We start from the raw sequence: 900,765 nt of genomic DNA, 5'->3' as shown, positions 1-900,765 counted from the left end.
GGCCAACCTCATCATGATGGAGTACCTATTCGGAGGCGCCGACGCGGCGCCGGCGATCTGTGAGATCGACGGCCCGACCTTGTCCTATGGTGACCTTAATGGCCTCTCCGCGGCGGTTCGTGCCCGGTTGGCGGCGCTAGGCCTCGGCCACGGCGATCGGCTCGCCCTGGTGATGCCAAACGGCGTTGAAATGGCGGTAGCGTTCGTGGCCTTCAGCAGCGCGACGGCTATCGCTCCTCTCAACCCGGCCTACACCAGCGAGGAGTTTCGCTTCTACATGGAGGACGCGGGCGTCCGCGCCCTGGTTGTCGGCGCAATGGGAAACGCAGCAGCTGAGGCAGCGGCGGAACGCCTAGGGCTGCCCATCCTTCGTTTCGCCATGGCGTCTGAGGATGGGAAGCTCGATGCTCGCATCAACGCGACGCCCGTCGGCCCGGCCCGCCAGCCCCGCTTAGCCGGATCGCTGGATCTAGCCCTCCTGCTACACACCTCCGGCACAACCTCACGCCCGAAGCTCGTGCCGTTAAGCCACGCGAAGCTACAGGCTTCGGCGCAAAACATCGTTCAGACGCTCCGACTTGCGGCGGGCGACAGATGTCTCAACATCATGCCGCTGTTTCACATCCACGGACTTGTCGGGGTGCTGGCGAGTTCCCTTCATGCCGGCGCGACCGTGGTATGTACGCCCGGATTTAATGCACTGAGCATGTTCAGGTGGCTCGAGCAGGGCTCGGCGACCTGGTATTCTGCGGTCCCGACTATGCACCAGGCGATCGCCGCGCGCGGCCAGCGTGCGCCGTCGGCCACTCGGGCTCTCGGCCTTCGGTTCGTGCGCTCGTCCTCATCGCCCCTGGCGCCGAGCGTGCTCCGGCAGCTGGAGGATGTCTTCGGATGTCCCGTCATCGAAGCCTACGGCATGACCGAGGCGGCCCATCAGATCGCGTCCAATCCGTTGCCTCCGGGTGAACGGCGCGCCGGAAGTGTCGGTCGGCCAGTAGGGATGGAGGTGGCGATCATGGATGAAACCGGAGAGCTATTGAGTCCCGGCCAAATTGGCGAAGTGGTGCTGCGAGGCGCCAACCTTCTCGACGCCTATGAACACAATCCGGAGGCCACCGAACAGGCGTTCGCGCATGGCTGGTTCCACACCGGCGATCAGGGCGCTGTCGACGCTGAAGGCTACCTGACCCTCACGGGCCGGTTGAAGGAGATCATCAATCGCGGGGGTGAGAAGATCTCGCCCCGCGAGGTGGACGAAGCATTGCTTGACCATCCAGCTGTAGCGGAGGCGCTGACCTTTGCTCTGCCGCATGACTTGCTTGGCGAGACGGTCGCTGCCCTTGTGGTTCTCCAGACCGGGGCCATGGTCACCGAGCGCGAAATCGTTGCATTTGTGGCGCGGCGCTTGGCGGCGTTCAAGGTTCCCGGCCGCATCATGTTCTTAGATGAGCTTCCCAAGGGTCCTACGGGCAAGCTGCAGCGCATCGGCTTGGCCGATCGTCTGGGGCTTCGCTAGCAGCGCCATTCCCGAGCGCGGCGGCCCGAGCGCTCGATAGGCGACGCTCCGGGCCCATGTCCATTGATGGCGCACAGCGGCTATCTCGGCCGGCGTCGGAACTGTTTGGATGGCATCTGACGTTGGAGGGCAGGGAATGTGGTCATGTTCCCGTGTTTGACGGCAATCGCCAAGCCTGAAATGTCTTCCCGCGGGCGAGAGCACAGGCTTCGCCTCTGGGGGAGACACGTGGACGCCAGTCCGACAAGGGCCAGGATACCGGCGCTGCGGCGATGTCCGGAAATGGCGCTTAGCTGACTCGCGCAATCTCTACACAAGTGGATCCGACGGCTTGCTCAGTGCGCCCGTCCTCCTCCCCTGCACACAGGGCCAGCGCGTCGGAGACGCGCGCAAAAAAAAGGCCGGCCCCCTTGGGGACCGGCCAGTCGTGGTTCTCGAGGGGGAAGACCTCCTAGAACCGCTTGGTGACGCCCAGCTTGTAGTAGCGGCCGAGCGGATTGGCCGTGAACGGGTCGTAGCTGAGATCGAGGCGGGCGAACGGCGGGTCCGCGTCGAAGGCGTTGATCACCGCGGCGGTCAACGTCGTGTCCCAGGGCAGGTTCACGCGATAGGTGATGTCGTTGGTGACGAAGGCCTTGATCTTGCGGCCGTTCTGGTTGGTGGCGAAGGTCGCCGAGCCACCGCGGGTGTCGAGCATGTCGTCGACGTAGCGGATGGTCCAACGCAGGTTGTGCGCGTCGCGGGCGTATTCGGCGAAGGCGGTGGCCTTCCACTGCGGCTGGGAGCCGTAGCCGAGGTAGTCCATGGTTCCCGTGTAGTCGGTCTCCCTGGCGACCACGATGCCTTCCAGCGTGGTCTCGGAGACCACGTATTCCAGCACATAGGTCAGGTCGACGCCGAAGTTCATGTCGCCGCCCAGCACGTCGCGCGCCCGGTAGCTGGCCGCGAAGTCCAGCCCGCTGGTGTCGATGTCGGGGCTGTTGACGTAGTTGATCCGCACCCGGTTGATGTTCGGGGCCGAGCAGGCGCCGGTGAAGCTGATCCGGGCCAGCAACGGGGCGAAGGCGGGGTTGGCGCAGTTGTTGGCGCCGGCCGCCCCGTTGGGGAAGATGGCGTTGACGATGTCGGAGCCGCTCTCGTTGTCGATCGGGCCCTTGAAGGCGAAGCGCCAGTAGTCGAGCGAGGCCTGGAAGTCGCCCATCTCGAACAGGACGCCGAGGTTCAGCGTGTCCGCCTTTTCCGGCTTCAGGCTGGCGTTGCCGTAGAGGTCATAGGCGCGATAGCCGCCGGCCGCGGTGGTGTAGGCCAGGTTGGTGGTCGCGGTGTTGGCGATCTGGGTCTGGGGCGGAGCGCGGAAGGTCGAGCCCGCCGAGGCGCGGAAGGCCAGCCAGTCGGCCGCCTGCCACTTCAGCGCCACCTTGGGATTGGTGGTCGCGCCGATATTGCCGCCGTAGTCCTCGTAGCGGATGGCGAAGGTGCCGGTCAGGCTGTCGGTGAACGGCATCTGCAGTTCGGCGAAGGTGGCGATCACCGAATAGTCGAGGTCGTAGTCGGCCAGGGCGCCGAAGAAGCTGAACGGCCCGTTCCTGGCCGTGCAGGTCGCCCCCGGATTGACCGAGGAGTCGGCGCAGGGGCTGACGGCGATGTTGGTGTAGTCGCTGTTCTGCCGCTCGATCCCGCTCCAGCGGTACTGGGCGCCGGCGGCCCAGGCCAGCTGGCCCGCGCCGAAGTCGATGGGCAGGTCGCCGTTGAACACCAGGTCGGCGGTGAACATCTGCGAGCGGATCTTGTAGGCGTACTCGTCGAAGATGTAGTCGAGGACTTCCAGGCTGTTGGCCGTGGCGGCGTTGTAGTTCGGGTTCGTCCGGCCATCGATGGCGTTGCCGGCCGTGCCCGAGGAGAACGGGTTGAACCACAGGCAGCCGTTGGCGCCGGGGGTGGCGCCGGTGCAGCCATTGCCGCCGAGGCCGCGCAGGGCGAGCTGCATGCGGCCCACCAGGACGTCCGGCGTGGCGATCTCGCTGTTGTTGTCCATGTAGGTCAGGGCGGCGTCCCAGCCGATGCCGCCGCCGAAGTCGAACTTGCCCTTCAGGCCCGCGGAGATGCGGTAGGCCTCGAAGGCGCGCTTGTCCTCCTTACCCTTGCCGCCGAACAGCGGGTTGCCGCCGACGCCGAGCGGACGCCAGGCGACCGAGGTGAAGAGGCCGTTGGCGCCGGCCGTGGCGGCCTGGGCCGGGGTGAGCCCGCCCGACGCGATCAGGGCCTGCAGGCCGGGGTTGATGCTCGGAATGTAGAAGCCGTTGCCCTGGATCTTGGTGGTCAGGGCCGAGGTCGGGAAGTTGTTGGGCGGGTAGGATGGCGAGGAGTTCTCGGCGGCGACCTCGTGGCCCGAATAGAGGATTTCGGCGTGGAACCGCGTGGTGTCGGTGAGGTCGAAATTGATCTCGCTGTAGAACTGCCAGTGATCCTCGTCCTCGGTCAGGTTGTCGAAGCCGAGGAACTGGAACTGGCAGCTGGCCGCCGTGCCGGGGCCGGAGATGGCGCCGCAGCCGGGATCGACCACCGGCGAGGTGTAGGTGAAGCCGGCGTTGCTGCTGGAGAGATAGAGGCCGGGATTGCCGAAGGTGGACCAGCCGCCTTGCGGGTTGTCCGTGAAGGACCGCAGGGCGAAGTCGCGGTCGGTGGTGGAGAGCTCCGAACGCTTGCGGTAGCCGGCGGTGACCAGCAGGTCGCCGCGGTCGCCGACCCAGCCATAGGCGGCGTTGACGTTGTAGTCGCCCTTGGAGCCGTCGATCAGCGAGTAGCCGCCGGAGACTTCCAGGCCGCTCAGGTTGCGCCGGGTGATGAAGTTGACCACCCCGCCGATGGCGTCGGAGCCGTAGGTGGCGGCCGCGCCGTCCTTCAGCACCTCGATGCGGCCGATGGCGGCGGTTGGGATCAGGTTGGTGTCGACATAGATGGTGCCGGGCGAGATCGCCATGCGGCGGCCGTTGAACAGCACCAGGGTCCGCTCGGCGCCCAGGCCGCGCAGGTTGACGTTGCCCGAGCCGGTGGTCTGGCCGGCGCCGAACTGGTTGGACTCGCCCACGGCGCCCGAGACGGCGGGGATCGACTTGATCAGGTCGACGGTCGAGGGCGAGCCCTGCTTGGCCATCTCCTCGGCGCCGATGACATTGACCGGCAGGGCCGCGTCTTCGGGGGTGCCGGCGATGAACGAGCCGGTGACCACCACCTCTTCGACCTCGGCGGCGTCCTGTGCGAAGGCCGGCCCGGCGGCGAGGCTCAGCAGGAGCGCGAGGGAGGAGGCTCCGGCGAGGTATCTGGACTGTAGCAAGCGTTTCCCCTTCAATATAACTACGTTATCTGCCGATATTGCGACAGAGTGCGGGGGAGGAATGCGCGGGGACTTCAGCAAAAGGCAAGTCGAAATTGTGTGCGTGAAAGAATAGATGGTCGACACATACGGCGGGTCTGTCAAAAATCATCCGAACATTGTTCAGTAATTGAATCTGCTGATAAAATCGTACCACATATTCGAAAATGGCCCAAATTAGTGCTGAAAAATCAAAGTTCACGACATGCGTGAGATTCGGCGGAGGCGTCAGAACCGCGCCTGTCGCTTTCGCGCCACGCTGGGGGAAGAATTCATGCGTGGGGTATGGCGACGGGGCCTTGCTGGGTGACGCCAGCGTCACCGAATCTATGGAACGCCGCCTTCCTGCTCAGGGCAGCATGACCCTTGCGACACATCAAGAGCGATCACGACATCCGTGCGTAGCGCCTCGGCGCCCGCGGGGTTAGCGTCGGCCTCGTCCGCCGGCGCCGTCCGGTGACGGGGACGTATTGCAAAGGCGTCGATCATGGACACGGACTCGCGCGAAGCGGAGGCCTTCATCGAGGCGGCGGTGGGCCGCGCGGGCTCCTGGCGGAGTGAGGACCCGGAGACCGCCCGGGCCCGAACCGAGGCGGCCCGCGAGGATCGGGAACTCGCCCGCCGCGAGCTGCTGGCGGGCGGACTTGACCCCGAACGCCTCGACGCACTAGCCGCCGAGCGCGCGAAGGCGCGGCGGGCGCGGGCCGAGCAGGCGCACGGAAGGGCGGTCGCCGCCTCAAGTGCGGCCGCACGCCGCCTCGCGGGGCTGACGCCGGTGCTCCTTCCCGCCGAGCCGATGAACGTGATCATCGACCGGGTGACGTTCATCCGAAGCTTCGCGGACGCCGGAGTCGTGGTCGCCTCGGATATCGGCTCGCTCGATAGCTGGGCGCGGTATCGGCTGGGAAGCTCCGCCACCGCGGTCACCGGAAGCGGCACGGGCCGGCTCAGCTTTTTCACCCTCTGGCGCAATCCGCGGAACGTGCCGGTGGTGGTGGCGGCCGGCGCCCGACTCGTCGTCAACGCGCATCTCGCGGTCGACGCGGATTGGAACGGCGTCGCGGCATGGTTCATCGGCGGCTCGGAGGCGCGGGCGACGGTGCGGGCGCGCACGACGGTTTGGGCCATGTGGGACTCGACGGTCAGGTCGATCGTCCACGACCGCATACTGGGCGACGCCGGGGCGACCGGCGGATTCTTCGGCGGCGACGACAGCGCTTCGATCGCGTTCAACGAGTTTCTGTCGGCGTCAGGGTTCGCCGTGCCGGCGCAGGCGTCCATCCTGATCGAGGTGGAGCTGCTGACGGAGTGGGTCGCGACGAGCGGCTCCGTCCACCTGGACGCCGAGAGCGGCTCCTTCCGGGTCGCCGTGCCGCATCTGATCCTGACGGTGACCTAGTCCGCCCGCTTAGGCCGCCTGGGTCTTGGCGCTTTCCAGCAGTTCCAGCACGGCGGCGACGTAGCTCTGGGCGTTGGCGCGGGCGGCGGGGACGCCGCTGACGCCGCTGCGCTCCAGCTCGGCGAAGCCGCCGCCGACCGAGAACAGCATCCGGAACGCCTCCTTCTCGATGAGGGCGGTGGGCAGGATGCCGATGTCGCTTTCGCGCAGCTGCTCGACCACCTGCTTCAGCGAGCGGGGGCGCAGGGCGGCGGGGACGCGGGTGAGCAGGCAGCGGTGCAGCAGGGGATGGCCGCCGCGCTTGCCGAACTGCGCGACCATCTCGGCGGCCTTGATCGCCTGAATGGCCTCGATGGCCGAGGAGGCCAGCGGGGTGAGGATCAGGTCCAACCGCATGGTGGTGAAGTTCATCGCCCCGCGGATCGAGCCCTCCGTGTCGAGGATCAGCCAGTCGGGCTGTTTCCGCTGGGCCTCGCGCAGGGCGTCGCGGATGTCCTGGGTCATGGGGGCGGGGTGGACGGAGATCTTGTCCGGGCGGCCGGGCAGGCTGGCCCAGTGGACCAGGGGCTTGTTGGGGTCGGAATCGATCATGGCCACGCGCTGGCCCTGTTCGCTGAGGCCGAGCGCGAGCAGAAGCGCGGCGGTGGTCTTACCCGCGCCCCCCTTCGGATTCACAAACGCTACGGTCGGCAAGCCTATCCCTCTCCGGACGCCGTCGAGGGCGTCACGCGATCAAAGTAAACGCACGAGGGGCCGTTTGTGACCAGTGCGTCAGAGCGACTAACGCCACCGATGTGGCGCCAGGGAGTCAAAGCCCCCTCGGTCGGCCTTGCCGACAGCTCCCCCGGATAGCGAGCAATCCACGCCAGTTCCTCGCCCTGCGCGCAGCGCGGCGAGGGGCCTGCCGCGCAAACCTACGACGGATTGACCGGAACCTCTGTCGGCGTCTCGGGCGCGGGTTCGGCGGGCATGTCGGCGCCGGCGTCGAAGGTGGCGCCGAGCAGCTTGGCGCGAGCTTCGAGCGCCGTGGCGGTGGTGGAGCAGCGGGCCGGCAAGGTCCAGCTCATCCATTCCTGGGCAAGGCGCGCCTTGGGCAGGTTGGGGGCGGCGGCCCAGGTGGCGCGGCCGCGCTTCACGGCCTCGGCGCCGCGGACATTGATCGGCTTGAGGCTGGCGCGCTCGGCGGCCTCCATGGCGCGGGCGAACAACTTTAGGTCCTTGCGCCCCTGCTTCTCGAGGTCGGCATAGACCTTCAGGTCCTCGGCGATGGTCCGGCCCGGCGCGCGGAAGGTGGTCTCGATGCGGGTGACCTCGGGCATCACCTGGTCGTGCAGGTCGAGATAGCCGGTCAGCGCGCCGTGGCACCAGGCCACGAGGCCATAGTCGTCCTTCGGCGCGCCGGCGGGATAGGGCGCCTCGACGACTTCCGGCGCGGGCGCGGCGGCGGGGGCGGCGTCTTGCCCCCCCAGGTCTTGGGCGAACAGGGCGAGAGCGAACAGAAGCGCGGACATTGGACCTCGAAAAATTTGATCAGGCGGCGGACCGACCAAAACCCCCGCCGCCGGGGGTCTCGATCTCGATGACGTCGCCGGGCTGGACCGTAATGGAAAAGCAGCCAGGCAGTTCCTTTACCGCGCCGGAGCGTTCGATCAAACGCTGGCGACCGGGCAGGGCGGCCCCGCCGCCGGCGATTCCCTGGGGGGCGTGCTCGCGGCGGGTGGAGAGCAGGGCCGCTTCCATGGGGGCCAGGAACCGTACCCGGCGAAAGGCGCCCTCGCCGCCGGCCATGGCGCCCGGACCCGCCGAGCCATGACGGATGGCGAAGGCCTCCACCCGGACCGGGAAGCGGCGCTCCAGGATCTCGGGATCGGTGAGGCGGGAATTGGTCATGTGGGTGTGGACGGCGCTGGTCCCGGCCCTGTGCGCGGTGGCGCCGGCCCCGCCGCAGATGGTCTCGTAGTATTGGCGGTCCTCGTCGCCGAAGGTGAAGTTGTTCATCGAGCCCTGGGCGTTGGCCATGACGCCCAGCGCCGCATAGAGGGCGTCGACCACGTGCTGGCTGGTCTCGACGTTCCCGGCGACCACGGCGGCGGGGTATTTCGGGGCCAGCATCGAGCCCTCGCGGGTGAGGATGCGCAGGGGCTCCAGGCAGCCGGCGTTCAGCGGGATGTCGTCGTCCACCAGGGTGCGGAACACGTAGAGCGCCGCGGCGTCGACGATGGCCGAGGGGGCGTTGAAGTTGGAGCCGAGCTGGTCGGCGGATTCGCGGAAGTCGAGGGTCGCCTCGCCCCTGGCCGCGTCGACGGTGGTGCGCACCACGATCTCGCCGCCGCCGTCCATGGGGACGCGGGCCTCGCCGTCGGAGAGCTTGCCGATGGCCCGGCGGACCGAGGCCGCGGCGTTCTGCTGGACGAAGGTCATGTAGGCGGCGACGGCAGGGCCGCCATAGGTCTCGATCATGGTCCGGACCGAGGCTGCGCCGGCCTGGCAGGCGGCGATCTGGGCCTTGAGGTCGGCGATGTTGCGATCGGGCGCGCGGGAGGGCCATCGGCCCGAGCCGAGGGCCGCGCGGGTCTGCGCCTCCAGGAACTTGCCGCCCCGCATGATCGGCAGGGCGTCCAGGAGAACGCCCTCCTCGTCCAGGGTGTGGGAGAAGGGCGGCATGGAGCCGGGCTGGACCCCGCCCACATCGGCATGGTGGCCGCGGGCGGCGACGTAGAAGGCGGGCTGCTCAAGATCCTCCCCTTCTGGGGGAGGTGGCTCGGAGCGAAGCGAAGAGACGGAGGGGGTTGAAGCCCCGGAAAGAGAGTCAAAGTCCCCCTCAGTCGTCTTCGGCGACAGCTCCCCCAGAGGGGGAGCATCTAAGCGCCCTGCGCCCATGAAGATCGGCATGACCACGGTGATGTCCGGCAGATGGGTGCCGCCGGCATAGGGGTTGTTGAGCGCGTAGGCCTCGCCGGGCTTGAGGTCCGGGTGGCGATCGCGCACGGCGCGGACGCTGGCGCCCATGGAGCCCAGGTGGACCGGCATGTGCGGGGCGTTGGCCACCAGGCCGCCGCCCGAGTCGAACAGGGCGCAGGAGAAGTCGAGCCGCTCCTTGATGTTGACCGAATGGGCCGTGCGCTCCAGCGCCGCGCCCATGGCCTCGGCCACGCCCATGAAGCGCTTGTTGAACAGCTCCAGGGTGACCGGGTCGGGGCGGTCGAGGGTGAGCTCGGCGGTGACGATGTGCTGGGCGCGGTCCAGGCGGATGAGGCCGTCCGCGCCGGCGGTGGCGATCCAGCCGGGAGAGAGGGCGATCTGGGTGTCGGGGCGGACGATGAGGGCCGGGCCGGCGGTTTCGATGAGCGCGTCGGCCGGGATGACCGGGGCGTCGTGCCAGGCGCCGTGGAAGAACATCCTCACCCGCTCGTCCCGGCGAAGGCCGGGACCCAGGTCGTAGGTCTCTGCAGGGGAAGATTGGACTGCCGGCACGGTGGGTGAATCTGGGTCCCGGCCTTCGCCGGGATGAGCGGATCTTGAAACCGCCTCCACCTCCACCGTGGCGATGACGATGGGGAGCCCAGCCTCGATGAAGCCGAACAGGCGCTGGTGGCCGGCTTCGAAGGCGGTCTTCACCTCGGCGAGCGGGCCGAGCGGGATGGAGATCTGGGCGTCGGCGCCGTCGTAGCGCAGGCGCAGGGTGCGGCGGACCTCGGAGGCTTCGGCGCCCTGGTCGGCGAGGGCCGCGCGGGCCTGGGCCTCGACCTCGACCGCCAGAGTCCGGGCGCGGGCCAGGCCGGCCTCGTCGAGCACGGCGTCGAGGCCCATCTGGCGCAGGCTGGTCACCTCCGCCTGGCCGATGCCCCAGGCCGAGAGGACACTGCCGTAGCGGGGACAGAGCACCTGCCAGGGGCCCAGCGCGTCGGCGACCTCGCAGGCCACCTGGCCCGCGGCGCCGCCGAAGGCGGTCAGCGCATGGTCGCGTGGATCGAAGCCGCGCTCGGTGGAGATGCGGTCGGTGGCGCGGGCCATCTGCTCGACGGCGATGGCCACGAAGCCCTCGGCGGCGGCCTCGGCGCTGGACGAGCCCATGGCCTGGGCCAGCCTGGCGATGGCCGCGCGGGCCGCGGCGACGTCCAGCGGCGCGTCGCCCCTGGGTCCGAAGATCGAGGGGAAGAAGCGCGGGTCCAGGCGGCCCAGGATCAGGTTGGCGTCGGTGACTGTGGCCGGGCCGCCGCGGCCGTAGGCGGCGGGGCCGGGATCGGCGCCGGCGCTCTGCGGCCCCACCCGGGCGCGCAGGCCGTCGAAGGCCAGGATCGAGCCGCCGCCGGCCGCCACGGTCTCCACGTCCAGCATGGGGCTGCGCAGCCGCACCCCGGCCACCCTGGCGGTGTCGCGCCGCTCCAGGCTGCCGGCGTAGCGGCAGACGTCGGTGGAGGTGCCGCCCATGTCGAAGCCGAGCGTTTGGGGCGCGCCGGCCATCTGGGCCGCGCGCCCCACGCCCACCACTCCGCCGGCCGGGCCGGAGACCACGGCGTCGCGGCCGCGGAAGGCCTCGGCCCGGACCAGGCCGCCGGCCGAAGTCATGAAATAGAGCGGGGCGCCGGCCACGGCCTGGGCCACCCGCTGCACATAGGCCTGCAGGATCGGTGTCAGATAGGCGTCGGCGACGGTGGTCTCCGCGCGGGGGATGAAGCGGGGCAGGGGCGAGACCTCGTGGCTCAGCGCCACGAAGTCGAAGCCGGCGGCGCGGGCGAGTTCCCCGGCGACGATCTCATGGGCCGGGTTGAGGTCGGCGTGCAGGAAGGCGATGGCGGCCGAGGTGAAGCCCTGGGCGCGGGCGGCGGCCAGCTTCCCGGCCAAGGCCTCGGCGTCGAGGGGGGTGACCACCGCGCCGTCGGCGGCGAGGCGCTCAAGGGCCTCCGCCACGCCGGAATAGAGCGGCTCGGGGCGGACGATATTGAGCGCGAACAGGTCCGGCCGGGCCTGGTCGCCGATCACCAGCGAGTCGGCGAAGCCCTGGGTGGTGACGAACAGGGTCCTGGCGCCGGAGCGTTCCAGCAGAGCGTTGGTGGCGACGGTGGTGCCCATCTTGATGGCCTCCACCCGCGCCGCGGGGAAGGGCTCGCCGGGCCTGGCGCCAAGGGTCCGGCGCATGGCCTCGACGGCGGCGTCCTCATAGGAAGGCGAGGCCGACAGCAGCTTCAGCGACAGTTCCGAACCGTCCGGCCCGCGCCCGATCACGTCGGTGAACGTGCCGCCACGATCGATCCAGAAGCTCCAGAGCCTGTCCAAACCTTAACCTTCCAATGTCCGGATACGCGTTGTCAGGTCCCGCCCGAGGCCTTACAGGTGGCTAACTCTCATGAGCTTCTGGCGCAACATTGCTGAGCTCGCAGTCCGCCGGCCCGATGCGGGCGACTGCGATGGTTGCCCGGCCACCCGGCCCGGCGAGGATCCCGCCTTTTCCACCGCCGTGACGGCGTTGGGCGCCAAGCTGGCCAAGGCCGACGGCCGGGCCAGCCTCGGCGAGTTCGACGTCTTTTCCCGAGTGTTCACGCCCGATGCGGCCTCGGAGCGCAATATCCACCGCCTCTACGACCTGGCCCGACAGACGACGCGGGGCTACGAGAGCTACGCCCGGCGGCTGGCCAAGCGCTATGCCGGCTGTCCGACCCTGCTGGAGGACGTGCTGGACGGCCTGTTCCACATCGCCGCGGCCGACGGGGCGGTGTCGCAGGACGAGCTGGACTATATCGAGAACGTCTCCGACCTGTTCGGCTTCTCGCCCCTGGTGTTCCGGCGGCTGCGGGCCACGCACCTGGGCCTGGCGTCCGACGATCCCTATGGCGTTCTGGACGTCGAGCACGACGCCAGCGACGAGGCGGTGCGCGCGGTCTGGCGCCGGGCGGTGGCCGACGCCCACCCCGACCGCGCCCGCGCCCGCGGCCTGCCCAGCGAGTTCATCGAGGTGGCCGAGGCCAAGGCCGCGGCGATCAATGCGGCTTTCGACACCATTATGCGCGAACGCAAAGCGATGGCGCTCGAAGGCGTGGCATGATGCCGCCACTTTTTCAGGATTTCGTCGCCTAGAGTTGACGTTCGGGATCGCCCGTCCGACATAATCGTTCTAGCCGCTGAGAAAAGCGGCGCCATCGAGGAAGCCATGGTCCGGGAATTCGCCAGGAAGCACGGTTCGGCCCTTCGCAGCCTTGCGATGCTGGGCGGGGCCCTCGCCACGGCCGCGGCCGTCGCCATCGGCGCGGTGCTGGCGGTGTTCTTCGCCGCCACCGTGGTGGTGATCGCGGTGATGGCCTCGGCTCTCCTGGCCCTAGCCGGCCTCGCGCTCCGCGCCAGGCGCGCCCACGTCCGCCGCGACGACGGCGTCATCGAGGCCCGCAACCTGGGCGGCCACCACTGGGTGGCCTACGGCTGGAACGAACCCGCGGGGCGGTAGGGCCTTCCAGAATCGCCGCAATTCCCAAGTTGCTTCCCTATTGGGGGAGCTGTCGGCCACTTGGCCGACTGAGGGGGACTTTGACTCTTGCTTGTGGGCTTCAACCCCCTCCGTCACGTCGCCAAAGAGGGCGACGCGCCACCTCCCCCAAATCGCGCTGCGCGCTGGGGGAGGAACTGGGCGTGCTTTGACTTGCCGATGATCACTCGGCCCTCTAGCGTGGCCTCAAACAAACGTTTGGGAGAACGGCATGATCGGCGTGGTGGCGACCTTGAAGGTCCAGGACGGCAAGCAGGGTGAGTTCGAGGCGATCTTCACCGATCTGGCCGCGCAGGTCCGGGCCAACGAGCCGGGCAATGTCTTCTACCAACTGACGAAGAGCCGGACCGACGCGACGGTCTACAAGGTGCTGGAGCTCTACAAGGACCAGGACGCGCTGAGCGCCCATGGCCAGACCGACTACTTCAAGGCCGCCGGCGCCAAGATGGGCCCCTGCATGGGCGGCCGCCCCGAGATCGAATATCTCGACGCCGTCTAGGAGCGCGCCATGGACCTCGACTTCTCCAAGGAAGACCTCGCCTTCCGCGACGAGGTCCGGGCGTTCATCGCCGACGCCTATGACGACGACATGCGGGCCCACATGGCCCAGTCGAAGAACGGCCACATCGGCAAGGCGGGCCAGATCCGCTGGCTGAAGCGGCTGGGCGAAAAGGGCTGGATCGCGCCCGATTGGCCGACGGAATATGGCGGGACCGGCTGGAACCACGCGCAGAAGTACATCTTCGACATGGAGATGGCGCTGGCCGGGGCGCCGGCGACCAGCAACATGGGCCTGAAGATGTGCGCGCCCGTGGTCATGGCCTTCGGCACGCCGGAGCAGAAGGCCCAGCACCTGCCGAAGATCCTCTCGTCCGACGTGTGGTGGTGCCAGGGTTACTCCGAGCCGGGTTCCGGATCGGACCTCGCCTCGCTTTCCATGAAGGCCGAGCGCGACGGCGATCATTATGTACTGAACGGTTCAAAAATCTGGACGACCTACGCCCAGCACGCCGATTGGATGTTCTGCCTGGTCCGGACCTCCGTCGAGCCGATCCGGCAGATGGGGATCAGCTTCCTGCTGCTCGACATGAAGACGCCGGGCATCACCATCGTGCCGCTGCCAACCCTGGACGGCCCGCCGGTGGGCGACGAAGAGATCAACCAGGTGTTCTTCGAGGACGTCCGGGTCCCGGTTTCCAACCGCATCGGCGAGGAGGGGCAGGGCTGGACCTACGCCAAGTACCTGCTGCAGTTCGAGCGCGGCAATCCCTATGCGGCGGGCCTCACCAACCAGTTGGCCAAGGTCAAGAAGATCGCCGGGGTCGAGCCGTCCGACGGCGGACGCCGGATGATGGACGATCCCGATTTCCGCCGGAAGCTGTCCGAGCTGCAGATCAAGGTCGACGTGCTGAACGCCACCGAGCTGCGGATGTTCGCGGCGCGGACCGCGGGCGAGGCCATGGGGGCGGCGTCCTCCATGCTGAAGCTGGAAGGCTCGCAGGCGCAGCAGGCGGTGACGGAACTGGCCCTGGAGGCGGCGGGTATCTACGCCCAGCCCTTCGTGCGCGACACCTGGGCCGAACTGCACGGGGAGACCAATGTCCCGCGGGCCGGCGCCGACTACGCCGCCACGGTGGCGCCCATGTACTTCAACTACCGCAAGACCTCGATCTATGCCGGGTCCAACGAGATCCAGCACAACATCATGGCCAAGATGGTTTTGGGGCTGTAGCGGGGGATCGGTAGCAGCCACGACCGACGGTCCTCGCCGGCGCTGAACGGAAGAAGCCGCCATGGCCGTAGATGTGAAGATGCGCCCGCCGGGTCCCGCCGACTCCGACCGCATGCTCGCCTGGCGCAACCTGCCTGAGATCCGGCACTGGATGTACACCGACCATGTCATCTCCCAGGCGGAGCACGACCGCTGGTTCGCCGCCGCCCTGGCCGACCCCGCCCGGCGCTACTGGATCATCGAGCTGGACGGCCTGCCGGTCGGCTTGGCCAATCTGGCCGACTATGCGCCGGCCCACCGCCGCACGGCCTGGGCCTACTACCTCGCCGACCCGTCGGTCCGGGGGCGAGGGGTCGGCGCCTATGTCGAGTATTTCGTCATCGAGCATGTCTTCGGCGAGCTGGGCCTGAACAAGCTCTGCTGCGAGGTGCTGATCGACAACGAGGCGGTCTGGAAGATGCACGAGGCCTTCGGCTTCACGCGCGAGGCCCTGTTGCGCGAACACGTCTGGAAGGACGGCAAGGCCACGGACGTCGTGGCCCTGGGCCTGTTGGCCAGCGACTGGGCGAAGGTCCGCGAGGCGAGCCGCGAACGACTGGCGGCGCGCGGCTACCCCGTCTAGCCAGGCCGCGGCTTAGGCGGCGGTTAACCGTATATGGGCGAAGCATCTTCCGATCCTCGCCCGCTCCGGAGTCAGGCCATGCCGCGCCCGTCCGCGCCCAGCGCAACATCGCCCGCGGCGCTCGGGGTCGGCGCCGCGCCGACCCCGGCGCGGCTGGCCGCGGGCGCGGTGGGCGACTCCGGCTCCCGCGACGCCCTGGCCAAGCTGTCGCTCGCCGTCGAGGAACTGAAGGCCCTCAAGATCCAGCCAATGCTGCACCAGGCGGTGGCCGCCCTGAACGCCGGCGACGCCAAGGCCGGCGCCGAGTGGGCGATCAAGGCGCTGGAACAGGACGAGCGGAACGGGTTCGGCTGGTACCTGCTGGCCATCGCCCGCGAGAAGGCCGGCGACTTCGCGGGTTCGATCACCTGCTACGAGTCGGCGCTGGCCCTGCTGCCCGACCATGCCGAGATCGCCAACAACCTGGGACGCCTGGCCTACCGCATGGGTCAGAAGGCGGTGGCCGAGAAGCTGTTCCGCCATCACCTGGCGCGGTTCCCGGAGGATCACGAGGGGGCCAACAATCTGGCCTGCGTGCTGCGTGACGAGCATCGCTACGACGACGCCATCGAACTCCTGAAGTCGGCCGTCGGCCGGGCGCCGGACCAGCCGCTGCTTTGGAATACGCTGGGCAGCACGCTGGCCGAGCAGGGCGACCCGGCCACCGCGCAGATCTTCTTCGACGAGGCTCTGCGGCTGGATCCGGACTTCGCCAAGGCCCGCTACAATCGCGGCAATGTCCGGCTGTTCCAGGGCGACTCGGCAGGGGCGCTGGAGGACTGCGAACGGGCGATGACCGCGACCATGCCGCTCGACGAGCGGCTCATGATGCGGCTGGCCCGCTCGACGATCCTCCTGGACCTCGGCCGGGTGGGCGAGGGCTGGGACGACTACGAGGCCCGCCTGGATCCGAGCTTCGCCGACGTCACCCTCGTGCTGGTCGATCGCCCACGCTGGAGTCCGGGCGCCGACCTGGCCGGCAAGTCGATGCTGATCGTCGGCGAGCAGGGCCTGGGCGACGAGGTCATGTTCGCCAATGTCGTTCCCGACGTCATCGAAGCCCTGGGCCCCGAGGGCCGGCTGACCCTGGCGGTCGAGCCGCGCCTCGTGCCGCTGTTTCAGCGCAGCTTCCCCACGGCCCATGTGGGCGCCCACGCGACCTACCAGGCCGAAGGCCGCACCTATCGCCTGGCGCCGTTCCTGGACGAGGCGGCGACGGCGCGGATCGACCTCTGGACCCCCATAGGTTCGCTGCTGCGCCAGTTCCGCCGCGAGGTGGCAGCCTATCCGAACCGTCCGCGCTTCCTGGAAGCCGATCCGGCGCGCCTGGCCCACTGGCGCGCGGTGCTGGACACCGCCCCGGCCGGCCGCAAGGTGGGCCTGCTGTGGAAGAGCGGCAGCACGATGGGCGCCCGGCACCGCTACTATTCAAGCTTCGAGCAATGGGCGCCTGTGCTGGCGGCGCAGGGGATCACCTTCGTCAACCTGCAGTACGGCGACGTCGAGGCCGAGCTGGAGCAGGCCCGCCGCGAGCTGGGCGTCGAGATCTGGAATCCGCCGGGCATCGACCTGAAGCAGGACCTGGACGACGTGGCCGCGCTCTCCTGCGCGCTCGATCTGGTGGTCGGTTTCGCCAACGCCACCTCCAACATCGCCGCGGCCTGCGGGGCGCCTTCCTGGCTGATCTCGATGGCCGGCGCCTGGGCGCGGCTGGGGACCGACCGCTATCCCTGGTACCCGCAGATGCGGACTTTCGTCCCCGAAGCCTTCCGCGAGTGGGACCCTGTGATGGCCGAGGTCGGCCAGGCCATGACGGCGTTCGGCAAGGCCTGATCCTCGAAAGCGCGGAGCCTCCCATGATCGCGGCGATACTCCAGGCGCGGATGAGCTCGACGCGGCTGCCCGGCAAGGTGCTGGCCGACCTGGCCGGCGCCCCGATGATCGCGCGGCAGATCGAGCGCCTGAGCCGCGCGCGGGCCATCGACCGCCTCATCGTCGCCACCTCCGACGACCGGTCGGACGACGTGCTGGCCGATCACCTGACCAAGGCCGGGGTCGAGGTCTTCCGGGGATCGATGCAGGATGTGCTCGCCCGTTACGCCGGCGCGGCCGCGGCGCTGGATGAGGCCGATCTTGTCGTGCGGCTGACGGCCGACTGTCCGCTGACCGACCCGGGCCTGATCGACACGATGATCGGCCGGCAACTCGCCTCGCAGGCCCACTACACCGCCACGACCCTCCCGACGCGCACCTACCCCAAGGGCTTGGACGCCGAGGTGATGAGCGTCGGGACGTTGCGCCTGGCCGCCGCAGAGGCGGTGGACCCCTATGAGCGCGAACACGTCACGCCCTTCATCTATCGCCGGCCCGAGCGCTTCACCCTGGGCGGGGTGTCGCAGGATCGCGACGAGGGCGAGGTCCGCTGGACCGTCGATCGTCCCGACGACCTGGACTTCGTCCGAGCCGTCTATGAGGCCCTATATCGCGAGGGCGAGCACTTCACCTCAGACGACATCCGCCGCCTCGTGCGCGGACGCCCGGACCTCGCCAGGCTTGGCGGAGACCCCCGCGTCTAGACGCGATGCGAAGTCAGAGGCTGAGTTCGACGGTCTTTCCGCCGCGGATCTCGACGCGGCGCATGATGGCCATGTCGGCGCCGACGCCGGGCGGCGCCGGCTTGGCGACCGTGATCGCATACCACGCGCCATCAGGAAGCCCGTTGAAGGCGAAGCGCCCGGAGGCGTCGCAGGCGGCGCGCTTGACGAAGGCCGAATAGTCCGCGCTGCGACCCGGGGGCGTGCGGCCGCGGACCTCGGCGGCCGGCAGCGCCGCGCGCTTGGGCGACGCATAGAGAATGGTCATCCGGCGACGGGTCCAGGGCGTTTCGGGCGTCAACACCACGCCGGTTCCAGCGCAGCCGTAGGGCTTTCCGCCGGACTGGAAGGTCAGTCTGCCTTCGATGCGGCCCTTTCCCGGCGCCTGGGACCAGGTGAAGTCGGAGGTCCGGAACTCCTCGGTCGTCACGGCCCCGGTTTTCGACACGGTGGGCTTGGGCGGCTGGTCGGTGGCGCAGGCCTGCAGGAGCAGCAGGCCGGCCAGGGCGCAGGCGGCCCGCGCCACACCCACGGGTTGGAAATTCGACCCCTGGGTTGTGCCAACAAAATCAGTCATTTGCATTGCCCTCAGAAGTTCCGGGAACTGGACAAGCATTCCCCCCAGCGTATCCGCCAGGATGGCGATGTTTGAACATATTTAGAAACAATATTCGCGATAACGCGCGGAGCGGCCGCCAAGGGAGTAGTATTCAGCCATCAAGGATTGAGGCAAGCCCATATATTATGCAGTCTCGCCGCCGCGGCGAGGCTAAACCGTTCTTCCCTGTGCTGGATGAGTGGGGTTGGCCATGAGGCGAGACCGAGGCGCCGACGGCGCGTGGCGTACGGGGGGCGAGCGCAGGTGTCGGACATGACCATGATCCAGCTCGCGTTCGCGGGCCATAATCGCGCCAATGATCTCGGCCACCACGAGCCCGTCACCGAAGGCCTGGACGCCGCGTTCCGGCTCATCCGCGAAGCCGGCGTGGAGCAGGCCAGGCTGCTGACCGGGCTGGCCCCCGGCGCCGACGAACTGGCCGCCGAGGCCTGGCGCCTGGCCCAGCTCGGGCCGATCCACGCGGTGTTCCCGTTCCTCGACGATCCGGAAGGCCAGGCCGCCGAGCTGCGCGGGGTCCAGTCGGCCACCTGGCTGGATGGGGCGGCGGCCGAGGCCCTGGGCCGCAACCCTCACCTGAAGCAGACGCGGCTGGTCGTGGAGGCCGCCGACCTGCTGGTGGTGGTGTGGACAGGTGAGCGGGCGCGAGGGGCGGGCGGGACCGCCGACGCCGTGCGTTGCGCGCTGGAGACCGGGCTGTCGGTCCTGTGGGTGAAGCCGTCGGACTCGCCTCGCCTGCGCTTGATCAGGCCTGAGAAGCTGCCGTCCGATTTCGACTTCCTCGAATTCCAGGAAGGGCTGGGGGCCGGCAACCTGTCGCATGTGGAGGAGGCCACCGAGGCGAATGTCCGCGAGGCCCTCAACCTCGAAGCCCTCGCCGCCGCCGAGGCCGCCGACGCCGTGGACCGGCAGGCGCGGGCCGCCGGCGACAAGAGCACCAGGCTCGACGCCTGGCTGCATGGATGGCTCTGGAAGACCTATGGCGCGTTTCGGACACTCATGGGCGGCCGCGTCACGGGCATGGCCGCGGCGCATCCGGTTCCTGAAGACCTCGCCGAGCAGGGCGGCTTCCAGCTGTTGACCGCAGCCTATATGAGCGCCGACCAGCACGCGAACCGGCTGTCGGCGGTGCATCGTTCCGAACAAATCCTGCTGCTGCTGGCGATGGTCACGGCCGCGATCGTCGGTTCCGCGTGGACAATCTGGCCTGGCTTCAAGATCACGGCCGTCTTCATCGAGCTCATGCTGGGCCTGGCCGCGCTCTGGGTCTGGTCCAGCGCAGCGCGGGCGCGGCAACACGAGCGCTGGGGCGAGGAACGCCACCTGGCCGAGCAGTTGCGGCTCATCCGCGCCTGCTGGCCGCTCGGGGTCAGCCTGGTCAGCACCCGCACCCCGCCCATCGTGCGCCAGGCCCTGGAGCCTGAGCAGGCGATCCTGCGCAAGGCGGGCCTGCCGCATGGGAAATTCGATGAGTTTCGGGTGACGAGTTGGGGCCGCTGGGCCTTGAGCGAACTGGTCGAGGGGCAGGCCGCCTATCATCTTGCGGTCAGCAAGCGGGAGGGACGGATCGCCCATAGGATCCATGTGGCGGAGAACGCTGCCTTCGTGTTCCTCCTGGCGCTGTTCGCCAGCTACCTGGTGGCCCACGCCTTGTCCCACCCGCTGGGCCTGCATGTCCCCCATTGGATCAGCGGGGTGGTGGCCATGGCGGGAACGGTCGTCCCGGCGTTCGCCGCCGCGACCATGGCGCTCGAGGCCAAGCTGGAATTCAAGGAGCAGAGCGCGCGGAGCGAGCGCATCGGCCAAAGGCTGCAAGGCCTGGCCGCGCAGCTCGGGCCGAGCCCGTCGCTGGACGACCTGCAGGGCGCGGCGCGCGCGGCCATGCGGTGGCACCTGGCGGAGACCAGCCACTGGCGCGACGGCGCGGGGCGGAGACAGCTCTTCCGGCCGTAGTCCTTATAAAGAACAGATTAGGAAGAGTTTAGATTTGTTGGACGGCCTTGTCACAACTGCGGATAGGTAGTTGTATATAAAGTGTGAATTTGGGTGGGCGGACTCGGGCGTGTTGATATGAATGCCGATATTTTCATCAGTTTTGCTTCGCAAGACCGAAAAGTCGCGGATATTCTGTGCACTGCGCTGGAGAGCCGCGGATTCGGGTGCTGGATCTCCTCGCGAAACATTCAGCCAGGCGAGAATTTCCAGGTCTCGATCGTGCAGGCGATCCGCCGCGCGCGGATCATGCTGCTGGTCTTCACCGAGAACTCGAACAAGTCCGAGGAGATGACCAAGGAGCTGGCGCTCGCCAGCCAGCAGAAGCTGATCGTCATTCCGCTGCGCGTGGAGGACGTCACGCCGAACGAGGCCTTCTCCTACGAGTTCGCCACCCGCCAATGGATCGACTTCTTCGCGGACTGGGAGTTCGCGATGGACCAGCTCAGCCTGCGCATCGCCAGCGCGATCGGCGATCCCGCGGCGGACGCCGCCGCCGCCCCCGCACCTGCGCCTGCGCCTCCGCCGGAGGCTCGCATACCGCCGACCGAGGCCCCCAAGACGAGCGTCCGGCCGAGCAAGGTCAGCGCACCGGTTGAAGGTCACAAGAAGCCCGCCGCCATGCCGCCGGCCGCGACCGTGCACGCGCCGGTCGAACGGACGAAGCGCCCGATGGCGGCGCTGGCGCTGGCCGGAGCGGCCGTCGCGGTCGCCGTGGCCGTCGGCCTGATGCTGAGCGCGCCCAAGCCCAAGGCGCCCGCCGTCGAGCCGAAGGTCGCGATCCTGGCCTCGGCGACCCTGGCGCCTACGCTGCCCACCCAGCCCACGCCGCCCGCGGCGGAGGATCCGGTGGCGGCGGCGGACGAGGCTCCCAAGGCGAAGGCCGCGCCGAAGCGCAAGGCCCCCAAGGTCCAGCGCCAGGTCGAGGAGGAAATCCCCTACTGATCGCCGGGACTCGGCGTGCTCCGAGCCCGGCCCGGACGGATGAACCACATGCACGACACCATATCGTTGGCGACACTGCTGGCGGAGCACCCCGGCGCGCAGATCCGCTTCAGTTGCACGGGTTGCCGGACCAGCCACGACGTGGCCGCGGCCACCGTCCTGACCCGACTGGAAGGCCGCGGGCTGGGGGACGACCAAGTCGACGTCCGGGAGCTGGGTCGGTTTTCCGAGCGTTCCTGCTATCGCTGCGGCGAGGCCCGATGGGAGACGCGATCGCGCATCCCGGCCTGAATGGCCTAGCGCCGCTCCGCCAGACCGTGCTGGCCCATGCGCCAAAGCAGGGTCTCCAGGCGGTCCTGGCCGAAGAAGGGTTCATCCTGGAAGACCATGGTGGGGACGCCCCAGTGGCCGACCGCCTCCAATCTGGCGTGGCTGGACTGGATCACGGCCTCGAGGCGCTCGGCTTCGGTTGAGGCCACCTGCTCCAGGGCGGCGAGGTCGAGGCCGGCGCGCGCCGTGGCCTGGGCCAGGTGTTCGCCCTGGTCCCAGCCCTGGACCTGGCCGCCCCAGATCAGCTTGCTGACCTCGACGATGAAGGGCAGGCCGGCGCCGGCCTCGACCGCGGCCTGGCCCAGATGGGTGAGCCGGCGGATATGGGGCTGGTACTTGGCCACGTCGCCGGTGGCGAGGTCCATGACGATGGGGTCGGGCCTGGGCGGTCCGAAGGTCATGCCCAGCATCTGGGCGGTGCGGAAACAGTCGCGCCCCACATAGAACGGCCAGCGCTTGTCCTGGCGCTTGAAGAAGCCGTCGACGCGCACCGCCAGGGGATAGACCGCGCGGATGTCGACCTGGACGTCGTAGCGCGCCGCGATCTCGGCCAGCCGGGGTGTTGCGAGGTACGAATAGGGGCTTCTGAACGACCAGAAGACATCGACCTGCAGGGTCATCGGGAACCTCGCGCTTGCAATAATGACTGTTTAGTCCAATAGTGACCAAACAGTCAAATTGGAGTCGGGGGCGATGATCGCGACCGGGGAGCGGGTCGATCGGCGGCGGGAGCGAACGCGGGCCGCCCTGATGCGCGCCGGCCAGGTGCTGTTCGCCACGCGCTCGGTGGACGCGGTCAGCATCGACGACATCGTGGCCGCCGCCGAGGTCGCCAAGGGCAGCTTCTACAACCACTTTCCTGACAAGGACGGCCTGGCGCGAGAGATCGCCAAGCAGGCGCGGGCCGCCATCGAACTGACCGTGGCCGACATCAACGCCGGGGTCGCCGACCCGGCCGAACGGGTGGCCCGCGCGCTGGCGATGTTCGCGCGCGGCGCCGAGGCCTTCCCGATCCGGGCCCAGGCCATGATGCGGCTGTTCCCCTTCGCCTCGGTCCCCGACGCCCCGATGAACCGCGGCGTGCGCGCCGACATCCAGGCGGGCCTCGCGGCCGGAAGGTTCGAGGGCCTGGCGCCGGAGGCCGCCGTGCTGATGGCGGTCGGGACAGCGCAGATCGCCGTGTCGCGCGTGCTGGAACGCCACGCCGCCGACACGGCCGCCACCCTGGCGGAAGACCTGATCTTCGGCCTGCTGCGGGGACTTGGACTGGACACGGTCGCCGCGCGCACCGTGGCCGGCAAGGCCTGCGCCGACATCTTCGCCGCAACCCTGCCCAGCGGGCTCTGAGGACCTGATATGCGCGTCACCGGATTCTTCGTGCTCGTCTTCGCGCTGTTGTTCGCGGCCCTGGGCTTCGGGCTGTGGGCCGCGCCGGAGGAGCTGGCGGGCGGACTGCGGGTGGGTCCCCTGTCCCCGGAAGGCGTCTCCACCCTGAGGGCCGACCTGGGCGGACTGTTCGTCGCCCTGGCGGCGCTGTGTCTCGCCGGGGTCTGGACCCGCCGCGCGATGCTGCTGCAGGCCGCGGCCCTGATCCTGGTCACGATCGTCGTGGGACGGCTGATGGGCGCGGTCGACGATGGTCTGCCGGGCGGGGCGCCGCGCGCCCTGGCCGTTGAAATCGCCGCCATCGCGGCCCTGGTGCTGCACGCCCGCAGGCTGGGGCGGTCCGAGGCGCCCGAACGCGCGGGCCTGACCCGAGTGATCCTGCTGGTGCTGGGCCTGGGGGTCGCCGCCAAGCTCGGGCTCTCCGCCGCCCTGGCCAACCCGATGGTCCAGCAGAAGATCTTCGAGCGCGCGGTCGCCCAGCGGATGGGCGTGGACAACTCGGCCCTGATGGCCGACGACGCCCTGCGGGTTGCGGTCTGCGGCACCTCCGCCCCCCTGCCCAGCAAGACGCGGGCGAAGGCCTGCGTGGCGGTGATCGCCGGCGGCAAGTTCTACATCGTCGATGTGGGACCGGAGTCGGTGGAGAACCTGATGCAGTGGGGAATTCCGCTGTCGCGGATCGGCGGGGTGCTGATCACCCACTTCCACTCGGATCATATCGGCGACCTGGGGGAACTGAACCTGCAGACCTGGGCCCAGGGACGGCCCGCGCCGCTCGACGTCTACGGCGGGCCGGGGATCGATCAGGTGGTCGGCGGCTTCAACCAGGCCTACCGGATCGACCAAGGCTACCGGACGGTCCACCACACCGCGAAGATCATGCCGCCGGAGACCTGGCCCCTGGTGGCGCGCACCGTCGAGATGGCCGGACCGGCGACGCCCGCCAAGGCGCGCACCGGCCTGGTGTTCGACGACGGCAAGCTGAAGATCACCGCCATCGAGGTCGACCACGGGCCCATTGAGCCGGCCTATGCCTACCGCTTCGACTACAAGGGGCGCTCGGTGGTGATCACCGGCGACATGAAGAACCATCCGCCTTTCGCGCGCGCCGCCACGGGCGCCGATCTGATGGTCTCCGAAGCGATCGCCCGGCCGATGATCCAGACCATGGAGGCCGGCGCCAGGGGCCTGAGCCGCCCGCGGGTCGAGCGCATCATGCACGACATCCAGGACTATCACGTGTCGCCCCAGGAGGCGGCGGTCCTGGCCAACCAGGCCAAGGTCAAGCTGCTGGTCTTCTACCATCTGCTGCCGGCGCCGGACGGGATGATCGCGCGGCGCACCTTCGAGAGCGGGATCGACGCCGCGCGGGACGGCGACTGGACCCTGGCCGACGACGGCAGCCTCTACACCCTCCCGCTGGGATCGAAGGACGTCCGGATCGGGCGGGTCGGCCAATAGGCGCCCGCTGCTGCGACCTCTGCGTTTCAGCGGCGATCCGAAGGGTAGGGCGATAGCCGGTCCGCGGCCTCGGCGCAGAGCGCCTTGAGCCAGGTTCGGACGGCGCGCATTCGGGCGGTGTCGTGGACGTCGCGGTGGGTGGCGAGCCAGAAGCGGCGCTCCAGCAGGACCTCATCGGCCAGGACCCGCGTCAGGCCCTGGGCCATGAAGCAGGGCAGGACGCCGACGCCGCCGCCGCCGGCGACGATCTCGCGCTGGGCGCGGATCGAGGAACTGGCGAGGCGGGGGGTGAGACCCGGCAGGACCTCGTCCAGATAGCGCAGCTCCGGGGCGTAGATCAGGTCGTCGACATAGCCCACGATATCCAGGTCGCGCAGCTCGGCGACATCCGTCGGGGGCGGCCGGCGCGCGAGATAGGCCGGGGCGGCGTAGAGGGCGAGCTGGTAGGGCGTCAGCGGTTCGACGATCAGCCGGGCCTGGTCGGGGGCGCTCAAGGTGATGGCCATGTCCACCTCGCGGCGGCCGGGCGAGAGGAATCCGGCGCTGGCGGCCAGCTCGACGCGCAGGCCGGGACGGGCGGCGGCGAGGCCGGGCAGGGCCGGGGCCAGGATCGCCGACCCGAACCCCTCCGCGGCGCTGATCCGCACCGTCCCGGCGATGACGTCGGGGCGGGTGACCTGGGCGGCGGCCTCCATGGCGGCCTCGGCGTCCAGGGCTATGGCCAAAAGCTGGGCGCCGGCGGCGGTGAGCTGCAGGCCCGACGGCGAGCGGGCCAGCAGGGTCGACTTCAGCGCCGATTCCAGCCGCGACACCCGACGGCCCACCGTGGCCGCGTCGACGCCCAGCCGTTGGGCGGCGGCGGTGAGCGAGCCCGTGCGGGCCGCGGCAATGAAGATCCTCAGGTCGTCCCAGTCGAACATGCCTGCACATTTGCATGACCTAAGGCGCAAGTCTGCAATACCAGCGGCCGGCCGGCTCTGATAGGCCAGAGCGCAAGAAAAGGGAGGCCCCCAATGCGCGACATCCAGCACTTCATCACCGGTTCGGCTGTCGCCGGGACCTCGGGCCGCTTTGGCGACATCTACAATCCCAACACCGGCGAGATTCAGGCCCGTGTGGCGCTGGCCACGCCCGCCGAGGTCGATGCGGCGGTGGCCGCCGCCGTGGCCGCCCAACCGGCCTGGGCCGCGACCAATCCCCAGCGCCGGGCGCGGGTGATGTTCGAGTTCAAGCGCCTGGTCGAGGCCAATATGCAGGAGCTGGCCGAGCTCCTGTCCTCCGAGCACGGAAAGGTCGTGGCTGACTCAAAGGGCGACATCCAGCGCGGCCTGGAGGTGATCGAGTTCGCCTGCGGCATCCCCCATGTGCTGAAGGGCGAATACACCGAGGGCGCGGGCCCCGGGATCGACGTCTATTCCATGCGCCAGCCGCTGGGCGTGGCGGCGGGGATCACCCCGTTCAACTTCCCGGCCATGATCCCGATGTGGATGTTCGGCATCGCCATCGCCGTCGGCAACACCTTCATCCTCAAGCCCTCGGAGAAGGACCCCAGCGTCCCGGTCCGGCTGGCCGAGCTGTTCATGGAGGCCGGCGCCGCCGTGGGCATGGACGTCAAGGGCGTGCTGAACGTGATCCACGGCGACAAGGCCGCGGTGGACGCCATCCTGACCCATCCCGATATCGCCGCGGTCAGTTTCGTCGGCTCGTCCGACATCGCCCACTACGTCTATTCGACCGGCACCGCGCACGGGAAGCGGGTCCAGGCGATGGGCGGGGCCAAGAACCACGGCATCGTCATGCCCGACGCGGACCTGGACCAGGTGGTGAAGGACCTTTCGGGCGCGGCCTTCGGCTCGGCGGGCGAGCGCTGCATGGCCCTCCCGGTGGTGGTGCCGGTGGGCGCCAAGGTCGCCGACGAGCTGCGCCGGCGCATGATCGCCGAGATCGACACCCTGAAGGTGGGGCTGTCGTCCGACGCCGACGCCCAGTACGGCCCGGTGGTCTCGGCCGCCCATCGCGACAAGATCGCCAACTATATCCAGATGGGGGTCGACGAGGGCGCCGAGCTGGTCGCCGATGGGCGCGGCTTCTCCCTGCAGGGCTACGAGAAAGGCTTCTTCATCGGCCCCAGCCTGTTCGACCAGGTGAAGCCCGGCATGCGCACCTACCAGGAGGAGATCTTCGGCCCCGTGCTGCAGATCGTTCGCGCCGAGACCTATGAGGAGGCGCTGGCCCTGCCGTCCAAGCACCAGTACGGCAATGGGGTGGCGATCTTCACCCGCAACGGCCGCGCGGCGCGCGACTTCGCCAACCGGGTGCAGGTGGGCATGGTGGGGATCAATGTGCCCATCCCCGTGCCGGTGGCCTATCACACCTTCGGCGGCTGGAAGCGGAGCGCCTTCGGCGACACCAACCAGCACGGCCTCGAGGGCGTGAAGTTCTACACCAAGGTCAAGACGATCACCGCGCGCTGGCCGGAAGGCGACAGTCATGCAGACTCGTCGTTCGTCATCCCGACCATGCGCTAGAGGCCGCCTCCATGAACTTCGACCTGACCGACGACCAGAGGGCGATCCAGGACGCGGCGCGGGCCTTCGCCGCGGCCGAACTGGCTCCGCATTCGGCGAGGTGGGACGAGGAGAAGCACTTCCCGGTCGACGTGCTGAGGAAGGCCGCCGAACTGGGCTTCGCCGGCATCTATATCGGCGAGGACGTGGGCGGCTCGGCCCTGACCCGGCTGGACGCCTCGATCGTGTTCGAGGCGTTGAGCTATGGGGACGTTTCGACGGCGGCCTATCTGACCATCCACAACATGGCCTCGTGGATGATCGACCGGTTCGCGGGCGAGGAGCTGCGCCAGCGCTACCTGCCGCGGCTGACCAGCATGGAGCTGATCGCCAGCTACTGCCTGACCGAGCCGGGCTCGGGCTCCGACGCCGCGGCCCTGCGGACCAGCGCCAAGCTGGACGGCGACCACTACGTCCTGAATGGGAGCAAGGCCTTCATCTCCGGCGGCGGGGTCTCCGACGTCTATGTGGTGATGGCGCGGACAGGTGAGCCCGGCGCCAAGGGCGTCTCGGCCATCGTGGTGGAGAAGGGGACGCCCGGCCTGTCGTTCGGCGCCCAGGAAAGGAAGATGGGCTGGAACGCCCAGCCCACCGCCCAGGTCAATTTCGACAACTGCCGGGTCCCGGTCGCCAACCGCATCGGCGCCGAGGGAGAGGGCTTCCGCTTCGCCATGATGGGGCTGGACGGCGGGCGGCTGAACATCGCCTCGTGTTCGCTGGGCGGGGCGGGCTTCGCGCTCGACACGGCCCAGGCCTACATGACCCAGCGCCAGCAGTTCGGGAAAAACCTGGCCGACTTCCAGGCCCTGCAGTTCAAGATCGCCGACATGGCCACCGAGCTGGAGGCCGCCCGGCTGATGGTGCGGCGCGCCGCCTACGCCCTCGACAACCGCGATCCCCAGGCCACCAAGCTGTGCGCCATGGCCAAGCGGTTCGCCACCGACGCGGGCTTCGAGGTTGCCAACCAGGCCCTGCAGCTGCACGGCGGCTACGGCTACCTGGCCGACTATCCGCTGGAGCGGATCGTGCGCGACCTGCGGGTCCACCAGATCCTGGAAGGCACCAACGAGATCATGCGGGTGATCATCGCCCGCGAGATGTTCCGGCAATAGGAAAGCCCATCAGATGACGAAGATCGCCTTCATCGGGGTCGGCAACATGGGCGCCGGCATGGCGGCCAACCAGGCCAAGGCCCAGCATCAGGTTGCGGCCTTCGACCTGTCGCCGGCGGCGCTGGCCAAGGCGGTGGAGGCCGGGTGCCACGCGGCGGACTCCGTGGCCGCGGCTGTCGGGGACGCCGAGGTGGTGATCACCATGCTGCCGGCCGGCAAGCATGTGCGCGAGGTCTATGCCGACCAGGTGCTGCCCAACGCGGCCAAGGGCGCCCTGCTGATCGACTGCTCGACCATCGACGTGGAGTCGGCGCGCGACGTGGCCGCCCAGGCGACCGAGGCCGGGTTCCGGTTCGCCGACGCGCCGGTCTCCGGCGGGATCATGGCGGCCGATGCCGGGACCCTGGCCTTCATGGTGGGCTGCGCCGAGGCCGATTTCGCCGCCGTCGAGGCCGCGCTCGCCCCCATGGCGCGGGTGGTGCTGCGGGCGGGCGAGGCCGGGGCCGGCCAGGCGGCCAAGATCTGCAACAACATGCTGCTGGGGGTCTCGATGCTAGGGACCTGCGAGGCCTTCGCGCTCGCCGAGAAGCTTGGCCTGGAGGCCGAGCGGTTCTTCGAGATCGCATCGAAGTCTTCGGGCCAGTGCTGGTCACTGACCAGCTATTGCCCCTGGCCGGGGCCGGTGCCGGCGGCGCCGTCCAATCGCGGCTATGAGGGCGGGTTCCTCACCGCCCTGATGCTGAAGGACCTGAAGCTTTCGCAGGACGCCGCGGCCAAGGTCGGCGCCTCGACCCCCATGGGCGCCCAGGCCGGGGCGCTCTACGCGATGTTCGACGGGCTGGGACATGGCGGCAAGGACTTCTCCGCGGTGCTGCAACTGCTGCGCGGCAAGCTGGACGATCTGGCTTAGGGCGCAAAGGTGCTCCCCCTCTGGGGGAGCTCCCGGCCGAATGGCCGGGTGAGGGGGACTTTGACTCGCTTCGGTGGGCTTCAACCCCCTCCGTCTCTCCGCTTCGCTCCGAGCCACCTCCCCCAAATCGCGCTGCGCGCTGGGGGAGGGTCTGTCGGGGGCCAAACACTGTTAGCCAAGCTCGCGCAGTCGTCCTAGCGTCGCCTCACGACAACAGTTGTGAGGGAGGCGCGCCATGCGTCTGATGGTTCCCCTGTTCGCGGCGCTCAGCGTCGGGATCGCGGGCGCGGCGGTCGCCGCCGAGGTCCCCGCCCACATCAAGGCCGCCCTGGCCGACAAGAGCCGGCCCGCCGAGGACGTTTCGCGGGACGCCGCGCGCAAGCCCGGCGAGCTGCTGGCGATGGGCGAGATCAAGACCGGCGGCAAGGTGGCCGACTTCGTGATCGGCGGCGGCTATTTCACCCGCATCCTGTCGGCGGCCGTGGGGCCTGGCGGGACCGTCTACGCCTACCAGCCGGCGGAATTCATCCAGTACGAGAAGAGCTATGGCGAGAACCTGAAGAAGGTCGCCGCAGCCCTTCCCAATGTGAAACCTATCGATACGAGCTTCCAGACCATGGATCTGCCCGACGGGCTGGACCTGGTGCTGACCGTGCAGAACTATCACGACCTCTATCTGAAGCCGTTTCCGGCCGACACGGCGTCCAAGGTCAATGCCGAGATCTTCAAGTCCCTGAAGCCGGGCGGGGTCTATCTGATCGTCGACCACGAAGCCCTGCCCGGGGCCGGGCTCGGCGTGGGCGACAGCCTGCACCGCATCGACATCGCCGACGTGAAGAAGGGCGTCGAGGCGGCCGGGTTCAAGTTCGTCGAGGAGAGCCAGCTGCTGCATGCGGCCGGCGACCCGCACACCGCCAACGTGTTCGACCCGGCGATCCGCGGCAAGACCGACCAGTTCATCTTGAAATTCAAGAAGCCCGGATAAGATCAAGGTTTATCTATGTATTCTAGATTCGAGTCGGCGCTCGACGCCGCGGTCGAGGGAGGGCGAGTGGCGGGCGCCGTGGCCCTGGTCGCCGACCGGGACGGGGTGATCTACGAGACGGCCGCCGGGCTCCGGAAGGTGGGCGACGCCGCGGCGATGGACCCGGCGACGGTGTTCTGGCTGGCCTCGATGACCAAGGCCGTGGCCTCGGTGGCGGCCCTGCGCGAGGTGGAGCAGGGACGGCTCAGCCTGGACGGCGATCTCTCGGGCCTGCTGCCGGAGTTCGCCGGCCTGCAGGTGCTGGAGGGCTTCGAGGCCGACGGCGCGCCGCGGCTGCGGCCGGTCCGGCGCGCGCCGACCCTGCGCCAGCTGCTGACCCACACCTCGGGCTTCGGCTACGGCTTCCTGCATGGGGAGCTGGCGCGCTGGCGCGAGGCGAGCGGGACGCCCGACCCGATGGCCGGCCTTCGCGCCGGTCACGTCCAGCCGCTGTTGTTCGAGCCGGGCGAGCAGTGGGCCTATGGCATCGGCATCGACTGGGCGGGCCTGGCGGTGGAGGCGGCCAGCGGCCAGCGCCTGGACGCCTATCTGACCGAGCACGTCTTCGGGCCGCTGGGGATGGCCGACACTGGCTTCCTGCCGACCGCCGAGCAGGCGGCGCGCCAGGCGAGCCCCCACGCGCGGGGCGAGGACGGCAAGCTCATGCCCATCCCCTTCGCCCTGCCGAGCGCGCCGGAGGTCTGGTCGGGGGGCGGCGGGCTGTTCGGCACCGCGCGGGACTATGCGCGCTTCACCCGCATGCTGCTGAACGGCGGGACCCTGGACGGCGCCCGGGTGCTGAACCCGGAGACGATCGACCAGCTCAGCCAGGTGCAGACTGGTCCCCTGAGGGCGGGAGCGTTCCAGGGCGCCTTGGCCATGAGCCTGGACTTCGACCTCTTCCCCGAGCAGCACACGGGCTGGGGCCTGACCGGCCTGATCAATCCCGAGCCCTCGGCCGATGGGCGCGGGGCGGGCAGCCTGGCCTGGGCCGGCATCTTCAACACCTATTACTGGGTCGATCGCGCGGCGGGGCTGAGCGGCATGCTGATGGCCCAGCAGACCCCGTTCGGCGATCCGGACGTGCTTGGCTTGCTCAAGGCGCTGGAGCGCGACGCCTATCGGCTGGCCTGAGCGGCAAGGGCTTGTCCCAGGGCGGCGGAAGGCGCCCTAATGCGATCGGGGTGGGCGCCTGGCAGGAGGAGCCCATGAGTGTTTATCGCGTCACCGAAATCGTCGGCTCGAGCGAGAGCGGCTGGGCCGACGCCGCAAGGCAGGCCCTGGACGCCGCAGCCGGATCGTTGCGCGACTTGAGGGTCGCCGATGTCGTGGCCCAGGACGTCACGCTAGGCCCCGACGGCAAGATCGAGGCCTACCGCGTCCGGATGCAGGTCAGCTTCAAGGTCGAACAGGACGCCGAGGCCCAGTCCCTGGTGGTGGATGCGCTGGGGTTCTAGGACCCGGTCCTGCGGATCAGGCCGGCCAGCCGCGCCACACCGTCCTCGATCTGGGCGTTCGTGGGCAGGGAGTAGCTGAGCCGGATGGCGTTGGCCGAGGGAACCTCGGCGAAGAACGGCTCGCCGGGCACGAAGGCGACGCGCTCCTCGGCGATGGCGCGTTCAAGCAGGACCTTGCCGTCCATGCCCTCCGGCAGCCACAGCCAGACGAACATCCCGCCCTCCGGCTTCGACCAGGTGACGCCCGGCGGCATGTGTCGCGCCAGGGCGTCCAGGGTGGCCCGGGCCTTGGAGCCATAGGTGTTGCGCAGCCGCGACAGGTGCTGCTCGTAGCCCTCGGACACCGTGCGGTGGGCGACCATCTGGTTGATGGTGGAGACATGCAGGTCGCTGCCCTGCTTGAGCAGGACCAGCTTCTCGATCACCGCCCGCGGGCCGCAGACCCAGCCCATGCGCAGGGCCGGCGAGATGGTCTTCGACAGGGTGCCGCAGAAGAGGGTCCGCGCGGTCTCGATGGAGCCGGTGCGGGCGATGTCCAGCGCCAGCAGGCTGGCGGCCTGGTCGCCGCCGAACCGCAGCTCGCGATAGGCGCCGTCCTCGATAAGGGTCATGTCCAGGTTTTCGGCGAGGTCCAGCAGGGCCTCCCGCTCGGCCAGGGTGAGGCTTTCGCCGGTCGGATTGGCGAAGTCGGGGACGAAGTAACCGAGCGGCCGCGGCGCGCGTCCGTCCATGAGGCCTGCGCCGTCGATCTCCCCGCGAAGCGCGCCGCAAGGCAGGTCGAGATAGTCGGGTTCGTAGGCGTTGAAGGCCTGCAGGGCGCCCAGATAGGTCGGCCGGGCGACCACGACCGTGTCGCCTGGGCTCAGGAACAGCTTGCCCAGCAGGTCCAGGGCCTGCTGGGAGCCCGCCGTCATGAGAATATTGTGCTCGTCGCAGGCCACGTCCGACAGGGCCATGCGCTCGGCGATCCAGCGGCGCAGGGGCAGGTAGCCCTCGCTCACCGAGTACTGCAGGGCCTGACGGGCCTGGACGGGATCGGCGAGGATCTCGTCATAGGCGGCCTGGATGGCCGCCGCGGGGAACAGTTCCGGATCGGGTATGCCGCCCGCGAAGGATAGGATGTCGGGCTGATCCAGGAGCTTGAGCAGCTCGCGGATCTCATTGGCGCGAACGCGCGCCATGCGGTCGCTGAAACGCGCGGCCCAGTCGGGGGTCGGGGTGGTCATGAGCAAGGTCTCTTGTCGTATCGCCGACGCCGATGGGCGCCTGTATGGCCGCGCGGACGCGGCCTCTCACCTGATGGGGGTCAGGGGCGTACGCAGCAGGTCGGGCCCTGGGTCCGGCGACGCCAGAAGCGGCGGCGCGGAGCGCGTTTGATCTTGCTCATGGGCCAAGCCTAGCCGGTCGAAGGCGGCGGGGAAACCCCCGCCGCCGACGGCCTCAGTTCTTCGAGGGGATCACCACTTCCATGTACTCGTAGCCCTTCACGAAGGCTGAGGGGACGCGGCGGGGCTCGTCCAGCACCTTGATCTCGGGGAAGCGCGGCAGGATCTCTTCCCAGAGGATGCGCAGCTGCAACTCGGCCAGGCGGTTGCCCACGCAGCGGTGGATGCCGAAGCCGAAGGAGAGGTGGTTGCGGGGCCGTTCGCGGTCGATGATGTATTCGTTCGGGCGCTCGATCACCTCTTCGTCCCGGTTGCCCGAGGCGTACCACATGATGACCTTGTCGCCCTTCTTGATGGTCTTGCCGCCCAGCTCGAAGTCCCGCGTGGCGGTGCGGCGCATGTGGGCCAGCGGCGTCTGCCAGCGGATGGTCTCGGAGACCATCGAGGGGATCAGGCCGGGGTTCTCGCGCAGTTTGCGGTACTGGTCGGGGTTCTGGTTCAGCGCCAGGACCGAGCCGGTCATCGAGTTGCGGGTGGTGTCGTTGCCGCCGACGATCAGCAGGATGAGGTTACCCAGGTACTCCATCCGGTCCATGTTCCGGGTGGCCTCGCCGTGGGCCAGCATGGAGATCAGGTCGCCCTTGGGCGGGGCGTTGATCCGCTCGTTCCAGAGCCGGGTGAAATAATCGACGCAGCCGAACAGCTCGGCCTTGCGCTCGGCCTCGACGACCTCGGGATCGTCGGAGCTGAACAGGCCGGATTCCGGGCCGGCCGTGGCCACGTCCGACCAGCGGGTCAGCTTGCGGCGGTCTTCCCATGGGAAGTCGAACAGGGTGGCCAGCATCTGGGTGGTCAGCTCGATGGACACCCGGTCCACCCAGTCGAAGGGCTCGCCGATGGGGAGCTCATCCAGGGTCTTCTGGATCCGGCCGCGGATCAGGGGCTCCAGCACGTGCAGGTTGGCCGGCGAGACGATGGGGCTGACGGTCTTGCGCTGGACGTCGTGCTTGGGCGGGTCCATCGCGATGAACATCGGAAGCGTGAAGTCTTCCTTGGGGTCGAAGATGGTGATCGACGGTTCGGAGGAGAACACCTCGTGATTGGTGTCGACCGCCATGATGTCGTTGTACTTGGTCACCGACCAGAAGGCGCCGTCCTCGTGGTGCTCGGCCGGGTGCAGGTGGACAGGGTCCTCCTTCCGCAGGCGTTCGAAGTACGGCCACATGGTGTCGGTGCGCCACAGCTCGAGGTCGGTGACGTTGATGTCGTCCAGCGGCATGGCGTAGGCCTTCGCGCGGGCCTCGGCCTTCAGATCGATCGCGCCGTCGCTCATGGAATCCTCCGTTCAGCGCCGTCTTCGGACGCCTCTGTCGCTATCTGATCACTGTTCAGAAGAATGCGGGAACGGGCCCCCGCTGGCAACCCCGTGATCGATGACACTAGCGTCATTTTTCAGGGCGCCGCCAGATTTTCTGGACTGACCGAAGCGCACGACCATGCTCTACCTGCGGCGAACACCTGTTTGAAACCGGAGCGCCCATGGCCGCCGACGCCCTTTTCACACCCTTCGACTTCAAGGGCCTCCATCTCGCCAACCGCGTGGTCATGGCGCCAATGACCCGCTCGTTCTCACCCGATGGCGTGGTGACGAAGGAGGTGGCCGACTATTACCGCCGCCGCGCCGAGGGCCAGGTGGGGCTGATCGTCTCGGAGGGCACGGGCGTCAATCGACCGGCCTCGGTGAACGATCGCAACGTGCCGCGCTTCCATGGCGAGAAGGAGCTGGCCGCCTGGAAGACCGTGATCGATGAGGTCCACGCCGCCGGCGGGGTGATGGCCCCGCAGCTCTGGCACGTGGGGGCGGTGCGCACCCGCGACCCTGAATGGACCCCGCCCGGCCCCTATGACAGCCCCTCGGGCCTGTCGCGGCCGGACAAGGCGTTCGGCGCCCCGATGAGCGACGCCGACGTGGCCGACGCCATCCGCGCCTTCGCCGAGGCGGCCGGGAACGCCAAGAAGCTGGGCTTCGACGCCATCGAGCTGCATGGAGCCCACGGCTACCTGATCGACCAGTTCTTCTGGGACGGCACCAACCGCCGCGAGGACGCCTACGGATCCCACGGCCTGTCCGGCCGGGCGCGATTCGCCGCCGACATCCTGAAGGCCGTGCGCGCCGAGGTGGGTCCCGACTATCCGGTGATCATCCGCATCAGCCAATGGAAGCAGCAGGACTACGAGGTGAAGCTGGCCCAGGACCCCAAGGCCCTGGAGGCGTGGCTGGGCGCCCTGGTCGACGCCGGCGCCGACATCCTGCACTGCTCGCAGCGGCGGTTCTGGGAGCCGGAGTTCGAGGGCTCGGACCTCAACTTCGCCGGCTGGGCCAAGAAGGTGACGGGGGTTCCCACCATCACCGTGGGCTCGGTCGGGCTGTCGGGCGAGTTCATCGCCGCCTATGGCGGGGAAGCCTCGCAACCGGCCTCGCTGGACGAGCTGGAGAAGCGCCTCGAGCGGGGGGATTTCGACCTGGTCGGCGTCGGCCGCGCCCTGCTGCAGGACCCCGAATGGGTGGTGAAGATCCGCGACGGCCGCACCGAGGAGCTGAAGAGCTTCGACCGCTCGGCGATGGCGACGCTCTACTAGGCGGCGCCTGGGCGGACTGGGCGACCTTTACGCCGCCCTTATGCTCACGGGCGGGATTCCACATCGAAACCTGACGCCGACCGGCCGTAACGGTGCGCATCGGTCGCGTGAGATTGCTGGATGTCCAACGAACAGGTTTTGGCGGAGGCCGGCGCCGCGGACTTGCGGACCGGGCGCGGTCACGGCTTTTTGGCCCTGACCCTCGGCGCGATTGGGGTGGTGTTCGGCGACATCGGCACCAGTCCGCTCTACGCGATGAAGGAGGCCCTGGCCCACGCGAAGGGTGGCGCGACCGACCTGGCGGTGTTCGGGGTGGTCTCGCTGATCTTCTGGGCGTTGCTGCTGATCGTGACCCTGAAATATGTCGTCGTGGTCATGCGCGCCGACAACAAGGGAGAAGGCGGCACCCTGGCGTTGATGGCCCTGGCCCAGCACGCCGCGGGCCGTCGGTCGGGATGGATCCTGATCCTCGGCATCTGCGGCGCGGCGCTGTTCTATGGCGATGGCCTGATCACCCCGGCGATCTCCGTGCTTTCGGCGACGGAGGGTCTGGCCCTCGCGCCCGGGGTGGGGAAGCTCTTCGAGCCCTATGTCCTGCCCGCGGCGGCCGTCATCCTCACAGGCCTGTTCCTGGTCCAGGCGCGCGGCACCGCCGCCGTCGGACGGTTCTTCGGACCGATCACCCTGGTCTGGTTCCTGGTCCTGGCGGGCATGGGCCTGATCTACATCGTCCAGGAGCCGTCGATCCTGATGGCCCTGAGCCCGGTCCATGCGGTGCGGTTGCTGGTCAGCAATGGATGGCTCGGGTTCGCGATCCTGGGCAGCGTGTTCCTCGTGGTCACCGGAGCGGAGGCGCTCTACGCGGACATGGGCCACTTCGGGAAGGCCCCGATCCGTGCCGGCTGGCTGATGGTCGCCTTCCCGTGCCTGATGCTGAACTATCTGGGCCAGGGGGCTCTGGTCCTGACCGACCCGAGCACGGCGGAGAGCCCGTTCTTCCGCATGATTCCCACGTTCGCCTACTGGCCGGTCATGATCCTGACCACCATGGCCACGGTCATCGCCAGCCAGGCGGTCATCACCGGGGCGTTCTCCGTCACCCAGCAGGCGGTGCAGCTTGGCCTGCTGCCGCGGATCGCGATCAGACGGACCAGCGAGACGGTCGCCGGCCAGATCTATGTGCCGGCGGTCAACGCCTTCCTGCTGGTCGGCGTGGTGCTGCTGCTGTTCGTGTTCCGAAATTCCTCGAACCTGGCGTCCGCCTACGGCATCGCCGTGACGGCGACCATGGTGGTCACTGTACTGCTGCTGTTCATCGTCGAGCGGAAGCTTTGGAAATGGTCGCTCGCCGCGTCCCTGGCGGTGGTCGTTCCGTTCCTCTGCATCGACCTGGTCTTCCTGGGATCCAACGTGATGCGGATCGCCGACGGCGGCTGGTTCCCGATCGCGGCCGGGGGCGCCATCGTCCTGGTCATGTGGACCTGGATGAAGGGCGCGCGCCTGCTCAGCGAGAAGACCCAGCGGGACTCGATCCCGCTCGCCGACCTGATCGAGACCTTTCGCCACCGCCCGCCGCATCGCGTGCCGGGCGCCGCGATCTACCTGACCTCGCAGCCGGACATCGCGCCGGTCGCCCTCATGCACAATCTCAAGCACAACAGAGTGCTGCACGAACGAAACGTCATGCTGACCGTGCTAACCTCGGATCGTCCGCGGGTCCCAGAGGAGGGCCGGGTGCGGCTCGAGACCATCGCTCCCGATTTCGACCGCATCACGGTGAGCTACGGCTTCATGGAGAGCCCCAACCTGCCCCGGGCCCTGAGCGCGGCGCGCAGGCTTGGCTTCCGGTTCGACATCATGGCGACGTCGTTCTTCCTGGGCCGCCGCTCGGTGGTGGCCGGCGCGGGGCCCGGCATGCCGCTTTGGCAGGACAAGCTCTTCATCTACCTCATGAAGAACGCCGCCAATCCGACGGACTATTTCCGCATCCCACCCGGCCGGGTGGTGGAGATGGGCGCCCAGGTCGCCATCTAGGCCGGTACGACGAAGCGGTACCCGACCCCCGGCTCGGTCACGATGTGCTCGGGCCGGGCGGGATCGGCCTCAAGCTTCTGGCGCAGCTGGCCGACGAAGACGCGCAGATACTGGGTGTCGTGCTCGTGGGCCGGGCCCCAGACCGCGGTCAGGAGTTGGCGGTGGGTGATGACCTTCCCGCCGCCCTCGACCAGCCGGCCCAGGAGTTCGAACTCCTTGGGCGACAGCCGTACGGGCGCGCCCTTCCGGCGGACCGAGCGCATGGCGAGGTCGATGTCGAGGTCCCCGCAGCGGACGGCCGTGGGGGCGGCCTCGCCTCGGGGGCCTCTCCGGATGGCGGCCCGCAGGCGGGCGAGCAACTCGCCCACGCCGAAGGGCTTCTCCACGAAGTCGTCGGCGCCGAGGTCGAGGGCGTCGATTTTCTCGGTCTCCCGGTCGCGGGCCGACAGGATGAGGATCGGTCCGTCATAGAAGGCGCGGGCCTTTCGCAGGGCGTCCTTGCCATCCATGTCCGGCAGGCCGAGGTCGAGGATCACGGCGTCCGGGGCGCGCAGGGCGATCTCGCGCAAGGCGGCCGCGGCGGTTTCGGCGCGAACCGGCTCGAAGCCAGCCGCCTCGAGCGCGGGGGTCAGGAACCGATGGATCTGCGGTTCGTCGTCGACGACCAGAATGCGGAGACGGAGGCTCACAGCAGCTCCCGGGGCGTGGATCGCGCCTTTGGCAGTGAGATCAGGAATCGCGTGCCGCGCCCGTCCCGGACAGGGCTGGCGGCCGCGATCCGCCCTCCCATGGCCTCGATGAAGCCCTTGGCGATCGAAAGGCCGAGGCCGAGGCCCTGGGCGCGGTCGGTGGGTGTCTCCAGCCTGCGAAACCGATCGAAGACGCTGTCGAGATCGGCGGGCGCGATGCCAGGGCCTTCGTCCTCGATGGAGATAACCACGTGGTGCTGGTCTTCTTGCACGGCGAGCTCCACGGAGGATCCCTCGGGGCTGTAGGCGAGCGCGTTTTCCAGGATGTTGAGCACGGCCTGACCCAGCAGGGTAGGGTCGGCGCTCACCAGCGACACCTGGCGGGCGAAGTCGTGGACGATGCGGCGTTCGCCCACCTGGTCGCCGAGCCTCGCGCGGGTCGAGGTCAGCACCGCCCGGACGTCGGTCGGCTCGCGCCGGGGCTTGAGCGCGCCGCCCTCGAGCCGGCTCATGTCGAGCAGGTCTCCGACATAGCGGTTCAGCCGCCGGGCCTCCTCGGCGATGCTCTGGAGCAGATCCCGCCGCACCGCCGGCTTCAGGCTGGTCTCGAAGTCCAGCAGGGTGGTGGCCGAGCCGAGCACGGTGGCGAGCGGCGTGCGGAAGTCGTGGCTGATCGAGTTGAGCAGCGCCGAGCGGAGATGGTCGGCCCGACGCAGGGCCTCGTTCTCGGCCGCCGCCGAGGCGAGGTTCGCCCGCTCCAGGGCCACGGCGCCTTGATGCAGCAGCGCGGCGAGCAAACTCTCCCGCTCGGGGTCCAGTGACCCTGCCGCGGCCCGGAGGCCGATGACGCCGACCCGCCCGTGCAGGCCCGTCAGCGGCCGGAAGGTCCAGCCGGCGTCGCCAGCGGCGCCGGGGGTCTCGCCTGTCTCCCAGGTATGGCCCGCCGCCTGGCGCGTGGACCCGGCGAGATCGGTCAGGCCCGGCGGCCCGGCCGCCATCCGCAGGCCCTCGCCGTCCGGCAGCAACACGATCGCGGCGGACCCGGCGGCGAGGGCGGCTTGCTCGGCGAGGGCCTGCGCCGCCTCGTCAGGGCTCGCCGCGGCCGAGAGACGCCGGCTCGCCTCCAGCAACAGGCTCACGGTCCGCGCCCGCCGCGCGGTGTTCCTGGCCTCGTCGCGGACCCTCCCGGCCAGCCACCCCGTCGCCAGAGCCACGGCGAAGAAGACGAGGAAGGTCAGGACATCCGCCGGTCTGGCGATGACCAGGGTGAGCCGTGGCTCCAGGAAGAAGAAGTTGTAGCTGATCGCCGCGATGAGGGCCGCGAACAGGGCCGGACCCAGCCCAAAGCCGAGGGCGCAGATCAGGACGGCGAGCAGGAAGAGCATGGCCAGATTGGCGCCCGCCAACTGGCCGCCGCCATGCCCGAGGAGGTTGGCCGCCGACACCAGCCCGGCGGCGGCGAGGTAGCCCCAGGCCCGGGCGGGAGTCAGGCGACGCGGGCCTGCGCCGCGATCCTGGTCGCCCAACGGTTCTTGCGCGGCCATGCCGTCCCCGAGCTCCGAGATCCGCCCCTGTCGATGAGACTACTGGGCCTCGGCGCGCGCAGAAACAATCCGGCAATCCCGGGGGTCGTCTTAGCCGTTGTAGTTCAGCTTCAGGCCTGGGCGGGGCCAGGTCGCCTTGTAGAGCTTGCCGGTGGCCGAAGCGGTTATCCAGGCGCTCGTCATGGCCTCGCCGCCGAAGCAGATATTGGTGACGATGAGGTCCGGGACCGCGAAATGCTCGGTCGAGCCGTCGGGGTCGAACGCGGTGATCCCACCGTTGATGATGGTGGCGACGCAGACCTTGCCTGAGGCCTCCACCGCAAGGCTGTCCAGTAGCTGGTAGCCCGGCAGGTTGCAGATCACCCGGCCCGGGGCGAAGCCTGCCGGGGGCGCCAGCACGCCCGGCTCGGCCACGTCGAAGGCCCAGAGGCGACCGAGCTGGGTGTCGGCCACATAGACCACGCTCTCGTCCGGCGAGAGGCCGATCCCATTGGGCGAGATGATGTGGTCGCGCTGGCGGCTGATGTGGGAGCCGTCGGTCTTCGCGTAGTAGACCGCGCCGAACTTGCGGCCTTCGGGCGTGGAGCAGCCGTGGTCGGTGAACCAGAAGCCGCCCTGCTTATCGAAGACGATGTCGTTGGGCCCGATCAGCCGGCGGCCGTCGCAGGCGTCGTAGAGGGTGGTGAGCGCGCCGGTCGCCAGGTCGAAGCGCTGGATCATGCCGCCGGTGTGGCTGGGCGGCGTGGGGCCGGGGATGGTCATCCCCTGGTTCTCCAGCCACTCGAACGCGCCGCCGTTGTTGGTGATGTAGATGGCGCCGTCCGGCCCGATGGCCGCGCCGTTAGGCCCGCCACCGGTCTCGACCACGGTCTCCTTGCGACCGTCGGGATGGACGCGGGTGAGGCGCTGGGCCTTGATCTCGGTGAGGATGACCGTGCCGTCGGCCATGGCGATGGGGCCTTCGGGAAACTCGAAGCCCTCGGCGATCAACTGCAGGTCCATGGTCATCCCTCCGGTCGCCGCTCGGGTTGACGGCGTTCGGCGACGACTATGGGCGGGCGACGCCAGGGCAGGTCAAGGACCTCAGCGCCGCTCCAGCACCCGAAAGGTGAAGGGATAGTCGTCGCCGTCGCCGGCCGGATAGGCCTCGCGGCGGACCTCGGTCCACTGGCTTTCGTCGATGGGGGAGAGCACCACGTCGCCCTCGACCTCGGCGTCGACCTCGGTGAGGTAGAGGCGCTTGGCGCGGGGTAGGGCCATCTCGAACAGGGAGGCGCCGCCGATGACGCAGACCTCCTCGACGCCGTCCTCCTCGGCCTGTTCCTTGGCGATGGCGAAGGCCTCGGCGAACTCCTCGCAGACCACGGCCTGCTTGGGCTCGAACGAGCCGTCGCGGGAGAGCACGATGTTGGTGCGGCCGATCAGCGGCTTGCGGGGCAGGCTGTCCCAGGTCTTGCGGCCCATGATCACCGGCTTGCCCATGGTCACGGCGCGGAAAATCGCCATGTCGGACTTGAGCCGCCAGGGGAGGGTCCCGCCCTTGCCGATGACGCCGTTGCGCGACCGGGCGATGGGGCCGGCGGTGAGGATGGGTGTGGGCATTCGGGCGTCTTAGCAGGTCAGACGGCGATGGGCGCGCTGATCCTGTCGTGGGCCTTGTAGCCGCGGAGCTTGAAGTCCTCGTACTCGAAGGCGAAGAGGTCGCGCTTGTCGGCGATCTCCATGACCGGCAGGGGCAGGGGCTCGCGTTCCAGCTGCTCGCGGGCCTGGTCGAGGTGGTTCAGATAGAGATGGGCGTCGCCCAGGGTGTGGACGAACTCGCCGGGCTGCAGGCCGACCACCTTGGCCACCATCATGGTCAGCAGGGCGTAGGAGGCGATGTTGAACGGCACCCCCAGGAAGACATCGGCCGAGCGCTGGTAGAGCTGGCAGGAGAGCTTGCCGTCGGCCACGAAGAACTGGAACAGGCAGTGGCAGGGCGGCAGGGCCATGTCGTCCACATCGGCCGGGTTCCAGGCCGAGACGATGTGCCGGCGCGAATGGGGGGTGGTCTTCAGGGTCTCGACCACATTGGCGATCTGGTCGATCACCCGGCCGTCCGGGGCGGTCCAGGAGCGCCACTGCTTGCCGTAGACCGGGCCGAGCTCGCCGTCGGGGGCGGCCCATTCGTCCCAGATGCTGACGCCGCGCTCCTGCAGCCACTTCACGTTGGTGTCGCCGCGCAGGAACCACAGCAGTTCGAGGATGATCGACTTGCGATGCAGCTTCTTGGTGGTCAGCAGCGGGAAGCCCTTGGCCAGGTCGAAGCGCATCTGGCGGCCGAAGACGCCGCGGGTGCCGGTGCCGGTGCGGTCGCCGCGTTCCACGCCGTTGGCCAGGATGTCGGCCAGCAGGTCGAGATACTGTCGCTCCGGGTGGGCGGCGTCCTGCGATCCGACGATGGCGACATGGGCGTTCATCGGAAGCGAGGTTGCTGCGTCAAGTGATTCGCGTCGATGGGGCGGTTGCGTGCGACCCGGCTTCTCCACAGGGGACCGACAACCATCCCCGCCAATTTCGTGCGGGCGACACCTACCGGCGCGGGCGCCGGGGCGGAAATTCAACTGTTGGAGGCGGTCCGGGAATGCTTCACCATGACGGCCATCGCTCGGGGGAGTTCGAACATGTTCCTGGCCATCGCCTTAGCCGCCCTTCTCGCCGCGGCCGAAACGCCGCCGACGCCGGCCACGGGCGCCGCGCCCGGCCAGCCCGAACTCAAGCCGGGCGAACGGGTGGTCAAGATGGTCTGCCGCAACGAGCAGATGGGCGGCTCGCGGATGGTCAAGCGCCGCTGCATGTCCGTCGAGGACTGGAAGCAGCAGGAGAAGGACAGCCAGCAGGCGCTGAAGGACATGCAGGATCGTCGCGAGATGAACCCGCCCTGCCAGTCGAGCGGTCGGACCTGCTGAGCTAAATCTCGGCGCTCCGCCGCCGCGGGGCCTTCACATCGCCGTCGCCGGGTCGTCCTATCGTCCGCGGGAACGCAAAAGGGGGACGCGTCATGAAGATCCTGAGCCTGCTGGCCGTGGCCTTGAGCCTGGTCGCCTCGAACGCGGCGGCCAAGGACGGCCGGGTGGTGCTGGTGACCCTGGACGGCCTGCGCTGGCAGGAGGTGTTCCGCGGCGCCGAGACCGCGCTCGCCGAGGACCCGACCTATGTCGAGGACCGCAAGGCGGTGAAGGCGGCCTACCTCGATCCGGCCGACCGGAAGCGGGCGCTGATGCCGTTCCTGCACGAGGTTGTGGCCAGCCAGGGCGTGCTGATCGGCGATCGCGACAACGGCTCCTGCGCGCGGGTCACCAACGACCAGTGGTTCTCCTATCCCGGGTACAATGAGATCCTGACCGGGCGGGCCGATCCGGCGATCAAGTCCAACGATCCCAACCCCAACGCCAATGTCACGGTCCTGGAATGGCTGGGCCGCCAGCCGGGGTTCAAGGGCAAGGTGGCGGCCTTCACCTCGTGGAACGTATTCACGGCGATCATCAACGAGGACCGCAGCGGTGTTCCCGTCGATACCGGCATGACCCCGCCGAAGGCGCGCGGGGCGGTCGAGGCGCACCTGGCGCGGATGCAGGCCCAGACCCCGCGCATCTGGCCCACCGTGCGGTTCGACGTCTTCACCCACAACTACGCGCTGCAGGCGCTGAAGCGCGACAGGCCGAGGATGGTTTACATCGCCTACGGCGAGACCGATGACTTCGCCCATGAGGGGCACTACGGCCTGATGCTGGACGCCGCGCGGCGCACCGACGGCTTCCTGCGCGAGCTGTGGGCCACGCTTCAGGCCGACAAGGCCTATGCCGGCAAGACCACCCTGATCATCACCACCGACCACGGCCGCGGCTCCGGGCTCAAGAAGGGCGACTGGAAGGGCCACGGAAAGGTGCTGTGGCCGCGGTCGGACGAGACCTGGATCGCGGTGATCGGTCCGGGGGTGAAGGCGGGGCTGTCGCGGACGCCCGACTGCGCGGGCGCCGACCAGGTGGCGGCCACGGCGCTTAGCGCGCTCGGCGTCGATTGGCGGGCTTTCGATCCGAAGGCGGGATCGCCATTGCCGATCTTCGACAGGGCGCCTTAGGTCGAAGGGCCCGGCCTCGTCATGCGTCGCCGTGGACGGGGGCCCGCCGACTGCACAACCCCGCAGTTGCGCGCGGCTGGGAAACTGACGCAAATTGACCCCCTGCACAGCCGAGACCGGGCAGAAGTCGCCGCGGACTTGTATGAATTGGGGGCTATGAATGTTGCTTGTACTTGCCGCCGCCGCCCTGCTGGCGGCCACCGAGCCGACCTCGTCGACCTCGGCGCCGGCCGCCGAGGTCGTCAACAAGGACCTCGCCACGCCTCCCGCCCTGAAGCCCGGTGAGAAGAAGATGAAGGTCGTCTGCCGCACCGAGACCGCGACCGGCACCCGGTTCGGCAAGCGGGTCTGCCTCTCCCTCGATGACTTCAAGCGGCGCCAGGAGGAGTCCCGCGAGGGATTCGCCGAGATGCAGCGCAACCACAATGTCACCCCGACCAAGGGCAACTAGGCGCCTCGCCCTCACCCCGCGAAGCCGCCCTCGTCCAGGAAGGCCTGTTCCGCCGGCGTGGTGGTCCGGCCCAGGCTGGCGTTGCGGTGCGGGAAGCGCCCGAAGCGCGTGATGATGTCGCGGTGGATCACCGCCCATTTCAGCGACTCAGCGTCGCCCGTCTCGTCGCGGACGGCGGTGAACAGCCGCACGGCCTCGTCCTGGTCGGCGAGGCCCTCGGAGTGTTCGAAGGGCATGTAGAAGAACTGCCGCAGCTGCGGCTCGACGGCGCGGTCGTGGCCGGCGTTCACCGCGGTGCGCGCCACCTGCCGGGCCTTGCCGTCGGTGGCGAAGGCGTGGGGCGAGCCGCGGAACAGGTTGCGCGGGAATTGGTCGAACAGGATCAGCAGGGCCAGCGCCCCCTCCGCGGCGGCCGCCCAGCCGTCATACTCCCCGCGGGCGGCGGCGTAGTGGACGGGCTCGAACTTCAGCGCGATCGCGGCGTCGAACTTCGCGTCCTTGGCGTACCATTTCTGCGGCCCGGCGGTGCGCCAGAAGCCGGTGACGTCCTGTGGTGCGGCGGCCATCTGAACCCTCCCGAACAAGCGCCCTATGTCGGCTGGGTCGTGGCTTCGTTCAAGCGCGGTTCAGCTTGTCGGAGTCATCGCTGTTAACCAAGGGACCAATTCGGGCGTCGGCGGCCTTCCGCCACATCGGGAATAGACATGTCGAAACTTGGTACGAGCGTTCTGGTCTTGGCCTTGCTGGCCTCCACAGGCGTGGCCGCCGCCCAGGAGGGCGGTTACCGGCCGGAAATGCGCCGCAGCTGGAAGAACACCGAGCTGCCCGAGACCGCGCCGCAAACCCGTCCGGCTCGGGAGGCCCGCGAGGCCCCGGCCGCGCCACAGGCCGCCGCCGCACCCGAAGCCCCGCGCGTGCGCGATGGCGGCGAGCGTCGTGGCGACGGAGACCGCGGCCCGCGTCCGGACGGCGAACGCCGGGACGGGAGCCGGGGCGAACGCTGGAGCCGAGGCGGCGACCAGGCGCGCCCGCCCACGCCCGCCGTGGTTCAGCCCGCGCCCGAACAGCGCCGCGATTGGAGCCGCGATGGGCGGCGTCCCGACACCGATCGGGGCGAGCGGCGCGACCGCGATTGGAACAACGACCGCCGGAACGATCGGCGCGACGGCCGCGACTGGAACCGGGACCGCAACGACGGTCGCGACTGGAACGACGGACGCCGCTGGGATGACGCGCGCCGCCATCAGCAAAGGCCGCGCTATGATCGTCGCTATTACCAGCCTGATTGGCGCACCACGCAGCGCTACCGTGGCTGGGCCTACCAGGCGCCGCGCGGCTTCTATATGCGCAGCTGGGTGTTCGGCGACCTGTTGCCCCGCAGCTGGTGGGAGCCGCAGTACCGGATCGACGACTGGTGGGCCTATGGCCTGCCCATTCCGCCCATCGGCTACGAATGGGTTCGGGTCGGGGACGACGCCCTGCTGGTGGACATGTTCAGCGGGCGAGTGATCCAGGTGGCTCGCAACCTCTTCTGGTAGACGGTCGTTTGGTCGCGGGACTTCCCTTGCCGGACAGGCGAGGGAAGTCTTGACCTTCGCGCAAAATTCCCCTCCATAGCCCCGCCTTTGCTGCGGCGCCGTTGCGCGTTCCGCGGCTTGTCTTGTCTTCAGGAGAATGATCATGCGCGTCTACTACGACCGCGACGCCGACCTCGCCCGCATCCTGGACAAGAAGATCGCCATCGTAGGCTATGGCAGCCAGGGCCGCGCGCACGCGCTGAACCTGAAGGATTCCGGCGTGAAGAACGTGGTCGTGGCCCTGCGCCCCGGCTCGGCGACCGCCAAGAAGGTCGAGGCCGACGGCCTGAAGGTCATGTCCGTGGCCGAGGCCGCGAAGTGGGCCGACGCCATCATGGTGCTGGCCCCCGACGAACTGCAGCGCGGCATCTACAACGAGGAAATCGCGCCCAACATCCGTGACGGCGCGGCCCTGCTGTTCGCCCACGGCCTGAACGTGCACTTCAACCTGATCGAGCCGGCCCCCGGCATCGACGTGCTGATGATCGCGCCGAAGGGCCCCGGCCACACCGTGCGTGGCGAATACCAGAAGGGCGGCGGCGTGCCGTGCCTGATCGCCATCCACCAGAACCCGACGGGCAACGCCCACGACTTCGGCCTGGCCTACGCCTCGGCCATCGGCGGCGGCCGCTCGGGCGTCATCGAGACCACCTTCCGCGAGGAATGCGAAACCGACCTGTTCGGCGAGCAGGCCGTGCTGTGCGGTGGACTGGTGGAGTTGATCCGCGCAGGCTTCGAAACCCTGGTCGAGGCGGGATACGCGCCTGAAATGGCCTATTTCGAGTGCCTGCACGAGGTGAAGCTGATCGTGGACCTGATCTACGAAGGCGGCATCGCCAACATGAACTACTCGATCTCCAACACCGCGGAGTACGGAGAGTACGTGACCGGGCCGCGCATCGTCACCGCCGAGACCAAGGCCGAGATGAAGCGCGTGCTGGAGGACATCCAGTCGGGCCGCTTCGTGCGCGACTTCATGGCCGAGAACCAGGCGGGCCAGCCCAGCTTCAAGGCCACCCGCCGCCGCGGTTCTGAACACCAGATCGAGGAAGTGGGCGGCCGCCTGCGCGCCATGATGCCCTGGATCACCAAGAACAAGCTGGTCGACACCGCGCGCAACTAGGCGCGGGTTCCAGCCCTGATTAGGAAGGCCCGGAGGCGACTCCGGGCCTTTTTCGTGGGCCCCGGGCCGGGCGCGCGTCATGGGCGCCGAGCGCGGGACGGCACTCTTGGTCTAATCTGGCCTCGTCGATTGAGTCGGGGACCCCATGAAGACCTACCGGGGACGTTTCATGCGCGAGGCGGAGCTCCGCGAGCTCGGCGTCGCCCAGGTGGGCGAGAACGTCGCGGTCCACGAAACGTGCGTGATGGTGGACCTGGAGGCCATGACCTTCGGCGACAACGTGCGGATCGATCCCTTCACCCTGCTGAGCGCGGCGGGCGGCTGGCTGCGCTTCGGCGACTTCATCCATGTGAGTTCGAACTGCTCGATCCTGGGAGGATCGGGCGTGGAGCTCGGCGACTTCGCCAACCTGTCGGCCGGGGTGAGGATCTTCTCGCGGACGGACGACTACACGGGCGAGTTCCTGACCAATCCCACTGTGCCGCCCGCCTTCACCCTGCCGCCTGCGGCGCGGCCCGTGCGCCTGGGCCGCCATGTGATCCTGGGCGCGAACACCATCGTGCTGCCGGAGGTGGAGATCGGCGAGGGGACCGCCGTCGGCGCAGGCGCCCTGATCCGTCACAGCCTGGATCCCTGGGGAATCTATGCCGGGGTTCCGGCTAAATTTCTCCGTAACCGACGGCAAGATATCATTGACCATGAGAGTCGCTTGAAGGCCGCGCTCGCGGCGGGAAAGACGGACTTGCCGGTGGCGCGTCTCTGACCGCAGACCATCTGAAGGAGGGTGGTGTTGAGCGTTCTCGATGAGATACAGGCCGACGCCCAGCCGGGCTATGCGCCATCCGTCGCGGTCATCCTGCAGAGGCTGCGGCAAGCCCTGGGAGCGGCGGCCTTCGCGGGCGTGTCCAAGTCCGACTTCGGCCTGCACACCGTCCGGCTCATCGAGGCCTCGACCCACCCTTCGGGGGTCAAGCTGCAGCTGGTCAGCGACATATCCAGCCTCAACTGGTGGTGCGGGCTGGAGCCGGGCGAGGCCTTCAGCGCCGCCCTCGCGGCCCTGGCCCGGCGGACCTATTACCAGGAGGCCCAGGCGATCCCCTACCAGCTGGAGGCCGCCGACCCCGCGGCCCTGCGGTCCCACGCGGTGTTCGTGGGACGGCTGCTCGACCTGCGGCATTCCCCGACGCGGGGCGCATTCGACTATCTGCGCGCCCTGGCGTGCGACCCAGAGAACCAGGTCGTGGACGTCTTCCATGCCGGAATCCTGTCCCCGGACCTGCAGGCCTACGCCCAGGCGCGGCTGGGGTCGGCGTTCTCCAAGCTGAGCTTCGTCTCGATCGAGAGCGATCTGAACTTCCTCGCCAAGGCGGTGGGCCGGGGGCCGCGCACCTTCCACTTCTGGTGCGAGGAGCCGTTCTTCATCCACATCAGCCTGGCGGCGCTGGTGGGGCCCACCCTGATGTTCACCTGCGGCGACGCCGCGCCGGTACAGTTCTCCGACGTCTACTGGTACTGCCAGGAGCCCGCCTACATCGAAGGGCTCTGGCGGCGGATCGGCGCGCCCCCGGCCTTCGCCGAGGCCTATCGCAAGCTCCAGAGCGCGCCGTTCCCGAACCCGGCCCCATTGCGGACCCGTAGCCGCCGCGACTTCGGGTTCCGACCCGAGGAGACGGTGATCGTCACGGTCGGCAATCGGCTGGGCGTCGACATGGACCAGGCGTTCGTCGATGGCATGGGGGCGCTGGTCCTGAGCGATCCCGACATCCGCTGGGTGGTGGTCGGCTGGATGCAGGCGTTCTGGATCGAGGCGTTCGAGTCGGTGCTGGGCTCCCAGTTCACCCACATTCCCTATGACGACGATCTGATCGGCCTGCTGGGGGTTTGCGACATCTTCGCCAATCCGTTTCGCGCGGGCGGCGGCACCACAGCCATCATGGCGATCGACGCCGGCGCCGTGGTGATGAGCCGCGGCGACCTGGGCGATGTCGGCGCCTTCGTGCCGTCTCACCACCTGACCCAGGACGTCGAGGCCTATTTCGAGGCGCTGGGCGCCCTGGCGCGCGACAAGGCGCTGCGCGCCGCGCGGCTGGCCGAACAGAAGGTCCTGCTGGCCCGGCGCCTGGACCAGGACAATTTCGCGCGCGAGCTGAGGGAACTCGTCGGCCTGGCCTTCACGCGGTTCGCCGCGCGTATCCCGACGCCCCTGGAGACGATCTTCGCCCAGCCGCAGCCGAGACGGACGGCACTCAGCGCCGGAGGACTGCCCGGACGACCGCGCTGATCTCGTCGATCGCCGTGGCGTCGAGCCCCGGCCAGCAGGGCAGGCCAAGGGTGGTGGCCGCCAGCCTCTCGGTGACGGGCAGGGCCGCCCGAGGCAGGTCGGCGAAGGCCCGGTGTCCTTGCAGGCCATGACTCCACCAGCGGCGGGTGGCGATCTCGGCCTGCGACAGGCGCGCCTCGATCTCCAGGATGGCCTCTTCCGGCGCTTCGATATTGAAGGTCGAAGCGATCCAGTCATCGCCCAGGCCCGGCGAGATCCTCAGGTCCGGCGTGTCCGCCAGGGCCGCGCGGTAGTAGCCGAGCACCGTCTGGTACTGGGCGCGTTGCAGCTTCCAGTGGTCGAGCGCGGCCAGGCCGTAGGCGGCGGCGAACTCACTGATCTTGCCATTGCCGCCGATCAGGCTGGAGTCGCGGCTGCCGTCGAAACCGAAATTGGAGCGGCGGCGGATGTCGACGATCAGGTCGGTATCGCGGCTGATCACGAAGCCGCCCTCGCCTATGCCGAGAATCTTGGTGGCGTGCAGGCTGACCACGGCGGCCGAATGGCCCACGCTCAGGGCGTCGAAGCCGGCGGCGGCGTCGAGCACGACCTCCACCCCGGTCCTGGCCTGGAAGGCGTCCCAGGCGGCGGCGTCGAGCGGCAGGCCGAAAGGCGCGACCGGCACGATGGCGGCGACCCGGTGCGATATGCGCGGCAGGGCCTCCAGCGCGATCTCCGGGGTCAGGGCCCAGGTCGCCGGATCGACGTCGACCAGAAAGGGTGTCAGGCCCGCGGCGAGCGCGGCATGGGCGGTGGCCGCGAAAGTCCAGGCGGGCATCAGGCAGTAGCGGCCACCCCTGGCCGCCGCCCGCTGCAAGGCCATGGTCAGGCCGCTGGTGGCGTTGTTGCAGGTGGCGACATGGCCGGGCCCCAGACCGAACCGGGCGGCCAGGCGGGTCTCGAACTGGGTGTTGAGCGGACCGAAGTTGGAGTAGGTGCGACTGGCGTCGATGGATCTCAGATAGGGCAGGGCCGCGGGGAGCTCGACCAGGCGCGGCCGGGCGACGGGGATGCGCGGGGCCCGCGCCAGGTCCCAAGGCTTGGCGGCCGTGCCGCTGGGCGGCGGCTGTGCGACTGCCGAATGGGTCCTGGCCATGGTTCTCGTGCCCGCGGGCGCGGCTCGCCCACCTGCGGCGCAGTGGAGCTTGTTTGGGTTGACGAGGGCTTAAGCCGACGCCGCCGCCGCGCGGCGTTGTCGCGGCTTGACCAGGAACGACCAGAGCCCGACCCCGCCCAGGCCCGCCAGGGCCAGGCCGGACAGGAAGATCGCCAGGTCGTAGGCCCGGCCGCCCACCGAGGCGGCGTGCAGGGGGAAGAAGGCGTTGTAGGCCCTCATGCCGGGCGCGAGGGCGCGGCTGTCCAGCGTCCCGATCGCCCGGCTGGTCGCGGGATCGACATAGACCAGTGTGCGGCCGTTCGGGTGCCACTCACCGGCCTGGCGCAGGCGGATGGTGGCGGGCGCGCCGGGCTTGGCGGGCCAGACGGCCATGCGCAGGGTGGCGTCGGGGAAGCGGGTCTGGGCGGCGGCGAGCGCGCGGGGCCAGTCGATGTCTCCCTGACCCGCCTTGGGCGGCTTGGCCGGTTCGATCCCGCCCGGGAAGGCGGCGGTCATCAGGGCCTGGCTCTGCTCGTGGAAGATGATCGCCCCGCCGGTCAGGCAGAGGGCGAAGACCGGCACCAGGAAGATCATGCCGGTGTCGCGGTGGGCGGCGACCATGTCCCGTCGGCGCGATGATCGCGGCCAGAGCTTCCAGCCGAAGGCGCGCCAGGACGGAAACCAGATCACCAGGCCGGTGAGGGTCAGGACGGCTCCGGCCAGGCCGACGATTCCGACCATCATCTCGCCCGGCTCGCCGGCCAGCAGCTTGTGATGCAGGTCGAAGATCCAGGCCTCGAGCCGGGCGTTCCCCCGCCAGGCGGCGACCACCCCGCCGGAGCCGTCGGCATAGGCAGAGGCCTCGTGGGCCAGGCGGACCCGGTGGACGCCGAGATCGGGGCGGGCGAAGACCAAGGTCTTGATCTCGCCCGGATAAGCCTGCTCCAGCGCCTCGGCCGCCTGTCCCAGGGCCTGGGGCGTCGCGGTCACCACCTGGCGAGCCGCGGGAAGGGTGGCCCGCAGCCAGTCGTCCTTCAGCACCAGCAGGGAGCCGGAGAGCCCCAGGACGATGAGTTGCAGCGCCAGCAGCGCGCCGGCCCAGGCATGAACGGTGCGCAGGAAGCCCATCAGAAGTCCCTGGTGACGCCGACGGCCAGCGTCCGGCCCCGGCCGGCGAAGTATCGGGCGTTGTCGGTCGGGCCCTGGGTGTCGCTGAAGTAGGTGACGTACTGCTCGTCCAACAGGTTCTGGACGCCGAGCGTCAGGGTGGCGGCCGGCGCCTTCCAGGCGACGACGGCGTCGACCAGGCCGTAGCCCTCGAAGCTGTTGAGGGCGACCTCGCCTTCGAAGTCGCGGCCATAGAACTGCTGGGCCTGCAGGCGGCCCGACCAGTCGCCGCGGGTGACTTCGGCATAGAGCAGCAGGCGGTCGGGAGCGATGTTGGCGCCGTTGAGGTCACGGTCGACCGAGCCGTCGCCGTTGCTGTCGGTGCGGCCTTCCAGGTGGGCGTAGGCGCCGCCGATGGTCAGCCAGTCGGTGGCCGCGAACCGGGCGGAGAGCTCGATCCCCTCGACCTCGGTGCGCTGGCGCTGGACCTCGAAATTGCCGCCGGCGTTCAGCACCAGCAGCGAGCCGCGGTCCGAGGTCGAGCGGAACCAGGCCGCCTGGGCCTGGAGCGGGCCGGATCCGTAGTCGAGGCCCAGTTCGACATTGTCGGAGACCACCGGGGTCACGTCGAGATAGGTGTCGACGTCGCGGCCCGGGGTGTTGATGGCCCGCAGGACCCGGCCGACGTCGGGCATGGTGAAGCCCTGGGCGTAGGAAGCGTAGGCGGTCAGGCCGTCCATGACCTCGAAGGTCGCGCCCACATTGTAGAGCGTCTCCTTGAAGCTGGGCTCGCCGCCGGCGACCTGGCGCGGACCGTAGGCGTAGAGGGTCGTGTAGTCGTCGACCTCCAGGGTGGCGTTCTCCCGGCGCACCCCGGCGGACAGGTTCAGGCGGCCCTCGAGCGCCGACTGGCGCAGCTGCAGGAAGGGCGACAGGCTCTTGTAGGTGGTCTCGGGCACCCAGAAGCGGCCGGTCAGCGCCAGGGCCTGGAAGGTCTTGTCGCGCAGGCCGTCGAGGCCTACCAGCATCCTGAAGCCGGGCAGGGCGGCGATGCCGCGCTCATAGTCGATCTTGAAGCCCTGTTTCTCGGAATTGTTGGCCGACTGGTCGAACAGGGTCCCGACCGGGGCGATGCGCGGGTCCTGGAAATCGGCGAAGGTCCCGCCGCCGAACACGCCCTCATAGTCGTGGGCATAGGCCTGCAGGGTGAGCACGCCGCCGAACAGGCCGCGGTCGCGATAGGTGACCGCCGCTGAGGTGACATCGTTGACGGTGGGCAGGCCCGGGGTTCGGCCGCGCACCGCCGTGGTGGTCAGGCCCGTGGCGCGACTGCCGTTGACCGTGACGTAGTCGTTGTCGGCCTCCAGCTCGAAGTGGTTGACCATCACTTCCACCCGCCGCAGGTCGGTCAGGTCGACCCCGGCCTTGCCGAACAGGGACCAGGACTTGGAATCCTGCAGCTCGCCCTGGGCGCCGTCGAAACCAATGCGGCGCTCGTCGGCGTCATAATAGGCCCCGCGAGCCTCGTAGGCGGCGCCGGCCACGAAGTCCCACTGGCCGAAGTCGCGGCCGACGTGGGCGGCGGTCTTCCAGCCGGTGCTGTCGCCGAAGCGGTCGGGATCGGCGCTGGCCTGGGCCAGGACCCGGCCGGTGAAGCCCTCGGTCTCCTTGGGTGTCGGGGCTGTGACGTAGTTGATCACCCCGCCGGTGGCGCCGATGCCCTGGATGGCGTTGGCGCCGAACACCACCTCGACCTTGTCGATGAAGAACGGATCGATGGTGAAGCCGTCGCGGCTGTCGTCGCGGAGCGGCGTCGACTGGGGCACTCCGTCCACCAGGTAGAGCGGCGAGCGGCCGCGCAGGGTCTCACCGAAGCCCGACAGCTTCTGGCGGGTGGGGGAGAAGGACGGCACCAGGTTGGACACCGTCTCCACGGCCGAGAAGCCGAGCGCGGTCTGGGACTGGATGGCTTCCTCGTCGATGACCTGGATGGTGGCCGGAACCGTGGAGCGCGGCGCCTCGAAGCGGGTGGCGGTGATGATCAGCTCGCCGATATCGACCGGCTGGTCGCCCCGCGCGGCGTCTCCCGCGACCTGGGCCTGGGCGGCGGTGGCGATCAGCAGGGCCCCGCAGGCGCTTCCGGCGGCGAGAATGGAACGGCGTATCACGGCGACCCTCAACGATTGTCAGGGGCCGGTGAAATCAGAGGTCTAGTTGCAAGTCAATCGCAATTGCAAAATCACCATTAGCCGGCGCGCGTCGTCCTGTAGCGGGCCACGATCACCCGACCGGCGTCGAAGCGGCGTTGGTCGGGGCCCATGATCTCGAGATGGACGTGGTCGGTCATCCCACCGGGATAGGCCGCTTGCAGGCTGTGGGCCTGGCCGACCGGGTCGCCGAGCCGCACGGTCTGGCCCACCTCGACCGTGGGATCGACATAGAAGACCCGCGCGACGTGGCCGAGCGCCGGATTGGTGATCTCCACGAAGCGAAGGTCGGGATGGTCGGCATAGGCCTGGCCGATCTTGGTGACGAAACCGGAGATCGGGGCGACGACCTCCTGACCCGAGGTCGCCGCGTAGTCGACGCCCTCGTGGTCGCGGACGCCGCCGTCACGCGAAGCTCCGAAGCGGCCTTCGCCATAGGCGTCGTGAACGCGGGGCGCCGCCCCGGTGGGGTTGGCGAAGTCGGCTTCACCGTCGCCGTCGATGTCGGCGCCGTGCCAGACCAGAACGGTCTTCACCGCGGCCGGCCTCGGCGCGAGCCTGGCGTTGACCGCCTTGACCATGGGGGCCGCCGCCTTGCCCAGGGAAGCGCTCGTCCAGCCGGTGGCGTGGGCGCCGGCGTGCAACAAGGTCGCCACCAGGACCGCCGCCCCCAAGGTGAGCCAGGTCTGAAAGAGCCGGACGCGAGCGGGATGGACGGCGTGCAGGGCCAAGGCGCGAGTCATCGTCGGCGGGGTTCCTTTTCTCTCGTGGCGGTAGCTGGCCGACTTTGCGGTCTTGCGCCCTCGCCAATGCCTAACGCGTGGATATGGGGAAGGGCGCGCGTTCTGCCGATGCGGCACGGTGACACCCCGGAATGACGGCGTTACCCGAGAGGTCATGGACATGTGCGGCGGAATTGGCGCACGATCGGTCACTTCCCACGCGAGGCCCGCATGACGGACACGAAGACCGCCGAACATCCCCTGGACCGGACCCTGAGGCTGGAGCCGCTGGGCGCGGGCCGCTACCGGGGCGCGACGACACCCGACTATTGGAACATGGCCGGGCCATTCGGCGGGACAACGGCGGCCGTCCTGCTGAAGGCGGTATTGGACCATCCCGAGCGACGGGGCCGTCCGGTGGCGCTGACGGTGAACTTCTGCGCGGCCCTGGCGCAGGGCGAGTTCGAGATCGCCGTGCGGCTGGTGCGCGACGGGCGCTCCACACAGCACTGGAACGTGGAGATGACCCAGGGCGCGAGCGTCGCCAGCACCGCCAGCGTGGTGACCGGGGCCGAGCGGGAGACCTGGAGCCACGCCTTGGCGAGCCCGCCCGAGATGCCGCCCGCCCGCGCCTTGGCGGTCATGCCCACAGAGGGGCGCAACGCCTGGCTGCAGCGCTACGAATTCCGCTACGCACGCGGCGAACCCATGCGCGCGAACGGGGCGAACCCCGAGCAGCCGGGCCCCGCCCTGTCCCAGGCCTGGGTGCGAGACACCCCGGCCCGGCCGCTGGACTACCTCGCCCTGGCGGCGCTCAGCGACACCTTCGTGGTCAAGATCCTAAACGTGCGCGGCGACGTCCCGCCGGTCGCCACGGTCTCGCTCTCCACCTATTTCATGGCCGACGAGGCAGCCCTCGCGCGGCAGGGATCCCGGCCGCTGGCGACCACCAGCGACGCGCGGGTATTCAAGCATGGCTTCAACGACCAGAGCGCCGAGCTATGGAGCGACGACGGCCAGCTACTGGCGGTGTCGCACCAGGTGGTGTGGTTCAAGGGCTGACTGAACTCAATTCCTCCCCCAGCGCGCAGCGCCATTTGGGGGAGGTGGATCGTCGCCTCTTCGCGACGAGACGGAGGGGGCTTCATCCACGGCAGGATGAGTCAAAGTCCCCCTCAGTCAGCTTCGCTGACAGCTCCCCCAGAGGGGGAGCATCTGGGTCGGCGCCGACCTCAGATCCTCCCGGTGAGCAGGATCAAGGGCTGAGACGTTCGCCGACGCTGGCCTCGAGCTCGTCCATGGTCGAGGTGAACGCGGCCTCGAGGTCCACCTCGTAAAGCCGCGCCAGCGTCATGACCGACCACAGGCAGTCGGCCAACTCGTGGGCGAGCTTGGCGTCGGCGTCGGGGATCGCGCGGACGCCCTCCTTGGCCTGGATCAGCTTCATCAGGTCGCCGACATCGCCCATGAAGCCAAGGGCGACCTCCTCGCGGGTCCATGGGCGGCCGTATCTTTGGGTTTCGAGACGCTCGTAGAGCCTGCGGATTTCCCAGGCGCGTTCCGAAAGGGCTTTGAATTCCAAGATCGCCGCGCCTCCTTCAGCGCCAGGGGATATCCGCCTCGCCGCGCAGGATCGCCTCGGCTTCGGGCGTGTGCTTGGCGCCCTCGCGAGGGTGCAGGACCAGGGCGGGCAGGAGCTGCAACGGCGCCTTGCCGGTCTTGATCGCCCTGACCAGGACCCGCTTGGCCGGGGCGTCGGCGTGGGGGTGGATGGGGCGCACCTGGAAGGAGCCGGCCTTGGGCGCCAGCAGGGCCAGGATGTCGGCCAGCCGGTCGGCGCGATGGATCAGGGTGATGGTCCCGCCCTCGCGCGTGGCCTTCAGCAGGAAACCCGTCCAGGTGGAGAGCCCGCCGTCGGCCATCCAGGCGTCGCGCTTGGCCGGGGCCGGCGCGCGCAGGGCGGCCGGATCGTCAAAGAAGGGCGGGTTGGCCATCACCGCGTCGAAGGGCGCCAGGCCCAGGGCCTTGAAGGGCCGGGCGACATCGCCATCCAGGATGGCCACGCGATCGGCGACTTGGTTCGCCGCGACGTTCTCGCGGGCCAGGGCCGCGGCGGCGGCGTCGCGCTCCAGGCCCGTGAAGCGGGCGCCCGGACGACGGACCGCTGCGGCGAGCAAGGCGCCCCCCGGCCCGCAGCCGGCTTCCAGCACCCGGGCGCCCTCGGCGGCGTCGCAGGCGGCGGCCAGGAGGGCGGCGTCCAGCCCCGCCCGATAGCCGCCGAGCGCCTGGCGGAGCAGCACCCGGCCGCCCAGCAGGCGATCCTGGGAGAGGGTCTCGGGAGAGGAAGGGTGTGGCGTGGTTTCCATGGCTCGGCGCAGAGGGCCAAGGCCCGCCTTGACCGTGCCCTATCGCGTGACCATTGTCCCCGGCAAATGACGACGCCTCCCCGCATCGTCAGGCTGCACAGGAGTTGCAAGCAGTTGGACGCAGCCAGCGCCGCCATTTCCCGCGAAAAGCCGGCCTCTATCGACGGTCTGCTGGAGCTCGCACGCCCGGACATGGCCAAGGTCGACGCCCTGATCCGCGACCGGATGCAGAGCCCGGTCTCGGTGATCCCGGCGCTCGCCGAACACCTGATCGGCGGCTCGGCCAAGCGCCTGCGTCCGCTGCTGACCATCGCCGCGGCCCGGGTGGCCGGGGCGCAGGACGATTCCTGCCTGAAACTGGCGGCGGCGGTGGAGTTCATCCACACCGCCACTCTGCTGCACGACGACGTGGTCGATTCCTCGCAGCTGCGGCGGGGCAAGGTCGCGGCCCACCTGATCTGGGGCGCGCCGGCCAGCGTCCTGGTGGGGGACTTCCTGTTCGCCCGCGCCTTCGAACTGATGGTCGAGGCCGGCTCCATGCAGGCGCTGGAGATCCTGGCCCGCGCCAGCCGCGTGATCGCCGAGGGCGAGGTGCTGCAGCTCACCCGCGCCCACGACCTGAACCTCAGCCAGGACCTCTATCTGGAGATCATCACCGCCAAGACCGCCGAACTGTTCGCCGCGGCCGCCGAGGCCGGGGCGGTCTCGGCCGGGGCGAGCCCGGCGCGCTGCAAGGCCCTGCGCCGGTTCGGTCAGGACCTGGGCCTGGCCTTCCAACTGGTCGACGACGCCCTGGACTACAGCGGCACGAGCAAAAGCCTGGGCAAGAACCCCGGCGATGACTTCCGCGAGGGCAAGGCCACCCTGCCGCTGTTGCTGGCCATCGCCCGCACGGGCGAGGCAGAGGCGGCGTTCTGGCAGCGCACCGTAGACCGTCTGGACCAGCAGGACGGCGACTTCGAGCGTGCGTCCGGCCTGATCTCCTCGTCCGGCGCCGACGACGCGACCCTCGACCTGGCCAGCGACTACGCCGTGGCCGCCAAGAGCCAACTGGCCGAGTTTGCCGCCAATAATTCCTGGCGCCCGGCCCTGGAAGACCTGGCGGACTTCGCCGTCAGCCGCCGGATGTAGGGCGAAACGTCGGAAGTCCGACGGAGGAACAAAGTGCCAGCCTGATGCGCTTCGCCACCCTGTCCAGGGAGAGATATGCGTGTTCGCCGGCCTTAGACTTTCGCAACTGGGTGCTTTCAGCCCGGAGTTTCCCGACGCCGAGGCCCTGCACAAGGGCCTGGCGCACTGGAACCACCGTCGCCTCGCCGTCGCCACGCCCGGCGCGGACTGGCGCGCGGAGATCAACGAGAACGCCCGCATGCAGCGGCTGGAGGGCGCCTATGTGGAGGCCTTCCGCGCGTGGGTCGCGCCGCTGGTCGCCGATGTCCCGACCGACCCCGCAGGCTTCATCGCCTGGTTCGAGGAACTGAAGACCTCGGGACCGGGGCAGTGGGATCCGCTGTTCGACTGGCTGGCCTGCGAGGCCGGCCTGGGGGACCTGCAGTGGTTCCTGACCCAGGAGGCCGCCGGCGAGGCAGGCTTCGACGACCTGGTCGCCATGACCCAGGTCAAGCTGCCGACCCGGCCGAAACTGGAACTGGCGCGCAACTACTGGGACGAGATGGGCCGCGGCCACGAGGGGGGCATGCACGGCCCGATGCTGGAGCGCACGACCCGCGCGCTGGGCCTGACGCCGGCCATCGACAGGACCCTGTGGCAGTCCCTGGCCCTGGCCAACACCATGACCGCCTTCGCCACCAACCGACGCTATGTCTACCAGTCGATCGGCGCCTTGGGCGCGGTGGAGCTGACCGCCCCCACCCGGGTCGGCTGCGTCGCCGAGGGTCTGAAGCGCGTGGGTGTGGCTCCGGAGGCGCGGAAGTATTTCGTGCTGCACGCCCAGCTGGACATCGAGCACTCCAAGGCCTGGAACGCCGAGGCCCTGGAGCCGCTGGTGGCCGAGACACCCGACTGCGCCCGGTTCATCGCCGAGGGCGCGCTGATGCGCCTGATCTGCGGCGAGCAGTGCTTCGAGACCTATCGCGCGCACCTATGGGCGCACGCCCACCCGGTGGTCTACGCCGCGGAATAGCTCCGCCTGGGACGAGCTTCAGGAGAGGCGCCTCAACCCGGCGAGATCATCTTCTCCGGGCGCACCAGGGCGTCGAACTCCTCGTTCGTGACATAGCCCCCGCCAACCGCTTCCTCGCGCAGGGTGGTGCCGTTCTTGTGCGCGGTCTTGGCGATCTTGGCGGCGTTGTCATAGCCGATCTTGCCGTTCAGCGCGGTCACCAGCATCAGCGAGCGCTCGAGGGCGGCCTTGATGTTGTCCTCGCGGGCCTCGATGCCCACCACGCAATTGTCGGTGAAGCTGATGGCCGCGTCGGTCATCAGGCGGCAGGACTGCAGGAAGTTGTAGGCCATCACCGGGTTGAAGACGTTCAGCTCGAAATGACCCGAGGCCCCGGCGAAGGTCAGGGTGGCGTTGTTCCCGAACACCTGGGTGCAGACCATGGTCAGGGCCTCGCACTGGGTCGGATTGACCTTGCCCGGCATGATCGAGGACCCGGGTTCGTTTTCCGGCAGGGCCAGCTCGCCGAGGCCCGAGCGGGGGCCCGAGCCCAGGAAGCGGATGTCGTTGGCGATCTTGAACAGCGAGCCGGCCATGGTGTTGATCGCCCCGTGGCTGAAGACCATGGCGTCGTGGGCGGCGAGCGCCTCGAATTTGTTGGGCGCGGTGATGAAGGGCAGGTGGGTGATGGCCGCGATCTTGGCGGCCACCAGCTCGGCGAAGCCCACCGGGGCGTTGAGGCCGGTGCCGACCGCCGTGCCGCCCTGGGCCAGCTCATAGAGGCCGTGCAGGGTGTCCTTGATCCGCCGCACGCCGTTGGCGAGCTGCTGGCGATAGCCGGAAAACTCCTGGCCCAGGGTGAGCGGCGTGGCGTCCTGGGTGTGGGTGCGACCGATCTTGATGATGTGGGCGAAGGCCTTTTCCTTGACCTTCAGCGCCGCGTGCAGGTGCTCGAGCGCCGGCATCAGCTCCTTGGCCACCTGCTCGGCGCAGGCGATGTGCATGGCCGTCGGGTAGGTGTCGTTGGACGACTGGCTCATATTGACGTGGTCGTTGGGGTGGACCGGGCTCTTGGAGCCCATAACCCCGCCCAGCATCTCGATGGCGCGGTTCGAGATCACCTCGTTGGCGTTCATGTTCGACTGGGTGCCGGAGCCGGTCTGCCAGACCACCAGCGGGAAGTGGTCGTCGAGCTTGCCGTCGATGACCTCCTGGGCGGCGGCGACGATGGCCGCGCCGATCTTCGGGTCCAGCTTGCCGAGCTCCATATTGGCCTCGGCCGCGGCGCGCTTGACGATGCCTAGCGCCCGGATCACCGGCTTGGGCTGCTTCTCCCAGCCGATCTTGAAGTTGCCGATCGAACGCTGCGACTGGGCGCCCCAGTAGACGTTCGTGGCGACCTCGATGGGGCCGAAGGTGTCGGTCTCGGTGCGGGTCGCGGTCATGGTCTCGTCTCCGGCAGAAATCTTGGGCCGGTTTAGCGAACGGGCGGGAGACTGCAAGGCGGCGTCGGACTATGGACGGTTATGGACGAGACCTGGACCCAGCACGGCAAGGTGCGCGCCCGCGAGGGCGACGGCGTCATGGAGGTGGTGGTCGATGGCCTGACCACCCAGTCCAAGTACTACAAGCCGCTGATCTACGAGTTCTTCCGCAAGGCCTGGCGCGGCTCGCGGCCAGCCTGGGGAGAGTTCTCGGTCGACATCGTGATGGAATATGTCGGCGATCCGCCATGGATCGACCTCGACAACCTGGCCAAGGCGATCCTGGACGCCATCAAGGGCTACGCCTTCCATGACGACGCCCAGGTGGCGCGGCTGCTGGTGGAGCGGCGGGCCGGCGGCCGCGAGCGGATCGCGGTCACCGTCCGGCGACTGTCGGACGTGAACCCGCTGGGGAAGCCCTACCAGCGCTGACAACGAAAACGGCCGCGCTGGGGGACAGCGCGGCCGCGATCTCGCGAACCTTCGTCTGGGGATTCAGGGTTCAGCGATACTGCTGCAACCGCGTCGTGCGCAGGCCGGCCAGGCCATGGCGGTCGATCGACTTCTGCCAGGCGAGGAATTCCTCGTTGGTCAGGGAGTAGCGCTCGCACGCCTCGTCCAGGGTGAGCAGTCCGCCGCGCACGGCGGCCACCACCTCGGCCTTGCGCCGAATGACCCAACGCCCCGTGTCGACCGGCGGCAGGTCGCCCAGCGTCAGCGGCGCACCCGTGGGGCCGATGACATAGGCCTCGCCGCGGCTGTTCGTGCGCGTTTGTTGTTGCTGCAACATGGCTTTACGCCTTTCCGACCATCACTGTTCGGATTGAACGTAACCACCGGGGCATAACATCCGGTGAATCACGATAGTAAAGGAAGCGTTTCGCATTCGGTCCCCGTGTACGAATTTGATACAGTCTAAGTTGTCAACCAGTGTTAAGGGTGGTTAACGTGAAGAATTACCGCTTAATGTTGATGAGTTCTTCCAACATCTGGTCGGCAGTAGTGATAATCTTCGAAGACGCGGAGTAAGCTTTCTGAGTGGTGATCAATCCCGTAAACTCGGCTGACAAGTCGACGGCCGAGGCCTCAAGGGCTCCGGGGGCGATTTCACCGGCTCCGGCCTCGCCCGGGTACTTCACGGAGAATTCGCCCGACGCGATCGTCGCGCGGTAGGCGTTGCCGCTCACGGCCAGCAGGCCGTCGGAGTTCGGGAAGGTCGCCAGGCCGATCTGGGCGATGCGGCGAACCTCGTTGTTGTCGAAGGTGGCGGAGACCACTCCGTCCTCGCCGACCTCGACGCCCACCACGTTGCCGACGGTGGCGCCGTCCGGATTGATCGAATTCACGGCCGAGGTGTCCGCGTACTGGGTGAGCTTGGAGAGGTCGAGGCTGATGGCCGACGCCTTAATGCCGAGACCGGCCGCCCAGCGCACGCCTGCGACGTCGGTGGAGGCGCCGATCGACAGCTGGACCGGCGAGCCGGCCGGGCCGAACAGGGTGGTGCCGCCGGAGGCCGTCAGGTTGAGGCTGCCATCGGCATTGAAGTTCACCATGCCCGAGGTGATGAGGCCGTCGGTGGCGCCGGCGATCTCGCTTGCGGGCACGGCGTAGATTTCCGCGTGCCAGGTGTTGGCCGGGGTGTCGCTCTTCAACAGCGCGACCTGGATCCGGTGGGTCCCGCCGGAGGAGTCCACGATGTTCATCTCGAGCTTGTCGAAATCAGGTTGGGTGGCCGTGGCGCTGGCCACCCCCGTCGCCGCATAGGCGGCCATCTCGCCGGCCACGTAGGTCGCCTCGGCGCCCGACACGACCTGGGTCTTATCGAGGTTGGCGTTGACCACCACGTTTTCGGTGGCCTTCACCGCGCCGCCCAGGTTCTTGATGTTGATCGAGGTCATCCGGGTCAGGTCCGAAGGACTGTCGTTGATCGTGCCGTCGGCGGCGATCGGCCAACCCTGCAGGTACAGCTTGGCGTCGTTGACCAGGAAGCCGTCGGCGTCGACGCTGAACGAGCCGGAACGGGTGAACAGCCGCGGGTCGCCCGGCAGCATGCCCGTGCCCTTGCTCGACACGACGAAGAAGCCGTCGCCGGCGATGCCGAGGTCGGTGGCGGAGGTCGCGCTCTGGATCAGCCCCTGTTGGCTGACAAACTGGCGAGTCACGGCCTGCACGCCGCCGGCCGAGTAGCGGCCCTTGACGGCCTGGGAGGTCACGACGTTGGCGAAATTGACCTGCTTGCGCTTGTAGGCGGTGGTGTTGACGTTGGCGATGTTGTCGGAGATCGCCGCCAGGGCCGACGAGTTGCTGATCAGCCCGGAGACGCCGGCGAGCATGGCGCTGTTGATGCTCATGGGATCTTGCCTTCTTTCATTGTGTCAGTGAGGCCGGTGCGCCTTTAGGCGGCCAGCGCGGTGTCTTCTTCGGGTGTGGCGTCGGCGGAAGCGGGCGGCGGAGCAGCCTCGGCCTGCCGAATGGAGGTGACCCTTTCCCAGGGGATCTTGACGCCGTTGATGGTGATCAGCGTCTTGCCGTCCACCTGCTCGACGCCTGTGACGAGCCCATCGACAAACGGCGTGGCCACAACGGCGGCGCCGGCCGAGTCCTTGGCGGTGACCCGTAGGGTATAGGTTCCGCCATTCGGCAACTGGGCGCCCGTGCGGTCCTTGCCGTTCCAGGAGAAGGTGTGATCGCCCGCGCCCTTGTCGGTGGGCTTGACCACCTGGACGACGTTCCCCTTTGCGTCGAGGACCTCGACGGTGAGCTCGGTCGCCTCGGCCGCGAGCTTGTAGTTCCACTCCGCCTTGCCGGCGGCGAGCTTGGCGTCGGCGCTGGTGGCGTTGACCTGGCGACCGATCAGGCTGACCGCGGTCTGGATGCCCGAGCCGGTGTTGCCGACGAGCTTCTCCAGGAGGTCATTGGTCAATAGCTGCTGCTCGACCCCGGTCATCTGCACGAGCTGCTGGGTGAACTGGGTGGAGTCCATCGGCGACAACGGATCCTGGTTCTTGATCTGCGCGGTCAGCAGATTGAGGAAGGTGTCGAAGCTCTCGGTCAGTCGGCTTCGGCCGGTGGCCGAGGTCGATCCCGCGCCGGTGGCTGCTGTTGCGTCGACGGCCATGGCTATCTCCTAGATCCTTACATCGACGCCGGAACGCGTCCGGCGTTGATAGTTAAGGGCGTCGCTCACGGCCGATTCCGCCGCGTCGCCGGCCGTGCCAAGCACCGCCTGGAAGGCGCGCCCGCGCCAGGCGCCGTTGGTTTGCTGCTGTTGCTGTTGCTGCTGGTCGGTCCAGGCCGAGCGCCCGTCGCCGGCCACGTCGAAGGAGAGACCGCCCGACACGTCGAACCCGGCCTGTTCCAGCGCGCGCTGCAGATCGGCCGAGCGGCCGCGCAATTCGTTGGCCGCGTGCTGGGTCTCGAACGACAGGGCCGCGGTCATCTTGCCGTTGGCGGCGATCTCGACGGCGACATTCACCTGACCGAGACCGAGGGGATTGAGTTCGACGTCGAAGCGGGTGGAGCGGCCATCCAGCTTCTGGATGATCTGGGCCGCCAGGTTGGCGACGGTCTCGGGCGAGCCGCGGACGGCCGAGTGGATCGAGGCGTGGGCCTGGGCCTGGGCCGAGGCATGGGCCGGGGCGGCCGGTCCCGGAGCCTGGGCGTCGGTGGCGCTGGCCTTTGCCGGTTCCGGCTTGGCCTCCCGGGTCACGGGGACCGCGATGTCGTCCTGGAAGGTGGTCGATCCGTTGTCGCCGAGGCTCGCCGCATCTGCCGCGGCGACAACGGCGGTTGGAGTTTCGGGGTCGGCGACGGCGGCGGTCGCCGCGGTCGCCACATGTTGGCTGTTTTTGCGCGCCGGGTCGGCGGACTTGCCGCCCGTGGCCGGCTTATCCTTGATCGACTCCTCGGCGAGGGGGATCTCGGTGGGGGTGACTTCGGCCTGGGCTATCGGCTCGACGACAGCCTGCTGGACCGGGGCGGGGGTCGGCTGGACTTGCGGAAGCGGCACGGCCGGCGCGCGAGGCGCGCTGTTCACATTGAGGGACGGCGGCGGCTTTTCGCCGACGGGCTTGCTCGCGCCCTGGTCTGGGACCTGGGCGGTCGCGAGGACGGCGGCGTCCTCTGCGGTCGTGGTGAGCTCGCCCTCAGCCGCCGCGGCTAAGGTCGCGGCCGGGTCGGCGCCGCCGATCGCCGGGGCCGGCATGACCGGAGCGAACGGTGTCGCGGGCGGGGTGGGGGGCGAGTTGGACGGCGTCGTGGCCTCGGCGGACGGGCTGGGCTGGGTTTGCGCCGGCGGCTGGGGCGTGGCCAGCATCGCCGCCAGGGTCATGGCGTCGGGATTGAGAAGTTGCGTCGCGTCGGCCACGGCCGGGTCGGCCACCGATCCTTCTTCCTTGGCGACCTTGTTTTCGCCGAACGGGCCGCCGGCCGCCAGCGCATCGCCAGGCGCGCCGAAGAAGGCGGCCAGCAGGGCGTCAAAGCCCGCGGCCTTGCCCGGGGCCGGCGCCCCTACACCGGCGCCGCCGGCGGCAGGGCTGGTGATCGGCAGGTTGATAGTCGACCCAGTCATGGTGTCCGAGGTCGGCCTTGAACAGCTAGGCCGTGATCGAAGGGAGCGCTTCCTGCGCCGCGTTCATTCGGCAGGGTCGGAGCAACCTTTGCGCCACATTGGGGATCGTGGATCAACACTCTGAAATAAAAGAGGAAATATTCTCCGACTTTCCGCCGCGCCGGCCGGGCGTTGGCGGTTTTTGCCGAGCCGGACCCGGTCGATAGGTCGTCCCTGCCGCCCTCCGGCTGTAGCTCGGACCCCTAGCGGCGAGGTTGGCGCCGGTCTTGCGCCGTTGATGGTGACCTCAAGCGGCCCCCGAAAGGGACGACATTGAAAAACTTGTACTTTTTGCGGCCCCTCGCGCAGGCGTTCACCATGCTCCCGGCAGATTCAGCCGGGTTGGGCGTCAGGCTTTGCCGGGGTGAGGGGTAGACAATGTCCCTGACCACAATCCTCAAGACCGCTTCGTCGGGCATGCTGGCCTCGCAGGTCAGCCTGCGGACGGTGTCCGACAACATCGCCAATGTGAACACCCCCGGCTACGTCCGGAAAATGGCCGACCAGACCTCGCTTGTGGTCGGCGGCATGGGGATGGGCGTCGAGATTTCGGGCGTCAAGCGGATCACCGATCAGTACCTGCAGATGGCCACGCTCTCGGCGGCGTCGGATGCAAACCGTTGGGACGTCGTCTCGCAGTATCTGGACAACGCCCAGAGCCTGTTTGGCGACCCGTCCGGTGAGAACTTCTTCTTCAGCCGTCTCGACGACGTGTTCAGCGCCTTTTCCCAGGTCTCGGACGACCCGTCCTCCTCCCTGCTGCGCAGCCAGGCGTTGTCGAAGGTCCAGGACATGATGAACGAGGGCGCCCGGATCGGCGCCCAGTTCAGCGATCTCGGCAAGACCGTCGACGCCCAGGTCAAGGCCCACGTGGACCGCGCCAACGATTTGCTGGAGACCATCAATCGCCTGAACTCCGACATCAGCCGAGCCAAGCTGGCCAACGCCGACTCCTCGGGGTCGGAGAACATCCAGAGCCAGCTGGTCGACGAGCTCGCCACCCTGATGAACGTTCAGGTTGGCCAGAAATCGGTCGGCGGCGTCACCATCCGCTCTGCGGAGGGCCTGATGCTTGCTGGCGATGGCGAGGCGGCCAAGCTCAGCTACAACCGGACCGACGCCACCAAGGGCTATATCGCCGTCGAGCCGAGGAACGGTCTCGGCTTCGCGCAACCGATCACCATGACCGCCGGCCGGATCCGGGGAATGCTGGATCTGCGCGACGACGTCCTGCCCGGCATGCAGGATCAGCTGGGCGAGTTCATGAGCCGAGCGGCCGAGCAGATCAACGCGGCGCACAACAAGTCGGCGGCCATCCCGCCGCCGAAGGTGATGAGCGGGCGCAATACCGGCCTGGACCTGCCCACAGCGATCGGCGGATTCACGGGCCAGACGCGGATCGCCGTCCTGAACCAGTCCGGGGTCGCCCAGAGCTCGATCACAATCGACTTCGACGCCATGACCATGTCGCCGGGCGGCGCCTTCACCCCCGCAACTTTCCTGACCAGTCTGAACACGTCGCTTGGCGGCGCGGCGACCGCCACCTTCACCGACGGGGCGCTGAGCCTGACGGCGGCCGGAACCAACGGCCTGGCCATCGATGAGGGCACTTCGAACAAGTCGGGCCGCGCCTTCTCGCATTTCTTCGGCCTGAACGACTTGATCCGCTCGAGCGGACCCGGGACCTACGACACCAGCCTGACCGCCGCGGATCCTCACGGCTTCACCGCGGGCGACACAATCAGCTTCCGGCTGGCTCACGAGGACGGCAAGCCGATCCGCGACGTGACCGTGGCTATCCCCGCCGGGACCAGCATGGCCAACATGCTGACCGCGCTGAACGACCCGGCGACCGGGGTCGGACTCTACGGCTCATTCAGCCTGGACAGCCGGGGTGCGTTGACCTTCGCAGGGATCGCGCCGACCAACGCCAACCTGTCGGTCACCCAGGACCTGACGGAACGCGGCGCTGGCGGGCCGTCGCTTAGCCAACTCTTCGGCCTGGGCAAGGTCGAGCGCGCCAGTCGCGCCGGTCGCTTCAAGGTCGATCCGGCGCTCACCGCCAACCCGATGAAGCTGGCCCTGGCCACCCTTGACCTATCGGTGGCGGCCGGGCGTCCGGCGGTCACCGCCGGCGACGGCCGCGGCGCGCGCCTGATCGCCGCCGCCGGCGACGTGGCCACCGACTTCAGCGCCGCGGGCCAGCTCGGCAGGGTGACCATGACCGTGTCGCGCTACGCCTCGGAGTTCGGCGGCTCGATCGGCCGCCAGGCCCAGGGCGCGGAGACCCGCAAGCAGAGCGCCGAGTCGGTCTCCAACGAGGCCCAGGCGCGCCGCCAGTCGGTGGAGGGCGTCAATATCGACGAAGAGCTCGTCCGGCTGACCACCTATCAACAAGCCTTCAACGCCTCGGCCCGGATGATCCAGGCCGCCAAGGACATGTTCGATGTCCTGACCAACATGATCTAGGGCCGCCGCCATGAACCGCGTTTCCACGACCGGCAACTACAACCAGGTGCTCTCCAACATCATGGCCGCCCAGCAGCGGCAGATGGAGGCGGGCAATCAGGTCGCGACCCAGAAGAAGGGCAACGATCTCAAGGATTTCTCGCGCAACGCCGACATGCTGACCGCCATGCGGTCCATCGACGTGCGCCTCGGCGGCTATCTGGAACAGAACAAGCTGATCGCCGACAAGCTGACCACCCAGGACTTCGGCCTCAACCAGGTGGCCGAGTCCGCCGATGGGGTCCGCCAGGCCATCGCCGAGTCCCTGGCCTCCGGACGCGCCGACACCCTGATGCAGGACATCCGAGGCTATTTCCGCAACAGCGTCGAAGGGATGAACGCCCGCTACGGCGGCAAGTATCTGTTCGCCGGCGGCAAGATCGACACCCAGCCGGTCACGGCCACCGCGATGGCGGACCTGACCAATCCCGGCACGCCGCTGATCTCCGACTTCTTCCAGAACGACGACTTCGTCACCCAGGCGAAGATCGACGACTCCACCACGGTCAACACCGGCCTGCTGGCCGACGACATCGGGACCGACCTGCTGCAGGCCTTCAAGGACATCCAGGTGTTCGAGGAAGGCGGCTCGGGGCCATTCACCGGCGAACTGACCACGGCCCAGCAGACCTTCCTGGAGGGAATCCTTGCGACCTGGGACACGGTGCACAAGGACATCATCAACGAGACCGCGCGCAACGGCATGGTCCAGAAGCGGGTGGAGTCGGTGAAGAAGGACCTGGTCTCGCGGCAGGACAGCCTGCAGGGCATGATGGGCGAGATCACCGATGCGGATATGACGCTGGCGATCAGCGCCCTCGAGCAGGCCCAGCTCTCGGTCCAGGCCGCCTCACAGGTCTTCCTGACCTTGCAGAACAGTTCGCTGCTGAACGTGCTGCAGCCTTAAGGCGCTACAGACTGAACTCGGCGCCGAGGCGGGCGACCAGGCGTTCGCCGCTCCATACCTCGACGGCGCAGTGGTCCTGACGCAGGGCGTCGGCCCGGGCCACGGCGGCCTCGTCGTCGGACAGCTGCAATTCCTGCGCATCCCAAAGGCGTTCTTGGGGACCTAGGACATAGAGGCGGTACGAATTCATTGGCGCTACCCTTCCGGTAAACAGGTGGGAGCACAGCTCTCAGCCGCCGGTAGTCCTGGACGCTACTCGCCGACGACTTGCCGACCATACACCCGGCCACCAGCGACCCCTATCACGCTTTCGCCATAACTCTTGGTCGGCTTTCCGACACTCTGGAATCCAGGCGCATCTCGCAAAGCCGGCCGCCAACGTCTACATAGCCGCTATGAACGCTCCCTTCGCCGACAGCGCCGTCGAAGCCGCTCGTGCCGCCGTGGGCCTGCCCGCCGGCGCGCGTGTGGTCGCGGCCATGTCCGGCGGGGTGGATTCGACGGTGACGGCGGCGTTGCTGGCGCGGGCGGGCTACGATGTGGTCGGGGTCACCCTGCAGCTCTACGATCACGGAGCGGCGGTGCAGAAGAAAGGCGCGTGCTGCGCGGGCCAGGACATCCACGACGCGCGCACGGCCGCCGACGCGCTCAACATCCCCCACTACGTCCTCGACTATGAGAGCCGCTTCAAGCAGCAGGTGATCGAGGACTTCGCCGACGCCTATCTGCGGGGCGAGACCCCGGTCCCCTGCATCCGCTGCAATCAGACGGTGAAGTTCCGCGACCTGCTGGATGTCGCCCGCGAACTGGGCGCCCAGGCCATGGCTACCGGGCACTATGTGCGCCGCGCCGAAGGCGTGGACGGGCCGGAACTGCGCCGCGCCGCCGATCCGGCGCGCGACCAGAGCTATTTCCTGTTCGCCACCACCCGGGACCAGCTCGACTTCCTGCGATTCCCGTTGGGCGGGCTGCCGAAGCCGGAGGTGCGGCGGGTGGCCGCCGAGCTGGGCCTCGCCGCCGCCGACAAGCCCGACAGCCAGGACATCTGCTTCGTGCCGGAAGGCCGCTACACCACGGTGATCGACCGCCTGCGCCCGCACGGCGCCGAGCCCGGCGACGTGGTGCACATGGACGGCCGGGTGCTGGGCCGCCACGAGGGCGTCACCCGCTACACCATCGGCCAGCGCCGCGGCCTGAACATCGCCGTGGGCGATCCGCTGTTCGTGGTCAGGATCGACGCCGAGCAGCGCCAGGTGGTCGTGGGCCCGCGAGAGGCCCTGCTGACCCGGGCGCTCACGCTCAAGGAAACCAACTGGCTGGGCGAAACCGGGACGATCGGCGAGGCCGCCGGCCGCCCGGTCCTGGCCCGCGTGCGCTCAACCCGCGAGCCGGTCCCGGGACATCTGACCTTCGAGGACGGCGTGGTCGGCGTGGCGCTCAGCGAGCCAGAAGAGGGCGTCGCCCCCGGCCAGGCCTGCGTGCTCTACGCACCCGAGGCCCCCGACCGGGTGCTGGGCGGCGGCTTCATCGAGGCCACCGTCCGGGCGCTCTGAGCGCGGCGTTTGCTTCCGGGACGGGCTTGAACTCGTCCATTGTGCGGCGCACATGAGCCAGGAACAGTCCTGGAGCCCGACCATGTCCGCCGCCGATCCCGTCGTCATCGCCTCCTACGCCCGCACGCCCATGGGCGGCTTCCAGGGCGTTCTCTCCCCGGTGAAGGCCACGGACCTGGGCGCGGCGGCGGTGAAGGCGGCGGTGGAGCGGGCGGGACTGAGCCCCGACGCGGTGCAGCAGATCATCATGGGCTGCGTCCTGCCGGGGGGCCTGGGCCAGGCCCCGGCCCGCCAGGCGGCGCTGGGCGCGGGCCTGCCCAAGTCGGTCGAGGCGACCACCATCAACAAGATGTGCGGCTCGGGCATGCAGGCCGCGATCATGGCGCATGACGCGCTCGTCGCCGGCTCGGTGGACATCGTCATCGCGGGCGGCATGGAGAGCATGACCAACGCCCCCTACCTGCTGGCCAAGCACCGCGGCGGGGCGCGCATCGGCCACGATACGATCTCGGACTCCATGTACCTGGACGGCCTGGAGGACGCCTATGATCCCGGCCGGCTGATGGGCTCCTTCGCCGACGAGACCGCCAAGGCCTACCAGTTCACCCGCGAGGCCATGGACGAATTCGCCATTTCCTCGCTCGCCCGCGCCAAGGCGGCCACGGAAAGCGGCGCCTTCGCCCGCGAGATCACCCCGGTCCAGGTGACGAGCCGCAAGGGGACCGAGACCGTCTCGACCGACGAACAGCCGATGAAGGCCGACCCGGCCAAGATCCCGACCCTGAGGCCCGCCTTCGGCAAGGACGGGGCGATCACCGCGGCCAACGCCAGCTCGATCAGCGACGGCGCCGCGGCCCTGGTCCTCACCCGGGCCTCGACGGCCGAGAAGCTGGGCCTGAAGGTGGTCGCCCGGGTGGTCAGCCATGCCGGCCACGCGCATGAGCCCGGCCTCTTCACCACCGCCCCGGCGCCGGCCATGCAGAAGGCGCTCGCCAAGGCCGGCTGGAGCGCCAAGGACGTCGACCTCTGGGAGGTCAACGAGGCCTTTGCCGTGGTGGCGATGATCGCCGAGCGCGAACTCGGCATCGACCGCGCCCAGCTCAACGTCAATGGCGGCGCCTGCGCTCTGGGCCATCCCATCGGGGCCTCGGGCGCGCGGATCCTGGCGACCCTGCTTTCGGCGCTTCAGGCCCGCGGCGGCAAGAAGGGCGTCGCCAGCCTCTGCATCGGCGGCGGCGAGGCCACGGCGATGGCGGTGGAGCTGGTCTGACTGGGCCTCAGATCCTCCCCCAGCGCGCAGCGCGATTTGGGAGAGGTGGATCGTCGCCCCTTCGCGACGAGACGGAGGGGGCTTCATCCGCGGTGGATAGAGTCAAAGTCCCCCTCAGTCGGCCATTCGGCCGACAGCTCCCCCAGAGGGGGAGCATCTACTGACGAGGGGTGTCCCTACTCCACCTTCGTCGGCTTCTTCAGCTTCACCACCTGGGACATCGGCACGGCGTTGTCGTTGAAGCTCACCGGCCCGACCTGTTTCAGGGTGCTCTCGTCGGGCTTGGGCTTCAGGCCCTCGATCCACATGTCGCCCGGCTGGTAGGGGGCCGGGCAGGCTTCCTGGTACTTGGAGTCGATAGCGATCTTGCGGGTCCCGTTGGCGGTCTTCAGCAGGGCGTCCGTGGTGGTCTGGGTCCCGCGCACCATGAACCGGTGGATGAAGTCGCCATAGACCACGCCCTTGGTGACCACGAGGCCGTTGGTCCCCATGTCGCAGGTCGAGGCGAAGTCCCAGCCGCCGTCCTCGCGGCCCTTGAACGAACGGTGCTTGCAGGTCCCGCGGTTCATCTGGACGCCCCACCAGTCGGCGGTCTTGTCGACCTTGTCGTCCAGGCAGACATTGGTGACCTTGGCCAGCGGCCCGACCTGGACGCTCTGCTCCCACAGGCCCGGCTGGCGGTTCGGCGGAATGTCGGCCGCGCCGCAGGCGGCCAGCCCTATCCCGACAGAGCCGGCGAGCAACAGATGGCGCAGGCCGAACATGAGTCCCCTCCCTGGCCCCTCCGGAACCGCGGGGGACGGTTCCTATGGCGGAGCTTTGGCGAGTTGAGCATGAACGCCCTGAGAAACCGTGAAGCTCTCCGGTTCGGGTTATTTATTCGCCGCCGCGGCCGCAGCCCCCATGGCCAGCATGTTCATCTTCATGCCGTTGGGCATCTCCATGTCGCCGGGCTTGAAGTCGGCGGGGCAGGGGCCCTGCCAGGCGGCTTCCATGACCATCTTGCGCGCGCCGTTCATCTGCGGCGCCCCGGCGCCCTCGGTGGTGGTGTCGGCCTCCATCCGGTACTTGGAGCTGAAGTCGCCGGTGATCACCCCGGTGGTGGTGGTCTTGCCGCCCGACCCCATGTCGCAGGTGGAGCTGAAGCTCCAGCCGCCGCCCAGCTTCGGGGTCATGGCGGTCTGGCTGCAGGCCTCCTGGCTCATCTGGCCGCCGACCACCGACAGCTTGGCCTCCGTCGCTTCGTCCAGGCAGATGCGGGTGATCTGGCTGAAGCCTTCCATGGACACGGTCTGGGTCCAGAGGCCGGGCTTGCGCCGGGGCGTGGCGGCCGGCCCCGCGGCCGGGGCGGTGGCGGCGGCCGGCGCCGCGTCGCCCACGGCGGCGGTCTTGTCTTCCTTCTTGCCGCAGGCGGCCAGGGCCAGAACCGCGACCGTCATCGTCAAAGCTCGCCGAACCATCGCCGCTCTCCCTGCAAGTTTGCGGACCCACGCTAACCGGGATCGAATGGCCGAAGGAAGGGGTTAAGGTGCCGTGATGAGCCAGCTTCGAAACAACACCGACGCGCAGCGCTACGAGATGGACGAGAACGGGATGACCTCCTGGGCCGACTACCGTCTCGTGGACGACCGGATATATATCGACCATGTGGAGGCGCCGGTCCCGTTACGGGGCACGGGCGCCTCGGGCCGGCTGATGGCGGCGCTGGCCGCCGACGTCCGCGCCCAGGGCCTGAAGATCACCCCGATCTGCGGATATGCGGCCGCCTGGCTGCGCCGGAGCCACGAGTTCCGGGACCTGGTGAGCTAAGTCCCGCGAAACAAGCCTCTCCCCTTGCGGGAGAAGGCGGCCCTTCCGGGGGGGATGGGACCGGGCGGACCACGCTGCTTGTCTGTCCCGCCGGCGCGCCAAAGGCGTGGGCGGGACGGGGCTGCGCGCCCGTCCGTCGGGAGGACCCGACACCTTCTCCCGCAAGGGGAGAGGGGTAAGCTACGCAACCAACACAACAGTTCTGTGGCGCCTCAGCGCCCGGCGATGGCCCGAATGGTCATCAGCTTGGCGTCGCAATCGTCGGCCAGGCGCCGCGCCAGGTCGCGCACGCCGGCGGGATAGGCCTCGCCGCCGTCGGCGATCTCGAAGGCCAGCTGCTCGACCTTGAGGATGGCCTCGTCCAGGGCGCTGATATGCTCGCGGGCCAGGCCCTTGGCCTCGGCCTGCAGGCGACGGACCCGCTCGGAAATCGATTCACGCGGCGCCAGGGCGACCTCGCGGGGGCCGCCGGACACGCGCGAGGGGGCGACGTCCGACACCACGGTCAGGGCCGCCAGGGCTTGAACTCGATCGACCATCTACCTGCTCCATTGCTGCACACTCGGTCACTCACGCAGCACGAAGGGCGCCAGTCGACAGAACGCGTTATGTGAATGGGGCGAGCACAACCGAGTTGCTCCCCTCCTGGAGGGACTTTGGCCCTCGTGGGCGTGAGCCCCCTCCGTCACGTCGCCGAAGAGGGCGACGCGCCACCTCCCCCAAACCGCGCTCCGCGCTGGGGGAGGATCTGGTTCAGCACCAACCGGGATGCTCCCCTCCTGGGGGAGCTGTCGGCGAAGCCGACTGAGGGGGACTTTGACTCTAGTTTCTCGAGGCGAGCCCCCTCCGTCACGGCGTCGAAGTCGGCGACGCGATCAGTTCCGGGACGCGATGGCCTCGATGGCCTGGACCTTGTGCTCGCAGTCCTCGGCCAGCCGGCGGGCGATGTCGCGCACGCCGGGGGGATAGGCCTCGCCGCCGTCGGCGATCTCGGCCGACAGGCGCTCGACCTCGATGAGGGCGGCTTCCAGGCTGCGGATGTGCTCGCGGGCCAGGCCCTTGGCCTCGGCCTGCAGGCGGCGGATGCGCTCGGCGAGCTCGTTGAGCTTCGGCGGGGCGGTCTTGGGGGCCGAGTTGTCGGCCACGACGGAAAGCGGAGGCGACATTTGTCCATCCCCGGGGCGCGCCTGTGGTCCCCCATGGACCGCTTCGACTTGGGACGCCCTTCGCAATGCTTACGTTTGAGGTGGGGCCGAAGTTCCACCCGCGCCACCAGATGGTCTGGCGTTAAGCACGACTATTCGCCCGGTGTGGAATTTGGGTGACACGCAGCGGCGGAGCTTCGCGCGCCCAGGTGGAGATCGGTGTAGCATCGCCGTTCAGCCGCTCGCCGCGGGGAGACCCATGGAATCGCTCGAAGTCGTCGCCAGACCGCAGTTCCACAAGGCCGAACTGGCCTGGCTGACCGATATCCGCCGCAGGCGCACCGGCAATCCCGGCCCGCCCAAGTTCACCCTGGTCTTCCCCGGCGCCCAGATGCCGCCCAAGGACTTCGCCGAACTGGTCGCCGCCCAGGTCAAGGGCGTGGCGCCGATCCGCTTCCACCTACGCTGCGCCCTGGTGGCGCCGGAGCCGGCCGTCGGCGGCTTCCACGTCTTCCTGATCCCGGACGAGGGGTTCGCCGCCATCACCCGCCTGCACGACCGCCTGCACGTCGGCCCGATCGAGGCGGCCCTGCGCCCGGAGATGCCCTACCTGCCGCACATCACCGTGACCACCGACCACGACTACGCCGCGGCCCGGAAGACCGCCGAGTCGATCAACGCCCGCGACCTCTCCATCACCGGCGTCATCGACACCTTGCAGGTGGAGCGCCGCCAGGGCGGGGTGGTGCGGGTGGTGGCGGAGATACCGCTGGAGAAGGCGGGGTGGTTCGGGTGAAGCGGCGGCTTCGCCAGGCCGGGTGGCGGTGACCCCTTAGGGTCATCGGGAGGCAAGATTGCCACCGGCGCTGCCCTGGCAAAGCTTCCAGATCATTCCAACAACCTGAGCCATGTTGAAAGCTTAGCTTTGGATATGTTAAATAGTATTTATCTTTGACAAATCAGATGACAGTCAATTTCATAAGAGTATATTTCCCAGGTTGGATAGTAAAGCTACCCGCAAGGGACGAAAACCAAACTATCTGCGATCCTAGACTGTAAGAGGGGGGCGTCATGGCTCTCGACTTACGTGTGCGCCTCTGGATCAGCAATCCAGGCGCGTTGCTCCGTAGAGTATGAAGCGGCGCGCCGGCGCCGCCCGACCATCACCCAGCGGCGATCCTCCCGGCCACGCTCGGCAAGCGTCCGCCGCCGCACAAGCATACCCGATCCGGGATTTTCGCTCGGCCTGATCGCCGAGGGATTCGCCTGGCGTCCGCTTCCGGTTGAGAGGGCGGGCGACAGCTTCCGCTCGCACGGACCGCGTCGTCCCTTGACCTGAAGCCATCTGCCAAAACGAGGGCTCAGACCATGAAATCGAAGCTAATCGCCATAGTGACCGCATCCGCGTTCCTGGGTGCGGCGTTCGTCGGAACCCCTGCGTTCGCCGACGGGGAACGAGCCGACATGAAGGTTGTCGTCGGCGACCTGAACCTGCGTGCCGGGACCGGCGCCGAGCGGGCCCTGCGCCGCATCAAGACCGCGTCCAAGGTCTTCTGTCAGGACGCTGCGCGGGTGACGACACTGCAGGAACGGTCGAGCGCCCGGGCCTGCCGGGACAGGATGATGTATCTCGCCGTCAACAAGCTCGACGCGCCGCTGGTGACCGCCCGCTACGATCAGTCCGGAGCCAAGCCGCCGATCATTCTGGCGCAACGCTGAACCACGAGCGGGGAAGGTGCGCCCGCGCGCCTTCCCTCTCGTTTTCGAGACCCGCGCGGGCGCCCGCCTGACAGGGGATCGCGATGAAGCACTTGGCCTACCTCGTCCTAATGTCGCTGCTGATGACCGGTGCCGCCCACGCGGAATCGGCCATGGTCGTCAAGGTGCGGGACCTGAACCTCCACACCAAGGCCGGCGCCTATCTGGCCGTCCAGCGCATGAACGACGCCGCGTCGCTATTCTGCGAGACCCGCGCCCGGGACGGCGCGCGTGAGTGGGACGTGACCACCCTGAAGTGCCGCCGCGACATGGCTCAGCGGGCTGCGAGCAAGCTCAGGGCCCCCAACGTGGTCCGCCTACAGACCGAGTTGCCATCGACGAGCATGCTGGCGTCGCGCTAGGCGGGCGTGGTGGCGATCCCCAACCGCGCCAGGCGCCGCGCGCGCTCGCGCTTGATCAACGCCTTCCGCGCCTCCGTACGCGCGCGAACCTGTCCTTGAGGCCGGCGACCTCCCTAGCTGCGGCTAAACGGGAGCAAGCCTCAAGCCGAACATGCCTTGCAGGTTCGGGCCAGCCGCGCCCGGACCCCCTACAACTTCCCCTTCCGGAACCGCTCGGCCGCCTCGGCCCGCGCCTCGGCCTTCACCCGCTTCACCGCGCCGCGATCCACCTCTTCGCCCGGCGCGGTCAGCACGTCGTTGGCGAATTCCAGGTCCAGCATCTTCAAACGCTTGATCTCGTCGCGCAGGCGGGCGGCGGTCTCGAATTCCAGGTCGGCGGCGGCCTGGCGCATCTTGGCTTCGAGGTCGCGCAGGGTGGTCTTGAAGTTGTCGCCGAGGAACGGCTTGGAGTCCTCCGCCACCCCGGCGCTGACCAGCGGGCGGTCGCGCTCGTAGCCGCTGGCCAGGATCTCCTTGATCGAGCTCTTGATGCTCTCGGGCGTGATGCCGTGCTCGAGGTTGTAGGCCTCCTGCTTCTCCCGGCGGCGGCTGGTCTCGGCCATGGCGCGCTCCATGGAGCCGGTGATCCGGTCGGCATAGAGGATCACCTGGCCGTCGACGTTGCGGGCCGCGCGGCCGATGGTCTGGATCAGGCTGGTCTCGGAGCGCAGGAAGCCCTCCTTGTCGGCGTCGAGGATGGCCACCAGGCCGCACTCGGGGATGTCGAGGCCCTCGCGCAGCAGGTTGATCCCCACCAGGGCGTCGAAGGCGCCCAGGCGCAGGTCGCGGATGATCTCGATCCGCTCCATGGTGTCGATGTCTGAGTGCATGTAGCGCACGCGCAGGCCCTGCTCGTGCATGTACTCGGTGAGGTCCTCGGCCATCTTCTTGGTGAGCACGGTGATCAGGCTGCGATAGCCCCTGGCCGTGGTCTGGCGGACCATGTCGATGACGTCGTCCACCTGGCTGAAGCCGGCGGTGGTCACCGGGCGCACCTCCACCGGCGGGTCGATCAGGCCGGTGGGGCGGATCACCTGCTCGGCGAACACCCCGCCGGCCCGTTCCATCTCCCAGTTTCCGGGGGTGGCCGAGACGTGGACCGTCGCGGGCCGCATGGCGTCCCACTCCTCGAACTTAAGCGGGCGGTTGTCGAGGCAGGAGGGCAGGCGGAAGCCGTACTCCGCCAGGGTGAACTTGCGGCGGTAGTCGCCGCGGTACATGCCGCCGATCTGGGGCACCGACTGGTGGCTCTCATCGACGAACAGCAGGCCGTTCTCCGGGATGTATTCGAAGAAGGTCGGCGGCGGCTCGCCCGGCCGGCGGCCCGACAGGTAGCGGCTGTAGTTCTCGATGCCGGCGCAGGAGCCGGTGGCCTGGATCATCTCGATGTCGAAATTGGTGCGCTGCTCCAGGCGCTGGGCCTCCAGCAGCTTGCCGTTGGCGACCAGCCAGTCGAGGCGCTCCTTCAGCTCGGCCTTGATGGCGATGACCGCCTGGTTCAGCGTCGGGCGCGGGGTGACGTGGTGGCTGTTGGCGTAGATCTTGATCCCCTCCAGGTCGGCGGTCTTCTTGCCGGTCAGGGGGTCGAACTCGGTGACGGTCTCGATCTCGTCGCCGAACAGGCTGATGCGCCAGGCGCGGTCCTCGTAGTGGGCCGGGAAGATCTCGAGGGTGTCGCCCCGGCGGCGGAACGAGCCGCGCTCGAAGGCCGCGTCGTTGCGCTTGTACTGCAGGGCCACCAGGTCGCCCATCAGCCGCTTCTCGTCGATCCGCTGGCCGGGCTCCAGGGTCATGGTCATGGCCGTATAGGTCTCGACCGAGCCGATGCCGTAGATGCAGGAGACCGAGGCGACCACGATCACGTCGTCGCGCTCGAGGATCGCCCGGGTGGCCGAGTGACGCATCCGGTCGATCTGCTCGTTGATGGAGCTATCTTTTTCTATGTAGGTGTCGGTCCGCGGCACATAGGCCTCGGGCTGGTAGTAGTCGTAGTAGGAGACGAAGAACTCCACCGCGTTCTCCGGGAAGAAGCTCTTCATCTCGGAATAGAGCTGGGCGGCCAGGGTCTTGTTGGGCGCCAGGATCAGGGCCGGGCGCTGGGTCTGCTCGATGACCTTGGCCATGGTGAAGGTCTTGCCGGAGCCGGTGACCCCCAGCAGGACCTGGTCGTGCTCCTTGCCTTCCAGCCCCGCCACCAGCTCGGCGATCGCCGTCGGCTGGTCGCCGGCCGGCTCGTAATCGCTGACCAGCTTGAACCGCTTGCCGCCCTCCGACTTGACCGGCCGCGCCGGGCGGTGGGGCTTCCACAGCATCGGCATGGTGTTCTCGTCATAGTCGAACGCGCCCGACATGTCGGAGACGCCGGCGGGGGCGGTGGGTTCGGCGGAACGGGGCATGAACGCCAAGGTAGGATCGATCATGCCGCGATGCTAGCGCGCCGTGATCCCAAACCTGTCAGCAGGGTGGCGGGACGCCTGCCAGATGCTCCCCCCTTGGAAGCTGACTGGGGAGGACCTAGCGCTTGGTTTCGGCCCGGCGCTCCAGGGCTTCGCACTTGACCGGAGTCACCGCCGGCCAGGGGCCGGGGTCGGCGCCGATGCGGCGGGTGGCGTCCTCCTGGCTGATCCCCTCGCGGGCGGCCAGTTGGGCGGCGGCGCGGTCGGCGAAGGCGCGGCCGGAGCGCATGGCGGTGTCGAAGCGGGCGCGCGCCTCGGGATCGTCGCGGCGGCGCAGGGCGGGGCTGCCGGAGCCCAGGGAGACCTGAGCCGCGTCGCGGCCCCAGGCGCTGGCGAAGGCGGGGGTGGCGCGCAGGTAGCGCTGCATCGCGCAGGCCTGCTGCACGCGCCAACCGGCCGCGGGCGCGGCCTGGGCGGGCAGGCCCGCGACGGCGAGAATCAGAACTGCGACCGCCTGTTTCAACATCGGGAGAATCTAGCGGTCAGAAATACGGCGCCCCCGTGGCGGCGATCGCGACGACCGCGATCAGCACCGCCACGGCGATGGTGACGTGAAGCACGGCGAACTCCCCCAAAACCCGCTTCCTGAATGGAGGCGAGTCTGGAGGAGCGCCTGGACGCCCGCATGACCCAACCGGACTATCCCGGGGAGGCGAGGGCGCCCCGCGGTCCTCGCCTGGCGGGCGAGGGCCCTGTCGCTATTTGTCGGTCGCCTTGCTGACCGCTGTGCCCACGGCCGCGCCGGCGACGGCGCCGACCGGACCGCCGACCACAGCCCCCGCGGCCGCGCCCGTAGCGGCGCGTTGTTCCACATTATGGCCGCAAGCGGCGAGGGTGAGGGCCAGGCCCGAGGCGGCGATCAGGGTCAGGGTCTTGCGCATAGGTTGGCTCCAGAAGCTTCAAGCGTAGCAAGGGAAACGATGGGCTAAGGCGGAGGTTCCCGAGGGCCTCGAAAGCTGCGCGTTAAGCTTAACCCACGGAAATATATCATGCTGCACTGCAATATAAGCTTGCGGTTCGTGGCCAAGCCTGTCAGAAGCACATCAACTTCGCCGTAGCCTGCCACTCCACGTGTAATCGGACAGGCTCTGGTCACAACGCCGCCAGCATGAGCAGGGGCCTTGTGACGACGATGTCTGGGGGCGCGACCGCCCTCGTCACACGGGACTAGATTTCCTTTGCATTTCAGTATCAAGGCGCGCGCCGATCGGCGTGCGTCAATCAGCGCTGCGTTAATCGGCTCCGGCATCGGCCTCGCACTCGGTGCGGCCTACATGGCCGGCGGCATGGCCAGCGCCGCTTCCGACCACGCCCGGGCTGAACGCCTGGCCGAGGCCGCCGCCGGCGGCTTCTCCGAATCCGTGTTGCAGCGCGAAGCCGCCGCCATGGATCCGGGGGTGCTGCGCGTGGCGCGGCGCCACGACCCGTTAACCACGACCGAGGCCGTCGAGCGCGACCGTCAGAGCGCCGACCTGGCCGCTCGGCTGGACGCCGCGCCGGTCGCGCCGCAACCCCTCAAGCAGCGCGCGGCCTTCGTCCGTCCCGCCGCGCCGTTCCAGCCGTCCGGCGCGCTAAGCGCCTCCCGCGAGCTGGAGTGCCTGACCCAGGCGGTCTATTTCGAGGCCCGAGGCGAGACCCCGGCCGGCCAGGCGGCCGTGGCCCAGGTGGTGTTGAACCGCGTGCGCCACCCGGCCTTCCCCAAGAGCGTCTGCAGCGTGGTCTACCAAGGCGCGGCGCGAGCGCGCGGCTGCCAGTTCAGCTTCGCCTGCGACGGCTCCATGCGCCGGGGCCGCGAGGCCGGGGCCTGGCTCCGCGCCCAGCGGGTGGCGGCCAAGGCTCTGTCGGGCGTGGTGATGGCGAGCGTGGGCGACTCGACCCACTTCCACACCACCAACGTGGCGCCGAACTGGGGCCCGCGCATGCTGCGCACCGCCCAGGTGGGCCTGCACGTCTTCTATCGCTTTGGCCGTGACGCGGGGCGTTCCTATGCCCAGGGCCGCAAGGCTCCGGCGCCGGAACTTGCGGCCGACCCGACCTATGCGAGCTTCACCTCCGCGCCGGGGATCCCGGCGCCCACCGAAATCGCCGGCGAACTGCGGCTGTCCTCGGCGGTGATCGTCGAGCCCAAGACCGAGACGCCAGCCGCCACGCCGGACACGGTCAAGGCCGAGCCGACCGCAGGCAAGGTGACGCCCGCCAGCGCGCCGACCCCGTCCAAGCCGCAGGCTTCGACGCCCTCTTAGGTCTGCGAACATCGACCAGATGCTCCCCCTCTGGTGGAGCTGTCGGCCGAATGGCCGACTGAGGGGGACTTTGACGCGCTCTTAAGCGCTTCAACCCCCTCCGTCGCTCTTCGCTTCGCTTCGAGCGCCACCTCCCCCAAATCGCGCTGCGCGCTGGGGGAGGATCTGAGGGGCGCTAAGCTCTTGCCGCCCGCCTGAGCGCCTGAGGCGGTTGGCCGAAGGCGCGCAGGAAGGCGCGGCGCATCCGCTCGGGATCGCCGAAGCCCGAGCTTTCCGCCACCCGGTCGATCGGCTCCGACGAACTCTCCACCCGCTCGCGGGCGGTCTCCAGCCGCAGCCGCTCCACCGCCTTGGCCGGGGTGAGGCCGGTCTCGGCGGCGAAGGCACGGGCGAAGTGGCGCGGGCTCATGGCCGCGCGGTCGGCGAGGCGCTCCACCGGCAGGTGCTCGGCGATGCGCTCGCGCATCCAGTCCAGCAGCGTGGCGAAGCGGCCGCCCTGGCCGCCCATTTCGATCAGGGCCGAGAACTGCGACTGGCCGCCCGGCCGACGGTGATAGACCACCAGTTGCTGGGCGACCGCGCGGGCGATGGGCTCGCCCAGGTCCTCGGCGATGAGGGCGAGGGCGAGATCGATCCCTGCCGTGATCCCGGCCGATGTCCAGATATCGCCGTCGCGCACGAAGATGCGGTCGGGCTCCAGCCTGACGGCGGAATAGCGCCGCGCGAAGTCCGGGCAGCGCTGCCAGTGGGTGGTGGCGCGCCGGCCGTCCAGCAGGCCGGCCTCCGCCAGCAGGAAGGCGCCCGAGCAGACGCTGGCCGTGCGCCGCGCCTGGCCCGACGCCGTCCGGACCCAGTCGAGCAGCGTGGTCTGGACGATCGCCGCGCGGGTCCCATCTCCACCAGATACGATCAGGGTGTCCAACGGCTGGTCGCTCAGGGCCTCTGCCGCCATGGCGGCGCGCGACGAGGAGGTCACCAGCCCCGCTTCCATGGCCATGACTTCGATCTCGTAGCTGCCCGGCGAATAGCGATCGGCGATCTCGAAGGCGGCGATGGGCCCCGCCGCGTCGAGAATCTGAAAGTTCGGGAAGATCAGGACGCCTATCTTGCGCGGCATGGCAGTTTCCGAGGGAAGATTGTCATTTCAGCCGCACGCTAGGCCGCGCACCATGCCTCGTCAAATCGGAGGAGGCCTCCATGGCCGAACTGCAGATCGTCATCCCGCTCTATCCGGACGTCACCCACCTGGACTTCACCGGGCCGCACCAGGTGCTGTGCCGGTTGCCGAACGCGAGGGTGACGGTGGCCTCCATGGGCGCCCGAGACATCACCGCCGACGGCCTGACCTTCGGGAACCTCGCCGACCTCTCCAAGGTCGAGCACTGCGACGTGCTGTGCGTGCCGGGCGGCTTCGGCACCACCGACGCCATGCTGGACGAGGCCTTCATGGCCGAAATCCGCCGGCTCGGAACGGGCGCCAAGTATCTGACCAGCGTGTGCACGGGCTCGCTGATCCTAGCTGCGGCGGGTTTCCTGCGCGGCAAGCGCAGCGCCTGCCACTGGGCCTGGCGCGAACTGCTGCTGCCCTTCGGCGCAATCGTCGATGAGGGCCGGGTGGTCCGCGACGGCAACATCATCACCGGGGGCGGGGTGACCGCGGGGCTCGACTTCGCCTTCGTCATGGTCGCCGAACTGGCCGGTGAGGACTTCGCCAAGACCCTGCAGCTCAGCCTGGAATACGCTCCCGCGCCGCCCTTCCAGTCGGGCCGGCCGGAGCTGGCCAGCCCCGAAGTCCTGGCCACGGCCAGGGCCTTCCTTGACCAGGGCAAGCAGGCCCGGGCCGACGCGGCCCAGAAGGCCGCCGACCGCCTGCAACCAGCCTAGGCCGGTTAAGTCCTGCGCCGCCGGCCGCCGCGTTTCATTGGCCGGCCGCCATCATCACCAGGCGCCACATGAGCCGGTCCGGTAAACTCGACCGGTTGCAGTTCACATTCAGATGGAGTCCCCATGGGCAAGGTGCGCGTAGCGGGCTTCGGAGTGTCCACCGACGGCTTCGGGGCCGGCCTGGACCAGAGCCTGGAGCATCCGCTCGGCAAACGGGGCGAGGAATTGCACAGTTGGTTTTTCCCGACCCGGACCTTTCGTTCGATGATCGGGGAAGAAGGCGGGACTGACGATCGCTTCGCCCGCGCCACGGCGGAAGGCTTCGGCGCCTTCATCCTCGGCCGCAACATGTTCGGCCCGACCCGCGGCGAATGGCCGGACGACGTGTGGAAGGGGTGGTGGGGCGACAATCCCCCGTATCACGCGCCGAGCTTCATCCTCACCCACCACGCCCGGGCGCCCATCGTGATGGAGGGCGGGACGACCTTCCATTTCGTCACCGACGGGATCGAGGCGGCGCTCGCCCAGGCCAAGGCCGCGGCGGGCGACCTGGACGTGAAGATCGGCGGCGGCGTCTCGACGGTCCGCCAGTACCTGCTCGCAGGGGCGATCGACGAGATGCACCTGGCGTTGTCGCCCGTCGTTCTGGGCCGCGGTGAATCCCTGTTCGCAGGCATCGACCTGCCCGGCCTTGGCTATCGGGTGACGGAGACGGTCCCAACGGCGCTGGCGACCCACCTCGTACTGACGCGCTGACCGTCGGGCCGGCAGGCTTGGCTCAGCGGTCCTGGGTCTTGGCGTGCACGGTGTCGACGTTCTGGTGGATGTTGCCCTGGCGGCCCTGCTGCTCGAGGTTGACGTCGCCGTCGCCGGGCTCGGTCGATTGCAGGCCGGTCTTCTCGTCGCGTCGGCCGTGGGTGGACCCGGCGATGTCGGGCTTCTCGCCGCGGAAGGACTGCTGTTCCTTCGGGATCGGGGGCGCCTTGGATGTCATGTGGGGGCTCCTTCCATGTGGGGAAGGAACCCGCCTCGATCGGCCCGGTTCCTACGGCTACGCCGCGTCCAGGCCGATATCCAGCACTGGGGCAGAGTGGGTCAGGGCGCCGACACTGATAACATCGACCCCGCTCTCGGCGATCCTGCGGACGGTCTGCAGGTTGACGCCGCCCGAAGCCTCCAGGACGACGCGACCGGCGGCCAACGCTACGGCGCGGACGAGGTCGTCCCGGCTGAAATTGTCCAGCATGATGACGTCGGGGGCGAAGGGCAGGGCCTCTTCGAGCTGGTCCAGGCCGTCGACCTCGACCTCGATCTTCATCAGGTGGCCCGCGGCGGCCCGCGCACGCCTGAGGGCCTCGCCGACCCCGCCGCAGGCGGCCACGTGGTTGTCCTTGATCAGGATGGCGTCATCCAGGCCGAAGCGGTGGTTGAGGCCGCCGCCGCAACGCACGGCGTACTTCTCGAGGTGTCGCAGGCCCGGCGTGGTCTTGCGGGTGTCGGCGATGCGAGCCTTGGTCCCGGCCACGGCGTCCACATAAGCCCGTGTGAGCGTGGCCACGCCCGAAAGCCGGCCCAGGAGGTTGAGCGCCGTGCGCTCGGCCGAGAGGATGGCGCGGGCGTTTCCCTCGACCCTGGCCAGGACGGCGCCGGGGTCCACCCGGTCGCCGTCGGCGGCCAGGATCTCGAAGCGGGCGGTCGGATCGAGCGCCGCCACCGCCAGACGCGCGCAGGCCAGGCCTGCCACGACGCCCGACTGGCGAACCGCGAACACCGCCGTAAGCCGTGCCTCGGCCGCGATGCAGGCCTGGGCCGTGACGTCGCCGGCGCGGCCAAGGTCTTCGGCGAGCGCCGCGCGGACCACGGGTTCGATCAGCAGGTCCGGAATGGGCGGGGTCATTCGGCGGCGACGGCGGCGACGGCGGCGATGCGGTTGGCGGTCGGCAGGGTGATGAAGGTGCGGCGGCGCTCACCCTCCGCGACCCCGTCGGCGCGGAAGTGGGCGCCGAGGCTGGCCTTCCGGTCCAGCGCCGCGCTGGCCACCAGCCGGGCGGCGACCAGGGCCGGGGCGCGGCCGTGGGCGGTCTCCAGGGCGTCGATCTCGGCCAGCAGCCGGGTCAGGCCCGCGGCGTCCCGCACCACGCCGGCGTCGCGGCTCATGGCGGTGCGCAGCTGGGCGATGGCGGCCTCGGGCAGGTCGGGAGCGGCCATGGCGCGCAGGGGGCGGGTGCCCGGATCGCGCGCGTCGCGGGCGGCCTCGCCGGCTCTGGTTCCGAACACCGCGGCCTCCAGCAGCGAGTTCGAGGCCAGGCGGTTGGCGCCGTGCACACCGGTCGAGGCGCATTCGCCGGCCGCATATAGGCCGGGCAGGCTGGTGGCGCCGTGGGCGTCGGTGACGATGCCGCCCATGTGGTAGTGGCAGGCCGGCGAAACCGGGATCGGCTGGACGCGGGGGTCGATGCCGCCGGACAGGCAAGCGGCGAACACCGCTGGGAACTCCTCGGGGAAGTGATCGCCCACCGCCGCGCGGGCGTCGAGGAAGGCGCCGCGGCCGGCCTCGCGCTCGGCATGGATGGCGCGGGCCACCACGTCGCGCGGAGCCAGCTCGGCGTCGGGATGATAGCCGGCCATGAAGGCCTCGCCCGCCGCATTGATCAGCTTGGCGCCCTCGCCGCGCAGGGCCTCGGTGGCGAGCGGCGCGGGATCGCGGCCGATGTCGATGGCGGTGGGGTGGAACTGGACGAACTCGGGATCGGCGATCTGGGCGCCGGCCAGGGCGGCCAGGCCCAGGCCCTCGCCGCGCAGTTCCGGCGGGGTGGTGGTGACGGCGTAGAGCCCGCCGACCCCCCCGGTGGCCAGGATGGTGGCGGCGGCGGTGATCTCCATCAGGCGGCCGTCCTGCTCGACCACCACGCCGCGCACGGTTCCCTCGGCGTCCTGCAGCAGGCCGCGCAGCCGGGCGCCGGCCCGGACCTGGATGTGACGGGCCGAGAGCGCGGCCTTGACCACCGCGTCCATGATGGCGCGACCGGCCTGGTCGCCCTTGACCCGAGCGACGCGCGCGCGGCTGTGGGCGGCCTCCAGGCTGGTGGCGAACTCCCCCTGGGCGTCGCGGTCGAAGGGCGCGCCCATGGCCGCCAGCTTGCGCACGGCGGCCGGGCCCTCCTCGGCCAGCAGGCGGGCCATGTCGGCGTCGACTAGGCCGGCCCCGGCGGCCACGGTGTCGGCGGCGTGCAGGGCGGGCGTGTCGTCGGCCGACAGGGCCGCGGCCATGCCGCCCTGGGCCCAGGCCGAGGAGCAGCCGTGGTTCAACGGCGCCCCGGTGAGCACCAGGACCTTGCGGGGCGCGGCGGCGAGCGCGGCCGAAAGGCCGGCTAGCCCGGCGCCCACGATGAGGACGCCGTCATGCTGGATACGGTCCATGGGGACCTCCTGTCGCCTCAGCTCAGATCAGCTCGACGTCGACATGGTGGCGCGCCTTGATCAGGTCGTAGCGCGCCGGGACGAGGGGCGGGGGTAGGTCGATCATCCGCTGGACGGACAGGCGGGCCCGCTCTGCGATCGCCGGATCGACCAGCACCTCGTACTGGTTCTTCACCAGGGCCTCGTAGATGTTCTCCAGGCTGATCCGCTTCATGTGCGGGCACAGGTTGCAGGGACGCACGAACTCGGTCTCGATCGCGTCGATGGCCACGTTGTCGGCCATGGAGCATTCGGTGATCAGCACCACTTGCTTTGGCTTCTTGGTCATCACGTAGTTGGTCATGGCCGCCGTGGAGCCGGCGAAGTCGGCGACTTCCAGCACCTCGGGCGGGCACTCCGGGTGGGCCAGGATCTGGGCGTCGGGATAGGCCTCCTTCAGCTCCAGGATGTCGGCGGCGTTGAAGCGCTCATGCACCTCGCAGCGGCCCTTCCAGGCGATGATGCCGACCGTGGTCTGACGCGCGACGTTGCGGGCCAGGAACTCGTCGGGGATCAGGATCACCCGGTCTACGCCCCACTCGCGGGCCACGTGCTCGACCACCTGGACAGCGTTGGCGCTGGTGCAGCAGACGTCGGTTTCGGCCTTCACGTCGGCGGTGGTGTTGACGTAGGTCACCACCGGCAGGCCCGGATAGCGCTGCTTGATCAGGCGCACGTCGGCGCCCGTGATCGAAGAGGCCAGGCTGCAACCGGCGCGCAGGTCGGGGATCAGCACCGTCTTATCGGGCGACAGGATCTTCGAGGTCTCGGCCATGAAGTGCACGCCGGCCTGGACGATGATCTTGGCCTCCGACTTGGCGGCTTCCTTGGCCAGGCCCAGGCTGTCGCCGACATAGTCGCCGACCCCGTGGAAGATTTCCGGCGTCATGTAGTTGTGGGCCAGGATGACCGCGTTCTTCTCCCGCTTCAGGCGGTTGATCTCGGCGATCAGCGGGGCCTGGAGGCGCCACTCCATGGGCGTGACGTGGCGCTTCACCTTTTCCCAGAGGGGAAGGGTGGCGGCTTCGACAGCAGGCGTAAACGCGAATTGCGATCCGTCAGCCATGGCGTCCTCCTTATGCTCACAATGAGCATTTCATCGGCCTCAAAAAACGCCGCGGGATGTCTGCAGCGCCCCGTCGGCGTCATGATTATGCTCAACATGAGCAAAACCGATGATGAACATATAGACCCGCGTTCGGCCTTCGGCAAGTCACGCGTTGTCACGAAATTGTTTCGGAGGCGCGTTTCATGGCCCGCCGGATGGCCAGCGCCAGGATTTCGGCCGAGTAAGGCTTGCGCAGCAAGGGCCAGGGCGCGCCATCGGCCGACTTCATCGCCTCGGCGGTGTAGCCCGAGGACAGGATCACCGGCAGGCCAGGTCGTAGCGCGACCGCCTCATGCGCCAGGTCCACCCCCGACTTCGGCCCCGGCATCACCAGGTCGGTGATCATCAGGTCCACCGCCTGACCGCCCTGCAGCAGGTCGAGCGCCGCGGCGGCGCCGTCAGCCCTGACCACGTCGTGGCCGACCTCGACCAACATGGCCGCGACCATGTCGCCGACTTCCGGATCGTCCTCGACCAGCAGGATGGTCAAGGCGGGGAAATCGGTCGGCGCTGCCTGCGGCTCCGCCTCGGCCGTGGTCTCCGCGCCCGTCTCGGCCGACCCGCTCACACGGGGCAGGTAGAAGCGCACCGCCGCGCCTTCGCCGGGCGCGGTGTCGATGGTCACCCCCCCGCCGCTCTGGCGGGCGAAGCCGTAGACCTGGGAGAGGCCCAGGCCCGTGCCCTTGCCGACCTCTTTTGTGGTGAAGAAGGGCTCGAACGCCCGGCCGACGACGTCGGGCGTCATGCCGGCCCCAGTATCGCGAACGGTCACGCAGACATAGGCGCCGGCCGCCATCTCGGGCGCTTCGCCCTCGGCCAGTTCGCAGGTGGCGGTTTCGACATGGATCGCGCCGCCCTGGTCGACGGCGTCGCGGGCGTTGACCACCAGGTTCATCAGCGCGGCCTCGAACTGGCTGGGGTCGATCATCGCCACCGCCTCTCCGGCGGCCGGCGACACGGTCAGGATCGCGGTATCTCCCGCCGCACGGCGCAGCTGGGGCTCGCTCTCGGCCACCAGCTGGTCGATGCTCACCGCCTCGGGCTTGAGCGCCTGCCGCCGCGAGAAGGCCAGCAGCTGCTGGGTCAGGCGCTCGCCGCGCCGGGCCGCGTTCTGGGCCGCCTCCACCATGCGCTCGCGCCGGACGGCGTCCTCGGGATGGCGCTGCATCAGGTCCAGGGCGCCGATGATCACCGTCAGCAGGTTGTTGAAGTCGTGGGCCACCCCGCCGGTGAGCTGACCCACCGCCTCCAGCCTCTGGGCGTGCCGCAGCTGGGCCTCGGCGGCGTCGCGCTCGGCCAGCGCGGCCTCGACGCGCTCGGCCAGCAGGTCGTTGATCCGCACGAGGTCGGCCTCGGCCTGCTTGGCGTCGGTGACGTCGAAGCCGATGCCGATGAAGCCGATGAACTCCTGGGTCGGGCCGTATCGCGGCTGGGAAATCGACCGGATCCACCGCCATTCGCCGTCGGCGCGCCGATAGCGGGCCTCCAGGGCGAAGGCCGCTCGCGAGGCTTCGCCCGCGACCTGTTCCTTGAGGATGCGCGGCAGGTCGTCTTCGTGCAGCCGCTGACGCCAGTCGAAATTGATCGCGTCGTCGTAGGCGACACCCAGGTAGTCGACATAGGCCTGGTTGACGAACTCACGCTTGCCGTCGGTCTTGGAGACCCAAAGCAGAACAGGGGCGCTGTCGGCCAGGGCGCGGAAGCGTTCTTCGCTTTCTCGGAGACGCTCGAAACCCAGCCGGCGCTCGGTGATGTCGATGTTCACCCCGACGGAGCGCACCAAGCGACCCTGGTCGTCGCGGAACATCTCCCCGCGGGTCAGCAGCCACCGGACCTGGCCATCGGGCCAGATCACCCGGTATTCGGTGGGATTCATCCGCCCGACACGGACAGCCTCCAGGTTGCTTAGGCGCACGGTCTCGCGGTCGTCGGGGTGGATGGCCTTCAGGACCGCGTCCATGTGCGCCGGACTGTCCGGTGGCAGGCCGAGGTTCTTGTAGAATGTCGGCGACCAGCGGCCCTCGCCGGTCACCAGGTCCCAGCTCCACAGGCCGACGTCGCCGGCGTCCTGCGCCAGTTGCAGGCGCGCCTCGCTGGCGTCGAGCTCCACCTGGGCCTCGCCCAGCCGCAACAGGGCGCTGCGCAGGGCGCTGGCCACGGCGACGGTCACCGCGCCGGAGAGAGCGAACATCACGGCGACCGCTGTGCCCGACACGCCGACAGGAAAGATGTTGGGCGCAAGCAACCCTGCGAGCAGGGCGAAGCCCAGGGCGCTCCATCCCCAGGCTTGTCCGGCATAGAGGGTCGCGACGATGAAGGCCGGGAAATAGGTGACCGACAGCCCAAGCGCATTGTCCCAGCCGAGGATGGCGCCGCGGATGGTGATCGCCGCCGCCAGGGCCGCGATGCTGATCGCCGCGGCCCTGGTGAGGGGCGGCGAGCGCCTTGGAACGAGCCGAAGCGGCCACTCGACGGGGGTCAGCGGCAAGGGAAGCTCCCAGGACCGACCTCGAATGCGAGCCGGCGGCGTGAGCATGCGAGGCTGCGTGACTGCAGGCAACACTCGATATCTTCGGCCAAGAACCCTATTTTGGCCCGGTTCGTGCTGCAGATGCTCACGCCCATACCTTTCTGGAACACTATCCACGCCGTGAAATCTCTTGCGTCACACAAGTCCTGGACCGCCGCGGCGATGGCGATCATCGCCACCGCGGCCGTGCTATGGGGCTGCGTGGACGCCTATACAGCGTCGCGGGCCGAGGCGCGGACGCCTACCCTCGGGGCCCAGGCGCAGCCTCTTTCCTATCGATCCATCACCCGACTGAAGGGCGAAATGGACCCGGCCATGCTAACGGTGGCCAACCGGCACGATATCGGCCGCCACGCCGACCTTTGGGGTCGGCCGATCGGCTGGACCACGCTGAACCTGGACGAGGTGCCGAACCTCGGGCTGAATACGGAAATTCCGGAAACGGCCGAAGAAATCAACGAGCTGCGGTCGTTTTCGAAGCTGCCGATCCGGCCGATGAAGCCGTTCCACCTCAAGGCCGACAGCGCCGACCGCACCCGCGCGCTACGCTGCCTGTCCCAGGCGGTCTATTACGAGAGCGCCCGCGAACCCCTGCTCGGCCGCGAGGCCGTGGCCCAGGTGGTGCTGAACCGCATGCGCCATCCGGCCTATCCGAAATCGATCTGCGCCGTGGTCTACCAGGGTTCGGCGCGGGCTACCGGCTGCCAGTTCAGCTTCACCTGCGACGGCTCGCTGGCCTATGCGCCGGAGGCCAGTCTCTGGCGCCAGGCCCAGCAGATCGCCAAGCGCGCCCTGGACGGCCACGTGGTCAAGGCCGTGGGCTCCGCGACCCACTATCACGCCAGCTATGTCGCCCCGTACTGGGCCCCGACCCTGGTCAAGATGAAGCAGGTGGGCCTGCACATCTTCTATCGCTGGACCGGCCCCTGGGGCGAACCGGCGGCCTTCACCGGACGCTATGCCGGGGGCGAGGCCTATATTTCGCCGACCATCCTGGGCGGCATCGACCAGCGCACCCAGGGCCTGGATCCCGAGGCCCTGGGCATCGGCGGCGGCCGCCAGGTGACCCTGGCCGTGGCCGGCGAGGTGCGCACCTATAACGTGGCCGACGCCTCGGCGGCCGGCGGCGAGAAGACGCGGGTCCTCGGCACGCTCTACGCCCCGCGCCGCAAGCCCAGCGCCTCGGAGATCAAGGAAATCAACGCCTCCCTCGCGGCGATGGAGCGCGCGTCGCCGCCGCCCGCGCCTACGGCCGCCGCGCCCGCCAGCGACGGACAGGACGGCGCGGCCCTGCAATAGGCCGATTGACGGCGCCGGCCGCCACGGCGAGGCTCGTCAGCATGGCCAGCGTCCTTGCGATCCACGCCCATCCCGACGACATCGAAACCCTGGGCGCTGGGACGCTCGCGTTGCTGGCGCGGCTCGGCCATGCGGTGAAGATCGCCACCGTCACCGCGGGCGACCTCGGCTCCTCGGAGATGGACCAGGCGCAGACCGCCCGCACACGCCATGCCGAAGCCACGGCCGCCGCCGCCCTGATCGAGGCCCAATACCGGTGCGGCGAGGTCGGCGACCTTTGCGTGTTCAACGACGATCCGACCCGGCGGCGGGTCACCGAACTGGTGCGCTGGGCCGCGCCGGACGTGGTGCTGACCGCCTCGCCGGCCGACTATCATCCCGACCACGAGGCGGTGAGCCAGCTGGTGCGCGACGCCTGTTTCGCGGCCTCGGTGCCGAACTACCGCACGGGCCCATCGGCGGCCCTGACCGGCATACCGCACCTCTATTTCATGGACCCGATCGGCGGTCGGAACCGGGAGGGTGTGCGGATCGTGCCGGACTTCGGGGTCGATATCGCCCCGGTATTCGAGATCAAGCGGGCCATGCTGGCCGCCCATGTCAGCCAGGTCGATTGGGTCGCGCGCCAGCACGGGGTGCCCGACCAACTCGAGTCGATGGAGGCCTGGTGCCGCCGGCGTGGCGGGGACTTCGGGACCGAGATGGCGGAGGGCTTTCGTCAGTACCGGCACCATCCCTATCCGGCGACGCCACTGCTGCAGGAACTGGTGGGCGCGGCGCTGCTTCAGGCGCCTCGCGCGGCGTCGTAGCGGGCCCACATCGTAGCACAGTCCAGCATCTCGCCGCGCGCCATGGCCTCGTCTATGGCCATGACCGTCAGCCCGGCTTCCATGGAGTCGAAGGGCGTGACCGGGAAGGCGTCGCGGCCCTCCAGGGCGGCCAGCAGGTCGCGGGCCATGGACTGGTCGGCGCCGTTGTGGCTGTCCTCCGTGCGGTTTCCGTATTCGATCCGCTCGGGCTTGCCGCGGTCCATGGCCTTGCGGAACATCAGCTTGTTGCGGACCAGGTCGGCGATCAGGGTGCCGTCGGTCCCCGCCAGGTACCAGCGCCGCTCCGGCAGGGCCACGTGGCTGTTGGCGTGGAAGGAGAGCCGCACGCCGTTCTCGTACTGGACGAGCGCCGTCTGGTGGTCGGTGACGTCCATGTCGGACTGGAAGGCGTCATTGGCGCCCGCCCAGCCGGCCTCGCGCAGGGCATAGGCGGCCTGGCCGTCGCTATAGACCCGAGGCGCGTCGGCCCGCGCCGGGGTGAAGATGTCCCGGCCGCCGAAGCTCGCCACCTTGGCGGGGCGGCCCCCGGCCAGCCGGCCGAAGATATCGAAGTCGTGGCAGACCTTGTCCAGCAGGTAGGAGCCGCCATAGGCCTGCTTGCGCCGCCAGTTGCGGGCCAGGTAGCCGCCGTGCTCGGGCGGCAGGTGCTCGGTGGCGTCGATGGAGACCAGGGTCCCCAGGTCGCCGGCGTCCACCCGGGCGATGGTCTCGCGCACGATCGACATGGAGCGCATGACCAGGCCGATGAACAACGGCGGGGCGCCGCCCTTGGCCAGCCGGGCGGCGAGCTCCAGGGTCTCGTCCTCGGTGCGGACGATGGGCTTCTCGGCGAAGATCGGGAAACCGGCGTCGAGCGCCAGGTTGAGATGCTCGAAATGCAGGTGGTTTGGCGTGCCAATCATCACCAGGTCGAAGGGTCCGCTCGCCAGCAGTTCGGGCACGTCGGCGCAGACCCGGCCCGCGTCGATGCCAGCCGCCGCCAGGATCGGCGCGCCCACCGGGGCAGGATCGGCGTGGGCGGCGACCTCCAGGTTCCAGCCGACCTCCTTCATGGCGGCCAGCACATGGGCGATCCGTTGGCCCAGGCCGATGACGCCGATGCGATAGGTCTTCATGGGCCGGGCTCCGATCTCGAGGCCCAAGCTTAGCGGGAAGGGCGCAGACCGCCAGGGGCTGGCGTCCCTTCTCCCCTTGCGGGAGAAGGGACGTTGACGCTAGCCGTTGAAAGCTTCCGGATAGGCGACGGTCACCGGAACATCCAATGCGCCGTCCTCCAGGGCGATGGCCATGAAGGCCGGGCTGCCGGAATAGGGCGAGGTGACGGTCCTGGCCGCCTCGGCGGTGAAGCCGAACTTTGGATAGTAGGCGGGATGGCCAAGGACGATGACCGCATGGGCGCCGAACTCGCGCGCGGTCTCCAGCGACGCCTTCATCAGCCGCTTGCCGACCCCGTCCTTCTGGCGGTCGGGGCGAACCGCCAGGGGAGCCAGGGCGGCGTAGAGATAGGCGCTGTCGGCCCACAGCCGGCTGTAGAGGATATGGCCGACGACCTCACCGGCGTCTTCCTCCACCAACTCGAAGACCACGTCGCCGGAGTCGCGCAGGCGCTCGACCAGGTCGGCCTCGTCGGTCTTGGCGAAAGCTGCTGCGACCACCTCTCGGATGGCGGGGTGGTCGGAAGCGCGGGCATGGCGGATCATGCCGCCAGCATAGCGCGGCGGCCTAGTCGCCCGCCACCCAGCTCACGTCGGCCCCGAGCGCGTTGAGGTTCTCGACGAAGCGCGGATGGGCGCGCTGGATGGGGGAGGCGTTGAGGATCGTGCTCTCGCCCTCGATGCTGGCGGCCAGCATGAAGAGGGCGATGGCCACGCGGATGATGTAGGGGCTCTCGACCTCGGCCGCGACCAGGGGCTTGCCGCCGAAGGTGATCAGCCGGTGTGGGTCGCAGAGCAGGGAGTGGGCCCCGAACTTGCCCAGTTCGGACGACCAGCCGAGCGCGCCCTCATAGACCTTGTTCCAGAACATCACCTGGCCCTCGGCGCGCACCCCCAGCGCCACGAAGATCGGCAGCAGGTCGGCCGGGACATAGGGCCAGGGGGCGGCTTCGACCTTGGTCAGGATGTTGGACGTGAAGGGTTCGCGCACCTTCAGCGGGCCGTCGACCCGGGCGCGGGACCAGCCGTCGGCGTGGGTGATCTCCACCCCGAACTTGGCGAAGGTGCGATCTAGCAGCGGGAACTGCTCCACCGAGCCGTTGCGCACGGCGATGTCGCCGCCGGTGATGGCGCCCATGGCCAGGAAGGTCGCCACCTCGTGGAAGTCGTCGGCGAAGGTGAATTCCACCCCGCCCAGGTCGTCGACCCCCTCGACGTCGACGCGCGATCCGCCGACCCCTTCGATCTTCGCCCCCATGCGGGCCAGGAAGTCGCAGAATTCCTGGACGTGCGGTTCGCAGGCGGCGTTGGTCAGGCGCGAGCGGCCCTTGGCGGTGGCCGCGCACAGCACGAAGTTCTCGGTGGTGGTGACCGAGGCGTAGTCGAGCCAGTGCTGGACCGCCGAGAAGCCCTTGGGCGAGGTGATGACGATGGAGGTCGCGTCGCTGACGACCTGGGCTCCGAAGGCGCGGAACACGTCGATGTGCGGATCGATCTCTCGGGCGCCCAGGGTGCAGCCGGTGACGTCCTCCTCCAGACTGGCGCGGCCGAAGCGGTGCAGCAGGGCCGGGATCAGCATGATCGAGGAGCGCATACCCAGCGGCAGGTGCGCGGCCTTGGGATCCAGGTCGCCGCCGTGGTGCAGGACCAAGGTCCCGGTGTCGAAATCCATCTCCACCTTGCTGCCGAGATTCCTGAAGAATTCCAGCAGCTTACGGACATCTGTTATGTCCGGAACGCGGTGGAGGGTCACCGGCTCGTCGGAGAGCAGGGTGGCGCACAGCACCGGCAGCACGGCGTTCTTGTTGGCGGAGGGCGTGATCTCGCCCCGCAAGGCGCGGCCGCCTCGCACGATCAGGTTCGTCATGGGCGCGCGCGGCCTCGTCTAAGGGGGAATGTCAGCGAACTTAGCGCCTGACGGGCGCTCACCAAGTGCCGATTTTCTCGGTCGTTGCGCGGCTGAGCGGGCGGTGGGCCTTCTCGTGGTCTTCCTCGGCCAGCAGGCGGACGGCCTCCAGGGCGGCCATGCAGCCCATGCCGGCGGCGGTGACGGCCTGGCGGTAGATGTCGTCCGTGACGTCGCCCGCCGCGAACACGCCGGGAATGGCGGTCGAGGCCGTACCCGCCTTCACGTCGAGATAGCCCGAGGAGTCCATCTCCAACTGGCCCTTGAACAGTTCCGAGGCCGGGGCGTGGCCGATGGCGATGAACACGCCGTCGGCCGGGATCTCGCGGATCTCGCCGGTCTCCGTGCTCTTCAGCTTGACGCCGGTGACGCCCATGGGGTCTGTCGCGCCGGTGACCTCGTGGATGGCGTTGTTCCAGATCACCTCGATCTTGGGATGGGCGAACAGCCGCTCCTGCAGGATCTTCTCGGCGCGGAATTCGTCGCGGCGATGGACCACGGTGACCTTGCTGGCGAAGTTGGTGAGGAACAGGGCCTCCTCGACCGCGGTGTTGCCGCCGCCGACCACCACGACCTCCTTGCCGCGATAGAAGAAGCCGTCGCAGGTGGCGCAGGCCGAGACGCCGAAGCCCTGGAATTTCTGTTCGCTCTCCAGGCCCAGCCACTTGGCCTGGGCGCCGGTGGCGATGATCAGGGTCTCGGCCAGCCAGACGTCGCCCGAGTCGCATTCCAGCCGGAACGGGCGCTGCGACAGGTCGGCCTTCAGCACGATGTCGTTGATGATCTCGGTCCCGACATGGGCGGCCTGGGCTTGCATCTGCTCCATCAGCCAGGGGCCCTGGATCACGTCGGCGAAGCCCGGATAGTTCTCCACGTCGGTGGTGATGGTGAGCTGGCCCCCGGGCTGAATGCCGGCGATCAGCACCGGATTGAGCAAGGCGCGCGCGGCGTAGATGGCGGCGGTGTAGCCGGCCGGGCCGGAACCCAGGATCAGGCAGCGGGTGGTGCGGGGAGCGTTCTGGGACATCGCGTCTATGTAGGTGAGATTCTGGCGCGTTGCGACCGGCTCGGGGCGCGGTTGGTTAACGCAGCCTTCAAGTGGCCAGTCTATTGTACGGCAAACACACGCCGAGTCCGTACATGTCATACGCTCCCGAGATCGAGATCGCCGGCCGCAAGATCGGGCCGGACCACGAGCCCTATGTCATCTGCGAGCTGTCGGGGAATCACAACGGCAGCCTGGACCGCGCCCTGCTCATGGTCGATGCGGCGGCCGACACCGGCTGCGACGCCATCAAGATTCAGACCTACACGGCCGACACCATCACCATGAATGTCGATCGGCCGGAATTTCGGATCCACGGCGGGCTGTGGGACGGGCGCAGCCTCTATGAGCTCTACCAGGAGGCCCAGACGCCCTACGAATGGCACGCGGCGATCTTCGAGCGGGCCCACAAGCGCGGCGTGACCATCTTCTCCAGCCCGTTCGACGAGACGGCGGTGGACCTGCTGGCTGGCCTCGGCGCGCCGGCCTATAAGATCGCCTCCTTCGAGGCCGTGGACCTGCCGCTGATCCGCTACGCCGCGGCCAAGGGCAAGCCGCTGATCATCTCCACCGGCATGGCCAACCAGGCCGAGATGGCCGCCGCCCGCGACGCGGCCCTGGCCGCCGGGGCGCCCGGCGTGGTGCTGCTGCACTGCGTGTCCAGCTATCCGGCCACCTTCGAGGACGCCAATGTCCGCACGGTGGCCGACATGGCGGCGCGGTTCGCCAGCCCCATCGGCCTGTCGGACCATACGCCGGGCACGGCGACCTCGGTGGCGGCGATCGCAATGGGCGCCTGCGTGATCGAGAAGCACTTCACCCTGGCTCGGGCCGACGGCGGGCCGGATGCCGCTTTCAGCCTGGAGCCCGCCGAGTTCGCCGCCCTGGTGCGCGACTGCAAGGACGCCTGGAAGTCCCTGGGCCGGGCCCATTACGACATCCTGGGTTCGGAGCGCGGCTCGCTGCAGTTCCGCCGCTCGCTCTACGTGACCGCCGACGTCAAGGCCGGCGAGACCCTGAGCCGGACCAACATCCGCTCGATCCGGCCCGGCAACGGCCTTGCTCCGGCCCATCTGGACGAGGTGCTGGGCAAGCCCGCCAAGCGCGACCTGGTCCGCGGCGAGCCCCTGGCCTGGGACATGGTCGGCTAACGCCTAGGCGGCGACCGTCTCGGGCGTCTCGCGGGCCTGGCTGAGGCCCGTGGCGATGCTGTCGAGGCGTTCGCCCGCGTGCGCGCAGGCCCAGCCGGCGTCGACGAAGCCCGCGCCGAACCGGCGCTGCAAGCCGATCCACATGGCCTTGAGCTTCCGCGCCCCGTCGATCGTAGGGCAGGACTCCTGAGGTCCCACCATGCTCAACATCTGCTCGCCGAGGCTGAGCGAGGCGCCGCCGAAGCTCGACATCAGCCGGTGGATCTCCCGGCGCAGGTCGGCGTCGGAGGCCTCCGTCACGCAGCGGGCGGTCAGCAGGACCTGGCCGCGGCTCTCGTAGAGGTGGATCTCGCAGACCGCGCCCTGGGCGGTGAAGTTGCGCAGCAGGAAGGGGACGGGACCGGCGTAGCGGGCCTTGAAGACATGGGTAGCCAGGCTCTTGCCCACTTGGCGCGGAGCTTCGAGCCCGGCGAGGGCGAAGAGGGGCGTCGGATCGGCGGTCCAGACCAGGGCGTCGCCGGCGGCGAGCGCCTGACCCGGCGAGACCAGGCTGTTCAGCTTGATCGAGACGCCCAGCCGCTCCAGGGCGCGGTACGCCCCCACGAAGAGACCTGAGACCCCGCCGGTCGGGACCCCGACCACGGTGTCGTCGAGGCGTCCGCACAGGGTGCGCGGGATGGCGTAGAGCTCGGCGTGCAGCGGGCAGGCGCGGCGGGCCAGCGCCAGGTCGGCGACATCGACCCCGGTGGGGAACACCTGGTCGACGCCAAGCCCGACCGCCGCAGCGGCGTGGACTTCGTCCAGCCAGGCGCCAAGCCGCCATTGCAGATACCGGGTCAGGGGCTGGGCGATGTCCGAGGGATAGGCGCGCAGGCGGTCGGCCAGGCTGTCGCCGGTCGGGGCCGACAGCGCGATCTGGCGGGTGCGCAGGGCGGGGCCGGAGAAGTCATGGGTCACCGCCATGTCGCCGCAGGGCGTCGGGCTGACGGAGCCCGCGCGGTTCTCGGCGTCCTCGAAGGCGAGGCCATGGGCTTCAAGCAGGGCTCGGACCGGGTCGCCGGGAGCGCCGAACCGGTGCGGCCGGCAGCACAGCTCCAAACCGTGATCGCGCCGGGGCAGGTCCGTTCCGCCGAGTTCGCCGAAGCGTTCGTGCAGTTCAATTTCGCGCCAGCCGAGGCTGTGGGCCTGCAGCGCGGCGAGCACGCCGGTCAGTCCGCCGCCGACGATCCGAACCTTCGTGGAGCTCTGGGCCATGCCTCAGGGTGAGGCGGCCATTGCCAAGACTTGGTTAAGACCGGTCGCCTGGGACAGGCTGTCGCGGGGTGGCGATGATTTCCATGAAGGCCTCGGCCGCGCGCGCCGCGCCCAGGCCGTCGCAAACCTCGGCGCTGGCGGCCGAGAGGCGCGCGCGGGTCGCGGCGTCCGACATCAGGCGCACGATGGCCCGGTCCAGCACGGCCTCGAAGTCGGCGTCCTGGGCGTCGACCACCAGGGCCGCGTCGCGGGCCGCCAGGGCCAGGGCCGCCGGGCGCTGGTTGTCGGCGAGGATCAGCAGGGCCGACGGCAGTCCGAGCACGCAGCGCTCCCAGGTGGTGGAGCCTGCCGCCCCGATGGCGACGTCGGCTGCGGCGGTCAGGGCCGCCATGTCCTGGGTGTCCACATGCAGGGTGATGCGCGGATCGTGGGCGGCCACGCGGCGCAGGCCGGGCAGGCTGCCGGCGCCGCTCCCCAGCACGATGTCGAGGGCCACCTGGCCGTTGCGCTGGCGCAGGTGGTCGACGACCCGGGCGGTGATCTTGCCGATGTCGGTCAGGCCCAGCGCCACCAGCACGCGGGCCACCGGGCCACCGCGCCGGGCCAGAGCCTCCTCGCGCAGGGCGGCGAACTCGGGACGCACCGGCGCGTAGTCGGGCCCCAGCAGCAGGCGCGCCTGGTCGGCGAAGAAGGCATAGTCGGCCGCCACCCGGGCGGGGCCGGAGTCCAGCACCAGGTCAGCCGCCAGGGGGCGGTTGGCCAGGTCGTCGATCACCAGGGTCGGGCGGCCGTGGGCCACGGCCTCGTGCTCGGCGCGCGCCAGGCCGTAGTGGTCGAACACCACAGCGTCGAACTGCACGCCGGTGGCGGCGTCGGCCAGGTGCTCGGCGTCGACGCCGGTGGCCTCCTCGCGGTCGATGTCGGGGCCGAAGGCGTCCAGCACGGCGGCCACCGGCGGCGTCGCCAGGAAGGCGCACGCCGCGCCCTTGGCGATCAGCGCGCGGGCCAGGGTCAGGGAGCGCATCACGTGACCGCCCCCGACGTCAGGGCCGGCGTTCGCGATGAACAGGATGCGCGGGCGGAGAATCATCTCGCAGCCATGGGAGGCCTAAACCTTCGCTGTGGAAAGGCGGCGTTACAGCGCGGGCCGCGCGGCCCTCCAGGCGTCGTGGCGGGCCAGGACCTCGGCGGCGGCGCGGTCGGTCTCCGCCAGGGGTTCGTAGGTCCAGCTGTGGAAGGCGTCGCCCATCGGGCGGGCCGCTCCGATCCGCTCGAGATCCTCGTGGAAGCGACGCAGCTTCAGGCTCTCGCCGTCCATCTTGAGGATGAAGACAGGCTTGCCGGTGGAGGCCGCGTCGGTGGCCAGATTGGTGGAGTCCTCGGTGACCAGGATGTAGTCGGCCGCGGCCAGGTAGGCGAAATAGGGGTTCTCGCCTGTTCCGTCCCAGATCACGCCTGGCAGATGCCGCAGCCGCGAGGCCAGGATCGCCTGGGCCTGGGGCGGGGTGCGCCGGGTGAAGGTGACCATCACCGAGCCGCCCTCCTGGATGACCGGCAACTCGATCTCGCGGGCCATGGCTGCGGCGCGGATCGGCGACAGGTCGTGGGCCTTGGACTTGCCGCCGATCACGACGGCGACGCGGGGGCGGGGCAGGGGCCCCAGCACGCCCTTGAAGCGTTCGAGGTCGGCGTCGAGCCGGTCGGCGTTCACCCGGCCGGGCGAGCCGATGATCGGGAAAACGTTGTCGCCGGCGAGCCGGTCATGCTTGGGCGGGATCACCAGGTCGAACTTGGAGGGCGGCAGGCGCGGGTCCTGTATCTGCACCACAAAGGTCCGGCCGCCCGACCAACTCTTGATGCGCAGCGACAGCGGCAGGGTGGCGCGGCCCGCGGCGATCCAGATGTCGGGCCACGGGGGCGCGATCTCGCTTTCCGGCGTGAGGAAGCGTTGCGGCAGCAGGTTGAGCCACCAGGGCAGACGGCCGATCCTGCCCTTCCAGCCGACCCGTTTGACCACGACCTTGGCCTTGCGGCGCGCGGCCACGGCGCCGGCCAGCCCGGTGACCTGGGCCTCAATGCCGGCACGGCCGTCGGAGACGGCCCAGACGATCAACGGACGTTCGGTTGCGGGTGTCGCCACGTCGCAAGCCCCCGGGCCGGAGCCGGGCGCTAGGCCCAATCGACCTTGGTGATCTCGTAGGCCTTGCCGCCGCCGGGGGTGTGCACCTCGACGACGTCGCCGGTTTCCTTGCCGATCATGGCGCGGGCCAGCGGGGACAGGATCGAGATCTTGCCCTTCTTCACGTCGGCCTCGTGCTCGCCAACGATCTGGTAGCGGGCCTTTTCCTCGGTGTCCTCGTCCACCACGGAGACGGTGGCGCCGAACTTCACCTGGCTGCCGGACAGCTTGGAGACATCGATCACCTGAGCGCGCGCCATCTTGTCTTCGATGTCGGCGATCTGGCCTTCGATCCAGCCTTGGCGTTCCTTGGCGGCATGATACTCGGCGTTCTCGGAAAGGTCGCCATGCGAGCGCGCTTCCGAGATCGCCGCGATCACAGCGGGGCGCTCAGCGGTCTTCAAACGCCTTAGTTCGTCGTCGAGAGCCTTCCAGCCCTCGGCGGTCATCGGGACTTTTTCCATGGTAGATGGGGACTCGGGTTCGCCCTTGAGGTGTTCGTTGCCGGCCGCGGGCGCAGGCGTCCGGGGGGGTAGAGGATAGAAGCTTGCCCAGAATAACTCAAGGGGTGCGATGCAACATGGCGCGAGATGACGAATACCGCCGTCTGGCGCCCAGTCTGCTGCCAACCTAGATAGACGGCAAGTCTGAAAGGCCTAGCATGACGTTCAAGCGCGGGATCACCCTCTATCACTCGCCGGCCAGCCGGGCCTTCACCGCCTATTGGCTGCTGGAAGAGCTGGGGGTTCGGTTCCGGGTCGAGACCGTGGACATCCGCAAGGGCGACCAGAAAAAGCCCGAATACCTGAAGCTCAATCCCTCGGGAAAGGTGCCCACCGTCACCGACGGCAAGGTCGTGGTCAGCGAGAACCCGGCCATCTGCATCTATCTCGCCGACCGCTACGGCTATGGCGGGCTAGCGCCGCGGATTGAGGACGCCGACCGCGGGGCGTACCTGAAATGGATGGTCTATTCGACGGCGGTGCTGGACCCGCTGATCAGCCTGCACCCCAAGCATATCGACCTGCCGGGGACCGAGACCGGCTTCGGCGCCTTCGACGACATGCTGGGCGTGATGGAGGGGGCGTTGAAGGGGCGGAACTACCTGTTGGGAACCCGGTTCACCGCCGCCGACGTCATGCTGGGATCGACCCTCTCGGCGGCCCTATACCGCAAGGACCTGCCTGAGCTTCCTGCCCTGATGGACTACAACGCCCGCCTGGCGCGCCGCCCGGCGTATCAGCGCGCCGCCGACGCCACCTGGCCGGCGAAACTGTTCGCCGGGACCTAGGCGCTCTCCGACACCACGCAGCCCGCCAGCTCGGCCGAGTCGGGCGCCTCATAGACCCCCTCGATGAACTCGAACATCTCCGGGTTCACCTCGATGGCGAAGGTCTTGCCGCGGACCTCGTTGCGCGCCATCACCCGCGCGCGCCGCACCGCCGCCGGCGCCGTGACGAAGTGGAACTGCAGGGGCAACTCGACGGCCTGGGCGATCTCGGCCACCCGCGCGCGGTCGGCCTTGCGCATGAGTCCCAGGTCGAGGACCACCGACGTGCCCGTCGCGATGGTGGCCGCCGCCGTGGACCAGATCTGCGCCTCGCAGCGCTCGACCCGCTCCATCATCCACTCGAACTCCAGCGGTTCGGGCATGTCGGCGCCGAACAGGCGCGCCATCCAGTCGTCGAGGGCGAAATGGACGGCCGGCTCGCGGCGGGCGAGTTCCTGGGCGTAGGTGGACTTCCCGGCGCCGGAGGGGCCGAAGACGACGTGGAGGGTGGCGGTCATGCCGCCCGACTACTTCACGCTCAGCCCGCCGTCGATGACGATCTCGGCGCCGGTCACATAGCGGCTCTCGTCGGAGGCCAGCCACAGGACGCCGTTGGCGATGTCCAGCGGATAGCCCTTCACGCCCAGCGGCACGCCCTCGGCGGACATGGCGTCGAGCACCACCGGCCGCGGGGGCCGCGCATTGTCGCCCGGCTCGCCGGTGCCCATGATCGAGTCCCAGATCGGCGTCTCGATGATGCCCGGATGCACCGAATTGACCCGGACGCCGTCCTTGGCGTTGGCGCACTCCATGGCGACGGCCTTGGTGAACAGCCGCACGCCGCCCTTGGTGGCGCAATAGCCGGCCAGGATCGCCGAGCCCTTAAGTCCGGCCACCGACGACATGTTGATGATCGAGCCGCCGCCGCCCTGGCGCATCAGCGGGATGGCGTGCTTCACGCCCAGGAAGACGCCGTCGAGATTGACCGCGGTCTGCTTCTGGAAGTCGGAGAGGGACATCTCCAGGACCGAGCCCGAAATGCCGATGCCGGCGTTGTTGACCAGGATGTCCAGCCGGCCGTGCTGGGCCTTGATGGCGGCGATCACATCGATCCAGGGCTGCTCGGCGGTGACGTCGTGGTGCAGGTAGCCGGCCTTCCCGCCGGCGGCGCGGATCGCCTCGACGACCTGCGCGCCCAGCTCGTCCTGCAGGTCGGTCACGACCACTGTCGCGCCTTCCTCCGCCAAGCGTTCGGCGCAGCCGCGCCCGATGCCGCTCGCCCCGCCGGTGATCAGCGCCACCTTGCCCTCGACCCGTCCCGCCATGGTTCCCCCTCCCAAGGGTGATCGTTGTTTAGTTGGCTCTACGCCTAGCCTAGCTCCTCGATCGGGGCCAGCCTCACGCCGCGTCGCTTAGATTCGGGCCGCGGAGCCCGCCAGTAGGGAGAGCGTTCATGGGCATCACCATCCGGGCCTGTCGCCCGGGCGATGAGGCGGCCCTGGCCCTGGTCGGCCAGGCGACGTTCCTGGAGACCTATGCCGGCGTGCTGCCGTCGGCGGACATCGTCAGCCACTGCAAGAGCGAGCACGGCGAGGCGCTGTACGCGGCCTGGCTGGCCAAGTCCGGCTACAGCCTGTGGGCGGCGGAGATGGACGAGGGCGGGGCCGTGGTCGGCTACGCGGCCCTGACGCCTCCGGACCTGCCGGTGCCGACCGGAGAGAAGGACGTGGAGCTGAAGCGCATCTATCTGCTGAACCGGTTCCACGGGACCGGGCTCGGGGCCAAGCTGATGACCACGGCGATGGACGCCGCGGCGCAGGGCGGCTTCACCCGGATGCTGCTGGGCGTGTTCGGTGGGAATTCACGCGCAATCGCCTTCTATGCCCGCCAAGGCTATGTCGAGGCGGGCGTCAGGAAATTCCGCGTGGGCGCCAACGAGTACGACGATCTGGTGCTGGCTAGGGCGCTCTGACCAGACCGGCGTCTCGCGGGATCCTGACGCTTACCAGGTCACCTTGCCGTTGGCGGTCAGGAGACCGACCAGCATGGCCGCCCCGAGCGCGATGATCATGCCCACAATGATCAAGTCCGTGTAGCCTTCGAAGCGCTCGAGCAGGTGCTTGTTCTTGTGGTGGTGGACCTCACCCTCGTGGTGTCCGGATTGCATGGCGTTTCCTTCGCATACTGTTCAAGAGGACACGTCCTCCGCCAGACTGCGACAGGCGCCCAAGTGGGCCTTCCGGCTGGTCATCAGGGGCCGCCGGAGCTCGCCCACTACGCGCCTGCCGAAGCAAGGCGACACGCAAAGGGTGCGCTCGCAAAACCTGCTGGTCAATCAGAGTCTTAAGCTCGGCCATTCACGAGGGCGTGCGCCGTGAGTTGCCGGATTGCCGCGATGCCCAACCTCAGGCTCCCGAACTCACTTTCGCGCTCGACTGGATTCCGTCGCGAAGGCGCCGAACATCGGATCCCACTCCAGGATCGTCAGTTCGTCGATCAGGCCTTCCGTCGCGAACGGATCCTCGGCGACCAGGCGCCTGGCCTCTTCGATATCATCGACCGTCATGACGATGAATCCGGCACGCTTGCCCAGCCCGGAGACCGGACCGGAGGCCCGGATCTTTCCGGCCTCGATAAGGCCCCTCAGATAATCGACGTGGGCGATCACGTGTCGCCCCCAACCGTCGCCGTCCGGGTGGGTCATGGTCACGAGAAAGAACGCCACGGGGGCTCCAATTCGAGGTCTGGCGAGGCGCCCTAGGCGTAGCTCTGCAGCGGCCGGACCTCGAGGGTGTCCTCGACCGTGGCCGCGATGGCCTGGGCGGCTGCGAGCGCCCCGGCGGTGGTGGTGAAGTAGGGGGTTTTCATCATCAAGGCCGTGCGGCGGATCTCGAAGCTGTCGGCCAGGGACTGCTTGCCCTCGGTGGTGTTGAACACCAGCTGGACGCCGCCGTTCTTCATGGTGTCGACGATGTGCGGCCGGCCTTCCAGCACCTTCTTGACCGTCTCCACCGCCAGGCCTTCGGCCGTGAGATAGGAGGCGGTGCCAGACGTGGCGAGGATCTTGAAGCCCAGCTCGATCAGCAGGCGCACCGGCTCCTTGATCCAGGTCTTGTCGGCTTCCTTCACCGAGACGAAGACGCAGCCCGACTTGGGCAGGTTCACCCCCCCGCCCAGCTGGCTCTTGGCGAAGGCCCGGGCGAAGGCCGGGGCGCTGGAGCTCTCGCCCTCGCGGATCCAGTCCAGGCCCATGACCTCGCCCGTGGAGCGCATCTCGGGGCCGAGGATGGTGTCGACGCCTGCGAAGCGGGCGAAGGGGAAGACGGCTTCCTTCACCGCCACGTGGTCGTAGGGCTTTTCGACGAGGTTGAAGCTCGCGAGCTTCACGCCAGCCATGATCTTGGCGGCGATGGCGGCGATCGGCTGGCCGATGGTCTTGGCCACGAAGGGCACGGTGCGGCTGGCGCGGGGATTGACCTCCAGCACATAGATGCGGGGGGCGGCCGAGTGCGGCTCCTCGATGGCGAACTGCACGTTCATCAGGCCGCGGACGTTGAGCGCGAAGGCCATGGCTTCGGTCTGGCGCTTCAGCTCGGCGATGGTCTCGGGCTTGAGCGAGAAGGGGGGCAGGGAGCAGGCGCTGTCGCCCGAGTGCACCCCGGCCTCCTCGATGTGCTCCATGACACCGCAGACAAAGACGGTCTCGCCGTCGCACAGGGCGTCCACGTCCACCTCGGTCGCGCGGCTGAGGTACTGGTCGATGAGGACGGGGCTGTCGCCCGACACCTGGACGGCGGTGTTGACGTAACGCTCAAGCTGCTCGTCGTCGCGAATGATCTCCATGGCCCGGCCGCCCAGGACGTAGGAGGGCCGGATCACGATGGGATAGCCGACCGCGTGGGCGCCGGCGAAGGCCTCGTCGCGCGAACGGGCGATGGCGTTGATCGGCTGGGCGATCTTTAGGCGGTGCAGCAGCTGCTGGAAGCGCTCGCGGTCCTCGGCCAGGTCGATGGCGTCGGGCGAGGTGCCGAGGATCGGGATGCCGGCGTCTTCCAGGGCCTGGGCGAGCTTCAGCGGAGTCTGGCCGCCGAACTGGACGATGACACCCAGCAGGGTCCCGCGGGTCTGCTCGACGGCGATCAGCTCCAACACGTCCTCGGCGGTCAGGGGCTCGAAATACAGCCGGTCGGAGGTGTCGTAGTCGGTCGACACGGTCTCCGGGTTGCAGTTGACCATGATGGACTCGACGCCGATGGCGTCCAGGGCGAAGGCCGCGTGGCAGCAGCAGTAGTCGAATTCGATGCCCTGGCCGATCCGGTTGGGCCCGCCGCCCAGGATGATCGCCTTGCGCGCCTCGGTGGGCTCGCTCTCGCACTCGGGGGTCTGGCCCAGCGCTCCGGTCTCGTAGGTCGAGTACATGTAGGGCGTGGCCGCCCGGAACTCGCCGGCGCAGCTGTCGATGCGCTTGAACACCGGGCGAACCCCGTGGGCGCGGCGCTGTTCGCGCACCTCGCGCTCGGTGGTGTGGGTCAGCTTGGCCAGGCGGGCGTCGGAGAAGCCCTGAGCCTTCAGGCCGCGGAATTCGGCGGCGGTGGCGGGCAGGCCCGCGACCTTGATCGCCGCCTCGGCGCGCATCAGGTCCTCGATCTGGCGCAGGAACCAGGGTTCGTAGGAACAGGCCTCGTTGATCTCGTCGACCGACAGGCCATGGCGGAAGGCCTGAGCGATAACCCGCAGGCGGTCGGGGGTGGGCTGGCCGAGCGCGCGGATCACGGCCGCGCGGCCGGTCTCGGGGTCGCCCGCGCCCTCGATCTCGATATCGTCGAGGCCGGTTAGGCCGGTCTCCAGCCCACGCAGGGCCTTCTGCAGGCTCTCGGCGAAGGTGCGGCCGATGGCCATGACCTCACCCACCGACTTCATGGCCGTGGTCAGGTGCGGCTCGGAGCCCGGATACTTCTCGAAGGCGAAGCGCGGGATCTTGGTGACCACATAGTCGATGCTGGGCTCGAACGAGGCGGGCGTGGCGCCCGTGATGTCGTTCATCAGCTCGTCGAGGGTGTAGCCGACGGCCAGGCGGGCGGCGACCTTGGCGATCGGGAAGCCGGTGGCCTTCGACGCCAGGGCCGAGGAGCGCGACACCCGCGGGTTCATCTCGATAACCACCATGCGGCCGTCGGCGGGGTTTACCGCGAACTGCACGTTGGAGCCGCCGGTCTCCACCCCGATCTCGCGCAGGACGGCGATCGAGGCCGCCCGCATGCGCTGGTATTCCTTGTCGGTGAGGGTGAGCGCCGGGGCGACGGTGATGCTGTCGCCAGTGTGGACGCCCATCGGGTCGATGTTCTCGATGGAGCAGACGATGATGCAGTTGTCCGCCTTGTCGCGGACCACCTCCATCTCGAACTCCTTCCAGCCCAGCACGCTCTCCTCGATCAGCACCTCGGTGGTGGGGGAGAGGTCCAGGCCGCGTTCCACGATCTCGCGGAACTCCTCGACATTGTAGGCGATGCCGCCGCCGGTTCCGGCGAGGGTGAAGGACGGCCGGATGATGGCGGGCAGGCCCACGAACTCCAGGCCCTCGAGGGCCTCGTCCATGGTGTGGGCGGCCTTGGACTTGGGGCTCTCGAGGCCCAGCTTGTCCATGGCGTCGCGGAATTTCTGGCGGTCCTCGGCCTTGTCGATGACGTCGGCCTTGGCCCCGATCATCTCCACGCCGTACTTGGCCAACACCCCGGAGGCCTCGAGCGCCAGGGCGGTGTTCAGCGCGGTCTGGCCGCCCATGGTCGGCAGCAGGGCGTCGGGCCGCTCCTTGGCGATGATCTTCTCGACGATCTCGGGCGTGATCGGCTCGACATAGGTGGCGTCGGCCACGTCCGGGTCGGTCATGATCGTGGCCGGGTTCGAATTAACCAGCACGATGCGGTAGCCCTCGGCGCGCAGCGCCTTACAGGCCTGGACCCCCGAATAGTCGAACTCGCAGGCCTGGCCGATGACGATCGGGCCGGCGCCGATGATGAGGATCGACGAGATGTCGGTGCGTTTGGGCATGTCTACTCGCGCGCAAGGGCGGCCGCGGCTCTGAAAGCGCGCCCGGTCCCGGTCAAACTGCAGGTTAAGAGGGCCGTTTAGAGACGGAGTCGCCTGGGCGCAAGCCGCGTTTCGCCCAAAGAAAATGGGCCGGCGTCGCCGCCGGCCCATCGTCGTTCTGACAGAGGCGCCCGGAGGGCCCTCTTGCGGTCGCCTAGACCTGCAGGTTGCCGGCGGACATCTTGCCGCTGCGACGATCCTGTTCGAGCTCGTAGTTGACCTTCTGGCCTTCGTTCAGGCTACGCAGGCCTGCGCGCTCGACGGCCGAAATGTGCACGAAGACGTCAGCGCCGCCGTCGTCGGGTTGGATGAAGCCGTAGCCCTTGGTTCCGTTGAACCATTTCACAGTGCCGGTAGCCATAGAGATATTCGTCCTTGATAGATATGCCCGCAGCCCAAGCGGTTTGAGCAACGGATCAAAGGTCTCGGGGATCGGGGAGCAGGTCCGGAATCCCAAGCGGGATAAGGAAATTCAGCCGAACCGTACGAGTTTGACCCTCGAACCGTAGCGCGGTTCCAGCCACCCCGCAAGATGATCCGCCGAACACTGGTCTTGAGTTCGCGACGACTTGGTTTCCGAGGTCGAGGAGCCTCTATTTTGAAGACTAGATGGCCCACTCCCTGAAATTCCTGGCCCTTATGGCGCAGGCTTGCGAAGGTTTGGATGCGCATCTGTACGGCAAGCTTGCTTGCGGCGCGCCTGGAGACCTGAATGACGATGCTTTCGCTTTTCCTTGGCCTGGCCGCGGCGACCGCCCGCGCCGAGCCTCCAGTCTCGCCGATCTCCCGCCCGATCGCCGCCTTCGAGACCACCCAGGGCGGTCAGCCGATCCTGCTGCCCCAGGGTCCGGTGCGGGTCAGCGTCTCGGAGACGACCCTCCCGCCGGGCGGGACCATCCCGGCCCACAAGCATCCCAACCAGCGCTTCGCCTATGTCCTGGCCGGTCGGGTAAGGGTGACCAACCTGGACACCGGGGCGGTGGTCGAGCTCTCGCCCGGTGACTTCGGTGTCGAGGCCCGCGACCAGTGGCACCAGGGCGAGGCCCTGGGCGGGGAGGGCGCGCGGCTGCTGATTGTCGACCAGGCTCCGCCCGGCCAGACCAACATGATCCGACGCGACCCCTGATCGGAAAACGACCGTTTCTGGCTTGCCTTGCCGCCCAGGCGTAGGGCAGCTTCGAGGCCCGTAAAGACAGTCTGCGAACCCACGGTTTGAACGCGACTTCCTCGATCGACCCGCTCGCCGACCTGTTGCCGCGCATCGCGTCCGGCGATCGCGCAGCCCTGCGACAACTTTACCAGGCCACGTCTTCGAAGCTTTTCGGCGTCTGTCTCCGTATCCTCTCCGACCGGGATGAGAGCGAAGACGTGCTGCAGGAGGTCTATCTGACGATCTGGCGAAGGGCCGACCGCTTCGAGGCGGGCCGGGCCAGCGTCATGACGTGGATCTCGACCATTGCGCGCAATCGCGCCATCGACCGCCTGCGCGCCCGGGGCCCGCTGGCCTATGCGGAGCAGGTCGACGAGCTGGAGATCGACGACGGCAAGCCCAGCGCCGAGACCTTGCTCGCCGCGACCCAGGACGGCGAGGCGCTGGGACGCTGCCTGTCCGAGCTGGACGAGCGGACCCAGAGGGTCATCCGCACGGCCTTCTTCGAAGGCGTCACCTATGAGGCCCTGGCCCAGCGCATGGACGCTCCGCTCGGCACCGTGAAGAGCTGGATCCGCCGCGGTCTGCTCAAGCTCAAGGGGTGCCTGGAGCGATGAGCGACATCGGCCCCGAACTGCACGACGACGAGGCCCTGGCGGCCGAACACGCCCTGGGCGTGCTCTCGGCGCGTGAACGCGGCCTGGCCGAGGCCCGCCTCGCTCGCGATCCGACCTTCGCAGCTGAGGTGGATGCCTGGCGCGAGCGCCTGGCGCCCCTGCTGACGGGCGTCGAGCCGGTCGAGGCGCCCGCCGGGCTCTGGGCGCGCATCGAAAGCGCCCTGCCGGCCAATGACAACGGTTTGATGAAGCGCATGCGCCTGTGGCGCGGGACGGCGATCGGCTCGATGGGCCTGGCCGCCGCCAGCATCGCCGCGGCCGCCCTGATCGCCAGCCAGCCGCCCGTGGTGATCCGCACCGCGCCGCCGCCGATGGCCCCGATGCTGGACGCCCGCCTGGCGTCCACGGCGGGCCAGCCGCTGTTCCTTGCCGCCTACGATCCCGCGCGGAAGGCGATGCTGGTGGCCTCGCTCGTTCCGCCAGGCGCCGACCCCAATCACAGCCACGAACTGTGGCTGATCCCCTCAGACGGCAAGGCGCGCTCGCTGGGCCTGATCGAGCCGGGCGCTTCGAAGTCCATGCCGATGAAGCCGGAGATGGTGGCCATGGTGACCGAGGGCGCGGAGCTGGCGGTTTCGGTCGAGCCCGTGGGCGGCTCCAAGGCCGACGGCCCCTCGGGTCCCGTCGCGGCGGTCGGTAAACTCGCCAGGATCTGAGACGGCCCGACGCATCGCATCGCCGGCGAAAAAGATGCGCCAACCCGCATCCCTGCCGTACGCCGCTCCGTATTCCTGATGTCGCCGAGATTGCGGCATGTAATTCAGGGACACGATCTATGAAAAATAAGTTCATGCCGGCTCTAGTCGGCGGTTTTGCTATGGCATTTCTCGTCGGCGGCGCGGCTTCTGCTCAAATGATCTCGCCCATGGGCAAGGAAAAGTCGGTCATGGTCGGCGGGGCCGCCATGTATCCGTCCAAGAACATCGTCGAAAACGCGGTCAATTCGAAGGACCACACCACCCTGGTCACCGCCATGCAGGCCGCGGGCCTAGTGGACACCTTGGCGAGCGCGGGCCCGTTCACGGTCTTCGCCCCGACCAACGGCGCCTTCGCCAAGCTGCCGGCCGGCACGGTCGAGACCCTGGTGAAGCCGGAGAGCAAGGCCACCCTGACCAAGGTGCTGACCTATCACGTGGCGCCGGGCCGACTGTCGGGCGCCGACCTTTCGGCCATGGTGAAGGCTGGCGGCGGGAAGGCCACTCTGAAGACGGTCCAGGGCGAGAACCTGACGGTTATGGCCATGGCCGGCGGCCTGGTGGTCCACGACGCCAAGGGCGGGACCTCAAGGGTGACCATCGCCGACGTCAACCAGTCGAACGGGGTGATCCACGTCGTCGACACGGTGCTGATGCCCTAGGCGCCGTGGTCTGTCGGGATCGACGTCTCCCCGGTCCCGGCTCGCCGGAGCCCCTCTCGTCGCGTCGCGGCGGGAGGGGTTTTGATGTCTGGGGCTACTTCGCCGCGGAATCCATGAAGCCCGCGAAGCGCTCGAACAGGTAGAGCGAGTCCGTCGGGCCGGGGGAGGCCTCGGGGTGGTGCTGGACCGAGAAGACCGGGCGGTCCTTCAGCGCGATACCGGCGTTGGTGCCATCGAACAGCGAGACATGGGTCTCGACCACCGGCTCCGGCAGGCTGTCGCGATCGACGGTGAAGCCGTGGTTCATGGAGACGATCTCCACCTTGCCGGTGGTGATGTCCTTGACCGGGTGGTTCGCGCCGTGATGGCCCTGCTCCATCTTGACGGTGGTGGCGCCCAGGGCGAGCGCCATCATCTGGTGGCCCAGGCAGATGCCGAACACCGGGACGCCGCTGTCGACCAGCTTCTTGATCTCCGGCACGGCGTATTCGCCGGTGGCGGCCGGGTCCCCGGGGCCGTTCGAGAGCAGTATCCCGTCCGGTTTGCGCGCCAGGATATCCTCGGCCGAGGTGCTGGCCGGGACCACGGTCGCCCGGGCGCCGATTGAGGTGAGCGCGCGCAGGATGTTGCGCTTCACGCCATAGTCCAGGACCACGACCTCGTATTTCGGCTGGCCGGCCTTGGCGTAGCCCTCGGGCCAGGTCCACAGGCCCTCGTCATAGACGAAGGGCTGGAGGCAGGACGCGTCCTTGGCGAGGTCCAGACCCACCAGGCCCGACCAGGCGTTGGCTTTGGCCACCAGGGCCGGGATGTCGAACTTGCCGTCCGGGCTATGGGCGATGACGCCGTGCGGCATGCCCTTCTCCCGGATGGCGCGGGTCAGCGCCCGGGTGTCGACCCCGGCCAGGCCCACGACCTCGCGGCGCTTCATCCAGGTGTCGAGGTCGCCTTCCGAGCGCCAGTTTGCGGGAGCGGTGGGCACGTCGCGGAAGATCGCGCCGCAGGCGGAGGTCTTGGCCGACCCGGACATCTGCTCGATATCCTCGGTGTTCACGCCGGTATTGCCCATGTGCGGGAAGGTGAAGGCCACGATCTGGGACATGTAGGAGGGGTCCGTGAGGATCTCCTGATAGCCGGTCATGGCGGTGTTGAAGCAGACCTCGCCCACCACCTCGCCCGCAGCGCCGACGCCGATCCCCTGCAGGACCGTGCCGTCCGCCAGGACCAGGAGGCCGGTGACACCAGCAAGCAGGTCGGTGGTCATGGGGTGGCTCCTAAAGTGGGTCGCATGCTCGCAGAAGGCCGGCCGAGGGAAAACCCCGCCCGCTGGAACTGCCTGCTTGTTGCGCAAACGGCCGCGTAGTTAGTGAGTCCCGGAGGGCCGGTCAATGCGCCCTCGTGGGAGGAGGCCCGTCATGACCGCGCACATCGATCCCGACCGAGACGCCTGGGCGATCTTCAAGGCCCTGCCGCGGGACGAACCGATCCAGATGCTGAACCTCGTGCGGGTGAAGCCGCTGGCCGAATATCCGCCCGATCATCCCGACCACGGGAAGGGGATCACCGGGCTCGAGGCCTATCGCGCCTATGGCGCGACCACCGCGCCGATCTTCGCGCGGCTGGGCGGACGCCAGGTCTGGGCGGGCAAGCCGCAGGTGATGGTGACCGGCCCGCAGGACGAAGCCTGGGACCTGGCCTTCATCGCCGAATATCCGAACGCCGCGGCCTTCCTGGCCATGGTGGCCGACCCCGAGTACCGCGAGTTCGTCAAGCACCGTACCGCCGGGGTCGCCGATTCGCGGCTCCTGCGGCTGTCGCCGATCGAGCCGGGGGAGGGGTTCGGCGAGTAGCGCGGCCGAAAACGAGGGAAGTACGTCATTTCGGACCAGGCGGGCGGCGTCCATAGTCGAGCCTCGACCCATGGGAGTTTGCCGATGCTGGCCCTGAAACCCAATTGCGAATGCTGCGACAAGGACCTGCCGGCCGCCGCGCCGGACGCCATGATCTGCACCTTCGAATGCACCTTCTGCGCCGACTGCGTCGAGACCCGGCTGGGGGGAGCGTGCCCCAACTGCGGCGGCAATTTCGTTTCTCGTCCGATCCGGCCGGCGGCTGCCCTGTCCCGGTTCCCGGCCTCCACCGAGCGGTTCACCAAGTCCCACAAGGCCTGCGCGGCCTAGGCTCGTGCCGATCATCGTAGACGACGCGCGGGCCTTCACCGCGCCGCGCGCCTGGGGCGCCCGGGACCTCGCCGAGATCGACGGCGCCAGCGTCCGGCTGCATTGGACCGACCAGCCCTATCGGTGGCACGTCAATGACGGGCCCGAGGTATTCGTGGTCCTCGATGGGGTGGTCGACATGCGTTACCGCGCGGGCGGGGTCGAGAAGTCGGTGCGGCTGAAACCCACCGACATGTTCATCGCCGAGGTCGGGGACGAACATGTCGCCCATCCGGTCGGCGAGGCGCGGATCCTGGTCGTCGAGCGCAAGGGCTCCGCCTAGGCTTCGCGTCAAGGAAGGTCGTTCGCTCTGGAGGCGATGCGGTGGGCGACAGGGTTCGATTTCGCCGCACAAGCGGCTATGTGGATCGCCATGAGCATCACCACGGTCGGCTTGGACGCTGACGACACCCTCTGGCACAACGAGAACATCTTCCGCCTGAACCATGATCGGTTTTGCGACCTGCTGGCCGAGGTGGCCGAGCGGGGCGAACTCGAGGCCAAGCTGGCCGAGGTCGAGCGGCGCAACCTGCGGCTCTACGGCTACGGGGTGAAGGGCTTCACCCTTTCCATGATCGAGACCGCCATGGAGCTGACCGGGGGCGAGGCGCCGTCCAAGGTGATCCGCGAGATCCTCGCCGTGGGGCGCGAGATGCTGACCGAGCCGGTCGAGCCCCTGCCCGGGGTCGAGGACGCCCTGGACGAACTCTCCAAGGCCTACCGCCTGGTGCTGATCACCAAGGGCGACCTGCTGCACCAGGAACAGAAGCTGGCGGCCTCGGGCCTGGGCGACCTGTTCGCCGCCGTGGAGATCGTCAGCGAGAAGGACGCCTCGACCTATGCTCGGGTGTTCGAGCGGCACGGCACCGGGGCAGGGCAGGCCGTGATGTGCGGCAACTCCATGCGATCGGACATCCTGCCGGCCATCGAGGCCGGATCCTGGGCCGCCCACGTGCCCTATCCTCTGACCTGGGCGCACGAGGTCGCCGAGGCGCCCGTGGGCCACAGTCGGTTCGTGGAACTGGCTTCCATCCGCGACCTGCCGGGTTGGGTGGCGCGGGTCGGCTGAATTTCTTCTCAGGCGATGTCACAGGGCCAGGCTCTACACCGTCCTAGGGGCGAAGTCGGAGACAACCCATGACCCGCATCCTGGCCGCCGCCCTGGCCGCAATGCTCGCCGCCAACGCCCTGGCGATGCTGTTCGCCTCGTTCTGGTGGTACGGCGCTGTGCCGGGGGTGACCGCCACCGGGGCCTACAACCCGCATTTCGTCAGGGACATCGGCGCGGCCTATCTGGTGACCGCCGGGGGCCTGGCCTGGTTCGCCTGGCGGCCGGTCCAGGGCTGGCCCGCCCTGGTGGCGGGGGCGGCCTTCCTGGTGCTGCACGCGGGGATCCATGTCTTCGACGCCAGCTGTTCGGCCAACCCCCTGGCCGACGTCATCCGCGACCTCCCCGGCGTCTACCTGCCAGCCCTGCTGGCGGCCTGGCTGGCGGTCGCGCCCAAACCGGGACGCTGACCATGCTGAAGACATTCCTCGCCAGCCAGATCGACAAGATGGAGCGAACCTGGGGCTATGACGCGAGCTACATGCGCCATGTGCTGCGGGCCAGCTCGGCGGTCTTCCTGAAGTTCGGCTTCGTCACCCAGCTGGTCGACCGCAAGGCCCGCCTCGCGGCTCTGCATCGACCGCCTGCGCTCAGCCAAGGCACGGCGGGAGGCCTATCGCGGCCCCTGGCTGCCGGAGCCGCTGATCGAGGAGCTCAGCGTCGATCCCGTGGAGCGGGCCGAGGACGTCTCGGTGGCCTTCCTGCTGGCCCTGGAGCGGCTGTCGCCCCTGGAGCGGGCGGTGTTCCTGCTGCACGATGTGTTCGACGAGGACTACGAGTCCGTGGCCGAGACGCTTGGGCGCAACGAGGCGGCCGTGCGCCAGCTCGCCGCTCGGGCCCGGGCCCATGTGAAGGACAACCGACCCCGCTTCACGGTCAGCCAGGAAGACGCCGCCAAGCTGGCCGCCGCCTTCATGGCCGCCGCCACCAGGGGCGACATGACGGCGCTCTCGGCGGTGCTGGCGGAGGACGCGGTGATGGTCACCGACGGCGGGGGCAAGCGGAAGGCGTCGCTGCGGCCGCTGATCGGCCGCGAGGACATCATGCGGCTGCTGGAGGGCCTGGCCTGGCGCCATGACGGCGAGCCCTGGTCGATGACCTTCCGCGCGGTGCGCATCAACGGCTATCCGGGCGTGATCCTGGAGGCCGAGGACGGCCCGATGACCGTGGCCTTCCAGCCCGGCGAAGACGGTAAGCTCGCCGGCATCTACATGGTGCGCAATCCGGAGAAGCTGAGTCGCCTATAGCCACCCGACGGCCTACAAATGGCGCGTGCGCTTCGACGAACATTTCCTCGACGAGATCAAATCCCGGCTCCGCCCCTCCGACGTGATCGGGCGGACGGTGAAACTGCGCAAGCAGGGGCGGGAGTATGTCGGGCTGTCGCCGTTCAACAAGGAGAAGACCCCGTCGTTCTACGTCAACGACGACAAGGGCCAGTTCTTCGACTTCTCGTCCGGCAAGAACGGCGATCTGATCACCTTCCTGCAGGAGACAGAGCGGCTGACCTTCATGGAGGCCGTGGAGCGACTGGCGGCCGAGGCGGGGCTGACCCTGCCCGCCGCTGACCCGCGCGCCGCCGAACAGGAGAAGCAGCGCCAGGGCCTGTCGGACTGGCTGGAGCTGGCCGCCCAGTGGTTCGAGGCGGCACTGCGCCGGCCGGAGGGCCGCGAGGCGCGGGCCTATCTGGAGAAGCGCGGCCTGCCGGAGTCCGAGTGGGGCCGCTTCCGCCTGGGCTTCTCGCCGGCCAGCCGTACGGCCTTGAAGGACTATCTGATCGCCAAGGGCGCCAGGCCGCCGGAGCTGGTCGAGAGCGGCGTGCTGATCGCGCCCGAGGACGGCGGTGCGCCCTATGACCGGTTCCGCGACCGGATCATATTCCCCATCGCCGACGCCCGGGGTCGGGTCCTGTCGTTCGGCGGCCGAGCCATGGATCCGGAGGCCCGCGCCAAGTACCTGAACGGTCCGGAGTCGCCGCTCTTCCACAAGGGGCGCTCGCTCTACGGCCTGGCCGAGGCGCGCAAAATCCTGGCCGCCGCCACGGGCGCGGAAACCCCTCCGGTGGTCGTGGTCGAGGGCTATATGGACGCCATCGCCTGTCAGCGGGCGGGGATCGCCGGGGTCGCGCCGCTGGGCACCGCGCTCACCGAGGACCAGATGGAGATGCTGTGGCGGCTGCATCCCGAGCCGACCCTGTGTTTCGACGGTGATCGCGCCGGGCGCCAGGCTGCGTCACGGGCCATCGACCGGGCCCTGCCGATGCTGAAGCCCGGCAAGAGTTTCCGCTTCGCACTGGTGGAGGGCGGCAAGGACCCGGACGAGGTGCTGCGCGAACAGGGGGTTGGGGCGCTCCGAGCCCAATTGTCGCAGACCACGCCGTTCGTCGACGCGCTTTTCGTGCGGGAACGCGATCAGGAGCCCCTCGACACCCCCGAGCGGCGGGCGGGGCTGAAGGCCCGGTTGCGCCAGTTGGCGGGGACCATCGCCGACAAGGATTTGGCGCAGGCCTATCGTGAGGACCTGCTGCAGCGCATGGATGCGCTGTCGCCGCGGGCCCAGCAGGGCGGCGACGCGGGTGGCCGTCAGGGCCGGGGAAACTTTGGTCAATCAAGGGGTTGGCGGGGCGCGGGTCCTGCCTGGATCGATCCGGCGCCGACCGCCATGGGCCGGGCCGCGGCCCAGCGTCTGGCCCATTCGCTGGACCCGCTGGCGGCCGCCATGGTCGCCCATGCCCTGGCCGATCCGAGCGTGCTGGACGACCACCTGGAGGACGCCTTCGCCGCGCGCGGCTTCGGCGATCCGGGTCTGGTGGAATTGACCAGGGAAATCATTCGGTTCCGTTTGGAGACCGATCACCTTGACTCTGGAGCCCTCGCACGCCATCTCGCGTCTTGCGGGTTTGCCGCGCTCTTGACAGACATCGACCGGGCCGCTGCGAAATCGGGCGCGCCCATCATGAAACCGGATGTCTCCCTCGATAGTGCGAAATCCCAGTGGTCGCATGCCTTCGCGGGCCTTTCGAGGCTTGCGGCGCTCGACGAGGCGATAAGGTCCGCAAAGGGAAACCTGAGCGGCCGTTCCGACATGGAAGCCCTCGAGCGTCTTAAAGGCGAGCGCGACGCACTGAAACGCGCGATCAGAACGGGAACGATTTGGGCGGGTGACGGGTCGTAGAGAAAACGACCGTCGCCAGGCCGCAATTAACCATCTTCGGCCCGAACCTTGCAGGGGGTTCGGATACGCCGACATCCGGAGACTTAGATGAGCACCAATACGGCCGAAGCGGAATCCACTGAGACGACGGGCGGCGACGGTCCGCTGCTCGACCTCACCGACGCCGGCGTCAAGAAGTTCATCAAGCAGGCGAAAGCCCGCGGCTACGTCACGATGGACGAGCTGAACAAGGTGCTGCCGTCCGAGGAAGTGACCTCCGAGGCCATCGAAGACACGCTCGCCATGCTGTCGGAGATGGGCGTCAACGTCGTCGAGGCGGAAGAAGACGCCGAGGGCGGCGAGGTCGCCGTGCGCGAGGAGACCCAGGTCGTCGAGACGGCCAAGGAACCCGCCTACGATCGCACCGACGACCCCGTGCGGATGTACCTGCGCGAGATGGGCTCGGTGGAGCTGCTGTCGCGCGAGGGCGAAATCGCCATCGCCAAGCGCATCGAAGCCGGCCGCGACACCATGATCCGGGGGCTGTGCGAAAGCGCGCTCACCTTTGAAGCCATCATGGTCTGGCGCGAGGAGCTGGGCACCGGCCGCATCCTGCTGCGCGAGGTCATCGATCTCGAACAGACCTATGGCGGCATCAACGCCGCGGCCGCCGCCGAGGCCCTGGCCAATGCGCCGCCCGAACCGGAAGAGCCGGAAGAGGCCGAGGTCACCGCCGACGGCGAGGCGGTCGCCAAGGGCGAGAGCGACGACGACGACGACTTCGACGACGGCGCCGGTCCCACGATCAGCGCCATGGAAGGCGAGCTGCGCGAAGGGGTCATGGCGACCCTGGACGCCATCGCCTCCGAGTTCGACGCTTTCCGCGCCTTGCAGGAGAAGCTGGTCGGCAAGCGCCTCAAGGGCGAAGACCTGTCGGACGCCGACCGCAAGGCCTACAACACGGCTTCGCTGGCCATCGTCCAGCACTTGAAGACGCTCAAGCTGAACAACAACCGCATCGAGGCCCTGGTCGAGCAGCTCTATGCGATCAACAAGCGGCTGATGGGCCTGGAAGGCCGGCTGCTGCGCCTGGCCGACAGCTACGGCATCTCGCGCACCGAATTCCTCAAGGCCTATTTCGGCCAGGAACTGTCGCCCAACTGGTCCGATCAGGTGAAGCCGCTGGGCGTGCGCTGGACCAAGTTCGTCGAGAACGACGCCTCTCAGGTCGGCGACATCCGCCATGAGATCGCAGCGCTCGCCACCGAGACCGGCGTGCCGATCGACGATTACCGCCGCATCGTCCAGACCGTGCAGAAGGGCGAGCGCGAGGCGCGTCAGGCCAAGAAGGAAATGGTCGAGGCCAACCTGCGCCTGGTGATCTCCATCGCCAAGAAGTACACGAACCGCGGCCTGCAATTCCTTGATCTTATTCAGGAAGGCAACATCGGCCTGATGAAGGCGGTCGATAAGTTCGAGTACCGCCGCGGCTACAAGTTCTCCACCTACGCCACCTGGTGGATCCGGCAGGCGATCACCCGCTCGATCGCCGACCAGGCCCGCACGATCCGCATCCCGGTGCATATGATCGAGACGATCAACAAGATCGTCCGCACCTCGCGCCAGATGCTGCACGAGATCGGTCGCGAGCCGACCCCGGAGGAACTGGCCGAGAAGCTGGCCATGCCGCTGGAGAAGGTCCGCAAGGTCCTGAAGATCGCCAAGGAGCCGATCAGCCTCGAGACCCCGATCGGGGACGAGGAAGACAGCCACCTGGGCGACTTCATCGAGGACAAGAACGCCATCCTGCCCATCGACGCGGCCATCCAGTCGAACCTGCGCGAGACCACCACCCGCGTCCTGGCGAGCCTGACCCCTCGGGAGGAACGCGTCCTGCGCATGCGCTTCGGCATCGGCATGAACACCGACCACACCCTCGAAGAGGTCGGCCAGCAGTTCAGCGTCACCCGCGAACGCATCCGCCAGATCGAAGCGAAGGCCCTGCGCAAGCTGAAGCACCCGAGCCGGTCGCGGAAGCTGCGGAGCTTCCTGGACAGCTAAGAGCCCTGCGGTCCGTCGCTTTCGAGCACGGGCCGCAATTCTTACAGCGACTTAATGTGCGCCGACCCCACCGGGTCGCCTAAGTTCCCCGCCTTGAGTGGGGAGGCTGCATGAAGTTCTTTGGCGTGCTGGCGGGCGTGTCCGCCGCTGTCTTGGCGGCGACGCCGGTGTCCGGCGCGGAGCCGGATCGCTCGGCCGAGCGGATCAGGGCTCACGTGGCCTTTCTCGCCGACGACCTGATGCAGGGGCGGGAGGCGGGCTCCGCCGGCCACGCCATCGCCGCCAACTATGTGGCCTCACAGCTCGCCCAGATCGGGGTGAAGCCCGGCTTCGCCGATGGTTCTTACTTCCAACCCGTACCGATGAGCGGTTTCCGACCCGCCGACGAGGGCCGGCTGGCCGTGGTCGCCAAGGGCGGCCCCGCGACGCCCCTGGTGTTCGGCGAGGATTATCTGCCGGGGCGCGATCCGCGGGCGGCGACCACGGCGCGCAATGCCCCGATGGTCTTCGTCGGCTTTGGCGTGGTGGGCGGCAAGCGCGACGATTATGCGGGCCTCAATGTGAAGGGGAAGATCGTCGTGGCGCTCGCGGGCGCCCCAAAGAGCTTCCACACCGAGGAGCGCGCCTATTACGCCAGCGGCCGCACCAAGCGGCTGCAGGCCGAAAAGCGCGGCGCCGTGGGCTTCATCACCGTGAACACGCCCAGCGAAGAGGAGCGCCACCCCTTCGCCAACTCCACCCGGCAATGGAAGTCCTGGGGAATGAGCTGGCGCGAGCCCTCGGGCCAGACCTTCACGCCAGCCGCCTCCACGCCGGAACTCGCCCGGATCAGCCTCAAGGGCGCGGCCAAGCTGTTTGCCGGGGCGCCCAAGTCCCTGGAGCAGGTCTATGCCGCCGCCGACGCCGGCGCGCCGCCGCGCTTCGCCCTGCCGTCCAGGCTGGACGCCACGATCAACACCGAAATGAAGACGCTCGACAGCGTCAATGTGGTGGGCCTGATCGAGGGCTCCGACCCGGTCCTCAAGAACGAGGTGGTGGTGCTCTCGGCGCACCTGGACCACATCGGCGTCTCCACCAATCCGGTGAACGGCGACGCCATCAACAACGGCGCCCTGGACAATGCCGGCGGGGTGGCCACCACCCTGGAGGTCGCCCGCGCCTTCCTGGCGGGCAAGGCCCCGCGGCGGACGCTGCTGTTCCTGCTGAACACCGCGGAGGAAAAGGGCCTGGTCGGCTCGGAATACTTCGCCCTGAACCCGACCACGGCTTCGCCCATCGTGGCCAACGTCAATCTGGACATGTCGCTCCTCACCTACGACTTCATCGACGTGGTGGCGTTCGGGGCCGAGCGGTCGACCCTGGGCCCGGCGGTGACGCGGGCCGGGGCGCGGATGGGGGTGAAGTTGTCGCCCGATCCGCTGCCGGACGAGGGCCTGTTCACCCGCAGCGACCACTTCCGCTTCGTGGAGCGCGGCGTGCCCTCGGTGTTCCTGATGACCGGGTTCGAGAACGGCGGCCAGGCGGCCTTCACCGGCTTCCTGCGCGACAACTATCATAAGCCCAGCGACGACATCGCCCAGCCGATCGACTATGCGGTAGGCGCCAAGTTCGCCAGGTTGAACTATGAAATCGCGCGGGAAATCGCGGACGCCGACCAGAAACCGGCTTGGAACAAGGGCGACTTCTTCGGCGAACTCTTCACACCGCGACGGTGACAACAGTCGAATTACCGCGTTAACCTTTCCCCAGGCAGGACTTGGGGGCTCAGATGAAGCGTCGTCTAGGGATCGGAATCGTCGTCGCCGTGCTGGTCGCGGCGGGAGCCGCGCAGGCCCAGGTCACCCCGGCCGACCGGGCCGGGGCCTTCAAGGCCGCGGGCGTCAAGCCCGGCAAGTGGGTGGACCGCGAGAGCGGGGCGGAGTGCCAGTACGCCATCGAGGCCGACGGGGTGAAGGACCTCAACGGCGACGGCCGGCCCGACATCGTCATTACCGGCTCCGGGACCTACTGTTACGGAAATACGGGCCAGGGCTATTTCATCACCGAGAAGACCGCCGCCGGGACCTGGCGGCTCATCGATCAGAACCAGGGCATACCGACCTTCCTGCCCACCCGGGGCGTTGGCGGCTGGCCGGATATCGAGGTGGGTGGCCCCGGCTTCTGCTTCCCGATCGTCCGCTACAACGGCAAGGAATACGCCTTCCTGCGCAGCAAGGAACACCAGCGCGGCGCCTGCGCCCGGCGCTGACCTCCTAGTGGAGGCCGGTCATCATCTGGGTCAGGGTGATGATGATCTCGAAGACGATCAGGCCGACGATGATGGCCTCCAGGCGCAGCGAACGCTGGGTGTCGATGAGGTCGGTCATCACCGTGACAGTCTCGCCGATCAGCTCCAGCTTCCGGCCCAGCGTCTCGGCGCGCTCGACCAGTTCGTATTCGTCCTCCAGCCGGGCGTAGAGGCGCTCCAGGTCCGGCCGATCCCAGAGAATGTCGGGCTTCTCGCGCACCGCCACCCGCTCGGCGACCCGGTGCTGGACGAGCAGGGCCGAGCCGATCAGCCGGATCATGTCGCGCCGCCCGCCAGGGCTGCGACCGGTCTCCGACAGCCGCCTGGCCCACGGTTCGATGGTGTCGAACACCTCGGCCACCTGGCGCTCGTCGCTGGCCAGGGCGGCGCTCTTGGCCACAGCGTCGGCGACCACCAGCAGCTTGTCGGGCGACAGGGCTCCAATGCGGATGACCCCGTCGGGCTGGACGCCCTCGTCCTGGTCGTCGCGGGCGGCCAGTTGGATGGTCTCTTCCTCGCGCTTGTTGACCGGACCCTGGACGCGGGGGGCGACGCTGCGCAGCACCTCGTCCTCGGCGAAGGGGTCTAGCCCGATCATCACGACCACGCCGTAGCGGAACACGACCACCAGGCCGTCGGCGACCCGGAAGGACAGCGGGGCGGTGGAGATGGCGTCGCGCCGCTCCAGGCCCGCGGTGTCGATCCGCTCACCCAGGACGACGGCGCGCGCCGTCAGTGGCTTCAGATCGGCAGGCGTCGGGAGCGGGGGCTCGGGCATGACTGCATCCTAGCGCCAGCCGTAGTTGAAGCTGATGGAGATTCGCTCGCGCTTGGCGGCGTTGGCCGGGACCTCATGGCGCAGCCAGCTCTCCCACATCAGGATCGTGCCGGGCTGGGGCTGCAGGTAGACGAAGCTCTTGGCCGCCTCGGGGGCGTCCAGCCGGCGGGGCGGGGCGGCCATCATCAGCGGAAGGCGAGGATCCTCCAGCTTCAGCGCGCTGGCCCCGGGCGGCGTCGCCACATAGACCGTGCCGGAGATGACGCTGTGCGGATGGATATGGCCCGAATGGGCCGCGCCGGGCTTCAGGACATTGACCCACAGGCTGTCCATCTTCAGCCGCCGGGATCCCAGGTCGAGCGCCAGGTCCCGGGCGAAGGCGGCCGCGTGGCGATCGAGCCTGCGCTTCAGGTCGCCGAACACGCTGGCCCGGGTCGGCAGGTCGTCCAGCGAGGCGTAGGAGGTGTAGCCGCCATAGGCGTTCTGCTTGCACCAGGCGCGGCCGGCCATGTCCTCGTCCGCCAGCATGCGGCAGGCGTCCTCGAGTTCGGCGTTGAAGCCCTCGAAGTCGCGCTCGCCGGTGAGCGAGGCCTCATAGACCTGGGTGACGAAGAGCGAGCGCAGAGCCATGACCGGCGGCTACCGGGCCTGGAGCGCGATGTCAAAGATCCAGCTGGCTAGGCCAGGATGTCCAGCAGGTCGCCCAGCATGTCGTCGGCGGTGCGGATCACCGCGGCGTTGGCCGAGAACTCATGCTTGGCGGTTATCTGTTCGACCACCTCGAAGCCAAGGTCCACATTGGCGTTGGGGTCGCCCATCTGCGCGGTGCGAAAGGCCGAGGCCTCGAAGCGGCGGCTGGCCGCGAGCATGCCGTACTGAGCGGTCGCAATCGGATCCATGGCGGGCCCTCCCGGTCACCACCATGGGGCGTTGCGGTTAAGCTTTCGCTGGGAGACATGGTGAATCGCGATAGCTGTCGCCGCCCGAAAGGCGCCACGCTTCGGGCGCCTTATGTTCGCATGACGTCTGGAGGCCTCGACATGATCCGCACCTTCCTCATCGCCGCCGCCGCGCTGGCCGCCAGCTCGGGCCTGGCCCTGGCCCAGGGCGGGATGTCGGCCAACCCACCCACCGAAACCACCCTCTGCCTGGACGTAGGCGGTCAGAGCCTGCCCGCGGTCTGCAAGGTGCCGGGCAGCCGCTTGGACAAGCGCGAGGACATCTGCATCTGCCGACAGGGCATGCGCGTAGACGCGCCCGTCTGCGCCCCCGGTCAGAGGGCTCCGAAGGAAAACCTCGCCTTCGAGAAGGCGCGCAAGCTCGCCGCCCGCGACGGCAGCCTCATCGGCGACCTCTATGAAGGCCAGCCGATGTGCGTGGAGCCGCGCAAGCCCTAGAGCGCACGGCCCAGGGCCGCGTAGGTCAGTTTCTGGAACACCGGCAGGGCGGCGCGGCCGCCCATGCGCTGGCCGGTGGCCAGTTGCGCGGCGGCTTCGGGACCCAGCGGCATGGAGTTCTGGATCAGGTAGATCATCACCATGTCCTCGGCCGGGTCGGCCTGCCACCAGGTGCCGAAGGCGCCCGGCCAGCCGAACGAGCCTTCCGACCCCGCGCCCATCCAGGCCTGCTTCTCGGGATCGGTGATCACGGAGAGACCCAGTCCGAAGCCCTGGCCCAGCCAGAACGGAATGCCCATGAACGGGATCTGGCGCTGGTCGTCGGTCAGGCGGCTGGTCCGCATCTGCTCGACGGTCTCGCGCTTCAGATAGCGCCGGCCGTCCAGTTCGCCGCCGTTCAGCATCATGCGGGCGAACTTCAGATAGTCGTCGGCCGTCGATATCAGGCCTCCGCCGCCCGCGCAGAAGGCCGGCGGGCCGTCGATGTGCGGGAACGACGCATCCTGCATCTTGTCCGTCTCGGGGTTGATCCGGTAGAGCTTGGCCATGCGGTCGCGCTTGTCCGGCGGGCACCAGAAGTCGGTGTCGGCCATGCCGAGCGGCTGCAGGATCCGCTCCATGATGAACTCGCGATAGCCGGTTCCGGCGACGCGGCCGACCAGGAAGCCCAGGACATCGGTGGCGTGGCTGTAATGGAAGCGCTCGCCGGGCTGGTACGATAGCGGCAGCTCGCCCAGCCGCTTCAGCCATTCGTCGGGACCGTGCGGTCCGCCCAGCGGCGGGCCCAGGGCCTCTTCGTGGGCGTGGGCGATCGGGCCGATCGAAGTGAAGCCGTAGGCCAGGCCCGCGCGATGGGTCATCAGGTCGTCGATAGTGATGTCGCGGACGGCCCGCACGGTCTCCGATAGGGGGCCGGAGGCCGACTTAAGGACCTGCATGTCGGCGAATTCAGGCAGCCACTTGGTGATCGGGTCATCCAGGCTGAGCTTGCCTTCCTCGAGCAGCATCATGGCCGCCACCGAGGTGATCGGCTTGGTCATGGAGGCGATCCGGAAAAGGGTGTCGCGGGTCATGGGCAGGCCTGCCTCGACGTCGCGCAGACCCAGCGTATTGACCTGGGCCAGCTCGCCCTTGCGCCAAAGCAGGGTTACGAAGCCCGAGAGGTCGCCCGCCTCCACCACCGGCGCCAGACTGGCCGGTATGGCCGCCAAGCCCTCCGAAGAGAAGCCGCCCAAAGCCTGATCGCCGTCCATGTCGCCCACTCCCGTTCGTCGCGCCGGCGTCCTGGAGCCCGCTTCGGGAGGATTTGGGCCCGGTGACCCAGGGGGCGTCAAGTCCGACGTTTCGGTACGGCGCGCGGCCATGGTTGCGAGGTGGCGGGAACGCCGATAGCCCTTGGGCATGCCGCCATGCCTCTCGTTCCGGCCCTACCATCCGACCGCCAGGACGGCCCTGATCGCGGCGGTGGCCGTACTGGCCAGCGCCTGTACGCCGCTCGGCGTGTTCAACACCTTCGTGCCGCACGACTCGGCCCTGCGCAGCGCAACGGACCAGGCCTATGGCGGCGCCCCGCGCCAGACCCTGGACGTCTATGCTCCCCGCCGCATCGAAGCGCCGCGGCCCATCGCCGTCTTCTTCTACGGCGGCTCGTGGGAGACGGGGCGGCGGCAGGACTACGAGTGGACCGCCCGGGCCCTGGCGGCCAAGGGCTTCGTGGTGGTGCTGCCCGACTACCGGCTCTATCCGGCGGTCCGCTTCCCGGCCTTCCTGGAGGACGGCGCCCTGGCGGTGCGCTGGGCGGTGGACCACGGCCCGGCCTATGGCGGCGATCCCAGCCGGATCGTGCTGCTGGGCCATTCGGCGGGCGCCTACAACGCCGTGATGCTGGCCCTGGACGATCGCTATCTGAAGGCCGCCGGCGTCGATCCGCTCACGATCAGGGCCGTGGCGGGCCTGGCCGGGCCCTATGACTTCCTGCCGCTGAAGGGGGCCGGCGTGACGAACGTGTTCGGCCGGGAGGCCGACCTCGCGGCGACCCAGCCGGCCACCTTCGCCCGCGCCGACGCCCCGCCGATGTTCCTGGCCACGGGGGAGGCCGACGCCGAGGTGCCGCCGCGCGACACCGCCTATCTGGCCGCGGCGCTGCGCCGGGCCGGGGCGAGCGTGGAGGAGCATCACTATCCGGGCCTGGACCACAACGGCGTCATGAAGGCCATCGCCCGGCCGTTCCGGAGTCTGGCTCCGTTGCTGGACGAGATGTCGGACTTCCTGCGCGAAAAGGCCGGCTAGGACGCTCGCTCACAAAAATATCAGCTCCCCCTAGGTGATCTTGCGATCGACGACGCCCGGTCGCCTATCTCGCCGATTCTGCTAGGGAATCCCGCGTCGAACCAGGCCAAACGCGGATACGCGACCGATTGACCTAGGGTCATGTTTGTTGCGTCGCGGCAATTGAACCGCCCCATTTTCGCGTCTATATCCGCTGGCCTTTCATTTTGAGGGCATTGTGCACTGCACGTTGAAGGACCGCCCATGCTGGTGACCCTGATGAAGGCCAAGCTGCACCGCGCCACGGTGACCCAGGCCGACCTGGAGTACGAAGGCTCGATCGCCATCGACCGCGATCTGCTGGACGCCTCGGGTATCCTGCCGCATGAGCAGGTCGACGTGCTGAACATCACCACCGGCGCGCGCTTCACCACCTACGCCATCGAGGCGCCCCGCGGCTCGAAGGTGATCGGGGTCAACGGCGCCGCCGCGCGCCTGGTGCAAAAGGGCGACAAGGTGATCGTGGTCACCTACGGCATGCTGCCGTCGGAGGAGGCCCGCAACTATTCCCCCACCGTCGTGCTGCTGGACGACGGCAATCACGTGAAGATGGCCGCGTGATCCCGCGCGCCGCAGGTCTCCTGCTCGCGGCGCTCCTCGCCTCCGCCTGCGCGCCGAACGCCCCCGAGGGGGTCGACAAGGCGGTGCTGGACCAGACGGTCGGCAAAGCTGTGGGTGATCCGGGAACCTGCGTGCTGATCGCCCAGGGCGGCAAGACGGTCTACCGGTTCGGCTCCAATGTCGTCTGCGGCCGCAAACTGCCGGCCTGCGGCGGCGGCCTGGCACAGACGCCCGACGATCTTCTGGAAGCCGCCCTCGCCAGCAAGACCCCGACGACCGCCAGTTGCCCCAGCAATCCTGAGGGCTCGCGGCTGGTGGCCTGGGCGTCCGGGCCCATCGAGGGACACGACATGGTCTACGCCGCGGTGATGGAGGGCGACAATGTCCCCCCTGGCGTGGTGATCGCCGACAAGCTGGGCGCCGCCTTCAAGGCCGCCGGGCTCTAGCCTAGTCGCCGGTGAACCTGGGCGGCCGCTTCTCGAAGAAGGCCGCCACCCCCTCGCGGAAATCCGAACTGCGGCTGGTCAGCAGGAACTGGTCGCGATCCATGAAGGTCGCCGCGTGATGGCCGCCCTTGGTCACCGCGTCGATCGCCTCCTTGGTCATCCGCACCGGCAGCGGCGGCAGGGCGGCGAGCTTGGCCGCCCAGGCCTGGGCAGCCCCCAGGGCCTCGCCGTCGGCGACGACCTCGTCGCAGAACCCCCAGTCCAGGCAGGTGGCGGCCGAGGCCGCTTCCCCGAACATCACGAACCGCTTGGCGCGCGCCGGACCGACCAGGGCGGTGATCCGCGGCAGGCTGCGCCAGCTCATGTTGATACCGAGCGGCACCTCCGGCAGCCGCATGGTCGCGCCCTGGCCCATGATCCGGAAGTCGCAGGCCACCGCGAGCGCGCATCCGCCGCCGATGCAGTAGCCCTCGAGGGCCGCCAGGGTGACGGCCTCGATCTCCTCCCAGGCCTCGCACATGTCGGGACCGGCCATCACCGCTTGGCGGGTCTCCAGCAGGGTGGGCCTGCGCCGCTCGCCCTGGGCGCCGAGATCGGCCCCGGCCGAGAAGAAACGCTCGGAGCCGGTGAGGATCACCGCGGTGATGTCGCCGCGCCGCCGGATCGCGCGGGCGAAGGCGGTGAGCTCTTCCATCAGGGCGGTGTTCAGCGCGTTCCGCGCCTCCGGCCTGTTGAGGCGGACCGTGGCGACCGCGCCCTCCAGGCTGACGCTCAGATGGCTCCAAGCCTGTTCGAACGGATCCATGGCGCGCCTCCCGATCGGTCGAGGGTCGCCGGTCCGGGCGGCCGGCGCAAGCACCGGCCGCCCGTGCGTTGCTAGCGGGTCATCTCATAGAGGGCGGTGACATCGATCCGCACCGACAGCTCGCCGCCGGAGATCGCCGTGCCGGACGAGTCGGCCTTCTCCATTCGGGCGTACTGCACCATCGGCATGGGCGGCGGGACCGAATAGCCGCCGCCTTCGCTCAGCGACACCAGGCGGCTGATGCGGTGGCCGGTGGCCTGGCCATAGAGCGCGGCCTTGGCGCTGAGCGCCTTCACCGCCTCGTGGCGCGCGGCGTTCTCGGCGGCCGTGGGATCCTTCAGGCCGAAGGAGATGCCGTTTACCTGGTTGGCGCCGGCCTTCACCGTGGCGTCCACGGCGGCGCCCAGCTTGGCCAGGTCGTTCACGGTCACCGTAACCTGGTTGGAGGCCTGGTAGCCGCGCAGCCTTGGCGGTTCGTTCTGCACATAGTCGTACTGGGGCGAGAGGTTCAGGCCCGAGGTCTGGATGTCCTTCTCGGCGATGCCGGCCTTGCGCAGGGCGGCGATGACGCTGTTCATCCGCTCGCCGTTGGCCGAGAGCGCGCCGGCCGCCGTAGGCGCTTCCGTCACCACGCCCAGGTTGATCGTCGCCTTGTCGGGCGCGATGCGGGTCTCGCCATAGGCCGAGAGGTTGAGGGTGGTGGCGTTGAACATGGAAGCGGCTCCAGCCGGCGAGGTTTGGGCCAGGGCGGCGGGTGCGGCCGCGGCGGTCGCGAGCAGCAGGGCCAGGGCGCCGGCGCGGACGAGGGTTTTCATGGTTGTCTCCAGTCGGGGATGAGCAGGCTTGCCCGGAGCCGGCTGCCCGACCTAACGGCGAGCCGACCCTTGTGGTTCCGCTTGTTGCAGACCCAATCTGAACGGCGGCTTTAAGGCGCGTGCAGGTCGTGGTAACCCCGCGAACCGTCGCTGCAGGGGCCTGTAGCTCAATGGTTAGAGCCGACCGCTCATAACGGTCTGGTTGTAGGTTCGAGTCCTACCGGGCCCACCAGCACGCTTCCGCGGACGTAGGGCAGTCGCCTGGCCGGCGCTTGTCGGCCACAAGTCGTCGACGCAGAGCAAAACCGTCATGCGCGCGTCATCGCCGCGACACGGCGCGGCGGCATCGATAGCCCGTCGGCGACCGTTCTGCGCCGACGCGAAGCCTGGTGCGTGATGCGACGATCCTTCCTGTGCCTTACCGCGGCCTGCGCCGGGCTGCTCACTGCCTGCGGTGAGAAGCCTGAGGCGGTCGCCTCGGGGGACTGGCGCAGCGGCGTCAAGGAGATCCGCATGGCGGTCAGCGGCAGCAACGACGACCCGATGATCGTGCGCCGCCGCGGCGTCTACCAGGCGCACCTCAGCAAGGCGCTGGGCTTGCCGGTCAAGCTCTACGAAAGCTCGGACTACAACGGCGTCATCCAGGCCCTTTCGTCTGGCCAGGTGGACCTGGCGCAGATGGCCGGCGGTTCCTACGCCAATGTGGACGCCCAGGTCGGCGACCTGGTGTCGCCGATCCTCTCCCTGCGCCAGGCCGAGGGGGGGACGGGCTACTATTCCTCCATTGTCGTACGCGCCGACAGTCCGTTCCGATCCGTCGCCGACCTCAAGGGCCGATCGCTGGGCTTCGTGGATTTCAACTCCACCTCTGGCTACCTGGTCCCGCGCGCCAGGCTGCGCGAACAGGGGATCGATCCCGACACCTATTTCAGCAAGACCGGCTTCGCCGGCGGCCACACACAGGCGGTGATGGCCCTGGCCAATGGTCAGTTCGATGCGGCCATCCTGCAGGCCAGCGGCGGAGATCCGGAGCACGGCTTCAGCCGAGGGGCCCTGCACACCATGGCCCGGCGCGGCCTGGTCGACGTCGAGGATTTCCGGATCATCTGGACGGCCGGGCCGATCCCCAGCGAGGCCTTCGTCGTCCGCACCGACCGGCCCCAGCCGATGATCGATCTGGTGCGCGGCGCCATGGCGGCCCTGCCATATGACGAACCCGACCTGTGGCCAGATCTCGGCCAGCTCGACGGCTCGGCCTACACCTCGGTGACCCGAGACCACTACAAGGACATCATCGCCCTGCGCGCCGCCGACCTGGCCCAGCGACGCGGGCAGGGAGGCCGGCCATGAGCCGCTCCCTGGCCGCAGTCCTGGCCGCCGCCCTGCTGACGGCCACCGGCGCCACGGCCGCCCAGCCCCTGCGCCTCGCGGCGATCTCGCCCGACGCCCGGCCGTGCGCCCTGCCTGGCGCGGCCAGTCCCGCTGGGGAGAAGGCCTACTACGACCACCTCGCCAAGCGCCTCGGCGTGCCCGTGCAGCGGTGTCCGGTCGCCAGCGCCGCCGACGCCGCTGCGGCGCTCGCCGCGGGCAAGCTGGATCTCGCCGTCCTCGATCCCGCCGCCTTCGTCCCCGTCAAGGCCACGACGCGGGCCATCCTAACCCTGCGCCCCGAGGGCGGCCTCAACCGCATCATGATCGTCCTGGCGGTTCCGGCCGCCAGCCCGGCCCGAAGCCTCGCCGACCTGCGCGGCAAGACCCTGGTGTTCGGCGGCCGCACGCCCGCGGCGCTCGTCCTGCCACGACAAGCCCTGGCCGACCGGGGCGCGGCGAGCGGCTTCTTCGGCCAGGAACTGGTGGAGGCTGATGGCGACGCCGCCGCCGCGCGCCTGCGCGGAGGCCAGGCCCAGGCCATGGTCCTGCACGCCGCGGCCTGGCAGCGCCTCTGCCCCAAGGTGGCGGTCAAGAAGGCCAAACCCTGCACCGACCTGAAGGTCCTGGCCCGCATCCGGCCGCAGGCGTCCCAGGCGATCGTCGTGCGCCAGGACATGCCGCTGGACACCCGCTACCGATTGATCGGCATTCACCTGCCGCTGCACTTCGAGAACCGGGCCGCCTTCGCCTGGGCCTCGGCCTGGTCGCCCAAGGCCGCCGAGTTCGAACCGACCGAGGCTCAAGCCCTGACGGCCGCGCCTTGAACCTGGCCGTCGCCGAGTTCGAGAGCCTGCGCCGGCGCACACTGCGTCGACAGCGGCTGCGGGCCCTGGCGGGCCTGCTGATCTTCTCGGCCGTCCTGCTGGTCTCGTTCCAGCGCAGCCAGTTCTTCTCCTCCGACATCGGCGGCGATCCCCTGGGCCGCGTGGCCGACTTCCTGACCCGCATGATCCCCGACCTGAAGGCCGAGGCCCTGGTCGCCGACAGCCGCACGAAGGGCTCGCTGGCCTGGTGGTTCTACGACCTGCCGGTCTGGCTGAAGCTGGGGTGGCAGACCGTCGAGATGGCCATTGTCGCCACCGTGCTCGGCGCCGCCGGAGGGCTGGTCGCCTCGTTTCTGTGCGCACGCAACCTGATGCCGTTTCCGGCGGTGCGATTCGCGGTCCGGCGGACGCTGGAGGCCATACGCACCCTGCCGGACCTGATCCTCGCCTTGATCCTGGTGGCCGCCTTCGGGGTCGGGCCGCTGGCTGGCGTGATCACACTGGCCATCTCCACCGTGGGAGGCCTCGGCAAGCTGTTCGCGGAGATCAATGAAGAGGTCGATCCGCGCCAGCTCGAGGCCATGGAGGCCGCCGGGGTGGGCCCCTTGAGCCGCATCCGCTACGGCGTCGTCCCGCAGGTCCTGCCCAACTACGCCTCCTATGTGCTCATCCGGCTGGAGGGCAACCTGGCAGGCGCCGCGGCCCTGGGCATCGTCGGCGCCGGCGGCATCGGTCTCGAACTGCAGCGAGCCATCACCTACACCGAATTCGACACCTATCTGGCGATCCTGCTGCTGATCGTCTGCATGATCTTCGTGATCGACCTGACCTCCGAGGCGATCCGCCATCGCCTGATCGGCCTGGCGGCGGCGCGGTGAGAGATGGGGCCTACCACCAGGCGATGGCGGTCGCGCCTCGCGCCATGCGCCCGCAGGGGCGTTTGGTTCAGGCCGGCCTGGTCGTCGCCGGCCTCGCGGCCTTCATCGCCATGTGCGCGGACCTCAATCTGGCGCCGGACGCCCTGTTCGCCGGCCTGGACAAGCTGGGGCGGTTCGCCGAAGGGGCCTTGCCGCCCTCCGACGGCGGGGACCCGCTGCGCATCGTAAAGGCCCTGGCCGAGACCTTCGCCATGGCCTTCGCCGGAACGGTGCTGGCGGCCCTCGCAGCGCTGCCGCTGGGCGCGCTGGGCGCTAAGACGGTGGTGGGCCAGCCGGTTCTGCACTTCGCCTTCCGCCGGGCGCTGGACTGGTTCCGCGGCGTGCCGGCCCTGGTCTGGGCCTTGATCCTGGTCTCGGCCTTCGGCCTGGGTCCGTTCGGCGGAGTGATCGCCCTGGCGCTGGCCGACATCCCCAGCCTTGCCAAGCTGTTCTCCGAAGCCATCGAGAACTGCGACGAGAAGCCGATCGAGGGGGTCCGGGCCGCGGGCGTCCCGCCGTTGATGGCGCTGCGCTACGGCCTTGCGCCCCAGGTCACGCCGGTCATGGCCAGCCAATGCCTGTTCTTCCTGGAGAGCAATTTCCGCAACGCCGCGGTGCTGGGCATCGTCGGCGCCGGCGGCATCGGGTTCGAACTGGAGGAGCGGATTCGCATCTTCGCCTTCGACGAGGTTCTGTTCATCGTCGGCCTCTACATGCTGTGCGTCGCGGCCCTGGATACCGTGTCCCAGCGTCTCAGGGCGAGCCTGGCCTGAAGGCGGGGAAGGCGCCGGTCAGCGGTGCGGAGCTGTCGAGCTCCACGGCGATCGCGCCTGGCCGAGCGCGACGTCGGCGTCGGCGTCCTCGGCGATTGCCGCGGCAAGCCTGACGCTGTGGCCCGCCCGGACCAGCGCCACGCCGGCGTTCGCGCCGCCCCCGCCCAATCGTCCGGCCAGCATGCCGCCCAGGCTGTGGCCCATGAGCCGGGCGCCCGGGGCCGGCGGCTGGTTGACCCGCACGGGCCGGTCCAACGCCAGGGCGCCGATCACCACGAGTTCCGCCAAGGACGCCTCCCGTCCGTGCTTGTAGTCCCACCCGATGACGGCGGTGCAACGCCGACAAATCGGCGGCTGATGCGGAACTGGGTCGCGCGTCCGTCACGGGGGGGTCACGCCCCCGGACTAGGCTCCTGTCCAGGGTCAGCCCCCGGAGGTCCGATGCTCGAACTGCATGGCGTCACCAAGCGTTTCGGCGAGACTTGCGCCGTGGACAAGGTCAGCTTCTCGTGCGAGCGCGGCGAGCTGGTGGGCGTCATTGGCCGATCGGGGGCAGGCAAATCGACCCTGCTGCGGATGATCAACCGCCTGACCGACCCCAGCGAGGGCCGGATCACCTGGGACGGCGAGGACGTCAGCCGTCTGAAGGGGCCGGCGCTGCGGCGATGGCGCCGCCGCTGCGCGATGATCTTCCAGCAGTTCAACCTCTGCCCGCGCCTGGACGTGATCACCAATGTGCTCGTGGGTGTGGTGGCCGAGCGGCCGCTGGCCGCGTCGCTGATCAAGTTTTTCCCAGCATCCGACCGCGCCCGGGCCATCCTGGAGCTCGACGCCCTGGACATGGCCCACGCCGCCCTTCAGCGGGCCGGAACCCTGTCCGGCGGCCAGCAGCAGCGGGTGGCCATCGCCCGCGCCATGCTGCAGGAGCCCGACCTGGTGCTTGCCGACGAACCGGTGGCCTCGCTCGATCCCGTCAACGCCGAGGTGGTGATGGACGCCCTGCAGAAGATCTGCCGCGAGCGGAACGTGCCGGTGATCGTCAACCTGCACAGCCTGGAAATCGCGCGGCGCTACTGCACGCGGATCGTCGCCATGGCCAAGGGCGCGATCGTCTTCGACGGACCGCCAAGCGCGCTGACGCCCGCTGTGCTTGAGCGTGTCTATGCCGGCCGCGGCGTCCGCGCCCCCGAACCGCTGGCCGTGGTGGAAGCCGCCTGATGAGCCTGCGCCTCTCCGACGTCACCCTTGAGCCGGGCTATCGCTATTACGACGGGCACATCGCCTTGCCGGATGATGACGGCCTCGATCCGGCCCAGCCGGTGATCCACAAGGACGCCTCGGTGCATGACTGCATCCTGGGGCCCTGGACCCGCATCGGCGCCCGGACCAGCTTCTCGGAAGTGTCGATGGGCGCCTACAGCTACATCGTCAACGACGCCTCGGCGACCTATGCCGAGATCGGCAGGTTCTGCTCCATCGCCCGCGACGCGCGGATCAATCCCGGCAACCACCCGACCTGGAAGGCCGCCCAGCATCACTTCAGCTATCGGGCGCGGTCCTATGAGCTGGGCGTCGAGGATGACCACGAGTTCTTCGAATGGCGCCGCTCGCACCGGGTGACCCTCGGCCACGACGTCTGGATCGGGCATGGCGCGACCGTCTTGCCGGGTGTGACCATCGGGACTGGATCGGTGGTGGGCGCGGGCGCCGTGGTCTCCAAGGACGTCCCGCCCTTCACCATCGTCGGCGGCGTTGCGGCCAAGCCGATCCGAGAGCGCTTCCCGAAGGCCGTTCAGGATGGTCTTCTGGCGATAGCCTGGTGGGATTGGAGTCATGAGCGCCTCGCCGAAGCCCTTGAAGACTTCCGCCGGCTCGACGCCGACGCCTTCGTCGAAAAGCATGGCTGAGGCCGGCCTGCTGGTCCTGGTGGTCGGGCCCTCGGGGGCCGGCAAGGACACCCTGCTCGACTGCGCCAGGTCGCTGCTGGACGACGAGGCCGCCGTGGTGTTCCCGCGCCGGGAGATCACGCGGGCCCAGGACGCCGGCGGCGAGGACCATGTCGAGGTCAGCCGCGAAACCTTCGACCTACGCGACGCCTCCGGGGCCTACGCCCTGTCCTGGAGCGCCCACGGCCTCGGCTACGGGGTGCCGGCCGCGATCGCCGGCGACATCGCCGCCGGCCGGCGCGTGGTGGTCAATGTCTCGCGCGGCGTGGTCGAGGCCGCTCGCGCTAGGTTCGCCAAGGTCCGGGTGGTGACGATCACCGCCAACGCCTCGATCCTGGCCCAACGGCTGGCCCGGCGCGGCCGCGAGACGCAGGCCGAAATCGAGGCGCGGCTCTCCCGCGCCGACGCCGTCGAGGTGGCGGGCGACGACGTGGTTGAAGTCCGCAACGAGGGGGAAGTGGTCGCCGGCGTCGCCCAACTTCTCGACGCCATCAGGCGCTAGCGAGCGCGGCCTCGAAGCCGAAACGCTGGAGAATGTCGAACGGCGCCGCCCGATCGGCTTGCTTGAACACCGCGACTCCGTCGAACCGGTGCGGCCCGCTCTCCTCGGCGAAGTGGTCGCGCAGGACGCCCAGCACCCGTTCGCGCAGGTCCTCGTCGCGGACCTGGCCGGTCAGGGTCATGTGGAAGCGGAAGTCCTCGAACACATAGGGATAGCCCCAGGCGACCAGACGGGCGTCCTGTTCGGGAGTCAGCGGAGCCTTCCGCCGGCGCGCCAGGTCGAGCTCCCCGAGCGGGGCGCGGAAGGGGTCGAAGGCGCGCACGCAATCGCCATGCAGGGCGGCGATCCCGGTCGAGGGCTCCTGTTCCCGGAAGGCCAGGAAGCGGCCGAGGGCGGCGGGCGCGATGGCCGCCTCGAACGGCGCGCGCGCGGCCGCGAACCGTGCGGCGAAGTCCAGTAGCTCGGTCTCGGAGACGCCATCGGCCAGCTCGAAGGGCGCCTTGAGCGTTGCGTGGAAGCCGTAGTCGCGCGGATCGGCGGTCAGGGCGTCGAGATCGAGGCCGTCCAGATCCGCCAGGGCAGGGCGGGCCAGGACCTGGCCCGTATAGGCGTCCCGGCCCAGCCAGGCCGAGGCCTTGCGCCACAGGTCGTCGCCTGCGGCGGGGGCGTAGTAGATGGCGTAGCGGGGGCTCATGCGACCCGCAGGCCCTGACGCCAGACCTCTACCGGCACAGGCCAGCCCCCGGAGCGGCGCGAGACCCGCACCAGGTCGGCGCGTTGTCCCGGCGCGATCTCGCCGCGATCGGTGAGGCCGAGGCTGCGGGCCGGTCCGGCGGCGACCGTGGCCAGTGCGCGCTCGGGCGGCCAGCCGAACTCGTCGATCAGCATGAAGGCGGAACGCAGCATGGAGAGCGGCACATAGTCCGAGGCGAGAATGTCGAGCACGTCGTGTTGGGCGCACTCCCGAGCCGACAGATTGCCCGAATGCGACGCCCCGCGCACGAAGTTCGGCCCGCCCATGCAGATGGCCATGCCGTAGCCGCGGGCCGCCCGGGCGGCGGCCAGGGTCACCGGGAACTCGGCGATGACGCAGCCGTCGGCGTGGGCCTCATCGACTTGCTCGATGGTGGCGTCGTCGTGGGCGCACAGTGGCACGCCGTATTCGCGGGCGAAGGCCACCACGCTGCGGCGATTGTCGTGGGCGGCGGAGGGATCGCGGCCGGCATGGCGGCGGGCGACCATCTCCTCGACCTCGGCCTCGCTGCGCCCGGCGGCGACCATCCGCGCCTCCAGGGCGGCGACATTGGTGGTCTGCCGCTGGCCCGGTGTGTGGTCCATCACCGAGAGCAGCTTCAGGCGCGGATTGTCCGCGTGCGGCTCCAGCAGCGACAGGAGTTCGGGATTGGTCACCTCGCAGCGCAGGTGCAGCAGGTGCTCGGCGCGCAGGGCGCCGTCGGCCTGGGCCTGATCCATTCCGGCGATCATCGGCCCCAGCGCGGTCTTGCGGTCGAGGCCCTCCTTGCGGCCGTGCAGGCTGAGCGAGTCCAGCACCGTCGTGATGCCGGCCGCGGCGCATTGGCCGTCGTGGGCCAGGGCCGCGCCATAGGCGTCCCACAAGGCGCCCGGCCGCGGCTGGTAGTGCTTTTCCAGGTTGTCGGTGTGGATGTCGATCAGGCCAGGGACCAGGACGTCGCCGCTCCAATCCAAGGCTGACCTTGAGGGGCCAGCCCCGCCGTCGACGGCGACGACGAAGCCGTCGCGGATCACCAGTTCGGCGGCAAACTGGCCTTCGGGCGTAACGACGGCGTCAGAAAAGATGCGCAGTTCCATAATCTTACGCCGCCGCCTTGAAGTGCGAGACGATGAACAGTCGGGTGGCCACCGCGTCGCGGACGTCGTGATCGTGGAAAATGCCGATCATCGCCGCACCGGCGTCCAGCGCCTGCTGGATCAGCCCGACCACGATGGCGCGGTTCTCGGCGTCCAGGGACGCGGTCGGCTCGTCCAGCAGCAGCACCGGATAGTTGCGGATGAAGCTGCGCGCGATGTTGACCCGCTGCTGCTCGCCGCCGGAGAAGGTCGCGGGGGGCAGGTCCCAGTGGGCCCTGGGCAGGCGCAGGGCCGAGAGCAGGCCCTCCGCGCGGTCCTGGGCTTCCTTCGGATCGACGCCGTTCTCCAGCAGCGGCTCCATGACCAGGTGCAGGGTGGAGATCCGCGGGATCACCCGAAGGAACTGGCTGACATAGCCGAGCGTGCGGCGCCGCACGTCCAGAACCTGATGGGGCAGGGCGCGGGTGATGTCGACATAGGCGCCGTCGTGGCGCACCCGCACGGCGCCCTGGGTCGGCAGGTAGTTGCCGTAGATCGATCGCATCAGGGTCGACTTGCCGACACCGGACTCGCCGGCCAGGACGACGCATTCGCCCGGCGCGACTTCCAGCTTCAGACCCTCGAAAACCGGGATGCTGGCGTCGTCGGCGTTGTGGAGGACAAAGGTCTTGGCGAGATCCTCGACCACGATCAGGGGTTCTTGGCTCATGACGGGACCTAGATCTGCAGGACGGAGGAGACGAGGAGCTGGCTGTAGGGATGCTGGGGATCGTCCAGCACCTGGTCGGTGAGGCCGGTCTCGACCACGAACCCGCCCTTCATGACGATCAGTCGGTCGGCCATCAGCCGGGCCACCGCCATGTCGTGGGTGACGATGATCACCGCCAGGCCGAGGTCGCGGACCAGCTCGCGCAGCAGGTCCAGCAGCCGGGCCTGGACCGAGACGTCGAGCCCCCCGGTCGGCTCGTCCATGAACACCAGGCGGGGCCCGTGGATCAGGTTGCGGGCCACCTGGATGCGCTGCTGCATGCCGCCGGAGAAGTTGCGCGGCTTGTCGTCGATGCGCTTGGTGTCGAGCTCGACGCGTTCAAGCCATTCGATGGTGGCCTTGCGCATCCGCCCATAGTTGCGGTCGCCGAGGTTCATCAGCGGTTCGGCGACATTGGCCCCGCCGGAGACCCGCATGCGCAGGCCGTCGCGGGGGTTCTGGTGCACGAAGCCCCATTCCTCGCGCTGCATCCGCCGACGGTCGGGTTCGTTCAGGCCGTAGATGTCGGTCAGACCGAACCTGGACGTGTCGAACTCGACCTGGCCCGAGGAGGGCGGCAGGCGGCCGGAGATGCAGTTGAGCAGGGTGGTCTTGCCCGACCCGCTCTCACCGACCACGCCCAGCACCTCGCCAGGGCGCAGTTCGAAGGACACGTCGCGGCAGCCGACCACGTGGCCGTACCACTTGGTGAGGTTGTCGACCCGCAGCAGCGGCGCGGCCTGGACGGCGGCGCCTTCGAGGGTCTTGGTCATCGCGTTCATCACGCCGGCTCCTTCTCTAAGGCGGCGAGCTGGTGGCCGGCCATGGGGCCCTCGTGGCCCGCCGCGCGGCGTTCGGCGCAGAAATTGCTGTCCGAGCAGACGAACATCCGCGCGCCGCTGTCGTCGAGGATCACCTCGTCGAGATAGCTGTCGGTGGCGGCGCAGAGCGCGCAATCCTCCTCCCAGGTCTGGGTCTCGAACGGATAGTCCTCGAAGTCGAGGCTGCGCACCCGGGTGTGTGGCGGCACGGCGTAGATGCGCTTCTCGCGTCCGGCTCCGAACAGCAGGATCGCCTCGTTGTCGCCCATCTTCGGATTGTCGAACTTGGGGATCGGCGAGGGGCTCATCAGGTAGCGTTCCTCGATCATGGTCGGGTAGCCGACCGTCGAGGCGATGCGGCCATAGGTGGCCACGCTCTCGTAGAGCGAGACGTACTGCAGGCCGTATTCCTCATAGGCGTGCATGGCCCGCGTCTCGGTCTCGCGCGGCTCCAGGCCTCGCAGCGGCTCGGGCTGCGGCACCTGGAAGATCAGCACCTGGCCGGCGGTCAGCGGCTGTTCCGGGATCCGGTGGCGGGTCTGGATGATGGTCGCCTCCGCCGTGTCCTCGGTGACCGCCACGTCGGCGACCTGGGCGAAGAAGCGGCGGATGGAGACCGCGTTGGTGGTGTCGTCGGCGCCCTGGTCGATGCACTTGTAGACATCATCCGGCCCGATGATCGCGGCGGTCAGCTGGATGCCGCCGGTGCCCCAGCCATACGGCACGGGCATTTCCCGCGAGCCGAACGGCGCCTGGTAGCCCGGGATGGCCAGGGCCTTCAGGATCGCCCGGCGGATCATCCGCTTCGTCTGCTCGTCGAGATAGGCGTAGTTGTAGTAGCGCTCGGGTTCGTTGGCGCGGGTCATTCGGCGGCTTCCTTCATCGCGGCCTCGCGCGCGGCGTGTTCGCGGCGCAGGCGGCGGATCAGTTGCAGGTCGGCTTGGAAGTCGACGTAGTGAGGCAGCTTAAGGTGCTGCACGAAGCCCGAGGCCTCCACATTGTCGGAGTGGTAGAGGACGAACTCCTCGTCCTGGCACGGCGCGCCGGCCTCTCCGGCCGAGGCGTCGCGAAGGGCGCGGTCGACTATGGCCATGGACATGGCCTTGCGTTCGCAATGGCCGAAGGTCAGGCCGTAGCCGGCGGTGAACTGCGGCGCCTTCTCGACCCCGCCGGCGCCGGTGGAGATCATCTGGCACTCGGTCAGGCTCAGCTCGCCGATCTCGATGGGAAAGCCCAGCTCGTCGGGGATGAACTCGACGGCCACCTCGCCCAGGCGGATCTCGGCGCAGAGCGGGTGGGTCGAGCCCCAGCCGCGTTGCGAGGAATAGGCGAGGCTCAGCAGGAAGCCCTCGTCGCCGCGGGCTAGCGCCTGCAGCCGCTGGTCACGGCCGGCCGGGAAGGCCATGGGCTCGCGTGTGAGGTCGAAGGGCTCGGCCGCGTCGGGATTGACGGTGTCAACTTCCAGCAGGTCCTCGTGGGCGAAGACCGAGGCGATGGTGGCCATCGGATAGGCCTGGGGCTCCTCGGCCTCCAGCGCCGGCGGAACCGGTGTCTCGCCATTGGCGGCGAGGGCGAAGTCCAGCAGCCGGTGTGTGTAGTCGAAGGTCGGGCCCAGGACCTGGCCGCCGGGGATGTCCTTGAAGGCCGCCGAGACACGGCGGCGGACGGCCATCTGCCCGGTTTCGACAGGCAGCGACGCGCCGAAGCGGGGCAGGGTGGTGCGGTAGGCCCGCATGAGGAAGATGGCCTCGGGCAGGTCTCCGCGCGCCTGCTTGACCGCTAGGGCCGCCAGATCGCGGTCGTAGCAGGAGCCTTCGCTCATCACCCGGTCGATGGCGAGCGAGAGCTGCTCGCGCACCTGGTCGATCTCGATCTCGGGCACGGACACGTCGCCGCGCCGCTCCTCGGCCAGCCAACGATGGGCGTTGGTGATCGCCTTTTCGCCGCCCTTCACCGCAACATAGGCCATGGTCAGTCTCCCTTGATGGTGACGCGCGTGGAGCGCGGCAGGGCCGTCAGCCGGTCCCCGGCGGCGAAGATCAGATCGACGCCGAACTGGAATGTCTCGTGGTTGGCCTGGACCTGGGCCCAGAAACCGTCGGGCAGGCCGGCCAGCGCCAGGCTCGCCTCGTCCTTGATGCCAGGGCCTCGCAGCGTGACGGCCGGACCGCCGGTGAGCGCCGGCAATTGGATCACCAGGGTGGTCGAGCGGTCGGGGTACTTCGCGTCGCCCTGATTGAAGGCCGCCAGGACCGGCGCCGTGGCCAGGTCGGTGACCAGGGCGAAGGCCGCCCGCAGGGGATCGGGGGTGAGCGGGCAGCCGGCATGGAATCGCAGCCAGCGCTCGGCCGGCCCGCCGGCCAGGGCGAGGTCGAGCCAGACGGGGGTCTCGAAGTCGAACAGGGTGAGCGCCACGGCGCCGGCGGCGCGGTCCAGGCCCTGCGGCGCGTCGGGAGCGAAGGGGACGTCGTAGATCGTTCCCGGTCGCGCCATGGCGTCCATCACCCGGCGGAAGATGGCTTGGGACTCCCGGGTCGGGTCGCCGAAGGCTGGGGCGACCTCGGCCAGGTCCAGGGCTGTGGAAGGCGACATCAGTTCGGGCTCCGGGTGCGGACCATGGTGAAGAAGTCGACCTTGGTGGCGGCCGCCTTGCGCGCGGCGGTGTCGCGGCGCTGGTCCTGAGCGCGGGCCAGGCGGGCGACTATGGCGCCCTCGACGGCGGGCCGTAGGGCCGGGGACTGCATCATGGCGTCGACCGCCGCGGCGATCTCCGCATGGCGGCGGTCGCGGCCGGCTACATAGCCGATCCCCGTCTCGCCGCTGTCGAGCCGCACCGCGGCCCGGGTCACGGTCATCTCACCCAGGTTGAAGGCGTCGCCCGCCCCGCCCATGCGGCCGCGGACCAGGACCATGCCGATCTCCGGAGCCCGCAAGGCGCGGTAGGTCGGCCGTTCGGTCAGGGCGTCCCAGGCCTCGGATACTTCGTTCGCGGGCGCCTTGGCCAGGATCGACAGCCAGCGCCGCCGTTCCGGTGCGGCCTCGACAACCGTTTGAGCTGGCATCGCCTACCTCCAACAACCAAGCAATATGTTGTATTCGCTTAAGTCTAGTGTTAGTTGAGGTAGAATTTAGTCGCAACAAACGGATAGTGAACTTTCTTTGACAACAGTAAAACTTGTCTAGGAAGGTGTCGCAAGACTGACAAGGAGCCGTGGTATGGCGATGGACATGCCCCTTTGGCGAGAAATCTCACAGTCCCTGGAGCGCCGCATCTTGGCGCGCGAACTGACACCGGGCGACAAGCTGCCGACCGAGTTCGAGCTCTCGCGGGAGTTCATGGTCAATCGGCACACCGTGCGCCGCGCGCTGTCTGACCTGCAGGACAAGGGCATCGTGGAGTCGACCCAGGGCCGTGGCAGCTTCGTGCGCCGCCCGGCCGCCCCCATGCGGCTGCAGCGTCGGCCGCGGTTCACCGAGCGCGTGCTCGAGCGCGGCCGAATCCCGCGCACCGAGACCATCAAGCTGCTGGTGCGGCCGGCAGACTCCAAGGTGGCGGGTCAGCTGGGCATAAGGGCCGGCCAGCCGGTGATCTATCTGGAGCGCCGGCGCTTGATCGACGACGAGCCGACCGGGCTCTCGCAGCACCATTTCAGCCACGACCGGTTCCCGACCTTCATCGAGATGTACCGGAGCCGCGGCACCATCACCCAGACCCTGATCGACTCCGGCATCCCCGACTACACCCGGCGGCGCACGGCGATCTCGGCGCGGCTGCCCACCGCCCAGGAGGCCGAGCAACTGCGCTTGCCCCGGCACGTACCGCTGCTGGTCCACCGCTATCTCAACATCGACGGGCTGGGTCGGCCGCTGGAGTACGGGATCTCCCGCTCCACGACCGAGGTCGAGATCGATTTCCCAGAGCCCGAACGCGACTGAACCATCCGCAGGAGTCGACCGTGGAACACGCCTTCAAGAACGCCCAGGTGGTCACCGAGGGCGAGTCGTTCCTGGGCTCGGTCCTGGTCCGCGACGGCAGGATCGTGGCCGTGGACCGCGGCGCCGGCGGGGTGGGCGAGGACCTGGAGGGCGACGTCCTGATGCCCGGCGTCATCGACCTGCACACCGACAACCTCGAGAAGCACTTCTTCCCGCGTCCCAATATCGACTGGAACCCGGTCTCGGCGGCGGTGACCCACGACGGCTGCTGCCTGTCGGTGGGTGTGACCACGGTGTTCGACAGCCTCAGCATCGGCTCGTTCAATCCGGCGGTGGCCCGCAACCACGACAACATGATCCGGCTGGTCGACGGCGTGTTGGCCGCTCGTGACGGGGGGATGCTGAAGGGCGATCATCGACTGCACTGGCGCTGCGAGACTCCGGCGGACGACCTTCCGGACCGGCTGGAGCAACTGGCGGGCCACTCGCTGACCGCGCTCTTCTCGCTGATGGACCACACGCCGGGCCAGCGGCAGTACCGCAATCTGGAGAAGCATCTGGCCAACTGGAGCGCCAACGGCATGAGCGATCAGGCCATCGACACCCGCATGGCCGAGATCCGAGATCGCCAAGGCCGCAACGCCGTCAAGCACCGCAGGCTGGTGGCCGAGATCGCCCGCGACCGCCTCGCGCCCTTGGCCAGCCACGACGACGAAGACGTCGCCCACATCGACGATGCCGCCGACCTGGGCGCCACGGTGGCGGAGTTCCCGGTGACGGTGGAGGCCGCCCGCCGCGCCCGCGAGCGCGGGATGATCGTGGTCATGGGCGGGCCCAACCTGATCCGCGGCGGCTCCTATTCCGGCAACGTGCCGGCCGCCGAGCTGGCTGACGCCGACCTGCTGGACGCCTTTGCGTCCGACTATGTCCCGCGCAGCCTGATCGAGTGCGCCTTCGCCCTCACCGACGAACGGTTCGGCTGGAGCCTGGCCAAGGCGGTCGCCCTGGTCACCGCCGGACCGGCCCGCGCCGCCCAGATGGAAGATCGCGGGGTGATCGAGCCCGGCCGCCGCGCCGACCTGGTGCGGGTTCGCATCGCCGGCGGCCTGCCGGTGATCCGCGGCGTGTGGGTGGAAGGCGCCCGGGCGGCCTGAACGCTCCATGATCGACGCCGAACTCGCGCGCCGTTTCCCCCTCCCAATGAAAAGCGTCCCTGCGCCGGAGCACAGGGACGCGGAGTATTCGATCGGGCCCACCGTGGCGGGCCCGATCGAGGGGATCAGAAGCTGGCGCGGACGCCGAACAGGTACTTGCGGCCGAAGCCTTCGACCTCGTAGGGCCGGTTTTCCTGGCCCTGGTAACGGACGCCCCGCTCGTCGGTGAGGTTGTTGGCGTCCATGAACAGCGAGAAGCGCTCGTTGATCTCATAGCGGACCGAGAGGTCCAGCCGCGTGGTCTCGTCCCAGTAGAGGTTGGAGTTGGCCGCGCTGCCGCTCGGGAACACCTCGTCCAGCCAGTCGGTGCGGTACTGGTAGGTGAGGCGCGTCGACAGGCCGTACTTCTCGTAGAACAGCGTGGCGCCGAGGATCCGGTCGGAGGTGCCCGGGAACTTCACGGTCGAACCGTCCGGGGTCTCGAAGTCACCCGTGGTGAAGGACAGGCTGCCCTGGAAGCCGAAGCCGGAGAGCCAGCCTGGGAGGAAGGTCCAGGGCTGGTAGTAGACGAACTCCACACCGCTCAGGCTGCCCTTGCCGCCGTTCAACGTGGTGGTGAAGGTGTAGGCGCTGCGGTCGACGCCGCCGAAGTCATAGCCATCGTCGCCCACAATGGTGGAGGCGTCGAACAGCACGTCCTTGACCTCGCGATGATAGGCGCTGACGGCGAGCAGCGAGGCCGGGGCGAAGTACCATTCCAGCGAGGCGTCCATCCCGTAGGCCGTTTCCGGTTTCGCGAACGGATTGCCGCCGGTGATGGTCTGCGCCGAGTCACTCACGCTGACCGTGGCCCGCAGGTCCGTCAGGCTGGGCCGCGCCTGGCCGGAGATGAAGGCGGCGCGGACCTTCAGGTCGTCGGAATAGTCGAAGGTGTAGTGCAGGCTGGGGAAATACTGGGTCTCTTCCGCCGAGAAGGTCAGCGGGATCAACACCCCGCCCAGGGCGGCCCGCCCCTCGGTCTCCAGTTCCGTGCGCTCGATGCGCAGGCCGGCGATCAGGGTGTGGCGGTCCCACTTCCAGCGGTTCATGGCGTAGGCGGAGGCGACAGTCTCGTCGACGGTGTTGAACGACCGGGGATCGAAGTCATAGACCGCGAAATTGCCCGTTCCCGCCTTGTTGGCGGCGCGGGCGGCCTCCATCAACGCGTCGAGCTGATGGCGCATGGCCTTGTTGTGCATGTAGCCGACGGTGTAGCCGAAGTCGAAGTTCGTATCCCACGGGTTGGTGGTCACGTACGAATTGGCGTTCCACGGCAGGCCGAGCTGGTTGGCCACATTGCGCAGGTTGAAGCCGTTGCGGTTGCCGGTCACCACCGAGCCGTCGCGCCGCACCAGGGCCACGTCGGCGCCCTCCTGGCTGCGATCGTCGTACTGGAAGCCGGCCGAGAAGGTGGCCTCGGCGCCGAAGCTCTCCCAGTCGCGCGTGATGTCGGCCTTGGCCGTGACGGCGTCGGTTTCGAGACGGTAGCTCGACTCCGTGGCGAACTCCTCCGGGAAGAAGAGCTGGTTCAGCGCCGTCCGCTGCGGGCCGCGGGTCAGGACGCCGCCGACGCTGACCGTGTCATAGAAGTCGGTGTGCGGGATGCCGCCGGGAGAAGCGTCGACGGTGAGGTGCAGCGACGGCAGCAGGGCGGCGTTGGCGGCGCCGGGCGCGCCCAGCGCGGTCGACGTCTGCCGGGTGACGAGCGGGATGTCGCCGTTGAACTCGGTCTCGGTGTAGGCGAGATCCCAGTTGGCGTTCCAGCCGCTCAGCTCATGCTCGCCGTGCAGGACGGTCAGCTTCACGCCGTTGGAGAAGGTACCGTACTCGAACTGGGAGTCCATCGGCACCCCGACCATGTCGACGGTCTGGAAGTTGCGGGTTCCGGAGAAGCCTTGGCTGTACTGGAAGCGATACTGGTTGCGCTCCTCGAAATCGTTGAACTCGGTCTTCAGGTGGGTCAGCGAGAAGCGGTTGTTGTCGTCCGGCCGGTACTCGACCCGGCCGGAATAGGACTCGGTCTGGCGGGTGATGATGTACTTGGTGATCCGCAGCTGGGTGATGCCGACGCTGTCGAACCGCGGCTCGGAATTGTCCGTATGCTGCTCGAAGGAATAGTGCGAGCCGATCAGGCTGAAGCCCCAGGTGTCGTTGGCCCAGGACAGGCGGCCGGAATATTGCTCCACAGGGCCGTCGCCCATGTCCACGAAGCCGCCGCCGGCGTCGAACGTGCCGTGGAAGCCGGGATTGTCCATCGGCGAAAACGTGCGGATGTTCACGCGGCCTGCCAGCGACTCCGCTGGCATGCTGGGCAGGAGGGTTTTGTTCAGCACCACTTCGCTGATCTGGGCGGCGGGCACGGAATCGAAGCGGAAGATCCGATCCTCGGCGCCGAGGATATTGATCCCGTCGAGGGCCACGGTGGTCCAACGGGTGGGCGCGCCGCGGATCTGGATGTAGCGTTCCTGGCCCTGGTCGCGCTGAACCCCGATGCCGGGCAGGCGAGCCAGCGCGCCGGCGGCGGTGGCGTCGGGGAAGCGCCCGATGGTGTCGGCTGCGATCACGTTGACTACGTTGTCGGCCTCTTTCTGAATTTGAAGCGACTTCTCCAGGCTCTCGCGGATCGGCGCGGTGACCACCAGCTCGGAGACGGCGTCGTCGTCATCGGCGAAGGCGGGCGCCCCGAAAGCCAGGGGAACCCCGGCGCAGAAAGCGAAGAGCAGCGCCTTGCGCGAGGCTCGGCGTGGCATCGGATGGTGAGAATTGGTTGAAAGCATCGACCGTCCCCCTTGGCTGCATCGACAGCGGACGGGTTGGTCAGTTATCGGGGGCTGGTGTCAGTCAGGCTCCGGTTTGGTGACCGTCGGATGTTTGTTCGGTGACTTGTCGGGCGCCGAGGCGTGAGCTGCGACGGGCATCGATCCGGCGGCTGTCGGCGAGTTGAATGCGCCTTGCATGGCCGCACCCGTTCCGCGACTCTTGGAAACCTGGAGTCTTCCGGGAGCAAGCCTGACCCATGCCGCCGCCGAAATTGATCCGCACCTGCTCGATCTGGCGGGCGCTGGAGGTGGTGGGGGACACTTCCATCCTGTTGATCTTGGAGGCCTCATGGATCGGGGCGCGGCGTTTCGACGAGTATCGCGCCCGCACCGGCCTGCTGCCCACCCTGCTCAGCGACCGGTTGAAACGGCTGGTGGCCGCCGATGTCCTGGAGAAGGCGCCCTACAGCCGATCGCCGCCGCGGTTCGAATACCGCCTGACCCGCAAGGGTCGCGACCTCTACTGGCCGGCCCTGATGATGCTGCGCTGGGAGCGTCGCTGGAGCGCGCCGGAGGGCAGGCTGCAATTGCGGCTGCGGCACCGGACCTGCGGTCAGGTCTTCGAGCCCGTGCCCAGCTGTCTGAACTGCGGCGACGAGATCAGCGCTCGCGACGTCGACTGGACCGAGGGGCCCGGCGTCGGCTGGATGGCCGCGAGCTACAGCCGCCGCCGCCAGCGGCGCCATGCCGTCGAGACCTCGTCCTCGCTGATGGTCGACGTGGCGCAGCTCACCGGTGACAGGTGGGCGAGCCTGGTGCTGCGTTCGATCTTCACTGGCCTGCGCCGGTTCGACCAGATCCAGCGCGACACCGCCATGGCCACCAATATCCTGTCGGAGCGCCTCTCGTGGCTCACTGGCTTCGGCGTGATCGGGTCCCACGACCTGGGCGGCCGGCGGTCCGAGTACCGGCTGACCGAGAAAGGCATCGACTACTATCCGGTCCTGCTCATGCTGCTGCGGTGGGGCGACAGGTACTACGTCTCGCCCGAGGGCCCGCCGCTGCTGCTGCGCCACAAGGCCCACGGTCATGACCTGGAGCCCGCCGTCACCTGCTCCTGTTGCAGCCAGCCGGTGGAGGCCCACGACGTGACCTTCGAGGTGATCGAGGCCGAGACATCCCGGAGGCTCGAGACGGCCGGCTCACCATGGCGCCGCTGTCCTTGAACCGCAGGTCTGCCGGCTCCCTGCTCAGGCTGCGGGGGTTCCGGCGACGAACCCGTTGAGGATCAGTTCGCGGTCGGCCCACACCGCATGGGTGCCGCTGGAGAGCTTGTGAGGCAGGGCGATGCGGACCACCGGCCCGTCGGCGAAGCGCTTGGCGTCGATCAGCACGCATTCCGAGGTCTGGGTGTTCTCGTCGATGATGAAGCTCACCAGATAGCCGTCGTCCTCGTCCTTGGCGCCGATGCGGGGGACGAAGGGCGCCTCGCTGGCGTAGCGGCCCTCGGGCAGGGTCACTTCCCAGGACTCCCCGGTCTCCAGGTCGTGCTTGACGAAGCCGGTGAACAGGAACCAGCCGGGCTTGCTGGTGGTCGAGTAGGCGTACCGGTAGGGCTTGCCGGCGTAGCGTTGATTGAACATCCCGAACTCCAGGACGCGGGGGTCCATGTGGTGTTCGCGGGTCTCGCCGGTGTTCAGGTTGAAGCGCCAGCGATGCAGCCGGGGCAGGAAGGAGTGCTCGTCCAGGAAGCCCATCATGTGGGCGTAGCCGTCCGGCGCGTCGGCCAGTGGCCGCGGTGTGGGCTTCTCCTGGAAGTAGCCGTCCATGACGATCTCGTCGCCGTCCTCATAGGCGTTGAGGAAGTGCAGGATGTAGGTCGGGTCGGCCTCGAACCAGCGGATGTCCTGCGCATCGCCATACCGCGGGATGATCCCGAAGCGGGACGGGATGCCCGGATGGGCGCGCACGGCGTGGATGCCGCGCTTCAGCAGCTCCGCGTCCCAGAACACCGGCAGGTCGTTGAGGATCGAATAGTTGGCGGTGAAGGCCATGTCGTGCGGCAGACGCGGGCCGGGCAGGGGGACCGGCGTGTAGTGGGTGAGCTTCCCGTGCCGGTCGACCACCCCGTAATGCATGTAGGGCGCGTGCTTGGAGTAGTTGAAGAACAGCAGCTCGCCGGTGGCCTCGTCGACCTTGGTGTGGGCCGAGACGCCGTCCAGCGGTCCCCAGCTCGCCACGCCGCCCTGCTCGAGGGTCTCGGGATCCAGCCAATAGGCTTCGCCGCACTGGTAGAAGGTCGAGACGATCTTGCCGCCATGCACCACCACGTCGGTGGAGGATGAATCCTTCAGCCCGCCATGGGCGCCGAAGCCTGGCCGCAGCGAGACCTCAGGCCCGTCCATCAACCCGCCCCAGAGCGCCCGGCCGGCCTCCTGTTCCGTCTCGAAACCTCGGGTGCGCACGAAGCGGTTCCGGTAGTCGGCGCGGCCGCCCTCGAAGCTGATCATGTGCAGCATCCCGTCGCCGTCGAACGGATGATAGCGGCCCAAGGGTTGCTGCACCGGGTTCTCTGTGTTGCGCACATAGACCCCGTCGATGTCGGTCGGAATGGCGCCCTCGATCACCTCCAGGTCCGTGGCGTCGACCTCTTCGTGCAGCGGCGTCCAGGCGCCGGTCAGATAGGGATGGTTGCTGGGTCGGAGCGATGTCTTCACCGGGGACAGGCGCTCAATCTTCACTGGGGGTCTCCGAAGCTCGATCATTGGCGCCAGCGCCCCTGAACTCAGGCTAGCACCTTAGTCTTGTTGTGCAAGTGAGGCTCGGATGCGCGCGCGCGGGAGCCACGGAAGGGGTGGTGGTCATCGAGCGCGTCGATCGCTTCGTCCACAAGGGCCATGGCGCCGGCCCGCGTCGCCGCTATCATGCGGCGATGCGGCTGTTGAATCTCCATGCGGACACCGCTTGCCCAGCCGTGGCGCGCCTTGAGGCTGACGTCACCCGTCCGCGGTCAGGCTTGCTGGCTCTGCGCTATGTCGTCACCGGGACGATGCGGGACGTCAGCCTGCCGCCCCTGGCCGAGCCGAATCGCGCCGACGGGCTGTGGCGGCGAACCTGCTTCGAGGCGTTCGTCCGGCCCGGGCCTGGCGAGGCCTATTACGAGTTCAACTTCTCGCCTTCGACGGAGTGGGCGGCCTATCGGTTCGACGGCTACCGGCAGGGAATGCGGCCCGCCGAAGGCCTCGATGCGCCGCGCATCGAGCCGATCGCGACCGACCAGGGTTTCGAGCTGAGGGTCTCGCTCGACCTGGACCAGGTTCCGGGCCTGGCCAAGGCCGGCGCCTGGCGGCTTGGCCTCTCCGCGGTGATCGAAGACGCGGCCGGGGGCATCTCGTACTGGGCGCTGGCCCATCCGCCGGGTAAGGCGGACTTCCATCACGCCGATGGCTTCGCGTTAGACCTTCCAGCCCCCGGGGCCCCATGAGATTTGGCATAGATCGACTGCTCGACGAACCGTCCCTGCGCGCGCCGCTGGCGGGTCGCCGCATCGCATTGCTCGCCCATCCGGCGTCGGTCACCCGGGACCTGGAGCATTCGCTCGACGCCCTGGCGGCCTGCGCCGATCTGAAGGTCACCGCCGCCATCGGGCCGCAGCACGGCCTGCGCGGCGACAAGCAGGACAATATGGTCGAGTCGCCGGACTTCAAGGATCCGGTGCATGGGATCCCGGTCTTCAGCCTCTATGGCGAGGTCCGCCGGCCGACCGAGGCGATGATGGAGAGCTTCGACGTCCTGCTTGTCGACCTGCAGGACCTGGGCTGTCGCATCTACACCTTCATCACCACCCTCCGCTATGTGCTGGAAGCGGCGGCCGAATACGGCAAGGCTGTCTGGGTGCTGGACCGGCCCAATCCGGTCGGCCGGCCCGTCGAGGGCCTGACCCTGCGCCCGGGCTGGGAGAGCTTCGTCGGCGCCGGTCCGATGCCCATGCGCCACGGGCTCACCCTGGGGGAGCTGGGTCACTGGTTCATCAAGACCCTGAAGCTCGACGTCGAGTACCGAGTGATCGAGATGGACGGCTGGGCGCCTGACTCAGCGCCCGGCTTCGGCTGGCCCCTGGGCGGGCGGACCTGGGTCAATCCCAGTCCCAACGCGCCAAACCTCTGGATGGCGCGGGCCTATGCCGGAACGGTCATGCTGGAAGGTGCGACCCTGTCGGAGGGCCGCGGCACGACCCGGCCGCTGGAACTGTTCGGCGCTCCGGACATCGACGCGCGGCGGGTCATCCAGGAGATGCGCGCGCTTGCGCCCCAGTGGCTGGCCGGCTGTCATCTCCGCGACTGCTGGTTCGAGCCCACCTTCCACAAGCATGTGGGCCAGCTCTGCAACGGCGTGCAGATCCACACCGAGGGGCCCGTCTACGACCACGGAGCCTTCCGGCCCTGGCGTCTCCAGGCCCTGGCCTTCAAGGCGATCCGCCGTCTCTATCCCGACTATCCGCTGTGGCGCGATTTCCCGTACGAGTACGAGATCGGCAAACTGGCCATCGACGTGATCAACGGCGGCCCTGCGCTTCGGGAGTGGGTGGACGACGCGAACGCCACCCCGGGCGACCTGGAGGCGCTCACCTCGCCGGACGAACGGGCCTGGCTGGTCGAGCGGCGGGGATTCGAACTCTACTGAGATCGCGCCGAGGCGTTCCGCGGCTCCTACACCCACAACGGCATCCAGAGCGGCGCGGTCTGGCGGAAGTAGGGGTGTCACCTGAGCCGAACCCTAAGGGGGAAGGGGCGCCGCGATTGCTGGGGGAGGAGGCTTCGCGGCCGGCTCAGGTGACAGGGCGACTAGGGAACATGACTTACTAGTTGCGTAATAACTGTAGTTCGAGCCGCCCAGGCGCGCAAGCCCCAATTCCGGGTCGCGCCGCCGGCGGTCAGCCGAAGGGCTCTTCCAGGCTGGGTTGGGGTTGCGTGAACCACGCGGCCCCTTCCGTCGTGACGTGGAAATGGTCTTCCAGCCGCACGCCGAAGGCGTCGGGGATGACGATCATCGGCTCGTTGGAGAAACACATGCCCGGCGCGAGCGGAGTCTTGTCGCCACGGACCAGATAGGGCGCCTCGTGGATCGACAGGCCGATGCCGTGGCCGGTGCGGTGGGGCAGGCCCGGCAGGTCGTAGTCGGGGCTGAAGCCGGCGGCTGCCAGCACCGAGCGCGCCACCGCGTCGATCTGCTCGCAGGGCACGCCGGGCTTCACGGCGGCGAACGCGGCGGCCTGGGCGCGTTTCTCCACTTCCCAGACTCGCCGATGCTCCGGCGAGGGCTCGCCGAACGCATAGGTTCGAGTGATGTCGGAATTGTAGCCCTGCACGCGACAGCCCGTGTCGATCAGCACAAGGTCACCCTCGGCCAGGGCCTGTTCGCCCGGCAGGCCGTGAGGATAGGCGCTGGCCAACCCGAACTGCACCGCACAGAAGGACGAGCCGTCATCGGCGCCTAGCGCCCGGTGCGCCTGGTCGATGAAGCGGCGCACCGCGGTCGTGGTGATCCCCGGCGAAAGGATGGCCGCGGCGCGGCGGTGGACCTCCAGGGTCATGGCCTTGGCCTGGGACATCAGGGCCAGTTCGGCGGGCGACTTGATCATCCGGCATCCGTCGATGACCGGCGCGCCGTCGATCAGCGCGACACTCGGGGCGGCGAGGCGCAGGCCGTTGAACGCGAAGAAGGGCAGGGCGGGATCGATGGCCAGGCTTTTGGCGTCGAAATCGCGCAGGGCGCGGGCGGCGAGCGCGTAGGGGTTCTCGTGCTCCTCCCACAGCAGCATCTGAGCCTCGATCCCGAGCGATGCCTCCAGCGAGCCCAGCTCGAAACGGGGGCTGACCATTCTCGGCGGACCTCTCAGCGGCAGGATCATCGCCACCAGCCGCTCGGTGGCGTTCCAGCCGACCCCGGCGAAATAGCGCAGCGAGGCGCCGGCCCCAACGATCAGTGCGTCAGCGCCGATCTCCGCCATCAGCTCCCGGGCGCGGGCGATGCGCACCACCCTCTCGTCGCGGCTGATGGCCGGCGCGGGATTGGGCCAGGCGGCGAGTTGAGATAGCTCGATCTCCGCGGTCGAGCCGCCAATGCCGTGGGTCATGCTGAAACTCCGCTGCTGGGCGCTAGCCTGGCTTCCTAACGCCACCTACAACTTGCCGCCATGGCCGGAAGTCAGGATTTCGCCGCCGATCCGCGCAACGCGACGGCGCTCATCTATCTCAACGGCGACCTGGTGCCCCGCGAGGCGGCGAAGGTCTCGATCTTCGACGCCGGCTTCGTGCTGGGGGACGGGGTCTGGGAAGGCTTGCGCCTGCACAAGGGCGCCTTGCTGTTCCTCGACGCCCATATGGACCGGCTCTACGAGGGGGCGCGGACCATCGACCTGGACATCGGCCTGACGCGCCAGGGCCTGGTCGCCGAGATCCGCCGGCTGCTGGCGGCCAACGGGATGGAGGACGGCGCCCACCTGCGGCTGATGGTGACCCGGGGCGAGAAGGCCGCCGCCAACCAGGACCCCCGCAACTGGCTGGGCAAGCCGACCATCGTCGTCACCGCGGAGTACAAGTCGCCCAGCCCGGAGATCGTCACGCGCGGCCTGTCGTTGTTCACCTCGACAATCCGCTGCACCCCGGCTGACATGTTCGACATGCGCCTCAATTCCCACAGCCGGCTCAACCTGATCCAGGCGCTGCTGCAGGCGATCAAGGCCGGGGCGGATGAGGCGCTGATGCTGGACCCTCAGGGCTTCGTCTCCAGTTGCAACGCCACCAACTTTTTCTTCGTCCGGGACGGGCGGGTGCTGACCTCCTCGGGCGCCTACTGCTTCAACGGGGTGACGCGGGCCAACGTGATCGCGCTCTGCGAGGCGCATGGCGTGCCGGTCACCCTGGGCGACTTCACTCTGGCGGAGGTCTATTCGGCCGACGAGGCCTTCGTGACGGGCACCTTCGGCGGATTGACCCCGGTGCGCTCGGTCGACGGCCGCGAGCTGCCGGCCGCTCGGCCGGGGCCGGTGACCCAAAAGCTGCGGGCGGCCTATGAGGCGCTCAAGGACGCCCAGGCCTGCTGATGGAAACGGTGCGGGTCGCCATGTGGTCGGGGCCGCGCAACATCTCCACGGCGATGATGCGGGCCTTCGAGAACCGGCCGGACACCGCCGTGGTCGATGAGCCGTTCTACGCCGCCTATCTGGCGGAGACCGGCCTGGACCACCCGATGCGCGAGGAGGTTCTCGCCTCGCAGCCGCTGGACTGGGGGGAAGTGGCCGCGGCCATGGCCGGGGGTGCGCCGGACGGGGCGGCGGTCTTCTACCAGAAGCACATGACCCACCACATGCTGCCGGGCTTCGGCCTGGACTGGACGCGGGCCTGCCGCAACGCCTTCCTGATCCGCGAGCCCGAGGCCGTGCTCGCCTCGTATACGGTCAAGCGCGCCGAGGTGACCCTGGAGGACATCGGCGTCGTGCGGCAGCACGAACTGTTCGTCCGTGAGTGCGATAGCCTGGGCGTCGCCCCGCCGGTGGTGCTGGGCGCCGATGTCCGCGCCGACCCGCGCGGCATGCTCACTGCGCTTTGCGCGGCGCTGGCCATCCCCTTCCGCGACGAGATGCTGAGCTGGCCCGCCGGGCGGCGCGACACCGACGGGGTCTGGGCACCGGCCTGGTACGACGCGGTGGAGCGCTCGACCGGATTCGAGGCGCCCGAGTCCCGGGCCGCGTCGTCACTCTCCGATGACCTGCGGCGCATCGCCGACCAGGCGCGCCCCTACTACGAGGCCCTCGCGGCCCACAAGCTTCACCGGTAAACCCGATTTCAACGTTCGTCCGGCAAGTTCAGGCCATCATTCCTGGACGCGCGAACAGATGAGCGATCGCCGAAGACTGCCGAGTTCGAGCCTCACGCCCGGCGATCTTTCGGGCATGACGATCCTGGTCGTGGATGATCACTCCAATACGGTGCGCCTGATCGGCGACGTCCTGCGCGCGGCCGGGGTTGGCGAGGTGTACACCGCCTCCGATGGTCTGAAGGCCCGCGAAGTGCTGTATCATCGCCAGCCCGACATGATCTTCACCGACTCCCGGATGCCGTTCATGGACGGCATGGAGCTGACCCGCTCGATCCGACGCGCCGCCGTCATCCCCGACCCGCGGGTGCCCAATCCCGAGGTGCCGATCGTAATGGTCACCAGCGAGCGCAGCGCGGGCCATGTGCACCGGGCGCGGCTGGCCGGGGTCAACGAGTTCGTCATCAAGCCGTTCACGCCCGCGGCCCTGCTGTCGCGGATCCAGCTCGTCCTGACCAAGCCCAGGCCGTTCATCGTCAGTGAGGTCTATGTCGGCCCCTGCCGCCGCCGACGGGTGGAGCTCAACTATTCCGGCCCGATGCGCCGCGGCGAGGACCCGGTCGAGGTCTCCGATACCGGCGGCCGCGCCGAGGCGCGCGATACCATCCGGGTCGAGCTCGACGCCATGCGCCGGATGATCTCGGCGCGTGGGACCGTGGATCGGCCGACCCTGCAGATGATCCATCGGGTGATGCAGCACACGGTGTTTCGCGCCCGCCAGGTGCGCGACAAGGCCGTCGAGTGGGCGGCCGTGGCCCTGGTGGAATATGTCGACGAGGTGGGCCTGCCCGAGCTGTGCGACATCAAGATCATCGAGGGTCATTTCACGACCATCGCCAACCTGCTCGGATCCGAGGATCTGGATGCTATGGCGGCTGCCTGAGGGCGTTCGTATATAGGCGGCCATGGCTGAAGCCTTCAACGACCTCATCCTGCCTGCCGACAAGGCCGCGCGTTACGGCGCCGTCGCCGAGGAAATCGCCGCCGTCCTCGATGGCGAACCGAACCTGACCGCGCGGATGGCCACCGTCGCATCCATGCTGGCGGCGACATTCGACAGCTATTTCTGGACCGGCTTCTATGTGGTCGATCCCGACAGGCCGCGCGAGCTGGTGGTTGGGCCCTACCAGGGCACCCTGGGGTGCCTGCGCATCGCCTATGGGCGCGGGGTCTGCGGCGCGGCGGCGGAGAGCGGCCAGACCCAGGTGGTGGCCGACGTCCACGCCTTTCCCGGACACATCGCCTGCGACAGCCGCTCGGCCAGCGAGATCGTCGTGCCGGTGTTCGGAAAGGGCGGCGAGCTGATCGCTGTGTTCGACGTGGACTCCGCGGAGCCGGCAGCCTTCGACGAGACCGACGCGGCCTGGCTGCAAACCATTCTCCGGGATACATTTTCGGTCTGAGCCTTGCATCGGCCGGTCCATCTTTCCCTAACCGGGACAAGCTAGACTGGTGATCTGATGCTGACCGCCGAAACCTTTCATCCGGTCTACCTATCGGAGTCCGACATCGCCACCTGGCGCGGACTCTGCGCCTCGCGGCCGGACTTCGCCAATCCCCTGCTGGGCCCCGATTTCGCCCTGGCCGTGGGCGAGGTGCGCGCCGACGCGCGCGTGACGGTCTGGCGCTGGCCGGAGCGGGTGGCCGGGTTCCTGGCCTATCATCGCCGGCCTGGCGGTTTCGCCCGTCCGATCGGCGCGCCGCTTTCGGACTATCACGGCCTCGTGGGGGCGTCGGGCCTGGACGCCGAACACGCCCTGACCGTCGCGGGCCTGGCCGCCTACCGCTTCACGGGCCTGGTCGATCCCAACAACGCCTTCGGCTCCGGGTTGGTCAATTCGCGCGAGGCCTATCAGATCAACCTGGGCGGCTCGGCCGACGCCTATCTGGAAGCCCTGCGCGTCGAGAGCCCAAAGCGGTTCAAAAACTATCGCCGTCTCGACCACAAGCTGGACCGCGAGGTGGGCGAACTTTCCATCCGCGCCCCCGACCGTGATCCCGAGGCCTTCGACAGGCTGATCGCCTGGAAGCGGGCCCAGCTGGTCCGCACCGGCTCTCACGACTTTCTGCGTCCGAGCTGGACCCGGGCCCTGATGGCCTCGCTGTTCAATCGCGATCGCGGCGACTTCCAGGGGCTGATGATCAACCTTTATGCGGGCGAGCGGCTGGTGGCCGGCCATTTCGGCATCCGCGTCGGCGGCGTCTACCATCCGTGGATCGCCTCGACCGATCCGGAGTTGGCCGCCTGGTCGCCCGGACAGGTGTTCCTGCAACGGGCCATCGCCGCCATGCCTGCGCTTGGACTGACCACCTACGATCTGGGTCCCGGCCATGACCACTACAAGCGGCCTTACGCCCTGGACACCCGCGTCGTCGCCGAGGGCACGGCCACCAGCACCGGATCGCGCGGGCTGATGGCGCAAGCCTCCGAACAGGCCTGGGCGCTCGCCGGCGCCAATCGCGCCGGCCTGGTCGGCAGCTTCCGCCGTCGGCTGGACGTGATCTCAGCGACCGAACTCTCGCTCGCCGACCGCGCCGCGGGCCTGGCCGACGCTCTGGCCGCCAAGGCGCGCGGCGGATCCAGCGTGGCGGAGGCCGCCTGATCCGATGAGCGCACCGCTGGTCAGCCTGATCATCCCGACCCAGCGCCGCCGGGACGGCCTGATCACGGCCGCGCTCTCGACCTTTCGGCAGATCGGCGTCGACCTGAACGAGCTCGAGTTGATCATCGTCGACAACGACCAGGTCGATTCCGCGCGCGCCACGGTTCGCGCGCTCGCCGACGAGGCGCCGTTCCCGGTGACCTATGTCCACGAGCCCGCACCCGGCGTCGCCAATGCGCGCAATGCCGCCATGGCCCGGGCCAAGGGGGACCTGATCGCCTTCCTTGACGATGACGAGGAGGCGCCTGAGGGCTGGCTCGCCGCCCTGCTGGCCGCCATGGCGCGACACCAGGCCGACGTGGTTTTCGGACCGGTGCGGGGCCGGGCGCCGGAAACCACCGTCGCCCACCGAGACTATCTGGAGAAGTTCTTCTCCCGCGAGGGACCGGCCGAGGCGGGCCTGCTCGACCACTATTACGGCTGCGGCTGTTCGCTGCTGCGCCGCGCCGCCCTGCCGCACCCCAAGGCTCCGTTCTCCGCCATCCGCAACCACATCGGCGGCGAGGACGATCTGTTGTTCGGCCAGATGCGGCGCGATGGCGCGAAGTTCGCCTGGGAGCCGGCGGCCTGGGTCTGGGAGGACCCCGTGCCGGCCCGCCTGACCTTGCGCTATACGATCCGCCGCGCCTTCGCCTATGGCCAGGGCCCGGCCTCGGCCTGCGCCGCGGCCAGCCCGCCCGACCATCTGGGCGTGGCCGGCTGGATGGCCCAGGGCCTGGTCCAGGCGGCCGTGTTCGGGGCGCTCGCCGGGTTCAAGTGGCTGATCCGCGCCCCCGATTTCGCGCCCACCCTGGACCGTGCGGCCCGGGGCCTGGGCAAGACCCTGTGGTGGGGTCCGTTCAAGATCCACTTCTATGGCCTGAGGGCTGGCGCATGAGCCTGATCACCGACTGGACGCCGCAGAAGGGCGCGGCCTTCGGCAAGGCCAACCTGGCCTTCCGGCACGGGCTGCACGAGCGCCCGATGTTCTCCGACGCGGGGCTCGAGGAGCTGCTCGACCGCTATCCGCGCGAGAAGCTGGGTGTCTTCACCATGGGCGGGGACCCGGTGGCCTGGACGACCTGGCGCAAGGGCGCGGCGAACGGGCTGTCGGGCTCGAAGCTGCTGGAGGCCGCCCAGGCCGGCCGCATCTGGCTGAACCTGCGCCAGACCAACGACCACCTTCCCGAATACGCGCGGCTGGGCGATGAGATTTTCGCCGAGAAGGAGGCGATGAGTCCGGGCCTGAGGACCTTCAAGCGCGACCTGGGCATGCTGATCTCCTCGGCCAACGCCCAGGTGTTCTACCATCTCGACGTGCCGCTGGTGTCGCTGTGGCAGCTCCGCGGCCAGAAGCGGGTCTGGGTCTATCCGGTGGCCGACCCCTATGTGGGCCAGGAGACGCTGGAGCGGATCGTGCTCAAGGAAACCGCCGAGCAGTTCACCTTCGACCCGGCCTGGGACGCCGGCGCAGAAGTCCATGACCTGACCCCCGGCCAAATGGTCACCTGGAAGCAGAACGCCCCACACCGGATCGAGAACGGGCCGATGCTCAATGTCTCGCTCTCCATCGAGTTCATGACGCCGCGGGCCCTGATGCGGGCCAATGTGATCTACGCCAACGGCGTCTTGCGGCGCCGGCTGGGCGCGCGGCCGAGCATCCAGGACGGCTTCACGCCGGTCGCGCTGGGTAAGCTGGCCATCGCCCGCGCGGCCAAGGCGCTCAAGCTCCAGGCGCCCCAGGAACGGGTGCTGCCGACCAGCTTCCGGCTGGACTCCAAGCGCCCCGGAATGCTGCTTCCAGCCTAACTTCAAGCGAGGTTGGCTTACGCCGCGTCGACCTCCTAAATAGCCTCCGACGCGCGAACGACGCGCAAATCTCGGGAGCGGAATCATGGGCGAAGCCTATATCGTTGCAGCCACCCGCACGGCCGGCGGCCGCAAGGGCGGCAAGCTGAAGGACTGGCATCCGGTCGACCTGGGCGCCGTGGTGCTCAACGACCTCATCGACCGCACGGGCGCCGATCCCGCCCTGGTCGAGGACGTGGTCATGGGCTGCGTCGGCCAGGTAGGCGAGCAGGGGATCAACGTGGCGCGCAACGCCGTGCTGGCCTCGCGCCTGCCCGAGAGCGTGCCCGGCACCAGCGTGGACCGCCAGTGCGGCTCCTCGCAGCAGGCCCTGCACTTCGCAGCCCAGGCCGTGATGAGCGGCACCATGGACGTCGTGATCGCCGCGGGCGTCGAGAGCATGACCCGCGTGCCCATGGGCCTGTCGGCCGCGCTGCCGGCCCAGAACGGCTTCGGCACCTATATGAGCCCGGGCATCCAGAAGCAGTACCCCAACATCCAGTTCAGCCAGTTCATGGGCGCCGAGATGGTGGCCGAAAAGTACGGCCTGACCCGCGATGAGATCGACGAGTACAGCTATCAGTCCCACCAGCGGGCCATCGCGGCGACCCAGGCCGGGGCCTTCAAGAACGAGATCGTGGGCATCGAGATCACCGACGCCGAAGGCAATGTCACCGTCCACAATATCGACGAGGGCATCCGCTTCGACGCCAGCCTGGACGGCATCAAGGGCGTCAAGCTGCTGCGCGACGGCGGCCGTCTGACCGCGGCCTCGTCCAGCCAGATCTGCGACGGCGCCTCGGGCGTGATGGTGGTCTCGGAAAAGGGCCTCAAGGAACTGGGCGTCAAGCCGCTGGCCCGTATCCACCACCTGTCCCTGCTGGGCCATGACCCGGTGATCATGCTGGAGGCCCCGATCCCGGCCACCGAGCGGGCCCTGAAGAAGGCCGGCATGAAGATCGACGACATCGACCTGTTCGAGGTCAACGAAGCGTTCGGCTCCGTGCCCGTCGCCTTCATCAAGCACCTGGGCGCCGACCGCGACAAGGTGAACGCCAACGGCGGCGCTATCGCCCTGGGTCACCCGCTGGGCGCCTCGGGCGCCAAGCTGATGGCCACCCTGCTGAACGGACTGGAGCAGCGCGGCGGCAAGTACGGCCTGCAGACCATGTGCGAAGGCGGTGGTATGGCCAACGTCACGATCGTCGAGCGCCTCTAAGAAGGAAGACCCATGGCCGGACGCGTCTTCGCTATCACGGGCGCGTCCGGTGTCCTGGGTTCGGCGGTGGCCAAGGCGGCCGCCGCGCAAGGGGCCCGCGTGGCCCTGATCGACCACGCCAAGCACTCCGACGCCCTGGCGGCCTGCGGGCCGGAGGCGATCATGCTGGGCGGGGTGGACCTCACCGACGCCGTGGCCGCCGGCGCCGCCATCGACGCGGTGGCCGATCGATTCGGCGGGCTCGACGCCGTGATCAACGTGGCCGGCGGCTTCAAGTGGGTGACCCTTGAGGACAGCCTCATGGAGAGTTGGCACCGGCTGTTCCTGATGAACGTCCAGACCGCGGCCAACACCAGCCGGGCGGCCATCCCGCACCTCAAGCGCAGCCCGGCGGGGCGCATCGTCAATATCGGCGCCAACGGCGCGCTCAAGGCCTCGCTGGGGATGGGACCCTACGCCGCCTCCAAGGCCGGGGTGCACGCGCTCACCGAGAGCCTGGCCGAGGAACTGAAGGCCGACGACGTCACCGTCAACGCGGTCCTGCCCTCGATCATCGACACGCCGACCAACCGCGCCGACATGCCGAAGGCCGACTTCGCCGCCTGGGTCGCGCCTGAGGATCTGGCGGCCGTCATCCTGTTCCTGGCCTCGCCCGACGCGCGCGCCGTGACCGGGGCCCTGATCCCGGTGACCGGCAGGACCTGACCTTCGCTGTAGCGCCAGCGCCGCAGGGGCCTTCAAAAGCTCGCGCCCTGGGCGGAGTTTTCTGGCGCTCGGTATGAAACGCCGCCTAACCTGGGACCTGGGGAAGGGGAGCCCCAAATCCATGAATCTTGCCGGCGTCATCGCCGCCGCGGCGCTTGCGGCGACCCTCTGTTCGACTCCGGCCGCCGCCCAGGAGCCGCCGGGAGGGGTGATCGCCTATCCGCCGGCCTTCTTCGCCGAGATGGGGACATCCACCGCGCTCGATATGGTCCAGCGGCTGCCGGGCTTCAACTTCGACAAGGGCGCCGCCGTGCGGGGCCTGGCCGGCGCCGGCGGCAATGTGCTGATCGACGGCGAGCCGCCGGTCTCCAAGAACGACACCCTGGAGGAAGTGCTCAAGCGCATCCCCATCGGCTCCATCCTCCGCATTGAGGTGATCCGCGGCGGCGCGCCGGGCATCGACATGCAGGGCCGGACGGTGATGGCCAATGTCGTGCGCAAGCAGGTCTCCGGTACGCGGGGCGCCGTGAGCGTCTCCGTCCATCCCCTGGCCGACGGCCGGGTGCTGAACGCCTTGCGCGCCGAGGGCCAGTGGCGGTGGGACGGCAAGCTCGCCGAGCTCTCCATGGTCCACGGCAAAGGCCCCGACGACAGCTATGGCGACGGACCGCGCACCCGCTACGGTCCTGCGGGCCAGGTGCTGATCCGCTCGCTTGTCGACGCCGACGCCCAGGGCGAGCGCCGATGGCTGATCGGCGCCTACGAGAGCCCATTCGCCAGCGGCCGGCTGCGGGTGAACGGCGCCTATCTCGACAACATCTCCGACATCGAGCTCTACGACCATCTGAGCGTGCCTTCGGCCACCCGCGAGGACGAGCGGATCAGCGTCGACCGGCTGCAGGCCGAGCTGGGAGGGCGCTACACCCGCCGGTTCGGCGCGACCTCGCTGGAGGTGGTCGCCTTCCAGCAGTGGAACAACAACGACACTCAGGCCCGCTTCACCAGCGCCGCGGTCAACCGGCTGTTCGCCAGCGACAAGAAGGTCACCGAGAGCGTGGGGCGGGTGAACCTGCGCCGGCGCCAGACCGACAAGCTGTCGCTGGAGTTAGGGGTCGAGGGGGCGTTCAACGGTCTGGACTCCGAGACCAGCCTGAACGTCAACGGCGCCCGCATCGCCGTTCCCGCCGCCAATGTCCGCGTCGAGGAGACGCGCGGCGAGGTGTTCGGCGTCGCCACCTGGCGGCCGACGCCGGAACTGACGGTGGAGGGCGGCCTGCGCCAGGAAGCCTCCAAGATCACCTCGACCGGCGATGTGCGGCTGGAGAAGTCCCTGTCCTTCCTTAAGCCCCGGCTGGCGCTCACCTGGGCGCCGAACGCCGCCGACCAACTGCGCCTGCGCCTGGAGCGCGAGGTGAGCCAGCTCAACTTCGACGACTTCGTGGCCTCGTCCTCGGTGGCCAGCACCGGCGTGGTCCTGGCCGGCAATCCCGACCTCTCGCCGCAGCAGGCCTGGGTGGTCGAAGCAGCCTTCGAGCGGCGGTTCTGGGGAAGCGGGGCGGGGGTGCTGACCCTGCGCCATTTCGAGCTCACCGACGTGATCGACCGCGCGCCCATCGGCTCGGGCGTCGTGGTCGCCGATGGTCCGGCCAATATAGGCGAGGGGACCAAGGACGAGGCGGTCGCGAGCCTGGCCGTGCCGCTGGTCCGCCTGGGCTTGAAGAACGCCACCTTCCGCGGCCAGGTCACCTGGCGGGAGTCGGCGGTCACCGATCCGGCGACTGGGCAGCAGCGCGAGATTTCGGGTTTAAATCCCGTGAGTTGGGACGCTCACTTCACCCAGGACCTGCCGCAATGGAAGGCGATCTGGGGCGTCGATGTCTCCGGCGGCTTCCGCGAGACCTTCTACCGGCTGACCGAGATCGAGACCCGCAAGTTCGAGACCTTCGTCACCGTCTTCGCCGAGTTGAAGCCGCGCCCTGACCTGATCCTCCGGATCGAGGCGCAGAACATCGGCGAGCGCGACGTCCGGCGCATCCGTGAGGTCTATGCCGGCCCGCGCGGCACGGCGGCCATCGCCTATACCGACGTGCGTGACCTGGAGTGGGGCCGGGCCCTGTTCCTGCGCCTGCGCAAGATCATCGGCTAGGATTGGTCCACAAGGGTTAGCCGTTTGACGATCTCGCCCTTGGCCAGAACGGCGCCGGGCGCGATCACCGCATTGGCGCCAACGCGCACGCCATCGCCCGCCAGGACGCCGAATTTGTCGACTCCCGTATCGATCTGGTGACCGCCCAAGCGAAAGCGGATCTGCTTGTCGGCCTTCTCGTTGCGGTAGTTGGTAACGATGGAGCCGGCTTCGAGATTAACCCCTCGACCCAGGACGCTATCGCCGACGAAGTTGAAATGGGCGAGCTTCGAACCACGAAAGACGAATGACGACTTTAGCTCCGCGCCAGGCCCGAGAATGCAGTCTTCGTCCAGCCAGCACCCGCCGCGCACATAGGCGCCGGCCGCAATGAAGCAGCGGGGCCCGATCACGGCCGGACCTTTCAGGATTGCGCCGTCCTCTACCGTGGCGGAGTGATGCGCCGCGACCTCGCCGTCGATCCGGTAATTCGCCAGGTCGAGGCGCGCGAGAAGCGTTCGCACGACAGAGTCCGAACGGGAGGTGAGAGTCCAGGGCGGCTCGCTCGACCAAGGGGAAAGCGGCGAAGCTGCAAAGTCCTCGATATAGTTGCCGATGCTAATGCTCATTTCGCGGTGGGATCGCTCGCATTGGACGAGGCGACGCGCCAGACGATGTCGCCCACGTCGTCGGCCACCAGGAGGGCGCCGGTCTTGTCGACGGCCACGCCGACGGGACGGCCCAGGGCCTGGTTCTTGGCGTCGAGGAAGCCGGTCAGGAAGGCCTGCGGCGGACCGGTCGGCTTGCCGTTCGCGAAGGGCACGAAGACCACGCGATAGCCGTTGGGCGGGTTGCGGTTCCAGGAGCCGTGCTGGCCAATGAACACCCCGCCCCGATAGGCTGCGGGGAATGCGTCGGCCTTATAGAAGGCCAGGCCCAGCGAGGCGGTGTGCGGGCCCAGCGCATAGTCGGGGGCGATGGCCTTGGCGACCAGGTCCGGGCGCGGAGGCTTCACCCGCGCATCGACGTTCTGGCCGTAATAACTGTAGGGCCAGCCGTAGAAGCCGCCGTCCTTGAGGCTGGTCATGTAGTCGGGGACCAGATCGTCGCCGATCATGTCGCGCTCGTTGACCGCCGTCCAAAGAGCGCCGGTGACCGGCTCCCAGTCGAGGCCATTGGGATTGCGCAGGCCCGAGGCGTAGATGCGGACCGGACCGGCGGGCAGGCTGTATTCCAGCACCGCGGCGCGGCTGGTCTCGTTCTCCATGCCGTTCTCGCCGATGTTCGAATTGGACCCGACCGTGACGTAGAGCTTCGAGCCGTCCGGGCTGGCGATGATGTTCTTGGTCCAATGGTGGTTGATCGGCCCGCCGGGCAGGTCGAACACCTTCTCACCGGCCCCCGTCACCGAGATCTGGCCATGAGCGTAGGGGAACTTCACCACCGCGTCGTCATTGGCCACATAGAGGGTGTCGCCGACCAGGGTCATGCCGAACGGGCGCTTCAGTCCGGTGGCGAAGTCGGTCTTCATCTCGGCCACCCCGTCGCCGTCGGCGTCGCGCAGCAGGACGATCTTGTTGGGACTGGGCCCCGTGGCGCCGGCCTTCCGCTGCAGGGCGTTGGCGATCCATCCCTCAATGCTCTTGGCGGGCTTGGTCTCGGTGGTCGCTTCGGAGACCAGGACGTCGCCATTGGGCAGGACCAGAAGCCAACGCGGGTGGTCGAGCCCCGACCCGAACCGGGTCACCGTAAAGCCGGCCGGCGCCGTGGGCTGGCCCGCCGCCGGCCAACCCACGGCCTTGCGGGCGTTGAGCGTCGGCAGGCCGCCGGTCGTGGGCTCCGGCAAGGTCGGCTTGGCGCCGAACCCCACGAAGGGATCGGAGGAGCCCTGCGAGCAGCCGCCGAGGGCGAAGGCGGCCAGGCCGGCGGCGAGCATGAGGCGCATGGCGTTCTCCCGAATCTGTGCGACGGACCGGCTTGGACTCACCGATCATCGGCGACATCATAACCGAACAGCGAGGCGTCCTGTGCGGTTGCGTCGAGGCGATGGGGAGAGCCTGTCGGCGGCGCTCGCGCCCGATTGATGCCCGGCGGCTTGGTGAGCGTGCTAATGTGATTCAAAGGAAACCGGCCGTTTGGCCGGGAAGGGTGCAAACCGCCGCGCGTCGCGCGTCTTGGCGCCCGCTCCTGAAAGCCACCGCATGCCCCTCAATGAGCAACCCGCCCTTCGGATGCAGAGCGAAGGCAATCGGGCTGGGGAAGGGGCCAGCATGGACCTGGGCCGCCAGATCCATGCGCTGGAGGCGCGCCTCCTCGAATCCGCCACCAGCCTGACGGGCGACGCCGCCCAGGCCCAGGCCTTGGTCCGCGAAACGCTGGCCATCGCGGGCGATCCGGCCTATGGCGCGGGCGAGGTGGTCGATCCCCAGGTCTGGATCTTCCGCCTGCTACGCCAGCGCTTCCACGTGCTGGGCCGCGACCAGGAGCGCCGGCGCACGAGGACAGCAGCCGCCGTTCCCGCCATCCCTGGCGTCTAGGACGCCCCAACCCAAAGAAGGAAATCGCCATGGCCAAGGGTCAGAAGAAGAGCAACAAGGAAACCCGAAAACCCAAGACCGCGAAGGCCAAGCCGACGGATGCGCCGCGCTCGTTCCTGACCCCGCCCGCGACCAAGAAATAGCCCGTGGCGCGAGAAACCGTGCACCTCGTCCAGGCCTATACCGCCGGACGAGGCCAGGCGCTGAAGTCCGAGCCTGCGGTGGCCTGCGCCACGGCCGAGGACGCCCGGCGCAAGGCCGAGCGGCTCTCGACCCTGCGGCTGGGCGTGGTGGCCTATTCCGCCTCGGCCGACACCGAGATGGGCGACTATGACGAGAACCCGGTGATCCTGTTCCGGTCCGGCCGCCTGCCGCCGCCCTTCGACGAACTGTAGCCTAGCCGCGCGCCAGCCTGCGGAGCTGGCCGATGGCGCGTTCCGCCGGCGTCCCGTAACCGATCGGCTCCACGAACCCCCCGTTCTTATCGAACAGGTAGACCGCCGAGGAATGATCGATGGTGTAGCCGCCGTCGTCGGTCGGGACCTTCGCGTAGTAGACCCGGTAGGCCTTGGCCGCCGCCGCCACCGTCTCCGGCGTGCCCGTAAAGCCCTGGATGCGCGGGTCGAAGTTCGAGAGGTAGGTCTTCAGCTGGGCCGGGGTGTCGCGCTCGGGGTCCAGCGAGACGAAGACCACGTTCAGCCGGTCGGCGTCGGGGCCGAGCGCCTTCAGCCAGTTGGTCAGCTCGGCCATGGTGGTCGGACAGACCTCGGGGCAATAGGTGAAGCCGAAGAAGATCACCGTGGGCTTGCCCAGCAGCGCCTTCTCCGTGACCGGCCGGCCGGCGGTGTCGACCAGTTGGAATGGCCCACCGATCCTGACGGTGGGTTGGGTGGTCTCAGCCTTCTGCGGCGATGGTCCGCAGGCGCTCACCCCCAATGCCGCCGCCATGGCGGCCCAGGCCAGGACCCGCATCAGTGGCCTCCGTGGTGCTGCATCGCCGGGGCGGCGGCGTCGCGGATCGGGGCGCTGATGGTCTGCGGCGGAGCCTTCTTGAAGGTCAGGGTCAGGGGCACGGCCCCGCCCGCGGCCAGGACCTGCTTGGGGCCGATGATCATCAGGTGCTCGGCGCCCGGCTTCAGGGTGACCGCCTTGCCGGCCGGCAGGGCCAAGCCGTCCTTCAGCTGGCGCATGCGCATGACCCCGCCGGTCATGTCCATGCTGTGGATCTCGGCGCGCTTGGCGGCCGGCGTGGCCACGGAGACCAGGCGGTCGTCGGCGCTGGCTGTCAGCGTGAGGTAGCAGCCGCCGGCCAAGGCGCCGACCGGCGCGGCGCGGCACCAGGCGCCGGTCACGGCCACGGCGGCGGGCGCCTGGGTGGCGGGGGCGCAGCCGGCGGCGAGGGTCAGGGCGAAAACGGCGAAGAGGGGCTTCATGGTCAGGCTCCTGCCTGTTGCGCCGCGTGGCCACGCGGCTGGAGAAAGCGATAGGGGGCTCACGCTCAGAACGCCACGGTCAGGCCGCCGAAGCGCGAGCGTCCGTCACCAGGCCAGTAGGCCGCGACGGCGCCGGCGCTCGGCTTAAGGGCCGGCGCTCTAGATCAGCAGGCTGGGAGGACCGCGTGCGGGAAGGGGTGGGGCCGCGAGCCCACGGCCGGGCGCCAGGTCGACGAGCGGCCGCGTCGTGACGGCGCGATAGGCGACGAACTCGACCGCGCCGGTGGCGATTGGGCTCGGCGCCGGCGCGGCCGTGGCGTGGCCGGCGAAGGCGCAAGGGCTGTCGTGATCGGCCAGGTCGCCCCGGTCGTCGTGAGCCGGCGCGGCTTGGCCGGGCTCGACCTTCACCGCGCCCTGCGCCGTGCAGAGCACAAGGGCAAAGGGCAGGTCGTTGGCGGCCTGCCGGGTCATGAAGCCCGCCGGGATCATCACCTTCAACGCCACGGCGAGCGCGGCCAGCATCAGGAAGATGCCGCGCGTGGTCGCTGCGCCTGGGCGGGTCCGGGAGGTCACGGGCGCCGCCTTAGGCCAAATCGCGGGCCTTGGGTAGCCGTGCGGGCCCGCTATCGTCGCGAAAGCGGTGGGTGGGAAACGCGCGCGGGGATGGGCCGGAGGTCGACGCGCGGTGTTCGGCGACGCTCACCGGTCCTTCAGCGCACCCGAGTTGCGGGCTCAAGGGGCGGAAAACGGCCGATCTGCGCCGTCCGCGCCAAGAATATCCCAGAGTTGATCCTGGTCTGGCTCGTAGCGTCTCGACCCGTCACGCGCCTCGCGATACGTCCCAGGTTCAACGCGTGAGCATCCCATATGGCCTTCATCGATCTTTCCGGCGTGTCCGGCGCCAAATACCGCTTTCGCCTCTGGCGGGACGGAACCGACCATCTCCCCATCGCGGGCAACTTCGTCGTGGTGCTGGAAGGCTCCGCTGAGGTCGCGGTGATCGGTATGACCAACGACCTGTCGCAGGCGCGTTCGGCGACCAAGGCCAAGGGCGAGGCCCACGTCTATACCCGGTTGAACGTGGCGCGGGCGACGCGCGAGGCCGAGCACGCCGATCTGCTGTCGCACTATCCCAAGGCCCGGGTCGTCGGGGAAGAGGGCTGAGGGCGGGAAGGGCGGGCCTCCCAACTTGATCAATGACAAGGCGCAGCGCGCGCGGCCGCCCTAGTCTCTGCCCGAGACTTGAGGCTTCCGTTGCATGACCGCCGTCCACTTCGCCGGGTTGTCGCCTGCATCAGGCCTCGTGCGCGTGCTGTTCTTCGGTCGCATCGCTGATGTCTGCGGCCGATCGGTCGAACTGGCCATTCCGAAGCGCGGCTGTTCGCTGACAGAGCTCAAGAACCGTATCGCCCGCCAGGTTGAGGGCGGTGAAGCGGCGCTGCGCGAGCCCTGCGTTCGGGTGGCGATCGATCAGGTCATGGCCTCCGACGACCCTTGGGTGTCGCCCGGCCAGGAAGTGGCCTTCCTGTCTGCATTCTCGGGAGGATAATCCATTGAGCCTCGCTCTCGCCGCCAAGGCCCGCAAGGCGCCCGGGATCAATCCCGACCTGCCGTTCTATCCGCTGTCGATCGCCGTGCTGACGATTTCGGACACCCGAACCGAACAGACGGACACCTCCGGCGGACTCCTGGCTGAGCGGCTGCGGGACGCGGGCCACCAGCTTGCCGCCAAGGCCATCGTCACGGACGAGGTCGAGGCCATCCAGGCCCAGGTGCGCGCCTGGGTCGCCGACCCGGCGATCGACGTGATCCTGACCACGGGGGGCACGGGATTCGCGCCGCGCGACGTGACGCCGGAAGCCGTGCGTCCCTTGCTGGCGCGCGTGATGGATGGGTTTTCCGTGGTGTTCCATCAGGCCAGCCAGGGCACGGTGGGGATATCGACCCTGCAGTCGCGGGCGCTGGCCGGGCAGATCGACGAGACCTTCATCTTCTGCGTCCCGGGCTCGACCGGGGCCTGCCGGGACGCCTGGGACCTGGTCCTGGCGCTGGAATTCGATAGCCGGTTCAAGCCGTGCTCGCTGGTCGGCCAGATTCCCCGATACCGGGGGGTTTGCGCATGATCGGCTTCGACGAGGCCTGTCGGCGGATCGCCGCCATCGCCTCGCCCCTGGGCGCCGAGCAGATCGCCCTCGACCTGGCCTGGAACCGCGTTCTCGCGGCCCCCGTCGTCGCCTGTCGCTCGGCGCCCGAGACTGCGGTGTCGGCCATGGACGGATATGCGGTGCGGGACGCGGACCTGGCATCCGGCCCGGCCCGTCTTCGGCTCGTCGGGACATCGTTCGCCGGTTCGCCGAATGGCGGGCCGCGGCTGGAGGCCGGCGCCTGCGTGCGCATCTTCACCGGCGCCCCGATGCCTGCCGGCGCTGACCGGGTGGTCATGCAAGAGGTCGTCCAGCGCGAGGGCGAGGCGGTCATGTTCGCAGAGCGGCCGTCGCCCGCGCGACATGTGCGGGCGGCGGGTTCGGACTTCGCCGCGGGCGAGGCGCTGTTGGAGTTGGGGACCAGGCTGACGCCGCAGGCCCTGGTGGCGGCGGCCGCCGCGGACCTGGCGACAGTCGAGGTCTTCATCCGTCCTCGCGTCGCCGTGCTGAGCACGGGCGATGAACTGGTCGAGCCTGGCCTTGCCCCCCACGCCCCCGGGACGATCCCCGAAAGCGTCTCCTTCGGCGTCGCCGCGCTCGCGCGCGCCTGGGGCGGCGAGGTGACCTGCCGGCGGCGTCTGGGCGACGAACTGCCGAGTCTCGTGCGGGCCGCGGCCGCCGCCTTGGACGACGCCCATGTGGTTGTCGTGACCGGCGGTGCTTCGGTCGGTGAGCGCGATTTCTCGAAGGCGATGTTTCAGGAGCTCGGCCTGCGCCTGGACTTCGACAAGGTGGCGATCAAACCTGGCAAGCCCGTGTGGGTGGGCCGGGTCGGCGAGCGGATCGTCGTCGGCCTGCCCGGCAACCCATCGGCGGCCATGGTCACGGCCCGGCTGTTCCTGGCGCCGATCCTGGCGGGTCTGAGCGGGACTCGTCCTGAGGACGCCCTGGCCTGGCGCGCCGCTCCCCTGGCCTCGCCGCTAGGCGCCTGCGGCGACCGTGACTGCTTCCATCGCGGGCGCAGCACGTTCGACGGCGTGCGACCGGTCGGCAACCAGGACTCCAGCGCTCAGAAAGACCTGGCGATGGCCGACCTGCTGATCCGACGCCGGCCAGCGGCGCGCGCCCTGGCGGCCGGCGAGCTGGTGGAGGTGCTGGCGTTCTGAGCGGCCGGATCGCCTTCGCCTCTCAATCCAGGAGCGGCGCGAAGAGCTCCTCGTTTTCAAGCCGCATGTGTTCGCGCAGATCGGCGTCCAGCTTCCGGCAGATCCGCGTCAGGGCCCGCCAGCTGTCACAAGCGCCGAGCGGATTGGCGAAGTCGTGGGTCAGGGTCCGCAGGCGGATCAGCTGCTCGTGCACATCCAGGTGCTCGGCCATCATCCGGGCGATCGGAAATCGCACCATCGGACTGCCGCCGGCGAGGATCAGGGGAAACAGCACCTGCTCCTCCCTTTGCTGGTGGCTCTCGAGATCATCGAACATCACCGCCAACAGGTCGTGCAGGCCCCGGGGGCACTCAGGCTCGGCCGCGTGCGCCGCCTCGACCTTCCGCGCCAGCGCCATGGCCTCGGGGAAGTCCCGGCGGTGGGTCTCGTGATAGCGCTCGAGGATGTGCGCAATCAACGGCGCGGCGTCGGGACGAGGTTCGGCCCCAGGTGTCGGCGTCATCAGGCCGCATAGGATGACCGGGCGGTCGACGCCTCGTTCGCGTCCGGAAAGGCCTGCATCGTCGGGCATGGGACATCCTCCTGCGCGCACCCTAGGCGCGGCGAGCGGCGCGCGCATTGAACGGCCCCCGAGCGCCGCTTGATGTTCGACAAGCGACCGATTGCCGGTCCGAGGGGGGCCCATTGCGCCGGCTCAAGCGAGCGGGCGGCCGAATCGTCCAGTCTCGCCCCCTTTCCAGGAGACGATGACCATGGCGTTCGACAACCCGCTGGCGAGCGAAATCTGGTCGACCAAGTACCGGTTCAATCCGGCCGGCGCGGCTGGCGATGAGACTGTGGAGGGCACCTGGTCGCGGGTCGCCGCCGCGCTCGCCGAGGCGGAGGACCCGGCGCTCCGCCCCGCAGTGCGCGAGCGCTTCGAGGACGCCTTGCGCGACCACCGCTTCCTGCCCGCCGGCCGGATCCTCGCCGGGGCTGGAACGGCGCGGGCCGTGACCCTTTTCAACTGCTTCGTCATGGGGCGCATTCCCGACGACCTGAGCGAGATCTTCGCCCATGTGCGCGAGGCGGCCATCACCCTGCAACAGGGCGGCGGCGTCGGCATGGACTTCTCCTCGATCCGTCCGGCCGGTGCGCCGGTGAGGGGGGTCGACGCCGACGCCTCGGGTCCCTTGAGCTTCATGGACGTCTGGGACGCCATGTGCCGCACGATCCTCTCCGCGGGCCAGCGCCGGGGCGCCATGATGGGGTGCCTGCGGATCGACCATCCGGACATCGAAGTCTTTATCGACGCCAAGCGGGACGGGGGCCGGTTGCGCAACTTCAACCTGTCGGTCCTCGTGCCCGACAGCTTCATGACCGCCCTCGCCGCGGACGCCGACTGGCCGCTGGTGTTCGAGGGCCAGGTGATGGGATCGGTCCGGGCCTCAGCCCTCTGGAACCGCCTCATGCGCGCGACCTATGACGCCGCCGAACCCGGCGTGATCTTCATCGACCGCGTGAACGCCCAGAACAATCTCGGCTATTGCGAGACGATCCTCGCCAGCAATCCCTGCGGCGAGCAGATGCTCCCGGCCTATGGGGCCTGCCTGCTGGGCTCCATCAACCTGGCGCGGCTGGTGGCGACGCCCTTCCAGGACGGCGCCCACATGGACGTCGCGGCGCTCTCGGCGCTCACGCGCACAGCGGTGCGGATGCTGGACAATGTCATCGATGTCTCGCGCTTCCCCCTCGAAGCCCAGGCGCTTGAGGCCAAGGCCAAGCGGCGGATCGGCCTCGGCGTCACCGGGCTGGCGGACGCCCTGGTCTTCTGCGGCGTCGCCTATGGCGGCGATCGGGCGGTGGAGCTGACCGGCGAATGGCTCGCGACGATCAAGCGCGAGGCCTATCGGGCCTCGGCCGAACTCGCCGCCGAGAAGGGCGTCTTCCCGCTCTACGACCCCGCCATCCTGGAGCGGCCCAACCTGGCGAGCCTCGACCCGGAGACCCGGGAGCTGATCGCCAAGAACGGCCTGCGCAACGGCTGCCTGACCTCCATCGCGCCCACCGGCACCACGTCGCTGCTGGCCGGCAATGTGTCGTCGGGTGTCGAACCGGTGTTCGCCTACGCCTATGTTCGCAAGGTGCGCCAGCCTGACGGCTCACATCGCGAGGAGCCGGTGGAGGACTACGCCCTGGCGGTGTGGAAACGGCTGCACGGCGACGCCGCGCCGCCGGAAGCCACCTTTGTCAGCGCCCAGACGCTCACGCCCCAGGACCATGTCCGCATGCAGGCCGCGGCCCAGGCCCATGTGGACAGCTCGATCTCCAAGACCGTCAACTGCCCGGCGGACATCGGCTTCGGGGAGTTCAGCGACATCTACCTGCTGGGCTGGCGCAGCGGCTGCAAGGGGATGACCACCTACCGGCCAAACGCCATCACAGGCTCGATCCTGTCGGTCGAAGCCCAGCCCGGGCCCTCCGAGGGGCCGGTGCTGACGCCCCGTCCCGAGGCGCTCGACGGCGCGACCTACAAGCTGGTCTGGCCGGAGAGCGCGCACGCCGTCTATGTCACCCTCAACGACGTCGAGGAGGGCGGTGTCCGCCGACCCTTCGAGATCTTCATCAACTCCAAGAACATGGACCACTACGCCTGGACCCTGGGTCTCACCCGGATGATCTCGGCGGTGTTCCGGCGCGGCGGCGACGTCGGGTTCGTGGCCGAGGAGCTGAAGGCGGTGTTCGATCCCCGCGGCGGCGCCTGGCTCGGCGGACGATATGTCCCCTCGTTACTGGCGGCCATCGGCGGGGTGATCGAGCGGCACCTCGGCGGCCGGGACGCAAGTCCCGTGCGCGCCGCCGAGCCGGAGGTTGCGGCCGGCCGGCCCGGACTGGCCTGCTGTCCGCGGTGCGGCGGTTTCGAGCTGATCCGAAAGGAGGGCTGCGACAGCTGCCTGTCCTGCGGCTACTCCAAGTGCGGATAGGGCGATTGACCGGGGTCAAGGCATCCGCGGCGGTTTCCCGGTAGAGCCGCTGGCATGATCAGCACCGCCGCCGCCCGCCGCGCCTACGCAGGGCCGGCGCTCTTCAGCTTCGGCTTCCGCCCGTTCTTCTTCCTCGGCGCCATCTGGAGCGCGCTGGTCGTCCCGCTCTGGCTGTTCAGCTATTTCCACGGCGGATCGGCCGCCCTGACCCGCGAGTGGCACATCCACGAGATGATCTTCGGCTTCCTCGGCGCCGTGATCGCGGGCTTCCTGACCACGGCGGTTCCCAACTGGACCGGCCGGATGCCAGTCATCGGCGCACCGCTCGCCGGTCTGGTGTCGCTCTGGGTCCTGGGGCGCTTGGCGATGCTGTTCCAAGACAACCTGGGGCCTGCGGCGGCGGTGATCGACAGCCTCTTCCTCCTGACCTTCGCCGCCGTGATCTGGCGCGAGGTGCTCGCCGGCCGCAACTGGCGCAATCTGCCCGTCTGCGCCCTGATCACGCTGTTGGCCCTGGCCAATGTCGCGTTTCACTTGCCGATCGGAGCCGCCGTCGATGTGGGGGTTCGCCTCGCCCTGGGGGCCGCGACCTTGCTGATCGGGCTCATCGGCGGACGGATCGTCCCGAGCTTCACGCGCAACTGGATGAAGGTGCGGTCCCTTAAGCCCGAGCCGTCGACCTTTGGCGCGGTCGATCGGGTTGCGCTCGGCTTGACCGTCGTCAGCGTGGGCCTATGGGTGGCCGCGCCAGAGACCCCCGTGACCGGCGCCGCCCTCATGCTCGCCGGTGTCGCCCATCTCGTCCGCCTCGCGCGGTGGCGGGGCTGGCGCGCGGCCGCCGAGCCGCTCGTCTGGATCCTGCACCTGGGCTACGGCTGGCTTGGGGTGTCGCTGCTCTTTCTCGGCGGCGCCTCGCTCGATCCGGGCCTCGTGCCACGCTCCGTCGGCATCCACGCCCTGACGGCGGGCGCCGTTGGAGTAATGACCCTGGCGGTGATGACGCGTGCGACGCGCGGGCATACGGGACGCCCGCTCGCGGCGGACACCAGCACGATGGCGATCTACTTGGCGATCAACGCCGCGGCGCTCCTGCGCGTGGCGGCCCCGTTCTCCGGGGTGGGCCAGTCCCTCCTGCTGACCGCCTCGAGCCTCGCCTGGTCCCTGGCGTTCGGCGGCTTCGCTGTCGCTTACGGGCGGATGCTTGTCCTGCAGCGTCCAAGGGCGGCTTGATCTGCGTCAAGGCGTTTGCCGGTAAGGGGTTTAAGACCATCAGCGGTCGGATCTCCATCCGGCTGCTCCGAGCGTCTCGGCCTGTCGCGCACCCGCGCCAAGGGCGAGCCGCCGAGCCGGCGGCAGCCGGCAAGGGCGACGTCGGAAACGCCGTCGCCTCCCGCGCTTGGAAAGGAGCCAAGTTTGGACGATCTGGTCGACGGCTTCGGTCGCCGCTTCCACTACCTGCGCCTTTCGGTCACCGAGGTGTGCAACTTCCGCTGCACCTATTGTCTGCCGGACGGTTTCAAGAAGTCCGCGCCGCTGACCTTTCTGACGCCGCAGGAATGCGAGCGCGTCGTGCGGGCCTTCGCCGAGCTGGGCGTCTCGAAGATACGGCTGACCGGCGGCGAGCCCAGCGTGCGACGAGACCTGCCCGAGATCATCGCGCGGACGGCCGCCGTGCCGGGCGTCACCAAGGTCTGCATCACCACCAATGGCTGGAATCTGGACCGCCAGGTCGCGGGCTGGCGCGACGCGGGCCTCACCAACCTGAATGTCAGCATCGACAGCCTTGATCGCGAGACGTTCCGTCGAATCACCGGCCATGACCGGTTGCCGTCGGTGGTCGCCGGCCTTGATCGGGCGCTGTCGCTCGGGGTGCCGAACGTGAAGGTCAACGGCGTCCTCATCCGCGACACGGTCGAGGCCGGGTTCGAGGCCTTCACCGCGTTCGTCCGGTCGCGGCCGGTGGCGGTGCGGTTCATCGAGCTGATGCGCACGGGCGACAACGCCGAGTATTTCGCCGATCAGCACGTGCCGGGAACCGTCCTGACCGACTGGCTCACGGCGCGTGGCTGGTCTCCCCGTCCACGCGCCTTCGATGACGGCCCGGCGGTGGAGATGGTTCACCCCGACCATGCCGGCCGTATCGGCCTGATCGCGCCCTATGCCCCGGGCTTTTGCGACAGCTGCAATCGGCTGCGGATCACCGCGCGGGGCCAGCTGAGGCTTTGCCTGTTCGGCGAGCTTGGCGTCGGTCTCAAGGACCTGCTGGAAGTGGACGAGCCGGAGGCGCTGCGCGCCAGGATTCTCAAGGCGCTGGCGGGCAAGCCGGCCGGGCACCGGCTTCATGAAGGCGACAGCGGCGACACCCGCCAGCTCGCGCAGTTCGGCGGCTAGACCGCCGACAGGGAGCGCGACGCGCGCCGGCGTCGCGTCAGGCGGCTCGGGACCGGCCGTCGCCGAGGGGCCAACGCTCGCGCTGCGCCTTGCCGGTGACCGCGTCCGAGACCGGTTGATGGTTGTCGATCAAGGGATCGGGCTTGGCGAGCCGCTCCAGCGCCACGGGTCGGGTGATGGTCACGGACGGCCCGTGGACCTCGACGCCGTAGTCGGCCAAGGCTGCCAGTGAGCGCGAAAGGTTCTCCGGCGTCATGCCGAGCAGGGACGCGAGCGTGCGCTTCTCGTGGGGCAGGGTGAAGGTGAGGTCCCCGCCCTGGCGATGCCGCTGCGTGACCAGGTAGTTGGCGAGCCGTTCCAGCCCGCCGCGCAGCTTATGGTTCTTCAGGGTCCGCACCAGTCCGCGGTAGCAGCCCGCCATCTCCTCGGCCACGGCGACCGCGAAGCGGGCATCCTGCGACATGGTCCGGCGGATCGCGGCGCCGGACAGCATCAGGATGTCCGACCGCTCGAGCGTTCGCGCGCTCATCAGGCCGTCGGCGTCCAGCACGACGGCGGCCAGGATGAAGGTCGAGACCGGGCGCAGGATCGCCAGTGTCGACTCCTTGTCGTTCCAACTGCCCTCAAGCTCGACGATGCCTTCCAGCAGCACATAGAGGAAATCGACCTGGTCGCCCTCGAGGAGCAGGGTGGTGCCGGATGGGAACCGCTGCAGGAAGGCGCCGGCGGTCAAGGCCCGGAACGCATCGTTTGAGCACCCGGAGAACAGGGGCAGGGCCCTGACCCGATCCAGATCGCCGTCCCTCATCGCCGTACGCCCCAATTATGCCAGATGGAGCCAGATGCCGCTTCGCCCCGCGGCGCGCCTTGATTTGCGTCAATCGAGACGCCCGCTTGATGTTCATCAAGTGAGGAAATGATCCAAGTCTACCAATACCCGGATTTACTTGAGGATCGCCCGTAGTGGGCAGTTGTTTCTGCGACAATTGGGCCGTTTTCACGAGACGATTGATCCTCATCAAACGCTCACGGCGCTGACTGCTGCACTGACAGGGAGACGCGGCGCCGTCGGGTTGCGCCCTCAGGTCCGAGATTCCCGTGACAGACACATCACCCTCGTCCCAGCCTGGCGCCAACGCCGCACTCGGCATGAGCACCTTCGCGTTCACCGCGTGCTTCGCCGTCTGGACGGTGTTCTCGATCATCGGAATCCAGATCAAGCAGCAGCTTGGCCTCACGGAAGCCGAGTTCGGCCTCCTGGCCGGCACGCCGATCCTGACCGGATCATTGATCCGCGTTCCGCTGGGCATCTGGGCCGACCAGATGGGCGGCCGTATCGTCAACCTCGCCCTGATGCTCTCCGCCGCGATCGCCACGTGGCTGCTCTCCTATGCCGAGACCTATCCGCAGTTCCTGCTCGCGGCGCTCGGGGTGGGCCTGGCCGGCGGCAGCTTCTCGGTGGGCGTGGCCTACGTCTCGAAGTTCTTCTCCAAGGCCAAGCAGGGCACGGCCCTGGGCATCTTCGGCGCCGGCAACGTCGGCGCGGCCGTCACCAAGTTCGCCGCCCCCTTCGTCATGCTGGCCTTTGGCTGGCAGTCCGTGGCGCAGGTCTGGGCGAGCGTTCTTGCCGTCATAGCGGTCATCTATTTCGTCACCACGCGCGACGATCCGGACCTGGTCGCGCGCCGTATCAGCGGCGCCAAGCCCACGCCCGCCCTGATGCAGCTCGAGCCGCTGCGGAAACTGCAGGTCTGGCGCTTCGCGCTCTACTACTTCTTCTGCTTCGGCGCCTTCGTGGCCCTGTCGCTGTGGCTGCCGCACTACCTCGTGGCGGTCTACCATCTGCCGCTGATCGCGGCCGGCATGCTGGCGGCGGCCTATTCGATCCCGGGCTCGCTGTTCCGGGTGTTCGGCGGCTGGCTGTCCGACCGGATCGGCGCGCGCAGGGTGATGTACATCACCTTCGGCGTCAGCGTCGTCTGCACCTTCCTGCTGTCCTATCCGGCGACGACCTACATCGTCGACGGCATCGGCGGCCCGATCACCTTCCGGCTCTCGCTCGGCCTGGTCCCCTTCGTCATCCTGCTGTTCTGCCTCGGGTTCGCCATGAGCCTGGGCAAGGCGGCGGTCTACAAGCACATCCCCGTCTACTATCCCGAGACCATCGGCTCGGTCGGGGGTCTCGTCGGGATGATCGGCGGCCTGGGCGGCTTCGTCCTGCCGATCGCCTTTGGCGCGCTGAATGACCTGACCCATGTCTGGACCAGCTGCTTCATGCTGCTCTTCCTGCTTGTCGCGGGGGCGCTCGCCTGGATGCACCTGGCCATCCGCCGCATGGAGCGCGCCCGCACGCCCGGGCTGCGCGAGCTGCCCGAGCTGCCCGAAATGGCCGGACTTCAACCCAACCCAGCGCCCGCGCGCGCCGCGGCGCCGCGTCAGGCCGCCCAATGACCCCTCAAGGGAGACATGTCCCCATGGCAAAATCAGGTCGAGTGTTGACCGACTGGCGCCCGGAAGACCCGGCGTTCTGGTCGCAGACCGGCAAGGCGATCGCCAACCGCAACCTCTGGATCTCGGTCCCGAACCTGCTGCTGGCCTTCTCGGTGTGGATGGTCTGGTCGATGGTCGTGGCGAAGCTGAAGCTCGTCGGCTTCACCTTCACCACCGACCAGCTTTTCTGGCTCACCGCCCTGCCGGCGCTCTCGGGCGCGACGCTGCGGATCTTCTACAGCTTCCTGGTCCCGATCCTGGGCGGGCGGTTGTGGACCACGATCTCGACGTTGTCGCTGCTGATCCCCGCGATCGGCATCGGCCTGGCCGTGCAGAACCCGCAGACGCCCTACTGGGTGTTCGTGGCCCTGGCCCTGGGCTGCGGCCTCGGCGGCGGCAACTTCGCGTCGTCGATGGCCAACATCTCGTTCTTCTTCCCCAAGAGCGGGAAGGGCAACGCGCTGGCCATCAACGCCGGGTTCGGCAACCTCGGCGTCAGCGTCATGCAGTTCCTGGTGCCGATCGTGATCGCGCTGGGGGCCTTCGCCCCGGTGGTGGGCGCGCCGCAGGTGGCCGTGGAGAAGGGCGTCGAGACGAACGTCTGGCTGCAGAACGCCGGCTTCGTCTGGGTCCCGTTCATCATCGCCGCGGCGGTCGCCGCCTGGGTCGGCATGAGCGACATCGCCTCGGCCCGCGCCTCCTTCGCCGAGCAGGCGGTGGTGTTCAAGCGCAAGCACAACTGGGTCATCTGCTGGCTCTACCTGGGCACCTTCGGGTCATTCATCGGCTTCTCCGCGGCCTTCCCGCTGTTGATGAAGACCCTCTTCCCCAGCGCGCCCGTCATGCAGCTGGTGTTCCTCGGCCCGCTGGTCGGCGCGGCCTCCCGGGCGCTGACAGGGTGGGTGTCCGACAAGTTCGGCGGCGAGAACGTCACCCACTGGGTGTTCCTGTCCCTGGCCGTGGGCGTGGTTAGCGTGCTGCACAGCGTCGGCGGCCTTGGCGGCCCGTCGTCCTTCCCGCTCTTCTTCGCCAGCTTCATGTGGCTGTTCTTCTGGACCGGGGTCGGCAACGCTTCGACCTTCCAGATGATCCCGGCGATCGTGCGGGCCGACATGCCGCGCCTGCTGCCGGGCGCCGATGAAACAATTCGTCTGAAGGCGTCTGAAATGGAGTCGGCGGCCATCGTCGGCTTCAGCTCCGCCATCGGCGCCTTCGGGGGCTTCTTCATTCCCCTGGCGTTCGGCAACTCCATGAAGGCCACCGGCGGTCCCGCCACGGCCCTCATCGTGTTCCTCGCCTTCTATCTCAGCTGCGTCGCGGTGAACTGGGCCTTCTACGGCCGCAAGACCTCCCTGCTGCACGCCCCGTCGAAATCGTCGAAAATGGAAATCGCGGCATGAGCCACACCCTCGACCGCCTGGCGTTCTTCACGCGCAAGACCGAGCTGTTCTCCAACGGCCACGGCGTACTCAACGACGACGACCGCACCTGGGAGCAGGCCTATCGGGACCGCTGGCAGCACGACAAGGTCGTGCGCTCCACCCACGGCGTGAACTGCACGGGCTCGTGCTCGTGGAAGATCTACGTCAAGGGCGGGATCGTCACCTGGGAGACCCAGCAGACCGACTATCCCCGGACCCGGCCGGACCTGCCCAATCACGAGCCGCGCGGCTGTGCGCGGGGCGCCAGCTACAGCTGGTACCTCTATTCCGCGAACCGGGTGAAGTATCCGCTGATCCGCTCGCGCCTGCTGAAGCTGTGGCGCGCGGCGCGCGCGACGCGCAGCCCGGTGGCCGCCTGGGCCTCCATCCAGGCCGACTCGGCCCAGCGCAGTTCCTACGTGACCATGCGCGGGGCCGGCGGCTTCATCCGGGCCACCTGGGACGAGGTCACCGAGATCATCGCGGCGGCCAACGCGCACACCATCAAGGCCTGGGGGCCCGACCGGGTCTTCGGCTTCTCGCCGATCCCGGCCATGTCGATGGTCTCCTACGCGGCCGGCGCGCGCTACCTGCAGCTGATCGGCGGCGTGTGCGGCTCGTTCTACGACTGGTACTGCGACCTGCCGCCGGCCTCGCCCCAGACCTGGGGCGAGCAGACCGACGTGGCCGAGAGCGCGGACTGGTTCAACTCCGGCTTCATCATGCTCTGGGGCTCCAATGTCCCGCAGACGCGGACGCCCGACGCCCACTTCTATACCGAGGCCCGCTACCGCGGCGCGAAGTCGGTGGTCATCTGCCCCGACTATTCCGAAGCCTCGAAGTTCTCGGACCTGTGGCTGGCCGTGAAGCAGGGCACCGACGCGGCGCTCGGCATGGCGTTCGGCCATGTGATCCTCAAGGAGTTTCACGTCGATCGGCAGGTGCCGTACTTCCGGGAATACCTCCGGAAGTACTCCGACCTGCCGATGCTGGTCCGGCTGGTCCCCCAGGAGGGCGCCTATGTGCCCGAGCGCCTGCTGCGGGCCGCCGAGTTCGATCAGGCCCTGGGCGAAACCAACAATCCCGACTGGAAGACCGTCGCCATCGACGAGGCCACCGGCGAGGTCATCGCGCCGAACGGCTCCATCGGCTTCCGCTGGGGCGAGGACGGCAAGTGGAACCTCGAGGAGAAGGATGGTTCCGGCCGTGAGACCTCCCTGCGCCTGGGCCTGAAAGGCGTCCACGACGAGGTCGCCGCCGTGCGCTTCCCCTATTTCGGCGGCGCCGCCACCAACGGCTTCGCCATGACCGACCACCCGGACGTGCTGATCCGCAACGTGCCGGTCAAGCGTATGATGCTGCCCGAGGGCGAGACCCTGGTGGCCTGCGTCTACGACCTGTTCCTCGCCAACTACGGCGTCGACCAGGGCTTCGGCGGCGCCCACATGCCGGCCAGCTACGACGAGGTCGAGCCGTATTCGCCCGCGTGGGCGGAAGCCATCACCTCGGTGCCGAAGGATCAGATCATCGCCGTCGCCCGCGGCTTCGCCGGCAACGCCGAGAAGACCGACGGCAAGTCGATGGTGATCATCGGCGCGGCGATGAACCACTGGTTCCACATGGACATGAACTACCGCGCCGTCATCAACATGCTGGTGATGTGCGGGTGCGTCGGCCAGACCGGCGGCGGCTGGGCGCACTATGTCGGCCAGGAGAAGCTTCGGCCGCAGACGGGCTGGGCGCCGCTCGCCTTCGCCACCGACTGGATCAGGCCCCCGCGGCAGCAGAACTCCACCTCGTTCTTCTACGCCCACTCCGACCAGTGGCGCTACGAGACCGTCGAGATGAGCGAGATCCTCTCGCCCACCGCCCCGCAAGGCGTCTGGGACGGGGCGATGATCGACTTCAACGCCAAGGCCGAGCGCCTGGGCTGGCTGCCCTCCGCCCCGGCCCTGAAGACCAATCCGCTGGAAGTGGCCAAGGCCGCCGCCGCCGCGGGTCAGGACCCCAAGGCCTACACGGTCGCCCAGCTCAAGAGCGGCGAGCTCCAGATGTCCTGCATGGACCCGGACGATCCGGCCAACTGGCCCCGCAACATGTTCATCTGGCGCTCCAACCTGCTGGGGTCCTCGGGCAAGGGCCACGAGTACTTCCTCAAGCACCTGCTGGGCGCCAGCCACGGCGTCCAGGGCAAGGACCTGGGCGAGGACGGCCGGCGCAAGCCCAACGACGTCGCCTGGCATGACGAGGCGCCGGAGGGAAAGCTCGACCTGCTGGTCACGCTCGACTTCCGGATGTCCACCACGGCGGTCTACTCCGACATCGTGCTGCCGACCGCCACCTGGTACGAGAAGAACGACCTCAACACCTCCGACATGCACCCCTTCATCCACCCGCTGTCAGCGGCCGTGGACCCGGCCTGGGAGTCGAAGTCGGACTGGGAGATCTTCAAGGCCATCGCCAAGAGCTTTTCGGACGTCGCGCCGGAGGTGCTGGGGGTCGAGAAGGATGTCGTCCTCACTCCGATCCAGCACGACAGCGCCGCCGAACTGGCCCAGCCGTTCGACGTCCGCGACTGGTCAAAGGGCGAGTGCGAGGCGATCCCCGGCAAGACCATGCCGCAGATCACCGTGGTCGAACGCGACTATCCCAACACCTTCAAGCGGTTCACCGCGCTCGGTCCGCTGCTCAAGGCCGCCGGCAACGGCGGCAAGGGCATCGGCTGGAAGACCGACCACGAGGTCGATCTGCTCACCGCCCTGAACGGCGCCGTGCTGGAGGAAGGCCAGACGAAGGGCCTGGCCCGCATCGACACCGATATCGACGCCTGCGAGACCATCCTCATGCTGGCGCCGGAGACCAACGGCGAGGTGGCGGTCAAGGCCTGGGAAGCCCTCGAGAAGCAGACCGGTCGGGAACACGTCCACCTGGCCCTGCCCAAGGAAGACGAGAAGATCCGCTTCCGCGACCTGCTGGCCCAGCCGCGCAAGATCATCACCTCGCCGACCTGGTCGGGCATCGAGAGCGAGAAGGTCTGCTACACGGCCGGCTGGACCAACGTCCACGAGCTGATCCCCTGGCGCACCCTGACCGGGCGCCAGCAACTCTACCAGGACCATGAGTGGATGCGGGCGTTCGGCGAGGCGCTCTGCGTCTACCGCCCGCCGATCGACCTGAAGACCACCTACGTCCAGGGACAGAAGCCCAACGGCGAGAAGGAGATCGTCCTCAACTTCATCACCCCGCACCAGAAGTGGGGCATCCACTCCACCTACTCGGACAACCTGATGATGTTGACCCTGAACCGCGGGGGTCCGGTCATCTGGGTCTCCGAGGTGGACGCGAAGAAGGCGGGCCTCGTCGACAATGACTGGGTCGAGGCCTTCAACGCCAACGGGGCGCTGACGGCGCGCGTCGTGGTCTCCCAGCGCATCCGGGAAGGCACGACCTTCATGTACCACGCGCAGGAAAAGATCGTGAACACGCCGGGATCGCAGATCACCGGCAAGCGCGGCGGCATCCACAACTCGGTGACCCGCACGGTGCTGAAGCCGACCCACATGATCGGCGGCTACGCCCAGCTCGCCTACGGCTTCAACTACTACGGAACGGTCGGCGCCAACCGCGACGAGTTCGTCGTGCTTCGCAAGATGACCAAGATCGACTGGCTCGAAGAACCCCTCAACGCCAAGGATTTCGCCCAATGAAGGTCCGCGCCCAGATCGGCATGGTGCTGAACCTCGACAAGTGCATCGGCTGTCACACCTGCTCGGTGACCTGCAAGAACGTGTGGACCAACCGCGAAGGCGTTGAATACGCCTGGTTCAACAACGTCGAAACCAAGCCCGGCGTCGGCTTCCCGCGCGACTGGGAGAACCAGAGGCGCTGGAACGGTGGCTGGACCCGCAAGGCCAACGGCAAGATCGAGCCCAAGATGGGCGCCAAGTGGCGGATCCTGGCCAAGATCTTCGCCAACCCCGACCTGCCGGAGATCGACGACTACTACGAGCCCTTCGACTTCGATTACGGCCACCTGCAGACCGCGCCGGAGATGAAGGCGTTCCCGACCGCGCGGCCTCGCTCGAAGATCACCGGCCAGCGGATGGAGAAGATCGAGCGCGGCCCGAACTGGGAAGAGATCCTGGGCGGCGAGTTCGCCAAGCGCTCGGAGGACTACAATTTCGAGGGCGTCGAGAAGGAGATCTACGGCCAGTTCGAGAACACCTTCATGATGTACCTGCCGAGGCTGTGCGAGCACTGCCTCAACCCCACCTGCGTGGCGGCGTGCCCTTCGGGCGCGATCTACAAGCGGGAGGAGGACGGCATCGTCCTGATCGACCAGGACAAGTGCCGCGGCTGGCGCATGTGCGTCTCGGCGTGCCCCTACAAGAAGATCTACTACAACTGGGAATCCGGAAAGTCCGAGAAGTGCACCTTCTGCTTCCCGCGGATCGAGGTCGGCCAGCCGACCGTGTGCTCGGAAACCTGCGTCGGGCGGATCCGCTATCTCGGCGTGCTGCTCTACGACGCCGACCGCATCGAGGCCGCCGCCAGCACGCCTGACGACCAGGACCTCTACCAGGCCCAACTCGACGTCTTCCTCGACCCCTCGGACCCGGCGGTGATCGCCCAGGCGCGGGCTGACGGCGTTCCGGAAGCCTGGCTCGAGGCGGCCCGCAAGAGCCCCGTCTACAAGATGGCCATCGACTGGAAGATCGCCTTCCCGCTGCACCCCGAATACCGGACCCTGCCCATGGTCTGGTACGTGCCGCCGCTCTCGCCGATCCAGAACGCGGCGGCGGCCGGCGCCATCGAGATGGACGGCGAAATGCCCGACGTCCATTCGCTGCGCATCCCGGTCAAGTATCTCGCGAACCTGCTGACCGCCGGCCGCGAGGCGCCCATCGAGTTGGCGCTGAGACGCATGCTGGCCATGCGCGGGTACATGCGCGCCAAGACCGTCGAGGGGCTCGTCGACCACAAGCTGGCGGGTAGCGTCGAGCTCACCGCCGCCCAGATCGACGAGATGTACCGCTACCTGGCGATCGCCAACTACGAGGACCGGTTCGTCATTCCGTCCGCCCACCGCGAGGTGGCCGAGGACGCCTACGACATGCGCGGCTCCTGCGGCTTCTCGTTCGGCAACGGCTGCTCCGGCGGGCGCACGGAACTCGGGCTGTTCGGCCCCAACAAGCGCAGCCGCGCCAAAACCCCGATGGAGGCTTGACCCATGGCCCGCACCTACCAGGCCCTCGCGCGTCTTCTGACCTATCCCACCCCCGAGCTGCAGCGGCTCGCCCCGGAAGCCCTGGCGCTGATCGAGGCCGAGGCGCTGGTCCCGCGGACCATTCGCCAGGCCCTGCGCCGGCTGGTCGCCGAGATCACCAGCGGCGACATCTACGACCTGCAGGAGGCCTATACCGAGCTCTTCGACCGCACCCGGTCCCTCTCGCTCAACCTCTATGAACACGTGCACGGCGAAAGCCGCGACCGCGGCGAGGCCATGGTCGCCCTGGCCGAGCTCTATCGCGCTCACGACCTGCACCTGTCGGCCAACGAACTGCCGGACTTCCTGCCGGTGTTCCTGGAATTCCTCTCGACCCTGCCCGAGGCGCACGCCGCGTCCCTGCTGGGCGAGGCAACGCATGTGCTCGACGCCATGGGCGAGCGGCTGAAGACCCGGGGGAGCGCCTACCGCGCGATCTTCGGGGCGCTGGCGAAGCTGGCCTCGCAGGCCGCCGATCCCGGAGCCCTGGCCGCCCTGTTGAGCGAGCCCGACGAGGACCCCAACGACCTGGACGCCATCGACAAGGCCTGGGCGGAGACCGCGGTCACCTTCGGTCCGTCCGATGTCGGCTGCCCCAAGGCCAGCGCCCTGGTCGACGCCATGATGGCCGAGCCGGGCCGTCAGCCGCGCCGCGCCGCCGCCAGAGCCTGAGGTCCGCCATGCAACTCCTCAACCAAATCCTGTTCGGGATCTATCCCTACATCGCCCTGGTCGTGCTGGTCCTGGGATCGGTCATCCGGTTCGACCGCGAGCAGTACACCTGGCGCTCGGGTTCCTCCCAGCTCCTTCGCCGCAAGCAGCTGGTGATGGGCTCGGTGCTCTTCCATGTGGGCGTCCTGGCCATCTTCGCCGGCCACTTCGTGGGGCTGCTGACTCCGATCTGGGTGTTCGACGCGCTCGGCGTTCCCCACGGCGCCAAGCAGGTGCTGGCCATCGTCGCCGGCGGCGTCGCCGGTGTCCTGTGCCTGGTCGGCGGCTTGATGCTTCTTCACCGCCGGCTGTTCGATCCGCGGATCCGGGCCACCTCAAGCTTCGGCGACACCGCCATCCTCGTCCTGCTGATGACCCAGCTCATCCTGGGCCTGGCGACCATTCCCGTCTCCATGGGCCACCTCGACGGCGGTGAGATGCTGAAATTCATGACCTGGGCGCAGGGGGTCTTCACCTTCCAACCCGGGATCGCGGACCTGGTGGCCGACGTGCACCCGATCTTCAAGGCGCACCTGGTCGTGGGCATGACCATCCTGCTGGTCTTCCCGTTCACCCGCCTCGTCCACATGCTCTCGGCGCCGGTCTGGTACCTGAACCGGCGCGGCTGGCAGCTGGTGCGCACGCGGCGGGCCCTGCCGCTGCGGCGCGAGGCCGCCGCTCCGACCTATCCCGCCCCCGTCGTCGCGCCCCTGCCGCGCGAAACCGTCCAGGCCGTCAGGCCCAGCTCCATCAAGGCCGCCGAGTAGCCGCATGACCATCGCCACCGTCGTCGTCGAAGGGGTCGAGATCCCCGAGTTCCTCATCGCCGAGGAAGCTCAGCACCATCCGAGTTCGAACCCGCTCGAAGCGCGCACGGCCGCCGGCAAGGCGCTGGCTGTCAGGGCGCTCCTGCTGCACCGCGCTGATGAGCTCGGCCTCGTCGCCCAGCCGTTGACCGACGAAGACGGTCGCGAGGAGACCGTCGAGGAGGCGCTGATCCGCGCGACCCTCGACGCCGAGGTCGATGTCGATCCGCCGGGGGACGCCGAGTGCCGCCGCGTCTATGACGCGCAACGCGCGCGGTTCTCGACGCCGGTCCTGACCGAAGCGGCCCACATCCTGATCGAACCCCAGACCGACGACGCCGAAGGCTGGGACCACGCGCGCCAGATCGCCCAGGCCACCCTCGACCAGCTGATCGCGCGGCCCGCCCAGTTCGCCGAGCTCGCGAAGTCCGTGTCGGCCTGCCCCTCCGGGGAGGTCGGCGGCTCGCTGGGCCAGCTGAGCCCGGGAGACGTGGTGGGCGAGGTCGAGCGGGCGCTCGCTGGTCTCAAGCCGGGTGAGATCCTGGCGAACCCGGTGCGCTCCCGCTTCGGCTGGCATGTGCTCAAGCTGGAGCGGCGCATCGAGGGGAGGGTGCTGCCCTTCGAGTATGTCGAGGAGAAGATCCGCCTGCACCTTGAAAGCCGGGCCTGGGCCGCGGCGGCCACCCGCTATGTGTCCGAGCTCGCCGATCGCGCGCGTGCGCAGGGCGTCGCCTTCAGCCTGACCCGGGACGGCCGCTTCGCCGAGGGATCGCTGTCCCTTGGCGAGATGTTGGCCGACGGCGCCTCGGCCTCGCGCCTGGAAACCTGGCTCGAGGCTTGCGACCCCGCGCTGGCCGGCCGCGTGCGCGACGCCGCCAAGGCGGACAACCTCGACGTCGCCACCTTTGTGCGCCGAGCCGCGCGCCACTTCGTGGACCACGCCGACGACGAAAGCTGGACCCGGCTGATCTCGGCTTCGCAAGGCGCCACCGACCCGGCGGTCGCGGCAATGGCGTCGATCCTGAAGACCAGGCTGACGCCCAAGACCCAGGCCCACACCTACACGATCATCAAGAGGAGATAGAGGTGCGCATTACTTCACTGCTCCTCGCGGCCCTGGCCTTTCCGTCCCTGGCGGCGGCGGCCGACGCCCCGCCCGGCGACATCATCCTCGACGCGCGCCTGCGCTATGAGGCGGTCTCGCAGGACGGGTTCGCCAAGGACGCGCAAGCGCTCACCCTGCGGACCCGCCTCGGCTACGAGACGCCGGCCTGGCGGGGGTTCAAGGCTCTGGCCGAGCTCGAAAACATCACCGCCCTGGATGAGGGCTACAACAGCACCACCAACGGCAAGACCGGCTATCCCGTGGTCGCCGACCCCGAGGTCACCGAACTCAACCGCGCCCAGATATCCTGGACCGGCAAGCAGGCGGACGTGGTGGTGGGCCGGCAGCGGATCATCCTGGGCAACGCCCGCTTCATCGGCAATGTCGGCTTCCGGCAGAACGAGCAGACCTACGACGCCCTGAAGGCCGCGATCCGGCCGACCAAGGACCTCACGGTCACCTACGCCTATGTCGACAGGGTCCATCGGCTGTTCGGCCACCACAGCGTCCAGGGCGAGTGGGACAGCGACAGCCATCTCGTCCAGGCGGAGCTCAAGACGGCGGTCGGTCAGTTGACCGGCTACGGCTACCTGCTCGACTTCGACAACGCGCCCACCCAGTCCAACGCCACCTGGGGCGCGCGCCTGGCAGGATCGCGGCCGCTTCGCCCGGGCCTCGCGGTCACCTACGAGGCGGAGTTCGCGCGGCAGACGGACTATCGCAACAGCCCGACGGAGTTCACGCTCGACTACCTGGACCTCGGTGTCGGCCTGAAGGGTCCCGCCCATTGGGCCACGGTCGGCCTTGAACGCCTGGACGGCGATGGCCGCCGCGGCTTCCAGACGCCCCTGGCGACGCTGTTCGCCTATCAGGGCTGGGCCGACGTCTTCCTCACGACACCGCCAAGCGGCGTGCGCGACCTCAACCTGCGGGCCGGCACGACCATCAAGATGGGTCCGAAGTCGCTGCCGGTGAAGCTGCAGGCCGCCGCCCACGACTTCGCCGACGACGACGGTTCGCGGCGCTACGGGCGCGAGGTCGATGTCATGGCCAGCGTCCCGCTCACCAAGATCCTGAACGCGGAGGTCAGGGCGGCCTTCTTCGACGGCGCGCGACCGGGGTTCGCGGATCGCCACAAGGTGTGGCTGACCCTCGAAGCGAAGTACTAGGCAGAGGAAGGGACGCCATGGCGCCGAACCGAGCCGGGGTCGCGGAAACACCCGCCGACCTGCTGTCCGATCCCATCGCTTGGTTCTTCGCCGAACACCATCGGCACCGTCAGTTCTGCGATCTCATGCAGCGGATGTCGATGGCGACGACCTATGACGAGGAGATGCTTCGCTGGCTCCTCGACTTCGTGGTCCACGAGCTGGCCCTGCATGTGCTGGACGAGGAAGAGGACCTGTTTCCCCTGATGCGGACCCGGGCTCAGCCCGCGGACGACCTCGACAAGGTGCTGAAGCGCCTGTCCGGCGAGCATGCCAAGGATCTCACCCGGGCCGCGGCGGTCCGCCAACACCTGGAAACCTGCCTGCGCCAGCAGGTTCCCATCAGCCGCAACAATGTGCGCCGTCGCGCCTTGGAGAATTTCGCCATCCAGGAGCGCAGCCACCTTGCGCTTGAGAACGCGGTCGTCCTGCCCATCGCGCGGCTCCGCCTCACCGAGCGCGACCTCGTGGAGCTCTCCAGCCGGTTGGCGACGCGCCGGGGCCTCGCCCGACGTCCGGCCAGGCGCGCCAGGGCGCCCAAGGCGACGAGACGGTGAGCGGGTCCCTGGCGGTTGTCGTTCTCGCCGGCGGCGAGGGCCGCAGGATGGGGGGCGCCAAGCCGCTGCGCCGGCTGGGACCGACGACGCTGGTGGGTCGGGCGCTGGTGCTGGCGCGAATCTACAGCCGTAACGTCGCCGTGGCCGTCCGCGACGGCGCGCAGGTGGCCGGCGGGGTCGATGCGCCGCTGCTGCTCGACGACCCGGCGATCGAAGGGCCGCTGGCCGGGTTGGCCTCGGCGCTCCGCTTCGCGGCCGGGCAAGGCGCGGACTGCGTCCTGACCCTGCCGTGCGATTCCCCTTGTCTCCCGCCCGACCTGGCCGTTCGCCTGCAGGGCGGGCTCAGCGACGGCCAGCGGGTCGCCATGGGTCGGAGCGCGGGGCGGCTGCACCCGGTCTGCGCACTCTGGCGCGTCGAGGCCCTCGACGCCCTGCCGGCCTATCTGGCGACCGGTCGGCGGTCGCTCGGCGGGTTCGCCGCGGCGGTCGGGATGGCCGCCGTCGACTGGCCTTTCATCGAGATCGATCCGTTCTCCAACGCCAACACCCCGGGTGAGCTGGAGGCGCTGCAACCCGACCGCGGCGCGTTCGCCCACGCAAGTCCCTGAAGGAACACGGCCATGGATTTCAACTACACCGAACGTGAGACGGAGTGGCGCGACCGCGTGCGCGCCTTCATGGTCGCCCACGTCTATCCGGCCGTTCCGATCTATAAGCAGCAGATGGCTGTGGAGGGCGCGGCGCGCTGGCAGGTCATCCCGATTGTCGAGGAACTGAAGGCCCGGGCCTATTCCGAAGGCCTCTGGAACCTGTTCCTCGCCCCGTCGGAGCATGACGAGGGCGAAGATCAGGGACCCGGTCTCAGCAACCTCGAATACGCGCTCTGCGCCGAGGAGATGGGCCGCGTCGGCTTCGCCTCCGAGGTGTTCAACTGCTCGGCGCCGGACACCGGCAACATGGAGGTGCTGCGCAATTACGGTTCGGCCGCCCAGAAGGCCCAGTGGCTGCGCCCGTTGATGGCGGGCGAGATCCGCTCCGCCTTCCTGATGACCGAGCCGGACGTCGCCTCTTCGGACGCCACCAACATCCAGACCTCGATCCGCCGCGACGGCGACAGCTATGTCATCAACGGTCGCAAGTGGTGGTCCTCCGGCGTGGGCGATCCACGCTGCAAGATCGCGATCCTGATGGGCAAGACCGACCCGGAGGGCGCCAGGCACGCCCAGCAGTCCCAGATCCTGGTGCCCACCGACGCGCCTGGTTTCGAGGTCGTGCGCATGCTGCCGGTCTTCGGCTACGATGATGCGCCCCACGGCCACGCAGAGGTGGTTTTGCGCGACGTCCGGGTGCCCGTCGAGAACCTGATCCTGGGGGAGGGGCGTGGCTTCGAGATCGCCCAGGGCCGTCTGGGCCCCGGCCGCATCCACCACTGCATGCGCGCGCTGGGCGCCACCGAGGTCGCCCTGGAGAAGATGGTCGACCGGCTGTTGTCGCGCGTCGCCTTCGGCAAGCGGCTGGCCGACCAGTCCGTCTGGGAGCAGCGCATCGGCGAGGCGCGCCTCGACATCGAGATGACCCGGCTGCTGTGCCTGAAAGCCGCCGACATGATGGACAAGGTCGGCAACAAGGCCGCTCAGCTCGAGATCGCGATGATCAAGGTCGCGGCGCCCCGGACCGCTCTCAAGGTGCTGGACGATGCGATGCAGGCCCACGGGGGTGGGGGGATGTCCGAGGACTTCGGCCTTGCCCGCGCCTATGCCGGCATGCGGTCGCTGCGCATCGCCGACGGGCCAGACGAGGTGCATCTGCGCGCCATCTCCAGGCTCGAGATCGGACGCCACGGCGCCCGGATGCGCGCCTGGCGGGAGGGCGCCGCGGATGCCCCGGTCGCCTGACCAATGGGAAGCTGGGACTTGATTTCAGTCAAAGGTGACGGGGGCGTCATCTTTTAGAGTCGCCTCAACCCGGTCATCCAGACGGGACAGGAGACGCCCCATGCTGCAGGTCCATGAAGTGAAAGGGCCGCCGACGGCCGTGCAATATTTCGACGACGAAGACCTCGCCAAGCGGCTGACCGACCGCGATGTCGAGGTCATTCGCGAGATCTTCAGCACGCCGCTGACCGGCTCTTACAACTGGGACTACGAGACCGCCAATTCGAAGATCCGGCGTCTCTATGAGCTGGGCAAGCGTTTCAACTGGAACACCGAGCTCGACATCGACTGGACCCAGCCGGCGCCGGTGCGGCCGGAGGGCCAGGTGAGCGAGGGGCCGGAGGGCTATGCCGGGCATCCGAAGTGGGAAGCTCTGACTCCGGTTCAGAAGCGTGAGTTCCAGCACCGTTCGAACGCCCAGACCCTGTCGCAATTCCTGCATGGCGAGCAGGGCGCCCTGATGGTCGCCTCGCAGCTTGTGAGCTGCGCGCCGACCCATGACGCCAAGCTCTATGCGGCCTCCCAGACCTTCGACGAGGCGCGCCATGTCGAGGTCTTCCATAAGTACCTGATGGAGCGCTGCCGGATGATCTATCCGATCAATCCGAGCCTGAAGTTCCTGCTCGACAAGGTGCTCACCGATCCGCGCTGGGACCTGAAGTTCATCGGCATGCAGATCCTCATCGAGGGCCTGGCCCTGGCCGCGTTCCAGACCATCCACCAGACCACCGAGGACCCGCTGCTGCGCGACGTGGTCGGCCTGGTGATGCGCGACGAGGGCCGCCACGTGGCGTTCGGCGTGAACTATCTCGAGGACTGGATCCGCGCCCTGCCGCAGGACCAGATCGAGGAGCGGGCCCAGTTCGCCTACGAGGCCTGCCTGGTCATGCGCGACCGGCTCGTCTCGACCAATGTCGCCCAGGAGTTCGGCTTCACCGAGGAGGAGGCCATAGAGATCAACAACGCCACCCAGGGCGGCCGGGCGTTCCGGACCTTCCTGTTCGAGCGGATGATCCCGAACCTCAAGCGCATCGGCCTGCTCACCGACGCGATCCGCCCGAAATTCGAGGCGCTTGGCGTGCTGCAGTTCGAAAACCTGAAGCACGACGGCCAGATCGAGTGGTCGACCCTTGAGGCGCCCCTGATGCGCGGCGACGCCGTGATCGCCGCCTGATCCGACGCTCGGCCGGGAGGCGCTCCGATCTCGGAGCGCCCTTGGCTCGGGCTCGCCACCGCTACGGCTTGGCGAAATGGGGCGAAAAGCGCTGCGGGATAGCGTAGAAAGCGCACCCGAAATGCCGTGGGCGCCCGGTCGCATATGCTAGAAGTGCAGCAATTCCGCGCACATAGACTGTCCGTCGCCCCGATGATGGACTGGACGGACCGCCATTGCCGGGTCCTGCACCGGACTCTGTCGAGCCGCGCGCTGCTCTATACGGAGATGCTGACGACCGGGGCGATCCTGCATGGGGATCGGGCGCGGCTGCTGGCCTACGACGCCGTGGAGCATCCGGTGGCCCTGCAGCTCGGCGGATCCGATCCGGCCGACCTGGTCGCCGCCGCGCGGATCGGCGAGGCCGAGGGCTATGACGAGATCAACCTCAATGTCGGCTGTCCCTCCGACCGGGTGCAGAGCGGCCGGTTCGGCGCCTGCCTGATGCGCGAGCCCGAGCTGGTGGCCGAATGCATGGCCGCCATGGGCGCGGCGGTGAAGGTCCCGGTCACCGTCAAATGCCGCATCGGTGTCGACGACCAGGCGCCGGAGGAAAGCCTGTTCCGGCTGGTCGACCTCTGCGCCCAGGCCGGGGTGACCACCTTCATCGTCCATGCCCGCAAGGCCCTCCTGAAGGGCCTGTCGCCCAAGGAGAACCGGGACGTGCCGCCCCTGGACTATCCGTTGGTCCATCGGCTGAAGCGCGAGCGGCCGGACCTGACCATCGCCATCAACGGCGGGATCGGCTCGCTGGACGCGGCGCTGGAACATCTCGAGGTCATGGACGGGGTGATGCTGGGCCGAGCCGCCTATCACGCTCCCGGCCTGCTGGGTCAGGTGGATCGGCGGGTGTTCGGGGTCGGCGAGGACGTCGGCGCCGCCCAGGCCGTCGAGCTCTATCGCGGCTATGTGGCCGGCGAGCTGGCCAAGGGAACCCATCTGGCGGCCATGACCCGGCATATGCTGGGCCTGTTCCACGGCCTGCCCGGCGCGCGGACCTGGCGGCGTATCCTCACCGTCGAGGGCGTGAAGTCCGGGGCGGGACTTGAGGTGATCGACGCCGCGCTGGCGGCGGTGTCCCAGGCCCGCTCAGGGGCGCAGGATGAGCGCCGTCTTCGTGGCCTCGAAGCGGGACAGGCGGCCTAGGTAGCTCATGCCAAGCAGGGAGGTCTCGAGGCCCTTCTCGATGACCAGGGCGTCGACGTTGGAGACCTGGGCCCCGGCGATCGAGATGCTGCCCAGCTTCACGGCCGCGGCGCGAGTCTGACCCGACGCGGTGATCACCTTGTAGGCGTAGTCCAACTGGGACGTGTCGATGCCCAGGCGCTTGGCGTCCTGAGTGGTCAGCGCCACGGCGCTGGCGCCGGTGTCGACCAGGAACCGGACCCGCGAGCCGTTGACGTCGGCCTCGGCCCAATAGTGGCCATCGGCGCCCTTGGCGATAGAGGCGGCCTGGCTCTCGACGGCTGTCGAGGGCGCAATTGCGAGCGCGGCGCGCAGCTCGGGCACGGCGTGCTTCTGCTCGAATCTGGCCACGCCCTGGGCCGCGCCCACGGCTGAGACCGCGCCTATCAGCGCCAGCACCGCCAGTCTGATCATCTCGACACCCGTTCTCCGGCCAATCCAGGGCCGTTCTCGGCCAGGGGCGAAGATTAGGCAGGCGGGGTTTGCAAGCCGTGAATCGAATCTTGCCGAGTTCCTAACGGCGAGCCGGCTCAGCTGAACATGGCCAGTTTCTCGGGGCGGATGCGGTCGCGGCGGGACGGCAGCTCGTCGGTGACGACCGCCCGCTCGTCGTCGGTGAGCTTGGCCCAGCCGGCCACCTCCGAGAGCTTGCGGTAGCAGCCCATGCACAGGCCGCTCTCGCCGTCGACGACGCACACCTTGATGCAAGGCGTCTTGATGGGGGCGGGGGGGCGGAGCGGCAGGTCGGTCATGTCACGGGATAGAGTAGGTGACCGTGGCCTGGGCCGCCAGTCGCTCGGCGCTCTCGGTCCAGAGCCGGATGTCGCAGACTGCGCTGCGCCGCCCCAGGCGCAGCAGCAGGGCCTCGGCGTGGATCTCGCCGGGCTTGGCGGCGCGCAGGAAGTTCATCACCAGCGAACTGGTCACCGCCATCAGCTCCTCGCCCACGTGGCAGAGCACCAGGGCGTAGGCCGCGGTGTCGGCCAGGCTCATCAGGCTGGGACCCGAAATGACCCCGCCGGGGCGCAGCATCCCCTCGTGATAGGGCGCGACCGTGTGCACGCGGCCGGGCTCGACCTCGGTGATGGTCGGGAAAAGCAGGGCCGAACCCTGCGGGAAGGCGCGCCGCAACAGGGCGTTGACCGCGGCGGCGTCGAGCTTGATGTCGGGAGCCATGCCTAAATGATTGCGTCTATGTTCTATAGTTGCAACCGGATTATGTTACTTGAGTAACTATGATGTATCATGACCAATATTTAACCGTCCAATACTGAATCTGTCCAGAAATTCATTTGAGGCGACCGGCTGTGAAGGCCAGCTTTCCAGGGTAAATTTCACGGAGTACCGCCATGCGACCGATCACCACCGCCTTTGCCGCTGCCTGCCTCCTGACCGCCGCCGGGACCGCCAGCGCCGCCGTCAGCGATGTGGAATATCTGCGGGCCAACCGCTGCCGGGGTCTGGCCGCCGCCGAACTGGCCGCCGTCGACACCGCGGCCCTGGACGCCTTCCTCAAGGCCGAGAAGCGCTCGCGCTCGACGTATGTGGCCGATCGCGGCCTGGCGGAGATGGACAAGGCCCGGCGCGAAGCCAAGACCACCAACGCCGAGCGCAAGGCGCGCCTGACGGCCGAACTCACCGGACCCTGCCAGGTCTACAAGGGCTGACGCCCCCCGGCCCAGCCCTGTCGACACAGCCTGAGCGCCCGGTTCGCCGGGCGCTCTTTTTTGCTCGCCGACGACTCTTCGCTGGCCTTCCGGGCGCCTGGAACCCACCTTGGCCGTACGCTTTGTCACGGGCGTAAGCATTTGCGAGGGCGCTGCGCCGGCCATGACGATCTTGAGACCCGGCGAGACCTGTTGGCGAACGGCTCGGGCCGGCCGTGCGGCCTTCCTGATCGACACGGAGGCTTATTTCACCGCCGTCTACGAGACCCTGCGCAAGGCCAAGCGATCGATCATGCTGCTGGGGTGGGGATTCGATCCCCGGACGCGGTTGTTTCCCGATGGCGCCGACGGGCCTGACGACCCTGACGAGGTCGGCCGGTTCCTGGTGGAGTTGGCCCGGTCCCGGCCGGAGCTCGACATCCACCTGCTGATCTGGAAGTCGGCCCTGCCCGTCGCCATCAGCCAGGAGTTCTTCCCCCACAAGGCCCGCAAGTGGTTCCATGGCACGGGGGTGAGGTTCGTGCTGGACGACCAGGTGCCCTTCGGCGCCTGCCACCATCAGAAGGTGCTGGTTGTGGACGACGAGCTGGCCTTCTGCGGCGGCGGCGACATCAGCGTCGACCGATGGGACACACCGGGCCACCTGGACATCGAACCGCGGCGGATCATGCCCGACCAGGAACACCATGCGCCGCGTCATGAGGTGATGGCCATGGTCGACGGCGAGGCCGCCATGGCCTTCGGCGACCTGGCGCGCGAACGCTGGCGGCGCGCCACCGGCGATGTCCTGCCGAAGCCGGAGAGGCCGGCGGGGACCGATCCCTGGCCCAGCCACATCCCGGCCCACCTGCGCGAGGTCGACATCGCCATCGCCCGCACCGAACCCGCCTGGAAGGGCCAGCCGGTGGTGGAGGAAATCCGCCGCCTCTCCCTTGAATCGATCCTCGCGGCCAAGACCACCGTCTATCTGGAGAACCAGTACTTCACCGCCCCGGCCATCGCCGAGGCCATCGCCACCCGGCTGGGCGAGGCCAACGGGCCGGAGGTGGTGCTGATCTCCACCGGCCAGAGCCCGAGCTGGTTCGACCAGCTCACCATGGACAGGGCGCGCTCCAACATCCTGTGGCGCCTGCAGGCGGCCGACATCTTCGGGCGGTTCCGGGCCTGGTACCCGACCACCCGGGCCGGGAGCACGATCATCGTCCACTCCAAGGTCACGGTGGTGGACGATACCCTCGCGCGAGTGGGCTCGGCCAATCTCAACAACCGCTCGGGCGGCTTCGACACCGAGGTGGAGCTGGGCATTGAGGTCTCGACCGAAAGCGACCGCATGGCGGTCACCGCCTTCCGCGACCGGCTGGTTGGCCACTTCCTCGGCCATACGGGCGATGCGGTGGCCAAGGCCCGCGCCGAGCGCGGCGGATTGATCGGCGCCATCGAGGCCCTGAACCGCGAAGGCCGGCTCGCGCCCATCCTGCCGACGAAACAGTCGGCCTTGGGGGAGATGATCGCCGCCTATCACCTGGGCGATCCGGCCAATGTCAGCGACAGTTGGCGCCCCAACCGCCGCCGCGACCGGCTCTATACGACCATTCGAGCCGAGCGCCGTCTCAGACGAGGCTGAAGTCCATCACCAGGGGCAGGTGGTCCGAGGCGACCCGGGTCAGGGCGTCGAAGGGGGCGGTGACGCTCTCGACGCGGATCTCCGGGCTTACGAAGATGTGGTCGATCCGCAGCACGGGCAGGGCCGAGGGGAATGTCGAGGTCGACACCTTGTTGGGCGCCAGCCGCCGCGCCGCTTCCAGCTTGGCGTGCAGGGTGCGGTAGACCACGGAGGTTGCGGTGGCGTTGAAATCGCCCAGCAGGATGGTGGGCCCCTGGCGGGCCGGATGACCCAGCCATCCCTGCCCGGCCAGCCAGGCGGCCTGGATCTGCTGTTCCTTGGGCACCAGGCCCAGATGTGTGTTGAGGATGTGGACCTCGCGCCCCTCGATCTCCACCGCCAGCCACAGGGCGCCGCGCGGCTCCAGCTGCGGGATGGCCGGGTGGCCCGGCAGGGGGCCGGTCTGGATCAACCGCTCGGGGTAGGCCGTCAGGATCGCGTCGCCGTAGAGCTCCTCTTCCACCCGCAGGGCGGGGTGGAAGTGGAAGGACATTTTCAGGCGCTGGGCGATCTCATGGGCCTGGTCGACGCTGCCGGTCCGCACCCGGCCGACATCCAGCTCCTGCAGGGCGACGATGTCGGGCTGCAGCTGGGCGATGACCTCGGCCACCCGTCCCACATCGAGTCGACGATCGGTCCCAACGCAGCGATGGACGTTATAGGTAAGGATGCGGGGCATGTACCGGTCAGGGATGCACGCCTCGGGACATCGGCGCAATCGCTCCAACGGTTGGCGCACGCTGAAGGTTCGCCGGTAAGGTGACTGTGAGGGTGAAATGATGCTGCTGATGATGATGGCCGTCCTGGGAGCCGTGGCGGCCGAACCGCCCGCGGGTCGCCAGGGACGGGCGAGCGTCGAATGCCGCGTGGAGAAGGACGGACGGCTCACCGGCTGCGTCCTGCTGTCCGAGACGCCGACGAACGCGGGCGTCGGCGCCTTCGCCCTGAGACTGGTCAAGACCTACCGCGTTCCGCCGCAGGACCGGCGCATCCGCAACGGCAAGATCGTCGTCCCGATGAGGTTCAAGATGCCGGGCTGAGCGCCTTCGGATGACGTTGACGTAAGCGTCATCTTCACATCGTCGGGCGGCGCGCGTATGGTCGCGCCAACGACATACACTGTAAATGCTCGCGCCAGGGAGCCGCACCATGGACCTCGACTTTTCCCCCGAAGACTCCGCCTTCCGCGAGGAGGCCCGCGCCTTCATCGCCGAGAACTACCCCAAGGCCCTGCGTGAGAAGCAGGCGCGCGGCGAGGATCTGGGCAAGGAGGATTTCCTCTCCTGGCACCGCATCCTGGCCGCCAAGGGCTGGTCGGCGCCCTCCTGGCCCAAGGAGTTCGGCGGCACCGAGTGGACCCCCACCCAGAAATACATCTGGTCCGAGGAACAGGCCCGGGCCGACACCATCGGCATCCTGCCGTTCGGCGTCGCCATGCTGGCGCCGGTGATCTACACCTTCGGCACGCAGGAGCAGAAAGAGAAGTTCCTGCCCGGCATCCGTGACGGCAAGGTGTGGTGGTGCCAGGGCTATTCCGAGCCGGGCGCCGGCTCCGACCTGGCCAGCCTGAAGACCAAGGCCGAGCGCATCACCGGCGACGACGGCAAGGAATACTATCTCGTCAACGGCCAAAAGACGTGGACGACGCTCGGCCAGCACGCCGACTGGGGCTTCTTCCTGGTCCGCACCGACCCCAATTCCAAGCCGCAGGCCGGCATCTCCTTCCTGCTGATCGACATGAAGTCGCCGGGCATCGAGGTCCGTCGGATCACGACGTTGGAAGGCGGCCACGAGGTCAACGACGTCTTCCTCGACAATGTGAAGGTGCCGGTCGAGAACCGCATTTTCCACGAGAACCAGGGCTGGACCTGCGCCAAGGCGCTGCTGGCCCATGAGCGCTCGGGAATCGCCGGGGTGGCGCGGTCCAAGCGCGGCCTGGAACGGGTGCGCGAAATCGCCTCCACCGAGCTGTCGGACACCGGCGGCCCGCTGCTGCAGGACCCCTTCTTCAAGCGCAAGGTGGCCGAGCTCGAGATCGACCTGACCGCGCTGGAGTTCACCGAGCTGCGCACCCTGGCCGGCGAGCAGAGCGGCAAGGGCCCGGGCCTGGAAAGCTCGATCCTGAAGATCAAGGGCACCGAGATCCAGCAGCGCCTGCATGAGCTGGCCCTGGAGGCCGTGGGCCACTACGGCGCGCCCTATCTGCGCGACCTGGGTCACAACGCCAATATCGGCCCCGGCTACGCCGACGGCCTGGCCGGTGATTACTTCAACGGCCGCAAGACCTCGATCTACGGCGGCTCCAACGAGATCCAGCGCAACATCATCGCCAAGATGGTGCTGGGCCTCTAGGCCACATTCTGAATAATAGTCTTCAAGCCCGCTCCGGCCTGCGGCCGGGGCGGGAAACGTCACGGGGAAACCAGATGGATTTCAGCTTCACCGAAGAACAGTCGATGCTGCGCGACACCGTCGCGAGCTATCTGGCCGACCACTACAGCTTCGAGCAGCGCCGCGACGCGCTGAAGACCGAGGCGGGCTGGCGTCCGGCCGTCTGGAAGGCCTTCGCCGAGGAGCTCGGCATCCTGGGCGCGCCGTTCTCGGAAGAGCTGGGCGGCCTGGGCGGCGGTCCGACCGACAACATGGTCGTGATGGAAGAGTTCGGCAAAACCCTGGTGGTCGAGCCCTATCTCGGCACCGTGGTGATCGGCGGCGGGTTCCTGAAGCACTCCGGCCATTCCGGTGCGGCCGACATCATCGCCCAGATCATCGCGGGCACGACCACCATCGCCTTCGCCGCGGCCGAGCCCCAGGCCCGCTATAGCTGGCAGGACCTGAAGACCACCGCCAAGAAGGACGGCTCCGGCTGGGTCCTCAACGGCGCCAAGGCCGTGGTGATCGGCGCCCCCTGGGCCAGCCACCTGATCGTCACCGCCCGCACCGGCGGCGGCCAGCGCGACGCCCAGGGCGTCTCGGTGTTCATCGTCGACAAGACCGCCAAGGGCGTGACCACCCGCGACTACCCGACCGTCGACGGCTTGCGCGCCTCGGAAGTCACCTTCGAGAACGTCTCTCTGCCGGCCGAGGCCCTGATCGGCTCGGAAGGCGCAGGCCTGCCCCTGGTGGAAAAGGTGATCGACGAGGCCATCGTCGCCACCTGCGCCGAGGCCTGCGGCGTCCTGCGCCGCCTGCACGAGGGCACCTTGGAATACACCAAGCAGCGCAAGCAGTTCGGCCAGCCGATCAGCCAGTTCCAGGTGCTGCAGCACCGGATGGTCGACATGTTCATCCAGCTTGAGCAGTCGATCTCGATGACCTACATGGCCAATATCAAGCTCACCGACACCGACGTCGAGCGCGCCAAGGGCGTTTCGGCGGCCAAGGTGCAGATCGGCAAGGCCTGCAAGTTCGTCGGCCAGAACGCCATCCAGCTGCATGGCGGCATGGGCATGACCGACGAGATGGCCATCGGCCACTACTTCAAGCGCGCCACCATGATCGAGGGCGCCTTCGGCTCCACCGACCACCACCTGGCCCGCTACGAGACCCTTAGCCTCGGCAAGGCGGCGTAAGGCTGAAGCGACCCCTTCTCCCCTTGCGGGAGAAGGACGCGTCCGCACGAATAAATCCGCGCGCGATGTCGCAGCGGAGCGATCCCGTTCGTCCTTAAAATGTGAAGGCCCCGCCGCCTCGCGCTCGTCGACCGACCGGCCTCCCCGCCGATCCCGTGGCCCGCTCCCCCGGCCCCCTGGCGCCCCCACGCCGCCGACGACTAGGATGCGAGGCGGCGGGAGGCGGGACCATGGGCAAGGACGCGCAGGTTGAGGCGAGGTTCGCGGACGGGCCCGACAGCGGCCGCCTCCAGTACGAGCCGCCCAGGCTCCTGTTCCGGGGCGCCCAGCGCCGCGTCTACCAGGGCGATGACCTCAAGGGCGTCCGCGCCGAGGCCGGCGATCTGGTCCTGGCCGACGGGTCGCGCTTTTCGCTGGGCGAGAAGGCCGCGGCGAACTGGGCTCAGGCGATGCTCAATCCCAAGGGGCGGCTGGACAAACTGGGCGTGAAGCCCGGGATGCGCGTCGCCGTCCTGAACCTCGCCGACGACGCCCTGGCCGCCGAACTGGCCGAGCTCGGCGTGGAGTCGGCCGAAGACCTCGCGGGCCTCGACATCCTGTTCTACGCCGCCGACAGCGCCGGCGAACTGGCGCGTCTGGGCGATCTGGTCCCGACCCTGGCCGACAAGGGCGCGATCTGGGTGGTCTCGCGCAAGGGCAAGGCCGCGGCGGTCAAGGACGTCGAGGTCATGGCCGCGGCCAAGGCGGTGGGCCTGGTCGACAACAAGGTGGTCGGGTTCTCCGAGACCCTGACGGCGCTTCGGTTCACCCTGAGGCGGACATGAGCCGGTCGCGCTCGGCGGCCATCTCGGCGCGGAAGCTCTCCTTCGACCACAGCCGGTAGTCGCCCTGGGCATAGGCCTGGGCGTTGCGCCAGTAGAGGAAGGCGTTCATCGCGTTGGCGAGAGCGTTGTCGCGGGTCTTGGTCACCGCGCCCGGCGAGCCCATGACGATGGAGTGGGGCGGGATCACGGTCCCTTCCTTCAGGAAGGCGCCGCCGGCGACAATGGAGCCCGCGCCCACCACGCAGCCGTCCATGATCGTCGCCCCGATCCCGATCAGGCAGTCGGCGCCAATGTCGCAGCCGTGCAGGGTGACGTGGTGGGTGATCGAGCAATTGGCGCCGATCAGGGTCGGCGTGCCCGCGCCCACATGGATCATCACGAAGTCCTGCACATTGACCCGCGGCCCGATGACCACCCGCTGGCTCTCGGCGCGCACCACCACATTGCACCAGATCGACGCCTCGGCGGCGATCTCCACCTGGCCGAAGATGCGCGCGGAGGGGTCGATATAGGCGGCCCCCAGATCGTCGACGTCAGGGCCTAGGAAGGGTGCGGCGGTCATGGGCGTCTCCGAATGGACAGCGCCACCATCGGGGAGTTCCCAAACGTCAGACAAGCGCCCTCTGGATTCGCCTTAGACCGCCGCCGGGCTTGCCAAAGCCGGTCGAACCGAGCCTAAGGCAGGGCCATGGCGCTTCGCGACTTCGCTCTGCTGGTCATGGTCTGCCTCGTCTGGGCGGCCAACAACATCGTCTCGAAGTTCGTGGTCTCGTACATGGACGTCCCGCCGCTGTTTTACGCGGCGGTCCGCTTCGCCGTGGTCGCGGTGGCGGTGTTCCCCTGGCTGCGGCCCGCGCCGCGTCCCATCTGGCGGCTCCTCGTGGTGGCGCTGCTGATGGGCGGCGGCAATTTCGCCCTGATGTTCGTGGGCCTGAAGAGCTCCACCCCGTCGTCGGTGGCCGTGGTCAGCCAGGTGATGGTGCCGATGACCACATTCCTGTCCTTCATGCTGCTGGGCGAGCGGCTGACGCGGCGACGCCTGTTCGGCATCGGCCTCACCCTGCTGGGCGCGCTGACCGTCATGTGGGACCCGCACGGTTTCCGGATCGCGCCCGGCCTGCTGTTCGTCGTGGCCGCGGCGTTCCTGGGCTCGCTGGGCGCTGTGATGCTGAAGCAGATGGAGGGGTTGAAACCGCTGCAGATGCAGGCCTGGGTCGGGTTGTCCTCCTTCATCCCCCTGGCTGCGCTCTCGGCCTGGCTGGAGCCGGGGGCGGCCGCGGTGGCCGTGGCCAGCGGCTGGCCGTTCGTCGCCGCGGTGCTGTTCTCAGGCCTGATCGTCTCGGTGGTGGGCCACACGCTCTATTACGGCCTTATCCAGCGCTATGAGGCCAACCTGATCTCGCCGTTGACCCTGATGACGCCGCTGGCCACCATCGGGCTCGGAGTCCTGTTCACCCATGACCCCTTCGATGCGCGCATGGCCTTCGGGGCCGCGGTGGCCATCGCGGGCGTCCTCATCATCGCCCTGAGGCCCAACCAGATCATGCTGCTGCTGCTCGCCCTGCGGAACCGCGACAAGTGAAATTCATCGAGGCGGCCTCGCCCAATTTCAACGAGCGCCTGGTCCCGCCGGACCTCGTGGTCCTGCACTATACCGGCATGCCCACGGGGCCGGAGGCGCTGGAGCGTCTGTGCGCCGCCGACTCCAAGGTTAGCTCCCACTACATGGTCGAGGAGGACGGCCGCGTTTTCCGCCTGGTCCCCGAGGCCCGACGCGCCTGGCATGCGGGTCTGTCGTCCTGGAAGGGCGAGACCGACATCAACGGCCGCTCCATCGGCATCGAGATCGTCAATCCCGGTCACGAGTTCGGCTACCGGCCGTTCCCCGACGCGCAGATCGCCTCGGTGATCGAGCTGCTGGCCGACATCCGCACGCGCTGGGACATCGAGGACGGCCGTATCGTCGGCCATTCCGATGTCGCGCCCGAGCGCAAGGAAGACCCGGGCGAACTGTTCCCCTGGAAGCGCCTGGCGCAGGCCGGCCACGGCCTGTGGGTCGAGCCGGACGCCGCACCCGGACAGGCCCTGGGCGAGGGCGAGGAGGGCGCGGGCGTCTTCGCCCTGCAGGCCGGGTTCACCCGGCTTGGCTATGACTGCGCGCCGTCGGGGCGGTTCGACGCCCACACCGCCACGGTGGTGCGCGCCTTCCAGCGCCACTGGCGCCAGGAGAAGGTCGACGGGATCGCCGACGGCATGACCCGCGCCCGGCTGATCGCGCTGCTGCGCGCCGCGGCCTGAGCGTGGCCGGGTTCGACATCCGGCCGGTGGCGGTGTCGCAGACCGACGCCGTGCTGGCGCTCTACAGGGCCACCGCCGCGGCGCCCGGCGGTCTGGCGCGCCGGCCCGACGAGATCGACCTGGCCTATGTGCGGGGCTTCCTGGCCAAGGCGTCGAAGGACGGCGTCACCCTGGGCGCCTGGGATGGCGATCACCTCTGCGGCGAGATCCACGCCTGGCGCATCGGGCCCGACCAGTTCGCCCACGTGCTGAGCGACCTCACTGTCGCTGTCGATCCCGCCTGGCAGGGAAGGGGCGTCGGCTCGGCCCTGTTCCGGGCCCTGTTCGAGGCGGCGGCCACGCTCACCCCTCGCGTCCTGCGCGTCGAACTGGCCGCTCGCGAGGGCAACGCCTCAGCCATCGCCCTCTATCAGCGCCTTGGCTTCGTGATCGACGGGCGGTTCGAGAAGCGGGTGCGCATGCCCGACGGCGCCTTCGAGGCCGACATCGCCATGGGCATCATACTGCCCGACTGAATTGCCCCATACCAAATATTCGAAAATACTCCGAAAACAGGACATTTCTATGCAAAATCTATTCAGTGTTGAGGGCAAGGTGGTCCTCGTGACCGGCGGCAGCCGCGGCATCGGCGAGATGATCGCCCGCGGCTATGTGGAGAACGGGGCCAAGGTCTACATCTCCTCGCGCAAGGCCAATGTCTGCGACGCGCTGGCCGAAGAGCTGTCGAAGTACGGGACCTGCGTGTCGCTGCCCTCCGACCTGTCGGGCATGGCGGGCATTGTCGGCCTGGCGGCGGCCCTGGCCGAGCGGGAGCCCAAGCTCGACGTCCTGGTCAACAACGCCGGCGCCACCTGGGGCGCCCCGATCGACGAGTATCCGGAGGACGGCTGGGACAAGACCGTCGACCTCAATGTGAAGTCGATCTTCTTCCTGACCCAGAAGCTGCTGCCCCAACTGCGCGCCGCGGCCAGCCATGAGAACCCCAGCCGGGTGATCAACATCGCCTCGGTGAACGGCATCGAGCCGCCGGCGCTGGAAACCTACGCCTACTCCACCTCCAAGGCCGGCTGCATTATGCTGACCCGCCACCTGGCCAAGCGGCTGGCGCCCGAGCACATCCTGGTCAACGCCATCGCGCCGGGCCCCTTCCAGAGCCACATGATGGCCGCGACCCTGGCCCGGGCCGGCGACGCCATCGCCAAGGCCAATCCCCGCGGCCGGATCGGCACGCCGGAGGACATCGCCGGGGTGGCCATTTTCCTGGGCAGCCGGGCCAGCGCCTATACGACCGGCGCGGTGATCCCCTGCGACGGCGGCTCGGCGGAGTTCTAGGTCAGATCTGGCGCGCCCTGCCTTCCCAGTAGGGCGCGCGGACCTTGTTGCGCAGGATCTTGCCCGCCGCGCTGCGCGGCAGTTCCGGCACAAAGTCGATGGACCTCGGCACCTTGTACTTGGCGAGATTGGCGTTGGCGTAGTCGAGGATCGCCCGGGCGACCTCGGGGCTCGCCTGGCGGCCGGCCTTGAGTTGTATCACCGCCCGGACTTCCTCGCCGCGCTCCTCGTGCGGGACGCCGACCGTGCAGCTATCCTCGACGTCGGGATGCTTGATCAGCTCGTTGTCGATCTCCTGCGGGTAGATATTGACCCCGCCGGCGATGATGGTCTCGGCGCTGCGGCCGGTGAGGAACAGGTAGTCGTCTTCGTCGAAATAGCCGATGTCGCCCAGGGTGAAGTAGCCCTCGCGGCGGTTCGAGGCGGTCTTGGCCGGGTCGTTGTAGTACTGGAAGCCGCCGTCCGGCAGCTTCATGTAGATCGTACCGGCGGTCCCCTGCGGGCAGTCATTGCCGTCTTCGTCTAGAATGCGGGCGGCCTCGGGATAGGGCCTGCGGCCCACGGTTCCCGGCTTGGTCAGCCACTCCTTCGAGCCGACCAGGAAGCCCGCCCCGCCTTCGGAACCGGCATAGTACTCGTTCAGCACCGGGCCCACCCAGGCGATCATGGCGTGCTTGACCTCGGGCGGGCAGGGGGCGGCGCCGTGGGTGATCGCGCGCAGGGACGATAGATCGTATTTCGCTCGCACCTCGTCGGGCAGGGCCAGCATCCGCTGGAACATGATCGGCACCAGGTGGGTGCGGGTCACCCGGCGCTCGGCCATGACCTTCAGCACGCCCTCGGTGTCCCACTTGTCGATGAAGACCAGGGGCACGCCGTTCATCAGCGGACGTCGGACGTCCCCCAGCAGGGGAGCGGCGTGGTAGGCGGGTCCCGCGCACATGTGCAGGTCCACGTCGCGGTCGTAGATGGCGTTGAACTCGGGAATGGGCGCGTCAGGCTTGAACACCCCCTTGGGCCGGCCGGTGGTGCCCGAGGTGTAGAGCATGGTGTGGCCCCGGACGGGGTCGGGGATGTCGGAGCCGCCCAGGGGCGCCAGGGTGGCTTCATATGCCTCGAAGCCTTCGATCGCGCCGCCGATGGCGACCTTCAGCTTCAGGGCCGGGCACTGGTCGGCGGCGGCCTTGGCGGTCGCCACCCGCGCGTCGGCGAACAGGGCCTTGGCCTGGCAGTCAGCGATCACATAGGCGATCTCGTCGGCGGTCAGGTGCCAGTTGACCGGGGTGATCCGCATGCCGGCCCGCATGGCGGCCGACAGCACCTCGACGAACTCCGCGCGGTTGGTGCAGAGCAGGGCGACAGAGTCGCCCTCGACGAGGCCGGCGGCGCGCATTCGCCGTACGATGCGGTTGGCGTTGGCGTTCAAGGCGCCGAAGGTGCGGGTTGCGCCGTCGGGGTCGTAGACCGCGACCTTGTCCGGGGAGATCTGCGCCCAGACCGCGTGCATCATGCCGACCTGGGCGGCTTCGGTAACCCGTCGTCCAAGGTCGAGTTCGGCGCTTGCGGCGTCCATCGGCTTCCTCCCATCGCGCGACCCTCTGGCGGGGCCTGGATCCAGGCTGGCTCAGCCCAGTCGCCGATGCAAGACCATCGTTGGCAGGACAGGGTGTTTGGCCATACGCTGCGCCAGAAACGCGGCGAAGCCCGCGGCAGGGAGGACGCCATGACGCTGACCGAGCAACAGGAGCGCGCGGGGCCGTTCCGCATCCCGCGCAACACCGCCCAGGAGATCAAGGGCTCGATCCACGACGACGCCACCGCCTCGAAGCTGGGCTTCCGGGGCGGCACGGTGGCGGGTTCTATCCACATGGACCAGTTCGTGCCGGCCCTGCTGGACCTCTATGGCCGCGACTGGTTCGCCGCCGGCGGCATGTCGCTGATGTTCAAGCAGGCGACGGTGGACGGGGAGGCGGTGCGCGCCACGGTGACGCCCGGCGCCGAGCGCGCGGCGCTCAGTATGTTCAACGAGGCCGGAGCCCTGATCTGCGAGGGCACGGCCAGCGATCGCGACGACGCCGGGTCGGATCTGGCGCGTCGGCTGAAGGCCCAGGAGCCGCCCGAGGCCGGCGCCCTGCGCATCCTGGCCGGCCTGAAGCCCGGCGACGAGGCGCGCGACATCCCGCTCACGGTGACGCCGGACGCCCTCGCCAAGCGCCTGGAGACCATTACCGAGCCTCTGCCCGACTATGGACCGGGCAGCCTGATCCTGCCGCCGTCGATGGCCGTGGTGCTGGCGCACGGCGCCCGCGCCGCCGTGGTGGCCAGCGCGGGCAAGGCGGTGGGCCTGTTCGGCGCCCTGGAGGTCCAGCACCTGGCGGGACCGCTCAGGGCCGGTGTGGACTATCTGGGCCGAACCCAGGTCCACGCCCTGGCCGAAAGCCCGAAGACCGAGGCCGTCTGGTACGATGTGTTCATCGCCGACAAGGAGTCGGGTGAGGACGTCGCCCGGGTGAGGTTCTTCCTGCGCTTCATGAAAGGCTCCTCGCCGCTCTGGACGGCCTGAGGCGAGGCTCGGCTTGACCCGCCGCGTCGCAGCCCTCACTTATCCACGCGATCAGACGGCCGGGCGGTCGCGGCGGCGCAAGCCGTCGAGGAAAGTCCGGGCTCCACAACGACATGGTGGCGGGTAACGCCCGCCGAGGGCGACCTCAGGGATAGCGCCACAGAAAGCAAACCGCCCGGACCTCGGTCCGGGTAAGGGTGAAAGGGTGGGGTAAGAGCCCACCGCGGGCCTGGTGACAGGACCGGCATGGCAAGCCCCGCCAGGAGCAAGACCGAATAGGGACGCTGCGCCCATCTCGCATGGGCAGGACTGTCGTAGGTCCGAGGCGTCCGGGTAGGTCGCGAGAACCGTCCCGCGAGGGGCGGTCCAGAGGAATGATCGCCGCGCCGGTTCGCCGGCGGCACAGAACCCGGCTTATAGGCCGTCTGATCCCTTCATCCGTCCACGGTGCTGCGCAAACACCGGTTATACTTAACGCGTTCGATGTATGTTCTGTGAATTGTTTATGCGAATTAACCATAAGTCGACGTGACATCTTTGATTTTGCGCGAAATCACGATCTGGAGTCATTGTCTCCCAATTGATCCCATGTTAACCCAATCATCGTCCGCTGAGGTATGGGGCGCGTCGCGGCGGGGCGGGGCGCTTGTGTCATCCGAAGGCGGGAAGGGGCGGCTCATCCGGAGCCGCCGAGGGGGGTTGCGGCGGGATGTTTCTCTCGACATTCGAGAAACAATTGGACGCCAAGCGGCGCATCGTTGTGCCGCAGGAGTTCCGCGCCCTGGTCTCTGGCCCCTTTGACGGAATCATCTGCTTTCCTTCCATCGAAGCCGATTGCATCGAGGGCGGCGGGAAAGCCTTGTTCGACCGTTACCTGTCGCTGATCGAAGAGATGCCGTTCGGCGACCCCACGCGCTCGGCGCTGGAGTTCTCGGTCCTGGGCGGCCAGGCGAAGATGAGCTTCGACACCGCCGGCCGCATTACCCTGCCCGAACAGCTCTGCGACATGTTCGGCCTCACCGACGATGTCGTCCTGGTCGGTCTCGGGGACCGGTTCCAGATCTGGGAGCGGGGAGCCTTCCAGGCCCATCGCGCCGCCCAGCGCGAGCTGGCTCGCGAGGGCCTGGCCCAGCTTCGCACCCAGCAGCGCGCCGCCAAGCTCGGGGTGGCCTGACTTGGAAGACGCGCCCCACGTCCCGGTCCTGTTGGACGAGGTCATCGCGGCCCTGGAGCCCGGCCCCGGCAAGCTGATCGTCGACGGCACCTTCGGGGCCGGCGGCTATTCCCGCGCCCTGCTGGCCGCCGGCGCCCAGGTGACGGCCTTCGACCGCGATCCTAGCGCCGCGCGCTTCGCCGAGGGACTGGGCGACCGGTTCCGGCTGATCGAGGCCTGCTTCTCGGAGATGGACGAGGAACTGGGCGAGGCCGCCGCCGACGGCGTGGCGCTCGACCTCGGTGTCTCTTCGATGCAGATCGACGAGGCCGAGCGCGGCTTCTCATTCATGCGCGACGGCCCGCTTGACATGCGCATGGGCGCGGACGGTCCGACGGCCGCCGACCTGGTCAACACCGCCGAGCCGGCCGAGCTGGCGCGCATCTTCTGGGTCTATGGCGAGGAGCGAGAGTCCCGCCGGATCGCGCGAGCCATCGTCCGTCGCCGCGAGATCGAGCCCTTCACCCGCACCCTTGACCTGGCCGAGCACATCGAGCGCGCCCTCGGCGGGCGCCGCGGGGCCAAGGTGCATCCGGCGACCCGCGCCTTCCAGGGCCTGCGGATCGCGGTCAATGACGAACTGGCCGAGCTGGAGGCGGGCCTGGTGGCCGCCGAACACGTGCTGAAGTCCGGCGGCCGGCTGGCCGTGGTCACCTTCCACTCGCTGGAGGACCGGATCGTGAAGGCCTTTTTCACCCTCCGCGCGGGCAAGACCCCGGGCGGCTCGCGCCACGCGCCGCCGGTGGAGGCCAAGGGCCAGCCCAGCTTCAACCTGCTGTTCAACGGCGCCCGCGCCCCGTCGGACGACGAGGTCCGGGCCAATCCGCGCGCCCGCTCGGCCAAGCTCCGCGCGGCCGTACGCACCGACGCCCCGGTCTGGAGGGAAGCCGCATGAGCGTTTTCAGCCGTAAAATCAGGGGATTCCGACTGGTCGACGTCGCCGCCGCGGGCCTGCTGGTGGCGATCATCCTGTCTGTTTACCTGGCCAAGACCATCGCCGGGGGCGAGCGGACCGAGATCGCCGCGGTGGAGAAGCAGATCGAGGCCGAGCGCGACCGCATCCGCTTGCTGCAGGCCGAGGTCGCCCACCTGGAGCAGCCTTCGCGCATCGAGCAGCTTTCCGCCAACCACCTGGGCATGGTCCCGATCGCGGCCAAGAACGAGATCACGCCGGAGACACTCGGCGACATCATGCTAGCGGCCCAGCTCAAGGCCGCGGCCGCCAAGCGCGCGGCCGGGCCTCCCAAGGTCGAGGTCGCCGCCCCGGTCGAGCCGGCGGCCAAGCCGCTGACCCAGGTCGCGCGCGTCAGCATCCCGGGCGTGCAGCAATGACCATGGCCCATCCGTCCTTCCAGCCGCCGGGCTGGCGCTGGCTGAAGGCCCAGGTCTGGGGGCTGGAGCACGCCTTCGAGCGCGCCAAGGCGGCAGGCAAGGCCGAGGACGACACCCGCATCCGCATCTTTTTCGTCCTGGCCCTGTTCTCGGCCAGCTTCCTGACCCTGGCCGTCGGCGCCACCAACTCGGCGGTGTTCTCCAACCTCGGGCGGGGCGATGGCGGCGCGGCGGCGATCGGTTCGGCGCGGGCCGACCTGGTGGACCGCAACGGCGCCATGCTGGCCGCCGACCTGCTGCACTACGGGCTCTACATCGATCCGCAGGAAATCTGGGACAAGGGCGAGGTGCGCCGCGCCCTGCTCGGCTCCATCCCCTCGCTCACCCAAGCGCGGCTGAACAAGGCGCTCAACGGCCAGCGCCGCACCTTCGTGCTGGGCGGGCTGACGCCTGAGTCCCGCGCCCGGGTCCATGCGCTGGGCCTTCCCGGCGTGACCTTCGAACGTGAGGAGCGTCGGGTCTATCCCCTGGGCCGGACCGCCGCCCACCTGATCGGCTTCGCCGACACCGGCGGGGTCGGGCTCGCCGGCGCCGAGCGTGCGCTCAACGACCTCGCCCACCAGAACGCCGCCGCCGGAACGCCGGTGGCCCTGTCCATCGATCTGAGGGTCCAGGCCGCCCTCGAGGACGAGCTCTACAAGGCCGCCGCTGAGTTCAATCCGCGCGGCGCGGTCGGCGTGGTGACCAATATCCACACCGGGGAAATCCTCGGCATGGCCAGCTATCCCACCTTCGACCCGAACCGCGCGGGCGAGGCCGACAATGACGCCAAGCTCAACCGCGCCGCCGCGGCGATCTATGAGATGGGCTCGACCTTCAAGGCCTTCACCGTGGCCATCGGGCTGGACACCGGCGTGGCCGACGCTTCCACCACCTTCGACGCACGCACCCCGTACCAACTCGGCTACCGGACGATCAAAGACTACCACGCCGCCCAGAAGATCCTGACCCTGGTGGAGGTGTTCCAGCACTCCTCGAACATCGGCACCGCCAAGCTCGCCGAGTCCATCGGTGGGCCGCGGCTGAGCAAGTATTTCGACCGCCTGGGCCTGACCCGGCCGGCGGCGGTGGAGCTGAAGGAGTCGGCTCGGCCCCTGACCCCCAAGAAGTGGGACATGGACGCCGTGGCCTCGACCTCATTCGGTCACGGCATGAACGTCAGTCCGCTGGCGCTCTCCAGCGCCATGGGCGCGCTGCTGAACGGCGGCAAGATGGTGCCCCTGACCATCCGCAAGCTCGATCCGAAGGACCGGCCCGCCGGGACCCGCGTGGTCAGCGAAGAGACCTCCAAGACCATGCTGCAGATGATGCGCGCCAACGTCACGGGCGGCTCAGGCGGCAAGGCCGACGCGCCCGGCCTGACGGTCGGCGGCAAGACCGGCACCGGAGAGAAGTACGATCCCGCCATCCGCGGCTACAGCAGCCAGAAGCAGGTCTCGTCCTTCGCCGCGGTGTTCCCCACCGCCGGGCCGCTGGAGACCGACCGCTATTTCGTGCTGATCCTGATGGACGAGCCCAAGGGCAACGCCTCGACCTACGGCTACTCCACCGGCGGCTGGGTCGCCGCCCCGGCCACTGGCCGGGTGATCGACCGGATCGCCCCCTTCCTGGGCGTGCGGCGCGAACCGGCCCTGATGGCCCAGCGTCCGCCCGCCACCCCGCAGCAGTTGACCGCCGGCGAAGCGCCGAGCGCGGACGGCCACTGATGGCCAGCCGTCTTTCAGACCTGGTGAAGCGCGAGGTCGCCCCCGATCCCATGATCGAGGGTGTCACCGCCGACAGCCGCAAGGTGCGTCCGAGCTTCCTGTTCGCGGCCCTGCCGGGCTCCAAGGCCGACGGGCGCGAGTTCGCGGCCAAGGCCGTGGCGGCCGGCGCCGTGGCGGTGATCTCCGGCGAGGACATCGCCGGCCTCGGCGTACCCGTGATCGTCACCGCCGATCCGCGCCGCGCCTATGCGCTCGCCGCCCGCGCCTTCTGGGGCGCGCAGCCGCCCGTGGTCGTGGCGGTGACCGGCACCAACGGCAAGACCTCGGTCGCCGCCTTCTGCCGCCAGATCTTCAACCATGCGGGCATTAAGGCCGCCAGCATGGGCACGCTCGGCGTCCGCGCCACGGGACCGGGCCTGGACGTTCAACTGACCCCGCCCGGCCTGACCACGCCCGACGCCGCCGATGTGGCGGAGCTGATGGCCAAGCTCGCCGACCTGGGGGTGACTCACCTGGCGCTGGAGGCCTCGTCGCACGGGGTCGACCAGCGCCGCCTCGACGGGGCGGAACTGACGGCGGCGGGCTTCCTGAACCTGACCCAGGACCACCTCGACTATCACGGCACCATGGGCGTCTATCGCGAAGCCAAGCTGCGGCTGTTCAACGCCTTGCTGCCGCGCGGACGCACGGCGGTGCTGAACGCCGATTCCGACGCCTACGAGGCCTTCGCCAGCGCCGCGGTCACGTCCGGGCAGACCGTGATGTCGGTCGGCGCGGCGGGGCAGGGCCTGGTCCTGCTGGCGCGCACCCCGACCCCCGAGGGCCAGGCGCTGAAGATCGGATATGCGGGTGAGATCTACGACGTGCGCCTGCCGCTGGTCGGCGGCTATCAGGCGTCCAATGTCCTGGTGGCCGCGGGCCTGTGCATCGCCGCGGGCGAGGACCCCGCGACCGTGATGGCCGCGCTGGAGACCCTGGAGGGCGCACCGGGCCGGCTGCAGCACATCGGGTCGGGCCTGCGCGGCGGCGAGGCCTATGTGGACTACGCCCATACCCCGGACGGGCTGGAGACGGTGCTGCAGGCCCTGCGGCCACACGTCGAGGGCCGGCTGATCGTGGTGTTCGGCGCCGGCGGCGACCGCGACAAGGCCAAGCGCCCGCTGATGGGCGCGGCGGCGGCCACCCATGCCGACATCGCCATCGTCACCGACGACAACCCGCGCAGCGAGGACCCGGCCGAGATCCGCGCCCAGGTCCTGGCCGGCGCCCCCGGCGCCAGGGAGATCGGCGACCGCCGCAAGGCCATCCAGGCCGCCGTCGCCCTGATGACCAAGGGCGACGTCCTGGTGGTGGCCGGCAAGGGCCACGAACAGGGTCAGACCGTCGCCGGCGAGGTCCATCCCTTCGACGACGTGACCGAGGTCGCCACGGCCCTGGAGCCTGTCCATGGCTGAGCCGCTCTGGACCGCCGAAGAGATCGCCAAGGCCGTCGGCGGTAAGGTTACCGGCGGCGGGTTCGCCGTGAACGGGGTCTCCATCGACACCCGGTCCATCGAGACCGGCGACCTGTTCGTCGCCCTGGCCGGGGTGCGCGACGGCCACGAGTTCGTCGGCCAGGCGCGGGCGGCCGGCGCCGCCGGATCGCTGGCGTCGCAGCCGGTCGAAGGTCCGGCCGTCATGGTGGAAGACACCTTCAAGGCCTTGGAAAGACTGGGAGAAGCGGCACGCGATCGCGCGACGAAGGCCCGCCGTGGCGCGGTGACCGGTTCGGTCGGCAAGACCAGCGTCACCCAGGCGGTGCGGGCCGGACTGATGCTGGCCGGCAAGGGCCATTCCTCGGTCAAGAGCTACAACAACCATATCGGCGTGCCGCTGACCCTGGCGCGGATGCCGCGCGACACCCAGCGCGCGGTGTTCGAGATCGGCATGAACCACGAGGGCGAGATCGCGCCGCTGTCGCGCTTCGTCCGCCCCCATGCCGTGGCCATCACCACGGTGGGCCCGGTCCATGTGGAGAACTTCCCGGATGGTGAGGCCGGCGTGGCCCGCGCCAAGGCCGAGATCTTCGCCGGCATCGAGCCCGGCGGCGTGGCGGTGCTGAACGCCGACAACAGATGGTTCGAGGTCCTGAGCGCCGAGGCCCGCAAGGCCGGGGCGGAGGTCCGCAGCTTCGGCTCGGGCGAGACCTGCGACGCGCGGCTGATCGACTTCCAGCCCCAGGCCGGCCACGCGGTGGTCCAGACCCGGCTGCACGGCAAGGCGCTCGACTTCCCGATCCTGCAGACCGGCTTCCACTGGGGCCCGAACAGCATGGCCGTGCTGTTGATGCTGGAGGCGCTCGACGTCGACCTCGGCGACAGCCTGGCGGCCCTGGGCAGCTTCGAGCCGCTGGCCGGCCGCGGAGCCGAAAGGCAGATCCGGCTGCCTGCCGGCGCCTTCACCCTGATCGACGAGAGCTACAACGCCAATCCGGTCTCCATGGCCGCGGCGTTCGCCTCGTTGGGCGCGCGCAAGCCCGTGGGGCGGCGGATCGTCGCGCTGACCGACATGCTGGAATTGGGCGCCGAAGGACCCGCATTCCACGCCGGCTTGGCCGAGCCGCTGGCGAGCGCCAAGGTCGATCTGGTCTTTTGCGCGGGGCCCCTGATGAAATCGCTATGGGACGCCCTTCCGTCGACTCGGCGCGGGGGCTACGCCGAGACAGCGGCCGAGCTTGGGCCGCTGGTCGCCCAGGCCGCAGAGCCTGGCGACCTTGTGATGGTCAAGGGTTCGAACGGCTCGAAAGCCGGTGCGGTGACCGCCGCGCTGACGCTGCTCGACGCGCGTTCCGGGGAGGCGGGCTGATGCTCTATTGGCTGTATGAGCAGCTCTCGGCCGGTGGGCATATTCCTGTCCTCAATTTGCTGAAATATCTGACGTTCCGCACGGGCATGGCGCTGTTCACGGCGCAGCTCGTGGTTGTTCTGCTGGGCTCGCGCTTCATCCGCTTCATGCAGGCCAAGCAGGGCAAGGGCCAGCCGATCCGCAAGGAGGGCATCGAGCGCCACGTGATCGAGAAGGCCGGCACGCCGACCATGGGCGGGGTGATGATCCTGGCCGGACTGCTGGTCGGCACCCTGCTGTGGGCCGACCTCAGCAATGTCTACATCTGGGCCGTCCTGCTGGTGACGGCCGGTTACGGCACGCTGGGCTTCCTCGACGACTACGCAAAGGTGGCCAAGCAGACCACCGAGGGGGTGTCCGGCCGCCTGCGGCTGATCCTCGAAATCCTGATCGCCGTGGCGGCGATCACCCTGATCATCCTGTTCGGCTCCAATCCGCCGGAGTCCCCGAACCTCTCGACTTCGATCGCCTTCCCAATTTTCAAGCAACTGGTGATCGACCTCGGCTGGTTCTACCTGGCCTTCGGGGCGTTCATCATCGTCGGCGGCGGCAATGGCGTGAACTTCACCGACGGGCTCGACGGCCTGGCCATCGTGCCGGTGATGATCGCCGCGGCCGCCTTCGGCCTCATCGCCTACCTGGTCGGCAACTATGTCTTCGCCCAGTATCTGCAGCTCCACTTCGTTCCGGGCGTGGGCGAGGCGGCGGTCTATTGCGGGGCGATGATCGGCGCCGGCCTGGGTTTCCTCTGGTACAACGCCCCGCCGGCCAAGATCTTCATGGGCGACACCGGGTCCCTGGCGCTCGGCGGCGGCATCGGCGCGGTGGCCGTGGCCACCAAGCACGAGATCGTGCTGGGCCTGATCGGCGGTCTCTTCGTGCTTGAGACGCTGTCGGTGATGATCCAGGTCGCCTACTTCCGGATGACCGGCAAGCGGGTGTTCCTGATGGCCCCGATCCACCACCATTTCGAGAAGCTCGGCTGGTCGGAATCCACCGTGGTGATCCGCTTCTGGATCATCTCGATGATGCTGGCCCTGCTGGGCCTCGCCACCTTGAAGCTGCGGTAGGGGAGGGCTCGCACAGTCATGATCCCGGTCCGCGGCTTCGAAGGCAGGACGGTCGCCGTTTTCGGTTTGGCCCGCACGGGTCTGACCGCGGCGCAAGCCCTGCTGGCCGGCGGGGCCAAGGTCGCGCTGTGGGACGAGCGGCCGGAAGGCCGCGCCGCCGCCGAGGCCCTCGGTCTGCCCCTGGTCGACCTCACCACCGCCGACTGGTCGCAGTTCGCCGCCCTGATGCTGTCGCCGGGCGTGCCCTTGACCCATCCCGCTCCCCACTGGACCGTCGAGCGCGCCAAGGCCGCCGGTGTCGAGATCGTCGGCGACATGGAGCTGTTCGCCCGCGCCGTGAACGCCGCGCCCGAGCACAAGCGCCCCAAGATCGTCGCCATCACCGGCACCAACGGCAAGTCGACCACCACGGCGCTCATCGGCCACATCTGCGCCAGCGCCGGCCGCGACACCCGCATCGGCGGGAATATCGGCGTCGGCGTCCTTGGCCTGGAAGACATGCATGGCGGCGCCGTCTACGTGCTGGAGATGAGCTCCTACCAGCTCGACCTGACCCATAGCCTGAAGCCCGACGTGTCGGTGCTGTTGAACATCTCGCCGGACCACCTGGAGCGGCATGGCGGCATGGAGGGCTATGTGGCGGCCAAGCGCCGGGTGTTGCTGAACCAGGGCAAGGGCGACACCGCGGTCATCGGGGTGGACGATCCCTGGGGGCAGCGGATCTGCACCGAGATCACCGCCGCCAACCGCCGCACCATCGTGCCGATCTCCGCCTCCAAGGCCATGGGCCGCGGCGCCTATGTGCTGCAAGGCCTGCTCTATGACGCCACCGGCGAGCGGGCGACCGAGATCGCCGACCTGTTGCGCGCGCGCTCCCTGCCCGGGCGGCACAACTGGCAGAACGCGGCGGCGGCCTACGCCGCGGTGCGCGGCCTGGGGGTCTCGCCGCAGGAGGCCGCCGAGGGCCTCATGACTTTCCCGGGCCTGGCGCACCGGATGGAGACCGTGGGCCAGGTGGGCCGCGTGCGCTTCGTCAACGACAGCAAGGCCACCAACACCGACGCGGCCCGGCAGGCCATGTCCAGCTATCCCAAGTTCTACTGGATCGCCGGCGGCGAGGCCAAGACGGGCGGCATCGATTCGCTGGCCGACCTGTTCCCGCGCATCGAGAAGGCCTATCTGATCGGCGACGCCCAGGCCGCCTTCGCCAAGACCCTCGAAGGCAAGGCCAAGGTCGCCGAGTGCGGCACGATCGACGCCGCTGTCGCCGCGGCCTATGCGGACGCCGCGGCCACCGGCCATGAGGCCATCGTCCTACTGTCGCCGGCCTGCGCCTCGTTCGACCAGTTCGCCGATTTCGAGGCCCGCGGCGAGGCGTTCCGCAGCGCCGTCATGGGCCTGGCCCAGCCCGCAGCCAAGGGCGCGCGCGCCTAGACCGCAGGCGCGAAATCCGGGCTGGTTAAGAAGATTTAACCATAGGCGGGTCTTCTGCAGGATACGGAAGCCCGCATGCGAACCGCCTCGATGGACCCGCGATGAAACCCACCCAAGCCCATGCCTTCGCCCGTAGCGACAGGTCGCAGATGGGCGTGTGGTGGTGGACCACCGATCACTGGATGCTAGGCGCCGTTGCGGCCCTGATCGCCACCGGGGTGCTGATGTCCTTCGCCGCCAGCCCCGCGGCCGCGGCGCGGCTGAACATCGGCGACCCGTTCCATTTCGCCGTGCGCCAGTGCGTCTTCGCCGTGGCCGGCGCGGTGATCCTGGTCTCGGTCTCGATGCTGGACGGGCGCGGGGTCAGACGCGCGGCCTTCTTCATCTACCTGATCGCCATCGCCATCATGATCGCCCTGCCGTTCATGGGGCATAGCGCCAAGGGCGCGACCCGGTGGATCAGCTTCGCGGGCTTCACCCTGCAGCCGTCGGAGTTCATGAAGCCGGCCCTGATCGTCCTGGTCTCCTGGATGTTCTCAGAGGGCCAGAAGGGGCAGGGGGTGCCCGGCGTCTCCATCGCCTTCGGGCTCTATTTCCTGTCGGTGGGCCTGCTGCTGATCCAGCCGGACGTCGGCCAGACCGTGCTGATCACCGTGGCCTTCGGCGCCGCCTTCTGGATGGCCGGGGTGCCGCTCTCCTGGGTGATGCTGCTGGGCGGGGTGGCGGTCGTGGGCCTCTCCTCGACCTATTTCCTGTTCCCGCACGTGGCCAGCCGGGTCGACCGGTTCCTCAGTCCCGAGCGCGCCGACACCTTCCAGGTGGACCGGGCGGCGGAGGCCATCGCCGGCGGCGGCCTGTTCGGACGCGGCCCGGGCGAGGGCGTGCTGAAGCGCAACATCCCCGACGCCCACACCGATTTCATCTATTCGGTGGCGGCCGAGGAATACGGCCTGATCTTCTCGCTGCTGCTGATCTCGATCTTCGCCTTCATCGTGGTGCGCGGGCTCTACAAGTCGATGAAGCTGTCGGACCCCTTCGAGCAGGTGGCGGCCGCGGGGCTGTTCGTGCTGGTGGGCCAGCAGGCCTTCATCAACATCGCGGTGAACCTCAACATGATCCCGACCAAGGGCATGACCTTGCCGTTCATCTCCAGCGGCGGGTCGTCGATCATGGCGATCAGCCTGACCCTGGGCATGGCCCTGGCGCTCACCCGCCGCCGCCCGGGCGCCTATTCCCAGACCGAGGGCCTCGCCAAGGCCGGCGCCTTCGCCTAAACGCTGGCCATGGGCAAGATCGCCGTCGTCGCCGCCGGGGGCACCGGGGGCCATCTGTTTCCCGCACAGGCCCTGGCCGAGGCGCTGATCGCGCGCGGCTGGCGCATCGTGCTGGCCAGCGACGAACGCGTGGCGGCGTTCGCCGAGAGCTTCCCGGCCGAGGAGCGCATCGGGCTGTCGGCCCGCACCTACAAGCCGCGCGATCCGGTGAGCATGGCGCTGGCCGGCGTCTCGATCGTCCGCGGGGTGATGCAGGCGCGCAAGGCGTTCGCCCGGATCGATCCCGACGTGGTGGTGGGGTTCGGCGGCTATCCGTCGGTGCCGGGCCTACTGGCCGGGATCACCCAGGGTCGGCCGACCGTGATCCACGAGCAGAACGCTGTCATGGGGCGGGCCAATCGCAAGCTGGCGGGCCATGTCCGGGCGGTGGCTTGCGCCTTCCCGGTGCTGCAGAAGGCCCCGGAGAAGGTGGCCAGCAACGCCGTGGTGGTGGGCAATCCGGTTCGGCCCGAGATCCGGGCCCTGGCCGACCTGCCCTACGTCGCGCCCGAGACGGACGGTCCGATCCGCATCCTGATCACCGGCGGCAGCCAGGGCGCACGCTTGCTGTCCGAACTGCTACCCGAGGCGATCCGCAAGCTGCCCGAGAGCCTGCGCCAGCGCCTGACGGTGCAGCAGCAGACCCGGCCGGAGTCCATGGAGATCGCCCGCCAGATCTATGCCGACGCGATGGTGGTGTCGGAGATCGCGCCGTTCTTCCGCGACATGGCCAGCCGTCTGCGCGACGCGCACCTGGTGATCGGCCGCTCGGGCGCGGGTTCCGTCTGCGAGTTCGCGGTGGCCGGCAAGCCCGCCATCCTCATCCCGCTGGCTATCGCGCTGGACGACGACCAGGGCCAGAATGCCCGGGTGCTGGTCGAGGCGGGGGGCGCAGAGGTCTGCCGCGAGGGCCAGCTCACCGTCGATGTCATGGCGAGCGCGCTCGAGAAGCTGCTCACCAATCCCGAGCGCCTGGCCCGCATGGCCGCGGGCTCGCGATCCATCGCCAAGCCCGACGCCGCCGAACGGCTCGCCGACCTCGTCGAAAAGACCGCCGCCAAACGATGAACAAGCGTCCCGTCCCCTTCGCCCTCGGCCCCGTCCACTTCATCGGCATCGGCGGCATCGGCATGAGCGGCATCGCCGAAATCATGCTGCGCATCGGCTATACGGTGCAGGGCTCCGACGCCAAGGCCGGCCCCAACACCGAGCGGTTGGAGAAGCTGGGCGCCAAGGTGTTCATCGGCCAGGACCCAGCCAATGTCGAAGGCGCATCGGCCATCGTCTATTCGACCGCCATCAAGGCCGATAACCCGGAGATGGTCGCCGCTCGCGAAAAGCGCCTGCCCCTGGTCCATCGCGGCGAGATGTTGGCCGAGCTGACCCGCCACCAGTTCTCCGTCGCCATCGCCGGCACCCACGGCAAGACGACCACCACCTCGATGGTCGCCGCGCTGCTGGACGCCGGCGGGCTGGATCCGACGGTGATCAACGGCGGGATCATCAACGCCTACGGCGCCAACGCCAAGGTCGGCGACGGGGACTGGATGGTCGTGGAGGCCGACGAGAGCGACGGCACCTTCCTGCGGCTGCGCGCCACCTGCGCGATCGTCACCAATATCGATCCCGAGCACCTGGACTATTACGGCGACTTCGACACAGCCAAGAAGGCCTTCCAGACTTTCGTCGAGGGCGTGCCCTTCTATGGCTTCGCCGCGGTCTGCACCGACCATCCCGAGGTCCAGGCGATGGCCGCCCGGGTGGTGAACCGCCGACTGGTCGCCTATGGGACCAACCCCCAGGCCGAGGTTCGCGCCGAGAAGATCAGCATGGGCCCCGACGGCTCGCGGTTCGACGCGATCTTCGCGCCCCAGCACGGCGAGGTCACCCGGTTGGATGACCTGCACCTGCCGATGGCCGGCCAGCACAATGTCCTGAACGCGCTCGGCGCCATCGCCGTGGCCCGCGAACTGGGCGTGTCCGGCGAGGATATCCGCAAGGGCCTGGCCGGCTTCGGCGGCGTGAAGCGGCGCTTCACCACCACCGGAGTGGCGGGCGGCGTCCGCGTAATCGACGACTACGGTCACCACCCGGTGGAGATCTCCTCCGTGCTGAAGGCGGCCCGCGCCGTGACCAACGGCCGGGTGATCGCCGTCGTCCAGCCGCACCGTTATTCCCGCCTGCACGACCTGTTCGCCGAATTTTGCGGCTGCTTCAACGACGCCGACACGGTGATCGTGGCCGACGTCTATACCGCCGGAGAGAGCCCCATCGAGGGGATCAATCGGGACGCCCTGGTCGAGGGGCTGCGACGCTTCGGCCATCGCCGGGCGCTGGCCCTGGAAAGCCCGGCCGACCTTCCGGCGCTGGTGGCCGAGGAGACGCGAGACGGCGACCTGGTGGTCTGCCTGGGCGCCGGTGACATCACCGCCTGGGCCTACGCCTTGCCGGGACAGCTCGAGGCCTTGGCCAGGTGAGCTGGCGCGACACCCTGCCGGCGGTGCGCGGGAAGCTGCTGCGCGACGAGCCGCTCGGCCCCTTCACCTGGTTCCGCGTCGGCGGGCCGGCCGAGGTTCTGTTCCTGCCCGCCGACCACACCGATCTGGCGGCCTTACTTAGGGCGCTGCCGTCGAGCGTGCCTGTGACCGTCCTGGGCGTGGGCTCGAACGTCATCGTGCGGGACGGCGGGGTCGAGGGTGTGGTCATCCGCCTGGCCGGCCGAGCCTTCGCGGGCGTGGAGGTTTCGGCGGCCGAGCATCGCATCACGGCCGGCGCGGCCGCGCTGGACTCGGCCGTGGCGCGGGCCGCGGGCAAGGCCGGTCTGGCCGGGCTGGAGTTCTACGCCGGCATTCCCGGCTCGATCGGCGGCGCCTTGACCATGAATGCCGGCTGCTACGGCGCCGAGACCAAGGACGTGCTGGTCTCGGCCTGGGGCTACGACCGCTCGGGCCAGCGACGCGACTTCCAGTTGGAAGACTTCGGCTACACCTATCGCCACAGCCAGGCGCCGCCCGGCATGATCTGGATCGAGGCCGTATTCCAGGCTTGGCCCGACGATCCCGCCGCCATCGAGGCGCGGATGGCCGAGATCACCTCCCGGCGCGAGACCACCCAGCCGATCCGCGAGAAGACCGGCGGCTCGACCTTCAAGAATCCGCCCGGCCATTCGTCCTGGAAGCTGGTGGACGCCACTGGCTGGCGCGGCAAGGCCTATGGCGGGGCCATGTTCTCCCCCCTTCACGCCAACTTCCTGATCAATACCGGCGAGGCGACCGCCGCTGACCTGGAGGGCCTGGGAGAGGCCGTGCGGGCCGACGTGAAGGCCAGGCTGGGGATCGAGCTGGAATGGGAAATCAAACGCATCGGCCGCCCGGCCTGATCCTGGTCCGGCACTCGGTTCCGGATATCCGCGAAGACCGCCCCAATCCCGAATGGCGGCTCTCCGAGGCGGGGCGGGCCGACGCGCGGCGGCTTGGCGCCCGGCTTGCCGCGTATGCCCCGCAGGCCGCCGTGGCGAGCCCCGAGCCCAAGGCCCTCGAGACCGGCCGGATCATCGCCGAGCCCTTGGGCCTGAGGGTCGAGGTCGATGCGGATCTCAGCGAGCACCGCCGGCCGGGCCTCCGCTACGGGGAGCGCCAAGTCTTCCACGACATCATGGCCGATTGGTTCGCTCATCCAGCCGAGCGCAGGTTCGACGGCGAGAGCCTGGACGAGGCGCACGACCGCTTCGCGGCCGCCCTGGAACGGCTGGACGAGTCCACCACGCTCGTCGCGAGCCACGGCACGGTCATGACGCTCTTTTTGAGCCGCCGCCTGGGCCTGGAGCCCTTCGCCCTGTGGAAGAGCCTCGGCCTGCCCGAAGCCTTCGTCATGGACGGGGAGGGCGGCTTGATCGACCGGGTCGGCGTTCGGGACGCCTGAAACGAGCAACGCCGCCGATCTCGCGACCGGCGGCGTTGAGGCATCTCCAAGGTCTGCGGCGCCCCTAGGCGAGGGCGGGAACCAGCCGGCGACGGTTGGCGCGGAGCATGGAGCCGACCCCGCCGAAGCCGACGATCAGCATCGCCCAGGTCGAGGGCTCGGGGATGGCCGAGGTGACCATGTGGACCGTGCCCATGACGTAGGCCTTGTTGGGGAAGGAGGTGTAGACCAGCTCCTTCTTTTTCTTCTTTTGCCCGTAGTGCCAGTAATAGGTGGTCACTTCCTCGACCTTGCCTTCCTTGGTGAGGAAGGTCTCGGTCAGGGCGCCGCCCGAGAAGAAGCCGGCGATCTCGAGGGTGTAGGTGTCCTTGCCGAACGTGAAAATGTTCTGCAGCGTGTTGGACTCGACGCTTACCTGGTCGGCGCAGCCGTAGGTGTTGATGCCAGACCCGGGCGTGCCGCCGTACTTGCAGGCGCCGTTCGTGCCATTGTTCGGCGTTTCGTCGTGGTGGAACAGGAACTCGAAGGTCTGCGGCCCGACATCGTTGCCATCGACCGAGACGTCGGCCGTGAACAGCAACTTAATCGAGGTGAGCGACGTACCGGTGATCGGCCAGTTGTTGTGCTGGAACTCGCCCAGCTGGAACGAGCCGTCGCTGCCGCCGCTGACCAGGTCGTCGGTGACCACGCCGTTGCCGGTGAAGCTGTAGCTGCTCTGCTTGTTGCCGAGCGCCGGGGTCCCCCAGCTGGCCGTCGAGGTCGGCGCCCCGTTGGCGATGGTGATGCCCGAACCCGGGGTCGGATCGCTCCAGTCGGCGCTGACATTGCTGAACACCACGACGCCGGCGGCGGCGGGCGAGACCGCGGCGGCCGAGGCGACGAGGGTCGCGGCGACGGCAAGCGCGCGGGAAGTTGACTTCAAGCCCATGATTTTAGTCCCCCTGGCGCCGCTAGGCAGCGCAGTCTTCGTGGGAACCTTAACTATTTCTTAACAAACATTCAAGTCAGGCGAGTCGTCTAGATGCTGCTGGACCTGCGCCAATGTTGGAGAACTCGAAGTCATCGACAGGTCTTCTCTTGAAAAACACCGGACAGGCGAAGAATTCGCCGGTTGGTTGTCAGCAAGGGCGCGTTCGTCGCTTGGGGGGCGATCAGAGCGCTTTCGCGCTGGGCACGAGCCGAACGCTGGCTGTGGCGCGAGCGACGAGCGCGCCCGCGCCGTCCATCAGGGTGGCCTCCACGAAGCCTACCGTCTTGCCCAGTTGCACCACCTGGCCCTCGCCGAACAGCGGGCCGGCGACGGCCGGTTTCAGATAGGTCACGCTCATGCCGATCGTCGCGGTGTAGAGGGCTCCGTCCGTGTGGGAGAAGACCGCCGGGCCCATGGTGTCGTCGAGCATGGCGGCCAGGAATCCGCCCTGGATGAAGCCGGCCGGATTGAGGAACTCGGGGCGGCCCTCGAACCCGATGCGAATCCAGCCGTCGGCGGGGCGGGCGTCCAGCACATGCCAGCCCAGCAGCTTGGCGCAGGGCGGCATGGGCAGGCGGTCGAGGGCGGTGGACGCGCGGGCAGGGGCAGGGGCGGTGGCGACGGTCATGGCGATCTCCGGTTCGGCCGAGACTCTGGGCCCTGCCTCCCGCCAGCGTGATGTCAGCAACATTGATCCCGCGATCGGCGATGCCTTGACAGGACTCTGCGCGTGGCGCACCCGCCGGAGCATGCGAACCGCTCCCCTCATCGCCATCGTCGCGACGCTCCCCGCCCAGACCGCCGCCGAGGCCAAATGACCCTGCCGCTTTCCGGACGCCCCCTTTCTGGCCGACACGTGGCCCTGCTGATGGGCGGACTGTCTTCCGAACGAGAGGTCAGCCTGATCTCCGGCCGCGAGTGCGGCGACGCCCTGGAACGGCTGGGCGCCAAGGTCACCCGGGTCGACGCCGGCCGCGACCTTGCCCAGGTGCTGGCCAGGCTGAAACCCGATGTCTGCTTCAACGCCTTGCATGGCGAATGGGGCGAGGACGGCTGCGTACAGGGCGTGCTGGAGACGCTGGGCCTGCGCTACACCCATTCGGGCGTCCTGGCCTCGGCGCTGGCCATGGACAAGGCCAAGTCCAAGGCGGTGCTGGCCGCGGCGGGCGTGACCGTGCCCGGCGGCGGGCTGTTCAACCGCTTCGAGGCCGCGGCCGACCACGTCATGGCGCCGCCTTACGTGATCAAGCCCAATGCGGAGGGCTCCTCGGTCGGGGTGTTCATCGTCCCGGAAGGCGCCAACCGCCCGCCGCAGGAGATTGTCGCCCCCGGCTGGACCTTCGGCGAGGAGGTGATGATCGAGCCCTATGTCCGCGGCAAGGAGCTGGCGGTGGCGGTCATGGACGGCAAGGCGATCACCGTGACGGACATTGTGCCGCGCTCGGGCTTTTATGACTACGAGGCCAAGTACGGGGAGGGGGGCTCGGAGCACGTCGTTCCGGCGCAGATTCCCTTACACGCCTTCGAAAAGGCGCTGGAGCTGTCGGAGCGGGCCCATGCGGCGCTTGGTTGCCGAGGCGTTACCCGATCTGACCTTCGTTATGACGACATTAACGACATTCTGGTCCTTCTGGAGGTCAACACACAGCCCGGCATGACGCCCACTTCGCTCGTCCCCGAGCAGGCGGCGTCGAAGGGCGTGGACTTTGACCGTCTAGTGCTTTGGATCACGGAGGATGCTTATGCCCGCGGCGATGCGGGGGGGATCGCGAGTTCAAGCGAAACCCCGGGCTAAAGCGCCCGCTAGCACCAAGGCTCGACCCCAGCCCAAGAAGCAGGGGGCGTACGCCCCTGGCAAACTGAAGGCCGCCCGCGGCGTCGGGCTGTCGCCCGCCTATGCGCTCGCCGCAGCGGCGGCCGTGCTGGCGCTGACCATGGGCGTGACCCTGGCCACCGGCGGCCGGGGCCAGGCCCTGCACACGACGATCAATGAGGCGGTTGGCAGCGAGTTCGCCAGCCTGGGCTTCAAGCTGAAGGCCGTACACGTCCAGGGCGCCTCGGCGATGGCGACAGCCGACATCCTCAAAGCGGCCGGGGTCTACAAGGATCAGCCGGTCCTGGGGCTCAACCTGGAAGAGGTCCGCAAGCGGGTCGAGGCCGTGGGCTGGGTGAAGGAGGCGCGGGTCGTGCGCCTGCTGCCCGACACCCTGGTCCTGGCGGTGGTCGAACGCCGCCAGCTGGCCGTCTGGCAGAGCGGCGGCAAGAGCCGGGTGATCGACGAGACCGGCCGGGTGATCCCCGAGGCCGATCCGCGCCAGTTCGCCAACCTGCCCCTGATCGTGGGCGCGGGCGCAAATGATTTCGCCGCCGCGATCCTGCCGGAGATCGCCTCACGGCCCCGGCTGGCCGAGCGGCTGGAGGCCCTGGTGCGGGTCGACGGCCGCCGCTGGGACCTGCGGCTGAAGGACGGCTCGCTGGTGCAGCTTCCGGCGGTCGACGAGGGCGCGGCCCTGATCCAGCTGGAGCAGCTGGATCAGCGCTCGCGGATCCTTGAACTGGGTTTTGAACGGATCGACCTGCGCGATCCGACGACTGTGGCGGTGCGGCCGCGCGATGGCGCCCTTCCCGGGCAGCTCGTCGCGAACGGCGCTTGATTGGATAGAGGGATTACGAGCTTGGCCACCCGTCTCGAGGAACGCAAGGACAGCCGCGAGGGCCTGAAGGCGGCGCTGAGCCGCCAACCCGTGGTGGCGGCCGTGGACCTGGGCGCCTCGAAGGTCACCTGTTTCATCATGAAGCCAGAGGGCGTCCGCCGGGGCGACCGCACCCTGACAGCGGCCGGGGTCGGCTATGTGCAGTCCCGCGGCGTGCGCGGCGGGGCGATCGTAAATCTGGACGAGGCCTCCGACGCCATCGCCCAGGCCGTGGAGCGGGCCGAGAACGTCGCGGGCGTGCAGGTGCAGGGCGTCACCGTCGCCACCGCCGGCGGCCAGCTCACCAGCCACCGCATCGCCGGCCGCGTCTCCATCGGCGCCCGCCCGATCTCCGACGCCGACCTGGTGCGCGCCATCCAGCAGGCCCTGTCGCAGATCAAGATCCCCGGCCGCCGCGCCGCCCACATCCTGCCGGTCGCCTGGTCGGTGGACGGCCAGGCCGCGATCCGCGATCCCCGCGCCATGTTCGGCCGGGCGCTGGGCGTCGAGCTGCTGGTGGTCTCGGTCAGCGAGGCTGTGTTCCAGACCCTGGGCGCCTGCGTCGAGCGGGCCCATCTGCAGTTCGAGGGCGTGGTCGCCGCGCCCTTCGCCTCGGCCCTGGCCGCCCTGGAAGAAGACGAGATGGACCTTGGCGCGGTCTGCATCGACATGGGCGGCGGCTCGACCTCGGCGGCCGTGTTCGCGGGCGGCAGCCTGATCCACGTAGAGACCCTGCCGGTGGGCGGCAGCCACGTCACCGCCGACATCGCCCGAGGCCTTTCCACCTCCATGGCCGGCGCCGAGCGGATCAAGACCCTGCACGGCTCGGCCATCGCCTCGGCCAACGAGGACCGCGAGATGATCGAGGCGCCGCCGCGCGGCGACGATCCGGGCGCCGGTCCGGTGATCGCGCCCCGCTCGCTGCTGAAGGGCATCATCGCTCCGCGCGTCGAGGAAACCCTGGAGCTGCTGCGCGACCGGCTGAAGGCCTCGGGCGCTCCCGTCGAAGCGGGCGCGGGCCTGGTCCTGACCGGCGGCGCAAGCCAGCTGGCCGGGGTGCGCGAAGTGGCCGTCCGGGTGTTCGACCGCCCGGTGCGCCTGGGCCGGCCGCGTCGCGTGCCGCACCTGGCCGACGCGGCCTCGGGACCGGCGTTCTGCGCCGCGGCGGGCGTCTTGCAGCGCGCCGCCTTTGGGCCCCGCGAGGCGGTTTCGGCCAAGGCGCTGGCCTCGGCCAAGCTGCGCCGCGAACCCCTGGAGGCCGGCGCCAACCCGGTGGCCAAAGCCGCCGCCTGGCTGCGCGACAACCTCTAGATCGTCCCCCAACGCCCCCACACCCAGCTCGTCATGGCCGGGAAGCGCTTGTTTCGGCGGTGAGTTTCGGTAACTGATCGGCGTTCAGGAAGCGGGGACTCGTATGGCCGACCAGCATTTCGACGTGGTGATCGTGGGCGCAGGCCTTTCGGGCATCGGCGCGGGTTATCACCTGCAGGCCAACTGTCCGAACCGCACCTACGCCATCCTGGAAGGCCGCGAGGCCATCGGCGGCACCTGGGACCTGTTCCGCTATCCGGGCATCCGGTCGGACAGCGACATGTACACCCTGGGCTATGCCTTCAAGCCGTGGACGCAGGCCAAGGCCATCGCCGACGGCCCGTCGATCCTGCGCTATGTGCGCGACACGGCCCGCGACAACGGCATCGACCGGCACATCCGCTTCGGCCACCAGGTGAAGCGGGCGTCCTGGTCCAGCGAGACGTCTGCCTGGACGGTCGAGGCCGTGCGGGGCGGGGAGAACGTCCGCTACACCTGCAACTTCCTGTTCCTGTGCGGCGGCTACTACAACTACGAGAACGGCTACACGCCGGATTTCCCGGGCGCGGAACGATTCAAGGGCGCCATCGTCCATCCGCAGAAGTGGCCGGAGGATCTCGACTACGCCGGCAAGCGCGTGGTGGTCATCGGATCGGGCGCCACGGCGGTGACCCTGGTGCCGGAAATGGCCAAGACCGCGGCCCACGTGGTCATGCTGCAGCGCTCGCCGACCTACGTCGTTTCGCGGCCGGCCGAGGACAAGATGGCCAACGACCTGCGCAAGTGGCTCCCGGCCAAGCTGGCCTACGCCCTGGTCCGCTGGCGCAACGTGCTGTTCGGCATGTACTTCTACCAGATGGCCCGCAAGAAGCCGGCCCAGGTGAAGGCCGGCATCATCGACATGGTGCGCCAGGAACTCGGCCCTGACTATGATGTCGATAAGCACTTCACGCCTAGCTACAACCCCTGGGACCAGCGCCTGTGCCTGGTGCCGGACGCCGACCTGTTCGAAGCCATCAAGGCCGGGACCGCCTCGGTCACCACCGACCACATCGAGACCTTCACCGAAACCGGCATACGGCTGAAGTCCGGCGAGGAGCTAGCGGCTGACGTGATCGTCACCGCCACCGGCCTGGAGCTGAAGGCGCTGAACGGCCTGGAGCTCTCCGTCGACGGCCATCGCGTCGATCCTGCCAAGGCCATGAGCTACAAGGGCATGATGTACCGCGACGTGCCGAACCTGGCATCGTCCTTCGGCTACACAAACGCCTCCTGGACCCTGAAGTGCGACCTGACCTGCGAATATGTCTGCCGGCTGCTCAACCACATGACCAAGACCGGCACGTCGCAGTGCACGCCGCGCAACACCGACCCGACCATCGGCGAGGAGCCCTGGCTGGATTTCTCGTCCGGCTACGTCCAGCGGGCCATGGAGAAGTTCCCCAAGCAGGGCTCCAAGGCGCCGTGGAAGCTGCACCAGAACTACGCGCTCGACCTGATGAACCTGAAGTACGCGACCGTGGACGACGGGGTCATGGAGTTCGCCAAACCGACGCCCGTTCCGGTGCGCCAAGCCGCCTAGGCTCGGCTGTATGTGCTGTGGGCGGCCCTGTGCGTTCCTGGGGATGATCTTGGGCAAATCAGGTGAACGAGGGCCAGGTCGCAAGTCGACCGCGCCGGGATGCAAGCTCGCGACCCAAGACCCAAAGCTTGGCCGTTGGCTTTAATGTCCTGTTCGTTGAGCGTCTTAGCTCAGGACCTGAGCGACTGAGTCATCGGGTCGCAGGTTCGGCGACGTGGTTAACGCGTAAGCCTTACGCAGCAAGAAATTTGTTATCCACACGGGTCGACGCGCGTCCGACTCGCCTTATGCAGTTAACCGCCAATTAACGATGGTGGGCGTTTCCTTAACGCCATCCGTCGCGGGAACCAGGCGGGCGGGTCGCCAGGTGTTCCCTAGACCACGGTACGGAGACACAGGGTCCCAATGGCTATTGCACTTTCAGCGCCGCGCGCGACCGAACTGAAGCCGCGTATCGTCGTGTTCGGCGTCGGGGGCGCCGGTGGCAACGCGGTCAACAACATGATCGAGGCGGGACTGGAGGGCGTCGAATTCGTCGTCGCCAATACTGACGCCCAGCAGCTTTCCTTCTCCAAGACCGACCGGCGCATCCAGCTCGGCGTGCAGGTGACCCAGGGCCTCGGCGCCGGGGCCCACCCGGAGGTCGGGATGAGCGCGGCCGAGGAGTCGATCCCCGAGATCGGCGAGCACCTCGACGGCGCCCACATGATCTTCATCACCGCGGGCATGGGTGGCGGCACCGGCACCGGCGCGGCTCCGATCATCGCCAAGTGCGCCCGTGAGCGCGGCATCCTGACGGTGGGCGTGGTCACCAAGCCGTTCCACTTCGAAGGCCGCCACCGCATGCGCCTGGCCGACGCCGGCATCGGCGAGCTACAGCGCTATGTCGACACCCTGATCGTCATCCCCAACCAGAACCTGTTCCGGGTCGCCAACGAGCGGACCACCTTCGCCGAGGCCTTCGGCATGGCCGACCAGGTCCTGCACTCGGGCGTGCGCTCCATCACCGACCTGATGGTGCTTCCGGGCCTGATCAATCTCGACTTCGCCGACGTCCGCACGGTCATGACCGAGATGGGTAAGGCGATGATGGGCACCGGGGAGGCGACCGGCGACGATCGCGCCCTGATGGCCGCCCAGAACGCCATCGCCAATCCGCTGCTGGACGAGGTTTCGCTCAAGGGCGCCAAGGCCGTGCTGGTCAATGTGACCGGTGGGCTGGACATGACTCTGCTGGAAGTCGACGAGGCGGCCAACGCCATCTCCGAACAGGTCGATCCGGAAGCCAACATCATCTTCGGCGCGGCCTTCGATCCGTCGCTGGACGGCATGATCCGCGTCTCGGTGGTCGCCACGGGCATGGACGGCGCCTCGATCGCCGCCATCGAGCCCAAGGTCGAGCGCCGGCCGCTGACCGCCCCGCCGTTGCGCGCCGAGACCCAACGCGCTCCGGCTCCGACGCCCGAGCCGGTGATGCGCGCCCCGACCCCCACGCCCAGCTACGCGGCCTATGTCCCGCCGGCCCCGGTCTCGCGGCCCGAGGTGATCACGGCCTATGCCCCGACGCCGGCGCCCGCGCCGGAGCCGGTCAAGGCCGCCTTCGATGACGAAGAAGAGCAGGGCGACCTCTACGCCGCCGCGCCGGCCCCGGCCGCGCCCGAGCCGCAGATCGTGCGTCCCATGACCAAGATCGTCGATCCGTCGGTCGAGGATCACGAGGAAGAGCCGCTGTTTGGTGAAGCGGCCTTCGAGGATCGCCGGCCCCAGCGCTCGGGCTTCCTCAGCCTGTTCGGCAGCCGCCCCCGCTACGACGCCCCGGCGCCCGCGCCCCAGGCCGCCCGCCCGGCGGCCAGCCGCGGCGGCGCCTTGCCGGCTGAACAGCCGGTCCAGGAAGCCCAGACCGAGAGCCAGGAAGATTTGGAGATCCCGTCCTTCCTGCGTCGCCTGGCCAACTGATCCCAGCACGACAATTCGAACCTGCACATGGCCGGGCTAGTCCCGGCCATGTCGCGTTTCGGATAGGGTCCTGCGCGACGGGGCGCGTGGCGCTTTCGCCTTGAATCCTAAGGGATTCTTAACGTCCCAAATCGAAACATAGCGAAACAGGAAGTGTTTTGCCGCGCTGCAGCATCCGGCCTACTCCGCTGCTGTGGCGTCATGCGGCCACCCCCCGGGGTCGCGCGTCCGTTGAGAAGGCGAAGAGCTTGCCCGCATCGGTGTTCCAACAGACCCTGCAAGGCCCCGCGATCTTCGCCGGAGTCGGTGTCCACACCGGCGCCTACACCCGCGTCTCGGTTCGGCCGGCGCCGGTCAATTCGGGGATCGTCTTCGTGCGCACCGACGTGCTGGACCGCGATAACCGCGTGCCGGTCTCGGGCGACGCCGTGACCAAGACCCAGTTGGGCACCGTGATCGAGAACGCCGCCGGGGTGAGCGTTTCGACCATCGAGCACCTGATGGCCGCCCTGGTCATGCTGAACATCGACAACGCCACCGTCGAACTCGACGGTCCCGAGATGCCGATCATGGACGGCTCGTCCCTGCCGTTCGTACAGGTCCTCGACCGCGCCGGGCGCCGGGGGCAGGACGCTCCGCGCCGCTATATCGAGATCCTGGACGTGATCGAATATGTGGATGGCGACAAGCGCGCCACCCTGAGCCCATCCGACCGTTTCGAAGTCGCCTTCGAGATCGCTTTCGCCTCGACCGCCATCGGCCGCCAGCGCGTCGACCTGGCGATGGACGAGCAAGCCTTCCGCCGCGAACTGGCCGACTGCCGCACCTTCGGCTTCCTGCACGAGGTCGAGTATCTGCGCAGCATCGGCCTTGCGCGGGGCGGCTCGATGGAGAACGCCGTCGTCATCGAGGGCGACCGCATCCTCAATCCGGAAGGCCTGCGCCGGCCGGACGAATTCGTGCGCCACAAAGCGCTGGACGCCATCGGCGACCTCTATGTCCTGGGCGCTCCGATCCTGGGCCGCTTCGAGGGCGTCCTGGCCGGCCACGGCGTCAACAACATGCTGGTCCGGGCCCTGATGGCCAATCCCCAGGCCTGGCGCTATCGCACCCTGGTGCAGGACCTGGCCGAAGCGGTCTGACCGCCTCCCGGCGTCGCCAAATCTGACGCCACCGCCGCATTTGCGCCCTGCATCGCATGCTGTAGAAGCGGGGACTCGCGGCCCGGGGGCGCGCGTTGGTCTCTTTGAGGTGCAGGTGTCCTTGCTTCGTCATTCCCGAGCTCGTGTGGCGCTTGTCGCCGGCATCGCCGTCCTCGCCCTGGCCGGATGCGCCGGCAAGGAGAAGAAGCCTCGCCTCGCCTATGAGGAGCGGCCGGTCGAGCTGCTCTACGCCACCGGCGCCGATCGGCTGGATCGCGGCCTGTGGAACCAGGCCGTGCAGTATTTCGGGGAAGTGGAACGCCAGCATCCCTATTCGGAATGGTCGCGCCGGGCGATCCTGATGACCGCCTACGCCCACTACCAGGGCAACAACTACGCCGAGGCGATCGGCGACGCCGACCGGTTCATCTCGCTCTATCCGGGCAACCCGGCCGCCGCCTACGCGCACTACCTGAAGGCCATCTGCTATTTCGAACAGATCGTCGACGTGGGTCGGGACCAGGCCGCCACCGGCCAGGCGCTGAACAACCTGCAGGAAATCGTCCAGCGGTTCCCGCGCACCGAATATGCCGCCGACGCCCGCCTGAAGATCGACATGGTCAACGACCAGCTGGCCGGCAAGGAAATGACCGTCGGCCGCTACTATCTGCGCCAGGGTGACACCCTGGCCGCGATCGGCCGCTTCAAGACCGTCATCGACCGCTACCAGACCACCAGCCACGCGCCCGAAGCGCTGTACCGGCTTGTGGAAGCCTATCTGACACTCGGCCTCGGCGAAGAAGCCAAGCGCAACGGCGCCGTGCTGGGCTACAACTATCCCGGCGATCCCTGGTATCGCGACGCCTACAAGCTGCTCACCGACAAGGGCCTGCGCCCGGCGACCGAGCCCACCGGCGAACGCCGGGGGATCATGTCGCGCCTGCCGTTCGTCAAGGACAAGAAGGCGACCGTGAAGCCGCCGGCCGCCGAGGGACCCGCGATGCCGACCGCCGCGGCGGCCATGGCGCCCGCCCCCGAGGCCGCACCCGAAGCGGCTCCGGCCGAGGCGCCCGAGACGCCCAAGGCCCCCCCGCCCGAGCGCAAGGGCCTGCTCTCGCGCCTCCCGTTCCTGGGCGAGCGGGACAAATAAGAACCTAAAGCGAACGCGCGGGCTTCCGGCCGGTGCGATTCCAGGCGATCTTGCGAACATGCTGATCGGACTGTGGATCCGCGACGTGGTGCTGATCGAGGCCCTGGACCTGTCCATCGGCCCGGGTCTCACGGCGCTCACCGGCGAGACCGGGGCGGGGAAGTCGATCATCCTCGACGCCTTGGGCCTGGCCGTGGGTGTCCGCGCCGAAGCGGGGCTGGTGCGCCAGGGCGCGGCCCAGGCGGCGGTCTCGGCCGTGTTCGCGCCCTCGCCCGATCATCCCATCTGGGACGTGCTGGAGGAGAAGGGGCTCTCCTACGCCCGCGACGAGGACCTGATCCTGCGCCGCACCCTCTCGGCCGACGGCCGCAGCCGCGCCTTCGTCAACGACCAGGCCACCAGCGCCACCGTCCTGCGCGAGCTGGGCGACCTGCTGCTGGAGGTCCACGGCCAGCATGAGACCGTGGGCCTGCTGGACGCCCGCACCCATCGCCCGCTGCTGGACGCCTATGGGTCCCTCGCCGGCTTGGGCTCCACCGTATCCGCCCGCTGGAGCGACTGGCGCGCCGCTCGGGCCCGCGCCGACGAACTGCGTGAGATCGTCGGCCGCGCCGCCGCCGAGAGCGAGGAGCTGACCCTGCGGCTCTCCGAACTGGACCGTCTCGACCCGCAGCCGGGCGAGGAGACGGTGCTGGCCGAGGAGCGCGCCATCCTCGGCGCCTCCGAGAAGGCGCTCTCCGACATTTCCGACGCCCGCGAGGCCTTCACCGGCCTTTCCGGCAAGCTCGCCCAGGCCATCCGCGCCGTGGAGCACGCCCGCACCCGCGCCATCGCCGCCGGAGCCGCGGAGGAGGGGGCGGCCGTCACCCGCCTGGCCGCCGCCAGCGCCGCCATCGATCGGGTGTTCGGCGAGGCCCAGGAGGCCGAGGCCGCGGTCGACGCCGCCGCCGGCGCTTTCGACTTCCGTCCCGACCAGCTTGAGAAGACCGAGGAGCGGCTGTTCGAGCTGCGCGGCATGGCCCGCAAGCTCGGCGTCAGCGTCGAGGAACTGTCGATCCTGAGGGTGCGGTTCGCCGAGCGCCTGCGGGCCATGGAATCCTCCGAGGACGACCTGAAGGCCGCCGAGGTTGCGGTCGCCAGCGCCCGGGCCGGCTATCTGGATGCCGCCCGGAAGCTCACCGAAGCGCGCCGCGCGGCCGGCGAACGCCTGGCCGCCGCGGTCATGGGCGAACTGGCGCCGTTGAAGCTGGACAAGGCCCGGTTCCGGGTCGCGGTGGAGCCCCTGACGGAGGACCGCGCCGGCCCGGGCGGCCAGGACCGCGTCGCCTTCGAGATCGCCACCAATCCCGGCGCGCCGTTCGGCGACCTGGGCGCCATCGCCTCGGGCGGGGAGTTGGCCCGGTTCGCCCTGGCGCTCAAGGCCTCCCTGGCCGGTCGTGCCGAAGGCCCCCAGCCGCTGATGATCTTCGACGAGGTGGACCAAGGCGTGGGCGGGGCCGTGGCCGACGCCGTGGGTCTGCGGCTGAAACGCCTGGCCACGGCCGCCCAGGTCCTGGTCGTCACCCATTCGCCCCAGGTCGCCGCCCGGGCCGAGGCCCATTGGCGGATCTCCAAGGCCGGGGACGGCGAGCGACTGCGTACGGCGGTGGAGACCCTGTCGGCCGCCGAGCGCGAGGAAGAGATCGCCCGCATGCTGGCGGGCGCCCAGATCACCGACGCGGCGCGCGCCGCTGCCAGGGCCTTGATGCATGCCTGAGATCGCGTGGTTTCAAGATGCTCCCCCCCTGGGGGAGCTGTCAGCGAAGCTGACTGAGGGGGACCGTGACTCGCGGTCGTGGGCTGCAGCCCCCTCCGTCTCGTCGCGAAGAAGCGACGATCCACCTCCCCCAAATCGCGCTGCGCGCTGGGAGAGGATCTGATGGCGGACAAGCCTCTGGCTGAACTCTCCGAGGCCGAGGCGGCCGAGGAGATGACCCGGCTCGCCGACCAACTGGCCGAGCACGACCTGCGCTACCACCGTGACGACGCGCCGACGATCACCGACGCCGACTATGACGCGATGAAGCGCCGAAACCTCGAACTCGAGGCGGCGTTTCCGCAGCTGATCCGCGAGAACTCGCCGTCGATGCGGGTGGGGGCGGCGCGAAACGAACAGTTCTCGCCTGTCGAGCACGGCGTGCCGATGCTCAGCCTCGACAACGCCTTCTCCAACGAGGACGCGCTCGAGTTCGACGCCCGGATCCGCCGGTTCCTGCGGCTCTCCGCCGGGGAGCCGGTGACCTATACCGCCGAGCCGAAGATCGACGGGCTGTCGGCCTCGATCCGCTACGAGAAGGGCGTCCTGGTCCGGGGGGCCACGCGGGGCGACGGCCGGGTGGGGGAGGACGTCACCGAGAACCTGCGGACCATCGCCGAGATCCCCAAGCAGCTGGCCGGCTCAGGCTGGCCCGAGGTCATTGAGGTCCGGGGCGAGGTCTATCTCGGCCACGAGGAGTTCGCCCGGCTCAACGCCGCCAACGAGGCGGCCGGCCAGAAGACCTACGCCAACCCCCGCAACGCCGCGGCGGGCTCGCTGCGCCAGATCGACCCGAAGGTCACCGCCACCCGCCCGCTGCGGTTCTTCGCCTATGCCTGGGGTTTCCACAGCGAGCCCTTCGCCAAGACCCAGTGGGAGGCGCTCGCCCTGCTGAAGGCATGGGGCTTCCAGACCACGCCCGAGAGCCAGTGCGTCACCGACGCCAAGGGCCTGCTGGCCGCCTATGCCGACATGGAGGCCGCCCGCCCGAAGCTCGGCTATGACATCGACGGCGTGGTCTACAAGGTCGACCGCCTGGACTGGCAGCAGCGGCTGGGCTTCATCACCCGCACCCCGCGCTGGGCGATCGCGCGCAAGTTCCCGGCCGAGCAGGCTCGCACGATCCTGGAGGCCATCGACATCCAGGTAGGCCGCACGGGGGCGATCACGCCGGTGGCGCGGTTGCATCCGGTGACCGTGGGCGGCGTGGTGGTCGTCAACGCCACCCTGCACAACGCCGACGAGATCGCACGCAAGGACCTGCGGGTCGGCGACACGGTGATCCTGCAGCGGGCCGGCGACGTGATCCCGCAGATCGTCAGCGTCGTGCTGGACGAGCCGCGTGGGCCTGAGGCCTACGAATTCCCGACCCATTGCCCCTGTCCGCTGCACACGCCGCTGGCGCGGGAGACCACGGCCTCGGGCGCCGAGACGGTGGTCCGCCGCTGCACCGGGGAGTTCGCCTGCCCGTTCCAGCGCATCGAACACCTGCGCCATTTCGTGTCCCGCCGGGCCTTCGACATCGAGGGCCTGGGAGAAAAGCAGCTCACCGCCTTCTATGAGCGGAGCTGGATCCGCTCACCCGCCGACATCTTCAAGCTGGCCCGCGACGAGGCCAAGCTGGAGGAGTTGCGCGCCACCGACGGCTACGGCGAGACTTCGGTGCGCAATCTGGTGGCGGGGATCGAGGCCAAACGGGCCATCCCGCTGGACCGGTTCATCTTCGGTCTGGGGATCCGCCACATCGGCGAGAGCACCTCCATCGCGCTCGCCCGGCATTTCGAGACCGTGGAGGCCTTCGTCGCGACCTCGATCAGGGCGTCGGAACAGCGGCCCGGCGAGGGCGCACGGGCCCTGGCGAACCTTGACGGGGTGGGGCCGACGGCGGTGGACGCCATCCTGGCCTTCGCCCGCGACCGCCAGCCCATGCTGATCCCGGCCGGCGCCTCGCTGGAGGAACACCTTCGCCTTGCCGTCCCGCGCCTCAACGCCAAGGCTCGCGCCTCCCTGGCCGAGCGCTTCGGCGACTGGGCCAGCTTCGAGGCCGCCGCCCAGGCGGCCTTGGCCGAGACGCCGGGCGAGGACTTCCGCGAGATCGCCTCGGTCGACGCCGTGGGCCCGGTGGCCGCGCGGATGATCGCCGACTTCTTCGCCGAGGCGCACAATCGCGGCCTGGTCCAGAGCCTGTGGGATGAGCTGGAGGTCATTCCGGCCGAGCGGCCGAAGACCGACACCGCAGTGGCCGGCAAGACCGTCGTCTTCACCGGCGCGCTCGAAAAAATGACGCGCGACGAGGCCAAGGCCCAGGCCGAGGCGCTCGGGGCCAAGGTCTCCGGCTCGGTGTCCAAGAAGACCGACCTGGTGGTGGCGGGCCCTGGCGCGGGCTCGAAGCTGAAGACCGCCACGGACCTAGGCATCGAGGTGATGACCGAGGACGAGTGGCTGGCCCTGGTGGCCGGCTAGGGGGCGCGGGCCGTCACGATCCAGCTGGCGGACGACAGCTTGACACCCTCTGGGCCCGCGTGAGGCCGAAGCGCCTCGCGAACGGCGTCGATCACCTTGTCGCGCTGTTCGGGATACCCCCGCAGCATGCTCCCGAGCGGGCCGATTCTCTGGGTCACGGCCAGAGTCTGCTCCAGGTCGCCGCTGCCGATCTTGCGGTCGTGGGGCGTGGTCTCGATCGCCTCGAACCCGGCTTGGGAGAGGATGTTCCGCACCCGGTCCGGGTCGGCGAAGGCGAACGGTCCCGGCGCCAGGGGATCGGTCGGTGCCGGCTGCGGGAGAAAGGTCAGGGCCGCCGTCATCGGCAGGGTCATGAAGGGGTTCTCGTCGGGCCGCCGCCAGCAGACGAAGGTGAGCCGCCCGCCGGGCTTCAGCGCCCGGCGGATATTGGCGAAGGCCGCGACCGGGTCGGCGAAGAACATCACCCCGAAGCGGGAGAAGGCCGCGTCGAAAATCTGGGACCCGAAGGGGTGGGTCTGGGCGTCGGCCTCCAGGAAGGTGGGGTGGTCGCCCTTGGAACGCCGGCGGGCGACATCCAGCATCGGCCGCGAGATGTCGACGCCCAGCACGCTGCCGCCGGGCGCCACGGCCTTGGCGAGGCTGAGCGTCGTCTGACCCGACCCGCAGCCGACATCCAGGATTCGTTCGCCGGGCTTGGCCGTCAGGGCTCGCATGGCCTCCTCGCCCAGGGGTTCCAACTGGGTGTCCAGTCGCTCCTGCAGGTCGGCCCAGGTCTCGCCGGTGGCGGCGTTCCAGTATTCGATCTGGGCTGCGTTGGCCTCGGTCTCGGTCATTGGACTTCCTTAGATCGGCTGGCAGGCGGCCTCGAGCCAGGCGCGCACCTCGCCCTCGACCCGCGGTCCGATCTCCGCCCAGACCCGGGCGTGGTAGGCGTTGAACTGTTCGCGCTCGGCGGGGCTGAGCATTTCGACCACCACCAGGCGGCGGTCCATGGGGGCCAGGGTCAGCGTCGCGAAACCGTGCATCGGCCGCTCGCCGCCGGGGATGGGTTCCGCCTCGGTCACGTACTGCAGGTTCTCGATGCGGATGCCGTAGGCGCCTTCCTTGTAGTAGCCGGGCTCGTTCGAGACGATCATCCCGGGCTTCAGCGCCACGAAGTTGGGCAGTTTGGAAATCCGCTGCGGACCTTCATGGACGCCGAGATAGGAGCCGACGCCATGGCCGGTGCCGTGGTCGTAGTCGAAGCCCATCATCCAGAGCGGCGCGCGGGCGAACGCGTCCAGGGCCGAGCCCGTGGTCCCGGCCGGGAAGCGGATGGCGGCCAGCGCCAGATGGCCCTTCAGCACCAGGGTGAAGCGCTCGCGCATTTCCTGGCTGGGCTCGCCGATGGCCACCGTGCGGGTGATGTCGGTGGTGCCGTCCAGGTATTGGGCGCCGGAGTCGACCAGCAGCAATGACCCGACCTCGGTCGGTTTGTTGAGGCGATTGGTCGGCCGGTAGTGGACGACGGCGCCGTTGGAGGCTGCTCCGGCGATGGTGTCGAAGGAAAGGTCCTTGAGCGCGCCGGTGGCCTGGCGGAAGCCTTCCAGTTTGGTCACCACCTCGATCTCGTCGACCGTGCGGGCCTGGGCCTCGGTTGCCAGCCAGTGCAGGAACTGGGTCACCGCCGCGCCGTCGCGGCGGTGGGCCTCGCGGGTCCCTTCGATCTCGACGCCGTTCTTGCAGGCGCGGGGAAGGGCGCAAGGGTCGTCGCCGCGCACCACCTCGGCCCCGGCCTTGGCCAGGGCGTCGAAATACCAGGCGGACGACTGGCCGGGATCCACCAGGACCCGCTTGCCCTTCAGCTCGGCCAGGGCGGCGGGGAGGTCGTCGGTGGTCTCCAGCCGCACCTCGTTGCCCAGCCAGGCGCGCAGCTCAGGGCTGACCTTCACCGGATCGAGGAACAGGCGGGCCGAGCCGTCACGGTTCAGGATCGCCTGGCCGAGCGGCAGCGGCGAGCGGATCACGTCGCCGCCACGGATGTTGAACAGCCAGGCGATGGACGACGGCGCTGTCAGGACCGTGGCCTCGGCGTTCTTGCCGGCGATCGCTTCGCCCACCCGGGCGCGCTTGGCGCTCGACTCCTCACCGGCATAGGCCAGCGGGTGAGGCACGACGGGGGCGACAGGTTGCGCCGGACGCGCGGCGCCCCAGGCGGTGTCCAGCGGGTTGGGCGCGACGGGCTTGAGCGTCGCGCCGGCCTTGGCGGCGGCGGCCTTCAGCCGCTCCAGGGCGTCAGGGGAGTGCAGACGCGGGTCGTAGCCGATGGTCTGCCCCTGGCCGGTGGCGGTCTCCAGATAGGCGGGCACGCCGCCCTCCACGAGGTCGCGGATCTCGAACACTCCCTGGTCCACCTGGTCGCGGACCTGCAGGGTGTAGCGGCCGTCCACGAAGATGGCGGCCTTGTCCTTGAGGATCACCGCGGCTCCGGCCGAGCCCGTGAAGCCCGTGGCCCAGCCCAGCCGGTCATTGGCCTCGGGCAGGTACTCGTTCTGGTGTTCGTCCTCGTGGGGGACCAGGAAGCCGTCCAGGCCCTGGGCGCTCATCGCCTGACGGATCAGGGGAACGTGCTTGGGGCCGAAGGACGGGTCGGTGCTTTCGTCGAAGGTCTGGCGCATGCGGCGAACTTAGGGAAGGTCGCCGGACTTCGCCACCTCGTCCTCAGTCCGGCCGGCGCAGCAGCAGCAGGCAGCCGAAGGCCAGCACGCTGGCGGCGATCAGCACGCCCAGGGCCAGCTCGACCGACCGCGCTAGGGCTAGGGCGAAGAGCAGGGGCGCAACGGCTCCGACCAGCCGCGCCGGCACGTTCAGCGAGCCCAGTCGGCCGCCATAGTTCAGCGCGCCGAACAGGGCCAGAGGCAGGGTGCCGCGCACGATGGTGAAGAGGCCGTTGCCCGCCCCGTAGAGGATGGCGAAGGGCGCGGCGGCGACCGGGCCCAGCGCTAGCAGCAGGCCGGCCCCGATCGGGAAGGCGACCACGGCGGCCCGCCCGGAATTCAGCGGGTGGATCCGCCGCACCAGCACGAACTCGGCGAAGCGGGCCGCCACCTGGGCCGGCCCCACCAGCATGCCCGCCGCCACGGCCGCCGCGGCGCTGGCGCCCATGGCCATCAACAGGGGCGGCAGGTGGGCTCCCATGATCGAGCCGATCCCGGACATGACCGAAAGCGCCGTGGCCAGCAGCACCATCTGGAGGGCGACGGGCGCCGGATTCTCCGGCGCGCTGGACCCGGGAACCTCGGGCGGCGCCACGGCCGCCGGGGCGTCGCGGGGCAGGGTCAGGTGCAGCGGCAGGCAGATCAGCAGATTGGCCGCGGCCCAGACCAGGCAGGCGCCCCGCCAGCCGATCTCGTGGTCCATCCAGGCGGTCAGCGGCCAGGCGATGGTCGAGGCGAAGCCCGCGATCAGGGTGACCCCTGTGATCGAGCGCCGCGCATCCAGGCCGAACCAGCCCACCAGGCCGGCGAAGGCGATGTCGTAAAGGCCGAGCGCCATACCCAGGCCCACCACCAGCCAGGCCAGGGCCAGATGCCAGGGAGCCTGTGAGACCGCCATCCCGGCCAAGCCCAGGGCGAGGATGATGCTGGCGGCGGACAGCGGCAGGCGCGCGCCGCTACGGTCCACCGAACGTCCGGCGGCAGGTCCGACGAAGGCGTGGATCAGCAGGGCGCCGGAGAAGGCGCCGAACACGAAGGCGGTGGAGGTCCCGATCGCCTGGGACATGGAGCCGGCCAGCGATGCGGGCAGATAGCTCGAGCAGGCATAGCCGATGGTCTGGGTGGCCCCGAGGGTGAGGACGGCGCGGCGGGGGCTGATGCTCTGCGCCGCCATCTCGTCCCGCCTCCCGAATCCACGAGGCTCGACCATGCCCCCATCCGTCCACGGACCAAAGAGGCGGTGTCTATTTTATCCGGGTATAATTGACAGGCGACGCGGTAAGCTGCATCCTGTGCGCATGGAAAAGTCCCGCCGCCGCGATCTCGTCCGCGACTACAAGGAAATCAGGAGCCGCCCGGGCGTCTACAGCCTGACCTGCGCGGCGACCGGCGAGACCTGGGTCGGCAATTCGCGAGCCATCGACGCCCAGGTCAACAGCATCATGTTCTCCCTGCGCCACGGGTCTCACCGCAACCGCACCCTGCAGGCGGCCTGGAACGCGCATGGCGAGGCAGGGGTGGTCTACGCCATCGTCGAGGCGCTGGACGACGAGGAGATGACCGGCATCGGGCGCGACACCTGGCTCAAGGAACGCCTGCGCCACTGGATGCAGGCCTTGGACGCCAAACCAGCCATCGCCTGATCTGGCCTTTTGGCCGGAGCTGGGCTATGGAAACGCCATGCGCAGCGCCGCCATCCTCTCGAATTCCTGCGGTCCCTACGGGGCCGTGCGTCTTCGCGTGGGCTGACCGCCTGCTCCGATAAGACCCACGACCCCTGCCAAGCCGGCCGGGGTCGAGGAAACGAGCCCGTCCGTAGGCGTGACCCACGGAGAGCTCAGATGACCACCGATTTCCCCATACGCACTAAACGGCTGCTGCTGCGCGACGTCCGCGCGGACGACTTCGACGCCATCCACGAATACGCCATCGACGAGGCGGTGGCGCGGTTCATGGACTGGGGCCCGAATACGATCGACCAGACGCGAGAGGCCCTGGACCGCTGGCTGACCGCTCAGGCCGAGGCTGTACGCCTGGCCCTGAACCTCGCGGTCGTCGTGGCCGACGAGGACCGGCTCATCGGTTCGATCCGGCTGTCGTGCCAGGGAAGCCAGAACGCCGACCTGGGCTACAGCCTGCACAGCGGGTACTGGCGGCGGGGATATGGCGCGGAGGCGGCGGGGGCGATGCTGCAACTGGGGTTCGAGCGGTTCGGCCTGCACCGGATCTGGGCGACCTGCGACGTGCGCAACGCCGGCTCGTTCGGCGTGATGGAGAAGATCGGCATGCGGCGGGAGGGGACGTTCCTGCAGGACGTCCAGGTCAAGGGCCGCTGGCGGGACACCCACCTCTACGCCGTGCTGGCGCAGGAGTGGGCGGCCCGCCGCGTCAGGACGGACTAGTTCGGCGGAGCGACCGGCTCGACGGCGCTGGCGGCGGCGTCACCGGCGCTGGCAGCGGCGCTCTCGGCGGCCTGAGCCGAACGCTCGGCCGCGGCGCTGGCGTTTTCGGCGGCGGAACGGGTGGCGCTGGCCACGCCGGCGGCGGCGTCACGCGAGGCGGCGCTGGCGTCGGCCGCGGCGGTCTGGGCCTGGGCGGTGGCGGCTTCGAGCGTGGCCTCGGTGCGGCCGCTCTCGCGCGCCGTCATCAAGTCGCTCTCGTCCGTGGTCGAGCTGTTGAACACGAAGAACAGGCCGACGACGGCGATGATCGCCACCAGGGCGGCGATCCACCAGCCGGCGTTGTTGCCGCCGGTCGCGCCGACTGTGCGGACTTCCTCGCGGCGGACCGTCGCCGGTCCTTCGATTATGGTCTTCTCGACATACGGCTCGTTGGGATCTGCCATTGGTATTCCTCCTAGGATGCGGGCCGCGCGGCCACGCTTCGGTCGGAGGAACGTGACCGCGGGCGAGCGGTTCCGGCGACCCCTAGGCCCGGCGCAAGACCAGGGTGGCCCAGGCGTCACGGTGGATGCGACGATGCAGCCGGAACCCGCGCGAGCGGTAGGCGGCGAACACCCGCCGCTCCTGGGTGCGTAGCAGGCCCGAGAGGATCGCGGTTCCACCGGGCTTTAGCGCGCCCTTGATGTCCTGCGACAGGGCCACGAGCGGCGCGGCCAGGATGTTGGCGAACACCAGGTCGTAGGGCGCGGCCTCGCGCACCAGCCGGTGGCCCAGGCCGGAGGCGTGGACGAAACGGGCGTCCGCCTGGTTAAGCTTGGCGTTCTCGCGGGAGATCCTCACCGAGGGGGCGTCGATGTCGGTGCCGACCGCCTTGCGGCTGCCGGTGCGCGCCGCGGCGATGGCCAGGACCCCCGTGCCGGCGCCGACGTCCAGAACCCGGTCGAAGCGCCGCGCCTTGATGAGCTGATCGTAGGCGAACAGGCAGCCGACGGTGGTGCCATGGTGGCCGGTGCCGAAGGCCGCCCCAGCCTCGATCCGCAGATTGACCGCATTGACCGGCGCGCGGCCCGTGTCGTGGGCGCCGAATACGAAGAACCGCCCGGCGCGGACCGGCGGCAGGCCCGACAGCGCCATGGCAAGCCAGTCGGCGTCGGCCAGCTTCTCAACGATGGTCTTGAGCTTGGAGAACCCGGCCAGGGCGGCGATCAGGCCGTCGGCTTCCTCGGTCGAGGTGGGGAAGGCGTCGATGCGCCAGACGTCGTGGTCCTCGTCCTCTTCCAGGATGGAGTAGGTGACGCCTTCCAGCATCGGGTCGGCGTCGATCGCCTCGGCGGCGGACTCGGCGACGGCGCGGGGGCCGCGGGCGATGATCTGGAGGGCGTCTTCGGTCATCCGCAGCCTTTAGAGCGCCGGCGCCCGAAAGGCGAGGGGGCTTCAGGCGGGCGGCGGCTCGGGGGCTTCCGGAGGCTCAAGGGCTTGGGGCGGCTCGGGAGGCTGCGGCGGCTCCAGGGCCTGGGCCGGGTCGGGCGCCACGGCATAGATGTCGCCATCCATGGACGGATAGCGCCGCGGCGGCGGCACATAGTCCGGCTCCGGCTCGCGCTCGGCGATGGGCACGAACTCCGGAGGCTCATACGGCTCAGGCTGATAGTCGGCGCTCTCGGTCTCGACCGGGATCTCCTGGATGTCGCGTTGCAGCCAGTCGGTGCCGATCACCCAGTCGGGGATGCCGTATTTATAGGCCGCAAACGCCGATTGGCCGCCGGCGTCCTGCACTCGTTCGCCCGTGACCGGCATCAGGGTCTGCGGACCTTCGGGGCCAATGAGCTCGCGCGCCGACGGCTTCATGGCCAAGCCGGCGCCGATGCCGACCACGGTCATCAGCGCCACGCCAATGGCGGCCGATCGATCTATGACGGGCGTCCAGCGTTTCATCACGGCCTACAAGCGCTCGAATGCGGTCCGGGTTCAAGGCTTGCTCGCCTCACAGGCTCGCGAGGAGGGACATGTTGGGTGTAGAGGGGGCGTCATGAACAAGTACCTTCCCTTGTCCGAACGGCTGGCGCGCGAGGCCGGCGACCAATGGCGCCCGACTCTGGCCGAGATCGAGGACGTGCTGGGCTTTCCCCTGCCCAAGGCCGCCCAGCAGGCCGCCTGGTGGGGCGGGGCGAGCGACAAGCCGCACCATCGCGCATGGCTGGACCACGGCTGGCGGGCCGGCGACCTGGATCGTGCCGAGGGCACGGTGACATTTCACCGCGACGCCACCGCAGGCCTCCCCAAGGTGGTGGAGGCGCCACCCGTGATCGAGGCCCATCGCGGAGTCGGAGGCCTGGCCCTGGTCGGGGCCGGGGTCGCCGTCATCGCCGGGGTCGGCCTGCTCGCCGCCCGGCTGACGAAAGGCCGGAAGGCCTAGGCCGCCGCCCGGGCCCGCGCGGTGGCCCGCTCGATCAGGTCGCACAGCGCTCCGATCAGTGGCTTGGGCAGGTTGTGGCCCATGTTCGGCAGGATGTGCAGCTCGGCGCCGGGAATGGTCGCGTGGGTATCCTCGCCGCCGGTGGGCGGCACCAGGGGATCGTCGGCGCCGTGGACCACCACGGTGGGGGCGGTGATGGCGGCGAGCGCCGCGCGCCGGTCGCCGCTGGCCACCACGGCGGCCATCTGCCGCGCGAAGCCCACGGGATAGTACGAGCGCTCGAAATCGGACTTCAGGCTGGCCCGAAGTTCGGTCTCGTCGGCCTGGTAGTTGGGCCCGTTCATGATCCGGGCGCCGGTGACGCCATGGTCCAGGAAGCCTTCCAGGTCCTCCAACGGGCTCGGTCCCCGCTGGGTCAGCCGCTCCATGGCCTCGGGCTTGGCGGGGGGCAGGGACGGGTTGCCGGTGGTCGACATGATCGAGGTCAGGGACAGCACCCGGCTCGGATGCTCGGCGGCGATCATCTGAGCGATCATTCCACCCATGGAGGCGCCGACGACGTGGGCGCGCTCGAAGCCGAGCGCGTCCATCAGGCCGACCCCGTCGGCGGCCATGTCGGAGAGGATGTAGGCCACCGGCGGCTTCTGGCCCGACATCAGGGCCTTGTAGACCTCCTGCATGTCCGGGGCGCCGGCCTCGTCGAGCTTGTGGGACAGGCCGACATCGCGGTTGTCGTACTGCACCACCCGGTAGCCACGCCCCGCCAGCTCGGCCACCAAGGCCGGCGGCCAGCGGGTCATCTGGGCGCCCAGGCCCATGATCAGCAACAGCGGCTCGCCGCTCTCGGGGCCGTGGAGCTCATAGTGCAGCGGAATGCCGTTGGCGGTGATCTGGGGCATGAATTTCCCTGGGGTGGCGGGTGCAATGAGGCGTCACCTTGGAGGCCTTCCGCCCCCGGCGCACGAAGAAAATCGTCAGCCCTTCTCGACGAAGCTATCGATCACCTTCTTCTCGCCGGCCTTCTCGAAGACCACGGTGAGCTTGTTGCCGTCGACGCTCTTCACCGCGCCGTAGCCGAACTTCAGGTGGAAGACCCGGTCGCCGCGCTTGTAGACGCTGGCGGCCGAGGCGTCTGAGACGGCGACCAGCCGGCCCTCGCCCTCGATCACCGCGCCGCGGCCGGGGTGGCTGCCGTGGTAGTTGCGTTCCTGGGCGCGCTTCCAGCCTGGGGACGAGTAGCCCGCGCCGAAGCTGGGGGTCTCGTCCCAGCGGCTGCCGTGCTGCTGCATGCCCGGGCCGCCGCCGTAGTAGCCGGTCTCGGAGGTGGCCTCGACATTGGCCAGGGGCAGTTCGTCGACGAAGCGCGAGGGCAGCTGGCTGGTCCAGCGGCCATAGACCTGGCGGTTGGCGGCGAAGGAGATGCGGGCCTCCTCCCGCGCCCGGGTGATGCCCACATAGGCCAGGCGGCGTTCCTCCTCGAGACCCTTGTCGCCCTTCTCGTCCATGCTGCGCTGGGAGGGGAAGACGCCTTCCTCCCAACCGGGCAGGAAGACCAGGGGGAATTCCAGGCCCTTGGCTGAGTGCAGGGTCATGATTTGCACCGAGTCCGCCTGCGGCCCCCGGTCCAGCTCCATCACCAGGGAGACGTGTTCCAGATAGGCCTCGAGGGTCTCGTGGGCCCCCATGGCCTGAACCAGTTCCTTCAGGTTCTCCAGCCGGCCCTGGGCGGTGGGCGTCTTGTCCAGGCGGAGCGCGTCGGTATAGCCGCTCTCCTCCAGCACCTGCTCGGTAAGGCGCGGGTGCGGCGTCTCGCGCGACAGGGCCCGCCAGCGATCCATGTCGCGCAGGAAGTTCGACAGCGCCGTGCGCGTGCGGGCGGCCAGTTCGTCGGTGAGGACCACCTGGCGGGCGGCCTCCATCACGGGAATCCCGGCCACACGGGCCATCTGCAGCAGCTTCTGGACCGTGGTGTCGCCGATGCCGCGCTTGGGGACATTCACGATCCGCTCGAAGGCCAGGTCGTCGTCGGGCGACTGGATCAGCCGGAGATAGGCGTGGACGTCGCGGATCTCGGCGCGCTCGAAGAACCGCGGACCGCCGATCACCACATAGGGGATCTGCAGCAGGATGAACCGGTCCTCGAAGGCGCGCATCTGGAAGGAGGCGCGGACCAGGATGGCCATGTCGCGGAACTTGCGGGGCTCCTTCTCGGTCCCGCCCTTCCTGGCGCGCTCGATCTCCTCGGCGATCAGCCGGCTCTCGGCCTCGCCGTCCCAGACCCCGCGCACCACGACCTTCTCGCCGTCGTTGGCCTGGGTCCACAGGGTCTTGCCCAGGCGGCCCTTGTTGGCGCTGATCAGCCCCGAGGCGGCGGCCAGGATGTGGCTGGTGGAGCGGTAGTTGCGCTCCAGGCGGATCACGGTCGCGCCTGGAAAGTCGCGCTCGAAGCGCAGGATGTTGTCCACCTCGGCGCCGCGCCAGCCATAGATCGACTGGTCGTCGTCGCCCACGCAGCAGACGTTCTGGCGCTTCTGGGCCAGCAGCCGCAGCCACAGGTACTGGGCGACGTTGGTGTCCTGGTACTCGTCGACCAGGATGTATTTGAACCGGTCGTGGAACTCCGCCAGCACGTCGGCGTGGTTCATGAAGATGGTCAGGTTGTGCAGCAGCAGGTCGCCGAAGTCGCAGGCGTTCAGCACCCTCAGCCGGTCCTGGTAGAGCTGGTAGAGCCTCTGGCCCTTGTTGGGGCCGAACTCCGCGCCCTCGCCGGGCGGCAGGCGCTCGGGGGTCAGGCCGCGGTTCTTCCAGTTGTCGATCATCCCGGCCAGGGTCTTGGGCGTCCACCGCTTGGCGTCGATGTTCTCGGCCTCTAGCACCTGCTTGATCAGCCGCTCCTGATCGTCGGTGTCGAGGATGGTGTAGTTCGACTTCAGCCCCACCAGCTCGGCGTGACGCCGCAGGATCTGGGCGGCGATGGAGTGGAAGGTGCCCAGCCAGCGCAGGCCCTCGGCCTGGGGGCCGATGATGTGGGTGATCCGCTCGCGCATCTCGCGGGCGGCCTTGTTGGTGAAGGTGACCGCCAGCAGCTCCCAGGGCCTGGCCTTGCCGACCGCCAGGATGTGGGCCAGCCGGGTGGTGAGCACCCGGGTCTTGCCGGTGCCGGCGCCGGCCAGCACCAGGACCGGCCCGTCGGTGGCCTCGACCGCCGCGCGCTGTTCGGGATTCAGGCCCTGGAGATAGTCGGGGCCGCTGACACGGGCCAGGTCGCTGACGCGTTGCGCGGGCAGGGGAGCTGATTCAAAGGACGACATCGGAACATATGTAGCACAGACGCCGCGTGGCTTAAGTCCCGGAACCCGTCCGAATGCGGTTCGTTTCTCCGCCGAGCTTAGCTGTGACACCAAGGGAGAAAGACATGGCCGACAATTCCGGAAACGGCGCCACCCCCGTCCTGGCCTTTATCGTCGGCGGCCTGGTGGTCGTGGTCGCGGTGATCGACTTCTTCATGTACTCTGGCGGCGGTTTCGGCGGCGGAGACACCAAGTCCGTGGATGTGAACATCAAGGCGCCCGATATTTCAGCGCCGGCCAAGCCGGGCTAGGGCCATGGCCGACGACTCAAAGTCCTCTACACCTTGGCTGGCCTTCCTGGTCGGCGGGCTGATCGTGGCGGTCGCCGTGATCGCCTTCGTCATCTATTCGGGCGGCGGCCTGTCCAGGCCGCACTTGCCCAGCAACGTCGAGGTAGATGTGAACCTGCCCAAGGTCCCGCCGATCCCAGACGCGCCCAGGTTGCCCAACGCGCCCATTCCAACCCCCAAATAGCCGATGGATGACGAGGGGCCCCGCGAATCCAAGCCGATCCCCTTGTTCATCTGGGTGGCGCTCGGCGCGCTCATCGTGCTCGCCTTCATGTTCCTCCTGCGCGCCGCCACGCCTGCGGGTGAGGGCATGGGACCGCCGACCGCGGCCATGATCACGCCGACGGCGTCCAAGCCCGCGCCGCTGCTCGACGCCAAACCCGAGACCTAGGAACGCCTGGCGGCGAAGGCCAGGGCCGCGACCCGGCAGGCCGAGGCGAGCGGGCGCTCCGCTCGTCCCTCGTCGATGCGGGCGATCACGGCCGCCAGGCTCAGGCCGTCGGTTCGCGCCAGTTCGCCCAGCACCTCCCAGAACTCGGGCTCCAGGGCCAGCGAGGTGGCGTGGCCGGACAACAGGATGGAACGTTTACGAAGACGCGGCATGGTCGCCTTTGTGGGGCCAGGTGAGGCGCCGACGCAACCGCCCAGCCCGGATGCCGGATTGTCGCTTGCAAAAAGATGACGCTGGCGTCATTTTCGATCCGAACGCTGTTTCCTGGAGGCTGCTCCCCATGGCCATGACCGCCGACTCTTTCGACGTCCGCTACCAGCGCCAGGCCGATCCGGCCACGACGCCCATGGCTAAGCCCAGGCTCCAGTGGGGCGTGGCGCTGAAGGCGTTGCAGCGCCTGCTGAACGACAAGGAAGACACCGGCCAGGTGTTCGAGATCATGCGCGCGCTCAGCGGGAACTCGACGGCCAAGGGCTATGAGCGCCTGCTGACCACGCCGCAGGGCGGGCGCATGGCCTATGAACGGGTCGAGTTGATCGACAAGCTGATGGACGACGCCTGGCTGGACGCCTTCGCACCCGGCACGGTGGGGGCGGCCTATCGCCAGTTCATCCGCAGCGAGCAGCTCTCCGCCGAGGGCCTGGCCGAGGTCAGCCGAGCCAAGAGCAACGATATCGAGGTGCGCCATCCCCATGCCTGGTTCGGTCGCCGCACCCGCGACGTCCACGACATCTGGCACATCCTGTCCGGCTATCATCGCGACGGCCTGGGCGAGGCCTGCCTGGTGGCCTTCTCCTACGCCCAGACCAAGAGCCTGGGCTGGGCCCTGATGGCGGTTGGCGCCACCATCCGCTCGCGCGGGGGCGACCATCCCTACGCCAAGGCGATCTGGCAGGGCTACCAGCGCGGCAAGGCCAGCGCCTGGCTGTTGGGCGAGGACTATGAGCGCCTGCTGAACGAGCCGCTTGATGACGCGCGCCGCCGGCTGGGGATCACCCCGCCGACCGTCTACAACGCCATTCCGCCCGAGGCCCGCGACGCCGCCGTCCCCGGCCAGATGTAGGTTTCAGTCCTCGCGCTTGGCGCCGTCCAGCGCGCGGTCGGCCTTCTCACCTTGCGCCTTGGCGAGCGCCTTCTCGGCCTTGGGCCGGCCGAAGGCCGCGCGGTTGCGCGCGGCCTGGACGCGATCCTGATCGCGGACCTTGGCCTTCCTGGCCTTGTTTAAGCTCACCACCTTGGTCACGGCAGATACTCCGAGGGTCAGCCGACGTCCTTGGCCATGGCCCTGGCCAGGGCCGGGCGCGCGTTCAGGCGCCCGAGCCACTCATCATACACGGCGTGGCCCGGAAGCATCTGCCGGGCGAACTGCAGCAGGCTGGCGAACATGATGTCGGCGGCGCTGAAGCGCTCGCCCAGCAGGCAGGGGCCGGCCTCCAGCGCGCTTTTCAGACGCGCGTCCATGGCCTCGTACTGGGCTTTCAGCGCCGGATCGGTGGCGGTGCGGCCCTCGAAATGGGCGCCGATCACCGGCTCCAACACACCGGCATAATAGGCGAGCCAGGTGAGATAGGGCCCGCGCAGGGGATCGCCGACCACCGGCCCGATCCCCGCGGCTGGGAACTTGTCCGTCAGATAGAGCGCGATGGCGACGGATTCGCTGATCAGCACCCCGTCGTCCAGCAGGGCGGGCACCTGCTTGTGCGGGTGCGGATTGGCCGGGTCCTTGGCACCCACCCCGTCGCGCCGGGCGATGTCGACGACCTTGATTTCATAGGGCGCGCCCAGCTCCTCCAGCAGCCAGATCATCCGGGTCGAGCGCGATTTCGGGGCGTGGAATAGGGTCAGCACGGTGCGGCGTCCTTCGCAGACTGAAGTCGGTCAGGCGTGAACATAAACAGAACACCGTTCGTCACGCAACGTCTCGCGCAGCCGCAAGCGAGGTTCACCCGCTTACCTGCTCTCCCGCCGGCTATTTCAGCGAGGCGCAGAAACGCTGGATGCGGGTGCAGGCGTCTTCCAGCACCGCGTTGGACGTGGCGTAGCTGATGCGGAAGAAGGGCGAGAGGCCGAAGGCCGCGCCGAACACCACCGAGACGCCCTCCTGCTCCAGCAGCTGGACCGCGAAGTCCTGGTCGTCGCCGATGACCTTGCCGGTGGGCGTGACCTTGCCGATCAGCTTCTCGACCGAGGGATAGACGTAGAAGGCGCCCTCGGGCGTCGGGCAGTCGATGCCGGTCGCCTGGTTCAGCATCGAGACCACCAGGTCGCGGCGGCCCTCGAACAGCTTGGCGTTCGGCTTGATGAACTCCTGGGTGCCGTTCAGCGCCTCGACCGCCGCCCATTGCGAGATGGAGGAGGGGTTGGAGGTCGTCTGGCTCATCACCTTGGCCATGGACTTGATCAGCGGCTCGGGGCCGGCGGCGTAGCCGATCCGCCAGCCGGTCATGGCGTAGGCCTTGGAAACCCCGTTCATGGTCAGGGTGCGGTCGTAGAGCGCCGGCTCCACCTGAGCGATGGTCCAGAACTCGAAGTCGCCGAACACCAGGTGTTCGTACATGTCGTCGGTCAGGATCCAGACATGGGGATGGCGCAGCAGGACATCGGCCAGGGCCCGCAGCTCGGCCTTGGTGTAGGCCGCGCCCGACGGGTTCGAAGGCGAGTTCAGGAACAGCCACTTGGTCTTCGGCGTGATGGCGGCGTCGAGGTCGGCCGGCTGCAGCTTGAAGCCGCTCGCCGCGCTGGTCGGAGCCGCCACGGGCGTTCCGCCGGCCAACAGCACGATGTCCCAGTAGCTGACCCAGTAGGGCGTGGGGATCACCACCTCGTCGCCGGGGTTCAGCGTCGAGATCATGGCGTTCCAGATCACCGGCTTGCCGCCCGGCGAGACGTTCACCTGGCTGGTCTTGTAGGTCAGGCCGTTCTCGCGCTGGAACTTGGCGACGATGGCTTCCTTGAGCTCAACGATGCCGTCGACATTGGTGTACTTGGTCTTGCCGTCGCGGATCGCCTTGATGGCGGCTTCCTTGATGTTCTCCGGCGTGTCGAAGTCGGGTTCGCCCGCGGCCAGGGAGATCACGTTCCGCCCCTGCGCCTTCAGCTCACGAGCTTTCGCGTCGGCCGCCAGGGTGGCGGACGGCTTCACGCGGGCGAGCGCAGCGGATTCGAGCGGCATGGCGGGCGGGCTCCCGGAACAGGTTGAAAGGAACGGGCGCGGGTTTAGCGGAAGGCGGCGCAAAGGCAAAGCCGGCTTGGCCCGCGGAACGGCCTTTCCGGGCGATCGTTTGCGAAAAGCCACGCAGGAGCCCCCGATGTTCCGCCTCGCCTTGTTCGCCGTCCTGGCGCTCGCCGCCTGCGGCCCGCCCGCGCCGAACGCCAGGCCGGACGCCGGGACGGTTTCTCCGGCCGTGGAGCCGGCCCGCTATGTGGGCCGCTGGGCGGCGAGACCGGAACTTTGCCGGGACGGCGCATGGCGGTTCGAGGCGCGGCGCGTGGCGACCGCAGGCGAGGTGGCCTGCGATTTCGACAAGGTTTCCCCGACAGCCTCCGGCTATGAGATCGCGGCCCGCTGCACGGCGGAAGGGGCGTCCGCCCCGCAAAGGTTCACCCTGACCATGACCGACCCGGCCGCCCCCGAGGCGATGACGGCGGCCGGCGGTCCCTGGAGCGGGGCCACGACCCTGGCGCGCTGCCCGTCCTAGGCGAGGCCGAAGTTCGCCTCGCTGATGTCGAGGCGCTCCAGCTTGACCCTTGCCGCCTGATCGGCGACGGGAGGGCATGCGCCGCATCCTCCGCTTCATCAACGAAATGGACGCAAAGGCCTGGCGGACGCTGGCGGTGTCCTTCGTCCTGTTTGGCGGGGTGGGCGTGGTGTTCCTGTTCGGCGCCCAGGTGCTGGGCTTCGACGGGGAGGCGACGGTCGAGCGCTGGCTGGGCATGGCCTCCGACGGCCCCTGGGCCTTGCCCGCGGCTGTGGCGGCCTTCGCCATCCTGGCCTTCCTGGGCGTGCCGCAGTTCGTGCTGATCGCCGCGGCGGTGGTGGCCTTCGGGGCCTGGACCGGGTTCGCCTATAGCTGGATCGGCACCATGGTCTCGGCCCTGGTCGGTTTCTATGTCGGCAGGCTGGCGGGTGCGCGGGCGCTCAAAGCGCTGTCTGGCGAGAGCATGCAGCGGTTCATGGACCTGGTGGGTCGCAACGGCTTCCTGGCCAGCCTCATCGTGCGGCTGGTGCCTTCGGCTCCCTTCATCGTGGTCAATATGGCCGCGGGGGTGACGCCGATGCGGATGCGCCACTTCACCGCCGGAACGGCCCTCGGTATCGTGCCGAAGATCGCGCTCACGGCCTTCGCCGGCAACTCCATCGTCCAGGTGCTGAAGGGGCAGGGGGGCGGCCATGCGATCTGGCTGGCGCTGATCGTGGTCGCCTGGATCGCCATCGGCTGGTTCGCGCGTAACTGGCTGAAATCACGCGAGGACGCGATCAGCGGACCGCGCAAGGACTGAGACGATGTTGAAGCTGTTCTATTTTCCAGGCTCGTGCTCGCTGGCGTCCCACATCGCCCTGGAAGACGCCGGGGCCGACTACGAGGCGGTTCGCGTCGACCTCATGGGCGGCGAGCAAACCCGACCGGACTATCTGGCGATCAATCCGAAGGGCCGAATCCCGGCCCTGGTCACCGAGCGCGGCGTCGTGACGGAAAGCCCGGCGATCCTGGCGTTCGTGGCGCAAAGCCATCCGGGGGCGAATCTCGCGCCCCTCGACGATCCCTTCGCCTTCGCCCAGGTCCAGGCGTTCAACGGTTATCTCTCCTCCACCGTCCACGTCGCGTACGCCCATGGACGGCGGGCGGGGCGCTGGGCCGACGCCCCCTCGGCGATCGCGGAGATGAAGCGCAAGGTCCCAGAGACCATGGCGGCGTGCTTCGCCAGGATCGAGGCCGATCTGCCCGAGGCGCCCTGGGTGATGGGAGAGGCCTATACGATCTGCGATCCCTACCTGTTCACCTTCAGCGGGTGGCTCGCGGGCATCGGGGTCGAAATCGCGCAATTTCCAAAGGTTTTCGGCCACTTCCAGCGGATGAACACCCGATCGGCGGTCAGGAAGGTTCTTGCGCGAGAGGCGGCCTGAAGGCCCTTTCGACGCAAGACTGTTGCGGCGTGACCGGCATTTCGTTATGCCAGTCGCCATGCGTACGTCATCGCACAGCCTGCTTCTTCTCGACCTGGGGCTTAGCCGCCCCTGGGCCTGCCTTTAGGCTGCGCGACTTCGCGGCCGGCCTCCCAGGGGATTTCACCCGCCGCCCGCCCCCTTTAGAACGCCCCGCGAAGAGAGTTCGCAAATGACCCAAGCTTCCAACGACACCGCCCGCGATTCCCGGGATCGCGTCATCGTATTCGACACCACCATGCGCGACGGCGAGCAGTCGCCTGGCGCCTCCATGTCCATCGACGAGAAGCTCGAGCTGGCCAAGATCCTGGAGGACATGCGCGTCGACGTGATCGAGGCGGGCTTCCCCATCGCCTCCAACGGCGACTTCGAGGCCGTCCGGCAGGTCTCCGAGATCGTCACCGAGAGCACGGTCTGCGGCCTGGCCCGCGCCGGCATGGCCGACATCGAGCGCTGCGCCGAGGCGATCCGCCCGGCCAAGCGCGGCCGCATCCACACCTTCCTGTCCACCAGCCCCAGCCATCGCGACCACATCCTGAAGGCCAGCCAGGAAGACATCCTGGAGATGATCACCAAGTCGGTCGGCCACGCGCGCAACCTGTGCGGCGACGTGGAATGGTCGGCCCAGGACGCCACCCGAACCGAGCAGGACTTCCTGCGCCGCTGCGTGGAAGCCGCCATCCAGGCCGGCGCCCAGACGATCAACATCCCCGACACCGTGGGCTATACCTATCCCAGCGAATACGCTGAGATTTTCCGCGACCTGATCGAGAACGTGCCGAACGCCGACACGGTGATCTTCTCGACCCATTGCCATAACGACCTGGGCCTGGCCGTCGCCAACAGCCTGGCCGGGGTTCAGGGCGGAGCGCGCCAGGTCGAGGTGGCCGTGAACGGCATCGGCGAGCGGGCCGGCAACGCGGCCCTGGAAGAGGTGGTGATGGCCCTGAAGGTGCGCGGCGACCGGCTGCCCTACTTCACCGGCGTCGAGACCCAGCACATCACCCGCGCCAGCCGCTACGTCTCTGCGATCACCGGCTTTCCGGTGCAGTTCAACAAGGCGATCGTGGGCAAGAACGCCTTCGCCCACGAGAGCGGCATCCACCAGGACGGGATGCTGAAGGACCGCGGGACCTACGAGATCATGAGCCCGGAGACCGTGGGGCAGGGCGCCTCCAATCTGGTCATGGGCAAGCACGCCGGCCGCGCGGGTTTCCGCGAGAAGCTGAAGACCCTGGGCTACGAACTGGGCCAGAACGCGCTGAACGAAGCCTTCCAGCGCTTCAAGGACCTTGCCGACAAGAAGAAGCACGTCTTCGACGACGACATCGTCGCCCTGGTGGACGACGCCCTGGCCTCCGGCTCCGACCGCATCCAGGTCAAGAGCCTGAGGGTCATCGCCGGCACCGAGGGGCCGCAGCAGGCCGAGTTGATCGTGACGGTCGACGGCGTCGAGAAGGCGGCCTCGGCCACCGGCGACGGCCCGGTCGACGCGGTGTTCAACGCCATTCACGAGGCGGTGCCGCACACGGCCATCCTGCGCCTGTTCCAGGTGCATGCGGTGACCGAGGGGACCGACGCTCAGGCCCAGGTCTCTGTGCGCCTGGAGGAGGATGGCCGGATCGCCACCGGGCAGGCCGCCGATACCGATACGCTCACGGCCTCGGCCAAGGCCTATGTGAACGCGCTCAACAACCTCTTCGCCCGCAAGGAAAAGAGCGCGCCGGACGCCATCGCCAGCGGATTCTGATTTCGCTCGTCCCCGCGCCTGTGGGGACACCCTCGAGATTCGCCCAGGCTGCGTCCCAGCCTGGGACCGCGCATGCGCGGGGTGAGCGGAGTTCCACCCGATGCTCTGGATCCTACTGACGGCGGCGGCCGCGCCGCTGCAGGTGGCGCGCAACGCCCTGCAGCGCGGGCTGGTCGGCGACGCCGGCCCCTGGGGCGCGACCCTGGTGCGCTTCCTGTTCGGTCTGCCGTTCTCGCTGCTGATCTTCGCCGTGGTGGCCTTCGCCACGCCCCAGGCGGAGCCGCACCTGTCCTGGCGGTTCGCCATCGCCGTGACGGCCGGCGCCATCGCCCAGGTCTCGGCCACCGCGGCCCTGCTGATGGCCATGCGCCATTCCGGGTTCGCTGTGGCGACCTTCATGCAGCAGTCATCCCTGCCGCTGGCCGCCATCATGGGGTTCGTGGTGTTCGGCGACCACATGAACCCGGTCCAGTGGCTGGGCCTGGTCGCCGCGACTGCGGGCCTGCTCATCCTCTCCTGGCCAAAGCGCGACGCGGCCACCGGCGTGCTGAACGGTTCGCTGTTCGGACTCGCCTCGGGCCTGGCCTTCGCCGTGGCGCTGAACGGCTATCGCCAGGCGGGCATGGCGCTGGAGCCTGGCCATCCGATCTATTCGGCCACCGCCTCGCTCTGCGTGGCCCAGGCTCTGCAGTCGCTGGTCCTGGGGGGCATACTGGCGGCGACCCGGCCCCAGGCGCTGCGCTCTGTGATGGGGAGCTGGCGTCAGTCCCTGGGCGCCGGGCTCTGCGGAACGGCCGCCTCGGCTTGCTGGTTCTCGGCCCTGGCCCTGGCGCCGGCCGGCCAGGTTCGCGCCGTCGGGGTCATCGAAGGGCCCATCGCCGCGGCGGCTGGGCGGCGGCTGTTCAAGGAGCGCCTCAGCCTTGTCCAGATCGTCGGCGGAACCGCCACGGGCGTGGGCGTGGTGATGACGGCTCTGGGCTGATGCGCCTGCCGCCAAGCCGCGCTAGGCTTGGCGCATGCAGCTTTCTCGGATGTTGGGCGCGGTCGCGCTGGCCTGGTCCCTCGTTTTTGCGCCGGCCCAGGCCGCCTCGGTCACCGTGTTCGCGGCGGCCTCGCTGAAGAACGCCCTGGACGAGGTCGGGCGCGAATACGCCAGGACCGGCGGCGAGGCGCGGTTCTCGTACGCGGCGTCTTCCGCCATGGCCCGGCAGATCGAGCAGGGGGCGCCGGCCGACATCTATGTCTCGGCCGATGCCGATTGGATGACCTACCTGGCCGAGCGCAGGCTGGTCGTCGCCGCCACCCGCCGGGACCTGCTGACCAACCGCCTGGCCCTGATCGCGCCCGCGGACTCCAAGGCCGCGCTGAAGGTCGCCAAGGGCATGCCGCTGGCGCGCGCCCTGGGCGGCGGGAGACTGGCGGTGGCCGGCCCCGACGTACCGGCCGGCAAGTACGCCAGGGCCGCGCTCATCTCGCTGGGCGCCTGGGACGGGGTGTCGGGCAAGCTCGCCCAGGCCGAGAACGTCCGCACCGCCCTGCAGTACGTCGCCCGCGGCGAGAGCCCCTTCGGCGTGGTCTACGATACCGACGCAAGGCTCGAGCCGAAGGTGCGCATCGTAGGCCTGTTCCCGGCGGGCAGCCATCCGGCGATCGTCTATCCGGCCGCCCTGGTGACCGGCTCGAAGAACCCTGACGCCGCCCGGTTCCTCAGCTTCATGAGCGGGCCCCAGGCGGCGGTAGTGTTCCGCAGGCACGGCTTCAGGGTCCTGCCGCGTCGCTGACCTACTGCGCCTCGAAGAAGTCGTCGGGTCCTTCCACCTCCACCAGCCGGCCCTTGCGGATCTCCAGGAAGCGGGTGGCGGCCGCGCGGGTGAAGTAGCGGTCGTGAGAGACGAACAGACAGGCGACGTCGGCGCCGTCGAGCTGGGCCTCAAGGTCCTCCTGGCCCTCGATGTCCAGGTGGTTCGTGGGCTCGTCCAGGAGGTAGAGGTTGGGCCTGGCCAAGGTCATGCGCAGGAAGACCAGCCGCGCCCGCTCTCCGTGGCTGAGGTCGCCGATCGGTCCCTTGATCCGCACATAGGGGAAGCCCGCCTTGGCCAGCATGGCGTTGGCGTCGCGGCTTGTCGCGCCCTCCACCGAGGTCAGGTAGTCGACGAGGCTCAGCTCCAGCGGCAGGTCGGCCATGCGCTGGTCGAAATAGACCAGCCGGCTCTGCGGGTTGAAGCGGAGGCTGGCCTGGCCGTCATAGTGCCGCAGGGCCGGGTCCCAGGCCCGCGCCAGGGCCGAGAGCAGCATGGACTTGCCGGCCCCGTTGATCCCCAGCAGGGCGATGCGGTCGCCGACCGCCACCGACAGCTTGTCGATGTGGAACAGCTTGCGCGACCCGTCGGGGACGGTGACGGCGTAGTTCTCGATCCGCAGGGCGACCTTAGCCTCGATCTCGCCCTCGGCCAGCTCCAGCTTCCGCTCGCGGGCGGAATAGGCGCCGGTGCGCTCGGCCTCGATCCGGTCGATGCGTTTCTCGGTGGCCTTGGCGCGCTTGTGGAACTTGTCATTCTTGACGCCCCAGACCCGGTAGCGGGCGGCGACCTTCTGCAGCCGGTCGATCTCCTTGCCCTCGACCTGGCGTCGCACGGCGTCGGCGGCGTCGCGATGTAAGAGGGCCTGGCGCGCCTCGACGAAGGGCGCGGCGAAGCTGTGGGCGCCGTCGGCCCGCAGGAACAGGGTCCGGGTGGTGGTCCGCTGCAGGAACTCGCGGTCGTGGCTGACGATCAGCATGGGCAGGCGGTGGTTCTCGTCCAGCCACCCCTCCAGGACATTGATGTTGGACAGGTCCAGGTGGTTGGTCGGTTCGTCGAGGATCAGCAGGTCGGGTTCGGAGAGACGGGCCCCGGCGGCGATCAGCATCAGCCGCTGCCAGCCGCCGCTCAAGGCCCCAAAGGGTTGCTCGGCGGTCTCGAAGGCGACGCCGATCTCGTCCAGCAGGACATCGACCTTCCAATCCTCGGAACCGTCGGTCACGGGGAGGGCGGCCTCCAGCACCTGGCGCAGTGGCCGATCGGCGAGGCCCGCGGGCACGTCCTGCGGCACGTAGCCGATCTTCAGGCCCCGCGAGCGGACGATCTGCCCGTCCATCAGCACCAGCTCGCCGAGCAGGCACTTCAGCAGGGTGGACTTGCCGGCGCCGTTCTCCCCCACCAGGGCCGTGCGCGCGTCGTCCAGCTGGAAGGAGACGCCCTCGAAGACCCTATTGGATCCGTAGAAGAAGCTGGCGTTCTCGACGCCCAGGACGGCCTGACGGATAGACATCTCGTTTCACGCGCGGCCAGGCTGTCGATGGGGAAGGGACGGTTGAGCTTTCTAGGCCTATCCGCGCCGCAGCGCTGTAACCGCAGAGCGACACAGGGGCGCCGTTTCGCCTTTGGAGGCCGTGTCGGGCTCCCGAAGCTCCCGCCGGACGCGGCGTTGTGGTGAAGCCTGTTTACTCTCCTGCGACGCGAAACCACACGTCCGTCATTAGGCCTTGAATTGAACCCAATGGCAGGGCACACCGCCAAACAGTCCTGCATACGGAGGCTGGAGCGGCCGGGCGTCTATTCACGGCGTGGTAAGGCGGCAGGCACTAGACTCCTCGGACACATCATCGGCTTTCATCCCCCCCAGGGCTCTGCATGTTTTCATCCCTCTTCGGCGCCATCTCGAACGATATCGCCATCGACCTCGGCACCGCCAACACCCTCATCTACATGAAGGGCAAGGGCATCGTTCTGAATGAGCCGTCGGTGGTGGCGCTTCGCAACGTCGGCGGCCGCAAGGTCGTCCACGCCGTCGGCATAGAAGCCAAGCAGATGCTGGGCCGTACGCCTGGCCACATGGAAGCCATCCGTCCCATGCGGGATGGGGTCATCGCCGACTTCGAAGTCGCCGAGGAGATGATCAAGTACTTCATCCGCAAGGTCCACAACCGCAAGGGTTTCGTGAACCCCAAGGTCATCGTCTGCGTGCCGTCCGGCGCCACCGCCGTGGAACGCCGGGCGATCAACGACAGCTGCCTCAACGCCGGTGGCCGCCGGGTCGGCCTGATCGACGAGCCCATGGCCGCGGCCATCGGGGCTGGCCTGCCCATCCATGAGCCCACGGGTTCGATGGTGGTCGACATCGGCGGCGGCACCACCGAGGTGGCCGTGCTGTCGCTGTCGGGCATCGTCTATTCGCGCTCCGTCCGGGTGGGCGGCGACAAGATGGACGAGGCGATCATCAGCTACATGCGCCGCAACCATAACCTGCTGATCGGCGAGACCACCGCCGAGCGCATCAAGAAGGAGATCGGCACCGCCCGGGCTCCGGCCGACGGCGAGGGCCTCTCCATCGAGGTCAAGGGCCGCGACCTGATGCAGGGCGTGCCGCGCGAAGTGCGCATCAGCGAGAAGCAGGCGTCCGATTCGCTGTCGGAGCCGGTCAGCCAGATCGTCGACGCGGTGAAGATGGCGCTGGAGGCGACGCCGCCGGAACTTGCGTCCGACATCGCCGACAAGGGCATCATGCTGACGGGGGGCGGGGCTCTGCTCCGCGGCCTCGACGCCGAGATCCGCGACCATACCGGCCTGCCGGTGACGGTGGCCGACGACCCGCTCTCCTGCGTCGCCCTGGGGTGCGGCAAGGTGCTCGAACATCCGAAGTGGATGAAGGGCGTTCTTGAGTCCACCCTGGCGTAGACTTCGCGAGTCGGGGCGGCTGACGCTCCCTCGCATGCGAGCAGGTTCCGGTGGCCTTTCGTGAGAATCCGTTCGGCGAGCTGAAGGTCCCGCTGGCATGGACAGCGGGGGTCGCTCTGGTCGTGGCCGTCGTGGTGGCCGTCACCCTGCTGCTCTCCGACCGGCGCGAAACCTTCCAGACCGAGGCCTATGGCGCGACCCGCCAGCTGGGCGACGCCGTGGCCGCTCCCGTGACCCAGACCCTGGCCGCCCCCACGGCCTGGCTCGGCAATGGAGTGGACTACGTTCAGGGCTATTTCTTCGCCGTCTCCGAAAACCGCCGGCTGAAGGCCGAGCTTGTCGCGGCCCGGGAGTGGCGCGACGCGGCGCTCGCCCTGCGCGACACCAACGATCGCTACAAGTCCCTGCTGGGTCTGAAGACCGATCCGCCCATCCCCATGGCGGCGGCGCGCACGGTGAGCGGATCGCGCGGCCCCTTCGCCAACACCCGCCTGGCCAACGCGGGCGTCGAGAAGGGAATCAAGGTCGGCAATCCGGTGATGAGCGAGATCGGCCTGGTGGGCCGCGTCATCGGGGTGACGCAGGGCGCGAGCCGCATCCTCCTGCTGACCGACATCGCCTCGCGCACGCCGGTGATGGTCGACCGCACCAATGCGCGCTCGATCCTGACCGGGGACGGCGGGCCTAATCCGAAGCTGGAATATCTGCGGGGCAAGGACCCGGTGAAGGAGGGCGACCGCATCGTCACCTCCGGCGACGGCGGGGTGCTGCCGCGCGGCCTGCCGGTGGGCGTGGCGGTCAAGGGGCTGGACGGGCGCTGGCGCGTGGCCCTGGCCTCCGACGCCTCGCCCGTCGACTATGTGCGCATCCTGCTGTTCCAGGACTTCTCGCAGCTCGCCAACGCCGCGGAACTGAACCGCATCCCGCCGCCGCCGCCGCCCGAAGCTCGTCCCGCCGCCCTGGTCGGCGTCACGCCCGCCCCGCCGCCCGTCGCCGCGCGGCCGGCGACGACGCCCACGACGGGGCAGGCGCCGGCTCCGAAGGCCCCAGCTCCGAAGGCCGCTACGCCAAGGCCCGCGCCGCCGCGTCCCGCTCCACCCGCGACCCCGCCGCCGGCGGCAACCCCGACGCCCGAGCCGCCGCCGCCGGAGGCGCCGCTTTGAGCCTGGCCGGCGCGCGTCCCCTCAATCCGGTGATGTGGCTGGGCCTGCCCATGCTGCAGGCCCTGGCGCTCACGGTGCTGTTCGGCATCCCCTTCCGGGTGTTCGGGCTGCAGCTGCCGGAACCGATCTTCGCGCTCGCCCCGGCCTTCGCCTGGGCGGTGATCCGGCCCTCTATCCTGGCCCCCTTCGGCATTCTGGCCATGGGGCTGTTCCTGGACCTGTTCTGGGGAGGGCCGATCGGGCTGTGGGCCCTTTCGCTGCTGACCGGATATGGCGCGGTGCTGGCCGGCCGCACACTGATCGTGGGCCAGAGCCGGCTGATGATGTGGGTCTGGTTCGGCGCTTGCTGCGCCGTCACCCAACTCGCCGCCTTCCTTTTCACCATGGCCGACGCCGGTGGCATGGCCAGCATGGTCTCGATCGGGTGGCAGTTCCTGGCCACCGTCATCCTCTTTCCGTTTGCCGATCGCCTGATCGACCGGTTCGAGGACGCCGACGTGCGATTCCGCTAAGATCGGACCCATGAGCGAACCGTCGATCTTCTTCTCCGAGGTGAACGAACGGCAGGGGGTCTTCCATCGCCGGACGTTCCTGCTGGGCGGCTTCGCGGGGCTGGGTCTGGCGGCGCTCGGCGGGCGGCTCGCGCACCTGCAACTCGTCGAGACCCAACGCTACGAGAAGCTCTCGGCCTCCAACCAGTTCAACTTCCGCCTGGTGGCCGCGCCGCGCGGCCTGATCGTCGATCGCAACGGTGCTATCCTGGCCTCCAACCGCCCCAACTTCCGGCTGCTGGTCAGCCGCGAGGAGGATCTCGACCCCAAGGCGACGCTCAAGACCCTGGCCGCCTTCGTGCCCCTGGACGACGCGCGCCAGGCGCGCCTGGCCAAGGACATCGCCCGGGCGCCGAAGCGCTCGCCGGTCTCGGTCATGGAAGACATGAGCTGGGAGGAGTTCTCGGCGATCAATGTCCGGGCGCCGGAACTTCCCGGCGTCACCGCCGACATGGGCGAGGTGCGGGTCTATCCGCATGGCGGCGCCTTCGCCCACGTGATCGGCTATGTGGCCAAGGTCAACAAGGAGGACCTGTCGCCCACCGGACCGAACTCGGACCCCATCCTCTTGCATCCGGGCTTCAGAATTGGGCGGCAAGGCGTTGAAAAGGCGTTTGATCTCGACTTGCGAGGCAAACCTGGCGCCCGCAAGGTGGAGGTGGACGCCAACGGCCGCGAGGTCCGCCAGGACGAGGGCGGCGACATCGCCGCCATCCCCGGCAAGGAGATCCAGCTCACCCTGGACGTCGACGTCCAGAACCGCGCGCTCGAGGTGATGGGCGACGAGAGCGGCGCGATCGTCGTCATGGATTGCCGCACCGGGGACCTGCTGTGCATGGCCTCCTCGCCCAGCTTCGACGCCAACCGGTTCGTGCGGGGCCTGTCAGGCCCGGAGTACCGCGCGCTGGCCCTGTACGAGCGCAAGCCGCTGCTCGACAAGGTCATGAACGGCACCTATCCGCCCGGCTCGACCTTCAAGCCGACGGTGGCCCTGGCGGCCCTGGAGGCCGGCATCGATCCCGAGGTCCGGGTGAACTGCTCGGGCGGCTGGTACTATGGCGGCCGCACCTGGCGATGCTGGAAGCATGGCGGGCACGGCTCGCAGAACATGCACGACGCCATCAAGAACTCCTGCGACATCTATTTCTACCAGACGGCGCTGAAGATCGGCCCAGACCCCATCGCCAAGGCCGCCCACGCCATGGGCTTTGGCCAGACCTTCGACATCGGCGTTCCGGGCAACCAGAAGAAGGGCGTGGTCGGCTCCACCGAATGGAAGCGCAAGGCTGTTAAGCGCGAGCCGGTCTGGCAGCCGGGGGACTCCGTCAGCTACGGGATCGGCCAGGGCTATGTGGCGGTGAACGCCCTGCAACTGGCGGTGATGACCGCGCGCCTGGCCAACAGCAAGAAGGCGCTCAATCCGCGGCTCATCAAGTCGGTGGGCGGGGTGGAGATGCCCCGCGGCGACGCCGCCGTGGATCTGCCGTTCCCGGCCGAGCACCTGAAATATGTCCGCGGCGGCATGGAGGCAGTGGCCAACGACACGAGCGGCACCGCCTACCGCCAGAGCCAGCTCGGCCTGGGCGACATCAAGATGGCGGGCAAGACCGGGACCGCGCAGGTCCGCAGCTTCGACAAGCTGGCCTCGCGCAGCAGCGTCGGCGTGACCTGGAAGCTCAAGGACCACAACCTGTTCATCGCCTTCGCGCCCTATGACGACCCGCGCTACGCCCTGTCGGTGATCATCGAGCACGGCGGGATGGGGGGCGCCACGGCCGCGGCGCCCCGCGCGCGCGAGGTGATGCGCGTGGCCTTGCTTAAGGATCCCGAGCTGCGGGCCCGGATCGAAACGCCGCTGCCCATGCCCGAGGTCCCCGAGAGCGTGGTCATGGAAGGCGCGGCGCCCGAGGCCCCCATCGTCACCCCGCCGCCGCCGGTCCCGCCAGGAGCGCCCACATGACCGTCAGCGCTCTGACCCGGCCCGGCGAACGCGACCGGGCGATCGTCAAGTTCAGCGAGATCGACTGGCTGTTCGCCCTCGCGCTCTGCCTGATCGCCGGCGTGGGCTCGCTGATGATGTTCTCCATCGCCGGCTCGTCCTGGGATCCCTGGGCGGGCAACCACCTGATGCGCTTCGGGCTCTGCTTTGTGGCCATGGTGGTGCTGGCGATGGTCGACCTGCGGGTCTGGTCGTTCCTGGCCTATCCAATCTACGGGGTCGGGCTGTTGCTGCTCGTGGCCGTGGAAGTGGCCGGCGACACCCGGATGGGCGCGACGCGCTGGCTCTCCATCGGCCCGTTCAGCTTCCAGCCGTCGGAGGTGATGAAGCTGGGGATCGTGCTGGCCCTGGCGCGCTTCTATCACGGCATGTCGGCCGAGAGCGCGAGGCTGTCGTGGTGGCTGCTGATCCCGGCGGCGATGATACTGGCCCCGGTGGTGCTGGTGGCTCACCAGCCCGACCTCGGCACCGCCATGCTGATCGCGCTCACCGGCGGCGCCATCGTCATGTTGGCCGGCCTGTCCTGGAAGGTGATCGGAGCCATGGTGGGCCTGGCCGCGGCGGCCATTCCGCCGTTCGTGCTGTTCGTCATGCACGACTACCAGCGCAAGCGGGTGCTGACCTTCCTCGACCCCGAGAGCGACCCCTCGGGCTCCGGCTACCACATCATGCAGTCGAAGATCGCGCTGGGCTCCGGCGGCTTCTTCGGCAAGGGCTACGGGCTGGGATCACAGAGCCAGCTCAACTTCCTGCCCGAGAAGCAGACCGACTTCATCTTCGCCACCCTGGCAGAGGAGTTCGGCTTCCTGGGCTGCATCTCGGTGCTGTTCCTGTACGGCGCGGTGATCTTCATGGCCCTGCGCATCGCCTCGATCTCGCACTCCCACTTCGGTCGGCTGGCGGCGGCCGGGACGACGGCGACCTTCGGCCTCTATGTGCTGATCAACGGGGCGATGGTGATGGGACTGGCGCCGGTGGTGGGCGTGCCCATGCCGATGCTGTCTTACGGCGGCACCGTCATGGTGACGGTGATGATCGGCTTCGGCCTGGTCCAGGCCGTGCGCGTGCACCGCTATTCCGAAGTCACCAGCGGCACCGGGGCGCTGCTCTAGCCGCGCAGCGCCTGGTCCGTCGCCCGCACCAGGCCGTCGACGATGCCAGGCTCGGTGGAGGCGTGGCCGGCGTCCCAGACGATGTCGAAACGCGCCTCCGGCCAGGCGGTCTTCAGGGCCCAGGCGCTCTCCATCGGCGTGACAACATCGAACCGGCCCTGAACGATCCAGCCAGGGATTTTCCGTATCTTTTCGATATTCTTCAGGATCCAGCCGTCCTCGTCGAAGAAGCCGCCGTTGGCGAAGAAGTGGCACTCGATCCGGGCGAAGGCGACGGCGAAGTCGATCTCGTTGAACTTCGAAGGCCGGGCTTCGGGACCGCGGATGGAGATGGTGTCGCCCTCCCACTGGCTCCAGGCGGCCGCGGCCTCGGCCTGGACGGCGCGGTCGCTCGAGGTCAGGCGGCGGTGGTAGGCGCTCATCAGGTCGCCGCGCTCGGCGACCGGGATCGGGGCGGTGAAGCGGGCCCAGGCGTCGGGGAACAGGATCGAGGCCCCGTCCTGGTAGAACCATCTCAGCTCGCGCTCGGTGAGCAGGAAGATGCCGCGCAGGACCAGGCCGTCGACCCGATCGGGATGGGTGATGGCGTAGGCGAGCGCCAGGGTCGAACCCCAGGAGCCGCCGAACACGGTCCATTTCTCGACGCCCAGATGGACGCGCAGGCGCTCGATGTCCTCGATCAGCGACCAGGTGGTGTTGTCGTCCAGGCTGGCGTTGGGCCGCGACTTGCCGCAACCGCGCTGGTCGAACAGGGCCATGCGCCACCTGGACGGATCGAAGAAACGCCGCATGGTCGGGTTGATCGCCCCGCCCGGACCGCCGTGCAGGATGACGCAGGGTTTGCCATCGGGGGTACCGCACTCCTCGTAGAAGATTTCATGCGGGCCGCCGGTGGCCAGCCAGCCCTGGGCATAGGGCTCGTTCTCCCGGAAGAGACCCCGCCTGTGCGCGGACGATGAGACGACGGGCGAGGGGGTGTTGCGTTCCATGCCCCCTGTTTACTGCGGGAAGCGGCGATCCATCCAGTCCAGGATGAGGCGATTGACCTCGTCGGGCTTCTCCTGCTGCGTCCAGTGGCCGGATTCCTTGACCAGGACCTTCTCCAGGTCGCCGATCACCTCCTCCATCCCGTCGGCCATGGCGGGGGAGAGGACCACGTCCTTCTCGGCCATGATCATCAGGCAGGGGACGCCGTCGACCCGGGTCGGGAGGCTCGCCGACTTCTCCCAGTTGCGGGTGAAGTTGCGATACCAGTTGATCCCGCCGGTGAAGCCCGTCCGTTCGAAGGACTCCACGAAGGCCGCCAGCTCGTCGGAGCTGAGCAGCTGGTAGGCGGTGTCGGACTTGTCCCAGGCCCTGAGCGCGTCGCCGAAGGCGAAGGTCGGGGTTTCGGCGGTCGGCTGGCCGGACAGGGTCAGGCCCGATCCCGCGCCCTCGCCGACCGCGGCCTCGATGGCCGCCGGGGTGCGCATGAAGAAGCGGATGGTCTTGTCGACGTCGTCGGCCAGGGCCGCGTCGGCCACCCCCGGCTTCTGGAACCAGACGATGTACATGTCCTCGCCGAACATCATCCGCATGCCCGCGATGGGGTCCATGGGGGGGCGGCGCATGAAGGGGGTGTTGAGCCCGACGATCCCGGCGACCCGCGTCGGGTGCATCAGGGGCATGGCCCAGACAACAATACCGCCCCAGTCGTGGCCGACGAACACCGCCTTCTCCACGCCAAGGTGGTCGAGCAGACCCACCAGGTCGCCGGTCAGGTGCTCCATGTCGTAATCCGTGATCGCGTCGGGCGCCGAGGTCAGGCCGTAGCCGCGCTGGTCGGGGGCGATGGCCCAGCGGCCGGCGGCCTCGCAGGCCTTGAGCTGGTGGCGCCAAGAGAAGGCCAGCTCCGGAAAGCCGTGGCAGAAGACGATGGGGACGCCTTTGCCCCGCGGCCCCACCTCGTAATAGGCCATGTCGACGCCGTTGACGGCGGCGTGCTGGACGGGCGGCATCTGGCGGGCGAGGGCGGACATTGGGCGGCTCCCTGACGGTTGTGGCGGCAGAGTTGCAGGCTTCCTTGGGCGGAAGGCAAGCGCGGCTTGGCTGTCATGTGAACCGCGCTAGAAGGACGCCATGACCGACCAGCGCCCCGCCGAAGACCACACGCCCTGGGGGCTGGTGATTCTGTTGGGATCGCTGACCGCCTTCGCGCCGATGTCCATCGACATGTAACTGCCCAGCCTGCCGGCCATCGGCGCGTCGCTGGGCGCCAGCGCCTCGCAGACCCAGGCGACGGTGGCCGCCTTCTTCGCCGGCATGGCCATCGGCCAGTTCATTTATGGCCCGGCGTCCGATCGTTTCGGCCGGCGCGCTCCGATCATGGTGGGCATCGCGATCTTCATCGCCGCCTCGATCGTCTGCGCGCTCGCGACCTCGCCGGAGATGCTGATCGGTGCGCGGTTCGTCCAGGCCCTCGGCGGCTGCGCCGGGGGGGTGGTGTCGCGCGCCATCGTCCGCGACCGGTTCAACCACACTGAGACGGCGCGGATGCTGTCGCTGATGATGCTGATCATGGGCCTGGCGCCGATCCTCGCCCCCCTGCTGGGCGGGGTGCTGCTGGCGCTCGGCGGCTGGCGGTGGAACTTCTGGGTGCTGGCCCTGTTCGGCCTCGCCTGCGGGGCGGCGGCCTTCTTCCGGCTCAAGGAATCCCGCTCGGACGAGACCGCGGCCCAGGCCGCCTCAGAGAACCCGTTCCAAGCCTACCTGGCATTGCTGCGCCAGCCGCGGCTCGTGGGATACGCCCTGGCCGGCAGCCTGAACGGCGCGACCCTGTTCACCTACATCTCGGCCTCGCCGGAGCTGCTGATGGGGACCTATGGCATTTCATCCTCGGCCTTTGGCTGGGTGTTCGGCCTCAACGCCGCAGCGGTGATCGGGGCCAGCCAACTCAATCGCTACGCCTTGAAGCGCCGCACGCCGGACGAGGTGCTGGCTCGGGCGAGCGTGGTCGCGGTCGCCGCGGCCCTGACCCTGGCCGCCGCGGCGCTCACGGGCATTGGCGAGCGCTGGAGCGTGCTGCCGCTGCTGTTCCTGCTGCTGGGCAGCTACGGATTCATGCAGGGCAACACCGTGGCCGGGGCGCTGAATGTCGATCCCAAGCGGGCCGGGTCGATCTCGGCGCTGACGGGTGGGGCGTCATTCGGGGTCGGCGCCCTGGCGGCCAGCCTGGCCGGCGCCTTTCATGACGGGACGCCCCGGCCCATGGCGCTGGTGATGCTGGCGGCCCTGGTGGGATCGGCCTTGGCGCTACGGTTCCTGGCCTTGCCTAGAGGCGCTCAGGCCTGAGGCTTCCAGGCCCCGCGCCCCAGCATCAGCCAACCGGCCAGGAACAGCAGGCCGCCGATCGGCGTGATCGCACCAAGGATCCGCGGCGCGCCCAGCGCCATAGCGTAGAGCGATCCCGAAAACACCAGGACGCCGCTCAGGAACAGAGGCGGAGCCAAGGGGGCCTTCACCCTGGCGCTGGCGAACACTGCCAGGCAGTGGACGAAGGCGTAGAGCGTCCCGGTCTGCAGCCATTCCCGAGCCTTGGGATCGGTGACGCCGTGCGCCCCGAACGCGCCGAAGCCCACCGCGAGGAGACCGCCGAGCGCGGCGAGGATCAGCCAGATGCGCAAGTCGTCAGCCCCAGACCGCCGGGCGGCGGTCCTTCCAGGGCGCTTCCTTCTCCAGTTGGGCGGCGAGGCGGAACAGGGTCGCCTCGTCGGCGAAACGGGCGGTGAACATCATGCCGATGGGCAGGCCGTCAGCCGACATCTCCAGTGGCAGCGACATGGACGGCTGGCCCGAGAAGTTGAACGGCGGGGTGTAGGGGAAGGCCGCGCCCTGTCGGCGGTTCACCTCGCGCGGCTCGAGGTTCACCGGATCGATGTGGCCGACCTCGGGGACGTTCGTGCCCAGGACGGGGCAGAGATAGACGTCCCAGTCCTCGAAGAAGGCCAGGGTCCTGCGGTTCAACACCCGCAGATCCTGCCAGCCGCGCCAAGCCTGTTCCCCGGTCACCTTGCGCCCACCTTTCAGGGGGGCCCAGGTTAGGGGCTCCAATTCGTCCGGCTCGGGCTCGCGGCCGATCTGCTCGATGAGCCGAGCCATGTCGGCGGCGAAATTGGCGCCGGAGACCGGCCCGCGGGCGGCGTAGAGGGCGCGGTAGTCGATGCCGAGACCCTTCTCCACGACCTCGTGGCCCAGGCTCTTCAGCAGGTCGGCGGTGCGCTCGAGGGCGGCTTGGATCTCCGGATCGATGGGCCGGCCCGAGGCGGTCTCGGACGACCAGGCGATGCGCAGCTTGCCGGGGCTCGCCTCGATCTCCTCGACATAGGGGCGATCCTTGGGCGGGGCCGCGAAGGGGGCGTCAGCCCGGGGCGTGCCGGTGGCGTCCAGCATGGCGGCGCTGTCGCGCACGGTGCGGGTCACCACATGGTCGACGGTGAAGCCCATGGCGTAGGCCGTGTCGTCCGGACCGTTGGGATTGCGGTCGCGGGTGACCTTCAGCCCCACCAGGCCGCAACAGGCCGCGGGGATGCGGATCGAGCCCAGGCCGTCGCTGGCGTGGGCCAGGGGCACGATGCCGGCCGCCACCGACGAGGCCGCGCCGCCCGAGGAGCCGCCGGAGATGTGGTTGGGGTTCCAGGGATTGCGGCAGGCGCCGAGATGAGCGCCTTCCGTCGTGCCGGTGATGCCGTATTCCGGGGTGTTGGTCTTGCCCAGCGGCACGACCCCGGCGGCGCGATAGCGCGCCGTGAGATCGCCGTCGTCGGCGTCCACCACGCTGGCGGCGAACTTGCTGCCATAGCTGCGCGGCCAGCCGGCCACCGGCATGCCCAGGTCCTTGATCAGGAACGGCACGCCCCGGAATGGCCCGTCGGGCAGCGGCCCCTTTGCGGCCTCGCGGGCCTCTTCATAGGCCTTGTAGACGACCGCGTTGAGCGTCGGGTTGTGGCGCTCGATCCGCTCGATGGCGGCGTCGACGAGCTCCAGCGGCGTCACGTCGCCCTTGGCCACCAGGGCGGCGAGCGAGAGCCCGTCGTGTTCGGAATAGTCGCTGATCGGCATGTCGTCCTACCTCTGGCCGGCGGAAAGGAATGCGAGTTTCTCGACCGGCGCCAGGCCCGCCGCCTCGCGTTTCAGCACCGCGAAGGCGCCCTCGGCGGCCTCCAGGGCCTGGTCGATGTCGGTCGCCGTCATCGCCGCACACAGGAACATGTTGTGCCAGGGATGCATATAGACACCCCGCGCCAGCATCTGGCTGACGAAGCAGAAGCCCTTCCGCAGGTCGGGGTCGTCGTCGAACAGGTAGAGCGGCATCTGGGTCGGACCCGAGCAGCGGAGGCCAAAGCCGGCCGCCGCGGCGCGTTCCACCAGGCCGCCGGCCAGCCGGTCGCCCAGGGCCATGATGCGCTCCAGATAATCGGTGTCGCGGACCAGGCGCAGGGTCTCCAGGGCGGCGGCCATCGGGGCGGCCTGGAACCAGAACGAGCCGGTGACATAGATCGAGGCGGCCGCCGTGCGGGCCTTTTCCGAGCCGAGCAGGGCCGAGATCGGGTGGCCATTGGCGATGCACTTGCCCCAGGTTGAGAGGTCCGGCTCGATGCCCAGCAGCGACCAGGAACAGTCCCGCGCCATGCGTAGGCCCGCCCGCACGTCGTCGACGATCAACAGGGCGCCGGTCTGGTCGCACAGCTCCCGCGCGCGGCGGGCATAGGCGGGATCGGGCGCGGCCTGGTCGATGAAGGCGTCATGCTTGAAGGGGGCGGCGAAGATGGCCGCCAGGTCGCCGCCGGCCCGGGCCACCGCGTCCTCCAGGCTGGCCACGTCGTTGTAGTCGCAGAACAGCTGGTGAGCGCGGTCGGTGTCGATCGTTCCGGCCGGGCGCGGCGTGCACCAGGGCGCGGCCCCATGGTAGGCGCCGCGGGCCCGGATGATGGTCTTGCGCCGGGTGTGCGCGCGGGCGGTGACCAGGGCCATGGAGGTGGCGTCGGTGCCGTTCTTGCAGAACATGGCCCAGGCCGCGTGGGTGACCATGGCGGTCAGCTCCTCGGCCAGCCGCACCATCAGCTCGGTGGGGCCGGTGAGGGTGTCGCTGAGGCTAAGCTGGCGGACATAGGCCGCGTCGATCTCGGGATTGGCGTAGCCGAACAGGTTCGGCCCATAGGCGCACATCAGGTCCAGATAACGATTGCCGTCGACATCCCAGATATGGGCGCCCTCGGCCTTGGCGAAGAACTGCGGATAGTCGTCGGGCAACAGGCCGACTGACTGGTGGCCATACATGCCGCCGGGGATCACCGCGCGGGCGCGTTCCCGCAAGGCTCGGTCGAGGCTGTTGGCGCGGTCCATCGCGGTCTCCTCCACCCGATCATTGTCGGGCGGATCAGACCTTACCCCGACCCCGCGCCTCGGCAACCATGCGAGGCGCGGGAGGCGCGGCTTCAGACCGGCTGGGCGCCCGCCAGGAAGTCCATCTTGCCCAGCGGCACGCCCTGGCTACGCAGGACTCCGTAGGCGGTGACCACATGGAACAGGAAGTTGGGCAGTGAGAAGCGCAGCAGGAAGTCGGTCGCCGTGAAGGTCATGGTCCGGCCGGGGAACTTCAGCTCGATCGTGCGATCCTCGCCGCCGTCGATCTGTTCGCGCTTGATGGTCTCCAGGAAGGCAATGGTCTTGGCGACCCGTTCCTTGAGCTGCGGATAGTTCGTTTCCTCATCGGGGAAGCTCGGCGGGGTGATGGCCGCCAGACGCGCGCCGCCGCCCTTGGCCGCGTCGCTGGCGAGCTGGACCTGGCCGATCAGCGAATGCATATCGGGCGCCAGCCGCGCCTCGGCGAGGGTCGAGAGCGCCACGCCGTTGGCCGTGGCATGGGCCTCAGCCTTGTCGAGCATGGCCGACAGGTTGCGCAGCATGTGCAGGTAACCCGGGATCGAGGCGTCGTAGAGGGACAGGGACAAGGCGTTCTCCGATAGGATTGTGGTCCAGGCCACATAGGACGGCGCCAACGCCTTCGCCATGGCGGCGCTAGAACATCCCGACCAAGGTGGTGAAGAAGGCGATCACGGCGGCCAGGATCGCCTTGGAGAAGATCCACAACACAGCGATCGAGATGATGGCGAAGATCCAGCCGATGATCGCCGCCAAGCCGTCGCGCTCGGCCCCGCCGATGGCGAAGGCGGCGATGGCGAAGGAGGGCAGCATGTTGCCGAACGGGATGGGCAGGAAGACGATCAGCGACAGCCCGAAGCAGAGCAGGCCCACCAGCCGGTCGCCGACCGGGTTGTACATGAAGGTCAGCCGGGGGCGCAGGGCGCGTTCGATGCGCTCGAGATAGGGGGTCAGCTTGGCCACGAGCGCGCGGAAGTCGGTCATGCTCATTTCCCGCTCCAGCAGCGCCTTGGGCAGCCACAGGGTGCGGCGGCCCAGCATCCACTGGGCGGTGATGAAGATCAGCGGCGCGCCGAGTACGGCCGAGACCCCGGGCGGCATGGGAAGGACCAGGGGCGCGGCGAAGATGAACATCAGGGCGCCGAAGGCCCGGTCCCCGAAGGTCTCCACCACATGGGCGACCTTGATCTTGCGCGCCGAACGCTTGCCGACCTCCTCGAGGAGTTCGGAAACGCGCGCGGCTCTGGAGGGTTCGGACATCGCAGCTTGGCGCTAGCACGCGTCGAGGGCGTAGCGGAAGATGATGCACGCGAGTCTTTGGAGATGTCGCAAGAATGGCGCAGACGACTCGCGGTAGCTGACGTCCCAACATGAACCAGCCCGTGCGCCTTGGTCTGTTCTACGCGGCCCTGTTCGTCGGCACGGGGGCCAGTTCGCCCTATATCCCGGTATGGTTCGCCAGCCGTGGACTGTCTGGCGCGGAGATCGGGCTGATCCTCTCGGCGCCGCTGCTGGCCCGGGCGGTCACCGCCCCGGCGATCGCCATGTGGGCCGATAGCTTTAAGCTCAGACGCACGCCGCTGATCCTCATGGCGCTCGCGGCCGCGGGCGCCTACGGCCTGCTGGCCGCGCCGTTCGGCTTCGCCTGGTGGTTCGGAGTCTGGTTCTTCGCCTCGAGCGTTTTCGCCACCATCGTGCCGTTGACGGACGTCATCGCCTTCACCCGCGCCCGGCTGGACGGGTTCAATTTCGGCTGGCCGCGGGGCATCGGCTCGGCGGCCTTCATCGTCGCCAATGTGGGCGTGGGGGCGCTGCTGGTGCGCCACTCGCCGGAACTGGTTCTGGTCTGGATCACCGGGGCGGCGCTGGTGGCGGCCCTGGCCGCCCGCACGCTACTGCCGCCCGATCCCGTCCGCGAGGGCGGGGCGCAGAGCCGCCTTTCGGAGCGGTTCGCGGGGCTGACCGAGCTCTTGCGCGACCGCGACTTCATGCTTGCCGTGATCTCGGTCGGCCTGATCCAGTCGGCGCACGCCTTCTATTATTCGTTCTCCACCCTGGCCTGGAAGCAGCAGGGCATCCCGGAGAGCATGACCGGGGTCCTGTGGGGGGTGGCCGTGGGGATCGAGGTGGCCTTCATGTGGTTCTTCGAGCCCTGGCGGCGGCGCGTGGGGCCACGCCATCTGCTCATCATGGGCGGGACCGCCGCGCTGCTGCGATGGAGCATCCTGTCGCTTTCGCCGCCTCTCTGGGTGGTGTTCCCGTTGCAGAGCCTGCACACCTTCACCTACGCCGCCACCTTCCTGGCCTCGCTGCAGATCGTCGAGCGGCTCTCTACGCCCGCCAACGCCTCGGCCGCCCAGACGATCAACTCCGCCCTGTCCGGCGGCATGCTCATGGGCGCGGCGACGATCGGATCAGGCTGGCTGTTCGACGCCGTGGGAGCCAAGGGCTACCTGGCCATGGCCGGCATGTCGGCCCTGGGCCTGATCGGCGCCCTGCGGCTCTACGGCGTCCGGCGCCTGGACGCCTGAGCTTACGCTGGGACAGTCTTGCAGGCGCCGGCGAAGGCGCGACTATGACCCCAACGAAGACGTTGGGAGACGAACCATGCGGGCCCTGCAAGCCGCCGCGCCCTGGGGTGCGGACAATCTGAAGATCGCCGATCTGCCGGAGCCGGCGCCTGGTCCGGGCCAAGTCCTGGTCCGCATGAAGGCGGTGTCGCTGAACTTCCGCGACCTGCTGATGATCAACGGCATGTACGGCCGCGGTTCCACCGACACCAAGGACGTGATCACGCCCTTCTCCGATGGCTGCGGGATCGTCGAGGCCGTGGGACCTGGGGTCAACCGGGTCGCGGTGGGCGACCGGGTGGCCACCCTGTTCTTCCAGAACTGGACCTCGGGCCGTCCGACCCTGGAAAAGCTGTCCTCGGCGCTGGGCTTTCCGATCCCCGGGGCGGGCCGCGAACTGGCGGTGTTCAGCCAGGAAGGGGTCTCCAAGGTTCCGGACTTCCTGACGGATCAGCAGGTGGCGACCCTGCCATGCGCGGCCCTGACGGCCTGGCGCGGACTCTTCGAGGACGCCGACCTGGAGCCCGGCGACACGGTGGTTCTGCAGGGCACCGGCGGCGTGTCGATCTTCGGCCTGCAGTTCGCCAAGGCCGCCGGCTACCGAACGATCATCACCTCGTCGTCCGACGAGAAGCTGGAGCGGGCGCGGGCGCTCGGGGCCGACCACCTGGTCAACTACAAGTCCACGCCCGAATGGGGCAAGGCGGTGCGCGACATCGCGCCTGACGGCGCCGACTTCATCATGGAGGTGGGCGGCGGCGGCACCATCCAGCAGAGCCTGCGCGCTATCCGCATCGGCGGCCACATCGCGATCATCGGCGTGGTCGCGGGGGCTGGGGACATCAATCCCGCCGTGCTGATCGGCAACTCGGCGAAGTTGCAGGGTCTCTCGGTCGGCTCGCGCGAGATGTTCGAGGCCATGTGCGGGGCGATCGAGCTGCATCGCATCTCGCCCGTGGTGGACAAGGTCTTCCCCTGGACGGAGGCGAAGGCGGCTTTCGGGGCCATGGCCGCCGGGGAGCACTTCGGCAAAATCGTGCTGGAGTTCTGAACGGTCGCGTCCGTTAGTTTAGCGGTTGCTGAAGTGATCTTGCCTTGCGGTGTGGGCGGCGTTAGTGAAGTCATGTCTTAAGCAAAGGAGCGTGACATGACCCTTCGCCTGCACCAGCATCCGTTCGCCTCGTACTGCCAGAAGGCGCTCATGGCCTTCTACGAGAACGGCGTCGCCTTCGAGGCGGTGATGGTCGACCTGGGGGACGAAGCGTCCCGCGCGGCCTTCTACGCCCTGTGGCAGATGGGCAAGATGCCGGTCCTGGAGGACACGGCGCGGGGCGTCGTGCTGCCCGAGGCCAGCATCGTCATCGAGCATGTGGACACCTTCTATCCGGGGAAGGTCAGACTGTTTCCGGAGGATCCGGCCCTGCGGTTGCGCGCCCGGCTGCTGGACCGGCTGTTCGACAACTACGTCCAGGACCCCTTGCAGCGGATCGTCGGCGACCGGTTGAGGCCAGAGGGTGCGAAGGACCCGGCCGGCGTCGTTCAGTGGCGCGGCATCCTGCGCACCGCGTACGGCGTCCTGGACGGCCAGATCGGTGAAGGCCCCTGGGCGCTGGGCGAGGTGTTCAGCTTCGCCGACTGCGCGGCCGCACCGGCGCTGTTCTACGCGGATGCGCTTGAGCCCATCGGGCTGACCCATCCGCGACTGGCGGCCTATCACCAGCGTCTGCGCGCGCGCCCGTCCTTCGCGCGCGTCGTCGAGGAGGCCCGGCCGTTCCGGGCGCTCTTCCCCGGCCCGGAGCTCACTCAGATCGAGTAGTCGAGCTCGCCTTCAAGCCATGCGACGATCCGCTCGGCGGCCTCGATGGGGGACATGGCGGTGGTGTCGACCACGATCTCCGGATGCTCAGGTGCCTCGTAGGGGCTGTCGATGCCGGTGAAGTTCTTCAGCTCCCCGGCGCGGGCCTTCTTGTAGAGACCCTTGACGTCGCGCTGCTCGGCGACCGCGAGCGGAGTGTTCACATAGACCTCGACGAAGTCGCCCTCCGCCTGCAGCTCGCGCGCCATGCGCCGCTCGGCGCGGAAGGGCGAGATGAACGAGACCAGCACGATCAGGCCGGCGTCGACCATCAGCTTGGACACCTCGGCGACTCGGCGGATGTTCTCGACCCGGTCCTCGTCGGTGAAGCCCAGGTCCTTGTTCAGGCCATGGCGGACATTGTCGCCGTCCAAGAGGTAGGTGTGGCGGCCGTTGGCGTGCAGGCGCTTCTCGACCAGGTTGGCGATGGTGGACTTGCCCGAGCCCGACAGGCCGGTCAGCCAGACGACCCGGCCGCGCTGGCCCTTCAGCGCCGCGCGTGAGGTCTTGTCCACGTCGAGCGCCTGCCAGTGGATGTTCTGGCTGCGGCGCAGGGCGAAGTGCAGCATGCCTGCCCCGACTGTGCGGTTGGAGATCCGGTCGATCAGGATGAAACCGCCCAGGTCGTGATTGTCCGCATAGGCGTCGAAGGCGATGGGGGCGTCGAGCGAGAGGTTGCAGACCCCGATCTCGTTGAGCTCCAGCCGCTTGGCGGCCAGGTGCTCCAGGGTGTTCACATTGACCTTGTACTTGGGTTCGGTGATCTGGGCGGCGACCGTGCGGGCGCCTAACTTCATGAGGTAGGGGCGGCCCGGAAGCATGGGCTCGTCGTCCATCCAGACCACCGTGGCCTCGAACTGGTCGGCCACGGGCGGCGGGGAAGAGGCGGTGGCGATGACGTCGCCGCGGGAAATATCGATCTCGTCGGTGAGGGTGAGCGTCACCGACTGGCCGGCCACGGCCTCGGGCAGGTCGCCGTCCTTGGTGACGATGCGGTCGATCCGGCTCTCGCGGCCGGAGGGCAGGGCCTTGATTTTGTCGCCGGGCCGGATGACGCCGGAAGAGACGAAGCCCGAGAAGCCCCGGAAGTCGAGATTGGGGCGGTTGACCCACTGGACCGGCATGCGGAAGGGCTTCTCCCGCTGGTCGTCCTCGACCGGCAGGCTCTCCAGCAGCGGCAGCAGGGCGGGGCCGTCGTACCAGGGCGCGGCGTCGCTGTGGGCGGTGATGTTGTCGCCCTTGAGCGCCGACATCGGGATGGCGGTGAAGTCCTTGATGCCGATCTGGGTCGCGAACGCCCGGTACTCGGCCAGGATCGTCTCGTAGGTGTCCCGGCTCCAGCCGACGAGGTCCATCTTGTTGATCGCCAGGACCACGTGGCGGATGCCCAGCAGGCTGACGAGGTAGGAGTGTCGGCGGGTCTGGGTGAGTACGCCGCGGCGGGCGTCGATGAGGATCACGGCGGCGTCGGCGGTCGAGGCGCCGGTGACCATGTTGCGGGTGTACTGCTCGTGACCGGGGGTGTCGGCGACGATGAACTTGCGCTTGTCCGTGGAGAAGAAGCGGTAGGCGACGTCGATGGTGATGCCCTGTTCGCGCTCAGCGGCTAGGCCGTCGACCAGCAGGGCGAAGTCGATCTCGCCGCCTTGGGTGCCAACCTTCTTGGAGTCGGCCTCCAGCGCCGCGAGCTGGTCCTCGAAAATCATCTTGGAGTCGTAGAGCAGGCGGCCGATCAGGGTCGACTTGCCGTCGTCCACCGAGCCGCAGGTGAGGAAGCGCAGCAGGCTCTTGTGCTGGTGGGCCAGCAGATAGGCCTCGATATCGTCGGCGATCAGATCGGACTGGTGGGCCATCAGAAATAGCCCTCCTGCTTCTTCTTCTCCATCGAGGCGGCCTGGTCATGGTCGATCATCCGGCCCTGGCGCTCGCTGGTGGTGGTGAGCAGCATTTCCTGGATGATCTCGGGCAGGGTGGCCGCGGTGCTCTCCACGGCGCCGGTGAGCGGGTAGCAGCCGAGTGTGCGGAAGCGCACGGACTTCATCGCCGGGATCTCACCGGTCCGCAGGGGCATGCGCTCGTCGTCGACCATGATCAGGGCGCCGTCGCGCTCCACCACCGGCCGGACATCGGAGAAGTAGAGCGGGACGATGGGGATGTTCTCCAGGTGGATGTATTGCCAGATGTCCAGCTCGGTCCAGTTGGAGATCGGGAACACCCGCACGCTCTCGCCGGGGTTCTTGCGGGCGTTGTAGAGTTTCCAGAGCTCCGGGCGCTGGTTCTTGGGGTCCCAGCGGTGCTGGGCCGAGCGGAACGAGAAGATGCGCTCCTTCGCCCTCGACTTCTCCTCGTCGCGTCGCGCGCCGCCGAAGGCCGCGTCGAAGCCGTACTTGTCGAGCGCCTGCTTCAGGCCCTCGGTCTTCCAGATATCCGTATGCAGGGCGCTGCCGTGGTCGAACGGGTTGATGTTCCGCTCGACGGCCTCGGGGTTCTTGTGCACCAGCAGCTCGAAGCCCAGCTCCTTGGCCATGCGCTCGCGCATCTCGTACATGGCCCGGAACTTCCAGGTCGTGTCCACGTGCAGCAGGGGGAAGGGCGGCTTGGAGGGATAGAAGGCCTTGGCCGCCAGATGCAGCATCACGGCCGAGTCCTTGCCGATGGAATAGAGCATCACCGGGCGCTCGGCCTCGGCCGCCACCTCGCGCATTATGTGGATGCTCTCGGCCTCCAGGCGCTGGAGATGGGTCAGGGTCTCGGTGGAGATCGCCGGCGCCTGCGCCTGCATCAGGGCTGAACCTTGCACATGAACCTCGGGCGGGTATCCGCCGCTAATCGGAAATCGTCCGTTCGCCACCTGGCGCACGGATTGGCCCTGGCGGTGGATTAGGGGACCCGACCCCCCGTGACGATAGAGATTTACTGACAGCGTCCCAAGGAAATTGCAGCGGAGCCGACACAACTCCCGCCGCGGCGGTGGTGTCCGAAAACCGCCAGACCCGAGCCGACAATGTCCGAAAACCGCGAGACAATCCCCAGCGCCGACCCCATCCTCCCGGCATGGATATGGATGACGACGCCTGCTACCGCGCCTTTCAGACCCGCGACGTCCGTTTCGACGGACGCATCTTCAGCGGGGTGAAGACCACGGGGATCTATTGCCGCCCGGTCTGCCCGGCGCGGATCCCCAAGCGCGAGAACATGACCTTCCACCGGTCGGCCGCCGCGGCCCAGGAGGCGGGGTTCCGCCCCTGCCTGCGTTGCCGCCCCGAAACCTCGCCCGACCTGGGGTCGTGGCGTGGCACCTCGAACACCGTCTCGCGGGCGCTGGCCCTGATCGAGGCCGGTGCGATGGACGCCGGCGATGTCGACGCCCTGGCCGGCCGGCTGGGCGTGGGCGAGCGCCAGCTGCGCCGGCTGTTCCAGCAGCATGTGGGCGCCTCGCCGGTGGCGGTCGCCCAGACCCGGCGGGTGCTGCTGGCCAAGCAGCTCCTGCATGAGACCCGCCTACCCATGGCCGAGGTGGCGCTGGCCGCCGGCTTCGGCAGCGTGCGGCGGTTCAACGAGACCTTCCAGCAGCTCTTCCGTCGACCTCCCGGGACCCTGCGCCGGCTGGGCGGAGCCGAGATCGCCGCTGGCGAGGGTGAGGCCGCGACGATCCGGCTTCCCTATCGCGCGCCCTATGACTGGCCGGCCATGCTGGCCTTCCTGTCCGCCCGCGCCATCCCGGGCGTCGAGACAGTCGCCAACGGCCGCTATGCCCGAAGCCTGGCGGTGGGCGACGCGCGCGGCGTGGTCATGGTCGAGCCGGGCGAGGGGCCTTACCTGAAGGTCACCCTGCGGTTCCCCAAGGTCCAGGCCTGGCCGGCCATCATCGCCAAGGTGCGCCGGGTGTTCGACCTGGCCGCCGACCCGGCGATCATCGAGGCGCACCTCTCCGAGGATCCCGACCTGGCGCCGCTGGTGGCGGCGCGACCGGGCCTGCGCGCGCCGGGCGCCTGGGACGGGTTCGAGCTGTCGGTCCGCGCGGTGCTTGGCCAGCAGATCACTGTCCACGCGGCACGCCAGCTGGCAGGCAAGATCTCCGCGGCCCATGGCGAGCCCTTGCTGGACGAGGCGGCCAACAAGATGGGGCTCACCCAGTTCTTCCCGACGCCCGAGCGGCTGGCCCTGGTGGATGTGGAAACCCTGGGCATGCCCCGCGCCCGCGGCCGGGCCCTGGTCGGATTGGCGGCTGCCGCGGCGGCCGACCCGGACCTGTTTGGAACCCGCCGCAGCCTGGACGAGGCGGTGGCCGCCCTGCGCGCATTGCCGGGCATCGGCGAGTGGACGGCCCAGTACATCGCCATGCGCGCCCTGCGCGAACCCGACGCCTTCCCCAGCGCCGACATCGGCCTGATGCGGGCGCTGGAATCCCCCGACGGCGTGCGCCCCACCCCCGCCGAGCTGCTGGTCCGGGCGGAGCGGTGGCGGCCGTGGCGGGCCTATGCGGCCTCGCACCTCTGGGCGGCCGATCCCAAGAATCCCTCGGAGACCAAGCATGCCCAGGCCGCCTGAACCCCTGTTCCTCGATCGCATCGACACCCCGGTCGGGGACGGCCTGGTGGTGTTCGACGCCGACGGGGCGCTACGCGCTTTCGACTGGGTCAGCCACGAGGCGCGGATGCACCTGCTGCTGCGCCGCCAGAATGGCCCCGTGACCCTGACGGACCGCGCCGCGCCCAAAGCGATCGCCGAGGCCTTCGCTGCGTATTTCGGAGGAAATCTGCAAGCCATCGACACCCTCGTTTGCCGAACTGGCGGTACGGCGTTCCAGCGGAGCGTCTGGGCCGCCTTGCGCGCGATCCCGGCTGGAGAGACCTGGAGCTACAAGCGTCTGGCCGAGGCGATCGGCAAGCCGGCGGCCGTGCGCGCCGTGGGCCTGGCCAACGGCGCCAATCCCATCGGGATCGTGGCGCCCTGCCATCGGGTGATCGGCAGCGACGGCAGCCTGACCGGCTATGGCGGCGGTATCGAGCGCAAGCGCTGGCTGCTGGGACACGAGGGGGCGACCTTCCGTGATCTCGCCGCCTGAGGAACAGCGAGGCGCCGAGGTCACATGACCGAAATTTCATGTTACCGCGGATCGTCCAACTGCGGCGCTTGTCGTATAACGCCGCTCGCCGGAATCGTATCGGACGACCGGGGAGAGCTCCGATGCAGACCTTGACCGAGATCGTCGCAGCCGTGGTGGTGCATTCCTCCGCCGCCGCCTATGCGCATTTCGGGGTGCCGCTGGAGGCTCACCAGGTCGAAAAACCCGTCCCCGCCGAGCGCACGATCGCGCGCACCACCGCACCGAAGCCGGCCGCCAAGGCTTCCGTGAAGCTCACCGCCAAACCGGCCAAGACCGCGACGGACGCCATCAAGGACTGCCCCGATCAGCGCGCCGTGGTGATCAAGACCTAGGCCCACGACGCTCCGCGACAATCCGACCCTTCGGCCAAGATTCGCGCCGATGCCGCTTTGCGCCGACAAGGTTCGCCGGTAATCCTTTCGTTGAGGCGCGAACTCGGGTTGGCGCGCAGTGTGGGAAGGCCGCCGAAGTCGGACCATGAAGATTAAAAAGCGGCACCAACCTGTTGATTTTCAAACGCTAGGCGATGAGGGTCTGACCCCCGCGACGCCACTCGCCGAAATGCCCGAACTGGATCTCTCCGCCGAGGAGGAACTGTTCGCCATGCCGCCCCTGCCGCCGACTCGGGAGGCCGAGCCCCAGGCCGCCGCGCCGCTGTCGCCGATTCCGCCGCAGGCCGAGGTCGCCGTCGCGTCGCCGCAAACTCCGGCGCGCCGGCTGCAGAGCCACGAAGCAGCGACTAGCGAGGCGCCGTCGGGCTGGCCGATCTACCTGGCGGCGTTCGTGGTGTCGGTGCTGTGGGCCGCCGCGCCCATCGCCTTCGCCTGGGGCTATCGGCGCGCAGTCGCGCCTTTCGACTACGAGCCCTTCGCGCTGATGGTGTTCGCCCTGATGGCGTTGGGACCCGCCCTGTTCGTCTGGCTGGCCGCCTACATGGTCCGCCAGGGCCAGAAGCTGAGCGCCGAAACTCACCGTGCCAAGGTGCTGGCCGACGAGATGGTGAGCCCCGCACTGGCCGCCGGCGCCCAGACCTATGACGTCGTGAACAGCATCCGTGAAGAGATCGCTCAGGCCGGCGTCGCGGCGCACGAGGCGCGCGAGACCCTGGTGGCCTTGCGCGACGCCCTGGCGGTGGAGACCGAACACCTGGTGGTCGCCGCGGCCAACTCCGCCCGCACCGCCGCCGAGCTCGCCCAGACCCTTGGCCGAGAGCGCGAGGAGATGGGCGGCCTGTCCAAGACCCTCGACGCCCAGGCCACGGCGGTCTCCGACACCATCACCCAGCAGGCGCGCATGGTGGCCGAGGCCTCCGACCTGGCCGAGACTCAGCTCCGCGAGGCCGAGGCGGCCCTCGCCGCCCGCGCCGCCGATCTGGCCGCCGCCGCCGGTGAGACCAGCGACGCCGCGCGCACCGCCGCCGAGGACCTTACTCGCCACATCGCCCGTCTGGAGACCGCGGGCCTGGGCGTGTCCGAGCAGATCAGGGCGGTGGAGACCGGGCTCGCTGAACAGCGGGCCGGTCTGGTCTCGGCGGCGCATGCCCTGCGCGGAGACCAGGAAACCTTCGCGGTCGAGGCCGAGGGCCACGGTGCGCAATTGGCGGAATTCATCAGCCAGGCACGACTGTCGACCGTTGAGATGGGCGATCGGGCGGTAAAGGGTGGCGAGAGCCTGCGCCAGATGATCACCGAGGCTGCCGAGCAGTTCCGCGAGCTGGCCGAGCAGGCCAGGGCCGAGCGCGACGAGTTCGGCCAGTCGACCCTGCACGCCATGGAGGCCGTCTCCCAGGCCGCGGCCGCCGAGCGCGCGCGGCTGGAGGAGCAGACCCGCGTGACGATCGAGGCCTTGGGGCGCGCAGCCGAGGAGACCCGCCAGGCCGCCGAGCGCCACGCCGAGACCGCCCGCAACCAGGTGGACCAGCTCTCGGAGGCCGCCTTCACCGCCGGTCAGCAGGCCAACAAGGTGTTCGAGACCCGGTTGGCCGAGGCCCGCGCTCTGATCGAGCAGTCGACCCAGATGGTGGAGCAGGCCGGCGCGGCGACCGCCGGCAAGCTTGAAGAGGGCGCCAGGACCGCTCGCGCCACCCTGGACGAACTGGCCGCCTTGCTGGTCGAGGTCGAGGCTCGCGCGGCCCAGATGCCGGTCACGGCGCGTGGCCAGGCCGAGCAGGTCCGCAAGGCGGTGGCCGACAGCATCGACGAGATGATGGACCACGCACGGCGCACGGCCGACGAGACCCAGGCCATCGACGAGGTGTTCCAGGAACGCGTGCGGCGCAATTACGAGATGCTGAGCGAGGCTGTGCGGATGATGGGGGCGGTGGCCGGCACCAGCGCCATGCCGCCGCCCGTCTCCGCCCTACGCGAGCGGCTCGCGCGTCCCGAACCCAAGGCCGCGCCGGCTCCGGTCCCCGAGCCGCAGCCGGAGCCCGTGGCGGTCGCCCCGCCCGCGCCCGAACCCCTGGCCGAACCCGTGCGTGTGGTGGAAGTGGTCGCCGAGGCGGAACCCGACCTGGAATTGACCGAGCCGGTGAAGGCGGCGGACGCCCAGGCCAGCCTGCGCCAACGCCTGCGCCTCACGCCGACCGCCACCGACTCGGAGTTCAGCCAGGTCTTCGGACAGGCCGGCGGGCGCGACAGCCAGGGGGGCGACGGCTGGACCTGGAAGGACCTGCTGTCGGCCATCGACGAGCAAGAGGTCGAGGCGCCCCAGCAGCATGCGCCCCTGGAGGACACCCTGGCGGGCGAGATCGGGGCCATGGGCATCGATCCGGCGGCCCTTCTGCCGCGCAGCCGCGTCGATGAACTGGCTGCGGCCATCCAGGCCCGCGACCTAAACGGCGCTCGCGAGGTCGTGCGCCGCCTGGCGCCGGCCGCCACCCGCCGCCTGGCGCGGCGGCTGGCCACCGACGAGGCGCTCAAGGGCCAGGTGGTGACCTATCTGGCGCGCTACCACGGCTTGCTCGACGACGCGGCGAGCCGAGACCATGAAGGCTTCCAGGTGGCGAGCCTGCTCAGTTCCGAGGCCGGCCGGACCTATCTGTTGTTCGACGCCGCGGTCGGCGACCTGGCTTGAGGCGACGGCTCAGCCTTCGCGACGAGCGTTGGCCGACCCGCGACGCCTTCGTTATCGCCCGCGGCGCCAAGAGCGAGGCTCATGTGCTGCTGGCGCAGATCGAGCAGGATGGCGTCGTCGGCCGCGGCGAGGCGGTGCCCTACGCCCGATACGGCGAGACCATGGCCGGCGAACTGGCTGGGGCGGAGGCCCTGCGCGACGCGGTCGAGCGGGGCGCGAGCCGGCTGGAACTGCAGGACCTCGCGCCGGCCGGCGCCGCGCGCAACGCCCTGGACTGCGCCCTCTGGGACCTGGAGGCCAAGCTGACGGGGACGCCCGCCTGGGCGCTGGCGGGTCTGCGGGGGTTGGAGCCGGTCACGACCTGCTTCACCCTTAGCCTGGACGCGCCCGCCGCGATGGCCGCGGCGGCGCGGGCGGCGGCCCACCGGCCGCTGCTGAAGCTGAAAATCGGCGGCGCCGGGGATATCGACCGGGTCGCGGCGGTTCGAGAAGCCGCGCCGGCGAGCCGGCTGGTGGTCGACGCCAACGAGGCCCTGGGATTCGAGGACCTGCGGCGGCTGGCGCCGGATCTGGCCCTATTGGGGGTCCAACTGATCGAACAGCCCCTGCGGGCTGGCGAGGACGCGGCGCTTGAAGGCTACGACTGTCCGGTCCTGCTGTGCGCCGATGAAAGCCTGCACACCCGCGCCGATCTCGCCGACTGCGCGCGGCGCTATGGGGCGGTGAACATCAAGCTCGACAAGTGCGGCGGCTTGACCGAGGCGCTGGCCGTGGCGGCGCAGGCCCGCGCCATGGGGCTGCAGGTGATGGCCGGCTGCATGGTCGCCACCTCGCTCGCCATGGCGCCCGCGATGATCTTGGCGCAGGGCGCCGAGGTGGTGGACCTGGACGGGCCGCTGCTGCTCGCCCGGGACCGGGCGCCGGGGCTGGTGTTCACCGGCTCGGAAATCGCCCCGCCCTCGCGGGACCTCTGGGGCTAGCCTCCGAGGTCCTCCTTGGCGCAAGGTGGAGCCTCACGCGGAGCTTGGCGTTCTCGATCCATGGAAGTCTCCAAAGACAGGGCCCACCGAGCCTGGCGGCACGCCGAACGGATAAAACGCCTTTCCGACCGGCTGGTGGGTGTCGGGCCGATTGGCGTCGGCCTGGACGGCCTGCTGGCCTGGGTTCCCGTGGCGGGGACGGTCTACAGCCTGGGCGCCGGGGCGCTATTGATCTCCGAGGGGATCGCGTCCGGCGCCAAACCCGTCACCCTGGCCCGGATGGCGGCCTATATCGCGCTCGACTCGGCCAGCTCCGTGCCGCCGGTGGTGGGCTGGATCGTAGACACCTTGTTCCCTGGCCACCTGATGGCGGCCAACGCGCTTCAGAAGGACATCGAGGCTCGCCACGGCCCGTCCGAACTGGCGGACGACTGGCTGCGGCCGAAGCGCCGCAAGGGCGTGCTGTCGCCTAAGCGCTGACCTGAGCCCCTAGGCCTTTTCCAGCTGGGCGTAGCCCATCTGCTCGTTGAGCCGCTCCATGACCTCGATGGCCGCCTCGGGCACCACCGTGCCGGGAGTGAAGATCGCTGCCACCCCGGCGTCCTTGAGCGCCTGGAAGTCCTCAGGCGGGATAACCCCGCCGACAACCACCAGGATGTCGGCGCGTCCCAGCTTGGCCAACTCGTCCTTGAGCTCGGGGACCAGCGTCAGGTGGCCGGCGGCGAGCGAGCTCGCGCCCACCACATGGGCGCCTTCGGAGACGGCCTGGGCGGCGGCCTCGGCCGGGGTCTGGAACAGGTTGCCGATATCGACCTCGAAGCCCAGATCGGCGAATCCAGAGGCGATGACCTTCTGGCCGCGGTCGTGGCCGTCCTGGCCCATCTTGGCGATCAGCACCCGGGGCTTGCGCCCATCCGCCTGGGCGAATGCGCCGGTCATCGCCTTGGCGCGCTCGGCCTGGGGGGTGGAGCCGGCCTCGCGCAGATAGACGCCGGTCACCGCCGAGGCCTCGGCGGAATGGCGGTCGAACACCTTCTCCAGGGCCAGGCTGATCTCGCCCACCGTGGCCTTGGCGCGGGCTGCGTTGACGGAGAGCTCCAGCAGGTTGCCGGTCCGGCGCGCGCCGTCGGTCAGCGCCGCGAGCGCCGCCTCCACCTCGACGGGATCACGCTCGGCGCGAAGGCGGGCGAGTTTTTCGAGCTGGCGTTCGCGCACCGCGCTGTTGTCGACCTTCAGCATCGGGATGACTTCGGCGCCGTCGGGGCGGTAGCGGTTCACCCCCACCACGCTCTGACGGCCGCTATCGATGCGGGCCTGGGTGCGGGCGCTGGCCTCCTCGATGCGGCGCTTGGGCAGGCCGTCCTCGATGGCCTTGGCCATGCCGCCCAGGGCCTCGACCTCGGCGATGTGTTCCAGGGCGCGAGCGGCAAGGTCGGCGGTCAGGCGTTCGACATAGTAGGAGCCGCCCCAGGGGTCGATCACCCGGGTCTGGCCGCTCTCCAGCTGGAGGAAGAGCTGGGTGTTGCGCGCGATCCGGGCGGAGAAGTCGGTGGGCAGGGCCAGGGCCTCGTCCAGCGAATTGGTGTGCAGGCTCTGGGTCTGCCCGCCGACCGCGGCCATGGCTTCCACCAGGGTGCGCGGGACGTTGTTGTAGACGTCGTGGGCCGCAAGGCTCCAGCCGCTGGTCTGGGTGTGGGCGCGCAGGGCCAGCGAGCGGGGGTCCTTGGGGTCGAACTCGTCCCTCATCAGCCTTGCCCAGAGCAGACGGGCGGCGCGCTGCTTGGCGATCTCCATGAAGGCGTTCATGCCGGCGTTCCAGAAGAACGACAGGCGGGGGGCGAACTGGTCGACGCTCATGCCGGCGGCGACGCCCGCGCGGACATATTCGATCCCGTCGGCCAGGGTGTAGGCCAGTTCCAGGTCCAGCGTCGCCCCGGCTTCCTGGATGTGATAGCCGCTGATCGAGATGGAGTTGAACTTCGGCATTTCGCGCGAAGTATATGAAAAGATGTCCGAAATGATCCGCATCGAAGGGCCGGGCGGATAGATGTAGGTGTTGCGGACCAGGAACTCCTTGAGGATGTCGTTCTGGATGGTGCCCGACAGCTTCTCGTGGGGGACGCCCTGTTCCTCGGCGGCGACGATGTAGAGCGCCAGGATCGGCAGGACCGCGCCGTTCATGGTCATCGACACGCTCATCTTGTCGAGCGGGATGCCATCGAACAGGGTCCGCATATCGAGGATCGAGTCGATGGCGACGCCGGCCATACCGACATCGCCCTTCACCCGGGGGTGATCGCTGTCGTAGCCGCGGTGGGTGGCCAGATCGAAGGCCACCGACAGGCCCATCTGTCCCGCCGCCAGGTTGCGCCGATAGAAGGCGTTGGAGTCCTCGGCCGTGGAGAAGCCCGCATACTGGCGGATGGTCCACGGGTTGGTCAGGTACATGGTCGGATAGGGGCCGCGCACATAGGGCGCCAGACCTGGGAATCCCGGATCGACCCCCTCGATATCAGCGGGACCGTAGGCGGGCTTGACCGCGATACCTTCGGGGGTCTCCCAAAGCGGGCCGCCGGGAAGGGACGCCGCGGCGGCGGGACCGTCGAAGGGCAGGGTGGCGAAGTCGGGGAAATGGCTCATCGGGCGGCCTCATGGGGCGCGGCGAGACGGATGGGGGCGAGCGGCGGGCAGGCGCCGTCGGGCCCGGGCAGGCGGACGGAGGGCGCCTCGACGGCGCGCGGCGCGGCGGAGGCGACCTCGACCGGCGCGGCCTGGGTCGGGGGAAAGGCGGTGACACCGACGATCTTGGGCGGGCCGGCGGCCTCGCGGACCGCTCGCACCTTGGCGACCTCGGCGACGATGCGGCCGGCGGTGAGCGCGGCGACCAGACCGCCCTGGCCCTCGATGATCTGGAACTCGACCCACGCGGCGCGGGCCATCTCGTCGGTGAGGGCCTCCACATAGCCCGAGCCCGCGGCGGGATCGGCGACCCGTCCGAGGTGGGCCTCCTCCATCAGCACGAACTGGGTGTTGCGGCTCTGGCGGCGTGCGAAGGCGATGGGCAGGCCGATCGCGTCGGTGAACGTCCCGAGCGCCACCGCATCAGCGCCGCCGACACTGGCCCCGAACGCCGCGGCGGCCAGGCGCAGCATGTTGGTCCAGGGATCCTGGACGGTGAGCATGCGGCCCGAGGACCGGCTTTCGATGCGGGCCGGAGCGGTCACGCCGCAGGCCTGGGTGACTCGGGTCCAGAGCACCCGGGCCGCGCGATGCTTCGCCAGGGTGGCGAAGTAGTCGGTATCGGCCGAAAGGCCCAGGACAATGCCCCCGAAGGCCTCGGCCATCGGAACGCCGGCGCGGACCAGGGCCTTGGCGTAGGCAACCGCCGCGGAGATCGCGAAGGCCAGCTCACCGGCCTCGCCGCCGCCGGCTTCATGGACGACCCGGCCCGAGGCCAGGAAGAGACTCGCCTTGGGATGGGCCTGGGCCAACCGCGCGGCGACCGTGGCGGCCGAGATCAGGTGGCTCTCGATGGGGCCGGGGCTGGCGCCCGTCCGGGCGAAGGCGCTCAGGGGATCGAGGTGGAGGGCGAGCGGAGCGGTGGGCGAGCCCTTGGCGGCGGCGGCCAGCCAGTCGGCTGCCTTTGGGCCCAGGAACCCGGCGTCGAGCGCGATCGGCGCCATCTCCAGCAGGACCCCGTCAAGGACCCGGGCGAGGTCGCTCGCCGATCCCACGGTGACACCGGCCTGGCCGGCGGGGTCGAGCGAAACCACCGCCGAGGTCGCGCCCCCCGTGAGGTCGGCCAGCAGGTCGGCGTTGGCGCGGGCGGGCTCGGGATGAGCGATGGCGACGCGAACATCCCAGGGCTGTTCCGGATCGCGGGCGCGGGGTGTGAACGCCGCCGGGGCCGGGGCCGACGGATAGAGCGGCTCGATGGCCAGTCCCTCGGCCGTGGTGCGACGCAGGCTCTCGAAGGGCGCGTCCTTGAGGGTCTTGGCGACCAGGGCGCGCCAGTCGGCGTCACTGGCGGACGGAGGGGCGGCGGCAAGTTGCGTCATGGTGCGCCATTGGGCCGCGTGGGTCCCGCGCGTCAAGTTCACGCGGCGTGAGCGGTGACGGCGGCTTGCGCGTCGGCTATTCTTGTATATACGTTGTAAAAATTAGATCGACGCCATTTAACCAAGGATACGATTCCCATGGCCCTGCCTCCCGTCCTCGCCGAGCGCCTGCGTATTCCGGTCATCGGTTCGCCCCTGTTCATCATCTCGGGTCCCGAACTGGTCATCGCCCAGTGCAAGGCCGGCGTGGTCGGCTCCTTCCCGGCGTTGAACGCCCGGCCGGTGAGTCAGCTGGACGAATGGCTGGCCCAGATCACCGAGGAGCTGGCCGACTGGGATCGCAAGAACCCCGATCGCCTCTCGGCCCCCTTCGCCGTCAACCAGATCGTCCACAAGACCAATGACCGGCTGGAGCAGGACGTCGAGCTGGCCGTGAAATACAAGGCGCCGATCACCATCACCTCGCTAGGCGCCCGGGAAGACGTGAATAACGCGATCCACTCCTATGGCGGCATCGTGTTGCATGACGTGATCAACGACCGCTTCGCCCGCAAGGCGGTGGAGAAGGGCGCCGATGGCCTCATCCCCGTGGCGGCCGGCGCCGGCGGCCACGCCGGGCACCTGTCGCCATTCGCCCTGATCCAGGAACTGCGCGAGTGGTTCGACGGACCGATCGCGCTCTCGGGCTCCATCGCCAACGGGGCGGCGGTGCTGGGCGCACAGGCCATGGGCGCGGACTTGGCCTATATCGGCTCGGCCTTCATCGCCACCCAGGAAGCCCGCGCCATGCAGGGCTACAAGGACATGATCGTGGCCTCGCGCGGCGACGACATCGTCTATTCCAACCTGTTCACCGGGGTGCACGGCAACTATCTGCGCCCGTCCATCGAGGCCGCGGGCCTGGATCCGGACAACCTGCCGGAAGCCGATCCCTCCAAGATGAACTTCGGCTCGGGCGGCAACCAGAAGGCCAAGGCCTGGAAGGACATCTGGGGCTGCGGCCAGGGCATCGGGGCGGTCAAGGATATCCCCACCGCCGGCCAGCTCATCGACCGTCTGGCGGCCGAGTACGAGGCGGCCAAGGCTTCGCTGGCCCGCAAGACGTCGCTCACCCGCGGCAGCGCGCTGGCGATGGCAGCTGAGTAGGGGCGCTAAAGTTGTAGAAGCGCGGCGATCTTGGCCTTGACCTCCGCCAGGATCGCAGGCGCGACCGAGCCTTTCCGAATGGCGCGCCTCGCTCGCCAATCCAGGCTTTTTACCTGATCGGAAAGGATCACGCTGGGCGGGTCGTCCGACGCCACCACCTCGAAGACGTACCCCTTGATCCGCGACGTCATGGGACAGCAGAGCATCATCCCGCGAAGTCGGTTATAGCGCGCCGCCGACAGGACCAAGGCAGGGCGATGACCGGCTTGCTCGTGGCCCGCCTGGGGATCGAACTCAAGCCAGACTATGTGCCCCGCGTCCGGAACGTAGTCCGGCACTACCAGGCCTCCTGTCCAACGGGTGGTCCAAAGTCGACATCTTGCGGGAAGGTGTCGGGGGTCATCCGATCCAGCATCTGATCGAGATCGTACTTCGGCGCGCGCACAGGCTCGATAACAACGCGCCCGCCTTCCTCCCGAACGTCGACGGCTTGGTCAACCGTGAGGTCCGCCGCGGCCATAACCGACGACGGGATTCTCACCGAGGCGCTGTTGCCCCATTTCTTGATCTGGACGCGCACGGCCGCACCTCATGTATCGACTAAGTCGATACTGTCCCTGGCGGCTCCATGTGTCAACATTTGTATGACTGGCCGCGATACGCCTTCAGCTCCCCGTAGAGGTGTATTTCGATACCCCGAACCTCCAGGCCAGTAACGAGACGGCCAGGAACAGCAATCCTGCCGCTGGGGTCAGCGGCAGGATCCAGGCCGGCGCGCCCAGCGGATCGGGCTTGTCCAGGATGGCGAGGACCGGGAAGTAGGCGACGCAGCCCAGGGGCACGACGAAGATCAGCAGGTTCCTGAACCAACCGGCGTAGAGGCTGAGCGGGAACTGGGCGGCCTGGACGCCGCCATAGGTGAGCACGTTCATCACCTCCAGGCTCTCGACGGTCCAGAAGGCCAGGGTGGCCTGGAAGATCATCAGGCCCACGAACAGGGCCACCCCGCCGACGATGGTCCAGAGCGCGAGGCCGACCTTGGCCGCGTCCCAGTCCAGCGACAGGGTGGCGGTGGCCAACCCGATGACGATCAGGCCCTGGAGAAGACGGCCGACCCGGGCCAGGCGGAAGTCGTAGCCGATGAGCTGGATCGCCGCCGAGCGCGGCCTTAGCAGGATGCGGTCGAAGTCGCCGGTCTTGATGAAGTGGGCTCCGAACATGTCGAAGCCGCGGCTGAGAAAGTCGGCGATGGCGAACGAGACGCTGATCATCCCGAAGAACATGGCGATGTCGCCGAAGGTCCAGCCCTGGACCGGGCCGAAGCGGGCGAACAGGGCCCAGGCGGCGACCACGTCGATGATGGTCGAGAAGAACTGGCCCACCGCCAGCATGATGGTCGAGCCGGGGTACTGCAGCTGGCCGCGGACCGAGGCCGAGAAGTAGCGGGCGAGCAGGAAGAGCGCGCTCATGGGGTCAACCTCCCTGCATCTGGAGGCGCGTCATCACCCGGGTCATCCAGGCGCGGCCGATGGCGATCATGACGAGAGTCCAGAAGGCCTGCAGGGCGAGGCCCGTAGCGGCGCCCCAGCCGGTCAGGCCGCCGAAATAGATACGGAACGGGATATCCAGGAAGCTGGCGAAGGGCTGGACCAGCAGGAAGGTCTGCATCCAGTCAGGATAAAGGGCCAGCGGCAGCAGGTTGCCCGACAGCGCGATGATCAGGGAGGCGACCAAGGTGTTGACGCCCCGCTCGTCCATCGTCACCACGGCGCTGATGTTCAGCAGCATGACGAAGGCCGAGGAGACCAGGACCACCAGCAGCATGGAGAGGGCGAAGAGCCCGAAGGCCACGGCGTCGGCGGGCGGTCGCCAGGACCATGCCTCCAAACCCAGCAAGGGAAAGGCTACTCCGGCCACGGCCAGCATCAGCAGGGCGCGGGGCAGGGCGCGGGCGGTCATCCAGGCCGCGGCACGGACGAACCACCAGTTGTAGGTGTCGATAGGGCGCAGTCGCTCATAGCCGATGGCGCCTGTGCGAACCGCCTGGCTGATCTCCGGATCCCCGCTCCAGGGCGAGAGCACCAGGAAGGCCTGGGCCAGCCAGGTGTAGGTGATCACCTGCGACAGGGTGATCGGCGTGTCGCTCGCCGCCGCATTGGCGAAGAAGGCCGCATAGACCATCACCTTGATCCCGCCCCACCAGCACTGGGTGGCGAATCCGGCCAGCGCCGCGGCGCGGTACTGCAGCATGAGCTGGAACCGGGCGGCGAAGGCGGCGGCGTAGGGGCGGATGGCCTCGTTCACGGCTCAGGCCTCCGCCGCGCCGTGCAGGTCGTAGAACTTGGCGATCACCTCTTCGATGGCCGGTTGCTCCACATGGACGTCCTCGACCGCGTGGTCGGCGGTGATGGCGGCGATCAGCCGGGGCGCGCCGACGACGGCCGGATCGAAGGCCAGTTCCAGGGATCGGCCGTCGCGGGCGCGGACCTCGACGCCGGGCAGGTCGATTTCCGGCGCCTCGTCCACGAAGTCGATGAACAGCCGGCGTTCGCGCAGGACGTCGCGCCGCAGGGCTTCGAAGGGACTGTCGGCCAGCACCTGGCCATGGCCGATGACGATGACCCGCTCGGCGAGCGCCTCGATGTCGTGCATGTCGTGGGTGGTCAGCAGGACGGTGACGCCGCGCTCGCGGTTCAGGCGCTTGACGAAGTCGCGCACCGCCAGTTTCGAGGGGGCGTCCAGGCCGATGGTCGGTTCGTCCAGGAACAGGACTTCGGGCTCGTGCAGCAGGGCCGCGGCGATCTCGGCGCGCATCCGCTGGCCCAGCGAAAGCTGACGGACCGGCTGGTCGAGCAGGCGCTCCAGGCGCAACAGGGCCACCAGTTCGTCGCGGGTCCGCGCATAGCGCCCCGGGTCGATGCGATAGATGTCGCGCAGCAGGTCGAAGCCGTCGATCACCGGCAGGTCCCACCAGAGCTGGGAGCGCTGGCCGAACACCACGCCGATGCGGGCCACGTGCCTGATCCGCTCCTGGTAGGGGACGATGCCGCCGACCTCCACGCGACCGCTGTCGGGGCGAAGTATACCCGAGAGGATCTTGATGGTGGTCGACTTGCCGGCCCCGTTCGGACCGATGAAGCCCAGCAGCTCACCGGCCTCCAGGGAGAAGGAGACATCCTTCAGCGCCTCGACCGTGCGCCACCGGCGATGGACAAGCCCCTTGAGCGCGCCCAGGACGCCGGGATCGCGTTCGGCGACGCGATAGGTCTTCGCCAGGTCCTGAACCAGGATCTGGGGCATGGGACACCGCCGCGATTTCAAAGAGAGAAGGAGGCGGACGCTAGGCGGCGGACCGCAAGCGGTCAATTGCCGCGCTTGGCCGGGCGCATCCAATCGCGCCGTCGCGACTTTAGGGAGACACGGACAACCTGGAGCCGCGATATGTGGAAGACATTTTGCGGCCTTGCCCTGGCGGGGCTGCTCGTCAGCGCCTGCGATGATCCCGCCACGCGTCCGCCGGAAGTCTACGTCCCGGCGGTCCCCGCGCCGCCGACCGATGTCGCGCTCGTGGCCCTGCGCGGCGCGCTCGGGCCCTGCGAAGCGGCCATGGATGAGGCGGCCGATCCGATCGCTCAGTTGGCGGCCGGCGGCCGCGCCTCCACGGAGGGCCGCGCGGTCATCGAGCGGGCGCGGCTGATCTGCGGCGGGGCGACGGCCGAGATCCGGTCGCTGGGTGTCTGGGGTCGGCTCAAGGATCCGTGCGCCCGGGCGACCCAGGCGCGGGAGGTGGTCGCCACCGGCGCTCTCGAGATTCTCGAACTGCGCGGCTCCAAGCTGGGCGTGCCGGCCCTGCGGGACAAGATCGCCGATCAGGCCACCGTCTCGCGCGCCTGCGCGGGCGAGATCATGGTGGCCGAGCGCCAGTCCCCGACGGGCTGATCGTGGCCTGGGCGCCCAGGTTTTCTCATCGCGCCAGAGAGGCAAAACCGCTGGCGCGCCGTTGAGCGCCCGGCCATGCTCGCGAGCGGTGGCGATCGGGAGCTGACATGGCGCAGGCGGACGGCAAGCGGCGGGGATTTCTTGGATCCTTCGGATTCCAGGTCCTGGCCGCCATGGTGGTTGGCCTCGCACTCGGCATGCTGGCCCGCAACCTGGGAACCGAGCCTGGGCAGCAGGGCCATGGCCTGTCGGAAGCCCTGAAGCTGATGGGCTCGACCTTCGTCCAGCTCCTGAAGGTGCTGGTGCCGCCCCTGGTGTTCACCGCCATCGTGGCCAGCATCGCCAATCTGCGGGAATTGCAGAACGCCGCGGCCTTGGTCTGGCGCACGCTCATGTGGTTCGCGATCACCGCCTTGATCGCAGTCAGCATTGGCATCGCGCTCGGCCTGGTCCTGCAGCCGGGGGTCAACACCAGCGTCGCCGTGGCGGCGGCGGAGGCGTCGAGCACCCAGGGCTCCTGGATGGACTTCCTCAAGGGGCTCGTGCCGTCGAACATGCTGGGGTTGAGCGCCGCCACCAAGATAACCGACGGGTCGCCGACCACCGCGCTGTCGTTCAACGTGCTGCAGATCGTGGTGATCTCGCTGGTCACCGGCATTGCGGCGCTGCGGAGCGGGGCGGCGGCCGAGCCCTTCCTCGCCTTCAACGCCTCGGCTCTGGCGATCGTGCGCAAGATCCTGTGGTGGGTGATCCGCCTGACCCCGATCGGCACCATCGGCCTGCTGGGCAACGCGGTGGCGCACTATGGCTGGGACGCCTTGGCCCAGCTCGGGGCGTTCGCGGCAGCGGTCTATATCGGCCTCGGGCTGGTGCTGTTCGTGGTCTATCCGGCGCTGCTGGCGCTCAACGGGCTCAATCCGGTGAAATTCTACCTGGCCGCCTGGCCGGCGATCCAACTGGGCTTCGTGTCGCGCTCGTCCATCGGCACCCTGCCGGTGACCCAGACGGTGACCGAAACCGGCCTGGGCGTGCCGCGTGCATATGCGGCCTTCGCCGTGCCCCTGGGGGCGACCACCAAGATGGACGGCTGCGCGGCCATCTATCCGGCCATCGCCGCGATCTTCGTGGCGCAGTTCTACGGCGTGCCGCTGGCCTTCACCGACTACCTGCTGATCGTCTTCGTATCGGTGATCGGATCGGCGGCGACCGCCGGCCTGACCGGGGCGATCGTCATGCTGACCTTGACCTTGTCGACGCTCGGCTTGCCGCTGGAAGGCGTGGGCCTGCTGCTGGCCATCGACCCGATCCTGGACATGGGCCGCACGGCCACCAATGTCGCCGGTCAGGCGCTGATCCCGACGCTGGTGGCCAAGCGCCAGGGCATACTGGACCAGGCGGTCTACGACTCCGCGGGCGTCGAGCCGGCGATCGAGGACCAGCCTGTGGCCTAGGCCCCAGGGGTTCCACCCGCTAGCATGCCGCGACGTCTGTATCGTGGGAGTCCGGCGCCGATGATCGATGACGAGAGCGCCAGCCGCTGGTCCGGCTCCGACATCGGCAGCGCGGCGCTGCTGAAGGCCATGTTCGACGCCGCCGATGTGATCGCGGGCGTGTTCGAACTGCTCGATGACGACTACCGATATGTGACCGCCAATTCCAACGCCGCGGCGTTCTATGGCAAGAGCGAGGGAGGCCTGGATGGTCTGACCGGCCGGGATCTCGGCGTGACGCGGGCGCAGATCGACGCGCGGCTAACGACCCTGCGGGCCTGCTGGGCCGCCCAGGAGACCCAAACGTCCGAGTATCCGTTCTCGCTGGAGGGCGGCCGGCGCGGCTGGTTCCTGGGGACCTTTTCGCCCATGCCTGGGGAGCGGCCACGGGTCGCCTTCGTGGTGCTCGACGTCACCGCGCGCCACCAGGCCCAACGAGACGCCGACCGCCAGAAGGCGCGGTTGACCCTGGCGCTCGACGCGACCGGGCTTGGGCTCTGGGAGTACGACCTGGCGACCGACCAGGTGGACTGGGACGCTCGGATGCGGACCCTGTTCGGAGTGGGGCCAGAGGCCGCCATTGACTTCGCCACCTATGCGGCGGCGGTGCATCCCGACGACTTCCCATTGGTAGAATCCGCCTATGGCGACGCCCTGGCCGGCAAGGACAGCGGCGCCTATGTCGTCGAGCACCGCACGACGGCGGCCGGCGCACGCGGGTCGGCCGCCTGGGTGCGTGGCGCCGCCCAGGTGGTGTTCGCAGGCGACGGTCGGCCGCGCCGGGTCATCGGAACTGCGCAGGACATCACCGCCCAGGTCGTCGCGCGCGAACGCCAGGACCTGCTGCTGGCGGAGTTGAACCACCGGGTGAAGAACAACCTGGCCACCGTTCAGGCGATCGCCGCCCACGCCTTCCGCAGCGCCGGGCACGATCCGGGCGCGTTCCGAAGGGCTTTCGAGGAGCGCCTGCAATCGCTGGCGCGCGGCCACGACCTGCTGACGCGCAACGTCTGGGAGACCGCCGAACTGACCGAGATCTTCGCCGCGGCGCTGGCGCCGTTCGACCAAGCCTGCGTGCGCCTGCATGGCGAGGCGGGCTTCGTGCGGTTGAAGCCGGACCTGGCCGTCAGCCTGGTCATGGTGCTGCACGAGCTGGCCACCAATGCCGCCAAGTACGGCGCGCTGTCGGCGCCGGGCGGAGACGTGGCGATCGACTGGAGCATGGAGCCGCAAGGCCTGCGGATCGTCTGGCGCGAAAGCGGCGGGCCGCCGGTCTCGCCGCCCCAGCGCGAGGGCTTCGGATCCCGTCTGATCAGGGCAGCGCTCGGGTCGTTCGGCGGGTCAGCCATGCTGGCGTTTCCCCCGGAAGGGCTGATCTGCGAAATGACCGCGCCGCTCGACGGCCAGGTCGCGGGTTCGGCTAGACCTTGAGCCGGCCGTTCATCTCGTCGCCGGCGTCCTTCGGAAGCGGCACGAAGAAGAACAGCGAGACGAAGGTGAGCGCACCGAGAACGACGAAGGCAGGCGAGATCGCCCCGGTGGTCAGATGGGTCTCACCGCGGGCGACCATGAAGGCGTGCATCAGGGTGGCGGCCAGGCCGATGCCGATGGACTGGACGAGCTGCTGCATCATCGAGGAGGTCGTGGACGCGCGGCTCATTCGGTCCTGGTCGATATCGGCATAGGCCATGCCGTTCAGGCTGGTGAAGTGCAACGAGCGGAAGAACCCGCCAATGGCCAGGACGGTCATGATCAGCCAGTGGGGCGTGGTGGGCGTGAACAGGCCATAGGCCATGAAGCTGATCCCCACGATGACGGCGTTGACCACCAGCACCGTCCGAAACCCGAAGCGGCGCAGGATGGGCGGGGCGGTGGTCTTCATCACCAGGGCTCCGGCCGCGGATATGAAGGTCATCAGGCCGGCCTGGAACGGCGACATGCCGAAGCCGATCTGCAGCAGCATGGCCAGCATGAACGGCGTCGCCCCCATGGCGATGCGCATGAAGGCCCCGCCGACCACGGAAGCCGTGAAGGTCTGGATGCGGAACACCGAGAGGTCGATGATGGCGTGCGGATTGCCCCGTGCGTGCCGCCAGTAGAGGGCGAGCGCCGCGAACCCGCCCAGGAACAGTCCCGGCACCAGACCGTCGGGCAGCATGTCGCGGCCAAGGTTCTCGAAACCGAAGATCAGTCCCGCGAGCCCCAGGCCAGTCAGCAGGATGCCGGTCCAATCGATGGGTGAGACCTGCTGCTCGCTGACATTGGGCACGTAGCGGAGGACCAGGAAGACCCCCACAACCGCCACCGGCAGGTTCATGAAGAAGATCCAGCGCCAGTCGGCGAAGGTGACGATGGCGCCGCCGACCACCGGTCCGATCACCGGCCCCAGCAGGGCCGGCATGGTCATGACCGACATGGCCCCGATCAGCTCGGCCTTGGGCGTGGTGCGCAGCAGGACCAGGCGGCCGACGGGGGCCATCATGGCGCCGGCCATGCCCTGGAAGATGCGGGCGATGACCAACTGCGTCAGGTCCTGGGCCAGGCCGCAGGCCGCCGAGGACAGGGCGAACAGCACCATGGCGATCATGAAGATGCGCTTGGCGCCGAACTTGTCGGCCACCCAGCCGCTGATCGGCAGGAAGACCGCCGAGGCCAGCAGGAACATGGTGATGGCGAGGTTTAGCCGCAGCGGGTCCTCGTGCAGCGCCACGGCCATGGTCGGCAGGGCGTTGGAGAGCACCGTGGCGTTCATGGTCTGCATCAGCATCGCCGAGCCGATGATGGCCGGAATCACCCAACCCCGGGTCACAGCCGAGCCGTCCTGGCGTTCGAGAGGCCCGTCGACCGGGCTCACGGCTCGAGCGCCAGGAGTTGGAGGAGGGGGGCGATAGCGGCGCCCAGGTCGTCGCGTGCGGCCGGGTCGAGCTTGGCGATGCGGGCGGCCAGCCAATCGTTGCGGTGCTGGCGGATCGCCTCCATCTGGCGGGCGCCGGCCGGAGTGACCGCCAGACCGGAACGTCGGCCATCGTCGGCATGTTCGGCGCGGACGACCCAGCCGGCCGCCTCCAGCCGTTTGACATGGCTGCTCATAGTCGGCCGGGACATCTGCTCGGCGTCGGCTAGGTCGCAGACCCCGATGCCGGGAATGCGCATGATCTGGCCGAGGATCAGGGCGTCCAGGGCCGAGACGCCCGCGCGCTGAGCTTCCTGCCGCAGGCGGCGGGAGACGCGCAGCAGGGCCGGACGCAACGCCTCCGCCAGTTTCGTCGGTTCGGGACTGTCGAGCTGCAGGGTCATCCGGCTCAGAAACTAGTTAGGTTGTCGAACTACCTAACTGCGCCGTCGCGATCCGGTGGTCAAGGGTGGGACGTGAGCCTGCCCGGTTTGCGGGAACTTCAGACCGAATTCCCCGTTGAGGCGAGTAGGCCGAAGTGAGGGCCCAGCAGATGCCAGAGCATCAAGACAGCCTGCCGTCGGAAGCGATGGCGCAGGTGGCCGCCGAGATCCGGGCCATGACGCGGCGCATGTCGCGCGACCAGGTATTGGACCTGGCCGACCTGCTGCACGAAGTGGTCCGCGAGCGCCAGTTCGAGCAGATGACCTGGCGCCGCCGCTTCAGTCCACAGCCCGAGTCGGCGCGGCGAGCCTGACGGCGGCGGTGCGAGCCGCCTGAGCGCTGGCCAGAAGCAAGAGGGCCTGGGCCTCAAGTTCCTGCGCGGCGGCCGCGCAGGCCGCGGCCTCGCCCGTTTCGTCGCGCTCGCCGGCGGCGCGGGCGCGCTCGCCGGCCTCATGGGCTGCGCGGGCGGCGAGTTGGGCCTTCACCACCGCTGACAGGAAGGCTCCCGGCGGGCTCTCGCGCCAGGCGTGTCGTCTTGCGAGCTTGGCGGTGGCCTCGGCCAGCAGCGTGCCGCGATCACGGGGTTGGTGGGGTGCGGCACCGAGCCCGGACCAGCAGACGCCGGCATTGCGGGCGGCCTCCCGGCGCGCCCGAGCCTCGCGCCGTTGTTCGGCCTGCATCTCGGCGGCGAACATGGCGGCGATTTCCGGGGTCTCGAAGACGTGCATCAGGGAGATGTATTTTAGATACACGGGAACACCAACTTGAATCGCAGAAAAATTACATCGATCCTCAACGATCGCGAATGATGATGCGGCGGGCCTGGTAGGGCGGGATGATCGCGGTGATATGGGCCGCCCAGCGGAGACGCGCGTCGCGCCGGGTGGGGCCGGCGATGCTCTCCAGATCGTAGAGGCCGGGCCCGCTGCCGCGCAGCAGGCGCTTGACGAGAACCTCGTCGGTGTCGGTCTCCAGGACCACCACCTCGCCCAGCATGTCGGCGCTGGGGGCGCTGCGCTGGTCCTCGAAATAGATCAGGGCGCCGTCGTCGGCCAAGCCGCGCATGGAATGGGTGCATCTCAGCTTCGATCACCGGTTCCGCCGCCAGATCCTCACCAAGGCGCCGGATGGCGGATATCACGCGGGGCTGACACGATGATCGGCGCCCGCCTGGCCCTGTCCCTCGGCGCCCTTGCGGCCGTCGCCCTGGTCTGCCTCGGCTTCTACTGGAGCGGTCGTCGTGACGGCGCCATCGAGGAGAGGCCGCGCACCGAAGCCGCCCTGGCGCGAGCCGAGGTCGCCGCCCGTGAGACCCAAGGCGCGCGCGTCAGCGCCGCGCGCGTCGATGTGGTGTTGCGAAGACGCGAAGCCGCCGCCGAAGTCGCGGCGACTCTCATTCCCCAAGCCCTGCAAGCGGAGGACGCCGATGCGCCCCTTGATGCCGATCGCGCCGCTCGTCTTGGCCGCGCTGACCGCAAGCTGTGCGAGCTCGCCCCGGATCTCAAGGGTTGCGCCACAGATCGAGATGCCGGCCGAGGCTAAGCGACCCTGCGGCCTACACGTCTTGCCGCCGAATCCCTCGACGGCGGACCTGGAAATCGCTTACGTGCAGCGGGGCGTTCAGATCGTGAATTGCGACGCCGCTAGGCGGCTCGCCGTCGAGACGCATGATGCCGAGCATGAGCTCGAAGCCAGCCGGCGGGGGCGATAGGCGGCTCAGGCGGCGGCCTCGAGGCGATCGAACTGGGCGATCAGGCGCGCGGCGGCTTCGGGACCCAGCTTCTCGATCGCCTGGCGTTCGATCTCGGCGCGGGTTCGTCCACGGGACGCCTCGCGTTCGCGAAGTCCGTGCCAGTCCACCATGTCGGCCCAGACGGGGTCGATGATCTCAAGCCCCGGAACCTCGCGGCCATCGGTGGTCCGGAACGTGAAGCTACGAAGTTCGGAAATCGCAGCCTGCAGGTAGCCGACGTGAATCTGCTCGTCCTGGCGGATGCGCTCGACGAGAACGGCGGCCTGGTCGGCGGCGGCGCGCCGGTCGACGAAGAGACCGGGATCGCGCAGCACGTCGCAGCAGAAGGCGAAGAAGGATTCCGCCCGGACCTCGATCATCAGGACGTTCATCAGCATCTTGATGAGGCCCTCATATTCCGGGCCGATCAAGGGCATCTCCCGGTCTACGTCTACCGGCCGCGAAATGCTCTCGGGCGGAGCCGGCATGGGATAGGCGTCCTTGCCGAAGACCAGGTCACGGCAGGCGAACCACATGGCGTCGTGCGCGCCGAGCGCCGGCGTTCGGGGATCGCCGCCGCCCTCGTCCATGCCGTGGGCTTCGAGCAGGCCGAGGTGAAGGTGGCCGGTGGCCGTGTCGCTGATGTCCTCGACGATCAGCTTGCGCATGTCCGGCGCGACGTAGCTGACCAGGGCCTTGCCGCGCGCCTCGACGATCCCGGTGATGGTAAGGGAATTCCAGAAGCTCTGGCCGAGGCCGTTCTGCAACAGCAGGCGTTCCTGCGCCACCGTCGGATAGTTCGGCAGTTTCAGGAGCGAGGTGGTGGCGTCAATGAGCGGCCAGCCGCGTGTCTTGAGCGCCGAGCCCCAGGCGTGCACCGCCGGCCAGCGGTTCAGCACGCGGGGCGACACATAGGCGCCCGCAGCATCGAACCCGCCGTGCAGATGATAGCCTGCCTCGTCGTGCGGCCTGACGTAGGGATGGCTCGCCATCAACTGGTCGCGGCTGTGGCGCAGGGAAGCTGGAATGGCGGCGTCCATGGTGATCCTCCGACGCCGCGCCTCTGGCGGGCCGCGTGCGTGGACGCGATCCTAGCTTATCGCTGGTCACCTGCAACGGCGACGCGGCCGACCAGCGTCCGAACATAGTCGCCGACGTCCTGGGGCCAGTCGGCCGTGAGGCTGTCGAAGCGGGCATAGTCCTTGGCATAAAAGGCTCGGTTTGCTTCCTCGAAGTCCGGCAGGTCGCCGGCGATCGCGAACATGACCCGGTGCACGGCGTCCTGAGCCTGGCGCACGGTGGTCGGCGAAGTGCGCCGGGCCTCCTCCACCAGCCGCCGAAGCGCCGCCGAGGCGCCGCCGGGCTGGGCCGCCAGCCAGTCCCAGTGGCGTGGAAGCAGGGTCACCTCGCGCGCCGTGACGCCGAGCTTGGGCCGGCCGCGGCCCGCCGGCCTGGCCGGTTCGGCCTGTGGTGCGTCACTCAGTCGATCCAGCACCTCCGTCAGGGAGCCTCGCAGATCGAGTTCGATGGATTGTCCGGTGGCGTCGTTGAAGACCAGGAGATGCGTCGCGTTGGCGTCGGCCGCCGCCTTCACGGCCGGAACGACCTCTCGCAGGGTTCCGGCCGCGATACGGCGGCGCCCAACGAAGGCCGTGAAGGTGTCGATCGTGGGCATCTGAACTCCTGGTGGCGACGTGCGGCCGAGCAGTCGCCGTCAACCTGGATAATACCCGGATATTAATTGAGCAAGCACGCGGCAAGGTTTGCAGGCTAACGGCCCTCGACAGCGATGCGCGATCAGGTCGTCCAGGGCCGGCGCCGTGTGGTCCCGCAACAAATCCATGGAGAACGAAATGGCGCGAATGCCTCGCGGTGAGCCTCGAACTGTGCCGGATGCGGCCGGTGAACGCTACGATCAGGAGATGGCAAGGATCCGGGCGCAACGACAGGCCGAGGATCGCGGACTTCGCTCGCCGCTCGGTCTGGCCAAGGAGGCGTTCTACGATTTCCAGAATGGGCCGGACATCCAGCGTCCGACGACAGCACAGTCATTCATTCCAATTGTGGGTCCGGCTTGGGAGGCCGCTGCCGACTTGCAGGATGGAAACTACGCCGGCGCGGCGTTCAACGGCGCGATGGCTGTAGCCGATGCGCTGCCCGTCGGTGTGGTGGCCAAGGGCGTGAGGGCGGCGTCAAAGGGCGTAGGAGTTTTGAAAACGAACTCTGTCACCGCCGACGCGTCTCGCAAGGTACTGCGCAGGGTCGGGATGGCGAAGCCCGGGCAGGAAATTCATCACACCATTCCGCTCAAGGGACTTGGTCGCAACACGCAAGATCCAAGGAACCACTATGCACTGCTGAAGGTGCTACCGAGGGAGCAGCATCGTCGTCTGACGGGAAGCTGGGGAGGTAAGCCCCGGTACGATCCTATTCGTCGTGTCTGGTATGGCACGACCGACTGGACGAAGGCCGTGCCCGCTGGTCTCGCGGCTTACGCCGCAGACAGTGTCGAAAACCTCTCGCGTCCCGGCCCGCCCCCGAAACGCACGCGCTGATTGCAGCTTCACAAGCCTGCCGGTATTGCCTAGGTTCCTGTTTCGTTCGGTGCGGAGTCGGGGGCGGGCATGAAGACGGCGCAGGCGGAGTTCCGCTTTCCTGTTCTGGGATTCACGACGGACTCCGACGTCTGGGGACTGCCTGACTTGGATGCACTCACAACCTGTGGCCCGCGCACCTTGGCGGAGGATCTGCAGGTCGGGATGGAGCTCGTGGATGCCGAAGGGCGTCGCTGGATTGTTCGGTCGGTCCAGCGGATCGGGCGGGCATTCATGCTCGGCCTTTCCGATCAATCAGGACACCTCCCTGCAAGCGCTGACGGCTCCTGCAGCCTTCGAGACGCCTGCGTCGGTCTCACTGGCGCGCGAAATTTGAGTGCTCGCGGCTGAAGACAACCCGTCCCCCCCGGGGCCGCGCAATAATCAAGCGCTGGTTTGACCACCGGCAATGTGAGCTGGCCCGTCCCGGCCTAGGATTGATTCGACCTCGACAATGGAAGCGACCCGATCGCTGATCGCCAAAGGCTGGCCTGTTCACCCCGGCCCCAGACGCCACGCCCCCAAGCCCGGCGTCCCAGGCGATCAGTAGGCCCGCGCGGCGGCGACCGTCAGCGCGGGCCCAGCCGCTTTCAATCTTCGTCGCGCTTGCCGCCCCCACTCGGAGGGCCGGGTGTGTGGCGCCGGCGGACCACACAGCCGCCGAAGCCAAGACTGCAATGCGACCCTGCTGGAGTCTGTCACGATTACCGGTTCGAGGGCCCGTGCGCGCGACATCGCCGAGCAAAGGCAGGAGGTCAGATGACCGGTGAACACTGCGGATAGACTGCCGCCACCAACGGGCTGAGGCCGTGGACCGGTTCGCCCATGAGAGAGGCGCGCCCGATCTCCTCGGGCTGCTACCTCGCCGTGCCCGGGCACCCCCTGAGCAGCGCGGCCTTCGCCTTCTCCATCCTGCTCAGATTGGCGACGCCGACCTGGACAAACGGCAGATCGGCTGCGGTCAGGCTCCTGACGCCCTTGGGGTCGGGGAGGCCAAAGGTGACGCCGTTGGAGAGTGTTCCGGTGACGTCCTTCGTAACCTTGATCCAGGTGAGGAAAGCCATGGCGTCCGCGAAGTCGGCGAACTTGATGTCGCTGATGCGGCCGGCGCTGTTCATGTAGGCGAGGGGACGCTTGCCGACCCACAGGCCGTAGACGGGCGTCAGGGGAGGAGGGGCCAGCATGAAACCGACTTCGTCGTGACCCATCTGGGGTTGGACCTCGTCGTCGGATTCCGAGAAGGTCCTTGAGCCGGCCTCGTTGGAGATGTGCCGGACGCCATAGTCCAGCTCGGCGGTCCCGCAGATGGGGAGCCAGGCATCCTTCGGCATGAAGGACAGAGTCTCGGTCAATTCGACCTTAGCAGCGGGGGCCGGCAGCATCTGGCCCTCGTTCTTCTCGTCCTTGATGCGTAGCGGGGAGAAGGAGACCAAGTATTCACCGTTCATCGCCGCATCGCTGAAGTCGTCCAGGGTGCTGACGACGACGTCGATCTCGTAGCCCTTCATTAGGTTCTGCCGCCAGCCGGCCACCGAGCGCAGGCGCGTTACGCCCCCCGAAACGCTGGCGACGAAGGGCGTCTCGTCGTCGATGTCGAAAGCCGAGGTCACGGAGTGGCTGGCCTCGCCACCGACCTTGAGGCCCGTGAGAGCGGCGCCGGTCGTGATGCCGCTCTCCCCCGTCAGCTTCTGGGCGCGTTCGTCCGTCAGCTTGCCCACGACCTTGACAGTGGTTCCGTCGCTGGCCTGGGTCCAGCTCGAGATGCGCCATGTTTCGGCCTGCTCGGGCCGCACCTTGAGTTTGACGTCGATGCTGTCGATGCGGTCGCCCAGCGGGAGGCGCTTTTCCGGCCATAAGGTCATGACCATCTTGCGGGTGATCGAGCCCGTGGTCGTGACGCTGAAGTCGCTCGGAGGTTTGGACGACTTGAGCTTCAGAGGAGGGCTTCCCTTGGTTTGCTCGATCAGCGCGGCCTGGCCGCGGTCGCTGAGGGCCGTGATGGCGATTCCGCCGTCCTTCGGGTCGGCCTCATCAGTCGCCACCTCGATTCTGACCGGTGGGGCCGGCGTCGCGACGCTGCTGATCTTCGCGTAGCGATCCGAGATGACCTTCGGGCCACCGAAGGCCGCGCAGCCGCTTAGGCCGAGGACCAAGACTATGATGGTGGGCTTCATGCTCAATCCCCCCCTGCCACGGCCGTCAGCTTCACGATCCGGCCCTTCTTGACGCCGCCCTTGGGGCCCACGAGTGCGATCGGCTCCGATGCCCCCTCCACGTAGTCCGACTTCAGCCACGAGACGTGGCGGTAGTCGTGCATCGTCGTGGCCTTGCACTCGGCAAGGGTTCCCGACGCGGTGACATGGTATTGGCTGTCACCCGGATCATCGTTGTAGTCATCAAGCAAGATTGCGTAGGTCATCTGCTCCCCCGAGCTCATGACGACACCAGGTCTTCGCAGCTTCCTATGGTTGAATGTCTGCTCAAGACGACCCTAGGTCAATAGGGCGCGTGGAAGCTCTCGTCGCCGCGACGTCACTCATCGGTCGGTCGATCCGAGAGATGGAGCATCACCGTCGCGAGCGCGGTTCCCTAGGCTCCTGCGCCTAGCAAAGGGTGGGCCAAGGACTGCTCGCTCCCCCGGTGCGGATGCGCATGAAATCCACCGGCCTAACAGCGAATTCCATCATAGTGGACAAATGTGACCTAGGCGCAACGATGTGGCGCGAGAATAAGTCTCACAGGCGCCGATTTTCTTGGCGAAACGACGACGTGACATTGTCGCGAGCGAATAACTACTGTTTTGATTTAAGCTATTGGCTGCCTAGTGTCGTAAGAAGATAGGTATATAGTGGGGCAAAGCAATAATAGATTTGAATTAATACAATCTCCTTTTTCATTGTTGAGCAATCTTATAAAGATAACAATTGCAGAACCGGTCGAATTGCGGACCGATAGTGAAAATTCGGGCAAGGCGTGGGTGGCTGTCACCTTATTAGAGCGCCTGATTTTTGAGACGATCGGACAAGTCTGAATCACCTTTCGTCAGACTCCGGCCCTGGTGGCGCACGCCTTGATGTGAGACGAATTTAGCCAATAGGAAACTTTTGGCAAAGGTCCTGCGTAGGTGTCTCCCGGTTCGACGCCACGCGGCTGCGGGCTCGGGCGCCGAGCGCGCGGCGTCCGCGTATCGGTGACCCGGAAGGGCACGGCTCGCGCCATCAGCAACAGCAACCGGAGCGTCGCCCGATGGCGGGGCCCAATGAGGGGGGTGACATGTATATCCGAAGCTTAAGCATCCTGTTTTCTTCGGCGGCTGCGCTCGCGCTGTCGCCGGCTGCGGCCGTGGCTCAAAGCCAAGGCGCGACCCAGCTTGAAGAACTTGTGGTCACCGCCGAGAAGCGTGAGGCCAATGTTCAGACAACTCCTATCAGCATCTCCGCGATCAGCGCCGCGGCGCTTGAGCAGTCGGGGATCAAGACGCCCTCCGACCTGCAGTTCCTGGTGCCGAACCTGGCTATTTCGAGCGGCAGCGGCGGCGGGACAATCACCATCCGCGGCTTCGGTCGCGGGATCGCCTCCGGCGGCGCCGATCCCAGCTCCACCCTTCACATCGATGGCGTTTACATCGCCCGCCCGATGGCGGTGGTGAACGAGATGCTCGACATCTCGCGCGTGGAGGTGCTGCGCGGGCCTCAGGGCACGCTCTATGGCCGGAACGCCGTGGGCGGCACGATCAATCTGATCACCAACGCGCCGAGCGCTGAGCTGCAATATGGCGGCGCCTTCGAGTACAGCAGTTTCAATACGCACCGCGGCAGCGCCGTGCTCAGCGGACGGCTCAGCGCGGACGGCGCGGTGCGCGGTCGCCTGGCGCTGCTCAGCAAGCACACCGGCGGGCGCTTCGAGAACGTGTTCACCCGCCGCGCCATGGGAGAGGCGGACATCTTCGGAGCGCGCGCCGGGCTCGACCTGCGGCTCGGGGAGGACCTGAAGGTTCTGGTCCAGGCCGATTACAGCGAGGAGGAATCCGACGGCTTCCCGTACAAGCCATACCTGGAGAACGCGACGGCCCTCAACCTCCTGCGGGTGACCCCGGCGCGCGGCGATTGGGACGTCTCCGCCGACGCTCCCACCTTCCGTGACGTTGTGGACTATGGCGTCTCCGCCACGGCCGAAACCTCTCTGGGTCCGGTGGGGGTCAAGTCCATCACCGCATTCCGCGACAGCGAAGGCGCCTTCCTGGTCGACCTGGATGTCACCAACAGCCCCCTGGGCACCAGCGAGTTCGCGCAGCAGTCCGACCAGTTTTCGCAGGAGCTGCAGTTCACGTCTCAGGGCGATGGTCAGCTGCAGTGGATCGCCGGGCTCTTCTACCTCCATGACGAAGGCACCTGGGACTTCCTGCTGCGCCTCAATCCGAACAACGACCAGACCGTGCGGGCCCTTTTCGCGCCGACGGCTCAGCGCGGCTATCAGGAGAACGAGCTAACCGCGAAGGCCATCTTCGGCGAGGTCCGCTACGCTTTTTCTGACGACCTGCGGCTCACCCTGGGCCTTCGCCACAGCAATGAGGAGAAGCGGAACGTCTCGCGCACCGGCGTGGCCGGCTCGCCTGCGGCCATCAATCTTGACCGGATGGACCTCACCCGATCCTGGGATGCCTGGACCCCACGCGTCGTGCTCGACTACTCTCCCGCCGAGGGCGTGTTCACCTACGCGACCGTCAGCCGCGGCTTCAAGAGCGGCGGCTTCAACCTCCGGCTCGGCCCCACTGCGGCGGTTTTCGATCCGGAATATGTCTGGAACTACGAGGTCGGCGCCAAGACCGAGTGGTTCGACAGGCGCCTGCAGGTCAATCTATCGCTGTTCAAGGCCATCTATACCGACCAGCAGGTCCAGGTAGCCGAGGCCCAACCCAATGGCACCACGGTCGTCTTCACGCGGAACGCCGGCGAGTCGAAGGCCGAAGGGGCCGAGCTCGAGGTCCGAGGCCGGCCAACGCCCGCGCTGCAGGTCGATGCGGCGATAGGTTACCTCCACGCCCGGTTCACGGACTACCCGGACGGCGCCCTGAACCATCGCGGCAAGCAGGTGCCTGGCGCGCCTGAGTGGACGGCGAGCTTCGGGGCTCAGTACACGGTGCCCGTGGCCGCGCTGGGTGATCTGGTCCTGCGGGGCGAGTACCAGTGGCGCGACACAAACCCCCAGGGCTTCCTGGGCACGACCGCCTACCGAGAGATCCCCAGCTACGGCCTCGTCAACGCCCGCGCGACCCTGCGCCTGAATGACGGGCGTTGGGCGATTTCGGCCTTTGCGAAGAACCTGACCGACGAAGCCTATTCCTACGCAGTGGAGACGGCGCTGCTCGCCCGCGAGCGCCGCTTTCTGGGTGAGCGCCGGACCTTTGGCGTGCAGCTCAGCTTCGAGAACTGAGACGGCGGGGAGCGGGACGGGCCCCTCTCCCGCTCCAGCCTTGCCATGAATGCAGACCCGCGTACCGACGGGTCCCGATTGGAGCAGGGCCGGGCGGTTGTCGCGGCCACTTTGCGGTCCCGGACGACCTGACCCTGACGGCCCGCCTGTCAGGGTCAGGTCTCGCGGCCGGAGACTGGCGGCAGGCGGAGGCGTGGAGAGCGTCGAGCCGCCCGGGGGCGACCCAACAATGGTGTGGCGCGACGCGTGCGCCCCAGCTGCCGCCGCGGGCCGCGGCGGCAGCTGGGGCGCGCAGACGTTTCCGGAGAGATCCACCACGAGCGGCGCCTCGCCGGCGAACTGACACGGCCTGCCGAACTGGTGCTTGGGCTGAAAGGCAGCGCCAAATGATTCATGCTCCCAGGTGGGTCGCTCCAGGTCCCCTTCAGATCACCTTGGCGGCGACGCACCCGATCTTGAGCGTCGCGTTCGCTCCATGGCGCGTGAAAGGGTCAGGAACAACGTCATGGCCCGGCGGCTCGCGCGATCAGGCTTCGCCGCCGCGGGTCAGCAACGGCCTTCGGAGCTGATGGGTCGCGCGGATCATCGGGCTCGTCGACCCCGGCGCCCCAACGGCCGCCTTGGAGCGAGCACGGGCGGCCAAGTCGGCCAGCGTCATGTCGCGCGCATCGCCTGAGCGCGTCCATCTCCAGCGACTGTCCGCGATCGCGCCCGTAGCCGCCGTGCTGCAGCTGCGCAGCACGATCCAGCTTCCTGCCAAGCGGGCGTCGATCGCCGTCACGCGGAAGGGGGCCTGGTGGATCTCGGCGGCGGCGATCGGAACGGCTCCCGCGCGCCTGCGTGACGTAAAAGGGAGCATGAGAGTTACGCCAGGCTTCGGTCTTCATGGCGCTCAGCACGCATTGGAGCCTGCTGACGCCATACGAAGACACGTCGCCAGTCAGGCCGGGGATATTGGGGCGCCGCAGGGCGCTCAAGCCCAGTGCGACTTTGGGACGCCAGATTGTTGGACCTGAATGTCCAGCCAAGACGCCCTTTGAATGGGATCTTACCGGTCATGGTCGAAAGGTCGAATGCCTTCAGTATAACAAAAGATATATATCCTTATGTATAGAGCAAGCGGCATGTATAGGTTGGAGTGGTTGTTTCAAATATCATTGTAATTTAGGTCATCGAAGTCAAAATTAACGCTATTTTATATCCCGATCCTCAATCTGTCTTCAGGGTCAAGAGGGGAATGGGCGTATGGCTTTGAACTTGCGCACGGGTGGGCGGCTGGCGGCAGGCTTTTCGACCATTGCGGCAGTGATGCTTCTGGTGGTGGTGGTTGCGGCCCCGCTCATTCAAAACGCGCTTCGCGCCGTCGCCACGGGAGATGAACTTCGCGTGCCGGTGGCCACGACGAGCCTGAAGCTGTCGATCGAGACGGTCGCCAGCGCGAACGCGCTGCGGGGCTACATCATCACCCGTGAGCCTCAAATGCGCCAGCAATGGGAGCAACAATGGGAGCTCATCGACAGGAACGCCGGCGTCATGTCGCGGCTGTCGCCGCGCTTCACCAGCGCCGAGAATCAGCAGGCATGGCGCGCGGTCTCGGAAGCCCTGCCGAAGTTGCGCGCGGCGCAGGCTTCGGTCTTTGAAATCGCCGAAGCCGGCGACCAGGCCGCGTCTGCGGAGGCGCTGAGGACCCAGGTCCTACCGCTGTTCCTAGGTGTCCAGACCCAGCTGGTTGGCGAGGACGGCGACTCAGGTCTGGCGGGCAGACAGAGCGCGCTGCTCTCTTCTGAGCTCAAAGGTGCGCGGGTTGGGATGGAGCGGACTCGACTGGCGGTTTTCGTCGGACTGGCCGGATTGGTGCTGGTCGCGGGCGTCGCCGGCTGGATCACCACGCGCAGCATCGTCAGCCCTCTGACTCGTCTCAACCAGCTCCTGCGTCAAATGGCCGAGGGGAATTTCGACCTCCGGGTCACCGGCGTCGACCGTGGCGACGAGATAGGTGATATCGCGAGAGCCGCGGAGGTGTTCCGCGAAAACGGTCTCGCCCGCGCCGCGTTGGAGTTGGAAGCAAAGGAATTCCAGAACAATCTCGACACCAAGCTGAGGGAAACCGAAGCCGCCTTCGAGGCCGCCGGAGAGCAGCAACGGCAGGTCGTCCAGGCCATGGCGCGACAGCTGTCGGCCCTGGCGCAGGGCGACCTCACCGCGAGACTCACGGATGACGTGGCGGCGGAGTACGCCGACCTGAAACGAGACTTCAACGTGGCGATCTCCAGCCTGGAAGAGACCGTCGCCGCCGTCGCCGCCACCACGTCCAGCATCGGCGCCAGTTCCGACGAGATGGCCCAGGCCTCCGATGACCTGTCGCGGCGTACCGAACAGCAAGCCGCGGGACTTGAAGAGGCTGCGGCCGCCCTCGACCAAATCACCGCAACCGTGAAAACGACCGCGGAGGGGGCGCACCACGCGAGCACGACCGTGGCGGCGGCCAAGACCGAAGCTCTGCGCTCAGGCGAGGTGGTCGAGCAAGCGGTCCACGCCATGGGGGAGATCGAGGACTCCTCGCGTCAGATCAGCCAGATCATCGGGGTGATCGACGAGATCGCCTTTCAGACCAACTTGCTGGCCCTTAACGCCGGGGTCGAAGCCGCTCGGGCCGGGGACGCCGGCCGCGGCTTCGCCGTCGTCGCCTCGGAGGTCCGGGCGCTGGCCCAGCGCTCGGCCGAAGCCGCCAAGGAGATCAAGACCTTGATCTCGGCCTCCTCGCAACAGGTCGGTCAGGGCGTCAGCCTGGTGGGTGAGACCGGCAAGGCGCTGCAGTCCATCGTCTCCAAGGTCGCGGAAATCGACTCGGTGATCGCAACCATCACGGCCTCCGCGCAGGAGCAAGCCACCGGACTCACCCAGGTGAATGTGGCGGTCAACCAGATGGATCAAGTGGTGCAGCAGAACGCCGCCATGGTCGAGGAGGCGACGGCCGCCACACACTCCATGAAGGCCGAGACGGCTGAGCTGGTCCAACTCATCGCCAGATTCCGGGTCGGCGGTGGAGCCACCCAGGGCGCCCTGGGTCGAGGCGGCGGGCCCAGGTTGGTGTCCGACGCCACGGCGGCCCGTCCGTCGCCAGCTCGGGTCCTGCGCCAGAAGGTGGCCGCCGGCCTTGGCGCAGCGCCCTCCAGTGAGCGCTGGGAGGATTTCTGACCATGGTGGCCACAGACCTTCCCGCCGCCGGGGCGGAGCTGATCACGGTCCGGATCGGCGATCAGCAATTCGCCATCGACATCATGTCGGTGCGAGAGATTCGGGGCTGGGCGCCTTCGACGCCGCTGCCGAACGCGCCACCCTACGTCCGCGGCATGATCAACCTGCGCGGCGCCATCCTGCCGGTCGTGGACCTAGGCGCCCGCCTCGGCCTGGCGCCGACGATGTCGGACAGATCCTCGGTGGTGGTGGTCGCAGAGGTCGCCGGCCGCCAAATGGGCCTCCTCGTCGACGCCGTTTGCGACATTCTGCTGCTCACGGCCGACATGCTGCAGGAGGCGCCCGACGTCGGCGCCGAGATCGTACGTGATTTCGTGCGGGCGGTCATGACGACGGAGGCGGGGATCGTCACTCTGATCAGTCTCGACAAGATACTGCCTTCCGGCGGGGTCGCGTCGACCCGACCCCAGGGCGCGTCGGGGGCGACAGTCCCTGACGACCTTGTTCTGACGATCGGGTGACAGGGCAGCGCAAAACCCGGCGAGCGGCGAGGCTCCGTTGCGGGGCAAACCGGAGAAAGTTTCGACACCCTGAGGGGGTGATTGAGAAACATCAACCGGCGCGCGAGCAAGGCTCAATGCATCGTGCCTCGGGCAGGCCTAGCCTGGCCTGGGCGCGACAAAGACTGGGGGTCACGGCCTTGCCTGTGATGATGGCGGCAGACCCGCCTACATCCCAAGGCGCACTTCAGGCGAGCCGGAGAGCCAAGTCATGCCGCTGAATCTACGGACAGGCGGTCGACTGGCCCTGGGATTCTGCGCGATAGTCCTCCTGATGGTGGTGGCGGTGGGCGGAGTGTTGCCGCTCGTCCATGACTCGGTTCGTCGTGTGAGTCTCGGCGACGAGCTCCGAGCGCCTACGGCGTTGGCGGCCCTGAGACTGTCCAGCGCAACCGTGTCTTCCGCCAATGCGCTGCGCGGCTACATCATAACCCGCGATCCATCGATGCGCCGGGAGTGGGCCCAGCAGTGGCATCGTATCGACCAGCTCAGCGCAACGATGGAAGGGCTGGCGCCTGGGCTTGCCAGCGCTGAGAGCAGGACGGACTGGCGCGAACTGACGGCTATCCTGCCCAAGCTCAAGGCGGCGCAAGCCGCCACGTTTGAGGCCGCCGACAGCGGGAATACCGCCGCGGTGGAGAAGGTCTTCAAGGCCGAGGTTCTTCCCCTTTTCCGGCGGTCGCAGATCCTGCTGGTGGGGAACTCCGGCGACGCCGGCCTTGCCGGAGGGCAAGGCGCACTCTTGTCCTCGGACCTGCAGACCACACGCCGCCAGATGCAAAGGGTCGAGGTCCAGGTCGGCGTGAGCCTCGCGGCGCTCGTGGTGCTTGCCGGAGTGGCCGGATGGTTGACGACCCAAAGTATCACCCGCCCCTTGAGACGATTAAACGACGTCCTGCGCCAACTGGCGAAGGGCCGGTTCGATGTCGAGGTCACGGGTGCTGACAGAGCCGATGAAATCGGCGACATCGCCAGGGCCGCGGAGGTGTTTCGCAAGGACGGGATCGAGAGGCTCAGGCTAGAGGCCCAGTCTGCCCAGTTTCACCAGCACCTCGAAGCCAGACTCAAGGAGATGGAGTGCGCGTTCGAGGCGACCGGGCGGGAACAGAGGCTGGTCGTGGAGGCTGCGGCGTTCGCGGATATCCGAGCCGCTCTGGAACGATCAGAACGCGCAGAGCAGAGCCTGCACGTCGCCGTGGAGATCGCCGATCTCCACGTCTATGAGGTGGACTATGCTCAACGCACCTTGACCAAGCTAGGCGCCGCCGACTCCTTCCTCGGCCAGGGCCAGACCTATGAGGCCTTTGCGCGCGATCCCTTCGCCCTGATCCATCCGCTTGATCGTGAAGCGGCGATCGCGGCCTGGGAAGTCCACGAAATGGGCGGCAGTCCCTACAATATCGAGTGCCGAATCCACCGCGAGGACGGGAAAGAAGTCTGGGTGCGTTCCGCCGCTTCGCTAAAGCGGGATGCGGCAGGTAAGCCGGTTCGCTTGATCGGCGCCCTCCAGGAAATTACCCATCGCAAGCTTGCGGAGCTTGATCTGATCAGCGCCCGTGACGCCGCGCGGGCGGCCAATGAGGCCAAGTCCAGCTTCCTGGCCGCGATGAGCCACGAAATCAGAACACCCCTGAATGGGATCCTGGGAATGGGCATGGTGCTGTCCAAGGAAGCGCTGAGCGAACGGCAGCAAGGGCAGGTTCAGATCATCCTGCAATCGGGGGGGATACTGCTTAGCCTGCTCGACGACCTTTTGGACATCTCCAAGATCGAGGCCGGCAGGCTGACCCTTGAAGAGGGCGAGGTGGATCTCGCCGAGATTGTCCGGGCGGCGCAGACCAGTCTCACGGTGCTGGCCGCGGAGAAGGACGTGGCGGTCTCATGCGTGGTCGAACCGGAGGCGGAAGGGCGGTTTGGCGGTGACCCGACGCGGATCCGTCAGATCGTGAACAATCTCTGTTCCAACGCCCTGAAGTTCACCGACGACGGCCAGATCAAGCTTGATGTCTCCTACGCCGACGGACAGCTGCGGCTGACGGTTCGCGACACGGGGATCGGCATTTCAGCGGCGAAGATCGGCGAACTCTTCCAGAAATTCACCCAAGCCGACCCTTCGATTACCCGAAAGTTCGGCGGTACCGGGCTTGGCTTGGCGATCTCCCAGGAACTCGCGCGACTGATGGGAGGCGAGATCACCCTCGAAAGCGAGGAAGGTGTTGGGTCTACTTTCACCGTCCGATTGCCCCTGGCCCGCTTGGAAGGTGAGAGGACATCTGTCCTGCCGGGCGACGGCCCGCGGGAGGTCGAGTTGGAGTCGGCGAGCGACCTTCGCGTCCTCGTCGCCGAAGACAACCCCGTGAACCAGATTGTCATCCAGGCCATCCTTGCGCAGGCGGGCGTCGCACCGGTGGTGGTGAACGACGGCAAGGAGGCCGTGGAAGCCTGGCGGACTGGTGAGTGGGACTTGATCCTGATGGATGTACAGATGCCCGTCATGGACGGCATGACGGCCACGCGCCTCATTCGTCAGGAGGAGGTTGGGCGGACCGGGGCGCCGACACCGATCCTGGCCTTGACCGCCAATGTCATGACCCACCAGCAGCAGGCGTACCGAGAGGTCGGCATGGACGGCGCGGTCCCCAAGCCCATCGACCCGGCCGGACTGCTCGCGGCCATGCAAGCAGTTCTCTAGAACTGGCGGCTGGGTCGACTTTCTCGGCCGCCACCCGCGCCGTCCGAGTCACGAACCCCTTCGGGCGCACTGGTCCGACGGCATGCCGGCCAAACGGGGCGCCAGGCCATGAGACGGACGGGCTACCGGATCGGACAGGTCTTGATCAGACTGTCGCTGGACAGTCGGAGGGCGGACGGCGTGCGGTCAAAATGCGACATGTCAAAACCCGCAGCCGGCGGTGACAACATAGGCCAGGTGGCGTTCCCTCAGGCCTCCCCCTCGTTCGCCTTGTTCACGAGTGTTTCTCATGGATTTCATCGACCTGACCGGCGCCTCCGGGGGCCCATACCGGTTTCGCCTCTGGCCCGACGGCGGAGGCCATCCGCCTGTCGCCGGCAACTTCGTGGTGGCGGTGGCCCTGCCAACCTCAGTCGAAATCCTGGTGGTTGGCGTGACCACCGACCTTTCGCGCATCGAGACGGCCGCAGAGGAGCCGGGCGGGCGGATCTACAGGCGCCTGAATGTCGCGCGTGCGACCCGCGAGGCCGAGCACGCCGATCTGGCGGCCGGCTATCCTGAGGCGCGGGTGGTCGACGGGCCGGCTTGAACGCGACCGCCATGGGCGGCCGCGCAGCGGCGACCATCGCAAGGCGTTCGGTGACGCGGAGTACTCGCTGAGACCTTGGACAGGCGCCCGGTGCGAGATCCGGCGGGAATCACCGGAGGTCTGACTTTGGCCGGAGCCGGCCCATGCGCCCGCCCGATCGCAGGCCGCGCACCTTCATCGTCTCGGCCCGGCGGCGGACCGGTTGGAGCCTGGACCAGGCGATGCAAGGTCGGCGAACGGAGGCGCAGTGTGCCAGGCGGGCCGCGGCTCGCCTCGGGCCGGGCGCCACCCCCTGGGTTTGGCGTCCGCCGGGGGATGTTGCGCATGGGAGGACCCGAAGGGGGCTCGCCCAGGACCTTGGCGAGGGCGCGGCGGGGCGGTGGGGAGGCCGCCGCCCCTTGGAAGGGCGCGCGGCGCGCGAACACCTTGCGCCGCGTCGAGATCTAGGCTGCCTCCACCGCAAGATTGGAGCGCTTCGCGAACGCCTCCCAAAGCCGTCGACGTGACGCCTGCGCCCTTTGTATGCCCTCGTCCTTCACCGGTCCAAAGCCGCGGATCTCCACTGGCCATCCTGCGACAGCCATAGCGTGATCGTAGCAGTCCGATTCAACCTCGCCGCAAAGCCGCCGGATGTCGGTCTCGTAGGCGTCGATGAGGTTCCGTTCGGTCCGCCGCTCGGCTGAGCGTCCAAAGGGGTCGAGCCAGGTGCCGCGAAGGGACTTGCACTTCGCCAGTAGCCGGAGGGCAGGCCATATCCAAGGACCGAACTTCCGCTTCCTCGGTCGGCCGGTGGCCGGATCGACGGACGAGAAGAGAGGCGGGGCAAGCCAGAGGCCCAGCTTCCGCTGGCCCGCGAATTCTTCCGCGAGGCTCGCCCCGAAAGCGGGCTCGCAGTAGAGGCGGGCAATTTCGTACTCGTCCTTGTAGGCCATCAGCCGATAGGCATGGCGCGCGACGACGCGACTGAGGGCCCCATCCCCGCCGTTGGCGTGGTCGGCGCCGATGACCTCGGCAAGCAGAGCCTCGAACCGGGTTGCGTAGCGGCGGTCCTGGTAGGCCTCAAGATCGCGGGTCAGGCGCGCGACGAGCTCTTGCACGGTCTCGACGGCAGGAGGTTCGACCCGCAGACCTGCGGCGGACTCTGCGGCGGCGGGGTCATGGGCGGCGAGGCGACCCCAGGCGAAGGCCCTCTTGTTGGCCTCCACCGCGACACCGTTGATCTCGATGGCGCGCAGCAGGGCCGCCTCCGAGATGGGGAGCCAGCCGTTCTGCCACGCGAAGCCGACGAGCAGGGTGTTGGCGGTGGTCGCGTCGCCGAAGACGGCTTCGGCCAGGCGCGTGGCGTGCAGTCGCGCGACCTCTCGGCCCTGATTTTCCAGCGTGCGGGTCATGAGCTCGATCGGGGCGTGTGCGTCGGGATTGGAGACAGCGTCCGCGGTTGGGGGGGTGTCCAGGTTTAGCGCCACCCTGGTTCGATCGGCCGACAGACGTGCCAGGGCCTCAGCGGAGACGGCCACGACCAGGTCGGCCGCAAGCAGAAGGTCGGCCGAGCCTGGGCCGATGCGAGCGGCATGCAGGGCGTGGCCGGCGGGCGCCAGTCGCACCTGGCTCGTGACAGCACCGTTCTTTTGGGCCAGCCCGGTGAAATCGAGAGTGCTGGTCGCCAGGCCTTCCACGTGGCCGGCCGCCCCGATGAGGGCGCCCAGGGTCAGGACGCCGCTTCCGCCGACACCGGCCACGAAGACGTTGAAGTCGCCGCTAACCGCCGGCCGCGTCGGGAGCGGCAGGGCGGCAAACAGCGTCTCCTCCAGGACCGCGATCCGTCGAGGGTCGGGCTTGCGCAGCACCGCGCCCTCCACCTCCACGAAGCTGGGGCAGAATCCCTTCACGCATGAGAAGTCCTTGTTGCAGGAGCTCTGATTGATCCTGCGCTTCGTCCCGAAGGCCGTTTCGGCCGGCTCTACCGCGATGCAGTTGGACTGGGCCTGACAATCGCCGCAGCCCTCGCAGACGCGTTGATTGATCATCAGTCGCCGGTTTGGATCTGGGGCGACGCCGCGCTTGCGGCGGCGGCGCAATTCCGAGGCGCACGTCTGTTCGTAGACGATGGCGCTGACGCCCGGCGTTTCGCGAAGCCGACGCTGAATGGCGTCAAGCTCGTCGCGATGGGCGATCTGCGCGCCGACAGCCAGACCTGAAGCGCGCCGCCACTTGTCGGGATCGTCCGATACCAAAGCCAGGGTTCCGACCCCTTCGGCCGCGAGCTGGCGGGTCAAGCGAACCGGGTCCATGGACCCCTCGGCGGTTTGACCTCCGGTCATGGCCACCGCATCGTTATAGAGGATCTTGAAGGTGATATTCGTCGCCGCAGCCACGGCTGCGCGTATCGCAAGTATGCCGGAGTGCTGATAGGTCCCGTCGCCGAGGTTCTGGAAAATGTGCGGATTGTCCACGAAAGGGGCGGCGCCTACCCACTGAACGCCCTCGCCGCCCATCTGGCTGAAGGTCGAAGTCTTGAGCTTCGGTTCGGACAGCGCCATCACGTGGCAGCCGATGCCGCCGCCTGCGAGCGATCCCTCAGGCGTCCGGGTCGAGGTGTTGTGCGGGCAGCCTGCGCAGAAGAATGGCTTGCGCTCGACGAGACCGCGCCGGTCAGCGCTCGCTGCCCTGGCTTCCAATGCCTCGAGCCGAGGCAGGACGGGATGGGCGGCCTCTCCCAGCACGCGGGCCAGCGCCCGGGCCACGATCAGCGGACTGAATTCGAGGGTCTCCGGTAGGAGCGGCGCCCCCTCGGAGGTACGCTTGCCCAGCACCTGCGGCCGCTGGCCCGCCGGCAGATGGAAAAGCGCGGACTTGAGCTGGTCCTCCACATAGCCCCGCTTTTCCTCCACCACGAGCATCACCTCGGCCTCGCCGGCGAGGATCTTGAGGCGCTCGGTTTCCAGCGGCCAACTCATCGCCACCTTGTAGATGCAGAGTCCGAGGGCCTCGGCGCGGAAGCGATCCAAGCCAAGCAGGTTCAAGGCTTCCATGACGTCCTGGTGGGCCTTGCCCACCGTCACAAGAACGAACCGCCGGCGGGGAGCGTCCTGGACCACACCTTCCAGCGCGTTGGCCCGGACCCAGGCGAGCGCGGCGGGCAGCCGCTCCTGCACCAGGCGCCGCTCAAGTTCGGCGCGCGCGGTGGGCCAAGCGACCTTAGGATCCCAGTTCAGACCGTGCGGCGGAACCAGGAAGTCCTTGGGGGTCACGAAGTTCGGCAGGGGGTTCGGCGCAGCGAATGAGCCAGCACTCTCGACGACCTCGGCGATGGTCTTCATCGCCACCCAGACGCCAGCGAAGCGCGACAGCGCTATCCCGGCCAAGCCAAGGGTCAGGATCTCGCTGACCGAAGCCGGCTGAAGCACGGGCATCATCACAGACTGGAAGATGCCGTCGGTCTGATGCGGGAACATCGAGGACTGAGCGGCATGGTCGTCGCCGGCGAGGGCCAGAACCCCGCCCAGGCTGGAGGTCCCCAGGATATTGGCGTTCCGAAAGACATCGCCGCTGCGATCGACGCCCGGCCCTTTACCGTACCAGAGTCCGAACACGCCGTCGGGCCTCGTGGGACCATAGGCAGCGTGCATCTGAGCCCCCCAGAGCGCCGTGGCGGCAAGATCCTCGTTCAGGCCGGGCTGGAAGATGACATCGTGGGCCTTCAAGGCTGGCGCCGCGCGCCAGAGGTGTTGGTCATAGGCGCCAAGCGGGGAGCCGCGATAGCCGGAGATCAGGCCTGCGGTGTTCAGTCCGCGCGCCCGGTCGAGCCGCCTCTGCATCATGGGCAGTCGCACCAGGGCCTGTATGCCGCTCATGTAGAGCCGGCCCGTCTCGCGCGAATAGACGTCGTCCAGGCTGAATTGGAGGTCGATGGCCGGCATGATTTTCCTCGGTGCTGCGCTGCAACCCTATGCGCACCGCCGAAGCGTTTCTCGCCAATTTGAGCTTCTGATTCGCAATGGAACGGTCCGTTTGAACCAGTGAAGAGGTGTCAGATGGTGTAAACAGACTCTGGATGACTCCGTCGGGCTCGAGCGTGTCTATCGCAGCAGTCCTACGGCCCTGGCGGCCGGCTCATCATCAGGTGAGATTTGGCCGACGTCCCTCTGACTCCTTACCTGGCCCGGGACCGGCCGCCGGAGAGGCCGCATCCTCCCTTCGCCCTCACGCGGGCCTGCGAGCCCCAAGTGAACGCCGGAGCGAAACCAGCTCGACGGGTTTGAGCGCGGCCGCCTTCACGGCCCGGTCCAGGCCGTCCGCACCCCAATGCGGGCGTCGACGTGGAACAGGTCGCGGTCCGCCGCGGGCTCGCACCAACTGGCGGTGCGGTCGGCCGGGCGGTGCGCCCGGCGAATACCCGGCCGACGAGGTCGTTCCCGCCCAGGCTCTGACCCTTGCGGCCGCAGGGCGGCTCCCTGTGGCCTTGGGAGCAAGCCGGCGCGCGGTCAGGCGCCGCCGAGCCCATGAGCGGTGATTCCGGCGGGGCCTCGACGGGGCCAGCCGGGAGGGGCGGGGGGGTCTGCGTCTTGGGCTCTCCCGCGCGGCGAGCAGTTGGCTACGTGCCCGCCGCGTCGTCCGTATTGCGGGGCGATATTCGGCCGCCGCGCGGCGTGGTCCGGTCTATCCTGCGGCCGGCGCCCGAGATGGCGACAGCGGCGGGGATATCGCGCCGGCCCCTCGGGGCGGCCCGGAGCTTCGCCAAATGGACCTTACTGCCGGGCGGGGGCGAGGAAGCGGCCGGCGATCAGCGCGGCCTCCGTCCGGTTGCGGGCGCCCGTGAGCTTCAGGATCTGGTGCGTGTGCAGCTTAACCGTCCCGGGCGTGATCCCGAGGGTTTCGGCGATCTCGCGGTTGGTCTTTCCGACCGCCATCTGCTTCAGCACCTCCAACTGCCGGTCCGACAGGCCAGCGGCTGTGCGTATCGTCCTAGGCCGGGGCCGGTCAGGAAGGATGTCGGCCGGGAAATAGGCGCCGCCTTCTATGACGGCGCGCAACGCGGAGCGGAAGCGCGGCAGCGCGAAATCCTTGGAGGCATATCCCCTCGCGCCGGCGTCCCTCGCGAGACGCGCGAAGGTCGGATTTACCCGGTCGTCGACGGCGATCGCCGCGACCCAAGGCGATTGCGCCAGAAGGCGGCGAAGATCGTTGAACTCATAGTTGATGGTGAAGAGATCAACGAGCAGAAATCCGGGCCTATAGGCGGCCACCTGATGGAGCGCCCCATCGATCGAGGCGGCGAAACGAGGGGGAACGGTCTGCGTGCACTCGCCCAGGATCTGGGTGAGCGCCATCCGACAGATGGGCTTCTCCTCCACGATCAACGGCGCGCTCTGCATGGCAACCGACGGCGTCGAGGCGGCGGAGGGATCCAGCGTGCGAATGCTGCTGAAGGGGGCTTCGGTCACTTCTGAGCTGCCGGCATGCCGGGTTCGAACCACAACGGCCGAGGACTCTCAATCACAATTCGGCATCCCGCAAAAATTAGAGACGGCTGGACAACATTCTAGCCGAATAAACCATAGAATCGGAACGCAGTGAGTGTCCAGTCAAGTAATTATTCTACCGTAGGAGTCATCAAAGGCATATCTATGGTTGAATATATCCTTAGATATAGGATCATATCGTTTTGTATATTGAATTGAATGTAGTGCATGAAATATAGAGTATGCTTATTGTTCTATTAAGGGTGTGTCGATGCCATGGGGTGAGGTAACTGAGGAGGCCCCAATGGCCCAGAGCAACCCCCTTCACGATCGCTTAAGCTTCATGAAGGTGGACGCCGCGGCCCAGGCCGACCTCCAGAGGGCCGAGGGTGTCATCATGGGGGAGCTTCCCGCCGCGCCAGACGCCTTCTACGCCCACCTCCAGGCCTGCCCTGAGACCCGGAAGGTCTTTGCGAGCCAAGCCCACATCGTCAGCCCCCAAAGCCGGCAGCTGGCCCACTGGAGCGTCACTTCCACCGGCCGGTTCGATGAGGAATATGTGCGTGCTGTCACCAAGGTTGGAGAAATCCATGCCCGCATTGGCCTAAAGCCGCGCTGGGAAATCGGCGGCTACCCGCTGGTCCTTGAGGCGCTGTTGGGCGCGGTCCAAGCCGGGCCGGGCCCACGGCAGGGGTTGGGAGCATGAACGCACCCCATGACGGCAGCCAGGCGGCCTCCGCCTGGATGGCAGAGCACTTCGACCGAGCGCAGCGGCTCTCCGACACCGGCAGCTGGGAGTGGGACATCGCCACAGGCAATATCGTCTGGTCGCGGCAGATTTTCCGCATCTTCGGCCTGAAGCCGAATGCTTTCATCCCGTCGTATCCGGCCTTCCTCGAGCGGATTCATCCCGATGACCGGGAGGACGTGAAGCGCGCCGTGCAAAGGGCGGTGGAGGGGCGGGAACACTACGACCTGGAACACCGCATCGTACGTCTCGACGGGACGGTGCGAACGGTCCGCGAGCAAGGGGTCGTGCGGCGGGGGACGGATGGCGAGCCGGTGGCGATGCTGGGCGCGGTCCAGGACGTGACCGGGCTGCGCGCCGCCGAGGCCGCCTCCCGCCGCAGCCAGGAGATGTTGTCCAGCATGCTGAGGATCTCCCCCGAGGCGATCGTGGTCACCGATCCTGCCGCGCGCATCCTGGCGTTCTCGGCCGGCGCGGAATCGATGTTCGGCTACTTGGCCGAGGAGGTGATCGGCCTGAATGTGGATCGGCTGATCCCTCCGCGGCTGCGCCGGAACCATCAAGGTCATGTCGAGGGCTTTGCCGCCCGTCCGTGCCGCAGTTTGCGCATGCACGAGCGGGCCGAGATCCTGGGCCTGCGCAAGAATGGCGAAGAGTTTCCCGCGGAGGCCTCTCTGGCCAAGCTGGAGACCCTAGACGGCTTCGCCTTCACCACCATCATCAGGGACCTTTCAGAGCGGAAGGCCACCGAACGCAGGTTGATCGAGGCCCGCGAAGCTGCCGAACAGGCGGTCCACGCCAAGTCTTCGTTCCTGGCGAACATGAGTCACGAGATCCGCACCCCGCTGAACGGTGTCCTCGGCGTGGCGGGCGCATTGGCGCGTACCGAGCTCAGCGCGAAGCAATGGGAAATGGTCCACCTCATCGAGACGTCGGGACGGGCGCTGGAGGGGTTGCTCAGCGACATCCTGGACCTGGCCAAGGCCGATGCCGGACGCATGTCGCTCCGCGCTGAACCCTTCGATCTGAACGCCGTGATCTGCAGCACCTTCGCCCTGTTCCGCGCGAGCGCGGCGAAGAAGGCGATCGGATTTCGGATGAGCATCGCCGACGAGGTCCGCGATCATTTCCTCGGGGATGATCTCAGAATCCGCCAGGTCCTGTCGAACCTCCTGAGCAACGCCGTGAAGTTCACGGAGGAAGGCGAGATCCGGTTGTCGGTCAGCCAGGTCCATGCAGAGCCCGATACGTGCCGGGTGCGGTTTGTCGTGGAGGACACGGGGATCGGATTTCCCCCCGAGCTCGCGGAGACCCTGTTCGAGAGGTTTGAGCAGGCGGACGGATCGATAACGCGTCAGTTTGGAGGCACTGGCCTTGGATTGGCGATCTCAAAAGCCCTGGTCGCACTCATGGGGGGGACGATTTCGGCGACAGCCGCTCCCGCGCGCGGCGCGACCTTCATGTTCGAGCTTCCACTCCGGAAGGCTTCAAACGCCGCTGCCGCGGCCCCGCTGCGCCGCCCGACGCCCCCGCCCCCAATGCAGCCGCTGAAGATCCTCCTCGCGGAGGACCACCCGATAAATCGGCTGGCCGTTCAGTTCATCTTGGACGCCATTCCGGTGGACCTGACCTGCGTGGAAAACGGGCACGAAGCGGTCGAGGCCGCTGAGACGGCGGGTTTCGACCTCGTGCTCATGGACATGCAGATGCCTGTTATGGACGGCCTTACCGCGATCAGGAGGATACGGGAACGGGAAGCGGCGACAGGCCGATCCCGCACCTGGATCTGTGTGGTTACCGCCAATGCGCTCGACGAGCACAGGGCCGCCGCCACGGCAGCCGGCGCCGACGCGTTCCTGACCAAGCCCCTCGACGCCAGTGCGCTGATCTCGATGGTGGTCGAAATCGCCGGCGCCGCGGGACTGGCCGGCGCGGCAGTCTCGGCCTGACATGGCGCTAGACCAGCCCTGAGGCTGGCTGCGGCGCGCCAGGTGGGTCACGAGCAGATCATACGCGATTATGGCACTTCGTCGGTATTCAGCCCGCCGCAAGCTGATAGAGGAATTCCACATAGGCCGAGGTCGCCTCCGCCATGCCCGCGATCCTCGGCTTCGTGCTCTCCAGCAGATAGAACTCGTCAGCCGCGTGCGGTCCGCCTCCATGGCCGAGCCCAAAATGGCCGGCGGGCTTGTTCAGCGGCGGGCCCGTGAAAATGCAACCCGGCCAGGACCCCGCGCTCCTTGGCTGCAAGTGTGGGGTGAGGCCGCGGCGCTGATAGACCGCCTGTGCGGCCCGGATGAGCAACGCGCTCTCTGCTGTCTCGGTAGGATCGTATCCGCCGGTCATATTGACCTCGATGTCGGCATAGCCGCGCCTGGCGAGGTGCGCCTTCACCTTGGCCAAGGTCCCGCTCGCGGTCATGTCGGGCACCAGCCGCAGATCCATCTTGGCCACGGCTCGCGCCGGAAGGATCGTTTTGCCGCCCGGGCCGGTGTAGCCCGCCACCAGGCCTTCGATGTTGACAGTGGGCGCCGACGCCAACCGCTCCAGGGCCTCCTGGAACGGAAGATCGTGGATCCAGTGTCGGACTCCGAATTGCGCCTTGAGCAGGTCTTCGTCCTGCCGATCGGCGGCGGCGGCGATCATCGCCCGCTGTCGCGGAGACAGCGGACGGACGTCCTCAAACAGACCATCGATGGCCGGATCGGCGCCGTCCGGGGACACGAGGGTGCTGAGCGCCTGCACCAGCCGCCAGGCGGGACTGTCGATGGCGGCCTGCAGGCCCGAGAAGACATCCGCCCGAGGCCCACGACCCCACCGCTCGCCCGAGACCACGAGCTCGAGCTCGATGATCCCCTTTGCCCCGAGATCGATCTCGACGGCGCCCTCCTGGTCCTGCGAGGCGAACGGCATCCAGACCTCGCCGCACCGCCCGAGGCCCGCGAGCACCTCAGGGCGGCGTACAAGCTGGGCAAGATTGGGGGACCCGATTTCCTCCTCGCCCTCCGCCACCAGCACGAGATTGACGGGCATCCGATGTCCCGCGCTGCGGATGGCGTGAACCGCCGCCAGGAAGGTCGCCTGGGGGCCCTTCATGTCGAGCGCGCCACGACCCACCACGGCCTTGCCCAGACCAGGCTTGTCGACGATCACCGCCTCAAAGGGCGGCGACGTCCACTCGCGGGCGTCCACCTGTTTCACGTCGTACATGAAGTAGATGCCGACCGTGCGCGGGGCGCCCGCGTCCAAGGTGGCGAAGATGCCCGGATGGCCGCTGGTCTCATGCCGGGTCACCGACTGGAAGCCCGCCTCCCGCAGCAGCTCGATGGTCAATGCGCAACCCGCCTCGATGCCGATGCTCTGGGCCGCGATAGAGGGTTGCCGGATCCAGGTCTGCAGCCGGCGGATCGACTCATCGGTGTGGAGCAGGACCTGATCATGGACCGGTTTGAGGTCCGGCGTCGCCGCCCAGGCCCGTCCGCGCCCGCCCAGCAGCGCCGAGCCGGCGAGGGCGCCCTGCAGCAGCCCCCGCCGCCGTATACCCCGCAGATCGAGATCAATGCTCACTTCGCAAACCTTCCCATTGATAGTTGGCGCAAACCGCCGTCGCCTTGACTCAGACTAAAACTGAGTGTGAGCTCAATATCAATATAATGTTCCCATGGCGGGGAAGTTCGATTCGGAGGGAATGGTGTGCTGACCAGCGACGCGGCCATGAACCAGGTCAGCCTGAGCGATCCCTATGAACAACGCGCGGGGCGCGTGCTCATGAGCGGGGTCCAGGCGCTCGGCCGGTTGCTGATGCTTCGGGGGGAGGAAGATCGCCGGGCGGGCTTGCGGACCGCCGGCTATGTGAGCGGCTACCGCGGATCGCCCCTCGGCGGGCTGGACGCGGAACTTCTCCGCATCAAGGCGGTCGGCCTCCTGCCAGATGTGGTGGTGGACCCCGGTCTGAATGAGGACCTGGCCGTCACCGCGGTCCTCGGGACCCAGCAGATCTCTCAGTTCGACCCGACTGTGGATGGGGTCTTCGCCCTCTGGTACGCCAAGGGGCCGGGCGTGGACCGGTCCTGTGACGCCCTCAAGCACGGCAACATGGCCGGTGTTTCGCCCAATGGCGGCGTCCTGGTCGTCTTTGGCGACGACCATCCCGGCAAGTCATCCACCGTGGCGCACCAGAGCGAGCCTGCCCTGTCGACCTGCTCGATCCCGGTCCTGTATCCGGCGTCCGTCGAGGAGATCCTGACCTTCGGCCAGCTGGGGTGGGCCCTCTCGCGGGCCTCGGGGCTTTGGGTGGGTCTGAAACTCGTGAATGAGACCGCGGAGTGCGCGGGCACGGTGGATCTCGACGCCGCGAGGATCACCGTGACGGCGCCAGTCATGTCCGACATGCCGGCCGAAGGGGTGCACTTCCGGGGCGTCTTCGGGCCGCAGCGCGATGAGGTGTTGATCACCCGCCACAAGCTGCCGTTGGCCAAGGCCTTCGCCAGGGCCAACCGGTTAGATCGCCTGGCCGTCGACAGCGCCGAGGCCGCGCTCTGCGTCGTCACGGCCGGTAAGGCCTATGTGGACGTCATGCAGGCGCTGGCCAGGCTCGGCGTCGATGAGGCGCGCGCCGCGAAGCTCGGCCTGCGCGTCTACAAGGTGGGGATGATCTGGCCCCTGGAGGCGGAGGGGCTGCGGGCGGCCGCGCACGGTTGCCGTGAGGTGCTGGTCGTCGAGGAGAAGCGGGCCTTCCTCGAGGTTCAGGCGGCAGCCGCCCTGATCAACACCGCCAATCCCCCCCGCCTGGTCGGAAAGTTCGACGAGACCGGCGCGCCCCTCTTGCCGGCCGACGAGCAACTCGACCCCGCCCAGATCGCCGAAGTCCTCCTCGCCCGACTGGCCGGCCTGGGATGTCTCGACGCCGACACAGCGCGGGCGGCCGCACGCGCACCGGCCGCAGCCACGGGATCGAGCGCGCTGTTGCCAGCGCGGCTTCCCTACTTCTGCTCAGGCTGCCCCCACAATCGCTCGACCAAGGTGCCCGAGGGCAGCCTCGCGCTTAGCGGAATCGGATGTCACGGGATGGCGATCTGGATGAACCGCCAGACGCTTCCCGCCGTCCAGATGGGCGGGGAGGGCGCCAATTGGATCGGCGCCTCGCGCTTCTCGAAGCGGCCGCATATCTTCCAGAACCTCGGTGATGGGACCTACTCGCACTCCGGCCTGCTGGCTGTTCGCGCCGCCGTCAACGCCGGGGTCAACCTCACCTATAAGATTCTGTTCAATGACGCGGTCGCCATGACCGGCGGCCAGGCCGTCGAAGGCGGCCTCTCCGTCGCCGACATCGCCCGCCAGGTGCTGGCCGAAGGGGCCCGCCGCTGCGTGGTGCTGAGCGACGACATGGCGAGCCTGGATCGCCGCGCGATCCCGGCCGGCGTGGACCTCCGGCCGCGGGCCGACCTCGAAGCCGTGCAGCAGGCCTTGCGCGTGACGCCCGGCGTCACCGTGGTGATCTTCAGCCAGGTCTGCGCGACCGAGAAGCGGCGACGCCGAAAGCGGGGGCTCGAGTCGCAGGCCCCGCGCCGGCTGTTCATCAACGAGGCCGTTTGCGAAAACTGCGGCGACTGTTCGGCTGTCTCGAACTGCGTGAGCCTGCGCCCCATCCCCACGGCCCTGGGGCGAAAGCGGGAGATCGACCAGTCAGGCTGCAACCAGGACTACAGTTGCGCCGACGGTTTCTGCCCCTCCTTCGTGAGCGTCACCGGCGGGCGCCCCAGGGCCCGGGCGCCTCGCCTTGCGGCGGTCGATCCCGCGCGCCTTCCCGAACCCGGACGCGTCCCCGCGGGCGACCGCTGCGCCATCCTCGTCACGGGCATCGGCGGCAGCGGCGTCATCACGGTGGGATCGGTGCTCGCCATGGCGGCGCACCTGGAGGGCAAGATCGCCTCGACCTACAACATGACCGGACTTGCCCAGAAGGGTGGAGCGGTCCACAGCCACCTGCGCATCGGGCTCCCAGGCATGTTCCTGGGGCCGGCGCGACTTGGGGACGGCGAGACAGACCTTCTCCTGGCCTGCGACCTTGTGGCGGGCGCACATCGCGAGGCCCTGGCCACCTTGCGCCCAGGTACGGCGATTGCGGTGGTGAACACGCGTCTGACGCCGACCGCGGCCTTCCAGCTCGACCCGGATTTCGTGCTCGATGGTCAGACCCTGGAGAGCGCCGTCGCCTGCGCGGTGGGGGAAGGATCGCGAGTCCATCGCGTCGACGCCGCCGGGACGGCCGCCGACCTCTTCGGCGACAGCCTGGCGGCCAACATGTTCATGGTAGGCTTCGCCTATCAGCTGGGCGCCATCCCCCTGAAAGCGGCGTCCATTGAGGCCGCCGTGAGGCTCAACGCCGCGGCGGTGGACATGAATCTCTCGGCGTTCCGCACGGGGCGACTGGCGGTGCTCGACCCGACAAGGATCGCCGGGCTTCGCGCACCGCCGGCCGAACGCGAACCAGCCGGCCTTGAGGCCCTCATCGCCGATCGCGCCAAGCGCCTGACCGCCTATCAGCACGATCGATACGCCGCGGACTACGAGGTCTTTGTCCGGCGCGTAGGTTCCTTGGTGACGGCGCGTGACCCCGGTGGCGAGGCGATCACCGAAGCGGTCGCCCGCGGGTTGGCCAAGCTCATGGCCTATAAGGACGAATACGAGGTCGCCCGACTCTTGGCCGATCCGAGCTTCTCCACCCGCCTCCGCGCCGAGTTCGAGGGGGAGCTGAAACTCAGCTTCCATCTTTCGCCGCCCCTCTTCGCACCGCGCGACCGCGCCTCTGGGCTGCCGCTGAAAGTGACGTTGGGCGGATGGGTGATGCCCGTCTTCAGGCTGCTGGCGAAGTTCAAGGGCCTGCGGGGCACGCCGTTCGATCCCTTCGGCGGGTTGGCCGAGCGACGCCTCGAGCGGCGGCTCGTCGGCCAGTACCGGGCGTCCGTGGAGGCCGCCCTGGAATTGCTCAATCCAGGAACCCGCGACCTGGTCCTGGAGGTCGCCTGCTATCCTGACCTCATCCGGGGGTTTGGACACGTCAAGGCCGAGCGCCTGGTCGGGGCGTTGCGGCGACGGGACGTCGCCCTGGCGCGGCTGAGGGGGGAGGCCGCGGAACCGGCCGCCATAGCTCCACAGCCCGGGAACGTGGCCGTGGCGCCTCACGCCTCGCCCGCATCGAAACGGCAGATTCACCGTGTTCTTGACAAGCCGCGCAACCAACCTCAAAGATGAGATTGAGCTCAATATCATAATATCGGGAGGGATTAGATGACGCGGAGCGTGTACCTGGGGGCGGCGGCCGTAGCGGCGCTGCTGAGCGCCGGTTCGGCCTCGGCCCAAACCGTTGACGACAAGAGCGGCGTGGCGCTGGAAGAAGTGATCGTCACCGCCCAGCGGCGCGAGGAGCGGCTCCAGGAGACGCCGGTCTCCGTCACCGCCTTCACCGCCGCGGCCATCGAGCGGCAGGGCATCCAGGACATCGGCGATGTGGCGCTGCGGACCCCGGGCATGCTCTACGGCGACTTCGGCGACCTGAAGCTCTCGCCGACCTCGCTGCGGGGCATCATCGGCAGCGCCGGCTCGGCCGGCTCCGACCCGGCGGTAGGCTACTATGTCGATGAGGTCTTCGTAGGGCAGGGTGCTGGAGCGAACCTCGACCTTTACGACATCGCCCGAGTGGAGGTGCTGCGGGGCCCGCAGGGGACGCTTTTCGGCCGGAACACGCTCGGCGGCGTGATCAACATCGCCACCGAACGTCCTTCCGCCTCGTTCAAGGCTTCGGGAACGCTCGCGGCCGGGAACCACGACTATCGCCGCGCGGGAGCGTCGATCAGCGGACCCATCCTGGCTGATCGCCTATTTGCGAAGTTCTCCGTGGCCCGTGAGCAACGCGACGGAACCACGCTCAACACCACCCTCGGCCGTCGTGTGAACTCGGTCGACAACTGGTCGAGCCGAGGCCAACTCCTCTTCGACATGGGCGAGCGCACCGAGCTCCTGATCACCGCCGACTACCGAAAGGTGGATCAGGAAACCATCGGCTACGAGACGCTGAGCTACGACGACACGGCCCTGCTGCCACAACTTCTCATCGCCTCCGGCCTGCCGCTAAACACCCACCCGTACGACTATCGGATCCAGGGAGATCAGCAGAACGAGGAGCGCCTCAAGAGCGGTGGGGCGGCGGTCAACTTCCACACCAGCCTCGCCGGCGTGCGGCTCACCAACATCATCTCCTACCGGCGCCACGACTACTTTTCGCGCGCCGATACTGACCGCTCGCCCCTCAGCATCCTCTATGACGGCGATCCCGAAAGCGTCTGGAGATGGTCCGACGAATTGCGGGCGGAGTTCAGCACAGGCTCGGTGAATTGGATCTCGGGGCTCTACTATTTCCGACAGAGCTCGAGAAATCTCAGCTTCGTGGAGATCGGGGGAGGCCTGGCAAATCTGCTCGGAGCCCCCTCCCTGGCCGGATTGCAGGTCGGCTCGAACGGCAAGCTCGCCACCCGGAGTCTTGCCGCCTTCGCCAGCGGCACCTGGAAGATCAATGATCGTGTGGATGTGACCGCTGGGGCCCGCTACACCCGCGATAAGAAGTCCATCGACTATATCCAGACCGACCCAATCGATCTCCTGGGCGGCGACGCGGCCATCACGGCCGCTGACAGCTGGTCCGAGGTGACGCCCAGCTTCAACCTTCGCTATCGCTTCACCCCGGCGGTCCTCGCCTATGCGACGGCGAGCAAGGGCTTCAAGAGTGGAGGATTCAACGACGCCTTGGGCGACGCAAACGGAATCTCCTTCAATCCCGAGCGGCTCTGGAACTACGAGGCGGGCCTGAAATCTGAGTTGCTCGATCGTCGGGTGACCCTGAACGCCGCCCTCTACCGCATGGAGTGGACGGATATCCAGATCACGGCGGACAATCCCGCGACGCCGATCTTCGACCCGGTCATCCTGAACGCCGGTGCGGCTCACAGCCAGGGCCTGGAGCTGGAGGTGCAGGCGCGACCCGCACCGCCGTGGACGCTCGGGGCGAGCCTCGCTATCCAAGAGGCTGAGTACGACGAGGGCGTCCTTCCCTCCGGCCAGCCGCTCCGCCGCATCCCCCAGTCGCCGAGCTATACGTTCGACCTCAACGCGGAATACCGCTTGGAGACTCGCTATGGGGAGCTGACTTTCTATGGAGAGTACATCGGCCGAGGAACCTCGTACCTCACGCCCGACAATCAACAGGACGGTAAGGTGAAACCCTATGGTCTCGTCGACGCTCGGATCAGCTGGCAGGACCCGGATGGCCGGATCCGCCTATCCCTCTGGGGCAAGAACCTCGCTGATGAGGTGGTGAAGCAGCGGCTCTTCGACCTCTCGGGACTCGGCTTCGTCGCCCAGAAGTTCATCGCGCTCAACGAGCCGAGGACATTCGGGCTCGAGTTGAAGCTGAGCTACTGAGGTGAGTGTCGGATCCGCCAGGATCGCGGCCATGGCCGCGGCGGCCTTGCTCGGCGCGCTGGCGGGGGGAGGCTGCGAGGCCGCCCCGCCCGAGCGCCCGTTCGGCTGGAGTGACAGTTCCTACTACCTGCCCATGCGCGATGGCGTGCGCCTGGCGGTCAGTCTGTACTATCCTGGCGGACAGGTCCCTGGCGCGAAGGCGCCTGCGATCCTCATCCAGACCCGCTACGGTCGCGCCATCCATTTCGCCTACTCGCAGGCGCGGGACTATCAGCGCTGGCGCGAGGCGGGTTACGTCGTGGCGGTGGTAGACACTCGCGGCTCCACGGCCTCGTTCGGCGCGAGGAACACCGAGATCGGGCCCGACGAGGTCCGTGACATGGACGAGCTCGTCGATCACCTGCGTCTGCTGCCGTGGTCGAACGGCCAGGTGATCGCCGCCGGCGTCTCCTACATGGCCGATACGGCCGACTGGGCCACCAGCCGCCCCACCCCGCTGCTGGGGGCGATAGCGCGCGAGACGGACTTCGACGTCTACCTGCACCTGTTCATGCCGGGCGGGGTGTCGAACGACTTCATGCTGAACGGATGGGGCCGGGAGGCTCGCAATATCGACCTGGGCAGGGACGGTGAGGGCAAGACACTGGATTGCGCCGTGCGGCTCGAAGATTGCCCCAAGCTGTTTCCGACGCTTCAGCCGGTCGACGGCGACGTGGACTTCCGCTTATTGCGTCAAGCGATTGCTGGCCGTCTCCACTGGGGTCCGGAGGACTATTACCAGGCCGAGTTCCGCGACGATAAGGGGCGCAACGGATTTGCGCTCTTCGACCTCTCGCCGGCCTCGGCCATCGACGATATCCGACTCCAGCGCAAACCGGTCCAGTACTGGGGGTCCTGGGTCGACGGCGGAACGGCCGAGGCGGCCCTGGCCCGCTTCCGCAGCGCGCCCGAGGTCTCCATGGAGGTTTGGATCACCGCCAACGACCACACCCATCGCAAGGGAGCTGATCCCCTGCGGCCCGGTGCGGTCGAGCCAACGCCCTCTCCAGAGGAGCAGTTCAAGATCAACCTCGAGTTTGCCGAGCGACTCCGAGCCGGCGTGAAGGTCGAGCGGAAGATCAACTACTACGTAATGGGCGCCGGACGGTTCAAGCAGACGACCGCGTGGCCGCCCGAGGGCGTCGCCCCCCAATTCCTGGCCCTTGGCGCCGATGGCGCGCTCCATGAAGGCGCCGCCGCGGTCGGATCGGTCTCGCGGGAGGTCGACTTCACCGCCACGACCGGAAAGCAGACCCGTTGGTCGACACAGTTCGGGACCCCGCCGGCCTACGCCGATCGGAGGGCCGAGGACCACAAGCTCATCGTGTTCGACACCAAGCCCATGACCGCGGACGTCGAGGTGGCCGGAACGCCGGTGGTGCGCCTGAGCGTGGCCACCGAGACCGACGATCCCGTGTTCTTCGCCTACCTGGAGGACGTCTCTCCGGAGGGGCGTGTAAGCTACCTGACCGAGGGCCAGATCCGCGCCGTCCACCGGCGGCCCGCGGACCCCGCCAGCCTCCCATATGATCAGGGGCCCGCCCCCCACAGTTACGCTCGGGCCGACGCACAGCCCATGAACCCTGGGGAAACAGCGGTCGTGGAGTTCGCGATGTTCCCGGTCGCGGCCCTCGTCAGGAAGGGGCACCGGTTGCGGCTCGCCATCGCCGGCGCCGACGCCGACACCTTCCGCCGTTATCCCAAGGCCGGCGCGGAGCGGTTCACCTTGAGGTTCGGGGGCGGCGAGGGCAGCGGACTGGCCCTGACCACGCGACCCTGGCGCGACTGACTGGGACTGGACCCATTCCGGTATCATGACGGCCCGCGCCGGCCTGTCCTCGATACGGGGTGGCGTGGACCGACCTGGACGGCGTCAGCAGTAGGGCGGGCCGTCAGGGACACGCCGCAGGCCTCAGCCGCCGGCGGCCGCCTCTCGCGTCAACAACAGTCGGGGGAGCGCGGTGTGGGCCAGCTCGACGGCCGCGTCGTGGAGCGACGCCTCTCCGATCGGGACGCCCGGGTAAAGGACATGCATCCACACCAGGCTCATGGCGTCTGCGACCGCCTCGTCGTTCATACCCGTCTGTTCGAGCAGGGCGAGGTAGTCCGGGTCGGGATAGATGATGAGCTTGCGTACGATCTCATCAGCCATCGCGCCGAGCATATAGGCCAGGTGAAGTGCCGCCGGATTGATTCCCTGCTCGGGCCTATGGCGGCTGACGCTCTGCGCCACCCGCTCGTACCAGGTGCGATTGGCCCTCTGAGCGAGTCGATAGAACTCCGGAATGTCATCGCCCACCTGCAGAATGCAGCGCATGAGGCCAGCGTTCGCGCGGCACATGGCGATCCATCCCCGGTTGGCCAATTGGATCTTGCCGAAGACCGAGGCGTGTTCCGCGTCCTGTGATTCCACGCCGAAATACTCGTCCAGCAGCAAGGTGAGCACCTGGATCGTTATGTCCTTCTTGTCGCGGAAGTAGACGTAGAACGAAGCCTCTGCGACGCCGGCCGCGTCGGACACATCGGTCACCCTGAGGGCGTGATAGCCCTTCTGCTCCAGGACCTGGGCGGCAGCGATCACCAGCCGCTGGCGCGTCCGAAGTCCGCGCTTGGCGGGCGGCGCCGTGGCGAACTGATGCTTCAGATGTTCGACGAATGACGGTTCGAGTGCGCTCACGAGGTCCCTCTGACGATCGTTCTTGACGCAACCCAAAAATTGAGGTCAGGCTCAAGTTGAGGTTGGGCTCAAGATCATAGAATGGAGAGACTAGATCGGATGACTGAGGCCGTCACGCAGGATGTGCTCTCCTCCCTCGAGGCGGGGGACGATATCGGGACTTCGGATTGGCTCGTGGTCACCCAGGAGATGATCGATGCGTTTGGGGCGGTGACCCGCGACCCCGACCCGATGCACATCGATCCGCACTGGGCGGCCGCCAACGGTCCCTATGGAGGCGCTATCGCCTTCGGGTTCCTCACCGTGTCCCTGCTGACCCATCTGCTTTTCGACGCCATGCACACCAGTTCCCATCGCGATCCATCGACCATGGGGCATTATCTCAACTATGGGTTCGATCGCCTCAGACTGGTCTCTCCCGTGCCGGCGGGCGCCCGCATCCGAGGCCGCTTCACCACGCTCAGCCGGCGGCAGGACGACAAGGAGCGCTGGATCACGACGTTCGGATGCACCATCGAGATCGAGGGCGGCGACCGCCCGGCGCTTGTGGCTGACTGGCTCTCAATCTGGATGCCTCCGGAGCCCGTCGCCGGGGCCGAGGCCAGGTCGTGAAAGCGATCGGAGCCGCCGCTTCGGCCGCCTATGCGTCCGGCTCGTTCGGCACGGGCGTGTTTTCCACGGTCCCTACGGTGCTCCTCCTCTACTTCTGTACGGAGACGCTCAAGATCCCGCCCGGATGGGCCGCGGCGATTGTCTTCATTCCCAAGGCCTGGGCGATCTTCTGGGATCCTCTGGTCGGATCCTGGTCCGACGGCAGCGTTTCGCCCCTGGGCCGCCGGCGGCCATTCCTGGCCGTGGGCGCTATCGGCGTCGTGGTGGCCTTCGTCGCCCTCTTCACCCCGCCGGTGTTGCCAGGATGGGGGGAGGTCGCATGGGTGGGGTGCTGCTATTTCGCCTTGGCCGCGCTCTACTCGATCTTCGCCGTGCCCTACATCGCGATACCCGCGGAGATCGGAGAGGACGAGGCCAGCCGAGCCAGGCTCGTCGCCTGGCGGATCGTTGTGGCCATGGTGGGCGTGCTGGCCGGCGCAAGCGCCGCGCCTCTGATCGTGGAGGCCGGTGGAGGCGGACGGGCGGGCTACGCCGTCATGGCGCTGGTCATAGCCGCGGCATGTGGGCTGGCGATGGCGCCGCCCTTCCTGATGATGGCTGGACGTGATCAGCCAAGGGAGCGGCCTTCCGTCTCGGTGCGGCGTCCTGGCCTGACGGCGCAGATGAAGGCGGCGCTGCAGAACAGCCGTTTCCGCAATCTGCTGGCGGCCTATGTGCTCCAGCTCACCGCCGTGGGTCTTGTGACGTCGGCTGCGCCATATCTGGTTGTCGCCATTTTCTCCCGGCCAGAGGGGGACACCGGCCTGGCCATGGGAGCGATGTTGCTCGCCACGATCGTCTCGGTGCCGTTCTGGACGGCGCTCGCCCGCCGCATCGGAGAGGCCAGAGCCTATGTGGGCGCGACGCTCGCCTTCGGTCTGGTGACCGCACTGCTGGGCGTCGGGGCGCTCGCCGGAGCTCCCTGGGGGGGCGAGCTGGTGGCGTTCGCCCTCATCGGCTTGCCCTTCGGCGGCCTCCAAGTGCTGCCGTTCACGCTGGTGGCGCACCTGATCCACGGAGATGCCGGCGCTCAGGCCGAGGCCACCTTCACGGGGGTCTGGACCTCTGGGGAGAAGCTCGGCCTTGCATTTGGCCCGGCCCTGACCGGCCTGGCTCTGGCCTCGGCAGGAGGTCACATGACCGTCGCGGTGGTGATCTTCCTCACCGTCGCGCCAGGCGCTCTGTGCCTGGTCTCTCTCCACAACCTTCGTTCGGCTGGCCTGTCACGCCGCGCCTTGGAGCCCGCAACGTGAGTCTGTCCCCGCCCGTCCTTCCGCGTGTCAGTGACTATATCGACTGGATCGCCGGCCGAACCCCTTCGGCGGTCGCTCTCGTCCTCGGCGGAGATCGCCTGACCTATTCGGATCTGGCCGAGCAGGTTGACAGGCTTGCCCGGTCTCTGTTGAACGCGGGGGTCGCCAAGGGTGATCGCGTCGCCACGCTGCAGACCCCCCATCCCCAGTTCATCGTCGCTTTCCTCGCCACCGCGTCCATTGGCGGCATCTGGCTTGGCCTCAATCCCAAGTACCGCCTCGAGGAGTTGCGCCACGCGGTTTCGGATGCGAAGCCCAAGGTCCTCCTGAGCCGCACGACCATCGGCGACCGGGCCTATGGCGAAGAGATCGCCGCGCTCGCTGCGACGGCGGGACTGGAGCGGGTGGTCGTGTTCGACGGCGACCCTACAGCGCCGGGCGCGGTGAGCCTCGCGAGCTTCCTGTTGGAGGGCGAGGATGTTCCGGACGCGACCCTTGCCGGCGCAAGGTTGGCCTGCGGTGGGAGAGATCCCTGCCTGATTGTCTATACGTCCGGCTCCACCGGCAAACCCAAGGGCGCGCTCCTACATCACGAGGGCATCTCGTCCTTCAGTGTCGAGCAGAACCGCATCTGGCCTGTCGCGACCTATCGATCCCTCAATTTCCTTCCGATCAATCACGTTGGATCGATCGTCGACATTTCGATGCCCACGCTGGCTGGCGGCGGCGAACTCCATTTCATGGAGCACTTCGACGCCCAGAGCAGCCTTGAGCTGATTGAACGTGAAAAGATTACGGTCTGGGCGTCGGTTCCGAGCGTCTTCTCCCTCCAGATGCAGGTTCCAACCTTTGGGCGTTACGACCTGTCCCACGTGGAGATCATCATCTGGGAGGGCGCGGCCATGCCCGAGGAGATGATCCGGCGGCTCGCGGGGATCACCCCACGGCTGGCCACGAACTACGGCATGACCGAAACGACGAGCGCGATCACGGTCTTGGAGCCTACCTGCGACCTGGGGCTTCTCAGCGAGACGGTGGGCGAGCCTTTTCCAGGTGTGGAAGTCCGCCTCGCCGACGACGCGGGTCGCCCGGTCGCTGACGGCCAGGAGGGTGAGATTCAGGCGCGCTCCAAATACAACCTGCTCGGCTACTGGCAAAACCCGGCCGCGACGGTCGCGGCCTTCACCCCTGACGGATTCTTCCGCACCGGCGATCTCGGTGTCAGGCGTCCCGACGGCCGCTACAGGATCGTCGGACGGTTGACTGAGATGTTCAAGTCGGGTGGGTACAACGTCTATCCCCGGGAAGTGGAGGTCGCGATCGAGAGCCACGCGGCCGTGGCGCTCGCGGCCGTCGTATCGATCCCGGACGCCACCTGGCAAGAGATCGGCGTCGCCTATGTGGTCCCGCGGACAGGCGCCGACCTGAAGCCCGAGGATCTCGAGGCCTGGTGTCGGGAACGGCTCGCCAACTACAAGGTCCCCAAACGCTTCGTCATCAAGCGCGATCTGCCGCTGCTCCCCATCGGCAAGGTCGACAGGACGGCCCTCCAGAACCAAGCCAGGCAGCCAATGTCGGGCGCCGAGGCTGCGGGTGTTCAAAGCCGGCGGTGATGCTGTCGCGCGCGCGGACGCGCCGAAGGGGCAGGTGCGCGTAGAGCGATCCATGGCGCCCCCGGGGGCGAAGGCAGGCCGACGTGTTCTGGATCAAGGCGACGCCGCCAGAACGCCGCGAACTTGGCCAAACTTCGACGTCCGGGACCTCGAAGCGTGAAAGCAGCGGCCCGTTGGGGGTGTCGCAAGGGTAGCCTCCGCCTCGACCACGCTTCCTGTGGCGCGAGCGGCGCCAAGTCAGGGAGTGGGGCGCCCGAGGCCGTGGTTGCTCCTGTTGATCGCCGCGCCTCTACGTCGGGCAGAAGGTGTCGCCTGTGGGCTGCCTCGACGGTCAGATTTCTCCGGCAGGCCGGCTTGTGATCCTCAGGGTCCGGGACCTGGATCCCTTTGGGGTCGCATGCGAACCGGCTCGCCAGGGCTGAAGCCGCGGGCGGTCCTCGCCGCTCTCCCAGGTCGTCCCCAGGTCATCGATGAACCGCAGTGCGCTTGCCGTGGCCCATCCCCGTCACCCGATCGCGCACTTCAATGGTCGCGGCCAACGAGGAACACGGGTTCGGGCTCGCCGGCCGCCTCGATCGTCGGCTCGTCTCGCAGTTATGTTACATACTTTACACCTCTGCCGAGGGCCCTGACCGCGCGAAGGATCGGCCTGTTTTCTCGCCGCAGAGCCTATCTGGCGGGATTTGGGGTCGATTCCGCGGCCGTTGGAGTCGGGATACGGGGTTGACGCCAACCCTGGCATGTAAGAAAAGTGTCGATAGATGTTAGGTATATAACATTCCTGGTCAGTCGGTTCCCGTCACCACGAGAGCAGCTGTCGGGAGGGGGGCATGTGATCAACCAGGCGAGGGCGCTGGACGGGGAGGCGATCCCACGGGGAGGGTCTGCATGTGCTCCCGTCGGCAACGACCAGGAACGTCCGGATCGGAACGTGCCGACCGGTCTCGATCTGGGCGTGCTGGAGCGAGTCCGGGTCAACTGGTCGGCGGTTGAGCGTCGCGTTCAGAGCCTCCCAGGACGCCGGGCGCTGAAACACCACGCCCAAGCCGCATGGCTTCTCAAGGCCGTGACCTGTCTGGACCTGACGACCTTGTCGGGCGACGACACGCCCGAGCGCGTTCGACGCCTCTGCGCGAAGGCCCGGTTCCCTGTCCGGCCCGACATTCTGGGCGCGCTCGGCATGGAGGGCCGCCAGATCGCGGCGGGGGCGGTCTGCGTCTATCACCGGTTCGTCCCAACGGCGGTGGACGCCCTTCGGGGAAGCGGCATCCCCGTCGCCGCAGTCTCGACCGGCTTTCCGGCCGGCCTTTCGCCCCATGAGCTCAAGTTGCGCGAGATCGAGGCGTCCGTCGCGGACGGCGCTCGCGAAATCGACATCGTCATCACGCGCGAGCACGTTCTGACGGGCCACTGGGCGGCGCTATATGACGAAGTGCGCGACTTTCGCGCCGCCAGCCGGGGCGCGCATCTCAAGGCGATCATCGCCACGGGCGACCTACAGACGTTGAGGAATGTCGCCCGGGCCTCCCACGTCTGCATGATGGCGGGAGCTGATTTCATCAAGACTTCGACCGGGAAGGAAGCGGTCAACGCCACGCCGCAGGTGAGTCTGGTGATGCTTCGGGCGATCCGAGAGCACTGGATCAGAACCGGGTACCGGGTCGGATACAAGGCCGCCGGGGGCATTTCGACGACCAAAGGCCTTCTCCAGCATCAGACGATCGTCCGGGAAGAACTCGGACGGGACTGGCTGGAACCCGATCTCTTCAGGATTGGCGCGTCCACCCTTCTCGCGGATATCGAGCGCCAGCTGGAGCACCACGTCACGGGCCAATACTCCGCCTATCACCGGCATCCGGTGGGATAGACCGATGGATGTCGCCAATTATTTCGACGCAATGTCATACGAACCAAGCTTTGAATCCGACACCGAGGCGCGGGCCTGGTTGAGCGCCCGCGGCGGCCGTTTCGATCACTTCATCGGTGGTGAACCCTTCGCCCCGACGGGCGGCGGGTACTTCGAGACCTTCGAGCCGGCCACCGGCAAGGTGCTCGCGAGCGTCGCCCAGGGCGGGCTTGAGGATGTTGAAGCCGCGGTCGCCGCGGCGCTCCGCGCGCAGGCCGGCTGGGCCAGGCTGTCCGGACACGCGCGTGCGCGCCATATGTACGCGCTGGCCCGCACCATCCAGCGGCACGCGCGCCTGATCGCGGTGATCGAAGCGCTCGACAACGGCAAGCCGATCCGCGAGGCCCGCGACCTCGATATCCCCCTTGCGGTTCGTCACTTCTACCACCACGCGGGCTGGGCCCAGCTTCAGGACAGCGAGTTCTCCGGATATGCGCCCCTGGGAGTGATCGGGCAGATCGTACCCTGGAACTTCCCGTTCCTCATGCTGGCCTGGAAGGTCGCTCCGGCGATCGCGCTTGGGAACGCCGTCGTGCTCAAGCCGGCCGAGGCGACGCCTCTCACCGCCTTGCTCTTCGCCGAGCTCGCGCGCCAGGCCGGCCTGCCGCCCGGCGTCCTCAACGTGGTCACCGGCGAGGGGACGACCGGCGGTCTGCTGGTCGACCATCCTGATGTCGCCAAGATCGCCTTCACGGGCTCGACCGAGGTCGGCCGCCTGATCCGACAGACAACAGCGGGGGCGGGCAAGTCTCTCACCCTGGAGCTTGGCGGAAAATCCCCCTTCATCGTCTTCGAGGACGCGGACCTGGACAGCGCCATCGAGGGTGTTGTGGACGCGATCTGGCTAAATCAGGGTCAGGTTTGCTGTGCGGGTTCGCGGCTATTGGTGCAGGAGGGCGTCGCAGAGGCGTTCCTGGAACGCCTGAAGCGCCGGATGGCGACGCTCCGCGTCGGACCCTCCCTGGACAAGACCATCGATATGGGCCCGGTGATCGACGCGGGACAGCTGAGGCGGATCGAGCGTCTCGTGGCGACCGGCGTGGCAGAGGGCGCGGTGTGCCACCAGGCCGAGATGGGCGCGTCGGTCGGGGGTCTGTTCTATCCGCCGACCCTCCTCACCGGCGTCCAACCGGCCTCGACCGTGGCGCAGGAGGAGATCTTCGGCCCGGTGCTGGTCGCGACGACATTTCGTACGCCCGACGAGGCGGTGATGCTCGCCAACAACACCCGGTTTGGGCTCGCCGCCAGCATCTGGAGCGAGTCCATTGGGCTGGCCCTCGACGTCGCGGCCAGGGTCCAGGCCGGGGTCGTCTGGGTCAATGCCGCGAACCTCTTCGACGCGAGCGTGGGCTTCGGCGGGGTGCGGGAATCGGGGTTTGGTCGGGAGGGCGGTCGCGAGGGAGCCTTCGAGTACCTCAAGCCGGTTGCGTGGTCCGGACGTGCTAAGCGGCGCGAAACCCCGCATGTCCGCGCCGAGGCGGGGGCGGCCCCGCAGAGTGCGGGAGCCATCGATCGCACCGCCAAGAACTACATCGGCGGCAAGCAGACCCGGACGGACTCCGGGTACTCGCGCGCGGTCCTGTCGGCCAAGGGTCGGCTCGTCGGCGAAGTCGGCGTGGGCAATCGCAAGGACATCCGCGACGCCGTGGCGGCGGCCAGGGGGGCTGGGGCCTGGGCCAGCGCGAGCGCCCACCAGCGCAGTCAGGTGCTCTACTATCTTGCCGAGAACCTGTCGGTCCGGACGGCCGAATTCGCCAGTCGAATCGAGACGCTGACCGGGGTGTCTCCCGCAAAGGCCGGGGCGGAGGTGAACGCCGCTGTCGCCAGGCTCTTCGCCTATGGCGCATGGGCCGACAAGTTCGAGGGGGCCGTGCATGTCCCACCGCTAAGAGGCGTTGCGCTCGCGATAAACGAGCCGATCGGTGTGGTCGGGGTGGTATGTCCCGACGAGGCGCCGTTGCTCGCGCTTATCAGCCTGGTCGCGCCGCTCATCAGCATGGGAAACCGCGTCGTGGTGGCGCCCAGCGCCCGCGCACCGCTGGTGGCCACGGATTTCTACCAGATCCTCGAGACCTCTGACGTTCCCCCGGGCGTCGTCAATATCGTGACGGGCGACCCCGAAGACCTGGCCCGCACGCTGGCCCGGCACAACGATGTCGATGGTCTGTGGGCGTTCGGCTCGAAGGCCATGGCCTCCGAGGTCGAGCGGCTCTCAACAGGCAACCTGAAGCGGACCTTGGTCGATGATGGGCTGCAGACCGATTGGCTGTCAGCGGCCGCCGCCGAGGGGCGACACTTCCTTCGTCACGCAGTGCAGGTAAAGAATATCTGGATTCCATATGGCAGCGGATAGCATCGGCTGTGTTTGAGGATAATAAAGCGGCATTGGGTGGAAATCGGCATGGAGCATAAAGACTCATTGGACGAGAAATCGAGCGTGAATAAGCTCGGTCGTGTCTCAGTGTTGGGGATATTTGTCGCTGACCTTTGCTTTACCTCCGCGCGAATGCCTAAGGTTGGCGAGACAATTGAGGCATCGGGATTTGCGGTCGGACCGGGCGGCAAGGGGTCGAACCAGGCGGTCGCCGCAGCGCGACTCGGCGCCAGGGTGAGCCTGATTTCCAGGATCGGCGCTGACGCATTCGGCGAAATGGCGTCCCGTACCTGGGCCGCCTGCGGCGTGGACGCCAGCGCGACCCAGACCGTCGAAGCGGCGACCGGCGCGGCCTTCATTCTGGTCGATCCGTTGACCCGGCAGAATTCGATCATCGTCCATCCGGGGGCCGGCGGAGGCATCACCACGGCGGACATCGAGGCCGCGGCCGGCGTCATCGCAAACAGCAGGGTGTTCGTCACCCAGCTGGAGCAGCCCCTGGAGGCCGCCGCCAGGGCGATGCAGATCGCGCGGGAGGCGGGGGTGATCACAATCCTCAATCCAGCGCCGGCGAAGCCGCTCTCGCCGGAGGTCTGCCGCCTCTGCGACTATCTTGTCCCCAACGAACCCGAACTTGAGGCCCTGACGGGCGTCGTTCCAGATTCGATCGAGTCCGCGAGGATGGCGGGCGACCGGCTGTTGGAGCTGGGCGTCGGGACCGCCCTGATCACCTTGGGCGCGCGCGGCGCCCTGCTTCACGGTCCGACCCGTTCAATTCACGTGGGCGCGGTTGATGCGGGACCCGTCGTGGACACGACAGGGGCCGGCGACGCCTTCATCGGCGGATTCGCCGCGGCGCTATCACTGGGATGCGATCCGCTGGCATCGACCCGCTTCGGTTGCGCCGCTGCGGGCATCGCCGTCACCCGCCTCGGAACCGCCCCCGCCATGCCAGCCCTGCGAGAGGTCGAGGCGCTCCTCACCGCCTCCAGCCCGACCAGCACCTAACCGGCCACCGGGCGAGGCCGGAAGGCTGGTCCGACACCCCAAGCGGAGAGATCAACATGACCTTCAGTTCCGACGTCGAATGGCAGGGCCGCCATCTTGGGCCGTGGACGGCCGAACATCTCGACCATTGGGCGTTCCCGCTGGGCGGGATTGGAGCGGGTATGGTCTGCGTAGAGGCTCGCGGATCTCTCTCGCACCTGTCGCTGCGCCATCAGATGGAACGCTTCCACGAGCCTCTCGTCTACGCCGCCGTGGCGGTGAAGGGGCGTCCGGAACTTGCCCGTCTCGTGGAGGGGCCGCTTCCAAAGCACCGGATCTACGGAGCGGCCCTGGGCGGGCTGGGCCACGCCGGGCCGACGGCCGGATTGCCGAGGTTCGCCGCGGTCGAGGCGCGGTCGAAGTTCCCCTATTGCCGGCTGGACCTTTCCGAACCTGGTCACCCCCTGCGCGCCCGCCTCGTCGCCTGGAGCCCCTTTACGCCCCCCGACGCCGATCGCTCGGGAATGCCCGTCGCCGCACTCGAGTATGAGTTCCTGAACGAGAGCGACGAGACGCTGGAGGTGGTCTTCTCTTTCAACGCCGTCAACATCATGGCCCAGCCGGCCAGCACGCCGGTTCATGAAATCTATCAGGGCCTGCGTCGCACCGCCCATGGCGTTTCGCGTTGCGACAACGGCTTCACGCTATGGGAGGAGGGGGGATCCGAACGGCCTGAACGGACGGGAAGCTGTCGGATCACCGCCTCGGCGGAAAAGGTGGGCGTGAACCCCCGATGGTTCCGCGGGGGGTGGTACGACACCCCCACGATCACCTGGCGCGACGCCTCCTCGGGCGAGGTGATCGACACCTCAGACTATGACGACGGCGGCCTTCCGTCGCCTGGCGGTAGCCTCTTTTGCCCAATGTCGATCGCGCCCGGCAAGGTCGGACGCGTCGAGGTCCAGATCGCCTGGCACGCTCCGTTCTCCACGCTGAGGTTCGGCGCCGATCCTGATCCGTCGATCCCGCCCGCCTGTGGGGCGCTGGGCGACGGAATCGAACCTGGACTTCGCGGCGGCATGTCCGAGCACATGATGACGGAGCGGAAACAGGCGCCATATGACACGGTCCTGGACTGCTATCGGCCCTGGTATGCTTCGCGCTTCCCCGATGTCGCCGCGGTGGCGGATCATTTCACCTCGAACTACGCCCAACTGAGGGCCGACAGCTGGCGTTTCGCCGACAGCTTCCATGACTCCAGCCTGCCGGCGCCGATTCTCGAGGCGGTCTCGGCAAATCTGTCGATCCTCAAGTCGCCGACGGTGCTGCGCCAATTCGATGGCCGGCTCTGGGCGTGGGAGGGGTGCCGGGATGATCGAGGATCCTGTTTCGGATCCTGTACCCACGTTTGGAACTACGCCCACGCCATCGCTCACCTCTTCCCGACGCTTGAGCGCAGCCTGCGTCAGAGCGAGTTCGGAGAGGGCCAGAACGACATCGGTCATCAGATGTACCGCATCTCGCTTCCTGTCCGACCGGCCGTGCATGACTTCCTGGCGGCGGCCGACGGGCAACTGGGGGGAATCCTGAAGGCCCATCGCGATTGGCGGATCTGCGGCGACACCGAGTGGCTGCGGGACTTCTGGCCCCGCATCCGAGCGAGCCTGGACTATTGCATCTCCGCCTGGGATCCCGACGGTCAGGGACGCATGAGCGAGCCCCACCATGTCACCTATGACATCGAGTTCTGGGGCCCCGAAAGCCTGACCATGAGCTTCTATGTCGCCGCCTTGACGGCCGCGGTGGCCATGGGCGAAGCGCTCGGGGAAGACGTCGCGACCTATCGCGGTCTCACCGCCAAGGCCACCTCCGTCCTCGACCATGAATTGTTCAATGGAAACTATTATCAGCAGACGATCGAGTGGCGTCAGGCCCGACGCGGTTCGCCGCGCGACATGGTGCGCATTGCGCTCGGCGCCGCCTATTCACCGGAGGCCGATGTCCTCCTCGAATCCGAAGGCCCCAAATACCAGTACGGCGCCGGCTGCCTCGCCGACGGCGTGATCGGGGACTGGATGGCCCGTGCGTGCGGCCTTGGCCCCGTCATGGATCCTGATCGCGTCAGCGATCACCTTCAGGCCGTGGTGAACCACAACTTCCGCCCGAGCCTGATCGACCACCAGAACCCCCAGCGGGCCGGCTACGCCCAGGGCGAGGATGGCGGTCTGCTGCTGTGCACCTGGCCGAGGGGGGGCAAGCCGACCCTGCCGTTTATCTACTCCAACGAGGTGTGGACCGGCATCGAGTACCAGGTGGCCGCCCACCTCGCCATGTTGGGACGGGAAGCTGAAGCCGAGAAGATCGTGGCGGCCCTGCGCGGGCGTTACGACGGCACCAAGCGCAATCCCTTCAATGAGTATGAGTGCGGTCACTTCTACTCGCGCGCCCTGGCCTCCTGGACGCTCCTTCAGGCCTATTCGGGGGTGAGGTACGACGCCGTAGCCCGAACGCTCATTGTCGATCGCAAGGTTAGCGGCTCGCGCCGCGTCTTCCTCAGCACCGCCAGCGGATATGGCGTCGTGGACTTGCGGGAAGGCCAGCTCCCTCGCCTCGAGGTCGTGTCGGGCGCGATCCCCGTGGACCGGATCGTCCTGCCCGAGAGCGAGCTTAGTCCGACATAGGGGGCGGGCTTTCCGCTGGCCGGCCCCGCGCTGGCGACGCGGCCGTGAAACCCTCAGGTCTTGGCCAAATGTGATGGATCGGGCGCGAGGTTTCAATATGCACGTCCAATGATGGGCGGCCGGCGTCGCCGGGCGCCCATCAGGGGTCGAGGCTGTCGCCATCCCGATCCTGTAATCCGGATATTCCTAGGTGAGTTTGCGCGTAATGCGGCGCATGAAGTCGAAAGTTGGCGCACAACCGGCGATTTAGTCAAATTAAGACTCAATAGAGTCGCGCGAATGGCGACGTCTATCGGTACGAACTCTCATGCAGATTTATAGTTCAGCACGGAGAGGGGCCACGCATCACGAAACAACACGTCCATATAGCTAACAATCATCACGGTCCGCCAAGATTGAGTGACGATTGGACAATTGCAGAAGCTGGTCACGCCCCGTCGAATGTGAGACGTGTGTGTCGGATACGAAACTTCCGTGAACCCCGCGCGCCGGATGAGCGCACGGCGCCAGATCGGGCCGCGGCTCGGACCTGGTGCTTCGTCGGCCAAGAGGCGTCGGGGGGCGAGGGAGCAGTGGCGATCCGCCATTCGTCGGCGCGCACGGGCTGCGTCGGCGACCTGGAGAGGGGCGGATTTTCATTTTTGCGGCGGGGCGGAGCCCGGCGAGGCGTGAGGCGAACGCCTAGCCGCGCTCGGGGTCGGCCCCGCCGAGAGTTCATCGCGCCGGGGAAGGGGAGCTGATCCGGGGCCGACGATTGGGGACAAGAGGAGGAAATAATGAAGACATCGAACATGCGAAACGGACTGTCGCGGTCTCGCGGCCTGCACCTGGGCGCCGCCAGCACGCTGGCCATCATCCTGGCGACCGGCGCGGCTCATGCGCAAACCGATGCGAGGTCAGCGGACACGATCGACGAGCTGATCGTGACCGCGAGCCGCGTCAAACAGGACGGGTTCAGTGCGCCCACCCCGACCACCGTTCTCAGTCCCGAGCTGATCGCGTCCTCGGCTGAGACGACGATCGCTGACGTGCTCAATACGATGCCGGCGTTCCAACCGAGCCGCACCCAGACGACCAATACGCTGAACGCCGTCAGCGCCGGCGCCAACTTCCTGGATCTTCGGGGCCTTGGCCCCAATCGCACCCTTGTCCTGTTGGATGGTCGACGGCTCGTTCCCACAACCGACACCAACCTCGTCGACGTCAACCTGCTGCCCTCGGCGCTCATCGAGCGGGTCGAGGTCGTCACGGGCGGCGCCTCGGCGGCATGGGGCTCTGACGCCGTGGCCGGCGTGACGAACTTCATCCTCAAGTCCAAGCTGGAGGGTCTGCAAGGCCAGGTCCAGTTCGGGCGGTCTGCTCAGAACGACGGGGAGGAGTACAAGGTGGCCCTGGGCTATGGCGGCGCGTTCGCCGATGGCCGGGGCCACTTCCTGCTGGCCGGCGAGGTTTTCGAGAACCAGGGGGTGCTGGATCAATCTTCCCGGCGCTGGGCCAAGCCCAAGTGGCAGTTCATCGCCAATCCGGCCTATGCCCCGGGCAACGGCCAGCCCCGTCAACTGATCGCGTCGAACGTGAACCTCTCGACGGCCACGCAGGGCGGACTGATCTCCGCCGGGCCGTTGCGCGGGACCCAGTTCGGGCCCGGCGGCGCGCCGATGCCCTACGCCTTCGGGGCCGTCACCTCGACGTTCCAGATCGGCGGCGACGGCATCAATCTGGGCCAGGACGTGTCGATCTATCAACCCAATGATCGGCAAAGCGCGTTCGGACGGGTCAGCTTCGATGTGACCGACAAGACGCAGATCTTCCTGGAAGCCGCCTACGGCCGGAGCCAGAGCGACAACCCGGTGCTGGACGCCTGGGACTTCGGGTCGACCCGCATCTTCAACGACAACGCGTACCTGCCCGCCGCCACCCGCGCGGCCATGGCGGCCAATGGCCTCACCAGCTTCCTCATGGGCCGGATACACTCCGACTTCGGTCCGATCTCGTCGCGCAACGTGGCCGAATCCCACCGGATCATGGTCGGCGCCAACGGTGACTTCGGACACGGCTGGACCTGGGACGGCTACTTTGAATACGGGCGGACGCTGAACGGTGTCGATCTCTACAATAATCCCATCGTGGCCCGTCTTGCGCTTGCCCGAGACGCGGTCGTCAACGTCGCCAATGGCCAGATCGTCTGCCGTTCGACGCTGACCGCGCCGACCAACGGATGCGTTCCGATCAATCTCTTCGGTCCCGGGGCGGCCCAGGGTTCGCCGGCCCTGGCCTACGTGCTGGGCGCGGCGAAGGTGGACTACCACCTGACCCAGCAGGTTGGGGCCTTCAATGTTCAGGGCAGCCCGTTCGAGCTCTGGGCCGGGCCCGTGGCGGTCGCCGCCGGGGTGGAGATTCGCCGTGAAAAGGTCGACAGCGAGGTCGATCCCCTGTCGAACGCCAACGCCTACCTGACCGGCAACTTCAAGGCCATCAACGGCTCCCGGGAGATCAAGGAGGTCTACGGCGAAGCGGTGATCCCGCTTGCCGTCGACATGCCCCTGATTCAGAAGCTCGACCTCAACCTCGCCGCACGCCTGACCGACTACAGCACCAGCGGTTCGGTCACCACCTGGAAGGTGGGTTTGAACCACGTCGTCACCGACGAACTGAGGCTCCGGGCGACCCTGTCGCGAGACATCCGCGCGCCCAATCTCAACGAACTGTTCAACCCGGCGGCGATGACGTTCGCGACCATCTTCGACCCGGTCAAGAACGCCTCGGTGACCATCCAGCAGATCCAGAAGGGCAACCTCGCCCTGCAGCCGGAGGAGGGCGAGACCTTCACCGCTGGCTTCGTCTACGAGCCCAATTGGCTCGAGGGCCTGCGGGTTTCCGTCGACTATTTCGACATCCAGCTTACCGGGGCGATCTCGCTGCTGGGCATTCAGGACACCATCAATCGCTGCGTCGCCGGGAATGCGGAACTCTGCAGCTTCCTCAACCGCGACGGCGGGGGGAACCTCACCTCGATCGTCCGCACGAACTATAATCTGGCGGCGCGTTCGACAAAGGGCGTCGACCTGGAAGTGGCCTATTCCCTTCCACTGTCGCAGATCAGCGAAACCCTGCCCGGAAAGCTCGACCTGGGCCTTTATGGCTCGCACATCTCCGAGCTGATCTTCAACGACGGCACCACCTCGGTGAATCGGGCGGGCAATCTTTCGGCCGGCACGCTTGGGACGCCGGAGTGGAAATGGAGCGCGAACGCCAACTACACGGTGGGGCCGTTCGCCGTGGCTCTTCAGGGCCGTTATATTTCCAGCGGGGTCTACGACTCCACCTACAAGCCAATCGACCTGAACGACAACACGATCGAGAGCAAGACCTACCTCGATCTGTCGGCATCTTACGATCTGATCGCCGGCGAGGATGGTCGTCGGCTGACCGTCTACGGCGCGGTGGACAACCTCTTGGATGAAGATCCTCCGATCGTGGCGAGCTCCTTCTTCGCGCCGATCGCGACCAATCCGGTGCTCTACGATGTCATGGGCCGTTACTTCTCGATGGGCGTGCGCTTCAAGTACTGATCCGACCGCCCTCGGCGGCTCCCTGACCCGCCGAGGTCTGTTCCACTCAACGGCGCACCCGTCATGGCTTCGTGACGGGTGCGCGGCTTGATCTTCCGAGGTCCCTTGCGGCCGGCCCGTTCGACTGGGCGGCGCATTATCCGGTTCGGGCGGGACCTGCAGCGAATATCCGAATCTCTTGCCAGTCCCGGAATCCCACGGACCTTCCATGCCGGCTTCACCCAAAGATCCCCTGAGCGAAGACTTCGGGACGCTCGCCGAGGTGGTGGCCCATAGGGCGCGCACCGCTCCCGACAAGACGGCGGTGGTTCTCGGCGAGCAGCGCCTCGACTACCGCAATCTGTGCGATCTCATGGACCGGGCGGCGAGCACCCTCCAGACGTCGGGCGTACAGCCTGGCCAGACCGTGGCGATTTGCGCGGCCGCGAGCCTGGAATATGTCGCGGCCTTCCTCGGCGCGCTCAGGGCCGGCGCCGTCGTGGCCCCCCTGTCCCCCTCATCGACGGGGGAAAGCCTGGCGGGCATGCTGGCCGACTGCGACGCGAAGGTGCTCTTCCTCGACGCCGCGACAGCCATCGCCATGGGGCGCACCGCTCAGGCGTTGACCCCCACGAGGGTGTCGCTGGACGGCTCGGCCGCCGGATTGGCGTTCATGGACTGGATTGCAGCGCCGGGTGCGACGCCTCAGGATGTTCGGCCAGCGCCAGGCGACGCCTTCAACATCATCTATTCCTCCGGCACGACGGGGACGCCCAAGGGTATTGTCCAACCACAGGAACTGCGCTGGGCGCAGTTGAAGAGCCGGTTCTACAGCGGCGACGCCGTCACCCTCATCTCCACTCCGCTCTATTCGAACACCACGCTGGTTTCCCTCTTGCCGACCCTCGCCAACGGCGGCACGGCGGTGCTGATGCCAAGGTTCGACGCCGAGCAGGTCCTGAAGCTGTCGGAGACGCACCGCGTCACCCACGCGATGCTGGTGCCGGTTCAGTACCGCCGCCTGATGCAACGGCCCGACTTCGGCGGCTATGATCTCTCCAGTTACGTGATGAAGTTCTCGACCAGCGCGCCCTTCGCCGAGGCCCTGAAGGCCGAGGTTCTGATGCGCTGGCCGGGCGGGCTGATCGAATTCTACGGCATGACCGAGGGCGGCGGTTCCTGCGGCCTGGTGGCCCACGAGCATCCCGACAAGCTGCACACCGTCGGCCGTCCGCTGCCGGGGCACGACATCCGGCTGATCGACGAGGATCTCAAGCAAGTGCCGCAGGGCGAGATCGGCGAGGTGGTGGGCCGCTCGGGCGCCATGATGGTCGGCTACCACAACCAGCCGGGCAAGACCTCCGAAGCCGAGTGGTGGAGCCCCGAGGGCCTGCGCTTCATCCGCACGGGCGACGTGGGCGTTTTCGACGCCGACGGCTTCCTGACCCTCATGGATCGCAAGAAGGACATGATCATCTCGGGCGGGTTCAACATCTATCCCTCCGACCTTGAGACCGAGATCAGCCAGCATCCGGAGGTCCTGGAGAGCGCGGTTGTAGGGGTGGCGTCGGACAGGTGGGGCGAGACCCCGGTGGCCTTCGTGGCCCTGAAGCCCGATGCGACGGTCACGGCCGAGGAGCTCAAGGCCTGGACCAACGCCAAGCTGGGCAAGACCCAGCGCCTGGCTGACCTCATCCTGCTGAACGGGCTGCCCCGCAGCCATATCGGCAAGGTGCTCAAGCGCGAGTTGCGAGACGACTACGGCGGGCCAAGAGAGCAGGCGGGGGACACCGGTCCAGGCGATTTGGGACAATCCTCGAAGGGATGAATGGGCCCGAGCGCGCGGCGCTCTCCGGCCTGCGAACGCGAGGTCGTGAGCTTGGCCGAAGCCGCCGTGGCACGTTTGGCAAAGTCAGAGAGACGACCCGACAACCGCGGCCTCTGGCCGCTCGTCGCAAATTATGAGAATGATGTGCCCTATAGGAAACTTTCGTGAGGGATGGGCGGTGAATTGCCAATCGGACCTGGAGCATCCCGCGGAGCACGCCAGGGCCGGGGATCGGGGCGTTCTTCCTCCTGCCAGGGCCCGCGCCGGCTCATGGGATGCCGTCACCAGCCAGGCGGGGCGCTCGAATGGCTAGTGCGCGGGAGGACGGCTCCACGTCCGAGATGGTGACGAAGCCTGGCCGCGGCCTGTCGCAGAATCGGCGAAAAGTGTCGGCCGAGCGCATCCCGCTTCCCATCGGCGGCCACGTGCTTGTCTGCGCATCGTCCGCGCCCCTCGCCGCCGCGCCGAACGCGGCTCCCGAATGCGCGAGCCTGGTCCTCACCTGCCTCGTGGAAGGGAACGCGGCCTGGGCGCCGGACGCCGCGGAGCCGCTCGTGGCCCCGGACTGCCGCCTCTACGTTTCGACGGCTAAATCCTGGCCTGAGCACCCCCCCTCCGACGCCGTCACCCTCGTTGAGGTTTCCATCCCCGTTGAGAGCCTCGGGCATCTGACCTGCGCCGCGGTCCCGGGCGGTGAAGGACGGATCCAGGGAGGCGAGCATTCGATCCTCAGATTCAGTTCGAAGATGCGCGTGGTGGTGGACGAGATCATCGCCGCGCCGGTGGCGCGGGAACTGCGCCACGCCTATATCGCCTGCAAGGCGATCGAGCTTCTCTGTCTGGCCTTGTCCGAGCTCGTCCCAGCCGGCGCGCCGACGGCCACAATGGGATTTCGTCAAGCGGACCTATGCAAGGCTGAGCGTGCGCGAGCCTTGATGCTGGAAGATCTCTCGGCGATCCCGTCGCTGGACCGCCTTGCGCGCCGCGTCGGTCTGAACCGCAGCAAGCTCGCCTCGACGTTCAAGCATCTCTACGGCCGGGGCGTCTACGAGTATTTCCGCGACGAGAGGCTCGATCTCGCCCGGCGACTGATCGTCAATTCCGACACCAGCATCCTGCAGATCTCCAACGACGTCGGATACGAGAGCGTCGCGAGCTTCTCGAAGAGTTTCCGATCCCGCTTCGGCGTCAGCCCCAGGGCATGCCGAACAATACAGGCTCAGCCGCAATGACTGCGCGAATTCAGCGCCTTGAAGCCCTCCTTCTGCCCTGGCGCGCGCGGATGGCGGCGCTGAGGTCCTTCCCCCTAGGCTTGACCAGGACGCTGCTGGCGGCCCTGCTGTTGCTCGCCGCGCATCCGGCCAGCACGGCGGCGCAGCCTGCCGCCGCATCCGGCGCGTCGGGCGGCGCGACGGCCTGGTCGGAGCAGGACCTCGAAGCCTTCGTCGATGGCGTCGTCGCCCAGCAGTTCCGGCAGAACCACCTCGCGGGCATGGTGATAACGGTCGTCCGCGGCGACCAGATCGTTCTCGCCAAGGGCTACGGCTACGCTGATGTCGCGCGCAAGGTTCCGGCCGATCCCTATCGCAGCGGGTTTCGACCGGGATCGGTGTCGAAACTGATCACCTGGACGTCGGTCATGCAGCTGGTCGCCGAGGGCAAGATCGACCTCGACGCCGACGTGAACCAGTACCTCAAGACGTTCAAGATTCCGGACACCTATCGGCGGCCGATCACCATGCGGGCGCTGATGACGCACTCGGCCGGCTTCGACGACTCGGGCCCCGCGGTCCTGATCGTGCTCTCCCCGGAGGAGTTCACATCGCTCGAGGTCATGCTCAGGTCGCATGTGCCCTCCAGAATCCGGCCCCCCGGTGAGACAGCGTCGTACTCGAACTACGGGACGGCGCTTGCCGGTTACATTGTCCAGGAGTTGAGCGGCGTTCCCTACGAGCGCTATGTAGCCGAACGGGTTCTGAACCCGCTCGGCATGGATCGAAGCACGTTCCTGGAACCTCCGCCCGGCCCACTCGGTCCCGACGCGGCCAAGGGCTATTACTACCGTGGCGGCCGGCTCGTTGAGGCGCCTTACGAGTACATCCACAACGCCGCGCCCGCCGGCTCCATGACGACCACCGCCGTGGACATGGCGAAGTTCCTGATCGCCCAGCTTAATGGCGGGGCGCCCGTCCTGAGCCCGACGACCGTGGAGCAGATGCATCGGCGGAGCTTCGCCCACGATCCGCGGGTGCCCGGGATGGCGCTCGGCTTCTACGAGACCCGAATGGCCGGTCGGACGCTGCTGACCCACAAGGGCCAGACGAGCGCGTTCAAGTCGCAGCTGGCGCTGTTGCCAGACGAGCGGTTTGGCGTCTTCGTCTCCTACAACTCCGCCGAGGGCTCCGCGCCGGCCGAAGCCCTGATCAACGCCATTGTCAGTCGCTACTTCGCGGCTCCGGCGCAACCTCCCCAGCAAGCGGGAAATCCGCGTGGCGCCGGCCGCGGCGCGGAGATCGCCGGCGCCTATCGGACCGACTGGCACTCGGAACGCACGCTCCTCAAGGCCTTCATGTACGGCAAGGACATCCGGGTGAGCGCGCCCGCCGGCGCCTTGGTCGTGACGGACGCTTCAGGATCCAAGCGCTACACCCAGGTCGCCGCCGACCACTATCTGCAGGAAACCAGCGGTGAACCGCTTGTCGCCAAGCGCGGCGCCGACGGTTCTCGCGTCTGGATCTATCGCGGCAATCCGGTCATGGCCCTGTACAAACTGCAGTGGTACGAGACCAGCGCCTTCCACACTTGGCTGTTTGTGTTCGCGGTGCTGGGCGCCGTCGCGAGCCTGGCCATGGCCTGCATTCTTGCAAGGCGCCGGCCGCAGCCTACGCCGGTCCAGAGTCTGGCCTATTACGGACTTCTGACCGCCGCAGCGATCGACCTGCTGTTCCTCCTGGCCAGCGCGGCCGTGCTGATGGGACCTGAAGGAGCGACCCTGGCCTACCGGGTCCCGCCCTCGCTTCGCCTACTGGTCTGGGCGCCGGTGCTGGCGGCGTGTCTTGGCGCGGCGTCGCTTGCAGTGGCCGCGTTGGCCCGACGAAGGCTGCTCATCGATCCGATCTTTCTGACCTGCCTGGTCTCCTTGGCCGCACTGACCTGGCAGCTGCACTACTGGAACCTGTTCGGACCGCGCTTCGGATGACCGGAACTCACCGGCCGGCGGCGGCCGGTGGGGGCGCAAGTCCGGTGCGCGCGCCCCGCCAGGGGTGACACCGGCGACTGTGGCCCGGGCCGCGGCGCGACCAGGACCCACGGCCGCCGGCCTGGGTCGCCCAGACATCTTGAAATGGAAAGGAATTGCGCGTGACACTTACGTGCGACGTGATCGTGATTGGAGCTGGCATTGCGGGGGCCTCGATCGCGTCCAAGCTCGCCGATCAGGGATCGGTCATCCTCGTGGAGGCCGAGGCGGCCAGCAGCTATCACGCGACCGGACGGTCTGCGGCCTCGATTGGCCGGGGCTATGGAAATGCGACGATCCGCGCGCTTACCGATCTGTCGATGGACTTCTTCCTGTCGCCGCCCGCGGGGTTCGCAGAAGTCCCGCTGACCAGGCCGAGGCCCTGGGTGTTCGTGGCGAAGCCCGAGGAGGCCGCTGGTCTGGAAGCGTTGCTGCGCGACGTTCCGACGCTGCGACGCGCGGATTCCCAGGAGGTGCGGCGCAGGGTGCCGATCCTGGGGCCGGACTATCTGGGTGACGGCGCCATCGATGAGGGATGCCTGGATGTCGACGTGGACGCCCTCACGCAGGGCTACCTTCGCCTCCTGAAGGCGCGCGGCGGCCAGACGCTCTACAGCGCCCGGGTGCAACAGGCGACACGTCGCGGCACGACCTGGCATGTGGAGTGCGGACAGTTCGCCATTGAGGCGCCCTTGCTGGTCAACGCGGCCGGCGCCTGGGCCGATGAGGTTTCTCGACTGGCGGGCCTGCCGCCGCTGGGCCTGGTTCCCCACCGTCGGACCGCAATCCTGGTGGACGCGCCCGAAGGCCTGAACCTCGCCGACCTGCCGCTGACGATGGATGCCGGCGAGGCCTTCTACTTCAAGCCCGAAGCCGGGATGATCATGGTGTCCCCGGCCGACGAGACGCCATCTTCCCCCTGCGACGCGCAGCCCGACGAGTACGACGTGGCGTTGGCGGCCCATCTGTTCGAATGCGCCACAGGCACGCCGGTCCGCAACGTCCGACACCGTTGGGCGGGGTTACGCACCTTTGCTCCCGACCGGACCCCTGTGGTTGGCTTTGACTCGCGATGCGACGGCCTCTTTTGGCTCGCGGGGCAGGGGGGCTACGGCGTCCAGACGGCCCCCGCCATTGCGTCCCTGGCGTCTGACCTCATCCTCCGACGGCCGCCTTCCAAGGCGAAGGCGTCGGACCTCGTCACGGCGATGTCCCCTGACCGGCTGGCGCGCGCGATAGCGTGAGCCCCGGTGTATGGGGCGGTCCAACCCTGGACAAATGTTCCTATCCGCTACAAGAATTCTTCGAAACGTTCTGAGGCGAGCGGATGCCGGCGTGGCGGGACAAGGGTTGAAGTGAGGGATTGATGGCCAATGGCGATGACAAGGGCAGGCTCGGGCAATGCCTGCGGTCAATCCGCAAGGGGCGCGGGCTGACGCTCGAAGAAGTGGCGCGTCAGACGGGCATCGCGCGCTCGACCCTGTCAAAGGTCGAGAACGGGCAGATGTCGCTCACCTATGACAAGCTGCTGCAAATCAGCGAGGGCCTTCGCGTCGATATCGCCGAACTGTTTGGCGCCTCCCAACAGGGGGGGCCAGGATCCGGGATGGGGCGCCGGAGCATGTTCTGGCGCGGCGAGGGCGCCAATGTTGAGACCAAGAACTATGACCATGTCTACATGTTCACAGATCTGGCCAAGAAGCGCATGCAGCCGATCATGTGTCGCATGCACGCGAGAACAATGGAGGAATTCGGGGATCTCGTGACCCATAGCGGTGAGGAATTCATCGTTGTTCTTGAGGGCGCCATCGAGGTCGTGACCGAATTCTATTCACCGGTGCGCCTCGAGGCTGGTGACGGCATCTATATCGACAGCGGCATGAAGCATGCCTACCTCTCTGTCGGGGATGGCGACGCCCGGGCCATCGCGGTCTGCTCGTCGTCCTCCGAGGACATTCTGGAGGCGCTACCCCCCGCCCCCAGGTTGCGCGCCGCGACCGAGCCGGCCTAACGCCGCCGGCGTCACCGCCTCGGTGTCAGGGGCGGCCCCCGACCGGGGGGCTGCCGTCGCCGCGCACCTCGGGCGCCGCCCCACCTGACGTTCCGACAACCCTGAAAGACGATCGGACAACCGCTTCCGCTGTCGGCAGCGGCGTTTGTGAGATATCTGTGCCGTATTAGAAACTTGCGTTCTGAATGCGCGAGATTGAGACCCGCGGCGTCCGGCCGGGGTCTGGCGCGGGGGGAGTGGCGTTTCATGGCTGGCGCATCTGGGGCTGTGGCGGCCTATGACCAAGTCATCCGCAACGGGCGGGTCTTGGACGGCGCGGGAAATCCCTGGGTCGCCGCCGACATCGCCATCCAGGACGGCCGCATCGCCAAGGTCGGCCGGATCGAGGCGGTGGGAATCCGGGAGATCGACGCCACCGGGCTCTATGTCGCGCCCGGCTTCATCGACATGATGGACCAGTCGGGCAAGATTCTCATGGAGCACGGACTGGCGCCCAACAAGACCGCCATGGGCGTCACGACGGTCATCGCCGGTGAGCTCGGCACGCCAGTGCCCGCGCCGCAGGTTTCCGACTTTCTGGACGGCTTGGAGCGGCGCGGCGTCGCCGTCAATTTCGGGACCTATTTCAGCGCCACCCATGCCCGGCGTGAGGTCATGGGCGATGGTTCCGGCCGTCCCTCCGCCGATGAGATGGCGCGGATGTGCGAGATCATCGCCACGGCGATGCAACAGGGGTGCTTCGGGATCACCACGGCCCTTGTCTATGCGCCGGCGGCCTTCCAGGACACTGACGAACTCGTGGAGCTGGCGAGGGCCGCGGGCGCCTATGGCGGCATCTATGCCAGTCACGTGCGAGACGAGGCGCAGGGCCTGGTGGGGGCGATCGAGGAAGCGATCACCATCGGTGAACGCGCCGGCGTCCAGGTGGAGATCTTCCATCTGAAGGCGGCCTATCGGCCCGGGGCAGGAACGCTCATCGCCGAGGTCGGCCGGGTGATCGAGGCGGCCCGCGCGCGGGGCGTGAGCATCGCGGCGAACATGTATCCGTACGTGGCCGCGGCGACGGGCCTGGAGGTGACCGCGCCCACATGGCTCTTTGCCGACGGCAAGCAGACGGCGCTCGAGCGCCTGCGGTCGCCCGCCGTTCGCGATGAGCTCAAGCTCGCGGTCGAAGCCGGGGCCACCGACGACTGGTCGAACTTCGTCGAGGCCAGCGGTGGGTGGGACAATGTCGTCCTGGCCAATGCCTACAACCCCGAATACGACCGCTTCCGCTTCCGGAGCCTATCGACGATCGCGCGGGAGCTCCGACAGCACCCCGCAGATGTGGCCTGGGACATCGTGCTCGCGGCCCAGCCGAACCGGGCCCTGGCGCTATACTTCATGATGGATGAAAGCGATGTGGTCTCTGCGCTCCGCTTCCCATGGACCAGCATCGGCAGCGATGCGGCCGCCGCGGCGGTTCTGGGTGGGACGGATGGGCTTGGCCTCCCACACCCGCGCAGCTACGGAACCTTCCCGCGAATCATCGCCGAATATGTGCGCCGACGTCAGGTCCTCTCGCTCCCGGAGGCGGTTCGGAAAATGACCAGCTGGCCGGCCATGCGCATGGGCCTCGACGACAGAGGCCTCATCAAGGCCGGGCTCTACGCCGACATCGTTGTCTTCGATCTCGACAAGATCGACGACTGCGCCAGCTGGGAGAGCCCAACCGCCGCGGCCGTCGGGATCGAGCATGTCCTGGTGAACGGGCAGGCGGTGGTTTCGGACGGCAGACCCACGGCGGCGACGCCGGGGATTGCGCTCCGGGGACCGGGAAGCCGGCGGCGTCCGCCCGGCGCGGCCCCGGTCGATTGAATTTCGAGCCTACCTGATCGTGGGCTCGACCGCGAGGCGAGCCGGCGCAATTCCACTCATGAAAGCCTTGCCGAATGCGTATCTTCATTGGCTCCCTCGCCGTCGAGACGATCAGCTTCTCGAACTTTCCGGTCAGCCTCCAGTGTTTCCAGCAGGAGGTTCTCGAGTACGAGGACGGCACGCTCAGGAACCCCAGCAATCAGCTGCGCGCGCCTCGGGAGTGGCGGCGGCTGGCCGAAGCCGAGGGGCACGAACTCATTGAAGGTCTGCAGGCCATCGCCCAGCCGGGCGGCTACACGGTGCGTTCGGCCTATGAAGGGCTGCGAGATTGGCTGCTCGAACAGGTCAAGGCGGCCGGCCCCCTGGACGTCATCCTCCTGCTGATGCACGGCGCAATGGCTGCGGAGGGCTATGACGACTGCGAGGGCGACACCCTTGAGAAGCTGAGGGCCCTGGTGGGTCCCGACGTGAAGATCGGCGTTGAACTCGATCTTCACGCCCACCTCACCCCGAGGATGGTCGACAACGCCACGGCGATCATCACCTTCAAGGAATACCCGCACATCGATCACGCGCCGCGCGCCGTCGAACTCTACAATCTGTGCCTGCGGGCGGCGCGCGGAGAGGTCTCGCCCGTCTCCGAGGTCCATGAGACGCGGATGATCAGCCTGTGGCGCACGCCGCAGCAGCCGACCCGAGGGTTCGTGGACCGGATATCGGCGCTGGAGGGCGTCGACGGCGTTCTGTCGGTGTCGTTCGTGCATGGCAATCCCTGGCTCGATGTGCCCGATTGCGGCGCGCGCATCCTGGTGGTGACGGACGGAGACCGCGCTCAAGCCAGGGATCTGGCGGCCGTCCTGGGCGCGGAGATCTGGGAGCTTCGCAACCAGGCGCGCGACAGCTATGTCGAGATCGAAGAGGCCTTGGAGCTCGCGGCTGCTTCGCCGGTTCGGCCGGTGGTGTTCGCCGATGTCGCGGACAATGCCGGAGGCGGCGCGCCCAGCGATTCCACGTTTCTTCTGAAACCCCTTCTCGCCCAGACCGCCGCCAGCGCGGTCTTCGGCTGCGTTTGGGATCCGATTGCCGTTCAGATCTGCTTTGACGCGGGCCTTGGCGCGCGGCTGCCCCTGCGGATCGGTGGCAAGTGCGGCGCGACTTCCGGAGACGCCGTGGACGTCCAGGCGACCGTCAGGGGGCTCATCCGCGACCACGACCAGGCTGGACAAGGAAGGTCGCCGGTGGGCCACTCGGCCTGGATCTCGGTCGGTAATATCGACATCGTCCTGATCTCGAAGCGCGTCCAGACCCTAACGACTCGGGTCTATGACGAGTTCGGCATAGATCTAAAATCGAAGGATATTGTCGTTGCGAAGTCGACGCAGCACTTCTTCGCGTCGTTTTCCCAGCTCTCAGAACGTATTATCTATGTGACGAGCGACGGAACACTTCGGCCGGACTTCGAAAACATCAAGTATAAGAAGAATATCTCCCCCTACTGGCCCAAGTTTGAGGACCCGCGCTCGTGACATGGCTCGTCCGCAGCTGGGCGATCATCCTCACCCTCGACCAGGCGGCCTCGGCATGACCGCGCCCCTCCTGGACCCTGCGGTGATCCACCGCCGGCGCTACTATGTGCTCGCCGTCCTGTCGATCGTCAGCTTCTTCAACTACATGGATCGCAGCGTTCTTGCGGTCCTGATCGAGCCGATCAAGAACGACCTCAAGATCAGCGACACCCAGGTGGGACTTCTGGCGGGGTTCACCTTTGCGGTCTTCTACGCGTCCTTCGGCATTCCCATCGCGCGCCTGGCCGACAGAAGTTCCCGGGTTCGAATACTCTCCATCGCGATCACGCTCTGGAGCCTGATGACCGCGGTGTCCGGCCTGGCGCACACCTACTGGCATCTGCTTTTGGCCAGGATCGGGGTGGGCGTCGGTGAGGCGGGCTGCGTTCCGGCGTCTCACTCCCTGATCTCCGACTATTTCCCACCGAAGGAACGCGCCTTCGCCATCAGCGTCTTCCAGGCCGGCGGCGTCGTGGGCGTCACATTCGGGCTGGCGGCCGCCGGGATCGTCGCGCAGACCTTCGGTTGGCGGTGGGTCTTCGCGGTCCTCGGGGCGCCCGGCATCGTGGTCGGGCTCCTGGCCTGGTTGACCGTCGCCGAGCCGATGCGCCGCGGTCACAAGGATTTGGCGCAAACCGCCCCGCCTGCGACAGGGAAGTTATGGACCGATGTCCGCCAACTCCTGGGCCAAAGCAGCTACCGTCACATCCTGCTCGCCGTCTCAATCGGCAACTTCGTGGCCAACGGCCTCGGCCAATGGACCGCGTCGTTCTTCGTTCGCGTCCATGAACTCACGATCGCCCAGGTCGGCGTCTGGCTTGGAGCCTCATCGGGGGTGGGCGGCGTGGTGGGAATCCTGCTGGGCGGGATCATCTCGGTTCGCCTCGTGGCGCGTGATCGTCGTTGGGAGGTCTGGCTCCCGGCCATGGCCAGCGGGCTGTCGCTGCCCCTCTATTTCATCACCTTCGTGCATCCCGTGGCCGCTTTCGCGATCGGCGCGAAATTTTTGGCGGCTCTGGTCGCAGCCCTGGGGACCGGCGTCGGCTTGGCGAGCATCCAGTCGGTCGTGCCGGCGAATATGCGTGCGATGGGGGTGGCGATCATCATGTTCGCCAGCGCCTTCATCGGTATGGGCGCAGGACCCTTGGCGGTCGGCATCCTCAGCGACTACCTCGCGCCCCACTTCGGGCGCTTCTCCCTGCGATACGCGCTTGTCGTCACGCTTGCCGTCTCACTGTGGTCCATCCTCCACTACTGGCTGGCCTCGAGACGATTCCGCGAGCACGCCGGGGACGATGAACTGGAGACCTGCCCGGCGTGAAGTCTTAGCCCCGCCAAGGCGGTGCAAAGCTGAAGCATTGCCGCCCGGAGATCTGATGACGGCGCCTTCGGCGGCAGGCCTGAAGCCTAGGCTTCCAGCGGGGCCGCCGAGGGCAGGAGACCGCGTTCCAGCACCGGCCGGAGCGCAAAGCTGGACTGGATGTGAGCCACTCCGGGCAGGTTGGTGATCCCCTCCAGGAGAAGGGCTTGGTACTCAGCGAGGTCCCGCACGACGACCCGAAGCATATAGTCCGCACCGCCGGTCATCAGGTAGCAACTCATGACCTGAGGCAATTTTCTGACCTCCGCCTCGAAGGCGGTGAGCGCGTCCTTCACCTGGCGTTCGAGGGTCACCGAGACGAAGACGCTCATCGATCCGGCGAGCCGGGACTCATCCAGCTGCGCCACATAGCCGGTGATATATCCCTCGGACTCGAGCCGACGCACCCGGCGGAGCACCGGGGTCAGGGAGAGACCGACCTCGTCAGCCAGGTCGCGCCAGCTGATGCGGCCGTCCTTGGCGAGGCGCGCCAGGATTTTCATATCCATGCGGTCCAGCCCGTCTGTCGCCTTCATCTCACCTCGCGAATGGGCCAATTGTGGTGCATTATCTCTATGGAACAGTCATATTTTAGTTCTGGAGATTGCCAATGTCCATGAGGCGGTCGTCGCCAAGAGTCAGGCTCGCCGGACGGAAGGGCGCGTGCGCCGCGAGGCGCGCGCGCTCCTGCTCGCAGACCCCGGCCAGGGGCCACAGGAGGTCAACCTGTTTGACGGCCATGGAGTCTGCTAGTGGATGACCCGACTGGATCTGGCGGGGGGATTGGACGTGAGACAAGGGCCATCCGCGATTTCATGAGCTGCAGGCGTTGAGTCGGAGAAGAGAGGAGAGGGTCGAGGCGCTGACGGCGGCGCTCGATCAACGGGGCGTGCTGCGCCTGCGCGATGCTGCCAGTCTGGCTGGGGTGTCGGAGATGACCATCCGCCGCGACGTGGAGGCGATGCCGGAACGCTTCGCCTATTTCGGAGGTCACATCGTGCCGGCGGCCGGGCGGTTGGGCCCGTCCGTCTATCAGATCGAGCGAGAGGCAGATAGTTTCGCAGAGGCGAAGGCGTCGGCCTGCCGCCGCGCGATCAGCCTCATCAGGCCAGACATGACGCTCTTCATCGATTGCGGCACGACCCTCGTGCATCTGGCGCATATGCTTCCTCGGGACATGTCTCTTACCGTGGTCTGCTATTCGCTCAACGTGGCGGCCCAACTGGCGGCCCGGCCGGATGTCCGGATGGTGCTGCTGGGCGGCCTCTACTACTCCGGGTCGGCGTCGTTTTCGGCCGACGGCGGAGAGCCGCTGTCGAAGTTTGGAATCGATCTGGCCTTTCTCTCGGCAGGGGGGGTCGATCGCGAACGAGGCGCGAGTTGCGCGCACCTGCATGAGGTCCCGGTCAAGCAGAAGGCGATCGAGAATGCTCGGGAGAGCTTCCTCGTGATCGATTCAAGCAAGATCGGGCGCGTTCGACCCATGTATTTCGCCCGGGCGTCGGCGTTTCGCCGCGTCATCACCGAATTGGGTGACCTGGATCTCCAGGCTGCCGAGTGGCGCACGCCGTCCGCTAGCCGCTGAGCCCGAACGCCGTCAGGATCGGCCAGTCGGGTTAGCCGGCCGTCGGCGCGAGAAAGCGCTCCAACAGGGCGGGGCACCGGCGCCTTGCCGGGCGCCCCACGAGAGGCGGCTAGATTCTGGGCTTCGATCGGGATCAGGAGGTCGCGCGGAGGCTCGCCCCGGCCGCTGCCGCCAACCGAACGAGGATTGGTCGAAGCGCGAGGGCGGCGGCGGCGGCGAGCAGTGTCGCTGCGGCCAAACCTTCGAAATAGGCGGTGTAGCCGATCCTCTCCGTGGCCTGCCCCAGCCACCCCGCCAGGAAGCCGCCCAGTCCCATGGTGGCGGCATAGAAGGCCCCCATGCTGACGGAGCGGAGGTTTGCGGGGGCTAGCCGGTACACCGCCCCATAGGTGGATGTCCAGGCCACGATTTCGCCGATCGAAGTGATGATCACGGCCAACGCGGGAATGACCCAGTGGGCCTTCTCGCCACCGCTCGCCTGGCCGCTCGCCAGGGCGAACATCGCAAGGCACGCGCCGCCGAGCAGGAGGCCCAGGGCGTATTTTTGGATGATGTCGGGATCTCTTCGGCGAACCGAAAGGTAGACCCAGAGTGTCGCGAGGAGGGGGGTGACCGGTATGACCGTCGCGGCGTTGAGCGCCGAATACCACGGGGTCGGAATCGTGAAGTCTCCGATGCGCCGGTCGACCCCGTCTTCGATGAACAGGGACCAAGCGCCCCATAACTGGAACGCCCCGATTTCGTAGATGCACAGAAGGGCGGCGAGGGCCGCGAGGATCGTGACCCGACCTCGGATGGTGTGACGGCTCGGGGAGGGTTGGTCCTGCGGCGTCGACGGCGATCTCGCCGGGCCAAGCCACCGTGTTCCGAGCCTCAGGTAGAGGCCCAGGGCCACCGCCATGCCGCCTCCGGCCATCGTGAAGCCGTAGTGCCAGCCAAATCGCTGGGCCACCCAGCCCGAGGCCAGGCCGGCGACGAGGGCCCCGACGCTGATGCTCAGATAGTAGTAGGCGTAAGCCCCCTCGCGCCGGGGGTCGGTCGGCGAAAACAGGTCGCCAAGAACGACGACCAGCGTCGACTTCATCATGGCGTTGCCCGCCACCAGGCAGGCCAGGGCGACAAAGAACCCGCCGCTGACCAGAAGATAGCTCAAGGCCTCTCCGCGGCCCGAAAGGGCGCCAGGCGGCGACCACCCGCCCAGGGGGTCTTGGAGGTGATGCAGGGCGGTGGTCGTGTCGGCGCCTGTGAAGACGTCCACCAGCAAAGGCATGACCACGGGCGTCGCCATGAGGAAGTGACCTGCCACCATCAGGGACGCGCCGATGGCGATCGCCCGCCGATGGCCCAGGAAGCGGTCGGCAAGGAGACCTCCGACGATCGGCAAGGCGTACATCAGCCCGGTATAGATGCCGACCAGCCTGAGGGCCGCCGCGGCGCTCCACCCAAACCCCCCCTGCACCTGGGGCGCCGTCAGGAACAGGGCGAGGATCGAGAGCATGCTGTAGAAGCTGAAGCGCTCCCAGAACTCCACCATGACCACGAGAACCGCGCCGCGCGGGTAACCCAAGAGGGCCCCTTGGTTCCGCGACCCGCCATCCACGCTTTCCATCGTCATCTTGGTGCACGGCCCTCGTGTTGGCGTAGCGTCAAGCCCGGATGAGGGCGCCGTCATCGGCGCCGACTGTAAGACCGCCGCGCCGCGTGAACGACATGACGCCGCCCGACGCTCGGCGATCCTATTGGGGGCGTCGGCACGAACCTCTCTGCGTTCGGACGCCAGAGTAATTGGATCGGGTTCAACGGCCCGGCCAGCCCCTTGAGGCCGTCGGGGCCAAGCTCTAAACCCCGAGAGCCCGGGCGGTGACGCTTTCCAGGTCGCCTGCGCCGTCCATCACCCCGTCCGCCAAACCGGGCGCCTGGGCCAGGACCTGGCCGGCATAGAGGCGGGCGAGGGCGGACTTGCTCCGCGACCAGTCGTCGGACCCGGCCGCCGTGGCGAGCGCCTGGCGGGCCAGCATCCAGCCGCCGATCACGTCGCCGGCCAGCTTCAGGTAGGGCGTCGCCGCCGTGAGCGCGTTGGGGCCCTTGTTCTGCAGCAGCCAGTCGGTGGCCCGCTCCAGGGCCGCGATCCCGGCGTCGAGCCGCGCCCCGACCGCCTCCAGGCCCGGCGTTGCGGCCAGGTCCGCGACGGTGGCGTGCATCTCCGCGCACAGGGCGTCCATGACACCGCCGCCCTCCATCGGGATCTTGCGGCCCACGAGGTCGATGGCCTGGATGCCGTTGGTGCCTTCGTAGATCGGGGCGATGCGGGCGTCGCGATAGTGCTGGGCCGCGCCGGTCTCCTCGATGAAGCCCATGCCACCGTGGACCTGCACGCCCTGCGAGGCGACCTCGACCCCGACGTCGGTTGACCAGGCCTTGGCGATGGGGGTCAGCAGCTCCTGGCGCTGGCGCGCGGTGGTCCGCTCGGCCTCGCTGGGCGCCAGCCGGGCCAGGTCGGCGCAGACTCCGGTGGTCAGGCAGATCGCGCGGGCGGCCTCGATCTTGGCCTTCATCAGCAGCAGGGTGCGGCGCACGTCGGGGTGGCCGTAGATCGAGCCGTCAGCGGACCAGGCCGCGCGGCCCTGGCGGCGCTCCTGGCTGAAGGCCAGGGCCTGCTGGAAGGCGCGCTCGGCGATGGCCACGCCCTGGACGCCGACCTGCAGGCGCGCGGCGTTCATCATCACGAACATATGGGCGATGCCGTTGTTCACCTCGCCGACCAGCTCGGCCTTGGCGCCCTCGAACAGCATGACGCAGGTGGGGGAGCCGTGGATGCCCAGCTTGTGCTCGATCGACCCGGCGCGCAGGTCGTTGGCGATCCCCAGGCTGCCGTCGTCCTCGACCAGCCGCTTGGTGGCCAGGAAGAGCGAGATGCCCTTCACGCCGGGCGGGGCGTCGGGCAGGCGGGCCAGCACCAGGTGGCAGATGTTGTCGGCGGCGTCGTGGTCGCCCCAGGTGATGAAGATCTTCTGACCGTGCAGGCGGTAGCCGCCTTCGCCGTCGGGCTCGGCCCGGGTGGTGACGGCGGCCAGGTCCGAACCGGCCTGGGGCTCGGTCAGGTTCATGGTGCCGGTCCATTCGCCGGAGACCAGCTTGGGCAGGACGAGCCGCTTCTGGCGCTCGGTCCCGTGCAGGTCGAGGGCCTCGATGGCGGCCTGGGTGAGCATGGGGCAGAGGCCGAAGGCCATGTTGGAGGCGTGGACCATCTCGAAGACGGCCAGCTCCATGGCCTTGGTCAGGCCCTGGCCGCCGTGCTCGGGATCGGCCGACAGCGAGTTCCAGCCGCCGGCCACGAAGGCCTGGTAGGCCTGGGCGAAGCCCGGCGCGGCGCTGACCACGCCGTTCTCGAAGCGCGCGCCGACCTGGTCGCCCTTGCGGTTCAGGGGCGCCAACTCGCTTTCCACGAAGGCCCCCGCGGCCTCCAACACCGCGGCGACGGTGTCGTCGTCCAGCTCGGGGAAGGCCTGGCCGACCAGGGCCGGGTGACCGGCGGTCCGTAGGGCGAGCGCGAGATCGCGGACCGGGGCGCGGAAGGTCATGGGTGTGAGCCTCTTCAGGGGTTTTCGATCCGGTTAGCATGGGCTGTAAAAACCACATAGACAGTTATCTAACTCATGAGTAAGTAAGTGCTGATCGAGGCGAGTGGGAGGCGGGCTTTGGACGTCTATGTGCTTGGTTACGCGGTCCACCCGGCCGCAGTGAGGCTGTCTGGAAAACGTCTGGAGGAGGTGGTGTTCGACACCGCCCGGGCAGCTCTCGACAGCGCCCAGATCGCGCGGCGGGACCTTCAGGGCGTCACCATCGCCGGGTGTGACGAGCTCGATGGTCGAAGCATATCCGGCATGCTGCTGGCCGCACCCGCGGGCGCTCACCTTCGCGACGAGATCAAGTGCGCCAACGGTGGATTGGACGCTCTCATTCTCGGCGCGGCCAGGGCCGCCGCCGGATCAAGTGATCCCGGGATCGTGGTCAGCTGGAGCAAGACCTCGGAGGCGCCGGTCGAAGACGTCATGAGGATGCGATGTGAGCCGTTCTTCACTCGGCCCGTGGGGCTCAACATGACTATCGCAGACGGTCTCTTCGCGCAGGCGGTGTCGAAGGCGTTCGGCCTCTCTGAGGCCGAGGTCGCCGCCGCCGCTGCGGCGGCGCGTTCCCGCGCCGTGGGCCATCCGGGGACTGTCCCTTCCCCCTTGACCAACGCCGACATCATCGCCGGCACGCCCTACCTCGCCGCGCCCTTGCGGGAAGGTCATTGCGCCCCTCTCACCGATGGCGCGGCCGCCTTTGTGCTGGTTTCGGGAGAATGGCTCCGGCGCCGGCCCGCCTTGCGGCCGCTCGCGAGAATCGCGGGGGTGGGAAGCCGTATGGAGCGGTACGAACTCGGGTTCGAGCGCCTCTCGGGGTTGAGCGGATTTCGTGGCGCCTTTTCCGCGGCCCTTGGCCGCGCCGGGCTTGAGCAGCTCGGTCAATTGGCCGCCATCGAGATCGACGCTCCCACGGCCTATCACGACCTGGCGTTCCGCCGGGCTCTTCCGGCGGCGGCGCCTGAGTCGATCTCGCGCTCGGGAGGCTGCTTCGCCCAGCATCCCTACTTCTGCATGGGCCTGATCAACGCCGCCGAAGCGATTGTTCCGCGCGGCGGTCGCCTTCAGGCCGGCAGCTTCGCCGCGGCGCATGAATGCCACGGCTTCGCCCAGCAAGGCCATGCGGTCGTCATCTTTGAGGGAGTTTAGAATGGCGCGCGAGACCGCAGCTGTCATCGGCGTGGGGCAAACACCCTACCGCATCCACCACGCCGACAAGACCTATGTCGAGCTCGCTCAGGCAGCGGCCAAGATCGCGTTGGATGACGCGGGAATGACCCCCGACGACATAGACGCCATCGTCTTCTCCATGGCGCCGACCGAATTCATGGGCGTCAACGACGTCGACAGGTGGGCCAATGCTCATGTCTGGGGCGCGGACAAGCCCTTCATGCGCATCAACACGGGCGGCGCGACGGGCGGCTCCGCCGCCCAGGCCGCCTGCGATTTCATCTGCTCGGGTGTCTACGACACCGTTCTCGTGGTGGGCGCCGATCGAGTGGCCGAGACCCCTGACGCCCAGCACATCCTCAATCTGATCTGGGATCCGTTCTACGAACAGGACTTCGCCCTGAACACCATCACCATGACGGCCCTGGCGGCCCAGCGGTACATGGCCAGATATGGTGTCAGCGAGGAACAGTTCGCCAGGGTGGCGGTCCGGGCGCGTCGCAACGCGGTGGGCAACGCCTACGCGCATCTGAAGGGCGAGATCTCCATCGAGGACGTCATGACCTCGCGGCGCATCGCATGGCCATTCAAGAAATTCGACATCTGCCCGCGCTCTTCCGGCGCGGCGGCGGTGGTGATGACCAACAAGAAGATCGCCGCTCGGCAATGCGCCAGGCCCGCCTTCGTCACCGGCCGGAGCGCCATATCCCACACGGTGTTCATGGGCGATCGCCTCGGGCTCTGGTCCGACACCGAGTTCGCCGATCATGACGGCTTTTGGATGGCTGGCCAGGCCGCCTATCGACAGGCGGGCGTCATCGATCCCTGGCGGGAAATCCAGGTCGTCGAGCTCTACGATCCCTTCAGTTCGTTTCAGTTTCCGCAGCTGGAGGCGCTGCGCTTCTGCGCCGCCGGCCGGGCGGCCGCGATCAGCGACGCCGGGGGACTGGATCTTCAAGGCGGAGGCGTCGCGGTCAATCCGTCGGGCGGAACGCTCTGCACGAACCCGATTGGGGTCACGGGGCTGGTCCGCTTCATTGAGGCTGCGGCCCAGGTCATGGGACGAGCGGGGGACAATCAGGTGAGCGGGGTCCATCGCGCCCTCGCCACGGCCATCGGCGGCTCCACTCAATTCTTCACGTGCACCGTCCTCTCGGACGACGCCTGAACCAACCTGCGAGGAATTTCTGATGAACCAGCTTACCCCCCAGGCCGATGTGATCATCCCGGGCGAATGGCACGTCCGCTACAACTATTCTGCGGGCCTTGTCGCATCGCAGTTCCTGAATGCGCTTCGCGAGCGGAAGATCCTGGCCTCAAGATGCAGCAAATCGGGGATCGCCTATGTCCCGCCCCGCGCCTATTGCGAAAGCAGTTTTGAGCGCTGCGACAGCTGGGTGGAGGTTGGTCATCGCGGGGTCATCGAGGCGGCCACCATCGTGACGGCCGCCTTCGACCACCTGCCGCCGCCACCTTACGCCATCGCCTATGTGCGGCTTGAGGGGGCGAGCACGGCCCTGCTGAATTTCGTGCGCGGCCTTGACCTGTCTGATGTCCCGGCCGCCGCGGCCAAGCTCCAGCCCGGGGCGCGGGTGGACGTGCGCTTCCGGGATGATCCCGAAGGCCGTATCACCGACTTCCACTACGAGATTTCCTGACCGTGAGCTAATGCGAAGGTTCGTAACAATGGGACTGAGCGCGATGGGCTTCAGAACACTGGCGTTGGCCGCCTGTATCGGCCTTGCCGTCTGCGTCGCGGGTCCGGGGGCCCTGGCGGCTGAGGCCACAACCCGCCCCTCGAAGGAAGGCAAGGCCGTGAGACAGGAGGCCGTCCTGACCGAGTTGAACCGCCTGGCCGCCTTGGCAGATGGCGTCATGGGCGTTTCTATCGTGCATATCGAAACGGGCCGTCACATGTCGATCCGGGGCGATGAGCGGTTTCCGATGGCGAGCACGTTCAAGATCGCACTGGCCGGAGCCTTGCTGGCCAAGGTCGACAAAGGCGAGCTCAGCCTGGAGCAGATGACTCTGGTCGCACCGGACAAGGTGGTCCCAGGAGGCCTGCTGGCCGCGAATTTTCCACACCCTGGCTTATCGATGTCCCTGGCCAACCTGATCGAGCTCATGCTGGTTCACAGCGACAACACGGCCACCGACGTGCTCACGGAACTGGCAGGCGGTCCCGGCGCGGTCACGGCCTGGCTCAGGACGCAGGACATCGAGGATCAGCGGGTGGACCGCGACACCCTGGGTCACATGCGCGGCTTTTTCGGGCTTGGCCCCGGTCCCTACAAGCAGGCGATCGCAGACCTCTCCCGGCGCAATCCCAATTTCTGGGAACTGGCGATTCACCCAAACCCTGCCTATGACGACGACGTGCGGGACACCTCGACCCCCGACGCCATGGCCCTCCTGCTCACGAGGATCGCGACCGGTCTGGCCCTGTCGGCGCCAAGCACGGAGCTGCTGCTCGACATCATGGGGCGCTGCAAGACCGGGCCGATGCGCATTCCTGGACTGCTCCCGAAGGACGTCAGGGTCGCCTACAAGACCGGGACGATGGGTGGAAGCGTCAACGCCGTGGGGATCGTGACCCTTCCCAATGGCCGTGGACGGCTGGTGATCGCCGCCTACATCAAGAAGAGCGACCAGCCGCGCGAGGCGAGGGAGCGCGCCATCGCCGAAGTGTCGCGCCTGGCCTATGATTACTTCGTATCGACGCCCTAGGGTCGGACGCCGTCCTCCTGTGGCCGACCTGAATTCCTGAACTGCATCGCGATCTGGGCCGGCGACCATGCCCGATCCTACAGTGCTCTAGGCGGGCCGGTCGCCTGCCGGCGCTGCGGCCCGCAAGACCCCCGGGCGGTGTCCATCCCCTTCGCCGGCCGAGCCTGCTTCTGGCGGCGGCCGCGGTCGGCTATCCGGGGCCGGGCATGACGAGCTCGCATCCAGGATGTGACGGGCGCCGTCGGCCTCCTGGAACGACGGGCGAGGGGAGGGGGCGATCTCGTCCACCAGGACAGGAAAGAGGGCCTGCAGGCCCTCTTCGCCGACCTTTAGCAGCCCTCTTGTGCGGTGATGCTCCGAGGCCACCGCCTCCTGGAGGTCGAGTATCGGCGAGACGCAACAATCAATGGCTTCGAAGTTCGCCAGCAGCTCGCTCAGGGTCTTGGCTCCGAAATAGCTGCCGAGCTCGGCCCGAAGGTCCGTTTGCGGCATCGGGTCCGACTGGCGAGCGACCCAATCCGGCCGGCCGGCGGCCAGACAGAACCGCGCCCAGAACTTGGGTTCGACAGCGCCCACGACCATGTGACGATGATCGGCGGTCTCGTAGATCTGGTAGAAGGCGGCGCCCCCGTTGAGAAGCTCTCCTTGACGCTTGGGCACGTGCCCCAGCCGGTCCAGCTCCGTCAGCTGAAAGGCCTGCAGGGGCATCACGGCGTCGGCGAGCGACAGGTCCAGATGGAAACCTCTCCCGGTCCGGTCGCGCGAACGAAGCGCACCCAGGATGCTGATATTGGCGAAGAGGCCGGCTGTTACGTCGGCGACCGGTGGGTCGAAAAAGGCGGGACCCACCTGACCATTGCGGTCCAGTATGCCGGACAAGGCGAGATAGTTCGCGTCATGCCCAGCCGCGGCGCGCAGGGGGCTGGTCTCGCCGTAGCCGGTGATCGCGCAGCGGATGAGGCGGGGATTGCGCGCCGCGAGCATGGCGTCGGCCAGGTCCAGCCGCTCCATGACGCCGGGTCGAAAGGAGTGGACCAGGACGTCGGCCCATTCCACCAGTTCCAGGAATGTCGCGCGGTCATCAGGAGCCCGAAGATCGAGCCGCAAGCCAATCTTGCCGGCGTTGACCGCGTCGAAATAGACGGACCGCCCATTGGATCCCTCTGGCCCGATCTGCCTCATCTCCTCGCCGCCGGGGGGCTCGATCTTGACGACCTCGGCTCCCATGTCGCTGAGTAGCTGCGTGGCAAGGGGGCCGGGCAGGTGGCGGGTCAAGTCGATGACGCGCACGCCGTCGAGGAAGCTGTCGAGAGGGGACACTCCTCAGCGCCCCCAGTCGCCGGGGCCCGAGAAGTCAGGCGCGCGCTTCTCGGCGAACGCGGTCATGCCCTCTCGCCATTCGGCTTGACCCACCAGCAGCGACAGGGCCTCCAGGCCATAGCGGCGCGCGGTGCGCAGATCGACGTCGCCTGATACATGAAGCGACATCTTGGCCTGGGCCAGGGCGTTGGGGGCGAGACTCACGACGCGCCGTGCAAGCGCCAATGCGCAGGGCATGAGGTCTTCAGCCTCGGTCCTGGCGAAGAGGAGCCCGGCGTCCTCCGCCGCCTCTGCGCCAAGGTGGCTGCCGAGAAGAATCCATTCCAGGGCCTTGCCCCGCCCCACATACCGCTGCAGCTTCTGAACGCCGCCCGCGCCCGGCGTTGCGCCAATGCGGGTCTCGGGCAGGCCGATGATCGCCTGAGACGCCATGATCCGGAAGTCGCATGACAGGGCCAGTTCGCAGCCCCCGCCGAGCGCGAAGCCATTGATTGCGGCGATCACCGGGAAGGGCATGGTCTCGAGCTTGTCGAACAGCCTAGCGATGCGGGCGAGGTAGTTGTCCCGGATCGAGAGGCTTGAAACGCCGATCGGAGACTCGGGGTCAGTGAAGTAGCGCAGGTGCGCCCCGCAACAGAACGCCCGGCCCGACCCGGTGATGATCAGGGCGCGCGCGCCATGGCGGAAGGCTTCGTCCACGGCCTTGTCGAGCTCGTCGAGAAGCTCCAGCGTCAAGGTGTTCATCTCGCTGGCGCGCGTCAGCTTCGCCAAGGCGATGTGGGGCTCGGGCCAGCTGAAGGCTACCGCCCTCGAGGAGCCTGGAGTTGTCACGCGATGGGCCGACGCCCGAACGCGGCTTCCAGCCCCAGCTCTCGGGCGACGATGAGCTGCTGGATCTGGCTCGATCCGTCGCCGATGGTGCAAATTCGATTGTCCCGCAGGTAGCGGGAGACGGGACAGTCCTGCATGAACCCCCAACCGCCATGCACCTGAATGGCCAGGTTCGCGGCCTCGTTGCCGACTTCTGTCGCGTGCCACTTGGCGAGCGCCAGGTCCTTCAGTGAGGCTTGGCCCTGGTCCGAAAGCGTGGCGGCGCGATAGACGAGCAGGCGGGCCGTTTCCACCTTGAGCGCCATCTCGGCCACCATCTGCGCCACGAGCTGCAGGCCGCCGAGCGTGACGCCGAAGGCCCGCCGTTGCTTGGCGTAGGCCAGCGACTCGTCAAGGCAGGCCTGCGCCAGGCCCAACGACGAAGCGGCCAGGAACAGTCGGGCCTGCTGGTAACCCTTATGGAGGATATGGCGGCCCTGGTGCGCCTCGCCGACCACCAGGGAGGGCGCGATCTCACAGCCGTCGAAATAGAGGGGTCGCGTGTCCGACGAGCGCCAGCCCAGCTTGTCATACGCCTTGCCCACGGTGTAGCCGCTCGCGCCATTGGGGACGAGGAAGAGGGTGAAGGTCTTGGCGCCACTGTCGCGCTGACCCGTCACCGCCAGGACAAGGGCGAAGGAGCTGATGTCCGTCCCGGGATTTGTGATGAACGCCTTCTCGCCGTCGATCCTCCATTGGCCGTCGATCAATTGAGCGCTGGTGGTGAATCCGCTGGTGTCGGATCCCGCGTTTGGCTCCGTCCCGGCGATGGAGCAGAGTTTGGCGCCGCTGACGATGTCGGGAAGGAAGCGGGCCTTCTGTTCCTCGCTGCCAAAGCGCTGGAGGGTGAGCCCGGTGGCCACGCTGACCATTGTAGTGACCGCGAGCGACTGGTCGGCCCGGGCGATCTGCTCCAGGGCCAAGACCATGTCGAAGACGCCCAGGCCCATGCCGCCCCATTCCGGCGCGAAAGGGATCGAGGTGACCCCAAGGTCAGCAAGCTTGGCGAACAACGCCAAGGGCACCTTGCCCTCGGCATCCAGGCGTTCGGCCACGGGACGGATCTCGCTCGCGGCGAAGGCGGCGACCTGATCCTGGAGCCGCTGCTGATCTGGAGAAAGGTTGAAGTCCATGGGGCGTCTTTCACGATGGGTCCAACGCCGCAGGCCAGGGGCTTCTGCGGGCGGGGAGCGGGGCTTGGCCTCTGTCGGGGACTGGGCGCGGTCGACTCAGGCCGACTGGAAAGCCTCCGACAGGACTCATACCTACGCTAGAGTTAGATAACTGTCGAGAGGGTCTGTTGTTTGCCCGGTACGACCCGTGCTACCCACTGGCGATCAATTCTGGATTTCGACGTGCCCCAACCCAGCTGGAAAAGTTCTCCGAAGTCCCGTGATGAGCAGCATGAGCTCAAACGCAACGTGCTCCTTCGTGAGGCGGCGCTAGCCTTTAACAAGCATGGGTTCCATGGCACTTCGCTGGACGATGTCGCCGGCAAGCTCGGCCTTACCAAGGCGACGCTCTACTATTACTTCCCAAACAAGCAGGCGCTGCTGAGGGCCTGCTTCGACCGGGCGATAGAGGCGGCGTTCAAGAGCCTGAGCGCAGCTCAACGCACAGATCTGGATGCCCGCTCAAAGCTGCGGCTCGCGCTGCGGGGCTATCTTGAAGAGATGATCGACGAGTTGAGCTGTTGCGTCGTCCTCACGGAGGAATCAGCGCTTCTGCCCGAGGATCGAGACGTCATCGTGGGGAAGCGCGACCAGTACGAAAACGAACTACGCGCCCTGGTGCGGACGGGTATCGAGGATGGCAGCATCGCCAATTGTGATCCGAAGCTCGCCGTATTCGTCATCCTCGGCGCGATCAATTGGGTCCCCCGTTGGTTCCAATACGGCGGAGCCTGGGACAGCCGCCAGCTGGCCGAGGCCATGTCCCAACTGCTTGAAAGGGCGTTGAGCTCCAAGCCCTCGAAGTCCCTGGCCCCCGACGTTTCGAAGATCGTCCTCTAGCTCTGTATTTGCGCCCCGCGCATGCGGGCGCTGCAATGCCATGCTCCGTCCTGCGCCCGGCTGGAGCGGTCTCGCCTTGACAGTAAACTAACGCACGCGTCAGATAACAATCGATATGGTCGGTTTTCGTTGCGGCCTCAGCGGGGGCCCCTTCGGCGCGCCGTGGCTGATGGGGACGCGGCCTCAGGCGCTCGCGCTGCCAGGGAAAGGATGGAGATGTGCGTTTTATTCTCGGCCGGAGATAGGGAGGCGTCCGCCGCCGCCTATCCGCAACCCTACCAGGCGCCGGCTTTCGGCCACTGCGCATGAGCAAGCCTGTAAGCCTCCAGGACAAGTACGAGCAGCGTGAGGGCCGAGTCTATCTGACAGGGATTCAGGCCCTGGTCCGGCTTCCCCTGGAGCAGCGGTGGCGTGACGTCGCGAGTGGGTTGAATACTTCGGGCTTGATCAGCGGCTACCGAGGTTCGCCCCTTGGGACCTATGACCAGGCCCTTTGGCGCGCGAAGCGGGAGCTTGACGCCGGCCAGATCGTCTTCCGGCCGGGATTGAATGAGGATCTGGCTGCGACGGCGCTGATCGGCTCTCAGCAGGTCTCCACTTTCGGCAAGGCGACCTGTGACGGCGTCTTCGGGCTTTGGTACGGCAAGAACCCCGGCCTGGACCGCAGCGGTGACGCGATCCGGCACGGCAACACCCTGGGCGTCGCCCGTCATGGCGGCGTGCTGGCTGTGGTTGGTGACGACCATGCGGCCAAGTCGTCCGACACCTGCAATCAGTGCGAACCGGCGCTGATGGCGCTGAAGGTGCCGGTCCTGGCGCCCAGCGACATTCAGGAGGTCCTGGACCTCGGTCTCTTTGGTTGGGCTCTTTCGCGCTATTCGGGCCTCTGGGCGGGCCTGAAGGTCCTGCCCCACCACATGGACTGTTCGGCGTCGATCAAGGTTGGTCCGGAGCGTGGGCGCTACTGTCTGCCGACCGATTTTTCAGGACCGCCTGGCGACATCGGCATGCGCTGGCCCGACGATCGATTTGAACAGGAGGCTCGCATGCTTACCTGGAGACTGCCCGCGGTCGAGGCCTTCATCAGGGCCAATGGGGTCAATCGGATCGTCTTCGGCGATGCCGGCGCCGACATCGGGCTCGTCGCCGCCGGCAAGGTCTATCAGGATGTCTTGCAGGCCCTCGCCTATTTGGGGATCGGTGAGGCCGATGCCGCAAGGCTCGGTCTGAAGCTCTTCAAGCCCGCGGTGGTCTGGCCCTTGGAGCGGCAAGGGCTCCTTCAGTTCGCCCGGGGCCTGAAGGAGATTCTGGTCATCGAGGAAAAGGAACCGATCCTCGAGACCCAGATCAAGGACATCCTGTACAACCAGCCGCGCGGCGCGCGGCCCAGGGTGTTCGGCAAGCACGGGGAGAGCGGACAGCCCCTGATACCCATCGCCGGTGAGCTCGAGCCTGTGTTCATCGCCCGTCGCCTGGCCGAGCATCTCTTGGCGCGGGCCCCTAACGAACGGGTGGCGGCGGCCCTCGCCGAATTGAATGCTCGACTCGAGCACGGCCCCGCCGAAACCGGCCGAGCGCCGCGGATTCCCTATTTCTGCGCCGGCTGCCCACATAGCCGGTCGTTGCGAGTACCCGATGGCGCCAGGGCGCTTGCGGGCATCGGGTGCCACTGGATGGCCGTCTGGACGCCGCAGATGCAGACCGAACCCGCGCTCCACATGGGTGGGGAGGGCGCAAACTGGATCGGCCAGGCGCCCTTCAGCGAAACGAGGCATGTCTTTCAGAACCTTGGGGATGGGACCTACGCCCATTCCGGCTCTCTGGCGATCCGAGCGGCGGTCGCCGCCGGCGTCAACATAACCTACAAGATCCTCTACAACGACGCCGTGGCCATGACCGGCGGACAGCCGGTGGACGGCGCCCCGACGGTCGAACAAATCGCGCGGCAACTCGCCGCCGAGGGTGTCTGCCGCATAGAGATCGTCTCCGAGCAGCCCGAGCGCTTCGCCACGGCGCCGCTTGGGAAGATTGGGGCTTCCGTCCATCGGCGCGACCAGCTTCTCGCCGTCGAACGGGCTCTAAGCGCGGTCCCGGGCGTCACGGCCATCATCTATGACCAGACCTGCGCCGCAGAAAAGCGCCGGCGTCGCAAGCGTGGCACGGCGCCCGTTCCCGCGCGCCGAATGTATATCAACAGCGCCGTCTGCGAGGGCTGCGGTGACTGTGGACAGGTGTCCAACTGTGTCGCCATAGAGCCGCTGGAGACGGATCTGGGCCGCAAGCGGACAATCAACCAGACCATGTGCAACCAGGATTACTCCTGTTCGGACGGGTTCTGTCCCAGCTTTGTATCCGTGACGTCGACCGGCCGAGTCGGCGGAGGCAAGCCACCCTTGCCTCCGTTTCCCCCGCAGATGGAAGCCCCGGGGCGCGCGGCGCCCCTGCACCAAGCCCATGGGATCATCATCACCGGGATTGGCGGGACGGGGGTCGTCACTGTGGGCGCGATCATGGGCATGGCCGCCCACCTGGATGGCCTCGGCGTTTCCGTGCTGGACTCCATCGGTCTGGCCCAGAAGAACGGCGCTGTGGTCAGCTACGTCAAGATCGCCGCACGCCAAGAGGACATCTGCTCGGCGCGGATAGCGGTCGGGGAGGCAGACGTTCTTCTGGGCTGCGACATGCAGGTGGCGAGCGAACGCGAAACGACGTCACGCCTCAGAGCAGGTCGTACCCGTGCGATCGTCAACACGCACCTGGCGCCGACGGCCCAGTTCGTCTTCGACCCGGACCTTCCACTTGATCCCACAGACCTGGCCAAAGCCGTTTCGGCTCACCTGTCGCCCGGTCATGCCGAGTTCCTCGACGCTCAGAAGCTCGCAGAGGGCCTGTTTGGAGACGCTGTCGCGGCCAATCTGATGGTTCTTGGCTATGCCTTTCAAAAAGGGTGGATTCCCATCTCCCACGCGTCCCTTCGCCTGGCGATCGAACTCAACGGCGTCGCTGTCTCGATGAATGAGCTGGCGTTCGAGTGGGGACGGTGCGCCGCCGTCGACCTTGACCCGGTGAAGCGGGCCGCCGGGGTGGCTGATCCGCCGGCAGTACCGGTGAGCCTGGAGGCCTTCATCGAAGGCCGGGCCGACGATCTGACAGCTTACCAGAACGCGCGGTACGCCCGCCGCTATCGGCGCCTCGTCGAGGGGGCGGCAGCCGCGGACCGCAAGGTCATGGGCGCACAGTCGGATCGGTTTGCTTGGGCGGTGGCGCGGGCGGCGCACAAGGTGATGGCGTACAAGGATGAGTACGAGGTAGCTCGTCTCCTGACGGCGCCGAGCTTCAAGTTGGAGATCGAACAGGCCTTCGGCAGAGGCGCGCGGATGACCTATCATCTTGCGCCGCCTCTGCTCGCTAAGGTGGACAAGGCGACCGGGATTCCTCGCAAGCTCAGTTTCGGCGCCTGGCTCGATGGGCCGCTCCGGCTCCTGGCCGCCCTGCGCCATCTGCGTGGCACCGGACTTGATCCGTTCGGCTGGACTGGCGAGAGACGCGCCGAGGTCGCCGACCGGGATGAATACGAAGCGCTGGTGGCCGAACTGGTGGGTGCGCTTGATCCGCACACCTATGACCTGGCCTGCGACCTCGCCGAGGGGCCCTTGAAGATCCGCGGCTACGGTCACGTAAAACAGCGCAACCGCCGGGACGCCGACAGTCACCGCGAGCGGCGGCTTATGTCGTTGCGAAACGTGAGCGAGCCCTCGAAGTCCTGACGCGAACCCTGCCAGGACCGAAACGATCGGCACTGCAGGCCGCGCGGCGGCCACGGAAACCGAGGTTGCGTTTGTCTTCGCAGCCCAGCGCGAACGCCAGACGGCCCAACGCTGTCCGGTCGCGCTGAGCCTCGCCGCCGGGGCCGGATCGGTCAGCGTCCTGCCGGGGAGACCGGACAGGGGCTTTCGAGCGACGTAGCGCGATGAGCCCGTAGGCCCGAATCCCGACGATGGTGTGCGTCGCAGACTGGACAGGCGCAGCGCCAACAGCACAGCCAAAAGCGCGACCCTGTCCAGGGTGAGCCCGAGTTGGCTCCTCGCAGGCCACACTGCAAACCGGGCGCAGAAGCAGTGGGAGGATAAAGAATGGCGCCATATGAGCTAGAGTCAGCGACTGCGGCGAGTTTAACAAAGCCGATGGCAAGCGTTGCGGAACAGGAGGTAGATGTGAGCGATCCATCCACCGAGTGGCGGATCAACGAGGCGGATTATCCAGAGGCGGGTCCTGATCGCGAGAAGCTACGGTTCTTGCTTCGGTACGCTATCTTGGCGCCGTCAGGTCACAACACTCAGCCCTGGCTCTTTCGATTATCCGGTGGCGCAGTTGAGCTTTGGGCCGACCGTCGTCGTGCATTGGCGGTGGTCGATCCGCACGATCGCGCACTTGTCATTTCATGTGGCGCCGCGCTGGGCATTCTCCGGGTGGCGATGCGGCGCTTCGGATACGAGGGTGAGTTCGAGCTGACGCCGGACGAGAGTGAGCCTGACCTGCTCGCTCGCGCTTCACTCGGAGGACGCGGGCCCGCGACAAAGGATTTCGCCCTGTTCGAAGCGATTGTTCGGCGACGGACCACTCGTAGGGCGTTGGAGGGCCATGTTCCGATGGCCTGCAGAGCAAGTTAGGCAAGATCGCCGCCCAGGAAGGCGTCGAGTTGGCTTTCCTGTCCGATCCCACTGTGAAGAGCCGTGTCGCGTCGTTGGTCAGTGAGGGCGATCGAGTCCAGTTCGCCGATCCCCGGTTCCGGCGGGAACTCGGTTCGTGGGTGCATTCCCGAAGGAGCGCGTCGCGTGATGGGATGTCCGGTTCAAACTTTGGCATGCCCGATGTTCTGTCGGCGACCGGTGGGTTGGTGATCCGCACGTTCGACATCGGCGAGGGAGTTGGCGCGAAGGACCAGGAAATTTCCGCGGGTTCGCCAGCGTTGATTGTCGTGGCGACGGATGTCGATGATGTACGGCATTGGCTGGCCGCGGGCGTGGCGCATGTGCAAATGCTGCTGCAGGTCACGGATGCTGGGATGACGGCCGCGTACATGAACCAGCCGATTGAGGTCGACGAGCTACGGCCGGCTCTCAAGAATCTGGCAGGCCTTCGCGGGTGGCCTCAGTTACTTCTTCGCATCGGGCACGGTCCGGTCGTGCAGCCGGCGGTCCGCAGGCCGCTCGAAGAGGTGTTACTGTCGGCGCTCTAGGTCGGGGTTTCACCTCGTCCGTCGCGGTGTGGTCGAGGCGCTGGCGAGGTGGTCGCGTAGCTGCCGTCGCCGTGCCCAGGGTCTTGCGAGCCAGGTCGCCGTGTCGGTCTCGGCCACGTTGAGAGCCCGGGTCAGGTCGCGTCGGGGGCCCCGGAGGTCTCAGCATAGAGCCTCCTCCACCGATGGTGGTCCTGCAGGATGGCCCCGGAACTGGCGCCCAGTGCTCGCCCTCACGTCCACAGCCACCCGTTGGTCCAGCGGCGCCGGAGTGGTCCACCTGCCATCACCGATCCGCATGGGTTCGACATCAGTCGAGGCAAGTCGCCCCTGACGCTCCCCCCTCCGGCCGACAGTGACTCTCTCGTCGAGGTCAAGACCACGACGAAAGCCGAATTCGAGGGGGCGACGGGCTGAGGCGGCTATTCACGAGGCGGCCATGATCTGGCGGGCAAACCGCAACCTCAATGCTCAGGCTTCCGATGCCAACAAACCCGGCCGGCGATCCAGGCTAATCGAGGACATGTCGGCGATGCAGACACAAATTGTCGGTCGCTCTTCGAAGGAATCGTGATGTCCACCCACCCCCACCTCCCCGCAGGCCTGGTCCGGGACATTCCCTATATGGGCGTCATCCATGTGATGGCGGAAGCCAGCAAGCGCGGGTTCTTCAACGGCAATCCCGATTGGAGCAACCTTGGGCAAGGGCAGCCGGAGGTCGGCGACCTCGACGGGGCGCCGCCCCGCCTTTCGCAGATTGAGGTTGCGCCGCAGGATCTGGCCTATGGGCCGGTCAACGGTGTCGATGCGCTGAGGCAGGCGGTCGCGGACCACTACAACCTGACCTACCGCCAGGGGCGGACTTCGAAGTACGCCAAGGAGAACGTTTCGATCGCCCAGGGCGGCAGACTGATGCTCTCGCGCATCCTCGCCGTGCTTGGGCCGGTCAATGTCGGCTACGTCGTTCCCGACTACACCGCCTACGAGGACATGCTCGACTACCACAGGCACCGTTTGACGCCGGTGGCGATCAGAACCCAGGCCGAGGACGGGTTCCGCCTGACGGCCGAGATGGTCGCCGCAGCGGTCGAGAGCCATGGCCTGGGCGCTGTGCTGTTCTCCAATCCAAACAACCCCACCGGTCAACTCCTGGCAGGAGATGACCTGGATCGGGTGGTGGCCATGTGCCGGGCGCGCGGCTGCCTTGCCGTCGTAGATGAGTTCTATTCGCACTATATCTTCGACGAGGAGGGGGCCGGGGCGGACGGACCGGTCTCGGCCTCGGCCTTTGTCGACGACGTCGACGCCGATCCCGTGCTCCTGGTGGACGGCGTGACGAAGAACCTCCGCTACCCCGGCCTGCGCCTCGCCTGGGCGGTTGGCCCGCGCGACATCATCGAAACCCTCGGTCGCGCGGCGAGTGCGATCGATGGCGGCGCGAGCGTTCCGGTGCAACAGGCTGTAGCGGGCCTCCTGGATCCGGCCCTGATGGATCAGGAAACGACGGCCGTGCGCGCGGCGTTCGCTCGCAAACGGCGTCTCATGCTCGACCAGCTTCGCGCGCTCGGAATAGGTTTTCCGGCGGCGCAGCGGGGCACCTTCTATCTCTGGGGCTCGGTGGAGAACCTTCCGGCCCCCCTGGATGACGCCATGACCTTCTTCACGCACGCGCTCGCGCGACGGGTCATGGTGGTCCCGGGCCCCTACTTTGATATCAATCCCGGGCGTATGCGTCGCGGGCCGTCACCGCTCCGTCAGTGGGTGCGGTTCTCGTTCGGACCGCCGGAAGGCAACATGCTCGAAGGCCTCGATCGCCTGCGCACCCTGATCCAGGACGCGCGTCGAGGCGCGCTATGACGGCGGCCCGGCGCACGCCCGTCCGCCGACGTTCCCGAGCTGCGGGCGCAGTCCGCCGCGGGGTGGTCTGACTTGGCACAAGGTTGGACGGACAGACCGTGGCATCCGCGGCCCGGCCGGCGACACCGGGCGCAAGGGTGATCGGCGTCCCCTTGAATTCCTGAATCTCTGCCTTGGTGCGCATGTCTTCCTCCCCACTGCGCACCTGAACTGCCGCCCGAGAGTGTCGAGCCTCTCGGGCGGCGTCTTTTCAGCCGCCGGACTGGCGGCCGGCCAACCGACAGCCCGAGACCGGCCCCGGACGGGGTGGCTGGCGCTCCCGCGTCGGGCGCCATTGAGCTTGCGCCGGATGGGATGGTCTGATCGGAAGTCGAGGTTGTACCTTCCCGAAACTGTTCGAATTGAGAAGGCAAGGCATGACCAACCCCGCACGGACGACGATTGGAAGCTATGAGCGCTTTCCGCTTTGCAAGGCGGTGAAGGCGGCGGGCTTGGTTTTCTGCTCCGGTCAGGTGCCGATGACGGATGACGGCGAGATCGTCGCCGGGGGCATTGGCCCGCAGGCGCGCTTCGTCCTGGAGCAACTCGTAGAGACCTTGAAGCTTGCCGGCAGCGAGCCGATGGACGTCGTCAAGGTGAACATCATCCTGGCCGACAAGCGTGATTTCCCGGAGTTCAACACGATCTACCGGGAATTCTTCCCCGTCGATCCTCCGGCCCGCACGAGCATTTGCGCCACCCTGCTGGTGGATGCGCGGATCGAAATCGAACTGATCGCGCTGGCGCGTTAGGCGCGGCCCTGGCTTCGGTTACGGCCTAGCGCGCCAGCAGGAGGCTGGCGGCGAGTCCGATGGCGCCGATCATTCCAGTGCCCGCGATCAAGGTCGTCGCGAGAGGCGCCCGAAGCCGGAGGAATTCACGCGGCGACACTTGCGCGCCGATTGCGCACGCCGCCGCCAGGAGCAGGAACTTTGACAGTTCGGAGATCGCGGCCAGGAGGCCCGACGGCAGCAGTTCGAGATTTCGAGCCGCAAGCAGGGCGGCGAAGCCCCAAATGAAGCCGGGCGGGGCTGCGACACCCATGCTTGCTGGGGCGCCACCAGGTTTGCCAATTCGGCGAGCGGCGAGGGCGACGGCCATGAGCGCCGGACCCAGCCAGAGCACCCTGGAGACCTTCGTGAGCGCCGCCGCCGTGGCCGCCGATGGCGACACCGATGCGCCGGCGGCGACAACCTGAGCGACGTCATGGATGGAAAATCCCAGGAAGACGCCGGCCTGACGGTCCGACAGGCCAAGTCGTGCCGCCAGATAGGGATAGGCCACCATGGCGAGGGTCGAGAGTATGTTCACGCCGACCACCACCAGGGCCGTCGTTCGCCGGGTCTCAGTCCCGCCGGGCAGGACGCTGGCCGCCGCGATCGCCGCGGAGGCGCCGCAGATGGAGACGGCGCAGGCGCAAATCAGCGCTTCCACGATCGGAAGCCCTGCGGCGAACCCGACGGCGGCGCAGGCCGCCAGGCTTGTGGCGACGATGACGCCGCTGGCCGCCGCGACGAGGGGGCCAAGCAGGAGCAGTTCGCTCCAGGCGACCTGGGCGCCCATCAAGGCCACGCCTGTCTTCAGTCCGGCCTTGGACCAAACCGCCAGACCGCGGCTGAAGGCTGGAGAGCTCACAAGCGCTCCGAGGACCATTCCCCCGAAGACCGCGATCACCGGCGCCGGAACTCCGCTGGCGCGTCCCAGCGGCGGGCACGAGAGCGCAAGCGCACCGATGGAGACGACGCCAAGGACGGTGGACAGACTGGCCCTGACCCCCCGCGATCGCGGGGCCGCGATCAACGGCGGGTGCTCGTGGCGGGACCACCCGCCAGTCGCCGCTTCATCACGCCATGGAGGCGGTCGACGCAGTCGCTCGCCGTACGCTCGAACAGGAAGGGCAGGACCGCATGAACGAGGCAGGCGCAGCCCGCAAGGATCATCGCGCTCGCGAAGCCGCAGGCCATGCGGAAGTGTTGGGCGTAGGTTTCCCCAACGGAGTGGGGATGGCGGGTGAATTGGTCGAACATGGGCCCTCGCGGTTGTTGCGGGGACACAATCGCCCGGAGTCCTGGGCGCCGGATTCTATAGTCGCGGCCCTTGTTGGGGACGGGGGGAGGTCTCGTTCTCCTTTCCCATCGTTCTGATGGAGAAAATTCTAGATTCTCAAAATCGGCGAATTCTGCGCGAGCTTCAGAACGACGCGACGGTCCCCATCGCCGGCCTGGCGGAACGCGTCGGGCTATCCCAGACCGCCTGCTGGAAACGGATCAAGAAGCTCGAGGCCTTGGGCGTGATTGACAAGCGGGTGGCCCTGCTCGACCGCCACCGTCTCGACATGCGGCTCGTGGTTTTCGTATCCATCCGCACGAACAGCCATGACCGCGGCTGGATCGATCAGTTCGGACGAGGGGCCGCGGCGCTTCCCGAGGTGGTCGAGTTCTATAGGATGAGCGGGGACACCGACTATCTGCTGAAGGTCATCGTCACCGACATCGCCGCCTATGACCGGTTCTACAAGCGGCTGATCCTCACAGCTTCGCTCGCCGATGTCAGTTCGTCCTTCGCCATGGAGCAGATCAAGTTCACGACGGCGCTGCCCCTCTGAGGGCGGACCCTTCGGCCCTAGCCTTCGATCGCGAACCTGGGGCTAAGGGGTCTCGGCGAAGACGATCAGACCCTCGCCGAGGTCGGGCCGAGCGACCCAGACGCGGTCCGCATTCGCTTGCGTCGGGACGCCGGCCCGATCCAACAGATCCCGGGTCCGCCGAAGGTCGCGAACCCTTACCTCCATCGCGGCGATGTGGGGATTGCGCGGGCCGGGCCCCGATCCGGGGAACATGAGCTGGAAATTCTGCGGCGATAGGCAATGAATTCGGGGGAGGTGGCTGGACGTCACCACGAACCCGGTTTCCTTGGACGCCACGGCCCCATCGGCCATGGCCGCCAGTTCCCGCACTACGGCCTCATCTTCGTCGAATACGACATGGAGGGCGCTGATCGCGACGGCGCCGTTGGGGTGGTCGAGCCACTCAGAGCGCCAGACCAGGTCCGGCGTGCGTTGGTTGCAGAAGAAGAAGAAGGCCTCGAACGGTGCGGCGACCCGCGCGTCGGCGATCTGGAATCTGGCCACATCTTCTTCATCTCCGAACGAAACCGGCCGACTGATCTCCACGCCCTCGCCCAGTCGGACACCGTCTAACGCGGCCCTGGCGCGAGAGCGCGCCAGATCGTCGGTGGCGAACGCGCATCCCGCCAGGCCGCCGCGACGGGCCAGCTGGTTGCGGTAGGTGAGGTTCTGCGGGCGGGGCTCCGACAGGGCCAGCAGCTCCCAGTAGCAGTCGGGAAGCATGATCAGCGAATTGACGGTGCCCCGCCCGGGATGGACGCCCCGCTCAGTGATCTGAAAGCCGAGGCGCCGCGCCGCGGCTCTGGCCCGCTCGAGGTCCTCGACGAGGGAAACCAGATGATCGATGCCGGTCCGCATGGAGTCGGGTCCTGAGCTCAAGTCGCATTCTCGATGGGCGCTATCGAGCCGCCTGACGGGTGCTGACCCTATGACAGGCGGCCGCGCCGGTGCGGCGTACGGCTATTGCGATCCGACCTCATTCCATTGTCCGGCGCCTCGCCCTCAGGAGGCCCGCCACGCCTTCGGCAATTCCCCGAAGTGCCGCTTGAAGGCTGAGGTGAAATTCGCCGGGTACTCGTAGCCCACGAGATAGGCCACCTCGCTGACGCTGTAATTCTTGGACAAGAGCAGTTCGGACGCCTGATCCATCCGGCACCGGATGACGTAGTCATAGACGGTCTCGCCGAAGAGCTCGCGAAACCCCTTTTTGAGCTTGGTCTGATTGACGCCGACCATGGCGGCGAGCTGAGGGATACGGGGGGGGCTGGCAAAGTGCTGGGCCAGGTAGTCCCGGGCCTCCGTCACCCGATTGATGTCCTTGCCGCTGAGCCGCGACGTGGCGCGCCGGGCCGTTTCCCGGGTCGCCAGATCGCTGATGAGGAGGCAGAGAACCTCGGTGCAGACCGAGCGGAGGAAGGGCGCGCGGAGCTCGCGCGTGAGCCGGTGGCGGGAATCGATGATGCTGCGCGCGGCCCTAAGCATGTCGGGCGTCAGACTGAGATTGACCGACACATTTGGCTGGTCTGACCCGAACGCGCCATCCAGCGGGGCAGGGGCCTCACCGGCCTCCAGACCCAGGTGATCGGTCAGAAAGCCGCGCCGGAAATGGAGCACAAGCATGCGGGTCGCGATGTCCGGAGCGATGAAATAGCCCCCGCGGCTCTCGCCGGGAGAGAGATAGAGCATGGCCTCGGGGCCCTTGAGCACCGCGCTTCCACCCTCGTCGCGCAACTCGCCCGAGAGGAGCAGCCGTAGCTTGAAATAGCCGTCGCCGGCGACCGTGACCCATGCAGACTCCCGATAGGTCGCGTCCGTCACCGATACGAGCAGGTGGTCTGTCGCCCGAAAGAAGTCCCAGTATCCGACGCCCTCGTCGCCGGTGAGAAACTGCCTGAGGCCGCCCGGGCGGCCCCTTGCCGGCGCACCGGCGGCGCCGCGGAGATCAAGACCGGGCGATTGGGCTCGCGGGACGCCGGCCGCGCCATCGTCAATCGCGCGCTCCAGGCTCGCCTCATCGAACCCGACGAGGGTCTCGTCGGTGATCAGAATATCGGGTGGTGTTTCGCGGGACTGGGGCGCGTTGGTCCTCGCCGCCCGCCGATCCGCCGAGCCGGACGTCGCGGTTTCGGAAGTCTGGCCGCGCTGTGATTGCATCGCCAAGGCCCTTGCTCCGACACGATAATGGATCAGGTGAGATCCGAGTCCCCGGGTTCGATCCGACCGCGGCACGCTACACCTTCGGACAGCCAAGCTGCATACGGCGAAACCCCGCACCCTTGAAGTCGAACCCTCGGTTTCCCGGCAAGTCTAGGGGGGGCTGGAAAAACCTTAAGCGCCCTGCATGGCTTGCTTCGGCTGCAATCAATCTCGGGTCCCCTGGCAACAGTCGGCGCCTCCTCGAGCGCCTAGGCTTCCATCGGTGTCGCGGCGGGTCGCGACCGAAGGCGAGGAGTTCCGAATGCGCGCGACGTTGACGATGGGCCACGGGGACCGCGGCCAACTTCGATGCGTCACCGATTGGGAGACGCCGGTCCCCGCGTCGGACGAGGTGCTCCTGCGGATCGCGGCGACCGCGGTCAACTATCACGACATCATGACCCGTCGCGGGATGCCCGGAATCAAGATCGGACTGCCGATCATCACGGGCTCGGATATCGCCGGCGAGATCGTCGCGCTGGGGTCCGGCGTCAACGACTGGTCCATCGGAGACCGGGTCCTGGTCGATCCGGTCCTGCGTGGCGGCGATCGTTTCGGGATGATCGGTGAGACCCGCCATGGCGGACGGGCCGAGTTCGTGGCGGCACCCGCCCGACAACTCATCGCTGTCCCCGACGGTGTCGATCTGGAGGCGGCCGCCTCGCTGCCCCTGGCCTATGGGACGGCCTATCGAATGCTGATCACCCAGGGCGGGCTGGCGGCCGGTGAGCGGGTGCTGGTGCTCGGCGCGAGCGGCGGCGTCGGGGCGGCCTGCGTCCAGCTGGCGAAGCTGTTCGGCGCCGAGGTGGTGGCCTGTGCGAGCTCTCGGTCAAAGGTCGATCGCCTCGCGGAGATTGGCGCCGACCATTGCATCAACTACAGCGAACGGAACTTCGCCGAGGCGGTGCGCGAGCTCTATGGCAAGCCGAGGGTGACGGGCGGCGGCGGCGTCGATGTCGCGGTCAATTTCACCGGCGGCGACACCTGGGTCGACACCCAAAGGTGCGTCCGCCTGGGCGGCAGGATCCTGACCTGCGGGGCGACGGCGGGGTTCGACGTCAAGACCGACATGCGGTTCCTGTGGACCTTCGAGCACCGGTTCATCGGCTCGAACGGTTGGTCTCCAGCCGACCTCGAAGCCCTGCTCGATCTCATCGATCAGGGAAGATTGCGGCCGGTAATCGACAAGATCCTGCCACTGGAGGACGCCGGCGAGGCCGAGCGCATGCTCGAGGACCGCGAGGTCTTCGGCAAGGTTCTTCTGAAGCCCTAAGGGCGTCCGACCAAGGAGTAGCGGCATGGCCCGACTGACCAATTTCGGCGATATCGTCGCCGGCGACCTGAACCCGCCAGGCATGGCCGTGATCGACCTGCGAGGCGGCGAGCGCTGCTTCACCCGCGGCCAGATCGCGGCCGACATAGCCGCGCTTGCAGACGGCCTGAAACATGCCGGCTACGCGCGTGGGGATCGCATCGCCATCGCCGCGGAAAACTCCTACGAGTTCGTGCTCGCCTATCTCGCCGTGATGCGCGCGGGCCTCGTCGTGGTCCCGATCAACTTCAAGCTTCCGGCCGAGACCATTGCATACATCCTCAGGGACGCCGGCGTTGTCGCCGTGCTCGTGGACCGGGAACGCCGCCACCTGGTCCCGCCGGGCATGATGACCTACTCCATCGACGCGACCGATCCCGACGCATTCCGTGGCATCTGGGGCGCGGGCGGCGGCCCGGCCGAGCCGGTCGAGACGGGTGAGATCGCCGAGATCCTCTACACCTCCGGCTCCACGGGCCGACCGAAAGGGGTGCCGCTTTCTCACGACGGCCAGATTTGGGCGCTTGAGCTTCACCGGACCGACGCCGCGGACGAAACGACGATCGTCGTGGCGCCGCTCTACCATATGAACGGGCTCTTCAACGTCACGTTGGGGCTGATCAACAGCGTGCCGATCGTGCTCATGCCGCGGTTCGACGCGCGCGACTATCTGAAGGCGATCGCCAAGTACCGCTGCACCAAGCTGAGCGGAATTCCGACGATGTTCGCCCTCGCGGCGCGAGAGCTCGATCTCGTATCGAGCCTTGATCTCAATTGCGTCCGCCAGATCACCATCGCCTCGGCGCCCTTGACCGCGGCCCTGGTGGAACGGGTGTCGGGACTCTTTCCCAACGCCGCCATCCAGAATGGATACGGCTCCACTGAGGCCGGGCCATCGATCTTCGGCGACCATCCTCTCGGTTACCCGCGACCGCTGCTCTCTCTGGGCCATCCACTTCCCATGATCAGCTGGCGTCTCACGGGCGGCCCGTCAGAGGACCAGGGGGTGCTTGAGCTGAAGACCCCGGCCTTGTTGGAGGGCTATCTCAATCTCCCGGAGGCCTCCGGAGAGCGGATTCATGACGGATGGTATGTGACCGGCGATGTCTTGCGCCGCGACGCCCAGGGCTTCTTCTACTTTGTCGGGCGGGCCGACGACATGTTCGTGTGCGGAGGAGAGAACGTCTATCCCGGTGAGGTCGAGAAGATGCTCGAGCGCCATCCTGGCGTTCATCAGGCCGCCGTCGTACCCGTGGAGGACGAGATCAAGGGCCAGATTCCGATCGCTTTCATTGTCCCCTCGCCAGGCCAGAGCCCCTCGGCGGCCGACCTGAAGGCCTTCGCCCTGAGGGAGGGACCCGCCTACAGCCATCCGCGCGCCTTCGAGATTCTCGACGCCCTGCCGGTCGCCGGCACGCACAAGGTCGACAAGATGGCGCTGGTGAAAGCCGCCGAGGCCGTGGCGCGCCGGCTCGAACGTTAGGGCCGGCGCGGGGCGAGGCGCGACTAGCCCGCCAAGGTGCTGTAGCAACCCCGGCCTACGGCGACCAGGCGGCCCTCGGCATCCACGACGTCGACATCCACGACCGCGATAGATCGCCCCGCGCGACGCACCAGGGCCGTCGCGACGATTTCCGACCCGCCGGCGGGCCGCAGATAGTCAACCCGGAAGTTGATGGTCGGCACGGCCGATCCCAGGGACATCATGAGCGCGTAGTCGCCCGTAACATCCACCAGACTGGCGATCGCGCCGCCATGGTACTGCCCCGTCCCGGCCTGCCTCTCAACCACCTTGGAAAAGGGCATGCGGATGGCGAGCGTCGACCGCTCCGGATCGGCGTTGACGACTTCCAGGGCGAGGTGGCGCTGGAACGGGCTGTCGTCGAGATCGACCTGAAGCTGGTCTTGAGTGAGGGCTGGCCGGCTCATGCTGTTTCGCTCCGCAGGGCGCTCCGTCCGAGGGGGCGGAGCTGTCGGGCCAAGGCTAGCCCGCCGCGGTCGTCGCGAATGCTGGAGTCCGGCCCATTGGGATTGTCAGTGGGTGAATGGGACGAAGGCCGAAATCGGAAGCCCGAAGAGGATTCAGGCAAGGCGGTCCGGCTCTGGTCGACGTGCCGGCGCCCGCCGCGGCCGCGAACCAACATCGCGGCCGGGCCTCGAGGTTCTTGATCCCGGCAGGCCGGTGTCGGCGCCGGACAAACCGAGGAGATCCCGGCCTTGGGAGGCTGACAGGGAAGGGGCGGCTCAAACCTTCGGGGGATCGGTCTCGTGAGGGTGCTCGACCTTCGGCCAGTAGGGCATTGTGTTCTTGCGATAGGGGATGTTCTCGAAGTCGGGCCGCAGGGTGCCGTTGGTTGTCACGTGGAGCACATCGGAGGTGAGCTTGGAGAAGGAAGCGTGGAAGTGCTGGGTGCTCTTGACGACGATGATCCTGCGCTCCGAAAGGTCCAGGCCATGTCGCTCGAAGGCGTCCGTGGAGAAGGTCTGAGCGCGATGCGACACCAGGACAAGGTCCACCCCCTCGGCGCTCACCCACACCGACTCGCCGAGCTTGGAGCGCGCGTCGCCGCCGGCCAGTCCGGTCTGCCAGTGCTCGGGGATGATGGACTGCACGGTCACCTCAAGATCGATCGGATGGCCTGAGGCCGGCCCGCACTTTCCACCGACGCGCAGGGGTATCTTCGCCCCGACGCCAGCCTCGCTGGCGATGCCCACGGCGACCGGATCCCACATGCAGCCCATGGCGACGCCCTGAACCCCCCTGGCGAGGATCCGCTCGAGGATGAATGTCGAATCCGTCGGCGCTGCCCCGCCAGCGTTGTCGGCCACGTCGGCGAAGACGACCGGCCACCTGCCTTCGGCCAGCACCTGATCGAGGGCCTCGTCGACTTCGAGATACCGCGTGCCGGTGCTCGCGCGCAGGTCCCAGAATTCGTCGCCCAACCTCCGAGCCAGCAGCTCGGCCTCCAGGGGTGCGTCATCGGTTGTCACCAGCACCTTTGCCCCGCAGCCCTGGACGTCGAGCCAGGGGTTGCCATGCGCCAATGAGACCGAGAGCACGCCGTCGCGCCCCTCCAGTCTTTGCATCCGGTCAACGAAGCCGCGCATCGGCTCCTGGGTCGTACGCCACAGTCCGATCATGCGCAGGTCGCGCAGCACGCTCACGGGACGCACCTCGCCCCGAGCCGCCCTGACGCAGATGTCGTACAGTTCCCGGGCCCGGGGCACGTGATCGACGTGAGGGTATTCCTTGAACAGCACGATGGATGTGCAGCTATCGACCATCTCCTGGGTCAGGTGGGCATGCAGGTCGAGTTCCAGCCCAATGGCGGCCTTCGGACCCACGATCGCGCGCGCGCGGGCCATCAGGTCGCCTTCGCAATCATCGTAGCCCTCCGCTGCCATGGCCCCGTGCATGTAGAAGAGCGCGACGTCGACCTGCCCGGCTGACTTGAGGTCGGACAGGATGTCGTCCCGTAGAGCTTCATAGACGCCGCGAACGATGGGCCCCGAGGTTTGGGCGAAGGTGGTCAGGCCCTCGATGACCTCGTGGCCGTCGGTTTCGGCCAAGCGACGCCACTCAGCCGGCGCGGCAAGCGCCGAATCCCGGGACGTCGCCGTTCCATTCCCCCGGTTGATGCCGCCGCGCTCGAAGCTGCGGTAGCTGGTCGGGAACACCGAGAACGAAATCGCCTCCATGGAGAAGGCGGCAATGAACACGCGCATGAGCAACCTCGCCTCAACGGCCCCGCGATGTGCGCCGACCTTATCCAGAGGCAGGTCGACCGGGCGCACAGTGGCTGGCGCGCCGTCGCACGAAACGGATGTGAAAACATGTTCCGGATGCGTCACAATATTCCACTAGACAGCGACCTCGACAAGGAGGCCTTCGCTAGGAAGGCCTTCGAATCCATCGAATCCGGTGCGCAGGTGTCGCCTCTCACCAACTGTGATTCAATGCATTATCTCCAAATGTAAGCAGTTTGATGGTGTCACTATGTAGTAATTCGGGAAAAGGCGACAAATGCCGAAACAGTACGAAATATCAGACCTGCTAAATAAGTATATTAACGACGAGGGTCCTATGTAAACTTAACGTTGGAAATGACTGGCGCCGCGTAAGTTAAAAGTCGGCCAATCGTAGTGGTACATTGTCTGTCCTGCCTCGCGGAAGATTGGACGTCTCACCAAGACAGAATGACGATTGGACAAGCGGGGCCGGGTGGTCCGTCGTGAGATAATGTGGAATATCGTGTAGCGGATACGAAACTTTGGCGTCGAGGGTGGAGATAGGCGATGGATGGGCCGGCGAGGAGGTCGATGCGGCGAGGCCTGAGCACGGGGCCGCTGGCGCCGGCCGCGATGCGGGACACCATGTCGCTCCGTGATCCAACGCCCTCGATCGCGGCCTGATCGCATAGCTGATCTCCGACCCGAGTTCACCGTCCTCCACCAACGCTGCGGACCAGCAGGACCTCCGTCGACGTCCGCTGTCACCTCGACCCGCCGGCTTCCGCCGCCCCATCTGGCTCAATTGAGTTTCCAATGCCCGCGAAGAAGTCGACGGTTGTGATCGGGTCCGGCGTCATCGGCATGGCGACCGCCTACTACCTCGCGGCCGAAGGCCGCGCCGTGACCGTTATAGATCGTGCGCCTGACGCCGCGGACGGCGCGAGCTTCGCCAATGGCGGAATGCTCACGCCCAGTCTGGTGGATCCCTGGAACGCTCCGGGGGTCTTCTGGAAAATGCTGACCTGGATCGGCAGGGAGGACGCTCCGCTGTTGCTGCGGCCGCAGGTCCTGCCCCAGCTCCTGGGTTGGGGCGTGGAGTTTCTTCGCCAGTCGGGCGAGGCGCGCTTTCGGGCGAACATGGCCAAGAACCTCAGCCTGTCGGTCTACAGCCTCCAAATGATGGCCGAGCTGCGGGAGACCCTCGGGCTCACCTATGATCAGGCCCTGTCGGGGTCACTGAAGGTGTTCAGATCCAGCCGCGACCTGAACGAGTCCCTCGCGCGCAGTGAACTGCTGCAGTCGTTCGGCCTGCACCTCGAGGCCAAGGACCGCAAACAGGTCCTGGCCCTGGAGCCGGCTCTTGGGGACATCGCCGACTCCATCGCCGGCGGTGTCTTCTGCCCGAGCGACGAGCTGGGCGATGCTCGGCTTTTCACCCATGGCCTGGCGCGCGCCGCGCGCGATCTCGGCGCCGAATTGCGCTTCAACGAACAGGTCATCGGCTTCCAGATGGATGGAGACCGAATTGGGCACGTCCTCACGGACACCGAAACCCACACGGCCGACGACGTTGTCGTGGCGGCTGGCTGTTGGAGTCCCAAGGTCCTGCGCCAGCTTGGGATGAAGCTGCAGGTCCAGCCGGTGAAGGGATACTCGCTCACGCTCGACGCCGACCGCTGGCTGGAGCGACCCGGCTTGGCGGTGATCGACGACGCCCTGCACGCCGCGGTCGTGCCCCTGGGCAAGCGCCTGCGGGTCGCCGGCACGGCGGAGCTCGCCGGCTATGACGACCGACTCGCGGCCGGCCGGATCGCCAATCTGCGCACCCTCCTGGCCGAGATCTACCCGGCAAGCTGCGGCCACCTGGACGCCATGCCCGCGCGCGCCTGGACGGGGCTGCGCCCCGTCACCCCCAATGGCGTGCCGGTCATTGGTCGGCGGGGGTTCGCCAACCTCTATCTGAACACAGGCCATGGCCATCTCGGTTGGACGATGGCGGCCGGCTCCGGGCGTCTGCTCGCAGATGTGATGGTCGGTCGCCGCCCTGCAATCGATCCCGCCCAATTCAATTGAGTAAGGAACGCCCCGAATGCGGAACGTCTATGTGGTCGGTGTGGGCAGCACCCGCTTTGGTCGCCACACCGGGGTCAGCGTAAAGCAGCTTACCCGCTCGGCCGTTGAGGAGGCCCTGCGGGACGCCGGCCTGGGGGTCCCTGCGATCCAGGCCGCCTTCTTCGCCAACACGGTACAGGGCGCGCTTGAAGGCCAGATAATGGTGCGGGGCCAGATGGCGCTTCGGCCGCTGGGGATCGAGGGCGTACCGATCTTCAACGTCGAGAACGCCTGCGCCAGCGCTAGTTCCGCGCTCAATCTCGCCGTGCAGCACATTCGGGCCGGCGCCAGTGACGTCGCGCTTGTGGTCGGCGTCGACAAGATGTGTGTCCCCGACAAGGCCGCGATGCTGGGGGTGTTCGACGGGGCGTGGGACGTCCACGAAACCGAAGCCGGCCAGGCCCTGCTCATGGCCCTGGGGCGGGGAGTTGATCCGCCCGCGGGAACGGCAGGCCTCGAAACGCGCAGCGTCTTCATGGACATCTATGCTTCTTTCGCCAAGGCGCACATGCGCAACTTCGGGACCACCCAGCGACAGATCGCGGCGGTCTCGGCCAAGAACCACCAGCATTCGGCTCTGAATCCGCTCGCGCACTATCAGGCCTCGATGACCATCGAAGAGGTTCTGGCCGCGCCCACCGTCGTCTGGCCCCTGACCCTGCCCATGTGCGCGCCCGTGTCCGATGGCGCGGCCGCGGCGGTGATCTGCAGCGAGCGCGTCCTGCGAGACCTGAACAGGTCCCGCGCCATCGCCGTGCGCGCATCCCAGGTCCTGACCGGCGTCACCCGCAGCGCGGATGATCATGAGCGCCACCTTTGCCGGATCGGGGCGCTGCGCGCCTATGAGGAGGCGGGCCTCGGGCCGGGGAGCATGGACGTCGCAGAGGTTCACGACGCCACGGCCTTCGCCGAGATCGTGCAGGTCGAGAACCTGGGATTCTGCGAGATCGGGCAGGGCGGCTGGATGGCCGAGCGCGGCGTGACGGCTCTCGGCGGGCGCATCCCCGTCAATCCTTCGGGCGGTCTGGAATCCAAGGGTCATCCCATCGGCGCCACCGGCCTTGGCCAGATCCACGAACTGGTCCTGCAGCTTCGCGGCCAGGCCGGACGCCGCCAGGTCGAGGGGGCTCGCCACGCAATCGCCGAGAACGGTGGGGGCGTCTACGGGCTGGAGGAGTCCACAGCCGTGATCACCATCCTCAGCAACCAGCTCTAGGCGGCGAGCTGTTCCGACCAACCAAGTTCCAACCTGGAAAAGAGCAGATGAATCTTGATGGGATCGCCGCTGTCGTGAGCGGCGGCGCCTCCGGCCTTGGGGCGGCGACCTGCCGCGCCTTGGTCGCCGGCGGCGCGCGGGTCAGCCTGTTTGACCTGAATGTGGAGGCCGGCTGCGCCCTGGCCGCGGAACTGGGAGGCCAGTTTTTCGCGGTCGATGTGTCCGACGCCGCCAGCGTCGCGGCCGGTCTGAGCGGAGCTTCGGCGGCACATGGAATCCCCCGGGTCTTCGTCAACTGCGCAGGCCTTGTGGCCGGCGAACGAACAGCTCGGCCGGACCGCCCGCACGCTCCGAACGTCTTTGACCGGGTCATCGGCGTCAATCTCGTCGGAACCTTCAACTGCATGACCCAGGCGGCGGCCCTGATGGCGACCCTTGACCCCTTGGACGAAGAACGAGGCGTGATCATCAACACCGCGTCGATCGCCGCATACGAGGGTCAGATCGGGCAGCTGGCCTACGCCGCGTCGAAAGCCGCGGTCGTCGGCATGACATTGCCGGCGGCGCGGGACCTCGCCGAGTTCGGCGTCCGGGTCGTTTCGATCGCGCCGGGCCTGTTCCTAACCCCCATGGTGTCCGGGCTGCCCCCGGCCGTCCAGGACTCGCTCGGTCGACAGTCCCCGTTTCCCCGGCGGCTAGGCGCCCCGGCCGAGTTCGCGCAACTCGTCAGGGCGATCGTGGAAAATCCGATGATCAATGGCGAGACCATCCGCATCGACGCGGCGCTGCGCATGGCCGCCCGCTGAACATGGAGGGGCGAGGGGAAACCCCGTACGGCCCTGACTGTGAACTCCAAGGAAAAAGCACCAATGAGCAGTGTTGAAGAGCGGCTTCAGCGCCTGGGGATCAGACTCCCAGTCCCCGCGGCGCCGGTCGCGAACTACCTTCCCTTTGTCCGGATGGGTGGGGTGCTTCATTTCTCGGGCCAGCTATCGATCTGCGAAGACGGCCCGGTCACCGGGGTTGTGGGCGAGGACCTGGATCTTGAGACCGGGCGCCATGCCGCGCGGCTTGCCGGGATCAATCTGCTGGCGCAAATGCGCATCGCCTGCGCCGGGAACCTCGACAGAGTCGTCAGGGTCGTCAAGCTCACCGGCTTCGTCCAGGCGGGCCCCCAGTTCTCGGAAATTTCGGGGGTCATCAACGGGTGCTCCGACCTTATGGTGGAGGCGTTTTGCGATATGGGTCGCCATGCGCGATCGGCCGTCGGGGTCTACCGTCTGCCCTTGAACGCAGCCGTGGAGGTGGACGCGATCGTCGAGATCAACTGATCCCCGTCGGGGAGCCTGCTCCCCCGGGATGGCAGCCGAGACAGGTTAGGTACGTGAGCTCAGGATTCGAGACATCTGACGACGACCTGCTGGTCACCGACAGGTTCAAGGCGATTCCGTTCGGGATCGAGATATCTCTTCGCGAAATCGGGGCCCAGGGGTGGAATATCCTCGCCGGGGACATTCCCTTTCCCGCTGCGGTCATCGACCGAGATGCCCTCGAACACAACTGTCGCTGGATGTCCGCCTTCGCCCAGGATCACGGGGTCAATCTGGCGCCCCACGTCAAGACGACCATGGCGCCCAGGCTCATCGCGCGGCAGCTGGCGCACGGGGCCTGGGGACTGACAGTCGCAAATCTACATCAGTTGCGGGTCTGCACCCGCCTGGGCGCCAGGCGCGTAATCATCGCCAACCAGGTCGTCGGGCCTCGCGACTTAGCAGCCCTGGTCGACGAGTTGAACGCCCGGCGTGACCTTGAAGTCTATGTCCTCGTGGACTCGCTGGAAGGCCTCGACCTGCTCGACCAGGCAGCCCGAATGAACAGCGTAGCGGGAAGGCTGCTCGTCCTTGTCGAGCTTGGGTATGCGGGCGGGCGGACCGGCTGCCGAACAAGTGTTGAGGCGCTGGCGTTGATGGAGGCTGTGCGCCGGCGGCCGGCGCTCACGCTTGCGGGCCTTGAAGTCTATGAGGGCCTCTACCAGTCCCTGTCTGAGGCCGAAGCGTTCAAGGGAGTGGATGGACTGCTCGAGGCGTTTCTCGGGCTGTTCGAGGCGGCGAGGTCCAGGAACCTGTTTGAGGCCCGTCGCGCCATAGTGACCGCGGGCGGCTCATCGTTCTATCCGGAAGTCGCGACCTGGCTGGGGCGACTTGATGCCGATCTCGTGCTCCGCAGCGGCTGCTACGTCGTGCATGATCATGGCCTTTATGACGGTTGGCAGGGTCAGGAAACGCGCCCCAGGCTTGGAGCCGACGGGCTGCGGGGCGCGCTTGAGGTCTGGGCGCTCGTGCAATCGCGGCCTGAACCGAGCCTGCTGATCCTCGGAGCCGGTAAGCGCGATCTCGGCGCCGACGCGGGCTTGCCTCGGCCCATGAAACTTGCCCGGGCTGACGCCCGCGTCGTCGAAGGGATCGAAGGGTGGGAGACAGTCGCGCTAAGCGATCAACACGCCCATGTCCGCATTCCCGCCGCCAGTATCGTCGGCGTCGGAGATCGCGTTGGGTTCGGCGTCTCTCATCCCTGTACGACCCTCGACAAGTGGCAGCTCATCCACCTCGTCGACCGCGATTATGGTGTCGTCGACGCCGCTCTGACCTATTTCTGAGCGGCGGTGTCCATCAGAGACGCCTAGGGACCGTCTTCGATGCTCAGCCTTGTCCACCAGCTAGGTTGGCTTGTGTACCGTCAACCCAGCAGCGCCAGGCGTCGTTTTCCACCCGGTCTACCAAAGCCCCCTAGGTGACGAGTGACGGCGCGATCAGGCCCGACCGCCAGACCATCAAATACAAGATACACCTCTTGGCCTACTGTCGCCGGATGGTGGAACCCCGATTAGGTTGAGGGTCGAGGAGGCCGCCAGCCGGCCAATGCCGAACCGTATTCACGCAACAGAACTTCTATGGAAGGTGTTCTACTTAAGGAGGTTTGATGTCGTGGAATATATGAGAGCTGATGGCGTCGTCGTTGAGAAATCATTTGTCGAGATCAACGGAACTCACCAAGGAATGATCATCGAGAGCACCGATGAATCTCATCCAGTAATGCTCTTTCTCCATGGCGGGCCGGGGATGCCAGAGTATTTTCTCAACGACAAGTATCCCACGGGTTTCGAGCAAGAATTTACTGTCGTCTGGTGGGAGCAGCGCGGTTCCGGCATCTCGTACAATTCGGATATTCCCCATGATACGATGACGCTGGAACAGCTGATCGCCGACACAATAGAGGTCTCGAATCTACTTAGGCGAAGATTTCATAAGGACAAGATCTACCTGCTAGGTCACTCATGGGGTAGTTTTCTTGGCATACAGGTCGCGGCTGCGGCCCCAAACCTTTTTCATGCCTATGTCGGCATGGGCCAAGTATCCTACCAGCTGAGATCGGAGGTCGAGGCCCATCGATACATGCTGACGGCGTATCGGGCTCGAGGTGACGCCGTGATGGTCCGCCAGCTGGAGGCCGCGCCCGTAAGTATGGCCCAGGGGCTTTCCCAACGCTATCTGCGCCTGCGCGACGCCGCCATGCATGGGCTGGGGATCGGCACGACGCGCGACATGAGCTCGGTGATCAGCGGGGTGTTCATTCCGGTGTGGAAATGTAGAGCCTACAGTTTGCAGGAGAAGGTAAATATTTGGAGGGGAGTGTCGTTTTCCCGAGCGATGCTTTGGCAGGATTTCATAGAAACCAACCTCACCGCCACGGTTATTCAAATTGGAATACCCGTGTACTTCTTTATAGGGCTGTTCGACTACACCGCGAACTATGGTCTCGCCCAGGATTATTTTGCCAAGCTCAAAGCTCCAACGAAGGGCTTCTATACGTTCCAAAACTCAGCGCACAGCCCGCTATTCGAGGAACCGCTGCGGGCGCGGCAAATCCTGATAGGCGATGTGCTTGCGCAGCGTGATCGCCTCGCCGATTGAGCGCCAAGAGGACCGTGGCCCCGTTTTGGGAGCGGAAGGCCTCAACCCGCCATCGGGCCGAAGCCATGCTCCATGGCTCGTCCGGATCAGGCGCTCCAGGTGCGGGCGCGAGTTTGAGCGCGACGCCTGCAGCCAGCCGGGGTCATGACCACCGAGACTAGGGGATGTGAGGCGCTCGCCAGGCCGGCAGGACCACGCCGGCGCCACACACCGCTGGCCTGACTCTCACACAGTCGGAGTGATCCAGCGCAGTACGGTGCGGCGACGGGCCTCCAGCCGGGCCCGGCCCACCTGGGACCTGGCCTCCGCCGCGCCGATGCGGACAAAGCCCAGCTGAGCGTAGGCTTCGGCCAGACTCCCGAAACGCTTGCGGTAGTGATCGGAGCTGGGGATGTCAGGATCGGCGTCGACCAGGGCGGTGGTAAGGTCGCCCGCGCGCTCGAAGAGGCGGGCCAAGCCCTGCAGCATCTCGGTCTCATCCATGCGCTTGGGGAAACGCCGGCCCGGCGCGTATCCGATGGCCGCGAAGGCCTGGCGCAGGCTTCCGAACCTCACCCGATAGGCGCGGTAGTTCGGCACGCCGAGCGCCTTCAGACGGCCCTCGCCGACCACCCCATGAACCTCGACCACCGCCATGAGCGCCTCGAGCAGGTCAGGCGTTTCCGGCGTCGCGTGACGTCGCAGGACAGCCTGGGTTGCGGCGAAGGCCTTGCGGGACACCAGGGCCGGCGACGCCCCGGGGACGGTGATCCAGGCCTGGGCGGGTTGGTCGCGGCGCCTGCCGCCAAGCGGGGTGTGTCGCCGGCCCGTGACGAGGACGCCGGCATACTTCGGATTGGCGAGGATCAACCGCACCCGCTCGGCCGACCAGCTGGCGGCCCGCGGCGCGGCAACCCCCTCGCTGTTCAGGAGGTGGGCGATCGCCGCGGGGCCCAGGCCCTGCCTGCCGCACAGCCGGTGCATCCGTCGGACCACGGCGACGTCCCGGGCCGGACCCTTGACGAGGACCGTGTGCTGGCGCGGATCGGACTTGCGTTGGCCGTCTTCCAGGATCGGGCCCGGGGTCCCGTCGGCATTGACGAGCCGGCGGCGCAGGCCATAGCCCGGCGGCCCGTGCTGCCAGTGGCCCAGCGCCGAAAGCCTGGCCTGGGCCTGGGCGACCTTGGCGCCCAACTCACGGGAATATTCGGCGGCCATGGCGCGCTTGAGGCTCTTCATCAGCACGTCCTGCGCGGCCTGGCCCTCGGCGAAGGCCTCGGCGCAGTAGATGATGCGCACGCCTTCGCAGGCGAACAGGAACTCGTAATGGGCGGCCTCGTCGGGATCCTGGAACCGGCCCCACCGGCTGACGTCGTAGACCAAGACCGCCGCGAAGTCGGCGCGGCCCCCGAGGACGGTGGCCAGCAGATCGCGGAAGGCGGGTCGCCTAGCGGCCTCGACCCCGCTCACGGCGGAATCGGCGTAGGCGCGCTGGACGTCGTAGCCCCGCGCCCGGGCGAAGGCGTCGATCGCCGCGCGCTGGTGGGCGAGGGATTCCGGCTGCCGGGCCGTGGACATGCGCAGATAGGCCACGGCCGGGATGGCGCCCGGCTTGGGCGCCTGGGACGGGCCGGTCACGGCGCGGTTCGCCTCAGCCGCGGACGAACGATCCGCGGCGGCGCGGCCGCATGACGCCCACGCGCGGTCGCCGGAACATAGCCGATCCGCCGGTAGGCCTCCCTCAGACTGCCGAAGCGGTTGTGGTAGGTGGCCGGGCAGGGGACACCTTCCGCGCGCTTGATGATCTGCGACGACAGCCGGCCCTCGGTCCTGAGCAGCTCGGCGAGCCGGCCGAGCATGGCGTCGTCATCGAGCATGACCATGCGGTTGGCGATGATCCTGGCGGCCTTGGCCTGGTCCTGGCGGGGCACCGCGGCGGGCAGGGCGTCGGCGATCCTGACCCAGTCCTTGGGGGATTGCGCGACCGGGCCGCCGCCCAATTCGTAGGCATGCCGGCCGAAGACCTTGTCTCCCGCATAGGCCGGGTTGGTGAGGACGTTCTTGACCTTCTGGTAGGTCCAGGGGCGTCCGTCGCCATAGGGGATGGCCTCGTCGTTCAGCCGGCGGACCAGGGCGGTTCGGCTGACTCTTTCCTCGAGGAACAGGCGATAGATGCGCCGCACCATGGCGACCTCCTCCGGAGGCCCCGGAACCAGGACCAGGCGCTGGGACTGCAGCGCCTTCTGCTCGCCGCGCCCGAGCACCGCCAGCGGGCGCCCCGCGCCGTCGACCACGCAGCGACGCAGGCCGTAGCCCGGCTCGCCGGCCTGCCAGAAGCCCTGTTCGGCATTGCGGCGCTTGGCGTGGCGCACGGTCTTGGAAAGATGGGCGCTGTATTCGGCGGCCATCACCCGCTTGACCTGTTTGAGCAGGGCGCCGGCCACCCCGCCCGCGCCGAAGTCCTCGGCGCAGTATTCGATCCGCACCCCGGCCTGGCGGCATACGAACTCGTAGTGGGCGCTCTCGTCGGGGTTCTGGAACCGGCCCCAGCGGCTGACGTCATAGACCAGCACGACCTCGAAATCCGCGGCGCCCCCGACCACGTCGGCGAGCAGCCGTCGCAGGCCGCTGCGATTGGCCGCGCGCAGGCCGCTGACCCCGGCGTCCATATAGGTGGCGCAGACCTCAAGCCCGCGCCTCGCCGCATAGTCGGCGATGGCGCTGGCCTGGTTGTCCAGGGAATGGCGCTGCTGGTCGGTGGACATGCGCAGGTACTGCGCCGCGCGCGCCGTCGGTGGGATGGCCCTGGCGCCCGGCACGCCGGGCCTAGACTCCGCCGGAGCGGATGATGCGGCGCGCCTGATGGGGCGGGATGATCGCGGTGATGTGGGCGGCCCAGCGGAGCTTGCAGTTCTGGCGGGTGTCGCCGACCACGCTTTCGAGATCGAACCGGCCGGCCTTGGATCCGCGCAGCAGGCGCTTGACCAGGACCTCGTCGCCGGCCGTCTCGACCACGACCATATGGCCCAGCATGTCGGGGGTCGGCGGCGTGCGCTGGTCCTCGAAATAGATCAGGCCGCCGTCATCGGCCACGCCCCGCATCGAATGCCCGACGATCAGCAGGGCCACGGCCTTCTCGGTGCCGCCGGGCGGGATGGGCGCCAGATCGCCCGCCTCCTGCCCGGTGGCGAACAGCACCCGTCCCTCGGTGTCGGCGCCCACCCGGCCGATGACCGGGACCATCCGCGGAAATGGCGGCCTCGCGACGGCAGTGACGTCCGTATCTGGCGTACCTTGCCCCTCATATAGCCACTCGGGCCTGACACCGAAGGCCGCCGCATAGACCTTGGCCCGCCTGTATGAGAAGTCCGCGTTGCCGTTCTCGTTGGAGCTGTAGGTGTTGCGGTTCCAGCCGAACCGGAAGGCGGCCGCCGCCGCGGTGGGGAACCCGGCGTCCTGACGAGCGAGCTTGAGGCGGGCGGGGCGATCTGTGGACGACATGAACTGTATATAACATACAGTATTCTCTTGCGCAAATTGTGTAGATTTTATACATCAACCTTCATGACCCAGCGCTCCAGGCCCCCCGTTCCGCCGTCCAAGGACTCCCTTTCCGTCGAACTGGGCGGCTGGTTCAAGGCCAACGCCACGGGGGGCGGGGTTGTGGTCATCGGCGTCATCCTGGTGGTGCTGGGCGTCCTGGGCCTGATCCAGGTCTGGCTGACCCTGGGTGCCTAGGGCGAATTGGCCTCGTGGGGCGCGACGGCGCCTGCGCCGACCGGAAGGCGGAGACCTCTCTGGCGACAAGGCGGAAACAGGCCTCGGCGTGATGGTCCAGCAGCGCGTGGCCCGCCCCCGGGATGACCACCACCGAAACCCCCGGGATCGCCTCGCAGAGGCCGCGATCCTCGGGGTCCAGGAAGGCCGGCGGGGTGGGGAGGGGCCGCGGGGCGCCGAGGGGCATGTCTCCGGTCACGATCGACAGCGGCGCCCGCCGCGCCGAAACCCTCGAACGGTAGTCGATGTCGCGGGAGCCCGGGCCCGCGCCGAAGATATTACTCCAGAACGCCGGGGTCAGGGCCGAGAGCAGGGCGGGATCGCGGTGGATCGGCCAGAGCTCGCCGGTGCGCAGCGGCGGGTCAAAGGCGACGATGCGCGCGGCGCCGGCGAGGCCCATGGCCAGCAGTCCGCCCAGGGACTCGCCCACGGCGACGAACGGACGCCGGGGGAAGGTCGCGGCGATCGCTTCCTCGAAGGCGTCTGTCCAGGCCTCCACGTCGGTTCGGGAGAGCCAGGGGGCAAGGCCGTGACCGGGGAGCTCGGCCAGGACCACCTCGACCTCGTCCCCGAGGGCGTCGAACCAGCGCACATGGCCGGCCACATGGCGGCCGGCGCCATGAATGAACAGGACCAGGGGCCGCTCGGAGGGCGCCGCTGGCCTGAAGACCAATTCGACCTGGCCGTGCGACGTGGGAACGAAGTGACGATGGGGGCGCATAGGTCGGAGGAAACGCAGAGAGAGGCTTGATTTCACGGCGGGAAGCTGACACATCGCGCTGTCGCAATCTACACGTATAACGCGTAACTCAGCCATTACCGGCGCGCTTAGCGTGAATATACAGGCCTCGAAGAACGCCCGCATGCAACTTGTTCGTGTCGCCACGGAGGTCGGCGAGATCCATCTGGCGGCCGGCGAACTGGCCGGCCGGCGTCCCCTGGCCGCCGTCCTGGCCGGCTATGATCAGGTCATCGCCGACATCGCGCCCTTGACGACCCGGCTCGCCGACTTCGACCTCGTTCTTGGCCTGCTGCCTGGCCATGGCGGGGCGCCGATCATCAATCGGCCGACCGTCGAGGTCTGCGCGCGGGGCTTCACCCAGGCCCTGGCCCGGGCGCTGCCGGGGCGGCGGTTCTGGCTGGTGGGCAATTCCCTGGGCGGGGTGATCGGGATGGCCATGGCCGGCGATCCCCCGCCGGGCATGGCGGGCCTGGTGGCGATCGAGCCCTTCCTGGATGGAGAATGCTGGCCGCTCCGACGGGTGCTGGCGGTTAAGCCGACCCGGTTCAGCACGACCGTCTTCCAGGGGTCCTACGCCCACCTGGTGGGGCGGATGCGGACGCGCTGCACGGTGCTTGCCGGGGATCGGCCCTTGACCTCCGAGCCCCAGCCAGACCTGCCGAGCCTGCTCAGCGCCTCGGACCGGGCGCTCATCGCCCGCCATGCCCGGCTGGTGGACATTCCCGGTGGGCACGACATCGCCGCCGCGCACCCTGACCTCTGCGCCCGGGCGGTGCGGGAGGCGCTGGCGGCGTGAGCGAGGGCGCGCCCTGTCGACCTGGCGCCGCTCGCTATGTGTCCTTGAGATAGGACTGACCAGGTGACGTCCCATCGGACCATCGCCTGCGATCCTCCCGCCTCGGGCCGGCCTTCAGGCGCCTTCGGCGGCGGCCATGGATCGCGCCAGGTCGACGATGGCGCGCCGGAGCCTGGGCGAGAGGCTCATGAAGGCTTTGGCGAGTTCAGGCCCCCCGGCCTGGCTCAGGAACGCCGAATCCAAGGGAACGGCGTCGTCGCCGTCTCCGCTCGGCAAGAGGTCCGCCGGCCGACAGCCCAGGTGGCCGGCGATCCGCGACATCATCGAGGCCGAGACCCGGTTGGCGCCGCGCTCGTACTTCTGGACCTGCTGGAAGCTGACGCCGATCGCCTCGGCCAGGGCCGTCTGGCTGGAGCCAATGGAATTGCGCCGCGCGCGGATCTGCATCCCGACCTGGATGTCTATGGGGTCGGGGCCGGTCGCGGTCTTCTTGGATGGAGCCACGTGAATCGCCTCTGCCGTGGAGCGGAACCATCACTTGCGGCCCATACAGGGTTGGCGCAATCCGATGCAGCTTTGCCGATCCCTATGGCTTGTCGGTCAACTCCGCCGCGCAGTGGGCGAGCGCCCTCGACATCCGCCACTCCACCGTCTTGACCGAGAGCCCCAGGCCCTTGGCGATCTGAAGGTAGCTGAGACCGGTGAAGCGGTTGAGGACGAAGACGTCGCGATAGGTCTGCGGCATCGAGAGGATGATCTGCTTGAGGAGAACGAGCTCGGCCTGGTCGGGAGGGATCGCGATCTCCGGGCCGTCCTCAACCACCTCCAGTCGAAACGGCAGGCCGCCGCGCGCCCGGTCTCGGCGATGGTCGGAGACGGCGAGGTTGTGCGCCACCCGTCCCAGCAGGGCCGTGGGATGGGCGATCACCTGGCCCTCGTAGCGCTGCAGGCGCAGATAGGTCTCCTGGACGAGGTCGTCGGCCTTGTCCGGGCCGAACCTCCTGCTCAGGGTGGCCCTCAGCCATCCGGCGTACCGGCGGTAGAGCGCGCCGATATCCATGCGTCCCGCGGCTGCTGCGCCGCGTGCTGGTTGGTCCCGGGTCATCGCGTTCTCCCTCTCCGGGAGACGCGGAATCCTCACGCGACGGCAAGCACCGGCCCGGCGCGCCGTTGATCGCGGGGTGATCGAAGGAGATCGCGGCGTCTCCAGGGACACCAACGGACTTCATCACTGCCGAGGGGATTCCACGCCCCTGCCGACGGTGCGCCGTCGGCAGGCAGAGGCTGAATCAACCGGTGGGGAAATGCAACCCGTGGCTGAAGAATGAAGGGGGCGGATGTTGGAATCTCAGCAGTGTGAGCCCGCCTATTCGACCGGGTCGCCGCCGAGCCGCTTGCGCGGCTCCCCTGGCTCTAGACCTGGCTGTATTACGCGGCATCCGCCACCGCCTTGATAGGCGGCGACATTGGAGACCACAAGACTCGGGGAATCCGTCAAACGCTCAATAGACAAGAGCCCGGCCTTGCTGTGGCAAGGTCGGGCTCTTTGGATCGGTGAGTGAGCCCGTGGGGACCTGGCCTACCCGCCGAAGAGCGATCCCTCCAGACCGCTCCAGCCGTCAAGACCTCTGACGGCCATTTCATCCAACTAACTCAGCGGCGCGCCACAAGTTCCGACAGGCGCAACCCCCATCACAGACTCAATCTCCGGAGCGTCATTGCTGTCTGTTGCTGCTCATCAGCACGTCATGGCCATTCAGCCACAGCCGAGACTTCGCACGCCGTTCAACTCCGTCGCCTTGCCAACACAGTCGGATGTTTCTATCGGTGCTGCACATTCACGCGGAGAGATGTTGTGGCTGACGACGACAATAACCTTCGCGAACTCGTGGCCGATGTCGCCGCGGCCTATTTCTCCAATACACATGTGGTCGCCGCGGATATTCCCAACGTCATCTCGCAGATCGCCGCGAGCTTGCAGGCCGTGCGCGCCGGCGTTGAACCTTCACGCGAGGCGGCCGGGGCCCCGGTGGAGGCCCAGCCCAAGCTCACGCCCGCCCAGATCCGCAAGTCGATCACCCCCGAGGCTCTGCTGAGTTTCGAGGACGGCCGCGGCTACAAGACGCTGCGCCGCCATCTGTCGGTGAAGGGCCTGACGCCGGAGCAGTACCGCGAGAAGTGGGGCCTTCCCCGGGACTACCCGATGGTCTCGCCGAGCTACAGCGCGGCGCGTTCTCAGATGGCCAAGTCGATCGGTCTTGGCCGGAAAGTCGCGCCCGCCGCCAAGCGCGGCCGCGCCAAGGCCTGAACTCGGGCTAGCGCCTGACGTGCTTTGCACGGCGCGTGGCCGGCGGTCGCGCTTGGTCCCCCCTCTCTGACTTAACCCAGGCCTCGCGCTCCTATTCCCTTTCGATCGTCAGCGCGGCGTGTAGGGCTCACAGGCAAGCCCGTCCTGGTCGCGGTCGAGGGCTTCGCGGTGTCCCGGCTCTCCCGCTCGAAGCGAGTAGACGCCCGCGGCGTGAGCCGAGCTGCAGGTCCGATAGTAGGGCGCGAGAGCCACCTGTGGCGCGCCGGCCTTCAAGGCGGCGACCCACTGGCTCTTCAACACGTCTGGTCCAAAGACGCCGCCCAGGAACACCGCGAGGAAGGTGGCCGCGGTCACCAAAAGGGCCTGGGCGCCTGTCAGGCGCCTTCGCCACCAGGGGAGCGGGGTCCACCGGATGACGCGTGAGCCGGCAGTCTCGCTCCACCACGCGGCCGAAGGCGCCGGCGTTGGGCCGCCGCCGGCCGCTCGACGGCGCCTCCCGCCGCGCGGAGCGAGGCGTTGTGCGCAAAGCCTTGGCTTCGACTGACAGGGGCGGTCACTTTGCGGGATGTCCATCGCGCCGCATTGGGGCCACAAGAGGCGAAGGTCGCAGCGCATTTCGCGGCCCCGATTCCATTTCATTGAGCTTGTTTCGCGATACCCATGGATTTCATCGATCTCTTCGGCGCATCGGGCGCCACCTATCGGTTCCGGCTTTGGTCAGAGGGCGGGGCCCTGCTTCCGGTGGCGGGCAACTTCGTGGTTGCCGTGGCGGGTCCCGCTTCGGTCGAGGTCCTGGTGGTCGGCCTGACCAATGATCTGTCGCGCGCCGAGGCGGCGGCCGGGTCCGAGGAGGGCCAGATCTACAGGCGCCTGAATGTCGCCCGCGCCGCCCGCGAAGCCGAACATGACGATCTGGCGGCCGGCTATCCGCAGGCGCGGGTGGTCGGCGAGCTGAGGTGAGAGCGACGACGGCGGGGTGCGAACTCTGCCGGTGGCCTCGAGGGAGTTGAATCCAGGAGGGGAAGGCCTTCCCCTGCGGCCGGGCCTGAAGTCCCGTCTGACCCTTTCTGCGGGGACGCCCCGCAACGCCTCGGGAGATGTCGGTCCGGGGAGCCCGGCCAATCGTCAACCCGGGACAGGGCCTCGGTCACCTTCAGCGCGCGGCCCCCTGGGATCGTGACCGACCAAGAGCGGCATGGCGGCGAAGGCGGTCTGTCCCGCCAATCCCACGAGCCCAATCGGGGTGGCGACGGTCATCGCCCAGTCTCCTAGGCTTTGACCTTGCATGATCCTCGCCAGCCCCGCCTCGGCGGCCATGGTCAAGGTGAAAGCCGTCGCTCCAACTGCGAGACGCTGCGCGCGGGTGAAGTCTCGGTCGCGCAGCAGGCGGCGAGCGATGGCCCAGCTCGCCAGAATGATCAGGGGGACCTCCAATAGCACCGCGGCGGTCGGACCAAGCCGTGGGGCGACGACAAGCACGCGGGCAGCCCCTGTTGCGAACGCCAGGCTAAAGACCAGCGCGAAATAAGTCAGTCCCGTGAGGCAAGCCGCGGCCATGGACTTCTCTAGCACGGCTGTCGCGAACGGCCGTCCGGGGAATACCGCAGCTACTTGGTCGGCTGATCAGCGGCGCAGTTCAGGCGTTCAATTCGTGGGCGCCGGAGGGGATTGAACCTGCGGCTATGGGCTCTTTGCCGTCGTTGGGTGGGTCCGCTTCTGGGCGGTTCAGGGCCAAAGCTCTGTGCCCGAGGGCCGGACGCGGCGCCGTGAGCGGACCTGAGCGAGGCCACGTAAAGATGCGGCCGCCGCACCGATTTCGGCGGGGCGCAGAGGCGTCGGCCTTCAGCTGACCACGCCCGCTTCCGCCAGCGTCGGGAAGTCGGTGTAGCCGCGGGCGCCGCCGCCATAGTAGGTGCGGGGGTCCGCAACGGTAAGGGGGGTGTTTTCGCGCAAGCGCTCCACCAGGTCGGGGTTTCCGATGAAGGGGCGACCGAAGGCAATCATGTCGGCGGTGTCGGCCGCGCGGGCGGCGAGAGCCAGGTCGCGGTCATAGAGGTTGTTGGCGATCGTCACGCCCTTGAACAGGCGCCGCAGTTTCTGGAGGTCGAAGCCGGGCTCGGCCGTGCGCGAGATGCCGGTGTCACCCTCCACCAGGTCCAGCCAACCGACCTCCGCCGCGTTCAGCCTCTCGACCACATAGGTGAACAGGGGTTCGGGGTCGCTATCCCAGGCCTGGTAGGCATGGCCGACGGGCGCAAGGCGCACGGCGGTGCGCTCTGGGCCCCACACGCTGATGATCGCCTGTAGCACCTCGACCAGCAGACGGGCGCGGTTCTCGATCGAGCCGCCATAGGCGTCGGTGCGTTTGTTGGTCATGTCCCGCAGGAAGGCGTCAATCAGGTAGCTGTGGGCGGCGTGTAGTTCGACTCCGTCGAACCCAGCCGCCTTGGCGCGCACGGCCGCGACGCGGAAGAGCTCGACGATTCCAGGAATCTCGTCCGTCCGCAGCGCGCGGGCATCTTCGTAGTCCTGAGGCCCCGAGAGCGTGAAGATCTGGCCCGGCTGGCGCATGGCTGAGGGCGCGATCGGCGGCTCGCCTCCGCCCAGTGACGAGTGGCTGAGGCGCCCCGCATGCCAGAGCTGGCTGAAGATCAGGCCGCCCTTGGCATGGACCGCGTCCGTTACCTGCCGCCAGCCGCTGATCTGGTCGTCGCTCCACAGGCCGGGGATATTCGGGCCGCCGCGTCCGCCGGGCGTCACGGGTGTCGCCTCGGTGATCAGCAGGCCCGCCGACGCGCGTTGGGCGTAGTAGAGCGCCTGCAGCGGCCCGGCCTCGCCGGCCTCGTTGGACCGTGTGCGCGTGAGCGGCGAGAGCGCGATGCGATTCTGCAGCTTGAGGCCATTGAGTTCACATGGGTCGAACAGGTCGGTCATCGCAGGGCTCCACACTTGCCACGACCTTGGCCACCCGGACGTGGCGTCAGTCGAGAGGTGATGGAGCCGATGGAACCTGACACCTGGGCCTCGGTCTCAACGCCGCCTGGAGAGTGTCTGCCTTCTGCCAGTGAGCCAATGTCCTCCATTGGCGCAAGGCAGACCATCCCAACCGCCGCGGCGCTTGGCGTCGGCAATCGGTGGCTTGCGGACGTCGCATTCCGTCGCGCTTCACGCTCTTCTGGGAGCGGCTAGGCAGCCGTGGGGCGAGATTCCCTGGAGCTCCATCCCCAACAGGCGACGGCGGTCGCCGGCTGAAATGATCCGCCCTGTGGCCGGCTGAATTTTCGGTTCACGCAGCGCCTGGGATCAAGGCATTCCTAGATCGGCGGGACAGCGAGGTCCGGCTGGTGACGATCCGGTTATCGTCTGTTCCCGTACACCGTCTCGACCAGCGAGATGAGCGCCGCGGCATCAATCGGCTTGGTCATGAAAGCCCCCGCGCCAGCGACCACAGCCTGCTCTCGGTGTTCCGGCATCGCGTTGGCGGTCAGGACGCAGATGGGCGTGTTCGCGGCGTTGGCCGCAGCTTCTCGCGCGCGGATATGGCGAATTGCCGTGAGGCCGTCCATCACCGGCATCTGCATGTCCATGAAGATGAGATCGAAGGCTTGGGCCTCGGCCGCCGCAATGGCGTCCCGCCCGTTCTCGACACAGGTCAGTTCGACATTCAGGCTATCGAGGATCAGTTCGACGGCCATGCGGTTGATCGGATGATCCTCCGCAAGCAGGATCCGCATGGGTTCCCCATGAGGGAGGGCTTGCGACGGCCTCTGCGAAGGTTCGGCGATCGCCTGGGCCGTCTCTCTCCGGAGCGGCAGCTCGAATATGAAGGTCGAGCCGCGACCGGGCGTCGAGGCGGCTGAGATCGTCCCGCCCATCAGCTCCACCAGGGATTTCGAAATCGCCAGGCCCAGGCCGGCCCCGCCGAACCGCCGCGTGATGGAGCCGTCGGCCTGCTCGAACCTCTCGAACACGGTGCTCCCGACCTCGGGCGGGAACCCGACGCCGGTGTCTTCGACGACAAAACGGATCCGGCAGTTCGTCTCGCCGCAGGCGATCTCGGCCACCGACAGGCTGATCTCACCCTGATCGGTGAACTTCACCGCGTTGCTCAGGAGGTTCGACAGGATCTGTCGGATCTTGAGGTCATCACCCCGCAAATAGCGGCATGAGTCTTCTGCGATCCTCATCTGGAACCCGACGCCCTTTTCCGCGGCGCTGGCGCGAAACAGCTCGAAAACGTCTCCGACCAGGGCGTCAAGATGGAAGGGTTCGGTCCGCACCGAAGTCCGACCGGCGTCGATCTTGGTCAGATCCAGGATGTCGCTCAACAGACCATCCAGGGCGCGGGCCGACGTCTCGATCAGCTGGACCATCGTGGCCTGCTTCGCCGTCAATCCGGTGCGCGCCAAGGCGCCGGCGACGCCCAGGACGCCGTTGAGCGGGGTGCGGATCTCATGGCTCATATTGGCCAGGAAGGTGGATTTGGCCTGGTTGGCGCGCTCAGCCTGCTCCCGCGCCTCCACCAAACGAAGCTCGGCGGATTTCCACGCGGAAAGATCACGCACGACGGTGGTGAACGCGAACCCGTCGGCGGTCTCGAGCTTGGCCAGGGAGGCCTCGGCGGGGAACTCCTCCCCGTTCTTGCGCAGGCCCCTTATGTCCGACCGCTCGTGCATGCGAAGGCCGCGCGCCGGGCCGGCGGCAAAGCCTTCGACGTGCCGATGATGGTCCTGACGGTAGCGCACAGGCATGAGGCGCTCGACGCCAAGCCCGATCACCTCGTCGGCGCTGTATCCGAACATCGCCGCGGCGCCGGCGCTGAACAGCAGGATGCGCGCTGCGGCGTCGGTGACCACGATGGCCTCCGGCGAGATCTTCAGCATGCTCGCCAGCATCTCCTGGCTCCGCCGGGAGGCCCGCTCCGCCGCGCGCAGAGGCGTGACGTCCTGCACCGCGCCAAGCATCCTCATGGCGCGCCCATCAATGGCGTACTCGACTTCGCCCCGCTCGTGGACGATGCGCACACTCCCGTCCGGCAGGACGATCCGGTGGTCCAGATCGTAGGGTTCGAGGCCCTCGATGGCATGCTGGACCCGCCGCTCCACGAGGGGGCGGTCGTCGGGGTGAACCCGTTCCAGGAAGGCCGGATAGGTCGGCGCGAAGACGTGCGGGGCCAGGCCGAAGACCCGGTAGATCTGCGCCGACCAGACGATTTCGCCTGTAACGATATCCCACTCCCAACTGCCCGTGTCGGAGAGGCGCTGCGCCCGCTCAAGGTGGCCGATCAGCTTTTCCCGATCGGACTCTGGATCGTTCAGCGCATTAGCCATGTTTTGCGATCTCGACCGGAAATTTCAACATGAGGCCCTGCAGGCTGGACGAGCCAAGGATCGCGGCTCATATCCCGAAGTTCGCGAGGCGGCGCCACTCCGAGAGGGGATCGCGCGCCCCAGGACCCTGAAGCGCGGGGCAGGCGGCTGTTCCGGGAGCGGCGCCTCCTGGACGCCCATGAACCGGTCCTCGCAACCCCTCGACCCGCACGCCGCAGGCTTCATCGCTAGGCAGCCTTGGCGACGGAAACGCCGATGGCGTCGGCGGCCGCGACTCCGCCCGGAAGGACCTGATCGAGGCAGAGTAGGGTGACGATGCCGATCTCGGTGGTCATGACGCCCTGCACGAAGTCCTGGATGACGGGGGCTCCGACGTCAGGTGTCTCCTGCAGCATGTCTTCCGTGAGCAGGATGATGTCGCAGACGGCGTCGACCAGGAGCCCGACCTGACGGCCGCCGATCTCGGCGACCACTACGACCGAGGCGCTGTCGGGCTGGGTTGAAGCCAGGCCAAGGCGCAGGCCGAGGTCCACGACCGGCAGGATGAGGCCCCGCAGGTCGATCATTCCGTGGACATAGGAAGGCGCATGCGGCAGCGGCGTGGAGGGCGTCCATCCGCGGATTTCCCGGACCGACATGATGTCGATGGCGAACTGCTGGTCACCGATCTGGACCATGATCAGCTCCGCCCCGACGGGCGGGAATTGGGTCTGGGGCGCTGACATGCTCAAAACTCTTCCCAGCCTTCGCTTGCCCGGGACCCGCCGCCCAGCCCGGCCGCGACCTTGCGCTGCATGGCCCGGGCGGGCGAAGGCCTGGCCGTGGATCCGGCGGACGCCGGTCGCGGCGCCGATCGGGTCACGGCGCGGGAGCCGTCGACCTCGAATCTCGAGACCAGTTGCACCAGCTCCCCGATCTCGGCCTTCATCGCATGGGCGGCCGCCGTGGACTCCTCCACCATGGCGGCGTTCTGCTGGACCACCTGGTCCATCTGATTGACCGCGACATTGACCTGGGCGAGCCCCGTCGACTGCTCCTGGGCCGAGGCCGAAATCTCGGAGATGACGGCGTCGATCTCGGCGACCTTGGTCACGATCGACCGCAGGGCCTTCCCGGTCTCACCCACCAGGTTCACACCTTGCCCGACCTGCTGCGATGAGGCCGAGATCAGGGTCTTGATCTCCTTTGCGGCCTCGGCCGAACGCTGAGCCAGGGCTCGAACCTCTGAGGCCACCACCGCGAACCCGCGACCGGCCTCGCCGGCGCGGGCCGCCTCGACCCCGGCGTTCAGGGCCAGGAGGTTGGTCTGGAAGGCGATCTCGTCGATCACCCCGATGATCTGGCTGATCTGGCGCGATGACTCCTCGATCTGGCCCATGGCGTGGACCGCCTGGCCGACCACCTCGCCGGATCGCTGAGCCTCGTTCTTCGCCTCCGCCACCGCCGCGCTCGCCTGGCGCGCGCCCTCGGCGGTGGTTTTCACCGTGGCGGTGATCTCGTCCAGGGCCGCCGCGGTTTCCTCGAGGCCTGCCGCCTGCTGCTCGGTGCGTCGCGACAGATCGTCGGAGGCCTGGGACATCTCGTCGGAACTGGCGCCGATGCTGACCGTGGTCGAGGCGACCATCGTCATGGTCTCCTCCAGCTGGACCATCGCCGCGTTGAAGTCATCGCGCAGCCTGAGGTACTCGGGCGGAAGGTCGTCCGGCATTCGATAGGTCAGGTCGCCGGCCGCCAGCGCCGCCATGCCCGCGCCGACGGAGTGGACGACGACGGCGCGTTCGTGGGCGAGCACTTCGGCCTCGGCCGCCTTGCGCGCCGCCTCGGCGGCTTCAAGGTACACCGAGATCGCGTAGTCCATGTCCAGGAGCGTCGCCTTGGCCAGGGCGCCCAGCTCCGCAGAAACCTGTCTGACGCCAGGCCCCTTCCTGGCTCCGAAGCCGCCCTTGGGCCAGCGCGCCTCGAGCACGCCGCCGATCAGGGTGTCCAGCAGCAGGGCGTAGCCGCCGATATACCATCGCGGCTCGAGGCCGATGCGGGCGTGAATTTCGCCGACCGTCGTGACGGCGCGCACATAGTTCTGATCGAAGTCGCCACTGGAGATCGCCTCCCAGTGGTTGACCTGTCTGTTCTTGGCGCTGGTGACGTGACCCTGGCTGGCAAAGAACTTCCGCGTTTCCGGGTAGGCCTGGATCTGGGCGTAGAAGGCGTCGAGCGCGCCTGGCAAGTCGTGCATGATGATCGACTTGATGTCGCGGATGCTTTGCTGGGCCGCCGCGTCCAGCTTCATGAAGCTGAGCCGTTCGCTCAAAGATTGTTCCTGGGTCATTTGGAATTCCTCATGTCTTGGGATCAAACATTCGAGCTCAGCGCCGGGAGAAGGTGCCCGACACCTTGGCCGTGCTTCTGGCTGCAGTCTTCGATCTGCGAACTATAGAGATTGGTTAACGCTAACGGATCGCGCAAATCTAAAGCGAAGATCGCGCTTCGGATCTCTCACTACGAGGGCGGGCCCATTATATCTAAATATAGTGGGATGAGAGAATTGCCTTGGTTAGACGGGCAATTCTGTACGATTCAATGCCGATCGCAAATGTCGCCTATAACCTTAGTCATATGACAAATTGTCGCGAACCGAATACCGGTCTGGTTGCTGGTTCGGCGGGCCGGTTTCAGCCTAGGGTTCGCCGGCTCGTAGCCACGGGGACGCCGCCGCCGGAGGCGCGGCGCTGACGCCCATCTGCGGTTATGGCGAAGATTGAATGTCCGACACCCCCCCGCTCGGCAGCGAGTTCCTGATGGCGAAACAATCCGTGAGTCTCGATGCGACGGTCGGCATCGTATCGGCCTATTTGAGCAGGAATTCGGTCGCGCCGGTCGATCTTCCGAACCTGGTCCAGTTGATCCACAGGGCGATCGCCGCGGCCTGCAGGGGCAGTGGGGTTCCGCCGTCCATGGTCCAGACTCCGGCGGTGGCGATCAGGAAGTCGATAACACCTGAACATCTGATCTGCCTGGAGGACGGGCGTCGGTTCAAGTCGCTCAAGCGACATCTGAGGACGAAATTCAACCTGTCGCCTGATCAATACCGCGCCAAGTGGAATCTGCCGACGGACTACCCGATGGTGGCTCCCAGCAGCGCGGCCGCCCGGTCGCTCCACGCCAGGTCGGTTGGCCAGGGGCGAGGAGGGCGGCGTCCGGCCGACGCGCCTGTCGAGGCCGATCCCGACGCTCAAGGGGAATAGCGACGATTCTCGACCGGCTCCCGTCGGTGGCGCGTGGTCAGGCCATGCGCTCGCGCCCCGCGGCAGGGCCCTGTCCGATGGCGCGAGCACAACCCCGCCTGGGGCCTGGAGACGGCCCAGCAGCTTGAGGCAGAGGCCGCATTGAATTTCTGGCGCCGCGCCAGAGCGCCCCGTTTGAGGACCCCCACAGCGGTTCCTTGCGGCGCCTCTCGTCAGCGGCGCCGCCTGGACATGAAGGAGCATCCGACAGTGACTTCCGAGCAATCGGGCGATGTGCAGACCCTGGGCGACAAGGACATCCTTGTCGGCATTCTCAAGATTTCCTCCGAGGCCATCATCCTCACGGACCACGAGGGGCGCGTCCTGATGTTCAGCGCCGGCGCTGAATCGATCTTTGGATACGGCTCCGACGAGATCGTCGGTCAGTCGCTCGAGAGGCTGATGCCCTTGCGCTTCCGGGCGACCCACAAGCGGCACATGGATCAGTTCGCGGGCGGTCCCTGCGACAGCAAGGTCATGAGTGACAGACGCCCGCTCTCCGCCCTGCGGAAGAGCGGCGAGGAATTTCCGGTCGAAGCGTCCTTGTCCAAGCTGCAGACGTCCGAAGGGCTCATCTTCACGACGATCATTCGCGACATCACCGAGCGGCGGCGAACAGAGGACGCCGTCGCCCGTTCCGAGCACCGGCTGACCATCGCGCTCGAAAACGCCAGGCTCCACGTCTTCGAGATGGACTATCGGGCGCGCACGCTGGTCAAGACCGGCGCCGAGGACACGTTCTTCGACCGAACGGTGACGTTCGAAGATCTGCTGGAAAACATCTGGTTCGGCGTCCACCCCGACCACAGGTCCCGGGCCGAGGACGCCTGGCGGCGCCATCGGGAGACGGGGGACGGCTTTCGGATTGAGACCCCGGTGAATCGGACTGACGGCCGGGACGTCTGGGCGCTCCTCACCGCAGACCTGATCGAGGATGAGGACGGTCGTCCCCTGCGTCTGATCGGCGCCCTTCAGGACATCACGAACCGGCGCCGCGCCGAGGCCGTCCTGGCGGACGCCGCCGGCGCGGCGGAGGCCGCGAACACCGCCAAGAGCGCCTTCCTGGCCACAATGAGCCACGAGATCAGGACGCCGCTCAACGGGGTGCTTGGCATGGCGCAGGCTATGACCAACGACGAGCTTTCGCCGGTGCAGAAGGATCGACTGGACGTGATCCGCCAATCGGGAGAGGCGCTTTTGGCGATCCTCAACGATGTGCTGGATCTCAGCAAGATCGAAGCCGGCAAGCTCGATCTGGAAGACATCGATTTCGACCTGGGTGAGCTGGTCCACGGGGCTCAGGCGGCCTTCACCTCCCTGGCCAACAAGAAGGGGCTTTCCTTCGCGCTCGACGTCGGCCAGGCGGCGGGCGTCTACCGGGGCGATCCGACGCGCGTGCGCCAGATTCTCTACAACCTGATCTCCAACGCGTTGAAATTCACCGCGACCGGCGAGGTGCGGGTTTCCGCCGTCTATCGGGACGACGGCCTGCGGCTTGCTGTGGCCGATACCGGCATCGGCATGACGCCGGAGGTGCTGTCGCACCTGTTCAACGCCTTCACCCAGGCCGACGCCACCACCACCCGACGTTTCGGAGGCACCGGGCTGGGCCTCGCCATCAGCCGTCAGCTCGCGGAATTGATGGGAGGCTCCATCGACGTCAAGAGCGCGCCGGGCAAGGGAACGACGTTTGAGGTTTCCTTGCCCCTGCGGCGGACGGCGACGACGATCACCAAGCCGTCCCATGGCGCAGGGTCTGTCGAGATCTCCTCGGACCTGCAGCAAATCCGCTTGCTGGCGGCGGAGGACAACCCGACCAACCAGTTGGTGCTCAAGACCCTGCTCCACCAGGTGGGCATCCAGCCCGTGCTCGTGGCGAACGGGTTGCAGGCCGTGGAGGCATGGGAGGCAGGCGACTTCGATGTGATCCTGATGGATGTGCAGATGCCGGAACTCGATGGGCCAGGCGCGACCCAGGCCATCCGGCGGAAGGAAGCCAGTTCGGGCCGCCTCCGCACGCCAATCATCGGCCTCACGGCCAACGCGATGTCGCATCAGGTCGAACAATATCTGGCTGTCGGGATGGACGCGGTGGTGACCAAGCCGATCGACATCGCAAAACTCTTCGCGGCCCTGGACGCGGTGATCTGAAACGGGCCACCGCGTCATTCAGCCAGATGAAACTCCGGCGACCAGGTGCGCTTCTGCCCGGGTCCGATTTCCTCTGATGGTTTGGGCAGACACAGAGCGCAACCAGGAGCGTGTAATTGCAATCGGTTCGCAGGAGTAGAAAAATCATGCGCACATATCGAGTTTCGGCGCGGCAGACTGCGAGAGATATATACTTGGATATACTACTCGATAAATGACACCGCTTACTTCGCTCCTAGGCGTCCGAATTTGTCCTGAGGCGTCGGCTGTGCCCGAAGATCGCGCTCATACGGCGTAGAGATTGATTGTGGACATGGCGGAAATTACCCTTACGGAGGGCATGGATATTGCTGCTCTGGGGGGAGCGACCTGTGCCGACAAAGGAACCGATGAGCCGACCCGTGAGCGCTTCTGCGGGAGGCGGCCGTTCCCATTTGCTGGCGGGCCGGCTGCTGACGCCGATGATCCTCGAGGAGAAGCCGATTTGTCGCGCCGCCATCACTCGACTGGTCTCGGACAGGGCGGAGTTCGGCCCGCCGCATCTGGCGGCGTCTCTCGCCGAGGCCATTGAAGTCATCGCCAATGTGAAGCCGGACCTGTTGCTGCTGGATCTCTTTTCCATCGGCTATGACTTCAAAGGGCTCGAACGACTGAAATCATTGCACCCATCGACAATAACAATCGCCATCGATGATCGAATGAACCCGGCCTTCGCAAGGCTATCGAAGGATGCTGGAGCCGATGGCTACGCCTGCAAGGCCTTCGAAATAGAACAATTCCAGGCGGTGATTTCCGAAGTCATCAGCGGGATGCGGAGTTTTCCTGCCGATATCCTCGGTACCCCGTCGAACAGCGCTTCGGCAGGTTCCACAGCTGGGTTGTCGCCGAGGCAAATGGAAGTCCTGAAGTGCATCGCGGCCGGGATGAGCAACCAGGAGATCGCCAACACGCTCGGCATCACTCTTGGCACCGTGAAACTCCACACCCATGCCGTCCTTCGGATCACCGGGACGCGCAACAGGACTGAAGCCGCCCTCATTGCTGGCCGGTTCATCGCGCCAATCCTTGAAGATTGAGCCGAGGATCGGCGCCTGGACGCGGAGATCTATCGACGCCGGGGGCATGAACCCGGCGTGCGGGTCGGCGTTGTTCGTTCAAGGTGCGCCTGTCCTCCGCGCGCGTCCCGTGGCATCGGTGAGCGCTTCCGGGCTCAGGCAAAGGCGCGCTTCCGGGCGTGACCTCATGGTCAGCATCTGGCGCGTGGGACTTTTGGCGCCGCACCGGGCCGGCGCGCGGACGGAGGCCGACAGGTTCGGCCCAGGCAGCTAGATGGCTTGTCCGGACGCCCCGGCGCGCCAGGCCGCGGCCATCTGGTCCCGCCACGAAGTGGGAGGGTTTGCAGCCATGATCGCCGCCAATTCCTGGGGGATGGGCAGGGGACGGAAGGCGCTGACCCGCGATCCGCCAGTGTTGCCCGGAGGTACCAGCCCGAAGGTCGTCTTGGTCGCCGCGCCGAGAATCCGGATGAGTTGACCGCCGGCCTCTCGAGGATCGCGCCGCCTCAGGCCCCAGCGCAGCATGCGGACATGCGCACGCACGTGCTCGAGGGTGGATCGCTGGCCCAGCACGTGGGCGCGCTCGAGGTGCGTGAAGGCCTCGCCAGGCCGTCCCCGCCGCTCGCAGGCCTCGGCGGCCGACAGTTCGGCCGCGATCGCCGGCGGGCTGGGCGGCAGGAGACGGACCGCGAGGCAGGCGGCGGCCGCGACGTCGTAGGCCAGGCAGAACGGCGGCCACCAGGTGGGTGCGCCGGAGGCCGGGAGCCAGTGGGGATGGACGAGGTCCAGCGCGCCGTGGCCGAGCAGGCCGGCCACCACCAGCCAGAGGTTCCAGCGGAAGCCGGCGACCGCGAGGCAGAGGAAGCCGCACAGGATCCAGGCCTCCAGGACCAGGCTGCCGGCGTCAGCGGCCTGGACGGCGAACAGCATGTAGTAGCTGGCGATCACCGTCAGCATCACCGGGTAGAAGTTCCGGCTCCGCGCGAAGCCTGCGCCGGCGGCGAACGTCGTCACACCGAACGCCAGGCCCAGGCCGATCAGATATTCCATGGCTTTCTCATTTCCGAATGGCGTCTGTGGTTTAAAGGAAGGCTGCGGGTGGCGGTCTTGCGGCCCGCCCCGAGAGGGCGGCGCCATCGACGGCCGGCTAGCGGAGCATCCCGTGCAGGAAGCCCGTCAACAGGACGAGGAAGCCGCCGATCTCGCCGACGGCCAAGGTATAGACGCTGGCGCTCACGAGCCCGCCATGCAGGTGGCGGCCGCCCAGCTGGTGCGGCCGTCGCAGCTGGTTGTCGGTGTCCCGTAGAACGCCGTGGACCGCGTAGGAGGCGACCGCGCCGGCGAAGAACAGCACGGTCACGGCGACCGCGATGATGTTCACCGTGGGCGGCCAGGCGCTGAGCCGGGCGAACTCGGCGAGCACCAGGCAGGCGAAGGCGTAGGTCAGGGCCGCGCGGTGGCAGATGTCGACATAGGTCGGCGCCTGGCCATTCGCGTCGGTGATCATCGCGCGGTACTTCCACACCCCCGTGACGAGGCCGGTGAGGAAGAAACCGCCGCAGCTAAGCTGCGCCAACTGGACGGCGTTCATCGGGCGGCCTCGCCGGCGGGCGGATCGTATTCCAGGCCGATGGTCGCCAAGCGCACCGCAGCCGGTCCGTAGCGTTTGCCCATCACTGAGATCGCCATGTCGAGCTGCGGCGCCGCCGGGCCCGCGTTCCCTGGAATGACATAGCGGCCGTTCCGGGCCTCCGCATCGGGCAGGATGGTGAGGCCGCGACGCGAGCGCACGGGCGTGCGCCCGGCGTTGGTGGTCACCACCTTTGTGCGGTAGCTCCGGCCCCAGGCGTCGGCCCTCAGCGCCAGCGCCACCTCGTCGACACCGTCGGAAACCGGCGCCTCCACCGTCTCGTGGGTCCAGACAGCCGCGGCGCTGCCGACCGCGGTCGCGATGTCGGCCTTGGTGAGCTGGAAGTCGGCCGTGCGATGGTCCGCCGACCAGTGCGTCACCCCAAATTTCGCCGCGGTCGCTTGCGCGATCAGGTGACCGCCTATGGCTTCCACGAGCGCGAGCGACATCGGGATGGAGGCGGTGACACCGGTGGTCGAGATGAAGGCGCCGTCCTGAAGATGGCGCTGGTCGCGGACCCAGGTCGTGTCGGGGTTGGTCTTGGCCAGGTCATTGATGGCCGACCAGTGGGTGACAGCGCGCTTGCCCTTGAGGAGGCCGGCGTTGGCGACGACCCGCGCACCCTCGCAGACAGAGACGATGGTCGCCCCCTTGGCGGCTTGCGCCTGGATCCAGGTGATGAGCGCCCGGTCCTTGGGATCGACCTGCGCCGGGACGATGACGATGTCGGCGCCGGCGGGTTCGACAGCATCAAACTGGCCTAGCGTCTGGTCAGCCATCACCTTGATGCTGCGACGAAGTTGGACAGGGCCGGCCTCGGTGGAAAGGCTTCGCACATCGGTGACACCGGCCTCCTTGAGCACCCCGTAGGGTATGGCGAAGTCAGTTGTCTCGGCGCCGCGGTTCTCCGCGACCACCACGACCAGGGGTCTCGCCCGGCCCGCTTTCGGCGCCGGGACACTCAGGTGATCCCGGTCGTGGCCAGGGTGCGCCTCGGCTGCAAACGGGTGAAGGGTGATCGCGATGGCGACGACAGAAGCTGCGGCGAATTGGGAATGCATCGAGTTCTCCTGAAGGTGGATGGAGCGCCGGAGCGTGGCGTCCCGCTTAGGCCGCGGGCGCCGGCGCGCCGCAGGCGCAGGATCGTCCGCGCTGGCCATTCGGCGCCGAGCTCTGATCGCAGGAGCACGCATCGCAAGCACAAGCCCAGCAGGGGCAGGGGCAGACTTGGGGGGAGGGCTGGGTCGAAGACATCGCTGGGGTCCTTCCGATCCGGTGTGGATCGAGCAGGACCCTAGGCGGCGAAAGTTGTGGCGCAAATGTCAGATGTATTGCAGTTTACGCCATGGCCAGATCCGTGACGTCGCCACCCCGCAAGATCGCTCTCGTCGGCTATCCCGGCGTTCAGTCCCTCGACCTGTCCGGACCCCTCGAAGTGTTCTCGATGGCCAATCGCTTCGGGGGCGTCGAGGCCTATGAGCCGATATTGGCTTCACCGCGCGGCGGAGTGATCCGCTGCAACTCCGGACTCCAACTCGCCGGGGCGGTGGCGCTTAGGGATCTGCCGGACAGCTTGGACACCATCCTGATCGGAGGCGGTGACGAGGCCGGACTGGAGGCCATGCGGGAGAGCGACGTGCTCGCCTGGCTGGCCGATCGCGCCACGACGACGCGGCGGATCGGCAGCGTCTGCTCCGGCGCGTTCGTGCTGGCCGCGGCAGGCCTGCTCGACGGGCGCCGCGCGACCACCCATTGGGAGGTCTGCGAGGAGCTGCGCGCCTTCCGTCCGGAGGTCACGGTGGAGCCCGACGCAATCTTCGTGGCCGACCCGCCGTTCTACACCTCGGCCGGCGTCACCGCCGGGATCGATCTCTGCCTGTCCCTGGTGGAGGCCGATTGCGGGCCCGAGGTGGCGCTGGCCGTGGCGCGCAACCTCGTGCTGTTCATCCGGCGGCCGGGCGGCCAGACGCAGTACAGCTCGGGTCTGAACGTACAGGGCGCGGCGACCCCACGGTTGCGGATGCTGATCGCCGAGGTGAACGACGACCCTTCGGGTGAACTTGCGCTGCCAGCGCTGGCGGACCGGGCCGGTATGACGGAGCGCACCTTCGTGCGGATCTTCAAGAAGGAGACGGGGATCACGCCGGCAGCCTTCGTCGAGATCGCCCGGTTGAATCGCGCCAAGGCCTTCCTGGAGACGTCCGACTGGCCGCTCGCGCGGGTCGCCGACCGCGCGGGCTTCGGGAGCCTCGATGGCCTGCACCGCGCCTTCCAGAAGCGCTGCGGCATCACGCCCGGCGACTACCGCGAACGGTTCGGCCGCGCGCCCATGGGCGCCTGAGGTCCGCGTCGCACGATCCCGCTTGGGGACCAGTCATATTGCATGTAGCGGGCGGTCTCGGCCGCGGCCTCGGGGCCGACCGCCCGGGCGACGATATGGAGCGCGGCGTCGAGGCCCGCGCTGATCCCGGCCGAGGTGAGCACGCGGCCGTTGTCGACGACGCGCGCGGTGGGCAGGATTTCACCGCAGTCCAGCGCGCGCAGTTCCTCCATCGCGCCGTAGTGGGTCGTCGCGCCCAGGCCACGCAGCAGGCCGGCCGCGCCCAACACCAGGGCGCCCGTGCAGACCGACAAGGTCAGATTGGCCGATGCGCTGAGGTGGCGGACGATGTCGAGCATCGCGGGGTTGTGCATCTCGCGCCGGGTCCCCTGACCGCCTGGGACGACCAACACGTCGACCTGGCCGGCGTTCTCCGCGGCCAGGTGCGGCAGGACCTGCAGGCCGTTGCGCGCGACGACAATTCGGTGCTCGAGGGCGACGGTCACGACCTCGAAGGCGAAGTCCCCGGACGGGGATCGCGACACGCCGAAGACCTCGAATGGTCCGGCGAAGTCGAGGACCTCGACGTCGTCGAAGATCAGGACCGCGACCCGCATCGGCGTCGGATGCATGGCGTCGGTCACGGCGGGCGAGGTAGGACGGTCCGTCATGGGGCGGCCTTCGGCGCGCGCGTTACGCGCGGCGTCTCGTTGAGGGTTCGGAGGAAGGCGATGATCTGCCGGCGTTCCAGGACGCTCAGGTCGAGGGGGAGGAGCTCGGAGTGGCCGATCGCCGCCGTCGGGGCCCGGCTGTAGTGGCCGAGCACCTGGTCGAGAGAGGCAAGCTGGCCGGCGTGCATGTAGGGCGCGCGCCGTGCAACGCCTCGCAGGGACGGAACCTTGAACGCGCCGAGCTGCTCCGGACTGTCCACCACGGCGAACTCCAGCTCCTCGCAGAGCGCGGGCGGGGCGTCGCTGAACGCGCCCTTGCAGTTGAAGGGATCGGCGATCGCCTTGTGCACGGCGCCCGCGCGACCCGGATCGGCGGGATGGCCGGGCCGGGGGGGCACGCCGGTGTTGGCGAAGGCGCCGTTCGAGAACAGCGGGCCGTTATGGCAGTTCACGCACTGGCCCTTGCCGATGAAGAGGCGCAGGCCCGCCAGCTCCTGCGCGGTCAGGGTTTCCGCCTTGCCGGACTGGCCGAACAGGCCGGCCACGTAGCGGTCGAAGCGGCCCGGCCGCACCCTCAGCGTCCGCTCATGGGCCGCGATCGCCTTGCCGAAGTTGGCGAAGACGCCATTCACTGTGGCCTGATCGGCCGCGGTCATGGAGGCCCAGCTTGCGCGCGCCGCGGCGTCGCCGAGCGGTGACGCCCGCTCCGGGAACCGGCGGACATCCGCCAGCGCAGGCAGCGGCGCGAACAGCGCCTCGTAGGCGCCGCGGTGACGCGCGGCGAGCGCGTGCGCCACCTGGCTGCGTGTGAAGCCATGTTCGACGGGGTTCTCGACAGGCCCCAGCGCCTGGGCCCAGAGACTGTCGGCCCGGCCGTCCCAGAACTGCCAGGGCGAGTGGACGGCGGCGGCGACTGGCATGGTGCGTCGCGCGCCGGACGACAGGCCTTTGCCGACGGCCAGGGCGTCGGTGAACCCATGATCGGGCAGATGGCAGCTCGCGCAGGACACCTTGCCGTTGGCGCTGAGCGCACGGTCGAAGAACAGGGCACGACCCAGCGCCGCGGCGCGGGGGTCGTCGGCCAGGCGATTGGACGGATCGGCCGGCGGCGGCGGGAGGACGCGGGGGCTTAGCGTCCGTAGCAGGGCGAGGTCCTCCATTGACCAGATCTGCGCCGCCGTGCCCGGACCGGCGGCGAGCAACGCCAGGGCCGCCAGCCCCGGAATCCACCCCCTCACAGGACGAGGTTGAAGGTGACCGTGTCGGTTCGGCCGTCCGGCCCCTTCACGGCGAGCTTCAAGACCCACCAGCCGGGCATGGAGAACTTCAGGCCCTTGATGACGTAGTCGCCGGCCGCGCCGGTGGCCGCCGCTCGCGGCGCGGTGGGCAGGCCGTGGCGGTGGTCCGGCATGCCGCCGTCCACCGCCACCACGGCGCCGCTGATCGGCTGCCCGCCGGCATCCGTCAGCCGCACGTTCCATTGATGGACCCGCCACAGGGGGATCGGGGTGCGGGTGCTCTGGATCCGGACACGGTAGAGGCCATGGTCGCTTACGCGGTCCAGTGATCGATCCAGGTTCGCTGGTCGGGCAAGGGCGGGTGACACCGTGAGGAGGCTCGTCAGAAGCGCCGCCGCCATTGAAGCTGCGGCCACTCGGACAGTCCGCAGCGATGCTCTCTGCAACTCCAACATTCTGGGATCTCCCTGCATCTGTCGCGTCTCGACGACGACGCAGGGAAGCACTCTTGTTCCATGACGGGAATGACAGGTGTATCGCAGATCGCGCCACCAACGCGGCGCGTTGATGGTGGCCCCTAGACGGGCTGATCCGGACGGCCTTGCCAAAGGCCGAGTCCAGGGCGGCGCAACGACGCCGGTTATCGAGGCGCGCAGCGGTCGCCGGCCGCTCAGACCCCTGTCAAACAAGGCGTCGTCACGGCCGCGGCCGGCAGGCTGACCGCGCATGGATGGGCCAAGCGTCCGCCTCTTGATCTGGACTGGGCTTTCGTTAGTCGCGCAGACCAGACGTTCGATCCCTTTGTGCCCGAGGAATCGCGAGCCGGGCGAGGCTTTCGAGGGCCTTCTGGGCGAGGTGGCGGGTGGGACGTTCGTGCGAGATGCCCACCCTCGGACTGGGGCTCTTCGCCCCGCGCCTCGTGAACATCACCTCCGGTCGCCCGAAGCCAAACGCCTCGCCGAGCCGGATTCCGAGCCGGCTTGCCAGATCGCCGCCACTTGACCTCGCTCAAGGACGCGGCAGTGCGCCGGTGCTAGCCTTTGAAGATGATCGCGCGTCTGCTTGCGCTCTTCGCCGTCCTGGCCCTGGCCGTCAGCCCCGTGAACGCCGCGGCGGCGGCCAGCGTCTGCGGCCACATGTCGGCAGGCGGCGAGGTCGCCGCCGTGCCGCACCTTCACGCGATGACCGAGGCGATGGACGCCATGCCGTGCTGCGATCCAGGATCGTCGAAGGCCATGGATCTCGCCTGTAAGGCGGCCTGCGTCCTCATGGGCGGAGTCGTGGCGGACCTTGCCAAGGCGGAGACCATCGCGCCGCCACCGCTCGTGCGGCCGCCCTACGTCGTCGCCAGGTCGGGCGCGCTGCCGGATCGACCGCCGCCGAGGTTGGAGCGACCTCCCAGACCCACCGCCTGAAGCCTCTGCGACGCCGCGTACCCGCGAGGGGCCGCGGCGGCTGACACCGCACGTCAGCGTGCCGTCGATCACCATCTTCAGGACCAATCCCATGTCGTGGACACCCTTCCGCGCGGCCGCGCCAAGTCGCCGCTCCGTGCCGCGCAGCCCTGCGGTGGGGCTCTGTCTTGCCGCCGCGCTGGGCGCACTCCCCGCCGCAGCGGCGCCGGTCACGTTCGCCGCAACGCTCAAGCTCGCGGAGGACCAGGCGCCCGAACTGCAGGCCGGGGCCTTGCAGGTCGAGGCGGCGCGGTCGGCCGCCCGCGCGGCGGGCGCCCTGCCGGACTCGAAGCTGCAACTGGGCCTGGAGAACCTGCCGATCTCCGGCCCGGGAGCCGGCCGACTCGATGCTGAGGAGATGACGATGGCCCGCATCGGTCTGATGCAGGAGCTGCCGAGCGGCGCCAGGCGCCGCGCTGAACGGGACCGCGCGGAGATCGATGTCTCCGCCGCCCAGGCCGAGCGGCGGGCCGCGAGCCGGGCGGTGCGGGTCGCGGCTGCGGGGGCCTGGATCGACCTCCATTACGCCCAGCGGCGGCTCCGGGCGCTGGACGAGGCCGTGGCCACCTTGACGCCGCTCTGGGACGCCACGCTCGCGGGCGTGGCTTCGGGCGCCGCCAGGCCGGCCGCCGCCCCGGAGGCGCGACGCCTGCGGGCGGAACTGGAAGACCGGCGCAGCGAGCTGGTCGCCGAGGTCGCCGGCGCCCGCGCCAGGCTGGCGCGCTGGACGGGCGATCCGCAGGTCGAGGCGGTGGGAGCCGCCCCGCCGCTGGAGTTCGACGCCGCCGCCCTCCGCATCGACCTCGAGCGCCACCCGAGCTTGGCGGCGCTGGACGCCGCAGCCCGGCAGGCCGGCGCCGACGTGGCGCTGGCCCGGGCAGGGAAGCGACCGGACCTTGGCCTGGAGCTCGCCTACCAGCGGCGCGACCCGATGTTCGGCGACATGGTCTCGGTGGGCGTCACCGTCAGCCTGCCGATATTCGCCAAGACACGGCAGGATCCCATCATCGCCGCGCGCGTCGCCACCGCCGGCCAGGCGCGCGCGCAGCGCGAAGCCGCGCGCCGGGCGCTGACCGCCGAGCTCGAGCAGGGCCTGGCCGACTACGCCATGCGCCGCGAGCAGTGGTTGCGCGCCCGCGACACGCTTCTGCCCCTTGCGGGCGCGCGCGCCGATCTGGAGACCGCCAGCTACGGCGCCGGCCGCGCGGGCGTGGTGGACGTCACCGAAGCCCTGAGCGGCCGCGCCGACGCCCAGCTCACCTTGCTCGAACGGGAGGCGGCGCTCGCGCGCGACGCCGTCCGGCTCACCCACGCCTTCGGGAGCGACCAATGACATCCCTCAAGATCTCGCGGCGCGGCCTTGCCGCCGGCGCGCTGCTGGCCGCCGCCATCCTGGCGGGCGGAGTCCTGATCGGCCGGGCTACGGCGCCCGAGCATGAGCGCCCCGCCACCACCGGGCGCAAGGTGCTCTACTGGTATGACCCGATGGTCCCGGGCCAGCGCTTCGACAAGCCCGGCAAGTCGCCGTACATGGACATGGCGCTGCAGCCCAAATACGCCGACGACGCTGACGAGGGCGGCGGAGTGCGGATCGACCCGGCCAGCACCCAGAACCTCGGCGTGCGCCTGGCGACGGTCGAGTGGGGCGCGCTGCCCAGCGGCGTCGCGGCGACGGGCGTCATCGAGTACAGCGAACGCGACCTGGCGGTGGTCCAGGCCAGGGCCGCCGGCTTCCTGCAGCGTGTCTACGCGCGCGCGCCGGGCGACGTGATCGCAGCCGGAGCGCCGCTGGCGGACATCCTGGTTCCGGAGTGGGCCGGGGCGCAGGCCGAATTCCTCGCCGTGCGCGCGACGGGTGACGCAGCCCTGATCCGCGCCGCACGCCAGCGCCTGCAACTGCTGGGCATGCCGCCGTCCCTGATCGAGCAGGTGGAACGGTCCGGCCGGGCGCGCAACGTCGTCACGGTCTCCTCGCCGACCGGCGGAGCGATCAAGGTCCTGGGCGTGCGGGCCGGCATGACCGTGGCCGCGGGCCAGACCCTGGCGGAGGTGAACGGCCTCTCCCGCGTCTGGCTGAACGTCGCGGCGCCGGAGGCGATCGCCGGCGAGGTGCGGACCGGACAGTCCGCAACCGCCACCCTGGCGGCCTATCCGGGCGAAGTCTTCGTGGGGCGCGTTGCGGCCCTGCTTCCACAGGCCGACGCGGCCAGCCGCACGATCACGGCACGCGTGGAGCTGGCCAATCCCAGGGGGCGCCTGCGGCCCGGCATGTTCGCCGCTGTCCAGCTGGCGGGGACCGCAAAGCCGGCCCTGCTCGCACCGTCCGAAGCCATCATTCGCACGGGACGGCGTTCCCTGGTTATGGTCGCCGGCCCCGGCGGAGGCTTCCAGCCGGCGGAGGTCCGCACCGGTCGCGAAGCGGGGGGGCGCATCGAAATCCTGCAGGGACTGTCCGAGGGCGAAAAGGTTGTGGCGTCCGGCCAGTTCCTGATCGACTCCGAGGCCAGCCTGGCCGGGCTCCGCGCCCGACCCGCGCAGCCCGCGGCGGATCCCCACGCCGGCCACGCCGCGCCCAGTCTGCTCGAAGGCGCCGGCCGCATCGAGGCGCTCTCGACAACCACCGTGACCTTGTCGCATGGAGCGATCCCGGCCCTCGGCTGGCCCGCCATGACCATGGCGTTCCGCCTCGGTGAGCCGGCTCTTGCCCGGGGTCTGAAGGTCGGTGACCGCGTGCGCTTCGCGTTCGACCCGCAGGGCGGGCCGACGGTGCGTCGCATGTCGCCGGAGGGTCGGCGATGATCGGCGCCGTCATCCGTGCTTCGGTGCGGGCCCGGGTCCTCGTCCTGGTCGCCGCCGTGGCCCTCGCCGCGGCCGGCGTGCTCGCGGTCCGCAGCACGCCCGTGGACGCCCTTCCCGACCTGTCGGACGTGCAGGTGGTGATCCGCACCTCCCTTCCGGGCCAAGCGCCGCAGATTGTCGAGAACCAGGTCACCTATCCGCTCACCACCACCATGCTGTCGGTGCCGGGGGCGAAGACCGTGCGAGGCTATTCCTTCTTCGGAGACAGCTTCGTCTATGTGCTGTTCGAGGACGGAACGGACCTCTACTGGGCCCGCTCCCGGGTGCTTGAGTTCCTGAGCCAGGTGCAGAGCCGCCTGCCGGCGGCGGCCCGCCCGGCGCTGGGGCCGGACGCCACGGGTGTCGGCTGGATTTATGAATACGCCCTGATCGACCGCAGCGGCGGCCACGACCTCTCGCAACTGAGGGGCCTGCAGGACTGGTTCCTCCGCTACGAGCTGAAGACCCTTCCCGGCGTGGCCGAGGTGGCCAGCATCGGCGGCATGGTCCGCCAGTACCAGGTGGTCCTCGACCCGGTGAAGCTCGCCGCCTACGGGGTCACGTTCCAGGATGCCGCCGACGCCATCCGGCAGGCCAACCAGGAAGCCGGCGGCTCTGTGCTGGAACTTGGCGAGGCCGAGTACATGGTCCGCGCCAGCGGCTATCTGAAGAACCTCGATGACTTCCGCGGTATCAGCCTGCTGACCACGGCGGGTGGAATCCCCGTGAGGTTGGGCGAGGTGGCTACGATCCAGGTGGGGCCGGAGATGCGCCGCGGCGTGGCCGAGCTCAACGGTGAAGGCGAGGTCGCCGGCGGGGTCGTCATCCTGCGCTCTGGCGAGAACGCTCGCGCAACCCTCGAGGCGGTGCACGACAAGGTCGCCGCCCTGAAGCGAAGCCTTCCGGCCGGGGTGGAGATCGTCACCACCTACGACCGGTCACAATTGATCGACCGCGCGATCGCCAACCTGACCGGCAAGCTCCTGGAGGAGTTCGTGGTGGTCGGGATCGTCTGCGCCCTGTTCCTTTGGCACGTGCGCTCCGCCCTCGTGGCGATCGTCACGCTTCCGCTGGGCGTGCTGTTCGCCTTCCTGGTCATGCGGGTGCAGGGGGTGAACGCCAACATCATGTCGCTCGGCGGCATCGCCATCGCCGTCGGCGCCATGGTCGACGCCGCGGTGGTGATGATCGAAAACGCCCACAAGCGCCTGGAACGGTGGGCGCGCGAGAATCCCGGCGCCGTCATGGATTCGCCCACGCGCTGGCGCCTGGTGACCGATGCGGCCGCCGAGGTCGGGCCGGCGCTGTTCCTGAGCCTGGTCATCATCACCCTGTCGTTCGTGCCCGTGTTCGCCCTGCAGGCGCAGGAGGGACGGCTGTTCTCGCCGCTCGCCTTCACCAAGAGCTACGCGATGGCCGGCGCGGCGATCCTCTCGGTCACCCTTGTGCCGGTGCTGATGGGCTATCTGATCCGCGGCCGCATTCCCGCCGAGGACGCCAACCCTCTGAACCGCTGGCTGACGGCGGCCTACCGCCCGGCGATCGACTGGGTGCTGAAAAAGCCGAGGACCGTTCTCTTGCTGGCCCTGGCGGTGTTCGCCACCGCGGCCTGGCCGCTGAGCCGCCTGGGCGGCGAGTTCATCCCGCCGCTGGACGAGGGCGACCTTCTCTACATGCCCTCGGCGCTCCCGGGCATCTCGGCGGCCAAGGCCTCGGAACTCTTGCAGCAGACCGACCGGCTGATCCGCACCGTACCGGAGGTGAAGACCGTGTTCGGCAAGGCCGGTCGCGCCGAGAGCGCCACCGACCCGGCGCCCCTGGAGATGTTCGAGACCACGATCCAGTTCAAGCCACGGGGCGAGTGGCGGCCCGGCATGACGCCCGAGAAGCTGGTGGAAGAGCTGGACCGCACGGTTAAGGTCCCGGGCTTGGCCAATGTGTGGGTCCCACCGATCCGCAACCGCATCGACATGTTGGCCACCGGCGTGAAGAGCCCTATCGGGGTGAAGGTCTCCGGAACCGACCTCGCCCAGCTCGACCGGGTCGCGGGCGCGGTGGAGGCCGTGGCCAGGCGAACGCCGGGTGTCACCTCGGCGCTCGCCGAGCGCCTGACGGGCGGACGCTATGTGGACATCGACATCGACCGCGCGGCGATCGCCCGCCACGGGCTCAGCATCTCCGACGTCCAGGGGATCGTCTCCGGCGCGGTCGGCGGCGAGAACGTCGGCGAGACGGTGGAAGGGGTGGCGCGCTACCCCATCAACGTCCGCTACCCAAGGGAGCTGCGCGACAGCCTGGAGGGCCTGCGGGCGCTGCCGATCCTCACCCGCGGCGGGCAGCAGATCACCCTGGGCTCGGTCGCGCGCATCGAGATCCGCGACGGTCCCCCGATGCTGAAGACCGAGAACGCGCGGCCCTCCACCTGGGTCTATGTGGACGTTCGAGGCCGCGACCTGAATTCCGTGGTCAACGACCTGCGTCGCGCGGTGGTGGAGGAGGTGAAGCTGCCGCCCGGTGTCTCGGTCGCCTATTCAGGCCAGTTCGAGTACCTCCAGCGCGCCGCCGAAAGGCTGAAGCTGGTCGTCCCGGCCACGCTGGCGATCATCTTTCTGCTGCTCTACGCCACGTTTCGGCGGTGGGATGAAGCCGCCCTGATCATGGCGACCCTGCCATTCGCCCTCACCGGCGGCGTCTGGGCCATCTACCTCCTGGGCTACAACCAGTCCGTGGCCACCGGGGTCGGCTTCATCGCCCTGTCCGGGGTGGCGGCCGAATTCGGCGTGGTGATGCTGATCTACCTGAAGCACGCCGTGGCCGAGCACGGCCCCGACCGGCTCGATGAAGCTGTGCGTGAGGGCGCCCTGCTGCGGGTCCGGCCCAAGGCCATGACAGTCGCCGTGATCCTGGCGGGCCTCGCACCGATCCTGGTCGGGCACGGCGCCGGCTCTGAGGTGATGAGCCGGATTGCCGCCCCGATGATCGGCGGCATGCTGACGGCGCCCCTGCTGTCGATGCTCGTCATCCCGGCAGGCTATCTGCTGCTCCGCCGGCGGTGGCCGGACCGGAGCGGCGCTCCGCCACCGCCAGGAGACCGCAAATGAAACGCCTCCTTCAAACCGCGTCCCGTGTCGGTCGAGGACCGTGTTTGATGCGGCTGTGTCGGGATCAGCCGGCGGTCGGGTTCGTCATCGACGACCTTCACCCGAGTTGGCGCAAGCCCCAGCCTTGACGTCGCGTGAGCCCGCCTTGCGGACCGGTGTCTTGCGGGCTACAGAGCGAACCTCGGGAGCCCCGCCTAGTGTTTGATCGCCTCCAAAGCCGGACGCGCGCGATTCTCGCCATGTGCTGCATGGCGTTGATGGCGGTGCTTGCGGCGCAGGGCGCGATCACCAATGTGGACCGCACCCAGCATGCGCTTGGCGTCGAGCACGCCCCGATCCCGATGGCCGGCGCCGTTCACTTCGACCACGACGACCATCATCAAGGCGTCTCCGGCGACGTCCCCGAATCCGCCGATCCGATCCCGGACGACGACGACGGCCGCCCGGCTCATCACCATTACGCCGAGGGCCCGCAAATGGCCGCGCTTTCGGCTGACCGGCTGCCGGAGCTCATGGTCGCACGCTTGGCGGCGGTGGCGGTTCCGCGCCTGGACAGCCCCGCGCTGTTGGTGACCCTCCGGCTCGAACGCCCCCCCAAGGCGACGTCGAAGAGCCTCGCCTAACGCGCTGCGGCGGTCAGGCCGCGCGCGCCTGATCCTTGGTCTTCGAGAGACAACATGCCCATATTGCATCGGAGCCGCGCCTTCGCGCGGCTCGCCCAGGCGTCGCGGATCGCGGCGCTGATCCTGGCGCTGGCGGCGCCTGGAATGGCGCTGGCGCAGGCCAAGCCCGCCCCGCTCACCCTGTCCGAAGCGATCGGACGCGCCACCGGCGCCGACCCGGCCGCCACCGCCGCAGAGGCCAGGCTGGAGGCGGCCCGAGCGGACCTTCGCCAGGCCGGCGTCCGCCCCAATCCCTCGATCGGCCTTGAGCTGGAGAACTTCGCCGGATCCGGCGCCTATTCCCTTCTCGACCGCAGTGAAGCGACGGCGAGCTACCAGCAGACCTTCGAGCGTGGCGGAAAACGCGCGGCGCGGACGGATGCGGCGGCCGCCGGGATCGAGGCGGTGCGCCTGCGTCAGGCGGTGAGGCGGCTCGACCTCATCAAGGCCGTGCAGGTCGCCTATGCCGAGGCGCTCGCCGCCGAGGCGGAGCTGTTGATCGCCGAGGCCCGGTTGATCGCCGCCCATCGCTCCCAGGCCGATATCGTCCGGCGGGTCCGCAGCGCGCGCGATCCGCTCTTCGCCGGTGCGCGCGCCGAGACCCTGACCGCCCAGGCCGAGATCGCCCGCGACCAGGCCCGCCAGGCCGCGGTCGAGGCCCGCGCCGAGCTGGCGCGCCACTGGGGCGGCGCTCCGGAATTCGCCCTCGAGCTCGAGACCTTCTTCAAGGTTTCACAGGCGCAGACCGCGCCCGAGCCGGAAACCGCGGACCTGGCCCTGTTGGTCGCCGAGCGCGATGTCGCCGAGGCGCGCGTCCGGGTGGAGCGGGCCCGCCAGATGGCCGATCCCACCTTGAAGGCCGGCCTGCGCTACTTCGGCGACGGCTCGGAAGTCGCCTTCATCGTCGGCGGTACGATTCCCTTGCAGCGCTACGACACCAACAAGGCCGGCGTCGAACGCGCGCTGGCCGAGCGCAACGCCGCCGAGGCCGACATCGTCGCGGCGCGGCTGGCCCGGGAGCGCGAGATCGCCCGCCTGACCGCGCGCCTCGCGGCCTCGGCGCTCGAGTCCGAACGCATTCGCGCCGAGGTGATCCCCGCGGCGATCCGCACCGTCGAGCTGGTGCGGGACGGCTTCAACCGCGGCGGCTTCCAGTATCTCGACGTCACCGAGGCCGAACGGGCCCTCGCCGACGCCCGCGCCCGCCGCGTGAACGTCCTGAGGCAACACCACATCGATCAGGCGGCCTTCGACCGCCTGTCGGGCCGCCATGCCGGTCTCATTCCCACACCCGTCGCGGAGCGCCGCTGATGATCCCCGCCCAATCCTGGCGCCTGGCGCCGCTCGCCCTGCTGCTCGCCGCCGGCCTACTCGCCGGTTGCGGCAAGGGCGCTGAAGCCCCTGCCGAACCCGGCCATGCCGTCGCCGCCGGCGACTACGAGCGCGGCCCGCACCGCGGCCGCATGCTGCGCGACGGCGACTTCGCCCTTGAGATGACCATCTTCGAGGACGGCGTCCCGCCGGAGTTCCATATCTATGCCTACCGCAAGGACAAGCCGATCGATCCCAAGGCGGTGCAGGTCTCCGTCGAACTGATCCGGCTGGGCGGCAGGGTGGACCGCTTCGTCTTCGCGCCCCAGCAGGACTACCTGCGCGGCGCCGGCACGGTCGTCGAACCGCACTCCTTCGACGTGAAGGTCCGGGCGAGCGAGGGCGGCCGCACCCATCAATGGAGCTACGCCTCCTATGAGGGCCGCACGACCATCGCGGCCGAGGCCGCCCGGGCCGGTGGCGTCGCCACCGAAAAGGCCGGCGCCGCGGTTGTCGGCGATCTGATCGACATGGCCGGCCGGGTCGAGGTGACCCCCGAGGGCCAGGGCGAGGTGCGGGCCTGGTATCCCGGCCGGATCATGGCGATGAACGCCGGCCTGGGCCAGACGGTCCGTCGCGGCCAGGTGCTGGCGCGGGTGGAATCGAGCAACAGCCTGCAGACCTATTCCATACCCGCGCCGATCGGCGGGGTGATCGTCCAGAAGAACGCCAATGTGGGCGATGTGGCCGACAGTCAGGCCCTCTATGCGATCGCCGATCCGACCAAGCTGCACGCGGAGTTCTTCGTCTATCCCCGCGACGCCGAGAAAATTCGGGTCGGCCAATCGGTGGAAGTGCGCTCGCTCTCCGGCGAGACCCGCCTGCGGGCCCCTGTCGAAGCCATCCTGCCGACCGCCGACGTGGCCAGCCAGACCCTGATGGCTCACGTCCACCTCCCGCCGGGCGCGGCGGCGAGTTTCCGGCCCGGCATGGGCGTGGAAGGATCGTTCCAGGTGTCGGCCAAGTCGGTTCCGCTGGCCGTCCGCACCAAGGCCCTGCAGCGCTTCCGCGACTTCACCGTGGTCTTCGCCAAGGTGGGGAACACCTACGAGGTCCGCATGCTGGAACTCGGGGCGCAGACTCCGGAATGGACCGAGGTGCTGGGCGGACTTGAGCCCGGAACCGAATATGTCACCGACGGCGCCTTCCTGATCCGGGCCGACATCGAGAAGTCGGGGGCTAGCCATGACCACTGAAGGTTCGGCGCCGAGCCTCGCCCGGCCCGCCGTGCTTGAACGGGCCGTCGCGCTCTCGATCCGCTTTCGATGGGTGGTCTTCGCCCTTGTCCTGCTCTCCGCAGCCATCGGCGTCTGGAGTTTCCAGCGCCTGCCGATCGACGCCACCCCCGACATCACCAATGTCCAGGTGCAGATCAACACCGAGGCGCCCGGCTTCTCGCCGCTCGAAGCCGAGCAGCGCATCACCTTCCCCGTGGAGACCGCCATCGCCGGCGTCCCCGGGCTGCAATACACCCGCTCGGTCTCACGCTACGGGCTCTCGCAGGTGACGGCGGTCTTCGAGGACGGGACGGACATCTATTTCGCCCGCCAGCTGGTCAATGAGCGCCTGCAGATCGCCCGCGGCCAACTTCCTGGGGACGTCATCCCGGAGATGGGACCCATCGCCACCGGCCTGGGCGAGATCTTCATGTACACGGTCGAGGCCAGGCCCGGCGCGCGCCGGCCGGACGGGAAGCTCTATACGCCCGAGGATCTCCGCACCCTGCAGGACTGGGTGATCCGCCCGCAACTGCGCAACACCCGCGGCGTCACCGAGGTCAACACCATCGGCGGCTTCGAGCGGCAGTACCACGTGACCCCCCTGCCGGAGCGGCTGTCGGCCTACGGCCTGACCATGACCGACGTCATCGAGGCCCTGGCGGCCAACAACGCCAATGTGGGGGCCGGCTATGTCGAGCGGTTCGGCGAGCAGTACCTGGTCCGCGTGCCGGGCCAGGCCGGCGGCCTCGAGGACCTGAAGGGCGTCATCGTCAGCAACCGCGGCGGCGTGCCGATCCGGATCGGCGACGTGGCCGATCTCGCCATGGGCGAGGAGCTGCGCACCGGCGCGGCCACCGAGAACGGCCGGGAGGTGGTGCTGGGCACCGTCTTCATGCTGGTGGGCGAAAACAGCCGCACGGTCGCGCGCGCCGCGGCCGCCAAACTCGAGGAGGCCGCCAAGGCCTTGCCGCCCGGCGTCATGGCCGTCCCGATCTATGACCGCACCGACCTGGTCGACCGCACCATCAAGACCGTGGCGACCAACCTCCTGGAAGGCGCGCTGCTGGTCATCGTGGTGCTCTTCCTGCTGCTCGGCAACATCCGGGCCGCGGTGATCACCGCGGCGATCATTCCGCTCTCCATGCTGCTGACCATCACCGGCATGGTGCAGTCCAAGGTCTCGGGAAATCTCATGAGCCTGGGGGCGCTGGACTTCGGCCTGATCGTCGACGGCGCGGTGATCATCGTCGAGAACTGCCTGCGAAGGTTCGGCGAGGCCCAGCATCGCCTCGGCCGGGTCTTGACGGAGGACGAGCGCTTCAGCCTGGCGACATCGGCGACGGACGAGGTGATCCGGCCCTCGATGTTCGGGGTGCTGATCATCACCCTGGTCTATGTGCCGATCTTCGCGCTCACGGGGGTCGAGGGGAAGATGTTCCACCCCATGGCCATCACGGTGGTCATGGCCCTGACCGCGGCCATGCTGCTGTCGCTGACCTTCGTCCCGGCCGCCGTGGCGCTCTTCGTCACCGGCAAGGTCGAGGAGAAGGAGAGCACGGTCATGCGCGGCGCGCGCGGGCTCTATCAGCCGGCGCTCGACACCGCGCTTCGGCTGCGCGTCGCCTTCGTGGCCGGCGCCGTGGTGCTGGTGGCGGTGGCGGGATTCGCCGCCAGCCGCATGGGCTCGGAGTTCATCCCCAATCTCGACGAGGGCGACATCGCCATGCATGCCCTGCGCATCCCCGGCACCAGTCTCAGCCAGGCGATCAGGATGCAGACGGCCCTCGAAGCCCGCATCAAGGCCTTTCCCGAGGTCGAGCGCGTGGTGGCCAAGATCGGCACCGCCGAGGTGGCCACCGACCCCATGCCGCCTTCGGTCGCCGACACCTTCATCATCCTGAAGGATCGCGAGGACTGGCCCGATCCCCGCAAGCCTCGGGCCACGCTGGTGGCCGAACTGCAGGCCGCGGTGGCCCAGATCCCGGGCAACAACTACGAGTTCACGCAGCCGATCCAGATGCGGTTCAACGAACTGCTCTCGGGCGTGCGCGCCGACGTGGCCGTCAAGGTGTTCGGCGACGACCTCGACAAGCTCCTCGAGGTCGGCGACGCCTTGAAAGGCGTCGTGGAGGGCATCGACGGCGCGGCCGATGTGGGCGTGGAGCAGGTGACGGGTCTCCCGGTGCTGCAGATCACCCCCGACCGGGCCGCCCTCGCGCGGCTGGGCCTCAATGTCCAGGACGTCCAGGACGTGGTCGCCACCTCGCTGGGTGGCGCGGTGGCCGGCCAGGTCTTCGAAGGCGACCGGCGCTTCGACATCGTCGTCCGGCTCCCCGAGGCCATCCGGCGCAATGTCGACGAGATCGGTCGGCTGCGCATTCCGCTCGCCGGGGGCGGGGAGGGGCCGCGCGGCTTCGTGCCGCTTGCCGATGTGGCCAGGATCGAGGTCGAAATCGGCCCCAACCAGATCAGCCGCGAGAACGGCAAGCGCCGCGTCGTGGTCACCGCCAATGTGCGCGGCCGCGACCTGGGCTCCTTCATCGCCGAGGTGCAGCGGAAGGTCGGGGCCGAGGTCGAGGCGCCAAGCGGCTACTGGATCACCTATGGCGGCACCTTCGAGCAGCTCATCTCCGCGGCCAAGCGCCTCCAGCTCGTGGTGCCCCTTGTGCTGCTGTTGATCTTCGGCCTGCTCTACGCGCTGTTCCGGTCGATCAAGGACGCCGCCATCGTCTTCTCCGGCGTGCCCCTGGCGCTCACCGGCGGCGTGGCGGCCCTGCTGCTGCGCGGCCTGCCGTTGTCGATCTCGGCCGGGATCGGCTTCATCGCCCTTTCGGGGGTCGCGGTGCTGAACGGCGTGGTCATGGTCAGCTTCGTTCGCAACCTCATCGCCGAAGGCCGGCCCCTCGACGAGGCGATCCGCGAGGGCGCTCTGACCCGGCTTCGGCCGGTGCTGATGACCGCCCTGGTCGCCAGCCTCGGCTTCGTGCCCATGGCCTTCAATGTGGGCGCCGGCGCCGAGGTGCAGCGACCTCTGGCGACGGTCGTGATCGGGGGGATCATCTCCTCGACGCTCCTCACCCTCCTGGTGCTGCCGGCGCTCTACAGCCTCGTGCATCAGCATCTCGGCCGCAGAACTCCGCAGGCCGAGGCGCTCGCCTGATGTCGCGTTCCGGCCTCGATCGAGCGTCCAGCCTGCGGCTTCACCTGGTATGGGCCAGTCAGGCGGGACCCCGGCCCATGCCCGGTCTCCGGAGGACAACCGCCAAGCGTGAGGGACGACCCGTCCCGGGCCGTATAGTCTCCAGGGGCCATCGGAGAGGTGATCGCTTGACGTCGAGACTTGAGACTGCGCTGCGCGAGCTGCGCGCCGCGCCTCTGGATCGGGACCTGTCGCAACTGGAGCCTGAGGTCTGGCTGCGGATCGGTCAGGCGCGCCGCGCCGTTGACGCCGATCTGCGGGCAATGCCGTTGCGCATGGCGACGGTGTTGCTGGCCCTTGGGGTCGGGGCGGTGGTGGGCGGGGCCCACGCAGCCGACGCCGGGTCGATCCGTCCGGAGATCTCGGCGTTCGAGGTCGCCGGTGAGCTTGCGCCTTCGACGCTGCTGGACGGTCGCTAGTGGCCCTGATCAGCCGTGCGCTGGTGGTGACGGTCGTGATGAGCATGGCGGCCGCGGGCCTGGGGACCTGGATCGGCGCGCGCTATGTCGATCGTGATCAGCGCAAGCCAACCCTCCACGAGTTCGTCCACGACAAGCTGGACCTGACGGCGCCGCAGGAGGCGCAGTTGGAGGACCTGGAACAGGAGTTCGCCGTACGCCGCCGTGCGCGGGAGGCCGAGCTGCGCGCCGCGAACGCCGAGCTCGCCGCGGCGATCCAGGCCCGCCACGAGAATTCGCCGGAGGTGCAGGCCGCCGTCGAACGCTTCCACCACACCATGGGCGAGCTGCAGAAAGAGACCATCCTGCACGTGCTCGACATGCGGAAGGTGCTCACGCCCCAGCAGGCTGCAAAATACGACCGCCGCATCGCCGAGGCCCTGACCGAAGACGGCCGGTGAGCGGAACCACCGACGCCACCGATGCGGAACTGGTGACCCGTGCGATCAAGGGCGCCGACGCGGCGTTCAGCCATCTTGTCCGCCGTCACAAGGCGGACCTCTTCCGCTTTGCGCAGCGCTACACAGGCAACGCAGACGCCGCCTATGACATCGTCCAGGAAACCTTCGTCGCCGCCTGGCGGGCACTGGGACGCTATGACGCCCGGCGATCCTTCGGGGTGTGGCTCCGATCCATCGCCCTCAACAAGGCCCGCGACCGCGCGCGGCGCCTGCTCGTCCGCCGCCTGGTGTTCGGCCAGTCCGATCTCGACAGTCCCGAAGCGCGCCGGCAGTCGGACCCGCATGCCGACACCGAGGCCGCGTTGCTGGCGCGCGAGCGCCGCCGAGCGCTGGACGCCGCCTTGGCGCAACTGCCCGCGGCTCTGAAGGAGCCGCTGATCCTCACCTATTTCGAGGATATGTCCCAGCAGCAGGCCGGCGACCTTCTCGGCCTCAGCGCCAAGGCCGTGGAGACGCGGGTCTATCGCGCCCGCCGCCGCCTGGCCCAACTGCTCGCGCTCGAGGATTCCGCCGGCCCCAGCGAGGGCTGAGCCTCGCCGCCGCGTATTCCCTGACGACACCCCGGCCCGGCCGCAAGCGCGGACGAAGGGTCGGCGCCTTACGGAGCGTTCCGCCGCCTATGTTCCCCGTTCCCCGCCGAAGCTTTCTGACCGCCGCCGCCGCCCTCGGCGGCGCATCCCTGCTCCCCAGTTGGGCGCGGAGCGCGACGCCGGGCCTTTCGCGCCCGCCCGCGCTGTCGGGCGAGACGATCCGCCTGACCATCGATCATGCGCCGATCCGCATCGACGGGAAGGCGGGGCACGCGGTGGCGATCAACGGCACGGTGCCGGGACCGCTGATCCGCCTGAAGGAAGGCCAGAAGGTGCGGCTGGAAGTCGAGAACCGCCTGAAGGAGGACACCTCGATCCACTGGCATGGCCTGATCGTGCCGTTCCAGATGGACGGCGTCCCCGGGGTCAGCTTCCCCGGCATCCGGCCGGGTGAGACCTTCGCCTACGAGTTTCCGATCCTGCAGAGCGGCGCCTACTGGTACCACAGCCATTCTGGGCTTCAGGAGCAGATGGGCCACTACGCGCCGATCGTGATCGACCCGGCGGGCCCCGATCCGGTGGCCTATGACCGGGAGCACGTGATCGTGCTGTCGGACTACAGCTTCACCCATCCGCACGTGCTCTTCCAGCGGCTGAAAGCCCAGCCCGGGGTGTTGAACTTCCAGAAGCAGACGGTGAGCGGTCTGCTCGCCGGCCAGGACCAGACTCTGGCCGAACGGCGCGAGTGGGCGGCCATGCGGATGGACCCAACCGATATCTCCGATATCACGGGCGCGGCCTTCCAGTTCCTCATCAACGGCCATGGACCGGGCGACAACTGGACGGGCCTGTTCAAACCGGGTGAGCGGGTCAGGCTGCGGTTCGTCAACGCAGCGGCCCAGACCATCTTCAACGTCCGTATCCCGGGGCTGAAACTGACCGTGGTGGCCTCGGACGGCCAGCTTGTGCGGCCGGTGACCGTCGACGAATTCCAGATCGGGAACGCCGAGACCTACGACGTCGTCGTCGAGCCCCAGACGGACCAGGCCTTCACCCTGGTGGCCGAGGCGGTGGATCGTTCCGGCATGGCGCGGGCGACGCTTGCGCCGCGTCCCGGAATGACGGCCGAGGTTCCGGCGCTGCGCGAGCGGCCGCTGACCACCATGCGCGACATGGGCATGGACATGTCCTCGAGCGGTGGTGACGGCCAGGCTCACGCCAACATGGACCACGCCGCCATGGACCACGCCGCCATGGGCCACGCCGCCGTCGCGGAGCCGGCGACGGAGCCGGGAAGGGCGCCGCCCCGGGTCCGCGGCTCGGACGTCATGGGCCACAGCATGGATATGATGGACGTAGGCAAGGCGCCGCAGGTGAAGCCGGGGCCGGGCGTGCAGATGATCGCGCCGATGCCGGCGGACCGGACCGGCGAGCCCGGGCAGGGGTTGGAGAGCGTCGGCCACCGGGTGCTGGTCTACCGCGACCTGATCGCCCTGGAGCCCAATCCCGACACGCGCGCCCCCAGCCGGGCCATGGAGATCCGCCTGACCGGCAACATGGAGCGGTTCATGTGGGGGTTCGATGGCATGAGATTCGTCGACCGGCCGGCGCCCTACACGCTCACGGCGGGTGAGCGGGTCCGGATCACCCTGGTGAACGACACCATGATGACCCACCCGATCCACCTGCACGGGCACTTCTTCGAGCTGGTGCATGGGCCGGTCGGGCACATGCCGCGCAAGCATACGGTCAACGTCCTGCCGGGCGGGAAGGTGACGTTCGACGTCACGGGGGAGGCCGGCGACTGGGCCTTCCACTGCCACATGCTCTATCACATGCACGCTGGGATGTTTCAGGTCTTCTCCGTGCGGCCGGCCCCTGGGGCGGGCGCATGAGCCGGCCACTCATCCTGACGGCGCTCCTCGCCTTGCTGTCCACGGCCGCCCAGGCCCAGGACCCTCACGCCGGCCACGAGATGCCGCCGCCTGCGGCGGCCGCCGATCCGCATGCCGGCCACGTCATGCCCGCCCCGCCCACGCCTGCCGCCGATCCCCACGCCGATCATGCGACACCGACGGCGCCCGGAAACACCGACCCGCACCCCGGCCACGCCATGCCGGCCAAGGACCCGCACGCCGGCCACGAGATGCCGCCGCCTGCGGCGGCCGCCGATCCGCATGCCGGCCACGTCATGCCCGCCCCGCCCACGCCTGCCGCCGATCCTCACGCCGATCATGCGGCACAGACGGCGCCCGGAGACACCGACCCGCACCTCGGCCACGCCATGCCGGCCAAGGACCCGCATGCGGGACACATGATGTCCGCGCCGGCCACCGGGGCCCAACTTCCAGTCGGCGCTGCGCCGGCGCCGACCGCGGCCACCGACCATCTGGCCGACAAGCTCTACGGGCGCGCCCGAATGGATCAGGCCCGCGCGGTCCTGCGCCGGGAGCACGGCGGGATGGCGCTCTCCAGGACCATGATCGATCGGCTGGAGGTGCGCCCCGCGTCCGGTCGCGACTCCTATGCCTGGGGGGGTGAGTTTCGGTTTGGCGGCGACATCGATCGTCTGGTGATCAAGTCCGAGGGCGAGGGCGTGCGTGGCGACCTGGAGGATGCCGAGGTCGAGGTGCTCTATTCACATGCCATCGGCCCGTACTTCGACCTCCAGGCCGGGGTGCGCCAGGACATCGAGCCTCGCCCGCGGCGCACCCATGCCGTGGTCGGCTTCGAGGGCCTCGCGCCCTACTGGTTCGAGGTGGAGGGCGCGCTGTTCCTGTCGGACAAAGGCGATCTGTCGGCGCGGCTGGAGGGATCGTACGATCTACGGCTGACCCAGCGCCTGATCCTGGAGCCGCGGGGCGAGGTGAACCTGGCCGCTCAGGACGCCCGCGCGCAGGGCGTCGGGTCGGGCCTCTCGAAGGTCGAGTTGGGCCTTCGGTTGCGTTATGAGATCGAACGTCAGTTCGCCCCCTACGTCGGGGTCAGTCTCGAGCGACGTCTCGGCCGCACGGCGGATTTCGCGCGGGCGGCCGGCGACGAGGTCTCAGACACCCGCTTCGTCTTCGGTCTGCGCGCCTGGTTCTGACCCGGGCGCACCGGAAGGCGACCATCGCGGTGAGCGCGAACGATCAAGGCCGGGTGAGGGGCGTCGATCCGGCCTGCGTATACAGGATGAGGGCGCCCTGACGCCCGCTCGGCCGCCAATGGCGGCCCACCCCTCGCGGACATCGTGACCAAGGGTCGGGAAGTCTATTCCTGGCGCAAGCAGATACTCATACGGCGAATTCCCTCCATAGGTTGTATTCGGCCTGTCAGATTACCGGTGTGCGACAGGTGATATGGCTGGATGTATTGTTGAGTGAAATCTACCGTTTAGCGAGAGGTCAAGCTAGGCGTGTTGATTTCCTGACCGAGGGCGCTGAAAACAAAGGCTGCACGCAAAATGTGGGCCGATAGTCGAAGGGCGACTTAAATAGCGCATTTTGTCGAAGTTTTCGGCAAAAACTCGCAACGTATATGCAGGAAATTGCAGAAGCGTGCCGGATGAAGCCCATAATCTGGATATCTGAAGGCAAAACGTTTCAGGGCTGGCGCTCTAATATGTATATACATGACTTGACGGTGACAGTGTCCCCACGGACTAATTTCCCAGCAGTCGGGTGCGGCGGACGGCGCTGAAGCGCGGGCGTCGCGGGTTCTGGAGGGGGTCGATCATGAACAAACTTGGGAAGCGGATGCTCTATGCCGGCAGCTGTCTGGCGCTGCTGGGCGCCGGGCAGGCTCATGCGCAGGCGAGGGACAGTGGCGAAGTCGGCGAGGTGATCGTCACCGGCAGCCGGATCAAGCGCACCGACATCGAAGGCGTGGGACCCGCGACAGTCATCGGCTCCCCGGAGATCGCCAAGAGCGGCATTGTCACCGTTGAGGCCCTGCTGCAGCGGCTGCCGGCCGCGGCGGGCTATGCCGGAAACCAGGGCAACGCCTACTGGGCGGCGCGCGGCTGGGGCACGGCCACGGTCAACCTGCGTGGGCTGGGCATCAATCGCACGCTCGTGCTGCTGAATGGCCGGCGGTTGGTGAACGGCGGGACCGGCGCCAACAGCGCCCCGGACCTCAACACCATCCCGACCTCTCTCATAGGCCGGATCGAAGTGCTGAAGGACGGCGCCTCGGCGATCTACGGCACCGACGCGATCGCCGGCGTGGTCAACATCATCACCCGTGAGAACTTCGAGGGGCTCGAGGTCGGGGCCCGCTACGGCGTCACCGACGAAGGCGACGGATCGGACTTCACCGCCGACCTGGCCTATGGCGTGCGCAGCGATCGCGGTGGTTTGGCGTTCGCCGCCAGCTATCAGAAGACCCAGCCTGTCAACCTGTTCAGCCGCGCGGGATGTCAGCTCAACGGCTCCAGCGGCTCGCTGATCTGCCTGGGCGGCGGCTCCACCGCCGGCGGCCGCGCCTCGCTGCCCACCGGCCAGATCATCAACTTCACCGGAGGCAACACCTTCGCGCCCTACAGCGCCGCCCTGCATGGGTTCGACGGCAACATCTATCTGAACGCCGTCAGCCCGATCGAACGGCTCACCACCGGCGTGTTCGGCGATTACCAGGTCACCGACGCGATCCAGCTGTTCGGTGAGTTCCTCTACACCCACCGCGAGACCGACCAGAGCGCGTCGCCCGGCACGCTGACGAACTTCGTGATCCCCGCCAGCAACCCGACCAACCCAACCGGCCAGCAGATCACCCTGATCCAGCGCCGGCTGGTCGAGGCCGGCTCACGCATCGCCTTCCAGGAAACCAACACCTATCAGGTGACCGCCGGCGCGCGCGGCAAGTTCGCCGAGGACTGGACCTGGGAAGCGGCGGCCAACTATGGCCGCACCACCGGCTCCGACGGCTTCACCAACATCGCCAACAAGGCGAACGTCGCCAACACCATCAATACGGCGATCTGCAGCAACGCGCCCGGCGCGGCGATCCCCTGCGCCGACTATCTCGGCCCGGGCGACGTGTCGCCCGCGGTGCTGAAGTACATCATGGCCACCACCATCGACACCGGTGGGAACGAGACGATCAATCTCAGCTTCGACACCACCGGCTCCCTGTTCCAGCTGCCGGCCGGGCCGTTGCAGGTGGCCGCCGGGGCGACCTATCGGAAGGACAAGGGCTGGCGCAACCCGGACAACCTGATCGTCCTGGGCGTCGCCAACTCCAACCAGCAAAGCCCGATCCGCGGCGCCATCGAAGCCGTCGAGGGCTATGCCGAGCTCAGCGTGCCGCTCCTGAAGGACATGCCGCTGGTGGAGTCCCTGCGCTTCGACGGGGCGATCCGCTACTCGGACTACAAGCGCTTCGGAAGCGACGTGAACTACAAGGCCGCCCTGGACTGGTCGATCGCCTACGGCCTGCGCGCCCGGGCGACCTGGGGCACCGCCTTCCGCGTCCCCAACGTGGCCGAACTGTTCAGCGGCGTGACGCAGGGCCAGCTGACCACCACCGACCCGTGCAGCCGCTATTCCACCAGCACCAACGCCACCCTGCGCGCCAACTGCCAGGCGGCCGGCGTGCCCGCGAACTATATCCAGCCGAACAACGCGATCCTCACGACCACCGGCGGCAACCTGAACCTGACGCCGGAAGAGGCCGAGACCCTGACCCTGGGCCTGGTCTGGGAGCCGGAGTTCGTGCCCGGCCTGTCGCTGACGCTCGACTACTTCAAGATCGACATCGACAACGCGATCCGCTCGATCCCGGGCTCGACCAAGCTTTCGGTCTGCTACAACACGCCGGGCCTGGTCCACCCGTTCTGCACGCCGCAGAACTTCACCCGCAACAGCCTGACCGGCGAGGTGAACTTCCTGTCCTCGCAGCAGGTCAATGTGGGCGCCGAATCGGTCAAGGGCATCGACGCGGCCGGCCGCTACAGTTTCGACCTGATGGACCGCCGGGCGACGCTCGACGCCGGTGTCACCTACCTGAAGGACTACACGATCATCCCGTACCCGGGCGGTGCGCCGATCATCTACCGCGGCCATATCGGCGGTGGGAACGGAGGCTATCCGAAGTGGCGCGGCCTCACGACCTTCACGCTCGACGATCCGAAGTGGAGCGCCAGCTACACCATCCAGTGGATCGGCAAGGCGACCGACTTCAACGCCGCGCCCACGGCGCTGGGCTACCAGACGCCCAATGTCTTCTACCACAACGCCCAGTTCAGCTACCGGCTGCTGGACGAGGCGACGGTGGCGTTCGGGGTGGACAATCTCTTCGAGGAAGATGCGCCGTACCTGCCCAGCTACACGGACGGGAACACCGACACCATGACCTACGATCTGGTGGGTCGGCGCGGATACGTGCGCCTGACGTACAAGTTCTAGTGGTCCCCCGGGAGGCGTCGGCGGCATCCCCACAGGCCGCCGGCGCCTCTCCCTTCGAGTCCTGATCGATGATCCGACTGCCCGCCCTCGCGCGCTCCGTCCACAAATGGCTGGCGCTGATCGTCGCCGTCCAGGCGGTCGCCTGGACGCTGGGTGGAATCTACATGACGGCGGTCCACATCGACATCATCCATGGCGACCGCCTCGTGAAGTCCGAGGCGCCTGCCCCAATGGCGCTACCGGGGCTGATTGAGCCCGCGCGCCTTGCGGGCCTCGCGCCTGGGCTCGAGCGCGCCCGGCTTGAGAGCCAATTGGGCCAACCGGTCTATGTGGTCGAGGCCGAGGGCGGAAAGGCGCTGTTCGACGCCCGCACGGGCGAGAAGCTCTCGCCGCTGAGCCGCGCGGCCGCGGAAGCGCGCGCCAGGGCGCTGTTCGCCGAGCGTGGTGACGTCGTCAGCGTCGAGCTGATCACGAAGGCGCCGCTGGAGGTCCAGACTCGTCCCGTGCCGCTGTGGCGCGTGGAGTTCGAGGGGGCCTGGCGGCCGACCTTCTACATCTCGCCGTTCACCGGGGAGCTGATCACCCGTCGTCACGACCTGTGGCGGGCGTTCGACGTGGTCTGGATGTTCCACATCATGGACTATGACGACCGGCAGGATGTGAACAACCTACTGCTGACGGGATTCACCTGGCTGGCGGTGCTGGCGTCTGCGACGGGCGCCTGGCTGCTGCTCTACAGTTTCCGGCGGCGTCGCCGGCCGAGAGCAGCCTGACGCCATGTTGCTGATCCGCAAGCTCCACAAATGGTTCGGCCTCGTCCTGGGCCTGCAGTTCCTGATCTGGTCGCTGAGCGGCGCGGTGATGGCGCTCCTCGACCATCACAAGGTGAGCGGCGAGCACGCCATCCTGCCCGTCGCCCAGCTGACATCTGGTCCCGTGCCGGCGCCCCTGGCGGCGGTCCAGGCCGCTATCGGCGCCCCGATCGTCGGGCTCGAATTGAAGCCGCTGCTCGATCGCTGGGTCTATCAGGCCAAGACCGCTGATGGGGTCGTCCTGCTCGACGCCGGCGCGGCTCGGCCGTTCGAGGTCGACGCCGCGATGGCCCGCGCCCTGGCCACCGCCCGCTACGCCGGAACCGCGCCCATTGAGAGCGTGAGCTTCGTCGAGGCCTCGACCCACGAGACCCGCGACATGGCGCGGCCCGTCTGGCGGATAGGCTTCGCGGACGCTGACCATACCGCCCTGTTCGTGTCGCGCGCCACCGGCGAGGTCCTGGGCGCAAAGACCGACACCTGGCGGCTGTGGGACATCGCCTGGATGCTCCACATCATGAACTATGGCGACCGCCAGAGCTTCAACCACCCCCTGATCGTGACCGTCGCGACGGGGGTGGCCTGGCTCGCGCTTTCCGGCCTCATCCTGCTGTTCCGCAGCTTCCGCGGGTCGGACATCGCCTGGATCACCGGGCCGTCCGCCCGCCTGGGCCGTCGCTGGAAGGCGCGCGAGCGCTCTCAGCGCCCCGGATTCCCGCCGGCGCTCGAACTTGATCGCCGTCATCACCAACCTGCGCAGGACCCGTCCCTGCCTAGCCAGAACGAAAGGGTACAATCATGAAGCATGCCGCTTTTCTGATCGCGCTTCTGCTGCCTGCGAGCGCCTTCGCCCAGGCCGCCGGGCCCGCCGCGCCGGCGACGTCCCACGCCCACCATGCGCCTGGGCACGCCGTACTCCCGAAGACGACGGTGCCCGCGACACCGATCTCGCCGGCCTATATTCAACTGGCCACGAACGTCGAAATCATTCCGAACCTCGAGGACGCGGTTAAGAACAAGTCGGCGATTGCGACCCACGAGGGGATCTTCGGGCCGCTGCTCTTCGCCGAGGAAACCCGCGCCTTCTTCATCGAGCTGCAGCCCGGCATGTTCCTGGCCGAACATCCCCACGACATCGGAAGCATCATCTACACGGTGCGCGGCAAGTGGGTGTTGGCGAGCGAGGGCAAGCGGCATGTGATGCAGCCCGGCGCCCTGTTCCGCTTCGGCGACAAGATGCCGACCGGCTGGGAAGCGCCATTCAACGAGCCGGCCCTGTTGCTGGTCGTCAAGCCAAAGGGCGAGAACAAGGACTACGACGTGTTCAATCGCGGGATCAAGGCGATGCAGGCGTCGGTCGACAAGGACCGCAAGAATGGCGCCCCGTTCTACTATAGCGAGCTGAAGCCGGACGATCCGGCGATCGCCTACGCCCGCAGCGTCAATCCGAACTTCGACGCCGTTCTGAAGATCAAGCCTTGATGGGAGTATTGCCCGTGCGGACCTCGCACCGCCTGCTGGCGGCTCTGGCGGCGCTGTGCCTCCACGGCGCAGCGGTCGCCCCGGCGCTGGCGGCGCCGGCCGTCAAGCCGGTGGCCTGGAAGGTCGTCCCCTCCGTCGACCTGGTCGCCTTCAACAAGGATCTGGAACCCGGCAAGCTGACAATGGATGTGGTGATCTACATCCCGTCGAACTTCGACCCGTCATTCAACAAGCTCACCCTGGAGCAGATGCTGGAGGGCGTCCGCGCGGCGAAGGAGATCTACCGGCCCACCGGCGTCCAGATCAATCTGGTCACGGTCAAGACCGGCGCGATCAATCCTCGGTTCCTGGCGATCCAGGCCAACGAGATCCCGCGAGTGCCCGATACCGAGTACATCAACATGTACGAGGGCAACACGCGCCATCCGAGCGAACTGACGGACATGGCGCTGCAGGCCTTCCAAAGCATGATCGAGCCCCGGAAGGACAGCGACCGCACCATCTACCTGGTGGGCCTGCAGGACGTGATCATGCCGTTCCTGGATCGCTCCGACGCCCGGAACTGGACGGTCAAGATGGTGCGCACGGGCGGCCTTTCGTTCCCGTCCTACTCCTACTGGAACACGATCCCGAGGGCGTACCGGGGCGTCATCACCCTCGACAACCTCTCGACGCCCAGCCGGGCCCGGCGGACCGTCGCCCACGAGATCGGCCACAAGGTCATGAACGTTAGCCACGAGTATAAGGAAACCAGCCCGGCCCACGAAGTCTACGCCGACGGTGGACTGATGCTCTACGGGTCGGGGGAGGACATTCCGTCCGGGGCGGAGGGCCGCTGGCATCGCGAGCGCCTGCTGATGTCGCCGTATCTTTATCGTCTCCGCCCCGACGGGACCAAGGCGTGGAACCGCGACTACGTGGACGGCGGGCACTACTACGACCCCCTCTACGGCGACAAGGTGGTCCGCTTCCCGGGCACACCGAGTATGGACCCAAAGTGGTGACGACGGACGTGGCGCCGGCGACCCTGGCCTCGAAGCGTGTGCGGGACGGTGCGAAGACCGGTTCCAAGGGCGCGCTGGCAAGGGGCCTCGGGCCGGCCGGCGCAGTCGCGCGCGGCGTGGCCGAAGCGACGCCTGCGGAGATCCTGGGGGCGGGGAGCGCCCGGCGCATGACGGTCGAACCCCTCCAGAAGGGCCTGACACGGCGGATCCGCTCGGAGATTTCCGAGCGGATCCTCTCGGGCGCCTGGCCGCCTGGCCACCGCATCCCGTTCGAGCACGAGCTGATGGCGCAGTATGGATGTTCGCGGATGACCGTGAACCGCGCGCTGGGCCCTCTGGCGGAGGCGGGACTCATCGTCCGCCACCGCAAGACCGGCTCCTTCGTGTCCCGCCCCCGGATCCACTCCGTGGTGCTGGATGTCCCCGATATCGCCACCGAGGTCACCGAGCGTGGCGAGCCCTACGGATACGATCTGCTCTCGCGCAAGGCTCGCAGCGCGACGCGGCGTGAGCTGGAGGATCTTGGCCTCGACTCGGCGGCCGACGTCTTGGCGCTCCGCTGCCTGCATCGGGCCTCGGGGCGGCCCTTCGCGCTGGAAGAGCGCCTGATCAATCTGGAATCCGTGCCCGAGGCCGAGGGCGTGGACTTCGGCACGATCGCGCCCGGAAGCTGGCTCCTGGGACATGTGCCGTGGACGGAGGCGGAGCACCGGATCAGCGCGGCGAACGTCTCTCGTCAGACCGCCTCTATCCTCACCATCGAGCCCGCCGCGGCCTGTCTTGTTCTGGAGCGCCGGACCTGGCGCGGCGCCGACAAGATCACGCACGTCCGCCTGACCTTCCCGGGCGAAGCCTACGATCTGGTCGCGCGCTTCACGCCGCGGCCGAACCCACCCGCCGCTTGAGGCCACCGGCGCTCACGCCTTCCATCTCATTCCGTTTCCGGAGTTTCTCCATGCGCAACGTCCTCGCCCCATTCGCCGCCGCAGCGGCCCTGCTTGTCGCCCTTCCGGCCGCGGCGCACGATGAGATGTCGGTCGCGGGCCAGGTCACGGCCGTGTCCGCCAAGACGATTCAGCTCCGGATGCAGGACGGAAAGGTCGTCACGCTTGAAGTGGACAGCAACACCCGGGTCAAGATGGCCGGCAAGCCGCTCGGCCTGAAGGATCTGAAGGTCGGTCAGTCGGTGAAGGCGCTCGGCTTCGGCGACAGCATGACCGACCTGGTGGCGATCGACCTGGTGATCAGCCCGCCGCCGGCCAAGGCCCGCTGATCCTCGCCGCCGCGACAGCCCCTCGAGCGTTTCCGTGAAACCCAGGCTTTCCACATTTCGGGGCGTAAGCCGCGCGGCCTTCGCGCCGGCCGCCGCGCTCCTGCTCGCCCTCGTGGCGGCCGGAACCGCCGCCGCCCACGGCCTGGGCGGAAAGGACGCCGCCTTCGTCGCCGCCACCCAGGGCCCCGACATCGTCCCGTTTCTCTACCTCGGCGCCAAGCACATGGTGACGGGCTACGACCACCTGCTGTTCCTGCTCGGCGTCATCTTCTTCCTCTACCGGATGAAGGATGTGGGCCTCTATGTGACCCTCTTCTCGGTCGGGCACTCCCTGACCCTGCTCGCCGGGGTCCTGGGGCGGATCGAGGTCAATCCCTACCTTGTCGATGCGATCATCGGCCTGTCGGTGGCGTACAAGGCCTTCGACAACCTCGGCGGCTTCCGCACCCTGTTCGGCGTCCAGCCCAACACCAAGGTTGCCGTCTTCGGGTTCGGCCTGATCCACGGGTTTGGCCTGGCGACCAAGCTTCAGGCCCTGGAACTCCCGCAGAAGGGACTGCTGACCAACATGCTGTCGTTCAATGTCGGCGTGGAGATCGGGCAGCTGATCGCGCTCACCTTCATGCTGGCCCTGATCCTCGGCTGGCGCACCCTGCCGGGCTATCGCCGCATGTCCACCGCCGCCAACGTCGTGATCATGACGGCCGGCTTTCTCTTGATCGGCTTCCAGCTCGGCGGCCTGGCCTATGGAGCACCGGCCTGATGTCGGACCCTAGATCCCCGGCGGACACGCTGGACCCCGCGTCCCCCTCCAAGCGCACCCTGCTCCTGTCGATGGCGGGGGCGTTGGCCGTCGCCGTCGTCGTCACCTTCGCCGCGGTGCTGCCGGCCGAGTACAACAAGGACCCGCTGGGTCTGGGGCGGGCCACGGGCCTGTCGCGGCTCTGGGCGCCTAAGGAAGAGGTCGTGACGGCGGACGCCGGTGCGCCGGCCGCCCGCCGGGAGGCGTCAGGCTTCCGCACCGACGTCTTCGAGATCCCGCTGGCCGCGGACGGCGATGAGGGCCGCAAGAACGCCCTGGAGTTCAAGGTGCGCCTGCCGAAGGGCGGGACGATGCTCTATTCCTGGCAGGCGGAGGGGCTGGCTGTTCCCGAAGACCTCATGTTCGACTTCCACGGCCATACCGTGGCGGCCGAGGCGAAGGGCGCCGTCCAGGTGGCCGATTACGAGAAGGGCAACGGGAGCCAGGCCAACGGGGCGCTGAGCGCCCCCGTTGACGGCATCCACGGCTGGTACTTCCGCAACCGCTCCGACCGGCCGATCAAGGTGCGGCTGAAGCTTTCCGGCTTCTACCAGCTCGTGCCCTCGGGCGAGGAGGGCAACCTCGCGAACATCCAGCCCGCGGGCGCGGCTCAGCCCGGCCCATAGGAGACCGACATGACCACCAGGCGAATTCTGATCGCCCTCGGGCTGGGCGGAGCTTTGGCGCTGACGTCGCTCGCGGCCGGGGCCCACGAGATGTTCCTGAAGCCCACGAACTTCCACGTCGCGCCGAACACCAGGACCGAGATCGCGTTGTTCAACGGGACGTTCGACAAGAGCGAGAACCCGATCTCCCGCGACCGGATGCGCACGGTCGAGGTAATCGCGGGGGGCCAGGTGACCAGGCCGTCCGCCAGCCAGTGGCGCGACGACAAGGTGACGTCCTATCTCGACCTGACGCTCGGCGAGGCCGGAACCTACGCCGTCGGCGTCTCCACCGCGCCGAAGATCATCGAGCTCTCGGCCGACGCCTTCGAGGACTATCTCCGCCATGACGGCGTCGAGGACGTGCTCAAGGCCCGGCAAGTCGAGACAGCGCCCCGCACAGCGGTCCGCGAGCGCTATTCCAAGCATGTGAAGACCATCCTGCAGGTGGGCTCGACCCAGACGGATGACTATTCGACGCCCTTCGGCCTCCCGGCCGAGATCCTGCTGCTCCAGAACCCCGCGGCGGTGAAGGTCGGCGACACGATCGGCTTCCGGGCGCTTCTGAGGGGGCAGCCGATGTCAGGCCAGCTCGCCTATGCGAGCTTCGGGGGGTTCCAGGGGGCGGACGCCCAGTCCGGGCGCGCGGTGAAGCTGCGCACCGACGTCGATGGCCGCGGGTCGTTCAAGGTGACCCGGGCGGGCGTCTGGTACATCACCCTGATCAACATGCAGAAGGCCACGGGCGAGGCGACCTACGAATCCAACTGGGCGACGCTGACCTTCGAGATCCGCTAGCTGGACCTTCGCGGCGCCACACTATCCGGCGGCCGGCGGCGGCAGGGTCCCGAGCCAGGCCACCACCGCGAGCACGGTCAGGCCCAGGCCGGTCTCCCAGACCAGACTCTGCTTGAGACGGGCGAGCGCGATCCCCGGAGAGGCGTTGCGGTCGAGCTCGGCTCCGAGCCGTGGCGTCAGTCGCATCCGGTTGGCCGCGGCCAGGGCGAGCATGGCGCAGAACAGGCCAAGCTTCAGCAGGAGGAGCCGCCCGTAGGCGGTGGTCCAGAGGGCGGCCAAGCGATCGGGTCCAACGAGGAACCAGCTGTTCGCCAGGCCGGTGAGCACCAGAACCGCCACGACCGCCGATCCTCGCCCGGCGAAGCGCGCCAAGGCGGCATGCGCCGCCGCCGCCGCCGCCGTCGTCGTCTGGAGGGGCGAGCGCAGCAGCGCCAGGAACCCGGCCAGCGCGCCGATCCAGGCGCCCGCGGCCAGGGCGTGCAGCACGTCGCTGGCGAGGTGGAGGGGAGCGCCCGGTCCCTCGGCGGCGGCCGCGTGCCCCATCCAGGCCAGGCTGGCGCAGGCGAGCGCGCCGAGCAAGGCGGTCACGCGCCACAAGGCCGGTCCCGGCCGGACGACCAGGAGGGCCGCGAGCGCCAGCAGCGCCGCCAGGGTTCGGATCAGTCCGGCGCGCCCAAGGCCTGTTCCGGTGATCACGACGCCGAGCGAGCCGGCTTTCAGACCCTCGGCCCAGGAGCCCGCCATCATCGCGGTCTGGGCGAGGAGGCCGCCGGCGGCCCCGAGCGCCAGCAGCACGGCGGCGGCCTGGAGCACCGGGCGGGGCCAGCGCGCGCCCACGGCTGAGACCGGGCCGGTCGCGGGAAGAGCGTAGAGGCAGAACCACGCCAAGCCGAACAGGACCGAAGCGCCGGCGTACTGCAGCAGCCGCGCGGCGACCACGGCCTGTTCGATCACGGTCAGCCGACCTTGAAGGTGACGTCGCCCGTCATCCTGTGCCCATCGGCCGAGGCCGCGCGCCAGCTGATCCTGTAGGTCCCCGCCATCAGCTTGCCCTGGGGCGCGCCACGGATCGTCAGGCCGTCCGGCGAGATCGTGGTCTTCACGGCGACCTTCATCCTGTGCTCGACCATCGTGAGTTCGAAGCCCGAGAACGCGGGGACCAGCTTCTCGTTGAAGGTCAGCGAGATCGCCGCCGGCGCGGCGACGGTGGCGTTCGCGGCGGGATCCGACTTCACCAGGTGAGCGTGGGCCGCGGCCTGGGTGGCGAACAGGGCCGCCGCGGCGCCCAGGGCGGTTGCGATCGAGAAGGACTTGCGGAGCATGGTTTCAACATCCGTGACGTTTGGGGGCCTAAGGGGGATACGCGGCAGACCGGCCTCGCCCTCAAGGGCGCTCGGTTTTCACGCCCAGAGCCCCCTGGAGTCCGCACGCTGCGCGTGAGGGCGGGTTGGTCGCCGCGTGGAACAGGTCCAGGGGATCGGCTCCTAGGGACCGGGCGATGCGGTCGAACTCCAGCACGTCGATCCGGCGCTGACCGGCCCGACGCGGGCGCGTTGCGGTGGCCCTTGCGCGCATCGGCGGCCCACTGACGCATAACCGACGGCGTTCCGCGCTCCGGTGGAATTCCGATGTCCGGCCTTGGCGCGACGCGGACGTGCAGGGTTCGCGCTAGCCGACGCCGTGGAACTGACGGGCGAGGAAGTCCCCGCCGAGTCGCAGTCCCGCCTCGTCGATGCTGTGGCCGAGACGCCGCGCCGCATGGGTGTTGATCTCGAACCCCAGGCCTTTGAACTCGGCCTCCGCCTGGCCCATGGCGGCGAACGGCACCATCGGGTCAGCGTCTCCATGGACCAGCAGCAGGGGCGGCTTGGTCTTTACCTCGGTCTGCAACGCATCGGCGTCGGCCAGCATGCCCGAATAGCCCACGATCCCGGCCAGGACTTCGGACCGCCGGGGGCCAACATGGAGGGCCATCATGGTCCCCTGACTGAACCCCACCAGCGCCACCTTGCTGTTCGGGAGATCGTTCGCGGTCCGGTGCATGTCGATGAAGGCGTTCACAAGCGGCGCCGCCTGTCGGACGCCGGCGGCCCGGCTCTCCCGCCCGAGATCGGTCAGGGACCACCACTGATAGCCGCCTGGCGCGGCGGGACAGATCTCCGGGGCGTTGGGCGCCATGAAGACGGTGTTGGGCAGGCTCTCGCGCCAGTAGGGCACGAGGCCCATCAGGTCGGCGCCGTTCGAGCCGTAGCCGTGCAGAAGGATCACCATCGACTGGGGATCTCGGCCGCTCGCCGGAGCTGCCACGGGGCCCTTGAGGCGGATCAGGTCGGTCATCGGTCGGTGGTGCGGCAAGCTGTTGGCCCGGTCAACTGCCGCCTGCGGGCCATGTCCGCTTGTGGTCAGGCCGCAAGAGTCTGCTCGTGGCGCAGAGCGGTCGACCGTAGTTCCTAGCCGACAGGGTTCAACAGGCGGGCGAGGAAGTCTCCGCCCAGTCAAAGTCCCGCCTCGGCAGGATCACCGTCGACTGGGGATTTCGCCCGCTGGCCGGGGCGCCCATCCGACCTTTGATGCGGTTGAGATTGGTCATCGCCAGGTGGTGCGGCCAACCGATAGCCCGGTCCATGACCGGTTGGCGGTGCAGGCTTAGCTGCTAGCGAGCAGGGCCCCGGGTTCCAGCGTCTGTCCAAAGAAGGCTGTCGGCGCCGCACTTCGTCATGTCAGCTGAAGGCGCGCCGCAGCTGAGGTAGCGCACCTGCTCTCGAACCTTGCGCCCTATGGTGAGTGCATAGGCGCAACGGACGATGACAAGCTCGTCCGGGATCGCTCGCGCCACGGTGCATCGGGCGTCGCTATAGTCGCCGGCGCAGGCGTAGAGTTCGTGCATGACGCTGCCGTCCGCGAGGACGACTTCGTGTTCGCCGAAACAGCCGACTGCATTTTGAAGCGCCCACGAGTTGAGCGTGAAGGATGTGGAGCGGCCATCGGCTGGCGAGTGCGTCGTGCAGCCACCCAGTAGAGCGAGTGATGTGATCCCTACCGTGATGGGTATCTGCATTTCATTCTGCGCCAGGCGCCCTGTCAGCAATCCGAGCTGGGCTCTGCTCAGGCTCAGTCTGCTCGGATCTTACCGTGGGAAATAAGTCCGCTTAGCGGCGCGGACGCCATGTCTGCTGCTGGCGCATCAGAGACGTCAGCGGCTCGTCCGCTCGTGAGTCATCTACATTCGGAGGGTCCGCCTTAGTGAATCAAACCCACTCTACTTTCGTGATCTCGTAGGTTTTCAAGCCACCGGGAATTCTCACCTCGACGACGTCACCGCTCTCCTTGCCGATCATCGCGCGGGCGATGGGGGAGGTTATCGAAATGCGGCCCTTCTTCACGTCTGCCTCATGCTCACCCACGATCTGGTAGCGGGCCTGTTCCTCTGTATTTTGGTCGATAACGGACACCGTGGCGCCGAACTTGATCCGGGTTCCGGACAGCTTCGTGACGTCAATGACCTGCGCGCGCGCGATCATGTCGCCAATCTGAACAATTTGTCCTTCGATCCACCCCTGCCGATCCTTTGCGGCATGGTACTCGGCGTTCTCCTTCAGGTCACCGTGGAGGCGCGCCTCCCCGATCGCGACGGTTACGGCGGGCCTCTCGATCGTCTTAAGCCGCTTCAAGTCTTCGTCCAGGGCGCGATAGCCCTGAAACGTCATAGGCACTTTTTCCATGGCGATTGGTGACTCGCGTTCGCTCTAGTGGAAGTTTGGAGAACTCGGACGGGAGGCGCAGACGTCCGCTACGGGGTAGGGATAGTGATCCACGGCTCGAGCATGAAGTCGATGGCCTTGGCTAGCTAGCACGACTATCGCCGGGATTGGGCCGCCTATGCCTCAGTCCAAACGTCTGCTCTCCGCACAGATGCCAAGTTCGGCTTCTGGCGCGATGGCGACCTTTGAGAGGCTAAGCCGCGCGCCGGGCGGTGGCCGCAGGTCGGCGCGACGAACCCAGGCCCGCGGCCTCCAGGATTCGGGCGACCGCCGGTGAACCCGCATCAGCCTGGCGATAGGCCACACCCACCTCGCGGCGAAGGCTCAGGTCCGCCAGCGGGCGGGTGACCACACGCGTGTTCGATGCGACCACGCCCTCCGGCAGAACCGTGGCGCCGACACCGGCCTCGACCAATGCCAGCGCCCATTCCTCGCTGGCGGCGACGGCCACGATCTGCGGCTTGAAGCCCAGGTCGCTGGTCTGGTTGGCGTTCTCGCAGTTGCAACGGGCAATTAGCGGCAGGCCGTCGAGATCTGCCAAGCTCAACTTCGGTTTCAGGCGCAACGGGTGGCGCGGGGGGAGCGCCAGGACGTAGCCCTCCGACCAGAGCGGCGCGAACCCTTCGCTCTCCTCGACCAGCGTCCGCGCGACGATCCTGGCGTCGCAGGGCGCGTCGGCAGCCACCAGGAAGAGCCTTAGGTCGCCGGCCTGGGTAAGGGGCTTCAGCAGGGGAGCGACCCGGGAGATGTCCAGGCTGGGCATCAAGCCCAAGGTCACCTGCGCGGCCGGCGCCGGCGCAAACAAGGTTCTCAGCGACAGGGCGTCGTCGACCACCTGCCGGGCCCGCACGTAGAGGGCCTCGGCCGCCGCCGTTGCTGTCACGCCTTTGCGGTGGCGCACGAAGAGGATGGCGCCGAGCTCACGTTCCAGCGCGGCCATGGCCGCGGAAATCGAGGGCTGGGAAATGAAACAGCGACGGGCGGCCGCGGTGACGCTGCCCGTCTCATAGACCGCCAGGAAATAGCGCAGTTCCCGAAGTTCCATAGTTCATACCTATGCATTCCATCAGTGGACTATATTTTACGTATGGAACGGATTGCGCAAGGTTCATGGCGATCTGGAGGTTTCCCATGCTGTCTCGCCCGTCTTCCCCCGCCCTGGCCGCACTCTTCGCGTCCGCCTTCCTCACGGGCTGCGCTGCGCCGCCCTCGCAGGCCGCGCCGCCGGCGCCCCCACCCGCGGCCCACCCGCCGGCCGCCATGACCATGAGCGCCGTGCCATCGGGCTCGACCCAGTCCAGCGCGGGGCAGGCCTTCGAGGGTGGTCGCGGGGACGACAAACGCACCTTCGTCGCCGGCGCCATCCTGGTGGACCATCCGAAGGGCAAGCTCTTGTTCGACACCGGCTATGGGCGCGACCTCGCCGAGCACTTCAAGACCGCGCCGGCGCTGATGCGGGCGATCATAAGACCTCAGCTGACCACCCCCGTGGCTGAGCAGCTCGCCGCGAGCGGCATCGCGCCCGCGAGCTTGAAGGCGGTGGTCCTGACCCACGCCCATTGGGACCATGTGAGCGGCCTGGAGCACTTCCCGCAGACGCCGGTCTGGGTCTCCGAGGCCGAGCTCGACTTCGTCAAGGGCGGCGACCGCTCAGCCGAGCTCGCCCGCCGCCTCGGTGTTGCGAACTACAAGACGTTCGACTTCCCGGATGGCGGCTACCTCGGCTTCGCCAAGAGCTGGGACGTGTTCGGCGACGGCAGTGTGGTCTTGGTCCCTTCGCCCGGCCACACGCCAGGCTCCATCGCCGCCTTCGTCAACACGCCCGACGGCAAGCGTTACGTCCTCATCGGCGACACCGCCTGGCAGGCGGAGGGCGTGGACCTGCCGGCGCAGAAGCCGATGCTCCCGCGCTCCCTGGTCGATCACGACGCGCCGGGAACCTGGGCGGTCCTACAGAAGCTGCATGCGGCGAAACAAGCCCTGCCCGATCTCATCGTGGTGCCCGCCCACGACGCCCGCGTGTGGAAAGCGCTTCCCGCACTCCCGCCGGCAGCGGACGGCTCGGTCCCCCGGAAGCCGTCGGGTCCGACGGGTTGAGGACGAACTCGCCGGCAGATCGGCTCGAACGTCGATCTGGCCATATTGATGATCGTGGGCGGTCGGCTAGGGGCCAACTGCATTCTTTGCCGTCGCGATCCAAGCTCGCGACGTCCCGGGTTTGAGCACGGACGCGCGTCCGATGTTCGGCACCCGGGGGAACGTGTCGAGTTCGTGTCCTGTGCGCCGGAGGGGATCGAACCTGAGGCTAAGCGAAGTTGGTTAGCGTTAGGCTCTTGGCCCACAGGACCCAGCATACTGGGAAATGACGATGTTCCCGGGCGCGATGGCGATGTGGCGCGAGTGGACCGCTGGAAGCGGCGCACCTTCGAAAGGTGGTGCGAAGATCACGGTCACCGTCAGATTTCCGTAGGCGTCCGCTCAAGAAAGTGCAGCTGACCGTCGATCTGGTGAAACTCCACATTCACGGCGCCGCTGTTTCCGATCATCTGCGCAGTTCCGGCGCTTGCATCGAGACTGGAGAACGTCAGGCCAAGCGTCCCCTCGGCCTTTTCGCTTTCGTATTCCGGGTTCATTACACCATTGTGCTTAGCTACTAGGTCGCAGGACAGCCCCAGCATCGGTGGAATTGGCGCGCCAGCAAATGTCTGCGTCGGCGCCTCAAGCGAGCAGGCGGAAAGCATCAGTACGCCGCCGATACAGATGATCACGCGGCGACGGGGGCGGAGAGACCTCAGGTTCATCCCTCTACCCATTCTCGCCCCGGAGTTCTCGTATGTCCCAGCCGCGCTTTGCAGCCTTCAATGAATGACACGCTGCCACGCCGCGGTCGTCTTGGAGCGATGACATCCCATTCGCCAGCCCAAGCTACACTGGTTCGTGAACGGAACCGTCAACTTAACGTCGGCATGACGAACCTGACCCCGTGATCCCACGATCTCAGTCTGCGGACGCCTCAGAGGCGCGTCGTCAGCAAATCCGCGGTGGCCGCGGAGCCGGCGCCAAAAGAAATCTCGCCCTCGCGGAACGGCGTTTGTGCGGCGCGGGTTCATGTCGGGCTGTCGACCGATACGCGTGAGGGGGACGTCATGACCATGGAACCACCGAGCGCGCTGGTGCTCGTCGTCGAGGACGAGGTGTTGATCCAGGACCTCCTCGTCGATGCGCTTCAGGAGGGCGGCTTTCAGACGATGATCGCCAACGACGGCGCTGAGGCGATCGCGCAGATCGACGGTCCTCTGAGTGGTCGGCTGTCCGGCGTGGTGACCGACATACGGCTCGGGGTCGGCCCTGACGGCTGGGCTGTAGCCACCCGCGCACGGGAACTCAACTCAGCCGTCGCCATCGTCTATGTGAGCGCTGATAGCTCGGCGGATTGGCCGGCCCACGGCGTCCCCGGGAGTGTGATGATCAGCAAGCCGTTCGCGGCGGCCCAGGTCGTGGTGGCGCTCGCGAACCTGGCGAATCGGAGCGATTTCCCCGGGTGAGCGAGGGCGTTGAACCGTGGGCTCGCTTCATCATTCGGTCGCACGTGTACGATGTGGTCGACAACGTCAGGCTACCGCACTAACTCGGCCCCCGAAAATGCGGGCAAAAGATGCTGGCCTACGAGCTCGAAGCTCTTCAGCACCGCCGCGTGGGGAATCGAGCCGAACTGCATGAGGCACATCATGCGATCGGCGCCGATCGCCTCGTAGCCTCTCATTTTCTCTACACAGTGCGCCGGATCGCCGATGACGACGCTGTCCAACGGCTCGAGGACCTCATGGGCTTCGTCGTGACTGATGGTCTCGCCCATGGCCATTCGCTTTAGCACCACCACGACTGGCGGGTCGTCGGGTTCGATCTTCGTCTCGTTCGGATCGCGCTCGGCTAGCGCCGCGGTGTCGCGCGCGGAGTTCGGGTGCAGGCCGGCTTTGATCATGTCGTACCAGACCCGCCTGGGCACCTTGAACACCACCGGCGCGGCGTTGACGTACCAAAGCGCCGACCATGCCGCGCCATTGGCGATCGCCTGGGCCCGGCTCTCGGCCAGATGGACGAAGGTGAAGCAGCCCTTCTGCGGATTCACCAGCTTGCCGGCAGGCACTTTGCAGTCGGCCAGACCGCGGTCGTGCTCGCGCAGCATCTGGCCCAGGAACGCAACGGGGCTTAGCAGGGTGGTGCCCAGCGCGCCGACCCCCATCTCTCCGGCCATGTAGAAGCTGTCGGGTGAGCCGCAGGTCTGCCACAGCCGTGGGTGTGGCTGCTGCAAGGGCTTGGGCACCACCTCGCGGGGCGGCACATGGTAGTCCGCCGAGGTCCAGGAGAACTCCTTTTCCGTCCACATGCGCGGGATCATATGCATGGCGTCGCGAACCTGGTCGCGGGCGGTGTCCGGATTGACCCCGAAGGTCTCCCACTCCTTGCCGCCAGACTTGGCGAGCCCGAGCTCCAAGCGGCCGCCGGAAAGTACGTCCAAGGTAGCGGCGCGCTCGGCGACGCGTAGGGGGGTGTTGATGTTGAAAGGCGCCAGAACGCCGGCGTGGCCGACCCGCAGCCGCGTGGTGGTCATCGCGATGGCGGTCAGCACGACCTCCGGGGCGGAGGAGTAGCTGAACTCCGGGGCGCCATGGTGCTCGACCTGCCACCAGGTCTCGAAGCCGGCGGCCTCGGCGGCTTTGGCCTGGGCGAGGATCTCCCGGAATAGGCCAGCCTCGTCTCCGCCGTTCCAGGGGAAGGCCTTCTGAATCTCGCAGAACACGTCGAATTTCATCATCGCGGGTCTCCTGGATACATAACGTCTGTTATGTAGCTGGCCGTGTCGGGAGGGATGGGGTCGGGATCGCCATGGTCAGAAGATGGCGATTGGGTTGAGCGGGGAGCCGGTGCCGCCTTCGATGCGCAGCGGCGCACAGACTAATTGGAACTCCCAGCGACCGAGCTCGGCGCAGGTGGCGGCCAGAACCTCCAGGTCGAGGTTGTCCAGCAAGTGCAGGCCCATCGCAGCGAGCCCCAGCATGTGCAGCGGCATGGCCCAGTCGCGATGGATGCGGCCGTTGGGGATCGGGTCGTGCACCCCATCACCGCCCAGCACGGCAGCCTCGCGCGCGTGCAGCCACGCGACGACGCGCGGGTCGAGGCCGGCCACGGCATGGTCGTCGAGGCGGGCGCGGCGTACGTCGCGGCCGAGGCGGATGAGGAGGATGTCGCCCTTGCCAACCCGCACGCCGTGGGCCTGCTCCGCTGCCTCCAATTCCTCCACGACAGTCATGTGCTCGGCGTCGATGAAGTCGAAGCCCTGTGCGCGGGGCAGGTCCAGGAGGACGCCGCGGCTGACGATTCCGTCCTTGGCCGCCATCACCGTGTTGAAGCGGGCGCCAGTGCTCTTCACGTCGCTGGCCGGCCGGCCATTGTACATCCGGCCTTGTGCGAACACGTGGCACAGGGCGTCGAGATGACTGGAGGCCATGCCATGGAAGGCGATGCCGATGAAGTCGGTCGCGACCTGCAGGCCCTCGACGCCCGGCACGCAGCAGTCGTCGCCGCCGATCAGCATGTGGTGTTGCGCGGGCCAGGGGTTCTCCGGCCCCGGCCGAGTGGGGAAGTCGCGAGACAGGCTGACAGTGCGGCCGTCGCGCACCAGTCTGGCGGCGGCGGTGATCTCAGCGGGGCCGATGTGGTTCAGCGCACCCCGCTCGTCGTCATCCCCCCAGCGCCCCCAATTGCTGACCTGGTCGAACAGCGCCTCCAGCTCGGCGTGGCTCATCGCCAGCGAATGATCGCCGCGGCGCGGGTCGTCCAGGGGCGCGTCGCCGCTCATTGGGTGTTCGCCAGGGCCTCGTTCGCGCGGGAGTGGCGCACGCCAGGCTCGAGCTCGATCATCTCGATGATGTTGCCGTTGGGGTCATAGCAGCAGGCCGTGCCCACGATGCCGAGCGCTTCGGTGGGCGTATAGGCGGCCTGGGTGAAGGCCACGCCCTGCGCCTCCAGCGCCTTCTGAGCGGCGTGCACGCCCTTCGTCCGGAAGGCAATGATCCGCGGGACCATGTCCCTGCGGCGTGCAGCGTCGGGGAACTCCGCCATGGGCTCCACCCACTCGATCAGGTCGATCATGGGCCCGTCGCGGTCCGCCGGCAGCACCATCAGGACACCTCGGCCGTTGGCCCGGTGGAGGCCAAAGATGCCGGCCACGAAGGCGGGCCAAGTGACGTTGCGGCGGTCGTTCAGCACCTCGAAGCCGAGCCGTTTGTAGAAGGCCACGGACTCGTCCAGGTCCCGGCAGTTGACCACCGTGTGGTAGAGGCTGGTAAGCGCCCATTCGGCCACGGTCCGCTCCCTAGAAGTTCACGCCCACCCGCACGCCCCAGGTGCGCGGCGGATAGTAGGTGTAGTTGTCCAGGCCGAAGCCGTTGCCGATGGTGTTCGACTGCAGGCCGTCGTTGGAGATGATGTCCTTGTCCCCGACGTTGCGGACGAAAGCCTCCAGGGTCCAGCGGCCCTCCGGCGCGCGGTAGGTCACGTTCACATCGACAAGGGTGTAGCCCTTCTGCCGTTCGAGCGGGGAGTTGGCGGACAGGAAGTAGAGGGCGCCGGAATTGAACACGTCGATCCGCGGGGTGACCTGGCCGAATGCCGTCTCGAAGGCGTACTGGGCGCCCATGTTGAGGGTGTGCTTGGGCGTCTGCACCATCCGTTTGCCAGAGAAGTCGCACAGTCGGGTGGTTGAGTTGCAGCCCGGCCCGGGGGTCGAGAAGCGGTTGTTGATGGTGATGTACTCGTCGTACTCGGCGTCGGTCAGGGCAACCGACGCATTCAGGCGCAGGCCGTTTACGGGCGTGGCGATCATCTCCACCTCCACGCCCCTCACGGTCGCTTGGCCGGCGTTGTCGATGCGCGAGCCGGTGATGTCCTGCACGAACACCTGCATGTCCTTGATGTCCTGATGGTAGGCTGCGGCGTTGAAGAGCAGCCGGCGCTCCATCAGGGTGGCCTTGAAACCGGCCTCGTAGGCCTTGACCGTCTCGGGCTGGTAGATGCCCGGAAAGTTGCCCACCAATCCGCCGCCGGAAAGGTAGCCCTTCGAGGCGCTTGCGTAGAGCATCAGGTCGGGACTGACCTGATAGGCTGCGCCGATCTTGCCGGTGGTCTCTGTCCAGCTTTCGTCGAAATTCTTGGAGGCGGGGAAGGCCAGACCCAGCCGCGGCAGCCGGAAGTCGAGGAAATCGAAGCCCTTCTTGGAGTCCTTGGTGTGCCGCAGGCCCAGGGTCAAGGTGAGCGGGACGCCCGAGCCGGTCTTGGCGAAGTCGAAGTCGATCTGGCCGAACGGAGCGTAGGACTCGGTCTTGTAGATGCCGCCGTTGGTGAAGACGAAGGTGTCGGTGAAAGGGGCGGCCGAGTTCAGGCCGGTGTCGATGTACTGGAACGTCTGACCAACCTTTTCCCGGAAGTAGAAGCCGCCGACGATCCAGGAGAGGGGGCGGTCCGAAGGGTTGGAGGCCAGCCGGATCTCCTGCGACCACTGGAAGTGGTCGAGCGTCCAGTAGGGGTTGGTGGCGATCGTCAGCTCTGAGGCATCCGGATCGTTGGATTGGGCCCACTTGCCCGAGGCATAGCCGGTCACTGAAGTGAAGGTGGCGAAGCCTGCGTCGAAGTTGAAGGTGGCCGCGGCGAAGCGGCCGTCCTGGTCGAAGGTCTCGGGCGTGTTCTTGCGCACCTTGCGCGGATCTCTGAGGTAGGGCTGGGCGCCGACGTAGCGGGCCGGCGCCAGCTCCCAGCGGGTCTTGGTGGCCACCGGATCGCCGTTCGACGAGGCGGCGGCGATCAAGAGGAAGTCGGCCTGCTCGGAGAGCTGCCAATAGACCTGGCCGCGCAGCATCCAGAAGTCCTGGCCGTCGGCGTTGTTGGTGGCTCCGGGACCCTTAAACAGGTTCTCCTGGTAGCCATCGTGCTCGGCCTTCACGCCGCTGAGGCGGACCGCCGCATATCGCTCGCCATCCTGGAAGATCGGCACGTTCACCCAGGCCCGGGCGATGCGGGCGTCGTAGTTGCCAAGAAGCGCATCGGCATGGCCGCCGAGTTCGGCGGTCGGGTGCTTGGTGATCACGTTCACCGACCCGCCAACGGAGTTGCGCCCGTAGAGCGTGCCCTGCGGCCCGCGCAGCACCTCGATCCGCTGGATGTCGAAGAACTCCGGGTCCACCGAGGTGGTCCGGGCCAGGTAGACGCCGTCGAGGCTGTAGGCGACGGGGGAGTCGCCGCCCGACGTGGTGTTCTGGCTGCCGACCCCGCGCAGCGTGATGACGTTCTCTCCGCCGGTGACCCCGGATCCGAACCGCAGCGACGGCACCCGGGTGGACAGGTCCTGGAAGCCGCTCACCCCCTGGCGCTGCAGGCTGTCGCCGTCCAGCGCGGTCAACGCGATAGGGACCGTCTGGGCGTTCTCCTCCCGCTTCTGGGCGGTGACGATCAGCTCGTCGATGAGGTTGCTAGGCGCCGCCGCTTCCTGCGCGAGAACAGGGTGGGGCAGACTGACGCCGGCCAGAGTGGAAACGCATAGCAAAGCAGCGCGGTTGAAGCGGCCCATAGTGTTCCCCCTCGAAGTCGGTGGGTCATCCGGGCCTGCGGCCGCGCCTCCCGCCGTTCGACAAAACATAACACATGTTCTGTAGATCGGAAGCGTGTACGTAACGGACGTTATATATCCGCTGATCCGTTATCGATGCCTCCCGGTTCGTGGCGCTTGCCAGGCACGAACGGCCTGGGGCAGACGTGTCCGGGCAGGGGTGGGGCGAGAATGGGCCGGGCGGTCGATCACAATCAAAGGCGGGAGATCTTCGCCGCGGCGGCCCTGCGGGTAATTATGCGCGACGGCATCGTCGGGCTGACCGTTCGCGCTGTGGCGAAGGAGGCGGGGTTCACCACGGGCGCCCTAACCCACTATTTCCACTCCAAGGACCAGCTCCTAATTGAAGCCTCGGAGCACTCCGCCACCCTGGTGCGCGACCGTATGGAGCGGGCAGAGAAGACCCATCCCACTCTGGACGCGATCCGCAAGGTCGTGGCGCTTGCCCTGCCGCTCACCCCAGAGACCCGGGGCTACTGGCGCATCTGGGTGGGCTATTGGGAGCGATCCAGCTACGACGACGACGTCGCCCGCGTGATGCGCCTGCGTTACGACGAATGGCGCTCGCGGCTCGAGCGCCTACTGTCGCGCGCGCAGCTTGAAGGCGACCTCGCGCCGGAGGTCGACCCGCGCCAAGCCGCGGAGGCCCTGATCGCACTTGTGGATGGGATCGGCGTCCAGGTGCTTTTAGGCGTCGGCAGGATATCGCCGAAACGACAGCGGGCGATGTTCGATCTCTGGTTAGACGCGATCAGGGCCGGCTCAGGCGGCTCCACTTCGATTGTCGACCCGCGACCGGGACGAGGTACGAACGGCCCCACGTGACGCTCGCCATCGTCGTCTAATGTAGGTTCACCGAAGTCGCGCGGGATAGTACGGTCGCCCTCGCCTTCATCAAGCGCGCGATGAAGCGCCATGGCCGACCCGAGACGGCCGTCGCCGACGATCTGCAATCTTCCGGCGCCGCCATGAAGGAGATCGGCGCTGCCGATCGCCAGGAGGTGGGCCGCTGGCTCAGGGCGGAGAACTCACACCAGCCCTTCCGACGAGGAGAGCGGGCGATGAAGCGGTTTCGGAGGATGGGGGGAAAGTCCACCAGTTCGAACCTGCGTCCACTTGGGGCTCTAAGGCGAAGGTCGCAAGGTCCGCTTCGGGGCAGCCTGGCGGACCGGCCGGCGAAGGCGAGCTCCTGACTCATCTCGTACGTTGGGAATGTCCGCACCTGGGCGACCGGAGCGGCGGCGTTCGTCTGCGGCCGCGTGCGGATCCTCGCCTAGACTGTATCGGTGCTCGGCATGGCACGATCGGAATGCGTGCGGCGATTGCCCGGAACTCTGACGATCACGGCTGTGCGGCTTTCGCCGCTGTCGTCGGCGAGATCCCGCACTTCGAAACACTGGTCGAAGTGCGGATGCCCAGCGGTCCGATCGCTGGGATCAAGGATCGCAAGAATGCCGAGGCGCACAGGCAACGAACATCTGCAGGCCGGGGGTCTCTTCGGCGAGCATCCTCAGCTCCTCGAGCATGTCAGCTAGGTTCGTTTGGGCGACCTCCTCGCGCTTCGGCGATCGGCAGCGGGGGGAGGAGTTATCCCACCTGCCGATCGGCGCCGGCCCAGTAACGGTCGCGGATCTCCTTCTTCACCACCTTGCCGGCGGGGCTGCGGGGGAGGGCGTCCCAGACCTCGACGGTCTTGGGGGCGTGGACCGGGCCCAGCTTGGCGCGGACCAGGGCGATCAGTTCGGCGGGATCGAGAGCCGCGCCGGCCTTGAGCTCCACCACGGCCTTCACCGCCTCGCCCCACTTGGCGTCCGGCACGCCGACCACGGCGCAGTCGAGGATCGCCGGGTGCTCCAGGATCACCTGCTCCACCTCAGCGGAGAACACGTTGAAGCCGCCGGAGATGATCATGTCCTTGGCCCGGTCGACGATGTAGACGAAGCCCTGCTCGTCGCGGTAGCCGAGGTCGCCGGTGTGGCGCCAGCCGTGGTGGGAGACCTCGGCCGTCGCCTGCGGGTCGCCCAGGTAGCCGCTCATCGCCAGGCTGCCCTGGCAGACGATCTCGCCGCGCTGGCGAGGTCCCAGGATCTCCCCGTCCGGCCCCATGATCTCCACCCGCACGCCGAGCGTCGGACGCCCGCAGCTCGACCACCGTTCGTCGGGCCCCTCGATCAGATCGGCGCTGTGCAGGAAGGTCAGGAACATCGGGGCCTCGGCCTGTCCGTAGCACTGGCAGACCGCCGGCCCGAACACCTCCATGGCCTCGCGCAGCTTGGCCGGCGCGATGGGGGAGGCGGCCACCACCAGGTATTTGAGCGAGGAGAAGTCCCGCTCCCGCACGCCCGGATGGTCCAACAGGGCGTAGATCAGGGTCGGCGGCAGGTAGAGGTGGGTCACCCCGTGCCGCTCGATGGCGTCCAGGATCAGCTCCGGCGCCGGCTTGCGTAGGATGACGTTCGTCGCCCCGCCCGGCAGGGAGCAGAGCGCCAGGCCGCCGGCGGCATGGGTCATGGGTCCGGCCACCAGGTGCACCGGCGGCGTCACGGATGGCATGCACTGCCAGAAGGCGCCGATCAGGGCTTCCCAGGTGCGGAGCGTCCACTGCGCGGCCTTGGAAAGCCCGGTGGTGCCGCCGGTGGGGAACAGGCTGGCCAGGACGTCGGGGCCGTCCGGCGGCTCGGGCGCGGGGTCCCCGCCACGGGTCAGGAAGCTCTCCAGCGACGGCGCCCCGGCCGATCCGGCGCGGTCCAGGCAGACCAGCAGGCCCGGCGCCTGGAGGATCGGCGCCAGGGCCAGGGCCTCGGCCTCCAGGCTGGAATGGTAGAACAGCGCCTGGCAGCCCGACAGGGTCAGCCAGTGCTGGTTGGCCACGGCGCTGTTGCGGGCGTTAGTCGGCGCCCAGACGGCTCCCAGGCGAAACGCGCCCAGGATCACCGTGAACGCCATGGCGTCGTTGGGGCTGTAGACCGCGATCCGGCAGCCGGCCCAGAGGTCCGAGGCCGCCAGGGCCGAGGCGATGGCCTCCACCCGTACCTCGGTCTCGGCCCAGGTCACCCGGGTCTCCCCGTCGATGAAGGCCGTCCGCCCGGGATCGCGGCGCAAGCCCTGTCGGAAATAGTCGATCAGCCGCACCGCGAACGCCTCAGAGCGCCGGCTTGGCGTCGACCAGGATGGCGGCCAGCAGGCAGGGCTCGGTCCCGCGGTTGCTCCAGGCGTGCTTGGTGCCCCGCTGGACGATGCAGTCGCCGGGCTGCAGCAGCACCTCGCCGTCCTCCATCACCATGTGCATCTCGCCCGAGATCACCACCAGGTAGTCCACCGAGTCCGTGACGTGCATGGTCGGGTGCTTGGCGGTGTCCTCGGCGCTGGGCACATGGGTGCTGCCCAGGTCGGCGAAGGTGGCCGCCGTGTCGATCTTGCTCTGGCTCTCCGGCGGGATCTCCACCACGCGGAAGATGGTGCCGCCCGGCGTCGGGTCGTGGCGGATCGGCCGCGCGCCGCGGTCGACCAGACCGGTGTTGTCGACCGGCATCTCCTCCGTCACCCACAGCTCGCTGAGCCGCGAGCCGGGCCAGCCGGGGCTCTCCATCAGGTTCAGCGCCGGGCCGTTGAAGGTGATGTTGGAACGTCCCTGGGCGTCGTGGCCGGTGACGATGCGGCGGATGTCGCGGGGCATGGGAATACTCTCCTCGGTAATGGGGTTCAGCGCCGCACGACGCGGTTGGCGAGGACGCCGATATGTTCGATCTCGAGCTCCACCAGGTCACCGTCGGCGAGCCTGCGGCCCAGCTCGAAGCCGCAGCCCGACAGCACCGTGCCCGACCCGATCACCTCGCCGGCGTGCAGCGGCTTCTCGCGGCTGAACTGGACGACGGCGTCCTCGAAGCTGTGGTGCATGGTGGAGGTGGAGCCCCGCGACCATTCCTCGCCGTTCACCCGCGCGGTCATGGTGAGCGCATAGGGGTCGGGCAACTCGTCGGGAGTGACGATGCAGGGGCCCAGGCCGTTGCCGGCGGCGAAGTCCTTGCCCTCGCCGGGGCCAAGATTGGCGTCCATCACCGGAAGCTGGACGTCCCGGGCCGACCAGTCGTTGAAGATGGTGTAGCCGAAGATGTGCTTGGCCGCGTCGGCGGCCTTGATGTCATGGCCGCCGGGACCGATCACGCAGGCCCACTCCAGCTCATAGTCCATCCACTCGGAATAGCTCGGCCAGACGATATCCTGGCCCGGGCCGCTCACCGCTAGATGGTCGCCGTTGTAGTAGATGACCTGGTCGCGGAAGATCTGCTTCAGGCTGTACTTGCCGGTGGCCATCAGGGCTTCCAGCGCCGCCTTCGGGTCGGGCTCGGCCTCGGCTAGGCTTTGGGCCCACTTGGCCAGGGCCTTTTCCATGTGCGCCAGGAACAGGCTGCAGTCGCGCAGCCGGATCGGACGGGGCAGGGGCGCCAGCAGCCGGACCCCGCTCAAGGGGAGGATCGCGCGATCCGGCTGCTGGGCGGCCAGGCCGCGGGCCCTGTCCAAGGCGCGTTCGCCGGCCTCGATCAGCGCCTGCATGGAGGCGAAGGCAGGGTCGGCCGCCGCGGCGGCCAGGTCGAGCACCCGGTCGTCGCCCACCAGGGCGCCGAGCTTGCGCTCCGCGCCGGTCTCGAAGGTCACCAGTTTCATCGGAAGTTCACGTCCAGGGTGACGCCGAAGGTCAGCGGGTCGCCGGGCACGCCCAGGCTGGTGGCGCCGCTAGGCGTCAGGTTGCGGAAATATTCCTCGTCGCCCAGGTTCTTGCCCCAGACCGAGACCTGCCAGTCGCCCTCGCCCGGCGCATAGGTCGCCCGGGCGTTCACCAGGCCGTAGCCCGGCTGATAGGTCCCATCGACGCGGGTGTTGGCGGCGTCGAAGAAGGTCCTGGAGCGCACTAGGTACTCGCCGCGCAGGGTCAGTTTGCCCTGGTCGCCGAGCTCGATGTCGTACTCGGCGCTGAACGCTCCCATGAAGTCTGGCGACCGGAGCTGGGAATGGCCCTTGAAGCTGGCGGCGCCGGCGTTGTCGTAGACATCGAAGCGCGCGGTCTGGAAGGTCATGTCCGCCCCCAGCCGCAGCTCGGGGATCGGACGGGCGTTGATCGACAGGTCCAGGCCGTCGGTGCGGGTCTCGCCGGCGTTGTCGATGGTCTGCAGGGCGGGCCCCGTGATCCGCAGGATCTGCTGGTCGGTGATGTCGGAGCGGTAGAGGGCGGCGTTGGCGATCAGCCGGCGTTCGAACCAGGCGGTCTTCAGGCCGATCTCGTAGGAGGTGACCTGCTCGGGCAGGAATGGCGCGCCGGCGATGGCCGCGGTGGCCGGCAGCAGGGTCTGGAACCCGCCGCTCTTGAAGCCCCTCCGATAGGAGGCGTAGGCCATGATGTCCGGGGTGACCGCATAGTCCAGGGTCACCGCGGGGTCGAAGGAGTCCCACTTGGCCTCCGGGTTCACCGAGAACGCCGGGCCCAGGCCCTTCACCGTCCGCTGGTTCTCCTTGCGGTCGTTGGTGTAGCGGCCGCCCACCGTCAGGCTGAGCTCCGGGGTGAAGTCATAGGTCGCCTGGCCGAACAGGGCGTAGCTCTTGGTGACGATCTCCGAGGCGTCGAAGCGCACCGCGTTCTGGGCGACGGGCACGGGGAAGGCCGGGCCGGTGGTCACGTCGAAGCGCTGGCGGCTGTCGCCGTGGAAATAGTAGAGCCCCGCGATCCAGCGGAAATTCTCGCCCACCTCGTTGGCCAGCCGGATCTCCTGGCTGAAGGTGCGGTTGCGCTCCTTGGACTGCAGTTGGAACGAGGCCGCGACGGTCCCGTCCTGGTCCTGCAACCGGGCGAACAGGTTCTGGCGATAGGCGGTGATCGAGGTCAGGTCGCCCAGAGGCGTGGCCAGCTCCAGGCGGCCGGTGACCGCGCCCAGGTCCTGATCCTCGTAGCCGGCGACGTTGTAGTAGTGCTTGTAGAAGCTCTCGCCGGGGGGCAGGGCGGCGATGGCTGCCGCCGAGACCAGGCCGGTCTTGTTGGTCGTCGCCAGGAACTGGTTGGTCATGCCGTTGCGGCCGCGCAGGGCCTCGGTGGTCAGCAGGAACGAGCCGTCCTCGAACACCCACTCCAGTTGGCCCCGGGCGCCGTAGCTCTTGATGTCGCCCACCTCGCCGGTCCCGGCCAGGTTGTCGGTGAAGCCGTCCCGGCGCTTCACCCCCACCGACAGGCGGTAGAGCAGGTTGTCGCTGATCGGGCCGGTGATCCCGCCGCGCAGGGTGACGGCGTTGTAGTTGCCGACCTCGGCGCTGAGGTTGCCGGCGAAGGTTTCCGACGGGCGCTTGGTGGCGATGCTGATGGCGCCGGCCGCGGCGTTGCGGCCGAACAGGGTGCCCTGCGGGCCCTTCAGTACCTCCACCCGGTCGATGTCGAACAGGTCGAACTGCAGGCCGGCCGTGCCGCCGATGTACACTTCGTCGATGAAGTAGGCGACCGAGGGGTCGGAGCCGGCGTCGATCTGGTTGGTGCCGCCGCCGCGCAGATAGGTGTAGCTGACGAAGCCCGAGCCCACCGACGAGATGGTCAGGCCTGGCGCCAGGCGTTGCAGGTTGTCCAGGTTGGTGACGCCGGACTTCGCGAGCGTGTCGCCCGAGATCGCCGTGATCGAGATCGGCACGTCCTGTAGGTTTTCCGACCGCTTCTGGGCGGTGACGATCAGTTCCTCGACGGTCTGAATCTCGACCGCCGGGGCCTGGGCGTGGGCCGTGGCGGCCGCGCAGGCCAGCGAGACCGACGTGAGCAAGACATGCCGCAAACGGCGTTGGAAGCTGACCATGGTTTCCCCCTCATTTGGCCGGCGCGCTTGTCCGGCGCCGGTTCATGCGAGAGAGTTAGTCATTCGTTCGACTATCTGTCAACAGAGAGTTAGTCGAACGCTTGCATCATTCGGCAACGCCTTGTACGCGTCGGATAAAAGGGCAGGGGGATTCATGGCCGCACCCAAGGGAGGCACACGGGAACGCATTCTGGACGCCGCCGAGCGACTGTTCGCCGAGCACGGATTCGAAGGGGCTTCCACCCGCGACATCGTCGGCAAGTCCGGCGACACCATCGGCAGCGTCAACTACCACTTCGGCTCCAAGGGCGAGCTGCTGGGCGAGGTGATCCGCCGCCGGTGGGACGTCATCTACGCCGCCCGGCGCGAGGCCTACGAAACCGCCAAGACCCAGTCCGAGGGCCCCCCGTCAATCGAGGCGGTGGTGGCCTGCATCGTCATTCCCTATCTCGAACGGGCCATGACGGGCACCAAGGGCTGGCGCAGCTACGCCCTGCTGCAGGCGCGCATCCTCTACAGCCCCAAGGCCTATGACGAGATGCTGCGCGTGCTCAGCGAGCCGACGGCCCGGGAGTTCCTCGGCTGGATGCAGGCCGCCCTGCCGCACGCCAGGCTCGAGGACATTGGATACGGCTACCAGTTCATGGTTGGCAGTATGGTCGAGTGCTGCGCGGAGATGGGGCTGGGCCGCATCGACCGGCTGACCGACGGGGTTTGTTCGTCCAAGAACTACGAGGCGATCAGCAAGCGGCTGGTGCGGTTCATCGCCTCGGGCATAAGCGCGATCTGCGAACCGGACGACGCGGCGTGACCGCCCGCTCCGGCGCCATGGCCGAACTGCGCCGCGGCTGGCCCGTTCTCGCCGGCGCGATCCTGGGCGTGGCGGTCGGGGTCGTCGCCCTGCCGTCCGCCGCCGTCAGCCTGTTCATGCACGACCTGCAGACCAGCGTCGGCTGGTCGCGGGCGGAGATCTCGCTCGCCTCCACCATCCTGTTCGGCGTGCTGGCGGCCAGCGCACCCGTGGTCGGCTGGCTGGCCGACCGGATGAGCGAGGCGAAGATCGCCGCGGCCTCGATCCTGATCCTCGGCGGGGTGTTCCTGGCGGTGTCACAGGCGCCGGCGCGGCTTGGCTTCTACTACGCCGCCTTCGCGGCCATGGGTTTTCTGGGCGCAGGGGCGGCGACGGTCACCTTCGCCCGGGCCATCAGCCGGACCTTCGTCCAGGCCCGCGGCCTGGCGCTCGGCCTCTCCATGATCGGCACTGGGGTGTCGAGCGCGGTCCTGCCCATGGTCCTGGCCCCCTATGTGGCCGAGCAGGGTTGGCGCGCCGGCTTCATGGCCCTGGCCGCCGTCGCCGTGGTCTCCGCGCCGGTGGTCTGGCTGCTCCTGAGACGCACGCCGCCCAACCTCGCGCCGATCGCGCCGCTTGACGGGAAGGCGGCCGCACCTGGACGGATCGCCCTGGACGCCACCTTCTGGAAGCTGGCCCTGGTCTTCGGGCTCGTGCCCCTGGCCGCGGTCGGCATGCAGCTCCACTACCTCGCCTTCCTCACCGATGCGGGCCTCACCCCCGCCCAGGCCGGCGCCTTGGCCGGGCTGATCGGCGTCTCGGTCCTGGTCGGCCGAATCCTCACCGGCTGGCTCATGGACCGCATCTTCGCCCCCTACGTGGCCGCGGCCATGATGGGCGTCAGCGCACTGGGCCTCCTGGCCCTGGGCCTGTGGGGCGCGCCGGCGGCCCTGGCGGGCGTGGTGGCGCTGGGCCTTTCCATCGGCGCCGAGATCGACCTGATCGGCTATCTTACCGCCCGCTATTACGGGCTCAAGGTCTATGGTCGGGTCTACGGGCTCTTCTACCTGGTCTGCCTGGTGGGCTCGGCGCTCTCGCCGCTGGCCTACGGTCTGATCCGCGACGCCGGCGACGGCTACCAAGCCGCCCAGTTTGCCGCCGCCGCCGTCCTGGTCCTCACCGCCGCGATCTTCCTCACCCTGCGGCGCTATCGCGATACGATGGACGCCTAAAGTTCCAGAAAGTTCGTCATCCTCGACCGCGCCACCGTGTCGGGGACCCATGGGCGCGACAATCTCGGGATAACCTTCAACCCGTCGGCGCATAGGGGGGCGATAGGGTTGGGGCGGGCCCCGCAGCGCAACCGGCGCGCTTTCCGGGCCCAACCGCCGAACGCACCTATTTCACCGAACGCTCTCGCAAGTATGCTTCGACGATGCTGAATGAGCCGCTCGCGCTTGGGGCGATCAAGTCGATGGCTATGCCGAGCCAGGCGGTATGCTGCCTTCGACCGCATGACGACCCAACTGGACGATTGGCGGTCCGCCGCCACCGCTAGTGGGGCAGGGCGCTCGCTTCTGCCGCTACCCTCGGCGAATTCCAGCGGACCAACACTCAGGCGATCGTTCGGCACATCTCAAGTCGGTACGCTGCCTTTCACGCCACCGCGGAGGCTGAGCGAGTGCGGGCATGGTGGGTCCGATCGGTCCCGCAGAAACGCCGAGCCGGCACATGTCCGCTTTTCGACCCTGGACGACGTCCGCTTCTGGCGCAAGGCTGACCTCTAGTGGCGCTTCCCGCCGAAATGGGGCGTCACGTTCTTTCGAGGCGATAAAAGTTAAGGGCAAGCGACGCTAGCCTCGATCGCGCTTCCTTAGTCCGAACAGCAGTATCGCGCTGATTTCGTTGGCTGTGGCCTGGTTCGCCGGGCGGTCGTTTGAGGGCAGCCAGCGGGCCAAATGATTGAACACGCCTGCAGACGCCAGTGCGATGGGCTCCATGTCGACGTTGCGCACAGTCCCGTCCCGGATGCCGCGGCGAATGATCTCCACCGACCGGCGGGTCAAGGCCTTGGTGCGCTCGCTGAACTGCCGTCGAAGGTCAGCGCTGAAACTCTCGTAGGTCGTCCCAAGCGACAGGGGTTGGACGTCTTCCAACTGGGCCATGACATTCAGCGCCGTGCCGAGGCGCGCGGTCTCGAGCCCTGTGGCCTCAGCCTCCGCCATCGTCATGATGCGCTCGAAAAGGTCGAACGCCCTGGAATAGCAGAAGGCCACGAACGCGGGCTTGGTGTCGAAGTAGTGGTAGATCAGCCCCTTGGTGGCGCCGACCTCGGCGGCGACATCATCGAGGGATACGCCGTCAATGCCCCGCCGGTTGAACAGCCGGGACCCGGCCTTCGCGAGGTCCTCCAGGCGATCATCCCGCTCGATCGCTGTCCTCAGCTCGTTGAGCTTGTCCGTAAGCTGCAGGTCAGTCGGACCGGGGATCGCCTCCGCCGCCAGCCCGTCGAGGATCATCGACGGAACGGCGCTGGCCATCCGGATGGCGAAGGTTTCGTCGGCGTTCTGGGTCCAGGTCTGGGACAGGGGGGCCCACGACAAGACGCCGAGGATGGCCTCGCAGGCCAGTCCAACGTGACACTGACGAATCGAACCATCGTCGATCCCGGCCTGAATGAGCGCGCCCAGGCCGGCGACATTGCCTGCACGCGCCTTGCGAACCTCCCTCTGCAAGTCGTCCGCCAGGAACGACACCTCGTTCAGCACGGCAAGGGGAGGGTGATCGTACTGAAGGGTCAACTTCAGGAACGTCTCGACCCGATGCAGGCCTGACCCGGAAACGAGTTCCGCCGTGCGGATCGAACGGGCGAGCAGGTGGCAGGCGCGCAGATAGGTCTGGTACGCGAGGTCTTCGCGATCCTTGCAGTAGTTGTACAGGCTTCCGCGGCTCAGGCCGACCCGCCGCGCGATCTCCACCAAGCTGGCGCTCGCCACCCCCATGCGATTGAACTCACGCGCGGCCTCATCGAGCAGCGCCGTGTGCCTCGCTTCGCGCGCTTCGCGTCCCAACGACCTTGGCGGTGCGCCACCTGTGACCATGTGTGAGCTCCCTAACCGACTTCTACCCATCTCACTGCCAAGTTGACAGTCACGAATGTCTGACACATACGTAGGTGTCAGTGAGGTCATCGATTGAGAATGGCCGGGAAAATTGGGGAGGAAACACGATGGCTCTGCGCGAATTCGGACGGGATGCGGTCCTGCGTCGGCTTTGGTTCTCGTCGGCGGCGTTCGCCGTCATCGCGTTCGCGGCCACTGGTGTTCAGGCCGCGGAAGAGTCGACGTCGGGGAGCACCGTCGAGGAGCTCATCGTAACCGCCCTGAAGCGTGAGGCCAGATTGCAGGACGTGGCGGCCACGATCACCGCCATCGGAGCCGACACCATTCGCCAATCCAGGGTCGCCCAGGTGCTCGACCTGGCGTCCTACAACAGCAACGTCGATATCAAGGAGACCGTCCCAGGCGCGCTTCCGACGGTGACGATCCGTGGCATCGGCCTGGATGATTTCAGCACCACCAGCAGCGCTTCGGCCGGCATCTATGTCGATGAGGTGCCGCTCAGCTCGCCAGCCCTCATGAGCGGCAATTTCTTGGATCTCGCTCGGATCGAAACCCTGAAGGGTCCGCAAGGCACGCTTTACGGGCGCAACTCCACAGCGGGTGCGGTGAACATCATCTCGGCCCGGCCGGAGAAGACCTTCGGCGGCTTCGCCAAGCTGGCGTATGGAAACTATCAGACGCTCGACGCCGAGGCCGCCCTGAACGTCCCCATTTCGGATCGGGCGCAGCTTCGGCTTTCGGCCCGTGCGATCCAGCAGGACAAAGGCTTCTGGACATCTTCGCTGCTCGCCGACGGTCGCCCGGGCGAGCGGGACATCGGCTCCAGGGATATTTGGCTGGGTCGCGTTCAACTGGCGCTGCAGCCGACCGAGAATCTCGACGTCAACCTAAAGCTCGAAGGCCTGAGATCGAGGTCGGAACTGGGCATTTCGCAGCACAACGGCGCCTTCACGCCCGGCCAGCCCTTCGTGCCCTGCGCTCCGGTTCTGGCTGGACGGGTGGATAGCAGCCTGTGCGCAGACGGCTACGGATACCAGAATCCGTATGCCGATCCCTATCGTGGGGACTGGAAGGGACAGTTTCCGTACAACATCGACCAGTTCGAGGCGCGCTCGACCATCAGATATCAGTGGGGCGAATACGAACTCACGTCGATCACCAGCTACATCAACTTCGCTCGGATCTATTACCTGGATGTCGACGGGACGCCGCGCGAGCAGTTCAACTATATCGAGAACGAAGCCGTGCGGCAGGCGACGCAGGAGCTTCGCGTGGGCCGAAGCACTGAACTCGTTGATGTGATCGCCGGCGGATTCCTGTCCTGGGACCATGTCCTGGGCGACAATTCCAACCTCAACGACGAATGGTCGCTGCTCCTGCTCGGGGCCAACAACGGCTCCGGCAGCACCACCTACAATCAGACGACCCGGACCGCGGCCGCCTACACCAACCTGACCTGGCATCTGAAGCCCGATCTCGATCTGGTCACTGGCCTTCGCTACACCGACGAGTCGCGCCACTACGCAGGCGGCACGTTCATACTCAACCCGACGCCCGCGTTCGGACTCAACTCGACCTTCCTGGCCGACAGGATCGTGGACAGGAATCTTACCTGGACCCTGGGGCTGAACTACCGCGTCACCGAGGATGCGCTGGTCTATGGGCTCATTTCGCGCGGCGTGAAGAGTGGCGGCTTCTTCAGCGGCTACACGACAAGCAACGCCCAACTGATCCCTTACAAGCCCGAGCAGCTCACGGCCTTCGAGGTGGGCGCCAAAACCCAGTGGTCGAACGTCCTGACGCTGAACGCCTCGGTCTTCTACTATGACTACAAGGATCCGCAGACCTTCATCCGCTTCGTCGATCCCGCCAACGGGATCCCGATCCAGAAGGTCGGCAATGTCGACAGCGCCAGGAACTACGGCGCCGATATCGACGCCTCCTGGCGCGTGACGGACGGACTCACCCTGACTGCGGGACTGGGCCTGCTTCACACCCGCCTGTCGGAGTTCTCCACGGCGGCCGGCCTCGTGCCTGCAGGGAACCGTCTCGGCAATTCGCCGACCGTGACCTTCAACGGGGCCGCCCGCTACGAGTGGGAGGTGATGGAGGGCCTGCGCGCCTCGCTGCGCGCAGAGGCGCGCTATTCCGGATCGACGTTCAAGGAAGCCACGAACAATCCCCTGATTGCGAGCGACGAATACTGGCTGTTCAATGCGCGCTTCGCGATCGCTCCGGAGGCCTCGAATTGGGAGGTCGCTCTCTGGGGTCGGAACCTCGCCGACAAGCTGCACGCGGCCAATGGCATCGACGGCACGTCGCTCGGCTTCATCAACAAGACGTACAATGCGCCACGCACCTATGGCGTCGAAGTCTTCCGTCGCTTCTAGGAAAACCGTGATGATCCGAGACATTTTTCGAATTCATGGCGATTGCGACGCCCGCTTTGCACCGGTTCGGGAGGCGTTTTCCCGCAATTTCCAGGACCATGGCGAAGTCGGCGCCGCCGTCGCGGTCATGGTCGGGGGCCAAAAGGTCGTCGATCTGTGGGGAGGCGCGAAGGATAAGGCCGGGACGCAGCCCTGGACTTCCGACACTCTCGTCAATGTCTGGTCCTCGACCAAGGGCGTGAACGCCATATGTTTCGCCATGCTCGCGGACCGCGGCGCACTGTCATACGAAGACCCGGTGTCAAAGTACTGGCCGGAGTTCGGGGTGCGTGGAAAGGAGGCCGTGACGATCGGCATGCTCCTGTCCCACCAAGCCGGACTATCCGGGTTCTCCGAGCCGGCGGGCCTGGAAGACCTCCTGGCCGGCGCGCCTGCCGCGGCACGTCTCGCCGCGCAGGCGCCATTCTGGCCTCCCGGCAGCGGAAGCGGCTATCACGCGATCAGCGTCGGTATCCTGTCGGCGGAACTGTTTCGCCGGATAGAGGGCCGGTCCCTCAAGCGTTTCATCGCCGATGAACTGGAAGGCCGGCTCGGCATAGACCTAAGCCTGGGCCTTCCTGGCGACCGAGAGGACCGGGTCGCCGAAATGATCGCGCCGGCGGCGATGGAGTCGTCATCCATCGCCTCGGCGACGCCGGCCCAGCATGCGGCGCTCGGCAATCCATCCTTGGATCCCTTGCTCCCCAATACCGCGGCGTGGCGAGCCGCAGAGCTGCCATCGGCCAATGGATTCACCAATGCGAGGTCCTTGGCCCGACTCTATGCGTCGGTCCTGGTCAGCTCGCCGAACCGCCTGCTTGGCGAGACAGCGCTCCAAGCGGCGACCCGGACACAGGTTGAGGGAGTCGACCTCGTCATGGGAACGCCAGCGCGCTGGGGAGCAGGTTTTCTCTTGAACAGCGACGGGCTCTACGGGCCCGGACCAAACAGTTTCGGCCATTCCGGTTGGGGCGGATCGTTCGCCTTCGCCGATCCGGATCGCGCCATCGCCATCTCGTACACCATGAACGCCATGACGGAAGCGCTGCAAGGCGATCCCCGGGCTGCGGGGTTGATCGACGCGGTCTATCGCGCCTGGGCCTAGGGCGTCGCCGCAAAGCGCCCGTAACGCCCGGCGTTTGGGCGGCTGGGTCACGCTCGATTGGCGGCAGTTCATGACATCCGCCGCGCTTGACAAGACCGGAAATAGGACCTGCTAGCAAGTCGACATACGCAATTGTTGAAAAAATTGACATCAGCGGATTTAGCGACATACGCTAATGTCAGAATCGCAGGCGACTGAGCATCACCGCCAGCAAGCGCTCAAAAAAAGCCTGGACAACCAGGCCTGAGGGGAAACCAGGAATGCATTCGAAGAAGCTGTGGCTTGCCGGCGCGGGCATGTGCGCAATATTGGCGTCGCCGGCCTTTGCGCAGTCGACCAGCGCCTCGGCGCGTGTCGACAACGGACCGGAGGTGGAGACCCTCGTCGTCACGGCGCGCAAGCGGAACGAGGCGCTGCAGGATGTTCCTGTCGCCGTGACGGCGTTCGCGAAGGCCGACATCGAGCGTTACAAGCTCAATAGCGTGGACGAACTGACGCGGCTCACACCGGGTCTGCAGACGTCCGAGTCATCAGTTTCGTCCGGAGGCTCTATCGCGCTGCGGGGTATCGGTAGCGGCTCCACGAACTATCTCGGCGACCAGGCCGTCTCGATCAATGTCGACGGAATGCAGGTCGGCACGCTGAATATTCGCAAGACCGCGCAGATCGACATGGCCCAGATCGAGGTGCTGCGCGGGCCGCAGGCGCTGTTCTTTGGCAAGAACAGCCCGGGCGGCGTGATCTCCTTCAAGACGGCCGATCCCAGCTATCAGAAGGAGTTGGAGGTCAGTGCTGGCTTGGAGGCGGTTTCGCAGGACGCCTACATTCAAGGCATCGTCTCGGGGCCCGTTTCCGACCAGGTGCGCGTCCGCCTCGTCGGGCGCTACACGAAGCTGAACGGCTACTTCGACCTCAAGACCGTTCCACCCAACGGAGATCCGCTGATCATCCCGCCCAGCGTGGACGGCTACCCCATCGGCGAGGAGTATTTCATCCGGGGCACGGTGATCGCCGAGCCCACCGACCAACTCAAGATCAACGCCAAGCTCACCTACTACGCCTCCGACGTCGTCGGTGGGTCGGCGACCGTTTCCCAGCGGGTGGCCTGTCCGTTCGGCGCGCCGCTCGGGCAGCCCAACTTCCCCTGCGTCGGCGACCGCGACATCTATCGCGGCGGCGGACCTGCCATTGCGTCGATCCTGGTCCCGGGCTCTCCGACGACCGATCAACTTGGCCTGCGCGACAACAAGCAGGTCCTGGCCACCATTCAGGCCGATTACCAGCTCACGCCCTCGCTGACCGCCACCTCGGTGACGGGCTATTACTGGTTTGACGAGATGAATGCTCACAACACCTCGGGCGGGCCGAAGGCGACCTTGCTGGTCCCCTACCTCCCCTTCGAGATGAAGCAGTTTTCTCAGGAACTGCGCCTCGCCTCCGACTTTGAATCGCAGCTCAACTTCACAATCGGAGCCTTCTACGAAACGCGGGACACCGATGGCGCCCAGGACGCCGTCTTCCTGGTCGGCCCTACGCCAGCCGTGGTGGGTACGGAGCGATCCAAGCAGGGCCAAACAGCCTATTCCGTCTTCGGCCAATTGATCTGGAAGCCGATTGAAACCCTCGAGATCTCCGGCGGCCTGCGTTACTCGCACGAGCAAAAGGACCTGCGGTTCTTCTATCGCGGCGCGGAGGTCACCGATCGCCTGAAGGTGGATGAGCTCTCGTTCAGCAACGTGTCGCCTGAGCTGACCGGCGCGTATCACTTCTCCCCGGATCTCATGGCCTTCGCCTCCTACAAGCGCGGGTTCAAGTCGGGTGGGTTCGATGCTGGGTTCACGAACGGAACGATCGGCCGCGCTCCTGCAGGCTCGTTCGCCAACACGTTCGACGAGGAAAACGTCGAGGGGTTCGAGGCTGGGCTGAAGGGCTCGGTCGGCCGGACGCTGTCGTTTGGCGTGACCGCGTATCGCTACGAGTACAAGGATCTGCAGGTCGGCGCCTACGACCCCGTGACGATCTCGTTCAAGGTGCTCAACGCCGCGGCGGCCAAGATCCAGGGTCTAGAGCTGGAGGGGAACTGGCGTACGCCCGTGCGGGGCCTCTCGGTCCGCGCGACCGCCGCCTACAACGACGCCAAGTTCGAGGACTTCCTCTCGGGCTGCTATGTCGGCCAGACCCCCGCCGCGGGATGCAACCGCACGCCGAATGCGGCGGGCGCGTTCCTGGAACAAGACCTGTCGGGGCGGCGCCTCAACAACGCACCGCCGATCACCGCCTATGGCGGCCTGCTGTACAGCTTCTCGCCGACAGACGGCATCGACGTCGATCTCACCTTCGACGCCGAGTATTCCGACAGCTACACCACGAACCTGCGGCAGTCGCCCTATGACCGCCAGGGGGCTTTCACCAAACTCAACGCCGGCGTTCGGATCTTCGACGTCAGCCGCAAGTGGGAGCTGAGCCTTCTTGCCCGAAACCTGACCAACGAATTCATCTACGCGAGCAGCTCGACCATCACCTTCACCGGTAGTGGGACAGGCACCGCCGCCGGCCGGATCGGCGACACGGGCGCAAGCGTGACGCGGGGCCGCGAGGTCCTGATGAGCCTGGCCTATCGGTTCTAGACCCGACCGGCGGCGGCGCGCCGGCACGTTCCCGCGCGCCCTGTCGGTCTTCAAGAAAAAGCAATATGGGAGAGCGAGAGCGTGACCTTACAACGGACGGGCATCATCGGACGCGGCATGGCGGTTGGCGTCCTGGCGCTGTTCGCCACCTCAGGCCTCAGCACCGCAAACGCCGAGCCTGCGGCGAAGGTGACAAAGGCCGAGGAGACGCGGCTTGAGGGAATTTCCAGCGTCGTGCGGCGCCAGATGGAAAACGGGATAATCCCTGGAGCCCTCGTCTATATTTCGCAGAACGGCGAGCAAAGCTACTTCAAGTCCCAAGGCTTGGCTGATCTGGAAGGCAAGAAGGCGGTTCAGAAGGACACGATCTTCCGCTTCTATTCCATGTCCAAGCCGCTCACCTGCGCCGCCGTGATGACGCTCTACGACGACGGCCTCATAAACCTGGATGACCCGGTCAGGAAGTATCTGCCGGAGTTCGGCGACATGAAGGTGAGGACCCCGTCAGGCATCGTGCCAGCGGATCGCGACATCACCATCCGTCATCTGATGACCCACACGTCAGGTCTATCCTACGAGGTGATGAACAGTCTGGTCGCCGGCGACTATCGCAAGGCCGATGTCTTTGCGATCCGCAACCGACTTTCGGAGGATCTCGAGCACCACGTAAAGCGCGTCGCAAGGCTCCCCCTGACCGCCCAGCCTGGAACAGCCTGGAACTATGGCGAATCGATGGGCGTGCTCGGTCGGATCGTCGAGGTGGTGAGCGGTAAAACCTACCGCGTCTATCTCAAGGATCGGCTCTTCGGGCCGCTAGACATGAAGGACACGGACTTCTTCGTGCCGCCCGAAAAGGCCGGTCGCCTGGCCCAGCTCTACATCAAGGGGGAGACGACAGCCCTGCGGAACCTTCGCGATGAAGCCCACTATGGGGGCAGTTATCTGGAGAAGCCGCAGCTTGAATATGGCGGGGCAGGGATGGTCGGAACGGCCGGCGACTATATGAACTTCGCGCAGATGCTGCTGGACGATGGCGCGTTCGGTGGGAGGCAGGTTCTCTCCCGGAAGAGCGTCCGGTTGATGCTGTCCAACCAGCTGGACCCTTCGCTTGGCGATCAGCCCCTGAAGGCGTCGGGCCGGGCGCCCGGCGTCGGATTTGGCTTCTGCGGATTTGTGGTGGCGGCCATGAGAGATCAGAGCCCGCCGGGAAGCATCGGAGAATATGGCTGGGGCGGCTGGGCGAGTACGACCTTCTGGGTTGATCCCAAGCGTGATTTGGCCGGCCTGGTGTTTACCCAGGTGATCCCAGAGGTCCTGGGAACAATGACCCTCGGCGATGAAGTCCGAGCTGTCGTCTATTCGGGGCCATCAACGAACTAGCTCTTACAGCCCTAAAGCAATTTCGGCCCCATGCGCTCCGACCGACTTCAGCCGGGATTTTTGTTGTTGCGGAAAGTTACATTCCATCGGACACGGGTGGTCTGAACTCAGACCTTCGATTCATGCAGATGGTGCGAGGCGGCTTGGCGATACTCGACCGTCTTACGACGTCCGCTTTCCGGCCGGGAGCCAAGGTCCGGAAGTGGCGCCCAGCAGTCGTTCGGCGGTCGAGTTGACTTCGAGTCCGAGAGCAGACGCGGCGAACCGCTGATGTGGGCTCTAAGCCGTCGCTTCCGATGTCTGCTTCCGGCAACGAGGCGGTTCGAAGGCAGCAAGGACCGGAATGGGCTCTTAACGGTCCTCGGGAGAGTCCGCTTCTCGGAAGCTTGGTGCTGCTACCGCCGACCTGAGGTGCGGCCGAAGCCCAATGGTAGGAGCTGACTCAACGGAGACGTCGGGGACGTCCACTTGTGTCGAATGTCGCGGCGCTCGCGACTACTGTGCCCTACCGCTTGCTTAGCAGTAGCGATGGCTAGCCTCGTTCGACCGCCGCTGCCGGCTTCGCGACGGGAACCGCCAGCAAAGCCGCGAAGGTCAGCACCGCCACTAGGGCCCAGGCCTCGTTGATCGATCGCACCAGGGCGAGCTTCTCGATCATCGACTGCAGGATCGCCGCCGTCGCGGGATCGAGCGGGCCCTGCGGACGCGCGTCGAACAGCGCCAGCGGAATCCCCACGTCCTGCGCGGTCGCCCGGTCGCCGGCCTGCAGGCTCTGGGCGATGGCGGCGGCGTGGTGCGGCAGGCGGCCGTAGATCACGGTGTCGATCAGCGCCAGGCCGATGGCGCCGCCCAGGTTGCGCATCAGGTTGAACAGGCCGCTGGCGTCCGGGACCCGCTCGGCCGCCAGCTGGCCGAGGGCCAGGCGGGTGGGGGGCAGCAAGCAGAACATGATCGCCACGCCACGCACCGCCTGAGGCAGGAGCATCTCGTCGAAGTCGGTGGCCCCCGTCTGCCGCGCGCTCATCGCCAGGCCGACGCCAAACAGGGCGAAGCCGAAACCCGAGAGCAGGCGGGCGTCCACCCGCCGCTCGAGCGCCACGGCCAGGGGCGCGGTGAGCAACTGGGCCGCGCCGGTCACCAGCATGATCTCGCCGATCCTGAGCGCCTCGTGCCCGCGCACGAAGGCGAGGAACACAGGCATCAGATAGACCGAGCCGAAGAGGCCGATGCCAAGGACGAAGCTGAGCAGGCTACCCACCGCAAAGTTGCGGTCGGCCAACGTGCGCAGGTCGACAATCGGCGCCGCGCGGCCCAAGACCCGGCGCACGAATCCCGCCAGCGACATGGCGCTCAAGGCCAACAGGCTCAAGACGAGGGGCGAGCGCCAGCCCCGGTCCGGCGCTTCCTTCAGGCCGATTTCCAACGCGGTCAGTCCGATCATCAGAAGGCCGAGGGCGAAGGCGTCAAGGGTCCGCCACAGTCTTCGCGTCCCGCGCTCGCGCGGCAGCAGTAGCGCAGCGCCTACCGCCGCCAGCACGCCGGGCGCGACATTGATCAGGAAGAGCCACCGCCAGCTGTAGGTCTCAGTGATCCAGCCGCCTACGATTGGCCCCACGGTCGGCGCCAGCACCGCCAGCACCCCGGCCATCGTCGTGGCGACCGCCTGGCGCCGCATCGGGAACAGCAAGAACACCGCCGAGAACACCGCCGGGATCAACACGCCGCCGGAGAATCCCTGAAGGACGCGGAGCGCTATTAGCTGGGTGAAGTCGCCACTGGCGGCGCAGCCGACGGAAGCCGCCGTGAACAGTGAGACACCGACGACGAACAACCATCGCATGCTGAGCCAGCGGGTCAGGAAGCCCGTCAGCGGAATCGCGGTGACTTCGGCGGTTAGATAGGCGGTCTGGATCCAGCTCATCTGCTCGGCCGGCACCGCCAGCGCCCGCTGGATGGTCGGCAGGGACGTGGCCACCACCTGCACGTCCAGGATGGCCATGAACATGCCCAGGCACATCAGGGCGAATCCCGCCCAGGTGCCAAGGCGAACGGGCGGGCCGTCGGCTGCGGTCGGATCTGGGGTGGTTTGAGCGTGCAAGCTTGGCCGCCAAGGGTTCCTGAATCCGGAACCACTTCGCGCCGGATCGGTTGCGTAGCCTTAGAGCCAGGTGCGCCTCGCCGCTGGCAATGAAAGCCCTCGATGACGCGTCCGATCGCCCTCCTGTCCCTTGCGACGGCGTCGCCTCCTCACGTGTTGGCGCAGAGAGACGTCGAACAGGTCGCGCGCGACCTGTTCGCCAGTCGCTTTCCCCAGTTCGAGCGCATGGCGCCCGTGTTCACCACGGCGGGCGTTCGCACGCGCCAGGTGGTACGACCCATCGAATGGTACCTCGAGCCCCGCGGCTGGCCCGAGCGGAGCGAGGTATACTTGGATGCTGCGGTCGACCTGTTCGTCGACGCGGCCAGCAAGGCCCTGGACGAAGCGCGGCTGAAGGGTTCGGACGTGGACGTCATCGTCACGGTCTCGTCGACCGGCATCGCCACGCCCAGCCTGGAGGCTCGCGCCATGGGGCGCATGGGCTTCAGGCCCGACGCGGCGCGCATCCCGGTCTTCGGCCTGGGGTGCGCCGGGGGCGCGACCGGCCTCGGCTTGGCCGGTAAGCTGGCCGGCGCGACGCCAGGCGCCGTCGTGCTCTTGGTCGCCGTCGAGCTGTGCAGCCTCGCGTTTCGTATGGATGAGTTGTCCAAAGCCGACATCGTCGCCACCGCCCTGTTCGGCGACGGGGCGGCGGCCTGCGTGCTGCGGGCGGGCGAGGGGGGGTTCGCCTCGCTCGTTCACGCTGAGGAACGTACCTGGCCAGACACCCTGGACATCATGGGCTGGCGGATCGATCCCACTGGCCTGGGTGTGATCTTCGCTCGCTCAATCCCGTCCTTTGCCCAGGCCAACCTGCGTCCGGCGATGGATTCAATGCTGGCCGCCCAAGGTCTGAACGTCGACGACGTCGACCGCTTCATCTGTCATCCCGGCGGGGTCAAGGTGATCGAGGCCTTGGAGCAGTCGCTGTCTATCGGCCAGGGCCAGCTGGATCATGAGCGCGCGGTGCTCGCCGACCACGGCAACATGTCCGCGCCGACTGTGCTGTTCGTCCTGGACCGAGCTCGCCACGCCGGCCTGCCCGCCACCTCGGTGCTCACCGCCCTGGGTCCGGGCTTCACCGCCAGCACGGTGACGCTCAAGCGTGCCGCATGACGCTCGGGGTCATCGTCCTCGCGGCCGTTACACTGCAGCGCTTGGGCGAGCTTCTGTTGGCCCAGCACAACACCCGGCGGCTGATCGCGCAGGGGGGATATGAAACCGGCGCCGGCCACTACCCGCTGATCGTGGGCCTGCATGCCGCCTGGCTGGTCGCGCTGTGGGTGTGGGGATCAGATCGCCCGGTCAATCTACCTTGGCTTGGAGCTTTCATCGTCCTCCAGCTGCTGCGGATCTGGGTGATCGCCAGCCTGGGGGGACGATGGACCACGCGCATCATCATCTTACCCGGCGCGCCGCTGGTCCGCCGCGGGCCCTACCGGTTCCTGAGTCATCCGAATTACATGGTCGTGGTCGCGGAGATCGCGGTGTTGCCGCTTGCGTTTGGGCTGGTTGGCCTTGCTGTCCTGTTCTCTGTCCTTAACGCCCTCGTGCTTTGGGCTCGCATACGCGCGGAGGGCAGAGCGTTGGCGGGCGTTCGGTGCGATCAATCCGTCTCAGTCTGATGCGACCGCAATCAACACGCCTGTGGCGCCTGATCCCTTGCGCCGGGCCAAGGTTCCGTTCGACGCCACCAGCGTGACGTCTCCGGGGGTGAGGGCCGTCTTGCGTTTAGCTCCTGTGTGCCGGAGGGGATTGAACCTTCGGCTTTGGGCTCTTAGCCGAAGCTGGGAAGGTCCGCATCGTGGCAACCGGCGGATCGATCCCGCGAACCGGCACTCCTGACTCAGAGCGGAAGGTGAGAACGACTGCTCTGTGACGCCGTCGGTCTCGGAGAGCATCCCCCCGGCGAACGAACCGCAGGTGTGACGAGCGGTGCGCGTTGAGAGCCGTCCGTCAGTCCAAGGTCTTCAGCAGCGCCCGGCACTGTTCTTTCAGCTCACCGGGCGGCGGTCGGGTGGCGAGCCACTGGCTGAAGGCCATGATCCGGGCTTCCTCCGGCTTCGACCAGCCACTGATGCGACCCAGGTCGGCATAGATCGCTCGGGCGCGTCCGTGGGGATCTGGCGCGCTGTCGAGTGTCCGTATCATGGCCTTGGCCTTGGCCAGGGTCGCCATGCGCTCTGTGGTCATCAATATCCCAGGGCTCTGGGTCTGCGGGCGACGTGGGCAAGGCGCAGGGCCGCCAGGCCGGCCACGCCGAGGCCGAATACGAGTGCGGTGCGGGCGCGATAGCGCGGCCGCACGGCGAAGCGATGGAAGAGGCCCTGCCCGGCGGCCCACCAGGCGCCCGAGGGCTTGTGGAACCCATGGCGGGCGAAGGCCTGGGCCGAGGATCTCCCAAGGTCGGCGGCGTCGGCGGCGCTGCGCCGGCTGGCGATCACCTCGAGGATGGGCCGGGTCGCCTTGGGGTCGGCGCCGATATCCCAGGTCTCACGCACCAGGCTATAGCCGAGGCCCAGCGGGCGGTGCGACGGGATCGACGGGCGGTGGCGCAGGAAGCGGTCGATCTGCGGCATGAACCGCGGTCTCCTTGGCTTTTCATCGTGGTTGTTGCTATCGCCTCGACCCGCCCCGAGCGCGCGATAGCTATTCCTCTTAACGCATGAGTCTCGCCCATGGATTTCATCGATGTTTGCGGAGCCTCGGGCGCGAGCTACCGGTTCCGGGTCTGGCCGGGGCGGGCGGGCCATGTGCCCGTGGCGGGCAATTTCGTGGTGGTCCGCGAGGCGAGGTTTCCTTTGGATGTGCAGGTGATCGGGGTGACGGGCGACCTCTCGCAGGCGCGGTTGGCGGCGAAGGCCAAGGGCGAGGAAAGGATCTTCACCCGGCTCAACGTGGCGCGAGCGACCCGCGAGGCCGAGCATGACGACCTGGTGGCCCGGTATCCCAAGGCCCGGGTGGTCGTGGAGAAGGGCTGAGGGAAGGCTTAGGGGGAGGGGAAGTCTTTCGCCTGCGGCCGGGCCGAAGTCGCCTCCGACCGCTTCTGCGGGGAAGCGCATGATGTCGCCGGACACTGGGATGGCTGGGCCGCTAAGCGACTCCCCGGAGATGTGAGGCGGATGGCGCGGCGGTGCAGTCCGGTCGGCCCCCGCCGCGCCCTGTATGGGTCCTCAGGCCGCAGACATCGCCGTCGATCGCCACGTTGTAGTGCGACTACGCAAACACCAGATCAGCGACCTGGCCGGACACCAGGCTGTAAAGTCCAGGTAATGCAGCCTAGCGCGCGAGATCCTTCATGCTAAAGCGCAGTACGATATCGTGTGAAGCGTTCGTCTGGCAGGGGTAGGCGTGCCGTGGAACGTCGATCTGTTTCTGCGCACCTGAGTATTCTCGGACCATTGAACCCAACCATGGCGCCAAGATTCGACAAGCGAGGTGGGACAGCGCTAAATGATTGGAATTCCGCGATCTCAGCATTGACGCTACTCAGTGCCTTGGGCGCCGACGGTCAGGGACAAAATGGCTCCACTGGGTTCCGAACCAAGCTACATGGCTGAGCCAGTGGGGGACGCTCCGCTCCGCGAGTTCTACGAGGCAAGTCCGGATGCCGTCGTCGTCCTTGACCAAGCTGGCCACATTCTCTTCGCCAACAGCCGAGTTGAGCCGCTACTCGGTTACCTCCCGCGGGAACTGGTCGGAAAGCCCCACAGTGTGCTGATGCCGGCGCGGTACCGTGACACTCATGCGGGCCACATTCACAGTTTCATGGACAACCCCACGCCGCGAATGATGGGCGCGGGCCGCGATCTTGTCGCAAGCCGCAAAGACGGAAGCGAGTTTCTGACCGAGATAAGCCTCAGCCCCTATCACGCGCCCGACGGCTTGATCGTGATCGCGGCCATGCGCGATCGCGAGGCTTTGAACCCCGGGAGGAGCGTCCTCGAAGCTGAAATCGCCGACCTGAAGGACTTGCTGGGGCAAGCCCAACTCGATTCCGCTCGCATGATGGCGCGGGCTGGGATCGAAGCTGCCGAGCACGAGGCAGCCCAGCGATTGCAAGGGCTTCTGTTGGAAGAGTTGCATCATCGCATGAAGAACATGCTGGCGACGGTCATTGGGATCACCTCGCAGACCTTGCGCGCCGCCGAGACCCTGGAAGAAGGACGACACGCCATTTCGGGCCGTTTGGTCGCCATGGGCAGAGCGCAAGACCTCCTGCTGCGGGCCCGCGCGACCGGCGCCGGCCTGGCTGACGTCATTAGCGCCGCCATCGAGCCCTTTGACAGCCATGAGGCTCGACGGTTTGTTGTCCAAGATACGCTGATCGAGGTCGGTGCGGGGGCGATCCTTCCCCTCACCATGTCCATCAACGAATTGTGCACCAATGCAGTCAAATACGGCGCCTTGTCCAACGACACAGGGCGCGTCAGCATCACCTCCACGGCCGATGAAACGACCCAGCTATTCACGCTCACCTGGACGGAAACGGGCGGCCCAATGGTTCAGGAGCCGACCCGACGCAGTTTTGGCACGCGTCTGCTCGGCGCCCTCGCTACTCAGCTTCATGGCGATGTCCGAGTGCGATATGAACCGACCGGCGTTGTGTACGATCTCGCCATTCCGCTTGCTCTCCTAAGAACCCTTCGCGCCAATTAAGACAATGTCCGCGGGGGTTCATATCCTGATGCAGCGCTCGGGCTTGCCTTCCTCACACGATCCGGCTTCTCCGCGAAGAAGCGCGTCCAGTCATCGATGCCGCCACCTCGTCGGCCGACGCGCGGGAATCCTGCCTGCTTAAGCCGCGCTGAGGTCGGTGTGGAAGTCGACATGGGGCTGGGGTAGGGGCTCACGTCACGATCCGCCAGTACGCCCGGCTGGTGGTTCATTGGGTCTCGACGACCTACCTCGGTCCGGAGGGCTTCGGGGCCCACAGTCTGCGCCGCACCAAGGTGGCGCTGGTCGTCAAGAAGACGGGCGACTCAGGGTCTGCCGAGCTCCTGCTCGGGCATCGAGAGCTTGTCGGCACCGTGCGCTACCTGGGCATTGAGGCCGACGACGCGCAGACGCTCTCAGAGCAGATCGATCTCTGACGAGGCCTCAGCCGTCAGATCGGTCCGCCACGTCTGCGCACCTCGCGGCGAACGTTGTCCCGATCTCGCGCGTGGGCGCGGGCAGCATCAGCTGGCGGGACCCGTATGACACCCCTATTTCGCGCCCTGCGGCAAGCGCGGCGACGAATGCCGGCTGAGGCTGACCCGTCGCCCTCAGACCTCGGTCAGGTCCCTCCATGGACACGACAAACACCGCCAGCTCCGCGCCGGCCCCGACGGTGAGCCTGTCCTCGCTCCCCACGCGGTTGATCCCGGGAACGGCGGCATAGAGTTCCGGCGGGTTGAAGCGACAGACCACGCGCAACACCTCCTGGCCGGCTGCATCGGAATGGACCAGCGAGGTCCCGGCAGTCGCCGAGTTCTCCAAGTTCCAGCGCGGCTCGGCCTTGCCAACGGAGACGGGCGCGGCGCTTCGGTCGGGCGCCTTCGGCTTCTGGGCGGTGGGGCCGCACGAGGCTAACACAAAGCTCATTAGGGCTGCTGCGCAGTTGCTTGGTCGCACTTTCACGCCTCCGACCAGTCAGTCAGTATCTGCTCTAAGGGCTGATGCCAATGTGTACTCCTGGTGCTAGTCGCCCCTTCGGCTTGCTAGATTTAGGTGCCCGAAATCGTCGGAAAATCGGAAAGGTCCAGGTCCCGGCGGCAATGGAGCGACAGGCTGACCACATTCCTATTTCTATCGAACAGCTAACGGCATGGCTGACAGCTGCCTTCACAAGAGTCATCTCGGAACCCTGGTCCAGCGAGAGATCGAAGGCGGAAATCTAGGGAGTACAACAGATCTCTCCAAACGCTCGCGCGGCCCGCGGGCCCCACGTCCGTTTTGGGCTCCTTGCAGTGCTTAGGAGGGTCCGCTCTCGAGCAATTTGGCGCCGCCAACTCGGGCTTGAGCATTGGACACCGCTCAGAGACCGCACCTGATTCTTGGGCGACGTTGGGAAGGTCCGCTTGCAGCCTGCCCACACATCGCTCGACCTTGCGAACCGATCCTGCAACGGCTTCGCTTAGATTGCCGGCTCTCCTACGTATATCGCGTGCGCCACCTCGGGGCGCTCCGGTGCGTGAATGACGGTTAGGATCAGCGGCGTGCGCTGTCGCCCGCGGCCAGAGTCGCCGGGCGCCTCACTGAAGGTAGCCCTCGAGGTGGAGCTTGCCCGCCGCGAGGTCCACCACGCCGACCGCCCAGATTTGCCGGCCGTTGACCCAGGTGTAGTCCGCCGAAGCGGTCATAAGGCTGACGTTCTCGGACAGGTCGATCATGGGTTCGTTCGCCCGCAGAATGCCGACGCCGCCGGCGTGAAGGGCGATCCTGGCGCCGTCGGGCGTCTCAAAAACGCCGTGGATGTTCAGCTCCAGAACGCCGTCTGGGCGCATGAAAGCGTAGTCGACGCCGCTGACGCGGCCCGCCAGCCGACCCGCCGCGCGTCCCTCGAACCCGGCGTTGAAGCGGGCGCCTTGAAGGGGGATGGCCCTGCTGCCATCGAGGATGGCGGCGAGCTCGATCCCGAAATCGACCTGGCTCGTCATCTCCGCATCGTACTCGTAGATCTTTTCGCCCTGCATCGCTTGTCCCCTTGGATCCCCGTTTAGCGGTTCTGTCATTGCTAGACGCGCTGCCCTCGGTCGTGCCGTCGGCGGCCTTCAAGCGGCGGGGGTGCGGTCAGCGTGCCGGAGGACGAGCTTCCAGCCGTCGGCCTCGCGCCGAAACACTGTCGTGACGCGGAGCGAGAGCGGAACGACGGCCTCCGATCCTGGGCGCCGCACGCGTCCCCGCTCGAACCCGATGACGTAGCCCAGGTCCGCGGTGACTATCCGCGATACCTCCTCGAACGCGAGGGGCTCCGCCACCTCCGTGAAGGTCGCGGCGACGCGCCGGGTCTCCGCCTCGATACTCGCCCAACCCACGACCGCAGGCTTGAGCGGATTGGCCAGCACCGCGTCGTCGCGGCGCGTCCAGAGCGCAAGGCTTGGGGCGGGATCGCCCCGACCCATGGCCTGCACGGCGGCGCGGCTGGCGGCGACGGCGGCGTCGAAATCGTTCGATGACATCCTGGATGGCCGCCTTCAGTACAGCCGCGTCGTCGGGCCGCCGTCGAGCCGCAAGGCGATGCCGTTGACGAAGCTCGATTTGCCCGACAGGAGATATTCGATCGCGTCGGCGACTTCCTGGGACTCGCCCAGCCGGTTCATGGCGCTGTGCCGAGCGATGATGTTCACGAACAGCTCCGGCTCGGCCTCGACGTAGGGGTCGACCATCTCGGAGTGGCAATAGCCGGGACAGAGCGCATTCACCCGCAGGCGCTGTTGCCCGTAGTCGACCGCCGCGGATCTGGTCAGGCCGATCACGCCGTGCTTGGCGGCCGCGTAGGCGGAATGGCCGATATCGCTGCCCTCCAGGCCGAGGATCGAGGCGATGTTGACGATGGCGCCGCCGCCAGATGCGAGGATCGCCGGGATTTCGAACTTCATGCTCATGAAGACCGCGGTGAGGTTGGTGTTGATCACCGCGTGCCAGTTCTCATCGGGCATGTCGGCGACGGCGTGGAACGGATCGCCCGCGATGCCCGCGTTGTTGACCGCCCCGTCCAGCCGCCCGAACCGCGCGACGGTGCGGGCCACCATGTCCTCGACGTTGGCGCGCAGGGTGATGTCGCCGCGGATGAACAGTCCCTCGCCGCCGGCCGCCTGCATTCGCGCGACCACCGCCTCGCCCTGTTCTTGGCGCCGGCCTGTGATCGCCACCTTGGCCCCCTGGGACGCCAGCGAGATCGCCGCGGCCGCGCCGAGGCCAGAGGTGCCGCCGGTGATGAGGACCACCTTGTCGCTGAAATCGCTCATTGCTGTCTCCGAAGGAGTTGGGAACCCATGGCTCCGCCCAGGGACCGTGGGGTCATGCCGGCGTCGCGGCGGACTGAAGGGCGCCGGAGATGAACTGGTCGCGCAGGACGAACTTCTGAATCTTGCCCGAGCCGGTCAGGGGCCACTCCTGAACCTCGATCCAGTGCGCTGGCGTCTTGGGTGCGGCGAGGCGTTCGCGGCAGTGGGCGGTCAGGGCGGGACGATCCAGCACCGCGCCGTGTCGCAGGCGCAGGAAGCAGGCGACCACCTCGCCCCACTTGTCGTCCGGAATGCCGACGACAGCGATCTCCAGCACATCGGGGTGCTCGAGCATCGCGTTCTCGATCTCGGCCGGGAACAGGTTCTCGCCGCCCCGGATGATCATCTCCTTCACCCGGCCGGTGATGCGGAGGTAGCCGCGGGCGTCCATGGACCCGAGGTCGCCCGTGTGCAGCCAGCCATCGGCGTCGATGGTGGCGGCGGTGGCGTCCGGGTTGTCATTGTAGCCCAGCATGAGGGCGTAGCCACGGGCGCAGATCTCGCCGACCTGGCCGATGGGCAGCACCGCGTTGGTCTTTGGGTCGCGGATCGAGAGCTCGGTCTGGGGCAGGGCCTGGCCGATGGTCTCGCTGCCATCCTCGATGGCGTCGTCCAGAAAGGTGCTGGTCAGGAGCGGCGAGGTCTCGGTCTGTCCGTAGACGGTGAGGAAACGACACTGGAACGTGTCCCGGATACGCCGGATCAGATCTGGAGGGACCATCGATCCCCCCGAACCGACCGAGCGGATGGAGGCGACATCGCGCGAGCGGGCGGCCTGAGCCTCGAGAATGGCCACGAGCATGGTCGGAACGCCAGTCACGAAGGTGATGCCCTCGCGTTCGACCAGGTCCAGAAGCACAGCCGGATCGAAGGCGGGTGGCAGGATCAGAGCCCCGCCGTTGGTCAGCGCGCCCAGTACGCCGCCCACGCAGCCGGAGGTGTGGAACATCGGCAGGACGCACACGGCCGTCTCGCCGCGCGCCCTGCCGAGGCGAGCTTCCATGAACCGCACATTGTTCATAATCCCGCGATGATGCAGCACCGCGCCCTTGGGGAAGCCGGTTGTGCCCGAGGTGTACTGGATCTGGACGGCGTCATCCGGCTGCACATCGGGGAGATCGATGTCCTGGTCGGCGCCGGCGAACAGGGCCGCGCGATCGCGCAGGTCCACGACTTCGCGGACGTCCGCCAGCTCGCCGAGCACCTCAGCCGCTATACGGGCCATCGGATTGCTGCGGTGCTCGCTGACGAGGAACAGGCCCGAACTGCGCGATTGTTCGAGCACGAACGTCAGTTCGCGGGCGCGATAGGCGGGATTGACCGTGACCAGCACCAGTCCCGCCAGCGCCGCGGCGTACTCGATGATCACCCACTCCGGGATGTTCGGCGCCCAGACGGCGATGCGGTCGCCCGGCCGGTATCGGCTGAGCAGCGCCCGGGCGAGGCGCTCGGCCTCGGCCAGCAACTCGCCGTAGGTCCAGCGTCGCGAGAGATGGCCCTGCGCGTCGGTCTCAATCAGAGCCGGCGCTTCGGGCGTTTCCCTGGCCTGTGCGCGCAAGCCCCCGCCCACGGTGAGCGGCAAGACGAAGTCGTCCTGCTGGGCGGGGAAGTAGGATTCGGTGAGCGTGACTTTGTACATCCTCGGCCCTAGCGCAGGTGGTCTGGTAGCTTGACCCAGGGACCGAGGCCGTCATGGTTTTCCGGCAGTGTGGCGAGGAGCTCCACGAGGCCGAAGGCGCTGAACGTCTCGGCGAAGTTGGGGACGGCCTTGCTCCACCACATGCGCTGGCGGCGCTGTTCGGGTGGCAGGTCGGCCTCGGTGGCGCCCTTGCCGCCGAGTTCGATACGCATGCCCAGGTCGTTGTCGAAGGCGCCCGCCTGGAAGATCGCCGCGCCGAAGGCCACGTAGTAGATGTACTGGATCGTCGCCATGCGCCGGTACTCGTCGACGAACCGGTCGTAGCTGTAGTCGGGATACCGACGGGTCCTGGCCATGAACCGGTCGTAGAAGGCGCGGAGCACCCGGTTCTGGTTTTCGCCAGCGTAGACCTCGGGCAGCACCGTCCCCGACGTCATCAGGTAGGCAAGATCCGACGGCACGGGACCGCGGACCATCTGCTGGAAGTCGATGCACAGCCAACCGTGCGGATGGTCGGACTGTCCTTCGCAGAAGAAGAAGTTGTCGCCGCGCATGTCGCCGTGGACGATCGTGCAGGTCGCGCCGTTCTCGGGGCGCACGGCGTCGAAGAAGGCTTCAAGGCGGTTGGTGAGCCGGGCGGCGAGGTCGGGAACGCCCAGGCGCTCGTTCCAGGGGGCCCCGCCATGGATCGGCGAACCGGGCTTCGAGCAAACCAGGTCGAACAGCCGCGCTCCGCCCGGCATCCCGACCTTGAAGCCGTCGAGGTTCTCCGGCGAGGTCCAGTGCGGTACGCCCATGGCCGCCAGCTCGGCGGCGCGCTCGCCCTCATCGGCGCCTTCCCAGGCCACCGCCACGTCCACCAGGGCGGGGATCATCCGCATGACCTCGTCAAAGGTCAGCTCGTGCTCGTGAATCTTCTGGGTGGCGAAGACGCCGGCGTCTTCCATCACCAGGACATAGGCGTCCTGGGACGGGTCGCAGGCGGCCAGGTACGCCTTGGGGCGCGGATAGAACCGTTCGGCGGGGACCTGATAGCCGTGGATGTCCTTGAGGAACATCGCGGCGATGCTGTCCCTGGGCGCGATCTCCAGCGAAGGCCAGGCCTTGACCACGAAGTCGGTGGGCGCGTCGGTGGGTTCGGCGTAGGCGCAGCGCACCTTCTTGATCGAGGAGAAGTAGCCGGCGGTCATGCCTACGCCCTGCTCGATCTGGGAGACCACCGAATTGGTCGCCGAGATCGCACCGCTTCGCTGGAGCACGCGGGTCATAAACGCCGGGTCGACCTCGTCCAGGCGCCGCGGCAGCACCAGGCTTGCGTCCGCGAGCGCGTCGCTCACGTCATAGAGTTCCATTGCGTTGCCCCGCACTCACGCGACGCTGTTCATGGAACGCAGGCGCCGACATGTGCTAGGCACCGTGAGCGATCGACGCCTGGGCAACCACAGCCACAAACCGATGCCAAACCGATGAGAAACCGATGACGGTCTCGGAAGATTCGGAAAGGCTTGCTGGGCAGAGTCCGTTTGAGCTTGGCGGACTGCGGGTGCGGCCGGCCACCCGGGAGGTGATCTGCGACACGGCGACCGACGTGCTGGAGCCACGAGTCATGCAGGTCCTGGCGGCCCTGGCCCAGCGCCGCGGGTCGGTGGTCTCGCGCGGGGACCTGGTGACCGAGTGCTGGGGCGGGCGGGCGGTGGGCGACGACGCCATCAACCGCTGCATCCAGTCACTGCGCCGACTGTCCCAGGCCCGCGGCGGGTTCTCGATCCGCACGGTGAAGGGCCTGGGCTATCGGCTGGACGAGACCCCCAGGGCATCACCTCCCTCGGAGGCCGTGACGCTGGCTGTGCTGGCGTTCGACAACCTCTCGGGCGACCCCACCCTGGGCTGGTTCTCGGACGGGCTGTCGGTGGAAATCCTGCAGACCGTGGCCGCCGGAGCCGGCGTGAAGGTCATGGGCCAGGGCTCGAGCTTCCAGTTCCGCGGCGCCGCCAAGGCCGCCGGCCACGTCGGCGCGGAGCTGGGCGTCACCCATGTGCTGGACGGCGCCGTGCGGCGCGCGGGCGAGCGCCTCCGCATCAACGCTCACCTCGTGGAGACCGCCCACAGCGTCACCCTATGGTCGCAGACGTTCGAACGCGACCTGACCGACGTGCTGGCCATCCAGGACGATATCGCCCGAGCGGTCGCCGCGGCGCTGAGCCTGACCTTTGCGCCGTCGCGGCGGGCCAAGCCCCTCGATCCCGCCACCTACGACCTCTACCTCCAGGCGCGCAGCCCGCTCTCCGGCATCGGCGGCGCCGCCGACGCCATGGAGCATGCGCGGGCGATGCAGCTGCTGGAGCAGGTGACCGCCCACGCGCCGGATTTCGCCCGCGCCTGGGCCGAACTGGCGATGCGGCGGGTGGTCTGCCTGCGACGCTTCGAGCGCTCGACGTTTCCGGGCCTTACCCCTGCCGGCGCGGCCGAGGCGGCGAACACGGCCCTGCGGCTTGATCCCACCCTGGGCCTGGCGCACCAGGCGATCAGCTACCTGGGGCCGCTGGCGAGCTATTCGGCGCGCGAGACGCTGCACCGGCGCGCCCTGTCCGCCGCTCCGAACGACCCCGAGGTGTTGAACCACGCGGGCCAATTTTGTGCGGAGGTGGGCCGGCTTGGCGAGGCGCTGGAGCATGCACGGCAAGCGTTGACCCTGGACCCCCTCTATTGGCCGGCGGCGCAATGGTACGCCGGCATGCTGGACGCGCTGGGCCGCCACGACGAGACGCCGGCGCTCTGGGACGCCTATACGGCCCGCTGGCCCGACGTCGAGCCGCTGGCCGGCGAGGCGATCGCGGCAGCCGCGAACGCGGGCGACTGGGATCGCCTGGAGCGCCTGGACGAGACCAGCCGCCTCCGCGGCCTCGACAGTCCGTCCTTCCGGGCGTTCGTGGACGGCCAGCGGAACCGCCGTATCCGCGACCCGCGTTTCCTGCAGACCCATCGCGAGATCGTCGCGGCGAGGTTGGCGCAAGACGGTCGACTCTCCCTGGCGGACATCGTGCGGCTCCACGATCTGGGAGCGCCCGAAGAGGCCTTCGAGGCGGCGGCTAGGGCCTCGTTCGCCCACCTGTTCGACGCCGACGGCCAGGTGGTCGGGCGCTGGACGCCGGCGATCCTGTTCCTTGCCGCGAACCGCCTGATGATTGCAGACCGCCGCTTCGTCAGCCTTTGCGCGAGCGTCGGGCTGGCCTCATACTGGGCCTCCACGGGACGCTGGCCCGACTGCGCCGACGATCCCGAACTGCCCTACGACTTCAGGGCCGAGTGCCGCTTGGTCCTCGGCGCCGGCGGGCGCTGACGAGAGCGTTTCTGACGTCCACTTCGGGGCCTGCTCCAATGTCCGCTCCTGGCGCGTAGCTGCTCTTGCGGCCTGGCGCGTTGGCAGCCGACCGCCACCACTACGTCGCCAGTGACTTAGCGGCAGGTCACTAGCGGTCAGCCCGCGATAAGCGGAACCGCGCCGATCGCCAGGGCGGCGGCGACCACAACCAGCGAGACGCCGATGGCGTATTTCAGCGCGAAGCGCTGCAGGTCGGCCAGCTCCACATTCAGGATGGCGCACTTCAGATACACCGCCGCCACCAGGGGGCTTAGGCCGTGAACCGGCTGGCCCAGCAGGGATGCGCGCCCGATTTCCTCGGGGCTGATCCCGTACGCGCGGGCGGCCTCGGCGATGACCGGGAGCACGCCGAAATAGAAGGCGTCGTTGGACAGGAAGAAGGTCATCGGCAGGCTGATCAGCGCGGTGATCGCGCCGAGGTGGGGCCCGAGTTCCGGCGGCAGGACGGCTACCACTGAAGCGGCCATGGCGTCGATCATGCCCGCGCCGGCCAGCACCCCGGTGAACGCTCCGGCGGCGAGCACCATGATCGCCACGCTAAGCACGCTGCCGGAATGGGCCATCAGCCGGGCCCGCTGGTCGGCCAGCCGCGGATAGTTGATCACCAGAGCCAGGGCGGTCCCGACCATGAACAGGGCCTGCAGGGGCGCGAGGTGCAGGATCACCGCCGTCATGAGCGCGAGGGTGAGCGCCACATTGATCCAGACGAGCTTCGGGCGCAGCGCCCCGGGATCGCTGTCGAACGCCGCGGCGATGGCGTTGTCCTCGGTCTGCGGCAGGTCGGTCGTGATATCCTGCGAGCGCCCGGCGAGCCGCCTGCGCTCGCTGACCCCGAAGAACCAGGCCAGGCCGAAGGTGGCCAGCAGGCCCGCGCCGATGGCCGGCAGCAGGGGCAGGAAGAGGTCTGAAGGGGTCACCTTAAGCGCTGCGGCCACCCGCGCGGCCGGCCCGCCCCAGGGGCTGAGGTTCATGAGGGTCGAGCACATCCCCCCCAGGACGGCGAAGATCAGCACGTTCATCCCCAGGCGCCGGTAGACCGGCAGCATGGCCGAGGCGCAGACCAGGATGGTGGTGGTTCCGTCCCCGTCCAGCGCGACGATGGCCGCCAGCGCCGTGTGGCCCAGGGTCACCCGGAGCGGGCTATCGCCGGCCCAGGCGACGATGCGCCGGACCAGAGGCTGGAACAGGCCCGCATCGATCATCAGGCCGAAATAGAGGATGGCGAAGACCAGCAGCACCGCGGTGGGCGCCACCTGGACGACGCCCTTCATCATCATGTCGCCCGTGCCTGCGCCGGCGCCCAGCGCCAGGGCGAAGACCAGCGGCACCAGGACCAGGGCGGCCACGGCGGTGAGGCGCTTGGTCATGATCAGCGTCATGAAGACGACGACCATGGCGAATCCGGCGAGGGCGAGGACCATGCCCGCTACGGGATCGGGGCGCGGAGCAGGGGCACGAAGTATTGCCCGGCATGGGAGTCGGTGTCGGAGACCGAGCCCTGGGCCACGGGGCGCGGGAAGGAGATCTTGATCACCTTCAGCGGCCGGTCGCGGAAGATCCGCACCTCGCCCGCCCGCACGCCGTAGAGTTGGGCGACGGCCGGCTCGGCCAGGGCCGGGGCGGCGCAGAGCCGGTCGAAGGCGGCCTCATCCTCGCAGAACACGTCGATGGTCACCCAGAACGGGCCGGCATTCTTGGAGCGGACGTACTTGGCCACGTCTTTAAGCGTCGACACGGCGTTCTCCCCGGCCGGCGGTGAAGGTGACCGTGCGGGCCAGTTCCGACGGGTCGGCCAGCGCCACCACGTGGTTCAGCTTGAACTCGTAGAGCCGGCCCAGCTCCACCTCGGCGGGAGAGAAGGGGAAGGCGAAGCTGGGCAGGGGGTCCTCGGGATTCAGCGGGAAGTGCAGGAGCGTGGGGTTGGCGAACATGGCGATCTCGGTGGCCAGCGCCTGGGTCTGGGCGGTGACCAGGGTCATGAAGCCGACCTCCTGGGGCGCGGGCGCGTCGTCGCCCTGCCAGGGCGACAGGGCGTTCCAGCCATAGGGGCGGATCTCGAGGTGATAGGCGTCAGGCGCGATCCCGAGCACCGAGCCGATGCCGGCATGGAGTCGGGCGCGCAGGCGTTCGAGCCAGGTCCCGACCTGCGCCATGATCTTCGGATCGGCGATGGCCGAGAACACCATGGTGCGGTAGCCGAGCCCGCCGGACCCCTCCAGCTTCATGGTGTAGGGCGTCGTCTCGGCGGCCGAGCCCGTGACCCGCACCGTGCGGTCGTCCACCGCGGTGTAGATCGCGGCCTGGGCGTCCAGCAGGACGCCGGGCTCCTTCAGCCGGTAGGGGTCGGCGTTCTCGTAGAGCATGTGGGCCGAGACGGAATAGGGCGTGCAGGCGCTGGCGGCGTGGAGCGGCTCGACCTCGAAGCCCCCCGCATCGAGGGTCAGCATCACCCCGCCCTGGCGCGAGTGGGTGGTGCAGAGGCCGCCGCACTCGGCGATCTTGGCGGCGTGCCAGGTCGAACCGACGGGCATGCCGCGCATCAGGGGCACGGCGGCCAGGACGGCGGTGTCGGTGGTGCGGCCCGACAGCACGATGTCGGCGCCTCCGGCGATGGCGGCGGCCAAGGGCTCGTAGCCCAGCAGGCCGACGATGTGGTCGCACTCGGCCAGCCGCTCACGGGTGAGGGACTGGGCCGCCGGCAGGGGCGTCACCGCCCCGCGATCGAGATAGCCGGCCAGGGTCTCCGCCGACTGCTCGGAATAGACCAGGGCGACCTTGACCTCCTGGCCTTCCTCGGCGGCGATCTCCTCGCAGATGCCGGCCATCCAGTCGACGCCGGCGTCCGTGCCGCTGGTGCCGCACGAGCCGATGAGCAGCGGTATGCCGAGCTTGGCGCGGCCCAGCATCAGCTGGCGCAGGTCGCGCTTGGTGGCCTTGCGGGTCATCTTCGAGACGGCGGCCCCCAGATAGTAGGGGCCGGAGTCGGTGGAGCCGGCGTCCACCGCGATGGCGTCCGGGGCCAGGGAGAGGCCCCGCTGAAAGGCCTCCTCCGGGCACCCGGACCCCAGGACTCCGGAGGGGACCAACACCCGGCACGTCTCGGGGAACGCTTGCGACATGGCTAGAACTCGACGTTGAGGGTAAGGCCGACCTGGCGGGGCGCGCCGTATTGGACGAAGTGGCCGCCGCCGGTCTCCACCTGGTGGGTCCGGTACTCCACGTCGGTGAGGTTGCGGCCCCAGAGCTGGAGCGAAACCTGGTCGTTCACGTAGTAGAACAGGCTGGCGTCCCAGAGGGTGCGGGCCTTGCGGAATTCGATCAGGTCGTTGGCGTTGTCGTCGAAGACGTCGCTCTCGTAGTTGATCGACACCGAGGCTTTCAGCCAGCCCCAGTCGAATTCCTGGGTGGTGTAGCTGGCTTCGGCGGCGAAGGCGTGCTCCGGGGTGCGGCTCAGCCGGTTGCCCTTGAGGTCGGCGGCCACCACAGCGCCGTCGGCCAGGATCCGCGACGTCTGGACCAGCTTGTCGAAGGTGGCGTCGAGATAGGTGTAGCTGCCGCTCAGGTGGACGTGGCGGTTGGGCGACAGGATGAACTCGGCTTCCAGCCCCTTGATCGTGGCGTCGCCGCTGTCGGTGACGATGCTCGAACCGCCGGGTCCCTGGGTGGCGTCGGGCACCGCCTGGATGGTCTGGAGGTCGGTGTATTCGGCGTAGAACACCGAGGCGTTGGCGCGCAGGCGGCGCTCCCACCAATCGCTCTTCACCCCGGCCTCGTAGTTCAGCACCTTCTCCGGCGCCGTGGCGTTGCGGGCGGTGGCCGCGCTGGGCTGTTCCTGGAAGGCGCCGGACTTGAAGCCGGTGGCCACGCTGCCGAACACATAGATGTTCTCGTTCAGCCGGTAGTCGCCGCCGATCCGCCAGGTGACCACCTGTTCGTCCGAGACGCCGGGATTGGCCACGGTGGTGAAGTTGACGACCGGCGCGGCCTGGGGGCCCGTTCGGCGGGTGATGCCATAGGTCTTCTTCTCGTCGGTGAAGCGTAGGCCCGCGAAGACCTTGGGGCCGTTCTCGAAGGCATACTGGGCCTCGCCGAAGGCCGCGAAGCTCTTGGTCACATTGTCGGCGACGAAGCGGTTTTCCGACAGGTCGACGGCTTCGGTCTCGCTCTCCCGCTCCCGGTAGACGTCGTCGCGCAGGTAGAAGAGGCCGGCCACCCAGGAGACCGGCCCATCGCCCCTGGAGGCCAGCCGCCACTCGGTGGAGTAGGAGTCGGCCTTCTCGATCTGGAGGGTCTGGATGCCGCTGACCAGGACGCCGGCGGCCAGGTTGCCCGCGGCGTTCGTGCCGTCGAGATCCTCCGAGGAGTCATAGTCGAGGGTCCGCCAGGCGGCGATGGCGGTGAGGTCGGCGAAGCCCAGGCGATCGCTGTTGAGCTCCACCTTCAGGCCGCCGGTGTCGCGCTTGATGTGGCCGGGGCGATCGGGATTGGCGGCGCGGGGCTTGTCGATGTCGCGGCCGCCTCGGCGCGCGAGATTGTACCGGGAGCCGCCGGCGATGTCGTCGGAGGTGGCGTCGGCGCTGAACAGCAGGTTCGTGCCCGGCTCCAGATCGAACTTGAGATGCAGGCGGCCCGAGAGCCGGCCGTCGTCGTCCAGGGCGCCGCCCGTGGCCGTCCGCCGATAGCCGTCGTTCTGGGTTGAGGACACCGCCACCCGGGCCGAGAGCCGCTCGCCGAGCGGGCCGTTCAGCATCAGGCTGGCGTTCTTCTGGCTGTAGTCGGCGAGGGTGAGGTGCAGCGCGCCGTTGAAGTCCCGGGTCGGCTTGGCGGTGACGAAGTTGATGGCGCCCCCGACCACGTTCTTTCCCCAAAGGGTGCCCTGCGGGCCCTTCAGCACCTCCACCCGCTCCATGTCGAAGATGTCGACCGCCAGCATGGCGCCGCGGCCCAGATAGACGCCGTCGACGAAGGCCACCGACGAGGGATCGGCGCCGGCGCTCTGGTTGGAGGAGCCGATGCCCCGAAAGAACGGCCGCGGCGCCGCGCGCGGGAAGGCGTCGATGGTCACCCCGGGCGTGGCGTCGGCCAGGCGCTGGAAGTCGACGATGCCTTGTTCCTGCAGCGTCTTGCCCTCGAAGGCGGTGACGGTGACCGGCACGTCCTGGAGCGACTCGGCGCGCTTGCGGGCGGTGACCACCACCTCCTCGATCGCGCCGTCTCCGGTCGCCTGCGCCCAGGCCGGGCTGGACGTCAGGGCGAGTAGGGCCGCGGACGCGCAGAGCGCGCCCCGGGTGATGGTCTTGTGCATTCTTGTCCTCCCCGATCCCCTGGCTCTGCGGCCGGGGCTTTTCAAATTCGCAGGAGGTGTGGGCGCGGGCGGCCGGAACGGCGTGACACCTTTTTTACATTCGGGCCGATTTTTTGACTCCCGCGGCTCGGCGGGTTTTAGGCTCCGCCCCATGCCCAGGATCGCCAGCGACGAGAATTGGATCGGCCAGCTTCCCCCGGCGGTCCAGGCGGCCATCGCAGCGCGCATGGTCTATTCGGAACTACCCGCCGGAGCCGAGGTCACCGTCTCGGGCGCGCCTTCCGTGGGGATCCACCAGGTGATCCGCGGCTACGTGAAGGTGTCGGGGCTCTATCCGGACGGCCGCCACTCGTTCGTCACCCTGTACGGCCCGGGCAACTGCTTCAACGAGACGGCGGTGGTCGGGTCGCGGCCCTATCACCACGGCAAGGTCACGCTCACCGAGGCTGTGGTGGCCTGCCTGCCGACGGACGACTTCTGGGCGCTCTACCAGGCCCATCCGGAAATTCCCGAGGCCCTGTGCCGCAAGTTCGCCAACGCCATCGGCCGCCAGATCCAGAGCCGTGAGATCCGTGCGACGCACAAGCTTCGCAAGCTCGTCGCCATGCTGTTCGAGACCCTTGCCGAGCGGTGCGCCGAGACCCGCACGCCCAACAGCTGCGTGATCGCCGTACCGATCAGCCAGAGCGACATCGGCGACCGGTTCGACGTGACCCGCCAGAGCATCCAGCGGGAGATCACGGCGCTGAAGTCTGCCGGCATTCTCGACAAGCAAGGCGGCCGATGGATCGTCCGGGACCTGGCGCGCCTCGGGTCGGTGTAAGGTCGAGCCCATCCCTGGATTGAACACGGCCGAGGTCGATCTCTCGATCTCCGCGGCGAACGATGACGTGCGCAACGGGCCGGAAGTGGCCAGCGTAGCGTGGGACCTATGAGCGTCTGCTTCGCGGTCCCGACCCAAGTTCCGCAGTTGGCGCAATCCGAACGAAATCGACTTGGCGAGTACGGCAACTTGGCTAGCGGGGCGCCATCCGGATCGCCCCGTCCAGGCGGACATCTTCACCGTTGAAGTAGCCGTTGGTGATCATCGTTTCCGCGAGTTGTGCGTATTCCTCCGACATGCCCAGGCGCTTAGGGAAAGGAACGGAGGCGCTTAGGCCCGCCTTCACGTGTTCGGCCGCGCGCGCGAGCAAGGGGGTGTCGAAGATCCCGGGCAGGATGGTGTTGACCCGTATCGCTTCGCTGGAAAGATCACGGGCGATGGTGAGGGTCATGCCCACGATCCCCGCCTTGGAGGCGGTGTAGGCGACCTGGCCGATCTGGCCGTCCTCGGCCGCCACCGAAGCCGTGTTGACGATGGCCCCGCGGTCGCCGTCGTCCAGCACCGGCAGGGTCAGCATGCCAGCGGCGCTCTTGGTTATGCAGCGGAACGTGCCGATCAGGTTGATCTGGACGATCCGCTCGAAGTTCTCCAACGGGTACTCCTTGATCTCTCCCGTCTGCTTATCCCTCGAGACAGTCTTCGCCCCGCCGCCGACGCCGGCGCAGTTCACCAGGATACGTTCCTGGCCGTTCGCGGCCCGCGCCTTGGCGAAGGCCGCGTCGATCTCATCGGAGGATGTGACATTGGCCTGGCAGAACACGCCGCCGAGTTCCTTCGCCAGCGCCTCGCCCAGGTCGGCGTTGAGATCGAACAGCGCCACCTTGACGCCGTGGCTCGCCAAGCGCCGCGCGGTCGCCGCGCCCAGGCCGGAGGCGCCGCCGGTGATCACGGCGGAGACGGTGTTGTCGAGTTTCATCAAGGGCTCCTTGGGCGGCGATGTCCGAGGCGAGCGATAACCCCCTGCACGCCACGTCAGGCAAGGGGGCGTCGGTTCAGACGTGAGGCCCCACGGCCATATACTCCAGGGACGAGGCGGCGAAGATCGCGACCGCATAGCGCCACTAGCCGACCTTGCTTCCCTGCCTGGAAGCGGACACCGCCCAACGTCGGCTTGCGGGTAGGCTGGCGACGCGAGGATCCGACCCTAAGCGGTCGGCGATCGGTCATCGCTGCGCGGCGGCGAGCTCGAGTGAAGTGAAGCCGCTTTCACTCGTTTGGCTTCACGCCAAAAAATGACTCCACCAGCGCACATCAGCGCCATTTGCACCAACTGCCACAACAGGCCGATGTGACCCAGGAAATTGAACAGGGCGAGCGCGACGCCTGGGATGAAGAACGCGAGCGCCAACAAGCTGCGGCTCCGGCGGAAATACGCTTTCGACACTTCAGACATATTGCCAAGCTAGCGCGCTCATTGATTGAGGCAAGGTCGCCCTTCCATCCCACGCAGCGGTCATCCGCACACCCCTTAGGGTGGTGTGCAGTGCGTGCGGTTCGTGCGGGAAGGCGGGCGTCGCACATGTGCGCACAGTGTGCGGTGATGTGCGGTGTGCGGCCTTCGGCGGCCACGACTCGGCGAGCGTGCGAATCGCTTACAATTCAACCCAGACGATTCCCGGAGTCTGGACGTGAGCGAACCACCGACCGACCCTCTTGATGCGATCCGCAAGGAGCTGAAGCGGCTCGAGGAAGACTGCATCTTCTCGAGCAAGGCGCACTTCAACGCTAGTCGGCGGTGGTCCCACTATCATTACTGGCTTGGCGTGCCGGCGGTGGTGCTGAGCGCTGCGGCCGGTACGGCGTTTTTCAAAGACCTGCCCGATCTCGCCGGCGCCATGGCGAGCACGGTGGCGGTGCTGACGGCGCTAAGCACCTTCCTCAAGCCATCGGATCGTTCAGCCGCGCACAAGACCTCGGGCGATCAGTACCTCACTCTGCGAAACGACTCTCGGGTCTTTCGGGAGATCGGCATGTCCATGGCGTGCGACACGCAGGCGGCGCTCGAGCAGATGGACGGCTTCAGCAAGCGCCGCAACGAGCTGAATCAGGGGGCCTACCAGTTCTCGCGAGGCGATTTCGAAAAGGCGCGTAAGGGCATCGAGCAAGGCGAAGCCTTGCATGAGGTCGACGGTGGAGGGCCGCATGTCCGTTCTTAGCTATCTCGAAAAGCGGGCAAGTGAGGCGGTGCTGTCGAGCACAGAAAACTCGTCGATCAGCACCTCAATCTCGACCCTTAAATCGCGCCTCAACGCGCACTTCGGCTCGGGGCTGTCGGATCACTTCCAATTCGGCTCCTCGACGCGGGGGACGATCCTTCCCCGCAAGATGGACGCGAACTCGGACATCGATTACATGGTAGTGTTCTCAGAAAGCGGGTATCAGCCGCAGACCTACCTTGATAGGCTGAAGACGTTCGTCAACAAATACTACGCTTCGTCCGAAATCTATCAGTCATCACCCACCATCGTTCTTGAGCTCAATCACATTCGGTTCGAGCTGGTGCCGGCATTGAAGCACTGGCTAAGCGGCTACCAAATTCCAGATGGCTCGGGTGGTTGGATGCAGTCCGACCCAAACGATTTCAACAACACGCTCACCGAAAAGAACAAAACCGAGCTTTATAAGATCAAGCCAACGATCCGACTCGTGAAGTTCTGGAACGCCAACGCGGGCGTCGTATATAACTCATACCTTCTAGAGAAGTGGATCGTCGGCCTTTACTACGCGGCCGACACCAATCAGACGCAGTACCTTTTCCGCGTCTTCGACAACATGGTCGCTAACATGGCGGCGCAGTGGCGCAACGATAAGATCAAGCGGGCGAAGGAGATTGTCGCCAACGTCCGGCAGTTCGAGAAGGACGCGATGCCTTACTCCGCCGAGAGCGAGGTCAAGAAGCTCATCCTAGAGTGACGCTCATAATCCCGGAGAACATCATCAGCCTCGGGCGCCGGGAGGCCGAGCTTCGTTCGGCCTCGCTCGCCGCGATCTCGGGCGACAAGATGATGAGCGACCACCTCGACGCGGTGGAAGCCGCCATGTCCGCCATCATGGATCATGTCAGGGACCGGCCGGAGCGCGGGGAGCATGAGCTAATCGTGAAGCGGCTGGGCATCCGGCTCTTCAACGGTCTCGCCTCCGGGCTGAGCCAAGGCTTCGCCGGCTACTATCAGCAGGCGTGGGATGCGGTGCGCGACGTGGTCGAGCTGCAATTCCTCTTCGACGACTTCTCGGGAGACGCCGAGAAGGTGATGCGATGGGCCACGATGCCGAAGGCGAAGCGCGAGAAGGAGTTCAGGCCGGGTGAGGTACGGAAGCGGCTCAACGAGCGCTACAGCCATGAGGGCGAGAAGCGGCGCGCCGCCTATCAGATGCTTTCCACCATGGCGAGCCATCCGAGCCCCGATGGCTTCCTACTGACGATGCCGAAGAACGATCTCTCGGAGACCGGCCCCTTCTACGAAGAACGCTTCCTTCGGGCCTTGCTCGGCGACATGGCGCAACACGGCCTAGCCGCAGCGGTCAACTTCACATCCCTCCTGCCAGCGGCGACCCCATGGGAGCAACACGCGAAGCGCGTCTTCATGCAGCGGGGCGGCAAGTGGCTCGAGACCTATATGGGCGCGGCCGTCGCCAAGGTCTTCGCGGATGAGGCCGAGGGCACCAGCGGCGCCTAGGTGACGGATGCGCCGCGCCCCAAACCCACCCGACCGCCGGATGCCGTCGTGAGAATCTCTACCCCTCATTGGGGGACAGCATGACCGCTGACATCAGCATCATCGACAGCGCCGCGCTCACGAAGTGCGTGGGCCACACCGACACCAACGCGCACGGCGCGAGCACCCAAGATCGCACAAGCATCGTCCCGGCCGCAGGGTGGTCGGCCGAGCCGGCGCTGAGCGTCGAGCCCGTGGTCGGCGTCGCAGTCATCTACCTAGACGCCCCGGCGCTGATCTACGTCGGGCCATCCGACCATGACGCCGAGTGGGAAGCGAGGGCCGTGGCCTACCCGGCGGGCCAATGGCGCATGGTCACGACGAAGGGCGACAAGGTGGCCCTGAAGGCGCTCTGAGCAGCGCCGCCCGTGGTGTGACATCGGCAACACCACGGGTCCTTCTGAGGGGGCCGACGTGCGGGTATCGGGCGAACCCCGAGCTTCAGCTAGTCAAAAATCCAAAAACCATATTTTTTTCTATGGTTGCGGCGCTGCTGCCTCGGGATTTAGCTTGAGCTTCCGCAGATCGTCGAAAAAGAACCGCGGCGACCACCCCTTGCTCGCACTGTCGAGAAGGAAAGTATCCGCTAGCCCGAGCCCAATGTCTGCAACCGGTTCGACGAGCTTTCCTGCGACTCCGCCCATAGCTGCGCCGAGTGGCCCCCCAAGCAAACCGCCTACCCCGGCCCCGATTGTCGTCATGGCAATTGTCTTAGTCACCTTCCCCGCAGCAGTGTCGAAGAAGCCCTTTCGATTAGCGATGGCGTCCACATACGCCTTCACGACATCGAGTCCACTTGCGGCGTCAGTTGCGGTCGCTAGCCAGTCTCGGAATGCAGCGCTGTGGCGCTTTGAACGGAGCCGGGGGATGTCGCGAAAGCCGAGAGGCAGCCGCAACCGCAACTCAGCGAAGTTGGGCACGGATTCGATCAGCCGTAGCTGTTCGTAGCTCTCAGCAACACCCGCAGCTCTCTCGATGCGCTGTGCACTATCCGAAAATAGGGCGAAGAGCGGGTAGCTAGCGAACGACATAACCCCACCGCGCGCGAGGTATGTGAATTCCACATACTCTTCTGCACACTCCGCTAGCTTCCTTCTCTTGTGCCCGGGCAACAGATCGAGCGGTTCCTCCGGGGGCAGGCCGAGAACCGAGAAAGCGCCAGTAGTGTAGGCCGCTTGCGCTGCGTCCACGGCGGCCTTGCCCAAGGATTTTTCGGGAGACACGTAGCGTTCAGCGCACTTCTGCACGAGCTTTCGGCGTTGCTCCCCAGGGGCGCGTTAGCGCACCAGTTAAGGCCTAGGTTCGCCGAAACCTCCGGATCTGTGTGCGGCTCAGAGCTAAATTCTCCGGCCGCCAGCGGGTGCACGCCGGGTATCGCGTCGTTCATCGACGCAACCATTACTGTCCATAAGTCAAATCGAATGGCGCCCTCCTCTAGGAGAGCTTCAAGCCCTTTAGATCCGAGCTGGTTAAATAGCACCGCGAGCGGCACGTTCTCGCCGTGCACTTTTAGGGCGACCCTATCGAACAACATCAATTGCTCGAAGAGTGCGTTGAGCATCTCAGCGTGCCGCGTTTCGAAAGCGCGGAGGGTTGCGGGCGACTGCTGGCGACCTTCGATCAGGTAATCCTGACAAAAATCATTAACGCGTTTGTCGAAGACAGTTCGGATCATGCGACCTCCAAGTAGGAGCGGCACGTAGCATCTCCCGCGGCCCTTGCGGAGCTACCCGAACGGGCCTGCCAGCAGCCATCAAACCCGGCCTCATCGGGGCATGGCCTTCAGCGCGCGCATGCGCGTCTTCAGGTGCTCGATCTTGTCCTTGAGGCGCGTGACCCGCTCGCCCGCCGGGTCAGCATCCTGCATGTCGGCGATGTCCAGGTCACGCAGGTAGCCGGCGATGCTGGCCTCGACCTGTTCGATCCGACGCTTCAGCTTGGTCGGCGTGAAGTTCCGGTCGCTGTTGTTCACCGCCTTGAAGCGGCTGCCGTCCACCGCGGCGACCGCCTGGGTGAAGAGGCCCAGCTCCCGACACAGCATCACGAACCGGCTGCATGACGCCTGGATCGCCGGGCCGTTGTCCTTCCGGAAGTTGGCGATGGTCTTGTGGTCGGGCGCCAGCTTCCCCGTAAGCCACATCAGCTCGACATTGCGCTGCGCCTCGCGTTCCAGCCGGCGGCTCGACTGCACGCGGTTCAGGTAGCCGTAGATGTAGAGCTTCAGCAGCGTGCGGGGATGATAGGCCGGGCGGCCCGTCGAGGCCGGCGCCATGCCATCGAAGCCAAGAGCCAGCAGATCCAGCTCGTCGACGAAGACATCGACCACCCTCGCGGGGTTGTCGTCGGACACATAGTCATCAAGGCAACTGGGAAGCAGGGCCGCTTGGCGGCGGTCTTCACCTTCAACGAAGCGGGACATCCGAACCCCCTGCGCGACAACATCAGGAGTCTACGGTGCTTCGCGTTTTTACACAGCCTCAGCCCAATGCGGACATCACGCTGCAGCGCGCAGAGCAGCCAACCGTTCTTCTGAAGTCGAAAGCACCAACCCCTGAAGGATGGCGACTCGCTCGCTTAACCACCCAAGCTCCTCTGCGCTGATTTTGTAGTGCGGCGAGTAGCGGGCATCGACATAGGCGCGCCGCAGAAGCTCGAAACAACGTTGGCCGAATTTATTATCCCGCGGCCAAGCCTCCGAGAGCTCAGGCACCAACTGTTCGGCCTGAGATCGAAGAAAATTCAGTTTGTGTGACTTTGGACTGTAGAGCGTGAGCACCAGCAGTGCGCATGCATAGAACCTCTCGGTTGCCTGATGGAGATCGAATGCCGCTATCTTCGGTGCTCCGTCCTCAACCGCGTGCTGCGCTTGACGCACGAATTGGGCGGCGGTCTGCGACCACTCATCGAAATATCCCTGAGCTTCAGCCAGGGCGGCTTCGGGTGAGAGTTTCTCGGGCGTGTCGAAGGGGTGGCCCTGGGCCTCATAGAGGGCGATGCCGTCGCGCAGGATGTCGATGAAGAAGTAGCGGCCGAGGCGGAGCTTCTTGTTCACGTCGGCCAGGCTGTGGACGATGAAGTTGACCGGCGCGGAGAGGCGCCTGGCGATGGTGACCTCGCGGGTGAGGCGCTCGTCGGCCTTGGCCCAGTAGTCCTGGACGTCGGTGAGGTCCTCGTGGTCGACCACCACCAGCAGGTCGTAGTCGGAGAAGTAGCCGCCCACCGGATCGGCCACCCAGTCGCCGCGGGCGTGCGAGCCGTAGAGGATGATCTTGAGGATCTGGCCGTTGCGCCGGTGGGCGTGGCTCTTGGTCTCGGTGGCCGCCTCGAATTCCTCGAACAGGATCTGCACCACGCGCACGAGCTCGCGGCGCTTGGCGTCGGGCAGGTGATCGAGATCGGTCCGCATGGTCTTTGTGTCGCCCGCGTCGGGGCCGCTGACAAGACCTGGGCCGTGGCGGGGATGGGGAGGGCGCTCACGGTTCGAATGGCCGCTCGCCCCGTCGCCGAGGGAGAGGCGTCGGCGGCCTGAGCGCCTGGGGGTTAGGGCTGGGGCGGGGCCGCGGCCGGGAGCGGGAGCCAGGGCGGGGGCGGGCGGGGACCGCGTGGGCGGTCCAGAGCCCGGAGCCTTCCGATGTCCCGACCCAGCCTGCCTTTCCGGTCCGCCGGCCTGCGCGCCATCGTCGCCGCCCTGGGGGGCGACCTCTATGACGGGGGGCGGCGGGCCAATATTCCCGCCCCCGGCCACAGCGCCCATGACCGCTCGGTGTCGCTGCTCCTGGATGGGGGGCGGGTGGTGGTCCACAGCTTCGGGGCCGCGACCTGGCGCGAGGTTCTCGACGACCTGCGGGGGCGGGGCCTGATCGATGATTGTGGCGGGCTGGGCGGTGGACCGGCGCCGGGCCGGGACGCGGCTTCGGCGCGCGGTTGCGTCGACCGCCGGGAAGCGGTCCGACGACTCTGGGATGGGGCGGTGACCATCGGACCCGGATCGGTGGCCGCCCGTCATGCGCGGCGGCGGGGTGTGGCGCGGCCGCTCGCGCCGATCGCGGCCCTGCGCGTCCATCCCGCGGCGCCGGTGAGGGTCTATGACCCGGGCCCGGCCGTTCGGCCGGCCCTGCTGGCGGCGGTGCGGGCGCCCGACGACAGCCTGACGGCGCTCGAGATCACCTATCTGGACGCCCAGGGCCGCCGGGCCGCGGACCTCGCCCTGTCGCGCAAGACGGTGGGGCGGATCCCGCCCGGGTCCGCGGTCCGGCTCGATCCCGCCGGCGACCATCTGCTGGTGGCCGAGGGCGTGTTCTCGGCGCTCTCGGCCGGGGCGCGGTTCGGGCTGCCGGCCTGGGCCCTGCTGTCGACCAGCAATCTACGGCGCTGGATCGCGCCCGCCGGCGTCCGCCGGGTGCTGGTCGCCGCCGACCGCGGGCGCGACGGCGAGGCGTCGGCCGCGCGGCTGGCGGGCGCTCTGCGGCGCGCCGGGGTCGCGGTGGAGGTGGCGACGCCGCCGGAGCCCTTCGGCGACTGGAACGAGATGGCGACGGCGGGAGGGGGAAGGAAGGGCGGGTGAGGGCGTCCGGACCGGGGGGGAAGCGTCCCCGCCGGCCGGTGCGGGACATCGCCCGATGACCGACGTTCAAGAGACCCCGACCCCGGCGGCCGCGCCCCTGCGGGTGCGCAAGACCTACGCCCTCCGCGACCTCGACGTCGCCCCGGAGAACATGCGGTTCGGGGCGCCGCCGGACGAGGAGATCGCCCAGCTGGCGGCCACCATCAAGGCGGCCGGCCTGCTGCAGCCCCTGACCGTGCGCCCCGGCCGTCGCAAGGAGAAGGCGGCCATGGCCCTGGACGGCCGCCGGCGGCTGCTGGCGCTGGGCCTGCTGCTGGCCCAGGGCGCGGTGGGCGAGGACTATCTCGTGGAGGTCTTCGAGGAGACCGATCCCGGCCGCCAGGCCGCGGCGGTGCTGCTGACCAATACCGCGGTTCCCGTGCACGTCGCCGACGTCATCGCCTCCATCGGCAAGATGCTGAAGGCGCGGCTGACGCCCGATGTGATCGCCGCGGCCCTGGGCTATGGCGAGATCGAGGTGCGCCGGCTCGCGGCGCTGTCGGGCCTGCATCCCAAGGCGCTCGAGGCGCTCAGGCTCGGCCGGCTGACGCTCCGCCAGGCGCGGCTGCTCGCCCGGCTGCCGGACCGCAAGGAGCAGGCGCAGGTCTCCGAGGCCGCGATCCAGGGCTACGGCTTTCCGGAGCATCGCATCGGCGAGGCCCTCGACCGGGGCCGCCTGACGGTCCGCGATCGCCGGTTCGGGCTCGTGGGGGCGGCGCGATATCTCGCTGGCGGCGGCCGGATCGAGACCGACCTGTTCGGGGAGCGGCCGGACGTCCTGCTGGACGCCGATGTCCTGGAGAGCCTCTGGATGGCGCGCGCCGCCGCGCTCGCCGCGCCGACGCAGGCGCGGGGCCTGGCCGTGCATGTGACCTCCAGCCTCACCCCGGACGGGCCTGAAGACCTGGACGGCTTCGGCTATGCCCATGGCGTGGGCCTCGATCCCCTGCAGCTGGAGGCCTGGCGCGCCGCCCGGCAGGCGGCCCAGGCCGCCGGCGCGGAGCTGGCGGCGGGCGACGTGGCCGATCCCGCCGCCGACGACGCCCTCCGGTCCTATATCGCCGCGTGCATCGCCTCGGACCAGGCCGCCGAGCCGGATCGTCCGGTCACCACCGTCGTCCTGACTCCTGGATTCGGCGCCGGGCTCGAGGTGCACTGTTTCGGTCCGGCCGCGCCCGAACCGGAGGCGGAGGTCGACGGCGGGTCGGACGAGGACGGCGCCGAGCCGGTGGCCGCGGCGTCGCGCGAAGCCGACGTGGCCGCCGTGCCTGTCGCCGTGGCCGCCGTTCCGGAGATCGAGGGGGTCAACCACGCCCTGCATGAGGTGCGCACCGACGCCGCCACCCGGGCCCTGATCCGCGCCCTGGCCGACGATCCGGGGACGGCCCTGGTCGCCCTGATCGCCCGGTTGTTCGACGTCCTGGTGCTGCGGGCCGGGCGCGGTCGCGGGGACGGCGCCTCCACGCTCACGGCCGAGGCCTATGGCCGGCCCCGCACGCGGGTGATCGAGGCGCTGGACGGGGAGGTGCGCGCGCGCCTGGCCGATCGGCGGAGCGCCTGGCAGGTCTCGGGACGCAGCCCCGTCGGCTGGATCGCCGAGCTGGCCCATGGCGACAAGATGGCCTTGCTGGCCGAGCTCACGGCGCTGAGCCTCGACCTTCGGGAAGAGCGGACGAGCGCGGTGCGCCGGAGCGCGCGGGCCGAGGCGGCGGAGCTCGCGGCCCTGTGCGGGGCCGATGTGACCCTGCACTGGACGCCGGACGAGGTGTTCCTGCGCGCCCATTCCAAGGCCCAGCTCATGGCCATGCTCGAGGCCATGGAGGCCGAGGATGATCGGGCGCGCAGCCTGAAGAAGGAGGAGCTGGTGGGCTTCGTCGCCGAACGGGCCGCCGAACGCGGATGGGCGCCGGCCTATCTCTCCTGGTTGGCGGCGGTTCCGGAGACCGATCCGCCGGGCGAGGCGGAGGCCGCCGACCCCGAGGAGACGGTCGCCGCGCCGCTGGCCGCCTGAGCCCTGTGCGCCGTCGCGGGCCCATCGCGAGCGCCTGGAACCCGCGCCGGTCGGAGCCGGTGCGCCAGGGGCGGGCACGTCTGGACCTCCGCGGACCAGCTACCGGCCGGATCCCACCAGTGCGACGGCGGACACGCCCGTCCCGGCTTCGGCCGGGGCGGGCTCTTCGTGTGGGGTCCGCCGCGCGCAGGGAGGCGAAGCCAGGGCGGGGCAGGTTGAGCCCGGGGGACCGAGAGGGATGCGCCCTCCGCCGCGGGCGAGCCGGACCCTCGCCATGACCGTCAGCCTTCCCCTGTTCCCCGCGGCGCCGTCCCAGGGGGATCGCGCCGCCAACACCCTGGCGGCGGCGCGCTCGCTTCTGCCGCATCTGGCGCGCTCGCGGGTCCTCGACCGCAGGCTGGTGGCCGGCGCCATGATCACCAGCTTCGGCGGCACGGACGCCGAGGGCGTCTGGAACTGGCGTGACGCCTATGACGCCATCGAGGCGGCCATGGTCCTGCAGATCCGGCGGATGTCGCCGCAGGTCGGGCGGCTGGAGGACGCGCCGGCGGAGATCGCGGCCCTGCTCGCCGGCCTCTCCGAGCTTGGCCTGACCCACAGCCGCCGCAGCGAGGAGCAGGTCGCCCTCGACCAGTTCTCGACCCCGCCGGCCCTGGCGGCCCTGGCGGTGGCGGCCGCCCAGGTGCGGCCCGGCGACCGGGTGCTCGAGCCCTCGGCGGGCACGGGCCTGCTGGCCATCGTGGCCGAGGCCTGCGGCGCGGCGCTGACCTTGAACGAACGCTCCGATCGCCGCGCGGGCCTGCTCGACGGCCTGTTCCCCGCGGCGACGCGCAGCCGCTGGGACGGGGCGCTGCTGGCCGACCTCTGCCCGGGCGCCGGCGGTTTCCACGCCGTGGTGCTCAATCCCCCCTTCGCGGCCCTGCGCGCCCATCTCGTGGCGGCCCTGGCCTGCCTGGCCGATGGCGGCCGCATGTCGGCCATCGTGCCCCTCGCCGCGCTCGACGATGCGGTGCTGCTGCGCGCGATCGGCGAGCGCGGCGCCGTGGTCGGGGCCATCGCCCTGCCGGGACGGGCCTTCGCCCGGCATGGGACCGGGGTGGAGACCGCCCTGCTGGTGGTGGACCGGGCCGTCGCGTCCGCGCCCTGGAGGGGGGCGGTGGCCCGGCCCGGGGACCTGGCCGAAGCGGCGCGCGCGGCGGCGGCCCTGCCGGCCCGGCCGAGCGCGCAGGCGCGCCGGTTCCGGGAGGTGGCGGCCGCGGCGCTCCTGACCCCGCGCGCGCGGGCCCTGGCCGGACCGGGCGCGCGTCTCGGCCTCCTGCGTGACCTCGAGACCGTGGCCTATGAGACGAAGCCCTGGTCGGGGGAGGGCCACGATGTCGGCCTCTATCAGGCCTGGCGGCTCGGCCGGATCGCGTTTCCGGACGGGCGGCCCCATCCCACGCCGCTGGTGGAGTCCGGCGCCATGGCCTCGGTCGCCCCGCCGGTCCCGACCTATAGGCCCGTGCTGCCAAGGGCGCTTCTGCGGGACGGCCTGATCTCCGAGGCCCAGCTGGAGACCGTGATCCATGCGGGCGAAGCCCACGCGGCGCATCTGCCGGGGATGTGGGCCGTGGGCGAGGCGGGGCTCGAGGTCAGGCTGGTGGCGGACGGGACCGAGGGCGCGGTGCGCCTGCGCCGGGGCATGTTCCTGGGGGACGGCACCGGCGCCGGCAAGGGTCGCCAGATCGCCGCGGTGATCGCCGACAACATGGCCCAGGGCCGGATGCGGGCGGTCTGGCTCAGCCGCAACGAAGCCCTGCTGGAGGACGCCCGCAGGGACTGGACGGCGATCGGCGGGGCGGCCAGCGACATCGTCCCCCAGTCGGCCTGGAATCAGGGCGAGGCGATCGCCCTGGCCCGAGGCGTGCTGTTCACCACCTATGCGACCCTGCGCCAGCCGCGCCGGGGCGATCGCCCCTCGCGCCTGGACCAGATCGTCGCGTGGCTGGGCGGCGGCTTCGACGGGGCCCTGGTCTTCGACGAGGCCCACGCCATGGGAAACGCCGCCGGCGGCAGATCCGGGCGCGGTCCGCGCAAGGCCTCCCAGCAGGGCCTGGCGGGCCTGGCCCTGCAGAACCTGCTGCCCGACGCCCGGGTGCTCTATGTCTCGGCCACCGGCGCCACCGAGGTGGAGAACCTGGCCTATGCCGCCCGGCTGGGCCTCTGGGGCGGCGCCGAGGCGCCCTTCGCCACCCGGGCGGAGTTCATGGACGCCGCCGATGTGGGCGGCATCGCCTTCATGGAGCTGCTGGCCCGTGAGCTGAAGGCCATGGGCCTCTATGTGGCCCGCAGCCTCTCCTTCGAGGGCGTCGAGTACGAGGCGCTGCATCATCCGCTGACGCCGGAGAACATCGAGGTCTGGGACGCCTGGGCCGACGCGTTCCAGATCATCCATTCCCACCTGGGCGACGCGCTGCGGGCGGTGGGTCTCTATGATGAGGCAGGGAAGGTCCTGAGCGGCCAGGCCCTCAGCGCCGTGCGCTCGGCCTTCGAGGGCGCGAAGCTGCGGTTCTTCGGCCACCTGCTGGCCGGGATGAAGTCGGCGACCCTGGTCGGCGCCATCCGCGACGACCTCCTCGCGCACCGATCCGCCGTCGTCCAGATCGTCTCCACCAATGAGGCCGTGATGGAGCGCCGGCTGGCCCAGATTCCGCCCGAGGAGTGGAACAATCTGGAGATCGACCTCACGCCCAAGGACTATGTGCTCGACTATCTGCAGGGGGCCTTCCCGACGACCCTGATGGACGCGGTCGAGAGCCAGGACGGCGCGGTCACCCTGGTTCCGGTGATGAAGGACGGGGCGCCCGTCCAGAGCCAGGAAGCGCTGCGGCTGCGCGGCGACCTGATCGCGCGCATGGCCTGTCTGCCGGCCGTGCCGGGCGTGCTGGACGCCCTGCTGGGCGCGCTCGGGCCCGACGCCGTCGCCGAGATCACCGGCCGGTCGCGCCGTATCGTGGTGCGGGACGGGCGGCGCGTGGTGGAGCGGCGCGGCGCCTCGGCCGCCCGGGCCGAGACCGACGCCTTCATGAGCGGCGCCAAACGGGTGCTGGTCTTCTCCGACGCCGGCGGCACGGGCCGCAGCTATCACGCCGATCTCGCCGCGGCGAACCGCCAGAGACGGACCCACTATCTCGTCGAGCCCGGCTGGCGGGCCGACGCCGCCATCCAGGGGCTGGGCCGGACCCACCGGACCCACCAGGCCTGCGCGCCGCTGTTTCGCCCGGTCTCCACCGACATCCACGGGGAGAAGCGCTTCCTCTCGACCATCTCGCGCCGCCTGGACTCGCTGGGGGCGCTCACCCGCGGGGAGCGGCGGGTGGCGGGGCAGGGGCTGTTCCGGGCCGAGGACAATCTGGAGAGCCCCTAGGCCCGCCGCGCCCTGCTGATCTTCTACGGCGCCCTGGCCCATGGGGAGCTCGCCTGCATGCGGATGGACGCCTTCGAGGCCAGGACCGGCTTGAGCCTGCTCACGCCGGAGGGCGAGCTCAAGCCGTCTGACGACCTGCCGCCCATGAACACCTTCCTCAACCGCCTGCTGGCCCTGCGGATCGCGGACCAGAACGCCCTCTTCGAGGATTTCGAGAAGATCCTGGCCGGGGTCCTGGAGCGGGCGGCCGGTTCGGGCCAGCTGGACCACGGGGTGGAGGACATCGTCGCCGAGGATCTCGAGGTGCTTTCGGAGGAGGTGATCCGCACCGACGCGGCGACGGGGGCCCAGACGGCGCTGGTCACCTTCGCGCTGCGGACCCGCCGCGACCTGCTGGCGCTGGAGACCGTGTTGGAGCGCGCCGCCGCGCTCGGGACGGCCGCGACCTTCGCGGTCAACGCCAAGTCCGGCCGCGCGGCCCTGGTCGAGCACGGGCTGACCACCACCGGGGACGATGATCGGCTTGTCCCGGCTGTGCGGCTGACGCGGCCGGAGAAGCGCAGCCTGACGTCGCGGCGCGCCTTCGAGGAGTCGGCGTGGGAGCCGGTGGACGAGGCGGCGTGGGTTCAAGCCTGGGCGGCCGAGCTTGCGGACACCGATCCCTGGCGAACCCGCGAGCTGACCCTGGCCACCGGCCTGCTGTTGCCCGTCTGGTCCCTGCTGCCGGCGCGGGGCGCCCAGGTGCGACGGGTCAAGGCGCCGGACGGCCGGCGCTGGCTGGGCCGGGTGCTGGACGGCGTCCATGCCCAGAAACTGAAGGTGGCGCTCGGTCTGACGGACGCCGCCACGGCGTTTGGCGAGGATCCGGCGCTCACGGCCGCCGCGGTCCTGGATCGCGGCCTGCAACTCGCGCTTGCCGGCGGATTCTGGCTGCGCCGGGCGCGGGTCATGGATCGCTGGCGCCTGGAGCTGGTCGGCGGCGCATCGCGGCGCGAGGCCTTCCGCGCCCTGGGGTGCTTCGTGGAGATCATCGCCTATGCGCCGCGACTGTTCGTGCCGGTGGATCGCCCCGAGGTGCTGGGCGCGGTGCTGCGTCGACATCCCGTGGAGACGGTGCTGGATCCGGCCCAGGCCGCGTGAGGCCGGGCCGCGGCGGGGGAGGAGGAAGGGCTGGGAGGGGCGAGGCCCTGGATCGGGAGACGGGCTCCCACGGGGTTTCGCGAACAGAAGGAGACTGAGATGCAGAACGTGGTGTTCACCGGCCGCCTGGCGGCCGATCCGATGCTGACCGACGATTTCGGCAAGGCGGTGTTCCGGCTGCTGGAGAACCGGGGTCAGGACGCCGAGGGCAAGGACCGGGTCGTGGGCGTCAATTGCGTGAGCTGGTCGAAGGGCCTCACCGAGAAGGTGATCGGACCGGGCCTGGCTGTCGGCTGCGAGGTGATGGTGGTCGGGGTCTTCGTCGACAACCTCTACGAGGCCCGCGACGGCGGCAAACGCGCCGCCAAGGAGCTGGTGGTCGCCCGGCTCTCCGTCCTCGACTGGGCCTCCGGGCGCGCGGCCGAGGCCGCCGCCCAGGCCGCCTGATCTCACCCATTCTCAAGGAGAAAGACCATGCAGACCGTGACCATCGAAGGCTATCTGGCCGCCGATCCGTCCATCCTCGCCGCCCAGGGCTCGGGCCGGAAACGCGCGAGCTTCCGCGTGCTGGAGACCGCCCGCTTCCGCCGTGCCGACGGCCAGCGGGGCGAGCGCACCACCGGCTTCAACTGCATCTGCTTCAACGAGGCCATCGCCGAAAACTATATCGGCCCTCATGCCCGCAAGGGCAGCCGCGTCGTGGCGCAGGGCCATGTGGAGAACGACACCTGGACCGGGCGTGACGGGACCGTCCATTATGACCTGCGCCTGGTGGTGGAGGCGATGCGGCTCAAGACCCGGCGGGACGAGGAGGCCGCGGAAGCGCCCGGCGGGGACGACGGGCAGGCCACCGGCTTCGGGCCGGACCTCGATGACGAAATCCCGTTCTAGGATCGCGAGATCGCCTTTCAGGCCCCGCCGGGTGACCGGCGGGGTTTTTCATGTGACCGCGCGGCGCATCAGAACTTGCGCGGCGCCGTCTCGTCCGGCGCGGTCTCGCACATGCCCGCAAAGGTGAAGCGAAAGCCGACGATCTCGACTTCGCCGGTGCGACGGTCGATCTGGACCCGGGGCTTGTTGAACGGGTTGAGGGCGTACTGAGCGCGGATCTCGGTGTCCGTCACGGCCACTGACGCCAGGGTCCACCAGCCGTCTCGGCCGCCCGACTTCAGGAGCGGAATCTGCACGCGGGGCGGCTTCACCCGGCCGGACCCGGCTTCGTCGATCTCGAAGCGAAAACGCTCAGGGGATCGCACGTTCCGCGCGCTGTCATAGGTTGCCGTCTTGGGGTAACCGTCCGCGCCGGTCGTATAGCCCGTTGTGCTTTCGTCCTCGACGTAGCGAGCTTCCCCGCGGCAGACGAGGCTGAGCGGGGCGGCAAACACCGCCGTCGGGGCGAGAATCGCGGCCGCCACCAGGATCAAACGCATCGAGAGGCTCCTGTCGAACTGACGCCATGGCTTAGCTTGACGACGCCGGGGCGTCGAGCGCGCGCCATCGGGCGTGCCCCGGCCCTTGGCCGGGTCGGGCTCTAGGCGCCTGCGGCGCCCGGAGCCCCTGCGGGTCTCCGCCCTTCGGGTGACGATCCCTCACGCGGGGCGACCGGCGTGGGCTGAGCCTTCGCTTCGCTACGGGTCTGACGGGCGTGTCCGATCGTTCGCGCGTAGCCGCCGCTGCGCGCCGGACGGAGCGCCCGCCGAGCGGGCGCAACGCCCCCACACAACGACCTCCCATCCTGTCACGTCACCCAGGACGTCAACGGCCTGGCGGCCGTTCCCCTGCGCTGCGCTGACGCTCCGCTCCGGTGACCTCCCGGGGCCCGACGTGGGCAGGAGGGAGGTCGTTGCGCATGGGGCGCATCGGCATCTTCTTTCAGGAGTGTCGAACATGACCTTTTCCCTTCATGCCTTCTCATCCTCGGACACCGCCTTCGACGTACAGGCCGCGGCTCTGGAGGACCCACGTCCGCATCCGACCGAGGAGGCCCTGGTGCAGTTCGGGCGGGCGGTGATGACCGAGCTGCTGGACGTCCTGGGCGACAGCGCCCTGGAGGACGTGCAGGCGATCCTGGCCGAGAGCCTGATCGGCGCCTTCCATTCGGCGGCGGGACGGATCGAGCGGGACGGGGACCGGGCGCGCGATCGCATGCGAAGCCTGGAGCGGGACTTCGACGGGTCGGAGCTGGCCGACAGCGAGCTGCAGGAGGCGACCCTGGCGACCCGGGCCTCGGACGTGGCGCGCCTGGCCGCCGAGCTGATCCGCGACGCGGCGGCCGAGCTCTACACGACGGCCACCGGGGAGGTCTGGACGGCCTGGCGGGGCAGCCGGCGCGGCACGGTGCTGACGGCGGCGCAGCTGGAGGCGCGGCAGGCGCTGAGGTCGATCCAGGCGCGGAGGGTCTCGGAGAACGATCCGGGCGGTCCGGTGGTGGCCTTCCGGGCCGCGCCATTCGCCAATACCGAGGCCGACGCGCACCGGATCTTCGACGCGCTGAACTGGGCGAAGTCGGAGTGGCCGGGCATGGCCCTGGCGACGACCGGGGCCAAGGGCGCGGAGAAGCTGGCCATCCAGTGGGCCCGGCAGAAGGGGGTGACCCTGGTGCTCGCGCGGGCGGACTTCGAGCGCCACGCCAAGGCCGCGCCGTTCCGGGCCAATGACGAGCTGATGGCGCTGGACCCGGTCTGCTGCCTCACCCTGGCCCAGTCGCTGGACGCCGAGCGGGCGGGTGCAAGCCATCCGTTCGGGCCGGCGTTGAACCTCGGCCAGCAGGCGCAGAACAGCGGCGTCCGGCATGTGGCGATCCGCGGCAAGGCGGGCTGAGGTCCGCGCCGATCCAATGTCCGCAGCCCGCTCGACCGTCTCCGGTCGGGCGGGTTTTTTCGTGTTGATGGGCACGGAGCGAATTTGGCGGCCGGTCTGTCGCCGGGATTTGATGGGATTAGAAGCGGCTTGTAGTCGTTTGATTACAATCGTGAAAATCGTGCGATTTCTGGCTTAGGGCAAGATAAAAGGAGGTTCTCGGCGTCGCCGTTTGTCCTACGATATCGGAGCGTTGCGGCGACTACGGCCGGCGAGGGCGACTTGCAGAAAGTCATGCGGGTCGGGTCACGGTCCCTGTCCATGAGGTCGGTCGGATGTTGGTCCGGGAGGTGGTCGAGAGGGGGCTCGAAGCCTACGAGGGAGATGGGGCAGCGGCGGCGCGGGTAAGCCTGCCGCGGTCGGTGAAGGCCGAGGGCGTCGATGTGCGGACGGGCCTGTTCCGGCGTCTGGCGGCGTCGCGGCACTTCGCCCTGGGCGATCGGTCGGGCGTTCTCAGCGCGGCGCAGCGACGTTCAGGCCGCGCCTTCCGGCTGGATGTGCGTCAGCGCGTGGTGGTCAAGGCGCTGGTGTCACGTCACATCGGGGTCGGCGTCGCGCGCGGCGCGGCCCTGGCGCGACATGTCTCATATCTTGGTCGCGGCGGAGCAGGCCTTGAGGGCGCGCGGCCCGGTTATTTCGACCAGTCCGAGGATGTGCTGGATCCGTCTGATCGGACGCGCGACTGGACCGGGGACCGGCATCACTTCCGCTTCATCATCTCGCCGGAGCATGGCGACCGCATTGCCGATCTTCGGGGCTATGTCCGCGAGGCGATGGGCAGTGTGGCGGCGGACCTGGGTGAGCCAGACCTCAATTGGATTGGCACGTGTCACTTCGACACCGACCAACCGCACGCTCACGTGCTGGTCCGGGGACTTCGCATGAACGGCCGCGACCTGGTGATACCCCGCGACTATATCGCCTTCGGATTTCGGGCTCGCGCCCAGGAAGCAGCCCAGGCGCGGCTCGGGGACCTGTCGCGGGCCGACGCTGAACGGCGGGTCTGGCGGGAGACCGAAGCCGACCGGTTCACGGGGCTGGACAGGCGTTTGCTGGCCTCGGCGAGGGCGGATGGCTCGGTGGATGACGGCGTAGGGCTCAGTGAGGCCTGGGCGGCGCTGACCCGTGGTCGACTTCGGCACTTGGAGCGGATCGGGCTCGCGCAGCGCGCGGGCGCTCGCTATCGCCTGCCTCCTGATCTGGAGGCCAGGCTCCGGTCGCTGCAGATGCGCAAGGACGTCATCCGAACTCTAAACCAGCGCCGGCTGGAGGCGGGACATGACATCCGCGAATTCGGGGTCGTTCCTGTGCGAGGTCGGGTCGTCAAGAGTGGAGCGCACGACGAACTAGGAGCCGCGGCGTTCGTCATTGTGCGAGATCGAGATGGGATCGAGCACTATGCGCGGCTGGGGTTTGGCGCCGCTGCGCCTGCAGCGGGCCAGGACGTGCAGTTCGCCCGAAACGGCCGGGGCGTTGCGGCGCTATCAGCGGGCCGCGGGATCGCGGACCGCGGCCTCTGACCTCTCAAGCACGAACCGGGGGGAGTTCGGTCGGGTCCGTCTGAACGACGCAGCGCCGTCCTGGAATCGAATCAGGCGGCGGCATGACCCCACCGACATCCGCAGTTTGCGATCCTGTGCAGCCGATTTGGGGGTGTTCCAGCCTGTAGCGCCGATTTCTGGTGTCGGGGATGCGTCGCTCCGACTGCCCCCCAACTGCCCCCCGTGAAACGCAAAACCGGAAACGGAAAAGGGGTCGGTGGTTAAGTGGTTGAATTTAATAGGAAAAATGGTGGATGCGACAGGGATTGAACCTGTGACCCCCTCGGTGTGAACGAGGTGCTCTCCCGCTGAGCTACGCATCCTCCGGAAGGGATGCGCCTATAGCCCGGTGGCTCGCCCCGTTCAAGCGGTGAGAAGACGAAGGCACGCCGTAGGCAGTTCGTCGAAGTGGCCGATAAGGATGTCCGGGGCCAGTTCCGCCGCCGGGATCTCAGTATAGCCGAAGCTCACCAGGATCAGCGGGACCCGGGCGGCGCGCGCGGCGCCGGCGTCAGTGGCTGCGTCGCCGATCATCACCGCTCGGCCGATCGTTCCGCCGGCGGCCTCTATGGCCGCGGTCAGATGGCCAGCATCGGGCTTCGGGGCGGGAACCGAATCGCCACCCACGACAGCGTCGAACAAGCCGGCGAGCTCGAGCTTTTCTAGGATGCCGACCGAGAGACCGGTCAGCTTGTTGGTGCAGACCGCCAGCCTCGCCCCGGCCGCCTTCATCTGGGTCAGGGCCCGGACCGCGCCGGGGAAGGGCCGGGTCAGGTCGGCGCTGTGCGCGTCATAGTGGGCGATGAAGCGCGCGAAGAGGTCGTCCATGCGCGCGGTGGGCAGCGGATGGCCCTGGGCGGCGAAGCCCCGCTCGATCAGGCGCCGCGCGCCGTGGCCGATGAACGGACGGGCCGCCCCGAGGGGCAGGGGGGCGATCTCCTCCTCCCTCAACAGCACGTTCAGGGTCCCGATCAGGTCCGGGGCCGACTCCACCAGGGTGCCGTCGAGATCGAAGACGAGCGTGGCGCCGTTCAGCGCTGATAGGTCAGCCAAGTCGCGCGCTCCATCGAAACCGCTCGCCGTTTCAGCTAAACGCCGCAAGATTGCAATGTTCCGCCCGACTCGAAGGACCACTCGATGACCGCACGCGCCGCAGTGATCATGGCCGCCGGCCAAGGCACGCGCATGAAATCGCGCCTGCCCAAGGTGCTGCATAAGGTGGGCGGTCGCACCCTTCTGGATCGGGTGATCGACACGGTGCAGGCGGCCGGCTGCGAGAAGATCGTGGTGGTGATCGGCGCCAACAGTCCCGCCGTGCGCGAGCTGGTGGTCCGACGGCTGGGCGAGAACGCCGTGGCCGTGCAGGATCCGCCCCTGGGCACCGGTCACGCCGTCCTGGCGGCCAAGGCGGCCCTGGCCGATTTCGACGGCGATGTCCTGGTGGTCAACGGCGATTGCCCGTTGCTGGAGGCCCAGGACCTCGATCCGCTGTTCAAGCTGCGCGCCGAGGGGACGCCGCTGGCGCTGTTGGGCTTCGAACCCGGCGACGCCCTGCTGTACGGGCGGTTGATCCGCGGGGCGGACGGCCACGTCCTGCGCATCGTGGAAGCCAAGGATTGCACCCCCGAGCAGAAGGCGGTGAAGGCCTGCTATGCCGGGATGCTGGCGGCCGACCGGGCGGTGTTGTTCGGGTGGCTGGACCGCGTGACGAACGATAACGCCAAGGGCGAGTATTACCTGACCCAGATCGTGGCCCTGGCCAATACGGACGAGGCCGTGGTCAGGGCGGCCTTCGCGCCGGAGAGCGCCGTCATGGGCTGCGACACGGCCATGCAGCTCTCACAGGCCGAGGCGATCTTCCAGCAGCGCCGCCGCGCGGACTTCCTGGCCGAGGGGGTGCAGATGTTGGCCCCCGAGAGCGTGCACTTCTCCTGGGACACCCAGATCGCGGCCGGCGCCCAGATCGAGCAGTTCGTGGTCTTCGCCCCTGGCGTGAGCGTCGAGACCGGCGCGGTGATCCGCGCCTTCAGTCATCTGGAGGGGGCCAAGGTGATGGCCGGGGCGCTGATCGGCCCCTATGCCCGCCTGCGGCCCGGCGCCGAGATCGGCGAGGAGGCCCATATCGGCAACTTCGTCGAGGTGAAGAAGGTCAAGGTCGGCGCGGGCGCCAAGGCCAACCATCTGTCCTATCTGGGCGACGGCTCGGTGGGGGCCAAGGCCAATATCGGGGCCGGCACGATCTTCTGTAACTATGACGGCTTCGACAAGTTCGAGACCCATGTGGGGGAGGGCGCCTTCATCGGCTCCAATTCCTCCCTGGTGGCGCCGGTGAAGATCGGGGCCGGGGCCTATACGGGCTCGGGTTCGGTGATCACGCGGGACGTCGCTCCCGACGCTCTCGCCCTGGAGAGGGCCGCGCAGGTCGAGAAGGAAGGTTGGGCGGCGCGCTTCCGGGCGGCCAAGCTCGCCAAGAAGGCCAAAAAATAGCGTCGCGGGGGCGAGGCGCTTCGCCTATGTCAGCGGCATGAGCGCGACGATCGACGATCAGAAGCGGGCCAGCGGCGAGGCCGCCGCGGCCCTGGTGGAAACCGGCATGGTGGTGGGCCTGGGCACGGGCTCGACCGCCGCCTGGTTCGTCAAGGCCGTGGCCGCGCGGGGTCTGGACATCGTCGGCGTGCCGACCTCCGTGGCCACCGCCGAGCTGGCGGCGAGCCTGGGGATCAGGCTGGCCGAGCTGGGTCAGGTGAAATCCATCGACCTCACCGTCGACGGCGCAGACGAGATCGGGCCCGCCCTGTCGCTGATCAAGGGCGGCGGCGCGGCCCTGCTGCGCGAGAAGCTGGTCTGGGAAGCCTCCAAGCGCTGCGTGGTCATCGCCGACGCCGCCAAGCGGGTGAAACTGCTGGGCCAGTTCCCGCTGCCCATCGAGGTGGTAGCTTTCGGCCACGAGACCACAGCCCTGCGGATCTGCGACGCCCTTGCCGAATGCGACCTGGGGGTCGCGCCCCGCTTGCGGTTGAAAGACGGGGCCCCGGTGAAAACCGACGGCGGCAACCTCATCTATGACGCGGCGTGCGGGCGGATCGAGGAGCCCGCCCTGCTGGCCGCCGCGCTGAAGAGCGTGACCGGCGTGGTCGATCATGGCCTGTTCCTCGACCTGGCCGACCTGGCCCTGGTGGGCACGCCCGACGGCGTGGTCACCATCGAACCGTAAGGAGCCCACGAGTTGGCGAAATACGACTACGACCTCTTCGTGATCGGCGCGGGCTCGGGCGGCGTGCGCGCGGCCAGGCTCGCGGCCATGAGCGGCGCCAGGGTCGCCATCGCAGAGGAGCACCGGGTCGGCGGAACCTGCGTGATCCGCGGCTGCGTGCCCAAGAAGTTCATGGTCTACGCCTCGGAGTTCGCTCACAACGCCGGGATCGCCGAGGGCTATGGCTGGTCGGCCAGCGGGGCGACCTTCGACTGGAAGAAGTTCCTCGAGGCCAAGGACCGCGAGATCGCCCGCCTGTCGGGGATCTATGTGACCAATCTCAGCAACGCCGGCGCCGAGGTGGTCCACGCCAAGGCCCGCCTGAAGGACGCTCACACCGTCGAGCTGGAGGGCAAGGGGACCTATACCGCCGAGAAGGTGCTGATCGCCACCGGCGGCCGGCCGTGGAAGCCCACCGATTTCGAGGGCGCCGAGCACATCATCACCTCCGAGGAAGCCTTCCACCTGCCCGAACTGCCCAAGCGGGTCCTGATCGCCGGCGGCGGCTATATCGCCGTGGAGTTCGCCGGGATCTTCAACGGCCTTGGGGTGGACACCACCCTGGTCTATCGCGGCGCCAACATCCTGCGCGGGTTCGACGACAATATCCGCGCCCACGTGGCCGAGGAGATGAAGAAGCGCGGCATCAAGGTGGTCCTCGGCTGCCAGCACGAGCGCATCGAGAAGACCGCCGCCGGCTATGTCAGCCACATGAGTTCGGGATCGGCCATCGAGACCGACCTCGTCATGTTCGCCACCGGCCGCAGGCCATACACCGACGGGCTCGGCCTGGAGAAGGCGGGCGTGAAGCTGAACGAGGCGGGCGCAGTGGCCGTCGACAAGTTCTCCAAGAGCAGCGCCGACAACATCTGGGCGGTCGGCGACGTCACCGACCGGATCAACCTGACCCCGGTGGCGATCCGCGAGGGCGCGGCCTTCGCCCAGACCGAGTTCTACGGTAATCCGACCAGCTTCGACCACGACATGGTGGCTTCGGCGGTGTTCTCGCAGCCGCCGGTGGGATCCGTGGGCCTGTCGGAGGCCGACGCCCGCCACCAGCACGGCAAGCTGGACATCTACCTTTCGAAGTTCCGCACCATGAAGACCACCTTCTACGGCGGCGAGGAGCGCTGCATGATCAAGCTGGTGGTCGATGCGGACAGCCAGAAGATCCTGGGCTGCCACGTGGTCGGGCCCGACGCGCCGGAGATCATCCAGATGGCCGCCATCGCGCTGAAGATGGGCGTGACCAAGGCCCAGTGGGATTCCACCTGCGCGGTCCACCCGACCCTGGCCGAGGAACTGGTCACGATGCGCGAGAAGTACGTGCCCCAGGAGCTCGGCGCGGCCGCATGACCGATAGGGCGGCGAACCCTCAGGAGCGGGTCTCGGCCTGGTCGGGCTGGGTCCTGGCCGGGCTGTTCGTCCTGGTCCCCTTCGCCGCCTGGGGCGGGCCGTTGGCCTTCGCCCCGATCCTCGCCCTGGCGGGCCTGCTGACCCTCAAGGGCCTGCGGATCATCGACGCCGACCGGCCGGCGGCCATCTCGGTGGTGGTGATCCTGGCCTGGTCCCTGGGCTCCATGGCCTGGAGCCCCTACACGCCCAGCGACCTCGAGGGGGCCACGGCTTTCAAGCTGATCGCCCAGGCGGCGCTGTACTGGGCCGTGCTTTGCGCCGCGCGCGACGCGACGCCGGGGACCCGCGAGACCGCCCTCCGCATCCTGGCCTGGAGCGTGGCGGCTCTCGGCCTGCTGATCAGCATCGAGACCGCCACCGGCGCCTGGGTCTATCGCGCCCTGCGCGAGGTGATGGGCGATCCGATCCGGCCGGACCTCGCCGTCAAGAACGTCGCTCAGGCCGGATTTGTCCTGGCCCTGCTGACCCCCGCCGCGGCGCTCGGCGCCATCCGCACGGGGGAGAGCCGCTGGCTGATCCTTCCCATGGCGGCCGGCAGCGTCGGGGTGGGCCTGCTGTTCGCCACCGATGCGCCGCTGGTGGCCCTGGTCGCGGCCCTGGTCTCGGGCCTCGCCGTCCATCGCTGGCCGATCGTGGCGCCCCGGGTGATGGCCGGCATGGCGGCGACCTTCTTCCTGGGCGCCCCGGCCATCGTCTGGTTCGCCCAGAAGATCGGCCTCTATGCCATGATCGAGGCTGCCATGCCGCTCTCCTGGGAGATGCGGATGGGCTATTGGCGGCGCGCCGTGACCTGGATCGGCGACCACCCGATGCGGGGCTGGGGCCTCGACGCCAGCCGGATGTTCTCGCCGGGCATCAAGCTGCACCCACACGACACGGCCCTGCAACTCTGGCTGGAGCTCGGCCTGATCGGCGCCATGGCCGGCGCCGTCTTCTGGGCGAGCATCCTGGCCGGGCTTAGCCAACCCCGGCGCGATCCGGCCCGCGCGGTGGCCGCGGCCACGGCGGCGGCCTATCTCGTCTATTCGGCCTTTTCCTTCGGGGTCTGGCAGGAATGGTTTCTGGCCATCGGCGCCCTGGCGGCCGCGGCCTGCCTGCTCGCGGCGCGGCAGCCCGCGGCGGAAGGCCCATCGACGGCGCGGCCCTTATCGGAGTAGAAGGCGCGGTTTCGTTTGCCCGCAAACCCGCGTGCAGGCGTGGAGTTGAGACATGACCGAACACTGGACGCCCGCTTCGTGGAGAAAAAAACCCGCCAAGCACCTGCCCACCGACTATCCAGATCAGGCGGCCCTGGCGGGCGTCGAGCAGACCCTGCGCGGCATGCCGCCGCTGGTCTTCGCCGGTGAGGCGCGGCGGCTGAAGAGCCTGCTGGGCGACGTCGCCGCGGGCAAGGCCTTCCTGCTGCAGGGCGGCGACTGCGCCGAGAGCTTCAAGGAATTCCACGCCGACAACATCCGCGACACCTTCCGGCTGATCCTGCAGATGGCCGTGGTGCTGACCTTCGCCGGCGGCAAGCCGGTGGTGAAGGTGGGCCGCATGGCCGGTCAGTTCGCCAAGCCGCGCTCGGCGGCCACCGAGACCATCGACGGGGTGGAGCTGCCCTCCTATCGCGGCGACATCATCAACGGCATGGACTTCGACGCCGCCAGCCGCGTGCCCGATCCGCAGCGCCTGCTGCAGGCCTATGGCCAGTCGGCCGCAACGCTCAACCTGCTGCGCGCCTTCGCCGGCGGCGGCTATGCTGACCTCTACAACATCCATCGCTGGACCCTGGGCTTCGTGGCCGACAGCCCGCAGGGCGCCAAATACCGCGAGCTGTCCGAGAAGATCAGCGAGGCCCTGACGTTCATGGCCGCCATCGGGGTCACCCCCGAGAGCCAGCCCGACCTGCACCGCGTGGAATTTTTCACCAGCCACGAGGCCCTGCTGCTGGGCTTCGAGGAGGCCATGACCCGCGTCGATTCCACCTCGGGCGAATGGTACGACACCTCCGCCCACCTGCTCTGGATCGGCGAGCGCACCCGCGACCTGGGCGGGGCGCATGTCGAGTACTTCCGCGGTATCCGCAACCCGATCGGCGTCAAGTGTGGCCCGACCATGGAGCCGGATGACCTGCTGCGCCTGATGGAGACGCTCAATCCCAAGGACGAGCCCGGAAGGCTGACGCTTTACGGCCGCTTCGGGGCCGACAAGATCGCCGCGCGCCTGCCGCGCTTGCTGGACGCCACCAAGCGATCCGGCCGCACGGTGGTCTGGGCCATCGACCCGATGCACGGCAATACGCTCACCGCAAACAACGGGTACAAGACCCGCCCCTTCGACCGCATCCTGTCGGAGGTGAAGAGCTTCGTGGAGATCGCCAAGGCCGAGGGCGTTCATCCCGGCGGCGTGCACCTGGAAATGACTGGCCAGAACGTCACCGAGTGCCTGGGGGGCGCGCGTGCGCTCACCGAGGGCGACCTGGCCGACCGCTACCATACCCACTGCGACCCCCGCCTGAACGGCGAACAGGCCCTAGAACTCGCCTTCCTGGTGGCTGAGAAGCTGAAGGAAGAGCGGATCGAAGCGGCCCTGCGCGCGGCGGTCTGAGCCGCCGAGAGTCTCCTGTGCCTCAGCGGCCACCGGCGCCTTGAAAAAGGGCGCCGGTGGGGAAGCTTCGCTTGCCGCCGCCGCGATGAACCGCCACCTTCCGGGCTTCTTTGAAAACCGGTGCTGAAATGGCCGATCCGGCCCACGCGACCCTTTCCGAAGGGCGCGAACAAGATGTCGTCCGCAGGGAAACGGCCGAGCTGTGGAAGCTCTCCTGGCCCGTCGTGCTGTCGCGCCTGGGCATCATGGTCATGGGCCTGTCGGACGCCATCGTCGTCGGACGTTTCTCGGCGACGGAGCTCGGCTACCACGCCTTGGCCTGGGCCCCGACCAGCGTGGTCGTGACCATGGCCGTGGGTCTGCTGACCGGCGTCCAGGTGATGACCGCCCGGGCGATCGGGGAGGGGCGGCGCGAGCGGACCGGAGCTGTCTTGCGCCGCGGCCTGGCCTACAGCTTCTGGATCGGCGTGGTCTCCATGGCCGTGACCCTGCTGGCGGGGCCGGGATTCCTGCACGTGATCGGGCTGGAGCCGGACCTGGCCGACGGGGCCAGCCGCGCCATGCTGATCTTCGCCCTGTCCCTGCCGGGCTACGCCTTCAGCGTCGCCGCCAGCTTCTGGCTGGAGGGCCTGGGCCGGCCCGGACCGGGGGCGGTGATGATGTGGATCGCCAATGCGGTGAACCTCAGCCTGCTGCTGATCCTGGTCCCGGGTAACTTCGGGCTGCCGGCCCTGGGCGCCGTCGGCGGCGCCTGGGCCACCACCGGGGCGCGGACCTTCTTGGCCATCGCCATGCTGGTCTTCATCCTGATGATGAAGGAGAGCCGGACGCTAGGGGTGTTCGACAAGCCCGAACGCGACCGGGCCGCCGAGCACGAGCAGCGCCGCATCGGCTATGGCGCGGGCGCCTCGAACTTCTTCGAGGTGGCGGCCTTCGCCTCGATGAACATCTTCGCCGGCTGGATGGGCGGGCTGACCGTGGCCGCCTGGGCGGTGGTGCTCAACGTCGCGGCCCTGGTCTTCATGGTGCCGCTGGGCCTCTCCACCGGCACGGCGGTGATGGTCGGCCGCGCCTACGGCGCCCGCGACAAGGCCGGCGTGGTGCGGGGCGGCATGATCGGTTTCGGCATGACCGCGATCTTCGGGGCGGTGATCTCGCTGGTGATCTGGCCCGCCGCCGGGATCATCAGTCAGGCCTACACCTCCGACCCCCGGGTGATCGCCATGGCTTCGACGGCGCTGGTGCTGTCGTGCCTGTTCTTCCTGGTCGACGCCCTGCAGGTGGTGATCGCCCAGGCCCTGCGCGCGCGCGGCGACGTCTGGCTGCCCACCTTCACCCACCTGACCAGCTATGTGTTCCTGATGATGCCGCTGGCCTGGTGGCTGGCCATCCCGATGAAGCTTGGCCTGAACGGCATCGTCTGGGGCGTGGTCGGCGCCTCGTTCCTGTCGGCGGGCCTGCTCAGCGCCCGGTTCTGGCAGCTTAGCCGCCGACCGCTTTGACGAAGGATTCACCGCGGTCTGTCAGGACTGGGCCATGGTCCCGTCCACGCAGAACGCCGCCCGGTTCCTCCTGATCGCCGCCGGCCTGGTTTGCGTCGTCGGCATGGTCGGCCCCTTCCAGGGGGTGGAGAAGGCCTTCGTTCCCGCCGACAAGGCGGCGCACTTCATCGCCTTCTATGGCCTGACCGCCCTGATGATGGCCGCCTTCCGCAAGAACCGCCGGCTGGAGATCGCGCTCTCCGCCGCCCTGCTGGGCGGTTCGATCGAGATTGCGCAGATGGTCGTGGGCCGTGGCGTCAGCCTCAGCGACCTAGCCGCCGATGCAGCGGGCGCCTTCGCGGTCTGGACGCCCATGTGGCTGCAATCCCTGCGCAGCGCGCCCTATGAGGAGCGTCGGGCGCAGGCGGCGAAAGCCGCCGAGGTCGAAGTCGGCTAGCGGGCCGCGGCAAGCCCCCTCCGTCACTCTCCGCTTCGCTCCGAGCGCCACCTCCCCCAAACCGCGCTACGCGCTGGGGGAGGATCTGATCTCTTGTAGATGCTCCCCCACTGGGGGATTTTGATCGGGTTGGCGTGGCGGAACCTAGGCTTCCACGCCCAGGATCCAGCCTTCTTCCCGCTCGGCGTCCAGAACCACGTCGGCCGCGGCGCTCTTGCCCGGCGCGAAGGCCGCGCCCAGCTTGCCCGCCTCGTCCAGCCTGGCGAAGTGCTCGGCGGTGACCCGCACCTGGGCCTGATCCTTGACCTCACCGGGCGCCGGCTGGGCCTTGTAGAGCGAGGGATAGACCTCGGCGACCACCACCTCGACCCCGGCCAGGTCGGTCTCGGTCAATGCCTTGAAACCGGTCTCGAACGGCCAGGCCCGAAGACCCTCGCCACGCGCGAGCTTCATGCGCCGCACCGCCGGAATGCCCAGGATCGCCTGACCGCCCACCGAACCATTGTAGTAGAGCTTCCAGATCGACGAAGCGCCCTTGGCGGCCAGATCGGCATGGCGGAACTCGGGCAGGTCGCCGGCTTCGTGCGCCTTTGTGCGTTTGGGCTGGAGGGTGGTCAGGGCGTCCTTGGGCGGGCAACCCCAGAAGGGGAACGGGCCGCCGGTCAGACGCCGGTTGATCTCCGATCCGACGCCGAAGCGGTTGTTCACATTGTTGGGCTTGTCCGTGACCATCTTGGCCAGCTGGTCCCAAACCGCACGCCAGGGAGCTTCGCCCGGCAGCTTCAGCGCCGTTGACAGGCCACGCGGGAAGCCGAGCGGGAAGTCGAAGCCCACCAGGGCCCGTTCGCCGCGTTTCTTGAGGTCGTCTAGGATCTCGGCCAGTTTTTTCTCGGCCTCGGCCCGGGTCGCTGGATTGTGCGCCTCGAACGCCAGGCGGAACCGCACGTCCCGCTTGAGCACCCCAATCCACACGGAATCCGAGCCCGTGGACGGCTTGGCCGCCGCGCTCCAGTCGACGATCACATAGGCGCTGAAGAGACGGGACACTTGAGAAGCTCCGGGGAAGGATACCCGGGGGCTTGTAGCGGCTCGCTCCCGGCGGGCCAACGCCGGAAGCGGCCGTAGCCAGAGGAAACTAGGCGAGCTTGACCAGCATCTTGCCGAAGTTCTGGCCGGAGAAGAGGGCCAGGAAGGCGTCGGGGGCCTTCTCGATCCCTTCCATGACGGTCTCGCGCCACTTGATCTTGCCCGCCGCATGCCATCCGGCGAGGTCCTTCAGGAAGGCCGGCTGCATGTCGTAGTGGCTGGAGACGATGAAGCCCTCCATGCGGATCTGCTTGCCGACGATCAGGAAGATGTTGGAAGGGCCGGGCGGGGGCGTGGCCTCGTTGTACATCGAGATCATCCCGCACATGGCGAAGCGTGCCTTGAGGTTGGCCGAGTTGAGCGCCGCCACCAGGTGGTCGCCGCCCACATTCTCGAAATAGACGTCGATGCCCTCGGGCGCGGCGCGCTCCAGGGCCGCCACGATGGGTTCGGCCTTGTAGTCGATGGCGACGTCGACCCCGAGTTCGTCGCGCAGGAAGGCGGTCTTCTCCGGTCCGCCGGCCGATCCGATCACCTTGTGGCCCTTGAGCTTGGCGATCTGGCAGACGACCGAGCCGACCGCGCCGGCGGCGGCCGAGACGAACACCACGTCGCCGTCCTTCAGGGCCGCGACCCGCAGCAGGCCCGCATAGGCGGTCATTCCGGGCATGCCGGCGACGCCCAGGAAGGCCTGAACCGGAAGGCCGAAGGTGTCCAGCTTCTGGACCGCGGCTGCGGGAGCGTTGAAGGCCTCGCGCCAGCCGAAGAAGCTCTGCACCAGGTCGCCCGGCTTGAAGGCCGGATCGTTCGAGGCGATGACCTCGCCGGTGGCGCCGCCCTGCATGGCCTCGCCCAGGGCGAAGGGCGGGGTATAGCTCTTGGCGTCGTTCATGCGCCCTCGCATGTAGGGATCGACAGTCATCCAGGTGTTGCGCACCTGGACCTCGCCGGGGCCTGGATCGGGCAGGGTGACCGTGGCCAGTTCGAAGTTGTCGGCGGTCGGCAGGCCGACGGGCCGGCTCTTCAGGCGGATCTCGCGCGAGATGGTCATTGGGGGCGGCTCCTTACACCGTAAGCGGTGTTCAAACGGACGTTTAAGACAAAGCGCCGTGTGGCGTCGACCCACAACGGCGTGTTAGGCGCGCAGCGAGCGGTTTTCGGAGCTGAGTCCATGGCTGAACCCCTGCGAGGCGGCGTTATCGGCGCCGGCGTGTTCGGCGGCCACCATGCCCGCAAGTATGCCGGGGCGCCGGGGGCGGTGCTGTCTGCGGTGCTCGACACCCACCATCCGGACCGGGCCGCGGCGATCGCCGTGCCGCTGGGCGGCCGGGCCTTCTACAAGATGGACGAGTTCCTGGAGGCGGTGGACGTGGTCACCATCGCCTCGCCGGCCAGCGTCCACGCCGAGGGCGCGCTCGCGGCGCTGGCCGCCGGCAAGCCGATCTATGTGGAGAAGCCCCTGGCCATCACCCTGGCCGACGCTGACAAAATCATCGCCGAGGCGGCCAGGCGGAAGCTGGTCATCGCCTGCGGCCACCAGGAGCGGGTGGTGTTCCAGGCCATGGGCCTGTTCGACATTCCCGAGCAGCCGCTGCGGCTGGAGTCGGTGCGTCACGGCACGCCCTCGGAGCGCAGCCTGGATGTCTCGGTGGTGCTGGACCTGATGATCCACGACCTGGACCTGGCGCTCTCGCTGTCGACCGCCCAGCCCATGGCGGTGGAAGGTGAGGGCAAGATGGACTTCTCCGGGGGCTGGGACCGCGCACGCGCCGAGGTCAGCTTCGACGACGGCTTCACGGCGCTCTTCGACTCCTCGCGGATGGAGCTGGAGCGGAAGCGGACCATGAAGCTGGTCTATCCCTCTGGCGAGGTTGAGATCGACTTCGTCACCCGCGCCTTCCGCAACACCACGGGCTATCCGCTCAATCCCGACTATGCCGACACACCGGCCGTGAAGGACACCCTGGCCACCAGCGTCCAGGGCTTCCTGGCCGCCGTGCGCGGAGAGGCGCCGCGCCCGATCGTGACGGCGCAGGAGGCCGCCCGGGCGCTCGATCTGGCGCTGGCCGTCGAACAGGCGTTGGAGGACGCCCGGTAAGGGGACTAGGCTGGCGAAAACCTCGGGAGGAGCCTCGCCATGGCCCAAGACGCCTACGATTTCTCGTTCAATTCCATCGATGGCGCGCCGCTGCCCCTGACCAGCTTCAAGGACAAGGTGGTGCTGGTGGTGAACACCGCCTCCAAGTGCGGCCTCACCCCGCAGTACGAGGGGCTGGAAAAGCTCTATTCCGACTACAAGGACAAGGGCCTGGTGGTCCTGGGCGTGCCCAGCAACCAGTTCGCCGGCCAGGAACCCGGCACCGACGCCGAGATTGCCGACTTCTGCATGACCAACTTCTCGGTCGACTTCCCGATGACCTCGAAGACCGACGTGAAGGGCGACGAGGCCCACCCGTTCTACAAGTGGGCCAAGGACACCCTGGGCGAACCCGCCGAGCCGGTCTGGAACTTCCACAAGCTGCTGGTCGGCAAGGACGGCAAGCTGATCCGCGCCTTCGGACCCCGCACCGAGCCCCTGGACGACGAGCTCACCGGGGCGATCGAGGCGGCGCTATAGGCGATCACAATAATCTACCCTTTCGGCGGCTAATTTGGTCTTCCGAAGGGTCATAATTGCCTCCCAGTCACGGCTCAATCGACGGGGATTGTCGCGCGGGCCTTGGCGCCGCCAGCCTCCGCCGTTAGGGAAGACGCCTCTTCGTTGGAGGCGTCGTCATGACCAGGAAGCCGGACGGGACTTGGGACAAGTCAAACCTCCCCAGCCGTCACGTGACCGAGGGGCCCGCGCGGGCCCCGCACCGGTCCTATTATTACGCCATGGGCCTGGGCAGCCGTGAGATCGCCCAGCCGTTCGTGGGGGTAGCCTCCTGCTGGAACGAAGCCGCTCCCTGCAACACCGCCTTGATGCGCCAGGCCCATGCGGTGAGTGTGGGCGTCAAGAACGCCGGCGGCACGCCGCGCGAGTTCTGCACCATCACCGTCACCGACGGCATCGCCATGGGTCACGAGGGCATGCGCTCGTCCCTGGTCAGCCGCGACCTGATCGCCGACTCCGTCGAGCTGACCATGCGCGGCCACGGCTATGACGCCCTGGTGGGACTGGCGGGCTGCGACAAGAGCCTGCCCGGCATGATGATGGCCATGCTGCGCCTTAACGTGCCCAGCGTGTTCCTCTATGGCGGCTCGATCCTGCCGGGCTCCTGGCAGGGCCGGGACGTCACCGTGGTCGACGTCTTCGAAGGCGTCGGCATGCATTCGGCCGGCAAGATGAGCCTGGACGACCTGTGCTCGCTGGAACAGCACGCCTGTCCGTCGGACGGGGCCTGCGGCGGCCAGTTCACCGCCAACACCATGGCCTGTGTGTCGGAGGCCATCGGCCTGGCCCTGCCGCTGTCGGCCTCGCTGCCGGCGCCGTACCTCAACCGCGACGAATACGCCGTGGCCTCGGGGGAGGCGGTGATGCGGCTGATCGAGACCCAGCTGCGTCCCCGCGACATCGTCACCCGCAAGTCGTTCGAGAACGCCGCCGTCGTCGTGGCGGCCACCGGCGGCTCGACCAACGGCGGCCTCCACCTGCCGGCCATGGCCCATGAGTGCGGCATCGAGTTCACCCTGCGAGACTTCGCCGAGATCGCCCAGCGCACGCCCTATATCGCCGACCTCAAGCCCGGCGGCCGCTTCGTGGCCAAGGACATGGGCGAGGCGGGCGGCATGCCCATGCTGCTGAAGACCCTGCTGGAAAACGGCCATATCCACGGCGACTGCATGACGGTGACCGGCAAGACCATCGCCGAGAACCTCAAGGACGTGAAATGGCGCGACGACCAGGTGGTCATCCGCAAGGCCTCCGAGCCGCTGTCGCCCACCGGCGGCGTTGTGGGCCTGTGGGGCTCGCTCGCTCCCGACGGCGCCATCGTCAAGGTGGCCGGCATGACCAGCCACCGCAGCCACCGTGGCCCCGCTCGCGTGTTCGACGGCGAGCAGGCCTGCTTCGACGCGGTCGAGGCCGGCGACTACCAGGACGGCGATGTCCTGGTCATCCGATATGAGGGGGCCCGCGGCGGTCCGGGGATGCGCGAGATGCTGTCGACCACGGCGGCGATCTCCGGCCAGGGGCGCGGCGACAAGGTGGCCCTGGTCACCGACGGCCGCTTCTCCGGCGGCACGCGCGGCCTCTGCATCGGCCATGTGGGTCCCGAGGCCCAGATGGGTGGCCCCATCGCCCTGGTGAAGGACGGCGACATCATCGCCATCGACGCCGACGCCGGGACCATCGAGCTGGAGGTCGATCCCATCGAGCTGGAGAACCGCAAGCGCCACTGGAAGCCGCGGGTGACCAACTACCAGTCGGGCGCGCTGTGGAAGTACGCCCAGGTCGTGGGGCCCGCCCACCTGGGCGCCCTGACCCATCCGGGGGCCGCGGCCGAGACCCACGTCTACGCGGACCTCTAGCCATGCGCACGCTCGGCCTGCTGGGCGGGATGAGCGCGGAGTCGACCACGACCTACTACCAGGCGCTGAACCAGCAGGTGCGCCAACGGCTGGGCGGCCTTCATTCGGCGCAGCTCGTGCTCTGGTCGGTGGATTTCGCGCCCATCGCCGCGATGCAGGTCGATGGCGACTGGGACGGGGCGGGGGCGGCCCTGGCCGACGCCGCCGCGCGCCTGGAAGGCGCCGGGGCCGAGGCGATCCTGCTGTGCACCAACACCATGCACAGGGTCGCGCCGGCCATCGAGGCGCGGTTGGGGATACCGCTGATCCATATCGGCGTCGCCACGGCCCGGGCGGTGCGCGCCAGGGGCTGCTCGCAGCCCCTGCTGTTGGCCACCCGCTTCACCATGGAGCAGGACTTCTACAAGCACCGCCTGCGCGACCACGGGGTCGAGCCCCTGGTCCCCGATCAGGCCGATCGCGATCGTCTGCACGCCATCATCTATGACGAGCTCTGCCAGGGGGTGGTGGATCCGGGGTCCAAGCGCGAGGCTCTGGCAATGATCGCCAGGGCGCAGGGCGCTGACAGCGTCATCTTCGGCTGCACCGAGGTGGGGCTGCTGCTGTCCCAGGCGGATATTGATCTGCCTGTGATCGACTCGACCCTGGTCCACGTCGAGGCAGGGGTGGACTTCATGCTGGGCTAGGGCAGGGCCGCGACGCCGAACATGTGGGGATGGCCCCAGGCCACAGCGGCCCAGACGGCGACCGCCAGCAGGATGCGCCACCAGCCGATCTCGCCGAGCTTCAGGGACTGCTTGCCCGCCAGGATCGCGCCGAACGGGACGTTGGAGGTCTGAGCCGCGAAGCCGTCCCAGGTCGCCCCCAAGGCCCGCTTGCGCTTGGCGTCGATGCTGGATGTCCCGAACAGCGCCAGGACCAGCATCGAACCGAACAGCACCAGGCTCGCCCGGTCGCCATTGACCAGCAGATGACCCAGCGCCCAGACCGCAACGCCCCACAGGAACGGGTGGCGGGTGATGCGCAGCATGCCCTTCACGACATCAGGCCGCTCCAGGGCGCCCTCCTGCCGCACGCTGGTGGGGTTGGGCGTCGTCAGCCCGGGGACGATGAGCAGCATGGCCAGGAGCTGCAGGCCGAGCTGGATGTGGCGGGTGACCGGGGTGACCTGCCAGTAGGCGCCATTGCCGGGATCGCTCCGCGCGGCGGCGAAGGCGAAACCCAGCCAGGTCAGGCCGGCGATCGAGGCCAGGGAAAAGAGCCCCATATAGGGGCCCGGCCCGATGGCGCCGGTGATCGCATCACGTACGCGGGTGCCGGATACGAGTAGGTGCAGCAGGACGAAGACCGCCGCGGCGGCGAGCAGACTGGTCATGGACGAGGCCTCCCCAGGTCGCGCGGAGCCTGCGCTAGGGCCGGCGAGCCGTCAACGACGCTCGGGATTGTCCGCGAAGGGCTCGCCGTCACCCCCGTCGTAGGGGGGTTCGTCGCCTTCGAAGTCGTCCGGCTCGGGCTCCCAGGGCGGGACGGCGGGCGGCGGGGGAGGGGGCGCTGCGACGGCCGGCTCATGGGCGCGCGGCGCGTTGGGCCGGCGCAGAATCGCCTCGGCCCGGGCCAGCCACTGGTTGGCTTCCTGGATGGCCTCGGCCGGGGAGGATGGCTTGCGCTTCAGCTCGTCGCCGGCCCTCCACAGATCGAGCTCGAAGTCCGGGTGGTTCGGATCGTCGAAGATCAGCCGCAGGGTGACCCGCGAGGCCTCCGAGGCCAGATGATCCAGGGCCTTGCGCGGCTCACCGCGGAAGGCGCGGGCCACGACCTCGCCGTCCACGATGATCTCCACCCCCACAAGTTCGTAGATCCGGTAGACCAGGCACCAGGCGCCGCTGTCCCAGGCTACGGCCGCGAGGCCCGAGGTGAAGCTGAACCCCGCGCCCTTGCCGCGCCCGCGGGCCACGACCACCGCCTCGGGCGCGGCCCTGAGGACATTGCGCAGGGCGCGCCGCACGCGTCGGCCCTCGTCCATGTACCAGATGACCGCCGACCCCAGCAGCGTCACGGCCACGCCCACGAGCGCCAGCAGCAGCAAAAGCCGAGGGAGTTCATCCATGGCCCCACGCTACCGGCGTTTGCCGGCCGGGCTCAAGCTCTAGGCGACATCCAGCGGCGCAGGGCGGCCAGCATCCGCCAGCTTGCGATCAGCAGCACGACCACCACGACCACGAGAAAGACCGCCACGCCGACGGCGGCGGCCGGTTGGGTGAGGACCAGCCAAAGGCCGCCGAGGCTCGCGACGTCCTCGGCCGTGCTGACAGCCATGTTGCTGAAAGGCTCGGGACTGGCGTTGACCGCCGCCCGCGCGCCGGCCTTGGCGCCATGGCTGAGCAGGGCCGCGCCGCCGCCCAGCAGGAAGACCGCCACCTGCCAGGCCGGATCGGAGGCGTCGATCACCGCCAGGGCCAGGAGGGCGCCGCCCAGCGGCCGGATCAGGGTGTGGACCCCGTCCCAGAGGGTGTCGAGCCACATGACCTTGTCGGCGAACAGCTCAGCGATCGCGCCGACCGCGGCGACGCCGATCACCCAGGGATTGGCGAGCACGTCGAGGGCCGCGATCTTGTCGGGCAGGTCCAGCAGCCCGACCCGCATGGCGATCCCGACGGCGGCCACGCAGGCATACAGCCGCCAGCCCGCCAACAGGCTGAGGCTCGCCGCGACGCCCATGAGTTCGATCGCGCCCATATCCGCCTACAGGTCCAGCTCGACCACCACGGGAACGTGGTCGGAGGGCTTGTCCCAGCCGCGCACGTCGCGGTGGATCACGCAGCCGCGCAGCAGGTCGGCGGCCTGGGGTGAGAGAAGGGCGTGGTCGATTCGGATCCCGTTGTTCCGCTGCCAGGCCCCGGCTTGGTAATCCCAGAAGGTGTAGGCCTCGGGGGAACCGTCGATCGCCAGGAAGGCCTCGGTAAGCCCGAGGTTCTTCAAGGCTCGGAACGCCGCGCGACTCTCCGGCTGGAAGAGGGCGTCGCCCAGCCAGTTGTTAGGATGGGCTGCGTCGCGCGCTTCGGGGATGACGTTGTAGTCGCCCACCAGGGCCAACGGCTCTTCGTAGGCCAAAAGTTCCTGGGCATGGGCCTTCAGCCGGGCCATCCAGCGCAGCTTGTAGCCGAACTTGTCGGTCTCGATGGGGTTGCCGTTGGGCAGGTAGATGCAGGCCACCCGAACCGGCGTCGGCCCGGAGACCACCGCCTCCAGATAGCGGGCCTGCTCGTCCTCGTCCTCCCCCGGCAGGCCCTTGCGGACGTCCTCCAGCGGGGTCTTCGAGAGCATGGCCACGCCATTATAGGACTTCTGGCCGTGGACGGCGACGTTGTAGCCCAGCCGCTCGAAGGCTTCGGCGGGGAATTTCTCGTCGACGCACTTGATCTCCTGCAGGCAGGCGACGTCCGGCGAGGCCTCCTCGAACCAGCGCAGCACGGTTTCCAGCCGCGCATTCACCGAATTGACGTTCCAGGTGGCGATTCGCATTGACGGCTCCCTTGCGGACCGGGACGCTAGAAGTCCTGCGGGAGGCGCTCAAGCCCTCGCGGACGCCTGAGCGGGGGCATCTGAAATGTTGCGTTGGTTTGTCGTCGTCCTGGCGCTCTCGTTGGGCTCGCCGGCCTTCGCCGCGGTCTGCGCGCCCCAGAATATGGTGCGCGTGGGGTCGGTCAACGCAACCCCGGGCCTCGACCCCGCCTCGCCCCAGGCCAGGCCGCGCATGATACACCGGTTGGGCGGGTTGTTCGCGCGGATCGACGAGGGCCCCGATCCCGCCAACAGCATGCACCGCCTGACGGTGATCCGCGAGCCGGACATCTGGGTCGTGAACCGCTTCACCAAGACCGGACAGCACGCGCAGGACCCCGGTCCGGTGTTCGAGGTCCGCGCGCCGCTCTTCCAGGGGCCGGACCTCCCGCCCCTGTTCGGTGAGCTGGAGCTGGGCTGCGAACTCGATTTCATCGACGCCTACGCGCCGACGCCGCAGGGGAAAGTCGTGGTGGGCGGCGCGAAGCTGGTCCGGCACCAGATGATCATCGGCGCGCAGCGGATCGAGTTCCTGGTGCGACCGCCGGCCGCCCGCGGCGCGACACGAAAGATCTACTCGGTCGGCCTCTACGTGAATGACCAGCCCAAGTCGGTGATCCGCTACCTGACCTATGAGATCGGCCTGCCGGCCGACATGTCGCTCTTCGAACGGCCCAATGGCTTCAACTTCACCCCGGCGCCGACACCTGCGCCGCCGAAGCCTTAGATGGAGAAGCTGACACCGCAGCCGCAGCTGGACTTGGCGTTGGGATTGCGGACCTTGAACTCGGCGCCCGCCAGCTCGTCCACATAGTCGATCTCCGAGCCCTTCAGCAGCACCAGGGACATCTCGTCCACCAGCGCGGCCGCGCCGTCGCGTTCGATCCGCAGGTCGTCGGGCTGGGCCTCGTCCACGAGATCGAACTGGTACTGGAATCCGGAGCAGCCGCCCCCCTCGACGGCGACGCGCAGCATCAAGGGCCGGCCCTCGGCCGCGCCGAGATCGTGCAGCCGCCTGGCGGCGGCGGGGGAGAGGGTCAGGTCGGTACTGGTCATGACTTTGGCAAACCTTTGCCCTGCCTATATGAGTTCGCCAAGGGCTTCCACCAAGGGGCCGGCTTCACGCAGAGACATCATGGTCGCCCGCGCTCCCTATGCCGAAGACGCCGCCCTCTCGCTGGGGCGCAAGATCGCCGAGCCGGAGAGCCGCACCCGCACGCCGTTCGCCCGTGATCGCGACCGCATCATCCACGCCACCGCCTTCCGCCGGCTGAAGGAGAAGACCCAGGTTTTCGTGGCTCACGAGGGCGACCACTTCCGCACCCGCCTGACCCATTCCCTGGAGGTGGCCCAGGTGGCGCGCTCCCTGGCCACGGCGCTCGGCCTGGAGCCGGACCTGGCCGAGACCATCGCGCTCGCCCATGACCTCGGCCATCCGCCCTTCGGCCACGCCGGGGAGGACGAGCTGCAGGTGCAGATGGAGCCCTACGGCGGCTTCGACCACAATGTGCAGACCTTCCGGGTGGTCACCAAGCTGGAGCGCCGCTACCCGCGCTGGGAAGGCCTCAACCTCACCTGGGAAACCCTGGAAGGGGTGATCAAGCACAACGGCCCGGTGACCGAGAAGCTGGCCCGGCCGTCCTGGAAGGCGATCACCGAGTTCGACGCCGAATACGACCTGGGCCTCGGGACCTGGGCCTCGGCTGAGGCCCAGGTCGCCGCGCTCGCCGACGACATCGCCTACAACAACCACGACGTCGACGACGGGGTGCAGGCGGGCCTGTTCGACCTCAAGGAACTGCTGGACGTGCCGCTGATCGGGCCGATCCTGGCGACGGTCTACAGGGACTATCCCGACCTCGATCCCGGCATCACCCGCCTGGAGGCGGTGCGCCGGATGATCGGGGCCATGGTCGAGGACGTGCTGGCCGAGACCAATCGTCGCGCGGTGGCGTCCAAGGTCTCCTCCGCCGAGGAGGTGCGAAATCTCGACCACGCCCTGGTGGCCTTTTCCCGCGACATGCTCGAGGATCTCTCTCGCCTGCGCGAATTCCTGATGAGCCGGATGTACCGCCACTGGAAGGTCAATCGCACCCGCAGCCAGGCCCGCCGTATTCTGGCCGAGATGTTCCAGTTGTTCATGGCGGAACCCGATGTCCTGCCGACGGAGTGGTTCGCCCGGTCGCAGAACCGCGACGAGACCGGCCGCGCCCGGGTGGTGTGCGACTACATCGCCGGCATGACCGACCGCTACGCCATCGAAGAGCACCGCCGACTTTTCCACCTCGACGTCTGGAACTAGCCGTTCCGGAAGGTTCGGAGTCGGGTCGCCTTCGGTAGACTGACCCGAAACCGGGCGCGATTCGCGACCCGGCCGAGACTATTCGAGGCCTTCGATGTCCGACCCTGACCGCGGCGCCTACGCCCCCCCGACCGACGCGCCTTTGAGCTTCGACGCGCGCCAGCCCGTGCGGGGATCCAAGCCGGCGCCCCTGATGCTGATCATCAGCGCCATCGTGCTGATCCTGCTGGTGATCGCCATCGTGCTCTTCTACCGCTCCGGCGTCCGCGAGGCGGGCGCGCCGCCGCAGACCGTGGGTTCGCCGCTGGGCGAGCTGAAGGCCCCGCCGCCCGCTGAGGCCCAGCCCACCGATCCGGCCGCGGGCCTGCAGATCTATCGCGCCGAGGACGGCCCTCCCGACGCCGCCGGCCCCACGTTCATCGATCCCCCGGAGGCGCCACAGCCGCGTCCCGATCCGGTGGTCGTCCAGCCGCCGCCCAAGCCCGCGCCGAGCGCTCCGGTGACCTCCGGCCCTGTGGCCGCCCTTCCGTCCGCGCCCGCGTTGAAACCCGCCATCGCCCCGCCGCCGCCGGCCCCGGCCCCCAAGGCCGCGGCTCCGGCCCCGAAGACCGTCGCGGTCGCGCCGCCACCGAAGGCCGCCGCGCCCGCGCCCAAGCCCGCCGCCACGACGGGCGGGGCCGCCGTCCAGATCGGCGCCTTCTCGTCCCAGGCGCTGGCCGACAAGGGCTGGAACGACGCGGCCAAGGTCGCACCGGGCCTCGCGGCCGGGAAGGGCAAGCGCGTGGAGCAGATCCAAAAGGACGGCTCGACCCTGTTCCGCACCACCGTCACCGGCTTCGCCTCCCGCCAGGCGGCGACGGATTTCTGCAATCAACTCAAGGCCGCGGGCAAGAACTGCTTCGTGAGATAGTGACCAACGCGTCGATCCTCGGCTGTTCCGGCAAGGTCCTCTCCCGGGAGGAGAAGGCCTTCTTCGCCGATATCGCGCCCTGGGGGTTCATCCTCTTCGCGCGCAACATCGAGAGCCCCGACCAGGTGCGACGTCTGGTGGACGACCTGCGGGCCACCGTCGATCGTCCCGACGCCCCGGTGCTGATCGACCAGGAGGGTGGGCGCGTGCAGCGCCTGGGCCCGCCGCACTGGCGGCGCTATCCGCCGAGCCGCGCCTATGGCGAACTGCCCGCCAACGACCTTCTGCTGGGCCGCGAGATCGCTCGCCTCGGCGCGCGGCTGCTGGCGCATGACCTGGCCGGCCTCGGCATCAATGTCGACTGCCTGCCGGTGCTGGACGTGCCGGTGGAGGGCGCCCATGCGGTGATCGGCGACCGCGCCTACGCCCGCAGCCCCGAGGGCGTGGCCGTCCTGGGCCGCGCCGCCTGCGAGGGCCTGATCGCCGGGGGCGTGCTGCCGGTCATCAAGCACATTCCAGGTCACGGACGTGCGATGGCAGACAGCCACCAGGCCCTGCCGGTGGTGGACGCTCCCTACGAAGATCTCGAGGCCCGTGACTTCGCGCCGTTCCGGATGCTGTCGGACATGCCGATGGCGATGACGGCGCACGTTGTCTACACGGCGATCGACCCGAAGCAGCCCGCCACCACCTCGAGGAAGGTCCTACGCCAGGTGATCCGTGGGGCCATCGGCTTCGACGGACTGGTGATGAGCGACGACCTCTCCATGAAGGCCCTGGGCGGCGGTTTCGCCGATCGCGCCCGCGCCGCCCTGGCCGCCGGCTGCGACGTGGTCCTGCACTGCAACGGCGACATGGCCGAGATGAAGGCGGTGGTTTCCGGGACCAAGACCCTGTCGGGTCGAGCCCTGCGCCGGGCCAGGTCCGCCCTGGCGCGCGTCGCCAGGACGCCCGAGCCCTTCGACGTCCATGAGGCCCGCGCCCGCTTCGACGCCGCGTTCGAAGGCCGGTGGGCGGCATGAGCAACACCTTCCAACCCAATCTCGACTTCGAGGCCGCCACCACCGCGGCCGAGGACGGCGAGGCCCTGATCATCGACCTGGACGGCTATGAGGGACCGCTGCACGTGCTGCTGGCCCTGGCGCGGACCCAGAAGGTCGACCTGATGCAGCTCTCGATCCTGAAGCTGGCCGAGCAGTACCTGTCCTTCGTACAGCAGGCCCGAAAGGTGCGCTTCTCCCTGGCCGCCGACTATCTGGTGATGGCCTCGTGGCTGGCCTATCTGAAGTCGCGCCTGCTGCTGCCCAAGCCCGACCGCCCGAAGGCCGAGGAACCGCCGGCCGAGGAGATGGCCGCGCATCTCGCCTTCCGCCTGGCCAAGCTGGACGCCATGCGCGAGGCTTCCGAGGCGCTGCGCGACCGGCCCAAGCTACGTCAGGAAGTCTTCGTGCGCGGCGATCCCGAGGCCATCAAGGTGATCCCGTCCGCCCGGCTGGAAGGCGACCTCTACGGCCTTATGAGCGCCTATATCGACCAGCGCCGCAAGGAACAGGGGCGCCACTACACGCCCCGCGCGCCCCAGGCCTATCCGCTGGAGGACGCCCGCGACCGCCTGCGCCACATGCTGCCCGACCTGGATCGCTGGACCCCGCTCTCGGGGGTGGCCCCACTGAAGCCCTCCGGCGAGGGACCGAGCCAGGCTTCCTATACGGCGTCGACCCTCTCAGCCGGCCTGGAGCTGGTGAAGGAAGGCGCCATGGAGGTCCGCCAGCTGGAGGCCTTCGCCGACCTCTATCTGCGCGCCTGTAAGCGAGCCGCCGTATGACGAGCGCCACCGAACGCCAGGTCGAGGCGCTGCTGTTCGCCGCCGCCGGCCCGCTCAGCCTGGACGACCTGGCCAAGCGCCTGCCGGAAGGCTCCGACATCGAGGCCGCCATCGCCGCCCTGCGGGAGACCTATGAGGGCCGCGGGGTCGAGCTGGCCTGCGTGGCCGACCGCTGGCGGTTCCAGACCGCCGCCGACCTGGCCTTCCTGATGACCGAGGAGCGCGAGGAGCCCCGGCGGCTCTCCAAGGCCGCCCAGGAGACCCTGGCCATCATCGCCTACCACCAGCCGGTGACCCGGGCCGAGATCGAGGCCGTGCGGGGGGTGCAGGCCAGCCGCGGCACCCTCGACGTGCTGCTGGAGCTCAGCCTCGTGCGGATGCGCGGCCGGCGCCGCACGCCGGGGCGTCCCGTCACCTATGGCACCACCGACGCCTTCCTCGAGCACTATGGGCTGGCCAGCCTGGCCGATCTGCCCGGCGCGGCGGACATGCGCGCCGCCGGCCTGCTCAGCCTGGACCTGCCGCCGGACTTCGCCGTGCCCGCGCCCGGCGTGGGGATTCCGGACGAGGATCCGCTGGACGACGGCGAGGCGCCCGAATTTCATACAGACTTCCTGGGTCAGGAAGAGCAGGGGCGTTAGGACGCGTTGGCGCTTTGCCGCGCGACTGACTATATTCCCGACGAACGAGGGGCGGGCGCGCGGCCAGGATCGGTCGCCGACGTGAAGGAGTTTTGTCGCCATGGGCGCAATGAGTTGGATTCACTGGGTCATCGTCATCGCGGTGGTCGCGCTGCTGTTCGGCGGCCGCGGCAAGCTGTCGGGGATCATGGGCGACGCCGCCAAGGGCATCCGGGCCTTCCGCGACGGGCTGAAGGACGAGCCGACGACGGCCGACGCCTCCAAGCCCCTGCCGAAGACCGAGAAGGACGAAGCCCGCGGCTGATCGGGCGGACCCCGTGGAATTCGCCCGCGCCGGTCTTGATCGGCGCGGGCTTACTTGTTTAGGCGACGTCTGATGCTACCCGAAGTCGGCGGTTTGGAACTCCTGGTCATCGCCGCGGTCGCGCTGATCGTGGTGGGACCCAAGGACCTGCCCCTCATGCTGCGCAAGCTGGGCCAGTTCACCGCCAAGCTGCGGGGGATGGCCAACGAGTTCCGCGCCAGTTTCGACGAGATGGCCCGCCAGTCGGAGCTCGACGAGCTGCGCAAGGAGGTCGAGGCCATGCGCAAGGGCCAGTTCACCGAGACCACCGCGGCGTTGGACGCCTCCAACGCCCAGGTCGACCAGGTCTTCAACGAGATCGGCAACAGCTTGCACGGTTCGGGGGTGAGCTTCTCGCCGGCCACGGTCTCCGCGCCCGAGCCGGTTGAGATGACCCAGATCGCGCCGGAGCCCAAGCCGCGCGCTCGCAAGGCGGCGACCAAGCCCGTCGCCAAGGCCAAGACGGCGACCAAGCCCAAGGCCGCCAAGACCGCCAAGGCTGGAGCCAAGGCGTGACCGACTCCTATGACGACGAGATCGAGGCTTCGCGGGCGCCCCTGCTCGACCATCTGGTCGAACTGCGCTCACGGCTGATCATCTGCGTCGCCGCCTTGCTCGTCGGCTTCGCGGTCTGCTTCGGTTTCTCCGAGCCGATCTACCGCTTCCTGCTGCATCCCTTCGCCATCGCCTCCCAACTGCTGGCCGCCGAGCAGGTGGCTCATGCCGAACAGGCGGGCGGCTTCGACATCGGGAAATTCTTCGCAGGCACACGGGACCTTTTCCTGGCCCTGGTGGGCGCCCGCGAGGTCCCGGCCTCGGCGGAGGGCGACAAGCTCAACCTGATCTTCACCGCCCCGCTGGAGTTCTTCTTCACCAAGCTGAAGCTGGCCGGGTTCGGGGCGGTGGTGCTGACCTTCCCGGTCCTGGCTTGGCAGGTCTACGGCTTCGTGGCGCCGGGTCTCTACAAGCGCGAGCGCAAGGCCTTCGTGCCGTTCCTGCTGGCCTCGCCGACCCTGTTCCTGATGGGGGCGGGGCTGGTCTATTACATCATCCTGCCGTTCGTTCTCTGGTTCTCGCTGAGCCAGCAGATCGTCGACGCCCAGGTCTCGGTGCAGCTGCTGCCCAAGGTCTCGGACTATCTCAGCCTAGTCACCACCCTGCTGCTGGCGTTCGGCCTTTGCTTCCAGTTGCCGGTGGTGCTGACCCTGCTGGGCATGGCCGGGATCGTTTCGTCGGACATGCTGAAGGCCGGCCGGCGCTACGCCATCGTGGCGGTCTTCGTGGTCGCCGCCGTGGTCACCCCGCCCGACCCGATCAGCCAGACCATGCTCGCCCTGCCGATCATCCTGCTCTACGAAATCTCGATCTGGTGCGTGCGCCTGATCGAACGCGCCCGCCGCCGCGAGGACGAGGCCGGGACCGACATCGTTCCGGTCTAGCGCCGCCCAGATCCTCCCCCGGCGCGCAGCGCGATTTGGGGGAGGGGGACCGCGAAGCGGTGGAGGGGGTTGAAGCGCGCAGAGGAGAGTCAAAGTCCCCCTCAGTCGGCTTCGCCGACAGCTCCCCCAGAGGGGGAGCATCTGGTGGCGGTACGACGGCGAGGGGTTGGCCCCATAGCCAACGCGCTCTAGAGAAAGCCGCCTAACTCCCACCGGCGGCGGACCCATGCACGACATTCGAGCCATTCGCGAAACCCCCGAGCTTTACGAGAAAGCCTGGGCTGCGAAGGGCCGTTCCGGAGTCGTGGCCGAAGCCATCGCGCTCGACGCGAAGGTGCGCGCCGCCCAGGCCGCGCTGCAGGAGGCGCAGGCGACGCGCAACAACGCCTCCAAGCTGATCGGCCAGGCCAAGGCCAAGAAGGATGAGGCCGAGGCTCAGCGCCTGATGGGCGAGGTCGAGGCCGTGAAGGGCGTTTTGATCGAGCAGGCCGAGGCGGAGAAAACCGCGGCGAACGAGCTCTTCGACCTGCTGGCCAGCCTGCCCAACATCCCGGCGCCCGATGTGCCGATCGGCGCCGACGAGAACGACAATGTCGAGGTCCGCCGGTGGGGCGAGCCCTTCGCCATCGCCAAGCCCAAGGATCACGTCGATCTGGGCGAGGGTCTGGGCCTGATGGACTTCGAGGCCGCCGCCCGCATGAGCGGCGCCAGGTTCGTGGTGCTGAGAGGCCAGCTGGCGCGCCTGGAACGGGCGCTCGGCCAGTTCATGATCGACATGCAGACCCGCGAGCATGGCTACACCGAGGTCTCGCCGCCCTTGATGGTGCGCAGCGAGGCGATGTTCGGCACCGGCCAGCTTCCGAAGTTTTCCGACGACCAGTTCGTGGCGATCCCCGGACTGGAGAACGCCCGCGCGCTCACGCCCGGCGACCTGGGGGAAGCCTCCGACATCCGCTGGCTGATCCCCACGGCCGAGGTCTCGCTGACCAATCTCGTGCGTGAGCAGATCACGCCCGAGGAAGAACTGCCGCTGCGGCTGACGGCGCTGACGCCGAGCTTCCGGGCCGAGGCCGGCGCCTCGGGCCGGGACACCCGCGGCATGATCCGCCAGCACCAGTTCTACAAGGTCGAGTTGGTCTCGATCACCGCGCCGGAGGACTCGGAGGCCGAACACGAACGCATGGTCGGCTGCGCAGAGGCTGTGCTGAAGGCGCTCAATCTGCCCTTCCGCACCATGAAGCTTTGCAGCGGCGACATGGGTTTCTCGGCGCGGCGGACCTACGATCTGGAGGTCTGGCTGCCGTCGGAAGGCCGCTATCGCGAGATCAGCTCGTGCTCCAACTGCGGCGACTTCCAGGCCCGCCGCATGGACGCGCGCACCAAGGCCGCCGGCGAGAAGGGCACGCGCTATGTCCACACCCTCAACGGCTCGGGCCTGGCGGTCGGCCGGACCCTGGTGGCGGTGATGGAGAACTATCAGGACGAGAACGGCCGCATCGCCATTCCCCAGGCCCTGCATCCCTACCTGCCGGGCATGACCCATATTGAGGCAAAGGGCTGATGCCGCACCCCAATCCGCTCATCCCGGCGAATGCCGGGACCCAGATTCATCCGGAGCGCTTGGTGGGCTTCACCTGGGTCCCGGCCTTCGCCGGGATGAGCGGAGTTCTATGAGAATCCTCCTTACCAATGACGACGGGATCCATGCCGAAGGCCTGGTCGCCTTGGAGAAGATCGCCCGCGTCCTGAGCGACGATATCTGGATCTGCGCCCCGGAATACGAGCAGTCCGGCGCCAGCCGGGCGCTGACGCTCTCCGACCCGATCCGGGTTCGGACCCTGGACCCGCGCCGCTTCGCCACCACCGGCACCCCCACCGACTGCGTCATGCTGGCGTTCCACGAGCTGATGGGGGGCTTAAAGCCCGACCTGGTGCTGTCCGGGGTCAATCGCGGCGCCAACCTGGCCGAGGACGTCACCCTGTCGGGCACCGTGGCCGGGGCCATCGAGGGCATGGCCCTGGGCGTTCCCTCCATCGCGCTCTCGGCGACCAACTGGCCGGTGGACGCCCAGGACATTTTCGCCCCGGCCGAGCACTTCGGGCCAGGCATCGTGCGCAAGCTGTTCGAGACCGGCTGGCCGGACGGCGTGATCATGAACGTCAACTTCCCGGCCCGCCCGATCGAGGAGATCGTCGAGGTCGAGGTGACGCGGCAGACCTTCCGGGATGTGGCGGTTCGTCACGCCGAAAAGCGAACCGACCTGCGCAATCGGGACTATTACTGGATGGGCTTCCGCCAGGAGCGCTCAAAGCCTGCCGCCGGCACCGACCTGGCCGCCATCTATGAAGGTCGAATTTCCGTGACCCCCTTGCACATCGACCTGACTCACGCCGAAACGGTGCATCGCCTGAAGGGCGTCCTGGGCGGCGTGCCGCCGAAGGCTTGAGGCGACCCATGGCCAAGCACGACGCGGACAAGGAGGGGGACGGGCCGGACGTGCGGATGGCGCGCCTGATCATGTCCCTGCGCTCCCAGGGCGTCAGCGAGCCTGCCGTGCTCAACGCCATCGAGAGCACGCCGCGCGAGATGTTCACCCCGGACCTGTTCAAGGAACGGGCCTTCGAGGACTCGGCCCTGCCGATCGCCTGCGGCCAGACCATCAGCCAGCCGTTCATCGTCGGCCTGATGACCCAGGCCCTGGGGGTCGAGAAACGCGACCGCGTCCTGGAGATCGGCACCGGCTCCGGCTACCAGACCACCGTGCTCTCCAAGCTGGCGCGGCTGGTCTACACCGTGGAGCGCTACCGCACCTTGATGGCCGAGGCGGAGTCCCGGTTCAAACACCTGGGCCTGACCAATGTCATCACCCGGTTCGGCGACGGCGGGCAGGGCTGGCCCGAACAGGCGCCATTTGACCGCATTTTGGTCACGGCGGCGGCGCCGGACGAGCCCAAGGCCTTGCTTTCACAGTTGAAACCCACGGGCGTTCTGGTCGCGCCCATCGGCAAGGGCCCGGTTCAGAGCTTGCGGCGCTACACGGGAGACGGGAAGGGCGGCTTCACGGTCGAAAGCCTGACCGACGTCCGCTTCGTGCCCCTGCTCGATGGCGTGGCCAAGGAACCCTAGACGACCCGAGCAGACGACTTTGTGGGGTGGCCTGGGCGTCGGTCGTAACCCATCATTAACCCTCGACGCCTCGACTGATTCCGAACCCTGTCTCCCGGAGCGGCGATGACGCTTTTCCTTTCGCGAACGGCTTTGATTCTCTTGGCGGGCAGCGCCCTGGCCGCGTGCGAGAGCCTGCCCCAGGCCACCCAGCCGAACTATCCCGTGCGCGCCGCGCCGCTCGCCGTCCCACCGCCTGCGCCCGCGCCCGCGCCCGCCGTCGTGGACCAAACGCCGCCCGCGCGGCCGACCGCGCCGGTCGAGAGCCAGAACCTGCCTTATATCGCGCCTGCCCGAGAGCTGCCCGCGCCGCCGCAGCCAGCGCCGCGACCGGCCGCCGGCGGCCGGCTGGTCGAGACCCCGGGCGCGGCCCAGACTTACACCGTCAAGCGGGGCGACAATCTCGCCGCCATCGCGCGCACGCTGGGTGTCAGCCTCCAGCGGCTGGCCGATGAGAACGGCCTGGCCCCGCCCTATGCGCTCCGGCCCGGCCAGGTCCTGCAGACGCCCCTGACCGGCGCGACCGCCACGGCCTATGTCGTGGCGCCGGGAGACACGCTGTACGCCATCGCACGCCGGTTCGGGCTGACCCCCCAGGCTCTGGCCGATGCCAACAGCATGGGCGTGAACACGTCCCTGGCCGTCGGCCGTCGGCTGATCCTGCCCGAGACCTACCGCGACAGAGGGGCGACGCCCGCGCCGGCCGCCTCGACTCCGGGCCGCCGCCCGACCCCCGCCCGCGTCGAAACACCGGCTCCGACGCCAGAGCGCGAGACCGTCACCGTGCGCCGCGTCACCGGCAAGGTGGTCGAGGTCAGCGGCCCGCCCGTCAGCTACACGGTCAAGAAGGGCGACAACCTCGACGCCATCGCCCGCGAGCTCAAGACCGACCGCAAGCAGCTCGCCGACGACAATAAACTCAAGGCCCCCTACGCCCTGCAGCCGGGCCAGAAGCTGAAGGGTCCCAAGACCACGGCCAAGGCCTATGTGGTCGGCGAGGACGACACCATGGCCCTGGTGGCCAAGCGGTTCGGCGTCACCGCCAAGGCGCTCGCCGCCGCCAACGAGATGAAGGTCGGCGCGACCCTGCGTGAGGGGCGCAAGCTCACCTTGCCTGACGGCTACAAGGACCGCGGTCCGATCCGCGAAACCGTCGCCGCCCCGCCGAGGCCTGAGCCGCCGGCCCCGCGCCCGGCCGCTCCGCCGCCCGTCTACACCCCTCCCGTGACGCCTCCGGTCGCCACGCCCCCGGTCGCCACGCCTCCGGCCGCCACACCGCAGCCCACCCCGCCGCCGCCGGCGGCCCGCCCGACGCCGCAGCCTTACACACCGCTGCCGCCCCCGCCCGCACCTCGACCCACGCCGCCGCCGGCGACCCGTCCTGCGCCGCCACCGGCCACACGCCCGGCGACACCGATCGTGCCCAGCTCGGGCCCAGTCGCCGACAGTACGATCTCCAGCCTGGGCAGGGGCCGGTTCATCTGGCCGCTTCGCGGGGACGTGCTCTCCGATTTCGGGCCCAAGGGCACCGGCCAGCGCAATGACGGCATCAACATCCGCGCCCAGGCCGGCGAACCGGTACGCGTCGCGGCCGGCGGCGACGTGGTCTATGCCGGCGACCAGGTCCCGGGCTTCGGCAACCTGGTGCTGGTCAAGCACGCCGACGGCTGGGTGACCGCCTATGGCCACCTCGGCCGCGTGGACGTGAAGATGACCCAGGACGTCGTCCAGGGTCAGCAGATCGGCATGGCCGGCTCCACCGGCGGCGTCTCCGAGACCCAGGTTCACTTCGAGGTGCGCTACGCGCCCACGCCGCAGGACCGGGCCCGGCCGGTGGATCCCAAGCTGGTGCTTCCGAGGTAGCTAGAGCGGCAGGTCCTTGCCGAGTTCGCCCGCCAGTTCGCGGATGAACTGCCACGCGACCCGACCTGACCTCGCCCCGCGAAGCTGGGCCCATTGCAGGGCGCGGCGATCGAGGTCGGGCGTTGTGAGGCCGAAGCGCTCGGCATAGGTCGTCACCGCCGCCAGATAGGTCGGCTGGTCCATGGGCGGGAAGCCGATCCACAGGCCGAAGCGGTCGGAGACGCTGACTTCCTCCTCGGCGTCCTCGGCCGTGGCGATCAGGCCGCGATCCTCTCCGTGGCCGCGTGGCATCAGGTGGCGGCGGTTGGAGGTGGCCACGAACAGCACGTTCTTCGGCGGACCCGAGACCCCGCCCTCCAGGGCCGACTTGAGCGCCTTGGCCGCCGCGGCTCCCTCCTCGAAGGAGAGATCGTCGCACAGCACCACGAAGCGCTCGGTCCGGTCGCGCAGGGTGTCGAACAGGGCCGGCAGTTCGGTCACCTGGTCGCGGTCCACCTCGACCAGCTTCAGGTCCGGGGTCTTGCCGGCCACGGCCATGAAGGCCGCCTTGGCCAGCGAGCTCTTGCCGGTGCCGCGCACGCCCCACAGCAGGGCGTGGTTGCTGGGCAGGCCGGCGGCGAAGCGCTCCAGGTTCTGGACGAAGCGTTCCTTCTGCCGCTCGACCCCCACCAGGGCGTCCAGGGGCAGGGGATAGTCGGGCGCCGGGTGGAAGGCGTTGGCCCCCGGGTCGTGCCGGAATAGCCGCGCCTGGTCGAAGACCGGCGGTACGCCGGCTGGGGGCGCGAGGCGCTCCAGGGCGTCGGCGATACGTTCAAGAACCGGTTTCAGTGCGTCATCCATGACTTGGCTGATTAGCCGCCAAGCCGTTCCATTGCAAAAGGCGGTCGCAACGCATAGCTTCCGCCGACTTGAAATCAGGGCGCGAACCATGCGCCCGAATACGGACTTCGGAGCGCCATGTTCGCCACCCCCGCTTTCGCCCAGACCGTCGGAGGCGCCGCAGGCGCCGGCCCGCAGGACATGCTGATCCAGTTCCTGCCGCTCGTCGGCCTGGTCGTGCTGTTCTACTTCCTGATGATCCGCCCGCAGCAGAAGCGGATGAAGATGCATCAGCAGATGATCTCCAACCTGAAGCGCAACGACACCGTCGTCCTGAATTCGGGCGTGATCGGCAAGGTCGTCCGCGTCGAGGACAAGGAGATCGGCGTCGAGATCGCCCAGGGCGTCACCGTCAAGGTGGTCAAGGGCATGATCTCCGAGGTGCGCGTGCGCGGTGAACCGGCTCCGGCCAACGACTCCAAGGCCTAGGGCGTAACCCTCTCATGATCGCTCTCTCGCGCTGGAAGGTGATCCTCGTCGTCCTGGCGGTGATCTTCGGCGTCCTGTTCTCACTGCCCAACGCCCTGCCTCAGAAGGTGGTCGACGCCCTGCCGGGCTTCATGCCGAAGAACCGGCTGAACCTCGGCCTCGACCTCCAGGGCGGGTCCTATCTCATGCTTGAGGTGGACACCGCGGCCCTGCGGGTCGAACGGCTGACCAACCTGATCGAGGACGTCCGCACGACCCTGCGCGACGAGAAGATCGTGTTCTCGGACCTGGGCCAGGCCAATGGCGAGGTCACGGTGCGGATCACCGACCCCGCTCAGCTCAACACCGCCCAGAATATCCTGCGCACCCGTGTCGGGTCAGACCTTCCCGGCGCGCCTGGTGGCCGCGACCTCGCGGTTCGGACCGACAATGGCGTCATCCGCATCGCCTTCGCCGAGGAGGCGGTCAACGCCGAGGCCGCCAAGGCGGTCGAGCAGTCGATGGAGATCATCCGCCGCCGGATCGACGAACTGGGCACCCGCGAGCCCTCGATCTCCCGCCAGGGCGTCAATCGCATCGTGGTCCAGGCGCCGGGCGAAAGCGATCCGGAGCGGCTGAAGGCCATCATCGGCCAAACCGCCAAGCTCAGCTTCCAGATGGTGGACGAGAGCGTCACCCTGCAGGAGGCCGCTGCCGGCCGTATCCCGCCGGGTTCCGAGCTGCTGCCCAGCGAGGACGGCTATTCCACCATGCTGCTGGTCAAGAAGCGCGCGCTCGTCACCGGCGAGATGCTCACCGACGCCCAGCAGAGCTTCGAACAGCAGACCGGCGCCCCGGTCGTCTCGTTCCGATTCAATGGTCAGGGCGCGCGCCGCTTCGCCGACGCCACCAGCCAGAACGTCGGCAAGCGCTTCGCCATCATCCTCGACGGCAAGGTGATCTCGGCGCCCAACATCAACGAGCCGATCACCGGCGGCTCCGGCCAGATCAGCGGCAGCTTCACGCCGGAATCGGCCAACGATCTCGCCGTCCTGCTGCGCGCCGGCGCCCTGCCAGCGCCGCTCAATGTCGAGGAGCAGCGCACGGTCGGCGCCGAACTGGGCGCGGACGCCATCAAGTCCGGCCAGATCTCCGCCTATATCGCCTTCGGCTCGGTGCTGATCTTCATGCTGCTGGCCTACGGCTTGCTGTTCGGCGGCATCTCGATCATCGCCCTGGTGGTCAACGGCTTCCTGCTGGTGGCCGCCATGTCCATGACTCAGGCGACCCTGACCTTGCCGGGCATCGCCGGTCTGATCCTGACCCTTGCGGTGGCCGTCGACGCCAACGTGCTGATCTATGAGCGGATGCGCGACGAGGTGCGGGCGGGCCGTTCGCCGGTCTCGGCCGCCGACGCCGGCTTCAGCCGCGCCATCGTCACCGTGTTCGACGCCAACATCACCCACCTGGGCGCGGCGATGATCATGTTCTCGCTGGGGGCCGGACCGGTGAAGGGCTTCGCCTGGACCCTGGCCATCGGGGTGATCACCTCGGTCTTCTCCGCCGTGCTGGTGACCCAGGTCCTGCTCGGCATCTGGTTCCGCGTCGCGCGGCCCAAATCCCTCCCGATCGCGTGAGCGCCATGTCGAAATTCTGGCCCCTAATCAAGCTGCTGCCGGTCAAGACGAACTTCAGGTTCGTCAAGTACTCGCCGATCATCGGCGGCATCTCGGCCCTGGCTTGCGCGGCCTCGCTGTTCTTCACCATCTGGCCGGCGACCCCGCCCTGCGGCGGCTTGAACTGCGGCGTCGACTTCCGCGGCGGGACGGTCCTGGAGCTTTCCACGGTCGACGGCAGGCCCGCCGACCTCGGCAAGATCCGCCAGGCCCTGGCGGGGCAGGGTGTCGGCGACATCCAGGTCCAGGCCTTCGGAAAGGCCAGCGACGTGCTGGTCCGGTTCGAGGTCAAGGACGCGGCCCACGCCACCCGGGCCGTGGACGGCGTCAAGGCCGAGCTGGTCAAGGCGCTTGGTCCGCTGAACTTCAAGAAGACCGAGGTCGTCGGTCCCAAGGTCTCGGGCGAGCTGTTCCGCAACGGCGTGCTCGCCCTGCTGCTCGGGATCGGGATGATGATGACCTACATCTGGTTCCGGTTCGGCCTGACCTTCGGGATCGGCGCGGCCTCGGCCCTGGTCCACGACGTGCTGCTCACCTTCGGCCTGTTCGCTTTCACCCAGATGGAATTCACGCTGACGGCGGTGGCCTCGATCCTGACCATCATCGGCTATTCGGTGAACGACACCGTGGTCATCCTCGACCGGATCCGCGAGAACCTGCGCAAGTACAAGAAAATGCCCCTGGGCGACGTCATCGACCTCTCGATCAACGAGACCCTGTCTCGGACGGCGATCACCGGCGTGACCGGGATCATGGCCCTGACCGGCTTGGCCGTGTTCGGCGGCGACGCCCTGCTCGGCTTCTCGATCTCGATGATCTTCGGCATCGTGGTGGGCACCTATTCGTCCTTCTACATCGCCGCGCCGGTCTTGCTGATGCTGGGCGTCAAGCGGGGCGAGGAAGACGAGGTCCGGCCGGCCGCGGCGGGCGCGGCCCAGCGGCCCTGATCGGTCGATGGCCCGCGACGCGCCCCAGATCGATGCCTATGGCGACGGCGGCTTCCGCCTCTCCTCGGGCCGGCATCAGGGCTCGCTGCTGATCCTGCGTGACGAGCCGACCGTCTGGCCGGTGCGTTCGCTGGCCGAGCTTACCCCCGCCAGCTTTGCCGATGTGCTGGCGGCGGGGCGCGCCGAGGTGGAGTTCGTGCTGCTGGGGGTGGGGGCGATCAACGCCCTGCCGCCGAAGGCGGTGCGCGAGACCCTGCAGAAGGCCGGAATCGGCCTGGAATTCATGGACACGGCCGCCGCGGCGCGGCTCTACAACGTCCTGACCGCCGAGGGCCGCAGGCTCGCCGCCGCCCTCATCGCGATCTGAGGCTCGCGCCTTCCCGCATCAGTGGAAACGCCCTATACCGGAGTCCCTGGGTAGGAATCGTGAGGGGCTCATCGATGGCCGGACTGCTTTCTAATTTCCGCAACACCATGATCGTGAGCTTCATTCTCGCGATCATCATGGTCGCGGGCTATATGAGCCACTACGGCTCGACCGACGCCATTTTCTGGCAGGCCGTGTTCCGCTTGCTGCACACCTTCTTCGGCATCCTCTGGATCGGGCTGCTGTACTATTTCAACTTCGTCCAGATCCGGGTCATGCCGGCCATCCCGGCCGAGCTGAAGCCCGCCGTCTCCAAGTACATCGCGCCCGAGGCGCTGTTCTGGTTCCGCTGGGCGGCCCTGGCCACCTGGGTCATGGGCGTGGTGCTCGCCATGAACCGCGGCTATCTGATCGAGGCCTTCAGCCTCGGCGCCACCGAGGGCTTCTCGGTGCCGCAGCACACCATGATCGGCACCGGCATGTGGCTGGCCACGATCATGTTCATCAACGTCTGGGCGTTCATCTGGCCGAACCAGAAAATCGCGCTGGGTCTCGTCGAGGCCGACGCGGACGCCAAGGCCAAGGCCGGTCGCACGGCGATGCTGTTCTCGCGCATCAACACCCTGCTGTCGGTGCCTATGCTGGTCACCATGACCATGAGCCAGACCATCTTCGGCTGATCGCCGAAATCCATTAGGATCGGAAGGCCCGCCGCATTGGCGGGCCTTTTGCTTTGAGCCATGCCCGAACAAGACCTTCCCGACGACCTCGACGGCCTGATCGCCCGGGTGGACCCCGACCGCTGGCTCTCCAGCCGGTTCGTGGCCGACGCCAGGGCGCGCGCCGATGTGATCGCCCTCTACGCCTATGACTACGAGCTGGCGCGCGCGCCCAAGGTCGCCTCCAACGCCCTGATGGGCGAGATCCGCCTGACCTGGTGGCGCGAGGTGCTGGATGAGGTGTTCGAGGGCCGTCCCGTGCGCCATCACCCCACGGCCCAGGCCCTGGCGGCGGCCACCGCCGCCCACGGCCTTCCCCGCGAGCCGCTGGAGGCGATGATCGACGCCCGCTATCGCGAGCTCTCGCCCGAACCCATGAACCTGGCCGACGCCCTGGAATGGGCGGCCAACACCGGCGGGGCGGCGGCGATGCTGGCCGCCCGCATTCTCGACCCCTCCGCCGATCCCGCCAAGGCGGCCAGCGGCGGCCGGGCCTGGGCGATCGGGCGACTGATGGGAACGGCGGGCATGACGGGGGAGGGCGCGCAGGCCGCCCTGAACGCGGCGCTTTCCGGCGCTCGGGGCCTGTCGCCGGCGGCCTTCCCGGCGGTGGCGCATGCGACCCTGGCCCGCGTCAGGGCCAAGGGCGCCCGCCCCTCCGAGCTGGCCGCCCGGATCCGCCTGCTCTGGGCCGTGCTGACCGGGCGGGTCTGACTATTTCGCCGCCACCATCAGCTTGACGATCTCCTCGACCACGTGGGGTTCCAGGCCCTCGGTATGGCCCTTGTCGATCCGCACCAGGTCGGCGACCACCCGGCCGTCTCTGCAGTTCGGATAGACGAAGACCTCGGTGCGGCCGGGACCGGCCGGGCGGCCCCAGGCCTTGGTCGGCGGGTCTTGGCGGCTGGTGTCGTAGACATAGCCCGCCGTGGTGTCGACGATGTCGGCCCGCTTCTCCCGTGCCGCGCAGCCGTACTTCGCCGCCCATTCCGAGGTCTGCGGCAGGGCGACGACCTCATGCTCGCCGGTCGTGTAGATGTGTGAGAAATCGCAGGCCAGCGGCGCGGCCATGCTGCGCGCCATGGCGGCCATCATCTCGGGCGACGGGCCGTCGGGCGCGGTGGCCCCGCGCTGAGGGGCCGGCCCACGGCCGGTCCGCTCGGGCTGGCCGCCGACGCGTCCGCCGGAAAGGCTGAGAAATCCGGTGACCTTCGGCGCGAAATAGTCGGAACAGACGATGCGACGCGAGGTCATGCCGCCCTGCGAATGCCCTGCCAGCCAGAAGGCCTTGATGTTGGCCGCGCCGAAGCGGTCATAGACCATGTCCACGACATTCTGCAGGTGGGCGTCGTCACTCGGCTGCCAGATCCGGGGCGGCGCATTCGGCGTCGCCACCACCAGCCGGTACTTGTCCACCTGATCGACGATGGGGAAGTAGTGGCGCTGCCAGTTCCCGAAGCTGCCGCCGCCGTGCAGGTTCAACACGAACACCACCTTCTCGCCGGGCTTGAGGTCCTTCGGATAGTCCAGGAAGAACTTCCGGCCGGTCTTGGGGTCGACCACCGAGCCCGGGGCGACCACCACATCTCCGGGGCAATCCTTGGCCGGGCAGCGCAGTTCGCCGTTCTGCGCGGCGGCGGCGGAGGCGCTCACCGCCAGCAGGGCGGCCAGGGCGGTCATGGTCTTGACGTTCATATGCGTTTCCCCACGGTTTGCTCTCCGTTAAGACGGAGTTCTCTAGCAGTGCTAGGCATCCTCTAGCGATGCTAGGGACGAGTCAATCGCCTGGGAGATGGCATGGGCCTGGATCGCAAGACCATCGTCGCCGCGGCCTTGCGGCTGTTGGACGAGCAGGGCCTGGAGGGCGTGACGACGCGGCGGCTGGCGGAGGTGCTGGGCGTGGCCGGGCCTTCGCTCTACTGGCACGTGAAGAACAAGGACGCCCTGTTCGACCACATGTCGGACGCCATGTTCGGCGAGGTGCTGCAGACCGACCCCGCGGTCCGGCGGGCGCGGGAGTGGGACGAATGGCTGGCCGCCGGGGCGCGGGTGATACGCAAGGCGGCGCTGTCCCATCGCGACGGAGCCCGGCTGCTGACCGGGCGCCATCCCACCGGCGCGCAGGCGATCGCCGTGGTCCCGGGCATGGTGGAGCGACTGGAGCGTGCCGGCTTCACCAACACCGAGGCGCACCTCGCCTTCCGCACCCTGTCGCGTTTCACCCTGGGCTGGGCGCTGGACGAGCAGACGGGCGGCGGGGCCGCCGACAGCGAGGCCGGCTTCGAGTTCGGCCTGGCGGTGATTCTGGACGGCCTGCGCGCCCGGCTGACGGCCCAGGTCGGCGGCGCGGTCCGGGCCTGAGCTATTCCGCCGCCAGCGGAACCCTCGTGGCCCAGCTGTCGAGGTCGGCCAGGGCGCGTTCGCCCATCGCCAGCTTCTTGGCCCGGCCGCGTTCCTTCGAGCCGATCCGGCTGCCGTCCTCGCGCCGCTTGACCACCGCATCGTCCAGCGGCGGCAGCAGGCCGTAGTTGATGTTCATGGGCTGGAAGCTGCCCTTGCCCGCCTCGATGTGGCCGCCCGTGATGTGGCCGATCAGGGCGCCCAGGGCGGTGGTGGCCGGTGGCGCCTCGATGGGCCGGCCCAGGCGCTCGGCCGCGGCGAAACGGCCGGCCAGCAGGCCGATGGCGGCGCTCTCCACATAGCCCTCGACCCCGGTCACCTGGCCGGCGAACCGCAAGCGTGGCTGAGATTTCATCCGAAGCTGGGCGTCCAACAGCTTGGGGCTGTTCAGGAACGTGTTGCGATGCAGGCCGCCGAGGCGTGCGAACACCGCCTTCTCCAGGCCCGGGATCATGCGGAAGATCTCGGTCTGTGCGCCGTGCTTCAGCTTGGTCTGGAAGCCGACCATGTTCCAAAGCGTGCCCAGGGCGTTGTCCTGCCGCAACTGGACGATGGCGTGCGCCTTGGTCTGCGGGTCGTGGTCGTTGGTCAGGCCCACCGGCTTCATCGGCCCGTGACGCAGGGTCTCGCGGCCGCGCTCCGCCATCACCTCGATGGGCAGGCAGCCGTCGAAATAGGGGACGTGCTCCCAGTCCTTGAACTCGGACTTCTCGCCGGCCAGCAGGGCGTCGATGAAGGCTTCGTACTGGGCCTTGTCCATCGGGCAGTTGATATAGGCCGCCGCGTCGCCGCCGGGGCCGACCTTGTCGTAGCGCGACTGGCGCCAGCAGATGTCCATGTCGATGGATTCGACGTTCACGATCGGGGCGATGGCGTCGAAGAACGAGAGTTCGCCCTCGCCGGTCAGCTCTAGCACCGCCGCCGACAGGGCGGGCGAGGTGAGGGGCCCGGTGGCGACGATCACGCTGTCCCAGTCGGCCGGGGGCAGGCCGGCCACCTCTTCGCGCGCGATGGTGACCAAGGGATGCGCCTCGAGCCTTGCGGTGACAGCCTGGGAGAAGCCTTCCCTGTCGACGGCCAGGGCGCCGCCCGCGGGAACCTGGTGGGCGTCGCCCGCCGACATGATGATCGAGTCCAGCCGCCGCATCTCCGCGTGCAGCAGGCCCACGGCGTTGCCGGTCCAATCATCGGCGCGGAACGAGTTGGAGCAGACCAATTCGGCCAGGCCGTCGGTCTGGTGTGCGTCGGTGCCGCGCACGGGCCGCATTTCGTGCAGGACCACGGGGACGCCAGCCTGGGCGACCTGCCAGGCGGCCTCGGAACCGGCCAGGCCGCCGCCGACGATATGAACAGGGGAGATCGACATGCGTGACTAACTAGCAACTTCGCGCGGGGATCGCGAGCCGGGCCTTGCGGGAACGGGCCCGCCACGCCCATGTTCGCAGCCAAAGGGGCGGCCGACTCGTTATTGGACGAGGACTTGGCCTGGGGAATGAGATGACTGCGTTTTCGGCGACAGACGCCGCTTTTGAAGGTTTCCGGATCACCCGCGAAAAGCCCAGGGTCCTACTGATCTGGGCGGGGTTCTATCTGATCATCAGCTTGCTGATGCCGGTGCTGCTGGTGACCATGGGCGGCCAGAACCTGATGGCCCTGGAGGCCCAGGCCAACAATCCCAACGCCGATCCGCAGGCGGCCCTCGACAACCTGGCGGCGCTCGGCCCGCTCTACGCGATCCTGATCCCGATGGGCTTGGCCGTGCAGGCGGTGCTGGCCGCGGCGGTCTATCGAGCCATCCTGCGCCCCGAGGACACCGGCTTCGGCTACCTGCGGCTGGGGCAGGACGAGTTGAGGTTGACCGTCCTCACCCTGATCTACTTCCTGCTGAGCCTGGCGGCCGTGACGATCGTGGTGCTGTTGGGCGGCATCGGCGCCGGGATGGCCTACGGACTGCTGGGATCGCCGCTGTTCGGGGTGGGCCTGGGGCTCTTCTTCCTGGGGCTTCTGCTCTACGTCGCCGTGCGTCTGTCCCTCGCCCCGGTCATCACCTTCGCCGAGCGCAGGATCTCGGTCTTCGACTCCTGGGCGCTGACCAAGGGCCAGTTCTGGAAGCTGCTGGGCGCCTATATCCTGGCCATCGCCAGCGTCGTGGTGGTCCTGCTGCTGGCCATGGTGATCTTCATGGCGATCGCGGCCATCCTCGCGGGCGGCGACATCGCATCGGTGGGCAAGATCTTCTCGCCCGACCTGAGCTCCGTCGCCGCCTACTACACGCCGCCGATGGTCGCCTACACGATCTTCGGCGGCTTCCTGAACGCGCTCTATTTCGCGGTCCTGGTCTCGCCCGCGGCCGTGGCCTATCGGGCGCTGAAGGAAGCCTAGGCGCTGGCGCTGGGCCGCGCCTTCATCCGGGCGCGCCAGGCGACTAGGTTGGCGAATTCCTCCTCCACGGGCAGGCCGATCCACTCGGCGAAGTCCACCGTCGAGAGCAGGCAGATGTCGGCCATTGTCAGGCTGTCTCCGACCAGGAACTCACGGCCTTCCAGCTCGCGGTTCAGGTACTTCTGCGCGCCCTTGTAGGTCTCCTTGTTGCTCTCCCCGAAGTCCTTGTACTGGGTCAGCAGGGCTGCGGTGCGCGGGTGCGCGTGGCGCCAGTAGCTGCCCACCGGCATCATCACCGCGAACTCCACCCGGCGGACCCACTGGTCGACCAGGGCCTTCTCCACGGGCGTCGTGCCGAACAGCGGCGGAGTTGGATTGGTTTCCTCGAAATAGCGGCAGATTGCGACGGTCTCGGAGATGCAGGTCCCGTCGTCGAGTTCCAGGGTCGGGATCTGGCCCATGGAATTCTTGGCGCGGAACTCCGGCGACTTATGCTCGCGCTTGAACATGTCGACCTTGGTCTCCGGCAGGTCGATGCCCTTCTCGGCGAGGAACATGCGAACGCGGAAGGGGTTCGGCGCCGGCATCGGCGCGCCGTAGAGGATCATGGTGCTTCCCAAATGAACTAAGTTATCCGGCCAAACTATTTCGAACGCTTGTTTGAACGCAAGCGATTATCCCTGCGGAAGGTCGATGTCCGAAAGCCGCGAGAACCGATGGGCGACCGGTGTTAGATTGGCGTCATGACCCAAGGCTTCACCCTCTTTGAGACCGCGGTCGGAACCTGCGGCGTGGTCTGGGGCGAGCGCGGCCTGCTGGGTGTGCACCTGCCGCCGATCGGGCCCTCCGACCCCCGCGCCAAACTCGCGCGCCGGTTTCCCGAGGCGGTGGAAACCGCGCCGCCGCCGTCCGTCCAGGCGGCCATCGCCGGCATCCAGGCCCTGCTGCGGGGCGAGCGCCTCGACTTGACGGAGATCGAACTGGACACGCAGGGCGTCGCGCCCTTCAACCTGCGCGTCTACGAGATCGCCCGCGCCATTCCGCCCGGCAAGACCCGCACCTATGGCGAGATCGCCCGGGAGATCGGCGATGTCTCGGTGTCCCGTGCGGTCGGCCAGGCGCTGGGCGCCAATCCGTAGCCTATCGTGGTGCCGTGCCATCGGGTGCTGGCGGCCGGCGGCGGCAAGGGCGGCTTCTCGGCCCCCGGCGGGACCGACACCAAGATGCGCATGCTCGAGATCGAAGGCGCCCTCGCCCCCGAGACCCTGCCGCTGTTCGGCGGGCTCTAGGGCAAGCATCCCTCCCCACAAGGAGGAGGGACGGCGCTAAGCACTCACCAGCTTCCGCCGCCTGGCTCCGCGGCGTTCCTCGTGGCGTTTGAGGATCTCGGCGAGGTAGCGGCCGGTCCAGCTCTTGGGGTTGGCGGCCACCTGCTCGGGGCTGCCCTGGGCCACGATCTCGCCGCCGCCGTCGCCGCCCTCGGGGCCGAAGTCGACGATCCAGTCGGCGGTCTTCACGACGTCCAGGTTGTGCTCGATGACCACCATGGTGTTGCCCTGGTCGGCCAGCTCGTGGAGCACTTCCAGCAGCTTCTTCACGTCCTCGAAGTGCAGGCCCGTGGTCGGTTCGTCGAGGATGTAGAGGGTCTTGCCGGTGGCCCGGCGCGACAGCTCCTTTGAGAGTTTCACCCGCTGGGCCTCGCCGCCCGAGAGCGTCGTGGCCGACTGTCCGACCTTCACATAGCCAAGGCCCACCCGCTTCAGGGTCTCCATCTTGTCGCGCACCGGCGGCACGGCCTTGAAGAAGTCGGCGGCCTCCTCGACGGTCATGTCCAGGACCTCGGCGATGGACTTGCCCTTGAACAGCACCTCCAGCGTCTCGCGGTTGTAGCGCTTGCCGTGGCAGACATCGCAGGTGACGTAGACGTCGGGCAGGAAGTGCATCTCGATCTTGATCAGCCCGTCGCCCTGGCAGGCCTCGCAGCGGCCGCCCTTGACGTTGAAGCTGAACCGGCCCGGCCCATAGCCGCGCGCCTTGGACTCCGGCAGTCCGGCGAACCAGTCGCGGATCGGCTGGAAGGCGCCGGTATAGGTGGCCGGGTTCGAGCGCGGCGTGCGCCCGATGGGCGACTGGTCGATGTCGATCACCTTGTCGAACATCTCCAGCCCCTCGATCTTGTCGTGGGGGGCGGGGGCGTCCGAGGCGTTGTGCAGCCGGCGCGCGGCGGCCTTGTAGAGCGTCTCGATGGTGAAGGTCGACTTGCCGCCGCCCGACACCCCGGTGATGCAGGTGAAGGTGCCGGCCGGGATCTCGGCGGTGACGTTCTTCAGGTTGTTGCCGGTGGCGCCGACGACCCGCAGCATCTTCTTCTTGGAGATCGGCCGGCGGTCCTCCGGCACTGCGATCTCACGGACGCCCGAAAGGTACTGGCCGGTCAGGCTGGCGGGGTTGTCCATCACCTGCTGAGCCGTGCCCTCGGCGACGATCTCGCCGCCGTGGACGCCGGCCGCCGGGCCCATGTCGATGACATAGTCGGCGGTCAGGATCGCCTCCTCGTCATGCTCGACCACCAGGACCGAATTGCCGAGGTCGCGCAGGCCCTTCAGACTCTCCAGCAGGCGGGAATTGTCGCGCTGGTGCAGGCCGATGGAGGGTTCGTCCAGCACATAGAGCACGCCGGTCAGGCCTGAGCCGATCTGGCTGGCCAGGCGGATACGCTGGCTCTCGCCGCCCGACAGGGTGCCCGAGGCGCGGCTGAGGTTCAGGTAGTCCAGGCCCACATTGACCAGGAAGCGCAGGCGATCATTGATCTCCTTCAGGATCCGGCGCGCGATCTCCATCTGCTTGTCGGAAAGCGTGTCGTTGAGCGCCGTGAACCACTCGCCGGCGTGCCGGATGGAAAGCCGGCTGACCTCGCCCACATGCTTGCCGTCGATCTTCACGGCGAGGGATTCAGGCTTCAGGCGATAGCCGTCGCAGGCCTCGCAGGGGGTCTCGGACTGATAGCGGCCCAGCTCCTCGCGCACCCAGGAGGAATCCGTCTCGCGCCAGCGGCGCTCCAGGTTCGGCAGCACGCCCTCGAAGGTCTTGTTGACCTCGTACTTCCGGGCGTTGTCGTCATAGACGAACTTGATCTTCTCGGTCCCCGATCCGTAGAGCACGACGTTCCGGGCGGCCTCCGAGAGCTTCCACCAGGGCTCGTCCATCGAGAAGCCGTAGTGGCGCGCGAGCGCCTGCAGGGTCTGGGTGTAGAGCGGGGAGGGGCCCTTGGACCAGGGTCCGATGGCGCCCTTATGCAGGGTCTTGTCCTTGTCCGGCACCACCATGTCGGCGTCGAAGGCGAGCTTGGCCCCCAGGCCGTCGCAGACCGGGCAGGCGCCATAGGGGTTGTTGAACGAGAATAGCCGCGGCTCGATCTCGCTGATCGTGAAGCCGGAGACCGGGCAGGCGAACTTCTCGGAGAACAGCAGGCGCCGGGGCTCGTCCTGGCCCTCCGGCTTGTCGGCCCATTCCGCCACCGCGATGCCGTCGGCCAGCTTCAGCGCCGTCTCGATGCTATCGGCGTAGCGGGTCTCGAGGCCCGGTTTGGTCACCAGCCGGTCCACGACAATGTCGATGTCGTGCTTGAATTTCTTGTCCAGCACCGGGGCGTCCTCGATGGGATAGAACTCCCCGTCGATCTTCAGCCGCTGGAAGCCCGACTTCTGCCACTCGGCGATCTCCTTGCGGTACTCGCCCTTGCGGCCGCGCACCACGGGAGCCAGCAGGTAGAGCCGCTCGCCCTCGGGCAAGGCCGTCAGTTTGTCGACCATCATAGAGACGGTCTGGCTCTCGATGGGCAGGCCGGTGGCCGGCGAATAGGGCACGCCGACGCGGGCCCACAGCAGGCGCATATAGTCGTGGATCTCGGTGACCGTGCCGACCGTGGAGCGCGGATTGCGGCTGGTGGTCTTCTGCTCGATGGAGATGGCCGGCGACAGGCCCTCGATGAGGTCCACGTCCGGCTTGCTCATCAGCTCCAGGAACTGGCGGGCATAGGCCGAGAGCGACTCGACATAGCGCCGCTGGCCCTCGGCATAGATGGTGTCGAAGGCGAGCGAACTCTTGCCCGAGCCCGACAGCCCGGTCAGCACCACCAGTTCGCCGCGCGGAATGTCCACGTTGACGTTCTTGAGATTGTGCTCACGCGCCCCGCGCACGCGGATGAAGTTAAGCTGTTCGGCCATGTTTTTCCGGAAACGCAATCCGCCCCCTGCGCTCAGCGGGCCCCGCCTAATGTAGTTCCGAGAGTCAGCGATAACACAGGAACATTATGCGAACAAACGTCGCATTCGACCTTATCGGCGAGCCTCGCGGCGAGTCCTAGTCCGGCCGAGTGTCAAAACCTGTCAGCAGCGTTGTCAGCAGGGGAGGGTTCGAGTGTCGCCTCAATGACCTTGGCCATGGAATCCTGTGCGTACACCCCGAGACCGCCGTCGCCGCCCGCGCATTGCTCCGGCAAAGATCGACCCGCCTCCAGCTTGACTGCGGCGGCGCGTCGCAGCTTCGAACCAGACGCGATGATCTGCGTTTAAGGCTAACCGCGGTCACACGGACCGCCTCGGAGAGACCGACAATGATCCAGCATGCGTCGAAGATGGTGATCGCGGGAGCGATGATGTTCGGGGCCGTGAGCCTGAGCGCCTGCGCCACCAAAGAGTACGTCAATACGCAGGTCGGCGTCGTCGACGCCAAGGTCGCCGCCCACGATGCCCGGATTTCGGGCGTGGACGCCACGGCGCGTGAGGCGCTGCAGCGGGCCGACGCGGCCGGCAAGCTGGCCGGAGGCAAGTTCGCCTATTCCCAGGTTCTGTCCGACGACAGCCTAAAGTTCCCGGCGGCCAAGGCGACCCTGACCCCCGAGGCCCAGGCGCGACTCGACGCCCTGGCCGGCAAGCTGATCAGCGAAAACCGCAATGTCTATGTGGAGATCCAGGGCCACACCGACGCCACGGAGGCGAAGAGCACCGCCGCCTATCGGCTGGGCGAGCAGCGCGCCGAGGCGGTGCGTCGCTATCTCAGCCAGAAGGGCGTCGCCCTGAACCGCATCGGGACCATCTCCTTCGGCGCCGAAGCGCCGGTGGCTCCGAACACCGACCGGGCGGGTCGGCAGGCCAACCGTCGGGTGGTGTTGATCGTCCTGTCCTAGGCCTCGCGCGACTTGAGGTTGAGCCCCCGCCCCGGCGGGCGGCTCGGCCCTGCCTCACAGTTCGCCGGCCCTGCAATCCGTCCTTTTCGAAGCCGATGGACTCGGTCATTGAAAAGGTTAACGGCGGTTCGGATGAACCGAGGCGGAGGGATCTTCATGAACGCGCATGCGTCGAAGTTGGCGGTCGCGGCGGCGGCGCTGTTGGGCGTCGTGACCCTGGGTGGCTGTGCCACCAAGGACTACGTCAACCAGCAGGTCGGCCTGGTCGACGGCAAGGTGGCGGGCCACGAGACGCGTCTGGTCGGCTTGGACCGGACCAGCCGTGAGGCGCTGGAGCGCGCCACCGCGGCGGGCAAGCTGGCGGAGGGCAAGTTCGTCTATTCGGAGGTGCTGTCCGACGACAGCATGAAGTTCGAGGTGTCGAAGGCGACATTGTCGCCCGAGGCCACGGCTCGACTCGACGCGTTCGTCGCCAGGTTGAAGAGCGAAAACCGCAACGTCTATATCGAGGTGCAGGGCCACACGGACTCGACCGGTTCGCCCGAAGGCAACTATCGCCTGGGCGAGCAGCGGGCCGAGGCGGTGCGCCGCTACCTGAACCAGCAGGGCGTCGCGCTCAATCGGGTCGGGACCATCTCCTACGGCGCCGACGCGCCGGTGGCCCCCAATACCGACCGGGCCGGCCGGCAGGCCAATCGGCGGGTGGTGCTGATCGTCCTGGCCTAGGCGCCCTGCCACGATCCGGGCGCCTGAGCGTGATCTAGGGGCGGCGACGACACTTGGAGCCCGCATGATCAGGCGAACCCAGATAGGCGCGCGCCCTGACCAGGGCGGCGGCGCCGGAGCAGCCGCATGAGCGACCCCGGTCAGGAACCGGCCGTGGATCAGGCGCCGCGGGACCTGTGGGACCTGGCGACGCGGACGCGCCAGCGGTTCGCCAAGCGACGGCATGCGATCGTCGTGGCGTTCAGCATCGCGCTGCACCTGGCGATCGTGCTGACCGTGTTTTCGCCCGAGCCGCCGGCGCCCAGGGCGCCCGATCCCGAACCCATCACGGTGGAGCTGTTCACCCCTCCGCCGCCGCCCAAGGTCGAGGTCCCCCTTCCGAAGGAAGCGGCGACCCCGCCGGCGCCGGCGTTGAAGCCCGAGCCGCCGGCCCCGGCCAAGTCCCCTCCAAAGCGCACCGCGTTCCGGCAGACGCCCGCGCCCCGCACGATCGTCCCCCTGCCGGCGGCGAACGCCCCGAGCCAGGACAAGGGGGTCGAGGTGAGCGATGCGCAACTCGCCGGCGCGGCGACGGCGGGCTCGGGCTCGCCGACTGGCGGGGGCGACTGCAACATGCTGCGGCGGCTGCAGGCCGCCCTGCGCAAGGACGCCATGGTTCAGGCTGCTGTCGCCAAGGCCCATGGCGGCCGGCCGATCATGGTCTGGAACGGCGACTGGGTGCGCCATCCCAGCCAGGAGGGCGGCGGGCTCGCCGCCGTGCGAGAGGTGATCATGTGGGAGGTCGGCTTCGCGCCCGCGGCCTGCCGGTCCGAACCTATGCGCGGCCTGGTGCTGATCACTCTGCGCGACGAGCCTGGCTCCGCGCGTCTGGTGGTCGGATCCGATAGCTGGCGCTGGTCGGACCTGTTGTTCGCGCGCTCCGGCGGCCGGCGCGGCGACTAGCCGTCGCGCTGTTCGTAGCGGGGCGTCCGCTTCTCGAGGAAGGCGGTCACGCCCTCGGCGAAGTCACCGTCCAGGCTGGCGAGGATCTGGTTGCGATCCTCCATGGCGATGACGGCTTCCAGGCCTTGCGCGTCGATGGCGTGGTTCAGCGCCTCCTTGGTGAGGCGCAGGCCGAGCGGCGTGGCGTTCAGCATGTCGGCGACAAAGGCCTGGGCCTCGGCCTGGACGGCGGCCGGCTCGACCACCCGGCTGACCAAACCAAGCTGGTAGGCGCGCTCGGCCTCGATGAAGCGGCCGGTCAGCATGTATTCGGCGGCGACCGATGACCCCACCATGCGTGGCAGGAAATAGCTCACCCCGATGTCGCAGGCGGTGAGACCGATGCGGATGAAGGCGGCGTTCATGCGGGTGCGCGGGGTGGCGATGCGGACGTCGGAGGCCAGCGCCAGGGCGAAGCCGCCGCCGCTGGCCGCCCCGTCGACACAGGCGATGATCGGCTGCGGACAGCGCCGCATGGCGATGACGATCTCGCTGATCTGTCTCTGGCCGGTGAGCGAGGCGCCCACCGAGCGCCCGCCCGGCGCCGCGGTGTTGCGCTCCTTGAGGTCGAGGCCGGCGCAGAAGGCGCCGCCGGCGCCGCTCAGCACCACCACCCGAACGTCGCGTCGCCAGTAGAGGCCCACGAAAAAGTCGCGCAGCTCCTCCACCAACTTGCGGTTCAGGGCGTTCAGCCGCTCGGGCCGGTTCATGGTCGCCCAGATCACATCGCCGTCGGCGCGAAGGTCGAGATGCTCGTACATGGACCGGCTCCTGGTTGGAGCGGCTAGCTGAACGCCTGGCCCTAACGTCAGGCAAGCGCGGCCTGGATAGCGAGGACGCCCGCCTCCGCTGGTGCGCAAGCGAGCCGCCTGTCTCACAAAGCCGGGATGAGCGGCCTCACGGCTACTGGCCCTTCAGCCGGTCGGCCTCCTTGAGCACGCGCAGGGCATTGCCGCCCCAGAACTTGGCCAGGTCGTCCTTGCTGAAGCCTGCCTTGACCAGGCGCTCGGTCAGGCCCGGATAGTCGGCCACGTCGTTGAAGCCCTCGACCCCACCGCCGCCGTCCAGGTCGCCGGAGAGGCCGATGTGGTCCTTACCGGCCACCTCGGCCGCGTGCAGGATGTGCTTCACCAGGTGGTCTATATTGGCGCGCGGCTGGGGATATCTTGCGTCGATGGTGGCGCGGGCGGCCCTGTAGGCCTCACGCTTGTCGGCGCGCACGTCGCGCGGGGACCCATAGGTCTTGGTCAGTTCGAGCAAGGCGGCGTCGCGCTCGGGGTTCTTCGGCACGTCGATCATGTAGCCGCTGAAGGCGTTGATCTGGATCACCCCGCCCTTGGCGGCCAAGGCGCGCAGCCGATCGTCGTCGATATTGCGCGGGTGGTTGTAGACCGCCTTGGCGCCGGTGTGGCTCAGGATGATCGGCGCCTTCGAGAGTTCGAGGATCTGGTCGAGGACCAGGTCGGACGAATGGCTGGCGTCGATCAGGACGCCCAGTCGGTTGGCCTCGGCCACGAACGACTTGCCCAGGGGCGAGAGGCCGCCCCATTCGGGACCTTTCGGATCGGTGGCGCTGTCGCCCAGGTCGTTGTTGAGGACGTGGATGGGCCCCATCATCCGCACGCCCAGGTCGTAGAAGGTCTTCATCAGGGAGAGATCGCCGGCCACCGGCGAAGAGTTTTCGATGCTGATATAGACGAACCGCTTGCCGGCCTTGGAGATGGCCTGGGCCTCCTCGGCCTTGGTGGCCAGGGTGAACAGGTCGCCGTTCTTGGCCACCATCTCGCGGATCACGGCCGCGCGCAGCAGGCCATGGTCGCGCGCCGCGGCGTTTCCGGCCACGCCCCGCGCGCCTTGGGGCGTGAAGATCACGAAGAAGCCGCCGTCGACCCCGCCCTCGACCATGCGCGGATAGTCCACCTGGCTGCCGTCGGCGGCCGTGTGTCGTGCGCGGATGTCGAAGCCCGCGACCGCGGCATTGGCCGGCGTGTCGAAATGGGTGTCCAGCACGATCAGGTTTTCGTGCAGGACCTTGGTGGCCGGAGTGGCGGCGAGCGCCGGCGCCGCGCCCGCCAGAAGGACCGCGAGCGGAAGACAAAACTTGAACACCAACGCCTCTCCCCGAAATGAACGAGGGCGAACCTTCACGTTTCGAAGCGTGCTTCGCAAGCCTCAGGCGCGATCGATCCGGGCCGCGAAGCAGCCGCGGCCCGCATTGTGGGCATGCAGATAGGCGACCTGCGGATCTGCGAGCATCCGGTCGATCACGGGGGGCAGATCCGCGCCGGACGAGATCTCGGCGGCGGTCATCATCCCAGCCGCGTCATAGGCCCGCAAAGCGATATAGGGGCGCACCGCCAGGCATCCGGGAATCTCGTCCACCGCGCGGCAGGTCTCCGTGGCCGACTCGTTGACGAAGATGGCGTGTCGCGAGCGATAGGGGCTGTCGGCGGGCTGGTGCTCGTAGTTGAGCAGCAGCAGGGTCTCGCCGGCCTTGGCGTCCTGCAGGGTGATGCGGCAGGGAAAGCCGACGGGGGCGGTTGCGGTCTGGCGGATGATACCGCGGGCGGCGAGGTCGGCGTCGGAAAGCCCGAACAGCGGACGGAATTCCTCGACCGCCAGGCCGGTGATGACGAAGGACATGGCTTTGCTCCGAAAGGACTAGAGGGCGTCGTGGAAGATCACACCCAGGGTATGGCGACGGCCGCTGCGCACCTGGCTGACCCCGTGGCGCAGATTGACCCGGTAGCTCCCGCGGGTTCCTTGCACCGGCCGGTGGTGAACGGCGAAGACCAGGGCGTCGCCCTGGCGCAGGGGCGCGACCTCGACGCGCGACTGCATGCGCGGTCGCTGCTCGGTCAGGACGAACTCGCCGCCGGTGAAGTCGACGCCGGGCTCCGACAGCAGCACCGCGACCTGCAGCGGGAAGACGTGCTCGCCATAGAGATCCTGATGCAGGCAGTTGTAGTCGCCGGCCTGGTACTGCAGCAGCAAGGGGGTGGGCCGCGTCTGGCCCGCCACGTGGCAGCGTTCCAGGAACGCGGCATGGTCGTCGGGATAGCGGACGGCGATCCCCATCTGGGAGTTCCAGCGATTGGCGATGTCCACGAGTTGCGGGTAGAGCGCCGCGCGCAGGTCGGCCACGAGGTCAGGCAGGGGATAGGCGAAGTAGCGGTACTCGCCCCGTCCGAAGCCGTGGCGGCCCATGACCACCCGGCTGCGGAACCCGCCCTCCTGGGCGTAGAGGGCGGCCACCGCGCGGCATTCCTCCGGGCTCAGCAAGGCCGGCAGGATGGCGCTGCCCTGGGCGTCCAGGCTGGCGAGAGCGGCCGGCCAGTCGAGGGTGGCGATGCGGCCCTCAACCGAGCGCGGGGCGACGGTGATGGCGCTCATGCCGCGGCCTCGCGGTCCAGCAGGGCGCGCTTGCGCTCAACGCCCCAGCGGTAGCCGGATAGCGCCCCGTCGGTGCGAACCACCCTGTGGCACGGGATGGCCACAGCGATGTGGTTGGCCGCGCAGGCCTGGGCCACGGCGCGGACCGCCTTGGGCGAGCCGATCTTCGTTGCGATGTCCAGATAGCCCGCGGTCTCGCCGGCTGGGATGTCGCGCAGCGCCTGCCAGACCCGTTGCTGAAAGGCGGTGCCGCGCACGTCCAGCGGCAGATCCAGGCCCAGGCCCGGCTGCTCGACGAAGCCCACCACCTTGGCCACCAGGGCCTCGAATTCGGGATCGGCCCCGACCAGCGTCGCCCGATCGAAGCGGTCCTGCAGGTCGTGGACCAGGGCCTCGGGATCGTCGCCCAGCAGGATCGAGCAGATTCCGACCTCGGTTGCCGCCACCAGGATGGCGCCCAGCGAGCACTCGCCGATGGCGAACCTGATCGTCGCCGTCTCGCCGCCGGCGCGGAAGCGGGTGGGGGTCATGCCCAACACCTGGGCCGACTTGGCGTAGAATCGGCCGCCAGAGTTGAACCCCGCGTCGTAGATCGCCCCGGTGACCGTGCCGCCGGCCGTGAGCGCCTCGCGCACCTTCCGGGTGCGGAGCCCTTCGGCATAGGCCTTTGGGGTGACCCCGGTGATCGACTTGAACACCCTGTGGAAGTAATAGGGGCTCATCCCGGCCAGGCTGGACAGGGCCGCCAGGCTGGGTGCCTCCTCGGCGGCCTCGATGGCGCGGCAGGCTTCGCCGACCATGGCCGCGTGGCGCTCCGCCATCGCCGGCTCGTCGGGGCGGCATCGCTTGCACGGGCGGAAACCCGCGGCCTTGGCGTCGGCGGTCGTCTGGTGGAAGGCGACGTTCTCGCGCCGGGCCGGACGGGCCGCGCAGGAGGCGCGGCAATAGACCCCGGTGGTGCGCACGGAATAGAAGAACAGGTCGTTGGCGGCGTGGTCCTTGGCCAGCACGGCGGCCCAACGGTCTTCGTCGGTTGCGATCTGCATCTTGGTTGCTCCATCGATCGTGTCGACGATGGGATAGGCCCTGCGAACCGGCGGCGAACTCCGCCTCTTGCTTTCAAATCTGCCTCCCTGCGGATCGTCGCAAGGTCCGACGGGACGCAGCGTCCGAAAACCGCGAATTGCGAAGCCCGCCTCGGCCGCCTATATCGGCCCGACCGTCGAAGGAGGCCCCGACCATGGAACGCGCACCGGACATACGCTTCGTCCCGAACGCCAACCTGTCCACGGTCGACCATGCCCAACTTCGTCACGCTCGATGGCCTGTCCTATAAGACTCCCGACGGCCGCAGCCTTTTCGACAATCTGACCCTCGCCTTCGGGGCCGATCGTACCGGCCTCGTCGGGCGCAACGGCGTCGGCAAGACCACCTTGATCGGCCTGATCCTCGGCGAACTCGCGCCGGCCTCCGGGTCGGTGAGCGTTCGCGGCCGTATCGGCGTCCTGCGTCAGGCCGTGGCGCCGCCTGAAGGCGCCAGCGTCGCCGAGGTGCTGGGACTGGCCGGCGCCCTGGAGCGGCTCGCCCGCATCGAGGCGGGGGCGGGGACGGAGGGCGACTTCGCCGAGGCCGACTGGACCCTGGAGGCGCGGCTGGACGCCGCCTTGGCCCAGGTGGACCTGGCGGGGCTCGATCCGCGACGGCCGGCGGCCTCGCTCAGCGGCGGCCAGGCGACCCGCGCCGCCCTGGCGGGCCTGCTGGCGTCGGAGCCAGACCTGCTGCTGCTGGACGAACCCTCCAACAACCTGGACGCCGAGGCGCGCGCCCTGGTCGCCCAGGTTCTGGCCGGGTGGAAGGGCGGTGCGATCGTGGTGAGCCACGACCGCGGCCTGCTGCGCCGGATGGATCGGATCGTCGAGCTGACCAGCCTGGGGGCGAAGGTCTATGGCGGCGCCTACGACGCCTACGTCCTGCGCAAGGCGGAGGAGGAGGCTGCGGCGGCCCGCGACCTGGCCGAGGCCGAGCGTGCGCTTGCGCGGGTCGGTCGCGAGGCCCAGGCCGCCCGTGAGAAGAAGGCTCGCCGTGACGCCGCCGGCCGCCGCGACGCGGCCAAGGGCGGCGCCCCGAAGATCCTGCTCGGCGCCAGGAAGGAGCGGGCGGAAATTTCCGGCGGGCGCGCCAGCCTGCTGGCCCAGCGCCAGGCCGCCGAGGCCGGCGCCGACCTCGCCGAGGCCGAGGGTCGGGTGGAGCGCCTGCGGCGGCTGGCCTTCGACCTGCCGCCCTCGGGACTCGCCGCCGGCAAGACCGTCCTGGCCTTCGAGGACGTGGCCTTTGCCTGGCCCGGCGCGCCGCCGCTGCTGTCGGGCGTCTCGTTCCGGATGACCGGACCGCGGCGTTTGGCGCTCACCGGCCCGAACGGTACGGGCAAGAGCACCCTGATAAGGCTGGCGACCGGCGAACTGGCCCCCACGCGAGGCAAGATCACGGCGGGCGTGCGCGCGGCCCTGCTGGACCAGCGCACCGACCTGCTGGGCAATGGGGAGACCCTGGTCGAGGCGTTCCGCCGCCTGAATCCGGAGGCGAGCGACAATGCCGCCCGCGCCGCCCTGGCGCGGTTCCTGTTCCGCAATCTGTCGGCGGAAAAGGCCGTGGCCTCGCTGAGCGGCGGCGAGCGCCTGCGCGCGGCCTTGGCCTGCGTGCTGATGTCGGAGCGACCGCCGCATCTGCTGATCCTGGACGAGCCGACCAACCACCTGGACCTGGAGTCCATCGCCGCCATGGAGGCCGCGTTGCGAGGCTATGACGGCGCCCTGCTGCTGGTCAGCCACGACCGCGACTTCCTCGACGCCGTCGGCGTCGAGGAAGTGCTGGTCCTTGGGTAAGGCTCAGGCGGCCCTCTTCACCACCCGGAACACCGCATTGGCCCTGGCGCACGGTTCCCCGTCCGCGGTCACGAAAGCCTGGGCGAAGCTCAGGGTCCCGCCGGCCTTGACGAAGATGGTGGCGAATTCCAGCCACTGGCCGGTCCGGGCCGTTCCCAGGAAGTCCAGGGTCAGGTTCACGGTCACCAGGCTGGCGCCGTCGCCCAGGCATCGGGCGCAGGACAGGCCCATGGCGTTGTCGGCCAGGGCGCTGATCAGCCCGCCGTGGACGAAGCCGCGGCTGTTAGTGTGGGCCGCCTCCGCCACGAGGCCCAGGATCACCGCGTCCTCCGTCTTGCGGCTGTAGAGCGGCTCCCAGGGATCTGTGAGCGGGCTCTGGCGGAAGTGCCGAGCAAAGCCGGGCGGGACGGCGAGGGTCTCGTGCATCATCCCCCTCCTCACGCCGCCGCCGCCAGCCGCGCGAGGCTATGCAGGGTCTTGGCGCAAGCCTGGGCCGCCTCCGCCCCCTTGACCAGGAAGTGGTCGCGGAAGAAGGCGCGATGCTCCTCGTGCTCATGGAAGTGGTGCGGGGTCAGCACCACGGAGAATACCGGCACCTCGGTGGCGAGCTGCACCTGCATCAGGCCCGAGATCACCGTCTGGGAGACGAAGTCGTGGCGATAGATGCCGCCATTGACCACGAAGCCCGCGGCCACGATGGCGGCGTAGCGGCCGGTCTTGGCCAGGGTCTGGGCGTGCAGGGGGATCTCGAAGACGCCCGGGGTCTCGAAGCGGTCGACGGACTGTTGGGCGAAGCCCAGCTGGCCGATCTCGGCGATGAAGCCCTGATAGGCGTTGTCGACGATCTCGGCGTGCCAGCCCGCCTGGATGAAGGCGATGCGGGCCTGGCGGAAAGCGCCGTTGGCGGTGGGAAGTTCGTAGGTGACTTGGGTCATGGTCAGTTCCCTGATCGGGGTTGGAACCACGACTCAGGGAGACGCCGTCGACCGACTCGTCGCGCGGATGCGCTCGGAGCCCTGCCGTCAGCGGTTCTCATAACCGGACTCTAACCGTCGGCTCCGGGTTCGCACCGGATCTGCTGTCCCTGACGAGCCTCACGGCCAGCCAGGCGCCCGCGGGCTTGTGCGGCCCGTCCCGCAAGGGGAGGGACGCCATCACCGCCGGTGGGGACTTTCACCCCGCCCTGAGAACGCGTTTCACCGGAATGGCCCGGTGATGACCCAGTCTAAGCGGAGCCTTGGGGTTCAAACAAGTGTTTACATCGTCGGATCGAGACTTCGTGAACGGCCGTGCCGGAAGTCCGAATGCTCAACCTAATGGTTGAGCATTGCTGAGAAAAGCGCTACTGAGGGGCATGGTTTTGCATGAATCGCCCGCCCTCGACGGGGTGTTCCACGCCCTGGCCGATCCCACCCGCCGCGCCATGCTGCGCAGCCTCGCCGAAGGCGAGCGCAATATCGGCGAACTCGCCGCGCCTTTCGACATGTCCTTCGCCGCGGCGTCCAAGCACGTGCGCGTGCTGGAAGGCGCCGGCCTGCTGCGCCGCCGGGTGCAGGGCCGCTCGCACGTCTGCTCTATCGAGGCCGAGCCCCTGGCCGACGCCACCGAATGGCTGAATTACTACCAGGCCTTCTGGAGCCGGCGGCTGGACACCCTCGACGCCCTGATTAAGGCCGACGCAGCCAAGGGCGGCGGCCGCTAGGCGCGCTTGTTGAGCGTGATCGAGGTCGCCGAGCCGGGCGCGCTCGGCATGGCGCCGGCGCCGTAGCCCGTGCCGGTGTTGCGCTGGGCGGCCACCTCGTCGGCGATGGCGCGGACCAGGCCCTCGGTGATCGTCCTGGCGGCTTCCAGGGCGCGGCCCTGGCGCGCGAGCACGGAGTCGAAGGCCTCCGTGGCGCGGATCAGCCGGGTGCGCTGGGCCAGGGGCGCGCTGGCCACCATGCTGGGATCGGCCCGCACCCGGGCCGACTCGTGCCGGTAGAGGTTGGCGAGCTTCGAGGTCTCTTCAATGTGGGCCGCGGCGTCCTGTGGGCGGCGCTGCTCGAAGGCCAGGGCCTCCAGCGCGACCAGCTCGGTGAGCCGTTCGGTCAGCATGATCAGTTGTCCGACGCGGTCGTCGGCGTCTGTGGCTGCGAGCGCCATGGCGCGGTCTCCTAACTCAAACCCTGAAGCTTCAGCATTTCCCGCCCGATGGCGTCGGAAACGCCGAGCCCGCCGGAGGCCGTCACCTTCTTGGCGATGGCGTCGGACATGAACGACTTGAACATCGCCTCGCCGTGGCCGCCGCCGAAGGGGGCCTCCGACGAAACGCCGGCGAACATCTGGTTCAGCATCACCGAGAGGAACGAGGCCTCGAAGTCCTTGGCGGTCTTCTCGATCTGGCCACGCTTGGCCAGCTCGGCCGTGCTGGCGGCGGTTGGCGCGCCGGCGGTCAGGCCCGGCGGCACGACGGCTGCGGCGAGGTCGGCCATCACATCACCTCGATGTCGGCCTGCAGGGCCCCGGCGGCCTTGATGGTCTGCAGGATGGAGATCATGTCGCGCGGCGTGACGCCGAGCGCGTTCAGGCCCGAGACCAGGGTGGAGAGCGAGGCGCCGTTCTTCACGGTGAGGAACTGCTTGCCCGTCTCCTCGTCCACCGAGACGTCCGACTGCGGAACCACCGCCGTCTCGCCGCGGCTGAAGGGGGCCGGCTGGCTGACCGCCGGGCTCTCGCGCACCGTGATCGTCAAGTTGCCCTGGGCGATGGCCACGGTGGAGATGCGCACGTTCTCGCCCATGACGATCACGCCGGCGATCTCGTCGATGACCACCTTGGCGGGGCCGTCGGGCTCGACCGACAGGTTTTCGACCTGGGAGATGAAGGAGACCATGTCCTGGCCGCGCGGGGCGCTGATCGTGACGATGGTGGGATTATCGGCCCGCGCCGAGCCCGGGTAGCGGGTATTGATCGCGCCGGCGATCTTGCCGGCGGTGCTGAAGTCCGGATTGCGCAAGGTGAGCCGCATCGAGCTCATGCTGGCGAGCTGGAAGCCGATCTCGCGCTCGACGATGGCTCCGGCGGCGATCCGCCCGGCGGTGGGCACGCCCTTGGAGACCGAGGAGCCCGAGGCGCCGCCGGCGGCGATCGAGCCGGTTTGCACCGTGCCCTGGCCGACCGCATAGGCCTGGCCGTCGGCGCCCAGTAGCGGGGTGACCAGCAGGGTGCCGCCCTGCAGGCTCTTGGCGTCGCCCATGGCCGAGACGCTGGCGTCGATCGGCGAGCCGGCGGCCACGAAGGCCGGCAGCCGGGCCGTGACCATGACCGCGGCCACGTTCTTGGTGTTCATGTTGGCGTCGCGGGTGTTGACGCCCAGCCGTTCCAGCATCGCTTCCAGGCTCTGCTTGGTGAAGGGGGCGTTGCGCAGGCTGTCGCCCGTGCCGTTCAGGCCGACCACGAGGCCGTAGCCCACCAGCATGTTCTCGCGGACGCCTTCGAACTCGACGATGTCCTTGATCCGCGATCCGGCGTCGGCGGGCCCCGCGGCGAGCGATGCGGCCAGGATGACGGCGCTGAGGACGCGGAACGATGAACGCATGGGATCCTGACGCAAATGCGACTTTGAGCTCACCCAGGCCCATGCGAGCCGCGTGCCAGCGGGGATTTCAGGCAAAAATCAATGAAAACAATAGCCGAGGCGGTGCTGCGTCCGGACGCCACATGGGTTGGCGGCAGAAATTGCCCGGCATTAACCATACCCTAAACATGCGGAGCGAGACTGACTCGCGAAACGTCGGTAAAGGGCCTCCATGAAGGTCAGTGGCACGAGTGGCGTCGGATCGGCGAAAGGCCCCGGCAAAGCGCGTCCGGCCGGCGGCGACGGCTTCCGTCTGCCCGAGCCAGCCGCACCCGCCGGACCCGCGCAGGTCGCGCGCGCCAGCGCCCTGGGCGGGGTGATGAGCGTCGATGCGCTGCTCGCGCTGCAGGACGTCGGCGGGCCGACCGAGCGCCGACGCCGGGCCGTCGGCAGGGCCGGGCGAATCTTGGATATTCTGGACGAGGTCAAGCTGGGCATGCTGTCCGGCGAGGTCTCGCACGACGACCTGGAGCGGTTGAGCGCGGCGGTCCGCGATCAGCGCCAGAGCGTCGACGACGAGCGCCTGTCGGGCGTTCTCGACGAAATCGAGGTGAGGGCGGCGGTCGAACTGGCCAAACTTGAGCGCGCGAATTCTGCGTCTTAAACGCGCGTGACGAGCGAGGTTCGTTGAAAGCCGATTTTGTTTTGGTATAAGCGCTCCGCGTGTTGTCGGGGCGGTTTCCCAGGGGGCATGAGGCGTCTATGAGCACGGCGGTAATGTTGGCCGACAAGCCCGAGTATCGTCCTTCCGAGGACGAGGAATTCATGAACGAGCGTCAGCTTGAGTATTTCAAGCAGAAGCTGTTGACTTGGAAAGAGGACATCCTGCGGGAATCCCGCGAGACCCTCGTCCATCTCCAGAGCGAAACAGAGAATCATCCGGACCTCGCGGACCGGGCGACCTCGGAGACCGACAGGGCTCTGGAGCTGCGCACCCGCGATCGTCAACGCAAGTTGATCGCCAAGATCGACGACGCGTTGCGCCGGATCGAGGACAATTCGTACGGGTACTGCGAAGACACCGGCGAGCCCATCGGGGTCGCCCGTCTGGAAGCCCGTCCGATCGCGACTCTCAGCCTTGAGGCGCAGGAACGCCACGAGCGCCGCGAGCGCGTTCATCGCGACGACTGAGGACTGACCCTCCCCGAGCGGGGAGGGTTCCTTTTTCGTGAGCCGCCGCCCGCCTCAGAGCGTGGCGGCTGGCGCGGCCGATTGGCCGGCGCCATCCGACAGCCATCGCGCGAAACTCAAGCGACGAAGGTCCCGCCACGCTGGAGCACCTTGTGCGGGCGAGCGTCATGGCCAGTAGCGATCCGTCAACTGCGACGCTAAATGTCTGGCATGTCCAAACGTCTCGTCATCGCCGCCATCCAAGCCAATCCCACCGTGGGCGCCATCGTCCACAACGAGGCGCTGGCGCGAGAGCGTCTGGCGCAGGCCCGCGCCGCCGGGGCTGATATCGCGCTTTTCTCCGAGCTGTTCCTCAACGGCTATCCCCCTGAGGACCTGGCGTTGAAGCCGGCTTTCTGGGCGGCGGGCCAGGCCGCCGTCGAGCGGCTGGCCCTGGAGACCCGGGACGGGCCCGCGGCCCTGATCGGGGTGATCTGGCCCGGCAAGGACGCCGCCTCGCGGCCGCGCAACGCGCTGGCCTTCCTCGCGGAGGGAGAGATCAAGGGCCTGGCCTTCAAGTGCGACCTCCCCAATTACGGGGTCTTCGACGAAAAGCGGGTGTTCGAGCCCGGCGACCGTCCCGAGGTCTTCGAGTGGAAGGGCGTCAAGATCGGCGCGCCGGTCTGCGAGGACATCTGGAAGCCCGGCGTCTGCGGCGACCTGAAGGCCCGCGGCGCCGAGATCCTGTTGGTCCCCAACGGTTCGCCCTACCGCCGCACCGCCGACGACGAGCGGATGAAGGTGGCCAGGGCGCGGGTGGCCGAGACCGGCCTGCCGCTGGTCTATGTCAACGAGGTCGGCGGCCAGGACGAACTGGTCTTCGACGGCGGCTCCTTCGCGCTCTCTGCCAAGGGCGAGGTGGTCATGCGTCTGCCCATGTTCGAGGAAGCCCTGGCGCTCTCGACCTGGGAGAAGGGCGAGGCCGGCTGGACCTGCGTCGAGGCGCCCATGAGCGACTGGGTGACGGGACCGGAAGAGATCTACAGGGCCATGGTCATGGGCCTGAGAGATTACGTCAGGAAATCCGGTTTTCCTGGCGTATTGCTTGGACTTTCTGGCGGAGTGGACTCGGCGATCAGCGCCATTGTGGCCGCTGACGCCCTGGGACCGGAGAACGTTCGGTGCTTCATGCTGCCGTCCAAATACACCAGTCAGGAAAGCCTGGATGACGCGGAGCAGTGCGCCAGGAGGATCGGCTGCCGGCTGGACGAGATCTCCATCGCGCCCGCCGTCGACGCCTTCGCCCAGATGCTGACCCCGCACTTCGAGAACCGCGCCCCGGATCTCACGGAGGAGAACATCCAGGCCCGGGCGCGCGGCTTGTCGCTCATGGCGCTCTCCAACAAGCTCGGCCTGATGCTGCTGACCACGGGCAACAAGTCGGAGATGGCGGTGGGCTACGCCACGCTCTACGGCGACATGTGCGGCGGCTACAACGTGCTGAAGGACCTCTACAAGACCGACGTCTACGCCGTCTGCGCCTGGCGCAACGCCAACGACCCCTATGGCGTGGCGGTCGATCCGATCCCCGAGCGAATCCTGACCAAGGCCCCGTCGGCCGAGTTGCGGCCCGACCAGAAGGACCAGGATAGCCTGCCCGAATATGCGGAACTCGACGCCATCCTGCACGGCCTGGTGGAGGAGGAGGCGACGCTGGATGAGATCGTCGCCCGCGGCTACGCCCCGGCAACGGTCGAGCGCATCCAGCGCCTGCTTTACAACTCGGAATACAAGCGCCGTCAGGCCGCGCCGGGGGTGAAGCTGGGCGCCAGGGCCTTCGGCCGCGACCGCCGCTATCCGATCGTCAACGGCTTCCGCGACCAAGTGACCAAGGTGTGAGCCGCGCTCCCGTCATCGAGACCGAGCGCCTGATCCTGCGCGGCCATGTGAAGGCCGACCTGGACGACTGCCTGGCCATGTGGGGCGACGCCGAGGTCACCCGCTTCATCGGCGGCAAGCCGGCGGCGCTGGACGAGGTCTGGTCGCGGCTGCTGCGCTATATCGGCCATTGGGACCAGATGGACTACGGCTTCTGGACCGTGCGCGAGAAGGCCGGCGGACGGTTCGTGGGCGAGGTCGGCTTCGCCGACTTCAAGCGCCAGATGTCGCCCTCGTTCGGAAGGACCCCTGAGATGGGCTGGGCGCTGTCGCCGGCGGTCCACGGCAAGGGCTACGCGACCGAGGCCGTCAGCGCGGCGCTCGCCTGGGCCGACCAGCGGTTCGACGATGGCCGCCTGGTCTGCATGATCAGCCCCGACAACGCGCCGTCGCTGCGGGTGGCCGAAAAGGCCGGTTTCCGCGAGTTTGCGCGGACCAGCTACCATGGCGACGTGATCCTCCTGGAGCGCTGAGCGCCTCAGGTCATCCGCGCGGCGACCGGCGGCGTCTCGACGTCGGCCGGCGCTTGGACCAGGGCGGGGATCACATCCTCGATCCGATCTACCGAGATCCAGCTCCGCATGAACGATCCAGGAGTCAGGCGGTGATCCACCGTGTGCTGGAAGAGCTGGAACAGAGGCTCCCAGAAGCCGTCGGGACTGAAGAACACCACGGGCTTGGCGTGCAGGTCCAGGCGCCGCCAGGACAGCAACTCCACCACCTCTTCCAGGGTGCCGATGCCGCCGGGCAGCACCACGAAGGCGTCGGAGCGCTCGAACATGATCTGCTTGCGCTCGTGCATGGAGCTGACGGTGATGGTCTCCACCACGTCCAGCCGGCGCTCGCGCTCCTTCAGGAAATGCGGAATCACGCCCAGCACCCGGCCGCCGGCCTCGTGGGCTGCGATGGCGCAGGCGCCCATCAGGCCAACGCCGCCGCCGCCATAGATCAGGGTCAGGTCCGCCGCCGCGAGGTCTCGGCCAAGGGTCGCCGCGTCGGCCAGCAGCCGCGGTTCGGCGGCGTCGGACGATCCGCAGAACACGCAGACCGATTCCAGATGGGCGGGCTTTGGCCCCATTCGCTTGGGCTCCGGGAGAACATTCCATTCCGGGCGCGCTTGCGGATGCGCCTGGAAGGTCCGATTAGCTATGATCCGGGTTAAGGAGTTTCAAGCAAGTCGTGTTCCGTGCGCCGTTTCTTATCTTTGCATCCCTGTTGGCTCTGCTCGCCGGGTGTGGCGAGGGGACCCCACCGGTCATCGTGCCCGGAACGGCGCCCCAGGCGCCGCCGGAGGCCGCGTATGTGACACCCCCCGCCGTCACCGCCGCTCGCGTCCAGGGCGCCAGCCTTCTGTTGTCTGGCACGGCCCCGGCCGGCGCCAGGGTGCGGCTGGCCACGCCCGCCGGCGAGGCGATCTTCGCCAACGCCGACCCCAAGGGCGTCTGGCGGCTCACCCTGCCGGCCTCGCCCGAGGCCCGCATCTACGGAATCTCGGCCGCCAGCGGCCCGCGTACGGCCCAGGGCGAGGGCTATCTGCTGCTCACGCCCCAGGGAGAGCCGGTGCTGCTGCGCGCCGGGGCCGGCGCCCTGCGCATCGGTCCGCGCGGCCAGCACGGCCTGGACGCCGTGGACTTCGACCGGGAGGGCGGGGCGGTGGTCTCCGGCCGGGCCCCGGCCGGGGCGGCGCTCAGCGTTCATATCGACGGCCGCCAGACGGCCGACGGTCGCGCCGATTCCACCGGCCGCTACGCCATCGCGCTAACCCAGCCCCTGCCGCCGGGCGCGCACCAGGTCGACGTATTCGGCGACGCCACCGAGAACACCGTGACCGTCGACGCCACCTCCGCTCCGCCGCTGGCCAGCGGGCCGTTCCGCGCGGTCCAGGTCGGGTCGGGTCTGAGGGTCGACTGGATGACGCCGGGCGGCGGCGCGCAATCAACCCTGTTGCTGAAGTGAGCGCCCTGACTTGACCTTCGCCCACCCCAGCACGGCGCGCGGCTTCGCTGTTCCCGGCGCGATCTCCCCGGCCTCGGTCAAGTTCGACTTCTGGCGCTCCATGGCCGATCTCGGCCGACTGGTGATGCGCTCGGGCGCGCCCGGCCTGAAATGGCGGGTCAGCGTGTCCCTGGCCCTGGTGTTCGTCGGTAAGCTCGCCGGAGTGGGCGCGCCCGTGGCGCTGGGGGAAGCGATCAACACCCTGGCGCCTGGGGTGGGAGCCTCGGCGGTGGCCGAGGTCGGGGTCGGCTTCGTGACCTTTGCGCTCGCCTTCGTCGGCCTTCGGCTGATCGCCGCCTGCGCGCCGTACGCCCGCGACGCCATCTTCACCGTGGTCAGCCAGTCGACCATGGCCAAGGCGGCGACCGAGACCTTCGCCCATGCGCTTGCCCTGTCCCTGGACTTCCACCAGGGCAAGCAGACCGGCAGCATGGCCCGGATCATCGACCGCGGGGCGCGGTCCACCGACTTCCTGATGCGCAGCGTGGTGTTCAACCTGGGCCCCACGGCCATCGAGCTGGTCCTGGCCATGATTGTCATGGCCACCCGGCTGGACTGGCGCTTCGCGCTCACCGCCTTCGTCACCATCGTCATCTACACGGTGCTGACCTTCAAGATCACCGACTGGCGGCTGGCCCATCGGCGGGAGCTGAACGAGGCCGACAGCCGCACCGCGGGCCTCTCGGTGGACGCCCTGCTGAACTACGAGACCGTGAAGACCTTCGGTTCGGAGGATCGCACCGTCGGCCGCTACGCGGCGGCCATGGGCGACTATGTGAAGGCCGGCGTGAAGGCCAACACCTCGCTCTCCATGCTGAACGCCATCCAGTCCGTGGTGCTGAACCTGGGCCTGGCCCTGATGACCGTCATGGCCGGCTACGAGGTCCTGGAAGGCCGGATGCGGATCGGCGACGTCACCATGGCCATCCTGCTGCTCATTGGCATCTACGGCCCGCTCAACATGCTGGGCTTCAATTACCGCGAGATCCGCCAGGCCTTCATCGACATGGAGCAGATGGTGGCGCTCACGGCGCTCCAGCCCGACATCGTCGATGCGCCCGACGCGCGGGACCTGCCGCCCGCCACCGGGCGCGGGGCCGAGATCGTGTTCGAGGACGTGGAGTTCCGCCACGACGCCCGCTCCACGGGCCTGATCGGCATGAACTTCCGGGCCGCGCCGGGCTCGACGGTGGCCCTGGTCGGCCCCTCGGGCGCGGGCAAGACCACGGCGGTGCGCCTGGCCCTGCGGCTGATCGATCCGCAGAGCGGGCGGATCACCCTCGATGGCGTGGACCTGCGCCAGGTGAAGCAATCGGCCCTGCGCCGGGCGGTGGCTCTGGTGCCGCAGGACGTGGCCCTGTTCAACGACACCATCGCCGCCAACATCGCCTTCGCCCGGCCGGAGGCCAGCCCCGCCGACGTCCGCGCCGCGGCCGAGGCTGCGGAATTGGGCGGCTTCATCGATGGCCTGCCGAACGGCATGGCGACCCTGGTGGGAGAGCGGGGGTTGAAGCTCTCCGGCGGTGAGCGTCAGCGTGTGGGCATCGCCCGCGCACTGCTGGCCGATCCCCGCTTCCTGGTGTTGGACGAGGCCACCAGCGCCCTCGACGGCCCCACCGAGGAAGCGATCCAGGCCACCCTGCGCAAGGTGAGGGAAGGGCGCACCACCCTGGTGATCGCCCACCGGCTGTCCACCGTGGTCGACGCCGACCTGATCCTGGTCCTGCGTCGCGGCCGTATCGTCGAGCAGGGGCGCCACGCCGAACTGTTGGAGAACGCCGGCGAATACGCCGCCCTCTGGCGTCGCCAGACGCGGGAAGTCTGAGGCCTCGCTAGATCCTCCCCCAGCGCGAAGCGCGATTTGGGGGAGGTGGCGCGTCGCGAAGCGGCGTGACGGAGGGGGCTTCATCCACGGCGGGATGAGTCAAAATCCCCCTCAATCAGCTTCGCTGACAGCTCCCCCAGAGGGGGAGCATCTGGATCGCGCTACTCGGCGGCCTTGGGCAGGTCGTCGTCGCCGAACACCACCGAGGGCTTCCGCGACGGCGTCTGGCGGGGCTTGAAGACCCTGCCCCCCGTCTTGCCCCAGAACCAGGCGAACCGACGCGAGGCCACCTTGGGCGCCGCCAGCAGGACCGGCGTCAGGATCAGGGTCAGGAGGGTGGCGAAGGACAGGCCCCAGACCACGGCGCCCGAGAGCTGCACCCACCATTCCGAACCGGGCGCCTTGTACTCCATGTGGAAGCCATGGAAGTTCGGGTGCACCTGGAACATCAGCGGCAGCAGGCCCACCACCGTCACAAGGGTGGTCAGCATGACCGGCCGGAACCTCTGGGCGGCCGAGCGGACCGCGGCCTCGTCGGCCGGGAAACCCTGGCGCCTGAGCTGATAGTAGGTGTCCACCAGCACGATGTTGTGGCCCACCACCACGCCGGCCAGGGCCACGACCCCGGTCCCGAGCATGATCACCGAGATGTAGTCGAAGGTGTGCCCGATGTTGACAACGACGCCCAGCAGCACGCCTACCGTGGACAGGGCCACCGCCGAGAGTGTCACCAGCACCCCATAGAAGGAGTTGAACTGCCAGAGCAGGATCACCCCCATCAGGAACAGCGAAACGGCCATGGCGGTCATGAAGAACACCGCGGCCTCGCGGCCTTCCTCGTCGGCGCCAGTGAACTTCCAGCGGACGGAGGGGTCGATCGTGGCCTTCTCCAGCCAGGGTCGCAGCTGCTCGATCTTCTGGCTGGCGGCCACGCCTTCGATGGTGTTGGCCTGGATAACCACCAGGCGCTGGCCGTCGCGGCGCTGGATGGTGGTCACCTGCTGGGCGGGCATCTGCTTGATGAAGTAGCTGGCCGGCACCGGCCCGCTTGCGGTCGGGATCTTCAGGGTGTCGAAGGCCGCCACGTTGCGCGCCTCGGGCGGGAAGCGGACGCGGATGTCCAGCTCGTCGTCGGCGTCGTCGGGGCGGAAGCGACCGACCAGCACCCCGCCGGTCACGAACTGGATGGCCTGACCGACCGAGAGCACGTCGACGCCGTAGCGGCCGGCGGCCTCGCGGTCGACCGCCAGGTTCCACTCGATCCCGGGGGAGGTCCGGTTGTCCTCCATCTCATAGAGGTCGCGATCGCTGGCGAACTTGGCCTTGACCATGTCGGCCGCGGCATTCAGCGCAACCGCATCCTGGCCGCGCAGCTCGACCTGCACGTCCTTGCCGGTGGGCGGCCCGCCCTGGGGTTCGCGAACCTCGACCTCGATGCCGGGCAGGTCGGTGACGCGCTTGCGGACCTCGTTGGCGATGTCCTTGCCGACCAGGCCGAGCGCCTGGCGTTCCTCATACTCGGCGAAGTCGAGGTTCAGGCGTCCGATGGTGTCGTTGGGCGCGGAGTTGGGGCCGCCGCCGGGGCTGCTGGAGCCTGTGCGCGCGAAGATCGAATTGACGCCCTTGATCCCCTGCAGACGGCTCTCGACCTGCTTGACCAGGATGTCCTGCGCCTGGGGCGAGAGGTTGCCGCGGGCCTTGACGAAGACGTTCACCCATTCCGGGTCCTGTTGCAGGAAGAACTCGGAGGGCTTCTTGGCCGCGCTGAAAGCCATGACGATCACGACGATTATGCCAAGCGTCGCCAGGCATGTGCGGCCGGGATGGCGGCCCAGCACGTCGATCATCCGGGCGTAGTAGCCCATGAAGCCCTTCATCTCGCGCGGGTCGCCCCGCTCGGACTTTTCGATCTCGGCCAGGTGCTCGGCGTCGACGGCGGCCTTGCGGCCGAAGATCGAACCCAGGGCCGGGGTGAAGATCAGGGCGATGAAGATCGAAGCGCCCAGCACGTAGAACAGGGTCATGGGCAGGAAGCTCATGAACTTGCCGGGGATCGAGTTCCAGAACAGGAAGGGCAGGAAGGCGCAAAGCGTCGTCAGGGTGCCGTTCAGCACCGGCCAGAACATGCGCTTGCCGGCGGCGGCGAAGGCCTCCTCCTTGGGCATGCCCTCGGCCATCTTCCGGTCGGCGTACTCCACCACCACGATGCCGCCATCGACCAGGATGCCGACGGCCAGCACCAGGCCGAACATGACCATCTGGTTCAGGGTCACGCCGTTGGCGTTCAGCATCAGGAAGGCGAGCAGGAAGCAGGCCGGGATCGCCGCGCCCACCATCAGGCCCTGGCGGATGCCGAGGGTGGTCACGATGATCAGCATGACCAGGATGGTGGCCGTCAGCAGGCCGCTTTCCAGCACCACCAGGGTGCGGCCGATGAAGTCGCTTTCGTCGAAGATGTAGTTGGCCTTGATCGTCTCGGGCCAGCGCTTCTGCTCCTCGGTGACGACCTTGCGGACCTCCTTCACCGTATCGAGGATATTGGCTCCCGACCGCTTCGCCACGTCCACCGAGAAGGCGGGCTGGCCGTTGAAGCGGGTGATGAGGGTGGCTTCCTTGAAGGTGCGGCGAACGTCGCCGATGTCGCCGACCGTGATCAGCCGGTCGCCGTTCTTCTTGATCGGCAGGGCCAGGATGTCTTCCGGCTTCTCGACCACGCCCGGGACCTTCACGGCGAACTTGCCGGTGGAGGACTCAAGGTTTCCGGCGGGGACCAGCTGGTTGTTGCGGCCGATCACCTGGGCCAACTCGCCGGTGGTGACGTTGGCCGCCTCCATCCGCGCCGGGTCGACGGTGACCTCGAGGAACTCCTCGCGGCCGCCGTTCAGATAGACTTCCAGCACGCCGGGCGCGCTTTCCAGGCGGTCCTGCAGCGAACGCGCAATCTGGAACAGGGTCCGCTCGGGGGCGGCCCCCGACAGAACGATGCCGATGATCGGCTCGCCGGTGAAATTGGCTTCCTCGATGATCGGTTCTTCGGCGTCCGGCGGGAACTCGCCGCGCGCCAGGTCGACCTTGGCGCGGACTTCGCCCAGGGCCTTGTCCTTGTCGAAGTCGGCCTCGAACTCGAGATTGACGATCGCCATGCTCTGGCGGGCGACCGCGTTCATCTCCTTGATGCCTTCGATCGCCTGCAGCTCGGTCTCCAGCGGGCGCACGAGCAGGCGCTCGGCGTCCTCTGGACTGACGCCGGGATAGGGCACGACCACGGAGATGAAGGGGAAGTCGATGTTCGGGTTGGATTCCCGCGGCATCGCCAGATAGGCGAACAGGCCGAAGATGCTGGCGATCAGGGTGACGGCCAGCACGACCTTGCGCCGTTTGATCGCGCCGTCGATCAGAGGTCCGATCATCTGCCCAGTCTCCTACGGCGAGCGTCCGCGCTTAGCGCGCGACGCCCACGCGAACCTTTTGACCCTCGGCCACGTACGACTGGCCGACGGTGATGATGCGGACGGGACCTTGCAGGCCCGTCACCCAGATGCCTTGCGGGGTCTCCTCCAGCACCGTGACGGGGGAGAAGGCCACGCGGTTGTCGTCGAGGACGTAGCGGACGCCCTGGCGGCCCTTGGCGTCCAGCACCAGCGACGACAGGGGAACCAGGTGGGCCGGGCCCACGCCCGTTCCGATCTTGACCGAGGCCGAGAGGCCCGAGCGGATCAGGTTCGGGTTGTTGGCGGTGACCTCGACCCGATAGGTGCGGGTCATGGCGTCGGCCTCGCGCGACGCGTAGCGGATGCGGCCCGCCAGGCTCTCGCCCGAGGTCAGCTGCGCCGTGGCGTTGGCCCCGACCCGGACCTTGGAGGCCTCGGTCTCGGGCAGGTCGCCGACGATCAGCAGCGGGTTCAGCTCGATCATGGTGCCGCAGGCCTGGCCGGGCGCCAGATAGGTGCCGATCTCGGCGTCGCGCTTATCGAACACGCCGTTGAAGGGCGCGCGGATGTTCATCTGCTCCACGCCGATCTCGGCCTGGCGCGCGGCCGCCATGGCGGCGTCGAGATTGGCCTGGTCCTGCAGGACCTGGGTCTGGGAACGGTAGCCCTTGGCGGCGAGGTCGGCCGAGGCCTTCTGCTGCAGCTGGCGCGAACGCACATTGGCGCGCGCCTGGTCGAGCGTGGCCTGGCGGGCATCGACGTTCAGGCGGCAAAGCACCGCGCCCTTGCGCACATAGGAGCCCTCGACCGCCGGGGCCGCGGCGACCACGCCGGCGCTTTCGGACTTCACCACGACGCTGCGGGCGGACTCGGTGCGGCCACGGATCGTGACGACATAGGGCTTGGCGACTTCCGGCGTCAGCACCGCCTGCACGGTCGGATCGGCCGCCTTGGTCTGGGCGGCGGACTTGGCCTCGGCCTTCCCGGACTTGGCCGTGGCGTTGATGATCGTCCCCACCACGAAGGCGAGCACGAGCACCCCGACCAGGATCAAGGCGAAGAGATACTGTGGTTTTAAGCGCATCCAGCCGTTCCCCGAGCGCAGCAGCATTGTCGCGACCGTCCCAATCCGGTCGCACGCCCCAGCTCACCAAATAGGTTGCGTCGCCTTGTTATTCCACCGTTCTGCGAGCGCAAATGAAATCGCGGACAGATAGGCGGTTCGGCGGATATCGTACCCTTTACGCCATAGGTTCGCAGCACAGCCTTGCGCAGACCTTAACCTGGCGGCACACCACGGCGGCCAGTCTTCGAAGGGAGCCCCCACGTCGTGAAATACCTGCACACCATGGTCCGCGTGACCGATCTCGACGCCTCGCTCGATTTCTACTGCAACAAGCTGGGATTGATGGAGGTCTCGCGCGTCGAAAACCCCGGGGGACGGTTCACCCTCGTGTTCCTGTGCGCGCCGGGCGACGAGGCGGCGGCCGCCGAGCGCAAGACCCCGACGGTCGAGCTGACCTATAACTGGGACCCCGAGGACTATGGCGGCGGGCGCAATTTCGGCCACCTGGCCTATGCGGTCGACGACATCTACGCGACCTGCCAGAGGCTCGCCGACGGCGGAGTGACGATCAACCGCCCGCCCCGCGACGGACGCATGGCCTTCGTCCGCTCGCCGGACGGCATCTCCATCGAGCTGCTGCAGGCCGGCCCCGCAATGGCCCCGGCCGAGCCCTGGACATCCATGCCCAACGTCGGCGCCTGGTGACCGGTCGCCTGGAGGGGCGCTGCGCGCTCATCACTGGGGCGGCCGGCGGCATCGGCCTGGGCTGCGCCGAGGCCTTCGCCAAGGAGGGCTGCGACATGGTCCTCATGGATATAGACGGCCCGCGGCTGGCCGCAGCCGCCGCGGACCTGGCCCAGCGATCGGGCCGCAAGGTCCATGCCCTGACCTGCGACGTCGGCGACGCCGACGCCGCCCGCGCTGCGGTGATCAAGGCCGCCGCCCTGCTGGGCCGTATCGATGTCCTGGTCAACAACGCTGGCGTCCTGGCCCCGGGCGACATTCTCGACGCCGAGCTCGCCGACTTCGACCGGGTGCTGGCGATCAATCTGCGCGCGCCCTTCGTAATCGGCCAGACCGTGGCCCGCCACATGGTCGACGCCAAGATCAAGGGCTCGATCATCAACATGTCGTCGATCAACGCGATCCTGGCGATCCCCAACCAGGTCGCCTACGTGACCAGCAAGGGCGGGGTCGGCCAGTTGACCAAGGCCATGGCGCTGGGCCTGGCGCCCTACGGCATCCGGGTCAACGCCATCGGCCCCGGCACTATCGTCACGGATATTTTGAAGGGCGTGATGGAGGACGACGACGCGCGCCGCAGGGTGTTGCAGCGCACGCCGCTCAAGCGCTTCGGCGAACCGGAGGAGATCGGCCGCGTGGCCGTGTTCCTGGCAAGCGAGGACGCCTCCTACATCACCGGCCAGACCATCTATCCCGACGGCGGCCGGCTGGCGCTCAACTACACGGTGCCGGTCGACTAGGGGGACGGCGGCAGGCTCTCCACGAACGCCCGTACGTCGGCCGCGGAGTGCTTGGCGATCTGTTCCATGGGTATGTGGCCCACCTTCGGATAGGTGATCAGCCTGGCGCCGGGAATGGCGCCGGCGAGGGCCCGACCGTCCGCGACGGGGATCAGCCGATCTTCGTCGCCGTGGATCACCAGGGTCGGCGTCGTGATCGCCGTGAAGGTCTCCGGCCGGATAGGCGTCGGCGGAGCTTCGCGCGGGGCGAGCAGAAGCGCCCGCCGGCCCGGCGCCCGGGCGAAGTCGACATAGCGATCGACCACCGCCTTGGTCACCAGGCGTTCGTCCAGGTAGGCGTCCTTTAGGCCCGGCCCGGCGACAGGTCGCGGATTGAGGTTCTTGAGCAGCGCTCGCCCGATCGGGTTTCCCATCAGCCTGAAGGCCAGGGGCTGTGAGTCCGGGGCCTCGCTGCGCGGCCAACCGGCTGCGTTGACCAGGACCAGGCCCCGCAGCCGGTCGGGATGGGCGATGGCGTAGTTCCAGGCGACCGCCCCGCCCATGGAATTTCCCGCCAGGACGAAGGGGTCGAGTTCGAGCGCCCGCGCCACCCCCTGCACGACCGCCACATTGCCTGCCGTCGACAGCGCGTAGCCGTCCGGGGTTCTCGTCAGTCCGTGGCCTGGCAGGTCGAGGCTGACGATTCGGTAGTCGTTTCCGAGCTCGCGCACCCACGGCTCCCAGGTGTGGAGGGACGCCGAGAAGCCGTGAAGCAGCACGAGGGGCTGTCCGTCCCGCTGGCCCTGGTCGCGGTAGTGGACGCGCACGCCGTCCGGCAGGTCGAGGTAGCGCGAGGCGGGGCTGGCGTATTTCGCCTCCAGCTCCGCATAGGTGAGATCCGCCGCGCACCCCGACAGCAGCAGCGCCGCCGCAAGAACCAGTCCCAGACGCCCTAGCATGACCGACCCCGTGTGGATGAAGGCGAAGGCTCGAACCTGTTGGCGTTCGGCGTCAACCATGCCGTCGCGTCAGCCCTTGGCGAAGGCTGCGATGTCGGGGTTCAGGCCGGATCGATCTGCGCCACGATCAGGCGGACAGCGGCGCCGAAGGTCACCGGCGCGCCGGCGGGCGCCAGCAGGGCGTCTTCGCGGGCCAAGGCGGCCTCGCCGCCCGGCCAGGATGCGGTCGCGGCCTCCAGGACCAGCAGCAGGGTGACCTCGCCCCGACCAACGAAGATGTCGCCGGCGTCCAGCGACCGCCGCCGGACGTGGGCGCGGTAGGCTCCGCGTCGCACCATGACATTGAGGTCGCGGATCGGGCCCTCCCGCAGGCCGGCCTCGCAGCGCGCATCGCCGGAAAAGGCCAGGGGCGGGGAGCCCGCTTCCAGCACCACCGCCGCGCGGCCGTCGATGGACAGCGACAAGCCCGCGCCCTCGATAACCGTCAGGACGCGGTCCACCCCCGGAAACGCCGAGAATGGCCCACCGGTCGCCACATCGGCGATGCTGAGCCGCCAGTCGAACTTGTCGATCCCGGCGCCTGCCGGCGAGACGACGACGTCGCGGGTGACCCCGCCGCCGTTCTTCCAGGGGACCGCGATCCGGTCTGCGGCGCGCAGGACCTGCATCAGGGAAGGATGCCCGGCAGGTCCAGACCCTTCTCGCGGGCCACTGTTAGCGCGATCTCATAGCCGGCGTCGGCGTGGCGCATCACGCCGCTGGCCGGGTCGTTCCACAACACACGTTCAAGGCGCTTGGCCGCCGCCGGCGTGCCGTCGGCCACGATGACCATGCCGGCGTGCTGCGAGAAGCCCATGCCCACCCCTCCGCCATGGTGCAGCGACACCCAGGTGGCGCCCGAGGCGGTGTTCAGCAGGGCGTTCAGCAGCGGCCAGTCGGAGACCGCGTCGGAACCGTCGCGCATGGCCTCGGTCTCGCGGTTGGGCGAGGCGACCGAACCCGAGTCCAGGTGGTCGCGGCCGATCACCACGGGGGCCTTCAGCTCGCCCGAGGCGACCATCTCGTTGAAGGCAAGGCCCAGGCGGTGGCGGTCGCCCAGCCCTACCCAGCAGATCCGCGCCGGAAGGCCCTGGAACTGGATCCGCTTGGCCGCCATGTCGAGCCAGTTGTGCAGGTGGGCGTTGTCGGGGATCAGCGCCTTCACCTTGGCGTCGGTCCTGTAGATGTCCTCGGGATCCCCCGACAGCGCCGCCCAGCGGAAGGGCCCGATCCCCCGGCAGAAGAGCGGGCGGATATAGGCCGGCACGAATCCCGGGAAATCGAAGGCGTTGCTCACGCCTTCCTCCTTGGCCATCTGGCGGATGTTGTTGCCGTAGTCGACGGTGGGCACGCCGGCCGCCTGGAAGGCCAGCATCGACCGGACGTGCTCGGCCATGGAAGCCCGGGCGGCTTCCTCCACCTGCTTTGGGTCCTGGGCGCGCATGGCGGCCCAGCGCTCCAGGCTCCAGCCCTTGGGCAGGTAGCCGTTGATCGGGTCGTGAGCCGAGGTCTGGTCGGTCAGCAGGTCCGGTCGCACCCCGCGCGCGAACATCAGCGGCAGCAGCTCGGCGGCGTTGCCCAGCAGGCCGACCGAGATCGGGGTCTTGTCGCGGCAGGATTGCTCGATCCAGGCCAGGGCTTCGTCGAGGTTCTCGGTGGAGCGGTCGAGATAGCCGGTGCGCAGCCGCATCGCGATGCTGGCGGGATTGCACTCGATGGCCAGGCACGAGGCGCCGGCCATCACCGCCGCCAGGGGCTGGGCCCCGCCCATGCCGCCCAGGCCCGCGGTCAGCAGCCACTTGCCGGACAGGTCGCCGCCATGGTGCTGACGGCCCATCTCCACGAAGGTCTCATAGGTGCCCTGCACGATCCCCTGGGCGCCGATATAGATCCAGGAGCCGGCGGTCATCTGGCCGTACATGGCCAGGCCCTTGCGATCGAGCTCGTTGAAGTGCTCCCAGGTCGCCCAGCGCGGCACCAGGTTGGAGTTGGCGATCAGCACCCGGGGCGCGTCGGCGTGGGTCCTGAACACGCCGACCGGTTTCCCCGACTGGACCAGCAGGGTCTCGTCGTCCTCCAGGCGGCGCAGCGTCTCGACGATCTTGTCGAAGCTCTCCCAGTCGCGCGCCGCCCGGCCGATGCCGCCATAGACCACCAGCTCTTCGGGGCGCTCGGCCACGTCGGGATGCAGGTTGTTCATCAACATCCGCAGCGGCGCTTCGGTGAGCCAGCTCTTGGCGGTGAGCGTCGTGCCGGTGGCGGGGCGGATGACGCGATTGGTGTCGAGGCGGGTCATGGCGGACTCAGGCTTTGGCGAAGGCGATGCACGCCTTCAGGACATCGGTGAGGGCCGCGCGCATGGGTGCGGCCTTAGCGTCGGAGTAGGGGGCGGGCCAGATCGCCGGGGTCGGCGGCTCGGCCGGGTCGTCCATGTAGCCCCGGCAGGCGAGCTCCATCTGGATGGCGTGGACGCCGGACCGCGGCTCGCCGTAGTGGCGGGTGGTCCAGCCGCCCTTGAAGCGGCCGTTGGTGACGCGGGAAAAGCCGCTGGCGTCGCAGGCCGCCTCGACGGCGGCGGTCAGGGCCGGATCGCAGCTCTCGCCCGAATTGGTGCCCAGGTTGAAGTTCGGCAGTTCGCCCTCGAACAGGCGCGGAATGACCGAGCGGATCGAATGGGCCTCGTAGAGCACCACCTTGTCATGGACGCCGCGCAGGCGGGCCAGCTCGGTCCGCAGGACGTCGTGATAGGGCGCGAAATAGGTTTCCCGACGCCGTGCGATCTCGGCGTCGTCGGGCCCGCCGTCAGCGTAGAGCGACTCGCCGTCGAAGGTGGTGGTCGGGCAGAGTTCCGTGGTCGCCTGACCCGGATAGAGCGAGACGCCGGAGGGGGCGCGGTTCACGTCGATCACCGTGCGGCTGACCGCGGTGCGCACGGTGGTCGCCCCCAGGTCGCGGGCGAAGCCGTACAGCCGGTCGATCCACCAGTCGGCGTCCTTGCGCGCCAGCCAGGGCGAGGCCAGGCGCCTCTCGATCTCCAGGGGGATCAGGGTCCCAGTGTGCGGGAAGCTCACCACCAGGGGCGCTGCGCCGCGATGGACCTCCAGCCACTCCATCACGACACGCTTGGAAGGTGGACGGCCCCGGCGGCGTCGAGCACGGCGCCGGAGCGCACCAGGGCGATGGCGGCCTCCATGTCCGGATGGAAGTGGCGATCGTCGGTTAGGTGCGGGACCTGAGCGCGAAGCAGCGCGCGCGTCGCCTCCAGGACCGGGCTCGAGGTCAGCGGCGCATGGAAGTCGCAGCCCTGGGCCGCCGCCAGCAGCTCGATGCCGATAACGGCGGTGGCGTTGTCGACCATGCCCAGCAGTCGCCGCGCGCCGTGGGCGGCCATGGAGACATGGTCCTCCTGGTTGGCCGAGGTCGGGATGGAGTCGACGCTGGCCGGATAAGCTTTCTGCTTGTTCTCGCTGACCAGGGCCGCGGCGGTCACCTGCGGGATCATGAAACCGGAATTTAGCCCCGGCTTGGGGGTCAGGAAGGCCGGCAGGCCCGACAGCGCTGGGTCCACCAGCATGGCGATCCTCCGTTCGGCCAGGGAGCCGATCTCGCAGACGGCCAGCGCGATCATGTCGGCGGCGAAGGCCACCGGCTCGGCGTGGAAGTTGCCGCCGGACAGGGCCTCGTCGCTCTCCGGGAAGATCAGCGGATTGTCAGTGACCCCGTTGGCCTCCGTCGCCAGGGTGGCGGCGGCCTGGCGCAGGACGTCGAGGGCCGCACCCATCACCTGGGGCTGGCAGCGCAGGCAATAGGGATCCTGCACCCGTTCGTCGCCCTGCAGGTGGGAGGCGCGGATCGCCGAACCTTCCATCAGCGCGCGCAGGGCGTCGGCGGTCTCGATCTGGCCGGCATGGCGGCGCAGGGCGTGGATGCGGGGATCGAAGGGCGTGTCCGAGCCCTTGGCGGCCTCGGTCGACAGTGCTCCGGTCACCAGGGCGGTCTGGAACAGCCGCTCGGCCCCGAACAGGGCGGCGAGCGCGTTGGCGGTGGAGAACTGCGTTCCGTTCAGCAGGGCCAGGCCCTCCTTGGGCCCGAGCGACAGCGGCGCGAGCCCGGCCTGGGCCAGAGCCTCGCCGGCCGGCAGCCGCGTCCCGCCGACGAAGATCTCGCCGACCCCGATCATGGCCGCGGCCATGTGGGCCAGCGGCGCGAGGTCGCCCGAGGCGCCCACCGAACCCTGGCCGGGAATGACCGGCGTCAGGCCCTTTGTCAGCATATCCTCCAGCAAGGCGACTGTGGCCGGCCTCACCCCGGAGGCGCCCTGGGCCAGGCTCGCCAGCTTCAGCGCCAGCATCAGCCGGATCACAGGAACCGGAGAAGCCTCCCCGACCCCCGCGGCGTGCGAGAGCACGATATTCCGCTGCAGCGTCGCAAGATCGGCCGCGGCGATGCGGACGCTGGCCAGCTTCCCGAACCCGGTATTGATCCCGTAGACCGGCTCGCCCTTGGCCAGGATCCGCTCCACGGCCGCGGCGCTCTCGGCGATGAGCGGGGCGCTGGACGCGTCGAGCCGCGCCGTCGCCCCCCGGTAGATCGCCGCCCATTCGGCGAGGCTCACCTCGCCGGGCCGCAAGACGACGTCGTTCATAGGCCACTCCAGACGCGGGCATGGAGCGGGTTGAAGCCCATGCGATAGACGAGTTCGGCCGGGCGCTCGATGTCCCAGACGGCGAGGTCGCAGCGTTTGCCGGCCTCCAGGGTCCCGGTCTCGGCGAGTATCCCCAGCGCGCGCGCGGCCTCGCGGGTGACCCCGGCCAGGCACTCCTCCACGGTCAGCCGGAACAGGGTCGCGCCCATGTTCATGGTGAGCAGCAACGAGGTGAGCGGCGAGGTGCCGGGATTGCAGTCGGTGGCCAGCGCCATGGGCACGCCGGCGGCGCGCAGGGCGCCGATCGGCGGCGGCTTCGTCTCGCGGACGAAGTAGTAGGCGCCGGGCAGCAGGGTGGCCACCACGCCAGCGCGCGCCATGGCGGCGACGCCGGCCTCGTCCAGGTGCTCCAGGTGGTCGGCCGACAGCGCACCGAACTCGGCGGCCAGCGCCGCGCCATGCAGGTTGGAAAGCTGTTCGGCGTGCAGCTTGACGCGCAGCCCATGGGCCCTGGCGGCCTCGAACACCCGGCGTGTCTGGTCCGGGGTGAAGCCGATGCCTTCGCAGAAGGCGTCCACCGCGTCGGCCAGGCCCGCGGCGGCCACCGCCGGGATCAACTCGCGGCAGACCAGGTCGATATAGCCGTCCGCATCGCCCGCGAATTCGGGCGGCAGGGCGTGGGCCCCCAGGAAGGTGGTCTTGATGGTCACGGCGCGGCGTTGGCCAAGCGCGCGCGCCGCGCGCAGCGATTTCAGTTCGTGCTCCAGCGAAAGCCCGTAGCCGGACTTCACCTCGACGGTCGTCGCCCCCTCGGCGATCAGGGCGTCCAGGCGGGGCAGGGCGCCGGCTGTCAGCTCGTCCTCGCTCGCGGCGCGGGTGGCGGCCATGGTCGAGACGATGCCGCCGCCGGCCCGGGCGATCTCCTCATAGGAGGCGCCGGACAGGCGCAGCTCGAACTCGTGGGCGCGGTCGCCGCCGAACACCAGATGGGTGTGAGGGTCGATGAGTCCCGGCGTGATCCAGCGGCCCTGGCAATCGATCGTCTCGTCGGTGACGAAGGCCGGCGCCTCGGAGGCCGAGCCCGCATAGACGATCCGGCCGTCGCGGGCCGCCACGCAGCCATCGTCAACCTCGCCCAGGCCTAGCCGCCCGGAGGCGAGCGTGGCGAGGCGGGCGCGAGCCCAGACCCTGTCGCAGCGCATGGCCGCCTCCTTCCCTCGAACGGCGAATATGTATAGACATAAGTCCGAGACGTGAGGCTTGTCCAGTGACCGATCCGACGACGACCCTGTGGTTCGAAAGCGCCTTGCTGGAAACGGGCTGGGCTGAAAACGTCCGCCTGACGCTTCAGGGCGGCCGCATCATTCGCGTCCAGGACGGCGTCCCGCGCGAGGTCCACGAGGCGGCCAACGGCCCGGCGCTCCCCGGCCTGCCCAACCTTCACAGCCACGCCTTCCAGCGCGGCATGGCGGGCCTGGCCGAGGTGCGCGGCCCGGCCGGCGACAGCTTCTGGACCTGGCGCGAGGTCATGTACCGTTTCCTGGAACGCCTCGGACCCGACGAGGTCGAGGCCATCGCCGCCCAGGCCTATGTCGAGATGCTGGAAGCCGGTTTCACCCGGGTGGGGGAGTTCCACTACCTGCATCACGACCGGGAGGGATCGCCCTTCGCCGATCCCGCCGAGATGGCCGCCCGGATCGCCGCGGCGGCCGACGAGAGCGGCGTCGGCCTGACCCTGCTGCCGGTGTTCTACGCCCATTTCGGGTTCGGTGGCGCCGACCCGACCCCGGGCCAGGCTCGATTCGTCCACGACATCGACAGCTTCGCTCGCCTGCTCGAGGCCAGCCGAATGGCGGTCGCGGGCCTCGCCGGCGCGGTGGTCGGCCTGGCGCCGCACAGTCTGCGCGCCGTGACCCCCGGCGAGCTGAGCGCCCTCACGAGTCTGGCGGGCGAGGGGCCCATCCACATCCACGTGGCCGAGCAGACCCAGGAGGTTCAGGACTGCCTGGCCTGGTCGGGTCGGCGCCCGATCGAATGGCTGATGGCCAATGCCGCGGTCGACCCCCGCTGGTGCCTGGTCCACGCCACCCACGTCACCCTGGAGGAGATCGCCGACATGGCGCGCGCCGGGGCGGTGGTGGGTCTCTGCCCGATCACCGAGGCCAATCTCGGCGACGGCCTGTTCCTGGCCCCGGAGTTCCGCCAGCAGGGCGGCCGGTTCGGGATCGGCTCGGATTCCAACGTGCTGATCGACGTCGCCGAGGAACTGCGGACCCTCGAATACGGCCAGCGCCTGGCGCGGCGGAACCGCAATGTCATGGCCGCCGAGCCCGGCGACTCCACCGGCGCGAGCCTCTATCGCGCGGCCCTGACGGGCGGCGCCCAGGCGCTCGGGGTCGGTGCGCCGCGGCTCGCGGCGGGCGAGCCGGCCGACATCGTCACCCTCGACGCCGAGCATCCGGCCCTGGCCGCCCGGCGCGGCGACCCCCTGATCGACAGCTGGGTGTTCGCCGGACGCCGCGATGTCGTCGACGGGGTCTGGCGCGCGGGCGTCAAGCTGGTCAGCGGCGGTCGCCATCGGGCCCGCGACGCCGTCGCAGACCGCTACCGCAAGGCCGTGGCCCGCGTGCTCGCATGACTGCGCCCCTGCATCAGCGTATCCGCAGCGAGATCGAGGGCCAGATCCTGTCCGGGGCCTGGCCGCCGGGCCATCGTATTCCCTACGAGCACGAGCTGATGGCCGCCCACGGGTGCTCGCGCATGACCGTGAACAAGGCGATGACGGCGCTGGCCGAGGCCGGGCTGATCGAGCGCCGCCGCCGGGCCGGCTCCTTCGTGGCCCGGCCCAAGGTCCATTCGGCGGTCCTGGACATCCCCGACCTGCGCTCGGAGGTCACCCGTCGTGGTCAGACCTACGCCTTCCGCCTGATCTCCTCGCGCCGTCGCGCCGCCAACGGGCCGGCGGAGTCGGAGCTGGCGGCGGGCGGGGCCCTGCTGGACCTGCGCGGCCTGCACTTGGCCGCAGGGCGACCACTCGCCGTCGAGCACCGCCTGATCAGCCTGGCCGTCGCGCCCGAGGCCGCCGGGATAGACTTCTCGCAGGATCCGCCCGGCGCCTGGCTACTGGAGCACGTCCCCTGGACCGAGGCCGAGCACCGCATCAGCGCGGTCGGCGCCGACGCCGCCACTGCGAGACTGCTTGAGATTCCCCGCGGCGCGGCCTGCCTGGCCGTCGACCGCCGCACTTGGCGGGGCCCCACCCACGTCACCCAGGTCCGCCAGCTCTTCCCGGGCGAAGCCTATGACCTTGTGGCGAGGTTCGGGTCGTCGCGGGGCGGATAGACGTGTGACACCCCACTGGGGTCTTCCACCCGCGCGCCGTCGGCGCTCAGATAGCTCGGCCCCACCGGCGCCTTGCCGTGGCCGCCGGGGATGTCCAGCACATAGGTCGGCTGGCAGAGCCCGGAATAGTCGCCGCGCATGGCCTTCATCAGCGCCTGGCCCTCGGTGATCGTGGTTCGCAGGTGGCCGGTGCCGGGCGCCAGATCGCCCTGGTGCAGGTAGTAGGGCTTGATCCGGCTCTCCACGAAGGCGCGCATCAGGGCGCCCAGGGTGGCCGGATCGTCATTGACCCCGGCCAGCAGCACGCTCTGGCTGACCAGGGGGATGCCGGCGTCCACGAGCCGGGCGCAGGCCGCGCGCGCCGCCGGCGTCAGTTCGCGCGGGTGGTTGGCGTGGATGGCCACATAGACCGCCTTGCCGGGCCGCTTCAGCGCCGCCACCAGTTCGTCGGTGACCGCGGCCGGATCGACCACTGGCACGCGCGTGTGGAAGCGAACCACCTTGACGTGGTCGATGGCGTCCAGCCGGTCCATCAGGTCGGCAAGCCGCCGCGCCGACAGCACCAGCGGATCGCCGCCCGTGACGATCACCTCCCAGATCTCGGGCCGACCGGCGATGTAGGCCAGGGCCGCATCCAGCTCGGCGGGCGTGAGCGCGCCGAGACCCTGAGGGCCGACCATCTCGCGGCGGAAGCAGAACCGGCAATAGACCGCGCAGGTGTGGGTGACCTTCAGCAGCACCCGGTCGCGGTAGCGGTGGACGATCCCCTCCACCGGACTGCGTAACGCGTCGCCGATGGGATCGGCGCGCTCGTCGGGGTGGACGTCCAACTCGCGGACATCGGGCAGGAACTGGCGCGCGATCGGGTCGTCGGCCGCCTCGACAAGCTCGGCCATGGCGGGCGTGATGGCGACAGCGTATTGGGCGGCCACGCGCTCCAGGTCCGGTAGCTGGCCCGGCGAAATCAGCCTGGCTTCGGCGAGCGCCGCCGCACTGCGCAGGGTCGTCTGGTAGGTCATGGGCCGCATATGGCCCAAGGCGCCGCCCCCCGGCAATCAGTCGGTCCCGGCGACCGGAGTCCACAGCACCTGTTCGATCCGGCTGGCTCCGGTCGCCAGCATCACCAGCCGGTCGAAGCCCAGCGCTATGCCGCACGCTTCGGGCATGTGTTCCAGCGCCGCCAGGAAATCCTCGTCGATGGGATAGCGCTCGCCATAGACGCGGGCCTTCTCGTCCATTTCGATCTGGAACCTGCGCCGCTGCTCGGCGGGGTCTATGAGCTCGCCGAAGGCGTTGGCCAGCTCCACCCCGCAGGCATACAGCTCGAATCGCTCGGCCACCCTCGGGTCGCCAGGCTTTGGCCGCGCCAGGGCCGCCTCGCAGACCGGGTACTCGCAAAGGATGGTCGCCCGGCCCATGCCCAGGTTCGGTTCGATCTTCTCCACCAGCACCCGGCTGAACACGTCGGTCCAGGTGTCGTCGTCGGCCACCCGGATCCCCGCGGCGGCGGCCGCCCTCGCCAGGGCGTCGCGATCCGTCGCGCCGTCAACCCCGACGCTGGCCAGCAGGTCGATGCCGACGAACCGCTCGAAGGCCTCCGCCAGGGTCACCCGCTCGGGTTCGGCGAAGGGGTTGGCGGTCCCACCGCGCCAGGTCAGGGCCTTGGCCCCGGCCGTCTCGGCGGCAAGCGCCAAGAGGGCGGCGCTGTCGGCCATCAGGGCCTCATAGGTCTCGCTCGCCCGGTACCATTCCAGCAGAGTGAACTCAGGATGGTGCAGCGGCCCGCGCTCGCGGTTGCGCCAGACCCGGGCGAAATCGAAGATCTTCGTCTCTCCGGCCGCCAGCAGCTTCTTGGCCGCGAATTCCGGCGAGGTGTGCAGGTAGAGCGTCGATCGGCGGCCGTCGGTGGTGATCGCCTCGGTCGCGAAGGCGTGCAGATGGGCCTCGTTGCCGGGCGAGACCTGCAGGGCCGCGGCCTCCACCTCGGTGAAGCCGTCGGCCTCGAACCAGTCGCGCAGCTTGCGCTTGATGGCGTTGCGCGCCGTCAGGAACGGGCGGCGGTCACGGTGGCTGTCGGGACGCCACCAGGGCGAGGGCAGGGCGGTCGGCATGAGGCTGTTTACGGTGTCGCAGGCCGCGCGCGAAGCGGGAGAGCTATGGCGATCCTGGCAAGGTTCGCTATAGGGGCGGGCAAAGCATCATCGACGCGGCCGCCGAAACCGCCGCGAACTTGAGGAAGACCGACTTGAAGGTAATCGCCAGCTCCCTGCGCAAAGGCTCCGTCGTCGACATGGACGGCAAGCTCTACGTGGTCCTCAACGCCGAGAACATCCATCCCGGCAAGGGCACGCCGGTGACCCAGCTCAACATGCGGCGCATCTCTGACGGCGTGAAGGTGTCCGAGCGCTACCGCACCACAGAACAGGTCGAGAAGGCCTTCGTGGACGAGCGCGACCACACCTTCCTGTACCAGGATGGCGACGGCTTCCACTTCATGAACCCGGAGAACTACGACCAGGTCACGGCCTCGGCCGAAGTGGTGGGGGACGCCGCGCCGTTCCTGCAGGAGGGCATGACCATCCAGGTGGCCACACACAACGACGTGCCGATCTCGCTGACCCTGCCGCGCACGGTGACCCTGGAAATCGTGGAGACCGAGCCGTCGGTGAAGGGCCAGACCGCCTCTTCGTCCTACAAGCCGGCGATTCTCTCGAACGGGGTGAAGACCACCGTGCCGCCCTACATCGCCGTCGGCACCCGGGTGGTGATCCTCACCGAGGACAACAGCTACCTCGAACGCGCCAAGGACTAGGGACGAGCGATCTGACTCCGGCTAGATGCTCCGCCTCTGGGGGAGCTGTCAGCGAAGCTGACTGAGGGGGACTTTGACTCATTATTGGGGGGGCTTGAACCCCCTCCGTCTCGTCGCCGAAGGGGCGACGATCCACCTCCCCCAAACCGCGCTACGCGCTGGGGGAGGATCTATCTCAGAGTTCTAGCGCTTGCGGAACGTCGGGCGCGCGCCGCCGCCGACCCGGGGGCCGTCGGTCTTGTGGCGGTAGGTGATGCGGCCGCGGGTCAGGTCGTAAGGGGTCATCTCGACGATGACGCGGTCGCCGACCAGCGAACGGATGCGGTTCTTCTTCATCTTGCCCGCCGTGTAGGCGAGAATCTCGTGGTCGTTGTCCAGCTTCACGCGGAACCGGCCTTCGGGCAGCAGTTCGACGATCAGGCCGTCGAATTCGATCAGCTCTTCCTTGGCCATACGAGGCCTCCTCTCCGCCGGGAGGTCCGGCGAGGTCGTGAAAAAATGAAAACGGGCCGGCGTGAGCCGGCCCGTCTGGCAGTGGCGGGCTTACGCCCGCAAAGGCCTTAGGCGGATTGCAGCTGACCAGCCGACATCTTGCCGCTGCGCTGATCGCGCTCCAGTTCGAAGGCGACGCGTTGGCCTTCGTTCAGGGTGCCCATGCCGGCGCGCTCAACGGCCGAAATGTGCACAAAAACGTCGGCGCCGCCGTCATCGGGTTGGATGAAGCCGAAGCCCTTGGTTCCGTTGAACCACTTAACAATACCGGTAGCCATGAGAAGTCCCCTTCCGGGTCTTAATATTACCTCGCGCCAAGAGCGGCCGAGGGATCAAAATTTCGGATGGGGTCGAGGGCAGGTCCGGATGTTCGAGTAAACTCGAACTGGGATAGCGGCCGAACCAAAACGATATTCGATACGGTCGTAGACCATCTACTGAGGAAAAAAGCAATTCATTTCGACGAACGCCGCGATCAAGCCATCGCGATCTCAGCGTTCCGGCGGCCCATGCGGCTGCGGGGGTACCTCAAGCCAGGCTTTCGAGGCCGCCGCCCTGGGTTCCGAAAAGGTCTCCTCGATGGTGCTCAGGAGTTCGTCGCTCGCGACCGGTCGACGCGACAAGGACTGGCGTCCGTCGGTCTCGGTCTCTGCGCGGTTCTAGGAACGAGGCGGCTCTGTGCGCCTAAAAGTTCCAATGGCTCCCCGAGCAGGACTCGAACCTGCGACAAGTCGGTTAACAGCCGACTGCTCTACCAGCTGAGCTATCGGGGATCACCTTGGAGGCGGCGATATACGTCGCGTCGGGCGGGCGCGCAAGCCATGGATATCGTGTCGCATGGCATGCTTAGAAAAAGAGCCCGGCCGAGGCCGGGCTTTACGAAGTCGGTGATGGTGGGGTGTCTTCCGGGGAAGACGACGTCAGGTTCCGCCAACATGGTTAAGCGAAGGTTAAGACCTGCCGGAGCCTGCTCCAAAACGCCGCGCGGGGCAGGCGGGCCTTGAGGCGGCGGGGCGATCTCCGCTAGTCAGGGCCGGCGCGGCGAGCGGTCCGGGAGCAGACGGAATGCGTATCCATTTCACGGGCATGGCCGGGGCGGGGATGAGCGCGGTCGCGCTCCTGATGCGCGACGCCGGCCACGAGGTCTCGGGTTCCGACGAGGATGTCTTCCCGCCGATGTCGACCTATGTGGAAGGCCTGGGCTTTCCCTTCCACCGCCGATTCGACGCGGCGAATCTCCCGGCCGAACTGGACGTCCTGGTGCTGGGGACCAGCGCCAAGCTGGGCGCCGAGGCCAATCCCGAGGTGATCGCCGCCCGCGCCCGCGGCGTGCGGGTCACCACCTTCGCCGAGATGCTGGGGGAGGCGACCCTGGGCCGCGAGGTCACAGTGGTGGCCGGCTCCTTCGGCAAGTCGAGCTGCACGGCGCTCATGGCCCACATTCTGCGCCAGGCCGGGACCGATCCGGGCTGGATGGTCGGGGCCATCTCGCCCTCCCTGCCGGAGACCGGACATTGGGGGGCCGGGCAGGTGGTGCTGGAGGGCGACGAGTACATCGTCTCCGGCGCCGACCGCAGGTCCAAGTTCGCCCTCTATCATCCCCAGCACCTGCTGCTGACCTCGCTGATCCACGACCACGTCAACGTCTTCCCGACCTTCGCGGACTACGAGGCGCCCTTCCTCGAGCTGCTGCAGGGCCTGCCCATGAGCGGCCTGGCCATGCTGCGGGAACATCCCGCGATCCGCGCGGTGACCCATCACACCAAGGCCCGCGTGGTCTGGTACGACACCGCCCCCTGCGACGGCTGGTTCAGCCGCGACGTCACGTTCGGAGAGACCACCAGCTTCGTCCTGGTGGCCCCGGACGGCCGCGAGATCGCCCTGCGCACCCAGCTGCTCGGCGCCCACAATGTGGAGAACATCGTCGGCGTGGCGGCCTATCTGCTGGAGCGCGGCCTGGTGAGCCCCGACCAGCTCGCCCGCGCCCTGGAGAGTTTCGGCGGCATCCGCCGGCGGCTGGACCGCCTGACCGCGGCCTCGATAGTCCCGTTGATCGAGGGCTTCGGCTCCTCATACGAGAAGGCGCGATCGGCCATCGAGGCCATGCAGCTGCACTATCCGGACCGGCCGCTGATCGTGGTCTTCGAGCCCCACACCTTCTCCTGGCGCTCCCGCGATGCGCTCAGCTGGTACGACACGGTGTTCGACGGTGCGGCCCAGGTGCTGATGATCCCGCCGCCCACTCACGGGGCGGCCAGCCATCATCAGTCGACCCACGAGGAAATCGTCGCGCGCACCGCCGCCGCGGGCGTGGCGGTCCGGGGCGTGACCACCGCCGACGACGTCATCGCCGCGTTGTCGGACCTGCGCGGCGACGAAGCCGTCCTGCTGCTTTCGTCGGGCCCGCTGCTGGGCCTGCCCGACAGCCTGCCGCCGGTGTTCGACAGGCTGTACGGCGAAGCCGTCGCCGCCTAGCCGATCCGCGCGGCGATCAGCGGTTCCAGCCAGGCGCCGCGCTGGAAGATATCCATGTGGGTCGTGCCCGGCAGGACCGCGAGCTGGGCTCCGGGGATCAGTCGCTTCATCTCCGCGGCATGCTCTATCCGGGTGAAGTCGTTGTCGCCGATGGCCAGCAAGGTGGGCGCCGTGATCGCGCCGAGTTGGGCGGGGCTCCACCCCTCCCATGTGGTGAGCATGACGTTGAGGCGCTCCAGAATCGGGAAGAAGCTCTCAGGATCGGGGTTGTGCTTGCGATGGTTGGCTTCCCAGGCGGCGAAGTCGGCCTCGGTCGGCAGCAGGGGCGCCAGCTCCGCCGTTGGTTCCTGGATCTCGCCCCGCTGCAGCTTGGCCAGTTCCGGCTGCATGCCGTCGAGATTGTAGGTCACGCTGACGGCCGTGAGGCTGGCCGTGCGCGCCGGATGATGGATCGCCACCTCCGTCGCGATCATTCCGCCCAGGCTGTGGCCGACCAGGTGGGCCCGGGCCACGCCGAGGTGATCCAGCACGCCCACCACGTCATCGGCCAACCGGGACAGTCGGATCGGACCCTGACGATCGCCGGTATGGCCATGGCCCTGCGGCTCGACGGCGATGACGGGCCGGGTCTTGGAGAACCGCGGGATCAGGTCGGCGGCGAGCGCGGTGTCGATCGCCATCGCGCCGCCGGCCAGCAGCACAATCGGCGTTCCGCTCGTGGCGCCATGCCGCTCGTAGTAGACGCGCAGGCCGTCGACTTCGGCGTAGCCGCCGTTGCGTTCCTTGGTCTCCATGGAAAATCCTCTTTCACTGACGCCAAGACCGGCGGCCGCCGCCACGCCCGAGGCGAGCAGCAGCCGACGGCTCAGGCCTGGCCGTACCGGTTCGATCATCGAAATCATCCAGCTAATTACGCTGGAACGACGAACGGCGAGCGGCCGGCCCGACATCAGGTCGAGATAAAATCTCCGTGGTCGCCGGTTAGTGGCGGGCCGGGATGGGTTGCACGTACTCGCCGGCGGCGGCCTCCGCCTCTTTGAACTGCGCCCGCTTGGGACCGAGATAGCCGAACAGGAAGGCGGCGACCTTGCGCATCTGGATCTCCTCCGAGCCCTCGGTGATCCGGTAGCGGCGGTGGTGGCGGTAGATGTGCTCGAAGGGCTTGTGGCGAGAATAGCCGATGCCCCCGTGCACCTGCATGGCCCGGTCGGCGGCCTCGCAGACCAGGCGGTTGGCCCAGTAGTTACACATGGAGACCTTGTCGGAGATCGTCCGCTCGATCTCCTTGTGCTCCATCCGGTCCATGTCCCAGGCGGTCTTGCGGATCAGCAGGCGCAGCATCTCGCACTGGGTCGCCAACTCCACGAGCGGGAACTGGATGCCCTGGTTGTCGGACAGCGGCTTGCCGAACGGCTTGCGGGCCCGGGCGTACTTCACGCTCTCCTCGACGCAGAAGACCGCCGCGCCCAGGGATGAGGCGGCCTGGCGGATGCGGTTCTGGTGCACGAAGCTCTGCCCCAGTCCCAGCCCGCGGTCGATCTGGCCCCAGTAGCTGTCCTCGGGAATCCAGACGTCGGTGAAGCTGACCCGCGGGTGGTCGGTGGGCATGTTGAAGGTCCAGAGATACTCCTCGACCTTCACGCCGGGGGTGTCGGCGGGCACGATGAAGCAGGTGATCCCCGCGGCGTCGCCGTCCTTGCCGCTGGTGCGGGCGAAGACCATGACGTGGGTCGCCACGTGCATGCCGGTCGTCCACATCTTTTCGCCGCGGATCAGCCAGCCGGGCTTGCCGTCCTTGTCCTGGCGGACCGCGGTGGTCTCCATGAACGTCGCGTCCGAGCCGTGGTTGGGTTCGGTCAGCCCGAAGCCCGTGCGCATCTGGCCGGCCAGCAGCTTGGCGCCGTCGCGGTCGTACTGGGCGTTGGTGGCGAACTCCTTGAACATCAGGATGAAGGGGTTGTTGCCGACGATCGAGTGCTCGTTCTGCAGGTCGTTGTGCAGGCCCAGCCCCTTGGCGGCCAGGTGCTCGCGGATCACCGCCATGTCGAGGTTCGAGCCGCCCTTGCCACCCATCTCGGTGGGCCAGGCATAGCGTAGGTGGCCGGCCTCGTCGGCGAGCTTGCGGGCCTGGCCCAGCAGCTCTTCCCATTCCTTCTTCGGCAGGCCGCCGGCGTCCCAATCGGTGCGCTCGTATTCGCGCCGATGGTCGAAGTAGCGGATGTTGTCGTCCTTCTGCTCCAGCGGCTTGATCTTGGCCTCGATGAAGGCGTCCAGTTCCCCCAGGTAAGCTTCGAGTTCCGGGCTGATGCTGAAATCCATGGGTGTTTCCTCCGATACGGGCCGACGTCTTTTTGGCCGTTTACAAGCCGGCGCCGAACGCTGCAGATCGTTGGATTAGATCACGACAAAGGTTCCCCGGCGTCATGGAAGACACCATTTTTTCAAGCCTTTCGCGGCTGGCCCCCCGCCTCGCGGAGGGCGGCGGAAATATCGAGGACCTGCAGCGCCTTTCAGGGGGCGCCAGCATGGAAACCTGGGCCTTCGCGGTAGCCGGACCGGGGGGCCGCCAGGAGATGATCCTGCGCCGCCGGCCGGGCGGTCCCATCGACGAGGACGCCTCGCGCTCGGTCTCGCTGGCCACCGAGGCCGCCCTGATCGTGGCGGCCCATGGGACGGGCGCCCCGGTGGCGCCCCTGGTCCACCTGGCAGGCCCCGACGACGGCCTGGGCGAGGCCCACATCACGCGCCGCATCGCCGGCGAGACCCTGGGCCGCAAGATCGTCATGGACCCCCGGTTCGACGCCGTGCGCCCCAGCCTGGCGCGCCAGTGCGGCGGCATCCTGGCCCAGATCCATTCGGCCAAGGCCGACCTGCCGCTGAAGACCGTCGACTTCCTGGGCGAACTGGAGCGCTACGAGGCGGTCTACCGCCAGTCGGGCGCCGAGCGGCCGATCCTGGAACTGGCGTTCCAGCACCTGAAGAAACACGCCCCGCCGCCGGTCGAGCCGGTGCTGCTGCACGGCGACTTCAGGAACGGGAACCTTATCATCGATCCGGACAAGGGCGTCGCCGCCGTGCTGGACTGGGAACTCTCCCACTACGGCGATCCGGCCGAGGACCTGTCCTGGATCTGCGTCAATTCCTGGCGGTTCGGGAAGGCAGAGCTGCCGGTCGGCGGCTTCGGCCACTATGCCGACCTGCTGGACGGCTACGCGGCGGGCGGGGGGGCAGAGGTCCCGCTCTCGCGCGTGCTCCAGTGGCAGGCGCTGGGCTCCCTGAAATGGGGGGTGATGTGCCTGATGATGTATGCGAGCTACGCCACCGGCGCCGAGTCCTCGGTCGAACGGCCGATGATCGGGCGCCGGGTTTCGGAAACCGAGATCGACCTCGTCATCCTGATGGAGAACGGCCTGTGATCGAGAACCCCCGCGCCGACGAGCTGGTGGAGGCGGTGGCCCGCTGGATCGACTCCGTGCGACCGGGCCTGCCGCCCCGCGACGCCTTCCTGGCCCGGGTGGCGGCCAATGTGCTGAGCGTGGTCAAGCGCGAGCTGACCCTGGGGCCGCAGGCCGAGGCCGCCGCCACGGCGCGCCTGGCCGGCCTGCTGGGCCACGGGGGCTCGCTGTCCGAGCTGAACGCCGAGCTCTGCGCCAAGCTGCGCGACGGCGAGATGGACCGCGACACGCCTGGCCTGCTGGCGGCGCTCAAGGCCAACATCGTCGAGCAGATCGCCATCGACCAGCCGAACTACGCCCCCGAACCCTCCCGATGACCCTAAGCCGCGCCGACTGCGTGGCCCTGGACCGCGCCGATCCGCTGGCAGGGCGCCGCGCCCTGTTCGACCTGACACCGGGCCAGATCTATCTCGACGGCAATTCCCTGGGCGCCCTGCCGCGCGCCGTGAAGCCGCGCCTGGACGCCGCCGTCCAGGCCGAGTGGGGCAGGGATCTGATCAAGAGCTGGAACACCGCCGACTGGATCAACCTGCCGACGCGGGTAGGGGCCAGGATCGCCCCGCTGATCGGGGCCGCGCCCGACGAGGTGATCGCCGCCGACTCCACCTCGGTGAACATTTTCAAGCTGGCCGCCGCGGCGCTGAAGCTCCGGCCGGGCCGCAAGGTCATCGTCACCGAGCCCGGCAACTTCCCCACCGACCTCTACATCCTGCAGGGCCTGCGCGACCTCATGGGCGATGTGGAGCTGCGGGCGGTCGAGCCGGCCGGCCTGCAAGCCGCGCTCACCGAAGACGTTGCCCTGCTTCTGCTGACCCACGTCCACTACAAGACCGGCCGGGTCCACGACATGGCCCGGCTGACCGCCCAGGCTCATGCGGCCGGCGCGCTCGCACTCTGGGACCTCAGCCACTCAGCCGGCGCCCTGGCCGTCGACCTCAACGGCTGCGGGGCGGATCTGGCCGTCGGCTGCGGCTACAAGTACCTCAACGGCGGCCCCGGGGCCCCGGCCTTCCTGTTCGTCGCCAAGGCCTTGCAGGACGGCTTCCAGTCGCCGCTGACCGGCTGGATGGGCCACGCGGCGCCCTTCGCCTTCGGCGACGACTACGCCCCGGCCAAGGGCGTCCTGCGCGGCCTCTGCGGCACGCCCTCGGTCCTGGCCCTGACGGCGCTGGAGGCGGCTCTGAGCGTGTTCGACGGGGTCGACATGGCCGACATCCGCGCCAAGTCCATGGCCCTGGGCGACCTCTTCCTCGACCTGGCGCTCGCCCGCTGCTCGGAGTTCGGCCTGGGCTGCTCCCGCGACGCGACGCAGCGCGGCAGCCAGGTGGCGCTCACCCATCCGCACGGCTATCCGATCATGCAGGCCCTGATCGACCGCGGGGTCATCGGCGACTTCCGCGCCCCCGACGTCCTGCGGTTCGGCTTCACCCCGCTCTATGTCGGTTACGCCGACGTCTGGGACGCCGTGGAGGTCCTGGCCGACATCATGCAAAAAGGGCAGTGGCGCGAGGCGCGGTTCCATGAGATCGCGGCGGTGACATGAGCGACAAACTCCACATCCCGCCGCCGATGAGCTACGGCGACTATCTGGGCCTCGACACCCTGTTGTCGGCCCAGCGCCCGCGCTCGAACGAGCACGACGAACTGCTGTTCATCATCATCCACCAGGCTTCGGAGCTGTGGCTGAAGCTCTCGATCCACGAGCTGTCGGCCGCGCGCCAGCACATCCGCGACGACGACCTGGGCCCGGCCTTCAAGATGATCGCCCGGGTCAGCCGCATCCAGGGCCAGCTCATCCAGTCCTGGGACGTGCTGGGCACCATGACCCCCAGCGACTACCACGCCCTGCGCCCGCACCTCGGCCAGAGCTCGGGCTTCCAGTCCTTCCAGTACCGGATGCTGGAATTCCTGATGGGGGCCAAGGACGCCGCCATGCTCCGCGTCCACGAGGGGACGCAGGTTCACTCCCTGCTGGCCGAGGCCCTGGCCGCGCCCAGCCTCTATGACGAGTGCGTCCACCTCCTGGCGCGGCGCGGCTTCGACCTGCCCGCCGACCTCTTGGAGCGCGACCTGCGCGAACCCCACGCCGAGCATCCGGCCGTCGAGGCCGCCTGGATCGCCGTCTATCGCGACCCCGAGCGCTACTGGGACCTCTACGAACTGGCCGAGAAGCTGGTCGACCTGGAGTTCCGCTTCCAGCAATGGCGCTTCGCCCACCTGAAGACCGTGGAGCGCATCATCGGCTTCAAGCAGGGCACCGGCGGCAGCGCCGGCGCGGCCTATCTGGCCAAGGCCCTGGAGGGCTCGTTCTTCCCGGAACTGTTCAAGGTGCGGACGGCGCTCTGAGCATGATCGACGCTCTGCTCAGCCGCATGATCAAGGTCGGCGACCTCACCGTCCATTTGCCCGGTGGCGTCTCGAAGCGGGCCGGGGACGGGACCGGAACGCCGGTGGTGATCCGCTTCACCGGCAAGGGCGTGCGGCGGACGGTGGCCAATCCCAGCCTCGGCCTGGCCGAGGCCTATATGGACGGCGACCTGGTCATCGAGCAGGGGACCCTGTGGGATCTGCTGGAAATCGTCGGCAGGGGCGGCAGCCGGGGCCTCAAGGGCCGCGGCTCGTGGCTCAAGCGCATGCGGCGGGCGATCAAGCGCAAGATCCAGCAGGCCAATGACCGCACGGCCGCGCGCCGCAATGTCGCCCACCACTACGATCTGTCCAACGACCTCTACCGGCGCTTCCTCGACACGGACATGCAGTATTCCTGCGCCTATTTCGCCCGCCCGGACATGACGCTGGAAGAGGCCCAGGCGGCCAAGAAGGCGCACATCGCCGCCAAGCTGCGGATCGCGCCGGGCATGAGCGTGCTCGACATCGGTTCGGGCTGGGGCGGCATGGGCATGACCCTCGCCCGCGACCACGGCGCCCAGGTCACCGGGGTCACCCTATCGGTCGAGCAGCTCGAACTGGCCCGGAGCCGGGCCCAGGAGGCCGGCCTCGCCGACAAGGTCGCCTTCGAGCTGAAGGACTATCGCGACCTCGATCGCCCCTTCGACCGCATCGTCTCGGTGGGGATGCTGGAGCACGTCGGCGAGCCGCATTTCCGCGAGTATTTCGAGACCGTCAAACGCCTGCTGGCCGACGACGGGACGGCGGTGATCCACGCCATCGGCCGGGCAGGGGGACCGGGCCTGACCAACGCCTTCACCCACAAGTACATCTTCCCCGGCGGATACATCCCGGGCCTGTCGGAGATCGTCTCGGCGGTCGAGGACGCGGGCCTCTGGATCACCGACATCGAGATCCTGCGCCTGCACTATGCCGAGACCCTGAAGAACTGGCGGCTGCGGTTCCTGGCCGATTCGGAGATTCCCGCCCTCTATGACGAACGGTTCCGGCGCATGTGGGAGTTCTACCTGGCCTCGGCGGAGATGGGCTTCCGCTATGGCGGCCACATGGTCTTCCAGATCCAGCTCGCCCGGCGCGTCGACGCCTTGCCGATCACGCGGGACTATATGCGCGCCTAAGCCGCGACCGCCGCCGCCCAGCCTTTGGGCGCCGGAGCGCCAATCCACCGCCCAGAATCCAATCTAACGAAATAGCGATTGTCCGCCTGACGTGCTCATCTGCTCCCTGCATCCCATTGCAAAGCGGTTGGGGACATTATGGATCGTGGATTGTTGGCCGCCGGGCTGGGCGTATCGCGCCGGTCCTTTCTGGAAGGTCTTGGTGGGGTTGGCGGGTCCAGCCTGTTGCTGGCCGGGATGAGCGCCCTGGGGTTCGGGATCGCCTCGGCCCAGGCCGCGCCGCCCACCCTGTCCGGGGGCGGCGGCAAGAAGGTCGCCGTGCTGGGGGCCGGGGTCGCCGGCCTGACGGCGGCCTATGAACTCTCCAAGGCGGGCTACGACGTCACGGTCATCGAGGCCCGCGACTTCGCCGGCGGCCGCTGTCAGACGGCGCGCAAGGGCTTCAAGCTGACCGAACTGGGCGGCGAGACCCAGGTCTGCGATTTCGACGACGGCAACTACATCAATCACGGCCCCTGGCGGATCCCCTATCACCACCAGTCGACCCTGCATTACACCAAGGAATTCAACATTCCGCTGGAGGTGTTCGTCAACGACAACGACGCCTCCTACCTGATGTTCGGCCGTGGAAAGGGCCCGCTGGCCGGCAAGCCGATCCGCAAGGGCCAGGTGGCCGCCGACATCCGCGGCGGGGCCGCCGAGATCCTCGCCAAGTCGATCAAGCAAGGGGCGCTCGACCAGCAGATGACCGCCGAGGACCGCGAGCAGTTCCTCGCCTATGTGGTCCAGGAAGGCTATCTGACCAAGGATCTGGCCTACAGGGGCGCGGAGGGCCGCGGCTTCGACCTGCCGCCCGGCGCCCTGATGGATCCCGGGCCCGGCAAGCCGTCCACTCCCAACAGCTTCACCGACGTGCTGCACTCCGGCGCCTGGCGCACCCTGGCCTCGGTCAGCAGCTACGAACAGCAGAGGACCATGTTCCAGCCGGTCGGCGGCATGGACCGGATCGCCAAGGGCTTCGAAACCGCCATCGGCAAGCTGATCATGTATTCCACCCAGGTGAAGAGCCTGAAGCAGAACGCCAAGGGCGTGGAGGTCGCCTTCGTCGACGGCGACGGCAAGGCCGGGACGCTCAAGGCCGACTACTGCATCTGCACCATCCCGCTCTCGGTGCTGCGCCAGATGGACGTGCAGGTGTCCAAGCCCTTCAAGGAGGCGATCGGGAAGGTGTCTTACGCCCTGGTCGGCAAGATCGGCCTGCAGATGAAGCGGCGGTTCTGGGAAGAGGACCACCACATCTATGGCGGCCACGTCTATTTCGACGACCCCGAGATCAACAGCATGACCCTGCCGTCCACCGGCTTCCAGGGCCGCAAGGGCGTGCTGCTGGGCTATTACAATTTCGGCGCCCAGGCCGCGAAGGTCAGCGCGCTTTCGCCCGCCGAGCGCCGCGCCCTGGCGGGGCGGGCCGGCGACCGGGTGTTCCCCGGCTATTCCGAGAATATCGACAGCGCCTTCTCCGCCTCCTGGCACCTGATCGAGCACAACCTCGGCGGTTGGGCCGAATGGAGCGAGGAGAGCCGCGCCAGCGCCTATCCCATACTGTGTGAGCCCGATGGACGGCTCTACCTGGCCGGCGAGCACATGAGCTACATGACCGGCTGGCAGGCCGGCGGGATCGAGAGCGCCTGGCAGCAGATCGCCAAGCTCCACGCCCGTGTGCACGCCGCGTGAGGGGAGCCATGCGTATCGTACCCGTGCTTGCGGTCGTCGCCGCGAGCCTCTGCGCCCAATCGGCCGCCGCCGCCGACGGCGCCAGCCTCTACAAGGACAACTGCGCCGCCTGCCATCGTCCGACCGGTCAGGGGATACCCGGCGCCTTCCCGGCGCTGGCCGGCAGCAAGACCGTGCAGGGCGACCCCAAGGAGGCCATCGGCCGGGTGCTGCAAGGGCGCGGCGGCATGCCGTCCTTCCAGGCCGAGCTGACCGACCTGCAGATCGCGACCATCCTCAGCTACGTGCGCGCGTCCTGGGGCAATAGGGGCAAGCCCATCAATCCGACCCAGGTGACCGCCCTGCGCAGTGGCCGTCGGGAACAGCCCAAGGCGACGCTACAGGCTCACTAGCCGGCGGCTAGCCGTCGCTGAGGGTCGGCTCGCGCACGCCGGCGTCGACTAGCAACTCGCCGGTGGCCAGGCCGCAGATGTTCAAGCTCTGGGCCATCAGGCGGGTGTTGGCCTCCATCAGGGCCGCTGGCGTGCGGATGGTCGGAAGCTGCGCCAGATAGGCCAGCCAGATGTCGCAGCCCGCCTTCCAGATCTCAAAACCTTCCTGGAAGGTTTTTTCGGCCGGGGCGGCCACGGATTGGGTGTTCGGCTTCGGCATGATCGCGCTCCTGCTTGCGCCCGTCTCTCAGCATGTCGCCGGCGCACGCGCTTTGACGCCGCTCAATCGGCGTCACTTCACAGTACGCAAGGGTCGGGATGTCGCGAGGAAATTTGGAGGCCTGACCGAGAATCGAACTCGGGTGCACGGATTTGCAGTCCGCTGCGTAACCACTCCGCCATCAGGCCGCCGCCGGTTGTTCGCCGGAGAGGGCGGATCGCTAACAGAACGTCCCGCCGGGGGCAATCTCTGCCGCAAGCGTGTTGCGTTACGGTTAAGCGCGGACCCGTCGCATTGCCTTCGCCAAGGGCGGCGACCTATAAGCGCACTTCGAATTCAACCCGCCAGGAATCGTCCGAGGACCCATGGCCGCAGATTTCGCCGCCGCACGGCTGAACATGGTCGAGAGCCAGGTTCGCGCAAACGACGTCACCGACGTGCGGATCCATGACGCCATGCGCGCCATCCCCCGCGAGCAGTTCGCGCCCGACAAGGCCTTCCAGGCCTATACCGACGCCGATGTGCCCTACGCGCCGGGCCGCTACCTGCTTCGCCCGCGCGAGGTCTCCAAGCTCCTCCAGGCGCTCAAGCCAAAGGCCGGCGAGCGCGCCCTCGCCATCGCCGCGCCCTATGCCGGCGCCGTGCTGGAGCATATGGGACTGAGCGTCGACCACCTCGCCGGCGCCGACCTTACCGTCGTGCCGGACGCCGACTACGACATCGTCGTGGTCGAGGGCGCGGTGACCAAGGCGCCCGTGGCCTGGACCAAAGCCCTGGCCCTAGGCGGCCGCCTGGGTGTGATCGAGCGCGAAAACGTCACCGGAAAGGCCGCATTATACGTCCGCGCCGAGGACGGCGTGGGTCGGAGAACCCTGTTCGACGCCATGGCTCCGATCCTGGAAGGCTTTGAACCGCAACATGGTTTCGCCTTCTGACCGGGTTGTGAAACACACTCGAAACCTTGGCGTGAAAAAAGCTTAAGGTCGCGGCCTCTAGTCCGCGACGTTTTCGCCGGTCATATAGGGCGCGGTCTCACTACGCCGTTTCGGGGATAAGCATGTTCAATAGTCGTCGCGGAGCTTTGCTCGCTGCGGTCTGTGTCGCGGGCCTTGGCTGCGCCGTCCCGGCCTCCGCCGAAACCTTGGCCGAGGCCATCGCGCTCGCCTACGACTCCAACCCGACCTTGCAGGCCCAGCGCGCCTCGCAGCGTGCTCTGGACGAAAGCTACGTCCAGGCGCGCACGGGCTACCGGCCGACACTCTCCGCCAGCATCCAGGGCAACTACGACGAAAACCGGACGCCGGGCGGCCGCGTGATCAACGGCGTGCGGGTGTTCGGGCCGATCGAGGGCAATTCCGGCGCGGCCGGCTTCAGCCTGACCCAGCCGCTCTACACCGGCGGGCGCACCGCCGCGGCGGTCTCCGCCGCCGAGGCCGACATCCTGACCGGCCGCGAGAACCTGCGCCGTATCGAGGCCCAGGTGCTGGCCAATGTCATCACCGCCTATGTCGACACCCGCCGCGACATCGAGGCCCTGCGCATCCGCCAGGAGAACGTCCGCGTCCTGGGGCGCCAGCTCGACGAATCCAAGGCCCGCTTCGATGTGGGCGAGATCACCCGCACCGATGTCGCCCAGTCCGAGGCACGCCGGGCGGCCGCCGAGTTCCAGCTTTCCCAGGCTCAGTCCCAGCTCGCCATCAGCCGCGCCAACTACGCCGCCGTGGTAGGCCAGAATCCCGGCGACCTGGCGCCCGAGCCCTCGCTTGCGGCCTTGCTGCCGACCGACGTGGCCCAGGCCTTCGACACAGCCGAGAATTCCAGCCCGCAGATCCGCGGCGCCGAATACGCCCAGCAGGCCAGCCGCGCCCGCCTGGCCGGCGCCCGCGCCGAACGCATGCCCAGCCTCGCCCTGCGCGGCACCGTCGGCTGGAACGGCCAGGCCGATCCGCTCGAGACCGAGGACTACGCCCGAAATATCCAGGGCTCGGCCGTGCTCACCGTGCCGCTGTTCACTGGCGGCCTGACCAATTCGCGGGTCCGCGCGCAGATCGAGCGCAACAACGCCGACCGAATCGGCGTCGAGACCGCCCGGCGCACGGTGCTGCAGGGGCTGACCCAGTCCTGGAGCCAGCTCATCGCCGCCCGCGCCAATATCGGCTCCAGCGACGAGCAGGTCCGCGCCGCGCGCATCGCCGCCGAAGGCACCCGCCAGGAACAGCAGGTCGGCCTGCGCACCACTCTCGACGTGCTGAACGCCGAGCAGGAGCTGCGCGCCGCCGAACTGGCCCAGGTCAGCGCGCGCCGCGACGAATACGTGGCCGCCACCAATGTCCTGGCCCAGATGGGCCGGCTGGAGGCGCCGAACCTCACCCCCGCCGTCACCCGCTACGACCCGAAGGTCAACTTCTCCAAACTCCGCTTCACCTGGGGCTGGGTGCCGTGGGAAGAGCCGATCGCCATCGTGGACGGGGTGCTGACGCCCAAGCCGGTCGAAAAGCCCATGGAGGCTGCGCCGACCGCGCCGAAGTAAGCGGCCATTCGCCGCAAGACTTCGCCTGACAGGCGAATACGCGCTTGCGAAGCTTGGCGGAAATTGCAGGATCACCTGCACGCGCCTACCGTGACGCGTACGGATTCTTTCATCGCTCCAGCGACGGCCCAGCATATGTCCGACCAGACTTCGCAAGAACCGACGATGGAGGAGATCCTGGCCTCCATCCGGCGCATTATCTCGGAGGATGACGCACCCGCAGATGGGGCTGCGCCGGCTGAGGAAGAGGCCGAGCCCGAGGTCGCCGCCGCGCCGGCGCCCGAACCCGAACCCGAGCCTGAGCCCGAGGATGATGGCGTCCTGGAGCTGACCGAGAAGGTGGGCGATCTCGACGTCTACACCCCCGGCGCGGCCGAGCCGGAGCCTGAACCTGAGCCGCTGGCGGCCTACGAGCCCGAGCCCGAGCCGGAACCGGAGCCGGCCTACGAGCCGCCGCCCGTGCCGCCCAGCCAGGGCCTGGTCGGCGACATCGCCGCGGCCGCCGCGGCCTCGGCCTTCGGCAAGCTCTCCAAGTCCATCCAGATGCCGGCAGAGGGCCGTACCCTGGAAGACGTGGTGCGCGAGCTGCTCCGGCCCATGCTCAAGCAGTGGCTGGACGACAACCTGCCGCAGATCGTCCAGGCGACCGTGGACCAGGAAGTCGAGCGCATCGCCCGCGGGCGCTAGGCGTCCCGCCCAAATCGACCGGACCAGATCCAATCCGCCCTCTCCGTGAAATTCGGGGAGGGCGGTTTTGACTCATCCCGCTTCCGCTGGCCGGAGCGAGATTGTAAGCACCGCAGCGAAATGCTTGAAAAAAACTTCGATCCCAAGACCGCCGAACCGCGCCTCTACGCCGCCTGGGAGGCCTCGGGCGCCTTTGCGCCGAGCTCCGATCCGGCCGCCGAGCCGTTCTCGATCGTCATTCCGCCGCCGAACGTCACCGGTTCGCTGCACATCGGCCACGCGCTGAACAACACCCTGCAGGACGTGCTGACCCGCTTCGAACGTATGCGCGGCAAGGCGGCCCTGTGGCTGCCCGGCACCGACCACGCCGGCATCGCCACCCAGATGGTGGTGGAACGCCAGCTCGCCCAGGCCGGCAACCGTTCGCGCCGCGACATGGGGCGCGAGGAGTTCGTCGCCAAGGTCTGGGAGTGGAAGGCCGAAAGCGGCGGGACCATCACCAACCAGCTGCGCCGCCTGGGCGCCTCCTGCGACTGGAGCCGTGAGCGCTTCACTCTCGACGAGGGCCTCTCCGCCGCGGTGCGCAAGGTGTTCGTCACCCTGCACAAGCAGAAGCTGATCTATCGCGACAAGCGGCTGGTGAACTGGGATCCGCACTTCCAGACCGCCATTTCCGACATCGAGGTCGAGCAGCGCGAGGTCGAGGGCGCCTACTACCACTTCGCCTATCCGCTGGAGGACGGCTCCGGCGAGATCGTGGTGGCCACCACCCGGCCCGAGACCATGCTGGGCGACACCGCCGTGGCGGTGAACGCCAAGGATCCGCGCTATACCCACCTGATCGGCCGCGCCGTGCGGCTGCCGATCGTCAACCGCCCGATCCCGATCATCGCCGACGACTACGCCGATCCCGAAAAGGGCTCCGGCGCGGTGAAGATCACCCCGGCCCACGATTTCAACGACTACCAGGTCGGCAAGCGCAACAACCTGCCGCTGATCAACATCTTCGACCCCCAGGCGCGGATCAACGAGAACGCGCCCAAGGAATATCAGGGCCTGGACCGCTTCGCCGCCCGCAAGAAGGTGGTGGCCGAGTTCGAGGCCCTGGGCCTGCTGCGCGAGATCGAGAAGACCCGTCACGCGGTCCCCCACGGCGACCGCTCCGGCGTGGTCATCGAGCCCTACCTGACCGACCAGTGGTACGTCGACGCCAAGACCCTGGCCCAGCCCGCCATCAAGGCGGTGGAGGAGGGGCGCACGGTCCTGGAGCCCAAGAACTGGGAGAAGACCTACTTCGAGTGGATGCGGAACATCGAGCCCTGGTGCGTCAGCCGCCAGCTCTGGTGGGGTCACCGCATCCCGGCCTGGTACGGGCCGGACGGCAGCATCTTCGTCGAGGAGACCGAGGAAGCCGCCAAGGCCGCCGCGCGCGAGCACTACGGCCACGACGAGCCCCTGCGCCAGGACGAGGACGTGCTGGACACCTGGTTCTCCTCGGGCCTGTGGCCGTTCTCCACCCTGGGCTGGCCGGAAAAGACCGCCGACCTGGCGCGGTTCTACCCGACCCACACCCTGGTGACCGGCTTCGACATCATCTTCTACTGGGTCGCCCGGATGATGATGTTGGGCATCCATTTCACCGGCGAGGTCCCGTTCAAGCGGGTGTTCTTCAACGCCCTGGTGCGCGACGCCAAGGGCGCCAAGATGTCCAAGTCCAAGGGCAATGTCATGGACCCGCTGGAGCTGGTGGACAGCTACGGCGCCGACGCCCTGCGCTTCACGCTCACGGCCATGTCGGGCCAGGCGCGCGACATCAAGCTCTCCACCCAGCGCATTGAAGGCTATCGCAATTTCGGCACGAAGCTGTGGAACGCCACCCGCTTCACCCAGATGAACGGCTGCGCCCGCGCCGAGGGCTTCGACCCGGCCCAGGTCAAGGGCGTGCTCAACCGCTGGATCGTCGGCGAAACCGCCCGCGCGGCCCAGACAGTGACCGCCGCCCTGGAGGGCTGCGGCTTCGACGAGGCCACTAACGGCCTCTATCGGTTCATCTGGAACACCTACTGCGACTGGTATGTCGAGCTGGCCAAGCCCCTGCTGAACGGCGCCGACGAGGCCGCCAAGGCCGAAACCCAGGCCACCGCCGCCTGGGTGCTGGACGTGATCCTCAAGCTGCTGCACCCGGTCATGCCCTACATCACCGAGGAGCTGTGGAACCAGACCGCCGACCTGGGCGCCCCGCGCGCGCAGGGCATGCTGATCACCGCTCAATGGCCGGTCCTGCCGTCCAGCCTGATCGACCCCGCCGCCGACGCCGAGATCGGCCTGGTCATCAATGCCGTCAGCGAGGGCCGCTCGGTCCGCGCCGAGCTCAACGTGCCGCCCGGCGCCAAGCCCGCCCTGCTGGTGGTCGAGGCCACCCCGACCCAGCGCCAGGTGTTTACGACCAACGCGGCGGTGATCGCCCAGACCCTGCGGGTCTCCGAGGTTCGCTTCGAGGACGCCATTCCCGAGGGCGCCATCCCCTTCGTGGTGGACGGGGCCACCCTGGCCCTGCCGGTGGCGCAGTTCATCGACCTGGCCGCAGAACGCGCGCGCCTGGCCAAGGAGATCGCCGCCCACGCCTCCGACATCGCCCACGTGAACCAGAAGCTGGGCAATCCCGCCTTCGTGGCCAACGCCAAGGAGGAGGTGGTCGAGGAAAACCGCGAGCGCCTGGCCGAATCCGAAGCCGCCAAGGCCAAGCTGGAAAGCGCATTGTCGAGGCTGCAAGCGGCGGGCTGAGACTTCGCGACAGGAAATCGCTACAATCTTATGTAGAAAGTGACCAAAATACGTCGTGAAGTTGTTTTCTGATGATGTAAGGCTGCTCGCAGAGCGCGGGAGCTTCCGATGTCGGTCATTCGCCGTCGATCACAGATAGTCCTTGGGGCCGTCATTTCGACGCTTCTCGCGGGCTGCAATCCGCTCACGCCACCGTGTGAACCCACCGACAAGGTCAAGGTTGAACTGGGCGGCAAGTTCTTCGCGATTCCGACCGAGCTCCGGCCGTCGTTCTTGCGCGACGGAGCAGAGGTGCCGAACCTACCGAGCCGGAAATTCCGGGATGCGGCGGGGCGCTGGGCCTATTGCCAACGCCCCGACGATCCTCCCGCCAAGGTGTCGAGGATGGCCTTTCCATCGGCTCCATTGACCGCGAGGGCGCGCGAGATCGGCCGTCCGCAGCTAAGATCGCTCTATGGCTTCGACGTCTACGTGGGCAGCGAACGGCGACCGCACACCCCGTTCTCAACCATGGGCGGCAAGAGAGAAGGCTTCCTCATCAATCACCGGCCAGGCAAGGCGTTTGATCTTTTCAGTCCCGCGGGCGGGCTTAGAACGACATCAATCTACGCGAACTGCGGCGACCTTGCGCCATCTGCGGAATGCACGGTCTATGCGACAGCGGCGTCGGGCCTCCAGCTACGGCTCCTATTGAGCACTGGCCCACACGCTGCTGACGCCGGCGGCCCTAGCCCTTCGACACCACACCCGATCTCGACGTGGCCCGCCCTTCTCAACGACATCGACGCCTTCTTGGGAGAACTCGCGGTGGATCGGACAGCGTCTAACTCTGGTGGTCAGCCTGGAAGCCGGCGCTGACGCCTCCGCGCCACAGTCTTTACGTCGTAAGCGCAAAACTCAAACACCCGTTTGCACCTGACGCTAGGTTATGGTTGTTCACCTGAGACGACGCGGGCCCGTGAATCCGCGCGAGTATCAGGAGGAACGTCCCATGACCGAGGCTGCTTTGCCCGCCGGCTGGCCCGCCATGTCCATCGCCCAGGCCCACGCGATGATCACCGCGCCCGGCACGCCCGCCGAGATGGAGACGGTCGACATCCGCGGCGTTCCCACCCGCACCTGGAAGAACCTGCCGCCCTCCATCCGCTCCATCGTCGAGCTGGGCCGCACCCATGGGGACCGGGTGTTCCTGGTCTATGAGGACGAGCGGGTCACCTTCGAGGCCTTCTATCGCGCGGTGGCCGCCTTCGCCGCCGAGTTGCAGGCCCAGGGCGTGGTCAAGGGCGACCGGGTCGCCGTGGTCATGCGAAACCTGCCCGAATGGCCGGTGGCCTTCTACGCCGCGGCGGCCGTCGGGGCGATCGTCACCCCGCTGAACGCCTGGTGGACCGGGCCTGAGCTGGAATACGGCCTCACCGATTCCGGGACCAAGGTCGTGGTCATGGACGCCGAGCGCTATGAGCGCATGACCGAGCACCTGCCCAACTGCCCCGACCTGGTCCGCGTCTATGTGAGCCGCGACCGCGAGGAGATCGCCCACCCGCTGGTGACCCAGTTGGAGAGCGTGATCGGCGGCGCCAACGACTGGGGCAAGCTGCCCGACCGGCCGCTGCCCGAGGTGGAGATCGGACCCGACGACGACGCCACCATCTTCTACACCTCCGGCACCACGGGTAAGCCCAAGGGCGCGCTCGCCACCCAGCGCGCCGTGAACTCCAACATCATGGCTGCCGCCGTGGCCGGCGCCCGCGCCTTCCTGCGCCGCGGCGAGGCGCCGCCCCAGCCCGATCCCGATGGCCCGCAGCGGTCCTCGCTGATCTCGGTGCCGTTCTTCCACGTCACCGGCTGCTTCGCCGTCCTGAACCCGTCCCTGGCCGGCGGCGCCAAGCTCGTGATGATGCACAAGTGGGACGTCATTCGCGCCTTCGAGCTGATCGAGCGCGAGAAGGTCCAGTCGGCCGGCGGCGTGCCGACCATCGCCTGGCAGCTCATCGAGCATCCGGCCCGGGCCAATTACGATCTCTCGTCCCTGGAGAGCGTCGCCTATGGCGGCGCGCCCTCGGCGCCCGAGCTGGTGCGCAAGATCAAGGAGACCTTCCCCAAGTCCGCGGCCGGCAACGGCTGGGGCATGACGGAGACCTGCGCCACGGTCACCACCCACGGGGCCGAGGACTACGCCAACCGCCCCGATAGCTGCGGCCCGCCCGTGCCGGTCTCCGACCTGGAGATCCGTGACGCCGCCGACGGCAAGACCGTGCTGGCCCCGAACCAGGTGGGCGAGCTGTGGGCGCGCGGGCCGCAGGTGGTGAAGGGCTACTGGAACAAGCCCGAGGCCACGGCCCAGACCTTCGTCGACGGCTGGGTGCGGACCGGCGACCTGGCGCGGATCGACGAGGAGGGCTTCTGCTTCATCATCGACCGGGCCAAGGACATGCTGATCCGCGGCGGCGAGAACATCTACTGCATCGAGGTGGAGAACGTTCTCTACGACCATCCTGCGGTGATGGACGCGGCGGTCGTCGGAATCGTGCACCGGACGCTTGGCGAGGAGCCCGGCGCGGTGGTGACGCTAAAGCCCGGCGCCTCGGCCACCGAGGCCGAGCTGCGCGCCCATGTGGCTGAGCATCTCGCCGCTTTCAAGGTGCCGGTGAAGGTCAAGTTCTGGCACGAGACCCTGCCGCGCAACGCCAACGGCAAGATCCTCAAGAATGAGCTCAAGAAGCTGTTCGAGGAGGAGCAGGCCCCGGCCTGATGGCCCGCAAGCGGGCCGACCTCCTGCTGGTGGAGCGCGGCCTGTTCGACAGCCGCGCCAAGGCCCGCGCCGCCATCGAGGCGGGCGGCGTCACGGTCGGCGGCCGGGTGCTGGCCAAGGCCTCCGAGCCGCTTGAGGAGGACGCCGAGATCGTCGCCGTGGCCGCCCATCCCTATGTGGGGCGGGGTGCGCTGAAGCTGGTCCACGCGCTGGACCTCTGGCCCATCGAGACAGCGGGGCGGACCGTGCTGGACGTGGGCGCCTCGACCGGCGGCTTCACCGAGGTCTGCCTGGTGCGCGGGGCGGCGAAGGTCTTCGCCGTCGACGTCGGGCGCGGCCAGCTCCACCCCAGCCTGGCGAGCGATTCCCGGGTGATCGACCTTGAGGGCGTCGACGCACGCAGCCTGGACACCGCACTGATCCCGGCCACTCCGGACCTGGTGGTCACCGATGTCAGCTTCATCGGCCTGGCCAAGGCGCTGCCCGCGGCGCTCGCACTGGCGCGGGACGCGGCGGACCTGGTCGCCCTGGTCAAGCCGCAGTTCGAGGCGGGGCCAAAGGGCGTGGGGAAGGGCGGACGGGTCAAGGACGAGGCGGTCCGCGCCCGGACGCTGGCCGAGGTCGCCGCCTTCCTGGAGGGCGCGGGCTGGGCCGTCCAGGCCACCGCCGACAGCCCCATAACCGGGGGCGACGGCAATCGCGAATACCTGCTCTGGGCCGTGAAAAAAGCCGCCGACCGCTAGGTCGACGGCTTTCTCACGCTCAGACGCCGGTACTAATCGACGACCTGATAGTTGCCCGAGGCGTCCTGGCAGACGCGCACGAAGCGCTTCTGCACCCGGCCGTCGGGGAGATAGATCGGGCTTTCGGCGAGGCTGCAGCCATCGGCGCCGGGACGCTGGGTGACCTCATAGGCCGTGCCGCGGCGGTCATAGGCGTAGTCGTCGTCATAGCCGCTGCGATCGACGTAGCGGTCGCGATCGTAGGAGCCGGCGTAGTAGCCGCTTTCGCCGCGCGAACCGTAGCGCGAGCCGTTGTCGTAGTAGGTGGAGCGCGGAGCCCGGTAGGACTCGCACGCCGCGGAGTTCTTGCCGACCGCCGCGCCGCCCACCGCGCCCAGCGCGCCGCCCAGCAGGGCGCCCTCGGTCCGCGCGTTGCGGGCCGCGGCGTTGGAGCCGATCACCGCGCCCAGCGCGCCGCCGATCAGGGCGCCGGTCGTGCCGCGGTTGGTCGAGGACCGGCGGCAGGGATCGTAGTAGCCGCCCTCGCGCTGGCCGTAATAGCCGGACGACTGCGCCGCGGCGAAGGTCGGGACGGTGGCGGCGGCCGAGAGGGCCATGACCCCGGCGACGCCGGCCAGGGCGCCCTTGGCGAATGTGTTGCGGAAGTTCATGGGTTCATCCCCTCGTTGAATCTCGATGATGCTGTGTTCTGGGCCTAGCCGCGGCCGCTCGGCCGCCAGACGCCATCACGCGCGCGACAGACTTCGAAGCTGTGGTTGCGGCCGCCGTAATACTCCTGCACCCAGCGGCAGTTATTGCGCTGGTAGGAGTTGCGCGCCACGCGCTTGGGATAGGACCCGCACTTGACGTTGCGCTTGGCGATCTGGTGACCGGCGACCGCGCCGACCACGCCGCCCAGCACGGCGCCTTCGGTCTTGGCCCCGTTGCCCGCCACGCTGCCGCCGACCACGGCGCCCAGCACGCCGCCCGCCAGGGTGCCCTGGTTGGCCTTGCGGCGCTGTTCGGCGCGGCAGGGGTCGCCTGAGCCATAGGACTGGGCGGCGGCGAAGGTCGGGATGGTGAGGGTGGAGGCCGCAACGGCCGCTGCGGCGGCGAGGGCGAGGACGCGATTCATCGGGTGGCTCCAGATTGGGTGAGGCGACGCCAGGGCGCCGACTGCGGTAGAGAGATTGATGGAACGAACCTGAACGTCGCTTGAGTGCGTCGTTCATCTTCGTTCATGTGGCGCTGCGCCTTGATCCACATGGGTTGGGCGCGGGTTTCCTGAAAACGAGCTAGAGCATGCGAAGTTCCCGGCGGCCGTCCCGGCCCCAGAGGCGTCCCCAGTCCGAAGCGCCGTCCGGGCCCGCCCTTGAGGTGGTCATCGAGAGCGTAGGCGGAGAAGGGGACGGCATTGCGGCGGGACCGATCTTCGCGCCCTTCACCCTGCCCGGAGAGCGCGTGCGCCTGGCCCCCGGCGGCGAGCGGCGGGACGTCGAGCAGATCTTGCAGGCCAGCGCTGAGCGCGTCGTCCCGCCGTGTCCGCACTTCGGGGTTTGCGGCGGCTGCGCCCTCCAGCACTGGGAGCACGACGCCTATCTGGCCTGGAAGGTCGACCGCCTGCGCCGGACCCTGGCCCGCGAGCGGATCGAGACCGAGTTCCTGCCGGCCGTGGCCGCCCCCCCGGCCAGCCGCCGTCGCCTGGCCCTGCACGCCCGCCCCGGCGGCCGCGGCGCCGCGCGCCTGGGCTTCAAGGCGCGCAAGTCCTGGGACGTGGTCGACATCGAGGTCTGCCCCATCGCCGATCCGGCCCTGCAGGCGGCCTTGCCCGCCCTGCGCGCCCTGGCGGCGCCGCTGTTCGAGCACGCCAAGTCCGCGCCGACCCTCCACGTGACGCTGACCGCCACCGGGATCGACGTCGACATCACCGGGGTGGAGCGCAAGAGCGGCGGCCTGTCGGCCGACGCCCGAATGCGGCTGGCCGAGATCGCCGCCCAGGGCGACTTCGCCCGCGTCACCCTGGACGGCGAGCCGGCCTATCTGGTCCGCCAGCCCATGGTCCGCCTGGGCCCGGCCACCGTCGCCCTGCCGGCCGGGGCCTTCCTGCAGGCCGTGCCCGCCGCCGAGGCCGCCATGGCCGCCCTGGCGGTCGAGGCGTGCGCCGGGGCCGACAGGATCGCCGACCTCTATTGCGGGGTGGGGACCTTCACCTTCCGCCTGGCGGGCGTCGCCCCCGTCCTGGCCTGCGATTCCTCGGCGCCGGCCATCCATGCGCTCAATGCGGCGGTCTCCACCGCCCCGGGGGTGAAGGGGATCGTCGGCGAGCACCGCGACCTGGCCCGTCGCCCGGTCCTGGCCGAGGAGCTGAAGCGCATCGACACTGTGGTCTTCGACCCGCCAAGGGCCGGTGCCGCCGAGCAGTCCGCCGAGATCGCCAGGTCCAAGGTCGCCCGGGCCGTCGGGGTCTCCTGCAACCCCGCCACCTTCGCCCGGGACGCGCGGATCCTGATTGATGGGGGCTTCACGCTCGATCGCCTGTTGCCGGTCGATCAGTTCCTCTGGTCGCCGCATATCGAGCTGGTCGGCGTGTTCAGCCGCTGATCCGCCGGACGCCACGGCCATGCAGGGAAAATCCCTTGCAAAACAATGTTCGGATCGGCGTCCTCATCCCAACGAGAAGGCCGCGCCCGCTTCGAGGCGCCCCTCAGGGAGACGACCTATGAGCGACGGCGCCGTCGACATCCGTGGAGAAGCCCACGCGCGGGCCTACGCCGAGCCGCTGGAGACCTTGAACCCGGCCCAGCCGCTGCTGTTCGCCGACGACGAGCTCTGGCCCTATTTCGAACGTCTGCGCGCCGAGGATCCGGTCCACTTCACCGAAGACAGCGCCTATGGGCCCTATTGGTCGGTGACCCGCTACAACGACATCATGGCGGTCGACACCAATCACGAGGTGTTCTCCTCGGCCGACGGCATCACCCTGGTCAGCCTCGAGGCCAAGGAGCAGAACGCCAACCGTCCGGCGCGGCCCAGCTTCATCTCCATGGACCCGCCCAAGCACGACGTGCAGCGCAAGACGGTCAGCCCCGCCGTGGCGCCGGCCAACCTGCACCGCATGGAGCCGGTGATCCGGGAGCGCGCCGGGATCATCCTCGACGGCCTGCCGATCGGCGAGGTGTTCGACTGGGTGGACCTGGTCTCCAAGGAGCTGACGGCCATGACCCTGGCCACGCTCTTCGACTTCCCGTTCGAGGAGCGCCGCAAGCTGACCCACTGGTCGGACTGCATGACCAACGCCCCCGGCCACGGCCCGGTGACCAGCTGGGACCAGAAGCGCAGCGAGATCGCCGCCTGTTTCGGCCGCTTCACTGAGATGTGGAATGACCGGGTCAACAGCCCGCCGCAGGGCGACATGATCTCGATGCTGGCCCACGGCGAGGCCACCCGCGACATGGACATCCACGAGTTCCACGGCAATGTCGCCCTGCTGATCATCGGCGGCAACGACACCACCCGCAACACCATCTCCGGTTCGGTCTACGCCCTGAACCAGAACCCCGGCCAGTACGCCAAGCTCAAGGCCGACCACTCGCTGATCTCCTCCATGGTGTCCGAAACCATCCGCTGGCAGACGCCGCTGGCCCACATGGCGCGCACCGCGACCCAGGACTACGAGCTGGGCGGCAAGACCATCAGGAAGGGCGACCGGGTGGCCATGTGGTACGTCTCGGGCAACCGCGACGATGACGTCATCGCCGAGCCCAACAGCTACATCATCGACCGCGAGCGGCCTCGCCAGCACCTGTCGTTCGGCTTCGGCGTCCACCGCTGCGTCGGCAACCGCCTGGCCGAGCTGCAGCTCAAGATCATCTGGGAAGAGATGCTGGCCCGCTTCCCGACCATCGAGGTGGTCGACGAACCGACCCGCACCCACTCGGTCTTCGTCAAGGGCTACGAGACCCTGCCGGTGATCATCCCGACGCGGAACTAGCGGGCAGGGGCGGACTAACCGAACAAATCCCCTTGATCCCCCGCCATCACGGGGACCCGGAACTGGCTGAGGTCGAGGCCTTCGAACCGGAACGTCAGGCCGTGGCGCTTCTTGGCGGCCTGGAAGCGTTGGGACATCATCTCGGCGATAGGGCCTTCGCCGCGCATCCGCTTGCCCCATTCGGGATCGTAGTCGAGTCCGCCGCGCATCTGGCGCACCAGGGACATGACCTTGCTCGCCCGGTCGGGGTGGTCGGTGGCCAGCCACTCCTGGAACAGGTCCTTGATCTCGCGGGGCAGGCGCAGGGCCACATAGCCCGCTCCCTTGGCGCCGGCCGCCGCGGCGCGCTCGAGCACCGCCTCCATCTCGTGGTCGTTCAGGCCTGGGATCGAGGGGGCGAACATCACGATCACCGGCACGCCGGCGTCCGACAGGGCCTTGATCGCGCCGATCCGCTTCTCCGGCGTCGCCGCGCGCGGCTCCATGCTGCGGGACAGGGCGCGATCCAGGGTGGTGACCGACACCGCGACCCGGCAGAGGTTCTTCGCCGCCGTCTCGGCCAGGATGTCCAGGTCGCGCAGGATCAGCGCCGACTTGGTGATCACCGAGAAGGGGTGGTTGAACCTCGCCAGCACTTCCAGCACCTGGCGGGTGACCCGCGCTGTGCGCTCCTGCGGCTGGTAGGGATCGGTGTTGCCGCCGATATGGATGAACTCGGGCTTGTAGCGCGGGGCCGACAGCTCCTTCTCCAGCAGCTTGCCGGCCTCGGGCTTGAAGAACAGCTGGCTTTCGAAATCCAGCCCCGGCGACAGGCCCATATAGGCGTGGGCGGGACGCGCGTAGCAGTAGATGCAACCGTGCTCGCAGCCTCGGTAGGGGTTGATCGAGCGATTGAAGCCGATGTCGGGGCTATTGTTCCTGGTGATGATGGTCTTGGCCCGCTCCGGGCTCAGGGTGGTCCTGATCTGGACCGGCTCGGGATCCTCCACCGTCCAGCCGTCATCGAAGGCCTCCCGCGCCTGGGCTTCATAGCGCCCTGACGCATTGGACCGGGCGCCGCGGCCCCGGATGGCGATTTGCTGGGTGAATGTGGACACGCCCCACACTAACGCCGTACAGGAACAAAACAAGAACTCTATTGACGATCCGTTCGAACCGACGCCACTGGACCCATGCTCTCCGTGATCGTCCCGACGCTGAATTCCGAGCGCGACCTCGCCAACCTCTTGGCTCGCCTGGTGCCGGCGGCGGTGGACGGACTGGTGTCCCAGGTGATCGTGCTGGACGGCGGCTCCACGGACGGCACCCTGGAGGTCAGCGAGGACGCCGGCGCCGACGTGGCCTCGACCTTCGCCTCGGCCCTGGCGATCGCCCGGCGCGACTGGGTGTTGATCCTGCCCGCCGACCTGCGCCTGCGTTCGGGCTGGGACGGAGCCGTCGGCGGCCATCTGACGCGGCGGGGCGGGAACGCCTTGGTCCTGGGCGAACGGGACGGGGAGGGGCTGCTGGGCCGCCTTAGGCCGGCGCCGTCGGGCGTGCTGGTGGAAAAGTCCGCCCTGAAGGGCGCGGGGCCGGGCCTCGACCTAGTCGGTTTGCGCCGCAAGCATGGTGGGCGCGCTCGGCTTTGAGCCCGGCTGGTCCAGTCTCGCGTCGATGAACCCCTGGCCCTGGGCCAGGGCGTCCAGGGTCTTGCTCTCCTGGCCGAACTTCTTGCGATAGGTCCAGTAGGCCGCCATCACCTTCTCGACGTAGTTCCGGCTCTCAAGGCTGGGCAGGCTTTCGATGATCAGCAGGCTGTCGGCCTCGGGGCCGACCCGCTGCACGGTCTTGAGCAGGGTCCCGGGCCCGCCGTTATAGGCCGCCACGGTGCGCAGGATGTCGTAGCCGACCCCGCGCTCCATCAGCCAGGTCACATAGTCCTGCCCGACCCGCAGGTTGAAGGCGGGATCGAACAGCGGGCTCATGTCGGTCTTCAGCTTGTCGTCGCCGGCGGCGCGGGCCGCGGCCTCCGGCATCAGCTGCATCAGGCCCACGGCGCCGGCATGGCTGACCACCAGGGGGTTGAACCGGCTCTCCTGGCGCACGATGGCGTAGACCAGGGCCTTGTCGACCGTGAAGCCTGAGCGGGGCTCCAGTGTGGGCATGGGATAGTCGGGCTCGGCCACGGCGCGGGTCGGGCCGGTGAGCGCCGTCAGCGGAGCGTTAAGGGCCTGGATCAGCTCCATCCAGCGCGAACGCTCGGTGGAGGTCTTGGCCAGGGTCAGGCCGGCGCGGCATTCCAGCCCGGCCTCGGTGGCCCGGCCGATCTGGGCCAGGGCCGCGGCGCGGTGGGCGCGCGAGTCGCTGCTGATGAACCGCGCCAGCTCCACGGTGGGGCCAGTGTAGGCGGCGGGCGTGTAGCGGCCCTGGTCGGCGGCGGCCAACTGGTTGGCCTTGCCGAGCGCCACGCGGCGCTCGGCGATCATGCCGTAGAAGGTCGTCGGGAAGCGGGCCGCCAGCGCCAGGAACTGATCGGAACGGGCGCTGTCGCCGGCCTCGGCCATGGCGCGGGCTGCCCAATAGGCCGCCCCGGCGCGCAGCCAGGGATCCTCGTCCTCGTCGCGGGCCACCAGGGCCAGGTTGGTTTCGGCGGCGTCATAGTTCTTCAGACGATAGGCGGCGAGGCCGGCGATCCAGCGCTCGCCCGCGGCCGGTGCCAGTTCGAAGGCCCGCTTCATGTCGCCGGCGTAAAAGGCTTCGCGGGCCATCCGGCCCTTGGCGCCGGGCAGGCGCTCGGCGATGCCCTGGGCGGTGCGTTCGATGGCGCCCCAGCCGAAGCCCGCCAGCAGCGGGGTCTTCAGCGCCGTACCCTCCGAGGGCTTGCGGCGGCTGGCCAGGGAATAGACCCGCTCGGCGCCGGGCAGGTCGCCGAACCGATCCAGCCACTTGGCCAGCTCGTCATAGCTGGCGGTGTGGGCGGTGGGATGCATGAGCTGGCGGAAGGCGAGGTGGCCGGCCAGGGACTGGTCCTTGGCCTGGGCGGCCTGCAGGCCGGCGTCGATGAAGTCGCCGTCCTCGACGGCGGCGAACGCCGCGGCGTACCGCTGGGCGTCCGAATCGCTCAGCACCTTGGGCGCTGCGACGGTGGTTTGGGCGAAAGCGGCGAAGATCGCAGCGAGAACCGCGACCTGAATGCCGTTGCGTGCCTGCATCCATTTCCCGCGTCGGCCGCTTCTTGAGAGCGATCTGGACGCAGCCCTTGTTCTCGACAGAGGGAGTCCTACCCGCCCCGTTCCGGGCGATCAAGTCGTTCGGTCAGGGTCAGAAGGTCGCTCCACGCCTTCTTCTTGGCTGCCGGTTGCCTGAGCAGGAAGGCCGGGTGGAGTGTCGGCATGGCGGGCAGTTCCAGCTCGCCGCTCTCCGAAACCCATTCGAACCACCGTCCGCGCAGGGACAGAATCCCCTCGTCGCGCTTCAGCATCGACTTGGCCGCGGGCGCCCCTACCAGCAGCAGCATCTTCGGCGCGACCAGCTCGATGGCACGCTCCAGGAAGGGCAGGCAGACCGCCTGTTCCTGCGGCGTAGGGGTGCGATTCCCAGGCGGGCGCCAGAAAACGGTGTTGGTGATGAACACCCGGTCGGTCAGGCCCGCTGCGGCGAACATCTTGTCCAGCAACTGCCCGGCCTTGCCCACGAAGGGTTCTCCCCGGGCGTCTTCCTCCGCGCCGGGACCCTCGCCGATCACCAGCAGGGGCGCATCGGCCGCGCCGCGCGAGAACACCGCCTGGCGCGCGCCCTCGAACTTCAGCGGGCAGCCGTCGAAGGCGGCGATGGCGGCTTTCAGGGCATCCAGGTCCTGGGCCTCCGCGGCCAGACGCCGCGCCTCGATCACCGCCGAGGCGATGTCAGGGGCTAGGCCGGGCTTGCGCGCGACCGGCGCGGGCGCGGCGGACTTGCGTTCAGGCGGGCGTGGCGGGACGATCTTGCCGGCCTCGATGCGATCGACCGCCACGTCCAGCAGCATGGCGTCGACGCCCGCCTCGGCCCAAAAGGCGAGCAGGCTTTCGGCGGCGCGGGGGTCGGCTGGGGTCATCGGGTCCAGAGTTAGGTGGCGGTAGTGGCCACCATAGCCGAAGCTAGCTCACGACGAGGACCTTTTGCCCGACGATTTCCCATTGGGAACCCACCTTCTCCAGGAAGTAGAGTCGAACCCCTCCGGCGAGCTGATTGCTCGTGCTGGCGATCGCCACAATCGCCTCGCGGCCTTCCGGGTCCAGCGCCGGCAGGGACACGCGGTGGAAATACGCCGTGATCCCGTTGAGCCCCATGGCCTTGAGACGCCTTTGGCCCTCGTCGTCCGAGAGGATCGTGCCGCGCTGGGCGGCGATCTCCAGTGCGCTGGAGCAGGACAACGCCGATGTGTTCAGAACGCGTTCCAGCGCCGCGAGCGTCGCGGGCTTGGGTGTACGGCCATGCCAGTTCTGGTGCGGATTCTCGTGGCGAGAGAGCGTTGGGCTGATAGGTCCGGGTGCGCCGGTGCTGTAGAACGTGTTCGCGACGCCGGTCATCGCCTCCGGCATGGCCGCCGTCGCCGCCTCGCACTGGGCCGCGGTCGCACCGCCAGCGTAGGCGGGACCAGCGGACGCCAAGGCGGCCAGGCAGGCGATGACCGTGAGTCTCATGCTGTTCCAGGGGTCCCAACGCCGCGAATAGGCTGCCTATACCATCTCATGACCGAGTTCACGCTTGACCGCCCTTGCCCAAGCTACCGATAAGTCCCGCGACGGATCAACACTGCGGTACATAAGGGGAGGGGAACCCTTGGGCCGCGGACTTTAGGAGCTGGGGACCATGACCGAAGCCATCGAGCGCGAAGCGATGGAGTACGACGTCGTCATCGTCGGCGCCGGTCCGTCGGGGCTTTCGGCTGCGATCCGTCTGAAACAACTCGCCGAAGCGGCCGGGACCGAGATCTCGGTCGCCGTGCTGGAAAAGGGCTCCGAGGTCGGCGCCCACATCCTGTCCGGCGCGGTGATCGACCCGATCGGCCTCAATGAGCTGCTGCCCAACTGGAAGGAGCTTGGCATCCCGCTGGAGACCAAGGTCACCCGCGACAAGTTCGTGATCCTGGGTCCGCATGGCGACCTGGACATCAGTTTCCTGCCGTTCCCGAAGTGGATGCTGAACCACGGCAACTATATCGCCTCGTTGGGCAACGTCTGCCGTTCGATGGCCCAACACGCCGAGGCGCTCGGCGTCGAGATCTATCCCGGCATGGCCGCCTCCGAGGTGGTCTACAACGAGGACGGCTCGGTGAAGGGCGTCGTGGCCGGCGTGTTCGGCATCGGCAAGGACGGCCAGCCCGGCCCCGACTTCCAGCCGGGCATCGAACTGCACGCCAAATACACCTTCATCGGCGAGGGCGTGCGCGGTTCCCTGGCCAAGCAGCTGCAGGCCAAGTTCGGCCTTACCGCCGGCCGTGATCCTCAGAAATTCGGCATCGGGATCAAGGAGTTGTGGCAGGTTCCTGATGAGAACTTCGAGGCCGGTCTCACCCAGCACACCTTCGGTTGGCCGCTGAAGAACGACGCCGGCGGCGGCTCGTTCATGTACCACTTCGGCGACAACTACGTGGCCATCGGCTTCGTGCTGCACCTCAACTACAAGAACCCCTGGCTCTCGCCCTTCGACGAGTTCCAGCGCTTCAAGACCCACCCCGCGATCAGCTGTTATCTCGAAGGCGGCAAGCGTATCTCCTACGGCGCGCGCGCCATCACCGAGGGCGGCCACCAATCGCTGCCGCAGCTCTATTTCCCCGGGGGCGTGCTGCTGGGCTGCTCGGCCGGCATGGTCAATGTCCCGCGCATCAAGGGCAGCCACAACGCGGTGAAGAGCGGCATGCTGGCCGCCGAGGCCGCCTTCGCCGCCATCGGCGCGGGTCGGTCGGGCGACGAACTGACCGCCTACGAGGAGACCTACAAGACGTCCTGGATCGCCAAGGAGCTGCGCAACGTCCGCAACTTCAAGCCGCTCTGGTCGAAGTTCGGCACCATCCCGGGCATCCTTCTCGGCGGGATGGACGCCATCATCGCCAATGCGCTGGGCGGCTGGTCGCCCTGGGGCACCCTGAAGCACGGCAAGAGCGACGCCGAATCCACCGGCCTGGCCAAGGACTACGAGCCTATCGTCTATCCGAAGCCGGACGGCGAGTTCAGCTTCGACAAGCTGTCCTCGGTCTTCCTGTCGTCGACCAACCACGACGAGAACCAGCCGGCCCACCTGAGGCTCAAGGACCCCTCCATCCCCATCCAGGTGAACCTGCCGCGCCACGGCGAGCCCGCGCGGCTCTACTGCCCGGCCGGAGTCTATGAGGTGCTCTACGACGCCGAGGGCAAGAACCCGAAGTTCCAGATCAATTTCCAGAACTGCGTCCACTGCAAAACCTGCGACATCAAGGATCCGTCGCAGAACATCGTCTGGACCACGCCCCAGGGCGGCGACGGGCCCAACTATCCGAACATGTGACGCCAAGCCTCGCCCTGGCGCCTTGATGTTGGCGCGGAAAGCGGGGAGTCTCGCCGAATGCGCCATCTGCTCGTAGCCTTCGCCCCGCTCCTCCTGGTCGCCGCCTGCGCGACGCCGTCCGAGGAGGTCGGCTGGCGTCCGACCATGATCGACGGCATGGGCGGCTCGGCCTACGGGGCGTTCCTGGCCGGCCAGGGCGCGCTCAACGACGGCAACGGGGCCGAGGCGGCAGCCTATTTCGAGCGCGCTGAAACCGAGGGCGGCGCCAACGACCTGCTGCGCGACCACGCCTTCACCGCCGCGGTCCTGGCCGGGGACATCGCCAAGGCCGCCGCGCTGGCGCCGGAGGGCGAGGAGGCCTCGGAATCCACCAAGCGCCTGGGCCAGCTGGTCAAGGGCGTCGAGACCATGGTCCAGGGCAAGGGCAAGGACGCCCACGCCATCCTAACCGGTGACGGCATCGGCTTCCCCCATCGCGGCGCCGCCGCCCTGCTGGCGCCGTGGGCGGCGGCCATGGCCGGGGACGTCGATGGCTCCCTGGTGCGGCCCGAGGTGCGCGGCGACCGGGTCGTCGACTATTTCGGCCAGCTCGGCCAAGCCTATCTCTATGAGCGGGTCCGGCGCTTCGACGAAGCCGAGACCGACTACAAGGCGCTGACTGGCGGCGATAACCCCTTGGACATGGCGATCCTGGCCTATGGCGCCTTCCTGGAACGGCGCGATCGCCGCGCCGACGCCGTGGCCCTCTACGACAAGGCGCTCGCCGCCCAGCCGTCCGACGCGATCATCGCCGCCGCGCGCCTGCGCGCGCTCTCGGGCAGGTCCACCCCGCCCATGCCGACCCTGCGCCAGGGCGCGGCCCAGGTCCTGATCGCCCCGGCGGCCACCATGCTGGGCGCCAAGCAGGACCAGCTGGGCCTGGCCTATCTGCGCCTGTCCCTGCGGCTCGATCCCACCCGCAACGAGGCCTGGCTGATGGTCGGCGACCTGATGGAGGTGGCCGGCGACACCACCGCCTCGCGCGACGCCTACAGCCGGCCCAAGCTGGGTTCGCCGGAATTCGCCACAGCCCGCGCCAAGCTCGCCTGGAGCTACCAGAACGCCAAGCAGCCCGAGATCGCGCTCAAGATGGCCCAGGACGCCGCGGCCTCCGGCGACCACGAGGCCCGGGTCACCTATGCCGACCTGCTGCGCGCCAACGACCGCTACGCGGAGTCCGCCCAGGTCCTCACCGAGGTGATCGGCAAGAACGCCGACCCCGACTGGCGGCTGCTCTACGCCCGCGGCGTGGCCTACGAGCGCTCGGGCCAATGGCCCTCCGCCGAGCGCGACCTGCAGACGGCGCTCAGGCAACGGCCCGAGGATCCCGAGCTGCTGAACTATCTGGGCTATTCCTGGATCGATCGCGGCGAGCACCTGGCCGAGGCCCTGGGCATGGTCAAGAAGGCCGTTGCCGCCAATCCGCAGTCGGGCGCCATGATCGACAGCCTGGGCTGGGCCTACTACCGCCTGGGCGACTACAAGAAGGCGGTCGAGAATCTCGAACAGGCCGTCGAGCTCGAGGCCGGCGATCCCGAGATCAACAACCACCTGGGCGACGCCTACTGGCGGGTCGGCCGCCGCACCGAGGCGGAATTCCAGTGGCGTCGGGTGCTGACCCTCGATCCCGACGAACGCATCAAGGCCGATGTCGAGGCCAAGCTGACCTCGGGCCTCGGCCCCAAGGGGCCGGCGACGTCGCCGCGCATCGCCGGGCAGTAGGCCGTGGGGCCGGTGGCGTTCGCGCCCGCCAAGATCAACCTGTTCCTGCATGTCGGCGCCCCCGGAGCCGACGGCTATCATCCGCTCTGCAGCCTGATGGTCTTCGCCGACATCGGCGACCGGGTGAGCGTCCATGAGGCCGACGCCCTGGCCTTGCGGGTCCAAGGTCCGTTCGCCGCCGGCCTGCCCGGCCAGGACGCCGACAACCTGGTCCTGCGCGCCGCCCGCGCCCTCATGGCCCGCGCCCGCGGGCCCCAGCCGCCGCTCGCCCTGTCGCTGGACAAGCGGCTGCCGGTGGCCGCGGGCCTGGGCGGCGGCTCGAGCGACGCCGGCGCGGCCCTGCGCCTGGTGCGCGAGGCCCTGGGCCTCAGCCTCGACGACCGCGAGCTGGAGGCGATCGCCGCCGAGCTGGGCGCCGACGGCGCGGCCTGCCTCTGGGGCCGTCCGGTGGTGGCGCAGGGGCGGGGAGAGCGATTGAGCCCCGCGCCCGGCCTGCCGGCCATCGAGGCCGTGCTGGTCAATCCCGGGGTGAGCGTCTCCACGCCGCAGACCTATCGGGCGTTCGACGCAGCCGGCCGGTTCGGCGACATCGCCGCGCCGCCCATGCCCGAGGCCTTCGAGAGCGTCGAGGAACTGGCCGGCTGGCTGCGCGGCACGACGAACGACCTGCAGGCCCCGGCCGTGACCCTGGCGCCGCAGATCGGCGACGTGCTGGAGACCCTGGCCGACGAGCCCGAGGCCCTGCTGGCGCGGATGTCCGGCTCCGGCGCCACCTGCTTCGCCCTCTGCGGCTCAGACATCGAGGCCGAAACCCTGGCCGAACGCCTGGAAGCCATGCGCCCGGCCTGGTGGGTCAAGCGCTGCCGTCTCGGCGGCCCCTGGGATCCGGCGGTCTAGACCTCCGCATACGACAACGGGGGCCGCGAAGGCCCCCGTTCCCGAGAGGGGAGCAGGGCCCCAGGCGGCCCTGCTCCTGATCTGACGCCTACGAGTGGTAGGCGCGTTCGCCGTGCTCGACGATGTCGAGGCCTTCTTCCTCGGTGTCGACCGAGGGCCGCAGGCCGATGGTGAACTTGATCACGAAGAAGACGATGCTGGAGGCCACCGCCGACCAGGTGATCGCCAGCAGGACCGCCTTCACCTGGGCCATGACCTGAGTGCCCATCACATAGGCGGCCGTGTCGCAGGTGGAGATGTCGCCGTCGAGGCCGCAGGTCGTGTAGTCGACCACGCCCGCGCCGCCCCAGGCCGGATTGACCAGGAAGCCGGTGGCGATGGCGCCGACGATGCCGCCGATCGCGTGGATGCCGAAGGCGTCCAGGCTGTCGTCGTACTTCAGCGCGTTCTTGATGACCGAGCAGAAGATCACGCAGATCGGCGAGACGATCAGGCCCAGGAGCAGGGCGCCCACCGGTCCGGCGAAGCCGGCGGCCGGGGTGACGGCCACGAGGCCGGCGACCAGACCCGAGGCCATGCCCAGCATGCTGGCCTTCTTGCGGGTCACCCACTCGGTGACGACCCAGGAGAGGCCGGCGCCGGCGGTGGCGACCAGGGTGTTCATCATGGCCAGGGCGGCGTAGCCGTTGGCCTCGAGGTTGGAGCCGGCGTTGAAGCCGAACCAGCCCACCCACAGCAGACCGGCGCCCGCCAGCGTCAGGGTCAGGGAGTGGGGCGGCATGGCCTCGGTGCGGAAGCCCTTGCGGGGACCCGTGATCAGGGCGCCCACCAGGGCCGCGATCCCGGCGTTGATGTGGACCACGGTGCCGCCGGCGAAGTCGATGGCGCCCCAGCCCCAGAGCAGGCCCGACTGGATCGGATCCTTCGGCGCGGCGGCGACGGCGTCGGGACCAGCCCACCACCACACCATGTGCGCCATCGGATAGTAGGAGAGGATCGGCCAGAGGACGGCGAAGGCCACCACCGCGGCGAACTTCATCCGCTCGGCCACGCCGCCCAGGACCAGGGCGGCGGTGATGCAGGCGAAGGTCATCTGGAAGCAGATGAACACCAGCTCGGGGATGGCGATCCCGGTCGAGAACGTCGCCACCGTGCTGGCCGGCGTCACGTCCTTGAGGAACAGGCGTCCGGCGCCGCCGACGAACTTGTCGAGGCCGCCGCCGTCGGTGAACGACAGGCTGTAACCGTAGAGCAGCCAGGCGATCATGCCGATGACGGTCACGGTCGAGACCTGCATCAGCATCGACAGCATGTTCTTCTGGCGGACTAGGCCGCCGTAGAACAGGGCCAGGCCGGGCAGGATCATCAGCAGGACCAGGACGGTGGAGACCAGCATCCACGTGGTGTCGCCCTTGTCGACGGTAGGCGCGGCGGCCTCCGCGGCTGGCGCGGCCTCCGCGGCTGGCGCGGCCTCTGCGGCGGCGGTCGGAGCGGCTTCGGCAGCCGGTGCGGCCTCGGCTGCGGGCGCGACGGTCGCCTCGGCGGCGGCGGGCGCGGCCGGCGGCGCGGCGTCCTGGGCGAAGGCCGAGGGCGCGAGCACGCCTCCGGCGATGATGGCTGCGAGCGCCAGGCCCGTCAGCTTGTGCAGTCCCGATGATTTCATTGGTGTGATCCCCATGTCCCGATGAGTTCGACGCGCCTAGAGGGCGGCCGTGCCGGACTCGCCGGTCCGAATACGCACTGCGTCCTCGACGTTGAGGACGAAGATCTTGCCGTCGCCGATCTTGCCGGTGGCGGCCGCGGCCTTGATGGCCTCGACGGCCTTGCCGGCGGCGGCGTCGTCGACGACCGCCTCCAGCTTCACCTTGGGAACGAAGTTCACCTGGTACTCGGCGCCCCGGTAGATCTCCGTCTGCCCCTTCTGGCGGCCGTAGCCCTTAACTTCGGAGACCGTCAGCCCCTCGATGCCGGCGCTCACGAGCGCTTCGCGCACGTCGTCCAGCTTGAAGGGTTTGACGATCGCTATGATCAATTTCATCGCCTGCTCCCGCGCGGCCCAAGCCGAGACGCGCCAGTGGGTTGTTTTCCCGCACCGTCGGCGAAACGCGGCTTGCACTCCCCCTCCGACGGCAAGGCGACGCTATCGGTGGCGGGGCGCGGGAGCCGTGCTTGGTAACCTCTGATCAAGGAAAAGGCCGCGTGCGCCTGTTTTCCAGGCGCCGGCCGGGGGGTGTGCCCAATTTACAGGCGTATTGGGCTTCCAGCGCCCGGATTGGGACCCTAAGCCGTTCGAATGAGGGCGGTGAAATGGCGCGCTCTCACGAAGCTGTGATCCCGGGAAACCCCTCGGCGAGCCGCGCGTAGTGAGCCGCGACGGCCGGGTTCCCCCTGGCCCAGGGCGTGATCTTTCCAACCCCCAGAGGACCCGATGCACCTGACCCGATTCCTGATGACGGCCGCCGTCGCGGCGCTGCTGGCCGGCGCCGCCCAGGCCCAGACCCCCGTCGCTCCGGCGACCAAGGCGCCGCCAGCCGCGGCGCCGGCCGGCGCCGCTGCCGCCAAGGTCATCCCGGCCGGCGACATCGTCGACACGGCCAAGGCGTCGGGCCAGTTCACCACCTTCCTGAAGGCGGCGGAGGCGACCAATCTCACCGGCCTATTGAAGACCAACAAGAACCTGACGGTGTTCGCGCCCACCGACGCGGCCTTCGCGGCCCTGCCGGCCGGCGAGCTGGAAAAGCTGATGCTGCCCGAGAACAAGGCCCAGCTTCAGAAGCTGATGATCTATCACATCGTCAATGCGCCGGTGACCTCGGCCGATTTCAAGGGCTCCACCCGTAAGGCCGCCACCGTGGCCGGCCCCTCCGTCGAGCTCTCCGGCGGCGAGACGCCGATGGTCAATGACGCCACCATCGTCCAGGCCGACATCGCCGCCAGCAACGGCATCCTTCACGTGGTCGACAAGGTGCTGATGCCGGGTGCGGCTTCTGCCGTCGCCAGCGGCGCCGCGGCATCGACCACCGCCCCGGAAACGCCCGCGACCCCGCCCGCCGTCGGCGCCAAGCCCGCCGCCACACCCAAGGCCGCGCCGCCAAAGGACAAGCTCGCCGCGCTCGAGGCCTCCCAGTGCCTGACGCAAGACAAGGAAATGGCGCCGTCGCCGGTCCCCGAACGGGAAGCCGACGCCAAGGCCGCGTTGACGGACGAGGCCGCCACCCCGCCGCCCGCCGCAGACCAGGTGGGCGCGGACGCCGCCGCCCAGGAACCGCCGACGCCGCCCGCCGGCGAGCCCGCGCCGACCCCGGAGTCAGCCCCCAGCGATGCGACGGCTCCTCCGGCCACCGACGCCATGACCGCACGGGCCGCCAATCCGGGCGCCGACGCCTCGGCCGCGGTCACCTCGACCACCGTCGCCATGCAGCCCGTGGCCGACACCCCGGAGAACCGCGCCAAGTACAAGCCGCTCTCCAACGCCGGCAAGCGCAGCAAGGCGAAGGGGAACTAAGCCGGACCCGGCGCGCTAATTCGTCGAGCGGCCCGGAGCACGGGGAACCGGGCTTCATTCAAGAACTCAGGAGTGAAGACCATGAATCTCAAGACCTTGCTTACCGCGGCCGCCGCGACGGCGCTTCTTGCTGGCGCGGCTCAGGCTCAGACGCCACCGTCCGAGACGTCCAACACGACGACCTCGGCCGACGCCATGGAGCCGGTCGCGCCGGACACCGCCGTCAATCCGCCGGAGGGGACCATGACCGATCCTGGGACCACGACGACCGAGGCCGCCCCGGCCATGGCCGGCGCCGTCGACGCCTCGGCCACGGTCACCACGACCCTGGTCACCAACGGCCCGATCGCCGACACTCCGGAGAACCGCGCCAAGTACGGCCAGCCGCTCTCCCGGGCCGGCAAGCGCACGGCCGCGCGCGGCAACTAGGCAGGCTCTTCAAAGCCTTGTGGCGACGGTCGGCGGGCCCTATGGTCCGCCGACTTTTTTTGCGCCTGCGAAGTCCATTCGATGCCCGCCCAAAAGCCGCTTTCGTTTCAGGGTCTTATCCTGAAACTGCATGATTATTGGAGCCGTCAGGGCTGCGTGATTCTGCAGCCGCACGACGTCGAGGTGGGGGCCGGCACCCTGCACCCGGCCACGGTGCTGCGCGCGCTCGGCCCCAAGCCGTGGCGGGCGGCCTATGTCCAGCCCTCGCGGCGGCCGGGCGACGGGCGCTATGGCGAGAACCCCAACCGCCTCCAGCACTACTATCAGTACCAGGTGATCCTGAAGCCGAACCCCGACAACCTGCAGGAACTCTATCTGGGCAGCCTGGAGGCGATCGGCCTCGACACGCGCCTGCACGACATCCGCTTCGTTGAGGACGACTGGGAGAACCCCACGGTCGGGGCCTGGGGCCTGGGCTGGGAGGTCTGGTGCGACGGGATGGAAGTCACCCAGTACACCTATTTCCAGCAGGTGGGCGGGCTCGACGTCTGGCCGGTGGCCGGGGAGCTGACCTACGGCCTGGAACGCCTGGCCATGTACATCCAGAACGTCGACCACTTCACCCAGCTGGCGTTCAACGATCCCGACGGCCCCGAGCCGATGACCTATGGCGACGTCTTCCTGGAGAACGAGCGCCAGCAGTCGGAGGCCAACTTCCATCTCTATGACGTCGAGACCCTGAAGCGTCAGTTCGAGGACATGGAGGCCCAGGTGCCGCGGCTGCTGGAGGGCAGGGCCCCCCAGGGCCAGCGCACCGTGCTGCCGGCCTACGACCACGTGCTCAAGGCCAGTCACCTGTTTAATCTGATGGACGCCCGCGGCGCCATCGCCGTGGCCGAGCGCCAGAGCTATATCGGCCGCATCCGCGACCTGACCAAGATGTGCGCCGAGGCCTGGGTGGCCAATGAAGGGGGCAACGCGTGATGTCGGCGCAGGCTTCCCCCTCAGTCAGCTTCGCTGACAGCTCCCCCAGGGGGGGAGCATCTTGGGCTCCCAGATCCTCCCCTCTTGGGGGAGGGGGACCGCGAAGCGGTGGAGGGGGCGTGCCGTGCGCCGTGACGCAGGTGACCTGCTAAGATGCCCCAGCTTCTGATCGAATTGTTCTCCGAGGAGATTCCCGCGCGCATGCAGGCCCAGGCCGCGCGCGACTTCGAACGCATGGCCCGCGAGCACCTGGCCGCCGAGGGCCTGCTGCCCGAGGGCCTGAAGACCTTCGCCGGCCCGCGCCGCCTGACCCTGGTCGCCGAGGGCCTGCCGGCCGCCCAGGGCGACCGCCATGAGGACCTCAAGGGCCCGCGCGTCGGCTCCCCCGACCAGGCCATCGAGGGGTTCCTGCGCAAGGCCGGGATCGCCCGCGACAAGCTGGTGGAGAAGGATGGCCTGTGGTTCGCCCACATCCACCGCGCCGGCCGCTCGACCTCCGAGATCGTCGCCGAGATGGTCGACAAGATCGTGCGCAATTTCCCCTGGCCCAAGTCGATGACCTGGGGCCGCGGGACGCTGCGCTGGGTGCGTCCCCTGAAGCGCATCGTCTGCCTGTTCGACGGCGAGGTGGTCGCCTTCACAGTCGACGGGATCGTCAGCGGCGACGTCACCGAGGGCCATCGCTTCATGGGCTCGGGCAAGCCCTTCAAGGTGAAGGACTTCGACAGCTACCGCGACAAGCTGGCCGGCCACTTCGTCATCCTCGACCCCGAGGAGCGCAAGGACAAGATCATGGACGGTGCGCGCACCGTCTGCTTCGCGCGCAACCTGGAACTGGTCGAGGACGACGGCCTGCTGGCCGAGGTGGCGGGCCTGGCCGAGTGGCCGACGCCGATCCTGGGCGACATGGACCCCGCCTTCCTGGACCTGCCGCCGGAGGTGATCCGCACCTCCATGCGCACCCACCAGAAGTATTTCGCCGTGCGCGACCCGCGGTCGGGCAAGCTCGCGCCGCACTTCCTGACCGTGGCCAATATCGAGGCGGCCGATGGCGGCAAGGAGATCGCGCGGGGCAACGGCAAGGTGCTGTCGGCCCGGCTCAACGACGCCCGTTTCTTCTGGGACGAGGATCGCAAGGTCCGGTTGGAGGAGCGCCTGCCCAAGCTGAACGGCGTCACCTTCCACGCCAGGCTGGGCACGCTCGGCGAGCGGGTCGAGCGGCTGGAGATGCTGGCCCGCGACATCGCTCCGCGCGTCGGGGCCGACGTCGCCAAGGCGGTGCTGGCCGCCCGGCTCAGCAAGGCCGACCTCACCACGGCCATGGTGGGCGAGTTCCCCGAACTGCAGGGCCTGATGGGCGCCTACTACGCCCGCGAGGAGAAGCTCAGCCCCATCGTCGCCGACGCGATCCGCGACCACTACCGGCCGATCGGCGCCACGGACGAGGCGCCGGACACCTCGGTGACCATGGCCGTGGCCCTGGCCGAGAAGCTCGACACCCTGACGGCCTTCTTCGCCATCGACGAAAAGCCCACCGGTTCGCGCGATCCCTACGCCCTGCGCCGCGCGGCGCTCGGCGTCATCCGCATACTCCTGCAGTCGGAGGTCCGCGCCCCGATCCGCCAGCTGGTCGCCGACTGGTATCACGCGCTGAAGTGCTTCGTGGATCCGGGGCGGGCGCTCTATGTCTCCAGCCGCCGCACCACCGGCTATCTCGGCGCCCTGGCGCGCTCGCCCTCGCGGGTGTTCGAGGTCTATGTCGACGAGTTCGAGGACGCCCTGCTCGAGGGTAAGCCCTATGTGGTGGCCGTGCCCGAGGACTTCGACATCCGCTTCGACCGCTCGGCTCCGGCCGGCGACCCGCCGGAAGGCCAGGTGGCCTACGAGTTCCGCCCCTATCCGGTGGTGGCCGACGAGGTGCTGGAATTCCTGGCCGACCGCCTGAAGGTGGTGCTGCGCGACCAGGGCAAGCGCCACGATCTCGTGGACGCGGTCTTCGCGCTCGGCGACGACGACCTGGTGCGCATCGTGGCCAAGGTCCAGGCCTTGGATTCCTTCCTCAGCACCCAGGACGGCGCCAACCTGCTGGCCGGCTACAAGCGGGCCGGCAACATCCTGCGCGCCGAGGAGAAGAAGGGGCCGCTGCCCGCGGGTCCTGCCGTCCCGGTCGCCACGGCGCCGGCCGAGGAGGGCGCCCTTATCAAGGCGCTCGATCAGGTCGAGCCCCAGGTGGCCCGAGCGTTGCACGACGAGGACTTTTCCGCCGCCATGCGAGCCCTCTCGGGACTGCGTGGACCGGTGGACGCCTTCTTCGAGGGTGTATTAGTGAATTCTGAGGTAGCAGCGGAACGTGAGAACCGCTTGCGGCTTCTGGCTCAAGTTCGAGACCTGATGGGACGGGTCGCGGACTTCAGCCAAATCAACGGCTAAGGAGGACTACAAGGATGTCGACCGAAACGCTGACCAAGTCGCGCTGGGTCTATTCCTTTGGCGGGGGCGGGGCCGACGGCGACGCCTCCATGAAGAACCTGCTGGGGGGCAAGGGGGCGAACCTCGCCGAGATGTCCTCCCTGGGCCTGCCGGTCCCCCCGGGCTTCACCATCACCACCGAGGCCTGCGTCCACTATTACGCCAATGAGCGCCGCTATCCCGACGACCTGAAGGAACAGGTGGCCGCGGGCCTGGCCACGGTCGAGAAGCTGACCGGCAAGGTGTTCGGCGATCCTTCCAACCCGCTGCTGGTCTCGGTGCGGTCGGGCGCCCGGGCCTCGATGCCGGGCATGATGGACACGGTGCTGAACCTCGGCCTCAACGACGAGACCGTGGCGGGCCTCGCCAAGCTCTCGGGCGACAAGCGCTTCGCCTTCGATAGCTATCGCCGCTTCATCCAGATGTACTCCAACGTGGTCCTCGACCTGGATCACCACATGTTCGAGGAGATCCTCGACGAGCATAAGGAGCGCCTCGACGTCACCGTCGACACCGCGCTCACCGCCGACGACTGGGAAAAGGTCGTCGCCGACTACAAGGCCGCCGTCGAGCAGGAGCGGGGCGAACCCTTCCCGCAGGACCCGCACGCCCAGCTCTGGGGCGCGGTCGGCGCCGTGTTCGCCAGCTGGATGAACGACCGGGCCAAGTTCTACCGCCGCATGCACGACATCCCCGAGAGCTGGGGCACGGCGGTCAACGTCCAGTCGATGGTGTTCGGCAATATGGGCGACTCATCGGCCACCGGCGTGGCCTTCACCCGCAACCCGTCCACTGGCGAGGCCCGCCTCTATGGCGAGTTCCTGATCAACGCCCAGGGCGAGGACGTGGTCGCCGGCATCCGCACGCCCCAGGCCCTGACCAAGATCGCCCGCGAGGAGATGGGCGAGAAGTCGCTCTCCATGGAAGAGGCGCTGCCCGAGGTCTTCGTCCAGTTCAAGGCCGTCGTCGAGAAGCTGGAACACCACTATCGCGACATGCAGGACATCGAGTTCACGGTGGAGAAGGGGCGCCTCTACATGCTCCAGACCCGCAACGGCAAGCGCACCGCCAAGGCGGCGCTGAAGGTTGCGGTCGATCTCGCCAGCGAGGGCCTCATCACCCAGGAAGAGGCGATCATGCGGGTCGAGCCCGCCAGCCTCGACCAGCTGCTGCACCCGACCATCGACCCGGCCAGCCCGCGCGACGTCATCACCACCGGCCTGCCGGCCTCGCCCGGCGCGGCCACCGGCAAGATCGTGTTCAACTCCGACGAGGCCGAGCGCCTGGGTTCGTCGGGTGAGGCGGTCATCCTGGTCCGCGATGAGACCAGCCCCGAAGACATCCACGGCATGCACGCCGCCCGCGGCATCGTCACCGCCCGGGGCGGCATGACCAGCCACGCCGCCGTGGTCGCCCGCGGCATGGGCCGGCCCTGCGTCTCTGGCGCCGGCGAGCTGCAGATCGACGGCAAGGCCGGCGAGCTGCGGGTCCGCGGCCGCACCTTCAAGGCCGGCGAGATCATCACCGTCGACGGTTCCCGGGGCGAGATCCTGGCCGGCACGGTCAAGATGATCGAGCCCGAGCTGACCGGCGACTTCGCCACCCTGATGGTCTGGGCCGACAAGGCCCGGCGCCTGAAGGTCCGCGCCAATGCCGAGACCCCGCTGGACGCGCGCACCGCCCGCCAGTTCGGTGCCGAGGGCATCGGCCTTTGCCGCACCGAGCACATGTTCTTCGACGAGGACCGCATCGCCGCCGTGCGCGAGATGATCCTGGCCGATGACGAGAAGGGCCGCCGCGTGGCGCTCGCCAAGATCCTGCCGATGCAGCGCAACGACTTCGTCGAGCTGTTCACGATCATGGAGGGCCTGCCGGTCACCATCCGCCTGCTCGACCCGCCGCTGCACGAGTTCCTGCCCCACACCGAGGCCGACCTCGAGAGCCTGGCCAAGGCCAGCGGCATCGACGCGGTCAAGCTGATGCGCCGGGCTAAGGAGCTGCACGAGACCAACCCCATGCTGGGCCACCGCGGCTGCCGCCTGGGCGTCTCCTATCCCGAGATCTACGAGATGCAGGTCCGGGCGATCTTCGAGGCGGCCTGCGAGATCGCCGAGAGCGGCAAGACCGCCCCGATCCCGGAGATCATGCATCCCCTGGTCGCCAAGGGCGAGGAGATGAAGTTCCTCCGCATCCTCACCGACAAGACCGCCCAGGCGGTGATGAAGGAGCGCGGCCGCGAGGTCGCCTACCAGGTCGGCACCATGATCGAGCTGCCCCGCGCCGCCATCCGCGCCGGGGACCTGGCGGAGAACGCCGAGTTCTTCTCCTTCGGCACCAACGACCTGACCCAGACCACCTTCGGCATCAGCCGCGATGACTCGGGCCGGTTCCTCAACGCCTATCTGGAGAAGGGGATCTTCGAGAAGGACCCCTTCGTCAGCATCGACCAGGAAGGCGTCGGCGACCTGATCCGCATCGCCGTGGAGCGCGGCCGCGCCGTGCGGCCCGACGTCAAGCTCGGCATCTGCGGCGAGCACGGCGGCGATCCGGCCTCCATTGAGTTCTGCGAGAAGGTCGGGCTGGACTATGTTAGCTGTTCGCCCTTCCGCGTTCCGATCGCCCGTCTGGCGGCGGCCCAGGCGGCGGTCGGCGGAATGGAGAAGGACCGATGAGCCGCATTACGGTCATCCCGCGCGAGCGGGTGCTGGTTTCGCCCCGCGCCACCCCGGCGGGGGCCATCGGCCTGGGCGCCATGGGCAGCCTGATGCTGGGGGCCATGGCCTTCGGCGCCCTGGCGGTCGGCGCCATCGCCATCGGCACCCTGGCCATCGGCAAGGTCGGTATCGGTCGCGCCAAGATCAAGAAGCTGGAGATCGACGAATTGACCGTGCGTCGCCTGACGGTGCTCGACGAGGGCGAGCCCAAGCGGTTCTAGGCCGCCGCCACGGCCTCGATCTCCAGCAGCCACGCCTCGTCATAGATGCCGGTGATGATCACCGTGAGCGCCGGCGTGCGCGCCTGCAGCACTTCGTGGCGGATACGCATGTTCTCGTCGCGATAGAGCCGGTCGGACAGGAAGATCGTGACCTTGACCAGGTTGTCGAGGCTCATCGCGCCCGCCGCCAGTTGGCGCTCGACATTGGCCCAGGCCAGCCGGCACTGGTCGCCGAAGGTCTGCGGCACACCGCCGTCGCGATCGGCCGGGACCTGGCCGCTGATGAACAGCCAGCGCGTGACGCCCTCGACCTCGAAAGCCTGGGCGTAGGAGGTCTCCGTCGGGTCGATCGCTCGGGTTCTCACTTGCCGACATCCTCCGTTGAGGCCACCAAGGAAGCCCGAGCCAGGAAGAGATGTCCATGACCGATGCGCCGCGCGCCGCCCGTGAAAAGACCGTCCGCCAGGCCGCCCAGCCGGGCGTGGGGTAGGGGAGATGGGCGGGGACCTGGCCGCGGACTTCTACCAGCTCACCAGCTTCGAGCTGGTGCGGCTTGGCAAGACGGCGATCACCGTGGGCAGCCTGGCCGCCGCGGTGGTGATCGTCATCGTCGCCCTGATCGCCGCGCGGCTGGTCTCGGCCTTCTTCCGGCGGGTGCGCGGGCGGATGACCGAGGCCGCGCCCTCGATCTACATCTTCGAAAAGCTCGCCGCCTATGGGGTGGTGGTGTTCGGGGTGATCGCCGCCTTCTCGACGCTGGGCCTCGACCTGTCGTCCTTCGCCCTGTTCGCCGGTGCGCTCGGCGTCGGCCTCGGGTTCGGCATGCAGGGGGTGGTCAAGGAGCTGATCTCCGGCCTGGTCCTGCTGTTCGACCGGCTGGTGCGCATCGGCGACTATATCGAGCTGCAGACCGGCGAGCGCGGGGTGGTGGCCGAGATCGGACCGCGCGCCACCCGCATCCGCAACAATGACGACCTGGACGTCCTGATCCCCAATTCCCGGCTCATCGAACAGCCGGTCACCAACTGGACGCACCAGAACGGCACCCGCCGAATGCATGTCCCCTTCGTCGTCGCCTACGGGACCGACAAGGAGAAGGTCCGCGACGCGGTGCTGAAGGCCGCCCACGACGTGCCCTTCACCCTCAAGGACACCGGGGCGCGCAAGACCCAGGTCTGGCTGGTGGGCTTCGGGACGAGCGGCCTCAACTTCGAGCTGGTGGTCTGGCCGAGCGTCGAGGCGGTCAAGCGGCCCAACGCCGCCCACGCGGCCTATACCTGGGCCATCGAGGACGCCCTGCGCGGCGGCGGCTTCGAGATCCCGCTGCCGCAGCAGGAACTCCGCGTCCGCGCCCTGTTCGGCGAGCAGGGGGACGCGGCCCGGCGCACCCTGGGCCTGCAGGCCGACGGGGCCGAGGAGGCCGCGCCGGAGGTCCACGTCTCCGTGAACGACGCGGCCGAGGACCTCGCGCGCGGCGCCGAGCAGGACGAGGACGACCCGCTGCGGGTCAAGCCGCGCCCGGAGGCCTGACGCCCCCAGGCTGCGGACAGCAAAACGCCGCCGACCAGGGGCCGGCGGCGCAATGTTGTCTGGTTCGCGCGATCAGATCGCGGCGAGCGCCATCTTGCGACGGTTGCTGCGGAGCATGGAGCCCGCCGCGCCGAAGCCGATGATCATCATGGCCCAGGTGGCCGGTTCCGGAACCACGCCGCCCGTCTGGTACAGCACGGCCGAGGAGCCGCCGTTCAGGTCGAGCTTGAAGGTGTCGAGATTGTTCGCGGTCAGCTTGAAGAAAGCCGTGCCCGCGAAGCTGCCGCCCTTGCCCTTGTGGATGCCGATATAGGTCGTGCCGTTCAGAGGGGTATCGAAGTCGTAGGTGAAGCCATCGGCATCGGGGCTGATCTTCGTCGTGAGCGTGTCGACCGCGGCCCAGTTACCGTCCCAGACGAATCCCAGGAGTGCCAGGGCGTCCTTCTGGTCCTGAATATCGCCGGCGTTGCCGCTCAGAAAATTCGAGTGTCCGGCCGAGCTGGTCCACCAGCCGCTGCAAGCATCGGCGGTCGGGTCGATGTCGCCCACGGCGCAGGCGCCGGCCAAGGTGATGGCGGCGCTGGCGGGAGTCGCCGCGGCCATCCCGAAGGCCATGGTCGCGGCCGCGGCCGCCATCGTCAGTCTGAAATTCATCGTCACTAATCCCTAAATCACTATTGCCCCAGACGACCTGTCCGAGCGAAGAGTCCCCACGCCTCGCTCATTCGGCATCCGCCCATGTAAGTTCATATAAAATTTACCCGGTAGTGGCGGCAACCCAATTCCCCAAATGCGTGTCAATTCAGCAGTTTGTTATGAAGTATTAGAACTTTGAAGTTCAATTTCGGCCGGTTGCTGATGCGGAACGGCATTGTAGCCGTCAACCTTGAGCTGCCCACTGCAACCATGTTGGAGCTTGCGTCCGCCGCTCGCGACCCCACCTCGGCGTAATGACCGCCAAGCCCCTCGCCACCATCGGCTACGAAGCCGCAACCCAGGACACCGTCATCGCCCGCCTCCAGGCGGCCGGGATCGAGACCCTGATCGACGTCCGCGCCGTGGCCGCCTCGCGCCGCGCCGGCTTCTCCAAGACCCTGCTGGCCGCCAGCCTCGCAGAGGCCGGTATCGCGTATGTCCACCTGCGCCAGCTCGGCACGCCCAAGCCCGGCCGCGACGCCGCGCGCAAGGGGCGGATCGATGAGATGACCGCCATCTTCCAGGACCACATGGCCGAGCCGGCCGCCCAGCTCGAACTCGCCCGGGCCAAGGTCATCGTCGCCGAACGACGGACGGCCCTGCTGTGCTTCGAGGCCGACCACCGTGGCTGCCACCGCAAGATCCTCGCCGACCTGATCGGCGCCGATCTGGGCTGCGAGGTGGTGAACCTCTAGGGCGGACAGCAAAACGCCGCCGACCCAGGAGCCGGCGGCGTGGTGCTGTGTCGTCCGCGATCAGATGGCGGCGAACGCCATCCGGCGGCGGTTGCTGCGGAGCATCGCGCCCGCCGCGCCGAAGCCGATGATCATCATCGCCCAGGTCGCGGGCTCCGGGATCGGGCTTATGCCGTCCGCCACCCGGATCTGGCGGATGTCCTGCACGCCGGGCGTGAAGGTGAAGTCGAGGCTGGTGATGGTGTCGCCACCGGTCGCCCAGAGGATGAATTTGTTGGCGCCGTTCCCCAGCGGATCGGGGATCAGGGCATTCGGCACGGCGAAGTTGAAGGCGCCGCCATTGACCGAAAGGGTCATCGTCGAGGTCGTCTGGACGGGCACGTTCAGATTGAACGTGACGCCCAAATAGGCCTGCGAGAACAGGATCGACAGGTCGTTCATCGAGCCGTCATTGGCCGCGAAGATCGCTTCGCCGCCACCGCTGGTGTCGAGCAGATCCCCGGTGGTGCTGAGCGTCACCAGCGGACCCGGCGCGGAGGTGACCGTGCCGAGCACCGTCCCGGCGCTCTGGCCCGGAACCGAGTGCACGCCGAGCGGACCGCCGAAGCTCCCGACGGTGAGCGTCACCGCCGCCGATGCAGACCCTGCGACCGCCAGAGCCCCGATTGCTATCGCGGTCGAAACAAGAAGCCTCTTCATTTCCCAAACCTCTACAGTGAAGGTTGTCGATCCTGGGGTCCCCACACCCATTTTCGACCCCCGGCCAGTTATGAACGAAACCTTAAGACCCGCGGCGTTTCATGTGCAATCGGATTCGCCAAACGCGGGCGCAAATTGAAGTATTTGTGAACAGTATAGCCAGCATTGTTATAGATTCGATCAGCTTGGCCATCTTGGATCAATCTCAGGTTTTAATAAGCTTTAATGTATTCGCGCTTGCTTGTCTAAAGGTGACGCTTGCACCCCGTCGCCCGGGCGCCGGCCGTCCGCGAACCTGACAGCCTTTTCACCTGACAAGCTGGGCCATCTCTGGCCTCCTCCGCACGGGTGGTTTTGGGGGAGGGCGCATGGCCCAGGAATTCGATCCGGCCGCGGCGACCGCGGCCTATCTGGCGCAGCTGCCGCCGGAGGCGCACGCCAAGGCCACGGCCTATACCCAGGGTGGCCACTGGCTGCTGCTCTGGGGCGCCCTGGTGGCCATCCTCGTGGCCTGGCTGGTGCTCAGGTCGGGGGTCCTTGTGCGGATCCGCGAGAAGGTCGAGAGCCGCAAGGCCCGGCCCTGGCTGGCGGTCTTCATGGTGGTGGCCGCCGACTCCCTGATCGAGACCCTGCTCAGCCTGCCCTGGAGCGTCTACAGCACCTGGTGGCGTGAGACCGCCTACGGCCTCACCAGCCAGGCCTTCGGGGGCTGGCTGGCTGAGTTCGTGCTGATGGCGGTGATCTCCACGGTCCTCGTAGTCCTGCTGGTCGCCGGCCTCTACGCCCTGATGCGCCGGGCGCCCAGGAGCTGGTGGGCCTGGGGCGGCGGGTTGGTGGCGGTGTTCTTCGTGGCCGTCATGGTGCTGGCGCCGGTCTTCATCCAGCCGCTGCTCAACGACTACCAGGAGGCGCCGCCCGGACCGGTCCGCGACGCGGTCGTGGCGATGGCGCAGGCCAACGGCGTGCCGTCCGACAAGATCTATATCTATGACGGCTCCAAGCAGTCCAACCGCTACACCGCCAATGTCTCGGGCATGTTCGGCACCGCCCGGATCGCCATGAGCGACGTGATGTTCACCAAGGGCGCGGACCTGGCCGAGGTGCGCGGCGTCGTCGGCCACGAGATGGGACACTACGTCCACATGCACGCCCTGTGGATCGCGGGGGCTTACGGCCTGCTGGCCCTGGTGGGCTTCTTCCTGGTCGACCGTCTGTTCCCGATCGTCCTGCGGCTGACGGGCGCCAAGGGGATCCAGGGCCTCTCCGACCCGGCCGGTTTCCCGGTCATCGGGATCATCCTGGCGGGGCTGAGCCTGATTTCCACGCCGCTGTTCGTCTCGGTCATCCGCCAGGCGGAGGTGGACGCCGACCGCTACTCCCTGGAGCACGTCAACGAGCCGGACGGCCTGGCCAAGGCCCTGGTCAAGACCATCGAGTATCGCGCCGCCACCCCCTCCAGGCTGGAGGAGACCCTATTCTACGACCACCCGGCGGTGGGCAACCGCGTGCGCATGGCCATGGACTGGAAAGCCGCCCAGGCGACGACCGACGCGGTGCGCTGACGCCAAGGCGAGAAAAGGCCCGCCCATCCCTGGATGAGGCGGGCCTCGACCCATCTAGGCCAGGACCAGCGCCTGGCGGCGACGGTTGGCGCGCAGCATCGATCCGACGCCTCCAAAGCCCATGATCATCATCGCCCACGTCGCGGGCTCGGGAACGCCGCCGGGGGTGATGATGGGGCCGGTGCCCACGTCCACCAGCCCGCCGTCGACGCCCTGAGTGAAGTCGTAGAAGTTGTCGCCCCACGAGTTGTCGTCGAGCCGGAAGTCGAGGCTCCCGTCGCCGAGGCCGGCGAACAGGTTCCCCAGCTGGGTGGAGTCGGACAGCGAGAACCAGCCGGTGGAGAGGATGTTGTCGCCGAATCCGGTCCCCGAACTGTAGAGGGTCAGGCCGTCGTTCGAGGTCTGCTGCGTCGCCACGGCGCTCCAGTCACCGAAGCTGGCGCCGTCGACCAGCAGGGTGATCTGGTTGAAGTCGAAATCGCCCGGCGCGGTGTCGCCGTCATAGAGGCTGACGCGGAGCGAGGCCCCGGCCAGCCCGCCGCCCAGCGAGGCGACGACCGCGGGCGAGAAGCCGGACTGGCTGCCGAACACCTGAGGATTGGTCGAGGCGTAACCGACGAATAGCGAGGAAGCCGCGGCCTGCGTCACGACGCGCGTGCCGTTCAGGCCCTTCAGATCGAGGACCACGCCGCCGACCTGGGTGACGCCGGAAGGCAGAGCGCCGCCCGTAGGGGAAATCGTGGTGAAGGTCGTCGCCGAAGCGCCCTGCGCGGCGGCCAGACAGATGATGGCTGCGCCCGCAGCCAGAAGCGTTCTCATGTTTACTTACCCCAATGCAGGCCCAACTGGCCCATTGGGACGAATTAAGGTTTCGATAAGGATAGGACGGCCCCCTTTTTGGGGTGTCGCATCGATGCAACGCCAGTTTCGCCTACGAGGCGAAGACTGACGCCGTGCCCTGAAGGCCGCCCGCGCGCCGCGCGTTAGACGCCCAAGGCCATAAGATAGCGATCGGCCCCGTCTGCGGTCTCGCCGGTGGCGTTCAGGCCCAGGCGCTCGATCAGCCGGACCGAGGCGAGGTTGGCCGGTTCGACGAAGGCCTCGACCTCGACCGCGCCGGGCCGTCGGCGCAGCCAGTTGAGCGCCAGAACCGCGGCCTCGGTCATCAGGCCCTGGCCCCAATAGTCCGGGCGCAGATGGTAGGCGAGTTCGGCGCAGGCGCCCAGGGCGTTGAACCCGACCGCGCCCACGAAGCTGCGGTCATTGCGGGTCAGCATCGCCCAGCGGAACCGCGCGCCCCGCGCCGCCCCGTGCGCGAAGAACGCGATGATCTTGTCGCTGTCTTCCGGCGTTCGGGCCGGCAGACGGATCGGACGCCCCTCGATATCGATCGCGCCGCCTGAGAATTCGCAGACCTCCGGGCGTGACCACAGGGCGAACATGCCCGCCGTATGGGCGCTCGATAGCGGCTCGAGGATCAGGCGTTGCGACCGCAGCGTCGGAACGTCGAGGGCGGCCACCATCCTACCGCTTGCGGACGAACACCGTCCCGGCCGAATAGCCCGCCCCGAAAGAACAGATCAGCCCGGTCTCGCCCGCCTTGAAGTCCTCGCTGGCCTTGTGGAAGGCGATGATCGAGCCGGCCGAGGAGGTGTTGGCGTATTCGTCCAGGATGATGACGTTCTCGCCGGGCGCGGGCTCCCGGCCCAGCACACGTTTGCCGATCATCTCGTTCATGTTGATGTTGGCCTGGTGCAGCCAGAGCCGCTTCAGCCCCTTGGGGTCGATGCCCAGGTCGGCGGCGTGCTGGACGATCATCTCGGCCACCATCGGCACCACTTCGCGGAACACCTTGCGGCCCTCCTGCACGAACAGCTTGTCGGTTGCGCCGATCCCCTCGGGCGCCGCGCGGTTGAGGAAGCCGAAATTATTGCGGATGTTGTTGGAGAACACCGTCTTCAGCCGGGTTCCCAGGATCTCCCAGCCATCCGTCGCATCTTCCGCCCGCTCCACGATCACCGCCGTCGCCACGTCGCCGAAGATGAAGTGACTGTCGCGGTCCCGGAAGTTCAGGTGGCCCGAGCAGATCTCCGGATTGACCATCAGCACCGCCCGCGCCGAGCCGGACGCCACGAAGTCGGCCGCCGTCTTGATCCCGAAGGTGGCCGAGGAACAGGCCACGTTCATGTCGAAGGCGAAGCCCTCGATCCCCAGGGCCTGCTGCACCTCGATGGCCATGGCCGGATAGGCGCGCTGCATGTTGGACGCCGCGCAGATCACCGCGTCGATCCGGGAGGGGTCCTTGCCCCAGCGCGCGATCGCATCGCGGGCCGCGGCCACGGCGATCTCCGCCAGCACCGAGATCTCGTCGTTCGGCCGCTCGGGGATAACCGGGCGCATGACCTCGGGATCGACCAGGCCGGACTTGTCGATCACGAACCGCGACTTGATGCCCGAGGCCTTCTCGATGAATTCGGGAGAGGAATGGGTCAGGGCGGGGGTCTCGCCGGCGGCGATGGCGTCGGCATTGGCCGCGTTGAAGCGGTCCACATAGGCGTTGAAGGTCTCGACCAGCTCGGTGTTCGAGAGGCTGTGCGGCGGGGTGTAGAGCCCCGTGGCCGCGATCACGGCGTGATGCAAAATGGTCTTCTCCGACGTCGCGCTCATTGTCGCCGGAACCCCGGCGGGCGCTTACGGGGCAAGTGATAGCACGCCTTCACGCCAGGTCAGCGGCCTTGTGGCCGATCGGCCACAACCGGCGATGGCCTTGGCGAAAACCGCGAACCGGCCTTTTCCCGCCGCGTTTGTCCCCCACCTAACGACCCGGCTGGGGAGCTTGAGTGTAAGTATGTACGGAGTAAAAAAATGAAGTCTCTCGCAACTGCTGCGGCGTTCGCCGCGATCGCCTCCGCCGCCCTCCCCATGGCGGCCCAGGCCCAAGACCTCGGCGCCACCACCTTCTACGGTTCGGCCGGCTACAGCCATGCCGACCTCGACGACGTGAAGCTCGGCGCCATCACCGGCCGGGTCGGCGCCCGCTTCGGTCAATATCTCGGCGTCGAGGGTGAAGCCGGCTTCGGCGTCAAGGACGACGAGGTCAACATTCCGGCGATCGGCGCCTCGCCGGTCGACGTCGAGCTGAAGCACACCTTCGCCGTCTATGGCGTCGGCTTCCTGCCGGTCGCCCCCAATGCCGACCTCTACGCCCGCGTCGGCTACGGCACCTCCAAGATCAAGGCCTCCGTCGCCGGCCCGGCCGGCGGTTCGGCCACTGCCGACGGCGAAAGCTGGAACTACGGTGTCGGCGGCCAGTACTTCCTGGACGACAAGAACGGCGTCCGCGCCGACTACACCCGCTACGACTTCACCGACGGCGGCGGCGACGCCGACGTCTGGTCGGTGGGCTACGTCCGCAAGTTCTAAGACACCGGAGCGCCCCTCTCCCGAGACGGGAGAGGGGATCGCTTGGGTTGCGATTCCACCAAAACCTTCCCCGACATTGTGATGTGAGCGCACGTTTATGCGCCCCGGCGCCGCTTCCGTCGAACAGCTTGACAGTTTTGCGACACGCACCGCATCCTCCGGCGCGTAACTACGGCATTACCAAATCAATCAAAGAAGGCGCTCTCACTAGCGCTCGCCGTTAGGACTGCGTCTCGCGCCCGGGGAGGGTGATCATGAAGCGCCTAACGGGAGGCTTGGCCTCTCTAGCCGTGACAGCTATGGCCGCGACGCCGGGGACGGCGGCGGCCCAGGCCAGGGACCAGGGCACCGCCGTCGAGGAAATCGTCGTCACCGGGTCCCGGATCCGGACCAGTCCGCTGGACCAGGCCCAACCGATCGTCCAGATCGACCAGGAAGCCATCGCCAAGACGGGCCTCACCTCCACCGCCGACGTCCTGCAGCGCATCCCTTCAGCCGGCGGCGGCCTCAATTCCAAGTTCAACAACTCCGGCAACTTCGGCAATCCGCCGGACGGCGGCGGCGTCGGCGCCGGGTCGGCCGAGATCGACCTGCGCTATCTGAGCTCGCGCCGGGTCCTGGTGCTGGTCGACGGCCTGCGCTGGGTCAGCGGCGCGGCGGCCTCCGGCGTGCCGGGCTCCGTCGACCTCAACACCATCCCCACCGGTATGATCGGCCGGGTCGAGGTGCTGCAGGAAGGCGCTTCGCCGATCTACGGCTCCGACGCCATCGCCGGGGTGGTCAATATCATCACCAAGGACCGCCAGGACGGCCTGCAGGCCACGGCCAATTTCGGCGGCTATGGCGACGGCGACGGCTTCAGCCAGGACTACACGGTCTCCTGGGGTGTCAATCAGGACAACCTGCGGGTCGTCGTTGGCGGCGGCTATTTCAAGCAGGACCCGGTCTATGCGGCCGACCGCGACATCTCGCGGTTCCCCAGCCCCTTCGCCACCTCCTGCCTGGACGGCGGTTGCAGCTCCGGCACCCCGCTCGGCCGGTTCATCATCAGCGACCCGAACACCGGCCAGGACCTCGACATGACGCTTAAGGCGGCTCTGTCGCCCGGCGTTCGGCCCACCTACGTTCCCGGCGACCCCACCGGGGCGGCCGGCAGCTACAAGCCCTTCGCCACTATCGAGCGCTTCAACTTCCAGCCCTTCAACTACATCGTCACCCCCTCCGAGCGGCTCAGTCTGTTCGGCAACCTGACGCAGGAATTCAGCGACAGCCTGCGCCTGCGGGTCCGGGGCAGCTATGTGGAACGCAAGTCCGCCAACCAGGCCGCGCCCCTGCCGCTGTTCGTCGGTCCCGACGCCGGCAACGGCAACCTGCTGGACACGGTTGCGGTGGACGCCACCAACCCGTTCAACCCCTTCGGCTTCTCGCTGCAGCCGGGCACCTACGCCTTTATCGGCCGTCGCCTGGTGGAGAACGGGCCGCGCCACTACGAGCAGACCGTCAACACCTGGAACATCACCACCACCCTGGCCGGCGAGCTCCCGGTGGGCGGCAACACCTGGTACTGGGACGCCAACTACGTCTGGTCGCGCAATCGCGCCGAGCAGACCTTCACCGGCAACGTCAACGCCCAGCGGGTGCAGCAGGCCCTGGGCCCGCTCGCCGGCTGCACCGGTTCCTGCGTGCCCCTCAACATCTTCGGCGGGGCGGGGACCATCACCCCGGCCATGCTGAACTTCATCGCCTTCACCCAGCAGGACGTCTCCCAGCAGGAGCTGCGGGACTTCAGCGCCAACCTGACCGGCGACCTGCTCGACCTGCCGGCCGGGCCCCTGGCCTTCGCCGCCGGCTACGAGCACCGCGAGACCGAGGGCTTCTTCCAGCCCGACCCCCTGGTGGTCGCCGGGCTCTCCTCCGACATCCCCGCCCAGCCGGCCCGGGGCTCGATCACCATCGACGAGTTCTACGGCGAGGTGCGGGTTCCGCTGCTGGCCGACATGCCCATGTTCCACAAGCTGGACGTCTCGCTGGCCGGCCGCTGGTTCGACTATTCGACCTCGGGCAAGGACGCCACCTACAAGGCCGGCCTGACATGGAAGCCGATCCAGGACGTGCTGCTGCGCGCCTCCTGGGGCGAGGGCTTCCGCGCCCCGGCCATCGGTGAGCTGTTCGGCACAGCCTCGCGGTTCGACCAGGAGGTGGTCGATCCCTGTTCGGACATGCTCAACCTGCAGCCGGGCGGCCCGCCGGCCGCCAGCACCACGGTGCAGGCCAACTGCATCGCCCGCGGCGTTCCGGCCAATGGCAGCTATGTGCAGCTCAACCCGCAGGTCTCGGTGATCACCAGCGGCAACCGCAACCTGGCTCCGGAAACCAGCGAGAGCGAGAACTACAGCTTCGTCTGGGAGCCCAGCGCCCTGAAGGGGGCGAGTTGGGCCAATGGCGGCTCGATCGAGGTGGTCTATTCCAAGATCGAGCTGGACCAGGCGATTCAGGCCCAGAACGGCCAGAGCCTGCTGGACCGCTGCGCCCAGACGGCCGACGCGGTGGCCTGCGCCACCATCACCCGCACCGCCTCGGGCCAGGTGGCCGCGATCTCCAACCCGCTGATCAATATCGGCGGCATCAAGACCCGCGCCGTCGACGTCAACCTCAACTACGCCTCGCCGGAAACCAGCCTCGGGACGTTCGGCCTGCGCTGGTACACCACCTTCCTGCTGGAGTTCACCGAGTTCGTCCCGACCTCCTCCGGCCTGGCGCCGGTCGAGCGCGAGGGCACGGAAAAGGGCAGCCCCGACCAAGCCTATCCCAAGACCAAGTCGACCCTGATGCTCGATTGGGATCGCGGCGAATGGGGCGCGACGGCGGCCCTGCGCCACATCTCCTCGATCGACGAAACCACCGTGGTCAACAAGCTGGGGGCCCGGACCTATGTCGACGCCCAGGTGCGCTGGGCGCCGGCCTTCCTCGACGAGCGGATCACCCTGGCCGCCGGGGTCAACAACCTGTTCGAGAAGGACCCGCCCGGCTGCGTCAGCTGCGGCCTGAACAACTACGATCCCAACGCCTATGACGCGCCGGGCCGCTTCTTCTACATGCGGCTCAGCTACCGCCAGTAGACGACGGCTTGCGTGGGGGGAGCGGGGCGGCGGAGGGGTTGACCCCTCCGCCGCCTCGTTATTCTTGCAGCCCCTGTCGGCGCCGGCCGCCTTCGTTCGTCCTCAGACAAACGAGGCGGCCGGATGCACTACGCGATACTTTGCTACAGTAGCGAGGACGCCATCGGGTCCTGGACCCTGGAGCAGGAGAGGGCGGTCATGGGGCGACTGGCGGTCGTCGAGGGCAGGCTCACGAGGGAAGGGCGCCTCGGGCCCACAGCGCGCCTGCTGCCCACCACCTCGGCCACAACCCTGCGCAAGGGCCGCAGGAACGTCGTGCTGGACGGGCCCTATGCGGAGACCAAGGAACAGCTGCTCGGCTTCTACATGGTCGATTGCGACGGCCTCGAACAGGCCATCGAGACCGCCGTCGAGCTTGCCGCGGCCAATCCGGGCGGGGGCGCCTACGAGATCCGGCCCATCGACGCCATGAGCCTGAACCTGCCCCGAAGGCGGCGCCTCCAGAAGCCTCTATAATGAGCGATATCGGCTGGATCGACGCGGCCCTGGCCTCCGCCCGGCCCCCGGCCATGGGCGCCCTGCTGCGCTATTTCCGCGACCTGGACACCGCCGAGGAGGCCTTCCAGGACGCCTGCCTGCGGGCGATGAAGTCCTGGCCGCAGAACGGACCGCCACGGGACCCGGCCGCCTGGCTGATCCTGGTGGGCCGCAATTCCGGCATCGATGCCGCGCGCCGCCGCAACAGGCAGACCGAACTCCCGGACGAGGCGGCCATCTCCCACCTCGAGGACGCCGAGGCGGACATGGCCGAGCGCCTGGACGGCGCCCACTACCGCGACGACATCCTGCGGCTGCTGTTCATCTGCTGCCATCCCGACCTGCCGGCCACTCAGCAGATCGCCGTTGCGCTGCGCATCGTCTCGGGCCTGTCGGTCCGCCAGATCGCCCGCGCCTTCCTGGTGGGCGAGAGCGCCATGGAGCAGCGGATCACCCGCGCCAAGGGCCGTATCGCCAAGTCCGGGGTGGCCTTCGAGAACCCGACGCCGGACCAGCGCGCCGCGCGCCTCACGGCGGTGGCGGCCATGATCTACCTGGTCTTCAACGAGGGCTATTCGGCCGCCGGCGGCGACGAGGCCGAGCGCCGCGCCCCGCTTTGCGACGAGGCCATCCGCCTGGCCCGGCTGCTGCTGCGCCTCTTCCCGTCCGACCCGGAGATCATGGGGCTGGCGGCGCTGATGCTGCTGCAGCACGCCCGCGTCGCCGCCCGTTTCGACGCCGAGGGCATGACGGTCCTGCTGGCCGACCAGGATCGTTCGCTGTGGAACGCGCGCCATATCGGCGAGGGCCTGGCCCTGATCGACAAGGCCATCCGCCACCGCACCCCTGGGCCCTACCAGGTCCAGGCCGCCATCGCCGCCCTGCACGCCCGGGCCGCCAGGGCCGAGGACACCGACTGGGCGCAGATCGACCTGCTCTACGCCACGCTTGAGGTCCTGACCCCCTCGCCGGTGGTCACCCTCAACCGCGCCGTGGCGGTCTCCAAGGTGGCCGGGCCGCAGGCGGCCCTGGAGATGATCGAGCCCCTGGCTGCGCGGCTCGCGGGCTATTTCCACTATTTCGGCCTCAAGGGCGCCCTGCTCAAGCAGCTCGGCCGCGACGGCGAGGCCCGCACGGCCTTCGACCAAGCCATCTCGCTCGCCAACACCGCCGCCGAAGCCGCCCACATCCGCCTGCACCTCGACCAGCTCACCGAGGGGGCGGACCGGGTCTAGGCGGGCGGTCAGCGGAAAACCTGTTCGCATGTCGTCAGGGCCGCCGGCCGTTCGTCCTCGGGATAGGAAGAGACCGGAGAGAAAGACTATGAGCCCCACCATCACCGCCTTCAAAAGCTCGCCCGATCGCGGCAGGGGGCTGGCGCGCGACATGCGGGTTCGCTGGGCGCTCGAAGAGGTCGGCCAGGCCTATGACGTCCGCCTTGTGACCTTCGCCGAGATGAAGCAGCCCGCGCACCTGGCCCTTCACCCGTTCGGCCAGATCCCGACCTATGAGGACGGCGACCTGGCGCTGTTCGAGTCCGGCGCCATCGTGTTCCACATCGCCGAGCGCCATTCGGGCCTGCTGCCCGACGACGCCAACGCCCGCGCCCGCGCGATCACCTGGATGTTCGCCGCGCTGAGCACGGTGGAGCCGCCGATCGTCGATCGGTCCATGGCCACGCTCATGGATCGCGACAAGCCTTGGTACGAAGAGCGCCTGCCAATTCTCGACAGCCGCGTCCGCGACCGGCTGGGCCAGCTTTCCCACCACCTGGGCGACACCGACTGGCTCGACGGCGCCTTCAGCGCCGCTGACCTGATGATGGTGTCGGTGCTGCAGAGGCTGGCCGGCTCGGGCCTGGTGGAGGCACATCCGAACCTCTCGGCCTATATCGCCCGCGCCGAGGCGCGGCCGGCCTACAGGCGTGCCTTCGACGCCCAGTACGCGGTCTTTGTCGCCGCCTCGGGAGCCTAGACGCCCGGCGCCGCCGCGCCGAACCGCTGCCGGTACTCGCCCGGGGTCGCGTTCAGGCGTCGCAGGAACGCCCGGTGCAGGGCGTCGAGGCTGCCGAACCCCGCCCGTTCCGCCACCCGGGCCAGGGGCCAGTCGGAGGTCTCCAGCAGGGCCTTGGCGCGGTCCACCCGTGCCAGCTCGACGAAGGCGGCCGGCGTCGTGCCGGTGTCCTTCTGGAAGACGCGGGAGAAGGTCCGCTCGGTCATGCCGGCCCGCGCCGCCAGGGCGGGCAGGGACTGGTCGCCGCTGGGGTCCGCGCTGATCTCGGCGATCAGCGTCCGAAGCTTCGGCGTGGCCGCCGCCTGGATGTTCAGGCTGGCGCTGTACTGGGTCTGGCCGCCCGGCCGGCGCATGAACAGCACCAGGTTCCGCGCCACCGCCAGCGCCACGGCCGGGCCGCAGTCGGCCTCCACGAACGACAGGCAGAGATCGATGCCGGCCGTCACCCCGGCGGAGGTGTAGAAGGGCGGATCGGCCACGAAGATGGCGTCGGGTTCCAGGCGCACCTGCGGCCGGAACGCCCGCATCGTGTCGCAGACCTCCCAATGGGTGGTGGCCCGCCGGCCGTCCAGCAGCCCTGACGCGGCGAGGACGAAGGCGCCCGAGCAGACGCTGCCGACCCGGCGCGTCGAGTCCGCCCGAAGCCGCAGCCAGTCGAGGATTCCGCTCTCGCGCATGGCCAGCAGGCCCACCTCGTCGCCGCCTCCGATCAGGATCGTGTCGAGATCGTCCGGCAGGTCGGCGAAGGGCGTCGAATCCCCCAGCCGGAACCGCGAATTGCTGAGGATCTCTCCGCCGTCGGGGGAGGCGAGGACCACCTCGTAGGGGATCGGCGCCCCATAGTTGTTGGCCATGGAGAACACTTCCCACGGGCCGACCAGGTCCAGGGCCTGGACCCCGTCATAGCCGACCAGGGCGATCTTGCGTGTGAGGCGGTGGGGCGAAGGCATGGCGTAAAATGCGGTAACTATGACATTTCCGCCAGTCAAATCGGAGCGTAGGTGTCGATCTGGCTGAAATCCCAGCCCAGGAGACTTCCCAATGCCGACCAACTGCCCCTGCGATCCCTGCACCTGCGATCCGTGCGCCTGCCAGACCGCCGCCTGCGCCTGCGGTCCCGACTGCAAGTGCGGCGAGAGCTGCGCCTGCAACACCCCCGCCACGCCCTCGGCGTGACGCCTCGACCGCGGTCCGAGATCCCCCTCGGACCGCGCTCTTCTTCCGGATAACCCCATGCGCCTCGTCTATCTCGCAGCCGCCGCCATGATCGCCATGAGCGCCTTCGCCGCGCTGGGCGCGAGCCTAGCCGTCGCCGGGCCGATGCAGGCGATGTCGCTGGGTTTCTACGCCGCGTAGATGTTCCGGCCGCCATTGAGCGGCGGCTTCGGGCTCTTAGCCGAAGCTGGGAAGGTCCGCTTCGCGGCAACCGGCGGAGCGATCCCGCGAACCGGCACTCCTGACTCAGAGCCGAAGGTGAGAACGACTGCTCTGTGGCGCCGTCGGTCTCGGAGAGCATACTTGTTCCCAGACGCCGGGCAGGTAGGCTTCCGCCATGAAAATCCAAGACCTTGTTGTCGGACGTGACGTGCCCTGGGTGACGAGTTGGTCGGAGGAGTCGCATACGGGCGTCTCCCGATGCCCCAGCGTCGATGGCGAACTCGCAATTGGCCAGCGGGAGACAGCCGGAACAGGCCGACCCCTCTACGCACGCAACCATCTCTTCCGGCAGCGACGCACCGTGCGCGAAATGCTCTGCCCCATGTGTGGTCTGCCCACGCCGGACGACGACCGATGGAGTCAGACCGCGCGCCCGGTCAAGGCTCGCGTCCTTCGGGCCCGCGGGCTTGGATACGCCCTGCCGGCCACCATGGCTGACGCCCAGACCCTGCTGGACTGTGGGACCATCGCACCGCTCCACCTGGCCTGCGCTGAGGCCGCATTGACCCGATGCCCTCATCTCGGTGGCATGACTGAGCGCACGCTAACGCGCTTTCCACATGCCTGGATCGTAGTCCCGCTCTGGGTGGAGGCGCGCCCACCGGGGGTGAACGCGAAGAGCGTTCCTGTGGTCGGCTTCCTTCAGATCCTCGGCGTCATGGCGCAGTAGGTTGTCCCTGAACAGACCTGGAGCATTGTCCGGGACTATTCCGGGACTTCCAGTCCCGGAGTTTTCCGGTTTTCACACGGTCCAATTCGGGGATTTTCAGCGCTCGAGATGCGACCAAACCTGAGCGGTTTGGATCCGGACACCACCCGCCCGCATGTGACAGTGTTCCGCACAGGACGGCTGAAAGGTCCAAGGGAGCTCCTGAATGAAATTCTTCAAGCTGCTGGGTGGCGTCATCGCCGCGGCCGTGTTGGCCGCGGCGCCAGCTGCGGTCGCCAAGGGTCCCAATGCGCTGGAGGCCTATGTCGCCAAGCACGAGGTTAGCTTCGGCTGGAAGGTGGTCGGGCCGATCTCGGGCCCAGGCTACCACGGTACGGTCCTGGAGATGACCTCGCAGAGCTGGACCACAGACACCATGCTGCCTGGCCAGGACCTCTGGAAGCACTGGGTGACGGTGATCGTCCCCGACAAGGTCACCAGCGACAAGGGCTTTCTCTACATCACCGGGGGCGACAAGGGCGATCCGGCGCCGACCCAGGCCGTCGAGCGCTTCGCCAGGCTGGCCCTGGAAACCAGCTCGGTGGTCGTCCAGTTGGATGACGTGCCCAACCAGCCCCTGCGTTTCTCCGACGAGCCCAAGGATCACGTCGAGGACGAGATCATCGCCTACCTTCAGGCGCGCTACGCCAAGGCGCGCGATCCGAAACAGCTGCTCCGCCTGCCGATGGTGAAGAGTGGCGTTCAAGCGATGACGGCTGTCCAGCAGTACCTAGCGAGCGACGCCGGCGGCCGGATGAAGGTCAACGGCTTCGTGGTGGCCGGCGGCTCCAAGCGCGGCTGGACCACCTGGTTGTTGGGCGCTGTGGACCGCCGCGTGGTCGGCATCGTGCCGATCGTCATAAATGTGCTGAATGTCGAGGCCACCACCATCCACCACTGGCGGACCATGGGCTACTTCTCGCCGGCCCTGGATGACTATGTCCATTACCGGCTGATCCCTGACATGATCGGTAAGCCGGGGCTTGAAGGGGTCAACCTCATCGAGGACCCGATCAACTATCAGGACCGCCCCCAGATGCGGATCCCGAAGTTTGTCATCAACGCCGTAGGCGACGAGTACTTCCCGCCCGACAACACCCGCTTCGGCTACTACAAGGTCGCCGAGCCCAAGCGGCTGCGGATGATCCCCAACTCCAAGCACTCCACCTCGGGCACCGACATCATGGAGAGCATCACCGCCTTCCATGACGCGGTGATCCGCAATCGGCCGATCCCCAGCTACCGTTGGAGCGTGCGCAAGGACGGCGCGATCGTGGTGCGCTCGGCCGTCAAGCCGATGGAGGTCTACCTCTGGCAAGGGACCAATCCGAAGGCCCGCGACTTCCGCGTCGACAGCATCGGCAGCGCCTTCACCGCCACCCGCCTGCAGATCCAGAAGGACGGCAGCTTCGTGGGGCGCGCGCCGCGGCCGAAGTCCGGCTTCACCGCCTATTTTGTTGAGCTCGTCTATGCGAGCGCGACCAAGTACCCGTTCAAGTTCACCACCGAAGTGCAGGTGACCCCGGACGTGCTCCCCTACCGCTGGAAGGACGCCAAACCCATTACCGCCCCGCCGTCCTAGCTGACGCGCCCCGGGCGCGGCGCGGCGCGGTCAGCCTGTCGGGGGATATGATCTGCTGATCGCGGGCCACGGTCGCGGCCGGGGCTTGACTGCCGCGGCGACCGTCGCGTCGGGCCCGAGCCTCGGCCGCAAGCGCTGGGGGCCAGGAGGGCTATACCCGCGAGGAACTTGTGGCGTAACTCAACGCGGCTTTCGCCTGCGCCGACCCGGGCTCGAACTGGCGCCGCGTGAGGGCCTTTCGGTCTATCTAGCGAGTTGACTGCAGGTCCTGATAGGCGGCAAGCGGGCGATATTCAGCGCCACGTCGCTGGAGCAGATGGCGGCTAGCGCGACGCGCGAGGAACGCTGCTGTGATCGCGATCGGATACGAGCTGGCCGGTGCGGCGAGGTCAAGCAGACCTCTTCTCGACTAGTGGAGGGCAGTCGAGGGGGCGCCGGGCGCTCAATGCCCCTCAGCATTAAGGGCCTGGCCAACCACGCATGTCTTAGGGCGGGTCGTTGCGTTCGAGCTCCGCCAATCGGCCAACGATTGAAACAAAGAAGGCGGTCGACCATCCGAGCAGAATGATGCCGTTGACGCCCTCTATTGCGCCGACGATGCGCCAGGCGGGAGACAGCACGAGATCGCCATAGCCGATCGTCGCGTAGGTCGAGGTCGAGAAGTAGAGCGCGTCCTCGAAGGCTGGGAACTCGCCCACGAGTGTGTAGACGGCTGCATAGAGCCAGATTTCAATGCCGTGGAGAGCGATTAACGCAAACACCGCGATAAGGACGAGAAGCGCCTGATTGAGTCGCACATGCGGCGTTCTCACGCGCTTTCCATGGGCCTGAAGGAGAGCGATCAGACCCGCTAGGCCGGCAAGGTGCAGGAGCGCGGTGAAGGCTACGAGCAGGGTCGAGGCGAACAGTTGCCATACCAGGCTCATTTCGCGCAGATGACTGAGACAAGGGTGCCGCTGAGGGGTGCGGCGCCCTTGTGCATATAGGCATTGAGAGCCCGCACCGCCTCGAAGATCCGCGCCAGGCCGCCGGCGTCGTACTCTGCGAAGTCTGCCATGCCGATGGCGTTGATCGTCTGCCTTAGGCGGCCGCGATCATAGTTCAGGCGACACCAGACGCGGCCTTCGATGGGGTTGGGGATGGCGTGCCTTTGGGCGTTGTCGGCGCCCTCGCCCGCTACGATCTGGAAGTGCTTCATCACGTGGCGTGGAAGGCGCAGGCTTGGATCGCGGTCGATCGCCACTTGATGCGGGCCCGTGTCGAAGCTGGCGGCGTCAGCTTCGAAAACCGGACGGGCGAGCACGAGATCATCACCTTCCACCACAAAGTTGGCGTCATCTGTCCGGGTCATGCGCCACCTCCGTTTACAACGATGCTGCTCCGCCCCTGGCGCAGCATTGACCGAGATCACATTGACTTCAGTCCATTCAGGTTGCCGCTCACTTTTCCGCACACCGCCAGCTTCGCCGAGGCGTCCGCCGGCGCTTTGCATTGTCACGAGGCGGTAGTCTCGAGGGGGGCCTTGCGACCCCATCTGCTATCCAGGCGTTGCCTTGCTCAGCGCCTTCTCCCCGCAAGACTCCCCGGCCGGCCGCGGCCGGGGCTTTTCGGGAGGGGGGAATATCGAAACAGAAGTCTCGGTGCGCCCTTTCTTCGGCCCAGAATCCTCGCAATGCGCGTGAGTCCGCTCGGCGCTGCTCGACGGTTTGGCTTGAGCTCCAAAGTGACCATGTTGTCGCTCGCGAAACAAAATGCTCGCAAACGTCGCGACCGCTCGAGGGCGATCTTCGCGCACGCGCATGTCATGCGGAGTCCGCTTTCCGGCCTAGGGCCGAGGTCTGGAAATGGCGCACCGCGGACCTTCAGCCCTAGGCGTGTCGAGCGGCCGCTGACGATGGAAGGCGGACCTCATCGTCGACCGACTTCAGCGCTCCTCAGCCCTGACCGGCGGGCCTCAAACAAAAGCTGCGAAGCCTCGGATCGGCGAAACAGGTTCGTGAACCTTGCGCACGAGCAGGTCTGACTCGGGCACGCCGGCGCGCAGACGGGCGAGCCAGTCCTCTGGATCGAACTCCACCCCCACCGGATTTAGAGCCATCTGATCGCCCCGGATGAAGGCGTTGCAGCCGGCGTCGGCGAACGCGTCGACCTGGAACTCCATCTGGTTGCCGTCGGGATCGGCATAGTACAACGACGCCGTGAGCCCGTGGTGTACGCACCAGTACGGAGTAATACCCTTTCCCTTCAGTTCGGCGTAGTTCTCCAGCAGCTCGCGAACCGAGGCGTTGGTGTACGCGACGTGGTCGACACCCACTGCGCCGCGTCTGTCTGTCTCCGGCGTTCCATTTGGATCGACCACCGCCAGGTTGAGGAAGGCGAACCTGTGATGCTCGTCGTCACAGGTTAGGAACGCCATGGCGGGGTTCTGATGCTGCACCCTGGCGCCGAACACCGTCTCATACCATCCGATCACCTCTTCGAAGCGGCGGGTTCGATAGACGACGTGAGCGAACTTGATCGGTATCCGGGTCAAGCTGAGACTCCTGCGGTGGGTGTCGCGCCTGTCGCGCGCCGTTGCGGGAACGCTGTTACGCGAAGACCGTAGAACCTGAACTTGCCCACCGCAATATTCGCGCACGGCCCAACCTGCGAAAAGGGCCGGGAACAGTCTTAGCCGCCCTTCACGACCATCAGGCGTAGGTCGGTCCAGCCGATCATGGCGGCGGATCAGGCGGCCTGCTTCACGGGAGCGGCTGAAGCGGGCGCCACGCGACAGACCCGGGATCGGATGATCCAGGCGGCTGCGAGCGCCCGCGACTGCGCCACGCCCTCCTGAAGGACGTCGCCGGACCCATTTGGGCGTGCCATCGCCAATGAGCGCCAAACTGACAATTGCTGAAATTGAACGCCGTGCGGTGCGGGGGCGTAGGCCTCTCGCGCTGGAACTCACCGAGCGAGCCCATTGAGGCGAGGCCCCTCTAGCATCTGAGGTGGAGGCGGGATTCCTGAAGGGAACCGGCAGCGTTCATCCTACGAGACCGTCGGCTCTATAATTTTAGGTGGTGATCGCGGGAGAGGATGGGCTCTGAAGGAGCGCGGCTTCCCCGCCTGCTCGGTCCCGGCACATCGATCAGGAGACGGATAGACGTCCGCAGTCCGGCCGAGAGCCAAGGTCTGGAAAGGGACAAACGGCCGCCATTCTTCGATATCAGCTGAAACTGGCGTGAAGCGCGCTCAGGGCTTCGACGTCAGAGTGAGAAGTCGCTCGCTTGCAGTGCCACCAGCCGTCCCGTCAGCGTGATCTCGAAGTCGGCGACGCCATCGCCATTCACGTCGCCCTGGACGACGGTGCGATCGTCGGCCGTGCCCGCCAGATCATAGATCTGATAACGCAGCTCGCCGAGCCCGCCGGAGAATGCCGCCTGGCCGATAAGGCGGAAGGCCTCGTTGGTCGTCGACCCCGCCTGGGCGTCGATCGTGGCGAGGTCGATCTTGTCGAACCCCTGCATGAAGTCGAGGATCTGGTCGGGGGCAGTCGCGGCGCTGTCCGCAGCGGTGTCGAAGTCGAAGATGTCCGCCCCGCCGCCGCCGGTCATGAGGTCGGCCCCGGTGCTGCCGACCAGCGTATCATTGCCGTCTCCGCCGTCGATCACATCGGAGCCGCCGCGCCCGTAGAGCGCATCGCCGCCGGCGCCGCCCTGCAGGGTGTCGGCGCCCGCGCCCGCATCGATGACGTCATTGCCGTCTGCGCCGGAGAGCTGATTGGCGCCCGAGTTGCCGACGATCTGATTGTTCAGCGCATTGCCCATGCCGCTGGGCCCGCCGCTCCCCAACAAGGTCAGGTTCTCGAGATTGTCGCCTAACGTGTAGGACGAGAGCGAACTGTACACGCGGTCGGCGCCCTCGCCGGCCAGTTCGACGACCGTGTCGCCGGTGTTGTCGACATAGTGGCTATCGTCGCCGGAGCCGCCGACCAGGGTGTCCGCGCCGAGCCCGCCGTCGAGGCGATCGGAGCCGGCGCCGCCCTCGAGCCGGTCGGAACCGCCGCCGCCGTTGAGGCTGTCGGCGCCTTCCAGACCCTGGAGGATCTCATTGTCGGCCCCGCCTGACAGGCTGTCGGCGCCGGTGGTTCCGGTGAGCGTCGGCTGGGTCGGGCCAGGCGGCGGCGCTGGGGGAGGGGTGGTGACCTCGCCGGTCGAAAGCAGGATCTGGACGTCGGAGAACTGCAGGATCTCGACGCCGACCAGGCGATCGCTCCCCTCGCCGGTGAGGTTGTCGACGATGATGAAGCCGCCTGAGCCATCGACCGTCCAGCCGTAGTTGGCGCGCGGGCCCGCGAAGACTGCGATGTCCTGGCCGTCACCTCCGTCGAGGATGTCGTCGCCCGCGCCGCCGCTCAGCCTGTCGTCGCCGCGATGGCCGGCAAGCGTGTTCGCCGCGGCATTACCGGCGATGGTGTCGCCGCCGTCGCCGCCGTGGGCGTTCTCGATCAGAGCGCCGGCGGCGATGGTCAGCGGCTTGCCGCCAAGCGTGCTGACCCCGCCCGGGCGTAGGTCGATGACGGAGTTGGAGCTCACCGCCGCGGCGTTCAGGGTGTCGGTTCCGCCGTCGACGTCGGTCAGGGTCGCGCGCGCGGCGTCGCCGGCCACCGCCGCGTACTCGTTCGTGTAGATGTAGGTGTCGTTGGCGCTCAACGCGTCGCCAAAGGTCGTCAGCGTCACGGCGTTCACCGTCCCGGCGCCGCCCTTCTTGCCGTCGCTGACCGTGACCACCCAGTCGCCCCCGCTGGTCTCGCCCCAGAAGGCGTTGCTCGAGAGCTTGAAGGACAGGTTGTCGGTGGTGTCGGAGCCGTTCTTCGGCCGATCCAGCAGCGTGCTGACGGTTCCGTCCGGAGAGGTCAGGGTGATCTTCAGGTCCCCGCGGTTCGGATGGGTGATGTCGACATAGAGCTCGACGTGATCGATGCGGACCGTGTCACCCAGGTTCAGGGTAAAGCTCACGGTCTCGTTGCTCTTGTCGGGGATCGCGGCGTTCGGACTGGCCGACCGGCCGGCGGAAACTTCGTTGGCCGAGACACTCCGTGCTTCCCAGGTCTCGGCCATTCGGATCGCCGCCAGGGTGTCAACGAGCCCGAAGCCGTAGTCGTTGGAGAAGTGAAGCCCGCCGCCGTTCCAATTCTCGGCGTGATTGTACGCCCAGCGATATTCCTCGAAGCCGGAAGGCGTCGCTCCGGCTCCGCCGACCCGGCGGGCGGAGAGGACGAGGATCTCCTGGACGTCGCGCCATCCCAGGTCGGGATTGGCGTCTAGCAGGAGCGCGACCACGCCGCTGACCATGGGGGTCGACGCCGAGGTGCCTGCGAAATCGGTCCTGTAGTCCGTCGCGGTCTGCCCCCCTGCGCCGGACAGGTCGGTGGTGGTGATGGAGACCGATCCGTTGCTGCTGGGCGCGGTGACGAGGAGCGACGAGCCGGGCGTGCTGGTGCTGGTGACCATGCCCTTGTGGTCGATGCCCCCGACGGCGATCACATGTCGATCATTGGTGAAGTTGTCGTAGTTGGTTTCGTCCCCCTGGGCGCGTCCGTTTCCGGCGGCCTTGACCACGATCGTGCCCAGGCCCCCGCGTCCCAGGTCGGCGGCCTCGGTCACCCCGGCCGAGAAGGTGTTCCAGAAGGTCGTGCCGCTGGAATAGTTGGCCACGAAGCTGCCGACATAACTCCAGCTCGCGTTGACCACGTCGAACCGTTCCATGGCGTTGATCGCGGTCAGCATGTCGGTCGGCGCGGACGAACGTAGGACGGCCACGCCGGTGAGGTCGGCGTCGTAGGCCACCCCCACGACCCCCACGCCGTTGTTCTCGGCGGCGATGATTCCGGCGACCGCCGTGCCGTGGACGTCGCCGCCGGTGCTCGAGGCGCCCCAGCCGGCGGGCAGGGCGTCACTGACCACGCCATTGACCAGCAGCTGCTTGCTGGCGTCGTAATTGCCGTCGAGTTCGAGATGGCGGTAATCGAGCCCGTCGTCATAGACCCCGATCGAGACGCCCTGTCCGGTATAGTCGTCCCACACGCGGGTGACGTTGATGTCGATGCCCGCCGTCCCGCCGGTCTGGCCGGTGTTCCTCAGGTGCCACTCGGAGGCGAACATGCCGTCGCTGGGCGTGGATAGCGCCGTGGCGAGCGGATTTTCGACGAACCTGTCAGCGTCGAGCGGGCTGGATTGAGGCGCGAGTTCAACCGCAGGCGCGTTGCGCCCCTCATCCTCGAAACTCAGGGGCAAAGCTCGTCTCCAGTCGGCGGGGTAAAGCGCGTGTCAGGTCCAGCGCTTAGGGTGCTCCGGTCGGTGTCGGCAATGCGACATAGAGGCCGGGTCGGGCCTCGGTCCGATTGCAGAAAATGTGAATGCCCGCATGGGCTTAGCGAGTTGCGCCGGGTCATGGCCCGCGCCCCGCAGCCTGGCGCGAAGAGAGCTGGACCGGCGAAGCGGCGTCGAAGCGGCGCATGGGAGATATCCCCGAGGGCGACGCGAGCCTCGGCCGGGAGGCCCGATCCGAAAGCCTCTCAGGTCAGGATGAATCTTTGATTAGCGCCGCCCGGGCCGGCGGGCCTGCGGCGGTCGGTCGCGGACAAGAAAGGGGGACGCTCGCGCGTCCCCCTCGAAATGCCTGCGCCTCAGATCAGAAGATGCCGTCTGGGGAGGTCAGGGTGACCCCGATCAATCCGCTGGAGAGGTCGCCGTCGCCGTCCTTCAGCCGCAGGTCGAACGACAGGTGGACGGGGTCGCCAGCGGAGAACTGCTCGATCGTCAGGCCGGAGATGTCGAAGCCTTCGTTGCCCGTGCCCGCGTTCTCAACGAGCATCCGTTCGAAGCCGTTGGCGGTCTTGATGAGCACGGTGTAGTCGTCGCCGAGGTTGTCGATCTCGACGAAGCTGTTGCCGGCGCCGCCAGGTGCGTTGGCGGGACTGAAGTCGACGCTGACGGTCCGATCTCCGAAGTTGAAGGACCCGTCGGCCGCGAAGACATGGCTGACGCCGCCGGCCGAGCGAACGGTGATCTGGGTGATCGCCTCCGGGGTGTCATTGATGATCTCGGCCGCGGAGTCGGCGGGGTCGGCCGAAGCCTCCTCGTAGACGCTCACCCGAACGTCCGTCACGGTGTTCACGTTCGGCTTCAGTTGGCTCACCGAGAAGCCGGCGTTGTTGTAGGTGACGTGGTTGTCGAAATCCAACTGGCCGATCGAGTAGGTGTTGCCGTCAAGCGTCCGCGGCGCGCCTTCCACAAAGTCGATGAACGCCCCCTTTCCGACGGTGATGGACTGGCTGCCTACGCCGATCCCGGTCGAACTGACATTGATCGCCGTGGCGTTCACGCCGGGCCCGGTGGTGATGGGACCGCCGACAGCGGCGCGCGCGATGCCGGTGAACACGAAGTCGCCGTCCCGCTCGGCCGGATCGATGGTGGATCCGGCGTCGGGGCCGTCGACATCGCCCGGATCGTCGCCGGGCGCGTCAAGGCTGAGCCACTCGTAGATCGTCTGCTTCTGGCCCTCGAAGTCCAGGTTGACCGCGCTGACGCCATTGTCGATCTGGCCCAGCATGCTGAAGGTATAGGTATCGGCGCCCGGATCGAGCGACACGGTGAACACGTTCCCGGCCGTGGTCGCCGCGGTCAGCGTTGCGGTCCCAAAGCCCGTCAGGGTGATCGGCAGGCCGTCAGCGGTAAGCCCCTGCACGGCGCCGGCTCCGATCGAGCCCTGCAGCTGCGAGCCGTTGGTTCCGAAGAAGGTCAGCGGGAGAGTCGTGGCCGCGCCGTCCGCGCCGGTGTGGTTGGCCAGGGCGGTGGTCGCCCCTGAACTGGTGAGGTCCTTGACTGCCCCTTCGCCGGGCTGGTTCTGCACGGCGTCCCCGGCGACGATGGCCGCCGGCGTGAAGTTGGACGGCGCGTCGTCCTGGAACCGGATCTGCAGACTGATGTCGTTGTCGGAATCCGTGGCCTTATCGCCGTCGCCGTCGGTTCGCGTGACCGCCATCGAAACCGATCCGGTGGCGAGCGCGAGCGGCTCGTCCGGCAGGGTCGGATCGGGGTGATTCAGCGACAGATACTGGCTGAGGAACACTTCGCCGTTGGCGGGGTTTGTCGCCAGAGCGAAGGCGGTGGCGCCGGTCGCCGCTGTGACTGGGGTGGCGCCGACCCGGCCGAGGATCAGCCCGGAGGCCGCGCCGACGCCGTTGAACAGGTAGACGTTGACGCCCGAGGTGGTGTCCACCCCGGAGTCGGTTCCATCCACCGTGGTCAGCGCGTAGGTCAGCTCGGTCGCCGCGGGTCCGTCGGAGCCCGCGCTTCCGCCGGTGACGGTCACCAGCCCGCTGGTGCTGCGCGCAAAGCCGATGGGCCCTGATCCGGTCACGTCCGGATCATCGCCGGGAGACGGAACCTCGGTGTCGAACAGCTGCTGGATCTGGGTCGCGCCATAGGCGATCGCAGTCCCCGCCACGTCGGTGTCGGCCTGCACGCCGGGCGTTTCGTCGTGAGTCGCCGCGGCCTGGCCATTGGTGGTGGCGGTGATCGTCGGTCCGTCGTCCTGGAACCGCACCAGGGCGCTGACGTCGGCAGCATTCGAGGTCGCCGTATCGTTGTCGCCATCGGTATAGGTCGTGGACACCTGCACGGCCCCGGCGCTAAGGCCGAAGACGTCGTTGGGTTCGAGGATATTTTCGTCGCTCGCGTTGATGTCCGAATGCTTCAGCGAGAGATACTGGGCGAGATAGACTTCACCCGTCGCGCCGTTGACGGCGACGGCGAATGCGACGGCGCCCGCGGGGTCATTGCCCACGCGGCCAACGATCAGCCCGCCCTGCGCGAACATGTAGATGTCCGAGCCGTCGGTGGCCTGGGCCCCTGACAGGCCGCCATTTGTGCTGAGCGCGTAGCTCGTGCTGGCCCCGGCGGGGCCGTCGGAGCCGAAGCCGCCGCCCGACGCGGTCGTCAAGGCGACGCCGGATCGCGCGAAGCCGATAGCGATGCTGTCCTTGGCCGCCACATCGGGATCGCCGGTTTGGGGCAGAAGGGGGCTGAACCGCGAGGCGATGGTCGTCCCGCTGGCCAGGGTTGAGCCGGCGACGTCGGTGTCGGCCTGCAATCCCGCCGTCTCGTCGTGGGTGACGCTGGCGCCCGCCGCGGCGGCCAGGGTCGGGGCGGTCGGCCCGTCATCGAGGAAGTTGATCGTCAGGGTGGCGAGCGAGGGTGGGGTGGTGAAGCTGTCGCCGTCCCCGTCGGTCACCGTCGCCACCACCTGGATATAGGGGCCCGAGAGCTGCTGCAGGACCGTGTCGGGATCGCCGTCGGTCTCATCATTGCTCTCTTGGTGGTCGTTGTTGTCCTCCGCGCCGTCGTCGTGCTTGATCGCGCGCTTCTGGTCGAGCGTCACCTGGCCGGTGCCGCCGTCGATGCCGACGCGGAACACTTCCAGGTCTCCGGCCCCGAAGTCGGCGCCGCCGGCCTTGTTCACATAGCCGACAAGGTCGGTCCCGATCTTGTCGAGCACGATCGCGCCGCCGTCGAGCGTGTCGAACAGGCCCGTGGCGGCGCCCGCCGCGACGTCCACCAGGCTGTAGGCCAGGACCGTCGAGGTCGGCTGACCGTCCGCCCCGCCGTCGTCGTTCGGGGACGCCACATAGGGATCAGTGTCGGTGTCGTCGGTGGTCAGGGTGGTGTCGTCGGTCTGCAGCAGTGGCGTGGCGTTCGCAGAGACGGTGGTGGTCGGTCCGTCGTCCTTGAACTTGAAGATCTGGCTGATGTCGACCGAGCTGTTGGCCGTATCGCCGTCGCCGTCCGTGACCTGCAGGTTCGCGAAGACCTTTCCGGCGACCATGTTGACGGAATCGTCGGGGTCCTGATCGTCGGTGTGCGCCAGCGCCCGAAGTTGGTTCAGGGTGAGTTCGCCGGTGATGGAATTGATGCTGATCCGGAACACCTCGTCGTCACCGACCGAGAATGCGTTATCGATGTCGTTGTCGAGGAAGCCGATCACGTCGGCGCCGTCCAGGCCGAGCTTCACCGGGAGGTTGCTCAGCGTGTCCACAAGGCCGCTGTTGATGCCCGCCGGGTCCACGAGCGAATAGGTCGAGCCGCCGTCGCCATCCACGCCGAAGCTGGTGGTGGGGGACAAGCTGGTCCCGGAGTCGGACGCCGAGGTGTTGAGAGTGCTCTCGTCGACCTGAATGGACGGGGTCCCGCTAAGCGCCAGGGCGACATTGGGTCCATCGTCCTCGAAATTGACCTGCGAGCCGACTTCGTCGGTGTCTGTGAAGGCGTCGAGGATGCGCACGCCGCCCAGGTCGAAGGCGCCCGAGCCGACATTCTTGACGACCATGCGGTCGAACACCTCGCCCGCGGCGCTGCGGACGACGATCTGCATGCCCACCGTGATGTTTGTCACGGTCACCTGGTTCATCTCGGCGCCGGCCGCGGGGCCGTCCGCCCCATCCGTGCTGGTGGCGAAGGTGAAGGCGATATTGGTGTCCGTGCCGCCGAGCAGGGTTCCGTCGAGCGCCCTCCACTCGATCGTCTGGTTGGCCGCGTTGCGGATTTCGACTGAGCCGATGTTGCTGCGCAGGTTGTTGGGATCACCGCCGGCGACCGTCTCAAGGCCGTTGACGTAGGCGTTGCCCTGGGCGGTATCGGCGACCACGTCGAAGATCGAGACCTGGATGGTCTGCGGGCCTGAAGGCGTGGTCTGCACGACCTGCACGCCCAGGCCGGTCACCTCGACATGGTCCTGGTACTGGATGGATTGCGTGAAGTCGGCCGCGGTGTTGCCGATCGGCACGGTGATGCCGATGACCGTGTCGAAGCGCAGGGCTTCGCCGTTGTTGAGCGCCTGGTTGTTGCTGCCGAGGCTGGTGGCGCGGGTGTTCACCGAGTCACCGTAGTTGTCGTTGCTCTTGGCCTGTGGGACGAGGTTAAGGCCGGTGATCAGCAACTGCACGTCGGTGGTCGTGGCGCTGTTGTTGTCCACGGCGGTCCAGGCGTTCTGGTTGGCCGGCGCGTCGTCGAAGTTCTCGAACAGCAGCTCCTGAGCCGCGGTCACATAGAGCTTGTTGGTCAGGTCGACCACGTTGTCCGGGCTAGCGTTGGCGCCGTGATCGAGCGGCGTGAACTGGACGACCCAGATCTTTCCGCCGGTCACCACGTTGCTGGCGTTCTTCAGTTCCTCGAGCGCCAGGGCGAAGGCCACGGCGTCGTTCGAACCGTTGGCGTCGCTGTCGTACTTGCCGAGCACGATGTTGTTGTTGAGGTCGGTGTAGAGGAAGATCGCGTGTCCATCGAGGGTGTTCAGGTCGCTGGCCGCGCCGTTGAGCGGATTGCCGCTCGCATCGGTGAACTTCAGATCGTTGAGGCCCGCCCCGTTGGTGACGGTGATCACCTGGGCGACGGCCTGCCCTTGTCCGCCCTGGCTGCTCGGCGGGGTTGCCGGCGGCGTCAGGTTCAGCCCCGCCGCCGAGAACAGCCGGCTATAGAGCGCCGGCGCTGCGGCGTTGAGCGCGGTCAGGTTCAAGACGTCCTGATCGTTGTTATCCTCGAAGGCCGAGGCGATGTTCGTCGTCTGAAGACCGTTGCTTTCGTCGTGCGTGACCTGACCAGTGACACTGAGCAGGGTTTCATTGTTCGTGGGCATGACGCCTCTCCGTGCGAAGATCTCCCGACCTCGCGAGTTTCAGGACGCGCCTCATCCACGGCGGCTCAGGGGCGCTGGCCGCGGAGTCAGGCGATGTTGGTGGTGAAGGCGCCTGGGCTGGGCTTAGACGTCCGCCCGGGCGCTAGGTCGCAAACGCTTCAGTCGCGTGGCTTGCCGGCAAGCCACGCCGGCGGCGTAAGATTTCAACATTCTTGTTCTCCCGCCCAGATTGCCGGAGTGGCGCCGTGACAGGTTGTCGCCGGAAGAACGCAAGGTCTTTCGGAACCCGCCGACAGCGGTGACAGCAGCGGCAATTGCCCCATCCAATCGGTAGAATGTCGATTGGATGCGATTGGTCTGTCAGCAACTTACGCTTAAAATACTGATGGTCAATATTCGAATCGATCAAGTAGTCAGTAGGGTTTCTAACAAGGTTTTACATTGGTGTTGCGCCGACAGGTTGTGCGAAAACAAGAAGCTTAACCTATCATAATTCGCTTTACTTATAGTTGTCTGGCGACCTCTCGACAATCGGGTCGGCGGGGTTTTGCGGGGCCAAGGGCGCCAATCGAGCCCTTCCATCCATCGCCAGTGACGATGCGGCCGACCGCAAGTCCATTCAGGCCCAGCCCGGGCCGCACGGGAACCGGTCGGAGCGGTACTCAAGGGTCTGGCGGAACCGCTCGGCGCAACTGCCCATAGCCGTCGTCCAGCAGCTTCAGCGACAGCTGGCGGTCGCCGGCCCGCGCCGCCCAGGCGCCGTACAGCGCCAACAACATGGGGCTGCCGCGATAGTCGAGGAGGGCCTTGGCCGCGTCCGCCAGCCCCTGCCACGCCTCCCCGGCGCCTTCCAGCCGGATGCGGTCCTTCCATATCTCGTCCCAGGCCTTGCGGTTGCCCGCTCGGATGGCCTCGAACCCGTCGCTGCGCGCCTTGGCGGCCAGGCGAACAGCCTGCTGATCCGACGCCTGGTGCATCGCCTTGGGAATCACGCTGGCGATCTGGCGCAGGCGGATGCGCCGCCCCGCCCGCATCGACGATGGCCCGCAGCCCCAGAGTACAGCCGCCGTCCAGCTCCACCGAGATCTCCTGGCACCCGCAGCCCCGATCAGGCCGTTGGCCACATAGGCGGGCAGTTCCTGACGGCCAGAGCCCAGGGCCGGCGGCGGACTTATCGGAACGGACATGGCGACCTCGCACGTCGCATGAATACGCGCCTGGATGGGGCGGTCCGGTCGAGCGTGACAGCCGAACGTGTGAGCGATATCGGTTGTCACGCCTGAGGCATTCGAATTGGAGCCTTCTTCAGCGGTTCAGCTGATGTCATCCGACCCTGGAACGCTCTGGCGTCGGCGTATCAGCCCGCCAGCTCCATCCTGATGGCCTCGACCTCTTGGGCGCAGGCAGGATTTGTATCGGCTTCGGCGCGGAGACGGCGGACCAGGGTGAGTACGCGCATCTGGGTGGCGGCGGGACGGCCGCCGCGGACGCCGCGCAGGGCCGCGGCGCGGCGCCGGCGGATGTCGGCCAGGCGGATGACGGCGATACCGGCCACCAGGTCGTGCAGCAGGTCATTGGGCTGGACGGCGCTGTGTGGCTTGGGCGGGGCGCCGTCCCAGCCAAAGTCGAGAATGGCGCGGGCCTCCGAGCGGTTCTTCTTGACGCTTCCGGGAGTAAGCGCCCACCGAAGGGCGATCTCGCGGGCGGCGATGGCGAGGGCCTTTTCGCGCGGGGCGGCGAGGCGGTGCTCCAGGAACAGGGTCAAGGCGGCCATCTGCCGGGCCCAGGAAGCCGAGCGCGCGGTGGCCTGGTTCCGGGGGCGGTCGGCGTCGAGCACCGCGCAGGCCCAACGGGCCATCTCGGTCAGGGTGGCGCGGGCGGCCACGCCCTCCAGGGGTGGGGCGCGTGGTATCCGGGCCAGGGCGGCGTCGGGCACGGGAGGCCTCGTCTCAGGAAGAAGGCCCGCGGCGGCGCAGGAGCGACCGCGCGCGAGACCTGGAAACGATACGGGTGAAGCGCGTCGCCCTATCGACGGGACGAGGCCAGGCGCGAGGCCTTGGCCGGCGTGTGCAGGGAGGTGATCATCGGGTTGTTGGCGGCGACGACCGCGGTGTCGACGGTGGTCTTCAGGCAGGCCCGTTGCGCGTTCCCGGCCGCCAGCGAGGCGGGGTTCGGGATGGCGCCGCAGACATTGGCGGCGGCTTGGTGGATGCGGGCCAGGGCGATCTTGGCGCCGCGCGGGCTGGACAGATCGAGTCCTTCCATCGGCACGCTGAGGGTGACGGTTTCGCGGTCGGCGTTGGGACCGGAGACCGGGCCGGTCAGGGGCGGGGCGGCGTGGGCGACGGTGGCGCAGCCGAGGGCCAGGGTTGCGATGGCGATGATCTTGATGGACATGGCGAGGTTCCTCTCAGTCTCGTTTTTTGATGCGGCGCTGCGGGCGCCGTTGACGAGATGGAGAGAGCGCTCACCCGCGCTCGGCCGACAGGATCGGGAGCCGATCTATCGCCGATCCCGGGCCGATTTGTGTGCCCAAGCCGTAACTGACCGGTGTCGGGCGGTTACGGCAACTGGTCGAGAAGCGCCCTGGCGGCCTGCAAGGTCGGGGTCTCCAAGGGGCCTTCGAAGGCGGCGCAGACCGGTTCGAGCAGGGCGCGGGCCTCGGCGGTCCGGCCGCGGGCGATTAGGGACCGCGCCAGAGGCAGCGCCGCGCGCAACTCCAGAGCTACGATCCCGTGTGGCCGCACAAGGTCGAGGGCGGCTCGCAGGTCGGCCTCGGCGGCCTCGTGTTCACCGAGCGCGAGGCGCAGGTCGCCACGGGCGATCCGGTGGGCGGCGCCGACCGCAAGATTGTCGGCCGGGGTGTCGCAAACCGCGTCGAGGCCGGCGTGGGCCCCGGCGGTGTCGCCGGCCAGGCCGCGGATCTGGGCGAGGACGCGGCGGGCCTCCGGCAGGCGCGGATAGCCGCCGCCGGACCAGGTCTCCAAGGCGCCCTCGGCCATCGGCAGCGCGCGACCGGCGTCGCCTTGCAGGGCGGCGGCGAAGGCCAGGATTATGTTGATCTGGTTGGCTGTGTGGAAATTGTTCTCCCGGGCGATCACCAGGGCCCTTCCGGCGAGCTCGGCGGCGGCCGCGGGCGCCTCCAGGAGGATCTCCAGCCATGCGGCGGTTTGGAGGGCGGTGGCGGCCTCGAAGGGGCTGCCGGTGGCCTCATTGGTGTCGATGAACGCCGCGGCGCGCCGCCGGGCGAGGTCGAAGCCACCCAGCATGTAGGCGGTCTCGACGCCGACGCCGTAGACGGCGCTGTTTTCGCCCAGGAAGGAGCTCGGGCCGGCGCGGGCCAAGACCTCGGTCCAGGCCGGGATGAAGGCCTCGGAGCCGGCCATGTCGCCGACCGCATGGCGGCTGCTGATCTGGGCCATGTAGGCCATGCGCAGGCTGGTGTCGCCGCCCTCCCGACGGGCGAGCTCCAGGAACTGGTCGGCCAGGCCGCGAGCCTTGAAATGCTGGCCCGACATCAGGGCGGCGACGTAGCGGCCGAGCATCTGGAAGACGACCTGCTGCATGTCACCGGTGCGCTCGGCCGCGTCGGCCATGCGCTCGCTGAGCAGGGCGTACTCGGCGTTGGCGTGGCCGTGGACCACGCCGACGACCTCGCTCAGGAGGACCAGGATCTCCAGCTCTCGGGTGGTGCGGGCGGCGGACGGCTCCCACGCCTCGATGGCGGCGAGGCCCTGTTCGAAGCTCTGGATCGCCTCGCGGTAGGCGTGGCGCCCGCAGGCCAGGTTGCCGGCTTCGACCCATGCGTCCACCGCCTTGGCAGGCTCGCCGGCCTCGGCCCAGTGGCGGGCCAGCAGCTCAGGCTGGCCCTTGGCGAGGTCGGGGAACCCCTCGATGAGCGTGAGAGCCACTTGAGCGTGCAACTCCCGGCGACGGTCCCGGGCGAGCGCGCCATAGGCGGCGTCGAGGATGAGCGCGTGCTTGAACTGGTAGCTGGCTCCAGGGGCGACGCCGCGGACATAGATCAGCTCGGCGTCGGCGAGGGCGTCGAGGTCCGTCTGCAGCTCGCCCGGCGGCAGGGGCGAGAGGGCGGCGATCAGGTCGTGGGAGAACTCCCGGCCTATGACGGCGCCGAGCTGGGCCGACAGGGCGGCGCGGCCGGTGCGGGCCAGGCGGGCCTGCAGGGAGTCGTAAAGGGTGGCGGGAATGTCCCGGGGGGCGGCGCGGCCCTGACGGCCGAGCATCAGGCGGGTAAGCTCCTCGGCGAACAGGGGCACCCCGTCCGTGCGGCCGATGAGCGTGTCCACGACCTCCTCGCCTAAGGGGGAATGGACGGCCATCTGCTGCACCAGGGAGCGGGTCTCCTCGCGGCTGAGGCGGTCGAGGGGCGCCTGGACGTGGTGGGCGCGCAAGGCCCAGGCAGGACGAAACTCCGGCCGGGCGGTGCAGACCAGCATGAGGGGGCCAAGCGCGCCCTGCTCGACGAGGGAGAGCAGCACCTCCATGGAGGATGGATCGGTCCACTGGAGGTCCTCGAGGGCGATGACCAGGGGCTCGTTGCGGACCAGGTTGAACACCCACGCGGTGAGGCAGGCCAACAGGCGCCGGCGCTTCTGGTCGGGGGCCAGGGCCAGGGGCGGATAGGTCTCGGGGACCTCCAGGCCGAGCAGCTCGCCCACCAGGGGCATGGCCTCGGCGAGGTCGAGGCCGCTGCGCGCCAGGGCCAGTTCCAGCTCCTCCACCCGCTGGGCCGGGGTCTCGTCGCCACGCCAGCGGATCACGTTGTCCAGCATCCGGGCGACGGTATGGAACGGCGTACTGGCGTTCAGCCGCTCGCCGCCGCTCTCGACCCAGAGATGCGGATCGCCGGCGATCCGCCGGCGGAACTCCTGGACCAGGCGGGTCTTGCCGATGCCGGGCTCGCCGGTGAGCAGGACCAGTTGGCCCTCGCCGCGCTGCACCTTGCGCCAGCGGCCGGCCAGGAGGTGCAGCTCGTCCTCACGGCCCACATAGGGGCTCAGATCGCGGTGGGCGAAGCGGGGGAGCTGTCGGGCGGCCGGCGTCGCGCCGGTGACCCGCAGCGCGCCGGTCAGGCCCTCGCGTCCGGGGGGCTCGATCAGGAACTGGCCCGCAACCAGGGCGCGGACAGCGTCGGTGACCATCAGGGCGCCGCGGGCGGCGGCGATCTGGATCTGCAGCGCCACGTCGGGCGCCTCGCCCACGAACTCCAGCTCATCTCCGTTGCGGACGACGAGGACGAGACCGGCATGGACGCCGATGCGGACCGCGGGACGGAGGTCTTCCGGCTCGGACGCATAGGTCGCCTGCGCCCGTTCGGCGATGGCGAGGCCGGCGCGGACCGCGCACTCGGCGGCGTCCTCCTGGGCGTCGGGATAGCCGAAATAGACGGTGAGGTTGTCGCCCTGGCCGCGGGTGGCGTAGCCACCGAAGGGGGCGACGTCCTCGGCGACGGCGAGGCGATGCTGCTGGACGACAGCGCGCCATTCCTCCGGGTCCACCGCGTCCGGGGCGGCCGGGCGGGCGAGGCCACAGGAGAGGGCGGTGAGGTGGCGGCGCTCGGCGCGGGGCTCGGCGGTGGGCGCCTCTCCGGCGGATCGCGGTATGGCGGTCGTCTCGGTCAGGCGGTAGCCGACCCTGGGGATGGTCTGGACCTCGAAGCCCCCATGGGCCTCGGCAAGGCGGCGGATGGCCTGGATGCAGCGGTTGATAGCGTCTTCGCCCACCGCGCGACCGCCCCAGCAGGCATCGGTGAGGTCGTCGCGGGAGACCACCTGGCCGCGGCGGCGGGCGAGCGCCACCAGCACCTGCATGATCCGCGGCTGGAGGAGTTCGGAGCCGGTGGGGGAGATCAGTTCGCGGCTGGCCGGGGCGACATCGAGGCCTGCCAAGGCGAAGGCAGGTTCGCGCGACAGGTCGATCAGGACCGGCCGCCCCTCCCGCACTTCGCGTTCGTCGAACATGGTAAGCCATCCCCGCCAGGGGTGTCTTATCGGCGGCGCCAAGGGTCGGGCAAGGAAAAGTCCAGTAAGGCCTTGGGTTATTTCAGGCGAGGCCCAGGCGTCGGGGCGGACCTGGGGCTGGGACCGGGGGCGCGGCCCCGGATCGGCCTTCGGGCGGACGCGGTCGGGGTAGGTCTGCTCTGAGGCTGGCGCCCAACTTCCGCCAATGGCGCAAGGACGACCTCTGGCAGCGGGCCGCTTTGGCCAGATCCGGGCCGGCGCTCAGGTCCGCTTACGCTGAGGCGGCCGCCGCGATCCGATCTCGCAGCTCTTCCGCCGTGAGGATGGTGATGCTCCCGCCTTCCGCGGCAAAAGCCTCCGCCTGCAGGAAACTGGCGGTGGTCCGGACACCAGGTGAGAAAGGCCGCGTCCCGGCGACCACAAGCATCGTGGTGGTCCGGCCGACGCTCGCCATGATCCGCCCACCGGCGATGGCGATCTCGGTGGGCAGCTCGATGTTGTGGGGGGAGGCGATGATCGCCACCCGCTCGCCGGCGAGCGGCCCCTTGGCCGCTGGCGTGGGGCGGCGGCGACGGGGGGCTTCGCCGCGCCAGGGCGCGGCCAGATAGCCGGCGATGTCGAGGCCGGTCTTCTCCATGGCGCGGATGACCACCCAGCCGGCGACACGGGCGTCGCTGAGGGCGTCATGGTGCTTGTGCTCGAGCTCAAGATGGCCGGCCAGCGCATTGAGTCTATGGGTCGGCAGGTCGGGCCAGGCGTGCCGCGCGACCTTCACGCTGTCGAGCCAGCGGCTGCGGATCATCGGCAGGCCGGCGATCCGGCAGGCCGCAGAGAGCGCGCCATGGTCGAAGTTCGAGTGGGCGACCGTGACGCGGCCCCCGAGGTGTTCCAGCAGCGTGCCATAGAGGAGGGGGAAGTTGGGCTGGCCGGCCACGCGTTCCGGACCGATACCGTGCAGGCGGATGTTGAAAGGGCTGAAAGCGTCCTGCGGGTCCACCAGGGTCTCGTAGGCGAATACCTCTCGGCCGCCGGAGAAGCCGACGATGCCGATCTGGCAGATGCTGGAGGCGCGGTGGCAGGCGGTCTCCACGTCAATGACGACGAAATCGGGAGCGGGGATCGGCGCCGAGTAAGGCAGCGGCGAGGTTCGCGGCTCGACGCGCGGGTCGAGTTCGGATGCCGGCTTCAGCCCGCACTGCCTCGCCAGGTCCTGCAGAATCGTCACGGCCATCGTCTCCTGCAGATAGTGTGGCGAGGCGAGATGTGGAGGCAAAGAGGATCGTCCACTTGGCTGAAGTTCAATAGCAGCGCGACTTGCTTCGCGCCTGGACGCAAAAGGCTGTCGTAACCGACGGTCAAGCTAGCATCTGAGCCGACTAGCAGACGTCGGAACGCGGAGTCGGGTGGGTAGAAGACCTTGGCCCGGGGTGGAGCGGTGTCCGGACGAGGCCCACCCGCTCCGCCAGGCGGCGGCCGCCGACGCGCATGTAGAGACGTCATGCGGTCGGGCGGGCGATACCGATCCCGTCGCCGCCGCACTGCCTAAGGCCTTCCGCTTGACGGCCGGCGCGGAAGGTGGAGCTTGGCGCCATGGGGTGGGCGGGGATCAGGTTCTGGGTGTTCGTGGTCTTGGTGCTGGGCGCGCCCGCGCTGCTGATGGCCGCCGGAGACCCGCACGCGACCGACCTTGGAAAGCTGGCCCTGATACTTGGACCGGCGGCATTCGGCCTTGCGCTCAACATGGGCGTAGACGACCGGGGCCGGGGTGCCGCGAACTGGGGCCGCGTCGGAGTCGCGGCCGCGGTGACGGTGCTGGTGGCGACCGGGGCAGTGGCCGTCGCCCTGGTTTTCGGCGCCGCCCAGTTCCAGGCGGCTGCAACGACCCCCGGGGCGGTGGCGCTGGCTGCGGTGATCTCGGCGCTGACCAGCCTGCTGGAAGAACTGGGCTGGGCGGCCGCTGGCGTCGCCCTGGCGACCCGCGCGCATGGCCGCCGGTGGGGCGTCTTGCTGCTGGGTCTCGTCTGGGCCGCGTGGCACCTCATCCCGGTGTGGTTCCGGGTCGGCCTGTTCCCGGACCTGGAAGCCGGGCCGCCGGCGATGATCGCAGCCTTCGTCGTCTCTTGCCTGATCTACCGCGAACTCCTCACCACCCTGCAGGAACGGGCCGGGACCTGGCTGGCCGCCGCCGCTGGCCATGCGGCGCCGAACATTCTGCTGGCCGGGCTGATGGCGGCGGGCCTGGGCGGTTTTGGGCTCGGTGCGGGATGGATGCTGTTTCCGGCCCCGGGCGGGCTGGTGTTTCCGGTGCTGGCCCTCGCGGCCCTTGTGGCGTTCCGGGTGCGGAACCGGCTGTCCGGCAGGACCCCGGATCCACCCGACCAGGCCGGCAGGTACAATTAGCAACGCCAGGGGCGGCCCCCGCCAAGCGGCCTCTCGGAACCTCCGGTGAGGGTCCAAATCCGGCATCGGTCACCGCGCGGAAAGCCGACCTTCATCGCTGATCTGCGAAAGCCACTTCCCGCACTAGTCCCATTGGCGCTTCATGGCGCAGGGCGTTCCTGACTTCGCCCGAATCCGACGCCGGCGCAAATCCGGCTTGCGCTTCGCCGCTGGCGGTCCACTGTTCTGCGAACAGTGATCGACGGAGGATGATGTGCCGGAGCTTTTGACCGCGCCGCGCCGCGCCGTTCGCTCGCGGGTCTTCGACAGCGAGCGGTGGGCGGGCTACCAGCCCAGGCCGGACGATATCGTCATCGCGACCTACTCGAAGTGCGGCACGACCTGGACCCAGCGCATCGTCGCGATGCTGGTCATGAAAAGCGCTGAGCCGACGTCGATCTGGGACCTGTCGCCCTGGCCCGACATGCGAATTTTCGGGCCGATCGAGGAGGTGCTGTCCCGGGCCGAGGCGCAGACGCACCGACGCTTTTTCAAGAGCCATCTGCCGTTCGACGCCCTGCCGATCCACCCGGGCGTGAAGTTCATTCACGTGGCGCGGGACGGGCGTGACGCGGCGCTCTCGCTCCACAACCACCTCGCCAACTTCACGCCAGAGGCGCTGGCGATGCTTGATGACGTCTCCGTGGCCGACGAGAGATTTGGCGATCCCTATCCGCGCGCTCCGCGCGACGCCGCGCAGTTCTTTCATGAGTGGGTGCGGGACGGCGGTGACCAGGGCGACGCCGGATGCGGCTTCTACCACGTCGAGAACAGCTTCTGGTCGGCCCGACGTGAGCCAAATCTGCTGCTCGTGCACTACGCCGACTTGAAGGCAGACCTGGAAGGCGAGATGCGCCGCATCGCGGCCTTCCTCGACATCGACATCGAAGAGGCGCTCTGGCCTCTGCTGGTGAACGGCGCCAGGTTCGAGACGATGAAGCAGCACGGCCAGGCGCTGCTGCCGGCCGCCAGCATGCTCTGGGATGGCGGCTCCGACCGGTTCCTGAACAAGGGTTCGAACGGTCGCTGGCGTGACGCCTTCGCACCCGCCGATCTGGCCGCATACGACGCGCGGGTGAAGGCCGAGTTCAGCCCGTCGCTGGCGAATTGGCTCGAGGCTGGCCGCCTGGGCGCCGGTGATCCAAGGATGGCGACGGAGTAGCGAGGCGGCGCAGAGATGCCCTTGACCCTCGGTTGTAGGGCGACCGTGAAGGGTCGGGCCTAGTAACTCGAATCCGGTGCATCCAACGTCGGGCTATGGAAGCGGCGCCACCGTCTCCTTCTGGCGGACTGGCGAAGTCCGATGATCAATTCGGATGTGCCGGAGGGGATTGAACCTTCGGCTTGGGGCGCTTTGCTGAACAGGTGAGGTCCGCTAGCGGGCTGAAGCGTTGAGGAGCAAGAGCCGTGGTACGCCCTTCTAGAGCCTGCGGGGGATGATCACCTGCAAGCTCTTGTAGCCCTTGACGAAGGTCGACGGGACCCGTTGCGGCTCTTCGAGCACCTGGATGTCGGGGAAGCGTTTGAGAATCTCTTCCCAGATGATCTTCAGCTGCAGCTCGGCCAGGCGGTTGCCCACGCAGCGGTGAATACCGAAGCCGAAAGACAGGTGCTGACGGGGGCGAGGACGGTCGATGATGAAGTCGTTGGGCCGGTCGATGACCGTGTCGTCCCGGTTTCCTGAGACGTACCACATGACGACGCTGTCGCCCTTCCTGATGGTCTTGCCGCCCAACTCATAGTCCTGCGTCGCCGTGCGCTTCATGTGGGCGAGCGGCGTCTGCCAGCGGATGGTTTCCGACACCATCGACGGGACCAGATCCGGATTGGCGCGCAGCTTATCGTACTGGTCGGGGAACTTGTTGAGGGCGTAGATCGAACCGGAGATCGTGTTGCGGGTGGTGTCGTTGCCGCCGATCGTCAGCAGGATGATGTTCCCGAGGTATTCGAACTGGTTCATGTCCTTGGTGGCTTCGCCGTGAGCCAGCATGGAGACCATGTCGCCGTCGATCGGGTTGAGCTTGCGCTCGGCCCATAGGTTCAGGAAATAGCCGGCATAGGCGCTCATCTCGGCGCGCTTCTCTTCCCAGGTCTCGACGACCCCGTCGCCGGGGCGCGACATCACCGTGTCGGACCAGCGGGTCAGTTTGCGGCGATCTTCCTGCGGCATGCCGAACAGTGTGGCCAAGGTCATGGCCGTGAGTTCCATCGAGACCTTGTCGACCCAGTCGAAGGGCTCGCCGATCGGCAGGCTGTCGAGGATCGCCCCGGCGCGTTCGCGGATCAGCGGCTCCATGATCGTCAGGTTGTGCGGCGCGACCGCCGGGCTGACGGTCTTGCGTTGCTCGTCATGCCTGGGCGGGTCCATTGCGATGAACATGGTGGGCCCGCCGGTGGGACCGCCGAAGGGGCCGCCGGTCATCTGGGCGCCGCTGGCCACCAGCTTGGCGATCATCTCTTCGCTGGGACCCAGGCTGATACCGCCTTCGGAGGAGAACACCTCGTGATTGGTGTCGACCGCCATGATGTCGTCGTAGCGGGTGACATCCCAGTGCGGCTCGAAGTCGGTGGCGGGCGTCCAGTGGACAGGGTCCTCCGCCCGAAGTCGCTCGAAGTACGGCCACATGGCGTCCGCCGCGAAGAGCGAGGACTTGGCCACGTTGAGAGTCTCGATCGGCTGAGAATAGACCTCGTCACGGACAGTCTTGACCGCGGGCGCGTCCGAAATGGCGCTCTCGCTCATAGCGGTAATCCTTCCCTAAGGCGGGGTCTTGGACGACCCGCTGGCACATTTCTCGCGCTCGGAACAATGTTCGGCAAGGCAAAAATGACGGGCGCGTCACTTTGATCGCAAGCGCTGTCGTGCGCGGGCGCAATGCCCGGCCCGGTTTCCAAGTTCTGCAATTTGACACCCAGGTGATGTCCGCTGTTGGCGCCTAGCTGCCTTTCGGCTTCATGGGTCGCGGTCAACGTCAGTTGATAGTGCGCAAGGTTCGCGCTCGTTAGATTGCCGCCGCTGGCGGGGAGGTGACGGTCCCGGCGTGAACTTAGCCGGAACAAAGTTAGGGACTATTCCGGGAAATCCTGCAGGGCCTGTCGGGACCTGCAGGGACTTTGGTTTAGGCTGTCACGCGCTCGATGCGCTTCACGCTTTCAGGCATCGCGTTGTGCGTCACCCACTTGGCGGTCGGAGCGATCTCGATCACGACCAGACGGTCGTTATCGTCCGTGACGCGGCGCAGGACGTCGCGGATCGCCGTGGCCGGGCCCGGGCCATTCAAGCCCAGACCGACTCGGCAATGCGAGCGGCGCCCCAGGCGCGGAGTTGCGCCCACAGGGGTTCCTAGTTCCGGCCCGGGGCGCGGAGGTGGTAGGTTACAAAGTAGCGAGACATTTTTTGGTCCATCACGGTGATGCGGGACCTGGTTGACACTCTTTCCGCGCGCGCGTGGTGAATTCGTTAGCCTGCGCAAACGGATCCTGAAACTCGACCGTCTTCGCCTCCGCGGTCCCCATGGCGCCTGTGACGAGTTCCTTCTCGCCGCCACCGCCCAAAACCTTCGGAAGCTCGCCAAGCTCATCCCGCCGCCGAGCCCAGCAATGCCTGAGGGGCGGCCAACGCCGCGCGCCCCGGCTCACCACCGCAGCCTCACACCGCATTATTCAACGGAATCAGCCAAAAGCAGACCTTGGGTCATCCATCAGTTTCAATTCCTGCGTCAACTGTCGCCTCAGGTCCAACTGATCGCCGTGTTTCCGCCGAGCGATGGGCATGTGAAAGCGCCGCTCCAAAGTCAAGCAAGGCAGATCTTGGCGATCCGCCTGCCAAAATGAAGTTCAAGTGATCTACTTGTTTCCGTTTTGTAAAAGACGGTCTTCTAAATTGCATCCTAACCAGCGCGTGTGGCAGGGCTTGCGTGATGCATCATCGAACACTCTTCGACGGCAAGGTCGTCGAGATCGCCACCACCATGCATTCTGATCCCAGGGGAATGTTAACTGCTATCCAGTTCGGCAGCTACAGCTTCCATCCTGTCAGAGCGTTCGTCGTCACTGCGCCACAAGGCACTTCTCGGGGTGGACACGCTCACCGCTCGGGTCGCCAATTGCTGATGCAGCTGTCCGGTGAAATCAGCATTGAATTTCGCTATCAAAAGCAAGTTGAGCGGATGATTCTCACTCCGGTGAACCGCGCTATTCTGGTCGAATCCTCAGTATGGGCACGCCAGACCTACGAGGGCGAGAACCCGGCCATGATTGTTTTCTGCGATACCGAATACGACCCTGAAAGTTACGTGACGGCGGCAGGTTTCGATTGATGCAACAGGAACGAAGCGGCCGCGATTTGCTCCAAGGAGCCATCTGCGAGTGAGAGCGGTTCGTGGCAGAATAGCCATTCTCGGTGCCGGCATCATGGGCGCGAGCCTTGCCATCACGATGTCGCGCAGAGGCTACGCAGTTTCGCTTTTCGACAAGGAGAATGAGCCGGTGGCCTGTGCCAGCCGCTGGAACGAGGGCAAAATTCACCTCGGCTATCTCTACGGGGCCGATCCTTCGTTGCTTACCGCCAAACACCTCGTCTCTGGCGGACTGCAATTCGGCACACTTGTCTCCGAGTTGATCGGAAACAACTTGGTGGAACACACAACATTTGCGGATGACATCTATCTGGTTCATCGCGACTCAATCATCGGCGCCGAGGCGCTGGGGAGAACTTTTGAACGCGTGGATGCTTTGCTGCATGACCATGCGGACGCATCCAACTATCTCGTAGATGTATCGGCGGCGCGATCGAGAAGGCTCTCGAAACAGGAGCTGGCTGACGTCACGGACTCTGAGCAAATCGTCGGCGGCTTCAAGGTGCCGGAGCGATCCGTCAACACGCGATGGATTGCCGACAGGCTATGCGAGGTACTCAAGGGCGAACCAAACATCACGTTGCGAATGGCCTCCAAAATCCTTTCGGCACGGCCGGTGGACGAGATTGATGGCAGATGGCGCGTGGCGGTCGAAGGAGAGGAAAGCGACGCATTCGATGTCGTCGTCAATTGCCTTTGGGAGGGGCGATTGGCTGTCGATCGAACAGCCGGCCTGGAGCCAACTCCCGGTTGGTCGCACCGATACCGCCTTTGCCTGTTCGGCCGCACCAGGCGGCCAGTCGATGTGGGATGCGCGGTCGTGGCGCTCGGTCCGTTTGGCGACATAAAGAACTACGACGGACGCAACTTCTATATTTCGTGGTACCCGGCCGGCCTCCTGGCAGAGAGCAGCGAACTGTCGATTGCGACGCCGGCAGCGATGGATGCCTCCGGACGTCAGCAGATCATTGATGACGTTCGCGCCAGGATCACCCAGCTTGTACCAAATGTTTCTCGAATGTTTGACGAAGCAGAGGAGCTCCAGCTGCGTGGTGGCTTTGTGTTCGCACAGGGTCGCGGTTCGCTCAGCGATCCGAAAGCTACGATTCATCGCCGCGATCAATTCGGGATAAACCGCCGGGGCAGCTACCTTTCAATCGATACGGGAAAGTATTCGACCGCGCCATGGCTCGCCGAGAAGCTAACAAGGCAAATATGCCGGATTGAATGAATGGACGACGAGACACCACAAGGCCGCGAAGATTAGATGGCTGCACGACAAACTCACGAGCGGTCTGACTGGCGACCGAAGGTCACTGCTCTCGTACCGTGCTACAACTCGGCGGCGTTCATTTCGCTCACGTTGGACAGTCTCGCCGCTCAGACCTGGGACAACCTCGAGATTCTGGTTGGCGAGGATAATTCGACTGATGAGACGTTCGAGCTCGTTTCGGCGTTCGCAAGAAGCCGGGGCGATGTTCGGATCCTGCGTCGAAGTCACAATTTGGGGTGGCTAAGAAATTCCAACGACCTAATGGCCAACGCCACGGGCGAGTTGATGTTCTTTGCGTTCCATGACGACGTCATCGACCCAACCTACGTGGAATCGCTGGTACGGGCATTGAATGACAATCCGGGTGCGGTCTTGTCGTATAGCGATGTGGAGGTGACCGAAGTCAGCGGAGAGACTGCTGTCTGTAGCTTCGACCGCCTGTCGGGATTGCAGGATAGCCTCGCTCGCGGCCTGGTGATGGCGGCGCAACCGCCTGGCTGGTGGGTTCCCAACCGTGGGCTGTTCAGAGCATGGGCGTTCCATCGAAGCGGCGGCATCAAGCCCAATAGCCAAGGCGAATACTCCGCCGACTGGACTTGGCTCTTGCATCTGTCGCTGCTCGGAACCTTTGTCCGTGTGCCCGAAATTCTGTGTCACAAGTACTACCGGTCCGGCAGCATCAGCAAAGTTTGGGACCGCAGTCGCGCCCAACAAAGAGCTTTGAGGGTCGCGGGGATACGGGAAGTGTGGCGCAGCGAGGTCAGCCTATCGAAGAAGACAATCTTGGTTGTCTACATGGCATTGAGGCGGCCGCGGCTGCTGCGATGGTTGCGAACGACAAAGCAGTGGCTAAACGCGCAGTGGGTGCACCGAAGTCCGGAGTAGGATCTGCTTTCGGGAGCAATCCTTCGCGACCAGACCCGATGACATCGCCGCAGGCCTGAAGCGGCTCGGACGGCTGAGCGACATGATCGAGTTGGATCCAGAAAGCTTCGGCGCCCACAGTCTGCGCCGAACCAAGGTAGCGCTCGTCTACAAGAAGACCGGCAGACATCAGGGTCTGCCAGCTGTTGCTCGGACATCGCAAGCTGGATAGCACCGTTCGATATCTGGGCATTGAAGTCGACGATGCGCTGACGCTGTCGGAGCAGATCGACCTATGAAGCGACATCGTCTGCAAAGGGGGGTTAGCGGACCTTGGATGATCCTGTCGGCGAGGGGCCACCGGTCAACCGGCGCGGCAGCGGCAGGAGCATGCGGACCTGCTCGCGATAGGCTTCGTATCGAGCGCCGAAGACGCCGACGAGGTCGCGCTCCTCGAGCCAGATCCCGATCAGGATGTAGCCCGTAGTCGCGACCGCGAAAAGAAGGTGTCCTTGGCTCATCGTCGGCGCCGCCCAGAAGGCGATCAGGAACCCGAGATAGATGGGATGGCGGACGAGGCTGTAGAGGAATGGCGTGCGGAATACGGGCGCCTGCTCGGCTCGGCCCCGCAACCGGTCGACCACCTGCTTCAGCCCGAACAGCTCGAAATGGCTGATCAGAAACGTGCTCAGAAGGACCACGCCCCAGCCCACGAGCGAAAGGCCTGTCACCGCCGCCTGCAATGCGGGATCGCCAATCGACCAGATCGGCTCCGGAAGCGGCCTCCACTGCCACATGAGAAGGCCTAGGGCGGCGCTGGCGAAGAGCACGTAGGTGCTGCGTTCAACCGGTTTCGGCACGAACGCTGTCCACCATGTCTTGAAGGCCGGGCGGGCCATGACGCTGTGCTGCACAGCGAACAGGCCGAGTAGCGCGGTGTTGATGAGCAGCGTCGGGAGCAGCGGTGACGCCGGCCCGGTGTCGATCGCCTTCGGTGCAACGCCTTCCACGAAGGCGATGGCGTAGAGGAACACCACAAGAAAGAAGACATAGCTCACCAGAGCGTAGGCGAGGGAGAGAATGCGGGACACGATAACCTCCGGGGTTGCGCACAGCGACCAAACTGCATAATTCGGTCGATCGACCGAAACTGATCCGGACCTTTGGACCTGTCAAGATGAACGACGTTACGAACTCGGCCGGGCGGGATGGGGCGGGAGCCCAGCTCAGGCTCTTGGAAGCGGCCGAGACCTGTCTCCTCCGCGACGGATTTGCGTCGCTTTCGACTCGCAGTGTGGCGCAGGCCGCCGGCTCGCCGCTCAGTCAGATCCATTACCACTTCGGCTCGAAGCAAGGCCTCGTGCTGGCGCTCCTGGATCATCAGAACACGAAGCTCCTGGCCCGCCAGGCGGCGACGTTCGCCAGCGGGGCGCCCCTATCCCAGCGCTGGCTTCAGGCCTGCGACTTCCTCGAAGAAGATCTTCGCAGCGGCTACGTCCGAGTGCTGCAGGAGATCGTTGCGGCCGGGTTCTCAGACACCAAGTTGGCGGCGGCGGCGCGGAACGTCCTGTCCGGCTGGTTTGTGCTGCTGACGGATCTCGCGACCGAGGCCCAGACCCTCTACGGCGCGCTCGGCCGGCTCCGGCCGCTCGAGCTCGCCACGCTCGCCGGTCTGGCCTTCCTCGGCGCTGAGAGCATGATCCTGATCGGGATGGACCTGCCGATCATCCAGTCGCTTCGCGCCTTGGGGCGCTTCCTAGAGGAAGTGGAGCGCGACCATGCGCGCTGAGTCGCCCGTGCTGAGCGGACGGATCGATCGCGACGGCGTCGGCGTCGCCTACGAGGTCTTCGGGACGTCTGGGCAGGTGTTGGTGCTGCTCCCCTGCTGGATCATCGTCCCTTCCCGGCAATGGAAGGCGCAGGTTGCGGACCTGGCGCGAGACTGCCGGCTTGTCGTTATCGAAGGACGCGGCAACGGCGCTTCGGACCGACCCGCCGACCCTGCCGCCTACGCTTCCGCCGAGTACGTCGCCGACGCGCTAGCCGTGATGGACGCGCTGGCGCTTCAGGACGTCGTGCTCATGGGCTTCTCCATGGGCGGCCCGCTAGCGGCGCTGGTCGCACAGGCGCGGCCGCACCAGGTCAGCGCCGTCATTCTTATCGCGCCGGTAAGCTCCATGACCGCAGAGCAGCGCGCCGCGCGGGAGGCTGCCTTCTTGGCGCCACTCGACGCCTACGAGGGCTGGACGAAGTACAACGCCAACTACATCCGTGACCGTTACGAGGACTTCCTGACGCAGTTCTTCGGCCGGATGTTCCTTGAGCCGCACTCGTCGAAGCAAATCGAGGACGGGATCGCGTGGGCGCGCGAGACGACCCCCGAGGTTCTCGTCGACTCACGTTTGGGCGCCCTCCGCGACGAGGCAGACTTCGCGGCGGCCTACGCTTCGATCGGCTGCCCCGTACTCCTGATGCATGGTGACGCCGACGAGATCGCCCCCATCGGCGGCGGGAGGCGCGTGGCGGCGCTCGCCCGCGCGGACCTTCGGGAGTTGGCCGGAAGCGGCCACGGGCCCCACCTGCGTCACCCGGCGCTCGTGAACGCCATGATACGAGACTTTCTCGTGCGACACGATCTGCTCAAGGCGCCGAAACCTGCCGCGCGCGGCCGCCGCCGCGACAAGCGCATCCTCTACCTGTCGTCGCCGATCGGACTGGGTCATGCGCGCCGCGACCTCGCCGTCGCAGGCGCGCTTCGCGAGCTTACCCCCGGTCTTCGAATCGACTGGCTGTCGCAGGATCCCGTGACCAGATTGCTCGCGAAGGCGGGCGAACGCGTTCACCCGGCCAGCCACGGCCTCGCGAACGAAAGTCGCCACATCGAGGCGGAGGCGGGCGAGCACGACCTTCACGTGTTCGAAGCCCTTCGCCGCATGGACGAGATCCAGGTGAGGAACTTCCGCGTGTTCCAGCAGGCGGTCGAGGGGGGAACCTACGACCTCGTCGTGGCGGACGAAGCCTGGGAGGTCGATCACTTCTGGCACGAGCATCCCCAGTTCAAACGGGCGCCGCTGGTCTGGATGACGGACTTCGTGGGCTTCGCGCCCGTGCCGGGCGGCGGCCCCGCAGAACCTGAACTCTCCACGGACTACAATGCCGAGATGGTGGGCCACGTGGACACGCGTCCCGGCGTCCGCGACCTCGCGATCTTCGTGGGCGACGCGTCCGACGTGGTGGACGACACGCTCGGCCGCGACCTGCCGCGACGTAGAGCGTGGGTGCAGGATCGCTTCGCCTTCAGCGGCTACATCCTCGGCGACGGCGTTCCGCGTCCGGAGGACAAGCCGGAACTCCGCGCGAGGCTCGGCTTCCGACCCGACGAGCGGGTCTGCGTGGTGACGGTCGGCGGCTCGGGCGTCGGGCAGTCTCTCATCCGCCGGATCCTGGCGGCCGCCCCCATGGCGCGCCGCCGCTGTCCGGACCTTCGGTTCGTCGTGGTTGCCGGACCCCGGCTTCCGCCGGAGGCCTTCCCGCCCGTGGAGGGGGTTGAATGCGTGGGGTTCGTCCCCGACCTCCCCCGGATGCTGGCGGCTGCCCACGTCGCCGTGGTGCAGGGCGGTCTCTCCACGACGATGGAGCTCGCGGCTTCGGGCACGCCGTTCATCTACATCCCGCTCGCCCGCCACTTCGAACAGGAGGTGCACGTCGCGCACCGCCTGGCGCGGTACGGCGCTGGCCGCAGGCTGAACTGGGCGGACGCCGATCCCGACACCCTCGCGGAGATGGTGTGCTCCACGCTCGCGTCTCCAGTCTTGGGCATCGATGTCGGGCGAGATGGCGCCCGACGGGCGGCGCGCCTGATTAAGGATCTTTGGTGAGACCACGCGACCCTAACATCTGCCTAAGAACGTCCGCTATGGGTCGAATCTGCCCGTTGGCTCACCGCCAACAACCGGACGTCCGGCTCCGGCTCCAGAAAGCAGCCGTTCGGTGCGGGCGAGATGGGCCCAGACCCGAAGGTTCAATCACCTCCGGCGCAGCCGATTTGATGGACCTGCAAACACATTAATTGAGCAAGCCTGTAACGCCAGCTCCTCGGCCTGAAGCCAGGGTCCGCTGTTGGCGCGGAACAGACCTCGCGCGGCCCGCCCGGTCCCCGACGGGGTGGAAACTGGTCCTTGCCCCTTGCAGGTCAGGGTCTAGTCTTGCCCTGGAGTAGTGGATGAATGCGATGAGCGACGCGGTCGGCCCTGGCGATCTGGTTCTATGCGTCAACGCGGCGCCCAATCATGTCACGGGAAGGCCGGTGCCCCTCCAGGCCGGCGAGACCTACCGTGTCATCGAGGTGATGGAATTTGCCTGCCCCTGCGGGCGTTCCGATGCTTTGCTCGACGTGGGCATCGACTTCGCCTGGTGCCAGTCGCGCTTCCGACTGCTCCCAAAGCCCAAGGCCCAGACCAGGACGCGCCGGGTTTCGGCTCCCAAGGAGACGGAAACGGTCGGCTGAGCAGCCGTCAGGGCGTTCGGGATAGCACTGACCAGGGGAGCTGAACATCAGTACATCGGGGATGTGAGAGTCCGCTTGTGGCGCCAGGCAGACCATCCCAACCGCCGTCTTTCTTGACGTCCGCAATGGGTGGGAAGCGGACGTTAGCGTTTTCGCGCGACAGTGCTCAGATGCATCCGAACAAGGTCCTGAAGCCGTGGCGACTCTCGGCGGTCTTCGCCGGGCTTGGCGCGTTGGGGGCGGCCACTTCCATCGCTTACTTGACGTTTGCGCCGCCCGGGCTGCTCCCTCGAATGAGCAACGGAATGCAAGACCCCTACGGGAGCGTCTATGCCGCCGGCGTTGTGTTCTTGGCGGGGATGGTCCTCGCAGTGGGGTTTGCGCTCGTGAGGGGCAGCCGCCGCAAGGCCGGTGAAGCGCTGGCGTTCGCGCTCGCCTATCTAGCGGGCTACTTGATCGTAAGCGTCGCTCTAGGGCTCGTCACCGGCGCATACTTCTAAGCACCGGCAATCGACCTGAGCGGATGTCCGCAACGGGTCGGAAGCGGCCCAAACGGGCGGAGGTTGTCGAACGTCCGATGCCGGCGCGGACCCCAAGGTCCGCGCCTGGCGCATTGCGCTCCTCGCGCTCCGCCAAGGCCGCCATTAGCCGCTCCCTTATCCGACTTTTCTGAAAGCGGATGTCGGGAGCGACCGCTACGGTTCGTCCTCTGTAGGAAGCAGCCGGAAAGGAACCCGCCGTGACCACCGACCTCAAGACCCGCCCAGACACCTTCCGCGTCGAGCGTTCGATCCAGATCGCCGCCGCGCCGGAAACCGTCCTGGCCCTGATCGAGGACTTCCGAAATTGGACGCGCTGGTCGCCCTACGAGAAGATGGACGCCGACCTGAAACGCTCCTACAGCGGCGCGTCCGCCGGCGTCGGCGCGGTCTATGGCTGGGAAGGCAAGAAGACCGGCGTCGGTCGCATGGCGATCACCCGCGCCGATCCCTCGCAGGTCCTCATCGACCTGGACTTCGTCAAGCCGATGAAGGCCAACAACAAGGCCGTGTTCACCCTGGAGCCCCAGGGCGGCGGCACAAAGGTGACCTGGGCTATGACCGGGGCCAACACCTTCATGTCCAAGGTCATGGGTCTGTTCTTCAGCATGGACAGGTTGCTCGGCGGCCAGTTCGAGAATGGCCTGGCCGACCTCAAGACCGCCGCCGAGGGCCGCGCCTGACCATGGCCAAGACTGTCGATGAATACCTCGCCGGCCTCTCCGGCTGGCAGGCGCAGACCGTGGCCGCCCTCCGTCGCGAGATCTCGGCGACCGGCGAGGTCGCCGAGATCCTCAAGTGGGGCCACCCGGTCTGGGAGGCCGGCGGCCCGGTCTGCCTGGTCCAGGCTCACAAGGCCCATGTCACCCTGGGCTTCTGGCGCGGCCAGGAGATGATCGAACTCGACCCGCGCCTGAAGCCCAGCGGCAGCTTCAAGATGGCCTCGATCAAGCTCACGGCCGCCGACCAGATCGAGGCCGACCAAGTCCGCCGCCTGGTGGCCAGGGGAGTCGCCCTCAATCGCGAGAAGGGCGACCCGTTCAAGGCGAGCTAGATGCCTATTTGATGAACTTCATCTCGCGGGCCAGGAAGCCGCCGCGCGTCGTGCGCATCGCCTCGCGCGTCACCGCGGCCTGGTTGGCCTTCACCGGTGATCCCCAAACCGCCGACGTCTGCTTGTCGGATTCGTCGTCCGACTGATCGAACACCGCCATGTTCTTGTATTCGATCATCAGGACCAGGTCGGGCTCCTTGTCGCGCGTGTCGGTCAGGGCCAGGACCTTGTAGCTGACGACGTCGCCGCGCTTCTTGCCGGCCTCCTGGATCGCCTTCCAGGGTCCGTTCAGATAGGCCATGTATTCATCGAACATACCCGGCTTGGTTTCGATATAGCCGACCGACCAGACCGTACCTTGAGCGTAAACGCGCTCGGCCGTCTGGGCCTGGGCAATCCCGGCGCAGCCGCAAGCGATGGCCGCGGCAAGCGCGGCGGCGCGAATGATAGTCTTCATAATCTCTTCTCGCTATCGGGACGAGACGGCTGAACTCCCCCGAGCCCTGATGTGTTGACCGTCGTCCAGCCGATACCTGACGCCGGCGTCCGAAGCTTGGCAACAACTTATGTAACGCTGTTATGATACATTAGGAATACGGGTCAGAGGCCCTCGCCGGGCTTCCTGCGCCGGGGCCGCGCCCACATCACGCCGGGATATCCCTTCAGCGGCGCCAGGGCCTCGCCGGCATAGGTCCAGTCGGCCTTTTCCTGCAGCGACATGTGGTAGCGCGGCTCGCGGCCGGTGCGGGTGGCGAACAGGGCGCGTGGAATGTTGACCATGGTCGGCGAGCGGGCGCGCTCATAGAGCAGTGGCGTGCCGCACCTGGCGCAGAAGCTCCGCGCGGTCCCGGCCTTGGCGTCCTCGAACCGGCTGATGCTGTCCGCGCCCTTCAGGATCCGGAACCGGCTGCGATAGCTGCCCACATAGGTGGCGTAGGCGGCGCCCTGGGCATGGCGGCTGGCGGCCGAATGGTCGTGCCAGGCCCAGCGGGCGGGGACGTCGATCTCCAGCGCCACCTCGCCGCAGACGCAGCGGCCCTGCGCCTGGACGGCCGAGGCCTTGCCGGTCTTGGGGCCCGCCCTGCGCATGTGAACCCCGTTCATGAACCACGCTTGCGCTTTCCATCTAGCTCCTAGACGCTGGCCCGCAAGGGGAGGCCTTCGTGACATCGCAAACCAGCCCGTCGGGCGAGACGCCCACGGGCTTCGCGCCCTACCTGTTCGCCCACGCCGCCTGGTTCCTGGCCTTCGGGGTGCAGGTGGTGCTGTTCCCCTACCTGGTGCGCGTGGTGCTGCAGGAGAGCGAGGTCCGCTTCGGCCTGGCCCAGATGGCCCTGCAACTGCCCACCACCCTGTTCATCCTGCTGGGCGGGGCGCTGGCCGACCGGGTCCCGGTCAGGTCCATCGTCGTGGTCGCCTGCGCCTTCGCGGTGCTGACCTTCGCGGGCCTCGGCGCGATGGTCAGCCTGGGCGCGCTGACCTACGGCCTGATCATCGCCTACGCCCTGATCGTCGGGACCGGCCAGGCTTTCGCCACCCCGGCCCGCGACAGCCTGCTCAGCCTGGTGGCCCCGGCCAAGACCGGTATCCAGGGGGCGGTGGCCTACGCCTCGCTCGCCCAGTTCGGCGGCCAGATCCTCGGCATGGCCTGCGCCGCCGCCGCCCCGCTGCTGGGGGTGGGACCGCTGCTGCTGGGCCAGGCCGTGCTGATGGCGGCGGCCACCCTGGCGGCCCTGCGCATCCGCCCGCGGCCGGCCCATGTCCGTCCCCGCCGGCAGGGCGGGCTGCTGATCGGCATCGGCCGCGACATCCGCGAGGGCTTCGCCGCGGTCCTGGCCTCGCCCGTGATCGCCCCCGTCATGCTGTGCGGCGTGGCCATGGGCGTCTGCTTCATGGGCAGCTTCTTCGTCCTGCTGCCGCTGATCGTGGAGAGCTATTTCGACGGCCAGGTCTTGAGCCCCGGCAAGACCGAGATCGCCGCGGCGCTCGGTCTGTTCAGCATGTGCTTCTGGATCGGCAGCATGGTCTCGGCGCTCGCCCTGGTGCGCGCCGGCCCCCTGCGCCGCAAGGGGCTGATCTATCTGGCGGCCCTCGGGACCGGCGGCGTGATCCTGATCCTCTGCAGCATCCACATGCCGTTCTGGCTGCTCTGCGGGCTCAACTTCGCCTGGGGCCTGGGCGGCGGCGTGGCCATGACGCTGGGCCGCTCCTTCGTCCAGCAGCACGCCCCCGAGGCCGTCCGCGCCCGGGTGCTGTCGATCTTCACCCTGGGCCTGATGGGCGGCGGGCCGCTGGGGGCGGTGGTCGACGGCTTCCTGGCCCAGGCCATCGGGCCCCACGCCGCGGTGGTCTTCCCCGGGGCCCTGATGCTGCTGATCGTCGCCGGCCTGCTGGCCTTCTCCAAGGTGCCAAGGCTCAGCGACTTTCCGGCGCCTTGACGCCCCGTCGGCGGAGGTGAAGGTTCGGGCAGGGGAGTGACGCCAAATTGGACAAGGCCTTTCTGATTCAGCTCGCGGGCTCGGCCGCCGCGGTCATGGCCCTGGTGGGCCTGGCCGCCTGGGCCAAGATCGCCAAGCCGCTCACCCCGCTGGACGACGCCCGCGCGCGCCGCCTGCTGGCGCAGGAGTTCCCGGGCAAGCCCCTGGAGCGCGTCTGGGTGGCCACGGACGGCCGCGGCGCGGTGGCCCGCTCCGGCGCCTCGGCCCTGGTGCTGTTCGAGCTGGGCGACGGCTATGTGGCCCGCCACGTCCCCTGGGCCCAGGCGGTGTCGTCCTCGTTCCGCGACGGGGTGGTCAAGATCGACCTCTCCGACGTCGCCGCCCCCATGGCCCGCATCGCGCTCGACCGCTGGCCTCCGTCCCCGCGCGAGGCCGCCTGATGGACCCGATCAAGCCCGCCTTCGACCCGGTCACCCTGGCGATCCCGTTCTTCGTCCTGGCGGTAGTGCTGGAGATCGCTCTGGCCCGCTTCAAGCTGGCCCGCGCCAACTACGAGACCCGCGACACCCTGGCCTCGCTCACCATGGGCCTGGGCAGCAACGTGGCCGGCCTGATCACCGGCGGCGCGGCCTTCGCCGCCAGCCTGTGGGTCTACCAGCACCGGCTGTTCGACATCCCCATGACCGCGCTCTGGGCCTGGGCGGCGGTCTTCCTGGCCGAGGACATTACCTATTACTGGTTCCACCGCCTCAGCCACGAGCGGCGCTTCTGGTGGGCGGCCCACATCAACCACCACTCCTCGCAGCACTACAACCTCTCGACGGCCCTGCGGCAGACCTGGACCGGCGGCCTGGCCGGGACCTGGGCGCTCTGGCTGCCGTTGGCCTTCCTGGGCTTCCCCCCGGCCATGATCGTCATCCAGAAGGGGATCAGCCTGGTCTACCAGTTCTGGATCCACACCGAGGCCATCGGGCGCATGCCCCGCTGGTTCGAGGCGGTGTTCAACACACCGTCCCACCACCGCGTCCACCACGCCCGCAACCCGCGCTACCTGGACCGCAACTATGCCGGCATCCTGATCGTCTGGGACCGGCTGTTCGGCACCTTCCAGCCGGAGCTCGACGACGAGAAATGCCGCTACGGCATCGTCCACAACCTCGGCGACTTCAACATCCTGCGGGTGGCCTTCCACGAATGGGCCGGCATGGCGCGGGATGTGACGCGCGACCCTCGCCATGCCCTGGGCTACATCTTCGGCCCCCCCGGCTGGAGCCCGGACGGCAGCCGCGACACCTCCGCCAAGCTCAGGGCCCAGTGGGAAGCGGGCAGGGCGGCCGAGGCCCCGGCGGAGTAGGCCTCTGCGTCACATGGACAGCAGGCGGCCGAAGAACGAGCGATAGCGCTGCAGCGCCAGCCGCAGGTCCTCGGTCGAGACATCGTCGCCCCGGTCCCACTGGCCTTCCAGGTTGGCGCGTTCCTTGGCGAACGTCTCGGCCAGGCGCTTCATGGCGCCGGCCACCAGGCTGTCGGCCTGCTCCACGGCCTGGCGCGGCTCATCGACAAAGCCGGCCTGGATGCCATCCCAGCGGGCGCGGAACGCCGAGGCTTCCTCGCTCGGAAACAGCGGCGCGGCTTCGTGCTGCGTCTGGGTCGGCCGGGGGACGGCTTCGTCGTCGAAGCTGCGCGCTTCGGCGGGGGCGGCGGTGGACGCCCCGGCCAGGTCGGCGGTGGTCAGCGCGGGTTCGTCGGGGCGGGTCGGCTCATAGGGGTCGCTCATGGTCGTTCCTTCCTAGGATGCTTTGGCGCGCGGCGCCGGGGCCGGCTCGCCGACGAGTTCGTCGAACAGGGTGCGGTAGTGGATCATGGCCTGGCGCAGGTCCTCGGTCCCAGCCTCGCCGCGCGCATGGCGCACCGCGATGTCTCGGGCCGAGCGGTAGTTCTGCACCACCACGGGATGGTCGACGGACAGGTCGGCCGAGCGCTGCTCGAAGTCGCCCATGGGATAGCCGCGCACCCCCATGATCTCGGCCAGCAGGTCGTCGGCGCCCATGACCGCCACCTTGGGATTGTCCACGAAATCGGTCTGGATCTGCCGCCAGGCGCGCACGTACTTGTCGTGGTCGCCGGGCGCCAGCGGCTTGATCTCGAACTTGGCGACCCGCTTGGCGCGGTCCTTCAGCTCGGCCTCGGTCTTGCGCTTGTCTCCGCTCTCTTCCAGCGTCCGCTCATACTCGGGCCCGAACCGGTCGCGCAGCTTGGCGGACTTCCGCTTCCGCGCCGCCAGTCCGACGGCGACCAGGATCAGCAGCACCACGACAATGGCGACGACGATCAGTGTATTGGTGTCCATAGGCGCCCTCCCAGGGGTCTGAGCGCCGGCGATCAGGCCGGCCGCGCCGCGACGGTCTCTGCAGACCTGTCCCGGCAGACGCGCAACGGACGGGAGGGGCGCGGGTTCCGCCCATCCCAGCCAGCCAGGTGCAACATTGCGGCCCGGCCTGGCGTATAGTGACCAGCTTGTCTGGGGACCTCATGAAACTGCTTCGTCTTCTGCCGCTTCTGGCGCTCACCGCCTGCGCCACCCCCGCCGATCGCTCCGGAATGCTGTCCAGCTATGAGGGCCTCACCCCCCGCGAAGGCGCCGTTCGCACCAGCATCGCCGACGGTCGCGACGAGGCGGCCCTGGCCGGGGTCAAGCGGGTGGCGGTCGCCCCGGTGCGGCTGGCGCAGGGCGAGGGCGGCGCCTGGCTCAGCCCCGCCGAACGCATCCTGCTGCTGCGCGAGGTGGACGCCCAGCTCTGCTTCGAGCTCTCAGAACGCTACGAGATCGCCCCGACGCCGGAGGCCGCCGACGCCCAGGTGCGGACCATCGTCACCGCCGTGCGGCCCACCGGGCGGGTGGGATCGGCGCTCTCGGCCGCCTCGTCCTTCTTCATTCCCGGCCCCCTCGGCCTGCGCGTTCCGGGGGGCCTGGGCGGCATGGCGCTCGAGGCCGAGATGCTGGATCGCGACCAGCGCCAGATCGCGGCGCTCACCTGGAACCGCACCGCCACCCCGGTCGGCACCGACGACCCCTCCCTGAGCCGCATCGGCGACGCCCTCCAGTTCGCCGAGCCCTTCGCCGACGTGGCCGCAGAGGTGATGTCGCCCAAGGGCATGAAGACCCGCAGCCCGCCCAAGCCGGACCCCTGCGCCGCCTACGGTCCCCGCATCCGGGCGGAAGGCTATCTCGCCAAGTTCGCCACCGGGCTCTACGTGCCGCAGATGAGCGGCGCCCAGGCTGAGAAGCCGACCGCGGAGGACCCGCCCCGTGACTAGGGCCGCGCGTATCGCCGTCTGGCTGGGCGTCGCCGCGGCCATCGCCGCCCCCGCCTCCCAGGCGATCACCGGCTGGGGCCTCACCGCCAGCCAGTTCGCCGGCCAGGGCGACTCCACCCTGCGCGTCGCCGGCTACGCCTTCTCCATCTGGGGGGTGATCTATGCGGGCCTGATCGCCTATGCGGTTCGCCGGATGGTCCAGGGGCCCGGCGCGGCCCTGGAGGCCGCCGTCGACCTGCCGCTCGCGGCCGCCAGCCTGGGGTGCGGGCTCTGGATCGTCGCCGCGGGCCTCAACCAGATGTGGCTGACCGTGCTGGTGATCGCCGGCGCCCTCGCCGCGGCCCTGGTCGGCCTGGTCGGCCTGCGGCGCACGTCGCGAACCTTCACATGGGCCGAGCGCCTGACGGTGCTCTGGCCACTCGCCCTGCTGGCCGGATGGCTGAGCGTGGCCTCCGTCGTCAACCTGCTGACCGTGCTGACCGCCCAGGGCCTGATCGGCCCAGGCTCGGCGGCGACAGCCGCCATCGCCGGCATCGTCGCGGCCGGAGCCATCTCGCTGGCGGTCTTCTTCGCTACCGGTTTCGTCAGCTACACCCTGCCGGTGGCCTGGGGCCTGGTCGGCGCCTTCATGGCCGAGCGCGGCGACCAGCCCGTGGTCGCCTATGCGGCGCTCGCCTGCGCCGGCCTGCTGCTGTTGGTCGCGATTTTCATCCGCCCGGCCTCCGTCGGCCGGAGCGCCTGACAGGCGCCCCGGGTTCGAGCGGGTCGTCGCCTACTTGCCCGGCGACAACCCGAAACCGGCGAGGGACAGGAACCGCCACTTGCCGCCGGTCCGCACCAGGGTCTCCACATTGCCCGCGACCTCGCGTTCGGGCTTCTCGGTTCCCTTCTGCGTCACCATCACCACGGTGTAGTGGGCGACCGCCGTGTCCCCGCTGACGGTGATGGCCAGGGGCGAAAGGTCGAACTTCAGGGTCTTGCCCTGCTTGTCGGCGAACCGCGTCCAGGATTCGAGCGAGGCCCGGTATCGCGGCGCCGGCCAGTCGTCGCCCCAGCTGACCACCTTCTCGTCCACATAGTCGTTCGGCCACTTGCCGTTCTGCGCCACCTCGTCGTCCCACGACTTGGAAACCACGGACCAGACCTCGGTCTGGTCCTTGTTCCAGGTCGGCGCCTGGGCCAGCGCCGCGGTTCCCGTGCACAGCAGGACGGCGGCCCCCGCCGCGCCGATGAGAAATCTCGAATGCATCTGTCTTCCCCCTGGGTCCAGCCTGGTCGGCCTGCCCGACACACTGCACGCAGGGGCGGCTTTCGCAACGTCGTTCGGCGAACCTTGATATTCTTGAATATTGCGTCGGATGGGTGATCGCTACCGCTCCCCGACCCCGGGTCCGCTGATCACCGCCCCATCGCTGAACCGCTGCACGAACACATTCAGCTTCGTCGGCCCGGACGCCTTGTCGCCCTCGCCCCAGACCTTGGGCGCCAGCCGCGCGGCGCGCCAGCGGATCACGTCGAACTGCAGCCGCGCCACCGGCACGGTCGCGGGCGCGGCGGCCTTGGCGATGGACCAGGCCTCGTCGGCCAGCAGCTCGGCCTGCACCCCGCGCGCCTGCACATACATGTCGCTGAAGTCGGGATGCACCCGCAGCCACTCATAGACCGTGCCCGTCACCGGCATGTCCGGGCCCGCGCAGATATCGACCAGGCTCTCGCCCGCCGCGATCCGCCGGCAGATCGCCTCGCCGATCTCCGTGGCGTAGAGGTCCGCGCGCCCCCAGTCGTGCTTGCGCCGCGCCTTGCGCGCCTCGATCAGCTCCGCATGGGCGCTGGCCGCCGCCCGCCGGGCCGCGCCGCGCGCCTCCCGCCGCTGCTCGGCGAAGTCGGGGTTCTCGTTCAGCCACCGGTGGATGGTCACCGCCCCCGGCATCGTCGGATCGCGCCCGATGGAGCGGATACTCTCTCCAGCCCCCACCCGCCGCGCGATCTCCGCCCCCAGCTCGGGCGTGTAACCGGCGACGCGAGCGGGCAGGGCGGTCATGGGCGACTCCTTGAGGGGCTGAGGGCGACCTTGAAGCATGCCGGATAGCGGCGAAATGTAAAGAACAAAGAGGGAACAATTCTCTTGCCGATCTCAAACTGAAGCGACATCATGACGATGATGTGCATGCGGAAGGAGAGGTCTATGACCGAACACGCTCGGTTCGCGGTCAGTGGCGTCAAGCCCATCACGTTTGCCGAAGCGCTTGAGGCGACAAAGGCCCGACGGCGTCACCTTTTACTTGGAAATGGCTTCAGCATCGGCGTTCACAGGGCCTTTGGCTACGGGAGCCTCTTCGAGGATGCAGTTGCTCGGGAGCCAAGTCTTCGCGACCTGTTTGCGCCCGGCGATCCGAATTTCGAAGTCGCCCTTGAGCGGTGTCTGGGCGTTTCTGATGCTGACCGACTGCGCGAGGGTCTGATTAGGGCTGTGGCGGCTGTTCATCCGGAACACTCGCTAAGCCTGACCGAGCAACAGTGCCTTAGTTGCCGGGACTTCCTTGAGCACTTTGTCGGCCGCAACCGATCGCCGCTGGGGACGCTGTTCACTACCAACTACGATATGTTGCTGCATTGGGTCCTGTCTCGCCAAGGGAAGAATCCCGGCACCAAGCAGCGTTCCCAGTTGAAGTGCTGGGATGGCTTTGATGCGCGTGGCGAGTGGAACCCGAACGCTGAGGCTCAGGCGTTTTATCTGCACGGCGCGGTGCACATTTACGAGCACGTCCAGCCGCGCTTTCCAGATCGCTCATATACGAAAATGCTTCGCTACGAGTGGGGACGTCCCCTGACTAAGCAGGTGGACGCGGAATTGAAGGAGGGGCGCTTCCCGGTCTTCATTGCTGAGGGCAACTCCCAGAAAAAGAGAGCGCGCCAACGACTAGAATATCTTGCGGCGGCAAGGGCCAAGTTCAGGACCGTTTGTCGGAAGGACCCCGGAGCCGTTCTGTTCACCTTTGGGCACAGCTTTGGGCAGAGCGACAACCATATCGCCGAGGAAATCGGGGCGGGCACGGTGCGCGAGGTTTTCATCGGGGTCTTCTTGGACGGGGACCGAGCGCGCGCGCAGCAGCTCGCGGCGACCTGGTCGGCCGCGCGAGTGCCGCCGGTGGGCCGCCAATCATCGTGCGTTCGTTCGATTCCGCTGAATGCGGCGTCTGGAGTGGCAAACGCTCTCAAGCGGCGTAACTGGCTCCACTATGTGGGTGAGATATACTAGCGCCCATCGGGGCGAGCCCCGCCACCGGCCCCGGACAGATCCCTCACGCCCCGACGGGCGCGGCGTCCTCGCAGGTGAAGACGATGGTCACCTCCACCCCTCCGCCGGGGGGCGAGGCGACGTCGATCGCCGCCTTGGCGTTCTGCAGCAGGGAGCGGACGATGAGGGCCGAGAGCTTGCCGGGCCTGGGCCAGGAGGCGCCCTCCGGCAGGCCCACCCCGTCGTCGGCGACGACCACGCGACAGCCGTCGCCCTCCGTGATGCATCGCAGGGTGATGGTCCCGCCCTCGCGTCCCACGAAGGCGTGCTTCAGCGCATTGGTCAGCAGCTCGTTGACCACCAGCCCGGTCGACATGGCCACGTCCAGGGAGACGGGCCAGGTGTCGACCTGCAAGTTCAGCCGGATGCCCTCCACCGCGTGGGCGCGCATCACCGCCGAGGCGATCTCGCTCAGATAGACCCCCAGGTCGACGGCGTCGTTCGGCCCGCCTTCGCCCAGAGAGCGATAGAGCAGGCCCAGCGCCTCCACCCGCCCGGCCAGGCGGTCGAAGCCTTCCCCGGTGGATCGGTCGGTGACCCCCTTGGCCTCCACCCGGATCAGGGCGGTGATCATCTGCAGATTGTTCTTCACCCGATGCTGCAGTTCGCGCAGCTGGGTGTCCTTCTCGCGCACCTGCTCGTGAAGCTCGTCCAGCACCGTGGCCGCCGATCCGGCCGTCTCCACCAGGGCGACCAGCCGGAACACCGGCGCGCCGTCGTCGTCCTCGATGACGTTGGACCAGGCGTCGACGGTCAGGGGATCGCCGTCGCGGGGCAGGGCGTAGGCGCCCACATAGTCGCGCTCGGCCGACACCGCCTCGCCCAGGGGCCGCGGCTCGCCGCTGGCGGCGTGGCCGGGCAGGGCGGCCCAGCGGCCGCCGACGATCTGATCGCCGGCCAGGCCGACCAGGCGCTCGAATTCCAGGTTGGTGTAGACGATGCGCTCACTGGGGTTCAGCTCGGCGACCGCGACGGCCACCGGGACCTGGTCGAGGAACTGCTTGAAGCGGTCGCTTTCCAGCGCCACGGCCAGGTCGGGGCTGTCCATCAGCCGCTCTACGCTCTCGGGGGGGGAATCGTTGGTCATCGGGGGTCCGCCGGCGGCAAGCACCCCGCACTTCGATGATCTGTAGGGCTTTTGTGCCCCACGTGCCAATCGGCGACCTGCGGCTGAATAGCCGAAAACGAGATAAAATGTCCTTGCAATGAGACAATCGTCTCATTAAGAGCCTGTGGTATCAGTTCAAACCATGGGAGGCGCGGTCGTGACGATCAGCCGAGAGCAGATGGACGCCAAGATGGACGAGCATTTCGGGTTCGAGGCCCGCGACGACGTGGAGGGCGTGCTGGCGACCCTGACCCACGACGTCGAGCACGACATCGTCGGCTGGCCCACGGGGCCGACCCTGGGCCGGGAGGGCGCGCGGCCGTTCTACGAGACGCTGTTCGGCGATCTGGCCGACGGCAGGATCGAGACGAAGAAGCGGCTCTATGGCGACGGCTTCATGGTCGACGATTCCTATTGGCGGGGCAGGGCGGTCGGCATGCCCTTCGGCCTGCAGGGTCGCGACCGTCCGCTGGAGTTCCGCCTGCTGCACGTGGTCGAGTTCGACGGCGGCGGCGACATCAGCCGGGAAAACGTCTGGCTCGACCTGGCGGCAATCATGCGCCAGCTGCCGCAGGACTAGGGATGCCGCACGCCGAGAAGCCGGGCCGCCCGAACCAGAAGCAGCGCACCCGCAAGGACCTGCTGGACGCCGCCGCCCGGTTGATGAATCAGGGCCGCAAGCCGGGCCTGGAGGAGATCGCCGAGGAGGCCCTGGTCTCGCGCGCCACGGCCTATCGCTATTTCCCCAGCGTCGAGGCCCTGCTGCTGGAGGCCGCCCTGCACGTGGCCCTCCCGCAGCCCGGCGAACTCTTCCCCGACGGCGCGCCCGCCGACCCGGTGGCGCGGCTCGACCGCGTCGAGGCCGCCATGCACGAGATGATTACGGCCAACGAGGCGCCGCTGCGGATGCTGCTGGCCAACACCCTGCAGGCCGGCCTCAAGGGCGACGCCGCCGCCGACCTGCCCGCCCGCCAGAACCGCCGCACCCCGCTGATCGAGGCGGCGCTGGCGCCCGCGCGCGACGAATTCGACCCCAAGGCCCTGGAGCTGCTCGCCCCGGCCCTGGCGCTGATCATCGGCACGGAGGCCATGGTGGTGTTCAAGGACGTCCTGCGCCTGGACGAGCGCCAGTCCCGCAAGGTCACCCGCTGGGCCATCCGCGCCCTGGTCGCCGCGGCGAAGGCGCCTGCTCCCCCACCAGCAGGCTGACCCCTCACCAGATGCTCCCCCTCTGGGGGAGCTGTCAGCGAAGCTGACCGAGGGGGACTTTGACTTGCTATTGTGGGCTTCAACCCCCTCCGTCACGTCGCCGAAGAGGGCGACGCGCCACCTCCCCCAAACCGCGCTCCGCGCTGGGGGAGGATCTAGGAGGCTTCCATCGCCTGACGGATCATCGCCACCGCATCGTCCACCTCATCGAGCACCCTCCACACGTCCAGATCGCACGATACAAGATGCTCCCCCTCTGGGGGAGCTGGCGGCGAAGCCGACTGAGGGGGCTTCATCTGGACCGGCGCTACTCCCGCAACAGCGGCAGGCTCAAGCCCGACACCGGACGCGCGCCGAGGATCTCGCGGCGGAAGCGGAACAGTTCGGCCGGGCGACCCCCGGTGTCGGCGTCGACCCGGCCCAGGCCCTCCACCAGGTCCGCGCGCTCCAGGGCCCGGCGGAAGTTCTGCTTGTGCAGCGGCACCCCGGCGATGGCCTCGACGGCCCGCTGAAGGGCCGACAGGGTGAAGGCCTCGGGCATCAGCTCGAACGCAACCGGGCGGTATTTCAGCTTGCCCCGCAGGCGCGAGAGCGCCGTGGCCAGGATGCGGCGGTGGTCGCTGATCATCGGTTCGCCGAGCGCCGCGGCCAGGTCGGGGGCGGGGAGGGCGGCGGCCTCCCCGCGGTCGCGGGCCGCCTCGGGCGCCAGGCCCGCCTCATAGAGCAGCTCGTAGCGCTCCAGCACCCGCTCCTCGTTCCAGGGCGCGCCGTCCAGCGCGAACAGCAGCCGCGCGCGGGACAGGCGTTCCGGGACGCCGTGCGCCCACTGGCGCAGGGCCGGCTCGATGCGGCCCAGCGCCTCGGGGCGGCCGTCGCGCCAGTCCTCATAGGGGAAGAACCGCGTCCAGCTGGCCCAGGCGGTGTCCGGCGCGGCGGTGTCCACCGCCTTGGGGGTGAGGGCCAGATAGCCCACAGACAGCACCCGCGCCGCCCCGGCGTCCTGGCCGTCGCCCATATTGGCCAGGGGCGCGTCGCGGCCCCGGTCGCCGAAGGTGTAGAGCTGCTCCACATAGCCCAGGTCGAAGCGGGTCTGGGCGGTCACGAAGGCGCGCAGGGCCAGTTCGAAGGTCCGATGTCCGCTGGGATCGAAGGGGCCGAAGGGCAGGCCGGCCAGCTGGCCGGGCGGGCGCACGGTCAGGACCACGGCGTCGCCGTCCTGGATGGCCACCACCACCGCCGAGAGCCCGATGACCATCACTAGTGGCGGACCGGGAAGTCGAACGGCCGGCCGATCCCGGCATATTCGTAGTCGCCCATGGCCTCCACCGCATCGACCATCCGGCCCCTGCGCGACAGCATGTCGTCGGCGATCGCCACGATGCGGCGGTTGGGATAGGCGTGGCGGGCGGCCCTGCGCATGGCCAGCGCGATGGTCCGCTCCGGGACGTCGGGGTTGCGCTCGCAGGCCAGGACGAAGGCGCTGGCGCTGGAGCGGCTGATCCCGGCCCAGCAGTGGACGATCATCGGGGCGCTCTCGTCCCAGGTGCGGCCGAAGGCCAGCAGGTCGGCCACCAGGCCCTCGTGCGGCAGGACCATGCCCTCCATCGGCTCGGCGATGTCGTTGACCCCCAGCCTCAGGTGCCGGTCGGCGAAGCCCGCCGGGGTCTCGATCATGCTGGCGGGGTCAAGCAGGGTGATCATGTGCGACGGGCGCCGCGCGGCGATGATCGCGGGAACCTCGGCCAGTCCGCATACGATGAGGGTCACGCGCGTCCTACTCCGTCTCGAAGGCCGCGGCGGGGGAGGTGGCGAATCCGGCCGCCTGCGACAGCACATTGTAGCGCTGAATGTAACGCGATTGCGCGACGGCGGCGCTCTGCGGCTCGATATGCAGGAGGTAGCCGTCCGGCGGGGCGTCGAAGAACTCCAGCGCCTCGGCGGCCGAGAACCCCGCCAGCTGCGTCGCCTCGAAAAACGCGCAGGCCCGGTCCGCCGTCTTGATCAATTTCTTGATATGAATCGGGGCCTTGGCCGGAATTCCGAACCGCACATGTATCGCCGTCTCCAGCCGCTCCTCGAAGGTCTTGTAGTCCACCCCCAGCGCCGCCTTGAACGGTGAAATCATGTCCCCGATCACATATTCCGAAGCATCATGCAGCAAGGCCGCCAGCCGCCATTTCGGCTCGAGGTCGGGCCGGATATGGGCGCAGATCTCCTCGACCACGACGGAGTGCTGGGCGACGGAAAAGGCATGCTCCCCCAAGGTCTGGCCGTTCCAGCGGGCCACCCGGGCCAGGCCGTGGGCGATGTCCTCGATCTCGATGTCCATCGGCGAGGGGTCCAGCAGGTCCAGCCGCCGTCCCGACAGCATGCGCTGCCAGGCGCGCGGTTGCCGCTCGAATCTACGCAGCCCTTTCCTCAACGACGCGTTCCTTCCACAGTGAAGGTCTGACCTGACCCAGGAGTTGCGCCATATCAAGGCGCGGAACGGGGTTAAGGTCCAGACAGGCGTGGACAGGGGACAGAGCATGAGTTGGGCGAGGATCATGGTTCCGCTTTCGGGCGGGGAAGGCGACAAGGCGGCGATCGCCGCGGGCGCCAAGCTGGCCGAACCTTTCGGCGCCGAACTCGCCTGCGTCTACACCCCGGCCGACGTGGCCGACGTCATGCCCTGGATGGGCGAGGGGTTCCTGGGCGGCGTCCAGACCACCGCCCTGGAGTCCCTGAAGGAGGCCGCCGCAGCCGGCGAGCGCAACGCGCGCGCGGCCATGGACACCATCACCTACGAAAAGCGCCGCTTCATCGCCCTGCAGACGCCGGTCTGGGCCGGGTTGTCGGCCGAGAGCCGGCTGTCGGACGTGGTGGTGTTCAACAACGACCCGTCCCGCGGGCGCGGGCCCCTGGCCGAGGCCTTCCAGCAGATGGTGGCCGACGAACAACGACCCGTGCTGATTGCCCGGGAGGGTTTCGCGGTCGGCGGCCCCGTGGCCGTGGCCTGGGACGGCGGCAAGGAAGCTTCGCGCGCCGCGCGCCTGGCGCTTCCAATGCTGGAAAAAGCATCTCGAGTGGTGATCCTGGCCGCGCCCAAGGCGACTTCGCGCAGCTTCGAGCCTGCACGGCTGCAGGCCTATTACGCCGCGCGCGGGGTGAAGGCCGACATCGACATCCTGCCCGACAGCGGCGACGCCGCCCCGCTGCTGCTCTACGCCGCCCGCAAGGCCGAGGCCCAGATCCTGGTCGCCGGCGCCTTCGGCCATCCGCGACTGCAGGAGTTTATTTTCGGCGGCACGACGCGCACTCTGCTGGCGTCCGACCAGCCGTCGCTTTTCCTGTCTCATTAGTAAGAGGTTCGAACATGTCCCTGTCGCGCATTGTGATGCGTCTTGCCCGCAATCCTGGCACCGAGTTCGCTGGCGGAGATGACCACAGGGGCTATGCCCTGACTGCGCCCCTAACCGCCGATGGGCTCCTGGACGCCGCGGCCTACGCCAAGTCGAAGGCCAATTGCGTGGTGCGGCGGTTTGCGCCGGACGAGGACGCCGTCGACGGCCGCCTGGCCCGCAAGGGCGCGCGCTGGTTTTTCGACTATGACGACGCCGACGAGGCCGACGATGAGCCCGTCCATCGGCTGGGCGAGCATCGCTTCGCGGTGGGCGAGTACGTGACCGTCACCGACGAGGACGGCCGGCCGCTGACCTACAAGGTCGTCGAGGTCCAGCCCGCAGGCTAGACGCCGCCGTTGCGGCGCACCAGGTCCTGGACATCGTGATAGATGTTGTCGCCGGACTCGGTGTCGACCTTCGACTTCACCCTGGCGATGGTGATCGGTCCGGTCTTTGGGCCGCCGGCTTCATAGCCGACATACCGGTAGCCGGAGGGCAGGTCCTTACCGGTGTAGATGAAGGTGGCGCGGACGCCGCGCTTCTCGCGCGACAGGGCTTGGCCCCGCAGGCGCACGTCGCGGAACATCCTGACCGTGGTGTCGTCGTCATTGGCGTCGATGTTGATCGGGCCGACCCGGACATTGGCTTCTTCGCCGCGGGTGTTGATGTGGATGCCCGGCAAGTCGACCCGGGTCACCTCGCCGTCGTCGGTGTCGACAGTTCCGACGCCCATGCCGCCAGCGCGGATGGTGACGCCGGCGTCGGCGGCGGCTTCGGCCTGGACGCGGGCGACCTCAGCGGCGACGCTGCCAAGTTGCGCCTTGGCGGCCTCCACCTCGGCCACGGCCGCGCCGATCTCTGCCCCGGTCTTCTTAGCCTCGGGCGAGAGCGGGCCCGGCGTACTGCGCAGTTCCTTCTCGATGGCCTCCAGGGTGGCGCTGACGTCGCCCTTCACCGCCACCAGTTCCAAGGTCACCTCAGCCCCGTCCGACGAACGATAGGCGCAGGTCTTGCCGTCGGCGCCGATGCTCACGCGGGTCAGGTCGCCCTCGGTCGTCGGGCAGGTCAGCTTGGCGATCGTGCGAGGTCCGTCCTGGCCGCAAGCGCTCAGGGCCAGGGCGGAAGCCGCGATCAGCAGGGTAGTCTTCATGGACGTCTCACTCCGGTCCGTTCGCCTGGGAACCTGACCGGAGCGTCTTGATTGGTCGAGTGAATTCGCCGTAACGGCTACTGTTGGCCCGGCCGCGAGCCCGCACCCTCGCGTCGCGCAAGGAAGGCGAGACGCTCGAACAGGTGGACGTCCTGCTCGTTCTTGAGCAGAGCGCCGTGCAGAGGCGGGATCAACTTGGTGGGATCACGCTCCTTCAGCGCGTTCTCGTCGATGTCCTCGACCATCAGCAGCTTCAACCAGTCGAGAAGCTCGGAGGTGGAGGGCTTTTTCTTCAGACCCGGCACCTTGCGCATGTCGTAGAAGATGCGCAGCGCCTCGGCGACCAGCTTCTGCTTGATGCCCGGAAAGTGGACCTCGACGATCTCGTTCATCGTCTCGGCTTCCGGGAAGCGGATGTAGTGGAAGAAGCAGCGGCGCAGGAAGGCGTCCGGCAGCTCCTTCTCGTTGTTGGAGGTGATGATCACGATCGGCCGGACCTCGGCCTTGATCGTCTCATTGGTCTCGTAGACGTAGAATTCCATCCGATCGAGCTCCTGGAGGAGGTCGTTGGGGAACTCGATGTCGGCTTTGTCGATCTCGTCGATCAGCAGGACGGGGCGCTTGTCGGAGGTGAAGGCCTCCCAGAGCTTGCCCTTCTTGATGTAGTTCTTGACGTCCTTGACCCGCTCGTCGCCAAGCTGGCTGTCGCGCAGTCGGGTGACGGCGTCGTATTCGTAGAGACCCTGATGGGCCTTGGTGGTCGACTTGATGTGCCAGGTGATCAGCTCGGCGTTCAGCGCCTTGGCGATCTCATAGGCCAGCACGGTCTTGCCGGTGCCCGGTTCGCCTTTGATCAGCAATGGCCGTTCCAGCGCCACTGCGGCGTTGACGGCGACCTTCAAATCCTCGGTGGCGACGTAATCTTTGGTGCCTTCAAAACGCTGGCTCATGCGGGGTCCCCAGGGGCGAGCGTAGAATGCGCCCGCTTTCGAACAAATGTTTCAACTGGGGACAAACTAAAGCCAGTCGCGCGACATTCAAGCGGCTTGAGTGTCACGGGCCATCGGTTGGTCGCAAAACGCCCCGTCGACACCTAGTTCTTGCGCGTCGAGTCCTGCGCAGATGCGGGGCGGCGGGCATAGCCCATGCGGTCGAGATCCTCGTCGCTGAGGCCCTTGGACTGGAAGTTGGTGAAGTCGTCCTCGCCGCCGCTGACCAGTTCTGCGTCCGCGACCTCCTCGAGGCCGTCGATGGAGTCGGGATCGACTCGATCCTCGTCGAAGGCGTCCCGCTCTTCGTCCTCGTCGCCGGCGGTGGCGCGATAGTGGAGTTCGTCGTCATCCTCGAGGTCGGCGTCCGTGAAGGCGTCCTCGTCGAATTCGTCGGCGTCGAGGGCCAGGGCCTCGTCCTCGTCGCGATCGCCCCGAGCGCTCGTGACGTCGAGCAGATCGGGCAGTTCCTCGAAGGTGCGCATCTCGTTGAGGCCTTCGTGGTCGTCGAGATTACTCTCGTCGTAGGTCTCTGCGCCGTCCTGTTCGTCGTAGCCGTCGCCGATCTCGGGTCCGGGCATCGGGTCGCTCCTTGGCCACGGGCGCCGCGTGACGCCCTCGACAGGACTAACCGTTCCACTGCGCCCGGCGTTCCCGCGCCGCGCGTCCGCGGGCTGACCTTCGGCCAGGCCTTCTGGTATAATGCGGCATTGCGTCACGTCCCCCGCAAGAGGTCGTTAACTCGCGCTCGGTAAGCGTGACGGGTCCGGGGTCGGAATCGATCCGGGACGGGGATCGAAACGAGCAACTCGCGTCGGTCCGACGCAGGTCAATTCGGGGGGACGGGCCTTGCCGCTTAAACTGTCGCTGAAGCCGGGCGAGAAGTTCGTGCTCAACGGCGCGGTCGTCCAGAACGGCGACCGACGCGGCGTGCTGATTCTCCAGAACAAGGCTTCGGTCCTTCGCGAGAAGGACATCATGCAGGAGGACGAGGTCACCTCGCCCGCCCGCCGGATCTATTTCCCGGTCATGATGATGTACCTCGATGAGGCCGGGGCCGAGCGCTACTACGACGAATTCGTGCGGCGGCTCACCGAGTTCATGGGGGTCATCAAGAACCCTCCGGTGCTGGCCGACTGCGTGAACATCTCCAAGCAATGCATGGCGCGTGAGTACTACAAGGCGCTCATGCTCTGCCGGAAGCTGATCGAGTACGAAGACGAAAGGTTGGGGAATGTCGCTTCGGGCGTACCAGCAGACCGCGGCTAGGGGCGAGTCCGGCCGCGAGCTGGAGTACCGGCTGTTCGGCCAAGTGACGCGCGCGCTTATGGAGGCCGCCGCGCTCGACCCCAGCGAGGTGTCGGCGCGCGCCGACGCCCTCGATTGGAACCGGCGCCTGTGGGCGACCCTGGCCGGCATCGTGGCCGAGCCCGAGAACGCGCTCCCGCCCGCCCTGAAGGCGCAGATCATCTCGATCAGCATCTGGGTCGGCAAGTACACCAGCATGGTGATCCGTCGCGAGGACGACGACATCCAGGCCCTGATCGACGTCAATCGGGCGATCATGCAGGGCCTCAGCGGCGCGGCCGCCGAAGCCGCCTGAGGCGTCCACGCATCGAGATATTCTGAGCGCCGGATCGGGTCCCGATCCGGCGTTTTCTTTTGCGGCGGCAGATACTGCCGAGACCGTCCGGCAGGCGCTGCCGATCGGCAAGGCCGCATGGCCAAGCTTGCGGCTCTTGGTCGGAAAGGCGAAAAAATAGTCAGTTAAATCAACGGAGTATGTGGCGGCTAAAGCGGCTGGGCTGGCCCGCGCCTTGCTACGGTTAACGGAGAGCGAAAATGCGCTCCACGGCCAAAACGGCCGCACACCTCCGACCAGAATGGAAGGGTACTAAAATGGCTATGAATTCCGTCAACACCAACGTGGGCGCGATGGTCGCCCTGCAAAACCTCAACGCGACGAATGCGGAGCTGTCGCAAGTCCAAACGCGGATCAATACGGGCAAGAAAGTCTCGTCCGCGAAAGAAAACGGAGCCATCTGGGCCATCGCGCAAAACCAACGCGCGACGTCCAGCTCGCTGAACGCCGTCCGTGACTCGCTGCAGCGTACTGCTTCGACGATCGACGTGGCCATGTCGGCGGGGGAATCGGTTTCGGACCTGCTCGTCCAGATGAAGGAGAAAGCGCTAGCGGCTTCTGACACGACCCTTGACGCCTCGTCGCGGACCGCCCTGAACGAAGACTTCAAGGCCCTGCGCGACCAGATCACCAAGGCGGTGAACAATGCCGAGTTCAACGGCGCGAACATGATCAAGACCGGTGGCGCGACGATGGCGGCTCTCGCCAACGCCGACGGCACCTCCAAGATCACGGTCGCGGCGCAGAGCCTGGCCCTCGGCGGCGCCAACGTCACTGTCGGCGCGGCGACCTCGATCGGCACCGTGACCACGGCCACGGCCATGATCGCGACGATCAAGACGTCGATCACCAACGTGTCTACCGCCCTGTCGAAGTTCGGCACCGGCTCCAAGTCGATTGCCGCGCACCTGGACTTCACCAACAAGCTCCAGGACTCGATCGACGCCGGCGTGGGTAACCTCGTCGACGCCGACCTGGCCAAGGAAAGCGCCAAGCTCCAGTCGCTGCAGACCAAGCAGCAGTTGGGTATCCAGGCGCTGTCCATCGCCAACCAGGGTTCGTCGCAAGTTCTTTCGCTCTTCCGCTAATGTCGCGGCGCCGGGCGGGCCTTCGGGCCCGCCCGGCGAGCTCTTTGAATCGCTGGGCGCCGTTTGCCGCATGAGGTCGGCAATTTCTGCCCGCGCCACGCCAGGCTAGGCAACTCTTGCCGGCCGAAAACGTCCCTAACAAGGGTATAACTTCGTCAAATCAATAAGTTGGATCGTTGCGATGGCGCACGCCTGTTGGCTTGTTCATTGCAGCGGTCGTTCCTGAGCAAAAAGCTCCCGGCAGTCAAAATGACGTCGGCGACCTGAGAAAAAGGAACGAATTGATGGGCAATTCCGTCAATACCAATGTCGGCGCCATGGTTGCGCTGCAGAACCTGAACAGCACCAATTCGGAGCTGCAGCAGGTTCAAGGCCGGATCAACACCGGCAAGAAAGTCTCCTCCGCCAAGGACAACGGCGCTATCTGGGCCATCGCGCAAAACCAACGCGCGACCTCCAGCTCGCTGAACGCCGTCCGTGACTCGCTGCAGCGTACTGCTTCGACGATCGACGTCGCCATGTCGGCGGGTGAATCCGTCTCCGACCTGCTCGTTCAAATGAAAGAGAAGGCCCTGGCGGCTTCTGACACGACCCTCGACGCCTCGTCGCGGACCGCCCTGAACGAAGACTTCAAGGCCCTGCGCGACCAGATCTCCAAGGCCGTGAACAACGCCGAGTTCAACGGCGCGAACATGATCAAGACCGGTGGCGCGACGATGGCGGCTCTCGCCAACGCCGATGGCACCTCCAAGATCACGGTCGCGGCGCAGAGCCTGGCCCTCGGTGGCGCCAATGTCACCGTCGGCGCGGCGGCCACGATCGGCACCGTGACCACGGCCACGGCCATGATCGCGACCATCAAGACCTCGATCACCAACGTGTCGACCGCCCTGTCGAAGTTCGGCACCGGCTCCAAGTCGATCGGTGCTCACCTGGACTTCACCAACAAGCTCCAGGACTCGATCGACGCCGGCGTGGGTAACCTCGTCGACGCCGACCTGGCCAAGGAAAGCGCCCGTCTGCAGTCGCTGCAAACCAAGCAGCAACTGGGGATCCAGGCCCTGTCCATCGCCAACCAGGGTTCGTCGCAGCTTCTCGGTCTCTTCCGATAGGACGCACGGCCGCGGGGCCTTCGCCCCGCGGTGACTGTGGGCGGCGGGGAGGGAGACCTTCCCGCCGCTTCGCGGTTCAACAGGGACGCCGAACGCCTCACCGGCGCCGGCGCACGGAGAAATGGAAAACAAACTTGCAGCCATCAACCCGGTAACCGATCCGACGCTCAACCAAGCGGCGGCCCGACGTCCCGCGCCCGATCGGGGCGCCGCGGCCAAGGACCCCGTCGAGATGGCGCCAGACGCGGCCGATCTGCGACTGGTCATCGAAGAGGGCGGCGGTTCGTACGTCTACAAGACGATCGACCGGCGCACCGGCGAAGTCGTCGCGCAGTTCCCCCGGGAGGAGATCCTGAGGATGCGCGAGGAGACCGATTACGAAGCAGGCGCAGTCATCAGCGCCAGCGCCTGATCCCCGACCGGCCCCACGCGCCGGTCCGCCAGACTTTCGAACCGCCCCGGGCAGACCGGTCGGCGGCCGCGGCCATTTGGGGCGTTAACTTTCTGGACACCATGATTCCATAGCTTCTCCCCCGGAAAGAGCCGTCCCCGGCGAGTCGCAAAACGCCGATTGGGGGACCGGTTCTAAAGGAGAGCAGGTCATGTCGATCAGCGTACATACCAATAAGTCGGCCCTGACCGCCCTTCAGAACCTCAACAAAACCAACGACCAGCTGGCCGACACCCAGAACCGGATCAACACCGGCTTGAAGATCGGCAATGCAAAGGACAACGCGTCGGTCTGGTCAATCGCCCAGGGCCAGCGCGCCGACATCGGCGCGCTCTCGGCGGTGACCATGAGCCTTAACCGCGCCCAGTCCATCGCCGAGGTCTCGATGTCAGCGGGCGAGTCGGTCTCCGACCTGCTGGTGCAGCTCAAGGAAAAGGTGGTCGCCGCGCAGGACACCTCGCTGGACGCCACCTCGCGCGGCGCGCTGAACGCCGACTTCAAGTCCATCCTGCGTCAGATCGGCCAGGTCGTCTCCAACTCGGAGTTCGACGGCGCCAACATCATGAACGGCTCGATCACCGGCAGCATCCGCTTCCTGGCCAACGCCGACGCCAATGCCTACATCACGCTTTCGACCCAGAACATGACCATGGGCGGCAGCATCATCACCATCGCATCGACAGCGTCGATCGGCACGGTGACCCTGGCCGCCGCGGCACTGGTGTCGCTCACCGCCTCGATGACCAACGTCAACCAGGCCCTCGGCAATCTCGGCGCCCAGGCCAAGCAGATCGAGGCGCACAATAAATTCGTCGGCAAGCTGCAGGACGTGCTGCAGGCCGGCGTGGGCAATCTGGTCGACGCCGACCTCGCCAAGGAGAGCGCGCGGCTCCAGGCCCTGCAGGTGCAGCAACAGCTCGGCGCCCAGGCGCTCTCCATCGCCAACCAGGCGCCGCAGATCGTCCTGCAGCTCTTCAAATAGGACGATCGCCAGCCACGGCGAGCAGGGCTCAGTCGATCATCCGAGCCTTTTACGACAAGGGATTCACCCTAGCTCTTAACCCCCCGTCAGTCCTTCCGGGGCCAAGGTCGGGTGGCGGGATTACGCCCGCGGGCGGCGGACCATGGCGATCAGCTTCGACACCAATCTGCTGACTAGCTACTACCAGGCTCGCTACGGCGGGACGGGGGCGTCGAACACGTCCGCGCTTCTGGGCAAGAAGTACGCGCCGACCGCCCCGTGGTCGATCATCAACACCAAGGTCGACGAGCAGATCTCCGAGGCGGTGAAGAGCGCCATGCTCGGCAAGAAGCTGGTGGACGAGAGCTCCGCCAAGCTCGACCTTCCGGGCGCCAGCGCGGACTACCGCAAGCTCTTCGCGCTCTATCAGGGACTAAGCACCCTGAACGGCGTGGCCGAGCGGATGAACGGCAAGAACCTGACCTCGATCGAGAAGAGCCGCATCCAGCAGGTATTCACCAAGGGCTTGGCCGAGGTCACCGCCTATGCCGACAGCGCCGAGTTCGATCAGATACGCCTGAACCGCGGCGAGCTGATGACCGTGGCGAAGACCAAGATCGGCGCCCTGGTCGCCAAGGACGAGTATCTCGGCGGCGTGGCCCTGCTGAAGGGCGACAGCTCCACTGTCGTTCCGGCCTTCTCCGGCGATGTCAAATTCACGATGTCTATCAAGCGCGTGAACGTGACTCATAACGTAGCGATCGACCTCAACGACATGGGGGCGACGCCGCGGACCCTGACCAACGTCCTGGCGCACATCAACGGCAAGCTGGCCGCCGACGGCTTGGAGACGCGCTTCGCCAGTCAGCGGATTCCCGGCGAACCGCGCACCATCACCGTGGGCGGCAAGCCGGTCACCATGCCAGCCACGCAGGATTCCTGGGCGCTCAAGGTGAAGGTCGACTCCGGCGAGACCGTCACCTTCGGCGCGCCGAGCACCGCGGGTTCCGTCTACGTGGCCCAGAGCGTCGGCGACCCCAATCCCGACGGCAAGACCACCACCAATGACGGCGTCACCCAGCGCCAACTGCTGAAATTCCAGACCGACACCGCCGGCGTTCCGACGCCGCCGCAGGACGACGGGGCCAACTGGGTCGACGGCCGCGCCTGGGCCGAGGACCTGGCCAAGTCGGTGCAGAACGTCCGCGCCACGACGGTCGGGCCGGATGGGGCGGTCTATGTCCTGGCCGACGTCGACGCCGCGGTCTCGGGCCAGGAGATCAAGGGCGCCAAGGACGTCGCCCTGATGAAGTACGATTCAGCGGGCAAGCTGCTCTACACCCGGACCCTCGGCGCGGCCGACCAGGCCAGCGGCATGGCCCTGGCCGTTTCGGCGGACGGCAAGATCGCCATCGCCGGCTCGGTGACCGGCGGGCTCGAGGGCGCGACCGACGGCCCGCTCAATTCCGGCGCCACCGGCAGTTTCGCCACCAATTCCGACAGTTTCGTCACCCTGTTCGACGCCGACGGCCAGGAGGTGTGGACCCAGCGTCGCGGCGCGCGCCAGGCCGACGAGGCGACCAATCTGGCCTTCGCCGCCGACGGCACGGTCTATGTCGCCGGGCGGTCCAAATCGACCATGCCGGGCACGACGGCGATCGGCGACTGGGACGGCTATATCGAAGCCTTCAAGGCCGACGTCACCGGCAAGGTCTCGACCGTGTTCACCCAGGCGTTCGGCTCCACCGGCGCCGACAAGCCCGCCGGCCTGGTGGTCGACGGGACATCGCTGGTGGTGGCCTCCAACGAAAACGGCCGCGCCGTGCTACGCCGCTTCGACGTCTCGACGGCGACGCCGTCGCTCACGGCCACGCGCGATCTCGGCGACCTGCAGGGCGGGGACCTGACGGGCCTCGGCATCGACGCCGGACAGGTCGTCGTCGCCGGCACCACCATGAACGGCGCGCTCTCGGCCGGAACCATCACGCGGGCCCTGTCGGGCGGGACCGACGCCTTCGCCGCGCGGCTCGACGCCAGCCTGGGCGCCAGCGGCGCCGACCGGCTGGCCTATTACGGCGGGACGGGCGACGACAAGGCCACATCCGTGGCGGTGGCGGGCGGCCAGGTCTGGATCGCGGGCTCGGCGGGGACCGACCTGCCCGGCCAGCCGGCGGTCGGCAAGAAGGACGGCTTCCTCACCCGGCTCGACCTGGACACCGGCGCCATCGACTGGTCGCGGCGGTTCACGGGCAAGGAGGGCTACGCGGCCCCTAGCGCCATCGCCATCGACACCCAGGGCTCCACGGTCCTGGACCGCCTGGGCCTGCCCAAGGGCACGCTGGACTTCACCGATTCCGCCCAGGTCAGCGCCTTCAGCTCGGTTCGCACGGGCGACCAGTTCCAGGTGCTGTCCGGCAGCGGCGCGAAGAAGACCATCACCATCGAGACCGGCGAAACCTTCACGACCCTGGCCACCAAGCTGAAGCGCGCGCTGGGCTTCAACGCCAAGGTCGAAACCGTGACGGTCGAGGGCGTGCGCCGGCTGCAGATCAAGCCGATGAACGACCGGTCCACCATCGAACTGTTTGAGGGCAAGACCGGCAAGGATGCACTCAGCCTGCTGGGCCTCACCGAGGGCATCATCCGCAACACCATCACCGAGGATGGCAAGACCCTCCCGTCCGACCGCAAGGCGATGATGTTCGGCCTGGGCCTGCCCACCGACCTGAATCTGAAGGACGCGGAACAGGTCAACCACACCCTGGCCGAACTGACCGCGGCCATGAATCAGGTTCGTGCGGCCTATAAGCACCTGCAGACCGCTTCGACGCCGCAGGCCGTGCTCGACGCCCAGAAAGCCGCCGCCGCGGCGTCCGGCGGCAAGGTCCCGACCTATCTGACCAACCAGATCGCCAACTACCAGGCCGCCCTGAACCGCCTTGGCGGTGGTTAGACGCCTTGAATCCTTCGCGGGCGCGGTCTAGCGAAGGTTCATGGATTTCCTGAACGACCGGCGGAGTCGACTCGTCGTGGCGGGCGGCGCGCTCGCCCTCGTGGCCGGCATCGGCATCGCCGCGGCCCTGATCTCCGGCGGCAAGGGCGAGAATGTCCCGCCGCCGCCAGCCTCGCAGGGCGGCCTGGTGGTGGAGACCGGCGCAGCCGACGACGGACGCCTCGATCCCGCCCGACCCCTGCGCTGCTACGTCGCCGGACAATATGTAGGCGAAGTGACCCTGGCCGACTGCGCCAAGCGCAACGGCGTGGCCACCGGCGCCCTGGACGTGGGTGTCGACGAGGCCGGAAACCTGGCCGCCGCCGACCAGGCCGGAACCATGCTGACCCCGCTGCCTCCCGTGGAGGATGCGCCGGCCGAGGCGCCGACCGCGACCCCCGCCGCGCCCGCGCCCGCCGCGACGCCGGCCGCGTCCGTTCCGGCCGGCGCGTGCTGGCGCTATGCCGACGGCGGCTGGCGCAAGCAGCCGGCCGACATGAGCCTGAACGCATGCGTGCAGATCCTGTTCGCCGGACGCTGCGAGCGTTCGGGCGGCGCCACCTATGGACGCTGGATGCAGCAGACCCTGCGCCTGGTCCCGGGAAGGGTGGAGGTGTCGGGCGACAACCGCAGCTTCCGGCCCTTGGCCAGCCAGGCCGAGAACTGTTCGATCTCCCCCGTGGGCTGACGCCTTCGGGTCGCCGCAATCGCCGCTATAGGCTTGACCATGCTTCGCACCGCCCTGATCGCCGGCCTCTCCGTCCTAGCCCTCGCCGCCTGCGCCAAGAAGACCCTGCCGCCTGGTGGCGAAGGCATCTGCTGGCATGTGGGGCAGGGGAAGGACGGCAAGCTCAAGTACAACAAGCTGGCCACCGGCGTGGCCGACCTGGAACACTGCGCCGCGGCGTTGGAGACCATGCGGCTGAAGTTCCTGCGCATGGGCGGCTCGAACCGCGAGGTCGCCGGCGCCTTCAAGGGCAATTTCATCTTCGTCGAGCGGAACGGGATATTCACGGCGCCGACGATGGAATCGCATCGCTATCTGGCTCTGGTGCGCACGGGCGACGGCCGCCTGGCCATCCCGGGCGCCATGCCCCAGCGGCCCCCTGGCCAGTAGGCGCGGCGTTCCGGCGCAGCAGACACCTGTGGACGAAGCTGCGCAAGGTGAGAACAAAGGCGGAACATTAACTTGATCCGCTGAGCACCCTCCGCTAGCGTCCGGGCCGAGCGCGAGCGCGCAAGCACGGAAAGCAAGGGACACTCACATGGCGGGCAGCGTCAACAAGGTCATTCTCGTCGGCAATCTGGGCGCCGACCCCGAGATCCGCAGCCTCACCTCGGGGGACCGCGTCGCCAATCTGCGCGTCGCCACTTCGGAAACCTGGCGCGACAAGTCTTCGGGCGAGCGCAAGGAAAAGACCGAGTGGCACCGGGTGGTGATCTTCAACGACAACCTAGTCAAGGTCGCCGAACAGTACCTGCGTAAGGGCTCCAAGGTCTACATCGAGGGCTCGATCCAGACCCGCAAGTGGACCGATCAGTCGGGCGTGGAGAAATTCTCCACCGAGATCGTGCTGCAGAAGTTCCGCGGGGAACTGACCATGCTCGACGGCCGCGGCGACAGCGAGGGCGCGAGCTCCGGCGGCGACTATGGCGGAGCGAGCAGTGGCGGTGGCGGGTTCGGCGGCGGCGGCCAGCGCCGCCCGGCCTCCGGTCCCCGCGAGGACTTCTCGGCCGACCTGGACGACGAAATTCCGTTCTAGGGGGACCACCCCTCGGGACAGGACGTGGCCGGTTTCCTTTGGGGGACCGGCCATTTCGTTTGGCCGACCCCGTCCGGCCCCCTTGCCCATCACCCCGCCGGGATGACCCCGCAGGCGATGCGCGCGCCGGCTCCGCCGATAGGCTGGGCCTTGTGATCGTCGGGATTGGCGTGGATCACCAGGGCCGAGCCATCCTTGTCGGCCAGGGCTTCCCGAGCCGCCGTCGACCCCAGGGACACATAGGTCGAGAACACCTCCGCCTGGCCGCTGCCGTCGGGGGCGACGAAGATGTTGGGCAGATCCCCGGCCTCGTTGGCGTCGGGGTTCAGCAGGCCGTGGACCATGGTCGCCTTGCCGTGCACGTGACCGCCCGCCGAGGTGAAGTCTGCCTTCGAGCAATCGCCCTTCTCGTGAAAATGCAGGCCGTGCCAGCCGGGGGCGACGCCCTTGAGCTCAATCCGCGCCAGGACGCCGTTCGGAGCCTGGGCCAGGCTCGCCGTCCCGACCGAGGCGCCGCTGGAATTCCTCAATTCGATCCGCAGGTTGGCCGGTTCGTCGGCCGCCCATGCCGCAGTTGCGAAAAGGGTGGCAATCGTGGCGGCGAGGGCATATCTCATGGGGCGTTCGACCTGGGTTCGGGTGGTGACGGAAGTTGGCCTTCGCGGCCTGCGGATGATAACTACTGAACTCTGTTTTGTGTCCGATTCTAACCGGCTAAATCCTCTCCTTGACCGACGAAACCCATACCCCGCCGGATGACGGGCGGCGCGGGGGCATCGCCCCTATCGCCATCGAAGATGAGCTGAAGCGCTCATATCTCGACTACGCCATGAGCGTGATCGTCAGCCGCGCCCTGCCGGACGCGCGCGACGGCCTCAAGCCCGTGCACCGCCGCATCCTGTTCTCGATGAACGAGCAGGGACATACGCCCGACCGGGCCTATGTGAAGTCCGCGCGCGTGGTCGGGGACGTGATGGGTAAGTACCATCCGCACGGCGACGCCTCGATCTACTTCACCATGGTGCGGATGGCCCAGCCGTTCTCCATGGGACTGCTGCTGATCGACGGCCAGGGCAACTTCGGCTCGGTGGACAACGATCCGCCGGCGGCCATGCGTTACACTGAAAGCCGCATGACCAAGGCCGCGATGATGATCGTGGCCGACCTCGACAAGGACACGGTCGACTTCAAGGACAACTACGACGGCTCGGAAAGCGAGCCCGTGGTCCTTCCGTCGCGCATCCCCAACCTGCTGGTCAACGGCGCGGGCGGCATCGCCGTCGGCATGGCCACCAATATCCCTCCCCACAACCTGGGCGAGATCGTCGACGCCTGCCTGGCCTATGTGGACGATCCTGCCGTCACCCTGGACGCCCTGCTGGATATCGTGCCGGGCCCCGACTTCCCCACCGGTGGCGAGATCATCGGTCGCACGGGCGCGCGCACGGCGCTGGCGACCGGCCGCGGCTCGGTGATCATGCGCGGCAAGGCGGCCATCGAGACGGTCCGCAAAGATCGCGAAGCCATTGTCATCACCCAGATCCCGTATCAGGTGAACAAGGCCGCCATGGTCGAGCGGATCGCCGAACTGGTGCGCGAGAAGCGCATCGAGGGCGTGGCCGACCTGCGCGACGAGAGCGACCGCGACGGCATGCGCGTCGTCATCGAGATGAAGCGCGACGCCTCGCCGGACGTGGTGCTGAACCAACTCTATCGCTACACCCCGCTGCAGAGCTCCTTCGCCGTCAACATGCTGGCGCTGGACCGCGGGCGCCCGCGTGAAATGCACCTGCGCGACCTGGTCGTGGCCTTCGTCGACTTCCGCGAGGAAGTGGTCGTCCGCCGGGTGAAGTTCGAGCTCTCCAAGGCCCGCGACCGCGGCCATGTGTTGGTGGGCCTGGCCATCGCCGTGGCCAATATCGACGAGTTCATCCACATCATCCGCTCGTCCAAGGACCCGGCCGAGGCGCGCGAGCGCCTGGTGGCCAAGGACTGGCCGGCGGGCGACATGCTGCCCCTGGTCGAGCTGATCGCCGATCCGCGCACCCTGGTCATCGACGGCAACAAGATCCGGCTGACCGAGGAACAGGCACGCGCCATCCTGGCGTTGACCCTGTCGCGCCTGACCGGCCTCGGCCGCGACGAGATCTTCGGCGAGGCCCGCGAACTGGCCGACGCCATCCAGGGCCACCTGACCACTCTGTCGTCGCGCGAAAACGTCATGGCCATTGTCCGCGAGGAGCTGGTCGCCGTGCGAGACGCCTTCGCCGTGCCGCGCCGCACCGAAATCGTCGACGGCGACGCCGACGTTGAGGACGAGGACCTGATCGTCCGCGAGGAGATGGTGATCACCGTCACCCACGGCGGCTATGTGAAGCGCACGCCGCTGACCACCTATCGGACCCAGCATCGCGGCGGCAAGGGCCGCTCGGGCATGTCGACCAAGGACGAGGATGCGGTCACCCGCGTGTTCTCAGCCTCGACTCACACGCCGATGCTGTTCTTCTCGTCCGGCGGCAAGGTCTATCAGCTCAAGGTTTGGCGTCTGCCGGTGGGCACGCCGACCTCGCGCGGCAAGGCCTTCGTCAACCTGCTGCCCATCGAACCCGGTGAAAGCATCACCTCGATCCTGCCGTTGCCCGAGGACGAAGCGACCTGGGACCAATACGACGTCATGTTCTCGACCCGGTCGGGCGGCGTGCGGCGTAACAAGCTCAGCGACTTCCAGGGCATCCGGCGCAACGGCAAGATCGCCATGAAGCTGGACGACGGCGACTCCATCATCGGGGTCGGCCTGTGCAACGCCGCGCAGAACGACATCCTGCTGACCACGGCGCTAGGCCGCTGCATCCGCTTCGCCACGGAAGAGGTGCGGGTCTTCGCCGGTCGTGACTCCACCGGCGTTCGCGGCATTCGCCTGGCGGAGGGCGACAGCGTCATCTCCATGGCCATCCTGCGCTCGGTGGACGCCACGCCGGCCGAGCGGGCGGCTTACGTGAAGCATTCCAACGCCATGCGGCGGGCTGCCGGCGAGGACGGGGCCGAGCCCGAGGAGGCGCCGGCGCCGGACGAGGACGAGGCTGATGTCGATCTGGCGGCGCTGAGCCCCGAACGCATCGCCGAACTGGGCGGGGCCGAGGAGGTGATCCTCACCGTCTCCACCGAAGGCTTCGGCAAGCGCACCTCGGCCTATGAGTTCCGCCGCACCGGACGGGGCGGGCAGGGGCTCCTGGCCCAGGACCTGACCAAGAAGGGCGGCCGGCTCGCCGCCTCCTTCCCGGTGGAGGAGTTCGACGAGATCCTGCTGGTCACCGACCAGGGCCAGCTGATCCGCACGCCGGTCAGCCAGGTCCGCATGGTCGGACGCAACACGTCGGGCGTGACCATCTTCCGCACCGCGGCGGACGAGCACGTGGTGTCGGTCGAGCGCCTGGCCGACCAGGGCGGCGACGATGCCGAGCCGGACACCGATCCAGAAACCGGGCCCGAGTCTGGGCCCGAGGCCGACGATACCGCCGAATAGAATGGGGCGAGAGGCCGGCCCCGTCGGGCTCCTAGCATCCCCCGGGTTTCCCGCGCCGCCCGCGCAACCGACGCAACTTATGGCTTGCTTTCGTCCGTCCCCCCGGTGAAATCCCTGCTGCACCGCAAAAAGGGGGGACGTCGAATGACGCGTGTGGGGCTCTATCCGGGGACCTTCGACCCAATCCACAACGGCCACACCGATATCATCGGTCGGGCGGTGAAGCTCGTGGACAAGCTGGTCATCGGCGTGGCGATCAACGCAGGCAAGGGCCCTCTGTTCAGCCTCGAGGAACGCGTCGCGATCCTTCGCAGCGAGACCGAGCACCTCGGGGACCGGGCCGAGATCATCGTCCAGCCCTTCGAGGGGCTGCTGATTCACTTCGCTCGCGAGATCGGCGCCGGGGTCATCGTGCGCGGCCTGCGCGCCGTCGCCGACTTCGAATACGAATTCCAGATGACCGCCATGAACCAGCAGCTCGAGCGCGAGATCGAGACCGTGTTCCTGATGGCCGATCCCCGCCACCAGGCGATCTCGTCCAAGCTGGTCAAGGAGATCGCCCAACTCGGCGGCGACGTCACGCGCTTCACCAGTCCGCGGGTCAAGGACGCCCTGATGGCCAAGGTGACGGTGGCAGGTTGAGCGCCGTCACTGCCCAGGACTGGATCGCCGCCTGGAATAGCCATGACCTGGACGCGATTCTCGCCCACTACGCCCAGGAGATCGTCTTCGTCAGCCCCGCCTCCACCCGGATCACAGGGGATCCGACGGGACGGGTGGTCGGCAAGGCCGCGCTGCGGCTCTACTGGGGCAAGGCCCTGGCCGGCGCGCAGGACCTGACCTTCACCCTGCGCAAGGTGTTTCGCGGCCCCGACAGCCTCGCCATCGCCTATCACAGCTCACGAACCGGCGGCGAGGTGGTGGAAGTGTTGCGTTTCGGCCCCGACGGGCTGGTGGTCGAGGCCGCCGCCTATTACGAGTGACGTCATGATCCGAACTGTTCTGCTCGCCGCCGCCGTCCTTGCGATGGCCGCGCCCGCCGCCGCCGCGCCCGCCAAGGGCAAGGTCGCCGCGGTCCCTGTTGCCCCGGCCGCTCCCGGTGATCCCAAGGCTTCCGACTGGCGCACGCCAAACCCCGAGGACGTGCTTGTCATCGACACCAATAAGGGCCGCGTCTTCGTCGAACTGATCCCCGAGGTTGCGCCCAACCACGTGGCCCGCATCCGCGAGCTGACCCGGGCCGGCCTCTATGACGGCCGCAAGTTCTTCCGGGTGATCGACGCCTTCATGGCCCAGACCGGCGACCCGCTGGACACCGGTACGGGTGGCTCGGACAAGCCCGACCTGGCCCAGGAGTTCCTGTTCCGGCGCGGACCCGAGACGCCCTTCGTGCTCGCAGCCGACCAGACCGTGAGCCAGGTCGGGTTTCTGAAGTCCCTGCCGATCATGAGCCAGAGCGCGATGCTCATGGCGATGACGGCCGACGGCAAGATCTCGGCCTGGGCCCTCTATTGTCCGGGCGTCGCCGGCATGGCGCGTGGCGAGGAGAACGACAGCGCCAACAGCCAGTTCTTCCTGATGCGCCAGGCCTATCCGTCGCTGGAGAAACGCTACACGGCCTTCGGTCGGGTGATCGCCGGCCTCGAGGCCGTGCGCGCCATCAAAGCGGGCGAGCCGGTGGCCCAACCGCAAGACACCATGGACAAGGTGCGCGTCCTGGCCGATATCCCGGCCGCCGAGCGCCCCTCGGTGCGTGTGATCGATCCCAACAGCGCCTGGTTCAAGGCCGAGATCGAGAGCGTCCGCGCCGCAAAGGGAGCCGATTTCACGGCGTGCGCGATCAGAATTCCCTCGGAGGTGAAGTGATGGACCCGGAAAACACGCTAATCATGACGCTGGAAAGCGGCCCGGTGACGATCAAGCTTCGTCCCGATCTCGCGCCCGGACACGTGGCCCGCATCAAGGAACTGGCCCGCGAGGGCTTCTATGACGGCGTGGTCTTCCACCGGGTGATCCCGGGCTTCATGGCCCAGGGCGGAGATCCGACCGGGACCGGCACTTCCGGCTCCGACAAGCCGAACCTGCAGGCCGAGTTCTCGCGCGAACCCCACGTGCGCGGTGTCTGCTCGATGGCGCGGACCAATCAACCGAACTCCGCCAACAGCCAGTTCTTCATCTGCTTCGACGACGCCACCTTCCTGGACGGCCAGTACACCGTGTGGGGAGAGGTGACCGAGGGCATGGACCTGGTCGACGGCCTTCCCAAGGGCGAACCGCCGCGCAGTCCCGGCAAGATCGTCTCCTTGAAGGTCGCCGCCGACGCTTGACGCAACGCTTCGCGTTTCCGTCGGTTACGCCCCCGATCCGTTCAGCCAATGGTCGGGGGCTGACCACGGCAGGGAGCGATGCGTGGCTGCGCGAATGAAGGTTTTCGTCACGTCCGACGGCCTTACCGACTATGTGGTGGCCGCCAGTTCTCGGCCCAAGGCGCTGGCCGCGTGGGGCGCGCACCAGGACCTGTTCAAGACCGGCGGGGCGCGGGAGACCGACGATCCGGCCCTGGTGAAGGCCGCCACGGCCCAGCCGGGCGAGGTGTTGCGCCGCCCGGCCGACTCCAAGGGCGCGCTCGCGGCCCTGCCGAAGCGAAAGCCCAAGCCGAAGGGGCCGTCGAAGTCAGCGCTGCGCAAGGTCGCGGCGCTCGAAAGCAGGCTTACCGCGTTGCGGACCCGCCGCGACGAGGCCCTGCTCGAGATCGAAATCGCCCGCGCCGGCCTTGATGCACGGGAGGCGAAGACCCGCGAGAGGTTCGAAGCCGATGAGAGCAAGCTGGCCGTCGCCCTGCGCGATGCGCGCTCAACGCTCGACTGACGGGGCCAGGATCGCCACCACCGGATAGTGGTCGGAGCCCAGGCGCGGCCCGCGCGCGACGCTCACCGTGCGCCACCCTGAGCCCGCATAGATCTGATCGATCGGCAGCAGCGGGAAGGGGGCCGTGGCGGGCCAGGAGAACAGGGCCCGGGTGCGCCGTTCCAAGCCGAAGCGACGATCCTCTCGTCTGCGGGCGAAAGACCAGGGCGTGGAGTTGAAGTCACCGCTGAGGATCATGCGATCCTGGGGGAACTGGCCCAACAACTCCCCGACGATCCGGCCTTGGGCGAGTTGGAATCCACCATAGATCGGCCAGACATAGTGCGTCCCGATCACCGTGAACGGGCCATGGGGGCTGGCGAAGGTCGCGCGTACCAGGGGCGGCTGCGCCCAGCGCCCCGGCGGTAGCCGCACCCCGTCCTCGGTCGGCTTGGCCTTGCTGAGGATGGCCAGGCTCTCCGAGCCCCCCGTCAGGTAGTAGCCCGTGGCGCGCGCCAGGGGATCGCGCAGTTTCTCGCCTTCCTCCAGCACGATGATGTCGGCGTCCTGGGCGACCAGCCATTCGAGGGCTGGACCGATGTCGCGGCTGCCGCGCCAGGCATTGAACTGGATCAGCTTGATCTGGTCGGGCGTGTCGGCTGGGGCCCTGGGCGTGGTGGGCCGCAGGTATTCCGGCGCGATCAGCAGGGCGGCCAGCACCACGCCCGCGACGCCCAAGGCGATCAGGCCGCGGCGCGTTCCAGGCTCGCCGAGGGCCAGGCCGTAGAGGCTCACGGCGAGCGCCCCGACCAGCCAGAGCGGGGCGAAGTGGCCGAGGATGTCGAGCTGCGGACTCCAGCGGCCGCCCTGGGCCGCCAGCGCCGCGCTGGCGCAGACCAGGCCGACGACGACCATCTGGGCGTTGAGGAAGGCGCGCAGGAACTCCATCGCGCTACGGGGCCTGCGCCAGGACTGCAACCACGGGATAGTGGTCGGACCCGATGCGAGGACCGCGCCGAACGCTCACCGTCTTCCAGGCGGGGCCGGCATAGACGTGGTCGATGGGGAGGAACGGCGGGGTTGGTCCCTGGGCCGGCCAGGAGAACAGCGCCCTGGTGCGGCGTTCGATTCCCAGGGCGGCGTCCTCGCGGCGGCGCACGAACGACCAGGGCGCCGAATTGAAGTCCCCGGCCACGATCAGGCGCGCCTTGGGCAGGGGCTGGACGGCCTTAAGCATGCGGCGGCTGTTCTCGGACTGGACGACCGCCGTGGCCGTCTTCGAGCTCTTGGCCACGCTGCCGGGACGGGCATAGTGCAGACCGACGATCGTGTGGCCGCCATCGCTCGGCGAAAAATGCACCACCGCGATCTGCGGGCCCAAGCCGTAGCGACCGCCGCCGAAGCGGTCGATCGCCGCCGGGCGTGCGCGACTGTAGATGGCGACGTCGCAGTTCGGCGAGCAGGTCAGGTGGCGCGGCATGCGCTGCAGTATCGCGGCGCGAAGCCGCGGCTCTGAGCCCTCCAGCACCAGGACGTCGGGATCCTGATCGACCAGCCACCGGACCTGGGTGGCGTAGTGGGCCGGGTCCGGCTCGGCGTTGAACTGGATCAGCTTCAGCCGCCCAGGCGCGTCGGGCGGCGCCGTGGGCGAAACCGGGGAGGTCAGCTCCGGCAACACTAGGACCAGCGCGCCGAGGACAGCGATGCCGCCGAGGATCGCCAGCCGCGTTCCGCCTAGCCGCTGCGGCGTGAAAAGCGCAAGGGCCAGCACCAGGACGCCGCCTGCCAGATAGAGCGGGGCCAGGTGGGTGAGCGCGTCCAGCACGCCGCTCCAGCGCCCGCCCTGGGCCAGGACCGCGGCCAGGGCGCACAGGGCGCCGAGGCTGGTCGCGACGATTCGAAGGAAGCCCATACGCCCACCTAGCATAGAGCCGCGCTTGACGCGTGAGCCCTCCCATGGCCTTCAGGCCGGCCCATGCAGCTTGCCGATTTCGATTTCGACCTGCCCGAGGACCGCATCGCCCTGCGGCCCGCGAGCCCGCGCGATTCCGCTCGCCTGCTGCTGGTGGCGCCTGGCGCGGCCTTCCGTGACCTCAAGGTAGGCGACCTGCCCGGCGAGCTCCGGGCGGGCGATGTGCTGGTGTTCAACGACACCAAGGTGATCCCGGCCCGGCTCAAGGGCCGGCGCACCCGCGAGGGCTCCGATATCGCAGTAGAGGCCACCCTTCACCGACGGTTGTCACCCTCGCGCTGGACGGCCTTCATGCGGCCCGGCAAGCGCTTGTCGCCCGGGGACCGGGTGCATTTCGGCTCCATGCATGATCGCGCCTGCTATCTCGGAGCCCTCGACGCCACCCTGATGGAAAAGGGCGAGGGCGGGGAGGTGACGCTCAGCTTTGACCTCATGGGCCCCGACCTGGACGCTGCCATCGCCGAGCGCGGCGCGATGCCGCTGCCGCCTTACATCGCCGCCAAGCGGGGTGAGGACGACCGCGACCGGGCCGACTACCAGACTGTCTATGCCGACGAGGAAGGCTCGGTCGCTGCGCCCACCGCCGGCCTTCACTTCACGCCTGAGCTGATGGCGCGGCTAGCGGCCATGGGCGTGGGCCTGCAGTTCGTGACCCTGCACGTGGGTGCGGGGACCTTCCTGCCGGTGAAGACCGAGAACCTGGCCGACCACCGGATGCACGCCGAATATGGAGAGGTCGACGCCGCCACGGCCGAGGCCCTGAACGCCGCCAAGGCCGCCGGCGGCCGGATCGTCTGCGTCGGCACCACGTCGCTGCGGCTGATCGAGAGCGCCACCGGCGAGGACGGGGTGGTCAGGCCCTTCGCGGCCGAGACCGCCATCTTCATTACGCCGGGCTACCGGTTTCGCGCCGTCGACGGGCTGATGACCAACTTCCACCTGCCCAAGTCGACCCTGTTCATGCTGGTCAGCGCCTTCGCCGGCCAGGAGACCATGAAGCGCGCATACGCCCACGCCATCGCGGACGGCTATCGCTTCTATTCCTATGGCGATGCGAGCCTGCTCTGGAGCGCCGCCTGATGGCCGCCTTTGACTTCGAGATCGCCGCGACAGAAGGCTCGGCCCGGACCGGAGTCCTGAAGACCCCCCGCGGCGACATCCGCACGCCGGCCTTCATGCCCGTGGGCACGGCGGCCACGGTGAAGGCCATGACCGTCGACCAGGTCGCCCAGACCGGCGCCGACATCATCTTGGGCAACACCTATCACCTGATGCTGCGCCCCACCGCCGAGCGGGTGGCGCGGCTGGGCGGGCTGCACCGGTTCATGCGCTGGGAGCGACCCATCCTCACCGACTCCGGCGGCTTCCAGGTGATGAGTCTGTCGAAGATCGCAAAGGTCACCGAGGAGTCGGTGGCCTTCCAGAGCCATATCGACGGCTCGCGCCACGTGCTGACGCCCGAGCGTTCCATCGAGATCCAGGCCGACCTGCTGGGCTCCGACATCGTCATGCAGCTGGATGAGTGCGTCGCCTGGCCGGCGGAGGAGAAGCGCGCGGCCGAGGCCATGCGCCTGTCGGCCCGCTGGGGCGCGCGGTCCAAGGCGGCCTTCGGCGAGCGCGAGGGCCAGGCCCTGTTCGGCATCCAGCAGGGCTCGACCTTCGAGCATCTTCGCAAGGAGTCGGCCGACCGGCTGATCGAGACCGGCTACGACGGCTACGCCCTGGGCGGCCTGGCGGTTGGCGAGGGCCACGCGGCCATGTGTGAGGTGTTGGATTATGCGCCGGCGATGCTGCCGGCCGACCGGCCGCGCTACCTGATGGGAGTCGGCAAGCCCATCGACCTCGTGGAGGCTGTGGCCCGCGGGATCGACATGTTCGATTGCGTCCTGCCTACCAGGTCGGGCCGGCACGGCCAGGCCTGGACCTGGGAAGGCTCGGTCAACCTCAAGAACGCCCGGTTCGCTGAAGACGACAGCCCGCTGGACGACACCAGCGACTGCCCGGCCTCCAGCCACTATTCCAAAGCCTATCTGCACCACTTGGTGAAGTCGCAGGAGATCCTGGGCCAGGTGCTGCTCTCCTGGCACAACATCGCCCACTTCCAGGCCCTGACCGCCGCCATGCGCAGCGCCATCGCCGAAGGCCGCTTCGAGGCCTTCCGCCGTGAGTTCAAGGCCCGTCAGCGGATCGGGTAGCGGGGCTTCACTTCCTGGGTGCGGACCTCGGTGGCGCCGGTCAGGATGTGCGAGGGCGTCGCCGGGGGCGGGCAGCCGCGCGCCTCGCCCAGGCCCTTCAGATAGGCCCGTCGCACCCCGCCGGCTGTAATCGCCGCTGCCACCAGGGTGTCGTGCCGCTCAGCGCCGGTGAGCTTCCGAACCCAGCCGCGGAAGGGAATGATGTCGGAGGCGACGCTAGCCACCGCGCCCAGGGCGGCGTCCTTGCCGCGGACCTGGACGCTCAGGTTCTCGATGTCAGGCTCGTCCAGGTCGTCGCCCATGGCGGCGTTCAACGGCTGGATCAGCGCCACCAACCGCGCGCAGGTCGCCGGGACCGGTCGCTGATAGGGATCGGCCAGGGCCTCCAGCAGCACCGGCGGGATCTTGGTGCGCAGCAGGTTGACGTCACGCAGGGGGGCCGCGACGGCGGCGCCCATGCTTTCGCGCTTCGCCTCCGACGTCGTCTGGACCTCCGGCGAACCGTCGGCGCGAGTGGTCATGCAGCCGGCCAGCAGGAGGAGGAGAGGCAGGATTCGGAACGCGGCGCGCATGGTGTGAGTCTAGCCCTACGCCATCCCCGATGGAAAGGGTCCCGCCCGGCCTTGCCCCAGCGCGGACGCCCGCCTAAGGTCCGCGCCGCTTCGCCCGGCGCCCCAAACGCGCCGCGCCAAGGGCCGGTAGCTCAGTGGTAGAGCATTCGACTTTTAATCGAATGGTCGTGAGTTCGAACCTCACCCGGCCTACCATTCCCTGTCCCGACCTCAGCTCGGAGACAGTGGAATGATCGCGAAGCTCGCCTTCGAAAGGGTCGCCCAAACTCGCGCGCTACGCCGCGCGTTTTCGGCTGGTTCCACAGGCGTGGCAGGCGAGGCGTGAGAGTTTGCCCTCCCGCCTCCAGAAAATCTATATTGTCCATAGGATGAGTAGGAATTAGCCAAGCTGGGTATCAATCCTGAGGCGAAGCACTACCGCATGACGGCGACCCACCCGCCACAGACCGCGCCGCGCAGACCGGTGTTCCGCCGTCGCTCGGCGATCCCCGGGTTCTCGCTGACCCTGGGCGTGACGCTGTCAATCCTGTCGCTCGTGGTCCTGATCCCGCTGGTCGCGGTGGCGCTGAAGGCCTCGCAGCAGACCTTTCCGGAACTCCTGGAGGCGGCCTTCAACGCGCGGGCGCTCACCGCCTACCGGCTGTCCTTCGGGGCGGCCCTGGTGGCGGCCCTGGTCAATGGGGTGTTCGGGGTCCTGACATGCTGGGCCCTGGTCCGCTATGAGTTTCCCTTAAAGAGCCTGGTCAATGGCGTCATCGACCTGCCCTTCGCCTTGCCCACCGCGGTGGCCGGCATCGCGCTCGCCACCCTCTACGCCCCCAACGGCTGGGTCGGCGCCCTGTTCGCGCCGTCCGGGATCAAGATCGCCTACACGCCGCTGGGCGTGGTCATCGCGCTCACCTTTATCGGCCTGCCGTTCGTCGTGCGGACCCTGGAGCCGGTGATGCGGGACCTCGCCCACGATGTTGAGGAGGCGGCGGCCAGCCTGGGCGCCAACAGGCTGGACACCATCCTGCGCGTGATCCTGCCGGCGCTGGGGCCCGCCTGGCTCACCGGATTCGCGCTCGCCTTCGCCCGTGGGGTCGGGGAGTACGGCTCGGTGATCTTCATCGCGGGCAACATGCCCTACAAGTCCGAGATCGCGCCGTTGCTGATCGTCATCGAGCTGGAGCAGTACGACTATGCCGGGGCGGCCACCGTGGCGGTGGTCATGCTGGGCGTCTCATTCCTGATGCTGTTCTTCATCAACGCCGTCCAGGCCTGGGCGAGGCGCTTTTCATGAGCCGCCGCCCGCGCCACCCCACCGAGGATCCCGCCTGGGCCAAGGCCATCGTCCTCACCCTGGTGGCCATGTTCCTGGTCAGCGTGCTGATCCTGCCCATGGTCACGGTGTTCTTCGAGGCCCTGCGCAAGGGTATGGGACCGGCCCTGGAGGCGATGGGGCAGGAGGACGCCCGCGCCGCGATCAAGCTAACCCTGATCACCGCGGCGATCACCGTGCCGTTCAACGCGGTGTTCGGGGTCTGCGCCGCCTGGGCGATCGCCAAACACCAGTTCCCGGGCAAGGCCTTCCTGATCACCCTGATCGACCTGCCGTTCTCGGTGTCGCCGGTGGTGGCGGGCCTGATCTATGTGCTGGTGTTCGGGGCCCAGGGCTGGTTCGGTCCCTGGCTGATCGAGCACGACATCAAGGTGATTTTCGCAATTCCGGGCATCGTGCTGGCGACCATATTCGTCACCTTCCCGTTCATCGCCCGCGAGCTGATCCCGCTGATGCAAGAGCAGGGGACGGACGAGGAGGAGGCCGCGGTCTCGATGGGCGCATCGGGCCTGCGCACCTTCTGGAGCGTGACCGCGCCGAATATCCGCTGGGGGCTGCTGTACGGCGTGCTGCTGTGCAACGCCCGGGCGATGGGGGAGTTCGGCGCGGTCTCGGTGGTCTCGGGCCACATCCGCGGCCTGACCAACACCATGCCGCTCCATGTGGAGATCCTGTACAACGAGTACGACTTCGTCGGCGCCTTCGCCGTCGCCGCCCTGCTCTGCTTCCTGGCCATCGTCACCCTGGTGCTGAAGGCCGGTCTCGAACTCATCCAGCCGCAGACGCGGCCCGGCCGTCATTGATCGTGAGACCCGTCGTATGACCATTTCCATCCGTTCGGTGGAGAAGACCTTCGGTCGCTATCCGGCGCTGAACGGGGTGAGCCTGGAGATCGCCGACGGCGAACTTCTGGCCCTGCTCGGCCCCTCGGGTTCGGGCAAGACCACCCTGCTGCGGGTCATCGCCGGCCTGGAATTCCCCGAAAAGGGCCAGGTGCTCTATGGCGAGCAGGACATGACCTACGCCAGCGCCGCGGCCCGTCGCGTGGGCTTCGTGTTCCAGCAGTACGCCCTGTTCCGCCACATGACCGTGGCGCGCAACGTCGCCTTCGGCCTGGACGTGCGCAAGGGCGGCGACAAGCCGTCTAAGAGCGAGATCGCCGCCCGCGTCGACGAGCTGCTGCAGCTCGTGGAGCTGGGCGACCTTGGCAAGCGCTATCCGGCCCAGCTCTCCGGCGGCCAGCGGCAGCGCGTCGCGCTCGCCCGCGCGCTGGCGGTCAGTCCCAGCGTCCTACTGCTGGACGAGCCCTTCGGGGCCCTCGACGCCACGGTGCGCAAGTCCCTGCGCAAGGAGCTGCGCCGGATTCACGACGCCACCGGGGTCACCACCATCTTCGTCACCCATGATCAGGAGGAGGCCCTGGAGCTGGCCGACCGGGTGGCGATCCTCAACAACGGCGTGATCGAGCAAGTGGGCAGGCCCCACGAGGTCCACGACCAGCCGGCCGGCGCCTTCGTCTGCGGCTTCGTCGGCGAGGCCAATCGCTTCGAGGGCGCGGTGAAGGGCGGGCGGTTCCGCGCCGCCGAGATCGAGCTGCCGGCCCGTGGCGTCGGCGACGGCGCGGCGGTGGCCTTCGTCCGTCCCCATGAGTTCACCCTGGCCCCGGCCGGCCAGGAGCAGCTCTTCCTGACCACGGAGCGCGTGGCGCCTAGCGGTCCGGTGGTGAGGGTGGACGGCCTGACCCTCGGCGGCCAGCGGATCGAGGCGGCCTTCTCACGCGAACTCGCCGGCCAGTTCCAGCCCGGCGCCCGCCTGGGGCTCGCCGCACAACGCTCATACATCTTCAGCGCGTAGTCGGCGCCTTGCAACCTTAAGGCGCCGTCGCTATGTTGCCTCCGCTGGAATGGGGCGGCGATGACCTGGATTTTTCGGTTTCTGGCGAGTCTCCGGACGTCTCCGCACCGCGCCATGGTGCTTGAGGTCGGCTTCATCCTCGTCGGCGCCCTGCTGCTGGGCTTCGCCCTTTTCCAGATGGGCCGCTAACTCTCACTACTGCTGCTGCTGCTGCTGCTGGTCGTAGGTCAGGCCGCCGGCGGCTCCGCGCCTGCGGCCACCGTGGGCGAAGGCGGGCTGGGCCGCGCGGATGAATTCCGGCTCCGTAACCGCCGCCCGCGCCCGGCGAACCGAAACCCCCACCGCCAACTGGCTCTCGGCCTCGCCCTTATAGACCCCGCGCGAGGGCGGGACGTCGTTGTAGTCCCGGCCCATGGCAGCGGCGATGTGGCGCTCGCCGGCGATGACGTTGTTGGTGGGATCGAGGCCGATCCAGCGGGTCGAGGGCAGGAAAACCTCTACCCAGGCATGCGTAGCGTCCGGGTCGGAGCGGTCGCCGGCCTTGCGGTCGGTGAACAGGTAGCCCGAGACATAGCGCGCCGGCACGCCCCAGGATCGGCAGATCGCCAGCATGATGTGGCTGAAGTCCTGGCAGACCCCACGGCGGGTTTCCAGGGCGTGGTCGATGGGGCTGTCGGCGTGGGTGACGCCGGCCTCGTACTCGAAGGACTCGTAGATGATCCTCGACAGTTCGCGCACGGCACGAAGAGGGTCGAGGGCTTTCAGCCTGTCGATCTCGCGCTCGGCGACGAAGGCCTTCAGGGCCGGCGTCTCCACCGCGAAGCCATGATGGCGCAGGAAGTCGAAATTCTCGCCGCGGACGAAGTCGCTGCGCAGTCGGTCCCATTCGCCCGTGTCCAGGGCCTCTGGCAGGGCGGCCGGCGCCTGGGTCTCCACCGCCGAGCGGGCGATGATGTTCAGCCGGTCGTGCGGCTGGGGCACGTCGAAATGATAGACCGCATTGCCGAATGGGTCGGCGTAGGAGAACAGCTGCGCGGCCGGGTCGAGGTCGAGGTCGAAGCTGACCAGCCGCTGGCGGGCGCCCTTCTGCGGCTGCATCCATACCTCCATGACGCTTTCGCGCACGGGCTCGGCATAGTGGTACTGGGTGACGTGGCGGACTTCCAAAAGCATCGGTCAGCGCCTCAGGCGGGCAGTCGCATTTCAAGGGAATAGTGGACGAAGGTCTCGTAGATCGACTGGTGGATCGCCACGCATTCGTCCAGCACGGTGGAGATCAGCGCGCTGGCGCCGGCCACCTGCAGTTCGTCCATGTCAGCGTATTGCAGGCGCGCCTTCAGCCGCCCGGCCAGACGCTCCGGCCCGGCGTGCCCGGCTTCAACATAGCGGCTGGCCGCGGTGGTGTGTTCCTCGATCCGGGCGGTGGCGAACCGGATGGAGCGGGGGAAGTCCTCGTCCAGCAACAGGAACTCCAGGACCTTCCGGGGTTGGATGTCGGCGGTGTAGCGCCTCAGGTAGGGCTCCAGCGCGCAGCTCATGCGCAGCACGCTGACCAGGGCGAAGTGCTCGTCGAAGGCGCCGCGGCGGCGGTTGCCGAAACAGACCTCCAACAGCCGGCCGATGAGCTGGGCGCGCTCCAGATACATGCCCAGCAGCAGGAACCGCCATCCCTCGCCGTGGCTCATGGTGGCGTCGGCCGCGCCGCGGAACAGGTGCAGGTCGGCGATCACGTCGTGCAGGAAGGCCGAGGAGCCGTCGGCGAAGGACTTGGCGGCGTCCGGGCCGGTCATCTTCAGATAGATGAGGTTCAGCCGCTCCCAGGTCTCTGTGGTGATCTGGTCGCGCACCTGGCGGGCGTTTTCGCGGGCGAGCGCCAGGGACGAGACGATCGAGCCAGGGTCCTCCCGGTCGAGGGCCATGGCCAGGGTCGCCTCATAGGGATTGGCGATATGGCCGCGGTCGGAATCGCCGACGGCGGCAAGGGCGATGCGGGCCACCTGGGCCGCGCCCTCGGTGCGGTCGAGGGTGGCGTTGAGCATGACGTCCGAGAGCCGGCACATGTGCTCGGCCCGTTCCACATATCGGCCGATCCAGTAGAGACTGTCAGCGACCCTCGCGAGCATCATGGCTGCGCCTCCTTGCCGTCGGCCAGGACCCAGGTGTCCTTGGACCCGCCACCCTGGCTGGAATTGACCACGAGCGAGCCCTTGCGCAGGGCGACGCGGGTAAGGGCGCCGGGAGTCACCACGATCTTTTCCCCGGACAGGATGAAGGGCCGCAGATCCACGTGGCGCGGTTCGATAGCCCCGTCGACCAGGCAGGGGGCGGTGGAGAGCTGGATGGTCGGCTGGGCGATGTAGTTGTCCGGGTCGGCCCTGATCGCCTCGGCGAAGTCGGCGCGCTCCTGCTTGCTGGCGTGGGGGCCGATCAACATGCCGTAGCCGCCCGAGGCGCCGACAGCCTTAACCACGAGCTTGTCCAGATTGGCCAGGACGTGGTTGAGCTGGGAGGTCTCCCGGCAGAGATAGGTCTCGATGTTGGGCAGGATGGCGTCCTCGCCAAGGTAGTAGCGGATGATCGCCGGGACATAGGCGTAGACCGCCTTGTCGTCGGCCACGCCGGTGCCGGGCGCATTGCAGATCACCACATTGCCGGCTCGGTAGGCGTTGAACAGGCCCGCGACCCCCAGGCCCGAATCCCGGCGGAAGGTGAGGGGGTCGATGAAGTCGTCGTCCACCCGGCGATAGATCACGTCGATCCGCCGCAGGCCGGTGGTGGTGCGCATGTAGACCATGTTGTCGTGGACCACGAGATCGCGGCCCTCGACCAACGGACAGCCCATCAATCGGGCCAGGTAGGCGTGCTCGTAATAGGCGGAGTTGTAGACGCCAGGGGTCAGGACCGCGACCTGGGGATTGGGCCGCCAGTCGGCCGCCATGCTCTTGAGCGTCGCCAGCAACAGGTCGGGATATCGGTCGATAGCTCGCACATTGGCCGCCCGGAAGGTGCCCGGGAAGGTCCTTCGCGAGGCCTCGCGGTTGGCCAGCATGTAGGAGACGCCGGACGGCACCCGCAGATTGTCCTCAAGCACGGCGAAGGCGCCGTCGGTCTGGCGGATCAGGTCCGAGCCGCAGACATTGGCGTAGGCCTGGTGCGGCACGTAGAGGTTCTGCATCTCCCGGCGATAGGATGGCGCGCTCAGCACCAGCTCGCGCGGCACCACCCCGTCCATCAGGATCTGCTGCTCGCCATAGATGTCGGCGAGGAACATGTTCAGCGCCTTCAGGCGCTGGGTGAGGCCCGTCTCGATCTTCGACCATTCCTCGGCCGGGATGATCCGCGGCAGCAGGTCGGTGGGGATGATCCGCTCGGTCGAGCTCTCGCCCCCATAGACGGTGAAGGTGATGCCCTGCAGCAGGAAATAGCGTTCCAGCACCCGCTGGCGCTCGGCCATGTCGGCCGCCGCCAGGGTGGCGATGCGAGCGTCGAGCGCGGCGTAGTGCGGCCGCACAAGACCGCGGGAGGTCAGCATCTCGTCGTACGGGACGTTCAATGAGGCCTGTGGCCCCACGTTCGGCGCCGTGGCCGTGTCTTCAGAACTGTGGGCCGTCGCCACGCCGTACTCCACCACCTGGTCCTCCGCGTCCCTCTCCGATCTTAGGAAGCGCGCCCGGTTTTGCGGCGGCTTTTCGGAATCGGCGAACCTCAGTGGCGCGGCTGCCCAGCATTTGGGCAAGTTTCGGCCGGTCAGGAAAGCGCCTTGAGCGGTCAGGGCCGGGTGACATCGCCCCGCGACGCGCGGTAGATCGAGTGCGGGGGCGCGAGAGGAAAGTATTGGCGTGGCGCGACTGGTCGTCGCATTCGCCGCCTCGGCGGCTTTGTGTGCGCACGGCGCGGCTCGCGCCGAGGCGCCGCGTGCGGCTGTCGAGGGGGAGCTGACGGGCGACCTGCGCGCGGCGATCATCCGCGCCGTCGGCGAGTCCGACAAACCGATCAGCAGCCGCTTCGAGGCCCGCCGCCGCGCCCGCGAGGCCGCCGAGAGCGCCATCGCCGTGCTGCGGTCCGAGGGCTACTACGCCTACGAGGTCGAGCCCGACGTGGGGGAGGCCGAGCCGCCCGCCGCGGTGGTCAAGGTGACGCCGGGGCCCCGGTTCACCATCGCCGAGCCGACCATCGAATGGATGGCGACCCCGCCTTCGCCGGAAGTCCAGGCCTCGGGCGAGGCGGTCATGGGCCTGGCGACGGGCCAACCGGGCCGCGCCGCCGACGTGGTCGGCGCCGAGGGTCGCATCGTCGCGGCCGCCCAGAAGCGCGGCTACGCCGATGTGGCGCCGGTTCCGCGCCAGGTGATCGTCGACCATGCCGACAGGACGGTGCGTCCGACGTTCCGGATCGACTCCGGCCCGCTGGTGCGGTTGAACGGCATGGAGGTGAGCGGGGGCGAGCGGACCCGGCGGGCCTGGCTGAACCAGATGGCGCCCTGGCGTCCCGGCGAGGTCTATGACCCCGAGGATGTCGGGGAGCTGGAGCGGCGATTGCTGGATACGGGGGTCTATGACTCGGTGACCGTGTCCCTGGCCCCGCCGGGCCGGACCACGCCGGAGGGCCTGCGGCCGGTGGTGGTCAGCCTGGTCGACCGCGCGCCGCGCACCATCGAGCTGGGGGCCAGCTACTCGACCAGCGAAGGGGTGGGCGCCGACGCCCGGTGGACGCGCTACAACACCTTTGGACGGGCCGACACCCTGTCGTTCGCCGCCCGCGCCTCCGACATCGACAGCCGCCTGGTGGCCGAAGCGACCTTGCCCCACTGGCGGCGCGCCCAGCAGACCCTGAAGTCCGCCGCGGCGATCTATGACGTCAAGACCGACGCCTATGACGAGACCGGCTTCGGAGTCCGCGCCGACGTCCAGCGGCGATTCTTCAAGACCTCCTATATCACGCTGGGCGGATCGCTGGACTACAGCGAGACCGCGGAGAAGCAGACCAAGCTGCTGACCCCCCTCGGGCGCGACCTGTGGACGGCGGCGGTGCTGGCCGCGGCGTCTCTGGATCGATCCGATGACCCATTGGATCCAAAGCGCGGCTGGCGGCTGGAGGTGCGGGCCGAACCCACCTACATCGCCGGGGACGACAGCCTGGCCTATCTGAAGGTCCAGACCCAGGGCTCGATCTACATGCCGTTCGGCCCCCGCGCCCGCACCGTCCTGGCCGCCCGGGGCAAGGTCGGGGCGATGATCGGCGGATCGGTCCCCGAGGTCCCGGCCTCGCGGCGCTTCTATTCCGGCGGCGGCGGATCGGTGCGCGGCTACGCTTATCAGGCCATCGGCCCGCGCCTGGCCGACAACACCCCGCAGGGCGGCGCCTCGGTGCTGGAGGCCTCGTTCGAGGTCCGCCAGCGGATCGGGCAGCGTTGGGGCGTGGTGGCCTTCATCGACGGGGGCGCGGTGGGCGACCGTCAGTTCCCGGCCGGGGATGATTTCAGCGCCGGCGTCGGCCTCGGCGTGCGCTACGATCTGGGCTTCGGCCCGATCCGCGCGGATATCGCCATCCCGCTGGACAAGCGCGAGGGCGACGCCGCCTTCCAGATCTATCTCAGCATCGGACAGAGTTTTTGAGCCCCGCGTCCGAAAATCCTCCGGAAACCCCGGGCGAAGCGGTCGAGGCGATCGTCCACGACGTGGCGGAGGAGGTGGTCAAGGCGGCCAAGACCTCGCTGCTGCCCAAGATCATCATCGGGGTCTGCGCGGCGATATTCCTGCTGGTGACGGCAGCGGCGCTCACCACCCGCTTCGGCGTGCTCCTGCCCCAGGGCCGGCTGCTGATCGAGGCCCGGGCCAACGGGGTGAAGCTGGGGCGGTTCGGCAAGCTCAGGATCGAGGGCCTGGGCGGCGATGTCTGGCGCGATTTCACGATCCGGCGGCTGACCGTCAGCGACGAGAAGGGTGTCTGGCTGGAGGCGAAGAATGTCTCCATCAAATGGCGTTACAGCCAACTGTTCATGCGAAGGCTGGATGCTGACCGGGTCGTCGCCGAGAAGCTGACCCTGCTGCGCCGGCCGACCCTGTCGCCGAAGTCGAAGTCACGCGGCCTGCCGGTGTCCATCGTGCTGGACGAGGTGCGGACGCGAGTCGAGATGACGCCAGCCTTCAGCTATCGGCGCGGCGTCTACGACGTGGTCATGAGCCTGGACGTCCAGCGCCGCAACGGTGGGCAGAGGGGCAAGCTCGCCGCCGCCAGCGTCCTGCATGCTGGCGACCACCTGAACGCCCAGTTCGATTTCGGCGGCGGCCGGCCTCTGCTGCTGATCGCCGACGCCGAGGAGGCGCGCGGCGGGGCGCTGGCCGGCAGCCTGGGCCTGCCCACCGATCGCTCGTTCGCCCTGAAGGCCCGGGCGGACGGCAAGGGCGCGACGGGCCGGTTCTCCGCCGTCGCCACCTCAGGCGCCGCCAAACCTTTGGAAACGCAGGGCGCATGGAGCGCTGACGGCGGTTCGGCCCAGGGCAGAATTCGCCTCGACGCCTCGCGACTGACCCAGCCGCTGGTGGCGCGCCTTGGACCGGAAGCGACCTTTTTGATCACCGGCGCTAGGGCCCCAGGTTCGCTCTACGACCTGAAGGCTCGCGCCACCTCGGCCAATCTGACGCTCGACGCGCGTGGGCTCGGTAATCTGGGGGAACGCCGCCTGGGACCCCAGGGCCTCGCCGTGGTCGCCACCGCGGGCGAGCTGTCCAGGATCACCGGCGGACCGGACATGGGCGCAACCCGCGTCTCGGGTAGGCTCACGGGCCGCCTCGACGACCTTCGTTTTGTTGGCGTCGCCGACGTGGCGCGGCTGAAGCTGGGTAAGTACGGCCTGGACCGGATTTCCGGACCCATCGAGCTGACCCGCAAGGCTGGCGTGCTGGCGGCCAAGGGCCGGATCTCGGGGGCGGGCGGGCGCGGGAGCGGCCTGGCCTCGGCCCTGCTGGGCGCAAAGCCGACGGCGGTCTTCGACGGTGCGAGGCTGGCCGACGGCCGGCTGCTGCTGCGCGGCCTCGACGCCACCGGCGTGGGACTGAAGGTCCAGGCCAGCGGCGGGCGGGGCCTGATCGGGGGACTCAACTTCAAGGGCGAGGCCCAGTTCTCCAACCTGGCCGCGGCGCGGGCCGGCGCCTCGGGTGCGCTCGTAGCCGACTGGAGCGCCACCCAGGGCGGGGCCGGCAAGCCCTGGACTCTGTCGCTCGACGCCAAGGGTGCCAAGTTCGCTAGTGGATTCGGGGAACTGGACCGCCTGTTGGGCGCCTCGCCGCGCCTGAAAGCCGCCGCCAACATAGAGGGCCGGAAGGTCTCGGTCTCCCAGGCCGATCTGGAGGGCGCGATGCTGAAGGCCGGTGCGGCCGGCGTGCTGGACGCCGACGGGGCGCTGCGCTTCAAGCTGGACTGGTCGGCCACCGGCCCTTTCCGCGCCGGCCCCGTGGAGATCACCGGCAAGGCCAAGGGGTCGGGAGCGGTGACCGGCTCGCTCGGGAATCCCCGCGCCGACCTGATCGCCGATTTCGACGCCATCGACGTCCCGCGCCTGCCGCTGAAGGACGCCAAGGTCACGCTCAGCTTCATGCGCCGGACCGATGGGACGAGCGGGGTGGTCACCCTCAACGCCGCCAGCGACTACGGACCGGCCGCGGCGCGCTCGGCCTTTCGCTTCCCTCGCGGCGGAGTCGATCTCACCGATCTCTCGATCAACGCCGCGGGCCTCACCGCCCAGGGAACACTGGCTCTGCGAAGGTCGACTCCGTCTGCGGCCGACCTGCAGGTGGCGGTGACCAAAGGCGCCTTCCTTGAGAGTGGCCAGGTCACCGGCGCCGTGCGCATCGTCGACGCCGCCGGCGGCCCGCGCGCCACCCTCGACCTGACCGCCAAGAACGCGGTCCTGCCCGGCGCCCGGTTCGCCGTCCGCGACGGATCGATCACCGCCGACGGTCCGCTGAAGAGGCTACCCTACAAGGCCCAGCTTCGCGGCGTAGCCTCCGGCGGCCGTTGGACTCTGGACGGAAGCGGTGTGCTCTCACAGGTCAATCCGGGCTACCAGCTGGCCTTTGACGGCATGGGGCGGGTCGGCCGTCGCGAGCTGAAGACCACGGAGACGGCCCTGATCGGATTCGGCGGTCCGGAACGCACGGCGCGCCTGCGGCTGGCGGCCTCCGACGGCGGCCAGATCGCCCTGAACGCCAAGCTCGGCCGCGATAGCGCCGACGTCCGCGCGGAGGTCCAGCGCCTGGGCCTGGGCCTGCTCAATGAGGACCTGGTCGGCAAGACGGACGCGGTCATCGTCCTGACCGGCAGCGGCGCGCGGATGACCGGCGCCCTGGACGCCAAGCTGGACGGCGCGCGCGGTCGGGGCTCACCCGCCGACCAGGGGATTGATGGGACGCTGAAGGGCCGTTTGGAGGGTGACGTGGTGACCCTCGACCTGAAGACCTCCAACGCCCAGGGTCTGCGCGCCGAGGCCAATGTGATCCTGCCCGCGGAGGCCAGCGCCAGTCCATTCCGGGTCGCCATCGTCCGCACCCGGCCCATGCGCGGCCGGTTCTTCGCCGAGGGCGAGGTCAAGCCCCTATGGGATCTGCTGATGAGCGGCGAACGCGAACTGGCGGGCCAGGTGCGGCTCGAGGGCGCGTTGGGTGGAACGCTCGCCGATCCCAACGCGGTGGGGACCGGACAGATGGTCAAGGGGCGGTTCACCGACGGCGCCACGGGGCTGTCCCTGCGCGACGTGACCCTCCGGACCACTTTCGCCGACAACGCGGTCAATGTGACGGAGGCCACGGGCTCGGACGGCCACGGCGGCACGCTGGCGGGATCGGGCCGGATCAGCCTGCTTCGCGAGGGGACCTCGACCCTGCGCCTGGACCTGAAGGGCTTCCGGCTGATCGACAACGATCAGGCCCAGGCCTCGGCGACAGGCCAGGCCACCATCGACCGCGCCGCCGACGGCAAGGTCCGGCTGAGCGGGGCCCTGACCATCGACCGCGCCGACGTGGCCGCCAAGCTCTCCACGCCTTCCGGGGTGGTGGCCATGGACGTCATCGAGCGCAACAAGCCCGCTGACCTGGCCAGCGTCCTGGCCCCGCCGGCGCGCAAGGGCCTGGCCGTGGCCCTGGATGTCAGTCTGAAGGCGCCGCGGCGCATCTTCCTGCGTGGTCGGGGTCTGGACGTGGAGCTTTCCCTGGACGCCCATGTGGGCGGCTCGACAGCGCGGCCGGCCCTGTCGGGCACGGCGCGGGTGGTGCGCGGGGAGTACGATTTCGCAGGCAAGCGGTTCGAATTCGACGAGCGCGGGGTGGTCTATCTGGCGACCTCGCCCCAGGCGATCCGCCTCGATCTCTCGGCCACTCGCGACGATCCGTCTCTGACCGCGGTGGTGCGCATCCGAGGAACGGCGGCCAAGCCGGAGATCACCCTGACCTCGTCCCCGGTCCTGCCCAATGACGAGGTGCTCTCGCAGGTGCTGTTCGGTCGCTCCGCCTCGCAGCTCTCGCCGCTAGAGGCCGCTCAACTGGCCTCGGCGCTGTCATCTCTGGCGGGCGGCGGCGGCTTCGACGTGATCGGCAACCTGCGCACCTTCGCGGGCCTCGATCGCCTGGCCCTGGCCGGCGGCGACGAGACGGGTGTCAGCGTCTCCGGCGGCAAGTACCTGACAGAGGACGTCTATCTGGAGCTGACCGGCGGCGGACGTGAGGGCTCCTCGGCGCAGGTCGAGTGGCGGATCGGCCGAAACCTTTCCATCATCTCCAAGCTGGCCAGCCAGGGGGACGGCAAGCTCGCCGTCCGCTGGCGGCGGGACTACTGAGGGATCGAATGCGCGGGTTCCTGATCGGACTGGCCGCTGCCGGGAGCCTCGCGGCCTGCGACAAGCCCCTGACCGTTCCGGACGCGCCGGGTGTCTGCTGGCGGCTGGTCGAGAACGGTCCGAACGGCAAGCCCGAGTTCCGCCCGATCGCGCCGGAGACGCCGAGCCTCGAGGACTGCGCCGTCCGCCTAGACGGGATACGAATGCGCGACGGTCGGCCCATGATCGGTGGCTTCCAGGGGCGCTACATCTACGCGTCGGATCGGGAGGTCACCGCGGCCGAGGGGCCGAAGGCTCAACGCTATCGGCTCTTCACGCCCGACCAACTCGCCAAGATCCGCCAGGGTCTACAGACCCTGATCGACGCGGATTAGGCGAGCGCCTCAGCCTTCACGGCCGGGCGCTCGCCTTTCCGGCTAGGCGAAGTCGCCGACGGCGATGTCGGAAAGGCTTCTGCCCACCAGCACCACGGCCACGTCCAGGGTCGATGGATCGTCGTCCGTATTGGCGAAGACCACGAGATCCGAGCCGACCTGCATGGCGACGTAGTCGGCGCCTGAGGCCACGGCTTGCAGGGCCGAGCCCATCGCCGAGGCGAAGTCGTCGGCGATGCCGAAGCCGACGGTGTCCTCCGCGCCGGGCCCCGCCCCCATCACCAGCCGGTCCTCTCCCGAGGTGAAGTCGAAGATCTGGTCGAGGCCGTCCGCCGTGTCGGCGACGCCTTCCACGACGAAGTCATCGGCGCCCGCGCCGCCGGCCAGGCTGTCGGCCCCGGCTCCGCCCACGAGGGTGTTGTTCCCGTCGTCGCCACTCAGGCTTTCGCTCGTGGCGCCGCCAGGAACGGTCTCCTCACCCGGCGCCGGATCGAGCCGCTTGGCCAGGCCGGGCGGCAGGTCAGGGCGATGGCTGTGCACATTGTCGGTCTGGCCAGGCGGGTCCACCCGCCAACCTCCGGTCTCACTGTTGCCGACGAGTTGCAGATGCTCGCCGCGGTTCGCGCCGTGCTCACTGGGTGCTGACTTGGTCTTGGCGGCCATGGGTTGGTCCTCTCTCGGTGGCTGACCGAGAGAGAATTCCGAGACCGGCGTGAAAAATTAACAAAATATGACGGTTAAGTGCGGCTAACCGCGCGGCGCAATAGGCCGGTTAACTGTTGCGCGCCAACCGCCCACCAGCCTTGGCATAAGCCTGCGTGCCGGATGTGAAGACCTGGTCGCCAGGCTCGATGGCCTCGATCGGAATGTCCGGCAGTCGGGCGAGGCGTTCATAGAGCCGGCCGAAGTCCTCCAGGGTCGCGTCCAGCAAGGCCTGCAGCGACGGGACCACGAAATAGACCTGCTGGAAGTCGTCGATCCGGTAGGGCGCGCGCATCACCCGCTCCAGATCGAAGCCCAGGCGGTTGGGGGAGGGGTCGTCCAGGGCGAAGATCGATTCCGCCCGGCTGGAGATGATGCCGGCGCCGTAGATGCGCAGGCCCTCAGGAGTCTGCAACAGGCCGAATTCCACTGTGTACCAGTAGAGCCGCGCCAGGTTGTGCAACTGGCCGCGACCGAGCGCGCGCAGGCCGCCCTCGCCATAGGCCTGCATATAGTCGGCGAAGGTGGGGTCGGTGAGCATCGGCACGTGGCCGAACACATCGTGGAAGACGTCGGGTTCCTCCAGGTAGTCCAGTTCGTCTGGCTTGCGGATGAACCGTCCGGCCGGGAAACGGCGATTGGCCAGGTGATCGAAGAACACCTCGTCCGGCACGAGGCCGGGCACGGCCACCACGCTCCAGCCGGTGAGTCTGGTCAGCTCCTCGTTGATCCGCGAGAAATCCGGGATGCCGCCGCGATGCAGGTCCAGTGCGTCCAGCCCGTTCAGGAAGGCGTCGCATGCCCGGCCGGGCAGCAGTTTCGTCTGGCGCTCATAGAGGGTCGTCCAGACCTCGTGCTCGCCGGGCGCATAGGCCGCCCAGTCCTGGTCGATGGTCCAGTCGGCGCGCGCGCCGGGGGGAGGGCTGGAGTTAAAACCGTCTGCGCTCATGGCGAGAGAATGACCGCGAATCCGCGAAAGTTCCGTTCGAACTGCGCGTCAAAACCGGCAGGCGGCGGATAAAGATTGCGCGAGACGGGCGCGGCGTCGAACGGCCGTGCCCGGAGGCTTAGTGGCTGATGCGCGGACGGAGGTTGTAGTGGCCTTCGCTGAAGCTCTCGAAGATCAGCGAGGCCTGGGGGTGGCCGATCGGCTCGCCGCTTTCGTCCGGAAGCAGGTTCTGCTCCGAGACGTAGGCGACATAGGCGTTTTCCTCGTTCTCGGCCAGCAGGTGATAGAACGGCTGGTCTTTGCGCGGCCGGATGTCCTCGGGGATCGACTGCCACCACTGCTCGGTGTTCGAGAAGGTGGGATCGACGTCGAAGATCACCCCGCGGAACGGGAAGTGACGGTGCCGCACGACCTGCCCGATGGCGTACTTGGCCAAGCGTGGCTCCGCCAGGACCCGGGGCCGGGTGACGAGGTCGCTGCCAACTTTTTCGATTCGAGCGTCCATGAAGGAGAATCTAAACCACGTCACCTAACCGGAAGGTGAACGTAACGCTCACGGCCCCGTGTGCAAGGCTGCGCCTTCCGAGAGGCGAGCCATGTTGCTACAGTCTCTCCTGAAACGAGGCGCCGATCTTAGCGCCTGCACAAGGACGGGTGGCGGTCCATGCCTCAGGCGCCCTCGAGCCCGTTCGATTCGGACGGACTCCAGACCCTATATCTGTACGCCGCCGAGGCGACTGGCCGGTGACATCCGAACCGGAGTCCGCCGCGCCGCGCGATGTCGCCGAGACGCCCTGCTATGGCGCCCTCGACCTTGGCACCAACAACTGCCGCCTGCTGATCGCCACGCCCGCCGGCCGCGGCTTCCGGGTGGTGGAGGCCTATTCCCGCATCGTGCGGCTGGGCGAGGGGCTCGGCCAGTCGGGCCGGCTGTCGGACGTGGCCATGGAGCGGGCGCTCGCCGCCCTGCGGGTCAGCGCCGAGAAGATCCGCCGCCGCCGTGTGGTGAAGCTGAAAGCCATAGCCACCCAGGCCTGCCGCTCCGCCGTCAACGGGCCTGAGTTCGTCGCGCGGGTCGTGGCCGAGACCGGCCTGCAGTTGCAGATCATCAGCCCGCGCGAGGAGGCTCAGCTTTCCGTGGCGGGGTGCCTCAACCTGCTGGATCGCAGGGCCGACGCGGCTCTGGTGGTCGACGTGGGCGGCGGCTCGACCGAGCTCTCGTGGGTCGACCTGCAGGTCGGCGGCCTGGAGACCGAGATCGCCAAGTTCGCAGCCGGACGCCTGCCGATCAAGGCCTGGCTCTCCATCCCCATCGGGGTGGTGACCCTCGCCGAACGCTTCCCTGAGGGCGAGACGGTCACCGAGGGCTGGTTCCGCGAGATGGTCGAGACGGTGAAGGCCGAACTGGCCGCCTTCCGCAGCGCCGACTCAATGCGCGAGGTGTTCGACGCCGACCGCGCCCACCTGGTCGGGACCTCCGGCGCGATCACCAGCCTGGCCGGCATGCATCTGGGCCTGCGGCGATATGACCGCAGCCAGGTGGACGGGATCTGGATGACCCGCGACCAGTGCGACGCCGCGGCCAATCTTCTGCTGGGGCTCAACGCCCGGGAGCGGGCCGAGCAGCCCTGCATCGGTCCCGACCGCGCCGACCTGGTGCTGGCGGGGGCCGCGATCCTGCAGGCGGTCCAGGAACTGTGGCCCTGCACCCGGGTGCGGGTGGCCGACCGCGGCCTGCGCGAAGGCATCCTGATGTCGCTGATGTCGGACGCTGGAACCGGCCGCAAGCGCCGTCGTCGGCGTCGCGGCCGTAGATCGGGCGGCCCATCCCCTGTAAACGCTCCGGAATGAGCGACGAGCCCCCACGCAAACGGATGGTGAAGCGCCCCACGGGCGGAACCGAGGAAGGCCGGGCCACGCCCGAGCGCCTGAAGACCGCCCGGGATCGCACCCCCTCGTCCCAGGCCTGGCTGTCGCGCCAGATCAACGACCCCTTCGCCGCGAAGGCTCGCGCCCACGGCTATCGGTCGCGGGCCGCCTACAAGCTGACGGAGCTCGACGACAAGCTGAAGCTGCTCAAGCCCGGCGCGCGGATCATCGACCTGGGCCTGGCGCCCGGCGGCTGGACCCAGGTGGCGGTCGAGCGGGGCGTGACCAATATCGTCGGCGTCGACCTGCTGCCGGTCGATCCGATCTCCCCGGCCCACATCCTGGAGATGGACTTCACCGATCCGGCCTGCGGCCCGATGCTGATCGACCTGCTGGGCGGTCCGCCCGACGCGGTGCTGTCGGACATGGCCCCCAACACCGTCGGCCACAAGCAGACCGACCACCTGCGGATCGTCGGCCTGATCGAGGCCGCCGCCGACTTCGCCATCAGCGTGCTGAAACCCGGCGGCGCCTTCGTGTCCAAGGCCTTCCAGGGCGGCGAGAGCTGGGAAGTGGTCAATCTCCTCAAGCGCCACTTCGCCGACGTGAAGCACATCAAGCCCAAGGCCAGCCGCGCCGGCAGTTCCGAGGTCTATCTGGTCGCGACGGGGTTCAAGGGGCGCTGACGGGGATCGGGATCTTGGCCCCCTCCGCCACCAGCCAGTTCCTGAACTGATCCAGGGCCCGGCTCGAGACTCCCGGGGCCGCCAGCAGGGCGAAGGCGCTCTCGGCCTTGCGGAAGCCGAAGGGCGCGACCAGCCGGCCGCTGGCCACGTAGTCGGCCACCAGCGGCCACGGCATCACCGCCACGCCCAGGCCGGCGATCGCCGCGTCCAGGGCGAAATGCAGGTGGGCGAAGGGCTGGGCGTGGGCGGACGGAAGCTCGACGCCCGCCAACGCCGCCCATATGGGCCATCCCTGGGGATGGGTTTGGGCCGCCAGGCGCGGGGCCTTTAGCGGATCGGCCGCGAAGCGCTCCGCCAGCGCTGGCGACATCACCGGTCCGAGGTGGCTGGGCATAAAGGCAGTCGCATTCCGGTCGGCCAAGCGACTGCTGGGCACCATGCGCACGACGGCATGAGCCCCCCGGTACGACGTGGCATGGGACGGAAGTTCGGCCAGGTGCAGCCTGACCTTGGGATGAACCGCGGCGAAGCCGCTCATCCGCGGGATCAGCCATTTCACCGAGACGCTGGCGTTGACCGCGATGTGCAGGTCCTCGCCGCCGCCGCGGGTCTGGCGCACCGCCGTGGCGATCTGGTCGAAGGCGGCGGTCAACGCCGGCAGCAGGTTGCGGCCGGCCTCGGTCAGCTCCAGGCGATGCTTCGGCCCGGTGAACAGGCGCACGCCCAGGGTCTCCTCCAGGGCCTTCACCTGGCGGCTGACGGCGCTGTGGGTGACGTTCAGCTCCTGGGCGGCCAGGGTCGCCCGCCCGGACCGGGCCATGGCCTCGAAGGCGCGCAGGGCGTTAAGCGAGGGCAGGGGGTTGGATGTGAGATTTTCGAACATCACTCGTCCAATATGTCGGTTTCCTCCATTTCGCAATCGGCGCACAAGCTCGACATGGCGGATCACACCAAGCTCCCGAACCTCAGGCGACCCGCGATCTGGCTGGCCCTGAAGCTGGGATGGGATGCTGTTCTCATCGTCGCGATCGAGACGCTAGGCCGCTCTGGCGAGGCCTTCGCACAGCTGACCGGCCTTGCGGCCGTCCTCCTACTTCAACTCATGAGCGTCGCCCTGCTGGTCCGCGCCCTGGCTGACAGCCTCGTCGCTCTATTCGCGCTGATCCTCGCGCTAGCCGCCGCCCAAACCCCCACTCAGGAGCCCGTGACCACATGACCCTCCAGACTCCGCTTGCCGTTGCAGGGGCCGTACCGCTATACGCGGCTCGCAAAATGGAGACTCCAATGGAGATTCGCGAAGGTCTTACCTTCGACGACGTTTTGCTCGAACCGGGTGCGTCCGATGTGATGCCCACCCAGGTGGACACGGCCACCAAGTTTACGCGCGAAATCAGTCTGAACATCCCGCTCGTGTCCTCGGCGATGGACACCGTGACCGAGAGCCGTCTGGCCATCGCCATGGCCCAGGCCGGCGGCCTGGGCGTGCTTCACCGCAACATGACGGCCGAGGAACAGGCCGATCAGGTGCGCGAGGTGAAGCGCTACGAAAGCGGCATGGTCATCAATCCGCTGACCATCAATCCGGACACGCCGCTGCGCGAAGTCCTGGAGATTAAGGCGCGCCGCAAGATCTCGGGCTTTCCGGTGGTCGAACCCGGCACCGGCAAGCTGGTGGGCATCCTGACCAACCGCGACATGCGGTTCGAGGGCTCCAGCGAGGTTCCGGCCAAGGTCCTGATGACCAAGGACAACCTGATCACGGTCCGCGAGGGCTGCACCCAGGACGAGGCCAAGGCCCTGCTGCGCCGGCACAAGATCGAGCGGCTGATCGTGGTCGACGACGCCTATCGCGCAGTCGGCCTGATCACCGTCAAGGACATGGAGAAGGCCCAGGCCCACCCCATCGCCGCCAAGGACGCCCAGGGACGCCTGCTGGTGGGCGCGGCCTCCACGGTCGGCGACGCGGGCTATGAGCGTTCGATGGCCCTGGTGGACGCCGGGGTCGACGTGGTGGTGATCGATACGGCCCATGGCCACAACGCCGATGTCTCCAAGGCTGTCGGGCGGCTGAAGCGCGAAACCAACCGCGTGCAGATCGTCGCCGGCAATGTCGCCACCTATGAAGGCGCGCGCGCCCTGATCGACGCCGGCGCCGATGCGGTGAAGGTCGGCATCGGTCCGGGCTCCATCTGCACCACCCGGATCGTGGCCGGCGTGGGTGTGCCCCAGCTCACCGCCATCGCAGACGCCGTGCGCGCCGCGGCCGGCACCGACGTCCCGGTGATCGCCGACGGCGGCATCAAGTATTCCGGAGACCTGGCCAAGGCGCTCGCCATGGGCGCCCAGGTGGCCATGATGGGGTCGGCCTTCGCCGGCACCGATGAGGCTCCGGGCGAGGTGTTCCTGTACCAGGGCCGATCCTACAAGGCCTATCGCGGCATGGGCTCGCTTGGCGCCATGTCGACGGCCAACGGATCGGCCGACCGCTACTTCCAGAAGGAGGTCTCGGCGCTGAAGCTGGTGCCCGAGGGCATCGAGGGCCAGGTGGCCTACAAAGGCCCGATCAACGCCATTCTGCATCAGATGGTCGGCGGCCTGCGGGCGGCCATGGGCTATACGGGTGCGGCGACCCTCGATGACTTCCGCCAGAAGGCCCGGTTCATCCGCATCACCGGGGCGGGCCTGCGCGAGAGCCACGTCCACGACGTCATGATGACGCGCGAGGCCCCGAACTATACGAGCCCCGTCTGATGGGCGGTCCAGCGCCCGAACTCCTGCTGCTGACCGCCGCGGTCGTCGTCGGGTTGGTCCAGCTTTTCTGGGCGACGCTGGCGACGCGGGGGCGGGGAGACCTGAATTGGGCGGCCGGTCCCCGCGACGAGCCGATGCCGGTCACCGGCGGGGCCGGTCGGCTGGACCGGTCGTTCCGCAACTTCATGGAGACCTTCCCGCTGCACGCCGCGGTGGTGATCATCGCCTATCTGGCGGCCAAGCTGAGCGACCTGACCCTCTGGGGCGGAGCGCTATATGTGGTGGGCCGGGCTTTCCATCCGATCTTGTACCTGGTCGCCATTCCCTACCTCCGGACGCTCGCCTGGGCCGTGGCCTTCACGGGCACCCTGATGGTGACGACGGCGATCTTCCTGTGAGCAAAGCCCTTGCGTGACGGGGGACGCCTTTCCGCGGCCATTGAGATCCTCACCGACGTCGAGACGCGCCACCGGCCGGTGAGGCTGGCGCTGAAGACGTGGGGGGACGCTTCGCGCTATGCGGGGTCGAAGGACCGCGCCTGGGTCTCGGGCCTGGTGCTGGACATGCTGCGCCGTCGCCGCTCGCTCGGCTGGCGGATGGGCGACGACAGCCCCAGGGCGGCGGCCCTGGCGGCCCTGCACGTGTTCTGGAACTGGCCAGTGGAGCGCATCGCCGAGGCTGCCGGCGACGCGCCCCACGGTCCGGGGCCCCTGACGGAGGCCGAGCGCGCCGCTCTGGTCCAGCCCCGCGACCTGGCCGACGCTCCGCCTGCCGTGCGTGGCGACTATCCCGACTGGCTGGAGCCCTCGCTGGCGCGGGCCTTCGGCGACGAGGCGCCGCTGGAAGGCGCCATGCTGTCAGAGCGCGCGCCGGTAGACCTGCGCATCAATACGCTGAAGACCGATCCCGAGCAGGCGCTCAAGGCGCTCGCCCCTCTGAACGCCCAGCCGACGGGCGTGCTGCCCAACGCCGTGCGGATGGCGGCGCCCGACCCATCCCAGCGCGGCGGTTCGCTCGAGACCATACCGGCCTTTTCCCGGGGCTGGTTCGAGGTGCAGGACCTGGCCTCGCAGATCGCGGCCCAGGCGGCGGGCGATATCAAGGGCGCCCAGGTGCTCGACCTTTGCGCGGGGGGCGGGGGCAAAACGCTGGCCCTGGCCGCCGCCATGGGCAACACCGGCCAGATCTACGCTTATGACAGCGAGGCCCGGCGGCTGGCCGACACCGTGCGCCGCTCCGAGCGGGCCGGAATCCGCAACCTGCAGATCCGCTCGCCGGTCTATCCCGACCCGCTGAAGGGCCTGGACGCCAGGATGGACGTGGTCTTCATCGATGCGCCCTGCTCGGGCTCCGGCGCCTGGCGCCGCCACCCCGACACCAAATGGCGTCTGAAGCCCGAGGCGCTCGCGCAGCGCATGGCCGACCAGGACGCCGTGCTCGATCTCGGAACCCGGTTCGTGAAGGCTGGCGGCCGCATGGTCTATGTCACCTGCTCGGTCCTGCCCGAGGAGGACGAGGACCGCGTCGCCGCCTTCCTCGGCCGCACGAAGGACTTCGTCGTTCGTCCCGCCACCGACAATCCTGACCTGACCCGACACCTGACGGGCGAAGGCTTTCTGCGCCTCTCGCCCCGCGCCTCCGGCACCGACGGCTTCTTCGTCGCAGTGCTTGAGAAATCCAAATGATCTCGTGGACTTAAGAGCATGACCCAACCCGCCCACGAACGCGTCCTGATCGTCGATTTCGGCAGCCAGGTGACCCAGCTCATCGCGCGCCGCCTGCGCGAGAGCGGCGTCTATTGCGAGATCCACCCCTTCGACAAGGTCGAGGCGATGCTGGACGCCTTCGCGCCGAAGGCGGTGATCCTTTCGGGCGGCCCGGCCAGCGTCCACGAGGATGCGAGCCCCGCCGTCACCCCGCGCGTCTTCGAACTGGACGTCCCGGTCCTGGGCATCTGTTACGGCGAAATGACCATGTGCGCCCAGCTGGGCGGCAAGGTCGAGGGCGGCCACACCCGCGAGTTCGGCCGCGCCGAGATTCTCATCCACCAGGAGAGCCCGTTGCTGGCGGGCCTGGGCGAGGTCGGCTCGAAAGAGACGGTCTGGATGAGCCATGGCGACAAGATCACCGCCATTCCGCAAGGCTTCCACGTGGTGGCCTCGTCGGAAGGTTCGCCTTACGCGGTGATCGCCGACGAGGCCCGCCGCTTCTACGGCATACAGTTCCATCCGGAGGTGGCCCACACCCCGCGCGGCGCGCTCATGCTGCGCAATTTCGTGCACGGCATCGCGGGCTTGAAAGGCGACTGGACCATGGCCGCCTTCCGCGGCGAGATGGTGCAGAAGATCCGCGACCAGGTGGGCGACGGCAAGGTGATCTGCGGCCTCTCCGGCGGCGTGGATTCCTCGGTGGCCGCAGTGCTGATCCACGAGGCGATCGGCGACCAGCTCACTTGCGTCTTCGTCGACACCGGCCTGCTGCGCCACAACGAGGCCGAGCAGGTCGTGACCATGTTCCGCGACCACTACAACATCCCGCTGGTCCACGTGGACGCGGGCGACCTTTTCCTGGGCGAACTGGCCGGGGTCTCCGACCCCGAGACCAAGCGCAAGACCATCGGGCGCCTGTTCATCGAGGTCTTCGACAGGGAGTCGGCGAAGATCGAGGGCGCAGCCTTCCTGGCCCAGGGCACCCTCTATCCCGACGTTATCGAGAGCGTCTCAGCCAGTGGCGGCCCCTCGGCGGTGATCAAGAGCCACCACAATGTCGGCGGCCTGCCCGACTACATGAAGCTCAAGCTGGTCGAACCCCTGCGGGAGCTGTTCAAGGACGAGGTGCGCCTGCTGGGCGTGGAACTCGGCCTTCCGCCGGCCTTCGTCGGCCGCCATCCGTTCCCGGGTCCCGGCCTGGCCATCCGCATCCCCGGCGAGATCACCCGCGAGAAGGTCGCCGTCCTTCAAGCTGCTGACGCGATCTATCTCGACGAGATCCGCAAGGCCGGCCTTTACGACAGCATCTGGCAAGCCTTCGCCGTGCTCTTGCCTGTGAAAACCGTGGGCGTCATGGGCGACGCCCGCACCTATGAGGACGTACTCGCGCTGCGCGCCGTCACCTCCACCGACGGCATGACCGCCGACTTCTTCGAGTTCCCCTGGGAGGTCCTCGGCCGCTGCGCCACCCGGATCATCAACGAGGTGAGAGGGGTCAACCGCGTGGTCTACGACGTGACCAGCAAACCGCCGGGGACGATCGAGTGGGAGTGAGCGTTGCCGTCAGCGGTTGACCGACATCAACACCGATACGCCGAAAGAGGCGCAGTTTGATCTCGGAACTTGCACTCAACCGAGGACAAATCATGAGCCGTGAACGCATCGAAGGCGCAGCACAAAAAGTGGTTGGCGCCGCAAAGCAGACAATCGGCAAGGCGACTGGAAACGAGAAGCTGCAGGTCGAAGGTCTTGCCGACAAGGTGGTGGGGTCGGTCAAGGAAACGGTCGGAAAAGCCAAGGACGCTGTTCACAAGGCGACTCGATAGCCTAGCCGGAGTCGGGGGGCGGCCACTTGAGATGAAACGCCACCTCCTGGCGCCTGCCTTATTCGTTCCTGACCGGTCCCTGGCGAGTTTGCTGGCGCCCTCAAGGGCTGCTGGGGATGCGCCCAGGTGATGTCTAGAGTCGCCCGATCGCGGCCCGCAGCTTGTCCGCCACGGCGCTCGCCTTCGCCTTCAGCGCGGGATTGTCGATCGCTTGCATGGAGGCCACCGGATCGATGGCGGAGACTTCCGTGCGGCCACCACTGGCTTCCTGCACCACGACATTGCAGGGCAACATGGCGCCGACATTGGCTTCCAGCTTCAGCGCCTCGTAGGCCAGGGTAGGGCTGCAGGCTCCCAAAATAAGGTAGCGCCTGAAGTCGACGTCGATTTTCGTTTTCAGCGTCTTCTGGACGTCGATCTCGGTGATCACGCCGAAGCCTTCCGCACCGAGAACCTCCCGGGTCTTGGCGACCGTCTCGTCGAAAGGGAGGTTGAGGGTCTTGGAGAAAACGTAGCTCATATGCGCCTCCGGGGCGGTTTGGCTTAGAGAATTCCGGCCGTCGCGCCGCCGACGACAGCGCGCCTGCGAATGGCCCCTTCCAGAGCCACGGCCGCGGCCACCGTGTTCGAAATCGTCCCGTACTTGCGGACGTTCCGATGCAGCAGATCCAGCCGCGCGTCGTCCTCGTCAGTGTCGACGATCAACTCGTAGTCCACGCGCAGGATGCGCGGCGGCGCGTCCTGCCGTACCGCCGAGAGCCGCACCTCCACGCCGCGGAGCTCAAATTTCAGCAACGGCGTTACCCGTTCGATGCTCTTGATCATGCATGCGGCGATAGCGGCCAGGAAGAGTTCGGCCGGATTGAACGCGTCCCTGCGACCCGCGACGTCGGTGTCCAGGACCAGGCTCGCATCCTTTGAGCGCGCGAGGCTTCCATGGGAGTCGATGCGCTCGGCGGTGACCCGATAGTCCATGTTCGGCCTCTGAGAAGTCGCCAGCCCCGCAAAGGCGGCGAGCCGCGCTCTCGCGGCCCATGGCAAACTTGGACGGCCCTAGCTTGACGCGCCTTGATCGGGGTCAAGCCGGAGCGGCGGAGGCTGCCCGGCGATAAGTCTCCGAAACGGCTCATCTGGCCGGGACAACGCCGCATCCTGAACCTTGGGCGCCCGCGACCTAGGTGGCGCAATGGAGGCCACTGCCGGAGCAGCTTGACCGTGGTCAAGGCTGGCGAGGCCGCGGTGGGGATAGCCTCATCGGATCGCCTTTTCGCGAGTGGAGGAATTCGTGACCCATCGCCGGCTCGTCCAGGCCGCCCTGCTGTCCCTCGGCCTGCTGGCGTCCGGCTGCGCCACCCAGCCAAGGCTAGCGCCGCGCGGCGCGGCGCCGGAGGTGACGAACCGGCCGCAAGGTCGCTCCGACGCCATGGTGTCCGGTGATAGCGACGGACTGGGCATCTCCGGCCCCGAGACGCCCGCCGCCCTGCAGAGCATCGTCGCCGCCCCTTACGCCCTGCCGTCAGGGCCCGATTGCGCCGTCATGGCTCGCGAGATCGCCGCCCTGGATGAGATCCTGGGCCCCGACGTGGACGCCGTGGCGGCGTCGAGAGACGCCACCGGCGACGCGTTCGGCTCGGCCATGCGCAGCGTCATTCCCTACCGCTGGGTGATGCGCCTGATGACCCAGGCCGGGCGGCGGGACCGCGATCTCCGCCTGGCGGTCCTGGCCGGCACAGCGCGCCGGGCATACCTGAAGGGGCTGCGACTGGGGATGGCATGCCAGCCCCCGCAGGCGGCGCCCCGCTAGGGACGGCGGGGTTGAGGCGATGTCCAAAAGCCCCTGCCGCCAGTGGGCGAGGGCCCGGGCAAGCATCGATGACAGGGCTCCGCCCCGGAACCGAAGGCGCGCGCACCTCCGGTTGCTGCGGGCGGCGCGCCCTCATGCCGCCGCTTGTGGGTCGGTGCAGCTACTCTGTGGTTCCGCCGTCGAATTGCTCCTCCACCGCCTCAGCGTCAGCCTTGGTGGTGCGGACGACGCCGTCGCGGTGGGCCGGCGGGCCGTAAATCGTATAGAGCTTCAGTGACTTGTCGCCGGTGTTGACCAGGTTGTGCCTGGCGCCTGCTGGCACGAGGATCGCGTCGGCGCTCTTGATCTTCGTGCGTTCGCCGTCGATCCAGATCTCGCCCTTGCCTTTCTCGACCCGGAAGAACTGGTCGTGGTCGGGATGGACCTCCTCACCAATCTCCTCGCCGGGCTTCAAGGCCATCACCACAAGCTGCAGGTACTTGCCGGTATAGTGTACGCGGCGGAAGTTCTTGTTGTTTTCGGTGAGTTTTTCGATGTCGTCGACGAAACCCTTCATGGGTCGTTCTCCTGTTGCGACGGATGGACCGTAGGTTCCGGCGCTGCGCGCAGGTTTGCTGCCCGCCTGACTGGCCTTGATCGCGATCGCCCGGTGATCGCACGGCCGCGATCGACCGGCCCGGGCCGCCGGACGCCCCGCCGAGCCTAGGCTCGGAGGAGCGCGCATTCCCGACTTAGCCGACCACGGCCCAGGAGCCGTCCGGCTGGCGGCAGGCGCGACCGCGGGTTGTCTGGGTGCGGCCCTGGATCGTGGTGACCTGGGTGAAATCAGCGCAGCGGAAGCCGCGCGGGTCATTGTAGTAGTTCCCGATCCGCACTTCGCCCCGATGGTCGTTGCCGGGATTGCGCCATGGGTGGCGGCTGCCGACGCGGTCGGAGTTGAAGCCGTTGTAGTAGGCCTTGTAGGCGTAGCTGCGGTCGTCGCAGTCCATGTCCTTGGTCAGGGCCGCGCCGACCACGCCGCCCAGGATCACACCGGCAACGGTGGTCCCCGTGCGGCTGCCGTCTCGCCCAGCGGTGTTGCCGAGCAGACCCCCGATCAGGGCGCCGATGAGAACGCCGGCCGGATCCTTGGTGTTGCGGCATTCGCGATAGTAGACGTCGTCGTTGTATGAATAGGTCCGCTGGTAGCGCTGGCTCCACTGCTGGTCACGCTCGTCGCGATAGGCGGACTGGGCGATCTGTCCGGTGGTCTTCGACGCGAGAAACAGGTCACCCCGTTGGTTGGCGACCCACTGGTAACCCTTCGGCGGCTTCCGCAAGCCGCGCTGCCTCCAGTCGCTCACCACGTAGAGGGTTTGGCGGTACTGGTCCGGCAGGCGGTCGCCGCGGGAATAGCGGGGGCCGCCGTACTCGTCGCCATACCGGCTGCGATAGTCGCCCTGGTCGGGGCGGGTGGAATAGCTCGGCTGAGCCAATGCAACCGAACTGCTCATCAAGGTGAGCACAAGTGCGGTGGTGAGGGTGGTTTTCATAGGCTTGGTCCTCGATGGGGCTGGGTGGCGGATCAAGTCTTCACCGACCCTCAGGCTTGAAGTTTCTTACGCTGAACCAGGTTCGCATTGGTCCGGTGCGGCGCTTTACGCGCATTGACTTCAATCAACCGGGTCAATGACGGGCCATGACGCTTTCGTTCTCCTTGCACACTCGTCGCGACGATAGCCGGCTCAGACTCCATCCTTCCCGGACGGCGGCGTGGCGATCAGCTCCTCCAGGAAGAGGGAGGCGAGCGCGGAGCGGGAGTGAACGCCCGCCTTCTCGTAGACCCGCGCGAGCTGCGCCCTCACCGTGCCCGGCGCGGCCTGGCGCAAGGCGGCGATCTCAGCGACGTCGCACCCCTTCAGCGCGAAGACCGCAACGTCCGCCTCAGCCGGGGTCAGCTTCCACTCGCGGAAGTGCGCCGCCATCACCTCACTGAGCGCCCCGGCGGCGACCGCCAGGGCGGCGGACTTGCGCCGCCCCTCCGTGATCAGGCGCCGGAGCTGCAGGGCTCCGGTGACAACTCCAGCCAGCAGGGCGACCGCGATGACCGCCTCGATGACGACGTGGCCGTTCAGCCCTGCGGAGGCGATATCCGCCGCTGCATCGGCCAGGAAGAAGGCCGAAGCCACGGCCTGCAGCGCGGCCACCGCGGCCACGGCGCCGGATTCGCTCCACAAGCGGCGAGGGCGGTTCATTCGGCCTTACGGGGTCTCGGCCCCCCGCCGATCATCGCCGAGACGATCTGCCGTCCGCCGCGCCGGGTTTCGAACGCGACGCCCAGCAGGTGCAGGCCCGCGAACACGAACAGGAGGTTCGCCGCCGTCTCATGGATCTCTTCCATTAGCTCCCCGCCCTCATGGCCGCCGCCCTCGGCCGCGCCGGCCTCTTCGCCGTGCCCCTCGTCTTCGCCTTCTTCCGCGTTTTCATCGAACGGCGCCACAATAGACCTCTGGGCGCTCGCCGGTGTCGAGGGGCTCGCCGGCGGCCCGGCCATTGCAACGCCCGTCGCCACCACCAAGGCCAAGGCGCCCCAGATGGCGTAGACCATCAGGGCGCCCAGGGGATTGTGCGAGCGGTGGTGCGTGCGCTGGCGAGCCGCTATCTCTCGCAGGTGCGCCAGCGCCCGCCGCGGGCTGGGCGGGAACGCCGAGAATCGCGCCTCGGCGGGCCCCACGAACCCCCACAGCAGCCGCAGCGCCAGCAACCCGCCGACCCCGTAACCGACCCACTGGTGGAGCGGCGATCCAGCTTCTGTGAAGACCCCATTGGCGACGACCGCGGCCGCGACGCCCCAGTGGGTGAGCCGCACGACGGGGTCCCAGCGGCGGGTTGGTGGGGATTCCATCTTAGCCTCCGTCTTGATTGACGGGGAAAGTGACTGCTGCGTCCGGTCCACGACCATTGCGGGCGCGCTTATTCGCCAGCGGCTAAGCGCCTGCTTACGCGCGGGTCCGGTCGCAACATCGCTGGCATCGCCACGGCGTCCGCGCCTTCCTGGCCACCTACGGGCGTCTCAGCAGGCCGCCCAATCGCATTAGTATTGACTCATGAATTAGCGTGGGCTAATTGATGGTCATGCCCGAAGCCGCCGCCATAACCACTGTCATGCGCGCCCTCGCCGACCCGACGCGGCGCGCGGTGTTCGAGCGCGTCGCCGGCTGTGACGAGATCACGGTCGCCGAACTGACGCGGGGGAGCGGGGTGACACAGGGCGCCATCTCCCAGCACCTCAAGTCCCTGAAGCAGGCCGGCCTGGTCGCCGAGCGCCCGGAGGGCCGCAACGTCTTCTACCGAGTCCAGCCTGGGGGGCTTGAGCCGCTATTCGATTGGATGAACCACTACGGCGTCTTCTGGCGCGATGGGTTCGACAAACTCCGCAGCCTTTTGAAGGAGATAGATCCATGACCGACGCCGCGATCATGGCCGACAGCCAGCAGATTGTCGTCGACGAGGTGTTTCCCCACACCCTGGACGTGGTGTGGAAGACCCTTACCCCGCCGGGAATGATGGGCCGGTGGATCCGGATGGAGCCCGTCGGCTTCAAGGCCACGGTGGGAACGCGTTTCACCTACCAGACCACGCCCGCCGGGGAGTGGGATGGCGTCATCCGCTGCGAGGTGCTGGAGGTGGCGCCGCTCGAACGCCTCTCCTATTCCTGGCAAGGCGGGCACGAGGGGAATGTCGGGTACGGATCGCGGCTGGACACGGTCGTGACCTTCCTCCTCTCCGCCGTGGAGAACGGCTCTCGCCTTCGCCTCATCCACTCCGGCTTCGTGCTCCCGAAGAACGAGTCGGCATTCAAGAACATGACCGAGGGCTGGACGAGGATTGTCCGGACGATCGACGCCATCGCCGCCGAGCAGGACTGACGAAAGTCTGCCTGGGCGCCGGAAGCGATCGCAGCGGGAACGCCCGGCGCACGGCGGAAATCGTGGAACCCATGTCGTTTTGGCCATGAACGGCCGCACCTGAAGCAACTCCCTCAACCTGCTTGGGGGATCCCGCCGGCCTGCGCCAGGCCGCGTCCAGAGGAGGATTTGATGACCCAGCCGAATAGCGGATCGTTCGCCATGAAGACGCCGCCCATCGTCTCCCAGGAGGCGTGGGAGGCCGCGCGCGAGCGGATGCTCGTGAAGGAGAAGGCTCACACCCACGCCCGTGACGCCCTAGCCGCGGAGCGCCGACGAATGCCGTGGATGGCGGTCGAGAGGCCGTATGAGTTTGAAGGGCCTGACGGCCAGGTGAGCCTGCTCGACCTGTTCGACGGCCGCCGCCAGCTGATCGTCTACCGCGCCTTCTTCGAGCCCGGGGTGTTCGGATGGCCGGACCATGCCTGCCGCGGCTGCTCCTTGGGAGCCGATCAGGTCTCCAACCTCGCGCACCTGAACGCCCGCGACACCACGCTCGTCTACGCCTCGCGCGCGCCTCAGGGCGACATCGCGCGCCTGAAGAAGCGGATGGGCTGGGAGATGCCGTGGTTCACCCTCACGGACAGCTTTGACGCTGACTTCGGGGTGGACGAATGGCACGGCCACAACGTGTTCATTCGCGAGGGCGGCCAGGTGTTTCGCACCTACTTCATCAACTCCCGCGGCGACGAGGCGATGGGCAGCGTCTGGAACTACCTCGACATCACGCCGCTGGGCCGGCAGGAGGTTTGGGAGAATTCGCCCGAAGGCTATCCCCAGACCCCGCCGTACAAGTGGTGGAACTGGCACGATAACTACGCCGCCGAGGCCGCGCCCGATCCCAAGTGGGTCGAGGTGTCGGACGCCGGCGAGGCGACCTTTAAGACTCTGAAGAGCTAGGTCGCGCCGTAAGGCCAATCGCCCCCCCAATTGCAGGAGATGGAAATGAGTGAGGGTTCCCCCACACTCGGCGCAGCCGGCTGGCTTGCGCTCGCGGCCGCCCCGACCTTCGCCGTCATGGCGCTGCTTACGGGCGGGGGCGAGGGCCGCCCCGACATGCTGTGCTCTGCCACACAGGACGCGTCGCCCCTGGGCGGCATGACCGTGATGTACCTGCTGATGAGCGCACTTCACGCGGCGCCTTGGCTCAAGCTGATATCGACCCGACAACAAGGACCAAGGACATGAGAGAGCCTTATGCAGGCGGCTGCGCCTGCGGCGCGATCCGCTATGAGATCGCCGACGAGCCGCTTGTGGAAGCCGACTGCCAGTGTCGGCATTGTCAGCAGATGAGCGGAACCGGCCACGGATCCTATCTGACTTTCCCGAGCCGGGACCGGGTCGCCCTCAAGGGCCAGGCGTCACATTGGGAAATCACCGGAGACAGCGGCAATGTGAAGACCCGCGGCTTCTGCCCCACCTGCGGATCGCCGGTCTATCTGACCTCGGCGGCCACGCCAGACCTATTCACCGTGCATGCCGCGAGCCTCGACGATCCCGGCCGGTATGCGCCCCAAATGGTGTTCTACAATGTGAGCGGCCTTCCCTGGGACCGCCTCGATCCAGCCCTGCTGAAGTTCGAAAAGCTCCCGCCAACGCCAGGCTGACCTGGCGACTGGCATCAGGGCTGGCGCCGTCAAACCGTCTGGGCGCTGGCCGCGCCTCGCTTGACTCCGGAGGGAGGCATCCGATCTGACGACCTCCGCTATCGCCGATCCCTGGAGCCTTGAATGCCGGACCTCTCCGCCTCTCCCATCACCATCTACGGCATCAAGGCCTGCGACACGATGAAGAAGGCCCGAACCTGGTTGGACGGCCGTGGCGTCGACTACGCCTTCCATGACTACAAGGTGCTCGGGATCGACCGGCCACGCCTGGAGCAGTGGATCGGCCAGGTCGGCTGGGAGGTGCTGCTCAACCGCGCGGGGACCACCTTCCGCGCCCTGCCGGACGCTGCCAAGCTCGGGCTGGATGCGGAGAGGGTGATCGGTCTGATGCTGGCCCAGCCCTCGATGATCAAGCGTCCCGTCCTCGACCTCGGAGACCGCCTTCTGGTCGGCTTCAAGCCGGACCTCTACGCCGCGGCGCTGGGCTAGAATGAAATTGTCTGGCGACTTCGCATCCAAACCGGGCCACGGCGGCGACCAGGGTGTGGAGGAGCGGGGAGGGGCTTTCCCGTTCCATTGGATGGGTTCACGCTCATGCGGGATGCATTTCACAGCTACTGGTGGCTGATGTTCCCGCTGGCCGCGCTCGCCCCTTGTGACCGCGGTGCTGCTGTCGGCCGACGGTCGGGCCATGTCGAACCTGGGTCTGCGAACATGACGAACATTTCATGCCAAGCTTTGCATCTGTACGCAGGGGCGGGCGCCTCTTTCCTTTCAGAACGGGGCTGATACGCCCGCCAATCCTGAAGAGGGGAAGACGAGATGGAAATTCTGATCCCAATCACGATGTTCGCCATGATCGCGGCCATCGTCATCGCGCCACGCTGGTTCAAGAGCCAGGAACGCCAGAAGCTGCAGGAGACCCTGCGGGCCTCCATCGAGAAGGGCGCCACCCTTCCGCCGGAAGTGATCGAAGCCCTGACCAGCGACGTGAAGGCGCCGCCTTCGCCCTACAAGGACCTCCGCTCCGGCATCGTCTGGCTGGGGGTGGCCATCGGCTTCGCAGCCCTGGGCTTCGCGATCAGTTTCGAAGAGCCCGACGCTCTCTACCCGCTGCTGGGCATCGCCGCCTTCCCGGGCTTCATCGGCCTGGCTCTGATCGCGCTGTCCTTCGTGACCCGCGGCAAGAATTAACTTCCCTCTAGGGGATGGGGAAAAGCCCAATGTCGGGCGCTAACACTACAAGGCTGGCCAATCTCCACGACGTGGAGCTGGCCGCCCTGGCGGCGGCGGGAGACCGTTCGGCCTTCGGGGAGCTGGTCCGCAGGCATGGCTCGGCCGTGCGCGGCCTGCTGCGGCGAATGGGCTCCGCGCCGGCCGAGGCCGACGATGTCGCCCAGGACGCATTCCTGACGGCCTTCGAACGGATCCGCGAGTTCCGCGGGGAAGGGGCCTTCGCCGCCTGGGTCAAGAAGATCGCGGCCCGGCTCTATCTCCGCCGTCTGCAACGCGAGCGGCGGCTGGCGGGTCTGGCTCAGGAAGCGGAGGACGCTTCGATCGACGCTCCTCAACCGGACGCGGCCGGTCGGATCGACCTGGACGAGGGACTGAAGTCGCTGGGGCCGGCCGAAAGGCTGTGCGTGTCCATGTGCTACGGCGCGGGTCTTTCCCACGCCGAGACGGCGGAGGCCTTGAACCTGCCGCTTGGAACGGTCAAATCGCATGTCAAACGTGGTCTGGAGAAGCTCAGAACGCGACTGGCGCCTGCCGGCGCCGCTCTTGAAGGGAGGCAGGGCAATGGCTGAGCTCGAATTCGAGCGACGACTGGAACGCCTCTTCGGCGACGCCCCGGCCTTCTCCGACGAGAAGGCTTTCGCCATGGCGGTGGAACGCAAGCTGGCGCGGGGCTGGACCCTGCGCCGGATGCTGATCGGCTCGGCCGGCCTGGTCGGCGGGGTGGTCGGCGCCAGCCAGCTCATCCTGTCCAACTTCGTGGGTCAGGTGGAGGCCGCCTCGGAGGGGTCGAGCCGCGTCCTGCGGGCCGGCGTCGCCGAATGGGCGCCGCGTGTGGAGCTGCTTTCGGCGCTGCCTGCCGGGACTTCGGTGGTATGGATTGCCAGCGGCCTGGCGGTCCTGGCCATGGGGTTCGTCCTGACCCGCGTCATCGAGGAGTTCTAGTTCATGTCGGCCCAGCGTCAGGAAACGGTCAAACGGTTCGCCGCCCCGGACATCGCCGCGCGCAAGGGCGGTGTCCCCGTGGTCTGCCTGACCGCCTACACCGCACCGATGGCCGAACTGCTGGATGAGCACTGCGACTTGATGCTGGTCGGCGACTCCGTCGGCATGGTGGTGCATGGCCTGCCCAACACGGTGGGCGTCACCCTGGAAATGATGATCCTGCACGGCCAGGCGGTGATGCGCACCGCCCGGCGGGCCATGGTGGTGGTCGACATGCCGTTCGGATCGTACGAAGGCGCGCCTGAGATCGCCTACGCCAACGCCGCTCGGATCATGAAGGAGACGGGCTGCCAGGCCGTGAAGGTCGAGAGTGGCCCCACCGTGGTCGACACCATCGAATATCTGGTCAAACGCGGCATCCCGGTCATGGGTCATGTGGGCCTGCGTCCCCAGGCGGTGAACGTCGACGGGGGCTTCAAAGCCAAGGGCAAGGGCGCCGACGAACGCGCCCGCATCCTGGCCGAGGCCAAGGCCACGGCGGCAGCCGGCGCCTTCGCCGTGGTCGTTGAGGGCGTGGCCGAGGGCTTGGCCCGCGAGATCACCGAGGCGATCGGCGTGCCCACCATCGGCATCGGCGCCTCGTCCGGCTGCGACGGCCAGATCCTGGTCACCGACGACATGTTGGGCCTGTTCGACTGGACGCCCAAGTTCGTCCGCCGCTACGCTGACCTACGCGGTGAAATCTCCAAGGCCGTCGCCGGCTACGCTGAAGATGTCCGCCAGCGCCGCTTCCCAGGCCCTGCCGAGATCTATTTCGCCAAGGCCGGGTAAGGCGCTAGGCCGGGACGCCCATCTTCGTCCGCAGGTGCTTGACGACCTCGGCCATCTCGACGGCCGGACTGAACTCGATGGCGCTGTAGTCCTCGTCGACCCAGACCGTGTGTCCGGCCGGCCAGTGATAGACCTCGCCGGCGTTCACCGTTTCGGTGCGGCCATCGGCGTAGCGCACATTGATCGCGCCCTTCAGCACCATGCCCCAGTGCGGGCACTGGCAGAGGTTCTGCGGTAGGCCCTCGAGCAGCGGCGTGGCGTCCGCGCCCTTGGGAAAGTGGATGTGGGAGATGTTCAGATCGCCCCAGTCGATCCCTTGAATTCGCACGCCGCCGGCATTCAGGTTGTCGGGCAGTTCCACGCAGGTCATCTTCATGGCTTCGCTCCCCGCCGCGACGATAGGCGACGCCGCCGGCGTTTCCTGGTCTGTTGCATCCGACGATGTGTCGGAACCTGTAGGCATCCTGCCCTGTGGCGGAGCGTTCCGCTTGGAGATCGTGTGGAGGTTTTTGGGAGAAGCGGGGCAGGCGGACGCCGATGATCTACCGTTTCGGGGCGTACACGCTCGACACCGAGAAGCATGAACTCACCAGGAGCGACGTGGCGGTTCCGCTGGAGCCGCAGGTCTTCGCCCTGCTTCTCCTGCTGGTCGAGAACCGCGAGCGCCTGCTCGGCAAGGACGAGATCGTCGAGAAGATCTGGAAGGGCCGGATCGTCTCCGAAGCCGCCATCGCCAGCCGAGTGAAGTCGGCGCGCCAGGCGATCGGTGACGACGGAGCGGCCCAGCGCCTGATCCGCACCATCCCCAAGATCGGATTCCGTTTCGTGGGCGAGGTCGAGCCCGTCGCCACGCCCGCGACCCTGACAGAGGGCCAGACGACACCCGCCGAGCCGGAGGAGCCGTCCTTCCGGCCGTCCATCGCGGTCTTGCCCTTCAATGTGCTCGGCGATCCGGGCCCGGCCGCCGCGATCGCCGAGGCCCTGCCGCACGATCTGATCACTGAGCTCTCGAGACTGCGGTGGCTGTTCGTCATCGCCCGCGGCTCATCGTTCCGGTTCCGCGGGGCGGAAGCCGATATCCAGCGTGTGAGGGCGGCGCTCAATGTCCGCTACTGCCTCTCAGGTTCCGTCGAGACCGATGCGCGGTCCATGACCCTGACCGTTGAGCTTTGCGACACGCAGGACGGCGGTGTTGTCTGGAGCGAACGATTCCGCAGCGCCCTTGGGGCGGTGCACGAGGTCCGCGAGCAGATCGTCCAGGCGGTCATCGGCGCGCTGGAGCTGCAGATCCCCTCGAACGAGGCGCGGCTTGCGCGGCTCAAGTCGCCGGAGAATCTCGACGCCTGGTCGGCCTATCACCTGGGTCTGCATCACATGTATCGGTTCAATCGGGACGGAAACGCCCTGGCGGCTTCGCTTTTCGAGCGGGCGATCGCGATGGAGCCGGATTTCGCCCGCGCGCATGCCGGCCTGTCCTTCACGCACTTCGAGGGCGCCTTCCTGAGCTTCGCCGATGACGCGGCGCGCGCCACGGCCCTCGCCCAGCGTTGCGCGGAACAGAGCCTTGAGCACGATCCCCTGGATCCTTTCTGCAACCTTGTCATGGGGCGGGTCTATTGGCTCAACGGCGACCTGGAGGCGAGCCTGCCGTGGCTCGATCGCGCGATACGGCTCAATCCGAACTATGCACAGGCGCGGTATTCCCGAGGCTGGACGGAGACCCTGCTGGGCCACGGCCCTGAGGGCCAGGCCAATGTCGGGGCCGCGTTGCAGCTCAGCCCGCTCGATCCGCTGGTCTATGGGATGCACGGCGTGCGGGCCATGTCGCACATCGTGCTCGGAGAGCCGGCCCAGGCCGCGGAGTGGGCCGAGCGCGCTGCGCGCTCGCCAGGCGCGCACGCCTTGATCGAGATGATCGCCGCCGTGGCCCACGGGCTGAGCGGCGACGAGGCGCGGGCGCAGGCCTGGGCCCGATCCGCGCGTCGGCGCAGCCCAGGCCTGGGTTCGGCCGACTTTCTGCGAGCCTTCCCGTTCCGGGAGTCCGCCGTGCGGCGGCGTATCACCGAGATGCTGGATCGCCTCGCGGTCTAGCGGCTAGCTCGCCGGATTCTCCGGAAAATCTCCAGGTGGTCTTCAAGCGGAACGCCTCGCCGCGCGGCAATCTCAGCCATCCCCGGCGCATTGGCCGGGATCTGACAGCAAGGAGAACGGCCATGCCGCTCGTGACGATCGACGTCATCAAGGATGTCTTCACCCCGACCCAGAAGCGTGAGCTCATCGAAAGGGTCACCGAGGCGATGATCGCGGTAGAGGGCGAAGCCCTTCGCGGCGTGACCTGGGTGCGGGTGCAGGAGTTCGAGCAGGGTGACTGGGCCATCGGCGGAAAATCGCTGAGCGCCCGGGACGTCCACGCCCTCGCCGCCGCCTGACCTGGTCCGCCCGTCGCCCGGCGACGGGCGGACCGCCTAGGGTCAGTCTAGATAGAATAGTTCTATCCTGACGATAAAATAAATCGATTATGCCTATTGCGAAGTCGGTTCATACTCCCGCCGACGGCGAATTCGCGCACCAGTCCTCAAGGTGCGCCGCGCTTCCAAGGGAGACCACCATGAGCCTCGCGACCAGCAAGACCCTGCAGAACCTGAAAGACGCCTTCGCCGGCGAGAGCCAGGCGAATCGCCGCTACCTCTACTTCGCTCAGAAGGCCGACGTGGAAGGCTATAACGACGTGGCCGCGGTGTTCCGTTCCACCGCCGAAGGCGAGACCGGCCACGCCCACGGGCACCTGGAGTTCATGGAAGCCGTCGGCGACCCCGCCACCGGCCTGCCCATCGGCGCCACCGGCAACAACCTGAAGGCCGCCATCGCCGGGGAAACCCACGAATACACCGACATGTATCCCGGCATGGCCCGCACCGCCCGCGACGAGGGTTTCGAGGAAATCGCCGACTGGTTCGAGACCTTGGCCAAGGCCGAGAAGTCCCACGCCGGCCGCTTCCAGCGCGCCCTGGACACCCTGGACGCCTGAGGTTCCGTCGGGCGGCGCGCCGCGCCGCCCGCTTCCTTCTGATCGCGAGGTCTCCGTGGCAGACAGTCCCGCCCGCGAGGGCAGCCTCGATGCGCCCTTCCGCCATCCCATCGCCTGGCAGGACGAGGCCTATTACGACCTGGCCGCCGTCGAGAAGGAGATGGAGCGGCAGTTCGACGTCTGTCACACCTGCCGGCGCTGCTTCAATCTCTGCGACAGCTTCCCGCGGCTGTTCGACCTGATCGACGAGTCCAAGACCGGCGAGCTCGATAGCGTGGCCAAGAGCGACTACGCCAAGGTCGATGAGGCCTGCACGCTCTGCGACATGTGCTTCCTCACCAAGTGTCCCTATGTGCCGCCGCATCCCTTCGACATCGACATCCCGCACCTGATCCTGCGCTACCGGGCCGCCAAGCGCCGGGCCGGGGAAGTCCACTTCATCCGCGAGCAACTGGGCGAGACCGACCGCAACGGCAAGCTCGCCAAGCCCATGGCCGGGCTCGCCAATTGGGCCACGGCGCGCAAGAACACGCCGCTGCGCAAGCTGCTGGAGGCCATCGCCCAGATCGACGCCGAGGTCGAGCTGCCGAAATACCATTCCAAGACCGCCACTGACCGACTGAAGGTCCCGGTTCCGCCCAACCCACAGGGCCCGGCCGTCGGCCAGCGCAAGGCGGTGCTCTACGCCACCTGTTTCGTTGACTACAATCAGCCCGACACCGCCGTAGCCGCCGCGCGGGTCCTGGCCCTGCAAGGGGTCCAGGCCGAACTGCTCTATCCGGAGTGCTGTGGGATGCCCCAGCTGGAGGCCGGCGATCTGGGCGATGTGGCCGGCCGGGCCGAGCGTATCGCCGCGGCTTTCGCCCCCTATATCGACCAGGGCTACGAGGTGATCGCGCTGACCGCCAGCTGCGGCCTGATGATGAAGTTCGAGTGGCCGCTGATCCTGCCGCAGAACCACGCGGTCCTGCGCCTGGCCGCCGCCACCCGCGACATCAGCGAATATGTGGTCGATATCGCCAAGACCCACGGTCTGGCCCCCGGGCTGTCGCCGGTCGCAGGCGGGGTGACGGTGCACCACGCCTGCCACGCCCGGGCGCAGAATATGGGCCAGAAGTCGGCCGAGATGCTGCGCCTGATCCCCGACACCGCCGTGGAGGTCGTCGAGCGTTGCTCGGGCCACGGCGGCACCTTTGGGGTGATGAAGGCCACCCATGCGGTCGCCCGCAAGGTGGGCCGCCCCGCCGCCCGCGCCGTGGCGCAGAAGGCGAGCGCCGAGCTCTGTTCCGACTGCCCGCTCGCCTGCAAGCATCTTGGCCAGCTCCTCACCGTCGAGACCGGAGCTGATCTCGCGCAGCCGCGCCAGTCCCACCCCATCGAGATTTTCGCCCGCGCCTATGGCGCGCTCTGAGTAGGAGGTCCCATGCCGCTCGCCCTTCGCCAGGTGACCCTCGACGACCTGATCCCGGACGCCGAATTCTCAAAAGTCCGCGCCGAGCGCCGCGCCGCCCTGCTGCCGGCCAAGCGCCTGCGGCGGGTCGCGCTGGGGCCTAGCTGCACGGTCTATTTCGAGTCTTTCGAAACCATGCTGTTCCAGATCCAGGAGATGCTGCTCACCGAGAAGGGGGGGGCGGCTCAGGTGCCGGATGAGCTCGCGGCCTATAACCCCTTGATCCCGCAAGGTTCGGAACTGGTGGCCACCATCATGTTCGAGATCGACGATCCGGTCCGCCGCGGGGCCCTGCTGGCCCGTCTGGGCGGAGTGGAGGACCTGTTTTTCCTGCAGATCGGCGGCGACAAGGTCATGAGCGTGCCCGAGGGCGACGTGGAGCGCACTCGCGAGGACGGCAAGGCCTCCTCGGTCCATTTCGTCCGCTTCCCCCTTAAGCCGGACCAGATCGCAGTCTTCCGCGATCCCGCCGTGGCGATCCTGGTGGGCTGCGATCACGAAGCCTATGCGCACCTGGCGGTGCTCAGCCCCGCCACCCGGGCCGAACTGGATAAGGATTTCGCCTAGGGTTGCGCGCGAAACCGGTTTCCAAGCCCCGCGAACGCTCTAGGTTCGGGCGATGGCCTCGTTTGTTTCCTCGCTCCGCGCCGCCGCCGGCCAATCGACCCTGCGCATCCTGGCCAGCCTCGTGGTCGGCCTGATCTTGGGCGCGGCGCTGGCCGAGGCCTCGTTCCTCGACAACATCCTGTCGGTGGCCGAGCCGGTGGGCGGGCTATGGCTCGACGCCCTGCGCATGACCATCGTTCCGCTGGTCTTCTCCCTGCTGGTGGTGGGGATCGCCTCGGCGGCCGGCACCGCGGCGGCGGGCGGAACGGCCGCCAAGTCGCTGGCCTTCTTCGCGCTCTTCCTCGTGCTGTCGGCCAGCTTCTGCGCCGTGGCCCTGAGCGCGGTGCTGGCGGCCTGGCCCGCGCCTGTCGAAGCGACAGTTGGCCTGCGTGAAGCAGCCGGAGCTTCCACGGACAAGGTGCCCGATTTCCCGACCATGGGCGCCTGGCTGCGCGCCTTCATCCCCACCAATCCCGTCGAGGCCGCCGCCACCGCCCAGATAGCCCCGCTGGTGGTGTTCGCCCTGCTGTTCGGCCTGGCGGCCACTCGCATTCGGCCGGACCTGCAGACCGGGCTGATCGCACTGTTCGAGGCGGTCATGGACACCATGCTGGTGCTGGTCCAGTGGGTGCTATGGGTCGCCCCCCTGGGCGTCTTGGCCCTGGCCTTCATCGTCGGGGCCAAGGCGGGGTTCGGGGCCGCCGGGGCGCTCGGCCACTACATCCTGTTGCTCTCGGGCGTCTGCATCTCGATCACCCTGCTGGCCTATCTGATCGCGCTCGCCGCCCGGGTCCCGCTGTTCGCCTTCGCCCGGGCCGTGGCCCCGGCCCAGGTGGTCGCTTTCTCCACCCAGTCCTCCATCGCCTCGCTGCCGGCGATGATCGCCGGCGCGGCGCAGCTCGGCGCGCCGGAGCGGGTCAGCAGCGTGGTCCTGCCGCTGGCGGTGTCGTTGTTCCGCATCACCAGCCCGGCGGCCAATCTGGGCGTGGCGATCTATTGCGCCCATGTCTACGGAGTCGACCTCACCGCCGCGGTGCTGATCGCGGGTGTAGCGGTGGCCGCGGTGATCAGTCTCGCCTCGGTGGGGCTGCCCGGCCAGATCACCTTCTTCACCACCACCGGACCTATCTGTCTGATCATGGGTGTGCCTCTGGAACTGCTGCCGATCCTGCTGGCGGTCGAGACCATCCCGGACATCTTCCGAACAGTGGGCAATGTGACCGCCGATGTGGCTGTCACCTGCCTCGTCGACAAGCGGGCCGAGCCATGACCACCCCGGTCCTGCGTCCTACCGCCGCCTCGCGCGGCCGCCGCCGAAAGGGGGAGGGGCCCGACCTGCGTGGCGCTATTCTCGACGCCGCGGAACTGCTGTTCGCCGGCCAAGGCTTCTATGGAGTCACCACCCGGCAGGTCGCGGCCGAGGCGGGCGTCGACACCGCTCTGATCCACTATTATTTCGGCTCCAAGCGCGACCTCTTCGACGCGGTTTTCGCGCGCCGCGCCGAGGTGGTGAACGCCGAGCGGCTGCAGGCCATGGCCGCCTACGAGGCGTCGCACCCCGAGACCATGACCGCCAACGGCGTGATCGAGGCCTTCATCGGTCCGCTGATCGAGCGCTCCCTGACCGGCGAGCCGGGATGGAAGAACTATTTCCGCCTGGTAGCCCTGGTGAACAACACCCCGGCCTGGGGCGGAGAGACCATGCACCGGTTCTTCGATCCCGTTGTCCACCGCTTCATCGACACCCTGAAGAAGGCGATGCCGGGCGCTGAGCTGGCCGACCTCTACTGGGGCTACCAGTTCCTCACCGGCTCGATGATGCTGGCCCTGTCGGAAACCGGCCGCATCGATCAGCTCTCCGAAGGGCTCTGCCGCTCGACCGACCTGGCCGCCGTCCGGGCTCGGTTGTTCGACTATTGCGCGGCCGGTTTCGAGGCGATCGTCGGAGAGCGTGCGCCCAGCTAGCGCGGCTGTGGCGCCAATTCATCACTTGATTAAAAAGCGATCAGGGAGGCGCTGGCGCCCCTGGCGGCGCGCGCCCGAATAGTCTCAATGTCCCCGAAATTCGTCCGACGATGAATTTCAACAATGCTCGCCGTCCGAACGGCCGGGCCTGGGAGAGACACACGATGCACAACATGATGAAGGCGGCGCTCCTGGCGGGCGCGGCATGGTCGGCCATGACGACCATGGCCGTGGCCCAAACCCCGGACAGCGATGGCACGACCGTCGAGGAGATGGTGGTCACCGCCCGCCGCCGAGAGGAGTCCCTGAAGGACGTCCCGGTCGCCGTGACCGCCGTGAGCGCCGAGCGCCTGGAGCGCACCGGTGCGGCCGACCTCACCGTAATGCAGCAGACGACGCCCAACCTCACCGTCCAGGTGGCGCGGGGCTCCAACTCGACCCTGATCTCCTTCATCCGCGGCGTCGGCCAGCAGGACCCGCTCTGGGGCTTCGAGCCGGGCGTCGGCCTCTATATCGACGACGTCTATGTCGCCCGCCCGCAGGCCGCGGTGCTGGACGTGTTCGATATCGAGCGGATCGAAGTGCTGCGCGGGCCCCAGGGCACGCTCTATGGCCGCAACACCATCGGCGGGGCGATCAAGTACGTCACCGCCAAGATCCAGGGCGAGCCTGAGATGAAGTTCAAGGGAGCCTTCGGCTCCTACGGCCAACGCGACTTCGTGGCCTCGGCCAAGGGGAAGGTCTCCGACACGGTGGGCCTCGGCCTCACCTGGGCCAAGTTCGACCGCGACGGCTACGGCACGAACCTCACCACCGGCGCCGAACACTACAATAAGGACGTCGGCGCCGCGCGAGCGACCCTCGAGTGGGAGCCGTCCGAGCAGCTGTTCTTCCGTCTCTCCGGCGATCTGGTGCAGGACAAGTCCAATCCGCGCCACGGCCACCGCGAGGTCCAGGCCCTGAATTTCCTGGGCGCCCCCATCGCCGGCGGCGCGCCGCTCCCCGGCGTCTATGACACCCGCGCCGGTTCCGGCGACGTCAACCGTGTCGAGACCCGCGGCGTCTCGCTGCTCGCCCAGTGGAACGTCAGCGACGTGCTGACCCTCAAGTCGATCACCGCCTACCGGGCGGGCGAGACCGAAGGCTCCATCGACTTCGACGGCCTGCCGGCCCAGATCCTGGACATTCCGGCCCGCTACAACGACCACCAGTTCAGCCAGGAACTGCAGCTGCTCTATACGGGCGACCGACTGCAGGCCGTGGCCGGCATCTTCTATCTGAACGCCACGGCGGCCGGCGCATTCGATACGGTGGTGAGCCAGGCCAACCTGACCATCGCCACGGCGGGCCACGTCGACACCAAGAGCTGGTCGGCGTTCGCCGATGTCAGCTACGACGTGACCGACGCGCTGACGCTATCGGTGGGCGGTCGCTGGACCCAGGACGAGAAGACCGGCCAGGTCTATCGCCAGAACTTCAGCGGCCTGCCCAGCCCGCTGTTCGGCAACTCGACGGCGATTCCCGGCCTGTTGCGGTCGAACTTCACCAACGAGAAGTCGTTCGAGAAGTTCACGCCCCGGGTCTCGCTGCGCTATGAGGTCAACCCGGACCTGACCGGCTATGTCTCGTACAGCCAGGGCTTCAAGTCGGGCGGCTTCGACATGCGGGCCGACGCCATCCTGACCCCGAACTCGGTGAATGGGTATGAGCCCGAAACCGTCGACTCATACGAGGCGGGCCTGAAGGGCTACTTCTTCGACCGTCGCCTCTCGCTCAACTCCGCGGTGTTCTACGGCAAGTACGAAGACCAGCAGATCACGCAGCAGACCCCGGTTGGCGCGTCCATCGCCAGCCAGGTGCTGAACGTCGGCAAGAGCCACATGTCGGGCTTCGAGCTTGAGGGCGTCGCCTCCTTCACCTCCAGCCTCAGCGCCAACTTCTCGCTGGGCTACATCAAGGCGGAGTTCGACGAATATCGGGCTCTCGATCTCTCGACTCTCCCGCCGGTGGTGCGCGACTTGTCCGACAGCCGGGTGTTCCAAAACACCCCCGAGTGGAACGGCAGCCTCGGCCTGACCTACATCCACGACATGGGCGACCACGGGAAGGTCAGCTTCTCGCCCAGCGCCGCCTATCGCAGCAGCTTCAACATGTTCGAGATCGCCTCGAGCCTGGACCAGGAGGCCTACTGGCTGATGGACGCCAGCCTGGTCTGGTCGTCGTCCGACGACCGCTACCGCGTCGGCCTGCACGGTAAGAACCTCGGCGACGAGGTCTACCGTATCGGGGGCTACAACTTCCCGCAGTCGGCCGGCGTGCTGTTCGGCAACTCGGTGAGCGCATTCTACGGCCCGCCGCGTACGGTGACCCTGTCGCTGGAAGCCAAGTTCTAGGCTTCCTTCCAAGGGGCGCGGGGCCATTGGCTCCGCGCCCTTTCGATTCCTGATAGGGCTCGACCATGGCCACGACGGACGCGCGAGCGACGGTGCGGGGCGGCGGCTACCGCTATGCGGTGCTGGCGCTGCTGATCATCGCCTACACTTTCAACTTCCTGGACCGCCAGATCCTCGGAATCCTGGCCGGCTCCATCAAGAAGGATCTCAACCTCACCGACAGTCAGCTCGGCCTGATGGGCGGGTTGGCCTTCGCGCTGTTCTACACGGGCTTGGGCATTCCCATCGCCTGGCTGGCCGACCGCTGGAGCCGCACCTGGATCATGACCGGGGCGCTGACCATCTGGAGCGGCTTCACCGCGCTCTGCGGCCTCGCCGGTGGGTTCTGGTCCCTGTTCCTGTGCCGCATGGGCGTGGGGGTAGGGGAGGCTGGCGGCGTCGCCCCGGCCTATTCGCTGATCTCCGACTATTTTCCCAAGGAACAGCGCGCGCGCGCCTTGGCGGCCTATTCCTTCGGCATCCCGGTGGGCAGCGCGCTGGGCATCCTGTTCGGCGGCCTGATCGCCGCCAGCATCGACTGGCGCGCGGCCTTCATCATCGTGGGCCTGATGGGCGTGGCTTTGGCGCCTGTGTTCCGCCTGGTGGTGCGCGAACCTCGCCGCGGCCTGGCCGATCTCGAGGCCGGCGCGCCGATTCCCGAGGCCGAGCCGGTCGCGCCGCCGAAGGGGGCGCTCGGCCTGCTGCTGAAGAAGCCCAGCTTCTGGCTCATCTCGCTCGCGGCCGCGGCGTCGTCGGTGTGCGGCTACGGCGTGTCGTTCTGGCTACCGTCCTTCTTCGAGCGGAGCCTGGGCATGGGTCTGGTCGACCGATCGCTGTTCCTGGGCGCCATCACCCTGGTGGGCGGCACGGCGGGGGTCTGGGCCGGCGGCTGGCTGGGCGACCGGCTGGGAGGCCGCGACAAGCGCTTCTACCTGCTGGTCCCGGCGGCGGCCTTTGCGCTAGCCCTGCCATGCTTCTTCTTCGCCATCGGGGCCAAGTCCCTGGCCGTGGCCTTCGTGCTGTTCCTGATCCCCCAGGGCCTGAACCTCGCCTGGCTGGGCCCGGTGATCAACGCCGTCCAGCACCTGGTTCCGGCCGCTTCGCGCTCCACGGCCAGCGCGTGCTTCCTGTTCGTCAACAACCTGATCGGCCTGGGCCTGGGCACCTACTATTTCGGCGCGGTCTCCGATCTGCTGACGCCGCGCTTCGGCGCCGAGGCGCTGCGCTACGCCATCTATTCCGGGCTGGGATTCTACCTTCTGAGCGCGCTGCTTTTCGTGGCCGCGGCCAGCGTCATCAGGCGCGATTGGGTCGACTGATTGCGAGCGTTGCAGCGCACGTCCCGCCGCTATAGGTTCCCCCGCTCAAAACCCTAACGCCCTTTCGCGCGGAGTCCCCTTTCGTGGTTGATGTCTTTGAAGAGGTCGAGGAGCAACTCCGCTCCGACCGCTACAAGGCGCTTGCGCTGAAAATCCTGCCGTGGATCGGCGGGGCCCTGGTGCTGGCCCTTGTCGTCGCCCTGGGGATCTGGGGCTATCAGAACTATCGCGCCAAGGCCCACACCGAGGCCTCCGACCAGTACGCCGCGGCCATCGAGGCCTTCAATTCCGGCGACCGCAACGAGGCTGTGCGGCTGTGGGGCGAGGTCGGCAAGTCCTCGTCCAAGGCCTACAGTTCGCTGGCCCTTCAGCAGTTGGGCGGGCTCCAGCTCTCCGACGGCAAGGTCGCGGAGGCCGTGAAGCTGTTCGACGAGGCCGCCGAGGCCGCGCCGACCCCGGTGCTGGGCGACGTCGCCCGCCTCAAATCCGCCTTCGCCTTGCTCGACTCAAGCCCGTACAAGGACATGGAGGCGCGCCTGAAGCCGCTCACCGATGAAGGCCGCCCCTATCGGGTCCAAGCGCGCGAAGCGCTGGCCTTCGCCAAGATCATGGCCGGCGACCTGCCGGGCGCGCGGACCGAGTTCTCCGTGCTGTCGCTGATGGTCGACGGCGGCGAGGGCGTCAGCCAGCGCGCCAAGGCCGCCATCGCCCTGATCGATTCCGGTTCGGCCAAGGCCGTGCCCGGCGCGGTGAAGGCCGCCCTGGCCCTGCCGCCCGCCGTCGCCCTTCCGCCGGGCGCCCTGCCGCCCGGGCTCCAAGCCCAGCCCGCGCCGCAACAGCCAGCCCCTGGACCCCAATGACGTCTATTCGCCGTAACAGCCTGCTCGTCCTGCTCCTCGCGGCCTCCCTGGCCGTGAGCGGCTGCTCGACGATCAACAGGCTGAACCCGTTCAACCGCGGCGGGGACGACGCTCCCGGCGAGACCGCCTCTGAGGGCGAGCGCATCTCGATCGTCGCGGCCGACCAGAAGCTGGAAGTCGCCGAGGCCCTCAAGGGCGCGGACTTCTTCCTGCCGACCCCGGCGACGGTCACCGAGTGGCCGCTGCCCGGCGGCACGGCCGAGCAGTCGGTCGGCCATCCGGAGGCCGGCGGCGGCCTGTCCATCGCCTGGAAGCGCGGCTTCGGCCAGGGCTCGGGCAAGGGCGCCTACGTCACCGCCCCGCCGGTGGCGGCCAACGGCAAGGTCTTCGTCATGGATGGCGAGGCCACGGTCTCGGCCTTCGACGCCCAGTCCGGCTCCCAGGTCTGGAAGGCCAACCTCCGCCCCAGCAGCAAGCGTGACAAGGAAGCCTTCGGCGGCGGTCTCGCCGTGGCCGACGGCAAGCTCTATGTCGCCTCGGGCTATCGCTTCGTCGCCCAGCTCAACGCCGACACCGGCGCCGTGGTCTGGAAGACCATGACCGAACAGCCGATCCACGCCGCGCCCACGGTCTCGGGTGGGCGACTGTTCGTGGTCGCCGTGGACAACACCCTGCTGACCTTCGACACCGCCAACGGCGCCGACGGTTGGACCTATCAGGGCCTGTCGGAATCGGCCCGCATCCTGGCGGCCTCCTCGCCCGCGGTTTCGGGCGACACCGTCGTCGCGGCCTTCGGCTCCGGAGAACTGGTGGCGCTGCGCGCGGCGAACGGCAACGACCTTTGGAACGAAGCTCTCAGCCGCGCCAACCGTAACAACGCGCTGTCCGAGATCCGCGACATCCCCGGCCGCCCGGTGATCTACCAGGGCGACGTCTTCGCGGTCAGCCACTCGGGTGTGTTCGCCGCCACCGACCTTCGCACTGGCCAGGCGCGCTGGAGCCTGCCGGTGACCGGCATCACCACGCCATGGCCGGCCGGCGATGTGGTCTATGTGGTGTCGAAGTCCGGCGAGGTGATCTGCGTCGCCCGTGAGAGCGGCCAGATCTACTGGATCCGCGACCTGGGCGTCGGGCGCGAGCAGTCCAAGGGCGGCCTGTTCGGGATGAAATTCCTGGGCCGGAAGAACTATTCGACCCGCCCGGTCTGGTCGAGCCCGATCCTGGCCTCGAATCGGATCGTCCTGGCCGGCACCAGCGGTGAGCTGGTGGCGATCAACGCCAAGACCGGCGAGGTCGAGAAGACCATGAACCTTGGATCCCCCACCCTGATCGGCCCGATCGCGGTGAACGGGACCATCTTTGTCGTGACGGATGAGGCTCAACTCATCGCGCTGCGCTAGCGAAACGTGACGCCATGCCGATGCGACTAGCCATTGTCGGGCGTCCCAATGTCGGGAAGTCCACGCTGTTCAATCGGCTGGCCGGGCGCAAGCTCGCCATTGTCGACGACCAGCCGGGGGTCACCCGCGACCGGCGCTATGGCACGGGCCGGATCGGCGACCTGGACCTGGAACTGATCGACACCGCCGGCTTCGAGGACGTCACCGACGACAGCCTCGAATCCCGGATGCGCCAGCAGACCGAGCTCGCCATCGCCGAAGCCGACGTGGCTCTGTTCGTCATCGATGCCCGCGATGGCGTGACCCCGATGGACGAGGTGTTCGCCGAGATCCTGCGAAAGCACGACAAGCCGGTGATCGTCGCGGCCAACAAAGCCGAGAGCAAGGCTAGCGACGTCGGCGTCATGGAGGCCTTCGGCCTGGGCCTGGGCGAGCCCGTCGCCATCTCCGCCGAGCACGGCGAGGGCATGGCGGACCTCTTCCAGGCGCTGCTGGCCGTCCAGCCGGACGATGACGAGGAGGCCGCCGAGGAGGCCGACAAGCCGATTCGCATCGCCATCGTCGGCCGCCCGAACGCAGGCAAGTCGACCTTGGTCAACAAGCTGATCGGTGAGGATCGCCTGCTGACCGGCCCGGAGGCCGGCATCACCCGCGACGCCATCTCCGTCGATTGGACCTGGGACGGTCAGGCCATCCGCCTCGTCGACACCGCGGGCCTGCGCCGCAAGGCCAGGGTCCAGGAGAACCTGGAGAAGCTTTCCACCCACGACTCGATCCGGGCGATCACCTTCGCCGAGATCGTCATCCTGGTGATGGACGCCACCCACCCCTTCGAGATCCAGGACCTGCAGATCGCCGACCTAGTCGAGCGGGAAGGGCGCGGGCTGGTCTTCTGCCTGGCCAAGTGGGACCTGGTGGCCGACCAAGGCGCGACGCTCAAATACCTCATCGAGGAGGCCGGCCGGCTGCTGCCGCAGCTTCGCGGTTCGCCGGTCATCGCGCTCTCGGCCGAGACCGGACGCCATCTGGACCGGCTGATGCCCGCGGTGATCAAGGTCCACAAGGACTGGTCGACCAAGGTCAAGACCCGCGACCTCAACGACTGGCTGCACATGGCCATCGAGCGCCATCCGCCGCCGGCCGTGGGCGGTCGTCGCGTTCGGCCGAAGTACATGGCCCAGACCAAAGCGCGGCCTCCGACCTTCGTGCTGTTCGCCACGCGCGCCGACCAGCTGCCCGATCACTACCGGCGCTACCTGATCAACTCGTTGCGCGAAAGCTTCGACATGCCGGGTGTGCCCATGCGGCTCACCGTCAAGTCGAACAAGAACCCCTATGCCGAGGGCGAGGACAAGGGTGGGCCCAAGCCGCGGTCCCAGGCCCCGGTGTTCGCCCCCAAGATCGGCAAGAAGGCCGCAGCCCCCAAGGGCGTCGCGGCCACCCGCGCCGGAATCACCGCCGCAGCCATGGCGGCGGACCTCGATGCGCCGGCCGTGAAGGCCAAGCCGAAACCCAAGGTGAAGCCCAAGACCAAACTGGCCTCGGTGGGCAAGTTGAAGATCGGCGCCGGACCCACACCCAAGGGGCGCAAGGCCAAGCTGATGCGTCCCGGCGTCAAGCCGAAGCGAGCTTCCCGGCCCCCGCCCAGTCGGAAAAGCGGACGTTGACCTTGGGCAGGCCCAGATCGGCCTGCGCGAGCTCCACGATCATCGGACCAATCTCGGCGGGCTCGGGCAGGGTCATCGGATCCTCGCCCGGCATGGCCTCGGCGCGCATCTTGGTGCGCATGACGCCGGGATCGACCAGAACCGCGCGGATGGTGGTGTTCTCCAGCTCGTCGGCCCAGGTGCGCACCAGGTGCTCCAGGGCGGCCTTCGAGGCGCCATAGGCTCCCCAGAACGCCTTGGGACGCTCCACGCGGCCGGTGGTGAAGAAGATGCCACGTCCGGCCGGCGACACCCGCAGCAGCCGCTCGGTGGAGCGGATCAGCCGGTAGGTCGCGGTGACGTTGCTCGAGAACACCTTCTCCCAGTTCGACGGGTCGATATGCGAGATCGGCGACAGGCCGCCCAGGATGGCGGCGGCGTGGACCAGCACGTCCAGCCGGCCGAACCGTTCGTGGATGGCCAGACCCAGGCCGTCGATGGTGTCGCCCTGGGTCAGGTCGAGCGGCACGAGGGTCGCGGACTTGCCGGTGGCGGCCTTGATCTCGTCGTCCAGGGATTCCAGCGCCCCCTGGGTTCGGCCGACCGCGACCACGTGGGCCCCGGCCTGGGCCAGCGCCAGGGCGCAGGCGCGGCCGATGCCGCGGGTGGCGCCGGTGACCAGGGCGATCTTGCCGTCGAGGGGGAGGGAGGCGGTCATGAAGAAACTCGTTTGGCGTAGCGCTGCGCCAGGGCGGCGCAGGTCATCAGTTGGAACTGGTGATAGAGCATCACCGGCAGGAGAATGAAGCCCACAGTGGCGGCGGGGAACAGCACCCCGGCCATGGGAACCCCGGCGGCGAGGCTCTTGTTGGAGCCCCCGAACACGATGGCGATCTCATCCTCGGTGGAGAAGCCGCGAGCGCGGGCGACCCAGACCATGAAACCGAGCGACATGGCCAGGAGGACCACGCAGAGCAGCATGATCCTGGCCAGGTCCAGGGCCGAAACCTGGCTCCAGATGCCGGCGACGACCGCGCCGGAGAAGGCGTTGTAGACCACCAGCAGGATCGAGCCCCGATCCACCAGGCCGAAGGGCTTGGCGTGACGCTGGATGAAGCCGGCGACCCACGGCCGCAGGAGCTGGCCCGCCAGGAAGGGCGCCAGGAGCTGCAGTAGGATGGCCTGCAGCGACGCGAGCGAGACGCCTTCGCCCTGGGCGCCCAGCAGGACGCCCGCCATCACCGGGGTGGCGACCATGCCGATCAGGTTGGAGGCCGAGGCGCCGCAGACCGCCGCGGCCACATTGCCCCGGGCGATGGCGGTGAAGCCGATGGCCGACTGGATGGTCGAGGGCAGGCAGGCCAGGAACACCACGCCCGGCGCCAGGGCGGCCGGCAGGACCCAGCTCGGCAGCGCCGCCGCGCCCAGGCCGGTCAGCGGCCAGAGGACGAAGGTGGTGACCAGCACCAGGCCGTGCAGCCGCCAGTGCAGCAGGCCCTTGATCACTGCGTCTGGGCTGAGCTTGGCGCCGTGCAGGAAGAAGACCAGGGCGATGCCGAACTTGGTGGCGGTGGCGACCACGGGCGCGGCCTCGCCCCGGGCCGGCAGGATCGAGGCCAGCACGACCATGCCGACGATGGCGGCGATATACCAATCCAGGCCCAGCGCATTACGCCAGGCCGCGATCCTTGAGATCACGCGTCGACCAGGAACGAGAGCTGTCGGTCGGCCCCGTCGTTGCGGCCCTCGGCGATCTCGCGGTCCAGAAGCCGCGTCGGATAGTCGCCGGTGAAATAGTGGTCGGTGAACTGGGGGTTCACTGGATCGCGCGCGTCGGCGTTCATCGCCGCATAGAGCCCATCGACCGACAGATAGCCCATGGAGTCGACCTCGAGGATCTTGGCGATCTCCTCGACCGACTTGTTGGCCGCCAGCAGGTGCTCGCGGTCGGGCATGTCGATGCCGTAGTAGTCGGGCCACTTGATGGGCGGGGAGGCCGAGCGCAGATGCACCTCGGCGGCCCCGGCCTCGCGGACCATCCGCACCACGCGTACTGAATTGGTGCCGCGCACGATGGAGTCGTCGATCAGCATCACCCGCTTGCCGGCCAGGACGTTGCGGTTGGGCGAGAGCTTCATGCGCACGCCCAGCTCGCGGGCGCCTTGCGTGGGCTGGATGAAGGTCCGGCCCACATAGTGGTTGCGGATGATGCCCATTTCGAAGGGCACGCCGGTTTCCTGAGCGTAGCCCAGCGCCGCGGGCACGCCGGAGTCGGGCACCGGCACGATCACATCGACCGGAACGTGGCTTTCCTGGGCCAGGCGGCGGCCCATGCGCTTGCGCACGTCATAGACGGAGCGTCCGTTCACGACGGAGTCGGGGCGGGCGAAATAGACGTATTCGAAGATGCAGGGCCGGGCGCGGGCGGCGGGGAAGGGCTTCAGGCTCTCGATACCGTCATGGTCGATGACCACCATCTCGCCGTGTTCGATGTCGCGCACGAAGCGCGCGCCGATCATGTCCAGGGCGCAGGTCTCCGAGGCCAGGACGTACTTGCCGTCGATCTCGCCCAGCACCAGGGGGCGGATGCCTAGCGGATCGCGCACCCCCACCAGCTTCTTGTTGGTCAGCGCCACCAGGGCGTAGCCGCCCTCGATCCGCGACAGGGCGTCGATGAACCGGTCCACGAACCGCGATTTCCGCGACCGGGCCAGCAGGTGGAGGATCACTTCGGAATCGGAGGTGGACTGGAAGATCGCCCCCTCCGAGACCAGTTGCTCGCGCAGGGTCAGAAAGTTGGTGAGGTTGCCGTTGTGGGCCAGAGCCACGCCGCCGGCCTCGAGATCGGCGAACATCGGCTGGACGTTGCGGATGAAGCTGCCGCCCGCGGTGGAGTAGCGGGTGTGGCCGATGGCCATGTGACCGGGCAGGCGGTCCACAAGGTCGGCGCCGGCGAAGGCGTCGCCCACATGGCCCATGTGACGTTCGGTGTGGAAGCGCTGACCGTCGAAGACCGCGATGCCGCAGGCCTCCTGGCCGCGATGCTGCAGGGCGTGAAGGCCGAGCGCGGTGATGGCGGCCGCGGCGTTGACGTCGAAGACGCCGAACACGCCGCATTCCAGTCTGGGGGTGTCGTCGTCAGGATCCCGGGGATTCAGCGCCGATTGGCGCCATCGATCCAGATCCTGGGTCATCGGGATTTCTCCACCAGATCGTCGAGCCCGCCGCGTTCGCCGGGGTCATAGCCTTGAGCGTCACGAGAGTCACCCCCGGCTGACTTGGAACCGTCACGAACCGCCTCGTCGAAGGAGGGCCGCAGCTTGTCGGCCATGTCGAAACCCTTGGGCGCCATGGCCTTTAGCGTATCGGCCGAGGCGCGGGTCAGGGGATAAAAGGCCGCACCCGTCATCCACTTGGGCAGCCGGTCCGGCGGCGTGGCGGCGTGGAACACCAGATGGAAGGCCCCGAGGACCACCACGGCGCGGATCAGGCCGAATCCCAGGCCGATAAGCCGGTCCAGCATGCCCAGCACCTGCATGTCGCGGACCTTGCGCACCATGCCGGCTCCGGTGATGCGCAACAGGCCGTAGATTGCCACGAACACCACCAGGCCGGCGCTCACCGTGCCCAGCCAGTCTGGATCGATCAGGTTGCGGCCGATGGGTCCCGACCAACGCAGCCCGTAGATCGCCGCGACCGCCGCCACGACGAGGGCGAGCGCCGTGACCACTTCCCGCGTGCCGCCCCGATAGAAGCCGACCCCCGCCGAAACCAACAGGGCCAAGCCGACGATGATGTCGAACCAGGGCAGGGGATCTAGTCCCATTGGCTCTCGCCGATACGGGCGATGGCCTCGGCCAGGCGGCTCACGCCGTCGATCTTCATGCCGCCACCGTCGATGTCTTTCGGGCCGAGCGCCCGGCGGAACCCCAGCTTGGCGGCCTCCTTCAGGCGCGAGTCCATGCGGCTGACCGGGCGAATGTCGCCGGATAGGCTGATCTCTCCGAACACCACGCAATCTTGCGGCAGGGCCGCGTCCAGCGCGGAGGACGCCAGCGCGGCGGCCGCCGCCAGGTCGGCGGCGGGCTCATTGACCCGCAGGCCGCCCGCCACGTTGAGATAGACGTCGCGATTGCCCAGCGACAGGCCGCAACGGGTCTCCAACACCGCCAGCACCATGGCCAGCCGCCCGCTGTCCCAGCCCACCACCGCGCGGCGCGGCGTGCCGTAGGCCGAGGGGGCCACCAGGGCCTGGAACTCCACCAGAACCGGCCGCGAACCCTCAATGCCGGCGAACACCGCCGCGCCGGCCGCCCGCTCGCCAGAGGTGTCGAGGAACAGGGCTGACGGGTTCTTCACCTCGCCCAGGCCTGCGTCGCCCATCTCGAACACCCCGATCTCGTCGGTGGCCCCGAAGCGGTTCTTCACCGCCCGCAGGATGCGGAACGGATAGCCCCGCTCACCCTCGAAGGCCAGGACGGCGTCGACCATGTGCTCGATCACCCGGGGACCGGCGATGGTCCCCTCCTTGGTCACGTGGCCCACCAGGATGATCGCCACGCCCTGCTTCTTGGCCAGCCGCACCAGTTCGCCGGTGGCGGCGCGGACCTGGGTCACCGAGCCCGGCGCGGCCTCATGAACGTCGCTCCACATGGTCTGGATGGAGTCGATGACCACCAGGTCGAACTTCTCGCGCTTCAGGCTGTCGAGGATGTCGCGCAGGCTGGTCTCGGTGGCGAGCTTCACCGGCGCGTCGGCCAGGCCCATGCGCTGGGCGCGGCTGCGCACCTGGGCGATGGCCTCTTCGCCGGAGATGTAGGCGCAGGAGGCCCCACGCCGCGCGGCGCTGGCCATCACCTGCATCAGCAATGTCGACTTGCCGACTCCGGGGTCGCCGCCCAACAGGATCGCCGAGCCGGGCACCACTCCGCCGCCGCAGACCCGGTCGAACTCGTCCACGCCGGTGGCGATCCGGGGCGGGGAGGGTGTGTGCTCGTCCAGGCCCTGAAAGGCCAGGCCCCGGGTGCGCGAGGCCTTGCTGGGCGCGAGCGCGCCGGGCGGCCGCGACTGCAGTTCCTCGACCAGGGTGTTCCAGGCGCCGCAGGCGGGACACTGGCCGGCCCACTTGGTCTGCGTGGCCCCGCAGGACTGGCAGACATAGACGGCGCCGTCGCGGGCCATGCGGGCTCCCTGATTCGCTTGAGGACGACAGTTTAGACGGGCGGGACGTCCGCGTCCGTCGCAGATCGAAGCCGGTTGCCGAAAGGGTGGCATAGGCTAGGCTCGCAATTTAGGGATTGGACTGGGGCTTTTACAGGCTGGGAGGCGTCTATGAGCGCAGTTGAACCGGGGTCCGCCGCGTCGGGACTCGTCGAGCGTGCGAAATCCATACTGCTGCAGCCTTCGGCCACCTGGGCTGTGATCGACGACGAGCCGGCGACGATCGGGGGGCTCTACAAGGGCTATGCCATCCCCCTGGCCCTGATCCCGGCGGTGGCCGGCCTGATCGGCGCCATCGTCTTCGGCTACGGGATGTTCGGCATCAACTACAAGCCGACGATCCTCTCGGCCCTGGTCGGCGCGGTGGTGAACTTCGGTATCGCCCTTGCCAGCGTCTACCTCCTGGCCCTGATCATCGATGGCCTGGCCCCCAGCTTCGGCGGGACGAAGAACCAGATCCAGGCGTTCAAGGTCGCGGTCTATGCCAGCACCGCAAGCTGGCTGGCGGGGATCTTCATGATCTATCCCCCGCTAGGCATCCTGGGCCTGCTCGGCCTCTACAGCCTGTTCCTGCTCCACAGGGGCCTGCCCATCCTGATGAAGGCGCCCCAGGAGAAGGCGACGACCTACACCGTGGTGGTGGTCATCGCCGCTATCGTGCTGGCGATCATCGCCGCGGCGATCCTCAGCCCGATCCGCAGCCTGGGACAGGGGTCGGGCCTGATGGCCGACCACAGCGCCGGAACCGTCACCTTCGGAGGCAACAAGGTCGACGTCGGCAAGCTGGAGGAAGCCTCGAAGAAGATGGAGGCCGCCGCCAAGCAGATCGAGAGCGGGGAGGGGCCGCCGTCCACTGATCCCAGCCTGCTGAAGGCCTATCTGCCGGCCGACGTGGCGGGTTTCACCCGGACCGAGGTCACCACGGGCTCTGGCGGCGCCGGCGGCGTCACAGGCTCGCAGGCCGAAGGCATCTACACCAAGGGCGACGCGAGCATCCGGCTCAGCGTCACAGACCTGGGCGCGGCGGGCGCCCTGGCCGGCATGGCCGGGGCCTTCAACGTCCAGTCGTCCACCGAGAGCGACGGCAAGTATGAGAAAGTCGGCAAGGTCGACGGCCGCATGACCACCGAATCCTACAACGCCACCTCGAAGCACGGCGAGTACAGCGTCCTGGTCGGCGACCGGTTCATGGTCGCCGCCGAGGGCGACGGCGTCCGCATCGAGGAGCTGAAGGCCGCCGTGGCCTCGGTCGGTCCGGCTCGGCTGGAGGCGCTGGCCAAGAAGGGCTAGCGCGCTTCGGGTTATACGAGCCATCATCCAGGCTCGTCATGGCCGGGCGTCGCGTGACGGCTTAGCGCTGCCCCAGATAGACCCGCTCGGCCCGCCCGCCGAGGCGCACGAGGCATTCGTGCGCCACGGTGCCGGCCGCCGCGGCTAGATCGTCCAGCAGGACATGAGGCCCCAGCAGCTCGACCATGTCGCCAGGGTTGGCTTGGGCGTCGCCGATCTCGATAGCGATCAGGTCCATGGTGATGATCAGAACTTTGCGCAGCGCGCCGGCGAACCAGGCCTGGCTGCGGCCCATGGCGCAGCGGATCAGCCCGTCGGCATAACCCGCCGCAACCACGGCGATGCGGCTGTCGGTTTCGACGATCGTCTTGGAGCCGTAGCCGATCATCTCGCCGGCCTCGACCTGGCGCAGATAGAGGATCGGCGCCTCATAGGTCGCCACGGACTTCAAACGTGCGTCTGGCCGCTCCTCGGGACCGCCGCCATAAAGGCTGATCCCCGGCCGGACGAGGTCGAAATGATAGACATGCCCCAGCGCGATGCCCGCGGAGGCCGCGAAACTCGCGCGCGCGTGGGGAAACAACGGCCGCACCGAGGCGAAGGCGTCGAGCTGGGCGGCGCTGCGAGGATCGGCCGGGTCAGTGGCTGAACCCAGGTGGCTCATGATCGTCTCGACGCGCAGTCCCGGCGGCAGGGTTGCCGCCAGGTCCCGGGCCTCCGCCCCCGTGAGCCCCTGCCGGTTCATGCCGGTGTCGACCTGGATGGCGACGGGTCCGGCGAAGGTGCTCGCTGACTCGATCTGCGCCAGGCTGGAGAGCACGGGCGTTAGGTTCGCCGCCGTCAGGCGCGGTCCGGTCCCCGGCGTGAAGCCGTCCAACACATGGATGGTGGCCGGCCGTTCTGGCCCGAGGCCTGCGCGCAGGGCCTCGCCCTCGCTCAAACGGGCCACGAAGAAAGCCCGAGCGCCTTCGGTCCACAGGCGCCTGGCCACGGGAACGGCGCCCAGGCCGTAGCCGTCGGCCTTGACCACCGGCGCGGGCTCCGCGCCCGGGGCCAGGTCGCGTAGCACGGCGTAATTTTGGGCGAGCGCGTCGAGATCGATGGTCAGGCGCGCGGAGGAGGGAGCAGGCATCGTCGCTCCCATAACCGGTTTAGTGCGCGTTGTAGAATCCCTCGCGGGCGAGGTTCCCGAACTTGGTGATGTCGGCGTTGAAGGACAGTTTCACCGTGCCGATCGGGCCGTGGCGCTGCTTGCCGATGATCACCTCGGCCATGCCCGCCACCTGGTCCATCTGCTCCTGCCAGGTCAGGTGCTCGGGCGTGCCTTCGCGTGGCTCCGTCCGGCCCAGATAGTATTCCTCGCGATAGACGAACATCACCATGTCGGCGTCCTGCTCGATGGAGCCGGATTCCCGCAGGTCGCTGAGCTGGGGCTTTTTGTCCTCACGGTTCTCAACCTGACGCGAGAGCTGGCTAAGCGCGATGATCGGCACCGATAGCTCCTTGGCCAGGGATTTCATGGACTGGGTGATCATCGAGACTTCCTGCACCCGGTTGTCGTTCTTGCCCGTGCCGTCGCCGCCGGTGACCAGCTGCAGGTAGTCGATCACGATCAGGTCCAGCCCGCTGGTCCGCTTCAGGCGCCGCGCCCGGGCGGCCAGCTTGGCGATGGTGATGCCGCCGGTGGCGTCGATGAACAGCGGCGCGTCCTGGATCTCCAACGCTGCGTCACGGATCCGACCGAACTCCAGGGCGGTGATCTCGCCCTTACGCAGCCGGTCGCCGGAAACCCCGGAAACTTCGGCCAACAGGCGCATGGCCAGCTGTTCGGCCGACATTTCCAGCGAGAAGAAGGCCACGACCCCGCCGGAGACGGTCTTCTTCGAGCCGTCCGGCTGCGGCTCCCAGGCGAAGTGGCGCGCCACGTCGAAGGCGATATTACAGGCCAGCGCCGTCTTCCCCATCGAGGGACGGCCGGCCAGGATCACCAGGTCGGAAGGGTGCAACCCGCCCATCTTCTTGTCGAGGTCGATCAGCCCCGTGGAGATCCCGGCCAGGCCGCCGTCGCGGGCGTGGGCCTCGGCGGCCATGGTGACGGCGCCATGCAGCGCGTCGGCGAATGGGATGAAGCCCTGATTGACCGAACCGGTCTCAGCCAGGCTGAACAGCTGCTGCTCGGCCGCCTCGATCTGGTCGCGGGCCGAGCGCTCGGCGTCCGGTTGGGCGGCGGTGGTGGAAATGTCGCCGCCGATGCGGATCAAGTCGCGGCGCAGGGCCAGGTCATAGATGACCCGCGAATAGTCGTTGGCGTTGGCCGAGGGCGGCGCCCGGTCCACCAGGTCGGCGAGGTAGCGCACCCCGCCCAGCTCCTCGAAGGCCGCGTCGCGGCTGAACTGCTCGGCCAGCAGGATCGGCTCGGCCAGCTGCCCCTTGCGGACCGCGGTCTCGACAGCGGCGAACAGCCGCTGGTGGAAGGGCTCGTAGAAGTGGCGCGCCTGCAGGTAGTCACCGATCCGCTCGAAGGCGGCGTTGTCGTACAGCACCGCGCCCAGCAGGGCCTGTTCGGCCTCGACATTGGCCGGGGCGTGCGGGATCGCCGCATCGTTGTGGGCGGGGCGAAGGTCGAGGGCGGGAACGAGGGCCATGGGTTACCGATAGCTTGTCGGCACGGTGGCTTGCACTGTGGCGCATTGGCTGTTGGCCGTCCGCTAACAGGAATTCCGCCGACCTGTGGACAAGCCTGAAACGAAACGACGCCGGACCGTAGTCCCGCGTCGCGTCAGTTCCGGTCGTAGGGGCCCTAGGGTCCTACCAGGTATAGGCGACCCGGCCGTAGAGGTAGCGGCCCGAGCGGCCGAACGGCGCATAGTTCGAGAAGGGCGTATTGGAGGTGGTGTTGAGGATCGGCGGAGAACCCGTCGGGTACTCGTCGAACACATTGTCCGCACCCACCGAGACGCGCACCTTATCGGTGACGTTCCAGCGGCCTTCCAGGTCAACCACGACCTTGGCCTTCAACGTCAGGTCGAGGGCCGCCGTGGTGCCGGGGCTGAGAACCTCGCCGTAGCGGGTGGCCCGCACCGTCGCGCCGAACTTGTCGAGGGTCCAGTCCACCGAACCCGTGAACTTGGACTCCGGCGAGCCCTTCTCGAAGGTCAGGACGTTCACCCGGTCGAACAGCACTGGGGCGGGGTTGAGCGCCGCGAGCTGGGCGGTGGCCGGGACCTTGGTCACATCGGTGGAGTTGAAGTTCGCGCCGAGGGTGAAGGCGAAGGTCCCCATCGCCTCGGTGTCTTGCTTGAAGTTGGCGATGATGTCGACGCCCTGGGTCTCGGTGTCGACGCCGTTGATGAAGAAGCGTCCGCCGCCCACGGCGACGAAGCCCTGCGAGACCAGATAGGCGCGCACGTTCGCCTGGGTCAGGTTTTCCGACAGGACGATGCGGTCCTCGATGTCGATGCGATAGGCGTCGATCGTCAGGTTGACCCGGCCGAGGCGGAAGACCGCGCCGATCGCGTAGTTGACCGACTTCTCGGCGTCGAGGGGTTTGGCGCCCAGGGCCGCCGCCACCGGATCCGTCGCCGGGAAGGTGGTGATGTCGAAGGGCACGCCATTGATGAAGTTCGTCGAGGTGGTCGAGAAGAACTGCTGCTGCAGGGAGGGCGCCCGGAAGCCGTTCTGGATCGAGCCGCGCAAGGCGAAGTTCTCGGTGAAGTCATAGCGCGCGGCGAACTTGCCGGTCACCGTCTCGCCGAAGTCGGAATAGGACTCGGCCCGGACCGCGGCGGACATCAGCAGCTCGTCGGTGACGTTGGCTTCGAGGTCCAGATACAGGCCCACCGAGGTGCGGTCCTGGTCAACCTCGTTGGATGGGCGGAAGCCCGGGAAAACCTGCGCGCCAGAGGGGGTCGGGGCGCCGTTCAGCAGGGCGCCGCCATTACGGTAGGAGTCAGGCTCGCCCGCATGGATCTCGTAGCCCTCCTTCCGCCATTCCAGGCCGGCGGCGACGTTCAGCGGCGAGGCGAGGCCCACATCGTATGTCCGCACGCCCGAAACATTGAGGACGAGCTGGTTGTACTCGAACCCGCCGGCGTTGAAGACCGTCTTGCTGCTGGGGCCGATGGACCGGTTCAGCGTGTCGCGGATCACGAAATCCATCTCGTTGGAGCCGTAGACCAGCGAGATGTCGGTGTCCCAGCTGCCCAGCTTGGACTTCGCGCCGCCGGCGACCGAGAAGTCCTCGACGGTCGGATTGATCAGCGGCAGGAAGCCGTCAGGATAGATGGAGACGATGTTGCGGTCGTCGAGCGAGCGACGGAAGAAGCCCGCGGAGAGCGCCTCGCGGTTCTGGTAGCTGGCCCAGCCATAAAGGCTGGTGGTGTCGCTCACATCATAGCCGGCGTTGGCGAACAGCGAGTACTGCTTGACGTCCGGCTCGCCGAACCAGGCGTTGTAGCGGTCGAAGCTCGCCTCGCGCGGATCGAATGCGCCGCCCACAAGGGCGTACTGCTGGCGCCAGTCGGGCGCGGTGCGGATCGTCTTGTTCTGGTCAAGATATTCGGCGGCCAGGGTCAGGAAGCCGGACTCCCCAAGCGGCAGCCCGATCCAGCCCGAGAGGTTGATGGTCTCACCGTCGGTGCGGTCGTACTTGGCCTTGTCGGCCACGGTCCAGTTCGCGCCGGCCGGCGGCGAGGCGACCAGGGTCTTCACGGTGGTGACGCGCGCGCCGTAGGTGGCGGTCACGCCACCGCCGCTGTTGGCTTCGCGCAGCCGCAGGTTCAGCACGCCGGCGATGGCGTCCGAACCGTATTGCGCCGAGGCGCCGTCGCGCAGGACCTCGATCGAGGAAACCATGGCCGAGGGGATGGTGTTCAGGTCGACCGACGAGGCGCCGCGACCGATGGTGCCGTTGAGGTTCACCAGCGAGGCCGAGTGGCGGCGCTTGGAGTTCACCAGGACCAGGGTCTGGTCCGGGGAGAGGCCGCGCAGGGTGGCCGGTCGGATGGTGTCGGTGCCGTCGGCCAGGCCGGGCCTGGGGAAGTTGAACGAGGGCAGGGAGACCGAGAGCGCCTGATTGACCTCGGTGACGCCAAGCTGGCTCAGCTCGGCGGCGCTGATGACGTCGACCGGCGCGGCTGTGTCGAGCACGGTGCGGTTTGCCGCGCGCGTGCCGGTGACGATGAATTCCTCGACCTCGGTGGCCGAGGCCTGTGTTTGGGCCATCGCTTGGCCGCCGGCGAGCAAAGTCGCGGCGGATGCCGTCGCGAGCAGGATGTAACGAGTGTTCATGAGTCCCCCAGGAATGCCCGCGGGCGCTCGGCCACGCTTAGGCGTCTAGGGTTTTGAAACTAGGGGTGTTTGCGGCCACCCGGTATGGCAAAACTGTCACAAAACCACGCAAACGCGACGCGTCGCTGCCCAGTTACTCGGCATCTATGGGGCAGTATCCAACGCGAGCAAAGAAAACGGCGCGGAACCCGGAGGTCCCGCGCCGCGGTCTTGGGTCTGGAAGGCGTCGACCTAGTGGTCGGCGCCGAAGTCCACGTCGTGCGAACCGGCGCCGCCGGCCGCCATGTCGGCGGCGGCTTCCTCGTCGGCGATCCGGTCTTCCTCAAACTGCGAGGTGATGACGTTCTCGCCGCGGGCCTGGCGTTCGGCTTCGTCCTGGCTGCGGGCGATGTTGATCGTCACCGTCACGACCACTTCGGCGTGCAGGCGGATCTTCACGGGGTGCATGCCCAGCGTCTTGATCGGCTTGTCGAGGGAGACCATCGAGCGGTCCACCTTGCCGCCGGCGCCGTTGACGATGTCGGCGACGTCGCGGCCGGTGACCGAACCGTAGAGCTGGCCGGTCTCGCCCGCCTGACGGATCAGGATGTAGGACGTGCCGTCCAGGGACTCGCCGGCCTTGCCGGCCTGGTCCTTGGCCTTGAGGTTGCGCGCCTCGATATCGGCGCGCTGGGCGTCGAAGACCTTCTTGTTGGCGCTGGTGGCCCGCAGGGCCTTGTGGCGCGGCAGCAGGTAGTTGCGAGCGTAGCCGTCCTTGACGGTGACTTCGTCGCCCAGGCCGCCACGGCCTTCGACTCGTTCGAGCAGAATGACTTTCATGTGCCTGGCTCCCTTACTTCACGACATAGGGGAGGAGGGCCAGGAAGCGGGCGCGCTTGATGGCCTTGGCCAGTTCACGCTGCTTCTTGGCCGACACCGCGGTGATGCGCGAGGGCACGATCTTGCCGCGCTCGGAGACGTAGCGCTGCAGCAGCTTCACGTCCTTGTAGTCGATCTTCGGGGCGTTGGCGCCGGAGAACGGGCAGACCTTGCGGCGGCGGAAGAACGGACGGCGCGCGGCGCCGGCGGCCGCGGGGGCCGTTGCGGTTTCGTCGGTCATCAGAAGCCCCCTTCTTTCGGAGCAAAGCCGCCATCTTTCGAGCCGAAGCCGCCGTCCTTCGAACCGAAGTCGTCGCGGCGCGGTTCGCGCTCACGATCGCGGTCGCGACGGGCGAGAACGGGCGAGAGCTCCAGGTCGAGTTCGTCGACGCGGATGGTCAGGTGACGCAGAACGTCTTCGTTCAGCGACAGCTGGCGCTCCATCTCCTTCACCGCCGGCGCCGGAGCGTCGATGGAGAGTAGGGAGTAGTGGCCCTTGCGGTTCTTCTTGATGCGGTAGGTGAGGTTGCGAAGGCCCCAGTACTCGATCTTGGCGACGGATCCGCCGCCTTCCTCGATCAAGGCCTTGAGGGTGTCATTAAGGGCTTCGGCCTGTTGCGGCGAAATATCTTGCCGCGAGATAACGACGTGCTCGTAGAGCGCCATGGTTTCCTTTTCCCATTTGGAGGGCGGCGCGTCCGGCGGCGGGTGACCGTCGGAAACGATGGATCTCAGGCGCGGCGGCCGGGAGTTTCCCGACCCTTTCGCGTTCCGGCTTGAGACCGCCTTCCGTGAAGAGGCGCGCTAGTACGGGAAAACCGCTGTTTCGGCAAGGGATTTCACATACTCGCTCATCGCCGCGGGATGAGCGGTGTTTGCAGTTATTTCTTCGGATGCTTGGCGCGCCAGGCCTTCACGGCGGTCATCGTCTCGGTGACGTGATCGTTGGCGTTCAGGTTCGAATAGGCGTGCACCACCTCGCCGGCGGGCGAGATCACATAGGAGGTGCGGTCCGACAGGCCCGGCTTGATGGCCAGCTTGGAGTCGTACTGGCCGGCGATGACCGCGTTGGGGTCAGCCGCGACCGGGAACTTGCCCGAGCACTTCTCGGTATCGGCCGAGAAGGCGGCGAGTTTGTCGAGATTGCCCGAGGTGACGCCGATCACGGTCGCGCCCTGGGCCTTGAAGCCGTCGGTGGCCTCGGCGAACAGCCGGGCTTCCAGGTTGCAGCCTGCGGTGTCGGCGGCGGGGAAGAAGTACAGCACCACCGGCCCCTTCTTGCGCGCTTCGGCCAGGGAGAAGGTGATTGGCTTGCCCCCCTGATAGCCCCGGGCCGTGAAGTCCGGCGCCTTGGCGCCCGGCTTGAGCGCGGCGAGGGCCGGCGTGGCGGCGAAGGCCGCGAGCGCGGCGACGAGGGCGAGACGGTGCATGCGATTTTCTCCCAGTTGCGGTGATCATACGGCCGGCGCCCGGCTTTGTCTTCGTTGCGGGCGTGGGGTTTTCATCGCCGGGTGCACACAAGCGACTTGGCGAAGGCTGTTAACCTTTCTGAACATTCACTTACTTCGTTGAGGTTATCGCAATCGCTGCTCGGCTAACCCTCTGAATGTACGAAGCATCCAGGGGTGGGGCGTTGCGGGTAGTCACGATCGCAAGTTTGGGCGCCTCGGCGGCCCTTGGCCTAGGGGCCCTGGTGGTCGCCAAGGTGATGCTGCCGGCCCAGGGCAATGTCGCCCAGGCCGCAGGCCAGTCGCCGATGGCCAACGCCGTCTCGGTGGTCGTGGCCTCCCGCGCCATCAAGTACGGCGAGCGGCTGGACGCGGCGCGCCTGACCGTGGTGCGAATGCCGCGCGACGCCGCGCCGGCCGGCGCCTTCACCACAGTGGCCCAGGTGCTGGCCCAGGATCACGGCGGAGCGCCGGTGGCGCTCACCCCGATCGCCATCCGCGAGGCGGTTCTGCCCGCCAAGCTTTCCGGCCCCGGCGCGCGGCCCTCGGTCGCCGCGGAGATCGCCGACGGACTGCGGGCCTATACGATCAAGGTCTCCGATGTCTCGGGCGTGGGCGGCCACGCCCTGCCGGGCGACCGGGTCGATGTGGTGCTGATGCGCGACCTGTCGCCTGACGACACCCACAAGGTCATCGAATCCGAAGTGGTCATCCAGAACGCCCGCGTTCTCGGGGTCGATCTGAACGCTGATCCCACTTCCAACAAGCCCGCCAGCCCCAACACCGCCACCCTCGAGGTTAGCGTCAAGGACGCCCAGAAGCTGGCGGTCGCCGCCAGTCTCGGCGAGCTGTCTCTTGCCCTGCGCGCTTCGGGACAGGCTGAAATCGAAACCTTCGCCCCGCTCTCGACGCGCGACGTCGTCGGAGGCCCCGTTCAAAGCGCGCCGAGCGCGAGCTCGGCCCGTCCGCGACGCGCGGCGGCCCCATCCGCGCCGCGCTCGATCATCAAGATCGTCGAAGGAGAGGGCGCGTGATGTCGCGATCCAAGACCTCGGCCCGCGCGTTCTGCGCGGTGGCCGCCCTCATGACGGCCGCCCCTGCCTCGGCCGCGGAGTCGTTCGTCAGCGAGACCGCTCGCAGCCGCACCATCAATGTTCCCCGGAACAAGTCGCTGTCCTTCCGCCTGGACAGCCCGGCTTCCAAGATCGTGGTGGCCCAGCCCGAAACCGCCCAAATCGTCGCCACTACGGACCGCAGCTTCTATGTGCGCGGCAAGGCGCTGGGCTCCACGAACCTCCTCATCTACGGCGGCGGCGGTCAGCTGCAGGAAGTGATCGACGTGCGGGTCGGCTACGACGCCGAGGCGCTGGAGGCCGATCTCGCCGCGGCCCTGCCCGGCGAGGGCGTGAGGGTGCGCAACCTCGGCGAGGGCCTGTTGCTCACCGGGGAGGTCTCGACCACCGCCGCGGCTGGCCGCGCCAAGATCCTGGCCGACAGGTTCGCCCCCGAGGCGGTGACCACCGCCCTGACCGTGCGGGCCTCGCAGCAGGTGATCCTGGAAGTCCGCATCCTGGAGGCCAGCCGCTCGGCCCTGAAGGACGTGGGCTTCAACCTCACCGCCTCGAACGGCTCCTTCGCCCTGGCGACAGGCAGCGGCCTCATCGGCAACACCGCACCGCAGGGGGCCCTGCGGCTCTCCGGCTCGATCGGCTCGGCCAATGTCGACCTGACTCTGGCGGCCCTGGAGGAAAAGGGCGTGATCCGCACGCTCGCCCGGCCGAACCTCGTGGCCCTGTCCGGCCAGAAGGCGAGTTTCCTGGCTGGCGGTGAGTTCCCGTTCCCGGTGCCCGCCGGCCTCAACACCGTCAGCATCGAATTCCGTGAGTTCGGCGTGAAGCTCAACTTCCTGCCGACCGTCCAGGACAACGGCCTGATCCGTCTGCAGGTCGCGCCCGAGGTCAGCCAGCTCGACCACAACAACAACCTCCGCATCCAGGGCTTCGAGATTCCCAGCCTGGTGGTCCGCCGCACCGACACCACCATTGAGCTGAAGGACGGCGAGGCCTTCGCGGTCGCGGGCCTGTTCCAGCAGGACTACGTCAACCAGGTCCGTCAGCTCCCGGGTGTCGGCGAGGTTCCGGTCCTGGGGTCGCTGTTCCGCTCGGCGCGCTGGCGCCGCGCCGAGACCGAGCTGGTGATCATCGTGACGCCGAGGCTGGCCACCTCCGCCGACCTTGCCCCAGGAAACCAACCCGACCCCTTCAAGGGGCAGGAGGCCAGCGCCATCGACCTGATCCTCGAAGGCAAGGCCCTGGACCAGCCGATGACCGCGCCGGTAAGCGCCAAGTCGCCCCGGGGATGACCCTCATGCAGTGTGTAGCGAGACCTCGCGGATGACCCATTGGAGCCTGCTTGGCCGACGCGTCCTGGCCATTGGGACGACGCTGGCGCCCCTGGCGCGCGGGCCGCTGTTCGGCGCGGCCTTCGAACTGGCGGGCGTGGAGCGTCTCGTCGATCTCCAGCCGGCCACGGTCGACCTGATCCTGATCGACGCGGACGCCGCCGACCCCGCGATTCTGGGCGAGGCCATAGCCGGCCTCGCGGCGATGGCCAACGCGCCTCCGACCTTGCTGGTGGGCCAGCGCCTGCCCGCCAACCTGGTTCGCGCCCTCATGCGAATCAAACATTCCGACGTGCTGGAGGAGCCGTTCTCCGATGAGCAGCTGCAGGCGGCCGTCTACACCCTGCTCGACGGCGCGGCGCAGGAACCGGCGGTGTCGCCTGGGCAGGGATCGCGGTGCTGGGCGGTGGTCGGCGCGGTCGGCGGCGCCGGGGCCACGACCCTCGCCATCGAGATCGCCAGCGCCCTCGCGGGCCGCACCACCAAGGAGCAGGGGGTCTGCCTGATCGACCTGCACCTCGCCGATGGCGCGGCCTCCGCCTACCTGGCGGCGTCGCCGGCCATGGGCCTGGCCCAGTTCGGCCCGGCGGCAGAGCGGATGGACGCGGCCCTGCTGGCCGCCTTCACCACCCCGGTCGCCAAGGGACTGGACATGCTGGCCTGTCCACGCGACCCGATGGCCTTCGATCAGATCTCCCGCGAGGCGGTGCTGCGCATCCTGGAGATCGCTTGCGAGGCCTACGAGTTCGTGATCATCGACATGCCGCGCCATCGGCGATCCTGGTCTCTGGAGGTGCTGTCCGGCACCGACGAGGTGCTGGTGATCTCCGAGCTCACCGTGCCGGCCCTGCTGGCCGCCCGGTCGCTCTCGGAAGAGATCGAGACTGCGCTGCCGGTGGGCCGCAAGACCCGCATCGTGCTGAACCGCCTGGCTGGTCGCATGTTTGGCCCCACGCCGTCGACGGCGGAGGCCGAGCGGGCGCTGGAGCGCAAGACCGAGGCCAGCATCAGCTCCGACTGGGAGGCCGCCGCCGCCTCGGTCAATCTGGGCGGGCCGATCAGCCAGTACCGGCCCAAGTCCAAGATCGTGCGCGATGTGGCCGTACTCATCGACCGTCTGCTGGGCGTGACCGACCGTCGCGCCGGCTGGTCCCGGAGAGCCGCCTGATGGGCCGCTTCAACATCACCCGTCCCGCCGCGCCCGCGGCGATCGATCCGGATATCCCCGAGCCGCCCCCGCCGCCGCCGGAGCCCTCCGCCCAGCGGGTGTCGGAAAACAAGATGCTGGACGTGAAGATGAAACTTCACGCCCGGCTGATCGAGGAGTTGGACCTCTCCAAGCTGGAGAGGCTGGCGGACGGCGAGCTGCGCAAGCAGGTCATGTCCCTGGTCGCCGACTTCGCTCGCGACGAGCGCCTGGTGCTCAACACCGCCGAACTGGAGGAACTGGGCGCCTCGGTGCACGACGAGATGGTGGGTCTTGGCCCCATCGAGCCGCTGCTCAAGGACGACAGCGTCAACGACATCCTGATCAACGGGCCGTTCCAGGTCTATGTGGAGCGCCGCGGCGAACTGGAACCGACCCCGGTCAGGTTCCGCGACAACGACCACCTGCTGCGTATCGTCAATCGCATCGTCGCCGGCGTGGGTCGCCGGATCGACGAGAGCTCGCCCATGGTCGACGCCCGCCTGCCGGACGGCAGCCGGGTCAATGCCGCCATCTTCCCGGTGGCGATCGACGGCGCCTGTGTTTCGATCCGGAAGTTCTCCAAGAAGCCCTACACCCTGGAAAAGCTGGTGGATGTCGGGGCAATGCCCCAGTGCGTCGCCGATTTCCTGCACGGGGCGATCAAGGCGCGGGTCTCGACCGTGATCTCGGGCGGCACCGGCTCGGGCAAGACCACCATGCTCAACGCCCTGTCGGCGGCAATCAGCCATGGCGAACGCCTGATCACCATCGAGGACGCCGCCGAGCTCCAGATGCAGCAGCCTCACGTGGTGCGCATGGAGACCCGGCCGCCGAACATCGAGGGTAAGGGCGAGATCCGCCAGCGCGAGCTGGTCAAGAACGCCCTGCGCATGCGTCCCGACCGGGTGATCCTGGGCGAGGTGCGCGGCGAGGAGGCGTTCGACATGCTCCAGGCCATGAACACAGGCCACGAGGGCTCAATGGCCACCATCCACGCCAATACCCCGCGCGACGCCATCACCCGCCTGGAGCAGATGGTGGCCATGTCCGGCATGCGGCTGACGCCCGAGAGCATGCGCGGTCAGATCGCTTCGGCGATCGGCATGATCGTCCAGGTGATGCGCCTGTCGGACGGCAAGCGGAAGGTTATGGCCGTAACCGAGATCACCGGCATGGAAGGCCAGGTGGTGCAGATGCAGGATATCTTCGTCTTCAATCGCACCCACACCACCGCCGATGGGATGGTGCATGGCGAATTCCGCGCGACCGGCCTGCGCCCGAAGTGCCTGGACGAGATGATCCGCCGCGGCATCGCCTATGACGTGGCCCACTTCGATCCCTCGCGGGCGTTGAGCTGATGGAAGTCGACGTTTCCTGGGTCTATCTGATCCTGGTGTTCGCCGCGGTGTTCGCCGCGGTCCAGGCGACGATCGGCCTGGCCCGCACCGCCCAGCAGAAGCGCAAGGTTAACCGCCGCCTGCTGATCGCCGAGCGCACCGCCGGTATCGCCGAGCTGGTGGTCGAGCTGCGAAAGCAGCGAGGCCTGAACGCCTCGGGCGACGCCAAGGGCGGGTGGCTCTGGCTGGGCGCCCTGATCGTCCGCTCCGGCGTGCCCTACGACGCCCGGCGCTGGCTGCTGGCCGTGCTCATCGCCGCCGTGGTCGGCGCTGCCCTGGCCTTCGTGGCGACCAGGAGCCTGATCGCAGCGCCGGTCGGCGTCCTGGTCGCGGGTCTGGGCGGCCCGATAATGTTCCTCAAGGTCATGGCCGGACGCCGGTCGAAGGCGCTCGGCGAGCAGTTGCCGCAAGGCCTCGAGATCATCGTCCGCAGCCTGGAGGCGGGCCACCCGGTGCCCACGGCCATCGCCCTGGTGGGCCGGGAGATGTCCGACCCCATCGGTTCGGAGTTCGGCATGGCCGCAGACGAGATCGCCTATGGCGCCACCCTGGAGCAGGCGGTCGAGCGCATGTCCGTGCGGTGCCAGCATCCCGACGTCGACCTGTTCGCCGCCACCGTGCGCCTGCAGGAGCGGGCGGGGGGCAACCTGACGGGTCTGCTGAAACTCAACGCCAACACAGTGCGCGAGCGCCAGCGGATGCGCTTGAAGATCAAGGCGGCGACCTCCGAGGGCCGGGTCTCGGCGACCATCCTCAGCGCCGCGCCGCTGGTCGCAGCGGGCGCCATCACAATCATGGCGCCCGATTTCTATGGCGACGTGATCGACGAACCGGTCGTCCAGATCGCCCTGGCCGGTTTCGCTGTCTGGCTGGTGATCGGCAACCTCATCATGCGCAAGATGGTCGCCATGCGGATCTAGCATGGACACGCTTCAGCTCCAGAACCTGATCACCGGCGTGGCGCTGGTCCTGCTTTCGGTCGCCGCGGTCGGCGGGCTGCTCGTGCTGGCCGGCGAGGTGCGGGTGCGCTCCCAGCGCCGCGCCCGGTTCGAGGGTCCGGGCGCCGCGGGGCGGCCGGCGGCGGCGCACGGCGAGGTGCGCATCTTCGGCCACGTGATCGCCGGCGTGCGCCGCCTGGGCCAGCAGGCGGCGGTGAGCGACCCGTCCAAGGTCTCCGACGTGCGCATGCGGCTGATGCGGGCCGGCTACTTCAACCGCGACGCCGCCGTCTACTATCTGGGCGCGCGCGCCATCTCGCTGGCGCTCGCGACCATAGGCACGATCCTGCTGCTGCCGTTCGCCATGAAGGGCGGCGGCACCGGCCCGCTCAGCGTAGCCGGAGCGCTGTCGATCGTCGCCCTGCTTGGCCCCGACCGGTTCCTAAAGATCCGCCAGAAGGAGCGGGAGCTGGAATATTCCGACGGCTTCCCCGACCTGCTCGACCTGCTGGTCGCCTCGGTGGAGGCGGGCCTGTCCCTCGACGCCGCAGTGTCCCGGGTCTGCGACGAGCTCGCGCGGCGCTATCCGCGCCTGACTATCCACCTGCGGATGCTGACCCTGGAGCTTCGGGCCGGAAAGTCGCGCAAGGACGCCTGGCTGACCTTCGCCGACCGCCTTGGCATCGACGACGCCCGAGCGCTGGCCACTATGCTGCGCCAGGCCGAAGACATGGGCACCAGCCTGGGCGAGACGCTCACCATCTTCTCCAGCGACATGCGCCAGAAGCGGATGCTGCGGGCAGAGGAGAAGGCCCTGGCCCTGCCGGTCAAGCTGACCGTGCCGCTGATCCTGTTCATCTTCCCGTGCCTGCTCGGCGTGCTGCTGCTGCCCGCTGTGGTTCGCCTGTCGCAGACCTTCGGCAATGGCGGTCCGGTGAACTAGGACTTGTGGGGCGGGGCAGGGCCGGACGATAAGCTCGCCCCATGGATTCCTCCGCCCTGCGCCACGTCCTTCGCGACGCCGTCATTCCCGAGCTGCCGAACGCCTATTTCGGCAAGGTGCGGGACAATTACGACCTGCCCGACGGGCGGCGGATCATCATCGCCTCCGACCGGTTGAGCGCCTTCGACAGGATCCTGGCGGCCATCCCCTACAAGGGCCAGGTCCTGACCCAGACCGCCCGGTTCTGGTTCGAGAAGACGGCCGACATCTGCCCCAATCACGTGCTCGGCTACCCGGACCCGAACGTGGTGATCGGCAAGCGGCTGGACATCCTGCCGGTGGAGATCGTGGTCCGCGACTACCTGGCGGGAACCACCGGCACCTCGATCCTGACGCTCTACAAGCAGGGCCAGCGCCGAATGTACGGCCACGTCTTGCCCGACGGCCTCCGCGACAACCAGAAACTTCCGCATCCGATCATCACGCCGACCTCCAAGGCCTTCGACGGCGGCCACGACGAGCCGCTGACGCCCGAGGAGATCGTCGCCCAGGGCCTGCTCACCCAGGCCCAGTGGGACCAGCTCTCGACCTATGCCCTGGCCCTGTTCGCCCGGGGGCAGGAGATCGCGGCCAAGCGAGGCCTGATCCTGGTCGATACGAAGTACGAGTTCGGGACCGACGCCGACGGGACAATCATCCTGGCCGACGAGATCCACACCCCCGACTCCAGCCGCTACTGGATCGCCGGGAGCTACGAACAGCGCTTCGCCGCCGGCGAGCGGCCGGAGAGCTTCGACAAGGACTTCGTCCGCGCCTGGGTGGCGGAGCGCTGCGACCCCTACAAGGACCCGATCCCGGAGATCCCGGAGGCGATGATCCTGGAGACTTCGGAGGTCTATATCCGCGCCTTCGAGACCATCACCGGCCAGGCGTTCGAGCCGCCGAAGGGCGACGAACCCGTCCTGGAACGGATTCGCCGCAACCTCGCGCAGTTCTTCTAGCTAGCGCCTCCTAGAACGTCTGGCGCAGGGTCACGCCCACCGTCCGCGGCTGGTTGGTCTGGTAGCCGTAGCGGGCGCGCAGGCCGCGCTCCCGGTCGATGGAGAGCAAGGCCCGTTCGTCGGTGAGGTTCTGCACGAAGACCGCGGCCTCGAAATTGCCGAAGCGCGCGCCGCCGCGCAGGTTCACCACCTGATAGTCCGGCAGCTCCAGCGGGAAGCTCAGCGTCGATACGGTGGGCGCCCCGGTGCCGAACAGGGTGACGGTCCGCGGGTTGTTCTCCTGGTCGGAGATCTGCGTGAACCGGTCGCCGACATACTGCCATGTGAGGTTGGCGAAGGGGGTCCAGCCGCCTTGCAGTTCGTGTGCGTAGTTCAGGCTGAAGGCGGCTTGGAACTTCGGCACGGTAGGAAGGCGGTTGCCGTCGCGCAGGCCCTGGATCGGGGCGCCGGTCGCATCATTGACGCTCGACTTCAGCTTGGCGCTGTTCAAGGAGGCCGAGGCCGCCACGTCGAAATCGTCGGTAAGACGAAAGGCGAACTCCGCCTCGAGGCCGCTGGACTTGGCCTTCGGCACGTTGACGATCACTCGTGACGAGCAACTGCCGGCGTCTATGGTGGCCTGCAGGTTCTCGATGTCGGAATAGAAGGCCGCGACCGTGAGCGAACCGCGCCGTTCTGCGAACTCCGCCTTCATGCCCGCCTCGTAGTTCCAGACGGTTTCGTTGTCGAAGCTGGGCTTGGAGAGCGCGTTGAAGGTGGCGAAATCGGCGGCGCTGCAGAGGGGACGGTTCAGCGGATCGTTGATGCCGCCCAGCCGGAAGCCCTTCGACGCCTGGGCGTTGAAGGTGATGTCGTCGGTGGCCTTGTAGGCGACGATGACCCGCGGGGCGAAGTCGTCAGCCTCGGTGGCGCCCGGCACGCCGATGGTGGTGTCGGCGAAGATGCCGTCGAAGGTGAGGATGCGGTTTTCCTCATAGCTGGCGTAGCGGACGCCGGCGGTGACGTCCAAGCGCTCGTTCACCGTCCAGGTAGCTTCGCCGAACACCGCGTACTGCTTCTGCTTGTAGGGTACGGTCGAATAGTAGAGCGCGTCCTTCGGTGCGCGCGCGCCCGCGGTCGGAATCCCGGTCGCCGCCTCGAAGCCGGCCACATCCAGGATTTGGGAGTAGTCGCGATCGACATTGGAATAGAAGCCGCCGACCACCCACTGGAGCGGGCCATCGCCGTCCGAGGCCAGGCGCAGTTCCTGGGTGAACGACTTCACATTGGTTTCGTCATAGAGCGGCGCGTCGAGAGTGAAGACCGCTTCCGGCAGACCGATCGAGCCGCCGGTGATCGAGCCGGTCAGCGCTGTAGCGTCGCGCACCACCAGAACGTCGCGGTCCTGGAAGGTGGAGATCGAGGTGAGGGCCACGTCGCCGAAATCGTACCGGACGGTGACGTCGCCAAGCCGGAACTCGTCCTTGAACTTCTCCTGGAGCTGGGTGAACTGCTCCAGATCGCCCAAGGTCACCCGCGGGCGGGTCGTGGTGTATTGGTTGCCGAGGTAGTTGTAGACGTCGACCCGGTTGAAGCCATCGACATCGATGGTCTGGTAGATGATCCGCGGCGTGATGGTGAGGTTCTCGGTCGGCTGGAACAACAGTGAGGCCCGGAAGCCCAGGCGGCTGCCGCCGTTCACGTCCTCATTGGTCGCCCCGCCGGGTTGCACCGCGTCGATGAAGCCGGGGAAATCCGTGGCGAAGCCGACGATGCGCAGGGCCGCCTGTTCGGTCAGCGGGATATTGATCATGCCCTTCAGTTCGCCGCCGACCTCACCATGCCTGACGCTATTGACGGTCGCTTCCGCCGCGCCTTCCATCTCGGCGGTGTTGGGCTGGTTGGTGATGTAGCGCACCGTGCCCGACAAGGAGCCCGAGCCGTAGAGCGTGCCCTGGGGCCCCCGCAGCACCTCGACCCGGTTGAGGTCGAACAGATCGATGTCCGGGGTGAACAGCGATAGCGATATCACCGACTCGTCGAGATAGACCCCGACCTGTTCCTTGACGCCCGGCTGGTCGCGGACGATCTGGCCGGCGGAGATCCCGCGAATGGCCACCTGGCTCTGGCCAGGCCCCAGGTTCTGCACCGTGAAGCCGGCGATGTTGCGCGACAGTTCCTCGATATTGGTCGCGCCGCGCTCGCGCATCTTGGCTTCGCTGAGCGCATTGATCGAGAACGGCACGTCGATCAGGGCCTCGTCGCGCTTCCGCGCGGTGACGATCAGCTCTTCGACGTCGGTCTGGGCCATCGCGGCTGTCGCCGGCATGGCCATGATGATCGCGAGCAGGCTCGCCTGAGCCGCCGCGCACTGCGATTGTACGCCATGTTCGTCTTCTCCCGTTTTCACCCCGGTCTCGGCGCATCGCCGCGGATGCACGGCAGGGGTGTTATGGGGGGAGGTAATCCTGCTGCGCCGGGGACTGTCCAGCGCGATTGCGTCCCGGGCGCCGGCGGGTAAATCGTCCCAGGCGGGATTATTTTTCGCTCGATTACGCCCCGGAAGCGTTGCCGCAGCGAGTGTTGCGACCGCCCATCCTACGACCGGGGACCATCCTGACCCCCTGTGGCGCCAAAACCCCAACGCGCCGCCATTAGCCGGTCAAGCCCAGCATGATCACCGTGAACAGGAACAGCAGCAGCGTCATGAGGCAGAAATTCAGCAAGACGAAGGTCCGCCAGACCGTCGAGAACACCCCCAGGCTGTAGGCGCCCTTGAGCTGGGCGAACATGTGCGCCGGGATAATGAACCACAGGCCGACCGCCGCCGCTGTCCCGCCCACTGAGCCGCCCCAGCGGACGATCGCCGCGGCGACCATGATCAGCATCGCCATGAAGGTCAGCGAATAGAGCACGAAGACCCCGTGGTCGTAGAAGGTGAAGCCCCGCTTCCACAGGAACAGCGCCGCCACAAAGGGCAGGGAGATCGGCACGAGCAGGAAGGAAAATTTGTAGAAAGTCTGCTGGATCTTGTAGAGCGCCAGCTCCGGATTCTTGAGCTTTTTGTTGAGCTTGTCGTCCAGCGCCTTGTTGCCCGTATTGGCTTTCCATTCGCCGCTCTCGGCCTTGGCGCGCACCTCCTTGGCCCAGTCGGCGCTCAGGGCCGCCACGTCGGGCGGGGTGGGGTTGTCCTCCATCGCCTTGTTGGCTTCTTCCAAGGCCGCGCGCGCGCCGTCGACTCGTTCTTGCAGCGCCGCACGCCGCGCGACGGAGGCCGCGTCGGTTCCTTTAGGGGCGTCGTTCAGTGCGGTTTCGGCCTGGTTCACGGCGTTCGCGGCGTTGAAGAGCCGTGTGCCGGAACTCGCCGCCGCCCCGGTCGTCTTATCCGGCTCCTGCCCCGGGGTCGGCATGAAGCTCAGCAGCATGAACATGACGAAAACAGTGAACAGGAACATGGCCAGCGGCGAGACGTAGCGCGTCCGCTTCCCGTGCACCCACTCGCGGGTCAGCTTGCCGGGGTTGAGGACCAACAGCGGCAGGGTCCGCCAGATGTGGCTGTCGAAGTGCATCACCCCGTGCAGCAGCTCTTCGCCCAGGTGCAGCAGGGTGCGGTGGACGTGCGTCGGCTGTCCGCAGTTCTGGCAGAAGCGTCCGGACACCTCGGCGCCGCAGTCGGTGCAGGTCCTGGAGTGTTCCCCGGCCTGGCCGGTCGGCTTCTCGATGGCCGCGCCGATCAGGCCGCCCGTGGCCGCGCCGCCGACTGCATCAAGCTCCATGGGCGACCCCCGTCACGAAAGCGGTGGGATTGTTACAGGCGTTCGCCGCACCGGCCAACGGGCGTAGGATGGCGCTGCGCCGGTGACGGGAGGGTCATATGTACCATCAAGGCAATCGCGATCTGCAAGACGCCTTCGGCAGCAGGGCCCTGGCCGACCGGCTGGAAGAGACCTTGCGCCGGAAGGTTTTCAACGAGGCTGACGGCGCCTTCATCGCGGCGCAAAGCTTCTTCTTCCTGGCCACGGCCGACGTGGAAGGCCGGCCCGACTGCTCCTTCAAGGGCGGGCCCGTCGGGTTCGTCCAGGTGGCTGCCGCCGACGAGCTGATCTTCCCGGACTATGACGGCAACGGGATGTTCAAGAGCCTCGGCAATATCGCAGCCAACCCCCATGTGGGCCTGCTGTTCATCGCCATGGGCGAGAAGCCGCAGCGTCTGCGGGTCAACGGAACGGCCAGCGTCTCGCAGGACGATCCACGCATCGTCGGCATTCCGGGCGCACAGTTGCTGGTCAAGGTCCGTCCGACGGACATCTTCCCGAACTGCCCGCGCTACATCCCGTCGCTGCAGGTGGTCGAGCCGTCCACCTACACGCCGAAGGCCGACGCGCCGCCGGTCGAGCCGGCGTGGAAAAGCTTCGAGGCCTTTGCCGACGTGGTCCCGCCGCGCCGGCGATAGCGGCCGATCAGGACCCGCCGAGGTCCAGCTTGCTGACGTCGACTCCGCCGGTCACGACCTTCACCTTCAGCAGGCGCATCTCACCGTTGGCGAAGCTCAGGTCCGACACCGGAATCCGGTTGTCGCGTCGAATGTTGGAGGCGTCGCGCAGGGTCAGGTGCAGGGTCATGTCGTCGCGCGACGTGCCGGATTGCTCCGCGGCCTCGATCGCCTTGCGGAAGGTCTCCGCCATCGACTTCGGCGCCACGAAGGCGGGGCGCTGCAGCGGAATGTCTTGGCTCACGGGCTGGCTCATCGGCTAGATCTCGGTTGAAATGGCGGTTCAGGCGGCGGCGAAGAAGCCGTGCTCGCCGGTGACCCGGACCTGGCACGGCCGGCCGGCATCCTGGGCGGCGCGCGCGCGGCGATTGGCGGCGGCCTTGGCCTCTTCCTTGTCGATGGAATGATCGAAGTACTGGCCTTCGTGTTCCACGGCCCACTTGTCGTCATGACGCGCCACGGTGAAGACGGCTCGGATGAATGCGTCGCGGGTGGCCATGGGGGCTGCTCCTTGTCGAGACGGGGTTGTGGAATGGGGGTGCGGCCGGCGACCAGCGCCGGCGCGAGAATCCACAGACCTCGAGTGTGACAAGTTATCTACAGGCAAAGGGCCTGAATGTCCGCGTTATTCTGGAAATTGCTCATTTTTTCGAAACCTCCAGCGACTCCCGCTCGCCGATTCTCTCCGTCCGTTATGAGTCTTCGATGACGTATCGGGGGTCCGAAAACACGGGATTCCCAGGCCATGGCGGCATGAACAATTCCCACTGAACCTTGGCGATGCCCCGGCGACAGCGCAAATATTGTCGTTCACTTGCGGTCGACCATGTCGCGCTCAGCTTGCCAGCTCTTCCTCCACTTGGCCCAGGCGCTCCTTGCCGAAGAACATCTCCTCGCCGACGAAGAAGGTGGGGATGCCGAAGGCGCCGCGGGCCGCGGCGGCCTCGGTGTTGGCCATCAGCTCGGCCTTGACCTCGGGATCCTGAGTGGCCTCCAGCAGGGCGCGGGCATCGAGTCCCGCCTCTGTCAGCACCTGGGCCACGACCTGAGGATCGTCCATCTTCAGGCCACGCTCCCACATGGCGGCGAAGACCGCTGCGGTATAGGCCGCCTCCACCCCCATCCGCCGGGCCGCGACCATGCCGCGCATGATCAGCAGGGTGTTGATTGGGAAATGCGGATTGAACTTGTACCGGCTCAGACCGTGCCGGGCGATGAACCGGCGGCTCTCCAGGGCCTCGTAGGCCAGCTTGCCCTGGACGTCGCCGAAGGCGGTCATCGGCGCCTGGTTGCCGGTCAGCTTGAACAGCCCGCCCAGCAGGCAGGGCGTGATCTTGATCTCCGCCCCGGTCCGCCTGGCGATGTCGGGCAGGACGCAGTGGGCCATGTAGCCGTTGGGGCTGGCGAAATCGAAAATGAACTCGACGGTCTTTCCCATGATGTCCTCCCTCACCAGCTCTCGGACCAGGGGCGCAGGTCCAGTTCATGCGTCCAGGCCGAGCGGTGTTGCTTGTGGAGCCACACATAGTTCGTGGCGATCTCCTCGGGCTTGAGGATGTTGTCGCGGGCCAGCCGCTCCTCGCGATCGGCGATGTTGGTGCGGGCGAAGACCCCGTCGATGGCCCCGTCGACCACCACGTGGGCCACGTGGATTCCCTGGGGGCCCAGCTCCTTGGCCGCCGTCTGGGCCACCGCGCGCAGGGCTTGCTTGGCCGCCGAGAAGGCCGAGAACCCCTGGCGGCCGCGCATCGAGGCCGAGGCGCCGGTGAACAGGATGGTGCCGCGGCCGCGTGGCAGCATCGCCTTGGCGGCCTCGCGCCCGGTCAGGAAGCCCGCGAAACAGGCCATCTCCCAGACCTTGTGGAACACCCTGGCGGTGGTCTCGGTCAGCTCGAAGCGGACGTTGGCTCCGATATTGAACACCACCACCTCCAGGGGACCGACCTCGCGCTCGATCTGCGCGAACAGCGCGACCATCTCGTCCTCGGACCGGGCGTCGACCCCGAAGGCCCGGGCCCTGCCGCCGGCGTCGCGCATGGACTGGGCCAGGGCTTCCAGCTGATCGAGATTGCGCGCCCGCCGAGTGATGCAGACCTCGAAGCCTTCGGCCGCGAATGCCGTGGCGATGGCGCCCCCGACCCCGTCCCCGGCGCCGATTACAAGACAGACCCCGGCCATGTCCTCACTCCAGTAAGTTTATTTTCTGGACGGACCATGGTATCGAATCTGGACCCCGTCAATGATCGGATTGACGGGGAGCGGGGAAGGCCGCCGATGAAGTGGAACGAACTGGCCCAGCAGCCATGCTCCATCGCCCGCTCGGTGGCGGTGATCGGCGACCGCTGGACCCTGATGATCCTGCGCGACTGTTTCCTGGGGGTGCGTCGGTTCGAGGCCTTCCAGGAGCGCCTGGGCATCTCGCGGACCATCGTCGCCGATCGGCTGAAGCACCTCGTGGAGGAGGGTGTGCTGAAACGCGTTCCCTACCAGGACAACCCGACCCGCTTCGAATACCGGCTGACCGAGAAGGGGATGGAGCTGCACCCTGTGGTCATGGCCATCGTCCACTGGGGCGACCGGCACTATGCCAGCCGGGCCGGCCCGCCGCTGCTGCACCGGCACAAGGTCTGCGGCCATGACTTCCATGCCGTCCAGACCTGCTCAGAATGCGGCGAGGTCGTGGATGCGAGGAGCGTCGAGACGCGCCCGGGGCCGGGCGCGCCCGAATAAGCGCGGCCGTTTGGTGCGCCCGTGCTAGGGTAGTATCTGCGTCCATGAAGGCTTTCGCATCGCGGGCCCCAAGCCGCCTAGGAGGCCCGAGTGGCCGAAGCCTACAATCGGCTGATTGGCGCTGCGAGCTTGGCGGGCGCGCTGATCGACACGTCTCCGGTCCCGCTTTTGCTGTTCGACGGCCACGGGCTCGTCGTTCACGCCAGCCCCTCGTTCTGCACGGCCTTCGACATTCTGGCTAAGGGCGCTGAGGGGGCCAATCTGGCCAACCTGGGCGAAGGGGAGTGGGACATCGCCCAGCTGCACGTCCTGCTGGATAACGCCCTGGCCGACGGGATGGATTTGGGCGACTACGAGACCGATCTCGTTCGGGAAGGTGTTCCCCCTCGTCGACTGGTCGTCAATGTGCAGAACCTCAACCATGTGGGGGCCGAGCGCCACCGGGTCCTGATGGTCGTTCACGACGTCACCGACGTCCGCAGGGTCGAGCACCTGAACGTGGCGCTGCTGCTGGAGAAGGACACCCTGCTGCGGGAGCGCGCGGTCCTGATGCAGGAGATGCAGCACCGCATCGCCAACAGCCTGCAGATCATCGCCAGCGTCCTGCTGCTGAAGGCCCGGACCGTGAAGTCCGAGGAAACCCGCCGGCACCTGCACGACGCCCACGACCGCGTCATGTCGGTCGCCGCCGTGCAGCAGCACCTGCAGGCAAGCCTGGGCGAGGTGGAGGTCGGCCCCTACCTGACCAAGCTGTGCGAGAGCCTGGCCTCGTCAATGATCCGCGAGTCACGGCCGCTGACCCTGAGCGTGCGATCCGACACGGCTACCGTCACGTCCCAGGAAGCCGTCAGCCTGGGTCTGATCGTCACCGAACTGGTGATCAACGCCCTGAAGCACGCCTTCCCGGATGGCCGGGAGGGCGAGGTGCTGGTCGACTATGAGCTGCCCCAGCCCGGCTGGACCTTGTCGGTCACCGACGACGGGATCGGCAAGCCGCCGGCCTCGCACAGCACCCGCGTCGGCCTCGGCACCAGTGTCGTCGAAGCCCTGGGCAAGCAGCTTCGCGCCCAGCTGACGGCCTCGGACGCCGCGCCGGGCGCCAGGATCGCGCTGGTCAACATCGATCCGCGGCCGTCCAACGACGATTGAAGGAGCGCCGGAGCGCTCCCGTCGGCGTCAGTCCATCAACTGCTGCGTCAGGTAGGTGTACTCCAGCGCCTGGCGCTTGGCGGTCTCGTTGAGGTTGGCCGCCGCGGCGTGGCCGCCGTCGATGTTCTCGTAATAGAGGTAGTCGTAGCCCAGCTCCTTGAGGCGCGCGGCGGCCTTGCGGGCGTGGGCTGGATGGACCCGGTCGTCCTTGGTCGAGGTCTCCAGAAAGACCTTCGGATAGGGCTTGCCCTTGGCCAGGAGCTGGTAGGGCGAATAGGTGTCGATCACCTTGCGCTCTTCTGGATTGGCCGGATCGCCGTACTCGCCGACCCAAGAGGCCCCGGCGCCGATGTGGGTGTAGCCGATCATGTCGAACAGCGGCACCTGGACGACGATGGCCTTGTAGAGCTCCGGCCGCAGGGTGAGCGCCACGCCCATCAGCAGACCGCCGTTGGAGCCGCCCATGATCCCCAGCTTGGCGGGACTGGTGATCTTGCGCGCGATCAGGTCCTCGGAGACGGCGAAGAAGTCGTCATAGACCCGCATGCGGTTCAGTTTCAGGCCCGCCTCGTGCCAGCGAGGCCCAAACTCGCCGCCGCCCCGGATGTTGGCGATCACATAGACCCCGCCACGCTCAAGCCAGAGCTTGCCGACCGAGGCGGCGTAACCGGGCGTCTGCGACACCTGGAAGCCGCCATAGGCGTAGAGCAGGGTGGGCGCCGAGCCGTCCGGCTTCAGGTCCTTCGGCCGGACAACGAAGTAGGGAACCTTCGTCCCGTCCTTCGAGGTCGCCCAGTGCTGTTTGACCACGTGCTTCGAAGCGTCGAAGCGGGCGGGCAGGGTGCGCAGGGTCTCCGTCGTTCCGGTGGTGGCGTCGGCCAGCACCTGGGTGGAGGGCATGAGGAAGCCCGCCACCGACAGCAGCAGCCTGTCATCGCGGTCCGACGCCGAGGCGACGCCGATCGAGGCGTCCCGGGGCAGGTCGAGCTTGGTCGAGGTCCAACCCTTGGGGCCGTGACTGAAGCTGAGGATGCCGCCCTTCACATTTTCATAGAGGGCGACGACCAGTCGGTTGCGGGTGGTGGCCACCTGTTCGATCGCCTGGCTCTGTGAGGGGCGCAGGATCAAGGTCGGACGGGTATTGGCCGCGTCGGTCTTGAGCTTCTGGAGGTCGAGCGCGAGCAGGTCGCCCGACTTTCCCTCATGCGCTACCCAGTCCTGCTCCAGCGTCAGCAGCATCTGGCCGTCGATCAGGCCCTGGATGGACGACTTCAGCGGAACCGGCAGCTTGGTCGCCCCGGCGTCCCCGAGCAGATGATGTTCGGCGTTGAAGGTATCGAGCGGCCGGAAGGCGATCAGGGCCTGCAGCCGGCCGTCCGCATCGCGCAGCGCGATGGGCGAGACGCCGTAGCCGCCGTCCTCGGACTTGCCGCGGAACACCTCGGTCGCTTCGGCGAGTGGCCGGCCGCGCTTCACCAGCTTGATGATGTAGGGGTAGCCGGAGGTGGTGACCTCGCCCTTGGCCCATTCGGTGGCAACCGCCAAGGTGTCGGCGTCGACCCAGGCGAACCGGTGCTTTCCCTGCGGCAGGAAGAAGCCGTCCTTCACGAACCGGCCGTTCGCCGTGTCGAACTCGCGGACCTCGACGGCGTCCTTGCCACCGTCGGAGAGCGAGACCAGGCAGATCCTGTCGTCCGGCGCCAGGCAATCTGCGCCCTTCCAGACCCAGTTCTTGCCCTCGGTCTTGGCCAGGGCGTCGAGGTCGAGGATCGTCCTCCAGGCGGGCTTGCCGGTCCGGTAGCTGTCGAGGTCGGTTGAACGCCAGACCCCGCGGACGTGTTCGGCGTCCTGCCAGTAGTTGCGGAGGCTCCCGTCGCCGGCGAAGCCCATGCCGGGAATCCGATCCTTGGCCGTGGCGATGGTGAGCGCGTCGGCATAGAGCTTGGAATAGCGCGGGTCATTCTGCAGCAAGGGCAGGGAGCGGGCGTTTTCTGCGCGCGCGAAGGCCATGGCTCTCGCGCCCTCGATCTCCTCCATATAGACGTATGGGTCGTTGGGATCGGACAGGGCGAGCGCAGGGAAGGCTGACATGGTGCTCAACATGGCGCCTGCGGCCAGCTTTCCAAGCAACGAAAAACGCATCAACTATTCTGCCAAGTCTGAAATTCGCCAACCGGACCTTCGTCTGAGCAGATCGAGCCGCGCAAATTATGACCGACGAAACAAATCTCATCGCCTGGAGCCTCGAGGAGGTCGCTGAGCGCCACGGAGATCCGACGCAGGCGGTCTATGACCGGCTGTTCGCCAAGAGCCCCGAAATGGCCGAGCTGTTCATCGGCGACAAGACCGGCGCGGCACGCGGCGAGATGCTGGCCGTCGTCTTCCGGACCTTGCTGGACTTCTCCAGCGAGGGGGCGTTCGGCGCCAACATGGTCCGCGCCGAAATCATCAACCATGAGGGCATTGGCGTGCCGCCCAAGGTGTTCACCACCTTCTTCGCCACCGTGATGGAGACGATGCGCGACCTGTTGGGCGAGGATTGGACCCCCCCTGTGGCCGCGGCTTGGGACGAACTTCTCGTGGGCCTCGACGCCGCGATCCACAGAGAAACGGCGGCCTAGTTCTAGGATCGGGAATCCGTCATGGTCCCGCGCCATGACAAACGAACCATTTTTCAAACGAGACGGGGACCATTACGTCCCCACCCCCGCCGGCCGAGGCCCCTGGAACCCCAACTCCCTGCACGGCCGCGTAATCGTCGGCCTGCTGGGCTTCGAGCTGGAACGCAAACACGGCGACCCGGACTTCCTGCCGGCCCGCCTGACGGTCGACATGTACCGGCTGCCGGGCTTCGATCCCATCGAGGTGACCACCCGGCTGATCCGCGAGGGCGGCCGCATTCGGGTGGCCGAGGCGGAGTTCATCTCCGGCGGCGTCAGCATGGCCAAGGCGACCTGTCAGTTCCTGCGCCGCACCGAGAATCCCGAGGGCAAGGTCTGGAAGGCGCCGGAGTGGGATGTCCCCAAGCCCGCCGCCATCCCGGCGCCGGATCCTTCGAGCGGACCCATGGGCAAGATGTGGTCCACTCGGCCGATCAGCGGCGGCTTCGGCCAGGGCGGCCAGCGTCGCATGTGGATGAGCGAGGTCCGCGACATCGTCGAGGGCGAGCCGCTCACTCCGTTCCAGCGCGTCGCCGTCGCCGCCGACTTCGCCAGCCCCGCCGCCCATGCCTCCGACCAGGGCCTGGCCTTCATCAATTCCGACGTCACCGTCTATCTGCACCGGATGCCGCGCACGGAGTGGATCGGCTTCGAGAGCGCCTATCATGACGCCACCGACGGCGTGGCGGTCGGCGAGTGCCGGCTATATGACGAAGAGGGCTCCATCGGCTTCGCCTCCTGCGCGGCCCTGGCACAAAAGCGTCCGGCGCGGCCCGCCCCTGCCGAGGAGGCGAAGGCGGAGGCGTGACCCTCGGCGGCCGGCGAAAGGTCGAGGACTACAGACGCGAGGCGAGGTTAGATAAGCCGATGGCCGCCGAGTCCCCGATCCTATCGCTGCGTTCCCTGGCCAAGTCGGTCCCCGGCGGCCGGGTGCTGTTCGAGGGTCTGGACCTGGATCTGCACGCCGGGGAGTTCGTGGCGGTCATGGGGGAGTCCGGGGTCGGCAAGTCCACCCTGCTCAACCTGATCGCCGGGCTGGACGGCGCCGACGCCGGCCAGGTGGCCATCGACGGCGTCGGTCTGGAGACCCTGGACGACGACGCCCGCACAGGCCTGCGGCGCGACCGGATCGGCTTCGTGTTCCAGGCCTTCCACATCCTGCCGCACCTGACCCTGGGCCAGAACGTGGCCTTGCCGCTGGTCCTGCAGCGGGCGCCCGGCGCTGAGGCGCTGGCGCGGGCCGGCGCCATGCTGGACGCGGTTGGCCTGCCGGGCCGGGCCGGGGACTTCCCCCACCAGCTCTCAGGCGGCGAGATGCAGCGGGTCGCGATCGCCCGTGCGCTGGTCCATCGCCCCGGCCTGATCCTCGCCGACGAGCCCACCGGCAACCTCGATCCCGAGACCGCCGGCCGGGTGCTGGAGCTGTTCGCGGGCCAGGTGCGCCAGTCCGGCGCCGCGGCCTTGCTGGTCACCCATTCCGACGTCGCCGCCGCGGCGGCCGATCGGGTCCTGACCCTGACCCGCACCGGCCTCGTCGAGCGCCATGGCGGCTGACCGTCCCCAGACGCTGGCCGCGCGCTGGATGATCCTCGGCGAGTGGCGGGCCCACCCGATGCGGGCGGTGACCGCCGCCGTGGCCATCGCGGTCGGGGTCGCGCTGGGCCTGGCGGTGCATCTGGTCAACGCCTCGGCGCTCAACGAATTCTCTCAAGCCGTTTCGACGGTCAATGGCGACGCCGAACTGCAGGTGCGCGGCGTCTCGCCGGTCGGCTTCGACGAGGGCCTATATCCGACGCTGGCCCGTTTGCCAGGCGTCGCGGCGGCGAGCCCGGTGGTGGAGCTCGAGGCCAGGGCCAAGGGCGCGGACGGACCGGTGACCCTGATCGGCCTGGACGTGCTCCGCGCCGCCTATGTGACGCCGAGCCTGCTGGGCCGCCCGGCCGGCGCCGACGCCGCCCATGGTCCGACCAGCGAGGCGGCTTTCGACGACAACGCCGTGCTGCTCTCGCAAGCCGCGCTCGAGGCCCTGCGGGTCAAGCCGGACGACCGGCTCGATCTGACCGCCGCCGGTCGCGCCGTGCCCCTGCGGGTGGCTGGGACACTGCCCGGCGTGCCCGAGGGCCAGCAGATCGCCGTCATGGACATCGCCGCGGCCCAGTGGCGGTTCGGCCAGATCGGCAAGCTGCAGCGCATCGACCTGCGCCTGGACCAGGGCGCCGACGCGGGCCGGGTGCGCGCCGCCATCGCCAGGGTCCTGCCGGCCGACGCCCAACTGGTTAGCCGCGAGAGCGAGGCCCGGCGCAGCGACGCGCTCAGCCGCGCCTATCGGGTCAATCTGGACATGCTGGCCCTGATGGCCCTGCTGACTGGCGGGTTCCTGGTCTATTCGGCCCAGTCCCTTGCCGTGGCGCGGCGCCGGGCCCAGTTCGCCCTGCTCCGGGTGCTGGGGGTGCGCCGCCGCGCCCTGCTGGGCCAGGTGCTGGCCGAGGGGGGTGTTGTCGGGCTGGTGGGCGGGGTTGTGGGCCTGGGCCTCGGCCTGGCCCTGGCGAGCGGAGTCCTGGCCCTGCTGGGCGGCGACCTCGGCGGCGGCTATTTCGGCGGCGTCGAGCCTGAGCTGGTCTTCGCGCCTGGCGCGGCCCTGGTGTTCCTGGTCCTGGGCCTGCTCACGGCCATGGGCGGCAGCCTGATCCCCGCGCGGGAGGCGGCCCGCGCCCAGCCCGCCGTCGCCCTGAAGAACGTCGGCGACGCCGTCGACCCGCGGGTGGCGCCGCGGATCTGGCCGTCGGTCCTGCTGCTGGCGGCCGGCGCGGCGGCGGCCTTCGCCCCGGCCGTCTGGGGGATTCCGCTGTTCGGCTACGGCGCCATGGCCCTGCTGCTGGCCGGCGGGGTGGCGGCCATGCCCTGGATCGCCCGGACCCTGCTGACGCCCTTGCAGCGCGTGCGGGTGGCAGGTGCGGCCGTCGACCTGGCCTTCAAGCGTCTGTGGGGCGCGCCGTCCCAGGCGGCGGTGGCGCTGTGCGGGATCGTGGCCAGCACCAGCCTGATGGTGGCCATGGCGGTGATGGTGTCGAGCTTCCGGGGCTCCGTGGACGACTGGCTGGGCCAGGTCCTGGCCGACGACCTCTATGTCCGCGCCGAGGCCTCCGGCGGCGGCTTCGATCCGGCGACCCAGGCGGCCCTGGCGCGGACGCCCGGCGTGGCGCGGATGGTCTTCCAAACCTCCACCAGCCTGCGCCTCTCCGCCGACCAGCCGCCGCTGGCGGTGCTGATCCGCCCCTTCGACGCGCGCCGGATGCCGATGATCGCCAGCGCCACGGCGCCCGCGGGCGCCACGCCGGTCTGGGTCTCGGAGCCCGCCGCCTGGCTCTATGGCTGGAAGCCGGGCCAGAGCATCACCCTGCCCATCAGCGGCAGGGCGGCGCCGTTCTTCGTGGCCGGGATCTGGCGCGACTATTCCAACCAGCATGGGGCGGTCGCCCTGGACTCCGCCGACTATACCCGCCTGACCGGCGACACCTTCCGCGCCGGGGCGGCGGTGGAACTGACGCCCGGCGCCAAGCCCCAGGCGGTTATCGCCGCCCTGCGCGCCCGGATGCCGCCCGGCCTGGACGTCGACTTCGCCGAACCCAAGACCCTGCGCGCCTTCGCGCTACGCCTGTTCGACCGCAGCTTCGCGGTGACCTATGGCCTGGAGGCCATCGCCATTCTTGTAGGGCTGGCCGGGGTGGCGGCCACGGTCTCGGCCCAGACCCTGGCGCGCACCAAGGAGTTCGGCATGCTGCGCCACCTGGGCGTCACCCGCTCGCAGATCGTCGCCATGCTGGCCACCGAGGGCGCGGTTCTGGGGGCGGTCGGGGTGCTTGCCGGGATCGGCCTGGGCCTGGTCATGAGCCAGGTGCTGATCCACGTGGTCAATCCGCAGTCCTTCCACTGGACCATGGAGACCAAGCTGCCCTGGGCGCTGCTGGCCAGCGTGGCGGCCGCCCTGGTCGCGGCGGCGGCGGGCACGGCCCTGCTGGCCGGCCGCCGGGCGCTGTCGGCCGACGCCGTGCGCGCCGTGCGGGAGGACTGGTGATGGCCCGGCTGTTGGCGATCCTCGCGGCTCTGCTGGTGCTGGCCAGCCCCGCGGCCACCCAGACCGGGCCGGTCCTGCCGCTCTATCCCCAGGTGAAGCCTGGCGTGGGCCTGAGCTTCCCCTTCGACCACGGGGCCCACCCTGAGTTCCGCACCGAGTGGTGGTACGTCACCGGCTGGCTGAAGACCGCCGACGGCCAGGACCTGGGCTTCCAGGTGACCTTCTTCCGCTCCCGTCCCAGCGTCGATCAGCGCAATCCCAGCGCCTTTGCCGCCAAGCAGATCCTGTTCGCCCACGCCGCCCTGTCGGACCCCAAGGTCGGCAAGCTGCTGCACGACCAGCGCATGGCCCGCGCCGGCTTCGGACTGGCCGAGGCGGCGGTGGGCGATGCGAACCTCATCATCGACGACTGGACGATGCGGCGCGCCACCGACGGCCGGTTCGTGACCAAGGTCGGGGGCAAGGCCTTCACCCTCGACCTGGCCTTCCGCCCCACCCAGCCGCCGCTGGCGCAGGGGGAGGGCGGCTACAGCCGCAAGGGGCCGCAGCCCAGCCAGGCCAGCCACTATTACAGCCTGCCGCAGATGGTCGTGTCGGGGACCGTAACGCGGGCAGGCAAAGCGGTGCGGGTGACAGGCTCGGCCTGGCTCGACCGTGAATGGTCCTCGACCCTGCTCGATCCCAAGGCGGTGGGCTGGGATTGGGTCGGCCTCAATCTCGATGATGGCGGCGCGCTCATGGCCTTCCAGGTCCGCGACGCGGCTGGCAAGGCGCTTTGGGCCGGCGGCTCGCTACGCGGCAAGGACGGGGCGGTGACCAGGTTCACCCCGGACACGGTGCGGTTCGGCGCCGAACGCCTCTGGCGCTCGCCAAGGACCGGCGGCCGCTATCCGGTGGAACGATCGCTGACCGTCCGACTGCCGCAGGGCGAACGGCGCTGGATGCTCAAGCCGCTGTTCGACGACCAGGAACTCGACAGCCGGGCGGCGGGTGGTCCGATCTACTGGGAGGGGGCCGTTACGACCCAAGGCGGGCGGGGCTATCTGGAACTAACCGGTTATGTGAGCCCGATGAAGCTTTGAGGATCAGATCTGAGCAGGAGGAAGGTTAGTGGCTCGCCAACCAGCAGATGAGCAGGTCGATATCCAAGCAGTAGTCACCAGGTTGCGGCACGCCAAGAACCGGATTTTGCAGACAATTGAATGGGCTCGGGCGACTGAAGAAGTCTGGCGCGCTCTAAATGAGGCGGCCGATAATCGTCGCACTGTCGCCGAATCCCCGGCGTCTGAAGCCGCGTGGGTCTTCGAGAGAGCTACTCGAGATGGTCAGATCGTCGCGATTACTCGAGTGCTGGACGCGCCAGGCCGTGGCAATCCCGATCAGACGAATAGATTGAGTTTCCCGGTGTGTCGCACCTTGCTGGCGCTACCCGGAGTGTCTGCCTGGTTCATCGAAGATGCGAAGACTTGGAACAATGATCTCGGCGAAGCCAATGCCCGGCAGGTTGGTCAAAGGATTGAGCGCTTTCTCGCGCGCCTGCACGCGCTAGAGACCGAGGAGGGGCCAAATCGAGCCCGATTAATTCGTGCATTTCGCGATGAAAACATCGCACACGAGCTTCATTTTGCAGTCCAACGAGAGCGTCCTCTCTACCGGCACATACGGGAAGTGCTGAACGAGGTGATGCTGCTAACCGAAGAGCTGAGTTTCATCGTCGAGGGGCAGGTCATTCATTGGCGGAGAGGCGAAGCAAATCGAAGCGCGTCTCTTGTTTGGGAATCTGTGGCTGCGGCTTACCCCAGAGAAGGCTAGCTAAACCCGCCCAGGCTCCACCAGGATCTTCACGTGCGCTTCCGGGTCGCCCAGCGTCACGAACGCCTCGGCCACGCCGCCTAGGCCGACCTTCCCCGTCACCACGCCACTGACGTCGATCACGCCCTGGGCGATGTCGTGCAGGGTCTGAGCGAATTCCTCGGGGCTGTAGCCGAACACGAAGGTGAGCTCGATCTCCTTGGTGATGGCGATGGCGGGCTCGATCTTGTCGGTCTCCATGCAGACCCCGGCCACCACGATCTGGGCGCCGGCGGGGGCAGCCTCGATCAGGCTCTGGACGATGCCCGGCGAGCCGACGCATTCGAAGACCACCGGCCGGCCGAAGCTGCCGCCCATCATCTTGATCATGCTCTGGGCGGCCCGCGCCGTCGGCACGCCGAAGCCCTCCCAGCGGGCGTGGGGGCTTTCCTTGGCGGGGTCGATGATCACGTCGGCGCCCAGCATCTCGGCCGCGGCGCGGCGGCGAGGGGAGTAGTCGGCGGCGATGACCGGGCCGTGGCCGCGCGCCTTCAGGCCCGCGATCACCGCCAGGCCCACAGGACCGCAGCCGATCACCAGGCAGACGCTGTTGGGATCGAGCCTGGCCTTGGCCACCGCATGGGCGCCGACCGCGAAAGGCTCTGTGAGCGCGGCCTGGTCGGTGGGCAGGCCGTTGGGCACCTCAAGCAGCAGGGCCTCCGACAGGATCATCCGCTCGGCGAAGCCGCCGGGCAGGTTGTTGGAGAAGCCCAGCATCTCCGCCCCGCCGGCCGGTGTCAGGGTGACCGGCAGGGAGACGATGCGGGTCCCGGCCTTTAGCAGGCCTTGCGTGCCGGGGCCGTGTTCCAGAATCTCGGCGCAGAACTCGTGGCCGAACACGGTGTCGGCGCGGGGATCGAAGCCGCCGGTCATGCCGCCGTTGGCGCGGCTGGTCAGCTCGATCATGTGCTCCATGTGGTGCAGGGCGTGCAGGTCCGAGCCGCAGATGCCGCAGGCCAGGGTCTTGACCAGCACCTGGCCGGTGTCGGGCTTCAGGTCCTCTATCTCGTCGCAGACCAGAGCCTTGTTCCGCCGAATGACCGCTCGCATGTCTATTCCTCGCCACTGTCCCGCCGCTCGATCCGGAGCGTATGGGTCCCGATCTTGCTTCGCAAACCGGGATGACAAGGAGGGAGAATTGACCCCTGGGAAGGGAAGCGGGTTGTCGCGCCGCCTTGCCGCCGCTGGGCATATCCCCTAACCCTCCCGGCTCGGAATCGTGAAGAGCGCGACAGCGCCGCAAGACGGGAGAGCCCCATGAGCCTCGCCTTCCTATTTCCCGGCCAGGGCAGCCAGGCGCTCGGCATGGGCGCCGATCTGGCCGAGGCCTTCGGGTCGGCCCGCGAGGTGTTCCAGGAGGTCGACGACGCGCTCGGCCAGAAGCTGTTCAAGCTGATGCGCGAGGGTCCGGAGGACCAGCTGACCCTCACCGAGAACGCCCAGCCGGCCCTGATGGCGGTGTCCATGGCTGTGATGCGGACACTGGAGCGGGAGTTCTCCATCGGCATCGAGAAGGCCGCCTTCGTGGCCGGCCACAGCCTCGGCGAGTATTCGGCGCTCGCCGCCGCCGGAGCGATCAGCCTGGCCGACACCGCGCGCCTGCTGAAGCTGCGCGGCCAGGCCATGCAGCGCGCCGTGCCGGTGGGCGAGGGGGCCATGGCCTCGCTGATCGGGCCGAAGTCGGACGTGGCCCTGGCTGAGGCCGCCGCCGCGGCCGGCTCGGCCGTCGGCGTCTGCGTCGTGGCCAACGACAACAACAACGGCAATGTGGTGATCTCCGGCGCCAAGGCCGCCGTGGACCTGGCCATCGAGAAGGCCAAGGAGCTGGGCGCCCGCGCCATTCCGCTGAACGTCTCGGCCCCCTTCCACTGCCCGCTGATGCAGCCGGCCGCCGACGAGATGGCCGAGGCCCTGGGCCGCGCCACCATCCTGGCGCCGCGCGCGCCGCTGGTGGCCAATATCACTGCACGGCCGACCCTCGACCCGGAGGAGATCCGCCGCCTGCTGGTGGACCAGGTCACCGGCCGGGTGCGCTGGCGCGAGAGCATGCTCTGGCTGGCCAATGAAGCCGGGATCACCCGTTTCGCAGAAGCTGGATCGGGTAAGGTGCTGTCGGGCATGGCGAAGCGGATCGCCCCTGACTCCGAAGCCACGCCGCTGAACACCCCCGCCGACCTCGAAGCCTTCGCGAAGAGCCTCTGACATGTTCGATCTGACCGGAAAGACCGCCCTCGTCACCGGCGCCACGGGCGGCATCGGCGGCGCCATCGCCAGGGCGCTGCACGCCTCCGGCGCCCATGTGGTGCTGTCGGGCACCCGCGAGGCGGTGCTGGGCGAGTTGGCCAAGGAGCTGGGCGAGCGCACTTCGGTGGCCGCGGCCAACCTCGCCGACGCCGAATCGGTCGACGGCCTGGTCGCTCGCGCCGAGGAAGCCGCCGGAAACGGCCTCGACATCCTGGTGGCCAACGCCGGCATCACCAAGGACGGCCTGCTGATGCGGATGAAGGATGAGGACTGGGAGTCCGTCCTGAAGATCAATCTCGAAAGCTACTTCCGCCTCAGCCGTGCGGCCATGCGCGGCATGATGAAGCGCCGCGCCGGCCGGATCATCGGCATCACCTCGGTGGTGGGCGTGATGGGCAATCCGGGGCAGGCCAACTATGCCGCCTCGAAGGCCGGAATGATCGGCTTTTCCAAGGCCTTGGCCCAGGAAGTGGCCACGCGGGGCATCACCGTGAACTGTGTCGCCCCGGGCTTCATCGAAAGCCCGATGACCGACGCGCTGACCGAAGCCCAGAAGGCCCAGATCCTCGGGACGATTCCCGCCGGCCGTCTGGGCCTGGGAAGCGACGTGGCGGCGGCCTGCGTCTATCTGGCCAGCGACGAGGCCGGCTACATGACGGGCCAGACCCTGCACGTGAACGGCGGCATGGCCATGATCTGACCGGTTGGCGCCGACGTGGCGATCATGCTACGGCGACGCCCGAACCGGCGAGGCGAAGGTCTCGAAGCCCAGTTCCGTTGCGGTTGACAACTCGTCGGCCGTCACGGATGGATCAGTTGAACAACAGGGACTTAAGCGAATGTCCGACATCCTCGAGCGCGTGCGCAAGATCGTCATCGAACACCTCGACGCCGATCCGGAGAAGGTCACCGAGAAGGCGAGCTTTATCGACGACCTGGGCGCTGACAGCCTCGACAACGTCGAACTCGTCATGGCCTTCGAAGAAGAGTTCGATATCGAAATTCCCGACGACGCGGCGGAGCATATCCAGACCGTCGGCGACGCGGTGAAGTTCATCGGTGAGCGCCTGGGCGCTTAAGCTCAGCAATCATTGAAGTTTCGGCCGCCGCGTCGCTCCCCGGAGCTCGCGGCGGTCTGCGTTTGGAGACTCGCCCATGCGTCGTGTCGTCGTCACCGGAATCGGTCTTTTGACCCCTCTCGGCCAGGGCGTCGACGTGACCTGGGCGGCGATCCTGGCCGGCAAGTCGGGCGCGGGGCGCATCACCACCTTCGATCCGACCGAATATGCCTGCCAGGTGGCCTGCGAAGTGCCGCGGGTGGACGGCCGGGGCGGCGGTGGGGCGGATGTGGCCGGCTCCTTCGATCCGGACCTGACCATGGCGCCCAAGGATCAGCGCCGGGTCGACGACTTCATCCTCTACGCCATGGCCGCGGCCGACGAGGCGGTGAAGGATTCGGGCTGGGTCCCGGAGACCGACGACGACAAGGAACGCACCGGGGTCATCATCGGCTCGGGGATCGGCGGCCTGGGCACTATCGAACGCACCTCCGTCGAGCTGTTCCAGAAGGGGCCGCGACGGATCAGCCCGTTCTTCATCCCCTCGGCCCTGATCAACCTGGCCTCGGGCCAGGTCTCGATCCGCTACGGCTTCAAGGGCCCTAACCACTCGGTGGTCACCGCCTGCGCCACCGGGGCCCACGCGGTCGGTGACGCCGCGCGGATGATCAAGTACGGCGACGCCGACGTGATGGTGGCCGGCGGGGCCGAGGCGGCGATCTGCCCGGTGGGCGTCGCGGGCTTCATCGCCTGCCGCGCCATGTCGACCAATTTCAACGCGACGCCCGAGAAGGCCAGCCGGCCCTATGACCGGGACCGCGATGGCTTCGTGATGGGCGAGGGCGCCGGCGTCCTGGTGCTGGAAGAGTACGAGCACGCCAAGGCCCGCGGGGCCAAGATCTACGCCGAGGTGCTGGGCTACGGCCTGGCCGGCGACGCCTACCACATCACTGCCCCAGCCGAGGACGGCGATGGCGGCTTCCGGGCGATGCGGGCGGCGATCAAGGACGCCGGCATCGACCCCTCCGAGATCGACTACATCAACGCCCACGGCACCTCCACGCCGCTGGGCGACGAGATCGAGCTGGGCGCCGTGACCCGGATTCTGGGAGACGCCGCCAAGACCGTGACCATGTCCTCCACCAAGTCGGCCACTGGCCACCTGCTGGGTGCGGCCGGAGCCATCGAGGCGATCTTCTCCTGCCTGGCCATCCGCGACCAGATCGCGCCGCCGACCATCAACCTGGACAGTCCGTCCGTGGTCACGGAAATCGACCTGGTTCCCAATACGGCCAAGCCGATGGCCATCGAGGTGGTGCTCTCCAACAGCTTCGGCTTTGGCGGCACCAACGCCTCGGTGGTGTTCAAGAAGGTCTCGTGAGCTCGCGCGCACGTCGCGGCGGCCTGTCGCCCGCGCGACGCCTGATCATCATCCTCGCCAGCGCCGCGGCCACCCTGGCCGCAGCCGTGGTTCTGTTCCTGGTCTGGGCGGTCTGGTCCTACCAGGGTCCAGGCCCGGCGGCGAAGTCCGGCGAAGTTACCGTGGTCATGCTGCGCAAGGGCGCGGGAGTGTCCGAGATCGCCGCGACCCTGAAGCGCGCCGGCGTGGTGCGTTCGGACGCCATCTTCGCCGCGGCAGCTCAGATCACCGGCGCAGCGCGATCGCTGAAGGCTGGCGAGTACGAGTTCAGGACCCGCGCCTCCATGGCCAGCGTCCTCGACGATATCCGCGACGGTCGCATCGTGGTCCACCAGATCACCGTACCCGAGGGCATGACGTCCGAGGCCGTGGTCGAGGCCCTGGCCGCCAAGTCCGAGCTGACAGGTGTCGCCCCGGCTCCGCCGGAGGGTTCGATTCTTCCGGAGACATATCAATTCGAGCGCGGCGAGGACCGCGCCGCGGTGTTGAAGCGGATGATGGACGCCCGCGAGGAGTTGCTGGGCCTGCTGTGGTCCAAGCGCCAGCCGGGCCTGCCCATCGCCACGCCGGACGAGGCCGTGACGCTCGCCTCCATCGTCGAGAAGGAGACCGGCGTCGCCTCGGAGCGGCCGAGAGTGGCGGCGGTGTTCGTCAACCGGCTGCGCGCCGGCATGCGGCTGGAAAGCGATCCGACCATCATCTACGGCCTGACCGGCGGCAAGCCGCTGGGCCGGGGCCTGCGGGCCTCGGAATTGGCCCAGCCCAACCCCTACAACACCTACCAGATCGATGGCCTGCCCCCGACGCCGATCGCCAATCCCGGCCGGGCGGCGCTTGCCGCAGTGCTGGATCCGCCCAAGTCCGACGCCCTGTTCTTCGTCGCCGACGGCACCGGCGGTCACGTCTTCGCCGCCACCTACGATGAGCACCTGAAGAACGTCGATCGCTGGCGCGCCATCGAGCGCCAGCGCGAGGTCGAGGCGCTGAAGGACCGGGCCCAGGCCCTGAAGGAACGCTAGCCATGCCGCTGAACGGAATGACCGGGTTCGGCCGGGCCGAGGGCGCGGCGGGCGACTGGAGTTGGTCGGTGGAGGCCCGCTCGGTCAACGGCCGCAACCTGGAGGTCCGGTTCCGCGGCCCGCCGGGCTTCGATACACTCGAACGCGTGGCGCGCGACGGGACACAGGCCCGCTTTGCTCGCGGCCAGGTCACCATCGGCGTGCAGGCCAAGCGCAGCGAGGGCGGCGCCCAGGTCCGGATCAATCTCGATCAGATCGAGCGCTATCTGGAGGCGGGCGCCGGCCTGCTGGCGGCCGGCAAGGCCGCCCCGCCCAGTCTGGACGGTCTGCTCGCCCTGCGCGGGGTGGTGGAAGCCGCCGAGACCCTGGACGATCCCGACGCCCAGGCCGCCATCGAGGCGGCCATGGCGCTCTCCATCGGGGCTGCCCTGGAAGGCCTGGCCGAGGCGCGGCGCGAGGAAGGGTTTGCCTTGGTCGGCGTGCTGATCACCCTGGTGGATCGCATCGAGCTCCTCGTCCGCCACGCGGGTGAGACGGCGGCCGGCCAGCCCGCCGCGATCAAGGCGCGCTTTGAGGCGCGGATGATCGAGCTGCTGGGCGAGGCCGCCCCGGTTGACCGGGTCGTCACCGAGGCCGCCGCCATGGCGGTGAAGGCCGACGTCCGCGAGGAACTGGACCGGCTGGCCGGCCATATCGACGGCGCACGGGCGCTGATCGCGGGAGAGGGCCCCTCGGGCCGCCGGTTGGACTTCCTGACCCAGGAATTCATGCGCGAGGCCAACACCCTCTGTTCGAAGTCGGCGCTGTCGGCCTTGACCAGTATCGGGCTGGATCTCAAGGCCACCATCGAGCAGTTCCGAGAGCAGGTGCAGAATGTCGAGTGACGGCGACGCCAAGCCCTGGGAGACCCAGCGCCGCGGCCTGCTGCTGCTGGTCTCCAGTCCGGCCGGCGCGGGCAAGACCTCGCTATCCCGGCGGCTGGTGGCCGATCACGCGGACATGACCCTGTCGATCTCCTGGACCACCCGCGCGGCCCGGCCGGGCGAGGAGGAGGGGCGGGAGTACTTCTTTGTCGACCGGGCGGCCTTCGAGGCCAAGATCGCCGACGGCGGGTTCCTGGAGTGGGCCGAGGTCAACGGCAACCTCTATGGCACGCCCGGCGCGGCGGTGATGGAGGCCCTGCTGGACGGCAAGGATGTCTTGTTCGACATCGATTGGCAGGGCGCAAAGCAGATCGCCGAGAAAACTCCCGACGACAGCGTCCGCGTCTTCATCCTGCCCCCCTCATGGGAGGACCTGTCGCGCCGGCTGCACGCCCGCGCCCAGGACAGCGAGGAGGTGATCGCCCAACGGCTCTTGCTCGGCAAGGAAGAGATCGCTCACTGGGGCCTCTATGACTACGTGATCGTGAATAAGAGTTTCGACCGGGCCTATGCGGATCTCGGCCACATCTACCGCGCCGAGCGCATGAAGCCCGGCCGCAACACCTGGCTGCCGACGTTCGTCGAGGGCCTTCTGCGCGAGTAGGTCGGATAGAAAAAATACACCTTCACCGTGCATAGGCCATTGCCTAGGCTTCGCCGTGGAGGGCGCCTCATGCAGAAACTGATTTTCGCCGCCGCGGTCGCCCTGGCGACGCCCGCCTTGGCCGGGTCCATCAGGATCACGCCGATCTCCACCATGGGCGCGCCGGTGGAGTACCGCCAAGGCCGCGCGGGATCGCTCTCCAGTCTGGCGCGAACCGACGTGGCCCTGATGATCGAACGCGCCGTCATCGACGAGCGGGACTTCCCGACCGTCCGCCTGGGGGTCAAAAATAACGGCCCGGTCTCGGTCAACATGGTCCCCGAGGCGGTGCAGGTGACCACCGACCAGGGCCTGGTCCTGCCGATCCTGACCCATGACGAGCTGGCGGCCGCCGTGGAGGCCGACGCGCGAAAGCGTGAGAGCCGCGCCCGCTTCGCCGCCAAGCTCGACGCCGTCGGCGCGGCCATGCGCGACCGGCCGACCCGCCCCAACCCGTCCGTCCAGGCCGGGGTAAGGGAGGCGCAGGAGGAGACCGCCGCGGTCCTGGGTGCCATCGCCGACCGGGGCTTCCTGGCCCAGACGGTGCGATCTGGTGAGGAGCATATGACCGACCTCGGGCTCGGCCCGCTGCCGAAGGGGGTGACGTCGCTGACCATCAAGGTCACCCTGGGCGAGGAAACCCACACCTTCCTGCTCAACGTCGCGCGATAGGCATGCATAGCATCCGCACCGAGGCCGTAATCCCCGCCAGCCCGGACCGGGTCTATTCGGTGCTGGCCGACTTCGCGCGCTATCCCGAATGGAACCCGCTGAACCTGGAGGCGCGTGGCGAGGCGCGGCTGGGCGTACGGGTCGCGATGGTTTTCCGCGATCTCCCGGGCAAGCCGGGAGCGGTGATCCGCCAGACCGTCCGCATCGTGGCCGCCGAGCCGGGGCGTGAACTGGCCTGGGCCGGTCACGTGCCGCTGATCTTCAAGGGCCGTCACGGTTTCCTGCTGGCGCCGGAGGGCGCGGGGACGCGGGTTGTCCACACCGAGGTGCTTTCGGGCCTGCTGCCGTCCACCTGGAGCGCCGCGCGCGTCGCCCGTGACTTCACACCGGCCTATGAGGCCGTGAATACCGCCCTGGCCGCCCGGGTCGCGAGTCTGGACTGAATTTGCAGTTGCGGGTGTTTCGCGACCTGCGTTTCCCGTAGAGGGTCGGGCGGCATGGCGCGGACCTTCTTTCTGGTGCTCGGACTGGTCTTCACGGCGCTCGGAATCGTGGGCGCTCTCCTGCCGCTCATGCCCACGACCATCTTCCTGATCGTGGCCGCCGGCTGTTTCGCCAGGTCTTCGCCCAGGCTGGAGGCTTGGCTGATGGACCATGCGCAATTCGGCCCGACCCTGCGGGCCTGGCGCGAGCAAGGCGCCATTCCACGTCCCGCCAAGGTGATGGCCTGCGCGGGGATGGCTTTCGGCTTCGTGGTCTTCTTCCTGACCGCCCACCCGCAGGTGTGGCTGGCGCTCGTCGTGGCCGCGGCGCTGGCCGCCTGCGCGGCCTTCGTGGTCTCTAGGCCGAGCCCCTCGCGATAAGCGCTTCGATCCCGTCCAGCACCCGCTCCAGTCCGAAGGCGAAGGCGCGCTCGGGGTCACCGACGGCCTCATAGGCTTCGCCCGCAGCGGCCCCCACCCGGGCGGCGGTGGGAAACTGCGTCGGATCGAACACCTTCTCCAGCAGCGGCCCGCTGATCTCCCACCATTGGGCGTCGCTTAGCCCAGTGCGGCTCTCGGCCTGCATGGCCTCCACCGCGCTGCGCACCGCGCCGTGCACATAGTTGGAGATGAGGCTGATCACCTGGTCCATTTCCAGGTCGGTCAGACTTTCGCCCTCGATGGAGCGCAGCTCGAAGTCGAACTTGGCGATCATGTTGGGGCCGAGCACCGGGCGGTGCATCACCACCTGCAGCATCCAGGGATGACGATGGTAGAGGTCCCAGTTGTCGCGGGCGACCTGCTCCAGCCGCGCCCGCCAGCCGGCGCCCGTCCCGTAGGTCTTGGGCGTCTCGCCATAGACCCGGTCCAGCATGACGTCGATCAGCTCCGCCTTGGAGGGCACATAGGTGTAGAGCGACATGGTGGCGACCTTCAGCCGGTCTGCGACCCGGCGCATGGAGAGCGCCGACAGGCCCTCGGCGTCCGCCAGCTCGATGGCGGCGATGGCGATCTCCTCCACGCTGAGGCGGGGGCGCGGCCCGCGGCGGCGGGCGGGGGCAAGACCCCAGAGCAGTTCGAGGCTGCGTCTGGGATCGCCGGCGGAGGACGAGTCGGCGGTCATGGCGTTCGACCTAAACATAGGAAACGCCGCACGTCGTACGATAACGGCGGCGTGCGAAAGTCGGACCCGGAATCGCGCTAGGCGTGGGTCATGTACGAGCTGCACATCGCCAACAAGAACTACTCGTCCTGGTCGCTGCGGCCCTGGGTGCTGATGCGCGAGCTGGGCATCCCGTTCGACGAGCGCCTGACGCCCTTCGATCCCGAATCGAATTGGCAGGCCTTTCGCGGGTTCTCTCCCACCGGTCTGGTCCCGGCTCTCCGGGACGGCCACCGGTCGGTCTGGGAATCTCTGGCCATCGTCGAGTACCTGGCCGAAAGGCATGAGGGAGTCTGGCCCAAGGATCCCGACGCGCGGGCCTGGGCGCGCAGCGCAGCCGCCGAGATGCACGCCGGGTTCCCCACCCTGCGCGAAGCCTGCACCATGAATGTCGGCATCCGAGTGCGCCTGGGCGAGAGATCGCCCAAGCTGGAGCAGAACCTGGCGCGGATGGACGAGCTATGGCGCGAAGGCCTCGAGCGGTTCGGCGGCCCGTTCCTCGCCGGTAGGGCGTTCGGCGCGGTAGACGCCTTCTTCGCGCCGGTGGCCTTCCGATTGCAGACCTACGGCCTGTCCTTGTCGCCGCCCGCCCAGGCTTACGCCGAGCGGCTGCTGGCGCTACCCTCGATGCAGGCGTGGCAGGCCGCCGCCCTGGCCGAGACCTGGCGCGAGCTGGGCCACGAGGCCGACGCGCGGGCGGCCGGCGAATGGCTGCAGGACCTGAGGGCGAGCGGAGGCGATCATGGCTGAACCCAAGGGCAAGCGGGACTTCCGCGACCGGCCCCGAATCGACATCCGCGAGCGCCACGAGGTGGCGTTCTGGGCCAAGCGCTGGGGCGTGACGCCCGAGCAGATCGCCGCGGCGCACAAGAAGGTCGGCCACAACGTCAAGGACATCGCCACCGAGCTGGGCAAGCGCCGGTAAGCGCGTGACGGTCGCAAACCTTCCGATCCTCACCGACCCGTTCTTCTATCTCGTCGCCATCCCGGCGGTGATCCTGCTGGGCCTGGCCAAGGGCGGGTTCTCCGGCATGGGTGTGATCGCCGTGCCGCTGATGGCGCTGGCGATTTCGCCGGTGCTGGCGGCCTCCATCACCCTGCCTATCCTGATCGTTCAGGACGTGGTCAGCGTCTCGGCCTTCCGGAAGACCTGGGACAAGGGCGTGCTGCTGCTGATGCTGCCCAGCGCCGCGATCGGGATCGGGCTGGGATACGGCCTCGCGGCCTTCGTGCGTCCCGGGGCGGTGGAGCTGGCGGTGGGTGTGATCGCAGTGGCCTTTTCCCTGCAACGCCTGTGGCTGGACCGGGCCGGCGCGCCGGTCCTGGAGGTTCGGCGCGAACGCATCCCCTGGCGGGGCGTGCTGGCCGGGATCACGGCGGGCTTCACCAGCCAGCTCGCCCATGCCGGCGGACCGCCCTTTCAGATCTACGTCTTGCCCAAACGGCTGCCCCGCGACGTGTTCGTCGGCACCAGCGCTATCTTCTTCGCTGTGGTGAACTGGATGAAGGTCCCGGCCTATTGGGCGCTGGGCCAGTTCACGCCGCAGGCCCTGGGCACGGCCCTCGTCCTGCTGCCCCTGGCCATCGCCTCGACCTGGGCCGGGGTCTGGCTGGTGCGGCGGGTCCCGGCCGAGCGGTTCTACCAGATCGTCTATGGCCTGCTGGTGGTGGTTGGGGCCAAACTGGCCTGGGAAGGGGCCTCGGCCCTGGCGGGGGGGGTGTCATGATCATCAAGGTGCTCGGGGCCGTGCTGTGTGGTGTCGGCCTCATCTGGATCCTGCAAGGAGTCGGCGTCCTCCCAGGCAGCTTCATGACCGGCCAGAGTCTGTGGGCGGTCATCGGCGGGTTAGCGTTGATCGTGGGCCTGGTGATACTCACCTTGGGGCGGCGAAGTCGACGTGACCGCGCCAGTGAGGCTGAGGCTCCCAGCTCCATAGCTCTGTCGGGCGCGGCCAATGATGGCCCCGACTGCGGTAACGACGGCGGCGGGGCCGACTAGGCCCGCCAGGCGTCCGCCAGCGCCAGGAAGCCCTCGACGGAGATGGTCTCCGCCCGCGCCTCGGGCGCGATGCCGACCTTGGCGCACAGGGCTTCGCCTCCCAGCACCTTGAGGCTGGAGCGCAGCATCTTGCGGCGTTGGCCGAAGGCGGCCGCGGTGACGGTCTGAAGGGCCGCCAGACGTTCGGGCGCGGGGCGATCGGCGCGGGGCGTCAGGTGGACCACGGCCGAGGACACCTTGGGCGGCGGCGTGAACGCGCGGGGGCCAACGTCCATGACCAGGGCCGCATTGGCCGTGGTCTGGGCCAGAACCGCCAGCCGGCCATAGGCGTCGTCCCCCGGCCGGGCGATGATCCGTTCCGCCACTTCCTTTTGGAACATCAATGTCATGGAGGCGGGGGTGAATGTACCCGTCAGCCACTTGATCAGCAGAGCCGTACCGACATTGTAGGGTAGGTTGGAGACCACATGGGCCGGAGCGCCGCCCGCCAGCGCCGCCTCGTCGGCGCCGAGCGCATCCTCCACGCGGATAGTCAGGGCGCCGTCGGCCGCCAAGGCCAGCTCCTCCAGCAGGGGTAGGAACCGCGGATCCTTCTCGATGGCCGTCACCCGCGCGCCGGTCTCCAGCAAGGCCCGCGTCAAGCCGCCGGGGCCCGGGCCCACCTCGATCACGTGGTCGCCTTCGCCCACCTGCGCCAGCCGGGCGATCTTGCGGGTGATGTTAAGGTCCAGCAGGAAGTGCTGGCCGAAGCTCTTCTTGGCCATCAGGCCGTGCTCGGCCAGGGTCTCGCGAAGCGGGGGGAGGTCAGCCAGGGTGTGTGTCACGCCTCTCCCTAGCACCGGAATATCAAGTCCTTAAGCCCCGCTTCACCCCGCGCAGCTATCCTGCGGCTGGATCAACCTGGCGGGTCTCTCGTGACGATCGCACCGATCTCGGGCGTGTCGCTGCCCAACCTGACCATTCCGGTGACGCCGGTTCGCGCCGTCGCCGCGACAGTGCACGCCAATAGGCCGCTTCCGGAGCTCAATCCCGCCCAGATCCAGGCCCTGGCGGTCGCCGAGGTGACCCGGGGCGCCGCGGTGCGGCAGGGCGGCCTCGCGCCGCTGATCGCCGATCTCTCCCAGGCGGCCGAGGACCAGGCCCTGCCGAGCCCGGTGCGCGACGCCGCGGTCCGGGTCCTGGCCCACGCCCCCCCGCTGGCCAGCAACGTCACCGGGCCCGATGTGGCCAAGGCCATGGCCCGCTCGGGCCTGTTTCTCGAGGCCAAACTGGCCGCCGCTCCCTTGGCATCTCCTGTGGGGCACGATCTCAAGGCCGGCTTGCTGGTGTTGCGCCAGGCTCTGTCGACCTGGCTGGCCGCCGCGCCGGCCCCCCAGGGTCACAGGTCGGCCGTGCCGCCGCCGCCGTATCGGGCCGGCGGAACCCGCGCCCAGGCCCCTGCCGTCAGCAAGCTTTCGCCCGGCGGCTCGCCCGTCGTGATGGGCCAGGAGCTTGCCCGCGAGACCGAGGCGGCCCTGGGCCGCGTGGAGCTGCTGCAGATCGCTTCGTTGCCGGTTGAGACCGGCCCCGAGGCCCAGGTCACCCGCTGGATGTTCGAGATGCCCTTCGTCACACCGCAGGGCGCGAGCGTCGCCCAGTTTGAGGTGTCCCGCGACGGACGCGGCGAGGCCGGCGAGGTCGAACCGGTCTGGCGGGCGGCCTTTTCGCTGGACGCAGAGCCCCTGGGCCCGATCCACGCCCGCGTCAGCCTCACCGGCGCTCAGGCCGGCGTCAGCCTGTGGGCCGAGCGCGCGGAGGGCCTGGACCGCCTGCGCGCCGACCAGGGCCTGCTCAGCGCCGCGCTCGCCGCTGTCCAGCTTCGCGCCGAGATCGCCGTCCATGCCGGTGCTCCACCGAGCCCCGCCCCGGCAGCCGGCCGCCTGGTGGACCAGACCTCATGAGCGGGCCGCTCAAGGACCGGCTGGCGGTGGCGCTCAAGTACGAAGGGCAGGGGGCGCCGACCGTCGTCGCCACCGGCCGGGGTCTGATCGGCCAGCGGATCGTCGAGACGGCCCAGGCCCATGGCGTGCCCCTGGAGCGCAACGCCCCGCTCGCCCAGGCGCTCTCCAGCATCGAGCTGGAGACGGAAATTCCCGAGCGCCTGTACGTGGCGGTCGCCGAGATCCTGGCCTTCGTCCTGCGCGCGGCCGAGGATCGGCGCTAGCCGATTTCCACCACCTCGACCTCCGCGCCGGCGACCTTGGCGATGTCGCCCACCGACTTGCCCAGCAGGGCCTGGGCGAGCGGCGAGATGTAGGACACCGAGCCCTTGGCCGGGTCGGCCTCGTCCTCGCCGACGATGGCGTAGGTCTGGCGCCGGCCGTCCTCGCGCTCGAAGGTCACCCGGCGTCCGAACTGGACGGTGTCGCTGGCGGGATCGGGCTCGACCAGCTGGGCGTTGCCGCGCCGAGCGGAATAGTAGCGTAGGTCGCGGGTGGCCCGAGCCATGGCCGTGCGATCTGCCTGGACTTCGCCGCCGGCCTGAGCCGCGGAATAGGCGGCGCGCGCGGCCGCAAGGGCCTTGTCGATGGCGGCGAGACCCTTGGCGGTGACCAGGTTCGGATGGGGCGAGATCGGACGGTCTGGCAGGTCCGCCGCGGCCGCCTCGTGGTCGCCTTCCTTGGTGAAGGCGACGCTCATCGCAATGTCCGTTCCATGGCCAGGTCTCCTGCGCGTTCACGTTATATGAGAACGCGGAAGGTCTGGCGCGGTTCGGTTCAGCCCGTAAGGGACTCGACCCAGGTTGCGACGGCCATCCAGCCGGGCGTACCGGCCAGGGCGATCGCTCCAATCTGGTGCAGGACGATGGCTCCGCCGCCCCAAAGGTAGACCGGGTGCGGCCGTCCTCGCGTACGCCAGTCATAGACCATGGCCACGACAATCAGCAGGTCGACGAAGATGCTGGGCGGAATGGTGACCTGGACCGGCGGCGGCCCCACGGCGCCGGGCGGCGCCAATAGCACCATGAACACCCGGGCGCTGGCCGCTTCCATCAGCGGGATCATCGACAGCAGCATCAGCCGCTTGTGGACGTCCGCACGGGTGTTGTTGGCGATGGCCGTGCCGAACAAGCCGGCGAACAGCACGATCCCCGTCAGCGAGACGATGGAGAACTGGCGCGCCTGGTCGCCCATGCCGATGGTCTCGGCCACCTTGATGGAGTTGATCGCCGCCAGCACCACCGTGAAGCACATGCCCGTGGCGAGCGCGATGCCGGCCAGGCCCCAGTTCCGGTGATCATAGGTGCGACCCAGGGCGACCAGAGATGTCTGGACCAGGTAGAACAGCGTCCAGGTGAAGAAGATCAGTCCGTGGATGTGCAGGATCGGCGCGCCGCCGAAGGTGCCCGTGGCGAGCTTGGACCAGTAGGTCGGGATGAAGCCTCCGAAGGCGATGACGGCGAACACCGCGGCCATGCCAACATAGAACCAGCGTGTCTCGGCGCGCTCGGCGCCCATCGTCGTCGCAACCATGCAAGCCCCCTTCGCATATCCGCGTTCGGGGGAGATTGCCACGACCAGCGCCGCGTTCCCAGCAGGAGTTGTTTAGGTCCTAGCGCGTCAGGCGCCGGCGGTTGGCGCGGATCTTCCGGCGGTAGTGGGTGACGGCCCGCGCCGGCGCCAGGTGGCCGGTGCCCGACATCAGGGCCAAGGCCATGTCCGACTGCAACGCCATCATCGACTCGGTCTTCTCCGAGATCATCAGGGCGGTCTCCTTGACCGCCGCTTCACCGCCGAAGGCGAGCTTGGTCAGCCGCAGGGCGATGACCTGCTGGGCCTCCAGGCCCATCTGCCAGGCGGAGAGCGATAGCGAGAGCCACTGGGGGCTGCGTGTCATGTTTGGGTATCCAAGCGGGCGCAGGTGCAACGCCGCATCTGATCATTGGATGCGTCGGGGGTGTGGATCAAGCGCCGAGGCTCCGCCGCGTCCAATCGTCCACCACCCGCTCCAGCACCGCCAGCGGCATGGCGCCGCCCAGCAGCACCACATCGTGGAAGGCTTTCAGGTCGAACTTGGCGCCCAGTGCGGTGCGGGCCTTGGTCCTCAGTCGGTCGAACTCCGTGTGGCCGATCTTGTAACCGCAGGCCTGGCCTGGCCACACCACGTAGCGGTCGATCTCGTTCTCCGCGGCGCCCACCGGCAGGCCGACGGTCTCGATCATGTAGGCCACCGCCTTCTCGCGGCTCCAGCCCTGGGAGTGGATGCCAGTGTCCAGGACGATCCGCGCGGCGCGGTAGAGGAAGGACTGCAGGTAGCCGATCTTGCCGGCCGGATAGGCGTCATACATGCCAAGCTCGTCGCCGAGCTGCTCGGCATAGAGACCCCAGCCCTCGCCATAGGCGGTAAAGCCCATGGTCTTCAGCAGCAGGGGCGCGCCAGGCGCCTCCAGCAGCACCGCGCCCTGGAACAGGTGGCCCGGGACGCTCTCGTGATAGGTCAGGCTGTTCAACGACCATTTCGGCCAGTCGGCGGTGTCTCGCAGGTTGATGTAGAAGGTCCCCGGTCGGGAGCCGTCCAGGGTGCCGCCCTCGGCGTAGCCGCGCGGGGCGCCCAGTTCGATGGCGGGCGGAACCCGGCGGATTTCCATGCCGGCCTTGGGCAGGGTGGCGAACACCCGCGGCGTGCGGTCCCGGACGGCCTCCATCATGCCGTTGAGGTGGGCCAACAGGGCGGCCCGGCCGTCGTCGGTGTTTGGATAGAGCTGGCTCGGGTCCTTGCCGAAGGCGGTGAGCCGGGCGCCCACCGATCCCTGGGTCAGGCCCTGGGCCCGCAGCAGGATGTCGGCGCGGGCCGACAGTTCGGCCACCTGGGCCAGGCCGACCTTGTGAGCCTCCGCCGGCGTCAAGTTGGTGGTGGTGTGGTAGCGCAGGCCGAGATCGTAATAGCGGCCGCCGTCGGGCAGGCGGCTCACCCCGGCCTCATGGAGGGCGGTGCGGCGATGCTCGGTCAACAGGGCGATCTGGTCGGCGAGCGCCTCGGCCAGCGGTCCGTCGACGATGGTCGCGGCCTTGGCCGCCCAGTCGGTCCCGAGGCTCTTTTCAGCAGCCCTGCGACCCAGGGAGGCGGCCAGTCCCGAGGTCTCGCCCTTCTGGGCCGCCAGGGACCGCAGCTGGGTCAGCGCCTTGTCCAGCACGAAATCTGGCGGGACCACCCCCAGGGCCGCGTCGGCGCGCAGGCGGCCGTTCTCGTCCCTGACGTTCTGGGCGAAGGCGGTCAGGCGCGAGAGATAGGCCTCGGCGTCGGCCTTGGTCTCGATGACGTGCTTGGAGTCCAGGAAGTCCGGGATCTTCTGGTAGGCGCCGGTGAGCTGGCTGACCACGTAGGGCACGGGATAGTCGTAGGAATCGACCCCGCCATAGGGGAAGGCGGCGGCCTCGGCGTCGCGGTCGGCCAGCCAGACCACGGTGTCGTACCGGCTCGCGTCCAACCCGGTGAGCGCCTTGCGGTCGATGGCCGCGAGCCTGGGCCGCGCGTCGATTAGCGGTTGGAAAACGTTCATCCGCCCGGCCGGCGAGCGGTCGTCCAGTTTCGATTTCAGCGCCGCTCGCGCTCCCGCGTCGAAACCCAATCCCGAGGCGGTGGTGGGCGAGGTTCGCAGGATCGACTCGAAGATCTCGTCATAGAGCGCCCTGGCGCGGGCGGCCGCGGATCCGGCCTCGGCGCGGGCGATGTTGGCGGCGGCCAAAGAAGCAACGGCGCCCGCAAGGACGTGGCGGCGATTGAGCATGGGCGATCCCTGGACTGCGAACCCGGGGAGGAGGCCATGGCGACAAGCGGTGGGCAAGCGCCCTCAACAGGTCGCAATCGGGCGCGACCTTCCGCGTCCAGGAGACCATCGATGTCCGTCCATGCGCCAAGCCTGCTCTCGGCCCTGATGCTGGCGCTCTGCGCCGTCCCCGCGTCGGCGGAGGAGGCGATCTCGACGGCCGCCGCCGGTGCGCCGCCCGCCGCGGCTGCCCAGATCGACCGGTGGATCGCCGTAGCGCCCGAGCCCGTCGACGGGTCGAGCATCGATCAGCGCCGGCGGATCCACGGCGAGGTAGGCGTGGCGGTCGGGACCGGTGGCTATCTCAGCGGCTATCTGGTCGGCGTCATGCCGCTCGGCGAGACCGGCAGCCTGACCCTGGCGATCAGCCAGACCAGGAATGGGCGAGGACACAATTACGACCCCGGCCTGGATCTCGACCCGATCGGGCCGCGCCCGCCCTTGAGCCCGCTGGACTAGGCGTCCCGACGGGCGGCGATCTCGTCGGCCATGCGGATGGCGGCCACCAGACTGTCGGGACGCGCGTAGCCGCGGCCGGCGATATCGAAGGCGGTACCGTGATCCGGTGAGGTCCGCACGATGGGCAGGCCCAGCGTCACGTTCACCCCGCCCCAGAAGTCGAGCATCTTCACCGGGATCAGGGCCTGATCGTGGTACATGCAGAGCGCCGCGTCGTAGCGGGCGCGAGCAGCCTCGTGGAACAGACTGTCGGCGGGCGTGGGCCCGATGGCGTCGACTCCCAGCTCGCGCAGCGAACGGACGGCCGGCGCGATGATCTCTATTTCCTCGCGACCGATTGAGCCGTTCTCCCCCGCGTGGGGATTGAGCCCGGCCACCGCCAGGCGGGGGGCGGCAATCCCGAAATCGGTGCGCAGGGCCTGGGCTGTCACCAGGCCGGCGTTGACGACCTTTTCAATGGTGAGCTTGGCCGCGACCTGAGCGAGGGGCTCATGCACGGTGACCAGCGTCGTGCGCAGACCGTCCACGGCCAGCATCATGACAGGGCCCCTGGCGCCGTCGAAACCGGCGCTGGCGGTCAATTCGCCCAGGAATTCGGTGTGGCCGGCGAACGGGAAGCCCGCCTCGTAGAGCGGCGCCTTGGCGATCGGGGCGGTGACCAGGCCGCGCACGGCGCCCGAAAGCGCCAGGCCCACTCCGGTCTCGATCCATTGGATGATGGCGCGGGCGGCGGTGGCGGAGGGCTGGCCTGCCACAACAGGGCTGCGCAGGGGCAGGTCGATGACGGGCAGGGCCTCGGAGAAAACCCGGCTGCCCTCGCTGGGGGTGGTGACGCGGCGGACCGCGGTGGCGCCCGAGGCCGAGGCCAGGGATTGATAGTCTCCGACGACAACGAACTCCGGCCCGTCGGCCCGGAGCTGGCTCCAGGCCTTGACGATGATCTCGGGGCCGATCCCGGCGGGATCGCCCAGGGTCAGCGCGAGAGGTCCGTTCTTCACCGCGTCTCGATCGTGGCCGATGTTCTCAAGTCGCGCATATAGCGCCGGGCGATCATACTCAGTTGCTGTCCGAACAGTCGACTTTCGATCTGTTCGCTGGTCGCCGCGTCCGCGCCTCCGGCCCGCTTGGAGCAGACGGCCAGGATGTGCAGGCCCGCCGCGGTGCGGATCGGTTCGGAGAGCTGGCCCGGCTGCAAGGTCTCGGCGGCGCTGCGGAAGGCCGGCGCCAGATCCTTGATCTCCGCTTCGCCCAGATCCCCGGCCACCACACCGCTCACCTTGGCGGCCTTGGCCTCCAGGTCGCCGCAGCCGGTGACCTGGCCGCGCAGGGCGGTCAGGGTGGCGGTCGCCGCGCTGACTTGAGCGGCCGTAGCGTCCTGGGGCAAGGCCAGGGCCGCCTGTTTCAGATTGACCACCGACGCACCCGCGCCGGAGCGCTTGTCGCGCAGATAGATGATGTAGACGCCATCGCGCACCTGGATGGCCCGGGAGAGCTGGCCCGGACGCATCTGCTCCAGGGCGGCTTCCACCTCGGGAGCCATCTCGCCGGCCGCGACCCAACCGGCGTCGCCGCCCGCCGCGGCGGTGGCCGAGGCCGAGAACTGGCGGGCCACGGCCTGGAAGGGCGCGCCTTGCTGCATCTGGGCGATGAGCTGGGTCGCCCCGGTCATCGCCGTCTCCATGCCGCCCACGCGGTTGGCGTCGAGGAAGACTTCGCTGATCTGGAACTGCGGCTTGGAGGCCGAGGCCGCCAGGCGCTGCTGCTGGGCCTTGACCTGGTCCTCGCCGATGCGCAGCCGCGAGCCGTAGCGCCCGCGGATCCAGCGCTGCCAGCTGGTCTGGGCGCGGATCTGTTCCTTCAGGGTGCCGATCCCGATGCCCTGGGCCTCCAGCGAGGCGATGAACTGCTCGGTGGGGACGTTGTTGTTCTTCGCCATATCGGCGATCTCGGCGTTGAGTTCGGCGTCGTCGGCGACGATCTCGATCTTCTGGTCCTTCTCCTGGCGCCGAAGCTCCTGCATCTGAAGCCGCTCGTCGACCAAGGAGATCAGCGCTTCGCGTTGGAACTGCTGGATATTCTGCTCAGTCGGCTGGATGCCGGACGTGGCGATCAGCAGGCGCATGCGCTGGGCCAGGTCATAGGTCGAGATGATGTCGTCATTGACCACGGCGGCCACGGACTCGCTGAGCCCCTGGGCAGCGACAGGACGCGGCGCCTCGGCGGCTGGCGGCGCGGCGGGCGCGGGGGTCTGGGCCCAAACGATCGGCGGAGCGCCGACTGCGGCCAGGGCGGCCGCCAAGGCGACGCCGCGCGCCGCGAGGCCCGTGACTTTACGCGCGGGGATCATGGGTGAGGTCTTCCTTAGCGTAGCGCCGCAGCGTGCGGCCTCGGGGCCGCGGTTGTCAGTAGCCATATTACTGTTCGCCTAGTGTGGCGAGGGTTAGGCGGAAGGTGAAGGACTCGGACGGCCCCAGCCGGCCCAGGATCGTGTCTTCCCGGCGATAGATGAAGTCGAGCCGGGTGCATTCGTCGCGGTAGACCACGCCCAGGTCGCGGATCACCCAGGCCTTCTGCACGAGGTCACGATTGCCGTAGGCCGTCAGACCCCAGTGCTTGCTCAGATAGACCTCGCCGCCCAGATCGAGGTTCTCCACCTTGAGCCCGTTGGGATCGGCCCGGTCGCGCAGATAGCGGACATAGCCGTGGCCCCACTTGGAATTGACGTTGGCTCCGGTCTCGGCGCGGGCGATGTTCAGGTCGTCGGCGTCCAGGCGGGCTCGGCTGAAGAACGAGAGGCCGCGCAGGGGTTCGGCGGTGGCCGAGACGATCCAGTCCGAGGCCTTTGGCCGCAGGCCGCTCTGGGTGTTGAACACATCGTTGCGTTCTGTGCGCAGGGAGCGCCCAACAAGGATGGTGGCCCGTCGCCCGTCGTCCCAGAACACCGACGCACGGCCGCCGACATTTGCCCGCAGCCCGTCTTCATAGAGGTCGTAGCCGGGGAATTTGTTGGCGCGGAACAGGTTGGTCTCGTCGAACTCGAAGGCGATCGAGTCCTCGTTCAGATAGACCGGCTGCCCGAGGGCGTTGCGACCCAGTTCGACCTGCTTCAGGTCCGGCGATAGGGCGATCTGAGCAATCGGCTCAAGAATAACCGACAAGTCTTTGAAACGACGGATAAACGGCCACGAGATGTCGGCGCCGGCGACGGCCAGTCCGCGCGACAGGGTCTTGGATCTCGGCCCCACCCCCACCACGCCGACGAAGTTGTCGTCGAGGCTGTAGGCGTCGAAGCGCGCCTGGACATAGGGCGCGATCCGCAGACCCGCGGTGGAGGTGTAGACGCTCCGCCAGTCGACCTCGCCGGTGGCGCGGCGGCTGTCGAGGCCGTCGAGGCGCAGCGGCGGGGCGTTCAACGGTGACTGCTCGCGCGTCAGGGCCACCGCGCTGGCCCGGAACCTCAGGCGTCCGCCCATGACCTTGCCGTCCGGCTCCCAGCGGGACTCGATCAGCGGCCCCACGATGGGGAAGGTCCGCTCGTTGTCGCCCGGGCGCAGGCCCTGAATAGTGAAGGCGGCGGCTGAGAAGTACGAGTTCCGGGTCTCGCGGGTCGTATAGAGCTGGGAGATCAGCCGCCGGTCGTCGGCCACGTAGGGGCCGCGGTTCTCGTAGACGCCGCCGATCTCGTACTTGTCGAACAGCAGGTCGTCGGACGTCCGCTCGGCTGTGAAACCCCAGCGCCATTTGTCGTTGATGGCGAAGGCGCCGGAGGCGAGGACGTAGCTGCGCGAGGTCTTGTCGCCGAACGGGTCGCCCTTGCTGTCAAAGTCCTCGTCATAGGTATAGCCGAAGCGGGCGTCGAGGGCGCCGGAGTAGAAGCGCTTGCGATAACGCCCATTGACGAAAGGGCTAACTTTCGTGTTGATTTGAGGACTTACCGTCAAATCCGAATGTGGCGAGAGAACGAACAGATAGGGCTGCTCGTACGACAGGCCGCGGCGGTCGGAGGCCGAGAGCTCGGGCGGCAGCAATCCGGACTTGCGGACCGCCTCGGGGTCTGGATGCCAAAACACCGGCAGGTAGACCAGCGGCACGCCGAAAATCTGCACCACTGCGTTGCGGTAGTAGACGAGCTGCCGGTCCTTGTCCTGAACCACTCGCTCGGCCTTGATCGACCAGGTCGGGGTCTTGGGCTTGGTTCCGTCCGGGGCGCAGATATCGCACGGTGTGTAGATCGCCCGGTTCAGCTCGTTGATCCGGTCGGAGCGCCGCACGGCGCTGGCCGCGGCGATCTTGATGTTCTTCGGCATGCGCGCGGCGAAGCCGGTGGCGACACCCGCCTTCATCTTGTCGTCCAGCACGATCTCGTCAGCGTATTCCACCGAGCCGTCGGCGTTGAGGATCGAGGTCTCGCCGCGGGCGCGCATGGTGCCCTTGGCTTCGTCATAGACCAGTTCCTGGGCGCGTAGGGTGCGGCCCTGGTAGCGGACCTCGACGTCCCCCGTGGCGGTGCTGACCTTGTTCTTGTCGTCGCGGACCACGAGGTCCGCTTCCATGTAAAGCTGATCCTCGGCCAGGCCGTCGGGCGAGGGGCCGGTCTTCGGCGCCTGGGCGTACGCCTGCGCCGAGGACAGCACCAGGAGCGCCACGCCCGCGAGCAGGCCGCGCTTGGCCGAGGCTGAACGCCTGCGCAAACTCATGAAGCCAAGGATCCCCTCAACGCGGTGTGACCGGATGCATAACCGGGAACGCCGGCGATTCAACCATCTTCGGTGTAGCAGAGCAGGGCGAGGCCAGACAGCAGGGCCACGACCGGCGGCGCCCAGGCCGCCGCGAACAGCGGAATGATGTCGGCGTCGGCCAGGGCCCCGGAGAACTCGTTGAAGAAGAACACGACGAAACCAAGGCCGACCCCAGCCCCCGCAAGGCCTGCCAGGCCGCCGAGCCGGGCCAGGCGCAGGGAAAACGCCGCCGCCAGGATCGACATGGCCGCGAACAGCACGGGCGTGGCCAGCAGCTGCTGGTGCCGCAGCCGATAGCCGCCGGCCGAGAATCCGGCCTGCTCGGTCATGCGGATTGCCGCCGGCAATCGCCAGAACGCGACCGACTCGGGCGCGGCGAAGCGCTCCATGGCTGATTCGGCGTCGAGGGTTGAGCGGATGGACAGCGAGTCGGAGCGCACCGAGTTCTCGCCGGCGGAGGCCTCGCGGACGTCGGTCAGCCGCCAATAGCCGGGCAGCAGACGCGCTTCGGCCGCCTCCAGCCGGCGCTTGAACACGGGAACGCCGCGCTTGTCCTTCTGGTAGACGAAGATCGACACCGCCTTCAGCCGCACCACACCCTCGACGGTGTCACGGGCCTTGGCGTGGATCACCATCTGGGTCCGGTCATCGCCCTGGCGCAGCCACACCTCCTTGGGCGCGTCGGTCAGGTAGTTCTCCATCAGGTCGGCACGGTCGGATTCGTAGCGGGCGCTGAAAGCCGCGGCGAGCGGGTTGAACACCGTCACCGTGATCACGCCGATCACGAAGGCCGCCCCCGCCGAGGGCAGGATGAAACGCCAGGCCGAAATGCCCGCCGCGCGCATGGCCACCAGCTCCGAGCGGCGGTTCAGGCCCACATAGGCGGCGATCCCGCCGAACAGGAAGACGAAGGGCAGCAGCAGCAGGATGGTGGCCGGCGCCTGCAGCAGGGTCAGGCCGAAGAGCTGGGCGACGCCGACGTCGGCCCGCACCGCCACTTCCCGGGACAGGTTCACGAACGAGACCAGCAGGATCACCGCGGAGATGACCGCCATGGCCGCGCCGACTCCCGCCAGGCTGCGTCCCATCACGTAGCGTTCGAGGCGGCCAAACCCGATCATGCCGCCGCTCCCGCGCGACGGGGGATGCGCGCCGGCTTCAGCTGCATGTCAATGAACCGCGAGACCTTCTGCCGGAAGATGCTGTGCAGGGCGAAGTAGGTGGCCGCGACCGGCACGGCGTATTGCAGGATGTTGAGCCAGGCCTCGGACTCGGCGCCCGCCTGGACCACGAAGCCCAGGATCCGCACGGTGACCGCCGCCGCGCCGACGACGGCGATCCGACGGCCATAGCCCATGCGCGAGAAGCGGCCGCCGATGATCGCCGACAGGGCCATGGCCATCAGGGCGACATTGTACAGGGGGCTTGCGAGGCGATTGTGGCCCTCGGCCAGCAGCTTCAGCCGATTGCGCTTCTCCCAATCCTGCTGGAGGTCGGGGAACAGCAGCTCGTGCAGGTAACGGTCGGAGGGCTTGTAATGAATCATCTCGCCGGTCGCCATGAACGGTGAGAGATCGAAGATGTACTCGTCGAAGGAGAGGTAGTTCAGCACCCCGGTCTCGCTGAACTGCTGGTTGGAGCCCTTCTGCATGACCAGGACGGGCCGCTCGCCGCGCTTGGCCAGCCTTCCGGTGTCGGCGGTGTAGGTGGACGCGTCGCCGTCAGCCTTCTCCTGATGGATGAACAGGTTGTGGATCAGGCCGGTCCCGTCGACGGACTGGGCGTAGACGGTCAGGCCGGGGGCGGGGGCGGTGAACTCGCCCTCGCGAATCAGCGTCGAGGCGAGGTCCGTACGCACATTGAACAGGGTCTGGCGCATCTCCCGCGACGCGGCCGGCTGTATCCAGAGGTTCATGACCAGGGCGAGGACCGCGACGATCGAGGCCAGCCGCAGGGCCGGCGAGATCACCCGCCAGCGACTCATGCCGCCGGCGAAGCAGACCACGATCTCCTGTTCGGTGTGCAATCGGTTCAGCGCCACCAGCGCCGCCACGAACACGGCGATCGGCAGCACCATGTTGAGCAGCTGGGGCAAGGCCAGCACCGTCACCTTGGCGAAGACCAGCGCGCTCTGCCGCTGGCTGACGATGATGTCCAGGGCCGACAGACTCTGGCTCAGCAGGGCCACGGCCGTCAGCGCCGCCGTGGCCAGCACGGTCGGTCCCAGGAGCTGGCGGAACAGATAGCGGTCGATCAGCGGCATTGAAGAAATGTAGGTTTCTGGGGGGATTTTGCGCGCCCCCACGCGGAAGCTGTTCTAAATCATGCGTCGCCGCGCCACACAACCGCCGCAGGGACGGTCACGGTTGTCGGCCCGTGCGGCGCACGCCCGCATCGTCTGGAGTTTGAGGGACTAATGGAGATCGAGTTCGTCGCGGCGCAAGCCGCTTTGGCCGACAAGACGGCTCTGGCCGTCATCGTGTTCGAGGGTGATGTCCTGGCCGGCGCGGCCGGAGAACTCGACGCTCAGGCAGGCGGCGCGCTGGGACGCGCGGTCGCCGGCGGCCGCTTTACCGGCGCCAAGGGCCAGGTCCTGGATGTCCATGGCGCTCCGGGCGCCTCTCCGCGCATCGTGCTGGTGGGCGCGGGCAAGGCCGACGCCTTCGACGACCTGGCCGTGGAGAACGCCGCCGCCAGCGCCTATGGTGCGGTGAAGGCCTCGGGCCTGGCCATCCTGCGCCTGCGCCTGCCCAAGGACGGGGCCCATACCGCCGCCCAGGCCGCGCTCGGCGTGCGCCTGGCCGCCTACCGCTTCGACCGCTACCGCACCAAGGAGCCGGCGGAGAAGAAGCCCACGGTCATAAAGACCCAGATCGTCACCGACGAGGCCGATGCAGCCTTGGCGGCCTTCCCGCCCTATGCGGCCCTGGCGGACGCCGTGGCCTTCTCCCGCGACCTGGTCTCCGAGCCGCCGAACGTCCTCTATCCCGAGGAATTCGCCCGCCGGGTTAAGGCCCTGGAGAGCCTGGGCCTCGAGGTCGAGATCCTGGGCGAGGCCGAGATGGCCAAGCTGGGCATGGGTTCGCTGCTGGGTGTCGGCCAGGGCAGCACCCGCGAGAGCCAGCTTGCGGTCATCAAGTGGTACGGCGCCAAGGACAAGAAGGCCCAACCCATCGCCTTCGTTGGAAAGGGGGTCTGCTTCGACACCGGCGGCATCAGCCTCAAACCCGCCGACGGCATGGAAGACATGAAGTGGGACATGGGCGGCGCCGGCGCCGTCGCCGGCCTCATGCATGTGCTGGCCGGGCGCAAGGCCAAGGTCAACGCCATCGGCATCCTGGGCCTGGTGGAGAACATGCCCGACGGGAACGCCCAGCGCCCCGGCGACGTGGTCACGTCCATGTCCGGCCAGACCATCGAGATCATCAACACGGACGCCGAGGGCCGCCTCGTCCTCGCCGACGCCGTCTGGTACTGCCAGGACCGATTCAAGCCGAAGTTCATGGTCGACCTGGCGACGCTCACCGGCGCGATCATCATCTCGCTCGGCAACGACTATGCGGGCCTTTTCTCCAACAACGACGAGCTATCAGCCAACCTGCTGGCGGCCTCGACCGCCGAGGGCGAGCCCCTGTGGCGGATGCCGCTGCCGCCGCAGTACGACAAGAACATCGACTCGGTGATCGCCGACATGAAGAACACCGGCGGGCGGCCGGGCGGCTCGATCACCGCGGCCCTGTTCATCCAGAGATTCGCCAACGGCCTGCCCTGGGCGCACCTCGACATCGCCTCCACCGCCTGGAAGAAGCCCTCCAGCGTCCCAACCATCCCGGAGGGCGCCACCGGCTATGGCGTGCGCCTGCTGAACCGGATGGTCGCCGACAAGTACGAGAGCTGACGGCGCGCGGGCGTGCGCCTGATCCTGGTTCACAGTCCGCTGGTCGGCCCCGCCTCCTGGGGCGGGGTCCCGGCCGAACTGGCGCAGCGGGGCTACGAGTCGAAAGTCGTGGCCCTGCCGGACTGGGGCGGAATCGCCAAGCCCTACTATCCCGCGCTCGCCTCGGCGGTGGCTGAGGCCGTCGAGCCAGGCGACATCCTGGTCGTCCATTCCGGAGCCGGCGGGCTGGCGGCCTCGGTCGCGGCGTTTGCGGAGACGCGCCTGGCCGGCGTGGTCTTCGTCGACGCCATTCTGCCCCATCCGGGCCGGTCCTGGTTCGACACGGCCTCCACCCAGCTCGGCGAGGCGCTGCGCGCCGCGGCGGCCGAGGGCATGCTGCCACCCTGGGACCAGTGGTTCCCGCCCGGCGCCATCGCGGCGCTCACGCCCGAGGGGCCGGTCCGCGACGCCTTCCTGGGCGAGCTCGCCCCGGCGCCCCTGGCCTATTTCGACGAACCCGCGCCGGCGCTTGACGTGCCGCCCGTGGTCGGCTGGAGCTACCTGCGGCTTTCAAAAGCCTATGAGGCCGAAGCCGCCCAGGCCCGGGCGCTTGGCCGGCCGACCTTGCGGCTGGAGCTTTCGCACCTGGCCATGATGACCCATGCGGACGAGGTGGTATCGTCCCTGGCGCAACTGGTTCGGAGAGCGCCCTGATGGCCCCCGCCTGCGAGGTCTGGTTCTATCACCTGGAGCGCTCCGGGTTGGATCAGGTCCTGCCCGAACTGCTGGAAAAGACCTTGGCTCGGGGTTGGAAGGCCGTGGTCCGCGCCCGCGAGGCCGAACGGGTTGAACACCTTGACGGCTGGCTATGGAGCTATCGCGACGAGAGCTTCCTGCCGCATGCCCCCGCCGACGAGCCGGGGGCGGCGCGCCAGCCGGTGCTGCTGACCACCGCCTTCGACAATCAGAACGCCGCCGACGCCCTGTTCCTGGTCGACGGCGCCGATCCAGGGGAGCTCGAGGACTACCAGCGCTGCATCGTGCTGTTCGACGGGCGCGACGAGACTCAGCTCGCCGTGGCGCGCAGCCAGTGGAGCGCGCTCAAGGCCAAGGGCCATCCGGCCTCCTACTGGAAGCAACAGACCCGCGGTTGGGAGAAGCAGGCATGAAGACGCTCACCACCCTGTTGGCGGCCGCCGGCCTCCTGGCGCTCACGGCCTGCGCCGAACCGCCGCCGCCGCCCGCGCCGCCACCTCCACCCCGGCCCGCACCCGGGCCGCCGCCGCCATCCGAGCCCGACCAGTGCGGATCGGCTGAGGCCCAGAAGTATGTCGGCCGGTCGCGCACCGAGATCCCGGTGCCGGTGCAGCCGAGCCGGCAGCGGGTCGCCTGCACCACCTGCCCGGTGACCATGGACTTCAATCCGCGGCGGCTGAACTTCTTCTACGATGCCGCGACAGGCGTGGTGAGAGAGGTGAAGTGCGGGTAGGGGATCGTTCGCCGGGGGCGGAGCGGAGCGCCTAGTCGTCCTTCTTGCGGAAGATCCGGCGCAGGGCGGCGAAACCCGCCGGGGCCAGCAGGACCAGGACCAGCAGCAGATAGACGATGCGGGCTTCGTCGGGCACGGGCGTTGCTTAGTGGAAGTCGTCGTTGGGAATGTTCAGCAGTTCACCGCAGGCCTTGCAATGGACCGCGTCGATGTCGTGGCGCTGCAGGCCGCAGGCCGGGCAGGGAAAGCGCACCTTGTACGGGCGGAACAGCGCCTGGGCGAGACGGACGAACAGGGTGATGCCGGTCAGCATGGTGACGATGGAGATCACCCGACCCCAGGTTCCGGGTAGGGTGATGTCTCCGAACCCCGTCGTGGTCAGGGTCGCCACGGTAAAATAAAGCGCGTCGACATAGCCGTCGATGCCGGGATGGATGCGCGCGAAGCTCGTATAGACGAACCCGGTCATCACGAAGACGAAGGTCACGAGGGTCACCGCGGCGCGAGTGACGTCCTCCCAGCGCGTGTCGTCATAACGCCGCCCGACCGTTTCCCAGAAGAACTCGGAATGAACCAGGGTCCAGAGGCGCAGCACGCGCAGGAAGGCCAGGTTGAACAGCCACAGGGGAAACAGCAGCGTGATCAGGACGAAGATGTCGAGCAAGGTCGACGGGCTCCTGAGCCACTTGGTCCAACGCTCGGCGGCCAGGCCCCGGGCCCCGATATCGATCGCCAGAATCAGCGCCACCCCGATGTCGACGATCAGGAAGGCGGGCGACTCGCGGATGAACGGGGCGACGATGAAGAAGGCGATCAACAGGAAGTCGATGGCGATCACGGCCAGGCGGAACCGGACCGCCTTACGCGAGTGGCCGTGATAGAGCTCATGCAGCCGCGCGCGCACCCGAGGAGCGATGCGTCTCTTCGGCGGCGGCGCAGCGGCGGAGTCGTTGGTCATGCGCCGACCATACCGGCGCCCAGGCGGTTATGGGAGGTCAGGCGTCGCTCTTGACAGCTTCGTAGGCCTCGTTGGCGTCCAGCCACTCCAGTTCGGCGGCGTCGAGCGTCGCCTGCGCCTGGTCGCGCTTGCGGCCGAGGTCAGCGGCCCTGCCCGGGTTCTGAGCGAAGACCTTCGGATCGGTGAGCGACTTGTCGATCTCGGCCAGCGCCTGGGTCGCACGGGCCAGGGCCGCTTCGGCGGCCTCGGCGCGGCGACGGGCCGTCCCGGTCGGGACCTTGGCCTTCGGCGCAGCCACCGGCTTGGGCGGGGCGACGGGTTCCGGCGCGCGCACCTGGCTCGGGGCCTTGCCGGCCTGCTTGGCGCGATCGATGACGAACTTGGCGTAGTCGTCCATGTCGCCGTCGAAGGGCTCGATGGTGCCGTCGGCCGCCAGCCAGAGCCGGTCGGCGACCAACTCCATCAACGAGCGGTCGTGGGTGATCAGGATCACCGCGCCTTCGTAGTCGTTCAGTGCGTCCAGCAAGGCGCGGCGGCTGTCGATGTCGAGGTGGTTGGTCGGTTCGTCGAGGATCAGGAGGTGCGGCGCCTCCATGGCCACGAGGTTGAGCAGCAGGCGCGCCCGCTCGCCGCCCGACAGGTTATCGACGGTGGTGTCGACCTTCTGGTGGCTCAGACCGTACTGCGCCAGTCGGGCGCGGCGGCTGGCCTCCGACGCCTCGGGCATCACGGCGCGGATGATGTCCAGCGGGGTGTCGCTGGGGTCCAGGGCCTCGATCTGGTGCTGGTGGAACCAGCCGACCTTGAGCCGGGGCGAGCGCTTCAACTCGCCGGCCTGGGGCTGCAGAGCGCCGGCAATCAGCTTGGCGAAGGTCGACTTGCCCGCCCCGTTGACCCCCAGCAGACCGATGCGGTCGTCCAGGTCCAGTCGCAGGTTCATGTGCCTCAGGATCGGCGTCTCATCATAGCCTGCCGACACGCCTTCCAACCGCAGCAGCGGCGGGGCGAGCGGGCGCTCGGGGGAGGGCAGGACGAAGGGCGCGACGTGCTCGGCCACGACCGAGGAGACCGGCGGCAGCTTCTGCAGCATCTTCAGCCGCGACTGGGCCTGGGTCGCCTTGGACGCCTTGGCGCGGAAGCGGTCGACGAAGGCCTGCAGGTGGGCGCGCTGGGCGTCGACCTTGGCCTTGGTGGCCTCCTGCAGCCGGGCCTTCTCCTCGCGCTGGCGCTCGAAGCTGTCGTAGCCGCCCGCATAGAGGGTCAGCTTGCCGTCGGCGAGGTGCAGGATGTGGTCGCAGCTGTTGTTCAGGATCTCGCGGTCGTGGCTGATGATCACCGCGGTATGCGGGTATTTCTTCAGCCGGGCCTCCAGCCAGAGCGCGCCCTCCAGGTCGAGATAGTTGGTCGGTTCGTCCAGCAGCAGCAGGTCGGGCTCGGCGAACAGTGCGGCGGCCAGGGCCACCCTCATCCTCCAGCCGCCGGAGAACTCCGACATCGGCCGCGCCAGGTCGGCGTTCGAGAAGCCCAGGCCCGACAGGATCTCGGCGGCCCGCGACGGCGCGCGGTCGGCGCCGATGTCGGCCAGCCGGGCGTAGATCTCGCCCAGGTGCTCGGGCTCGGCGGTCTCCAGCTCGGCGTTGAGGCGCTCACGCTCCTCATCGGCGGCCAGAACGGTGTCCAGCAGGGTGACCGGGGTGGCGGGGTGTTCCTGGTCCACCGAGGCTATGCGCGCCGACTTCGGATAGCCGATCTCGCCATCGCCGGCGTGCAGCTCGTCCAGGATCAGCTTGAACAGGGTGGTCTTGCCCACGCCGTTGCGGCCCACGAGCCCCACCATGGCGCCCACGGGGAGGCTGACGCTCGCGTGGTCAAAAAACCGGCGGCCCCAGGCGTCGAAAGTCAGGTCATTGATTTGCAGCATGGCGGGAGGTCGCGGTGCATATCAGAGGTCGGAGGCCATGGCGACCGCTGTGCTTGGCGATGCTGCATCGTGCGGCTATAAGCCCGCCACCCCGCGCGGACCTGCCGCGCCTCCCCAATAAGAAGACAAGCCCACACAATGACCGAACGCACCTTCTCGATCATCAAGCCCGACGCGACCAAGCGTAACCTGACCGGCAAGGTCAACGCGGTGATCGAGGACGCCGGCCTGCGCATCGTCGCCCAACGCCGGATCAAGATGACCGAGGCCCAGGCCAAGAAATTCTACGAAGTCCACGCCGAACGCCCGTTCTACGGCGAACTGGTCGAGTTCATGACCTCCGAGCCGGTGGTTGTTCAGGTGCTGGAAGGCGACAACGCCGTGGCCAAGTATCGTGAAGTCATGGGCGCCACCAACCCGGAACAGGCCGCTGACGGCACCATCCGCAAGCTGTTCGCCCTCTCGGTCGGCGAGAATTCGGTCCACGGCTCCGACAGCGCCGACAACGCCAAGATCGAGATCGCCCAGTTCTTCACCGACGATCAAATCGTCGGCTGAATTTTTTGGGAACAGGCGAAGCGTCACCGCGTTAATAGAGGGCGCGGCGACGAGCCCACCCCGGTCCCAGCGGACCCGCCGCGATAAACAGGCCCCGTTCGGCTTCCCCGCCGGGCGGGGCTTGATTGTCTCTGGAGGAACCGGCCATCCGCAAGAACCCACCGCCCGTGACCGCCGGAACCGGCGAGCTTCGTTTTCAGGGGTTCGACGGGGTCGTCGATTATGAGATCACCGGTCAGATGAAGACTCTGGCCTCGGCCTACAGCCCGCTTCGCGGCTTGTTGCGTACGGCGCCCGAGACCGCCGAGGCGCTGTTCCGCGCCGGCGACGCCGCCCTGAAGCTGGACGACGGACGCGACTGCCGCATAAAGGTGCTGGCCTACAGCGCCGGCAGCGACACCGCCTATTTCGAGATCCGGGTCTGAGCCGCGGCTATTTCGGCCGGGTGATCTGGCTGGTCCGCAGATGCGGAGAATGGATGCGGTCGTAGTCGCTCGGGGCCTTCAGCTCCAGCGCCGCATCCAACAGGCGCGGGCCATCCAGTCCGCGCGGCGGCGGCTCCGAACTCAAGGCCTTCCAGAGGCTCAAGGCCTCGCGGCGTAAGCGTTGCTCGCGGTTCATACTCAACCCGTCCATGGTCTTCGAACAGTTCCGCACCCTCGAAGTTCCATCAGAACAAGATTGAAATTCAGTAACCTTGACCAAGTTGAGCTTTGGCGCAGGGTTTGACTCACGCACGGTGACGTCTGATCTGCCCGTATCCAAGGGTCGCGCCATGCGCTAGCTGAGCCCTGGGCGAGGAGGAAGAGCGTGAGCGCTGCGGCCAGCGAGAGTTTCCCTGAAATCCGCGAGGCGGTGCGCAGGCTGTGCGCCCAGTTTCCGGGCGAGTACTGGCGCGCGCTCGACCGCGAGCGGACCTATCCGACCGCTTTCGTCAGCGCCCTGACCGAGGCCGGCTTTCTGTCGGTCTTGATCCCGGAGGAATACGGAGGTTCGGGCCTGGGACTGTCGGCGGCCACGGCGGTTCTGGAAGAGATCCACCGTTCGGGCTGCAACGGCGGCGCCTGTCACGCCCAGATGTACACCATGGGCACGGTGCTCAAGCACGGCAGCCAGGCGCAGAAGGAAGCCTATCTTCCCAAGGTCGCCACCGGCGAACTGCGACTGCAGGCCTTCGGTGTCACCGAGCCCGGGGCCGGCACCGACACCACCCGCATCTCGACCTTCGCCAGGCGGGACGGCGACAAGTACGTGGTTCGCGGCCAAAAGATCTGGATCAGCAGGGCCGAGCATTCCGACCTCATGGTGCTGCTGGTGCGCACCACGCCGCGCGAGCAGGCCGCCCGGTCATCCGACGGGATGAGTGTGCTGCTGGTCGACCTGCGGCGGGCGGTCGGCAACGGGCTCACCATCCGGCCGGTGCGCACCATGCTCAATCACGCCACCACCGAGCTGTTCTTCGACGACCTTGAGGTTCCGGCCGAGAACCTGGTCGGCGAGGAGGGCAAGGGTTTCCGCTACATCCTTGACGGCATGAACGCCGAGCGGATCCTGATCGCCGCCGAGTGCATAGGCGACGGCAAGTTCTTCATCGACCGGGCCAGCGCCTACGCCAAGGAGCGCGAGGTTTTCGGCCGCAAGATCGGTGAGAACCAGGGCGTCCAGTTCCCGATCGCCCGCGCCCACGTCCAGGTCAGCGCCGCCGAGCTGATGGTGCAGAAGGCCGCGGCCATGTTCGAGGCCGGCCAGCCCTGCGGCACGGAAGCCAACATGGCGAAGATGCTGGCCTCGGAGGCCTCCTGGTTCGCCGCCGACACCTGCCTGCAGACCCACGGCGGCTTCGGCTTCGCCGAGGAGTACGACATCGAGCGGAAGTTCCGTGAGACTCGCCTGTACCAGGTGGCCCCGATCTCCACGAACCTGATCCTCAGCCACGTGGGCACCCACGTGCTGGGCATGCCGAAGAGCTTCTGAATGTACGACCTTCTGAAGGGGCTGCGGGTCGTTGAGGGCTCGGCCTTCGTGGCGGGGCCGACCTGCGGCCTTTATCTGGCCCAGCTCGGCGCCGAGGTGATCCGGTTCGACAATATCGGCGGTGGCCCGGACTTCCGGCGCTGGCCGCTGACCCCGGGCGGCGACAGCCTCTATTGGGAGGGGCTGAACAAGTCGAAGAAATCCATCGCCATCGACCTTTCCCGCCCCGAGGGCCGGGAGCTCGCCGCGCGCCTGGCGGCCGCGCCGGGCGAGCAGGGCGGGGTGTTCGTCACCAATTTTCCGGTCGAGGGCTTCCTCTCCTACGAAAAGCTCGCCGCCCTTAGGCCCGATCTCATCTGCGCCAGGGTCATGGGCTGGGCCGATGGCGGGCCGGCGGTGGATTATACGATCAACAGCGCCGTGGGCGTTCCGTTGATGACCGGTCATCCCGACGATCCGCGGCCGGTGAACCACGTCCTGCCCGCCTGGGACCTGCTGACCGGCGCCTATGCCGCTTTCGCCCTGGTGGCGGCGGTGAGCGCGCGGGCCAGGGACGGCAAGGGGCGCGAGATCCGCATCCCGCTGTCGGATATCGCTGGATCCACCATGGCCAATCTCGGCTACCTGGCGGAGTCCCTGGCCGGCCCCGATCGGCCGAGGATGGGCAACGACCTCTACGGCGCCTTCGGCCGCGACTTCGTGCTGCGGGACGGCCGCCGGATCATGCTGGTGGCGATCACCGCCCGCCAGTGGAAGGGACTGCTGCAGGTGTTGGAGATCGAGGCGCTGGTCGCAGCGCTGGAATCCGAGCTGGCCTTGAGCTTCGCCGTCGATGAGGGGCTGCGCTTCAACCATCGCGCCCGACTGCTGCCGATCTTCGAGGCGGCCTTCGCCCGCAAGACCCTGGCCGAGCTGCTGCCGGCCTTCGAGCGGGAAGGCGTGTGCTGGGGCCCCTACCAGCCCATGAGCGAGGCCGCCCGGGATGAGCGCCTGTTCAAGGGCAACCCGGTCTATTCCGACATCGTACATCCCAGCGGCCGGACCTATCCAGCGGCGGGCTTCGCCGGGACCATCCCGCAGGAACGGCGGGCGCCGGCGCGCCCCGCGTCCAGGCTTGGACAGCATACCGACGAGGTGCTCAGCGAGGTGCTGGGGCTTACGAGCGGCGAGATCGCGAGGCTGCACGACACGGGGGTCGTCGCCGGACCGGAGGGGACATGAAATTGAAGACGATCACGGTGAGCGAGGCCGGCGAGGGCGTCCGGCTGGTGACCCTCTCGCGACCCGACGCGGCCAATGCGCTCAACACCGCCATGGGCGAGGAGCTGCTGTCGCTGTGGAAGGCCATGGCGAAGGACCCCAAGGTCCGGGTCGCAGTGTTGACCGGTGCGGGCCGGTTCTTCTGCGCCGGGGCCGATCTCAAGGAGCGCGACGGCATGACCGACGCGGCCTGGGGCGAGCAGCACGTGATGTTCGAGTCGATGATCCGCGCCCAGCTTTCCTGCCCTTTCCCGATCATCGCGGCGGTGAACGGCGCGGCCATGGGCGGCGGCTGCGAGATGGCCCTGGCCTGCGATTTCGCCTGGGGTTCGAACACCGCGCGGCTTGGGTTGCCCGAGGTGGGGCTGGGCATCATCCCAGGCCTGGGCGGCACGCAGTACATCGTCCGCGCGGCCGGGGCGCGGCGGGCCTCGGAGCTGCTGATGTCAGGCCTGCCCATCGATGCGGCCCAGGCGCTGGATTTCGGCCTGCTCAACCGAGTGGTCCCGGCCGACGAGCTGATGCCCCAGGTGCTGGAGCGCGCCCGGGTGATCGCCTCAAAGGCGCCGCTGTCGGTCAAGGCGCTCAAGGCCGTGGTCCAGGGCGGCGCGGCCCTGCCGCTGGACAAGGCCATGGCCCTGGAGCTTGTACAGTACAATCGCCTGTTCAAGACCAAGGACCGCCGCGAGGGCGTCGCCGCCTTCAACCAGAAGCGGACGGCGGTGTTCAGGGGCGAATAGTCAGGCTGCCGCCAGCTCGCCGCAGACGAAGGCGTCTTCTCCGGCCCCGAGCAGGCCCTCCAGCGCGTCCGACAGGTGCTCGGGCGCGACGATGAGCACCATGCCGACCCCGCAGTTGAAGGTGCGGCGCAGCTCGTGCTCGGAGATCCCACCTACCTCGGCAAGCCATTGGAACACGGGGGGCAGGGCCCAAGCGTCCCAGTCGAACTTCGCGGCCAACCCGTCGGCGATGGCGCGCGGCGGATTCTCGATCAGGCCGCCGCCGGTGATGTGGGCCGCGCCCTTGATGCGCCCGGCCTTGATCTGCGGCAGCACGCTCTTGATGTAGATGCGCGTCGGCGCCATCAGCGCCTCAGCCAGGGTCTTGCCAGGCGCGAACGGAGCGGCCGCGTCCCAAGCCAGACCCGAACGCTCCACCACCCGGCGGACCAGCGAATAGCCGTTGGAGTGCGGTCCGCTGGAGCCGAGCGCGATCAGCACGTCGCCTGACTTTTGCGTGCCGAGCGTCGGCAGCACAGCGCCGCGCTCGACCGCCCCGACCGAGAAACCGGCCAGGTCGTAATCGCCTTCGGAATACATGCCCGGCATCTCGGCGGTCTCGCCGCCCACCAGGGCGCAGCCGGCCTGCTTGCAGCCCTCGGCAATGCCGCCGACCACACGGGTGGCTTCCGCGACGTTGAGCTTTCCGGTGGCGAAATAGTCCAGGAACAGCAGGGGTTCAGCGCCCTGGGCCAGCAGGTCGTTGACGCACATCGCCACCAGGTCGATCCCCACCGTGTCGTGCTGGCCGGTCTCGATGGCGATCTTGAGCTTGGTGCCGACCCCGTCGGTGGTCGAGACCAGCAGGGGGTCGGAATAGCCGGCAGCCTTCAGGTCGAACAGGGCGCCGAAACCGCCCAGCGACGCGTCGGCGCCGGGTCGGCGGGTGGCCTTGGCCAGGGGCTTGATGCGCTCGATCAGGTCGTTCCCGGCGTCGATATCGACGCCGGCCTGGGCGTAGGTGAGGCCATTGGGCCGGTCGGTCATGTGACGCCTTTAGGACTCAGGGCGGGTAAGAAATTGGCCTCCGCGCGCATCCGGCGCTTGCAGACTCGGCCACTCGCGAGCGTATAGCTACTTGATGACGCCGATTACAACCACCGCCGAACTCCAGGCGTTCTGCGACAAAATCAAAGGCCAGCCTTTCGTCGCAGTAGACACCGAGTTCATGCGCGAAACCACCTACTGGCCCAAGCTCTGCCTGATCCAGGCCGCCGCCCCCTCCGCCGAAGCGGTGATCGATCCCCTGGCCGACGGGATCGATCTCGAGCCGTTCCTGGAGATCCTGCGCGACGAGAGCATCGAGAAGGTGTTCCACGCCGCGCGCCAGGACGTTGAGATCTTCAACAATCTGAATGCGATGCCGCGGCCCCTGTTTGACACCCAGGTCGCCGGCATGGCCGCCGGGTTCGGCGAACAGATCGCCTATGACGCCCTGGTCCGCCAGATGCTGAAGCTGGAGATCGACAAGTCGTCGCGCTTCACCGACTGGGCCCGCCGGCCGCTGACCGACGCCCAGCTGGTCTACGCCCTGGGTGACGTGACGCATCTGGCCGAGCTCTATCCGATGCTGCGCGACCGCCTGCAGAAGGAAGGCCGTCTGACCTGGGTGGTCGACGAGATGCAGAGTCTGTGTGATCCGGCCGTCTACGACGTGGAGCCGGAGAACGCCTGGAAACGGCTCAAGCCGCGGCGCCACACCTCGAAATACCTGGCGATCTTCAAGTCGGTGGCCGCCTGGCGCGAGCGGACCGCCCAGATGCGCGACCAACCTCGCGGCCGGATCCTCAAGGACGACGCCATCGATGAGGTCGCCACGCAGGCGCCGACCGACGCCGACGCCCTGGACCGGCTGCGCTCGGTGCCGAAAGGCTTCTCGGGCTCGCGGTTCGGACCCGACCTGCTGGCCGCCGTCCGCGAGGCGCTGAAGGACCCCGAGGGTTACGCCCCGGTGATCGAACGCAGCAAGGTGCAGGTCTCGCCTGCCGCTGGCGCGGTGGTCGAGCTACTGAAGGTTCTGCTGAAGGCGCGGGCTGAAGACGCCGGTGTGGCGTCCAAGCTTATCGCCACGGTTTCGGACCTGGAACAGATCGCCAATGACGACGACGCCAAGACTCAGGCGCTCACCGGCTGGCGGCGCGAGGCGTTCGGCGAGGACGCTCTAAGGCTGAAGCGCGGCGAACTGGCCCTGGTGCTGGACGGCACGCGGGTGCGGGTGGTGGAAGTCCGCCGCGCGCCCAAGGCGACCGCCGCGGCGGAGTAGGGGGCCGAGCCGAAATCCGGCGTCGGGATCACGATCTCCGACGCGGCTCAGGTCACGTTCTGTAAAGGACACATTTTCACCAAGCGGTAGAAGACCGGGGCGCATGGTGCTGGCCGAGGCCTTCGTGGGGACGGCCCGCCGTGGTGAAGATTTGAGACTCTGGACCTACAGAGCGCTGGGGAGGTTGCCGTTGATCGGCTTCCGCGGAAAGATCGTGGCCCTGGCCGCGATCGCCGTGGCGTTTCCCTTTGCCGGATGGCTGGCGCCGGGCGAGGGCCTGACCCGCGCCGCGACCCTGGCCGGCGCCTTCTGCGGCGCGGCCGCCATCCTGGTCCTGCTGTCCTTGATGCTGCGGCCCCTGGGCCTGCTTGGCCGGGCGCTGGAGGCCTGCGCCGAGGGGCGCGAAATCTCGGCCCTGCCACAGGGTTTCTCCGACGGGGTCGGCCGCATGATGCGCGACGTCAACCAGATCGCCGCGCGCCTGGACGGCCAGCGCCACCGCCTGACCAATCGTCACCCGATCACTGGCCTGCCCACGCGCGAGCCCTTCCTGGCCGTCCTTGAAGCCGGGGTGAAGGATGTTGCCCACACCGTGGTGCTGGGTGTGGTGCGGTTCGCCGACTATGACCGACTGGCTGCCTTCGACCAGGGCGCGGCCGAGCGAGCGCTCGCCGCCTTCGCCCAACGCCTGTCAGGCGCCTTGCAGCCCAGCCGTGTCGTGGCGCAGGTGGACCGCGATTGCTTCGGCATCTGGTTCGCGGGCGTCGCCGCGCCGCATGTGGCCGCCAACGAGCTTCAGGCGCTGGGCTATGTGCTGAGCCAGGAACTGCCCGACATTCGGCTCTCGCCAGACGTCGACCTGGGCGCGGCGATCTTCCCGCACGACGGGGAGGATCCAGCCACCCTGTTGACCCGAGCCTTCGCGGCCCTGCCCAAGGCGGGGGAGAGCTCGGGCGGCAAGCTGTCCTTCTTCTCCGCCCAGTCATCGGTCGCCGCCAAGGAGCGGTTCTCCCTGGAGCAGGACCTGCGCCAGGCCATCGGGCGCGAGCAGCTGGCCCTTCATTTTCAGCCGGTGGTCAATCTGGATACAGGCCGGGTGGTGGGCGCCGAAGCCCTGTTGCGCTGGCGCCACCCGGACCTTGGCATGGTCTCGCCTGCTGAATTCATTCCGATCCTGGAACAGTCCGGCCTGATCGATGAGGTCGGGCTCTGGGTGCTGAACGCCGCCTGCCGCGAGGCGCGCGCCTGGCAGGACCTGGGTCTCACGGGCCTGAAGATGGCGGTGAACCTGTCGGCCCGACAGTTCGCAGATCCGTCGCTCAACACCACCATCGTGCGCACGCTGGAGCGCCACCGTTTGTCGCCCGGCGCCCTTGAGGTCGAGCTTACCGAGACCGCCGCTATGGAGGACGCCGCGCGCACGCGTCGGCTGGTCGAGGAACTGCGGGCGCTTGGCGTCAGCGTCGCCATCGACGATTTCGGCGCCGGCTATTCCAGCCTGTCTTATCTGAAGAACCTGCCGTTCTCGAAACTGAAGATCGACCGCGAGTTCGTCACCAAGATCGACGAGCGCCGCGACAGCCAGGCGATCTGCCGGGCGCTGGTGGAGCTGTCGCGCGGCCTCGACATCCAGGTGCTGGCCGAGGGCGCCGAAACCCGTGAAGAGGTCGAGACCCTGCGTGGGCTCGGATGCTCCCTGATCCAGGGGTTCTTCTTCGCCAAGCCGATGAGCGGCGAGGATTTCGTGCGCACTGTACGCGACCCGGTCTGGCTGGCGCGGCTGGCGCCCCCCGCGCCGACGCGGTCCGGAACCAGTCGGAGGGCCGTGGCTTGAGATCGCCGATCCTATTGGCCGTCCTGCTGACCCTCACCCTGGCGGCCTGCGCGCAGACGCCGAAGGGCGCGCCAGGAACCACCATCTCGCCGACCCGGGGCGGCGTGAACCCCGCCGCGCCCGTCGCTACGCCCGGGCTCAGCGCTCGCGAGCGCCAGAACCGGGCCGTGGAACTGTTGGGAACCGGACAGGGCGTCCTGGCCCGGGCCGAGCTGCTGGCTGTGCTGGCCGAGCAACCCGCCAACGCCGTCGCCCGCAAGCTGTTGGACCAAATCGACCGCGACCCGCGCGAGCTGCTAGGCGAGAAAAACTATGTCTACAAGGTGCGGTCGGGAGACTCGATGTCCAGCCTGGCCGACCGGCTGATGGGCGACAGCCTCATGTTCTATGGCTTGGCCCGGTACAACGGCATCGCCGACCCCTCGCAGATGAGCATCGGGCAGACCCTGCTGATCCCCGGGGTTCCGCGCAAGGTCGTCCCAGCCAAGCCCGCTGCGGCCACCGCCGCGACCGCCGCGCCGGCCAGCCAGCGCAATCCCGTCCGCGCCGGCCAGCTGCGCGGCCAAGCCCTGGAGCAGATGAACCGCGGGGCGATCAACAAGGCCGTGGGGCTTCTGCGCCAGGCCCTGGCGTTCGATCCGGGCAACCCCGTGATTCAGCGCGACCTCGACCGCGCCGTGCGCATTCAGGCCAATGTGCGCCGCTGAGGTGAAATAATTCGCCGAAAGCTTCGCCGCGCGAATTGTCCTTTAACCGTAGCCGCTTAGCCTCTGGAAAGGATCGCGGTCCGGGGACTAGGGCATGTTGAAATTGGTTGGGCGCTATGAGGTGCAAGCGCGGATCGGCGAAGGCGCGATGGCCGACGTCTACCGGGCCTATGATCCGGGCATCAATCGCGTCCTGGCCATCAAGGTCCTGAAGGCCGAGTTCCGCCAGAACCGGCACTACGTCGCCCGTTTCCTGCGCGAGGCCAAGGCGGCCGGCGCCCTGTCGCACCCCAATATCGTCACGATCTATGACGTCGGCGAGGTCGACGGCTATCCCTATATCGCCATGGAGCTGCTGGACGGCGAACCGCTGGACAAGGCCGCCGTGCGCATCGGCAAGTTCCCGGTCGACGACGTCCTGGCCATCGGCGCCCAACTGGGCGAGGCCCTGCGTTACGCTCACGAGGTCGGGGTGGTTCACCGCGACATCAAGCCCAGCAACATCCTACTGGCCCCCGACGGGCGGAGCGTGAAGATCCTCGACTTCGGCATCGCGCGCGTGGCCGAGGCCGACACCGAGGCCGAGATGCTGAAGACCCAGGTCGGCCAGGTCCTGGGGACCCCGCGCTACATGAGCCCCGAACAGGCTCTGGGCGGCCATATCGACGGGCGCTCCGACCTCTTCTCCGTGGGCGTGGTGCTCTACGAACTGATCACCGGCCAGCGAGCGTTCGCCGGGACCAGTGCGGCGACTCTGGCCCTGCAGATCACCCAGAACGACCCGCGCCCGATCGCCGAACTCGCGCCGGAGTGCCCGCGCGGCCTGCAGTTCATCATCGGCAAGCTGCTGGCCAAGAAGCCGGAGCGGCGGTTCGCCGACGGGGGCCAGCTGGCCGAGGCCATGCGCCGCGAACAGCGGTCGCTCGAGGCCCAGGCCGAGGAACTGGAGGGCGTGCGCCGCTACCTGCCGCTGCAGGCCCGCCTGACCCTGATCATGGCCGGGATCACCGCGGTGGTCCTGCTGGTCTGCGTGGGCCTGGTGCTGAACCGCCAGGACCGCGCCATGGAGCGGATGGCGCTCTCCTCGGGCGGCGCCATCGCCTCGTTCGTCGCTTCCAACGCCGCCCTGACCGCGGCCGACAACGCGACCCTGCCGGCCGACCAGCGCGACTGGGCTCCGGTCGCCGCCTTCGTGCGCGCCGCCTCGGCCGACCCCAACATTCAGCAGATCACGGTCGTCGACGCCGACGGCCTGATCCGCGGCGCCACCGACGCCAGCCAGGTCGGCCAGATCTACGAAACCCCGCGCGGCGAGACCCCGATCCACAAGGGTGAGGACGGCGTGGTCACCAGGACCAAGCTGGAAAAGGGCGTCGGCGGTTTCCGCTTCGTGCGGCCGATCCTCTATGCCGGCCGCTCATTCGGCACGGTCGACGTGGCCGTCAGCCGCGCCGATCTGGAGGCGGCGGCCTCGCTCTCCCACTGGCTGCTGGCGACGCTCAGCGCCGTGACCCTGGGGGTCGTGGTGGCGGTGAGCTATGCCGCGGCCAAGCAGGTTGCCGGGCCGATCCGCCGCCTGCGCGCGGCTCTGGCCGACGCCACCCGCGGCGACCTCGACTTCCGCATCTCACACACGCGCAAGGACGAGTTCGGCGAGCTGTTCGACGGCTTCAACCGCTTCGCCGCCTCCGTCCAGGACCGCCTGGAGACGGAGGCCCTGACTCGGGCCGATCCCACGCCCAGCGAACCTTCGGCCATGGCCGAGCTGCGCATCGCCGCCGCCGCCGCCGAACGCGCCGTCCAGGCGCTCGACCGCACCCGTCTGGTTCTGGAGGACGACGCAAGCGACCGGACGATCATCGGAGGCCGCACTTGAGCGCCATGACCGCAACCCTGGCGCAGCCGAAGGTGGCCAAGGCCGTGCTGCGCCTATTTCGCCAGAGCGACCCGTTCCAGCTTCTGGAGTCGCGTGAGCTTACCGAGGGTGAACTGGTGGTGGGGCGTGACGCCGCCGCTGGATGGACCATCGCCGACCCCGAACGCTCGATCTCGCGCAATCACTGCGTCATCGCCCTGCAGGCCGGTCGGTTGACCCTGCGCGACACCAGCTCCAACGGGGTTTTCGTAGGTGCAGGCCGCGATCGCCTGCCGCCCGGCGATCCCGCGCCGATCGAGGCCGGCGACACCCTGCGCCTGGGCGGCTACCTGATCGTGGTCGAGGCCGCCGACGCCGAGAACGGCGCCTTCGACGCCCCGTTCAGCAGCCCGATGCTGAAGCCGGTGGCCATCACCGAGGCCACCCTGGCCGTGCCGAGCAGCTGGGCCGGACCCGAGGCCGCCGAGGCCCCCAGCGACGGTTCTCTGCTGGACGCCTTCTGTAACGGCGCACGTCTGGACGCCTCGGCCTTTTCCGGCGAGGACCCGGTCGAGGTGATGCGTCGGCTGGGCGCGGTCTATCAGCAGATGGTCTTGGGCCTGGGCGACCTGATGAGCGAGCGGACGTCGGTCAAGACCGAGTACCGCATGACCCGCACCACGGTCTTCGCCGAGGGCAACAACCCCTTCAAGTGGGCCCCGGCCCAGCGGGTAGCCACCGACCTGCTACGACCGCGCGGGGAAGGGTTCCTGTCCGGCCCCGCCGCGGTGAAGGCCTCCTTCCAGGACATGAAGAAGCACTTGCTGTGCATGATGGCCGGCCTGCGCGCCGCCGTTGGCTCGACCCTGGAGGCCCTGGCTCCCGAGGAGGCCGAGGCGCGGCTCAAGGGCCAGTCCCTGATGCTGAAGAACCGCGACGCCATGGCGTTCGGCGAATACGTCAAGCTGCACGCCGAGTTCCGGATGCGGGCCGACGGTGATCCCGACAGCCCCGTGAACCAGGCCTTCAAGGCCGCCTATGAGCGCCAGCTGATCGAACTGGACGCCATGAGCACCCAGGCATGAGCCGAGCCGCGGCCCCGCCTCGCGTACGCAGTTTCGTTACCGCCAGCCGCACCCATGTCGGGCTCTCTCGCAGCCTGAACGAGGACCGCTTCCTGGCGCGGCCCGAGATCGGGCTGTGGGCAGTGGCCGATGGCATGGGCGGGCACCAGGCCGGGGACCTTGCCAGCCTTCGGGTGGTTGAGGCCCTGGTGGGGCTGGGCCGGCCGAGGTCTGGGTACGCCTATCTCAACGCAGTTCGCGAGCGCCTGATTGCGGCCAATGCCGACCTCGTCGAGCACGCCGCCAAGCTGTCGCCCGGCGCGGTGATCGGCTCGACCGTCGTCGTCCTGCTGGCGCATGAGGACCACTATGCCTGCGTATGGGCGGGCGACAGCCGGGTCTATCTGCGGCGCGGCGGAGCCCTCATGCGGGTGACCCACGACCACAGCCTGATGCAGGAGCTGATCGATTCCGGCGCCCTGGAGGAACAGGAGGCCCGCACGCGCCGGATCTCGAATGTCATCACCCGCGCGGTGGGGGCGACCGGGACCCTGGAACTCTCCGAGACCCATGGCGACATCCGGCCGGGAGATGTCTTCCTGCTGTGCTCCGACGGTCTGACCGGCCTGGTCGAGGACCACGAGCTCGGCGCGTTCCTGGCCCTGGACGACCTGGAGGCCGCCGCCGATCGCCTGCTGGCCCTGACCCTGAAGCGGGGCGCCAAGGATAACGTCACCCTGATGCTGGTCCGCGCCCAGCGCTGAGGCGTTCCCGCCCAATTTCGGTGGATAGTTTCAACGCCTTGGCGCGCGGCGCTTTGCGCGTGTCGCCTCGCGAGTTGTCCACCGCTCATCAACCGCCGCTAACGGTGTGGGCGAATCACGCCGCTTGCCAGCGGGCCGGATCGGGGCGAGCCTCAACTTGTCGAGAGGGACTGCGGCGCGGACGAACCGGGCAACCGGATCGTAAAGCGAACAGGAGGTCCTGCGAAGACCGGCGAAGGGGTAACCTGGAGTTGGACAACGTGGGGCAACGGCGACGGACAAGGCCAGTCGGGGCGACCCAACGAACCGGAAACGTCAACGACCTCAAGGCGCAGGCCCTTCACCGGGTCTGGATGAGAGGGCGACGCAACGGGCAACCGCGGCGTCGCCCTCTTGCTATGTGCGTTTCGCCTCGCGATCCGTCCTCGAACCGCACCGAGACCTGTGCATCTTCGTGGCGTTCGGAATCTCGGGACGCATGGCGGAGACCGGGGATGCCGAAAGGCATGCTGGCCGGAGCGAGCCTATGGCTGCGCGGCCTCGCCGAAGGAGACCGTACTCGACCTCGACACCACGGACCGCAAGTGGGTCGGCGCCCGCCGCTAAAGCCAGTCGATGACGCCCAGCTTGGCCATCCAGACGATGGCCAGCTCCAGTGCGGGGCCACGCGCGGGCGGAAACCGCGCCAGGACGTCGCCGACCGTGGCGGCCTGACCGCTGGCCAGTAGGCCGCAGATTTCGGCGCACTCGGCCGTATTGGCCCGCCACACGCTGGCATGGCTGTCGAGATCGGTCCGCACCAGGTTGGCGGGGTCGACGCCGGACCGCAGGGCCAGCGGCGTTTCGGGCGCAAGGACCTGAGACGCGAAGCCCGCAAAATCGGCGAAGGGATCGCCCTTGACCGGATGGATGCGGTGGCTGGGCTCGACGTCGCCGGCCGCGGCGCGGATTGCGGCCAGCTCGTCCAGCAGGGCGCGGATCTCGCCCACCACCACGGGCCAGTCGAAGGTGGTGCGGATCCGCTCGCGGCCGGCTGCGCCCATCCTGGCGCGCAGGGCCGGATCGGCGATCAGGGCTGCAAGGGCCTGGGCGGCCCGGCCCACATGGACTGCGGTGTGCTGGGCGATCGCGCCCACATAGTTCTGATAGGCGTCCATCCCCACCGCGTGGCGCGCGGCCAGGCCTTGGCCCTGGCCGTTGGCCGGAGCGCCCAGGGTGGGGACCAGGAACCCTTCCTGGCCGTCGCGGACCGTGTAGCGATAGCCGTCCCAGTCGCTGACCACCACGGGCAGGCCGGCGGCCATGGCCTCGATGGGGGTGATCCCGAAGGTCTCCTGGATGTTGTCGACAAGGGAGAGGAAGATGTCGCCGGCGGCCCAGGCCCCGCCCACCACTTCGGGGTCGTTGCCGTCCAGGAAGTGAGTCGTGACCGATGGCCCGTAGGCGCGCGCGGCCTTCTCGTAGAGCGGCCTGTGCACCGGCTCGTTGGGGAACCAGCCGACCAGGGCGAACTGGACCCTCTTGCCGGTCGCCCTCGCGGCCTCATCCACCGCCGCGAACATCGGCTGGGGGAAGGCCTTCTCGAAGAACGAGAGCCGCCCAACCCATAGGACAAGGATGTCGTCCTCGCCGAGACCCAGGTCCGCCCGCACCTTGGCGCGCACCTCCGGCCGGTCTGCCAGGGCCTGGAACCGAGCGCCGTCGACCCCCAGCGGGACCAGCGGCAGTTTCGGGATCGCGCGGCGACCGCCGTCGCCGAACCGGTGGGCCAGATAGTCGCCCCACCCCTCGAACATGTCGGTAAGCGCGTCCTGCACGGCCGGGGAGGTGCAGATCAGCGCGTCCCAGGGTTGGATCGGCGCCACCTGGTTCAGGGCCAGGCTCATGCGGCTGGCGGGCGGGGCGATGGTGTGGATCAGGCCGACCAGGCTGTAGGCGCGGTCCGACGCGTTCTGTCGGCGCAGCCAGGCGAGGTCGGCCAGGTCCGGCTGGCCGCGCAGCAGGGCGCCGGCCGCCACCGCGCGGTGGGTGGCCAGGACGCTGTCGACGCCGAGCTTGGTCGTCGTTGGCCGGCCCTGGGTCAGGGCCGGCGCCACCTGGTCAAGGCCGACCTGAACGAGGGTCAGTATGTCCACCGCCTCGAAACCGCCGTGGGCGACAAGGGCGCGATAGAGGTCGAGATTGGCGACGTCCTTGCCGAAGAAGTTCTGGCCCAGGCCGAGTTTCCCCGCCGGATGAAAGATCGCCAGACGGGAGCTCATGGGCGTCCTAACCAACCTGCAGTTTCAGGCGCAGGGCCTGGGCGAGGGTCTGGGCGCGCTTGGCGGTCTGTTCGCCCAACAGCATGTCCGACCAGCCGGCCTCGGCGGTGAGTACCAGGGTGTCGCCCGCGACCCGGAGGGTCGAGCGCTCCAGCAGGGCCGGACTGCGGGCCGAGAGGTCGCAACCCAGCCGGATGGCCGAGCCGAGCGCCCGCGCCCTCTGGCGTCGCTCCGTGGTGAGCACTCGGGAGATCGTTCCCGGTTCGGGCACGTTGGGTCCCGAGTTGTGGCGGGCAAAGGCGGCGCTGGCCAGGAAGGCGCGCTCAGGGTGGTTCATGCCCGCGATCGGCGCGCGCAGCACCTGCTCGAAGGCAAGCTCTCCGCGATGGTCCGGGTGCAGCCGCGCGCCCAGGTCGGCCAGCCGGCAGGCCGCGGCGATGAGGGTCGCCTCGCGCGCGCCAAATACCTGAGGCAGGGCCCCGATGGCCGGCGCCAGCCAGCGCTCAAGGGCGCCCGGCAGGGCGTTCGCCAGGCCGTGGACCATGGTTAGGGCCGCGCAACCCTCAATCAGCGGGTCCCGCGCCTGCTCCTCGGACGACATGGTCTCCAGCAACAAGCCCTCGCGCAGACCGTAGGCGGAGATCACCACCCGCTCGACCCCCAGGCGCTCGATCAGGGCGTCCAGCACCAGAGCCGAATAGGGCAGGGTGTCGAAGCGCTTCTTGGAGAGGCCCTGCATTCTCTCCAGCGACGCCCGGGACTGGCGGGACACGAAGCGGGCCACATCCACCGCGTCGGATCGGCTCATCTCGTATTGGTGGGCGACGCGCAGGGGATAGTCGGCCATTTCCATGTGCAGCAGGGCCAGGTTGCGCCAGGCGCCGCCGACGGCGTGGAACTCCCGGGTGCGGAAGGCCAGCGCCGCCTGATCAAGCTCGGCCACGATGTGTTTTCGGGTGCGTTCTACCTCCAGCGCCTTGGGCGCCCCCAGCGCGAAAGGCCCGAGCGGCAGGGTGACGCCGTGGCGCGGCGCTTGGGGGTCCAGATGCACCAGCTCCAGGCTGGCGCCGCCCAGGTCGCCGACCACGCCGGCGGCGTCAGGCTGGCCGGCAAGTACGCCCAGGGCGGCGTAGCGGGCCTCCTCGGCGCCCGAGAGCACCCGCATGGACAGGCCGGCGACGTCCTGCACCTTCTGAATGAACGCCGCCCCGTCGGCGGCGTCGCGCACGGCGGCGGTGGCGACCACGAAGAGCTCGGCGGTGTCCCAGCCGCTCAGCGCGGCGCGGAAGCGGCGCAGGGCGACCAGGGCGGTCTCGACGCCCTCGGGCGACAGGCGCCCGGTGACCGTCAGGTCGCGGCCGAGGCCCGCCAGGGCCTTCTCGTTGTAGACCGTCCAGATCGCTCGGCCTTCCAGCCGGTAGATCACCAGGCGCACGGAGTTGGATCCGATATCGATGACCGCGGCCTGGCGAACGCCAGCCGCGCCGGAAAGCGGCGCCTGCGACTGCATCTGGCCTAGCTGGGCTCGGCTATCCGCGCGAGGCCACATGATCGATCGCGCGCGGCATGTCCTTCACCTTCTGCCCCCGGCCGGAGAGGCTCGGGTTGGTCATGAAGTACTCGTGCGCGGAGAAGGCGCCCGGGTGGTCCCATGATGGGTCCCGGGTATAGCGGCCGTCCGCGTCGAGCGTCCAGCTTTGCGCTTCGTCCTTGAGATTGGCCACCATGATCTGTTGCAGGACCTGCTGGTGCACGGTGGGGTTCTCGACCGGGGTCAGGCATTCCACGCGGCGATCGAGATTGCGCGGCATCCAGTCGGCCGAGGAGATGAACACCCGGGTCTCGGCCGAGGGCATGACGCCGCCGTTGGCGAAGGCCACGATCCGCGAGTGCTCCAGGAAGCGGCCGACGATGGACTTGACCCGGATGTTCTCGGACAGTCCGGGCACGCCGGGGCGCAGGCAGCAGATGCCGCGGATCACCAGGTCGATGGAGACCCCCGACTGGCTGGCCTCGTAGAGGGCGTCGATGATGACCGGGTCGACCAGGGAATTCAGCTTGGCCCAGATCGCGGCGGGCTTGCCGGCCCGGGCATTCTGCACCTCGCGCATGATGAAGGTCAGCAGGTCGGCCTTCATGGTGAGCGGCGACGGCGACAGCTTCTCCAGCCCGTCGGGGCGAGCATAGCCGGTGATGAAGTTGAACAGCCGGGCCGAGTCGCGGCCCATGGCCGGGTCGCAGGTGAACAGCGACAGGTCGGTATAGATCCGCGCCGTGACCGGGTGGTAGTTGCCCGTCCCGAAGTGGCAATAGGTGCGAAGCGTGTCGCCCTCCTTGCGCACCACCATCGATAGCTTGGCGTGGGTCTTGTACTCCACGAAGCCAAACACGACATGGACCCCGGCCCGCTCCAGGTCCCGCGCCCATTTGAGGTTGGCTTCCTCATCGAACCGCGCCTTGATCTCGATGAGCGCGGTGACGTTCTTGCCGTTCTCAGCCGCCTCGATCAGGGCCGCGATGATCGGGCTGTCCGACGAGGTTCGGTAGAGGGTCTGTTTGATCGCCAGCACATTGGGATCGCGGGCGGCCTGGCGGATGAACTGCACCACCACGTCGAAGCTCTCGAACGGGTGGTGGACGAGGATGTCCTTGTCGCGGATCGCGGCGAAGCAATCGCCGCCGTGGTCGCGGATCCGCTCGGGAAAGCGCGCTTCGAACGGCTTGAATTTCAGGTCGGGGCGATCCTTCGGAATGAGCTGGCTGAGCTCGTCCAGGCCCAGCAAGCCGTCGATGAGGATGATGTCCTCGTCCTGGGCGTGCAGGTTGCCGACGATGAAGGATCGCAGCTCCTCAGGCATGGCGGCCTCGAGCTCAACCCGCACGACCGAACCTAGGCGCCGCTGCTTCAGGCGCACCTCGAACTCGCGGACCAGGTCTTCGGCCTCTTCCTCGATCTCCACGTCGCTATCGCGGATGAGCCGGAACACGCCGACCGCTTCGACTTCCGAGTCGGGAAACAGGTGGTCGAGGTACAGCGTGACCATGTTCTCGAGGCTGATGAACCGCCGATGCGGCCGCTTGCGCCGCGACGGGCCGGGCGGGAGCTCCCAGAACCGCGCCACCTGGGCCGGGATCGGGACCAGGGCGTAGAGCAGCCGTCCGTCCGAGACCCGTTTCAGCTTCATGACCAGCGAGAAGCCGAGGTTGGGGATGAATGGGAAGGGGTGGGCCGGGTCGATGGCCAGGGGAGTCAGGACCGGGAAGACCCGCGAAACGAAGGTCGGCTCCAGGGCGAGCTTATCGGCCGTCGTGACCTCGTCGGCTTGGACAACGGTCAGGCCCTCCGCGGTGAGCTCATCGCGGAGCTGCAGCCAGCGGGTCTGCTGGTCCAGCATCAGGTCGGCGGCCTCGGCGTTGACCCGCAGCAGTTGCTCGACCGGCGTCAAGCCGTCCTGCGACACCACGCGGACGCCCTCGCGGGCCTGGGCCTTCAGGCCGGCCACCCGCACCATGTAGAATTCGTCGAGGTTGTTGGCCGAGATCGACAGAAAGCGCAGGCGTTCCAGCAGCGGATGGCGCGGGTTTTTGCTCTCGCCGAGGACCCGCTCGTTGAAGGCCAGCCACGACAGTTCGCGGTTGATGAAGCGCTCCGGCGAGCCGGCCAGCTCCGCATCGAACGCGAGCGGCTTCGCGTCGGCGGTCTTGGTCGGTGCGGCGTAGGTCATCGAGGTCGTATCCGTCGGCATCCATCGGTTCTGGACGAACCGTGTGACAGCAACAAGTCATCCATCGAAAAGGTCAAGATTCTCCGTATCGTCCTCAAGAATCTGCCGGGCCAGCGCCCGCGAAATGGGCCGCCCCGCGTCGTCGGCCGCCTCATCCAGCCGCCTGACGATCTCCCGCGCCGCCGGGATCGACCTCTCCATGCGACGCAACAGGTATGGGAAGACCTCACGGGGCGGACGAATGCTCCGTTCCCGGAAGAATTTCCTCAAGACCCCTTCGAGAACGACGTCGTCGGGCTCCTCGATCTCGGCGGTCGGCAGAGCGTTGAGCCGCGAGCGCAGGTCCGGCAGCGCCGCGCTCCAGGCGACCGGCGCCTGGCGGGCGGTGAGCAGCAGGCCGCCCCCCTCGCGGCCCGCCATGTTGATGAGATGGAACAGAGCTTCGCCATCGACGCCCTGGTCCACGTCCTCCACCAGCACGGGCCGGCCGGCGGCCTCCCCGAGCTGCGGGTCTGCGCGGTCCAGGATCACCGCGCCGGCCCGCTCGGCCCAGTGTCGCGCCAGATGGGTCTTGCCGACCCCGGTGGGCCCGAACAGCGCCAGCGTCCCGCCATGCCAGGCCGGCCAGGCGTCTAGGATCGCGATGGCCTGGGCGTTCGACGGGCCAGGCACGAAGTGCTCGCGGGCGTACGAAACCGGACGCCGGAGCTCCAGGCGCAATTGGCGCGTCATGCGACTGTTCCGGACCGATACGAGTACACGCCGCAGGTTTACCAAGCCGGGGGCCGGCGGTCGACGCGCCTTGCGCCCGGGCCTGGGGACGGGACAGGCTCTGCTGTTGACGAAGCCCGCGGCGGTCAGCGGTTCTGGGTGGTGTCGGGTAGGCCCAGGATGCGCTTGGCGATGATGTTGTTCTGGATCTCCTGCGAGCCGCCGGCGATGGTCGAGGACTTGATCCGCAGATAGGCCCGGCCCGCGGCCCGCTCCTCGGCCGTGAAGTCGTCGCCCTCCCAGCCGAGGCCGTTCAGTCCCATGGCCTCGACGATCATCTCGGCCTGGTCGGTGGCTGCCCGCGAATAGGCGTTCTTCATGATCGAGGTCGCCGCGCTGGGGCCGTTCTGGTTCTTCGCCTCGGCCGCCACGCGGGCGATGGTGAGGGCGTATGCCTTTTGGTCCATGTCCAGCATGGCCGCGCGCGTGCGCATATCGCTGTCGGCCAGCGCGCCGTCCTCTTCCACGCCCTTGTAGCGCTTGGCCGCCTCGCGCAGCGGCCTGGCGGTGGGCTGGGCCCGGCCGCCGTCGGCGCCGCTGATCCCGCTCCGCTCGTGCTGCAACAGCCGTTTTCCGACCGTCCAGCCGCCGTTCAGCGGTCCGACCAGGTTCTCCTTGGACACCTTCACGTCGGTGAAGAAGGTCTCGCAGAACGGCGAGGACCCGGAGATCAGCAGGATCGGCCGCGTCTCCACCCCCGGCGAGCGCATGTCGATCAGCAGGAAGCTGATCCCCTCATGCTTCTTGGTAGGCTCGGTCCGGGTCAGGCAGAAGCACCAATCGGCATACTGCGCGCCCGAAGTCCATATTTTTGAACCATTTATGAGGAAATACTCACCTTTGTCCTCAGCCTTGGTCTGCAGGGACGCCAAGTCCGACCCGGAGCCCGGTTCGGAATATCCTTGGCACCAGCGCAGCGTCCCCTTGGCGATGGGTGGGATGTGGCGCTGCTTCTGCGCTTCCGTGCCGTATTCCAGCAGGGTCGGGCCGAACATCATCACGCCCATGCCGCCGATCGGGTTCCAGGCGCCGATCCTGGCCATCTCCTCGCGCAGGACACGGGTCTCGGCCACCGAGAGCCCACCGCCGCCATAGGCCGCGGGCCAGGTGGGAACGCCCCAGCCGCGGTCGCCGATGCGCTGCTTCCAGAGCTTGAAGTCGGCGTCTTCCGGCGCGGGCCCCTCGGCCATCATCACGGCGCCCTGGCCCTTCAGGGACGGCGGGAAGTTCTCGTCGAGCCAGGCGCGGGCCTCGCTGCGGAACGCTTCGAGCGCAGGATCCATGAATGTCCTCCGGGAGAAGCTCTGACGGCTTCGCTGGGAGACATGTGAGAACCGCGCGGCGCGGCTGTCAACGATGCGGGATGCTCAGGGCTCTATGATCCGCATGCGATCGCGGGCGGACATCAACGACCAGCCCTCCGGCCGCAGCAGTTCGATGGGCGAGAAGCGGACCTTGTAGTCCATCTTTTCGGAGCCCCGGACCCAGTAGCCGAGATAGACGTAGGGCAGGCTGGTCAGGCAGGCCTGGACCACATGGTCCAAAATCACGAAAGAGCCCAGGCTGCGCTTGGTCAGGGTCGGGTCATAGAACGAATAGACCAGCGACAGGCCGTCGCTCATCAGGTCCACCAGGGCGCAGGCGATCAGGTCGCCGGGGCCTCCGTCCTGCGAGCGCAGGCGGTATTCGATGATGTGGGTGCGGACCGCCGTGTCCTCGACCATGGCCACATAGTCGGGCCAGGTCATCTCGGCCATGCCGCCATTGGCGTGGCGACTCACCAGGTAGCGGCGGAGCAGGTCGAACTGCTCCATGGTGGCCTCGGCCTCGACCAGGTGGCGCTCCAGGTCTTCGTTGCGGGCGAGCGCGCGGCGTTCGGAGCGCGAGAAGACATAGTCCCTGGCCGGGATGCGCGCCGAGACGCAGGCGGCGCAGGCCTCGCAGGCGGGGCGGTAGGCGATGTTCTGGGACCGGCGGAAGCCGACCTGGGTCAGGCTGTCATTGACGCTGGCCCCGTCCGACAGCGGCAAGTGGGCGAAGACTTTCCGCTCGTGCCGCTCAGGCAAATAGGGACACGGCGAAGGTGCGGTCAGGAAGAACCTGAGCTGTCGCGTCGGAAAGTGTTGCGTCACGGACTTGCGATCGCTTTCGAACCACTACGCCTGGGGCGATTAGGCGTCATGGGAAGCTCAGGCGCAAGCTCCCAAACGTCACAGGCCGAGCTCGATCATTGCAGCCCGCTGTCCGGCGGCAGGACGGGCGCTTCGCGCAGCAGCACGATGGCGATGCGGCGGTTGCCCGCCAGGGTGGGATCGTCGGGATAGAGCGGCTCGGAATTGGCCTTGCCAGACACCTGGTAGACCCGATCGGGATCGACGCCGGCGGCCTGCAGCACGCGCCGCGAGGCGTCCGCGCGGCCGCTGGACAGCGACCAGTCGCCATCGAGCTTCGCGCCCGAGGCGCTGACGCTGGTGTGGCCCGAGACGGTGATTCGGTTCGGCAGCCGGTTGATGATCTTGGCGACGGCGCGCAGGAGCAGCTTGGCGCGGTCGTTGGGCTGAGCCTGGCCCGTGTTGAACATCGAGCGGCCTTCCTGATCGATCAGCTGGATGCGCAGGCCCTCCGGAGTCTGGTCGATGAGGATGTTTTTCGAGAGTTCGGCCAGCTCCGGCATGTCCTGCAGCGCCTGGCGCAGGGACTGGGCGGCGGAGGCGAACGCCGCCTCCTCGCGCTTGGCCAGGGCCTCGCGCAGGGCTTCCTCGGTGGTCTGGGGCGAGATGTCCTTGCCGGCCTCCGTCGAGCTGCCGTTGTCCTGGACTTTCGACTCGGGCGCCTTCTCCTCGATGATCGACATGGAGCCGGCGCCCTTGGCGCCGTCGTCGCCCAGGGCGGTGCCGCCCAGGATGCCGCCCGAACCCGAAGTGGTCTCCGAGACGCTGGCCGGCGCGAAATAGTCGGCGATGCCGCGCTTCTGTTCCGGACTGGTCGTGTTGATCAGCCACATCAGCAGGAAGAAGGCCATCATGGCGGTCACGAAGTCCGCATAGGCCACTTTCCAGGCGCCGCCATGGTGGCCGTGCCCGGAGACTTTCTTGACCTTCTTGATCAGGATTGGGGCTTCGCCCACAGCCATGACTCGACCCCGGTGACTCTGATTCCACTGCAAGGTGGACGGGGCTCGTTAAGATGGCGTTGAGCGTACTGAATCGAGGTCGTGCATGAAGGTCGCATTCGTCGGGCTCGGGGTGATGGGTTTCCCCATGGCGGGCCATCTGGCCAAGGCCGGCCATCAGGTCGCCGTGTTCAATCGCAGCCCTGAAAAGGCCGTCCGCTGGGTCGCGACCCATGGAGGGCGGGCTGGCGCGAGCCCCGCGGAGGCCGCGGCTGGCGCCGAGATCGTCTTCCTCTGCGTCGGCAACGACGACGACGTGCGCGGCGTCTCCGCCCTGGTCCTGCCAGCCATGGCCGAGGGCGGGATCGTCGTCGACCACACCACGACCTCGGCCACCGTGGCCCGTGAGATGGCCGAGCTGGCGGGGGGGAGCGGGCGCTGGTTCGTCGACGCCCCGGTCTCCGGCGGCCAGGCGGGCGCGGAGAACGGGCAACTCACCGTCATGTGCGGCGGCGAGGCCCAGGCCTATGAACGTGCGGAGCCGGTGATCGCCGCCTTCGCCAAGGCGGTGCGGCGGATGGGTGGCCCGGGGGCGGGCCAGCTCACCAAGATGGTCAACCAGATCTGCATCGCCGGGATCGTCCAGGGCCTGGCAGAGGGCCTGCACTTCGCCAAGCGCGCGGGGCTGGATACGGCCGAGGTCTATGAGGCGATCTCCAAGGGCGCGGCCCAGTCCTGGCAACTCGACAACCGCTGGAGAACCATGAGCGAGGGCAAGTTCGACTTCGGCTTCGCCGTCGACTGGATGCGCAAGGACCTGGGCCTGGTGCTGGACGAGGCCGGGGCCAACGGCGCGAAGCTGGACATGACCGCGATGGTCGACGGCTTCTACGCCGAGGTGCAGGCGTCTGGCGGGAACCGCTGGGACACCTCCAGCCTGGTCACCCGGCTGGAAAAGCCCAGCTAGGCGCCGAGCAGCCTCGCCGCCCGAGGCGCGAAATAGGTGATCACCCCGGCGGCCCCGGCGCGCTTGAAGCCGCCCAGGCTTTCCAGGATGGCGCGTTCCTCGTCGATCCAGCCGTTCTGGGCGGCGGCCATGATCATCGCGTATTCGCCGGAGACCTGGAAGGCGAAGGTTGGCATGGCGAAGGCCTCGACCACCCGGCTGACGATGTCGAGATAGGGCATGCCCGGCTTGACCATGACCATGTCGGCGCCCTCGGCGATGTCCAGGGCGACCTCACGCAGGGCCTCGTCGGAATTGGCCGAGTCCATCTGGTAGGTTTTCTTGTCGCCCGGATTGCCGACCGAACCGGTGCCCAGCTTCCCCGAGCCGATGGCGTCCCGGTACGGGCCGTAGAAGGCCGAGGCGTACTTGGCCGCATAGGACATGATCATCACGTCCTGCAGGCCCGCGCCCTCCAGCGCCTGGCGCAACGCGCCGCAGCGACCGTCCATCATGTCGGAGGGTGCGAGGATGTCGCAGCCGGCCTGCGCCTGCATCAGCCCTTGCTGGATCAGCCGCTCGATCGTGGGGTCGTTGAGGATTTTGCCGTTCTCGATCACTCCGTCGTGGCCATGGTCGGTGAACGGGTCGAGCGCCACGTCGCACATGATCCCGACCTCGGGGGCGGCGTCCTTCATGGCCTTGATGGCGTTGGCGATGACGCCGTTGGGGTCGTGGGCCATCAGGCCCGAGGCGTCCTTCTTGGCCCCGTCGATGTGCGGGAAGATGGCGATGGCCGGAATGCCCAGCTTCCTGGCTTCGACCGCGGCCTTGGCGGCCTCCTTGACCGACAGACGCGAGACGCCCGGCATCGAAGCCACGGGGACCTCGCCCTCGCCCTCGTGCACCACCATCGACCAGATCAGGTCGGCGGGGGTCAGGACGCTTTCGCGCACCAGCCGGCGGATCCAGTCGGCCTGGCGCAGGCGGCGAAGTCGCAGGGCGGGATAGGCGGCGAGGGGGGCTATGGTCATGATCCCGCGCTGTGACCGATCCCTTGGCCATGTGCAAGTCTTCAGGCGTTCCTGACCTGTATCAGATGGAGCTCATGGTCCAGTGTGATAACGGCGCGATCGACGCCGCTATTTCGAGATGATCGCCATGACGGAAGACGTTCTCACCCGCATCGAAGGCAAGGTCGGGCGGATTACGCTCAATCGACCCCAGGCGCTGCACGCGCTGAACACCGCCATGTGCCGGGCGATCACCCAGGCCCTGGTGGCCTGGCGCGACGATCCGGCCATCGAGCTGGTCTTGCTGGATCATTCGGGCGAGCGCGGTTTCTGCGCCGGAGGCGACATTCGCATGCTGGCCGAGAGCGGGGCGGGGGACGGCAAGGCGGCGCGCGAATTCTTCTTCGTCGAGTACCGGCTGAACCACCTGCTGTTCGAGTACGAGAAGCCCGTCGTCACCATCATGGATGGGATCACCATGGGCGGCGGGGTCGGCCTGGCCATGCCCTCCGGCTACCGAGTGGCCACGGAGAAGACCACCTTCGCCATGCCTGAGACCGGGATCGGCCTGTTCCCAGACGTTGGCGGCGGCTGGTTCCTGCCGCGCATGCCCGGCCATATCGGCCTGTGGCTGGCCCTGACCGGCGCGCGGATCAAGGCCGCCGACTGCGAGTTGGTGGGTGTGGCCACCGACTTCGTGGAAAGCGCCAGGATACCCGAACTGAAGGCCGCCATCGTCGCCGATCCGGCCGCCGTCGAGACCATCCTGACGGAATTCGAGGCCGACGCCGGGCGGCCGCCCATCGCCGCCCACCAGGACGAAATCGATAGGATCTTCGGCGTCGACAGCCTCGAGGGCATCCTGGCGGCGCTCGAGGCCGCCGACAGCGACTGGGCGCGCGAGCAGCTCAAGGTGCTGGCCGGGAAGTCGCCCCAGACGATGAAGGTCGCCTTCCGCCAGCTCCGGTTGGGCGGAGCCGCGGCGAGCTTCGCCGACAACATGGCCATGGAGTACCGGATCGGGGCGCGGGTCGTTCAACGCCACGACTTCCTCGAAGGGGTTCGCGCAGTGATCGTGGAGAAGGACAACGCCCCGCGCTGGCAGCCGGCCACGCCGGAAGGGGTCGACGACACCATGCTGGACGCCATATTTGCGCCTCTACCTTCCGGAGAGGAGTGGTCGCCCCTACCTAGGCAATGACGGCCGCCGGAGAGCGCGCCGATGGGAGAGAGACCGATGAAACGCAGTCTTCTGTTGGCCGCCTGCGCGGCGATTTCCATGGCCGCCGCCTCCGTCCAGGCTGCACCGCCCGCCCATGTGACCGCCGCCGTAGCGAATCCCGACCGGCCCGCCGCCGACAGGGAGCGCGACGACGCGCGCAAGCCCGCCGAGATGCTGGAGTTCGCTGGCGTAAAGCAGGGCGACGTGGTCGTCGAACTGATCCCCGGCGGCGGTTATTTCACTCGCATGTTGAGCGCCGCGGTGGGGCCGACCGGCAAGGTCTTCGCCGCCGTGCCGGCCGCCGACCTGGAAAAGGCCAAGACCGAGGCCAAGGGCAATGTCACCCCGGTGGCCATGACCGGCCCCGCCTTCAAGACACCTGAGCCGGTAGATTTGATGTTCACCGCCCAGAACTATCACGACTTCCATCTTAAGCGGTTCAACCTGGACGTGGCGGCGGTGAACAAGGCGCTCTTCGACACCATCAAGCCGGGCGGGACCTTGGTGATCATCGACCATGCCGCCGTTGACGGGGCGCCGCTGGAGGTCGCCGACAGCCTGCATCGAATCGATCCGGCCGTCGTAAAGCGCGAGGTCGAGGCCGCCGGCTTCAAGTTCGTGGGCGAGAGCAACGCGGTACGCAATTCCGCCGACGACAAGACCAAGCTGGTGTTCGATCCCTCGATCCGCGGCAAGACCGACCAGTTCGTCTTCAAGTTCAAGAAGCCCGGCTAGGACCTTCAGGACAGGAGCGCTCGCTTCGCGCGGCCGCTCCTGGAACCTGCGAACGGCGGGGCTTTGTTACCTGCGATCACAAAGCTAGTGCGCTCAGTCATGAAATCTGATCGTCTGTGACATCGCTCAATGTGGACAATCGGCTTCTACGGCGCGATAAGCCCAGCCGAATAAGGGGACCGCTCGCGGCGAGAGATCGTCGATCGCCAAGGGCGGAGTTCAAGTCGATGGATTACAAGGACGCCTTCCGCTCAGCCCTCGAACGTGTCCGTTCGGAAGGCCGTTATCGGGTGTTCGCCGACCTCAAGCGCCATCGCGGCCAGTTTCCGCGCGCCACCTGGACCCAGACAGACGGGGCCCAGGCGGAGGTGACGGTCTGGTGCTCGAACGACTATCTGGGCCAGGGCCAGAACCCCGTCGTGCTGGACGCCATGCACAAGGCCATCGACGAAGCCGGGGCCGGCTCGGGTGGGACGCGCAACATCTCGGGCACCACCCACTACCATGTCGAGCTGGAGCACGAGCTCGCCGATCTCCACGGCAAGGAAGCAGCCCTCCTGTTCACCTCGGGCTATGTCTCCAACGAGGCCTCGCTCTCGACGCTCTACAAGATCCTGCCCGGCCTGATCATCTTTTCGGACGAGCTGAATCACAACTCGATGATTTCCGGCATCCGGGCCGGCGGTCGCGACAGCCGCCGGGTGTTCCGTCACAACGACCTCGAGCACCTGGAGCAGCTGCTGATCGAGGCTCCGGCCGACGCCCCCAAGGTCATCGCCTTCGAGAGCGTCTACTCGATGGACGGCGACATCGCCGACCTGCCGGGCACGGTGGCGCTGGCCAAGAAGTATGGCGCCATGACCTACCTGGACGAGGTCCACGCGGTCGGCATGTACGGCCCCCGCGGGGCCGGCGTGGCCGAGCGCGACGGCGTGATGGCGCAGATCGACATCGTCGAGGGCACGCTGGGCAAGGCGTTCGGGGTTATGGGCGGCTACATCGCCGCCGACGCCGTGATCGTCGACGCCATCCGCTCCTTTGCCGACGGCTTCATCTTCACCACCTCGATCCCGCCGGCGCTCGCCGCCGGCGCGGTGGCCTCGATTCGCTATCTCAAGGACCACAACGAGGTCCGCATCGCCCATCAGGAGCGCGCAGCGACCCTGAAGGCGCGGCTCCTGAAGGCTGGTCTGCCGGTGATGCCGTCGGTGAGCCACATCGTTCCCGTCCTGGTGGGCGACGCGGTCCATTGCAAGATGATCTCCGACACCCTCCTTGCCGACTACGGGATCTATGTGCAGCCGATCAACTATCCCACCGTGCCGCGCGGCACCGAGCGCCTGCGGTTCACGCCGTCGCCCGCCCACACCGACGACATGATGGAGAATCTGGCCGAGGCGCTGGAGAAGCTTTGGGTCCACTGCAACATCGCCCGGGTCGGCGGGGTCGCCGCCTAGAACCTGCGATTCCAGCCGCGCGGGCGCATATCCGCGCGGCGTTCAACATCTTCGGAGACCTCAGGGTTCGCTGAACAAAACCTGGCGGCTGGTCCGCTCATTCATCGTCCGGATACCCGTTTTTCTGGGGACGACCGAGCCGACGGCCGTTCACTTCCCGCGACGAACGCCTCGGCCAAGGCCGATCTTCTTGGCGAAATCGCTGCGCCGCGCCGCATAGGCCGGCGCCACCATCGGATAGTCGGGCGGCAGGCCCCAGCGGCGGCGATAGTCCTCAGGGCTCATGTCGTATCGCGACCGCAGATAGCGCTTCAGCATCTTCAGCTTCTTGCCGTCCTCCAGGCAGACGATGAAGTCGTTCTGGATCGAGCGGTTGATCGGAACCGCGGGTTTGGCCCGCTCCTCCGGCTGGGCGACGGCCGCGCGGCCGAGAGACTCCAGCGCGCTATGGACGGACCTGATGATGTCGGGAACGGCGTCTACCGAGACGGCGTTGCGGCTCACATATGCCGAGACGATATCGGCGCCGAGGCGCAGCAGTTCTTCACCCGAACGACCCTCGGGTTCGACATCAATACTCATACAGAGCCCCCTGACTGCGTGACACTCACGGCCGAAAGGCCGCGCTCGCGCGCACCTCCGGTCCCGCAGCAACGCCCGGACGCCCAGATTGTTCCCAGCATTTGGTTCACCCGGCCTAAGGCGCTAAAGAGCGCCCCTGGCCTCTGCCCCTCCCAAGATTCCCGAAAGCCACGCCCATGACCGTCCACACCCAGACACCATCCGACGCCTTCTTCTCCGCCAGCGTCGCCGAGGCCGACCCCGACATCGCCGCGGTGCTGACGCGCGAACTGAAGCGCCAGCAGGACCAGATCGAGCTGATCGCGTCCGAGAACATCGTCTCGCGCGCGGTGATGGAGGTCCAGGGCTCGGTCCTTACCAACAAGTACGCCGAGGGCTATCCGGGTAAGCGCTACTACGGCGGCTGTGAGGTGGTGGACATCGCCGAGCAGATCGCCATCGAGCGGGCCAAGCAGATCTTCGGCTGCGAGTACGCCAATGTGCAGCCGCACTCGGGCAGCCAGGCCAATCAGGCGGTGTTCATGGCCACCATGAGCCCGGGCGACACCTTCATGGGTATGGACCTGGCGGCGGGCGGCCACCTGACCCACGGCAAGAGCGTCAACCAGTCGGGCAAGTGGTTCCGGCCGGTCGCCTATTCCGTACGCCAGCAGGATCATCTGATCGACTACGACCAGGCCGCCGAGGTGGCCCTGGCGGAGAAGCCCAAGGTGATCATCGCCGGCGCCTCGGCCTATAGCCGCCACATCGACTTCGCCCGTTTCCGCGAGATCGCCGACAGCGTCGACGCCGTCCTGATGGTCGACATCGCCCACTATGCGGGCCTGGTGGCCGGCGGGGTCTATCCGAACCCGTTCCCGCACGCCCATGTGGTGACCACGACCACCCACAAGACGCTGCGCGGCCCGCGCGGCGGCATGATCCTCACCAACTCCAAGAAGCTGGCCAAGAAGATCGACAGCGCGGTCTTCCCGGGCCTGCAGGGCGGCCCGCTGATGCACGTGATCGCCGCCAAGGCCGTGGCCTTCGGCGAGGCGCTGAAGCCCGAGTTCAAGCTCTATGCGCGCCAGGTGGTCGACAACGCCCGCGCCCTGTCGGACAGCCTGCAATGCGCCGGCTTCAAGATCGTGTCCAATGGCACCGACAGCCACGTGATGCTGGTCGACCTGACCCCCAAGGGGGTGTCGGGCGCCGACGCCGAGGTCGCCCTGGAGCGGGCCCACATCACCACCAACAAGAACGGCATCCCATTCGATCCGCTTCCCCCGATGCAGACCTCGGGCCTGCGGGTCGGCACGCCGGCCGGCACCACGCGCGGCTTCGGGCCCGGCGAATTCCGCCAGGTCGGGACCTGGATGGGCGAGGTTCTGGACGGGCTTTCCAGGGGCGGCGACAACTCCGCTGTCGAGGCCAAGGTGCGCGATGAGGTGTTGGCGCTCACGAAACGCTTCCCCATCTACGGCTAGACCCTGTATCTGGGGGCTAGGTAGGCCGGGAGGGGCTACATCATGCGCTGCCCATTCTGCGGTCACGCCGAGAGCCAGGTGAAGGACAGCCGTCCGTCGGAAGACGGGGCGGCCATCCGCCGCCGCCGCCTCTGCCCGGAGTGCGGCGGCCGCTTCACCACCTTCGAACGGGTGCAACTGCGCGAGCTGACGATTCTCAAGCGATCGGGGCGGCGCACGCCGTTCGAGCGCGACAAGCTGGCCCGCTCCATCGCCATCGCCACCCGCAAGCGGCCGATCGAGCCTGAACGCATCGAGCGGATGATCTCGCTGATCGCCCGCCAGCTTGAGAGCATGGGCGAGACCGAGCTCGCCTCGTCCGTGGTGGGCGAACTGGTCATGAAGCAGCTCAAGAGCCTCGATGATGTGGCCTATGTCCGCTACGCTTCGGTCTATCGCGACTTCCGCGAGGCCGGCGAGTTCGCGACCTTCCTCGGCGAGGAGGGCCTGAGCGAGGCCTCCGAGGATGAGCGCTAGCGTCACCCTCAAGCTCGCCACCTCGCTGGACGGGCGGATCGCCACGGCCACCGGCGAGAGCCGTTGGATCACGGGACCTGAGGCGCGCCAGGCGACCCACCGCCTGCGTTCCGAGCATGACGCCGTTCTGGTCGGGGTCGAGACGGCGCTGGCGGACGATCCTGAACTGACCGTGCGGCTTCCCGGCTGGACCGGGCCGCAGCCCGCTCGCGTCGTGTTGGACAGTCGGCAAAGGCTGGCCGACGGCTGCAAGCTGGTCGCCGCCGCCCGCGAAATCCCGACCTATCTGGTGTCCACGACGCCGCCCGACCCCCGGCTGACCAACGCCGGCGTCCGGGTGCTGCAGGTCCACGCCATCGGCGACGATCGTCCGGAGTTGCGTGACGTGGTGGCGACCCTCGCAAGGGAAGGCCTGGAGCGGCTGTTCGTCGAGGGCGGCGGCCAGGTGGCGGCGAGCTTCCTGCGCTGCGGGCTGGTGGACCGTCTGGAATGGTTCCGTGCGCCGATCGTGATCGGTGGGGAGGGGCGGCCGGGGATCGGCGCCCTGTCGGTGACCGCACTGGCCGACGCGCCGAAGCTGCGGCGCCTTGAAGTCCTGGAGGTCGGCGCCGACCTGTGGGAGCGTTACGAGAGGATTTGAATGTTCACCGGGATCGTCACCGATGTGGGCCGCGTCCGCGCCGTCCGCGACACCAACCGCGACCGCAGGTTCGAGGTGGAGACCAGCTTTGACCTTTCCACGGTCGATATCGGCGCCTCGATCAGCCACGCCGGCTGCTGCCTGACCGTGGTGGAGAAGGGCGATGGCTGGTTCGCCGTCGAAGTTTCCGGCGAGACCCTGTCGATGACCACCCTGGAGGAGTGGAAGGCCGGTGACCCGGTCAACCTGGAACGCGCCGCCAGGGTTGGCGACGAGCTGGGCGGTCACATTGTTTCGGGCCATGTGGACGGAGTGGGGGAGGTGATCTCCATCGAGAGCGAGGGGGGTTCGCACCGGGTCAAGGTCCGGGTCCCGCGCCCCCTGCACCGCTATATCGCGCCCAAGGGCTCCATCACGGTGCAAGGCGTCTCCCTGACCGTCAACGAGGTCGAGGACGACGTCTTCGGGGTGAATCTGATCCCTCACACCTGGGATGTGACCACCCTGGGCCGTCTCAAGGTCGGCAGCCGCGTGAACCTGGAGATCGATATGCTGGCGCGCTATCTCGCCCGCTGGCGCGAAACGGCCTAAAGGGTCGCTTCGAAAAGGACTTCACATGCTCGAAGAGAAAATCCGCATCCTCGTCGTCGAGGCGCGCTTCTATGACGACCTGGCCGACGAGCTGCTGAAGGCAGCCGCCGACGTGATCACCGCCCATGATGCGGAATACGACGTGATCAGCGTCCCCGGCGCCCTGGAGATTCCCGGGGCCATCGCCATCGCCGAGGAGGGCGGTCATCGCCCGGCCGGCAAGCGCTACGACGGCTACGTGGCGCTCGGCACGGTGATCCGCGGCGAGACCTATCACTTCGAGATCGTCTCCAACGAATCCGCGCGGGGTCTCATGGACCTGGCCATCGGCAAGCGGCTGGCCATCGGCAACGGCATCCTGACCGTCGAGGACGGCGACCAGGCCTGGGCGCGGGCGCGGGCGAGCGAGGGCGACAAGGGCGGCGGCGCGGCGCGCGCGGCGCTGGAGATGATCGCGCTCAAGCGCCAGCTGCTCGGCCAGGCCGTCCGATGAGCGGGTCCGCCCACAACATGCGTTCCGTGGCCCGGCTGGCCGCGATCCAGGCCCTCTATCAGATGGAAGTCTCCGGCGCCGGCGTCGAGGCCGTGATCCGCGAGTTCGCCGACCATCGGTTCGACCGAGGCATGGAAGGCGACGAGGCTACCGAGGGCGACACCCTGGCCAGCGCCGACGAAGCGTTCTTCGCCGAGCTGGTGCGCGGCGTCGTCGGCGCCCAGCGCGAGATCGACAGCGCCGTGGTCAAGCGGCTGGCCGCCGGCTGGCGGCTGGAGCGATTGGACGCCACGGTCCGCGCCATCCTGCGCGCCGGGGCCTTCGAGCTGGCCCATCGCGCCGACGTGCCCACCGAGGTGGTGATCGACGAGTATGTTGAGCTCGCCAAGTCGTTCTTCGAAGGTCCCGAGCCGGGCTTCGTGAACGGCGCCCTGGACGCGGTGGCCCAGGATGTCCGGCCCAGATGAATTCGAGCAGATCGCGCGCCTCTACCGACCGCTGACCAAAGGGGCGGCGGAGGCCTTCGATCTGTTGGACGACGCCGCGGCGATACCTTCGCGGCCGGGCTTCGACCTGGTGATCACCAAGGACGCCATGGTCCAGGGTGTGCACTTCCTTAGCGACGAGGCCCCGGACCTGATCGCGCGCAAGCTGTTGCGGGTGAATCTCTCCGACCTGGCCGCCAAGGGCGCCGAACCCTACGGTTATTTCCTGGCGGTAGCCTGGCCGCCCAGCTTCGGATGGTCGGAGCGCCAAGCCTTCGCCGCGGGCCTGGCGAAGGACGGCGCAAACCTCGTTCTGCTGGGGGGCGACACGGTCTCGACGCCCGGCCCGCTGATGGCCTCCCTGACCATGTTGGGCTGGGTGCCCACGGGCAGGATGATCCGACGCGGCGGCGCCAGGGTCGGCGATCTTGTCATGGTCAGCGGCGTGATCGGCGACGGCTGGCTGGGCCTGGCCGCCGCACGCCGCGAGCTGGATGATCCGGACGGCTATCTGGCCGACCGATACCGCCTGCCGACCCCGCGGCTCGACCTGCGCGCGGCCTTGCGGGACCGGGCCCACGCCGCCGCCGACGTGTCCGATGGCCTGATCGCCGACGCCGGCCACATAGCCAAGGCCAGCGGCGCCGGCCTGAGGCTGAACCTCGAGCGCTTGCCGCTGTCGCCGGCCGCCCACCGCTGGCTGGGACTACAGGACGACCGCGCCACGGCCCTGCGCGCCCTGGCCTCGGGCGGGGACGACTATGAGATCGTCTGCGCCGTGGCGCCGGACGCGGTCCGCATCCCGGGCCTGACCCTCATCGGCGAGATCGTCGCGGGCGCCGGCGTCGAAGTGCTGGTGGACGGCGTACCGATCGACGCGGGGGCCGGCGGCTGGCGGCACGGCTAGCCGCCGCGGATCCGCGCATAGAGGTAGCAGTCCTCGGGATCCTCGGTGCTGAAACCGGCCTTTCGCAACAAAGCCTCGCGGGTGTAGCCGCATCGTTCGGCGATCCGCCACGACGCTTCGTTCCAGGTCTCGATGATCAGCTGCAGGCGAAAACAGTCCGGTCGCTCGTCGAACAGCAGGCCGGTGAGCAGGCGCGTAGCCTCGGAGGCGTAGCCTTTGCCGCGATCGGCCGGGTCATGAACGATGTAGCCCAACTCATAGCCGTGGATGACGGGACTCGAGCGGTAGAACTGCATCGTGCCGACCATCCGGCCACCGTCGTTCTCGACGATGGCCACCGCGCCGGAATCCTCCAGCCAGAGCCCCGTCGCAGCGTGCACGGCCTGGAGCCGCGGCAGTTCGGTGAGCGGTTCGGTGATCGAGACGGTGAAGAGGTGAGGGGCGATCCGCGGAAGGTCGGCCGCCTCGATGAGTCGGAGACTGACCGACTTGCCTTCTGAAATAGGGATCCTGCGGGTCCTCGATGTGAGCGCTTCATCAAGGATGGCGGGACCGCAAGGATGCGGCAACCATATTCGGCGAGGGTGCCTCATGCTCCGCCGCTTCCTCACCGCCGCCGCTCTCGCCGCCCTCTGCGCCGCCCCCGCGCTGGCCGCAGAGGAAAAGGCCGCGCCCAAGGACGTCGGCCAGTATGTCGACCTCTCCCCCGTCGCCCTGCCTATCGTGGTGGACGGCAAGCTGATCAACTACGTCTTCGTTTCGGTCCGCGTAGTGCTGACCACCTCGGCCAACACCGCCAAGCTTCGGGAACGCGAACCCTATTTTCGCGACGCCTTGGTCCGGGCCGGCCATCGGACGCCGTTCACCAACGCCAAGGACTATATGAGCATTGATGCGGCGAGGCTGCAGGCGACCATGATGCGCGAGGCCGTGGCCATCGCCGGGGCGAAGGACATCAAGGCCATCACCATCACTTCCCAGGCGCCTAAGCGCCGGATCGCGCCGCCCAAGGCCGCCGGGCGGCGCAGCAACGCGGAAATCCGCCCCTAGGCCGCGCCTCGGCTTCCGTGGCGTCGCCCGAAGCTTGGTCAACAGGGCGTTGCACGCGCCCGTTACAACTGGCAACGTCCCGCCCACGATAAGGGGCGGCGGATCCACGACGTCCCAATACTGGGGAAACCATCAGGGCCTGGAACGCCGCCATCCGCCTCTCGGGGCGGGCTCGGCCAACTCCGTGCAATCCATAGGGGCGCTTAAACTATGAGTTCTGAGACTACGCTTTGGCTGGTGATCGCCGCCGGCTTTCTGGCCGTGCTCTACGGAGTGCTTCAGACACTGTCCCTGTTGCGGGCCTCGCCCGGCAATGCGCGGATGCAGGAGATCGCAGCGGCGATCCAGGAAGGCGCGCAGGCCTATCTGAACAAGCAATACACCGCCATCGCCATGGTGGGCGCGGTCATCCTCGTCGCGGTCGGGTTCCTGATCGGCTGGTACGCGGCCGTCGGCTTCCTCGTCGGGGCGACCCTCTCTGGCCTCGCGGGCTTCGTGGGCATGCTGATCTCGGTGCGGGCCAATGTGCGCACCGCCCAGGCGTCCTCCGAGAGCCTCGCCAAGGGCCTGTCCCTGGCGTTCCGCTCCGGGGCCATCACCGGCATGCTGGTGGCGGGTTTCGCCCTGATCGGCGTGGCCGGCTACTACGCGGTCCTGACCCAGGGCCTGGGGCTTGAGAACACCAGCCGCGACGTGGTCGATTCCATGGTCGCGCTCGGCTTCGGCGCCTCGCTGATCTCCATCTTCGCCCGTCTGGGCGGCGGCATCTTCACCAAGGGCGCCGACGTCGGCGGCGACATGGTGGGCAAGGTCGAGGCCGGCATTCCGGAAGATGACCCCCGCAACGCCGCGACCATCGCCGACAACGTGGGCGACAATGTCGGCGACTGCGCCGGCATGGCCGCCGACCTGTTCGAGACCTATGCGGTGACCACGGTCGCCACCATGGTGCTGGCGGCGATCTTCTTCCGCGACAACGCCACGGTCGTCACCAACATGATGCTGCTGCCGCTGGCCATCTGCGGCGTCTGCATCGTCACCTCGATCCTGGGCACCTTCGCGGTGCGCCTGGGCAAGAACAACAACATCATGGGGGCCCTCTACCAGGGCCTGATCGTCACCGGCGTCCTGTCCGTGGGCGCGATCTACTGGGTCGTGACCTCGCTGGTCCCCGAGCCGCTCACCGTGGGCGACAAGACCTTCGACGCCATGAGCCTGTTCTGGTGCGGCATGGCGGGCCTCGCGGTCACCGCGCTCATCGTCGTGATCACCGAATACTACACCGGCACGGGCTTCCGTCCGGTGAAGTCGGTGGCCAAGGCCAGCGTCTCCGGCCACGGCACTAACGTGATCCAGGGCCTGGCCATGTCGCTTGAATCCACCGCGGCTCCGGCCCTGGTGATCATCGCCGGCATCATCGTCACCTATGGCTTCGCCGGGCTGTTCGGCATCGCCATCGCCACCACCTCGATGCTGTCCCTGGCGGGCTTCATCGTCGCCCTCGACGCCTTCGGTCCGGTCACCGACAATGCCGGTGGCATCGCCGAAATGGCCGGCCTGCCTCCGGAAGTGCGGGTCACGACCGACGCGCTCGACGCCGTGGGCAACACCACCAAGGCCGTCACCAAGGGCTACGCCATCGGTTCGGCCGGCCTCGGCGCCCTGGTGCTGTTCGCCGCCTATACCGAGGATCTGAAGTACTTCGCGGCCAACGCCACTCCGGGCTCGTTCTTCGACGGCCTGGGCGCGGTCGCTTTCGATCTCTCCAACCCGTACGTCGTGGTCGGACTGCTGTTCGGCGGGCTGCTGCCCTTCCTGTTCGGCGGCATGGCCATGACCGCCGTGGGGCGCGCGGCCGAGGCCGTCGTTGAGGAAGTCCGCCGTCAGTTCCGGGAAAATCCCGGCATCATGACCGGCGAGGTCAAGCCGGAATACGGCCGGGCCGTGAGCATCCTGACCAGCGCCGCGATCCGGGAAATGATCGTTCCCAGCCTGCTGCCGGTGCTGTCGCCGATCGTTCTGTTCTTCGCGATCCAGGCCATCGCGGGCAAGGTCAACGCCTTCGCCTCGCTGGGCGCCATGCTGATGGGCGTGATCGTCACCGGACTGTTCGTCGCCATCTCGATGACCTCGGGCGGCGGCGCCTGGGACAACGCCAAGAAGCTGATCGAGGAAGGTCACTATGGCGGCAAGGGATCCGAGGCCCACAAGGCCGCGGTGACCGGCGACACCGTCGGCGACCCCTACAAGGACACCGCGGGTCCCGCGGTGAACCCGATGATCAAGATCACCAACATCGTGGCCCTGCTGCTGCTGGCGGTCCTGGCACACTCGGGCGGCTAGTCCGACCGACGACGACCAAAGAAGACGCCCCGGAGAGCGATCTCCGGGGCGTTTTTCGTTGCCTGAGAGCCTGGTTCCCCGCTTTCGCGGGGATGACTACCGCCGGTCGCCCGGCCGGTTGCCCGGCGCGTTCTCGTCTTCGTTCGGCAGCATGGTGCCGCGGCCCACATTGCCCAGCAGCTGTTCGAGGATGGTCAGCTCGCGCCCGCGGGTCGGGGTCTCGCGGCCGTTGAAGGCGATGACCTTGCCATCCTTCAACGTCATGGTGTCGACGGTCGTCACCAGCTCGGTGTCCTTGTCGAAGGTCACCGCCACGACGTTGCGCGAGGTGACCACCGGCCGGCGGAAGGCGACGCGCTCCTTCACCTGGTCGATGTAGAACCAGACATTGGGGTCGAAGGTCGACGTGGCCGAGGGCGAACCGAGGCTCGCACGGACAGTGGACTTGGTGTCGGTTCCCACCTTCACGTCCTTCGGATTGGCCTCGATGGCCTGGAATCCGGAATAGGTGGTGATCGGCGCGCAGGCGGTCGTCGCCACAAGGCAACCAGCAAGTGCGACAAAGGCGACGCGACGAAACATGTGCGAACCGGACCTGTTCATTTGTTCGAGACTTTGACCTATCGGTCGCGGCCCCTTAGTTCAATGCCGCCTGTAGCTGCGCCTGAGGGCGAAATCGAGGCCTGAATGTTCCTGGACCGCTTCTTCCGTCCCCGGACCGCGCAAAACGCGGGTCGGAAGCTCTATGCCGGCGTGGTCGCCCAGGCCCGCACCCGCAGCCTCTACGCCGATCTGGCCGCCCCCGACACGGTCGAGGGCCGCTTCGAGCTCTACACCACCCACGTCTTCCTGCTGCTGGACCGCCTGAAGGGGCAGGGCCCTCGCGCCGCCGAGACCTCCCAGGCGCTGTTCGATACCTATCTGAGCGCCCTCGACGACGCCTTGCGCGAGATGGGGGTGGGCGACGTCTCGGTCGGCAAGAAGATGCGCAAGCTGGGCGAGGCCTTCTATGGCCGGGTGAAGTCATATGAGACCGCCTTCCAGGCCTTGCCGGACACGGGTCCGCTGGAAGCTCTGCTGGTCCGCACGGTCTACGCCCAGGGCTCGGCCGAACATGCCCCGGAGTTGGCCGGCTATGTCGTGGCGCGCCGCGCGTCCCTGGCCGGACAATCCCTGGACACCCTCTTGGAGGGCGACGTGGATTGGGGAAGCGCATGAGCGACTGGACCCACCTGATTCGGTTGGGCGAGCTGGCCCGCGGACCCATCGAGGTCCGGCTGGCGCCTGACGAAGCCGTTCGCGCCGTCCTGGCCAAGGAACTGCTGCTGGAGAGCCTGCCCGCCCTGGTCGCCGACCTCCGGGTCCGGCCGTGGCTCGATGGCGCCGAGGTCACCGGCCGCTTCACCGCCACCGTCGGGCAGATTTGCGGAATCAGCCTCGACCCCTTCGAACGACAGGTCACCGGCGAGATCGCCTTGCAGATGGTGCCGGCGGGCAGCCCGAACGCCTATGGCGAATCGGAAGGCGGCGAGCTGGCGCTGGATCTGGAGTCGCCGGACCCGCCGGACGTGCTGGAGGGAGATGACATCGACCTGGCTCACATCCTGGTGGAGCACCTGGCCCTGGAGATCGATCCCTTTCCGCGTAAGCCGGGGGTGGAGTTCAACTACGCCCCGGACACGCCGGAGGAGTCGCCCTTCGCGGTGCTCAAGGCGCTGAAGAAGGACGGGGAGTGACCCCGTCGTTTGCATCGCCTCGGCGCGGCGCTATCCTGCTGAAGCTTTCCGGCGCGACCGCCGCGAGGGGTGAAGCGACGCCGTGACCAAGTCCCTGGCCATCTCCATTGACGCCATGGGCGGCGACCACGGTCCTTCCGTGGTGGTGCCCGGCGTGTTGCTCGCCGCAAAGGAAGCGCCCAACCTCAGGTTCATCCTGCACGGGGACGAGAGCGCGATCCGCACCCAGTTCGGCGCGACGCTGCCGGACCAGGTGGCGATCCGCCACGCCGACCGGGTCATCGCCATGGATGAAAAACCTGCCCAGGCCCTGCGCCGTGGCAAGGGCACCTCCATGTGGGCCGCGGTCGAGGCGGTGAAGACCGGCGAGGCGGTTGCGGCGGTCTCCGCCGGAAACACCGGCGCCCTGATGGCGATCTCCCTGCTGCTGCTGCGGATGAGCGTCGATGTGGACCGGCCCTGCCTGGTCGTGGGCTGGCCCGGAACCAGGGGAATCACCACGGTGCTCGATGTGGGCGCCAATGTGGACTGCGACGCCGAGCGCCTGGTGGAGTTCGCCATCATGGGCGAGGCCTTTCATCGCGCCGCTCACGGGGTGGCCAAGCCGACCGTCGGCCTGCTGAATGTCGGATCCGAGGACATGAAGGGCCACGAGGAGGTCCGCCAGGCCCATGCGATTCTTCGCGGCGGCCAGTTTGACCTCGACTACCGCGGCTTCGTGGAGGGCGACGGCCTGTCGCGCAACGTGGTCGACGTGGTGGTCACCGATGGCTTCACGGGAAATATCGCGCTGAAGACCGCCGAAGGCACGGCCCGTTACCTGGGCGGGGAGCTGCGCGCGGCGCTCACCGGTAGCACCCTATCGAAGCTGGGAGCCCTGCTGGCGCGCCCGGGCCTGTTGAAATTCCGTGAGAAACTGTCCCCCGATGCTGCGGCGCCATTGCTCGGCCTCAATGGAGTGGTGGTGAAGAGCCACGGCGGCGCAGCGGATCGCGACATCGCCGCGGCGATCCGCATGGCGTCCAAGTTGGCGCAAAGCGACTTCGCAGCGGAGATCGAACGGAATATGACCCGGCTCACCGCCGCGGTGGCCGAACATCAGCCGCCGGCCGTCGATGGAGCCGCCTGAGTGACGAAAGTTCTGCGTAGCGTTGTGACCGGCGTTGGCGGCTATCTGCCCGACGAGGTGGTCACCAATGCCGATCTGGCCAAGTTCGTCGACACCAGCGACGAATGGATCATCGAACGGACCGGCATCCGCCAGCGCCACCGCGCCGCGCCGGACCAGGCGGTGTCGGACTTGGCCGTGGAGGCCGCGCGCCGCGCCCTGGTCGCGGCCGGCAAGACCGCCGCCGATGTCGACCTGATCGTGGTCGGCACCACCACCCCGGACCTGACCTTCCCGGCCGTGGCCACCATCGTCCAGCGCAAACTGGGCTGCCCGATCGGCGTAGCCTTCGACGTCCAGGCGGTCTGCTCGGGCTTCGTCTATGCGCTCTCGGCGGCGGACGGCTTCGTGGCCCGCGGTCGCTCGAAGTGCGCCCTGGTGATCGGGGCGGAGACCATGACCCGGCTTATGGACTGGACCGACCGCGGCACCTGCGTGTTGTTCGGGGATGGGGCTGGCGCCGTGGTGGTCGAACCGATGGAAGGCGAGGGGACCACGGCCGACCGTGGCCTGCTGGGCTTCGCCCTGCGCGCCGACGGAACCAAGCAGGACCTGCTCTACGTCGATGGCGGGGTTTCCACCAACGGCCAGATCGGCCACCTGCGCATGCAGGGCAATCAGGTGTTCCGCCACGCCGTGGTGAACATATCCGAGGCCGTGTTCGCCGCGGCCGCCGACGCCGGGATCGAGGTCTCCGACGTCGACTGGTTCATCCCCCACCAAGCCAACCAGCGCATCCTGGAGGGCGTCGCCAAGCGCGTGGGCATCAGCCATGACAAGGTGATTTCCACGGTCGCCGAGCATGCCAACACCTCGGCGGCCTCCATTCCCCTGGCGCTCGCAAAGGGGGTCGAGGACGGCCGTATCAAGCCTGGTCAGATGCTGCTGCTGGAAGCCATGGGCGGCGGCCTGACCTGGGGCGCCTGCGTCATTCGCC

At 68.2% G+C, this 900,765-nt stretch carries 849 protein-coding genes, 5 tRNA genes, 1 other RNA gene, 6 pseudogenes and 2 riboswitches (1 of these 863 running past the window's edge); of the genes and pseudogenes, 520 read left to right on the top strand and 341 right to left on the bottom strand.

Translation table 11 applies throughout. The features are described from left to right. Positions 1-13 precede the first annotated feature (13 nt). Positions 14-1,516, top strand: a complete 1,503-nt coding sequence (locus M9M90_RS15540; protein ID WP_254834132.1) for an acyl--CoA ligase — start codon at positions 14-16, stop codon at positions 1,514-1,516. A 451-nt stretch (positions 1,517-1,967) separates the two neighbouring features. On the opposite strand, the gene M9M90_RS15535 is transcribed toward M9M90_RS15540, so the two are convergent. Continuing rightward, positions 1,968-4,850, bottom strand: a complete 2,883-nt coding sequence (locus M9M90_RS15535) for a TonB-dependent receptor (RefSeq protein ID WP_254834131.1) — start codon at positions 4,848-4,850, stop codon at positions 1,968-1,970. Between the two features lie 526 nt (positions 4,851-5,376). Between M9M90_RS15535 and M9M90_RS15530 the strand changes: the two genes are divergently transcribed. Continuing rightward, the gene (locus M9M90_RS15530) at positions 5,377-6,288 is read left to right on the top strand and encodes a hypothetical protein (protein WP_254834130.1); all 912 of its coding nucleotides are present in this window, start codon (positions 5,377-5,379) and stop codon (positions 6,286-6,288) included. A gap of 9 nt (positions 6,289-6,297) precedes the next feature. Here M9M90_RS15530 and M9M90_RS15525 read toward each other — a convergent pair whose 3' ends face one another. The 3 genes from M9M90_RS15525 to M9M90_RS15515 form a co-directional block, all read right to left on the bottom strand. Then, complete coding sequence (locus tag M9M90_RS15525; RefSeq protein WP_254834129.1) at positions 6,298-6,981, bottom strand: ParA family protein; 684 nt, start codon at positions 6,979-6,981, stop codon at positions 6,298-6,300. Between the two features lie 221 nt (positions 6,982-7,202). Then, the gene (locus tag M9M90_RS15520; RefSeq protein WP_254834128.1) at positions 7,203-7,799 is read right to left on the bottom strand and encodes a hypothetical protein; all 597 of its coding nucleotides are present in this window, start codon (positions 7,797-7,799) and stop codon (positions 7,203-7,205) included. 19 nt (positions 7,800-7,818) lie between these two features. After that, entirely contained in the window at positions 7,819-11,565 is a 3,747-nt protein-coding gene (locus M9M90_RS15515) for a hydantoinase B/oxoprolinase family protein (RefSeq protein WP_254834127.1), read from the bottom strand. Between the two features lie 70 nt (positions 11,566-11,635). Here M9M90_RS15515 and M9M90_RS15510 point away from each other — a divergent pair, with 70 nt between their 5' ends. The 7 genes from M9M90_RS15510 to M9M90_RS15480 all read left to right on the top strand — a co-directional run bounded on the left by M9M90_RS15510 (position 11,636) and on the right by M9M90_RS15480 (position 17,735). Next, positions 11,636-12,331, top strand: a complete 696-nt coding sequence (locus M9M90_RS15510) for a TerB family tellurite resistance protein (RefSeq protein ID WP_254834126.1) — start codon at positions 11,636-11,638, stop codon at positions 12,329-12,331. A 105-nt stretch (positions 12,332-12,436) separates the two neighbouring features. Continuing rightward, entirely contained in the window at positions 12,437-12,727 is a 291-nt protein-coding gene (locus M9M90_RS15505) for a hypothetical protein (RefSeq protein WP_254834125.1), read from the top strand. A gap of 250 nt (positions 12,728-12,977) precedes the next feature. Beyond that, a complete protein-coding gene (locus M9M90_RS15500) occupies positions 12,978-13,265 on the top strand; it encodes a putative quinol monooxygenase (RefSeq protein ID WP_254834124.1) in 288 nt (95 codons plus the stop codon). 9 nt (positions 13,266-13,274) lie between these two features. Next, the gene (locus M9M90_RS15495) at positions 13,275-14,498 is read left to right on the top strand and encodes an acyl-CoA dehydrogenase family protein (protein WP_254834123.1); all 1,224 of its coding nucleotides are present in this window, start codon (positions 13,275-13,277) and stop codon (positions 14,496-14,498) included. Positions 14,499-14,559: 61 nt separating this feature from the next. Beyond that, entirely contained in the window at positions 14,560-15,120 is a 561-nt protein-coding gene (gene pseH, locus M9M90_RS15490; protein ID WP_254834122.1) for a UDP-4-amino-4,6-dideoxy-N-acetyl-beta-L-altrosamine N-acetyltransferase, read from the top strand. Between the two features lie 78 nt (positions 15,121-15,198). After that, the gene (locus M9M90_RS15485) at positions 15,199-16,992 is read left to right on the top strand and encodes a tetratricopeptide repeat protein (protein ID WP_254834121.1); all 1,794 of its coding nucleotides are present in this window, start codon (positions 15,199-15,201) and stop codon (positions 16,990-16,992) included. A gap of 23 nt (positions 16,993-17,015) precedes the next feature. After that, the gene (locus tag M9M90_RS15480) at positions 17,016-17,735 is read left to right on the top strand and encodes a cytidylyltransferase domain-containing protein (RefSeq protein ID WP_254834120.1); all 720 of its coding nucleotides are present in this window, start codon (positions 17,016-17,018) and stop codon (positions 17,733-17,735) included. A 13-nt stretch (positions 17,736-17,748) separates the two neighbouring features. Here the strand turns inward: M9M90_RS15480 and M9M90_RS15475 are convergent, their stop codons facing one another. Then, complete coding sequence (locus M9M90_RS15475) at positions 17,749-18,330, bottom strand: hypothetical protein (protein WP_254834119.1); 582 nt, start codon at positions 18,328-18,330, stop codon at positions 17,749-17,751. 300 nt (positions 18,331-18,630) lie between these two features. Here M9M90_RS15475 and M9M90_RS15470 point away from each other — a divergent pair, with 300 nt between their 5' ends. From M9M90_RS15470 to M9M90_RS15460, 3 genes are all read left to right on the top strand, one after another. Then, positions 18,631-20,322 carry a hypothetical protein gene (locus M9M90_RS15470; protein ID WP_254834118.1) on the top strand — a complete coding sequence of 564 codons (1,692 nt, stop codon included), beginning with the start codon at positions 18,631-18,633 and terminating at the stop codon, positions 20,320-20,322. 93 nt (positions 20,323-20,415) lie between these two features. Then, positions 20,416-21,306 (top strand): toll/interleukin-1 receptor domain-containing protein, encoded by an 891-nt coding sequence (locus tag M9M90_RS15465; RefSeq protein WP_254834117.1) that lies wholly within the window; start codon positions 20,416-20,418, stop codon positions 21,304-21,306. A 48-nt stretch (positions 21,307-21,354) separates the two neighbouring features. Further along, positions 21,355-21,597: a hypothetical protein gene (locus tag M9M90_RS15460; protein WP_254834116.1), complete on the top strand. Its 243-nt coding sequence runs from the start codon at positions 21,355-21,357 to the stop codon at positions 21,595-21,597. Between the two features lie 5 nt (positions 21,598-21,602). Here the strand turns inward: M9M90_RS15460 and M9M90_RS15455 are convergent, their stop codons facing one another. Further along, a complete protein-coding gene (locus tag M9M90_RS15455) occupies positions 21,603-22,256 on the bottom strand; it encodes a 2-hydroxychromene-2-carboxylate isomerase (RefSeq protein WP_254834115.1) in 654 nt (217 codons plus the stop codon). Positions 22,257-22,329: 73 nt separating this feature from the next. Here M9M90_RS15455 and M9M90_RS15450 point away from each other — a divergent pair, with 73 nt between their 5' ends. Together M9M90_RS15450 and M9M90_RS15445 are read left to right on the top strand one after the other, a co-directional pair. Beyond that, positions 22,330-22,983 (top strand): TetR/AcrR family transcriptional regulator, encoded by a 654-nt coding sequence (locus M9M90_RS15450; RefSeq protein WP_254834114.1) that lies wholly within the window; start codon positions 22,330-22,332, stop codon positions 22,981-22,983. 9 nt (positions 22,984-22,992) lie between these two features. Further along, positions 22,993-24,483 (top strand): MBL fold metallo-hydrolase, encoded by a 1,491-nt coding sequence (locus tag M9M90_RS15445; protein WP_254834113.1) that lies wholly within the window; start codon positions 22,993-22,995, stop codon positions 24,481-24,483. Positions 24,484-24,509: 26 nt separating this feature from the next. Here the strand turns inward: M9M90_RS15445 and M9M90_RS15440 are convergent, their stop codons facing one another. Continuing rightward, on the bottom strand, positions 24,510-25,403 hold the full coding sequence (locus M9M90_RS15440; RefSeq protein ID WP_254834112.1) for a LysR family transcriptional regulator: 894 nt from the start codon (positions 25,401-25,403) through the stop codon (positions 24,510-24,512). 93 nt (positions 25,404-25,496) lie between these two features. Between M9M90_RS15440 and M9M90_RS15435 the strand changes: the two genes are divergently transcribed. The 6 genes from M9M90_RS15435 to M9M90_RS15410 all read left to right on the top strand — a co-directional run bounded on the left by M9M90_RS15435 (position 25,497) and on the right by M9M90_RS15410 (position 31,553). Then, positions 25,497-27,011: a CoA-acylating methylmalonate-semialdehyde dehydrogenase gene (locus M9M90_RS15435; protein WP_254834111.1), complete on the top strand. Its 1,515-nt coding sequence runs from the start codon at positions 25,497-25,499 to the stop codon at positions 27,009-27,011. 11 nt (positions 27,012-27,022) lie between these two features. Continuing rightward, a complete protein-coding gene (locus tag M9M90_RS15430; RefSeq protein WP_254834110.1) occupies positions 27,023-28,162 on the top strand; it encodes an isobutyryl-CoA dehydrogenase in 1,140 nt (379 codons plus the stop codon). Positions 28,163-28,175: 13 nt separating this feature from the next. Continuing rightward, the gene (gene mmsB, locus M9M90_RS15425) at positions 28,176-29,072 is read left to right on the top strand and encodes a 3-hydroxyisobutyrate dehydrogenase (protein WP_254834109.1); all 897 of its coding nucleotides are present in this window, start codon (positions 28,176-28,178) and stop codon (positions 29,070-29,072) included. A 235-nt stretch (positions 29,073-29,307) separates the two neighbouring features. Then, entirely contained in the window at positions 29,308-30,057 is a 750-nt protein-coding gene (locus M9M90_RS15420) for a class I SAM-dependent methyltransferase (protein ID WP_254834108.1), read from the top strand. A gap of 15 nt (positions 30,058-30,072) precedes the next feature. Continuing rightward, complete coding sequence (locus tag M9M90_RS15415; RefSeq protein WP_254834107.1) at positions 30,073-31,230, top strand: serine hydrolase; 1,158 nt, start codon at positions 30,073-30,075, stop codon at positions 31,228-31,230. A gap of 74 nt (positions 31,231-31,304) precedes the next feature. Further along, positions 31,305-31,553 carry a dodecin family protein gene (locus tag M9M90_RS15410; RefSeq protein WP_254834106.1) on the top strand — a complete coding sequence of 83 codons (249 nt, stop codon included), beginning with the start codon at positions 31,305-31,307 and terminating at the stop codon, positions 31,551-31,553. Here the strand turns inward: M9M90_RS15410 and M9M90_RS15405 are convergent. Continuing rightward, the gene (locus M9M90_RS15405) at positions 31,550-32,779 is read right to left on the bottom strand and encodes a PLP-dependent aminotransferase family protein (RefSeq protein WP_254834105.1); all 1,230 of its coding nucleotides are present in this window, start codon (positions 32,777-32,779) and stop codon (positions 31,550-31,552) included. The genes M9M90_RS15410 and M9M90_RS15405 overlap by 4 nt on opposite strands. Positions 32,780-32,993: 214 nt before the next feature. After that, the gene (locus tag M9M90_RS15400) at positions 32,994-34,271 is read right to left on the bottom strand and encodes a cytochrome P450 (protein WP_254834104.1); all 1,278 of its coding nucleotides are present in this window, start codon (positions 34,269-34,271) and stop codon (positions 32,994-32,996) included. A 206-nt stretch (positions 34,272-34,477) separates the two neighbouring features. Between M9M90_RS15400 and M9M90_RS15395 the strand changes: the two genes are divergently transcribed. Both M9M90_RS15395 and M9M90_RS15390 read left to right on the top strand, forming a co-directional pair. Then, entirely contained in the window at positions 34,478-35,578 is a 1,101-nt protein-coding gene (locus tag M9M90_RS15395) for an NADH:flavin oxidoreductase (protein WP_254834103.1), read from the top strand. Between the two features lie 120 nt (positions 35,579-35,698). Then, on the top strand, positions 35,699-37,612 hold the full coding sequence (locus M9M90_RS15390) for a potassium transporter Kup (protein ID WP_254834102.1): 1,914 nt from the start codon (positions 35,699-35,701) through the stop codon (positions 37,610-37,612). Here the strand turns inward: M9M90_RS15390 and M9M90_RS15385 are convergent. The 5 genes from M9M90_RS15385 to M9M90_RS15365 all read right to left on the bottom strand — a co-directional run bounded on the left by M9M90_RS15385 (position 37,609) and on the right by M9M90_RS15365 (position 42,304). Further along, positions 37,609-38,301 carry a response regulator gene (locus M9M90_RS15385; protein ID WP_254834101.1) on the bottom strand — a complete coding sequence of 231 codons (693 nt, stop codon included), beginning with the start codon at positions 38,299-38,301 and terminating at the stop codon, positions 37,609-37,611. The two genes, M9M90_RS15390 and M9M90_RS15385, sit on opposite strands and share 4 nt — an antisense overlap. Beyond that, positions 38,298-39,845, bottom strand: coding sequence for a DUF4118 domain-containing protein (locus tag M9M90_RS15380; RefSeq protein WP_254834100.1), 1,548 nt, complete (start codon positions 39,843-39,845; stop codon positions 38,298-38,300). The genes M9M90_RS15385 and M9M90_RS15380 overlap by 4 nt, the downstream gene beginning before the upstream one ends. A gap of 90 nt (positions 39,846-39,935) precedes the next feature. Then, the gene (locus M9M90_RS15375; protein ID WP_254834099.1) at positions 39,936-40,847 is read right to left on the bottom strand and encodes an SMP-30/gluconolactonase/LRE family protein; all 912 of its coding nucleotides are present in this window, start codon (positions 40,845-40,847) and stop codon (positions 39,936-39,938) included. An 81-nt stretch (positions 40,848-40,928) separates the two neighbouring features. Further along, on the bottom strand, positions 40,929-41,447 hold the full coding sequence (locus M9M90_RS15370; protein WP_254834098.1) for a dihydrofolate reductase: 519 nt from the start codon (positions 41,445-41,447) through the stop codon (positions 40,929-40,931). Between the two features lie 17 nt (positions 41,448-41,464). Continuing rightward, the gene (locus M9M90_RS15365; protein WP_254834097.1) at positions 41,465-42,304 is read right to left on the bottom strand and encodes a thymidylate synthase; all 840 of its coding nucleotides are present in this window, start codon (positions 42,302-42,304) and stop codon (positions 41,465-41,467) included. 204 nt (positions 42,305-42,508) lie between these two features. Between M9M90_RS15365 and M9M90_RS15360 the strand changes: the two genes are divergently transcribed. From M9M90_RS15360 to M9M90_RS15350, 3 genes are all read left to right on the top strand, one after another. Continuing rightward, positions 42,509-42,793, top strand: a complete 285-nt coding sequence (locus tag M9M90_RS15360; RefSeq protein ID WP_254834096.1) for a hypothetical protein — start codon at positions 42,509-42,511, stop codon at positions 42,791-42,793. A gap of 92 nt (positions 42,794-42,885) precedes the next feature. Continuing rightward, positions 42,886-43,965 (top strand): alkaline phosphatase family protein, encoded by a 1,080-nt coding sequence (locus M9M90_RS15355; protein ID WP_254834095.1) that lies wholly within the window; start codon positions 42,886-42,888, stop codon positions 43,963-43,965. Positions 43,966-44,125: 160 nt separating this feature from the next. Continuing rightward, positions 44,126-44,416: a hypothetical protein gene (locus tag M9M90_RS15350; RefSeq protein WP_254834094.1), complete on the top strand. Its 291-nt coding sequence runs from the start codon at positions 44,126-44,128 to the stop codon at positions 44,414-44,416. A gap of 11 nt (positions 44,417-44,427) precedes the next feature. Here the strand turns inward: M9M90_RS15350 and M9M90_RS15345 are convergent, their stop codons facing one another. Next, positions 44,428-44,982 carry a DUF924 family protein gene (locus tag M9M90_RS15345; RefSeq protein ID WP_254834093.1) on the bottom strand — a complete coding sequence of 185 codons (555 nt, stop codon included), beginning with the start codon at positions 44,980-44,982 and terminating at the stop codon, positions 44,428-44,430. 138 nt (positions 44,983-45,120) lie between these two features. Between M9M90_RS15345 and M9M90_RS15340 the strand changes: the two genes are divergently transcribed. The 4 genes from M9M90_RS15340 (at position 45,121) to M9M90_RS15325 (ending at position 49,397) form a co-directional block, all read left to right on the top strand. Further along, entirely contained in the window at positions 45,121-45,954 is an 834-nt protein-coding gene (locus M9M90_RS15340; RefSeq protein ID WP_254834092.1) for an RcnB family protein, read from the top strand. A 142-nt stretch (positions 45,955-46,096) separates the two neighbouring features. Beyond that, positions 46,097-47,116 (top strand): ketol-acid reductoisomerase, encoded by a 1,020-nt coding sequence (gene ilvC, locus M9M90_RS15335; protein WP_254834091.1) that lies wholly within the window; start codon positions 46,097-46,099, stop codon positions 47,114-47,116. A 145-nt stretch (positions 47,117-47,261) separates the two neighbouring features. Further along, positions 47,262-47,879, top strand: a complete 618-nt coding sequence (locus M9M90_RS15330) for an acyltransferase (protein WP_254834090.1) — start codon at positions 47,262-47,264, stop codon at positions 47,877-47,879. 27 nt (positions 47,880-47,906) lie between these two features. Beyond that, positions 47,907-49,397: a hypothetical protein gene (locus M9M90_RS15325; protein WP_254834089.1), complete on the top strand. Its 1,491-nt coding sequence runs from the start codon at positions 47,907-47,909 to the stop codon at positions 49,395-49,397. Here M9M90_RS15325 and M9M90_RS15320 read toward each other — a convergent pair. The 4 genes from M9M90_RS15320 to M9M90_RS15305 form a co-directional block, all read right to left on the bottom strand. Continuing rightward, complete coding sequence (locus tag M9M90_RS15320) at positions 49,363-50,532, bottom strand: DegT/DnrJ/EryC1/StrS aminotransferase family protein (protein WP_254834088.1); 1,170 nt, start codon at positions 50,530-50,532, stop codon at positions 49,363-49,365. The genes M9M90_RS15325 and M9M90_RS15320 overlap by 35 nt on opposite strands. 69 nt (positions 50,533-50,601) lie before the next feature. Beyond that, positions 50,602-51,660, bottom strand: a complete 1,059-nt coding sequence (locus M9M90_RS15315) for a PepSY domain-containing protein (protein ID WP_254834087.1) — start codon at positions 51,658-51,660, stop codon at positions 50,602-50,604. Beyond that, on the bottom strand, positions 51,660-53,807 hold the full coding sequence (locus M9M90_RS15310) for a TonB-dependent receptor (protein ID WP_254834086.1): 2,148 nt from the start codon (positions 53,805-53,807) through the stop codon (positions 51,660-51,662). Before M9M90_RS15310 ends, M9M90_RS15315 begins: the two co-directional genes overlap by 1 nt. 77 nt (positions 53,808-53,884) lie before the next feature. Then, the gene (locus M9M90_RS15305; RefSeq protein ID WP_254834085.1) at positions 53,885-54,589 is read right to left on the bottom strand and encodes a M23 family metallopeptidase; all 705 of its coding nucleotides are present in this window, start codon (positions 54,587-54,589) and stop codon (positions 53,885-53,887) included. A 210-nt stretch (positions 54,590-54,799) separates the two neighbouring features. Between M9M90_RS15305 and M9M90_RS15300 the strand changes: the two genes are divergently transcribed. Beyond that, positions 54,800-55,630 carry an acyl-CoA thioesterase II gene (locus M9M90_RS15300; RefSeq protein ID WP_254834084.1) on the top strand — a complete coding sequence of 277 codons (831 nt, stop codon included), beginning with the start codon at positions 54,800-54,802 and terminating at the stop codon, positions 55,628-55,630. Positions 55,631-55,823: 193 nt separating this feature from the next. Here M9M90_RS15300 and M9M90_RS15295 read toward each other — a convergent pair whose 3' ends face one another. Together M9M90_RS15295 and M9M90_RS15290 are read right to left on the bottom strand one after the other, a co-directional pair. After that, on the bottom strand, positions 55,824-56,150 hold the full coding sequence (locus M9M90_RS15295) for a MazG nucleotide pyrophosphohydrolase domain-containing protein (protein ID WP_254834083.1): 327 nt from the start codon (positions 56,148-56,150) through the stop codon (positions 55,824-55,826). A 16-nt stretch (positions 56,151-56,166) separates the two neighbouring features. Further along, positions 56,167-56,934: a tRNA1(Val) (adenine(37)-N6)-methyltransferase gene (locus M9M90_RS15290; protein WP_254834082.1), complete on the bottom strand. Its 768-nt coding sequence runs from the start codon at positions 56,932-56,934 to the stop codon at positions 56,167-56,169. A 114-nt stretch (positions 56,935-57,048) separates the two neighbouring features. Between M9M90_RS15290 and M9M90_RS15285 the strand changes: the two genes are divergently transcribed. Next, entirely contained in the window at positions 57,049-58,065 is a 1,017-nt protein-coding gene (locus tag M9M90_RS15285) for a polyprenyl synthetase family protein (RefSeq protein WP_254834081.1), read from the top strand. A 79-nt stretch (positions 58,066-58,144) separates the two neighbouring features. Then, positions 58,145-59,077 (top strand): iron-containing redox enzyme family protein, encoded by a 933-nt coding sequence (locus M9M90_RS15280; RefSeq protein ID WP_254834080.1) that lies wholly within the window; start codon positions 58,145-58,147, stop codon positions 59,075-59,077. A gap of 32 nt (positions 59,078-59,109) precedes the next feature. Here M9M90_RS15280 and fumC read toward each other — a convergent pair whose 3' ends face one another. Beyond that, positions 59,110-60,501, bottom strand: a complete 1,392-nt coding sequence (gene fumC, locus M9M90_RS15275; protein WP_254834079.1) for a class II fumarate hydratase — start codon at positions 60,499-60,501, stop codon at positions 59,110-59,112. Positions 60,502-60,582: 81 nt separating this feature from the next. On the opposite strand from fumC, the gene M9M90_RS15270 reads away from it, so the two are divergent. After that, on the top strand, positions 60,583-60,972 hold the full coding sequence (locus M9M90_RS15270) for a RusA family crossover junction endodeoxyribonuclease (RefSeq protein WP_254834078.1): 390 nt from the start codon (positions 60,583-60,585) through the stop codon (positions 60,970-60,972). Between the two features lie 70 nt (positions 60,973-61,042). Here M9M90_RS15270 and M9M90_RS15265 read toward each other — a convergent pair whose 3' ends face one another. From M9M90_RS15265 to M9M90_RS15250, 4 genes are all read right to left on the bottom strand, one after another. Next, on the bottom strand, positions 61,043-61,330 hold the full coding sequence (locus tag M9M90_RS15265) for a DUF1153 domain-containing protein (protein ID WP_254834077.1): 288 nt from the start codon (positions 61,328-61,330) through the stop codon (positions 61,043-61,045). 166 nt (positions 61,331-61,496) lie between these two features. Then, entirely contained in the window at positions 61,497-62,891 is a 1,395-nt protein-coding gene (locus M9M90_RS15260) for a flagellar hook protein FlgE (RefSeq protein ID WP_254834076.1), read from the bottom strand. Positions 62,892-62,935: 44 nt separating this feature from the next. Then, positions 62,936-63,658, bottom strand: a complete 723-nt coding sequence (locus tag M9M90_RS15255) for a flagellar hook assembly protein FlgD (RefSeq protein WP_254834075.1) — start codon at positions 63,656-63,658, stop codon at positions 62,936-62,938. 9 nt (positions 63,659-63,667) lie between these two features. Next, positions 63,668-65,110 (bottom strand): flagellar hook-length control protein FliK, encoded by a 1,443-nt coding sequence (locus M9M90_RS15250; protein ID WP_254834074.1) that lies wholly within the window; start codon positions 65,108-65,110, stop codon positions 63,668-63,670. 417 nt (positions 65,111-65,527) lie between these two features. Here M9M90_RS15250 and flgK point away from each other — a divergent pair, with 417 nt between their 5' ends. Together flgK and M9M90_RS15240 are read left to right on the top strand one after the other, a co-directional pair. Continuing rightward, positions 65,528-67,618: a flagellar hook-associated protein FlgK gene (gene flgK / locus M9M90_RS15245; RefSeq protein ID WP_254834073.1), complete on the top strand. Its 2,091-nt coding sequence runs from the start codon at positions 65,528-65,530 to the stop codon at positions 67,616-67,618. A gap of 10 nt (positions 67,619-67,628) precedes the next feature. Next, positions 67,629-68,564, top strand: a complete 936-nt coding sequence (locus tag M9M90_RS15240) for a flagellin (protein ID WP_254834072.1) — start codon at positions 67,629-67,631, stop codon at positions 68,562-68,564. A gap of 4 nt (positions 68,565-68,568) precedes the next feature. Here the strand turns inward: M9M90_RS15240 and M9M90_RS15235 are convergent, their stop codons facing one another. Further along, positions 68,569-68,754 carry a hypothetical protein gene (locus M9M90_RS15235; protein WP_254834071.1) on the bottom strand — a complete coding sequence of 62 codons (186 nt, stop codon included), beginning with the start codon at positions 68,752-68,754 and terminating at the stop codon, positions 68,569-68,571. Between the two features lie 205 nt (positions 68,755-68,959). Between M9M90_RS15235 and mnmA the strand changes: the two genes are divergently transcribed. Beyond that, the gene (gene mnmA, locus M9M90_RS15230) at positions 68,960-70,117 is read left to right on the top strand and encodes a tRNA 2-thiouridine(34) synthase MnmA (protein ID WP_254834070.1); all 1,158 of its coding nucleotides are present in this window, start codon (positions 68,960-68,962) and stop codon (positions 70,115-70,117) included. 82 nt (positions 70,118-70,199) lie between these two features. Continuing rightward, a complete protein-coding gene (locus tag M9M90_RS15225; RefSeq protein ID WP_254837144.1) occupies positions 70,200-71,387 on the top strand; it encodes an acetyl-CoA C-acyltransferase in 1,188 nt (395 codons plus the stop codon). Positions 71,388-71,563: 176 nt separating this feature from the next. On the opposite strand, the gene M9M90_RS15220 is transcribed toward M9M90_RS15225, so the two are convergent. After that, the gene (locus tag M9M90_RS15220) at positions 71,564-72,151 is read right to left on the bottom strand and encodes a DUF3617 family protein (RefSeq protein ID WP_254834069.1); all 588 of its coding nucleotides are present in this window, start codon (positions 72,149-72,151) and stop codon (positions 71,564-71,566) included. A 108-nt stretch (positions 72,152-72,259) separates the two neighbouring features. Next, a complete protein-coding gene (locus M9M90_RS15215; protein WP_254834068.1) occupies positions 72,260-72,826 on the bottom strand; it encodes a DUF3617 family protein in 567 nt (188 codons plus the stop codon). A 97-nt stretch (positions 72,827-72,923) separates the two neighbouring features. Between M9M90_RS15215 and M9M90_RS15210 the strand changes: the two genes are divergently transcribed. Continuing rightward, a complete protein-coding gene (locus M9M90_RS15210) occupies positions 72,924-73,196 on the top strand; it encodes a GNAT family N-acetyltransferase (protein ID WP_254834067.1) in 273 nt (90 codons plus the stop codon). A gap of 212 nt (positions 73,197-73,408) precedes the next feature. Here the strand turns inward: M9M90_RS15210 and M9M90_RS15205 are convergent, their stop codons facing one another. Both M9M90_RS15205 and M9M90_RS15200 read right to left on the bottom strand, forming a co-directional pair. Next, entirely contained in the window at positions 73,409-73,735 is a 327-nt protein-coding gene (locus tag M9M90_RS15205; protein ID WP_254834066.1) for a hypothetical protein, read from the bottom strand. A 336-nt stretch (positions 73,736-74,071) separates the two neighbouring features. Further along, on the bottom strand, positions 74,072-74,362 hold the full coding sequence (locus tag M9M90_RS15200) for a hypothetical protein (RefSeq protein ID WP_254834065.1): 291 nt from the start codon (positions 74,360-74,362) through the stop codon (positions 74,072-74,074). 238 nt (positions 74,363-74,600) lie between these two features. Here M9M90_RS15200 and M9M90_RS15195 point away from each other — a divergent pair, with 238 nt between their 5' ends. The 3 genes from M9M90_RS15195 (at position 74,601) to M9M90_RS15185 (ending at position 76,461) form a co-directional block, all read left to right on the top strand. Continuing rightward, positions 74,601-75,137 (top strand): 2'-5' RNA ligase family protein, encoded by a 537-nt coding sequence (locus M9M90_RS15195; RefSeq protein ID WP_254834064.1) that lies wholly within the window; start codon positions 74,601-74,603, stop codon positions 75,135-75,137. A 596-nt stretch (positions 75,138-75,733) separates the two neighbouring features. Continuing rightward, complete coding sequence (locus M9M90_RS15190; RefSeq protein ID WP_254834063.1) at positions 75,734-76,060, top strand: UrcA family protein; 327 nt, start codon at positions 75,734-75,736, stop codon at positions 76,058-76,060. Between the two features lie 83 nt (positions 76,061-76,143). Continuing rightward, on the top strand, positions 76,144-76,461 hold the full coding sequence (locus M9M90_RS15185; RefSeq protein ID WP_254834062.1) for a UrcA family protein: 318 nt from the start codon (positions 76,144-76,146) through the stop codon (positions 76,459-76,461). Positions 76,462-76,649: 188 nt separating this feature from the next. Here the strand turns inward: M9M90_RS15185 and uvrB are convergent, their stop codons facing one another. From uvrB to M9M90_RS15170, 3 genes are all read right to left on the bottom strand, one after another. Beyond that, the gene (gene uvrB / locus M9M90_RS15180) at positions 76,650-78,896 is read right to left on the bottom strand and encodes an excinuclease ABC subunit UvrB (RefSeq protein WP_371876864.1); all 2,247 of its coding nucleotides are present in this window, start codon (positions 78,894-78,896) and stop codon (positions 76,650-76,652) included. A 118-nt stretch (positions 78,897-79,014) separates the two neighbouring features. Further along, entirely contained in the window at positions 79,015-79,422 is a 408-nt protein-coding gene (locus M9M90_RS15175; protein ID WP_254834061.1) for a hypothetical protein, read from the bottom strand. Positions 79,423-79,654: 232 nt separating this feature from the next. Continuing rightward, entirely contained in the window at positions 79,655-79,837 is a 183-nt protein-coding gene (locus tag M9M90_RS15170) for a hypothetical protein (protein ID WP_254834060.1), read from the bottom strand. 297 nt (positions 79,838-80,134) lie between these two features. On the opposite strand from M9M90_RS15170, the gene M9M90_RS15165 reads away from it, so the two are divergent. After that, the gene (locus tag M9M90_RS15165; RefSeq protein ID WP_254834059.1) at positions 80,135-81,199 is read left to right on the top strand and encodes a cell wall hydrolase; all 1,065 of its coding nucleotides are present in this window, start codon (positions 80,135-80,137) and stop codon (positions 81,197-81,199) included. Between the two features lie 175 nt (positions 81,200-81,374). On the opposite strand, the gene M9M90_RS15160 is transcribed toward M9M90_RS15165, so the two are convergent. Next, positions 81,375-82,316: a GlxA family transcriptional regulator gene (locus tag M9M90_RS15160; RefSeq protein ID WP_254834058.1), complete on the bottom strand. Its 942-nt coding sequence runs from the start codon at positions 82,314-82,316 to the stop codon at positions 81,375-81,377. Between the two features lie 80 nt (positions 82,317-82,396). Between M9M90_RS15160 and M9M90_RS15155 the strand changes: the two genes are divergently transcribed. After that, positions 82,397-83,083: a DJ-1/PfpI family protein gene (locus M9M90_RS15155; protein WP_254834057.1), complete on the top strand. Its 687-nt coding sequence runs from the start codon at positions 82,397-82,399 to the stop codon at positions 83,081-83,083. Between the two features lie 123 nt (positions 83,084-83,206). Then, a complete protein-coding gene (locus M9M90_RS15150) occupies positions 83,207-83,839 on the top strand; it encodes a dihydrofolate reductase family protein (RefSeq protein ID WP_254834056.1) in 633 nt (210 codons plus the stop codon). 22 nt (positions 83,840-83,861) lie between these two features. Here the strand turns inward: M9M90_RS15150 and M9M90_RS15145 are convergent, their stop codons facing one another. The 5 genes from M9M90_RS15145 to M9M90_RS15125 all read right to left on the bottom strand — a co-directional run bounded on the left by M9M90_RS15145 (position 83,862) and on the right by M9M90_RS15125 (position 90,138). Continuing rightward, positions 83,862-84,077 carry a hypothetical protein gene (locus M9M90_RS15145; RefSeq protein ID WP_254834055.1) on the bottom strand — a complete coding sequence of 72 codons (216 nt, stop codon included), beginning with the start codon at positions 84,075-84,077 and terminating at the stop codon, positions 83,862-83,864. A gap of 57 nt (positions 84,078-84,134) precedes the next feature. After that, complete coding sequence (gene nadC, locus M9M90_RS15140) at positions 84,135-84,980, bottom strand: carboxylating nicotinate-nucleotide diphosphorylase (RefSeq protein WP_254834054.1); 846 nt, start codon at positions 84,978-84,980, stop codon at positions 84,135-84,137. Next, positions 84,977-86,503 carry an L-aspartate oxidase gene (locus M9M90_RS15135; RefSeq protein ID WP_254834053.1) on the bottom strand — a complete coding sequence of 509 codons (1,527 nt, stop codon included), beginning with the start codon at positions 86,501-86,503 and terminating at the stop codon, positions 84,977-84,979. The genes nadC and M9M90_RS15135 overlap by 4 nt, the downstream gene beginning before the upstream one ends. A gap of 22 nt (positions 86,504-86,525) precedes the next feature. Then, positions 86,526-87,608 (bottom strand): quinolinate synthase NadA, encoded by a 1,083-nt coding sequence (gene nadA, locus M9M90_RS15130; protein ID WP_254834052.1) that lies wholly within the window; start codon positions 87,606-87,608, stop codon positions 86,526-86,528. Positions 87,609-87,765: 157 nt separating this feature from the next. After that, complete coding sequence (locus M9M90_RS15125; RefSeq protein ID WP_254834051.1) at positions 87,766-90,138, bottom strand: PAS domain-containing sensor histidine kinase; 2,373 nt, start codon at positions 90,136-90,138, stop codon at positions 87,766-87,768. A gap of 102 nt (positions 90,139-90,240) precedes the next feature. Here M9M90_RS15125 and M9M90_RS15120 point away from each other — a divergent pair, with 102 nt between their 5' ends. Then, entirely contained in the window at positions 90,241-91,479 is a 1,239-nt protein-coding gene (locus M9M90_RS15120) for a cell wall hydrolase (protein ID WP_254834050.1), read from the top strand. 41 nt (positions 91,480-91,520) lie between these two features. Further along, entirely contained in the window at positions 91,521-92,288 is a 768-nt protein-coding gene (locus M9M90_RS15115) for a PIG-L deacetylase family protein (RefSeq protein ID WP_254834049.1), read from the top strand. Here the strand turns inward: M9M90_RS15115 and M9M90_RS15110 are convergent. The 4 genes from M9M90_RS15110 to trxB all read right to left on the bottom strand — a co-directional run bounded on the left by M9M90_RS15110 (position 92,264) and on the right by trxB (position 96,396). Further along, complete coding sequence (locus M9M90_RS15110) at positions 92,264-93,424, bottom strand: Gfo/Idh/MocA family protein (RefSeq protein ID WP_254834048.1); 1,161 nt, start codon at positions 93,422-93,424, stop codon at positions 92,264-92,266. The two genes, M9M90_RS15115 and M9M90_RS15110, sit on opposite strands and share 25 nt — an antisense overlap. 99 nt (positions 93,425-93,523) lie before the next feature. Then, entirely contained in the window at positions 93,524-94,009 is a 486-nt protein-coding gene (locus M9M90_RS15105) for a GNAT family N-acetyltransferase (protein WP_254834047.1), read from the bottom strand. Positions 94,010-94,031: 22 nt separating this feature from the next. Next, positions 94,032-95,330: a UDP-N-acetylglucosamine 1-carboxyvinyltransferase gene (locus tag M9M90_RS15100; RefSeq protein ID WP_254834046.1), complete on the bottom strand. Its 1,299-nt coding sequence runs from the start codon at positions 95,328-95,330 to the stop codon at positions 94,032-94,034. Positions 95,331-95,388: 58 nt separating this feature from the next. Further along, positions 95,389-96,396, bottom strand: coding sequence for a thioredoxin-disulfide reductase (gene trxB, locus M9M90_RS15095; protein WP_254834045.1), 1,008 nt, complete (start codon positions 96,394-96,396; stop codon positions 95,389-95,391). A 113-nt stretch (positions 96,397-96,509) separates the two neighbouring features. On the opposite strand from trxB, the gene pseI reads away from it, so the two are divergent. Continuing rightward, positions 96,510-97,565 carry a pseudaminic acid synthase gene (gene pseI / locus M9M90_RS15090; RefSeq protein WP_254834044.1) on the top strand — a complete coding sequence of 352 codons (1,056 nt, stop codon included), beginning with the start codon at positions 96,510-96,512 and terminating at the stop codon, positions 97,563-97,565. Between the two features lie 3 nt (positions 97,566-97,568). Here the strand turns inward: pseI and M9M90_RS15085 are convergent, their stop codons facing one another. Genes M9M90_RS15085 through greA (M9M90_RS15070) form a run of 4 tightly spaced genes read right to left on the bottom strand, consistent with a single transcriptional unit; the run spans position 97,569 to position 101,462 of the window. Continuing rightward, entirely contained in the window at positions 97,569-98,819 is a 1,251-nt protein-coding gene (locus M9M90_RS15085; protein WP_254834043.1) for a flagellin modification protein FlmF, read from the bottom strand. A gap of 34 nt (positions 98,820-98,853) precedes the next feature. Continuing rightward, complete coding sequence (gene pseG, locus M9M90_RS15080; protein ID WP_254834042.1) at positions 98,854-99,909, bottom strand: UDP-2,4-diacetamido-2,4,6-trideoxy-beta-L-altropyranose hydrolase; 1,056 nt, start codon at positions 99,907-99,909, stop codon at positions 98,854-98,856. Positions 99,910-99,954: 45 nt separating this feature from the next. After that, positions 99,955-100,959 carry a mitochondrial fission ELM1 family protein gene (locus M9M90_RS15075; protein WP_254834041.1) on the bottom strand — a complete coding sequence of 335 codons (1,005 nt, stop codon included), beginning with the start codon at positions 100,957-100,959 and terminating at the stop codon, positions 99,955-99,957. A gap of 29 nt (positions 100,960-100,988) precedes the next feature. Continuing rightward, positions 100,989-101,462: a transcription elongation factor GreA gene (greA, locus tag M9M90_RS15070; protein ID WP_254834040.1), complete on the bottom strand. Its 474-nt coding sequence runs from the start codon at positions 101,460-101,462 to the stop codon at positions 100,989-100,991. 197 nt (positions 101,463-101,659) lie between these two features. Between greA (M9M90_RS15070) and M9M90_RS15065 the strand changes: the two genes are divergently transcribed. After that, positions 101,660-102,289, top strand: coding sequence for a glutathione S-transferase family protein (locus M9M90_RS15065; protein ID WP_254834039.1), 630 nt, complete (start codon positions 101,660-101,662; stop codon positions 102,287-102,289). Here the strand turns inward: M9M90_RS15065 and M9M90_RS15060 are convergent. Then, positions 102,286-102,786 carry an ATP-binding protein gene (locus tag M9M90_RS15060; protein WP_254834038.1) on the bottom strand — a complete coding sequence of 167 codons (501 nt, stop codon included), beginning with the start codon at positions 102,784-102,786 and terminating at the stop codon, positions 102,286-102,288. The two genes, M9M90_RS15065 and M9M90_RS15060, sit on opposite strands and share 4 nt — an antisense overlap. 9 nt (positions 102,787-102,795) lie before the next feature. Then, on the bottom strand, positions 102,796-103,593 hold the full coding sequence (locus M9M90_RS15055; RefSeq protein ID WP_254834037.1) for an SDR family NAD(P)-dependent oxidoreductase: 798 nt from the start codon (positions 103,591-103,593) through the stop codon (positions 102,796-102,798). A gap of 128 nt (positions 103,594-103,721) precedes the next feature. Here M9M90_RS15055 and M9M90_RS15050 point away from each other — a divergent pair, with 128 nt between their 5' ends. Beyond that, on the top strand, positions 103,722-104,240 hold the full coding sequence (locus M9M90_RS15050) for a GNAT family N-acetyltransferase (RefSeq protein ID WP_254834036.1): 519 nt from the start codon (positions 103,722-103,724) through the stop codon (positions 104,238-104,240). Between the two features lie 30 nt (positions 104,241-104,270). Here the strand turns inward: M9M90_RS15050 and M9M90_RS15045 are convergent, their stop codons facing one another. From M9M90_RS15045 to M9M90_RS15030, 4 genes are all read right to left on the bottom strand, one after another. Further along, complete coding sequence (locus M9M90_RS15045; protein WP_254834035.1) at positions 104,271-104,435, bottom strand: hypothetical protein; 165 nt, start codon at positions 104,433-104,435, stop codon at positions 104,271-104,273. A gap of 252 nt (positions 104,436-104,687) precedes the next feature. Beyond that, on the bottom strand, positions 104,688-104,993 hold the full coding sequence (locus M9M90_RS15040) for a YciI family protein (RefSeq protein WP_254834034.1): 306 nt from the start codon (positions 104,991-104,993) through the stop codon (positions 104,688-104,690). A 32-nt stretch (positions 104,994-105,025) separates the two neighbouring features. After that, positions 105,026-108,316, bottom strand: coding sequence for a carbamoyl-phosphate synthase large subunit (carB, locus tag M9M90_RS15035; RefSeq protein ID WP_254834033.1), 3,291 nt, complete (start codon positions 108,314-108,316; stop codon positions 105,026-105,028). 193 nt (positions 108,317-108,509) lie between these two features. After that, a complete protein-coding gene (locus M9M90_RS15030; protein ID WP_254834032.1) occupies positions 108,510-108,716 on the bottom strand; it encodes a cold-shock protein in 207 nt (68 codons plus the stop codon). A 351-nt stretch (positions 108,717-109,067) separates the two neighbouring features. Between M9M90_RS15030 and M9M90_RS15025 the strand changes: the two genes are divergently transcribed. The 4 genes from M9M90_RS15025 to M9M90_RS15010 all read left to right on the top strand — a co-directional run bounded on the left by M9M90_RS15025 (position 109,068) and on the right by M9M90_RS15010 (position 111,539). Further along, positions 109,068-109,481, top strand: a complete 414-nt coding sequence (locus tag M9M90_RS15025; protein WP_254834031.1) for a cupin domain-containing protein — start codon at positions 109,068-109,070, stop codon at positions 109,479-109,481. Positions 109,482-109,567: 86 nt separating this feature from the next. Continuing rightward, positions 109,568-110,122 (top strand): sigma-70 family RNA polymerase sigma factor, encoded by a 555-nt coding sequence (locus M9M90_RS15020; RefSeq protein ID WP_254834030.1) that lies wholly within the window; start codon positions 109,568-109,570, stop codon positions 110,120-110,122. Beyond that, complete coding sequence (locus M9M90_RS15015) at positions 110,119-110,838, top strand: anti-sigma factor domain-containing protein (protein ID WP_254834029.1); 720 nt, start codon at positions 110,119-110,121, stop codon at positions 110,836-110,838. The genes M9M90_RS15020 and M9M90_RS15015 overlap by 4 nt, the downstream gene beginning before the upstream one ends. Before the next feature lie 161 nt (positions 110,839-110,999). Continuing rightward, positions 111,000-111,539: a fasciclin domain-containing protein gene (locus M9M90_RS15010; RefSeq protein ID WP_254834028.1), complete on the top strand. Its 540-nt coding sequence runs from the start codon at positions 111,000-111,002 to the stop codon at positions 111,537-111,539. 94 nt (positions 111,540-111,633) lie between these two features. Here M9M90_RS15010 and carA read toward each other — a convergent pair whose 3' ends face one another. Continuing rightward, positions 111,634-112,803: a glutamine-hydrolyzing carbamoyl-phosphate synthase small subunit gene (gene carA / locus M9M90_RS15005; protein ID WP_254834027.1), complete on the bottom strand. Its 1,170-nt coding sequence runs from the start codon at positions 112,801-112,803 to the stop codon at positions 111,634-111,636. A 151-nt stretch (positions 112,804-112,954) separates the two neighbouring features. Between carA and M9M90_RS15000 the strand changes: the two genes are divergently transcribed. The 10 genes from M9M90_RS15000 (at position 112,955) to M9M90_RS14955 (ending at position 122,328) form a co-directional block, all read left to right on the top strand. After that, entirely contained in the window at positions 112,955-113,389 is a 435-nt protein-coding gene (locus M9M90_RS15000) for a DUF1330 domain-containing protein (protein ID WP_254834026.1), read from the top strand. Positions 113,390-113,473: 84 nt separating this feature from the next. Next, positions 113,474-113,719, top strand: coding sequence for a DUF1272 domain-containing protein (locus M9M90_RS14995; protein WP_254834025.1), 246 nt, complete (start codon positions 113,474-113,476; stop codon positions 113,717-113,719). Between the two features lie 4 nt (positions 113,720-113,723). Beyond that, positions 113,724-114,041 carry a cupin gene (locus tag M9M90_RS14990; protein ID WP_254834024.1) on the top strand — a complete coding sequence of 106 codons (318 nt, stop codon included), beginning with the start codon at positions 113,724-113,726 and terminating at the stop codon, positions 114,039-114,041. Positions 114,042-114,131: 90 nt separating this feature from the next. Continuing rightward, a complete protein-coding gene (locus M9M90_RS14985) occupies positions 114,132-114,827 on the top strand; it encodes an HAD family hydrolase (protein WP_254834023.1) in 696 nt (231 codons plus the stop codon). 68 nt (positions 114,828-114,895) lie between these two features. Further along, the gene (locus tag M9M90_RS14980; protein ID WP_254834022.1) at positions 114,896-115,276 is read left to right on the top strand and encodes a hypothetical protein; all 381 of its coding nucleotides are present in this window, start codon (positions 114,896-114,898) and stop codon (positions 115,274-115,276) included. Between the two features lie 258 nt (positions 115,277-115,534). After that, entirely contained in the window at positions 115,535-116,113 is a 579-nt protein-coding gene (locus M9M90_RS14975; RefSeq protein WP_254834021.1) for a sigma factor-like helix-turn-helix DNA-binding protein, read from the top strand. 25 nt (positions 116,114-116,138) lie between these two features. Continuing rightward, complete coding sequence (dnaG, locus tag M9M90_RS14970; protein ID WP_254834020.1) at positions 116,139-118,040, top strand: DNA primase; 1,902 nt, start codon at positions 116,139-116,141, stop codon at positions 118,038-118,040. An 87-nt stretch (positions 118,041-118,127) separates the two neighbouring features. Next, entirely contained in the window at positions 118,128-120,080 is a 1,953-nt protein-coding gene (gene rpoD, locus M9M90_RS14965) for an RNA polymerase sigma factor RpoD (RefSeq protein ID WP_254834019.1), read from the top strand. 110 nt (positions 120,081-120,190) lie between these two features. Beyond that, positions 120,191-121,795 (top strand): M28 family peptidase, encoded by a 1,605-nt coding sequence (locus tag M9M90_RS14960; protein ID WP_254834018.1) that lies wholly within the window; start codon positions 120,191-120,193, stop codon positions 121,793-121,795. Between the two features lie 53 nt (positions 121,796-121,848). Further along, the gene (locus M9M90_RS14955) at positions 121,849-122,328 is read left to right on the top strand and encodes a VCBS repeat-containing protein (RefSeq protein ID WP_254834017.1); all 480 of its coding nucleotides are present in this window, start codon (positions 121,849-121,851) and stop codon (positions 122,326-122,328) included. A 4-nt stretch (positions 122,329-122,332) separates the two neighbouring features. On the opposite strand, the gene M9M90_RS14950 is transcribed toward M9M90_RS14955, so the two are convergent. Genes M9M90_RS14950 through M9M90_RS14940 form a run of 3 tightly spaced genes read right to left on the bottom strand, consistent with a single transcriptional unit; the run spans position 122,333 to position 124,044 of the window. Next, positions 122,333-123,145 (bottom strand): RMD1 family protein, encoded by an 813-nt coding sequence (locus tag M9M90_RS14950; RefSeq protein ID WP_254834016.1) that lies wholly within the window; start codon positions 123,143-123,145, stop codon positions 122,333-122,335. Positions 123,146-123,154: 9 nt separating this feature from the next. After that, positions 123,155-123,775, bottom strand: coding sequence for a TIGR02466 family protein (locus M9M90_RS14945; RefSeq protein ID WP_254834015.1), 621 nt, complete (start codon positions 123,773-123,775; stop codon positions 123,155-123,157). Between the two features lie 47 nt (positions 123,776-123,822). After that, on the bottom strand, positions 123,823-124,044 hold the full coding sequence (locus M9M90_RS14940; RefSeq protein ID WP_254834014.1) for a flagellar basal body rod C-terminal domain-containing protein: 222 nt from the start codon (positions 124,042-124,044) through the stop codon (positions 123,823-123,825). Positions 124,045-124,185: 141 nt separating this feature from the next. Between M9M90_RS14940 and M9M90_RS14935 the strand changes: the two genes are divergently transcribed. Further along, positions 124,186-124,542 carry a hypothetical protein gene (locus M9M90_RS14935; protein WP_254834013.1) on the top strand — a complete coding sequence of 119 codons (357 nt, stop codon included), beginning with the start codon at positions 124,186-124,188 and terminating at the stop codon, positions 124,540-124,542. Here M9M90_RS14935 and M9M90_RS14930 read toward each other — a convergent pair. Next, positions 124,539-125,795 carry a serine hydrolase gene (locus M9M90_RS14930; RefSeq protein ID WP_254834012.1) on the bottom strand — a complete coding sequence of 419 codons (1,257 nt, stop codon included), beginning with the start codon at positions 125,793-125,795 and terminating at the stop codon, positions 124,539-124,541. The two genes, M9M90_RS14935 and M9M90_RS14930, sit on opposite strands and share 4 nt — an antisense overlap. Before the next feature lie 148 nt (positions 125,796-125,943). Between M9M90_RS14930 and M9M90_RS14925 the strand changes: the two genes are divergently transcribed. The 3 genes from M9M90_RS14925 (at position 125,944) to M9M90_RS14915 (ending at position 127,877) form a co-directional block, all read left to right on the top strand. Then, positions 125,944-126,831 (top strand): alpha/beta hydrolase, encoded by an 888-nt coding sequence (locus tag M9M90_RS14925; RefSeq protein ID WP_254834011.1) that lies wholly within the window; start codon positions 125,944-125,946, stop codon positions 126,829-126,831. A 243-nt stretch (positions 126,832-127,074) separates the two neighbouring features. Beyond that, a complete protein-coding gene (panD, locus tag M9M90_RS14920) occupies positions 127,075-127,431 on the top strand; it encodes an aspartate 1-decarboxylase (protein WP_254834010.1) in 357 nt (118 codons plus the stop codon). Beyond that, positions 127,428-127,877 carry a hypothetical protein gene (locus M9M90_RS14915; protein WP_254834009.1) on the top strand — a complete coding sequence of 150 codons (450 nt, stop codon included), beginning with the start codon at positions 127,428-127,430 and terminating at the stop codon, positions 127,875-127,877. The genes panD and M9M90_RS14915 overlap by 4 nt, the downstream gene beginning before the upstream one ends. 1 nt (position 127,878) lies before the next feature. Here M9M90_RS14915 and M9M90_RS14910 read toward each other — a convergent pair whose 3' ends face one another. Further along, positions 127,879-128,682 (bottom strand): enoyl-CoA hydratase/isomerase family protein, encoded by an 804-nt coding sequence (locus M9M90_RS14910; protein WP_254834008.1) that lies wholly within the window; start codon positions 128,680-128,682, stop codon positions 127,879-127,881. Between the two features lie 71 nt (positions 128,683-128,753). After that, positions 128,754-129,497 carry an SIMPL domain-containing protein gene (locus M9M90_RS14905; protein WP_254834007.1) on the bottom strand — a complete coding sequence of 248 codons (744 nt, stop codon included), beginning with the start codon at positions 129,495-129,497 and terminating at the stop codon, positions 128,754-128,756. A gap of 156 nt (positions 129,498-129,653) precedes the next feature. Here M9M90_RS14905 and M9M90_RS14900 point away from each other — a divergent pair. The 5 genes from M9M90_RS14900 (at position 129,654) to phnE (M9M90_RS14880) (ending at position 133,382) form a co-directional block, all read left to right on the top strand. Continuing rightward, positions 129,654-129,729: transfer RNA gene (locus M9M90_RS14900), tRNA-Ile, on the top strand. Between the two features lie 164 nt (positions 129,730-129,893). Continuing rightward, positions 129,894-130,847, top strand: coding sequence for a phosphate/phosphite/phosphonate ABC transporter substrate-binding protein (gene phnD, locus M9M90_RS14895; protein ID WP_254837142.1), 954 nt, complete (start codon positions 129,894-129,896; stop codon positions 130,845-130,847). After that, positions 130,844-131,692: a PhnD/SsuA/transferrin family substrate-binding protein gene (locus M9M90_RS14890; RefSeq protein WP_254834006.1), complete on the top strand. Its 849-nt coding sequence runs from the start codon at positions 130,844-130,846 to the stop codon at positions 131,690-131,692. Before phnD ends, M9M90_RS14890 begins: the two co-directional genes overlap by 4 nt. Further along, on the top strand, positions 131,689-132,570 hold the full coding sequence (gene phnE / locus M9M90_RS14885; protein ID WP_254834005.1) for a phosphonate ABC transporter, permease protein PhnE: 882 nt from the start codon (positions 131,689-131,691) through the stop codon (positions 132,568-132,570). Before M9M90_RS14890 ends, phnE (M9M90_RS14885) begins: the two co-directional genes overlap by 4 nt. Then, entirely contained in the window at positions 132,567-133,382 is an 816-nt protein-coding gene (gene phnE, locus M9M90_RS14880) for a phosphonate ABC transporter, permease protein PhnE (RefSeq protein WP_254834004.1), read from the top strand. Before phnE (M9M90_RS14885) ends, phnE (M9M90_RS14880) begins: the two co-directional genes overlap by 4 nt. A gap of 18 nt (positions 133,383-133,400) precedes the next feature. On the opposite strand, the gene M9M90_RS14875 is transcribed toward phnE (M9M90_RS14880), so the two are convergent. Then, positions 133,401-133,670: a hypothetical protein gene (locus tag M9M90_RS14875; RefSeq protein WP_254834003.1), complete on the bottom strand. Its 270-nt coding sequence runs from the start codon at positions 133,668-133,670 to the stop codon at positions 133,401-133,403. A gap of 153 nt (positions 133,671-133,823) precedes the next feature. Between M9M90_RS14875 and phnC the strand changes: the two genes are divergently transcribed. Genes phnC through phnN form a run of 3 tightly spaced genes read left to right on the top strand, consistent with a single transcriptional unit; the run spans position 133,824 to position 135,830 of the window. Next, the gene (phnC, locus tag M9M90_RS14870; protein WP_254834002.1) at positions 133,824-134,600 is read left to right on the top strand and encodes a phosphonate ABC transporter ATP-binding protein; all 777 of its coding nucleotides are present in this window, start codon (positions 133,824-133,826) and stop codon (positions 134,598-134,600) included. Then, positions 134,600-135,289, top strand: a complete 690-nt coding sequence (locus tag M9M90_RS14865; protein WP_254834001.1) for a DapH/DapD/GlmU-related protein — start codon at positions 134,600-134,602, stop codon at positions 135,287-135,289. The genes phnC and M9M90_RS14865 overlap by 1 nt, the downstream gene beginning before the upstream one ends. Then, a complete protein-coding gene (gene phnN, locus M9M90_RS14860; protein WP_254834000.1) occupies positions 135,282-135,830 on the top strand; it encodes a phosphonate metabolism protein/1,5-bisphosphokinase (PRPP-forming) PhnN in 549 nt (182 codons plus the stop codon). The genes M9M90_RS14865 and phnN overlap by 8 nt, the downstream gene beginning before the upstream one ends. Here the strand turns inward: phnN and M9M90_RS14855 are convergent. Genes M9M90_RS14855 through phnG form a run of 8 tightly spaced genes read right to left on the bottom strand, consistent with a single transcriptional unit; the run spans position 135,820 to position 142,291 of the window. Then, positions 135,820-136,524 (bottom strand): DUF1045 domain-containing protein, encoded by a 705-nt coding sequence (locus tag M9M90_RS14855; protein ID WP_254833999.1) that lies wholly within the window; start codon positions 136,522-136,524, stop codon positions 135,820-135,822. The genes phnN and M9M90_RS14855 overlap by 11 nt on opposite strands. Beyond that, the gene (locus tag M9M90_RS14850; protein WP_254833998.1) at positions 136,521-137,660 is read right to left on the bottom strand and encodes an alpha-D-ribose 1-methylphosphonate 5-triphosphate diphosphatase; all 1,140 of its coding nucleotides are present in this window, start codon (positions 137,658-137,660) and stop codon (positions 136,521-136,523) included. Before M9M90_RS14850 ends, M9M90_RS14855 begins: the two co-directional genes overlap by 4 nt. 4 nt (positions 137,661-137,664) lie before the next feature. Then, positions 137,665-138,369, bottom strand: a complete 705-nt coding sequence (gene phnL / locus M9M90_RS14845) for a phosphonate C-P lyase system protein PhnL (protein WP_254833997.1) — start codon at positions 138,367-138,369, stop codon at positions 137,665-137,667. 8 nt (positions 138,370-138,377) lie between these two features. After that, complete coding sequence (gene phnK, locus M9M90_RS14840; RefSeq protein ID WP_254833996.1) at positions 138,378-139,190, bottom strand: phosphonate C-P lyase system protein PhnK; 813 nt, start codon at positions 139,188-139,190, stop codon at positions 138,378-138,380. Next, the gene (locus M9M90_RS14835) at positions 139,190-140,095 is read right to left on the bottom strand and encodes an alpha-D-ribose 1-methylphosphonate 5-phosphate C-P-lyase PhnJ (protein WP_254833995.1); all 906 of its coding nucleotides are present in this window, start codon (positions 140,093-140,095) and stop codon (positions 139,190-139,192) included. The genes phnK and M9M90_RS14835 overlap by 1 nt, the downstream gene beginning before the upstream one ends. Next, positions 140,092-141,198, bottom strand: coding sequence for a carbon-phosphorus lyase complex subunit PhnI (locus M9M90_RS14830; RefSeq protein ID WP_254833994.1), 1,107 nt, complete (start codon positions 141,196-141,198; stop codon positions 140,092-140,094). Before M9M90_RS14830 ends, M9M90_RS14835 begins: the two co-directional genes overlap by 4 nt. A 2-nt stretch (positions 141,199-141,200) precedes the next feature. After that, entirely contained in the window at positions 141,201-141,821 is a 621-nt protein-coding gene (phnH, locus tag M9M90_RS14825) for a phosphonate C-P lyase system protein PhnH (protein ID WP_254833993.1), read from the bottom strand. Beyond that, positions 141,821-142,291 (bottom strand): phosphonate C-P lyase system protein PhnG, encoded by a 471-nt coding sequence (gene phnG, locus M9M90_RS14820; RefSeq protein ID WP_254833992.1) that lies wholly within the window; start codon positions 142,289-142,291, stop codon positions 141,821-141,823. Before phnG ends, phnH begins: the two co-directional genes overlap by 1 nt. 154 nt (positions 142,292-142,445) lie before the next feature. Here phnG and phnF point away from each other — a divergent pair, with 154 nt between their 5' ends. Together phnF and M9M90_RS14810 are read left to right on the top strand one after the other, a co-directional pair. After that, a complete protein-coding gene (gene phnF, locus M9M90_RS14815; RefSeq protein WP_371876863.1) occupies positions 142,446-143,165 on the top strand; it encodes a phosphonate metabolism transcriptional regulator PhnF in 720 nt (239 codons plus the stop codon). Between the two features lie 20 nt (positions 143,166-143,185). Then, on the top strand, positions 143,186-144,319 hold the full coding sequence (locus M9M90_RS14810; protein WP_254833990.1) for an alpha-D-ribose 1-methylphosphonate 5-triphosphate diphosphatase: 1,134 nt from the start codon (positions 143,186-143,188) through the stop codon (positions 144,317-144,319). 125 nt (positions 144,320-144,444) lie between these two features. Here M9M90_RS14810 and M9M90_RS14805 read toward each other — a convergent pair whose 3' ends face one another. Continuing rightward, positions 144,445-147,135 carry a TonB-dependent receptor gene (locus M9M90_RS14805; RefSeq protein WP_254833989.1) on the bottom strand — a complete coding sequence of 897 codons (2,691 nt, stop codon included), beginning with the start codon at positions 147,133-147,135 and terminating at the stop codon, positions 144,445-144,447. Positions 147,136-147,374: 239 nt separating this feature from the next. On the opposite strand from M9M90_RS14805, the gene M9M90_RS14800 reads away from it, so the two are divergent. After that, the gene (locus tag M9M90_RS14800; RefSeq protein ID WP_254833988.1) at positions 147,375-148,343 is read left to right on the top strand and encodes a helix-turn-helix domain-containing protein; all 969 of its coding nucleotides are present in this window, start codon (positions 147,375-147,377) and stop codon (positions 148,341-148,343) included. A 24-nt stretch (positions 148,344-148,367) separates the two neighbouring features. On the opposite strand, the gene M9M90_RS14795 is transcribed toward M9M90_RS14800, so the two are convergent. After that, positions 148,368-149,858: a carotenoid oxygenase family protein gene (locus tag M9M90_RS14795; protein ID WP_254833987.1), complete on the bottom strand. Its 1,491-nt coding sequence runs from the start codon at positions 149,856-149,858 to the stop codon at positions 148,368-148,370. A 116-nt stretch (positions 149,859-149,974) separates the two neighbouring features. On the opposite strand from M9M90_RS14795, the gene M9M90_RS14790 reads away from it, so the two are divergent. Both M9M90_RS14790 and M9M90_RS14785 read left to right on the top strand, forming a co-directional pair. Then, on the top strand, positions 149,975-150,601 hold the full coding sequence (locus tag M9M90_RS14790; protein WP_254833986.1) for a DOMON-like domain-containing protein: 627 nt from the start codon (positions 149,975-149,977) through the stop codon (positions 150,599-150,601). After that, positions 150,598-151,800 carry an exo-beta-N-acetylmuramidase NamZ domain-containing protein gene (locus tag M9M90_RS14785; RefSeq protein WP_254833985.1) on the top strand — a complete coding sequence of 401 codons (1,203 nt, stop codon included), beginning with the start codon at positions 150,598-150,600 and terminating at the stop codon, positions 151,798-151,800. The genes M9M90_RS14790 and M9M90_RS14785 overlap by 4 nt, the downstream gene beginning before the upstream one ends. 250 nt (positions 151,801-152,050) lie before the next feature. Here M9M90_RS14785 and M9M90_RS14780 read toward each other — a convergent pair whose 3' ends face one another. After that, positions 152,051-153,253, bottom strand: coding sequence for a Xaa-Pro peptidase family protein (locus M9M90_RS14780; RefSeq protein ID WP_254833984.1), 1,203 nt, complete (start codon positions 153,251-153,253; stop codon positions 152,051-152,053). 60 nt (positions 153,254-153,313) lie between these two features. On the opposite strand from M9M90_RS14780, the gene M9M90_RS14775 reads away from it, so the two are divergent. The 10 genes from M9M90_RS14775 (at position 153,314) to M9M90_RS14730 (ending at position 163,555) form a co-directional block, all read left to right on the top strand. Beyond that, the gene (locus tag M9M90_RS14775) at positions 153,314-154,222 is read left to right on the top strand and encodes an aminotransferase class IV (protein WP_254833983.1); all 909 of its coding nucleotides are present in this window, start codon (positions 153,314-153,316) and stop codon (positions 154,220-154,222) included. After that, positions 154,222-154,956, top strand: a complete 735-nt coding sequence (locus M9M90_RS14770) for a hypothetical protein (protein WP_254833982.1) — start codon at positions 154,222-154,224, stop codon at positions 154,954-154,956. Before M9M90_RS14775 ends, M9M90_RS14770 begins: the two co-directional genes overlap by 1 nt. 58 nt (positions 154,957-155,014) lie before the next feature. Next, positions 155,015-155,878, top strand: coding sequence for a response regulator (locus M9M90_RS14765; RefSeq protein WP_254833981.1), 864 nt, complete (start codon positions 155,015-155,017; stop codon positions 155,876-155,878). A gap of 22 nt (positions 155,879-155,900) precedes the next feature. Continuing rightward, complete coding sequence (locus M9M90_RS14760; RefSeq protein ID WP_254833980.1) at positions 155,901-156,398, top strand: GAF domain-containing protein; 498 nt, start codon at positions 155,901-155,903, stop codon at positions 156,396-156,398. 57 nt (positions 156,399-156,455) lie between these two features. Further along, entirely contained in the window at positions 156,456-157,598 is a 1,143-nt protein-coding gene (locus M9M90_RS14755) for a GNAT family N-acetyltransferase (protein ID WP_254833979.1), read from the top strand. Between the two features lie 4 nt (positions 157,599-157,602). Beyond that, a complete protein-coding gene (locus tag M9M90_RS14750) occupies positions 157,603-158,535 on the top strand; it encodes a glycosyltransferase family 2 protein (protein ID WP_254833978.1) in 933 nt (310 codons plus the stop codon). Further along, positions 158,532-159,446: a hypothetical protein gene (locus M9M90_RS14745; RefSeq protein ID WP_254833977.1), complete on the top strand. Its 915-nt coding sequence runs from the start codon at positions 158,532-158,534 to the stop codon at positions 159,444-159,446. Before M9M90_RS14750 ends, M9M90_RS14745 begins: the two co-directional genes overlap by 4 nt. Before the next feature lie 85 nt (positions 159,447-159,531). Next, on the top strand, positions 159,532-160,704 hold the full coding sequence (locus tag M9M90_RS14740; protein ID WP_254833976.1) for an acetyl-CoA C-acetyltransferase: 1,173 nt from the start codon (positions 159,532-159,534) through the stop codon (positions 160,702-160,704). 12 nt (positions 160,705-160,716) lie between these two features. Continuing rightward, entirely contained in the window at positions 160,717-161,409 is a 693-nt protein-coding gene (locus tag M9M90_RS14735; RefSeq protein ID WP_254833975.1) for an SDR family NAD(P)-dependent oxidoreductase, read from the top strand. Between the two features lie 121 nt (positions 161,410-161,530). Continuing rightward, positions 161,531-163,555 (top strand): TonB-dependent siderophore receptor, encoded by a 2,025-nt coding sequence (locus tag M9M90_RS14730; protein ID WP_254833974.1) that lies wholly within the window; start codon positions 161,531-161,533, stop codon positions 163,553-163,555. On the opposite strand, the gene M9M90_RS14725 is transcribed toward M9M90_RS14730, so the two are convergent. Continuing rightward, entirely contained in the window at positions 163,552-164,163 is a 612-nt protein-coding gene (locus M9M90_RS14725; RefSeq protein WP_254833973.1) for a hypothetical protein, read from the bottom strand. The two genes, M9M90_RS14730 and M9M90_RS14725, sit on opposite strands and share 4 nt — an antisense overlap. After that, on the bottom strand, positions 164,160-165,479 hold the full coding sequence (locus M9M90_RS14720) for a sorbosone dehydrogenase family protein (RefSeq protein WP_254833972.1): 1,320 nt from the start codon (positions 165,477-165,479) through the stop codon (positions 164,160-164,162). The genes M9M90_RS14725 and M9M90_RS14720 overlap by 4 nt, the downstream gene beginning before the upstream one ends. A 325-nt stretch (positions 165,480-165,804) precedes the next feature. Between M9M90_RS14720 and M9M90_RS14715 the strand changes: the two genes are divergently transcribed. From M9M90_RS14715 to M9M90_RS14710, 3 genes are read left to right on the top strand one after another with little or no spacing between them, the layout of a single operon-like run. Beyond that, positions 165,805-166,071: a hypothetical protein gene (locus M9M90_RS14715; protein WP_254833971.1), complete on the top strand. Its 267-nt coding sequence runs from the start codon at positions 165,805-165,807 to the stop codon at positions 166,069-166,071. A 29-nt stretch (positions 166,072-166,100) separates the two neighbouring features. Continuing rightward, positions 166,101-166,214, top strand: a complete 114-nt coding sequence (locus M9M90_RS21310; protein ID WP_371876862.1) for a hypothetical protein — start codon at positions 166,101-166,103, stop codon at positions 166,212-166,214. Between the two features lie 3 nt (positions 166,215-166,217). Further along, positions 166,218-166,466, top strand: a complete 249-nt coding sequence (locus tag M9M90_RS14710) for a hypothetical protein (protein ID WP_254833970.1) — start codon at positions 166,218-166,220, stop codon at positions 166,464-166,466. A gap of 1 nt (position 166,467) precedes the next feature. Here the strand turns inward: M9M90_RS14710 and M9M90_RS14705 are convergent, their stop codons facing one another. From M9M90_RS14705 to M9M90_RS14695, 3 genes are all read right to left on the bottom strand, one after another. Beyond that, positions 166,468-167,043, bottom strand: coding sequence for an SCO family protein (locus M9M90_RS14705; protein WP_254833969.1), 576 nt, complete (start codon positions 167,041-167,043; stop codon positions 166,468-166,470). Then, a complete protein-coding gene (locus M9M90_RS14700) occupies positions 167,043-167,504 on the bottom strand; it encodes a copper chaperone PCu(A)C (RefSeq protein WP_254833968.1) in 462 nt (153 codons plus the stop codon). Before M9M90_RS14700 ends, M9M90_RS14705 begins: the two co-directional genes overlap by 1 nt. Positions 167,505-167,663: 159 nt before the next feature. Then, positions 167,664-168,077: a DUF2946 family protein gene (locus M9M90_RS14695; protein WP_254833967.1), complete on the bottom strand. Its 414-nt coding sequence runs from the start codon at positions 168,075-168,077 to the stop codon at positions 167,664-167,666. A gap of 294 nt (positions 168,078-168,371) precedes the next feature. Here M9M90_RS14695 and M9M90_RS14690 point away from each other — a divergent pair, with 294 nt between their 5' ends. The 4 genes from M9M90_RS14690 to M9M90_RS14675 all read left to right on the top strand — a co-directional run bounded on the left by M9M90_RS14690 (position 168,372) and on the right by M9M90_RS14675 (position 170,814). Further along, the gene (locus M9M90_RS14690; protein WP_254833966.1) at positions 168,372-168,668 is read left to right on the top strand and encodes a hypothetical protein; all 297 of its coding nucleotides are present in this window, start codon (positions 168,372-168,374) and stop codon (positions 168,666-168,668) included. A 94-nt stretch (positions 168,669-168,762) separates the two neighbouring features. Beyond that, on the top strand, positions 168,763-169,053 hold the full coding sequence (locus tag M9M90_RS14685; protein WP_254833965.1) for a MoaD/ThiS family protein: 291 nt from the start codon (positions 168,763-168,765) through the stop codon (positions 169,051-169,053). A 4-nt stretch (positions 169,054-169,057) separates the two neighbouring features. After that, a complete protein-coding gene (moaB, locus tag M9M90_RS14680) occupies positions 169,058-169,627 on the top strand; it encodes a molybdenum cofactor biosynthesis protein B (RefSeq protein ID WP_254833964.1) in 570 nt (189 codons plus the stop codon). Further along, positions 169,624-170,814 (top strand): molybdopterin molybdotransferase MoeA, encoded by a 1,191-nt coding sequence (locus M9M90_RS14675; protein ID WP_254833963.1) that lies wholly within the window; start codon positions 169,624-169,626, stop codon positions 170,812-170,814. The genes moaB and M9M90_RS14675 overlap by 4 nt, the downstream gene beginning before the upstream one ends. 22 nt (positions 170,815-170,836) lie before the next feature. Here the strand turns inward: M9M90_RS14675 and M9M90_RS14670 are convergent, their stop codons facing one another. Beyond that, the gene (locus tag M9M90_RS14670; protein WP_254833962.1) at positions 170,837-171,385 is read right to left on the bottom strand and encodes a hemerythrin domain-containing protein; all 549 of its coding nucleotides are present in this window, start codon (positions 171,383-171,385) and stop codon (positions 170,837-170,839) included. 181 nt (positions 171,386-171,566) lie between these two features. Between M9M90_RS14670 and M9M90_RS14665 the strand changes: the two genes are divergently transcribed. From M9M90_RS14665 to moaA, 3 genes are all read left to right on the top strand, one after another. Then, positions 171,567-173,777, top strand: a complete 2,211-nt coding sequence (locus tag M9M90_RS14665; RefSeq protein ID WP_254833961.1) for an adenosylcobalamin-dependent ribonucleoside-diphosphate reductase — start codon at positions 171,567-171,569, stop codon at positions 173,775-173,777. A gap of 54 nt (positions 173,778-173,831) precedes the next feature. Continuing rightward, on the top strand, positions 173,832-175,007 hold the full coding sequence (locus M9M90_RS14660) for an NnrS family protein (RefSeq protein ID WP_254833960.1): 1,176 nt from the start codon (positions 173,832-173,834) through the stop codon (positions 175,005-175,007). A gap of 56 nt (positions 175,008-175,063) precedes the next feature. Next, positions 175,064-175,200, top strand: a riboswitch (molybdenum cofactor riboswitch). Beyond that, complete coding sequence (gene moaA, locus M9M90_RS14655) at positions 175,191-176,168, top strand: GTP 3',8-cyclase MoaA (protein WP_254833959.1); 978 nt, start codon at positions 175,191-175,193, stop codon at positions 176,166-176,168. Its footprint overlaps the riboswitch before it by 10 nt. A 37-nt stretch (positions 176,169-176,205) precedes the next feature. On the opposite strand, the gene M9M90_RS14650 is transcribed toward moaA, so the two are convergent. Then, complete coding sequence (locus M9M90_RS14650; RefSeq protein ID WP_254833958.1) at positions 176,206-176,976, bottom strand: helix-turn-helix domain-containing protein; 771 nt, start codon at positions 176,974-176,976, stop codon at positions 176,206-176,208. Positions 176,977-177,266: 290 nt separating this feature from the next. Between M9M90_RS14650 and M9M90_RS14645 the strand changes: the two genes are divergently transcribed. The 13 genes from M9M90_RS14645 to dusA all read left to right on the top strand — a co-directional run bounded on the left by M9M90_RS14645 (position 177,267) and on the right by dusA (position 194,025). Beyond that, complete coding sequence (locus M9M90_RS14645; protein ID WP_254833957.1) at positions 177,267-178,619, top strand: nitrate/nitrite transporter; 1,353 nt, start codon at positions 177,267-177,269, stop codon at positions 178,617-178,619. 41 nt (positions 178,620-178,660) lie between these two features. Continuing rightward, positions 178,661-180,058 carry an MFS transporter gene (locus M9M90_RS14640; RefSeq protein ID WP_305885121.1) on the top strand — a complete coding sequence of 466 codons (1,398 nt, stop codon included), beginning with the start codon at positions 178,661-178,663 and terminating at the stop codon, positions 180,056-180,058. Next, positions 180,055-183,786: a nitrate reductase subunit alpha gene (locus M9M90_RS14635; protein WP_254833955.1), complete on the top strand. Its 3,732-nt coding sequence runs from the start codon at positions 180,055-180,057 to the stop codon at positions 183,784-183,786. The genes M9M90_RS14640 and M9M90_RS14635 overlap by 4 nt, the downstream gene beginning before the upstream one ends. Further along, entirely contained in the window at positions 183,783-185,306 is a 1,524-nt protein-coding gene (gene narH, locus M9M90_RS14630) for a nitrate reductase subunit beta (RefSeq protein WP_254833954.1), read from the top strand. Before M9M90_RS14635 ends, narH begins: the two co-directional genes overlap by 4 nt. Before the next feature lie 3 nt (positions 185,307-185,309). Further along, entirely contained in the window at positions 185,310-186,017 is a 708-nt protein-coding gene (gene narJ / locus M9M90_RS14625; RefSeq protein WP_254833953.1) for a nitrate reductase molybdenum cofactor assembly chaperone, read from the top strand. 8 nt (positions 186,018-186,025) lie between these two features. After that, positions 186,026-186,823: a respiratory nitrate reductase subunit gamma gene (narI, locus tag M9M90_RS14620; protein WP_254833952.1), complete on the top strand. Its 798-nt coding sequence runs from the start codon at positions 186,026-186,028 to the stop codon at positions 186,821-186,823. A gap of 4 nt (positions 186,824-186,827) precedes the next feature. Beyond that, on the top strand, positions 186,828-187,946 hold the full coding sequence (locus M9M90_RS14615; RefSeq protein ID WP_254833951.1) for a peptidylprolyl isomerase: 1,119 nt from the start codon (positions 186,828-186,830) through the stop codon (positions 187,944-187,946). Between the two features lie 2 nt (positions 187,947-187,948). After that, positions 187,949-189,136, top strand: coding sequence for a hypothetical protein (locus M9M90_RS14610; protein WP_254833950.1), 1,188 nt, complete (start codon positions 187,949-187,951; stop codon positions 189,134-189,136). Positions 189,137-189,153: 17 nt separating this feature from the next. After that, complete coding sequence (locus M9M90_RS14605) at positions 189,154-189,732, top strand: hemerythrin domain-containing protein (RefSeq protein WP_254833949.1); 579 nt, start codon at positions 189,154-189,156, stop codon at positions 189,730-189,732. Further along, positions 189,729-190,340: a molybdenum cofactor guanylyltransferase gene (locus M9M90_RS14600; protein WP_254833948.1), complete on the top strand. Its 612-nt coding sequence runs from the start codon at positions 189,729-189,731 to the stop codon at positions 190,338-190,340. The genes M9M90_RS14605 and M9M90_RS14600 overlap by 4 nt, the downstream gene beginning before the upstream one ends. A gap of 12 nt (positions 190,341-190,352) precedes the next feature. After that, positions 190,353-191,627 carry an acyl-CoA dehydrogenase family protein gene (locus tag M9M90_RS14595; protein WP_254833947.1) on the top strand — a complete coding sequence of 425 codons (1,275 nt, stop codon included), beginning with the start codon at positions 190,353-190,355 and terminating at the stop codon, positions 191,625-191,627. 100 nt (positions 191,628-191,727) lie between these two features. After that, on the top strand, positions 191,728-192,840 hold the full coding sequence (locus M9M90_RS14590; protein WP_254833946.1) for a ferritin-like domain-containing protein: 1,113 nt from the start codon (positions 191,728-191,730) through the stop codon (positions 192,838-192,840). Between the two features lie 153 nt (positions 192,841-192,993). Further along, a complete protein-coding gene (gene dusA / locus M9M90_RS14585; RefSeq protein ID WP_371876861.1) occupies positions 192,994-194,025 on the top strand; it encodes a tRNA dihydrouridine(20/20a) synthase DusA in 1,032 nt (343 codons plus the stop codon). Here dusA and M9M90_RS14580 read toward each other — a convergent pair. From M9M90_RS14580 to M9M90_RS14570, 3 genes are all read right to left on the bottom strand, one after another. Then, positions 193,969-194,478: a TIGR02281 family clan AA aspartic protease gene (locus M9M90_RS14580; protein WP_254833944.1), complete on the bottom strand. Its 510-nt coding sequence runs from the start codon at positions 194,476-194,478 to the stop codon at positions 193,969-193,971. The genes dusA and M9M90_RS14580 overlap by 57 nt on opposite strands. Positions 194,479-194,594: 116 nt before the next feature. After that, positions 194,595-194,816, bottom strand: a complete 222-nt coding sequence (locus M9M90_RS14575) for a DUF1289 domain-containing protein (RefSeq protein WP_254833943.1) — start codon at positions 194,814-194,816, stop codon at positions 194,595-194,597. Between the two features lies 1 nt (position 194,817). Continuing rightward, positions 194,818-195,240, bottom strand: a complete 423-nt coding sequence (locus M9M90_RS14570; RefSeq protein ID WP_254833942.1) for a PaaI family thioesterase — start codon at positions 195,238-195,240, stop codon at positions 194,818-194,820. A 173-nt stretch (positions 195,241-195,413) separates the two neighbouring features. On the opposite strand from M9M90_RS14570, the gene M9M90_RS14565 reads away from it, so the two are divergent. Beyond that, positions 195,414-195,731, top strand: a complete 318-nt coding sequence (locus M9M90_RS14565) for a hypothetical protein (RefSeq protein WP_254833941.1) — start codon at positions 195,414-195,416, stop codon at positions 195,729-195,731. Positions 195,732-195,894: 163 nt separating this feature from the next. Continuing rightward, a complete protein-coding gene (locus M9M90_RS14560; protein ID WP_254833940.1) occupies positions 195,895-197,355 on the top strand; it encodes a phospholipase D-like domain-containing protein in 1,461 nt (486 codons plus the stop codon). Here the strand turns inward: M9M90_RS14560 and M9M90_RS14555 are convergent. Beyond that, positions 197,342-198,073 carry an endonuclease/exonuclease/phosphatase family protein gene (locus M9M90_RS14555; protein WP_254833939.1) on the bottom strand — a complete coding sequence of 244 codons (732 nt, stop codon included), beginning with the start codon at positions 198,071-198,073 and terminating at the stop codon, positions 197,342-197,344. The genes M9M90_RS14560 and M9M90_RS14555 overlap by 14 nt on opposite strands. A 97-nt stretch (positions 198,074-198,170) precedes the next feature. Between M9M90_RS14555 and M9M90_RS14550 the strand changes: the two genes are divergently transcribed. From M9M90_RS14550 to M9M90_RS14535, 4 genes are all read left to right on the top strand, one after another. Beyond that, positions 198,171-198,434, top strand: a complete 264-nt coding sequence (locus tag M9M90_RS14550) for a TonB family protein (RefSeq protein WP_254833938.1) — start codon at positions 198,171-198,173, stop codon at positions 198,432-198,434. 109 nt (positions 198,435-198,543) lie between these two features. Next, positions 198,544-199,746 carry an acyl-CoA dehydrogenase family protein gene (locus M9M90_RS14545; RefSeq protein WP_254833937.1) on the top strand — a complete coding sequence of 401 codons (1,203 nt, stop codon included), beginning with the start codon at positions 198,544-198,546 and terminating at the stop codon, positions 199,744-199,746. 74 nt (positions 199,747-199,820) lie between these two features. Next, positions 199,821-200,966 (top strand): acyl-CoA dehydrogenase family protein, encoded by a 1,146-nt coding sequence (locus M9M90_RS14540; RefSeq protein WP_254833936.1) that lies wholly within the window; start codon positions 199,821-199,823, stop codon positions 200,964-200,966. A gap of 230 nt (positions 200,967-201,196) precedes the next feature. Beyond that, positions 201,197-201,790 (top strand): DUF3052 family protein, encoded by a 594-nt coding sequence (locus M9M90_RS14535; RefSeq protein WP_254833935.1) that lies wholly within the window; start codon positions 201,197-201,199, stop codon positions 201,788-201,790. Here M9M90_RS14535 and M9M90_RS14530 read toward each other — a convergent pair. Next, on the bottom strand, positions 201,771-202,352 hold the full coding sequence (locus M9M90_RS14530; RefSeq protein ID WP_254833934.1) for a gamma carbonic anhydrase family protein: 582 nt from the start codon (positions 202,350-202,352) through the stop codon (positions 201,771-201,773). The genes M9M90_RS14535 and M9M90_RS14530 overlap by 20 nt on opposite strands. Before the next feature lie 126 nt (positions 202,353-202,478). Here M9M90_RS14530 and M9M90_RS14525 point away from each other — a divergent pair, with 126 nt between their 5' ends. The 4 genes from M9M90_RS14525 to M9M90_RS14510 are packed head-to-tail and all read left to right on the top strand — an operon-like array spanning position 202,479 to position 205,420. Continuing rightward, complete coding sequence (locus tag M9M90_RS14525) at positions 202,479-203,372, top strand: DMT family transporter (protein WP_254833933.1); 894 nt, start codon at positions 202,479-202,481, stop codon at positions 203,370-203,372. Continuing rightward, positions 203,369-204,088, top strand: coding sequence for an N-acetylmuramoyl-L-alanine amidase (locus tag M9M90_RS14520; protein ID WP_254833932.1), 720 nt, complete (start codon positions 203,369-203,371; stop codon positions 204,086-204,088). Before M9M90_RS14525 ends, M9M90_RS14520 begins: the two co-directional genes overlap by 4 nt. 2 nt (positions 204,089-204,090) lie before the next feature. Further along, positions 204,091-204,603: a GNAT family N-acetyltransferase gene (locus M9M90_RS14515; RefSeq protein ID WP_254833931.1), complete on the top strand. Its 513-nt coding sequence runs from the start codon at positions 204,091-204,093 to the stop codon at positions 204,601-204,603. Between the two features lie 49 nt (positions 204,604-204,652). Further along, positions 204,653-205,420: an SDR family oxidoreductase gene (locus M9M90_RS14510; RefSeq protein ID WP_254833930.1), complete on the top strand. Its 768-nt coding sequence runs from the start codon at positions 204,653-204,655 to the stop codon at positions 205,418-205,420. Position 205,421: 1 nt separating this feature from the next. Here the strand turns inward: M9M90_RS14510 and M9M90_RS14505 are convergent, their stop codons facing one another. Beyond that, entirely contained in the window at positions 205,422-206,993 is a 1,572-nt protein-coding gene (locus tag M9M90_RS14505; RefSeq protein ID WP_254833929.1) for an AMP-binding protein, read from the bottom strand. A 150-nt stretch (positions 206,994-207,143) separates the two neighbouring features. Between M9M90_RS14505 and M9M90_RS14500 the strand changes: the two genes are divergently transcribed. The 15 genes from M9M90_RS14500 (at position 207,144) to M9M90_RS14430 (ending at position 222,915) form a co-directional block, all read left to right on the top strand. Then, positions 207,144-207,983 (top strand): hypothetical protein, encoded by an 840-nt coding sequence (locus M9M90_RS14500; protein ID WP_254833928.1) that lies wholly within the window; start codon positions 207,144-207,146, stop codon positions 207,981-207,983. A gap of 51 nt (positions 207,984-208,034) precedes the next feature. Further along, positions 208,035-208,416, top strand: an RNA gene (rnpB, locus tag M9M90_RS14495) — RNase P RNA component class A. 276 nt (positions 208,417-208,692) lie between these two features. Further along, on the top strand, positions 208,693-209,157 hold the full coding sequence (locus M9M90_RS14490) for a division/cell wall cluster transcriptional repressor MraZ (protein ID WP_254833927.1): 465 nt from the start codon (positions 208,693-208,695) through the stop codon (positions 209,155-209,157). Position 209,158: 1 nt separating this feature from the next. Beyond that, positions 209,159-210,091, top strand: a complete 933-nt coding sequence (gene rsmH, locus M9M90_RS14485) for a 16S rRNA (cytosine(1402)-N(4))-methyltransferase RsmH (RefSeq protein ID WP_254833926.1) — start codon at positions 209,159-209,161, stop codon at positions 210,089-210,091. Next, on the top strand, positions 210,088-210,528 hold the full coding sequence (locus tag M9M90_RS14480) for a cell division protein (RefSeq protein WP_254833925.1): 441 nt from the start codon (positions 210,088-210,090) through the stop codon (positions 210,526-210,528). The genes rsmH and M9M90_RS14480 overlap by 4 nt, the downstream gene beginning before the upstream one ends. Beyond that, a complete protein-coding gene (locus M9M90_RS14475; RefSeq protein WP_254833924.1) occupies positions 210,525-212,294 on the top strand; it encodes a penicillin-binding protein 2 in 1,770 nt (589 codons plus the stop codon). The genes M9M90_RS14480 and M9M90_RS14475 overlap by 4 nt, the downstream gene beginning before the upstream one ends. After that, on the top strand, positions 212,294-213,748 hold the full coding sequence (locus M9M90_RS14470; RefSeq protein ID WP_254833923.1) for a UDP-N-acetylmuramoyl-L-alanyl-D-glutamate--2,6-diaminopimelate ligase: 1,455 nt from the start codon (positions 212,294-212,296) through the stop codon (positions 213,746-213,748). The genes M9M90_RS14475 and M9M90_RS14470 overlap by 1 nt, the downstream gene beginning before the upstream one ends. After that, positions 213,741-215,138, top strand: coding sequence for a UDP-N-acetylmuramoyl-tripeptide--D-alanyl-D-alanine ligase (gene murF / locus M9M90_RS14465; RefSeq protein WP_254833922.1), 1,398 nt, complete (start codon positions 213,741-213,743; stop codon positions 215,136-215,138). The genes M9M90_RS14470 and murF overlap by 8 nt, the downstream gene beginning before the upstream one ends. Further along, positions 215,138-216,247 carry a phospho-N-acetylmuramoyl-pentapeptide-transferase gene (gene mraY, locus M9M90_RS14460; RefSeq protein WP_254833921.1) on the top strand — a complete coding sequence of 370 codons (1,110 nt, stop codon included), beginning with the start codon at positions 215,138-215,140 and terminating at the stop codon, positions 216,245-216,247. The genes murF and mraY overlap by 1 nt, the downstream gene beginning before the upstream one ends. 18 nt (positions 216,248-216,265) lie before the next feature. Continuing rightward, positions 216,266-217,681, top strand: coding sequence for a UDP-N-acetylmuramoyl-L-alanine--D-glutamate ligase (gene murD, locus M9M90_RS14455; protein WP_254833920.1), 1,416 nt, complete (start codon positions 216,266-216,268; stop codon positions 217,679-217,681). A gap of 101 nt (positions 217,682-217,782) precedes the next feature. Then, positions 217,783-218,955, top strand: a complete 1,173-nt coding sequence (gene ftsW / locus M9M90_RS14450) for a putative lipid II flippase FtsW (RefSeq protein ID WP_254833919.1) — start codon at positions 217,783-217,785, stop codon at positions 218,953-218,955. A 9-nt stretch (positions 218,956-218,964) separates the two neighbouring features. Then, complete coding sequence (murG, locus tag M9M90_RS14445) at positions 218,965-220,062, top strand: undecaprenyldiphospho-muramoylpentapeptide beta-N-acetylglucosaminyltransferase (protein ID WP_254833918.1); 1,098 nt, start codon at positions 218,965-218,967, stop codon at positions 220,060-220,062. Further along, entirely contained in the window at positions 220,059-221,471 is a 1,413-nt protein-coding gene (murC, locus tag M9M90_RS14440) for a UDP-N-acetylmuramate--L-alanine ligase (RefSeq protein ID WP_254833917.1), read from the top strand. The genes murG and murC overlap by 4 nt, the downstream gene beginning before the upstream one ends. Then, on the top strand, positions 221,468-222,373 hold the full coding sequence (gene murB, locus M9M90_RS14435; protein ID WP_254833916.1) for a UDP-N-acetylmuramate dehydrogenase: 906 nt from the start codon (positions 221,468-221,470) through the stop codon (positions 222,371-222,373). Before murC ends, murB begins: the two co-directional genes overlap by 4 nt. Next, positions 222,340-222,915, top strand: coding sequence for a histidine phosphatase family protein (locus M9M90_RS14430; RefSeq protein ID WP_254833915.1), 576 nt, complete (start codon positions 222,340-222,342; stop codon positions 222,913-222,915). Before murB ends, M9M90_RS14430 begins: the two co-directional genes overlap by 34 nt. A gap of 64 nt (positions 222,916-222,979) precedes the next feature. Here M9M90_RS14430 and M9M90_RS14425 read toward each other — a convergent pair whose 3' ends face one another. Together M9M90_RS14425 and M9M90_RS14420 are read right to left on the bottom strand one after the other, a co-directional pair. Beyond that, positions 222,980-223,843 (bottom strand): THxN family PEP-CTERM protein, encoded by an 864-nt coding sequence (locus tag M9M90_RS14425; RefSeq protein WP_254833914.1) that lies wholly within the window; start codon positions 223,841-223,843, stop codon positions 222,980-222,982. A gap of 223 nt (positions 223,844-224,066) precedes the next feature. Further along, the gene (locus M9M90_RS14420) at positions 224,067-224,513 is read right to left on the bottom strand and encodes a PaaI family thioesterase (RefSeq protein WP_254833913.1); all 447 of its coding nucleotides are present in this window, start codon (positions 224,511-224,513) and stop codon (positions 224,067-224,069) included. Here M9M90_RS14420 and M9M90_RS14415 point away from each other — a divergent pair. The 10 genes from M9M90_RS14415 (at position 224,512) to ligA (ending at position 237,977) form a co-directional block, all read left to right on the top strand. Next, positions 224,512-224,703, top strand: a complete 192-nt coding sequence (locus tag M9M90_RS14415) for a hypothetical protein (protein WP_254833912.1) — start codon at positions 224,512-224,514, stop codon at positions 224,701-224,703. The genes M9M90_RS14420 and M9M90_RS14415 overlap by 2 nt on opposite strands. Continuing rightward, positions 224,700-225,680: a D-alanine--D-alanine ligase gene (locus M9M90_RS14410; RefSeq protein ID WP_254833911.1), complete on the top strand. Its 981-nt coding sequence runs from the start codon at positions 224,700-224,702 to the stop codon at positions 225,678-225,680. The genes M9M90_RS14415 and M9M90_RS14410 overlap by 4 nt, the downstream gene beginning before the upstream one ends. A 124-nt stretch (positions 225,681-225,804) precedes the next feature. Then, complete coding sequence (locus M9M90_RS14405; protein ID WP_371876860.1) at positions 225,805-226,539, top strand: cell division protein FtsQ/DivIB; 735 nt, start codon at positions 225,805-225,807, stop codon at positions 226,537-226,539. A 138-nt stretch (positions 226,540-226,677) separates the two neighbouring features. Further along, entirely contained in the window at positions 226,678-227,889 is a 1,212-nt protein-coding gene (ftsA, locus tag M9M90_RS14400) for a cell division protein FtsA (RefSeq protein ID WP_254837141.1), read from the top strand. A 103-nt stretch (positions 227,890-227,992) separates the two neighbouring features. Beyond that, the gene (locus tag M9M90_RS14395) at positions 227,993-229,471 is read left to right on the top strand and encodes an NAD(P)/FAD-dependent oxidoreductase (RefSeq protein ID WP_254833909.1); all 1,479 of its coding nucleotides are present in this window, start codon (positions 227,993-227,995) and stop codon (positions 229,469-229,471) included. A 405-nt stretch (positions 229,472-229,876) separates the two neighbouring features. Next, positions 229,877-231,427 carry a cell division protein FtsZ gene (ftsZ, locus tag M9M90_RS14390; RefSeq protein WP_254833908.1) on the top strand — a complete coding sequence of 517 codons (1,551 nt, stop codon included), beginning with the start codon at positions 229,877-229,879 and terminating at the stop codon, positions 231,425-231,427. A 248-nt stretch (positions 231,428-231,675) separates the two neighbouring features. Further along, the gene (gene lpxC / locus M9M90_RS14385) at positions 231,676-232,569 is read left to right on the top strand and encodes a UDP-3-O-acyl-N-acetylglucosamine deacetylase (RefSeq protein ID WP_254833907.1); all 894 of its coding nucleotides are present in this window, start codon (positions 231,676-231,678) and stop codon (positions 232,567-232,569) included. Between the two features lie 145 nt (positions 232,570-232,714). Continuing rightward, positions 232,715-233,719 carry an outer membrane protein assembly factor BamD gene (locus M9M90_RS14380; RefSeq protein ID WP_371876859.1) on the top strand — a complete coding sequence of 335 codons (1,005 nt, stop codon included), beginning with the start codon at positions 232,715-232,717 and terminating at the stop codon, positions 233,717-233,719. Between the two features lie 58 nt (positions 233,720-233,777). Then, positions 233,778-235,475 (top strand): DNA repair protein RecN, encoded by a 1,698-nt coding sequence (recN, locus tag M9M90_RS14375; RefSeq protein ID WP_254833906.1) that lies wholly within the window; start codon positions 233,778-233,780, stop codon positions 235,473-235,475. A 162-nt stretch (positions 235,476-235,637) separates the two neighbouring features. Continuing rightward, positions 235,638-237,977, top strand: a complete 2,340-nt coding sequence (gene ligA, locus M9M90_RS14370) for an NAD-dependent DNA ligase LigA (RefSeq protein ID WP_254833905.1) — start codon at positions 235,638-235,640, stop codon at positions 237,975-237,977. On the opposite strand, the gene M9M90_RS14365 is transcribed toward ligA, so the two are convergent. The 3 genes from M9M90_RS14365 to M9M90_RS14355 are packed head-to-tail and all read right to left on the bottom strand — an operon-like array spanning position 237,974 to position 241,847. Beyond that, positions 237,974-238,810 carry a class I SAM-dependent methyltransferase gene (locus M9M90_RS14365; protein ID WP_254833904.1) on the bottom strand — a complete coding sequence of 279 codons (837 nt, stop codon included), beginning with the start codon at positions 238,808-238,810 and terminating at the stop codon, positions 237,974-237,976. The genes ligA and M9M90_RS14365 overlap by 4 nt on opposite strands. A gap of 9 nt (positions 238,811-238,819) precedes the next feature. After that, the gene (locus M9M90_RS14360) at positions 238,820-240,634 is read right to left on the bottom strand and encodes an aminopeptidase P family protein (RefSeq protein WP_254833903.1); all 1,815 of its coding nucleotides are present in this window, start codon (positions 240,632-240,634) and stop codon (positions 238,820-238,822) included. Positions 240,635-240,677: 43 nt separating this feature from the next. After that, a complete protein-coding gene (locus M9M90_RS14355) occupies positions 240,678-241,847 on the bottom strand; it encodes an MFS transporter (RefSeq protein WP_254833902.1) in 1,170 nt (389 codons plus the stop codon). 124 nt (positions 241,848-241,971) lie between these two features. Here M9M90_RS14355 and M9M90_RS14350 point away from each other — a divergent pair, with 124 nt between their 5' ends. Together M9M90_RS14350 and M9M90_RS14345 are read left to right on the top strand one after the other, a co-directional pair. Next, positions 241,972-242,316: a GIY-YIG nuclease family protein gene (locus M9M90_RS14350; protein ID WP_254833901.1), complete on the top strand. Its 345-nt coding sequence runs from the start codon at positions 241,972-241,974 to the stop codon at positions 242,314-242,316. Between the two features lie 198 nt (positions 242,317-242,514). Continuing rightward, entirely contained in the window at positions 242,515-243,075 is a 561-nt protein-coding gene (locus M9M90_RS14345; protein ID WP_254833900.1) for a GNAT family N-acetyltransferase, read from the top strand. On the opposite strand, the gene M9M90_RS14340 is transcribed toward M9M90_RS14345, so the two are convergent. From M9M90_RS14340 to M9M90_RS14330, 3 genes are all read right to left on the bottom strand, one after another. Then, positions 243,072-243,518, bottom strand: coding sequence for a hypothetical protein (locus M9M90_RS14340; protein ID WP_254833899.1), 447 nt, complete (start codon positions 243,516-243,518; stop codon positions 243,072-243,074). The genes M9M90_RS14345 and M9M90_RS14340 overlap by 4 nt on opposite strands. Positions 243,519-243,600: 82 nt before the next feature. Next, on the bottom strand, positions 243,601-244,467 hold the full coding sequence (locus M9M90_RS14335; RefSeq protein ID WP_254833898.1) for a 50S ribosomal protein L11 methyltransferase: 867 nt from the start codon (positions 244,465-244,467) through the stop codon (positions 243,601-243,603). Positions 244,468-244,509: 42 nt separating this feature from the next. Further along, entirely contained in the window at positions 244,510-245,010 is a 501-nt protein-coding gene (locus M9M90_RS14330) for a hypothetical protein (protein WP_254833897.1), read from the bottom strand. A gap of 94 nt (positions 245,011-245,104) precedes the next feature. Between M9M90_RS14330 and M9M90_RS14325 the strand changes: the two genes are divergently transcribed. After that, positions 245,105-245,491, top strand: coding sequence for a hypothetical protein (locus tag M9M90_RS14325; protein WP_254833896.1), 387 nt, complete (start codon positions 245,105-245,107; stop codon positions 245,489-245,491). Here the strand turns inward: M9M90_RS14325 and M9M90_RS14320 are convergent. Beyond that, positions 245,488-246,390 (bottom strand): alpha/beta fold hydrolase, encoded by a 903-nt coding sequence (locus M9M90_RS14320; protein ID WP_254833895.1) that lies wholly within the window; start codon positions 246,388-246,390, stop codon positions 245,488-245,490. The two genes, M9M90_RS14325 and M9M90_RS14320, sit on opposite strands and share 4 nt — an antisense overlap. A gap of 75 nt (positions 246,391-246,465) precedes the next feature. Beyond that, complete coding sequence (locus tag M9M90_RS14315; protein WP_254833894.1) at positions 246,466-248,802, bottom strand: ATP-dependent helicase; 2,337 nt, start codon at positions 248,800-248,802, stop codon at positions 246,466-246,468. 104 nt (positions 248,803-248,906) lie between these two features. Here M9M90_RS14315 and M9M90_RS14310 point away from each other — a divergent pair, with 104 nt between their 5' ends. From M9M90_RS14310 to M9M90_RS14300, 3 genes are read left to right on the top strand one after another with little or no spacing between them, the layout of a single operon-like run. After that, positions 248,907-249,092: a hypothetical protein gene (locus tag M9M90_RS14310; protein ID WP_254833893.1), complete on the top strand. Its 186-nt coding sequence runs from the start codon at positions 248,907-248,909 to the stop codon at positions 249,090-249,092. Between the two features lie 4 nt (positions 249,093-249,096). Then, complete coding sequence (locus M9M90_RS14305) at positions 249,097-249,315, top strand: hypothetical protein (RefSeq protein WP_254833892.1); 219 nt, start codon at positions 249,097-249,099, stop codon at positions 249,313-249,315. Positions 249,316-249,318: 3 nt separating this feature from the next. Then, positions 249,319-249,522 (top strand): hypothetical protein, encoded by a 204-nt coding sequence (locus M9M90_RS14300; RefSeq protein ID WP_254833891.1) that lies wholly within the window; start codon positions 249,319-249,321, stop codon positions 249,520-249,522. Here M9M90_RS14300 and M9M90_RS14295 read toward each other — a convergent pair. Next, positions 249,519-249,734, bottom strand: coding sequence for a ribbon-helix-helix domain-containing protein (locus M9M90_RS14295; protein ID WP_254833890.1), 216 nt, complete (start codon positions 249,732-249,734; stop codon positions 249,519-249,521). The two genes, M9M90_RS14300 and M9M90_RS14295, sit on opposite strands and share 4 nt — an antisense overlap. 128 nt (positions 249,735-249,862) lie before the next feature. Here M9M90_RS14295 and M9M90_RS14290 point away from each other — a divergent pair, with 128 nt between their 5' ends. Next, the gene (locus M9M90_RS14290) at positions 249,863-250,645 is read left to right on the top strand and encodes a ubiquinone biosynthesis protein COQ4 (protein WP_254833889.1); all 783 of its coding nucleotides are present in this window, start codon (positions 249,863-249,865) and stop codon (positions 250,643-250,645) included. A 3-nt stretch (positions 250,646-250,648) separates the two neighbouring features. Here M9M90_RS14290 and M9M90_RS14285 read toward each other — a convergent pair whose 3' ends face one another. The 3 genes from M9M90_RS14285 to M9M90_RS14275 form a co-directional block, all read right to left on the bottom strand. Beyond that, positions 250,649-250,825 (bottom strand): DUF4169 family protein, encoded by a 177-nt coding sequence (locus M9M90_RS14285; RefSeq protein ID WP_254833888.1) that lies wholly within the window; start codon positions 250,823-250,825, stop codon positions 250,649-250,651. Positions 250,826-250,842: 17 nt separating this feature from the next. Next, the gene (locus tag M9M90_RS14280) at positions 250,843-251,430 is read right to left on the bottom strand and encodes a glutathione S-transferase family protein (RefSeq protein ID WP_254833887.1); all 588 of its coding nucleotides are present in this window, start codon (positions 251,428-251,430) and stop codon (positions 250,843-250,845) included. A gap of 121 nt (positions 251,431-251,551) precedes the next feature. Beyond that, positions 251,552-252,754 (bottom strand): pyridoxal phosphate-dependent aminotransferase, encoded by a 1,203-nt coding sequence (locus M9M90_RS14275; RefSeq protein WP_254833886.1) that lies wholly within the window; start codon positions 252,752-252,754, stop codon positions 251,552-251,554. A 136-nt stretch (positions 252,755-252,890) separates the two neighbouring features. Between M9M90_RS14275 and M9M90_RS14270 the strand changes: the two genes are divergently transcribed. The 6 genes from M9M90_RS14270 to modA all read left to right on the top strand — a co-directional run bounded on the left by M9M90_RS14270 (position 252,891) and on the right by modA (position 258,277). After that, positions 252,891-253,280, top strand: a complete 390-nt coding sequence (locus M9M90_RS14270; RefSeq protein WP_254833885.1) for a hypothetical protein — start codon at positions 252,891-252,893, stop codon at positions 253,278-253,280. 76 nt (positions 253,281-253,356) lie between these two features. Next, positions 253,357-254,082 carry a TVP38/TMEM64 family protein gene (locus tag M9M90_RS14265; RefSeq protein WP_254833884.1) on the top strand — a complete coding sequence of 242 codons (726 nt, stop codon included), beginning with the start codon at positions 253,357-253,359 and terminating at the stop codon, positions 254,080-254,082. Positions 254,083-254,086: 4 nt separating this feature from the next. Beyond that, on the top strand, positions 254,087-254,707 hold the full coding sequence (locus tag M9M90_RS14260) for a glutathione S-transferase family protein (protein ID WP_254833883.1): 621 nt from the start codon (positions 254,087-254,089) through the stop codon (positions 254,705-254,707). Between the two features lie 211 nt (positions 254,708-254,918). Beyond that, entirely contained in the window at positions 254,919-256,496 is a 1,578-nt protein-coding gene (locus tag M9M90_RS14255; protein WP_254833882.1) for a 2-isopropylmalate synthase, read from the top strand. Between the two features lie 100 nt (positions 256,497-256,596). Continuing rightward, entirely contained in the window at positions 256,597-257,478 is an 882-nt protein-coding gene (locus M9M90_RS14250) for a DMT family transporter (protein WP_254833881.1), read from the top strand. Between the two features lie 34 nt (positions 257,479-257,512). Further along, complete coding sequence (gene modA, locus M9M90_RS14245; protein WP_254833880.1) at positions 257,513-258,277, top strand: molybdate ABC transporter substrate-binding protein; 765 nt, start codon at positions 257,513-257,515, stop codon at positions 258,275-258,277. 1 nt (position 258,278) lies between these two features. Here the strand turns inward: modA and M9M90_RS14240 are convergent, their stop codons facing one another. Continuing rightward, positions 258,279-259,805: an ABC-F family ATP-binding cassette domain-containing protein gene (locus M9M90_RS14240; protein WP_254833879.1), complete on the bottom strand. Its 1,527-nt coding sequence runs from the start codon at positions 259,803-259,805 to the stop codon at positions 258,279-258,281. 362 nt (positions 259,806-260,167) lie between these two features. Between M9M90_RS14240 and M9M90_RS14235 the strand changes: the two genes are divergently transcribed. Genes M9M90_RS14235 through rodA form a run of 5 tightly spaced genes read left to right on the top strand, consistent with a single transcriptional unit; the run spans position 260,168 to position 266,036 of the window. Beyond that, complete coding sequence (locus M9M90_RS14235; protein WP_056732529.1) at positions 260,168-261,211, top strand: rod shape-determining protein; 1,044 nt, start codon at positions 260,168-260,170, stop codon at positions 261,209-261,211. A 50-nt stretch (positions 261,212-261,261) separates the two neighbouring features. Continuing rightward, on the top strand, positions 261,262-262,374 hold the full coding sequence (gene mreC, locus M9M90_RS14230) for a rod shape-determining protein MreC (protein WP_254833878.1): 1,113 nt from the start codon (positions 261,262-261,264) through the stop codon (positions 262,372-262,374). Continuing rightward, the gene (locus M9M90_RS14225; RefSeq protein ID WP_254833877.1) at positions 262,371-262,886 is read left to right on the top strand and encodes a hypothetical protein; all 516 of its coding nucleotides are present in this window, start codon (positions 262,371-262,373) and stop codon (positions 262,884-262,886) included. The genes mreC and M9M90_RS14225 overlap by 4 nt, the downstream gene beginning before the upstream one ends. Before the next feature lie 10 nt (positions 262,887-262,896). Next, positions 262,897-264,885: a penicillin-binding protein 2 gene (gene mrdA, locus M9M90_RS14220; RefSeq protein ID WP_254833876.1), complete on the top strand. Its 1,989-nt coding sequence runs from the start codon at positions 262,897-262,899 to the stop codon at positions 264,883-264,885. Then, positions 264,882-266,036 (top strand): rod shape-determining protein RodA, encoded by a 1,155-nt coding sequence (gene rodA / locus M9M90_RS14215; protein ID WP_254833875.1) that lies wholly within the window; start codon positions 264,882-264,884, stop codon positions 266,034-266,036. Before mrdA ends, rodA begins: the two co-directional genes overlap by 4 nt. Here rodA and pip read toward each other — a convergent pair. After that, a complete protein-coding gene (pip, locus tag M9M90_RS14210; protein WP_254833874.1) occupies positions 266,033-267,025 on the bottom strand; it encodes a prolyl aminopeptidase in 993 nt (330 codons plus the stop codon). The genes rodA and pip overlap by 4 nt on opposite strands. 9 nt (positions 267,026-267,034) lie before the next feature. Further along, complete coding sequence (locus M9M90_RS14205; protein ID WP_254833873.1) at positions 267,035-268,054, bottom strand: alpha/beta fold hydrolase; 1,020 nt, start codon at positions 268,052-268,054, stop codon at positions 267,035-267,037. Between the two features lie 199 nt (positions 268,055-268,253). On the opposite strand from M9M90_RS14205, the gene M9M90_RS14200 reads away from it, so the two are divergent. Continuing rightward, the gene (locus tag M9M90_RS14200) at positions 268,254-269,366 is read left to right on the top strand and encodes a multidrug effflux MFS transporter (RefSeq protein WP_371876935.1); all 1,113 of its coding nucleotides are present in this window, start codon (positions 268,254-268,256) and stop codon (positions 269,364-269,366) included. On the opposite strand, the gene M9M90_RS14195 is transcribed toward M9M90_RS14200, so the two are convergent. The 5 genes from M9M90_RS14195 to M9M90_RS14175 all read right to left on the bottom strand — a co-directional run bounded on the left by M9M90_RS14195 (position 269,357) and on the right by M9M90_RS14175 (position 273,716). After that, positions 269,357-269,698, bottom strand: a complete 342-nt coding sequence (locus M9M90_RS14195) for a DUF423 domain-containing protein (protein WP_254833872.1) — start codon at positions 269,696-269,698, stop codon at positions 269,357-269,359. The genes M9M90_RS14200 and M9M90_RS14195 overlap by 10 nt on opposite strands. Before the next feature lie 4 nt (positions 269,699-269,702). After that, the gene (locus M9M90_RS14190) at positions 269,703-271,133 is read right to left on the bottom strand and encodes an amidase (RefSeq protein WP_254833871.1); all 1,431 of its coding nucleotides are present in this window, start codon (positions 271,131-271,133) and stop codon (positions 269,703-269,705) included. A gap of 6 nt (positions 271,134-271,139) precedes the next feature. Further along, positions 271,140-272,417: an aminotransferase class III-fold pyridoxal phosphate-dependent enzyme gene (locus M9M90_RS14185; RefSeq protein ID WP_254833870.1), complete on the bottom strand. Its 1,278-nt coding sequence runs from the start codon at positions 272,415-272,417 to the stop codon at positions 271,140-271,142. A 92-nt stretch (positions 272,418-272,509) separates the two neighbouring features. Then, positions 272,510-273,085: a DUF1993 family protein gene (locus M9M90_RS14180; RefSeq protein WP_254833869.1), complete on the bottom strand. Its 576-nt coding sequence runs from the start codon at positions 273,083-273,085 to the stop codon at positions 272,510-272,512. A 7-nt stretch (positions 273,086-273,092) separates the two neighbouring features. Continuing rightward, a complete protein-coding gene (locus M9M90_RS14175; RefSeq protein ID WP_254833868.1) occupies positions 273,093-273,716 on the bottom strand; it encodes an exopolysaccharide biosynthesis protein in 624 nt (207 codons plus the stop codon). Between the two features lie 110 nt (positions 273,717-273,826). On the opposite strand from M9M90_RS14175, the gene M9M90_RS14170 reads away from it, so the two are divergent. The 3 genes from M9M90_RS14170 (at position 273,827) to M9M90_RS14160 (ending at position 276,842) form a co-directional block, all read left to right on the top strand. Then, complete coding sequence (locus tag M9M90_RS14170; RefSeq protein WP_254833867.1) at positions 273,827-274,987, top strand: MFS transporter; 1,161 nt, start codon at positions 273,827-273,829, stop codon at positions 274,985-274,987. A gap of 76 nt (positions 274,988-275,063) precedes the next feature. Continuing rightward, a complete protein-coding gene (locus M9M90_RS14165) occupies positions 275,064-276,077 on the top strand; it encodes an NAD(P)-dependent alcohol dehydrogenase (RefSeq protein WP_254833866.1) in 1,014 nt (337 codons plus the stop codon). 96 nt (positions 276,078-276,173) lie between these two features. Beyond that, the gene (locus M9M90_RS14160) at positions 276,174-276,842 is read left to right on the top strand and encodes a glutathione S-transferase family protein (protein WP_254833865.1); all 669 of its coding nucleotides are present in this window, start codon (positions 276,174-276,176) and stop codon (positions 276,840-276,842) included. Here the strand turns inward: M9M90_RS14160 and cysN are convergent. Together cysN and cysD are read right to left on the bottom strand one after the other, a co-directional pair. After that, positions 276,830-278,734 carry a sulfate adenylyltransferase subunit CysN gene (gene cysN, locus M9M90_RS14155; RefSeq protein WP_254833864.1) on the bottom strand — a complete coding sequence of 635 codons (1,905 nt, stop codon included), beginning with the start codon at positions 278,732-278,734 and terminating at the stop codon, positions 276,830-276,832. The genes M9M90_RS14160 and cysN overlap by 13 nt on opposite strands. Continuing rightward, positions 278,734-279,663 (bottom strand): sulfate adenylyltransferase subunit CysD, encoded by a 930-nt coding sequence (cysD, locus tag M9M90_RS14150; protein ID WP_254837140.1) that lies wholly within the window; start codon positions 279,661-279,663, stop codon positions 278,734-278,736. Before cysD ends, cysN begins: the two co-directional genes overlap by 1 nt. Before the next feature lie 278 nt (positions 279,664-279,941). On the opposite strand from cysD, the gene M9M90_RS14145 reads away from it, so the two are divergent. The 6 genes from M9M90_RS14145 to M9M90_RS14120 all read left to right on the top strand — a co-directional run bounded on the left by M9M90_RS14145 (position 279,942) and on the right by M9M90_RS14120 (position 286,526). Further along, positions 279,942-281,432: an AlkA N-terminal domain-containing protein gene (locus M9M90_RS14145; protein WP_254833863.1), complete on the top strand. Its 1,491-nt coding sequence runs from the start codon at positions 279,942-279,944 to the stop codon at positions 281,430-281,432. After that, the gene (locus M9M90_RS14140) at positions 281,416-281,949 is read left to right on the top strand and encodes a methylated-DNA--[protein]-cysteine S-methyltransferase (protein ID WP_254833862.1); all 534 of its coding nucleotides are present in this window, start codon (positions 281,416-281,418) and stop codon (positions 281,947-281,949) included. The genes M9M90_RS14145 and M9M90_RS14140 overlap by 17 nt, the downstream gene beginning before the upstream one ends. 122 nt (positions 281,950-282,071) lie before the next feature. Then, positions 282,072-282,323: a hypothetical protein gene (locus M9M90_RS14135; RefSeq protein WP_254833861.1), complete on the top strand. Its 252-nt coding sequence runs from the start codon at positions 282,072-282,074 to the stop codon at positions 282,321-282,323. A gap of 229 nt (positions 282,324-282,552) precedes the next feature. Further along, positions 282,553-285,066, top strand: a complete 2,514-nt coding sequence (locus M9M90_RS14130; protein ID WP_254833860.1) for a polar localization protein TipN — start codon at positions 282,553-282,555, stop codon at positions 285,064-285,066. Continuing rightward, positions 285,063-286,046, top strand: a complete 984-nt coding sequence (dgcA, locus tag M9M90_RS14125) for an N-acetyl-D-Glu racemase DgcA (protein WP_254833859.1) — start codon at positions 285,063-285,065, stop codon at positions 286,044-286,046. Before M9M90_RS14130 ends, dgcA begins: the two co-directional genes overlap by 4 nt. Before the next feature lie 60 nt (positions 286,047-286,106). Beyond that, complete coding sequence (locus tag M9M90_RS14120; RefSeq protein ID WP_254833858.1) at positions 286,107-286,526, top strand: DUF4112 domain-containing protein; 420 nt, start codon at positions 286,107-286,109, stop codon at positions 286,524-286,526. 9 nt (positions 286,527-286,535) lie between these two features. Here M9M90_RS14120 and scpA read toward each other — a convergent pair whose 3' ends face one another. Beyond that, positions 286,536-288,686, bottom strand: a complete 2,151-nt coding sequence (scpA, locus tag M9M90_RS14115; protein WP_254833857.1) for a methylmalonyl-CoA mutase — start codon at positions 288,684-288,686, stop codon at positions 286,536-286,538. Beyond that, positions 288,683-290,104: a methylmalonyl-CoA mutase family protein gene (locus M9M90_RS14110; RefSeq protein WP_254833856.1), complete on the bottom strand. Its 1,422-nt coding sequence runs from the start codon at positions 290,102-290,104 to the stop codon at positions 288,683-288,685. The genes scpA and M9M90_RS14110 overlap by 4 nt, the downstream gene beginning before the upstream one ends. Positions 290,105-290,242: 138 nt before the next feature. Between M9M90_RS14110 and M9M90_RS14105 the strand changes: the two genes are divergently transcribed. Continuing rightward, positions 290,243-291,250 (top strand): nitronate monooxygenase family protein, encoded by a 1,008-nt coding sequence (locus M9M90_RS14105; RefSeq protein WP_254833855.1) that lies wholly within the window; start codon positions 290,243-290,245, stop codon positions 291,248-291,250. A gap of 5 nt (positions 291,251-291,255) precedes the next feature. Here M9M90_RS14105 and mazF read toward each other — a convergent pair whose 3' ends face one another. The 5 genes from mazF to M9M90_RS14080 form a co-directional block, all read right to left on the bottom strand. After that, entirely contained in the window at positions 291,256-291,588 is a 333-nt protein-coding gene (gene mazF, locus M9M90_RS14100; protein ID WP_254833854.1) for an endoribonuclease MazF, read from the bottom strand. Then, a complete protein-coding gene (locus M9M90_RS14095) occupies positions 291,588-291,830 on the bottom strand; it encodes an AbrB/MazE/SpoVT family DNA-binding domain-containing protein (protein ID WP_254833853.1) in 243 nt (80 codons plus the stop codon). The genes mazF and M9M90_RS14095 overlap by 1 nt, the downstream gene beginning before the upstream one ends. 85 nt (positions 291,831-291,915) lie before the next feature. After that, positions 291,916-292,719, bottom strand: coding sequence for an ABC transporter permease (locus M9M90_RS14090; RefSeq protein ID WP_254833852.1), 804 nt, complete (start codon positions 292,717-292,719; stop codon positions 291,916-291,918). Between the two features lie 4 nt (positions 292,720-292,723). Continuing rightward, a complete protein-coding gene (locus M9M90_RS14085) occupies positions 292,724-293,554 on the bottom strand; it encodes a hypothetical protein (protein WP_254833851.1) in 831 nt (276 codons plus the stop codon). A 3-nt stretch (positions 293,555-293,557) separates the two neighbouring features. Further along, positions 293,558-294,550: an ATP-binding cassette domain-containing protein gene (locus tag M9M90_RS14080; protein WP_254833850.1), complete on the bottom strand. Its 993-nt coding sequence runs from the start codon at positions 294,548-294,550 to the stop codon at positions 293,558-293,560. Between the two features lie 141 nt (positions 294,551-294,691). Between M9M90_RS14080 and M9M90_RS14075 the strand changes: the two genes are divergently transcribed. The 3 genes from M9M90_RS14075 (at position 294,692) to M9M90_RS14065 (ending at position 298,110) form a co-directional block, all read left to right on the top strand. Beyond that, a complete protein-coding gene (locus M9M90_RS14075; RefSeq protein ID WP_254833849.1) occupies positions 294,692-295,189 on the top strand; it encodes a hypothetical protein in 498 nt (165 codons plus the stop codon). 107 nt (positions 295,190-295,296) lie between these two features. Next, a complete protein-coding gene (locus M9M90_RS14070; RefSeq protein ID WP_254833848.1) occupies positions 295,297-296,640 on the top strand; it encodes a dicarboxylate/amino acid:cation symporter in 1,344 nt (447 codons plus the stop codon). Between the two features lie 60 nt (positions 296,641-296,700). Beyond that, positions 296,701-298,110 (top strand): sensor histidine kinase, encoded by a 1,410-nt coding sequence (locus M9M90_RS14065; RefSeq protein ID WP_254833847.1) that lies wholly within the window; start codon positions 296,701-296,703, stop codon positions 298,108-298,110. Here M9M90_RS14065 and M9M90_RS14060 read toward each other — a convergent pair. Beyond that, complete coding sequence (locus M9M90_RS14060; RefSeq protein ID WP_254833846.1) at positions 298,100-299,533, bottom strand: MFS transporter; 1,434 nt, start codon at positions 299,531-299,533, stop codon at positions 298,100-298,102. The genes M9M90_RS14065 and M9M90_RS14060 overlap by 11 nt on opposite strands. Further along, positions 299,530-299,976 carry a MarR family winged helix-turn-helix transcriptional regulator gene (locus tag M9M90_RS14055; protein ID WP_254833845.1) on the bottom strand — a complete coding sequence of 149 codons (447 nt, stop codon included), beginning with the start codon at positions 299,974-299,976 and terminating at the stop codon, positions 299,530-299,532. Before M9M90_RS14055 ends, M9M90_RS14060 begins: the two co-directional genes overlap by 4 nt. 149 nt (positions 299,977-300,125) lie before the next feature. Here M9M90_RS14055 and M9M90_RS14050 point away from each other — a divergent pair, with 149 nt between their 5' ends. After that, positions 300,126-300,329, top strand: coding sequence for a hypothetical protein (locus tag M9M90_RS14050; protein ID WP_254833844.1), 204 nt, complete (start codon positions 300,126-300,128; stop codon positions 300,327-300,329). Here the strand turns inward: M9M90_RS14050 and M9M90_RS14045 are convergent. Further along, positions 300,295-300,768 (bottom strand): hypothetical protein, encoded by a 474-nt coding sequence (locus M9M90_RS14045; RefSeq protein WP_254833843.1) that lies wholly within the window; start codon positions 300,766-300,768, stop codon positions 300,295-300,297. The genes M9M90_RS14050 and M9M90_RS14045 overlap by 35 nt on opposite strands. 40 nt (positions 300,769-300,808) lie before the next feature. Further along, on the bottom strand, positions 300,809-301,081 hold the full coding sequence (locus M9M90_RS14040) for a S24/S26 family peptidase (RefSeq protein WP_254833842.1): 273 nt from the start codon (positions 301,079-301,081) through the stop codon (positions 300,809-300,811). A 90-nt stretch (positions 301,082-301,171) separates the two neighbouring features. On the opposite strand from M9M90_RS14040, the gene M9M90_RS14035 reads away from it, so the two are divergent. Continuing rightward, positions 301,172-301,558, top strand: coding sequence for a hypothetical protein (locus M9M90_RS14035; protein WP_254833841.1), 387 nt, complete (start codon positions 301,172-301,174; stop codon positions 301,556-301,558). 174 nt (positions 301,559-301,732) lie between these two features. Here the strand turns inward: M9M90_RS14035 and M9M90_RS14030 are convergent, their stop codons facing one another. Then, the gene (locus tag M9M90_RS14030; protein WP_254833840.1) at positions 301,733-302,788 is read right to left on the bottom strand and encodes a hypothetical protein; all 1,056 of its coding nucleotides are present in this window, start codon (positions 302,786-302,788) and stop codon (positions 301,733-301,735) included. Positions 302,789-302,844: 56 nt separating this feature from the next. Continuing rightward, complete coding sequence (locus M9M90_RS14025; protein ID WP_254833839.1) at positions 302,845-303,423, bottom strand: DUF2239 family protein; 579 nt, start codon at positions 303,421-303,423, stop codon at positions 302,845-302,847. Between the two features lie 178 nt (positions 303,424-303,601). On the opposite strand from M9M90_RS14025, the gene M9M90_RS14020 reads away from it, so the two are divergent. Beyond that, a complete protein-coding gene (locus M9M90_RS14020; RefSeq protein WP_254833838.1) occupies positions 303,602-304,303 on the top strand; it encodes a hypothetical protein in 702 nt (233 codons plus the stop codon). 217 nt (positions 304,304-304,520) lie between these two features. Continuing rightward, on the top strand, positions 304,521-304,679 hold the full coding sequence (locus M9M90_RS14015) for a hypothetical protein (RefSeq protein ID WP_254833837.1): 159 nt from the start codon (positions 304,521-304,523) through the stop codon (positions 304,677-304,679). 520 nt (positions 304,680-305,199) lie between these two features. On the opposite strand, the gene M9M90_RS14010 is transcribed toward M9M90_RS14015, so the two are convergent. Both M9M90_RS14010 and M9M90_RS14005 read right to left on the bottom strand, forming a co-directional pair. Beyond that, positions 305,200-306,516, bottom strand: coding sequence for a hypothetical protein (locus M9M90_RS14010; protein ID WP_254833836.1), 1,317 nt, complete (start codon positions 306,514-306,516; stop codon positions 305,200-305,202). A gap of 2 nt (positions 306,517-306,518) precedes the next feature. Further along, complete coding sequence (locus M9M90_RS14005; protein WP_254833835.1) at positions 306,519-306,761, bottom strand: hypothetical protein; 243 nt, start codon at positions 306,759-306,761, stop codon at positions 306,519-306,521. Positions 306,762-307,684: 923 nt separating this feature from the next. Here M9M90_RS14005 and M9M90_RS14000 point away from each other — a divergent pair. The 5 genes from M9M90_RS14000 to M9M90_RS13980 all read left to right on the top strand — a co-directional run bounded on the left by M9M90_RS14000 (position 307,685) and on the right by M9M90_RS13980 (position 316,814). Next, complete coding sequence (locus M9M90_RS14000; protein WP_254833834.1) at positions 307,685-309,775, top strand: TonB-dependent receptor; 2,091 nt, start codon at positions 307,685-307,687, stop codon at positions 309,773-309,775. 1,245 nt (positions 309,776-311,020) lie between these two features. Next, entirely contained in the window at positions 311,021-312,973 is a 1,953-nt protein-coding gene (locus M9M90_RS13995; protein WP_254833833.1) for a methyl-accepting chemotaxis protein, read from the top strand. Continuing rightward, positions 312,970-313,494, top strand: a complete 525-nt coding sequence (locus M9M90_RS13990) for a chemotaxis protein CheW (RefSeq protein ID WP_371876934.1) — start codon at positions 312,970-312,972, stop codon at positions 313,492-313,494. The genes M9M90_RS13995 and M9M90_RS13990 overlap by 4 nt, the downstream gene beginning before the upstream one ends. Before the next feature lie 250 nt (positions 313,495-313,744). After that, positions 313,745-316,225 (top strand): ATP-binding protein, encoded by a 2,481-nt coding sequence (locus M9M90_RS13985; RefSeq protein ID WP_254833831.1) that lies wholly within the window; start codon positions 313,745-313,747, stop codon positions 316,223-316,225. A gap of 289 nt (positions 316,226-316,514) precedes the next feature. Next, entirely contained in the window at positions 316,515-316,814 is a 300-nt protein-coding gene (locus M9M90_RS13980) for a hypothetical protein (protein ID WP_254833830.1), read from the top strand. A 443-nt stretch (positions 316,815-317,257) separates the two neighbouring features. On the opposite strand, the gene M9M90_RS13975 is transcribed toward M9M90_RS13980, so the two are convergent. After that, complete coding sequence (locus M9M90_RS13975) at positions 317,258-320,734, bottom strand: indolepyruvate ferredoxin oxidoreductase family protein (RefSeq protein WP_254833829.1); 3,477 nt, start codon at positions 320,732-320,734, stop codon at positions 317,258-317,260. Positions 320,735-321,562: 828 nt separating this feature from the next. Then, positions 321,563-322,258, bottom strand: coding sequence for a response regulator transcription factor (locus tag M9M90_RS13970; protein ID WP_254833828.1), 696 nt, complete (start codon positions 322,256-322,258; stop codon positions 321,563-321,565). A gap of 322 nt (positions 322,259-322,580) precedes the next feature. Here M9M90_RS13970 and M9M90_RS13965 point away from each other — a divergent pair, with 322 nt between their 5' ends. After that, the gene (locus M9M90_RS13965; RefSeq protein WP_254833827.1) at positions 322,581-322,982 is read left to right on the top strand and encodes a protoglobin domain-containing protein; all 402 of its coding nucleotides are present in this window, start codon (positions 322,581-322,583) and stop codon (positions 322,980-322,982) included. Further along, positions 322,979-324,973: an ATP-binding protein gene (locus M9M90_RS13960; RefSeq protein WP_254833826.1), complete on the top strand. Its 1,995-nt coding sequence runs from the start codon at positions 322,979-322,981 to the stop codon at positions 324,971-324,973. Before M9M90_RS13965 ends, M9M90_RS13960 begins: the two co-directional genes overlap by 4 nt. 88 nt (positions 324,974-325,061) lie before the next feature. Here M9M90_RS13960 and M9M90_RS13955 read toward each other — a convergent pair whose 3' ends face one another. Then, positions 325,062-326,591 (bottom strand): M20/M25/M40 family metallo-hydrolase, encoded by a 1,530-nt coding sequence (locus M9M90_RS13955; RefSeq protein ID WP_254833825.1) that lies wholly within the window; start codon positions 326,589-326,591, stop codon positions 325,062-325,064. 126 nt (positions 326,592-326,717) lie between these two features. Between M9M90_RS13955 and M9M90_RS13950 the strand changes: the two genes are divergently transcribed. The 3 genes from M9M90_RS13950 to M9M90_RS13940 are packed head-to-tail and all read left to right on the top strand — an operon-like array spanning position 326,718 to position 334,329. Next, positions 326,718-330,278 (top strand): indolepyruvate ferredoxin oxidoreductase family protein, encoded by a 3,561-nt coding sequence (locus M9M90_RS13950; RefSeq protein WP_254833824.1) that lies wholly within the window; start codon positions 326,718-326,720, stop codon positions 330,276-330,278. 36 nt (positions 330,279-330,314) lie between these two features. Continuing rightward, positions 330,315-332,501 (top strand): TonB-dependent receptor, encoded by a 2,187-nt coding sequence (locus tag M9M90_RS13945; protein ID WP_254833823.1) that lies wholly within the window; start codon positions 330,315-330,317, stop codon positions 332,499-332,501. 1 nt (position 332,502) lies between these two features. After that, the gene (locus M9M90_RS13940) at positions 332,503-334,329 is read left to right on the top strand and encodes a CocE/NonD family hydrolase (protein WP_254833822.1); all 1,827 of its coding nucleotides are present in this window, start codon (positions 332,503-332,505) and stop codon (positions 334,327-334,329) included. A gap of 123 nt (positions 334,330-334,452) precedes the next feature. Here the strand turns inward: M9M90_RS13940 and M9M90_RS13935 are convergent, their stop codons facing one another. After that, complete coding sequence (locus M9M90_RS13935; protein ID WP_254833821.1) at positions 334,453-335,217, bottom strand: TetR/AcrR family transcriptional regulator; 765 nt, start codon at positions 335,215-335,217, stop codon at positions 334,453-334,455. 99 nt (positions 335,218-335,316) lie between these two features. Here M9M90_RS13935 and M9M90_RS13930 point away from each other — a divergent pair, with 99 nt between their 5' ends. The 16 genes from M9M90_RS13930 (at position 335,317) to M9M90_RS13855 (ending at position 362,053) form a co-directional block, all read left to right on the top strand. Further along, positions 335,317-335,829, top strand: coding sequence for a MaoC family dehydratase (locus M9M90_RS13930; RefSeq protein WP_254833820.1), 513 nt, complete (start codon positions 335,317-335,319; stop codon positions 335,827-335,829). Continuing rightward, on the top strand, positions 335,826-337,121 hold the full coding sequence (locus M9M90_RS13925; protein WP_254833819.1) for an MFS transporter: 1,296 nt from the start codon (positions 335,826-335,828) through the stop codon (positions 337,119-337,121). The genes M9M90_RS13930 and M9M90_RS13925 overlap by 4 nt, the downstream gene beginning before the upstream one ends. Then, on the top strand, positions 337,118-338,734 hold the full coding sequence (locus M9M90_RS13920; protein WP_254833818.1) for a class I adenylate-forming enzyme family protein: 1,617 nt from the start codon (positions 337,118-337,120) through the stop codon (positions 338,732-338,734). The genes M9M90_RS13925 and M9M90_RS13920 overlap by 4 nt, the downstream gene beginning before the upstream one ends. A 931-nt stretch (positions 338,735-339,665) precedes the next feature. Further along, a complete protein-coding gene (gene deoC / locus M9M90_RS13915; protein WP_254833817.1) occupies positions 339,666-340,601 on the top strand; it encodes a deoxyribose-phosphate aldolase in 936 nt (311 codons plus the stop codon). Between the two features lie 4 nt (positions 340,602-340,605). Beyond that, on the top strand, positions 340,606-342,993 hold the full coding sequence (locus M9M90_RS13910; RefSeq protein ID WP_254833816.1) for an aldehyde dehydrogenase family protein: 2,388 nt from the start codon (positions 340,606-340,608) through the stop codon (positions 342,991-342,993). A gap of 36 nt (positions 342,994-343,029) precedes the next feature. Beyond that, complete coding sequence (locus M9M90_RS13905) at positions 343,030-344,022, top strand: ribokinase (protein WP_254833815.1); 993 nt, start codon at positions 343,030-343,032, stop codon at positions 344,020-344,022. A 56-nt stretch (positions 344,023-344,078) separates the two neighbouring features. Next, on the top strand, positions 344,079-346,682 hold the full coding sequence (locus M9M90_RS13900) for a GH116 family glycosyl hydrolase (RefSeq protein WP_254833814.1): 2,604 nt from the start codon (positions 344,079-344,081) through the stop codon (positions 346,680-346,682). A gap of 776 nt (positions 346,683-347,458) precedes the next feature. Then, positions 347,459-350,254 carry a TonB-dependent siderophore receptor gene (locus tag M9M90_RS13895; RefSeq protein WP_254833813.1) on the top strand — a complete coding sequence of 932 codons (2,796 nt, stop codon included), beginning with the start codon at positions 347,459-347,461 and terminating at the stop codon, positions 350,252-350,254. A 208-nt stretch (positions 350,255-350,462) separates the two neighbouring features. Further along, positions 350,463-352,061: a class I adenylate-forming enzyme family protein gene (locus M9M90_RS13890; RefSeq protein WP_254833812.1), complete on the top strand. Its 1,599-nt coding sequence runs from the start codon at positions 350,463-350,465 to the stop codon at positions 352,059-352,061. Positions 352,062-352,402: 341 nt separating this feature from the next. Then, positions 352,403-353,293, top strand: coding sequence for an AraC family transcriptional regulator (locus M9M90_RS13885; RefSeq protein ID WP_254833811.1), 891 nt, complete (start codon positions 352,403-352,405; stop codon positions 353,291-353,293). Between the two features lie 80 nt (positions 353,294-353,373). Beyond that, positions 353,374-355,260: a serine hydrolase gene (locus M9M90_RS13880; RefSeq protein WP_254833810.1), complete on the top strand. Its 1,887-nt coding sequence runs from the start codon at positions 353,374-353,376 to the stop codon at positions 355,258-355,260. 161 nt (positions 355,261-355,421) lie between these two features. Then, positions 355,422-356,543: an FAD-binding oxidoreductase gene (locus tag M9M90_RS13875; RefSeq protein ID WP_254837139.1), complete on the top strand. Its 1,122-nt coding sequence runs from the start codon at positions 355,422-355,424 to the stop codon at positions 356,541-356,543. 122 nt (positions 356,544-356,665) lie between these two features. Beyond that, positions 356,666-357,310, top strand: coding sequence for a helix-turn-helix domain-containing protein (locus M9M90_RS13870; RefSeq protein WP_254833809.1), 645 nt, complete (start codon positions 356,666-356,668; stop codon positions 357,308-357,310). Between the two features lie 246 nt (positions 357,311-357,556). Further along, on the top strand, positions 357,557-359,167 hold the full coding sequence (locus M9M90_RS13865; protein WP_254833808.1) for an amidohydrolase family protein: 1,611 nt from the start codon (positions 357,557-357,559) through the stop codon (positions 359,165-359,167). A 74-nt stretch (positions 359,168-359,241) separates the two neighbouring features. Then, on the top strand, positions 359,242-360,693 hold the full coding sequence (locus tag M9M90_RS13860) for a M81 family metallopeptidase (protein WP_254833807.1): 1,452 nt from the start codon (positions 359,242-359,244) through the stop codon (positions 360,691-360,693). A gap of 55 nt (positions 360,694-360,748) precedes the next feature. After that, a complete protein-coding gene (locus M9M90_RS13855) occupies positions 360,749-362,053 on the top strand; it encodes an MFS transporter (RefSeq protein ID WP_254833806.1) in 1,305 nt (434 codons plus the stop codon). Positions 362,054-362,139: 86 nt separating this feature from the next. Here M9M90_RS13855 and M9M90_RS13850 read toward each other — a convergent pair whose 3' ends face one another. Both M9M90_RS13850 and M9M90_RS13845 read right to left on the bottom strand, forming a co-directional pair. Next, the gene (locus M9M90_RS13850; protein WP_254833805.1) at positions 362,140-362,601 is read right to left on the bottom strand and encodes an Lrp/AsnC family transcriptional regulator; all 462 of its coding nucleotides are present in this window, start codon (positions 362,599-362,601) and stop codon (positions 362,140-362,142) included. 82 nt (positions 362,602-362,683) lie between these two features. Continuing rightward, complete coding sequence (locus M9M90_RS13845) at positions 362,684-362,833, bottom strand: hypothetical protein (protein ID WP_254833804.1); 150 nt, start codon at positions 362,831-362,833, stop codon at positions 362,684-362,686. An 88-nt stretch (positions 362,834-362,921) separates the two neighbouring features. Here M9M90_RS13845 and M9M90_RS13840 point away from each other — a divergent pair, with 88 nt between their 5' ends. Next, positions 362,922-363,677: a DeoR/GlpR family DNA-binding transcription regulator gene (locus tag M9M90_RS13840; RefSeq protein WP_256549208.1), complete on the top strand. Its 756-nt coding sequence runs from the start codon at positions 362,922-362,924 to the stop codon at positions 363,675-363,677. Positions 363,678-363,810: 133 nt separating this feature from the next. Here the strand turns inward: M9M90_RS13840 and M9M90_RS13835 are convergent, their stop codons facing one another. Both M9M90_RS13835 and M9M90_RS13830 read right to left on the bottom strand, forming a co-directional pair. Further along, positions 363,811-365,244 carry a peptide MFS transporter gene (locus M9M90_RS13835; RefSeq protein WP_254833802.1) on the bottom strand — a complete coding sequence of 478 codons (1,434 nt, stop codon included), beginning with the start codon at positions 365,242-365,244 and terminating at the stop codon, positions 363,811-363,813. A gap of 271 nt (positions 365,245-365,515) precedes the next feature. Next, positions 365,516-367,258 (bottom strand): acyl-CoA dehydrogenase, encoded by a 1,743-nt coding sequence (locus M9M90_RS13830; protein WP_254833801.1) that lies wholly within the window; start codon positions 367,256-367,258, stop codon positions 365,516-365,518. Between the two features lie 117 nt (positions 367,259-367,375). On the opposite strand from M9M90_RS13830, the gene M9M90_RS13825 reads away from it, so the two are divergent. The 4 genes from M9M90_RS13825 to bla are packed head-to-tail and all read left to right on the top strand — an operon-like array spanning position 367,376 to position 371,200. Beyond that, the gene (locus M9M90_RS13825; protein WP_254833800.1) at positions 367,376-368,452 is read left to right on the top strand and encodes a hypothetical protein; all 1,077 of its coding nucleotides are present in this window, start codon (positions 367,376-367,378) and stop codon (positions 368,450-368,452) included. A gap of 1 nt (position 368,453) precedes the next feature. Continuing rightward, positions 368,454-369,641, top strand: a complete 1,188-nt coding sequence (locus tag M9M90_RS13820; protein ID WP_254833799.1) for a thiolase family protein — start codon at positions 368,454-368,456, stop codon at positions 369,639-369,641. A gap of 22 nt (positions 369,642-369,663) precedes the next feature. Further along, the gene (locus tag M9M90_RS13815; RefSeq protein WP_254833798.1) at positions 369,664-370,131 is read left to right on the top strand and encodes a Zn-ribbon domain-containing OB-fold protein; all 468 of its coding nucleotides are present in this window, start codon (positions 369,664-369,666) and stop codon (positions 370,129-370,131) included. Positions 370,132-370,174: 43 nt separating this feature from the next. Beyond that, the gene (gene bla, locus M9M90_RS13810) at positions 370,175-371,200 is read left to right on the top strand and encodes a class A beta-lactamase (RefSeq protein ID WP_254833797.1); all 1,026 of its coding nucleotides are present in this window, start codon (positions 370,175-370,177) and stop codon (positions 371,198-371,200) included. An 87-nt stretch (positions 371,201-371,287) separates the two neighbouring features. Here the strand turns inward: bla and M9M90_RS13805 are convergent, their stop codons facing one another. From M9M90_RS13805 to M9M90_RS13795, 3 genes are read right to left on the bottom strand one after another with little or no spacing between them, the layout of a single operon-like run. Beyond that, a complete protein-coding gene (locus M9M90_RS13805; protein ID WP_254833796.1) occupies positions 371,288-372,520 on the bottom strand; it encodes a CaiB/BaiF CoA-transferase family protein in 1,233 nt (410 codons plus the stop codon). Positions 372,521-372,523: 3 nt separating this feature from the next. Next, on the bottom strand, positions 372,524-373,291 hold the full coding sequence (locus M9M90_RS13800; RefSeq protein WP_254833795.1) for an enoyl-CoA hydratase/isomerase family protein: 768 nt from the start codon (positions 373,289-373,291) through the stop codon (positions 372,524-372,526). 56 nt (positions 373,292-373,347) lie between these two features. After that, on the bottom strand, positions 373,348-374,523 hold the full coding sequence (locus tag M9M90_RS13795) for an acyl-CoA dehydrogenase family protein (RefSeq protein ID WP_254833794.1): 1,176 nt from the start codon (positions 374,521-374,523) through the stop codon (positions 373,348-373,350). Positions 374,524-374,745: 222 nt separating this feature from the next. Between M9M90_RS13795 and M9M90_RS13790 the strand changes: the two genes are divergently transcribed. The 5 genes from M9M90_RS13790 to M9M90_RS13770 all read left to right on the top strand — a co-directional run bounded on the left by M9M90_RS13790 (position 374,746) and on the right by M9M90_RS13770 (position 383,286). Next, positions 374,746-375,402: a TetR family transcriptional regulator gene (locus tag M9M90_RS13790; protein ID WP_254833793.1), complete on the top strand. Its 657-nt coding sequence runs from the start codon at positions 374,746-374,748 to the stop codon at positions 375,400-375,402. Positions 375,403-375,707: 305 nt separating this feature from the next. Next, the gene (locus tag M9M90_RS13785; RefSeq protein WP_254833792.1) at positions 375,708-379,169 is read left to right on the top strand and encodes an indolepyruvate ferredoxin oxidoreductase family protein; all 3,462 of its coding nucleotides are present in this window, start codon (positions 375,708-375,710) and stop codon (positions 379,167-379,169) included. A gap of 932 nt (positions 379,170-380,101) precedes the next feature. After that, positions 380,102-380,641 carry a hypothetical protein gene (locus M9M90_RS13780; protein ID WP_254833791.1) on the top strand — a complete coding sequence of 180 codons (540 nt, stop codon included), beginning with the start codon at positions 380,102-380,104 and terminating at the stop codon, positions 380,639-380,641. Positions 380,642-381,280: 639 nt separating this feature from the next. Next, the gene (locus tag M9M90_RS13775; protein WP_254837138.1) at positions 381,281-382,495 is read left to right on the top strand and encodes a pyridoxal phosphate-dependent aminotransferase; all 1,215 of its coding nucleotides are present in this window, start codon (positions 381,281-381,283) and stop codon (positions 382,493-382,495) included. A gap of 416 nt (positions 382,496-382,911) precedes the next feature. Further along, complete coding sequence (locus M9M90_RS13770; protein ID WP_254833790.1) at positions 382,912-383,286, top strand: RidA family protein; 375 nt, start codon at positions 382,912-382,914, stop codon at positions 383,284-383,286. 25 nt (positions 383,287-383,311) lie between these two features. Here the strand turns inward: M9M90_RS13770 and M9M90_RS13765 are convergent, their stop codons facing one another. Both M9M90_RS13765 and M9M90_RS13760 read right to left on the bottom strand, forming a co-directional pair. Continuing rightward, a complete protein-coding gene (locus M9M90_RS13765) occupies positions 383,312-384,334 on the bottom strand; it encodes a YeiH family protein (protein WP_254833789.1) in 1,023 nt (340 codons plus the stop codon). Continuing rightward, positions 384,331-384,561 (bottom strand): DUF6356 family protein, encoded by a 231-nt coding sequence (locus tag M9M90_RS13760; protein WP_254833788.1) that lies wholly within the window; start codon positions 384,559-384,561, stop codon positions 384,331-384,333. The genes M9M90_RS13765 and M9M90_RS13760 overlap by 4 nt, the downstream gene beginning before the upstream one ends. Positions 384,562-384,677: 116 nt before the next feature. On the opposite strand from M9M90_RS13760, the gene M9M90_RS13755 reads away from it, so the two are divergent. Continuing rightward, positions 384,678-385,139 (top strand): Lrp/AsnC family transcriptional regulator, encoded by a 462-nt coding sequence (locus M9M90_RS13755; RefSeq protein ID WP_254833787.1) that lies wholly within the window; start codon positions 384,678-384,680, stop codon positions 385,137-385,139. Positions 385,140-385,181: 42 nt separating this feature from the next. On the opposite strand, the gene M9M90_RS13750 is transcribed toward M9M90_RS13755, so the two are convergent. Together M9M90_RS13750 and M9M90_RS13745 are read right to left on the bottom strand one after the other, a co-directional pair. Next, a complete protein-coding gene (locus tag M9M90_RS13750) occupies positions 385,182-386,018 on the bottom strand; it encodes a VOC family protein (protein ID WP_254833786.1) in 837 nt (278 codons plus the stop codon). Between the two features lie 144 nt (positions 386,019-386,162). Further along, positions 386,163-387,314 (bottom strand): AraC family transcriptional regulator, encoded by a 1,152-nt coding sequence (locus M9M90_RS13745; protein ID WP_254837137.1) that lies wholly within the window; start codon positions 387,312-387,314, stop codon positions 386,163-386,165. Between the two features lie 304 nt (positions 387,315-387,618). Between M9M90_RS13745 and M9M90_RS13740 the strand changes: the two genes are divergently transcribed. Continuing rightward, entirely contained in the window at positions 387,619-388,629 is a 1,011-nt protein-coding gene (locus tag M9M90_RS13740; protein ID WP_254833785.1) for a zinc-binding dehydrogenase, read from the top strand. 25 nt (positions 388,630-388,654) lie between these two features. Then, positions 388,655-390,151, top strand: coding sequence for a class I adenylate-forming enzyme family protein (locus tag M9M90_RS13735; RefSeq protein ID WP_254833784.1), 1,497 nt, complete (start codon positions 388,655-388,657; stop codon positions 390,149-390,151). A gap of 23 nt (positions 390,152-390,174) precedes the next feature. Here the strand turns inward: M9M90_RS13735 and M9M90_RS13730 are convergent, their stop codons facing one another. Together M9M90_RS13730 and M9M90_RS13725 are read right to left on the bottom strand one after the other, a co-directional pair. Beyond that, complete coding sequence (locus tag M9M90_RS13730) at positions 390,175-390,597, bottom strand: PaaI family thioesterase (RefSeq protein WP_254833783.1); 423 nt, start codon at positions 390,595-390,597, stop codon at positions 390,175-390,177. A gap of 315 nt (positions 390,598-390,912) precedes the next feature. Then, positions 390,913-392,394, bottom strand: a complete 1,482-nt coding sequence (locus M9M90_RS13725; protein WP_254833782.1) for a M81 family metallopeptidase — start codon at positions 392,392-392,394, stop codon at positions 390,913-390,915. A gap of 819 nt (positions 392,395-393,213) precedes the next feature. Between M9M90_RS13725 and M9M90_RS13720 the strand changes: the two genes are divergently transcribed. The 6 genes from M9M90_RS13720 to M9M90_RS13695 all read left to right on the top strand — a co-directional run bounded on the left by M9M90_RS13720 (position 393,214) and on the right by M9M90_RS13695 (position 399,699). After that, positions 393,214-394,473 carry a D-amino acid dehydrogenase gene (locus M9M90_RS13720; RefSeq protein WP_254833781.1) on the top strand — a complete coding sequence of 420 codons (1,260 nt, stop codon included), beginning with the start codon at positions 393,214-393,216 and terminating at the stop codon, positions 394,471-394,473. A gap of 16 nt (positions 394,474-394,489) precedes the next feature. Then, positions 394,490-395,728 (top strand): thiolase family protein, encoded by a 1,239-nt coding sequence (locus tag M9M90_RS13715; RefSeq protein ID WP_254833780.1) that lies wholly within the window; start codon positions 394,490-394,492, stop codon positions 395,726-395,728. A 47-nt stretch (positions 395,729-395,775) separates the two neighbouring features. Continuing rightward, entirely contained in the window at positions 395,776-396,534 is a 759-nt protein-coding gene (locus tag M9M90_RS13710) for an SDR family NAD(P)-dependent oxidoreductase (RefSeq protein WP_254833779.1), read from the top strand. 63 nt (positions 396,535-396,597) lie between these two features. After that, positions 396,598-397,059, top strand: a complete 462-nt coding sequence (locus M9M90_RS13705; RefSeq protein WP_254837136.1) for a RidA family protein — start codon at positions 396,598-396,600, stop codon at positions 397,057-397,059. A 53-nt stretch (positions 397,060-397,112) separates the two neighbouring features. Beyond that, positions 397,113-398,384, top strand: coding sequence for an alanine racemase (locus M9M90_RS13700; RefSeq protein WP_254833778.1), 1,272 nt, complete (start codon positions 397,113-397,115; stop codon positions 398,382-398,384). Between the two features lie 262 nt (positions 398,385-398,646). Then, positions 398,647-399,699 (top strand): alpha/beta hydrolase, encoded by a 1,053-nt coding sequence (locus tag M9M90_RS13695; protein ID WP_254833777.1) that lies wholly within the window; start codon positions 398,647-398,649, stop codon positions 399,697-399,699. A gap of 225 nt (positions 399,700-399,924) precedes the next feature. Here the strand turns inward: M9M90_RS13695 and M9M90_RS13690 are convergent, their stop codons facing one another. The 3 genes from M9M90_RS13690 to M9M90_RS13680 are packed head-to-tail and all read right to left on the bottom strand — an operon-like array spanning position 399,925 to position 403,179. Continuing rightward, positions 399,925-401,316 (bottom strand): recombinase family protein, encoded by a 1,392-nt coding sequence (locus M9M90_RS13690; protein WP_254833776.1) that lies wholly within the window; start codon positions 401,314-401,316, stop codon positions 399,925-399,927. After that, positions 401,313-402,497 carry a recombinase family protein gene (locus tag M9M90_RS13685; protein ID WP_254833775.1) on the bottom strand — a complete coding sequence of 395 codons (1,185 nt, stop codon included), beginning with the start codon at positions 402,495-402,497 and terminating at the stop codon, positions 401,313-401,315. The genes M9M90_RS13690 and M9M90_RS13685 overlap by 4 nt, the downstream gene beginning before the upstream one ends. A 7-nt stretch (positions 402,498-402,504) precedes the next feature. Next, positions 402,505-403,179: a peptidase S24 gene (locus M9M90_RS13680; protein WP_254833774.1), complete on the bottom strand. Its 675-nt coding sequence runs from the start codon at positions 403,177-403,179 to the stop codon at positions 402,505-402,507. 63 nt (positions 403,180-403,242) lie between these two features. Between M9M90_RS13680 and M9M90_RS13675 the strand changes: the two genes are divergently transcribed. Then, entirely contained in the window at positions 403,243-403,416 is a 174-nt protein-coding gene (locus tag M9M90_RS13675; protein WP_254833773.1) for a hypothetical protein, read from the top strand. Here M9M90_RS13675 and M9M90_RS13670 read toward each other — a convergent pair. Then, complete coding sequence (locus M9M90_RS13670) at positions 403,355-404,128, bottom strand: alpha/beta fold hydrolase (RefSeq protein ID WP_254833772.1); 774 nt, start codon at positions 404,126-404,128, stop codon at positions 403,355-403,357. The two genes, M9M90_RS13675 and M9M90_RS13670, sit on opposite strands and share 62 nt — an antisense overlap. A gap of 190 nt (positions 404,129-404,318) precedes the next feature. On the opposite strand from M9M90_RS13670, the gene M9M90_RS13665 reads away from it, so the two are divergent. After that, positions 404,319-404,993, top strand: coding sequence for an alpha/beta fold hydrolase (locus M9M90_RS13665; protein ID WP_254833771.1), 675 nt, complete (start codon positions 404,319-404,321; stop codon positions 404,991-404,993). Between the two features lie 114 nt (positions 404,994-405,107). Here the strand turns inward: M9M90_RS13665 and M9M90_RS13660 are convergent, their stop codons facing one another. Next, positions 405,108-405,497: a helix-turn-helix domain-containing protein gene (locus M9M90_RS13660; protein ID WP_254833770.1), complete on the bottom strand. Its 390-nt coding sequence runs from the start codon at positions 405,495-405,497 to the stop codon at positions 405,108-405,110. Between the two features lie 82 nt (positions 405,498-405,579). Next, positions 405,580-406,098, bottom strand: coding sequence for an RNA polymerase sigma factor (locus M9M90_RS13655; RefSeq protein WP_254833769.1), 519 nt, complete (start codon positions 406,096-406,098; stop codon positions 405,580-405,582). A 750-nt stretch (positions 406,099-406,848) separates the two neighbouring features. Here M9M90_RS13655 and M9M90_RS13650 point away from each other — a divergent pair. Beyond that, a complete protein-coding gene (locus M9M90_RS13650) occupies positions 406,849-407,301 on the top strand; it encodes a MucR family transcriptional regulator (RefSeq protein ID WP_254833768.1) in 453 nt (150 codons plus the stop codon). A gap of 108 nt (positions 407,302-407,409) precedes the next feature. Here the strand turns inward: M9M90_RS13650 and M9M90_RS13645 are convergent, their stop codons facing one another. After that, the gene (locus M9M90_RS13645; protein WP_254833767.1) at positions 407,410-407,655 is read right to left on the bottom strand and encodes an excalibur calcium-binding domain-containing protein; all 246 of its coding nucleotides are present in this window, start codon (positions 407,653-407,655) and stop codon (positions 407,410-407,412) included. A gap of 306 nt (positions 407,656-407,961) precedes the next feature. On the opposite strand from M9M90_RS13645, the gene M9M90_RS13640 reads away from it, so the two are divergent. Next, the gene (locus tag M9M90_RS13640; RefSeq protein ID WP_254833766.1) at positions 407,962-408,261 is read left to right on the top strand and encodes a hypothetical protein; all 300 of its coding nucleotides are present in this window, start codon (positions 407,962-407,964) and stop codon (positions 408,259-408,261) included. Positions 408,262-408,426: 165 nt separating this feature from the next. Here the strand turns inward: M9M90_RS13640 and M9M90_RS13635 are convergent, their stop codons facing one another. From M9M90_RS13635 to M9M90_RS21200, 5 genes are all read right to left on the bottom strand, one after another. Next, positions 408,427-408,858 (bottom strand): hypothetical protein, encoded by a 432-nt coding sequence (locus M9M90_RS13635; RefSeq protein WP_254833765.1) that lies wholly within the window; start codon positions 408,856-408,858, stop codon positions 408,427-408,429. A gap of 285 nt (positions 408,859-409,143) precedes the next feature. After that, complete coding sequence (locus M9M90_RS13630; protein WP_254833764.1) at positions 409,144-410,235, bottom strand: alkene reductase; 1,092 nt, start codon at positions 410,233-410,235, stop codon at positions 409,144-409,146. A gap of 422 nt (positions 410,236-410,657) precedes the next feature. After that, positions 410,658-412,631: an ATP-binding protein gene (locus M9M90_RS13625; RefSeq protein WP_254833763.1), complete on the bottom strand. Its 1,974-nt coding sequence runs from the start codon at positions 412,629-412,631 to the stop codon at positions 410,658-410,660. Between the two features lie 227 nt (positions 412,632-412,858). Next, positions 412,859-413,356 (bottom strand): chemotaxis protein CheW, encoded by a 498-nt coding sequence (locus M9M90_RS13620; RefSeq protein ID WP_254833762.1) that lies wholly within the window; start codon positions 413,354-413,356, stop codon positions 412,859-412,861. A 2-nt stretch (positions 413,357-413,358) separates the two neighbouring features. Then, entirely contained in the window at positions 413,359-414,957 is a 1,599-nt protein-coding gene (locus M9M90_RS21200) for a globin-coupled sensor protein (RefSeq protein WP_371876858.1), read from the bottom strand. A 433-nt stretch (positions 414,958-415,390) separates the two neighbouring features. Between M9M90_RS21200 and M9M90_RS13605 the strand changes: the two genes are divergently transcribed. From M9M90_RS13605 to M9M90_RS13595, 3 genes are all read left to right on the top strand, one after another. Beyond that, the gene (locus M9M90_RS13605) at positions 415,391-415,873 is read left to right on the top strand and encodes a MucR family transcriptional regulator (RefSeq protein WP_254833761.1); all 483 of its coding nucleotides are present in this window, start codon (positions 415,391-415,393) and stop codon (positions 415,871-415,873) included. Between the two features lie 249 nt (positions 415,874-416,122). Then, positions 416,123-418,063, top strand: coding sequence for a PAS domain-containing hybrid sensor histidine kinase/response regulator (locus tag M9M90_RS13600; protein ID WP_254833760.1), 1,941 nt, complete (start codon positions 416,123-416,125; stop codon positions 418,061-418,063). A 401-nt stretch (positions 418,064-418,464) separates the two neighbouring features. After that, the gene (locus M9M90_RS13595) at positions 418,465-419,139 is read left to right on the top strand and encodes a response regulator transcription factor (protein WP_254833759.1); all 675 of its coding nucleotides are present in this window, start codon (positions 418,465-418,467) and stop codon (positions 419,137-419,139) included. A gap of 249 nt (positions 419,140-419,388) precedes the next feature. On the opposite strand, the gene M9M90_RS13590 is transcribed toward M9M90_RS13595, so the two are convergent. From M9M90_RS13590 to M9M90_RS13580, 3 genes are all read right to left on the bottom strand, one after another. Then, positions 419,389-420,168 carry a DUF3703 domain-containing protein gene (locus M9M90_RS13590; protein WP_254833758.1) on the bottom strand — a complete coding sequence of 260 codons (780 nt, stop codon included), beginning with the start codon at positions 420,166-420,168 and terminating at the stop codon, positions 419,389-419,391. Between the two features lie 97 nt (positions 420,169-420,265). Beyond that, positions 420,266-420,709 (bottom strand): hypothetical protein, encoded by a 444-nt coding sequence (locus tag M9M90_RS13585; protein WP_254833757.1) that lies wholly within the window; start codon positions 420,707-420,709, stop codon positions 420,266-420,268. Continuing rightward, positions 420,706-421,809, bottom strand: a complete 1,104-nt coding sequence (locus M9M90_RS13580; RefSeq protein WP_254833756.1) for a DJ-1/PfpI family protein — start codon at positions 421,807-421,809, stop codon at positions 420,706-420,708. Before M9M90_RS13580 ends, M9M90_RS13585 begins: the two co-directional genes overlap by 4 nt. A 296-nt stretch (positions 421,810-422,105) precedes the next feature. Here M9M90_RS13580 and M9M90_RS13575 point away from each other — a divergent pair, with 296 nt between their 5' ends. After that, positions 422,106-423,089 carry a GlxA family transcriptional regulator gene (locus tag M9M90_RS13575; RefSeq protein WP_254833755.1) on the top strand — a complete coding sequence of 328 codons (984 nt, stop codon included), beginning with the start codon at positions 422,106-422,108 and terminating at the stop codon, positions 423,087-423,089. Here the strand turns inward: M9M90_RS13575 and M9M90_RS13570 are convergent. The 3 genes from M9M90_RS13570 to M9M90_RS13560 are packed head-to-tail and all read right to left on the bottom strand — an operon-like array spanning position 423,050 to position 425,378. Beyond that, positions 423,050-423,739, bottom strand: coding sequence for a DJ-1/PfpI family protein (locus M9M90_RS13570; RefSeq protein WP_254833754.1), 690 nt, complete (start codon positions 423,737-423,739; stop codon positions 423,050-423,052). The genes M9M90_RS13575 and M9M90_RS13570 overlap by 40 nt on opposite strands. Continuing rightward, positions 423,736-424,977 (bottom strand): cytochrome-c peroxidase, encoded by a 1,242-nt coding sequence (locus M9M90_RS13565; protein WP_254833753.1) that lies wholly within the window; start codon positions 424,975-424,977, stop codon positions 423,736-423,738. Before M9M90_RS13565 ends, M9M90_RS13570 begins: the two co-directional genes overlap by 4 nt. Further along, positions 424,974-425,378 (bottom strand): FixH family protein, encoded by a 405-nt coding sequence (locus tag M9M90_RS13560; protein WP_254837135.1) that lies wholly within the window; start codon positions 425,376-425,378, stop codon positions 424,974-424,976. The genes M9M90_RS13565 and M9M90_RS13560 overlap by 4 nt, the downstream gene beginning before the upstream one ends. Positions 425,379-426,023: 645 nt before the next feature. Between M9M90_RS13560 and M9M90_RS13555 the strand changes: the two genes are divergently transcribed. The 23 genes from M9M90_RS13555 to M9M90_RS13445 all read left to right on the top strand — a co-directional run bounded on the left by M9M90_RS13555 (position 426,024) and on the right by M9M90_RS13445 (position 453,493). Then, positions 426,024-426,392 carry a hypothetical protein gene (locus M9M90_RS13555; RefSeq protein WP_254833752.1) on the top strand — a complete coding sequence of 123 codons (369 nt, stop codon included), beginning with the start codon at positions 426,024-426,026 and terminating at the stop codon, positions 426,390-426,392. A gap of 91 nt (positions 426,393-426,483) precedes the next feature. Further along, a complete protein-coding gene (locus M9M90_RS13550) occupies positions 426,484-427,764 on the top strand; it encodes a TolC family protein (RefSeq protein ID WP_254833751.1) in 1,281 nt (426 codons plus the stop codon). Next, a complete protein-coding gene (locus M9M90_RS13545) occupies positions 427,761-429,230 on the top strand; it encodes an efflux RND transporter periplasmic adaptor subunit (protein ID WP_254833750.1) in 1,470 nt (489 codons plus the stop codon). The genes M9M90_RS13550 and M9M90_RS13545 overlap by 4 nt, the downstream gene beginning before the upstream one ends. Then, positions 429,227-432,370 (top strand): efflux RND transporter permease subunit, encoded by a 3,144-nt coding sequence (locus tag M9M90_RS13540; RefSeq protein ID WP_254833749.1) that lies wholly within the window; start codon positions 429,227-429,229, stop codon positions 432,368-432,370. Before M9M90_RS13545 ends, M9M90_RS13540 begins: the two co-directional genes overlap by 4 nt. Positions 432,371-432,567: 197 nt before the next feature. Continuing rightward, on the top strand, positions 432,568-432,993 hold the full coding sequence (locus tag M9M90_RS13535; protein WP_254833748.1) for a hypothetical protein: 426 nt from the start codon (positions 432,568-432,570) through the stop codon (positions 432,991-432,993). 54 nt (positions 432,994-433,047) lie between these two features. After that, entirely contained in the window at positions 433,048-434,343 is a 1,296-nt protein-coding gene (locus M9M90_RS13530) for a TolC family protein (protein WP_254833747.1), read from the top strand. Beyond that, complete coding sequence (locus M9M90_RS13525; protein WP_371876857.1) at positions 434,343-435,599, top strand: efflux RND transporter periplasmic adaptor subunit; 1,257 nt, start codon at positions 434,343-434,345, stop codon at positions 435,597-435,599. Before M9M90_RS13530 ends, M9M90_RS13525 begins: the two co-directional genes overlap by 1 nt. A gap of 31 nt (positions 435,600-435,630) precedes the next feature. Next, the gene (locus M9M90_RS13520) at positions 435,631-438,783 is read left to right on the top strand and encodes an efflux RND transporter permease subunit (protein ID WP_254837133.1); all 3,153 of its coding nucleotides are present in this window, start codon (positions 435,631-435,633) and stop codon (positions 438,781-438,783) included. A gap of 167 nt (positions 438,784-438,950) precedes the next feature. Beyond that, complete coding sequence (locus tag M9M90_RS13515; protein WP_254833746.1) at positions 438,951-439,241, top strand: hypothetical protein; 291 nt, start codon at positions 438,951-438,953, stop codon at positions 439,239-439,241. Beyond that, on the top strand, positions 439,241-439,681 hold the full coding sequence (locus tag M9M90_RS13510) for a Spy/CpxP family protein refolding chaperone (protein ID WP_254833745.1): 441 nt from the start codon (positions 439,241-439,243) through the stop codon (positions 439,679-439,681). Before M9M90_RS13515 ends, M9M90_RS13510 begins: the two co-directional genes overlap by 1 nt. Further along, positions 439,678-440,271 carry an RNA polymerase sigma factor gene (locus M9M90_RS13505; RefSeq protein ID WP_254833744.1) on the top strand — a complete coding sequence of 198 codons (594 nt, stop codon included), beginning with the start codon at positions 439,678-439,680 and terminating at the stop codon, positions 440,269-440,271. The genes M9M90_RS13510 and M9M90_RS13505 overlap by 4 nt, the downstream gene beginning before the upstream one ends. Before the next feature lie 89 nt (positions 440,272-440,360). After that, positions 440,361-442,166: a copper resistance system multicopper oxidase gene (locus M9M90_RS13500; protein WP_254833743.1), complete on the top strand. Its 1,806-nt coding sequence runs from the start codon at positions 440,361-440,363 to the stop codon at positions 442,164-442,166. Then, positions 442,163-443,359: a copper resistance protein B gene (locus M9M90_RS13495; protein ID WP_254833742.1), complete on the top strand. Its 1,197-nt coding sequence runs from the start codon at positions 442,163-442,165 to the stop codon at positions 443,357-443,359. The genes M9M90_RS13500 and M9M90_RS13495 overlap by 4 nt, the downstream gene beginning before the upstream one ends. A gap of 628 nt (positions 443,360-443,987) precedes the next feature. Continuing rightward, positions 443,988-446,657, top strand: a complete 2,670-nt coding sequence (locus tag M9M90_RS13490; RefSeq protein ID WP_254833741.1) for a TonB-dependent receptor — start codon at positions 443,988-443,990, stop codon at positions 446,655-446,657. 68 nt (positions 446,658-446,725) lie between these two features. Beyond that, entirely contained in the window at positions 446,726-447,430 is a 705-nt protein-coding gene (locus M9M90_RS13485) for a PepSY domain-containing protein (RefSeq protein WP_254833740.1), read from the top strand. 4 nt (positions 447,431-447,434) lie between these two features. Then, entirely contained in the window at positions 447,435-448,271 is an 837-nt protein-coding gene (locus tag M9M90_RS13480; protein WP_254833739.1) for a PepSY domain-containing protein, read from the top strand. Beyond that, positions 448,268-448,951: a cupin domain-containing protein gene (locus M9M90_RS13475; protein ID WP_254833738.1), complete on the top strand. Its 684-nt coding sequence runs from the start codon at positions 448,268-448,270 to the stop codon at positions 448,949-448,951. The genes M9M90_RS13480 and M9M90_RS13475 overlap by 4 nt, the downstream gene beginning before the upstream one ends. Positions 448,952-448,965: 14 nt before the next feature. Then, positions 448,966-449,955 (top strand): hypothetical protein, encoded by a 990-nt coding sequence (locus M9M90_RS13470; protein ID WP_254833737.1) that lies wholly within the window; start codon positions 448,966-448,968, stop codon positions 449,953-449,955. A 167-nt stretch (positions 449,956-450,122) separates the two neighbouring features. Continuing rightward, positions 450,123-450,860: a histidine utilization repressor gene (gene hutC, locus M9M90_RS13465; RefSeq protein ID WP_254837132.1), complete on the top strand. Its 738-nt coding sequence runs from the start codon at positions 450,123-450,125 to the stop codon at positions 450,858-450,860. A 50-nt stretch (positions 450,861-450,910) separates the two neighbouring features. After that, positions 450,911-451,228, top strand: a complete 318-nt coding sequence (locus M9M90_RS13460; RefSeq protein WP_254833736.1) for a DUF5666 domain-containing protein — start codon at positions 450,911-450,913, stop codon at positions 451,226-451,228. 100 nt (positions 451,229-451,328) lie between these two features. After that, positions 451,329-451,991, top strand: a complete 663-nt coding sequence (locus tag M9M90_RS13455) for a HupE/UreJ family protein (protein ID WP_371876933.1) — start codon at positions 451,329-451,331, stop codon at positions 451,989-451,991. After that, positions 451,991-452,656 carry a hypothetical protein gene (locus tag M9M90_RS13450; protein WP_254833734.1) on the top strand — a complete coding sequence of 222 codons (666 nt, stop codon included), beginning with the start codon at positions 451,991-451,993 and terminating at the stop codon, positions 452,654-452,656. The genes M9M90_RS13455 and M9M90_RS13450 overlap by 1 nt, the downstream gene beginning before the upstream one ends. Before the next feature lie 9 nt (positions 452,657-452,665). Further along, complete coding sequence (locus M9M90_RS13445) at positions 452,666-453,493, top strand: DUF4198 domain-containing protein (protein WP_254833733.1); 828 nt, start codon at positions 452,666-452,668, stop codon at positions 453,491-453,493. 21 nt (positions 453,494-453,514) lie between these two features. On the opposite strand, the gene copD is transcribed toward M9M90_RS13445, so the two are convergent. The 6 genes from copD to M9M90_RS13415 all read right to left on the bottom strand — a co-directional run bounded on the left by copD (position 453,515) and on the right by M9M90_RS13415 (position 458,299). Beyond that, complete coding sequence (gene copD / locus M9M90_RS13440; RefSeq protein ID WP_254833732.1) at positions 453,515-454,447, bottom strand: copper homeostasis membrane protein CopD; 933 nt, start codon at positions 454,445-454,447, stop codon at positions 453,515-453,517. Between the two features lie 2 nt (positions 454,448-454,449). Further along, complete coding sequence (gene copC, locus M9M90_RS13435) at positions 454,450-454,815, bottom strand: copper homeostasis periplasmic binding protein CopC (RefSeq protein WP_254833731.1); 366 nt, start codon at positions 454,813-454,815, stop codon at positions 454,450-454,452. A 346-nt stretch (positions 454,816-455,161) separates the two neighbouring features. Continuing rightward, entirely contained in the window at positions 455,162-455,848 is a 687-nt protein-coding gene (locus M9M90_RS13430) for an alpha/beta hydrolase (protein ID WP_254833730.1), read from the bottom strand. A 298-nt stretch (positions 455,849-456,146) separates the two neighbouring features. Beyond that, positions 456,147-456,551, bottom strand: a complete 405-nt coding sequence (locus M9M90_RS13425; protein WP_254833729.1) for a hypothetical protein — start codon at positions 456,549-456,551, stop codon at positions 456,147-456,149. 190 nt (positions 456,552-456,741) lie between these two features. Beyond that, a complete protein-coding gene (gene greA, locus M9M90_RS13420) occupies positions 456,742-457,215 on the bottom strand; it encodes a transcription elongation factor GreA (protein WP_254833728.1) in 474 nt (157 codons plus the stop codon). Positions 457,216-457,447: 232 nt separating this feature from the next. Then, on the bottom strand, positions 457,448-458,299 hold the full coding sequence (locus tag M9M90_RS13415) for a LysR family transcriptional regulator (RefSeq protein ID WP_254833727.1): 852 nt from the start codon (positions 458,297-458,299) through the stop codon (positions 457,448-457,450). A gap of 86 nt (positions 458,300-458,385) precedes the next feature. Here M9M90_RS13415 and M9M90_RS13410 point away from each other — a divergent pair, with 86 nt between their 5' ends. Next, entirely contained in the window at positions 458,386-459,351 is a 966-nt protein-coding gene (locus tag M9M90_RS13410; RefSeq protein WP_254833726.1) for an MBL fold metallo-hydrolase, read from the top strand. 359 nt (positions 459,352-459,710) lie between these two features. Here M9M90_RS13410 and M9M90_RS13405 read toward each other — a convergent pair whose 3' ends face one another. Continuing rightward, positions 459,711-460,055 carry a hypothetical protein gene (locus M9M90_RS13405; protein ID WP_254833725.1) on the bottom strand — a complete coding sequence of 115 codons (345 nt, stop codon included), beginning with the start codon at positions 460,053-460,055 and terminating at the stop codon, positions 459,711-459,713. A gap of 345 nt (positions 460,056-460,400) precedes the next feature. Between M9M90_RS13405 and M9M90_RS13400 the strand changes: the two genes are divergently transcribed. Next, a complete protein-coding gene (locus M9M90_RS13400) occupies positions 460,401-460,799 on the top strand; it encodes a response regulator (protein WP_254833724.1) in 399 nt (132 codons plus the stop codon). A 71-nt stretch (positions 460,800-460,870) separates the two neighbouring features. On the opposite strand, the gene M9M90_RS13395 is transcribed toward M9M90_RS13400, so the two are convergent. The 4 genes from M9M90_RS13395 to M9M90_RS13380 form a co-directional block, all read right to left on the bottom strand. Further along, positions 460,871-462,070 (bottom strand): LLM class flavin-dependent oxidoreductase, encoded by a 1,200-nt coding sequence (locus M9M90_RS13395; protein ID WP_254833723.1) that lies wholly within the window; start codon positions 462,068-462,070, stop codon positions 460,871-460,873. Between the two features lie 75 nt (positions 462,071-462,145). Beyond that, positions 462,146-463,114 (bottom strand): cyclase family protein, encoded by a 969-nt coding sequence (locus M9M90_RS13390; protein ID WP_254833722.1) that lies wholly within the window; start codon positions 463,112-463,114, stop codon positions 462,146-462,148. After that, complete coding sequence (locus M9M90_RS13385) at positions 463,111-463,620, bottom strand: VOC family protein (protein WP_254833721.1); 510 nt, start codon at positions 463,618-463,620, stop codon at positions 463,111-463,113. The genes M9M90_RS13390 and M9M90_RS13385 overlap by 4 nt, the downstream gene beginning before the upstream one ends. 10 nt (positions 463,621-463,630) lie before the next feature. Then, the gene (locus M9M90_RS13380) at positions 463,631-465,877 is read right to left on the bottom strand and encodes a TonB-dependent receptor (protein ID WP_254833720.1); all 2,247 of its coding nucleotides are present in this window, start codon (positions 465,875-465,877) and stop codon (positions 463,631-463,633) included. A 210-nt stretch (positions 465,878-466,087) separates the two neighbouring features. Between M9M90_RS13380 and M9M90_RS13375 the strand changes: the two genes are divergently transcribed. Together M9M90_RS13375 and M9M90_RS21305 are read left to right on the top strand one after the other, a co-directional pair. Then, positions 466,088-466,741, top strand: coding sequence for a TetR/AcrR family transcriptional regulator (locus M9M90_RS13375; protein ID WP_254833719.1), 654 nt, complete (start codon positions 466,088-466,090; stop codon positions 466,739-466,741). Between the two features lie 47 nt (positions 466,742-466,788). Next, positions 466,789-467,109, top strand: a pseudogene (locus M9M90_RS21305) (DDE-type integrase/transposase/recombinase); the annotation flags it as partial. A 394-nt stretch (positions 467,110-467,503) separates the two neighbouring features. Here M9M90_RS21305 and M9M90_RS13370 read toward each other — a convergent pair. From M9M90_RS13370 to M9M90_RS13355, 4 genes are read right to left on the bottom strand one after another with little or no spacing between them, the layout of a single operon-like run. Continuing rightward, a complete protein-coding gene (locus M9M90_RS13370) occupies positions 467,504-469,048 on the bottom strand; it encodes an AMP-binding protein (RefSeq protein WP_254833718.1) in 1,545 nt (514 codons plus the stop codon). 10 nt (positions 469,049-469,058) lie between these two features. Then, a complete protein-coding gene (locus tag M9M90_RS13365) occupies positions 469,059-469,592 on the bottom strand; it encodes a cupin domain-containing protein (RefSeq protein ID WP_254833717.1) in 534 nt (177 codons plus the stop codon). A gap of 26 nt (positions 469,593-469,618) precedes the next feature. Beyond that, the gene (locus M9M90_RS13360; protein WP_254833716.1) at positions 469,619-470,581 is read right to left on the bottom strand and encodes a fumarylacetoacetate hydrolase family protein; all 963 of its coding nucleotides are present in this window, start codon (positions 470,579-470,581) and stop codon (positions 469,619-469,621) included. After that, on the bottom strand, positions 470,578-472,740 hold the full coding sequence (locus tag M9M90_RS13355; RefSeq protein ID WP_254833715.1) for a TonB-dependent receptor: 2,163 nt from the start codon (positions 472,738-472,740) through the stop codon (positions 470,578-470,580). The genes M9M90_RS13360 and M9M90_RS13355 overlap by 4 nt, the downstream gene beginning before the upstream one ends. A 154-nt stretch (positions 472,741-472,894) precedes the next feature. Between M9M90_RS13355 and M9M90_RS13350 the strand changes: the two genes are divergently transcribed. Then, entirely contained in the window at positions 472,895-473,551 is a 657-nt protein-coding gene (locus tag M9M90_RS13350; RefSeq protein WP_254833714.1) for a TetR/AcrR family transcriptional regulator, read from the top strand. Then, entirely contained in the window at positions 473,548-474,762 is a 1,215-nt protein-coding gene (locus M9M90_RS13345; RefSeq protein WP_254833713.1) for an MFS transporter, read from the top strand. Before M9M90_RS13350 ends, M9M90_RS13345 begins: the two co-directional genes overlap by 4 nt. A gap of 621 nt (positions 474,763-475,383) precedes the next feature. Here the strand turns inward: M9M90_RS13345 and M9M90_RS13340 are convergent. Further along, positions 475,384-476,631 carry a TetR/AcrR family transcriptional regulator gene (locus tag M9M90_RS13340; protein ID WP_254833712.1) on the bottom strand — a complete coding sequence of 416 codons (1,248 nt, stop codon included), beginning with the start codon at positions 476,629-476,631 and terminating at the stop codon, positions 475,384-475,386. A gap of 128 nt (positions 476,632-476,759) precedes the next feature. Between M9M90_RS13340 and M9M90_RS13335 the strand changes: the two genes are divergently transcribed. The 4 genes from M9M90_RS13335 to M9M90_RS13320 all read left to right on the top strand — a co-directional run bounded on the left by M9M90_RS13335 (position 476,760) and on the right by M9M90_RS13320 (position 484,193). Further along, the gene (locus M9M90_RS13335) at positions 476,760-479,042 is read left to right on the top strand and encodes a TonB-dependent receptor (protein ID WP_254833711.1); all 2,283 of its coding nucleotides are present in this window, start codon (positions 476,760-476,762) and stop codon (positions 479,040-479,042) included. Positions 479,043-479,052: 10 nt separating this feature from the next. Next, a complete protein-coding gene (locus tag M9M90_RS13330; protein WP_254833710.1) occupies positions 479,053-480,186 on the top strand; it encodes a serine hydrolase domain-containing protein in 1,134 nt (377 codons plus the stop codon). 260 nt (positions 480,187-480,446) lie between these two features. After that, complete coding sequence (locus M9M90_RS13325) at positions 480,447-482,813, top strand: TonB-dependent receptor (protein ID WP_254833709.1); 2,367 nt, start codon at positions 480,447-480,449, stop codon at positions 482,811-482,813. Between the two features lie 81 nt (positions 482,814-482,894). After that, complete coding sequence (locus tag M9M90_RS13320; RefSeq protein ID WP_254833708.1) at positions 482,895-484,193, top strand: serine hydrolase; 1,299 nt, start codon at positions 482,895-482,897, stop codon at positions 484,191-484,193. Positions 484,194-484,725: 532 nt separating this feature from the next. On the opposite strand, the gene M9M90_RS13315 is transcribed toward M9M90_RS13320, so the two are convergent. Further along, on the bottom strand, positions 484,726-486,291 hold the full coding sequence (locus M9M90_RS13315) for a DHA2 family efflux MFS transporter permease subunit (protein ID WP_254833707.1): 1,566 nt from the start codon (positions 486,289-486,291) through the stop codon (positions 484,726-484,728). A gap of 102 nt (positions 486,292-486,393) precedes the next feature. On the opposite strand from M9M90_RS13315, the gene M9M90_RS13310 reads away from it, so the two are divergent. Both M9M90_RS13310 and M9M90_RS13305 read left to right on the top strand, forming a co-directional pair. After that, positions 486,394-487,446, top strand: a complete 1,053-nt coding sequence (locus M9M90_RS13310) for a type III polyketide synthase (RefSeq protein ID WP_256549206.1) — start codon at positions 486,394-486,396, stop codon at positions 487,444-487,446. Next, complete coding sequence (locus tag M9M90_RS13305; RefSeq protein WP_254833705.1) at positions 487,443-487,955, top strand: isoprenylcysteine carboxyl methyltransferase family protein; 513 nt, start codon at positions 487,443-487,445, stop codon at positions 487,953-487,955. The genes M9M90_RS13310 and M9M90_RS13305 overlap by 4 nt, the downstream gene beginning before the upstream one ends. Positions 487,956-488,286: 331 nt before the next feature. On the opposite strand, the gene M9M90_RS13300 is transcribed toward M9M90_RS13305, so the two are convergent. Then, positions 488,287-488,523: a hypothetical protein gene (locus M9M90_RS13300; protein WP_254833704.1), complete on the bottom strand. Its 237-nt coding sequence runs from the start codon at positions 488,521-488,523 to the stop codon at positions 488,287-488,289. Further along, positions 488,523-488,909, bottom strand: a complete 387-nt coding sequence (locus tag M9M90_RS13295) for a hypothetical protein (RefSeq protein ID WP_254833703.1) — start codon at positions 488,907-488,909, stop codon at positions 488,523-488,525. The genes M9M90_RS13300 and M9M90_RS13295 overlap by 1 nt, the downstream gene beginning before the upstream one ends. A gap of 99 nt (positions 488,910-489,008) precedes the next feature. Here M9M90_RS13295 and M9M90_RS13290 point away from each other — a divergent pair, with 99 nt between their 5' ends. The 3 genes from M9M90_RS13290 (at position 489,009) to M9M90_RS13280 (ending at position 491,423) form a co-directional block, all read left to right on the top strand. Then, positions 489,009-489,311 carry a hypothetical protein gene (locus tag M9M90_RS13290; RefSeq protein WP_254833702.1) on the top strand — a complete coding sequence of 101 codons (303 nt, stop codon included), beginning with the start codon at positions 489,009-489,011 and terminating at the stop codon, positions 489,309-489,311. 571 nt (positions 489,312-489,882) lie between these two features. Further along, a complete protein-coding gene (locus tag M9M90_RS13285) occupies positions 489,883-490,989 on the top strand; it encodes an HWE histidine kinase domain-containing protein (protein WP_254833701.1) in 1,107 nt (368 codons plus the stop codon). A 221-nt stretch (positions 490,990-491,210) separates the two neighbouring features. Further along, a complete protein-coding gene (locus M9M90_RS13280) occupies positions 491,211-491,423 on the top strand; it encodes an integrase (protein ID WP_254833700.1) in 213 nt (70 codons plus the stop codon). Between the two features lie 1,143 nt (positions 491,424-492,566). Here M9M90_RS13280 and M9M90_RS13275 read toward each other — a convergent pair. From M9M90_RS13275 to M9M90_RS13255, 5 genes are all read right to left on the bottom strand, one after another. After that, positions 492,567-493,007 (bottom strand): DUF3237 family protein, encoded by a 441-nt coding sequence (locus M9M90_RS13275; RefSeq protein ID WP_254833699.1) that lies wholly within the window; start codon positions 493,005-493,007, stop codon positions 492,567-492,569. A gap of 78 nt (positions 493,008-493,085) precedes the next feature. Further along, positions 493,086-493,493, bottom strand: coding sequence for a DUF4440 domain-containing protein (locus M9M90_RS13270; protein ID WP_254833698.1), 408 nt, complete (start codon positions 493,491-493,493; stop codon positions 493,086-493,088). Between the two features lie 15 nt (positions 493,494-493,508). Continuing rightward, complete coding sequence (locus M9M90_RS13265) at positions 493,509-494,282, bottom strand: SDR family NAD(P)-dependent oxidoreductase (protein WP_254833697.1); 774 nt, start codon at positions 494,280-494,282, stop codon at positions 493,509-493,511. A 52-nt stretch (positions 494,283-494,334) separates the two neighbouring features. Further along, the gene (locus M9M90_RS13260) at positions 494,335-495,960 is read right to left on the bottom strand and encodes an AMP-binding protein (RefSeq protein ID WP_254833696.1); all 1,626 of its coding nucleotides are present in this window, start codon (positions 495,958-495,960) and stop codon (positions 494,335-494,337) included. 8 nt (positions 495,961-495,968) lie between these two features. Next, on the bottom strand, positions 495,969-497,297 hold the full coding sequence (locus M9M90_RS13255; protein WP_254833695.1) for an oxidoreductase family protein: 1,329 nt from the start codon (positions 497,295-497,297) through the stop codon (positions 495,969-495,971). Between the two features lie 206 nt (positions 497,298-497,503). Here M9M90_RS13255 and M9M90_RS13250 point away from each other — a divergent pair, with 206 nt between their 5' ends. Further along, a complete protein-coding gene (locus M9M90_RS13250; protein WP_254833694.1) occupies positions 497,504-499,300 on the top strand; it encodes a winged helix-turn-helix domain-containing protein in 1,797 nt (598 codons plus the stop codon). Between the two features lie 137 nt (positions 499,301-499,437). Here the strand turns inward: M9M90_RS13250 and M9M90_RS13245 are convergent, their stop codons facing one another. The 4 genes from M9M90_RS13245 to M9M90_RS13230 are packed head-to-tail and all read right to left on the bottom strand — an operon-like array spanning position 499,438 to position 504,647. After that, entirely contained in the window at positions 499,438-500,763 is a 1,326-nt protein-coding gene (locus tag M9M90_RS13245) for a CitMHS family transporter (RefSeq protein WP_254833693.1), read from the bottom strand. A 5-nt stretch (positions 500,764-500,768) separates the two neighbouring features. Further along, positions 500,769-501,077 carry a DUF4387 domain-containing protein gene (locus M9M90_RS13240; RefSeq protein WP_254833692.1) on the bottom strand — a complete coding sequence of 103 codons (309 nt, stop codon included), beginning with the start codon at positions 501,075-501,077 and terminating at the stop codon, positions 500,769-500,771. Next, positions 501,064-502,461, bottom strand: coding sequence for an acyclic terpene utilization AtuA family protein (locus M9M90_RS13235; protein ID WP_254833691.1), 1,398 nt, complete (start codon positions 502,459-502,461; stop codon positions 501,064-501,066). Before M9M90_RS13235 ends, M9M90_RS13240 begins: the two co-directional genes overlap by 14 nt. A gap of 2 nt (positions 502,462-502,463) precedes the next feature. Further along, the gene (locus M9M90_RS13230; protein ID WP_254833690.1) at positions 502,464-504,647 is read right to left on the bottom strand and encodes a TonB-dependent receptor; all 2,184 of its coding nucleotides are present in this window, start codon (positions 504,645-504,647) and stop codon (positions 502,464-502,466) included. A gap of 151 nt (positions 504,648-504,798) precedes the next feature. On the opposite strand from M9M90_RS13230, the gene M9M90_RS13225 reads away from it, so the two are divergent. Beyond that, positions 504,799-505,470 (top strand): Crp/Fnr family transcriptional regulator, encoded by a 672-nt coding sequence (locus tag M9M90_RS13225; RefSeq protein WP_254833689.1) that lies wholly within the window; start codon positions 504,799-504,801, stop codon positions 505,468-505,470. A 193-nt stretch (positions 505,471-505,663) separates the two neighbouring features. Here M9M90_RS13225 and M9M90_RS13220 read toward each other — a convergent pair whose 3' ends face one another. Both M9M90_RS13220 and M9M90_RS13215 read right to left on the bottom strand, forming a co-directional pair. Then, positions 505,664-506,446: an SDR family NAD(P)-dependent oxidoreductase gene (locus M9M90_RS13220; protein WP_254833688.1), complete on the bottom strand. Its 783-nt coding sequence runs from the start codon at positions 506,444-506,446 to the stop codon at positions 505,664-505,666. Between the two features lie 228 nt (positions 506,447-506,674). Then, positions 506,675-506,878, bottom strand: a complete 204-nt coding sequence (locus M9M90_RS13215) for a hypothetical protein (protein ID WP_254833687.1) — start codon at positions 506,876-506,878, stop codon at positions 506,675-506,677. Between the two features lie 280 nt (positions 506,879-507,158). Here M9M90_RS13215 and M9M90_RS13210 point away from each other — a divergent pair, with 280 nt between their 5' ends. From M9M90_RS13210 to M9M90_RS13195, 4 genes are all read left to right on the top strand, one after another. Continuing rightward, positions 507,159-507,686, top strand: a complete 528-nt coding sequence (locus M9M90_RS13210; RefSeq protein ID WP_254833686.1) for an SLATT domain-containing protein — start codon at positions 507,159-507,161, stop codon at positions 507,684-507,686. Beyond that, positions 507,673-508,443 (top strand): hypothetical protein, encoded by a 771-nt coding sequence (locus tag M9M90_RS13205; RefSeq protein ID WP_254833685.1) that lies wholly within the window; start codon positions 507,673-507,675, stop codon positions 508,441-508,443. The genes M9M90_RS13210 and M9M90_RS13205 overlap by 14 nt, the downstream gene beginning before the upstream one ends. Continuing rightward, positions 508,440-509,207: a hypothetical protein gene (locus tag M9M90_RS13200; RefSeq protein ID WP_254833684.1), complete on the top strand. Its 768-nt coding sequence runs from the start codon at positions 508,440-508,442 to the stop codon at positions 509,205-509,207. Before M9M90_RS13205 ends, M9M90_RS13200 begins: the two co-directional genes overlap by 4 nt. 80 nt (positions 509,208-509,287) lie before the next feature. Next, positions 509,288-509,602, top strand: coding sequence for a hypothetical protein (locus M9M90_RS13195; protein ID WP_254833683.1), 315 nt, complete (start codon positions 509,288-509,290; stop codon positions 509,600-509,602). Positions 509,603-509,722: 120 nt separating this feature from the next. Here the strand turns inward: M9M90_RS13195 and M9M90_RS13190 are convergent, their stop codons facing one another. The 3 genes and pseudogenes from M9M90_RS13190 to M9M90_RS13180 form a co-directional block, all read right to left on the bottom strand. Next, positions 509,723-510,493, bottom strand: a complete 771-nt coding sequence (locus M9M90_RS13190; protein WP_254833682.1) for a hypothetical protein — start codon at positions 510,491-510,493, stop codon at positions 509,723-509,725. Between the two features lie 527 nt (positions 510,494-511,020). Continuing rightward, a pseudogene (locus M9M90_RS13185) lies at positions 511,021-511,665 on the bottom strand (transposase); the annotation flags it as partial. Between the two features lie 75 nt (positions 511,666-511,740). Continuing rightward, positions 511,741-512,652 (bottom strand): HEPN domain-containing protein, encoded by a 912-nt coding sequence (locus M9M90_RS13180; RefSeq protein WP_254833681.1) that lies wholly within the window; start codon positions 512,650-512,652, stop codon positions 511,741-511,743. A 225-nt stretch (positions 512,653-512,877) separates the two neighbouring features. On the opposite strand from M9M90_RS13180, the gene M9M90_RS13175 reads away from it, so the two are divergent. The 5 genes and pseudogenes from M9M90_RS13175 to M9M90_RS13155 all read left to right on the top strand — a co-directional run bounded on the left by M9M90_RS13175 (position 512,878) and on the right by M9M90_RS13155 (position 521,297). After that, a complete protein-coding gene (locus tag M9M90_RS13175; RefSeq protein ID WP_254833680.1) occupies positions 512,878-513,810 on the top strand; it encodes a toprim domain-containing protein in 933 nt (310 codons plus the stop codon). 55 nt (positions 513,811-513,865) lie between these two features. Beyond that, positions 513,866-515,860: a ParB N-terminal domain-containing protein gene (locus M9M90_RS13170; RefSeq protein ID WP_254833679.1), complete on the top strand. Its 1,995-nt coding sequence runs from the start codon at positions 513,866-513,868 to the stop codon at positions 515,858-515,860. Between the two features lie 274 nt (positions 515,861-516,134). Beyond that, positions 516,135-520,406: pseudogene (locus M9M90_RS13165) on the top strand (strawberry notch-like NTP hydrolase domain-containing protein). A gap of 99 nt (positions 520,407-520,505) precedes the next feature. After that, complete coding sequence (locus M9M90_RS13160; protein WP_254833678.1) at positions 520,506-520,853, top strand: single-stranded DNA-binding protein; 348 nt, start codon at positions 520,506-520,508, stop codon at positions 520,851-520,853. Between the two features lie 27 nt (positions 520,854-520,880). Beyond that, complete coding sequence (locus tag M9M90_RS13155) at positions 520,881-521,297, top strand: single-stranded DNA-binding protein (RefSeq protein WP_254833677.1); 417 nt, start codon at positions 520,881-520,883, stop codon at positions 521,295-521,297. A 68-nt stretch (positions 521,298-521,365) separates the two neighbouring features. Here M9M90_RS13155 and M9M90_RS13150 read toward each other — a convergent pair whose 3' ends face one another. Further along, positions 521,366-521,836: a hypothetical protein gene (locus M9M90_RS13150; protein ID WP_254833676.1), complete on the bottom strand. Its 471-nt coding sequence runs from the start codon at positions 521,834-521,836 to the stop codon at positions 521,366-521,368. A 457-nt stretch (positions 521,837-522,293) separates the two neighbouring features. On the opposite strand from M9M90_RS13150, the gene M9M90_RS13145 reads away from it, so the two are divergent. Together M9M90_RS13145 and M9M90_RS13140 are read left to right on the top strand one after the other, a co-directional pair. Continuing rightward, complete coding sequence (locus M9M90_RS13145; protein WP_254833675.1) at positions 522,294-523,226, top strand: DUF2493 domain-containing protein; 933 nt, start codon at positions 522,294-522,296, stop codon at positions 523,224-523,226. Between the two features lie 314 nt (positions 523,227-523,540). Continuing rightward, on the top strand, positions 523,541-524,785 hold the full coding sequence (locus M9M90_RS13140) for a DUF3363 domain-containing protein (RefSeq protein WP_254833674.1): 1,245 nt from the start codon (positions 523,541-523,543) through the stop codon (positions 524,783-524,785). A gap of 269 nt (positions 524,786-525,054) precedes the next feature. Here the strand turns inward: M9M90_RS13140 and M9M90_RS13135 are convergent. After that, positions 525,055-525,129, bottom strand: a tRNA-Val gene (locus M9M90_RS13135). Between the two features lie 40 nt (positions 525,130-525,169). Continuing rightward, positions 525,170-525,859, bottom strand: coding sequence for a phosphoglycolate phosphatase (gene gph / locus M9M90_RS13130; protein WP_254833673.1), 690 nt, complete (start codon positions 525,857-525,859; stop codon positions 525,170-525,172). Positions 525,860-525,943: 84 nt separating this feature from the next. On the opposite strand from gph, the gene glmU reads away from it, so the two are divergent. From glmU to M9M90_RS13095, 7 genes are all read left to right on the top strand, one after another. Further along, positions 525,944-527,293 (top strand): bifunctional UDP-N-acetylglucosamine diphosphorylase/glucosamine-1-phosphate N-acetyltransferase GlmU, encoded by a 1,350-nt coding sequence (gene glmU, locus M9M90_RS13125; protein WP_254833672.1) that lies wholly within the window; start codon positions 525,944-525,946, stop codon positions 527,291-527,293. A gap of 37 nt (positions 527,294-527,330) precedes the next feature. Further along, positions 527,331-528,020, top strand: a complete 690-nt coding sequence (gene rpiA, locus M9M90_RS13120; RefSeq protein ID WP_254833671.1) for a ribose-5-phosphate isomerase RpiA — start codon at positions 527,331-527,333, stop codon at positions 528,018-528,020. 12 nt (positions 528,021-528,032) lie between these two features. Then, on the top strand, positions 528,033-529,415 hold the full coding sequence (gene gor, locus M9M90_RS13115) for a glutathione-disulfide reductase (protein WP_254833670.1): 1,383 nt from the start codon (positions 528,033-528,035) through the stop codon (positions 529,413-529,415). Then, positions 529,412-530,632, top strand: coding sequence for an O-antigen ligase (locus tag M9M90_RS13110; protein ID WP_254833669.1), 1,221 nt, complete (start codon positions 529,412-529,414; stop codon positions 530,630-530,632). Before gor ends, M9M90_RS13110 begins: the two co-directional genes overlap by 4 nt. A gap of 52 nt (positions 530,633-530,684) precedes the next feature. Further along, positions 530,685-532,064, top strand: a complete 1,380-nt coding sequence (locus tag M9M90_RS13105; protein WP_254833668.1) for a class II 3-deoxy-7-phosphoheptulonate synthase — start codon at positions 530,685-530,687, stop codon at positions 532,062-532,064. A 128-nt stretch (positions 532,065-532,192) separates the two neighbouring features. Next, positions 532,193-533,566, top strand: coding sequence for an MATE family efflux transporter (locus M9M90_RS13100; RefSeq protein WP_371876856.1), 1,374 nt, complete (start codon positions 532,193-532,195; stop codon positions 533,564-533,566). 34 nt (positions 533,567-533,600) lie between these two features. Beyond that, positions 533,601-534,002, top strand: a complete 402-nt coding sequence (locus tag M9M90_RS13095; protein ID WP_254833667.1) for a VanZ family protein — start codon at positions 533,601-533,603, stop codon at positions 534,000-534,002. 144 nt (positions 534,003-534,146) lie between these two features. Here M9M90_RS13095 and M9M90_RS13090 read toward each other — a convergent pair whose 3' ends face one another. Together M9M90_RS13090 and M9M90_RS13085 are read right to left on the bottom strand one after the other, a co-directional pair. Next, positions 534,147-535,049, bottom strand: a complete 903-nt coding sequence (locus M9M90_RS13090; protein WP_254833666.1) for a cobalamin biosynthesis protein CbiG — start codon at positions 535,047-535,049, stop codon at positions 534,147-534,149. Between the two features lie 88 nt (positions 535,050-535,137). Continuing rightward, the gene (locus M9M90_RS13085; RefSeq protein ID WP_254833665.1) at positions 535,138-536,139 is read right to left on the bottom strand and encodes an NADP-dependent oxidoreductase; all 1,002 of its coding nucleotides are present in this window, start codon (positions 536,137-536,139) and stop codon (positions 535,138-535,140) included. A gap of 120 nt (positions 536,140-536,259) precedes the next feature. Here M9M90_RS13085 and M9M90_RS13080 point away from each other — a divergent pair, with 120 nt between their 5' ends. From M9M90_RS13080 to M9M90_RS13065, 4 genes are all read left to right on the top strand, one after another. Beyond that, positions 536,260-537,186, top strand: coding sequence for a Gfo/Idh/MocA family protein (locus M9M90_RS13080; RefSeq protein ID WP_254833664.1), 927 nt, complete (start codon positions 536,260-536,262; stop codon positions 537,184-537,186). Positions 537,187-537,225: 39 nt separating this feature from the next. Then, positions 537,226-537,705 (top strand): glutathione peroxidase, encoded by a 480-nt coding sequence (locus tag M9M90_RS13075; RefSeq protein ID WP_254833663.1) that lies wholly within the window; start codon positions 537,226-537,228, stop codon positions 537,703-537,705. Positions 537,706-537,863: 158 nt separating this feature from the next. Then, positions 537,864-539,600 carry a dihydroxy-acid dehydratase gene (gene ilvD, locus M9M90_RS13070; RefSeq protein WP_254833662.1) on the top strand — a complete coding sequence of 579 codons (1,737 nt, stop codon included), beginning with the start codon at positions 537,864-537,866 and terminating at the stop codon, positions 539,598-539,600. A gap of 2 nt (positions 539,601-539,602) precedes the next feature. Further along, on the top strand, positions 539,603-540,286 hold the full coding sequence (locus M9M90_RS13065) for an aspartate/glutamate racemase family protein (protein ID WP_254833661.1): 684 nt from the start codon (positions 539,603-539,605) through the stop codon (positions 540,284-540,286). On the opposite strand, the gene M9M90_RS13060 is transcribed toward M9M90_RS13065, so the two are convergent. From M9M90_RS13060 to xth, 4 genes are read right to left on the bottom strand one after another with little or no spacing between them, the layout of a single operon-like run. After that, complete coding sequence (locus tag M9M90_RS13060) at positions 540,283-540,975, bottom strand: NnrU family protein (protein WP_254833660.1); 693 nt, start codon at positions 540,973-540,975, stop codon at positions 540,283-540,285. The two genes, M9M90_RS13065 and M9M90_RS13060, sit on opposite strands and share 4 nt — an antisense overlap. 51 nt (positions 540,976-541,026) lie before the next feature. After that, the gene (locus M9M90_RS13055) at positions 541,027-541,707 is read right to left on the bottom strand and encodes a hypothetical protein (RefSeq protein ID WP_371876855.1); all 681 of its coding nucleotides are present in this window, start codon (positions 541,705-541,707) and stop codon (positions 541,027-541,029) included. Positions 541,708-541,739: 32 nt separating this feature from the next. Beyond that, positions 541,740-542,336 (bottom strand): DUF4126 domain-containing protein, encoded by a 597-nt coding sequence (locus M9M90_RS13050; RefSeq protein WP_254833659.1) that lies wholly within the window; start codon positions 542,334-542,336, stop codon positions 541,740-541,742. Between the two features lie 6 nt (positions 542,337-542,342). Then, complete coding sequence (gene xth, locus M9M90_RS13045) at positions 542,343-543,122, bottom strand: exodeoxyribonuclease III (protein ID WP_254833658.1); 780 nt, start codon at positions 543,120-543,122, stop codon at positions 542,343-542,345. Between the two features lie 85 nt (positions 543,123-543,207). On the opposite strand from xth, the gene M9M90_RS13040 reads away from it, so the two are divergent. Beyond that, a complete protein-coding gene (locus M9M90_RS13040; RefSeq protein ID WP_254833657.1) occupies positions 543,208-543,888 on the top strand; it encodes a hypothetical protein in 681 nt (226 codons plus the stop codon). On the opposite strand, the gene erpA is transcribed toward M9M90_RS13040, so the two are convergent. Further along, entirely contained in the window at positions 543,885-544,217 is a 333-nt protein-coding gene (erpA, locus tag M9M90_RS13035; protein WP_254833656.1) for an iron-sulfur cluster insertion protein ErpA, read from the bottom strand. The genes M9M90_RS13040 and erpA overlap by 4 nt on opposite strands. Positions 544,218-544,296: 79 nt before the next feature. On the opposite strand from erpA, the gene M9M90_RS13030 reads away from it, so the two are divergent. From M9M90_RS13030 to M9M90_RS12975, 12 genes are all read left to right on the top strand, one after another. After that, on the top strand, positions 544,297-545,463 hold the full coding sequence (locus M9M90_RS13030) for a deoxyguanosinetriphosphate triphosphohydrolase (protein WP_254833655.1): 1,167 nt from the start codon (positions 544,297-544,299) through the stop codon (positions 545,461-545,463). Positions 545,464-545,557: 94 nt separating this feature from the next. After that, positions 545,558-546,373, top strand: coding sequence for an SPOR domain-containing protein (locus tag M9M90_RS13025; RefSeq protein WP_254833654.1), 816 nt, complete (start codon positions 545,558-545,560; stop codon positions 546,371-546,373). Continuing rightward, positions 546,373-547,395 carry a beta-N-acetylhexosaminidase gene (gene nagZ / locus M9M90_RS13020; RefSeq protein WP_371876854.1) on the top strand — a complete coding sequence of 341 codons (1,023 nt, stop codon included), beginning with the start codon at positions 546,373-546,375 and terminating at the stop codon, positions 547,393-547,395. Before M9M90_RS13025 ends, nagZ begins: the two co-directional genes overlap by 1 nt. Continuing rightward, a complete protein-coding gene (locus M9M90_RS13015; protein WP_254833653.1) occupies positions 547,392-548,198 on the top strand; it encodes a ScpA family protein in 807 nt (268 codons plus the stop codon). The genes nagZ and M9M90_RS13015 overlap by 4 nt, the downstream gene beginning before the upstream one ends. After that, complete coding sequence (gene scpB / locus M9M90_RS13010) at positions 548,195-548,839, top strand: SMC-Scp complex subunit ScpB (RefSeq protein ID WP_254833652.1); 645 nt, start codon at positions 548,195-548,197, stop codon at positions 548,837-548,839. The genes M9M90_RS13015 and scpB overlap by 4 nt, the downstream gene beginning before the upstream one ends. A 100-nt stretch (positions 548,840-548,939) precedes the next feature. Next, complete coding sequence (gene tatA / locus M9M90_RS13005) at positions 548,940-549,143, top strand: twin-arginine translocase TatA/TatE family subunit (protein ID WP_254833651.1); 204 nt, start codon at positions 548,940-548,942, stop codon at positions 549,141-549,143. A 72-nt stretch (positions 549,144-549,215) separates the two neighbouring features. Further along, complete coding sequence (gene tatB / locus M9M90_RS13000; protein ID WP_371876853.1) at positions 549,216-549,698, top strand: Sec-independent protein translocase protein TatB; 483 nt, start codon at positions 549,216-549,218, stop codon at positions 549,696-549,698. Beyond that, a complete protein-coding gene (gene tatC, locus M9M90_RS12995) occupies positions 549,695-550,621 on the top strand; it encodes a twin-arginine translocase subunit TatC (RefSeq protein WP_254833650.1) in 927 nt (308 codons plus the stop codon). Before tatB ends, tatC begins: the two co-directional genes overlap by 4 nt. Positions 550,622-550,847: 226 nt before the next feature. After that, entirely contained in the window at positions 550,848-552,182 is a 1,335-nt protein-coding gene (gene serS, locus M9M90_RS12990; RefSeq protein WP_254833649.1) for a serine--tRNA ligase, read from the top strand. A 109-nt stretch (positions 552,183-552,291) separates the two neighbouring features. Beyond that, on the top strand, positions 552,292-553,068 hold the full coding sequence (gene surE, locus M9M90_RS12985) for a 5'/3'-nucleotidase SurE (protein WP_254833648.1): 777 nt from the start codon (positions 552,292-552,294) through the stop codon (positions 553,066-553,068). 56 nt (positions 553,069-553,124) lie between these two features. Next, positions 553,125-553,748 (top strand): protein-L-isoaspartate(D-aspartate) O-methyltransferase, encoded by a 624-nt coding sequence (locus tag M9M90_RS12980; protein WP_254837130.1) that lies wholly within the window; start codon positions 553,125-553,127, stop codon positions 553,746-553,748. A gap of 105 nt (positions 553,749-553,853) precedes the next feature. Next, a complete protein-coding gene (locus M9M90_RS12975; RefSeq protein ID WP_254833647.1) occupies positions 553,854-555,650 on the top strand; it encodes a LysM peptidoglycan-binding domain-containing protein in 1,797 nt (598 codons plus the stop codon). Here M9M90_RS12975 and M9M90_RS12970 read toward each other — a convergent pair whose 3' ends face one another. Continuing rightward, positions 555,651-556,490, bottom strand: a complete 840-nt coding sequence (locus tag M9M90_RS12970; RefSeq protein ID WP_254833646.1) for an ATP-binding protein — start codon at positions 556,488-556,490, stop codon at positions 555,651-555,653. A gap of 117 nt (positions 556,491-556,607) precedes the next feature. Here M9M90_RS12970 and yajC point away from each other — a divergent pair, with 117 nt between their 5' ends. From yajC to M9M90_RS12940, 6 genes are all read left to right on the top strand, one after another. Continuing rightward, on the top strand, positions 556,608-556,958 hold the full coding sequence (yajC, locus tag M9M90_RS12965; protein ID WP_371876852.1) for a preprotein translocase subunit YajC: 351 nt from the start codon (positions 556,608-556,610) through the stop codon (positions 556,956-556,958). Positions 556,959-556,972: 14 nt separating this feature from the next. Further along, the gene (gene secD, locus M9M90_RS12960) at positions 556,973-558,574 is read left to right on the top strand and encodes a protein translocase subunit SecD (protein ID WP_254833645.1); all 1,602 of its coding nucleotides are present in this window, start codon (positions 556,973-556,975) and stop codon (positions 558,572-558,574) included. 5 nt (positions 558,575-558,579) lie between these two features. Next, positions 558,580-559,560: a protein translocase subunit SecF gene (gene secF / locus M9M90_RS12955; RefSeq protein WP_254833644.1), complete on the top strand. Its 981-nt coding sequence runs from the start codon at positions 558,580-558,582 to the stop codon at positions 559,558-559,560. A gap of 7 nt (positions 559,561-559,567) precedes the next feature. After that, positions 559,568-559,927, top strand: a complete 360-nt coding sequence (locus M9M90_RS12950) for an Mth938-like domain-containing protein (RefSeq protein ID WP_254833643.1) — start codon at positions 559,568-559,570, stop codon at positions 559,925-559,927. 74 nt (positions 559,928-560,001) lie between these two features. Beyond that, a complete protein-coding gene (locus tag M9M90_RS12945; protein ID WP_254833642.1) occupies positions 560,002-560,607 on the top strand; it encodes a urate hydroxylase PuuD in 606 nt (201 codons plus the stop codon). 60 nt (positions 560,608-560,667) lie between these two features. Further along, positions 560,668-561,360, top strand: a complete 693-nt coding sequence (locus M9M90_RS12940) for a squalene/phytoene synthase family protein (RefSeq protein WP_254833641.1) — start codon at positions 560,668-560,670, stop codon at positions 561,358-561,360. Here the strand turns inward: M9M90_RS12940 and M9M90_RS12935 are convergent, their stop codons facing one another. Further along, positions 561,361-562,341, bottom strand: a complete 981-nt coding sequence (locus M9M90_RS12935; RefSeq protein ID WP_254833640.1) for an alpha/beta fold hydrolase — start codon at positions 562,339-562,341, stop codon at positions 561,361-561,363. A 102-nt stretch (positions 562,342-562,443) separates the two neighbouring features. On the opposite strand from M9M90_RS12935, the gene M9M90_RS12930 reads away from it, so the two are divergent. Then, positions 562,444-563,007, top strand: coding sequence for a TetR/AcrR family transcriptional regulator C-terminal domain-containing protein (locus M9M90_RS12930; RefSeq protein WP_254833639.1), 564 nt, complete (start codon positions 562,444-562,446; stop codon positions 563,005-563,007). Between the two features lies 1 nt (position 563,008). Here M9M90_RS12930 and trmFO read toward each other — a convergent pair whose 3' ends face one another. Further along, on the bottom strand, positions 563,009-564,412 hold the full coding sequence (gene trmFO / locus M9M90_RS12925) for a methylenetetrahydrofolate--tRNA-(uracil(54)-C(5))-methyltransferase (FADH(2)-oxidizing) TrmFO (RefSeq protein WP_254833638.1): 1,404 nt from the start codon (positions 564,410-564,412) through the stop codon (positions 563,009-563,011). Between the two features lie 131 nt (positions 564,413-564,543). Here trmFO and M9M90_RS12920 point away from each other — a divergent pair, with 131 nt between their 5' ends. Next, positions 564,544-565,428, top strand: a complete 885-nt coding sequence (locus M9M90_RS12920; RefSeq protein WP_254833637.1) for a hypothetical protein — start codon at positions 564,544-564,546, stop codon at positions 565,426-565,428. Here M9M90_RS12920 and M9M90_RS12915 read toward each other — a convergent pair. Continuing rightward, the gene (locus M9M90_RS12915) at positions 565,425-566,036 is read right to left on the bottom strand and encodes a glutathione S-transferase family protein (protein WP_254833636.1); all 612 of its coding nucleotides are present in this window, start codon (positions 566,034-566,036) and stop codon (positions 565,425-565,427) included. The two genes, M9M90_RS12920 and M9M90_RS12915, sit on opposite strands and share 4 nt — an antisense overlap. Before the next feature lie 135 nt (positions 566,037-566,171). Here M9M90_RS12915 and M9M90_RS12910 point away from each other — a divergent pair. Then, positions 566,172-566,717, top strand: a pseudogene (locus M9M90_RS12910) (methylated-DNA--[protein]-cysteine S-methyltransferase). A 36-nt stretch (positions 566,718-566,753) separates the two neighbouring features. Here the strand turns inward: M9M90_RS12910 and uvrA are convergent. Next, complete coding sequence (uvrA, locus tag M9M90_RS12905) at positions 566,754-569,654, bottom strand: excinuclease ABC subunit UvrA (protein WP_254833635.1); 2,901 nt, start codon at positions 569,652-569,654, stop codon at positions 566,754-566,756. A gap of 389 nt (positions 569,655-570,043) precedes the next feature. On the opposite strand from uvrA, the gene M9M90_RS12900 reads away from it, so the two are divergent. The 3 genes from M9M90_RS12900 (at position 570,044) to M9M90_RS12890 (ending at position 572,284) form a co-directional block, all read left to right on the top strand. After that, positions 570,044-570,616, top strand: coding sequence for an OmpA family protein (locus M9M90_RS12900; protein ID WP_254833634.1), 573 nt, complete (start codon positions 570,044-570,046; stop codon positions 570,614-570,616). A gap of 156 nt (positions 570,617-570,772) precedes the next feature. Then, on the top strand, positions 570,773-571,342 hold the full coding sequence (locus M9M90_RS12895; protein ID WP_254833633.1) for an OmpA family protein: 570 nt from the start codon (positions 570,773-570,775) through the stop codon (positions 571,340-571,342). Between the two features lie 126 nt (positions 571,343-571,468). Further along, positions 571,469-572,284, top strand: coding sequence for a hypothetical protein (locus M9M90_RS12890; protein WP_254833632.1), 816 nt, complete (start codon positions 571,469-571,471; stop codon positions 572,282-572,284). Here the strand turns inward: M9M90_RS12890 and M9M90_RS12885 are convergent. The 5 genes from M9M90_RS12885 to ada form a co-directional block, all read right to left on the bottom strand. After that, on the bottom strand, positions 572,281-573,084 hold the full coding sequence (locus M9M90_RS12885; RefSeq protein ID WP_254833631.1) for an enoyl-CoA hydratase/isomerase family protein: 804 nt from the start codon (positions 573,082-573,084) through the stop codon (positions 572,281-572,283). The two genes, M9M90_RS12890 and M9M90_RS12885, sit on opposite strands and share 4 nt — an antisense overlap. 142 nt (positions 573,085-573,226) lie before the next feature. Next, on the bottom strand, positions 573,227-574,432 hold the full coding sequence (locus tag M9M90_RS12880) for a dipeptidase (RefSeq protein WP_254833630.1): 1,206 nt from the start codon (positions 574,430-574,432) through the stop codon (positions 573,227-573,229). A 63-nt stretch (positions 574,433-574,495) separates the two neighbouring features. Further along, a complete protein-coding gene (locus M9M90_RS12875; RefSeq protein ID WP_254833629.1) occupies positions 574,496-574,966 on the bottom strand; it encodes a DUF1203 domain-containing protein in 471 nt (156 codons plus the stop codon). Positions 574,967-574,984: 18 nt separating this feature from the next. After that, positions 574,985-575,716 carry a 2OG-Fe(II) oxygenase gene (locus M9M90_RS12870; RefSeq protein WP_254833628.1) on the bottom strand — a complete coding sequence of 244 codons (732 nt, stop codon included), beginning with the start codon at positions 575,714-575,716 and terminating at the stop codon, positions 574,985-574,987. Beyond that, the gene (gene ada, locus M9M90_RS12865) at positions 575,713-576,762 is read right to left on the bottom strand and encodes a bifunctional DNA-binding transcriptional regulator/O6-methylguanine-DNA methyltransferase Ada (protein ID WP_254833627.1); all 1,050 of its coding nucleotides are present in this window, start codon (positions 576,760-576,762) and stop codon (positions 575,713-575,715) included. Before ada ends, M9M90_RS12870 begins: the two co-directional genes overlap by 4 nt. Positions 576,763-577,014: 252 nt before the next feature. Here ada and M9M90_RS12860 point away from each other — a divergent pair, with 252 nt between their 5' ends. Continuing rightward, positions 577,015-578,598 carry an ABC-F family ATP-binding cassette domain-containing protein gene (locus tag M9M90_RS12860; RefSeq protein ID WP_254833626.1) on the top strand — a complete coding sequence of 528 codons (1,584 nt, stop codon included), beginning with the start codon at positions 577,015-577,017 and terminating at the stop codon, positions 578,596-578,598. Between the two features lie 3 nt (positions 578,599-578,601). On the opposite strand, the gene M9M90_RS12855 is transcribed toward M9M90_RS12860, so the two are convergent. Further along, a complete protein-coding gene (locus tag M9M90_RS12855) occupies positions 578,602-579,027 on the bottom strand; it encodes a PaaI family thioesterase (protein ID WP_371876851.1) in 426 nt (141 codons plus the stop codon). Between the two features lie 8 nt (positions 579,028-579,035). Next, positions 579,036-579,533 carry a 6,7-dimethyl-8-ribityllumazine synthase gene (locus tag M9M90_RS12850; protein WP_254833625.1) on the bottom strand — a complete coding sequence of 166 codons (498 nt, stop codon included), beginning with the start codon at positions 579,531-579,533 and terminating at the stop codon, positions 579,036-579,038. A gap of 89 nt (positions 579,534-579,622) precedes the next feature. Further along, a riboswitch (FMN riboswitch) is annotated at positions 579,623-579,793 on the bottom strand. Positions 579,794-579,952: 159 nt separating this feature from the next. Between M9M90_RS12850 and M9M90_RS12845 the strand changes: the two genes are divergently transcribed. Next, positions 579,953-580,300 (top strand): helix-turn-helix transcriptional regulator, encoded by a 348-nt coding sequence (locus tag M9M90_RS12845; RefSeq protein WP_254833624.1) that lies wholly within the window; start codon positions 579,953-579,955, stop codon positions 580,298-580,300. Here the strand turns inward: M9M90_RS12845 and M9M90_RS12840 are convergent. From M9M90_RS12840 to M9M90_RS12830, 3 genes are read right to left on the bottom strand one after another with little or no spacing between them, the layout of a single operon-like run. After that, positions 580,297-580,740 (bottom strand): flagellar basal body protein, encoded by a 444-nt coding sequence (locus tag M9M90_RS12840; protein WP_254833623.1) that lies wholly within the window; start codon positions 580,738-580,740, stop codon positions 580,297-580,299. The two genes, M9M90_RS12845 and M9M90_RS12840, sit on opposite strands and share 4 nt — an antisense overlap. 11 nt (positions 580,741-580,751) lie before the next feature. Then, positions 580,752-581,069 (bottom strand): rod-binding protein, encoded by a 318-nt coding sequence (locus M9M90_RS12835; RefSeq protein ID WP_254833622.1) that lies wholly within the window; start codon positions 581,067-581,069, stop codon positions 580,752-580,754. Next, positions 581,069-582,175, bottom strand: a complete 1,107-nt coding sequence (locus M9M90_RS12830) for a flagellar basal body P-ring protein FlgI (protein WP_254833621.1) — start codon at positions 582,173-582,175, stop codon at positions 581,069-581,071. Before M9M90_RS12830 ends, M9M90_RS12835 begins: the two co-directional genes overlap by 1 nt. Before the next feature lie 211 nt (positions 582,176-582,386). Here M9M90_RS12830 and M9M90_RS12825 point away from each other — a divergent pair, with 211 nt between their 5' ends. The 4 genes from M9M90_RS12825 (at position 582,387) to M9M90_RS12810 (ending at position 585,735) form a co-directional block, all read left to right on the top strand. Continuing rightward, positions 582,387-582,818, top strand: coding sequence for a flagellar assembly protein FliX (locus M9M90_RS12825; protein WP_254833620.1), 432 nt, complete (start codon positions 582,387-582,389; stop codon positions 582,816-582,818). Between the two features lie 98 nt (positions 582,819-582,916). After that, complete coding sequence (gene dksA / locus M9M90_RS12820) at positions 582,917-583,345, top strand: RNA polymerase-binding protein DksA (RefSeq protein WP_254833619.1); 429 nt, start codon at positions 582,917-582,919, stop codon at positions 583,343-583,345. A 210-nt stretch (positions 583,346-583,555) separates the two neighbouring features. After that, positions 583,556-585,223 carry an NAD+ synthase gene (locus tag M9M90_RS12815; RefSeq protein ID WP_254833618.1) on the top strand — a complete coding sequence of 556 codons (1,668 nt, stop codon included), beginning with the start codon at positions 583,556-583,558 and terminating at the stop codon, positions 585,221-585,223. Continuing rightward, positions 585,220-585,735 carry a GNAT family N-acetyltransferase gene (locus M9M90_RS12810; RefSeq protein WP_254833617.1) on the top strand — a complete coding sequence of 172 codons (516 nt, stop codon included), beginning with the start codon at positions 585,220-585,222 and terminating at the stop codon, positions 585,733-585,735. The genes M9M90_RS12815 and M9M90_RS12810 overlap by 4 nt, the downstream gene beginning before the upstream one ends. A gap of 5 nt (positions 585,736-585,740) precedes the next feature. On the opposite strand, the gene M9M90_RS12805 is transcribed toward M9M90_RS12810, so the two are convergent. Continuing rightward, positions 585,741-586,340 carry a TIGR00730 family Rossman fold protein gene (locus tag M9M90_RS12805; protein ID WP_254833616.1) on the bottom strand — a complete coding sequence of 200 codons (600 nt, stop codon included), beginning with the start codon at positions 586,338-586,340 and terminating at the stop codon, positions 585,741-585,743. 224 nt (positions 586,341-586,564) lie between these two features. Here M9M90_RS12805 and M9M90_RS12800 point away from each other — a divergent pair, with 224 nt between their 5' ends. Both M9M90_RS12800 and M9M90_RS12795 read left to right on the top strand, forming a co-directional pair. After that, entirely contained in the window at positions 586,565-587,218 is a 654-nt protein-coding gene (locus tag M9M90_RS12800) for a hypothetical protein (protein WP_254833615.1), read from the top strand. Positions 587,219-587,318: 100 nt separating this feature from the next. Continuing rightward, positions 587,319-589,082, top strand: a complete 1,764-nt coding sequence (locus M9M90_RS12795; protein WP_254837127.1) for an ABC transporter ATP-binding protein/permease — start codon at positions 587,319-587,321, stop codon at positions 589,080-589,082. 161 nt (positions 589,083-589,243) lie between these two features. Here the strand turns inward: M9M90_RS12795 and M9M90_RS12790 are convergent, their stop codons facing one another. Next, positions 589,244-592,492, bottom strand: a complete 3,249-nt coding sequence (locus M9M90_RS12790) for an efflux RND transporter permease subunit (protein WP_254833614.1) — start codon at positions 592,490-592,492, stop codon at positions 589,244-589,246. 31 nt (positions 592,493-592,523) lie between these two features. Beyond that, positions 592,524-593,597, bottom strand: a complete 1,074-nt coding sequence (locus M9M90_RS12785) for an efflux RND transporter periplasmic adaptor subunit (protein WP_254833613.1) — start codon at positions 593,595-593,597, stop codon at positions 592,524-592,526. A gap of 246 nt (positions 593,598-593,843) precedes the next feature. Between M9M90_RS12785 and M9M90_RS12780 the strand changes: the two genes are divergently transcribed. After that, a complete protein-coding gene (locus M9M90_RS12780) occupies positions 593,844-594,284 on the top strand; it encodes a VOC family protein (RefSeq protein WP_254833612.1) in 441 nt (146 codons plus the stop codon). Then, positions 594,281-595,063, top strand: a complete 783-nt coding sequence (locus M9M90_RS12775) for an SDR family NAD(P)-dependent oxidoreductase (RefSeq protein WP_254833611.1) — start codon at positions 594,281-594,283, stop codon at positions 595,061-595,063. Before M9M90_RS12780 ends, M9M90_RS12775 begins: the two co-directional genes overlap by 4 nt. Here M9M90_RS12775 and M9M90_RS12770 read toward each other — a convergent pair. Genes M9M90_RS12770 through hutI form a run of 6 tightly spaced genes read right to left on the bottom strand, consistent with a single transcriptional unit; the run spans position 595,060 to position 601,887 of the window. After that, complete coding sequence (locus M9M90_RS12770) at positions 595,060-596,061, bottom strand: alpha/beta fold hydrolase (protein WP_254833610.1); 1,002 nt, start codon at positions 596,059-596,061, stop codon at positions 595,060-595,062. The genes M9M90_RS12775 and M9M90_RS12770 overlap by 4 nt on opposite strands. A gap of 41 nt (positions 596,062-596,102) precedes the next feature. Further along, positions 596,103-596,669 (bottom strand): HutD family protein, encoded by a 567-nt coding sequence (locus M9M90_RS12765; RefSeq protein WP_254833609.1) that lies wholly within the window; start codon positions 596,667-596,669, stop codon positions 596,103-596,105. Next, the gene (gene hutU / locus M9M90_RS12760; protein ID WP_254833608.1) at positions 596,669-598,336 is read right to left on the bottom strand and encodes a urocanate hydratase; all 1,668 of its coding nucleotides are present in this window, start codon (positions 598,334-598,336) and stop codon (positions 596,669-596,671) included. Before hutU ends, M9M90_RS12765 begins: the two co-directional genes overlap by 1 nt. A 7-nt stretch (positions 598,337-598,343) precedes the next feature. Next, positions 598,344-599,156 (bottom strand): N-formylglutamate deformylase, encoded by an 813-nt coding sequence (hutG, locus tag M9M90_RS12755; RefSeq protein WP_254833607.1) that lies wholly within the window; start codon positions 599,154-599,156, stop codon positions 598,344-598,346. Continuing rightward, positions 599,153-600,685, bottom strand: coding sequence for a histidine ammonia-lyase (hutH, locus tag M9M90_RS12750; protein ID WP_371876850.1), 1,533 nt, complete (start codon positions 600,683-600,685; stop codon positions 599,153-599,155). The genes hutG and hutH overlap by 4 nt, the downstream gene beginning before the upstream one ends. Next, entirely contained in the window at positions 600,682-601,887 is a 1,206-nt protein-coding gene (gene hutI, locus M9M90_RS12745; protein ID WP_254833606.1) for an imidazolonepropionase, read from the bottom strand. The genes hutH and hutI overlap by 4 nt, the downstream gene beginning before the upstream one ends. 65 nt (positions 601,888-601,952) lie before the next feature. Here hutI and M9M90_RS12740 point away from each other — a divergent pair, with 65 nt between their 5' ends. Continuing rightward, on the top strand, positions 601,953-603,323 hold the full coding sequence (locus tag M9M90_RS12740; protein WP_371876849.1) for a formimidoylglutamate deiminase: 1,371 nt from the start codon (positions 601,953-601,955) through the stop codon (positions 603,321-603,323). Next, positions 603,320-604,027, top strand: a complete 708-nt coding sequence (hutC, locus tag M9M90_RS12735) for a histidine utilization repressor (RefSeq protein ID WP_254833605.1) — start codon at positions 603,320-603,322, stop codon at positions 604,025-604,027. Before M9M90_RS12740 ends, hutC (M9M90_RS12735) begins: the two co-directional genes overlap by 4 nt. On the opposite strand, the gene M9M90_RS12730 is transcribed toward hutC (M9M90_RS12735), so the two are convergent. Together M9M90_RS12730 and epmA are read right to left on the bottom strand one after the other, a co-directional pair. Then, a complete protein-coding gene (locus M9M90_RS12730; RefSeq protein WP_254833604.1) occupies positions 603,985-605,046 on the bottom strand; it encodes a lysine-2,3-aminomutase-like protein in 1,062 nt (353 codons plus the stop codon). The two genes, hutC (M9M90_RS12735) and M9M90_RS12730, sit on opposite strands and share 43 nt — an antisense overlap. Before the next feature lie 36 nt (positions 605,047-605,082). Further along, entirely contained in the window at positions 605,083-606,138 is a 1,056-nt protein-coding gene (epmA, locus tag M9M90_RS12725) for an EF-P lysine aminoacylase EpmA (protein WP_254833603.1), read from the bottom strand. A gap of 134 nt (positions 606,139-606,272) precedes the next feature. Here epmA and efp point away from each other — a divergent pair, with 134 nt between their 5' ends. Further along, a complete protein-coding gene (gene efp / locus M9M90_RS12720; protein ID WP_254833602.1) occupies positions 606,273-606,839 on the top strand; it encodes an elongation factor P in 567 nt (188 codons plus the stop codon). 183 nt (positions 606,840-607,022) lie between these two features. Here the strand turns inward: efp and infA are convergent, their stop codons facing one another. The 3 genes from infA to M9M90_RS12705 form a co-directional block, all read right to left on the bottom strand. Continuing rightward, positions 607,023-607,292: a translation initiation factor IF-1 gene (gene infA / locus M9M90_RS12715; protein WP_254833601.1), complete on the bottom strand. Its 270-nt coding sequence runs from the start codon at positions 607,290-607,292 to the stop codon at positions 607,023-607,025. 107 nt (positions 607,293-607,399) lie between these two features. Continuing rightward, the gene (locus tag M9M90_RS12710) at positions 607,400-607,609 is read right to left on the bottom strand and encodes a cold-shock protein (protein WP_254833600.1); all 210 of its coding nucleotides are present in this window, start codon (positions 607,607-607,609) and stop codon (positions 607,400-607,402) included. A gap of 419 nt (positions 607,610-608,028) precedes the next feature. Beyond that, a tRNA-Asn gene (locus M9M90_RS12705) sits at positions 608,029-608,104 on the bottom strand. Between the two features lie 292 nt (positions 608,105-608,396). Here M9M90_RS12705 and M9M90_RS12700 point away from each other — a divergent pair. Continuing rightward, entirely contained in the window at positions 608,397-609,806 is a 1,410-nt protein-coding gene (locus M9M90_RS12700) for a Mur ligase domain-containing protein (RefSeq protein WP_254833599.1), read from the top strand. On the opposite strand, the gene M9M90_RS12695 is transcribed toward M9M90_RS12700, so the two are convergent. Together M9M90_RS12695 and M9M90_RS12690 are read right to left on the bottom strand one after the other, a co-directional pair. Beyond that, positions 609,803-610,699 (bottom strand): alpha/beta fold hydrolase, encoded by an 897-nt coding sequence (locus M9M90_RS12695; protein ID WP_254833598.1) that lies wholly within the window; start codon positions 610,697-610,699, stop codon positions 609,803-609,805. The genes M9M90_RS12700 and M9M90_RS12695 overlap by 4 nt on opposite strands. Positions 610,700-610,787: 88 nt before the next feature. Then, positions 610,788-612,125 carry an acyl-CoA dehydrogenase family protein gene (locus M9M90_RS12690; protein ID WP_254833597.1) on the bottom strand — a complete coding sequence of 446 codons (1,338 nt, stop codon included), beginning with the start codon at positions 612,123-612,125 and terminating at the stop codon, positions 610,788-610,790. Positions 612,126-612,229: 104 nt separating this feature from the next. Between M9M90_RS12690 and M9M90_RS12685 the strand changes: the two genes are divergently transcribed. The 7 genes from M9M90_RS12685 (at position 612,230) to M9M90_RS12655 (ending at position 618,914) form a co-directional block, all read left to right on the top strand. After that, the gene (locus tag M9M90_RS12685; RefSeq protein WP_254833596.1) at positions 612,230-613,222 is read left to right on the top strand and encodes a phosphotransferase family protein; all 993 of its coding nucleotides are present in this window, start codon (positions 612,230-612,232) and stop codon (positions 613,220-613,222) included. Next, positions 613,219-613,578 carry a DUF6285 domain-containing protein gene (locus M9M90_RS12680; protein ID WP_254833595.1) on the top strand — a complete coding sequence of 120 codons (360 nt, stop codon included), beginning with the start codon at positions 613,219-613,221 and terminating at the stop codon, positions 613,576-613,578. The genes M9M90_RS12685 and M9M90_RS12680 overlap by 4 nt, the downstream gene beginning before the upstream one ends. Next, the gene (gene kynU, locus M9M90_RS12675) at positions 613,575-614,804 is read left to right on the top strand and encodes a kynureninase (protein WP_254833594.1); all 1,230 of its coding nucleotides are present in this window, start codon (positions 613,575-613,577) and stop codon (positions 614,802-614,804) included. The genes M9M90_RS12680 and kynU overlap by 4 nt, the downstream gene beginning before the upstream one ends. A gap of 14 nt (positions 614,805-614,818) precedes the next feature. Further along, positions 614,819-615,607, top strand: a complete 789-nt coding sequence (gene kynA, locus M9M90_RS12670; RefSeq protein WP_254837124.1) for a tryptophan 2,3-dioxygenase — start codon at positions 614,819-614,821, stop codon at positions 615,605-615,607. A 2-nt stretch (positions 615,608-615,609) separates the two neighbouring features. Further along, positions 615,610-616,788: a cyclopropane-fatty-acyl-phospholipid synthase family protein gene (locus M9M90_RS12665; protein WP_254833593.1), complete on the top strand. Its 1,179-nt coding sequence runs from the start codon at positions 615,610-615,612 to the stop codon at positions 616,786-616,788. A gap of 138 nt (positions 616,789-616,926) precedes the next feature. After that, on the top strand, positions 616,927-618,522 hold the full coding sequence (locus M9M90_RS12660) for a flavin monoamine oxidase family protein (protein ID WP_254833592.1): 1,596 nt from the start codon (positions 616,927-616,929) through the stop codon (positions 618,520-618,522). Between the two features lie 8 nt (positions 618,523-618,530). Next, positions 618,531-618,914, top strand: a complete 384-nt coding sequence (locus tag M9M90_RS12655) for a cytochrome c (protein ID WP_254833591.1) — start codon at positions 618,531-618,533, stop codon at positions 618,912-618,914. 7 nt (positions 618,915-618,921) lie between these two features. On the opposite strand, the gene M9M90_RS12650 is transcribed toward M9M90_RS12655, so the two are convergent. Both M9M90_RS12650 and M9M90_RS12645 read right to left on the bottom strand, forming a co-directional pair. Further along, entirely contained in the window at positions 618,922-619,173 is a 252-nt protein-coding gene (locus M9M90_RS12650; protein WP_254833590.1) for a hypothetical protein, read from the bottom strand. A 114-nt stretch (positions 619,174-619,287) separates the two neighbouring features. Beyond that, a tRNA-Cys gene (locus M9M90_RS12645) sits at positions 619,288-619,361 on the bottom strand. Positions 619,362-619,538: 177 nt separating this feature from the next. Here M9M90_RS12645 and M9M90_RS12640 point away from each other — a divergent pair. The 7 genes from M9M90_RS12640 to M9M90_RS12610 all read left to right on the top strand — a co-directional run bounded on the left by M9M90_RS12640 (position 619,539) and on the right by M9M90_RS12610 (position 628,669). Beyond that, on the top strand, positions 619,539-620,108 hold the full coding sequence (locus tag M9M90_RS12640; RefSeq protein WP_254833589.1) for a protein-L-isoaspartate O-methyltransferase: 570 nt from the start codon (positions 619,539-619,541) through the stop codon (positions 620,106-620,108). A gap of 122 nt (positions 620,109-620,230) precedes the next feature. Further along, positions 620,231-621,703, top strand: coding sequence for a TolC family outer membrane protein (locus M9M90_RS12635; RefSeq protein WP_254833588.1), 1,473 nt, complete (start codon positions 620,231-620,233; stop codon positions 621,701-621,703). A 135-nt stretch (positions 621,704-621,838) separates the two neighbouring features. Beyond that, positions 621,839-622,390, top strand: a complete 552-nt coding sequence (locus M9M90_RS12630) for a DUF2497 domain-containing protein (protein ID WP_254833587.1) — start codon at positions 621,839-621,841, stop codon at positions 622,388-622,390. Between the two features lie 120 nt (positions 622,391-622,510). Then, positions 622,511-625,174 (top strand): valine--tRNA ligase, encoded by a 2,664-nt coding sequence (locus M9M90_RS12625; protein ID WP_254833586.1) that lies wholly within the window; start codon positions 622,511-622,513, stop codon positions 625,172-625,174. Positions 625,175-625,282: 108 nt separating this feature from the next. Next, positions 625,283-626,032 carry a hypothetical protein gene (locus M9M90_RS12620; protein ID WP_254833585.1) on the top strand — a complete coding sequence of 250 codons (750 nt, stop codon included), beginning with the start codon at positions 625,283-625,285 and terminating at the stop codon, positions 626,030-626,032. A 133-nt stretch (positions 626,033-626,165) separates the two neighbouring features. Next, the gene (locus M9M90_RS12615) at positions 626,166-627,926 is read left to right on the top strand and encodes a class I adenylate-forming enzyme family protein (RefSeq protein WP_254833584.1); all 1,761 of its coding nucleotides are present in this window, start codon (positions 626,166-626,168) and stop codon (positions 627,924-627,926) included. Beyond that, complete coding sequence (locus M9M90_RS12610; protein WP_254833583.1) at positions 627,926-628,669, top strand: TlyA family RNA methyltransferase; 744 nt, start codon at positions 627,926-627,928, stop codon at positions 628,667-628,669. The genes M9M90_RS12615 and M9M90_RS12610 overlap by 1 nt, the downstream gene beginning before the upstream one ends. A gap of 32 nt (positions 628,670-628,701) precedes the next feature. Here the strand turns inward: M9M90_RS12610 and M9M90_RS12605 are convergent, their stop codons facing one another. Continuing rightward, positions 628,702-629,319: a glycine zipper 2TM domain-containing protein gene (locus M9M90_RS12605; RefSeq protein WP_254833582.1), complete on the bottom strand. Its 618-nt coding sequence runs from the start codon at positions 629,317-629,319 to the stop codon at positions 628,702-628,704. A 44-nt stretch (positions 629,320-629,363) separates the two neighbouring features. Further along, entirely contained in the window at positions 629,364-629,783 is a 420-nt protein-coding gene (locus M9M90_RS12600) for a glycine zipper 2TM domain-containing protein (RefSeq protein ID WP_305885119.1), read from the bottom strand. Between the two features lie 167 nt (positions 629,784-629,950). On the opposite strand from M9M90_RS12600, the gene M9M90_RS12595 reads away from it, so the two are divergent. After that, positions 629,951-631,249, top strand: coding sequence for a class I SAM-dependent RNA methyltransferase (locus M9M90_RS12595; RefSeq protein WP_254833581.1), 1,299 nt, complete (start codon positions 629,951-629,953; stop codon positions 631,247-631,249). A gap of 118 nt (positions 631,250-631,367) precedes the next feature. Then, positions 631,368-632,639: a cytochrome P450 gene (locus tag M9M90_RS12590; RefSeq protein ID WP_254833580.1), complete on the top strand. Its 1,272-nt coding sequence runs from the start codon at positions 631,368-631,370 to the stop codon at positions 632,637-632,639. A 14-nt stretch (positions 632,640-632,653) separates the two neighbouring features. Here M9M90_RS12590 and M9M90_RS12585 read toward each other — a convergent pair whose 3' ends face one another. Further along, the gene (locus M9M90_RS12585) at positions 632,654-633,736 is read right to left on the bottom strand and encodes a PA0069 family radical SAM protein (protein ID WP_254833579.1); all 1,083 of its coding nucleotides are present in this window, start codon (positions 633,734-633,736) and stop codon (positions 632,654-632,656) included. A 75-nt stretch (positions 633,737-633,811) separates the two neighbouring features. On the opposite strand from M9M90_RS12585, the gene M9M90_RS12580 reads away from it, so the two are divergent. After that, positions 633,812-634,267: a glycosyltransferase gene (locus tag M9M90_RS12580; RefSeq protein ID WP_254833578.1), complete on the top strand. Its 456-nt coding sequence runs from the start codon at positions 633,812-633,814 to the stop codon at positions 634,265-634,267. On the opposite strand, the gene M9M90_RS12575 is transcribed toward M9M90_RS12580, so the two are convergent. The 3 genes from M9M90_RS12575 to M9M90_RS12565 all read right to left on the bottom strand — a co-directional run bounded on the left by M9M90_RS12575 (position 634,223) and on the right by M9M90_RS12565 (position 637,300). Continuing rightward, the gene (locus M9M90_RS12575; RefSeq protein ID WP_254833577.1) at positions 634,223-635,830 is read right to left on the bottom strand and encodes a lytic transglycosylase domain-containing protein; all 1,608 of its coding nucleotides are present in this window, start codon (positions 635,828-635,830) and stop codon (positions 634,223-634,225) included. The two genes, M9M90_RS12580 and M9M90_RS12575, sit on opposite strands and share 45 nt — an antisense overlap. Before the next feature lie 68 nt (positions 635,831-635,898). Continuing rightward, positions 635,899-636,711 carry a uracil-DNA glycosylase family protein gene (locus tag M9M90_RS12570; RefSeq protein ID WP_254833576.1) on the bottom strand — a complete coding sequence of 271 codons (813 nt, stop codon included), beginning with the start codon at positions 636,709-636,711 and terminating at the stop codon, positions 635,899-635,901. Positions 636,712-636,754: 43 nt separating this feature from the next. Continuing rightward, the gene (locus M9M90_RS12565; protein WP_254833575.1) at positions 636,755-637,300 is read right to left on the bottom strand and encodes a hypothetical protein; all 546 of its coding nucleotides are present in this window, start codon (positions 637,298-637,300) and stop codon (positions 636,755-636,757) included. Between the two features lie 169 nt (positions 637,301-637,469). Between M9M90_RS12565 and M9M90_RS12560 the strand changes: the two genes are divergently transcribed. From M9M90_RS12560 to M9M90_RS12550, 3 genes are read left to right on the top strand one after another with little or no spacing between them, the layout of a single operon-like run. Then, a complete protein-coding gene (locus M9M90_RS12560; protein ID WP_254833574.1) occupies positions 637,470-639,143 on the top strand; it encodes an electron transfer flavoprotein-ubiquinone oxidoreductase in 1,674 nt (557 codons plus the stop codon). Between the two features lie 57 nt (positions 639,144-639,200). Then, the gene (locus M9M90_RS12555) at positions 639,201-640,904 is read left to right on the top strand and encodes a tetratricopeptide repeat protein (protein ID WP_254833573.1); all 1,704 of its coding nucleotides are present in this window, start codon (positions 639,201-639,203) and stop codon (positions 640,902-640,904) included. 12 nt (positions 640,905-640,916) lie between these two features. Continuing rightward, the gene (locus M9M90_RS12550) at positions 640,917-641,801 is read left to right on the top strand and encodes a 4-(cytidine 5'-diphospho)-2-C-methyl-D-erythritol kinase (protein WP_371876848.1); all 885 of its coding nucleotides are present in this window, start codon (positions 640,917-640,919) and stop codon (positions 641,799-641,801) included. A gap of 88 nt (positions 641,802-641,889) precedes the next feature. Here M9M90_RS12550 and M9M90_RS12545 read toward each other — a convergent pair whose 3' ends face one another. Together M9M90_RS12545 and M9M90_RS12540 are read right to left on the bottom strand one after the other, a co-directional pair. Beyond that, a complete protein-coding gene (locus tag M9M90_RS12545; RefSeq protein ID WP_254833571.1) occupies positions 641,890-643,464 on the bottom strand; it encodes an ammonium transporter in 1,575 nt (524 codons plus the stop codon). A gap of 36 nt (positions 643,465-643,500) precedes the next feature. After that, on the bottom strand, positions 643,501-643,839 hold the full coding sequence (locus M9M90_RS12540) for a P-II family nitrogen regulator (RefSeq protein ID WP_254833570.1): 339 nt from the start codon (positions 643,837-643,839) through the stop codon (positions 643,501-643,503). A 390-nt stretch (positions 643,840-644,229) separates the two neighbouring features. On the opposite strand from M9M90_RS12540, the gene M9M90_RS12535 reads away from it, so the two are divergent. The 6 genes from M9M90_RS12535 to M9M90_RS12510 all read left to right on the top strand — a co-directional run bounded on the left by M9M90_RS12535 (position 644,230) and on the right by M9M90_RS12510 (position 652,123). Then, positions 644,230-645,306: a fasciclin domain-containing protein gene (locus M9M90_RS12535; protein ID WP_254833569.1), complete on the top strand. Its 1,077-nt coding sequence runs from the start codon at positions 644,230-644,232 to the stop codon at positions 645,304-645,306. Positions 645,307-645,387: 81 nt separating this feature from the next. Beyond that, positions 645,388-645,735 (top strand): hypothetical protein, encoded by a 348-nt coding sequence (locus M9M90_RS12530; RefSeq protein WP_254833568.1) that lies wholly within the window; start codon positions 645,388-645,390, stop codon positions 645,733-645,735. 81 nt (positions 645,736-645,816) lie between these two features. Beyond that, positions 645,817-646,719, top strand: coding sequence for a glycine--tRNA ligase subunit alpha (locus tag M9M90_RS12525; RefSeq protein ID WP_254833567.1), 903 nt, complete (start codon positions 645,817-645,819; stop codon positions 646,717-646,719). Between the two features lie 153 nt (positions 646,720-646,872). Then, positions 646,873-649,149, top strand: a complete 2,277-nt coding sequence (gene glyS / locus M9M90_RS12520) for a glycine--tRNA ligase subunit beta (RefSeq protein WP_254833566.1) — start codon at positions 646,873-646,875, stop codon at positions 649,147-649,149. Between the two features lie 14 nt (positions 649,150-649,163). After that, positions 649,164-651,860: a pyruvate, phosphate dikinase gene (ppdK, locus tag M9M90_RS12515; RefSeq protein ID WP_254833565.1), complete on the top strand. Its 2,697-nt coding sequence runs from the start codon at positions 649,164-649,166 to the stop codon at positions 651,858-651,860. Then, a complete protein-coding gene (locus M9M90_RS12510; RefSeq protein ID WP_254833564.1) occupies positions 651,857-652,123 on the top strand; it encodes a hypothetical protein in 267 nt (88 codons plus the stop codon). The genes ppdK and M9M90_RS12510 overlap by 4 nt, the downstream gene beginning before the upstream one ends. Here M9M90_RS12510 and M9M90_RS12505 read toward each other — a convergent pair. Next, positions 652,120-652,488, bottom strand: a complete 369-nt coding sequence (locus M9M90_RS12505; protein WP_254833563.1) for a RidA family protein — start codon at positions 652,486-652,488, stop codon at positions 652,120-652,122. The two genes, M9M90_RS12510 and M9M90_RS12505, sit on opposite strands and share 4 nt — an antisense overlap. A gap of 130 nt (positions 652,489-652,618) precedes the next feature. Here M9M90_RS12505 and M9M90_RS12500 point away from each other — a divergent pair, with 130 nt between their 5' ends. Then, positions 652,619-653,653, top strand: a complete 1,035-nt coding sequence (locus M9M90_RS12500) for a mechanosensitive ion channel family protein (protein ID WP_254833562.1) — start codon at positions 652,619-652,621, stop codon at positions 653,651-653,653. Positions 653,654-653,725: 72 nt separating this feature from the next. Here M9M90_RS12500 and M9M90_RS21300 read toward each other — a convergent pair. Next, positions 653,726-653,830 (bottom strand): annotated as a pseudogene (locus M9M90_RS21300) (PEPxxWA-CTERM sorting domain-containing protein); the annotation flags it as partial. 361 nt (positions 653,831-654,191) lie between these two features. Here M9M90_RS21300 and M9M90_RS21165 point away from each other — a divergent pair. Both M9M90_RS21165 and M9M90_RS12490 read left to right on the top strand, forming a co-directional pair. Continuing rightward, on the top strand, positions 654,192-654,323 hold the full coding sequence (locus M9M90_RS21165) for a hypothetical protein (RefSeq protein WP_256549201.1): 132 nt from the start codon (positions 654,192-654,194) through the stop codon (positions 654,321-654,323). A gap of 280 nt (positions 654,324-654,603) precedes the next feature. Next, a complete protein-coding gene (locus M9M90_RS12490; protein WP_254833560.1) occupies positions 654,604-655,044 on the top strand; it encodes a DUF488 family protein in 441 nt (146 codons plus the stop codon). Between the two features lie 60 nt (positions 655,045-655,104). Here M9M90_RS12490 and M9M90_RS21295 read toward each other — a convergent pair. Further along, positions 655,105-655,212: pseudogene (locus tag M9M90_RS21295) on the bottom strand (PEPxxWA-CTERM sorting domain-containing protein); the annotation flags it as partial. 899 nt (positions 655,213-656,111) lie between these two features. Here M9M90_RS21295 and M9M90_RS12480 point away from each other — a divergent pair. Further along, positions 656,112-657,305: a M48 family metalloprotease gene (locus M9M90_RS12480; protein ID WP_254833558.1), complete on the top strand. Its 1,194-nt coding sequence runs from the start codon at positions 656,112-656,114 to the stop codon at positions 657,303-657,305. A gap of 54 nt (positions 657,306-657,359) precedes the next feature. On the opposite strand, the gene M9M90_RS12475 is transcribed toward M9M90_RS12480, so the two are convergent. The 3 genes from M9M90_RS12475 to M9M90_RS12465 all read right to left on the bottom strand — a co-directional run bounded on the left by M9M90_RS12475 (position 657,360) and on the right by M9M90_RS12465 (position 659,945). Next, entirely contained in the window at positions 657,360-658,124 is a 765-nt protein-coding gene (locus M9M90_RS12475) for a PEPxxWA-CTERM sorting domain-containing protein (protein ID WP_254833557.1), read from the bottom strand. A 164-nt stretch (positions 658,125-658,288) separates the two neighbouring features. Further along, positions 658,289-658,828, bottom strand: a complete 540-nt coding sequence (locus tag M9M90_RS12470) for a GNAT family N-acetyltransferase (RefSeq protein ID WP_254833556.1) — start codon at positions 658,826-658,828, stop codon at positions 658,289-658,291. 1 nt (position 658,829) lies between these two features. Beyond that, complete coding sequence (locus tag M9M90_RS12465; protein ID WP_254837122.1) at positions 658,830-659,945, bottom strand: beta-ketoacyl-ACP synthase III; 1,116 nt, start codon at positions 659,943-659,945, stop codon at positions 658,830-658,832. 225 nt (positions 659,946-660,170) lie between these two features. Between M9M90_RS12465 and M9M90_RS12460 the strand changes: the two genes are divergently transcribed. From M9M90_RS12460 to M9M90_RS12440, 5 genes are all read left to right on the top strand, one after another. Continuing rightward, positions 660,171-660,728, top strand: coding sequence for a porin family protein (locus M9M90_RS12460; RefSeq protein WP_254833555.1), 558 nt, complete (start codon positions 660,171-660,173; stop codon positions 660,726-660,728). 299 nt (positions 660,729-661,027) lie between these two features. Next, on the top strand, positions 661,028-663,847 hold the full coding sequence (locus M9M90_RS12455; protein WP_254837121.1) for a TonB-dependent receptor domain-containing protein: 2,820 nt from the start codon (positions 661,028-661,030) through the stop codon (positions 663,845-663,847). Between the two features lie 123 nt (positions 663,848-663,970). After that, the gene (locus M9M90_RS12450) at positions 663,971-664,363 is read left to right on the top strand and encodes a YciI family protein (RefSeq protein ID WP_254833554.1); all 393 of its coding nucleotides are present in this window, start codon (positions 663,971-663,973) and stop codon (positions 664,361-664,363) included. Further along, positions 664,363-665,619, top strand: a complete 1,257-nt coding sequence (locus M9M90_RS12445) for an RNA polymerase sigma factor (RefSeq protein ID WP_254833553.1) — start codon at positions 664,363-664,365, stop codon at positions 665,617-665,619. The genes M9M90_RS12450 and M9M90_RS12445 overlap by 1 nt, the downstream gene beginning before the upstream one ends. An 88-nt stretch (positions 665,620-665,707) precedes the next feature. Then, a complete protein-coding gene (locus M9M90_RS12440) occupies positions 665,708-666,358 on the top strand; it encodes a glutathione S-transferase family protein (RefSeq protein WP_254833552.1) in 651 nt (216 codons plus the stop codon). On the opposite strand, the gene M9M90_RS12435 is transcribed toward M9M90_RS12440, so the two are convergent. Next, positions 666,355-667,347, bottom strand: coding sequence for a GlxA family transcriptional regulator (locus M9M90_RS12435; RefSeq protein ID WP_254833551.1), 993 nt, complete (start codon positions 667,345-667,347; stop codon positions 666,355-666,357). The two genes, M9M90_RS12440 and M9M90_RS12435, sit on opposite strands and share 4 nt — an antisense overlap. 91 nt (positions 667,348-667,438) lie before the next feature. On the opposite strand from M9M90_RS12435, the gene M9M90_RS21160 reads away from it, so the two are divergent. The 3 genes from M9M90_RS21160 (at position 667,439) to M9M90_RS12430 (ending at position 670,125) form a co-directional block, all read left to right on the top strand. Then, the gene (locus tag M9M90_RS21160; RefSeq protein WP_256549200.1) at positions 667,439-667,573 is read left to right on the top strand and encodes a hypothetical protein; all 135 of its coding nucleotides are present in this window, start codon (positions 667,439-667,441) and stop codon (positions 667,571-667,573) included. Between the two features lie 57 nt (positions 667,574-667,630). Next, the gene (locus M9M90_RS21155) at positions 667,631-667,753 is read left to right on the top strand and encodes a hypothetical protein (RefSeq protein WP_256549199.1); all 123 of its coding nucleotides are present in this window, start codon (positions 667,631-667,633) and stop codon (positions 667,751-667,753) included. A 956-nt stretch (positions 667,754-668,709) separates the two neighbouring features. Beyond that, on the top strand, positions 668,710-670,125 hold the full coding sequence (locus M9M90_RS12430) for a PhoPQ-activated protein PqaA family protein (protein WP_254833550.1): 1,416 nt from the start codon (positions 668,710-668,712) through the stop codon (positions 670,123-670,125). A 485-nt stretch (positions 670,126-670,610) separates the two neighbouring features. On the opposite strand, the gene M9M90_RS12425 is transcribed toward M9M90_RS12430, so the two are convergent. The 10 genes from M9M90_RS12425 to M9M90_RS12380 form a co-directional block, all read right to left on the bottom strand. After that, positions 670,611-671,051, bottom strand: coding sequence for a potassium channel family protein (locus M9M90_RS12425; protein ID WP_254833549.1), 441 nt, complete (start codon positions 671,049-671,051; stop codon positions 670,611-670,613). Beyond that, a complete protein-coding gene (locus tag M9M90_RS12420) occupies positions 671,048-671,476 on the bottom strand; it encodes a hypothetical protein (protein ID WP_254833548.1) in 429 nt (142 codons plus the stop codon). The genes M9M90_RS12425 and M9M90_RS12420 overlap by 4 nt, the downstream gene beginning before the upstream one ends. A gap of 603 nt (positions 671,477-672,079) precedes the next feature. Then, positions 672,080-672,658 carry a VOC family protein gene (locus M9M90_RS12415; RefSeq protein WP_254833547.1) on the bottom strand — a complete coding sequence of 193 codons (579 nt, stop codon included), beginning with the start codon at positions 672,656-672,658 and terminating at the stop codon, positions 672,080-672,082. Between the two features lie 715 nt (positions 672,659-673,373). After that, a complete protein-coding gene (locus tag M9M90_RS12410) occupies positions 673,374-676,403 on the bottom strand; it encodes a S8 family serine peptidase (RefSeq protein ID WP_254833546.1) in 3,030 nt (1,009 codons plus the stop codon). Between the two features lie 397 nt (positions 676,404-676,800). Then, the gene (locus M9M90_RS12405; RefSeq protein ID WP_254833545.1) at positions 676,801-681,801 is read right to left on the bottom strand and encodes a DUF5801 repeats-in-toxin domain-containing protein; all 5,001 of its coding nucleotides are present in this window, start codon (positions 681,799-681,801) and stop codon (positions 676,801-676,803) included. Positions 681,802-682,463: 662 nt separating this feature from the next. Then, positions 682,464-682,988: a hypothetical protein gene (locus M9M90_RS12400; protein WP_254833544.1), complete on the bottom strand. Its 525-nt coding sequence runs from the start codon at positions 682,986-682,988 to the stop codon at positions 682,464-682,466. Positions 682,989-683,158: 170 nt separating this feature from the next. Continuing rightward, positions 683,159-683,737, bottom strand: coding sequence for a hypothetical protein (locus M9M90_RS12395; protein ID WP_254833543.1), 579 nt, complete (start codon positions 683,735-683,737; stop codon positions 683,159-683,161). An 89-nt stretch (positions 683,738-683,826) separates the two neighbouring features. Beyond that, positions 683,827-684,198 carry a UrcA family protein gene (locus M9M90_RS12390; RefSeq protein WP_254833542.1) on the bottom strand — a complete coding sequence of 124 codons (372 nt, stop codon included), beginning with the start codon at positions 684,196-684,198 and terminating at the stop codon, positions 683,827-683,829. 164 nt (positions 684,199-684,362) lie between these two features. Next, the gene (locus M9M90_RS12385; protein WP_254833541.1) at positions 684,363-687,782 is read right to left on the bottom strand and encodes an AAA family ATPase; all 3,420 of its coding nucleotides are present in this window, start codon (positions 687,780-687,782) and stop codon (positions 684,363-684,365) included. Positions 687,783-688,053: 271 nt separating this feature from the next. After that, complete coding sequence (locus M9M90_RS12380) at positions 688,054-689,013, bottom strand: exonuclease domain-containing protein (RefSeq protein ID WP_254833540.1); 960 nt, start codon at positions 689,011-689,013, stop codon at positions 688,054-688,056. Positions 689,014-689,372: 359 nt separating this feature from the next. Between M9M90_RS12380 and M9M90_RS12375 the strand changes: the two genes are divergently transcribed. Together M9M90_RS12375 and M9M90_RS12370 are read left to right on the top strand one after the other, a co-directional pair. Next, positions 689,373-690,182: a type II CAAX prenyl endopeptidase Rce1 family protein gene (locus M9M90_RS12375; RefSeq protein WP_254833539.1), complete on the top strand. Its 810-nt coding sequence runs from the start codon at positions 689,373-689,375 to the stop codon at positions 690,180-690,182. Between the two features lie 253 nt (positions 690,183-690,435). Continuing rightward, on the top strand, positions 690,436-691,383 hold the full coding sequence (locus M9M90_RS12370; protein ID WP_254833538.1) for a sulfotransferase domain-containing protein: 948 nt from the start codon (positions 690,436-690,438) through the stop codon (positions 691,381-691,383). Between the two features lie 258 nt (positions 691,384-691,641). Here M9M90_RS12370 and M9M90_RS12365 read toward each other — a convergent pair whose 3' ends face one another. Beyond that, positions 691,642-692,964, bottom strand: coding sequence for a cytochrome P450 (locus M9M90_RS12365; RefSeq protein WP_254833537.1), 1,323 nt, complete (start codon positions 692,962-692,964; stop codon positions 691,642-691,644). Between the two features lie 376 nt (positions 692,965-693,340). Then, positions 693,341-693,502 carry a hypothetical protein gene (locus M9M90_RS12360; RefSeq protein ID WP_254833536.1) on the bottom strand — a complete coding sequence of 54 codons (162 nt, stop codon included), beginning with the start codon at positions 693,500-693,502 and terminating at the stop codon, positions 693,341-693,343. 639 nt (positions 693,503-694,141) lie between these two features. On the opposite strand from M9M90_RS12360, the gene M9M90_RS12350 reads away from it, so the two are divergent. From M9M90_RS12350 to M9M90_RS12340, 3 genes are read left to right on the top strand one after another with little or no spacing between them, the layout of a single operon-like run. Further along, positions 694,142-694,540: an FdtA/QdtA family cupin domain-containing protein gene (locus M9M90_RS12350; RefSeq protein ID WP_254833535.1), complete on the top strand. Its 399-nt coding sequence runs from the start codon at positions 694,142-694,144 to the stop codon at positions 694,538-694,540. Between the two features lie 49 nt (positions 694,541-694,589). Further along, positions 694,590-695,810 carry an FAD-dependent oxidoreductase gene (locus M9M90_RS12345; RefSeq protein ID WP_254833534.1) on the top strand — a complete coding sequence of 407 codons (1,221 nt, stop codon included), beginning with the start codon at positions 694,590-694,592 and terminating at the stop codon, positions 695,808-695,810. 36 nt (positions 695,811-695,846) lie between these two features. Continuing rightward, the gene (locus M9M90_RS12340; protein WP_254833533.1) at positions 695,847-696,737 is read left to right on the top strand and encodes a glycosyltransferase; all 891 of its coding nucleotides are present in this window, start codon (positions 695,847-695,849) and stop codon (positions 696,735-696,737) included. Positions 696,738-697,039: 302 nt separating this feature from the next. Here the strand turns inward: M9M90_RS12340 and mddA are convergent, their stop codons facing one another. Further along, positions 697,040-697,807 carry a methanethiol S-methyltransferase gene (gene mddA / locus M9M90_RS12330; RefSeq protein WP_254833532.1) on the bottom strand — a complete coding sequence of 256 codons (768 nt, stop codon included), beginning with the start codon at positions 697,805-697,807 and terminating at the stop codon, positions 697,040-697,042. Between the two features lie 86 nt (positions 697,808-697,893). On the opposite strand from mddA, the gene M9M90_RS12325 reads away from it, so the two are divergent. The 6 genes from M9M90_RS12325 to M9M90_RS12300 all read left to right on the top strand — a co-directional run bounded on the left by M9M90_RS12325 (position 697,894) and on the right by M9M90_RS12300 (position 702,816). Then, complete coding sequence (locus M9M90_RS12325) at positions 697,894-698,505, top strand: TetR/AcrR family transcriptional regulator (RefSeq protein WP_254833531.1); 612 nt, start codon at positions 697,894-697,896, stop codon at positions 698,503-698,505. Beyond that, complete coding sequence (locus M9M90_RS12320; protein ID WP_254833530.1) at positions 698,495-700,594, top strand: alpha/beta hydrolase; 2,100 nt, start codon at positions 698,495-698,497, stop codon at positions 700,592-700,594. Before M9M90_RS12325 ends, M9M90_RS12320 begins: the two co-directional genes overlap by 11 nt. Before the next feature lie 353 nt (positions 700,595-700,947). Next, positions 700,948-701,223, top strand: a complete 276-nt coding sequence (locus tag M9M90_RS12315; RefSeq protein ID WP_254833529.1) for a hypothetical protein — start codon at positions 700,948-700,950, stop codon at positions 701,221-701,223. A gap of 305 nt (positions 701,224-701,528) precedes the next feature. Further along, on the top strand, positions 701,529-701,723 hold the full coding sequence (locus tag M9M90_RS12310) for a hypothetical protein (protein ID WP_254833528.1): 195 nt from the start codon (positions 701,529-701,531) through the stop codon (positions 701,721-701,723). 239 nt (positions 701,724-701,962) lie between these two features. Continuing rightward, complete coding sequence (locus M9M90_RS12305; RefSeq protein ID WP_254833527.1) at positions 701,963-702,445, top strand: SRPBCC family protein; 483 nt, start codon at positions 701,963-701,965, stop codon at positions 702,443-702,445. Positions 702,446-702,447: 2 nt separating this feature from the next. Then, entirely contained in the window at positions 702,448-702,816 is a 369-nt protein-coding gene (locus M9M90_RS12300; RefSeq protein WP_254833526.1) for a DUF1801 domain-containing protein, read from the top strand. Between the two features lie 4 nt (positions 702,817-702,820). Here M9M90_RS12300 and M9M90_RS12295 read toward each other — a convergent pair whose 3' ends face one another. Next, entirely contained in the window at positions 702,821-703,273 is a 453-nt protein-coding gene (locus M9M90_RS12295) for a hypothetical protein (protein WP_254833525.1), read from the bottom strand. Positions 703,274-703,416: 143 nt separating this feature from the next. Next, positions 703,417-703,920, bottom strand: a complete 504-nt coding sequence (locus M9M90_RS12290) for a GFA family protein (protein ID WP_254833524.1) — start codon at positions 703,918-703,920, stop codon at positions 703,417-703,419. Positions 703,921-703,979: 59 nt separating this feature from the next. Here M9M90_RS12290 and M9M90_RS12285 point away from each other — a divergent pair, with 59 nt between their 5' ends. The 3 genes from M9M90_RS12285 to M9M90_RS12275 are packed head-to-tail and all read left to right on the top strand — an operon-like array spanning position 703,980 to position 706,608. After that, entirely contained in the window at positions 703,980-705,254 is a 1,275-nt protein-coding gene (locus tag M9M90_RS12285) for an MFS transporter (RefSeq protein WP_254833523.1), read from the top strand. A gap of 47 nt (positions 705,255-705,301) precedes the next feature. Beyond that, positions 705,302-705,694: a hypothetical protein gene (locus M9M90_RS12280; protein WP_254833522.1), complete on the top strand. Its 393-nt coding sequence runs from the start codon at positions 705,302-705,304 to the stop codon at positions 705,692-705,694. Continuing rightward, complete coding sequence (locus M9M90_RS12275; protein ID WP_254833521.1) at positions 705,694-706,608, top strand: sterol desaturase family protein; 915 nt, start codon at positions 705,694-705,696, stop codon at positions 706,606-706,608. Before M9M90_RS12280 ends, M9M90_RS12275 begins: the two co-directional genes overlap by 1 nt. 9 nt (positions 706,609-706,617) lie before the next feature. Here M9M90_RS12275 and M9M90_RS12270 read toward each other — a convergent pair whose 3' ends face one another. Together M9M90_RS12270 and M9M90_RS12265 are read right to left on the bottom strand one after the other, a co-directional pair. Next, positions 706,618-707,031: a hypothetical protein gene (locus M9M90_RS12270; protein ID WP_254833520.1), complete on the bottom strand. Its 414-nt coding sequence runs from the start codon at positions 707,029-707,031 to the stop codon at positions 706,618-706,620. Between the two features lie 12 nt (positions 707,032-707,043). Then, positions 707,044-707,604, bottom strand: coding sequence for a hypothetical protein (locus M9M90_RS12265; RefSeq protein WP_254833519.1), 561 nt, complete (start codon positions 707,602-707,604; stop codon positions 707,044-707,046). Between the two features lie 182 nt (positions 707,605-707,786). Here M9M90_RS12265 and M9M90_RS12260 point away from each other — a divergent pair, with 182 nt between their 5' ends. Beyond that, positions 707,787-708,572 carry a DUF3313 domain-containing protein gene (locus M9M90_RS12260; protein WP_254833518.1) on the top strand — a complete coding sequence of 262 codons (786 nt, stop codon included), beginning with the start codon at positions 707,787-707,789 and terminating at the stop codon, positions 708,570-708,572. Then, entirely contained in the window at positions 708,565-709,314 is a 750-nt protein-coding gene (locus M9M90_RS12255; RefSeq protein ID WP_254833517.1) for a hypothetical protein, read from the top strand. The genes M9M90_RS12260 and M9M90_RS12255 overlap by 8 nt, the downstream gene beginning before the upstream one ends. A 30-nt stretch (positions 709,315-709,344) precedes the next feature. Here M9M90_RS12255 and M9M90_RS12250 read toward each other — a convergent pair whose 3' ends face one another. Together M9M90_RS12250 and M9M90_RS12245 are read right to left on the bottom strand one after the other, a co-directional pair. Beyond that, positions 709,345-709,821 carry a nuclear transport factor 2 family protein gene (locus tag M9M90_RS12250; protein WP_254833516.1) on the bottom strand — a complete coding sequence of 159 codons (477 nt, stop codon included), beginning with the start codon at positions 709,819-709,821 and terminating at the stop codon, positions 709,345-709,347. Between the two features lie 120 nt (positions 709,822-709,941). Continuing rightward, positions 709,942-710,613 carry a hypothetical protein gene (locus tag M9M90_RS12245; protein ID WP_254833515.1) on the bottom strand — a complete coding sequence of 224 codons (672 nt, stop codon included), beginning with the start codon at positions 710,611-710,613 and terminating at the stop codon, positions 709,942-709,944. Between the two features lie 144 nt (positions 710,614-710,757). Between M9M90_RS12245 and M9M90_RS12240 the strand changes: the two genes are divergently transcribed. Continuing rightward, the gene (locus tag M9M90_RS12240) at positions 710,758-711,831 is read left to right on the top strand and encodes a DUF4917 family protein (protein WP_254833514.1); all 1,074 of its coding nucleotides are present in this window, start codon (positions 710,758-710,760) and stop codon (positions 711,829-711,831) included. Positions 711,832-711,874: 43 nt separating this feature from the next. Here M9M90_RS12240 and M9M90_RS12235 read toward each other — a convergent pair whose 3' ends face one another. Next, positions 711,875-712,957: a sensor histidine kinase gene (locus M9M90_RS12235; protein ID WP_254833513.1), complete on the bottom strand. Its 1,083-nt coding sequence runs from the start codon at positions 712,955-712,957 to the stop codon at positions 711,875-711,877. A 178-nt stretch (positions 712,958-713,135) separates the two neighbouring features. Between M9M90_RS12235 and M9M90_RS12230 the strand changes: the two genes are divergently transcribed. Together M9M90_RS12230 and M9M90_RS12225 are read left to right on the top strand one after the other, a co-directional pair. Beyond that, positions 713,136-713,558 (top strand): ester cyclase, encoded by a 423-nt coding sequence (locus M9M90_RS12230; RefSeq protein WP_254833512.1) that lies wholly within the window; start codon positions 713,136-713,138, stop codon positions 713,556-713,558. A 2-nt stretch (positions 713,559-713,560) separates the two neighbouring features. Then, positions 713,561-714,187 carry a TetR/AcrR family transcriptional regulator gene (locus M9M90_RS12225; protein ID WP_254833511.1) on the top strand — a complete coding sequence of 209 codons (627 nt, stop codon included), beginning with the start codon at positions 713,561-713,563 and terminating at the stop codon, positions 714,185-714,187. Between the two features lie 307 nt (positions 714,188-714,494). Here M9M90_RS12225 and M9M90_RS12220 read toward each other — a convergent pair whose 3' ends face one another. From M9M90_RS12220 to M9M90_RS12210, 3 genes are read right to left on the bottom strand one after another with little or no spacing between them, the layout of a single operon-like run. Continuing rightward, entirely contained in the window at positions 714,495-715,442 is a 948-nt protein-coding gene (locus M9M90_RS12220) for an NAD regulator (RefSeq protein ID WP_254833510.1), read from the bottom strand. A 2-nt stretch (positions 715,443-715,444) separates the two neighbouring features. Further along, a complete protein-coding gene (locus tag M9M90_RS12215) occupies positions 715,445-715,954 on the bottom strand; it encodes a tyrosine phosphatase family protein (protein WP_254833509.1) in 510 nt (169 codons plus the stop codon). A 7-nt stretch (positions 715,955-715,961) separates the two neighbouring features. After that, entirely contained in the window at positions 715,962-716,609 is a 648-nt protein-coding gene (locus M9M90_RS12210) for a YfbR-like 5'-deoxynucleotidase (protein ID WP_371876847.1), read from the bottom strand. A gap of 106 nt (positions 716,610-716,715) precedes the next feature. Here M9M90_RS12210 and M9M90_RS12205 point away from each other — a divergent pair, with 106 nt between their 5' ends. Both M9M90_RS12205 and M9M90_RS12200 read left to right on the top strand, forming a co-directional pair. Beyond that, positions 716,716-717,528, top strand: a complete 813-nt coding sequence (locus M9M90_RS12205) for a universal stress protein (protein ID WP_254833508.1) — start codon at positions 716,716-716,718, stop codon at positions 717,526-717,528. A 14-nt stretch (positions 717,529-717,542) separates the two neighbouring features. Further along, complete coding sequence (locus M9M90_RS12200; protein WP_254833507.1) at positions 717,543-717,917, top strand: hypothetical protein; 375 nt, start codon at positions 717,543-717,545, stop codon at positions 717,915-717,917. On the opposite strand, the gene M9M90_RS12195 is transcribed toward M9M90_RS12200, so the two are convergent. The 3 genes from M9M90_RS12195 to M9M90_RS12185 form a co-directional block, all read right to left on the bottom strand. Then, positions 717,914-718,720, bottom strand: a complete 807-nt coding sequence (locus tag M9M90_RS12195) for a hypothetical protein (RefSeq protein WP_254833506.1) — start codon at positions 718,718-718,720, stop codon at positions 717,914-717,916. The genes M9M90_RS12200 and M9M90_RS12195 overlap by 4 nt on opposite strands. A 77-nt stretch (positions 718,721-718,797) precedes the next feature. Then, positions 718,798-719,670: a MoxR family ATPase gene (locus M9M90_RS12190; protein WP_254833505.1), complete on the bottom strand. Its 873-nt coding sequence runs from the start codon at positions 719,668-719,670 to the stop codon at positions 718,798-718,800. Positions 719,671-719,813: 143 nt separating this feature from the next. Continuing rightward, entirely contained in the window at positions 719,814-720,290 is a 477-nt protein-coding gene (locus tag M9M90_RS12185; RefSeq protein WP_254833504.1) for a primosomal protein, read from the bottom strand. Positions 720,291-720,558: 268 nt separating this feature from the next. On the opposite strand from M9M90_RS12185, the gene flbT reads away from it, so the two are divergent. The 10 genes from flbT to ssb all read left to right on the top strand — a co-directional run bounded on the left by flbT (position 720,559) and on the right by ssb (position 729,718). Then, entirely contained in the window at positions 720,559-720,978 is a 420-nt protein-coding gene (flbT, locus tag M9M90_RS12180; RefSeq protein ID WP_254833503.1) for a flagellar biosynthesis repressor FlbT, read from the top strand. Continuing rightward, entirely contained in the window at positions 720,944-721,312 is a 369-nt protein-coding gene (flaF, locus tag M9M90_RS12175; protein ID WP_254833502.1) for a flagellar biosynthesis regulator FlaF, read from the top strand. Before flbT ends, flaF begins: the two co-directional genes overlap by 35 nt. A gap of 296 nt (positions 721,313-721,608) precedes the next feature. Further along, entirely contained in the window at positions 721,609-722,439 is an 831-nt protein-coding gene (locus M9M90_RS12170) for a flagellin (protein ID WP_254833501.1), read from the top strand. Between the two features lie 284 nt (positions 722,440-722,723). Continuing rightward, the gene (locus M9M90_RS12165; protein WP_254837119.1) at positions 722,724-723,551 is read left to right on the top strand and encodes a flagellin; all 828 of its coding nucleotides are present in this window, start codon (positions 722,724-722,726) and stop codon (positions 723,549-723,551) included. A gap of 121 nt (positions 723,552-723,672) precedes the next feature. Next, positions 723,673-723,963 carry a flagellar protein FlaG gene (locus tag M9M90_RS12160; protein ID WP_254833500.1) on the top strand — a complete coding sequence of 97 codons (291 nt, stop codon included), beginning with the start codon at positions 723,673-723,675 and terminating at the stop codon, positions 723,961-723,963. A 190-nt stretch (positions 723,964-724,153) separates the two neighbouring features. Then, positions 724,154-724,984: a flagellin gene (locus M9M90_RS12155; protein WP_254833499.1), complete on the top strand. Its 831-nt coding sequence runs from the start codon at positions 724,154-724,156 to the stop codon at positions 724,982-724,984. A gap of 142 nt (positions 724,985-725,126) precedes the next feature. Further along, positions 725,127-727,916 (top strand): hypothetical protein, encoded by a 2,790-nt coding sequence (locus M9M90_RS12150; RefSeq protein WP_254833498.1) that lies wholly within the window; start codon positions 725,127-725,129, stop codon positions 727,914-727,916. A 40-nt stretch (positions 727,917-727,956) separates the two neighbouring features. Beyond that, on the top strand, positions 727,957-728,643 hold the full coding sequence (locus M9M90_RS12145) for a hypothetical protein (protein WP_254833497.1): 687 nt from the start codon (positions 727,957-727,959) through the stop codon (positions 728,641-728,643). Positions 728,644-728,682: 39 nt separating this feature from the next. Then, complete coding sequence (locus M9M90_RS12140) at positions 728,683-729,072, top strand: hypothetical protein (RefSeq protein WP_254833496.1); 390 nt, start codon at positions 728,683-728,685, stop codon at positions 729,070-729,072. A gap of 148 nt (positions 729,073-729,220) precedes the next feature. Further along, positions 729,221-729,718 carry a single-stranded DNA-binding protein gene (gene ssb, locus M9M90_RS12135; RefSeq protein ID WP_254833495.1) on the top strand — a complete coding sequence of 166 codons (498 nt, stop codon included), beginning with the start codon at positions 729,221-729,223 and terminating at the stop codon, positions 729,716-729,718. An 89-nt stretch (positions 729,719-729,807) separates the two neighbouring features. Here the strand turns inward: ssb and M9M90_RS12130 are convergent, their stop codons facing one another. Beyond that, a complete protein-coding gene (locus tag M9M90_RS12130; RefSeq protein WP_371876846.1) occupies positions 729,808-730,335 on the bottom strand; it encodes a superoxide dismutase family protein in 528 nt (175 codons plus the stop codon). 110 nt (positions 730,336-730,445) lie between these two features. On the opposite strand from M9M90_RS12130, the gene gyrA reads away from it, so the two are divergent. From gyrA to M9M90_RS12100, 6 genes are all read left to right on the top strand, one after another. Continuing rightward, positions 730,446-733,241, top strand: coding sequence for a DNA gyrase subunit A (gene gyrA, locus M9M90_RS12125; protein ID WP_254833494.1), 2,796 nt, complete (start codon positions 730,446-730,448; stop codon positions 733,239-733,241). Between the two features lie 144 nt (positions 733,242-733,385). Beyond that, complete coding sequence (coaD, locus tag M9M90_RS12120; protein WP_254833493.1) at positions 733,386-733,883, top strand: pantetheine-phosphate adenylyltransferase; 498 nt, start codon at positions 733,386-733,388, stop codon at positions 733,881-733,883. Then, the gene (locus M9M90_RS12115; RefSeq protein ID WP_254833492.1) at positions 733,880-734,224 is read left to right on the top strand and encodes a nuclear transport factor 2 family protein; all 345 of its coding nucleotides are present in this window, start codon (positions 733,880-733,882) and stop codon (positions 734,222-734,224) included. Before coaD ends, M9M90_RS12115 begins: the two co-directional genes overlap by 4 nt. 4 nt (positions 734,225-734,228) lie before the next feature. Next, entirely contained in the window at positions 734,229-735,107 is an 879-nt protein-coding gene (locus tag M9M90_RS12110; RefSeq protein WP_254833491.1) for a peptidylprolyl isomerase, read from the top strand. After that, positions 735,107-735,568, top strand: a complete 462-nt coding sequence (locus tag M9M90_RS12105) for a peptidylprolyl isomerase (protein WP_254833490.1) — start codon at positions 735,107-735,109, stop codon at positions 735,566-735,568. Before M9M90_RS12110 ends, M9M90_RS12105 begins: the two co-directional genes overlap by 1 nt. Before the next feature lie 94 nt (positions 735,569-735,662). Continuing rightward, positions 735,663-736,109 carry a hypothetical protein gene (locus tag M9M90_RS12100; protein WP_254833489.1) on the top strand — a complete coding sequence of 149 codons (447 nt, stop codon included), beginning with the start codon at positions 735,663-735,665 and terminating at the stop codon, positions 736,107-736,109. Here M9M90_RS12100 and M9M90_RS12095 read toward each other — a convergent pair. Beyond that, complete coding sequence (locus M9M90_RS12095; protein WP_254833488.1) at positions 736,095-737,036, bottom strand: endonuclease/exonuclease/phosphatase family protein; 942 nt, start codon at positions 737,034-737,036, stop codon at positions 736,095-736,097. The genes M9M90_RS12100 and M9M90_RS12095 overlap by 15 nt on opposite strands. Positions 737,037-737,040: 4 nt before the next feature. Then, positions 737,041-738,000, bottom strand: a complete 960-nt coding sequence (locus M9M90_RS12090) for an endonuclease/exonuclease/phosphatase family protein (RefSeq protein ID WP_254833487.1) — start codon at positions 737,998-738,000, stop codon at positions 737,041-737,043. A gap of 63 nt (positions 738,001-738,063) precedes the next feature. Between M9M90_RS12090 and queA the strand changes: the two genes are divergently transcribed. After that, a complete protein-coding gene (gene queA / locus M9M90_RS12085) occupies positions 738,064-739,140 on the top strand; it encodes a tRNA preQ1(34) S-adenosylmethionine ribosyltransferase-isomerase QueA (protein WP_254833486.1) in 1,077 nt (358 codons plus the stop codon). Further along, entirely contained in the window at positions 739,140-740,255 is a 1,116-nt protein-coding gene (gene tgt, locus M9M90_RS12080; RefSeq protein WP_254833485.1) for a tRNA guanosine(34) transglycosylase Tgt, read from the top strand. The genes queA and tgt overlap by 1 nt, the downstream gene beginning before the upstream one ends. Here the strand turns inward: tgt and M9M90_RS12075 are convergent. Further along, positions 740,240-740,827, bottom strand: coding sequence for a hypothetical protein (locus M9M90_RS12075; protein ID WP_371876845.1), 588 nt, complete (start codon positions 740,825-740,827; stop codon positions 740,240-740,242). The genes tgt and M9M90_RS12075 overlap by 16 nt on opposite strands. Positions 740,828-740,947: 120 nt before the next feature. Between M9M90_RS12075 and M9M90_RS12070 the strand changes: the two genes are divergently transcribed. The 5 genes from M9M90_RS12070 (at position 740,948) to M9M90_RS21150 (ending at position 744,191) form a co-directional block, all read left to right on the top strand. Next, positions 740,948-741,022 (top strand) — tRNA-Lys (locus M9M90_RS12070). Positions 741,023-741,248: 226 nt separating this feature from the next. Beyond that, positions 741,249-742,109 carry a sulfate ABC transporter permease subunit CysT gene (gene cysT, locus M9M90_RS12065; protein ID WP_254833484.1) on the top strand — a complete coding sequence of 287 codons (861 nt, stop codon included), beginning with the start codon at positions 741,249-741,251 and terminating at the stop codon, positions 742,107-742,109. Next, positions 742,106-742,951: a sulfate ABC transporter permease subunit CysW gene (gene cysW / locus M9M90_RS12060; protein ID WP_254833483.1), complete on the top strand. Its 846-nt coding sequence runs from the start codon at positions 742,106-742,108 to the stop codon at positions 742,949-742,951. Before cysT ends, cysW begins: the two co-directional genes overlap by 4 nt. Positions 742,952-742,967: 16 nt before the next feature. Then, positions 742,968-744,002, top strand: a complete 1,035-nt coding sequence (locus tag M9M90_RS12055) for a sulfate/molybdate ABC transporter ATP-binding protein (RefSeq protein WP_254833482.1) — start codon at positions 742,968-742,970, stop codon at positions 744,000-744,002. Between the two features lie 60 nt (positions 744,003-744,062). After that, positions 744,063-744,191, top strand: coding sequence for a hypothetical protein (locus tag M9M90_RS21150; protein WP_256549198.1), 129 nt, complete (start codon positions 744,063-744,065; stop codon positions 744,189-744,191). Between the two features lie 6 nt (positions 744,192-744,197). On the opposite strand, the gene M9M90_RS12050 is transcribed toward M9M90_RS21150, so the two are convergent. From M9M90_RS12050 to M9M90_RS12040, 3 genes are read right to left on the bottom strand one after another with little or no spacing between them, the layout of a single operon-like run. Then, complete coding sequence (locus M9M90_RS12050) at positions 744,198-745,175, bottom strand: transglutaminase family protein (RefSeq protein WP_254833481.1); 978 nt, start codon at positions 745,173-745,175, stop codon at positions 744,198-744,200. 11 nt (positions 745,176-745,186) lie between these two features. Continuing rightward, the gene (locus tag M9M90_RS12045; protein WP_254833480.1) at positions 745,187-746,128 is read right to left on the bottom strand and encodes an alpha-E domain-containing protein; all 942 of its coding nucleotides are present in this window, start codon (positions 746,126-746,128) and stop codon (positions 745,187-745,189) included. Further along, positions 746,125-747,534 (bottom strand): circularly permuted type 2 ATP-grasp protein, encoded by a 1,410-nt coding sequence (locus tag M9M90_RS12040; RefSeq protein ID WP_254837117.1) that lies wholly within the window; start codon positions 747,532-747,534, stop codon positions 746,125-746,127. The genes M9M90_RS12045 and M9M90_RS12040 overlap by 4 nt, the downstream gene beginning before the upstream one ends. Positions 747,535-747,835: 301 nt before the next feature. Here M9M90_RS12040 and M9M90_RS12035 point away from each other — a divergent pair, with 301 nt between their 5' ends. The 3 genes from M9M90_RS12035 to M9M90_RS12025 are packed head-to-tail and all read left to right on the top strand — an operon-like array spanning position 747,836 to position 754,205. Then, positions 747,836-749,617 carry an autotransporter assembly complex family protein gene (locus M9M90_RS12035; RefSeq protein WP_371876932.1) on the top strand — a complete coding sequence of 594 codons (1,782 nt, stop codon included), beginning with the start codon at positions 747,836-747,838 and terminating at the stop codon, positions 749,615-749,617. Continuing rightward, entirely contained in the window at positions 749,614-753,831 is a 4,218-nt protein-coding gene (locus tag M9M90_RS12030; protein WP_254833478.1) for a translocation/assembly module TamB domain-containing protein, read from the top strand. Before M9M90_RS12035 ends, M9M90_RS12030 begins: the two co-directional genes overlap by 4 nt. Positions 753,832-753,839: 8 nt before the next feature. Continuing rightward, complete coding sequence (locus M9M90_RS12025) at positions 753,840-754,205, top strand: hypothetical protein (RefSeq protein ID WP_254833477.1); 366 nt, start codon at positions 753,840-753,842, stop codon at positions 754,203-754,205. A 42-nt stretch (positions 754,206-754,247) separates the two neighbouring features. Here the strand turns inward: M9M90_RS12025 and M9M90_RS12020 are convergent, their stop codons facing one another. From M9M90_RS12020 to hspQ, 3 genes are all read right to left on the bottom strand, one after another. Then, positions 754,248-754,868, bottom strand: a complete 621-nt coding sequence (locus M9M90_RS12020) for a M10 family metallopeptidase C-terminal domain-containing protein (RefSeq protein WP_254833476.1) — start codon at positions 754,866-754,868, stop codon at positions 754,248-754,250. A 109-nt stretch (positions 754,869-754,977) separates the two neighbouring features. After that, complete coding sequence (gene phhA / locus M9M90_RS12015; protein WP_254833475.1) at positions 754,978-755,856, bottom strand: phenylalanine 4-monooxygenase; 879 nt, start codon at positions 755,854-755,856, stop codon at positions 754,978-754,980. Positions 755,857-755,974: 118 nt separating this feature from the next. After that, positions 755,975-756,361 (bottom strand): heat shock protein HspQ, encoded by a 387-nt coding sequence (hspQ, locus tag M9M90_RS12010; RefSeq protein ID WP_254833474.1) that lies wholly within the window; start codon positions 756,359-756,361, stop codon positions 755,975-755,977. A 239-nt stretch (positions 756,362-756,600) separates the two neighbouring features. Between hspQ and M9M90_RS12005 the strand changes: the two genes are divergently transcribed. Both M9M90_RS12005 and M9M90_RS12000 read left to right on the top strand, forming a co-directional pair. Continuing rightward, positions 756,601-757,707, top strand: coding sequence for a Ppx/GppA phosphatase family protein (locus tag M9M90_RS12005; protein ID WP_254833473.1), 1,107 nt, complete (start codon positions 756,601-756,603; stop codon positions 757,705-757,707). Next, on the top strand, positions 757,704-758,411 hold the full coding sequence (locus M9M90_RS12000; RefSeq protein ID WP_254833472.1) for an RlmE family RNA methyltransferase: 708 nt from the start codon (positions 757,704-757,706) through the stop codon (positions 758,409-758,411). Before M9M90_RS12005 ends, M9M90_RS12000 begins: the two co-directional genes overlap by 4 nt. On the opposite strand, the gene M9M90_RS11995 is transcribed toward M9M90_RS12000, so the two are convergent. Then, positions 758,398-759,294, bottom strand: coding sequence for a LysR family transcriptional regulator (locus M9M90_RS11995; protein ID WP_254833471.1), 897 nt, complete (start codon positions 759,292-759,294; stop codon positions 758,398-758,400). The two genes, M9M90_RS12000 and M9M90_RS11995, sit on opposite strands and share 14 nt — an antisense overlap. A gap of 54 nt (positions 759,295-759,348) precedes the next feature. Here M9M90_RS11995 and M9M90_RS11990 point away from each other — a divergent pair, with 54 nt between their 5' ends. From M9M90_RS11990 to M9M90_RS11965, 6 genes are all read left to right on the top strand, one after another. Beyond that, on the top strand, positions 759,349-759,627 hold the full coding sequence (locus tag M9M90_RS11990) for a hypothetical protein (protein ID WP_254833470.1): 279 nt from the start codon (positions 759,349-759,351) through the stop codon (positions 759,625-759,627). A 68-nt stretch (positions 759,628-759,695) separates the two neighbouring features. Continuing rightward, positions 759,696-761,162 (top strand): IMP dehydrogenase, encoded by a 1,467-nt coding sequence (gene guaB / locus M9M90_RS11985; protein WP_254833469.1) that lies wholly within the window; start codon positions 759,696-759,698, stop codon positions 761,160-761,162. After that, a complete protein-coding gene (locus M9M90_RS11980; RefSeq protein ID WP_254833468.1) occupies positions 761,162-761,560 on the top strand; it encodes an MAPEG family protein in 399 nt (132 codons plus the stop codon). Before guaB ends, M9M90_RS11980 begins: the two co-directional genes overlap by 1 nt. 9 nt (positions 761,561-761,569) lie before the next feature. Further along, positions 761,570-762,847 (top strand): RsmB/NOP family class I SAM-dependent RNA methyltransferase, encoded by a 1,278-nt coding sequence (locus M9M90_RS11975; protein ID WP_254833467.1) that lies wholly within the window; start codon positions 761,570-761,572, stop codon positions 762,845-762,847. Between the two features lie 18 nt (positions 762,848-762,865). Continuing rightward, positions 762,866-764,425 carry a glutamine-hydrolyzing GMP synthase gene (guaA, locus tag M9M90_RS11970; RefSeq protein WP_254833466.1) on the top strand — a complete coding sequence of 520 codons (1,560 nt, stop codon included), beginning with the start codon at positions 762,866-762,868 and terminating at the stop codon, positions 764,423-764,425. Between the two features lie 92 nt (positions 764,426-764,517). Next, positions 764,518-764,697: a CsbD family protein gene (locus tag M9M90_RS11965; protein ID WP_254833465.1), complete on the top strand. Its 180-nt coding sequence runs from the start codon at positions 764,518-764,520 to the stop codon at positions 764,695-764,697. A gap of 133 nt (positions 764,698-764,830) precedes the next feature. Here the strand turns inward: M9M90_RS11965 and M9M90_RS11960 are convergent, their stop codons facing one another. Continuing rightward, positions 764,831-765,217: a DUF302 domain-containing protein gene (locus M9M90_RS11960; RefSeq protein ID WP_254833464.1), complete on the bottom strand. Its 387-nt coding sequence runs from the start codon at positions 765,215-765,217 to the stop codon at positions 764,831-764,833. Positions 765,218-765,240: 23 nt separating this feature from the next. Then, positions 765,241-765,672 (bottom strand): OsmC family protein, encoded by a 432-nt coding sequence (locus M9M90_RS11955; protein ID WP_254833463.1) that lies wholly within the window; start codon positions 765,670-765,672, stop codon positions 765,241-765,243. A gap of 310 nt (positions 765,673-765,982) precedes the next feature. Between M9M90_RS11955 and M9M90_RS11950 the strand changes: the two genes are divergently transcribed. After that, positions 765,983-766,501, top strand: a complete 519-nt coding sequence (locus tag M9M90_RS11950; protein WP_254833462.1) for a hypothetical protein — start codon at positions 765,983-765,985, stop codon at positions 766,499-766,501. 160 nt (positions 766,502-766,661) lie between these two features. Here the strand turns inward: M9M90_RS11950 and M9M90_RS11945 are convergent, their stop codons facing one another. The 4 genes from M9M90_RS11945 to M9M90_RS11930 all read right to left on the bottom strand — a co-directional run bounded on the left by M9M90_RS11945 (position 766,662) and on the right by M9M90_RS11930 (position 769,385). Then, a complete protein-coding gene (locus M9M90_RS11945; protein ID WP_254833461.1) occupies positions 766,662-767,057 on the bottom strand; it encodes a cupin domain-containing protein in 396 nt (131 codons plus the stop codon). 175 nt (positions 767,058-767,232) lie between these two features. After that, positions 767,233-768,033, bottom strand: a complete 801-nt coding sequence (locus M9M90_RS11940; protein ID WP_254833460.1) for an RcnB family protein — start codon at positions 768,031-768,033, stop codon at positions 767,233-767,235. 192 nt (positions 768,034-768,225) lie between these two features. After that, on the bottom strand, positions 768,226-768,735 hold the full coding sequence (locus tag M9M90_RS11935; protein ID WP_254833459.1) for a LuxR C-terminal-related transcriptional regulator: 510 nt from the start codon (positions 768,733-768,735) through the stop codon (positions 768,226-768,228). Then, positions 768,732-769,385: a cytochrome b/b6 domain-containing protein gene (locus tag M9M90_RS11930; protein ID WP_254833458.1), complete on the bottom strand. Its 654-nt coding sequence runs from the start codon at positions 769,383-769,385 to the stop codon at positions 768,732-768,734. The genes M9M90_RS11935 and M9M90_RS11930 overlap by 4 nt, the downstream gene beginning before the upstream one ends. Positions 769,386-769,609: 224 nt before the next feature. On the opposite strand from M9M90_RS11930, the gene M9M90_RS11925 reads away from it, so the two are divergent. From M9M90_RS11925 to panB, 10 genes are all read left to right on the top strand, one after another. Continuing rightward, entirely contained in the window at positions 769,610-769,945 is a 336-nt protein-coding gene (locus tag M9M90_RS11925) for a helix-turn-helix transcriptional regulator (RefSeq protein WP_254833457.1), read from the top strand. Continuing rightward, entirely contained in the window at positions 769,942-770,409 is a 468-nt protein-coding gene (locus M9M90_RS11920) for an SRPBCC domain-containing protein (RefSeq protein ID WP_254833456.1), read from the top strand. The genes M9M90_RS11925 and M9M90_RS11920 overlap by 4 nt, the downstream gene beginning before the upstream one ends. A 171-nt stretch (positions 770,410-770,580) precedes the next feature. Beyond that, the gene (locus tag M9M90_RS11915; protein WP_254833455.1) at positions 770,581-771,348 is read left to right on the top strand and encodes a DUF899 domain-containing protein; all 768 of its coding nucleotides are present in this window, start codon (positions 770,581-770,583) and stop codon (positions 771,346-771,348) included. 45 nt (positions 771,349-771,393) lie between these two features. Then, positions 771,394-771,636 carry a hypothetical protein gene (locus M9M90_RS11910; RefSeq protein WP_254833454.1) on the top strand — a complete coding sequence of 81 codons (243 nt, stop codon included), beginning with the start codon at positions 771,394-771,396 and terminating at the stop codon, positions 771,634-771,636. Then, the gene (locus tag M9M90_RS11905; RefSeq protein WP_254833453.1) at positions 771,633-772,055 is read left to right on the top strand and encodes a GFA family protein; all 423 of its coding nucleotides are present in this window, start codon (positions 771,633-771,635) and stop codon (positions 772,053-772,055) included. Before M9M90_RS11910 ends, M9M90_RS11905 begins: the two co-directional genes overlap by 4 nt. A 123-nt stretch (positions 772,056-772,178) precedes the next feature. Next, positions 772,179-772,544 (top strand): arsenate reductase, encoded by a 366-nt coding sequence (locus M9M90_RS11900; RefSeq protein ID WP_254833452.1) that lies wholly within the window; start codon positions 772,179-772,181, stop codon positions 772,542-772,544. Positions 772,545-772,877: 333 nt separating this feature from the next. Continuing rightward, on the top strand, positions 772,878-773,249 hold the full coding sequence (locus M9M90_RS11895; protein ID WP_254833451.1) for a DUF6249 domain-containing protein: 372 nt from the start codon (positions 772,878-772,880) through the stop codon (positions 773,247-773,249). A gap of 29 nt (positions 773,250-773,278) precedes the next feature. Then, positions 773,279-773,860: an RNA polymerase sigma factor gene (locus M9M90_RS11890; RefSeq protein WP_254833450.1), complete on the top strand. Its 582-nt coding sequence runs from the start codon at positions 773,279-773,281 to the stop codon at positions 773,858-773,860. Continuing rightward, positions 773,853-774,233 carry a hypothetical protein gene (locus M9M90_RS11885; protein WP_254833449.1) on the top strand — a complete coding sequence of 127 codons (381 nt, stop codon included), beginning with the start codon at positions 773,853-773,855 and terminating at the stop codon, positions 774,231-774,233. Before M9M90_RS11890 ends, M9M90_RS11885 begins: the two co-directional genes overlap by 8 nt. A 3-nt stretch (positions 774,234-774,236) precedes the next feature. Continuing rightward, complete coding sequence (gene panB / locus M9M90_RS11880; RefSeq protein ID WP_254833448.1) at positions 774,237-775,064, top strand: 3-methyl-2-oxobutanoate hydroxymethyltransferase; 828 nt, start codon at positions 774,237-774,239, stop codon at positions 775,062-775,064. Between the two features lie 4 nt (positions 775,065-775,068). Here the strand turns inward: panB and M9M90_RS11875 are convergent, their stop codons facing one another. Next, a complete protein-coding gene (locus tag M9M90_RS11875) occupies positions 775,069-775,440 on the bottom strand; it encodes a hypothetical protein (RefSeq protein WP_254833447.1) in 372 nt (123 codons plus the stop codon). A gap of 161 nt (positions 775,441-775,601) precedes the next feature. Here M9M90_RS11875 and M9M90_RS11870 point away from each other — a divergent pair, with 161 nt between their 5' ends. The 12 genes from M9M90_RS11870 to der all read left to right on the top strand — a co-directional run bounded on the left by M9M90_RS11870 (position 775,602) and on the right by der (position 789,791). After that, positions 775,602-777,155 carry a winged helix-turn-helix domain-containing protein gene (locus M9M90_RS11870; RefSeq protein WP_254833446.1) on the top strand — a complete coding sequence of 518 codons (1,554 nt, stop codon included), beginning with the start codon at positions 775,602-775,604 and terminating at the stop codon, positions 777,153-777,155. Positions 777,156-777,277: 122 nt separating this feature from the next. Beyond that, positions 777,278-777,493 carry a tautomerase family protein gene (locus M9M90_RS11865; RefSeq protein WP_254833445.1) on the top strand — a complete coding sequence of 72 codons (216 nt, stop codon included), beginning with the start codon at positions 777,278-777,280 and terminating at the stop codon, positions 777,491-777,493. Positions 777,494-777,672: 179 nt separating this feature from the next. Continuing rightward, the gene (locus M9M90_RS11860) at positions 777,673-778,092 is read left to right on the top strand and encodes a rubrerythrin family protein (protein WP_254833444.1); all 420 of its coding nucleotides are present in this window, start codon (positions 777,673-777,675) and stop codon (positions 778,090-778,092) included. Between the two features lie 55 nt (positions 778,093-778,147). Beyond that, positions 778,148-779,503 carry a (Fe-S)-binding protein gene (locus tag M9M90_RS11855; RefSeq protein ID WP_254833443.1) on the top strand — a complete coding sequence of 452 codons (1,356 nt, stop codon included), beginning with the start codon at positions 778,148-778,150 and terminating at the stop codon, positions 779,501-779,503. A gap of 12 nt (positions 779,504-779,515) precedes the next feature. Further along, positions 779,516-780,109, top strand: coding sequence for a DUF3501 family protein (locus M9M90_RS11850; RefSeq protein WP_254833442.1), 594 nt, complete (start codon positions 779,516-779,518; stop codon positions 780,107-780,109). Between the two features lie 52 nt (positions 780,110-780,161). After that, positions 780,162-781,418 carry a dicarboxylate/amino acid:cation symporter gene (locus M9M90_RS11845; protein WP_254833441.1) on the top strand — a complete coding sequence of 419 codons (1,257 nt, stop codon included), beginning with the start codon at positions 780,162-780,164 and terminating at the stop codon, positions 781,416-781,418. Continuing rightward, on the top strand, positions 781,415-782,113 hold the full coding sequence (locus M9M90_RS11840; protein WP_254833440.1) for a TetR/AcrR family transcriptional regulator: 699 nt from the start codon (positions 781,415-781,417) through the stop codon (positions 782,111-782,113). The genes M9M90_RS11845 and M9M90_RS11840 overlap by 4 nt, the downstream gene beginning before the upstream one ends. Before the next feature lie 164 nt (positions 782,114-782,277). Beyond that, the gene (locus M9M90_RS11835) at positions 782,278-784,506 is read left to right on the top strand and encodes a TonB-dependent receptor (RefSeq protein ID WP_254833439.1); all 2,229 of its coding nucleotides are present in this window, start codon (positions 782,278-782,280) and stop codon (positions 784,504-784,506) included. 65 nt (positions 784,507-784,571) lie between these two features. Further along, positions 784,572-785,864: an MFS transporter gene (locus M9M90_RS11830; RefSeq protein ID WP_254833438.1), complete on the top strand. Its 1,293-nt coding sequence runs from the start codon at positions 784,572-784,574 to the stop codon at positions 785,862-785,864. Between the two features lie 83 nt (positions 785,865-785,947). After that, positions 785,948-786,724 carry a tetratricopeptide repeat protein gene (locus M9M90_RS11825; protein WP_254833437.1) on the top strand — a complete coding sequence of 259 codons (777 nt, stop codon included), beginning with the start codon at positions 785,948-785,950 and terminating at the stop codon, positions 786,722-786,724. Continuing rightward, positions 786,721-788,124, top strand: coding sequence for a PQQ-binding-like beta-propeller repeat protein (locus M9M90_RS11820; RefSeq protein ID WP_254833436.1), 1,404 nt, complete (start codon positions 786,721-786,723; stop codon positions 788,122-788,124). The genes M9M90_RS11825 and M9M90_RS11820 overlap by 4 nt, the downstream gene beginning before the upstream one ends. Before the next feature lie 14 nt (positions 788,125-788,138). Then, entirely contained in the window at positions 788,139-789,791 is a 1,653-nt protein-coding gene (der, locus tag M9M90_RS11815; protein ID WP_254833435.1) for a ribosome biogenesis GTPase Der, read from the top strand. Here der and M9M90_RS11810 read toward each other — a convergent pair. Genes M9M90_RS11810 through radA form a run of 5 tightly spaced genes read right to left on the bottom strand, consistent with a single transcriptional unit; the run spans position 789,739 to position 794,951 of the window. Beyond that, positions 789,739-790,488, bottom strand: a complete 750-nt coding sequence (locus M9M90_RS11810) for an SDR family NAD(P)-dependent oxidoreductase (protein ID WP_254833434.1) — start codon at positions 790,486-790,488, stop codon at positions 789,739-789,741. The two genes, der and M9M90_RS11810, sit on opposite strands and share 53 nt — an antisense overlap. Beyond that, positions 790,485-791,468 carry a bile acid:sodium symporter family protein gene (locus M9M90_RS11805; RefSeq protein WP_256549197.1) on the bottom strand — a complete coding sequence of 328 codons (984 nt, stop codon included), beginning with the start codon at positions 791,466-791,468 and terminating at the stop codon, positions 790,485-790,487. The genes M9M90_RS11810 and M9M90_RS11805 overlap by 4 nt, the downstream gene beginning before the upstream one ends. Further along, positions 791,465-792,964, bottom strand: a complete 1,500-nt coding sequence (purF, locus tag M9M90_RS11800) for an amidophosphoribosyltransferase (protein WP_254833433.1) — start codon at positions 792,962-792,964, stop codon at positions 791,465-791,467. The genes M9M90_RS11805 and purF overlap by 4 nt, the downstream gene beginning before the upstream one ends. Beyond that, a complete protein-coding gene (locus M9M90_RS11795; RefSeq protein ID WP_254833432.1) occupies positions 792,961-793,596 on the bottom strand; it encodes a CvpA family protein in 636 nt (211 codons plus the stop codon). The genes purF and M9M90_RS11795 overlap by 4 nt, the downstream gene beginning before the upstream one ends. Beyond that, a complete protein-coding gene (radA, locus tag M9M90_RS11790; protein ID WP_254833431.1) occupies positions 793,587-794,951 on the bottom strand; it encodes a DNA repair protein RadA in 1,365 nt (454 codons plus the stop codon). Before radA ends, M9M90_RS11795 begins: the two co-directional genes overlap by 10 nt. A gap of 150 nt (positions 794,952-795,101) precedes the next feature. Here radA and M9M90_RS11785 point away from each other — a divergent pair, with 150 nt between their 5' ends. Further along, positions 795,102-796,280, top strand: coding sequence for a Yip1 family protein (locus tag M9M90_RS11785; RefSeq protein ID WP_254833430.1), 1,179 nt, complete (start codon positions 795,102-795,104; stop codon positions 796,278-796,280). A 61-nt stretch (positions 796,281-796,341) separates the two neighbouring features. Here the strand turns inward: M9M90_RS11785 and alr are convergent, their stop codons facing one another. The 7 genes from alr to M9M90_RS11750 all read right to left on the bottom strand — a co-directional run bounded on the left by alr (position 796,342) and on the right by M9M90_RS11750 (position 803,857). Then, the gene (gene alr / locus M9M90_RS11780) at positions 796,342-797,412 is read right to left on the bottom strand and encodes an alanine racemase (RefSeq protein ID WP_254833429.1); all 1,071 of its coding nucleotides are present in this window, start codon (positions 797,410-797,412) and stop codon (positions 796,342-796,344) included. Between the two features lie 19 nt (positions 797,413-797,431). Then, positions 797,432-798,925, bottom strand: a complete 1,494-nt coding sequence (locus M9M90_RS11775; RefSeq protein ID WP_254833428.1) for a replicative DNA helicase — start codon at positions 798,923-798,925, stop codon at positions 797,432-797,434. A 163-nt stretch (positions 798,926-799,088) separates the two neighbouring features. Next, positions 799,089-801,569 carry a TonB-dependent siderophore receptor gene (locus M9M90_RS11770; protein ID WP_254833427.1) on the bottom strand — a complete coding sequence of 827 codons (2,481 nt, stop codon included), beginning with the start codon at positions 801,567-801,569 and terminating at the stop codon, positions 799,089-799,091. Between the two features lie 231 nt (positions 801,570-801,800). Next, positions 801,801-802,388: a 50S ribosomal protein L9 gene (gene rplI, locus M9M90_RS11765; RefSeq protein WP_254833426.1), complete on the bottom strand. Its 588-nt coding sequence runs from the start codon at positions 802,386-802,388 to the stop codon at positions 801,801-801,803. A 13-nt stretch (positions 802,389-802,401) separates the two neighbouring features. Next, positions 802,402-802,668: a 30S ribosomal protein S18 gene (gene rpsR / locus M9M90_RS11760; protein ID WP_254833425.1), complete on the bottom strand. Its 267-nt coding sequence runs from the start codon at positions 802,666-802,668 to the stop codon at positions 802,402-802,404. Next, positions 802,668-803,093, bottom strand: coding sequence for a 30S ribosomal protein S6 (gene rpsF, locus M9M90_RS11755; RefSeq protein WP_254833424.1), 426 nt, complete (start codon positions 803,091-803,093; stop codon positions 802,668-802,670). Before rpsF ends, rpsR begins: the two co-directional genes overlap by 1 nt. A gap of 215 nt (positions 803,094-803,308) precedes the next feature. Further along, positions 803,309-803,857 (bottom strand): peroxiredoxin, encoded by a 549-nt coding sequence (locus M9M90_RS11750; protein WP_254833423.1) that lies wholly within the window; start codon positions 803,855-803,857, stop codon positions 803,309-803,311. A gap of 203 nt (positions 803,858-804,060) precedes the next feature. Here M9M90_RS11750 and cpaB point away from each other — a divergent pair, with 203 nt between their 5' ends. Genes cpaB through M9M90_RS11715 form a run of 7 tightly spaced genes read left to right on the top strand, consistent with a single transcriptional unit; the run spans position 804,061 to position 811,744 of the window. Further along, positions 804,061-804,909 carry a Flp pilus assembly protein CpaB gene (cpaB, locus tag M9M90_RS11745; RefSeq protein WP_254833422.1) on the top strand — a complete coding sequence of 283 codons (849 nt, stop codon included), beginning with the start codon at positions 804,061-804,063 and terminating at the stop codon, positions 804,907-804,909. Further along, entirely contained in the window at positions 804,909-806,237 is a 1,329-nt protein-coding gene (locus tag M9M90_RS11740) for a type II and III secretion system protein family protein (protein WP_254833421.1), read from the top strand. Before cpaB ends, M9M90_RS11740 begins: the two co-directional genes overlap by 1 nt. Before the next feature lie 31 nt (positions 806,238-806,268). Continuing rightward, entirely contained in the window at positions 806,269-807,444 is a 1,176-nt protein-coding gene (locus M9M90_RS11735) for a hypothetical protein (protein ID WP_254833420.1), read from the top strand. Further along, entirely contained in the window at positions 807,444-808,823 is a 1,380-nt protein-coding gene (locus M9M90_RS11730; protein ID WP_254833419.1) for a CpaF family protein, read from the top strand. The genes M9M90_RS11735 and M9M90_RS11730 overlap by 1 nt, the downstream gene beginning before the upstream one ends. Then, the gene (locus M9M90_RS11725) at positions 808,823-809,782 is read left to right on the top strand and encodes a type II secretion system F family protein (protein WP_254833418.1); all 960 of its coding nucleotides are present in this window, start codon (positions 808,823-808,825) and stop codon (positions 809,780-809,782) included. Before M9M90_RS11730 ends, M9M90_RS11725 begins: the two co-directional genes overlap by 1 nt. A gap of 1 nt (position 809,783) precedes the next feature. Further along, a complete protein-coding gene (locus M9M90_RS11720) occupies positions 809,784-810,743 on the top strand; it encodes a type II secretion system F family protein (protein ID WP_254833417.1) in 960 nt (319 codons plus the stop codon). Between the two features lie 41 nt (positions 810,744-810,784). Then, entirely contained in the window at positions 810,785-811,744 is a 960-nt protein-coding gene (locus M9M90_RS11715; protein ID WP_254833416.1) for a phosphoribosylaminoimidazolesuccinocarboxamide synthase, read from the top strand. Positions 811,745-811,754: 10 nt separating this feature from the next. On the opposite strand, the gene M9M90_RS11710 is transcribed toward M9M90_RS11715, so the two are convergent. Together M9M90_RS11710 and M9M90_RS11705 are read right to left on the bottom strand one after the other, a co-directional pair. Continuing rightward, positions 811,755-814,133 (bottom strand): TonB-dependent receptor, encoded by a 2,379-nt coding sequence (locus M9M90_RS11710; protein WP_254833415.1) that lies wholly within the window; start codon positions 814,131-814,133, stop codon positions 811,755-811,757. Between the two features lie 244 nt (positions 814,134-814,377). Continuing rightward, a complete protein-coding gene (locus M9M90_RS11705; protein ID WP_254833414.1) occupies positions 814,378-815,499 on the bottom strand; it encodes a DUF3667 domain-containing protein in 1,122 nt (373 codons plus the stop codon). Positions 815,500-815,597: 98 nt separating this feature from the next. Here M9M90_RS11705 and M9M90_RS11700 point away from each other — a divergent pair, with 98 nt between their 5' ends. Next, entirely contained in the window at positions 815,598-816,176 is a 579-nt protein-coding gene (locus tag M9M90_RS11700) for a pyridoxamine 5'-phosphate oxidase family protein (RefSeq protein ID WP_254833413.1), read from the top strand. A 7-nt stretch (positions 816,177-816,183) separates the two neighbouring features. Here the strand turns inward: M9M90_RS11700 and M9M90_RS11695 are convergent, their stop codons facing one another. The 4 genes from M9M90_RS11695 to M9M90_RS11680 all read right to left on the bottom strand — a co-directional run bounded on the left by M9M90_RS11695 (position 816,184) and on the right by M9M90_RS11680 (position 818,393). Continuing rightward, entirely contained in the window at positions 816,184-816,459 is a 276-nt protein-coding gene (locus tag M9M90_RS11695) for a hypothetical protein (RefSeq protein WP_254833412.1), read from the bottom strand. Between the two features lie 39 nt (positions 816,460-816,498). Beyond that, positions 816,499-816,714, bottom strand: coding sequence for a DUF2188 domain-containing protein (locus M9M90_RS11690; protein ID WP_254833411.1), 216 nt, complete (start codon positions 816,712-816,714; stop codon positions 816,499-816,501). Positions 816,715-817,050: 336 nt separating this feature from the next. Beyond that, positions 817,051-817,653, bottom strand: coding sequence for a 2-hydroxychromene-2-carboxylate isomerase (locus M9M90_RS11685; RefSeq protein ID WP_254833410.1), 603 nt, complete (start codon positions 817,651-817,653; stop codon positions 817,051-817,053). A gap of 11 nt (positions 817,654-817,664) precedes the next feature. Then, positions 817,665-818,393 carry an SDR family NAD(P)-dependent oxidoreductase gene (locus M9M90_RS11680; RefSeq protein WP_254833409.1) on the bottom strand — a complete coding sequence of 243 codons (729 nt, stop codon included), beginning with the start codon at positions 818,391-818,393 and terminating at the stop codon, positions 817,665-817,667. Positions 818,394-818,489: 96 nt separating this feature from the next. Between M9M90_RS11680 and M9M90_RS11675 the strand changes: the two genes are divergently transcribed. Together M9M90_RS11675 and M9M90_RS11670 are read left to right on the top strand one after the other, a co-directional pair. Next, positions 818,490-818,945: a helix-turn-helix domain-containing protein gene (locus M9M90_RS11675; protein ID WP_254833408.1), complete on the top strand. Its 456-nt coding sequence runs from the start codon at positions 818,490-818,492 to the stop codon at positions 818,943-818,945. Between the two features lie 90 nt (positions 818,946-819,035). After that, a complete protein-coding gene (locus M9M90_RS11670) occupies positions 819,036-820,094 on the top strand; it encodes a sensor histidine kinase (protein WP_254833407.1) in 1,059 nt (352 codons plus the stop codon). A gap of 27 nt (positions 820,095-820,121) precedes the next feature. Here M9M90_RS11670 and M9M90_RS11665 read toward each other — a convergent pair whose 3' ends face one another. Beyond that, a complete protein-coding gene (locus tag M9M90_RS11665) occupies positions 820,122-822,185 on the bottom strand; it encodes a prolyl oligopeptidase family protein (RefSeq protein WP_254833406.1) in 2,064 nt (687 codons plus the stop codon). Between the two features lie 119 nt (positions 822,186-822,304). Here M9M90_RS11665 and M9M90_RS11660 point away from each other — a divergent pair, with 119 nt between their 5' ends. The 6 genes from M9M90_RS11660 to M9M90_RS11635 are packed head-to-tail and all read left to right on the top strand — an operon-like array spanning position 822,305 to position 828,641. Beyond that, the gene (locus M9M90_RS11660; protein WP_254833405.1) at positions 822,305-822,715 is read left to right on the top strand and encodes a globin; all 411 of its coding nucleotides are present in this window, start codon (positions 822,305-822,307) and stop codon (positions 822,713-822,715) included. Between the two features lie 34 nt (positions 822,716-822,749). Then, positions 822,750-823,562, top strand: a complete 813-nt coding sequence (locus tag M9M90_RS11655; protein ID WP_254833404.1) for a thioesterase family protein — start codon at positions 822,750-822,752, stop codon at positions 823,560-823,562. A gap of 59 nt (positions 823,563-823,621) precedes the next feature. Continuing rightward, on the top strand, positions 823,622-824,308 hold the full coding sequence (locus M9M90_RS11650) for an ABC transporter ATP-binding protein (RefSeq protein ID WP_254833403.1): 687 nt from the start codon (positions 823,622-823,624) through the stop codon (positions 824,306-824,308). Beyond that, positions 824,298-826,829, top strand: a complete 2,532-nt coding sequence (locus M9M90_RS11645) for an FtsX-like permease family protein (RefSeq protein ID WP_254833402.1) — start codon at positions 824,298-824,300, stop codon at positions 826,827-826,829. Before M9M90_RS11650 ends, M9M90_RS11645 begins: the two co-directional genes overlap by 11 nt. Continuing rightward, positions 826,829-827,911, top strand: coding sequence for a carotenoid 1,2-hydratase (locus M9M90_RS11640; protein ID WP_254833401.1), 1,083 nt, complete (start codon positions 826,829-826,831; stop codon positions 827,909-827,911). The genes M9M90_RS11645 and M9M90_RS11640 overlap by 1 nt, the downstream gene beginning before the upstream one ends. A gap of 28 nt (positions 827,912-827,939) precedes the next feature. Next, positions 827,940-828,641 (top strand): hypothetical protein, encoded by a 702-nt coding sequence (locus M9M90_RS11635; RefSeq protein WP_254833400.1) that lies wholly within the window; start codon positions 827,940-827,942, stop codon positions 828,639-828,641. Here M9M90_RS11635 and M9M90_RS11630 read toward each other — a convergent pair whose 3' ends face one another. Then, positions 828,642-829,730, bottom strand: coding sequence for a zinc-binding dehydrogenase (locus M9M90_RS11630; protein ID WP_254833399.1), 1,089 nt, complete (start codon positions 829,728-829,730; stop codon positions 828,642-828,644). It lies immediately after the preceding gene. Between the two features lie 207 nt (positions 829,731-829,937). Here M9M90_RS11630 and fabD point away from each other — a divergent pair, with 207 nt between their 5' ends. The 10 genes from fabD to M9M90_RS11580 all read left to right on the top strand — a co-directional run bounded on the left by fabD (position 829,938) and on the right by M9M90_RS11580 (position 837,522). Beyond that, the gene (fabD, locus tag M9M90_RS11625; RefSeq protein ID WP_254833398.1) at positions 829,938-830,882 is read left to right on the top strand and encodes an ACP S-malonyltransferase; all 945 of its coding nucleotides are present in this window, start codon (positions 829,938-829,940) and stop codon (positions 830,880-830,882) included. A gap of 1 nt (position 830,883) precedes the next feature. Beyond that, positions 830,884-831,624: a 3-oxoacyl-[acyl-carrier-protein] reductase gene (gene fabG, locus M9M90_RS11620; protein WP_254833397.1), complete on the top strand. Its 741-nt coding sequence runs from the start codon at positions 830,884-830,886 to the stop codon at positions 831,622-831,624. Positions 831,625-831,763: 139 nt separating this feature from the next. Further along, the gene (locus tag M9M90_RS11615; RefSeq protein WP_056019455.1) at positions 831,764-832,003 is read left to right on the top strand and encodes an acyl carrier protein; all 240 of its coding nucleotides are present in this window, start codon (positions 831,764-831,766) and stop codon (positions 832,001-832,003) included. A 76-nt stretch (positions 832,004-832,079) separates the two neighbouring features. Further along, positions 832,080-833,363 carry a beta-ketoacyl-ACP synthase II gene (gene fabF, locus M9M90_RS11610; RefSeq protein ID WP_254833396.1) on the top strand — a complete coding sequence of 428 codons (1,284 nt, stop codon included), beginning with the start codon at positions 832,080-832,082 and terminating at the stop codon, positions 833,361-833,363. After that, positions 833,360-834,421, top strand: coding sequence for an endolytic transglycosylase MltG (mltG, locus tag M9M90_RS11605; protein WP_254833395.1), 1,062 nt, complete (start codon positions 833,360-833,362; stop codon positions 834,419-834,421). Before fabF ends, mltG begins: the two co-directional genes overlap by 4 nt. A 2-nt stretch (positions 834,422-834,423) precedes the next feature. Further along, positions 834,424-835,305, top strand: a complete 882-nt coding sequence (locus M9M90_RS11600; RefSeq protein WP_254833394.1) for a YicC/YloC family endoribonuclease — start codon at positions 834,424-834,426, stop codon at positions 835,303-835,305. Next, on the top strand, positions 835,295-835,948 hold the full coding sequence (gene gmk, locus M9M90_RS11595; protein ID WP_254833393.1) for a guanylate kinase: 654 nt from the start codon (positions 835,295-835,297) through the stop codon (positions 835,946-835,948). Before M9M90_RS11600 ends, gmk begins: the two co-directional genes overlap by 11 nt. A gap of 69 nt (positions 835,949-836,017) precedes the next feature. Next, positions 836,018-836,659, top strand: a complete 642-nt coding sequence (locus M9M90_RS11590) for a hypothetical protein (protein WP_254833392.1) — start codon at positions 836,018-836,020, stop codon at positions 836,657-836,659. A 2-nt stretch (positions 836,660-836,661) separates the two neighbouring features. Next, the gene (locus tag M9M90_RS11585; RefSeq protein ID WP_254833391.1) at positions 836,662-837,102 is read left to right on the top strand and encodes an SRPBCC domain-containing protein; all 441 of its coding nucleotides are present in this window, start codon (positions 836,662-836,664) and stop codon (positions 837,100-837,102) included. Between the two features lie 54 nt (positions 837,103-837,156). Next, positions 837,157-837,522, top strand: coding sequence for a YbaN family protein (locus tag M9M90_RS11580; RefSeq protein ID WP_254833390.1), 366 nt, complete (start codon positions 837,157-837,159; stop codon positions 837,520-837,522). Here M9M90_RS11580 and M9M90_RS11575 read toward each other — a convergent pair. After that, the gene (locus M9M90_RS11575; protein WP_254833389.1) at positions 837,500-838,282 is read right to left on the bottom strand and encodes a TetR/AcrR family transcriptional regulator; all 783 of its coding nucleotides are present in this window, start codon (positions 838,280-838,282) and stop codon (positions 837,500-837,502) included. The genes M9M90_RS11580 and M9M90_RS11575 overlap by 23 nt on opposite strands. A gap of 72 nt (positions 838,283-838,354) precedes the next feature. Between M9M90_RS11575 and M9M90_RS11570 the strand changes: the two genes are divergently transcribed. The 4 genes from M9M90_RS11570 to M9M90_RS11555 are packed head-to-tail and all read left to right on the top strand — an operon-like array spanning position 838,355 to position 840,302. Beyond that, positions 838,355-839,053, top strand: a complete 699-nt coding sequence (locus M9M90_RS11570) for a glutathione S-transferase family protein (protein WP_254833388.1) — start codon at positions 838,355-838,357, stop codon at positions 839,051-839,053. Further along, positions 839,046-839,228 carry a DUF3606 domain-containing protein gene (locus M9M90_RS11565; RefSeq protein ID WP_254833387.1) on the top strand — a complete coding sequence of 61 codons (183 nt, stop codon included), beginning with the start codon at positions 839,046-839,048 and terminating at the stop codon, positions 839,226-839,228. The genes M9M90_RS11570 and M9M90_RS11565 overlap by 8 nt, the downstream gene beginning before the upstream one ends. A gap of 25 nt (positions 839,229-839,253) precedes the next feature. Beyond that, positions 839,254-840,030 (top strand): sulfite exporter TauE/SafE family protein, encoded by a 777-nt coding sequence (locus M9M90_RS11560; protein ID WP_254837115.1) that lies wholly within the window; start codon positions 839,254-839,256, stop codon positions 840,028-840,030. Further along, complete coding sequence (locus M9M90_RS11555) at positions 840,027-840,302, top strand: hypothetical protein (protein ID WP_254833386.1); 276 nt, start codon at positions 840,027-840,029, stop codon at positions 840,300-840,302. Before M9M90_RS11560 ends, M9M90_RS11555 begins: the two co-directional genes overlap by 4 nt. Here the strand turns inward: M9M90_RS11555 and rsmA are convergent. Continuing rightward, entirely contained in the window at positions 840,299-841,066 is a 768-nt protein-coding gene (gene rsmA / locus M9M90_RS11550; protein WP_254837114.1) for a 16S rRNA (adenine(1518)-N(6)/adenine(1519)-N(6))-dimethyltransferase RsmA, read from the bottom strand. The two genes, M9M90_RS11555 and rsmA, sit on opposite strands and share 4 nt — an antisense overlap. 150 nt (positions 841,067-841,216) lie before the next feature. Here rsmA and M9M90_RS11545 point away from each other — a divergent pair, with 150 nt between their 5' ends. Further along, the gene (locus M9M90_RS11545; protein ID WP_254833385.1) at positions 841,217-842,242 is read left to right on the top strand and encodes a flagellar hook-length control protein FliK; all 1,026 of its coding nucleotides are present in this window, start codon (positions 841,217-841,219) and stop codon (positions 842,240-842,242) included. Then, positions 842,239-842,505 (top strand): EscU/YscU/HrcU family type III secretion system export apparatus switch protein, encoded by a 267-nt coding sequence (locus tag M9M90_RS11540; protein WP_254833384.1) that lies wholly within the window; start codon positions 842,239-842,241, stop codon positions 842,503-842,505. The genes M9M90_RS11545 and M9M90_RS11540 overlap by 4 nt, the downstream gene beginning before the upstream one ends. Here the strand turns inward: M9M90_RS11540 and greA (M9M90_RS11535) are convergent. The 4 genes from greA (M9M90_RS11535) to M9M90_RS11520 all read right to left on the bottom strand — a co-directional run bounded on the left by greA (M9M90_RS11535) (position 842,502) and on the right by M9M90_RS11520 (position 846,027). Beyond that, on the bottom strand, positions 842,502-842,981 hold the full coding sequence (gene greA / locus M9M90_RS11535) for a transcription elongation factor GreA (RefSeq protein WP_254833383.1): 480 nt from the start codon (positions 842,979-842,981) through the stop codon (positions 842,502-842,504). The genes M9M90_RS11540 and greA (M9M90_RS11535) overlap by 4 nt on opposite strands. 77 nt (positions 842,982-843,058) lie before the next feature. Beyond that, the gene (locus tag M9M90_RS11530) at positions 843,059-843,814 is read right to left on the bottom strand and encodes a hypothetical protein (protein WP_254833382.1); all 756 of its coding nucleotides are present in this window, start codon (positions 843,812-843,814) and stop codon (positions 843,059-843,061) included. Between the two features lie 79 nt (positions 843,815-843,893). Continuing rightward, positions 843,894-844,178, bottom strand: a complete 285-nt coding sequence (locus tag M9M90_RS11525) for a hypothetical protein (RefSeq protein WP_254833381.1) — start codon at positions 844,176-844,178, stop codon at positions 843,894-843,896. Between the two features lie 67 nt (positions 844,179-844,245). Beyond that, positions 844,246-846,027 (bottom strand): DUF885 family protein, encoded by a 1,782-nt coding sequence (locus M9M90_RS11520; protein WP_371876844.1) that lies wholly within the window; start codon positions 846,025-846,027, stop codon positions 844,246-844,248. Between the two features lie 153 nt (positions 846,028-846,180). Here M9M90_RS11520 and M9M90_RS11515 point away from each other — a divergent pair, with 153 nt between their 5' ends. Further along, positions 846,181-846,567 carry a hypothetical protein gene (locus M9M90_RS11515; protein WP_254833379.1) on the top strand — a complete coding sequence of 129 codons (387 nt, stop codon included), beginning with the start codon at positions 846,181-846,183 and terminating at the stop codon, positions 846,565-846,567. Here M9M90_RS11515 and pdxA read toward each other — a convergent pair. The 5 genes from pdxA to lptF all read right to left on the bottom strand — a co-directional run bounded on the left by pdxA (position 846,564) and on the right by lptF (position 853,569). Then, positions 846,564-847,565: a 4-hydroxythreonine-4-phosphate dehydrogenase PdxA gene (gene pdxA, locus M9M90_RS11510; RefSeq protein ID WP_254833378.1), complete on the bottom strand. Its 1,002-nt coding sequence runs from the start codon at positions 847,563-847,565 to the stop codon at positions 846,564-846,566. The genes M9M90_RS11515 and pdxA overlap by 4 nt on opposite strands. After that, positions 847,562-848,914 (bottom strand): peptidylprolyl isomerase, encoded by a 1,353-nt coding sequence (locus M9M90_RS11505; RefSeq protein ID WP_254833377.1) that lies wholly within the window; start codon positions 848,912-848,914, stop codon positions 847,562-847,564. Before M9M90_RS11505 ends, pdxA begins: the two co-directional genes overlap by 4 nt. 67 nt (positions 848,915-848,981) lie before the next feature. Continuing rightward, positions 848,982-851,264, bottom strand: a complete 2,283-nt coding sequence (locus tag M9M90_RS11500) for an LPS-assembly protein LptD (RefSeq protein WP_254833376.1) — start codon at positions 851,262-851,264, stop codon at positions 848,982-848,984. Positions 851,265-851,323: 59 nt separating this feature from the next. Continuing rightward, positions 851,324-852,427: an LptF/LptG family permease gene (locus tag M9M90_RS11495; protein ID WP_254833375.1), complete on the bottom strand. Its 1,104-nt coding sequence runs from the start codon at positions 852,425-852,427 to the stop codon at positions 851,324-851,326. Further along, positions 852,424-853,569, bottom strand: coding sequence for an LPS export ABC transporter permease LptF (lptF, locus tag M9M90_RS11490; protein WP_254833374.1), 1,146 nt, complete (start codon positions 853,567-853,569; stop codon positions 852,424-852,426). Before lptF ends, M9M90_RS11495 begins: the two co-directional genes overlap by 4 nt. A 153-nt stretch (positions 853,570-853,722) precedes the next feature. Here lptF and M9M90_RS11485 point away from each other — a divergent pair, with 153 nt between their 5' ends. From M9M90_RS11485 to M9M90_RS11470, 4 genes are read left to right on the top strand one after another with little or no spacing between them, the layout of a single operon-like run. Further along, positions 853,723-855,204 (top strand): leucyl aminopeptidase, encoded by a 1,482-nt coding sequence (locus M9M90_RS11485; RefSeq protein WP_254833373.1) that lies wholly within the window; start codon positions 853,723-853,725, stop codon positions 855,202-855,204. A gap of 12 nt (positions 855,205-855,216) precedes the next feature. Next, the gene (locus tag M9M90_RS11480) at positions 855,217-855,897 is read left to right on the top strand and encodes a hypothetical protein (RefSeq protein WP_254833372.1); all 681 of its coding nucleotides are present in this window, start codon (positions 855,217-855,219) and stop codon (positions 855,895-855,897) included. Then, positions 855,894-856,352 carry a DNA polymerase III subunit chi gene (locus M9M90_RS11475; RefSeq protein ID WP_254837113.1) on the top strand — a complete coding sequence of 153 codons (459 nt, stop codon included), beginning with the start codon at positions 855,894-855,896 and terminating at the stop codon, positions 856,350-856,352. The genes M9M90_RS11480 and M9M90_RS11475 overlap by 4 nt, the downstream gene beginning before the upstream one ends. Beyond that, positions 856,349-856,672, top strand: a complete 324-nt coding sequence (locus tag M9M90_RS11470) for a peptidase inhibitor I78 (protein WP_254833371.1) — start codon at positions 856,349-856,351, stop codon at positions 856,670-856,672. Before M9M90_RS11475 ends, M9M90_RS11470 begins: the two co-directional genes overlap by 4 nt. Before the next feature lie 145 nt (positions 856,673-856,817). Here M9M90_RS11470 and M9M90_RS11465 read toward each other — a convergent pair whose 3' ends face one another. Together M9M90_RS11465 and M9M90_RS11460 are read right to left on the bottom strand one after the other, a co-directional pair. Further along, on the bottom strand, positions 856,818-857,630 hold the full coding sequence (locus M9M90_RS11465; protein ID WP_254833370.1) for a potassium channel family protein: 813 nt from the start codon (positions 857,628-857,630) through the stop codon (positions 856,818-856,820). Positions 857,631-857,667: 37 nt separating this feature from the next. Continuing rightward, positions 857,668-859,551 carry an ABC-F family ATP-binding cassette domain-containing protein gene (locus tag M9M90_RS11460; protein WP_254833369.1) on the bottom strand — a complete coding sequence of 628 codons (1,884 nt, stop codon included), beginning with the start codon at positions 859,549-859,551 and terminating at the stop codon, positions 857,668-857,670. A gap of 138 nt (positions 859,552-859,689) precedes the next feature. Between M9M90_RS11460 and ndk the strand changes: the two genes are divergently transcribed. Together ndk and M9M90_RS11450 are read left to right on the top strand one after the other, a co-directional pair. Then, positions 859,690-860,109: a nucleoside-diphosphate kinase gene (gene ndk, locus M9M90_RS11455; protein WP_254833368.1), complete on the top strand. Its 420-nt coding sequence runs from the start codon at positions 859,690-859,692 to the stop codon at positions 860,107-860,109. A 125-nt stretch (positions 860,110-860,234) separates the two neighbouring features. Beyond that, positions 860,235-860,534: a hypothetical protein gene (locus tag M9M90_RS11450; RefSeq protein WP_254833367.1), complete on the top strand. Its 300-nt coding sequence runs from the start codon at positions 860,235-860,237 to the stop codon at positions 860,532-860,534. 7 nt (positions 860,535-860,541) lie between these two features. On the opposite strand, the gene M9M90_RS11445 is transcribed toward M9M90_RS11450, so the two are convergent. Further along, positions 860,542-860,745 carry a hypothetical protein gene (locus M9M90_RS11445; protein ID WP_254833366.1) on the bottom strand — a complete coding sequence of 68 codons (204 nt, stop codon included), beginning with the start codon at positions 860,743-860,745 and terminating at the stop codon, positions 860,542-860,544. Positions 860,746-860,919: 174 nt separating this feature from the next. On the opposite strand from M9M90_RS11445, the gene M9M90_RS11440 reads away from it, so the two are divergent. From M9M90_RS11440 to M9M90_RS11430, 3 genes are read left to right on the top strand one after another with little or no spacing between them, the layout of a single operon-like run. Further along, positions 860,920-862,083 carry an acyl-CoA dehydrogenase family protein gene (locus M9M90_RS11440; protein ID WP_254833365.1) on the top strand — a complete coding sequence of 388 codons (1,164 nt, stop codon included), beginning with the start codon at positions 860,920-860,922 and terminating at the stop codon, positions 862,081-862,083. Next, positions 862,084-863,304 carry a CoA transferase gene (locus tag M9M90_RS11435; RefSeq protein ID WP_254833364.1) on the top strand — a complete coding sequence of 407 codons (1,221 nt, stop codon included), beginning with the start codon at positions 862,084-862,086 and terminating at the stop codon, positions 863,302-863,304. Continuing rightward, complete coding sequence (locus M9M90_RS11430; RefSeq protein WP_254833363.1) at positions 863,301-864,083, top strand: enoyl-CoA hydratase/isomerase family protein; 783 nt, start codon at positions 863,301-863,303, stop codon at positions 864,081-864,083. The genes M9M90_RS11435 and M9M90_RS11430 overlap by 4 nt, the downstream gene beginning before the upstream one ends. Here the strand turns inward: M9M90_RS11430 and purM are convergent, their stop codons facing one another. Beyond that, the gene (purM, locus tag M9M90_RS11425; RefSeq protein ID WP_254833362.1) at positions 864,084-865,109 is read right to left on the bottom strand and encodes a phosphoribosylformylglycinamidine cyclo-ligase; all 1,026 of its coding nucleotides are present in this window, start codon (positions 865,107-865,109) and stop codon (positions 864,084-864,086) included. Positions 865,110-865,203: 94 nt separating this feature from the next. Between purM and rnd the strand changes: the two genes are divergently transcribed. From rnd to M9M90_RS11395, 6 genes are all read left to right on the top strand, one after another. Next, positions 865,204-866,385 carry a ribonuclease D gene (rnd, locus tag M9M90_RS11420; protein WP_254833361.1) on the top strand — a complete coding sequence of 394 codons (1,182 nt, stop codon included), beginning with the start codon at positions 865,204-865,206 and terminating at the stop codon, positions 866,383-866,385. 190 nt (positions 866,386-866,575) lie between these two features. Continuing rightward, positions 866,576-868,219, top strand: coding sequence for an EAL domain-containing protein (locus M9M90_RS11415; RefSeq protein WP_254833360.1), 1,644 nt, complete (start codon positions 866,576-866,578; stop codon positions 868,217-868,219). Then, the gene (locus tag M9M90_RS11410) at positions 868,216-868,926 is read left to right on the top strand and encodes a LysM domain-containing protein (protein WP_254833359.1); all 711 of its coding nucleotides are present in this window, start codon (positions 868,216-868,218) and stop codon (positions 868,924-868,926) included. Before M9M90_RS11415 ends, M9M90_RS11410 begins: the two co-directional genes overlap by 4 nt. A gap of 94 nt (positions 868,927-869,020) precedes the next feature. Next, positions 869,021-870,802, top strand: a complete 1,782-nt coding sequence (locus M9M90_RS11405) for a protein kinase (protein ID WP_254833358.1) — start codon at positions 869,021-869,023, stop codon at positions 870,800-870,802. Positions 870,803-870,807: 5 nt separating this feature from the next. Further along, complete coding sequence (tagH, locus tag M9M90_RS11400; RefSeq protein ID WP_254837112.1) at positions 870,808-871,866, top strand: type VI secretion system-associated FHA domain protein TagH; 1,059 nt, start codon at positions 870,808-870,810, stop codon at positions 871,864-871,866. Further along, positions 871,863-872,609 (top strand): PP2C family serine/threonine-protein phosphatase, encoded by a 747-nt coding sequence (locus tag M9M90_RS11395; protein WP_254833357.1) that lies wholly within the window; start codon positions 871,863-871,865, stop codon positions 872,607-872,609. The genes tagH and M9M90_RS11395 overlap by 4 nt, the downstream gene beginning before the upstream one ends. A gap of 602 nt (positions 872,610-873,211) precedes the next feature. On the opposite strand, the gene M9M90_RS11390 is transcribed toward M9M90_RS11395, so the two are convergent. The 7 genes from M9M90_RS11390 to M9M90_RS11360 form a co-directional block, all read right to left on the bottom strand. Next, complete coding sequence (locus M9M90_RS11390; protein ID WP_254833356.1) at positions 873,212-874,870, bottom strand: glycosyltransferase family 4 protein; 1,659 nt, start codon at positions 874,868-874,870, stop codon at positions 873,212-873,214. Positions 874,871-874,877: 7 nt separating this feature from the next. Beyond that, positions 874,878-876,380 (bottom strand): Ppx/GppA phosphatase family protein, encoded by a 1,503-nt coding sequence (locus M9M90_RS11385; RefSeq protein WP_254833355.1) that lies wholly within the window; start codon positions 876,378-876,380, stop codon positions 874,878-874,880. Positions 876,381-876,399: 19 nt separating this feature from the next. Further along, on the bottom strand, positions 876,400-878,616 hold the full coding sequence (locus tag M9M90_RS11380; protein WP_371876843.1) for an RNA degradosome polyphosphate kinase: 2,217 nt from the start codon (positions 878,614-878,616) through the stop codon (positions 876,400-876,402). Positions 878,617-878,652: 36 nt separating this feature from the next. Then, positions 878,653-879,327, bottom strand: coding sequence for a DnaA/Hda family protein (locus M9M90_RS11375; protein ID WP_254833354.1), 675 nt, complete (start codon positions 879,325-879,327; stop codon positions 878,653-878,655). 125 nt (positions 879,328-879,452) lie between these two features. After that, positions 879,453-880,649, bottom strand: a complete 1,197-nt coding sequence (locus M9M90_RS11370; protein WP_254833353.1) for an acyl-CoA dehydrogenase family protein — start codon at positions 880,647-880,649, stop codon at positions 879,453-879,455. A gap of 84 nt (positions 880,650-880,733) precedes the next feature. Further along, positions 880,734-881,498, bottom strand: a complete 765-nt coding sequence (locus tag M9M90_RS11365; RefSeq protein WP_254833352.1) for an arginyltransferase — start codon at positions 881,496-881,498, stop codon at positions 880,734-880,736. Between the two features lie 95 nt (positions 881,499-881,593). Then, complete coding sequence (locus M9M90_RS11360) at positions 881,594-882,499, bottom strand: flagellar motor protein MotB (RefSeq protein ID WP_254833351.1); 906 nt, start codon at positions 882,497-882,499, stop codon at positions 881,594-881,596. An 85-nt stretch (positions 882,500-882,584) separates the two neighbouring features. Here M9M90_RS11360 and M9M90_RS11355 point away from each other — a divergent pair, with 85 nt between their 5' ends. Further along, a complete protein-coding gene (locus tag M9M90_RS11355) occupies positions 882,585-883,445 on the top strand; it encodes an NAD(P)-dependent oxidoreductase (RefSeq protein ID WP_254833350.1) in 861 nt (286 codons plus the stop codon). On the opposite strand, the gene hemB is transcribed toward M9M90_RS11355, so the two are convergent. After that, complete coding sequence (gene hemB / locus M9M90_RS11350) at positions 883,442-884,458, bottom strand: porphobilinogen synthase (protein ID WP_254833349.1); 1,017 nt, start codon at positions 884,456-884,458, stop codon at positions 883,442-883,444. The genes M9M90_RS11355 and hemB overlap by 4 nt on opposite strands. Positions 884,459-884,585: 127 nt before the next feature. Here hemB and M9M90_RS11345 point away from each other — a divergent pair, with 127 nt between their 5' ends. The 3 genes from M9M90_RS11345 (at position 884,586) to hemA (ending at position 887,851) form a co-directional block, all read left to right on the top strand. Then, positions 884,586-885,638, top strand: a complete 1,053-nt coding sequence (locus M9M90_RS11345; RefSeq protein ID WP_254833348.1) for an enoyl-CoA hydratase/isomerase family protein — start codon at positions 884,586-884,588, stop codon at positions 885,636-885,638. A gap of 36 nt (positions 885,639-885,674) precedes the next feature. Beyond that, the gene (locus tag M9M90_RS11340) at positions 885,675-886,394 is read left to right on the top strand and encodes a class I SAM-dependent methyltransferase (protein WP_254833347.1); all 720 of its coding nucleotides are present in this window, start codon (positions 885,675-885,677) and stop codon (positions 886,392-886,394) included. Positions 886,395-886,621: 227 nt separating this feature from the next. Then, positions 886,622-887,851: a 5-aminolevulinate synthase gene (gene hemA, locus M9M90_RS11335; RefSeq protein ID WP_254833346.1), complete on the top strand. Its 1,230-nt coding sequence runs from the start codon at positions 886,622-886,624 to the stop codon at positions 887,849-887,851. 150 nt (positions 887,852-888,001) lie between these two features. Here the strand turns inward: hemA and M9M90_RS11330 are convergent, their stop codons facing one another. Then, positions 888,002-888,433: a MucR family transcriptional regulator gene (locus M9M90_RS11330; RefSeq protein ID WP_254833345.1), complete on the bottom strand. Its 432-nt coding sequence runs from the start codon at positions 888,431-888,433 to the stop codon at positions 888,002-888,004. Positions 888,434-888,609: 176 nt separating this feature from the next. On the opposite strand from M9M90_RS11330, the gene glyA reads away from it, so the two are divergent. From glyA to thiL, 7 genes are read left to right on the top strand one after another with little or no spacing between them, the layout of a single operon-like run. Then, the gene (glyA, locus tag M9M90_RS11325) at positions 888,610-889,899 is read left to right on the top strand and encodes a serine hydroxymethyltransferase (RefSeq protein ID WP_254833344.1); all 1,290 of its coding nucleotides are present in this window, start codon (positions 888,610-888,612) and stop codon (positions 889,897-889,899) included. A 42-nt stretch (positions 889,900-889,941) separates the two neighbouring features. Next, positions 889,942-890,415, top strand: coding sequence for a transcriptional regulator NrdR (gene nrdR, locus M9M90_RS11320; RefSeq protein ID WP_254833343.1), 474 nt, complete (start codon positions 889,942-889,944; stop codon positions 890,413-890,415). Then, a complete protein-coding gene (locus tag M9M90_RS11315) occupies positions 890,405-891,055 on the top strand; it encodes a RibD family protein (protein ID WP_254833342.1) in 651 nt (216 codons plus the stop codon). The genes nrdR and M9M90_RS11315 overlap by 11 nt, the downstream gene beginning before the upstream one ends. Then, the gene (locus M9M90_RS11310; protein WP_254833341.1) at positions 891,056-891,646 is read left to right on the top strand and encodes a riboflavin synthase; all 591 of its coding nucleotides are present in this window, start codon (positions 891,056-891,058) and stop codon (positions 891,644-891,646) included. 25 nt (positions 891,647-891,671) lie between these two features. Then, positions 891,672-892,139 (top strand): 6,7-dimethyl-8-ribityllumazine synthase, encoded by a 468-nt coding sequence (ribH, locus tag M9M90_RS11305; protein ID WP_254833340.1) that lies wholly within the window; start codon positions 891,672-891,674, stop codon positions 892,137-892,139. Next, positions 892,136-892,606 carry a transcription antitermination factor NusB gene (gene nusB, locus M9M90_RS11300; RefSeq protein WP_254833339.1) on the top strand — a complete coding sequence of 157 codons (471 nt, stop codon included), beginning with the start codon at positions 892,136-892,138 and terminating at the stop codon, positions 892,604-892,606. Before ribH ends, nusB begins: the two co-directional genes overlap by 4 nt. Next, a complete protein-coding gene (gene thiL / locus M9M90_RS11295) occupies positions 892,590-893,531 on the top strand; it encodes a thiamine-phosphate kinase (RefSeq protein ID WP_254833338.1) in 942 nt (313 codons plus the stop codon). The genes nusB and thiL overlap by 17 nt, the downstream gene beginning before the upstream one ends. On the opposite strand, the gene M9M90_RS11290 is transcribed toward thiL, so the two are convergent. After that, positions 893,528-894,124: a GNAT family N-acetyltransferase gene (locus M9M90_RS11290; protein ID WP_254833337.1), complete on the bottom strand. Its 597-nt coding sequence runs from the start codon at positions 894,122-894,124 to the stop codon at positions 893,528-893,530. The two genes, thiL and M9M90_RS11290, sit on opposite strands and share 4 nt — an antisense overlap. On the opposite strand from M9M90_RS11290, the gene M9M90_RS11285 reads away from it, so the two are divergent. Together M9M90_RS11285 and M9M90_RS11280 are read left to right on the top strand one after the other, a co-directional pair. Next, positions 894,123-894,581, top strand: coding sequence for a hypothetical protein (locus M9M90_RS11285; protein ID WP_254833336.1), 459 nt, complete (start codon positions 894,123-894,125; stop codon positions 894,579-894,581). The two genes, M9M90_RS11290 and M9M90_RS11285, sit on opposite strands and share 2 nt — an antisense overlap. A gap of 210 nt (positions 894,582-894,791) precedes the next feature. After that, the gene (locus M9M90_RS11280; protein ID WP_254833335.1) at positions 894,792-896,924 is read left to right on the top strand and encodes a sodium-translocating pyrophosphatase; all 2,133 of its coding nucleotides are present in this window, start codon (positions 894,792-894,794) and stop codon (positions 896,922-896,924) included. 96 nt (positions 896,925-897,020) lie between these two features. On the opposite strand, the gene M9M90_RS11275 is transcribed toward M9M90_RS11280, so the two are convergent. Beyond that, positions 897,021-897,506, bottom strand: coding sequence for an outer membrane protein assembly factor BamE (locus M9M90_RS11275; protein ID WP_254833334.1), 486 nt, complete (start codon positions 897,504-897,506; stop codon positions 897,021-897,023). 105 nt (positions 897,507-897,611) lie between these two features. On the opposite strand from M9M90_RS11275, the gene M9M90_RS11270 reads away from it, so the two are divergent. The 4 genes from M9M90_RS11270 to M9M90_RS11255 all read left to right on the top strand — a co-directional run. Then, complete coding sequence (locus M9M90_RS11270) at positions 897,612-898,142, top strand: ubiquinol-cytochrome C chaperone family protein (protein ID WP_254833333.1); 531 nt, start codon at positions 897,612-897,614, stop codon at positions 898,140-898,142. After that, a complete protein-coding gene (locus tag M9M90_RS11265) occupies positions 898,139-898,660 on the top strand; it encodes a DUF177 domain-containing protein (RefSeq protein WP_254833332.1) in 522 nt (173 codons plus the stop codon). The genes M9M90_RS11270 and M9M90_RS11265 overlap by 4 nt, the downstream gene beginning before the upstream one ends. An 82-nt stretch (positions 898,661-898,742) precedes the next feature. After that, positions 898,743-899,789, top strand: a complete 1,047-nt coding sequence (plsX, locus tag M9M90_RS11260) for a phosphate acyltransferase PlsX (RefSeq protein WP_256549196.1) — start codon at positions 898,743-898,745, stop codon at positions 899,787-899,789. After that, positions 899,790-900,765: the 5' portion of a beta-ketoacyl-ACP synthase III gene (locus M9M90_RS11255; protein WP_254833331.1), read on the top strand. The gene runs 5 nt beyond the window's last position; only the first 976 of its 981 coding nucleotides appear in the window; it begins with the start codon at positions 899,790-899,792; its stop codon lies off the right edge, out of view.

Source organism: Phenylobacterium sp. LH3H17 (assembly GCF_024298925.1).
GTDB lineage: Bacteria > Pseudomonadota > Alphaproteobacteria > Caulobacterales > Caulobacteraceae > Phenylobacterium.
The sequence above is the reverse complement of the archived record's forward strand: the minus strand, read 5'-3'. Positions and strand labels throughout refer to the sequence as shown.

Bases quoted from the DNA above. Each gene is read 5' to 3' on its own strand.
- M9M90_RS15540 (WP_254834132.1), top strand. From the start codon at position 14: ATGATGGAGTACCTATTCGGAGGCGCCGACGCGGCGCCGGCGATCTGT.
- M9M90_RS15530 (WP_254834130.1), top strand. From the start codon at position 5,377: ATGGACACGGACTCGCGCGAAGCGGAGGCCTTCATCGAGGCGGCGGTG.
- M9M90_RS15520 (WP_254834128.1), bottom strand. From the start codon at position 7,799: ATGTCCGCGCTTCTGTTCGCTCTCGCCCTGTTCGCCCAAGACCTGGGG.
- M9M90_RS15510 (WP_254834126.1), top strand. From the start codon at position 11,636: ATGAGCTTCTGGCGCAACATTGCTGAGCTCGCAGTCCGCCGGCCCGAT.
- M9M90_RS15505 (WP_254834125.1), top strand. From the start codon at position 12,437: ATGGTCCGGGAATTCGCCAGGAAGCACGGTTCGGCCCTTCGCAGCCTT.
- M9M90_RS15500 (WP_254834124.1), top strand. From the start codon at position 12,978: ATGATCGGCGTGGTGGCGACCTTGAAGGTCCAGGACGGCAAGCAGGGT.
- M9M90_RS15495 (WP_254834123.1), top strand. From the start codon at position 13,275: ATGGACCTCGACTTCTCCAAGGAAGACCTCGCCTTCCGCGACGAGGTC.
- pseH (WP_254834122.1), top strand. From the start codon at position 14,560: ATGGCCGTAGATGTGAAGATGCGCCCGCCGGGTCCCGCCGACTCCGAC.
- M9M90_RS15485 (WP_254834121.1), top strand. From the start codon at position 15,199: ATGCCGCGCCCGTCCGCGCCCAGCGCAACATCGCCCGCGGCGCTCGGG.
- M9M90_RS15480 (WP_254834120.1), top strand. From the start codon at position 17,016: ATGATCGCGGCGATACTCCAGGCGCGGATGAGCTCGACGCGGCTGCCC.
- M9M90_RS15475 (WP_254834119.1), bottom strand. From the start codon at position 18,330: ATGACTGATTTTGTTGGCACAACCCAGGGGTCGAATTTCCAACCCGTG.
- M9M90_RS15470 (WP_254834118.1), top strand. From the start codon at position 18,631: ATGATCCAGCTCGCGTTCGCGGGCCATAATCGCGCCAATGATCTCGGC.
- M9M90_RS15460 (WP_254834116.1), top strand. From the start codon at position 21,355: ATGCACGACACCATATCGTTGGCGACACTGCTGGCGGAGCACCCCGGC.
- M9M90_RS15455 (WP_254834115.1), bottom strand. From the start codon at position 22,256: ATGACCCTGCAGGTCGATGTCTTCTGGTCGTTCAGAAGCCCCTATTCG.
- M9M90_RS15450 (WP_254834114.1), top strand. From the start codon at position 22,330: ATGATCGCGACCGGGGAGCGGGTCGATCGGCGGCGGGAGCGAACGCGG.
- M9M90_RS15445 (WP_254834113.1), top strand. From the start codon at position 22,993: ATGCGCGTCACCGGATTCTTCGTGCTCGTCTTCGCGCTGTTGTTCGCG.
- M9M90_RS15440 (WP_254834112.1), bottom strand. From the start codon at position 25,403: ATGTTCGACTGGGACGACCTGAGGATCTTCATTGCCGCGGCCCGCACG.
- M9M90_RS15435 (WP_254834111.1), top strand. From the start codon at position 25,497: ATGCGCGACATCCAGCACTTCATCACCGGTTCGGCTGTCGCCGGGACC.
- M9M90_RS15430 (WP_254834110.1), top strand. From the start codon at position 27,023: ATGAACTTCGACCTGACCGACGACCAGAGGGCGATCCAGGACGCGGCG.
- mmsB (WP_254834109.1), top strand. From the start codon at position 28,176: ATGACGAAGATCGCCTTCATCGGGGTCGGCAACATGGGCGCCGGCATG.
- M9M90_RS15420 (WP_254834108.1), top strand. From the start codon at position 29,308: ATGCGTCTGATGGTTCCCCTGTTCGCGGCGCTCAGCGTCGGGATCGCG.
- M9M90_RS15415 (WP_254834107.1), top strand. From the start codon at position 30,073: ATGTATTCTAGATTCGAGTCGGCGCTCGACGCCGCGGTCGAGGGAGGG.
- M9M90_RS15410 (WP_254834106.1), top strand. From the start codon at position 31,305: ATGAGTGTTTATCGCGTCACCGAAATCGTCGGCTCGAGCGAGAGCGGC.
- M9M90_RS15405 (WP_254834105.1), bottom strand. From the start codon at position 32,779: ATGACCACCCCGACCCCCGACTGGGCCGCGCGTTTCAGCGACCGCATG.
- M9M90_RS15400 (WP_254834104.1), bottom strand. From the start codon at position 34,271: ATGAGCGACGGCGCGATCGATCTGAAGGCCGAGGCCCGCGCGAAGGCC.
- M9M90_RS15395 (WP_254834103.1), top strand. From the start codon at position 34,478: ATGGCCGCCGACGCCCTTTTCACACCCTTCGACTTCAAGGGCCTCCAT.
- M9M90_RS15390 (WP_254834102.1), top strand. From the start codon at position 35,699: ATGTCCAACGAACAGGTTTTGGCGGAGGCCGGCGCCGCGGACTTGCGG.
- M9M90_RS15380 (WP_254834100.1), bottom strand. From the start codon at position 39,845: ATGGCCGCGCAAGAACCGTTGGGCGACCAGGATCGCGGCGCAGGCCCG.
- M9M90_RS15375 (WP_254834099.1), bottom strand. From the start codon at position 40,847: ATGGACCTGCAGTTGATCGCCGAGGGCTTCGAGTTTCCCGAAGGCCCC.
- M9M90_RS15370 (WP_254834098.1), bottom strand. From the start codon at position 41,447: ATGCCCACACCCATCCTCACCGCCGGCCCCATCGCCCGGTCGCGCAAC.
- M9M90_RS15365 (WP_254834097.1), bottom strand. From the start codon at position 42,304: ATGAACGCCCATGTCGCCATCGTCGGATCGCAGGACGCCGCCCACCCG.
- M9M90_RS15360 (WP_254834096.1), top strand. From the start codon at position 42,509: ATGTTCCTGGCCATCGCCTTAGCCGCCCTTCTCGCCGCGGCCGAAACG.
- M9M90_RS15355 (WP_254834095.1), top strand. From the start codon at position 42,886: ATGAAGATCCTGAGCCTGCTGGCCGTGGCCTTGAGCCTGGTCGCCTCG.
- M9M90_RS15350 (WP_254834094.1), top strand. From the start codon at position 44,126: ATGTTGCTTGTACTTGCCGCCGCCGCCCTGCTGGCGGCCACCGAGCCG.
- M9M90_RS15345 (WP_254834093.1), bottom strand. From the start codon at position 44,982: ATGGCCGCCGCACCACAGGACGTCACCGGCTTCTGGCGCACCGCCGGG.
- M9M90_RS15340 (WP_254834092.1), top strand. From the start codon at position 45,121: ATGTCGAAACTTGGTACGAGCGTTCTGGTCTTGGCCTTGCTGGCCTCC.
- ilvC (WP_254834091.1), top strand. From the start codon at position 46,097: ATGCGCGTCTACTACGACCGCGACGCCGACCTCGCCCGCATCCTGGAC.
- M9M90_RS15330 (WP_254834090.1), top strand. From the start codon at position 47,262: ATGAAGACCTACCGGGGACGTTTCATGCGCGAGGCGGAGCTCCGCGAG.
- M9M90_RS15320 (WP_254834088.1), bottom strand. From the start codon at position 50,532: ATGGCCAGGACCCATTCGGCAGTCGCACAGCCGCCGCCCAGCGGCACG.
- M9M90_RS15315 (WP_254834087.1), bottom strand. From the start codon at position 51,660: ATGGGCTTCCTGCGCACCGTTCATGCCTGGGCCGGCGCGCTGCTGGCG.
- M9M90_RS15305 (WP_254834085.1), bottom strand. From the start codon at position 54,589: ATGACTCGCGCCTTGGCCCTGCACGCCGTCCATCCCGCTCGCGTCCGG.
- M9M90_RS15300 (WP_254834084.1), top strand. From the start codon at position 54,800: ATGACGGACACGAAGACCGCCGAACATCCCCTGGACCGGACCCTGAGG.
- M9M90_RS15290 (WP_254834082.1), bottom strand. From the start codon at position 56,934: ATGGAAACCACGCCACACCCTTCCTCTCCCGAGACCCTCTCCCAGGAT.
- fumC (WP_254834079.1), bottom strand. From the start codon at position 60,501: ATGACCGCGACCCGCACCGAGACCGACACCTTCGGCCCCATCGAGGTC.
- M9M90_RS15270 (WP_254834078.1), top strand. From the start codon at position 60,583: ATGGACGAGACCTGGACCCAGCACGGCAAGGTGCGCGCCCGCGAGGGC.
- M9M90_RS15265 (WP_254834077.1), bottom strand. From the start codon at position 61,330: ATGTTGCAGCAACAACAAACGCGCACGAACAGCCGCGGCGAGGCCTAT.
- M9M90_RS15260 (WP_254834076.1), bottom strand. From the start codon at position 62,891: ATGAGCATCAACAGCGCCATGCTCGCCGGCGTCTCCGGGCTGATCAGC.
- M9M90_RS15255 (WP_254834075.1), bottom strand. From the start codon at position 63,658: ATGGCCGTCGACGCAACAGCAGCCACCGGCGCGGGATCGACCTCGGCC.
- M9M90_RS15250 (WP_254834074.1), bottom strand. From the start codon at position 65,110: ATGACTGGGTCGACTATCAACCTGCCGATCACCAGCCCTGCCGCCGGC.
- flgK (WP_254834073.1), top strand. From the start codon at position 65,528: ATGTCCCTGACCACAATCCTCAAGACCGCTTCGTCGGGCATGCTGGCC.
- M9M90_RS15240 (WP_254834072.1), top strand. From the start codon at position 67,629: ATGAACCGCGTTTCCACGACCGGCAACTACAACCAGGTGCTCTCCAAC.
- M9M90_RS15235 (WP_254834071.1), bottom strand. From the start codon at position 68,754: ATGAATTCGTACCGCCTCTATGTCCTAGGTCCCCAAGAACGCCTTTGG.
- mnmA (WP_254834070.1), top strand. From the start codon at position 68,960: ATGAACGCTCCCTTCGCCGACAGCGCCGTCGAAGCCGCTCGTGCCGCC.
- M9M90_RS15225 (WP_254837144.1), top strand. From the start codon at position 70,200: ATGTCCGCCGCCGATCCCGTCGTCATCGCCTCCTACGCCCGCACGCCC.
- M9M90_RS15220 (WP_254834069.1), bottom strand. From the start codon at position 72,151: ATGTTCGGCCTGCGCCATCTGTTGCTCGCCGGCTCTGTCGGGATAGGG.
- M9M90_RS15215 (WP_254834068.1), bottom strand. From the start codon at position 72,826: ATGACGGTCGCGGTTCTGGCCCTGGCCGCCTGCGGCAAGAAGGAAGAC.
- M9M90_RS15210 (WP_254834067.1), top strand. From the start codon at position 72,924: ATGAGCCAGCTTCGAAACAACACCGACGCGCAGCGCTACGAGATGGAC.
- M9M90_RS15205 (WP_254834066.1), bottom strand. From the start codon at position 73,735: ATGGTCGATCGAGTTCAAGCCCTGGCGGCCCTGACCGTGGTGTCGGAC.
- M9M90_RS15200 (WP_254834065.1), bottom strand. From the start codon at position 74,362: ATGTCGCCTCCGCTTTCCGTCGTGGCCGACAACTCGGCCCCCAAGACC.
- M9M90_RS15195 (WP_254834064.1), top strand. From the start codon at position 74,601: ATGGAATCGCTCGAAGTCGTCGCCAGACCGCAGTTCCACAAGGCCGAA.
- M9M90_RS15185 (WP_254834062.1), top strand. From the start codon at position 76,144: ATGAAGCACTTGGCCTACCTCGTCCTAATGTCGCTGCTGATGACCGGT.
- uvrB (WP_371876864.1), bottom strand. From the start codon at position 78,896: ATGCCCCGTTCCGCCGAACCCACCGCCCCCGCCGGCGTCTCCGACATG.
- M9M90_RS15175 (WP_254834061.1), bottom strand. From the start codon at position 79,422: ATGTTGAAACAGGCGGTCGCAGTTCTGATTCTCGCCGTCGCGGGCCTG.
- M9M90_RS15170 (WP_254834060.1), bottom strand. From the start codon at position 79,837: ATGCGCAAGACCCTGACCCTGATCGCCGCCTCGGGCCTGGCCCTCACC.
- M9M90_RS15160 (WP_254834058.1), bottom strand. From the start codon at position 82,316: ATGCCGCGCAAGATAGGCGTCCTGATCTTCCCGAACTTTCAGATTCTC.
- M9M90_RS15155 (WP_254834057.1), top strand. From the start codon at position 82,397: ATGGCCGAACTGCAGATCGTCATCCCGCTCTATCCGGACGTCACCCAC.
- M9M90_RS15150 (WP_254834056.1), top strand. From the start codon at position 83,207: ATGGGCAAGGTGCGCGTAGCGGGCTTCGGAGTGTCCACCGACGGCTTC.
- M9M90_RS15145 (WP_254834055.1), bottom strand. From the start codon at position 84,077: ATGACATCCAAGGCGCCCCCGATCCCGAAGGAACAGCAGTCCTTCCGC.
- nadC (WP_254834054.1), bottom strand. From the start codon at position 84,980: ATGACCCCGCCCATTCCGGACCTGCTGATCGAACCCGTGGTCCGCGCG.
- M9M90_RS15135 (WP_254834053.1), bottom strand. From the start codon at position 86,503: ATGGACCGTATCCAGCATGACGGCGTCCTCATCGTGGGCGCCGGGCTA.
- nadA (WP_254834052.1), bottom strand. From the start codon at position 87,608: ATGGCTGACGGATCGCAATTCGCGTTTACGCCTGCTGTCGAAGCCGCC.
- M9M90_RS15115 (WP_254834049.1), top strand. From the start codon at position 91,521: ATGGCCAGCGTCCTTGCGATCCACGCCCATCCCGACGACATCGAAACC.
- M9M90_RS15110 (WP_254834048.1), bottom strand. From the start codon at position 93,424: ATGAAGACCTATCGCATCGGCGTCATCGGCCTGGGCCAACGGATCGCC.
- M9M90_RS15105 (WP_254834047.1), bottom strand. From the start codon at position 94,009: ATGATCCGCCATGCCCGCGCTTCCGACCACCCCGCCATCCGAGAGGTG.
- M9M90_RS15100 (WP_254834046.1), bottom strand. From the start codon at position 95,330: ATGACGAACCTGATCGTGCGAGGCGGCCGCGCCTTGCGGGGCGAGATC.
- trxB (WP_254834045.1), bottom strand. From the start codon at position 96,396: ATGTCCCAGAACGCTCCCCGCACCACCCGCTGCCTGATCCTGGGTTCC.
- pseI (WP_254834044.1), top strand. From the start codon at position 96,510: ATGTCATACGCTCCCGAGATCGAGATCGCCGGCCGCAAGATCGGGCCG.
- M9M90_RS15085 (WP_254834043.1), bottom strand. From the start codon at position 98,819: ATGGCCCAGAGCTCCACGAAGGTTCGGATCGTCGGCGGCGGACTGACC.
- pseG (WP_254834042.1), bottom strand. From the start codon at position 99,909: ATGATTCTCCGCCCGCGCATCCTGTTCATCGCGAACGCCGGCCCTGAC.
- greA (WP_254834040.1), bottom strand. From the start codon at position 101,462: ATGGAAAAAGTCCCGATGACCGCCGAGGGCTGGAAGGCTCTCGACGAC.
- M9M90_RS15065 (WP_254834039.1), top strand. From the start codon at position 101,660: ATGACGTTCAAGCGCGGGATCACCCTCTATCACTCGCCGGCCAGCCGG.
- M9M90_RS15060 (WP_254834038.1), bottom strand. From the start codon at position 102,786: ATGACCGCCACCCTCCACGTCGTCTTCGGCCCCTCCGGCGCCGGGAAG.
- M9M90_RS15055 (WP_254834037.1), bottom strand. From the start codon at position 103,593: ATGGCGGGACGGGTCGAGGGCAAGGTGGCGCTGATCACCGGCGGGGCG.
- M9M90_RS15050 (WP_254834036.1), top strand. From the start codon at position 103,722: ATGGGCATCACCATCCGGGCCTGTCGCCCGGGCGATGAGGCGGCCCTG.
- M9M90_RS15045 (WP_254834035.1), bottom strand. From the start codon at position 104,435: ATGCAATCCGGACACCACGAGGGTGAGGTCCACCACCACAAGAACAAG.
- carB (WP_254834033.1), bottom strand. From the start codon at position 108,316: ATGCCCAAACGCACCGACATCTCGTCGATCCTCATCATCGGCGCCGGC.
- M9M90_RS15030 (WP_254834032.1), bottom strand. From the start codon at position 108,716: ATGGCTACCGGCACTGTGAAATGGTTCAACGGAACCAAGGGCTACGGC.
- M9M90_RS15025 (WP_254834031.1), top strand. From the start codon at position 109,068: ATGACGATGCTTTCGCTTTTCCTTGGCCTGGCCGCGGCGACCGCCCGC.
- M9M90_RS15015 (WP_254834029.1), top strand. From the start codon at position 110,119: ATGAGCGACATCGGCCCCGAACTGCACGACGACGAGGCCCTGGCGGCC.
- M9M90_RS15010 (WP_254834028.1), top strand. From the start codon at position 111,000: ATGGCATTTCTCGTCGGCGGCGCGGCTTCTGCTCAAATGATCTCGCCC.
- carA (WP_254834027.1), bottom strand. From the start codon at position 112,803: ATGACCACCGACCTGCTTGCTGGTGTCACCGGCCTCCTGGTCCTGGCG.
- M9M90_RS15000 (WP_254834026.1), top strand. From the start codon at position 112,955: ATGACCGCGCACATCGATCCCGACCGAGACGCCTGGGCGATCTTCAAG.
- M9M90_RS14995 (WP_254834025.1), top strand. From the start codon at position 113,474: ATGCTGGCCCTGAAACCCAATTGCGAATGCTGCGACAAGGACCTGCCG.
- M9M90_RS14985 (WP_254834023.1), top strand. From the start codon at position 114,132: ATGAGCATCACCACGGTCGGCTTGGACGCTGACGACACCCTCTGGCAC.
- M9M90_RS14980 (WP_254834022.1), top strand. From the start codon at position 114,896: ATGACCCGCATCCTGGCCGCCGCCCTGGCCGCAATGCTCGCCGCCAAC.
- rpoD (WP_254834019.1), top strand. From the start codon at position 118,128: ATGAGCACCAATACGGCCGAAGCGGAATCCACTGAGACGACGGGCGGC.
- M9M90_RS14960 (WP_254834018.1), top strand. From the start codon at position 120,191: ATGAAGTTCTTTGGCGTGCTGGCGGGCGTGTCCGCCGCTGTCTTGGCG.
- M9M90_RS14955 (WP_254834017.1), top strand. From the start codon at position 121,849: ATGAAGCGTCGTCTAGGGATCGGAATCGTCGTCGCCGTGCTGGTCGCG.
- M9M90_RS14950 (WP_254834016.1), bottom strand. From the start codon at position 123,145: ATGCCCGAGCCCCCGCTCCCGACGCCTGCCGATCTGAAGCCACTGACG.
- M9M90_RS14945 (WP_254834015.1), bottom strand. From the start codon at position 123,775: ATGGCTCTGCGCTCGCTCTTCGTCACCCAGGTCTATGAGGCCTCGCTC.
- M9M90_RS14940 (WP_254834014.1), bottom strand. From the start codon at position 124,044: ATGGATCCGATTGCGACCGCTCAGTACGGCATGCTCGCGGCCAGCCGC.
- M9M90_RS14935 (WP_254834013.1), top strand. From the start codon at position 124,186: ATGATCCGCACCTTCCTCATCGCCGCCGCCGCGCTGGCCGCCAGCTCG.
- M9M90_RS14930 (WP_254834012.1), bottom strand. From the start codon at position 125,795: ATGGACGGCGATCAGGCTTTGGGCGGCTTCTCTTCGGAGGGCTTGGCG.
- M9M90_RS14925 (WP_254834011.1), top strand. From the start codon at position 125,944: ATGCCGCCATGCCTCTCGTTCCGGCCCTACCATCCGACCGCCAGGACG.
- panD (WP_254834010.1), top strand. From the start codon at position 127,075: ATGCTGGTGACCCTGATGAAGGCCAAGCTGCACCGCGCCACGGTGACC.
- M9M90_RS14910 (WP_254834008.1), bottom strand. From the start codon at position 128,682: ATGGATCCGTTCGAACAGGCTTGGAGCCATCTGAGCGTCAGCCTGGAG.
- M9M90_RS14905 (WP_254834007.1), bottom strand. From the start codon at position 129,497: ATGAAAACCCTCGTCCGCGCCGGCGCCCTGGCCCTGCTGCTCGCGACC.
- phnD (WP_254837142.1), top strand. From the start codon at position 129,894: ATGCGACGATCCTTCCTGTGCCTTACCGCGGCCTGCGCCGGGCTGCTC.
- M9M90_RS14890 (WP_254834006.1), top strand. From the start codon at position 130,844: ATGAGCCGCTCCCTGGCCGCAGTCCTGGCCGCCGCCCTGCTGACGGCC.
- phnC (WP_254834002.1), top strand. From the start codon at position 133,824: ATGCTCGAACTGCATGGCGTCACCAAGCGTTTCGGCGAGACTTGCGCC.
- M9M90_RS14865 (WP_254834001.1), top strand. From the start codon at position 134,600: ATGAGCCTGCGCCTCTCCGACGTCACCCTTGAGCCGGGCTATCGCTAT.
- phnN (WP_254834000.1), top strand. From the start codon at position 135,282: ATGGCTGAGGCCGGCCTGCTGGTCCTGGTGGTCGGGCCCTCGGGGGCC.
- M9M90_RS14855 (WP_254833999.1), bottom strand. From the start codon at position 136,524: ATGAGCCCCCGCTACGCCATCTACTACGCCCCCGCCGCAGGCGACGAC.
- M9M90_RS14850 (WP_254833998.1), bottom strand. From the start codon at position 137,660: ATGGAACTGCGCATCTTTTCTGACGCCGTCGTTACGCCCGAAGGCCAG.
- phnL (WP_254833997.1), bottom strand. From the start codon at position 138,369: ATGAGCCAAGAACCCCTGATCGTGGTCGAGGATCTCGCCAAGACCTTT.
- phnK (WP_254833996.1), bottom strand. From the start codon at position 139,190: ATGAACGCGATGACCAAGACCCTCGAAGGCGCCGCCGTCCAGGCCGCG.
- M9M90_RS14835 (WP_254833995.1), bottom strand. From the start codon at position 140,095: ATGACCCGCGCCAACGAACCCGAGCGCTACTACAACTACGCCTATCTC.
- M9M90_RS14830 (WP_254833994.1), bottom strand. From the start codon at position 141,198: ATGGCCTATGTTGCGGTGAAGGGCGGCGAAAAGGCGATCACCAACGCC.
- phnH (WP_254833993.1), bottom strand. From the start codon at position 141,821: ATGTCGCCTTCCACAGCCCTGGACCTGGCCGAGGTCGCCCCAGCCTTC.
- phnG (WP_254833992.1), bottom strand. From the start codon at position 142,291: ATGCCAGCTCAAACGGTTGTCGAGGCCGCACCGGAACGGCGGCGCTGG.
- phnF (WP_371876863.1), top strand. From the start codon at position 142,446: ATGGCGATGGACATGCCCCTTTGGCGAGAAATCTCACAGTCCCTGGAG.
- M9M90_RS14805 (WP_254833989.1), bottom strand. From the start codon at position 147,135: ATGCTTTCAACCAATTCTCACCATCCGATGCCACGCCGAGCCTCGCGC.
- M9M90_RS14800 (WP_254833988.1), top strand. From the start codon at position 147,375: ATGCCGCCGCCGAAATTGATCCGCACCTGCTCGATCTGGCGGGCGCTG.
- M9M90_RS14785 (WP_254833985.1), top strand. From the start codon at position 150,598: ATGAGATTTGGCATAGATCGACTGCTCGACGAACCGTCCCTGCGCGCG.
- M9M90_RS14780 (WP_254833984.1), bottom strand. From the start codon at position 153,253: ATGACCCACGGCATTGGCGGCTCGACCGCGGAGATCGAGCTATCTCAA.
- M9M90_RS14775 (WP_254833983.1), top strand. From the start codon at position 153,314: ATGGCCGGAAGTCAGGATTTCGCCGCCGATCCGCGCAACGCGACGGCG.
- M9M90_RS14770 (WP_254833982.1), top strand. From the start codon at position 154,222: ATGGAAACGGTGCGGGTCGCCATGTGGTCGGGGCCGCGCAACATCTCC.
- M9M90_RS14765 (WP_254833981.1), top strand. From the start codon at position 155,015: ATGAGCGATCGCCGAAGACTGCCGAGTTCGAGCCTCACGCCCGGCGAT.
- M9M90_RS14760 (WP_254833980.1), top strand. From the start codon at position 155,901: ATGGCTGAAGCCTTCAACGACCTCATCCTGCCTGCCGACAAGGCCGCG.
- M9M90_RS14755 (WP_254833979.1), top strand. From the start codon at position 156,456: ATGCTGACCGCCGAAACCTTTCATCCGGTCTACCTATCGGAGTCCGAC.
- M9M90_RS14750 (WP_254833978.1), top strand. From the start codon at position 157,603: ATGAGCGCACCGCTGGTCAGCCTGATCATCCCGACCCAGCGCCGCCGG.
- M9M90_RS14745 (WP_254833977.1), top strand. From the start codon at position 158,532: ATGAGCCTGATCACCGACTGGACGCCGCAGAAGGGCGCGGCCTTCGGC.
- M9M90_RS14740 (WP_254833976.1), top strand. From the start codon at position 159,532: ATGGGCGAAGCCTATATCGTTGCAGCCACCCGCACGGCCGGCGGCCGC.
- M9M90_RS14735 (WP_254833975.1), top strand. From the start codon at position 160,717: ATGGCCGGACGCGTCTTCGCTATCACGGGCGCGTCCGGTGTCCTGGGT.
- M9M90_RS14730 (WP_254833974.1), top strand. From the start codon at position 161,531: ATGAATCTTGCCGGCGTCATCGCCGCCGCGGCGCTTGCGGCGACCCTC.
- M9M90_RS14725 (WP_254833973.1), bottom strand. From the start codon at position 164,163: ATGAGCATTAGCATCGGCAACTATATCGAGGACTTTGCAGCTTCGCCG.
- M9M90_RS14720 (WP_254833972.1), bottom strand. From the start codon at position 165,479: ATGCGCCTCATGCTCGCCGCCGGCCTGGCCGCCTTCGCCCTCGGCGGC.
- M9M90_RS14715 (WP_254833971.1), top strand. From the start codon at position 165,805: ATGGACCTGGGCCGCCAGATCCATGCGCTGGAGGCGCGCCTCCTCGAA.
- M9M90_RS21310 (WP_371876862.1), top strand. From the start codon at position 166,101: ATGGCCAAGGGTCAGAAGAAGAGCAACAAGGAAACCCGAAAACCCAAG.
- M9M90_RS14705 (WP_254833969.1), bottom strand. From the start codon at position 167,043: ATGCGGGTCCTGGCCTGGGCCGCCATGGCGGCGGCATTGGGGGTGAGC.
- M9M90_RS14700 (WP_254833968.1), bottom strand. From the start codon at position 167,504: ATGAAGCCCCTCTTCGCCGTTTTCGCCCTGACCCTCGCCGCCGGCTGC.
- M9M90_RS14690 (WP_254833966.1), top strand. From the start codon at position 168,372: ATGGCCTTCATCGATCTTTCCGGCGTGTCCGGCGCCAAATACCGCTTT.
- M9M90_RS14685 (WP_254833965.1), top strand. From the start codon at position 168,763: ATGACCGCCGTCCACTTCGCCGGGTTGTCGCCTGCATCAGGCCTCGTG.
- M9M90_RS14675 (WP_254833963.1), top strand. From the start codon at position 169,624: ATGATCGGCTTCGACGAGGCCTGTCGGCGGATCGCCGCCATCGCCTCG.
- M9M90_RS14670 (WP_254833962.1), bottom strand. From the start codon at position 171,385: ATGCCCGACGATGCAGGCCTTTCCGGACGCGAACGAGGCGTCGACCGC.
- M9M90_RS14665 (WP_254833961.1), top strand. From the start codon at position 171,567: ATGGCGTTCGACAACCCGCTGGCGAGCGAAATCTGGTCGACCAAGTAC.
- M9M90_RS14660 (WP_254833960.1), top strand. From the start codon at position 173,832: ATGATCAGCACCGCCGCCGCCCGCCGCGCCTACGCAGGGCCGGCGCTC.
- M9M90_RS14650 (WP_254833958.1), bottom strand. From the start codon at position 176,976: ATGAGGGACGGCGATCTGGATCGGGTCAGGGCCCTGCCCCTGTTCTCC.
- M9M90_RS14635 (WP_254833955.1), top strand. From the start codon at position 180,055: ATGAGCCACACCCTCGACCGCCTGGCGTTCTTCACGCGCAAGACCGAG.
- narH (WP_254833954.1), top strand. From the start codon at position 183,783: ATGAAGGTCCGCGCCCAGATCGGCATGGTGCTGAACCTCGACAAGTGC.
- narJ (WP_254833953.1), top strand. From the start codon at position 185,310: ATGGCCCGCACCTACCAGGCCCTCGCGCGTCTTCTGACCTATCCCACC.
- narI (WP_254833952.1), top strand. From the start codon at position 186,026: ATGCAACTCCTCAACCAAATCCTGTTCGGGATCTATCCCTACATCGCC.
- M9M90_RS14615 (WP_254833951.1), top strand. From the start codon at position 186,828: ATGACCATCGCCACCGTCGTCGTCGAAGGGGTCGAGATCCCCGAGTTC.
- M9M90_RS14605 (WP_254833949.1), top strand. From the start codon at position 189,154: ATGGCGCCGAACCGAGCCGGGGTCGCGGAAACACCCGCCGACCTGCTG.
- M9M90_RS14595 (WP_254833947.1), top strand. From the start codon at position 190,353: ATGGATTTCAACTACACCGAACGTGAGACGGAGTGGCGCGACCGCGTG.
- M9M90_RS14590 (WP_254833946.1), top strand. From the start codon at position 191,728: ATGCTGCAGGTCCATGAAGTGAAAGGGCCGCCGACGGCCGTGCAATAT.
- M9M90_RS14580 (WP_254833944.1), bottom strand. From the start codon at position 194,478: ATGATCAGACTGGCGGTGCTGGCGCTGATAGGCGCGGTCTCAGCCGTG.
- M9M90_RS14575 (WP_254833943.1), bottom strand. From the start codon at position 194,816: ATGACCGACCTGCCGCTCCGCCCCCCCGCCCCCATCAAGACGCCTTGC.
- M9M90_RS14570 (WP_254833942.1), bottom strand. From the start codon at position 195,240: ATGGCTCCCGACATCAAGCTCGACGCCGCCGCGGTCAACGCCCTGTTG.
- M9M90_RS14565 (WP_254833941.1), top strand. From the start codon at position 195,414: ATGCGACCGATCACCACCGCCTTTGCCGCTGCCTGCCTCCTGACCGCC.
- M9M90_RS14560 (WP_254833940.1), top strand. From the start codon at position 195,895: ATGACGATCTTGAGACCCGGCGAGACCTGTTGGCGAACGGCTCGGGCC.
- M9M90_RS14555 (WP_254833939.1), bottom strand. From the start codon at position 198,073: ATGCCCCGCATCCTTACCTATAACGTCCATCGCTGCGTTGGGACCGAT.
- M9M90_RS14550 (WP_254833938.1), top strand. From the start codon at position 198,171: ATGATGCTGCTGATGATGATGGCCGTCCTGGGAGCCGTGGCGGCCGAA.
- M9M90_RS14545 (WP_254833937.1), top strand. From the start codon at position 198,544: ATGGACCTCGACTTTTCCCCCGAAGACTCCGCCTTCCGCGAGGAGGCC.
- M9M90_RS14540 (WP_254833936.1), top strand. From the start codon at position 199,821: ATGGATTTCAGCTTCACCGAAGAACAGTCGATGCTGCGCGACACCGTC.
- M9M90_RS14535 (WP_254833935.1), top strand. From the start codon at position 201,197: ATGGGCAAGGACGCGCAGGTTGAGGCGAGGTTCGCGGACGGGCCCGAC.
- M9M90_RS14530 (WP_254833934.1), bottom strand. From the start codon at position 202,352: ATGACCGCCGCACCCTTCCTAGGCCCTGACGTCGACGATCTGGGGGCC.
- M9M90_RS14525 (WP_254833933.1), top strand. From the start codon at position 202,479: ATGGCGCTTCGCGACTTCGCTCTGCTGGTCATGGTCTGCCTCGTCTGG.
- M9M90_RS14510 (WP_254833930.1), top strand. From the start codon at position 204,653: ATGCAAAATCTATTCAGTGTTGAGGGCAAGGTGGTCCTCGTGACCGGC.
- M9M90_RS14505 (WP_254833929.1), bottom strand. From the start codon at position 206,993: ATGGACGCCGCAAGCGCCGAACTCGACCTTGGACGACGGGTTACCGAA.
- M9M90_RS14500 (WP_254833928.1), top strand. From the start codon at position 207,144: ATGACGCTGACCGAGCAACAGGAGCGCGCGGGGCCGTTCCGCATCCCG.
- M9M90_RS14490 (WP_254833927.1), top strand. From the start codon at position 208,693: ATGTTTCTCTCGACATTCGAGAAACAATTGGACGCCAAGCGGCGCATC.
- M9M90_RS14480 (WP_254833925.1), top strand. From the start codon at position 210,088: ATGAGCGTTTTCAGCCGTAAAATCAGGGGATTCCGACTGGTCGACGTC.
- M9M90_RS14475 (WP_254833924.1), top strand. From the start codon at position 210,525: ATGACCATGGCCCATCCGTCCTTCCAGCCGCCGGGCTGGCGCTGGCTG.
- M9M90_RS14470 (WP_254833923.1), top strand. From the start codon at position 212,294: ATGGCCAGCCGTCTTTCAGACCTGGTGAAGCGCGAGGTCGCCCCCGAT.
- murF (WP_254833922.1), top strand. From the start codon at position 213,741: ATGGCTGAGCCGCTCTGGACCGCCGAAGAGATCGCCAAGGCCGTCGGC.
- mraY (WP_254833921.1), top strand. From the start codon at position 215,138: ATGCTCTATTGGCTGTATGAGCAGCTCTCGGCCGGTGGGCATATTCCT.
- murD (WP_254833920.1), top strand. From the start codon at position 216,266: ATGATCCCGGTCCGCGGCTTCGAAGGCAGGACGGTCGCCGTTTTCGGT.
- ftsW (WP_254833919.1), top strand. From the start codon at position 217,783: ATGAAACCCACCCAAGCCCATGCCTTCGCCCGTAGCGACAGGTCGCAG.
- murG (WP_254833918.1), top strand. From the start codon at position 218,965: ATGGGCAAGATCGCCGTCGTCGCCGCCGGGGGCACCGGGGGCCATCTG.
- murC (WP_254833917.1), top strand. From the start codon at position 220,059: ATGAACAAGCGTCCCGTCCCCTTCGCCCTCGGCCCCGTCCACTTCATC.
- M9M90_RS14430 (WP_254833915.1), top strand. From the start codon at position 222,340: ATGGGAAATCAAACGCATCGGCCGCCCGGCCTGATCCTGGTCCGGCAC.
- M9M90_RS14425 (WP_254833914.1), bottom strand. From the start codon at position 223,843: ATGGGCTTGAAGTCAACTTCCCGCGCGCTTGCCGTCGCCGCGACCCTC.
- M9M90_RS14415 (WP_254833912.1), top strand. From the start codon at position 224,512: ATGGCGATCTCCGGTTCGGCCGAGACTCTGGGCCCTGCCTCCCGCCAG.
- M9M90_RS14420 (WP_254833913.1), bottom strand. From the start codon at position 224,513: ATGACCGTCGCCACCGCCCCTGCCCCTGCCCGCGCGTCCACCGCCCTC.
- M9M90_RS14410 (WP_254833911.1), top strand. From the start codon at position 224,700: ATGACCCTGCCGCTTTCCGGACGCCCCCTTTCTGGCCGACACGTGGCC.
- ftsA (WP_254837141.1), top strand. From the start codon at position 226,678: ATGAAGCCAGAGGGCGTCCGCCGGGGCGACCGCACCCTGACAGCGGCC.
- M9M90_RS14395 (WP_254833909.1), top strand. From the start codon at position 227,993: ATGGCCGACCAGCATTTCGACGTGGTGATCGTGGGCGCAGGCCTTTCG.
- ftsZ (WP_254833908.1), top strand. From the start codon at position 229,877: ATGGCTATTGCACTTTCAGCGCCGCGCGCGACCGAACTGAAGCCGCGT.
- recN (WP_254833906.1), top strand. From the start codon at position 233,778: ATGCTGATCGGACTGTGGATCCGCGACGTGGTGCTGATCGAGGCCCTG.
- ligA (WP_254833905.1), top strand. From the start codon at position 235,638: ATGGCGGACAAGCCTCTGGCTGAACTCTCCGAGGCCGAGGCGGCCGAG.
- M9M90_RS14365 (WP_254833904.1), bottom strand. From the start codon at position 238,810: ATGACCGAGACCGAGGCCAACGCAGCCCAGATCGAATACTGGAACGCC.
- M9M90_RS14360 (WP_254833903.1), bottom strand. From the start codon at position 240,634: ATGCGCCAGACCTTCGACGAAAGCACCGACCCGTCCTTCGGCCCCAAG.
- M9M90_RS14355 (WP_254833902.1), bottom strand. From the start codon at position 241,847: ATGGCGGCGCAGAGCATCAGCCCCCGCCGCGCCGTCCTCACCCTCGGG.
- M9M90_RS14350 (WP_254833901.1), top strand. From the start codon at position 241,972: ATGGAAAAGTCCCGCCGCCGCGATCTCGTCCGCGACTACAAGGAAATC.
- M9M90_RS14345 (WP_254833900.1), top strand. From the start codon at position 242,515: ATGACCACCGATTTCCCCATACGCACTAAACGGCTGCTGCTGCGCGAC.
- M9M90_RS14340 (WP_254833899.1), bottom strand. From the start codon at position 243,518: ATGGCAGATCCCAACGAGCCGTATGTCGAGAAGACCATAATCGAAGGA.
- M9M90_RS14335 (WP_254833898.1), bottom strand. From the start codon at position 244,467: ATGACCGAAGACGCCCTCCAGATCATCGCCCGCGGCCCCCGCGCCGTC.
- M9M90_RS14330 (WP_254833897.1), bottom strand. From the start codon at position 245,010: ATGAAACGCTGGACGCCCGTCATAGATCGATCGGCCGCCATTGGCGTG.
- M9M90_RS14325 (WP_254833896.1), top strand. From the start codon at position 245,105: ATGAACAAGTACCTTCCCTTGTCCGAACGGCTGGCGCGCGAGGCCGGC.
- M9M90_RS14320 (WP_254833895.1), bottom strand. From the start codon at position 246,390: ATGCCCCAGATCACCGCCAACGGCATTCCGCTGCACTATGAGCTCCAC.
- M9M90_RS14315 (WP_254833894.1), bottom strand. From the start codon at position 248,802: ATGTCGTCCTTTGAATCAGCTCCCCTGCCCGCGCAACGCGTCAGCGAC.
- M9M90_RS14310 (WP_254833893.1), top strand. From the start codon at position 248,907: ATGGCCGACAATTCCGGAAACGGCGCCACCCCCGTCCTGGCCTTTATC.
- M9M90_RS14305 (WP_254833892.1), top strand. From the start codon at position 249,097: ATGGCCGACGACTCAAAGTCCTCTACACCTTGGCTGGCCTTCCTGGTC.
- M9M90_RS14300 (WP_254833891.1), top strand. From the start codon at position 249,319: ATGGATGACGAGGGGCCCCGCGAATCCAAGCCGATCCCCTTGTTCATC.
- M9M90_RS14295 (WP_254833890.1), bottom strand. From the start codon at position 249,734: ATGCCGCGTCTTCGTAAACGTTCCATCCTGTTGTCCGGCCACGCCACC.
- M9M90_RS14290 (WP_254833889.1), top strand. From the start codon at position 249,863: ATGGCCATGACCGCCGACTCTTTCGACGTCCGCTACCAGCGCCAGGCC.
- M9M90_RS14275 (WP_254833886.1), bottom strand. From the start codon at position 252,754: ATGCCGCTCGAATCCGCTGCGCTCGCCCGCGTGAAGCCGTCCGCCACC.
- M9M90_RS14270 (WP_254833885.1), top strand. From the start codon at position 252,891: ATGTTCCGCCTCGCCTTGTTCGCCGTCCTGGCGCTCGCCGCCTGCGGC.
- M9M90_RS14265 (WP_254833884.1), top strand. From the start codon at position 253,357: ATGCGCCGCATCCTCCGCTTCATCAACGAAATGGACGCAAAGGCCTGG.
- M9M90_RS14260 (WP_254833883.1), top strand. From the start codon at position 254,087: ATGTTGAAGCTGTTCTATTTTCCAGGCTCGTGCTCGCTGGCGTCCCAC.
- M9M90_RS14255 (WP_254833882.1), top strand. From the start codon at position 254,919: ATGACCCAAGCTTCCAACGACACCGCCCGCGATTCCCGGGATCGCGTC.
- M9M90_RS14250 (WP_254833881.1), top strand. From the start codon at position 256,597: ATGCTCTGGATCCTACTGACGGCGGCGGCCGCGCCGCTGCAGGTGGCG.
- modA (WP_254833880.1), top strand. From the start codon at position 257,513: ATGCAGCTTTCTCGGATGTTGGGCGCGGTCGCGCTGGCCTGGTCCCTC.
- M9M90_RS14240 (WP_254833879.1), bottom strand. From the start codon at position 259,805: ATGTCTATCCGTCAGGCCGTCCTGGGCGTCGAGAACGCCAGCTTCTTC.
- M9M90_RS14235 (WP_056732529.1), top strand. From the start codon at position 260,168: ATGTTTTCATCCCTCTTCGGCGCCATCTCGAACGATATCGCCATCGAC.
- mrdA (WP_254833876.1), top strand. From the start codon at position 262,897: ATGAGCGAACCGTCGATCTTCTTCTCCGAGGTGAACGAACGGCAGGGG.
- rodA (WP_254833875.1), top strand. From the start codon at position 264,882: ATGACCGTCAGCGCTCTGACCCGGCCCGGCGAACGCGACCGGGCGATC.
- pip (WP_254833874.1), bottom strand. From the start codon at position 267,025: ATGGAACGCAACACCCCCTCGCCCGTCGTCTCATCGTCCGCGCACAGG.
- M9M90_RS14205 (WP_254833873.1), bottom strand. From the start codon at position 268,054: ATGTCCGCCCTCGCCCGCCAGATGCCGCCCGTCCAGCACGCCGCCGTC.
- M9M90_RS14190 (WP_254833871.1), bottom strand. From the start codon at position 271,133: ATGCCGATCAGCGACTATTCCGAACACGACGGGCTCTCGCTCGCCGCC.
- M9M90_RS14185 (WP_254833870.1), bottom strand. From the start codon at position 272,417: ATGGACCGCGCCAACAGCCTCGACCGAGCCTTGCGGGAACGCGCCCGC.
- M9M90_RS14180 (WP_254833869.1), bottom strand. From the start codon at position 273,085: ATGGCGAAGGCGTTGGCGCCGTCCTATGTGGCCTGGACCACAATCCTA.
- M9M90_RS14175 (WP_254833868.1), bottom strand. From the start codon at position 273,716: ATGTCCGAACCCTCCAGAGCCGCGCGCGTTTCCGAACTCCTCGAGGAG.
- M9M90_RS14170 (WP_254833867.1), top strand. From the start codon at position 273,827: ATGAACCAGCCCGTGCGCCTTGGTCTGTTCTACGCGGCCCTGTTCGTC.
- M9M90_RS14165 (WP_254833866.1), top strand. From the start codon at position 275,064: ATGCGGGCCCTGCAAGCCGCCGCGCCCTGGGGTGCGGACAATCTGAAG.
- M9M90_RS14160 (WP_254833865.1), top strand. From the start codon at position 276,174: ATGACCCTTCGCCTGCACCAGCATCCGTTCGCCTCGTACTGCCAGAAG.
- cysN (WP_254833864.1), bottom strand. From the start codon at position 278,734: ATGGCCCACCAGTCCGATCTGATCGCCGACGATATCGAGGCCTATCTG.
- cysD (WP_254837140.1), bottom strand. From the start codon at position 279,663: ATGCAGGCGCAGGCGCCGGCGATCTCCACCGAGACCCTGACCCATCTC.
- M9M90_RS14145 (WP_254833863.1), top strand. From the start codon at position 279,942: ATGGATGACGACGCCTGCTACCGCGCCTTTCAGACCCGCGACGTCCGT.
- M9M90_RS14140 (WP_254833862.1), top strand. From the start codon at position 281,416: ATGCCCAGGCCGCCTGAACCCCTGTTCCTCGATCGCATCGACACCCCG.
- M9M90_RS14135 (WP_254833861.1), top strand. From the start codon at position 282,072: ATGCAGACCTTGACCGAGATCGTCGCAGCCGTGGTGGTGCATTCCTCC.
- M9M90_RS14130 (WP_254833860.1), top strand. From the start codon at position 282,553: ATGCCCGAACTGGATCTCTCCGCCGAGGAGGAACTGTTCGCCATGCCG.
- M9M90_RS14120 (WP_254833858.1), top strand. From the start codon at position 286,107: ATGGAAGTCTCCAAAGACAGGGCCCACCGAGCCTGGCGGCACGCCGAA.
- scpA (WP_254833857.1), bottom strand. From the start codon at position 288,686: ATGAGCCATTTCCCCGACTTCGCCACCCTGCCCTTCGACGGTCCCGCC.
- M9M90_RS14110 (WP_254833856.1), bottom strand. From the start codon at position 290,104: ATGACGCAACTTGCCGCCGCCCCTCCGTCCGCCAGTGACGCCGACTGG.
- M9M90_RS14105 (WP_254833855.1), top strand. From the start codon at position 290,243: ATGGCCCTGCCTCCCGTCCTCGCCGAGCGCCTGCGTATTCCGGTCATC.
- M9M90_RS14090 (WP_254833852.1), bottom strand. From the start codon at position 292,719: ATGAGCGCGCTCTTCCTGCTCGCCCGCTACTTCTCGGCCTCGGTCCGC.
- M9M90_RS14080 (WP_254833850.1), bottom strand. From the start codon at position 294,550: ATGCCCCAGATCCTGGTTCAGGACCTGGCGAAGACCTATCGCGTCGCC.
- M9M90_RS14075 (WP_254833849.1), top strand. From the start codon at position 294,692: ATGTGGAAGACATTTTGCGGCCTTGCCCTGGCGGGGCTGCTCGTCAGC.
- M9M90_RS14070 (WP_254833848.1), top strand. From the start codon at position 295,297: ATGGCGCAGGCGGACGGCAAGCGGCGGGGATTTCTTGGATCCTTCGGA.
- M9M90_RS14065 (WP_254833847.1), top strand. From the start codon at position 296,701: ATGATCGATGACGAGAGCGCCAGCCGCTGGTCCGGCTCCGACATCGGC.
- M9M90_RS14055 (WP_254833845.1), bottom strand. From the start codon at position 299,976: ATGACCCTGCAGCTCGACAGTCCCGAACCGACGAAACTGGCGGAGGCG.
- M9M90_RS14050 (WP_254833844.1), top strand. From the start codon at position 300,126: ATGCCAGAGCATCAAGACAGCCTGCCGTCGGAAGCGATGGCGCAGGTG.
- M9M90_RS14040 (WP_254833842.1), bottom strand. From the start codon at position 301,081: ATGCGCGGCTTGGCCGACGACGGCGCCCTGATCTATTTCGAGGACCAG.
- M9M90_RS14035 (WP_254833841.1), top strand. From the start codon at position 301,172: ATGATCGGCGCCCGCCTGGCCCTGTCCCTCGGCGCCCTTGCGGCCGTC.
- M9M90_RS14030 (WP_254833840.1), bottom strand. From the start codon at position 302,788: ATGGACGCCGCCATTCCAGCTTCCCTGCGCCACAGCCGCGACCAGTTG.
- M9M90_RS14025 (WP_254833839.1), bottom strand. From the start codon at position 303,423: ATGCCCACGATCGACACCTTCACGGCCTTCGTTGGGCGCCGCCGTATC.
- M9M90_RS14020 (WP_254833838.1), top strand. From the start codon at position 303,602: ATGGCGCGAATGCCTCGCGGTGAGCCTCGAACTGTGCCGGATGCGGCC.
- M9M90_RS14015 (WP_254833837.1), top strand. From the start codon at position 304,521: ATGCCGAAGGGCGTCGCTGGATTGTTCGGTCGGTCCAGCGGATCGGGC.
- M9M90_RS14010 (WP_254833836.1), bottom strand. From the start codon at position 306,516: ATGAAGCCCACCATCATAGTCTTGGTCCTCGGCCTAAGCGGCTGCGCG.
- M9M90_RS14005 (WP_254833835.1), bottom strand. From the start codon at position 306,761: ATGACCTACGCAATCTTGCTTGATGACTACAACGATGATCCGGGTGAC.
- M9M90_RS13995 (WP_254833833.1), top strand. From the start codon at position 311,021: ATGGCTTTGAACTTGCGCACGGGTGGGCGGCTGGCGGCAGGCTTTTCG.
- M9M90_RS13985 (WP_254833831.1), top strand. From the start codon at position 313,745: ATGCCGCTGAATCTACGGACAGGCGGTCGACTGGCCCTGGGATTCTGC.
- M9M90_RS13980 (WP_254833830.1), top strand. From the start codon at position 316,515: ATGGATTTCATCGACCTGACCGGCGCCTCCGGGGGCCCATACCGGTTT.
- M9M90_RS13975 (WP_254833829.1), bottom strand. From the start codon at position 320,734: ATGCCGGCCATCGACCTCCAATTCAGCCTGGACGACGTCTATTCGCGC.
- M9M90_RS13965 (WP_254833827.1), top strand. From the start codon at position 322,581: ATGGCCCAGAGCAACCCCCTTCACGATCGCTTAAGCTTCATGAAGGTG.
- M9M90_RS13960 (WP_254833826.1), top strand. From the start codon at position 322,979: ATGAACGCACCCCATGACGGCAGCCAGGCGGCCTCCGCCTGGATGGCA.
- M9M90_RS13945 (WP_254833823.1), top strand. From the start codon at position 330,315: ATGACGCGGAGCGTGTACCTGGGGGCGGCGGCCGTAGCGGCGCTGCTG.
- M9M90_RS13930 (WP_254833820.1), top strand. From the start codon at position 335,317: ATGACTGAGGCCGTCACGCAGGATGTGCTCTCCTCCCTCGAGGCGGGG.
- M9M90_RS13910 (WP_254833816.1), top strand. From the start codon at position 340,606: ATGGATGTCGCCAATTATTTCGACGCAATGTCATACGAACCAAGCTTT.
- M9M90_RS13900 (WP_254833814.1), top strand. From the start codon at position 344,079: ATGACCTTCAGTTCCGACGTCGAATGGCAGGGCCGCCATCTTGGGCCG.
- M9M90_RS13895 (WP_254833813.1), top strand. From the start codon at position 347,459: ATGAAGACATCGAACATGCGAAACGGACTGTCGCGGTCTCGCGGCCTG.
- M9M90_RS13890 (WP_254833812.1), top strand. From the start codon at position 350,463: ATGCCGGCTTCACCCAAAGATCCCCTGAGCGAAGACTTCGGGACGCTC.
- M9M90_RS13885 (WP_254833811.1), top strand. From the start codon at position 352,403: ATGGTGACGAAGCCTGGCCGCGGCCTGTCGCAGAATCGGCGAAAAGTG.
- M9M90_RS13870 (WP_254833809.1), top strand. From the start codon at position 356,666: ATGGCCAATGGCGATGACAAGGGCAGGCTCGGGCAATGCCTGCGGTCA.
- M9M90_RS13865 (WP_254833808.1), top strand. From the start codon at position 357,557: ATGGCTGGCGCATCTGGGGCTGTGGCGGCCTATGACCAAGTCATCCGC.
- M9M90_RS13860 (WP_254833807.1), top strand. From the start codon at position 359,242: ATGCGTATCTTCATTGGCTCCCTCGCCGTCGAGACGATCAGCTTCTCG.
- M9M90_RS13855 (WP_254833806.1), top strand. From the start codon at position 360,749: ATGACCGCGCCCCTCCTGGACCCTGCGGTGATCCACCGCCGGCGCTAC.
- M9M90_RS13850 (WP_254833805.1), bottom strand. From the start codon at position 362,601: ATGGATATGAAAATCCTGGCGCGCCTCGCCAAGGACGGCCGCATCAGC.
- M9M90_RS13845 (WP_254833804.1), bottom strand. From the start codon at position 362,833: ATGGCCGTCAAACAGGTTGACCTCCTGTGGCCCCTGGCCGGGGTCTGC.
- M9M90_RS13830 (WP_254833801.1), bottom strand. From the start codon at position 367,258: ATGACCTTCCGCGCCCCGGTCCGCGATCTCGCGCTCGCCCTACGGACC.
- M9M90_RS13820 (WP_254833799.1), top strand. From the start codon at position 368,454: ATGGCGCGCGAGACCGCAGCTGTCATCGGCGTGGGGCAAACACCCTAC.
- M9M90_RS13815 (WP_254833798.1), top strand. From the start codon at position 369,664: ATGAACCAGCTTACCCCCCAGGCCGATGTGATCATCCCGGGCGAATGG.
- bla (WP_254833797.1), top strand. From the start codon at position 370,175: ATGGGCTTCAGAACACTGGCGTTGGCCGCCTGTATCGGCCTTGCCGTC.
- M9M90_RS13795 (WP_254833794.1), bottom strand. From the start codon at position 374,523: ATGGACTTCAACCTTTCTCCAGATCAGCAGCGGCTCCAGGATCAGGTC.
- M9M90_RS13785 (WP_254833792.1), top strand. From the start codon at position 375,708: ATGAGCAAGCCTGTAAGCCTCCAGGACAAGTACGAGCAGCGTGAGGGC.
- M9M90_RS13775 (WP_254837138.1), top strand. From the start codon at position 381,281: ATGGCGGAAGCCAGCAAGCGCGGGTTCTTCAACGGCAATCCCGATTGG.
- M9M90_RS13770 (WP_254833790.1), top strand. From the start codon at position 382,912: ATGACCAACCCCGCACGGACGACGATTGGAAGCTATGAGCGCTTTCCG.
- M9M90_RS13760 (WP_254833788.1), bottom strand. From the start codon at position 384,561: ATGTTCGACCAATTCACCCGCCATCCCCACTCCGTTGGGGAAACCTAC.
- M9M90_RS13755 (WP_254833787.1), top strand. From the start codon at position 384,678: ATGGAGAAAATTCTAGATTCTCAAAATCGGCGAATTCTGCGCGAGCTT.
- M9M90_RS13750 (WP_254833786.1), bottom strand. From the start codon at position 386,018: ATGCGGACCGGCATCGATCATCTGGTTTCCCTCGTCGAGGACCTCGAG.
- M9M90_RS13745 (WP_254837137.1), bottom strand. From the start codon at position 387,314: ATGCAATCACAGCGCGGCCAGACTTCCGAAACCGCGACGTCCGGCTCG.
- M9M90_RS13740 (WP_254833785.1), top strand. From the start codon at position 387,619: ATGCGCGCGACGTTGACGATGGGCCACGGGGACCGCGGCCAACTTCGA.
- M9M90_RS13735 (WP_254833784.1), top strand. From the start codon at position 388,655: ATGGCCCGACTGACCAATTTCGGCGATATCGTCGCCGGCGACCTGAAC.
- M9M90_RS13730 (WP_254833783.1), bottom strand. From the start codon at position 390,597: ATGAGCCGGCCAGCCCTCACTCAAGACCAGCTTCAGGTCGATCTCGAC.
- M9M90_RS13725 (WP_254833782.1), bottom strand. From the start codon at position 392,394: ATGCGCGTGTTCATTGCCGCCTTCTCCATGGAGGCGATTTCGTTCTCG.
- M9M90_RS13720 (WP_254833781.1), top strand. From the start codon at position 393,214: ATGCCCGCGAAGAAGTCGACGGTTGTGATCGGGTCCGGCGTCATCGGC.
- M9M90_RS13715 (WP_254833780.1), top strand. From the start codon at position 394,490: ATGCGGAACGTCTATGTGGTCGGTGTGGGCAGCACCCGCTTTGGTCGC.
- M9M90_RS13710 (WP_254833779.1), top strand. From the start codon at position 395,776: ATGAATCTTGATGGGATCGCCGCTGTCGTGAGCGGCGGCGCCTCCGGC.
- M9M90_RS13705 (WP_254837136.1), top strand. From the start codon at position 396,598: ATGAGCAGTGTTGAAGAGCGGCTTCAGCGCCTGGGGATCAGACTCCCA.
- M9M90_RS13695 (WP_254833777.1), top strand. From the start codon at position 398,647: ATGCCGAACCGTATTCACGCAACAGAACTTCTATGGAAGGTGTTCTAC.
- M9M90_RS13680 (WP_254833774.1), bottom strand. From the start codon at position 403,179: ATGTCGTCCACAGATCGCCCCGCCCGCCTCAAGCTCGCTCGTCAGGAC.
- M9M90_RS13675 (WP_254833773.1), top strand. From the start codon at position 403,243: ATGACCCAGCGCTCCAGGCCCCCCGTTCCGCCGTCCAAGGACTCCCTT.
- M9M90_RS13665 (WP_254833771.1), top strand. From the start codon at position 404,319: ATGCAACTTGTTCGTGTCGCCACGGAGGTCGGCGAGATCCATCTGGCG.
- M9M90_RS13655 (WP_254833769.1), bottom strand. From the start codon at position 406,098: ATGACCCGGGACCAACCAGCACGCGGCGCAGCAGCCGCGGGACGCATG.
- M9M90_RS13640 (WP_254833766.1), top strand. From the start codon at position 407,962: ATGGATTTCATCGATCTCTTCGGCGCATCGGGCGCCACCTATCGGTTC.
- M9M90_RS13635 (WP_254833765.1), bottom strand. From the start codon at position 408,858: ATGGCCGCGGCTTGCCTCACGGGACTGACTTATTTCGCGCTGGTCTTT.
- M9M90_RS13630 (WP_254833764.1), bottom strand. From the start codon at position 410,235: ATGACCGACCTGTTCGACCCATGTGAACTCAATGGCCTCAAGCTGCAG.
- M9M90_RS13625 (WP_254833763.1), bottom strand. From the start codon at position 412,631: ATGGCTAATGCGCTGAACGATCCAGAGTCCGATCGGGAAAAGCTGATC.
- M9M90_RS13620 (WP_254833762.1), bottom strand. From the start codon at position 413,356: ATGTCAGCGCCCCAGACCCAATTCCCGCCCGTCGGGGCGGAGCTGATC.
- M9M90_RS21200 (WP_371876858.1), bottom strand. From the start codon at position 414,957: ATGACCCAGGAACAATCTTTGAGCGAACGGCTCAGCTTCATGAAGCTG.
- M9M90_RS13605 (WP_254833761.1), top strand. From the start codon at position 415,391: ATGTCCGACACCCCCCCGCTCGGCAGCGAGTTCCTGATGGCGAAACAA.
- M9M90_RS13590 (WP_254833758.1), bottom strand. From the start codon at position 420,168: ATGGAATATCTGATCGGCCTGGGCCTGGCGTTCGGTGTGACGACGTTC.
- M9M90_RS13585 (WP_254833757.1), bottom strand. From the start codon at position 420,709: ATGAACGCCGTCCAGTTGGCGCAGCTTAGCTGCGGCGGTTTCTTCCTC.
- M9M90_RS13580 (WP_254833756.1), bottom strand. From the start codon at position 421,809: ATGCATTCCCAATTCGCCGCAGCTTCTGTCGTCGCCATCGCGATCACC.
- M9M90_RS13570 (WP_254833754.1), bottom strand. From the start codon at position 423,739: ATGACGGACCGTCCTACCTCGCCCGCCGTGACCGACGCCATGCATCCG.
- M9M90_RS13560 (WP_254837135.1), bottom strand. From the start codon at position 425,378: ATGGCGGCGGCGCTTCTGACGAGCCTCCTCACGGTGTCACCCGCCCTT.
- M9M90_RS13555 (WP_254833752.1), top strand. From the start codon at position 426,024: ATGATCGCGCGTCTGCTTGCGCTCTTCGCCGTCCTGGCCCTGGCCGTC.
- M9M90_RS13550 (WP_254833751.1), top strand. From the start codon at position 426,484: ATGTCGTGGACACCCTTCCGCGCGGCCGCGCCAAGTCGCCGCTCCGTG.
- M9M90_RS13545 (WP_254833750.1), top strand. From the start codon at position 427,761: ATGACATCCCTCAAGATCTCGCGGCGCGGCCTTGCCGCCGGCGCGCTG.
- M9M90_RS13540 (WP_254833749.1), top strand. From the start codon at position 429,227: ATGATCGGCGCCGTCATCCGTGCTTCGGTGCGGGCCCGGGTCCTCGTC.
- M9M90_RS13530 (WP_254833747.1), top strand. From the start codon at position 433,048: ATGCCCATATTGCATCGGAGCCGCGCCTTCGCGCGGCTCGCCCAGGCG.
- M9M90_RS13525 (WP_371876857.1), top strand. From the start codon at position 434,343: ATGATCCCCGCCCAATCCTGGCGCCTGGCGCCGCTCGCCCTGCTGCTC.
- M9M90_RS13500 (WP_254833743.1), top strand. From the start codon at position 440,361: ATGTTCCCCGTTCCCCGCCGAAGCTTTCTGACCGCCGCCGCCGCCCTC.
- M9M90_RS13495 (WP_254833742.1), top strand. From the start codon at position 442,163: ATGAGCCGGCCACTCATCCTGACGGCGCTCCTCGCCTTGCTGTCCACG.
- M9M90_RS13490 (WP_254833741.1), top strand. From the start codon at position 443,988: ATGAACAAACTTGGGAAGCGGATGCTCTATGCCGGCAGCTGTCTGGCG.
- M9M90_RS13485 (WP_254833740.1), top strand. From the start codon at position 446,726: ATGATCCGACTGCCCGCCCTCGCGCGCTCCGTCCACAAATGGCTGGCG.
- M9M90_RS13480 (WP_254833739.1), top strand. From the start codon at position 447,435: ATGTTGCTGATCCGCAAGCTCCACAAATGGTTCGGCCTCGTCCTGGGC.
- M9M90_RS13475 (WP_254833738.1), top strand. From the start codon at position 448,268: ATGAAGCATGCCGCTTTTCTGATCGCGCTTCTGCTGCCTGCGAGCGCC.
- hutC (WP_254837132.1), top strand. From the start codon at position 450,123: ATGACGGTCGAACCCCTCCAGAAGGGCCTGACACGGCGGATCCGCTCG.
- M9M90_RS13460 (WP_254833736.1), top strand. From the start codon at position 450,911: ATGCGCAACGTCCTCGCCCCATTCGCCGCCGCAGCGGCCCTGCTTGTC.
- M9M90_RS13450 (WP_254833734.1), top strand. From the start codon at position 451,991: ATGTCGGACCCTAGATCCCCGGCGGACACGCTGGACCCCGCGTCCCCC.
- M9M90_RS13445 (WP_254833733.1), top strand. From the start codon at position 452,666: ATGACCACCAGGCGAATTCTGATCGCCCTCGGGCTGGGCGGAGCTTTG.
- copC (WP_254833731.1), bottom strand. From the start codon at position 454,815: ATGCTCCGCAAGTCCTTCTCGATCGCAACCGCCCTGGGCGCCGCGGCG.
- M9M90_RS13425 (WP_254833729.1), bottom strand. From the start codon at position 456,551: ATGCAGATACCCATCACGGTAGGGATCACATCACTCGCTCTACTGGGT.
- greA (WP_254833728.1), bottom strand. From the start codon at position 457,215: ATGGAAAAAGTGCCTATGACGTTTCAGGGCTATCGCGCCCTGGACGAA.
- M9M90_RS13415 (WP_254833727.1), bottom strand. From the start codon at position 458,299: ATGGAACTTCGGGAACTGCGCTATTTCCTGGCGGTCTATGAGACGGGC.
- M9M90_RS13410 (WP_254833726.1), top strand. From the start codon at position 458,386: ATGCTGTCTCGCCCGTCTTCCCCCGCCCTGGCCGCACTCTTCGCGTCC.
- M9M90_RS13405 (WP_254833725.1), bottom strand. From the start codon at position 460,055: ATGAACCTGAGGTCTCTCCGCCCCCGTCGCCGCGTGATCATCTGTATC.
- M9M90_RS13400 (WP_254833724.1), top strand. From the start codon at position 460,401: ATGACCATGGAACCACCGAGCGCGCTGGTGCTCGTCGTCGAGGACGAG.
- M9M90_RS13395 (WP_254833723.1), bottom strand. From the start codon at position 462,070: ATGATGAAATTCGACGTGTTCTGCGAGATTCAGAAGGCCTTCCCCTGG.
- M9M90_RS13390 (WP_254833722.1), bottom strand. From the start codon at position 463,114: ATGAGCGGCGACGCGCCCCTGGACGACCCGCGCCGCGGCGATCATTCG.
- M9M90_RS13380 (WP_254833720.1), bottom strand. From the start codon at position 465,877: ATGGGCCGCTTCAACCGCGCTGCTTTGCTATGCGTTTCCACTCTGGCC.
- M9M90_RS13375 (WP_254833719.1), top strand. From the start codon at position 466,088: ATGGGCCGGGCGGTCGATCACAATCAAAGGCGGGAGATCTTCGCCGCG.
- M9M90_RS13365 (WP_254833717.1), bottom strand. From the start codon at position 469,592: ATGCCCCGCGACATCCGCCGCATCGTCACCGGCCACGACGCCCAGGGA.
- M9M90_RS13360 (WP_254833716.1), bottom strand. From the start codon at position 470,581: ATGAAACTGGTGACCTTCGAGACCGGCGCGGAGCGCAAGCTCGGCGCC.
- M9M90_RS13355 (WP_254833715.1), bottom strand. From the start codon at position 472,740: ATGGTCAGCTTCCAACGCCGTTTGCGGCATGTCTTGCTCACGTCGGTC.
- M9M90_RS13350 (WP_254833714.1), top strand. From the start codon at position 472,895: ATGGCCGCACCCAAGGGAGGCACACGGGAACGCATTCTGGACGCCGCC.
- M9M90_RS13340 (WP_254833712.1), bottom strand. From the start codon at position 476,631: ATGGTCACAGGTGGCGCACCGCCAAGGTCGTTGGGACGCGAAGCGCGC.
- M9M90_RS13335 (WP_254833711.1), top strand. From the start codon at position 476,760: ATGGCTCTGCGCGAATTCGGACGGGATGCGGTCCTGCGTCGGCTTTGG.
- M9M90_RS13330 (WP_254833710.1), top strand. From the start codon at position 479,053: ATGATCCGAGACATTTTTCGAATTCATGGCGATTGCGACGCCCGCTTT.
- M9M90_RS13325 (WP_254833709.1), top strand. From the start codon at position 480,447: ATGCATTCGAAGAAGCTGTGGCTTGCCGGCGCGGGCATGTGCGCAATA.
- M9M90_RS13310 (WP_256549206.1), top strand. From the start codon at position 486,394: ATGACGCGTCCGATCGCCCTCCTGTCCCTTGCGACGGCGTCGCCTCCT.
- M9M90_RS13305 (WP_254833705.1), top strand. From the start codon at position 487,443: ATGACGCTCGGGGTCATCGTCCTCGCGGCCGTTACACTGCAGCGCTTG.
- M9M90_RS13300 (WP_254833704.1), bottom strand. From the start codon at position 488,523: ATGACCACAGAGCGCATGGCGACCCTGGCCAAGGCCAAGGCCATGATA.
- M9M90_RS13295 (WP_254833703.1), bottom strand. From the start codon at position 488,909: ATGCCGCAGATCGACCGCTTCCTGCGCCACCGCCCGTCGATCCCGTCG.
- M9M90_RS13290 (WP_254833702.1), top strand. From the start codon at position 489,009: ATGGATTTCATCGATGTTTGCGGAGCCTCGGGCGCGAGCTACCGGTTC.
- M9M90_RS13285 (WP_254833701.1), top strand. From the start codon at position 489,883: ATGGCTGAGCCAGTGGGGGACGCTCCGCTCCGCGAGTTCTACGAGGCA.
- M9M90_RS13275 (WP_254833699.1), bottom strand. From the start codon at position 493,007: ATGCAGGGCGAAAAGATCTACGAGTACGATGCGGAGATGACGAGCCAG.
- M9M90_RS13270 (WP_254833698.1), bottom strand. From the start codon at position 493,493: ATGTCATCGAACGATTTCGACGCCGCCGTCGCCGCCAGCCGCGCCGCC.
- M9M90_RS13265 (WP_254833697.1), bottom strand. From the start codon at position 494,282: ATGAGCGATTTCAGCGACAAGGTGGTCCTCATCACCGGCGGCACCTCT.
- M9M90_RS13260 (WP_254833696.1), bottom strand. From the start codon at position 495,960: ATGTACAAAGTCACGCTCACCGAATCCTACTTCCCCGCCCAGCAGGAC.
- M9M90_RS13245 (WP_254833693.1), bottom strand. From the start codon at position 500,763: ATGGTCCTCGCCCTCGCCGGATTCGCCATGGTCGTCGTCTTCATGACG.
- M9M90_RS13235 (WP_254833691.1), bottom strand. From the start codon at position 502,461: ATGTCGCAAGCGTTCCCCGAGACGTGCCGGGTGTTGGTCCCCTCCGGA.
- M9M90_RS13230 (WP_254833690.1), bottom strand. From the start codon at position 504,647: ATGCACAAGACCATCACCCGGGGCGCGCTCTGCGCGTCCGCGGCCCTA.
- M9M90_RS13225 (WP_254833689.1), top strand. From the start codon at position 504,799: ATGCCCAGGATCGCCAGCGACGAGAATTGGATCGGCCAGCTTCCCCCG.
- M9M90_RS13220 (WP_254833688.1), bottom strand. From the start codon at position 506,446: ATGAAACTCGACAACACCGTCTCCGCCGTGATCACCGGCGGCGCCTCC.
- M9M90_RS13205 (WP_254833685.1), top strand. From the start codon at position 507,673: ATGTCCGTTCTTAGCTATCTCGAAAAGCGGGCAAGTGAGGCGGTGCTG.
- M9M90_RS13195 (WP_254833683.1), top strand. From the start codon at position 509,288: ATGACCGCTGACATCAGCATCATCGACAGCGCCGCGCTCACGAAGTGC.
- M9M90_RS13180 (WP_254833681.1), bottom strand. From the start codon at position 512,652: ATGCGGACCGATCTCGATCACCTGCCCGACGCCAAGCGCCGCGAGCTC.
- M9M90_RS13175 (WP_254833680.1), top strand. From the start codon at position 512,878: ATGTCCCGACCCAGCCTGCCTTTCCGGTCCGCCGGCCTGCGCGCCATC.
- M9M90_RS13170 (WP_254833679.1), top strand. From the start codon at position 513,866: ATGACCGACGTTCAAGAGACCCCGACCCCGGCGGCCGCGCCCCTGCGG.
- M9M90_RS13160 (WP_254833678.1), top strand. From the start codon at position 520,506: ATGCAGAACGTGGTGTTCACCGGCCGCCTGGCGGCCGATCCGATGCTG.
- M9M90_RS13155 (WP_254833677.1), top strand. From the start codon at position 520,881: ATGCAGACCGTGACCATCGAAGGCTATCTGGCCGCCGATCCGTCCATC.
- M9M90_RS13150 (WP_254833676.1), bottom strand. From the start codon at position 521,836: ATGCGTTTGATCCTGGTGGCGGCCGCGATTCTCGCCCCGACGGCGGTG.
- M9M90_RS13145 (WP_254833675.1), top strand. From the start codon at position 522,294: ATGACCTTTTCCCTTCATGCCTTCTCATCCTCGGACACCGCCTTCGAC.
- M9M90_RS13140 (WP_254833674.1), top strand. From the start codon at position 523,541: ATGTTGGTCCGGGAGGTGGTCGAGAGGGGGCTCGAAGCCTACGAGGGA.
- glmU (WP_254833672.1), top strand. From the start codon at position 525,944: ATGACCGCACGCGCCGCAGTGATCATGGCCGCCGGCCAAGGCACGCGC.
- rpiA (WP_254833671.1), top strand. From the start codon at position 527,331: ATGAGCGCGACGATCGACGATCAGAAGCGGGCCAGCGGCGAGGCCGCC.
- M9M90_RS13110 (WP_254833669.1), top strand. From the start codon at position 529,412: ATGACCGATAGGGCGGCGAACCCTCAGGAGCGGGTCTCGGCCTGGTCG.
- M9M90_RS13105 (WP_254833668.1), top strand. From the start codon at position 530,685: ATGACCGAACACTGGACGCCCGCTTCGTGGAGAAAAAAACCCGCCAAG.
- M9M90_RS13100 (WP_371876856.1), top strand. From the start codon at position 532,193: ATGGCCGATCCGGCCCACGCGACCCTTTCCGAAGGGCGCGAACAAGAT.
- M9M90_RS13095 (WP_254833667.1), top strand. From the start codon at position 533,601: ATGGTCCCGTCCACGCAGAACGCCGCCCGGTTCCTCCTGATCGCCGCC.
- M9M90_RS13085 (WP_254833665.1), bottom strand. From the start codon at position 536,139: ATGACCATCTCGCGCGAGATCCGCCTGAAGAGCCGGCCCGTCGGCCTG.
- M9M90_RS13080 (WP_254833664.1), top strand. From the start codon at position 536,260: ATGGCTGAACCCCTGCGAGGCGGCGTTATCGGCGCCGGCGTGTTCGGC.
- M9M90_RS13075 (WP_254833663.1), top strand. From the start codon at position 537,226: ATGGCCCAAGACGCCTACGATTTCTCGTTCAATTCCATCGATGGCGCG.
- ilvD (WP_254833662.1), top strand. From the start codon at position 537,864: ATGACCAGGAAGCCGGACGGGACTTGGGACAAGTCAAACCTCCCCAGC.
- M9M90_RS13065 (WP_254833661.1), top strand. From the start codon at position 539,603: ATGCGCACGCTCGGCCTGCTGGGCGGGATGAGCGCGGAGTCGACCACG.
- M9M90_RS13060 (WP_254833660.1), bottom strand. From the start codon at position 540,975: ATGACCAGTCTGCTCGCCGCCGCGGCGGTCTTCGTCCTGCTGCACCTA.
- M9M90_RS13055 (WP_371876855.1), bottom strand. From the start codon at position 541,707: ATGGATGAACTCCCTCGGCTTTTGCTGCTGCTGGCGCTCGTGGGCGTG.
- M9M90_RS13050 (WP_254833659.1), bottom strand. From the start codon at position 542,336: ATGGGCGCGATCGAACTCATGGGCGTCGCGGCGAGCCTCAGCCTGTTG.
- xth (WP_254833658.1), bottom strand. From the start codon at position 543,122: ATGCGAATCGCCACCTGGAACGTCAATTCGGTGAATGCGCGGCTGGAA.
- M9M90_RS13040 (WP_254833657.1), top strand. From the start codon at position 543,208: ATGTTGCGTTGGTTTGTCGTCGTCCTGGCGCTCTCGTTGGGCTCGCCG.
- erpA (WP_254833656.1), bottom strand. From the start codon at position 544,217: ATGACCAGTACCGACCTGACCCTCTCCCCCGCCGCCGCCAGGCGGCTG.
- M9M90_RS13030 (WP_254833655.1), top strand. From the start codon at position 544,297: ATGGTCGCCCGCGCTCCCTATGCCGAAGACGCCGCCCTCTCGCTGGGG.
- M9M90_RS13025 (WP_254833654.1), top strand. From the start codon at position 545,558: ATGTCCGACCCTGACCGCGGCGCCTACGCCCCCCCGACCGACGCGCCT.
- M9M90_RS13015 (WP_254833653.1), top strand. From the start codon at position 547,392: ATGAGCAACACCTTCCAACCCAATCTCGACTTCGAGGCCGCCACCACC.
- scpB (WP_254833652.1), top strand. From the start codon at position 548,195: ATGACGAGCGCCACCGAACGCCAGGTCGAGGCGCTGCTGTTCGCCGCC.
- tatA (WP_254833651.1), top strand. From the start codon at position 548,940: ATGGGCGCAATGAGTTGGATTCACTGGGTCATCGTCATCGCGGTGGTC.
- tatB (WP_371876853.1), top strand. From the start codon at position 549,216: ATGCTACCCGAAGTCGGCGGTTTGGAACTCCTGGTCATCGCCGCGGTC.
- serS (WP_254833649.1), top strand. From the start codon at position 550,848: ATGCACGACATTCGAGCCATTCGCGAAACCCCCGAGCTTTACGAGAAA.
- surE (WP_254833648.1), top strand. From the start codon at position 552,292: ATGAGAATCCTCCTTACCAATGACGACGGGATCCATGCCGAAGGCCTG.
- M9M90_RS12980 (WP_254837130.1), top strand. From the start codon at position 553,125: ATGGCGCGCCTGATCATGTCCCTGCGCTCCCAGGGCGTCAGCGAGCCT.
- M9M90_RS12975 (WP_254833647.1), top strand. From the start codon at position 553,854: ATGACGCTTTTCCTTTCGCGAACGGCTTTGATTCTCTTGGCGGGCAGC.
- M9M90_RS12970 (WP_254833646.1), bottom strand. From the start codon at position 556,490: ATGGATGACGCACTGAAACCGGTTCTTGAACGTATCGCCGACGCCCTG.
- yajC (WP_371876852.1), top strand. From the start codon at position 556,608: ATGTTCGCCACCCCCGCTTTCGCCCAGACCGTCGGAGGCGCCGCAGGC.
- secD (WP_254833645.1), top strand. From the start codon at position 556,973: ATGATCGCTCTCTCGCGCTGGAAGGTGATCCTCGTCGTCCTGGCGGTG.
- secF (WP_254833644.1), top strand. From the start codon at position 558,580: ATGTCGAAATTCTGGCCCCTAATCAAGCTGCTGCCGGTCAAGACGAAC.
- M9M90_RS12950 (WP_254833643.1), top strand. From the start codon at position 559,568: ATGGCCCGCGACGCGCCCCAGATCGATGCCTATGGCGACGGCGGCTTC.
- M9M90_RS12945 (WP_254833642.1), top strand. From the start codon at position 560,002: ATGGCCGGACTGCTTTCTAATTTCCGCAACACCATGATCGTGAGCTTC.
- M9M90_RS12940 (WP_254833641.1), top strand. From the start codon at position 560,668: ATGCCCGAACAAGACCTTCCCGACGACCTCGACGGCCTGATCGCCCGG.
- M9M90_RS12935 (WP_254833640.1), bottom strand. From the start codon at position 562,341: ATGAACGTCAAGACCATGACCGCCCTGGCCGCCCTGCTGGCGGTGAGC.
- M9M90_RS12930 (WP_254833639.1), top strand. From the start codon at position 562,444: ATGGGCCTGGATCGCAAGACCATCGTCGCCGCGGCCTTGCGGCTGTTG.
- trmFO (WP_254833638.1), bottom strand. From the start codon at position 564,412: ATGTCGATCTCCCCTGTTCATATCGTCGGCGGCGGCCTGGCCGGTTCC.
- M9M90_RS12920 (WP_254833637.1), top strand. From the start codon at position 564,544: ATGACTGCGTTTTCGGCGACAGACGCCGCTTTTGAAGGTTTCCGGATC.
- M9M90_RS12915 (WP_254833636.1), bottom strand. From the start codon at position 566,036: ATGATCCTCTACGGCGCGCCGATGCCGGCGCCGAACCCCTTCCGCGTT.
- uvrA (WP_254833635.1), bottom strand. From the start codon at position 569,654: ATGGCCGAACAGCTTAACTTCATCCGCGTGCGCGGGGCGCGTGAGCAC.
- M9M90_RS12900 (WP_254833634.1), top strand. From the start codon at position 570,044: ATGATCCAGCATGCGTCGAAGATGGTGATCGCGGGAGCGATGATGTTC.
- M9M90_RS12895 (WP_254833633.1), top strand. From the start codon at position 570,773: ATGAACGCGCATGCGTCGAAGTTGGCGGTCGCGGCGGCGGCGCTGTTG.
- M9M90_RS12890 (WP_254833632.1), top strand. From the start codon at position 571,469: ATGAGCGACCCCGGTCAGGAACCGGCCGTGGATCAGGCGCCGCGGGAC.
- M9M90_RS12885 (WP_254833631.1), bottom strand. From the start codon at position 573,084: ATGTACGAGCATCTCGACCTTCGCGCCGACGGCGATGTGATCTGGGCG.
- M9M90_RS12875 (WP_254833629.1), bottom strand. From the start codon at position 574,966: ATGTCCTTCGTCATCACCGGCCTGGCGGTCGAGGAATTCCGTCCGCTG.
- M9M90_RS12870 (WP_254833628.1), bottom strand. From the start codon at position 575,716: ATGAGCGCCATCACCGTCGCCCCGCGCTCGGTTGAGGGCCGCATCGCC.
- ada (WP_254833627.1), bottom strand. From the start codon at position 576,762: ATGCAGATCGCAACCGACGAAGACCGTTGGGCCGCCGTGCTGGCCAAG.
- M9M90_RS12860 (WP_254833626.1), top strand. From the start codon at position 577,015: ATGCCCAACTTCGTCACGCTCGATGGCCTGTCCTATAAGACTCCCGAC.
- M9M90_RS12855 (WP_371876851.1), bottom strand. From the start codon at position 579,027: ATGATGCACGAGACCCTCGCCGTCCCGCCCGGCTTTGCTCGGCACTTC.
- M9M90_RS12850 (WP_254833625.1), bottom strand. From the start codon at position 579,533: ATGACCCAAGTCACCTACGAACTTCCCACCGCCAACGGCGCTTTCCGC.
- M9M90_RS12845 (WP_254833624.1), top strand. From the start codon at position 579,953: ATGGTTTTGCATGAATCGCCCGCCCTCGACGGGGTGTTCCACGCCCTG.
- M9M90_RS12840 (WP_254833623.1), bottom strand. From the start codon at position 580,740: ATGGCGCTCGCAGCCACAGACGCCGACGACCGCGTCGGACAACTGATC.
- M9M90_RS12835 (WP_254833622.1), bottom strand. From the start codon at position 581,069: ATGGCCGACCTCGCCGCAGCCGTCGTGCCGCCGGGCCTGACCGCCGGC.
- M9M90_RS12830 (WP_254833621.1), bottom strand. From the start codon at position 582,175: ATGCGTTCATCGTTCCGCGTCCTCAGCGCCGTCATCCTGGCCGCATCG.
- M9M90_RS12825 (WP_254833620.1), top strand. From the start codon at position 582,387: ATGAAGGTCAGTGGCACGAGTGGCGTCGGATCGGCGAAAGGCCCCGGC.
- dksA (WP_254833619.1), top strand. From the start codon at position 582,917: ATGAGCACGGCGGTAATGTTGGCCGACAAGCCCGAGTATCGTCCTTCC.
- M9M90_RS12815 (WP_254833618.1), top strand. From the start codon at position 583,556: ATGTCCAAACGTCTCGTCATCGCCGCCATCCAAGCCAATCCCACCGTG.
- M9M90_RS12805 (WP_254833616.1), bottom strand. From the start codon at position 586,340: ATGGGGCCAAAGCCCGCCCATCTGGAATCGGTCTGCGTGTTCTGCGGA.
- M9M90_RS12795 (WP_254837127.1), top strand. From the start codon at position 587,319: ATGGCCGATCTCGGCCGACTGGTGATGCGCTCGGGCGCGCCCGGCCTG.
- M9M90_RS12790 (WP_254833614.1), bottom strand. From the start codon at position 592,492: ATGATCGGACCTCTGATCGACGGCGCGATCAAACGGCGCAAGGTCGTG.
- M9M90_RS12785 (WP_254833613.1), bottom strand. From the start codon at position 593,597: ATGCGCTTAAAACCACAGTATCTCTTCGCCTTGATCCTGGTCGGGGTG.
- M9M90_RS12770 (WP_254833610.1), bottom strand. From the start codon at position 596,061: ATGGTTGACGCCGAACGCCAACAGGTTCGAGCCTTCGCCTTCATCCAC.
- M9M90_RS12765 (WP_254833609.1), bottom strand. From the start codon at position 596,669: ATGCAGGTCCTGCGCGCCGCAGACCGGATCGCGGTCCCCTGGAAGAAC.
- hutU (WP_254833608.1), bottom strand. From the start codon at position 598,336: ATGACCCGCCTCGACACCAATCGCGTCATCCGCCCCGCCACCGGCACG.
- hutH (WP_371876850.1), bottom strand. From the start codon at position 600,685: ATGAACGACGTCGTCTTGCGGCCCGGCGAGGTGAGCCTCGCCGAATGG.
- hutI (WP_254833606.1), bottom strand. From the start codon at position 601,887: ATGCGCTGCGACAGGGTCTGGGCTCGCGCCCGCCTCGCCACGCTCGCC.
- hutC (WP_254833605.1), top strand. From the start codon at position 603,320: ATGACTGCGCCCCTGCATCAGCGTATCCGCAGCGAGATCGAGGGCCAG.
- M9M90_RS12730 (WP_254833604.1), bottom strand. From the start codon at position 605,046: ATGACCTACCAGACGACCCTGCGCAGTGCGGCGGCGCTCGCCGAAGCC.
- epmA (WP_254833603.1), bottom strand. From the start codon at position 606,138: ATGCCGACCGCCCTGCCCTCGCCCTGGTGGCGTCCCGACAGCCACCGT.
- infA (WP_254833601.1), bottom strand. From the start codon at position 607,292: ATGGCCAAGGAAGAGCTGATCGAATTCGACGGCCTGATCGTCGAACTG.
- M9M90_RS12710 (WP_254833600.1), bottom strand. From the start codon at position 607,609: ATGGCTACCGGTATTGTTAAGTGGTTCAACGGAACCAAGGGCTTCGGC.
- M9M90_RS12700 (WP_254833599.1), top strand. From the start codon at position 608,397: ATGCGTATCCATTTCACGGGCATGGCCGGGGCGGGGATGAGCGCGGTC.
- M9M90_RS12695 (WP_254833598.1), bottom strand. From the start codon at position 610,699: ATGATCGAACCGGTACGGCCAGGCCTGAGCCGTCGGCTGCTGCTCGCC.
- M9M90_RS12690 (WP_254833597.1), bottom strand. From the start codon at position 612,125: ATGGATTTCAGCATCAGCCCGGAACTCGAAGCTTACCTGGGGGAACTG.
- M9M90_RS12685 (WP_254833596.1), top strand. From the start codon at position 612,230: ATGGAAGACACCATTTTTTCAAGCCTTTCGCGGCTGGCCCCCCGCCTC.
- kynU (WP_254833594.1), top strand. From the start codon at position 613,575: ATGACCCTAAGCCGCGCCGACTGCGTGGCCCTGGACCGCGCCGATCCG.
- M9M90_RS12665 (WP_254833593.1), top strand. From the start codon at position 615,610: ATGATCGACGCTCTGCTCAGCCGCATGATCAAGGTCGGCGACCTCACC.
- M9M90_RS12660 (WP_254833592.1), top strand. From the start codon at position 616,927: ATGGATCGTGGATTGTTGGCCGCCGGGCTGGGCGTATCGCGCCGGTCC.
- M9M90_RS12655 (WP_254833591.1), top strand. From the start codon at position 618,531: ATGCGTATCGTACCCGTGCTTGCGGTCGTCGCCGCGAGCCTCTGCGCC.
- M9M90_RS12650 (WP_254833590.1), bottom strand. From the start codon at position 619,173: ATGCCGAAGCCGAACACCCAATCCGTGGCCGCCCCGGCCGAAAAAACC.
- M9M90_RS12640 (WP_254833589.1), top strand. From the start codon at position 619,539: ATGGCCGCAGATTTCGCCGCCGCACGGCTGAACATGGTCGAGAGCCAG.
- M9M90_RS12635 (WP_254833588.1), top strand. From the start codon at position 620,231: ATGTTCAATAGTCGTCGCGGAGCTTTGCTCGCTGCGGTCTGTGTCGCG.
- M9M90_RS12630 (WP_254833587.1), top strand. From the start codon at position 621,839: ATGTCCGACCAGACTTCGCAAGAACCGACGATGGAGGAGATCCTGGCC.
- M9M90_RS12625 (WP_254833586.1), top strand. From the start codon at position 622,511: ATGCTTGAAAAAAACTTCGATCCCAAGACCGCCGAACCGCGCCTCTAC.
- M9M90_RS12620 (WP_254833585.1), top strand. From the start codon at position 625,283: ATGTCGGTCATTCGCCGTCGATCACAGATAGTCCTTGGGGCCGTCATT.
- M9M90_RS12615 (WP_254833584.1), top strand. From the start codon at position 626,166: ATGACCGAGGCTGCTTTGCCCGCCGGCTGGCCCGCCATGTCCATCGCC.
- M9M90_RS12610 (WP_254833583.1), top strand. From the start codon at position 627,926: ATGGCCCGCAAGCGGGCCGACCTCCTGCTGGTGGAGCGCGGCCTGTTC.
- M9M90_RS12605 (WP_254833582.1), bottom strand. From the start codon at position 629,319: ATGAACTTCCGCAACACATTCGCCAAGGGCGCCCTGGCCGGCGTCGCC.
- M9M90_RS12600 (WP_305885119.1), bottom strand. From the start codon at position 629,783: ATGAATCGCGTCCTCGCCCTCGCCGCCGCAGCGGCCGTTGCGGCCTCC.
- M9M90_RS12595 (WP_254833581.1), top strand. From the start codon at position 629,951: ATGCGAAGTTCCCGGCGGCCGTCCCGGCCCCAGAGGCGTCCCCAGTCC.
- M9M90_RS12590 (WP_254833580.1), top strand. From the start codon at position 631,368: ATGAGCGACGGCGCCGTCGACATCCGTGGAGAAGCCCACGCGCGGGCC.
- M9M90_RS12580 (WP_254833578.1), top strand. From the start codon at position 633,812: ATGCTCTCCGTGATCGTCCCGACGCTGAATTCCGAGCGCGACCTCGCC.
- M9M90_RS12575 (WP_254833577.1), bottom strand. From the start codon at position 635,830: ATGCAGGCACGCAACGGCATTCAGGTCGCGGTTCTCGCTGCGATCTTC.
- M9M90_RS12570 (WP_254833576.1), bottom strand. From the start codon at position 636,711: ATGACCCCAGCCGACCCCCGCGCCGCCGAAAGCCTGCTCGCCTTTTGG.
- M9M90_RS12565 (WP_254833575.1), bottom strand. From the start codon at position 637,300: ATGAGACTCACGGTCATCGCCTGCCTGGCCGCCTTGGCGTCCGCTGGT.
- M9M90_RS12560 (WP_254833574.1), top strand. From the start codon at position 637,470: ATGACCGAAGCCATCGAGCGCGAAGCGATGGAGTACGACGTCGTCATC.
- M9M90_RS12555 (WP_254833573.1), top strand. From the start codon at position 639,201: ATGCGCCATCTGCTCGTAGCCTTCGCCCCGCTCCTCCTGGTCGCCGCC.
- M9M90_RS12545 (WP_254833571.1), bottom strand. From the start codon at position 643,464: ATGAAATCATCGGGACTGCACAAGCTGACGGGCCTGGCGCTCGCAGCC.
- M9M90_RS12540 (WP_254833570.1), bottom strand. From the start codon at position 643,839: ATGAAATTGATCATAGCGATCGTCAAACCCTTCAAGCTGGACGACGTG.
- M9M90_RS12535 (WP_254833569.1), top strand. From the start codon at position 644,230: ATGCACCTGACCCGATTCCTGATGACGGCCGCCGTCGCGGCGCTGCTG.
- M9M90_RS12530 (WP_254833568.1), top strand. From the start codon at position 645,388: ATGAATCTCAAGACCTTGCTTACCGCGGCCGCCGCGACGGCGCTTCTT.
- M9M90_RS12525 (WP_254833567.1), top strand. From the start codon at position 645,817: ATGCCCGCCCAAAAGCCGCTTTCGTTTCAGGGTCTTATCCTGAAACTG.
- glyS (WP_254833566.1), top strand. From the start codon at position 646,873: ATGCCCCAGCTTCTGATCGAATTGTTCTCCGAGGAGATTCCCGCGCGC.
- ppdK (WP_254833565.1), top strand. From the start codon at position 649,164: ATGTCGACCGAAACGCTGACCAAGTCGCGCTGGGTCTATTCCTTTGGC.
- M9M90_RS12510 (WP_254833564.1), top strand. From the start codon at position 651,857: ATGAGCCGCATTACGGTCATCCCGCGCGAGCGGGTGCTGGTTTCGCCC.
- M9M90_RS12500 (WP_254833562.1), top strand. From the start codon at position 652,619: ATGGGCGGGGACCTGGCCGCGGACTTCTACCAGCTCACCAGCTTCGAG.
- M9M90_RS21165 (WP_256549201.1), top strand. From the start codon at position 654,192: ATGTCGCCCACGGCGCAGGCGCCGGCCAAGGTGATGGCGGCGCTGGCG.
- M9M90_RS12490 (WP_254833560.1), top strand. From the start codon at position 654,604: ATGACCGCCAAGCCCCTCGCCACCATCGGCTACGAAGCCGCAACCCAG.
- M9M90_RS12480 (WP_254833558.1), top strand. From the start codon at position 656,112: ATGGCCCAGGAATTCGATCCGGCCGCGGCGACCGCGGCCTATCTGGCG.
- M9M90_RS12475 (WP_254833557.1), bottom strand. From the start codon at position 658,124: ATGAGAACGCTTCTGGCTGCGGGCGCAGCCATCATCTGTCTGGCCGCC.
- M9M90_RS12470 (WP_254833556.1), bottom strand. From the start codon at position 658,828: ATGGTGGCCGCCCTCGACGTTCCGACGCTGCGGTCGCAACGCCTGATC.
- M9M90_RS12460 (WP_254833555.1), top strand. From the start codon at position 660,171: ATGAAGTCTCTCGCAACTGCTGCGGCGTTCGCCGCGATCGCCTCCGCC.
- M9M90_RS12455 (WP_254837121.1), top strand. From the start codon at position 661,028: ATGGCCGCGACGCCGGGGACGGCGGCGGCCCAGGCCAGGGACCAGGGC.
- M9M90_RS12450 (WP_254833554.1), top strand. From the start codon at position 663,971: ATGCACTACGCGATACTTTGCTACAGTAGCGAGGACGCCATCGGGTCC.
- M9M90_RS12445 (WP_254833553.1), top strand. From the start codon at position 664,363: ATGAGCGATATCGGCTGGATCGACGCGGCCCTGGCCTCCGCCCGGCCC.
- M9M90_RS12440 (WP_254833552.1), top strand. From the start codon at position 665,708: ATGAGCCCCACCATCACCGCCTTCAAAAGCTCGCCCGATCGCGGCAGG.
- M9M90_RS12435 (WP_254833551.1), bottom strand. From the start codon at position 667,347: ATGCCTTCGCCCCACCGCCTCACACGCAAGATCGCCCTGGTCGGCTAT.
- M9M90_RS21160 (WP_256549200.1), top strand. From the start codon at position 667,439: ATGCCGACCAACTGCCCCTGCGATCCCTGCACCTGCGATCCGTGCGCC.
- M9M90_RS21155 (WP_256549199.1), top strand. From the start codon at position 667,631: ATGCGCCTCGTCTATCTCGCAGCCGCCGCCATGATCGCCATGAGCGCC.
- M9M90_RS12430 (WP_254833550.1), top strand. From the start codon at position 668,710: ATGAAATTCTTCAAGCTGCTGGGTGGCGTCATCGCCGCGGCCGTGTTG.
- M9M90_RS12425 (WP_254833549.1), bottom strand. From the start codon at position 671,051: ATGAGCCTGGTATGGCAACTGTTCGCCTCGACCCTGCTCGTAGCCTTC.
- M9M90_RS12420 (WP_254833548.1), bottom strand. From the start codon at position 671,476: ATGACCCGGACAGATGACGCCAACTTTGTGGTGGAAGGTGATGATCTC.
- M9M90_RS12405 (WP_254833545.1), bottom strand. From the start codon at position 681,801: ATGCCCACGAACAATGAAACCCTGCTCAGTGTCACTGGTCAGGTCACG.
- M9M90_RS12400 (WP_254833544.1), bottom strand. From the start codon at position 682,988: ATGTCCGTTCCGATAAGTCCGCCGCCGGCCCTGGGCTCTGGCCGTCAG.
- M9M90_RS12390 (WP_254833542.1), bottom strand. From the start codon at position 684,198: ATGTCCATCAAGATCATCGCCATCGCAACCCTGGCCCTCGGCTGCGCC.
- M9M90_RS12385 (WP_254833541.1), bottom strand. From the start codon at position 687,782: ATGTTCGACGAACGCGAAGTGCGGGAGGGGCGGCCGGTCCTGATCGAC.
- M9M90_RS12380 (WP_254833540.1), bottom strand. From the start codon at position 689,013: ATGGCCGTGACGATTCTGCAGGACCTGGCGAGGCAGTGCGGGCTGAAG.
- M9M90_RS12375 (WP_254833539.1), top strand. From the start codon at position 689,373: ATGGGGTGGGCGGGGATCAGGTTCTGGGTGTTCGTGGTCTTGGTGCTG.
- M9M90_RS12365 (WP_254833537.1), bottom strand. From the start codon at position 692,964: ATGAGCGAGAGCGCCATTTCGGACGCGCCCGCGGTCAAGACTGTCCGT.
- M9M90_RS12350 (WP_254833535.1), top strand. From the start codon at position 694,142: ATGCATCATCGAACACTCTTCGACGGCAAGGTCGTCGAGATCGCCACC.
- M9M90_RS12340 (WP_254833533.1), top strand. From the start codon at position 695,847: ATGGCTGCACGACAAACTCACGAGCGGTCTGACTGGCGACCGAAGGTC.
- M9M90_RS12325 (WP_254833531.1), top strand. From the start codon at position 697,894: ATGAACGACGTTACGAACTCGGCCGGGCGGGATGGGGCGGGAGCCCAG.
- M9M90_RS12320 (WP_254833530.1), top strand. From the start codon at position 698,495: ATGCGCGCTGAGTCGCCCGTGCTGAGCGGACGGATCGATCGCGACGGC.
- M9M90_RS12315 (WP_254833529.1), top strand. From the start codon at position 700,948: ATGAGCGACGCGGTCGGCCCTGGCGATCTGGTTCTATGCGTCAACGCG.
- M9M90_RS12310 (WP_254833528.1), top strand. From the start codon at position 701,529: ATGCAAGACCCCTACGGGAGCGTCTATGCCGCCGGCGTTGTGTTCTTG.
- M9M90_RS12300 (WP_254833526.1), top strand. From the start codon at position 702,448: ATGGCCAAGACTGTCGATGAATACCTCGCCGGCCTCTCCGGCTGGCAG.
- M9M90_RS12295 (WP_254833525.1), bottom strand. From the start codon at position 703,273: ATGAAGACTATCATTCGCGCCGCCGCGCTTGCCGCGGCCATCGCTTGC.
- M9M90_RS12290 (WP_254833524.1), bottom strand. From the start codon at position 703,920: ATGAACGGGGTTCACATGCGCAGGGCGGGCCCCAAGACCGGCAAGGCC.
- M9M90_RS12275 (WP_254833521.1), top strand. From the start codon at position 705,694: ATGGACCCGATCAAGCCCGCCTTCGACCCGGTCACCCTGGCGATCCCG.
- M9M90_RS12270 (WP_254833520.1), bottom strand. From the start codon at position 707,031: ATGAGCGACCCCTATGAGCCGACCCGCCCCGACGAACCCGCGCTGACC.
- M9M90_RS12265 (WP_254833519.1), bottom strand. From the start codon at position 707,604: ATGGACACCAATACACTGATCGTCGTCGCCATTGTCGTGGTGCTGCTG.
- M9M90_RS12260 (WP_254833518.1), top strand. From the start codon at position 707,787: ATGAAACTGCTTCGTCTTCTGCCGCTTCTGGCGCTCACCGCCTGCGCC.
- M9M90_RS12250 (WP_254833516.1), bottom strand. From the start codon at position 709,821: ATGCATTCGAGATTTCTCATCGGCGCGGCGGGGGCCGCCGTCCTGCTG.
- M9M90_RS12245 (WP_254833515.1), bottom strand. From the start codon at position 710,613: ATGACCGCCCTGCCCGCTCGCGTCGCCGGTTACACGCCCGAGCTGGGG.
- M9M90_RS12240 (WP_254833514.1), top strand. From the start codon at position 710,758: ATGACCGAACACGCTCGGTTCGCGGTCAGTGGCGTCAAGCCCATCACG.
- M9M90_RS12235 (WP_254833513.1), bottom strand. From the start codon at position 712,957: ATGACCAACGATTCCCCCCCCGAGAGCGTAGAGCGGCTGATGGACAGC.
- M9M90_RS12225 (WP_254833511.1), top strand. From the start codon at position 713,561: ATGCCGCACGCCGAGAAGCCGGGCCGCCCGAACCAGAAGCAGCGCACC.
- M9M90_RS12220 (WP_254833510.1), bottom strand. From the start codon at position 715,442: ATGGTCATCGGGCTCTCGGCGGTGGTGGTGGCCATCCAGGACGGCGAC.
- M9M90_RS12205 (WP_254833508.1), top strand. From the start codon at position 716,716: ATGAGTTGGGCGAGGATCATGGTTCCGCTTTCGGGCGGGGAAGGCGAC.
- M9M90_RS12200 (WP_254833507.1), top strand. From the start codon at position 717,543: ATGTCCCTGTCGCGCATTGTGATGCGTCTTGCCCGCAATCCTGGCACC.
- M9M90_RS12195 (WP_254833506.1), bottom strand. From the start codon at position 718,720: ATGAAGACTACCCTGCTGATCGCGGCTTCCGCCCTGGCCCTGAGCGCT.
- M9M90_RS12190 (WP_254833505.1), bottom strand. From the start codon at position 719,670: ATGAGCCAGCGTTTTGAAGGCACCAAAGATTACGTCGCCACCGAGGAT.
- M9M90_RS12185 (WP_254833504.1), bottom strand. From the start codon at position 720,290: ATGCCCGGACCCGAGATCGGCGACGGCTACGACGAACAGGACGGCGCA.
- flaF (WP_254833502.1), top strand. From the start codon at position 720,944: ATGTCGCTTCGGGCGTACCAGCAGACCGCGGCTAGGGGCGAGTCCGGC.
- M9M90_RS12170 (WP_254833501.1), top strand. From the start codon at position 721,609: ATGGCTATGAATTCCGTCAACACCAACGTGGGCGCGATGGTCGCCCTG.
- M9M90_RS12165 (WP_254837119.1), top strand. From the start codon at position 722,724: ATGGGCAATTCCGTCAATACCAATGTCGGCGCCATGGTTGCGCTGCAG.
- M9M90_RS12160 (WP_254833500.1), top strand. From the start codon at position 723,673: ATGGAAAACAAACTTGCAGCCATCAACCCGGTAACCGATCCGACGCTC.
- M9M90_RS12155 (WP_254833499.1), top strand. From the start codon at position 724,154: ATGTCGATCAGCGTACATACCAATAAGTCGGCCCTGACCGCCCTTCAG.
- M9M90_RS12150 (WP_254833498.1), top strand. From the start codon at position 725,127: ATGGCGATCAGCTTCGACACCAATCTGCTGACTAGCTACTACCAGGCT.
- M9M90_RS12145 (WP_254833497.1), top strand. From the start codon at position 727,957: ATGGATTTCCTGAACGACCGGCGGAGTCGACTCGTCGTGGCGGGCGGC.
- M9M90_RS12140 (WP_254833496.1), top strand. From the start codon at position 728,683: ATGCTTCGCACCGCCCTGATCGCCGGCCTCTCCGTCCTAGCCCTCGCC.
- ssb (WP_254833495.1), top strand. From the start codon at position 729,221: ATGGCGGGCAGCGTCAACAAGGTCATTCTCGTCGGCAATCTGGGCGCC.
- M9M90_RS12130 (WP_371876846.1), bottom strand. From the start codon at position 730,335: ATGAGATATGCCCTCGCCGCCACGATTGCCACCCTTTTCGCAACTGCG.
- coaD (WP_254833493.1), top strand. From the start codon at position 733,386: ATGACGCGTGTGGGGCTCTATCCGGGGACCTTCGACCCAATCCACAAC.
- M9M90_RS12110 (WP_254833491.1), top strand. From the start codon at position 734,229: ATGATCCGAACTGTTCTGCTCGCCGCCGCCGTCCTTGCGATGGCCGCG.
- M9M90_RS12105 (WP_254833490.1), top strand. From the start codon at position 735,107: ATGGACCCGGAAAACACGCTAATCATGACGCTGGAAAGCGGCCCGGTG.
- M9M90_RS12100 (WP_254833489.1), top strand. From the start codon at position 735,663: ATGAAGGTTTTCGTCACGTCCGACGGCCTTACCGACTATGTGGTGGCC.
- M9M90_RS12095 (WP_254833488.1), bottom strand. From the start codon at position 737,036: ATGGAGTTCCTGCGCGCCTTCCTCAACGCCCAGATGGTCGTCGTCGGC.
- M9M90_RS12090 (WP_254833487.1), bottom strand. From the start codon at position 738,000: ATGGGCTTCCTTCGAATCGTCGCGACCAGCCTCGGCGCCCTGTGCGCC.
- queA (WP_254833486.1), top strand. From the start codon at position 738,064: ATGCAGCTTGCCGATTTCGATTTCGACCTGCCCGAGGACCGCATCGCC.
- tgt (WP_254833485.1), top strand. From the start codon at position 739,140: ATGGCCGCCTTTGACTTCGAGATCGCCGCGACAGAAGGCTCGGCCCGG.
- M9M90_RS12075 (WP_371876845.1), bottom strand. From the start codon at position 740,827: ATGCGCGCCGCGTTCCGAATCCTGCCTCTCCTCCTCCTGCTGGCCGGC.
- cysT (WP_254833484.1), top strand. From the start codon at position 741,249: ATGACGGCGACCCACCCGCCACAGACCGCGCCGCGCAGACCGGTGTTC.
- cysW (WP_254833483.1), top strand. From the start codon at position 742,106: ATGAGCCGCCGCCCGCGCCACCCCACCGAGGATCCCGCCTGGGCCAAG.
- M9M90_RS12055 (WP_254833482.1), top strand. From the start codon at position 742,968: ATGACCATTTCCATCCGTTCGGTGGAGAAGACCTTCGGTCGCTATCCG.
- M9M90_RS21150 (WP_256549198.1), top strand. From the start codon at position 744,063: ATGACCTGGATTTTTCGGTTTCTGGCGAGTCTCCGGACGTCTCCGCAC.
- M9M90_RS12050 (WP_254833481.1), bottom strand. From the start codon at position 745,175: ATGCTTTTGGAAGTCCGCCACGTCACCCAGTACCACTATGCCGAGCCC.
- M9M90_RS12045 (WP_254833480.1), bottom strand. From the start codon at position 746,128: ATGATGCTCGCGAGGGTCGCTGACAGTCTCTACTGGATCGGCCGATAT.
- M9M90_RS12040 (WP_254837117.1), bottom strand. From the start codon at position 747,534: ATGCTGACCTCCCGCGGTCTTGTGCGGCCGCACTACGCCGCGCTCGAC.
- M9M90_RS12025 (WP_254833477.1), top strand. From the start codon at position 753,840: ATGCGCGGGTTCCTGATCGGACTGGCCGCTGCCGGGAGCCTCGCGGCC.
- M9M90_RS12020 (WP_254833476.1), bottom strand. From the start codon at position 754,868: ATGGCCGCCAAGACCAAGTCAGCACCCAGTGAGCACGGCGCGAACCGC.
- phhA (WP_254833475.1), bottom strand. From the start codon at position 755,856: ATGAGCGCAGACGGTTTTAACTCCAGCCCTCCCCCCGGCGCGCGCGCC.
- hspQ (WP_254833474.1), bottom strand. From the start codon at position 756,361: ATGGACGCTCGAATCGAAAAAGTTGGCAGCGACCTCGTCACCCGGCCC.
- M9M90_RS12000 (WP_254833472.1), top strand. From the start codon at position 757,704: ATGAGCGACGAGCCCCCACGCAAACGGATGGTGAAGCGCCCCACGGGC.
- M9M90_RS11995 (WP_254833471.1), bottom strand. From the start codon at position 759,294: ATGTTCGAAAATCTCACATCCAACCCCCTGCCCTCGCTTAACGCCCTG.
- M9M90_RS11990 (WP_254833470.1), top strand. From the start codon at position 759,349: ATGGCGGATCACACCAAGCTCCCGAACCTCAGGCGACCCGCGATCTGG.
- guaB (WP_254833469.1), top strand. From the start codon at position 759,696: ATGGAGATTCGCGAAGGTCTTACCTTCGACGACGTTTTGCTCGAACCG.
- M9M90_RS11980 (WP_254833468.1), top strand. From the start codon at position 761,162: ATGGGCGGTCCAGCGCCCGAACTCCTGCTGCTGACCGCCGCGGTCGTC.
- guaA (WP_254833466.1), top strand. From the start codon at position 762,866: ATGACCCAACCCGCCCACGAACGCGTCCTGATCGTCGATTTCGGCAGC.
- M9M90_RS11965 (WP_254833465.1), top strand. From the start codon at position 764,518: ATGAGCCGTGAACGCATCGAAGGCGCAGCACAAAAAGTGGTTGGCGCC.
- M9M90_RS11960 (WP_254833464.1), bottom strand. From the start codon at position 765,217: ATGAGCTACGTTTTCTCCAAGACCCTCAACCTCCCTTTCGACGAGACG.
- M9M90_RS11955 (WP_254833463.1), bottom strand. From the start codon at position 765,672: ATGGACTATCGGGTCACCGCCGAGCGCATCGACTCCCATGGAAGCCTC.
- M9M90_RS11945 (WP_254833461.1), bottom strand. From the start codon at position 767,057: ATGAAGGGTTTCGTCGACGACATCGAAAAACTCACCGAAAACAACAAG.
- M9M90_RS11940 (WP_254833460.1), bottom strand. From the start codon at position 768,033: ATGAAAACCACCCTCACCACCGCACTTGTGCTCACCTTGATGAGCAGT.
- M9M90_RS11935 (WP_254833459.1), bottom strand. From the start codon at position 768,735: ATGAACCGCCCTCGCCGCTTGTGGAGCGAATCCGGCGCCGTGGCCGCG.
- M9M90_RS11930 (WP_254833458.1), bottom strand. From the start codon at position 769,385: ATGGAATCCCCACCAACCCGCCGCTGGGACCCCGTCGTGCGGCTCACC.
- M9M90_RS11925 (WP_254833457.1), top strand. From the start codon at position 769,610: ATGGTCATGCCCGAAGCCGCCGCCATAACCACTGTCATGCGCGCCCTC.
- M9M90_RS11920 (WP_254833456.1), top strand. From the start codon at position 769,942: ATGACCGACGCCGCGATCATGGCCGACAGCCAGCAGATTGTCGTCGAC.
- M9M90_RS11915 (WP_254833455.1), top strand. From the start codon at position 770,581: ATGACCCAGCCGAATAGCGGATCGTTCGCCATGAAGACGCCGCCCATC.
- M9M90_RS11910 (WP_254833454.1), top strand. From the start codon at position 771,394: ATGAGTGAGGGTTCCCCCACACTCGGCGCAGCCGGCTGGCTTGCGCTC.
- M9M90_RS11905 (WP_254833453.1), top strand. From the start codon at position 771,633: ATGAGAGAGCCTTATGCAGGCGGCTGCGCCTGCGGCGCGATCCGCTAT.
- M9M90_RS11900 (WP_254833452.1), top strand. From the start codon at position 772,179: ATGCCGGACCTCTCCGCCTCTCCCATCACCATCTACGGCATCAAGGCC.
- M9M90_RS11895 (WP_254833451.1), top strand. From the start codon at position 772,878: ATGGAAATTCTGATCCCAATCACGATGTTCGCCATGATCGCGGCCATC.
- M9M90_RS11890 (WP_254833450.1), top strand. From the start codon at position 773,279: ATGTCGGGCGCTAACACTACAAGGCTGGCCAATCTCCACGACGTGGAG.
- M9M90_RS11885 (WP_254833449.1), top strand. From the start codon at position 773,853: ATGGCTGAGCTCGAATTCGAGCGACGACTGGAACGCCTCTTCGGCGAC.
- panB (WP_254833448.1), top strand. From the start codon at position 774,237: ATGTCGGCCCAGCGTCAGGAAACGGTCAAACGGTTCGCCGCCCCGGAC.
- M9M90_RS11875 (WP_254833447.1), bottom strand. From the start codon at position 775,440: ATGAAGATGACCTGCGTGGAACTGCCCGACAACCTGAATGCCGGCGGC.
- M9M90_RS11870 (WP_254833446.1), top strand. From the start codon at position 775,602: ATGATCTACCGTTTCGGGGCGTACACGCTCGACACCGAGAAGCATGAA.
- M9M90_RS11865 (WP_254833445.1), top strand. From the start codon at position 777,278: ATGCCGCTCGTGACGATCGACGTCATCAAGGATGTCTTCACCCCGACC.
- M9M90_RS11860 (WP_254833444.1), top strand. From the start codon at position 777,673: ATGAGCCTCGCGACCAGCAAGACCCTGCAGAACCTGAAAGACGCCTTC.
- M9M90_RS11850 (WP_254833442.1), top strand. From the start codon at position 779,516: ATGCCGCTCGCCCTTCGCCAGGTGACCCTCGACGACCTGATCCCGGAC.
- M9M90_RS11845 (WP_254833441.1), top strand. From the start codon at position 780,162: ATGGCCTCGTTTGTTTCCTCGCTCCGCGCCGCCGCCGGCCAATCGACC.
- M9M90_RS11840 (WP_254833440.1), top strand. From the start codon at position 781,415: ATGACCACCCCGGTCCTGCGTCCTACCGCCGCCTCGCGCGGCCGCCGC.
- M9M90_RS11835 (WP_254833439.1), top strand. From the start codon at position 782,278: ATGCACAACATGATGAAGGCGGCGCTCCTGGCGGGCGCGGCATGGTCG.
- M9M90_RS11830 (WP_254833438.1), top strand. From the start codon at position 784,572: ATGGCCACGACGGACGCGCGAGCGACGGTGCGGGGCGGCGGCTACCGC.
- M9M90_RS11820 (WP_254833436.1), top strand. From the start codon at position 786,721: ATGACGTCTATTCGCCGTAACAGCCTGCTCGTCCTGCTCCTCGCGGCC.
- der (WP_254833435.1), top strand. From the start codon at position 788,139: ATGCCGATGCGACTAGCCATTGTCGGGCGTCCCAATGTCGGGAAGTCC.
- M9M90_RS11810 (WP_254833434.1), bottom strand. From the start codon at position 790,488: ATGACCGCCTCCCTCCCCCTCGACGGCAAGATCGCCCTGGTCACCGGC.
- purF (WP_254833433.1), bottom strand. From the start codon at position 792,964: ATGACCCAGGATCTGGATCGATGGCGCCAATCGGCGCTGAATCCCCGG.
- M9M90_RS11795 (WP_254833432.1), bottom strand. From the start codon at position 793,596: ATGGGACTAGATCCCCTGCCCTGGTTCGACATCATCGTCGGCTTGGCC.
- radA (WP_254833431.1), bottom strand. From the start codon at position 794,951: ATGGCCCGCGACGGCGCCGTCTATGTCTGCCAGTCCTGCGGGGCCACG.
- M9M90_RS11785 (WP_254833430.1), top strand. From the start codon at position 795,102: ATGAGCGCAGTTGAACCGGGGTCCGCCGCGTCGGGACTCGTCGAGCGT.
- alr (WP_254833429.1), bottom strand. From the start codon at position 797,412: ATGCCTGCTCCCTCCTCCGCGCGCCTGACCATCGATCTCGACGCGCTC.
- M9M90_RS11775 (WP_254833428.1), bottom strand. From the start codon at position 798,925: ATGGCCCTCGTTCCCGCCCTCGACCTTCGCCCCGCCCACAACGATGCG.
- M9M90_RS11770 (WP_254833427.1), bottom strand. From the start codon at position 801,569: ATGAACACTCGTTACATCCTGCTCGCGACGGCATCCGCCGCGACTTTG.
- rplI (WP_254833426.1), bottom strand. From the start codon at position 802,388: ATGAAAGTCATTCTGCTCGAACGAGTCGAAGGCCGTGGCGGCCTGGGC.
- rpsR (WP_254833425.1), bottom strand. From the start codon at position 802,668: ATGACCGACGAAACCGCAACGGCCCCCGCGGCCGCCGGCGCCGCGCGC.
- rpsF (WP_254833424.1), bottom strand. From the start codon at position 803,093: ATGGCGCTCTACGAGCACGTCGTTATCTCGCGGCAAGATATTTCGCCG.
- M9M90_RS11750 (WP_254833423.1), bottom strand. From the start codon at position 803,857: ATGCACCGTCTCGCCCTCGTCGCCGCGCTCGCGGCCTTCGCCGCCACG.
- M9M90_RS11740 (WP_254833421.1), top strand. From the start codon at position 804,909: ATGTCGCGATCCAAGACCTCGGCCCGCGCGTTCTGCGCGGTGGCCGCC.
- M9M90_RS11735 (WP_254833420.1), top strand. From the start codon at position 806,269: ATGACCCATTGGAGCCTGCTTGGCCGACGCGTCCTGGCCATTGGGACG.
- M9M90_RS11730 (WP_254833419.1), top strand. From the start codon at position 807,444: ATGGGCCGCTTCAACATCACCCGTCCCGCCGCGCCCGCGGCGATCGAT.
- M9M90_RS11725 (WP_254833418.1), top strand. From the start codon at position 808,823: ATGGAAGTCGACGTTTCCTGGGTCTATCTGATCCTGGTGTTCGCCGCG.
- M9M90_RS11720 (WP_254833417.1), top strand. From the start codon at position 809,784: ATGGACACGCTTCAGCTCCAGAACCTGATCACCGGCGTGGCGCTGGTC.
- M9M90_RS11715 (WP_254833416.1), top strand. From the start codon at position 810,785: ATGGATTCCTCCGCCCTGCGCCACGTCCTTCGCGACGCCGTCATTCCC.
- M9M90_RS11705 (WP_254833414.1), bottom strand. From the start codon at position 815,499: ATGGAGCTTGATGCAGTCGGCGGCGCGGCCACGGGCGGCCTGATCGGC.
- M9M90_RS11700 (WP_254833413.1), top strand. From the start codon at position 815,598: ATGTACCATCAAGGCAATCGCGATCTGCAAGACGCCTTCGGCAGCAGG.
- M9M90_RS11690 (WP_254833411.1), bottom strand. From the start codon at position 816,714: ATGGCCACCCGCGACGCATTCATCCGAGCCGTCTTCACCGTGGCGCGT.
- M9M90_RS11685 (WP_254833410.1), bottom strand. From the start codon at position 817,653: ATGGGAAAGACCGTCGAGTTCATTTTCGATTTCGCCAGCCCCAACGGC.
- M9M90_RS11680 (WP_254833409.1), bottom strand. From the start codon at position 818,393: ATGGCCGGGGTCTGTCTTGTAATCGGCGCCGGGGACGGGGTCGGGGGC.
- M9M90_RS11675 (WP_254833408.1), top strand. From the start codon at position 818,490: ATGAAGTGGAACGAACTGGCCCAGCAGCCATGCTCCATCGCCCGCTCG.
- M9M90_RS11665 (WP_254833406.1), bottom strand. From the start codon at position 822,185: ATGTCAGCCTTCCCTGCGCTCGCCCTGTCCGATCCCAACGACCCATAC.
- M9M90_RS11660 (WP_254833405.1), top strand. From the start codon at position 822,305: ATGACCGACGAAACAAATCTCATCGCCTGGAGCCTCGAGGAGGTCGCT.
- M9M90_RS11655 (WP_254833404.1), top strand. From the start codon at position 822,750: ATGACAAACGAACCATTTTTCAAACGAGACGGGGACCATTACGTCCCC.
- M9M90_RS11650 (WP_254833403.1), top strand. From the start codon at position 823,622: ATGGCCGCCGAGTCCCCGATCCTATCGCTGCGTTCCCTGGCCAAGTCG.
- M9M90_RS11645 (WP_254833402.1), top strand. From the start codon at position 824,298: ATGGCGGCTGACCGTCCCCAGACGCTGGCCGCGCGCTGGATGATCCTC.
- M9M90_RS11640 (WP_254833401.1), top strand. From the start codon at position 826,829: ATGGCCCGGCTGTTGGCGATCCTCGCGGCTCTGCTGGTGCTGGCCAGC.
- M9M90_RS11630 (WP_254833399.1), bottom strand. From the start codon at position 829,730: ATGCGAGCGGTCATTCGGCGGAACAAGGCTCTGGTCTGCGACGAGATA.
- fabD (WP_254833398.1), top strand. From the start codon at position 829,938: ATGAGCCTCGCCTTCCTATTTCCCGGCCAGGGCAGCCAGGCGCTCGGC.
- fabG (WP_254833397.1), top strand. From the start codon at position 830,884: ATGTTCGATCTGACCGGAAAGACCGCCCTCGTCACCGGCGCCACGGGC.
- M9M90_RS11615 (WP_056019455.1), top strand. From the start codon at position 831,764: ATGTCCGACATCCTCGAGCGCGTGCGCAAGATCGTCATCGAACACCTC.
- fabF (WP_254833396.1), top strand. From the start codon at position 832,080: ATGCGTCGTGTCGTCGTCACCGGAATCGGTCTTTTGACCCCTCTCGGC.
- M9M90_RS11600 (WP_254833394.1), top strand. From the start codon at position 834,424: ATGCCGCTGAACGGAATGACCGGGTTCGGCCGGGCCGAGGGCGCGGCG.
- gmk (WP_254833393.1), top strand. From the start codon at position 835,295: ATGTCGAGTGACGGCGACGCCAAGCCCTGGGAGACCCAGCGCCGCGGC.
- M9M90_RS11590 (WP_254833392.1), top strand. From the start codon at position 836,018: ATGCAGAAACTGATTTTCGCCGCCGCGGTCGCCCTGGCGACGCCCGCC.
- M9M90_RS11585 (WP_254833391.1), top strand. From the start codon at position 836,662: ATGCATAGCATCCGCACCGAGGCCGTAATCCCCGCCAGCCCGGACCGG.
- M9M90_RS11580 (WP_254833390.1), top strand. From the start codon at position 837,157: ATGGCGCGGACCTTCTTTCTGGTGCTCGGACTGGTCTTCACGGCGCTC.
- M9M90_RS11575 (WP_254833389.1), bottom strand. From the start codon at position 838,282: ATGTTTAGGTCGAACGCCATGACCGCCGACTCGTCCTCCGCCGGCGAT.
- M9M90_RS11570 (WP_254833388.1), top strand. From the start codon at position 838,355: ATGTACGAGCTGCACATCGCCAACAAGAACTACTCGTCCTGGTCGCTG.
- M9M90_RS11565 (WP_254833387.1), top strand. From the start codon at position 839,046: ATGGCTGAACCCAAGGGCAAGCGGGACTTCCGCGACCGGCCCCGAATC.
- M9M90_RS11555 (WP_254833386.1), top strand. From the start codon at position 840,027: ATGATCATCAAGGTGCTCGGGGCCGTGCTGTGTGGTGTCGGCCTCATC.
- rsmA (WP_254837114.1), bottom strand. From the start codon at position 841,066: ATGGCCAAGAAGAGCTTCGGCCAGCACTTCCTGCTGGACCTTAACATC.
- M9M90_RS11540 (WP_254833384.1), top strand. From the start codon at position 842,239: ATGAGCGGGCCGCTCAAGGACCGGCTGGCGGTGGCGCTCAAGTACGAA.
- greA (WP_254833383.1), bottom strand. From the start codon at position 842,981: ATGAGCGTCGCCTTCACCAAGGAAGGCGACCACGAGGCGGCCGCGGCG.
- M9M90_RS11530 (WP_254833382.1), bottom strand. From the start codon at position 843,814: ATGGTTGCGACGACGATGGGCGCCGAGCGCGCCGAGACACGCTGGTTC.
- M9M90_RS11525 (WP_254833381.1), bottom strand. From the start codon at position 844,178: ATGACACGCAGCCCCCAGTGGCTCTCGCTATCGCTCTCCGCCTGGCAG.
- M9M90_RS11515 (WP_254833379.1), top strand. From the start codon at position 846,181: ATGTCCGTCCATGCGCCAAGCCTGCTCTCGGCCCTGATGCTGGCGCTC.
- M9M90_RS11505 (WP_254833377.1), bottom strand. From the start codon at position 848,914: ATGATCCCCGCGCGTAAAGTCACGGGCCTCGCGGCGCGCGGCGTCGCC.
- M9M90_RS11500 (WP_254833376.1), bottom strand. From the start codon at position 851,264: ATGAGTTTGCGCAGGCGTTCAGCCTCGGCCAAGCGCGGCCTGCTCGCG.
- M9M90_RS11495 (WP_254833375.1), bottom strand. From the start codon at position 852,427: ATGATCGGGTTTGGCCGCCTCGAACGCTACGTGATGGGACGCAGCCTG.
- lptF (WP_254833374.1), bottom strand. From the start codon at position 853,569: ATGCCGCTGATCGACCGCTATCTGTTCCGCCAGCTCCTGGGACCGACC.
- M9M90_RS11485 (WP_254833373.1), top strand. From the start codon at position 853,723: ATGGAGATCGAGTTCGTCGCGGCGCAAGCCGCTTTGGCCGACAAGACG.
- M9M90_RS11470 (WP_254833371.1), top strand. From the start codon at position 856,349: ATGAAGACGCTCACCACCCTGTTGGCGGCCGCCGGCCTCCTGGCGCTC.
- M9M90_RS11465 (WP_254833370.1), bottom strand. From the start codon at position 857,630: ATGACCAACGACTCCGCCGCTGCGCCGCCGCCGAAGAGACGCATCGCT.
- M9M90_RS11460 (WP_254833369.1), bottom strand. From the start codon at position 859,551: ATGCTGCAAATCAATGACCTGACTTTCGACGCCTGGGGCCGCCGGTTT.
- ndk (WP_254833368.1), top strand. From the start codon at position 859,690: ATGACCGAACGCACCTTCTCGATCATCAAGCCCGACGCGACCAAGCGT.
- M9M90_RS11445 (WP_254833366.1), bottom strand. From the start codon at position 860,745: ATGGACGGGTTGAGTATGAACCGCGAGCAACGCTTACGCCGCGAGGCC.
- M9M90_RS11435 (WP_254833364.1), top strand. From the start codon at position 862,084: ATGTACGACCTTCTGAAGGGGCTGCGGGTCGTTGAGGGCTCGGCCTTC.
- M9M90_RS11430 (WP_254833363.1), top strand. From the start codon at position 863,301: ATGAAATTGAAGACGATCACGGTGAGCGAGGCCGGCGAGGGCGTCCGG.
- purM (WP_254833362.1), bottom strand. From the start codon at position 865,109: ATGACCGACCGGCCCAATGGCCTCACCTACGCCCAGGCCGGCGTCGAT.
- rnd (WP_254833361.1), top strand. From the start codon at position 865,204: ATGACGCCGATTACAACCACCGCCGAACTCCAGGCGTTCTGCGACAAA.
- M9M90_RS11405 (WP_254833358.1), top strand. From the start codon at position 869,021: ATGTTGAAATTGGTTGGGCGCTATGAGGTGCAAGCGCGGATCGGCGAA.
- tagH (WP_254837112.1), top strand. From the start codon at position 870,808: ATGACCGCAACCCTGGCGCAGCCGAAGGTGGCCAAGGCCGTGCTGCGC.
- M9M90_RS11395 (WP_254833357.1), top strand. From the start codon at position 871,863: ATGAGCCGAGCCGCGGCCCCGCCTCGCGTACGCAGTTTCGTTACCGCC.
- M9M90_RS11390 (WP_254833356.1), bottom strand. From the start codon at position 874,870: ATGAGCTCCCGTCTGGCGATCTTTCATCCGGCGGGGAAACTCGGCCTG.
- M9M90_RS11385 (WP_254833355.1), bottom strand. From the start codon at position 876,380: ATGCAGTCGCAGGCGCCGCTTTCCGGCGCGGCTGGCGTTCGCCAGGCC.
- M9M90_RS11380 (WP_371876843.1), bottom strand. From the start codon at position 878,616: ATGCCGACGGATACGACCTCGATGACCTACGCCGCACCGACCAAGACC.
- M9M90_RS11375 (WP_254833354.1), bottom strand. From the start codon at position 879,327: ATGACGCGCCAATTGCGCCTGGAGCTCCGGCGTCCGGTTTCGTACGCC.
- M9M90_RS11370 (WP_254833353.1), bottom strand. From the start codon at position 880,649: ATGGATCCTGCGCTCGAAGCGTTCCGCAGCGAGGCCCGCGCCTGGCTC.
- M9M90_RS11360 (WP_254833351.1), bottom strand. From the start codon at position 882,499: ATGGCTGTGGGCGAAGCCCCAATCCTGATCAAGAAGGTCAAGAAAGTC.
- M9M90_RS11355 (WP_254833350.1), top strand. From the start codon at position 882,585: ATGAAGGTCGCATTCGTCGGGCTCGGGGTGATGGGTTTCCCCATGGCG.
- hemB (WP_254833349.1), bottom strand. From the start codon at position 884,458: ATGACCATAGCCCCCCTCGCCGCCTATCCCGCCCTGCGACTTCGCCGC.
- M9M90_RS11345 (WP_254833348.1), top strand. From the start codon at position 884,586: ATGACGGAAGACGTTCTCACCCGCATCGAAGGCAAGGTCGGGCGGATT.
- M9M90_RS11340 (WP_254833347.1), top strand. From the start codon at position 885,675: ATGAAACGCAGTCTTCTGTTGGCCGCCTGCGCGGCGATTTCCATGGCC.
- hemA (WP_254833346.1), top strand. From the start codon at position 886,622: ATGGATTACAAGGACGCCTTCCGCTCAGCCCTCGAACGTGTCCGTTCG.
- M9M90_RS11330 (WP_254833345.1), bottom strand. From the start codon at position 888,433: ATGAGTATTGATGTCGAACCCGAGGGTCGTTCGGGTGAAGAACTGCTG.
- glyA (WP_254833344.1), top strand. From the start codon at position 888,610: ATGACCGTCCACACCCAGACACCATCCGACGCCTTCTTCTCCGCCAGC.
- nrdR (WP_254833343.1), top strand. From the start codon at position 889,942: ATGCGCTGCCCATTCTGCGGTCACGCCGAGAGCCAGGTGAAGGACAGC.
- M9M90_RS11315 (WP_254833342.1), top strand. From the start codon at position 890,405: ATGAGCGCTAGCGTCACCCTCAAGCTCGCCACCTCGCTGGACGGGCGG.
- M9M90_RS11310 (WP_254833341.1), top strand. From the start codon at position 891,056: ATGTTCACCGGGATCGTCACCGATGTGGGCCGCGTCCGCGCCGTCCGC.
- ribH (WP_254833340.1), top strand. From the start codon at position 891,672: ATGCTCGAAGAGAAAATCCGCATCCTCGTCGTCGAGGCGCGCTTCTAT.
- nusB (WP_254833339.1), top strand. From the start codon at position 892,136: ATGAGCGGGTCCGCCCACAACATGCGTTCCGTGGCCCGGCTGGCCGCG.
- thiL (WP_254833338.1), top strand. From the start codon at position 892,590: ATGTCCGGCCCAGATGAATTCGAGCAGATCGCGCGCCTCTACCGACCG.
- M9M90_RS11285 (WP_254833336.1), top strand. From the start codon at position 894,123: ATGCTCCGCCGCTTCCTCACCGCCGCCGCTCTCGCCGCCCTCTGCGCC.
- M9M90_RS11290 (WP_254833337.1), bottom strand. From the start codon at position 894,124: ATGAGGCACCCTCGCCGAATATGGTTGCCGCATCCTTGCGGTCCCGCC.
- M9M90_RS11280 (WP_254833335.1), top strand. From the start codon at position 894,792: ATGAGTTCTGAGACTACGCTTTGGCTGGTGATCGCCGCCGGCTTTCTG.
- M9M90_RS11275 (WP_254833334.1), bottom strand. From the start codon at position 897,506: ATGTTTCGTCGCGTCGCCTTTGTCGCACTTGCTGGTTGCCTTGTGGCG.
- M9M90_RS11270 (WP_254833333.1), top strand. From the start codon at position 897,612: ATGTTCCTGGACCGCTTCTTCCGTCCCCGGACCGCGCAAAACGCGGGT.
- M9M90_RS11265 (WP_254833332.1), top strand. From the start codon at position 898,139: ATGAGCGACTGGACCCACCTGATTCGGTTGGGCGAGCTGGCCCGCGGA.